The organism is Pseudomonas sp. ASL8, assembly GCF_056680355.1.
This window is the reverse complement of the sequence record NZ_CM155278.1, coordinates 1,076,738-1,999,483: the sequence shown is the minus strand read 5'-3', so window position 1 is coordinate 1,999,483 and position 922,746 is coordinate 1,076,738. Positions and strand designations below refer to the sequence as shown.

819 protein-coding genes, 5 tRNA genes, 4 rRNA genes, 1 other RNA gene, 9 pseudogenes and 2 riboswitches (2 of these 840 only partly in view) are annotated in these 922,746 nt (G+C 58.9%); of the genes and pseudogenes, 394 read left to right on the top strand and 444 right to left on the bottom strand.

Annotated elements, in window-relative coordinates:
- From dgcA to AC1MEA_RS09065, 3 genes are all read right to left on the bottom strand, one after another.
- On the bottom strand, nt 1-1,740 hold the 5' portion of the coding sequence (gene dgcA / locus AC1MEA_RS09075; RefSeq protein WP_219064031.1) for a dimethylglycine demethylation protein DgcA. Its footprint begins 321 nt before the window's first position; 1,740 of the gene's 2,061 nt are visible here — the first part of the coding sequence; it begins with the start codon at nt 1,738-1,740; its stop codon lies beyond the left edge, outside the window.
- A 15-nt stretch (nt 1,741-1,755) separates the two neighbouring features.
- The gene (locus AC1MEA_RS09070) at nt 1,756-2,286 is read right to left on the bottom strand and encodes a DUF5943 domain-containing protein (RefSeq protein ID WP_219064030.1); all 531 of its coding nucleotides are present in this window, start codon (nt 2,284-2,286) and stop codon (nt 1,756-1,758) included.
- Between the two features lie 84 nt (nt 2,287-2,370).
- The gene (locus tag AC1MEA_RS09065) at nt 2,371-3,348 is read right to left on the bottom strand and encodes a dipeptidase (protein ID WP_219064029.1); all 978 of its coding nucleotides are present in this window, start codon (nt 3,346-3,348) and stop codon (nt 2,371-2,373) included.
- A 240-nt stretch (nt 3,349-3,588) separates the two neighbouring features.
- Here AC1MEA_RS09065 and AC1MEA_RS09060 point away from each other — a divergent pair, with 240 nt between their 5' ends.
- The 3 genes from AC1MEA_RS09060 to AC1MEA_RS09050 all read left to right on the top strand — a co-directional run bounded on the left by AC1MEA_RS09060 (nt 3,589) and on the right by AC1MEA_RS09050 (nt 5,730).
- On the top strand, nt 3,589-3,981 hold the full coding sequence (locus AC1MEA_RS09060) for a lysozyme inhibitor LprI family protein (RefSeq protein ID WP_480917477.1): 393 nt from the start codon (nt 3,589-3,591) through the stop codon (nt 3,979-3,981).
- Nucleotides 3,982-4,585: 604 nt separating this feature from the next.
- Nucleotides 4,586-5,086 carry a hypothetical protein gene (locus AC1MEA_RS09055; RefSeq protein WP_480917475.1) on the top strand — a complete coding sequence of 167 codons (501 nt, stop codon included), beginning with the start codon at nt 4,586-4,588 and terminating at the stop codon, nt 5,084-5,086.
- Nucleotides 5,065-5,730, top strand: a complete 666-nt coding sequence (locus tag AC1MEA_RS09050; RefSeq protein ID WP_480917473.1) for a biosynthetic peptidoglycan transglycosylase — start codon at nt 5,065-5,067, stop codon at nt 5,728-5,730. Before AC1MEA_RS09055 ends, AC1MEA_RS09050 begins: the two co-directional genes overlap by 22 nt.
- A 310-nt stretch (nt 5,731-6,040) precedes the next feature.
- Here the strand turns inward: AC1MEA_RS09050 and AC1MEA_RS09045 are convergent, their stop codons facing one another.
- Nucleotides 6,041-6,985 carry a GlxA family transcriptional regulator gene (locus AC1MEA_RS09045; protein WP_480918117.1) on the bottom strand — a complete coding sequence of 315 codons (945 nt, stop codon included), beginning with the start codon at nt 6,983-6,985 and terminating at the stop codon, nt 6,041-6,043.
- 189 nt (nt 6,986-7,174) lie between these two features.
- Between AC1MEA_RS09045 and choX (AC1MEA_RS09040) the strand changes: the two genes are divergently transcribed.
- The 5 genes from choX (AC1MEA_RS09040) to AC1MEA_RS09020 all read left to right on the top strand — a co-directional run bounded on the left by choX (AC1MEA_RS09040) (nt 7,175) and on the right by AC1MEA_RS09020 (nt 11,986).
- Entirely contained in the window at nt 7,175-8,122 is a 948-nt protein-coding gene (gene choX, locus AC1MEA_RS09040) for a choline ABC transporter substrate-binding protein (protein ID WP_219064027.1), read from the top strand.
- Between the two features lie 83 nt (nt 8,123-8,205).
- The gene (gene cdhC / locus AC1MEA_RS09035) at nt 8,206-9,093 is read left to right on the top strand and encodes a 3-dehydrocarnitine:acetyl-CoA trimethylamine transferase CdhC (protein WP_480917471.1); all 888 of its coding nucleotides are present in this window, start codon (nt 8,206-8,208) and stop codon (nt 9,091-9,093) included.
- A 131-nt stretch (nt 9,094-9,224) separates the two neighbouring features.
- On the top strand, nt 9,225-10,190 hold the full coding sequence (locus tag AC1MEA_RS09030; RefSeq protein WP_480917469.1) for an L-carnitine dehydrogenase: 966 nt from the start codon (nt 9,225-9,227) through the stop codon (nt 10,188-10,190).
- Between the two features lie 124 nt (nt 10,191-10,314).
- Nucleotides 10,315-10,785 carry a thioesterase family protein gene (locus AC1MEA_RS09025; RefSeq protein ID WP_480917468.1) on the top strand — a complete coding sequence of 157 codons (471 nt, stop codon included), beginning with the start codon at nt 10,315-10,317 and terminating at the stop codon, nt 10,783-10,785.
- Nucleotides 10,786-10,825: 40 nt separating this feature from the next.
- Nucleotides 10,826-11,986 (top strand): gamma-butyrobetaine dioxygenase, encoded by a 1,161-nt coding sequence (locus tag AC1MEA_RS09020; RefSeq protein ID WP_480918116.1) that lies wholly within the window; start codon nt 10,826-10,828, stop codon nt 11,984-11,986.
- A 75-nt stretch (nt 11,987-12,061) separates the two neighbouring features.
- Here AC1MEA_RS09020 and fba read toward each other — a convergent pair whose 3' ends face one another.
- The 6 genes from fba to tkt form a co-directional block, all read right to left on the bottom strand.
- Nucleotides 12,062-13,126 (bottom strand): class II fructose-bisphosphate aldolase, encoded by a 1,065-nt coding sequence (gene fba, locus AC1MEA_RS09015; protein ID WP_219064023.1) that lies wholly within the window; start codon nt 13,124-13,126, stop codon nt 12,062-12,064.
- A gap of 131 nt (nt 13,127-13,257) precedes the next feature.
- On the bottom strand, nt 13,258-13,581 hold the full coding sequence (locus tag AC1MEA_RS09010) for an MliC family protein (RefSeq protein ID WP_219064022.1): 324 nt from the start codon (nt 13,579-13,581) through the stop codon (nt 13,258-13,260).
- Nucleotides 13,582-13,691: 110 nt separating this feature from the next.
- The gene (locus tag AC1MEA_RS09005) at nt 13,692-13,916 is read right to left on the bottom strand and encodes a hypothetical protein (protein ID WP_219064021.1); all 225 of its coding nucleotides are present in this window, start codon (nt 13,914-13,916) and stop codon (nt 13,692-13,694) included.
- A gap of 28 nt (nt 13,917-13,944) precedes the next feature.
- Entirely contained in the window at nt 13,945-15,108 is a 1,164-nt protein-coding gene (locus AC1MEA_RS09000) for a phosphoglycerate kinase (protein WP_449633850.1), read from the bottom strand.
- Between the two features lie 15 nt (nt 15,109-15,123).
- Nucleotides 15,124-16,173, bottom strand: a complete 1,050-nt coding sequence (gene epd / locus AC1MEA_RS08995) for an erythrose-4-phosphate dehydrogenase (RefSeq protein ID WP_480917465.1) — start codon at nt 16,171-16,173, stop codon at nt 15,124-15,126.
- Nucleotides 16,174-16,321: 148 nt separating this feature from the next.
- Nucleotides 16,322-18,319 (bottom strand): transketolase, encoded by a 1,998-nt coding sequence (gene tkt / locus AC1MEA_RS08990; RefSeq protein ID WP_449633848.1) that lies wholly within the window; start codon nt 18,317-18,319, stop codon nt 16,322-16,324.
- Between the two features lie 278 nt (nt 18,320-18,597).
- Between tkt and AC1MEA_RS08985 the strand changes: the two genes are divergently transcribed.
- The 4 genes from AC1MEA_RS08985 to AC1MEA_RS08970 all read left to right on the top strand — a co-directional run bounded on the left by AC1MEA_RS08985 (nt 18,598) and on the right by AC1MEA_RS08970 (nt 23,151).
- Nucleotides 18,598-19,593 carry an ArsR/SmtB family transcription factor gene (locus AC1MEA_RS08985; RefSeq protein WP_480917463.1) on the top strand — a complete coding sequence of 332 codons (996 nt, stop codon included), beginning with the start codon at nt 18,598-18,600 and terminating at the stop codon, nt 19,591-19,593.
- Nucleotides 19,594-19,612: 19 nt separating this feature from the next.
- Nucleotides 19,613-20,803, top strand: a complete 1,191-nt coding sequence (gene metK, locus AC1MEA_RS08980; RefSeq protein ID WP_219064016.1) for a methionine adenosyltransferase — start codon at nt 19,613-19,615, stop codon at nt 20,801-20,803.
- 180 nt (nt 20,804-20,983) lie between these two features.
- Nucleotides 20,984-22,666 (top strand): NAD-dependent DNA ligase LigB, encoded by a 1,683-nt coding sequence (ligB, locus tag AC1MEA_RS08975; RefSeq protein WP_480917461.1) that lies wholly within the window; start codon nt 20,984-20,986, stop codon nt 22,664-22,666.
- Between the two features lie 71 nt (nt 22,667-22,737).
- Nucleotides 22,738-23,151, top strand: a complete 414-nt coding sequence (locus AC1MEA_RS08970; RefSeq protein ID WP_449633844.1) for a DUF1090 domain-containing protein — start codon at nt 22,738-22,740, stop codon at nt 23,149-23,151.
- Nucleotides 23,152-23,184: 33 nt separating this feature from the next.
- Here AC1MEA_RS08970 and AC1MEA_RS08965 read toward each other — a convergent pair whose 3' ends face one another.
- The 3 genes from AC1MEA_RS08965 to AC1MEA_RS08955 all read right to left on the bottom strand — a co-directional run bounded on the left by AC1MEA_RS08965 (nt 23,185) and on the right by AC1MEA_RS08955 (nt 24,959).
- Nucleotides 23,185-23,634: a c-type cytochrome gene (locus AC1MEA_RS08965; protein ID WP_219064013.1), complete on the bottom strand. Its 450-nt coding sequence runs from the start codon at nt 23,632-23,634 to the stop codon at nt 23,185-23,187.
- A gap of 88 nt (nt 23,635-23,722) precedes the next feature.
- Nucleotides 23,723-24,109, bottom strand: a complete 387-nt coding sequence (locus AC1MEA_RS08960; protein WP_449633843.1) for an MAPEG family protein — start codon at nt 24,107-24,109, stop codon at nt 23,723-23,725.
- A 10-nt stretch (nt 24,110-24,119) separates the two neighbouring features.
- The gene (locus AC1MEA_RS08955) at nt 24,120-24,959 is read right to left on the bottom strand and encodes an EamA family transporter (protein WP_480917460.1); all 840 of its coding nucleotides are present in this window, start codon (nt 24,957-24,959) and stop codon (nt 24,120-24,122) included.
- 249 nt (nt 24,960-25,208) lie between these two features.
- Here AC1MEA_RS08955 and AC1MEA_RS08950 point away from each other — a divergent pair, with 249 nt between their 5' ends.
- Nucleotides 25,209-26,372, top strand: coding sequence for an MFS transporter (locus AC1MEA_RS08950; RefSeq protein ID WP_219064010.1), 1,164 nt, complete (start codon nt 25,209-25,211; stop codon nt 26,370-26,372).
- A gap of 23 nt (nt 26,373-26,395) precedes the next feature.
- Here the strand turns inward: AC1MEA_RS08950 and AC1MEA_RS08945 are convergent, their stop codons facing one another.
- Complete coding sequence (locus tag AC1MEA_RS08945) at nt 26,396-26,797, bottom strand: acyl-CoA thioesterase (protein ID WP_219064009.1); 402 nt, start codon at nt 26,795-26,797, stop codon at nt 26,396-26,398.
- 218 nt (nt 26,798-27,015) lie between these two features.
- Nucleotides 27,016-27,135, top strand: a riboswitch (S-adenosyl-L-homocysteine riboswitch).
- A 21-nt stretch (nt 27,136-27,156) separates the two neighbouring features.
- On the opposite strand from AC1MEA_RS08945, the gene AC1MEA_RS08940 reads away from it, so the two are divergent.
- From AC1MEA_RS08940 to rhlE2, 5 genes are all read left to right on the top strand, one after another.
- On the top strand, nt 27,157-28,566 hold the full coding sequence (locus tag AC1MEA_RS08940) for an adenosylhomocysteinase (RefSeq protein WP_219064008.1): 1,410 nt from the start codon (nt 27,157-27,159) through the stop codon (nt 28,564-28,566).
- Nucleotides 28,567-28,728: 162 nt separating this feature from the next.
- Entirely contained in the window at nt 28,729-29,574 is an 846-nt protein-coding gene (metF, locus tag AC1MEA_RS08935) for a methylenetetrahydrofolate reductase [NAD(P)H] (protein ID WP_219064007.1), read from the top strand.
- A gap of 109 nt (nt 29,575-29,683) precedes the next feature.
- Entirely contained in the window at nt 29,684-30,775 is a 1,092-nt protein-coding gene (locus AC1MEA_RS08930; RefSeq protein WP_480917458.1) for a hypothetical protein, read from the top strand.
- Nucleotides 30,776-30,840: 65 nt separating this feature from the next.
- Nucleotides 30,841-31,671 (top strand): substrate-binding periplasmic protein, encoded by an 831-nt coding sequence (locus AC1MEA_RS08925; protein ID WP_480917457.1) that lies wholly within the window; start codon nt 30,841-30,843, stop codon nt 31,669-31,671.
- 223 nt (nt 31,672-31,894) lie between these two features.
- The gene (rhlE2, locus tag AC1MEA_RS08920) at nt 31,895-33,781 is read left to right on the top strand and encodes an RNA helicase RhlE2 (protein ID WP_480917456.1); all 1,887 of its coding nucleotides are present in this window, start codon (nt 31,895-31,897) and stop codon (nt 33,779-33,781) included.
- 122 nt (nt 33,782-33,903) lie between these two features.
- Here rhlE2 and AC1MEA_RS08915 read toward each other — a convergent pair whose 3' ends face one another.
- The 3 genes from AC1MEA_RS08915 to AC1MEA_RS08905 all read right to left on the bottom strand — a co-directional run bounded on the left by AC1MEA_RS08915 (nt 33,904) and on the right by AC1MEA_RS08905 (nt 37,118).
- Nucleotides 33,904-34,485 (bottom strand): YceI family protein, encoded by a 582-nt coding sequence (locus AC1MEA_RS08915; RefSeq protein ID WP_219064003.1) that lies wholly within the window; start codon nt 34,483-34,485, stop codon nt 33,904-33,906.
- A 26-nt stretch (nt 34,486-34,511) separates the two neighbouring features.
- On the bottom strand, nt 34,512-35,060 hold the full coding sequence (locus AC1MEA_RS08910) for a cytochrome b (RefSeq protein WP_480917455.1): 549 nt from the start codon (nt 35,058-35,060) through the stop codon (nt 34,512-34,514).
- A gap of 297 nt (nt 35,061-35,357) precedes the next feature.
- Nucleotides 35,358-37,118, bottom strand: coding sequence for a flavin monoamine oxidase family protein (locus AC1MEA_RS08905; RefSeq protein ID WP_480917453.1), 1,761 nt, complete (start codon nt 37,116-37,118; stop codon nt 35,358-35,360).
- Nucleotides 37,119-37,340: 222 nt separating this feature from the next.
- Between AC1MEA_RS08905 and AC1MEA_RS08900 the strand changes: the two genes are divergently transcribed.
- Together AC1MEA_RS08900 and AC1MEA_RS08895 are read left to right on the top strand one after the other, a co-directional pair.
- Nucleotides 37,341-38,747 carry an adenosylmethionine--8-amino-7-oxononanoate transaminase gene (locus AC1MEA_RS08900; RefSeq protein ID WP_449633837.1) on the top strand — a complete coding sequence of 469 codons (1,407 nt, stop codon included), beginning with the start codon at nt 37,341-37,343 and terminating at the stop codon, nt 38,745-38,747.
- A 61-nt stretch (nt 38,748-38,808) separates the two neighbouring features.
- Nucleotides 38,809-39,528 (top strand): 16S rRNA (uracil(1498)-N(3))-methyltransferase, encoded by a 720-nt coding sequence (locus AC1MEA_RS08895; protein WP_449633836.1) that lies wholly within the window; start codon nt 38,809-38,811, stop codon nt 39,526-39,528.
- 158 nt (nt 39,529-39,686) lie between these two features.
- Here the strand turns inward: AC1MEA_RS08895 and trhA are convergent, their stop codons facing one another.
- Nucleotides 39,687-40,304: a PAQR family membrane homeostasis protein TrhA gene (gene trhA, locus AC1MEA_RS08890; RefSeq protein ID WP_449633835.1), complete on the bottom strand. Its 618-nt coding sequence runs from the start codon at nt 40,302-40,304 to the stop codon at nt 39,687-39,689.
- Nucleotides 40,305-40,494: 190 nt separating this feature from the next.
- Between trhA and AC1MEA_RS08885 the strand changes: the two genes are divergently transcribed.
- Complete coding sequence (locus tag AC1MEA_RS08885; protein ID WP_219063997.1) at nt 40,495-41,421, top strand: LysR family transcriptional regulator; 927 nt, start codon at nt 40,495-40,497, stop codon at nt 41,419-41,421.
- Between the two features lie 8 nt (nt 41,422-41,429).
- Here AC1MEA_RS08885 and madM read toward each other — a convergent pair whose 3' ends face one another.
- From madM to pilG, 16 genes and pseudogenes are all read right to left on the bottom strand, one after another.
- On the bottom strand, nt 41,430-42,197 hold the full coding sequence (madM, locus tag AC1MEA_RS08880) for a malonate transporter subunit MadM (protein WP_219063996.1): 768 nt from the start codon (nt 42,195-42,197) through the stop codon (nt 41,430-41,432).
- Between the two features lies 1 nt (nt 42,198).
- Nucleotides 42,199-42,615, bottom strand: a complete 417-nt coding sequence (madL, locus tag AC1MEA_RS08875) for a malonate transporter subunit MadL (protein ID WP_219063995.1) — start codon at nt 42,613-42,615, stop codon at nt 42,199-42,201.
- A 64-nt stretch (nt 42,616-42,679) separates the two neighbouring features.
- Nucleotides 42,680-43,615 (bottom strand): malonate decarboxylase subunit epsilon, encoded by a 936-nt coding sequence (gene mdcH, locus AC1MEA_RS08870; protein ID WP_480917451.1) that lies wholly within the window; start codon nt 43,613-43,615, stop codon nt 42,680-42,682.
- Nucleotides 43,612-44,256, bottom strand: a complete 645-nt coding sequence (locus tag AC1MEA_RS08865) for a malonate decarboxylase holo-ACP synthase (protein ID WP_480917449.1) — start codon at nt 44,254-44,256, stop codon at nt 43,612-43,614. The genes mdcH and AC1MEA_RS08865 overlap by 4 nt, the downstream gene beginning before the upstream one ends.
- A complete protein-coding gene (gene mdcE / locus AC1MEA_RS08860) occupies nt 44,257-45,060 on the bottom strand; it encodes a biotin-independent malonate decarboxylase subunit gamma (protein ID WP_480918115.1) in 804 nt (267 codons plus the stop codon).
- Nucleotides 45,061-45,074: 14 nt separating this feature from the next.
- Nucleotides 45,075-45,926: a biotin-independent malonate decarboxylase subunit beta gene (locus AC1MEA_RS08855; protein ID WP_219063992.1), complete on the bottom strand. Its 852-nt coding sequence runs from the start codon at nt 45,924-45,926 to the stop codon at nt 45,075-45,077.
- Complete coding sequence (locus tag AC1MEA_RS08850) at nt 45,919-46,218, bottom strand: malonate decarboxylase subunit delta (RefSeq protein ID WP_219063991.1); 300 nt, start codon at nt 46,216-46,218, stop codon at nt 45,919-45,921. Before AC1MEA_RS08850 ends, AC1MEA_RS08855 begins: the two co-directional genes overlap by 8 nt.
- A 2-nt stretch (nt 46,219-46,220) precedes the next feature.
- Nucleotides 46,221-47,096: a triphosphoribosyl-dephospho-CoA synthase gene (locus AC1MEA_RS08845; RefSeq protein ID WP_480917447.1), complete on the bottom strand. Its 876-nt coding sequence runs from the start codon at nt 47,094-47,096 to the stop codon at nt 46,221-46,223.
- A complete protein-coding gene (gene mdcA, locus AC1MEA_RS08840; protein ID WP_480917445.1) occupies nt 47,096-48,772 on the bottom strand; it encodes a malonate decarboxylase subunit alpha in 1,677 nt (558 codons plus the stop codon). Before mdcA ends, AC1MEA_RS08845 begins: the two co-directional genes overlap by 1 nt.
- Before the next feature lie 230 nt (nt 48,773-49,002).
- Nucleotides 49,003-49,467: a chemotaxis protein CheW gene (locus AC1MEA_RS08835; RefSeq protein WP_219063987.1), complete on the bottom strand. Its 465-nt coding sequence runs from the start codon at nt 49,465-49,467 to the stop codon at nt 49,003-49,005.
- Nucleotides 49,460-51,790, bottom strand: a pseudogene (locus tag AC1MEA_RS08830) (hybrid sensor histidine kinase/response regulator); the annotation flags it as partial. The pseudogene AC1MEA_RS08830 and the gene AC1MEA_RS08835, both read right to left, overlap by 8 nt.
- Before the next feature lie 80 nt (nt 51,791-51,870).
- A pseudogene (locus tag AC1MEA_RS08825) lies at nt 51,871-55,504 on the bottom strand (Hpt domain-containing protein); the annotation flags it as partial.
- Between the two features lie 49 nt (nt 55,505-55,553).
- On the bottom strand, nt 55,554-57,584 hold the full coding sequence (locus tag AC1MEA_RS08820; protein WP_219063985.1) for a methyl-accepting chemotaxis protein: 2,031 nt from the start codon (nt 57,582-57,584) through the stop codon (nt 55,554-55,556).
- Between the two features lie 80 nt (nt 57,585-57,664).
- Complete coding sequence (locus tag AC1MEA_RS08815; protein ID WP_480917443.1) at nt 57,665-58,204, bottom strand: chemotaxis protein CheW; 540 nt, start codon at nt 58,202-58,204, stop codon at nt 57,665-57,667.
- Nucleotides 58,205-58,216: 12 nt separating this feature from the next.
- Nucleotides 58,217-58,582, bottom strand: coding sequence for a twitching motility response regulator PilH (gene pilH, locus AC1MEA_RS08810; RefSeq protein WP_480917442.1), 366 nt, complete (start codon nt 58,580-58,582; stop codon nt 58,217-58,219).
- Between the two features lie 51 nt (nt 58,583-58,633).
- Nucleotides 58,634-59,044 (bottom strand): twitching motility response regulator PilG, encoded by a 411-nt coding sequence (gene pilG / locus AC1MEA_RS08805; RefSeq protein WP_219063982.1) that lies wholly within the window; start codon nt 59,042-59,044, stop codon nt 58,634-58,636.
- Nucleotides 59,045-59,304: 260 nt separating this feature from the next.
- Between pilG and gshB the strand changes: the two genes are divergently transcribed.
- The 7 genes from gshB (at nt 59,305) to AC1MEA_RS08770 (ending at nt 65,268) form a co-directional block, all read left to right on the top strand.
- The gene (gene gshB / locus AC1MEA_RS08800; protein WP_480917440.1) at nt 59,305-60,258 is read left to right on the top strand and encodes a glutathione synthase; all 954 of its coding nucleotides are present in this window, start codon (nt 59,305-59,307) and stop codon (nt 60,256-60,258) included.
- Between the two features lie 134 nt (nt 60,259-60,392).
- Entirely contained in the window at nt 60,393-61,292 is a 900-nt protein-coding gene (locus tag AC1MEA_RS08795) for an energy transducer TonB (protein WP_480917438.1), read from the top strand.
- 64 nt (nt 61,293-61,356) lie between these two features.
- Nucleotides 61,357-61,926 carry a YqgE/AlgH family protein gene (locus AC1MEA_RS08790; protein WP_480917436.1) on the top strand — a complete coding sequence of 190 codons (570 nt, stop codon included), beginning with the start codon at nt 61,357-61,359 and terminating at the stop codon, nt 61,924-61,926.
- The gene (gene ruvX, locus AC1MEA_RS08785) at nt 61,926-62,363 is read left to right on the top strand and encodes a Holliday junction resolvase RuvX (RefSeq protein ID WP_219063978.1); all 438 of its coding nucleotides are present in this window, start codon (nt 61,926-61,928) and stop codon (nt 62,361-62,363) included. The genes AC1MEA_RS08790 and ruvX overlap by 1 nt, the downstream gene beginning before the upstream one ends.
- 94 nt (nt 62,364-62,457) lie before the next feature.
- Entirely contained in the window at nt 62,458-62,973 is a 516-nt protein-coding gene (pyrR, locus tag AC1MEA_RS08780; protein ID WP_480917434.1) for a bifunctional pyr operon transcriptional regulator/uracil phosphoribosyltransferase PyrR, read from the top strand.
- Between the two features lie 22 nt (nt 62,974-62,995).
- A complete protein-coding gene (locus AC1MEA_RS08775) occupies nt 62,996-64,000 on the top strand; it encodes an aspartate carbamoyltransferase catalytic subunit (RefSeq protein WP_330200982.1) in 1,005 nt (334 codons plus the stop codon).
- Nucleotides 63,997-65,268, top strand: a complete 1,272-nt coding sequence (locus tag AC1MEA_RS08770) for a dihydroorotase (RefSeq protein ID WP_480917432.1) — start codon at nt 63,997-63,999, stop codon at nt 65,266-65,268. Before AC1MEA_RS08775 ends, AC1MEA_RS08770 begins: the two co-directional genes overlap by 4 nt.
- 55 nt (nt 65,269-65,323) lie before the next feature.
- Here the strand turns inward: AC1MEA_RS08770 and AC1MEA_RS08765 are convergent, their stop codons facing one another.
- The gene (locus AC1MEA_RS08765) at nt 65,324-65,743 is read right to left on the bottom strand and encodes an NINE protein (RefSeq protein ID WP_480917431.1); all 420 of its coding nucleotides are present in this window, start codon (nt 65,741-65,743) and stop codon (nt 65,324-65,326) included.
- Between the two features lie 250 nt (nt 65,744-65,993).
- Here AC1MEA_RS08765 and AC1MEA_RS08760 point away from each other — a divergent pair, with 250 nt between their 5' ends.
- Nucleotides 65,994-66,686, top strand: a complete 693-nt coding sequence (locus tag AC1MEA_RS08760) for a C40 family peptidase (RefSeq protein ID WP_322176873.1) — start codon at nt 65,994-65,996, stop codon at nt 66,684-66,686.
- Nucleotides 66,687-66,766: 80 nt separating this feature from the next.
- Here AC1MEA_RS08760 and AC1MEA_RS08755 read toward each other — a convergent pair whose 3' ends face one another.
- On the bottom strand, nt 66,767-67,801 hold the full coding sequence (locus AC1MEA_RS08755) for a type IV pilus twitching motility protein PilT (protein ID WP_480917429.1): 1,035 nt from the start codon (nt 67,799-67,801) through the stop codon (nt 66,767-66,769).
- Between the two features lie 55 nt (nt 67,802-67,856).
- Between AC1MEA_RS08755 and AC1MEA_RS08750 the strand changes: the two genes are divergently transcribed.
- From AC1MEA_RS08750 to AC1MEA_RS08710, 9 genes are all read left to right on the top strand, one after another.
- Nucleotides 67,857-68,543, top strand: coding sequence for a YggS family pyridoxal phosphate-dependent enzyme (locus tag AC1MEA_RS08750; protein ID WP_480917427.1), 687 nt, complete (start codon nt 67,857-67,859; stop codon nt 68,541-68,543).
- Nucleotides 68,544-68,570: 27 nt separating this feature from the next.
- Nucleotides 68,571-69,389, top strand: a complete 819-nt coding sequence (gene proC / locus AC1MEA_RS08745; protein WP_480917425.1) for a pyrroline-5-carboxylate reductase — start codon at nt 68,571-68,573, stop codon at nt 69,387-69,389.
- 27 nt (nt 69,390-69,416) lie between these two features.
- Nucleotides 69,417-70,007 carry a YggT family protein gene (locus AC1MEA_RS08740; protein ID WP_219062840.1) on the top strand — a complete coding sequence of 197 codons (591 nt, stop codon included), beginning with the start codon at nt 69,417-69,419 and terminating at the stop codon, nt 70,005-70,007.
- Nucleotides 70,008-70,109: 102 nt separating this feature from the next.
- Nucleotides 70,110-71,249: a homoserine O-succinyltransferase MetX gene (metX, locus tag AC1MEA_RS08735; protein WP_480917423.1), complete on the top strand. Its 1,140-nt coding sequence runs from the start codon at nt 70,110-70,112 to the stop codon at nt 71,247-71,249.
- 7 nt (nt 71,250-71,256) lie between these two features.
- On the top strand, nt 71,257-71,877 hold the full coding sequence (metW, locus tag AC1MEA_RS08730; RefSeq protein WP_219062843.1) for a methionine biosynthesis protein MetW: 621 nt from the start codon (nt 71,257-71,259) through the stop codon (nt 71,875-71,877).
- Between the two features lie 23 nt (nt 71,878-71,900).
- Nucleotides 71,901-72,335 carry a DUF4426 domain-containing protein gene (locus tag AC1MEA_RS08725; protein ID WP_219062844.1) on the top strand — a complete coding sequence of 145 codons (435 nt, stop codon included), beginning with the start codon at nt 71,901-71,903 and terminating at the stop codon, nt 72,333-72,335.
- Nucleotides 72,332-72,928: an RdgB/HAM1 family non-canonical purine NTP pyrophosphatase gene (gene rdgB / locus AC1MEA_RS08720; protein ID WP_480917421.1), complete on the top strand. Its 597-nt coding sequence runs from the start codon at nt 72,332-72,334 to the stop codon at nt 72,926-72,928. Before AC1MEA_RS08725 ends, rdgB begins: the two co-directional genes overlap by 4 nt.
- Nucleotides 72,925-74,154, top strand: coding sequence for a radical SAM family heme chaperone HemW (gene hemW, locus AC1MEA_RS08715; protein WP_480917419.1), 1,230 nt, complete (start codon nt 72,925-72,927; stop codon nt 74,152-74,154). The genes rdgB and hemW overlap by 4 nt, the downstream gene beginning before the upstream one ends.
- Before the next feature lie 9 nt (nt 74,155-74,163).
- The gene (locus AC1MEA_RS08710; protein WP_449633814.1) at nt 74,164-74,487 is read left to right on the top strand and encodes a DUF3392 domain-containing protein; all 324 of its coding nucleotides are present in this window, start codon (nt 74,164-74,166) and stop codon (nt 74,485-74,487) included.
- A 76-nt stretch (nt 74,488-74,563) separates the two neighbouring features.
- Here AC1MEA_RS08710 and trmB read toward each other — a convergent pair whose 3' ends face one another.
- The 4 genes from trmB to AC1MEA_RS08690 form a co-directional block, all read right to left on the bottom strand.
- Entirely contained in the window at nt 74,564-75,211 is a 648-nt protein-coding gene (trmB, locus tag AC1MEA_RS08705; RefSeq protein ID WP_219063095.1) for a tRNA (guanosine(46)-N7)-methyltransferase TrmB, read from the bottom strand.
- A 97-nt stretch (nt 75,212-75,308) separates the two neighbouring features.
- On the bottom strand, nt 75,309-76,103 hold the full coding sequence (locus AC1MEA_RS08700) for a thiazole synthase (RefSeq protein ID WP_219062850.1): 795 nt from the start codon (nt 76,101-76,103) through the stop codon (nt 75,309-75,311).
- A 78-nt stretch (nt 76,104-76,181) separates the two neighbouring features.
- The gene (thiS, locus tag AC1MEA_RS08695; protein WP_219063096.1) at nt 76,182-76,382 is read right to left on the bottom strand and encodes a sulfur carrier protein ThiS; all 201 of its coding nucleotides are present in this window, start codon (nt 76,380-76,382) and stop codon (nt 76,182-76,184) included.
- Nucleotides 76,383-76,497: 115 nt separating this feature from the next.
- Complete coding sequence (locus tag AC1MEA_RS08690; protein ID WP_480917418.1) at nt 76,498-76,875, bottom strand: DUF423 domain-containing protein; 378 nt, start codon at nt 76,873-76,875, stop codon at nt 76,498-76,500.
- Nucleotides 76,876-76,956: 81 nt separating this feature from the next.
- Between AC1MEA_RS08690 and mtgA the strand changes: the two genes are divergently transcribed.
- On the top strand, nt 76,957-77,667 hold the full coding sequence (mtgA, locus tag AC1MEA_RS08685) for a monofunctional biosynthetic peptidoglycan transglycosylase (RefSeq protein ID WP_480918114.1): 711 nt from the start codon (nt 76,957-76,959) through the stop codon (nt 77,665-77,667).
- 98 nt (nt 77,668-77,765) lie between these two features.
- Here mtgA and rpoH read toward each other — a convergent pair whose 3' ends face one another.
- The 4 genes from rpoH to ftsY all read right to left on the bottom strand — a co-directional run bounded on the left by rpoH (nt 77,766) and on the right by ftsY (nt 81,881).
- Nucleotides 77,766-78,623, bottom strand: a complete 858-nt coding sequence (gene rpoH, locus AC1MEA_RS08680) for an RNA polymerase sigma factor RpoH (RefSeq protein WP_219062854.1) — start codon at nt 78,621-78,623, stop codon at nt 77,766-77,768.
- Nucleotides 78,624-78,736: 113 nt separating this feature from the next.
- A complete protein-coding gene (ftsX, locus tag AC1MEA_RS08675) occupies nt 78,737-79,765 on the bottom strand; it encodes a permease-like cell division protein FtsX (RefSeq protein WP_480917417.1) in 1,029 nt (342 codons plus the stop codon).
- The gene (gene ftsE, locus AC1MEA_RS08670; protein ID WP_219062857.1) at nt 79,762-80,430 is read right to left on the bottom strand and encodes a cell division ATP-binding protein FtsE; all 669 of its coding nucleotides are present in this window, start codon (nt 80,428-80,430) and stop codon (nt 79,762-79,764) included. The genes ftsX and ftsE overlap by 4 nt, the downstream gene beginning before the upstream one ends.
- Nucleotides 80,427-81,881, bottom strand: coding sequence for a signal recognition particle-docking protein FtsY (ftsY, locus tag AC1MEA_RS08665; protein WP_480917415.1), 1,455 nt, complete (start codon nt 81,879-81,881; stop codon nt 80,427-80,429). The genes ftsE and ftsY overlap by 4 nt, the downstream gene beginning before the upstream one ends.
- A gap of 288 nt (nt 81,882-82,169) precedes the next feature.
- Between ftsY and AC1MEA_RS08660 the strand changes: the two genes are divergently transcribed.
- The 6 genes from AC1MEA_RS08660 to AC1MEA_RS08635 all read left to right on the top strand — a co-directional run bounded on the left by AC1MEA_RS08660 (nt 82,170) and on the right by AC1MEA_RS08635 (nt 87,989).
- Entirely contained in the window at nt 82,170-83,525 is a 1,356-nt protein-coding gene (locus AC1MEA_RS08660; protein WP_480917413.1) for a M16 family metallopeptidase, read from the top strand.
- Entirely contained in the window at nt 83,518-85,029 is a 1,512-nt protein-coding gene (locus tag AC1MEA_RS08655) for a M16 family metallopeptidase (protein WP_480917411.1), read from the top strand. Before AC1MEA_RS08660 ends, AC1MEA_RS08655 begins: the two co-directional genes overlap by 8 nt.
- The gene (gene rsmD / locus AC1MEA_RS08650) at nt 85,029-85,628 is read left to right on the top strand and encodes a 16S rRNA (guanine(966)-N(2))-methyltransferase RsmD (RefSeq protein ID WP_480917409.1); all 600 of its coding nucleotides are present in this window, start codon (nt 85,029-85,031) and stop codon (nt 85,626-85,628) included. Before AC1MEA_RS08655 ends, rsmD begins: the two co-directional genes overlap by 1 nt.
- A gap of 198 nt (nt 85,629-85,826) precedes the next feature.
- On the top strand, nt 85,827-86,858 hold the full coding sequence (locus AC1MEA_RS08645) for a hydrolase (RefSeq protein ID WP_480917407.1): 1,032 nt from the start codon (nt 85,827-85,829) through the stop codon (nt 86,856-86,858).
- A gap of 82 nt (nt 86,859-86,940) precedes the next feature.
- A complete protein-coding gene (locus AC1MEA_RS08640) occupies nt 86,941-87,669 on the top strand; it encodes an AzlC family ABC transporter permease (protein WP_322176891.1) in 729 nt (242 codons plus the stop codon).
- Nucleotides 87,666-87,989 (top strand): AzlD domain-containing protein, encoded by a 324-nt coding sequence (locus AC1MEA_RS08635; RefSeq protein ID WP_219062867.1) that lies wholly within the window; start codon nt 87,666-87,668, stop codon nt 87,987-87,989. The genes AC1MEA_RS08640 and AC1MEA_RS08635 overlap by 4 nt, the downstream gene beginning before the upstream one ends.
- 40 nt (nt 87,990-88,029) lie before the next feature.
- Here AC1MEA_RS08635 and AC1MEA_RS08630 read toward each other — a convergent pair whose 3' ends face one another.
- The gene (locus AC1MEA_RS08630; protein WP_480917404.1) at nt 88,030-88,884 is read right to left on the bottom strand and encodes a sulfurtransferase; all 855 of its coding nucleotides are present in this window, start codon (nt 88,882-88,884) and stop codon (nt 88,030-88,032) included.
- 50 nt (nt 88,885-88,934) lie between these two features.
- A complete protein-coding gene (locus AC1MEA_RS08625) occupies nt 88,935-89,606 on the bottom strand; it encodes a TetR/AcrR family transcriptional regulator (protein ID WP_449633804.1) in 672 nt (223 codons plus the stop codon).
- 146 nt (nt 89,607-89,752) lie between these two features.
- On the opposite strand from AC1MEA_RS08625, the gene AC1MEA_RS08620 reads away from it, so the two are divergent.
- From AC1MEA_RS08620 to ggt, 6 genes are all read left to right on the top strand, one after another.
- Nucleotides 89,753-91,183: a coniferyl aldehyde dehydrogenase gene (locus tag AC1MEA_RS08620; protein ID WP_480917402.1), complete on the top strand. Its 1,431-nt coding sequence runs from the start codon at nt 89,753-89,755 to the stop codon at nt 91,181-91,183.
- Nucleotides 91,184-91,237: 54 nt separating this feature from the next.
- Complete coding sequence (locus AC1MEA_RS08615) at nt 91,238-91,783, top strand: twin-arginine translocation pathway signal protein (protein WP_219062873.1); 546 nt, start codon at nt 91,238-91,240, stop codon at nt 91,781-91,783.
- A 47-nt stretch (nt 91,784-91,830) separates the two neighbouring features.
- On the top strand, nt 91,831-93,426 hold the full coding sequence (locus AC1MEA_RS08610) for a GMC family oxidoreductase (RefSeq protein ID WP_480917400.1): 1,596 nt from the start codon (nt 91,831-91,833) through the stop codon (nt 93,424-93,426).
- A gap of 149 nt (nt 93,427-93,575) precedes the next feature.
- Complete coding sequence (coaD, locus tag AC1MEA_RS08605) at nt 93,576-94,055, top strand: pantetheine-phosphate adenylyltransferase (RefSeq protein WP_219062876.1); 480 nt, start codon at nt 93,576-93,578, stop codon at nt 94,053-94,055.
- 82 nt (nt 94,056-94,137) lie between these two features.
- The gene (locus AC1MEA_RS08600) at nt 94,138-94,389 is read left to right on the top strand and encodes a YfhL family 4Fe-4S dicluster ferredoxin (protein WP_219062877.1); all 252 of its coding nucleotides are present in this window, start codon (nt 94,138-94,140) and stop codon (nt 94,387-94,389) included.
- A 64-nt stretch (nt 94,390-94,453) separates the two neighbouring features.
- Nucleotides 94,454-96,160, top strand: a complete 1,707-nt coding sequence (ggt, locus tag AC1MEA_RS08595; protein ID WP_480917397.1) for a gamma-glutamyltransferase — start codon at nt 94,454-94,456, stop codon at nt 96,158-96,160.
- A gap of 18 nt (nt 96,161-96,178) precedes the next feature.
- Here the strand turns inward: ggt and AC1MEA_RS08590 are convergent, their stop codons facing one another.
- From AC1MEA_RS08590 to AC1MEA_RS08580, 3 genes are all read right to left on the bottom strand, one after another.
- The gene (locus AC1MEA_RS08590; protein WP_219062879.1) at nt 96,179-96,517 is read right to left on the bottom strand and encodes a multidrug transporter; all 339 of its coding nucleotides are present in this window, start codon (nt 96,515-96,517) and stop codon (nt 96,179-96,181) included.
- A gap of 127 nt (nt 96,518-96,644) precedes the next feature.
- The gene (mutM, locus tag AC1MEA_RS08585) at nt 96,645-97,457 is read right to left on the bottom strand and encodes a bifunctional DNA-formamidopyrimidine glycosylase/DNA-(apurinic or apyrimidinic site) lyase (protein WP_480917395.1); all 813 of its coding nucleotides are present in this window, start codon (nt 97,455-97,457) and stop codon (nt 96,645-96,647) included.
- A gap of 32 nt (nt 97,458-97,489) precedes the next feature.
- Nucleotides 97,490-98,302 (bottom strand): HDOD domain-containing protein, encoded by an 813-nt coding sequence (locus AC1MEA_RS08580; protein WP_480918113.1) that lies wholly within the window; start codon nt 98,300-98,302, stop codon nt 97,490-97,492.
- 216 nt (nt 98,303-98,518) lie between these two features.
- Between AC1MEA_RS08580 and AC1MEA_RS08575 the strand changes: the two genes are divergently transcribed.
- On the top strand, nt 98,519-99,715 hold the full coding sequence (locus AC1MEA_RS08575) for a class I SAM-dependent rRNA methyltransferase (protein ID WP_219062881.1): 1,197 nt from the start codon (nt 98,519-98,521) through the stop codon (nt 99,713-99,715).
- 287 nt (nt 99,716-100,002) lie between these two features.
- Nucleotides 100,003-101,850 (top strand): dihydroxy-acid dehydratase, encoded by a 1,848-nt coding sequence (gene ilvD, locus AC1MEA_RS08570; protein ID WP_480917394.1) that lies wholly within the window; start codon nt 100,003-100,005, stop codon nt 101,848-101,850.
- A 69-nt stretch (nt 101,851-101,919) separates the two neighbouring features.
- On the opposite strand, the gene AC1MEA_RS08565 is transcribed toward ilvD, so the two are convergent.
- Together AC1MEA_RS08565 and AC1MEA_RS08560 are read right to left on the bottom strand one after the other, a co-directional pair.
- Nucleotides 101,920-102,987 carry an HAD family hydrolase gene (locus AC1MEA_RS08565; RefSeq protein ID WP_322176905.1) on the bottom strand — a complete coding sequence of 356 codons (1,068 nt, stop codon included), beginning with the start codon at nt 102,985-102,987 and terminating at the stop codon, nt 101,920-101,922.
- A gap of 159 nt (nt 102,988-103,146) precedes the next feature.
- The gene (locus AC1MEA_RS08560) at nt 103,147-103,659 is read right to left on the bottom strand and encodes a dihydrofolate reductase (RefSeq protein WP_480917392.1); all 513 of its coding nucleotides are present in this window, start codon (nt 103,657-103,659) and stop codon (nt 103,147-103,149) included.
- 87 nt (nt 103,660-103,746) lie between these two features.
- Here AC1MEA_RS08560 and AC1MEA_RS08555 point away from each other — a divergent pair, with 87 nt between their 5' ends.
- The 3 genes from AC1MEA_RS08555 (at nt 103,747) to AC1MEA_RS08545 (ending at nt 107,034) form a co-directional block, all read left to right on the top strand.
- Nucleotides 103,747-105,126, top strand: a complete 1,380-nt coding sequence (locus AC1MEA_RS08555; protein ID WP_480917390.1) for a DUF2868 domain-containing protein — start codon at nt 103,747-103,749, stop codon at nt 105,124-105,126.
- On the top strand, nt 105,119-106,492 hold the full coding sequence (locus AC1MEA_RS08550; RefSeq protein ID WP_480917389.1) for a DUF3482 domain-containing protein: 1,374 nt from the start codon (nt 105,119-105,121) through the stop codon (nt 106,490-106,492). The genes AC1MEA_RS08555 and AC1MEA_RS08550 overlap by 8 nt, the downstream gene beginning before the upstream one ends.
- A gap of 107 nt (nt 106,493-106,599) precedes the next feature.
- The gene (locus tag AC1MEA_RS08545) at nt 106,600-107,034 is read left to right on the top strand and encodes a YkgJ family cysteine cluster protein (protein WP_219062893.1); all 435 of its coding nucleotides are present in this window, start codon (nt 106,600-106,602) and stop codon (nt 107,032-107,034) included.
- A gap of 42 nt (nt 107,035-107,076) precedes the next feature.
- Here the strand turns inward: AC1MEA_RS08545 and AC1MEA_RS08540 are convergent, their stop codons facing one another.
- Complete coding sequence (locus tag AC1MEA_RS08540) at nt 107,077-109,011, bottom strand: RecQ family ATP-dependent DNA helicase (RefSeq protein WP_480917387.1); 1,935 nt, start codon at nt 109,009-109,011, stop codon at nt 107,077-107,079.
- Nucleotides 109,012-109,247: 236 nt separating this feature from the next.
- Between AC1MEA_RS08540 and AC1MEA_RS08535 the strand changes: the two genes are divergently transcribed.
- Together AC1MEA_RS08535 and AC1MEA_RS08530 are read left to right on the top strand one after the other, a co-directional pair.
- Nucleotides 109,248-109,499 carry a hypothetical protein gene (locus AC1MEA_RS08535; protein WP_449633792.1) on the top strand — a complete coding sequence of 84 codons (252 nt, stop codon included), beginning with the start codon at nt 109,248-109,250 and terminating at the stop codon, nt 109,497-109,499.
- A 50-nt stretch (nt 109,500-109,549) separates the two neighbouring features.
- On the top strand, nt 109,550-110,323 hold the full coding sequence (locus AC1MEA_RS08530) for a hypothetical protein (protein WP_480917386.1): 774 nt from the start codon (nt 109,550-109,552) through the stop codon (nt 110,321-110,323).
- 86 nt (nt 110,324-110,409) lie between these two features.
- On the opposite strand, the gene AC1MEA_RS08525 is transcribed toward AC1MEA_RS08530, so the two are convergent.
- The 3 genes from AC1MEA_RS08525 to AC1MEA_RS08515 form a co-directional block, all read right to left on the bottom strand.
- On the bottom strand, nt 110,410-111,954 hold the full coding sequence (locus AC1MEA_RS08525; RefSeq protein WP_219062897.1) for a phosphoenolpyruvate carboxykinase: 1,545 nt from the start codon (nt 111,952-111,954) through the stop codon (nt 110,410-110,412).
- 180 nt (nt 111,955-112,134) lie between these two features.
- Nucleotides 112,135-113,037, bottom strand: a complete 903-nt coding sequence (gene hslO / locus AC1MEA_RS08520) for an Hsp33 family molecular chaperone HslO (protein WP_449634331.1) — start codon at nt 113,035-113,037, stop codon at nt 112,135-112,137.
- A gap of 180 nt (nt 113,038-113,217) precedes the next feature.
- Nucleotides 113,218-113,625, bottom strand: coding sequence for an RNA-binding S4 domain-containing protein (locus AC1MEA_RS08515; RefSeq protein WP_322176914.1), 408 nt, complete (start codon nt 113,623-113,625; stop codon nt 113,218-113,220).
- A 120-nt stretch (nt 113,626-113,745) separates the two neighbouring features.
- Between AC1MEA_RS08515 and rimA the strand changes: the two genes are divergently transcribed.
- The 3 genes from rimA to rimK are packed head-to-tail and all read left to right on the top strand — an operon-like array spanning nt 113,746 to nt 115,929.
- Nucleotides 113,746-114,528: a S6 modification regulatory phosphodiesterase RimA gene (gene rimA, locus AC1MEA_RS08510; RefSeq protein ID WP_480917383.1), complete on the top strand. Its 783-nt coding sequence runs from the start codon at nt 113,746-113,748 to the stop codon at nt 114,526-114,528.
- Between the two features lie 16 nt (nt 114,529-114,544).
- On the top strand, nt 114,545-115,027 hold the full coding sequence (gene rimB, locus AC1MEA_RS08505; protein WP_219062902.1) for a retropepsin-like aspartic endopeptidase RimB: 483 nt from the start codon (nt 114,545-114,547) through the stop codon (nt 115,025-115,027).
- Nucleotides 115,024-115,929: a 30S ribosomal protein S6--L-glutamate ligase gene (rimK, locus tag AC1MEA_RS08500; RefSeq protein WP_219062904.1), complete on the top strand. Its 906-nt coding sequence runs from the start codon at nt 115,024-115,026 to the stop codon at nt 115,927-115,929. Before rimB ends, rimK begins: the two co-directional genes overlap by 4 nt.
- 129 nt (nt 115,930-116,058) lie before the next feature.
- Here the strand turns inward: rimK and AC1MEA_RS08495 are convergent, their stop codons facing one another.
- Together AC1MEA_RS08495 and ompR are read right to left on the bottom strand one after the other, a co-directional pair.
- Complete coding sequence (locus AC1MEA_RS08495; protein ID WP_219062905.1) at nt 116,059-117,372, bottom strand: ATP-binding protein; 1,314 nt, start codon at nt 117,370-117,372, stop codon at nt 116,059-116,061.
- Between the two features lie 170 nt (nt 117,373-117,542).
- On the bottom strand, nt 117,543-118,283 hold the full coding sequence (gene ompR, locus AC1MEA_RS08490; RefSeq protein ID WP_219062907.1) for an osmolarity response regulator transcription factor OmpR: 741 nt from the start codon (nt 118,281-118,283) through the stop codon (nt 117,543-117,545).
- A 232-nt stretch (nt 118,284-118,515) separates the two neighbouring features.
- Here ompR and AC1MEA_RS08485 point away from each other — a divergent pair, with 232 nt between their 5' ends.
- From AC1MEA_RS08485 to gshA, 3 genes are all read left to right on the top strand, one after another.
- The gene (locus tag AC1MEA_RS08485) at nt 118,516-120,846 is read left to right on the top strand and encodes a Tex family protein (protein ID WP_480917380.1); all 2,331 of its coding nucleotides are present in this window, start codon (nt 118,516-118,518) and stop codon (nt 120,844-120,846) included.
- A complete protein-coding gene (locus AC1MEA_RS08480; protein ID WP_219062910.1) occupies nt 120,846-121,229 on the top strand; it encodes a PaaI family thioesterase in 384 nt (127 codons plus the stop codon). The genes AC1MEA_RS08485 and AC1MEA_RS08480 overlap by 1 nt, the downstream gene beginning before the upstream one ends.
- Nucleotides 121,230-121,428: 199 nt before the next feature.
- Nucleotides 121,429-123,015, top strand: a complete 1,587-nt coding sequence (gene gshA, locus AC1MEA_RS08475; RefSeq protein ID WP_480917379.1) for a glutamate--cysteine ligase — start codon at nt 121,429-121,431, stop codon at nt 123,013-123,015.
- 57 nt (nt 123,016-123,072) lie between these two features.
- Here the strand turns inward: gshA and argA are convergent, their stop codons facing one another.
- Nucleotides 123,073-124,371: an amino-acid N-acetyltransferase gene (gene argA, locus AC1MEA_RS08470; RefSeq protein ID WP_219062913.1), complete on the bottom strand. Its 1,299-nt coding sequence runs from the start codon at nt 124,369-124,371 to the stop codon at nt 123,073-123,075.
- Nucleotides 124,372-124,524: 153 nt separating this feature from the next.
- Nucleotides 124,525-125,673 (bottom strand): acetylornithine deacetylase, encoded by a 1,149-nt coding sequence (argE, locus tag AC1MEA_RS08465; RefSeq protein ID WP_480917377.1) that lies wholly within the window; start codon nt 125,671-125,673, stop codon nt 124,525-124,527.
- Nucleotides 125,674-125,815: 142 nt separating this feature from the next.
- Between argE and AC1MEA_RS08460 the strand changes: the two genes are divergently transcribed.
- Nucleotides 125,816-127,183, top strand: coding sequence for a CYTH domain-containing protein (locus AC1MEA_RS08460; RefSeq protein WP_219062933.1), 1,368 nt, complete (start codon nt 125,816-125,818; stop codon nt 127,181-127,183).
- A 369-nt stretch (nt 127,184-127,552) separates the two neighbouring features.
- A complete protein-coding gene (tfpB, locus tag AC1MEA_RS08455) occupies nt 127,553-129,337 on the top strand; it encodes a type IV pilus assembly ATPase TfpB (RefSeq protein ID WP_219062942.1) in 1,785 nt (594 codons plus the stop codon).
- 41 nt (nt 129,338-129,378) lie between these two features.
- On the opposite strand, the gene AC1MEA_RS08450 is transcribed toward tfpB, so the two are convergent.
- The 3 genes from AC1MEA_RS08450 to AC1MEA_RS08440 all read right to left on the bottom strand — a co-directional run bounded on the left by AC1MEA_RS08450 (nt 129,379) and on the right by AC1MEA_RS08440 (nt 130,331).
- Nucleotides 129,379-129,567: a hypothetical protein gene (locus tag AC1MEA_RS08450; RefSeq protein WP_257604406.1), complete on the bottom strand. Its 189-nt coding sequence runs from the start codon at nt 129,565-129,567 to the stop codon at nt 129,379-129,381.
- Nucleotides 129,568-129,720: 153 nt separating this feature from the next.
- On the bottom strand, nt 129,721-130,107 hold the full coding sequence (locus tag AC1MEA_RS08445; protein WP_480917374.1) for a hypothetical protein: 387 nt from the start codon (nt 130,105-130,107) through the stop codon (nt 129,721-129,723).
- Nucleotides 130,104-130,331 (bottom strand): hypothetical protein, encoded by a 228-nt coding sequence (locus AC1MEA_RS08440; protein ID WP_219062943.1) that lies wholly within the window; start codon nt 130,329-130,331, stop codon nt 130,104-130,106. Before AC1MEA_RS08440 ends, AC1MEA_RS08445 begins: the two co-directional genes overlap by 4 nt.
- A 326-nt stretch (nt 130,332-130,657) precedes the next feature.
- Between AC1MEA_RS08440 and AC1MEA_RS08435 the strand changes: the two genes are divergently transcribed.
- The 3 genes from AC1MEA_RS08435 (at nt 130,658) to AC1MEA_RS08425 (ending at nt 132,433) form a co-directional block, all read left to right on the top strand.
- Nucleotides 130,658-131,578 carry an SPFH domain-containing protein gene (locus AC1MEA_RS08435; RefSeq protein ID WP_219062944.1) on the top strand — a complete coding sequence of 307 codons (921 nt, stop codon included), beginning with the start codon at nt 130,658-130,660 and terminating at the stop codon, nt 131,576-131,578.
- Nucleotides 131,579-131,591: 13 nt separating this feature from the next.
- The gene (locus AC1MEA_RS08430; RefSeq protein WP_449634336.1) at nt 131,592-132,041 is read left to right on the top strand and encodes an NfeD family protein; all 450 of its coding nucleotides are present in this window, start codon (nt 131,592-131,594) and stop codon (nt 132,039-132,041) included.
- Nucleotides 132,042-132,112: 71 nt separating this feature from the next.
- The gene (locus AC1MEA_RS08425) at nt 132,113-132,433 is read left to right on the top strand and encodes a DUF2388 domain-containing protein (RefSeq protein WP_219062945.1); all 321 of its coding nucleotides are present in this window, start codon (nt 132,113-132,115) and stop codon (nt 132,431-132,433) included.
- A gap of 65 nt (nt 132,434-132,498) precedes the next feature.
- On the opposite strand, the gene gcvP is transcribed toward AC1MEA_RS08425, so the two are convergent.
- The 9 genes from gcvP to AC1MEA_RS08380 form a co-directional block, all read right to left on the bottom strand.
- Nucleotides 132,499-135,372 (bottom strand): aminomethyl-transferring glycine dehydrogenase, encoded by a 2,874-nt coding sequence (gene gcvP / locus AC1MEA_RS08420; RefSeq protein WP_480917371.1) that lies wholly within the window; start codon nt 135,370-135,372, stop codon nt 132,499-132,501.
- Nucleotides 135,373-135,497: 125 nt separating this feature from the next.
- Nucleotides 135,498-135,881 carry a glycine cleavage system protein GcvH gene (gcvH, locus tag AC1MEA_RS08415; RefSeq protein WP_480917370.1) on the bottom strand — a complete coding sequence of 128 codons (384 nt, stop codon included), beginning with the start codon at nt 135,879-135,881 and terminating at the stop codon, nt 135,498-135,500.
- Nucleotides 135,882-135,927: 46 nt separating this feature from the next.
- Nucleotides 135,928-137,010: a glycine cleavage system aminomethyltransferase GcvT gene (gene gcvT / locus AC1MEA_RS08410; RefSeq protein WP_480917368.1), complete on the bottom strand. Its 1,083-nt coding sequence runs from the start codon at nt 137,008-137,010 to the stop codon at nt 135,928-135,930.
- Nucleotides 137,011-137,165: 155 nt separating this feature from the next.
- Complete coding sequence (locus AC1MEA_RS08405; RefSeq protein WP_480917366.1) at nt 137,166-138,782, bottom strand: ABC transporter permease; 1,617 nt, start codon at nt 138,780-138,782, stop codon at nt 137,166-137,168.
- Nucleotides 138,783-138,864: 82 nt separating this feature from the next.
- Entirely contained in the window at nt 138,865-139,866 is a 1,002-nt protein-coding gene (locus AC1MEA_RS08400; RefSeq protein ID WP_449634319.1) for an extracellular solute-binding protein, read from the bottom strand.
- Between the two features lie 103 nt (nt 139,867-139,969).
- Entirely contained in the window at nt 139,970-141,190 is a 1,221-nt protein-coding gene (locus AC1MEA_RS08395) for a 2-octaprenyl-3-methyl-6-methoxy-1,4-benzoquinol hydroxylase (protein ID WP_480917364.1), read from the bottom strand.
- Between the two features lie 52 nt (nt 141,191-141,242).
- Nucleotides 141,243-142,430 carry a 2-octaprenyl-6-methoxyphenyl hydroxylase gene (gene ubiH / locus AC1MEA_RS08390; protein ID WP_480917362.1) on the bottom strand — a complete coding sequence of 396 codons (1,188 nt, stop codon included), beginning with the start codon at nt 142,428-142,430 and terminating at the stop codon, nt 141,243-141,245.
- Nucleotides 142,427-143,761 carry a Xaa-Pro aminopeptidase gene (pepP, locus tag AC1MEA_RS08385; protein ID WP_480917361.1) on the bottom strand — a complete coding sequence of 445 codons (1,335 nt, stop codon included), beginning with the start codon at nt 143,759-143,761 and terminating at the stop codon, nt 142,427-142,429. The genes ubiH and pepP overlap by 4 nt, the downstream gene beginning before the upstream one ends.
- Nucleotides 143,762-143,845: 84 nt before the next feature.
- Nucleotides 143,846-144,400 carry a YecA/YgfB family protein gene (locus AC1MEA_RS08380; protein ID WP_219062960.1) on the bottom strand — a complete coding sequence of 185 codons (555 nt, stop codon included), beginning with the start codon at nt 144,398-144,400 and terminating at the stop codon, nt 143,846-143,848.
- Between the two features lie 180 nt (nt 144,401-144,580).
- Between AC1MEA_RS08380 and AC1MEA_RS08375 the strand changes: the two genes are divergently transcribed.
- From AC1MEA_RS08375 to AC1MEA_RS08360, 4 genes are all read left to right on the top strand, one after another.
- Nucleotides 144,581-144,790, top strand: coding sequence for a TIGR02449 family protein (locus AC1MEA_RS08375; RefSeq protein ID WP_322182934.1), 210 nt, complete (start codon nt 144,581-144,583; stop codon nt 144,788-144,790).
- Nucleotides 144,787-145,104, top strand: coding sequence for a cell division protein ZapA (locus AC1MEA_RS08370; protein ID WP_219062964.1), 318 nt, complete (start codon nt 144,787-144,789; stop codon nt 145,102-145,104). The genes AC1MEA_RS08375 and AC1MEA_RS08370 overlap by 4 nt, the downstream gene beginning before the upstream one ends.
- Before the next feature lie 32 nt (nt 145,105-145,136).
- A non-coding RNA gene (gene ssrS, locus AC1MEA_RS08365) (6S RNA) lies at nt 145,137-145,315 on the top strand.
- An 88-nt stretch (nt 145,316-145,403) separates the two neighbouring features.
- Nucleotides 145,404-146,000, top strand: a complete 597-nt coding sequence (locus AC1MEA_RS08360; RefSeq protein ID WP_219062966.1) for a 5-formyltetrahydrofolate cyclo-ligase — start codon at nt 145,404-145,406, stop codon at nt 145,998-146,000.
- 35 nt (nt 146,001-146,035) lie between these two features.
- Here AC1MEA_RS08360 and AC1MEA_RS08355 read toward each other — a convergent pair whose 3' ends face one another.
- A complete protein-coding gene (locus tag AC1MEA_RS08355) occupies nt 146,036-146,188 on the bottom strand; it encodes a hypothetical protein (protein WP_219062968.1) in 153 nt (50 codons plus the stop codon).
- 194 nt (nt 146,189-146,382) lie between these two features.
- Here AC1MEA_RS08355 and AC1MEA_RS08350 point away from each other — a divergent pair, with 194 nt between their 5' ends.
- The 4 genes from AC1MEA_RS08350 to AC1MEA_RS08335 all read left to right on the top strand — a co-directional run bounded on the left by AC1MEA_RS08350 (nt 146,383) and on the right by AC1MEA_RS08335 (nt 151,780).
- Nucleotides 146,383-146,832 (top strand): EVE domain-containing protein, encoded by a 450-nt coding sequence (locus AC1MEA_RS08350; RefSeq protein ID WP_480917359.1) that lies wholly within the window; start codon nt 146,383-146,385, stop codon nt 146,830-146,832.
- Nucleotides 146,833-146,973: 141 nt separating this feature from the next.
- A complete protein-coding gene (locus tag AC1MEA_RS08345; protein ID WP_449634313.1) occupies nt 146,974-147,939 on the top strand; it encodes an HlyD family secretion protein in 966 nt (321 codons plus the stop codon).
- Nucleotides 147,936-150,662 carry a ribosome-associated ATPase/putative transporter RbbA gene (gene rbbA / locus AC1MEA_RS08340; RefSeq protein ID WP_480917357.1) on the top strand — a complete coding sequence of 909 codons (2,727 nt, stop codon included), beginning with the start codon at nt 147,936-147,938 and terminating at the stop codon, nt 150,660-150,662. The genes AC1MEA_RS08345 and rbbA overlap by 4 nt, the downstream gene beginning before the upstream one ends.
- Nucleotides 150,662-151,780: an ABC transporter permease gene (locus tag AC1MEA_RS08335; protein WP_480917355.1), complete on the top strand. Its 1,119-nt coding sequence runs from the start codon at nt 150,662-150,664 to the stop codon at nt 151,778-151,780. Before rbbA ends, AC1MEA_RS08335 begins: the two co-directional genes overlap by 1 nt.
- A 19-nt stretch (nt 151,781-151,799) precedes the next feature.
- On the opposite strand, the gene AC1MEA_RS08330 is transcribed toward AC1MEA_RS08335, so the two are convergent.
- Nucleotides 151,800-152,213, bottom strand: coding sequence for a flagellar basal body-associated protein FliL (locus AC1MEA_RS08330; RefSeq protein ID WP_219062978.1), 414 nt, complete (start codon nt 152,211-152,213; stop codon nt 151,800-151,802).
- A 142-nt stretch (nt 152,214-152,355) separates the two neighbouring features.
- Between AC1MEA_RS08330 and AC1MEA_RS08325 the strand changes: the two genes are divergently transcribed.
- On the top strand, nt 152,356-153,333 hold the full coding sequence (locus AC1MEA_RS08325; protein ID WP_480917353.1) for an NADPH:quinone oxidoreductase family protein: 978 nt from the start codon (nt 152,356-152,358) through the stop codon (nt 153,331-153,333).
- 36 nt (nt 153,334-153,369) lie between these two features.
- On the opposite strand, the gene AC1MEA_RS08320 is transcribed toward AC1MEA_RS08325, so the two are convergent.
- A complete protein-coding gene (locus AC1MEA_RS08320; RefSeq protein ID WP_449634310.1) occupies nt 153,370-154,041 on the bottom strand; it encodes a gamma-glutamylcyclotransferase in 672 nt (223 codons plus the stop codon).
- 377 nt (nt 154,042-154,418) lie between these two features.
- Here AC1MEA_RS08320 and AC1MEA_RS08315 point away from each other — a divergent pair, with 377 nt between their 5' ends.
- Nucleotides 154,419-154,907 (top strand): sn-glycerol-3-phosphate transporter, encoded by a 489-nt coding sequence (locus AC1MEA_RS08315; protein ID WP_480917350.1) that lies wholly within the window; start codon nt 154,419-154,421, stop codon nt 154,905-154,907.
- A gap of 19 nt (nt 154,908-154,926) precedes the next feature.
- Here AC1MEA_RS08315 and AC1MEA_RS08310 read toward each other — a convergent pair whose 3' ends face one another.
- From AC1MEA_RS08310 to trxA, 4 genes are all read right to left on the bottom strand, one after another.
- A complete protein-coding gene (locus AC1MEA_RS08310; protein ID WP_219062984.1) occupies nt 154,927-155,895 on the bottom strand; it encodes a CDP-6-deoxy-delta-3,4-glucoseen reductase in 969 nt (322 codons plus the stop codon).
- The gene (ubiD, locus tag AC1MEA_RS08305; protein ID WP_219062986.1) at nt 155,895-157,361 is read right to left on the bottom strand and encodes a 4-hydroxy-3-polyprenylbenzoate decarboxylase; all 1,467 of its coding nucleotides are present in this window, start codon (nt 157,359-157,361) and stop codon (nt 155,895-155,897) included. The genes AC1MEA_RS08310 and ubiD overlap by 1 nt, the downstream gene beginning before the upstream one ends.
- A gap of 152 nt (nt 157,362-157,513) precedes the next feature.
- A complete protein-coding gene (gene rho / locus AC1MEA_RS08300) occupies nt 157,514-158,773 on the bottom strand; it encodes a transcription termination factor Rho (protein WP_219062987.1) in 1,260 nt (419 codons plus the stop codon).
- Nucleotides 158,774-159,002: 229 nt separating this feature from the next.
- Nucleotides 159,003-159,332 (bottom strand): thioredoxin TrxA, encoded by a 330-nt coding sequence (gene trxA / locus AC1MEA_RS08295; RefSeq protein ID WP_219062988.1) that lies wholly within the window; start codon nt 159,330-159,332, stop codon nt 159,003-159,005.
- A 297-nt stretch (nt 159,333-159,629) separates the two neighbouring features.
- Here trxA and ppx point away from each other — a divergent pair, with 297 nt between their 5' ends.
- Nucleotides 159,630-161,132, top strand: a complete 1,503-nt coding sequence (gene ppx / locus AC1MEA_RS08290; RefSeq protein WP_480917347.1) for an exopolyphosphatase — start codon at nt 159,630-159,632, stop codon at nt 161,130-161,132.
- Here the strand turns inward: ppx and ppk1 are convergent.
- Together ppk1 and hemB are read right to left on the bottom strand one after the other, a co-directional pair.
- A complete protein-coding gene (gene ppk1, locus AC1MEA_RS08285) occupies nt 161,119-163,332 on the bottom strand; it encodes a polyphosphate kinase 1 (protein WP_480917346.1) in 2,214 nt (737 codons plus the stop codon). The two genes, ppx and ppk1, sit on opposite strands and share 14 nt — an antisense overlap.
- Nucleotides 163,333-163,350: 18 nt before the next feature.
- Nucleotides 163,351-164,361, bottom strand: a complete 1,011-nt coding sequence (gene hemB, locus AC1MEA_RS08280; RefSeq protein ID WP_480917344.1) for a porphobilinogen synthase — start codon at nt 164,359-164,361, stop codon at nt 163,351-163,353.
- 207 nt (nt 164,362-164,568) lie between these two features.
- Here hemB and AC1MEA_RS08275 point away from each other — a divergent pair, with 207 nt between their 5' ends.
- On the top strand, nt 164,569-165,189 hold the full coding sequence (locus AC1MEA_RS08275) for a DedA family protein (RefSeq protein ID WP_480917342.1): 621 nt from the start codon (nt 164,569-164,571) through the stop codon (nt 165,187-165,189).
- Here AC1MEA_RS08275 and AC1MEA_RS08270 read toward each other — a convergent pair.
- Nucleotides 165,167-166,405 carry a sterol desaturase family protein gene (locus AC1MEA_RS08270; protein ID WP_480917340.1) on the bottom strand — a complete coding sequence of 413 codons (1,239 nt, stop codon included), beginning with the start codon at nt 166,403-166,405 and terminating at the stop codon, nt 165,167-165,169. The two genes, AC1MEA_RS08275 and AC1MEA_RS08270, sit on opposite strands and share 23 nt — an antisense overlap.
- Before the next feature lie 172 nt (nt 166,406-166,577).
- Between AC1MEA_RS08270 and elbB the strand changes: the two genes are divergently transcribed.
- Nucleotides 166,578-167,246 (top strand): isoprenoid biosynthesis glyoxalase ElbB, encoded by a 669-nt coding sequence (gene elbB, locus AC1MEA_RS08265; RefSeq protein WP_449634305.1) that lies wholly within the window; start codon nt 166,578-166,580, stop codon nt 167,244-167,246.
- A gap of 24 nt (nt 167,247-167,270) precedes the next feature.
- On the opposite strand, the gene AC1MEA_RS08260 is transcribed toward elbB, so the two are convergent.
- Complete coding sequence (locus AC1MEA_RS08260; RefSeq protein WP_449634304.1) at nt 167,271-167,729, bottom strand: YaiI/YqxD family protein; 459 nt, start codon at nt 167,727-167,729, stop codon at nt 167,271-167,273.
- A 9-nt stretch (nt 167,730-167,738) separates the two neighbouring features.
- Nucleotides 167,739-169,634 carry an FTR1 family protein gene (locus AC1MEA_RS08255; protein ID WP_480917338.1) on the bottom strand — a complete coding sequence of 632 codons (1,896 nt, stop codon included), beginning with the start codon at nt 169,632-169,634 and terminating at the stop codon, nt 167,739-167,741.
- A 326-nt stretch (nt 169,635-169,960) separates the two neighbouring features.
- Between AC1MEA_RS08255 and AC1MEA_RS08250 the strand changes: the two genes are divergently transcribed.
- From AC1MEA_RS08250 to AC1MEA_RS08235, 4 genes are all read left to right on the top strand, one after another.
- On the top strand, nt 169,961-171,358 hold the full coding sequence (locus AC1MEA_RS08250; protein ID WP_480917336.1) for a COG3014 family protein: 1,398 nt from the start codon (nt 169,961-169,963) through the stop codon (nt 171,356-171,358).
- A 13-nt stretch (nt 171,359-171,371) separates the two neighbouring features.
- Nucleotides 171,372-171,743, top strand: a complete 372-nt coding sequence (locus tag AC1MEA_RS08245) for a YcfL family putative periplasmic lipoprotein (RefSeq protein WP_480917334.1) — start codon at nt 171,372-171,374, stop codon at nt 171,741-171,743.
- A gap of 80 nt (nt 171,744-171,823) precedes the next feature.
- Complete coding sequence (lpoB, locus tag AC1MEA_RS08240; protein WP_480917332.1) at nt 171,824-172,414, top strand: penicillin-binding protein activator LpoB; 591 nt, start codon at nt 171,824-171,826, stop codon at nt 172,412-172,414.
- 3 nt (nt 172,415-172,417) lie between these two features.
- Nucleotides 172,418-173,167: a penicillin-binding protein activator LpoB gene (locus AC1MEA_RS08235; protein ID WP_480917330.1), complete on the top strand. Its 750-nt coding sequence runs from the start codon at nt 172,418-172,420 to the stop codon at nt 173,165-173,167.
- Between the two features lie 139 nt (nt 173,168-173,306).
- Here the strand turns inward: AC1MEA_RS08235 and AC1MEA_RS08230 are convergent, their stop codons facing one another.
- Nucleotides 173,307-173,939: a LysE family transporter gene (locus AC1MEA_RS08230; RefSeq protein WP_219062999.1), complete on the bottom strand. Its 633-nt coding sequence runs from the start codon at nt 173,937-173,939 to the stop codon at nt 173,307-173,309.
- Nucleotides 173,940-174,049: 110 nt separating this feature from the next.
- Entirely contained in the window at nt 174,050-175,960 is a 1,911-nt protein-coding gene (locus AC1MEA_RS08225; RefSeq protein WP_219063000.1) for an ATP-binding cassette domain-containing protein, read from the bottom strand.
- Nucleotides 175,961-176,006: 46 nt separating this feature from the next.
- Between AC1MEA_RS08225 and AC1MEA_RS08220 the strand changes: the two genes are divergently transcribed.
- On the top strand, nt 176,007-176,471 hold the full coding sequence (locus AC1MEA_RS08220) for a TIGR02444 family protein (RefSeq protein WP_449634335.1): 465 nt from the start codon (nt 176,007-176,009) through the stop codon (nt 176,469-176,471).
- On the opposite strand, the gene AC1MEA_RS08215 is transcribed toward AC1MEA_RS08220, so the two are convergent.
- Nucleotides 176,468-177,334, bottom strand: coding sequence for an AlgP family protein (locus tag AC1MEA_RS08215; protein WP_480917328.1), 867 nt, complete (start codon nt 177,332-177,334; stop codon nt 176,468-176,470). The two genes, AC1MEA_RS08220 and AC1MEA_RS08215, sit on opposite strands and share 4 nt — an antisense overlap.
- A 214-nt stretch (nt 177,335-177,548) precedes the next feature.
- Between AC1MEA_RS08215 and AC1MEA_RS08210 the strand changes: the two genes are divergently transcribed.
- Entirely contained in the window at nt 177,549-178,226 is a 678-nt protein-coding gene (locus AC1MEA_RS08210; protein ID WP_480917326.1) for an FKBP-type peptidyl-prolyl cis-trans isomerase, read from the top strand.
- A gap of 54 nt (nt 178,227-178,280) precedes the next feature.
- Here AC1MEA_RS08210 and rsd read toward each other — a convergent pair whose 3' ends face one another.
- From rsd to AC1MEA_RS08170, 8 genes are all read right to left on the bottom strand, one after another.
- Nucleotides 178,281-178,754, bottom strand: coding sequence for a sigma D regulator (gene rsd, locus AC1MEA_RS08205; RefSeq protein ID WP_219063003.1), 474 nt, complete (start codon nt 178,752-178,754; stop codon nt 178,281-178,283).
- Between the two features lie 207 nt (nt 178,755-178,961).
- The gene (locus tag AC1MEA_RS08200; RefSeq protein ID WP_480917324.1) at nt 178,962-179,477 is read right to left on the bottom strand and encodes a disulfide bond formation protein B; all 516 of its coding nucleotides are present in this window, start codon (nt 179,475-179,477) and stop codon (nt 178,962-178,964) included.
- Nucleotides 179,478-179,687: 210 nt separating this feature from the next.
- Nucleotides 179,688-180,926, bottom strand: a complete 1,239-nt coding sequence (locus tag AC1MEA_RS08195) for a heme biosynthesis HemY N-terminal domain-containing protein (protein ID WP_480917322.1) — start codon at nt 180,924-180,926, stop codon at nt 179,688-179,690.
- A complete protein-coding gene (locus tag AC1MEA_RS08190; protein ID WP_219063006.1) occupies nt 180,923-182,041 on the bottom strand; it encodes a uroporphyrinogen-III C-methyltransferase in 1,119 nt (372 codons plus the stop codon). Before AC1MEA_RS08190 ends, AC1MEA_RS08195 begins: the two co-directional genes overlap by 4 nt.
- A 74-nt stretch (nt 182,042-182,115) precedes the next feature.
- Nucleotides 182,116-182,883 (bottom strand): uroporphyrinogen-III synthase, encoded by a 768-nt coding sequence (locus AC1MEA_RS08185; protein ID WP_480917320.1) that lies wholly within the window; start codon nt 182,881-182,883, stop codon nt 182,116-182,118.
- Nucleotides 182,880-183,821, bottom strand: a complete 942-nt coding sequence (gene hemC / locus AC1MEA_RS08180) for a hydroxymethylbilane synthase (RefSeq protein WP_219063008.1) — start codon at nt 183,819-183,821, stop codon at nt 182,880-182,882. Before hemC ends, AC1MEA_RS08185 begins: the two co-directional genes overlap by 4 nt.
- An 85-nt stretch (nt 183,822-183,906) precedes the next feature.
- On the bottom strand, nt 183,907-184,653 hold the full coding sequence (locus AC1MEA_RS08175; RefSeq protein ID WP_219063009.1) for a LytR/AlgR family response regulator transcription factor: 747 nt from the start codon (nt 184,651-184,653) through the stop codon (nt 183,907-183,909).
- Complete coding sequence (locus AC1MEA_RS08170) at nt 184,650-185,732, bottom strand: sensor histidine kinase (protein WP_449634291.1); 1,083 nt, start codon at nt 185,730-185,732, stop codon at nt 184,650-184,652. The genes AC1MEA_RS08175 and AC1MEA_RS08170 overlap by 4 nt, the downstream gene beginning before the upstream one ends.
- 143 nt (nt 185,733-185,875) lie before the next feature.
- Here AC1MEA_RS08170 and argH point away from each other — a divergent pair, with 143 nt between their 5' ends.
- The 4 genes from argH (at nt 185,876) to AC1MEA_RS08150 (ending at nt 191,138) form a co-directional block, all read left to right on the top strand.
- Nucleotides 185,876-187,270 carry an argininosuccinate lyase gene (gene argH / locus AC1MEA_RS08165; RefSeq protein ID WP_480917317.1) on the top strand — a complete coding sequence of 465 codons (1,395 nt, stop codon included), beginning with the start codon at nt 185,876-185,878 and terminating at the stop codon, nt 187,268-187,270.
- A 69-nt stretch (nt 187,271-187,339) separates the two neighbouring features.
- Nucleotides 187,340-187,621, top strand: coding sequence for a hypothetical protein (locus AC1MEA_RS08160; protein ID WP_449634290.1), 282 nt, complete (start codon nt 187,340-187,342; stop codon nt 187,619-187,621).
- Nucleotides 187,622-187,830: 209 nt separating this feature from the next.
- The gene (locus AC1MEA_RS08155) at nt 187,831-188,085 is read left to right on the top strand and encodes a TIGR02647 family protein (protein ID WP_449634289.1); all 255 of its coding nucleotides are present in this window, start codon (nt 187,831-187,833) and stop codon (nt 188,083-188,085) included.
- A 203-nt stretch (nt 188,086-188,288) separates the two neighbouring features.
- A complete protein-coding gene (locus AC1MEA_RS08150; protein ID WP_480917315.1) occupies nt 188,289-191,138 on the top strand; it encodes a class I adenylate cyclase in 2,850 nt (949 codons plus the stop codon).
- A gap of 59 nt (nt 191,139-191,197) precedes the next feature.
- Here AC1MEA_RS08150 and rnk read toward each other — a convergent pair whose 3' ends face one another.
- The 3 genes from rnk to cyaY form a co-directional block, all read right to left on the bottom strand.
- Nucleotides 191,198-191,608, bottom strand: a complete 411-nt coding sequence (gene rnk / locus AC1MEA_RS08145; RefSeq protein ID WP_480917313.1) for a nucleoside diphosphate kinase regulator — start codon at nt 191,606-191,608, stop codon at nt 191,198-191,200.
- A gap of 152 nt (nt 191,609-191,760) precedes the next feature.
- The gene (locus tag AC1MEA_RS08140; protein ID WP_480917311.1) at nt 191,761-191,997 is read right to left on the bottom strand and encodes a DUF1289 domain-containing protein; all 237 of its coding nucleotides are present in this window, start codon (nt 191,995-191,997) and stop codon (nt 191,761-191,763) included.
- Nucleotides 191,998-191,999: 2 nt separating this feature from the next.
- Nucleotides 192,000-192,332, bottom strand: a complete 333-nt coding sequence (cyaY, locus tag AC1MEA_RS08135; protein ID WP_219063017.1) for an iron donor protein CyaY — start codon at nt 192,330-192,332, stop codon at nt 192,000-192,002.
- Between the two features lie 241 nt (nt 192,333-192,573).
- Between cyaY and lptM the strand changes: the two genes are divergently transcribed.
- Genes lptM through AC1MEA_RS08105 form a run of 6 tightly spaced genes read left to right on the top strand, consistent with a single transcriptional unit; the run spans nt 192,574 to nt 197,168 of the window.
- Nucleotides 192,574-192,735 (top strand): LPS translocon maturation chaperone LptM, encoded by a 162-nt coding sequence (gene lptM / locus AC1MEA_RS08130; protein WP_219063018.1) that lies wholly within the window; start codon nt 192,574-192,576, stop codon nt 192,733-192,735.
- 9 nt (nt 192,736-192,744) lie between these two features.
- Nucleotides 192,745-193,992, top strand: a complete 1,248-nt coding sequence (gene lysA / locus AC1MEA_RS08125) for a diaminopimelate decarboxylase (protein WP_480917310.1) — start codon at nt 192,745-192,747, stop codon at nt 193,990-193,992.
- A gap of 4 nt (nt 193,993-193,996) precedes the next feature.
- A complete protein-coding gene (gene dapF, locus AC1MEA_RS08120; protein ID WP_219063020.1) occupies nt 193,997-194,827 on the top strand; it encodes a diaminopimelate epimerase in 831 nt (276 codons plus the stop codon).
- A gap of 13 nt (nt 194,828-194,840) precedes the next feature.
- Complete coding sequence (locus AC1MEA_RS08115; RefSeq protein ID WP_449634287.1) at nt 194,841-195,578, top strand: DUF484 family protein; 738 nt, start codon at nt 194,841-194,843, stop codon at nt 195,576-195,578.
- A gap of 2 nt (nt 195,579-195,580) precedes the next feature.
- A complete protein-coding gene (gene xerC / locus AC1MEA_RS08110; RefSeq protein WP_219063022.1) occupies nt 195,581-196,483 on the top strand; it encodes a tyrosine recombinase XerC in 903 nt (300 codons plus the stop codon).
- Nucleotides 196,476-197,168 (top strand): HAD family hydrolase, encoded by a 693-nt coding sequence (locus AC1MEA_RS08105; protein WP_480917307.1) that lies wholly within the window; start codon nt 196,476-196,478, stop codon nt 197,166-197,168. The genes xerC and AC1MEA_RS08105 overlap by 8 nt, the downstream gene beginning before the upstream one ends.
- Nucleotides 197,169-197,235: 67 nt before the next feature.
- Here the strand turns inward: AC1MEA_RS08105 and sutA are convergent, their stop codons facing one another.
- The 4 genes from sutA to glnK all read right to left on the bottom strand — a co-directional run bounded on the left by sutA (nt 197,236) and on the right by glnK (nt 199,977).
- Complete coding sequence (gene sutA / locus AC1MEA_RS08100) at nt 197,236-197,562, bottom strand: transcriptional regulator SutA (protein WP_449634285.1); 327 nt, start codon at nt 197,560-197,562, stop codon at nt 197,236-197,238.
- Between the two features lie 100 nt (nt 197,563-197,662).
- On the bottom strand, nt 197,663-198,088 hold the full coding sequence (locus AC1MEA_RS08095; protein ID WP_219063025.1) for a secondary thiamine-phosphate synthase enzyme YjbQ: 426 nt from the start codon (nt 198,086-198,088) through the stop codon (nt 197,663-197,665).
- Between the two features lie 178 nt (nt 198,089-198,266).
- Nucleotides 198,267-199,604: an ammonium transporter gene (locus AC1MEA_RS08090; RefSeq protein WP_480917305.1), complete on the bottom strand. Its 1,338-nt coding sequence runs from the start codon at nt 199,602-199,604 to the stop codon at nt 198,267-198,269.
- A gap of 34 nt (nt 199,605-199,638) precedes the next feature.
- Complete coding sequence (glnK, locus tag AC1MEA_RS08085; protein WP_002555808.1) at nt 199,639-199,977, bottom strand: P-II family nitrogen regulator; 339 nt, start codon at nt 199,975-199,977, stop codon at nt 199,639-199,641.
- Between the two features lie 419 nt (nt 199,978-200,396).
- Between glnK and AC1MEA_RS08080 the strand changes: the two genes are divergently transcribed.
- Together AC1MEA_RS08080 and AC1MEA_RS08075 are read left to right on the top strand one after the other, a co-directional pair.
- Nucleotides 200,397-200,657, top strand: a complete 261-nt coding sequence (locus AC1MEA_RS08080) for an accessory factor UbiK family protein (protein ID WP_219063027.1) — start codon at nt 200,397-200,399, stop codon at nt 200,655-200,657.
- Nucleotides 200,658-200,841: 184 nt separating this feature from the next.
- On the top strand, nt 200,842-202,335 hold the full coding sequence (locus AC1MEA_RS08075; protein WP_480917301.1) for a YifB family Mg chelatase-like AAA ATPase: 1,494 nt from the start codon (nt 200,842-200,844) through the stop codon (nt 202,333-202,335).
- Between the two features lie 238 nt (nt 202,336-202,573).
- Here AC1MEA_RS08075 and AC1MEA_RS08070 read toward each other — a convergent pair whose 3' ends face one another.
- From AC1MEA_RS08070 to AC1MEA_RS08060, 3 genes and pseudogenes are all read right to left on the bottom strand, one after another.
- Nucleotides 202,574-203,296, bottom strand: a complete 723-nt coding sequence (locus tag AC1MEA_RS08070; RefSeq protein ID WP_480918112.1) for a methyl-accepting chemotaxis protein — start codon at nt 203,294-203,296, stop codon at nt 202,574-202,576.
- Between the two features lie 132 nt (nt 203,297-203,428).
- A pseudogene (locus AC1MEA_RS08065) lies at nt 203,429-204,550 on the bottom strand (Cache 3/Cache 2 fusion domain-containing protein); the annotation flags it as partial.
- Between the two features lie 190 nt (nt 204,551-204,740).
- A complete protein-coding gene (locus AC1MEA_RS08060) occupies nt 204,741-205,661 on the bottom strand; it encodes a LysR substrate-binding domain-containing protein (protein WP_480917299.1) in 921 nt (306 codons plus the stop codon).
- 165 nt (nt 205,662-205,826) lie between these two features.
- Between AC1MEA_RS08060 and AC1MEA_RS08055 the strand changes: the two genes are divergently transcribed.
- A complete protein-coding gene (locus tag AC1MEA_RS08055) occupies nt 205,827-207,224 on the top strand; it encodes a NorM family multidrug efflux MATE transporter (protein ID WP_480917297.1) in 1,398 nt (465 codons plus the stop codon).
- An 18-nt stretch (nt 207,225-207,242) separates the two neighbouring features.
- Here AC1MEA_RS08055 and AC1MEA_RS08050 read toward each other — a convergent pair whose 3' ends face one another.
- Nucleotides 207,243-208,916, bottom strand: coding sequence for a putative bifunctional diguanylate cyclase/phosphodiesterase (locus tag AC1MEA_RS08050; protein WP_480917295.1), 1,674 nt, complete (start codon nt 208,914-208,916; stop codon nt 207,243-207,245).
- A 202-nt stretch (nt 208,917-209,118) separates the two neighbouring features.
- On the opposite strand from AC1MEA_RS08050, the gene rep reads away from it, so the two are divergent.
- Together rep and AC1MEA_RS08040 are read left to right on the top strand one after the other, a co-directional pair.
- Nucleotides 209,119-211,128, top strand: coding sequence for a DNA helicase Rep (gene rep / locus AC1MEA_RS08045; RefSeq protein ID WP_449634275.1), 2,010 nt, complete (start codon nt 209,119-209,121; stop codon nt 211,126-211,128).
- A 44-nt stretch (nt 211,129-211,172) separates the two neighbouring features.
- Nucleotides 211,173-211,745 carry a xanthine phosphoribosyltransferase gene (locus AC1MEA_RS08040; protein WP_219063034.1) on the top strand — a complete coding sequence of 191 codons (573 nt, stop codon included), beginning with the start codon at nt 211,173-211,175 and terminating at the stop codon, nt 211,743-211,745.
- A gap of 54 nt (nt 211,746-211,799) precedes the next feature.
- Here AC1MEA_RS08040 and AC1MEA_RS08035 read toward each other — a convergent pair whose 3' ends face one another.
- From AC1MEA_RS08035 to dadA, 6 genes are all read right to left on the bottom strand, one after another.
- The gene (locus AC1MEA_RS08035; RefSeq protein ID WP_480917293.1) at nt 211,800-213,734 is read right to left on the bottom strand and encodes an acetyl-CoA hydrolase/transferase C-terminal domain-containing protein; all 1,935 of its coding nucleotides are present in this window, start codon (nt 213,732-213,734) and stop codon (nt 211,800-211,802) included.
- A 132-nt stretch (nt 213,735-213,866) separates the two neighbouring features.
- Nucleotides 213,867-214,295: a c-type cytochrome gene (locus AC1MEA_RS08030; protein ID WP_257604408.1), complete on the bottom strand. Its 429-nt coding sequence runs from the start codon at nt 214,293-214,295 to the stop codon at nt 213,867-213,869.
- Nucleotides 214,296-214,484: 189 nt separating this feature from the next.
- Nucleotides 214,485-215,033, bottom strand: a complete 549-nt coding sequence (locus tag AC1MEA_RS08025; protein WP_219063036.1) for a cupin domain-containing protein — start codon at nt 215,031-215,033, stop codon at nt 214,485-214,487.
- A 160-nt stretch (nt 215,034-215,193) separates the two neighbouring features.
- Nucleotides 215,194-216,267 carry an alanine racemase gene (alr, locus tag AC1MEA_RS08020; RefSeq protein ID WP_480917291.1) on the bottom strand — a complete coding sequence of 358 codons (1,074 nt, stop codon included), beginning with the start codon at nt 216,265-216,267 and terminating at the stop codon, nt 215,194-215,196.
- A 78-nt stretch (nt 216,268-216,345) separates the two neighbouring features.
- The gene (locus AC1MEA_RS08015; RefSeq protein ID WP_219063038.1) at nt 216,346-216,699 is read right to left on the bottom strand and encodes a RidA family protein; all 354 of its coding nucleotides are present in this window, start codon (nt 216,697-216,699) and stop codon (nt 216,346-216,348) included.
- Nucleotides 216,671-217,972 carry a D-amino acid dehydrogenase gene (gene dadA, locus AC1MEA_RS08010; RefSeq protein WP_219063039.1) on the bottom strand — a complete coding sequence of 434 codons (1,302 nt, stop codon included), beginning with the start codon at nt 217,970-217,972 and terminating at the stop codon, nt 216,671-216,673. Before dadA ends, AC1MEA_RS08015 begins: the two co-directional genes overlap by 29 nt.
- A 156-nt stretch (nt 217,973-218,128) precedes the next feature.
- Here dadA and dadR point away from each other — a divergent pair, with 156 nt between their 5' ends.
- Nucleotides 218,129-218,617, top strand: a complete 489-nt coding sequence (gene dadR, locus AC1MEA_RS08005) for a transcriptional regulator DadR (RefSeq protein WP_219063040.1) — start codon at nt 218,129-218,131, stop codon at nt 218,615-218,617.
- Nucleotides 218,618-218,620: 3 nt separating this feature from the next.
- Here dadR and AC1MEA_RS08000 read toward each other — a convergent pair whose 3' ends face one another.
- A complete protein-coding gene (locus tag AC1MEA_RS08000) occupies nt 218,621-218,974 on the bottom strand; it encodes a YkgJ family cysteine cluster protein (protein ID WP_219063041.1) in 354 nt (117 codons plus the stop codon).
- Nucleotides 218,975-219,123: 149 nt separating this feature from the next.
- Between AC1MEA_RS08000 and AC1MEA_RS07995 the strand changes: the two genes are divergently transcribed.
- Entirely contained in the window at nt 219,124-220,437 is a 1,314-nt protein-coding gene (locus AC1MEA_RS07995) for an NAD(P)/FAD-dependent oxidoreductase (protein ID WP_480917289.1), read from the top strand.
- Between the two features lie 13 nt (nt 220,438-220,450).
- On the opposite strand, the gene AC1MEA_RS07990 is transcribed toward AC1MEA_RS07995, so the two are convergent.
- Nucleotides 220,451-220,684 (bottom strand): DUF1127 domain-containing protein, encoded by a 234-nt coding sequence (locus tag AC1MEA_RS07990; RefSeq protein WP_449634271.1) that lies wholly within the window; start codon nt 220,682-220,684, stop codon nt 220,451-220,453.
- Between the two features lie 177 nt (nt 220,685-220,861).
- On the opposite strand from AC1MEA_RS07990, the gene AC1MEA_RS07985 reads away from it, so the two are divergent.
- A complete protein-coding gene (locus AC1MEA_RS07985) occupies nt 220,862-222,295 on the top strand; it encodes an aminotransferase-like domain-containing protein (protein ID WP_480917287.1) in 1,434 nt (477 codons plus the stop codon).
- Nucleotides 222,296-222,343: 48 nt separating this feature from the next.
- Here the strand turns inward: AC1MEA_RS07985 and AC1MEA_RS07980 are convergent, their stop codons facing one another.
- Together AC1MEA_RS07980 and AC1MEA_RS07975 are read right to left on the bottom strand one after the other, a co-directional pair.
- Entirely contained in the window at nt 222,344-223,489 is a 1,146-nt protein-coding gene (locus tag AC1MEA_RS07980; RefSeq protein ID WP_219063045.1) for an MFS transporter, read from the bottom strand.
- Nucleotides 223,490-223,663: 174 nt separating this feature from the next.
- Nucleotides 223,664-225,157, bottom strand: a complete 1,494-nt coding sequence (locus tag AC1MEA_RS07975; protein WP_480917285.1) for an aldehyde dehydrogenase — start codon at nt 225,155-225,157, stop codon at nt 223,664-223,666.
- A gap of 169 nt (nt 225,158-225,326) precedes the next feature.
- Between AC1MEA_RS07975 and AC1MEA_RS07970 the strand changes: the two genes are divergently transcribed.
- Nucleotides 225,327-225,689, top strand: coding sequence for a cupin domain-containing protein (locus tag AC1MEA_RS07970; protein WP_449634267.1), 363 nt, complete (start codon nt 225,327-225,329; stop codon nt 225,687-225,689).
- 80 nt (nt 225,690-225,769) lie between these two features.
- Here the strand turns inward: AC1MEA_RS07970 and rpmG are convergent, their stop codons facing one another.
- Nucleotides 225,770-225,925, bottom strand: a complete 156-nt coding sequence (rpmG, locus tag AC1MEA_RS07965) for a 50S ribosomal protein L33 (RefSeq protein WP_219063048.1) — start codon at nt 225,923-225,925, stop codon at nt 225,770-225,772.
- Nucleotides 225,926-225,936: 11 nt separating this feature from the next.
- Nucleotides 225,937-226,173: a 50S ribosomal protein L28 gene (rpmB, locus tag AC1MEA_RS07960; RefSeq protein WP_219063049.1), complete on the bottom strand. Its 237-nt coding sequence runs from the start codon at nt 226,171-226,173 to the stop codon at nt 225,937-225,939.
- 364 nt (nt 226,174-226,537) lie between these two features.
- Here rpmB and AC1MEA_RS07955 point away from each other — a divergent pair, with 364 nt between their 5' ends.
- Nucleotides 226,538-228,136, top strand: a complete 1,599-nt coding sequence (locus AC1MEA_RS07955) for an ABC transporter substrate-binding protein (RefSeq protein WP_480917282.1) — start codon at nt 226,538-226,540, stop codon at nt 228,134-228,136.
- Nucleotides 228,137-228,215: 79 nt separating this feature from the next.
- Here the strand turns inward: AC1MEA_RS07955 and radC are convergent, their stop codons facing one another.
- A complete protein-coding gene (gene radC / locus AC1MEA_RS07950; RefSeq protein ID WP_449634265.1) occupies nt 228,216-228,890 on the bottom strand; it encodes a RadC family protein in 675 nt (224 codons plus the stop codon).
- 132 nt (nt 228,891-229,022) lie between these two features.
- Between radC and coaBC the strand changes: the two genes are divergently transcribed.
- The 4 genes from coaBC (at nt 229,023) to argB (ending at nt 234,347) form a co-directional block, all read left to right on the top strand.
- The gene (coaBC, locus tag AC1MEA_RS07945) at nt 229,023-230,231 is read left to right on the top strand and encodes a bifunctional phosphopantothenoylcysteine decarboxylase/phosphopantothenate--cysteine ligase CoaBC (protein WP_219063052.1); all 1,209 of its coding nucleotides are present in this window, start codon (nt 229,023-229,025) and stop codon (nt 230,229-230,231) included.
- A gap of 6 nt (nt 230,232-230,237) precedes the next feature.
- A complete protein-coding gene (dut, locus tag AC1MEA_RS07940; protein ID WP_219063053.1) occupies nt 230,238-230,693 on the top strand; it encodes a dUTP diphosphatase in 456 nt (151 codons plus the stop codon).
- Nucleotides 230,694-232,014: 1,321 nt separating this feature from the next.
- Complete coding sequence (locus tag AC1MEA_RS07935) at nt 232,015-233,412, top strand: phosphomannomutase/phosphoglucomutase (protein ID WP_219063103.1); 1,398 nt, start codon at nt 232,015-232,017, stop codon at nt 233,410-233,412.
- Nucleotides 233,413-233,441: 29 nt separating this feature from the next.
- Nucleotides 233,442-234,347, top strand: a complete 906-nt coding sequence (gene argB / locus AC1MEA_RS07930; protein ID WP_219063054.1) for an acetylglutamate kinase — start codon at nt 233,442-233,444, stop codon at nt 234,345-234,347.
- A gap of 74 nt (nt 234,348-234,421) precedes the next feature.
- Here argB and AC1MEA_RS07925 read toward each other — a convergent pair whose 3' ends face one another.
- Nucleotides 234,422-235,012, bottom strand: a complete 591-nt coding sequence (locus AC1MEA_RS07925) for a DUF4124 domain-containing protein (RefSeq protein ID WP_449634264.1) — start codon at nt 235,010-235,012, stop codon at nt 234,422-234,424.
- A 13-nt stretch (nt 235,013-235,025) separates the two neighbouring features.
- Complete coding sequence (gene pyrE / locus AC1MEA_RS07920; protein WP_449634263.1) at nt 235,026-235,667, bottom strand: orotate phosphoribosyltransferase; 642 nt, start codon at nt 235,665-235,667, stop codon at nt 235,026-235,028.
- An 82-nt stretch (nt 235,668-235,749) separates the two neighbouring features.
- Between pyrE and AC1MEA_RS07915 the strand changes: the two genes are divergently transcribed.
- Nucleotides 235,750-236,529: an exodeoxyribonuclease III gene (locus tag AC1MEA_RS07915; RefSeq protein WP_219063057.1), complete on the top strand. Its 780-nt coding sequence runs from the start codon at nt 235,750-235,752 to the stop codon at nt 236,527-236,529.
- 63 nt (nt 236,530-236,592) lie between these two features.
- Here the strand turns inward: AC1MEA_RS07915 and AC1MEA_RS07910 are convergent, their stop codons facing one another.
- Together AC1MEA_RS07910 and rph are read right to left on the bottom strand one after the other, a co-directional pair.
- A complete protein-coding gene (locus tag AC1MEA_RS07910; RefSeq protein WP_219063058.1) occupies nt 236,593-236,961 on the bottom strand; it encodes a DUF4870 domain-containing protein in 369 nt (122 codons plus the stop codon).
- Nucleotides 236,962-237,009: 48 nt separating this feature from the next.
- Entirely contained in the window at nt 237,010-237,732 is a 723-nt protein-coding gene (gene rph, locus AC1MEA_RS07905) for a ribonuclease PH (protein WP_219063059.1), read from the bottom strand.
- A gap of 288 nt (nt 237,733-238,020) precedes the next feature.
- On the opposite strand from rph, the gene AC1MEA_RS07900 reads away from it, so the two are divergent.
- The 6 genes from AC1MEA_RS07900 to AC1MEA_RS07875 all read left to right on the top strand — a co-directional run bounded on the left by AC1MEA_RS07900 (nt 238,021) and on the right by AC1MEA_RS07875 (nt 243,305).
- A complete protein-coding gene (locus AC1MEA_RS07900; RefSeq protein ID WP_480917280.1) occupies nt 238,021-238,884 on the top strand; it encodes a YicC/YloC family endoribonuclease in 864 nt (287 codons plus the stop codon).
- Nucleotides 238,885-238,896: 12 nt separating this feature from the next.
- Nucleotides 238,897-239,517 (top strand): guanylate kinase, encoded by a 621-nt coding sequence (gene gmk, locus AC1MEA_RS07895; RefSeq protein WP_219063061.1) that lies wholly within the window; start codon nt 238,897-238,899, stop codon nt 239,515-239,517.
- Nucleotides 239,518-239,672: 155 nt separating this feature from the next.
- Nucleotides 239,673-239,936, top strand: coding sequence for a DNA-directed RNA polymerase subunit omega (gene rpoZ, locus AC1MEA_RS07890; protein WP_219063062.1), 264 nt, complete (start codon nt 239,673-239,675; stop codon nt 239,934-239,936).
- Nucleotides 239,937-239,996: 60 nt separating this feature from the next.
- Nucleotides 239,997-242,105: a bifunctional GTP diphosphokinase/guanosine-3',5'-bis pyrophosphate 3'-pyrophosphohydrolase gene (gene spoT, locus AC1MEA_RS07885; RefSeq protein WP_219063063.1), complete on the top strand. Its 2,109-nt coding sequence runs from the start codon at nt 239,997-239,999 to the stop codon at nt 242,103-242,105.
- Between the two features lie 25 nt (nt 242,106-242,130).
- Nucleotides 242,131-242,511, top strand: coding sequence for a RidA family protein (locus AC1MEA_RS07880; protein ID WP_003229509.1), 381 nt, complete (start codon nt 242,131-242,133; stop codon nt 242,509-242,511).
- A 56-nt stretch (nt 242,512-242,567) separates the two neighbouring features.
- Nucleotides 242,568-243,305, top strand: a complete 738-nt coding sequence (locus AC1MEA_RS07875; protein ID WP_449634262.1) for a hypothetical protein — start codon at nt 242,568-242,570, stop codon at nt 243,303-243,305.
- A gap of 85 nt (nt 243,306-243,390) precedes the next feature.
- Here AC1MEA_RS07875 and AC1MEA_RS07870 read toward each other — a convergent pair whose 3' ends face one another.
- A complete protein-coding gene (locus tag AC1MEA_RS07870; RefSeq protein WP_219063065.1) occupies nt 243,391-244,248 on the bottom strand; it encodes an SDR family oxidoreductase in 858 nt (285 codons plus the stop codon).
- A 225-nt stretch (nt 244,249-244,473) separates the two neighbouring features.
- Between AC1MEA_RS07870 and exbB the strand changes: the two genes are divergently transcribed.
- The 6 genes from exbB (at nt 244,474) to AC1MEA_RS07840 (ending at nt 251,192) form a co-directional block, all read left to right on the top strand.
- On the top strand, nt 244,474-245,445 hold the full coding sequence (gene exbB / locus AC1MEA_RS07865; RefSeq protein ID WP_480917279.1) for a tonB-system energizer ExbB: 972 nt from the start codon (nt 244,474-244,476) through the stop codon (nt 245,443-245,445).
- Nucleotides 245,446-245,448: 3 nt separating this feature from the next.
- Entirely contained in the window at nt 245,449-245,877 is a 429-nt protein-coding gene (gene exbD, locus AC1MEA_RS07860) for a TonB system transport protein ExbD (protein ID WP_480917278.1), read from the top strand.
- On the top strand, nt 245,874-246,620 hold the full coding sequence (locus tag AC1MEA_RS07855) for an energy transducer TonB (RefSeq protein WP_449634260.1): 747 nt from the start codon (nt 245,874-245,876) through the stop codon (nt 246,618-246,620). The genes exbD and AC1MEA_RS07855 overlap by 4 nt, the downstream gene beginning before the upstream one ends.
- Before the next feature lie 93 nt (nt 246,621-246,713).
- Nucleotides 246,714-247,637: a hydrogen peroxide-inducible genes activator gene (locus AC1MEA_RS07850; protein WP_449634259.1), complete on the top strand. Its 924-nt coding sequence runs from the start codon at nt 246,714-246,716 to the stop codon at nt 247,635-247,637.
- Between the two features lie 8 nt (nt 247,638-247,645).
- Nucleotides 247,646-249,721, top strand: coding sequence for an ATP-dependent DNA helicase RecG (gene recG / locus AC1MEA_RS07845; RefSeq protein ID WP_480917277.1), 2,076 nt, complete (start codon nt 247,646-247,648; stop codon nt 249,719-249,721).
- Between the two features lie 76 nt (nt 249,722-249,797).
- Nucleotides 249,798-251,192, top strand: a complete 1,395-nt coding sequence (locus AC1MEA_RS07840) for an aminoacyl-tRNA deacylase and HDOD domain-containing protein (protein WP_449634257.1) — start codon at nt 249,798-249,800, stop codon at nt 251,190-251,192.
- A gap of 83 nt (nt 251,193-251,275) precedes the next feature.
- Here the strand turns inward: AC1MEA_RS07840 and AC1MEA_RS07835 are convergent, their stop codons facing one another.
- From AC1MEA_RS07835 to AC1MEA_RS07820, 4 genes are all read right to left on the bottom strand, one after another.
- Nucleotides 251,276-251,653, bottom strand: a complete 378-nt coding sequence (locus AC1MEA_RS07835; protein ID WP_449634256.1) for a helicase — start codon at nt 251,651-251,653, stop codon at nt 251,276-251,278.
- 253 nt (nt 251,654-251,906) lie between these two features.
- Nucleotides 251,907-252,182, bottom strand: coding sequence for an HU family DNA-binding protein (locus tag AC1MEA_RS07830; RefSeq protein WP_219063073.1), 276 nt, complete (start codon nt 252,180-252,182; stop codon nt 251,907-251,909).
- 189 nt (nt 252,183-252,371) lie between these two features.
- Nucleotides 252,372-253,520 carry an NAD(P)/FAD-dependent oxidoreductase gene (locus AC1MEA_RS07825; protein WP_480917276.1) on the bottom strand — a complete coding sequence of 383 codons (1,149 nt, stop codon included), beginning with the start codon at nt 253,518-253,520 and terminating at the stop codon, nt 252,372-252,374.
- 40 nt (nt 253,521-253,560) lie between these two features.
- A complete protein-coding gene (locus tag AC1MEA_RS07820; protein WP_017528588.1) occupies nt 253,561-253,728 on the bottom strand; it encodes a rubredoxin in 168 nt (55 codons plus the stop codon).
- A 260-nt stretch (nt 253,729-253,988) separates the two neighbouring features.
- Between AC1MEA_RS07820 and AC1MEA_RS07815 the strand changes: the two genes are divergently transcribed.
- Together AC1MEA_RS07815 and ubiA are read left to right on the top strand one after the other, a co-directional pair.
- Nucleotides 253,989-254,507 (top strand): chorismate lyase, encoded by a 519-nt coding sequence (locus AC1MEA_RS07815; RefSeq protein WP_449634334.1) that lies wholly within the window; start codon nt 253,989-253,991, stop codon nt 254,505-254,507.
- Nucleotides 254,507-255,397, top strand: a complete 891-nt coding sequence (gene ubiA / locus AC1MEA_RS07810) for a 4-hydroxybenzoate octaprenyltransferase (RefSeq protein ID WP_449634254.1) — start codon at nt 254,507-254,509, stop codon at nt 255,395-255,397. The genes AC1MEA_RS07815 and ubiA overlap by 1 nt, the downstream gene beginning before the upstream one ends.
- A gap of 42 nt (nt 255,398-255,439) precedes the next feature.
- Here ubiA and AC1MEA_RS07805 read toward each other — a convergent pair whose 3' ends face one another.
- Nucleotides 255,440-255,817, bottom strand: a complete 378-nt coding sequence (locus AC1MEA_RS07805; RefSeq protein WP_219063076.1) for a COG4315 family predicted lipoprotein — start codon at nt 255,815-255,817, stop codon at nt 255,440-255,442.
- A gap of 150 nt (nt 255,818-255,967) precedes the next feature.
- Here AC1MEA_RS07805 and phoB point away from each other — a divergent pair, with 150 nt between their 5' ends.
- From phoB to AC1MEA_RS07790, 3 genes are all read left to right on the top strand, one after another.
- Complete coding sequence (phoB, locus tag AC1MEA_RS07800) at nt 255,968-256,657, top strand: phosphate regulon transcriptional regulator PhoB (protein ID WP_219063077.1); 690 nt, start codon at nt 255,968-255,970, stop codon at nt 256,655-256,657.
- Nucleotides 256,658-256,765: 108 nt separating this feature from the next.
- Nucleotides 256,766-258,031, top strand: coding sequence for a phosphate regulon sensor histidine kinase PhoR (gene phoR / locus AC1MEA_RS07795; protein WP_257604414.1), 1,266 nt, complete (start codon nt 256,766-256,768; stop codon nt 258,029-258,031).
- Nucleotides 258,032-258,138: 107 nt separating this feature from the next.
- Nucleotides 258,139-259,479, top strand: a complete 1,341-nt coding sequence (locus AC1MEA_RS07790) for a hemolysin family protein (RefSeq protein ID WP_449634253.1) — start codon at nt 258,139-258,141, stop codon at nt 259,477-259,479.
- Between the two features lie 73 nt (nt 259,480-259,552).
- Here the strand turns inward: AC1MEA_RS07790 and AC1MEA_RS07785 are convergent, their stop codons facing one another.
- From AC1MEA_RS07785 to AC1MEA_RS07750, 8 genes are all read right to left on the bottom strand, one after another.
- A complete protein-coding gene (locus AC1MEA_RS07785) occupies nt 259,553-260,449 on the bottom strand; it encodes a peptidoglycan DD-metalloendopeptidase family protein (protein ID WP_449634333.1) in 897 nt (298 codons plus the stop codon).
- Between the two features lie 160 nt (nt 260,450-260,609).
- The gene (locus tag AC1MEA_RS07780) at nt 260,610-261,521 is read right to left on the bottom strand and encodes a response regulator (protein ID WP_449634252.1); all 912 of its coding nucleotides are present in this window, start codon (nt 261,519-261,521) and stop codon (nt 260,610-260,612) included.
- Nucleotides 261,522-261,680: 159 nt separating this feature from the next.
- Nucleotides 261,681-262,442, bottom strand: coding sequence for a phosphate signaling complex protein PhoU (phoU, locus tag AC1MEA_RS07775; protein WP_219063081.1), 762 nt, complete (start codon nt 262,440-262,442; stop codon nt 261,681-261,683).
- 70 nt (nt 262,443-262,512) lie between these two features.
- Entirely contained in the window at nt 262,513-263,346 is an 834-nt protein-coding gene (gene pstB / locus AC1MEA_RS07770; RefSeq protein WP_480918111.1) for a phosphate ABC transporter ATP-binding protein PstB, read from the bottom strand.
- Nucleotides 263,347-263,419: 73 nt separating this feature from the next.
- On the bottom strand, nt 263,420-265,036 hold the full coding sequence (pstA, locus tag AC1MEA_RS07765) for a phosphate ABC transporter permease PstA (protein ID WP_480918110.1): 1,617 nt from the start codon (nt 265,034-265,036) through the stop codon (nt 263,420-263,422).
- 69 nt (nt 265,037-265,105) lie between these two features.
- Nucleotides 265,106-267,391, bottom strand: a complete 2,286-nt coding sequence (locus tag AC1MEA_RS07760) for an ABC transporter permease subunit (RefSeq protein ID WP_219063082.1) — start codon at nt 267,389-267,391, stop codon at nt 265,106-265,108.
- Between the two features lie 173 nt (nt 267,392-267,564).
- The gene (locus AC1MEA_RS07755) at nt 267,565-268,554 is read right to left on the bottom strand and encodes a phosphate ABC transporter substrate-binding protein PstS family protein (RefSeq protein ID WP_219063083.1); all 990 of its coding nucleotides are present in this window, start codon (nt 268,552-268,554) and stop codon (nt 267,565-267,567) included.
- Between the two features lie 184 nt (nt 268,555-268,738).
- A complete protein-coding gene (locus AC1MEA_RS07750) occupies nt 268,739-270,028 on the bottom strand; it encodes an MFS transporter (protein ID WP_219063084.1) in 1,290 nt (429 codons plus the stop codon).
- Nucleotides 270,029-270,472: 444 nt separating this feature from the next.
- Between AC1MEA_RS07750 and AC1MEA_RS07745 the strand changes: the two genes are divergently transcribed.
- Both AC1MEA_RS07745 and AC1MEA_RS07740 read left to right on the top strand, forming a co-directional pair.
- Nucleotides 270,473-270,874 (top strand): acyl-CoA thioesterase, encoded by a 402-nt coding sequence (locus tag AC1MEA_RS07745; RefSeq protein ID WP_219063085.1) that lies wholly within the window; start codon nt 270,473-270,475, stop codon nt 270,872-270,874.
- Between the two features lie 83 nt (nt 270,875-270,957).
- Nucleotides 270,958-271,884, top strand: coding sequence for a D-hexose-6-phosphate mutarotase (locus AC1MEA_RS07740; RefSeq protein WP_480917275.1), 927 nt, complete (start codon nt 270,958-270,960; stop codon nt 271,882-271,884).
- A gap of 3 nt (nt 271,885-271,887) precedes the next feature.
- Here AC1MEA_RS07740 and AC1MEA_RS07735 read toward each other — a convergent pair whose 3' ends face one another.
- The 4 genes from AC1MEA_RS07735 to purE form a co-directional block, all read right to left on the bottom strand.
- Nucleotides 271,888-272,421: a DUF3299 domain-containing protein gene (locus tag AC1MEA_RS07735; protein ID WP_219063087.1), complete on the bottom strand. Its 534-nt coding sequence runs from the start codon at nt 272,419-272,421 to the stop codon at nt 271,888-271,890.
- A gap of 87 nt (nt 272,422-272,508) precedes the next feature.
- The gene (locus AC1MEA_RS07730) at nt 272,509-272,754 is read right to left on the bottom strand and encodes a GlsB/YeaQ/YmgE family stress response membrane protein (protein WP_219063088.1); all 246 of its coding nucleotides are present in this window, start codon (nt 272,752-272,754) and stop codon (nt 272,509-272,511) included.
- A 109-nt stretch (nt 272,755-272,863) separates the two neighbouring features.
- Complete coding sequence (locus AC1MEA_RS07725) at nt 272,864-273,946, bottom strand: 5-(carboxyamino)imidazole ribonucleotide synthase (protein ID WP_480917274.1); 1,083 nt, start codon at nt 273,944-273,946, stop codon at nt 272,864-272,866.
- A 9-nt stretch (nt 273,947-273,955) separates the two neighbouring features.
- Entirely contained in the window at nt 273,956-274,447 is a 492-nt protein-coding gene (gene purE / locus AC1MEA_RS07720; RefSeq protein ID WP_219063090.1) for a 5-(carboxyamino)imidazole ribonucleotide mutase, read from the bottom strand.
- 400 nt (nt 274,448-274,847) lie between these two features.
- Between purE and AC1MEA_RS07715 the strand changes: the two genes are divergently transcribed.
- A complete protein-coding gene (locus tag AC1MEA_RS07715; RefSeq protein WP_449634248.1) occupies nt 274,848-275,489 on the top strand; it encodes a hypothetical protein in 642 nt (213 codons plus the stop codon).
- Nucleotides 275,490-275,493: 4 nt separating this feature from the next.
- Here the strand turns inward: AC1MEA_RS07715 and AC1MEA_RS07710 are convergent, their stop codons facing one another.
- A complete protein-coding gene (locus AC1MEA_RS07710) occupies nt 275,494-276,405 on the bottom strand; it encodes a LysR substrate-binding domain-containing protein (RefSeq protein WP_219063092.1) in 912 nt (303 codons plus the stop codon).
- A 225-nt stretch (nt 276,406-276,630) separates the two neighbouring features.
- Here AC1MEA_RS07710 and aspA point away from each other — a divergent pair, with 225 nt between their 5' ends.
- The 6 genes and pseudogenes from aspA (at nt 276,631) to AC1MEA_RS07680 (ending at nt 283,659) form a co-directional block, all read left to right on the top strand.
- The gene (gene aspA / locus AC1MEA_RS07705) at nt 276,631-278,055 is read left to right on the top strand and encodes an aspartate ammonia-lyase (protein WP_219063093.1); all 1,425 of its coding nucleotides are present in this window, start codon (nt 276,631-276,633) and stop codon (nt 278,053-278,055) included.
- A gap of 165 nt (nt 278,056-278,220) precedes the next feature.
- Nucleotides 278,221-279,228: an asparaginase gene (locus tag AC1MEA_RS07700; RefSeq protein ID WP_480917273.1), complete on the top strand. Its 1,008-nt coding sequence runs from the start codon at nt 278,221-278,223 to the stop codon at nt 279,226-279,228.
- Between the two features lie 422 nt (nt 279,229-279,650).
- The gene (locus tag AC1MEA_RS07695; protein WP_480917272.1) at nt 279,651-280,235 is read left to right on the top strand and encodes a hypothetical protein; all 585 of its coding nucleotides are present in this window, start codon (nt 279,651-279,653) and stop codon (nt 280,233-280,235) included.
- 100 nt (nt 280,236-280,335) lie between these two features.
- Nucleotides 280,336-281,333: pseudogene (locus AC1MEA_RS07690) on the top strand (AraC family transcriptional regulator).
- Nucleotides 281,334-281,502: 169 nt separating this feature from the next.
- Complete coding sequence (locus AC1MEA_RS07685) at nt 281,503-282,531, top strand: histone deacetylase family protein (RefSeq protein ID WP_480917271.1); 1,029 nt, start codon at nt 281,503-281,505, stop codon at nt 282,529-282,531.
- 27 nt (nt 282,532-282,558) lie between these two features.
- A complete protein-coding gene (locus AC1MEA_RS07680) occupies nt 282,559-283,659 on the top strand; it encodes a polyamine ABC transporter substrate-binding protein (protein ID WP_480917270.1) in 1,101 nt (366 codons plus the stop codon).
- A 102-nt stretch (nt 283,660-283,761) separates the two neighbouring features.
- Here AC1MEA_RS07680 and pdxR read toward each other — a convergent pair whose 3' ends face one another.
- Nucleotides 283,762-285,321, bottom strand: coding sequence for a MocR-like pyridoxine biosynthesis transcription factor PdxR (gene pdxR, locus AC1MEA_RS07675; RefSeq protein WP_480917269.1), 1,560 nt, complete (start codon nt 285,319-285,321; stop codon nt 283,762-283,764).
- A gap of 90 nt (nt 285,322-285,411) precedes the next feature.
- Here pdxR and AC1MEA_RS07670 point away from each other — a divergent pair, with 90 nt between their 5' ends.
- From AC1MEA_RS07670 to AC1MEA_RS07660, 3 genes are read left to right on the top strand one after another with little or no spacing between them, the layout of a single operon-like run.
- Nucleotides 285,412-286,035 (top strand): FMN-binding negative transcriptional regulator, encoded by a 624-nt coding sequence (locus AC1MEA_RS07670; protein WP_480917268.1) that lies wholly within the window; start codon nt 285,412-285,414, stop codon nt 286,033-286,035.
- Between the two features lie 10 nt (nt 286,036-286,045).
- On the top strand, nt 286,046-286,492 hold the full coding sequence (locus AC1MEA_RS07665) for a GNAT family N-acetyltransferase (protein WP_219064591.1): 447 nt from the start codon (nt 286,046-286,048) through the stop codon (nt 286,490-286,492).
- Nucleotides 286,493-286,507: 15 nt separating this feature from the next.
- Complete coding sequence (locus AC1MEA_RS07660; protein WP_480917267.1) at nt 286,508-287,182, top strand: GNAT family N-acetyltransferase; 675 nt, start codon at nt 286,508-286,510, stop codon at nt 287,180-287,182.
- A gap of 147 nt (nt 287,183-287,329) precedes the next feature.
- Here the strand turns inward: AC1MEA_RS07660 and oadA are convergent, their stop codons facing one another.
- Both oadA and AC1MEA_RS07650 read right to left on the bottom strand, forming a co-directional pair.
- Nucleotides 287,330-289,138 carry a sodium-extruding oxaloacetate decarboxylase subunit alpha gene (oadA, locus tag AC1MEA_RS07655; protein WP_449634240.1) on the bottom strand — a complete coding sequence of 603 codons (1,809 nt, stop codon included), beginning with the start codon at nt 289,136-289,138 and terminating at the stop codon, nt 287,330-287,332.
- 11 nt (nt 289,139-289,149) lie between these two features.
- Entirely contained in the window at nt 289,150-290,565 is a 1,416-nt protein-coding gene (locus AC1MEA_RS07650) for an acetyl-CoA carboxylase biotin carboxylase subunit (protein ID WP_480917266.1), read from the bottom strand.
- 192 nt (nt 290,566-290,757) lie between these two features.
- Here AC1MEA_RS07650 and AC1MEA_RS07645 point away from each other — a divergent pair, with 192 nt between their 5' ends.
- Nucleotides 290,758-291,720: a LysR family transcriptional regulator gene (locus AC1MEA_RS07645; RefSeq protein ID WP_449634238.1), complete on the top strand. Its 963-nt coding sequence runs from the start codon at nt 290,758-290,760 to the stop codon at nt 291,718-291,720.
- Here the strand turns inward: AC1MEA_RS07645 and AC1MEA_RS07640 are convergent.
- The 3 genes from AC1MEA_RS07640 to AC1MEA_RS07630 all read right to left on the bottom strand — a co-directional run bounded on the left by AC1MEA_RS07640 (nt 291,662) and on the right by AC1MEA_RS07630 (nt 296,009).
- Nucleotides 291,662-291,922, bottom strand: coding sequence for a PA3496 family putative envelope integrity protein (locus AC1MEA_RS07640; protein WP_219064595.1), 261 nt, complete (start codon nt 291,920-291,922; stop codon nt 291,662-291,664). The genes AC1MEA_RS07645 and AC1MEA_RS07640 overlap by 59 nt on opposite strands.
- A 129-nt stretch (nt 291,923-292,051) precedes the next feature.
- Nucleotides 292,052-292,918, bottom strand: coding sequence for a transcriptional regulator HexR (gene hexR, locus AC1MEA_RS07635; protein WP_219064596.1), 867 nt, complete (start codon nt 292,916-292,918; stop codon nt 292,052-292,054).
- A gap of 202 nt (nt 292,919-293,120) precedes the next feature.
- Nucleotides 293,121-296,009: a putative bifunctional diguanylate cyclase/phosphodiesterase gene (locus AC1MEA_RS07630; RefSeq protein WP_480917265.1), complete on the bottom strand. Its 2,889-nt coding sequence runs from the start codon at nt 296,007-296,009 to the stop codon at nt 293,121-293,123.
- 245 nt (nt 296,010-296,254) lie between these two features.
- On the opposite strand from AC1MEA_RS07630, the gene uvrD reads away from it, so the two are divergent.
- The 3 genes from uvrD to AC1MEA_RS07615 all read left to right on the top strand — a co-directional run bounded on the left by uvrD (nt 296,255) and on the right by AC1MEA_RS07615 (nt 300,021).
- Nucleotides 296,255-298,438 (top strand): DNA helicase II, encoded by a 2,184-nt coding sequence (gene uvrD, locus AC1MEA_RS07625; protein WP_219064598.1) that lies wholly within the window; start codon nt 296,255-296,257, stop codon nt 298,436-298,438.
- A 177-nt stretch (nt 298,439-298,615) separates the two neighbouring features.
- A complete protein-coding gene (locus AC1MEA_RS07620; RefSeq protein WP_480917264.1) occupies nt 298,616-299,470 on the top strand; it encodes a Tim44 domain-containing protein in 855 nt (284 codons plus the stop codon).
- Nucleotides 299,471-299,613: 143 nt separating this feature from the next.
- Entirely contained in the window at nt 299,614-300,021 is a 408-nt protein-coding gene (locus AC1MEA_RS07615) for an SMI1/KNR4 family protein (protein ID WP_219064600.1), read from the top strand.
- Nucleotides 300,022-300,067: 46 nt separating this feature from the next.
- Here the strand turns inward: AC1MEA_RS07615 and AC1MEA_RS07610 are convergent, their stop codons facing one another.
- Nucleotides 300,068-301,831 carry a cation:proton antiporter gene (locus tag AC1MEA_RS07610; RefSeq protein ID WP_480917263.1) on the bottom strand — a complete coding sequence of 588 codons (1,764 nt, stop codon included), beginning with the start codon at nt 301,829-301,831 and terminating at the stop codon, nt 300,068-300,070.
- Between the two features lie 238 nt (nt 301,832-302,069).
- Here AC1MEA_RS07610 and AC1MEA_RS07605 point away from each other — a divergent pair, with 238 nt between their 5' ends.
- Nucleotides 302,070-302,555, top strand: a complete 486-nt coding sequence (locus AC1MEA_RS07605) for an acyl-CoA thioesterase (protein WP_219064602.1) — start codon at nt 302,070-302,072, stop codon at nt 302,553-302,555.
- A gap of 143 nt (nt 302,556-302,698) precedes the next feature.
- Nucleotides 302,699-303,091 carry a DUF3301 domain-containing protein gene (locus tag AC1MEA_RS07600; RefSeq protein WP_449634233.1) on the top strand — a complete coding sequence of 131 codons (393 nt, stop codon included), beginning with the start codon at nt 302,699-302,701 and terminating at the stop codon, nt 303,089-303,091.
- Between the two features lie 40 nt (nt 303,092-303,131).
- On the opposite strand, the gene AC1MEA_RS07595 is transcribed toward AC1MEA_RS07600, so the two are convergent.
- On the bottom strand, nt 303,132-304,094 hold the full coding sequence (locus tag AC1MEA_RS07595) for a CobW family GTP-binding protein (RefSeq protein ID WP_480917262.1): 963 nt from the start codon (nt 304,092-304,094) through the stop codon (nt 303,132-303,134).
- 40 nt (nt 304,095-304,134) lie between these two features.
- On the opposite strand from AC1MEA_RS07595, the gene AC1MEA_RS07590 reads away from it, so the two are divergent.
- The gene (locus AC1MEA_RS07590) at nt 304,135-304,491 is read left to right on the top strand and encodes an NADH:ubiquinone oxidoreductase (protein WP_480917261.1); all 357 of its coding nucleotides are present in this window, start codon (nt 304,135-304,137) and stop codon (nt 304,489-304,491) included.
- Here AC1MEA_RS07590 and zigA read toward each other — a convergent pair.
- Nucleotides 304,488-305,696, bottom strand: a complete 1,209-nt coding sequence (zigA, locus tag AC1MEA_RS07585; RefSeq protein WP_480917260.1) for a zinc metallochaperone GTPase ZigA — start codon at nt 305,694-305,696, stop codon at nt 304,488-304,490. The two genes, AC1MEA_RS07590 and zigA, sit on opposite strands and share 4 nt — an antisense overlap.
- Nucleotides 305,697-305,795: 99 nt before the next feature.
- On the opposite strand from zigA, the gene folE2 reads away from it, so the two are divergent.
- A complete protein-coding gene (gene folE2, locus AC1MEA_RS07580; RefSeq protein ID WP_480917259.1) occupies nt 305,796-306,701 on the top strand; it encodes a GTP cyclohydrolase FolE2 in 906 nt (301 codons plus the stop codon).
- Here the strand turns inward: folE2 and AC1MEA_RS07575 are convergent.
- Nucleotides 306,685-307,206, bottom strand: a complete 522-nt coding sequence (locus AC1MEA_RS07575) for a DUF3617 domain-containing protein (RefSeq protein WP_480917258.1) — start codon at nt 307,204-307,206, stop codon at nt 306,685-306,687. The two genes, folE2 and AC1MEA_RS07575, sit on opposite strands and share 17 nt — an antisense overlap.
- Nucleotides 307,207-307,366: 160 nt before the next feature.
- Here AC1MEA_RS07575 and cls point away from each other — a divergent pair, with 160 nt between their 5' ends.
- On the top strand, nt 307,367-308,806 hold the full coding sequence (gene cls, locus AC1MEA_RS07570; RefSeq protein WP_480917257.1) for a cardiolipin synthase: 1,440 nt from the start codon (nt 307,367-307,369) through the stop codon (nt 308,804-308,806).
- Nucleotides 308,807-308,864: 58 nt separating this feature from the next.
- Here cls and cfaB read toward each other — a convergent pair whose 3' ends face one another.
- The 6 genes from cfaB to AC1MEA_RS07540 all read right to left on the bottom strand — a co-directional run bounded on the left by cfaB (nt 308,865) and on the right by AC1MEA_RS07540 (nt 317,162).
- Nucleotides 308,865-310,049, bottom strand: coding sequence for a C17 cyclopropane fatty acid synthase CfaB (cfaB, locus tag AC1MEA_RS07565; protein WP_480917256.1), 1,185 nt, complete (start codon nt 310,047-310,049; stop codon nt 308,865-308,867).
- Between the two features lie 279 nt (nt 310,050-310,328).
- Entirely contained in the window at nt 310,329-312,269 is a 1,941-nt protein-coding gene (locus AC1MEA_RS07560) for a cation-translocating P-type ATPase (RefSeq protein WP_480917255.1), read from the bottom strand.
- Nucleotides 312,266-313,324, bottom strand: a complete 1,059-nt coding sequence (gene hflK, locus AC1MEA_RS07555) for a protease modulator HflK (RefSeq protein ID WP_480917254.1) — start codon at nt 313,322-313,324, stop codon at nt 312,266-312,268. Before hflK (AC1MEA_RS07555) ends, AC1MEA_RS07560 begins: the two co-directional genes overlap by 4 nt.
- Entirely contained in the window at nt 313,321-314,349 is a 1,029-nt protein-coding gene (gene hflC, locus AC1MEA_RS07550) for a protease modulator HflC (RefSeq protein ID WP_480917253.1), read from the bottom strand. Before hflC (AC1MEA_RS07550) ends, hflK (AC1MEA_RS07555) begins: the two co-directional genes overlap by 4 nt.
- Before the next feature lie 11 nt (nt 314,350-314,360).
- Nucleotides 314,361-316,355, bottom strand: coding sequence for a protease modulator HflK (gene hflK / locus AC1MEA_RS07545; RefSeq protein WP_480917252.1), 1,995 nt, complete (start codon nt 316,353-316,355; stop codon nt 314,361-314,363).
- Nucleotides 316,356-316,826: 471 nt separating this feature from the next.
- Nucleotides 316,827-317,162, bottom strand: a complete 336-nt coding sequence (locus AC1MEA_RS07540; protein ID WP_480917251.1) for a hypothetical protein — start codon at nt 317,160-317,162, stop codon at nt 316,827-316,829.
- A gap of 275 nt (nt 317,163-317,437) precedes the next feature.
- Here AC1MEA_RS07540 and AC1MEA_RS07535 point away from each other — a divergent pair, with 275 nt between their 5' ends.
- From AC1MEA_RS07535 to AC1MEA_RS07525, 3 genes are all read left to right on the top strand, one after another.
- On the top strand, nt 317,438-319,057 hold the full coding sequence (locus AC1MEA_RS07535) for a glucan biosynthesis protein D (protein WP_480917250.1): 1,620 nt from the start codon (nt 317,438-317,440) through the stop codon (nt 319,055-319,057).
- A gap of 377 nt (nt 319,058-319,434) precedes the next feature.
- A complete protein-coding gene (locus AC1MEA_RS07530; protein WP_480917249.1) occupies nt 319,435-320,766 on the top strand; it encodes an O-antigen ligase family protein in 1,332 nt (443 codons plus the stop codon).
- An 8-nt stretch (nt 320,767-320,774) separates the two neighbouring features.
- The gene (locus AC1MEA_RS07525) at nt 320,775-322,073 is read left to right on the top strand and encodes a hypothetical protein (protein WP_480917248.1); all 1,299 of its coding nucleotides are present in this window, start codon (nt 320,775-320,777) and stop codon (nt 322,071-322,073) included.
- A gap of 362 nt (nt 322,074-322,435) precedes the next feature.
- Here the strand turns inward: AC1MEA_RS07525 and AC1MEA_RS07520 are convergent, their stop codons facing one another.
- The 38 genes and pseudogenes from AC1MEA_RS07520 to rpmH all read right to left on the bottom strand — a co-directional run bounded on the left by AC1MEA_RS07520 (nt 322,436) and on the right by rpmH (nt 363,821).
- A complete protein-coding gene (locus AC1MEA_RS07520) occupies nt 322,436-323,317 on the bottom strand; it encodes a serine/threonine-protein kinase (protein ID WP_480917247.1) in 882 nt (293 codons plus the stop codon).
- Complete coding sequence (locus AC1MEA_RS07515; protein ID WP_480917246.1) at nt 323,314-324,030, bottom strand: PP2C family protein-serine/threonine phosphatase; 717 nt, start codon at nt 324,028-324,030, stop codon at nt 323,314-323,316. Before AC1MEA_RS07515 ends, AC1MEA_RS07520 begins: the two co-directional genes overlap by 4 nt.
- Nucleotides 324,030-327,527, bottom strand: a complete 3,498-nt coding sequence (gene tssM, locus AC1MEA_RS07510) for a type VI secretion system membrane subunit TssM (protein ID WP_480917245.1) — start codon at nt 327,525-327,527, stop codon at nt 324,030-324,032. The genes AC1MEA_RS07515 and tssM overlap by 1 nt, the downstream gene beginning before the upstream one ends.
- Nucleotides 327,524-328,402 carry a type IVB secretion system protein IcmH/DotU gene (gene icmH / locus AC1MEA_RS07505; RefSeq protein ID WP_480917244.1) on the bottom strand — a complete coding sequence of 293 codons (879 nt, stop codon included), beginning with the start codon at nt 328,400-328,402 and terminating at the stop codon, nt 327,524-327,526. Before icmH ends, tssM begins: the two co-directional genes overlap by 4 nt.
- 5 nt (nt 328,403-328,407) lie before the next feature.
- Nucleotides 328,408-329,739, bottom strand: coding sequence for a type VI secretion system baseplate subunit TssK (tssK, locus tag AC1MEA_RS07500; protein ID WP_480917243.1), 1,332 nt, complete (start codon nt 329,737-329,739; stop codon nt 328,408-328,410).
- 2 nt (nt 329,740-329,741) lie between these two features.
- Nucleotides 329,742-330,242 (bottom strand): type VI secretion system lipoprotein TssJ, encoded by a 501-nt coding sequence (gene tssJ / locus AC1MEA_RS07495; RefSeq protein ID WP_480917242.1) that lies wholly within the window; start codon nt 330,240-330,242, stop codon nt 329,742-329,744.
- A gap of 5 nt (nt 330,243-330,247) precedes the next feature.
- Nucleotides 330,248-331,429: a type VI secretion system-associated FHA domain protein TagH gene (gene tagH / locus AC1MEA_RS07490; protein ID WP_480917241.1), complete on the bottom strand. Its 1,182-nt coding sequence runs from the start codon at nt 331,427-331,429 to the stop codon at nt 330,248-330,250.
- 19 nt (nt 331,430-331,448) lie between these two features.
- On the bottom strand, nt 331,449-331,589 hold the full coding sequence (locus tag AC1MEA_RS07485) for a type VI secretion protein (protein ID WP_480917240.1): 141 nt from the start codon (nt 331,587-331,589) through the stop codon (nt 331,449-331,451).
- A 79-nt stretch (nt 331,590-331,668) separates the two neighbouring features.
- Nucleotides 331,669-333,186, bottom strand: a complete 1,518-nt coding sequence (locus AC1MEA_RS07480) for a sigma-54 interaction domain-containing protein (protein ID WP_480917239.1) — start codon at nt 333,184-333,186, stop codon at nt 331,669-331,671.
- Between the two features lie 10 nt (nt 333,187-333,196).
- A complete protein-coding gene (gene tssH, locus AC1MEA_RS07475) occupies nt 333,197-335,815 on the bottom strand; it encodes a type VI secretion system ATPase TssH (protein ID WP_480918109.1) in 2,619 nt (872 codons plus the stop codon).
- Between the two features lie 6 nt (nt 335,816-335,821).
- Nucleotides 335,822-336,829 carry a type VI secretion system baseplate subunit TssG gene (tssG, locus tag AC1MEA_RS07470; protein WP_480917238.1) on the bottom strand — a complete coding sequence of 336 codons (1,008 nt, stop codon included), beginning with the start codon at nt 336,827-336,829 and terminating at the stop codon, nt 335,822-335,824.
- Complete coding sequence (gene tssF, locus AC1MEA_RS07465; RefSeq protein WP_480917237.1) at nt 336,793-338,577, bottom strand: type VI secretion system baseplate subunit TssF; 1,785 nt, start codon at nt 338,575-338,577, stop codon at nt 336,793-336,795. The genes tssG and tssF overlap by 37 nt, the downstream gene beginning before the upstream one ends.
- A gap of 122 nt (nt 338,578-338,699) precedes the next feature.
- Nucleotides 338,700-339,107, bottom strand: coding sequence for a type VI secretion system baseplate subunit TssE (tssE, locus tag AC1MEA_RS07460; RefSeq protein WP_449634791.1), 408 nt, complete (start codon nt 339,105-339,107; stop codon nt 338,700-338,702).
- A 13-nt stretch (nt 339,108-339,120) separates the two neighbouring features.
- Nucleotides 339,121-340,596: a type VI secretion system contractile sheath large subunit gene (gene tssC / locus AC1MEA_RS07455; RefSeq protein WP_480917236.1), complete on the bottom strand. Its 1,476-nt coding sequence runs from the start codon at nt 340,594-340,596 to the stop codon at nt 339,121-339,123.
- A 28-nt stretch (nt 340,597-340,624) separates the two neighbouring features.
- The gene (gene tssB / locus AC1MEA_RS07450; protein WP_480917235.1) at nt 340,625-341,131 is read right to left on the bottom strand and encodes a type VI secretion system contractile sheath small subunit; all 507 of its coding nucleotides are present in this window, start codon (nt 341,129-341,131) and stop codon (nt 340,625-340,627) included.
- Nucleotides 341,132-341,163: 32 nt separating this feature from the next.
- Nucleotides 341,164-342,720, bottom strand: a complete 1,557-nt coding sequence (gene tssA, locus AC1MEA_RS07445) for a type VI secretion system protein TssA (protein WP_480917234.1) — start codon at nt 342,718-342,720, stop codon at nt 341,164-341,166.
- Between the two features lie 432 nt (nt 342,721-343,152).
- A pseudogene (locus AC1MEA_RS07440) lies at nt 343,153-343,377 on the bottom strand (reverse transcriptase domain-containing protein); the annotation flags it as partial.
- 122 nt (nt 343,378-343,499) lie between these two features.
- The gene (gene glmS / locus AC1MEA_RS07435; RefSeq protein ID WP_219063398.1) at nt 343,500-345,335 is read right to left on the bottom strand and encodes a glutamine--fructose-6-phosphate transaminase (isomerizing); all 1,836 of its coding nucleotides are present in this window, start codon (nt 345,333-345,335) and stop codon (nt 343,500-343,502) included.
- A 9-nt stretch (nt 345,336-345,344) separates the two neighbouring features.
- A complete protein-coding gene (locus tag AC1MEA_RS07430; RefSeq protein ID WP_480917233.1) occupies nt 345,345-346,112 on the bottom strand; it encodes a DeoR/GlpR family DNA-binding transcription regulator in 768 nt (255 codons plus the stop codon).
- A gap of 223 nt (nt 346,113-346,335) precedes the next feature.
- Nucleotides 346,336-347,703, bottom strand: a complete 1,368-nt coding sequence (gene glmU, locus AC1MEA_RS07425; protein WP_480917232.1) for a bifunctional UDP-N-acetylglucosamine diphosphorylase/glucosamine-1-phosphate N-acetyltransferase GlmU — start codon at nt 347,701-347,703, stop codon at nt 346,336-346,338.
- Nucleotides 347,704-347,815: 112 nt separating this feature from the next.
- The gene (locus tag AC1MEA_RS07420) at nt 347,816-348,241 is read right to left on the bottom strand and encodes a F0F1 ATP synthase subunit epsilon (protein WP_219063395.1); all 426 of its coding nucleotides are present in this window, start codon (nt 348,239-348,241) and stop codon (nt 347,816-347,818) included.
- A gap of 44 nt (nt 348,242-348,285) precedes the next feature.
- Complete coding sequence (atpD, locus tag AC1MEA_RS07415; RefSeq protein WP_449644470.1) at nt 348,286-349,665, bottom strand: F0F1 ATP synthase subunit beta; 1,380 nt, start codon at nt 349,663-349,665, stop codon at nt 348,286-348,288.
- A 28-nt stretch (nt 349,666-349,693) separates the two neighbouring features.
- A complete protein-coding gene (gene atpG / locus AC1MEA_RS07410; protein ID WP_219063393.1) occupies nt 349,694-350,554 on the bottom strand; it encodes a F0F1 ATP synthase subunit gamma in 861 nt (286 codons plus the stop codon).
- Between the two features lie 50 nt (nt 350,555-350,604).
- The gene (gene atpA, locus AC1MEA_RS07405; RefSeq protein ID WP_219063392.1) at nt 350,605-352,149 is read right to left on the bottom strand and encodes a F0F1 ATP synthase subunit alpha; all 1,545 of its coding nucleotides are present in this window, start codon (nt 352,147-352,149) and stop codon (nt 350,605-350,607) included.
- Between the two features lie 21 nt (nt 352,150-352,170).
- Complete coding sequence (locus tag AC1MEA_RS07400) at nt 352,171-352,707, bottom strand: F0F1 ATP synthase subunit delta (RefSeq protein ID WP_449634786.1); 537 nt, start codon at nt 352,705-352,707, stop codon at nt 352,171-352,173.
- A 12-nt stretch (nt 352,708-352,719) separates the two neighbouring features.
- Nucleotides 352,720-353,190 carry a F0F1 ATP synthase subunit B gene (locus AC1MEA_RS07395; protein WP_449634785.1) on the bottom strand — a complete coding sequence of 157 codons (471 nt, stop codon included), beginning with the start codon at nt 353,188-353,190 and terminating at the stop codon, nt 352,720-352,722.
- A 58-nt stretch (nt 353,191-353,248) separates the two neighbouring features.
- Nucleotides 353,249-353,506, bottom strand: coding sequence for a F0F1 ATP synthase subunit C (gene atpE / locus AC1MEA_RS07390; protein WP_019694395.1), 258 nt, complete (start codon nt 353,504-353,506; stop codon nt 353,249-353,251).
- A 132-nt stretch (nt 353,507-353,638) separates the two neighbouring features.
- On the bottom strand, nt 353,639-354,508 hold the full coding sequence (atpB, locus tag AC1MEA_RS07385; RefSeq protein ID WP_219063389.1) for a F0F1 ATP synthase subunit A: 870 nt from the start codon (nt 354,506-354,508) through the stop codon (nt 353,639-353,641).
- 16 nt (nt 354,509-354,524) lie between these two features.
- Nucleotides 354,525-354,932 (bottom strand): F0F1 ATP synthase subunit I, encoded by a 408-nt coding sequence (locus AC1MEA_RS07380; protein WP_219063388.1) that lies wholly within the window; start codon nt 354,930-354,932, stop codon nt 354,525-354,527.
- A 146-nt stretch (nt 354,933-355,078) separates the two neighbouring features.
- A complete protein-coding gene (locus AC1MEA_RS07375) occupies nt 355,079-355,960 on the bottom strand; it encodes a ParB/RepB/Spo0J family partition protein (RefSeq protein WP_219063387.1) in 882 nt (293 codons plus the stop codon).
- Nucleotides 355,961-355,969: 9 nt separating this feature from the next.
- Complete coding sequence (locus AC1MEA_RS07370; RefSeq protein ID WP_219063386.1) at nt 355,970-356,761, bottom strand: ParA family protein; 792 nt, start codon at nt 356,759-356,761, stop codon at nt 355,970-355,972.
- Nucleotides 356,762-356,779: 18 nt separating this feature from the next.
- Nucleotides 356,780-357,415, bottom strand: a complete 636-nt coding sequence (gene rsmG / locus AC1MEA_RS07365; RefSeq protein ID WP_219063415.1) for a 16S rRNA (guanine(527)-N(7))-methyltransferase RsmG — start codon at nt 357,413-357,415, stop codon at nt 356,780-356,782.
- Between the two features lie 5 nt (nt 357,416-357,420).
- Entirely contained in the window at nt 357,421-359,313 is a 1,893-nt protein-coding gene (gene mnmG / locus AC1MEA_RS07360; RefSeq protein ID WP_480917231.1) for a tRNA uridine-5-carboxymethylaminomethyl(34) synthesis enzyme MnmG, read from the bottom strand.
- A gap of 582 nt (nt 359,314-359,895) precedes the next feature.
- Entirely contained in the window at nt 359,896-361,266 is a 1,371-nt protein-coding gene (gene mnmE, locus AC1MEA_RS07355; protein WP_219063384.1) for a tRNA uridine-5-carboxymethylaminomethyl(34) synthesis GTPase MnmE, read from the bottom strand.
- Between the two features lie 79 nt (nt 361,267-361,345).
- Nucleotides 361,346-363,028, bottom strand: coding sequence for a membrane protein insertase YidC (gene yidC / locus AC1MEA_RS07350; RefSeq protein ID WP_219063383.1), 1,683 nt, complete (start codon nt 363,026-363,028; stop codon nt 361,346-361,348).
- A gap of 2 nt (nt 363,029-363,030) precedes the next feature.
- Entirely contained in the window at nt 363,031-363,276 is a 246-nt protein-coding gene (yidD, locus tag AC1MEA_RS07345) for a membrane protein insertion efficiency factor YidD (RefSeq protein WP_219063382.1), read from the bottom strand.
- Nucleotides 363,269-363,670 carry a ribonuclease P protein component gene (gene rnpA / locus AC1MEA_RS07340; RefSeq protein WP_322177114.1) on the bottom strand — a complete coding sequence of 134 codons (402 nt, stop codon included), beginning with the start codon at nt 363,668-363,670 and terminating at the stop codon, nt 363,269-363,271. Before rnpA ends, yidD (AC1MEA_RS07345) begins: the two co-directional genes overlap by 8 nt.
- A 16-nt stretch (nt 363,671-363,686) precedes the next feature.
- Nucleotides 363,687-363,821, bottom strand: a complete 135-nt coding sequence (gene rpmH / locus AC1MEA_RS07335) for a 50S ribosomal protein L34 (protein ID WP_002551315.1) — start codon at nt 363,819-363,821, stop codon at nt 363,687-363,689.
- A gap of 594 nt (nt 363,822-364,415) precedes the next feature.
- On the opposite strand from rpmH, the gene dnaA reads away from it, so the two are divergent.
- The 4 genes from dnaA to gyrB are packed head-to-tail and all read left to right on the top strand — an operon-like array spanning nt 364,416 to nt 370,616.
- Nucleotides 364,416-365,924, top strand: coding sequence for a chromosomal replication initiator protein DnaA (gene dnaA / locus AC1MEA_RS07330; protein ID WP_219063380.1), 1,509 nt, complete (start codon nt 364,416-364,418; stop codon nt 365,922-365,924).
- A gap of 38 nt (nt 365,925-365,962) precedes the next feature.
- A complete protein-coding gene (gene dnaN, locus AC1MEA_RS07325) occupies nt 365,963-367,066 on the top strand; it encodes a DNA polymerase III subunit beta (RefSeq protein WP_219063379.1) in 1,104 nt (367 codons plus the stop codon).
- Nucleotides 367,067-367,090: 24 nt separating this feature from the next.
- Entirely contained in the window at nt 367,091-368,194 is a 1,104-nt protein-coding gene (gene recF / locus AC1MEA_RS07320; RefSeq protein WP_219063378.1) for a DNA replication/repair protein RecF, read from the top strand.
- 4 nt (nt 368,195-368,198) lie between these two features.
- Nucleotides 368,199-370,616 carry a DNA topoisomerase (ATP-hydrolyzing) subunit B gene (gyrB, locus tag AC1MEA_RS07315; protein ID WP_219063377.1) on the top strand — a complete coding sequence of 806 codons (2,418 nt, stop codon included), beginning with the start codon at nt 368,199-368,201 and terminating at the stop codon, nt 370,614-370,616.
- A 60-nt stretch (nt 370,617-370,676) separates the two neighbouring features.
- On the opposite strand, the gene AC1MEA_RS07310 is transcribed toward gyrB, so the two are convergent.
- The 5 genes from AC1MEA_RS07310 to glyQ all read right to left on the bottom strand — a co-directional run bounded on the left by AC1MEA_RS07310 (nt 370,677) and on the right by glyQ (nt 376,890).
- Nucleotides 370,677-371,954: an NRAMP family divalent metal transporter gene (locus tag AC1MEA_RS07310; RefSeq protein ID WP_480917230.1), complete on the bottom strand. Its 1,278-nt coding sequence runs from the start codon at nt 371,952-371,954 to the stop codon at nt 370,677-370,679.
- A gap of 578 nt (nt 371,955-372,532) precedes the next feature.
- Nucleotides 372,533-373,303, bottom strand: a complete 771-nt coding sequence (locus AC1MEA_RS07305) for a lysophospholipid acyltransferase family protein (protein ID WP_219063357.1) — start codon at nt 373,301-373,303, stop codon at nt 372,533-372,535.
- Nucleotides 373,304-373,334: 31 nt separating this feature from the next.
- The gene (gene gmhB / locus AC1MEA_RS07300; RefSeq protein ID WP_219063356.1) at nt 373,335-373,895 is read right to left on the bottom strand and encodes a D-glycero-beta-D-manno-heptose 1,7-bisphosphate 7-phosphatase; all 561 of its coding nucleotides are present in this window, start codon (nt 373,893-373,895) and stop codon (nt 373,335-373,337) included.
- Nucleotides 373,892-375,946: a glycine--tRNA ligase subunit beta gene (glyS, locus tag AC1MEA_RS07295; protein ID WP_480917229.1), complete on the bottom strand. Its 2,055-nt coding sequence runs from the start codon at nt 375,944-375,946 to the stop codon at nt 373,892-373,894. The genes gmhB and glyS overlap by 4 nt, the downstream gene beginning before the upstream one ends.
- Nucleotides 375,943-376,890, bottom strand: a complete 948-nt coding sequence (gene glyQ / locus AC1MEA_RS07290; RefSeq protein WP_219063354.1) for a glycine--tRNA ligase subunit alpha — start codon at nt 376,888-376,890, stop codon at nt 375,943-375,945. Before glyQ ends, glyS begins: the two co-directional genes overlap by 4 nt.
- Before the next feature lie 79 nt (nt 376,891-376,969).
- On the opposite strand from glyQ, the gene AC1MEA_RS07285 reads away from it, so the two are divergent.
- Together AC1MEA_RS07285 and AC1MEA_RS07280 are read left to right on the top strand one after the other, a co-directional pair.
- A complete protein-coding gene (locus AC1MEA_RS07285; protein WP_480917228.1) occupies nt 376,970-377,521 on the top strand; it encodes a DNA-3-methyladenine glycosylase I in 552 nt (183 codons plus the stop codon).
- Between the two features lie 38 nt (nt 377,522-377,559).
- Nucleotides 377,560-378,447 (top strand): lysophospholipid acyltransferase, encoded by an 888-nt coding sequence (locus AC1MEA_RS07280; protein WP_480917227.1) that lies wholly within the window; start codon nt 377,560-377,562, stop codon nt 378,445-378,447.
- A 122-nt stretch (nt 378,448-378,569) separates the two neighbouring features.
- Here the strand turns inward: AC1MEA_RS07280 and trkA are convergent, their stop codons facing one another.
- From trkA to def, 4 genes are all read right to left on the bottom strand, one after another.
- Nucleotides 378,570-379,943: a Trk system potassium transporter TrkA gene (gene trkA / locus AC1MEA_RS07275; RefSeq protein ID WP_219063351.1), complete on the bottom strand. Its 1,374-nt coding sequence runs from the start codon at nt 379,941-379,943 to the stop codon at nt 378,570-378,572.
- Nucleotides 379,944-379,978: 35 nt separating this feature from the next.
- A complete protein-coding gene (gene rsmB / locus AC1MEA_RS07270; protein ID WP_480917226.1) occupies nt 379,979-381,304 on the bottom strand; it encodes a 16S rRNA (cytosine(967)-C(5))-methyltransferase RsmB in 1,326 nt (441 codons plus the stop codon).
- Nucleotides 381,301-382,275 (bottom strand): methionyl-tRNA formyltransferase, encoded by a 975-nt coding sequence (gene fmt, locus AC1MEA_RS07265; RefSeq protein WP_480917225.1) that lies wholly within the window; start codon nt 382,273-382,275, stop codon nt 381,301-381,303. The genes rsmB and fmt overlap by 4 nt, the downstream gene beginning before the upstream one ends.
- Nucleotides 382,276-382,413: 138 nt before the next feature.
- Nucleotides 382,414-382,920: a peptide deformylase gene (def, locus tag AC1MEA_RS07260; protein WP_480917224.1), complete on the bottom strand. Its 507-nt coding sequence runs from the start codon at nt 382,918-382,920 to the stop codon at nt 382,414-382,416.
- A gap of 141 nt (nt 382,921-383,061) precedes the next feature.
- Between def and AC1MEA_RS07255 the strand changes: the two genes are divergently transcribed.
- The 3 genes from AC1MEA_RS07255 (at nt 383,062) to tsaC (ending at nt 385,930) form a co-directional block, all read left to right on the top strand.
- Nucleotides 383,062-384,087, top strand: coding sequence for a LysM peptidoglycan-binding domain-containing protein (locus tag AC1MEA_RS07255; RefSeq protein WP_480917223.1), 1,026 nt, complete (start codon nt 383,062-383,064; stop codon nt 384,085-384,087).
- A 122-nt stretch (nt 384,088-384,209) separates the two neighbouring features.
- Nucleotides 384,210-385,334 carry a DNA-processing protein DprA gene (dprA, locus tag AC1MEA_RS07250; protein WP_480917222.1) on the top strand — a complete coding sequence of 375 codons (1,125 nt, stop codon included), beginning with the start codon at nt 384,210-384,212 and terminating at the stop codon, nt 385,332-385,334.
- 38 nt (nt 385,335-385,372) lie between these two features.
- A complete protein-coding gene (gene tsaC, locus AC1MEA_RS07245; RefSeq protein WP_219063345.1) occupies nt 385,373-385,930 on the top strand; it encodes an L-threonylcarbamoyladenylate synthase type 1 TsaC in 558 nt (185 codons plus the stop codon).
- A gap of 10 nt (nt 385,931-385,940) precedes the next feature.
- On the opposite strand, the gene AC1MEA_RS07240 is transcribed toward tsaC, so the two are convergent.
- Nucleotides 385,941-386,915, bottom strand: a complete 975-nt coding sequence (locus tag AC1MEA_RS07240) for an NADPH:quinone reductase (RefSeq protein WP_480917221.1) — start codon at nt 386,913-386,915, stop codon at nt 385,941-385,943.
- A 183-nt stretch (nt 386,916-387,098) separates the two neighbouring features.
- Between AC1MEA_RS07240 and hemF the strand changes: the two genes are divergently transcribed.
- Both hemF and aroE read left to right on the top strand, forming a co-directional pair.
- Nucleotides 387,099-388,013, top strand: a complete 915-nt coding sequence (gene hemF / locus AC1MEA_RS07235) for an oxygen-dependent coproporphyrinogen oxidase (protein WP_480917220.1) — start codon at nt 387,099-387,101, stop codon at nt 388,011-388,013.
- A gap of 54 nt (nt 388,014-388,067) precedes the next feature.
- The gene (gene aroE, locus AC1MEA_RS07230) at nt 388,068-388,892 is read left to right on the top strand and encodes a shikimate dehydrogenase (RefSeq protein ID WP_480917219.1); all 825 of its coding nucleotides are present in this window, start codon (nt 388,068-388,070) and stop codon (nt 388,890-388,892) included.
- Between the two features lie 25 nt (nt 388,893-388,917).
- On the opposite strand, the gene AC1MEA_RS07225 is transcribed toward aroE, so the two are convergent.
- The 3 genes from AC1MEA_RS07225 to betC form a co-directional block, all read right to left on the bottom strand.
- Nucleotides 388,918-390,486 (bottom strand): SulP family inorganic anion transporter, encoded by a 1,569-nt coding sequence (locus AC1MEA_RS07225; RefSeq protein ID WP_480917218.1) that lies wholly within the window; start codon nt 390,484-390,486, stop codon nt 388,918-388,920.
- A 140-nt stretch (nt 390,487-390,626) separates the two neighbouring features.
- Complete coding sequence (gene choX / locus AC1MEA_RS07220; protein ID WP_219063340.1) at nt 390,627-391,547, bottom strand: choline ABC transporter substrate-binding protein; 921 nt, start codon at nt 391,545-391,547, stop codon at nt 390,627-390,629.
- Nucleotides 391,548-391,582: 35 nt separating this feature from the next.
- Nucleotides 391,583-393,088 (bottom strand): choline-sulfatase, encoded by a 1,506-nt coding sequence (gene betC, locus AC1MEA_RS07215; protein WP_480917217.1) that lies wholly within the window; start codon nt 393,086-393,088, stop codon nt 391,583-391,585.
- 114 nt (nt 393,089-393,202) lie between these two features.
- On the opposite strand from betC, the gene AC1MEA_RS07210 reads away from it, so the two are divergent.
- A complete protein-coding gene (locus AC1MEA_RS07210) occupies nt 393,203-394,153 on the top strand; it encodes a choline sulfate utilization transcriptional regulator (protein WP_219063338.1) in 951 nt (316 codons plus the stop codon).
- 25 nt (nt 394,154-394,178) lie between these two features.
- On the opposite strand, the gene AC1MEA_RS07205 is transcribed toward AC1MEA_RS07210, so the two are convergent.
- Complete coding sequence (locus AC1MEA_RS07205; protein WP_480917216.1) at nt 394,179-394,832, bottom strand: NAD(P)-dependent oxidoreductase; 654 nt, start codon at nt 394,830-394,832, stop codon at nt 394,179-394,181.
- A gap of 101 nt (nt 394,833-394,933) precedes the next feature.
- On the opposite strand from AC1MEA_RS07205, the gene AC1MEA_RS07200 reads away from it, so the two are divergent.
- Nucleotides 394,934-395,275, top strand: coding sequence for a DOPA 4,5-dioxygenase family protein (locus tag AC1MEA_RS07200; protein ID WP_480917215.1), 342 nt, complete (start codon nt 394,934-394,936; stop codon nt 395,273-395,275).
- Nucleotides 395,276-395,340: 65 nt separating this feature from the next.
- Here the strand turns inward: AC1MEA_RS07200 and AC1MEA_RS07195 are convergent, their stop codons facing one another.
- The 3 genes from AC1MEA_RS07195 to trpB all read right to left on the bottom strand — a co-directional run bounded on the left by AC1MEA_RS07195 (nt 395,341) and on the right by trpB (nt 398,063).
- Nucleotides 395,341-395,901: an anti-virulence regulator CigR family protein gene (locus AC1MEA_RS07195; RefSeq protein WP_480917214.1), complete on the bottom strand. Its 561-nt coding sequence runs from the start codon at nt 395,899-395,901 to the stop codon at nt 395,341-395,343.
- 123 nt (nt 395,902-396,024) lie between these two features.
- The gene (gene trpA, locus AC1MEA_RS07190) at nt 396,025-396,837 is read right to left on the bottom strand and encodes a tryptophan synthase subunit alpha (protein WP_219063334.1); all 813 of its coding nucleotides are present in this window, start codon (nt 396,835-396,837) and stop codon (nt 396,025-396,027) included.
- A complete protein-coding gene (gene trpB, locus AC1MEA_RS07185; RefSeq protein WP_219063333.1) occupies nt 396,834-398,063 on the bottom strand; it encodes a tryptophan synthase subunit beta in 1,230 nt (409 codons plus the stop codon). The genes trpA and trpB overlap by 4 nt, the downstream gene beginning before the upstream one ends.
- A 124-nt stretch (nt 398,064-398,187) precedes the next feature.
- Here trpB and AC1MEA_RS07180 point away from each other — a divergent pair, with 124 nt between their 5' ends.
- The gene (locus AC1MEA_RS07180; RefSeq protein ID WP_219063332.1) at nt 398,188-399,087 is read left to right on the top strand and encodes a LysR family transcriptional regulator; all 900 of its coding nucleotides are present in this window, start codon (nt 398,188-398,190) and stop codon (nt 399,085-399,087) included.
- Here the strand turns inward: AC1MEA_RS07180 and AC1MEA_RS07175 are convergent, their stop codons facing one another.
- Nucleotides 399,088-399,414, bottom strand: coding sequence for an ElaB/YgaM/YqjD family protein (locus AC1MEA_RS07175; RefSeq protein ID WP_219063331.1), 327 nt, complete (start codon nt 399,412-399,414; stop codon nt 399,088-399,090).
- Nucleotides 399,415-399,568: 154 nt separating this feature from the next.
- Here AC1MEA_RS07175 and AC1MEA_RS07170 point away from each other — a divergent pair, with 154 nt between their 5' ends.
- Together AC1MEA_RS07170 and AC1MEA_RS07165 are read left to right on the top strand one after the other, a co-directional pair.
- Nucleotides 399,569-399,784, top strand: coding sequence for a dodecin (locus AC1MEA_RS07170; RefSeq protein ID WP_219063330.1), 216 nt, complete (start codon nt 399,569-399,571; stop codon nt 399,782-399,784).
- A gap of 136 nt (nt 399,785-399,920) precedes the next feature.
- Nucleotides 399,921-400,145, top strand: coding sequence for a DUF1161 domain-containing protein (locus tag AC1MEA_RS07165; RefSeq protein ID WP_219063329.1), 225 nt, complete (start codon nt 399,921-399,923; stop codon nt 400,143-400,145).
- Nucleotides 400,146-400,237: 92 nt separating this feature from the next.
- On the opposite strand, the gene AC1MEA_RS07160 is transcribed toward AC1MEA_RS07165, so the two are convergent.
- Nucleotides 400,238-401,239 (bottom strand): LLM class flavin-dependent oxidoreductase, encoded by a 1,002-nt coding sequence (locus AC1MEA_RS07160; protein WP_219063328.1) that lies wholly within the window; start codon nt 401,237-401,239, stop codon nt 400,238-400,240.
- 238 nt (nt 401,240-401,477) lie between these two features.
- Here AC1MEA_RS07160 and AC1MEA_RS07155 point away from each other — a divergent pair, with 238 nt between their 5' ends.
- Nucleotides 401,478-401,909 carry an OsmC family protein gene (locus AC1MEA_RS07155; protein ID WP_219063327.1) on the top strand — a complete coding sequence of 144 codons (432 nt, stop codon included), beginning with the start codon at nt 401,478-401,480 and terminating at the stop codon, nt 401,907-401,909.
- A 174-nt stretch (nt 401,910-402,083) separates the two neighbouring features.
- A complete protein-coding gene (locus AC1MEA_RS07150) occupies nt 402,084-402,317 on the top strand; it encodes a DUF1161 domain-containing protein (RefSeq protein WP_219063326.1) in 234 nt (77 codons plus the stop codon).
- On the opposite strand, the gene AC1MEA_RS07145 is transcribed toward AC1MEA_RS07150, so the two are convergent.
- Complete coding sequence (locus AC1MEA_RS07145) at nt 402,318-402,728, bottom strand: PA0061/PA0062 family lipoprotein (RefSeq protein ID WP_219063325.1); 411 nt, start codon at nt 402,726-402,728, stop codon at nt 402,318-402,320.
- A gap of 95 nt (nt 402,729-402,823) precedes the next feature.
- Here AC1MEA_RS07145 and AC1MEA_RS07140 point away from each other — a divergent pair, with 95 nt between their 5' ends.
- Nucleotides 402,824-403,888: an aminopeptidase gene (locus AC1MEA_RS07140; protein WP_480917213.1), complete on the top strand. Its 1,065-nt coding sequence runs from the start codon at nt 402,824-402,826 to the stop codon at nt 403,886-403,888.
- A 215-nt stretch (nt 403,889-404,103) separates the two neighbouring features.
- Here the strand turns inward: AC1MEA_RS07140 and AC1MEA_RS07135 are convergent, their stop codons facing one another.
- Nucleotides 404,104-404,757 (bottom strand): HAD family hydrolase, encoded by a 654-nt coding sequence (locus AC1MEA_RS07135; protein ID WP_480917212.1) that lies wholly within the window; start codon nt 404,755-404,757, stop codon nt 404,104-404,106.
- A gap of 54 nt (nt 404,758-404,811) precedes the next feature.
- Nucleotides 404,812-405,360, bottom strand: coding sequence for a gamma carbonic anhydrase family protein (locus AC1MEA_RS07130; RefSeq protein WP_219063322.1), 549 nt, complete (start codon nt 405,358-405,360; stop codon nt 404,812-404,814).
- 103 nt (nt 405,361-405,463) lie between these two features.
- Between AC1MEA_RS07130 and prlC the strand changes: the two genes are divergently transcribed.
- A complete protein-coding gene (prlC, locus tag AC1MEA_RS07125) occupies nt 405,464-407,515 on the top strand; it encodes an oligopeptidase A (protein ID WP_480917211.1) in 2,052 nt (683 codons plus the stop codon).
- On the top strand, nt 407,512-407,799 hold the full coding sequence (locus tag AC1MEA_RS07120) for a YheV family putative zinc ribbon protein (protein WP_219063320.1): 288 nt from the start codon (nt 407,512-407,514) through the stop codon (nt 407,797-407,799). The genes prlC and AC1MEA_RS07120 overlap by 4 nt, the downstream gene beginning before the upstream one ends.
- A gap of 49 nt (nt 407,800-407,848) precedes the next feature.
- Here AC1MEA_RS07120 and AC1MEA_RS07115 read toward each other — a convergent pair whose 3' ends face one another.
- Nucleotides 407,849-408,499, bottom strand: coding sequence for a dual specificity protein phosphatase family protein (locus tag AC1MEA_RS07115; RefSeq protein ID WP_480917210.1), 651 nt, complete (start codon nt 408,497-408,499; stop codon nt 407,849-407,851).
- Between the two features lie 307 nt (nt 408,500-408,806).
- On the opposite strand from AC1MEA_RS07115, the gene AC1MEA_RS07110 reads away from it, so the two are divergent.
- The 6 genes from AC1MEA_RS07110 (at nt 408,807) to AC1MEA_RS07085 (ending at nt 416,297) form a co-directional block, all read left to right on the top strand.
- Nucleotides 408,807-409,553, top strand: a complete 747-nt coding sequence (locus AC1MEA_RS07110) for a gluconate 2-dehydrogenase subunit 3 family protein (protein WP_480917209.1) — start codon at nt 408,807-408,809, stop codon at nt 409,551-409,553.
- Nucleotides 409,554-409,555: 2 nt separating this feature from the next.
- Nucleotides 409,556-411,340 carry a GMC family oxidoreductase gene (locus AC1MEA_RS07105; RefSeq protein WP_480917208.1) on the top strand — a complete coding sequence of 595 codons (1,785 nt, stop codon included), beginning with the start codon at nt 409,556-409,558 and terminating at the stop codon, nt 411,338-411,340.
- Nucleotides 411,341-411,352: 12 nt separating this feature from the next.
- Entirely contained in the window at nt 411,353-412,612 is a 1,260-nt protein-coding gene (locus AC1MEA_RS07100) for a c-type cytochrome (protein ID WP_480917207.1), read from the top strand.
- Between the two features lie 96 nt (nt 412,613-412,708).
- Nucleotides 412,709-413,767 (top strand): PA0069 family radical SAM protein, encoded by a 1,059-nt coding sequence (locus AC1MEA_RS07095; RefSeq protein WP_219063315.1) that lies wholly within the window; start codon nt 412,709-412,711, stop codon nt 413,765-413,767.
- A gap of 156 nt (nt 413,768-413,923) precedes the next feature.
- The gene (locus tag AC1MEA_RS07090) at nt 413,924-414,655 is read left to right on the top strand and encodes a carbonic anhydrase (RefSeq protein WP_449634730.1); all 732 of its coding nucleotides are present in this window, start codon (nt 413,924-413,926) and stop codon (nt 414,653-414,655) included.
- Between the two features lie 115 nt (nt 414,656-414,770).
- Entirely contained in the window at nt 414,771-416,297 is a 1,527-nt protein-coding gene (locus tag AC1MEA_RS07085) for a SulP family inorganic anion transporter (protein ID WP_219063313.1), read from the top strand.
- Nucleotides 416,298-416,335: 38 nt separating this feature from the next.
- Here the strand turns inward: AC1MEA_RS07085 and AC1MEA_RS07080 are convergent, their stop codons facing one another.
- A complete protein-coding gene (locus AC1MEA_RS07080; protein WP_449634729.1) occupies nt 416,336-416,989 on the bottom strand; it encodes a hypothetical protein in 654 nt (217 codons plus the stop codon).
- 380 nt (nt 416,990-417,369) lie between these two features.
- Here AC1MEA_RS07080 and coxB point away from each other — a divergent pair, with 380 nt between their 5' ends.
- From coxB to AC1MEA_RS07060, 4 genes are all read left to right on the top strand, one after another.
- Nucleotides 417,370-418,497: a cytochrome c oxidase subunit II gene (gene coxB, locus AC1MEA_RS07075; RefSeq protein ID WP_480917206.1), complete on the top strand. Its 1,128-nt coding sequence runs from the start codon at nt 417,370-417,372 to the stop codon at nt 418,495-418,497.
- Between the two features lie 70 nt (nt 418,498-418,567).
- Nucleotides 418,568-420,163, top strand: coding sequence for a cytochrome c oxidase subunit I (gene ctaD, locus AC1MEA_RS07070; protein WP_480917205.1), 1,596 nt, complete (start codon nt 418,568-418,570; stop codon nt 420,161-420,163).
- A gap of 1 nt (nt 420,164) precedes the next feature.
- Nucleotides 420,165-420,722, top strand: a complete 558-nt coding sequence (locus tag AC1MEA_RS07065; protein ID WP_449634728.1) for a cytochrome c oxidase assembly protein — start codon at nt 420,165-420,167, stop codon at nt 420,720-420,722.
- Nucleotides 420,723-420,764: 42 nt separating this feature from the next.
- Complete coding sequence (locus tag AC1MEA_RS07060; protein WP_219063308.1) at nt 420,765-421,652, top strand: cytochrome c oxidase subunit 3; 888 nt, start codon at nt 420,765-420,767, stop codon at nt 421,650-421,652.
- Nucleotides 421,653-421,661: 9 nt separating this feature from the next.
- Here the strand turns inward: AC1MEA_RS07060 and AC1MEA_RS07055 are convergent, their stop codons facing one another.
- Nucleotides 421,662-421,865 (bottom strand): twin transmembrane helix small protein, encoded by a 204-nt coding sequence (locus AC1MEA_RS07055; protein WP_219063307.1) that lies wholly within the window; start codon nt 421,863-421,865, stop codon nt 421,662-421,664.
- Nucleotides 421,866-421,938: 73 nt separating this feature from the next.
- Between AC1MEA_RS07055 and AC1MEA_RS07050 the strand changes: the two genes are divergently transcribed.
- From AC1MEA_RS07050 to AC1MEA_RS07030, 5 genes are read left to right on the top strand one after another with little or no spacing between them, the layout of a single operon-like run.
- The gene (locus AC1MEA_RS07050; RefSeq protein ID WP_480917204.1) at nt 421,939-422,679 is read left to right on the top strand and encodes an SURF1 family protein; all 741 of its coding nucleotides are present in this window, start codon (nt 421,939-421,941) and stop codon (nt 422,677-422,679) included.
- Entirely contained in the window at nt 422,645-423,238 is a 594-nt protein-coding gene (locus tag AC1MEA_RS07045) for a hypothetical protein (protein ID WP_219063305.1), read from the top strand. The genes AC1MEA_RS07050 and AC1MEA_RS07045 overlap by 35 nt, the downstream gene beginning before the upstream one ends.
- 9 nt (nt 423,239-423,247) lie before the next feature.
- On the top strand, nt 423,248-424,309 hold the full coding sequence (locus AC1MEA_RS07040) for a COX15/CtaA family protein (RefSeq protein WP_449634723.1): 1,062 nt from the start codon (nt 423,248-423,250) through the stop codon (nt 424,307-424,309).
- 35 nt (nt 424,310-424,344) lie between these two features.
- Nucleotides 424,345-425,244 (top strand): heme o synthase, encoded by a 900-nt coding sequence (cyoE, locus tag AC1MEA_RS07035; protein WP_219063303.1) that lies wholly within the window; start codon nt 424,345-424,347, stop codon nt 425,242-425,244.
- On the top strand, nt 425,241-425,873 hold the full coding sequence (locus AC1MEA_RS07030; RefSeq protein ID WP_449634722.1) for an SCO family protein: 633 nt from the start codon (nt 425,241-425,243) through the stop codon (nt 425,871-425,873). Before cyoE ends, AC1MEA_RS07030 begins: the two co-directional genes overlap by 4 nt.
- Nucleotides 425,874-426,317: 444 nt before the next feature.
- Here the strand turns inward: AC1MEA_RS07030 and AC1MEA_RS07025 are convergent, their stop codons facing one another.
- From AC1MEA_RS07025 to AC1MEA_RS07010, 4 genes are all read right to left on the bottom strand, one after another.
- Entirely contained in the window at nt 426,318-426,743 is a 426-nt protein-coding gene (locus AC1MEA_RS07025) for a VOC family protein (RefSeq protein ID WP_480917203.1), read from the bottom strand.
- Nucleotides 426,744-426,811: 68 nt separating this feature from the next.
- Complete coding sequence (locus AC1MEA_RS07020; RefSeq protein WP_219063300.1) at nt 426,812-427,588, bottom strand: MetQ/NlpA family ABC transporter substrate-binding protein; 777 nt, start codon at nt 427,586-427,588, stop codon at nt 426,812-426,814.
- Nucleotides 427,589-427,686: 98 nt separating this feature from the next.
- Nucleotides 427,687-428,361 (bottom strand): methionine ABC transporter permease, encoded by a 675-nt coding sequence (locus AC1MEA_RS07015; protein WP_219063299.1) that lies wholly within the window; start codon nt 428,359-428,361, stop codon nt 427,687-427,689.
- Complete coding sequence (locus AC1MEA_RS07010; RefSeq protein WP_219063298.1) at nt 428,361-429,368, bottom strand: methionine ABC transporter ATP-binding protein; 1,008 nt, start codon at nt 429,366-429,368, stop codon at nt 428,361-428,363. Before AC1MEA_RS07010 ends, AC1MEA_RS07015 begins: the two co-directional genes overlap by 1 nt.
- Nucleotides 429,369-429,739: 371 nt before the next feature.
- Between AC1MEA_RS07010 and katE the strand changes: the two genes are divergently transcribed.
- Entirely contained in the window at nt 429,740-431,908 is a 2,169-nt protein-coding gene (katE, locus tag AC1MEA_RS07005; protein WP_480917202.1) for a catalase HPII, read from the top strand.
- A 102-nt stretch (nt 431,909-432,010) separates the two neighbouring features.
- Here the strand turns inward: katE and AC1MEA_RS07000 are convergent, their stop codons facing one another.
- Genes AC1MEA_RS07000 through AC1MEA_RS06985 form a run of 4 tightly spaced genes read right to left on the bottom strand, consistent with a single transcriptional unit; the run spans nt 432,011 to nt 434,825 of the window.
- Nucleotides 432,011-432,727, bottom strand: a complete 717-nt coding sequence (locus AC1MEA_RS07000; protein WP_219063297.1) for a PA5502 family lipoprotein — start codon at nt 432,725-432,727, stop codon at nt 432,011-432,013.
- A 37-nt stretch (nt 432,728-432,764) separates the two neighbouring features.
- Nucleotides 432,765-433,553 (bottom strand): zinc ABC transporter permease subunit ZnuB, encoded by a 789-nt coding sequence (gene znuB, locus AC1MEA_RS06995; protein WP_219063296.1) that lies wholly within the window; start codon nt 433,551-433,553, stop codon nt 432,765-432,767.
- Nucleotides 433,546-434,343: a zinc ABC transporter ATP-binding protein ZnuC gene (znuC, locus tag AC1MEA_RS06990; protein ID WP_480917201.1), complete on the bottom strand. Its 798-nt coding sequence runs from the start codon at nt 434,341-434,343 to the stop codon at nt 433,546-433,548. The genes znuB and znuC overlap by 8 nt, the downstream gene beginning before the upstream one ends.
- Nucleotides 434,343-434,825 (bottom strand): Fur family transcriptional regulator, encoded by a 483-nt coding sequence (locus AC1MEA_RS06985; protein WP_449634717.1) that lies wholly within the window; start codon nt 434,823-434,825, stop codon nt 434,343-434,345. The genes znuC and AC1MEA_RS06985 overlap by 1 nt, the downstream gene beginning before the upstream one ends.
- Nucleotides 434,826-434,891: 66 nt before the next feature.
- Between AC1MEA_RS06985 and AC1MEA_RS06980 the strand changes: the two genes are divergently transcribed.
- Nucleotides 434,892-435,815, top strand: coding sequence for a zinc ABC transporter substrate-binding protein (locus AC1MEA_RS06980; protein ID WP_480917200.1), 924 nt, complete (start codon nt 434,892-434,894; stop codon nt 435,813-435,815).
- A 90-nt stretch (nt 435,816-435,905) separates the two neighbouring features.
- Here AC1MEA_RS06980 and AC1MEA_RS06975 read toward each other — a convergent pair whose 3' ends face one another.
- Nucleotides 435,906-436,856, bottom strand: a complete 951-nt coding sequence (locus AC1MEA_RS06975) for a homoserine kinase (protein ID WP_480917199.1) — start codon at nt 436,854-436,856, stop codon at nt 435,906-435,908.
- Nucleotides 436,857-436,893: 37 nt separating this feature from the next.
- Entirely contained in the window at nt 436,894-437,184 is a 291-nt protein-coding gene (locus AC1MEA_RS06970) for a DUF2782 domain-containing protein (protein WP_219063291.1), read from the bottom strand.
- A 74-nt stretch (nt 437,185-437,258) separates the two neighbouring features.
- On the opposite strand from AC1MEA_RS06970, the gene polA reads away from it, so the two are divergent.
- The gene (gene polA, locus AC1MEA_RS06965) at nt 437,259-440,021 is read left to right on the top strand and encodes a DNA polymerase I (protein ID WP_480917198.1); all 2,763 of its coding nucleotides are present in this window, start codon (nt 437,259-437,261) and stop codon (nt 440,019-440,021) included.
- Nucleotides 440,022-440,318: 297 nt separating this feature from the next.
- Here polA and yihA read toward each other — a convergent pair whose 3' ends face one another.
- On the bottom strand, nt 440,319-440,963 hold the full coding sequence (gene yihA, locus AC1MEA_RS06960) for a ribosome biogenesis GTP-binding protein YihA/YsxC (RefSeq protein WP_219063289.1): 645 nt from the start codon (nt 440,961-440,963) through the stop codon (nt 440,319-440,321).
- Nucleotides 440,964-441,152: 189 nt separating this feature from the next.
- Here yihA and AC1MEA_RS06955 point away from each other — a divergent pair, with 189 nt between their 5' ends.
- The 7 genes from AC1MEA_RS06955 (at nt 441,153) to AC1MEA_RS06925 (ending at nt 448,522) form a co-directional block, all read left to right on the top strand.
- Entirely contained in the window at nt 441,153-441,443 is a 291-nt protein-coding gene (locus tag AC1MEA_RS06955; protein ID WP_480917197.1) for a c-type cytochrome, read from the top strand.
- A gap of 46 nt (nt 441,444-441,489) precedes the next feature.
- Nucleotides 441,490-442,116 (top strand): c-type cytochrome, encoded by a 627-nt coding sequence (locus AC1MEA_RS06950; protein WP_219063287.1) that lies wholly within the window; start codon nt 441,490-441,492, stop codon nt 442,114-442,116.
- Between the two features lie 197 nt (nt 442,117-442,313).
- Entirely contained in the window at nt 442,314-442,955 is a 642-nt protein-coding gene (locus tag AC1MEA_RS06945; protein WP_480917196.1) for a thiol:disulfide interchange protein DsbA/DsbL, read from the top strand.
- A 17-nt stretch (nt 442,956-442,972) separates the two neighbouring features.
- The gene (locus tag AC1MEA_RS06940; protein WP_480917195.1) at nt 442,973-443,851 is read left to right on the top strand and encodes an endonuclease/exonuclease/phosphatase family protein; all 879 of its coding nucleotides are present in this window, start codon (nt 442,973-442,975) and stop codon (nt 443,849-443,851) included.
- On the top strand, nt 443,848-445,935 hold the full coding sequence (locus AC1MEA_RS06935; RefSeq protein WP_480917194.1) for a GGDEF domain-containing protein: 2,088 nt from the start codon (nt 443,848-443,850) through the stop codon (nt 445,933-445,935). The genes AC1MEA_RS06940 and AC1MEA_RS06935 overlap by 4 nt, the downstream gene beginning before the upstream one ends.
- 112 nt (nt 445,936-446,047) lie before the next feature.
- On the top strand, nt 446,048-446,827 hold the full coding sequence (locus AC1MEA_RS06930) for an N-acetylmuramoyl-L-alanine amidase (RefSeq protein ID WP_219063283.1): 780 nt from the start codon (nt 446,048-446,050) through the stop codon (nt 446,825-446,827).
- An 81-nt stretch (nt 446,828-446,908) separates the two neighbouring features.
- Nucleotides 446,909-448,522: an EAL domain-containing protein gene (locus AC1MEA_RS06925; protein WP_449634711.1), complete on the top strand. Its 1,614-nt coding sequence runs from the start codon at nt 446,909-446,911 to the stop codon at nt 448,520-448,522.
- Between the two features lie 10 nt (nt 448,523-448,532).
- On the opposite strand, the gene AC1MEA_RS06920 is transcribed toward AC1MEA_RS06925, so the two are convergent.
- Both AC1MEA_RS06920 and algB read right to left on the bottom strand, forming a co-directional pair.
- A complete protein-coding gene (locus tag AC1MEA_RS06920) occupies nt 448,533-450,320 on the bottom strand; it encodes a KinB sensor domain-containing domain (RefSeq protein WP_480917193.1) in 1,788 nt (595 codons plus the stop codon).
- A gap of 10 nt (nt 450,321-450,330) precedes the next feature.
- Nucleotides 450,331-451,677, bottom strand: coding sequence for a sigma-54-dependent response regulator transcription factor AlgB (gene algB, locus AC1MEA_RS06915; RefSeq protein ID WP_480917192.1), 1,347 nt, complete (start codon nt 451,675-451,677; stop codon nt 450,331-450,333).
- Nucleotides 451,678-451,906: 229 nt separating this feature from the next.
- Between algB and AC1MEA_RS06910 the strand changes: the two genes are divergently transcribed.
- The 5 genes from AC1MEA_RS06910 (at nt 451,907) to AC1MEA_RS06890 (ending at nt 456,738) form a co-directional block, all read left to right on the top strand.
- Nucleotides 451,907-452,755, top strand: a complete 849-nt coding sequence (locus AC1MEA_RS06910) for a BON domain-containing protein (protein ID WP_480917191.1) — start codon at nt 451,907-451,909, stop codon at nt 452,753-452,755.
- Between the two features lie 208 nt (nt 452,756-452,963).
- Nucleotides 452,964-453,245, top strand: coding sequence for a hypothetical protein (locus AC1MEA_RS06905; RefSeq protein WP_480917190.1), 282 nt, complete (start codon nt 452,964-452,966; stop codon nt 453,243-453,245).
- Nucleotides 453,246-453,306: 61 nt separating this feature from the next.
- Entirely contained in the window at nt 453,307-453,471 is a 165-nt protein-coding gene (locus AC1MEA_RS06900) for a DUF1328 domain-containing protein (protein ID WP_219063278.1), read from the top strand.
- A 558-nt stretch (nt 453,472-454,029) separates the two neighbouring features.
- On the top strand, nt 454,030-455,361 hold the full coding sequence (gene gltP / locus AC1MEA_RS06895; protein ID WP_219063277.1) for a glutamate/aspartate:proton symporter GltP: 1,332 nt from the start codon (nt 454,030-454,032) through the stop codon (nt 455,359-455,361).
- A gap of 138 nt (nt 455,362-455,499) precedes the next feature.
- Entirely contained in the window at nt 455,500-456,738 is a 1,239-nt protein-coding gene (locus AC1MEA_RS06890; protein ID WP_219063276.1) for a nucleoside recognition domain-containing protein, read from the top strand.
- Here the strand turns inward: AC1MEA_RS06890 and AC1MEA_RS06885 are convergent.
- The 9 genes from AC1MEA_RS06885 to AC1MEA_RS06845 form a co-directional block, all read right to left on the bottom strand.
- On the bottom strand, nt 456,711-457,355 hold the full coding sequence (locus AC1MEA_RS06885; protein WP_219063275.1) for an ABC-type transport auxiliary lipoprotein family protein: 645 nt from the start codon (nt 457,353-457,355) through the stop codon (nt 456,711-456,713). The two genes, AC1MEA_RS06890 and AC1MEA_RS06885, sit on opposite strands and share 28 nt — an antisense overlap.
- Nucleotides 457,352-458,290 (bottom strand): MlaD family protein, encoded by a 939-nt coding sequence (locus AC1MEA_RS06880; protein ID WP_219063274.1) that lies wholly within the window; start codon nt 458,288-458,290, stop codon nt 457,352-457,354. The genes AC1MEA_RS06885 and AC1MEA_RS06880 overlap by 4 nt, the downstream gene beginning before the upstream one ends.
- Nucleotides 458,291-458,292: 2 nt before the next feature.
- Nucleotides 458,293-459,111 carry an ABC transporter ATP-binding protein gene (locus AC1MEA_RS06875; RefSeq protein ID WP_449634704.1) on the bottom strand — a complete coding sequence of 273 codons (819 nt, stop codon included), beginning with the start codon at nt 459,109-459,111 and terminating at the stop codon, nt 458,293-458,295.
- Nucleotides 459,112-459,118: 7 nt separating this feature from the next.
- Nucleotides 459,119-460,306, bottom strand: a complete 1,188-nt coding sequence (locus tag AC1MEA_RS06870) for an ABC transporter permease (protein ID WP_480917189.1) — start codon at nt 460,304-460,306, stop codon at nt 459,119-459,121.
- Between the two features lie 11 nt (nt 460,307-460,317).
- Nucleotides 460,318-461,427, bottom strand: coding sequence for a DUF5924 family protein (locus tag AC1MEA_RS06865; protein WP_219063271.1), 1,110 nt, complete (start codon nt 461,425-461,427; stop codon nt 460,318-460,320).
- 117 nt (nt 461,428-461,544) lie between these two features.
- Nucleotides 461,545-462,930 carry a M16 family metallopeptidase gene (locus AC1MEA_RS06860; protein WP_449634702.1) on the bottom strand — a complete coding sequence of 462 codons (1,386 nt, stop codon included), beginning with the start codon at nt 462,928-462,930 and terminating at the stop codon, nt 461,545-461,547.
- 57 nt (nt 462,931-462,987) lie between these two features.
- Nucleotides 462,988-464,640, bottom strand: a complete 1,653-nt coding sequence (locus AC1MEA_RS06855; protein WP_480917188.1) for a Na/Pi cotransporter family protein — start codon at nt 464,638-464,640, stop codon at nt 462,988-462,990.
- Between the two features lie 238 nt (nt 464,641-464,878).
- Nucleotides 464,879-465,646, bottom strand: a complete 768-nt coding sequence (locus AC1MEA_RS06850) for a TerC family protein (protein ID WP_219063268.1) — start codon at nt 465,644-465,646, stop codon at nt 464,879-464,881.
- 93 nt (nt 465,647-465,739) lie between these two features.
- Entirely contained in the window at nt 465,740-467,047 is a 1,308-nt protein-coding gene (locus AC1MEA_RS06845; RefSeq protein ID WP_449634700.1) for a CitMHS family transporter, read from the bottom strand.
- 348 nt (nt 467,048-467,395) lie between these two features.
- Here AC1MEA_RS06845 and AC1MEA_RS06840 point away from each other — a divergent pair, with 348 nt between their 5' ends.
- Nucleotides 467,396-467,797: a GFA family protein gene (locus AC1MEA_RS06840; protein ID WP_480917187.1), complete on the top strand. Its 402-nt coding sequence runs from the start codon at nt 467,396-467,398 to the stop codon at nt 467,795-467,797.
- Between the two features lie 22 nt (nt 467,798-467,819).
- Here AC1MEA_RS06840 and AC1MEA_RS06835 read toward each other — a convergent pair whose 3' ends face one another.
- The 10 genes from AC1MEA_RS06835 to AC1MEA_RS06790 form a co-directional block, all read right to left on the bottom strand.
- Nucleotides 467,820-469,781 (bottom strand): DUF7844 domain-containing protein, encoded by a 1,962-nt coding sequence (locus AC1MEA_RS06835; protein WP_480917186.1) that lies wholly within the window; start codon nt 469,779-469,781, stop codon nt 467,820-467,822.
- Entirely contained in the window at nt 469,778-470,098 is a 321-nt protein-coding gene (locus tag AC1MEA_RS06830; RefSeq protein ID WP_219063266.1) for a DUF2388 domain-containing protein, read from the bottom strand. The genes AC1MEA_RS06835 and AC1MEA_RS06830 overlap by 4 nt, the downstream gene beginning before the upstream one ends.
- Nucleotides 470,099-470,132: 34 nt before the next feature.
- Nucleotides 470,133-470,438, bottom strand: a complete 306-nt coding sequence (locus tag AC1MEA_RS06825) for a DUF2388 domain-containing protein (RefSeq protein WP_480917185.1) — start codon at nt 470,436-470,438, stop codon at nt 470,133-470,135.
- Nucleotides 470,439-470,542: 104 nt separating this feature from the next.
- Complete coding sequence (locus AC1MEA_RS06820) at nt 470,543-470,860, bottom strand: DUF2388 domain-containing protein (RefSeq protein WP_219063264.1); 318 nt, start codon at nt 470,858-470,860, stop codon at nt 470,543-470,545.
- 338 nt (nt 470,861-471,198) lie between these two features.
- Nucleotides 471,199-471,414 carry a DUF1127 domain-containing protein gene (locus AC1MEA_RS06815; protein WP_219063263.1) on the bottom strand — a complete coding sequence of 72 codons (216 nt, stop codon included), beginning with the start codon at nt 471,412-471,414 and terminating at the stop codon, nt 471,199-471,201.
- A gap of 318 nt (nt 471,415-471,732) precedes the next feature.
- Nucleotides 471,733-473,226, bottom strand: coding sequence for an acetyl-CoA hydrolase/transferase family protein (locus AC1MEA_RS06810; protein ID WP_219063262.1), 1,494 nt, complete (start codon nt 473,224-473,226; stop codon nt 471,733-471,735).
- A 203-nt stretch (nt 473,227-473,429) separates the two neighbouring features.
- Nucleotides 473,430-474,866: an NAD(P)(+) transhydrogenase (Re/Si-specific) subunit beta gene (locus AC1MEA_RS06805; RefSeq protein WP_449634697.1), complete on the bottom strand. Its 1,437-nt coding sequence runs from the start codon at nt 474,864-474,866 to the stop codon at nt 473,430-473,432.
- Complete coding sequence (locus AC1MEA_RS06800; RefSeq protein ID WP_219063260.1) at nt 474,863-475,186, bottom strand: NAD(P) transhydrogenase subunit alpha part 2; 324 nt, start codon at nt 475,184-475,186, stop codon at nt 474,863-474,865. The genes AC1MEA_RS06805 and AC1MEA_RS06800 overlap by 4 nt, the downstream gene beginning before the upstream one ends.
- Nucleotides 475,187-475,197: 11 nt before the next feature.
- Nucleotides 475,198-476,319, bottom strand: coding sequence for a Re/Si-specific NAD(P)(+) transhydrogenase subunit alpha (locus AC1MEA_RS06795; RefSeq protein WP_480917184.1), 1,122 nt, complete (start codon nt 476,317-476,319; stop codon nt 475,198-475,200).
- Nucleotides 476,320-476,744: 425 nt separating this feature from the next.
- Complete coding sequence (locus tag AC1MEA_RS06790; RefSeq protein ID WP_480917183.1) at nt 476,745-477,665, bottom strand: LysR family transcriptional regulator; 921 nt, start codon at nt 477,663-477,665, stop codon at nt 476,745-476,747.
- A gap of 161 nt (nt 477,666-477,826) precedes the next feature.
- Here AC1MEA_RS06790 and AC1MEA_RS06785 point away from each other — a divergent pair, with 161 nt between their 5' ends.
- The 8 genes from AC1MEA_RS06785 to rrf (AC1MEA_RS06750) all read left to right on the top strand — a co-directional run bounded on the left by AC1MEA_RS06785 (nt 477,827) and on the right by rrf (AC1MEA_RS06750) (nt 486,269).
- Nucleotides 477,827-479,008, top strand: coding sequence for an acyl-CoA dehydrogenase (locus tag AC1MEA_RS06785; protein WP_219063257.1), 1,182 nt, complete (start codon nt 477,827-477,829; stop codon nt 479,006-479,008).
- 45 nt (nt 479,009-479,053) lie between these two features.
- Nucleotides 479,054-480,274, top strand: a complete 1,221-nt coding sequence (locus AC1MEA_RS06780; protein ID WP_480917182.1) for a CaiB/BaiF CoA transferase family protein — start codon at nt 479,054-479,056, stop codon at nt 480,272-480,274.
- Nucleotides 480,275-480,856: 582 nt separating this feature from the next.
- Nucleotides 480,857-482,395, top strand: a 16S ribosomal RNA gene (locus AC1MEA_RS06775).
- 83 nt (nt 482,396-482,478) lie between these two features.
- Nucleotides 482,479-482,555, top strand: a tRNA-Ile gene (locus AC1MEA_RS06770).
- Between the two features lie 30 nt (nt 482,556-482,585).
- A tRNA-Ala gene (locus AC1MEA_RS06765) sits at nt 482,586-482,661 on the top strand.
- A 236-nt stretch (nt 482,662-482,897) separates the two neighbouring features.
- A 23S ribosomal RNA gene (locus tag AC1MEA_RS06760) occupies nt 482,898-485,788 on the top strand.
- 141 nt (nt 485,789-485,929) lie between these two features.
- Nucleotides 485,930-486,045: ribosomal RNA gene (rrf, locus tag AC1MEA_RS06755) — 5S ribosomal RNA — on the top strand.
- Nucleotides 486,046-486,153: 108 nt separating this feature from the next.
- A 5S ribosomal RNA gene (gene rrf, locus AC1MEA_RS06750) occupies nt 486,154-486,269 on the top strand.
- Together the 16S, 23S and 5S rRNA genes with 2 tRNA genes alongside form the textbook arrangement of a ribosomal RNA operon.
- 71 nt (nt 486,270-486,340) lie before the next feature.
- On the opposite strand, the gene AC1MEA_RS06745 is transcribed toward rrf (AC1MEA_RS06750), so the two are convergent.
- The 5 genes from AC1MEA_RS06745 to AC1MEA_RS06725 all read right to left on the bottom strand — a co-directional run bounded on the left by AC1MEA_RS06745 (nt 486,341) and on the right by AC1MEA_RS06725 (nt 493,527).
- Nucleotides 486,341-486,826: an SRPBCC family protein gene (locus tag AC1MEA_RS06745; protein ID WP_449636681.1), complete on the bottom strand. Its 486-nt coding sequence runs from the start codon at nt 486,824-486,826 to the stop codon at nt 486,341-486,343.
- Nucleotides 486,827-486,847: 21 nt separating this feature from the next.
- Nucleotides 486,848-490,321 carry a thioester reductase domain-containing protein gene (locus AC1MEA_RS06740; RefSeq protein ID WP_480917181.1) on the bottom strand — a complete coding sequence of 1,158 codons (3,474 nt, stop codon included), beginning with the start codon at nt 490,319-490,321 and terminating at the stop codon, nt 486,848-486,850.
- Nucleotides 490,318-491,277: a diiron oxygenase gene (locus AC1MEA_RS06735; protein ID WP_480917180.1), complete on the bottom strand. Its 960-nt coding sequence runs from the start codon at nt 491,275-491,277 to the stop codon at nt 490,318-490,320. The genes AC1MEA_RS06740 and AC1MEA_RS06735 overlap by 4 nt, the downstream gene beginning before the upstream one ends.
- Complete coding sequence (locus AC1MEA_RS06730; protein ID WP_480917179.1) at nt 491,274-492,050, bottom strand: DUF3050 domain-containing protein; 777 nt, start codon at nt 492,048-492,050, stop codon at nt 491,274-491,276. The genes AC1MEA_RS06735 and AC1MEA_RS06730 overlap by 4 nt, the downstream gene beginning before the upstream one ends.
- A gap of 691 nt (nt 492,051-492,741) precedes the next feature.
- Entirely contained in the window at nt 492,742-493,527 is a 786-nt protein-coding gene (locus tag AC1MEA_RS06725) for a GntR family transcriptional regulator (RefSeq protein WP_480917178.1), read from the bottom strand.
- 335 nt (nt 493,528-493,862) lie between these two features.
- On the opposite strand from AC1MEA_RS06725, the gene lapG reads away from it, so the two are divergent.
- Together lapG and lapD are read left to right on the top strand one after the other, a co-directional pair.
- Nucleotides 493,863-494,573 carry a cysteine protease LapG gene (gene lapG, locus AC1MEA_RS06720; protein ID WP_480917177.1) on the top strand — a complete coding sequence of 237 codons (711 nt, stop codon included), beginning with the start codon at nt 493,863-493,865 and terminating at the stop codon, nt 494,571-494,573.
- A gap of 8 nt (nt 494,574-494,581) precedes the next feature.
- Nucleotides 494,582-496,528 (top strand): cyclic di-GMP receptor LapD, encoded by a 1,947-nt coding sequence (gene lapD / locus AC1MEA_RS06715; RefSeq protein WP_480917176.1) that lies wholly within the window; start codon nt 494,582-494,584, stop codon nt 496,526-496,528.
- Between the two features lie 57 nt (nt 496,529-496,585).
- Here lapD and AC1MEA_RS06710 read toward each other — a convergent pair whose 3' ends face one another.
- Nucleotides 496,586-496,924 carry a tryptophan synthase subunit beta gene (locus AC1MEA_RS06710; protein ID WP_449636674.1) on the bottom strand — a complete coding sequence of 113 codons (339 nt, stop codon included), beginning with the start codon at nt 496,922-496,924 and terminating at the stop codon, nt 496,586-496,588.
- A 98-nt stretch (nt 496,925-497,022) separates the two neighbouring features.
- Nucleotides 497,023-508,176, bottom strand: coding sequence for a retention module-containing protein (locus tag AC1MEA_RS06705; protein ID WP_480917175.1), 11,154 nt, complete (start codon nt 508,174-508,176; stop codon nt 497,023-497,025).
- A 468-nt stretch (nt 508,177-508,644) separates the two neighbouring features.
- Between AC1MEA_RS06705 and AC1MEA_RS06700 the strand changes: the two genes are divergently transcribed.
- The 3 genes from AC1MEA_RS06700 to AC1MEA_RS06690 are packed head-to-tail and all read left to right on the top strand — an operon-like array spanning nt 508,645 to nt 513,558.
- Entirely contained in the window at nt 508,645-509,991 is a 1,347-nt protein-coding gene (locus AC1MEA_RS06700; RefSeq protein WP_449635498.1) for a TolC family outer membrane protein, read from the top strand.
- 47 nt (nt 509,992-510,038) lie between these two features.
- Entirely contained in the window at nt 510,039-512,192 is a 2,154-nt protein-coding gene (locus tag AC1MEA_RS06695; RefSeq protein ID WP_480917174.1) for a type I secretion system permease/ATPase, read from the top strand.
- Complete coding sequence (locus AC1MEA_RS06690) at nt 512,182-513,558, top strand: HlyD family type I secretion periplasmic adaptor subunit (protein ID WP_480917173.1); 1,377 nt, start codon at nt 512,182-512,184, stop codon at nt 513,556-513,558. Before AC1MEA_RS06695 ends, AC1MEA_RS06690 begins: the two co-directional genes overlap by 11 nt.
- Before the next feature lie 33 nt (nt 513,559-513,591).
- Here the strand turns inward: AC1MEA_RS06690 and AC1MEA_RS06685 are convergent, their stop codons facing one another.
- From AC1MEA_RS06685 to AC1MEA_RS06660, 6 genes are all read right to left on the bottom strand, one after another.
- Nucleotides 513,592-514,599, bottom strand: a complete 1,008-nt coding sequence (locus AC1MEA_RS06685; RefSeq protein ID WP_480917172.1) for an aldo/keto reductase — start codon at nt 514,597-514,599, stop codon at nt 513,592-513,594.
- Nucleotides 514,600-514,803: 204 nt separating this feature from the next.
- On the bottom strand, nt 514,804-515,196 hold the full coding sequence (locus AC1MEA_RS06680; RefSeq protein WP_480917171.1) for a hypothetical protein: 393 nt from the start codon (nt 515,194-515,196) through the stop codon (nt 514,804-514,806).
- Between the two features lie 321 nt (nt 515,197-515,517).
- Nucleotides 515,518-516,351 carry a hypothetical protein gene (locus tag AC1MEA_RS06675; protein ID WP_480917170.1) on the bottom strand — a complete coding sequence of 278 codons (834 nt, stop codon included), beginning with the start codon at nt 516,349-516,351 and terminating at the stop codon, nt 515,518-515,520.
- Nucleotides 516,351-517,883, bottom strand: a complete 1,533-nt coding sequence (locus tag AC1MEA_RS06670; protein WP_480917169.1) for a hypothetical protein — start codon at nt 517,881-517,883, stop codon at nt 516,351-516,353. Before AC1MEA_RS06670 ends, AC1MEA_RS06675 begins: the two co-directional genes overlap by 1 nt.
- A 22-nt stretch (nt 517,884-517,905) precedes the next feature.
- On the bottom strand, nt 517,906-519,396 hold the full coding sequence (locus AC1MEA_RS06665) for an OmpA family protein (RefSeq protein ID WP_480917168.1): 1,491 nt from the start codon (nt 519,394-519,396) through the stop codon (nt 517,906-517,908).
- A 316-nt stretch (nt 519,397-519,712) separates the two neighbouring features.
- On the bottom strand, nt 519,713-520,399 hold the full coding sequence (locus AC1MEA_RS06660; RefSeq protein WP_480917167.1) for an HAD-IA family hydrolase: 687 nt from the start codon (nt 520,397-520,399) through the stop codon (nt 519,713-519,715).
- A 112-nt stretch (nt 520,400-520,511) separates the two neighbouring features.
- Here AC1MEA_RS06660 and AC1MEA_RS06655 point away from each other — a divergent pair, with 112 nt between their 5' ends.
- Nucleotides 520,512-522,005, top strand: coding sequence for a YdgA family protein (locus AC1MEA_RS06655; protein WP_480917166.1), 1,494 nt, complete (start codon nt 520,512-520,514; stop codon nt 522,003-522,005).
- A gap of 122 nt (nt 522,006-522,127) precedes the next feature.
- On the opposite strand, the gene AC1MEA_RS06650 is transcribed toward AC1MEA_RS06655, so the two are convergent.
- Together AC1MEA_RS06650 and AC1MEA_RS06645 are read right to left on the bottom strand one after the other, a co-directional pair.
- Nucleotides 522,128-522,412: a hypothetical protein gene (locus AC1MEA_RS06650; RefSeq protein WP_257604449.1), complete on the bottom strand. Its 285-nt coding sequence runs from the start codon at nt 522,410-522,412 to the stop codon at nt 522,128-522,130.
- Nucleotides 522,413-522,496: 84 nt separating this feature from the next.
- Nucleotides 522,497-523,852 carry an aminotransferase-like domain-containing protein gene (locus tag AC1MEA_RS06645; RefSeq protein WP_480917165.1) on the bottom strand — a complete coding sequence of 452 codons (1,356 nt, stop codon included), beginning with the start codon at nt 523,850-523,852 and terminating at the stop codon, nt 522,497-522,499.
- Between the two features lie 88 nt (nt 523,853-523,940).
- Between AC1MEA_RS06645 and AC1MEA_RS06640 the strand changes: the two genes are divergently transcribed.
- The gene (locus AC1MEA_RS06640; RefSeq protein ID WP_449635292.1) at nt 523,941-524,894 is read left to right on the top strand and encodes a threonine dehydratase; all 954 of its coding nucleotides are present in this window, start codon (nt 523,941-523,943) and stop codon (nt 524,892-524,894) included.
- A gap of 123 nt (nt 524,895-525,017) precedes the next feature.
- Here the strand turns inward: AC1MEA_RS06640 and AC1MEA_RS06635 are convergent, their stop codons facing one another.
- From AC1MEA_RS06635 to AC1MEA_RS06610, 6 genes are all read right to left on the bottom strand, one after another.
- A complete protein-coding gene (locus AC1MEA_RS06635) occupies nt 525,018-525,305 on the bottom strand; it encodes a cyd operon YbgE family protein (RefSeq protein ID WP_257604450.1) in 288 nt (95 codons plus the stop codon).
- Nucleotides 525,295-525,411 carry a cytochrome bd-I oxidase subunit CydX gene (gene cydX, locus AC1MEA_RS06630; protein WP_219063702.1) on the bottom strand — a complete coding sequence of 39 codons (117 nt, stop codon included), beginning with the start codon at nt 525,409-525,411 and terminating at the stop codon, nt 525,295-525,297. Before cydX ends, AC1MEA_RS06635 begins: the two co-directional genes overlap by 11 nt.
- A gap of 12 nt (nt 525,412-525,423) precedes the next feature.
- Nucleotides 525,424-526,566, bottom strand: a complete 1,143-nt coding sequence (cydB, locus tag AC1MEA_RS06625) for a cytochrome d ubiquinol oxidase subunit II (RefSeq protein WP_480917164.1) — start codon at nt 526,564-526,566, stop codon at nt 525,424-525,426.
- Between the two features lie 10 nt (nt 526,567-526,576).
- Nucleotides 526,577-528,163: a cytochrome ubiquinol oxidase subunit I gene (locus AC1MEA_RS06620; RefSeq protein WP_449635290.1), complete on the bottom strand. Its 1,587-nt coding sequence runs from the start codon at nt 528,161-528,163 to the stop codon at nt 526,577-526,579.
- Nucleotides 528,160-528,321 carry a cytochrome oxidase putative small subunit CydP gene (gene cydP / locus AC1MEA_RS06615; protein ID WP_480918108.1) on the bottom strand — a complete coding sequence of 54 codons (162 nt, stop codon included), beginning with the start codon at nt 528,319-528,321 and terminating at the stop codon, nt 528,160-528,162. The genes AC1MEA_RS06620 and cydP overlap by 4 nt, the downstream gene beginning before the upstream one ends.
- 157 nt (nt 528,322-528,478) lie before the next feature.
- Nucleotides 528,479-529,795 carry a sigma-54 interaction domain-containing protein gene (locus AC1MEA_RS06610; protein ID WP_480917163.1) on the bottom strand — a complete coding sequence of 439 codons (1,317 nt, stop codon included), beginning with the start codon at nt 529,793-529,795 and terminating at the stop codon, nt 528,479-528,481.
- A gap of 254 nt (nt 529,796-530,049) precedes the next feature.
- On the opposite strand from AC1MEA_RS06610, the gene AC1MEA_RS06605 reads away from it, so the two are divergent.
- The 5 genes from AC1MEA_RS06605 (at nt 530,050) to AC1MEA_RS06585 (ending at nt 532,902) form a co-directional block, all read left to right on the top strand.
- On the top strand, nt 530,050-530,934 hold the full coding sequence (locus tag AC1MEA_RS06605; RefSeq protein WP_480917162.1) for an MBL fold metallo-hydrolase: 885 nt from the start codon (nt 530,050-530,052) through the stop codon (nt 530,932-530,934).
- Between the two features lie 20 nt (nt 530,935-530,954).
- Nucleotides 530,955-531,779: a sulfite exporter TauE/SafE family protein gene (locus AC1MEA_RS06600; RefSeq protein ID WP_480917161.1), complete on the top strand. Its 825-nt coding sequence runs from the start codon at nt 530,955-530,957 to the stop codon at nt 531,777-531,779.
- Between the two features lie 64 nt (nt 531,780-531,843).
- On the top strand, nt 531,844-532,278 hold the full coding sequence (locus AC1MEA_RS06595; protein ID WP_219063708.1) for a YeeE/YedE family protein: 435 nt from the start codon (nt 531,844-531,846) through the stop codon (nt 532,276-532,278).
- A gap of 2 nt (nt 532,279-532,280) precedes the next feature.
- Nucleotides 532,281-532,700: a DUF6691 family protein gene (locus tag AC1MEA_RS06590; protein ID WP_480917160.1), complete on the top strand. Its 420-nt coding sequence runs from the start codon at nt 532,281-532,283 to the stop codon at nt 532,698-532,700.
- Nucleotides 532,701-532,713: 13 nt separating this feature from the next.
- Entirely contained in the window at nt 532,714-532,902 is a 189-nt protein-coding gene (locus AC1MEA_RS06585) for a YgaP family membrane protein (RefSeq protein WP_219063710.1), read from the top strand.
- Between the two features lie 120 nt (nt 532,903-533,022).
- Here AC1MEA_RS06585 and AC1MEA_RS06580 read toward each other — a convergent pair whose 3' ends face one another.
- Entirely contained in the window at nt 533,023-534,303 is a 1,281-nt protein-coding gene (locus AC1MEA_RS06580) for a bifunctional O-acetylhomoserine aminocarboxypropyltransferase/cysteine synthase (RefSeq protein WP_449635285.1), read from the bottom strand.
- Nucleotides 534,304-534,632: 329 nt separating this feature from the next.
- Here AC1MEA_RS06580 and AC1MEA_RS06575 point away from each other — a divergent pair, with 329 nt between their 5' ends.
- Nucleotides 534,633-536,594, top strand: coding sequence for an ATP-binding protein (locus AC1MEA_RS06575; protein ID WP_480917159.1), 1,962 nt, complete (start codon nt 534,633-534,635; stop codon nt 536,592-536,594).
- A 304-nt stretch (nt 536,595-536,898) separates the two neighbouring features.
- Here AC1MEA_RS06575 and AC1MEA_RS06570 read toward each other — a convergent pair.
- Nucleotides 536,899-536,975, bottom strand: a tRNA-Arg gene (locus AC1MEA_RS06570).
- A 351-nt stretch (nt 536,976-537,326) separates the two neighbouring features.
- Here AC1MEA_RS06570 and gabD point away from each other — a divergent pair.
- From gabD to AC1MEA_RS06555, 3 genes are all read left to right on the top strand, one after another.
- Nucleotides 537,327-538,769, top strand: a complete 1,443-nt coding sequence (gene gabD, locus AC1MEA_RS06565; RefSeq protein ID WP_480917158.1) for an NADP-dependent succinate-semialdehyde dehydrogenase — start codon at nt 537,327-537,329, stop codon at nt 538,767-538,769.
- Between the two features lie 140 nt (nt 538,770-538,909).
- Complete coding sequence (gene gabT, locus AC1MEA_RS06560) at nt 538,910-540,190, top strand: 4-aminobutyrate--2-oxoglutarate transaminase (RefSeq protein WP_219063714.1); 1,281 nt, start codon at nt 538,910-538,912, stop codon at nt 540,188-540,190.
- Nucleotides 540,191-540,321: 131 nt separating this feature from the next.
- A complete protein-coding gene (locus AC1MEA_RS06555; protein WP_480917157.1) occupies nt 540,322-541,533 on the top strand; it encodes an HDOD domain-containing protein in 1,212 nt (403 codons plus the stop codon).
- Nucleotides 541,534-541,603: 70 nt separating this feature from the next.
- On the opposite strand, the gene AC1MEA_RS06550 is transcribed toward AC1MEA_RS06555, so the two are convergent.
- Both AC1MEA_RS06550 and desA read right to left on the bottom strand, forming a co-directional pair.
- Complete coding sequence (locus tag AC1MEA_RS06550) at nt 541,604-542,593, bottom strand: GGDEF domain-containing protein (RefSeq protein ID WP_449635283.1); 990 nt, start codon at nt 542,591-542,593, stop codon at nt 541,604-541,606.
- Between the two features lie 139 nt (nt 542,594-542,732).
- Complete coding sequence (gene desA / locus AC1MEA_RS06545; RefSeq protein WP_480917156.1) at nt 542,733-543,917, bottom strand: delta-9 fatty acid desaturase DesA; 1,185 nt, start codon at nt 543,915-543,917, stop codon at nt 542,733-542,735.
- Between the two features lie 155 nt (nt 543,918-544,072).
- Here desA and dibA point away from each other — a divergent pair, with 155 nt between their 5' ends.
- The 6 genes from dibA (at nt 544,073) to AC1MEA_RS06515 (ending at nt 550,262) form a co-directional block, all read left to right on the top strand.
- On the top strand, nt 544,073-545,992 hold the full coding sequence (dibA, locus tag AC1MEA_RS06540) for a phosphodiesterase DibA (protein WP_480917155.1): 1,920 nt from the start codon (nt 544,073-544,075) through the stop codon (nt 545,990-545,992).
- A gap of 195 nt (nt 545,993-546,187) precedes the next feature.
- Nucleotides 546,188-546,370: a sulfur starvation response protein OscA gene (oscA, locus tag AC1MEA_RS06535; RefSeq protein ID WP_322218840.1), complete on the top strand. Its 183-nt coding sequence runs from the start codon at nt 546,188-546,190 to the stop codon at nt 546,368-546,370.
- Between the two features lie 95 nt (nt 546,371-546,465).
- Nucleotides 546,466-547,473, top strand: coding sequence for a sulfate ABC transporter substrate-binding protein (locus AC1MEA_RS06530; RefSeq protein WP_219063720.1), 1,008 nt, complete (start codon nt 546,466-546,468; stop codon nt 547,471-547,473).
- A 91-nt stretch (nt 547,474-547,564) separates the two neighbouring features.
- A complete protein-coding gene (gene cysT / locus AC1MEA_RS06525; protein WP_449635280.1) occupies nt 547,565-548,386 on the top strand; it encodes a sulfate ABC transporter permease subunit CysT in 822 nt (273 codons plus the stop codon).
- 10 nt (nt 548,387-548,396) lie between these two features.
- A complete protein-coding gene (cysW, locus tag AC1MEA_RS06520) occupies nt 548,397-549,269 on the top strand; it encodes a sulfate ABC transporter permease subunit CysW (RefSeq protein ID WP_322177261.1) in 873 nt (290 codons plus the stop codon).
- A 3-nt stretch (nt 549,270-549,272) separates the two neighbouring features.
- Nucleotides 549,273-550,262: a sulfate/molybdate ABC transporter ATP-binding protein gene (locus AC1MEA_RS06515; protein ID WP_480917154.1), complete on the top strand. Its 990-nt coding sequence runs from the start codon at nt 549,273-549,275 to the stop codon at nt 550,260-550,262.
- 89 nt (nt 550,263-550,351) lie between these two features.
- Here the strand turns inward: AC1MEA_RS06515 and AC1MEA_RS06510 are convergent, their stop codons facing one another.
- Nucleotides 550,352-550,876 (bottom strand): Mpo1 family 2-hydroxy fatty acid dioxygenase, encoded by a 525-nt coding sequence (locus AC1MEA_RS06510; RefSeq protein ID WP_480917153.1) that lies wholly within the window; start codon nt 550,874-550,876, stop codon nt 550,352-550,354.
- 90 nt (nt 550,877-550,966) lie between these two features.
- Here AC1MEA_RS06510 and AC1MEA_RS06505 point away from each other — a divergent pair, with 90 nt between their 5' ends.
- The 11 genes from AC1MEA_RS06505 to AC1MEA_RS06455 all read left to right on the top strand — a co-directional run bounded on the left by AC1MEA_RS06505 (nt 550,967) and on the right by AC1MEA_RS06455 (nt 562,692).
- Nucleotides 550,967-551,650: a Crp/Fnr family transcriptional regulator gene (locus AC1MEA_RS06505; protein ID WP_480917152.1), complete on the top strand. Its 684-nt coding sequence runs from the start codon at nt 550,967-550,969 to the stop codon at nt 551,648-551,650.
- A gap of 37 nt (nt 551,651-551,687) precedes the next feature.
- The gene (locus tag AC1MEA_RS06500) at nt 551,688-552,350 is read left to right on the top strand and encodes a response regulator (RefSeq protein ID WP_219063726.1); all 663 of its coding nucleotides are present in this window, start codon (nt 551,688-551,690) and stop codon (nt 552,348-552,350) included.
- Between the two features lie 269 nt (nt 552,351-552,619).
- A complete protein-coding gene (locus AC1MEA_RS06495; RefSeq protein WP_480917151.1) occupies nt 552,620-553,201 on the top strand; it encodes an alpha/beta hydrolase in 582 nt (193 codons plus the stop codon).
- Between the two features lie 126 nt (nt 553,202-553,327).
- Complete coding sequence (locus AC1MEA_RS06490) at nt 553,328-554,278, top strand: sigma 54-interacting transcriptional regulator (RefSeq protein WP_219063729.1); 951 nt, start codon at nt 553,328-553,330, stop codon at nt 554,276-554,278.
- A gap of 206 nt (nt 554,279-554,484) precedes the next feature.
- Nucleotides 554,485-555,267 carry a MetQ/NlpA family ABC transporter substrate-binding protein gene (locus tag AC1MEA_RS06485; RefSeq protein ID WP_480917150.1) on the top strand — a complete coding sequence of 261 codons (783 nt, stop codon included), beginning with the start codon at nt 554,485-554,487 and terminating at the stop codon, nt 555,265-555,267.
- A gap of 213 nt (nt 555,268-555,480) precedes the next feature.
- A complete protein-coding gene (locus tag AC1MEA_RS06480; protein WP_480917149.1) occupies nt 555,481-556,377 on the top strand; it encodes a TauD/TfdA dioxygenase family protein in 897 nt (298 codons plus the stop codon).
- 16 nt (nt 556,378-556,393) lie between these two features.
- Nucleotides 556,394-557,275 (top strand): ABC transporter ATP-binding protein, encoded by an 882-nt coding sequence (locus AC1MEA_RS06475; RefSeq protein ID WP_480917148.1) that lies wholly within the window; start codon nt 556,394-556,396, stop codon nt 557,273-557,275.
- 42 nt (nt 557,276-557,317) lie between these two features.
- A complete protein-coding gene (locus AC1MEA_RS06470) occupies nt 557,318-558,172 on the top strand; it encodes an ABC transporter permease (protein WP_219063733.1) in 855 nt (284 codons plus the stop codon).
- Nucleotides 558,173-558,247: 75 nt separating this feature from the next.
- Nucleotides 558,248-559,267 (top strand): ABC transporter substrate-binding protein, encoded by a 1,020-nt coding sequence (locus AC1MEA_RS06465; RefSeq protein WP_480917147.1) that lies wholly within the window; start codon nt 558,248-558,250, stop codon nt 559,265-559,267.
- 120 nt (nt 559,268-559,387) lie between these two features.
- Complete coding sequence (locus AC1MEA_RS06460) at nt 559,388-561,649, top strand: glycoside hydrolase (protein WP_480917146.1); 2,262 nt, start codon at nt 559,388-559,390, stop codon at nt 561,647-561,649.
- 221 nt (nt 561,650-561,870) lie between these two features.
- Complete coding sequence (locus tag AC1MEA_RS06455; protein ID WP_480917145.1) at nt 561,871-562,692, top strand: RHS repeat-associated core domain-containing protein; 822 nt, start codon at nt 561,871-561,873, stop codon at nt 562,690-562,692.
- 44 nt (nt 562,693-562,736) lie between these two features.
- Here the strand turns inward: AC1MEA_RS06455 and AC1MEA_RS06450 are convergent, their stop codons facing one another.
- The 12 genes from AC1MEA_RS06450 to AC1MEA_RS06395 form a co-directional block, all read right to left on the bottom strand.
- Nucleotides 562,737-563,360 carry a class I SAM-dependent methyltransferase gene (locus tag AC1MEA_RS06450; protein ID WP_480917144.1) on the bottom strand — a complete coding sequence of 208 codons (624 nt, stop codon included), beginning with the start codon at nt 563,358-563,360 and terminating at the stop codon, nt 562,737-562,739.
- A gap of 63 nt (nt 563,361-563,423) precedes the next feature.
- Complete coding sequence (locus AC1MEA_RS06445; RefSeq protein ID WP_219063736.1) at nt 563,424-564,068, bottom strand: methionine ABC transporter permease; 645 nt, start codon at nt 564,066-564,068, stop codon at nt 563,424-563,426.
- Nucleotides 564,058-565,179, bottom strand: coding sequence for a methionine ABC transporter ATP-binding protein (locus AC1MEA_RS06440; RefSeq protein WP_480917143.1), 1,122 nt, complete (start codon nt 565,177-565,179; stop codon nt 564,058-564,060). Before AC1MEA_RS06440 ends, AC1MEA_RS06445 begins: the two co-directional genes overlap by 11 nt.
- Before the next feature lie 2 nt (nt 565,180-565,181).
- A complete protein-coding gene (locus AC1MEA_RS06435) occupies nt 565,182-565,970 on the bottom strand; it encodes a MetQ/NlpA family ABC transporter substrate-binding protein (RefSeq protein ID WP_480917142.1) in 789 nt (262 codons plus the stop codon).
- A gap of 196 nt (nt 565,971-566,166) precedes the next feature.
- Nucleotides 566,167-567,528 (bottom strand): LLM class flavin-dependent oxidoreductase, encoded by a 1,362-nt coding sequence (locus AC1MEA_RS06430; RefSeq protein WP_480917141.1) that lies wholly within the window; start codon nt 567,526-567,528, stop codon nt 566,167-566,169.
- Nucleotides 567,528-568,733, bottom strand: coding sequence for an SfnB family sulfur acquisition oxidoreductase (locus AC1MEA_RS06425; protein ID WP_480917140.1), 1,206 nt, complete (start codon nt 568,731-568,733; stop codon nt 567,528-567,530). The genes AC1MEA_RS06430 and AC1MEA_RS06425 overlap by 1 nt, the downstream gene beginning before the upstream one ends.
- Nucleotides 568,734-568,752: 19 nt before the next feature.
- Nucleotides 568,753-569,994 (bottom strand): SfnB family sulfur acquisition oxidoreductase, encoded by a 1,242-nt coding sequence (locus AC1MEA_RS06420; protein ID WP_480917139.1) that lies wholly within the window; start codon nt 569,992-569,994, stop codon nt 568,753-568,755.
- 239 nt (nt 569,995-570,233) lie between these two features.
- Nucleotides 570,234-570,953 (bottom strand): hypothetical protein, encoded by a 720-nt coding sequence (locus AC1MEA_RS06415; RefSeq protein WP_480917138.1) that lies wholly within the window; start codon nt 570,951-570,953, stop codon nt 570,234-570,236.
- A gap of 287 nt (nt 570,954-571,240) precedes the next feature.
- Nucleotides 571,241-571,984: an L-cystine ABC transporter ATP-binding protein TcyN gene (gene tcyN, locus AC1MEA_RS06410; protein WP_449635263.1), complete on the bottom strand. Its 744-nt coding sequence runs from the start codon at nt 571,982-571,984 to the stop codon at nt 571,241-571,243.
- 3 nt (nt 571,985-571,987) lie between these two features.
- Nucleotides 571,988-572,653, bottom strand: a complete 666-nt coding sequence (gene tcyL, locus AC1MEA_RS06405) for a cystine ABC transporter permease (RefSeq protein ID WP_219063783.1) — start codon at nt 572,651-572,653, stop codon at nt 571,988-571,990.
- Complete coding sequence (gene tcyJ / locus AC1MEA_RS06400; protein WP_219063744.1) at nt 572,653-573,450, bottom strand: cystine ABC transporter substrate-binding protein; 798 nt, start codon at nt 573,448-573,450, stop codon at nt 572,653-572,655. The genes tcyL and tcyJ overlap by 1 nt, the downstream gene beginning before the upstream one ends.
- A gap of 232 nt (nt 573,451-573,682) precedes the next feature.
- Entirely contained in the window at nt 573,683-574,681 is a 999-nt protein-coding gene (locus tag AC1MEA_RS06395) for a D-cysteine desulfhydrase (RefSeq protein WP_480917137.1), read from the bottom strand.
- A 211-nt stretch (nt 574,682-574,892) separates the two neighbouring features.
- Here AC1MEA_RS06395 and epsC point away from each other — a divergent pair, with 211 nt between their 5' ends.
- On the top strand, nt 574,893-575,846 hold the full coding sequence (epsC, locus tag AC1MEA_RS06390) for a serine O-acetyltransferase EpsC (protein ID WP_480917136.1): 954 nt from the start codon (nt 574,893-574,895) through the stop codon (nt 575,844-575,846).
- 294 nt (nt 575,847-576,140) lie between these two features.
- Nucleotides 576,141-578,102 (top strand): choline transporter BetT, encoded by a 1,962-nt coding sequence (gene betT / locus AC1MEA_RS06385; protein ID WP_219063784.1) that lies wholly within the window; start codon nt 576,141-576,143, stop codon nt 578,100-578,102.
- Between the two features lie 35 nt (nt 578,103-578,137).
- On the opposite strand, the gene AC1MEA_RS06380 is transcribed toward betT, so the two are convergent.
- Nucleotides 578,138-578,905 (bottom strand): SDR family oxidoreductase, encoded by a 768-nt coding sequence (locus AC1MEA_RS06380; protein ID WP_480917135.1) that lies wholly within the window; start codon nt 578,903-578,905, stop codon nt 578,138-578,140.
- A 269-nt stretch (nt 578,906-579,174) separates the two neighbouring features.
- Between AC1MEA_RS06380 and mgrA the strand changes: the two genes are divergently transcribed.
- A complete protein-coding gene (gene mgrA, locus AC1MEA_RS06375) occupies nt 579,175-580,212 on the top strand; it encodes an L-glyceraldehyde 3-phosphate reductase (protein ID WP_449635260.1) in 1,038 nt (345 codons plus the stop codon).
- 104 nt (nt 580,213-580,316) lie between these two features.
- Here the strand turns inward: mgrA and ntrC are convergent, their stop codons facing one another.
- From ntrC to glnA, 7 genes are all read right to left on the bottom strand, one after another.
- Nucleotides 580,317-581,753, bottom strand: a complete 1,437-nt coding sequence (gene ntrC, locus AC1MEA_RS06370; protein WP_480917134.1) for a nitrogen regulation protein NR(I) — start codon at nt 581,751-581,753, stop codon at nt 580,317-580,319.
- Nucleotides 581,750-582,835 carry a nitrogen regulation protein NR(II) gene (glnL, locus tag AC1MEA_RS06365; protein ID WP_219063750.1) on the bottom strand — a complete coding sequence of 362 codons (1,086 nt, stop codon included), beginning with the start codon at nt 582,833-582,835 and terminating at the stop codon, nt 581,750-581,752. The genes ntrC and glnL overlap by 4 nt, the downstream gene beginning before the upstream one ends.
- Nucleotides 582,836-583,128: 293 nt before the next feature.
- A complete protein-coding gene (locus AC1MEA_RS06360; protein ID WP_480917133.1) occupies nt 583,129-583,749 on the bottom strand; it encodes a DUF4124 domain-containing protein in 621 nt (206 codons plus the stop codon).
- 22 nt (nt 583,750-583,771) lie between these two features.
- Complete coding sequence (locus AC1MEA_RS06355) at nt 583,772-584,296, bottom strand: DUF4124 domain-containing protein (protein WP_480917132.1); 525 nt, start codon at nt 584,294-584,296, stop codon at nt 583,772-583,774.
- Between the two features lie 29 nt (nt 584,297-584,325).
- The gene (locus AC1MEA_RS06350) at nt 584,326-584,748 is read right to left on the bottom strand and encodes a cupin domain-containing protein (protein ID WP_480917131.1); all 423 of its coding nucleotides are present in this window, start codon (nt 584,746-584,748) and stop codon (nt 584,326-584,328) included.
- 194 nt (nt 584,749-584,942) lie between these two features.
- Nucleotides 584,943-585,527, bottom strand: a complete 585-nt coding sequence (locus AC1MEA_RS06345; protein ID WP_480917130.1) for a chorismate mutase — start codon at nt 585,525-585,527, stop codon at nt 584,943-584,945.
- A 157-nt stretch (nt 585,528-585,684) separates the two neighbouring features.
- Nucleotides 585,685-587,091, bottom strand: a complete 1,407-nt coding sequence (gene glnA / locus AC1MEA_RS06340) for a glutamate--ammonia ligase (RefSeq protein WP_322177290.1) — start codon at nt 587,089-587,091, stop codon at nt 585,685-585,687.
- Between the two features lie 332 nt (nt 587,092-587,423).
- On the opposite strand from glnA, the gene thiI reads away from it, so the two are divergent.
- Complete coding sequence (thiI, locus tag AC1MEA_RS06335; RefSeq protein WP_219063755.1) at nt 587,424-588,878, top strand: tRNA uracil 4-sulfurtransferase ThiI; 1,455 nt, start codon at nt 587,424-587,426, stop codon at nt 588,876-588,878.
- Nucleotides 588,879-589,018: 140 nt separating this feature from the next.
- Nucleotides 589,019-590,839, top strand: coding sequence for a translational GTPase TypA (typA, locus tag AC1MEA_RS06330; protein WP_219063756.1), 1,821 nt, complete (start codon nt 589,019-589,021; stop codon nt 590,837-590,839).
- 270 nt (nt 590,840-591,109) lie between these two features.
- On the opposite strand, the gene AC1MEA_RS06325 is transcribed toward typA, so the two are convergent.
- The 5 genes from AC1MEA_RS06325 to yrfG form a co-directional block, all read right to left on the bottom strand.
- Nucleotides 591,110-591,598 (bottom strand): glycine zipper domain-containing protein, encoded by a 489-nt coding sequence (locus AC1MEA_RS06325; RefSeq protein WP_219063757.1) that lies wholly within the window; start codon nt 591,596-591,598, stop codon nt 591,110-591,112.
- Nucleotides 591,599-591,795: 197 nt separating this feature from the next.
- Entirely contained in the window at nt 591,796-594,132 is a 2,337-nt protein-coding gene (locus tag AC1MEA_RS06320; RefSeq protein ID WP_480917129.1) for an FdhF/YdeP family oxidoreductase, read from the bottom strand.
- The gene (gene fdhD, locus AC1MEA_RS06315; protein ID WP_219063759.1) at nt 594,129-594,968 is read right to left on the bottom strand and encodes a formate dehydrogenase accessory sulfurtransferase FdhD; all 840 of its coding nucleotides are present in this window, start codon (nt 594,966-594,968) and stop codon (nt 594,129-594,131) included. The genes AC1MEA_RS06320 and fdhD overlap by 4 nt, the downstream gene beginning before the upstream one ends.
- Before the next feature lie 93 nt (nt 594,969-595,061).
- On the bottom strand, nt 595,062-595,949 hold the full coding sequence (locus tag AC1MEA_RS06310) for a LysR family transcriptional regulator (RefSeq protein ID WP_480917128.1): 888 nt from the start codon (nt 595,947-595,949) through the stop codon (nt 595,062-595,064).
- Nucleotides 595,950-596,074: 125 nt separating this feature from the next.
- Entirely contained in the window at nt 596,075-596,737 is a 663-nt protein-coding gene (gene yrfG, locus AC1MEA_RS06305) for a GMP/IMP nucleotidase (RefSeq protein WP_480917127.1), read from the bottom strand.
- Nucleotides 596,738-596,836: 99 nt separating this feature from the next.
- Here yrfG and nudE point away from each other — a divergent pair, with 99 nt between their 5' ends.
- Together nudE and cysQ are read left to right on the top strand one after the other, a co-directional pair.
- Nucleotides 596,837-597,403: an ADP compounds hydrolase NudE gene (gene nudE / locus AC1MEA_RS06300; protein ID WP_219063762.1), complete on the top strand. Its 567-nt coding sequence runs from the start codon at nt 596,837-596,839 to the stop codon at nt 597,401-597,403.
- Nucleotides 597,400-598,248: a 3'(2'),5'-bisphosphate nucleotidase CysQ gene (gene cysQ, locus AC1MEA_RS06295; protein WP_480917126.1), complete on the top strand. Its 849-nt coding sequence runs from the start codon at nt 597,400-597,402 to the stop codon at nt 598,246-598,248. Before nudE ends, cysQ begins: the two co-directional genes overlap by 4 nt.
- Before the next feature lie 3 nt (nt 598,249-598,251).
- Here cysQ and AC1MEA_RS06290 read toward each other — a convergent pair whose 3' ends face one another.
- The 7 genes from AC1MEA_RS06290 to rfbB all read right to left on the bottom strand — a co-directional run bounded on the left by AC1MEA_RS06290 (nt 598,252) and on the right by rfbB (nt 605,463).
- Nucleotides 598,252-598,707, bottom strand: a complete 456-nt coding sequence (locus AC1MEA_RS06290) for a thioesterase domain-containing protein (RefSeq protein WP_480917125.1) — start codon at nt 598,705-598,707, stop codon at nt 598,252-598,254.
- A gap of 15 nt (nt 598,708-598,722) precedes the next feature.
- The gene (locus tag AC1MEA_RS06285) at nt 598,723-600,111 is read right to left on the bottom strand and encodes a sigma-54-dependent transcriptional regulator (protein ID WP_480917124.1); all 1,389 of its coding nucleotides are present in this window, start codon (nt 600,109-600,111) and stop codon (nt 598,723-598,725) included.
- Nucleotides 600,108-601,922, bottom strand: a complete 1,815-nt coding sequence (locus tag AC1MEA_RS06280) for a sensor histidine kinase (RefSeq protein ID WP_480917123.1) — start codon at nt 601,920-601,922, stop codon at nt 600,108-600,110. The genes AC1MEA_RS06285 and AC1MEA_RS06280 overlap by 4 nt, the downstream gene beginning before the upstream one ends.
- Nucleotides 601,923-602,073: 151 nt before the next feature.
- On the bottom strand, nt 602,074-602,967 hold the full coding sequence (gene rfbD, locus AC1MEA_RS06275; RefSeq protein ID WP_480917122.1) for a dTDP-4-dehydrorhamnose reductase: 894 nt from the start codon (nt 602,965-602,967) through the stop codon (nt 602,074-602,076).
- On the bottom strand, nt 602,964-603,509 hold the full coding sequence (gene rfbC / locus AC1MEA_RS06270) for a dTDP-4-dehydrorhamnose 3,5-epimerase (protein WP_480917121.1): 546 nt from the start codon (nt 603,507-603,509) through the stop codon (nt 602,964-602,966). The genes rfbD and rfbC overlap by 4 nt, the downstream gene beginning before the upstream one ends.
- Nucleotides 603,509-604,384 carry a glucose-1-phosphate thymidylyltransferase RfbA gene (gene rfbA, locus AC1MEA_RS06265; RefSeq protein WP_219063769.1) on the bottom strand — a complete coding sequence of 292 codons (876 nt, stop codon included), beginning with the start codon at nt 604,382-604,384 and terminating at the stop codon, nt 603,509-603,511. The genes rfbC and rfbA overlap by 1 nt, the downstream gene beginning before the upstream one ends.
- Nucleotides 604,381-605,463: a dTDP-glucose 4,6-dehydratase gene (gene rfbB / locus AC1MEA_RS06260; RefSeq protein ID WP_449635245.1), complete on the bottom strand. Its 1,083-nt coding sequence runs from the start codon at nt 605,461-605,463 to the stop codon at nt 604,381-604,383. The genes rfbA and rfbB overlap by 4 nt, the downstream gene beginning before the upstream one ends.
- 408 nt (nt 605,464-605,871) lie before the next feature.
- Here rfbB and AC1MEA_RS06255 point away from each other — a divergent pair, with 408 nt between their 5' ends.
- From AC1MEA_RS06255 to AC1MEA_RS06200, 12 genes are all read left to right on the top strand, one after another.
- Nucleotides 605,872-608,784, top strand: a complete 2,913-nt coding sequence (locus AC1MEA_RS06255; protein WP_480917120.1) for an aminotransferase — start codon at nt 605,872-605,874, stop codon at nt 608,782-608,784.
- 200 nt (nt 608,785-608,984) lie between these two features.
- A complete protein-coding gene (aguB, locus tag AC1MEA_RS06250; protein WP_449635243.1) occupies nt 608,985-609,863 on the top strand; it encodes an N-carbamoylputrescine amidase in 879 nt (292 codons plus the stop codon).
- Nucleotides 609,864-609,868: 5 nt separating this feature from the next.
- A complete protein-coding gene (gene aguA, locus AC1MEA_RS06245) occupies nt 609,869-610,975 on the top strand; it encodes an agmatine deiminase (RefSeq protein WP_219063773.1) in 1,107 nt (368 codons plus the stop codon).
- Nucleotides 610,976-611,116: 141 nt separating this feature from the next.
- Complete coding sequence (locus AC1MEA_RS06240) at nt 611,117-611,320, top strand: hypothetical protein (RefSeq protein ID WP_219063774.1); 204 nt, start codon at nt 611,117-611,119, stop codon at nt 611,318-611,320.
- Nucleotides 611,321-611,523: 203 nt separating this feature from the next.
- Complete coding sequence (locus tag AC1MEA_RS06235) at nt 611,524-612,795, top strand: OprD family porin (RefSeq protein ID WP_480917119.1); 1,272 nt, start codon at nt 611,524-611,526, stop codon at nt 612,793-612,795.
- Nucleotides 612,796-612,983: 188 nt separating this feature from the next.
- On the top strand, nt 612,984-613,781 hold the full coding sequence (locus AC1MEA_RS06230) for an AraC family transcriptional regulator (protein WP_480918107.1): 798 nt from the start codon (nt 612,984-612,986) through the stop codon (nt 613,779-613,781).
- Between the two features lie 149 nt (nt 613,782-613,930).
- Nucleotides 613,931-614,890 (top strand): quinone oxidoreductase family protein, encoded by a 960-nt coding sequence (locus tag AC1MEA_RS06225; RefSeq protein WP_480917118.1) that lies wholly within the window; start codon nt 613,931-613,933, stop codon nt 614,888-614,890.
- A gap of 256 nt (nt 614,891-615,146) precedes the next feature.
- Nucleotides 615,147-615,401 carry a DUF2790 domain-containing protein gene (locus AC1MEA_RS06220; RefSeq protein WP_219063780.1) on the top strand — a complete coding sequence of 85 codons (255 nt, stop codon included), beginning with the start codon at nt 615,147-615,149 and terminating at the stop codon, nt 615,399-615,401.
- A 378-nt stretch (nt 615,402-615,779) separates the two neighbouring features.
- Nucleotides 615,780-616,034: a DUF2790 domain-containing protein gene (locus tag AC1MEA_RS06215; RefSeq protein WP_219064703.1), complete on the top strand. Its 255-nt coding sequence runs from the start codon at nt 615,780-615,782 to the stop codon at nt 616,032-616,034.
- A 206-nt stretch (nt 616,035-616,240) separates the two neighbouring features.
- A complete protein-coding gene (locus AC1MEA_RS06210) occupies nt 616,241-616,480 on the top strand; it encodes a DUF4177 domain-containing protein (protein WP_219064705.1) in 240 nt (79 codons plus the stop codon).
- Nucleotides 616,480-616,683, top strand: a complete 204-nt coding sequence (gene yidD, locus AC1MEA_RS06205; RefSeq protein ID WP_480917117.1) for a membrane protein insertion efficiency factor YidD — start codon at nt 616,480-616,482, stop codon at nt 616,681-616,683. The genes AC1MEA_RS06210 and yidD (AC1MEA_RS06205) overlap by 1 nt, the downstream gene beginning before the upstream one ends.
- Nucleotides 616,684-616,776: 93 nt before the next feature.
- Nucleotides 616,777-617,361 (top strand): HD domain-containing protein, encoded by a 585-nt coding sequence (locus AC1MEA_RS06200; RefSeq protein ID WP_480917116.1) that lies wholly within the window; start codon nt 616,777-616,779, stop codon nt 617,359-617,361.
- Nucleotides 617,362-617,456: 95 nt separating this feature from the next.
- Here the strand turns inward: AC1MEA_RS06200 and AC1MEA_RS06195 are convergent.
- From AC1MEA_RS06195 to AC1MEA_RS06175, 5 genes are all read right to left on the bottom strand, one after another.
- A tRNA-Thr gene (locus tag AC1MEA_RS06195) sits at nt 617,457-617,532 on the bottom strand.
- A 479-nt stretch (nt 617,533-618,011) separates the two neighbouring features.
- Entirely contained in the window at nt 618,012-618,701 is a 690-nt protein-coding gene (locus AC1MEA_RS06190; protein ID WP_219063680.1) for an ABC transporter permease, read from the bottom strand.
- Nucleotides 618,698-619,393, bottom strand: a complete 696-nt coding sequence (locus tag AC1MEA_RS06185; protein WP_219063679.1) for an ABC transporter permease — start codon at nt 619,391-619,393, stop codon at nt 618,698-618,700. Before AC1MEA_RS06185 ends, AC1MEA_RS06190 begins: the two co-directional genes overlap by 4 nt.
- Before the next feature lie 73 nt (nt 619,394-619,466).
- The gene (locus tag AC1MEA_RS06180) at nt 619,467-620,231 is read right to left on the bottom strand and encodes an ABC transporter substrate-binding protein (RefSeq protein ID WP_480917115.1); all 765 of its coding nucleotides are present in this window, start codon (nt 620,229-620,231) and stop codon (nt 619,467-619,469) included.
- A 13-nt stretch (nt 620,232-620,244) separates the two neighbouring features.
- Complete coding sequence (locus AC1MEA_RS06175) at nt 620,245-621,018, bottom strand: ABC transporter ATP-binding protein (RefSeq protein ID WP_219063677.1); 774 nt, start codon at nt 621,016-621,018, stop codon at nt 620,245-620,247.
- Nucleotides 621,019-621,573: 555 nt separating this feature from the next.
- On the opposite strand from AC1MEA_RS06175, the gene gabP reads away from it, so the two are divergent.
- Nucleotides 621,574-622,968 (top strand): GABA permease, encoded by a 1,395-nt coding sequence (gabP, locus tag AC1MEA_RS06170; RefSeq protein ID WP_480917114.1) that lies wholly within the window; start codon nt 621,574-621,576, stop codon nt 622,966-622,968.
- Nucleotides 622,969-623,064: 96 nt separating this feature from the next.
- Here the strand turns inward: gabP and AC1MEA_RS06165 are convergent, their stop codons facing one another.
- The 7 genes from AC1MEA_RS06165 to AC1MEA_RS06135 all read right to left on the bottom strand — a co-directional run bounded on the left by AC1MEA_RS06165 (nt 623,065) and on the right by AC1MEA_RS06135 (nt 628,419).
- On the bottom strand, nt 623,065-623,454 hold the full coding sequence (locus tag AC1MEA_RS06165) for a bacteriocin (RefSeq protein WP_322177322.1): 390 nt from the start codon (nt 623,452-623,454) through the stop codon (nt 623,065-623,067).
- A 68-nt stretch (nt 623,455-623,522) separates the two neighbouring features.
- Complete coding sequence (locus AC1MEA_RS06160; RefSeq protein ID WP_480917113.1) at nt 623,523-624,014, bottom strand: hypothetical protein; 492 nt, start codon at nt 624,012-624,014, stop codon at nt 623,523-623,525.
- A gap of 162 nt (nt 624,015-624,176) precedes the next feature.
- A tRNA-Phe gene (locus AC1MEA_RS06155) sits at nt 624,177-624,252 on the bottom strand.
- Nucleotides 624,253-624,353: 101 nt separating this feature from the next.
- Nucleotides 624,354-624,626: an oxidative damage protection protein gene (locus AC1MEA_RS06150; protein ID WP_219063674.1), complete on the bottom strand. Its 273-nt coding sequence runs from the start codon at nt 624,624-624,626 to the stop codon at nt 624,354-624,356.
- On the bottom strand, nt 624,623-625,690 hold the full coding sequence (gene mutY / locus AC1MEA_RS06145; protein WP_219063673.1) for an A/G-specific adenine glycosylase: 1,068 nt from the start codon (nt 625,688-625,690) through the stop codon (nt 624,623-624,625). Before mutY ends, AC1MEA_RS06150 begins: the two co-directional genes overlap by 4 nt.
- Nucleotides 625,687-627,909 (bottom strand): AsmA family protein, encoded by a 2,223-nt coding sequence (locus AC1MEA_RS06140; protein WP_480917112.1) that lies wholly within the window; start codon nt 627,907-627,909, stop codon nt 625,687-625,689. Before AC1MEA_RS06140 ends, mutY begins: the two co-directional genes overlap by 4 nt.
- Before the next feature lie 93 nt (nt 627,910-628,002).
- The gene (locus AC1MEA_RS06135) at nt 628,003-628,419 is read right to left on the bottom strand and encodes an acetyl-CoA sensor PanZ family protein (protein ID WP_219063671.1); all 417 of its coding nucleotides are present in this window, start codon (nt 628,417-628,419) and stop codon (nt 628,003-628,005) included.
- Nucleotides 628,420-628,674: 255 nt separating this feature from the next.
- On the opposite strand from AC1MEA_RS06135, the gene AC1MEA_RS06130 reads away from it, so the two are divergent.
- From AC1MEA_RS06130 to AC1MEA_RS06100, 7 genes are all read left to right on the top strand, one after another.
- Entirely contained in the window at nt 628,675-630,336 is a 1,662-nt protein-coding gene (locus AC1MEA_RS06130) for an OFA family MFS transporter (protein WP_480917111.1), read from the top strand.
- A 179-nt stretch (nt 630,337-630,515) separates the two neighbouring features.
- A complete protein-coding gene (gene hisB, locus AC1MEA_RS06125; protein ID WP_219063669.1) occupies nt 630,516-631,109 on the top strand; it encodes an imidazoleglycerol-phosphate dehydratase HisB in 594 nt (197 codons plus the stop codon).
- Nucleotides 631,109-631,747, top strand: a complete 639-nt coding sequence (hisH, locus tag AC1MEA_RS06120) for an imidazole glycerol phosphate synthase subunit HisH (protein ID WP_219063668.1) — start codon at nt 631,109-631,111, stop codon at nt 631,745-631,747. Before hisB ends, hisH begins: the two co-directional genes overlap by 1 nt.
- On the top strand, nt 631,747-632,004 hold the full coding sequence (locus AC1MEA_RS06115; RefSeq protein ID WP_219063667.1) for a DUF2164 domain-containing protein: 258 nt from the start codon (nt 631,747-631,749) through the stop codon (nt 632,002-632,004). Before hisH ends, AC1MEA_RS06115 begins: the two co-directional genes overlap by 1 nt.
- A gap of 42 nt (nt 632,005-632,046) precedes the next feature.
- Nucleotides 632,047-632,784, top strand: a complete 738-nt coding sequence (hisA, locus tag AC1MEA_RS06110) for a 1-(5-phosphoribosyl)-5-[(5-phosphoribosylamino)methylideneamino]imidazole-4-carboxamide isomerase (protein WP_219063666.1) — start codon at nt 632,047-632,049, stop codon at nt 632,782-632,784.
- A gap of 10 nt (nt 632,785-632,794) precedes the next feature.
- On the top strand, nt 632,795-633,565 hold the full coding sequence (gene hisF / locus AC1MEA_RS06105; RefSeq protein WP_219063665.1) for an imidazole glycerol phosphate synthase subunit HisF: 771 nt from the start codon (nt 632,795-632,797) through the stop codon (nt 633,563-633,565).
- A gap of 78 nt (nt 633,566-633,643) precedes the next feature.
- Entirely contained in the window at nt 633,644-634,429 is a 786-nt protein-coding gene (locus tag AC1MEA_RS06100; RefSeq protein WP_480918106.1) for a substrate-binding periplasmic protein, read from the top strand.
- A gap of 31 nt (nt 634,430-634,460) precedes the next feature.
- On the opposite strand, the gene AC1MEA_RS06095 is transcribed toward AC1MEA_RS06100, so the two are convergent.
- From AC1MEA_RS06095 to gpmI, 4 genes are all read right to left on the bottom strand, one after another.
- On the bottom strand, nt 634,461-635,252 hold the full coding sequence (locus AC1MEA_RS06095) for a divergent polysaccharide deacetylase family protein (RefSeq protein WP_480917110.1): 792 nt from the start codon (nt 635,250-635,252) through the stop codon (nt 634,461-634,463).
- A gap of 4 nt (nt 635,253-635,256) precedes the next feature.
- Nucleotides 635,257-636,576: a S41 family peptidase gene (locus AC1MEA_RS06090; RefSeq protein WP_449634426.1), complete on the bottom strand. Its 1,320-nt coding sequence runs from the start codon at nt 636,574-636,576 to the stop codon at nt 635,257-635,259.
- A gap of 31 nt (nt 636,577-636,607) precedes the next feature.
- On the bottom strand, nt 636,608-637,933 hold the full coding sequence (locus AC1MEA_RS06085; RefSeq protein ID WP_480917109.1) for a murein hydrolase activator EnvC family protein: 1,326 nt from the start codon (nt 637,931-637,933) through the stop codon (nt 636,608-636,610).
- Nucleotides 637,934-638,090: 157 nt separating this feature from the next.
- Entirely contained in the window at nt 638,091-639,626 is a 1,536-nt protein-coding gene (gene gpmI, locus AC1MEA_RS06080) for a 2,3-bisphosphoglycerate-independent phosphoglycerate mutase (RefSeq protein ID WP_480917108.1), read from the bottom strand.
- A gap of 145 nt (nt 639,627-639,771) precedes the next feature.
- On the opposite strand from gpmI, the gene AC1MEA_RS06075 reads away from it, so the two are divergent.
- The 3 genes from AC1MEA_RS06075 to secB are packed head-to-tail and all read left to right on the top strand — an operon-like array spanning nt 639,772 to nt 640,972.
- Complete coding sequence (locus AC1MEA_RS06075) at nt 639,772-640,185, top strand: rhodanese-like domain-containing protein (protein WP_219063659.1); 414 nt, start codon at nt 639,772-639,774, stop codon at nt 640,183-640,185.
- Between the two features lies 1 nt (nt 640,186).
- Nucleotides 640,187-640,441: a glutaredoxin 3 gene (grxC, locus tag AC1MEA_RS06070; RefSeq protein ID WP_219063658.1), complete on the top strand. Its 255-nt coding sequence runs from the start codon at nt 640,187-640,189 to the stop codon at nt 640,439-640,441.
- 42 nt (nt 640,442-640,483) lie between these two features.
- Nucleotides 640,484-640,972, top strand: coding sequence for a protein-export chaperone SecB (secB, locus tag AC1MEA_RS06065; RefSeq protein WP_219063657.1), 489 nt, complete (start codon nt 640,484-640,486; stop codon nt 640,970-640,972).
- A 56-nt stretch (nt 640,973-641,028) separates the two neighbouring features.
- Here the strand turns inward: secB and trmL are convergent, their stop codons facing one another.
- On the bottom strand, nt 641,029-641,484 hold the full coding sequence (gene trmL / locus AC1MEA_RS06060; RefSeq protein ID WP_219063656.1) for a tRNA (uridine(34)/cytosine(34)/5-carboxymethylaminomethyluridine(34)-2'-O)-methyltransferase TrmL: 456 nt from the start codon (nt 641,482-641,484) through the stop codon (nt 641,029-641,031).
- Here trmL and AC1MEA_RS06055 point away from each other — a divergent pair.
- A complete protein-coding gene (locus AC1MEA_RS06055) occupies nt 641,483-641,923 on the top strand; it encodes a hypothetical protein (RefSeq protein ID WP_449634423.1) in 441 nt (146 codons plus the stop codon). The genes trmL and AC1MEA_RS06055 overlap by 2 nt on opposite strands.
- A gap of 301 nt (nt 641,924-642,224) precedes the next feature.
- Here the strand turns inward: AC1MEA_RS06055 and tauC are convergent, their stop codons facing one another.
- The 3 genes from tauC to tauA are packed head-to-tail and all read right to left on the bottom strand — an operon-like array spanning nt 642,225 to nt 644,852.
- The gene (gene tauC, locus AC1MEA_RS06050) at nt 642,225-643,064 is read right to left on the bottom strand and encodes a taurine ABC transporter permease TauC (RefSeq protein ID WP_480917107.1); all 840 of its coding nucleotides are present in this window, start codon (nt 643,062-643,064) and stop codon (nt 642,225-642,227) included.
- Nucleotides 643,061-643,855, bottom strand: a complete 795-nt coding sequence (tauB, locus tag AC1MEA_RS06045; RefSeq protein ID WP_480917106.1) for a taurine ABC transporter ATP-binding subunit — start codon at nt 643,853-643,855, stop codon at nt 643,061-643,063. Before tauB ends, tauC begins: the two co-directional genes overlap by 4 nt.
- 19 nt (nt 643,856-643,874) lie before the next feature.
- Nucleotides 643,875-644,852 (bottom strand): taurine ABC transporter substrate-binding protein, encoded by a 978-nt coding sequence (gene tauA / locus AC1MEA_RS06040; RefSeq protein WP_480917105.1) that lies wholly within the window; start codon nt 644,850-644,852, stop codon nt 643,875-643,877.
- A 597-nt stretch (nt 644,853-645,449) separates the two neighbouring features.
- Here tauA and AC1MEA_RS06035 point away from each other — a divergent pair.
- The gene (locus AC1MEA_RS06035; RefSeq protein ID WP_480917104.1) at nt 645,450-646,781 is read left to right on the top strand and encodes an OprD family porin; all 1,332 of its coding nucleotides are present in this window, start codon (nt 645,450-645,452) and stop codon (nt 646,779-646,781) included.
- 89 nt (nt 646,782-646,870) lie between these two features.
- Here AC1MEA_RS06035 and AC1MEA_RS06030 read toward each other — a convergent pair whose 3' ends face one another.
- Both AC1MEA_RS06030 and pmrG read right to left on the bottom strand, forming a co-directional pair.
- Nucleotides 646,871-647,692, bottom strand: coding sequence for a phosphatase PAP2 family protein (locus AC1MEA_RS06030; protein WP_480917103.1), 822 nt, complete (start codon nt 647,690-647,692; stop codon nt 646,871-646,873).
- 20 nt (nt 647,693-647,712) lie between these two features.
- Nucleotides 647,713-648,390: a lipopolysaccharide core heptose(II)-phosphate phosphatase PmrG gene (gene pmrG, locus AC1MEA_RS06025; protein WP_480917102.1), complete on the bottom strand. Its 678-nt coding sequence runs from the start codon at nt 648,388-648,390 to the stop codon at nt 647,713-647,715.
- Between the two features lie 352 nt (nt 648,391-648,742).
- Here pmrG and AC1MEA_RS06020 point away from each other — a divergent pair, with 352 nt between their 5' ends.
- The 5 genes from AC1MEA_RS06020 to AC1MEA_RS06000 all read left to right on the top strand — a co-directional run bounded on the left by AC1MEA_RS06020 (nt 648,743) and on the right by AC1MEA_RS06000 (nt 652,521).
- Nucleotides 648,743-649,381, top strand: coding sequence for a peroxiredoxin (locus AC1MEA_RS06020; RefSeq protein WP_449634416.1), 639 nt, complete (start codon nt 648,743-648,745; stop codon nt 649,379-649,381).
- Between the two features lie 269 nt (nt 649,382-649,650).
- A complete protein-coding gene (locus AC1MEA_RS06015; protein ID WP_219063648.1) occupies nt 649,651-650,616 on the top strand; it encodes a sulfonate ABC transporter substrate-binding protein in 966 nt (321 codons plus the stop codon).
- A gap of 28 nt (nt 650,617-650,644) precedes the next feature.
- Nucleotides 650,645-651,442 carry an aliphatic sulfonate ABC transporter permease SsuC gene (gene ssuC, locus AC1MEA_RS06010; protein WP_219063647.1) on the top strand — a complete coding sequence of 266 codons (798 nt, stop codon included), beginning with the start codon at nt 650,645-650,647 and terminating at the stop codon, nt 651,440-651,442.
- A complete protein-coding gene (gene ssuB / locus AC1MEA_RS06005; protein WP_219063646.1) occupies nt 651,439-652,254 on the top strand; it encodes an aliphatic sulfonates ABC transporter ATP-binding protein in 816 nt (271 codons plus the stop codon). The genes ssuC and ssuB overlap by 4 nt, the downstream gene beginning before the upstream one ends.
- A 51-nt stretch (nt 652,255-652,305) precedes the next feature.
- Nucleotides 652,306-652,521 carry a TOBE domain-containing protein gene (locus tag AC1MEA_RS06000; RefSeq protein WP_219063645.1) on the top strand — a complete coding sequence of 72 codons (216 nt, stop codon included), beginning with the start codon at nt 652,306-652,308 and terminating at the stop codon, nt 652,519-652,521.
- A 99-nt stretch (nt 652,522-652,620) separates the two neighbouring features.
- On the opposite strand, the gene AC1MEA_RS05995 is transcribed toward AC1MEA_RS06000, so the two are convergent.
- The gene (locus tag AC1MEA_RS05995) at nt 652,621-653,253 is read right to left on the bottom strand and encodes a TetR/AcrR family transcriptional regulator (RefSeq protein WP_219063644.1); all 633 of its coding nucleotides are present in this window, start codon (nt 653,251-653,253) and stop codon (nt 652,621-652,623) included.
- Nucleotides 653,254-653,361: 108 nt separating this feature from the next.
- The gene (locus AC1MEA_RS05990) at nt 653,362-654,738 is read right to left on the bottom strand and encodes a glutamine synthetase family protein (RefSeq protein WP_219063643.1); all 1,377 of its coding nucleotides are present in this window, start codon (nt 654,736-654,738) and stop codon (nt 653,362-653,364) included.
- 278 nt (nt 654,739-655,016) lie between these two features.
- Here AC1MEA_RS05990 and AC1MEA_RS05985 point away from each other — a divergent pair, with 278 nt between their 5' ends.
- The 8 genes from AC1MEA_RS05985 to AC1MEA_RS05950 all read left to right on the top strand — a co-directional run bounded on the left by AC1MEA_RS05985 (nt 655,017) and on the right by AC1MEA_RS05950 (nt 664,279).
- Nucleotides 655,017-655,793 (top strand): gamma-glutamyl-gamma-aminobutyrate hydrolase family protein, encoded by a 777-nt coding sequence (locus AC1MEA_RS05985; protein WP_480917101.1) that lies wholly within the window; start codon nt 655,017-655,019, stop codon nt 655,791-655,793.
- A gap of 38 nt (nt 655,794-655,831) precedes the next feature.
- Nucleotides 655,832-657,190 carry a glutamine synthetase family protein gene (locus tag AC1MEA_RS05980; RefSeq protein ID WP_449634413.1) on the top strand — a complete coding sequence of 453 codons (1,359 nt, stop codon included), beginning with the start codon at nt 655,832-655,834 and terminating at the stop codon, nt 657,188-657,190.
- Nucleotides 657,191-657,245: 55 nt separating this feature from the next.
- Entirely contained in the window at nt 657,246-658,610 is a 1,365-nt protein-coding gene (locus AC1MEA_RS05975) for an aspartate aminotransferase family protein (RefSeq protein WP_219063640.1), read from the top strand.
- Between the two features lie 223 nt (nt 658,611-658,833).
- Complete coding sequence (locus AC1MEA_RS05970) at nt 658,834-659,934, top strand: polyamine ABC transporter substrate-binding protein (RefSeq protein ID WP_480917100.1); 1,101 nt, start codon at nt 658,834-658,836, stop codon at nt 659,932-659,934.
- Between the two features lie 244 nt (nt 659,935-660,178).
- Entirely contained in the window at nt 660,179-661,273 is a 1,095-nt protein-coding gene (locus AC1MEA_RS05965) for a polyamine ABC transporter substrate-binding protein (protein WP_219063638.1), read from the top strand.
- Nucleotides 661,274-661,332: 59 nt separating this feature from the next.
- Nucleotides 661,333-662,475 (top strand): polyamine ABC transporter ATP-binding protein, encoded by a 1,143-nt coding sequence (gene potA / locus AC1MEA_RS05960; RefSeq protein WP_219063637.1) that lies wholly within the window; start codon nt 661,333-661,335, stop codon nt 662,473-662,475.
- Nucleotides 662,472-663,392 (top strand): ABC transporter permease subunit, encoded by a 921-nt coding sequence (locus tag AC1MEA_RS05955; RefSeq protein ID WP_449634410.1) that lies wholly within the window; start codon nt 662,472-662,474, stop codon nt 663,390-663,392. Before potA ends, AC1MEA_RS05955 begins: the two co-directional genes overlap by 4 nt.
- Entirely contained in the window at nt 663,389-664,279 is an 891-nt protein-coding gene (locus tag AC1MEA_RS05950) for an ABC transporter permease subunit (protein WP_219063635.1), read from the top strand. Before AC1MEA_RS05955 ends, AC1MEA_RS05950 begins: the two co-directional genes overlap by 4 nt.
- Nucleotides 664,280-664,355: 76 nt before the next feature.
- On the opposite strand, the gene AC1MEA_RS05945 is transcribed toward AC1MEA_RS05950, so the two are convergent.
- Together AC1MEA_RS05945 and AC1MEA_RS05940 are read right to left on the bottom strand one after the other, a co-directional pair.
- Nucleotides 664,356-666,743: a penicillin acylase family protein gene (locus AC1MEA_RS05945; protein WP_480917099.1), complete on the bottom strand. Its 2,388-nt coding sequence runs from the start codon at nt 666,741-666,743 to the stop codon at nt 664,356-664,358.
- 102 nt (nt 666,744-666,845) lie between these two features.
- On the bottom strand, nt 666,846-667,424 hold the full coding sequence (locus AC1MEA_RS05940) for a DUF6436 domain-containing protein (RefSeq protein ID WP_449634408.1): 579 nt from the start codon (nt 667,422-667,424) through the stop codon (nt 666,846-666,848).
- Between the two features lie 119 nt (nt 667,425-667,543).
- Here AC1MEA_RS05940 and bipL point away from each other — a divergent pair, with 119 nt between their 5' ends.
- Nucleotides 667,544-668,509: a phospholipase BipL gene (gene bipL / locus AC1MEA_RS05935; RefSeq protein WP_449634407.1), complete on the top strand. Its 966-nt coding sequence runs from the start codon at nt 667,544-667,546 to the stop codon at nt 668,507-668,509.
- Here the strand turns inward: bipL and AC1MEA_RS05930 are convergent.
- Nucleotides 668,506-669,276 (bottom strand): DUF2059 domain-containing protein, encoded by a 771-nt coding sequence (locus AC1MEA_RS05930; protein WP_219063631.1) that lies wholly within the window; start codon nt 669,274-669,276, stop codon nt 668,506-668,508. The two genes, bipL and AC1MEA_RS05930, sit on opposite strands and share 4 nt — an antisense overlap.
- A gap of 108 nt (nt 669,277-669,384) precedes the next feature.
- Between AC1MEA_RS05930 and AC1MEA_RS05925 the strand changes: the two genes are divergently transcribed.
- Nucleotides 669,385-670,017, top strand: a complete 633-nt coding sequence (locus AC1MEA_RS05925) for a 2OG-Fe(II) oxygenase (RefSeq protein WP_480918105.1) — start codon at nt 669,385-669,387, stop codon at nt 670,015-670,017.
- 5 nt (nt 670,018-670,022) lie between these two features.
- Here the strand turns inward: AC1MEA_RS05925 and AC1MEA_RS05920 are convergent, their stop codons facing one another.
- Complete coding sequence (locus tag AC1MEA_RS05920) at nt 670,023-670,796, bottom strand: transporter substrate-binding domain-containing protein (protein WP_219063630.1); 774 nt, start codon at nt 670,794-670,796, stop codon at nt 670,023-670,025.
- Nucleotides 670,797-670,936: 140 nt separating this feature from the next.
- On the opposite strand from AC1MEA_RS05920, the gene AC1MEA_RS05915 reads away from it, so the two are divergent.
- Nucleotides 670,937-671,389, top strand: a complete 453-nt coding sequence (locus AC1MEA_RS05915) for a DUF4399 domain-containing protein (protein ID WP_219063629.1) — start codon at nt 670,937-670,939, stop codon at nt 671,387-671,389.
- 61 nt (nt 671,390-671,450) lie between these two features.
- Here the strand turns inward: AC1MEA_RS05915 and serA are convergent, their stop codons facing one another.
- Nucleotides 671,451-672,680, bottom strand: coding sequence for a phosphoglycerate dehydrogenase (gene serA / locus AC1MEA_RS05910; RefSeq protein WP_219063628.1), 1,230 nt, complete (start codon nt 672,678-672,680; stop codon nt 671,451-671,453).
- 159 nt (nt 672,681-672,839) lie between these two features.
- Here serA and AC1MEA_RS05905 point away from each other — a divergent pair, with 159 nt between their 5' ends.
- The 4 genes from AC1MEA_RS05905 (at nt 672,840) to AC1MEA_RS05890 (ending at nt 676,990) form a co-directional block, all read left to right on the top strand.
- Nucleotides 672,840-674,234 (top strand): FAD-binding oxidoreductase, encoded by a 1,395-nt coding sequence (locus AC1MEA_RS05905; protein WP_480917098.1) that lies wholly within the window; start codon nt 672,840-672,842, stop codon nt 674,232-674,234.
- Between the two features lie 45 nt (nt 674,235-674,279).
- A complete protein-coding gene (locus AC1MEA_RS05900; RefSeq protein WP_219063626.1) occupies nt 674,280-674,945 on the top strand; it encodes a fumarylacetoacetate hydrolase family protein in 666 nt (221 codons plus the stop codon).
- A 3-nt stretch (nt 674,946-674,948) separates the two neighbouring features.
- Nucleotides 674,949-675,878, top strand: a complete 930-nt coding sequence (locus AC1MEA_RS05895) for an SdiA-regulated domain-containing protein (protein ID WP_480917097.1) — start codon at nt 674,949-674,951, stop codon at nt 675,876-675,878.
- 203 nt (nt 675,879-676,081) lie between these two features.
- A complete protein-coding gene (locus tag AC1MEA_RS05890) occupies nt 676,082-676,990 on the top strand; it encodes an SdiA-regulated domain-containing protein (RefSeq protein ID WP_480917096.1) in 909 nt (302 codons plus the stop codon).
- Between the two features lie 33 nt (nt 676,991-677,023).
- Here AC1MEA_RS05890 and rpiA read toward each other — a convergent pair whose 3' ends face one another.
- The gene (gene rpiA / locus AC1MEA_RS05885) at nt 677,024-677,695 is read right to left on the bottom strand and encodes a ribose-5-phosphate isomerase RpiA (protein WP_219063623.1); all 672 of its coding nucleotides are present in this window, start codon (nt 677,693-677,695) and stop codon (nt 677,024-677,026) included.
- A gap of 147 nt (nt 677,696-677,842) precedes the next feature.
- Here rpiA and ilvA point away from each other — a divergent pair, with 147 nt between their 5' ends.
- Nucleotides 677,843-679,357 (top strand): threonine ammonia-lyase, biosynthetic, encoded by a 1,515-nt coding sequence (ilvA, locus tag AC1MEA_RS05880; protein WP_480918104.1) that lies wholly within the window; start codon nt 677,843-677,845, stop codon nt 679,355-679,357.
- A gap of 63 nt (nt 679,358-679,420) precedes the next feature.
- The gene (locus tag AC1MEA_RS05875; protein ID WP_480917095.1) at nt 679,421-679,849 is read left to right on the top strand and encodes a DUF2269 family protein; all 429 of its coding nucleotides are present in this window, start codon (nt 679,421-679,423) and stop codon (nt 679,847-679,849) included.
- A 111-nt stretch (nt 679,850-679,960) separates the two neighbouring features.
- On the opposite strand, the gene AC1MEA_RS05870 is transcribed toward AC1MEA_RS05875, so the two are convergent.
- The gene (locus AC1MEA_RS05870; RefSeq protein ID WP_480917094.1) at nt 679,961-680,617 is read right to left on the bottom strand and encodes a histidinol-phosphatase; all 657 of its coding nucleotides are present in this window, start codon (nt 680,615-680,617) and stop codon (nt 679,961-679,963) included.
- 142 nt (nt 680,618-680,759) lie between these two features.
- Here AC1MEA_RS05870 and AC1MEA_RS05865 point away from each other — a divergent pair, with 142 nt between their 5' ends.
- Nucleotides 680,760-681,239, top strand: a complete 480-nt coding sequence (locus AC1MEA_RS05865; RefSeq protein ID WP_219063620.1) for an RNA pyrophosphohydrolase — start codon at nt 680,760-680,762, stop codon at nt 681,237-681,239.
- 22 nt (nt 681,240-681,261) lie between these two features.
- A complete protein-coding gene (gene ptsP / locus AC1MEA_RS05860; protein WP_219063619.1) occupies nt 681,262-683,541 on the top strand; it encodes a phosphoenolpyruvate--protein phosphotransferase in 2,280 nt (759 codons plus the stop codon).
- A gap of 105 nt (nt 683,542-683,646) precedes the next feature.
- Here ptsP and AC1MEA_RS05855 read toward each other — a convergent pair whose 3' ends face one another.
- A complete protein-coding gene (locus tag AC1MEA_RS05855) occupies nt 683,647-684,393 on the bottom strand; it encodes an NRDE family protein (RefSeq protein ID WP_480917093.1) in 747 nt (248 codons plus the stop codon).
- Between the two features lie 116 nt (nt 684,394-684,509).
- On the opposite strand from AC1MEA_RS05855, the gene AC1MEA_RS05850 reads away from it, so the two are divergent.
- The 3 genes from AC1MEA_RS05850 to AC1MEA_RS05840 are packed head-to-tail and all read left to right on the top strand — an operon-like array spanning nt 684,510 to nt 687,167.
- Nucleotides 684,510-685,295 (top strand): sulfite exporter TauE/SafE family protein, encoded by a 786-nt coding sequence (locus tag AC1MEA_RS05850; protein ID WP_219063617.1) that lies wholly within the window; start codon nt 684,510-684,512, stop codon nt 685,293-685,295.
- Between the two features lie 36 nt (nt 685,296-685,331).
- Nucleotides 685,332-686,144: a prolipoprotein diacylglyceryl transferase gene (gene lgt / locus AC1MEA_RS05845; RefSeq protein WP_219063616.1), complete on the top strand. Its 813-nt coding sequence runs from the start codon at nt 685,332-685,334 to the stop codon at nt 686,142-686,144.
- 51 nt (nt 686,145-686,195) lie between these two features.
- A complete protein-coding gene (locus tag AC1MEA_RS05840) occupies nt 686,196-687,167 on the top strand; it encodes a thymidylate synthase (RefSeq protein ID WP_480917092.1) in 972 nt (323 codons plus the stop codon).
- 98 nt (nt 687,168-687,265) lie between these two features.
- Here AC1MEA_RS05840 and cadR read toward each other — a convergent pair whose 3' ends face one another.
- Entirely contained in the window at nt 687,266-687,712 is a 447-nt protein-coding gene (gene cadR / locus AC1MEA_RS05835; protein ID WP_480917091.1) for a Cd(II)/Pb(II)-responsive transcriptional regulator, read from the bottom strand.
- A gap of 83 nt (nt 687,713-687,795) precedes the next feature.
- Between cadR and AC1MEA_RS05830 the strand changes: the two genes are divergently transcribed.
- Entirely contained in the window at nt 687,796-690,072 is a 2,277-nt protein-coding gene (locus tag AC1MEA_RS05830) for a heavy metal translocating P-type ATPase (RefSeq protein ID WP_480917090.1), read from the top strand.
- Nucleotides 690,073-690,101: 29 nt separating this feature from the next.
- Here AC1MEA_RS05830 and hutG read toward each other — a convergent pair whose 3' ends face one another.
- The 8 genes and pseudogenes from hutG to hutC form a co-directional block, all read right to left on the bottom strand.
- On the bottom strand, nt 690,102-690,905 hold the full coding sequence (gene hutG, locus AC1MEA_RS05825) for an N-formylglutamate deformylase (protein WP_480917089.1): 804 nt from the start codon (nt 690,903-690,905) through the stop codon (nt 690,102-690,104).
- A 16-nt stretch (nt 690,906-690,921) separates the two neighbouring features.
- Nucleotides 690,922-692,127 carry an imidazolonepropionase gene (gene hutI, locus AC1MEA_RS05820; protein WP_480917088.1) on the bottom strand — a complete coding sequence of 402 codons (1,206 nt, stop codon included), beginning with the start codon at nt 692,125-692,127 and terminating at the stop codon, nt 690,922-690,924.
- A 15-nt stretch (nt 692,128-692,142) separates the two neighbouring features.
- Nucleotides 692,143-693,561, bottom strand: coding sequence for an amino acid permease (locus tag AC1MEA_RS05815; protein WP_219063611.1), 1,419 nt, complete (start codon nt 693,559-693,561; stop codon nt 692,143-692,145).
- Nucleotides 693,562-693,665: 104 nt separating this feature from the next.
- Complete coding sequence (hutH, locus tag AC1MEA_RS05810; RefSeq protein WP_480917087.1) at nt 693,666-695,204, bottom strand: histidine ammonia-lyase; 1,539 nt, start codon at nt 695,202-695,204, stop codon at nt 693,666-693,668.
- 335 nt (nt 695,205-695,539) lie between these two features.
- Nucleotides 695,540-695,749: pseudogene (locus tag AC1MEA_RS05805) on the bottom strand (cytosine permease); the annotation flags it as partial.
- A 137-nt stretch (nt 695,750-695,886) separates the two neighbouring features.
- Nucleotides 695,887-697,587 (bottom strand): urocanate hydratase, encoded by a 1,701-nt coding sequence (gene hutU / locus AC1MEA_RS05800; protein WP_480917086.1) that lies wholly within the window; start codon nt 697,585-697,587, stop codon nt 695,887-695,889.
- Between the two features lie 399 nt (nt 697,588-697,986).
- The gene (locus tag AC1MEA_RS05795; protein WP_480917085.1) at nt 697,987-698,562 is read right to left on the bottom strand and encodes a HutD/Ves family protein; all 576 of its coding nucleotides are present in this window, start codon (nt 698,560-698,562) and stop codon (nt 697,987-697,989) included.
- Nucleotides 698,559-699,269, bottom strand: coding sequence for a histidine utilization repressor (gene hutC, locus AC1MEA_RS05790; protein WP_219063686.1), 711 nt, complete (start codon nt 699,267-699,269; stop codon nt 698,559-698,561). Before hutC ends, AC1MEA_RS05795 begins: the two co-directional genes overlap by 4 nt.
- A gap of 202 nt (nt 699,270-699,471) precedes the next feature.
- Between hutC and AC1MEA_RS05785 the strand changes: the two genes are divergently transcribed.
- Nucleotides 699,472-700,836 (top strand): formimidoylglutamate deiminase, encoded by a 1,365-nt coding sequence (locus AC1MEA_RS05785; RefSeq protein ID WP_480917084.1) that lies wholly within the window; start codon nt 699,472-699,474, stop codon nt 700,834-700,836.
- 110 nt (nt 700,837-700,946) lie between these two features.
- On the opposite strand, the gene AC1MEA_RS05780 is transcribed toward AC1MEA_RS05785, so the two are convergent.
- The 7 genes from AC1MEA_RS05780 to AC1MEA_RS05750 all read right to left on the bottom strand — a co-directional run bounded on the left by AC1MEA_RS05780 (nt 700,947) and on the right by AC1MEA_RS05750 (nt 710,472).
- Entirely contained in the window at nt 700,947-701,516 is a 570-nt protein-coding gene (locus AC1MEA_RS05780) for a lipocalin family protein (protein ID WP_219063606.1), read from the bottom strand.
- An 18-nt stretch (nt 701,517-701,534) separates the two neighbouring features.
- Complete coding sequence (locus tag AC1MEA_RS05775; protein ID WP_219063605.1) at nt 701,535-701,789, bottom strand: outer membrane protein assembly factor BamE; 255 nt, start codon at nt 701,787-701,789, stop codon at nt 701,535-701,537.
- Nucleotides 701,790-701,911: 122 nt separating this feature from the next.
- Nucleotides 701,912-702,514 carry a DUF924 family protein gene (locus AC1MEA_RS05770; RefSeq protein WP_219063604.1) on the bottom strand — a complete coding sequence of 201 codons (603 nt, stop codon included), beginning with the start codon at nt 702,512-702,514 and terminating at the stop codon, nt 701,912-701,914.
- Nucleotides 702,515-702,518: 4 nt separating this feature from the next.
- Complete coding sequence (locus tag AC1MEA_RS05765) at nt 702,519-703,529, bottom strand: class 1 fructose-bisphosphatase (RefSeq protein WP_219063603.1); 1,011 nt, start codon at nt 703,527-703,529, stop codon at nt 702,519-702,521.
- Between the two features lie 144 nt (nt 703,530-703,673).
- Nucleotides 703,674-704,987 (bottom strand): DUF3999 domain-containing protein, encoded by a 1,314-nt coding sequence (locus AC1MEA_RS05760; RefSeq protein WP_480918103.1) that lies wholly within the window; start codon nt 704,985-704,987, stop codon nt 703,674-703,676.
- 80 nt (nt 704,988-705,067) lie between these two features.
- Nucleotides 705,068-707,863 carry a DUF2339 domain-containing protein gene (locus AC1MEA_RS05755; protein ID WP_480917083.1) on the bottom strand — a complete coding sequence of 932 codons (2,796 nt, stop codon included), beginning with the start codon at nt 707,861-707,863 and terminating at the stop codon, nt 705,068-705,070.
- Nucleotides 707,864-708,018: 155 nt separating this feature from the next.
- Nucleotides 708,019-710,472: a glycogen/starch/alpha-glucan phosphorylase gene (locus tag AC1MEA_RS05750; protein ID WP_480917082.1), complete on the bottom strand. Its 2,454-nt coding sequence runs from the start codon at nt 710,470-710,472 to the stop codon at nt 708,019-708,021.
- Between the two features lie 234 nt (nt 710,473-710,706).
- Here AC1MEA_RS05750 and pip point away from each other — a divergent pair, with 234 nt between their 5' ends.
- The 4 genes from pip to mdoH all read left to right on the top strand — a co-directional run bounded on the left by pip (nt 710,707) and on the right by mdoH (nt 716,841).
- Nucleotides 710,707-711,678: a prolyl aminopeptidase gene (pip, locus tag AC1MEA_RS05745; protein WP_219063599.1), complete on the top strand. Its 972-nt coding sequence runs from the start codon at nt 710,707-710,709 to the stop codon at nt 711,676-711,678.
- Nucleotides 711,679-711,688: 10 nt separating this feature from the next.
- Nucleotides 711,689-712,126 carry a D-aminoacyl-tRNA deacylase gene (dtd, locus tag AC1MEA_RS05740; protein WP_219063598.1) on the top strand — a complete coding sequence of 146 codons (438 nt, stop codon included), beginning with the start codon at nt 711,689-711,691 and terminating at the stop codon, nt 712,124-712,126.
- A 259-nt stretch (nt 712,127-712,385) separates the two neighbouring features.
- The gene (locus tag AC1MEA_RS05735; RefSeq protein ID WP_374028976.1) at nt 712,386-714,272 is read left to right on the top strand and encodes a glucan biosynthesis protein G; all 1,887 of its coding nucleotides are present in this window, start codon (nt 712,386-712,388) and stop codon (nt 714,270-714,272) included.
- On the top strand, nt 714,265-716,841 hold the full coding sequence (gene mdoH, locus AC1MEA_RS05730) for a glucans biosynthesis glucosyltransferase MdoH (RefSeq protein WP_449634384.1): 2,577 nt from the start codon (nt 714,265-714,267) through the stop codon (nt 716,839-716,841). The genes AC1MEA_RS05735 and mdoH overlap by 8 nt, the downstream gene beginning before the upstream one ends.
- Before the next feature lie 195 nt (nt 716,842-717,036).
- On the opposite strand, the gene AC1MEA_RS05725 is transcribed toward mdoH, so the two are convergent.
- The 13 genes and pseudogenes from AC1MEA_RS05725 to ubiE form a co-directional block, all read right to left on the bottom strand.
- Nucleotides 717,037-717,741, bottom strand: coding sequence for a methyl-accepting chemotaxis protein (locus AC1MEA_RS05725; protein WP_480918102.1), 705 nt, complete (start codon nt 717,739-717,741; stop codon nt 717,037-717,039).
- Between the two features lie 198 nt (nt 717,742-717,939).
- A pseudogene (locus AC1MEA_RS05720) lies at nt 717,940-718,851 on the bottom strand (methyl-accepting chemotaxis protein); the annotation flags it as partial.
- Between the two features lie 316 nt (nt 718,852-719,167).
- Nucleotides 719,168-719,881 carry a methyl-accepting chemotaxis protein gene (locus AC1MEA_RS05715; RefSeq protein WP_374029014.1) on the bottom strand — a complete coding sequence of 238 codons (714 nt, stop codon included), beginning with the start codon at nt 719,879-719,881 and terminating at the stop codon, nt 719,168-719,170.
- A gap of 144 nt (nt 719,882-720,025) precedes the next feature.
- Nucleotides 720,026-720,967 (bottom strand): annotated as a pseudogene (locus AC1MEA_RS05710) (methyl-accepting chemotaxis protein); the annotation flags it as partial.
- Between the two features lie 282 nt (nt 720,968-721,249).
- Nucleotides 721,250-721,957 carry a 16S rRNA (uracil(1498)-N(3))-methyltransferase gene (locus AC1MEA_RS05705; RefSeq protein WP_219063593.1) on the bottom strand — a complete coding sequence of 236 codons (708 nt, stop codon included), beginning with the start codon at nt 721,955-721,957 and terminating at the stop codon, nt 721,250-721,252.
- Nucleotides 721,954-722,757: a twin-arginine translocase subunit TatC gene (gene tatC / locus AC1MEA_RS05700; protein ID WP_219063592.1), complete on the bottom strand. Its 804-nt coding sequence runs from the start codon at nt 722,755-722,757 to the stop codon at nt 721,954-721,956. The genes AC1MEA_RS05705 and tatC overlap by 4 nt, the downstream gene beginning before the upstream one ends.
- Entirely contained in the window at nt 722,754-723,236 is a 483-nt protein-coding gene (tatB, locus tag AC1MEA_RS05695) for a Sec-independent protein translocase protein TatB (RefSeq protein WP_219063591.1), read from the bottom strand. Before tatB ends, tatC begins: the two co-directional genes overlap by 4 nt.
- 10 nt (nt 723,237-723,246) lie before the next feature.
- Entirely contained in the window at nt 723,247-723,510 is a 264-nt protein-coding gene (locus AC1MEA_RS05690) for a twin-arginine translocase TatA/TatE family subunit (protein WP_219063590.1), read from the bottom strand.
- Between the two features lie 26 nt (nt 723,511-723,536).
- Nucleotides 723,537-723,869: a phosphoribosyl-ATP diphosphatase gene (locus tag AC1MEA_RS05685; RefSeq protein WP_219063589.1), complete on the bottom strand. Its 333-nt coding sequence runs from the start codon at nt 723,867-723,869 to the stop codon at nt 723,537-723,539.
- Complete coding sequence (gene hisI / locus AC1MEA_RS05680; protein ID WP_322177435.1) at nt 723,862-724,263, bottom strand: phosphoribosyl-AMP cyclohydrolase; 402 nt, start codon at nt 724,261-724,263, stop codon at nt 723,862-723,864. The genes AC1MEA_RS05685 and hisI overlap by 8 nt, the downstream gene beginning before the upstream one ends.
- Nucleotides 724,264-724,332: 69 nt before the next feature.
- Nucleotides 724,333-725,952, bottom strand: a complete 1,620-nt coding sequence (gene ubiB / locus AC1MEA_RS05675) for a ubiquinone biosynthesis regulatory protein kinase UbiB (RefSeq protein WP_480917081.1) — start codon at nt 725,950-725,952, stop codon at nt 724,333-724,335.
- The gene (locus tag AC1MEA_RS05670) at nt 725,949-726,572 is read right to left on the bottom strand and encodes a ubiquinone biosynthesis accessory factor UbiJ (protein ID WP_219063586.1); all 624 of its coding nucleotides are present in this window, start codon (nt 726,570-726,572) and stop codon (nt 725,949-725,951) included. The genes ubiB and AC1MEA_RS05670 overlap by 4 nt, the downstream gene beginning before the upstream one ends.
- Complete coding sequence (ubiE, locus tag AC1MEA_RS05665; RefSeq protein WP_219063685.1) at nt 726,572-727,342, bottom strand: bifunctional demethylmenaquinone methyltransferase/2-methoxy-6-polyprenyl-1,4-benzoquinol methylase UbiE; 771 nt, start codon at nt 727,340-727,342, stop codon at nt 726,572-726,574. The genes AC1MEA_RS05670 and ubiE overlap by 1 nt, the downstream gene beginning before the upstream one ends.
- Before the next feature lie 149 nt (nt 727,343-727,491).
- Between ubiE and AC1MEA_RS05660 the strand changes: the two genes are divergently transcribed.
- The 3 genes from AC1MEA_RS05660 to AC1MEA_RS05650 all read left to right on the top strand — a co-directional run bounded on the left by AC1MEA_RS05660 (nt 727,492) and on the right by AC1MEA_RS05650 (nt 729,134).
- Entirely contained in the window at nt 727,492-727,770 is a 279-nt protein-coding gene (locus AC1MEA_RS05660; protein ID WP_480917080.1) for a polyhydroxyalkanoic acid system family protein, read from the top strand.
- Nucleotides 727,771-727,954: 184 nt separating this feature from the next.
- Complete coding sequence (locus tag AC1MEA_RS05655; RefSeq protein ID WP_480917079.1) at nt 727,955-728,380, top strand: phasin family protein; 426 nt, start codon at nt 727,955-727,957, stop codon at nt 728,378-728,380.
- A gap of 10 nt (nt 728,381-728,390) precedes the next feature.
- Nucleotides 728,391-729,134, top strand: a complete 744-nt coding sequence (locus AC1MEA_RS05650; protein ID WP_480917078.1) for a phasin family protein — start codon at nt 728,391-728,393, stop codon at nt 729,132-729,134.
- Nucleotides 729,135-729,255: 121 nt separating this feature from the next.
- Here AC1MEA_RS05650 and AC1MEA_RS05645 read toward each other — a convergent pair whose 3' ends face one another.
- From AC1MEA_RS05645 to AC1MEA_RS05600, 10 genes are all read right to left on the bottom strand, one after another.
- Nucleotides 729,256-729,870, bottom strand: coding sequence for a TetR/AcrR family transcriptional regulator (locus AC1MEA_RS05645; RefSeq protein ID WP_480917077.1), 615 nt, complete (start codon nt 729,868-729,870; stop codon nt 729,256-729,258).
- A gap of 172 nt (nt 729,871-730,042) precedes the next feature.
- On the bottom strand, nt 730,043-731,725 hold the full coding sequence (gene phaC / locus AC1MEA_RS05640) for a class II poly(R)-hydroxyalkanoic acid synthase (RefSeq protein ID WP_480917076.1): 1,683 nt from the start codon (nt 731,723-731,725) through the stop codon (nt 730,043-730,045).
- Nucleotides 731,726-731,768: 43 nt separating this feature from the next.
- Nucleotides 731,769-732,623: a poly(3-hydroxyalkanoate) depolymerase gene (phaZ, locus tag AC1MEA_RS05635; RefSeq protein WP_219063580.1), complete on the bottom strand. Its 855-nt coding sequence runs from the start codon at nt 732,621-732,623 to the stop codon at nt 731,769-731,771.
- A gap of 149 nt (nt 732,624-732,772) precedes the next feature.
- Complete coding sequence (phaC, locus tag AC1MEA_RS05630) at nt 732,773-734,452, bottom strand: class II poly(R)-hydroxyalkanoic acid synthase (RefSeq protein WP_480917075.1); 1,680 nt, start codon at nt 734,450-734,452, stop codon at nt 732,773-732,775.
- A gap of 343 nt (nt 734,453-734,795) precedes the next feature.
- Nucleotides 734,796-735,179, bottom strand: coding sequence for a gamma-butyrobetaine hydroxylase family protein (locus tag AC1MEA_RS05625; protein WP_480917074.1), 384 nt, complete (start codon nt 735,177-735,179; stop codon nt 734,796-734,798).
- A 47-nt stretch (nt 735,180-735,226) separates the two neighbouring features.
- Nucleotides 735,227-736,564 (bottom strand): ATP-dependent protease ATPase subunit HslU, encoded by a 1,338-nt coding sequence (gene hslU, locus AC1MEA_RS05620; RefSeq protein ID WP_480917073.1) that lies wholly within the window; start codon nt 736,562-736,564, stop codon nt 735,227-735,229.
- 67 nt (nt 736,565-736,631) lie between these two features.
- Entirely contained in the window at nt 736,632-737,162 is a 531-nt protein-coding gene (gene hslV / locus AC1MEA_RS05615; RefSeq protein ID WP_219063576.1) for an ATP-dependent protease subunit HslV, read from the bottom strand.
- Nucleotides 737,163-737,406: 244 nt separating this feature from the next.
- Nucleotides 737,407-738,096 (bottom strand): SPOR domain-containing protein, encoded by a 690-nt coding sequence (locus tag AC1MEA_RS05610; RefSeq protein WP_219063575.1) that lies wholly within the window; start codon nt 738,094-738,096, stop codon nt 737,407-737,409.
- A gap of 1 nt (nt 738,097) precedes the next feature.
- Nucleotides 738,098-739,834: an arginine--tRNA ligase gene (argS, locus tag AC1MEA_RS05605; RefSeq protein WP_480917072.1), complete on the bottom strand. Its 1,737-nt coding sequence runs from the start codon at nt 739,832-739,834 to the stop codon at nt 738,098-738,100.
- Between the two features lie 130 nt (nt 739,835-739,964).
- Nucleotides 739,965-742,184 (bottom strand): primosomal protein N', encoded by a 2,220-nt coding sequence (locus tag AC1MEA_RS05600; protein ID WP_219063573.1) that lies wholly within the window; start codon nt 742,182-742,184, stop codon nt 739,965-739,967.
- A 167-nt stretch (nt 742,185-742,351) separates the two neighbouring features.
- Here AC1MEA_RS05600 and rpmE point away from each other — a divergent pair, with 167 nt between their 5' ends.
- The 3 genes from rpmE (at nt 742,352) to AC1MEA_RS05585 (ending at nt 744,865) form a co-directional block, all read left to right on the top strand.
- Nucleotides 742,352-742,588 (top strand): 50S ribosomal protein L31, encoded by a 237-nt coding sequence (rpmE, locus tag AC1MEA_RS05595; RefSeq protein WP_219063572.1) that lies wholly within the window; start codon nt 742,352-742,354, stop codon nt 742,586-742,588.
- A 23-nt stretch (nt 742,589-742,611) separates the two neighbouring features.
- Complete coding sequence (locus AC1MEA_RS05590) at nt 742,612-743,415, top strand: thermonuclease family protein (protein WP_449634376.1); 804 nt, start codon at nt 742,612-742,614, stop codon at nt 743,413-743,415.
- Between the two features lie 181 nt (nt 743,416-743,596).
- Nucleotides 743,597-744,865, top strand: coding sequence for a malic enzyme-like NAD(P)-binding protein (locus tag AC1MEA_RS05585; RefSeq protein WP_219063570.1), 1,269 nt, complete (start codon nt 743,597-743,599; stop codon nt 744,863-744,865).
- A 143-nt stretch (nt 744,866-745,008) separates the two neighbouring features.
- On the opposite strand, the gene AC1MEA_RS05580 is transcribed toward AC1MEA_RS05585, so the two are convergent.
- A complete protein-coding gene (locus AC1MEA_RS05580; RefSeq protein ID WP_480918101.1) occupies nt 745,009-747,453 on the bottom strand; it encodes a penicillin-binding protein 1A in 2,445 nt (814 codons plus the stop codon).
- A gap of 209 nt (nt 747,454-747,662) precedes the next feature.
- Here AC1MEA_RS05580 and AC1MEA_RS05575 point away from each other — a divergent pair, with 209 nt between their 5' ends.
- The 12 genes from AC1MEA_RS05575 (at nt 747,663) to AC1MEA_RS05520 (ending at nt 763,968) form a co-directional block, all read left to right on the top strand.
- Nucleotides 747,663-748,727, top strand: coding sequence for a pilus assembly protein PilM (locus AC1MEA_RS05575; RefSeq protein ID WP_480917071.1), 1,065 nt, complete (start codon nt 747,663-747,665; stop codon nt 748,725-748,727).
- On the top strand, nt 748,727-749,293 hold the full coding sequence (locus tag AC1MEA_RS05570; RefSeq protein WP_219063567.1) for a PilN domain-containing protein: 567 nt from the start codon (nt 748,727-748,729) through the stop codon (nt 749,291-749,293). Before AC1MEA_RS05575 ends, AC1MEA_RS05570 begins: the two co-directional genes overlap by 1 nt.
- Nucleotides 749,290-749,913: a type 4a pilus biogenesis protein PilO gene (gene pilO / locus AC1MEA_RS05565; RefSeq protein ID WP_449634374.1), complete on the top strand. Its 624-nt coding sequence runs from the start codon at nt 749,290-749,292 to the stop codon at nt 749,911-749,913. The genes AC1MEA_RS05570 and pilO overlap by 4 nt, the downstream gene beginning before the upstream one ends.
- The gene (gene pilP, locus AC1MEA_RS05560; RefSeq protein ID WP_480917070.1) at nt 749,910-750,437 is read left to right on the top strand and encodes a type 4a pilus biogenesis lipoprotein PilP; all 528 of its coding nucleotides are present in this window, start codon (nt 749,910-749,912) and stop codon (nt 750,435-750,437) included. The genes pilO and pilP overlap by 4 nt, the downstream gene beginning before the upstream one ends.
- Nucleotides 750,438-750,547: 110 nt before the next feature.
- Nucleotides 750,548-752,635 carry a type IV pilus secretin PilQ gene (locus AC1MEA_RS05555; RefSeq protein WP_480917069.1) on the top strand — a complete coding sequence of 696 codons (2,088 nt, stop codon included), beginning with the start codon at nt 750,548-750,550 and terminating at the stop codon, nt 752,633-752,635.
- Nucleotides 752,636-752,639: 4 nt separating this feature from the next.
- Nucleotides 752,640-753,158, top strand: coding sequence for a shikimate kinase AroK (gene aroK / locus AC1MEA_RS05550; protein WP_219063563.1), 519 nt, complete (start codon nt 752,640-752,642; stop codon nt 753,156-753,158).
- Between the two features lie 129 nt (nt 753,159-753,287).
- The gene (gene aroB / locus AC1MEA_RS05545; protein ID WP_480917068.1) at nt 753,288-754,391 is read left to right on the top strand and encodes a 3-dehydroquinate synthase; all 1,104 of its coding nucleotides are present in this window, start codon (nt 753,288-753,290) and stop codon (nt 754,389-754,391) included.
- Nucleotides 754,392-754,400: 9 nt separating this feature from the next.
- Nucleotides 754,401-756,005 carry an AAA family ATPase gene (locus AC1MEA_RS05540; protein WP_480917067.1) on the top strand — a complete coding sequence of 535 codons (1,605 nt, stop codon included), beginning with the start codon at nt 754,401-754,403 and terminating at the stop codon, nt 756,003-756,005.
- A 357-nt stretch (nt 756,006-756,362) separates the two neighbouring features.
- Nucleotides 756,363-760,808, top strand: coding sequence for a glutamate synthase large subunit (gltB, locus tag AC1MEA_RS05535; protein ID WP_480917066.1), 4,446 nt, complete (start codon nt 756,363-756,365; stop codon nt 760,806-760,808).
- A gap of 32 nt (nt 760,809-760,840) precedes the next feature.
- Entirely contained in the window at nt 760,841-762,259 is a 1,419-nt protein-coding gene (locus AC1MEA_RS05530; protein ID WP_219063559.1) for an FAD-dependent oxidoreductase, read from the top strand.
- A gap of 131 nt (nt 762,260-762,390) precedes the next feature.
- The gene (gene hemE / locus AC1MEA_RS05525; RefSeq protein WP_480917065.1) at nt 762,391-763,458 is read left to right on the top strand and encodes a uroporphyrinogen decarboxylase; all 1,068 of its coding nucleotides are present in this window, start codon (nt 762,391-762,393) and stop codon (nt 763,456-763,458) included.
- Between the two features lie 162 nt (nt 763,459-763,620).
- On the top strand, nt 763,621-763,968 hold the full coding sequence (locus tag AC1MEA_RS05520) for a NirD/YgiW/YdeI family stress tolerance protein (protein WP_480917064.1): 348 nt from the start codon (nt 763,621-763,623) through the stop codon (nt 763,966-763,968).
- 6 nt (nt 763,969-763,974) lie between these two features.
- On the opposite strand, the gene AC1MEA_RS05515 is transcribed toward AC1MEA_RS05520, so the two are convergent.
- A complete protein-coding gene (locus AC1MEA_RS05515) occupies nt 763,975-765,252 on the bottom strand; it encodes an MFS transporter (protein WP_480917063.1) in 1,278 nt (425 codons plus the stop codon).
- A 117-nt stretch (nt 765,253-765,369) separates the two neighbouring features.
- Between AC1MEA_RS05515 and AC1MEA_RS05510 the strand changes: the two genes are divergently transcribed.
- Entirely contained in the window at nt 765,370-766,266 is an 897-nt protein-coding gene (locus AC1MEA_RS05510) for a LysR family transcriptional regulator (RefSeq protein WP_480917062.1), read from the top strand.
- A gap of 625 nt (nt 766,267-766,891) precedes the next feature.
- Here the strand turns inward: AC1MEA_RS05510 and AC1MEA_RS05505 are convergent.
- From AC1MEA_RS05505 to AC1MEA_RS05410, 20 genes are read right to left on the bottom strand one after another with little or no spacing between them, the layout of a single operon-like run.
- Nucleotides 766,892-768,115: a beta-ketoacyl-ACP synthase gene (locus AC1MEA_RS05505; protein WP_219064495.1), complete on the bottom strand. Its 1,224-nt coding sequence runs from the start codon at nt 768,113-768,115 to the stop codon at nt 766,892-766,894.
- Complete coding sequence (fabG, locus tag AC1MEA_RS05500; protein WP_480917061.1) at nt 768,115-768,843, bottom strand: 3-oxoacyl-ACP reductase FabG; 729 nt, start codon at nt 768,841-768,843, stop codon at nt 768,115-768,117. The genes AC1MEA_RS05505 and fabG overlap by 1 nt, the downstream gene beginning before the upstream one ends.
- Nucleotides 768,840-769,295 (bottom strand): hotdog family protein, encoded by a 456-nt coding sequence (locus tag AC1MEA_RS05495; RefSeq protein WP_480917060.1) that lies wholly within the window; start codon nt 769,293-769,295, stop codon nt 768,840-768,842. Before AC1MEA_RS05495 ends, fabG begins: the two co-directional genes overlap by 4 nt.
- Nucleotides 769,292-770,488 carry a beta-ketoacyl-[acyl-carrier-protein] synthase family protein gene (locus AC1MEA_RS05490; protein ID WP_480917059.1) on the bottom strand — a complete coding sequence of 399 codons (1,197 nt, stop codon included), beginning with the start codon at nt 770,486-770,488 and terminating at the stop codon, nt 769,292-769,294. Before AC1MEA_RS05490 ends, AC1MEA_RS05495 begins: the two co-directional genes overlap by 4 nt.
- Nucleotides 770,485-770,973, bottom strand: coding sequence for a DUF3261 domain-containing protein (locus tag AC1MEA_RS05485; RefSeq protein WP_480917058.1), 489 nt, complete (start codon nt 770,971-770,973; stop codon nt 770,485-770,487). The genes AC1MEA_RS05490 and AC1MEA_RS05485 overlap by 4 nt, the downstream gene beginning before the upstream one ends.
- Nucleotides 770,970-771,719 carry a class I SAM-dependent methyltransferase gene (locus tag AC1MEA_RS05480; protein WP_480917057.1) on the bottom strand — a complete coding sequence of 250 codons (750 nt, stop codon included), beginning with the start codon at nt 771,717-771,719 and terminating at the stop codon, nt 770,970-770,972. The genes AC1MEA_RS05485 and AC1MEA_RS05480 overlap by 4 nt, the downstream gene beginning before the upstream one ends.
- Nucleotides 771,716-772,948, bottom strand: a complete 1,233-nt coding sequence (locus tag AC1MEA_RS05475) for an NAD(P)/FAD-dependent oxidoreductase (RefSeq protein ID WP_480918100.1) — start codon at nt 772,946-772,948, stop codon at nt 771,716-771,718. Before AC1MEA_RS05475 ends, AC1MEA_RS05480 begins: the two co-directional genes overlap by 4 nt.
- Before the next feature lies 1 nt (nt 772,949).
- A complete protein-coding gene (locus AC1MEA_RS05470) occupies nt 772,950-774,110 on the bottom strand; it encodes a cation:proton antiporter (RefSeq protein WP_480917056.1) in 1,161 nt (386 codons plus the stop codon).
- Nucleotides 774,107-776,461 carry an MMPL family transporter gene (locus tag AC1MEA_RS05465; RefSeq protein WP_480917055.1) on the bottom strand — a complete coding sequence of 785 codons (2,355 nt, stop codon included), beginning with the start codon at nt 776,459-776,461 and terminating at the stop codon, nt 774,107-774,109. Before AC1MEA_RS05465 ends, AC1MEA_RS05470 begins: the two co-directional genes overlap by 4 nt.
- The gene (locus AC1MEA_RS05460) at nt 776,445-777,047 is read right to left on the bottom strand and encodes an outer membrane lipoprotein carrier protein LolA (protein WP_480917054.1); all 603 of its coding nucleotides are present in this window, start codon (nt 777,045-777,047) and stop codon (nt 776,445-776,447) included. The genes AC1MEA_RS05465 and AC1MEA_RS05460 overlap by 17 nt, the downstream gene beginning before the upstream one ends.
- Nucleotides 777,044-777,469, bottom strand: coding sequence for an acyl-CoA thioesterase (locus AC1MEA_RS05455; RefSeq protein ID WP_480917053.1), 426 nt, complete (start codon nt 777,467-777,469; stop codon nt 777,044-777,046). The genes AC1MEA_RS05460 and AC1MEA_RS05455 overlap by 4 nt, the downstream gene beginning before the upstream one ends.
- Nucleotides 777,459-779,006: an HAL/PAL/TAL family ammonia-lyase gene (locus AC1MEA_RS05450; RefSeq protein WP_480917052.1), complete on the bottom strand. Its 1,548-nt coding sequence runs from the start codon at nt 779,004-779,006 to the stop codon at nt 777,459-777,461. Before AC1MEA_RS05450 ends, AC1MEA_RS05455 begins: the two co-directional genes overlap by 11 nt.
- Nucleotides 778,987-779,937 (bottom strand): LpxL/LpxP family acyltransferase, encoded by a 951-nt coding sequence (locus AC1MEA_RS05445; protein WP_480917051.1) that lies wholly within the window; start codon nt 779,935-779,937, stop codon nt 778,987-778,989. Before AC1MEA_RS05445 ends, AC1MEA_RS05450 begins: the two co-directional genes overlap by 20 nt.
- Entirely contained in the window at nt 779,930-780,667 is a 738-nt protein-coding gene (locus AC1MEA_RS05440; RefSeq protein WP_219064482.1) for a glycosyltransferase family 2 protein, read from the bottom strand. The genes AC1MEA_RS05445 and AC1MEA_RS05440 overlap by 8 nt, the downstream gene beginning before the upstream one ends.
- Nucleotides 780,660-782,339, bottom strand: a complete 1,680-nt coding sequence (locus AC1MEA_RS05435) for an ApeI family dehydratase (RefSeq protein ID WP_480917050.1) — start codon at nt 782,337-782,339, stop codon at nt 780,660-780,662. The genes AC1MEA_RS05440 and AC1MEA_RS05435 overlap by 8 nt, the downstream gene beginning before the upstream one ends.
- Nucleotides 782,336-782,881, bottom strand: coding sequence for a COG4648 family protein (locus AC1MEA_RS05430; protein WP_480917049.1), 546 nt, complete (start codon nt 782,879-782,881; stop codon nt 782,336-782,338). The genes AC1MEA_RS05435 and AC1MEA_RS05430 overlap by 4 nt, the downstream gene beginning before the upstream one ends.
- Nucleotides 782,878-783,132 carry an acyl carrier protein gene (locus tag AC1MEA_RS05425; protein WP_219064479.1) on the bottom strand — a complete coding sequence of 85 codons (255 nt, stop codon included), beginning with the start codon at nt 783,130-783,132 and terminating at the stop codon, nt 782,878-782,880. Before AC1MEA_RS05425 ends, AC1MEA_RS05430 begins: the two co-directional genes overlap by 4 nt.
- A gap of 9 nt (nt 783,133-783,141) precedes the next feature.
- A complete protein-coding gene (locus AC1MEA_RS05420; RefSeq protein WP_219064478.1) occupies nt 783,142-783,402 on the bottom strand; it encodes a phosphopantetheine-binding protein in 261 nt (86 codons plus the stop codon).
- Complete coding sequence (locus AC1MEA_RS05415; protein ID WP_449634357.1) at nt 783,377-784,189, bottom strand: lysophospholipid acyltransferase family protein; 813 nt, start codon at nt 784,187-784,189, stop codon at nt 783,377-783,379. The genes AC1MEA_RS05420 and AC1MEA_RS05415 overlap by 26 nt, the downstream gene beginning before the upstream one ends.
- Nucleotides 784,165-784,911 (bottom strand): beta-ketoacyl synthase chain length factor, encoded by a 747-nt coding sequence (locus tag AC1MEA_RS05410; protein WP_480917048.1) that lies wholly within the window; start codon nt 784,909-784,911, stop codon nt 784,165-784,167. Before AC1MEA_RS05410 ends, AC1MEA_RS05415 begins: the two co-directional genes overlap by 25 nt.
- A 347-nt stretch (nt 784,912-785,258) precedes the next feature.
- Here AC1MEA_RS05410 and AC1MEA_RS05405 point away from each other — a divergent pair, with 347 nt between their 5' ends.
- Nucleotides 785,259-786,038, top strand: coding sequence for a ParA family protein (locus AC1MEA_RS05405; RefSeq protein ID WP_219064476.1), 780 nt, complete (start codon nt 785,259-785,261; stop codon nt 786,036-786,038).
- A gap of 28 nt (nt 786,039-786,066) precedes the next feature.
- Here the strand turns inward: AC1MEA_RS05405 and AC1MEA_RS05400 are convergent.
- Nucleotides 786,067-786,453, bottom strand: a pseudogene (locus AC1MEA_RS05400) (PAAR domain-containing protein); the annotation flags it as partial.
- A gap of 131 nt (nt 786,454-786,584) precedes the next feature.
- Nucleotides 786,585-787,019 carry a thioredoxin TrxC gene (gene trxC / locus AC1MEA_RS05395; RefSeq protein WP_219064475.1) on the bottom strand — a complete coding sequence of 145 codons (435 nt, stop codon included), beginning with the start codon at nt 787,017-787,019 and terminating at the stop codon, nt 786,585-786,587.
- A gap of 459 nt (nt 787,020-787,478) precedes the next feature.
- Here trxC and AC1MEA_RS05390 point away from each other — a divergent pair, with 459 nt between their 5' ends.
- Both AC1MEA_RS05390 and AC1MEA_RS05385 read left to right on the top strand, forming a co-directional pair.
- Complete coding sequence (locus AC1MEA_RS05390) at nt 787,479-787,925, top strand: hypothetical protein (RefSeq protein ID WP_480917047.1); 447 nt, start codon at nt 787,479-787,481, stop codon at nt 787,923-787,925.
- Between the two features lie 105 nt (nt 787,926-788,030).
- Nucleotides 788,031-788,870 carry a hypothetical protein gene (locus AC1MEA_RS05385; RefSeq protein WP_480917046.1) on the top strand — a complete coding sequence of 280 codons (840 nt, stop codon included), beginning with the start codon at nt 788,031-788,033 and terminating at the stop codon, nt 788,868-788,870.
- On the opposite strand, the gene selO is transcribed toward AC1MEA_RS05385, so the two are convergent.
- From selO to AC1MEA_RS05370, 3 genes are read right to left on the bottom strand one after another with little or no spacing between them, the layout of a single operon-like run.
- Entirely contained in the window at nt 788,809-790,272 is a 1,464-nt protein-coding gene (gene selO, locus AC1MEA_RS05380; protein ID WP_480917045.1) for a protein adenylyltransferase SelO, read from the bottom strand. The genes AC1MEA_RS05385 and selO overlap by 62 nt on opposite strands.
- A 48-nt stretch (nt 790,273-790,320) precedes the next feature.
- Nucleotides 790,321-793,683, bottom strand: coding sequence for a mechanosensitive channel MscK (gene mscK, locus AC1MEA_RS05375; protein WP_219064473.1), 3,363 nt, complete (start codon nt 793,681-793,683; stop codon nt 790,321-790,323).
- A gap of 35 nt (nt 793,684-793,718) precedes the next feature.
- Nucleotides 793,719-795,461: a potassium/proton antiporter gene (locus AC1MEA_RS05370; protein ID WP_219064472.1), complete on the bottom strand. Its 1,743-nt coding sequence runs from the start codon at nt 795,459-795,461 to the stop codon at nt 793,719-793,721.
- A gap of 215 nt (nt 795,462-795,676) precedes the next feature.
- On the opposite strand from AC1MEA_RS05370, the gene AC1MEA_RS05365 reads away from it, so the two are divergent.
- Complete coding sequence (locus AC1MEA_RS05365; RefSeq protein ID WP_480917044.1) at nt 795,677-798,307, top strand: dermonecrotic toxin domain-containing protein; 2,631 nt, start codon at nt 795,677-795,679, stop codon at nt 798,305-798,307.
- A 21-nt stretch (nt 798,308-798,328) separates the two neighbouring features.
- On the opposite strand, the gene AC1MEA_RS05360 is transcribed toward AC1MEA_RS05365, so the two are convergent.
- Complete coding sequence (locus AC1MEA_RS05360; protein ID WP_480917043.1) at nt 798,329-800,131, bottom strand: acyl-CoA dehydrogenase; 1,803 nt, start codon at nt 800,129-800,131, stop codon at nt 798,329-798,331.
- A gap of 213 nt (nt 800,132-800,344) precedes the next feature.
- Nucleotides 800,345-804,298 (bottom strand): trifunctional transcriptional regulator/proline dehydrogenase/L-glutamate gamma-semialdehyde dehydrogenase, encoded by a 3,954-nt coding sequence (gene putA / locus AC1MEA_RS05355; RefSeq protein ID WP_480917042.1) that lies wholly within the window; start codon nt 804,296-804,298, stop codon nt 800,345-800,347.
- Nucleotides 804,299-804,756: 458 nt separating this feature from the next.
- Here putA and putP point away from each other — a divergent pair, with 458 nt between their 5' ends.
- Nucleotides 804,757-806,247 (top strand): sodium/proline symporter PutP, encoded by a 1,491-nt coding sequence (gene putP / locus AC1MEA_RS05350; protein ID WP_480917041.1) that lies wholly within the window; start codon nt 804,757-804,759, stop codon nt 806,245-806,247.
- Between the two features lie 116 nt (nt 806,248-806,363).
- On the opposite strand, the gene AC1MEA_RS05345 is transcribed toward putP, so the two are convergent.
- Nucleotides 806,364-807,029, bottom strand: coding sequence for a polysaccharide lyase family 7 protein (locus tag AC1MEA_RS05345; protein WP_480917040.1), 666 nt, complete (start codon nt 807,027-807,029; stop codon nt 806,364-806,366).
- Between the two features lie 322 nt (nt 807,030-807,351).
- Here AC1MEA_RS05345 and AC1MEA_RS05340 point away from each other — a divergent pair, with 322 nt between their 5' ends.
- The 3 genes from AC1MEA_RS05340 to AC1MEA_RS05330 are packed head-to-tail and all read left to right on the top strand — an operon-like array spanning nt 807,352 to nt 810,357.
- A complete protein-coding gene (locus AC1MEA_RS05340) occupies nt 807,352-809,478 on the top strand; it encodes a putative bifunctional diguanylate cyclase/phosphodiesterase (protein ID WP_480917039.1) in 2,127 nt (708 codons plus the stop codon).
- 40 nt (nt 809,479-809,518) lie between these two features.
- Entirely contained in the window at nt 809,519-810,040 is a 522-nt protein-coding gene (locus AC1MEA_RS05335; protein ID WP_219064466.1) for a YgjP-like metallopeptidase domain-containing protein, read from the top strand.
- 20 nt (nt 810,041-810,060) lie between these two features.
- Nucleotides 810,061-810,357 (top strand): winged helix-turn-helix domain-containing protein, encoded by a 297-nt coding sequence (locus AC1MEA_RS05330; RefSeq protein WP_219064498.1) that lies wholly within the window; start codon nt 810,061-810,063, stop codon nt 810,355-810,357.
- 33 nt (nt 810,358-810,390) lie between these two features.
- Here AC1MEA_RS05330 and AC1MEA_RS05325 read toward each other — a convergent pair whose 3' ends face one another.
- Nucleotides 810,391-810,849 (bottom strand): GNAT family N-acetyltransferase, encoded by a 459-nt coding sequence (locus AC1MEA_RS05325; RefSeq protein WP_480917038.1) that lies wholly within the window; start codon nt 810,847-810,849, stop codon nt 810,391-810,393.
- 435 nt (nt 810,850-811,284) lie between these two features.
- On the opposite strand from AC1MEA_RS05325, the gene AC1MEA_RS05320 reads away from it, so the two are divergent.
- Nucleotides 811,285-812,022 (top strand): substrate-binding periplasmic protein, encoded by a 738-nt coding sequence (locus AC1MEA_RS05320; protein WP_480917037.1) that lies wholly within the window; start codon nt 811,285-811,287, stop codon nt 812,020-812,022.
- Nucleotides 812,023-812,041: 19 nt separating this feature from the next.
- Here AC1MEA_RS05320 and yccS read toward each other — a convergent pair whose 3' ends face one another.
- The 7 genes from yccS to AC1MEA_RS05285 form a co-directional block, all read right to left on the bottom strand.
- The gene (gene yccS / locus AC1MEA_RS05315; RefSeq protein WP_449634347.1) at nt 812,042-814,225 is read right to left on the bottom strand and encodes a YccS family putative transporter; all 2,184 of its coding nucleotides are present in this window, start codon (nt 814,223-814,225) and stop codon (nt 812,042-812,044) included.
- A gap of 145 nt (nt 814,226-814,370) precedes the next feature.
- Nucleotides 814,371-815,549 (bottom strand): BaiN/RdsA family NAD(P)/FAD-dependent oxidoreductase, encoded by a 1,179-nt coding sequence (locus tag AC1MEA_RS05310; RefSeq protein WP_480917036.1) that lies wholly within the window; start codon nt 815,547-815,549, stop codon nt 814,371-814,373.
- A gap of 128 nt (nt 815,550-815,677) precedes the next feature.
- A complete protein-coding gene (dbpA, locus tag AC1MEA_RS05305; RefSeq protein ID WP_219064461.1) occupies nt 815,678-817,057 on the bottom strand; it encodes an ATP-dependent RNA helicase DbpA in 1,380 nt (459 codons plus the stop codon).
- Nucleotides 817,058-817,111: 54 nt separating this feature from the next.
- On the bottom strand, nt 817,112-818,542 hold the full coding sequence (gene mdtD / locus AC1MEA_RS05300; RefSeq protein ID WP_480917035.1) for a multidrug transporter subunit MdtD: 1,431 nt from the start codon (nt 818,540-818,542) through the stop codon (nt 817,112-817,114).
- Nucleotides 818,543-818,549: 7 nt separating this feature from the next.
- A complete protein-coding gene (locus AC1MEA_RS05295; protein WP_480918099.1) occupies nt 818,550-819,875 on the bottom strand; it encodes a TldD/PmbA family protein in 1,326 nt (441 codons plus the stop codon).
- 8 nt (nt 819,876-819,883) lie between these two features.
- Nucleotides 819,884-821,326: a TldD/PmbA family protein gene (locus AC1MEA_RS05290; RefSeq protein WP_480917034.1), complete on the bottom strand. Its 1,443-nt coding sequence runs from the start codon at nt 821,324-821,326 to the stop codon at nt 819,884-819,886.
- Between the two features lie 113 nt (nt 821,327-821,439).
- The gene (locus AC1MEA_RS05285; protein ID WP_449634343.1) at nt 821,440-822,093 is read right to left on the bottom strand and encodes an RraA family protein; all 654 of its coding nucleotides are present in this window, start codon (nt 822,091-822,093) and stop codon (nt 821,440-821,442) included.
- Between the two features lie 374 nt (nt 822,094-822,467).
- On the opposite strand from AC1MEA_RS05285, the gene AC1MEA_RS05280 reads away from it, so the two are divergent.
- Genes AC1MEA_RS05280 through AC1MEA_RS05260 form a run of 5 tightly spaced genes read left to right on the top strand, consistent with a single transcriptional unit; the run spans nt 822,468 to nt 829,677 of the window.
- Nucleotides 822,468-823,289 (top strand): hypothetical protein, encoded by an 822-nt coding sequence (locus tag AC1MEA_RS05280; protein WP_480917033.1) that lies wholly within the window; start codon nt 822,468-822,470, stop codon nt 823,287-823,289.
- Nucleotides 823,286-826,597, top strand: a complete 3,312-nt coding sequence (locus tag AC1MEA_RS05275) for a LysM peptidoglycan-binding domain-containing protein (RefSeq protein WP_480917032.1) — start codon at nt 823,286-823,288, stop codon at nt 826,595-826,597. Before AC1MEA_RS05280 ends, AC1MEA_RS05275 begins: the two co-directional genes overlap by 4 nt.
- Nucleotides 826,582-827,574 (top strand): tetratricopeptide repeat protein, encoded by a 993-nt coding sequence (locus AC1MEA_RS05270; protein WP_480917031.1) that lies wholly within the window; start codon nt 826,582-826,584, stop codon nt 827,572-827,574. Before AC1MEA_RS05275 ends, AC1MEA_RS05270 begins: the two co-directional genes overlap by 16 nt.
- Before the next feature lie 59 nt (nt 827,575-827,633).
- Nucleotides 827,634-828,626 (top strand): tetratricopeptide repeat protein, encoded by a 993-nt coding sequence (locus AC1MEA_RS05265; protein WP_480917030.1) that lies wholly within the window; start codon nt 827,634-827,636, stop codon nt 828,624-828,626.
- Between the two features lie 58 nt (nt 828,627-828,684).
- Nucleotides 828,685-829,677, top strand: coding sequence for a tetratricopeptide repeat protein (locus tag AC1MEA_RS05260; RefSeq protein WP_480917029.1), 993 nt, complete (start codon nt 828,685-828,687; stop codon nt 829,675-829,677).
- A 62-nt stretch (nt 829,678-829,739) separates the two neighbouring features.
- On the opposite strand, the gene betA is transcribed toward AC1MEA_RS05260, so the two are convergent.
- The 6 genes from betA to AC1MEA_RS05230 form a co-directional block, all read right to left on the bottom strand.
- Nucleotides 829,740-831,443 carry a choline dehydrogenase gene (betA, locus tag AC1MEA_RS05255; protein ID WP_219064453.1) on the bottom strand — a complete coding sequence of 568 codons (1,704 nt, stop codon included), beginning with the start codon at nt 831,441-831,443 and terminating at the stop codon, nt 829,740-829,742.
- Between the two features lie 83 nt (nt 831,444-831,526).
- On the bottom strand, nt 831,527-832,999 hold the full coding sequence (gene betB / locus AC1MEA_RS05250; RefSeq protein ID WP_480917028.1) for a betaine-aldehyde dehydrogenase: 1,473 nt from the start codon (nt 832,997-832,999) through the stop codon (nt 831,527-831,529).
- Nucleotides 833,000-833,104: 105 nt separating this feature from the next.
- Nucleotides 833,105-833,698 carry a transcriptional regulator BetI gene (gene betI, locus AC1MEA_RS05245; RefSeq protein WP_219062366.1) on the bottom strand — a complete coding sequence of 198 codons (594 nt, stop codon included), beginning with the start codon at nt 833,696-833,698 and terminating at the stop codon, nt 833,105-833,107.
- Nucleotides 833,699-833,894: 196 nt separating this feature from the next.
- A complete protein-coding gene (gene choV / locus AC1MEA_RS05240; protein ID WP_449634059.1) occupies nt 833,895-835,073 on the bottom strand; it encodes a choline ABC transporter ATP-binding protein in 1,179 nt (392 codons plus the stop codon).
- Entirely contained in the window at nt 835,070-835,915 is an 846-nt protein-coding gene (gene choW / locus AC1MEA_RS05235; RefSeq protein ID WP_219062368.1) for a choline ABC transporter permease subunit, read from the bottom strand. The genes choV and choW overlap by 4 nt, the downstream gene beginning before the upstream one ends.
- 67 nt (nt 835,916-835,982) lie before the next feature.
- Nucleotides 835,983-836,930 (bottom strand): choline ABC transporter substrate-binding protein, encoded by a 948-nt coding sequence (locus AC1MEA_RS05230; protein WP_449634058.1) that lies wholly within the window; start codon nt 836,928-836,930, stop codon nt 835,983-835,985.
- A 478-nt stretch (nt 836,931-837,408) separates the two neighbouring features.
- Between AC1MEA_RS05230 and AC1MEA_RS05225 the strand changes: the two genes are divergently transcribed.
- Complete coding sequence (locus tag AC1MEA_RS05225; RefSeq protein WP_480917027.1) at nt 837,409-838,785, top strand: L-serine ammonia-lyase; 1,377 nt, start codon at nt 837,409-837,411, stop codon at nt 838,783-838,785.
- A 480-nt stretch (nt 838,786-839,265) separates the two neighbouring features.
- On the top strand, nt 839,266-840,369 hold the full coding sequence (gene gbdR, locus AC1MEA_RS05220) for a choline metabolism transcriptional regulator GbdR (protein ID WP_219062371.1): 1,104 nt from the start codon (nt 839,266-839,268) through the stop codon (nt 840,367-840,369).
- An 82-nt stretch (nt 840,370-840,451) separates the two neighbouring features.
- On the opposite strand, the gene msrA is transcribed toward gbdR, so the two are convergent.
- The 5 genes from msrA to aceE all read right to left on the bottom strand — a co-directional run bounded on the left by msrA (nt 840,452) and on the right by aceE (nt 850,337).
- On the bottom strand, nt 840,452-841,099 hold the full coding sequence (gene msrA, locus AC1MEA_RS05215) for a peptide-methionine (S)-S-oxide reductase MsrA (RefSeq protein WP_480917026.1): 648 nt from the start codon (nt 841,097-841,099) through the stop codon (nt 840,452-840,454).
- A 155-nt stretch (nt 841,100-841,254) separates the two neighbouring features.
- Nucleotides 841,255-843,948, bottom strand: coding sequence for a putative bifunctional diguanylate cyclase/phosphodiesterase (locus AC1MEA_RS05210; RefSeq protein ID WP_480917025.1), 2,694 nt, complete (start codon nt 843,946-843,948; stop codon nt 841,255-841,257).
- Nucleotides 843,949-844,219: 271 nt separating this feature from the next.
- Nucleotides 844,220-845,656, bottom strand: a complete 1,437-nt coding sequence (locus AC1MEA_RS05205; protein ID WP_480917024.1) for an alkaline phosphatase D family protein — start codon at nt 845,654-845,656, stop codon at nt 844,220-844,222.
- A gap of 240 nt (nt 845,657-845,896) precedes the next feature.
- Nucleotides 845,897-847,537 carry a dihydrolipoyllysine-residue acetyltransferase gene (gene aceF / locus AC1MEA_RS05200; RefSeq protein ID WP_480917023.1) on the bottom strand — a complete coding sequence of 547 codons (1,641 nt, stop codon included), beginning with the start codon at nt 847,535-847,537 and terminating at the stop codon, nt 845,897-845,899.
- A gap of 154 nt (nt 847,538-847,691) precedes the next feature.
- Nucleotides 847,692-850,337, bottom strand: a complete 2,646-nt coding sequence (gene aceE, locus AC1MEA_RS05195) for a pyruvate dehydrogenase (acetyl-transferring), homodimeric type (protein ID WP_480917022.1) — start codon at nt 850,335-850,337, stop codon at nt 847,692-847,694.
- Between the two features lie 382 nt (nt 850,338-850,719).
- Between aceE and glnE the strand changes: the two genes are divergently transcribed.
- The 15 genes from glnE (at nt 850,720) to AC1MEA_RS05120 (ending at nt 869,501) form a co-directional block, all read left to right on the top strand.
- Nucleotides 850,720-853,665, top strand: coding sequence for a bifunctional [glutamate--ammonia ligase]-adenylyl-L-tyrosine phosphorylase/[glutamate--ammonia-ligase] adenylyltransferase (glnE, locus tag AC1MEA_RS05190; protein ID WP_480917021.1), 2,946 nt, complete (start codon nt 850,720-850,722; stop codon nt 853,663-853,665).
- 156 nt (nt 853,666-853,821) lie between these two features.
- A complete protein-coding gene (waaF, locus tag AC1MEA_RS05185) occupies nt 853,822-854,856 on the top strand; it encodes a lipopolysaccharide heptosyltransferase II (RefSeq protein WP_219062378.1) in 1,035 nt (344 codons plus the stop codon).
- 1 nt (nt 854,857) lies between these two features.
- Nucleotides 854,858-855,919: a lipopolysaccharide heptosyltransferase I gene (waaC, locus tag AC1MEA_RS05180; RefSeq protein ID WP_480917020.1), complete on the top strand. Its 1,062-nt coding sequence runs from the start codon at nt 854,858-854,860 to the stop codon at nt 855,917-855,919.
- Entirely contained in the window at nt 855,919-857,043 is a 1,125-nt protein-coding gene (locus tag AC1MEA_RS05175; RefSeq protein ID WP_480917019.1) for a glycosyltransferase family 4 protein, read from the top strand. Before waaC ends, AC1MEA_RS05175 begins: the two co-directional genes overlap by 1 nt.
- Nucleotides 857,040-857,846 (top strand): lipopolysaccharide core heptose(I) kinase RfaP, encoded by an 807-nt coding sequence (gene rfaP, locus AC1MEA_RS05170; RefSeq protein WP_480917018.1) that lies wholly within the window; start codon nt 857,040-857,042, stop codon nt 857,844-857,846. The genes AC1MEA_RS05175 and rfaP overlap by 4 nt, the downstream gene beginning before the upstream one ends.
- Entirely contained in the window at nt 857,846-858,580 is a 735-nt protein-coding gene (locus AC1MEA_RS05165; protein ID WP_449634050.1) for a lipopolysaccharide kinase InaA family protein, read from the top strand. Before rfaP ends, AC1MEA_RS05165 begins: the two co-directional genes overlap by 1 nt.
- Complete coding sequence (locus tag AC1MEA_RS05160; RefSeq protein WP_480917017.1) at nt 858,577-859,329, top strand: lipopolysaccharide kinase InaA family protein; 753 nt, start codon at nt 858,577-858,579, stop codon at nt 859,327-859,329. The genes AC1MEA_RS05165 and AC1MEA_RS05160 overlap by 4 nt, the downstream gene beginning before the upstream one ends.
- On the top strand, nt 859,329-860,771 hold the full coding sequence (locus AC1MEA_RS05155) for a lipopolysaccharide kinase InaA family protein (protein ID WP_480917016.1): 1,443 nt from the start codon (nt 859,329-859,331) through the stop codon (nt 860,769-860,771). Before AC1MEA_RS05160 ends, AC1MEA_RS05155 begins: the two co-directional genes overlap by 1 nt.
- 194 nt (nt 860,772-860,965) lie before the next feature.
- On the top strand, nt 860,966-862,723 hold the full coding sequence (locus AC1MEA_RS05150; protein ID WP_219062385.1) for a carbamoyltransferase family protein: 1,758 nt from the start codon (nt 860,966-860,968) through the stop codon (nt 862,721-862,723).
- On the top strand, nt 862,707-863,837 hold the full coding sequence (locus tag AC1MEA_RS05145; protein WP_480917015.1) for a glycosyltransferase: 1,131 nt from the start codon (nt 862,707-862,709) through the stop codon (nt 863,835-863,837). Before AC1MEA_RS05150 ends, AC1MEA_RS05145 begins: the two co-directional genes overlap by 17 nt.
- Nucleotides 863,837-864,733 (top strand): antimicrobial resistance protein Mig-14, encoded by an 897-nt coding sequence (locus AC1MEA_RS05140; RefSeq protein WP_480917014.1) that lies wholly within the window; start codon nt 863,837-863,839, stop codon nt 864,731-864,733. The genes AC1MEA_RS05145 and AC1MEA_RS05140 overlap by 1 nt, the downstream gene beginning before the upstream one ends.
- A gap of 8 nt (nt 864,734-864,741) precedes the next feature.
- On the top strand, nt 864,742-866,163 hold the full coding sequence (locus tag AC1MEA_RS05135) for a PIG-L deacetylase family protein (protein ID WP_480917013.1): 1,422 nt from the start codon (nt 864,742-864,744) through the stop codon (nt 866,161-866,163).
- Between the two features lie 31 nt (nt 866,164-866,194).
- Nucleotides 866,195-867,151 (top strand): glycosyltransferase family protein, encoded by a 957-nt coding sequence (locus tag AC1MEA_RS05130; protein WP_480917012.1) that lies wholly within the window; start codon nt 866,195-866,197, stop codon nt 867,149-867,151.
- Nucleotides 867,152-867,405: 254 nt separating this feature from the next.
- Nucleotides 867,406-868,290 carry a glycosyltransferase family 2 protein gene (locus tag AC1MEA_RS05125; protein WP_449634043.1) on the top strand — a complete coding sequence of 295 codons (885 nt, stop codon included), beginning with the start codon at nt 867,406-867,408 and terminating at the stop codon, nt 868,288-868,290.
- On the top strand, nt 868,287-869,501 hold the full coding sequence (locus AC1MEA_RS05120; protein WP_480917011.1) for an O-antigen ligase family protein: 1,215 nt from the start codon (nt 868,287-868,289) through the stop codon (nt 869,499-869,501). Before AC1MEA_RS05125 ends, AC1MEA_RS05120 begins: the two co-directional genes overlap by 4 nt.
- A gap of 9 nt (nt 869,502-869,510) precedes the next feature.
- Here AC1MEA_RS05120 and AC1MEA_RS05115 read toward each other — a convergent pair whose 3' ends face one another.
- The gene (locus AC1MEA_RS05115; RefSeq protein WP_449634041.1) at nt 869,511-870,167 is read right to left on the bottom strand and encodes a phosphotransferase; all 657 of its coding nucleotides are present in this window, start codon (nt 870,165-870,167) and stop codon (nt 869,511-869,513) included.
- A 107-nt stretch (nt 870,168-870,274) separates the two neighbouring features.
- Here AC1MEA_RS05115 and msbA point away from each other — a divergent pair, with 107 nt between their 5' ends.
- Nucleotides 870,275-872,077: a lipid A export permease/ATP-binding protein MsbA gene (gene msbA, locus AC1MEA_RS05110; RefSeq protein WP_480917010.1), complete on the top strand. Its 1,803-nt coding sequence runs from the start codon at nt 870,275-870,277 to the stop codon at nt 872,075-872,077.
- Nucleotides 872,078-872,214: 137 nt separating this feature from the next.
- On the top strand, nt 872,215-873,636 hold the full coding sequence (gene hldE / locus AC1MEA_RS05105) for a bifunctional D-glycero-beta-D-manno-heptose-7-phosphate kinase/D-glycero-beta-D-manno-heptose 1-phosphate adenylyltransferase HldE (protein ID WP_480917009.1): 1,422 nt from the start codon (nt 872,215-872,217) through the stop codon (nt 873,634-873,636).
- Between the two features lie 119 nt (nt 873,637-873,755).
- Here hldE and AC1MEA_RS05100 read toward each other — a convergent pair whose 3' ends face one another.
- The 4 genes from AC1MEA_RS05100 to AC1MEA_RS05085 are packed head-to-tail and all read right to left on the bottom strand — an operon-like array spanning nt 873,756 to nt 877,137.
- Nucleotides 873,756-874,718, bottom strand: a complete 963-nt coding sequence (locus tag AC1MEA_RS05100; RefSeq protein ID WP_449634038.1) for a metal ABC transporter ATPase — start codon at nt 874,716-874,718, stop codon at nt 873,756-873,758.
- Between the two features lie 39 nt (nt 874,719-874,757).
- The gene (locus AC1MEA_RS05095) at nt 874,758-875,567 is read right to left on the bottom strand and encodes an aldo/keto reductase (protein WP_480917008.1); all 810 of its coding nucleotides are present in this window, start codon (nt 875,565-875,567) and stop codon (nt 874,758-874,760) included.
- A complete protein-coding gene (locus tag AC1MEA_RS05090) occupies nt 875,564-876,754 on the bottom strand; it encodes an NAD(P)/FAD-dependent oxidoreductase (protein ID WP_480917007.1) in 1,191 nt (396 codons plus the stop codon). The genes AC1MEA_RS05095 and AC1MEA_RS05090 overlap by 4 nt, the downstream gene beginning before the upstream one ends.
- A 50-nt stretch (nt 876,755-876,804) precedes the next feature.
- Nucleotides 876,805-877,137 carry a DMT family transporter gene (locus AC1MEA_RS05085; RefSeq protein WP_480917006.1) on the bottom strand — a complete coding sequence of 111 codons (333 nt, stop codon included), beginning with the start codon at nt 877,135-877,137 and terminating at the stop codon, nt 876,805-876,807.
- A 93-nt stretch (nt 877,138-877,230) separates the two neighbouring features.
- Between AC1MEA_RS05085 and AC1MEA_RS05080 the strand changes: the two genes are divergently transcribed.
- Complete coding sequence (locus AC1MEA_RS05080; protein WP_449634034.1) at nt 877,231-878,115, top strand: LysR family transcriptional regulator; 885 nt, start codon at nt 877,231-877,233, stop codon at nt 878,113-878,115.
- A 14-nt stretch (nt 878,116-878,129) separates the two neighbouring features.
- Nucleotides 878,130-879,407 carry a lipid IV(A) 3-deoxy-D-manno-octulosonic acid transferase gene (gene waaA / locus AC1MEA_RS05075; RefSeq protein ID WP_480917005.1) on the top strand — a complete coding sequence of 426 codons (1,278 nt, stop codon included), beginning with the start codon at nt 878,130-878,132 and terminating at the stop codon, nt 879,405-879,407.
- A gap of 290 nt (nt 879,408-879,697) precedes the next feature.
- On the opposite strand, the gene AC1MEA_RS05070 is transcribed toward waaA, so the two are convergent.
- Entirely contained in the window at nt 879,698-881,137 is a 1,440-nt protein-coding gene (locus AC1MEA_RS05070) for a TolC family outer membrane protein (protein WP_480917004.1), read from the bottom strand.
- Nucleotides 881,138-881,316: 179 nt separating this feature from the next.
- Nucleotides 881,317-881,421: riboswitch (TPP riboswitch) on the top strand.
- Between the two features lie 156 nt (nt 881,422-881,577).
- Between AC1MEA_RS05070 and thiC the strand changes: the two genes are divergently transcribed.
- Together thiC and cytX are read left to right on the top strand one after the other, a co-directional pair.
- Nucleotides 881,578-883,467 (top strand): phosphomethylpyrimidine synthase ThiC, encoded by a 1,890-nt coding sequence (thiC, locus tag AC1MEA_RS05065; protein ID WP_219062402.1) that lies wholly within the window; start codon nt 881,578-881,580, stop codon nt 883,465-883,467.
- A gap of 114 nt (nt 883,468-883,581) precedes the next feature.
- Nucleotides 883,582-884,874 (top strand): putative hydroxymethylpyrimidine transporter CytX, encoded by a 1,293-nt coding sequence (gene cytX, locus AC1MEA_RS05060; protein ID WP_219062403.1) that lies wholly within the window; start codon nt 883,582-883,584, stop codon nt 884,872-884,874.
- Here cytX and AC1MEA_RS05055 read toward each other — a convergent pair.
- On the bottom strand, nt 884,843-885,589 hold the full coding sequence (locus tag AC1MEA_RS05055; protein WP_449634031.1) for an RsiV family protein: 747 nt from the start codon (nt 885,587-885,589) through the stop codon (nt 884,843-884,845). The two genes, cytX and AC1MEA_RS05055, sit on opposite strands and share 32 nt — an antisense overlap.
- 205 nt (nt 885,590-885,794) lie before the next feature.
- Here AC1MEA_RS05055 and AC1MEA_RS05050 point away from each other — a divergent pair, with 205 nt between their 5' ends.
- From AC1MEA_RS05050 to AC1MEA_RS05010, 9 genes are all read left to right on the top strand, one after another.
- Nucleotides 885,795-886,412, top strand: coding sequence for an NUDIX domain-containing protein (locus tag AC1MEA_RS05050; RefSeq protein ID WP_219062405.1), 618 nt, complete (start codon nt 885,795-885,797; stop codon nt 886,410-886,412).
- The gene (locus tag AC1MEA_RS05045) at nt 886,403-886,855 is read left to right on the top strand and encodes a DUF1249 domain-containing protein (RefSeq protein WP_219062406.1); all 453 of its coding nucleotides are present in this window, start codon (nt 886,403-886,405) and stop codon (nt 886,853-886,855) included. Before AC1MEA_RS05050 ends, AC1MEA_RS05045 begins: the two co-directional genes overlap by 10 nt.
- Before the next feature lie 143 nt (nt 886,856-886,998).
- Nucleotides 886,999-887,820 (top strand): 3',5'-cyclic-AMP phosphodiesterase, encoded by an 822-nt coding sequence (cpdA, locus tag AC1MEA_RS05040; protein WP_480918098.1) that lies wholly within the window; start codon nt 886,999-887,001, stop codon nt 887,818-887,820.
- Between the two features lie 106 nt (nt 887,821-887,926).
- Complete coding sequence (locus tag AC1MEA_RS05035) at nt 887,927-888,544, top strand: YqiA/YcfP family alpha/beta fold hydrolase (protein WP_480917003.1); 618 nt, start codon at nt 887,927-887,929, stop codon at nt 888,542-888,544.
- Between the two features lie 148 nt (nt 888,545-888,692).
- Complete coding sequence (gene parE, locus AC1MEA_RS05030; RefSeq protein WP_480917002.1) at nt 888,693-890,597, top strand: DNA topoisomerase IV subunit B; 1,905 nt, start codon at nt 888,693-888,695, stop codon at nt 890,595-890,597.
- Entirely contained in the window at nt 890,597-891,574 is a 978-nt protein-coding gene (locus AC1MEA_RS05025) for an esterase-like activity of phytase family protein (RefSeq protein WP_480917001.1), read from the top strand. Before parE ends, AC1MEA_RS05025 begins: the two co-directional genes overlap by 1 nt.
- Nucleotides 891,571-892,092 (top strand): retropepsin-like aspartic protease family protein, encoded by a 522-nt coding sequence (locus AC1MEA_RS05020; RefSeq protein ID WP_480917000.1) that lies wholly within the window; start codon nt 891,571-891,573, stop codon nt 892,090-892,092. Before AC1MEA_RS05025 ends, AC1MEA_RS05020 begins: the two co-directional genes overlap by 4 nt.
- 10 nt (nt 892,093-892,102) lie before the next feature.
- A complete protein-coding gene (gene parC / locus AC1MEA_RS05015) occupies nt 892,103-894,361 on the top strand; it encodes a DNA topoisomerase IV subunit A (protein WP_449634026.1) in 2,259 nt (752 codons plus the stop codon).
- Nucleotides 894,362-894,541: 180 nt separating this feature from the next.
- Entirely contained in the window at nt 894,542-895,252 is a 711-nt protein-coding gene (locus AC1MEA_RS05010; protein WP_480916999.1) for a PqiC family protein, read from the top strand.
- 106 nt (nt 895,253-895,358) lie between these two features.
- Here AC1MEA_RS05010 and AC1MEA_RS05005 read toward each other — a convergent pair whose 3' ends face one another.
- Complete coding sequence (locus tag AC1MEA_RS05005) at nt 895,359-896,909, bottom strand: histidine kinase (RefSeq protein WP_480916998.1); 1,551 nt, start codon at nt 896,907-896,909, stop codon at nt 895,359-895,361.
- A 130-nt stretch (nt 896,910-897,039) separates the two neighbouring features.
- Between AC1MEA_RS05005 and serB the strand changes: the two genes are divergently transcribed.
- Nucleotides 897,040-898,257 (top strand): phosphoserine phosphatase SerB, encoded by a 1,218-nt coding sequence (gene serB, locus AC1MEA_RS05000; RefSeq protein ID WP_219062415.1) that lies wholly within the window; start codon nt 897,040-897,042, stop codon nt 898,255-898,257.
- Between the two features lie 70 nt (nt 898,258-898,327).
- Here serB and AC1MEA_RS04995 read toward each other — a convergent pair whose 3' ends face one another.
- The 4 genes from AC1MEA_RS04995 to AC1MEA_RS04980 form a co-directional block, all read right to left on the bottom strand.
- Nucleotides 898,328-900,130, bottom strand: a complete 1,803-nt coding sequence (locus AC1MEA_RS04995; RefSeq protein WP_480916997.1) for a molecular chaperone — start codon at nt 900,128-900,130, stop codon at nt 898,328-898,330.
- A gap of 180 nt (nt 900,131-900,310) precedes the next feature.
- Nucleotides 900,311-901,174 carry an archaetidylserine decarboxylase gene (asd, locus tag AC1MEA_RS04990; protein WP_480916996.1) on the bottom strand — a complete coding sequence of 288 codons (864 nt, stop codon included), beginning with the start codon at nt 901,172-901,174 and terminating at the stop codon, nt 900,311-900,313.
- A gap of 94 nt (nt 901,175-901,268) precedes the next feature.
- Nucleotides 901,269-902,090: a thiosulfate sulfurtransferase gene (gene rhdA, locus AC1MEA_RS04985; protein WP_480916995.1), complete on the bottom strand. Its 822-nt coding sequence runs from the start codon at nt 902,088-902,090 to the stop codon at nt 901,269-901,271.
- Nucleotides 902,091-902,135: 45 nt separating this feature from the next.
- A complete protein-coding gene (locus AC1MEA_RS04980; protein WP_449634024.1) occupies nt 902,136-903,671 on the bottom strand; it encodes an HDOD domain-containing protein in 1,536 nt (511 codons plus the stop codon).
- Nucleotides 903,672-903,878: 207 nt separating this feature from the next.
- Here AC1MEA_RS04980 and motA point away from each other — a divergent pair, with 207 nt between their 5' ends.
- Both motA and motB read left to right on the top strand, forming a co-directional pair.
- On the top strand, nt 903,879-904,730 hold the full coding sequence (gene motA / locus AC1MEA_RS04975) for a flagellar motor stator protein MotA (RefSeq protein WP_449634023.1): 852 nt from the start codon (nt 903,879-903,881) through the stop codon (nt 904,728-904,730).
- Nucleotides 904,731-904,733: 3 nt separating this feature from the next.
- Nucleotides 904,734-905,765, top strand: coding sequence for a flagellar motor protein MotB (gene motB, locus AC1MEA_RS04970; RefSeq protein WP_480916994.1), 1,032 nt, complete (start codon nt 904,734-904,736; stop codon nt 905,763-905,765).
- A 62-nt stretch (nt 905,766-905,827) separates the two neighbouring features.
- Here the strand turns inward: motB and rsgA are convergent, their stop codons facing one another.
- Nucleotides 905,828-906,859, bottom strand: coding sequence for a small ribosomal subunit biogenesis GTPase RsgA (gene rsgA / locus AC1MEA_RS04965; RefSeq protein WP_219062421.1), 1,032 nt, complete (start codon nt 906,857-906,859; stop codon nt 905,828-905,830).
- 99 nt (nt 906,860-906,958) lie between these two features.
- Here rsgA and orn point away from each other — a divergent pair, with 99 nt between their 5' ends.
- Both orn and AC1MEA_RS04955 read left to right on the top strand, forming a co-directional pair.
- Nucleotides 906,959-907,513, top strand: coding sequence for an oligoribonuclease (orn, locus tag AC1MEA_RS04960; RefSeq protein WP_219062422.1), 555 nt, complete (start codon nt 906,959-906,961; stop codon nt 907,511-907,513).
- Nucleotides 907,514-907,626: 113 nt separating this feature from the next.
- A complete protein-coding gene (locus tag AC1MEA_RS04955) occupies nt 907,627-908,238 on the top strand; it encodes a trimeric intracellular cation channel family protein (RefSeq protein WP_219062423.1) in 612 nt (203 codons plus the stop codon).
- A gap of 14 nt (nt 908,239-908,252) precedes the next feature.
- Here AC1MEA_RS04955 and queG read toward each other — a convergent pair whose 3' ends face one another.
- Nucleotides 908,253-909,332: a tRNA epoxyqueuosine(34) reductase QueG gene (gene queG / locus AC1MEA_RS04950; RefSeq protein WP_480916993.1), complete on the bottom strand. Its 1,080-nt coding sequence runs from the start codon at nt 909,330-909,332 to the stop codon at nt 908,253-908,255.
- 61 nt (nt 909,333-909,393) lie between these two features.
- On the opposite strand from queG, the gene AC1MEA_RS04945 reads away from it, so the two are divergent.
- From AC1MEA_RS04945 to AC1MEA_RS04890, 12 genes are all read left to right on the top strand, one after another.
- Nucleotides 909,394-910,884 (top strand): NAD(P)H-hydrate dehydratase, encoded by a 1,491-nt coding sequence (locus AC1MEA_RS04945; protein WP_480916992.1) that lies wholly within the window; start codon nt 909,394-909,396, stop codon nt 910,882-910,884.
- Nucleotides 910,872-911,342, top strand: coding sequence for a tRNA (adenosine(37)-N6)-threonylcarbamoyltransferase complex ATPase subunit type 1 TsaE (tsaE, locus tag AC1MEA_RS04940; RefSeq protein ID WP_449634019.1), 471 nt, complete (start codon nt 910,872-910,874; stop codon nt 911,340-911,342). The genes AC1MEA_RS04945 and tsaE overlap by 13 nt, the downstream gene beginning before the upstream one ends.
- 15 nt (nt 911,343-911,357) lie before the next feature.
- Nucleotides 911,358-912,770 carry an N-acetylmuramoyl-L-alanine amidase gene (locus AC1MEA_RS04935; RefSeq protein WP_449634065.1) on the top strand — a complete coding sequence of 471 codons (1,413 nt, stop codon included), beginning with the start codon at nt 911,358-911,360 and terminating at the stop codon, nt 912,768-912,770.
- Entirely contained in the window at nt 912,767-914,704 is a 1,938-nt protein-coding gene (gene mutL / locus AC1MEA_RS04930) for a DNA mismatch repair endonuclease MutL (RefSeq protein ID WP_480916991.1), read from the top strand. Before AC1MEA_RS04935 ends, mutL begins: the two co-directional genes overlap by 4 nt.
- Nucleotides 914,704-915,675 (top strand): tRNA (adenosine(37)-N6)-dimethylallyltransferase MiaA, encoded by a 972-nt coding sequence (gene miaA / locus AC1MEA_RS04925; protein WP_480916990.1) that lies wholly within the window; start codon nt 914,704-914,706, stop codon nt 915,673-915,675. The genes mutL and miaA overlap by 1 nt, the downstream gene beginning before the upstream one ends.
- Before the next feature lie 92 nt (nt 915,676-915,767).
- Complete coding sequence (hfq, locus tag AC1MEA_RS04920) at nt 915,768-916,028, top strand: RNA chaperone Hfq (protein ID WP_219062428.1); 261 nt, start codon at nt 915,768-915,770, stop codon at nt 916,026-916,028.
- 12 nt (nt 916,029-916,040) lie between these two features.
- Complete coding sequence (gene hflX, locus AC1MEA_RS04915; RefSeq protein WP_480916989.1) at nt 916,041-917,342, top strand: ribosome rescue GTPase HflX; 1,302 nt, start codon at nt 916,041-916,043, stop codon at nt 917,340-917,342.
- 96 nt (nt 917,343-917,438) lie between these two features.
- Nucleotides 917,439-918,611: an FtsH protease activity modulator HflK gene (gene hflK / locus AC1MEA_RS04910; protein ID WP_480916988.1), complete on the top strand. Its 1,173-nt coding sequence runs from the start codon at nt 917,439-917,441 to the stop codon at nt 918,609-918,611.
- Nucleotides 918,611-919,480: a protease modulator HflC gene (gene hflC / locus AC1MEA_RS04905; RefSeq protein WP_219062431.1), complete on the top strand. Its 870-nt coding sequence runs from the start codon at nt 918,611-918,613 to the stop codon at nt 919,478-919,480. Before hflK (AC1MEA_RS04910) ends, hflC (AC1MEA_RS04905) begins: the two co-directional genes overlap by 1 nt.
- 291 nt (nt 919,481-919,771) lie before the next feature.
- The gene (locus AC1MEA_RS04900; RefSeq protein WP_219062432.1) at nt 919,772-920,959 is read left to right on the top strand and encodes an ATP phosphoribosyltransferase regulatory subunit; all 1,188 of its coding nucleotides are present in this window, start codon (nt 919,772-919,774) and stop codon (nt 920,957-920,959) included.
- 54 nt (nt 920,960-921,013) lie between these two features.
- The gene (locus AC1MEA_RS04895; protein ID WP_219062433.1) at nt 921,014-922,306 is read left to right on the top strand and encodes an adenylosuccinate synthase; all 1,293 of its coding nucleotides are present in this window, start codon (nt 921,014-921,016) and stop codon (nt 922,304-922,306) included.
- A 162-nt stretch (nt 922,307-922,468) separates the two neighbouring features.
- Nucleotides 922,469-922,746: the start of a methyl-accepting chemotaxis protein gene (locus tag AC1MEA_RS04890; protein WP_449634015.1), read on the top strand. 1,657 nt of this gene lie beyond the right edge of the window; the window shows 278 of its 1,935 coding nt (coding positions 1-278); it begins with the start codon at nt 922,469-922,471; its stop codon lies beyond the right edge, outside the window.

The window sequence follows — 922,746 nt, the reverse complement described above, 5'->3', positions numbered from 1 at the left end:
CATCAAGTCGCCGGTCATGATCACTTCTTTGGGGTACATGCTGCGGTAGTACGTAGGGAACGATGTTCCGCCGATAGCCACGCCCGGCTTGATGTCGTCAGTGACGATCTCGACCTGACTGCCTTTGTCCGCAAGGAAGTCGGCAACCGACATCCCGGTGAACTCACAGATGGTGTCGTAGACCAGCACGTTCTTGCCTGGTGCAACTTTGCCGTCGAGGATGTCCCAGCTGCTGACCACCAGGCCTTCATCCGCGCCCCAATGTTCATTCTGTTCCAGGAACGGGTGACCGCCGTTTGCCAGCACCACCACATCCGGACGCAGGTCCAGGATGGTTGCAGGGTCGGCTGCTGTTCCCAGACGCACGTCGACTTTCAAGCGTGCCAATTCCAGCTGGAACCAGCGGGTGATGCCGGCGATCTGATCGCGCTGCGGCGCTTTCGATGCAGTAGTGATCTGCCCGCCGAGCACGTCTTTTTTCTCGAACAAGGTCACGTCATGCCCACGCTCGGCAGCCACGCGTGCGGCTTCCAGGCCTGCAGGACCGGCACCGACCACCACCACTTTGCGTTTCACGCCGGTGGATTTTTCGATGATGTGCGGCACGCCCATGTATTCACGGGAGGTCGCGGCGTTCTGGATGCACAGCACATCCAGCCCTTGGTATTGACGGTCGATGCAGTAGTTGGCACCCACGCATTGCTTGATCTGATCGACCTGGCCCATCTTGATCTTGGCGATCAGGTGCGGGTCAGCGATGTGCGCGCGGGTCATGCCGACCATGTCGACATACCCGCCTTCCAGAATCCGTGTTGCCTGGTTCGGGTCCTTAATGTTCTGCGCGTGCAGGACCGGGGCCTTGACCACTTCTTTGATACCGGCGGCCAAATGCAGGAACGGCTCCGGTGGATAACTCATGTTGGGGATAACGTTGGCCAGGGTGTTGTGGGTGTCGCACCCCGAACCGACTACACCGATAAAGTCGAGCATGCCGGTGTCGTCGTAATACTTGGCGATCTGCTTCATGTCCTCATGGCTCAGGCCATCGGGATGGAATTCGTCGCCGCACAGACGAATACCGACGCAGAAATCCGGACCGACTTCCTTACGCACAGCCTTGAGCACTTCCAGACCGAAACGCATGCGGTTTTCGAAACTACCGCCCCATTCATCGGTGCGTTTGTTAACCCGAGGGCTCCAGAACTGATCGATCATGTGCTGGTGCACGGCGGACAGTTCGACGCCATCCAGACCGCCAGCCTTGGCCCGTCCGGCAGCGCTGGCGTAGTTGCCGATCACGCGCCAGATCTCTTCCGGCTCGATGGTTTTGCAGGTCGCGCGGTGTACCGGTTCACGAATGCCTGACGGTGAAAGCAGGGTCGGCCAATGGTCGCCGTCCCAACGCGAACGACGACCCATGTGAGTAATCTGAATCATGATCTTGGCGCCATGCTTGTGCATGGCATCCGCCAGATTCTGGAAGTGCGGGATGATATTGTCGGTGGCCAGGTTGACCGATTTCCACCAGCCTTGCGGGCTGTCGATGGCCACGCTGGAGGACCCGCCACAAATGGCCAGGCCGATGCCGCCCTTGGCTTTCTCCTCGTAATACTTCACGTACCGATCAGTGGTCATGCCGCCATCGGTGGCATAAACCTCGGCGTGCGCGGTACTGAGAACGCGGTTGCGGATGGTCAGTTTGCCGATCTGGATGGGCTGGAACATTGCTTCGAAAGCCATGACGGAAACCTCGACTTACAACGGCTTGACGATGAACAGGCCATCGTCGTGGCCCTCTTCAGAACCACCGTAAACCTGCTCGGCCACAGTGCGGATCGGACTGCCTTTGGCGGCCAGGATTTGATCCATGGCACCCGCGAACCAACCGGTGAACATGTAATCGACCTTGCGCCCGACCTTGCCGTACACATAGACGAAGCACGAGTGTTCCAGGCGGATGCTGGCGGTGCCTTTTTCCAGGTCGATGGCTTCGATTTTGAACAGACCCCAGCCACGTTGCGACAAACGCTTCATGTAGTGCTCAAACACCGCGACGCCTTCCAGGCCGTGGCATTCAGCTTCTTTCTCGCACCAGTGCCAGGCCGATTTGTAACCCGCCTTGTAGAGAATTTCGGCGTAGGCGTCAGCGCCCAACACTTCTTCGATGCCCATGTGGTTGTTGACGAAAAAGTGACGTGGCACGTAGAGCATCGGCAACGCATCAGACGTCCAGACACCGGTTTCGCTGTCGACTTCGATAGGCAGTTGCGGGGCGATTTTAGCCATGGGGTAACACTCCAGAAATTCGGGTTGCGCCCACTGCGCGGATGGCAGTGGGGTCAGCTATTCAATGCAGATACGGTGTGAGCGTTACTCGCCCCAAACATCCTTGAGAACGTTCACCCAGTTCTCGCCCATGATTTTGCGCACGACGCGCTCGGGGTGGCCGCGTTTGAGCAGGGTTTCGGTCAGGTTGGGGAACTCACCCACGGTACGAATACCCAGCGGGTTGATGATCTTGCCGAAGCTGGTCAGACGACGCGCGTAGCCCTTGTCGTGGGTCAGGTATTCGAAGAAGTCCTGACCGTGACCCTGCGTGAAGTCAGTGCCAATACCGATGGCGTCTTCACCGACAATGTTCATCACGTATTCGATGGCTTCGGCGTAGTCGTCGATGGTCGAATCGATGCCCTTGGCGAGGAACGGCGCGAACATGGTCACGCCAACGAAACCGCCGTGGTCAGCGATGAACTTCAGCTCTTCATCAGACTTGTTGCGCGGATGTTCTTTCAAGCCGGACGGCAGGCAGTGCGAGTAGCAGACCGGTTTTTTCGATTCTAGGATGACTTCTTCGGAGGTTTTCGAGCCCACGTGAGACAGGTCGCACATGACGCCGACGCGGTTCATTTCGGCAACGATCTCGCGACCGAAGCCCGACAGGCCGCCGTCGCGTTCGTAACAGCCTGTGCCGACCAGGTTTTGCGTGTTGTAGCACATCTGCACGATGCCAACGCCGAGCTGCTTGAAGATCTCGACGTAGCCGATCTGGTCTTCATAAGCGTGGGCGTTCTGGAAACCGAAGAGGATGCCGGTCTTGCCTTGCTCCTTGGCCTTGCGGATATCCGCCGTGGTACGCACGGGGATGACCAGGTCACTGTTTTCACGCATCAGCTTCTGGCTGGTGCAGATGCTGTTGATGGTCGCCTGGAAACCTTCCCACACCGACACGGTGCAGTTAGCGGCGGTCAGGCCACCTTTGCGCATGTCTTCGAACAGTTCACGGTTCCACTTGGCAATGATCAGCCCGTCAATAACGATGCTGTCGGCGTGCAATTCGGCTGGGCTCATCAGGCTGTCCCCTCTGGGTGATTCATGCGCCGAATCGTCTGCCGGCGCTTTGGGGCCAGCATATGCCTGAGGGTTGAGCGAGCCGGGTGCAAAAACGACAGGGGGTTTGCCGAAAGCGTCAAGAAACGACAAAGGGTCAGCGCCACCTGCTTAGATAGACCATTGGGCCTCTGTTCTTTACGCGGCGCCTGGAGGAAAATCTCTGGCGATTGCTCCGAACAACCGGCGAGGATGTCGCAAATGAGGTCAATGTTATTGGTGCTGGCAGTGCTGGCAACCGGCGCTCAAGCCGAAGACAGCACCCCCTGCGACAACGTGGAAACCACCCAGCAGAGCTTCGAGTGCTCGGCCTTCAACAAAACCACCTCCCAGCACGAGCTGGATAACGCTTATAAAGACCTGGTCGACCGGATCAGCTCTCAGTACGCCAACCACCCGGCGCAACTGAACGACTACCTCGCAAAAATAAAAAATGCCCAACAGATCTGGACCAAACTGCGCGAGGCTGACTGCACGGTACAAACCTTCCTGAGCGAAAAAGGCAGCCAGACCCTCGAAATCGGGCAAAACGATTGCTTCTCGCAGATGAACGATCAACGGTCGGAGTATTTACAGTCGATCGGGATGGAGTGAAGCCGCACCTGACGTCACAGGAGCGCGCTTGCCCGCGATACGGCTGGGGTCACGTCCGACCCGCAGAACCTTCGGCGTCTGACATGCGGCCATCACGGCGGGACGCATAGTTGCAAACGCGCTTATCAAAAAACCAATATCTAATTAAAGAATAAATGTCATTAATTTTTCGGCCAAACGCTGATCCCCTGTAGGAGCTGACTTGTCTGCGATCTAGCCGGGTCGCGTCCGACCGAAGCGCTAGCAAAAATAGTGAATTTACTACCGTCGGAAGGTCGTTCCGACCTTATCGCAGACAAGTCAGCTCCTACGCCCGCCGGGCAGAATGGAGCCCCAACTTGCTGCGCGACAGCGCGGCTGTCGAAGCCGAGACTGCACTCCTACAGGTAAATTTTTCAAGCTTTCGACTGCTGTCGATCCTCTCTCAGGCAGCGCGTGAACCGTGCGAGGTACCTACGGGTGAAACACGATGGCAATTCAAAGCCGCAAAAACAGGATGGCTGGAATAGGTCAAAATGATACTATATAGCCATTATTGTGATTTTGAATTATCAAATTAAACGTCCCAAACGCAGAAATATGTAAATATCAGGATGATAAACTCATGAGCTTTGAGACTTTCCTATCAGATGTTCTAGCCACAGTAATTGGAGGGGGGCTATTAGCATTAGTCTTCTTTTTAATTAAGGAGAAATTCTTTCGTTATAAGGACATGGACGGCTCGTGGATATTTGAACAAACGACCTTAAGTAGCGCTTACAATCCATTTAAAGGCATGATGGTTAGATACTTGGTATTGATTGCGCGCGATGGAAATAAATTATATGGTAGTGCCGAAAAAATTCACGAACTCACCTTGGGCGGAGTTGGCCGTGATTATGTCGGTGCTCATAGATCCTTAGCTGAAATTTCAGGCCACATTGAAAAACGTTATTTTTCTCCGGACAGAATCTCCATTCATATAAGTGAACAAGGAGAAAAAAGGCGTTCATCCACCTACCATATAATATTCAGCTGCAGGAAAAAAGATGACTTAAGCGGTAGATTTTCTTCAACCATTGCGAACCAGCTTGGAGTAGTCATTTGGACAAGAAGATCTTCGTAAAAATCATCTCTGCAATCACCGCATTACTGGTCATCCCCCTAGCGTTATTAATTTTTTTAGCGAGTAAGAAAAGTCGCGTTTATTACCTGATAACAGCAGCGAAAATATCCAGGTGCACTTTCGAAACCAATGTCGCGATATTGATAAAGGCTTTAGAGATGTCGGAAGATCACCGTTTCAGAAATCACTGGGGCATAGATCCCATAGGTATAGCTAGGGCAATAAAAAAAACACTACTTCACGGCCGTTTAGAAGGTGCCAGCACAATTGAGCAGCAGTATGTTAGGACGTGCACTCTTCAAAAAGAGCTTTCTGTAACAAGAAAGCTAGAAGAGATTTCAATAGCAGTTTTTATAGCCATAAACCACACCAAAGACGACATCGCCTACTCTTACCTTAAATATGCATACTTTGGTGAAGGACTAATTGGTTACAAAGCAACTATTCGCGCACTGCATGCCGAATCCGAAAGCAAGATACTAAACGATAACGAAGCGGTTTTTATAACATCCTTACTAAAGCGACCAAAACCAAAAATACCCAATACAAACTGGAAGACAATGCACGAAAAAAGAGCCAAGTACATATTTAAACTTCGATACAAAAGCACTGACACACATTACGCTCTTGAAAACGATAAATAACTCAAGAAAAAACCAATTAATCATACGAACACGAACCAAACATAACACCTACAACTTACTCCACTCACCGCTCAGCCTATCCAACATGCATCGGTTCTGTTTTTTATCTATGTTCAATGCGAATCAGTGCAGCCCCACCCGCAAAAATATTAAGCGTCGGTTCCATGTATAGATTATGGGTCGTATTTCAGTAAGCCGAACGGTTAACAGACCTTCTTGAGTGCTTTATTTGCGGGCTTAACGGCGACTGCTGTAGAAAGCGTATTCCTGCAAGAGCCGACTTACCTGCGGAAAAGCCGGACCCGCCAGATCACGCTTTCGACTGCTGTCGATCCTCTCTCGGGCAGCGCGTAAACCGTACGCGGTAACTGCGGGTGAAGTACGACGGCGATTCGAAGCCGCAGGCCAGGCTGACTTCCAGCACACTCATGTCGGTCTGGCGCAGCAGTTGTCGCGCCTTCTCCAGGCGCAGCCCGAGATAGAAATTGCTCGGTGTGTCTTTCAAATGCAGGCGAAACAGTCGCTCTAGCTGACGGCGGGTCACTTGAATCCCGTCGGCCAGGTCCAGGGTGCTGAGCGGTGGTTCGGTGTGTTGTTCCATTTCGCCGATGACCTGCACCAGCTTTTTGTTGTTGATGCCGTAACGCGTGGCGATCTGCATGCGTTGGTGGTCTTTACGTGGGCGAATCCGGCCGAGCACGAACTGTTCGGAGACCTGAATCGCCAGTTCCGGCCCGTGGGCCTGGCCGATCAGGTCGAGCATCATGTCGATGGACGCCGTGCCGCCTGCGGACGTGATGCGGCGACGGTCGATTTCGAACAACTCCTGAGTCACGGCCAACTGTGGATAAGACTCCTTGAACGCCCCCAACGCCTCCCAATGCAGGGTCAGGCGATGGCCGTCGAGCAGGCCTGCCTGCGCCAGGATAAAGCTGCCGGTGTCGATGCCACCAAGGGTCACGCCTTCGTGATCGAGTCGACGCAGCCACTGCTCCAGCGCTGGGGTACAGAACTTCAAGGGTTCAAAACCCGCCACCACCCACAACGTCGTGCCTTTTTTCAGCGGCTCCAGCGCGGCATCGGCATTGACCGACATGCCATTACTGGCAACCACCGCCCCGCCATCGACACTCAGCACATGCCAGCGATACAGCTCGCCGCCGAAGCGATTGGCGACGCGCAACGGCTCGACGGCCGAGACGAAGCCCATCACCGAGAACCCGGGCATGAGCAAAAAGTAATAGTCCTGGGACATCGGCGGTACTCGCGGGGTCAGCATCACTCACCACATACGCCAGTTGAATGAGGACAGCAAGGGAACAGGTCGCTACTGTGCAAGAGCGCGTCGCCGCTGTGCGTTTTCCGGGGGCTGCGGCTGCGTAACGTTGCATCACGGCGCGCAGACGTCGGAACCCCACAATAACGACTGCCGAGGGAATCCATCATGAAACGACTGATCAGCTGTTGTTTGCTGGCACTCACCGGTACCACCTTCATCGCCAACAGCGCCAGTGCAGCTGAAGCGGCAACCTGTCAGAACGTACGCCTCGGCGTGGTCAACTGGACCGACGTTATGGCTACCAGCGCCATGACCCAAGTCTTGCTCGATGGCCTGGGCTACAAGACCAAACAGACCAGCGCCTCACAGCAAATCATCTTCGCCGGCATCCGCGACCAGCGCCTGGACATGTTCCTCGGCTACTGGGACCCGTTGATGACCCAGACCATCACCCCGTTCGTGAAGCAAAATCAGGTGCGCATTCTGCCTGAACCCAGCCTCAAAGACGCTCGCGCGACCCTCGCCGTTCCGACCTACCTCGCCGACAAGGGCCTGAAAACCTTTGCCGACATCGCCAAATTCAAGAAAGAACTGGGCGGCAAAATCTACGGCATCGAGCCCGGCTCAGGCGCCAACACCCAAATCAAGGAAATGATCGCCAAGAACCAGTTTGGCCTCGGCGATTTCCAGTTGGTGGAGTCAGGTGAAGCCGGGATGCTGTCGGCCGTCACCCGTGCGGTCAATCGCAACGAAGCCATCGTGTTCTTCGGGTGGGCGCCGCACCCCATGAACGTCAACCAGAAGATGACCTACCTCACGGGCAGCGATAACGCCCTCGGCCCGAATGAAGGCGAGGCCAAAGTCTGGACCGTTACCGCACCGGATTACGCCCAGCGTTGCCCGAACGTCGACAAGCTGCTGACCAACCTGAGTTTTACCGCTGAAGACGAGAGCCGGATGATGCAGCCGTTGCTCGACCACAAAGACGCGCTTGAGTCAGCCCGGCAATGGCTCAAAGACCATCCGCAAGACCTCAAGCGCTGGCTCGCCGGGGTGAAAACCTTTGACGGCAAAGATGCCGCTGAAAACCTGAAGCTGAGCAGCAACCCGTAGCGTATCCGAACCACCGATCCGCAGCCTGAACGGGCTGCGGACGGGATTGCCACACCCTAAAATTCGCCTGTAAGGAACCTGAAATGAACCATGACGTCATCATCACCTGCGCACTGACCGGTGCTGGCGACACTACCGGGAAGAGCCATCTGGTCCCGGTCACTCCCAAACAAATCGCCGCCGCCGCCGTTGAAGCGGCCAAAGCCGGCGCGACCGTGGTTCATTGCCACGTACGCAACCCGGAAACCGGCAAGTTCAGCCGCGACGTGGCCCTGTACCGCGAAGTGATGGAGCGCATTCGCGAAGCCGACGTCGATATCATCGTCAACCTCACCGCCGGCATGGGTGGCGACCTGGAGATTGGCGCGGGCGAGAACCCCATGGAGTTCGGTCCGAACACCGACCTGATCGGCCCGCTGAGCCGCCTGGCACACGTCGAAGCACTGCTGCCAGAAATCTGCACCCTCGATTGCGGCACCCTGAACTTTGGCGATGGCGACACCATCTACGTGTCCACTCCAGCCCAACTGCGCGCTGGCGCCAAACGCATTCAAGCGCTGGGCGTGAAAGCCGAACTGGAAATTTTCGACACCGGTCACCTGTGGTTCGCCAAGCAGATGATCAAGGAAGGTCTGCTCGACGACCCACTGTTCCAGCTATGCATGGGCATCCCGTGGGGCGCACCCGCTGACACCACCACCATGAAAGCCATGGTCGATAACCTGCCTGAAAACGCCGTGTGGGCAGCCTTTGGTATCGGTCGCATGCAGATGCCGATGGCAGCCCAGGCCGTGCTGCTCGGCGGCAACGTGCGTGTGGGTCTGGAAGACAACATCTGGCTTGATCGCGGCGTGCTGGCCAGCAATGGCGCACTGGTCGAACGCGCCTCGGAAATCCTCAGCCACCTGGGCGCCCGGGTTCTGACCCCTGCCGAAGGCCGGGTCAAGATGGGCCTCAAAAAGCGCGGCTGATCTCCATTGTAGGAGCGGATTTATCCGCGAAGACGTCGGCACATCCAACATCGTCAGTGCCTGACACACCGCCTTCGCGAATGAATTCGCTCCCACAGAATCATCTACAGATTTCTATTCAGGAAGTAGCGATGACTTTTATCACTGACATCAAAATCTTCGCCGCGCTCGGCAGCGGTGTTATCGGCAGCGGTTGGGTTTCCCGCGCACTGGCTCACGGCCTGGACGTGATCGCCTGGGACCCGGCACCCGGCGCTGAGGCGGCCCTGCGCAAACGCGTGGCCAATGCCTGGTCCGCCCTGGAAAAACAGAGCCTGGCACCCGGTGCGTCGCAAGATCGCCTGCGCTTTGTCGCGACCATCGAAGAATGTGTGCGTGATGCTGACTTCATCCAGGAAAGCGCCCCGGAGCGTCTCGACCTGAAGCTGGACCTGCACAGCAAGATCAGCGCCGCAGCCAAGCCCAATGCCTTGATCGGCTCCAGCACTTCCGGCCTGTTGCCCAGCGAATTCTACGAAAGCGCCATCCACCCTGAACGCTGCGTGGTCGGTCACCCGTTCAACCCGGTTTACCTGCTGCCACTGGTTGAAGTCGTCGGCGGCAAGCACACGGCACCCGAAGCCGTACAAGCGGCGATCAAGGTGTATGAGTCACTGGGCATGCGCCCGTTGCATGTGCGCAAGGAAGTGCCGGGCTTTATCGCCGACCGTCTGCTCGAAGCGCTGTGGCGCGAGGCCTTGCACCTGGTCAACGACGGGGTGGCCACGACCGGCGAAATCGACGATGCGATCCGCTTTGGCGCAGGCCTGCGCTGGTCGTTCATGGGCACCTTCCTGACCTACACCCTGGCAGGCGGCGATGCGGGCATGCGCCATTTCATGGCGCAATTCGGCCCGGCACTGCAACTGCCGTGGACATATTTGCCAGCACCCGAACTGACCGACAAGCTGATCGACGATGTGGTCGACGGCACCACCGACCAGCTCGGCAGCCACAGTATCTCGGCCCTGGAACGCTATCGCGATGACTGCCTGCTGGCCGTGCTTGAAGCGGTGAAAACCACCAAAGCCAAGCATGGAATGGCGTTTAGCGAGTAGCCGATAAGCCTGTAGGAGCGGGCTTGCCCGCGATAGCGACTTGCCTGACACACCGCGCTGACTGCATCGCGGGCAAGCCCGCTCCTACAAGGGGTCATTCCAGATAAAAATTGATGAGACTGCCATGCCGACACTCACCACCTACAAAACCCCGGTCCTCGCTGACTGGGTCGATTACAACGGGCATCTGCGCGATGCGTTCTATCTGCTGATTTTCAGCTACGCCACAGACGCTTTCATGGACCATTTGGGCCTGGACAGTGATAACCGCGAAGCCAGCGGTCACTCGTTGTTCACCCTCGAATGCCATCTCAATTATCTGCATGAAGTGAAGCAGGGCGAAGAGGTCGAAGTCCGTACTCAAGTCATCGGCCACGACCGTAAACGCGTGCACCTCTACCAAAGCCTGCACACACCCGACAGCGACGAACCCTTGGCCGCCAACGAGCAAATGCTGTTGCACGTCGACCTGGCGGGCCCACGCTCGGCACCGTTTAGCGAGCCAGTATTGAACACCCTGCTGGCCTTGGTCGAAACCCAAAAAGACCTGCCGCGGCCCACCTACATCGGCCGCGTGATTGGTTTGCCCGTCTGACCCAAGAGCCTATCCCTGCACGCATAAAAAGGAGATCGCCATTAACACTCCCGCCGTCGCCGACTTTCGCAATTACCCGTTGATCAGCGCGTTGACCGCCGTACAACCCTTGGCGGACAGGTTGCACGTGCAATGGGCCGATGGCCGGCTCAGCCCCTTTCATCATCAATGGCTGCGGGACAACTGCCCGTGCCCTGAATGCGTGTACAGCGTGACCCGTGAGCAGGTGCTGGAAATCGTCGATGTCGCTGAAGACCTGGCGCCCACCACCCGTCTGATCGACGTCCAGGGCTGCCTGTGTGTGGAGTGGCAGGACGGCCATCAAAGTCGTTTTGATCCTGGCTGGCTGCGCGCCCATGCTTACGACGAGGCGTCGCGCGCCGAGCGGTTCGAGGCTAAACCAAAAAGCCAACTGTGGACCGCCAACCTGCAACTGCCGGTGTTCGAATACCACGCGATCATGGAGGACCCGAAGGCGCTGCTTCAGTGGCTGCTGGCGTTGCGTGATATCGGGCTGACGCAGGTGCGCGGCGTGCCCACGGAGCCGGGCTCATTGGCCGGGATCGCCAAGCGGATTTCGTTTATCCGCGAGAGTAATTTTGGCGTGCTGTTCAACGTGCAATCAAAAGCCGATGCCGACAGCAACGCCTACACCGCTTTCAATCTGCCGTTGCACAGCGACCTGCCGACCCGCGAGCTGCAACCGGGGCTGCAGTTTCTGCATTGTCTGGTGAATGATGCGGTCGGCGGCGAAAGTGTGTTCGTCGATGGCTTCGCGATTGCCGATGCCCTGCGCCATGAAGACCCGGAGGCGTTTCGTAGTTTGTGCGAGATTCCGGTGGAGTTTCGCAACAAGGATCGCCACAGCGACTACCGGTGCCTCGCGCCGATCATTGCACTGGACACTTTGGGCCAGGTCCGTGAAGTCCGCATGGCGAACTTCCTGCGCGGCCCGTTCGACGCTCCCGCAGAGCAGATGCCCGCACTGTATCGGGCCTATCGACTTTTTATCGCCATGACCCGCGAAGCACGCTTTCGGGTGAGTGCGCGACTGAGCCCCGGCGACATGTGGTGCTTCGACAACCGCCGCACCCTTCACGCCCGCAATGCGTTCGACCCGGCAACCGGTGCGCGGCACTTCCAGGGTTGCTATATAGACCGGGATGAACTGCTGTCGCGCATTCTGGTATTGCAACGGTAGATGCAGCGCTGCTACAGGTAACTTGAGGCACAAAAAAACCCGCATCGCTGCGGGTTTTTTTCGATCAACTCAAACTCAGTTGACCTTGGCGTTCAACTCGCCTTTGGCATAACGCAGGTACATTTTTTCCAGCGACATCGGCTTGATCTTCGATGCCTGGCCAGCAGTACCGAACGCTTCGTAACGCGCGATGCAGATGTCACGCATGGCAACGATGGTTTCGCCGAAGAATTTACGTGGGTCAAATTCGCTCGGGTTGGTGGCCATCAGGCGACGCATCGCACCGGTGGACGCCAGACGCAGGTCAGTGTCGATGTTGACCTTGCGCACGCCGTACTTGATGCCTTCGACGATTTCTTCGACTGGCACGCCGTAGGTCTCTTTAATATCGCCGCCGTATTGGTTGATGATTTTCAACCATTCTTGTGGAACCGAAGACGAACCGTGCATTACCAAGTGGGTGTTGGGGATGCGCTTGTGGATTTCTTTGATGCGTTCAATCGCCAAGGTGTCGCCGGTAGGCGGCTTGGTGAACTTGTACGCGCCGTGGCTGGTACCGATGGCGATAGCCAGGGCATCGACCTGAGTCCTTTTGACGAAGTCAGCGGCTTCTTCCGGGTCGGTCAACAGTTGGCTGTGATCAAGCACGCCTTCTGCACCCACGCCGTCTTCTTCGCCAGCCATACCGGTTTCCAGGGAACCCAGGCAGCCCAGCTCGCCTTCTACCGACACGCCGCAGGCATGCGCCATGGCCACGGTTTGCTGGGTCACGCGCACGTTGTACTCGTAATCAGTCGGGGTCTTGCCGTCTTCTGCAAGGGAGCCGTCCATCATGACCGAGCTGAAACCCAACTGGATCGAGCGCTGGCAGATATCAGGGCTGGTGCCGTGATCCTGGTGCATGACCACAGGGATGTGCGGGAACTCTTCGATTGCGGCGAGGATCAAGTGACGCAGGAACGGAGCACCGGCGTATTTGCGCGCGCCGGCCGAAGCCTGAACGATCACCGGGGAATCGGTCTTGTCGGCCGCTTCCATAATGGCGCGCATCTGTTCCAGGTTGTTGACGTTGAAAGCAGGGACGCCGTAGCCGAACTCGGCTGCGTGGTCCAACATCTGGCGCATGCTGATAAGTGCCATTTTAGGTCTCTCTCCCGGTAGGGTCGTTAATCGTGCAAGCCTGCCTTAACGGCGGCTGCTATTCAAATTTTGCGCATCGGACAATGGCCGAACGCGTTTAACAGGCAGTCGCAAACATACTCAGCGCCGAACTAGGGAGCCTTGCAAGCGCGACCGATCAAATCATTGGTGGCGACCCAGTACACCAGGCCTTCCTCACCCTTTATGTGAAACGCCAACACACCGTCGCTGTACAACTCCCCGGAAGCGCCAGGCTCAGGCTTTAAACGATAGACCTGATCTTTGCCACCCAGGCGAACATCGACTTGAGTCTTGGTGCTGTCGGTGAAATGCCATAGCACTTCGGCCTGACTGTCACACACCCAACGGGTCCATGCGCTCTGTTGTTCCGGTGCATTCATACTGGCGCATCCGCCCAGCACTGCAAATGTCGCAAGGGCGATTAAGCCTTTCATTACTTCTCCTGGCCACCCCATGAAGCTCGGCAGGTGCCAATCACTTCGGTCGATCAGGGGCGGTTTTGTTCCTGATTGCAATCATCGTAAGCTCAATCGCACCCCAAGCCTCAAGGACAGCCCGCCTTTACCTCAGCAGGCGTGACCTCGTACTTGTCCAGTGCATCCGGACCACCGCGCTTGTAGATGATCGGCACGGTTTCCGCCTGCCAGTCAGCCTCGTAGCAGCTTGCCCGAGGCGCCTTGGGCGCGGCTTTTGCGTCTTCGGCGCCGGGCTCACTGGCACACCCGGCCATCAGACCGGCAATGACAAACAGCGGTAACCGCTTGAGCATGTAAATCCCCTTCACCCACACCGAACGCTCAGGCCTTGGCCCGCTGCTCCAATACTTCAACCGCTGGCAGGACTTTGCCTTCGACGAACTCAAGGAAAGCGCCACCCCCGGTAGAAATGTAGGAGATTTGATCCGCAACGCCATATTTATCGATGGCCGCCAGCGTATCGCCACCGCCCGCAATGGAAAATGCATCGCTGGCCGCAATGGCCTTGGCCAACGTCTTGGTGCCTTCGCCGAATTGGTCGAACTCGAACACGCCAACCGGACCGTTCCACAGAATAGTCTTCGAAGATTTCAACAAGTCGGCGAAATGCGCTGCAGTTTGCGGACCGATATCCAGAATCATGTCGTCGTCGGCCACATCGGCGATCAGTTTGACCGTCGCCACAGCGCTTTCGGCGAATTCCTTAGCCACCACCACATCCACCGGCAGCGGCACGCTGACTTTGGCGGCGATGGCACGTGCGGTGTCCAGCAGATCAGGCTCGTACAGCGATTTGCCGACATTGTGCCCGGCTGCTGCGAGGAAGGTGTTGGCGATGCCGCCACCGACGATCAACTGGTTGCAGATCTGGCTCAGGCTGTTAAGCACATCCAGCTTGGTGGAAACCTTGGAGCCCGCGACGATAGCCGCCATTGGCTGGGCCGGAGCACCAAGGGCCTTGCCCAACGCATCCAGCTCGGCAGCCAGCAACGGGCCGGCGCAAGCGACTTTGGCGAACTTGCTGACGCCGTGGGTCGAGCCCTCGGCGCGGTGAGCCGTACCGAAAGCGTCCATCACGAATACATCGCACAGGGCGGCGTATTTTTGCGCGAGCTCGTCGGTGTTTTTCTTCTCGCCCTTGTTGAAGCGCACGTTCTCGAACAGCACGATGTCGCCCGCCTTGACCTCGACACCGTTCAGGTAGTCAGCCACCAGCGGCACGTCACGACCCAACGCCTTGCTCAGGTAGTCGGCAACCGGCTTAAGGCTGTTCTCGGCAGAGAACTCGCCCTCGGTCGGACGACCCAGGTGAGAGCAGACCATAACGGCTGCGCCCTTTTCCAGCGCCAGTTTGATGGTCGGCAGCGAAGCAAGAATCCGCGCATCGCTGGTTACCACACCGTCCTTGACCGGAACGTTGAGGTCTTCACGGATCAATACACGCTTACCTTGCAGATCGAGGTCGGTCATCTTCAACACGGTCATGAGGCGGTCCCTGGTTTACTGTTGTTTGTGAGCAACGCGCAGATAGTGATCGGCGACGTCGAGCATTCGATTGGCAAAACCCCATTCGTTGTCGAACCAGGCCAGCAGGTTCACCAGCCGAGGGCCGGAAACGCGTGTCTGACTGGCATCGACAATCGCCGAATGAGGGTCATGATTGAAATCACAGCTGGCATGCGGCAATTCGGTGTACGCCAGCAACCCTTTCAACGGGCCGCTGGTGGCAGCCTCGCGAAGTATCCGGTTGATCTCGGCAGCATCGGTATCACGTGCTGTTTGCATCGTGATATCGAGACAAGAGACGTTAACGGTTGGCACACGCACTGCTTTGGCCTGAATTCGTCCGGCAAGTTCCGGCAAAAGCCGTTCAATGCCACGCGCCAGACCAGTGGACACCGGAATGATCGACTGAAAGGCCGAACGTGTACGACGCAAGTCTTCATGATGATAGGCGTCGATCACCGGTTGGTCGTTCATCGCCGAGTGGATGGTGGTGATCGAAATGTATTCCAGACCAATGGCCTGATCGAGCAAGCGCAACAGCGGCACGCTGCAATTGGTGGTGCAAGAGGCGTTGGACACCAGCAACTCGGTGCCCGTCAGCTTTTGCTGATTGATGCCATACACGATGGTGGCGTCGACATCCGCTTCGCTGGCCATCGGCTGCGAGAACAGCACCCGCGGTGCGCCCGCATCGAGAAAGCGCTGGCCCTCTTCCCGGGTGTTGTAAGCGCCCGAGCATTCGAGCACCAGATCAACGCCCAGTCCGGCCCAATCGATCCCTTCCGGCGTTGCGCTGCGCAGCACCTTGATGCCGTGCCCGTTGAGGTACAGGTATTCGCCTTCGACCCGCACTTCGCCAGGAAAGCGACCGTGGGTGGAATCGAAGCGCGTGAGGTATTCGAGGCTGGCTATGTCGGCCAGATCGTTCAATGCAACCACTTCAAACCCGGCTTTCGCCCCTCGCTCACACAGCGCACGCAAGACACAACGACCGATACGGCCGTAGCCGTTGAGTGCAACTTTATACAGACGTGGCTGAGGCATGGGGTTCTCGCTGGCAGGTGTTGAAACCTGTAGGAGCGCGCTTGCACGCGATAAGGCCGGAACGGCCTTCAGATGTAAGACAACATCGTGTGACTGCTGTGCAGTCAATCGCGGGCAAGCGCGCTCCTACAGGGGAACGCATTACTGCTTAGTCTTCGAGCAGCTCTTCAGCCGTACCCAGGATGTTTTCCAGGGTGAAACCGAACTCTTCGAACAAGGCAGGCGCAGGCGCCGACTCGCCGAAGGTGGTCATGCCGATGACCCGACCTTCCAGACCAACGTATTTGTACCAGTAGTCCGCGTGAGCGGCTTCGATGGCAATACGCGCGCTGACTTGCAACGGCAGAACCGTTTGCTTGTACATCGCGTCCTGGGCGTCAAAGACGCTGGTGCAGGGCATGGAAACCACGCGCACATTACGGCCTTGTGCCGTCAGTTTCTCGTAAGCCAATACCGCCAGGCCCACTTCGGAACCCGTGGAGATCAGGATCAGCTCAGGCTCACCCACACAGTCGCGCAGCACGTAGCCGCCACGGGCGATATCCGCCAATTGCGTCGCGTCACGGGATTGGTGAGTCAGGTTCTGGCGAGAGAACACCAAGGCCGATGGGCCGTCGTTACGCTCAATCGCATATTTCCAGGCCACTGCCGATTCCACGGCATCCGCCGGGCGCCAGGTATCGAGGTTCGGCGTGCCACGCAGGCTGGCCAGTTGCTCGATTGGCTGGTGCGTCGGGCCGTCTTCGCCCAGACCTATGGAGTCGTGGGTGTAGACGAACAGCACGCGCTGTTTCATCAGCGAGGCCATGCGCACTGCGTTGCGCGCGTATTCCATGAAAATCAGGAAGGTCGCGCCGTACGGTACGAAACCGCCGTGCAGTGCAATACCGTTCATGATCGCGCTCATGCCGAATTCACGAACACCGTAATGCAGGTAGTTACCGCTGAAGTCTTCAGCCGTGAGGCTCTTGCAACCTTTCCAGATAGTCAGGTTGGAGCCTGCCAGGTCAGCCGAACCGCCAAGGAACTCAGGCAGCAGCGGACCGAAGGCATTCAATGCGTTCTGGCTGGCTTTACGGCTGGCGATGGTTTCGCCCTTGGCATCGACTTCGGCGATGTAGGCCGTGGCTTTTTCAGCGAAATCAGCCGGCAGCTCGCCGCTCATGCGACGGATCAATTCGTTGGCCAGCTCTGGGTAGATGGCGGAGTAGGCAGCAAAACGCTGGTCCCACTCGGCTTCCACGGCAAGACCCGATTCCTTGGCGTTCCACTCGGCGTAGATATCCGCCGGAATTTCGAAAGGACCGTAATTCCATTTCAGCGCAGCACGGGTCAGCGCGATTTCCGCGTCGCCCAGTGGAGCGCCGTGGCAGTCTTCCTTGCCTTGCTTGTTCGGCGAACCGAAACCAATGGTGGTCTTGCAGCAGATCAGCGTGGGTTGCGCGCTTTTACGTGCTGTTTCGATGGCGATCTTGATTTCTTCGGCATCGTGGCCGTCGACGTTACGGATCACTTGCCAGTTGTAGGCTTCAAAACGCTTTGGCGTATCGTCAGTGAACCAGCCTTCGACTTCGCCATCGATGGAAATGCCGTTGTCATCGTAGAACGCGATCAGTTTGCCCAGACCCAGCGTACCGGCCAACGAGCCGACTTCGTGGGAAATGCCTTCCATCATGCAGCCATCACCCAGGAACACGTAGGTGTGGTGATCGACGATGTCGTGACCTGGACGGTTGAACTGTTCGGCCAGCACTTTTTCAGCGATGGCAAAACCGACGGCATTGGCCAACCCCTGCCCCAAAGGACCGGTGGTGGTCTCGACGCCAGGGGTGTAGCCATATTCAGGGTGACCCGGCGTACGGCTGTGCAACTGGCGGAAATTTTTCAGGTCGTCGATGGACAGGTCGTAACCGGTCAGGTGCAGCAGCGAGTAAACCAGCATCGAACCGTGGCCGTTGGACATGATGAAGCGGTCACGGTCGGCGAACGATGGATTGCTCGGGTTGTGTTTGAGGTAATCACGCCAAAGCACCTCGGCGATATCCGCCATGCCCATAGGGGCACCGGGATGGCCGCTGTTGGCTTTTTGCACGGCATCCATGCTGAGGGCACGAATGGCGTTGGCACGCTCACGACGGCTGGGCATCGCTGATCTCCTGGAACTGAAAGGATGGGATCGGAAAAAAGGTGAGCATTTTCCCTCAGGCACTGCTTCGGGGCAATGACAGATAGTCGTTGGAAGGTGTTTTTCCTGCGCTGTCCTCGTTATTGCACGGCCAAACCGGATATTCCTCAGACACAAACCTGTCTGGCGCGTTCACGCAGTGCCGAATGCGCATGACGGGCACCACCCATCGACCAATATCAAAACTTTTTGATATTGGTCTTGCGAGACGAACAATCGCTCTCTAGACTGCCAGCCCTATGAACCTTCGCGTGCCTGCAATCCGCCATGATGACAGCGACGATCTGGCTGCCTTGTGCAAAGCCGGAGGCGATCCGCTGCGACTCAATGTGCTGCGCGCGCTGGCCAACGATTCGTTCGGGGTTCTGGAGCTGGCACAGATTTTCGCCATCGGCCAATCCGGCATGAGCCACCATTTAAAGGTGCTGTCTCAGGCCGAGCTGGTAGCGACACGCCGCGAAGGCAATGCGATTTTTTACCGTCGCGCCCTGCCCCATACCGAACAGCTGGGCGGCAGGCTGCACGCGGCACTGCTCGACGAAGTCGATAACCTGGCCTTGCCCGGTGATGTTCAGGCGCGCATTGGCCTGGTGCACCGGCAACGGGCGACGGCCAGTCAGGACTTCTTCGCACGGGTCGCGGAAAAATTTCGTGCCCAGCAGGATTTGATCGCGGGTCTGGCGCAATATCGCGAGAGCCTGCTATCGCTTCTGGACACGCTGAGTTTCAGCCACGACGCCACTGCGGTGGAAGTCGGCCCGGGCGATGGCGGTTTTCTGCCGGAACTGGCGCGGCGTTTTCGCCACGTCACCGCGCTGGACAACAGCCCGGCGATGCTGGAACTGGCCCGTCAGGTCTGCGAGCGCGAAGCACTGGGCAATGTCGAGCTGCAACTGGCCGACGCCTTGAACAACGTCACGGTGCGCGCCGACTGCGTTGTATTGAATATGGTGCTTCACCATTTTGCTGCACCGGCCGAAGCACTTAAACAGCTGGCCCACCTGGTGCAACCAGGCGGTAGCCTTTTGGTGACAGAGTTGTGTAGCCACGACCAGAGCTGGGCCAAGGAGGCCTGCGGCGATCTCTGGTTGGGTTTTGAACAGGATGATCTGGCCCGTTGGGCCACTGCTGCGGGACTCGTTCCCGGGGAAAGCCTCTATATAGGGCTACGTAATGGTTTCCAGATCCAGGTTCGCCACTTTCAGCGACCGGCTGGCAACACTCACCATCGGTAAATTCAGGAAACCCGTCGATATGAGCGAATACTCACTTTTCACCTCCGAATCCGTGTCCGAAGGGCATCCGGATAAAATCGCCGACCAGATTTCCGATGCGGTTCTGGACGCCATTATTGCCGAAGACAAATTTGCCCGCGTTGCCTGCGAAACGCTGGTCAAAACCGGCGTAGCGATCATCGCAGGTGAAGTGACCACGTCGGCCTGGGTCGACCTGGAAGACATCGTCCGTAACGTTATTCTCGATATCGGCTACAACAGCTCCGACGTCGGCTTCGACGGCGCGACGTGCGGCGTGATGAACATCATCGGCAAGCAGTCGGTGGACATCGCCCAAGGCGTTGACCGCAGCAAGCCTGAAGATCAGGGCGCTGGCGATCAGGGCCTGATGTTCGGCTACGCCAGCAATGAAACCGACGTGCTGATGCCTGCACCGATCACCTTCTCCCACGCGCTGGTAAAGCGTCAGGCCGAAGCACGCAAATCCGGCCTGCTGCCATGGCTGCGCCCGGATGCCAAATCCCAGGTTACTTGCCGTTATGAACACGGCAAGGTCGTGGGCATCGACGCGATCGTGCTCTCCACCCAGCACAACCCTGAAGTGTCTTACAAAGACCTGCGCGAAGGCGTGATGGAGCTGATCGTCAAACACGTGCTGCCAGCCGAGCTGCTGCACAAAGACACTCAGTTCCACATCAACCCTACCGGCAACTTCATTATCGGTGGCCCCGTGGGCGACTGCGGCCTGACCGGTCGCAAGATCATCGTCGACACCTACGGCGGCATGGCCCGTCACGGCGGTGGCGCGTTCTCCGGCAAGGATCCATCGAAGGTTGACCGTTCCGCAGCGTACGCCGGTCGTTACGTGGCCAAGAACATCGTCGCCGCAGGCTTGGCTGAGCGTTGCGAGATTCAGGTGTCCTACGCCATCGGCGTTGCACAACCGACCTCGATCTCGTTGAACACGTTCGGCACCGGCAAGTTGCCAGACTCGAAGATCATCGCCCTGGTGCGTGAGCACTTCGACCTGCGCCCTTACGCAATCACCACCATGCTCGACCTGCTGCACCCGATGTACCAGGCCACTGCTGCCTACGGCCACTTCGGTCGTACGCCAGTAGAAATGACCGTTGGCGATGACACCTTCACCGCCTTCACCTGGGAACGTACCGACCGCGCCGACGCCCTGCGCATCGCTGCCGGTTTGTAATAGCGCCAGCGTTCAAGGTTAGAAACAGCCCCCGTCGACGTTGGTCGGCGGGGGCTTTTTTGTGTCTGCTGGAAATCCCTCCGCCATCGCGGGCACTGCAAAATCCTGTAACCAGTCAATGCTCTTCCACCCTGACCTAGCAACTAGCCTCATGGCATCCCCCCAAGCAAGGATGCTTCGATGCTGCCCGTTCTGCGTGTATTGACCAGTGCTGTTTTCGCGCTCGCCTCGTTAACCGTCAACGCCGACACCTGCCCTGACTGGCCGCCCGCCAAGGTCCGAACCGAACTGGTTGCCCTGCAACAGCAAATAACCCAATGGGATGACAGCTATCACCGCCAGGGGATTTCTCTGATCGCGGATGAGCTTTATGACCAGTCTCGCGCACGCCTGACGCTGTGGCGTGGGTGCTTTGCTCAGAAGGTGCCTGACGATAATCCGCTGAAAACAGCAGCCGGTCCGCTCGCGCATCCCATTCCCCATACCGGGCTGAGCAAACTGCGCAACGAACGCGCAGTGCAAGCCTGGCTCAAGGACCGTAAGGACGTGTGGATTCAGCCCAAGGTCGACGGGGTCGCGGTCACGCTGGTGTATGAAAGCGGCCAGTTGACGCAGGTCATTAGCCGAGGCGATGGACTCACAGGACAGGACTGGACCCACAACGCACGCCAGTTACCCGCCATCGCGCAGCACCTGCCCTGGCCGGAAAGTCTGGTGCTGCAAGGCGAGTTGTACTGGCGGCTGGCAGACCATGTGCAAGCCGACGGCGGCAGCCTGAACGCGCGCAGCAAGGTCGCCGGGTTACTGGCACGCAAGGCCATTACCCCGGACGAGGCGGCAAATGTAGGCCTGTTCGTCTGGGACTGGCCAAGCGGGCCGGAGCACCTGACCGAGCGCCTCGCCGGATTGAGTGCCATGGGGTTCACCGACAGTGCGCTCTATAGCAAGCCCCTGCAAAACTTCGCTCAGGCGCAGCAATGGCGCGAGCACTGGTACCGCAATGCCCTGCCCTTCGCCACCGATGGAGTGGTCATGCGCCAGAGCCAGCGACCCTCTACACAACGTTGGCAAGCCAAGGCCCCTTACTGGATCGCAGCCTGGAAATACCCCTACGCCCAAGTGATCGCGAACGTGCGCAAGGTCAACTTCAACATCGGTCGCAGCGGCCGAATCACGCCGGTTCTGGACGTGGACCCGGTGCGTCTGGATGATCGGAACGTCAAACGGATCAATGTCGGCTCCCTGGTACGCTGGCAAAAAATGGACATCCGCCCCGGCGACCAGATCGCAATCAGCCTGGCTGGATTGACCATCCCACGCCTGGACAGCGTGGTGTCACGCAGCGTTGAACGGGCCGAGTTCAACGTGCCGCAGGCGAGCGACTACCACCCCCTGAGTTGCTGGCAGCCGAGCCCGGGATGCGAAAGCCAGTTTCAGGCGCGCCTGGTTTGGCTCAGTGGCAAGCAAGGGCTGGCAATGCCCGGGGTGGGACCTGGCACGTGGGATGCATTGCTCAGGGCCGAACAGATTAACGGCCTACTCGATTGGATGACCCTTGATGCCGTGCAGCTTGCTAACATTGCCGGCCTCGCCGAGCGCAGCAGCGCTAAACTGCTTGGCAGTTTTCAACAGGCTCGACAGCAACCGTTTCATCGCTGGGTGAAAGCGCTCGGGTTGCCGCCGACCGCTGACGTTGACCTCGGTAGCCAGTGGAGTGAACTGGCGGCCAAGAGTGTCGAACAGTGGATAAGCGAGCCGGGAATCGGTCCAGGAAGGGCCGCACAGCTCAATGCGTTTTTTCAAAATCCGCAGGTACAGGCATTGAGTGAGCAATTGCGGGTGCAGGGGATAGAAGGTTTTTAGGTCAATATCATTTTTCAGGGACAAGCGAGTCTTCGTTCGCTTATCGCGTCACTATTTTCAAGGGAGCCCCCATGAAGTGCTTGTCACCGCTGACTCTGTTCACGGCATGCAGCCTGCTGGCAGCACCGCTGTTCGCCGCCGAGGAAGCCCCCCAACTGACGGGCTGCGAGGCCAAGCGCCAGGACATCAGCACCCGGATCGAACTCGCCAAGGCCAACGGCGACAGCGACCAGCAAGCCGGTCTGGAAAATGCCTTGAGTGAGGTGTTGGCCACCTGCACCGACGCCTCCTTGCTCAAGCAACTTGAACAGAAAGTGCTGGAGGCCAAACACGACGTCAGCCGTCGCCAGTCAGACCTGACCAAAGCGATGAGCAAAGGCGACCCGGACAAGATCAACAAGCGCAAAGACAAACTCGCCGAGTCGCGTAAAGACCTGCATGACGCTCAAGTGGAGCTGGAGAAGGTCGAGCCGAACTATGATTGATACACCGCAAAGCGGTGTACCAATCACTGCACATCAATGATCGCGAAACTCTTTATGGCAAGCCTCGCACGCATCTTCGACCTTCTGCACCGCAGGGCTCAGGGTGCTGGCCTTGAAGGGCTTGGCATTGGTGGCGAGCACCAGTTCCCCGGTGGCCGACTCGAGTGACCGGGCCAGTTCCTGGAAATGTGCCTGTTTTTGCCAGACATCATCCTTGGCGCTGGTATGGTCGGCTTCCTTGACCACAGGGAAATGCTTCCACGGCTCGTGGGCCAGGCTGTCGAGCTTGATTGCGCCGTCGGTGAAGCGCTGGCCGTCGAACGTCACGCGGCCACGCAGCATGCCGCCCAAGTCTTCGCTGGTTTTGAGCATTTCTTTGAAGATCGCCTTGCGCTGACCCAAAGGTGAGTTGGGATCAACCCCGCCACAGGCGCTCAGGGTCAGGCAGGCCAGCAATACCACGGAAAGTCTTTTCAAGGTCATGATCGCTACAGGCTGGTGGAAACGGCGGCCAGTATCCTCGGCTCATCGCAAAAGACCAAGCGTACCGTTGCCGCAGCCGGACCATCCCTCAGGCGGAAACGATGAACAACGTCACGATAACCCCCACGCCAACCGCCCAGGCCAGGGAGCGCAAAACTGCCAGGTCCGCCAGGTAAAAAATGATGTACAGCAGACGGCTGGTGATAAACAGCACCGCCAACACATCAATGGTGACCGCTTGGGCGTTACCGACGATGTCGGCAATGATCACCGCGGCGGCAAACGCGGGCGTCACTTCAAAGCTGTTGAGTTGCGCGGCATGCGCGCGTTTGGCAAACCCTTGGAGGCTGTCGAGAAAGGCGCGTGGGTCATGGTTCTCCCGCAGGCCGAACTTGCCGCCACTGAACTTGGCCACGCCGGTACACAGGTAAGGCAGGCATATCGCGATCAATACGCACCAGAAAGCAGGAGTCATAAGCAGATCCTTATAGTTTCAGCTTCATCAGAAGCATGCCGAGCAAGACTAGCCCACACGCTAAGAGCCTGGGCCGGCCGAAAGGTTCTTTTAGATAACGCATGCCGAACAGGACCACCAGCACCACACTGATTTCACGCAAGGCGGCAGCCTCTGCCACCGACCCTAGCTGCATGGCCCACAGCACCAAAGCGTAGCTGAACAACACACACAGCCCGACGCTTAGCCCAAGGCGCCACTGCTCGCGCCAAAACACGGTAAACGCCTGACGCTTGTTGCACATCGCCAGCAATGGAAACGGCCACGCACTGATCAGCGTCAGCCATACCAGATAGTCCAATGGCTGCACGCCGAGCCTCAGTGCCTGGCCGTCGATCCAGGTGTAGCAACCGATGCACAGGCCGATCAGCCCAACCACCGGCAGCATCGACCAGGGCAAGCGCTCGCCACCACCGCCCTGCCACAACAAGCAGGCCATGCCACACGGGATCAACAAAATGCCGAGGATTTGTTGCGTGCTCAATGGCTCGCCGGCAACCATCAGCGTCAGCCCCAACACCACCAAGGGTGAAAGCCCGCGCATCAACGGATAGACCAGGCCCAGGTCGCCCACGCGGTACGCTCTGATCAGCAGGACACGATAAAGCAGTTCGAAAGCGGCCGACGCCAGCATCCACGGCCAGACTTCAGCAGGCGGCGGCGTCACGAAGGCAACCGCCAATACGGCGAAAACCAGCGCCACCCCGTCCATGCTGGCGATGACCAACAGCCGTTCTCCACTGAATTTGATCAGGGTATTCCAGGTCGCATGCAGGAGGGCTGCAATCAACACCAAAGCCGTTGCCAGCACTGGGCTCTTCCTTGTTCAAAAGGATCGTTATCGAGGAGGTTACCGTTGGGGATAATTGATTCGCCATATGTCAGCAGCTGGATATACTGACCCCGACTACATCACACCCCCGTTGCGCACCCTAACTATTCCAATAATTTTGCTTCTACGGACTCAGCCTTTACCGGATAGAGTTCGGTCGCTCGCCTGCGCACGCCTGATCGGGACGTCAAGACTATCGACATATCCCTTAAGACGGAGCCTCTACGCATGCCACTCGCTTTGCTTGCACTCGCCGTTGCCGCTTTCGGTATCGGCACCACTGAATTCGTGATCATGGGCTTGCTGCCCGAGGTCGCCAATGATCTGAACGTCAGCATTCCTGACGCAGGTCTGCTGATCACCGGCTACGCGCTGGGCGTGGTGTTTGGCGCGCCGATCCTCGCCATTGCTACCGCAAACATGCCGCGCAAAGCCACACTGCTGGGCATGACACTGATGTTCATCCTCGGCAATGTCCTCTGCGCGCTGGCGCCGACCTATGCCACGTTGATGGCCGCACGGGTGATTACCGCCCTGTGCCACGGTGCCTTCTTTGGCATTGGCTCTGTGGTGGCGGCAGGCCTGGTCGCGCCGAACAAACGCGCGCAGGCCATCGCGCTGATGTTCACCGGTTTGACCCTGGCGAATGTATTGGGCGTGCCGCTGGGCACAGCGCTCGGGCAATACGCTGGCTGGCGTTCAACCTTCTGGGCAGTGGCCGTAATTGGTGTGATCGCGGTGATTGCGCAAATGGTCTGGCTGCCCAAGGAGATCCCTATGGAAAAGGGCAATCTGGTCACCGAGTTCCGCGTACTGGGCAAACCCAATGTATTGCTGGCGCTGGCGATGAGCGTCCTGGCGTCGACCAGTCTGTTCAGCGTATTCACCTACATCGCCCCGATTCTGCGTGACGTTACCGGCGTCACCCCGCACGGCGTGACCTTCATGCTGCTGTTATTCGGCCTGGGCCTGACCGGCGGTAGCATGCTCGGAGGCCGACTGGCCGACAGCCGTTTACTGCCTGCGCTGCTAGGAATGTCGATCGCGGTCGTATTGATCGTGGCGTTGTTCAGCCAGACCAGCCACTCAGTCATCCCCGCCGCCATTACCCTGCTGCTGTGGGGCGTGGTGGCGTTCGCGCTGTGTCCGATTCTGCAATTGCTGATCATCGACCAGGCCAGCGATGCACCGAATCTGGGTTCAACCCTCAATCAAAGCGCTTTCAACCTCGGCAACGCGGCCGGTGCCTGGATCGGTGGCCTGGTGGTTGCCAGCGGCGCCGATCTCGCCGACCTGCCCTGGACAGGCGCAGCCGTCGGGGTATTGACCGTGCTGACCGCGCTGTTCTATCTCTATTTGCAGCGGCGTCAGGCGCAAACGGTCAACGCCTGATACTCAGCGGGTCTACGACATCATCAATGAGTGTCGCCGTCCTTGAACTGGTCCTTCACGTAGGTGATTTCGGTCTTGCCGTGCGGGGCTGGCAGGCCGTCTTCACCGAGGTTGACGAAGACCAGTTTTTCCACAGTGAGGATGCTTTTGCGCGTGATTTTGTTGCGCACCTGGCAGGTCAGGGTAATCGAGGTCCGACCAAACTCGGTCGCGGTGATGCCCAGCTCAATGATGTCGCCCTGACGCGAGGCGCTGACGAAATTGATTTCGGAAATGTACTTGGTGACCACCCGTTGATTGCCCAGCTGAACGATGGCGTAGATCGCGGCTTCTTCGTCGATCCAGCGCAACAGACTGCCACCAAACAGCGTGCCGTTGGGGTTGAGGTCTTCGGGTTTAACCCACTTGCGGGTGTGGAAATTCATACTCACTCCTGACCGTATTGCCAATTGATGGCGCTAATAATGGCAGACCCGGCGCGTTACCTCTATCGGGCATCGGCTAACGTGGCGATTAGTTTTTTTGCAGGGTTATGCGATGGAAAGGCCTTGGGCTACGCCTCGAGCACGGCTATAATCGCCCAGCTTCAAAAACGGTCACCGTCGGCTCGATTGTCTAAACAGCCCATGACCGTTCCCGCCACCTGTCCGAGGGGCGCTGCAGCAGGCTTGTCCTGTCAGGCTCGGATGGGGCGTTGCTTGATCGGCTGATCTTACTGAATCAGTCCGGACGAGCCTTAAACGCACAACGGCGCCCATTCGCACACTACGAATGGAGACTCTAAATGAGTGCTGTAATCACGCCTGCAGATTTTAACGACTACAAAGTCGCCGACATGTCCCTGGCTGCCTGGGGCCGTCGCGAAACCATCATCGCCGAATCCGAAATGCCTGCCCTGATGGGTCTGCGCCGCAAATACGCCGGTGAGCAACCGCTCAAGGGCGCGAAGATTCTCGGCTGCATCCACATGACCATCCAGACTGCCGTGCTGATCGAAACCCTGGTTGCCCTGGGTGCCGAAGTACGTTGGTCGTCCTGCAACATTTTCTCGACTCAAGACCAGGCTGCTGCTGCAATCGCGGCTGCCGGCATCGCGGTTTTCGCCTGGAAAGGCGAGACCGAAGCAGAGTACGAGTGGTGCATCGAGCAAACCATCCTTAAAGATGGTCAGCCTTGGGACGCCAACATGATCCTCGACGACGGCGGCGACCTGACCGAGATCATCCACAAGAAATACCCGGCGATGCTGAACAAGATCCACGGCGTTACCGAAGAAACCACCACCGGCGTACACCGCCTGCTGGACATGCTGGCCAAGGGCGAGCTGAAAATCCCGGCCATCAACGTCAATGACTCGGTAACCAAGAGCAAGAACGACAACAAGTACGGCTGCCGTCATAGCCTGAACGATGCGATCAAGCGCGGTACCGACCACCTGCTGTCCGGCAAGCAAGCGCTGGTTATCGGCTACGGCGACGTGGGCAAGGGCTCTTCGCAGTCGCTGCGTCAGGAAGGCATGATCGTCAAGGTTTCCGAAGTAGACCCGATCTGCGCGATGCAAGCGTGCATGGACGGTTTCGAACTGGTTTCGCCGTTCATCGACGGGATCAACGACGGCACTGCCGCCAGCATCGACACTGCACTGCTGGGCAAGATCGACCTGATCGTGACCACCACCGGCAACGTCAATGTCTGCGACTCGAACATGCTCAAGGCCCTGAAGAAACGCGCGGTCGTGTGCAACATCGGTCACTTCGACAATGAAATCGACACCGCTTTCATGCGCAAGCACTGGGCATGGGAAGAAGTGAAGCCACAGGTGCACAAGGTTCACCGCACCGGCGCTGGCACCTTCGATCCGCACAACGATGACTACCTGATCCTGCTGGCCGAAGGCCGTCTGGTAAACCTGGGTAACGCTACCGGTCACCCGAGCCGGATCATGGACGGTTCGTTCGCTAACCAGGTACTGGCGCAGATCTTCCTGTTCGACCAGAAGTACGCCGACCTGGCACCTGCACAGAAAGTCGAGCGTTTGACGGTCGAAGTACTACCGAAAAAACTCGACGAAGAAGTGGCACTGGAAATGGTCCGTGGTTTCGGTGGCGTGGTCACTCAGTTGACCAAGCAACAAGCCGACTACATTGGTGTGACCGTTGAAGGTCCGTTCAAGCCGCACGCCTACCGCTACTGATTGATCAGGTAGCCCGCGCCTCTGTGCAGGAGCGGGCTTGCCTGCGATCGGCCGCGTAGCGGTCGTCGTGATCAGTCACCTGAACCGATGTGGTTTCAGCATTTTGAAGGTCGTTCCGACCTTATCGCGGGCAAGCCCGCACCTACAATGAGATCGGCGTCCATGTCCCAAGACCGTCGCTTCAGCTTCGAATTCTTCCCAACCAAGACCGATGCAGGGCATGAAAAACTGCTCACCACGGCCCGTCATCTGGCCAGCTACAACCCTGATTTTTTCTCCTGCACCTACGGTGCCGGTGGCTCGACCCGCGACCGCACGATCAACACCGTGCTGCAGCTGGAAAGCGAAGTCAAAGTCCCTGCGGCCCCGCATTTGTCCTGCGTGGGTGACAGCAAGGCTGACTTGCGCGCCCTGCTGACCCAGTACAAGGGCGCCGGGATCAAACGCATCGTCGCCTTGCGCGGTGACCTGCCCTCAGGCATGGGCATGGCCAGCGGTGAGCTGCGCCACGCCAATGATCTGGTGAGCTTCATTCGTGAAGAAACCGGCAGCCACTTCCATATCGAAGTCGCCGCGTACCCGGAGATGCATCCGCAAGCACGCAACTTCGAAGACGATCTGCAAAACTTCGTGCGCAAGGCCAAGGCCGGTGCCGACAGCGCTATCACCCAATATTTCTTCAACGCCGACAGCTACTTCTACTTCGTCGAGCGTGTGCGGAAGATGGGCGTGAACATTCCCATCGTGCCGGGCATCATGCCGATCACTAACTACAGCAAGCTCGCGCGCTTCTCTGACGCCTGCGGTGCTGAAATCCCGCGTTGGGTCCGCAAACAGCTGGAAGCGTACGGCGATGACGTGCAAAGCATCCAGGCGTTCGGCGAACAGGTCATCACACAAATGTGTGAACGTCTGTTGCAAGGTGGCGCACCGGGGCTGCATTTCTATACCCTTAACCAGGCAGAACCCAGCCTGGCAATCTGGAATAACCTCAAGCTTCCACGCTAAAAACCAATCTAACGTGGTCGTCATGCTTGTGTAACATCAAGCGCATTGAATCAGCCGGGTCTCGCCTCATCGAGACCCGGCTGGCACCTTGGACTACGGACTGACCCTGTTGACTTCTTCCAGCAATGCTTCGCAAACCCCACAGCTTGTCTATCTGGTTTTTGGTGCAGACACCTACCATCAAGAAGCGATATTCAGCATTGCCAGCGCGTTGGCTGGCCTGCGTGAAACACCGGGGCAGGCCCTCGACATTCAGGTCTTCAGCGACAACCCGACGCCTTATCAAAAGCTGCCGGTACGCGTCCGTCCGCTGGATGCAGCGACGCGAGCACTCTGGAGCGGCCCCTACGGTTACCACTTCCGTACCAAGCATGTGGCCCTGCGCACGGTGCTCGCCGAGTCTGAATGCGCGCTGCTGATCGACACCGACACCTTCTTCCATTGCTCACCGCTACAGCTCTTTGCCCGTATCCAGCCCGGTACCGTGCTGTGCAATGCCGTCGGCCCGCGCTATGGGGACAATAAAGACGTGCCGTTGTATCAAGTGCTCGCCGAACGTTTAAGCGCCAGAGGCCTGGCAGATGATGAGATGCGTCACCTTAACTCCGGCGTCATCGGCCTGACGCATCAAGACGCAGGCGTGCTCGATCAGTCGATCAGCCTGATGGATGAGTTTTACCCCGAGCTCAGCACCTCCTTCAACCTTGAAGAGTTCTGCTTGAGCGTCGCGGCCTACCGCACCAAAGAAGTCAGGGAGTGCCCCGACCTGATCCACCACTACTGGAGCCGTAAACAGCTGTTCCGCGCCAAAGTCCGGGCATGGCTGCTCAAGCATGGCGATGCGCCGACCAGTCAGGCAGCCCTGGATGACACCCGTCGCGTGACGACCCGCTTGCCGCGCCCACCCACCTGGCAGCGCTTGCTGTACAGAACGGCGACCCTGGGCGTGCCATCGACGCAACGCCAGTTTCTACGCGAGGTGCTGTACGGCTGCTGCTGGCAGGACAATGAATTTGATCGCGCCTGTTCAACCGTGTGGTGGGAAAAGGCCCGGGACAATGCCGAGGAACGCCTGAACCGGCCACTTGAGCCACGCCAACTCGAGCGCTGGCTGGATCATTGGGCCGTTCGACAGATTCTGGGCAACCGACGCAAAGAGATCTATCAGCACCTGATGCAACGCCAAAACGAACAGAAATGATCCATTAGCCGCAGACGTCCGATCCAGAGCTTCTATTTAGGCAACGTCCGTCGTAATCTCAGGCTATGCCTGACATTGCCCGATTCCTGACTGCCCTGTTCCTCACTTGCCTTAGCTTCACTGCTTTAGGCGAAAAACTGCGCATCGTCACCGAACCCTGGGCACCTTACGTGTACATGGAGGATGGCCATGCACGCGGGCTGGACTACGAAACAACGTCGATCATCTTCCAGCGCCTGGGCATCGAAGTGGAATGGCATTTCCTGCCCTGGAAGCGTTGCCTGGCGATGCTTGAACAGGGCCAGGCTGACGGCGCACTGGATATTTTCCAGAACGCCGAGCGCACTGATTCGTTGCTGTACCCCAGCGAACCCCTGTCCGATGTCGAGTTCGTGCTGTTCTACGCCAATGCCCGTCCCCATCCGTTTCAAAGCCTGGAAGACCTGCGCGGCCTGACCTTGGGGGTTTCGCCGGGCTATCTTTACGGCCCGGAGTTCAGGGATTCACCACTGTTCACCCGTGAAGAAGCGCCCACCCATGAAGCCAATTTCGGCAAGCTTCTGCGCGGGCGTATCGATCTGGTGATTACCGACCGTCGTGTCGGCCAGTACCTGCTTGATGAATTGAAGGTTCGCGAGCAAATCAGCCAGTTGCCAACCGTTATCAGCCATGAGCCGCAATACCTTGCCCTGCGCAAAAATGTGGGCATGGACCTGCTGGTGCAGCGCTTTGGTGCCGAGCTCAAACGCTTCAAACGCGAACCGGCGTACGCCGAGTTGAGTGCCCGCTATGCCGGCGATGCGATGCCAACGGCTGCCACGTTGCTCACCAAGCCACTGCAACCGGCGTCTGCGCCTGAAAAAACCGTTGAGCAGCAGGAAAGCAGCGCGTTGTGATTGCTCTGTTATACTCCGGCCTTCCCGCCAGGCTTACGCCCGGACGCTCGGCCTTGCATAAGGCATCTCGATCACGTCAGTCGCGACTTTTCTTTCCCGCGCCGATATACCGAGACGCACGTCAAGACCCAGCAGGACCGGACGGGATTGCGTCCTCTAAACGCCATTCACGCCAGGCAAGACCTTCTCAATGGGCACAGCCCTAACTAAAACAGGATTACTCATGTCCTTTGCTTCCCTCGGTCTCTCCGAGGCTTTAGTCCGCGCCATCGAGGCAGCGGGCTATACCGAGCCTACTCCGGTGCAACAGCGGGCCATTCCCGCCGTGTTGCAAGGTCGCGACCTGATGGTTGCCGCGCAGACAGGTACTGGTAAAACCGGCGGCTTCGCCCTTCCGATTCTGGAACGGTTGTTCCCCAACGGTCATCCGGACAAATCCCAGCGTCACGGCCCGCGCCAACCGCGCGTTTTGGTCCTGACCCCAACCCGCGAGCTCGCGGCGCAAGTACACGATAGCTTCAAGGTGTATGCACGGGATCTAAAGTTCGTCAGCGCCGTTATTTTTGGCGGTGTCGGCACGAACCCGCAAGTCCAGGCCATGGCTAGAGGCGTTGATGTGTTGGTGGCCTGCCCAGGCCGTCTGCTCGATCTGGCCGGTCAGGGCAGCGTCGATTTGTCCCGCGTTGAAATTCTGGTGCTCGATGAAGCCGACCGGATGCTCGACATGGGCTTCGTGCATGACGTGAAGAAAGTCTTGGCTCGCCTGCCTGCCAAGCGCCAGAACCTGCTGTTCTCGGCGACCTTCTCCAACGACATCACGGCCTTGGCCGGCAAGCTGCTGCACAACCCGGAACGCATCGAAGTCACGCCGCCGAACACCACGGTCGAGCGTATCGAACAGCGCGTATTCCGTCTGTCTTCGAGCCATAAACGCTCGTTGCTGGCGCATTTGATTACCGCAGGCGCCTGGGAACAGGTGCTGGTTTTCACCCGGACCAAGCACGGTGCAAACCGTCTGGCCGAGTACCTGGACAAGCACGGCCTCACGGCGGTGGCGATCCACGGTAACAAGAGCCAGAACGCCCGAACCAAAGCACTGGCTGATTTCAAGGCTGGCCAGGTGCGGATCATGGTCGCCACCGATATCGCCGCGCGCGGTCTCGATATCGATCAACTGCCCCACGTCGTCAACTTCGAACTGCCAAACGTCGACGAAGATTACGTGCACCGTATTGGCCGTACAGGCCGTGCGGGTCGTAGCGGTGAGGCCATTTCGCTGGTCGCGCCGGACGAAGAGAAGCTGCTCAAAAGCATTGAGCGCATGACCAAACAGAAAATCGCCGATGGCGACCTGATGGGCTTCGATATCACAACCGTTGAAGCCGAGAAGCCAGAAGTACGTGAGCGTCCGGATGTGCGTAACCCACGCGCACCCCGTGGCCCTCGCGGCGATGGCCCGACCGGCAGTGGCGGTGGTGGTGGCCGCAAGGACAAAGGCAAGGACAAGGGTCAGGAAAAACCGGCAGCCGCCGCACGTCCTGAGCGTCCAGCCCAGAAGCCGCGCGAGGGCACACCTGCCCGCGAGCAGCGTCAGGCAACCCCGCGTGCCGACCGCGCCCCGGACGAGTTCCTGGACGACGAAGTGGATAACTTCGGTAACCGTGCCGACTATGTCAGCCCGTACCCGAATAAAGGCCAGGGTCGTGGTCGTCGTCCAGGCGCTCCGGCCCCTGCGGCTACCGCAGGCGGTGCTGCTCCAGCGGCCCGCGCGCCAAGCTCAGGCCGCCCAAGCGGTCCTCGCACCGGCGCTGGTTCGACCACGGGCACACCGCCCGCAGCTCGCTCTGGTCCACGTAATGGCGCGCCACGCGATGGCCAGGCTCGTCGTGACGACGCTCCACGCAATCGCCGTCCTGCGGCTGCTCGCGATGATCAGCCAGCGCGTCAGGAACCAGCGGTCAGAGGTCCTCGCGAAGGGGCACCTCAGCCGAAGATCGTGCACAAAGAGTCAAAAAGCGATCGCTTCCCGTCGGCCGATCAACTCGACCAACTGCCAAGCCGTCCACGGGGTGAGAAACCCGCTTTGCTGACCCGCAACCGCGAAGGTTAAGGCTAAGCACGCTGCATAAAAAAACGCCCCGACCGGGGCGTTTTTTTATGCGTGGTGATAATGCAATTCCAGACATAAAAACGCCGACCCCAAGGTCGGCGTTTTTAGGTTACGAGCAAACCTTACTTGGCTTGAACGCCTTCAAACGAGAAGATCAGCTCAAGTTCCTGGGTTTTAGGGCCCAGATCTTTCTGAATCGCGAAGTCTTTCAACTTGATAGTGGTGGTGCCTTCAAAGGCTGCACGGTAGCCGCCCCATGGATCTTTGCCTTCGCCCAGGAAATGCGCAGCGATCACGACTGGCTTGGTCACGCCGTGCAGCGTCAGGTTACCGGTCACGTCAGCCGTGTCGGTGCCCGTCGACTTGACCGAAGTCGATACGAATTTGGCTTCCGGGAATTTCGCGACGTCCAGGAAATCAGGAGTGCGGATGTGCTTGTCACGTTCAGCGTGGTTAGTGTCGACGCTGGCAGTTTTCAGCGTGACATTAATTTTGCTGGCTTCCGGGTTCTTGGCGTCGAAGCTGAAGGTGCCGTCCCAGTCCTTGAACGTACCGTAGATGTAGCTGAAGCCCAGATGGCTGATCTTGAAGTTAACGAAGGCGTGCTGGCCTTCCTTATCGACTTTGTAATCAGCGGCCATCACTTGCCCGGCGGACAACAGAGCAGTACCCAGAGCCAGAGCGGCGAGCGTCTTCTTCAACATGCGTTTATTCCCGTTTAGGTTGAACATTAGTCGCGACCCAACATGCGCGTAAGGGTCGCATCGCGATCAATAAAGTGGTGTTTCAATGCGGCCAGGGCGTGAAGTCCAGCGAAAATCACCAGTGCCCAGGCCAAGTACTCATGAACAGCGCCCGCAACGTCTGCCTGATCGGGGATGCTGGAAATCAACGCCGGCACCTCGAACAGATCAAACACCGGAATCCCCACACCGTCGGCGGTGGAAATGAGGTAACCGGCAACCATCACGGCAAACAAACCGACATAAAGAAACAGATGCCCGAACTTCGCACCCCATTGGACGAGCCGACTCTGAGCGGACAGTGCAGGAGGTGGCGGGCTGATAAAACGCCAGACCACCCTGACCACCATCACAGCGAACAGGGTAAGACCGATGCTCTTGTGCAGGTCAGGAGCCGCTTTGCGCCAGGTATCGTAGTAGTCGAGGTCGACCATCCACAGACCGAGTGCAAACAAACCAAAGACAACAAGCGCCACACCCCAGTGCAGCAAGATGCTGACCAGACCGTAACGAGAGGAGGAGTTACGTAGCTGCATCACAGTTACCTTCAAGAGTGGGTCTCAGACTAACTTTTTATCTATCGAATGAAAGCGCAAAATTTCGCTTTGAAATATCGAGAAATACGATAGTTCAACCGACTAACGACCTTCGGTCGATTCTTAAACGACGAGTAAGCATCCCGATAATGCTCGTTCGACAACACTGCCTCGTGACAATCGGACATTCGACTCCGATGAACGGCGCGATACAGCCCGGTAGACACCCGGCGAATCGCGAAAGAAAAAAAAGGCGCGGTCTCAGACCGCGCCTTTTTCAATTCAGCAGTGACTCAATCAGCTTTTCACGTCAGCGGCGGGAGCAGCGCTCGGCGTGACAGGCGCCTTCTTCACCGGGGCTTTTTTGGCCGGGGCCGGTTTAGCAGGCGCTTTTTTCGCAGGTTCTTTGGCCGCGGGCTTTTTCGCTGGATGGGCTTTGGCTGGCGCTTTCTTGGCCGGCTCCGCTTTCACGGGCTCAGGCTTCACAGGTTCAACCACCACTGGGGCGATGACCGGAGCAACCGGCGCAACAACGGGCACTGGCGCTGGAGTCGGGGCGGGCTCAACCTTGGCAGGCGCTTTATCGGACGAGCCACCGAACAGGTTGGAGAAGAAACCACCGCTGGCTGCTTTAGGTGCGCTTGGCGCTGCAGGCGGTACGACTTTTACCGGTTCAAACGACTTACCGGCAGCCAAGTCCTGAACCTGGCTGGCGGCGCGCTGGCCGGTGCGCAATGCGCCCTCCAGCGTGCCCGGGTACAAGGTGTCAGTGTGCTCACCAGCAAAAGCTACACGCTGCAGTGGTTTTTCCCACAAACGCCAGTACTTGCTGATCTGCCCTGGACCGAAGGCCAGGTAAGCGCCGCCTGTTGACGGGTCGGTGCTGTAACGACGAATTTCATAGCCCAGGTAGGCGCCACGGGCTTGCGGGTAGAAGGCGTGCAGGCGAATCAACACCTGATCCGACAACTGCTTGTCACCGAAGGTTTGCATGATGCGGGCATTGTCGCCGGACAGGTTGATCACCACATTGGCGCCACCCTTGAGAGCCGGTTCGATCCACAACATACCCAAGCCGGTGTTGCTGTAAATCTCGCCAGACATACGCGCTTTGCTGTCCCAGACCGGGGTCTTGAACTTGAGCATGATCTGATCGCGCCAGCCGTAGTTGGTCCCCTTGATCGCGCCCATGTGCTGGGCATCCAGCGCTGGCGTCATCTGGATATTGCCGAGCGCACGCAATGGCACGGCCAGCACAACGTATTCCGCCTGATAACCGACCGCGCCAGCCTTGACTGTCACGCCGTCCTTGTCCTGAATGATCGCGGACACCGGCGAGTTGGTCTTGATGCTTTTCAGCTGTTTGACGAACTCCTGGGCCAACACTGCACTGCCGCCTGGCAGACGCGCAGCACGGCGGTCACGGTCATCGACGTTGCGATAGACCCGGGACTGCTGGGCGAAATACAACAGCGACAAACGCGACGGCTCGTCGTAACGCGAACGGATTTCCTGATTGATCAATTGGCGCGCCGTGGCGGGCAGGTTCAAACGATCCAGCCAGTTGGACACGTTGATCTGGTCCAGGGCGAACAGCGTGCTGCTGGCTGCAGGGTTTTCCGGGTTGTCGATGGAGCGCGCCATGTCATCCAGTGCGGCGTTATAACGCTTCATCGCCTCGGCCGTTGCCGGTTGCTTCGCGGCGAGGGTGGCAGGGGTGAAATACTCACCATCGATAAGGTAACCCGGAGTACGTACAAACTCTGGCGCAGGCACGCTCTTGAGTTTGAAATGGTCCAGGTATTGGTTCAGTACCGGCTGGGCCTTGCTGTTGCCGATCCACTCACTGGTGGCCAGACCCGAACGCCCTCCCAGGCTTGGCTTGGCTTCCAGCAACGTCACCTGCCAGCCTTTGGCCTGTAGCTCGTACGCTGCCGTCAGGCCAGCCAGACCGCCGCCGACCACAATCGCCGTGTGTTGTTTGTCGATAGCGAGCGCTGACGCGCTGACCAGCCCAACCATTACCAGCGCACAGGCGCGCAGCCAGACACCAACCATTCAGCAAACTCCGGAAAAAACGTAGGATATTTCGAAAAATAGCGCCCGAACACTCAGGCAGCCGCGAAGGATACGCCAGCCGCCATAGGCCTGCCAGCAATGTCCGTCGGGCTATTGATGTGGACTGAAAGTACACAAGAGGTTGTCCCACGCGCAGGCATTGCATAGGCTTGCGCCATTGTTTGCCCTCGCGCCATGCGAGCTGCCACCCGGAGATTGCCAATGGGCCTGAATAACCAGTGGATGCAACGCGACCTAGCGGTGCTATGGCATCCCTGCACCCAAATGAAAGACCACGAGAGCCTGCCGCTGATCCCGATCAAGAGCGGCAAAGGTGTCTGGCTTGAAGATTTCGAAGGCAAGCGTTACCTGGATGCCGTGAGTTCCTGGTGGGTAAACGTGTTCGGCCACTCAAACCCGCGCATCAATCAACGGATCAAAGACCAGGTCGACCAGTTGGAGCACGTGATTCTTGCCGGCTTCAGCCACCAACCGGTGATCGAACTGTCCGAGCGTCTGATCAAGATGACGCCCGAAGGCCTGACCCGCTGCTTCTACGCCGATAATGGTTCGTCCTGCATCGAAGTCGCGCTGAAAATGAGCTTTCACTACTGGCTCAACCGCGGCCAGCCGAATAAAAAACGTTTCGTCACCCTGACCAACAGCTACCACGGCGAAACCATGGCGGCGATGTCAGTGGGCGACGTGCCGTTGTTCACCGAGACGTACAAAGCGCTGCTGCTCGACACCATCAAGGTGCCGAGCCCGGACTGCTACCACCGGCCTGAAGGCATGGGCTGGGAAGAGCACTCGCGCAACATGTTCGCCGCCATGGAGCAGACCCTGGCCGAGAACCACGACACTGTCGCGGCGGTGATTGTCGAGCCGTTGATTCAGGGCGCGGGCGGAATGCGCATGTACCACCCGGTGTACCTCAAGCTGTTGCGCGAGGCCTGTGATCGGTATGGCGTACATTTGATTCACGACGAAATCGCCGTCGGTTTCGGGCGCACCGGAACGATGTTCGCGTGCGAACAGGCTGGCATCCGTCCGGACTTCCTCTGCCTGTCCAAAGCCCTGACCGGCGGTTATCTGCCCTTGGCGGCGTGCATCACCACCGATGACGTGTACAGCGCGTTTTACGATGACTACTCGACCCTGCGCGCCTTCCTCCATTCGCACAGCTACACCGGCAATCCGCTGGCGTGTGCGGCGGCTCTGGCGACGCTGGATATCTTCGAGCAAGACAACGTCATCGAGAACAACAAGGCCCTGGCGCAACGCATGGCCAGCGCCACCGCGCATCTGGTCGATCACCCTCATGTCGCCGAAGTCCGTCAAACCGGCATGGCGCTGGCCATCGAGATGGTGCAGGACAAAGCCACTAAAGCCGCTTACCCCTGGCAAGAACGACGCGGTTTGAAGGTATTCCAGCACGCACTGGAGCGTGGCGCCCTGCTGCGGCCACTTGGCAGCGTGGTGTATTTCCTGCCGCCGTATGTCATCACCCCGGAAGAAATCGACTTTCTCGCCGAAGTGGCCACAGAAGGCATCGACATCGCGACCCGCACCAGCGTCAGCGTTGCGGTGCACGAAAACTTTCATCCAGACTTTCGAGATCCAGGCTGATCCCTTGTAGATGCGCACTTGCCCGCCCCTACAAGGACCTAAACACTTTCAGAGAACGAACATGAGACTGTCCCGCTTTTTTATCGACGCGCCCTTGAGCCTCGGCGAGCACGAGCTGCCGGAAGCCCAGGCGCACTACATCGGTCGCGTATTGCGCATGGCCGAAGGTGACGCGCTGCAAGTATTCGACGGCTCGGGCAGCGAGTTTCGCGGCACCTTGCTCGAAGTGGGCAAGAAGCGCGTGCGGGTGCAGCTGAATGAACAATTTGCCGGGCAAATCGAATCGCCGTTGCGGATTCATTTGGGTCAGGGGCTGTCACGCGGCGAGCGCATGGACTGGGCAATTCAGAAGGCGACAGAGTTGGGTGTCAGCGAAATAACACCCATCGTCAGTGAACGTTGTGAAGTTCGGCTCAAAGATGAGCGCGCAGAAAAGCGCCAGGCCCACTGGCAACAGATTGCCATCAGCGCGTGCGAGCAATGCGGTCGCTCGGTGGTGCCGGTGATTCATGCACCCATGGCCCTGGCTGACTGGATCAAGAAGACCGAAGCCGACCTGAAGTTGGTATTGCACCCAGTCGCAGAACCGCTGACCAGCCACGATAAACCCGGCACCCTGGCCTTTTTGATCGGCCCGGAAGGCGGACTTAATGACGCCGAAGTCGATCAGGCCCAGGACGCAGGCTTCCACGCCGCCCGCCTCGGCCCACGCGTACTGCGCACAGAAACCGCACCCGTGGTGGCACTGAGCGTGGCACAGCAGTTGTGGGGGGATTTCTAAACCGTCGTACCACACCACCTGTAGGAGCTGACTTGTCTGCGATCCAGTGCGGAGCGCTGGCCAAGAGGGTGAGTTCACCACCGCTGGAAGGTCCTTCGGGTCGAGCGCGGCCCAGGCTTATCGCAGACAAGGGGGACCAAGCGCCTACAGGTTATGTGTCAAAGCACATAAAACATGATCGCCACAAAGTGCAGCAAACTGCCGGCGATCACGAACAAGTGCCAGATACCGTGCCAATGCCGGAAGCGGCTATCGAAAGCAAAAAAGATAATCCCCACGGTATAAAACACCCCGCCGGCCGCCAGCCAAGTGAAGCCCGTCGTTCCCAGCGCAGCCATCAGTGGCTTGACCGCCACCAACACGATCCAGCCCATCACCGCGTAGATCACGAGGGACATCACGCGTGCCTCGGAGCGTGGCTTGATCTCCTGCAACATGCCGATCACGGCCAACCCCCAGACCACCCCGAACAGTGTCCAGCCCCATGGCCCGCGCAGCGTGACCAGACAGAACGGGGTATAGCTGCCCGCGATCAGCAGATAGATCGACAGATGATCGACCTTTTGCATGATCACCTTCGCCCGGCCCCGGACGCTGTGATACACGGTCGATACGCTGTACAGCAGTAGCAAGGTCACACCGTAGATTGCCGTGCTGACAATCTTCCACACATCGCCGTCCATGCTGGCCAGCACCAGCATCCAGACCGCACCGACAAAAGCCAGCACCGCGCCGACCAGATGAGTCCAGGCGTTGAAGCGCTCTCCGTGATACATGTTCGCAAACCTCCAAAAACACCGACTGCGCAAGGCTCAGGGTTATGCGCGAAAAGTGCAATGCCCCGCACCGGTCGCAGCGATATTTCTAAACCCCTTCATGCTGAAATCCCTTGCAGCCAGCACGCGCCGAGTTAGGCACAATCCACCTGCTCTCATTATTGAAGAGCTACGAATAAGAGTGCCCGCCATGCTGATCGACGAAGAACTGACCCTCAAGAAGCTGGAGATTTTTCTGGCCTTTATGCGCACCGGCAATCTGGCGCGAGCCGCCGTGGAGTTGCAGACCAGCAATGTCAGTGTGCATCGAGCCATCCATTCTCTGGAGAGCGCCCTGCGCTGCCCACTGTTCAAGCACGAGGGTCGCAACCTGACGCCGCTGGAAAGCGCTTACGTGCTGGAAGAGCGCGCGCAGAAGTTGATTCAGGACGTGGTCGCCACGGTGGAGTTGACCCGTCAGGCCGCAGGCTTTTCAGCGGCACGGTTCAAGTTGGGCTCGCTGTACTCGTTGACCATCAAGACCGTGCCGCAGCTGATCATGGGCCTGAAACTGCGTCGCAGTGAGCTGAACATCGATTTGATCATGGGCTCCAACATCGACCTGTTCTACAAACTGAAGAACATGGAAGTGGACGCGATTCTGGTATCGCTCAATGAAAGCGTGAACGATCCAGACTGCGAACACCTGCCGCTGTTTTCCGATGATATTTTCCTCGCCGCGCCCGCAGAGTCACCGTTTTCACAGCAAAGCGAAGTGGATTTGAGCGATCTGCGCGAAGCGACGTTCATTACCCTGGCACAGGGTTTCGCGACGCATCAGGACGGGGTTCGAGTGTTCCAGCAGGCGGGCTTCGAGCCAAAGGTGGCGATGCAGGTCAACGACATTTTCACCCTGCTGAGCATGGTCAGCTCCGGAGTCGGTTATGCGTTGCTGCCTGGACGGGTGGCCGCCGTTTATGAGAATCGGGTGCGCTTGATCCCGTTGCAGGCACGCTATCGGATGCAGCAGCACATCGGTGTCGTGTTCCTCAAATCGAAGGAACGCGACCCCAACCTGCTGGCGTTTGTGGCCGAATGCCGGATGTACGCCAACCGGCATTCGCAACCTGAGACTTGAAGGTTTTGTTACGCCCCCACAATCCCGCGCACGATGAAGTACAACACCGACGGCCCCAACAGGCAGCCGAGCCCGGTGTGGAAGGTCGCGGTCAAGGCGCCGTAAGGCACCAGCCGACGGTCCGTCGCCGCCAGGCCTGCGGTCACGCCGCTGACCGTGCCGGCCAAGCCACCGAACACCATCGCCGAGCGTGGATTGTCCAGGCCCATCCAGCGTGCGGCCATCGGCGTGCCGACCATCACAAAAATCGCTTTGATCAAGCCTGTCGCGATGGACAGTGCCACCACATCCGAACTCGCGCCAATCGCTGCGCCGGTCACCGGCCCGACGATGTACGTCACTGCACCTGCGCCAATGGTGGTCATGCTGATTGCATCGCGATAGCCAAAAGCCCAGGCAATGCTCGCGCCCACGATAAACGGCAGTACGGTGCCCAACAGTAAGGCGATAGCGCCGATCAACCCGGCCTTGCGCGCTTCACTGGCCTGCACTTCGAACGCCGTGGCGACAATGGCGAAGTCACGCAACATGGCCCCACCCATCAAGCCGATGCCCGAAAACAGCGTGAGGTCCGCCAGGCCTTTTTGTCCGCCGGTCATGGTGCCGCCGACCCACGCCAGCACCAGCCCGATAACGATGGCAATGGCCGAGCCGTGAATCCGCCCGAACGTGAGTCTTTTTGAAATCACCACCGAAATCCACATCACCACGCCGATAAAGGCGAACGCAGTGACCAGGCCGTTATTTGCCAAACCTTTTTCCATGAGAGCCCACATATCAACGCCCCCCTACCGATGTCACGCCCGGGATGATTGTCGGCTCTTCGTCCGGCAAAGGTTCGCCCTTATGGGTTCGACTGATCAGCGCAATGGTGCAACCGCAGACCACCACCGAACCGATGGCCGCCAATACCGCAACCGGTCCACCGTGCAAGGCAGCGACCACGTTCTGTTGCGCGGCCATGGCGACCACGACAGGAATGTACATGGCGCCCCAGAAACCCACGCCCAAGTCGCATTCCTTGGTCATGCCGCCGCGGTTGTGCATCCACAGACGGGCGCAGATCAACAGGATCATGGCGATACCGACCCCGCCCACATTGGATTTAACGCCCAGTAGCACGCCGAGCATATCGCCGAGAATGACGCCCGCCAGGGTGCAGATAGCCAGCAAGGCCACACCGTAAATAATCATTATTTTTATCCTCACATTGCGTTGCCGAAGTTGTTGTTTTTATCCTTCGCAGCTGCCACACGGTTTATGGGTTGCGGGTTTCCTCCTCACGCAGCAGCGCACTCAACGTATCCAGGCGAGCCCCTTGAAAGGCGACTGCCGCTCCTTGTTCGAACACTTTTCTGCCCAGGCCCGTCAACACGGTGCCCGGCGGTAACTCGATCTGCAGGCGCACGCCACGCTCGTAGGCGGTTTGCACGGTGCTGCGCCAATCGATCACCCGGCACATGTTGAACGCCAGGTCGTCGCGTAATTTATCGGCAGTCAGCACCAGGCGTGCGGTACTGCCGCTGAGGTAACGCAAGGTCGGTGCCTGCATCGGTACCTTGGCGAAAGCCTCGGCCAGCGCCGCTGCGGGTTGCTCCAGCAACGCACAATGGGACGGCACGCTGACTGCCAGACGCTTGACCGCCGCCGCGCCGTTGTTTTTCGCACCCTCGGCGACCGCCGCCATCGCGCCATCGCTGCCCGCGATCACCCACTGGTTATCGGCATTGATGTTGGCCAGATAAACGGGGGTGGCCGGGCTATGAACCTGCCCGATCAACGCTTCGACAGCAGGTTGATCCAGCCCCATGATTGCGGTCATGCCGTAACCATGGGGGTAAGCGCTCTGCATCAGCTCGCCGCGCAAGGCCACCAGACGCACGGCATCGCCAAACGCCAGCGACCCGGCAATCACCGCCGCTGGATAGGCACCTATAGACAGGCCCGCAACATAGTCGGGGGGACTTGCGCGCTCGATCAGCACGCGGGCGCAGGCCACACCGGCAATCAATAAACACAACTGCACGGCACGGCTATCGGCCAGGGCTTCAACCGAATCGAGTGCCAGTACCTCTTCACCCAGTGCGTCGCTGGCTTGGCGCAAACAGTCGCGGACCAGCGCTTCATCCGGCAACCGATGCAGCATGTGCGGCTGTTGCGCGCCCTGGCCAGGAAACACCATAAGGCTGCTCATGCGGCGTACTCGCTCAACCGCCAAGGATCGCTGAGCAGGCACGCGCCCTCAGCGGTTTTAAGCAGGACCTTGCGCGCCGACCCGGCCCACTCGCGCAAGGCCACACCACCGCTTGGGAATTGTAATTGCAGATCGATCCGGCAGCCCGTCCTCGTCGTCGCTGCATCCAATACGCGGACCAGATCGGCCGCCTGCTCGCGGCTGAAAAACTGAGGCGTGCGCAGAATCAAATCAAGGTCGCTGTCACGGTGCAGCGCAGCCAACCCGCTGGCCAGTTCAAAACCGGCACTGCCGCTGACGCCCCACACCAGCCCCAGGTCTTCCATCAGAGGCCGAACCTGAGCCAGCGCTCGCAGTGCAGGCCAGTCGCGACCCTCCTGGCTCTTCACATGAATGAGTTGCTCCGGCTGCACTTGGCGCTGGACATCAGCGCACTTGATCAGCGTGGCGTAGCGCTGTTCGCGCTGCTGACCGCGAACACCGACCGCGATCTGATCCGCCGCACACACCGCACGACGCACCACCACCGGATGGCCAAGGCTCAGCGCCTCGGCGACCCAGCCCGGCGCATCGTCAGGCAGCGCGTGCACAGGCAAACCCCAGAGCAAGTCATGGGGTCGCACAGCAACAGAGGCGTTCATTTACCACTGCGCCCGCAGCAATTCACGCACCTTGGCAGACGCCGCACGATTGCTCGCACCCAGGCGACTGCTCAGGTCAGTGCCGGTCGCTTGCACGTCCTTGATCGCCAGTGTCAGGCACGCCTGAACATGATCGATGTCTTGCGCCGTCGGTTGCTCGATCTGGCTGACGGACAGACTTTCCCACAGCAAACCGAGGGTCGCGTAACTGTCGATGTCATAGGCCATCGGCGGCACGCTGGCGGCCAGTTTTTCCAGCTCTTCGACCGTACGCAAAGTGACCCGAGCCGCTGAAGCCTTGCCCATCGCATGCACCATCACGCCGGGATCGCGCAGGGCAATCAGGCGGTTGGCCTGATAACCATGGGCCAGAAATGCACCGGACATGGCCTTGCCCACCAGCAGGGCAATCACCGGATGCCCAGCCAGACGGGCACGCGCATAGCTATCGACCGCACCAGCGAGGGCTTGATGAATGCCCAGCGCTTCTTCGCGCCGACCGTACGCCTGGCTCGGCACATCGACGATGACGATCAAGGCGCGCTTGTGCTCACTGCGCTGATCCAGCTGTATGGCGTCGTCCACCGCCTTGGCCAAACCCCAGCCTTCGAGCAGCCCGACTTCGCCGTTGCGCGCCCGAGGGAAACGGTTTTCAGGGTCAGCGACCACCGCCAGAAAACGTGCTGGCTCATCGCCCAGCACGCCGTCGGCCACCTTGAGCGAGGCCGGCAAACCAACTACTTCACGCGCCCCGCCACTCAACGCCAAAAACCAGTGCAACCCGCGCTGCGAATACTCGCTCATGGTTACGTGCTCGCTCATGGCTGTTCTCCTTGATAAAGGGTGCGCACCGTCTGTGGATCGATTTGGGGTGCTGTATCCAGCTGCGCCAGGCGCTGCAGAAACAGTGCGTATTGACCGCTGCGTTGTTGTTCAGGCAAGCCCTGCTTGAGCCACGTATCGACCTGGCGCTGAATACTCGTCACATCATCAATCGAGAAACCATCTGCCAAGCCGCTGGCGAAGCGTTGTTCACCCCCGGTCAGGCTCCAGATGAAAGGTCGGTTGCGCGAGTCGTACTCTTCGATGCCCGCTTCCTGCTCGATCACCTGTGGTCCGTTCAAACCCAGACGCGCCTCGCGAGTCACCACTATATAACTGCATAGACCGGCAGCGATGGACATCCCGCCGAAGCAGCCAACGCTCCCGGCAATCACACCAATCACCGGCTGGTACTGGCGCAAATCGACAATCGCCGCATGGATATCAGCAATCGCCGCCAGCCCAAGATTGGCTTCTTGCAGGCGCACACCGCCGGTTTCCAGAAGCAACACGGCGGCGGTTGGAATGCCGTTACGGTTGTCTTCAGCGGCCAGTTCCAGCGCACCCGCAATCTTGGCCCCGCCGACTTCGCCGAGGCTGCCACCTTGAAACGCGCCTTCAATGGCTGCGATGACCACTGGCAGGCCGCCGATAGAACCTTTGGCGATCACCACGCCATCATCGGCCTGCGGCACAACGCCTTGCTTGGCCAGCCAAGGCGACATCATCCGAGCGAAGGGGTCGAGCAACTCACGAAAGCTTCCGGCATCCAGTATGGCGCGAGCACGCTGGCGAGCGTTGAGTTCGACGAAGCTGTGCTGACGCAATAAACGGGCGTTGTCAGTCATGACCGATCTCCTCGAAACCTTGCTCCAGACGCAACCGCACCACACCCGGCGTCGCGCCGAAATCATGAATATCGATGGCCAGCGCGGGCGGCAATTGCCCGTCGAACATGCGCTCGAACAAGTGCTGCCAACGGGCGGCACTGCCGTTGACTGATGTCACGACCTGTATCGATAGCTTGCCCGGCTGACCCGGCTCAAGCAGCGCTTCCAGATCACCCGAACCGACACAACCCACCAACGCGCGCCTCAGGGGCGGCTGCCCGGCAGGGAATTCAAAAGACAGGGTTTCCATGATCAAAAAATCCTCGATTGGTCGCCGAGCCCAGGCTCAAGGCTATCGATAAACAGGCACGCGGCGAGCAGGTCCGCAGCGCCACCCGGCGATGCGTTCAGGCTCAACAGCTGTTGATCCAGTTCATGCAGGCAACGCCGACCATCGAGGCTGGCGCTGCCGCCGGCATCCAGGACCTTTTGCGCGCCGAATTGCATGGCCTCAAGTCCCGGCTGACCGGCGCGGTACAGCACGCAGGTGTCGGCCAGGGTGGTCATGATCGCCATCAGGGCATCGAGTCGTGCGTTCTGTTCGCCGTGCCCGGCGGCGCGGCTGCGTTGCAATTGCGGCAGGCCATGCTGGATCACGGCTGGAAAGCCCAACTGCGCCTGTTCCCTAGCGCCGCGTGCGCCATAACGCTGGGCGACGTTGGCACCGTGGCTGTTCTGCAACGGCGAATGGCGGTCATCGATCAACGCCAGTTTCGCGGCCCGCAGGCTCACACCCGACGCCGTGCAATGGCCCGGTTCCAGCGCCACCGCCGTCACCAGCAGACCCAAGGCCCAGATCGCCCCGCGATGGGTGTTCACGCCACCGGTGGTGTGTAGCATCGCCACTTCACCTTCGCGACCGATCCGCCCCACGGCCTCGCGCAGTGGCTGGCCAACGACGCCAAATTCAAGGGCAGCTTCGGCCATGTGCTTGAACGCCGGCCACAACGACAGCGCAGAAGCGTGCATCAAGCCCAGGTGCAGATCCTGATGCGCGCCACTGCCGCGACGGTCGACCAACGCCGGTTTCGGCGACAGGTCTGCTTCATCGATCAGCGCATCCACGGCCAGGTCAGCCAGGCGGTCGGCTAGCGAAACAACGATGGGTTTCAGGTTGAGTGCGCGCATCACCAGCTCCTGAATTGGGCGGGCGGGCTGTACAAGCCGCCGGACCACTCGACCAGGTCGGCAACGCTTTTCGCAGCGAGCAATTCGCGGCTGGCGTCGGTACGGCGGATGCCCAAATCTTCGGGCAAGGCGATCAAGCCTTCGCGGCGCATGCGCGCTGTGTCTTTAGGGTTGTGACGCATGCCGATGGCCGTCACCCCTGCGACTGCCGCGATCATCGCCTGGCGTTCTTCCAGAGTCCGCGCCTTGTACAGATAGGCGATGCCTTCTTCTGTGAGCAAGTGGGTCACGTCATCGCCGTAGATCATGATCGGCGCCAGCGGCATGCCGCTCTTCTTCGCCACATCAATCGCGTCCAGGGTCTCGACGAAGGTCGGTTTGCCACCTTCCTGGAAGGTCTCGACCATCTGCACCACCAGCTTCTTGCCGCGCTCAAGGTAGGCGGCCGGACCGTCACCGGTCTGCTGACGCATGTCCAGCCAGGCCGGGGTCGCATGACGACGACCATGCGGGTCATGGCCCATGTTCGGTGCGCCGCCGAAACCGGCCAGGCGCCCACGGGTCACAGTCGAAGAGTGACCATCGCCATCCACCTGCAACGTCGCGCCGATAAACAGGTCCACCGCGTACTGACCGGCCAACTGGCAAATCATCCGGTTGGAGCGCAGCGAGCCATCACGGCCGGTAAAGAACACGTCAGGCCGCGCCGCAATATAGTTTTCCATGCCCAACTCAGTGCCGAAGCAGTGGATGCTTTCGACCCAGCCACTTTCGATGGCCGGAATCAACGTTGGGTGCGGGTTGAGGGTCCAGTTGCGACAGATTTTGCCTTTCAGACCCAGGGACTCGCCGTAAGTGGGCAAAATCAGTTCAATGGCGGCCGTGTTGAAACCGATGCCGTGGTTCAGTGACTGCACATTATGTTTTTCATAAATGCCGCGAATCGCCATCATCGCCATCAACACATGCACAGGCTTGATGTGGCGTGGGTCACGGGTGAACAGCGGCTCGATGTAAAACGGCTGATCAGCCACCACCACGAAGTCGACCCAGGACGCCGGAATATCGACCCGCGGCAGGTCGCTGACATCGTCCACCAACTGATTGACCTGGAAGATCACGATGCCATCACTAAACGCTGCCGGCTCGACCAGTGCCGGGGTGTCCTCAGTACTGGGACCGGTATAAATGTTACCGGCACGGTCCGCCATGAAGCCGGCCGCCAACACCACGTTGGGGATCAGGTCGACCACCAGCCGTGAGTACAATTCGATGTAGGTATGGATGGCGCCGATTTCCAGCAAGCCATCTTCCAGCAACTGGCTGATGCGCAGGCTTTGCGTGCCAGCGAAGGAAAAATCCAGCTTGCGGGCGATGCCGCGTTCAAACAGATCCAGGTGCTCGGACCGGCCGACGCTGGGCATGATCATGTGCAGATCATGCAACTTGGCCGGATCGACCTTGGCCAGGGAACGGGAAAGAAAATCTGCCTGTTTCTGGTTGTTGCCTTCAAGCACCACGCGGTCGCCGGAGACCAACAAGGCCTCCAGCGCGGCGACGATATTCTCGGTCGGCAACACCACGCCATCGGCGAGAGACCGCACCTGCTCGAGTCGCCGCTGCTTTTCGCTGCGCCGACGCGACCAGCGCGGATCGGGTGTATTTATTATTGTCATGCTCACTCCACGCGTTTTCGCTGTCGTGAGCCACCTTATGAGCGAATGGTGAAGCGCATCAATCAAGCAACGGATGAAATCATTACGGTTGGAGTAATGATTTCATCCAAAGGATGATTCCCCGTAGGAGCTGCCGAAGGCTGCGATCCAGCGCGAAGTGCTGGAAAAAGTAGTGCATTCACCGCCGCCAGAAGGCCGTGCCGGCCTTCTCGCAGGCAAGCCCACACCGTCTAAACCAGCCCCGCCGCCACCAACAATTCCTCCAGGCCCACCAGGTCCGGGATTTTCGCGACGGTGTCGCCGACTTGCACCGCTGCCAGTTCCAGTTCGGCCAAGGGCACGTCGACGTAGCTGAGTTGGCTGTCGAGCTTGCAGGAACGAGGAATACCCTGGGTCAGCAGCGCTATGAACTCAAGGTCGGCGCGGCCACCCAGGGCGTTGAGGACGACGATACGGGCCCGGCCGCCGACACGGGTGCGGCTGCCGCAGGTGGCTTCGAAGCTGAGCAGCGGCAAGGTGCGGTTGCGCCAGTAAATCGGTCCCAGGTACCAGATGGGTGCATCGGGTTCGGCGTTGCTGTCCTGATAGTCGATCAGTTCCGCCACGGCGACGTTGGGCACCAGCAGGTTGCGGTCACCCAGGGGCAGCAGCAACCCCGTCAAAGTGGTCAGCTGGCTGGGGGTTGCGCTAGACATGTACCGGACTCCATTGGGCGATGCTTTCCAGCAATACTGACTCCTGATACGGCTTGCTCAGGTAGTCGTTAACGCCAATAGCCATGGCGTGGTCGCGGTGTTTTTGTCCGGAGCGGGAGGTGATCATGATGATCGGCAGGTCTTTGAGCCGGTCGTCATTGCGGATCTTGCTGGCGACTTCAAAGCCGTCCATGCGCGGCATTTCGATGTCCAGCAGCAGGATGTCGGGGGTGTGTTCCTGCAACAGCGCCATGGCGTCGATCCCGTCTTTGGCCGTCAGCACGCTCATGCCGTTGCGCTCGAGCAGACGACTGGTGACCTTGCGCACCGTCACCGAGTCGTCCACCACCATCACCAACAACGGACGGGTTTGTTCGACCTCGATGAACTTCGGCGCGCTTTGGCCGGCGGCTTGCTGCGCTTGCAGACGACCATACAAGGCGCGGATATGCGCGGGCAGGTCGAGAATGAACACCACGCGCCCATCGCCAAGAATGGTCGCGCCGGAAATGCCCTGCACCCCGGCGAATTGCGCACCGAGGCTTTTCACCACAATTTCCCGCGAGCCCGCCAGCGCATCCACCTGCACCGCCACCCAATGGTCGTGCACATGCACCAACAGCACGGGCAATGGCTGGGTCTGGCCGAGCAGTTTGGAAGGCAGGCCATTGTTCAGCAGCTCGCCGAGGTAGCGCAGCTCATAGCTGCGCTCGGCGAACTGGTAGCGTGGAGGATCGGACTGGTAACAGGCTTCCAGTTCGCCGGGCATAACCCGCACGATGCCTTCGACCGTATTGAGCGGCACCGCGTATTGCTCTTCGCCGCACTGCACCATCAACGCCCGGTTGACCGACACGGTGAACGGTAAACGAATTTGAAAGCACGTGCCCTGCCCCGGCGTCGAGTCGATGACCATTGAGCCGCCAAGCTGTTTGACCTCGGCGTGCACCACGTCCATGCCCACGCCACGACCGGAGATCTGGGTGACTTTTTCGGCCGTGGAAAACCCGGCCTGGAGGATAAACTGGAGCAATTCGTAATCACTCAGTTCGGCATCCGCTTCCATCAAGCCACGCTTTATGGCTTTGCGGCGCACGGCCCCGAGATCAATACCGCCGCCATCATCACGCATCTCGATGACGATATCGCCGCCTTCGTGAACCATGCTCAGACTGATCCGGCCCTCTTGCGGCTTGCCTATGGCACGGCGCTCTTCGGCACTTTCCAGACCGTGATCGATGGCGTTACGCAGCATATGTTCCAGCGGCGCGACCATGCGCTCCAGCACGCTACGGTCCATTTCACCTTCTGCGTCGCCCACGTCGAAGCGAACCTGTTTATCCAGCTCACCGGAGACCTGGCGCACGATCCGCCGCAAACGTGGGAGCAAGCGCTCGAACGGCACCATGCGCGTGCGCATCAGGCTTTCCTGCAACTCCGTATTGACTCGCGCCTGTTGGGACAACAGCGCTTGCGCGTCGTGATTTCGGGTGTCGAGGGTTTCTTTAAGGTCGAGCAGGTCGGAAGCGGACTCGAACAAGGCCCGTGAAAGCTGCTGCAACTGCGAATGACGATCCATTTCCAGCGGATCGAATTCTTCATAGCCCAAGCGCTCGGCTTGCACCTGTTCGCGGCTGAGAATCCGCCCCTGGGTTTCGATGTCCAGACGCCGCAACTGGTCGCGCATGCGCTCGATGGTGGTTTCCATCTCAACCAGCGTGACATGGGCATCGCTGACTTGCTGTTCGATACGCTCCCGGAAGATCGACGTTTCGCCCGCCAGATTGACCAGGCTTTCCAGCTGTTCGGCCGCCACTTTGACCATTTCCGGCGGGGTGCGCTCAGCCTCGGCTTCGGCCGTCGAAGACGCTGCCGCCGCGTTGGAGGGGGCTGGCTCGCGCGGCGTATCGTCCAGTGTCGCTTTGGCGGTGAGCGACCCCAAACCGTTTGGGCTGCTGAAACGATGGATGCTCTCGATCAACAACGTGGCGCTGGGCAGCGGATGCCGCGCACGCACGGCGTCAAGCATTGCAGCCAACAGGTCGTGCCCACTTTGCAGCAAGCTGATCAGCAGTGGATTACTGTGCAGCACGCCGGCGGACAGACCTTCATAGAGAAACTCCAGTTCATGGGCGAGGTCGCCAATAGGGGCGATTTCCACCATCCGTGCGCCGCCCTTGAGGGTGTGCAGGTCACGCAGCAGGTTTTCCACTTCAACCGTGTTTTGCGGCTCATCCTGCCAACGGGCCAAGGCACCACCGGAGCTTTCGACAATGTCGAAGCCTTCTTCAAGGAAGATCTCCAGCAATTCAGGGTCGCGCTCTTCGAGGATATCGACCGCTGATCTGGCGGGTTTCGGCTCGACGTCAGGGCGTGAGCCTTGGCCAGTGCCCTGGCGAAAATCACGGATATCCTCGATCAACTCAACCGGACTGCTAAGCGGCTGATGGTCTTGCAATTGCTCCAGCAGGGTCGCGAGCAGGTCGTGGCTTTGCAGCAGCAGGTCAGCCAATGCGGACGAGTGACAGTAGCGGCGGTCGATCAAGCCTTCGTAGAGGGATTCCAGCTCATGACCCAGATCGCCCACGGGGCCGATTCCGGCCATGCGCGCGCCACCCTTGAGGGTGTGCAAATCGCGTTGCAGCGATGACAGCGGCAACGGGTTGTCCGGGTCGGACAGCCAACGGTGCAATGCCTGCCCGGCGCTGTCGAGAATATCCACCGCCTCTTCAAGGAAGATTTCCACGATCTCGTCATCGAGGCCGCTTAGCGGTGCATCGGTTTCTCCGGGCGTCGGCACAGAGGGCTGAACCGCGGGTTCAACCGCCTGTTCAATCGCGAGTTGCTCGGTCGCTGCATTCAGTTCGGTGATGCTCAGCGCGCGGCTACCGTCGCTTTTGATCAGGCCCATGGCGCCAGGGTCGAGGGCTTGATCGAGCAATTCGCGCAAGGCCCGAATGCGTTCCGGGCTGGCATCCACCTCTTGGCCTGCCGCCACTTGGTCAAGCATGTTGATCAAGGCTTCGTGCGCGCTTTCAACCTCATGAAAGAAGCGCTCGCTGACCGCCAGGCTGCTTTCTTCAACCGCGCCATACAGGTCCAGCAGTGCCTCGCACAGCTCATCCACCTGCGGCAGATCGGCCATGTGCGCGCCGTGACCCAGAGTGGTCAACTCGTCAAGCAGGGCGCTCAATTCCTGGCGCTCGCCGGGATGCTGCTGCCAGCGCTGCAACAGGCTTTCGGCATCGAGCAGAATGTCCATGCCCTCGGCCAGAAAGGTCGCGATCAATTGCGGATTGCGCTTGATGCGCAGGCCGTTGCTCGGTGCGCTAAGGGCAGCCGCCAGGCGGATGTCCAGCAGCGAATGCGCCTCGTCGATCAGCGCCGCTGCGCCCGCGATGGCAGCCAGAGGGTCGCTGTCGAGCTGGACCAGGCCCTGACGAAACAAGGGTTCGGCGGCCTTCAGTAGCTGAATTTCTGCCTGCCTCAGCGGAATCAGATTGGATTTGAACTCGAGGACCAACTGATCCAGGGGTCTGGCCAACTCGGCGATGGGCAACACGCCCGCCATGTAAGCGCTGCCTTTGAGCGTGTGCAGGGCGCGCTGCAGGTCATCGCTGATGGGCGGGGACACGGCTTCGGTGGCGCTGTCGAGAAAGCGATTGAGCGTGTCGAGATGGCTTCGCGCTTCCTGACGGAAAATCTCCAGCAAGTGCGGGTCCAGCGCCTCATCGTTGACGTTGACGGTATGGGCCATGACCGCAGCGATGAGCACCTCTTCGCCCTTGGCCAGCGCGTGGGCACAGGCAGCCAACAGGTCGACATCATCACGCTGACGCTGAGCATTGTCGGCGAATTCGCGAATAACCTCAGGCAACAAGGCCAGCACGTCAGCCAGCAAATGCCGAACGCGCTGATCGGGTTTGACGCTGTTCTCCATGATCCGGTTGAGCAGGTTCTCCGCTGACCAGGCCAACTCGCCGAGGATCAGCGCACGGACCATCCGCCCGCTGCCTTTGAGGGTATGAAACGCCCGGCGAACTTCGGTCAGCGCGAGCGTGTCACGAGGGTCCTCGAACCATTGTGGCAAGTGCTCATGAAGCGCCACCAACACCTCATCAGTCTCTTCGAGAAACACCTCAAGCAGCTCGTCGTCCACCCGCTCTTCATCGGCGGGCGGCGGCAGCAGGCTGGTCGGCACATAAAGGGCCGGCGGATTAACTGCCGAAATTGGACTGGCAAGCACTTGGGCGATGGTCTGCGTCGGGCTGACCAGCTCCTGCCGGGCCTGCAACTCAAGCAACTCGTCCTGACTGATCACCTCATCGAGCAGCGGCACCTCGACAGCGGCGTCCGGCATCGGTGAATACCCGAGGCCCTCCAGACTGGACTGAGCCCGGTCGAGCACTTGCTCACCCGGTGCTTCGTGATCCTGGCCCAAACGCTCCAGGTAATACTCAATACTGGTGAGGGCGTCTGCCAGACCATCGAGCTGAGCCCAGGTCGGTGGCGTGTTGTCCGCCAGCAAATGCGCCTCAATGTACTCGTTGCAAGCCGCGAGCAGGCTTGCTGCTCGCGCCAGCGGAATCATCGCCAGTGCCCCGCGTACCTGCACCAGCAGCGCGGGTAAAGGCTCGAGCCGCTGCCGATCCCAGGGGCCGTCGATATAATCGATGATCATGTCCTTGGCCTGCTGCAACCCGATACGCGCCTCTTTGATCACCAGTTGATGGATCTCGGTCAGGTCTGTCGTTGGCAAACGGCTGTCTTCGCGGTGCGTCTGCTCCACGGTGCCGACCATCCCGGCCAGGGTCGCTTCGACGTATAGAAGTGCGCCAGCGACATCCATCAACGCAGAGTCATCGGCTTCGCGTTGGCCCTGAGCCAAACCCAGGACAACCGCCAATTGGTCGATGATGACTTTACGCGGCTGACCGAAGCCAAGGACGGCCAAGGTATCCGCGACCTGTTGCAGCGGCGGCAGCAGGCTGTTGAGTTCGCCAACGTGCTTGCGGTCGCTGCGCACGAAGACGTCCAGGCGCTCTTTGACCCTCACCAGCTCCTCGCATAACGCGACCACCACCGAGCGCATCGCATCGCGATCCGGGCCCGCCAGCCGCGCACGCTCCTCGTCGACCAACGCGGTATCGGGCAGGGATTCGGCGAGGCCGTATTGATCTTTGAGCAGCAGCATGGGCGGCGCCTGACTGTCGGATTTGGCGATATAAAACAACAGGCTCTTGAGCAACTCATCCGGCGCCGGCTGATTGATTGCGCTGATGCCCTGCTCAAGCAAGCGCTTGAGTTCCTTGTCAGACTCTTTGAGCAGACCGCGCAGCGCCGGGCTATTGGTGAACTGGCCGTCAGCCATGGTTTCGACCAGCGCCGACGCGATCTGCCACAACAGGCCGAGCGGTGCGTCTTTGCACAATGCCTCAAGGCGGCTAAACACTTTGGCCATGTGACCGAGGTTGGTCTGCACCTCCTGCTCACGCAGTAAACCGACCAACGCCGTTTGGAGCATTTGCCGCAACTTGCGCAGCAACGCCGCAAGGTCCGGGCTGTCGAGCCTGGCCAACGCTTGCGCGTCGAGTTCGGGAACGCAGAGCAGCTGCGGGGCAAACAGGCTGGTTTCCGACAGCAGGCTCTCGCCTCGGGCGCTGCGCAAATCATTCAACAACGGCAGCACTACAAGCGGCAAATCGCGTCTGGCGGTATGGATGCGCTCGAGGTAAACCGGCATCTGCACCATCGCCTGCGTCAGCAAATATACGGCTTCGGCCTGTTGCGCCACGCGGCCTTGCTGCAACGCCAGCGCCAACTGCTCAATTTCTTCGGCGAGCAGCGCCGCGCCATAGAACTCGATCATTTGCAGGCTGCCGTGCACCTGATGCACACAGCTCAGGCACTCGACCATCGCGGCCGGGTCCTGTGGGTGTGCGACAAACGCTTCGAGGGCTTGGCGGGCCTGTTTGAGCGTTTCGGCAATTTCGCCCTTGACCCATTCGAGGGCCACGTAGTCGTGCCGATCAGCCATAACAACTCCAGTCATTACCTATTATTTACCCAGGTGTTCAACCCGGGCCTTACGACGGCGGCAACGTAAAACCAGACACCGAACGCCGCATCTCGCTGGCCATTTTCGCAAGGTTGCCGATACTTTCCGCCGTGGCCGTGGTGCCAGACGTCGTTTGTGTCGTGGTCTGGTGAATCACGCTCATGGTCCGGGAAATCTGCCCCGCAGAGGACGCCTGCTGCTGCGCAGCGTTGGTGATGCTCTGAATCAACGCCGCGAGGGTTTTCGAAACGCCCTCGATTTCCTCCAGCGCTACCCCGGCATCCTGCGCCAGTCGGGCGCCGCGCACCACTTCACTGGTCGTCTGTTCCATGGAGATGACCGCCTCGTTGGTGTCGTTCTGAATCGCCCGAACCAGGGTTTCAATCTGCTTGGTGGCCGACGAAGAACGCTCCGCCAGCCGTTGCACTTCATCGGCAACCACCGCGAAGCCACGTCCGGCATCCCCAGCCATCGAGGCTTGTATCGCCGCATTGAGGGCCAGAATATTGGTTTGATCAGCAATATCATCGATCAAGCTGACAATGTCGCCGATTTCCTGAGAAGACTCGCCCAAACGTTTGATCCGCTTGGAGGTGTCCTGAATCTGCTCACGGATGTTGTCCATGCCGTTAATGGTGTTGTGCACCACCTCGTTGCCTTTATTGGCAATGGCCACCGACCGCTCTGCCACCGCCGAAGACTCCGACGCATTGGCCGAGACCTCATCGATGGAAATCGCCATGTTATTGATCGCGGTCGAGGCTGCGGCAATCTGCAACGCCTGATGCTCGGACGCCGCCGCCAATTGCATGGCCGTGGTCTGTGTGTCTGCCACCGCTGACGCGACTTGCTCCGCAGTCAGGTTGATCGTGGCCACCAGGTCGCGCAACTGGTCGATGGAGTAATTGATCGAGTCGGCAATCGCCCCGGTGAAGTCTTCGGTCACGGACGCGGCGACCCTCAGATCACCGTCGGCGAGGTTTTCGATCTCATCGAGCAGACGCATGATCGCGTGCTGATTACGCTCGTTCTTCTCGGCGGTTTCGCGCAACTGGCGGTTGGTTTCACGCACCATCACGATGCCGATCAGGATGATCGACATCAACGCCAGCAGGCCCAGCAGGTAGCCGCCGATGCTGTGCATCGAACGCCCGCTGGCCAGGTGCTCAAAATGATCGGCCAGCACCGACGCTTCGTCGAGCAGGGTTTGCGAGGTGGTGAAGATAGTACTGGCCGATTCACGCACTTGAAGCAGCTCGGGCGAGGTTTCGAGGATTTCATCCACGGAGCCTGAGACGAACTGGAACAGTTCGGCAATTTCGGTCAGGCGCACGCGGGAATCGTGGTCCTGGACCTGGGTGATTTTCATCACCGGATTGCCTTCAATCATGCCATTGAGCACCCGGCCAAACAGGCTCGCGTCGCGACCGAATGCATCGGCGGCCTGCACCGCGGTGTCATCCCCGGACAGTACAGTGTTGACCGAACCGAGAATCCGCTCAGCCAACAGCGACTGACGCTGAGCCACCGCCACCTGACTGGCCGGGGCATGATTTTGCAGAAGGCTGTCGACGACTTTTTCGTACTCGACCTGCAACTGCGGAATGGTTTCGGCCAGGGTTGCCGCCACTTGATGCAGGGACAGGACAGTCTGTTCACTGGCGACAATCACGTCGGTGCTCTTGCGCAGACTCTCCCAGTCCTTCTGCACGGCCTGCATTTCCTCACGCACGGCTGACGGGGCCGACGGTAGCCCGGTGGCCTTGTCACCTTTTTTCAGGTAGCCCCAACGCAGATCAAAATCGTTGCGGGCATCGGCCAACAGTTTGAACGCAGGCGCCTTGCCGGCGGCGGCTTCGGAGGCATTTTTGGCGATTCGCTGAGACAACACGCGCAGCTCGCCCGCGTGGCCGATGTACTGTTTATCGTAATTCGACTGAGTGTTGAGGTAGGCGAAGTTAGCGAACAGCAACATGATGAAAATGATCAGGGCGACAAACAGCACAACAATCTGCGACCGACTGCGCGCGCCCTCCAACGACCTACCTGTCTTGCTCATTATTCAGGCCCCCGCCTGGCCAGCGACATCTATTCATCCCTGAAATAAAAAAGGGCCCGTCGAGGCCCACCGAAAAAACGTTACAGCGCTACATCCATGAAGCCCGGTGATTGCGCCAGCGCATGCGGGCTGAATACCAACCAGGCCTGCTCACGCAAGAATTGCCCCTGAATGAACGGAGCGACCCCCGCATCGAGCGCGACAAGTGGCTCAGGCATCAAGCTGCGTTGACTGAAATGCTGCACACCCAGCACTTCATCGACCATCAGCCCGGCGAACACATCTTGATGATCGACCACCAGCACGCGCCGCTGCTTTCGCACTGGCGACAACTCATGATCAAAAAACGCACACAAATCCATGATCGGCAGCAACCGCCCCCGCAAGTTGGCCACGCCCTTGACCCAGGGCTTTACCCCAGGCAATACGGAGCAACGCGGCTCATGCAGGATCTCGCTGATCTCCCCCATGGGCGCCACATAACACTGCTCGCCCATGCGAAAACCGATCCCGCTCCAGTCTTGCTGTCGCGTCTCCTGCAAAGGCAGACCGGCCGCGAGGGAGCGACAGCGCTGATCGATTTCAAGGAGCAACTGGAAGGCGGTTTTCGACTCGGCCATGAGTGCGGACCGTCAGCCGGCCAATACCGCATTCAGGGTTTTCATCAGGGTGTCTTCATCCACCGGCTTGGTCAGGTAGTCACGCGCGCCCTGGCGCTTGCCCCAGACTTTGTCGGTTTCCTGATCCTTGGTCGTGATGATGATCACCGGAATCATGTTGGTGTCAGCGTCTTTAGTCAGTTGGCGCGTGGCCTGGAAACCATTGAGACCAGGCATCACGATATCCATGAGCACCGCGTCGGGTTTTTCCTGACGGGCCAAGGCAACGCCATCAGCGCCGTTTTCGGCTTTCAGGACCTGATGACCGTGCTTCTCCAGCATGCCGGTCAACTTGTACATTTCAGTCGGCGAATCATCGACGATCAGAATTCGAGCCATGGTATTCCCCATACGCAATGGATGCTCTCGACCCGCCAGGGTCACAGGGCATCAAGATACTTGTTGTTCTACTGCAACGAACTCCGGCACATGGGCCTTGATCGCGTTCAGTAGTTCTTCCTTGCTGAAAGGCTTGGTCAGAAACTGGTCTGAGCCGACTATTCGGCCCTTGGCCTTGTCGAACAGGCCGTCCCTGGAGGACAGCATGATCACCGGCGTTGACTTGAACGCCCGGTTATTCTTGATCAGTGCACAGGTCTGATAGCCATCCAGGCGCGGCATCATGATGTCGACGAAAATGATTCGCGGGTGATTGTCGGCGATCTTCGCCAGCGCATCGAACCCGTCTATCGCGGTGATGACCTCGCAGCCGACGTTCTTTAATAGCGTCTCTGCGGTGCGGCGAATCGTCTTCGAATCGTCGATGATCATCACTTTCAAAGCTGTGGAATGCTGTTCCATGTTTGCTCTACCATCGCCGCGGCGAGTCGATTTGCTGCGTTGTGCCCGGCGTCTACAGGCTGACATGGAGCTACCATGAGCCCCCAGCCCCTTAATTAGCGGGGCCCAAGGCCAAGTGCCGAGCCTTTTTAGCACACTCTCCAGACGCAATCCATAAAGCCCGACGCTGCGTGCTTGCCTCTTGACCCAGCGCATGCACGGCGCCACCCTGACGCCTATTTTCAGGCCCAAGCGGCCCTTACCGACAGAGGATATTGCCCATGAGCGTTCGCCTAGGGATTGTCATGGACCCCATCGAGGACATCTCCTATAAAAAGGACAGCTCGCTGGCCATGCTCCTTGCCGCCCAGGATCGCGGTTGGTCGCTGTTCTATATGGAACAGCACGATTTGTACCAGAACGCCGGCCAGGCACGTGCCCGGATGAAGCCACTGAAAGTCTTCGCCGACCCCGAGCACTGGTTCGAACTGGAAGCTGAGGTCGACAGCGGCCTGGATGACCTCGACGTGATCCTGATGCGCAAGGATCCGCCGTTCAACATGGAGTTCGTGTACTCCACGTACCTGCTCGAACAGGCCGAGCGCGCCGGCGTGCTGGTGGTCAACCGCCCTCAGAGCCTGCGTGACTGCAACGAGAAGCTGTTTGCCACGTTGTTCCCGCAATGCACGCCGCCGACCCTGGTCAGCCGCCGCATGGACATCTTGCGCGAATTCGCCGAACTGCATGGCGATGTGATCCTCAAACCGCTGGACGGCATGGGTGGCACGTCCATCTTCCGCCACCGCGAGGGCGATCCCAACCTGTCGGTGACCCTCGAAACCCTGACAGCCAATGGCACGCAGCAGATTATGGCCCAAGGCTATCTGCCTGCGATCAAGGACGGCGACAAACGCATCCTGATGATTGACGGCGAACCCGTGCCTTACTGCCTCGCACGCATCCCGGCCGCTGGCGAAACCCGTGGCAACCTGGCCGCCGGTGGTCGTGGCGAAGCCCGCCCCTTGACCCCGCACGACCGCTGGATCGCGGCCGAAGTCGGCCCGACACTGCGCGAAAGAGGCCTGCTGTTCGTTGGTATCGACATCATTGGCGAGCACCTGACCGAAATCAACGTCACCAGCCCGACGTGCATTCGTGAAATCGACAATGCATACGGCACCAACATTGCGTCCATGCTGATGGATGCCATCGAGAAGAAGCTCAAGGCCCGATAAACGTTATCCCCGGCCTGATCCCCGTGCAGGTTGCACAGGGGTCAGGCCGATCCGGCCAGCTCCAGACCAGCGCACACCGCAGTCTTTGCGACAGTGCGCTATCATGCGCGGCTTGTGAAAATGTTGGACTGTTGATGAACGCTTTGGCCGACGATCTGCCCCCTGAACTCGCCCGTGCCGGCGTGCGCCCGGCTGATCGGCTTGGGTTTACCCTGATGATTGCAGCGCTGATCCACGTAGCGCTGATCCTTGGTGTGGGCTTCGCTTACGTCAAACCGCCTGACATCACCAAAACCCTGGAAATCACCCTCGCCACCTTCAAAAGCGAAGCCCCGCCGAAAAAAGCCGATTTTCTCGCCCAGGATAATCAGCAGGGCAGCGGCACGCTGGACAAGAAGGCGATCCCCAAGACCACCGAACTGGCGCCATTTCAGGACACCAAGATCAACAAGGTGACGCCGCCCCCTGCCGCCAAACCGGTGGAAAAGCAGGTAGCACCGAAAACAGCGGTCGCGACCACCGCGCAGAAAACCCAGAAAACCGTGAGCAAGCGCGAAGAGGTCAAGCAAGAGCCCGCCGTCAAGGCCGCGCCGACCTTCGACAGCTCGCAGCTGACCAGCGAAATTTCCAGCCTGGAAGCGGAACTCTCCAACGAACAACAGTTGTACGCCAAGCGCCCGAAGATCCATCGCCTCAGCGCTGCGTCGACCATGCGCGACAAAGGTGCCTGGTATAAAGAGGACTGGCGTAAAAAAATCGAACGGATAGGCAATCTCAACTATCCGGAAGAAGCGCGGCGCAACCAGGTGTACGGTAATTTGCGGATGATGGTGTCGATCAACCGCGACGGCTCCCTGTTCGAAATATTAGTGCTGGAGTCGTCCGGTCAGCCGCTGCTCGATCAAGCGGCGCAACGTATTGTGCGATTGGCGGCGCCTTTTGCGCCGTTCACCGGCGATCTGGCCGACATCGACCGGCTGGAGATCATTCGCACCTGGCGTTTCGCCCGTGGCGATAAGCTGTCCAGTAACTGAAGACCTGAAAACCTATCACATTAGCCAGTTGTCAGGCCCGCCGGGCAGCGCCACACTAGGGCTCATGAAAAACGTCCCCGCAAGCTACCTCAAGCATCACTTCCTGATTGCCATGCCGCACATGGCCGATCCGAATTTTGCGCAAACCTTGACTTACATTGTCGAGCACAACGCAAATGGCGCCATGGGTCTGGTGATCAACCGCCCACAGAGCCTGACGCTGGCGGATATTCTTGAGCAACTGCGCCCCGGAATCGAACCGCCGTTGCGCTGCCAGCACATCCCGATTCATTCCGGTGGCCCGGTGCAAACCGATCGCGGTTTTGTCCTGCACCCGAGCGGACCGGAGTTTCAGGCAACGGTCGAACTCGGCGGCCTCGCGCTGTCGACGTCTCAGGATGTGCTGTTCTCTATCGCTGACGGCTACGGCCCGGATCAACATGTGATCACCCTCGGGTATGCGGGCTGGGAAGCCGGGCAACTGGACGCCGAGCTGGCCGCCAACATCTGGCTGACCTGCCCGTTCGACCCAGCCATCCTGTTCGACATCCCGAGTGAGCATCGCCTCCATGCGGCGGCGGCCGTTCTGGGCGTCAATCTCAGCTTGCTGACCAGTCAGGCGGGCCACGCCTGATGGCTTTACGTCTTTTGCTGGGCTTCGATTACGGCACCAAACAGATCGGCGTTGCCGTCGGCCAGGTGATTACCGGCCAGGCCCGCGAGCTGTGCATCTTGAAAGCGCAGAACGGCATCCCGGACTGGGACAAGGTCGAAGCGCTGATCCGCGAATGGAAGCCCGACGCCATTGTCGTCGGCCTGCCGCTGAATATGGACGGCACGCCGAGCGACATGAGCGCCCGCGCTGAAAAATTCTCGCGTCGACTCAACGGCCGCTACAACCTACCGGTGTATACCCACGACGAGCGCCTGACCACCTTTGAAGCCAAGGGCGAGCGTCTGTCCCGTGGCGGGCAGAAAGGCAGTTATCGCGACAACCCGGTGGACGCCATTGCTGCCGCACTGTTGTTGCAGGGCTGGCTGGATGCCAACGGCGCCCTGTTCGACGCGTGACCGCTTTATCGATCTCTTTATTGAAAGAATAGACATCCAGTTTTCAGCCTGAGCAACCTGCGTGAAAGACGCTCAGGCCCCTGAAGGAGCAACCATGAGCCTGCCCAATCCCGCCGCACTGATCAGCCAGATGGCCATTGATCTGAAGGCCTATCTGAGCCAGCGCAACATCACTGAACCGCGTTATATCGGCATTCGCACGGGCGGCATCTGGGTCGCTCAGGCGTTGCTTGAAGCACTGGGCAGCCAGTCGCCGCTGGGCACACTGGACGTGTCCTTCTACCGCGACGATTTCAGCCAGAACGGCTTGCACCCGCAAGTGCGACCCTCGGCCCTGCCGTTCGAGATAGAAGGCCAGCACCTGGTCCTGATCGATGACGTGCTGATGAGCGGTCGGACCATCCGCGCTGCGCTCAACGAGCTGTTCGATTACGGTCGTCCGGCCAGTGTGACCCTGGTCTGCCTGCTCGACCTTAACGCCGGGGAGCTGCCGATTCGCCCCAACGTGGTCGGTGCAACCCTGTCGCTGGCGCCCGATGAGCGGGTAAAATTGCTCGGCCCCGCGCCGCTCGCACTTGAATACCAGAACCTCTCCGCCGCCGCCCTCTAGCCCTTAATAAAGAGTCCTTGCGATGACGCCTATCGACGCCAAGCGCCCACTGCAGCTCAATCATCAGGGCCAGCTGCGCCACTTTCTTTCGCTCGACGGCTTACCCCGCGAGTTACTCACCGAAATTCTCGACACCGCCGACTCCTTTCTGGAAGTCGGCGCCCGGGCGGTAAAGAAAGTCCCGCTGCTGCGCGGCAAGACGGTGTGCAACGTGTTCTTCGAGAACTCGACCCGCACCCGCACCACATTCGAACTGGCTGCCCAACGGCTGTCGGCCGACGTGATTACCCTGAATGTCTCGACTTCGTCCACCAGCAAGGGCGAAACGCTGTTCGACACCCTGCGCAACCTTGAAGCGATGGCCGCCGACATGTTCGTCGTGCGTCATGGCGACTCGGGCGCCGCGCACTTCATCGCCGAACATGTCTGCCCAGAGGTCGCGATCATCAACGGTGGCGACGGCCGCCATGCGCACCCGACTCAGGGCATGCTCGACATGCTCACCATTCGTCGGCACAAGGGTGGTTTCGAAAACCTCTCCGTGGCCATCGTTGGTGACATCCTGCACTCGCGGGTGGCGCGCTCGAACATGATTGCGCTCAAAGCCCTCGGCTGCCCGGACATCCGCGTAGTCGCGCCGAAAACCTTGTTGCCGGTGGGCGTCGAGCAGTACGGGGTCAAGGTCTACACCGACCTGGCTGCCGGCCTCAAAGACGTCGACGTGGTGATCATGCTGCGCCTGCAGCGCGAACGCATGCAGGGCGGTCTGTTGCCCAGCGAAGGTGAGTTCTACCGCCTGTTCGGCCTGACCACCGCTCGTCTGGCCGGCGCCAAACCGGACGTCATTGTCATGCACCCAGGCCCGATCAACCGCGGCGTGGAGATCGAGTCGGCAGTGGCCGACGGCGCCCATTCGGTGATCCTCAACCAGGTCACCTACGGCATCGCAGTCCGCATGGCGGTGCTGTCCATGGCCATGAGCGGGCAAACCGCACAACGTCAATTCGAGCAGGAGAACGCCCAGTGAAGCTCAGCATCCTCGGCGCTCGCGTCATCGACCCCACCAGCAGTCTGGACAACGTCATTGATCTGCACCTGGAAGCCGGCAAAATTATCGCCCTCGGCGAGGCTCCAGCAGGTTTCGTTGCCAGCCAGACAATCGAGGCCAAGGGCCTGGTCGCCGCACCCGGCCTGGTCGACCTCAACGTAGCCCTGCGCGAACCGGGCTACAGCCGTAAAGGCACAATCGCCAGTGAGACCCAAGCCGCAGCAGCTGGCGGCGTCACCAGCTTGTGCTGCCCGCCACGGACCAAACCGGTGCTCGACACCTCCGCCGTGGCCGAGCTGATCATCGACCGCGCACGCGAAGCCGGCAATTGCAAAGTGTTCCCTATCGGCGCCTTCAGCAAGGGTCTGGAAGGCGAGCAACTGGCCGAGCTGATTGCCTTGCGCGATGCCGGCTGCGTCGCCTTCGGCAATGGTCTGGACAGCTTTCGCAATACCCGGACGTTGTGCCGGGCACTGGAATACGCCGCGACATTCGACCTGACGGTGATTTTCCATTCTCAGGACCGCGATCTGGCTGAAGGGGGCCTGGCCCATGAAGGCCCTACTGCCAGCTTCCTCGGCTTGCCGGGCATTCCCGAGACTGCCGAAACCGTGGCCTTGGCTCGGGATCTGCTGCTGGTGGAACAAAGCGGCGTGCGCGCGCACTTCAGCCAATTGACCAGTGCGCGCGGTGTGGAACTGATCGCTCAGGCGCAGGCCCGTGGGCTGCCGGTCACCGCCGACGTGGCGATGTATCAGCTTATCCTCACCGATGAAGCGCTGATCGACTTCTCCAGCCTGTACCACGTCCAGCCGCCGCTACGCACCCGCGCCGACCGCGATGGCCTGCGTGAAGCCGTGAAGTCCGGGGTGGTTCAAGCCATCTCCAGCCATCACCAACCCCATGAACGCGACGCCAAGCTGGCCCCGTTCGGTGCGACCGAGCCGGGCATCAGCAGCGTTGAGCTGCTATTGCCGCTGGCGATGACGTTGGTCGCAGACGGCCTGCTCGACCTGCCAACCCTGCTGGCACGCCTCAGCGCTGGCCCTGCGGCGGCCTTGCGCCTGCCTGCCGGTCAATTGCGTGTCGGTGCGCCAGCGGATCTGGTGCTGTTCGACCCGACGGCTTCTACTGTTGTCGGCGAGAAATGGCTGTCCAAAGGCGAAAACTGCCCGTTCCTTGGTCACTGTCTGCCGGGAGCCGTGCGCTACACCCTGGTGGATGGACGGATCAGCTACAGCAGCTGATCAATCACTCGCCAACACGACTGCGCGCAGTCGTGTTGGCGAGGATTCACTGCCCCTACCCCCGCCGCGCATTCTCAATAGAAATCTGGTCATTCAGCGTCCAGAAGTCATACAACACGCCCAGCAGAAAAAATCCGCCGGTGAATAGATAGATGATCCCGGTGATCCATTTGCCTTGATACATCCGGTGCGCGCCGAACACGCCAAGAAATGTCAGCAGGATCCAGGCGATGCTGTAATCAATGGAACCTGCGTTGAAGCGCAAATCTGCCTCGCGATCCATGCTTGGGATCAAAAACAGGTCGATCAGCCAACCGATACCCAGCAGACCCAATGTGAAAAACCAGATCGTACCGGTCACTGGCTTGCCGTAATAAAAGCGATGCGATCCGGTAAAACCGACAATCCATAGCAGATAGCCGAGAATTTTGCTGTGGGTGTCCTGAGGTTGGACGTCCTGACGATAGCTGTTCATTCACTGCCTCTTTTAAGCTGATAGAAAAAAATATCCGTAAATTTTGTGACTTTAATGTGGCGCTCCGACGTATGGCAAAAACCTTAAAAGCCTGGCGCAAGCCCTTGTAATTAAGGGCTTTGCCAAAATCCATGTGACACATTACCGCAATAATGGGCACATTCGTTCCGCATTTGTTTCGACCAGCGGGGTCAGAACGACGCAAAAAGCTGTTATAAAGTTGCGCGCTGACCAATAAGAGCCCTGCCTAATGCGTCCAATTTTCAAGACATGGCTAACTATTTGCCTACTTATGCCGCTGGCCGCCCACGCCACCAACCGTGAGCAACAGTTACCGCCAAGCTTCAACGGTTTCACCGCAAAATCCCATTCTTCACCAACACCCGCTTTCACCGCAGCCACCGCTTCCATCGAGCCAACAGCTCCAACCCGGACAAGTCACCGTCCCGCTCACGAAAAATCCCTGAGCAAAACCGCAGCCAAAACCAAGAACAAAGGCAAAACCGGCACCGTCGCACAAATGCCAGTCAAGCAGAGCAGCGCCGTATTGAGCCGTGCAGTTAATGTGCTGGGTACTCCTTATCGTTGGGGCGGTAGCAGCCCAAGTAAAGGGTTCGATTGCAGCGGACTGGTCAAATACGCCTTCCGCGACGTGAACGAAGCCGATTTACCGCGCACCTCGAATGCCATGGCCGCAGGTCACGGGCAGAAAGTTGAACGCAAGGATCTGAAGCCGGGCGATTTGCTGTTCTTCACGATAAAGAGCAGCAAGGTCAATCATGTTGCCATTTACCTGGGCAATGACCGCTTTATCCATGCCCCGCGCCGCGGTAAAGCCGTGTCTATCGACACGCTGAAGAAGCCTTATTGGGACGACCACTACGTGCTCGCCAAGCGGGTTCTGCCAAAGAACGATCCCGTCCTGCGCATCTCTCAGCGTTGACGGTATAGCCTGCGTTAGCGCAGGCAATGCGCCGGAGTGTCCTTCGGCGCATCCTTCCCTCCCCCGCAAATACCTCGCGCTTAGAAGTTATCTGGTGTCTTGGCCTTCTCCCGAGCACCTTCGCGGGTGATCAGGCCTTTGCTCACCAGCTCTTTCAAGCTCATGTCCAGCGTCTGCATGCCCAACGAACCACCCGTCTGGATCGATGAGTACATCTGCGCGACCTTGTCCTCGCGAATAAGGTTACGGATCGCCGGTGTACCGATCATGATTTCGTGTGCGGCGACCCGCCCGCCACCGACTTTCTTGACCAGCGTTTGCGAAATAACGGCCTGCAACGACTCGGACAGCATCGAGCGCACCATCGATTTCTCTTGCGCAGGGAACACATCGACAACCCGGTCGATGGTTTTCGCAGCCGACGTGGTGTGCAGCGTGCCGAACACCAAATGTCCGGTCTCAGCAGCGGTCAGCGCCAGGCGGATGGTTTCAAGGTCACGCATTTCACCCACCAGAATGATGTCCGGGTCTTCCCGCAGGGCCGAACGCAAGGCCTCGGCGAAACCCAGTGTGTCGCGATGGACTTCACGCTGGTTGACCAGGCACTTCTTCGACTCGTGGACGAACTCGATCGGGTCTTCAATCGTCAGAATGTGGTGATGCTTGTTGCTGTTCAGGTAATCGATCATCGCCGCCAGGGTGGTGGACTTCCCTGAACCGGTTGGGCCGGTGACCAATACCAGACCGCGCGGTACGTCGGTAATCTTGCGAAACACTTCTCCCATGCCGAGATCGTCCATGGTCAGGACTTTCGACGGAATGGTCCGAAATACCGCACCGGCACCCCGGTTCTGGTTGAAGGCGTTCACCCGGAACCGCGCAATACCGGGCACTTCGAAGGAAAAGTCAGTCTCCAAAAACTCCTCGAAGTCCTTGCGCTGCTTGTCGTTCATGATGTCGTAGATCAGCGCCTGAACCTGTTTGTGGTCCAGCGCTGGCAGGTTGATCCGCCGTACATCGCCATCGACTCGAATCATCGGTGGCAGCCCGGCGGAGAGATGCAAGTCCGACGCGCCCTGCTTGGCACTGAAAGCCAGCAGCTCGGTAATATCCATAGGGCTCCCCAATCACATAGAATGCCGCAGACTTTAGCCCTGCTGGCGCAAATCAATGTCCACGATAGCAGACAACGTTTCCCAAGTTGATGAGCGAATTCGCGCAGCAGCCCTTGCGGCGCAACGCGACCCATCGACCATCGGCTTGCTGGCCGTAAGCAAAACCAAACCTGCCGCTGCCTTGCGCGAGGCGTTCGCCGCCGGACTGCGTGACTTCGGCGAAAACTACTTGCAGGAAGCCTTGAGCAAACAGCTTGAATTAGCTGACCTGCCCTTGTGTTGGCATTTCATCGGCCCCATTCAGTCAAACAAGACTCGCGCTATCGCCGAGCACTTTGCCTGGGTGCACTCTGTGGATCGCTTGAAAATCGCTCAACGTCTGTCAGAACAACGCCCCGCCGAACTGCCGCCCCTCAACATCTGCATTCAGGTCAACGTCAGTGGCGAAGCGAGCAAGTCTGGCTGCACGCCGGCCGACCTGCCCGCCTTGGCCGCCGCCATCAGCGCATTGCCGCGTTTGACGTTGCGCGGGCTAATGGCTATTCCCGAACCCACCGAAGACAGCGCCGAACAAAACGCTGCTTTTGCGACGGTACGCCGCCTGCAAGACAGCCTGAACCTGCCGCTGGACACACTGTCCATGGGCATGAGCCACGACCTGGAAGCCGCCATTGCACAAGGCGCGACCTGGGTTCGAATCGGAACGGCTCTTTTTGGTGCCCGCGATTACGGCCAGCCATAAATCCATTTTGCTAACAGGAACTCAGTCATGAGCAACACTCGCATTGCCTTTATCGGTGCCGGAAACATGGCCACCAGCCTGATCGGCGGGCTGCGCGCCCAAGGCGTGGACGCGGCGCTGATTCGTGCCAGCGATCCCGGCGCAGAGCAGCGCGCCAAAGTCGCCGCCGAGCATGGCATTGAGCTGTTCGCCGACAACGCCCAAGCCATCGAAGGCGCGGACGTCGTGCTGATCGCGGTAAAGCCACAAATGATGAAGGCCGTGTGCGAAGCATTGCGCCCGAGCCTCAAGCCCGGCCAACTGGTCGTGTCCATCGCCGCCGGTATCACCTGCGCCAGCATGAACAAGTGGCTGGGTGAACACCCGATCGTGCGCTGCATGCCCAACACCCCGGCACTCCTGCGCCAGGGCGTCAGCGGCCTGTACGCCACCGCCCGTGTTTCCAGCGAACAACGCGAGCAGGCCGGGCAACTCCTGTCCGCCGTCGGCATTGTGCTGTGGCTGGACGATGAAAAGCAGCTGGACGCGGTCACCGCAGTGTCCGGCAGTGGTCCGGCGTATTTCTTCCTGTTGATCGAAGCCATGACCGCCGCAGGCGAAAAGCTCGGCCTGCCGCGCGAGACTGCCGCTCAACTGACCCTGCAGACCGCCTTGGGCGCGGCGCTGATGGCCACAGGCAGCGATGTTGATGCCGCCGAGCTGCGCCGCCGTGTAACCTCCCCTGCGGGCACCACGGAAGCGGCTATCAAATCTTTCCAGGCTGGCGGCTTCGAAGCCCTGGTCGAAACAGCACTCACTGCTGCCGCGCATCGTTCGGCAGAAATGGCCGAACAGCTGGGCCAGTAACTTTTTAGGCCATTGAGGAGCACACCGATGATCGGACTGAGCACCGCTGCAATTTATGTTCTGCAAACCGTCGGCAGCTTGTACCTGCTGATCATCCTGCTGCGCTTCGTGCTGCAACTGGTTCGGGCAGACTTCTACAACCCTCTGAGCCAGTTCGCCGTGCGCGCCACCCAGCCACTGCTCAAGCCGCTGCGGCGGATCATTCCGAGCATGTTCGGGCTGGACATGTCCTCGCTGGTTCTGGCGATCATCGTGCAGTTTTTGCTGTTCGCCCTGATCTTCCTGTTGGCTGTAGGGTACATAAACAACCCGCTGCTGTTGCTGGTCTGGTCGCTGATTGCGGTCACCTCACTGTTCCTGAAGATTTTCTTCTACGCCCTGATCATCAGCGTGATCCTGTCCTGGGTCGCACCGGGCAGCCATAACCCTGGCGCAGAACTGGTCAATCAGATCTGCGAGCCTGCTCTGGCGCCGTTCCGCAAGATTCTGCCGAACCTGGGCGGTCTGGATATTTCGCCGATCCTGGCGTTCATGGCACTCAAGCTGCTGGACATGCTGGTGATCAACAACCTCGCCGCCATGACCTATATGCCTGAAGCCCTGCGTCTGCTGATCTAAGCCTCACTCCGCCACATGCAGGCACCGGCAGGTCCGGTGTTTGCTTGCTGCTAAAGGCCGCGGTCTTTAGACTTACGCCTCATTTATGCGAGAGCAGGGTCGATGCCCACGGTCTTTCCCCACGATTCTGTTGGTCTGGTCACACCGCAACGGGTGCATTTCAGCGAACCGCTGGCTTTGGCCTGCGGTCGTTCGCTGCCTGCCTACGACCTGATTTACGAAACCTACGGCGAGCTCAACGCCGCCCGTAGCAACGCCGTGCTGATCTGCCATGCACTCTCCGGGCACCATCATGCGGCCGGCTTCCATAGCGTCGATGAGCGCAAGCCCGGCTGGTGGGACAGCTGCATCGGCCCCGGCAAGCCTATCGACACCAACACATTCTTTGTCGTCAGCCTGAACAACCTTGGCGGCTGCAATGGCTCGACTGGCCCCAGCAGCATCAATCCCGAGACCGGCAAGCCTTTCGGCGCCGATTTCCCGGTGCTGACCGTGGAAGACTGGGTCAACAGTCAGGCACGCCTGGCCGACACCCTCGGCATCCAGCAATGGGCGGCCGTGGTCGGTGGCAGCCTGGGCGGCATGCAGGCGTTGCAGTGGACCATCAGCTACCCGGACCGCGTCCGCCACTGCCTGGCTATCGCATCGGCGCCCAAGTTGTCGGCGCAGAACATCGCCTTCAACGAAGTGGCGCGGCAGGCCATCCTGTCCGACCCGGACTTCCATGGCGGTTACTTCCAGGAATACGGTGTGATCCCCAAGCGCGGCCTGATGCTGGCGCGCATGGTCGGGCACATCACGTACCTGTCCGATGACTCCATGGGCGAGAAATTCGGTCGCGGCCTGAAGAGCGAAAAACTCAACTACGACTTCCACAGCGTCGAGTTCCAGGTTGAAAGCTACCTGCGCTATCAGGGTGAAGAGTTCTCCGGGCGCTTCGATGCCAACACCTATCTGCTGATGACCAAGGCGCTGGACTACTTCGACCCAGCCGCCAATCACGGCGACAACCTGGCACTGACCTTTGCCGGGGCCAAGGCTGATTTCTGCGTGATCTCCTTCACCACCGACTGGCGCTTCTCACCGGCCCGTTCGCGAGAGCTGGTGGATGCGTTGATGGCGGCGAAAAAGAACGTCTGCTACCTCGAAATCGATGCTCCGCAAGGCCATGACGCCTTTCTGATTCCGATCCCGCGCTACTTGCAGGCCTTCACCAGCTACATGAACCGAATTGCACTCTGAGGACACCATGAGAGCCGACCTGGAAATTATCCAAGACTGGATCCCTGCCGGCAGCCGGGTGCTCGACCTCGGTTGCGGCGATGGCGAACTGCTGGCCTGGCTGCGCGATAACAAGCAAGTCACGGGTTACGGCCTGGAAAACGACGCCGACAACATCGCTCACTGCGTCGCCAAGGGCGTTAACGTCATTGAGCAGGACCTGGACAAAGGCCTGGGCAATTTCGCCAGCAACAGCTTCGATGTCGTGGTCATGACCCAGGCACTGCAAGCCGTGCACTACCCCGACCGGATTCTCGACGAGATGCTGCGGGTCGGTCGTCAGTGCATCATCACCTTTCCCAACTTCGGTCACTGGCGCTGCCGTTGGTACTTGGCCAGCAAGGGCCGGATGCCGGTGTCCGACTTTCTGCCGTATACCTGGTACAACACGCCGAACATCCACTTCTGTACGTTCGGCGACTTCGAAGAGCTGTGCCGTGGCCGCAAAGCGCGCGTCATCAACCGGCTGGCCGTCGATCAACAACATCGACATGGCTGGGCCAGCAAGCTATGGCCTAATCTGTTAGGAGAGATCGGGATCTACCGCGTCAGCAGCCCTGGCCTGCAAGATCACCAGATCGCGATTTGAACCACTGCCCAAGGAGAACGATCATGCGTCGCTTAGCTCTGTTTCTATGTGCTCTATGCCTGGCCCTGCCGGCCATGGCCGCTGATTACGCCAAGCCCGAACGCCTGGAAAAATTTGGCGATGTGACGGTGCACTACAGTGCCTTCACGTCCAGCTTCCTGCAGCCTGACATTGCCAAGGCCACTGGCCTTGTGCGCAGCAAGAATCAGGGCGTCATGAACATCGCCGTGCTCAAGGCCGACAAGCCCAGCGCAGCCAGCGTCACCGGCACGGTCAAAGACCTGACCGGTCGCAGCACCACCCTGACGTTCAAGCAAATCACCGATCAAGGCGCCGTGTATTACATCGCGCAATTCCCGATCGTGCAGCAAGAAACCCTTACTTTTACTATCAATGTTCAGGCTGGTGGCGCGACCAACAGCTTCAGCTTTAACCAGGAACTGTTTCCAGGCGAATGATGACGTTTACGCAACTTGTTCTGGCCAGCCATAACGCTGGCAAGCTGAAAGAACTCCAGGCCATGCTTGGTGACTCCGTGCACCTGCGCTCCATCGGTGAGTTCAGCCGTGTCGAGCCGGAAGAGACCGGCCTGTCCTTCGTCGAGAACGCGATCCTCAAGGCGCGCAATGCCGCCCGGATTTCCGGACTGCCGGCGCTGGCCGACGACTCCGGGCTGGCCGTGGACTTTCTTGGCGGTGCGCCAGGCATTTATTCGGCCCGGTACGCCGACGGCCAAGGCGATGCGGCGAACAACGCCAAGCTGCTGGAGGCGTTGAAAGATGTACCCGCCGAGCAGCGTGGCGCGCAATTCGTCTGTGTTCTGGCGCTGGTACGGCACGCAGACGATCCGCTGCCGATCATCTGCGAAGGCCTGTGGCACGGGCGCATCCTGAGCGCTGCAAGCGGTGAACACGGTTTCGGCTACGACCCGTTGTTCTGGGTGCCCGAACGCGACTGTTCGAGCGCAGAGCTCAGCCCCGTAGAGAAAAACCAGCTCAGCCACCGCGCCCGCGCCATGGTGTTGCTGCGTCAGCGCTTGAGCCTGCAATGACACCGGACACGCCTGTACAACCGCTGTTTCTGGGTGAGACCGGTTTTTCCTCGGCCGCCCCTTCCACCCAAAGCCCCAGGGCAGGCCTGCCGCACCTGCCGCCCTTGGCGCTGTACATCCATATCCCGTGGTGCGTGCGCAAATGCCCGTATTGCGACTTCAACTCACACACGGCCAGCCCGGTCCTGCCCGAGCAGGAATACGTCGACGCGTTGCTGGCGGACCTTGATCAGGACCTGCCGCACGTTCATGGCCGCGAGCTGAGCTCGATTTTCTTCGGCGGCGGCACGCCCAGCCTGTTCAGCGCCAACGCGCTGGGGCGTCTGCTCAAGGGCGTGGAACAGCGCATCCGTTTTGCCAGTGACATCGAAATCACTCTTGAAGCCAACCCCGGCACGTTTGAACAAGCCAAATTCAGCGCGTATCGCGGGCTTGGCATCAATCGGCTGTCGATTGGCATTCAGAGTTTTCAGGAAGAGAAGCTCAAGGCGCTGGGTCGCATCCACAATGGCGACGAAGCGATTCGTGCAGCCGACATGGCGCGCCAGGCGGGTTTTGACAACTTCAACCTGGACTTGATGCACGGTTTACCGGATCAGTCGCAGGAAGACGCACTGAACGATTTGCGCCAGGCCATCGCGTTAGCGCCGACGCATCTGTCGTGGTACCAACTGACGCTGGAACCGAACACGGTGTTCTGGAACCAGCCGCCAACCCTGCCGGAGGACGACATCCTGTGGGACATTCAAGAGGCCGGACAGGCGTTACTCGCAGAGCACGGTTACGCGCAATACGAAGTGTCGGCCTACGCCCAACCCGGCAGGCCTGCACGGCATAACCTCAATTACTGGAGGTTCGGCGACTTCATCGGCATCGGTGCCGGCGCGCATGGCAAGCTCAGCCATCCCGACGGGCGCATCGTGCGCACCTGGAAAACCCGTCTGCCCAAGGATTATCTGAACCCGAACAAGGCGTTCAAGGCCGGCGAAAAGCTGCTCAGCAACGAAGACATGCCCTTCGAATTCCTGATGAATGCCCTGCGCCTGACAAATGGCGTCGACGCGGAGCTATTTCGCGAGCGCACCGGTCTAAGCCTCGACACCCTGGCCAGCGCCCGGCAACAGGCCGAACAGCGCGGCCTTCTGGACACTGATCCGACACGTCTGGTCGCCAGCGCCCGGGGGCAATTGTTCCTCAATGACTTGCTGCACTATTTTTTGACCTAAGGACTTTGCATGGACTTTGTACTCGACCTGCTCGCCACCGTCTCGCGCTGGAGCCGCAGCAACCTTTCCGAAATCGCCCTGGCGTTGGTCGGTTGTCTATTGGTGTTGTTTGGGGCCGACATCAAAGGCTGGCTGGAAGGACGTATCGGTGGGCTGGCGGGTGCGTTGCGCGTACCGGTCATGGCCCTGCTGTGCACAATCGGCAGCGGCGCAGCACTGATCTACGCCACCCCGTGGGTTATCCGCGGGCTGAGCCAGTTCAACAACTACAGCCTTGCGCCCGTGCTGCTGGTGGTGTTGGTCTTGATTGGTGTTGTAGCGGATCGCCGCTAAAGAACACCTGTAGGAGCGCGCTTGCCCGCGATAAGGTCGGCACGACCTTCAGGATGCAAGCGCGCTCCTACAGGTTTTACGCCAGCTTCTCGAACTTCAAATCCCACACACCATGCCCGAGTCGCTCACCGCGACGTTCGAACTTGGTGATTGGGCGCTCGGTTGGGCGAGGCACGCATTTGCCGTCTTCGGCCTGGTTGCGATAGCCCGGCGCGACGTTCATCACTTCCAGCATGTACTCGGCATAGGGTTCCCAGTCGGTGGCCATGTGCAGAATGCCGCCTACCTTGAGCTTGCTGCGCACCAACTCGGCGAACTCTGGCTGAACGATGCGGCGTTTGTGATGACGGCTTTTGTGCCACGGGTCCGGGAAGAACAGCATCAAGCGGTCGAGGCTGTTGTCGGCGATGCAACGGTTGAGCACTTCGATGGCATCGCAATCGTAGACGCGCACATTGGTCAGCCCCTGGGTCAGCACGCCATTCAGCAGCGCACCGACACCCGGGTAATGCACTTCGACGCCAATGAAATCGTGCTCGGGCGAGGCCGCCGCCATTTCCAGCAGCGAATGGCCCATGCCGAAGCCGATTTCCAGGGTACGTGGCGCAGAGCGACCGAATACCTGATCAAAGTCCACGGGCGCATCCGCCAGCGGCAGGACGAACAGCGGCCGGCCCTGATCGAGGCCGCGTTGCTGGCCTTCGGTCATACGTCCGGCGCGCATCACGAAACTCTTGATGCGACGGTGTTGGCGCTCTTCGCCCTGTTCGGGAACAGACGGCTCTTGGTTGGAAACGTGCGAATCAGTCATCAACGGGCTCTTACTTGATCAGACCATCCAGCGGCGAGGAGGCGCTGGCATAGAGTTTCTTTGGCATACGGCCAGCGAGGTACGCCAGACGACCGGCAACAATCGCGTGCTTCATGGCTTCGGCCATCATCACCGGATTTTGCGCGTGGGCGATGGCCGAGTTCATCAGCACCGCCTCACAGCCCAGTTCCATGGCAATGGTGGCATCGGAAGCAGTACCGACGCCCGCATCGACCAGAACCGGCACTTTGGCTTCTTCGAGGATGATCTGCAGGTTGTAGGGATTGCAGATACCCAGACCGGTGCCGATCAGACCTGCCAGCGGCATGACCGCGATGCAGCCGATTTCCGCCAGTTGGCGCGCAATAATCGGGTCATCGCTCGTGTACACCATCACGTCGAAACCATCTTTGACCAGAATTTCGGCGGCCTTGAGGGTTTCGATCACGTTAGGAAACAGGGTTTTCTGGTCGGCCAGGACTTCCAGCTTGACCAGGTTTTTACCGTCGAGCAGCTCACGGGCCAGGCGGCAGGTGCGCACGGCTTCGATGGCATCGAAGCAACCGGCGGTGTTTGGCAGGATGGTGTAACGATCCGGCGGCAGGATGTCGAGCAGGTTCGGCTCACCCGGGTTCTGCCCAAGGTTGGTCCGACGCACGGCGACGGTGACAATCTCGGCACCCGAGGCTTCAATGGCCAGGCGCGTGGACTCCATGTCCGGGTACTTGCCCGTGCCAACCAGCAGGCGCGACTGGAAAGTACGACCGGCCAGAGTGAAAGGCTTGTCGGTGCGAACGTTGCTCATCGGAAATCCTCTTTAAGGTTGAGGTTCTTGCAGATTTGAATCGAAAGACTGACGACCCGCCAGATCGACTGAAGCGGCCTAGCCGCCACCGATGGCGTGCACCACTTCAACCTGATCGCCTTCGCGCAGGGCCGTGGAGACGTGCTGGCTGCGCGGCACAATATCCAGATTGAGCTCGACCGCCACTCGACGCCCGGTCAGGTCCAGACGGATAAGCAACGCCGCGACGGTTTCACCGTCGGGCAGTTCAAAGGATTCACCGTTCAACTGAATGTGCATGCGATAAGCAGCCATCATTTTAAGGGCCAGCATTCTAGCCCGATCATTACGTATGACCAAGGCAAAGCCACGCCATTCGTCTCAAGTGGAGCCCAAGGGGCAGGCTCGTAATACGTTAGACCGTGCCCAGGCGCCATGCCGCCATGCCCAGCAGCAGCCAGCCCACCAGAAAGGCCAGCCCACCAAACGGGGTGATGATCCCGAGCCGGGTGACACCGGTCAGGGTCAACAGGTACAGGCTGCCAGAGAACAACACAATACCGACGACAAACGAGATGCCCGCCCACGTCATCAAACGGCCAGGGATCTGCACGGCAAGCAATGCAACGGCCAATAAGGCCAAGGTGTGGACCAACTGGTACATCACGCCTGTATGGAAAATCGCCAGGTACTCCGCGCTCAGGCGGTCTTTCAGGCCGTGAGCGGCAAACGCGCCAAGGGCTACGCCGGTAAAACCGAAAAAGGCAGCAAGCATCAAGAAGCCACGAAACATCTCAAACTCCAGTCCACGATCATTCGATTGCACAGGGTCTGTATAATGGCCCGCTCAACTGCTCCGGCCAAGCCATCTCTTATGCTGCGTTTCCTCTTCAACCGTGTCGTCAAAGCCCTGTTCTGGTTCGCAGCGGCCAGCGTTGTGCTGGTATTGGTCTTTCGTTGGGTGCCGCCACCCGGCACCGCGCTGATGGTCGAGCGCAAGATCGAATCCTGGACTGACGGCCAGCCTATCGACCTGCAACGCACCTGGCAGCCCTGGGACAAAATCTCCAACGATTTGAAAGTGGCGGTGATCGCGGGTGAAGACCAGAAATTCGCCGAGCACTGGGGTTTCGATGTCGATGCGATTCAGGCGGCGCTGGCCCATAACGAACTCGGCGGCTCGGTACGCGGCGCCAGTACGCTGAGCCAGCAGGTATCGAAGAACCTGTTCTTGTGGTCGGGCCGTAGCTGGCTGCGCAAAGGGCTGGAGGCCTGGTTCACCGGGTTGATCGAGGTGTTCTGGTCCAAGCAGCGAATTCTCGAGGTTTACCTCAACAGCGTCGAGTGGGACGACGGCGTGTTTGGCGCCGAAGCGGCTGCGCGGCATCACTTCGGTGTGAGCGCTGGCGGGCTCTCGGTGCAACAGGCCAGCTACCTCGCCGCCGTGCTGCCCAATCCCCGCCAGTGGAGCGCCAGCCACCCCAGCAGCTATGTGGCGCGCCGTGCCGGCTGGATTCGCCAGCAGATGCGTCAGTTGGGTGGGGATGAGTATCTGGTGGGGTTGAACCACAGCCGGACGTTTTGATTCAGGATTGTTGGCGTCTGGACTGACGCGGTTCACCTGACACAACAAAAAACGCCCCGATCACATGGTCGGGGCGTTTTTGTGTGTCGAGCAGCTGTTTACGCGGCGATCGACAGTTTCAGCTTGTTCATCGCGCTTTTTTCAAGCTGACGAATACGCTCGGCGGAGACGTTGTATTTCTGCGCCAGGTCATGCAGCGTGGCCTTCTCTTCAGACAACCAGCGCTGATAGAGAATGTCACGGCTACGATCATCAAGCACGTCCAGCGCCTGGTGCAGATTGGCGGTGGAGTTATCGGTCCAGTCGGAATCTTCCAACTGCCGTGCCGGGTCGTAACGGTGGTCTTCCAGATAATTGGCGGGCGACTGGAAGGCGCTGTCGTCGTCCGCTTCGGCAGCCGGATCGAATGCCATGTCGTGGCCGGTCAGACGGCTTTCCATTTCGCGCACTTCGCGCGGCTCTACGCCGAGGCTTTCCGCCACGCGATGGACTTCTTCATTGTTCAGCCAGGCCAGACGTTTTTTCTGGCTGCGCAGATTGAAGAACAGTTTGCGCTGCGCCTTGGTCGTGGCGACTTTGACGATGCGCCAGTTGCGCAGAATGAATTCATGAATTTCAGCTTTGATCCAGTGCACGGCGAACGACACCAGGCGCACACCCATTTCCGGGTTGAAGCGCTTGACGGCCTTCATCAGGCCAACGTTGCCTTCCTGGATCAGGTCAGCCTGTGCCAGGCCATAACCGGAATAACTGCGTGCGATATGCACCACAAAACGCAGGTGGGCGAGCACCATCTGCCGAGCCGCCCCTAGATCCTGCTCATAATAGAGACTCTCGGCCAGTTCACGCTCCTGCTCGGGCGTCAGCAAGGGAATGCTGTTGACCGTGTGCACGTAGGCCTCCAGGTTTGCGCCTGGGGCCGCTAATGCATAAACAGGTTGCAAAGAAGTGGTCATACGAAAAAAACCTCCGACTCACATAACTCGTGCAGTTCAGCACTGCGAAATTGACCGGGAACCAATAGACAAGTTCCCTAAACCGCTGAAAGCGTCAATATTAAAAATTAATTCTAACGAGGCGCCAGCTCTCTCAAGTGGCGTGCTACTGCAATCCAAGCACCGATATACCCTAACAATACCGCTCCAAGCAAGAGCGAAAAGCCATCGGCAAGCGGCACCCCCGCCAAAGAGAAGTCGCTCCCGTACAGACCCGCCAACCCAACCACGGCATCGTTGAGCCAGTCTAGACCAAAAGCGAGCACGCCCCAGGACAGAAAACCGGCCCCCAGGCCATACAGCGCGCCCATATACAGAAAAGGCCGTCGCACGTAGGCGTCGGTGCCGCCGACCAGTTTGATCACTTCGATCTCGACGCGGCGGTTCTCGATGTGCAGACGTATCGTGTTACCAATTACCAGCAGCAGCGCGAGCACCAGCAGGACGGTCAGACCAAAAACAAACCGGTCGCCCAGTTTGAGAATCGCCGCCAGACGTTCGACCCATACCAGATCGAGCTGAGCCTGCTGCACCTTCGGCAGCTCTGCCAAACGCGTGCGCAGCGCTTCCAAAGCGGGTTTATCCACTTCATTCGGCGTCACCAGCACAACGCCCGGAAGCGGGTTCTGTGGCAATTCCTTCAACGCTTCGCCCAGCCCGGATTGCTGCTGAAACTCAACCAGAGCCTGATCCTTGCTGATGTATTCGGCCTCCGCCACGCCGGGCATCCGCTTGATCTGCTCGCGCAGGGCGTTGCCCTCACTGGCACTGGCGTCCAGCTCCAGGTAAAGCGAAATCTGCGCTGCACGCTGCCACGAACCGCCTAAACGCTCGACGTTGTTCAACAGCAGCGACAAGCCCATGGGCAGGCTCAAGGCGATGGCCATTACCAGGCAGGTAAAGAAGCTGCCAATCGGCTGTTTGCCCAAACGGCGCACGCTGTCGAGCACGCTGGAGCGGTGTGCTTCCAGCCAGGCATGCAGCAAGGTGCCGAAGTCCGGACCGTCATCGTCGTCACGAGGCTTTTTCTTTTTCTGCGGTTGCGGTTCTGCCGCCTTGGGGGCGACGCGCTCCGACACTTTAGGGCTGCGTGTGGCGCTCATACGGCCTCCCCGTCGCCGATCAAGCGGCCACGCTGGAGCGTCAGCATGCGATGGCGCATGCGCGCAATCAACGCCAAGTCATGGCTGGCGATCAGCACACTGGTGCCTAAACGATTGATGTCTTCGAATACACCCATGATTTCCGCTGCCAGACGTGGGTCCAGGTTACCGGTCGGTTCATCCGCCAGCAGTAACGCCGGACGGTGGACGATGGCCCGAGCGATGCCGACCCGCTGTTGTTGGCCTGTGGATAAGTCACCGGGGTACAGATCGGTTTTGTCCGAGAGCGCCACGCGCTCCAGGGCCGAGTCGACGCGCTTGGTGATTTCCGCCTTGGACAACCCAAGAATCTGCAGTGGCAAGGCGATGTTATTGAACACCGTGCGGTCGAACAGTAGCTGGTGATTCTGGAACACTACGCCTATCTGACGACGCAGGAACGGGATTTGCGAGGTGCTGATCTGGCCCAGATCCTGACCGGCCAGCAACAATTTGCCGGTGGTCGGGCGTTCCATGGCCAGGAGCAAGCGCAACAGGGTACTTTTACCGGCGCCAGAATGGCCGGTAACAAACAAAAACTCGCCACGACGCACTCGAAAGCTCAGCTCATGCAAGCCGACGTGTCCGTTCGGATAGCGTTTACCGACCTGTTCGAAACGAATCATGTGCGCTCCCGCTCGGCGAACAGAGCTTGAACAAAGGGTTCAGCTTCAAAGGTACGCAAATCGTCGATGCCTTCACCCACGCCGATATACCGAATCGGCAGGCCGAACTGCTTGGCCAGGGCGAAGATCACGCCGCCTTTAGCGGTACCGTCGAGTTTGGTCAGGGCCAGACCGGTCAAGGTCACGGTCTGATTGAACTGTTTAGCCTGATTGATCGCGTTCTGCCCGGTGCCAGCGTCCAGCACCAATAACACTTCATGCGGCGCATCGGCGTCGAGCTTGCTGATAACCCGGCGAACTTTTTTCAGTTCTTCCATCAGGTTGTCTTTGGTGTGGAGCCGACCCGCGGTGTCCGCGATCAGCACATCAATGCCGCGAGCCTTGGCCGCCTGCACCGCATCAAAGATCACCGAAGCCGAATCCGCACCAGTGTGCTGGGCGATGACCGGAATGTGATTGCGCTCACCCCAGACCTGCAACTGTTCCACCGCCGCCGCGCGGAAAGTGTCGCCTGCGGCGAGCATAACTTTTTTACCTTCGAGCTGGAGCTTCTTCGCCAGCTTGCCGATGGTCGTGGTTTTGCCTGCGCCATTGACGCCCACCACCAGAATCACGAACGGCTTGTTCTGCCCAGTGATGACCAATGGCTTCTCGACGGGCTTGAGCAAGGCCGTCAGTTCAGCCTGCAACGACTTATAGAGTGCGTCGCTGTCGGTCAGTTGCTTGCGCGCGACCTTCTGGGTCAGGCTTTGAATAATCACCGAGGTCGCGTCGACGCCCACATCGGCGGTCAGCAGCCGGGTTTCGATCTCTTCGAGCAGGTCATCGTCGATCAGCTTCTTGCCGAGGAACAGACTGGCCATGCCCTCGCCCAGACTGGCGCTGGTTTTCGACAAGCCTTGCTTGAGACGAGCGAAAAAGCCGGCTTTACTGGCTTCTGCCGCTACCGGGGTGACCGGAGCGGGCACGGGAGCAGGAGCAACTTCAGCCACTCGCGCGACCGGCTGGGGTACAGGTACTACAACAGGAACAGGCGCTGGCGCGACAATCGGCTCAGGGGTAATCCGTTCAGGAACAACCACCGGCGCAACCACAACAGCCTGATCAGGTACGACCACAGGCGCCAGCTCGGCAGGCATCGGCGGCACAACCAGCACGCTGTGCACCGGAATCGGCGGCGTCACGTGAGGCTCAAGCTCATCGATCAGCGCCACGGACTCTTCGGCCACCGGTAATATCAGCCAAGGCTGAGACTCTGGAGCCGATTGCGGCGCGCGTTGTGGCTCAACAGCGACAGGCACGTGGTCGATGACCACCTCAGGCGCTGCTGTGGGTAGGATTTGTGGCTGCTCGGCAACGGTTTCCTGCGGCTTCTTGCGCAGCCATCCGAACAGGCCTTTTTTCTCTGCAGCCGGAGCTGGGGTCTTCTTGTCGTCGTTGGAACCAAACATGGAGGACGGCTATCTCAAGGTAGCGACGCGCCAAAGCGGCGCCTCAGGAAAATTCTGTCAATGCAAAACAGACTGCTTTTGACCCGGCTTGTTCATCCGCGGCCCCGAAATTGTAGGCGTTCACCGGTACAAAAACGTCATTTCAGCCCGTTTCAACCGTGCCAGACCAGAACCAATAGTTCACGTAACAGTTCTAGCCGTGGCCGCCGGCCACACGGACCCGTATCCTAACACCCCCGCGCCCGCCGACGCTAAGTTCAAGCAGGCCGCCTAACAGGTTCAAAACGAATGAATGCTCTAGCCCGCCGCGCCGCAGGCCTGCTGCTCAGCACAGTGTGTCTGCCACTGTCAGCATTGGCTGCAGACCCGCAACCGACTCACGAATTCACCCTGGACAATGGCCTGAAAATCATCGTCCGCGAAGACCATCGCGCGCCCGTGGTGGTTTCGCAAGTCTGGTACAAAGTCGGCTCCAGCTATGAAACCCCTGGCCAGACCGGTTTGTCCCACGCCCTGGAACACATGATGTTCAAGGGCAGCAAAAACGTAGGGCCGGGCCAGGCCTCGCTGATTCTGCGTGATCTGGGCGCTGAAGAAAACGCGTTCACCAGCGACGACTACACCGCGTATTACCAGGTTTTGGCCCGTGATCGCCTGGGAGTAGCCTTCGAGCTGGAAGCCGATCGCATGGCCAGCCTGCTTCTGCCCCCTGAAGAATTCAGCCGCGAAATTGAAGTCATCAAGGAAGAGCGACGCCTGCGCACTGACGACAAGCCCAGCGCCAAAGCCTATGAGCGCTTCCAGGCCATGGCCTACCCCGCCAGCGGTTACCACACGCCGACCATCGGCTGGATGGCAGACCTGGACCGGATGAAGGTTGAAGAGCTGCGTCATTGGTACGAAGCCTGGTACGTGCCGAACAACGCCACATTGGTGGTAGTCGGCGATGTGCAGCCCGACGACGTAAAAGCCTTGGCGCAACGTTATTTCGGGCCGATCCCGCGACGCGACGTGCCACCGTCGAAGGCCCCGCTGGAACTGGCTGAGCCGGGCGAACGCAAAATCATCCTGCACGTACAGACTCAATTGCCGAGCCTTATGTACGGTTTCAACGTGCCAAGCCTGTCCACCGCTACGGATCCACGCTCGGTCAATGCGCTGCGCCTGATTTCCGCCCTGCTCGACGGCGGCTACAGCGCACGCATTCCGGCCCGTCTGGAGCGAGGCGAAGAACTGGTTTCAGGCGCCTCGTCGAGCTACGACGCCTACAGCCGTGGCGATAGCCTGTTCATGCTCAGCGCAACCCCTAACACGCAGAAGAAAAAAACCCTGGCCGATGTTGAAGCCGGTATCTGGCGCCTGTTGAATGAGCTGAAAACCAAGCCACCGTCCAATGAAGAGCTGGAACGGGTTCGGGCGCAAGTGATTGCCGGCCTGGTCTACCAGCGTGATTCGATTACCAGCCAGGCCAGCACGATCGGCGAACTGGAAACCGTCGGCTTGTCGTGGAAACTGATGGACGAAGAACTGGAGGCGCTTAAAAGCGTGACCCCGGCCGATATCCAGAAAGCCGCCCGCACCTATTTCATCCGCGAACGTCTCAGCGTTGCGCACGTTTTGCCCGAGGAGACTGCACATGAGTGAGCAAAAGGGTCCACGTTATGGGCGACTCGGCCTGGGAGCCCTGGGGCTGGTGGTCATGCTTGGCGCCTTTATCGCCCCCCAGGCCGAGGCTGAAAGCATCGCACCTGACAGCACCACGCTGAAGGACACCGTCCAGGCACTCCCTGACAACAACCTGCAATCGCTGAAAGAACTCGACGGCAAGCCGCCAGCACGGCGCACCTTGAACATCCAGACCTGGAAAACCGCCGAAGGCGCCAAGGTGATGTTCGTCGAAGCGCGTGAATTGCCCATGTTCAACTTACGCCTGACCTACGCCGCAGGCAGCAGTCAGGATCGAAGCACCCCCGGCATCGCCGTACTGACCAACGCCATGCTCAATGAAGGCGTGGCCGGCAAGAATGTGGGCGCCATCGCCGAAGGCTTTGAAGGCTTGGGCGCTGACTTCAGCAACGGCGCTTACCGCGACATGGCCGTGACCTCCCTGCGCAGCCTGAGCGCCGTGGACAAGCGCGAGCCGGCGCTGAAGCTATTTGCCCAAGTCGTCGGTAAACCGACGTTCCCTGCCGACTCACTGGCGCGGATCAAGAACCAGTTGCTGGCCGGCTTCGAATACCAGAAACAAAACCCCGGCAAACTCGCGGGCAATGAGTTGTTCAAGCGTCTCTATGGCGACCACCCTTACGCGCACCCGAGCGAAGGGACGGCCAAAAGCATTTCCCCCATCAGCATCGCGCAGCTCAAGGCCTTCCACGCCAAAGCCTATGCCGCAGGCAATGCGGTGATCGCATTGGTCGGCGACCTGTCCCGATCCGAAGCAGAAGCGATTGCTGCCCAGGTATCCGCTGCCCTGCCCAAAGGCCCGGCGCTGCCGAAAATCGAACAACCGGTCGATCCTAAAGCCGGTGAAACCCACATCGAGTTCGCGTCCAAGCAGACGCACTTGATGCTCGCGCAACTGGGGATCGAGCGTAACGACCCGGATTACGTCGCGCTGACACTCGGCAACTCGGTACTCGGCGGTGGCGGCTTCGGCAGTCGCTTGATGACGGAAGTGCGGGAAAAACGTGGCCTGACCTACGGCGTGTCGTCGGGTTTCACCCCGATGCAGGTGCCAGGCCCGTTCATGATCGCCCTGCAAACCCGCGCCGAACTCAGCGAAAACACCCTGAAGCTGGTGCAGGACATCGTGCGTGACTTCCTCGTCACAGGCCCGACCCAGAAAGAACTGGACGACGCCAAGCGTGAATTGTCCGGCAGCTTCCCGCTGTCCACTGCCAGCAACGCTGATATCGTTGGTCAGTTGGGCGCGATTGGTTTCTACGACCTGCCGCTGACGTACCTCGAAGACTTTATGCAACAGGCGCAAAGCGTGACGGTCGAGCAAGTCAAAGCGGCCATGAACAAGCACTTGAGCGCGGATAAGATGGTGATCGTCACCGCAGGCCCGACGGTGCCGCAAAAGCCGTTGCCACCCCCAACTGACAAACCTACCCAGCAACCTCTCGGGGTCCCGGAGCACTAATGGCCAATCCAAGACCAAAGGGCCATAACGGCCTGGGTCAACTACGCATCATCGGTGGCGAATGGGGCAGCCGTCGCCTGACCTTCCCTGACGCTCCAGGCCTGCGTCCAACGCCGGACCGCGTGCGCGAAACGCTGTTTAACTGGCTGGCGACGCACATCGAAGGCGCGCGCGTACTCGACGTGTTCACCGGCAGCGGCGCGCTTTACCTGGAAGCCCTGTCACGCGGCGCGGGCATGGCCCTGGCGCTGGACAACAACGCCGAGGCTCTCGCCAGCCTGCGACGGAACCTGGACATGCTCGGGTGCACGGTGGGCCAGGTATCACATACCGACAGCCTGCATTATCTGGAAACCCAGACGCCTGCCCAGTTCGATCTGGTCTTTCTCGACCCGCCCTTCCACCAGAACCTGCTGCCTGCCGCCTGCGCCCTTCTTGAAGCGCGTCAATGGCTGGCGGAAAGTGCCTGGATTTACACCGAAAGCGAAATCTCGCCGTCATCTGTCGGCTTGCCAGGCAACTGGCGCCTGCACCGGGAGAAGAAAGCCGGGCAGGTGTATTACGCGCTGTGGCAGCGGAGTGCCGAGGTAACGGCCTGATCGCGATACCGGCCAAACGAATTCACTCCCACAGAACCTGGAAGGTCTATGTGGGGGCGAACTCATTGGCGAAGGCGTCATGGATGACACGCCGCAGGCTTCAACCCCTACCGCTGACGAAAAACTCCGGCACGCCTGTCCGCAGTTGTGGCAACGTAGCGCTTATGCAGTAAACGTGAATTGCCGACGAGTTCGAACGTGCCTATCCAACTTGCTACGACCACGCTTCCAGACCCGTTCATTCCCGCTTTAGGCCTGGCTAACCCGCATCTGCAAACGCTGTGGGGCCCCCTGTGGCGAAAAAAAGCAAAGCTTGAACGCCAGCGCGAACGTATCTGGTTGGCCGACGGCGACTTTCTGGATCTGGACTGGCACGGCCCGCATGAGGCAGACACGCCTTTGGTGCTGGTGTTGCACGGCCTGACCGGCTCGTCGAACTCGCCTTACGTGGTGGGTTTGCAGCAGGCTTTGGCCCTCCAGGGCTGGGCCAGCGTGGCGTTGAACTGGCGGGGTTGCTCTGGCGAACCCAATCTTTTGCCGCGCAGCTACCACTCCGGCGCCAGCGAAGACCTCGCCAGCGTCATTGCCCATCTGCGCACCTTGCGACCGTTGGCACCGTTATATGCAGTGGGCTATTCGCTGGGCGGCAATGTGTTGCTCAAGCACTTGGGCGAAGTGGGCAGCAACAGCTCGCTGCAAGGAGCGGTTGCCGTGTCGGTGCCCTTCCGTCTGGACCAGTGTGCCGACCGCATTGGCCAAGGCTTTTCCAAGGTGTACCAGGCGCATTTCATGCGTGAGATGTTGGTGTACATCAAAGACAAGCAGCGGCGCTTTCAGCACGAAGGACTCAGCGAGGGCCTGGCGGAACTGGCGGCACTCGGTTCGCTCGAGAACATGCGCACCTTCTGGGATTTCGATGGCCGGGTCACCGCGCCCCTGAATGGTTTTACCGACGCCAAGGATTATTACCGTCGCGCTTCCAGCCGGTACTTCCTGGGTGAGATTCGTACGCCCACGCTGATCATCCACGCCGCCGACGATCCTTTTGTATTCCCCCACAGCCTGCCAGAAGCCGACGAGCTGTCGTCCAGCACCCACTTCGAACTGCAAGCCCGAGGCGGCCACGTCGGGTTCGTTGACGGGTCGCTGAAAAACCCGAGCTACTACCTGGAGCGGCGCATTCCACTGTGGCTGAGCACCGCCCATCGCTCGGTCCCCCCTTTGGGGTGAGTGACAGACTTCAGCGACATTGCACAATCCTTCAAGACAGTCTCTCCCTGACTATTTAAGATGCGCGCTCAAGGAGAGACTCATGTCCCGCTATCAGCTTTATACCCGTGGCATACGCGACAGCGTGCCCATGTTGGTCGGCATCGCACCCTTCGGCATTATTTTCGGCACGCTGGCAGGCGCTGGCGGTTTGTCGTTGTGGCAAGCGCTCGGCATGTCGATGTTCGTGTACGCCGGTTCCGCGCAATTTATCGTCGTCAGCCTGATGGGCGCTGGCGCCAGTGCGGTGGTGATTCTGCTGACCACCTTTATCGTCAACCTGCGTCACGTGCTGTACAGCGCCACGCTGCAACCCCAGGTGAGCGCGCTGCCTCAGCGCTGGCGGGTGTTGCTGGCGTTCTGGCTGACCGACGAGACGTTCGCCGTGGTTCAACGCTTTTATATCGTGCACGGGCGTTCGCCGCTTGGGCATTGGTATTGGGTCGGCGTCGCCAGTGCGTTGTACGCCTGCTGGGTCAGCAGTTCGGTAGTGGGCGTGCTGTTTGGCCAAGCGGTGCCTGATCTGGCGGGCTGGGGGCTGGAGTTCGCCATGCTCGCGACCTTTATCGGAATCGTCGTGCCTTTACTGCGCAATCAACCGCAAATTGCGGCGGCACTCGCCGCTGGCGCGGTGGCCTTGATGACGCATACCTGGCCTTACAAACTGGGCCTGATGGCGGCGGCATTCAGCGGGATCGCCGTGGGCGTATTGCTTGAGCGGCGACGCTCTGGCGCCAGCGACGAAGCGTCGAGTCACGAGGTGCGCTCATGAGTTACTGGTGGCTGATCGGCGGCATGACCGCTATCACGTTCCTGATGCGCTACAGCCTGTTCGCCTGGCCGCATTTGCGCTTTCCGCCCGTGGTACGCCAAGGGCTGCACTATGTGCCGACGGCCGTGCTGACCGCGATTGTGGTACCGGGCATGCTGCTGCCCGATGGCGAACATTGGCAATTGAATCCCAGCAACGCCTACTTGCTGGCGGGCCTCGCAGCCATCGCCATCGCCGCCTTCAGCCGCAACCTGCTGGCGACCATCGGCGGTGGCTTGCTGGTGTTCTTCCTGCTGCGCTGGGCGCTGGGGCAGATTTAGTTCTAAAAATCGCCATCGCGGGCAAGCGCGCTCCTACCGGTCAGGGCCCGGTAGCGATGGTGCGATTCGGGTCGGTAATCCACTCGCTCCACGACCCGGCGTACAGCGAACCCAGTGGATACCCCGCCAGGCACAGCGCGAACAGGTTATGGCAGGCCGTGACGCCTGAGCCGCAGTAGGCCACCAGATCATCTGGCGAACGATTACCCAACACTGCCGCAAAGCGTTGCTTGAGTTGGTCTGCTGGCAGAAAACGGCCGTCGGCACCCACGTTTTCGTTGAACGCAACACACTGCGCACCCGGGATATGGCCGGCGACCGGATCGATCGGCTCCACTTCACCACGGAAACGCGGTGCGGCTCGGGCATCGAGCAGCGTCATGTCTGGCTGGCCCAGACGCGCTTGCAACGCCTGGGCACTGAGCAGCAACGAATCATCCGGCTTACCGGTGAACGTCCCTTTCTTGTTTTCCGGCGCGTCCAGACTCAACGGCAAACCCGCCGCATGCCAGGCTTTGAGACCGCCATCCAGCAAGTACACGCCGTCACGCTTGCCCAGCCACGCCAGCAACCACCATCCGCGAGCAGCAAACGCGCCGGGACCGTCGTCGTACAGCACAACATCGCTGTCCTGGCTGATGCCCCACTCCTGCAATCGCTGAATCAGCACGTCCGGCTTTGGCAAAGGATGACGGCCTGTGACGCCCTTGATCACCTTGTCACTGAAATCACGCTCCAGATCAGCGAACCTGGCGCCCGCGATATGCCCTTCGGCATAACTGCGCTGGCCATAGTCAAGGTCTTCCAGGGCGAAGCGACAATCGAGAATCACCAGCCCCGGTTGCTGTTGGCGAGCGGCCAGTTGTTCCGGGCTGATCAGTTGCGCAATGGGCATGGCAGGTTCCTGTGAGAAAAATTCATATCAATGTTATGACAAAAAAAACGTCAGGGCGTTTCCTCTAATGCCCGCCCCAACGGCACATAAAACTCTTCACACAGCGCATTCACCGCGTCCCGGGCCTCTGGCGTGACGTAACCCAGCTCCAGCATCAGTACTTGGTACACGCCCCGGCGCATGGCTTCTTCACTGAGTCGCGTAGCGTCTTCGCGCGTGGTGCACAAAAACCGCACCCACGACGTAAGGATAATCCACACATTGAGGGTCAACGACTCAATCTGCACCTTGTCCATGCGCAAGATACCGGCCTCGACGAAGCCGCTGTAGATGGCCATGCCCTGAATCAGGCAGTGCTGGGAAAACCGTCGGTAGCGCGCAGCCAGTTCTGGATCGGCGTCGAGCAGGTGCTCCAGATCGCGATGCAGGAAACGGTAGCGCCACATGCCATCGAGCAGCTCCATCAAATAGAAACGCTTGTCCTCGACACTCGGCAGACGACCCTTGGGCGGACGCAAAAAGCTGTCCACGAGGGCTTCGTACTCGGTAAACAGCTCGGCGATGATCGCCTGCTTATTGGGGAAGTGGTAATACAGATTGCCCGGCGACATTTCCATGTGTGCAGCAATGTGATTGGTGCTGACGCTGCGCTCGCCCTGCTCATTGAACAGCTCCAGGCTGTTTTGCACGATGCGTTCGCGGGTTTTGATGCGTGGTGCCATGGTTCAGCTCGACCGCTTAAACGTGTGGAGAATATGCCGCATCTTAGCGCAGGCGATGTCGGGTATCCCGCCTTCGCGCAGTTCAATTTGACTTTATAGAGCAATGACTCTAAAAACATAGCATAACGCTAATACGAGCCACGACCATGCCTGCCGAAATCGCCTATCAGCAAGTGTCCGAGCAAGCCTTGAATGAGCTTGAGCAACTGTTCAACAGCCAGCGCAAGGCCTTCGCGGCCAACCCGATGCCGCTCGCCGGGCAGCGTCTGCAATGGCTCAAGACCTTGCGCACGCTATTAAGCGATGAACGGCAGGCGCTGGTCGACGCCATCAACAGCGATTTTAGCCACCGCAGCGCCGATGAAACCCTGCTGGCCGAGTTGATGCCAAGCCTGTTGGGCATCCGGTACGCCAGCAAGCATCTGAAAAAATGGATGAAGCCTTCGCGGCGCCACGTTGGCATGGCGTTTCAACCGGCGTCGGCCAAAGTGATCTATCAACCACTGGGCGTGGTCGGGGTGATCGTGCCGTGGAATTACCCGCTATTTCTTGCCATCGGCCCGCTGGTCGGCGCGCTGTCTGCGGGTAACCGGGTGATGCTCAAGCTCAGCGAATCGACGCCAACCACCGGCCAGTTGCTTAAGCGCCTGTTCGCCCAAGTGTTCCCTGAAGACTTGGTCACGGTTGTGCTGGGTGAAGCCGAGGTCGGCATGGCCTTCTCGACATTACCTTTTGATCATTTATTGTTCACCGGCGCCAGCAGCGTCGGTAAGCACGTGATGCGCGCCGCAGCCGAGAACCTGACCCCGGTCACCCTGGAGCTGGGCGGGAAATCCCCGGCCATCGTTTCACACGATGTGCCGCTCGAGGACGCCGCCGAACGCATCGCTTTCGGCAAAACCCTGAATGCCGGACAAACCTGCGTCGCGCCCGACTACGTGTTAGTGCCCGAAGACCGGGTAGACGGGTTTGTCGACGCCTACCGAAAAGCGGTGCAGAAGTTTTATCCGACACTGATCGACAACCCGGACTACACCGCGATCATCAACGACCGACAGTTGGCCCGACTCAATCGCTACCTCGACGACGCCAGCAGCAAAGGCGCGCGGGTGATTCCGCTGTTCGAGCAGGGCCAGGGACGGCGCATGCCGTTCAGTCTGTTGCTCAACGTCAACGACGACATGACCGTGATGCAGGACGAAATCTTCGGCCCGCTGCTGCCGATTGTTCCCTACAGCCGCATTGATCAGGCGTTTGCCTACATCAATCAGCGGCCGCGCCCATTGGCGTTGTACTACTTCGGCTACAACAAGGCCGAGCAGCAGCGCGTACTGGAGCAGACCCACTCCGGCGGCGTGTGCCTGAACGACACGCTGATGCATGTTGCCCAGGACGACATGCCTTTCGGCGGCGTCGGCCCTTCCGGCATGGGCCACTACCATGGCCATGAAGGCTTCCTGACCTTCAGCAAGGCCAAGGGTGTCTTCATCAAACAGCGCTTCAATGCGGCCCGGTTGATCTATCCGCCGTACGGCAAGGCGATCCAGCGGCTGGTGTACAAACTGTTTATTCGCTAGCCCTGACTGACAACCGCCACCCAACAGATCCGTAAGAACAGGGCCATAAAAACAATGAACGACAGCCTGTCTGAAAGCCCCAACCTGTCACGTCGGGGCGTGCTGAAAATCGGCCTGTGTGCCGGCGCCTTTCTGTCCACTGCCGGGCTCGCGGCGAGCCTGAGCGGTTGCTCGGCCAGCATGCCTGCCAGCGGTTTTGCCGTGCTGCGCAGCAGTGATCTGCCATTCCTGCGCGCACTGATCCCGGTGATGCTCAAAGGCAGCCTGGGCAAGATTGCACTATCGAACGCCATCGCGGGCACCCTGCAAAGCATTGACGCCAGCCTTGATCGACTGTCGCCGGAAATGCTCAAGCTGACGCAGCAACTGTTCGATGTCCTGGCGCTGCCGGTCACCCGAGGTCCGTTGACCGGTGTCTGGGGCGGCTGGGAAAACGCCAGCCCGCTGCAAATGACGGCCTTCCTCAATCGCTGGGAAAACAGCGCGTTGAGCCTGTTGCGCATGGGCCATGGCGCCTTGCTGAAGCTGGTGACGATGGCCTGGTACAGCCGGTCGGAGTCCTGGGCGCATTGCGGTTATCCCGGCCCGCCGACTGTTTGAATCGCACACGCCCCACCCCCCAATAAAAATAAATAGATCGAGGCCCTATGCCGGTTCCTGATGTGTTTCGAGAAGGCCTTGCCCGTGGCTGGAAAACCTACAACGGCGCGCAATTGACCCAAGACCTGACGCTGGAGGCGGATGTCGCGATCATCGGCAGCGGCGCTGGCGGCGGTACCACGGCGGAAATCCTCAGCGCTGCCGGCTATAAGGTATTGCTGATCGAAGAAGGCCCGCTGAAAACCAGCAGCGACTTCAAGATGCTCGAAGATCAGGCTTATTCCAGCCTTTATCAGGAAGGCATCGGCCGCATGAGCAAGGACGGCGCGATTACCATCCTCCAGGGACGAGCCGTGGGCGGCACCACGCTGATCAACTGGACGTCGAGCTTTCGCACCCCCGAACCGACCCTGGAACACTGGGCCAAAGAACACGCGGTCAAAGGCCACAGCGCAGCCGAAATGGCGCCGTGGTTCGCCAAAATGGAACAGCGTCTGGGCGTTGCCCCGTGGGTCATGCCGCCCAACGCCAACAACGACGTGATCCGCAACGGTTGCGAGCAGTTGGGTTACAGCTGGAAAGTCATCCCGCGCAATGTACGCGGCTGCTGGAACCTGGGTTATTGCGGCATGGGCTGCCCGACCAATGCCAAACAATCGATGCTGGTCACGACCATCCCCGCGACTCTGGATAAGGGCGGCGAGCTGCTGTACCTGGCCCGCGCAGAACGGCTGGTGATCAAAGGCGACAAGGTTGTCGGCCTGCAATGCCTGGGTATGGATGAGCGCTGTGTGGCGCCCAACGATCGCAGTATCACGGTCAAGGCAAAGCATTACGTACTGGCCGGTGGCGGTATCAACAGCCCTGCCTTACTAATGCGCTCCGACGCCCCGGACCCGGACAAGCGCGTGGGCAAGCGCACGTTTCTGCACCTGACGAGCTTTTCTGCAGCGTTGTTCGACCGGGTGATCAATCCGTTTTACGGCGCACCGCAGTCGATTTACTCCGACCATTTCCAATGGACCGACGGCACCACCGGGCAGATGTCTTACAAACTCGAAGTACCGCCCCTGCAACCGGCGCTGGCCAGCACCTTGCTCGGCGGCTTCGGTCAGGAAAACGCAGCGCGCATGGCCCAGTTGCCTAACACCCACATGATGCTGGCCCTGATGCGTGACGGTTTTCACCCTGGCAGCCCGGGCGGCAGCGTGGAACTGCGCGGCGACGGCACGCCGGTGCTCGATTATCAGGTGTCGTCTTACGCCTGGGATGGCATTCGCCGGGCTTATCACAGCATGGCCGAGATCCAGTTTGCTGGCGGGGCCAAGGCGGTGATGCCGGTACATGAAGACGCTGGCTACGTGAAAAGCCTGGCCGAGGCGCGATCAGTCATCAACGGTTTGAGCCTGGAAACGTACCGCACCCGACTGGGCAGCGCCCATGTGATGGGCGGTTGTGCCATGGGTGAAGAGCCAAAAACTGCGGTGTGCGACAGCCTTGGCCGGCATCATCAGGTGAGCAATCTGTCGATCCATGACGGCTCCTTATTTCCCACCAGCATCGGTGCCAACCCGCAACTGTCGGTCTATGGACTCACCGCGCAGCTGGCGACTTTACTGGGTGAAAGGCTGAAATCTGTTTAGATGCCGAGCTCCGACAGATGCTCTAAAAACCGGGGAAAACCCTCATTTGCGTAGGCAATAGCACCCCTGCTATCCATCAGCCGACTTGGCCCACCGGGATTGCTGCGCTACCATCCGAGTCCCCAACGGACTCCGACCAGGACGACGCGATGAACCGAGTGTTGTACCCAGGCACCTTCGACCCTATCACCAAGGGCCATGGCGATCTGGTCGAACGCGCCTCGCGCCTGTTCGACCAAGTGGTCATCGCCGTCGCTGCCAGCCCGAAGAAAAACCCGCTGTTTCCCCTGGAACAGCGCGTGGCGCTGGCCCGAGAGGTCACCAAACACCTGCCCAATGTCGAAGTGGTAGGTTTCTCCACCTTGCTGGCGCACTTCGCCAAAGAGCAGAACGCCAACGTGTTCCTGCGCGGGTTGCGGGCGGTATCGGATTTCGAATACGAGTTCCAGCTGGCCAACATGAACCGCCAATTGGCCCCGGACGTGGAAAGCCTGTTCCTTACTCCGTCCGAGCGTTATTCGTTCATTTCCTCAACGCTGGTCCGTGAAATCGCGGCACTGGGTGGCGATATCACCAAGTTTGTACACCCGGCAGTGGCTGAGGCATTGACCGAACGGTTCAAACGCTAAGGTGCATCGAACGGACTAATGCGGCACAATTCGCCGCATTAGTTTTCATATGCCTCGGCGCTGACCGTGGCAGGAGTGCTTCATGTCCCTGATCATCACCGACGACTGCATCAATTGCGACGTCTGCGAACCCGAGTGCCCGAACGAAGCGATTTCTCAAGGTGAGGAGATCTACGTGATCAATCCGAACCTGTGCACCGAATGCGTTGGCCATTACGACGAACCGCAGTGCCAGCAAGTCTGCCCCGTGGATTGCATCCCGCTGGATGAAACCCACGTCGAGAGCAAAGACGAGCTGATGGCCAAATACCTGATTTTGACCCACAAAGCCTAGCCCCTTCGACGCTCCTGCACTCGCCAGCCGGGCTGCACTGCCTGTCGACAAAAGCGAGTTCCGGATGACCCGTACGCTGAATCGCCTCCCCTCCCTGCTCGGCGCCCTGCTTTTGCTGTGCGCCCTTGCTGCTCAGGCCAAGGCACCGCAACAGGCCGCCATCGCCAGCCCCCATCCGCAAGCCACAGCCGCCGGTCGGGAAATATTGTTCATCGGTGGCAATGCGTTCGACGCTGCCGTGGCGGTCAGTGCCGCGCTGGCGGTGGTCGAGCCTTACGCTTCAGGGCTCGGCGGTGGCGGGTTCTTCCTGCTGCGGCAAAGCGCTGAGCCGATTCGCTATCAGTTCCTTGATGCCCGCGAACGCGCACCACTCCAGGCCAACCAGAACATGTATCGCCGCGACGGCAAGGTACAACCCACGCTGTCGCTCAACGGACCACTGGCCGCCGCCATCCCGGGCTTGCCGGCGGCGCTGGTCGAACTGGCCGAGCATTACGGCAAATTGCCGCTGAAAACCTCGCTGGCCCCGGCCATCCGCCTGGCGTATCAGGGGTTTGCCGTCGATCCCGTGTACAGGGAGCGCGCTGGCTGGCGTTTGTCCGCCTTGCGCGACGACCCGGAGAGCGCCCGGCTGTTTCTGCGCCACGGGGACATCCCGACGCTGGGCGAGATCATCAAACAACCGGAACTGGGGCTGACCCTTGATCGCCTTGCCGACAAGGGACGCGCCGGTTTCTACGAAGGCCTGACCGGTCAGGCGCTGGCCAACGGGGTCAGGTCCGCTGGCGGCATCTGGACAGACGACGATCTGCAGCGCTATCGAGTGGTTGCCCGCGCGCCATTACGCTTCCCGTTAGCGGATAACCGAGAATTGATCAGCGCCCCGCCACCGTCCGCAGGCGGCATCGCGCTGGCCCAGAGCCTGACGATGTTGCAGCAGTTGCCGTGGCGTGAGGCCGACAAGGTGCAGCGTGCCCACTACGTGGTCGAAGTGCTGCGCCGGGCTTACCGCGACCGGGGCTTGCTGGGCGATCCGGATTTTGTCAGCAACCCATTGGCCCATGTGCTTGATCGCGACTATTTAAAGCAACTGGTCAGCAGCATCGACCCGCGCGATGCGACGCCCAGTGCCAGCCTGCCGCCTGCGCCTAAATGGCGTGAGGGCGATCACACCACTCATTTCGCCATTCTCGACAGCGATGGCAATGCGGTCGCTGCGACGCTTTCGGTGAATCTGCCGTTCGGTTCGGCCTTTAGCGTGCCCGGCACTGGCGTGATATTGAATAACGAAATGGACGACTTTGCTGCCGACCCGCAAGGCAGCAACGCTTACGGCCTGGCCGGCAGCCAGGCGAACGCCATCGCGGCGGGCAAGCGGCCGTTGTCGAGCATGAGCCCAAGCTTTATTGAAAGTCCGACCGAGTTCAGCGCCTTCGGCACACCGGGCGGCAGCCGTATTCCGAGCATGGTGCTGCTGTCGATCCTGCAATACCTGGATGGACAACCCGTTGCGACATGGCCTGCCGTGCCGCGCTATCACCACCAGTATTTGCCTGATGTTATCGAATACGAACCCGACGCCTTTTCTCCAGAGCAACTGACTGAGCTGCAAGCACGCGGCTACAGCCTCAAGGACACTAAGCGCGCCTATGGCAATCAGCAGGTGCTGTTCTGGAACAAGGACAACGCCAAGGTCGAAGCCGCGAGCGATCCTCGCGGGCTGGGGATTCCAGCAGTATTCGACCCGACAGTCAGGCAAGCCACGCCTTAGCGGTCATGGCGACGCCGGTTATTCGCGTTTGTTGTAGCCATCGCCCGTGCAACCCAGGCAGCGGACGAACGCCGACTTGCCAGGGTCCACCACCAACGCCTTGCCTGTGTCGCCAATGCCACCGCCAGTTGCGGTAAACGGCAGCGCCACCACGAACAGCACGGCACCCACCAGGGTTGCCGCGATCAGCAACGGCCGGGCAATCAACAGGTCGCCGATCATCGCGTAGGCCGGGGGCGCTTCGAGGGAGTAGGTTGGATCTCCGCTCCCGTGTGACTCAGCTTGAGCCTGTGCAGGCAGCACCTGCAATCCGAACAGCAAGGCCAAGGCAACAGCGAGGGTACGAAACGGACTCATGGCGTGATCCTTCAAGCTCAACGGTAGTAATGATCGTCACTATAAACAGCGGCGCTGGTTACGCAAGGTTTGCAGCTGTCAGATGCCATTTCAGGCAGGCGCAGGCAAGCCCGCGCTTACAAGGTCTTTATGTCTGGCAACGCGGGCAGTACACGCTGGTACGTTGACCGAGTTTTACTTCGCGCAACTCAGTACCGCAGACCTTGCACGGCTGATGGCCACGACCGTAAACGAACAACTCCTGCTGAAAGTAGCCAGGTTGGCCATCGCCGCCAATAAAGTCCTTGAGGGTGGTGCCGCCGCGTTCGATGGCGTGGATAAGAATCCGCTTGATCTCGATCGCAAGCTTCATATAACGCGCCCGGGAGATGCTCTTGGCCTCGCGACGCGGGTCGATACCGGCGGCAAACAAGGCTTCAGTCGCGTAAATATTGCCGACTCCGACCACCACCGCGTTGTCCATGATGAAGGGTTTGACCGCCATTGAGCGCCCACGGGAACGTTCGAACAAACGCTCCCCATCGAACAGATCGGTCAACGGCTCCGGCCCGAGACGAATCAGCAATTCGTGATTGAGCGGGTCGAGGCTCCAGAGCATTGCGCCAAAACGGCGCGGGTCGGTGTAGCGCAGGGCCATGCCCGACTCCAGCTCGATATCCACATGCTCATGCTTGGCCGCAGGCAATCCGGCTTCGACCAGACGCAAATTACCCGACATGCCCAAATGACTGATCAACGTCCCGACTTCGGCATTGATCAACAGGTACTTGGCGCGACGCGCCACCGATACAATCCGCTGCCCGGACAGGCGCACGTCCAGGTCCTCGGGGATCGGCCAGCGCAAACGCCGGTCACGAACGATCACGCGACTGACGCGCTGACCTTCCAGATACGGCGCGATGCCCCGGCGGGTGGTTTCGACTTCAGGTAATTCAGGCATTGGCGACCCGGACAAAGGAACGAGTGATCGGGCTAGCGGACGCCCAACTCGTGAATGGATTCTTTGAGGTTCTCAAAGTCGTAATCGGACAGCCCCACGTAATCCAGAATCAGATGACCGATGCTGTTCCACTCATGGTCTTCACCCTGATTGCCCAGCACCCTATAGGACGCACAGACATGTTCGGCCATTTTCAGGATCGCCAGCAAGTTCTTCAGTTGGCTGTTGTGCCCCGACTCGTCCTGAAAGATTGCCAACGCATTGTGATGGTTGGCAATGGCGTTGCTGACATGCTCCGGCAAACGCCAGGACTTGGCGGTGAAATAACCGACCACGGCATGGTTGGTATTGAATGCATGGTTCTCTGTGTCCACCACACGACAGGTCGGGCTCGCCTTGGCGTAAGCGTCTTCCAGCACACTCATGTAGTTGGGGAAGCGCTTGAGCATCAGCGGAATGCCACAGTCATGGAACAGCCCCAACGCATAGGCCTCGTCCACAGCTTGTGAGCCGGTGCGCTTGGCCAGCGTCAGGCTGGTCATCGCCACATCCTGTGCGGTGTCCCAGAAGCGATTGAGGGTGACGATGGTTTCGTCGGTCATCTCGCCCTTGATCGACTGCGCGTTGATCAGGTTGATGATCGAGCCACTGCCCAGCAGATTTACCGCGCGCTCAATCGAGGCGATTTTATTGGTCAGGCCGTAATACGGTGAATTGACGATCTTCAACAATGCGCCGGACAAGCCCGGATCCTGCGCGATCAACCGGGCAATCGCCCCCAGGTCCGGATCAGGCATGTATTGCTCCATCTGCAAATCCACCATGATCTGCGGCTGAGGCGGCACACTGATGCCTTGCAAGGCCTGCTGAATCTGTTCGGTGGTTAGCGATTGGGACATAAGTACACACTCAAGACTAGGCGGCGATTCTAACCTCTGCGCGGTGTCATCCGACAACACTCAGAACGATGCAATGGACTCTGCCAGTGGTTTATTCCAGTGATCTGGGCCCCGAGCGTGGATGACGCGTTATAATCTCGCTCTTTTTTCCGGAGCGACGTCATGTCCCTGCCTAGCTTGCGCCTCAAAGCCAATGCCGACCGTCGCTTGCGCGCCGGCCACTTGTGGGTCTACAGCAACGAAATCGATGTAGCCGCCACCCCGCTCAACGGCTTTGCTGCGGGCGATCAAGCCATTCTGGAAGCCGCCGGCGGCAAACCGTTGGGCATTGTGGCGATGAGCCCCAACAACCTGATCTGCGCACGCCTGCTGTCCCGCGACATCAAGGTGCCATTAGATAAATCGCTGCTGGTGCATCGCCTGAACGTGGCGCTGTCGTTGCGCGAACGCCTGTTCGACAAACCTTATTACCGCCTGGTGTTTGGCGACTCCGACCTGCTGCCGGGTCTGGTGGTCGATCGTTTTGGCGACATCCTGGTGGTGCAACTGGCTTCCGCCACCATGGAAAACCATAAGGAAGACCTGCTCGCGGCCTTGATTCAAGTGATCAAGCCGAGTGGCATCCTGTTCAAGAACGACTCCGCCGCGCGCGATGCCGAAGGCCTCAACCGTTACGTCGAGACCGCCTTCGGCCTGGTGCCTGAGTGGGTTGCGCTGGAAGAAAACGGGGTGAAATTCGAAGCGCCGGTCATGGCCGGACAGAAAACCGGCTGGTTCTATGACCACCGCATGAACCGTGCGCGCATGGCACCGTACGTCAAAGGCAAGCGCGTCCTGGACCTGTTCAGCTACATCGGCGGCTGGGGCGTGCAAGCGGCCGCCTTCGGCGCCAGCGATGTCACCTGCGTCGACGCATCCTCTTTCGCGCTGGACGGCGTTGAACGTAACGCGGCACTCAACGGTTTCACCGACAAAGTGGCGTGCATCGAAGGCGACGTGTTCGAAGCATTGAAGGAACTGAAGAACGGCGAAGAGCGTTTCGACGTCATCGTTGCTGATCCGCCGGCCTTCATCAAACGCAAAAAAGACCTGAAAAACGGCGAAGGCGCTTACCGCCGTCTCAACGAACAGGCCATGCGCCTGCTCAGCAAAGACGGGATCCTGATCAGCGCCTCCTGCTCGATGCACCTGCCGGAGGACGATCTGCAAAACATCCTCCTGACCAGCGCCCGCCACCTGGACCGCAACATGCAGTTGCTGGAACGCGGCGGCCAAGGCCCGGACCACCCGGTGCACCCGGCGATTGCCGAAACGCGTTATATCAAGAGCATGACCTGCCGGTTGCTGCCGAACAGCTGATCAATGCTTCGCGGCCAATCGCGGGCAAGCCCGCTCCTACAGTAGGAGCGGGCTTGCCCGCGATTAAGGTCGGAACGACCTTCGGCATTCCTTCCTGGCGCCGCAGGTGTAGAATCTGCGCTATTCATCGCCAGTCATCCCCGGCGGGTTTATGAGCTCAGGCCGAGCGCGCGGCGATCCCGTGGCGTTATCGGTTCACCGCAGCATCCGGTCACTGCCGGGTGTTTGTGTCGTTAATAGAAGCTCTCCCCCCTTTCCTGATACCTGATTGCCGCCAGGAGCGCTCCATGCCTGATTACCGTTCGAAAACGTCCACCCACGGCCGCAATATGGCCGGCGCTCGCGCTTTGTGGCGCGCCACCGGGATGAAAGACGCCGATTTTAAAAAACCGATCATCGCCATCGCCAACTCGTTCACCCAGTTCGTGCCCGGCCATGTGCACCTCAAAGACATGGGCCAACTGGTCGCTCGTGAAATCGAACGCGCCGGTGGCGTGGCCAAGGAATTCAACACCATTGCCGTGGATGACGGCATCGCCATGGGTCACGACGGCATGCTGTATTCGCTACCGAGCCGCGAGATCATCGCCGACTCCGTGGAATACATGGTCAACGCCCACTGCGCCGACGCCATCGTGTGCATTTCCAACTGCGACAAGATCACCCCTGGCATGTTGATGGCCGCCTTGCGCCTGAATATCCCGGTGATCTTCGTGTCTGGTGGCCCGATGGAAGCTGGCAAGACCAAACTGGCCAGCCACGGTCTGGACCTGGTCGACGCGATGGTGATCGCCGCTGACTCCGAAGCCAGCGATGAAAAAGTCGCCGAGTACGAGCGCAGTGCGTGCCCGACATGCGGCTCCTGCTCCGGCATGTTCACCGCCAACTCGATGAACTGCCTGACCGAAGCCCTGGGCCTTGCGCTGCCGGGCAACGGTACGCAACTGGCAACCCACAGCGACCGCGAGCAACTGTTCCTGCAGGCTGGCCGCACCATCGTCGACCTGTGCCGCCAGTACTACACCGAGAACGATGAGTCGGTACTGCCGCGTAATATCGCCAACTTCAAAGCCTTCGAAAACGCCATGACCCTGGACATCGCCATGGGTGGCTCGACCAACACCATCCTGCATTTGCTGGCGTCGGCGCAGGAAGCTGAAATCGATTTCGACTTGAAGGACATCGACCGCCTGTCGCGCAAAGTGCCGCAGCTGTGCAAGGTCGCGCCGAATATCCAGAAGTACCACATGGAAGACGTGCACCGTGCCGGCGGGATTTTCAGCATCCTCGGCGAACTGGCTCGCGGTGGCCTGCTGCACACCGATCTGCCGACCGTCCACAGCAAGACCATGGCCGAAGGCATTGCCAAATGGGACATCACCCAGACTGACGACGAAGCGGTACACACCTTCTTCAAGGCTGGCCCTGCGGGCATTCCGACCCAGACTGCATTCAGTCAGTCGACCCGTTGGGAAACCCTGGATGACGACCGTGAGAACGGCTGTATCCGCAGCGTAGAACACGCGTACTCGCAAGAAGGCGGCCTGGCCGTGCTGTACGGCAACATCGCGCTGGACGGCTGCGTGGTGAAAACCGCAGGCGTCGATGAGTCGATCCATGTCTTTGAAGGCAACGCAAAGATCTTCGAAAGCCAGGACAGCGCCGTACGCGGCATCCTCGCCGACGAAGTGAAGGCTGGCGACATCGTGATCATCCGTTACGAAGGTCCGAAAGGCGGCCCAGGCATGCAGGAAATGCTCTACCCGACGTCGTACCTGAAATCCAAAGGCCTGGGTAAAGCCTGCGCCTTGCTCACCGACGGTCGTTTCTCTGGCGGCACCTCGGGCTTGTCCATCGGCCACGCATCGCCAGAAGCAGCAGCGGGCGGCGCGATTGGTCTGGTGCGCGATGGCGACAAAGTGCTGATCGACATTCCGAACCGCTCGATCAACCTGTTGATCAGCGATGAAGAAATGGCCGGACGCCGTGCCGAGCAAGATGCCAAAGGCTGGAAGCCGGTCGAGAAGCGCCCACGTAAAGTGACGACGGCTCTGAAGGCCTACGCCCTGCTGGCGACCAGCGCCGACAAAGGCGCGGTGCGTGACAAGGCGATGCTGGATAAGTTGATGCCATAAGACCGTTATCGCGGGCAAGCCCGCTCCTACTGTAGGAGCGGGCTTGCCCGCGATGCAGTCACCTCGGTTTTACTGAATCTCCTCCGGCTTCACGATCACCCAATTTTTGTCCGCCGTGACGGCCAGGCCTTCTTTGGCTTGGGCAGCCGCGTTTGTGGTCATCATGCCGTTGAGTTGAGTCATGTACTTGTCTTTGCGGTTGACCCACAAATGGACACCGCCCTTGCTGACGTCGACGCTGTGAAACAGCATGTAGCCGTCACTGGTTGGGGTGTCGCCACCGACCAGCACCGGTTTTTTCCATTGGTCGATGTACGTCAGAATTGCCGCTTGTTTGCCTGCCATCCAGGTTGCAGGCGTCCACAGGTACGGCGTCAACTCCAGACCCAGGTTGCTCTTCTCATCGTATTTGCCCGCCGTGATCTGCTTGCGCGCAGTCGTCAGTTCGCCTGTCGTGCGATTTTTCAGTAGCGTGGTCACGCCAATCACGTTCTGCGGTTTGACGTTGTAGCCGTACTTGGGATCAGCCGCGACCATGCGCACCAATTCCTCGGAAGCAGCGGTCATCACGTAGACCTCGATGCCGTTCTCCATCAGTTTGTTGTACAGCTCGGCCTGCCCGGTGAAGACCTTGGGTGGCTGGACGTCGATATTTTTGACCGTATCGCCATCGTAATACGTGCTCGGCACCGGTTTGCCCGACGCCATCAGCTCATCAACGTAACCCTTGAGTTCCGCGAGCGTGAACCCGGAGAACACCTGAGCCACCCATGGGTAGCACACCATGTCGTCGATTTCACACAGACGGTAGTAGTAGCTGAACAGGCTTTCCTTGTGGTCGGCCGTGTCCTTGAACGGGATCAATTTAAGAGAGGGATCGAGGCTTTCGCGGGTGATCAGGCCCTTGTTTTCCATGAACGGCAGCAGCGACTCTTCCAGATCGTAGCGATAGCTGGTGTTGTCCATGTCGAACACGGCGAAGTTACCCTTGTTGGCGTTGGCTTCGATCATGGCATTGAGCTGCTTGGCCGCAGGTGCGGGCCAATGGGTCAATTCGGTGGCAAACGTCTGGCTGGCAAGCGCTACGCTCAGTCCCAACGTCAGCACGGCGGCAAACAGTTTTGGCGCGAGATTCATAACGGGGTCCCTCCTCAAGGTTGAGGACTGACCGTAGCAAAATCTCGTGACATCTCTAGCGCATCAACGACCGCCCGTGTCGTGAAGACGTCATACTGATAACGATTCGCGACACGCGCGTCAAAAACGACAAGGCCCACAAGGGATCTGTGCCTGGGTTTACATTTTTTCCCACACTTCAAAGCTGTAAGCCGGCTTGTCGTCCTGCGCCGGGTTAGGGGTGTTGGACACCAGCGTCCACTGCGCGGTATCGAACTCGGGGAACCAGGCATCGCCTTCGGGGCTGAGCGCCACGCGGGTCAGGTACAGGCGGTCTGCCTGCGCCAGGCCTTGCACATACAACTGCGCCCCGCCAATCAGCATCACTTCATCGACGCCCTGCTCCCGCGCCCATTGCTCGGCACGGACCACGGCGGCGTCGAGGGAAGTAAACACCTCCGCGCCTTCGAGCTGCAGATCGGCCTGGCGACTGACCACCAGATTCAACCGCCCCGGCAAGGGCCGGCCCAGCGAATCCCAGGTCTTGCGCCCCATGATGATCGGCTTGCCGAGGGTCGTCGCCTTGAAGTATTTGAAGTCCCCCGGCAAATGCCAGGGCATGGAATTGTCGACACCGATCACTCGGTTTTCACCAAGGGCGGCAATCAGGCTGAGGGGGAGATGAGTTTTCATGGGCGCGAGGATAGCAGAAGCGAGTGTTTGCCCCGAGCCCGGCCACAGAGGTTATGCTCACGGCTGACTTTATCGACGAGACGCCGTGTGACTGCTCTGACCCCTCTGGATAGCCTCTGGCTGACTGAAGCCGTGCGCCTGCGCGAAGAACACGCGGGCCCTTTGGAAGACCTGGAGGCCAATCGCCGCGCCCGCGCCACCGCAGGTGACCTGCCGACACGCATTCAGAACCGTGCCTTGTGGCTGGCCGAGCGCGATGGTTTGCTAAACGCTCTGCATCACTGGAAACAAGGCGCACGACTGGCGTTGATTGTCCTGGCCATGATGGTCGTGATCACCGGCGCCGGCCTGGCGTTTGCGGCACTGGGCAACGGGCAAGCGCCGGTCAATGTGTTCTGGGCCCTGGGCAGCCTGCTGGGGCTCAATCTGATCCTGCTGCTCAGTTGGGCGCTGAGCATGCTGTTCGCCGGGGAAAGCACTGCCAGCCTTGGTCGGCTGTGGTTATGGCTGAGTGAAAAGCTCGCCCGTGATGCCCAGGCGGCGCAACTGGCGCCCGCGCTGGTCTTGCTGCTGCAACGTCAACGGCTGAACCGCTGGGCGTTGGGTATGGTGGTCAACGGCGCGTGGCTGCTGGCGCTGCTCAGCGCGCTGGTGATTCTGCTGATGCTGATGGCGACCCGGCGCTATGGGTTTGTCTGGGAAACCACTATTTTGCGGGGTGATACGTTCGTCACCGTCACCCAGGCCCTCGGCGCGCTGCCCGCGTTGCTGGGGTTTAGCGTGCCGACTGAAACCATGATCCGCGCCAGCGGCGACAGTGCATTGAGCATCGAAAGCGCGCGCCAGGCGTGGGCGGGCTGGTTGGTCGGCGTATTGCTGGTCTTCGGGATCGTCCCGCGCCTGCTGTTGGCCCTGGTCTGCCTGTGGCATTGGCGACGTGGCCGTGCCGCCCTCAGCCTCGATCTGAACATGCCCGGTTACAGCCAGCTCCGCGAACGCCTGATGCCCAGCAGTGAGCGTCTGGGTATCAGTGATGCCGCGCCCGAGCAACTGCACAGCACGCAATCAGGCACTGTAGCGCCCGACAGCGACGGCGCGTTGCTGGTCGCCATCGAACTCGACGATCAGCGCCCATGGCCGCCGAGTCTGCCGAAGAGCGTCATAGACGCGGGGATTCTCGACAGCCGCGAATCCCGACAAAAGCTGCTCGATCAACTGACCCGCTTTCCACCTGCGCGCCTGACCATCGCGTGCGACCCGCGCCGCTCGCCGGACCGTGGCAGCCTGGCGCTGATTGCAGAACTGGCCCGCTGTGCCGGGGCAACGCGGATCTGGCTGCTGCAAGCACCGCCCGGCCAGGCACTGGACGCAGAGCGTTTGGGCGACTGGCATTCAGCGCTGCAAAAACTCGACATCACCTACGCCGACAGCGCGCCGCTGAAGTGGCTGGAGACCGGCCATGACTAAAGCGCTCAAGCTGGCGGTGGTGGGCCACACCAATGTCGGCAAAACCTCGTTGCTGCGCACCCTGACCCGCGATGTCGGTTTCGGTGACGTCTCACACCGCCCCAGCACCACGCGGCATGTGGAGGGTGCTCGGTTGTCGGTGGACGGCGAGGCCCTGCTGGAGCTTTACGACACGCCCGGCCTGGAAGATGCCATCGCCCTGCTCGATTATTTAGAGCGCCTGGACCGTCCCGGTGAGCGTCTGGATGGACCGGCACGCTTGGCGCGTTTTCTCGACGGCAGCGAAGCTCGACAGCGCTTCGAGCAGGAAGCCAAGGTGCTGCGCCAGTTACTGGCCTCGGATGCCGGCTTGTATGTGATCGACGCACGCGAACCGGTGCTGGCTAAATACCGTGATGAATTGGCGGTACTGGCCAGTTGCGGCAAACCGCTGCTGCCGGTGCTGAATTTTGTCAGCAGTGCCGAACACCGCGAAGCAGACTGGCGCGAAGCCCTGGCGCGTCTGGGCCTGCATGCGCTGGTGCGATTCGACAGCGTTGCGCCGCCGGAAGACGGCGAGCGCCGACTGTACGAAAGCCTCGCCCTGTTGCTGGAAAATTCCCGTGAGCAACTGGAACGACTGATTATCGACCAGCAAGCGCAACGTCTGGCACGCCAGCAAAGCGCAGCTCGCCTGATCGCTGAACTGCTGCTGGATTGTGCCGCCTGCCGGCGCAGCGTCGCCACCGGATCAGGTCAGCAGCAAATCGCCATCGACGCGCTGCGCAAGGCCATCCGCCTGCGCGAGCAACGCTGCGTCGAAGCCCTGCTCAAGCTGTACGCCTTCCGCCCGCAAGATGCTGCCGCCACTGACTTGCCGCTGCTGGATGGGCGTTGGGGCGACGATTTGTTCAACCCGGAAACCCTCAAGCTGCTGGGCGTACGCCTGGGCGGAGGGATCGCCGCGGGCGCAGCAGCCGGAGCGGGCGTGGATTTGTTGGTGGGCGGGATTACCTTGGGCGCCGCAGCGTTGGTCGGGGCAATTGCCGGTGGCGCGCTGCAAACGGCCCGCAGCTACGGCTCACGCCTGCTTGGCAAGCTCAAGGGCCAGCGCGAGCTGACGGTCGACGATGCGGTGTTGCGCCTGCTCGCCCTGCGCCAACGGCAATTGCTCCAGGCCCTTGACCTACGCGGTCATGCAGCCATGGACAGGATCACGCTGAGCACCCCTCAGAACAAAGCCTGGCGCGAAGGGAAACTCCCCGACAGCCTGCAAAAAGCCCGCGCTCACCCGCAATGGTCATCCCTCAATCTGCATGCGCGCCTGACCCAGGCCGAGCGCCAGGAGCAGATTGAGGCGTTGGCCAAGTTGCTGACTCAGACCTGACAAGCGTCACTCAAACGACGCCGACAGTCGTATAAGCAATTTTTGCTTACGCGAATTCCGCCAGCCCCGGTATCATCCCGCGCCCGATACACCCGGAACCTGAGCACATGAAGCCCAACCTGATCGCCGCCGCAGAAATCGACCGAATCGATACCTGGGCCAAATACTCCAGCACCATGTGCGGTGGCTGCGTATCCAGCTGTTGCACCTTGCCGGTGGAAGTGAAGATCAAGGATTTGATCCGCATCGGCATCGTCGACGAATTCGAGCGCGGCGAACCGGCGAAGAACATTGCCAAGCGCCTGCAAAAGGAAGGGATCGTCGAGCGCTATAACCAGAAGTCGGAAATCTTCACCCTACAGCGCATGAGCAACAACGATTGCCTGTACCTGGATCGCAAAAGCCGACTGTGCACGATCTATGAAAAACGTCCCGACACCTGCCGCAACCACCCGAAAATCGGTCCGCGACCAGGGTATTGCGCCTACGTGCCAAAAACCCCTGAGCGCAAGGTCGCCGACAACACGCTGTACATTTTTTGACCTGATCGTCTTTCCCGGTCAGATGGCCTGCGTCTGATACGTCTACCCGGCCATCGCCCCTTGTGCCCACTCTCGCACCTGCGCGTAAGGGTAATTCTCGAGCGCGGCAAAGCCCCTGATGCCGCGCGCTTTGAGTTTGGTGAACAGCGGCACGCTGATCCCACAGAGAAACCGGGTCAGGCATTCGGCACTGGGGGCGCTGCCACTGTAGTCCTGATGCCTGTGCACGAACTCGTCGCATAGCCCATGAAAGCCTTCCTCAACCAGGGCCGGCAATGTCGGCGGCTCAGGCAAGCGGGCGATATGGCCGTGGCACACAGAACAGTGTCCGCACTGCTCAGGCGCCTGATAATCGCCAAAATAAAGTGCCAGGCGATAACTCAGGCATTGCTCGGTCGCAAACAGGTCGAGCATGGCGTGGATACGGGCGATTTCCGTGACTTCGTGCTGCTTGAAATAGTCGTGCAGCTCAAGGGCTAGCGCTTGAGGGTCGAAGTCGCAGATGAGCAGGCTATACACCTCGGTCATCTGTTTGCTTTCCAGCTCGATCCAGCCTTTCTCCTGGAAATAATCCAGCGCGGTAACCACCCGGCTCCGCTCGGCCTGGTGCTGCTGATACAACGCCTCGAAGCTTACCGTGGCCCACGTCCGCGCCCGACTCGAGGTCTCGATAATCGCCTCGACAAACTGCTTCCGCTCGCCTTCGAAGCGCTGCAACAACACCTCTGGCTCGATCAGAAACTTGAAACGGTATTCAGCAAAATAGGAAAAACGCGGCGCGATAATCCCGCGCAACTCCAACTGCACCAGCAAGGTTTTCAGCGGCAGTTGGCGGATATTGCTTTGATCGGCCAAGGGCCCAAGGAGCAATTCCCATTGCCCGTCCACGGCCGCCGTCAGCAACTCATCGAGCACGTTACGAATGCCCGCGTACTCCGGCGTATCGCCGTAAACAAAGTTCTCCAGCACGTTAAGGCTGTCGCGGTTGGCCAACACCAGGCAGTCAGACGGCTGACCGTCACGCCCCGCCCGGCCGATCTCCTGGCTGTAATTCTCGATCGATTTCGGCAGATCGAAATGCACGACATTGCGGATATCGCTCTTGTCGATGCCCATCCCGAAAGCGATGGTTGCCACGATGCAGTTCAACCGCCCCGCCATGAACTGCCGCTGGATCGACTCACGTTGATCGTGGGGCAAACCGGCGTGATACGCGCTGGCCGCGATGCCGTTCTGACTCAGGTGCGCGGCGATCTGTTCGGCCGTCTTCTGCAGGGTGACATATACGATGGTCGGCTGACCGCCCCGCTCGCCTAGCCACTCCACCAGCCGCCGACGTTTGTCGCGGCCACTCACCGGTTCCACCAGCAGATTGAGATTGGGACGGTAGAAACCGGTGGTCACCACATCGTCCGGCGCGATGGCAAACTTGGCCTGCATGTCGGCGATCACCTGAGGCGTGGCTGTCGCGGTCAGCAACAGCGCCTGCGGGATCTTGAACTGACGCTGGTAGTCCGGCAGCTTGAGGTAGTCCGGGCGAAAGTTATGGCCCCACTCGGAAATGCAGTGCGCTTCGTCCACCACCAACAACGAAATCGGCACCTGCGCGATGAAATGGCGAAAACGCTCGTTTTTCAGGCGCTCCACGGAAATCATCAGAATCTTCAATTCGCCTGAACGAGCGCGCGCCATCACCTGCGCCACCTCATCGCGACTTTGCGCCGAGTCGATACTCGCCGCCGCAATGCCATGGCGCTGTAAAAACGCCAGCTGATCCTGGATCAATGCCAACAAGGGCGACACCACCAGCGTCAGGTGCGGCAGCAACAGCGCCGGCAACTGGTAGCACAACGACTTGCCCGAGCCGGTCGGAAAAATGGCCGCCGCCGAACGCCCCGCCAGCACCGCCGCAATCGCCGTTTCCTGCCCAGGACGAAACTGTGGATAACCGAAAACCTGTTCAAGACTTTTATACATAAGCTGCCACTCCATTGACCGCCGGGAAGGTGCCAGACCTTAACGCGAAGCGGTTGATTGCACACGCACGAGGGCGCACCTGGATCGTCTCGGGAAATTTCATCCTATTCTCCTGGCAAGCAGTGCTGGCAAACTGATATCAGTCGGTTTAACCTTTCTGAAACAACATTGCAGGAGGTCCGGCTGCCGTCGAAAATCAGAGCACACCGTGCTCGACGGCTCGCCCAAGAAGCGAAATGGACAGTATGAAACAGCCGGATGATGACGGCCTCACGCGTATTCAACGCTTAAGCCCTGAGCACTTCGATGTCGTGCTCGGTGCCCACCCCGACAAGCGTAAAGCCGCAGACCTACTCGCACCCAGATCCTTTGCCCGCCTGGCTATTTATCTCGTCGTGCTCGTGATCGGCACCTATCTGCTCGCCACCCAACCTCACACCAGCAAACCGACCGTTAACGCAGCACCGGCCAAGGTCGCTCACGAGTAGCCATTGCCGCGAGCATCTGCGCCAAACCCACGGAACGACGAACGGATGCCATGAAACGCCAGAATCAGGACGATTTCACCCCTCATGACGACTTCAGTGCCGACTACAACGACGCCCCGCCCGGGCTTCGTCGTAAAAAAAACCTCACCACCTCGACCTTGTACCGCAATGTCTTCGCGCTGCTCGCTTTATTTACGGTCGTTATCTATCTCCTGACACACCGCCCTGACTTCAGCCTACCGCTTACCGCCAGATCAACCGGTGTTCAGGCCCCCATTACGCAGCCGCCGATGCCACCCGGCGACATCGCGTCAGTCACCCCCACCATTCAAACCATCAACGCCCCGGCCCGTGCCCCGCAAGCCCTCGCCGGCTGCATCAAGCCCGGCAACGTCATCGACGCAAGCGTCGTCACCTGCCGCTATGGCGAATTCCCACCACCCAGCCAGAAACAGCATGCGCAAGGCATGGTCTCTGCTGAGTACCTGGCGCAATACGAGACCGACAAAACCAACCGTCAAAATCGCCCACGCGGCAACGTCGATCAAGGCGTCAACCAGGCATGGGTCCGCCAATGGGACGGACGCGGCAGCTACCTCGCCCAATGGACAACCTACGGCAACCGCATCGACGGCAGCAGCGTCTGCGGCAACCACCGACGCGGTTCAATCGACTATCGGGAATGTCGCAAGGGCGCGAAGGTGTACTTCAAAGAGGAGTGCAGAGCGTGGGGCAAGCGCTGGGAGAGTGGTCGAGCAGACTTGAGCAAGGCGATGGAGGAACGGTATTGCAGTGCGGCTAACGGGTTTAGTCCGATGGGGTGAACCCGGCTATAGACGAAACCCTGGCAATTCAGCCAAAAAAAACCGCCCCTGAAGGCGGTTTTTTTATTCATCCAGCAACCATCACATCAAAGCTGAGGGCCGGCATTTTTGATCGCGTCTGAAACATCAAACTTCTTGAAGTTCTCAACGAACAAACCTGCCAGTGCTTTAGCCGATTCGTCGTAGGCCGCTTTGTCCGCCCAGGTGTTGCGCGGGTTGAGCAGTTCGGTGTCTACGCCCGGGACCAACTTCGGTACGTCGAGGTTGATGATGCCCAGGTGTTCGGTTTCTGCGCCGATCAGTGCGCCACTCTGGATGGCTGCAATGACGCCACGGGTGGTCGGGATGTTGAAGCGTTTGCCAACGCCGTAGCCGCCGCCGGTCCAGCCAGTGTTGACCAGGTAGACCTTCGAGCCGAAGCCACGGATGCGCTTGATCAACAGTTCAGCGTATTCGCCAGCCGGACGCGGGAAGAACGGTGCGCCGAAGCAGGTGGAGAAGGTCGACTTGATGCCGCTGCCCGAACCCATTTCGGTGGAACCAACCAGTGCGGTGTAACCCGACAGGAAGTGATAGGCCGCTTGTTCTTCGCTGAGGATCGACACGGGTGGCAACACGCCGGTCAGGTCGCATGTCAGGAAGATCACTGCGTTTGGCTCGCCACCGAGGTTTTTCGGTGCGCGTTTTTCGATCAGTTCACGCGGGTAAGCCGCGCGGCTGTTCTGGGTCAGGCTGTCGTCGGCGTAGTCGGCTTTTTTGGTGACCGGGTCCAGTACGACGTTTTCTAGTACGGCGCCGTGCTGGATGGCTTTCCAGATAACAGGCTCGTTCTTCTCGGACAGGTCGATGCACTTGGCATAGCAACCGCCTTCGATGTTGAACACCACGCCCACGCCCCAGCCGTGTTCGTCGTCGCCGATCAGGTAACGGCTTTCATCAGCGGACAGGGTGGTTTTGCCGGTGCCGGACAGGCCGAAGAACAGGGTGACATCGCCCTCTTCGCCCATGTTGGCCGCGCAGTGCATTGGCAGCACGTCGACCGCTGGCAGCAGGAAGTTCTGTACCGAGAACAAGGCTTTTTTCATTTCGCCGGCGTAAAGCATGCCCGCGATCAGTACTTTTTTGGCCGCGAAGTTGATGATCACGGTGCCGTCGGAGTTGGTGCCGTCACGCTCAGGCTCACAGACGAAGGCCGGGGCATTGATGACCTGCCATTCGGTGTGGCCAGACGGGTTGTACTGTTCAGGGTTGATGAACAGGCACCGGCCGAACAGGTTGTGCCATGCAGTCTCGGTGGTCATTTTGACCGCGAGGTAGTGCGCAGGGTCAGAACCTACATGAACATGGGACACAAAACGCTCGCGCTCGCCCAGATAGGCTTCAACGCGGTTCCACAGGGCGTCGAACTTGTCGGCCGGGAACTTGCGATTGATCGGGCCCCAGGCGATGGCAGCTTGAGTGGTTGGCTCTTCAACGATGTAACGGTCAATCGGCGAACGGCCAGTACGATGACCGGTTTGCACGACCAGCGCGCCAGTATCGGCAAGCACGCCTTCACCGCGATTCAGGGCTTCTTTAACCAGATCATCGATGCACAGATCGGTGTAAACGGCGTTATTAGCTTGCGTCATGAGGTTCCCCGTCGGCCACTGGCCGAGTGCTCCAAACGTTTTGTAGTAGAAATTCCCACACTACTACAGCGGAAAAAGTGGGCCGGATTATGCCAGAAACACCGAAAATAAGGTAGGACCCTCCTGTCAGAACAGCGGCGAAGCGTCCCGTACGGCGTTTCCAGGCGTATTAGCCTATGTTTAATGGCGCGTATCAGATGGCGAATCCACACCCCCGCCAGAGAACAACTGCGCAACATCAGTGGCATCGAACAAATAGCGTTGATTGCAGAACTGACAGTCGATTTCGATGCTGCCGTTGTGCTCGATCACCAGTTGCTGCGCGTCTTCCAGGCCCAGGCTGACCAACGCATTGCCCGAGCGCTCTCGCGAGCAGCTGCAACGGAACTGTAGCGGCTGAATATCGAACATGCGTACCGCGTCTTCGTTGAAGAGGCGATGCAGCACGGTTTCATTGTCCAGGCTGAGCAATTCTTCGGCGGTCAGGGTGCTGGCCAGCGTCGTGACATGCTGCCAACTGGCGGCACGGTCTTCCGGGTCGGTCAGGCGGGCGGCGGGCAGTTGCTGCAACAGCAGGCCACGGGCGCGCGTGCCGTCGGCGTTGAGCCAGAAGCGCGTCTGCAGTTGCTCGGACAGGGCAAAGTACGACGTCAGGCTTTCCGACAGGTCAACGCCGTCCAAGGCAACGACGCCTTGATAGCGCTTACCCTGACGCGGGTCGACGGTCAGGGTCAGGGTGCCGTCGGGCATCAAGTCGCGCAGCCCTGCATCGGGAGTAATCTGCTCAGCGTCGTAACGCGCAATGCCGCGTATTTCACGGTCGCTGGAGCATTCCACCATCAGCAATGACACCGGCCCGCTAGCGTTCGCTTGAAGTACCAGCAACCCATCGAATTTGAGGGTGCCTACCAGCAAGGCCGCGGCCGCGAGCAGCTCACCGAGCAACTGGGCGACCGGCTCGGGGTAGTCATGTTTGGCCAGCACGTCAGCGTAACTACGCTCCAGCGCGACCAGTTCACCGCGCACGTCGCTTTCTTCGAAAATGAAACGCTGGGTGTAATCGTTGTCCGGAAAATCAGGCATAGGAAAAGGTATCTAAAGTGATGACAAAATAAGGAAAAGCGCTGACTGAACGCTATTTAGCACCTGATAACCAGGTGCTGTAAGCCATGCCGACGGAAGGCATTTTATGAACAATCCCGAATTCTTCCAAGACCGATCGAACAGCATCGGGACGACGGTGCTTTAAAGGTGGCGCGGGGTTCAATCGTCACTGCCCGTGTCGCGAAACTGATGAAGCTGCCGACGCTGTTTCTTGGTCGGTCGCCCTTCAGTGCTGATGCCTAAACCGCCCGCTTTGCGCATGGCCGCAGCGTTTTCACGCTTGGCGATGCTTTCGGCTGTCTCGGCATAAAGCGCCTGCGCTTCTGGCGCACCTCGGCGTGTGGTCGATAATGCCTGAACCACCACCGTGCGCTCATCAAAACCTGCACGAATCTGAAACTCGTCACCGATGCGCGGCTCCTTGCCGGGCTTGCACCGCTCTCCCCGCCAATGAACCTTGCCACTTTCGATAGCCGCCTTGGCCAAGGCGCGAGTTTTGAAGAATCTCGCGGCCCAAAGCCATTTGTCCAGGCGAACTTTGTCGTCCTCTTCTGGTTTTTGTGCCATCAGAATTCCTCATTCGTGCAATAGTCAGAACTGTACTACGTCACGTCGAGCAGGCGGCAAACCAATCCCTGGATTAATATGCCGCCTATGTTGAAGGTCTTGTTCGCACTGGAGTGCCAAGTGACTGATTTCCCAAGCTCGTTGACCTCTCCCAAGGCGGGTTGCCAAGGATGCCAAAGCAGCCCCGCGCTGGATTTTACCTTTGCGTTTGCCTATCAACCGATTGTCGATCTACGCGACCGCTCGGTGTTCGCCCATGAAGCACTGGTGCGAGGCACCAACGGCGAAGGGGCGCTATCGATCCTGAGCCAGGTCAACGAGCAGAATCGCTATCGCTTCGACCAGCGCTGCCGCACACAGGCGATCCAGGGGGCTGCGCAGCTAGGCATGAAAGAAAATCTGTCGATCAACTTTATGCCCAGTGCCGTCTATCGTCCCGAGCTGTGTATCCGCAGCACGCTGGAAGCAGCCAAGGAGCATGATTTCCCACTGGATCGGCTGATTTTCGAGACCCTGGAAAGCGATCATTTAGATAACAATCGCCATTTGACCAATATTCTGCGTGAATACCGCGAATTCGGCTTCAAGACAGCCATCGACGATTTTGGCGCGGGGTATTCCGGGCTTAATCTGCTGGCCGATTTTCAGCCCGACCTGATCAAACTCGACATGGCACTGATCCGCGATATCGATCACGATCGCGTTCGTCAAATTATCGTTCGTGGGATTGTCACAATCTGTGAAGAGTTAGGCGTTACAGTCATCGCCGAAGGCATCGAAACGCCTGGGGAGCGAGACTTTCTCGCTGACTGCGGGATTTCCCTGATGCAAGGCTTCTGGTTCGCCAAACCTGCATTTAAAGCCTTGGCCCAGATAGATCCTGGTGCTTGGCGGACTGTTTGAGGCGTACGGAATCGTTTTGAAAACATTTGATCATTTAACAGTCGTTGGCCTTCGCGAGTGGGTGGCGCTACCTGATTTAGGGGTGGCTGGCCTGCGGGCAAAAATCGATACCGGGGCGAGCACCTCAAGCCTGCACGCGACCGAAATCGAGCCGTTCGAACGCGACGGGGAAAAGTGGGTGCGCTTTAACGCGCACCTCGGCACGGTGGTGCAGCTGCGCCATCGCCGTTGCGAAGCGCAACTGGTCGCGATGAAAACCATAAAAAGCTCCAATGGCCAGGCACAGGTCCGCTACGTCATCCGCACCACCCTGGCTTTGGGTGATCGGGTCTGGCCAGTGGAGTTCACGCTGGCCTGCCGTAAAGCCATGCGCTATCGGCTGCTGCTCGGCTCAAACGCTTTGATAGACGGCCAATTGGTGGTCAATCCAGGCATTACATACGTTCAGGACAAGCCGGCATTCCCGGCCTCTACTACCTCTACCAAAGGTGCTGCATGAAGATCGCTGTGCTGTCGCGTAACCCGCGTCTGTATTCCACCCGTCGCCTGGTCGAAGCGGGCATCGAGCGTGGCCATGAGATGGTGGTGATCGACACCTTGCGCGCTTATATGAACATCGCCAGTCATAAGCCGCAGATCCACTACCGCGGCAAGCCGCTGGAAGGTTTTGATGCGGTGATTCCAAGGATTGGTGCTTCGGTGACGTTCTATGGCTGCGCCGTGCTGCGTCAATTCGAAATGATGGACGTCTTTCCGCTCAACGAGTCGGTCGCTATCGCGCGTTCCCGGGACAAGTTGCGCTCGCTGCAATTGCTTTCCCGCCGTGGCGTCGGCCTGCCAGTCACCGGTTTCGCGCACTCCCCGGACGACATCCCTGATCTGATCCAGATGGTCAACGGCGCCCCCCTGGTGATCAAGGTACTGGAAGGGACTCAAGGCATTGGTGTGGTGCTGTGTGAAACGGCCACTGCCGCCGAATCGGTGATCGAGGCGTTCATGGGCCTGAAGCAGGACATCATGGTTCAGGAGTACATCAAAGAAGCCGGCGGGGCGGATATTCGCTGCTTCGTGGTCGGCGACAAGGTCATCGCCTCGATGAAGCGTCAGGCCAAGCCGGGGGAGTTTCGCTCCAACCTGCACCGTGGCGGCAGCGCCAGCCTGATCAAAATCACCCCAGAAGAACGCATGACGGCCATCCGCGCCGCCAAGGTCATGGGGCTGAGCGTGGCGGGCGTGGATATCCTGCGCTCCAATCACGGACCGCTGGTGATGGAAGTGAACTCGTCACCGGGCCTTGAGGGTATCGAAACCACCACCAACAAGGACGTTGCCGGGATGATCATTGAATACCTGGAGAAAAACAGCGGCCCGAACATGACACGGACCAAAGGCAAGGGCTGACAGGACAGATAAAACACAAGACCTGTCCGGAGTGTCAGGTCTTGTTAAGCAGGAAGGGCAACAAAGAGTCTTTGCGAATGAACTCGCTCCCACAATGGATGGATCGGGAGCGAACTCAGTGCATAACGTTTAAACCGCATCCCTCGGCAACATCAGCCCCAACGGCAAGCGCACTCGCGCTTCCAGGCCGCCTCCAGAACGATTTCGCAGCTCGACATTGCCGCCATGCATGGCCGCAATACGCTTGACGATCGCCAGCCCCAGACCGGTGCCTTTGCCGCTGCGCGCACGGTCGCCACGGATGAAGGGGTTGAAGATGCCCTCCAGCTCCGACGGATCGATCCCGGCGCCCCGGTCGAGCACACTCAGCACCACATAGGGTGCATTGGCGTCACCTGACACATAAGCAGCGACTTCAATGCCGTTACCGGCATGGTGCATGGCGTTGCCGATCAGGTTGTTCAACAAGCGTTTCATCGAAACCCGACGCAACGGGAAAGGCGGAATCGGCTCCAGACACAACCGGATCTGCTCGGTCGGATGGTTGAACGGCGCTACCACCTCACGCACCAGGTCGCTCAGGTCGACGTCTTCGACTTCTTCATCGCGCCCGTCGCGAATAAACGCCAGGAATTGATCAAGGATCGCGTCCATGTCTTCGATATCGCGGACCATGCCATCGGTCAGTTCATTCTCTTGCGTCATCAATTCAAGGGACAAGCGCAAGCGGGTCAAGGGGGTTCGCAAGTCGTGGGAGACCCCCGCCAACATCAATTCCCGCTCCTGCCCAGCCTGTTCGACGTCCTCGGCCATCTGGTTGAAGGCGCGGTATACCTCAGCCATTTCGCTGGGCGTATCACTGATCGGCAATCGCACACTGCGCCCTTGCCCCAACTGACGGGCAGCAAAGACCAGGCGCTTGAGCGGCTGATTAAGCTGTCGAACGAAAATCCACGCAGAGGCTGTGGAAAGCAAGCCGATGGCGAGGAACCAGCCCAGCACGCTCCAGATTTTCTGACCGCGCAGTGGGTGCGGGTACAACGGCACTTTCAGCCAACCGTCACCCAGGCTTGGGGCCCGCACCCACAGGGCTGGAGGCGCATGCACCCGCAGCCGCACTTCGGTGTCCGCACCCAACTCGGCTTGCATCTGACGCTGGTAAATCTCGCTGTATGGCCAATGTTGCTCGCCTTCAGGCACGCCGCCGCCGACCACCCGAATCAACCCGGCAGCCTCGGCAATCGCCTCGCGATCATGCTCATCCGCCGCCCAATAGGCCCGCAAGGTCAACGCAACGCCGTGGCTGTATTGCCTGTCGACCAGCACGTCCTCGTTCATCAATAGATAAACCAGGGTCAGTGCCTTGGAAAACAGCACGACAATCAACACCAGCCACAGGGTGCGAGAGAAGAAGCTTTGCGGGAACCAGAGCGGGGTTTTCATTGCAGTCGCTACACACTTTGCAGGCGCGAGCGAGGCTCGCAAAAATGGCGAGGCGCGATCGGTATCCGTCGCATAAACACCTCAACCCAAAACGTCGATAGCCCTGAACAGGGCTATCGAGTGTGTCAGTCAGAACTCAGCAGTCCTGGTTCGCGCCTACACAGCGCCAATCACTTGGTTCCGGCACCATCGGGAACAAACACATAACCTACGCCCCAGACAGTCTGGATGTAGCGCGGCTTGGAAGGGTCCGGTTCGATCAAGCGACGCAGTCGCGAAATCTGTACGTCGATGGAACGCTCCAACGCATCCCACTCGCGTCCACGGGCCAGGTTCATCAACTTGTCGCGGGTCAACGGCTCGCGGGCATGCATCACCAATGCCTTGAGCACCGCGAATTCGCCAGTGGTCAGCATGTGCACTTCATCGCCACGCTTGAGCTCACGGGTTGCCAGCGACAGTTCATAGTCACCGAACGTCACGGACTCATCTTCGCTGCCAGGTGCACCAGGAACAGGTACCGCCTGACGACGCAATACGGCTTTGACCCGTGCGACCAGCTCATCGGGGTTGAACGGCTTGGATAGGTAATCGTCAGCACCCAACTCCAGACCACGAATTCGGCTCAGCTCATCGCCCTTGGCGGTCAGCATGATGATCGGCACCTGATTGTTAGCAGCACGCAAGCGGCGGCAAGCGGACAGCCCGTCTTCACCCGGCAACATCAAATCGAGGACAACGAGGTGGAAAACCTCGCGTGCGAGCAGGCGATCCATTTGCTCGACGTTGGCCACGGCGCGCGCGCGATAACCTTTGCTGGTGAAAAAACGCTCTAACAGGCTGCTTAATCCCGGGTCGTCATCAACGATGAGGATCTTTTCGCCTTCAGCAGGTTGTGCAGTACTGCTCATTAGATGCTCCTTTGATCTCGGCGCGCATTATGGCGTAGCTGCCGATTTATGTACTGTGTGCATTGTTAGCAGATTTTTCCTGAGCCGCCAGCAACGGTTGTTGATAGTGCTCGTGAACGGGCGCAATCCCCCTAATCAGAGATCGCTGGGTATAATGCGCCGCCTTGAAGTCAGGTAGCGCCTGACAATGGCCAATCGCGTTTTATTTGCTCACAATTTGCCAGGTGGTTTTATGGACAGCATCAACAGCCGCATCGCCGAGGAACTCGGTGTCCGCCCACAGCAGGTCGCAGCGGCCGTCGCTCTGCTGGATGAAGGCTCAACCGTGCCTTTCATCTCCCGTTACCGTAAAGAAGTGACCGGCAGCCTTGATGACACCCAGTTACGCCACCTGGAAGAGCGCCTGCGCTACCTGCGCGAACTCGACGAGCGACGCATCAGCATCCTTGCGAGCATCGAAGAGCAAGGCAAGCTGACCCCGGAACTGGCGCGCGATATCAAACTCGCCGACACCAAAACCCGCCTTGAAGATTTGTACCTGCCCTACAAACAAAAACGCCGCACCAAGGGCCAGATTGCCCTGGAAGCCGGTCTGGGCGAGTTGGCCGACGGTCTGTTCAATGACCCGACCCTGAGCCCGGAAAGCGAAGCGGCACGGTTTGTCGACGCGGAAAAAGGCGTGGCCGATGTGAAAGCCGCCCTCGAAGGCGCCAAATACATCCTGATGGAGCGCTTCGCCGAAGACGCCAACCTCCTGGAAAAACTGCGCAGCTTCCTCAAACACGAGGCTGTTCTCAGCGCCCGTGTAGTGGCTGGCAAGGAAGAAGCCGGCGCCAAGTTCCGCGATTACTTCGAACACGACGAACCCCTGAAAAGCATGCCATCGCACCGCGCCCTGGCCATTTTTCGCGGGCGTAATGAAGGGTTTCTCAGCTCGTCCCTGAAGATTGGCGAAGAGCTGCCGGGCGCCATGCACCCGTGTGAAATGATGATCAGCGAGCGTTTCGGCCTGCAAAACCAGAATCGCCCCGCCGATAAATGGCTGGCCGAAGTGGTGCGCTGGACCTGGAAGGTCAAGCTCTACACCCACTTGGAAACTGACTTGCTGGGCGAACTGCGCGACGGTGCGGAAACCGAAGCGATCAACGTGTTCGCGCACAACCTGCATGACCTGCTGCTGGCGGCACCGGCTGGCCCACGCGCCACGCTGGGCCTGGACCCTGGTCTGCGCACCGGGTGCAAAGTGGCCGTGGTCGACGCGACCGGCAAGCTGCTCGATTACGCGACCGTTTACCCGCATGTACCCAAGAATCAGTGGGACCAGACCATCGCCGTGTTGGCTGCACTCTGCGCCAAGCATTCGGTTGACCTGATCGCAATCGGCAACGGCACCGCCAGCCGCGAGACCGATAAACTGGCCGCCGAACTGATCAAAAAATACCCAGGTCTGAAAATGACCAAAGTGATGGTGTCTGAAGCCGGGGCCTCGGTGTATTCCGCTTCCGAGATGGCAGCCAAGGAATTCCCGGAGCTGGACGTGACGATCCGTGGCGCGGTGTCGATTGCACGCCGCCTGCAAGATCCACTGGCCGAGCTGGTGAAAATCGATCCGAAATCCATCGGTGTCGGTCAGTACCAGCACGACGTTTCGCAGCTGAAACTGGCGCGAGGCCTGGATGCGGTGGTCGAGGACTGCGTGAACGCTGTTGGCGTCGATGTGAATACCGCATCGGTTGCCTTGCTCGCCCGCATCTCTGGCCTGAACACCACGCTGGCGCAAAATATCGTCGCTCACCGCGATGAAAACGGCGCCTTCAAGACCCGTGCTTCGTTGAAGAAAGTCAGCCGCCTCGGCGAAAAGACTTACGAACAAGCTGCCGGCTTCCTGCGCGTAATGAATGGCGAAAACCCACTGGACTCCTCGGCGGTTCACCCGGAAGCCTATCCGCTCGTCAAGCGCATCGCCGCTGAAACAGACCGCGATATCCGTTCGTTGATTGGCGACGCGAGCTTCCTCAAGCGCCTCGATCCGAAAAAATACACCGATGAAACCTTCGGCCTGCCGACCGTTACCGATATTTTGCAAGAGCTGGAAAAACCGGGCCGCGATCCTCGCCCTGAGTTCAAGACGGCCGAGTTCCAGGACGGCGTCGAAGAGCTCAAGGACCTGGAGCTGGGGATGATCCTCGAAGGCGTGGTCACCAACGTGACCAACTTCGGCGCTTTCGTTGATATCGGCGTGCATCAGGACGGTCTGGTTCACATCTCCGCGCTGTCCGAGAAATTCATCAAGGACCCGCGTGAAGCGGTCAAGGCCGGCGATGTAGTCAAGGTCAAGGTCATGGAAGTCGATATCCCGCGCAAACGCGTCGGCCTGTCGATGCGCATGAGCGACACCCCTGGTGAGAAAATCGACGGTGCTCGTGGCGCGCGTCCGGGGTCTGCTCCTCGCTCGCAACAACAAAACACGCCCCGCAAGGAAGCCCCGGTAGCAGTCGCAGCCCCGTCCAATAACGCCATGGCTTCGTTGTTCGCCAACGCCAAACAGTTGAAGAAGCGTTGATGGCCATCCCCGAAGGGCTGACCCAGAGCGCTTATTTCAAGATGCTCGGCTGCCAGTTGCAACGCCTGGACGACGGCGTTGCCGAAGTCAGCCTGGCGCTGGAGCCTCACCTGCGCAATCGCGGCAACGTGATGCATGGCGGGGCGATTTTCAGCCTGGTCGATATCGCCATGGGACTGGCCTGCTCCAGCTCCCACGGCTTCGATCAGCAGAGCGTGACGGTCGAGTGCAAGATCAACTACGTCCGGGCCGTGTCCGAAGGCGAGGTGCTGTGCATCGCCAAGGTGCTGCATGCAGGACGGCGCACGCTGGTTGTCGAGGCAGAAGTGCTGCAGGGCGACAAACTGGTCGCAAAAGCACAAGGGACGTTCGCAGTCATCTAGCTGTCGCACGTCGATTTGGGTTAATTTCGGCATTGTGAAAACAGTGTCGGAATTTTCTGTTTGGGTTGCAGCCAAACCAAGCAACGGGCATCGGCGTTTCAAACCAAAACCAGGCGACAACGCCAGTTCCTCTCTTCACCCTTGTAGACCGTCATTTCCACCCCCATATTGGGGCGACCGACGCGTGAAGGAATCCAACTTGAGCGAACTTCTCAACCGCCGCCTGGCTCTGCTTAGCGAGCGCACTAACCTCTCCCTGATGGAGCAGTGCCTGCACGGTATTGAGCGTGAATGCCTGCGCGTGACGGGCGAAGCACGCCTGGCGCAGACGCCGCACCCCGAACAACTGGGCGCCGCGCTGACCAACGAGCAAATCACCACCGATTACTCCGAATCGCTATTGGAGTTCATCACGCCCGCGCTGCCGCACACGGCCGATACCCTGTCCAGCCTGGACAAGATCCATCGCTTCGCCTACAGCAAGCTCGGCAGCGAGTACCTGTGGAGCCCCTCGATGCCGTGTCCGCTACCGGCCGAAGAAGATATCCCGATTGCCTACTACGGCACCTCGAATATCGGTCAGCTCAAGTACGTCTATCGCAAAGGCCTGGCCTTGCGGTACGGCAAGACCATGCAGTGCATCGCCGGCATTCACTACAACTTCTCCTTGCCGGAAAAAGTCTGGCCGCTGCTCAAGCAGGCCGAAGGTTTTGTCGGCACGGACCGCGACTATCAGTCAGCGTCCTATATCGCCCTGATTCGCAACTTCCGCCGTTACAGCTGGCTGCTGATGTACCTGTTCGGCGCCTCGCCGGCCCTGGATGCAAGCTTCTTGCGCGGGCGCTCGCATCAGTTGGAGCAATGGGACGCCGACACGCTGTACCTGCCCTACGCCACCAGCCTGCGTATGAGCGACCTGGGCTACCAGAGCAACGCCCAGGCCGGTTTGACCCCGTGCTACAACGATTTGACCAGCTACACCGACAGCCTGCGTAAAGCGGTGGCGACGCCGTATCCGCCGTATGTCGAGATCGGGACCCACAAGGATGGTGAGTGGATTCAGCTCAACACCAACATCCTGCAGATCGAAAACGAGTACTACTCCAACATTCGCCCAAAACGCGTGACCTACTCCGGCGAACGTCCGGTTCAGGCGCTGGTAGCCCGTGGCGTGCAATACGTTGAGGTCCGCTGCCTGGACATCAACCCTTTCCTGCCTATGGGTATCGATTTGCAGCAAGCGCGCTTCATCGACGCGTTCGTGCTGTATTGCGCCCTGCAGGACAGCCCGCAACTGGCAAACAACGAATGCACCAACGCAGCCTCGAACTTTCTGACGGTGGTCAAGGAAGGCCGTCGTCCGGGTCTGGAATTGCAGCGCAATGACACCACGATCGACTTGAAAGCCTGGGCCACCGAGCTGCTGGAAAAAATCGCGCCGTTGTCGCAGTTACTCGATCAGAGCCACGGTGGCGAAGAACACGTCAAAGCCCTGGCCGCGCAACTGGCCAAGGTCAACGATTCTTCACGGACGCCTTCGGCACAAGTGCTGGCAAGCATGACGGAACACAAGGAAGGCTTCACCGCGTTCTCCTTCCGTCAGAGCCAGGCACACGCTGAGTACTTCCGCAGCGAACCGTTGAGCACTGAAGACCAGTTGCACTTCGAAACCCTGGCCCGCAACTCAATTGCCCAACAGGCCGAGCTGGAACAAACCGAAGAAATTGTCGATTTCGATACGTTTGTCGGTTCGTATCAAGCAAGCATTCTGGCAATCAGTAACTGACGCCATCGCGGCGGGACGCGCAGTTACAAGCGCATTCCGCCGCGATGGACACAGCTCCTACAGCGTCTTCTCGAAGATCTTCGAATTACGCTGATAGTTGTAAAGCGATGCTCGTGCGCTGGGCAGGCGGTCGACGCTGCTCGGCTCAAACCCGCGCTCACGGAACCAGTGCGCGGTACGGGTGGTAAGGACGAACAGGGTCTTCAAGCCTTGCGCCCGAGCCCGGGCCTCAATCCTCTCCAACAGTTCATCACCACGCCGGCCATGGCGGTATTCCGGGCTGACGGCCAGGCAGGCCAACTCACCGGCATCTGAATCCGCGATCTGGTACAGCGCGGCACAGGCAATGATCAGCCCTTCGCGCTCAACCACACTGAATTGCTCGATCTCGCGCTCCAGTACTTCGCGCGAACGACGCACCAGAATCCCCTGCTCTTCCAGCGGCGTGATCAAATCCAGCAAGCCGCCAACGTCTTCAATCGCCGCCTCACGCACCAATTCAAACTGTTCTTGCGCAACCAGCGTGCCGCCACCGTCGCGGGTAAACAGCTCGGTCAGCAGGGCGCCGTCTTCAGCGTAGCTGACGATATGGCTGCGACCGACACCGCCACGACACGCCTCAGCCGCCGCGTCGAGCAATTCAGCCTGATAGTTGCTGCCCAGCCTTAGCATGTGCGCCGGGACTTGTTGCGGGCGCAGCTCACGCACCAACTTGCCTTGATCATCCAGCAGGCCGCGCTCGGCACCGAACAGCAGCAATTTATCGGCGCCCAGGTCGATAGCGGCGCGAGTGGCGACGTCTTCACAGGCGATGTTGAACGTCTCCCCCGTCGGCGAATACCCCAGCGGCGACAGCAACACGATGGAGCGCTCGTCGAGCAGGCGGTTGATACCTTTGCGGTCGACCCGGCGCACTTCGCCGGTGTGGTGGTAATCCACGCCTTCGACCACACCAATCGGCCGCGCAGTCACCAGATTGCCGCCTGCCACGCGCAGGCGCGAACCCTGCATCGGTGAAGCGGCCATGTCCATGGACAGGCGTGCTTCGATGGCGACACGCAGGGAGCCTACCGCGTCGATGACGCATTCGAGGGTCGCCGCATCGGTGACGCGCAGATTACGATGGAATTGCGGCGTCAGGCCGCGCGCCGCCAGACGGCTTTCAATCTGCGGGCGAGAGCCATACACCAGCACCAGTCGCACGCCGAGGCTGTGCAACAGCACCAGGTCATGGACGATATTGCCGAAATTCGGATGATCGATACCGTCGCCGGGCAGCATGACAACAAAGGTGCAATCACGGTGGGCGTTGATGTACGGCGAAGCGTGGCGAAGCCAGTTAACGTAGTCGGGCATGACTTGAAGAGCCTGTAAAAGATTGGACGAACGCGTAAGAACACACACAGCACTGTGGTGGTTATCGTCGGAACAGGCTTGGCAACACGCGCATTCTCCTTCTATTTAGAGCTTAGAGCCCAACGGCTTCGAGATCACTTGAGCTGACCCGACTCATGCGGGGGTCAGGCAATAATGTTCAACCAACTGACGTAGTAGACGCACCGTAGGCTGCAAGCGTGACATTTCAAGGTATTCGCCTGGCTGATGAGCACAGGCAATGTCGCCAGGGCCCAAAACCAGGGTTTCGCAGCCCAGGCGCTGAAGATAAGGCGCTTCGGTGCCAAACGCTACTGCCTCGGCGCGATGCCCGGTCAGACGTTCGGCGACGCGCACCAATTCGGCATCGGCGGCCTGTTCGAACGGCGGTACTTCGGGAAACAGCGGCGCATAGTCTATTTGCACCTGATGCAGTTCTGCCAGCGGTTGCAGCTTCTGCCGAATCGCGGCACGCAACACCTGCGGGTCCATGCCCGGCAAGGGCCGCAAGTCGAACTCCAACGAGCATTGCCCGCAAATCCGGTTCGGGTTGTCACCACCATGAATGCACCCGAAGTTGAGGGTTGGCTGTGGCACGCTGAACTGCGGGTTGCGGTATTCGCCTTGCCATTGCTGACGCAGGCCCTTCAATTCAGTGATCGCGTCGTGCATCGCCTCCAGCGCGCTGTGGCCCAGGCTAGGGTCGGACGAATGGCCGCTGCGCCCAAGAATATTGATGCGCTCCATCATCACGCCCTTGTGCAGGCGAATCGGCTTGAGCCCGGTCGGCTCGCCGATCACCGCCGCACGACCCAAAGGACGACCCGCTGCGGCCAACGCTCGAGCGCCGGCCATGGAGCTTTCTTCATCGCAGGTAGCGAGGATCAACAATGGCTGCTTGAACGGTTGATCGAGCAACGGCTGCACCGCTTCGATGACCAAGGCAAAGAAGCCTTTCATGTCACAACTGCCCAGCCCTACCCAACGCCCATCGACCTCGGTCAGTTTGAGCGGATCGGTTTGCCACAGCGCGCCATCGAACGGCACGGTGTCGCTATGCCCGGCCAATACCAGTCCGCCTGGGCCGCTGCCGAAACTCGCCAACAGGTTGAACTTGCCGGGCGACACCTGCCGAATGTCACAGGCAAACCCCAGATCACCCAGCCAGGTCGCCAGCAGATCAATCACGGCACGGTTGGATTGATCCAGCGCGGGCTGGGTGCAACTCACCGACGGCGCTGCAATCAACGCGGCAAACTGGTCTTTCATGGACGGCAAGGGCATGAGCAATCTCCTCGTTTGAGCACCATCATAGGGCTATCGGCCCCCATGAATAAACATGTCCTGTACACTGTTCGGCCTCAGCAGCCACGTATTTGCAGGCTGCGCTCCCGTTATTAGCGATTAGCGCTTGGATTCCCCGGCCATGCAGAAAGAAACCGAAATCAAACTCCGCGTCAGCCGCGAAACCCTCGCCGCCCTGCGCGACCACCCACTGCTGAAAAAACGCAACAAAAGTGGCTGGGAACGCCTTGAGCTGTTCAATCAGTATTTCGACACGCCTGAACGCGACCTGGCAAACGCCAAAGTGGCCCTGCGCCTGCGCCGTGATGGCGACGCGATCATTCAGACGTTGAAGACTCGCGGGCAAAGCGTTGCCGGCTTGTCCGAGCGCAATGAATACAATTGGGATCTGCCCAAAGCCAAGCTCGACCTTAAAAAGCTCGATGGCGAATGCTGGCCGGAGGAGTTGGCTGAGCTAGATAAAAAGACCATCAAACCGGCGTTCACCACCGATTTCGTCCGCGAGCGTGCGGAAATTGCGTGGGGTCGTGGCAAGGCTAAAGTCGTGATCGAAGCGGCACTGGACCTGGGCCGGGTCATTGCCGGCAAGCAGGAAGAAGAAATCTGCGAGCTGGAGCTGGAGCTGCGCGAAGGTGATCCTTCCGCACTGCTGGAGCTGGCCGCTGAACTGGCTGCCACGCTGCCGTTGATGCCCTGCGACATCAGCAAAGCCGAGCGTGGCTATCGCCTGTTCGACGCCAATAGCTACTCGCTGAGCCTACCGGCACCTGAACTGACCGCAGAAATGCCGCTGGACGACGCCTTCGCCGCGCTGGCCTGGCATTTGTTGGCCAGCAGCCAGCGCTTGGCTGAGCAGTACCGTTTCAACGGTCACTGGCGTTTGTTGCAGGATTGGGTGGCGTTGCTGTCCGAACTGCGCGCGTTGGTTGGCAGCCTGGGTCAGGCCGCGCCACGCACCTCGACCCACGAGTTGCGTGCATCGCTGGACGCCTTGCTCGAAGACTGGCGCCCGCTGGTCCAGGCCGGTCAAGACGACCCGGACGTCCGCACCGAAGCGCCCGCCCAGTTCATCGAAGAGCTTACAGACACGCGTTGGGGCCTGTTCTCGCTGAACACCTCGCGCTGGCTGATGGCTCGCAGCTGGACCGCTGACCGCAACACCCGCGGCAATCGCCAGGGCGCAGCGCAACTGGCTAACTGGGTACCGCGCCTGCTGGCTGAAGAAGCGACTTCGCTGCAATTGGGTCGCTATCAGCAACAACCGGAAGACCTGGCGGAACAACTGCCGCGCATCGAACGCATTCAGGCCTGGCTGCATTTGGCCCGTGGCGTACTGGATTTGCCCGAGCTGGACCGCTTGTACGGCGAGCTGAACAAGCTTGAGCAATTGGCGCTTGAGCCAATCAGCGACGAAATCCTCGACGCACGCGTGCAACAGACCGTTGTGGTGTTCCAGAGCCGCGCATGGAAGACCTTGTTGCGTTTGTAATACCGACGTCACGCATGAATTCGTCCCGCAGGAATTGCATGTTTTCTGGGGTGCGAATTCAAATGCGAATGGCCTGACGCGGTCCGCCTGGACCTCGTCAACCCACTATCGGCAAACGCGTGGCGGATTGGGTCTCTGACAACGCCACCGTCGAGTTGACCGCCTGAATTGATCAATATTTGTTCAATAAACTTGGAACCCAATGCGATTTAGAACGTCTTACCGCAACAGGTAGTTCTGGCCGTCGGTTAACGGTTCGGTAAATTTTCGCAACCCTTCACCTCGCTCCGGGTAACACATGCGGCGCGCCGGGGACTATTCTTGTCTTGCCATTAGCCGGTCAGAGCAGAACTGTCCCAAGGAGCCCGCATGTCCGTCCTCGCCTCAGTTACCCAAGACCGTTGGCTGGATCTCAACGATCTGCTACACGACTTGGTTGCTCAAGGGTTTACCGATCAAGAAAGTGCTGAATACGCGCTCACTCTGCGCCGTTCAGCGCTGAACATTCAATTGCACCCGCTGGAGTTCATCGCCGCCCAACAGCTCGATGATTTAAAGCGGCCTGGCAAGAAGCTCGACCTGGAAAGCCTCACCCTCTGGCTCGCGCAGCAGGTCGGTCAGCCTTACATGCGTATCGATCCGCTGAAGATCAACGTTGCGGCAATCACGCCGCTGATGTCGTACGCATTTGCCCAACGACACAAGATCCTCGCGGTGGCTGTGGACCGCGAATCGGTGACCATCGCCAGTGCCCAGCCGTTCGTCAGCGCCTGGGAAGCAGACCTGATGCACGTCCTGAAATTGCCGATCAAACGCGTGGTCGCCAACCCGGCAGACATCCAGCGTTTGGCCGTGGAGTTTTTCCGGCTGGCGAAATCGGTCAGCGGTGCCAATGCTTCTGATCTGAAAATGAGCAATCTGGGCAACTTTGAACAGTTGCTCAAGCTTGGTGCAAGCGACCAGGAGCCCGACGCCAACGACGCGCACATCGTCAACATCGTCGATTGGCTGTTCCAATATGCATTCCAGCAGCGTGCCAGCGATATCCATATCGAGCCCCGTCGCGAACAAGGCACCGTGCGGTTTCGCATCGACGGCGTGCTGCACAACGTCTATCAATTTCCAGCGCAAGTCACCATGGCCATCGTCAGCCGCCTGAAAAGCCTGGGCCGGATGAACGTTGCCGAGAAACGCAAACCGCAGGATGGCCGGGTCAAGACCACGACACCTGAGGGCGGCGAAGTCGAGCTGCGACTGTCGACCTTGCCCACCGCGTTCGGCGAAAAGATGGTGATGCGGATTTTCGACCCGGAAGTGCTGCTGAAGAACTTCGATCAACTGGGCTTTTCTGGCGATGACCTGCGCCGCTGGCAGGACATGACGCAGCAACCCAACGGCATCATTCTGGTCACGGGCCCAACCGGTTCGGGCAAGACCACGACGCTTTATACGACCCTGAAAAAGCTGGCGACCTCGGAGGTCAATCTCTGCACCATTGAAGACCCTATCGAGATGGTCGAGCCGGCGTTCAACCAGATGCAGGTCCAGCACAACATCGACCTGACATTTGCCAGCGGCGTGCGCGCACTGATGCGTCAGGACCCGGACATCATCATGATCGGCGAAATTCGTGATCTGGAGACCGCAGAAATGGCGATCCAGGCCGCGCTGACCGGCCACCTCGTGCTGTCCACCCTGCACACCAACGACGCACCGAGCGCCATTAGCCGCCTGCTGGAACTGGGCGTTCCCCATTACCTGCTCAAGGCCACCCTCCTCGGCGTCATGGCCCAACGGCTGGTGCGCACCCTATGCCCACACTGCAAAGCGCCCATCGAGCTGGAAGAAAGCGACTGGCAAACCCTGACCCGCCCGTGGCAAGCGCCCGTCCCGACCGGTGCCCAACATGCTGTCGGCTGCGTGGAATGTCGTGACACCGGCTATCGCGGCCGCGCCGGGGTATACGAAATCATGCTGATGTCCGACAGCGTCAAAGCCCTGATCAGCGCCGACCTCGACCTCACCGCCATACGCCGCCAGGCCTTCAAGGAAGGCATGCGCAGCTTGCGCTTGTCCGGCGCGCAGAAAATATCCGCCGGGCTGACCACGCTCGAAGAGGTATTGCGGGTAACGCCTCAGAGTGAGCAGCGGTGAAAACGGCAACCATCACACGGCGGCTTTGATATGGCGCCGTGTTAAAGCTTGTCCCAAATAGCGACCTTGAACCACGCAGGTATCTGCGCTGCATGCAGTTCCAGCTCTTTGCCGTCAGTGACTTCCGCCAGCCAGGTACTTTCGTGACTGGAGTTATCGAAAATGTAAGCGCGATCACTGTATCGAATGGCATCCATCAGCAAGTCCAGCGAGCGGGCGTAACGGCTCACGATCTTATCTTCCGGTACGGGATGCCCACCGAGACGAACCCTGTTCTGGACACGAGAAATGTTGATCATCGGATCGTCTGTGGCAACGAAATAGAGGTAGGTCCGAAAGCCTAGCTTCTGCGCTTTTTGTAGCAAAGACACTTTGTCGGGCGACTACATGACGGTCTCGAAGGTAAACGACGTACCGCTCTCCAGTAGCTTGTGCCGCATGAAGTCAGCAACCACTGATGCGTAATAAGAGTTGACCGAGACTTCAGCAAAGCCCAAAACACCATCGCCGAAGTCCAAATGCTGTGCCTCATCCAGCAGGCCAGCTTTGGCTAACAATGTGGACCTCTTGAAAAAGCTCGATACCTCCTCGGCGGAGGTAGCAACCCCATACGTCTGAAAATCCAGCGCGCCGCACTCGCGGATGCTTTTTTCGATATCGTCAGGATTGATATAGACACCAAGCAACTCAGGGCTGATCACCGACTTGATGGTGCTTTTGCCTGAACCATTCGGTCCCGCAAACATTCGTAAACGAGGTATTGCAGTCATTTCAAGCGACGCTTTTCGCCGAGCGTGACAGTGGTCGGCGCCGCGATACTTTTTACTTTTTTCTGGCTGCCATCAGGGGACGTCTCATAGATTGCGCCATCACGACTTTCCAGTACGCTGTTACCCGAAGCCAGTGCCTGCCAGAACGCCTGAGTAACTGCCGAGGCGGCCATTTCAGGGATATGCGACTCCAAATAGCGCAGGGTTTTTTCTTGTTTAATCATGCTCAGCTCCTCTTCAGAGACTCAAAATAGCCGATGCACCCCAGCTATTGCCACCTATCGTAATACGAAACCGTAACACGATAGGTGATTGACGCTTAGCAGCGCCCGCTACTGTGCCTCGCATCAACGAATGGGTTTTCGCCTCGAACTCTACGGCATGCTGGGCCGCAGTGAGGGGCTTAAGAACGTATTTGCACACCTCGGCACATCTTGAACAAATCTATTCTGAGTTATATCGCCATCACCCTCGTATTTCTGCCTAAATGGGCCGTCCATCACCAGACAATCAACAACCAGACACCTCATAACCAAAACAGGGAACCGTTATGCAAATCGGTAGTGTGCTTTTACTTTTCGTCGGGCTGGCGATTGCCATTGTGTTCATGGGTTTCAAGGTCGTGCCGCAAGGTTATCAATGGACGGTGGAACGCTTTGGCCGTTACACCAATACCCTGAAACCGGGCCTCAATATCATCGTGCCGGTGATGGACCGTATCGGGCGCAAGATCAATGTGATGGAAAGCGTGCTGGATATTCCGCCGCAGGAAGTCATCACCGCTGACAACGCCACGGTGCAGATTGATGCGGTGTGCTTCTTTCAGGTGGTCAACACCGCGCAGGCCGCATATGAGGTGAACAACCTCGAGCACGCCATCCGCAACCTGCTGCAAACCAATATTCGTACGGTGCTCGGCTCCATGGAGCTGGATGCCATGCTTAGTCAGCGCGACGGCATCAATGAAAAGCTGCTGCGCACTGTCGATGAAGCGACCGCCCCGTGGGGGATCAAAATCACCCGGATCGAGATCAAGGACATCAGCCCGCCCGCCGATCTGATGGCCGCAATGTCCGGGCAGATGAAAGCGGAGCGGATCAAGCGCGCGCAGATTCTGGAAGCTGAAGGCCTTCGGGCATCGGCGATTCTCACCGCTGAAGGCAAGAAGCAGGCACAGATCCTCGAAGCCGAAGGCGGTCGTCAGGCAGCGTTTCTTGAATCCGAGGCGCGGGAGCGTCAAGCCGAAGCAGAAGCACGGGCCACCCAAGTGGTGTCCGAGGCGATTGCCAATGGCAACGTGCAGGCGATCAACTATTTTGTCGCACAGAAATACATCGATGCACTGGGCAAACTCGCGTCGGCCAACAACAGCAAAGTGATCTTGATGCCACTTGAAGCCAGTCAGGTGATTGGTGCCGTGGGCGGTATCGGCGAGATCGTCAAAGCTACCTTCGACACTAAAAAGGGCTGAGGCGCGACCCATGATCTGGGACTACCTGCAACACCTGTCGTTCTGGGATTGGCTGGGGCTGGGCACGGTGCTGCTGATTCTTGAAGTGTTCGGCGCGGGTGGCTATTTGTTGTGGATCGGCGTCGCGGCGGCAGGCGTCGGGGTTATCAGCTTTTTGATCCCCGCGTTGCCATGGACCCTGCAATTTCTGTTGTTCGGCCTGCTTTCGGTCCTGACAGCGTTGTATTGGTGGCGGCGTCAACGCAGCGTGGCTCGCCCTTCGGATCAACCGGGTCTGAACATGCGCGGGCAAGAACTGATCGGGCACACGTTTGTGGTCCAGAGTGCGATTGTCGGCGGACGCGGAAAGATCAAGGTGAATGATGGCGTGTGGATGGTGATCGGCCCCGACTTGCCGGTGGGCAGTCAGGTGCGGGTAGTCAGTCAGGAAGGCGCTATTTTGAAAGTGGAAGCCATATCCTGAGTCAGGTACGGAACTCCGACGAGGCTTCGGCAATCCAATCTTTCAGAACAACCACGTCGGAGTCACCCATCATGCGTTTAAAGCTTGCAGTATTTACATTGGCTTTGCTTTCACTTCCTGTCGGGTCAGCAATGGCCGACGGCCTCTTGCGAGACGTGCTTTCATCAGGCGCCACCACGGCTTCCACGTACCTGACTTTCAGACATGACCGTAAGCTGATCGTTGCCGCTCAGGATGATGCGGGCAGCTTCGTCGCCACCGAAGGTGGTATCCGCGGGCCTTTCCTGGAAGCTGCCATGGAACAGGTACGTACTGATAACCCAGGGCTCAAAGCCACGGACATGGAACTGGCCAACGCGATTCTGACAAAGAATCTGGTTGCCGCAGAATGATTCATGACTGACCGCTAGCGCACATTGAATGCCGCTCATCGAGCGGCATTTTTTATGGCCGCTGCTTAGCGATATTCATCCACCGGCACGCAGGCGCAGAACAGGTTCCGGTCGCCGTAAACGTTGTCTACCCGGTTCACCGCAGGCCAATATTTGTGCAGCCGCGTATGCAGAGTGGGCGTTACGGCCTGGGCGATGCTGTACGGGCGTTCCCAGACGCCGGTGATGTCAGCCAGCGTGTGCGGTGCGCCCTTCAACGGATTGTTTTCGCCAGGCCAAATGCCGTTTTGCACTTCGGTGATTTCCGCGCGAATACTGAGCATCGCCTCGATAAAGCGATCCAGTTCTGCCTTGGACTCACTTTCAGTGGGCTCGATCATCAGGGTGCCGGGGACAGGGAACGACATGGTCGGCGCGTGAAAACCATAATCCATCAGACGCTTGGCCACGTCCTCTTCGCTGATCCCCGTTTGCGCCTTGATCGGACGCAAATCAATGATGCACTCGTGCGCGACGCGGTCATTACGGCCGCTGTAGAGCAGCGGGAACGCGCCCCCCAATTGCTGCGCCAGATAGTTCGCGCTGAGGATCGCCACTTCACTGGCATCCGCCAATTGCGGGCCCATCATCGCGATGTACATCCAGCTGATCGGCAAAATACTTGCGCTGCCCCAAGGCGCGGCGCTGACAGCCGTGTTCTGCGGGTTAGGCCCTTCCAGCGGGACCACCGGGTGGTTGGCCACAAACGGCGCCAAATGGGCGCGCACGCCAATCGGCCCCATGCCTGGACCGCCACCGCCATGCGGGATACAGAACGTTTTGTGCAGGTTCATGTGCGACACATCAGCACCGATGTCCGCTGGCCGGGCCAGCCCGACCTGAGCGTTGAGGTTGGCGCCATCCATGTACACCTGGCCGCCATGGCTGTGAATAATCTCGCAGATATCGCGAATGCCTTCTTCATACACGCCATGGGTAGAGGGATAGGTGACCATCAGGCACGACAACGTGTCCCCCGCTTCTTGCGCCTTGGCTTTCAAGTCAGCAAGGTCAACGTTGCCCGCCTTGTCGCACTCAACGATCACCACGTGCATGCCGGCCATCTGCGCCGACGCCGGGTTGGTGCCGTGAGCCGACGAAGGGATAAGGCAAATCTCGCGCTTACCCTCATGACGGCTCAGGTGGTATTTGTGGATCGCCAGCAGCCCGGCATATTCGCCTTGCGCGCCGGAGTTGGGTTGCATGCAAACAGCGTCGAAACCGGTGATCGCGCACAGCCAGGCCTCAAGTTCGTCGATCATGGCGGTGTAACCGAGCGCCTGTTCACGCGGAACGAAAGGATGCAGATTGGCGAACTCGGGCCAGGTAATAGGGATCATTTCGCTGGTGGCGTTGAGTTTCATGGTGCACGAACCGAGGGGAATCATTGACTGGTCCAGCGCCAGGTCCTTGTTCTCCAGCTGCTTGAGGTAACGCAGCATCTCGGTTTCGCTGTGGTGCGAGCTGAACACTGGATGGGTCAGGTACGCAGAGGTGCGCAGCAATGCGCCGGGAATGCCTGATTCCAGGATTTCTGCGTCCAGTTCGGCGATATTCAGCCCATGGTCGGCACCCAAAAAAACATCGAACAGGCGCTCTACGGTCGCCTCGCTGCAACGTTCATCCAGACTCAGCCCCAGCTTGCCGTCTCCAAGAATGCGCAGGTTGATCTGTGCATCCCTGGCGCTGTCGAGGATCGCGCTCTGGCTGCCGCCGACATCCAGAGTCAAGGTGTCGAAGAACCGCCTGTTGACCCGCTGCAGCCCTTTACGCGCAAAACCCGCAGCCAGAATGGTCGTCAGCCGATGAACCCGCTGGGCGATGCGCTTGAGCCCTTCAGGCCCGTGATACACGGCATAGAAGCTGGCGATATTGGCCAGCAAGACTTGCGCGGTACAGATGTTGGAGTTGGCCTTCTCGCGGCGGATATGCTGTTCGCGGGTTTGCAGGGCCATGCGCAAAGCAACGTTGCCGCGCGCGTCTTTGGACACACCGATGATCCGCCCCGGCATTGCACGTTTGAACTCATCGCGACAGGCAAAATAGGCCGCGTGCGGGCCGCCATAGCCCATCGGTACGCCAAAACGTTGCGACGAACCAAACACCACGTCGGCGCCCATTTCTCCCGGCGGGGTCAGCAGCAACAGGCTAAGCAGGTCAGCCGACACGCAGGCCAGTGCTTGCTGGACATGCAGCTGCTCAATCAACGGGCGCAGGTCGCGAATCTCTCCGTGGGTATCCGGGTATTGCAGCAGCGCACCAAAGACCTTGTGCCTGGCGAGGTTGTCCACCGAATCGATGATCAGTTCGAAGCCGAAACCTTGCGCGCGCGTCTGAACCACGGAAATAGTTTGCGGGTGGCAGTTCTCGTCGACAAAAAACAGGTTGCTTCTGGACTTGGCGACACGCTTGGCCAGGGCCATGGCCTCGGCGGCAGCGGTGGCTTCGTCGAGCAAGGAGGCGTTGGCCAGCTCCAGCCCCGTCAGGTCGATGGTCAGTTGCTGAAAATTCAACAACGCTTCAAGGCGGCCTTGAGCGATCTCGGGCTGATAAGGCGTGTAGGCGGTGTACCAGCCAGGGTTTTCCAGCACGTTGCGCACAATCACGGTCGGCGTGAGGGTACCGTGGTAGCCCATGCCGATCAGGCTGGTCCACACCTGATTCTGCTCGGCGTAGCCTTTGAGCTTGGCCAGCGCGGCGTCCTCGTCGAGCGCGGCAGGCAACTCCAGCGCCCGATTGAGGCGGATGGCCGGCGGCACAGTCTGCTCGATCAATTCCGTTCGGCTGGTCACGCCGAGCGTTTCGAGCATAGCCTGCTGCTCCCTGGCATCCGGGCCGAGGTGGCGCCGCAGGAAGACATTCGGGTCTTGCAACTGGCTCAAGGACGGCAACTGGGACATGACGGCGCTCTCTTATAAGACAAAGCCTCGACAGGTCGAGGCTTATTGAGTCTAGGAAGAGATTGCCATTTGTGTAGAGAAACTCTCTACACACTGTTCACGCGGCCCTTCTTTTCGCTAAATCGTTACTCGCCAATCGCGCTTTTATAAGCCGCTGCGTCCAGCAGTTTTTCCAGCTCAGCGGTGTTGCCTGGCTTGACCTTGAAGATCCACGCCCCGTACGGGTCGCTGTTCAACAGCTCCGGGGCGCCACCCAGGCCTTCGTTGGTCGCAATCACTTCACCCGACACCGGCGAGTAAATATCCGACGCTGCTTTAACCGACTCGACCACGCCAGCTGTATCGCCAGCGGCAAACACTTTGCCGATTTCAGGCAGTTCGACGTACACCACGTCACCCAGTGCTTCCTGAGCGTGGTCGGAGATACCAACGGTCACCGTGCCGTCAGCTTCAAGGCGAGCCCATTCGTGGCTTTCGGCAAAACGCAGATCAGCGGGGATATTGCTCATATAGTCATCCTCTACATCAGGTCAGCGGAAAAACCGCCAGAGAAAGTTAGATCAAGGCTTTGCCATGACGTACGAAATTAGGTTGTACCACGCGAACCGGATACCACTTGCCGCGGATTTCTACCTCGGCCCGATCAGCGGTCGCCATTGGCACACGCGCCAAGGCAATCGATTTGCTTAGCGTAGGCGAGAAACTACCACTGGTGATCTCTCCTTCGCCAACTTCTGCGATTCGGACGACCTGATGCGCGCGCAAAACCCCGCGCTCCTCCAGCACCAGCCCGACCAGCTTGAGCTTCACGCCCGTCGCTCGCTCTTTTTCAATCGCGGTGCGGCCGATGAAATCACGCTCGGCAGGCTCCCAGGCAATGGTCCAGGCCATGTTGGCCGCCAACGGCGATACGCTCTCGTCTATATCCTGGCCGTAAAGGTTCATGCCGGCCTCCAGGCGCAACGTATCGCGCGCGCCCAGGCCGATAGGCGAGATACCCGCGCCGACCAGATCGTTGAAAAAGCCAGGGGCTTGAGCCGCGGGCAGAATGATTTCCAGGCCGTCTTCACCGGTGTAACCGGTGCGGGCGATGAACCAGTCGCCTTCGCTACGCCCTTCGAAGGGCTGCAGATGCTGGATCAATGCACCGCGTGCGCTGGTCACCAGCTCGGCGATTTTGTGCCGCGCGTGGGGGCCTTGAATCGCCAGCATCGCAAGGTCGCTACGCTCGACCAACTGGACCTCGAAGCCCGCCAGATTCGCGCGCATCCAGGCAAGATCCTTGGCGCCAGTCGCCGCATTTACCACCAGACGATAACCGCTGTCGGTGAGATAGACGAGCATGTCGTCGATCACACCACCCTCGGTGTTGAGCATTGCGCTATACAGCGCTCGGCCAGGCTCAAGCAGGCGACCGACGTCATTCGCCAGTAAATACTGGAGCCAGGCCTTGGCCTGACTGCCGGCTATGTCGATGACGGTCATATGAGAAACATCGAAAACCCCACAGTCGCGGCGCACTTGATGGTGCTCCTCGACTTGTGAGCCATAATGCAACGGCATATCCCAACCACCAAAATCGACCATCTTCGCGCCAAGTGCGACGTGCAGGTCAAAGAGGGGCGTACGCTGTCCCATGGGTTTCTCCTTCCGGGCGTGGCGAAGGTGCGGAGAGGCGCGACACCGGGTAAAGCCTCTAAAACAGAGGCTTCCAGCAGGTTTCAACGACCCGACGAGTCTGACGGACCGCACCGATTGCGGCGCATTGTATCCGTATGGGGATAGACCCGCACCTAGCCGATCTGACGGGCTGAACGCCGGATCAAACCGATAACAGGTAGCAACCCCACCAGAATCAGGGTCAACGCGGGCAACGCGGCTCTCGCCCACTCGCCCTCACTGGTCATCTCAAAGATTCGCACCGCCAGGGTGTCCCATCCAAATGGACGCATCAGCAAGGTTGCCGGCATCTCTTTCAATACATCGACGAAGACCAGCAGTGCCGCGCTCAAGGCGCCGGGCACCAGTAAGGGCAGGTAAACCTTGAAGAACAGCCGTGGGCCGCTGACCCCCAGGCTGCGCGCGGCCTCTGGAAGCGAAGGCCGGATGCGCGCCAGGCTATTTTCCAGCGGCCCGTAGGCCACCGCGATGAACCGCACCAGATACGCCAGCAGCAACGCCGCCAGACTGCCCAGCAGCAACGGCTTGCCAGCACCGCCGAGCAAGGTCGACAAGGGGATGACCAGCTCGCGATCCAGATAGCTGAACGCCAGCATGATCGACACGGCCAACACCGAACCCGGCAGCGCATAACCCAGATTGGCCAGGCTCACACCAGAACGGATCGCCCGGGTTGGCGCCAAACGGCGAGCGAAGGCCAGGATCAGCGCCACGCTGACAGTGATCAGTGCCGCCATGCTGCCCAGATACAGCGTATGCAGGATCAGCCCGGTGTAGCGCTCATCGAGATCGAATCGGCCGCGCTGCCAGACCCACACGATCAATTGCAGCAGCGGAATCACAAACGCGCAGACAAATACCAGACTGCACCAGACACTGGCGGCCAGCGCTTTCAAGCCGCGTAGGTGGTACAGCGCCTTGACCCGTGGCCGCTCATTGCTCGGGCGGCTTGCGCCACGGGCACGGCGCTCGCCATACAGCACGACCATCACGGCCAGCAGCAACAGGCTGGCCAATTGCGCCGCGCTGGAGAGGCTGAAGAAGCCGTACCAGGTTTTGTAGATGGCAGTGGTAAAGGTGTCAAAGTTGAACACGGCCACGGCACCGAAGTCCGCCAGCGTCTCCATCAGCGCCAACGCCACGCCGGCGCCTATCGCGGGCCTCGCCATGGGCAGCGCCACCCGCCAGAACGCCTGCCAGGGCGATTGGCCGAGGACTCGCGCCGCTTCCATCAAGCCCTTGCCCTGCGCAAGGAACGCTGTGCGCGCCAACAGATACACATACGGGTAGAACACCAACACCAGGACGATGATCACCCCGCCGGTGGACCGCACGCGCGGCAGGCGCAGGCCGCTGCCAAACACCTCGCGCAGCAGGGTTTGCACCGGCCCGGCGAAATCCAGCAGGCCGACGAAGACGAACGCCAGCACATAGGCCGGAATCGCAAATGGCAACATCAATGCCCAATCCAGCCAGCGACGGCCGGGAAACTCGCACAAGCTGGTGAGCCACGCGAGGCTGACACCGAGCACGGTCACCCCGATACCGACGCCCACGATGAGCTGCAAGGTGTTGCCCAGCAGGCGTGGCATCTGGGTTTCCCACAAATGCGCCCAGATTTGCTGATCGATGGTTTGCCAGGACAGCAGCAACACACTCACCGGCAACAGCACCAGCGCCGCGATGGCAAAGACCAGCGGGTACCAACGGCGTTGTGCGGAATGGGCCACGGCGGGTTCTCAAAAAAGGGGAAAGACCAAGAGTGCCATCGCGGACAAACGCGCTCCAGGCGACAGGGTATGCCCGGCTAACTCAATTCCAGCCAGCGCGATCCATCATGCGGATGGCTTCAGCCTGACGCTTGCCTGCCACTTCGACGGGGATAGTATCTGCCTTGAAGGCGCCCCAGCTGGCGACTTCTGCCGATGGCGCAACGGCTGGGTTAGCAGGGAACTCCTGATTGATGTCCGCAAAGATTTTCTGCGCTTGCGGCTTGGTCATCCACTCGACCAATGCCTTGGCCGCGTCAGGATGCGGTGCATGTTGGGTCAAGCCGACGCCCGAAAGATTGACGTGAACGCCACGGTCCAACTGATTGGGCCAGAACAGCTCGACCGCCAGCTTCGGGTTCTGCTTGTGCAGACGGCCATAGTAGTAAGTGTTGACGATGCCGACATCACACTGCCCGGCGTTGATCGCTTCCAGCACGGCAATGTCATCGGAGAACACGTCGGTCGACAGGTTATTGACCCAACCCTTGAGAATTTTTTCGGACTGCTCGGCACCGTGAGTTTCGATCAGGGTCGCTGTCAGCGATTGGTTGTAGACCTTCTTCGCCGTACGCAGGCACAGGCGCCCTTCCCAGTTCTTGTCCGCCAGCGCTTCGTAGGTGGTCAAGTCAGCCGGTTTGACCCGCTCGGTGGAGTAGGCGATGGTCCGCGCGCGCAGGCTCAGCCCGGTCCAGCTGTGGGTGGAAGAACGATATTGCTTGGGGATGTTGGCGTCGATCACGGGGGAGGTAAACGGCTGGAGAATGCCCATTTGCTCGGCTTGCCACAGGTTGCCGGCGTCGACCGTGAGCAGCAGGTCCGCCGTGGCGTTCTCGCCCTCGGCCTTGATCCGTTGCATCAGCGGCGCTTCCTTGTCCGTGATGAATTTGATCTTGACCCCGGTTTCAGCGGTGTAAGCGTCGAATACCGGTTTGATCAGCTCATCGATACGCGATGAGTACACCACTACCTCATCGGCGGCCTGGGCGGCGCTGCCGAGCACTGTCAGTGTCAAGGCAGTCAGAAGACGCTTGCTTACCTGCATGGGAGTGGTCTCGTGTTAGAAAATTGAGTCGAAATGGTAGTGAATCCCATTTGCCTTCTCAACCAAACTAACAGCGGAGCCGTTACCAGATGTTGCGCCGCCCCTACAACCGGGCCAGTTCAGGCAGGTCACCGGACAATCCCAACGCCTGACGCACGAACATTGCTTTGGCTTCCGGCAGGTTATCGACCCACTTCAGGCCGGTGTTGCGCAACCAGCGCAAGGGCAGCGGATCGGCCTGAAACAGGCGTTCCAGGCCTTCCATTGCCGCCATCAACGCCAGGTTGTGTGGCATGCGCCGGCGCTCAAAACGGCTGAGCACGCGAACATCGGCCAAGCGTTCGCCCCGAGTGGCGGCATGCAGCAACACTTCGGCCAACACTGCGGCATCCAGGAAGCCCAGATTGACCCCCTGCCCGGCCAGCGGGTGAATGGTGTGCGCTGCATCGCCAATCAATGCCAGGCCTTCGGCCACGTAGCGCTTGGCGTGCCGCTGACGCAATGGCACGCACAACCGCGGGTCAGCGCTGAGCACGGTGCCGAGACGGCCTTCGAAGGCTTTTTCCAGGTCACGACAGAACTCATCGTCGCCCAGCGCCATCAAGCGTTGCGCTTCAGTCGGGGTCACCGACCAGACAATCGAGCACCAATGCTCGCCTTCACGCTCCAGCGGCAGGAACGCCAACGGCCCCTCCTCGGTAAAGCGCTGCCAGGCGGTGTGCTGATGCGAGTCAGCGGTGCGCACGCTGGTGACGATGGCGTGGTGCAGGTAGTCCCACTCCCGGGTCGCGCACCCGGTGAGGCGGCGTACCGCCGAGTTGGCGCCATCAGCAGCGATCACCAGCGGCGCACGCAACGTACGACCGTCGGCCAGCGTCAGCAACCAATCGTCCCCGGAGCGGCGCATCTGTTCGAGGCGCGCGTTGGCCAGCAGCCCGATATCACTGTCATGCAGGCGCTCAAGCAGAGCCTCTTGAATCACGCGGTTCTCGACGATATGCCCCAGCACGTCGGCGTGCACGCTGGCCGCCGAGAAGTGAACCTGCCCGGTGCCGCTGCCGTCCCACACCTGCATTTCGCGATACGGGCTGGCGCGGCGTGCGGCGATGCCGTCCCACACGTTCAAACGATCAAGAATGCGCTGGCTCGCCGCAGACAAGGCACTGACCCTCGGCTCGAACGCTGACTGCGGATCGAAGGGCTTGACGCTCAGCGGACCGCCATCGAGCACCAGAATTTCCAGGCCACTGTCCTGTAACGCCAGCGCAAGTGCGCTACCGACCATTCCAGCCCCGACAATCAGCAGATCTGCGCGCGTTTCCATGCTTTAAATCGTTCTCGCTTGTGGCGTAAGCCGTGTTTTAAGAATCCGCGCGTCACACATCGGATCGAGTTCCCAAGCCCATGGCCTGACGGGCAAACCAGCGTTTGGCGGGCGGCAACAGATCCAGCCCCAGCAGACCCAGATTACGTCCAGCGCCGACCAAGGGCTGGGAGCTGCCGAACAGTCGCGTGACCTGATCGGAGAAGCCCACGGTCAATTGCTGATCCAGTCGCTGACGCTCGCGATAGGCCTGCAACGTGGCGAAATCACCCGGCATGCTTTTGCTTGCCAGCAGCGCCTCGGCCAACGCATCGGCGTCGCGCAACGACAGGTTGAAACCCTGGCCCGCAATCGGGTGCAGGCTGTGGGCGGCGTTGCCCAGCACCGCCAGATGCGGCCGCACTTGCTCTTCGGCCTCGACCAGCGTCAGCGGATAAATATGCCGCGCCCCGACCTGACGCAAAGCGCCCAGGCGATAACCGAACACGCCCTGCAGTTCACTGAGAAAACTACGATCATCCAGACTGGCCAAGCGCTGCGCATCCATCCCCGCACGGGTCCAGACCAGCGCACAGCGGTTTTCCGGCAACGGCAGCAGCGCCATCGGGCCTTCTTCGGTGAAGCGTTCGAAAGCCTGGCCGCAATGGGCTTCGCTCGGGGTGATGTTGGCGATCAGCGCGCTCTGGTTGTAAGGGCGCTGCCGGACGCCAATGCCTAATTGCTCGCGCAGGCCCGAGCGGCCGCCATCGGCAAGAATCGCCAGGTCGCACTCCAGCTCGGTTTCATCATCCAGGGTCAGCCGGTAACCATCCGTCAACGGCTGCATGCGCTTGACCTCGGCCGGGCAGCGCCAACTGATCACGTCTTTGTCCAGGCCTTGCCACAGGCATTGGCCCAGCCAGGCGTTCTCCACGACGTAACCGAGTGCCGGAACACCTTCTTCGATCGCCGACAGGCGTGCTGCACCGAAACGCCCACGGTCGGACACCTGGATCTGCAGGATTGGCTCGGCGCGGCGGCTGATCTGCTGCCACACGCCCAGACGCTCGTAGATTCGCCGGGCGCCAAACGACAGCGCTGACGAACGTGCGTCGTAGCTCGGCTGATACGCATCACCCGGAGCAAAGGGCTCGATCAGGACGATCTTCCAGCCACGTGCCTTGGCGCCCGCCTGAAGGGCCAGCGCCAGACTGGCACCGACCAGGCCGCCGCCCACAATGGCAAGATTGACCCGGCTCATGCTGCCTGGACACGTGCAGCGGCCATCAAGGCCTCGATCTCGGCGACGGTTTTTGGCACGCCACCCGAAAGAATTTCACAACCGTGTTTAGTCACCACAACGTCATCCTCGATCCGTACACCAATCCCACGCCATTTCTTCGCGACGGTCTGATTATCCGGGGCGATATAAATCCCGGGCTCCACGGTCAGCGTCATGCCGACTTCCAGCACACGCCATTCGCCGCCGACTTTGTATTCGCCGACATCGTGCACGTCCATGCCCAGCCAATGACCGGCGCGGTGCATGTAAAACGCTTTATAGGCCTCGTTGACGATCAAATCGCCAACGTCGCCCACCAGCAGCCCCAGCTCGACCAACCCGGCAGTAATGACCTGCACCGTGGCTTCATGCGCCTGGTTCCAGTGCTTGTCTGGACCGATGGCAGCAAATGCGGCGTTCTGGGCTTTAAGCACCAACTCGTAGATCGCTTTTTGCTCAGGCGAAAATTTACCGCTGACCGGGAACGTCCGCGTGATGTCGCTGGCGTAGCAGTCGATCTCACAGGCCGCGTCGATCAACACCAGATCCCCGTCCTTGAGCACTGCATCGTTTTCCTGATAGTGCAGGATGCAGGCATTGCGGCCCGAGGCGACGATGGAGCCATAGGCCGGCATCTTCGCCCCTCCCTTGCGGAACTCGTAATCCAGTTCGGCTTCCAGACTGAACTCATGCAAGCCGGCACGGCTGGCCTGCATCGCGCGGACATGGGCCCGAGCGGAGATCTCGGCAGCGCAGCGCATGACTTTGATTTCTGCCGCTGATTTATACAGACGCATGTCGTGCAGCAGATGATCCAGCGCAACAAATTCGTTCGGCGGCTGCGCACCCAGATGCGCTTTGGAACGGATCACATTGATCCAGTCCATCAAATGACGATCGAATTCAGGGTTGCTGCCCATGGCCGAATACACCCGGTCACGCCCTTCGATCAGGCCCGGCAGGATGTCGTCGATATCATTGATCGGGAACGCGTCGTCGGCACCGAAATCACGCATCGCGCCTTCCTGTCCGGCACGCAGACCGTCCCACAGCTCGCGCGTGGGGTTGCGTTCACGGCAGAACAGCACGTACTCGCCGTACTCACGCCCGGGGATCAGCACAACCACGGCTTCCGGTTCCGGGAAGCCGCTGAGGTACTGGAAGTCGCTGTCCTGACGGTAGACATGCTCGACGTCGCGATTGCGGATAACCACCGCAGAGGCTGGCAAAATGGCGATGCTGTTGGGCACCATCTGCGCCATCAGGGCTTTACGTCGACGGGCGTATTCCGACTTCGGGATATGGATCATAAGGCAGGTGAGGTCCCCTTTTGGGCGCCGCCGGCGATGCGCCTGGATCACAGGCTCAACGCCGGGAGCGCCAATGATGAGTAATCAATGCAAAGAAGGTTTCGGCTCAGGCACGGCGGGCTTGTTGCATTCGGTGAACAGTAGCAAGGGGGCGACGCGCAGGTACTCCATCACTTCCATGTAGTCGGTCTCGCCGTCTTCGGAGTCTTCCAGCGCGTCCTGCACTTGAGCGACAGCGGCCAGGTCCTGCAACACTTCCATGGCTTCGGTGCTGATCTCATTGTCGCGAGCCGTCAGCCCGAAGCCAGCGAGGAAGCCCTGGCACCATTCGCCCAGCGCGATGGCGCGTTCGCCAAGCGGCGCGTCATCGCTGGGGAGCAAGAGCACAACCGTCATGTCGTCACTGGTGAGTTCACCCTTGACCATGTCCTGTAACCCGATCAATGCCTGACGTACGTTATCTTCAGGCGCGGCGCCCAGTACTTCGGTCGCGTCGACCATCCAGCCGTCGACATCGAAGCCGGCACCGGCACAACTGCGGCCCAGAAGAAAGCCGTGCAACTCGGCCGGAGACACGGAATGACCGCTGCTGTTGAGCAGGGTGGCAAAAGCTTTGTACGGGGAATTCTGAATAGGCATGGGTAACTAGGCGCCAAGCGGCGCAATGTCTAGAATGGAGGTCTTGTATCCTAGGGCGTGCGGTCATTTATTTCCAGCGATTGCACCCGCAGACTCGCCAAGACTGTCGAGGCCGCTGTTTTTAGCGTGTCAAAACGCCAGCTGCTGCGCCATTCATCAGAAAGTATTCAGTGGGACACAATGGAAGACACCGATTTGCAAGCGCTGATGGCTCGACTGGAGTTGCTGATTAAGCGTGTCGAGCAACTTAAAAGCCAAAATGGACTCTTAGTAGCTCAGGAAAAAACCTGGCGCGAGGAACGCGCTCACCTCATTGAGAAAAACGAAATCGCCCGCCACAAGGTTGAATCGATGATTTCGCGCCTCAAAGCCCTGGAGCAAGACTCATGAGTTCAAATAACAGCGTTACCGTTCAGATCCTCGACAAAGAATACTCGATCATCTGCCCTCAGGAAGAGCGCACCAATCTGGTCAGCGCGGCGCGTTATCTGGACGGCAAAATGCGCGAAATCCGCAGCAGCGGCAAAGTCATCGGGGCCGACCGCATTGCCGTGATGGCGGCACTGAACATCACTCATGACTTGCTGCACAAGCAGGCAGTGCCTGACGTTCAAGCCAGCGGCTCGACCCGCGAGCAAGTGCGCGATCTGCTGGAAAGGGTTGATCTAGTGCTGGCCACCGATCCGGAACCCAGCCAAAAGTGATTCTTGCGTAACGTTTCGGGTATACTTGCGACCGCTCCCTGGAGTGCTTGCCAGTCGGTCATGTCCCTGAGCCGATACGCACAACCACGGGGGTTGCACGTTGGGGACGGTGTGCATGTCCGCTTGACGGAAAGCCTTAAGTCCTCCTGCAATCTCCACCTTGAACTTTCGGGTTCAAGGGCTACACCGACAGCGGTTCGTCGGGGAGTCTTTTATTTCTGTCCATTGCCTGTCTTGCTGCCTGGCAATGGTCATCACGAGTACGCCGCCGTGCCGTACTCGCTTCTGGATCAGCGCAGATGACCAATCCCGCGCCTCTTTCGCGCCAGCAGTTGCGCACTCAGTTGCGCAAGGCCCGTCGCGCCTTGAACCCCAGCCAGCAACGCCAGGCCGCTCGCGGCTTATACCGGCAGTTGGCGCAACATCCTCTGTTTCGCCGTGCCAGACACATCGCCCTGTATCTTCCCAATGATGGTGAAATCGATCCGCGCCTGATATTGCGTGCGGCTCAACGGCGCGGCAAGAAAACCTATCTGCCCGTGCTCAGCGCCTGGCCGCGAACCAAGATGGTTTTCCAGCAAGTGCGCCACGGCGAAAAATTCAGGCCCAATCGCTTCCGCATCCCGGAACCCCACATCAATGCGGCAAAGCAGCGCACGATCTGGGCACTGGATTTGATTTTTTTGCCACTGGTGGGCTTTGATGATGCAGGCGGGCGGCTGGGCATGGGCGGCGGTTTTTACGACCGCAGCCTGGCCTATCAAGCGCGCAGAAAGGCTTGGCAGAAACCCGTGTTGCTTGGGCTCGCACATGAATGCCAGAAGGTGGAGCGATTGGCGCAAGCCAGTTGGGATGTGCCGCTACAAGGCACCGTGACGGATAAGCGCTGGTATTGAATGACTAAGCCGGCTCACGCCAGGCATGGGGGCAATCAGTGTCGCTGCAATGGTTTTTGCTGCTGTTGCACGATTTCAACCGGAGCATCAGCGTTGTTTGCCCACAGGCTTTGCGCGTAACCCGTAGTCACCACACCCAAACCGAACAAGAAAGCCAATACCCACAGTACATCCGGTTTGCGTTTCATCGACTGCCCCCCCTTAGGCAAATCAATACGATGTCCGCTACGGTTTTTATAGGCCGTGCAACAGCGCGATGCTTAAAATCCCGGGCATTCTCCGACAACGCGAACCGACACGCAAATGATGGCGTCAACCGACCGTCGGTTAGTCATGAAATTGCTGAACAATGTGTCCATCACCCGATTCAGGAGCACACCCTATGGCCCACTGGCTGATGAAGTCCGAGCCGGAAGAACTGTCGATCAACGACCTCCAGCGTCTGGGCGAGACCCGCTGGGACGGGGTGAGGAATTACCAGGCGCGGAACTTCCTGAGGGCCATGGCGCCGGGTGATACGTTCTTTTTCTATCATTCCAGCTGTGCGGAGCCGGGTATCGTCGGCATAGGACGCATTGTCGACGCTGCCTACCCGGACCCCACTGCGCTGGACCCGGGCGGCGCTTATTTCGACGCAAAATCCAGCGCCGCCAATAATCGCTGGAGCGCCGTGAATGTCGGCTTCGTCGAAGCGTTTCCGAAGGTCCTGAAAATAGGTTACCTGAAGCAGCAGAGCGCGCTGGAACAGATGCCGCTGGTGCAAAAAGGCACCCGGCTCTCGGTCATGCCGGTGACGCCTGATGAGTGGAACGCGATCCTGGCGTTGCGCTGATCAAGCAGAACCCGGCAGTCACGACCAAGCCACATGCAGCCCACGCCTAAACGGCGTACGCTTTGCCGACTGTTTGACTGACATCAAGGGAGCAAGCCCGTGGTCTGTCAGAATTGGATGTACTAAGCGCAGGAAGCACACATGCCCACGAATCGCCGCCGCTCCAGTCTTTTTGCTGTCGCCCTGATCGTATTGTTGGTCGCTGCCGGGGGCTTTGGTTACTGGAAATCTACTCATGATCGCCTGGCCGAAGGGCTGTACATGGGTAATGGTCGGCTGGAAGCCACCGAAGTACAGATCGCCAGCAAGATCCCGGGGCGTCTGGCCGAAGTCCGCGTGGATGAAGGCGACAAGGTGATCAAGGGCCAACTCCTGGCGCGCATGGACACTCGCACCCTGGAAGCACAGCGTGCCCAGGCCGAAGCCGAAGTGCTGCGTGCGCGGGAAAACTACGCCGCCGCCCAGGCCAATGTGCAATTTCGCCAAAGCGAACAACTGCTGGCCAACCAGGAACTCAAGCGCGCCCAAACCATGTTCGAGCGCGGGTACGCCAGCCGCCAGCAGATTGACCAATTGCAAGCAAAGCTCGACACCTCCAACGCAGCCGTCGTCTCCGCCCGTGCTCAAGTCGGCGCAGTGGGCGCCGCCATCGGTGCCGCTCAGGCACAAGTTGCACAACTGACCAGCGAGATTGACGACAGCAGTTTGCGCGCGCCTCTGGACGGCATCATCCAGCTACGTCTGGCCGAGCCGGGTGAAGTATTGGCCGCAGGCGGACGGGTGTTGCTGCTGATCGACCCCAATGATCGATACATGAATCTGTACCTGCCGACCTCGGTCACCGGCAAGCTGACCGTCGGCGACGATGCGCGCATCCTGCTCGACGCACTGCCCCTCCAACCCTTGCCGGCGCGCATCAGTTTTGTCGCGGACAAGTCGCAATTCACCCCCAAAGAAGTTGAAACCAGGGATGAGCGACAAAAACTGGTGTTTCGGGTCAAGTTGCGCCTGACCGACGTCAGCGCCATCCCTCAAGCCAAGTCGGGCATGCCAGGTGCGGGTTACGTACGCACCGCCACAGTGGATTGGCCGGCTAATCTGCAATGAGCGATATGGCGCTGCAAGCCAAGGGTGTCAGCCACCGTTATGGCAAACGGCAAGCCCTGAGCGACATCAGCTTTAGCCTGCCCAGCGGCACCCGGTGCGGGCTGATCGGCCCCGATGGTGCGGGCAAGTCCAGCCTGCTGGCGTTGATTGCAGGGGTGAAAAAGCTTCAGGAAGGCGATTTGCAAGTGCTCGGCGGCTCAATCGAGAAACGCAGCCATCGCAGCAGCCTCTACCCGCGCATTGCGTTTATGCCCCAGGGTTTGGGCAACAACTTGTACCCCGAGCTGTCCATCCGGGAGAACATTCGCTTCTTTGCCACGCTGTTCGGCCTGTCCCGGGCCGAGAGCGATCAACGCATGCTCAACCTGCTGGCCGCGACGGACCTGACGAGTTTCGCTGACCGCCCGGCAGGCAAGCTGTCCGGCGGCATGAAACAGAAGCTGGGGCTGTGTTGCGCGCTGATCCATGAACCCGACCTGCTGATCCTCGACGAACCCACCACTGGCGTTGACCCGTTGTCGCGTCGGCATTTCTGGGAGCTGGTCGAGCAGGTACGCAGTCAACGGCCGCAACTGACCCTGCTGGTGGCCACCGCCTACATGGAAGAGGCCGAGCAGTTCGAGCAGTGCCTGATGCTGGATCGCGGAAAGTTGATCGCCCAGGGTTTGAGCAGCGAGCTGGCGGGCGCCACGCCAAGCGGCAAACTCGACGAGGCGTTCACTCACTTCCAGAGCGACAAGCGCCGCAACAGCGAGCCGCTGGTGATTACACCGCGCGAGGGCGACAACAGCGAAATCGCCATTGAGGCCCACGAGCTGACATTGCGTTTCGGCGACTTTACCGCCGTGGACAAGGTCAGCTTTGCCATCGGCCGAGGTGAGATCTTCGGCTTCCTTGGCTCCAACGGTTGCGGCAAAACCACGACCATGAAGGTCCTCACCGGCTTGATCCCGGCCAGCGAAGGCAGCGCCACGCTGCTGGGCAAGGCCGTGGACGCCAAGGATCTGGAGACGCGCAAGCAGGTCGGCTTCATGTCGCAGAGCTTCTCGCTGTATGGCGAACTCAGCGTGCAGCAGAACCTGGAGCTGCATGCGCGGCTGTTCGATTTACCCAAAGACCAAAGCCACGAACGGATCGCCGAGCTGATCCAGCGCTTCGACCTTGGTGATGTTGCCACGCAGCAGTCCGGCGACTTGCCTCTGGGCTTGCGTCAGCGTCTGTCATTGGCCGTTGCCGTGCTGCACCGCCCGCAAGTGTTGATCCTCGATGAGCCCACCTCGGGCGTTGACCCGGCCGCCCGGGATGACTTCTGGCGCTTGCTGATCGAACTGTCCCGCGAGCAAGGGGTGACGATCTTTCTTTCCACCCACTTCATGAACGAAGCCCAGCGCTGCGACCGCATCTCGTTGATGCACGCCGGCAAGGTCCTGGCCTGCGACACACCCGCCGCGCTGCAGAAGCAGTTCGGCGGTGAAACGCTGGAAGCCGCATTTGTCACCTGCCTGGAGCAAGCTCAGGGCAATACCGAAAAAGCACCGTCCGACAGTGAAACCATCCAAGGGGTTGAACCCACGGCGCCCAAGGCGACGAAACGGGGTTTCACCTTCGCGCGACTGATCGCCGTGGCCAGTCGTGAAGGCAAAGAGTTGCTGCGCGACAAGGTTCGCCTCGGGTTTGCGCTACTGGGCGCGATGTTCATGATGGTGATCTTCGGCTACGGCATTTCCCTGGATGTGGAGAACCTGGCCTTCGCGGTGTACGACCAGGACCAGACGCCGCAAAGTCGCGCCTACCTGGAAGCGTTCCGCAGCTCCCGGTATTTCGACGAACGTACGCCCATTACCGATTCGGTCCAGTTGCACAAACGCCTGCAACGCTCGGAGATAAAACTGGCACTGGAAATCCCGCCCGGCTTTGGCCGTGACCTGTACGCCGGGCGGCAACCCGCCGTCGCCGCATGGCTCGATGGCGGCATGCCGTTTCGCGCCGAAACCAGCCGCAACTATGTGGAGCAGGTGCATCAGGACAACATGGTGCAAATGGCAGCACTGAGCAGTCGACCTCAAAGCCCCGGTGCCGCCGCGAAGCTGGAAACGCGCTTTCGCTACAACCAGGATGTGGTCAGCGTGAACGCTATCGGGCCCGGTGTCATGGCGCTGATCCTGGCGTTTATCCCGGCAATGCTCACCGCGCTGGGCATCGTCCGCGAAAAGGAACTGGGCTCGATCACCAACTTCTACGCCACACCCCTGACCCGCCTGGAGTTCCTGCTGGGCAAACAGGTGCCCTATCTAGTGGTCAGCCTGATCAACCTGGCCCTGCTGGTGGCGATGAACCTGTGGCTGTTCGGCGTACCGTTCAAGGGCAGCGGTCTGACCCTGGCATTCGGCGGATTGCTGTACGTGCTGGCGACCACCAGCCTCGGCCTGCTCATCTCGGCGTTCACCCGCACGCAAATTGCCGCGATCCTCGGCACCATGATTCTGACCAGCCTGCCGACCATTCAGTTTTCCGGGCTGATCGTGCCGCGCTCATCCCTGGACGGTGCCGCAGCGGTCTCGGGCATGTTGTTCCCCGCGGGGTACTTCCTCGACATCGCCGTAGGCACCTTTACCAAAGCGCTGGACCTGCGTGAACTCTGGCCGCAGTGCCTGGCGCTGTTCGGGTTCTTTGTGGCCTTCACCGGGCTGAGCCTGGCCATGTTGAAAAAGCAGGAGGCCTGATGAACAAACTTGCACACATCTGGCGCCTGGGCCTCAAGGAACTCACCAGCCTCAGGCACGACAGCGTATTGCTGCTGTTTCTGCTGTACGCCTTTACCGTGGCGATTTACATGCCAGCCGCCGGTTCCGTGATCGGCGTCCACAATGCCAGCGTGGCGATCGTCGACGAAGACCACAGCCATGTGTCCCGACAACTCAGCGAGGCGCTGCTGCCACCAGAATTCCAGGTTCCGATGCCGTTGGCCTACAACCGACTGGATCAGACCATGGACAGCGGTCAGTACACCTTCGTCATCAACGTGCCGGCCAACTTTCAGGCCGATCTCCTGGCCGGTCGTCAGCCCACCGTGCAGGTCAACGTCGATGCCACTGCCATGAGCCAGGCGTTCATGGGCGCCGGCTACATTGCACGGATCTTCCAGCGGGTGCTGCTTGAGTACAGCGGTCAGGACGCTGCAGCCAGTAACGTGCCCGCGACCATGACCACCCGGGCGCTGTTCAACTCGAACCTGGAGGGCGGCTGGTTTCTGGCGGTGATTCAGATCGTCAACAACATCACCATTCTGGCGATCATCCTGACCGGCACCGCGCTGCTGCGCGAACGCGAGCACGGAACCCTCGATCACTTGCTGGTATTGCCGCTGACCGCGCTGGAAATCATGCTGGCGAAAATCGGCAGCAACGCACTGGTTGTGGTGGTGTGCACGTGGCTGTCACTGGAGGTGATCGTCAAGGGCGCGCTGGGCGTGCCGCTGGCCGGGTCCATGGGGCTGTTCCTGATGGTCACGGCGTTTTATCTGTTCGCCAGTACCGCACTGGGGATATTCCTCGCCACTCTCGCCCGCTCGACACCGCAGTTCGGTTTGCTGGCGATCCCGGTGATTATCCCCATGCTCCTGCTTTCAGGCGGCAGCACCCCGCTGGACAGCATGCCGCAGTGGCTGCAATGGGTCATGCAGATCTCGCCTTCCACGCATTTCGTCAGCCTCAGCGCCGCGATTCTGTTCCGCGACGCCGGGCTTGCCGTGGTCTGGCCGGATCTATTGGCGCTGATCGCCATCGGCTTGCTGTTCTTCGTGATCGCGCTGATGCGCTTTCGCAAAAGCCTGGCCTCGTAGAGGCCAGAGACGGGCGCGGTTACTGGATGATCAGGTTGTTGAAGAGCAAGTCCTCGACAATCGGCTTACCTTCTTCATCATTCATAATCTGCTGGGTCTGCTTGAGCGCTTCCTGACGCAGCTTCTCCTTGGCCTCGACGTTGCTCATGGTCTCAACCGTTTGCTGGGAGAACAACGCGACCAGCTGATTACGAATCAGCGGTTCGTTGCGCTTCACCGCCTTCTCGGCATCACCGCCAGTAACCCGCAGCGCGATATCGGCCTTATAGACCCGCAGCTTCGGCCCGCCATCCAGGGCGTAGTTACCGACAAACGCAGGCGTCAGCGTGACATAAGCCACTTTCGTGGCATCACCCTCTTTACCCTCCTTGCCTCCTTCGGATGCCGCCACGGGCAATGACAACGCCAACAACATGATGATCCACGCTTTCACAGTTCACTCCTTATCCGATTTGCTGCGTAGCTTACTTCAGCTTGAGCCCGCTTATGCCTGCTTATCAGGCCGGGGCATGCTGATTGACCCACAAACCCACCTATCTACACTTATCGGCTATAACTCTAAAAGGAATAGCCCGATGAAAGCCGTGCTGTGCAAAGCCTTCGGCCCCGCCGAAACGCTGGTACTGGAAGAAGTCCCCAGCCCTGAAGCGAAGAAAAACGAAATCGTCATGGACGTGCATGCTGCCGGGGTAAATTTTCCGGACACGCTGATCATCGAGGGCAAATACCAGTTCAAGCCGCCCTTCCCCTTCTCTCCGGGCGGCGAATCGGCAGGCGTGATTTCGGCGGTTGGTGAAAAAGTCAGCCATCTTAAAGTCGGCGACCGGATCATGGCCCTGACCGGCTGGGGCAGCTTCGCCGAACACGTCGCAGTGCCCGCCTACAACGTACTGCCCATGCCTGAAGCGATGGACTTCACCACCGCAGCCGCGTTCAGCATGACCTACGGCACCTCGATGCACGCGTTGAAACAACGCGCCAATCTCCAACCCGGCGAAACCCTGCTGGTGCTTGGCGCCTCAGGCGGCGTAGGCCTCGCGGCCGTCGAAATCGGCAAAGCCATGGGCGCCAGAGTCATTGCCGCCGCCAGCAGCGCAGACAAACTCGCCGTGGCCAAAGCCGCCGGTGCCGATGAGTTGATCAACTACAGCGAAACCAACCTCAAAGACGAAATCAAACGCCTCACCAACGGCTTGGGCGCCGACGTCATCTACGACCCGGTCGGCGGCGACCTGTTCGATCAAGCCATCCGCGCCATCGCCTGGAACGGCCGGTTACTGGTGGTGGGGTTTGCCAGTGGACGGATTCCAGAATTGCCGGTGAACCTGGCGTTGCTCAAAGGTGCTTCGGTGGTTGGGGTGTTCTGGGGTTCTTTTGCGCAGCGACAACCGCAGGACAATGCAGCCAACTTCCAGCAGTTGTTTAGCTGGTATGCGGAAGGGAAGTTGAAACCCCTGGTGTCTCAGGTCTATCCGTTGGAAAAAGCGGCGGATGCAATTAATGCGCTGGGACAGCGGAAGGCTGTTGGCAAGGTGGTGGTGCGGGTTCGTTAGTACCCAATCTATGAGAGCTGACGTGTCCGTGTGGCGTCAAACACAAGACGCTGACTGACACCGTTTCAGCCGCGCCTCCAGGTTCAGATCCGGCATGGCGTGGCTGCGCAGGGCGCTGACGGTTTGTTCGACGTAGTCGCGGGTGGTGCCGGAGCGGCCGCAGGCGGTGGCGAGCACTTGGCTCAGGACCGCGTCGGGCAGGTTGCCGGCGTAGCTGGGGAGGTGACGCTCCAGCACAAAACCCAATGCACGGACCCGGGTGCCATCTTCGAGGCGGCAGCTGAGCCAATGGGGTCGATAGGATGGATAAGGCATTTCGCGCTGCCAAAGCGCCAATAACGACTCTTGCAGGCAGTCTTCGGGCAGGCGATAGGCAAACCCGCTGCACGAGCCGCCGCGATCCAGGCCAAATACCAAGCCGGGAAGTTCGGGTGTGCCACGATGCTCGTGGGACCACAGGTACAAGCCACGATGATAACCGTGCACCCGACCGCGCTGCCGCTCCACGGCGGAGCATTCGGGGCGCCAGATCAAGGAGCCGTAGGCGAACAACCAGACAGGGCCACCCTGATGCTGCTTCATGGTGGTGTGCATTGAGCTCATCAGCTGTTCGAGGGTCAATTGCGGCCCCAGATCAATCACTGGTGGGTAACCGAGTTCCAGGCCGGCATTCGCAGCCGTCATCAAACTATTGAATTCATTCCCCATTTGCTTCCCCCCTGGCCCTGCTACTGCCAGTTGTACCCGACCTTTACGCCGCAGAACATCCCCGCTGCCATCTGATGAGGAAACGCATCGACAACAACTTCGCCATCAGACGCTTTAGTATCAGACTGTGTCGGAGGCTTGCCCGTCACGTTGCAGCGCCAACACGCCTGAAAATATCATGCAATAAATAATCCACCGCCCCCGGCCCGCCTGCCTGAACCCACTCAAACGAACAGGCAAAAAACCTGCTCGCGACTCCCTCGGAGGAAAAAACAGGAACTTCCTATTCAAATCATGGACAATTTACCCTTTCAACCTATATGACACCCGCGTATAAAGCCGCTCCATGGCAATACCGGCTGAGAGAGTTAGCAATAATGAGTACATCAGGAAAAAGCACGGTCTTGGCCGCGCTTTTGTTAGTTTCGGCGACTTGCACGCAGGCTGCGGAAGAGTCGCAAGATAAAAAAGACAGCTTCTGGCTTGTTCAGGCCAGCGTCTACACCCGCCACTTTTCCTCCGACTCCGATCACAATGACCATCAACATCTGATAGGTCTGGAGCGCAACGAGGCCTCAGGTCTGGTCTATGGGGCGGCGAGCTTTCGCAACTCGTTTGAACAGGACTCTGCCTATGCGTATATCGGCAAACGCTATGAAAGCGCCGACTACCCGGTCTATGTGAAGATCACGGGCGGGCTGATTTACGGCTACCGCGGCGAATACCGCGACAAAATCCCTCTGAATCGCTTTGGCATCGCGCCAGCGATCATCCCGTCGGTGGGCGTCCACTTCGGCCCCGTCACGACCGAACTGGTTCTGCTGGGGACCTCGGCGACCATGGTCAACGTCGGCGTACGCTTCTAAAGCCTGCGCACAGACTCGCTTACGCCCTTGGGGCGTAGGCGAAGACATCGGCACGCATCTGATGCGCATCCATGCCCGCGGACACCAGGGCGTCGAGGGTGGCGTAGATCATAGCCGGGGAGCCGCTGCCATAAACGTATACCGACGACAAATCGCTGATGTCTTCGCACACGGCTTCATGGAGCATGCCGCAACGACCTTCCCAACCGCACAAATCACTGACCACTTTATGCAGGTGCAGGTTAGGTAATTGTTTCCACTCGTTCCAATGGGGCAGCTCGTAGAAATCTTCCGGGCGCCGCACGCCCCAGTACAGGTGCACCGGGTGCTTGAAACCCTTGGCGCGGCAATGCTCGATCAGGCTGTGCATCTGCGCCATGCCCGTACCCGCGGCAATCAGCACCAGCGGACCTTCGGGTAGTTCAGCGAGATGAGTATCGCCGTAGGGCATTTCGATGTGCACGATGCGATTGCGCTGCAATTGTTCGATCAGGCTCTGGGCGCTGGCTTCGCGCACCAGCACATGCAGCTCCAGATCGCGCCCGCTATGGGGAGCCGAGGCCATGGAAAAGGCTGATTTCTCGCCATTTTCGCGCTCGATCATCAGGTACTGTCCGGCGTGATAGCGCGGCGGCTTGCCAGCGGGAGCTCTCAGGCCGACCCGCCACACATCGCCACCGACTTCGACGCACTCACTTACCTGACAGGCCAGTTTGCGCACCGGCAGTTCTCCGCGCGCCAGCACCCCGTCCCACATCACGATGCAGTCTTCCAGGGGCTCGGCCAGACAGGTGTAGATCTCGCCATGATTCAGCGTTACCCCTGCCTGCAGCACGCGGCCTTCTACCAACAACGCGGCACAAATATGGCAGTTACCATTCCGGCAGCTTTGTGGGCATTCATAGCCAAGACGTGTCGCGGCGTCGAGTATCCCTTCGCCGGGCAACATCTCCAGTACCGCACCAGACGGCTGCAAGGTTACGCGCATCAATCTATTCCTAACTCATTCCAGATATCGTCGATCCGGCGTGTCACCGCCTCATCTTTGACGATAACCCGACCCCACTCTCGCGTGGTCTCTCCCGGCCATTTATGGGTTGCATCCAGGCCCATCTTCGACCCCAACCCAGACACCGGCGACGCGAAGTCGAGATAGTCGATGGGCGTGTTATCAATCATCACGGTGTCACGCTTGGGGTCCATGCGCGTGGTGATGGCCCAGACCACGTCGTTCCAGTCACGGGCATTGATGTCGTCATCCGTGACGATAACGAATTTGGTGTACATGAACTGTCGCAGGAACGACCAAACCCCCAGCATTACGCGCTTGGCGTGGCCGGGGTACTGTTTCTTCATGGTCACGATGGCCATGCGGTACGAGCAGCCTTCAGGCGGCAGGTAGAAGTCAGTGATCTCCGGGAACTGCTTTTGCAGAATCGGCACGAAGACTTCGTTCAACGCTACACCGAGAATCGCCGGTTCATCAGGCGGCCGCCCGGTGTAGGTGCTGTGATAGATCGGTTTTATCCGATGGGTAATGCGCTGGACGGTGAACACCGGGAAGCTGTCGACTTCGTTGTAGTAACCGGTGTGGTCGCCGTAAGGACCTTCATCGGCCATTTCGCCGGGATGGATCACACCTTCCAGGACGATTTCCGCACTGGCAGGCACTTGCAGGTCGTTACCTCGGCACTTGATCAGCTCGGTGCGATTACCCCGCAGCAGACCGGCAAAGGCGTATTCAGACAAGCTGTCAGGCACCGGCGTGACGGCACCGAGAATGGTCGCGGGGTCTGCACCCAGCGCCACAGCTACCGGGAATGGCTGGCCAGGGTGTTTATCGCACCACTCCTTGAAGTCCAGTGCGCCACCACGGTGGCTGAGCCAGCGCATGATGACTTTGTTACGCCCAATCACTTGCTGACGGTAGATACCGAGATTTTGCCGGTCCTTGTTCGGACCCTTGGTAACCGTCAGCCCCCACGTGATCAACGGACCGACATCGCCTGGCCAGCAGGTTTGCACCGGCAACATGCCGAGATCGACATCATCACCTTCGATAACCACTTCCTGACACGGTGCGTCTTTGACGACTTTAGGTGCCATGGCAATGATTTTTCGGAAGATCGGCAGCTTCGACCAAGCGTCTTTCAGGCCTTTAGGCGGCTCGGGTTCCTTGAGGAACGCCAACAGTTTGCCGATTTCGCGCAGCTCGCTGACCGCTTCGGCGCCCATGCCCATCGCCACGCGCTGAGGCGTGCCGAACAGGTTGCCGAGCACCGGAATGTCATAACCGATGGGCTTTTCGAAGAGCAGAGCCGGACCTTTGTTGCGCAGGGTCCGGTCGCAAATTTCAGTCATCTCAAGCACCGGCGAGACAGGCACCTGAATGCGTTTCAACTCTCCGCGCTGCTCCAGCTGCTGCACGAAATCCCGCAGATCCTTGAATTTCATTAACCAGGCCATTCATCAAATAGACGCACATCCTACCTGCTCTGAAGGTTGGCGGCAGCTCATCAACGCGCAATAGCCGTGCTTAACGGGGATTTTCAGCTAAAAAAAATGGTGCCCCGAGGGACACCATTCTTTTCACACGGTCCGACCTGTTATTTACGCTTCATCGACAGGAAGAACTCGTCGTTGGTCTTGGTCTGCTTCAGCTTATCGATCAGGAACTCGATAGCAGCGACTTCGTCCATCGGGTGCAGCAGTTTGCGCAGAATCCACATCCGTTGCAGCTCGTCATCAGCGGTCAGCAACTCTTCGCGGCGGGTACCGGAACGGTTGATGTTGATCGCCGGGAACACACGCTTTTCAGCGATCTTGCGATCCAGAGGCAGTTCCATGTTGCCCGTGCCTTTGAATTCTTCGTAGATCACTTCATCCATCTTCGAGCCGGTTTCAACCAGCGCGGTGGCGATGATGGTCAGCGAGCCGCCTTCTTCGATGTTCCGTGCAGCACCGAAGAAACGTTTCGGTTTCTCCAGGGCGTGAGCATCGACACCACCGGTGAGCACTTTGCCGGAGCTTGGAATCACGGTGTTGTAGGCGCGAGCCAGACGGGTAATCGAGTCCAGCAGGATGACCACATCCTTTTTGTGCTCGACCAGACGCTTGGCCTTCTCGATCACCATTTCGGCGACCTGGACGTGCCGGGTTGGCGGCTCGTCGAATGTCGAGGCAACCACTTCGCCGCGCACGGTGCGCTGCATTTCGGTCACTTCTTCCGGACGCTCATCGATCAGCAGAACGATCAGATGCACTTCCGGGTTGTTACGTGTGATGTTCGCCGCGATGTTCTGCAGCATGATGGTCTTGCCAGCCTTTGGCGGCGCAACGATCAGACCACGCTGACCTTTACCGATCGGGGCGCAAAGATCGATCACCCGGCCAGTCAGGTCTTCAGTGGAACCGTTGCCGATTTCCATCTTCATGCGAACAGTCGGGAACAACGGCGTCAGGTTTTCGAAAAGAATCTTGTTCTTCGCGTTTTCCGGACGGTCGTAGTTGATCGTGTCGACCTTGAGCAGCGCGAAATAACGCTCGCCCTCTTTAGGCGGACGGATCTTGCCGACAATGGTGTCGCCAGTGCGCAGGTTGAAACGGCGGATCTGGCTGGGCGAGACGTAGATATCGTCTGGACCGGCAAGATAGGAAGCGTCTGCAGAGCGGAGAAATCCGAAGCCGTCCTGGAGAATCTCCAACACACCATCACCGGAAATTTCCTCGCCGCTTTTGGCGTGCTTTTTCAGCAGGGAGAAAATCACATCCTGCTTGCGCGAACGGGCCATATTTTCTATGCCCATCTGTTCGGCCATTTCGAGCAGATCGGTAATCGGCTTTTGCTTGAGTTCAGTCAGGTTCATATAGGAATGACGTAATCATGTATGGGAGGGGAAATTAAGCTTTTGGCTTAATGAGGCCGCGCCGCAGAGAAAGCGACAGGATCGCGTACTAATTCGAAAGGAGAGCGTCGGCGACGGCTAGCAGGGGACAACGGAGAAACCATTGCGGGGCCGAATGTAACACCTGACTTTCAGGGCGTCTAGTCCCGCACAATGAAAAAACCCCGCAATCTGCGGGGCTTTTGGTGTCTCAGATATTTGCGTCGAGAAACGCCATCAACTGCGACTTCGACAACGCGCCCACCTTGGTGGCCTCTACGTTGCCGTTCTTGAACAGCATCAATGTCGGGATACCGCGCACGCCATGCTTGGCTGGCGTTTCCTGATTTTCGTCGATGTTCAGCTTGGCGATGGTCAACTTACCCTTGTAAGTTTCGGCGATCTCATCCAGAACAGGGGCAATCATCTTGCAAGGGCCACACCACTCAGCCCAGTAATCAACAAGTACAGGACCGGCAGCCTGGAGGACATCGGCGTCGAAGCTGGCATCGCTGACGTGTTTGATAAGGTCGCTACTCATGGAAAGTCTCCGAGGTCGTAGGCTAAAAACGTCGCTCATCATAGCGGGACTGGCTGCGTTCAGGAAGTCAGGGTTGATTGAGTCTCACTATGGCGATGCATGAGCCGGGTTATGGCGATGAGCATCTCACCTCGATCGGGCTTTAATCCCTGCCCCCTCCCGCACGCACCTGAGCGGGCGGGGGAAGCGAATTTATTCGCAAATGGCCTGACGCGGGTGGCTTGACGCGACGCTTCGCGTTGGCGGCAGAGGTGGATCGTGGCACGATGGCCGGGTTATCGACCGAGATCATTGATCATGCTGCAGTCACCACCCAAGAATCTTTCCTTGATAGCCGCCATCGACCTGGGCTCAAACAGCTTTCATATGGTCGTGGCCAAAGCCAATCTTGGCGAAATCCGGATACTAGAGCGGCTGGGCGAGAAGGTTCAGCTGGCGGCCGGGATCACTGAAGAGCGCCTGCTCACTGAAGAATCCATGCAGCGCGGGCTCGATTGCCTCAAGCGCTTTGCCCAACTGATCAACGGCATGGAGCCTGGCTCGGTGCGGATCGTGGGCACCAATGCCTTGCGTGAAGCACGCAACCGCATCGAGTTCATCCGCCGCGCCGAAGAGATCCTTGGCCATCCGGTGGAAGTGATCTCCGGCCGCGAAGAAGCCCGCCTGATTTACCTTGGCGTGTCCCATACGCTGGCCGATACGCCCGGCAAACGCCTGGTGGCCGACATTGGTGGCGGCAGTACCGAATTCATCATCGGCCAACGCTTCGAACCGCTGCTGCGCGAAAGCCTGCAGATGGGCTGCGTCAGCTACACCCAGCGCTATTTCCGCGACGGCAAGATCACCCCGGCCCGTTATGCCCAGGCCTATACGGCGGCGCGTCTGGAAATCATGAGCATCGAACACGCGCTGCATCGCCTGAGCTGGGATGAAGCCATCGGTTCGTCCGGGACCATCCGCGCCATTGGCCTGGCACTCAAAGCCGGCGGACATGGCACGGGTGAAGTCAACGCCGAAGGGTTGTCCTGGCTCAAACGCAAGATGTTCAAGCTCGGTGACGTCGAGAAAATCGACTTTGAAGGCATCAAACCTGACCGTCGGGCGATTTTCCCGGCAGGCCTGGCGATTCTGGAGGCGATTTTCGATGCGCTGGAACTCAGCCGCATGGACCATTGCGAAGGCGCGCTACGTGAAGGTGTGCTCTACGACTTGATGGGCCGCTACCATCACGAAGACGTCCGCGAACGCACCCTCAGCTCGCTGATGGAGCGTTACCACGTTGACCTTGAACAGGCTGCCCGTGTCGAACGCAAAGCCCTGCACGCCCTTGAGCAGGTCGCTGTGGCCTGGAACCTGGAGGGCGATCTGTACAGCGAGCTGTTGAGCTGGGCCGCCAAGGTGCATGAAGTGGGGCTGGACATCGCTCACTATCACTACCACAAGCACGGCGCGTACCTGATCGAACACTCGGACCTGGCCGGCTTCTCCCGCGAAGATCAGCTCATGCTGGCCCTGCTGGTGCGTGGCCACCGCCGCAATATTCCCAAGGACAAGTTCGCCGACTTCGGCGATGAAGGCATCAAGCTGATTCGCCTGTGCGTGCTGCTGCGCTTTGCGATCCTGTTCCATCACATTCGTGGCACCCAAGAGATGCCGCAAGTGACCTTGCACGCGAACGGTCAGAACCTGGACGCGCTGTTTCCGGACAACTGGCTGGAAAACAACCAACTGACTCAGGCCGACTTCGCGCAGGAAGCGGAGTGGTTGGCCCGAGTCGGTATCGTCTTCAGCGTACGCTGAGGACCGGGTTGCTCAGGCGCTCAAGCAGAGTGGCCTGGGCGCTGCGCGGGTTCTGGTTGCCGGTTGGCGTGCTGCGGACGTAACGACCGTCCGAGTGCAGGATCCAGGCATGGGTGTTGTCGGTCAGGTAACTTTCCAGCTCCCTCTTGACCCGCAGGATCAACTTTTTGCCTTCCACGGGGAAGCAGGTCTCGACCCGTTTGTCGAGGTTGCGCTCCATCCAGTCAGCGCTGGACAGGTACATCTGCTCTTCGCCGCCATTGAGGAAGTAGAAGACCCGCGTGTGCTCCAGGAAACGACCGATGATCGAGCGCACATAGATGTTGTGCGAAACGCCGGCAATTCCCGGACGCAGGCAGCACATGCCCCGCACCACCAAATCGATACGCACGCCAGACTGACTGGCCTTGTACAACGCGCGAATGATCTTCGGATCAGTCAGTGAGTTGAACTTGGCGATGATGTGCGCCGGCTTGCCATCGAGCGCGAACTGCGTCTCGCGGGCGATCATGTCGAGCATGCCTTTTTTCAGGGTGAACGGCGCATGCAGCAGCTTCTTCATGCGCAACGTTTTACCCATACCGATCAACTGACTGAACAACTTGCCGACGTCCTCGCACAGGGCGTCATCGGAGGTCAGAAGGCTGTAGTCGGTATACAGGCGGGCATTGCCGGCGTGGTAGTTACCCGTCCCCAAGTGTGCGTAACGGACGATTTCACCGGCTTCACGGCGCAGGATCAGCATCATCTTGGCGTGGGTCTTGAAACCGACCACGCCGTAGATCACGACGGCACCGGCGGCTTGCAGACGGCTGGCCAGTTGCAGGTTGGACTCTTCATCGAAACGCGCACGCAATTCGATCACCACAGTGACTTCTTTGCCGTTACGCGCCGCATCGACCAGCGCATCGACGATTTCCGAGTTGGCGCCGCTGCGGTACAGGGTCTGCCGGACCGCCAGCACGTGCGGGTCTTTCGCTGCCTGACGCAGCAGGTCCACCACAGGCGTGAAGGACTCGAACGGGTGCAGCAGCAGAATGTCCTGCTTGCTGATCACGTTGAAAATGTTCTCGCTGTTCTGCAACAGCTTGGGGATCGCCGGGGTGAACGGTGTGTACTGAAGCTCAGGGTGGCTGTCCAGACTGGTGATGCTGAACAGACGCGTGAGGTTGACCGGACCGTTGACGCGATACAGCTCGGTGTCGCTCAGGTTGAACTGCTTGAGCAAGTAGTCGGACAGGTGTTTCGGGCACGTATCAGCGACTTCCAGGCGCACTGCATCGCCATAACGACGCGAGAACAGTTCGCCACGCAGGGCACGGGCCAAGTCTTCGACGTCTTCGGTATCGACCGCCAGGTCAGCGTTTCGGGTCAGGCGGAACTGGTAGCAGCCCTTGACCTTCATGCCCTGGAACAGGTCATCGGCGTGAGCGTGGATCATCGATGACAGGAATACATAATTGTCCCCTGCCCCGCCGATCTCTTCCGGAACCTTGATGACGCGCGGCAACAGACGCGGTGCCGGGATGATCGCCAGCCCGGAATCGCGACCAAAGGCATCAATGCCTTCCAGCTCGACGATAAAGTTCAGGCTTTTGTTCACCAGCAATGGAAACGGGTGCGTTGGGTCGAGCCCGATCGGGGTGATGATCGGCGCAATCTCGTCACGGAAATAGCGACGAACCCAAGCCTTGAGCTTCGCCGTCCAGTAACGACGACGAATGAAGCGAACCTGATGTTTTTCCAGCTCGGGCAACAGAATGTCGTTGAGGATCGCGTATTGGCGATCAACATGACCATGCACCAGCTCGCTGATCCGTGCCAGCGCCTGATGCGGCTGCAAACCGTCTGCGCCCGCCTGTTCGCGAGCGAAGGTGATCTGTTTCTTCAGGCCGGCCACACGAATTTCGAAGAACTCATCGAGGTTACTGGAGAAGATCAGCAGAAATTTCAGCCGCTCCAATAATGGATAAGACTCATCCAGCGCCTGTTCCAGCACCCGAATGTTGAACTGCAATTGCGACAGTTCGCGATGGATGTACAGGCTACTGTCGTCCAGGTTAGGGACGACGATGGCCTGCGCCACCGGTACGGGTAGCACTTCAGGGACGGGCAGCACTTCGATGCTTGGCTCAACCACCGGCTGAGCCTCCTGGACGGCGATCTGAACAGCTGCTTCGGTGAGTCCTTCGGTATTCATGGGTGTTCCTGATAGGGACTATTGCCCTTTTAACAGTTGAGCAGCACGAACGGCGAAATAAGTAAGAATGCCGTCAGCACCTGCACGTTTAAAAGCGGTGAGGGATTCAAGAATCACAGCCTCACTCAGCCAACCATTCTGGATCGCGGCCATGTGCATCGCGTATTCACCGCTGACCTGATAGACGAAGGTCGGTACTTTGAATTCGTCTTTGACCCGGTAAAGGATGTCCAGGTACGGCATACCCGGCTTGACCATCACCATATCAGCCCCTTCAGACAAGTCGGCCGCTACTTCGTGCAGCGCCTCGTTGCTGTTGGCCGGGTCCATTTGATAGGACGCCTTGTTGGCTTTACCCAGGTTCAGCGCCGACCCTACCGCATCGCGGAACGGCCCGTAGTAGGCGCTGGCATATTTCGCCGAGTACGCCATGATCCGCACATTCACGTGATCGGCAAGCTCGAGGGCTTCGCGGATCGCCTGAATGCGACCGTCCATCATGTCAGAAGGCGCAACCACTTGCGCGCCGGCAGCCGCATGGGACAGCGCTTGTTTTACCAGCGCATCGACGGTGATGTCATTCTGCACATAGCCCTCTGCGTCGAGGATGCCATCTTGACCGTGCGTGGTAAACGGATCGAGGGCAACGTCGGTGATCACACCCAACTCAGGGAAGCGAGCACGCAGCGCGCGAGTGGCTCGCTGAGCAATCCCCTCGGGGTTCCAGGCTTCAGCACCATCAAGGGATTTTTTCTCAGGCGCCGTCACCGGAAACAACGCCAACGCCGGAATGCCCAACGCCACCCACTGCTCCGCTTCCTGCAGCAACAAGTCGATGCTCAGACGCTCAACGCCCGGCATCGACGAAATCGTCTCACGACGGTTTTCACCATCGAGTACGAAAACCGGAAGGATCAGGTCGTCGACGGTCAGTACGTTTTCACGGACCAAGCGACGGGAAAAATCGTCACGACGATTGCGGCGCAAACGGGTAAGAGGAAACAAGCGGTTGGCGGGGGTAAAGCTCACGGCAAGACTCCATAGCCCGCGCAGGCGGGCAAGCGTGACAGTTATAAGCCACCATTATGACCAATGTATGACACCTATGCGCAACGTGCGACCGTAGGACGCAACCATTGTCTCTGTAGGAATTCTTCACGTCGAGACACATATCCACACTTTCCTGAATGTCTTCTAGGCGTTAGGCTGCGCGTTCATTTCGCCAGCATCCAGACAATGCTCCAACAATTTTTGCAGGACTTTGGCTACTTTGCCCTTTTCCTTGGAACCTTTTTTGAAGGTGAGACGATCCTTGTCCTCGCCGGCTTTCTTGCGTTCCGGGGTTACATGGATATCAACATGGTCGTGGTCGTGGCCTTCCTTGGAAGCTACGCCGGTGATCAGCTTTGGTATTTCCTGGGGCGTAAGCACGGCCGCAAGTTGCTGGCGCGCAAACCGCGCTGGCAGTTATTGGGTGACAAGGCCCTGGAGCAAATTCGCAAACACCCGGATATCTGGGTGCTGAGCTTTCGCTTCGTCTATGGGCTGCGTACCGTGATGCCGGTGGCGATTGGCCTGTCCGGCTATCCGCCTGGGCGCTACCTGCTGCTCAACGGCATAGGTGCGGGCGTCTGGGCGGCGGCACTGGGTGCGGCTGCCTATCACTTCGGCGCGTTGCTCGAAGGCCTGCTGGGCAACGTCAAAAAGTATGAGCTTTGGGTGCTGGGCGCCCTGCTATTGCTTGGCGCCGTTCTGTGGCTACGCAGACGAATCAAAGCCGCACGCATTGCCAAAGAGCTGGAAATGGCGTCCATCAAGGTCGCCACCGTTGACGTCAAGAGTCAGCCAAACGATTGAAATGCCCACGAGCGCAATACAGCCCCATTGCGCTCAGCAGCACGTAAGTCAGCAAGGTCAGCCAGCCCAGCGGACTCACTGTCCAAAGCCCCAGCGCCTGTGCAAGCCCCATTAACGGCAGGTTCAACACCAGACGGGCGCACTCCAGCCTGATCGCCCCAGGCCGGTTCTCCAGCGCCACGCCGAGCACAAACAAACCAACCGTGACCCAGACCCAGCCGAGCACCAGTGCTGGCGGGGCCAAGCTGTCGCCCATCCCCATCAGGTAGCTGCCCAGCGCGGCATGGATCGCGAACTGCATGGTGATGTAGACCTGCTGCGAACGGCTTAACGGCACCTCGAATTTACGAAACTGGCTCAGGTCTGTCTTGCCCAGCGGGTACTTGGCCGCGACATCCGCCGGGCGCCAGCCGGTGCGCATGAACCAGATCCGCAGCGCATCCCACAGGCTCTCGGTACGCCGTGCGTCGGCGGCCAGCTGGGCGTAAAACTGCACGTTTGCCCATAGTGGATTCCAGCTCGCCAGTGGCGTGGTGACACCGAAAATCACCGGGACACTGTCCAGCTCTTCCTGAAAAGAACCAAACAATCTGTCCCAGACAATGAACACTCCGCCGTAGTTGCGATCCATGTAAACAGGGTTCTGCGCATGGTGAACACGATGATTGGACGGCGTCACGAACACCCACTCGAACCCGCCCAGCTTGGGAATGTGGCGGGTATGCACCCAGAATTGATACAGCAGATTGAGCGCCGCGACGCTGATGAACACCAGCAATGGCACGCCCAGCACTGCCAGCGGTAGGTAGAAAATCCAGCTGAGCAGAAAGCCGGTGCTGGTCTGGCGCAGGGCCGTGGAGAGGTTGTATTCCTCGCTCTGGTGATGGACCGAGTGCGCCGCCCACAACACGTTGCGCTCGTGCCCCATGCGGTGCAGCCAGTAGTAACAGAAGTCATAGAGTACGAACGCAAACACCCACACCCAAGGGCTGTCGGGCGAAAGCTGCAGCAGCGACAGATGCTCAAGGGCAAACGCGTAAGTCAGCAAGCCGACGCCCTTGGTCAGCAAGCCGCTGGTGGTCGACAGCACGCCGGTGCTCAGGCTGTTGATCGAATCGGACAAACGATACGTATTAACCTTGCGCCAACGGTCAGCCAACAGCTCCACGGCAATCAGCACAAAGAAGAACGGCACGGCGTACAGAATCAAATTCATGGGGTTGCCACTCAGGAGGCCTATTACCAAAGATTAGGCCCGGATTGGCCAAAACCCTATGGCAGCGAATGACAAATTAGTGGACATTTAACGACATTCTTGTCACCGCATTTAAAGAAACGGCCAGCGTGCGAATCAGCCGATTCAGCGCCATGAACAGGAGCAAAACGCGATGCAAAAGAGAGTGGCAGTGATTCTTTCCGGCTGCGGCGTCCAGGACGGAGCGGAGATCCATGAGAGCGTTCTCACCCTGCTGCGCCTGGACCAGCGCGGCGTCGAGGTGCAATGTTTCGCCCCTGACATTGCGCAACACGATGTGATCAACCACCTGACCGGCGAAAAAATGCCCGAGTCGCGCAACGTCCTGATCGAGTCCGCACGCATTGCACGTGGCGCGATCAAGGATATTCGCGAGGCCAATGCAGAGGATTTTGATGCGCTGATCATGCCGGGTGGATTTGGCGTGGCAAAAAACCTGTCCAATTTCGCCTTCGAAGGCGTCCATTGCAGCCTGCAGCCTGAGCTTCTGACGCTGGCCGAAGCCTTTGCCGAGTCAGGAAAACCCATAGGGTTGATCTGCATTTCCCCCGCGCTGGCAGCGAAAATCTATGGGCCGGGCGTCACCTGCACCATCGGCAACGACCCTGACACCGCCAAGGCCATCTGCAAAATGGGCGGCAACCACACAGAGTGCGCAGTCGACGAGATTGTCGAGGACACCGCACGCAAACTGGTCAGCACCCCAGCGTACATGACCGCCCAGTCGATCAGCGAAGCGGCGGCCGGGATCAACAAACTGGTGGATCGGGTGATTGAGTTGACGCAGGAAAACGAAGATTAACGGTGAAAACCGCCCAATCCTGACTTAAGGGTATTCCCGCACCAGCCGCGTCAGAATCCGATCCAGGGCATTGGCGAACGCCTGTTTTTCGCGTTCGCCATGGGGCGCTTGCCCGCCGCCCATCTGGCCCTGATCACGCAGGTCAGTGAACAGGTTTCGCACCGCCAGACGATCACCCATGTTCTGCGGGTCAAACTCGCGGCCCCGAGGGTCGAGTGCCGCGACGCCTTTTTTGATCAGCCGATCCGCCAACGGCACATCGCTGCAAATCACCAGTTCGCCCGGCACTGCATGCTCGACCAGGTAATCATCCGCAGCGTCTGGGCCGCTGGGCACCACGATCAATTTGACACACGCGTACGGTGGCTTGACCTGGCTTTGCCCAGCCACCAGCAACACCTCGAAATGACGCTTCAAAGCGAACTTGATGACTTGGTCTTTAGCCGCCCGGGGGCAAGCATCGGCATCGATCCAGACGCGCATACAGTTTTCCTAGACCGCCGGAATGCGGCGTTTCTCAGCCAGACGGCTACGGCCATACAACACCGCAATCGCTAACAAGGCAACGGCCTGTGCAGACAGCGAATACGCGTCGGCATGAATGCCCAGCCAATCGAACTCGAAGAACGGCACCGGACGCGTGCCGAAGATGCCGGCTTCTTGCAACGCCTTGACGCCATGCCCGGCGAACACCACCGACAACCCGCACAGCAGTGCCGCGTTGATGCTGAAGAACAGCGCCAATGGCAGCTTAGCCGAACCGCGCAAAATCACCCACGCCAGACCGACCAACAACACAAGCGCTGTCGCGCCACCGGCCAGCACGGCGTTATGACCCGCAGGACCGGCCTGCAGCCACAGGGTTTCGTAGAACAGGATGACCTCGAACAACTCGCGATAGACCGAGAAGAAGGCAAGGATTGCGAAGCCAAAACGGCCACCACCGCCCACCAGGCTGCTCTTGATGTAATCCTGCCAGGCAGCGGCATGACGGCGGTCGTGCATCCACACCCCGAGCCACAGCACCATGACGCTGGCAAACAAGGCCGTGGCACCTTCAAGCAATTCACGCTGAGCGCCGCTGACATCAATCACATACGCGGCCACCGCCCACGTCGCGAGGCCGGCGAGCAGGGCCAGGCCCCAACCAATGTTGACGCTGCGTGCCGCCGACTCCTGGCCAGTGTTGCGCAGGAACGCCAGAATCGCCGCCAGCACCAGGATCGCTTCCAGGCCTTCGCGCAGCAGAATCAGCAGACCCGAGATATAGCTCAGCGACAGGCTCAAGCCATCGCTGCCGAGCAGATCCGCCGATTGTTTGAGCAGGGCTTTAGCTGCTTCCAGCTTCTGTGCTGCCTGCGCCACCGGCAGGCCATCCTGCAACGATTGACGGAAAGCCATCAGGGATTTTTCAGTGGCCTTGCGAACGTTGGGGTCGACGTTGTCCAGCGAGCTTTCAACCAGCTCAAACCCTTCCAGATAGGCCGCGACCGACAGGTCATACGCTTGCTCGTGATCGCCTGCACGGTACGCCGCCAGGCTCTTGTCCAACGTCATGCGGGTGTATTCGAGCAGTTGCCCGGGGCCACGTTGTGCTTGCGGCGGCTGTGCGCGCTGGGCACGGAAGGTCGCAGCGACCTCAACACCTTGAGCAGCACTCACCTCTGCCGGCGTTTGCCGGGCCAGATCGGCCAAATTGAATACCGTGCCTTTGGCCGTAGCGGGATCAGCCGTGAAACTGGCGATATAGGTCGCCACGTCCCAGCGCTGACGGTCGTCCAGTTGGTCGGCGAAAGCGGGCATGTCCGTGCCTTGAACACCCAGGCCCAGCGTGTTGTAAACGTCATACAGACTTAAGTGGTCGAGCCGGGCCTTGTTCCGCAGATTGGCGGGCGGCGGCGTCAAACCAATCCCGGCCGGGCCATCACCCGCCCCGGCGTCACCATGGCACACCGAACAATGCTGGGCGTACAGCGGCGCACCACGGACAGGATCGGGGGTGATTGCCGGGGCTTGGCTGACTTCATACGTCACCGCCAGTTTCGCCGCCAGCAGTCGAGCCTGGCGCGCTACAGCGGCGCCCTCCTGATGCTGACTCACGGCCTCGCGCAGGCTGACCACGCCCTGCTCCAGCTCAGTGCGCTCGGCACGGGCAGGCAAGGTGACGATCAAACCCTGCAAGACGGTCAGAAACTCCAACTGCTCGCGGTATTCAGATTCATCAATGACCTTTCCATCAGCAACGGTCGCGGGATAGTCCGCACCGATGTAACCCAGCATGTGTAACGCCTGAGCGGCGCCATCAACAGGGTCAGCCAGCAACTCGAGACTGCACAGGGCAAACACGGGCAGCATCAGCCAAGCCCAAAAACGGGAGGGGAAAGACATCAAGGAATCCCAAATAAGAATGCGTTGTATTACATTGTATCAATATTTCTCGTTCTCACGCAGCTACGTTTGGGATGGACGGTGTGACACCGCGCCGCAGAGGCCGCATTGCAGCACAGTGCACGAGGAGCCATGAACGTCACTCCGCTTGGGAATAACTCATGTAATGGCTCAAATTAATATCAAAACGCCATTGTTTAGCCATCTATCCGCCCTATAATCGCCGCGCCTCATGCACGGCAGACGCATGCTGCTTCGCCAAAAGGACTTGCCCGACCGGTGCTTGTTGCCCGGTTGCCGACTTTCAGGGATAGAGAGAACCCTTCATGTCATCTCGTGCATCAATCATTCTGGCGCTGGTTGCCGCTGTGCAATTGGCTGGCTGTGCCGCCTTCCGCAACTACGACACCGAACTTAAAGAAACCAGCCAACAAATGTCCACCGGCAACATTGACGGCGCGCTGGTGCTGCTGGAAAAGAACAACACGGGCAAAGACAAAGACCTGCTGTACTACTTTGAAAAGGGCGAGTTGCTCCGTTCCAAAGGCGATATCACAGGCAGCCAGACCGCGTGGCGAGCAGCCGATCATGTGGTGTCCACGTGGGAAGAGTCGGTCAAGTTCGACACTGATAAATACCTGAGTCAATTCGGCAGCTTTCTGGTCAATGACAAGGTTCGTCGTTATGAAGGTTATGACTACGAAAAGGTCATGCTGACCACGGAGATGGCTCTTAACCTGCTGGCCCAGAACGACTTCGAAGGGGCGCGCACCGAGATCAAGAAGACCCACGAACGTGAGGCCGTGATCGCAGAGTTGCGCGACAAGGAATACCTCAAGAGCGAGCAGGAAGCCCAAAACCGGGGCGTCAAAACCGAGTACAAAGACCTTAAAGGTTACCCGGTAGAAAGCCTTGACGCCCCAGAAGTCGTCGGCCTGAAAAACAGCTATCAGAGTGCGTTCAGTCATTACCTTTCAGGTTTCGTATACGAAGCCTTGGGTGAACGTGGCTTGGCAGCGCCGGGCTATCGCAAGGCAGCAGAACTTCGTCCTAACACCCCCCTGCTCGATCAGGCGCTGCTGAGTCTGGATAACGCCGCCAGCACCAGCACCGACAGCGACGTACTCATCGTCGTGCAAAGCGGATTCGCCCCGGCCCGTGACTCGATCCGCATCCCGTTACCCCTGCCGATCAACAACAATCTGGTGATCACGCCGCTGTCATTCCCGGTGATCAAACCGGACACCTCGACCGCAGCGTTCACCCAGATCGGGCTCGATGGCCAGCCACTCAATCTGACCCTGTTGAGCAGTACCACAGATATGTCGCGCCGCGCCCTGCGTGACGACCTGCCTGGCATCATCCTGCGCACCTCTGTCCGTGCAATCACCCGTGGCGTCACGCAAGACCAGTTGAACAAAACGAACCCACTGGCCGGGCTGGCAGTAGGGATTGCCTCGGCAATTACCGAAGGCGCCGACACCCGCACCTGGCGCACCCTGCCCAACAGCACCCAAGTGCTCCGTCTGCGCCTGAAACAGGGCGAGCACCAACTGAGCCTGCCGTCGATTCAAGGTGGCCGTCAGGTGCAGATCAAGGTCGATCAGCGCTATCAGGTCGTTGCCGTACGCGTGATCGGCAATCAGGTGTATGCCAGCGGTCTTGCCTCATACGTAGTCCCTACGGATGTGCCGCAAGTCGTAGCCGCCATCAAACAACCTTAAGCGGAGACCGTGTATGCGAATCAAAATCCTCAGTCTGATGGCCTTGGCCCTGCTCGCCGGGTGCGCCGCCACCCCCGCGCCGGCACCCGGTAGCGCGGCCAGCAAAGTGGCGCCACTGGGCAGCCTGAAGCACACCGAAATCGGGCCTATGCGCGTCGCGCGCGAGAACGGTTTCCTGACCGTTAAAGCGGCGCTGAGCAACACCAGCGGCAGCAACCAAACGCTGTATTACCGCTTCGCCTGGCTCGGCAACGACGGTTTCCCCGTAGCAGATGAAGAAAGCTGGAAGAGCCTGACCCTGTACGGCGCGCAAACCAGCTATCTGACTGCCATCGCACCCGTCCCCAGGGCCACGGACTTCCGGATCGAAGTCAAAACGCCTTGAGTACTGGCACGCGTTGAACCCTGTTTCGCCCATTTAGCTTTTTCACTATTTAGCTTCGTTCATTTCAAGAGAGCCTTCAGATGCCGTTTGCACGCTTTTCACTGGTTGCCGTCATTGCCTTGCTGGTTGGCGGTTGCGCTTCTAATTCGCCCGTTCTGGGCGGAAAAAACATCAGCTACGGCGATACCAAGGCCGTCGAGCTGGTGACCAACGAATTCGGTTCCACCGACCTGCAAATGATCGCCGAAACCATGACGCGCTCGTTGGCCCAGTCCGGCATTCTCCAGGGTCGCCCGGTGGTGCAGGTCTACGACGTGAAGAACAAGACCAGCGAGTACATCGATACCCGCGAGATCACCACCTCGATCAAGACCCAGTTGATGAAGTCCGGCACCGCCCGCTTTGCCAGCGATAACACCGATCTCCAAAGCCAGGTCGATCAACTCAAGCTGCAGAATCAGAGCGGTTTGTACAAAAAATCGACTGTCAGCAAGACCGGCAACATGGTCGCCGCCAAATACCGCCTGGAAGGCTCCATCAGCTCGATCGTCAAGCGCAGCAGTGACGTGAAAGACGTTTTTTACAAATTCAGCCTGCAGCTGATCGACGTCGAAAGCGGCCTGGCTGAATGGATGGACGAGAAAGAAATTCGCAAAACCACGGAGCGTTAAGCAATGCGTGCATGGATTGGCATTCTCAGCCTGGTGTGCGCCTTGGGTGCCCAGGCTGCGCCGAAAATCGCGGTCACTGATCTGGCATTCCAGCAGCGAGTGGAGCAGTACATCCACACGGTTTCCGCGCAGAGTAATATCCAGGCAAGCGCCTATCAGGCCAGCGGTTCGGCGAGTTACAACGAATACGAAAGCCGTACCAGCTACATCGAACAGGGTGAGCTGCGTAAATTCAGTGGCGACATCAAGGGCGAGATTCTCAAATCCGGGATGTTCCAGCTGGTTCAGGGCTCGCCCTACACGGCCAAAGCCACTGAAGACGTGTATGACGTGTATGACGTGATCAAGCGAATCAAAAACGGTAACTTCAAGGGCGCTGATTTCGTGTTGTTCGGCACCGTGTCGGATATCGATTTCCGCCAAGACATGACCGCACTGGCCAACACCGACACTCACTCCGCAATTCTGGGCCTGACCCTGGTCGGCGATTTCAGTCTGATCAACACCCGGACTTTCGAGATCACCTCCGCGTTCACCGCGATGGGCGAAGGTCAGGACACCAAACTGGTCAATGGCAATGACCTGCACGTCACCCTCAATCGCGGGCGCGTGGTACGCGATGTGTCCAAATCGATTGGCGAAGATGTCACCCGGCAGTTGAAAGAACAGTTGGTGGGCTTCAGTGGCTACGGCGAACCTGCACTGCCGCGCAACAATTTACCAAGGGACGAAGCACCGACGATTTTGCGCTAAGGCAATACCCAGAGGCCATGTAGGAGATGCCGAAGGCTGCGATAAGGTCCGAAGGACCTTCATGAAGATCAAACACGACGTTCGGCCCCACGGCCGATCGCAAGCCTTCGGCAGCTCCTACCGTTGATTTGTGAAGGTTTTAAGCCGTACCGCGATGGATCGTGGCCAGAAATGCCGCTGCGCCGACGAACAATCCGGCAAAGGTCCGGTTCATCCGACGCTGCTGCTTCGGCGTGCGCAGCAGGCGCAGCACGCGCGAAGCCAGCCCGGTATAACCGGCCATCACCGTCAGATCGACCGCGACCATGGTGGCGCAGATGATCAGGTATTGGACGAGCAGCGGCTGATGCGGGTCGATGAATTGCGGGAGGATCGCCAGCATGAACACCAGCGCCTTGGGGTTGCTGATATTCACCAGAAAGCCACGCATGACCAGGCTCAAGGGCCGGCCAATCGGGCGTACGGCGGCGTCATCGGCCATGTCGCTGGGCAGCGCGCGCCATTGTTTGATGGCCAGATAGACCAGATAGAGCACGCCAAACCATTTGATCAGGCTGAAGGCCAGTGCGGACGTCGCAAGAACTGCACCCACGCCCGCCGCAACAATCGCAATCTGCAACACCAGCGCCAATTGCAGGCCCAGAACGTTCCAGTAACCGCGCCAGAAACCGTATTGCAACCCGCACGACATGGACGCGATAGCGCCAGCCCCTGGAGACAGGCTGATAACCCAGCAGGCGGCAAAAAATGCCAGCCACGTTTCAAGCAACATCACACACCTCAGGCAAGACCGGAATGCCTTCTAAGCTAATGTTTGCGCCGAAAAATGACTATTCATTTTTTAAGGCCTGCGGGCAAACGCCGAGCAGGCCCATGCGTTGATCAGGACAAGGCTTCCAGCTCGGCCTGCATACCTTCAAGCAGTTCGAGGGCTTCCATCCAGGCTTCTTCAAGCTCGGCTTCACGCACCTTCAGTTTGGCTTGATCAGCCAGCAGGTCGCGCAACTTGTCTTTGTTCGCCGCCTCGTAGTTCGCACTGTCGGCCAATCCGGCTTCGACCTTGGTCAGCTTTTCATGCAGCGTGCCGAGGTCGCGCTCAAGCTTGTCAGCCTCGCGCTTGTGCGGTGCCAGCTGTTGACGCAAAGCGGCGGCCTGTTGGCGCTGGGCTTTCTTGTCGGTTTTATCGGCATTGACCGGCGTGTTGCTGACCGGTGCATTGCGCAGACGATAATCCACCAGCCAGCGCGCGTAATCTTCCAGGTCGCCATCGAAGGTCTGTACCAGACCATCAGCCACCAACAAGAAATCGTCGGTGGTGCTTTTAAGCAGATGCCGATCGTGGGAAACCACCAATACCGCGCCACTGAATTCCTGGAGGGCCATGGTCAAGGCCAGGCGCATCTCCAGATCCAGGTGGTTGGTCGGTTCGTCGAGCAGCAACAGGTTTGGCTTGCCCCAGGCGATCAAGGCTAACGCCAGACGTGCTTTTTCGCCGCCGGAGAAATTCAGTACCGGCTCGTCCAGACGCGGACCACGGAAGTCGAAACCACCGAGGAAGTCGCGCAAGGTCTGTTCGCGCTCGGTCGGCGCAATACGTTGCAGGTGCAACAGCGGGCTGGCTTTGGAGTCGAGGGAGTCCAGCTGATGTTGAGCGAAGTAGCCAACGATCAGGTTTTCGCCACGCACCAATCGCCCGCTCAACGGCTCAAGCTCGCCTGCGAGGTTTTTGATCAGCGTCGATTTACCCGCCCCGTTAGGACCGAGCAAACCGATCCGCGCACCCGGCGTAAGCTGTAATTTGACCTTTTCCAGTACGGCCCTTTCGCCGTAGCCCAAACGCGCATCAGAAAGATCGAGCAGCGGGCTGGAAATTTTATCGGACTCACGGAAGGTAAAGTCGAACGGCGAATCGACATGCGCCGCCGACAACTCTTCCATACGCTCAAGGGCTTTGATCCGGCTTTGAGCCTGACGGGCCTTGGTCGCCTGAGCCTTGAAGCGCGCAATGAATTTCTCCATGTGCGCACGCTGTACCTGTTGCTTGTCGTAGGCCTGCTGTTGCTGGGCCAGACGCTCGGCACGGGCGCGCTCGAAGGCGCTGTAGCCCCCGCGATAGAGAATGATTTTTTTCTGTTCGACGTGAGCGATGTGATCCACCACCGCATCGAGGAAATCCCTGTCGTGGGAGATCAGCAGCAGGGTGCCGGTGTAGCTCTTAAGCCAGTCTTCGAGCCACAGAATGGCGTCGAGGTCCAAGTGGTTGGTCGGCTCATCGAGCAGCAACAGGTCCGACGGACACATCAGCGCTTGCGCAAGGTTCAGACGCATCCGCCAGCCACCGGAGAAATCTCCGACCTGACGTTCTGTCTGTTCATTGGTAAAGCCCAGCCCGGCAAGCAACTTTCGCGCTCGCGCATCGGCGGTGTAGCCGTCGGCACTGTCCAGCTCGGCATGCAAGCGCGCTTGCGCGGCGCCATCGTGCGCGGCTTCGGCGGCGGCCAGATCGCTCTGTACCTGGCGCAGGCGCAAGTCGCCATCCAGAACATAGTCCACGGCCAGGCGATCGAGTGTGTCGACCTCCTGGCGCATGTGGGCAATGCGCCAATCGGCAGGCACAAGGCAGTCGCCGCCGTCCGGGGTCAGTTCACCCCGCAACAAAGCGAACAGGCTCGATTTGCCGGCGCCATTGGCGCCGATCAGGCCGGCTTTATGGCCGGGGTGCAGGGTCAGCTCAGCGTCTTCTAGCAGACGCTGCGGGCCACGCTGTAAAGTCAGGTTTTGAAGTCGAATCATAATGGCGGCGGAGTCTACCAGCTTCGTCCGGAACAAGTAGATGACTATGCCTTCTGATCTGTGGAGTTTCACCCTCATTCTGTATACCCGTCCGGGTGTGGAACAGGCATGCCTGCGCCTGCAAGCCAGCGGGGCCAACGTTTGCACGCTGCTGTGTGGTGCCTGGCTGGGCCAACGTGGCGTGGTTTGCACCGCCGACCGTTTGCGGGAAATCAGACAATTGGCCACGCCCTGGCACGACGAAGTGGTGCAACCCCTCAGGGCATTACGCACCCGTTGGCGAGCAGCGGCGGTCAATGACGTCGAATGGGGGAAGTTGCGCGAACAGGTAAAGGGGCTGGAACTGGAGGCTGAGCGCGAATTGCTTTCGCGGCTTGAAGCACTGACGCAGGACTGGTCAGCAGGGACAACGAAAGATCTGATGGCGTGGCTGGAAGGTCTTGCGGGCGACGCTGCCCCCCAGAACCTCGACGCGCTGCACGTGCTGCGCGTCGAGGCGAACCAGCCTTAGGAAGCGCTGATAGGTGTGACGTTGCCAGTAGCTGGCACTGCTGCTGGGACAACGGCAGTCGGCGTGGTGGACGCTGACGGCGTTGCAGGTTTTGCAACAGGCTTGGCGGCCGGTTTCACTGCGGCAGGCTTGGCAGCCACTTTGGCGGGAGCCTTGGCAACTGGCGCTTTAACCAGAGCAGGTTTGGCGGCGGCTGTTTTAACCGGTGCCTTGACCGCAGGTTTGACGACCGGCTTGGCAGCAGGTTTAGCGGCGGTTGCAGCAACTGCTTTTTTCGCGACAGGCTTGGCAGCAACTTTTGCGGCTGGCTTGGCAGCTACAACAGGCGCTTTAGCAGCGGGTTTGGCAGGCGCCTTGACCGGAGCTTTTGCAGCCGTTTTTGCAGGGGCCTTCGCGGCGGCTGTTTTAGCCGGAGCTTTGGCGGCTGCAGGCGCGGAGGCTTTTACAGCTACCGGTTTCGCATCACGCAGGCTCAAGGTTTTACCCACGGCCTCTTTGACGCGACCAATGCCCTGAGCCAGCTTCAGGCTCTCTTGAGCATCGCGCTTGAGCTGCAGGATGTAAGTGCGGGTTTCAGACTGACGAGATTTCAGCGCATCGAGCAACTCTTCAAGCTCAGACACGCCCTGCTTGGCTTTGGCTTGCGCCTTGGCTTTACCGGCGGTAGCGGCGTCCTGCAATTTGATGCGGGATTTGTGCAGTTTTTCCTGAGCTTTACCGCGTTGCTTTTCCAATTTGGCGAGCAGTTTTTCAGCATCAGCCATCGCTTGGGAGCAAGCGCTTTCAAGATGTTCGAGCAGGCTGCTCGAGAGCTGTTGGAGCAAATGCAATGGGGTGTTTACTGGCTTCTTTTGGGCCGACATGACTGACCTCCTGGCTGGCTTGATTGCGGCTCATACTAGACCTCTGCCTGCACCGCCGCTAGGCCATGTTGACAGTAACAATGGCCGCGCGTTTCACGACAGGGTGAAAGTTGGTAGAAGAGCGTGTGACAACCTCATGAAATTCCTTTCATGCCGAGCAACACCTTAGCGATTGCACTGGCATAATTGCCCTCTTCCCAGGCTGGAGAGCACCATGTCGCGTTACGTATTAATGTCTCTGTTTCTCTTGCTACCACTCGCTCACGCCGCTGAAACCGCCACCTCGGCAAATGACCATGACCTTGCCTACAGTCTGGGCGCGAGCCTTGGCGAGCGCCTGCGCCAGGAGGTTCCGGACCTGCAGCTTCCGGCGCTGATCGAAGGGCTGCAGCGGGCCTATCAAGGCAAGCCGCTCGCGCTTAAAGATGAGCGCATTGAACAGATACTCAGAGACCATGATGCTTCAATGGCGCAGGCAGAAGACACGCCGCCCCCAGAGCCGCAAAGCGAAGTTGCCATGAGTACCGAGCAACGCTTTCTGGACAGCGAAAAAGCCAAACCGGGTGTTCGTGTCCTGGAGGACGGGATTCTGCTGACAGAGCTGACCCCGGGCAACGGTGCAAAACCGACGACTTCGGACCGAGTGCAAGTGCGCTATGTAGGTCGGCTGCCGGATGGGACCATCTTCGATCAAAACAGCCAACCGCAATGGTTCCGCCTTGATAGCGTGATCGCCGGCTGGACCAGCGCATTGCAAGGCATGCCGGTGGGTGCGAAATGGCGGCTGGTCATTCCTTCCGCGCAAGCCTATGGCGCAGAAGGTGCCGGGGATCTGATTGATCCTTACACACCGCTGGTGTTCGAAATTGAGCTATTGGGTGTCGCTCCGTAAGAGCGAGGGATCAGAAACCGGGGCGCAGGGCGCGCGCCCGGTAATGTCGAGGCTTCAGGCTTGGGCCACGTCTTTTATTTCATGAGAGGTGTGCAGCACTTCGATCAGACAGTCTTCAAGTTCGAAGCGCTCATGCAGCAGACCGCCCAGTTTCTTGAGCTCGACGGCAACGACTTCGCCATCGGAGCAATCGCCTTTGTCGCAGCGATCATTGAACGCCAACGCCACTTCAGTGATGACATCCAGACGCGGATAAATCTTCTCAGCCAACTCAAGGCCACGCTCATCGCCGAAGGCCTTGGCCTCATTGGTCAGCTGTTCGTAGACTTCGAAATGCCCCGCCGAAACGTAATCGACCAGAATTTCGCAGAATTTCTGCAGAGATACGCGGTCATCCGCCAACGCCTCGGGCGTTCCGCCGAGAGCACCGTAGGCTCGAACCAGCTCGTGACGCTCCTTCAACCAGCGATCGATCAGCAGATTGACCCCGCCCCAACGCTCCTGAGCATTCTGACAACTTTCCAACATGATGATCTCTCTTCCCTTCAGGGTCATGCTGCTCTGTACCCGCCTCCAGACTTTCTAATAAATCTCGATGCCAGAGACGGGTCTGATAAAGCCAGATAGGCAGCATATTTCCAATGACGCGTGCGGCCAAGATTATGCCCGCACGCCAACCCCATCAAGGTACGCAGGAGATAAAGTTCATACAAGCGTTTAATCCTTACCCGCATTTCAGGCCTCCTGTGCATCGTTCGCGCCGACGCCGACGCGCTGAAACAACGGGTAAGCCGCAAACAAAATCATGCCGGCGAACGCCAAAAGACTCCATTCGGCAACGCTCATACCCAGCAGTGACCAATGGATTTCAATACAGCCGGCGGCGCATTTGAATACCTGCGCAAGGAGCAGGGGCACCGCCTCCTGTGCGGAGTTCGGCGCATGCAGGCAGGCCGTCACGTCTTCCCGAAGCGGGCTTTGCAGCCAGACCTGGCTCCCCGCCGCCACCGCTCCCGAAAGGGCGCAGAGCAAAGCCAAAAGCGAGTAGATCCGCCAACCGGCCTTATCGGGCGCGTGCAAAACCGCGAGCAGGCAGATGGCACCGAAAGTGATCAAAAAAGCGCGCTGAATGATGCACAGCGGGCAGGGGCGAAGCCCTACGCCATACTCCAGATATAACGCTGCGCAAGTGACAAACACACAGGCAATAAATGCCAAGAGGAACAGAGAGCGCGAGCGGGCCAGGTGCATGGCTAATCCGTAACAGAGTGCGAGGGCCATTACGGTAGAGGAAAGCGCATAACCCTTTCAAGATAGGGACGTAGCGATACTTCTGCAATCTTGTAGGCATGTGCCGACGCAGTTGAACGGATTTAATACCGCTCTCTGCAAGATCATTCCTGCGCCCTACGGAACGGTAGGGCACCTCCTACAAAACGGGGTCGGACACACCCCTCCAGCCTAGGCCCGGCCTACTGCCGGAAGCGGACGTGCCAGCAAACGCTCATCAAGCATGCCAAGGCCTTCTTGAAACAGCTGATTACTGCGCTCGGTCTCCCCCAGTTGTGCCAACAAACGAGCCAGTTCGGCGCAAGCCTCAGGGTTACGTTGCTGGCCGAGACTGCTTTCCAGATAGTCCCGCGCCTTGCCCCACAGGCTGCTTTGCAGGCACAGACGACCCAGCGTCAATAACAAGCTCGGATCATCAGGATGACTTTTGAGCCAACCTTCAGCCGTTTGCAGTTGTCGCGCAGGATCGCGGCCCCGCAACAACCCATAAAGACGGGCTAGATGACTGTTGTAGTCGCGTTTGAGCGCTGTACGCAGTACCTCTTCCGCCTCGGCATCGGCGCCCAGCTGGCGCAATTGTTCGGCATAGGCCAGGACCAGCGGCGGCTCCTGACGTTGTGCCGACGTGAGCTGTTGCCACGCCTTGTTGAGCGACTGCAGACCCGCTTCGCCTTCCTCCCCGCGTTGCGCTGCAAGGGTGAGATTCTCGCCCCAGGCACGCCGCTCCAGCTCAGCCAGTTCAGACGGTGGCAGCACTTTGTCCTTGCGCAGCTCGGGCATCAGTCGAATCAGTGCCGACCAATCCCCACGCTGCTGATACAAACGTTGTAACTGGCGCAACACCTGCGCGTTATGCGGGTGGCGATCATGCATCGCTTGCAAGGTCACCAATGCACCGTCGATGTCGCCGCGATCCTGCTGCAGCTGCGCGTGACTCAACGCAATCGCCAGCTCGGCTTGCGGCTGGCGCTCCAGCGCCCTCTCGAGCAGGTTGTCACAGTCCTCGTAACGGCCCAGTTCATTTGCCGCGCGTGCAGCGCCCAGGTAATACAGCAGCGGCTGACGCTCAGCTTCGGCGGCACGCTGGAGATGGCGCTGGGCACTGGCCCAGCGGCCCTCGGCGAGGTCCATCTGACCGTGCTCGATCGCCAGTTGCACACGACGGCTGCGGTTGTACCGCGACCACGGATTGACCACCCCACCCGACGCTGTCAGCAGATTGAACAAAGCCCGCAGCAGGAAAACCATCAGCCAGATCACCACCAGCAGCGCCAGCGTTGCCCATAGGCTCGATTCGTAACGGAAGTTTTGGTACGCGATCAACACGTAGCCCGAGTGCTCGGAGATAGCGACACCAATCAACGCCGCGACAACAATCACCGCGAACAGGATCAGGTAGGCACGCTTCATGGACGAGCCTCCTGCTTGGCAGGTGCGGCAGGCTGCTCGATAGACGCATGACGACGCTCAAGGTAAGCCTGCACGGCGCTCAGGCTTTGCGCCAGATCGGGTGTCATCACCGATACCGGCTGAGTAATCAGGGCTTGAAGGCGCTCATCCAGGAACTTGCTTTGCGGGTTGTCTTGATTGAAGTTACTGAGCAGCACACTGCGCGCTTCAGTCAGGGCCTGGCTGTACACCTGCGGCTCGCCATTAAGCGCAGCCCACTGAGCTTGCTCCAGCGCCAGGGTCAAGGCCAGTCGAACCTGTGTCAGGCTCTGTCCGGCCAGCAGTGGACGAATGTTCTTGTCCGCATTGAAGTCGATACGAATGTAGTGCGAGAGCTTATCCCACCACTGCACCCAGCGACTGGAGTTGTCACTGTCGGAGGTCAATCCCAGCAACGACCCTCCCCTGTCTTCATATTCGGGCGCCAACGCATTGAGCTGTGCGGCCTGATCACGCAGGGCCGCCAATTGCAGAAACAGGCCGGTGCGATCAGGCTGCTCTACGCTGCGCAACGCAGCCAGGCTTTTGGCCAATTGCTCGCGCGCGGCAAAGGAACCCGGGTCATCCTGTTCGCGAAGGATTTCATCCGCACCCTGCACCAGCGCCTGAGCACTGTTGATATCTTGCAGCGCCGACAAGCGCAAGCTCGCCAGACGCACCAGATGCTCGGCTTCGGCCAGTCGCCAGTCTTTGCGGCTGGCACCCAGCACAGTTTCCAGACGCTGACTCAGACGCTGCTGATCGCCCTGAAGCTGGGCGACCAGTTGCCGACGATTTTCAAGTTCATCCGCTGCGGGCAACTGTGCAAGACGCGTCGCCAACTGGAGCTCGTTCTCTTTGAGCGTCTGAGTCTGCGCGCCAATATCCTGCAATTGCCCCGACTGTTGCTGATGGCCAGCCAGCAGAATGCGCACCTGCCAGACACCCCAGCCACCGGCAGCAACACCCGCAGCCCCCAGCAGTAACGCTAAAATCACCAGACTATTGCCACGACGCTTCGAAGGCTCGGTCGACGTTGGCGCAGGCGCTTCAAGCCGCGGTTCAAGATTCTCTTTAGGCAAGACTGTTTCGCTCACGTATCCATCCTTTGCATTAGGGCGCAGTCACATCAATGACGACTCTATTCTGAATGAGCCCGTCTTTGCTACGTCTAGAGGGCAGGCCCGGGGTGTTCCCGTAACGCCGCCAGCAAAGCCGCGGCGTTAGCGCCACGGCAATCCACAACTGTCTGGGCCCCGGCGGCATGCGCCAACCCGGCAACCCGAGGGCTCGGTACGAACAGCGGTAACCGCGCCACGTCAGGCCAGGCATCGCCCGCCAATTCACGCAAGTGTTCAAAACCTTGCCCACTGCTGACCACCAGGCCGTTCAAGCGTTCCGCTGCGATACGTCGCGGCAGCTCCGAAACTGCATAGTGCGGCATATTACGTCGGTACAACGGCAGATAATCGACACTAGCACCTAGATCGCGTAACCGCTCGGCCAGCAGCTCTCGACCACCTTCCCCACGCAGAATCAACACGCGAGCACCCGGCAGCGCCAGCGCTTGCTGCAACTGCGGCAGCGCGAGCAAGGCTTCGCTGTCGTCAGCGCGCTCGGGGTACGTGACGTCCAGGCCGTAGTCTTCCAGAATCTGCGCCGTCGCCGCGCCAACACTGAACCATTGCTGTATCGGCGGTTGCGGCCAGAGTTCATCGATCAACGCCAAACCCAGACGTGCGGCAGGCTTGCTGACCACGATGACCACCCGATAAAGGTCCAGGTCGAAAATGATCGAACGCTGCGCTGGCGTAATCGCCAGCGGCTCGATGTCCAGCAACGGCAGGCTACTGCTGTAGATGCCGGCCTCGGCCAGCACTGCCGCCAGCGCCGCCGACTCCTGCGCGGGACGGGTCAACAGCAGTCGCCAACCAGTCACTCTTCGCCTGCCTCGCCGTACACCGCTTGCAGAATGGCTTGCGCACCTTGGGCCAGCAACGCTTCAGCGACCTGCACACCCAGTGCCTGGGCCTCGGATTGCGGGCCTCGGGCTTCGGCGTTGAGCAGCAGGCCTCCCGCAGGATCGCCCACCAAACCACGCAACCAGACCTGTTCACCTTCAAGCACGGCGTAACAGGCGATGGGAACCTGGCAACCGCCATTCAGGTGTTTGTTCAAGGCGCGCTCGGCGGTAACCCGCACAGCCGTGTCGGCATGATGCAGCGGTGCGAGCAAGGCATGGATTTCAGTGTCCGCGCTGCGGCATTCGATACCGACCGCGCCTTGGCCACCGGCGGGCAAGCTGTCGTCGACGCTGATCGCCGAGGTGATACGGCTTTCGAAACCGAGACGAATCAAACCGGCGGCGGCAAGGATGATCGCGTCGTACTCACCGGCATCCAGTTTCGCCAGTCGGGTATTGACGTTACCCCGCAAGAAACGGATTTCCAGATCAGGTCGACGCGAGAGCAATTGAGCCTGACGACGCAGGCTCGAAGTGCCGACGACGCTGCCCGCAGGCAACTGATCCAGACTGGAGAACGTGTTGGACACAAAAGCGTCGCGCGGGTCTTCACGCTCGCAGATGCAGAACAAGCCAAGGCTTGGGGGGAAGTCCATGGGCACGTCTTTCATCGAGTGCACAGCGATGTCCGCTTCATGCTCGAGCAGGGCCGTTTCCAGCTCCTTGACGAACAACCCCTTGCCGCCAATTTTGGACAACGGCGAGTCGAGCAGCTTGTCGCCACGACTGACCATGGGCACCAGCGTCACGACCAGCCCTGGGTGAAACTGCTCCAAACGGGCTTTAACATATTCGGCCTGCCACAGGGCCAGCGCACTTTTGCGGGTAGCAATGCGGATTTCGCGAGAGGACATGGGGTAAATCCGTACTTGAATAGATGTGACGGATAATAACAGCTCGGCCATGACCTCTGTAGGCGCGCGCTTGCCCGCGCCGGTTTTACAGCTGTTGCATCATCTTGCGCACCCCGGCCACATGCCGACGGCTGACGATCAACGCATCACCATTGAGGCCCTTGAGAAACAGCTGGAAATGGCCCAAAGGCGTACGCTGCAAGCGCTCGATGCGATCACGGGCAACCAGTGCATTACGGTGGATACGCACGAAGCGATCGCCGAACTCATCCTCCAACGCCTTGAGTGGCTCGTCCAGCAGCACCTCACCGCCTTCATGGCGCAAGGTCACGTACTTGTGATCCGCGATGAAATAAATCACTTGGTTGAGCGGAATCAGTTCAATGCCTTTGCGGGTTCGCGCACTGATATGGCTCCGCGGGCCAGTGCCGCTTTCGGCCGCAGGCCGGGTCAATGCCGCCAGTTGCACCCGATTGGGTCGCTCGGCTTTTTTCAAGGCTTCGAGCAAATGCTCGGCACGCACCGGTTTGACCAGATAGCCCACGGCGCTAACCTGAAAAGCCTCCAGGGCAAACTCGTCATGGGCGGTGCAAAACACCACCGCTGGCGGCGTCTCGCGCTCGCACAATCGAGCGGCGACTTGCAGACCATCCAGGCCGGGCATACGGATATCGAGTAACACGACATCAGGTTTGAGACTGTCGATCAACGCCAAGGCTTCTTCACCATTGGTGGCGCTGGGTTCAAGGACTCGATAGCCCTCGAGTTCGCTGACCAGGCGGCTTAGTCGCTCGCGGGCCAGGGGTTCGTCATCAACGATCAGGACATTCATATTGCTTTGGCTTCCTGCGTAAGTCTCGCACAAGGATAGCGTAGACAGGTGAAGTGACGACCGTCACGGCGCTCCACGCTCAGACTGGCGCGGGGACCAAAAAGTGCCGCAATGCGTGCACCAATGTTTACCAGCGCCTGATGAGTACCGTTAGAAGTCTGCCTTTTGGCAACTTCGTCATAGGGATTGCTGACACACAATATGAACTCTCCCTTTTTATAGGTTGCTTCGACCCTTACTACACCGCCTTCGACCCGAGGAGCAATCCCGTAGATCAAGGCGTTTTCAAGCAGTGGTTGTAAGGTTAGCTGTGGAATCGGCAAGTCGTCTGGAATTGCACTCACTGCCCACTCCAACTGTAGACGTTCGCCAAGACGATATTGCTCAATCGATAAATAACGTTTCGCCAACTCCAGCTCATCATGCCATGTCACCAGACTCCCCGGTTTGGCAAGACTGGCACGAAACAGGTCGGAAAGGTCCAGCACCGCTTGCTCGGCCTTGACCGGATCGCTGGCCACCAGACTAGCAATACTGTTGAGCGTATTGAATAGAAAGTGCGGGCGGATCCGCGCCTGAAGCGATTCGATCCTGGCCCCCAGTTCGGCCTGTTGCTGTTTGCGCCACTGACTCTGCAAGTAAAAGTAACGCAGCATCAGCGCAGACATAATCAAGGCGATCAGCGAATACCGTAGATAACGCTCGACCATTGCGCCAACTGAAGGTGATCCATCCAGCTCACAATAGTCGGTCACCGCCGTGCACAGCAGGGTCAAGCCAACCACCAGCACACAACACAAAAGACCTGCGACACCCGCACGCAGGCGCGCCAGCCACGGCCGAAGGCCGCACAACAAGGCTGCCGAGAGCAGCACGATCCATTGCACGAACAGCGAAATCAACGCCAGCCGCACCCAATTGAACGCTGGGTACATGGGCTCGACCAACACCAGCACCATCACTAATAGCTCGGCCAGCACCACAAGCACCAATAACGCCTGAGGCAGGCACAGTTCGGGCAAGAAGAATTCTTTGCCGGGCGCTGGCGCTGCCCCCGGGTTCAAACGGTTATTTCGCATTAGGCCAGTCTCTGCGTCACGGGACCCAGCGGCAAGCCGGTCAAGGATAAAATAACAGCAACCCTGTTATTATCGCTGCGCCCATTTCAAAATCGGCCACGCCATTTTTTTAAACAGCAGCCAGCAAACTAACGAGCGAACCCATGAGCACCGACAAGACCAATCAGTCCTGGGGCGGCCGCTTCAGTGAACCCGTCGACGCGTTCGTCGCCCGCTTCACCGCCTCCGTCACCTTCGATCAACGCCTCTATCGCCACGACATCCTGGGCTCCATCGCCCACGCGACCATGTTGGCCCACGTCGGCGTTTTGACCGACGCCGAGCGCGACACCATCATCGACGGCCTGAAAACCATTCAGACCGAGATCGAAGCCGGCAACTTTGACTGGCGTATCGACCTGGAAGATGTGCACATGAACATCGAAGCGCGTCTGACCGACCGCATCGGTATCACCGGCAAAAAACTGCACACCGGGCGTAGCCGTAACGACCAGGTCGCGACCGATATCCGCCTGTGGTTGCGCGACGAAATCGACGTGATCCTGGCGGAAATCACCCGCCTGCAAGAAGGTCTGCTGGGACAAGCCGAGCGCGAAGCCGAGACCATCATGCCCGGTTTCACTCACCTGCAAACCGCGCAGCCGGTGACTTTCGGTCACCATATGCTGGCCTGGTTCGAAATGCTCAGCCGTGACTACGAGCGTCTGGTCGACTGCCGCAAGCGCCTCAATCGCTTGCCATTGGGCAGCGCGGCTCTGGCCGGCACCACCTACCCGATTGACCGCGAACTGACCTGCAAGCTGCTGGGCTTCGATGCAGTCGGCGGCAACTCGCTGGACAGCGTCTCCGATCGTGACTTCGCCATCGAGTTCTGCGCTGCGGCCAGCGTGGCGATGATGCACCTGTCGCGCTTCTCGGAAGAGTTGGTGCTGTGGACCAGTGCGCAGTTCCAATTCATTGATCTGCCTGATCGCTTCTGCACCGGCAGCTCGATCATGCCGCAAAAGAAAAACCCCGATGTGCCTGAACTGGTACGCGGCAAAAGCGGCCGTGTCTTTGGTGCCTTGATGGGCCTGCTGACCTTGATGAAGGGCCAGCCACTGGCCTACAACAAGGACAACCAGGAAGACAAGGAACCCCTGTTCGACGCCGCCGACACCCTGCGCGATTCACTGCGCGCGTTTGCCGACATGATCCCCGCGATCAAGCCCAAGCACGCGATCATGCGTGAGGCGGCCTTGCGTGGCTTCTCCACCGCTACCGACCTTGCCGATTACCTGGTCCGTCGCGGCCTGCCATTCCGTGATTGCCACGAAATCGTTGGGCATGCGGTGAAGTACGGCGTGGAAAGCGGCAAGGACCTGGCTGAGATGAGCCTGGAAGAACTGCGCCGGTTCAGCGACCAGATCGATCAGGACGTGTTCGCGGTGCTGACCCTCGAAGGCTCGGTCAACGCCCGCAACCACATCGGCGGCACTGCACCCGCCCAGGTCAAAGCGGCCGTGGTGCGTGGCAAGGCGCTGCTGGCAACCCGCTAACTCAAAAACCTGCAGGCGCGCGGAGTTGCAAGCGCGCGCCTGCAGAGCCTTCTTTTTTCAGGAACATTTATGACCGACCAAATCAACAACGACGATGACGAAGAATTCGCTGAATCAACCCTGACTCAGGCCATCGAAAACCAGATCGAAAGCGACAATCCACCCGCCGCCAAAGCCACGTTCAACAAGCTCACCCTGGTGGGTTACGAGCGTGCAGAAATTCTCCAGCTCATGGCCCACGTACTGGCGGTTGAAATTGATGCGTTGCTTGAAGAGGATCGCCCTTTCAATACCGAGTGGTACGAACAGGCCCTTCGCGCCTTGCCAGAGCTACCGCCCGAAGCCAAATGACGGCCGGCCAGAGATACATAGGCAAAAAAGCTACAGCCTGACTACACTGCAAAGGCCCCGCTGCCGCATGATCTCCGGGGCTGTCACGCCAAGCCGGCTTTATGGGTCCTCAAGAGCTCAATAAGCGCAGAACAGCTCGTTCCTGTGCCTTGACTCGAGACACTCCACAGACCTGCTGCCGCGTATTACTGGAAATGTCTGGAGTGCCTATGTCGTATACCCCTGATTTGGTTGCCGAACTGGAAATCCTCGCACTGTTCAATCTGGGCAATACCCTTGAGGGCCTGAAAGTCCATCACGTAGCTGCTCCCACCGCGATTGCAGCCGTACAGCGTCTCTTTGAAAAAGGGCTGATCACCCAACCCGATGGTGGCTATCTGACCAGTCTTGGACTCGAAGCTGCCGAGCACACCCAATCGCTGTTGACCATCCTGACCAGCCTGAATGTACCCGAAACGGCCTGAAGCGCGGCCTGGCTCGCGGGAGGTTTGGTTCGCCCTCAAAACCATTTCGCGAGCCCTTCCTCCTGCTCTCCACTTCCCGGGAGCGAACTCGCTTGAATTTTGACGTCAAAATAAAAAATCAGCTTAAAAGTACCTGATCACAGGCTGTAAACTGCTCGTCGCCATGAGCCCTCCTTTCGAGCCTCGCCCGCCGGTTATTTGCGATGATGCGTACGTATGAAATTCGTCCCGACCTGGATGAGGGGATCGACCGCAAGGTTCTCAGCCAGTTGCGCGCCCGCTTTCTGACCCTCAACGATGGGCGGCTGGGCCGTGCAATGGAAGGTCTGTCAACGCGGCAACAGGCCGTGTTGACGCTGCTGCCACTGTTTTTTCACGTCAACCACCCGCTGCTGCCCGGTTACGTTTCCGGCAGCACGCCTGCCGGGGTGACGAGCTATGAACCTGATGCCCAGGCGCTGGCCGAAGCGCAGCGACTGACCCGTTCGTTCTCCTACAAGCCGCGCCACGGCAATCCGCCGCAGCCGATCCACGGCCTGTTCCTGATGGGCAGCCTCGGCACGTTGGCCCAGGCCGAGCAGAGCGACATGGATGTCTGGGTCTGTCACGACTCCGAGCTGGGCGAGGACGCCCTCACTGAACTGCGCAAAAAATGCCAGACACTGGAAGCGTGGGCTGCGACCCAGGGCGCTGAAGCACACTTTTTTCTGATCGATCCAAAACGCTTCGCCCTCGGCGAGCGCGACGCCCAACTCAGCTCGGAAGATTGCGGTACCACCCAGCACTATCTGCTGCTGGACGAGTTCTATCGCACCGCGATCTGGCTGGCAGGCCGCACACCCCTATGGTGGCTGGTCCCGGTCTACGACGAACAGCGGTACAGCGAGTACGCCCACACGCTGCTGTCCAAGCGCTTCATCCGGGCCGAAGAGATGCTCGACCTCGGTCATATGGCGCACATTCCACCTGGGGAGTTCATTGGCGCGGGCCTGTGGCAGCTGTTTAAAGGCATTGAATCGCCTTACAAGTCGGTGCTCAAACTGTTGCTGATCGAGGTCTATGCCAGCGAACACCCGCACGGGCAGTGCCTGAGCTTGCGCTTCAAACAGGCGGTCTTCGCCAATAAGCTCGACCTCGACGAGCTGGACCCGTACATGGCTGTGTACCGGCGCATCGAAGAGTACCTCAATGCCCGGGGCGAACCGGAGCGTCTGGAACTGGTGCGGCGCAGCCTGTATTTGAAGGTCAACAAAAAGCTCACCGGCTCCGCACGCCAGCGCACGTCCCGTTGGCAGCACGTGCTGCTGGAGCGACTGACCAAGGAATGGGGCTGGGACGAACGCCACCTGGCGCTGCTCGACAGTCGCAGTCAGTGGAAAGTCCGTCAGGTCACCACTGAGCGCCGCGCGCTGGTCAACGAGCTCAATTACAGCTATCGGTTTCTCACCCAGTTTGCCCGCACGCAACAGGCGGTCAGCGTGATCAACAAGCGCGACCTGAACGTGCTCGGCCGTCGTTTGTATGCCGCCTTCGAGCGCAAGGCCGGCAAGGTCGAGTTCATCAATCCGGGAATCGCCCCGGACCTGGCCGAAGACACACTGACCCTGGTGCATTCGCCCAATCGCCGCGAGCCGGGCAAAACCCAATGGGGCTTGTTTAACGGCAGCCTTGGCGCGCACGAATGGGAGCATTTTTCACCCATAAAACGCAGCCGGGAATTGCTTGAGCTGCTGGTCTGGTGCCATCGCAACAACGTGATCGACACCACCACGCGCCTGGCGCTGCACCCAGGCAGCAGCGATTTGACCGAATTTGAGTTGTTCAACCTGATCGGCAGCCTGCAACAGACCATAGAAATGCCCCTCGCCAGTGTCAGCGAAGAATCGCTGTTGCGCCCCAGCGTGCCCAGCGAAGTGCTGCTACTGATCAACGTCGGCATCGATCCGCTCAAACATCACCGGGACCTGAATGTCCTGATGACCACCGAGCGCACCGACTCGCTGAGCTATGCCGGCGTTCGGGAAAACCTGGTACTGACCCTCGACCAGATCACCCTCAACAGCTGGAATGAAATACTGGTCAGCCGTTACGACGGGCCTCATGCGCTACTCAACTGCCTGAGCGAATTCCTCAGCAACCTGCCCGAAGGCCGGGAACAACCGCATGTGCGCGTGCGCTGCTTCTGCCATAACCGCGCGACAGCCATTGCCCAGCGTGTCGAAGAGCTGGTGCACACTGCCCAACTGCTGCTCACCCGACGCCTCAATCACCGCTACCTGATCCAGGTACAGCAGCACTATCACGTATTGGAAATGGTACCCGGACACGTCAATCACGTGGCACTGGCCAGCTTGCCGGCGCTGCTCGATTACTTGAGCGAGGAGTTACCGAGCTACAGCCCCTTGCACCTGGACACGAATGCACTGGATGAGCATGACCTGACGCTGATCCTGCCCCACGGCCAGCCGGAATGCATTCAGGTGTTTTACCGGATCAACGAACCCCACGCCGACCTCTATGTGCTCGATGAGCACAACGCGTTATGGCATCAGCGTTTGCCGTACCACGATGAATCAAGCCTGCTGGTGCCGCTGCAACGCTTCTTCCAGTCACTGGTGTATCGACGGGGCGCCCTGCTGCCGCTGGACAATCCGCTGGAACCGTCCGCGCTGGAAACCCTGTACTACCAGGTGCTGCCCACCGGCGCAGGCCGCGCCCGGCGAATCGAGCCCCGCGTGACGCCCCCCATCCCACTCGAAAAGCCGTTCTATGACGTGCAGGCAATCATCGACGAAGCGGCGCCAGGACAGGTGAATGTCACCTTGTACTGCAACCACCGAGAGTTTTCCGAACTGGAATATGGCGAGCAGTTGTTCGCCGTGGTCGCCCAACAGATTCTCGAACAACGCAGTGAAATTCAGCGCTATCGCTGCTACATCACCGACCTTGATCTGTCCGGTTTACTGGGTGATGTACGCGGGCAAAGCATTCTGTTTCTGCGCTACAAAGCGGATCTGGAAAGAGCGCTGAACAGCGCCATGGATGCAGCCTGAGCTGCGACCGCGGGCACGCGTTCTACGTGTAGAAGCGCGTTTGCCCGCGACCAGGGGCCTTACTGGTTGTACTCACCCGCCGCTTCCGGCTGATATTCCACTTCCAGTAACGTCAGTTTCAGCGTCTTGCCGCCGGGCGCGGGCCAGTCAATGTGTTGGCCGACCTGCAAGCCCAACAGTGCACAACCTACCGGAGCCAGCACCGACACCGTGCCTTCGGCGCCTGCGTCTTGCGGGTAGACCAGCGTCAGGTGGTAATCCTTGCCACTGCTTTCTTCGCGGCAATGCACGCGGGAGTTCATGGTCACGACACCGGCAGGCACCTCTTCGTGACCTACCACGTGTTCGGCGCGATCCAATTCGGCCTGAAGCGCTTCAATGCCCGGCGCGCCCTCGTCCAGGCTGTCGAGGAGACGCTCAAGACGTTGCACGTCGAGTCGGGTGAGGATGATTGAAGGTGCGATGCTCATGATCCTGACAGGCTCCTTTTATTCTGCCTGATAAAAGCAAAACCCCGCCGATTCGGGCGGGGTTTTGACGGGCCTCAAGCAAATGAGGCATGTCCGGACACTATCACAGCCTAATAAATACACAAGCCGACGAGGCTTCAGCGGGCAGCCACTCACTGTCCAGAGACGTCCAGCCTGCGCTGCTCGGCATCCGCGCAAATCTCCCGGCGTCGGTGATCATCCGCCGAGCGCCATTCGCGAATGGCTTCCACTGGACGCCAGCAGCCCTGGCAAACCTTTTGCTCGTCGAGCCGGCATACGCTGATGCAAGGCGACGGCACTGCCGGGCTGACATTGCTGAACAAGGGTTTCGCCGGTTTGACCGACGCTGAAGCGATGCTATCGGCCACTGTCAGATCTCGTCGAACTCAAGTTCGACGCCGGCCTGTTCCAGAGTAATGCGTGCGAGCATTTCGCTGAGCAGCTCATCACTGGAGTCGCACACCCAACGCTTGTGCTCTTCGTCGTAGTCGAAATGGAAACCACCGGAACGCGCGGCCAGCCACAGCTGACGCAACGGTTCCTGGCGGCTGAAAATAAGCTGGGTCCCATTTTCAAACTTCACGGTCAGCACGCCGGCCGAGTTTTCCAGGTCCAGATCCAGATCGCTCTCATCGAAAATATCCTCCAGCGCTTGCTGGGTGGCATCGACCAAATCGTGAAAGCGGGCTTCAGTCAAACTCATTACGGGAACCTCAAAAAGTGTCTACTGGTGACGCAGCGCCGCAAGATACGGTCGCTTCCAGACAAATGCAAAGCATACCCGCCCAACAGCAGGCGGCAATGTCGATAATGCCTCATCGCGTCGGGACAAATCATCAGGGCCTTGCCCGGAGCCCCGCCAGACGGGTAGGCGGCCGCATAGGCAAGGCGCTGGGTGGCCGGTATACTCGTGCGCAATTAATGCTTTTACAAAGGATTTCGCCATGAAGCGCCTGATCTCTTCCCTTGCTGCGCTCCTCGCGGTCGCTTGCCTCGTCTCTGCCTGTGGTCAAAAAGGGCCGCTGTACCTGCCCGATGACAGCAAGTCCCCTGAAGACCAAGCAAAATCATCGCAATCGCAATCGCATAAGCACTCTACTTACTAGGGAACACCCATGGACGCCTTCAACTACCGCGACGGTGAACTGTTTGCGGAGGCTGTAGCGTTGTCTGCCATTGCCGAGCGTTTCGGCACGCCGACCTACGTCTACTCCCGCGCGCACATCGAAGCGCAATACCGTGCCTATGCCGATGCACTGGACGGTATGCCGCACCTTGTGTGCTTTGCGGTAAAAGCCAACTCCAACCTGGCTGTACTCAATGTCCTGGCGCGTTTGGGCGCTGGTTTCGACATCGTGTCCCGGGGTGAGCTGGAACGCGTCCTGGCCGCTGGCGGCGAGCCCGGCAAAATCGTGTTCTCCGGCGTCGGCAAGACCCGCGAAGACATGCGTCGCGCCCTGGAAGTCGGCGTGCACTGCTTCAACGTCGAATCCACCGACGAGCTGGAACGCCTGCAAGTGGTGGCCGCAGAGCTGGGCGTACGCGCGCCGATCTCGCTGCGCGTCAACCCGGATGTCGATGCGGGCACCCACCCGTACATCTCCACCGGGCTCAAAGAAAACAAGTTCGGCATCGCCATCGCCGATGCCGAAGACGTGTACATCCGGGCCGCGCAATTGCCAAACCTGGATGTGGTCGGCGTCGACTGCCATATCGGCTCGCAACTGACCAGCCTGCCGCCGTTCCTTGATGCACTGGATCGCTTGCTGGCGCTGGTCGATCGCCTTGGCGATTGCGGCATTCACTTGCGTCATCTGGATCTGGGCGGCGGTCTGGGCGTGCGTTATCGCGACGAAGAGCCACCGCTGGCCAGCGACTACATCAAGGCTGTGCGTGAGCGCCTTGACGGTCGCGACCTGGCACTGGTGTTCGAACCCGGTCGCTTCATTGTGGCCAATGCCGGCGTACTGCTGACCCAGGTTGAATACCTCAAGCACACCGAACACAAGGATTTCGCCATCGTCGATGCGGCAATGAACGACCTGATTCGTCCGGCGCTGTATCAGGCCTGGATGGACGTGAGCGCGGTTCGCCCACGCGACGGCCAGCCACGCACTTACGACATCGTCGGACCGATCTGTGAAACCGGTGACTTCCTGGCCAAGGAGCGCGAAATGGTGCTGGCCGAGGGTGATTTGCTGGCTGTGCATTCGGCCGGGGCTTATGGTTTCGTCATGAGTTCCAACTACAACACCCGCGGCCGCGCCACTGAAGTGTTGGTCGATGGCACCGAAGCGTTCGAAGTGCGCCGCCGCGAGACCGTGGCAGAGCTGTTTGCTGGCGAAAGCCTGCTGCCGGAGTAACCCCATGCTGCTGCGTTTTACCAAGATGCACGGTTTGGGCAACGACTTCATGGTTCTGGACCTGGTCAGCCAGCACGCGCACATTTTGCCCAAGCACGCCAAACAATGGGGTGACCGCCACACCGGGATCGGCTTCGACCAACTGCTGCTGGTCGAAGCGCCGAGCAACCCGGAGGTCGATTTCCGTTACCGGATTTTCAATTCCGACGGCTCCGAGGTTGAGCAGTGCGGCAACGGCGCGCGCTGCTTTGCCCGCTTCGTGCTGGACAAACGCCTGACCACCAAGCGCCAGATTCGCGTGGAAACCAAAAGCGGCATCATCGAACTGGACATCCGCAGCGACGGTCAGATCAGCGTCAACATGGGCCCTCCCCGGCTGATTCCAGAAGAAATTCCGTTTCAGGCCGACGAGCAGGCGCTGAGCTATCCCGTCGAAGTCGATGGCCAAATCATTGAGCTTGCCGCAGTATCGATGGGCAATCCACACGCAGTTTTACGTGTCGAAGACATCAATAATGCGCCCGTGCATGAGCTTGGGCCGAAGCTGGAGCATCACCCGCGCTTTCCGGCCCGGGTCAATGTCGGCTTCTTGCATGTGGTTGATCGCCAACGCGCGCAACTGCGCGTCTGGGAGCGTGGCGCCGGGGAAACCCAGGCCTGCGGTACCGGGGCTTGCGCAGCGGCGGTGGCGGCCATCAGTCAGGGCTGGATGGATTCGCCCCTGTTGATCGACCTGCCTGGCGGGCGCCTGTCCATTGAGTGGGAAGGCCCAGGCCATCCCGTGATGATGACGGGTCCTGCAGTGCGGGTTTACGAAGGACAGGTTCGTCTATGAGTGAGCAAATCCGATGACCGATCAGCCTCAGATTTCAGCCGAAAAGCCCAGCGAAGCACCTGCCGACAACGCAGCGCCAGCCCTTGAGGCGGAGGCTATCGCCGCTTATTTGCGTCATCACCCAGAGTTCTTCGTTGAACACGAAGAACTCTTGCCAGCCTTGCGCATCCCGCACCAGCGCGGCGATACCGTGTCACTGGTCGAGCGCCAGCTCAAACTGTTGCGCGACCGCAATATCGAGATGCGCCACCGCCTTTCGCAACTGATGGACGTGGCTCGCGACAATGATCGGCTGTTTGACAAGACCCGTCGCCTGATCCTGGCGTTGATGGACGCCAGTAGCCTGGAAGAAGTGGTCATCGCCGTGGAAGACAGCCTGCGCCAAGAGTTTCAGGTGCCCTTCGTCAGCCTCATTCTGTTCAGCGACAACCCCATGCCCGTGGGCCGCTGGGTCAGCAGTGCCGACGCGCAGAAAGCCATCGGCGGTCTGATCTCGGGCGACAAGACTGTCTGCGGCGCACTGCGCGAGCACGAGCTGACCTTTTTGTTCGGCCGCGAACAAGGCGAACAAATCGGCTCAACCGCCGTCGTCGCCCTGATTCATCAAGGCCTGCATGGCGTTTTGGCCATCGGCAGCCGCGACCCGCAGTACTACAAAAGCTCCGTCGGCACGCTGTTTCTCAGCTATATCGCTGAAGTATTGGGCCGGGTGTTGCCGCGCTTCACCCAGTCACTACGCTCGGTTCGCTGACCATGGAAAGGCAACTGGACGCTTACTGCACGCACCTGCGCAGTGAGCGCCAGGTGTCCTCCCATACCCTGGAAGCCTACCGCCGCGATCTGAGCAAAGTCCTCGCCTTTTGCGAAAAACAGCAGCTGAGCAGTTGGTCGGCGCTGGATATTCAGCACCTGCGCAGCCTGATCGCCCGTCTGCATCAGCAAGGCCAGTCCTCACGCAGCCTGGCACGCCTGTTGTCAGCGGTTCGCGGCCTATACCGTTACTTGAACCGCGAAGGTCTGTGCGATCACGACCCGGCCAACGGCTTGTCGCCACCCAAGGGCGAGCGCCGCCTGCCGAAGACCCTCGATGCCGATCGCGCCCTGCAATTACTCGACGGTGCGGTCGAGGACGACTTTCTGGCTCATCGCGATCAAGCGATCCTGGAACTGTTCTACTCGTCGGGCCTGCGTCTGTCGGAGCTGACCGGGCTCAATCTCGAACAGCTTGATTTGAGTGACGGATTGATTCAAGTCCTCGGCAAAGGCAGCAAGACCCGCGTGTTGCCAGTGGGCAAGAAGGCCCGTGAAGCCCTGGAAATATGGTTGCCGTTGCGCGCACTGGCCAATCCGGAGGACGATGCGGTATTCATCGGCCAGCAAGGGCGTCGTCTGGGACCCCGGGCGATTCAGTTGCGCGTGAAAGCGGCGGGCGAACGCGAGCTGGGGCAAAATCTGCATCCACACATGCTTCGCCATTCGTTTGCCAGCCACTTGCTCGAGTCTTCACAAGATCTACGCGCGGTGCAGGAGCTGCTCGGCCACGCCGACATCACCACCACGCAGATCTATACGCACCTGGACTTCCAGCATCTGGCCACGGTTTACGACAGCGCCCATCCCAGGGCCAAACGCAGCAAGGGCACTGATCATGATTAAACTGATTACCTTCGACCTCGATGACACCCTGTGGGACACCGCGCCGGTGATCGTCAGCGCCGAAGCCGTGCTGCGCGACTGGCTGGCCGAACACGCGCCGAATCTCGGCCCGGTGCCGGTGGAGCATCTGTGGGCCATACGCGCACGACTGGTCGAGGCCGACCCCACGTTCAAGCACCGAATCAGTGCGCTGCGTCGACGTGTGCTGTTTCATGCGCTGGAGGAGGCTGGCTACGCCCATGCCCACGCGCAGGAATTGGCCGACAAAAGCTTCGAAGTCTTCCTGCACGCACGGCATCAAATCGAGATATTCCCCGAGGCTCAGCCGACGCTGGAAATTCTCGCCAAAACCTACACGCTGGGGGTTGTGACTAACGGCAATGCCGACGTCCGCCGCTTGGGGTTGGCTGATTATTTCGCGTTCGCCCTGTGTGCCGAAGAGCTGGGCATCGGCAAACCCGACCCGGCCCCCTTCCTTGAAGCGCTGAAGCGCGGCAAGGTCGACGCCAGCGCAGCCGTGCACATCGGCGACCACCCCGGCGACGATATCGCAGGGGCGCAGCAGGTTGGTTTTCGCGCCATCTGGTTCAATCCCGCAGGCAAAGCCTGGGAAGCCGACAAGCCGCCTGACGCCGAGATTCAAAGCCTGATGCAATTGCCGGAATTGTTGGCGAGTTGGGGCTGAGAGCAATTTTCAGACAAGAAAAAGCCCGCGGCGACAGCGGGCTTTTCTTTGTTCGATAAACGACCGTTTAGATAGGTCGGCTACCGTACTTGTTGTCAGGCTTCTTCGGCGGATCAGCAACCACGTTGGGCTCCACCTCGACAACCTTGCCGCCTTTGGAGAGGAACTCTTCCATCGCACGGGCCAGAGCGTCGCGCTCTTTGTTCTTGGCTTCTACGCTCGGCAGTTCATCCACCGAGACAGCGGCCTTGGCTTTACCCTTGGTGGGAGTGACCGAGGCTTCGCCGCTGTCATCAGCGTCGGCGCCATCGTCTTCGGCAGCAGCAGCGAGCTCCTCACCGTCCTCTTCACCTTCCAGATCGTCTACCATTTCATCGTTGTCATCGTCGCTCATGTTCTACCTCATGACTTGCGAAAGCAGATTAGTTATAGCCCAGCTACGCCCACTGTCGAAGGCTGCCGGAAAAAAATCAACGACCGCTGAAAATCAGTGGTCATGCCTCATCACCGTACAAGGTGGCGAGGACTCTGCGAGCACCGCCAACATCTCGATGCTCACCCAGATAAACACCTTGCCAGGTACCCAGCGCCAATCGCCCCGCCGTGACCGGCAAACTCAACTGGCAGCCAAGCAAACTGGCCTTGAAGTGCGCAGGCAGGTCATCGGGGCCTTCGTCGTCATGTTCATATACGTCCATACCCTGGGGCACCAGACGATTGAAAAAACGCTCGAAGTCACGACGCACAGCCGGGTCGGCATTCTCGTTGATGGTCAACGAGGCCGAGGTATGCTGTAGCCACAGATGCAATAGACCGACCCGACAAGTGCGCAGCTCAGGCAAGCCTGCCAGTATCTCGTCGGTTACCAGATGAAACCCGCGAGGCCTTGCTCGCAGAGTAATCAGCGTCTGTTGCCACATACAGTTCTCCACGCTTCGGCGCGCATTCTAACGCGCTGGAGAAAAAAACAAAGCGCGTAATGGACCACCTTTTGTGTAAGCCGCCGCCCAAGAGCAAACAACCCTCTCCATCCTGCGTGTATCGACAAACTTCAGACAAAAAAATGCCCGGTCGCCCGGGCATTTTTTATGCGTCGACTTACAGGTTGTAGCCACGTTCGTTGTGCAGCGCAAGGTCGAGGCCGACAGCCTCTTCCTCGTCAGTGACACGCAGACCCATGACCATGTCCAGGACCTTGAGAATGACGTAGGTCACAATCGCGGTGTAGATGATCGTGAAGCCTACGCCTTTGCACTGGATCCAGACCTGTGCAGCGATGTCGGTCACGGTGCCGAAGCCACCCAGGGAAGGCGCTGCGAACACACCCGTCAAGATCGCGCCGAGGATACCGCCGATACCGTGTACGCCGAAGGCATCCAGGGAGTCGTCGTAGCCCAGTTTGCGTTTGAGGCTGGTGGCGCAGAAGAAGCAGACTACGCCCGCAGCCAGACCGATCACCAGGGAGCCCATCGGGCCAACGGTACCGGCGGCAGGGGTAATGGCAACCAGACCGGCAACCACACCCGAAGCGATGCCCAGGGCACTTGGCTTACCGTGGGTCAGCCATTCAGCGAACATCCAGCCCAGTGCGGCAGCAGCGGTCGCAATCTGGGTCACGAGCATTGCCATACCGGCAGTGCCGTTGGCCGCAGCAGCGGAGCCAGCGTTGAAGCCGAACCAGCCTACCCAAAGCATTGCCGCGCCGATCAGGGTGTAACCCAGATTGTGCGGAGCCATTGCGGTGGTCGGAAAGCCTTTACGCTTGCCCAACACCAGGCAGGCAACCAGACCCGCAATACCGGCGTTGATGTGAACCACAGTGCCGCCAGCGAAGTCGAGAACACCCCAGTCCCACAACAGACCGCCAGGACCGCTCCAGACCATGTGCGCAATTGGCGCATAGACCAGCGTGAACCAGATGCCCATGAAGATCAGCATGGCGGAGAACTTCATCCGCTCAGCGAACGCGCCGACGATCAGCGCAGGGGTGATGATGGCGAAGGTCATCTGATAGGTGATGAACACTGCCTCAGGGAACAACGCGGCCGGACCCGTGATGCTCGAAGGCGTCACACCGGCAAGGAATGCCTTGGACAGGCTGCCGAATATGGAGTTGAAGTTGACGACGCCCGCTTCCATCCCCGTTGTATCGAACGCAATGCTGTAGCCGTAAACGACCCACAGAATGCTGATCAGACCGGTAATGGCGAAGCACTGCATCATTACAGAAAGAATGTTTTTCGACCGAACCATACCGCCGTAGAACAGCGCCAGGCCGGGAATGGTCATGAACAGCACCAACGCCGTCGAGGTCATCATCCAGGAAGTGTCGCCGGAATTGAGGACAGGCGCAGCCACTGGGTCTGCCGCCATGGCCAGACCAGGGATTACAAGGGACAACAGGGCTCCTAGCCCTGCGAATTGACGCAGAGTCATATTGTTTTACTCCTGGGGCGTTGGGTTTGGCGGCTTAGATTGCGTCGGTATCGGTTTCGCCGGTACGGATGCGAATGGCCTGTTCCAGATTGACCACGAAGATCTTGCCGTCACCGATTTTGCCGGTGTTGGCAGCCTTGGTTATCGCCTCGATCACTCGATCCAGATCCTTGTCATCGATCGCAACATCGATTTTTACCTTGGGCAGGAAGTCGACTACGTATTCCGCGCCGCGATACAGCTCGGTGTGACCCTTTTGCCGACCGAAGCCTTTGACTTCAGTGACAGTGATGCCTTGCACGCCGATCTCCGACAGTGACTCGCGCACGTCATCCAATTTAAACGGCTTGATGATGGCAGTGACTAGCTTCATGAAACTTTCTCCCGAATTGGTGGACTTGCCCCAGGAAAACAAACCCGACTCAAGTCTAAGCGCAGTGCCTGGCTTTGTAACGTGTCGGTCGCCTTAACAGCCCCGATCAACCCCAGAAAACCGCTTCTGACGAAACACTTCCCCGCTTCGCCTGCCGCACTGCAATCGTCACAGCGACTGCATCAGTGCATGGGTCATATGCCACTAAGCAGAAAGCTTGCCATCTCGTGAAATCTCATTGAATACAGGGCCTTGGCCAAGAATCACTTTCCCGGCCACCGATTGCGGCGATCAGGACGCACAACAACAGTGCGCATGCGCCCGCCCCCATGCGCGAAAAGCGTGCAGAAAGGGCGATCTGAATTGACTATAGACGCTGCGTGATATACTGCCGCCCATCTGTTTCCGGAACCCTGACCATGCTCGCGCCCAAAGCCTTCCTCGACGCCCTGAGTGGCCACGCCTCTCGCTTGTTCAACGGCGAAACGCCTGTCCCGCGCAACGAATTCGAAACCCAGTTCAAAGCCCTGCTGCAAAGCGGCTTCAGCAAGCTTGATTTAGTGAGTCGCGAAGAGTTCGACAGCCAGATGACCGTCCTCGCCCGCACCCGCGCCCGCCTTGAAGCGCTGGAAGCAAAAGTGGCCGAGATGGAAGCGAAACTGACGCCACCGGCGGAGTAACAGCCGCGCGACTTCTGGACGTTCACCGTCCAATCCCGGTGGGAGCGAATTCATTCGCGAATAAGACTACGCGTCCCGATTGCCCCCACACGGGACTATCCACTCACACCCTGTATCGATTCCCCTCCCCAGCTTCCCCTCGAATTCCCGCAGGATGCGGTTCTTCAGACATCAAGGAATGATCATGTCTCTCGCCATCGTGCTCAGCCGCGCTCAGGTGGGTGTGGAAGCGCCCGCCGTAACTGTCGAGTGCCATCTGGCCAACGGCCTTCCTGCGCTGACGCTGGTGGGCTTGCCTGAAGGTGCAGTCAGGGAAAGCAAGGATCGGGTCCGCAGTGCCATCCTCAATTCCGGCCTCGAATACCCTGCCCGCAGAATCACCCTCAATCTCGCACCGGCCGACTTGCCCAAAGACGGCGGCCGCTTTGATCTGGCGATTGCCCTGGGTTTGCTCGCCGCCAGCGGGCAACTGCCCGCTCACGCGTTGCAGGATGTCGAATGCCTGGGTGAATTGGCGCTCTCTGGCGCTATAAGGCCGATACAGGGTGTTTTGCCTGCCGCGCTGGCCGCGCGTGCCGAGAGCCATACGTTGATCGTGCCTGCGGCCAATGCCGAGGAGGCGTGCCTGGCGTCCGGGTTACGAGTGATTGCAGTCAATCATCTGCTGGAACTGGTGGCGCACTTCAATGGCCGGACGCCTATTGTCCCCTACGTATCCAGCGGCCTTTTGCACCTGAGCAAACCCTATCCGGACTTGAGCGAGGTGCAAGGCCAGACTGCCGCCAAACGCGCATTGCTGGTAGCGGCGGCGGGCGCGCACAATCTTCTTTTCAGCGGGCCTCCCGGCACCGGCAAGACACTCCTCGCCAGCCGTCTGCCAGGCCTGTTGCCGCCACTGGATGAGCATGAAGCCCTGGAAGTCGCCGCGATTCAGTCGGTCGCCAGCCAGAGCCCTCTGACCAGTTGGCCACAGCGACCCTTTCGGCAGCCCCACCATTCCGCCTCAGGTGCCGCGCTGGTGGGTGGCGGCAGTCGTCCGCAACCCGGCGAAATCACCCTCGCCCACCATGGCGTGCTGTTTCTCGATGAGCTGCCCGAGTTTGATCGCAAAGTGCTGGAGGTGCTGCGTGAGCCACTAGAGTCGGGCCATATCGTCATCGCCCGTGCCCGCGACCGGGTGCGCTTCCCGGCGCGCTTTCAGTTGGTGGCCGCGATGAACCCCTGCCCTTGCGGCTATCTGGGTGAGCCCAGCGGTCGCTGTCGTTGTTCCACCGAGCAGATCCAGCGCTACCGCAACAAGCTCTCCGGCCCGCTGCTGGATCGAATCGACCTGCACCTGACCGTCGCCCGCGAAGCCACGGCGCTCAATCCGGCCCCCCACATCGGCGACGACACCGCCAGCGCCGCCGCCCTCGTGGCCCAGGCCCGCGACCGGCAACAACGGCGCCAAGGCTGCGCCAACGCCTTTCTCGACCTGCCGGGTCTGCGCAAACACTGCTCGCTGTCCAGCGCCGACGAAAACTGGCTGGAAACCGCCTGCGAGCGTTTGACCCTGTCACTCAGGGCCGCACACCGCTTGTTGAAAGTGGCAAGAACGCTGGCTGATCTGGAGCAGGTCGATGCGATTGGGCGCAGTCATCTGGCCGAGGCGTTGCAGTATCGGCCGTCGAGTAATTAATGGGGTCACACGCAGAATAAGAGTCGCACGCTACTGGATTTTCGGCGAACCATAGATCTGCTTCTGGCCGCCAGGCCGTAGGAGCGCGCTTGCCCGCGATCGACTACGTAGCGGTCGTAAAAGTGCTTGGTTTCATTGGCCCCTGAAGGCCGTGCCGACCTTTTCGCGGGCAAGCCCGCTCCTACAGGAGATCAACGTTTGGCTGAAAATTAAGTTTTCGGTGAACACAAACCTTGTATCACCGAAACCGATTGACCTCTTTGCGCAAATCCGCCGCCAGCTCGTCGAGTTCTTTCGCGGTGACAGCCAGATGGGAGACGACTTCGCGCTGTTCGCTGTTGGCCAGGGCGATGCTTTGCAGGTTGCTGCTGAGCAAGGTAGCGGTGCTGCTTTGTTCTTGGGTGGCGGTGGTGATGGCCGCGAATTGTTCGCCCGCGGAGCGGCTTTGTTCGTCGATCCGGGCCAGAGCAGCCGCGACTTTTGCGTTGCGCGAGAGGCCTTCCTGCATAAGCGCGTTGCCCTGTTCCATGGTGCTGATCGCGTTACCGGTTTCTTGCTGAATGCTCACGATCATGCCTGAAATCTGGTCGGTCGCCTGACGGGTGCGCAAGGCCAGATTACGCACCTCATCCGCTACCACCGCAAAGCCACGGCCCTGCTCGCCAGCACGCGCGGCTTCAATCGCGGCGTTGAGAGCCAGCAGGTTGGTCTGCTCGGCAATCGAGGTGATGACGCCGACGATGCCGCCGATTTCCTGAGAACGCTGGCCCAAGGTATCAATCACCGTGGCCGTGCCTTTGAGCGAGGACGCGATTTGCTCAAGGGACGCCGAGGCCTCATCCATCGAGGTACGACCGATGCGCGTCTGCTGAGCGTTCTCCTGCGCCAGGCGCTCGGTGCTGCCCATGTTGTCGGCGATATTCAATGAGGTGGCGCTGAACTCTTCCACGGCGCCAGCCATGCTGGTGATCTCCCCGGACTGCTGCTCCATGCCGTCGTAGGCACCGCCCGACAAGCCGGACAGCGTCTGAGCACGGCCACTGACTTCCTGTGCCGCGCTGCGGATGTGCGCGACCATGTTCGACAAGGCTTCACCCATCTGATTGAAGCTGCGTGCCAATTGACCGATTTCATCGTGACTGGAAACATTCAAACGCGCGCTCAGGTCGCCGGCGCCCAGGGCTTCAGCCTGACGAACCAGATCCGACAGCGGTTGCAACTTGCGGCGCAGCAGCCAGATCGCTGCACCGACCGCGATCAACATGGCCAGCAAGCTGCCGATTGCCAATTGCGTGCCGACGCTCCAGGTCACGGCGCTGATTTCGGTTTTTGGCATGCTCGCAAACACTGCCCACGGGCCGCCAGCAAAGGGCACGGCGACGGTATAGAAATCTTGCGTGCCGTCACTCCAGAAATGACCTGTGCCTGGGCGCTTGACGAAATCGGCCAACGTTTGCGTTGCCTGATCCAGTGCCTTGACCCCGGCAGGCGCCACCAGCCAGCGATTCTGCTCATCCAGCAGGGCCAGCGAACCCGTCGTGCCGATGCGGAAATTCTTCAGGTTCTCGAGTTGGGTATTTTGCGCACCGGTGTAGTCGAAGCCGACGAACAAGGCGGCAATGATTTTGCCACTGCTGTCACGCACCGGGCTGTACTGCGTCATGTAGTAGTGCTCGAACAACAGCGCCCGGCCGACGTACTCCTGCCCCGCCATCAGCCGGTCATAGGCCGGGCTCTTGTGATCCAGCAAGGTGCCGACGGCCCGCGAGCCATCCTGCTTGCTCAGCGACGTACTCACCCGAATAAAGTCATCGCCACTGCGCACGAAAATCGTCGCCACGCCGGCCGTCATTTGCTTGAAATTATCGACCTCGGTGAAGTCGTTGTTCAGTACATGGTCCCCCAACAACAGGCTCGGTGCCTGCACGCCCGCAACCGTCACGGGTTTGTCTGCCTGTAGGCTCAGGCCGCCGGTAAAGCGCTTCTCGAACAACCCACTCAAGCGCTGGGTGCTTTCACGCAGGGCGCTGTGAAACGTATTCAGTTGATCGGCCAGCAAGCGAGCTTCGCTGGCCATGTGCTCTTCACGAATCGCCAGGTTCGCGGCGTCCAGCGAGCGCAACGCGAACACGGTACTGCCGCTGATGACCACGGCCAGAATTACCGCCAGGGCGAGACCCAACTGCGAGGCGATACGAGCACGGGGTTCAGACATGGAAGCTCCTGGCCGAACAGCGGCATCGTTTTGATCTCGATGCCCTGTTCAGCAAAATTCAAAAATGGGGTCCGTTGAACCTTTTTTAAAAAGTCCGACTTATACGGATTCGGCCGACGCGAACAATACTTGAGTCCTACACTAGGATACTGACGAATAACCGCTCAACAGCCCATGCCGCCGCTGTTTTTCAGGTCAATATCTCAACCGTTGGCAGGTCCATCGCCTGCACCTCGCCTTGAAGAAATTCGCTGAGCCGGCGCAGACGTTCGCCGCCCGGCCGGGTCTTTGGCCACACCAGATAGTAGTTTTCGCCGCTTGCCACGGCGGTGCGCCAAGGCAAGCTTAAACGCCCCTGAGCGACGTCTTCGGCGACCATCAGCAAGTCACCCATGGACACGCCATAGCCCCGCGCCGCCGCGATCATGCCCAACTCCAGGGTGTCGAACACCTGGCCGCCCTTGAGCGAAATCTGCTCCGACAGGCCCATCCGCTGTAGCCAGCTGCGCCAATCGCGACGGTCGGGGGTTGGGTGCAACAGTTCGGCGCTGGCCAGCCGCGCAACATCCCAGGGCTGGTCCTGAAGCAACGTCGGTGCGCCCACTGGAATCAGCAGTTCAGGGAACAGGTAGGTGGCTTCCCAATCCGGCGGAAAATGCCCACGGCTGAGCAATACCGCGCAGTCAAACGGCTCCTGAGTGAAATCCACACTGTCGACATCCATCCAGGCACTGGTCAATTGCACTTCATTACCGACCTGAAGATGGCGAAACCGGCTCAGGCGCGCCAGCAACCAGCGCATGGTCAGGGTCGACGGTGCCTTCATGCGCAAAATGCCTTCCTCTGCACGCAAGGTGCTGCACGCACGCTCCAACGCCGAAAAACCTTCACGCACTCCCGGCAGTAGCAGGCGCGCGGCCTCAGTCAATTGCAGGTTGCGGCCATTGCGCTGAAACAAACGGCAGGCAAAGTGATCTTCAAGCGTGCGGATGTGGCGGCTGACGGCACTTTGGGTGATCGACAGCTCCTCGGCAGCGCGGGTGAACGAGCTGTGTCGGGCAGCGGCTTCAAATGCGCGTAGCGCATAAAGGGGAGGAAGACTACGGGACATACACAACTCTCCTACGCAACAGTTGCGGTACTTTACCCCCAACGACTACACCCGATTCAGATGAGTTTTACTCATGCCAATCATCGGATTTATCCCTTTGTGCCCGCTGTGAGAAATGCCGAGAATCAGTTGCTCACGAAACCTCGTCCGCCGAGCGCCACGACCATGCGAGCTGCAACCACACAACACCCCTGGATCAGCGAACTGCGGATTATCCTGCGCTTGGCCGGGCCGCTGATCGCCTCGCAAATGGCGCACATGCTCATGGTTTTTACTGACACCGTGATGATGGGTCATCTGGGACCCGATGCCCTGGCTGGCGGCGGGCTGGGCGCGGCCAGCTACAACCTGATTTCGTTCTTCTGCGTGGGGGTTATCGCCGCCGTCGGCACGCTAGTCTCGATCCGTCACGGTGCAGGCGACAACGTGGGCGCCACGCGACTGACTCAGGCGGGGCTGTGGCTGGCGTGGGGCATGGCGTTAATCGCGGCCTTGGTGCTGTGGAACCTTGAGCCCATTTTGCTCAGGCTTGGCCAGAATGAGGCAAACGTGCACATGGCCGGGCAATTCTTGATCACCCTGCCCTTGGCCCTGCCCGGCTTTCTGTCGTTTATGGCCTTGCGTGGCTTCACCAGCGCGCTGGGGCGTGCCGGCCCGGTGATGGTGATCAGCCTGGGCGGCGTGGCGGTGAACTTCGGGCTTAACTATGCACTCATCCATGGCCTGTTTGGCCTGCCGCATCTGGGCCTGATGGGCATCGGTCTGGTCACTGCGGTGGTTGCCAACGGCATGGCGTTGCTCCTGGCCCTGCATATCCGCCAGCACCCGGCCTATGCGCCCTACCCCATTCGCCAGGGCCTGATGCGCCCCTCGCTGACTTATTTGCAAGAGCTGTGGCGCCTCGGCTTGCCGATTGGCGGCACCTATGCGGTCGAGGTTGGTCTGTTCACCTTCGCGGCGTTCTGCATGGGCGCGATGGGCAGTACGCAAATGGCCGCGCATCAGATTGCCCTACAGTCGGTGTCGATGGCGTTCATGGTGCCCGTGGGGATTTCCTACGCGATGACCATGCGCATCGGCCAACACTACGGCGCGGGCAATCTGCTCCAGGCGCGGCTGGCCGGGCGCGTCGGCATTGCCTTTGGGGCAATGATCATGCTCGGTTTCGCGCTGTTGTTCTGGCTGGCGCCGTATCAAGTCGTCAGCCTGTTCCTCGACCTCGACAATCCGGCCTACCGCGACGTGATCGATCTGGCCGTGAAGCTGTTGGCGATCGCCGCGTGGTTCGAACTGTTCGATGGCACGCAGACGCTGGCCATGGGCGCCATCAGGGGATTCAAGGACGCCAGGACCACGTTTGTCATCGGCCTCGCCTGCTATTGGCTGGTCGGCGCGCCTGCGGCCTGGGCTTTCGGTTTTTATGCACAAGGCGGTGCGATGGGGGTCTGGTGGGGGTTGGCCCTGGGGCTTGCCTGCGCGGCGCTGGCACTGACAGTGGCGTTCGAAAGGAAGACCTCACGCTTGTTGCGGGAAGCGCCAGTGAGTGCGTCGGTCATGGTTTGAGGAGTGAATCAGGTATGCCTACTGAACGTGCGCTTGCCCGACGTTATGCCGCTGTCCATACGTCAGGTACTCAATCAGCTCCGTGAATGGCAATGGCTTGCTGATCAGGTAACCCTGAATTTGATCGCAACCAAAATCACGTAACAGCGCCAGTTGTTCCGGGGTTTCGACACCTTCGGCGACCACTTCCAGGCTGAGGTTGTGCGCCAGGTTGATCATGGCGTGCACCAGCTTGCGGTTTTCTTCGCGCAACTCCATGCCGCCGACAAAGCTTTTGTCGACCTTGAGCAAGGCAATCGGCAGGCTGTTGAGGTGCACGAACGACGAGAAGCCGGTGCCAAAATCATCCAGCGAAAAACGCACACCCAGCCGACCCAGCGCATCCATCGTCTGTTTGACCAGATCGCTGCGGCGCATGACAGCGGTTTCGGTCAGTTCGAACTCCAGCCAGCGGGCATCGACGCCCCGCTCGGCGATCAAGCGGCTCAGGGTCGACAGCAATTGACTGTCCTGAAACTGGCGGAACGACAGGTTGACCGCCATGTGCAGTGCCGGCAGCCCGAGTTCGCGCAGCGCCTGCATGTCGCGCAGGGCGCGGGAAATGACCCAGTAACCCAAAGGCACGATCAAACCGCTTTGCTCGGCCAAGGGTACAAACTCGCTGGGTGGCAGCAATCCACGCTCGGCGTGGCGCCAGCGCACCAGGGCTTCAAGGCCAACGATGCGACCGTCGTTCAGTGACAGACGTGGCTGGTAATGCAGCTCCAGCTCATCGCGGCGCAAGGCCCGGCGCAGTTCGCTTTCCAGATCGGCCAGGCTGCGGGCGTTGCGGTTGATGCGTTCGTTAAAGATATGAAAGGTGCAGCCCTGAGTGCCTTTGGCCTGCTGCATCGCGATATGAGCGTGCCACATCAACGGATCGGCACCGGCACCGACCCGTGCATAGGCAATCCCCAGGCTGCAGCCGATCAGCAAGCTTTCGCCATCGACCCAATAGGGCTCGGCCAAGGCTTCGGTAATGCGCTCGGCCATCCATTCGGCACGTTGCGGCGCACGGCGGATGTCGATCAGCAACGCAAATTCGTCACTGCCCAGCCGCGCCAGTTGATCGCCCGCTTCCAGCTGGCTCTTGAGCCGCGAGACCACTTGCAAGATCAATCGGTCGCCGGCCTGATGACCCAGCGCGTCGTTGGCGTGACGGAAATTGTCGAGATCCAGATGCCCAAGCGCGAGGCCTCGGCCTTCATTTTCAGCCAAACGCGTCGCCAATAAGGTCTGGAAGCCCTGGCGGTTGGCGATGCCGGTTAGCGGGTCCTGCTCGGCCAGACGTTGCAGAGTGTTTTCCAGCACGCCGCGCTCGCGCACATGGCGCAGGCAACGACGCAGCGCATCAATGCTCAACGTGGCAAGCACCAGCCAATCGCTGACGCCCATCGGGGGTTCGAGCGGTTCGTGCTCAAGCAGCATCACCACGGGCAACTTACAGCGCCCGGGCACCGGCTGGAGCTCAGGCGTCGTCAGCAGCACGGCACTGCGCTCGTCGTCGAACAGGCTGCTGACATCGTCCCAACTCGGCGCACAGACCAGCGCGGCCGCATCTCCCAGAGGAGCCAGACACTCACGCAATAACGCCAGCCATTCCGGCTTTTGGGCCAGGAGCAACAAACGCAAGGGTTCGACAGGCGTAGACAAACTAGCTCCCTACTCGCAAAAAAATCGTTGGTGGTTCCGCCCTACTTCGAACATCCGGCGTAATCCACTGCGCATCCTGCGCGAAAGTAACAAAACCGGCAAATTTAGATCGCGCGCTACGTCACAGTGTCGGACGATGACCGCACAAATGCGTGAGCCTGTTAAAATGCCCACCCATTTCGCAAGCGACCCTTTTTCTGTCATGTCCCGACTCAATCCTCGGCAACAAGAAGCCGTGAACTACGTCGGCGGCCCTCTTTTGGTGCTCGCCGGTGCTGGCTCCGGCAAGACCAGCGTGATCACCCGCAAGATTGCGCACCTGATCCAGAACTGCGGCTTTCGGGCACAACACATTGTCGCCATGACCTTTACCAACAAGGCCGCGCGGGAAATGAAAGAGCGGGTCGGCACCCTGCTCAAGGGCAGCGAAGGGCGGGGCTTGACGGTGTCGACCTTCCACAACCTGGGTCTGAACATAATCCGCAAGGAGCATGCGCGGCTGGGCTATAAACCAGGGTTCTCGATTTTCGACGAGACCGACGTGAAAGCCCTGATGACCGACATCATGCAAAAAGAATATTCGGGCGATGACGGCGTCGACGAAATCAAAAACATGATCGGCTCGTGGAAAAACGACCTGATCCTGCCGCCCGAGGCCCTGGAAAACGCGCGTAACCCCAAGGAACAGACCGCCGCCATTGTCTATACCCACTACCAGCGCACGCTCAAAGCCTACAACGCGGTGGATTTCGACGATTTGATCCTGATGCCCGTGAAGCTGTTCCAAGAGCACGCTGACATCCTGGAGAAGTGGCAAAACAAGGTTCGCTACCTGTTGGTGGATGAATATCAGGACACCAACGCCAGTCAGTACCTGCTGGTGAAGTTGCTGATCGGTATGCGCAACCAGTTCACCGTGGTCGGCGACGATGACCAGTCGATCTATGCCTGGCGTGGTGCGCGCCCGGAAAACCTGATGCTGCTCAAGGATGACTACCCGTCGCTCAAGGTGGTGATGCTCGAGCAGAATTACCGCTCCACCAGCCGTATCCTGCGCTGCGCCAACGTGCTGATCTCGAACAACCCCCACGCGTTCGAAAAGCAATTGTGGAGTGATATGGGTCACGGCGATGAAGTCCGTGTGATCCGCTGCCGCAACGAAGATGCCGAAGCCGAACGCGTCGCGGTGGAACTGCTCACCCTGCACTTGCGTACCGACCGGCCCTACAGTGACTTCGCGATTCTCTATCGCGGTAACTATCAGGCCAAGCTGATCGAGCTGAAGCTGCAACACCACCAGATCCCCTACCGCCTGTCGGGTGGCAACAGCTTCTTCGGGCGTCAGGAAGTGAAAGACCTGATGGCCTACTTCCGCCTGCTGGTGAACCCGGACGACGACAACGCCTTCTTGCGCGTGATTAACGTGCCGCGCCGTGAAATCGGCTCGACCACCCTGGAAAAGCTCGGCAATTATTCCACCGAGCGCAAAATATCGATGTACGCCGCCACCGATGAAATCGGCCTTGGCGAGCATCTGGACAGCCGTTACACCGACCGCCTGCAACGCTTCAAACGCTGGATGGATGGCGTGCGCCAGCAATGCTCGCAAAACGACCCCATCGCCGCGCTGCGCAGCATGGTCATGGACATCGACTACGAAAACTGGCTGCGGCAGAACAGCTCCAGTGAAAAAGCCGCCGATTACCGGATGGCAAACGTCTGGTTCTTGATCGAAGCGCTGAAGAACACGCTGGAGAAAGACGACGACGGCAAAATGACCATCGAAGAGGCCATCGGCAAGCTGGTCTTGCGCGACATGCTCGAGCGTCAGCAGGAGGAAGAAGACGGCGCCGAAGGCGTGCAAATGATGACCCTGCATGCCTCCAAAGGTCTGGAATTCCCCTACGTGTTCATCATGGGCATGGAGGAAGAAATCCTCCCGCACCGCTCCAGTATCGAAGCCGATACGATCGAGGAAGAGCGCCGCCTGGCGTATGTCGGGATTACCCGCGCGCGGGAAACACTGGCCTTCACCTTTGCCGCCAAGCGCAAGCAATATGGCGAGATCATCGATTGCGCCCCCAGCCGCTTTCTCGATGAACTGCCGCCGGACGACCTCGCATGGGAAGGCAACGACGACACACCGGTAGAAGTGAAAGCCGTTCGCGGTAATACGGCACTGGCCGATATTCGCGCCATGCTCAAACGCTGAATTGATCATTTATTGCGCACATATGCGCAGCCTGAGGAATCACCGTGGAAGCACTGCATAAGAAAATTCGCGAAGAGGGCATCGTCCTTTCTGACCAGGTGTTGAAGGTCGACGCGTTTCTTAACCACCAGATCGACCCGGCCTTGATGCAGCTGATCGGCAACGAATTCGCCACGCTTTTCGCAGACTCAGGCATCACCAAAATCGTCACCATCGAGGCCTCGGGCATTGCCCCCGCGATCATGACCGGCCTGAAACTGGGCGTGCCGGTGATCTTTGCGCGCAAACACCAATCGCTGACCCTGACCGAAAACCTGCTGTCGGCGACCGTGTATTCGTTCACCAAGCAAGTCGAAAGCACGGTCGCCATCTCTCCTCGACACCTGACCAGCAGCGACCGCGTGCTGATCATCGATGACTTTTTGGCCAACGGCAGGGCCTCGCAGGCGCTGATTTCGATCATCAAGCAAGCGGGCGCCAGCGTGGCCGGGCTGGGCATCGTGATCGAGAAATCATTCCAGGGCGGCCGTGCCGAACTCGACGCTCAGGGTTATCGCGTCGAATCCCTCGCCCGGGTGAAATCGCTGGAGGGCGGGGTGGTGACGTTTCTGGATTGATTGTGGTGCCCCCTTCGCCAATGTAGGAGCCAACTTGTTGGCGAAGGCGGTAGTTCAGACGCCAGAGATTGCCGTCGCCTGCAACCCCGCCAGCACCAAGCGCTGATACAGCTCTTCAAGCAGTCCCTGCGGCTGCAAAAGTCGCATGCGTTCAAGGTGCGCCGGGAAGGCTGTCGGTTCCGGTGCGTCGAGGGTGGCTTTGCCCAATTGCAGCATTTCGGTGAGTTTGAGTTTGCTTTTCAGCCAGTTCAACGCTCGCAACAGATCCCGCTCTTCAGCGCTGAAATCACAGCCCAGTGGATACTCAGGGAACAATTGCGCGTAACGCGCCTGCAACGCCTGCAAACGTTCTGGAGTGTTGTCACTAAAGCGCGGATCGAGGCGGAAGTCGCGGGGCAATTTTCCGACCTTTTGCGCCTGCTCGATCAAGCCCTCCTGGAAGCGTGAGTCACTGATATTCAGCAGCGCCTCAATCACCTTGGCGTCGGTCTTGCCACGCAGATCGGCAATCCCGTATTCCGTGACAATAATGTCCCGCAGGTGCCTCGGAATCGTGACGTGACCGTACTCCCAGACAACATTTGAACTGACCTCCCCGCCCGACTCCCGCCAGCTACGCAGCATCAACAGTGAGCGAGCACCTTCCAGTGCATGCGCCTGAGCGACGAAGTTGTATTGGCCGCCCACCCCGCTCAACACTCGGCCGTCTTCCAGTTGATCGGCCACTGCGGCGCCCATCAGCGTCACTTTAAAAATGCTGTTGATGAATCGCGCATCGCGCCGTTGCAAGCGCTTGAGCTCTTCATTGCCGTACAGCTCGTTGATGTAGCTGATGGCGGTCATGTTGAAGCGCTCACGCTGAGCCAGTGAAAACTCGCGTAAACGTTGATAAAAGCTGCGAGGCCCCAGGAAAAACCCCGCGTGGACCATGACGCCATCGGGATGGGCCAATTCGTCCAGCGTGCCATCGTTGGCCTGCCGTTGCAGGGCCGCGTCGGGATAAACCTTACGCCGCACGATGCCGGCGTCCACCAGCACCAATAAACCGTTCACGAACATTTCGCTGCAACCGTACAGCCCGTGAGCAAACGGCTGCACCCCGCCTTCGCGCTCGATCAACGTTTGCCACGACGTAGTCGCGTCCAGATCCGCGAGCAGCGCGCGGTAAGTGGCGTTATCCGCTTGCCGCGCCAAAAGCGCCGCTGTCAGCGCATCGCCCATCGAGCCAATACCAATCTGCAAGGTGCCGCCGTCGCGCACCAGAGTGCTGGCGTGCAAGCCGATGAAATGGTCCTGAAATCCGACCGGCATGTTCGGGGTAGAGAACAGGGTGCTGTGTTCTTCCTCGTCGAGCAGCACATCAAAGACGTCAGTGCCGAGCTCCGAGTCGCCGGGCATGTACGGCAAGTCAGCATGGACCTGGCCGAGCAACAGGATTGTTTCCCCGGCCGCACGACGTTTGGCGATCATCGGCAGCAGGTCGAGGGTGATGTCCGAATTGCAACTCAGGCTCACGCGACCCGGACGCTGCGGATCACGGGCGACCAACTGCGCCACAAGATTCAGGCCATTGGCGTTGATGTCACGCGCGGCATGGCTGTAGTTGCTGCTGACGTAGTCCTGCTGCGCGGCGTGGCTGTTGAGCAGGCTGCCGGGCTGCAAGAAGAACTGCTCGATACGGATGTTCGTCGGCAGGCTGTCGCGCCGCAAGTCATCAAGGAAGTCCAGTTCGGGGTAATCGCCGAACACCCGCGCGACGAAGGGCTCAAGAAAACGCGCCTGCAAACCCTCGCCAAGCGGCGGGCGCCCGAGACAGAGGGCGGTGTACATCGTCAGCTGTCGTTGCGGCAGCCCCTTGACCCGTGCATACAACGCATTAACGAAGCGGTTGGGCTTGCCCAGCCCCAGCTGCAGGCCCATGTGAATGTGCGCAGGCAGTTGCGCCAGTACCTGGTCGACTGCTTGTTCAATGGAACACGACTGCGTCATCTCACCCTCCCGGAACATCCTTGATTTCAGGTTGGACCGAGATTGCCGGGTGTTTGCTGCAAAGGACAGGACTTCGAATCATTCGCGCACAAAAAAGCCGACACGAAGTCGGCTTTTTGTCATCGGGTCGAATTACTTCAGACCGGACATTTTCTGAATCGCGCTTTTCAGCTCTGCATCAGAGCAATCTGCGCAGGTGCCTTTTGGCGGCATCGAGTTGATACCGGTAATGGCTTTAGCAAGAATGCCTTCAAGACCGCCCTGCGTTTTGGCACGGTTGCCCCAGTCAGCCGCGTCACCGATTTTCGGCGCGCCCAGCAAGCCGGAACCGTGACATGCGTTGCAATGGCCGGCGATGATCTCATCAGCGGACTTGGCACCACCGGCGCCGCCAGCCGAAGCTGCGACGTCCATACCTGCGCACTCTTTACCCTGCACACACACTTGACCCACTGGATCAAGGCGCTTGGCCAAATCGTCGCTTGTCGTGGCCTGAGCACCGACAGCCCAAAAGACCAATACGGCAGCTTGAACTGCCAGCATTTTATTAATTAGGTTCACGCGTACACCCTCATGGTGGCTAGTCACGCCCGCGGCCACGGTTTTGCGGGCGGGCGGAAGTATACCGGTTAGCCCGTCACACTGAAACAACCCTATAGTCGCAGGGGTATTTACCAGCTGTCAGGCCCTGCAAACGGGCACTTTGTGCTTTCATTTCTGAGAAGCAGCGCCTGTAAATGAAGCGTTCAATCAAAAATTCGCGGGTGTTGCTGCGCTGATCAGCCGCGCAGGCACATCGAACGGATTACGAAAACGGTGTGGCTTGGTACTCTCAAAGTAGTAGCTGTCGCCAGCTTCGAGGATGAACGTCTCAACGCCAACCACCAGTTCCAGCCGACCTTCGAGCAGGGTTCCGGTTTCTTCGCCTTCATGAACGAGCATTGCATCCCCGGTATCGGAACCCGGAGGATAGATCTCGTTGAGAAAAGTGATCGCCCGACCCGGATGGGCCTTACCGACCAGTTTCATGGTGACGGCGCCGTCCGAAATGTCGATCAACTCACTGGCTTTATAAACCACTTGAGTCAGATTTTCTTGCTCCAGCTCTTCCGAAAAGAACTCAACCATGGACATCGGAATACCGCCCAGCACCTTTCTCAGAGAGCTGATCGAGGGGCTGACGCTGTTTTTCTCGATCATGGAAATGGTGCTGTTGGTCACGCCCGCTCGCTTGGCGAGTTCACGCTGGGAGAGACCTTTAAGCTTTCGAATGGATTGCAGTCGTTCACCGACGTCCAATGCGGGAGTCCTCCTATTGATTAGTTATGGTCGTTATGAACGGTATGATGGCAACAGCGTTCAGTATTTACAACACTTCGACCCGTAACGTATTCGTAAAAGGACTAGCGGCTTATAGGTGTGGGATGAAATTTCGCCGACAGCTGCCGACGACCGCCTGTCAGGCCCCGGAATAGAGCCTTGGCACGCGGCGCAGGTTACAAAATATCTGGTAAGGGATTGTACCGGCGTGCGCGGCAACATCGCTGGCCAGCACGTTCTTGCCCCATAACTCGACCTGGCTACCCAGCCCGGCGCGTGGCAAATCGGTCAAGTCCACGCACAGCATGTCCATCGACACACGCCCCAACAACCGGCTCGGCTGGCCGTCAATCGAGACCGGGGTGCCAGTCGGTGCCTGACGGGGATAACCATCGGCGTAACCCATCGCCACCACCCCGACACGCATCGAGCGATCCGTGATGAAACCACCGCCATACCCAATCGGTTCGCCCGCCGGCAACTCGCGCACGCAAATCACCTTCGATTCCAGGGTCATCACCGGCTGCAAGCGCTCAGCCACGCTCTGGGGCTGATCAAAAGGCGTGGCGCCGTATAGCATGATGCCAGGACGGACCCAGTCACTGGGCACCTTCGGCCAGCCCATGACCGCAGGCGAGTTGCGCAGACTGACCTCTGCGGACAACCCCTGACGGGCCGCATTAAAGACCGCCACCTGCTCGTCGCTGCGTGAGCAATCCAACTCATCAGCGCGGGCGAAATGGCTCATCAAGACGATTTTTGCCACTTTGCCGCTGCTCAACAGGCGTTTATAAGCCGCTTGGTAATCGGCGGGGTGCAAGCCGACACGGTGCATGCCCGAATCCAGCTTGAGCCAGACGTTCAGCGGCTTGCTGATGCTCACTTGCTCGATGGCGTCGAGTTGCCAAAGTGAATGCACCACGAACCAAAGGTCATGCTCGACGATCAGCGCCAGTTCGCTCGCCTCGAAAAAACCTTCAAGCAGCAAAATCGGCCCGCCAATCCCCGCTTCACGGAGTTCCAGCGCTTCTTCGATGCAGGCCACGGCGAACCCATCGGCCTGGGTTTCCAGAGCTTGCGCGCAACGCACCGCCCCATGACCGTAGGCATCGGCCTTGACGACCGCAAGCGCTTTGGCGCCAGCGGTTTCACGGGCCAATTGATAGTTGTGACGCAGGGCTTGGAGATCGATCAAGGCGCGGGCAGGACGCATGGCGGCAGGCTTCTAGGCATGATGGGAATAAAAAAGCCCGACACCCATTAACAGGCATCAGGCGAAGGTTCTTGCAGATTAAGGCAATGCCGCGACGACCGACAGCTCAACCAGAATTTCCGGTTCGCACAGCTTCGACTCGACCGTTGCCCGAGCGGGCGCAACGCCTTTTGGCAGCCATTTATCCCAGACACTGTTCATGCCGGCGAAATCTGCGTCGATGTCTTTCAGGTAGATGGTCACCGACAGAATCCGGGTCTTGTCGGTACCGGCCAGGTCCAGCAGACGCTCGATGTTGGCCAGCGTCTCCCGGGTTTGCTGTTCGATCCCGGCAGCCATGTCGTCACCCACTTGCCCGGACAGGTACACGGTGCTGTTGTGGACAACGAGCTGACTCATACGATCATTGGTGAGCTGGCGCAGGATTGCCATGTTTTACGATCTCCTGGGTTTTACCGTAGCGAGAAATATCAAGGCCTTCGGCACTGATCTGTGGTGTTTTAAAGGCCATCAAGTCGGCCAGCAAACGGCCGGAACCGCACGCCATGGTCCAGCCAAGTGTGCCGTGGCCGGTATTCAGGAACAGGTTGCGGAATGGCGTGGCGCCGACAATCGGGGTGCCGTCCGGTGTGGTTGGGCGCAGGCCGGTCCAGAAAGTGGCCTCCGTCAAATCACCGCCCTGAGGATAAAGGTCGCCGACGATCATCTCCAGTGTTTCGCGCCGACGCGGGTTGAGCGACAAGTCGAACCCGGCGATTTCCGCCATGCCGCCCACACGAATGCGATTGTCGAAACGGGTAATGGCGACCTTGTAGGTCTCGTCGAGAATAGTCGACGTCGGGGCCATCGCCGGATTGGTGATTGGCACTGTCAGGGAGTAACCCTTGAGCGGGTAAATCGGCGCGCGGATGCCCAATGGCTTGAGCAACTGTGGTGAATAGCTGCCCAGCGCCAGCACGTAGCGGTCGGCGGTTTCCAGCTTGCCGTCGATCCACACGCCATTGATGCGATCACCTGCGTAGTCGAGGCGTTCGATGGACTGACCAAAACGGAACTCAACGCCCAACTTGACTGCCATTTCCGCCAGGCGGGTGGTGAACAGCTGGCAATCGCCGGTCTGGTCGTTCGGCAGACGCAACGCACCGGCCAAAATATTAGTCACGTTAGCCAACGCCGGCTCGACGCGGGCGATGCCAGCGCGATCAAGCAGTTCGTAAGGCACGCCAGACTGCTGCAGAACAGCGATGTCCTTGGCGGCGTTATCCAGTTGCTCCTGAGTACGGAACAATTGCGTGGTGCCCAAGCTACGGCCTTCGTACGCGATACCGGTTTCGGCACGCAGCTCATCGAGGCAATCGCGGCTGTACTCGGACAAACGCACCATGCGCTCTTTGTTCACCGCATAACGGCTGGCGGTGCAGTTGCGCAGCATTTGCGCCATCCACAGGTACTGATCAATGTCGGCGGTGGCCTTGATCGCCAGCGGGGCATGACGCTGCAGTAACCATTTGATCGCCTTGAGCGGCACGCCAGGCGCGGCCCACGGCGATGCATAGCCTGGCGAAACCTGGCCGGCGTTGGCGAAACTGGTTTCCATGGCAGCCGCAGGTTGACGGTCGACCACGGTCACCTCAAATCCAGCCCGGGCCAGATAATAGGCGCTGGCCGTACCGATCACGCCACTGCCAAGGACCAGAACTCGCATGTTAAATCCCTCAATCGCGGATATCCGCTGACGTTTGTTGTATAGAGCCAAGATATGCGCAGTATAAAAAGCAATGGCCAGTGCTTTTCACTATATAAACACCTATATTTGGCGAGAATTCTCGGCAATAACGGCTTTAGTAGAGGGGGTTTACCCATGCGCACCCAGCACCAGTCAAAACGTGAGTTGGACAAGATCGACCGCAACATCCTGCGCATCCTGCAGGCGGACGGGCGGATCTCATTTACCGAGCTGGGGGAAAGGGTGGGATTGTCGACCACGCCCTGTACTGAGCGGGTGCGCAGGCTTGAGCGCGAAGGGATCATCATGGGCTACAACGCCCGGCTCAATCCGCAAAGCCTCAAGGCCAGCCTGCTGGTGTTCGTCGAGATCAGCCTGGACTACAAGTCCGGCGACACCTTCGAAGAGTTCCGCCGCGCCGTGCTCAAACTGCCGCACGTGCTGGAGTGTCATCTGGTGTCAGGTGACTTCGATTACCTGGTGAAAGCGCGGATTTCAGAGATGGCTTCGTACCGCAAACTACTCGGCGATATCCTGCTCAAACTGCCGCATGTGCGCGAATCCAAGAGCTACATCGTCATGGAAGAAGTGAAAGAGAGTTTGAATTTGCCGATTCCGGAGTGACCTCTACACCAACACCTGTCGCGTGGTCGCGATGTATTCGTGGATCTGCTTTTCCGCCTTGGGATGAATCATCTCGACCGGCCGACGGCCATTGGGGCATGGCAGGGTCGGCGTGGTGCCGAACAACCGGCAGATCAGCGGACGCTCTTCATACACCGTGCAGCCATTTGGCCCCAGGTGCACACAGTTCAGCTCATCCATCGCAGCCTCTTGCTCCGCCGCGGTTTTGCGCGGCAAGCGCGCCATCTCTTCGGATGAGGTGGTGACCGGGCCACAGCAGTCGTGGCAGCCGGGCACGCACTCGAAAGACGGGATCTGCTGCCGAAGAAAGCGGATTTTCTGGCTGTTGCAGCTCATCGAGGCGTTTACCGAAAGAAAGACTAGGCCGTGATTTTGCATCACTTGAGCCCCAGGCGACAGCGCCGCCCGACCGAACCTTGCTGGGCGGCGCGGCTCACGTCTATGCTGCGTGAAATTTTCAAAACACAAAAATCAGGATAAACCTCATGAACGCTCGCGTTCAGCAACCGCTCGCCAACGACCAGCATGCCGCGTCCTATTACGCCGCCAGCAGCCATCCGCAACCGGATCATCCGCCGCTGGCAGGCGAGCTGAACGTCGATGTGTGCGTAGTCGGCGGTGGCTTTTCCGGGCTGAACACGGCCATCGAGCTGGCAGAGCGTGGCTTGAGTGTGGCGTTGCTGGAAGCGCGGAAAATCGGCTGGGGCGCCAGTGGGCGCAATGGCGGACAACTGATTCGCGGCGTCGGCCATGGCCTCGATCAGTTCAGCAACGTGATCGGCAGCGACGGCGTACGCCAGATGAAGCTCATGGGCCTGGAGGCGGTGGAAATCGTGCGCCAGCGGGTCGCCCGCTACCAGATCGACTGCGACCTGACGTGGGGCTACTGCGACCTCGCCAACAAGCCGCGCGATCTCGACGGCTTAGCCGAAGATGCAGACGAATTGCGCAGCCTGGGCTATCGCCATGAACTGCGCCTGCTGCAAGCTAACGAGATGCACAGTGTGGTCGGCTCGGACCGCTACGTCGGTGGCATGATCGACATGGGCTCGGGCCATCTGCACCCGCTGAACCTGGCATTGGGCGAAGCGGCCGCCGCTCGCACGCTGGGCGTACAGATCTTCGAGCACTCAGAAGTGACGCGGATCGAGTACGGCACACGCGTGCGCGTGCATACCGCTCAAGGTTCGGTGCGCGCCGATACGCTGGTGCTGGGCTGCAATGCCTACCTGAATGATCTGAACCCGGAACTCAGCGGCAAAGTGCTCCCCGCCGGCAGCTACATCATCGCCACCGAGCCGCTCAGCGAAGCGCAGGCCCATGAGTTACTGCCCCAGAACATGGCCGTCTGCGACCAACGGGTGACGGTGGATTACTACCGGCTTTCCGCCGACCGACGCCTGTTGTTCGGCGGTGCGTGTCATTACTCGGGGCGCGACCCGCAGGACATCGCGGCCTACATGCAGCCGAAAATGCTGGAAGTCTTTCCGCAACTGGCCGGGGCCAGGATCGACTATCAATGGGGCGGCATGATCGGCATCGGCGCCAACCGCCTGCCGCAAATCGGCAGGCTCAAGGACCAGCCCAACGTGTTTTACGCCCAAGCCTATTCCGGGCACGGGGTGAATGCCACGCACCTGGCCGGCAAGCTGTTGGCAGAAGCCATCAGCGGGCAACACAGCAGCGGTTTCGAGTTGTTTGCCAAGGTGCCGCACATGACCTTCCCTGGCGGCAAACACCTGCGTTCCCCGCTGCTGGCGCTGGGCATGCTCTGGCATCGGCTGAAAGAGCTGCGCTGACCGCCAGGCTTGGTCAACCCCTCCAGAACGGCTTCAGGCCCTCGGCTCGGGCCTGCTCCAGGCTGATGCCAACGTCGCGCAACTGCTTGGCATCCAGATCAAGCAGCGCTTTGCGGGTCACCCAGCGATGGCGGAACACGCCCCAGCGGCTTAGGCCCGGTGGGCAGCCCGTCTGCACGCAAGGCGCTCGCCCCTCATGCAGCTCCTGGCTATGCAGCATCAGCCGTACATCGCTCAACCCGTTCATTTCCTGATCCCTCCATCACGCGTTCGTGTGATTTCATGATGACGGGCCGGGCAAATCCATTACAGATTCAAAAAAACCTTATTAACTCCATACAGACAGTCCCATCAAGAGGCTGAATCCTGTATTTTGACGGTATCTGTACTGGTCAACTGAATCGATCGCCATCGAGAGTACGCCATGACGCTCTACGTCAACCTTGCCGACCTGCTCGGCACTCGCATTGAAAACGGTTTTTATCGTCCAGGAGACCGGCTGCCCTCGGTTCGCGCACTGAGCCTGGAGCACGGGGTCAGCTTGAGTACCGTGCAACAGGCGTATCGCTTGCTGGAAGACAACGGGCTGGCGTTGCCGAAACCTAAATCAGGGTATTTCGTCCCGTCCGGGCGTACGATTCCTGCCCTGCCGGTGGTGGGACGACCGGCGCAACGGCCCGTAGAAATTTCCCAGTGGGAGCAAGTCCTCGAGCTGATCCGCAGCGTGCCCAATGCCAATGTGATCCAGCTCGGGCGCGGCATGCCAGACGTCAGCAGCCCGACCCTGAAACCCCTGCTGCGCGCGCTGGCCAAGATCAGTCGGCGCCAGGACATGCCTGGGCTGTATTACGACAACATCTACGGCACCCAAAGCCTGCGCGATCAGGTGGCGCGCCTGCTGCTGGACTCCGGGTGCCAGCTCTCGGCCAACGATCTGGTGATCACCACCGGCTGCCATGAGGCGCTGTCCACCAGCATCCGCGCCATTTGTGAGCCGGGCGACATCGTGGCGGTGGACTCTCCGAGTTTTCACGGCGCCATGCAGACCCTCAAGGGCCTGGGCATGAAAGCCCTGGAAATCCCCACCGACCCCATCACCGGCATCAGCCTCGATGCACTGGAGCTGGCGCTGGAACAGTGGCCGATCAAAGCCATTCAGCTGACCCCCAACTGCAACAACCCGCTGGGCTACATCATGCCCGAGGCGCGCAAGCGGGCCCTGCTGAGCCTCGCTCAACGCTTTGATGTGGCGATCATCGAAGACGATGTGTATGGCGATCTGGCCTACAACTATCCCCGACCGCGGACGATCAAATCCTTCGACGAAGACGGCCGCGTCCTGCTCTGCAGCTCGTTCTCGAAAACCCTGGCGCCAGGACTGCGCATTGGCTGGGTCGCGCCGGGGCGCTATCTGGAGCGGGTGCTGCACATGAAGTACATCAGCACCGGCTCGACCGCCACTCAACCGCAATTGGCGATTGCCGAATTTCTGGAGTCTGGGCACTACGAGCCGCATTTGCGGCGGATGCGCGGGCAGTATCAGCGCGGTCGCGATCAGATGACCGATTGGGTCATGCGCTACTTTCCGTCAGGCACCCGTGTCAGTCGGCCCCAGGGCGGTTTTATGCTGTGGGTTGAGCTGGCTGAGGATTTCGACACCTTGCGCCTGAATCGCGCCTTGCTCGAGCAAGGCGTTCAGATCGCCGTGGGCAGCATTTTCTCGGCGTCCGGCAAGTACCGCAATTGCCTGCGGATGAACTACGCCGCCAAACCGACGGCGCAGATCGAGGACGCCGTGCACAAGGTAGGCTCGACCATCACCCGCCTGCTCGCCGAGACAGAACCGGCCCCCCACTGACGTCTGCCCCGCAGTGCGGGGCTGCGGTGCAGGCCAGAAAAAAGGGCTTTAAGCCACGACCGGCTGCGCACCGAACGCACCACGGCGCAGGGACAAAATCACCAGGCCGAAGGAACCTGCGGCCATGAGCAATGGCAGAGCATGCCCACTGACCCATTGGCTGCCCGCACCCGCCGCCAGAGGCCCGAGCAAGCAGCCTATCCCCCACAACTGAGCGATATGTGCGTTGGCACGAACCAGTGAGTCATCGCGATAACGCTCGCCGATCAGAATCAACGACAAGGTGAACAACCCACCGGCGCTGGCGCCGAACAACACCCAGACCGGCCAGATCAGCACGGTATCAAGCAGCAGCGGAATCGCCAGACTCGACAGCATGAGCAACAGCGCACAGCCCGAAAACAGCGTGCGTCGAGACACCCTGTCAGCCAGCGCACCAATCGGCAATTGCAGCAACGCATCACCGACCACCACCGTGCTGACCATGAATAATGCGACTTCCGGGGTAAAGCCCTGACGCAGGCAGTAGATCGGCAGCAACGTCAGAATCATTGCCTCGAACGCCGCGAACAGCGCCACCGCCCAGGCAATCGCTGGCAGGCCTCGGCAAAAGCCGAACAGATCGCTGAAGGTCACATTGCAGGCTTCAGCGCTGGGCGCGCCTGTACGTCCCAGCAACAGCAGCGGCGAACAGAGCAGCAGCACGACGCCGACCCAGAAACCGTAATCCGCTTCGGCGCCGATGATGCCCAGCAGCAGGGGGCCGGCCAGTTGGCTCAGGGCATAACTGCTGCCATACAGCGCCACCAAACGGCCGCGCCAACGTTCGACCACCAGTTGATTGATCCAGCTTTCGCCGAGGATGAACACGATGGTCAGGATCACCCCGATCAACAGGCGCAGCCCTACCCAGACCCAATAGTTGGGCAGCAAGGCCAGCAAGCCGATGGACAACGCCCCGGCCCACAGGCACAAACGCATCAACAGTGGCGTTCCGAAGCGCGCGGCCAGGCGGCTGGCAAAACTCGCGCCGACCAGCACGCCAATCGCCGGCATCGCCGCCATCACCCCGATGGCAAAAGAACCGTAGCCCCAGCTTTCCAGGCGCAAGGACACCAACGGCATGCTCACGCCCAAGGCCAACCCGACACTCAAGACGGAGGCCAGAACAGCGAAATAAGTACCCCAACGCATTGCCCACGCTCCTGTGGATAACGTGTACCGACGGTCAAAACAAAACAACCGGGCTTCCTGATGTGGAGAGCCCGGCTGCTTTTCGGTTGTCTTACACACCGCTTGCGCGAGTTTATTCGCGCCTACAAAGGATCAAAGCCCTGAGGGAGCGAATTCATTCGCGAACTCCCCGGATTACAACTTGATCCAGGTCGCCTTCAGCTCGGTGTACTTGTCGAACGCATGCAGCGATTTATCGCGGCCGTTGCCCGACTGCTTGAACCCGCCGAACGGTGCGGTCATGTCGCCGCCATCGTACTGGTTGATCCACACGCTGCCGGCACGCAGCGCCTTGGCCGTCAGATGAGCCTTGGACAGGTTGGCGGTCCACACAGCCGCCGCCAGGCCATAAGGCGTGTCGTTGGCGATCTGGATAGCTTCTTCGACGGTATCGAAGGCAATCACCGACAGCACCGGGCCGAAAATTTCTTCCTGCGCGATTTTCATCGCGTTGCTGACGCCGTCAAAAATCGTCGGTTCAACATAGGTGCCGCCCGTTTCCTGCAGCGTGCGCTTGCCGCCTGCGACCAACGTGGCGCCATCGGCATGACCCGACTCGATGTAAGACAACACGGTGTTCAACTGCTGGGTATCGACCACCGCCCCCACATTGGTTTGCGGGTCCAGCGGATTACCTGGCTTCCAGGCCTTGAGCGCTTCGATCACCAGCGGCAGGAACGTGTCCTTGATCGAGCGTTCGACCAGCAGACGCGAACCCGCAGTGCACACTTCGCCCTGGTTGAAGGCGATAGCGCCAGCAGCCGATTCGGCAGCGGCGTGCAGATCCGGTGCGTCAGCAAATACGATATTCGGGCTCTTGCCACCGGCTTCCAGCCAGATGCGCTTCATGTTCGATTCGCCGGAATAGATCAGCAACTGCTTGGCGGTTCTGGTCGAGCCGGTGAAGACCAGCGTGTCGACATCCATGTGCAGGGCCAGCGCCTTGCCGACGGTGTGACCATAGCCAGGCAGCACGTTGAGCACACCCGCCGGGATACCGGCTTCAACCGCCAGTCGGGCGATGCGGATAGCGGTCAACGGCGATTTTTCCGACGGTTTCAGGATGACCGAGTTGCCGGTGGACAACGCTGGACCGAGTTTCCAGCAGGCCATCATCAGCGGGAAGTTCCACGGCACGATGGCCGCCACAACACCGATGGGCTCGCGCGTCACCAGACCCAGTTGGTCGTGGGGCGTGGCGGCCACTTCATCGTAAATTTTATCGATCGCTTCACCGCTCCAGCTCAGCGCCTGGGCGGCACCGGGGACATCGATGTTCAGCGAGTCACTGATCGGCTTGCCCATGTCGAGGGTTTCGAGCAGAGCCAATTCTTCAGCGTTCTGTTTCAACAGACCGGCAAAACGGATCATAGCCGCCTTGCGTTTGACAGGGGCCAGACGTGACCACACGCCAGAGTTGAACGTAGCGCGGGCACTGTCGACCGCATGCTGGGCGTCGGCAATGTCGCAGCTGGCAACCTGTGCCAGGACGCGGCCATCGACCGGGCTGATGCATTCGAAGGTGGCGCCAGAAACCGCAGCGGTGTATTCACCGTTGATGTAAGCACGGCCTTCGATCTTCAGATCCTTGGCACGTTGTTCCCAGTCAGCACGAGTCAGGGTGGTCATACGAGTGTCCTCCTGTTGTTTTTTGAATACGGATGGCATCAGCCAAGGGCAACCACCACCCTAAACCAAGTGACTGGGGAATTTCCAATATATTTGACACTTGAGGCCAAACGGCGTTTTGTTGTTCATTTTATTCAACATGAAACGCGTTAGCGGGGAGCGAATCACGATGAACATCGAAAGTATTGTCGACTTCAGCCATGCCAATACCACGCCAGAGCACTACGTGCCCGCGCCAGAAAAAATCCTCAAGGGCAACCCCGAGCAAACCGTCTACAACCATTACAACAGCCCCTGCGGCCAACTCAGCGCTGGCGTTTGGGAAGGTGAGATCGGTCAATGGACGGTGAATTACACCGAACATGAGTATTGCGAAATCGTGCAGGGCGTATCGGTGCTACGCGACGAGGATGGCAACGCAAAAACCCTGCGTGCCGGTGATCGCTTTGTGATTCCTGCGGGCTTCAAAGGCACCTGGGAAGTGCTGGAAGCCTGTCGCAAGGTGTATGTGGTGTTCGAACAGAAGGTCTGAGTAGCGGCTGCTTTCGCTGAAATTCAGACACAAAAAAACCCGCCTTCTCAGGCGGGTTTTTTCGTAAGAAGCGAAATCAATTACTTGATTTTGGCTTCTTTGTAGATCACGTGCTTACGAGCAACCGGATCGAATTTTTTAATTTCGATTTTGTCCGGAGTGGTGCGTTTGTTCTTATCGGTGGTGTAGAAATGGCCTGTGTTAGCGCTCGACACCAAACGGATCAATTCACGCATGACTATCTCCCTTAGACCTTAGCGCCATTGGCGCGAATTTCGAGAAGAATGACATCAATGCCACGCTTGTCGATGATACGCATGCCTTTGGCAGATACGCGCAGACGCACAAAACGATTCTCGGACTCGACCCAGAAGCGGTGATGCTGCAGGTTCGGCAGGAAACGACGACGGGTTTTGTTGTTTGCGTGGGAAATGTTATTCCCGGTTACCGGACCCTTACCGGTAACTTGACATACTCTCGACATGCCTCAGCCCTCTAAAACCACATGCCCAACCCGGCATGGGTTGGCCGCTTAATCTCTCAGTCATTTGGCGCCAGGCGCCGCGTTTCTTTAGGGGTCTTACCGGCCACACCTACAAACGAAGGAACCGGGCCCCTAGAAAAGAGCGCTGCTTTATACCAGAAACACTGGCATGCAACAACAGCGCATGCACATTACCTTGTTTTGGCAGACCGTGTTTCGCCTTCAGGCTCAGTCCGTGCGGGCGCGGCAAGAAATATACCGCTCGTCGCGCCAGACGGATTGTCCTGCGCCGATGCATAGTCTAGGGTAAGTCTCTCACCAGACTGCGCCCGCAGATGGGGCCCTCTCTGACAGGAATATCGCCATGCGTCTTACGCGTTTCGCAGCCCTTTCGCTCCTGCTCGCGCCCTTTTTCAGCACATTGCCGGCTCAGGCTGCGACCACCCTCAGCGTCTGCACCGAAGCCAGCCCCGAAGGGTTTGACGTCGTGCAGTACAACTCGCTGACGACGACCAATGCCTCCGCCGACGTGCTCATGAACCGCTTGGTGGAGTTCGATGCGCAGAGCGGCAAACTGCTGCCCAGTCTGGCTGAACGCTGGAGTGTCTCGGCGGATGGCCTGACCTACGACTTCAAACTACGCGCCGGGGTGAAGTTTCACCACACCGATTACTTCAATCCGACCCGTGACCTGACCGCAGAAGACGTCCAGTTCAGCTTCCAGCGCATGCTCGACCCCGCCAACCCGTGGCACAAAGTCGCCCAAAGCGGCTTTCCACATGCACAATCGATGCAGTTACCCGCACTGATCAAGAATATTGAAGCACCTGATGCGCTCACCGTCCGCTTTACCCTCAACCACCCGGATTCGACCTTCCTGGCAACGCTGAGCATGGGGTTTGCGTCGATCTATTCTGCCGAATACACCGCGCAGTTGCTGAAGGCGGGCACCCCGGAAAAACTTAACAGCCAACCCGTCGGCACCGGTCCATTCGTCTTCAAGCGCTTCCAGAAGGACGCTGTGGTGCGTTACGCCGCCAACCCGGACTACTTCGGCGGCAAGCCCGCCGTCGACGCGCTGGTGTATGCGATCACGCCGGACGCCAACGTGCGACTGCAGAAAATCCGCCAGAACGAGTGCCAGATCACTCTTTCACCCAAGCCTCTGGATATTCAGGCCGCCAGCAAAGACCCACAGCTGAAAATCGAAAAAAACGCAGCGTTCATGACCGCGTTTGTCGCAATCAACAGCCAGCATCCGCCGCTGGACAAGCCTGAAGTTCGCCAGGCGATCAACCTCGCTTTCGATAAAAACAGCTACCTCAAAGCAGTGTTCGAAGACACCGCTGAAAACGCGACCGGGGTGTATCCACCCAACACCTGGAGCTACGCCAAAGACCTTCCCGGCTATCAGCATAATCCGGCCAAAGCCCGTGAGTTGCTGGCCAAAGCCGGTCTCAAGGATGGCTTCAAAACCACGATCTGGACGCGCCCGTCCGGCAGTTTGCTCAACCCGAACCCGAGCCTCGGCGCGCAATTGTTACAGGCGGACCTGGCTGCCGTCGGGATCAAGGCCGAGATCAAAGTCATCGAGTGGGGCGAGTTGATTCGCCGCGCCAAGGCTGGCGAGCATGACCTGCTGTTCATGGGCTGGGCAGGCGATAACGGCGACCCGGATAACTTCCTGACACCGCAGTTCTCCTGCGCCGCCGTAACCTCAGGGACCAACTTCGCCCGTTATTGCGACCAGGGCCTGGACAAACTGATCAGCGCAGGCAAGGCCACCAGCGATCAAGCCGAGCGCAGCGCCTTGTATCTCAAGGCTCAGACGCAGATCCAGCAACAGGCCTTGTGGCTGCCGCTGGCACACCCGACCGCCGCCGCAGTGACGCGCAAAGACGTACAGGGTTATCAGGTAAGTCCGTTCGGTCGTCAGGACTTTTCCCACGTTACATTGAAATAGACGCAGGACGAAAATAACGCGCTGTACATTTTTCGTACAATCAACAGGCCACGCACCCGCTGTGCGCGGCCTGTACTTCTCACATCAAACCGGCTTCCACCATCGACAACGGGTCGCCATCACCGATGATGAAGTGATCGAGCACCTTCACGTCGATCATGTCCAGGGCGTCCTTGAGCAGGTGGGTCAGCCTGCAGTCATCCTCGCTGGGGTCGGGTACGCCGGACGGATGGTTGTGGCAAAGGATCAACGCCGCCGCATTGTGAGCCAGGGCGCGCTTGACCACTTGCCGGGGATGGACCTCGGCGCAACTGATCGATCCTCGAAACAACGCCTCGAACGCCAACACCCGATGCTTGGTGTCCAGAAACAGGCAGGCGAAAACCTCGTGCGGCTCATGCCTGAGCTGCGCCTTGAGGTAATCACGCACGCCTTGCGGGTTCTCCAGGCTTGAATCACGCTTCAAGCGTTCGGCCATATGCCGACGAGACATCTCCATCACGGCCTGCAACTGCGCGAACTTTGCGGGGCCCAGCCCCAACTCAAGGCAGAAGGTTTGCAGGTCCGCCTCCAGTAACGATCTGAGGCTGCCAAATTGCTTCAGCAAATGTCGCGCAAGGTCCACGGCGCTTTTTCCGGCAACACCCGTGCGCAAAAAAATCGCCAACAGTTCGGCATCGGAAAGGCTCACCGCCCCCTGCTCAAGAAGCTTCTCCCGCGGACGCTCGGCCGCAGGCCAATCACGAATACTCATAGCACCTCCATGTGTGTGGGGACCGCTGTTCCCGTGCGGTCGCTGTGCTATCTTAGCCCATCTTTTTTGCGCGGCGATCTGGCCTGGGGAGGCGTCATCGCCGTCGCGTTCACTCGACTAAAAGGCACGCCTATGCAGCGGCTGTATCGAAAACGCATTGTTCTCGGCGTCGGCGGCGGCATCGCCGCCTACAAGAGCGCCGAACTGGTCCGTCGGTTACGCGACCAGGGCGCAGAAGTGCGTGTTGTCATGACCCGCGGCGGCAGTGAATTCATCACGCCCCTGACCATGCAAGCCTTGTCCGGTAATCCGGTGCACATGGATTTGCTCGACCCGGCCGCGGAAGCCGCCATGGGCCATATCGAGCTGGCCAAGTGGGCCGACCTGGTACTGATCGCCCCGGCCACCGCCGACCTGATCGCGCGCCTGGCCCAAGGCATCGCCAATGACCTGTTGACCACCGTCGTGCTGGCCACTGACGCCTCTGTAGCGATTGCCCCGGCAATGAACCAGGCGATGTGGCGCGATCCAGCGACGCAGGCCAACACCCGACTGCTCGAAGAGCGCGGCATGCGCATGTTCGGTCCAGCATCGGGCAGCCAGGCCTGCGGCGATGTCGGCTTCGGCCGCATGCTCGAAGCGGACGAACTGGCGCAACGTGCTGCCGATTGTTTCCGGCGCGAGTCGCTGACCGGCAGGCATGTCCTGATCACCGCCGGCCCGACCCAGGAAAACATCGACCCGGTGCGCTACATCACCAACCACAGCTCGGGAAAAATGGGGTTTGCCTTGGCCGAAGCGGCGGTTGAAGCCGGCGCACGGGTGACCTTGATCACCGGCCCGGTCAATCTGCCAACCCCGGATCGCGTCACGCGGATCGACGTGGTCAGTGCCCGCGACATGCTCGCTGCCTGCGAAGCCGCGATCCCCTGCGATCTGTTTATCGCTTCCGCTGCGGTGGCCGATTACCGCCCCGAAGTGGTCGCACCGCACAAGCTCAAAAAAGACCCCAGCAACGGTGACGGCCTGCTGTTGCAGATGGTCCGCAACCCGGACATTCTTGCCACGATTGCTGGCCGCCCGGACCGTCCATTCAGTGTCGGCTTCGCTGCCGAAACCGAACATTTGCTCGACTATGCTGCACGCAAGCTCAAGGACAAGAACCTGGACCTGATCGTCGCCAACGATGTGGCTAACCCCAGCATCGGTTTCAATAGCGAAGAGAATGCGTGCAGCGTGATTGACCGGGCGCTGCACGAAACTTTTTTTGCCCAGACCAGCAAAGGCAAGATTGCCCGCCAGCTGATCACTTTTATCGCCGACCGTCTGAACCAGGTTTAATCACGCATGCATGCTTTACAAGCCAAAATCCTCGACCCTCGCATTGGTAGCGACTTCCCTCTTCCGGCCTACGCCACCGAGGGCTCCGCCGGTCTCGACCTGCGCGCGATGCTGCAAGAAGACACGACCATCGAACCGGGCCAGACCCTGCTGATCCCCACCGGGCTGTCGATTTACATTGGCGATCCCGGCCTCGCCGCGTTGATCCTGCCGCGCTCGGGCCTTGGCCATAAACACGGCATCGTGCTGGGCAATCTGGTCGGCTTGATCGACTCCGATTACCAAGGCGAGTTGATGGTGTCCTGCTGGAACCGCGGCCAGACCGCCTTCAAAATCTCGATCGGCGAACGCCTTGCTCAACTGGTACTGGTGCCGGTCGTACAAGCGCACTTCGAGTTGGTCGAAGAGTTCGACGAAAGCCAGCGTGGTGCTGGCGGTTTTGGTCATTCGGGCAGTCACTGAAACAACGTCTAAAATGGCCACTTGAACCCTGACCCGGCCGTTTGGGCCCTAACGGACACCAAACGGCTCAGGAAAGACCCTTTGCGATTCAGGATGAATACCGGGGAGAGGTGATGTGAAAGGCTTTAACCGCACCGCCACAGCAAGCAATCACTCACAAACTCCCGACAGCCAGCCATCGGCTGCGCGTCAACCCATTCTTTCGCCCGGCCTTGTTTCGGCTGTCGCAGGGCTGCTCGCGGCCAGCGTGTTGTTGTGGCTGGCGTTATTCAGCCACCCGCACCAGCAAACCCGGCTCAGCCAGGCCTGGGGCTCAAGCCAGGCCAACGCCTTGGGCTTGGCACTCAAACAACTGAACGCCGAGACACAAACCGCCGCGCTCGACGGCGCGCTTGCTCAGGCACTGCAAAGCAACGACCCCACCTTGATCAGCCAGACTGAAAATCAGCTGCGCTATCACGACAGCGTGGTGGGCGCCCGGCTCAACCCTCTCGGCCAGACCGACGTGGATGCGCAAGGTCCAGTGCCGGTGAATTTTTCCACCCTGGACATGCTCAACAAAGCCGCACTCGGCCAAACGCCCTCCCCCGAAGCACGCAAAGTCGGCGAGCGCTGGCTGGTCTATAGCGTTGCACCGCTGCGGGCGAGCCCCGGCGCGCCGATCACCGGCACCCTGTTGCTGGCGTTCGACCTGCAACGGGTGCTGAGCGCGCTGCCGGTTTTGCTCGCTGATATTGGTCAGGTCCAGGTAACCCAGCAGTTCGGCGCCAGTCCTGCGCAAGTTCTGCTGCAACGGGGTCAGCCTGCAGCCGGTTCGTCACAGGCGTTCGACACCGGCCAACCCAACTGGAAACTCGACTTCACGCCGGGCCCGGCACTCGATTCATCAGTGCCCTGGCTGTTTCTGGCGCTGGCGGCGTTGGTCGCTCTAGCCGGTGTCGTGCTTGGGCTGTACCTCAATGACAGCGCCTTGCAGCGCCGCATTTCGGCAGATGCCCGACAGCTGGACCAACTGCTTCAAGAACTCTCAGGCGGAAAAGCCGTCAAAGCTTTCGGATTAAGCCTGCCGGCCCTGAACGGACTGGCACAGAGCTTGGCCAGGTTTTCGCTCCGCAATGCGCCATCGACCACGGTCCAGGGCGCATCAAGTGACAAGAACCGCGTCAATAACGACTTAGCGACAAGCAGTGCCCCAGCGTCGACTCAGCCCAATGCCCCGCGTACTGAGTGGGTCGATCCGCTGTTTCAAGATACCGACATTCTCGATATCGACTTCCTCGACGAAAACCAGGATTTCCTGAGATTGGAGCACCCCCCAGTTATGAGCAGTACAGCATTGGTGGCACCCAAATTTCCTGACACCATCTTCCGCGCCTACGATATTCGTGGCGTCGTCGGTGACACCCTCTTCGCAGAAACGGCTTACTGGATTGGTCGCGCCATCGGCTCCGAGAGTCTGGCCAAGAATGAACCTAACGTCTCCGTAGGCCGCGATGGCCGCCTGTCCGGCCCAGAGCTGGTACAGCAACTGATTCAGGGCCTGCACGACAGCGGCTGCCACGTCAGCGATGTCGGCCTCGTACCGACCCCTGCGCTCTATTACGCTGCCAACGTGCTTGCCGGGAAAACCGGTGTGATGCTGACCGGCAGCCACAACCCGCGAGACTACAACGGCTTCAAGATCGTCATTGCCGGCGACACCCTGGCCAATGAACAGATCCAGGCCCTGCACACGCGCCTGAAAACCAACGACCTGACCACCGGCAAAGGCAGCATCGAGAAAGTCGAAATCCTTGATCGCTACTTCAAGCAGATCACCGAAGATGTTGTCCTCGCCCGACGCATGAAGGTCGTGGTCGACTGTGGCAACGGCGCGGCGGGCGTCATCGCTCCGCGATTGCTCGAAGCCCTGAACTGCGAAATCATCCCGCTGTTCTGCGACGTCGACGGCAACTTCCCGAACCACCACCCTGATCCAGGCAAACCGGAAAACCTCGTTGACCTGATCGCCAAGGTCAAGGAAACCGGCGCCGACCTGGGCCTGGCCTTTGACGGTGACGGTGACCGCGTAGGCGTCGTTACCAACACCGGCAACATCGTGTTCCCGGATCGCCTGTTGATGCTGTTCGCCAAAGATGTGGTGTCACGCAATCCCGGTGCCGATATCATTTTCGACGTCAAATGCACCCGCCGCCTGACTCCACTGATCCGCGAATACGGCGGTCGTCCGGTGATGTGGAAGACCGGTCACTCGCTGATCAAAAAGAAGATGCGCGAAAGCGGTGCGCTGCTGGCAGGCGAAATGAGCGGGCACATCTTCTTCAAAGAACGCTGGTTCGGTTTCGACGACGGCATCTACAGCGCGGCACGCCTGCTGGAAATCCTCAGCCAGGAGAAAGCCACCGCTGAAGAAGTCTTCGCGACCTTCCCGAATGATATTTCCACACCGGAAATCAATATCGATGTGACGGACGTGACCAAGTTCAGCATCATTGAAGCGCTGCAACGCGATGCCCAATGGGGCGACGCACAGTTGACCAGCATTGATGGCGTGCGAGTGGACTACCCCAAAGGCTGGGGTCTGGTGCGTGCATCCAACACCACGCCGGTCCTGGTATTACGCTTCGAGGCCGACACTGAAGCCGAATTGCAGCGCATCAAGGACGTGTTCCACGCCCAGCTCAAGAACGTTGCGCCCGACCTCCAATTACCGTTTTGAATGAACCCTTGTTTTCACTGGAGCCCTGAATGACCCTCGAACACGATGCCGCTGCTAATGTAGCCAAAGTTTTGTCCGAAGCGCTGCCCTACATTCGCCGATTTGTCGGCAAGACGCTGGTGATCAAATACGGCGGCAACGCTATGGAGAGCGAGGAGCTGAAAACCGGCTTTGCGCGCGATATCGTGCTGATGAAAGCCGTCGGTATCAACCCGGTAGTGGTTCACGGCGGGGGTCCGCAAATCGGCGACCTGCTCAAGCGTCTGTCCATCGAAAGCCACTTCATCGACGGCATGCGCGTCACTGACGCACAAACCATGGACGTGGTGGAAATGGTCCTGGGCGGCCAGGTCAACAAGGACATCGTCAACCTGATCAACCGCCACGGCGGCAGCGCCATTGGCTTGACCGGCAAGGACGCTGAACTGATCCGCGCGCGAAAGCTCACGGTCACCCGGCAGACGCCAGACATGACCAAGCCGGAAATCATTGATATCGGCCAGGTCGGTGAAGTGGTCGGGGTTAACACCGACCTGCTGAACATGCTGGTCAAAGGCGATTTTATTCCGGTCATCGCGCCCATCGGAGTCGGCCCTAACGGTGAGTCGTACAACATCAACGCCGACCTGGTTGCAGGCAAAGTCGCTGAGGCCCTCAAGGCCGAAAAACTGATTTTGCTGACCAACATCGCTGGCTTGATGAATAAACAAGGCGAAGTCCTGACCGGGCTGACCACCGAACAAGTCGATGGCCTGATCGCCGACGGCACCATCTACGGCGGCATGCTGCCCAAGATCCGGTGCGCACTGGAAGCGGTTCAGGGTGGGGTCAACAGCTCGCACATCATCGACGGGCGCGTGCCCAATGCCGTGCTGCTGGAGATTTTCACCGACAGCGGCGTCGGCACTCAGATCACCAATCGCAAGCGCCATTGATTGATCGATAAGCCGCGCAACTGAAAGGCCCCGTCCGGTTCACACCGGACGGGGCCTTTTTTTTCGGGAGTCTGTCAGTGCTGCAACTGCTGAACCCGCATCCGATCAACCGCAAAATCGGCCTCAGCCTGTTTGCGCGAATCTTGATAACGCTCGACTTCAGCCTTGAGGCTTTGCTGGTCGTCACGCAGGCTGTTCATCTGATCGAGTAACGGCTGCGGCACGACACGACCGGCCCGTTCCTGGGCCGCAGCCTGGCCCTGAAGCGTGCTCTGCTGAGAGATCAAGCCTTGCAGGTTGCCCTGTGCCACGGCAATCAAGGCATCCAGCTCGGCGAGCTTGCGGGTCTTGGCCCGGTCGACATCGCTCACGCTGCTGTACAAATGCAGCAGTTGGGCATTGGCGTCGGCCTTGACCTTGTCGGCCTGCTGACGCTGGATTTCCTCCGCCGTGGGGGCTGGCGGCACGACCTGTATCACCCGGCCCCGCTCATTGAGCACCTGGTAACCTTTGCCGACATACTCCGGCGGCACGCCTTGACGGTCGAGAACGATCCCACCCTTGTTGTCGACATAGCGATAGAGCAACACAGGCGTTTTATCCGCAGCCTGTACAGTCATCACATTCAACGCCAATAGCAGCCCCACGGTGCTCAGCTTGAGCATAAATGCAGCATCCTCAAATTCCGTACTGCGCCCGATAAGCCTCGACCGCAGGCAAATATTGCTTGAGTTGCGGGTCATCGGCCAAAAATTGCAGGACCTGATTCAAGGACACGATGCTGATCACCGGGATACCGAAGTCACGTTCGACCTCCTGAATCGCCGACAGCTCGCCGTTGCCGCGTTCCTGACGATTCAGGGCGATCAGCACACCGGCCGCCTTCGCGCCCTGATCCTTGATGATCTGCATGACCTCACGAATGGCCGTACCGGCAGTGATCACGTCGTCGATGATCAACACATTGCCTTCCAGTGGCGCGCCGACCAGGCTTCCGCCTTCGCCGTGAGCCTTGGCTTCCTTGCGATTGAAGCACCACGGCAGATCCAGCTGATGATGTTCAGCCAAAGCCACGGCCGTCGTGGCCGCCAGGGGAATACCCTTGTAGGCCGGGCCGAACAGAACATCGAAAGAAATGCCGCTCTCAACCACCGCTTGGGCGTAGAAGCGACCGAGCTGAGCCAGGGCAGAACCACTGTTGAACAGGCCGGCATTGAAGAAATAAGGACTGGTCCGTCCAGACTTCAAAGTGAACTCACCGAAGCGCAGAACACCGCGATCGATGGCAAAACGAATGAAGTCGCGCTGATATGCCTGCATGAAAAAAGCCCCAAATACCACGGATTTAGCTAATTAGGTAGAGCTCGGGTATCATACACGCACGTGATTTTTGGGGCCATTTATGCGGATCATCAGTGTGAACGTTAATGGCATTCAGGCTGCAGTCGAGCGTGGTTTGCTCAGTTGGCTGCAAGCCCAGAATGCTGACGTCATCTGCCTACAGGACACCCGCGCCTCTGCCTTTGAACTGGACGACCCAGCCTTCCAACTGGATGGCTACTTCCTTTATGCCTGCGAAGCTGAAGTCCCTGCCCAAGGCGGTGTGGCGCTCTACTCGCGGTTGCAACCAAAGGCTGTTATCAGCGGACTTGGCTTCGAAACAGCCGACCGTTACGGGCGCTATCTGCAAGCGGATTTCGACAAGGTCAGTATTGCGACCTTGCTGCTTCCTTCGGGAATGAACGGCGACGAAGACTTGAACCAGAAGTTCAAGCTTATGGACGACTTCGCGCGCTACCTGGATAAGCAACGACGCAAGCGTCGTGAATATATCTATTGCGGCTCGCTGTACGTCGCGCAACAGAAGCTCGATATCAAAAACTGGCGTGACAGCCAGCAATCTCCAGGCTTTCTTGCGCCAGAACGCGCATGGATGGACGAGATTGTCGGCACCATGGGCTATGTCGATGCCCTGCGTGAAGTCAGCCGTGAAGGCGATCAGTACAGCTGGTGGCCGGATAACGAGCAAGCCGAAATGCTCAACCTCGGTTGGCGCTTCGACTACCAACTGCTGACCCCGGGTCTGCGCCGCTTCGTACGCAGCGCTCGTCTGCCACGTCAGCCACGCTTCTCGCAACACGCTCCATTGATCGTGGATTACGATTGGACGTTGACCATCTGACGCCCCGCCGCCCACAAAAAAGCCGACTTCGTGTCGGCTTTTTCGTGGCTGCAAAGTCTTGCGTTACTTGATCAAGCGCCAGGTAAACGGATAGCGATAGGCAATCCCGTCGTTGGCCTTGACCCCACCGATAATGGTCAGCACCAGCGCACCGACGCCGACCAGAACCAACAGCGGGAAGCCGATAATCACGACCATCAACAGGAAGCAGATCATCGCGGCAATCGCCACGGTGATCTGAAAATTCAGAGCTTCCTTGCCTTGGGCATCAATGAAAGGATCGGTCTCTTTCTTGATCTGCCAGAGAATCAATGGTCCCAGCAGATTGCCGAAAGGGAAGATCAGGCCGAAAAACGCCGCAAAGTGACAGAGCATCGCCCATTGACGAACCTCGGCACTGGGGGTCGGTAGTGGAAGCTGGCTCTCACTCATGATGCTTATCCTTAGCAGGTGTGATGACTGAATCTATACCCGGGCCGATCAGTCGGCCAGTGCAGCACGTTGCAGCTCGAACAGTTCGGCCATGCCGATGTTCGCCAATGCCAGCATCGCGTTCAGCTCTTCCGGCTGGAACGGCGCGCCTTCAGCGGTACCCTGAACTTCGATAAAGCCACCAGCGCTGGTCATCACCACGTTGAGGTCGGTCTCGGCAGCGGAGTCTTCCAGGTAGTCGAGGTCGAGCACGGGCTCGCCCTGATACATACCCACCGACACCGCAGCAATCATCTGCTTGAGTGGATCGCCGCCTTTGAGGCCGCCACGCTTCTTGATGACTTTCAACGCATCGACCAACGCAACCATGGCGCCGGTGATGGACGCGGTACGTGTACCGCCATCGGCCTGGATCACATCGCAATCGACATACAGCGTCACTTCGCCCAGCTTGGACATGTCCAACGCTGCGCGCAGGGAGCGGCCGATCAAGCGTTGAATCTCCAGGGTACGCCCGCCTTGCTTGCCACGGCTTGCTTCACGCTGGTTGCGATCGCCAGTGGCGCGCGGCAGCATGCCGTATTCAGCCGTCAGCCAGCCTTGGCCCTGACCTTTAAGGAAGCGCGGCACGCCGCTCTCGACGCTGACCGTGCAAATCACTTTGGTGTCACCAAACTCGACCAGTACAGAACCCTCGGCGTGTTTGGTGTAGTTGCGGGTGATGCGGATCGAGCGGAGCTGATCGGCAGCGCGGCCACTTGGACGTTTCATTTGGGAATACCTGTACTGAGACGGAAAACTGCCGGGCATTATAGAGGTCACAACCCGAGCTGGGCACCTCTAATAAAGTTGCCGGGGCGATTCGGAGCCGCCAACAGCATTGCAATCGACACAAGAGCGACGTTCGGCAACACCGTAGGGTGTCGCCAGTTTGGGAGCATGCACTGCACTGCGCTACAATCCTGCGCCTTCGAAGCCTGTCGGCTATTTGTGACATTTATTGGGGCAGTCCTGCGCCCACGACAGCCTTTCACCGCCTGAACCCACGAGGTATTTCCCATGGTGCACAGCATGACGGCCTTCGCCCGAGTAGAACGGGCCGGCACCCAAGGCACGCTGAGCTGGGAACTGCGCTCGGTCAATCATCGTTATCTTGAGCCGCACCTGCGCCTGCCAGAGTCCTTTCGCGACCTGGAAGGCGCGGTCCGCGAAGCTCTGCGTCAGGGCTTGTCGCGCGGCAAGGTGGAATGCACTTTGCGTTTCACCGAAGAAACCGCCGGCAAACCGCTGCAGGTTGATCTCGATCGTGCCGCACAATTGATCGCTGCAGCAGAGACCGTGGCCAGCCTGATCAAACAACCTGCCCCACTGAATCCGCTGGAAGTACTCGCTTGGCCAGGCGTGTTGGTGGCCGATGCCAGCGACCCGCAGGCGCTCAATAACGATGCACTGGCCCTGTTCAGCGAGGCGTTAAGCGAGCTGAAAGCCGGTCGCGGCCGTGAAGGCGCCGACCTGGCCAAACTTCTAGACGAACGGTTGGTGTCGATCAACGAAGAAGTCGCGACCCTGCGCACGCTGGTGCCGCAGATGCTCACGACCCAGCGCCAAAAGGTAATGGATCGCTTTGCCGACATGAAGGCCGAGCTTGATCCTCAGCGCTTGGAACAGGAAATGGTCCTGCTCGCGCAGAAAAGTGACGTCGCCGAAGAACTGGACCGTCTCAGCACCCACGTCACCGAGGTGCGTCGCGTCCTCAAGACCGGCGGACAAGCAGGTCGGCGCCTGGACTTCCTGATGCAGGAACTCAACCGCGAAGCCAATACATTGGGCTCCAAAGCCTTCGACCCGCGCAGCACTCAAGCGGCGGTCAACCTCAAGGTGTTGATCGAGCAGATGCGTGAACAAGTGCAGAATATTGAGTAAGGCTACCCCAACATGACCCACAGTACCGGCACCCTTTATATCGTCTCTGCACCCTCTGGCGCGGGCAAAACCAGCCTGGTCAAAGCCCTGATCGACGCCCAGCCGCTGATCCGCGTTTCGGTCTCGCACACCACGCGCGCCATGCGTCCGGGCGAAGTCGACGGGGTGAACTATCACTTCGTCGACCGCGCGGAGTTCGTGCGGATGATCGAGCACGGCGATTTTCTCGAACAGGCCGAAGTCTTCGGCAATATGTACGGCACCTCGCAGAGCCGCCTGCAACAAACGCTTGATGAAGGCCATGACCTGATTCTGGAAATCGACTGGCAAGGGGCTGAACAAGTCCGCAAATTGCTGCCGGATGCGCGCTCGATTTTCATCCTGCCGCCGACCCAGCAAGCATTGCGTCAACGCCTGACCAATCGCGGCCAGGACAGCGACGAGATCATCGAAGGGCGCATGCGTGAAGCCGTCAGCGAGATGAGCCATTATGTGGAATACGATTTCATTGTGATCAACGATGACTTCGCCACCGCCCTGGAAGACCTTAAAGCCATCTTCCGCGCGAACCAGTTAAAGCAGAAACCACAACAGCAGCGTTTCAGCGATTTGCTTCGTCAACTGCTGGCCTGAAATACCGTTTTCGGGCATTTTAAACGTGCGTAAGCAACGTATTGGGGTGCCCCTGAAAAATCAGCGCTTCCCTAAACGCTGGTGTTTTTTTAAACTGTTCAGTCCGCTCGCCCATCCGGGCACCGCGCATACTGCATTTGCTACGAGGAATACCCATGGCCCGCGTGACCGTTGAAGACTGCCTAGACCACGTCGTTAATCGCTTTGAGCTGGTCATGCTCTCTACCAAGCGTGCTCGTCAATTGGCGACCGGCGGTAAAGAACCGAAGCTGCCTTGGGAAAACGACAAGCCTACCGTTATGGCTCTGCGTGAAATCGCAGCGGGCCTGATGGATTACGCAGTCATTGCAGAAGCTGAAATCGTTGAAGATGAGCCGTTGTTCGGTAATTTCGAGGACGAGTCCAACGAGGCCGTCTAAGTCTATGCCTGGTCGACGTAGTACGGCACAGGGCAAAAGCCATCGGCAGGGGGTAAAACCTTGCCGAGCATAGACGCCCTCGCCGATCGTCTGTCGGCCTACCTCGGTAAAGACCAGGTCAATCTGGTCCGCCGAGCGTATTTCTACGCCGAACAAGCCCACGATGGCCAACGCCGTCGTAGCGGTGAAGCGTACGTCACGCACCCTCTAGCGGTCGCGAATATCCTTGCAGACATGCACATGGACCATCAAAGCCTGATGGCGGCCATGCTGCATGACGTGATTGAAGACACCGGAATTGCCAAGGAAGCGCTCTGTGCGCAGTTCGGCGAAACCGTGGCCGAACTGGTCGATGGAGTCAGCAAGCTGACTCAGATGAACTTCGAGACCAAGGCCGAGGCGCAAGCTGAAAACTTCCAGAAAATGGCCATGGCCATGGCCCGCGATATCCGCGTGATCCTGGTCAAGCTGGCTGACCGGCTGCACAACATGCGCACGCTGGAAGTCCTGTCCGGAGAAAAGCGCCGGCGGATCGCCAAGGAAACCCTGGAAATCTATGCGCCCATCGCCAATCGCCTGGGCATGCACAGCATTCGCATCGAGTTCGAAGACCTCGGGTTCAAGGCCATGTACCCAATGCGCTCCTCGCGCATTGGCCAGGCGGTCAAACGGGCACGGGGCAATCGCAAAGAGCTGGTCAACAAGATCGAAGAGTCCCTGAGCCATTGCCTGGCCGTGGACGGTATCGAAGGCGAAGTCAGCGGTCGGCAGAAACACCTGTACGGCATCTACAAGAAGATGCGCGGCAAACGCCGGGCCTTCAACGAAATCATGGACGTTTACGCGTTCCGCATCATCGTCGACAAAGTCGACACCTGCTACCGCGTGCTGGGTGCTGTGCATAATTTGTACAAACCGCTGCCCGGTCGCTTCAAGGATTACATCGCGATTCCCAAGGCCAACGGCTACCAGTCCCTGCATACGACGCTGTTCGGCATGCACGGCGTGCCTATCGAAATCCAGATCCGCACCCGCGAAATGGAAGAGATGGCGAACAACGGGATTGCGGCGCATTGGCTGTACAAATCCAACGGCGACGAGCAGCAACAAGGCACGCATGCCCGTGCTCGCCAGTGGGTCAAAGGCGTGCTGGAAATGCAGCAGCGTGCCGGCAACTCGCTGGAATTCATCGAAAGCGTGAAGATCGACCTGTTCCCGGACGAGGTCTACGTGTTCACGCCCAAAGGCCGGATCATGGAGCTGCCCAAAGGCTCCACGGCGGTCGATTTCGCTTACGCAGTCCACACCGATGTCGGCAACAGCTGCATCGCTTGTCGGATCAATCGTCGCCTGGCACCGCTCTCCGAGCCGCTGCAAAGTGGCTCGACGGTTGAAATCGTCAGTGCGCCAGGCGCGCGTCCGAACCCGGCGTGGCTGAATTTCGTGGTCACCGGTAAAGCTCGCACGCATATTCGCCATGCCCTCAAGCTGCAGCGTCGCTCTGAATCCATCAGCCTGGGCGAACGCCTGCTGAACAAGGTGCTCAACGGCTTCAACAGCACCCTGGAGAAAATTCCGGCCGACCGTGTGCAAATGATCCTTACCGAGTACCGCGTAGAGGTCATCGAAGACCTGCTCGAAGACATTGGCCTGGGCAACCGCATGGCCTACGTCGTCGCCCGTCGCTTGCTGACCAGCGAAGCCGAGCAACTGCCAAGCTCCGAAGGTCCATTGGCGATTCGCGGCACCGAAGGGTTGGTCCTCAGCTACGCCAAGTGCTGCACGCCAATCCCCGGCGACCCGATTGTCGGCCATCTGTCCGCGGGCAAAGGCATGGTTGTGCACCTGGACAACTGCCGCAACATCAGTGAAATCCGCCACAACCCGGAAAAATGCATCCAGCTGTCCTGGGCCAAGGATGTGACGGGCGAATTCAACGTCGAACTGCGCGTCGAGCTGGAACATCAGCGCGGCCTTATCGCCCTGCTGGCCAGCAGCGTGAATGCCGCAGACGGCAATATCGAAAAAATCAGCATGGACGAGCGCGATGGTCGCATCAGCGTGGTCCAACTGGTAGTCAGCGTGCACGACCGTGTGCACCTGGCCCGCGTGATCAGAAAACTGCGCGCCCTGACAGGGGTCATCCGCATCACCCGCATGCGCGCGTAGCCAACCACTTCATCAGGAGTTCTTCATGACCAAGACCGTTATCACCAGCGACAAAGCACCTGCAGCCATCGGCACTTACTCTCAGGCGATCAAAGCTGGCAATACCGTCTACATGTCCGGGCAGATCCCGCTGGACCCGAAAACCATGGAACTGGTCGAAGGCTTCGAAGCCCAGACCGTTCAGGTGTTCGAAAACCTGAAAGCCGTGGCTGAAGCAGCCGGCGGTTCGTTCAAGGACATCGTCAAACTGAACATCTTCCTGACTGACCTGAGCCACTTCGCCAAGGTCAACGAGATCATGGGCAAATACTTCGACCAGCCTTACCCGGCCCGCGCCGCCATCGGTGTTGCTGCGCTGCCAAAAGGCTCGCAGGTCGAAATGGACGCCATCCTCGTTATTGAATAACCCCCCCCGGCGGAGCGCTGGCCGTTCCGCCCACCCTGCAAAGGAAGGAATCCGCTATGCGCTTTGCGCTTGCCCTCTCGCTGCTCGCCACGCTATTGAGCGGCTGTGCCAGCCACGCCGACCGTAACCCTGACGGCATCTGGATCAACCAAACCGCTATCGATGCCGCCTCCAAGGGTGGAAATCTGCGCCAGGCGCTGCTCGCTAACGGGCCTAACCTGGAATGGCACGTCGACACCAAAGCCAAGCAGGCTGCCTTCTCTAACGGCTTCGAGCTGAGTGAAGGCAAAATCGTCAGCGCCGCCGATGGCAAATGGCACGTCGATTTCTACGGTAACTTCTTCGAAGACCTGAGCCTCAAGGGTGACGAACTGGTTCAAGGCGTCAGCGACACGAGCCCGGAACAACGCTTCGTGCAGCCCGAAAATCCCGCACCTGCCGACGCACCGCCGGGCAGCAGTTTCGAGAAAGCCCTGTACAGCGCCTACATGGGCGGTAAATGGAAAATTGTCGACGGCGAAGGCGCGGGCGGCGTCGTTCAGTTCCAGCCTGATGGCAGCATTATCGGCTTGCCGGGCAATGACCGTTACGCGCTATGCCTGGCCGGTGATTGCGCAGCCATGAGCGGCGAACACGACAGCCTCTGGCTGGAAAAAGCCCAGCAAGGCAACGCCTGGATTTTTGTCCGCAAAGACAAGCAGATGGAGATACTCCAGGCCGTCAATCAGGCCAAAGCCGACGAAATGCCAGACCTGCGCCCTGGTGCACGTCACTGGTTGCTCGAGCGGAACTGAAGCCACGCGGTATGCCCTCCGCTCCCACTGTGAGAGCGGAGGCATTCGCGATACAAGCTTGTCAGGCAATACAGGGTTCAGCCCTTTATTTCTGCCCTTCAAGAATCGCTGCATACCCCTCGCGATAACTCGCATAACGCGGCACCCAGCCCAAGGCCCTGGCCCTGGCATTGCTGCAACGCTTGCTACCGGCGCGGCGCACGCTGGCCTCAGCCGACCACTGGGTAACCCCCAAGTACTCACGCAGCCATGCAACCACCTCGGCCAAGGGCGCGGGTGCATCATCGACGCCGATATAGCACTCATCCAGCGCCACGCCACGGGCATCCGCTTGTACCAGATACGCCAATAGCCCTGCTGCATCGTCGACATGAATGCGATTGCCATATAAAGGCGGCTCGACCACGACGCGATAACCCTGACGAACTTGCGTCAGCAGCCATTCGCGGCCCGGCCCATAGATACCTGTCAGGCGCACCACGCTGGCGGGGATGCCGCTGTGCAACGCCAGGTGCTCGGCCTCGAGCATCAGCCGACTGGAATAACCCGTCGCCTGGGTAGCCGATGACTCATCGACCCACTCTCCCTGTTGTTGCCCATACACACTGCTGCTGGACACGAACACCAGACGCTTGGGCTTCTGCCCGTGTTGCTTGAGCCAGCTCAATACATTGCGCAGGCCATCCACATACGCTGCCCGGTAACCGGCCTCGTCATGATCGGTCGCCGCAGCACTGTAGACCAGGTAATCAATCGGCGAGGTCGGCCAGGCGTTTGGGCAATTAGCATCGAACAGGTCACCTGCAATGCCCGTTACCCCGGCAGGCAGGCGCGCAACAGACCGGCGCAAGCCATACACGGTCCAGCCCTGAGCAAGCAACTGGCTGGCGAGACGGCTTCCAACATCACCACAACCAGCAATCAAAACAGACGGGGCAGACATGTCGGAGCTCCACAATAAACGTGCGACAACGGCGCGGTAAACAGCCGAAAATGGCGTCTGAATTTAATCAGAAACCTACCGCCAACAGGGAAAAGATACTGCACCACTTGTTGTTAACAAGAATTATTTGCAATAATGCGGACCCGTTTGCTCTGCCCTTCCGGTCATATGCCTGGCGCGAAGTGGCAGAACGAAGCCCCCTTTTTTCTCTCAGGTCAGGCCAGCATGACACGTATTCAATCCCCCGCTTCGCCCACCAAGCCTGCCAGCCTGCCGCGCGCATGGCGCGGCATTGCTGCGTTGATGCTCAGCCTGATGCTGGCTCCCGGCGCTTTTGCCAATGAACCGGTCGCCGCTGCTTCGCCCGCCGTCCAGGCTGTCGCCGCCGCACCCGCCAATGGCGCTGTCGCCCCTGCCGCAGTCCCCGCCGACGCCACCCAGGTTGTCGAGCAACATGAAGGCGCAGCCGTTGTCGATGACAACAGCCTCGGTATGGCCAACGACCTGTCGCCTTGGGGCATGTACCAGCATGCCGACATCATCGTGAAAATCGTCCTGATCGGTCTGGCCATCGCCTCGATCATCACTTGGACAATCTGGATCGCCAAAGGCTTTGAGTTGTTGGGCGCCAAGCGTCGTTTGCGCGGCGAAATCGTTAACCTGAAAAAGGCCCGTACCCTCAAGGAAGCCAGCGACAGCGCCAGTAAAGAAGGCACGCTGGCCCACCTGTTAGTGCATGACGCCCTCGAAGAAATGCGCCTGTCGGCCAACAGCCGTGAGCGCGAAGGCATCAAGGAGCGGGTCAGCTTCCGTCTGGAACGCCTGGTTGCAGCCTGTGGCCGCAACATGAGCAACGGCACCGGCGTGCTCGCGACCATCGGCTCCACCGCGCCCTTCGTCGGCCTCTTCGGCACCGTATGGGGCATCATGAACAGCTTCATCGGCATCGCCAAAACCCAGACCACCAACCTTGCCGTGGTCGCCCCCGGTATTGCCGAAGCCTTGCTGGCTACCGCGCTTGGGCTGGTTGCCGCGATTCCGGCCGTGGTGATCTACAACGTTTTCGCCCGCTCCATCGCGGGGTATAAAGCCCAGGTTTCCGATGCCTCGGCACACGTCCTGCTGCTGGTCAGTCGTGACCTCGATCACCTGCCGGCCGAGCGTAGCCAGCAGCCTCACGTGGTTAAAGTGGGGTAAACCATGGGCCTGCATCTGAACGAAAACAGTGGCGACGATCTCGTCGAGAACCACGAAATCAACGTCACGCCGTTTATCGACGTCATGTTGGTGCTGCTGATCATTTTCATGGTGGCCGCACCGTTGGCGACGGTCGATATCAAAGTCGACCTCCCCGCCTCCACCGCCAAGCCGGTTGCTCGGCCCGAGAAACCGTTGTTTCTCAGCGTCAAGACGGATCAGAGCCTGTTCCTCGGCGAAGAAAAAATCAGTCGTGAACAGCTTGGCAAAGTGCTCGACGCCAAGACCAAAGGCAAGAAGGACACGACGATTTTCTTCCAGGCTGACAAGGGCGTGGACTACGGCGACCTGATGGAGGTGATGAACGCCTTGCGCGGTGCTGGCTACCTGAAAGTCGGCCTCGTGGGCCTCGAGACGGTTGGTAAGAAATGACGACTCTGCGCCAAAAACTGACGCGCTATAGCGGTAGTCTGTTGTTGGTGCTCGCCGTTCACGCCATCGCGATTATCGTCGCGATGCGCTGGTCGGCACCCCAGGCAATCGAACTGCCTCCTGCGGCGATGATGGTCGAACTGGCGCCATTGCCAGCGCCTGCACCACCACCGCCGCCCAAGGTCGTGCAGCCGCCGCAACCACCGACGCCGGTGGAAACCCTGCCGTTGCCGAAGCTCGCTGAAGCGCCGAAGCCGGAAATCGCCATTCCCAAGCCGGTTATCAAGCCAAAAGCCAAGCCACAGCCGCCCAAACCGCAGAAAAAACCGGAGCCGCCGCAAGAAAAGCCGGCCGAGGAAAAACCAGTGGATACACCGCCGACGGACGCCAAACCTGAAAAAGCCGCCGCGGCACCGCAGCCATCCAGCACACCGTCGGACAGTCATGCGAAGCGCAATTGGCAATCCGACTTGCAGCAGCATCTGGCCAAGTACAAACGCTACCCCGAAGACGCTCGCCGTCGCGGCACCCAAGGGACGGTCAGCCTGCGCTTTGTCGTCGATGCCGAAGGCCGGGTCCTGTCCTTTTCGCTGGCGGGCAACTCCGGGAGCACCGCGCTGGACCGAGCCACTCTGGAAATGATCCGACGTGCGCAACCGTTGCCCAAGCCACCTGCGGAGGCACTGACTAACGGCGCAGTGGAAATACTCGCCCCTTTCGTTTATTCCCTGGATAAACGCTGAAATCGTAATTTTGATTGACTGGAGTACAGCTGATAACGTGCGTCTATCGATTGCAGCCGCTATGCTGGGGTCGCTACTTCATGGACGCACGCTATGACCCTTACAGAATTGCGCTACATCGTTACGCTCGCCCAGGAACAACATTTCGGCCACGCGGCCGAGCGCTGCCACGTCAGCCAGCCGACCCTCTCCGTGGGCGTGAAAAAGCTGGAAGATGAACTTGGCGTGCTGATTTTCGAGCGCAGCAAGAGTGCCGTTCGCCTGACCCCGGTCGGCGAAGGGATCGTCGCTCAAGCGCAAAAAGTGCTCGAGCAGGCTCAAGGCATCCGCGAACTGGCCCAGGCCGGCAAGAACCAGCTGACCGCGCCGCTCAAAGTCGGCGCGATCTACACCGTTGGCCCGTACCTGTTCCCGCACCTGATCCCGCAACTGCACCGGGTCGCCCCGCAAATGCCGTTGTACATCGAAGAAAACTTCACCCATATCCTGCGCGACAAACTGCGCAACGGTGAGTTGGACGCGATTATCATTGCCCTGCCGTTCAATGAAGCCGATGTACTGACCTTGCCGCTGTACGACGAGCCGTTCTACGTACTGATGCCTGCGGACCACCCCTGGACCCAGAAAGAGTCCATCGATGCCGCTGCGCTGAACGACAAGAGCCTGTTGCTGCTCGGCGAAGGTCACTGTTTCCGTGATCAGGTACTCGAAGCGTGCCCGACACTGGCCAAAGGCAGCGAAGGCGCCAAGCACACGACCGTCGAATCCAGCTCGCTGGAAACCATTCGGCACATGGTCGCTTCAGGCCTGGGCATCTCAATCTTGCCGATGTCCGCCGTCGACAGCCATCACTATGCTCCTGGCATCATCGAAGTGCGTCCGCTGACCCCTCCGGTGCCGTTCCGCACCGTGGCGATCGCCTGGCGCGCGAGCTTCCCTCGGCCCAAGGCGATCGAGATTCTCGCCGACTCCGTGCGCCTGTGCTCGGTGACCCGGCCTAAAGTAGAAGCGAGCTAAGTCGCAACATGAGCGAGTTGTCCCACGTCTCCGTCACGGCGCTTAAAGGCGTCGGCGCGGCCATGGCCGAGAAACTGGCCAAGGTAGGCCTCGAGAATCTTCAGGACGTCCTGTTCCACTTGCCCCTGCGTTATCAGGACCGGACCCGCGTCGTGCCCATCGGTGCGTTGCGTCCGGGCCAGGACGCGGTGATCGAAGGGGTGGTCAGCGGCGCCGATGTGGTCATGGGCAAGCGCCGCAGCCTGCTGGTGCGCCTGGGCGACGGCACGGGCACGCTCAGCCTGCGCTTTTATCACTTCAGCAACGCGCAAAAAGAGGGAATGAAGCGCGGCACCCATCTGCGCTGCTACGGTGAAGCCAGACCCGGCGCCTCCGGACTGGAAATCTATCACCCGGAATATCGTTCGCTGACCGGCGATGAGCACATCGCGGTAGAGCAGACCCTTACGCCCATTTATCCGACCACCGAAGGCCTGACTCAGCAGCGTTTGCGCCAGCTGTGCCAGCAAAGCCTGGCGCTGCTGGGCCCAAAAAGTCTGCCCGACTGGCTGCCTGAAGAGCTGGCCCGCGACTATCAACTGGCGCCGCTGGATGAAGCCATTCGTTATTTGCACCATCCGCCCGCGAACGCCGACCTGGAAGAGCTTGCCCTCGGCCATCACTGGGCTCAGCACCGTCTGGCATTCGAAGAGTTGCTGACCCATCAGCTGTCGCAGCAGCGCCTGCGTGAAAGCCTGCGCTCGCAGCGCGCACCGGCATTGCCCAAGGCCACAAAGCTGCCACCACAGTTCCTCGCCAACCTTGGTTTTGCACCCACTGGCGCGCAGCAACGGGTCGGCAACGAAGTCGCTTATGACCTGAGTCAGCCAGAACCCATGCTGCGCCTGATTCAGGGCGATGTCGGCGCGGGCAAAACCGTGGTCGCTGCTCTGGCGGCCTTGCAGGCACTGGAAGCGGGTTATCAAGTGGCGCTGATGGCACCGACCGAAATTCTGGCTGAACAGCATTACGTCAACTTCAAACGCTGGCTCGAACCTTTGGGCGTTGATGTCGCGTGGCTGGCTGGCAAGCTCAAGGGCAAAGCCCGGGTCGCCTCGCTGGAGCAGATTGCTGGCGGTACACCCATGGTAGTGGGCACCCACGCGCTGTTTCAGGACGAAGTGCAGTTCAAGAATCTGGCGCTGGTCATCATCGATGAACAGCACCGCTTCGGCGTACAACAGCGCCTGGCCCTGCGCAAAAAGGGCGTTGGCGGTCTGATGTGCCCGCATCAGCTGATCATGACTGCGACGCCCATCCCGCGCACCCTGGCCATGAGTGCCTACGCCGACCTCGACACCTCCATCCTCGACGAACTCCCACCGGGCCGCACACCGGTCAATACCGTGCTGGTGGTCGACAGTCGCCGGGTTGAAGTCGTCGAACGCGTTCGCGCGGCCTGCGCTGAAGGGCGTCAGGCCTATTGGGTCTGCACCCTGATCGAAGAATCCGAAGAACTCACCTGTCAGGCCGCCGAAACCTCATTCGAAGAGCTGACCAGCGCCTTGGGCGAGTTGCGCGTGGGCTTGATCCACGGGCGCATGAAACCCGCGGAAAAAGCCGCCGTCATGGCCGAGTTCAAACAAGGCGCCTTGCAACTGCTGGTGGCAACCACCGTCATCGAGGTCGGCGTCGATGTACCCAATGCCAGCCTGATGATTATCGAAAACCCCGAACGTCTGGGCCTGGCGCAACTGCACCAGTTGCGCGGGCGCGTCGGACGGGGCAGCGCCGCGAGTCATTGTGTATTGCTCTATCATCCACCCCTGTCGCAGATTGGTCGGCAACGACTGGGCATCATGCGCGAGACCAATGATGGTTTCGTCATCGCTGAAAAAGATTTAGAACTGCGCGGCCCTGGCGAAATGCTCGGCACCCGGCAGACTGGCTTGCTGCAATTCAAGGTCGCCGACCTGATGCGCGACGCAGACCTGTTGCCAGCCGTCAGGGACGCCGCACAAGCCTTGCTCGAACGCTGGCCCCAACATGTAAGCCCACTGCTGGAGCGCTGGCTGCGCCATGGCCAGCAATATGGACAGGTATGAAGAGTGTGCGTCGATAACGACGCCGGATAACTAAGCTGGTTATACTCCCTAAATTGTAACAATCTGGATACGAGTCATGACAGAAGTTGCCTTCGCCGATGCAACCCCGCCCGCTCCGTCTGTCATTCGGGCGCTGTTCGGCAAATTAGCCGTCAGCTACCGGGAAGTCATGGATGACACGAGCCTTCCTGCCTCGCAGAGAGTCCAGGCCGTACTCCTCGGCGACGCCGTTGGCGCGCTGCTGGTCCTGTTTCCGCAGAGCCATCTGCTGGACCTCAACCGTCTCGCCGAGTTGACCGGACGCACGCTGACCGCCATTCCTCAAGAACGCCTCGATCGCATGCTCGGTAAATTCAACCAGAGCATGCTGCCTGGCCTGCCTGCGCTGAACGGCTCACCGTGCCTGTACGAAGAGCGATTGCTGGAAGAGCCGACGCTGCTGATCAATTCCGGCGAGCCGGGCCTGTTGCTGGAAATCTCCAGCGAGGCCTTCAAAGGCATGATGAGCAAAGCCAGCGCGGCAACGTTCGGCGAACCATTGAGCTTGATCCGGCCCAACCTTGACCGCCCGGACGATGACCGCGAGGAAATCATCCAGGCGATGCACGCCTTCACCGCACGTCGCATTCAGCAACGTCTGGAAGAGACGCTGGAAATTCCACCGCTGGCCGAGACCGCGCAAAAAATCATCAAGCTGCGGGTCGATCCCAACGCCACGATTGACGACATCACCGGCGTGGTCGAGACCGACCCGGCATTGGCGGCACAAGTGGTCAGCTGGGCCGCTTCGCCTTACTACGCGTCGCCCGGCAAAATCCGCTCGGTGGAAGACGCCATCGTCCGCGTGCTTGGCTTCGACCTGGTGATCAACCTGGCCTTGGGTCTGGCGCTGGGGAAAACCCTGAGCCTGCCCAAAGACCATCCGCAACACACCACGCCTTACTGGCAGCAGTCGATCTACACTGCGGCCGTGATCGAAGGCCTGACCCGCGCCATGCCTCGGGCACAGCGTCCGGAAGCCGGCCTGACGTACCTCGCCGGTTTGCTGCACAACTTCGGTTACCTGTTGCTGGCACACGTTTTCCCGCCGCATTTCTCGCTGATCTGCCGCCATCTGGAGGTCAATCCGCACCTCTGCCACAGCTATGTCGAGCAGCATCTGCTGGGCATCAGCCGTGAACAGATCGGTGCATGGCTGATGCGCTACTGGGATATGCCTGAGGAGTTGGCCACGGCGCTGCGCTTCCAGCACGATCCGTCCTACGCTGGCGCTCATTGCGAGTACGCGAATCTGGTGTGCCTGTCGGTACGCTTGCTGCGTAAAAACGGCATCGGTTCAGGGCCGGAAGAGGACATCCCGGACGAACTGTTCGAACGCTTGGGTCTGCCGCGCGACAAAGCCGAAGAGTCGGTGAAAAAGGTACTGGAAGCCGAAGTACTGCTGCGCGAACTGGCGTCGCAATTCGCTTAAACAGTCACACCCTGCAGGAGAGACCCCGTTTGCTGCGCGACAGCGCAATGTCGAAGACGGGGCAACATCTCCTGCAGGTGATCTCAGACCGCTTTCTTCTTCGGCTTGAGGAACTTGGTCAAGCCCTGAAACCAGATCACCAGGCCCGGATTACCCGTGATCTGGATGTCCTTGTCCTGAATCCCCTGCATAAACGCCAATTGCTTGTTTTTAGCACGCATCGTGGCGAAACCGAACGCAGCATCCTTGAACGAAATCGAGAACGCTGGCTCGGCGACCACGCCTGGACGGCTGATGAGGCGCTGGCCGCTCACGACGAAATGGCGCGCGACCGTGCCGTCGAATGTCTGCAGCTGGAAGGTCAATTCTTTACCGGCCAATTGATTCTGAAAAGCGGGATTGTTGCGGCTGGCTTTGGCCATCATTCGGCCGAGCATCCACAGGAGAAAACGAAATTTCATGCACACAGCCTCAACGGGGACGCCGCTCAGGTCAAAAGCGGCCAGCGGCGCAGTGTAGCGGTTTGCAGCACCTGCAACCGTAGTGAAATGTTACTCGATCGGCGAGGATCGCTACTGGAATCAGATTGTTCGACAATTTCAGGTCAGCACACCCCACCTTTTTCAATGCAAAAAAATAGGCACCCAACCTGCCAACCCGATTGGTATGCCCATTTTTTGCTGCTGCTCGCCTCCCGCTGAGGCGTCGAGCAGATTAAGGATTAACGCTGTCTTTCAAAAATTTGCCAGGCTTGAAGGCCACGGTGTTGCTCGCCTTGATTTTGACTGGCTCACCTGTTTGCGGGTTTTTGCCGGTACGGGCACCGCGGTGACGCTGCAAGAAAGTGCCGAATCCCACCAAGGTGACGCTGTCTTTACGATGCAGTGCGCCGGTGATCTCTTCAAGCACTGCGTTGAGTACCTTGTTGGCTTGTTCTTTGGTGAGATCCGCTTTTTCAGCAATGGCGGCTGCGAGTTCTGGTTTACGCATATAAAGCCTCTTTGACGTTTTTTTGTTGTTATGTCCGTGCTGTTCTTCCCGAACAGCGACCAAGGCGCCGCAACAGCTCTACGATGCGGCAGACGAGAATGAGGATGGCATGCCGTCGGGGCCCGCGCCAGCCTGTGCGCGACGTTTGTAGAAACAAAAACGGGGCTTATCCGACAGAACGACCAGTATTTACGCCAAGAGGGGCGGCAAGCCTTTGTTCAGGGCCATTTTTTCCATGACGGCGGTGCCAGTCAGGGCGTAACCCAGCAGGTTGCCGCGGGTGTCGCGGCACAGGGCTTTGATATCGGCACCCTGCCCTTCAACGGTCCACACCCCTTCCATGCCGCGCGGTACGGGTGAAACCACCAGCGGACACACCGGGGTTTTTACGGTGATCGGCATAGGGCCATAACTGACTGCGGTCGGGTTGCCGGCAAGGGTTTGCGCCAGTGCGCGCGCGCAGCTCATCAGCGGCATGACGTAGAGCAGATTCAAGCCATCGACTTCCGCGCAGTCGCCCAGCGCGAAGATATTGGCGTGGGATGTCTGCAAATGACGATCGACCACAATCCCGCGACCGGTCTGCAATCCTGCTGCAGCGGCCAGATCGACACGCGGACGCAAGCCAATGGCTGAGACCACCACGTCACACGGGAGCACTTCTCCATCGGAAAGGTGGGCCTCCAGCCCCTGCTCGGTACGTAGCAGGCGCGTCAGCACCGGCCCCAGGTGGAAACGCGCACCCAGCTCTTCCAGGCCTGCTTGCACCGCAGCAGCGGCTGCCGGGTGAAGTAACGTCGGCATGACTTGCTCACAAGGCGCAACCAGGTCCACTTCATAGCCACCGATGATCAGGTCGTTGGCGAACTCGCAACCAATTAAACCGGCGCCCAGCAGCAACACCCGATGTTTGCCTGCGGCCGCAGCGCGAAACCGTGCGTAATCCTCAAGATCGTTGATCGGGAATATCGCGTCACTGGCATCACCTTCAACAGGGACACGCACGGTTTCAGCGCCCCAGGCGAGGATCAGGTCGCGGTAGTACACGGCCTCTTCGCCAATCCACAGGCGCTTGTGCCCCGGATCGATGCCGCTGATACGCGTGTGGGTGCGCACTTCGGCTTTCAGTTGCTCAGCCATGGCGCCGGGTTCGGCCATGCTCAAGCCATCGGCTTCCTTATTTTTCCCAAAGCCGGTGGAGAGCATTGGCTTGGAGTAGGAACGCCCGTCATCCGCGGTAATCAGCAGCAGCGGCGTTTCGCCATCGAGCTTGCGAAATTCCCGGGCGAGGTTGTAGCCCGCCAGGCCAGTGCCCACGATTACGACAGGTGCGTTCATTCGGTTCTCCTGATTGAGGTGCAAAAGGTCGAACGGCAGATCAGCCGATTTCGATCATTTCAAAATCCATTTTGCCCACACCACAGTCCGGGCACAGCCAGTCCGCAGGCACGTCTTCCCAGCGGGTTCCCGGCGCGATGCCGTCGTCTGGCCAGCCGTCAGCCTCGTTATAGATCAAGCCACACACAATGCACTGCCACTTCTTCATTGGTAAATACTCTCGGTTCTCAGGCTGTCCTGGCCCAGGCGGTCGATGGGTAACGCGATTGCCGCCAGGCTCAGGGCGTTTTGTACTGATCGGGGCGCCCAGATGCAAGCGCGATCGACGCAACAGGGCTGTCCTCAGGGGTCAGGCCCCGCAATCAAACATGCTAAGCTCGCCGCTTCGACTGTTGCCAATAATTACCCACCGTGTCCCACCAACGCCTTCTTCTTGTTGCCCCCGACTGGCTCCAGCAAAATCAGCTGATGGAGTTGCCCGAGCCTGTAACCCTCGATTGGCTATTCAATCAGGACTCGCTGACCCGCCGTCTCACTCGCCTCTCTGCCAATGGTTTCAGCGTGACCCCGCTGTTCGAGGGCTGGCAAACCCTGCGCGCGGACGAATGCGCAGCGCTGGACTTGCCCGCTCAAAGCCTTGGCTGGGTGCGCGAGGTGTATTTGCGCGGCAATGCCCGGAAGTGGGTCTTTGCCCGTAGCGTCGCGGCACAAAGCGCCCTGCTGGAAGGCGGGCTGAATATGGATGAGCTGGGCACGCGGTCACTGGGCGAGCTGCTGTTTTGCGACGCGGCGTTCGAACGCGGCGCCCTGGAGGTGTGCCACTACCCTGCCGCGTGGCTGCCCGCTGATGATGCTGTCGAAGGCTTATGGGGCCGACGCTCATGTTTCAGCCGTGGCGCCTTGAGTCTGTTGGTGGCCGAAGTCTTTCTGCCGAATCTGTGGCACGCGATTGAAGTCGCCGGGCCCGTTGTTACGGAGCGTCATTGATGTACCTGAGCCTGCTTAAATCGCTGAACCGCCTGAATCCAAGGGCCTGGGACTTTATCCAGCTGACCCGCGTCGACAAGCCCATCGGCATTTACCTGCTGCTGTGGCCGACCCTGTGGGCGCTGTGGATCGCGGCCAAGGGCGTGCCGTCTTTGAGCAATCTGCTGATTTTCGTGATCGGCGTGATTCTGATGCGTGCCGCCGGTTGCGTGATCAATGACTTCGCCGACCGTAAAGTCGACGGCCACGTCAAACGTACCGAGCAGCGCCCGCTGGTCAGCGGCAAGGTCAGCTCGCGTGAAGCGTTGGTGTTGTTCGCGGTGCTGGTGGGCTTGAGTTTTCTCCTGGTGTTGCTCACCAACTCGCTGACCGTCTGGCTGTCGTTCGGCGGTCTGGCACTGGCTGCGTGCTACCCCTTCATGAAGCGCTATACCTACTACCCGCAGGTGGTGCTGGGTGCAGCGTTTTCATGGGGCATGCCGATGGCGTTCACCGCGGAGACCGGCGACCTGCCAGCAGCCGCCTGGTTGCTGTACATCGCTAACCTGCTGTGGACTGTGGGCTACGACACCTACTACGCGATGACCGACCGCGAAGACGATCTGAAAATCGGGGTCAAATCCACGGCAGTGCTGTTTGGCGACGCAGACCGCGTGATTATTCTGGGTTTGCAGGGCCTGGCGCTGGGCTGCCTGCTGCTGGCCGGATCACGCTTTGAGCTGGGCACTTGCTTCCACGTGGGTCTGCTGGTGGCTGCCGGGTGCTTTGTCTGGGAGTTCTGGTACACCCGCAATCGTGAGCCGCAACGCTGCTTCAAGGCGTTTTTGCATAACCATTGGGCAGGGCTGGCCATTTTTGTCGGCATCGTCGCCGATTATGCACTGCGTTAACCGTCAGAATTCAAGCAGACGGCTAACGCAACAGCCTGGCGCTTAATGCTTGGCGGCGTGCCACATGTCCATTTTGCCGTCGCCCATCATGTCTCCCGCTTTTTTGTCCATTTTGAAGGTGTAGAGCGGTTTGCCGTCGTAGGCCCACTGCATCTTGCCGTCGTCACGCTTGATCATTGTCCACTCGCCAGCAGCCTTGCCATCGGCAGGCGCCATCAGGGGTGGCCAGCTTTCAGCGCACGAGCCATTGCACATTGACTTACCGTCAGCGTCCTTGTCGAAGGTGTACAGCGTCATCCCCTTCTGATCGACCATCATTCCATTCTTGACCATGGCAGGGTCCGCAGCGAACGCCATCCCGGACGAAGCCAGGGCCGCCGCGGTGAACACGCCAAGCAAGGTTTTCGAGATTTTAGTCATTTGGATGCATCCTCTTTTTGTTTTAAGAGCGAGCTCTAAGCTTAGACCCAAAATACGCAGGCATACTGACCATCCCCAGGCTGTCACACGACTGCAATAATTCCGTTATCTAATGCGGCTCAAGACAGTTAAATGACAAGAGGACCGAGCATGGCTGGCAGGAGCATTCTGATAGTTGACGACGAAGCGCCTATTCGCGAAATGATCGCCGTTGCGTTGGAAATGGCCGGCTACGATTGCATGGAAGCCGAAAACTCCCAGCAAGCCCATGCCATCATCGTTGACCGCAAACCGGACCTGATTTTGCTCGACTGGATGCTGCCTGGCACCTCGGGCATCGAATTGGCCCGCAGGCTCAAGCGCGACGAACTGACCGGGGACATCCCGATCATCATGCTCACCGCCAAGGGTGAAGAGGACAACAAGATCCAGGGCCTGGAAGTCGGCGCCGACGACTACATCACCAAACCGTTCTCACCCCGCGAACTGGTCGCACGCCTCAAGGCTGTGTTACGCCGCGCCGGGCCGAGCGATGTCGAAGCACCGATTGAAGTCGGCGGCCTGTTACTCGATCCGATCAGCCACCGCGTCACCATCGACGGCAAACCCGCGGAAATGGGCCCGACCGAATACCGTTTGCTGCAATTTTTCATGACCCACCAGGAGCGTGCCTACACCCGTGGCCAATTGCTCGATCAGGTGTGGGGCGGCAACGTGTATGTCGAAGAGCGCACCGTAGACGTGCATATCCGACGCCTGCGCAAAGCCCTCGGCGACGCCTACGAGAATCTGGTTCAAACTGTTCGCGGCACTGGTTACCGTTTTTCTACCAAGAGCTGATCCCGCGCGTCTTTAGCGCGTTGGCTGCTGACAGGCCTGATTGACCGCCCACTCGACAAGGATGCGTTTTAATTGAACCAAAACTGGCATGGCACCCTGATCCGTCACATGCTGCTATTGGTGACCGGCTGCCTGGTGATCGGTTTGATCAGCGGCTATTACGGCTGGAGCCTGGCGATTGGGCTGGCGATTTACCTGACGTGGACACTTAAACAATTACTGCGCCTGCACCAGTGGCTACGCCAGCATAAACCCGACGAACCACCGCCTGACGGGTACGGTTTGTGGGGCGACGTGTTCGACAGCATTTATCAGCTGCAACGCCGCGACCAACGCGTGCGCGGCCGGTTGCAAGCGGTGATCGACCGCGTTCAGGAGTCCACTGCGGCCCTCAAAGACGCAGTGATCATGCTCGACAGCGACGGCAACCTGGAGTGGTGGAACCGCGCAGCGGAAACCCTGCTCGGCCTGAAAACCCCGCAGGACAGCGGTCAGCCTGTGACCAACCTGGTGCGTCATCCACGCTTCAAAGAATACTTCGAGCAGAACAACTACCTTGAGCCGCTGGAGATCCCCTCGCCGATCAATGATCGCGTGCGCGTGCAACTGCTCATCACCCGCTATGGCAACAACGAACACCTGATGCTGGTCCGCGATGTGACCCGCATTCATCAGCTTGAGCAGATGCGCAAAGACTTTGTCGCCAACGTCTCTCATGAGCTGCGCACGCCACTGACGGTGATCTGTGGCTATCTGGAAACCTTGCTCGATAACGTTGAAGAGATAAACCCGCGCTGGGCTCGTGCCCTGCAGCAGATGCAACAGCAGGGCGCGCGCATGCAAACCCTGCTCAATGACTTGCTGTTGCTGGCCAAACTCGAAGCCACTGACTACCCGTCGGGTAACCAACCGGTCGTCGTATCAACGCTGTTGCAGACCATCAAAAATGACGCCCAGGCGTTGTCCGGGCAGCGCAACCAGCGCATCACCCTGGAAATCGACAGCACACTCGGACTCAAGGGCAGCGAGCCCGAGCTGCGCAGTGCGTTTTCCAATCTGGTGTTCAATGCGGTGAAATACACCCCGGCCGAAGGCGCCATCCACATCCGCTGGTGGAGCGACGAGCAAGGTGCGCACTTGTGCGTACAGGATTCAGGCCCCGGTATCGAGGCCAAGCATTTGCCGCGCCTGACCGAGCGTTTCTACCGCGTCGATTCCAGCCGAGCCTCCAATACCGGTGGCACCGGGCTTGGTCTGGCCATCGTCAAGCACGTGTTGTTACGCCATCGTGGCACGCTGGATATCAGCAGCGTGCTGGGCAAAGGCAGCAGTTTTACCTGCCATTTTGCCCCTGCCCAAGTGATCAAGCTCTGAGCAAACCCCTAGGCAAGCTGGCCGGTAGCCGCTACATTGCCCCTCTTATGCCCGTCACTTTGGCTGCGGCAGCCCCCTAGATAATACGGAACCTTTAAAACTCCACCATGGACCCTTCCCCTAGTTATAACCTGGCCTCACTTTTTGCCGATTTCGGCATGATTCTTTTTGCAATGGTCCTGGTTCTGCTCAACGGCTTTTTCGTTGCCGCCGAGTTCGCCATGGTCAAGCTGCGTTCAACCAAGGTCGAATCCATCGCCGTTAAAAACGGCTGGCGCGGTCATATCCTGCGCACGGTCCACAGCCAGCTGGACGCCTATCTTTCAGCTTGCCAGTTGGGTATCACCCTCGCCTCCCTCGGCCTTGGCTGGGTCGGTGAGCCGGCGTTTGCCCACTTGTTGGCCCCGCTGCTGGACATGGTCGGCGTACAGTCGCCGGAATTGATCAAGGGCATCTCCTTCTTCAGCGCATTTTTCATCATTTCTTACCTGCACATCGTCGTCGGCGAGCTGGCCCCCAAATCCTGGGCGATCCGCAAACCCGAGCTGCTGTCGCTATGGACGGCCGTACCGCTGTATATGTTCTATTGGACCATGTACCCGGCGATCTACCTGCTCAACGCCAGTGCCAACGGCATCCTGCGCATCGCCGGGCAAGGCGAACCCGGCCCGCATCACGACCATCAATACAGCCGTGAAGAACTGAAGCTGATTCTGCATTCGAGCCGTGGTCAGGACCCGAGCGATCAAGGCATGCGCGTGCTGGCCTCCGCCGTCGAAATGGGCGAACTGGAGGTGGTCGACTGGGCCAACTCCCGCGAAGACCTGGTGACCCTGGACTGCAATGCGCCGCTCAAGGAAATCCTGGCCCTGTTCCGCCGTCACAAATTCAGCCGCTACCCGGTCTACGATGCAGAGCGCGGTGAATTCGTCGGCCTGCTGCACATCAAGGACTTGTTGCTGGAACTGGCCGCGCTGGACCATATCCCCGAGTCGTTCAACCTCGCCGAGCTGACCCGGCCGCTGGAGCGCGTGTCCAAACACATGCCGCTGTCACGCCTGCTGGAGCAGTTCCGCAAGGGTGGCGCGCACTTCGCACTGGTTGAGGAGGCCGACGGCAAAATCATCGGTTACCTGACCATGGAAGACGTGCTGGAAGTATTGGTCGGCGATATCCAGGACGAACACCGCAAGGCCGAACGCGGCATTCTCGCCTACCAACCCGGCAAGTTGCTGGTACGGGGCGATACGCCGTTGTTCAAGATCGAGCGCCTGCTGGGTATCGATCTGGACCACATCGACGCGGAGACACTCGCCGGATTGATCTACGAAACCCTGAAACGGGTGCCTGAAGAAGAGGAAGTGCTGGAGGTCGAAGGCCTGCGCATCATCATCAAAAAGATGAAAGGGCCGAAAATCGTCCTGGCCAAGGTGCTCAAGCTGGATTGACCTGGAAAGGCCTGTTCGTTCCCACGTGATGAACTGCGCAATCTACTGTGCGGTCTGGGTGATCCCGACCGCCTCAGTTCCCGCCCACCGCAAAGTTCGGCAGGCTGTCGACGCGCTCAGCGAACCGATAGGGAATCGACTCCAGCCCCAGCCCGCCGTTGCGCTGCACCACGAAATGCAGATGGGGCCCGCTGCTGTTGCCGGTATTGCCGGAACGCGCCAGCGCGCTGCCAACAACGACGTGCTGACCTTCCTTGACGCTCACCGAACCACGCATCAGGTGCAAATAGACACCCATGGTGCCGTCGTCGTGCAGAATCCGGACAAAATTGCCTGAAGGGTCCGCGCCGTGGCCCGATTGACCATTCTCGGTTTTAACCACCGTCCCCGCCCGCGCGGCAATGATCGGCGTGCCTTCGGGCATGGCGATGTCCATCGCGTAACGGCTTTTAATACCAAAATGGCTGAAGGCGCCATTGGGGCCCTGGCTCAGGCGAAAAGGCCCACCCTGCCAAGGCAGCGGATAACTGTAACCCTGAGGCTGACGCCCAGGGTCGCCCAACGAGTAGCGCAGCTTGGGCGTGTAACTCAGCGCCTTGCCCGCTTGCCTAGGGCTGAGCACGGCCAGACGCAACGCGCTGCGGGCGGGAATGACACGGTGGATCGTCTGCTCCGTGACGCCCAGCACGTTCTTCAGCGCCGTGACCTGCAGCTCTACCTCGACCGGCGCATACGTATCGTTGCGCACAAACAGGCTGTGCACACCCTTGTCCTTTTTGATGTTCAGATGCACCTGTTTTTCAAGGTGCTCGACGATCCGCTCGCGCGGCACCACCACCGTAGCACCCGCCGTCGGCCTGTCAGTAAACGAGACCACGCCATTGGCATCGGTGAATTTATAGATGGTCAACGCCGCCGACGATTGCGCGGTCAGCAGCAGAGCACACAGGAGTAAGCAGCGCTCGAGCATCGTGATTGATATCTGGGTAGTGGGAGGCAGGGAGAGCGTAGCAGCGATTTGCCGCCATTTGGGGGTGGCGGTATCAATCAGTAGCAAAGAGGCGGGGAAATCAGACAAACCGCATCAGCGCCTCCGCAGACAAGCCTGCAGAGGCGCTGATGCCAAGGGATCAACCCCCCGGTGAGAAGTGCTTTTGCGCCGTGCCGCGGGCGATCAAGCGGGAGACGTAGTCGAGTTTCTGCGCGTCCTGATCGACAAAGCGGAAGGTCAGTTGCAACCAGTCGCTGTCGGGTTTTGGTTCGTAGGCGACGATGGCGTGCAGGTAGCCGTTGAGACGGGCGACTTCGGCGTTCTCGCCTTGTTCCAGGTCGAGTACGGCGCTGTCGAGTACTTGTGGCAAGACGTCACCGCGACGCACCACCAGCAGCGCTTCCTTGAGGCTCAGCGCCTTGATCACGCATTGCTGGTTACCGCTGGGCAACCGCAATTGGCCTTGACCGCGACCGCCAAGGGCTGACGCAGCAGCAGGCGCAGAGGCCTGGGCAGCCGGGTTGATCAAGGGTGCCGCTTTAGGCCCGGTAGCTGGCGCAGCAGCCGGCCTGACCACTTCCGCCTTGCCACCGGTCAGGGCGCTGAGGGAATCATTACCGAACGCCGAGTTCATCTTGGTTGGCGCGCTGGCCAACAGGGTGTCGAGCTTGCCGACTCTGGCCAGCGCCTTCTTGACCTTGGTCAGCAGCTGCTCATTGGTGAACGGCTTGCCGATAAAGTCGGTAACGCCGGCCTGGATCGCCTGGACCACGTTTTCCTTGTCGCCACGGCTGGTGACCATGATGAAAGGCAGGGCCTTGAGGTTGTCCTGCCCACGGCACCAGGTCAGCAGTTCCAGCCCGGACATCTCCGGCATTTCCCAGTCGCACAACACCAGATCAAACGCCTGACGCTCCAGCAAGACCTGAGCCTTGCGACCGTTGACGGCGTCTTCGATGTGAATACCGGGGAAGTAGTTACGTAACCCTTTTTTCACCAGATCGCGAATAAACGGCGCGTCGTCCACCACCAGCACACTGACTTTACTCATTGATCTTTCCCTTTAAAATCCCGGCAAGCATAGCGCTGGTTGATGGCCAATTGCCAAACCGATTAACGACGCCAGGACTTTTCGTTCGCGGGCGGCTTGAGTTCAACGCCCGTAACGAAAACGCCCGACAATGAGCCGGGCGTTTTTTTGCAGGCAATCTTATTTATCGTCAGATTTACCCAGAACATTAGCGCTATCGCTGCTGACGCCCTGCACTTCTTCCTTCATGCGCTTGAGGCCCATATGGCGGACGTCGGTGCCGCGCACCAGGTAGATGACCAGCTCCGAAATATTACGGGCATGGTCGCCGATACGCTCCAGCGAACGCAGCACCCAAATCACGCTCAACACCCGCGAGATAGAGCGCGGGTCTTCCATCATGTACGTGACCAGCTCGCGCAGCGCGGTTTTGTATTCGCGGTCGATGGTCTTGTCATACTGGGCCACGGACAGCGCCAGATCGGCATCGAAGCGGGCGAACGCATCAAGTGCATCACGGACCATGTTGCGCACCTGATCGCCGATATGCCGCACTTCAACGTAACCGCGCGGCGATTCGCCTTCTTCACACAGCTGAATGGCGCGCTTGGCAATTTTGGTGGACTCATCACCGATGCGCTCAAGATCGATCACAGACTTGGAGATGCTGATGATCAAACGCAGGTCGGAGGCCGCTGGCTGACGACGCGCAAGAATGCGCAGGCATTCTTCATCAATGTTGCGTTCCATCTGGTTGATCTGGTCGTCGATGTCACGAACCTGCTGGGCCAGGCCCGAGTCGGCTTCGATCAACGAGGTCACCGCATCGTTGACCTGTTTCTCGACCAGGCCACCCATCGCCAGTAGATGGCTGCGCACTTCCTCGAGTTCGGCATTGAACTGCTGGGAGATGTGATGAGTAAGGCTGTCTTTATCGATCATGCTTATTGTCCTTGGAACGTCCAGTTAACTACGAGACCGCAGCAGTACTTCAGGGCCAACCCGCCAGGCCCTAGCCGTAACGGCCGGTGATGTAGTCTTCTGTCTGTTTTTTCGCCGGGTTGGTGAACAGCGTGTCGGTATCACCGAACTCGACCAGTTTGCCCATGTACATGAAGGCGGTGTAGTCGGAGACCCGCGCCGCCTGTTGCATGTTGTGGGTCACGATGACGATGGTGTACTTGGCTTTCAGCTCGTAGATCAGTTCTTCGACTTTCAGCGTCGAGATCGGATCGAGTGCCGAGCACGGCTCATCGAGCAGCAGGACTTCCGGCTCCACGGCGATAGTACGTGCAATCACCAACCGTTGTTGCTGACCACCGGACAGACCCAGTGCCGACTCGTGCAGGCGGTCTTTGACCTCCTCCCACAGTGCCGCACCCTTGAGTGCCCACTCGACCGCTTCGTCGAGTACACGTTTTTTGTTGATGCCCTGAATACGCAGGCCGTACACCACGTTTTCATAGATGGTTTTCGGGAACGGGTTAGGCTTCTGGAACACCATGCCGACGCGGCGACGCAGTTCAGCCACGTCTTCGCCCTTGCGATAGATGTCGTGGCCGTACAGGTTGATGGCGCCGTCCACGCGGCAGCCGTCAACCAGGTCGTTCATCCGGTTGAACGTGCGCAACAGGGTCGATTTGCCGCAGCCGGACGGGCCGATAAAGGCGGTCACGCGTTGTTTCGGGATGTTCATGCTGACGTCGAACAACGCCTGCTTGTCGCCGTAGAACAGGCTCAGGCCCGGCACTTCGAGTGCAACGGTTTCATTCGCCAGGTTCAGGCCTTGCTTATCGCGTCCCAGGGCGGACATGTTGATGCCGTGGGTATGGGTTTCGTGCTGCATAGGGTTACTCCATACGCTAACAATTCGTTTCATCGAACCGCCCTCCTCGCATGAGTGGGCGGCGCTCTTCAAATCAGCTATCCAGCGCTTTGTACTTCTCGCGCAGGTGGTTACGAATGGCCACCGCAGACAGGTTGAGCAAGGCGATCACCAGCACCAGCAGCAGCGCCGTGGCGTACACCAGCGGCCGCGCGGCTTCGACGTTCGGGCTCTGGAAGCCGACGTCATAAATATGGAAGCCCAAGTGCATGATCTTCTGGTCAAGGTGCAGGTACGGGTAGTTGCCGTCCACTGGCAGCGACGGCGCCAGTTTCACGACACCCACCAGCATCAACGGCGCCACTTCGCCAGCAGCACGGGCGACCGCCAGAATCATGCCGGTCATCATCGCCGGGCTGGCCATGGGCAGCACGATCTTCCATAAGGTTTCAGCCTTGGTTGCGCCGAGTGCCAGCGAACCTTCGCGAACGGTACGCGGAATCCGCGCCAGACCTTCTTCCGTGGCCACGATCACCACGGGGACGGCCAACAGTGCGAGGGTCAGAGACGCCCAGAGCAAGCCTGGCGTGCCGAAGGTCGGTGCTGGCAAAGCTTCAGGAAAGAACAACCGGTCCACCGAACCGCCGAGCACGTAAACAAAGAAGCCCAGGCCGAATACCCCGTACACAATCGCCGGCACCCCGGCCAGGTTGTTCACTGCGATACGGATCAAACGGGTGACCGGGCCTTGCCGTGCGTACTCTCGCAGGTACACCGCAGCCAGGACGCCGAACGGGGTGACGATCATCGCCATGATCAGGGTCATCATCACGGTACCGAAAATCGCCGGGAAGATCCCGCCTTCGGTGTTGGCTTCACGCGGGTCTTCGCTGAGGAACTCCCACAGTTTCTTGAAGTAGAAACCCAGCTTGGTAAAGGTGCCCATGGCATTCGGTTGGTAAGCGTGAACCACTTTGCCGACGCTGATCACCACTTCGTTGCCGTTGGCATCGCGGGCCGTCAGGCTGTCGCGATTGAACGCCTCATGCAGCGAGCCCAGTCGCCCTTCAATTGCCTGGTAACGAGCATCCAGTTCGGCGCGCTCGCTGTCCATGTCCGCTTGAGCGGCAGCATCGAGCGTGCCGTCGAGTTCCAGTTTGCGTTTGTGCAGACGCAGACGCTCGATGCCATGGTTGATGGCGCCAATGTCTTTTTTCTCGAGTTTGTTGAGCTCACTGGCCAGGGTTTCGACGCGCTTGATTCGCTCTTGAAGCATCGGCCAGGCCGCTTCACCTTCGGCGATGACCTTGCCGTCTTCCTTGAGATTGACCAGATAGCCGTAGTAGTTACCCCACTCACGACGCTCCAGGGTCATCAGCTCGGCAGGTGTGCTCTGTTCCGTCAGCCACTCGCCGACAACCCAGGTGAAATCGCTTGGGTTGGAATCACGATTACCGACCTTGAACAGCTCGCGGGTCATGAACTCCGGGCCGACATCGGGTACCGGCAAGCCTGCACCCTTGAGGCGAGCGCGAGGCACTTCCTCGGCCTGCACCACTTCACCGATCAATACATGGTTAGCCTGATTGGGCACGTTGTACTGCGCACGCACCACATCAGCCGGCCAGAAGTGGCCCAAGCCACGGACGGCGATCACTGTCAGCAAGCCCAGGGTCATGATCACCGCGATGGACACAGCGCCCGCGCTCATCCAGACGCCGGGGGCACCGCTCTTGAACCAACTCTTGAGGGAGTTCTGTTTCACAGACTTCTACCTTCCTTAGAGAGACGAATATTTCTTGCGCAGACGCTGACGAATCAGCTCCGCAAGCGTGTTCATCACGAAGGTGAACAACAGCAGCACCAGCGCCGCCAGGAACAGCACCCTATAGTGACTGCCGCCGACTTCGGACTCCGGCATCTCAACCGCGACGTTCGCCGCCAGCGTACGCATGCCTTCGAACAGGTTCATGTCCATGATCGGTGTATTACCGGTGGCCATCAGCACGATCATGGTCTCGCCGACAGCGCGGCCCATGCCGATCATCAAGGCCGAGAAGATGCCAGGGCTGGCGGTGAGGATCACCACCCGCGTCATGGTCTGCCACGGCGTTGCACCCAGGGCCAGCGAGCCCAGGGTCAGACCGCGCGGCACACTGAATACGGCATCTTCAGCGATGGAGTAGATGTTCGGAATCACGGCGAAACCCATGGCCAGCCCGACCACCAGCGCGTTGCGCTGATCGTAGGTGATGCCCAGGTCGTTGGTGATCCACATGCGCATGTCGCCGCCGAAGAACCAGGCTTCCATATACGGGCTCATGCCCAGCGACAACCAGCCCACCAGCAACACCACAGGAATCAGGATTGCGGCTTCCCATCCATCCGGCACCCGCAGGCGGAATGACTCCGGCAAGCGGCTCCAGATAAAGCCCGCCAACAGAATGCCGATCGGTGTCAGCAGCAACAGGCTGAAGATCCCCGGCAAATGTCCTTCCAGATACGGCGCCAGAAACAGGCCAGCGAAAAAGCCGAGAATCACGGTCGGCATCGCTTCCATCAACTCGATCACCGGCTTGACCTTGCGGCGCATGCCCGGGGCCATGAAGTAAGCGGTGTAGATCGCTGCAGCAATCGCCAGGGGCGCCGCCAGCAGCATCGCGTAGAACGCCGCTTTCAAGGTGCCGTAGGTCAATGGCGCAAGGCTCAGCTTGGGCTCGAAGTCAGTGCTCGACGCGGTGGACTGCCAAACGTACTTGGGTCCGTCGTAGTTTTCGTACCAGACCTTGCTCCACAGCGCGCTCCACGAAACTTCCGGGTGCGGGTTGCGCAGGCTCATAGGCAGCAGCTTGCCGCCCTCTTCGACGATGATCTCGTCAGCACGTGGCGACAGTCCCATGACACCTGGGCCCTGAGCCACCTGATCGACCAACAGCGTGCGATGCGCGGTGCTATGGAACACCCCGAGCTTGCCGGAAGCGTCGAGGGCGACGAAGCCTTTACGGCGTTCTTCACCGGTGATCTGTACGATCGGCGTGGTGCCCATCTGGAAGTCACGGATGTGCTCCAGGCGCAGCTCGCCGTCGGTATCGCGGGCCATGAACCACTGAGCCAGACCGCCCGTGGAGCTGCCGATAATCAACGACACACCGCCGACCAATTGCGTACTGGCGGAGACTTCAGCGTTACCGTCTTCCAGCAGCTTGTAGCGGCCATTGAGGCTGCGATCACGCAAGCTGAACACGTCGGCCTGAGCGCGACCGTTGATTACGTACAGCCACTGTTGGCGCGGATCGATATAGATCGCCTTGACCGCTTCGGTCATGTGCGGCAATTCGATGCGGGTCAGCTCGCTGGTGGTCTCCCCGGTCATCATGTTTTCTTCCTGGGACAGGGAGAGCACATGCAATTGCGAACCGGTGGAACCCGCTACCATCAGGGATTTGTCGCTGGCGTTGAGGCTGACGTGCTCCAAGGCCTGGCCTTGTTCGTTCAGGCTCAGCGCCGCTTCACCAAATGGATACGTGATGGTCGGGCTGATGGTCTTGACGTTGTCCGGGTAGGTGATCAGGTAGTTGTGTTTGAACACCAGCGCCTGACCGTTGGACAGACCCAGCACCATCAACGGGCTGCCTGGCTGATCTTTACCGATAGCCGTCACAGTCGTGCCCGCCGGAATCGGCAAGGCGACATGCTTGAGCTCGGTCCCGTCGTCGATGCGGAAGAACAGTGCCTCACCCTTGTCGGAAACCCGCAGGCCAACCTTGTTCTGCTCTTCGATGGCAAACATCAACGGCTTGCCAGCATCCTGCATCCAGGCCGGATTGAGCGCCTTCTCGGTGGTCAGTTTCGCACCTTGGAACAAGGGCGCGACCACGTAAGCAAGATAGAAGAAAATCAGCGTAATGGCGGCCAGCACTGCCAGACCACCGACCAGTACATACCACTGGGTCAGACGGTCTTTAAAGGCGCGTATACGGCGCTTTCGCTTGAGTTCGGGCGTATTGAAGTCAATTCGCTCGGGAGGGGAATTTTGAGTCATGGTGGAATTGGCCAGATCATTCATGCGCTCACCCTAGCGGTCCTTTATTACAAAAACATGACAGTGCAGTGACGCAAAAAATCCGCCGCCCAAAAGTACTGGCAGCGGACTACGAAATTAGTAGCGGGACCCCGTTGAATCAGGTCCCGCTCAAGGATTGAGATCGGGGCAAAAAAGCGCGTGCCCCGCGTCAATCCTTACTTGGCAGCGCCTTCCTGCAAGCCCAGGTCAGCCAGTGCTTTGGCAGCAACCTTGGCTGGCAACGGGATGTAGCCGTCTTTGATCACGACTTCTTGACCCTGTTTAGACAGGACCATTTTCACGAACTCGGCTTCCAGCGGTGCCAGAGGCTTGTTCGGCGCTTTGTTCACGTAGATGAACAGGAAGCGCGACAGTGGGTATTTGCCGTTCAGTGCGTTTTCTTCGCTGTCTTCGATGAATTCAGTACTGCCTTTCTTGGACAGGGCAACCGTCTTCACGCTGGACGTTTTGTAGCCGATACCTGAGTAACCGATGCCGTTCAGCGAGCTGCTGATCGAGCTTACAACCGAAGCAGAACCTGGTTGTTCGTTAACGTTAGCGCGGAAGTCACCTTTGCACAGGGCTTCTTCTTTGAAGTAGCCGTAAGTGCCGGATACCGAGTTACGACCGAACAGTTGGATCGGTTTGCCAGCCAGGTCGCCGGTCACGCCGACATCACCCCAGGTTTTGGCTTCGGCTTTGGCGCCACACAGACGGGTCGCGGAGAAAATCGCGTCCACTTGTTCCATGGTCAGGTGCTGAATCGGGTTGTCTTTGTGTACGAAAATAGCCAAGGCATCGACCGCGACCGGGATTGCAGTTGGCTTGTAGCCGTACTTCTGTTCGAAAGCCGCCAATTCGGTGTCTTTCATTTTGCGGCTCATCGGGCCCAGGTTCGAGGTGCCCTCAGTCAGCGCAGGTGGCGCGGTGGCCGAACCGGCTGCTTGAATCTGGATGTTCACGCTTGGGTATTCTTTTTTGTAAGCCTCAGCCCACAAGGTCATCAAGTTTGCCAGGGTGTCAGAGCCGACACTGGACAGGTTACCCGAGACACCGGTGGTCTTGGTGTAGCCCGGAATAGCTGGGTCAACAGCAGCAACCGCAGTGGCGGTGGCAACGCCTGCGGCGACGAAAGTCAGGGCCGCCATCAATCGCTTAAGTCTCATGCCTTGCTCCTAGCAAAATTGGATAGGTATTGGATCGACGCCAAGTATCTAAGGGCCGTATGAACACTCTATGAAAGCAATGTGACAATTAGATGAAAGGCCATCATCGATTTTCAATGATGGCCTTCCAGTTCAGGAGGGAGGGTGCAGCGGCATTCGCCCGGCAGGCCGGGCGATTCAACACTCAGCGTTGCCTGCGCAACAGATGAACACCAATCAGCATGCCCATGACGCAGAGGATCGCCACGTACCAGGCCGGCCCCATAGGACTGGTCTTGAGCATGAGGGTCACTACCATCGGCGTCAGACCGCCGAATATCGCGTACGCCAGGTTGTACGAGAACGACAGCCCCGAGAACCGCACGGCTGCCGGAAAGGCCCGGACCATGACGAACGGCACCGCACCGATGACCCCGACAAACAGCCCGGTGATGGCGTACAACGGAAACAGCCAGTCTGGGTGCGCCAAAAGGCTGTGATAGAACGTCCATGAACTGACGAGCAATGCCAGGCAACCGAGGATAAACACCCAGCCCGCACCAAAGCGATCCGCCAGAGAACCCGCGCCGACACAGCCCAGGCTCAGGCAGACAATCGCCAGACTATTGGCCTTCAGCGCCGTCGCGGGGGAGAAACCGTAAACCGTCTGCAATACCGTTGGGGTCATCAGGATCACGACGATGACGCCGGCCGACAGCAGCCAGGTCAACAGCATTGATAACAGGATCGCCCCGCGATGGTCGCGCAACACGGCCTTGAGCGGCACCTCTTCGGCCAGCGCCTTGCGCAACTGCAGCTCGGCGAAAACCGGCGTCTCATGCAGCCAGCGGCGCAGGTAAACAGACAGCAAACCAAATACGCCGCCGAGCAAAAACGGAATCCGCCATGCGTAATCGAGCAGCTCCTCAGCGCTGTAGAGGCTATTGATCAGGGTGGCGACCAGCGAACCCAGCAAGATGCCCGAGGTCAGGCCGGCGGTCAGGGTGCCGCACGCGTAGCCAATGCTGCGCGGCGGCACGTGTTCGGACACAAATACCCAGGCGCCAGGCACCTCACCGCCAATCGCCGCACCCTGAATAACCCGCATCAACAGCAGCAGGATCGGCGCCCACAGGCCAATCTGCGCGTACGTCGGCAACAGGCCCATGATCAGGGTCGGTACGGCCATCATGAAAATGCTCAGGGTGAACATTTTCTTGCGCCCCAAAAGGTCGCCGAAGTGCGCCATAACGATGCCGCCCAGCGGTCGCGCCAGGTAACCGGCAGCAAAAATGCCGAAGGTCTGCATCAATCGCAGCCACTCCGGCATGTCCGCAGGGAAAAACAACTTGCCGACCACGGTGGCAAAAAACACGAAAATGATGAAGTCGTAGAACTCCAGCGCTCCGCCCAGGGCAGAAAGCGACAAGGTCTTATAGTCGCTGCGGGTCAGCGGGCGCGAGGGCTGCACGGTACTTGAGGACACAGTGGGCATGACAAGGGCTTCTCTTGGGATTGCTGAGCCTCAGCAACGCTGGCTGAGGCTTGACGGCCTGCACACTTCATCACTCAGGAAAACGCTGACATGGGCATCAAAATTGCCCTTTATAGAGAGAAGTACAGAGCCGATCGGGTCCGGCAAGATAGCAAATTCTCTAAAAAGCACACAGTCAGGCGCTTTACCCGGTCAAAATGAGAACCGAGTGGTCGTCGCATGGCCCATCGATCGATATACTTGCAGACCGTAAGAGACGACCCAGCGTACACCGGGGTTGCTGTGCGAAATCGCCGCTGAGCCCAATCCAGCCGCTTTCGCAGAGTTTCCCCTTAAGGCACCGCTGAAAGCGGATGAACGCAATTAGTTCATGAACATCGTTTTCACTGAGGCCTGTTAACCGCACCAAAACTTTAAAGAGTCATGGGTCGAGGCACCCTAGGCATGATTGAACTCGAACAAGAAGATCCGATACCGCAGGGCGACCTTGCGTTGCAAATCACTGCATTGCCCCGCGAAACCAATGGTTTCGGCGATATTTTCGGCGGCTGGCTGGTCTCGCAAATGGACCTGGCGGGCACTGCCATGGCGAGTAAAGTCGCTGGCGGCCGCGTTGCGACCGTGGCCATTGATCGCATGGCATTCCTGGTCCCGGTCGCGGTCGGCGCGCAACTGTCCTTCTATACCCAAGCCCTGGACATCGGCCGCAGCTCGATCCAGATGATGGTCGAAGTGTGGAGCGATGACCCACTGTCCAGCGAATGGCGCAAAGTCACCGAAGCGGTGTTTGTGTTCGTCGCCATTGATGGCAGCGGCCGCACTCGCTCGGTACCGGCACGGCGATAAGCCTGGGTATTGGTCTGCTGGGGTAAACTCGTCGACTGTCGCACGGTCTACTTTTATCACTGTACTTGAGTGAGCACCCCCGCATGCCAACGCCCCATGTCGAATCCGTCAAACTCGATGAGCTCAACTGCTGGCGCATCCGCCACGGTCAGGCCGAGTTACTCGTCGCCCAGCAAGGCGCGCACATCCTCAGCTATCAAGTGGACGGCGAGCCGCCCCTGATCTGGCTAAACGACAAGGCTGTCTTCAAACAGGGCAAGCCGATCCGCGCCGGCATGCCGATTTGCTGGCCCTGGTTTGGCAATCTGGAGCGCAACCCTGCCAGCGTGCAGGCGATGCGCAACAGCAGCGAACCGGCCAAGGCCCACGGCGAAGTCCGCGCACTGGACTGGGAACTGCTGGGCATCGGCAATGATGGCGATGCGTTACTGGCCGAGTTCGTATTGCCCCAGGCCGAAGGTCATTTGCCTGGCTGGCCGCATAACGTCGCCCTCAAACTGAGCATTCGTCTGGACGAGCAGTTGCATGTCAGTCTGCTCAGCTACAACGCGGGCACCGAAGACGTCACCTTCAGCCAAGCATTGCACAGTTATTTCGCGGTCAGCGATGTACGGCAGGTCCACGTCCAGGGCCTGGACGGTTCGCGCTACCTCGACACGTTGAAAAACTGGGAAGACGAGCATCAGCAGGACGGCGACCTGCATTTCACGGCAGAGACGGACCGCGTTTACCTGGACACGCCGCACCACCTGAGCATCGTCGATCCGGGCTGGCAACGACGGATTCAGATCATGACCAGCGGCTCGAAGTCAGCGGTGCTCTGGAATCCGTGGGTCGACAAGACCAAAACCTTCAGCGACATGGCCGAAGACGGCTGGCAGCACATGGTCTGCGTCGAAACCGCCAACGTCCTGTCCGATGTCGTCACGTTGGCGCCAGACGCCATGCACACCTTGAGTGTCAGCACCTGGGCCGAGCCGCTGGCGGCGTTGCCAGAAGCGGAAGCGTAACCGTTACAGGTCCGCTTCGACCACGACGCGGACCTTCGAAGCATCCAGCGCGTAGGCCGCATCGGCCAGGTTATTGCTGACCGCCTCGACCTTGAGCGTGCCGATCACCCACAGCGGCGTGTAGATATCGTCCAGCTTCAGGCCTTTTGGATAACGCACCAGCACCAGTTGATTGGGTGGCGGTGGCGGCACATGGATGCATGCGCCCGGGTAAGGCACGAGGAAGAACAGGGTGCTGCGGCCTTTCGCGTCCGTTTCCAGCGGCACGGGATAACCACCAAGACGGATATTTTTGCCATTCATGGCGGGTACGGTCTTGGCCGAATACATCACGGCAGGCAAGCCCTTGCTCTGCTTCAAACCGCCTTTGCTATCGAACGTCCCCTGCGCTTCCGGGGAGTTGTGATCGATTTCAGGCATGGCTTCGAGGGCTTTTTGATCCGACTTTGGCATCAGTTCGAGCCAATCGGTTTCTGGCAGCTCGGCGCGGGCCAGCCCGGAGGCCAACAGCAGCGCTATAAAGAGGAGACGACGCATGAGGGAGCTCGGCAAAGTGGGTGGTAATCAGTGCCGGGCATTCTAGCTCTCTGCGCAGCAATAGCGCAGGGAGCCGATGAATAACTGTCAGTCTTTTTTGAGCATGCCGTACAGCACCAGCAGCACCACCGCGCCCACCAATGCGCCGAGGAAACCCGCGCCCTGGCCGGCCTGATAAATGCCCAGCGCCTGACCACCATAGGTCGCAGCCAACGAGCCACCGATACCCAGCACAATGGTCATGATCCAACCCATGCTGTCATCGCCTGGCTTGAGGAAGCGCGCCAGCAAGCCCACGATCAAACCGATAAAGATGGTTCCGATAATACCCATGCCTTTTCCCCTGTATTAATTGGACAAACCAAGGCCTGATGATGGCATTAGCGTCCTGTCATCAGAGAACCGCTGGCAGGATTGGTTCCGCGCACGTCTATTGCAGCTATTACGGCTTGATCAGCGCTTCGACTTTTTTGATCTGCTGATCAAGGGTGGCGCGATCAGCACAACGCAAGGTGGCATGACCCACTTTACGCCCGACCTTGAACGCCTTGCCGTAGTGATGCAGATGGCAGTCATCGATGGCGATGACCTTGTCCACAGCTGGCACTTCGCCGATGAAGTTGAGCATGGCGCTTTCGCCGACCTTGGCAGTGGAGCCCAACGGCAAACCGGCCACCGCCCGCAGGTGGTTTTCGAACTGGCTGCACTCGGCGCCTTCGGTGGTCCAATGCCCCGAGTTATGCACGCGGGGTGCAATCTCGTTAGCCTTCAAACCACCATCGACTTCAAAGAACTCAAAACCCAGCACGCCGACGTAATCGAGTTGCTTGAGTACGCGACCGGCGTAATCCTCGGCCAGCGCTTGCAGCGGATGCGAGGTACTGGCGATCGACAGACGCAAAACCCCGTTTTCGTGGGTGTTGTGCACCAGCGGATAGAAGCGCGTTTCGCCATCGCGGCCGCGCACGGCAATCAGCGACACTTCGCCCGTGAAGGGCACGAAACCTTCCAGCAAACAGGCAACACTGCCCAGCTCAGCAAACGTGCCGACCACATCAGCCGGGGTACGCAGCACTTTCTGGCCCTTGCCGTCGTAACCGAGGGTGCGGGTTTTCAGCACGGCAGGCAGACCCATGCTGGCCACTGCGGCGTCCAGATCGGCTTGCGACTGGATGTCAGCGAACGTAGGCGTTGGAATGCCGAGGTCCTTGAACATGCTCTTTTCGAACCAGCGATCGCGGGCAATCCGCAGCGCTTCGGCGCTTGGATAAACCGGCACGAACTGCGACAGGAACGCCACAGTTTCTGCTGGCACGCTTTCGAATTCGAAGGTCACCAGATCGACTTCATCGGCCAACTGGCGCAGGTGATCCTGATCGCCGTAATCGGCACGCAGATGTTCGCCCAACGCAGCGGCACACGCGTCTGGCGCAGGGTCGAGAAAAGCGAAACTCATCCCCAGCGGGGTCCCTGCCAAAGCCAACATGCGACCCAATTGGCCGCCACCGATTACACCGATCTTCATGGAAAAACCTCAGGCGTCGCGTGGGTCTGGATTGTCCAGGACGCTGTCTGTCTGCTCAGCGCGGAATTTCTTCAGCACTGCATGGAATTGCGGGTGCTTGGCGCCAAGAATGCTGGCCGACAACAATGCCGCATTGATTGCGCCCGCTTTGCCGATGGCCAGGGTCGCCACAGGAATCCCGGCAGGCATCTGCACGATAGACAGCAGGGAATCAACGCCCGACAACATCGACGACTGCACGGGCACGCCCAGCACTGGAAGATGAGTCTTGGCCGCACACATGCCCGGCAAATGAGCTGCACCGCCAGCACCGGCAATGATCACTTCAATGCCACGGGCTTCGGCCTGTTCGGCGTACTGGAACAGCAGATCCGGCGTCCGGTGGGCTGACACCACTTTGACTTCGTAAGGGATGCCTAGCTTTTCCAGCATATCGGCGGTGTGGCTAAGGGTGGACCAATCGGACTTGGAGCCCATGATCACGCCAACCAGTGCGCTCATCGTCGTGCCTCTTCTATCGGGCGCCCGCAGGCGCGTCAAAAAACAAACAAGCCACGCGGGAAAACCGGCGTGGCTTGCTGGATGAATTATGGCCGGTCGAACCGGCCAAAGGCCGCGCAGTATACCTTAAAGCGCAGGGAAGACAGCCCCCTTGGTGACCACCTGTCCGCAGGGCCTTGGCGAGGTCTGCGCACGGCACCCGCGACCGAAATTCCCCAAGGCAAAAGGTCCTACATCGCCTGTACGCCATTTACTACTTTATGTGACGCCAACAGCAACTAACAAATCGCAACCGCTTCGGCTTAGCTGTTTTCATGCCTGACATGAACGCATGTTCCGGGTAGATCCCGTCATCCAGTACGGACATTAATCAACGAAAACTACCGCCATCGAGATACCCATGCTCATTTATTTAAGAACACTCGCTTTAACACTAAGCACCCTGCTTATGATCATCATTCCACCGGCTTCCGCGGATGAAAAATTCACGAAGACGCCGCTCCATTTTTATGTATTTCTGCACGACGATATTCCGCAAGCCGAACGCGAAAACATTTCCAAGGACTACTTCTCGTGGCTGCGCAAGGACCTTGAAAGCTTCACCCATCGCCGGGTTTACGTGAACTTCATAGCGCATGTCGCGCCCATAACCCAGTACCCGTATCAAGGCGAAAACCTGGCAGAGATACTGGACGGCTGGCAACGAGAAGTGAATGACTACATCGACAAAAACAATCTACCCATGAACAGCAGAACCAAGTATTTACTGTTAACCAACGAAAAAATAAACGGGATGACTTTGGGTGTCGCCAGAGACAAGAGTTATGCAGGCATTGCATCGCTGGGTAGTTACCCTGCCGCCGCGCATGAAATAGGCCATTTGCTCGGCGGCACACATGAGCACTCAGAAGTTTTATTCAAAGGCAGTTGGTGGTGTGAAACCAATATATTCCCGACACGCATCAACGTAAGAGCGAACTGCTACCACTACAGCGACAAAAACAAAGAAGCCATCGCCGCTTATTTGAGCGAATCGCCTTAAGCACTCAAGACGCACCCTGTGCCGCACCGCCTTCCAGCTTGCGCCACAACAACCGCACGTTGGCCTTGCGCACCAACGCGCAACGATACAAACGAATTTCCAGCGGCACATGCCATTGCGGGCCGCCACACACCACCAACTCACCCCGCGCCAGTTCAGCACGCACGCTGAGCTGGGGTACCCAAGCGATGCCCAAACCTTCGAGCGCCATGCTTTTCAGGCTGTCCGCCATGGCCGTCTCGTAGACCGTGGTGAAGCGCAAGCTGCGCTGACGCAGTAGCAGGTTCACCGAGCGCCCCAGAAATGCGCCGGCGCTGTAGGCCAGCAACGGCACACTGGCATCGCCTTCAAGGTCGAATAACGGTTGGCCGTTGGCGTCTGCCGCGCAGACGGGCAGCATCTCCGTATGCCCAAGGTGCAGCGAGGGGAAAATTTCAGCGTCCATCTGCAGCGCTGCATCCGGGTCGTAGAACGCCAGCATCAGATCGCAACCCCCCTCACGCAACGCATGCACCGCATCGCCAACGTTGGTCGCAACCAACCGCGTGGCAATGTTCAGCCCTTCGTTGCGCAACTGGGCGATCCAGCGCGGGAAAAACCCCAAGGCCAAAGAGTGCGCCGCCGCAACTTGCATGACTTCGCCTTGCCCGCCCTCCAGGTGATGCAGATGACGCAGCACCTCGCCAAGCTGTTCTACAACGGTACGCGCCGTCACCAGAAACAGTTGTCCGGCAGCCGTCAGTTCGATGGGCGTACGTGAGCGATTGACCAGCGTGAGCCCCAGCGCCGATTCAAGGCTGCGAATCCGGCGGCTGAAAGCAGGTTGCGTCACGAAGCGGCGCTCGGCCGCCTGGGAAAAACTGCGGGTGGCGGCCAAGGCACTGAAGTCCTCCAGCCATTTACTTTCCAGGTTCATCATGTCCTCCGATCACTGCAGGAGCGGACTTGCAACTACCCGTCCCGCGCCTGTCAAAAAGCATCTGCGTCATGTTCATACGCTCGTCACAATCGTAACGTCACATCGACATTATGCCGTTTGTGCATAGGGCAGCGCTTAACAGCATTGGCCCCAAATTGCCCACACGCCTAGCATCAGCGGCGTTCCGGCATTGTTCGTGCCTTTCTTGAGACTATCTCTATCATGTCCTCCGCTGCATCATTGCGCATCGAAAAAGACCTGCTTGGCGTCCTTGAAGTACCCGCTGAAGCGTACTACGGCATCCAGACCCTGAGGGCGGTGAATAACTTCCGTCTCTCCGGCGTTCCGATTTCGCACTACCCGAAGCTGGTCGTGGCCCTGGCCATGGTCAAGCAAGCCGCCGCTGACGCCAACCGCGAGCTCGGCCACCTCAGCGAAGCCAAGCACGCCGCCATCAGCGAAGCCTGCGCCCGCTTGGTTCGCGGCGACTTCCACGAGCAATTCGTGGTGGACATGATTCAAGGCGGCGCTGGCACTTCAACCAACATGAATGCCAACGAAGTCATCGCCAACATCGCGCTGGAGGCCATGGGCCACAGCAAGGGCGAATACCAATACCTGCACCCGAACAATGACGTGAACATGGCGCAGTCGACCAACGACGCTTACCCGACGGCCATCCGTCTGGGCCTGCTGCTCGGTCATGACGCCCTGCTCGCCAGCCTCGACAGCCTGATTCAGGCATTCGCCGCCAAGGGCCAGGAATTCAACCACGTTCTGAAAATGGGCCGTACCCAATTGCAGGACGCCGTACCGATGACCCTCGGCCAGGAATTCCGCGCCTTCGCCACCACCTTGGGCGAAGACCTCAATCGCCTGCGCAGCCTCGCGCCGGAATTGTTGACCGAAGTGAACCTGGGCGGCACCGCCATCGGCACCGGCATCAACGCCGACCCGCGCTACCAGCACCTGGCCGTATCACGTCTGGCGCTCATCAGCGGTCAACCGCTGGTCCCTGCCGCCGACCTGATCGAAGCCACGTCCGACATGGGCGCCTTCGTCCTGTTTTCGGGCATGCTCAAGCGCACTGCGGTCAAGCTGTCGAAGATCTGCAACGACCTGCGCCTGCTGTCCAGCGGTCCACGTACCGGCATCAATGAAATCAACCTGCCGGCACGTCAGCCAGGCAGCTCGATCATGCCCGGCAAGGTCAACCCGGTTATCCCGGAAGCGGTCAACCAGGTGGCTTTCCAGATCATCGGCAACGACCTGGCACTGACCATCGCCGCAGAAGGCGGTCAATTGCAGCTGAACGTGATGGAGCCGCTGATCGCTTACAAGATTTTCGACTCGATCCGCCTGCTGCAACGCGCAATGGACATGCTGCGCGAGCATTGCATCGTCGGCATCACCGCCAACGAAGCACGCTGCCGCGAACTGGTCGAGCACTCGATCGGCCTGGTCACCGCCCTGAACCCGTACATTGGCTATGAAAACGCCACCCGTATCGCCCGTATCGCGCTGGAAAGCGGCCGCGGCGTACTGGAACTGGTACGCGAAGAAGGCTTGCTCGACGACGCCATGCTCGACGACATCCTGCGCCCGGAAAACATGATTGCGCCACGCTTGGTGCCATTGAAGGCCTGACCTTCAGCCCCTGGCAGCAACACGCTCACCAGGCTGAGAGACTAGACACCTCTCACCCTTTTGAGGGCCCCGAGATCATTCTCCGGGCCCTTTTTTTTGCCAGCTTGTTTTTACTTTTCACTAGACACGCCATAGCCTTGGCCGATCACCCAAAGGAGAAGTGCCATGAATCGCGAAACCCCGCCACCCGCTCAGCAGGTCATGGTGCTCTACACCGGCGGCACCATCGGCATGCAGGCCAGCGCCAATGGCTTGGCTCCGGCTTCGGGATTCGAGGCGCGGATGGCCGAGCAACTGGCTGCCCAACCAGAGCTGAAGGTGCCGAACTGGCGGTTTCGCGAACTGCTGCCGTTGATCGACAGCGCCAACATGACCCCCGCCTACTGGCAGCGTCTGCGTGAAGCGGTGATCGAGGCAGTGGAGGTGGATGGCTGCGACGCGGTATTGATCCTGCACGGGACCGATACCCTGGCCTACAGCGCGGCGGCGATGAGTTTTCAGTTGCTCGGGCTGAGCGCACCGGTACTGTTCACCGGCTCGATGCTGCCCGCTGGCGTCGAGAACAGTGATGCCTGGGAAAATCTTAATGGCGCCCTGCTAGCCCTGGGCCAAGGCTTGGCGCCGGGCGTGCAGCTGTACTTTCATGGCGAGTTGCTGGCCCCGACCCGCTGCGCAAAAATCCGCAGCTTTGGTCGTCATCCGTTCGCCGCGTTGCAGCGCTCGCGGGGGGGGAAGTCGGCGCAGCCTGTGCCAGCGGCGCTGGATTATCGTCAGCCGAAAAGCATTGCCAACGTCGCCGTGCTGCCCTTGTTTCCCGGCATCAACGCGCAACACCTGGAGGGTTTACTCGACAGCGGGATTCAGGCGCTGATACTGGAATGCTTCGGCAGCGGCACCGGCCCAAGTGATAACCCACAATTCCTCGCCAGCCTGCAACGCGCCCGGCAACGCGGCATCTGCGTGGTCGCCATCACCCAGTGCCATGAAGGCGGCGTCGAACTGGACATCTACGAAGCCGGCAGTCGCCTGCGCGGCGTCGGCGTACTGTCGGGTGGCGGCATGACCCGCGAAGCGGCATTCGGCAAATTGCATGCGCTACTCGGCGCCGGACTTGCGCACGATGAAGTACGACGCTTGGTTGAGCTGGATGTGTGTGGTGAATTAGGGGACTGATTTATTTTTCACGCTGCGGGACGCCTCGCCGCGTCCTCTACGCTGCACTGTCGCGCAAACTGTGTCTCGATTCTGCCCGGCGTAGGAGCTGACTTGTCTGCGAAGACCATACGGCGCGGTCCACCTGCTGCCGCTCGATCTAGATCATCGCTGCTGGGTCAAACCTGTCGGAAGCCCGTGCCGGGCTTATTCGCAGACAAGTCAGCTCCTACAGATTGTAGAAACCTCACCTTATATTTCAATCAGTTACATCTAGTTTGATGGGAGGAGGCGTGCCCGCGAATAGATCATGAAATCCACTACAAAAGATACCTGACCAGTAAATACCGGGAAGCTTCCTACGTATCTAAAAGAAGTTCCTGATAGTCGGCCCTGCAATTAATAGCCAAATTCTCGCAACGTCCGCGAGAGGCTAAATTCCGATGCGTAAATCTTTAGTCGCTATCACTGTTTCATGCCTGACCTCCCCTGTCTGGGCCGACAGCTGTCCACTTCCACTCTTGCAATCAAAGGCGCTGCCTTATGAGCAGGGTCACGACGTGCCCGTTATCACGGGCCCCTACCAATTTAATTTGCCTGAAAAACCGACTGCGCTTTTGGCGTTTGAAGGCGTCATGGCTGTCTATCCGGAAAAAGAATATGTCAGCTACCAGTTTGTCTCGGATAAAAGCGCCGCTCACATGCTGCCCCAGCTCACCACTCGCAAGCTTTCAACCGCCGCACTTGATCGATACGTCTACGGCGTTGACTCCCTCGACGATCTAAACGCAAGCGATCAGAAACTCATCGAAGGAATGCGCTCTGACCTGAACCTTGACTGTCATGCCGAATTGACGCTCTACAGCGTGGGCAAAGGCGTTGACGTCATATTTCACGACGCATCCCTTTTCGACGCTGAATATCGAATGCTGTATTTTTCAAACGATTCGACCCACCTCATTAGCGTGAAAGGAACGAGAGAAAGAGCGTTAACCGTTCTAAAAAGCATCAAGAAAAGGAAGTTGTAAAAGCTAACCTGCCTGCGAAGAAGTCATCACGTCCAACATCCGACCCCACGGCATACAACTTGCTCCACTCCCGGTTGTTACCCACCGCCGGAATTCGCTCATGCTGCATTCCCATCTCACCACCCTCAACGCCGTGTCGCTGGTGCTCAGCACCTTCCAGGCTGAAGGTTTGTCCAGCGACGCACTGCTGGCAGGCAGCGGGATCACTGCTGCGGACTTGGGCAGGACTGATATTCGTATCGCCACCCACCAGGAAATGCAGGTCTGTGCCAATGCCGTCGCACTGCGCAAGGAGATCGGCCTGGAGCTGGGACGGCGCATGCATGTGTCGTCCTATGGTGTCCTTGGTTACGCCCTGCTCACGAGTGCCACCTTAGGTGACGCCTTGCGCCTGGCGCTGATGTATCCGGCGCTCTTGGGAACACTGTTCGAACTGCGCCTGCGTGACGATGGCGACCGCGTCTGGCTAAGTGCCAGTGATTATCGCGACAATGAATCGTTGGCAGTTTTTAACGCCGAGCTGTGCCTGGCCTCGCTGAAGGTCATTTGCGATGACTTGCTCGGCAAGCCCCTGCCATTGCTTAGCGCGCGTTTCGCCCACGATGCGCCTGATTACACCGCCAGTTATCACGAAAGCTTTGCCTGTCCGTTGCAGTTCAACACCCCGACCCGTGATCACGCCTTCGCCTTCGACAAATGCTGGCTTGAGCAGCCGTTGCCGCTGGCGGACCCGATTACCCATCGCGACATGCATGAACGCTGTCGGCGGCAAAATATCGACTTCACAGGTCGCCAGGCCTGGCTCGAACGTATCCGCCAATTGCTCGCTGCTCAACTTACCTGCGCACCTGGCCTCGGCGGTCTGGCGCAACAGATGAACTGCCGGAGCGCACGTTGCGTCGGCACTTGCAGGCACTCGGTAGCAGCTACCAACAATTGCTCGACGAGCTACGCTTCGAGCGAGCCAAGCACTTGCTGCATGAGGCTCGGCTACCGATCCACCGCATTGCCGAGGAACTCGGCTTCAGCGAGACCGCGAGCTTTCGTCACGCCTTCCTGCGCTGGAGCGGCGTCGCGCCCAGCCACTTCCGATTCTGATGCCGTCTGCACCCTCGCCTCCGTTTAGGGCGTGATGCCTCAATAAGGGGCGATATCCGGTCAGTGTTATTGGCCATATTTATCCCCTTTTGGCCGTTGCCGTCGTTCACTGATCAGCAGTGCGCCGCAAGAATAAGGCACAGCCACAGCCCTAGGGGAGAATAAGAAGATGCTGACGATCTACTCGGATGATCATCACTTGCACCACGGTCGCTGCGAACTGATAGACGGGCAACTGATGCCCTGTTTTGAAATGCCCTCGCGCGCCGATCACATCCTGCAGCGCGTGCAGGCACGCCAACTTGGTCCGGTCGAAGCGCCGCGTGACTTTGGTCTTGAACCGCTGAAGCGCATTCACAGTGAGGCGTACCTGACGTTTTTCCAGGGCGCATGGCAGCGCTGGGCCGAGCTGAAACACGAAGGCGATTTGCTGCCCTTCACCTGGCCTGCCCGAACCTTGCGCGAAGTGATTCCCACCAGCCTGCTGGGCCAGTTGGGCTATTACAGCTTCGATGCCGGCGCACCAATTACCGCTGGCACCTGGCAAGCCGTCTATAGCGCAGCGCAAGTCGCACTGACCGCTCAGGCCGCCGTCGAAAATGGCGCTCGTAGCGCGTTCGCGTTGTGCCGACCACCCGGCCATCACGCCGCCAGCGATGTCATGGGCGGTTACTGCTACCTGAATAACGCCGCCATCGCCGCTCAGGCATTTCTCGATCAGGGTCGGCAGAAAGTGGCGATTCTGGATGTCGACTACCACCACGGTAACGGCACTCAATCGATTTTCTATTCACGCAACGACGTGCTGTTTACCTCGATCCACGGCCATCCCGAAGCCGAGTTTCCCTTCTTCCTCGGTTACGCCGACGAGCATGGCGAGGGGCCGGGCGAAGGCTTCAACTTCAACTATCCGCTGGCCGCCGGCAGCGACTGGGACCACTGGAGCGCCGCGCTGGAACAGGCCTGCACGCAAATCGAGGCCTACACCCCCGACGTGCTGGTGATCTCCCTCGGTGTCGATACGTTCAAGGACGATCCGATCTCGACGTTCAAGCTCGACAGCCCGGACTACCTGCGCATGGGCGAACGCATCGCCCGTCTCGGCTTGCCGACGCTGTTCGTGATGGAAGGCGGTTATGCCGTCGAAGAAATCGGCATCAATGCCGTGAATGTGCTGGAAGGTTTCGAAAGCGCCTGACCCCACCGACTTATCAGGAAGATGACCATGAACAGACTCAAACGTCTTATTGCACCCGCCCTGTGTGCTTCCCTGCTCTGCGGCGTGGTCCAGGCCGAAGAACAGCGCACGCTGCGCGTTTACAACTGGTTCGACTACATCACCCCGCAGACGCTGGTGGACTTCCAGAAAGACACCAAGACCAAACTGATCTACGACATCTTCGATACCAACGAGGCGCTGGAAGCCAAGCTGCTGACCGGCAACTCCGGGTATGACGTGGTCGTGCCGTCCAACGTGTTCCTGGCCAAGCAGATCGAGGCCGGGGTATTCCAGCCGCTGGATCGCAGTAAATTGCCGAACTGGCCACACCTCGACCCCAAGCTGATGAAACTCCTGGAAGCCAACGACCCGGGCAATAAATTCGCGGTGCCCTACATGTACGGCACCATCCTGATCGGCTTCAACCCGGACAAGGTCAAGGCTGCACTGGGTGACAATGCACCGGTCGACAGTTGGGACCTGATCTTCAAGGAAGAGAACATCAGCAAGCTCAAACAGTGTGGCGTGGCCCTGCTCGACTCGCCGTCTGAAATCATGCCGCTGGCCTTGCAGCACTTGGGCCTGCCGCCGAACAGCACCAAACCGGCCGACTACGCCAAAGCCGAAGCGCTGATGCTGAAAATCCGTCCGTACATCACCTACTTCCATTCATCGAAGTACATGGCGGATATCGCCAATGGCGACATCTGCGTGGCCGTCGGATACTCGGGCAGCTTCTCGCAAGCGGCCAACCGCGCCAAAGAAGCCAAGAACGGCGTGGTCGTCGACATGCGCCTGCCTAAAGAAGGTGCCCCGATCTGGTTCGACATGCTCGCCATCCCTAAAGGCGCCAAAGACCCTGAGGACGCCTACACCTTCATCAACTACCTGCTGCAACCGAAGGTGATCGCGCCGATCAGTGATTTTGTCGGCTACCCGAACCCGAACAAGGACGCCACTGAGCTGGTCGATCCGGCGATTCGCAACAACCCGAATCTGTACCCGACCGAAGCGGCGATGAAAACCCTCTACACCCTGCAACCCCTGACGCACGATGCGGAGCGTGCACGAACCCGCGCCTGGACCAAGATCAAGTCCGGGACCTGATGCTCGAACGGGCTTGCTCGTGATGCGGTATGGCTGACATGCCGCATCACACCTTTCACGAATAAATTCGCACCCACTGGAAGCACGTAAGGTTTGTTAGGCTTACGCCTTCCAGGCGTGCCGCAACGTGGCCAACGCCTCGTGAATACCGGGTTCGGGCACGGCTGCAAATCCCAATACCAAGCCCGCCCGGTCATCCACGGGTGCGCTTGAGTCCGGCAGCCAGTAGTCGCTCAGCGGGTTGATTTCGACGCCGACACCTGCGGCCTTGGCCACCAGTTCGCGCTCGCGCGCCAGGCTGTCCACGGGCACGGCGACATGCAGCCCCGCCACCACTTTGGGCATCGCCCCGCACCCAGGAACGTCTTCAGGCCAGCCTGCCAACAGCGCATCACGACGACTCAAGGCCGCACGGCGCATGCGCCGGATGTGCCGCTGGAAATGCCCGGCAGCAATGAATTCAGCCATCACGGCCTGAGTACTGACTTCGGAGTGCCGCATGTCCAGGGCCCGCCGCTGACCGAACGCACTCACCAACCCCAACGGCAGCACCAGATACCCCAGGCGCAACGCCGGAAAGGCGATCTTGCCAAAGGTGCCGACATACAGCACCCGCCCGTGCCGATCCAGTGCCGCCAAGGGCGCCAGGGGCGCACCGCTATAACGGTACTCGCCGTCGTAATCGTCCTCGACGATCCAGCCTTGGGTGCGCTCGGCCCAGGCCAGTAATTCAAGGCGCCGCGCCAGGCTCATCGTCACGCCCGTGGGGTATTGGTGCGACGGTGTGACGTAGGCCAGTGTGTAATCACCTTGCGACAGCGAAGTGCACTGCATGCCCTCGTTATCAACTGCAATACCGTGCAAGCGCGCACCGGCGATGGCGAACGCATGACCGGCAGCGCGATAGCCAGGATTCTCCACCGCGACCGCATCACCCGGCGCCAACAGCAGCTGTGCACAAAGGCTAATTGCTTGCTGCGCGCCACTGGTGATCACTATTTGCTCAGCGCTACAGTGCAAACCACGCGAGCTGCGCAAATACGCTGAAATCAATTCACGCAGGCGCCAGTCCCCGGCTGGCTCACCGTACCCCAGCTTCCCCAGATCCGGCTTTCGCCAGAAAGCCGCGTGTAACTTGCCCCAAACATCGAACGGGAACAGGTCAAACGCTGGCACACCCACCCGAAAAGCCCGCGGCGCATCGCCCTTTGGTTGGGGCAAATGATGCTGCTGCAGAAGGTTGAGCGCCGGGCTGTGGATAACTTTATCGGGTGAAAAACCAGTCATTTCGAGCGGTTTTGTGGATAAACCTGTGGGTAAGCCTGTTGATAACCCTGTGGATGGTTTTGTGGATAAGTAATTTGAGGTGCGCTTCGTTGCACTCGGCTTCGTTGGCAATTGCGCAACGTAAGTGCCATCGCCGATACGGCCTTCGATGAAACCCTCGGCGTAGAGCTGGTCATAGGCGCGCATCACACTGTTGCGCGAAATGGACAGCGACGTCGCCAGATCGCGAGTAGCCGGCAGGCGCGTGCCACTGCTCAAACCACCGTCGAGAATCCGCTGGCGCAAGAGTTGATACAGCTGCCGACTTAGCCCGCGGCGACGATCAAGTTCGATACCCGCAGGGTTGAACGGAAAAGACAGCGCGCTGGCGGACATGACATTGGCCCTACGAAATTGGCGTGGAATGGCTCTTACAACCAACCAATAGCCTGCCTAGGATTTAGCCATCAGCCAAGGAAAAGCTTTATGTACATACCTCGCGCATTCAACGAAGACGACCTTTCAACTCTTCATCGGCAAATCGAAGGCACACGCTTGGGCATTCTCGTGACCCATGGCGCACGTGGTCTTCTGGCCAACCACATCCCGCTGCTGCTCAGTCCTGAGCAAGGGCCTTACGGAACCCTGTATGGGCACCTGGCCAAAGCCAACCCGCAATGGCAGGAGATGGAGAGCGGTACCGAGGCCTTGCTGATTTTCCCTGGCCCGGATGCTTACGTCAGCCCGTCGTTTTACCCGAGCAAGGCTGAACACGGCCAAGCGGTCCCGACCTGGAATTACCTCGCGGTCCATGCTTACGGGCCTGCCGAGGTGTTCCACGATGCCCATCGCCTGTGCGATCTGGTTCGCGCGCTGACAGAGAAGCATGAAGCAGGTCGCGCCAAACCCTGGACGCTGGAGGACGCACCTGCGGACTACATCGACAAGATGCTCGGCGCCATCGTCGGCTTTGCAGTGCCTATCAGCCGGCTGGAGGGCAAACGCAAGCTCACCCAGAACCGCAACGCTCCCGATATTGCCGGCGTGCGTGATGGCCTCGCCGCGAGCTCCGCGCCCAATGACAACGAAATCGCCCGATTGATGCGCTAAGGAGAAACCTGTGACCGCTATCCAGATCCGCCCCGTCACCCCGAACGATCACGCTGCATGGCTGCCGCTGTGGAAGGCGTACCTGACGTTTTACAACACTGAGCTCGCCGACAGCGTCACTGAAAGCACCTGGCAGCGCATTCTCGACCCCAGCGAGCCGACCAATGCCGCGCTGGCCTGGAGCGATGGCAAAGCCGTCGGCATGGTCCATTTCATCTACCATCGCTCCAACTGGAGCATCAAGAATGCCTGTTACCTGCAGGACTTGATCGTCGTGCCGGAGCAGCGTGGTACCGGCGTCGGGCGCCAGTTGATCGAATTCGTCTACGCCACGGCGCGCGAAGCCGGCTGCGACAAGGTTCATTGGTTGACCCACGAAACCAACGCCACGGCGATTCAGCTGTATGAACGCATCGCCGAACGCCCCGGTTTCATCCAATTTCGCAAAGCACTCTAGGACTGGAACCTGCTCATGCCCACCACTGAACTGCACTGGCAACCCGCGACGCTCCCGGACAAAAGCACGCTGCAAGGCCGCTTCATCCGCCTGGAAAAACTCGATCCGGCGCGCCACGGCGACGATCTATGGGCTGCACTTCAAGGCCCAACCTCGGATCCGGCGCTGTGGGACTACTTGCCCTATGGGCCGTTTTTCGAGCGAAGCGAATTCGATGCGTGGCTGAGTCGTCATGCCGCCGACATTGATCCGTGGTTCTACAGCGTGGTCGATCAGCAGACAGGCGTTGTCGATGGCTACCTGAGCCTGATGTCCATCGTCCCCGCCCATGGCCGGATCGAAATAGGTCATGTCATGTTTGGCGCCGCCATGCAGCGCACGCCCAAGGGTACCGAGACGATTTACTTACTGGCCAAGGCAGCGTTTGCCTTGGGCAATCGGCGTCTGGAGTGGAAATGTAACGACGGTAATCAGCGCTCCAAACGAGCCGCCGAGCGTTTCGGTTTTACCTTTGAAGGCACGTTCCGTCAGCACATGGTCATCAAAGACCGGAACCGCGACACCACGTGGTACTCGATCACTGATCAGGAATGGCCTGCACTCCAGGCTGCATTTGAAGGCTGGCTGGCGGTGGATAACTTCCGGGATGGCCGGCAAGTGAGAACGCTGGAGAGCTTCCGGAAGCGGTGAAAGCTCATCGTGTAGGAGCGGGCTTGCCCGCGAAAAGGCCGGCACGGCCTTCCGGGGTCAGTGAAACCAACCGTATTAGAAAAAAAGTCGAAAAAAAGGGGAGCCACATGTGCTCCCCCCAGAGTAAACCGTTAAACGTGTATCGAATCAGCCCTCGATTTCCACGAGGATTTCACCGGGATTGACCCGATCGCCTTTGGCGACGTGGATCGCGGTGACCTTGCCGGCGATGGGTGCCTGCACTTCAGTCTCCATCTTCATCGCTTCGCTGATCAGCACGGCTTGACCGGCCTTGACCATGTCGCCTTCCTTGACCAGCACATCGACGATATTGCCCGGCATGGTGGTGCTGATGTGGCCCGGCAAGGTTGCTTGAGCACGCTTGCTGGCACCGCCGCTGACAAACTCGTTGAGGGGCTCGAACACCACCTCTTCCGGCATACCGTCGATGGTCAGGTAGAAATGACGCTTGCCCTCGGCCTTGACGCCGACGCCGGTAATGTCGACGCGGTAGCTTTCGCCGTGCACATCGATCACGAATTCGGTCGGTACGCCCTCGCCGCCCACCTTGCTCACGCCACCCGCTTCAGGGATCGGCAGCAACACTTCAGGGGTCAGGGTGCCGGCTTCGCGTTCCTCGAGGAATTTGCGTCCAATGTCCGGGAACATTGCGTAGGTCAGCACGTCCTCTTCAGACTTGGCCACCGCGCCGATTTCCAGTCGCAGCTTGGCCATCTCCGGCTTGAGCAAGTCAGCTGGACGCACATCGATCAGCTCTTCGTTACCGATGGCCTGACGACGCAGCGCTTCATCAACCAGGCCTGGTGCCTTGCCGTAGCCGCCTTGCAGGTAGAGCTTCACTTCGTTGGTGATGGTTTTGTAGCGCTCGCCAGCCAGCACGTTGAAAAACGCCTGGGTGCCGACGATCTGCGAGGTCGGTGTCACCAACGGCGGGTAGCCGAGGTCTTTACGCACACGCGGGATCTCGGCGAGTACTTCGCCCATGCGGTTCAGCGCGCCCTGCTCTTTGAGCTGGTTGGCGAGGTTGGAAATCATCCCGCCTGGCACCTGATTGACCTGCACACGCGTGTCGACCGAGGTGAATTCGCTTTCGAACTGGTGATATTTCTTACGCACGGCGTAGAAGTACAGGCCAATTTCCTGCAACAGCTCCAGGCTCAAACCGGTGTCGAATTCGCTGCCCTTGAGCGCAGCAACCATCGACTCGGTGCCCGGATGGCTGGTGCCCCACGCAAAACTGGAGATCGCGGTGTCGATGTGATCGGCACCGTTTTCAATCGCCTTGAGCTGACACATCGCGGCCAGGCCGGCGGTGTCGTGAGAGTGGATGAACACCGGCAACGACAGTTCAGTCTTCAGCGCCTTGACCAGCTCACCCGTGGCATACGGTGTCAGCAGGCCTGCCATGTCCTTGATCGCGACCGAGTCGCAGCCCATGGCTTCCATTTGCCTGGCCTGAGCCACGAAAGCGTCAATGGTGTGAACCGGGCTGGTGGTGTAAGCGATAGTGCCTTGGGCATGCTTGCCCGCCGCCTTGACCGCTTCGATGGAGACACGCAGGTTGCGCACGTCGTTCATCGCATCAAAAATGCGGAACACGTCGATACCATTGACCGCCGCCTTGGCGACGAATGCACGTACCACATCATCGCTGTAGTGACGGTAGCCCAGCAGGTTCTGGCCGCGCAGGAGCATTTGCAGGCGGGTGTTAGGCAACGCCGCGCGAAGCTGGCGCAGACGCTCCCACGGGTCTTCCTTCAAAAAGCGTACGCAGGCGTCGAACGTGGCGCCGCCCCAGACTTCCAGCGACCAGTAGCCGACTTTGTCGAGCTTGTCGCAGATCGGCAGCATGTCTTCAGTACGCATGCGGGTGGCGAGCAGCGACTGGTGAGCATCACGCAGGATGGTGTCGGTTACAAAGATTTTTTTGCTCATTGTTGTATTCCTCACAGGCCTGCGTAGGCGGCGATGGCGGCGGCGATGGCCAAAGCCAGCTCTTCGGGTTTGCGCTTGATCGAGTAGTTGGTCAGTTCGGGATGGCTTTCAACAAAGCTGGTATTGAACTGACCGCTACGGAATTCCGGGTTACGCAGGATTTCCTGGTAGTACGCTGCGGTGGTCTTGACCCCTTGCAGACGCATGTCGTCCAGGGCGCGCAAGCCACGGTCCATGGCCTCTTCCCACGTCAGTGCCCAGACGATCAGCTTCAGGCACATCGAGTCGTAGTACGGCGGAATCGTGTAGCCGGTGTAGATCGCCGTGTCGGTACGCACGCCAGGACCGCCGGGCGCGTAATAACGGGTGATCTTGCCGAAACTGGGCAGGAAATTGTTTTTCGGGTCTTCGGCGTTGATCCGGAATTGCAGGGCGAAGCCACGGTGAATAATGTCTTCCTGCTTGACCGAGAGCGGCAGGCCGGAGGCGATGCGGATCTGCTCACGGACGATATCGATGCCGGTAATTTCTTCGGTGATGGTGTGTTCCACCTGCACCCGAGTGTTCATCTCCATGAAGTACACCTCGCCCTCAGCGAGCAGGAACTCCACGGTGCCAGCGTTCTCATAACCCACAGCCTTGGCCGCGCGCACAGACAGGTCGCCGATGTAGGCGCGCTGTTCCGGGGTCAGTTGCGGGCTGGGGGCGATTTCGATCAGCTTCTGGTTGCGGCGCTGGATCGAGCAATCGCGTTCGAACAGGTGCACGACATTGCCAAAGCTGTCACCGAGGATCTGCGCTTCGATGTGCTTGGGATTGACGATGCATTTTTCGAGAAAAACTTCCGCCGAACCAAATGCCTTGGTCGCTTCCGAGATTACCCGAGGGAATGCCTGTTCAAGCTCTTCAGGGCTATTACAACGCCGGATACCCCGACCGCCGCCACCTGACGTTGCCTTGAGCATCACCGGGTAACCCAGGCGTTCGCCTTCGACCAGCGCTTCAGCGATATCGGCGACGTTGCCTTCTGTGCCAGGCGTCACCGGTACGCCGGCCTTGATCATGCTGCGGCGTGCTTCGGTCTTATCGCCCATACGGCAAATGACTTCTGCCGACGGGCCAATGAATTTGATCCCGCGTTCAGCGCAGATGTCCGCCAGTTCGGCGTTTTCCGAAAGGAAACCATAACCGGGATGCAAGGCATCACAACCGGTTTCTACCGCGAGGTTGACCAGCTTGCGCGGGTTCAAATAACCGGCGAGCGGTTCGGCACCAATGCTGTGCGCTTCGTCAGCCCGTTTGACATGCAAGGCATGGCGGTCGGCGTCGGAATAGACCGCAACCGAGCGAATGCCCATCTCGGCGCAGGCGCGCACGATCCGGACAGCAATTTCACCGCGGTTGGCGATCAGGATTTTTGTTATCACTGGCGTTTCCTCGACCGTTAGAACAGACGAACCGGCTGGGCCGGTCGGCGTGTAGCCGCGTGTTGCATACGGTTACATTGCGATAGCCACCCTATGCCTGAAGAGGGATTAACAAAAATCAATAAAAGTTGGGCCATGCATAAGTAAAACCTTATAGTTGGCTTTCCAGCCATCTTCAGAGGGAGTTCAGTTATGCGTAAGTCATTGATGCGTATGACATTGCGTCAATTACGGACGTTCAATGAGGTGTGCGACCTAAGGTCTTACAGCCGCGCCGCCGATGAAATGTCCCTCACACAACCGGCCGTCAGCCTACAAATTCGTCAGCTGGAAGAGCTGATTGGTCAGCCGCTGTTCGAGTATGTCGGCAAAAAGCTGTACCTGACGGAGGCCGCCGAAGCGCTACAAGCCGCCAGCAGAGACATTTTTGGGCGCCTGGAAAACCTGGATATGCAGCTGTCGGACATGCAGGGCTCGCTGCAGGGGCAACTCAAACTGGCCATCGAATCCAGTGCCAAATACTTCGTGCCGCATCTGTTTGCCGCGTTTAAGCGCCAGCACCCCGAAGTGATGCTGAACCTGACGGTGGTCAATCGCGCACAGGTGATCAAACGCTTGTCGGATAACCGTGATGATCTGGCGATCATGTCGATGGTGCCGCAGGACATGGGCCTGGAGTTCATGCCCTTCCTCAACAACCCGATCGTCGCGGTGGCGCCGTCGGACCATCCGCTGTGTCAGGTCGAGCAATTGACGCTGAAGGACCTTGAACCCTATCCCCTGCTGATCCGCGAACCCGGCTCAGGCACGCGCAGAGCCTGCGAGGAGTATTTCAAGGAAAAGCGCGTGCACTTCACCCAAACCCTTGAGGTTTCTTCGGCTGAAGCCCAGCGCGAATGCGTGGTGGCGGGGCTGGGCGTGGCGTTATTGACTCGCCATGCACTGAACCTGGAGCTGGCCACCGGCACGCTGCGCGAGCTTCCGGTGGCCGAATTGCCGCTGTACCGCAGCTGGTGCGTGGTGCAAGCCAAGGCCAAACGGCTATCGCCGGTCGCGCATGCCTTTCTGGCGTTCATCCGCACCGAACGCGCGCAGATCAGCCAGCTTGCTGAGCGTTTCGACGGGAGCCTTCCGAGGCCGTCTGCCACACATTGAGTGAGCCAAACTCGCCAACATCACCCAACTCGACATAGTCGGAAAACTTCTGCGCCAGCTTGCGCTCCTCGGAGTAGCTTTCGATCGCGCGACGGAATTCCATGCGTCGCTGATCTTCCTGCTGTCGCCGGGTATTTTTGGACGTATTAGCGGAGGTAGCGCTGGTGGCGCGCTGCTGCGAGTCATCGTAGTGCCGAGGCATATCCTGTCTCCCATTGCGTTTGCGGGAGCTTGAGCATGATCGCCGTCAATGACGGTTGCACGGCGATAAGATGACAGGACGATGAAGCTTTGCGCTGTTGCGATATTACGAAGACGAGACGCCGGGCAATCAGTCGTCGAGCGCCTTGACCGACTTGGGGGACAAGCGAAGGCTGCGCAGACTGCGTTTAACGCTTTTAAGGTGGTTGACCAGACTCGGGCCGCGCGCCATGGCAACGCCCATCGCCAGCACATCGATCACCACCAGGTGGGCGATACGCGAGGTCAACGGCGTATAGATCTCGGTGTCTTCGTGAACATCGATGGCCAGATTGATCGTCGCCAACTCTGCCAACGGGGTCTGGCTCGGACACAAGGTCACCAGCGTGGCGCCGCTTTCACGGACCAGATTCGCAGTGATCAGCAGGTCTTTCGAGCGCCCGGACTGGGAGATGCAGATCGCGACGTCGGAGGGCTTGAGCGTCACCGCCGACATGGCCTGCATGTGCGGATCGGAGTACGCCGCCGCCGTCAGCAGCAAGCGGAAGAACTTGTGCTGCGCATCCGCCGCCACCGCGCCGGAAGCGCCAAAACCGTAAAACTCCACGCGCTGGGCCGACGCCATCGCCGTCACCGCCAACTGCAACGCGTGGGGATCGAGATGCTCTCGAACCTCCATCAACGTGTGAAGGGTGGTGTCGAAAATTTTCAGGCTGTAATCGGCAACCGAGTCATCTTCGTGGATCGCGAACTGACCAAAGCTGGCGCCAGCGGCCAGGCTTTGCGCCAGTTTGAGCTTCAAGTCCTGGAAGCCGGTACAGCCAATGGCACGGCAAAACCGGACGATGGTGGGCTCGCTGATACCGACGTTGTGCGCGAGGTCAGCCATGGAGCTGTGCATCACAGCCGCAGGGTCAAGCAGCACGTGGTCGGCAACCTTGAGTTCCGACTTACGCAGCAGATGGCGTGACTGGGCGATGTGGTGCAACAGGTTCAAAGGGCTGGACTCGGTCAGTAAGGCTTGGGCGGGATGTAGCAGACTTGTAGTTATACTACATGCCCTGCGGCCCGCCCAGCTAAACGAGCTCGGTTTGGCGATCTGCAACCTTTCCGCGCCCTCATCATGCCGGCGCGGGCTTGCCTGCGAACCAGGCAAAACAGTCCGTCAGGCACACCGAATCGGGGCCTTCGCAGACACGTCAGCCCGGAGGGGACCATGCTTGCTGCGCATGCTCGCGCAACAAGCGTGTCGCAGCCTCCGCATCCACCGGACGACTGATAAGGTAGCCCTGCACTTCGTCGCACTCGTGAGCTTTGAGGAAGTTCAGTTGTGCCTCGTTTTCCACACCTTCGGCGACGACTTTCAATTCCAGGCTGTGGGCCATGGCGATGATCGCGCGGGTGATGGCTGCGTCTTCGGTGCCTTCGCCCAAGCCACGAATGAACGTCTGGTCGATTTTCACGTAATCCACGGGGAAGCGTTTCAGGTAACTCAGCGACGAATAGCCGGTGCCGAAGTCGTCGATGGCCAGTTTCACACCCAACTCATGCAGCTGATGGAACGTAGCGATGATGTGCTCCACGCCGTCGAGCAGCTGACTCTCAGTCAATTCAAGCTCAAGGTAGCGCGGTGCCAGGCCAGTTTCTTCAAGCACCTGGCGGACCAGACTGACCAACTTGCCTTGACGCAATTGATGGACCGAAAGGTTGACCGACACCCTGATCGGCTCCAGCCCCTGACGCTGCCATTCACACGCCTGCCAACAGGCCTGGCGTAACACGAACTCACCAATCGGCCCGATCAGTCCGGTCTCTTCGGCCAGCCCGATAAAGTCCCCGGGCGGCACCATGCCCATCGTCGGGTGCAGCCAGCGCACGAGTGCCTCAGCGGCGTTCAAACGGCCGGTCGCCAGACACAGCTTGGGCTGGTAGAACACCTGCAGTTGATTCTCGTCGAGGGCCTTGCGCAGCTGATTTTCCAGCTGCAGACGCTCCAGCGTGCTGGCTTGCAGGTTTTCGGTATAGAACTGGAAATTATTGCCACCCAGATGCTTGGCATGCTGCATGGCCATGTTCGACTGACTGACCAGCGCCGAGATTTCTCGGGCCGAGTCTGGCAACAGGCTGATGCCCACTGACGCGCTGACCACCAGCTCGTGCCCGGCCACCGACAGAGGCAGCCGTAACTTGGCCAGCAGGCGACTGGTGACCCGAGCCAGACTGGACAGGTTGCCGTAGGCATCGAACAACACCGCAAACTCATCACCGGATAACCGCGCAATGGTGTCAGCCTCGGGCAATGCGCTGGTCAGGCGCCGCGCCACTAGCCTCAACAGTTGATCGGCGACTTCATGGCCCAGGCTGTCATTGAGCAGCTTGAAGCGATCCAGATTGATGTGCAGCAGCGCCAGACTTCTACCGCCCTGTCGCACGCGCTGGCTGGCTTCACGCAAGCGCTCCTTGAACAACGAGCGGTTGGCCAGGCCCGTCAACTCATCGTAGTGCGTCAAGTAGCGCATACGTTCTTCGAATTCGCGCCTTGCCGACAGGTCGGCGAAGAAGCCGACAATGTGGCTTACATTGCCCCGCACATCGCGCACTACGTTCAATTGGAGCCATTGCGGATACAACTCGCCATTTTTGCGAGTCTCAACCAGTTCGCCCTGCCAGCTATCGGTTTGCTCCAGCGATTCATGGATCGCTGGAAAATGGCGCCGGGCATCGCGGCTGCACGCCAGCTCAGTGACCTTGCGTCCCTTCATGTCTTCCTGCGGGTAGCCGGTCACTCGGCTGAACGCCCGATTGACCGCCAGCAGGGTGTATTTCGGATCAAGAATGACAATGCCTTCGCTTGCGGCTTCGAAGACTGTGGCCGCCAAACGGCGCTGTTCTTCCAGCTGTTTACTGGCGCTGATGTCGCGGCGGGTGCCCAGCATGCGGATCACCCGGCCATCGCTGCTGCGCTCCACGGCGCGGCCACGGTCCTCGATCCAGACCCAACGCCCGGCACCATGCCGGAAGCGATAGGCAACTTTATAGTCGTCCGTACGCCCCTTCAGATGCTCGATCATCGCGTGTTGCATCAACGGCAAGTCTTCGCGATGGATGCGCGGTTTGAGGTGGCGGAGCATGGCGGTCACGTGTTCGGGTTCCAGGCCGAACAACGCTTTGATCTGCGTGTGGTGGACTTCATCGGTCTGCAGATTCCAGTCCCACAGGCCCAGCTCACTGGCCTCAAGTGCCAACGCCAGCCGCGCCTCGCTCTTGCTCAGCGCCTGATTGGCCTCGTCCAGTTCAAGGCTGCGCTGGACGACTCTGGCTTCGAGCCCGATCTGGGCCTCGCGCAATTCCCGCTCGGCCTTGCGTCGCTGTTCGATTTCCCGCGCCAACTCATGGTTGAGCTGCTCATCGTGGGCCTGCGCCTGTTGCAGATGCTCAATCAGCGCCTGATTCTGAAAGCGCTGAATCAGCCCCTGACGGATCAAGCGATTAACCTGCAGGGCTACGACAATCAGCGCCACCAGCAACATCAGGCCAAACCAGCCCCAGCCATGCTGCTGCTCATCGCCATGCAAAAAAAGAAAGGTGATCGGGGGCAGCAGGCACGACACGGTAAAGCTCAGAAACGCCGGGATACTCACCGCGTAAGCAATACTGGCCGACAGCGTCGCCGCACCGATCAAGCCAAACACCCAGGCTTGCTGCTGAAAGCTTTCCACCGGAACCAGGGCGATTGCCGCACTCGCAAGGGTCAGGCCGCTGACGCCTGCGCCCAGCAGAAACATGCCACGCCAGATCGGTTGCGCCTGACGCAACAATGGCGCGGCGTTAAACGCCGCAACCTGGATGACGCGCAAACCCACCAGCGTCGTCAGCCACCCCAGCCAAATGCCGACCAGCAGATAGCGCTGCGGGCTCCAGAGCAACCAGGCGCAGACCAGACCATTGAGTAACATGAACAGGGTGGGCAACAGCGAACCCTGATAAAGCAAACGTGTGCGTTCCACTGCAAGCTGAGTGGCAAATTGCTCGCGGATAACTCGACGCGATGCGGTTGAGGCACCCGAGGAGCTGAGACTAGAGGTCATAGGCAATGTTCTTATAATGGTGGAGCCTCAAACGTCGACGGAGCATACACAAGCCGCTCGACAGACCAAACTCTCTTGATTCATAAAAACCGCAAAGAGACCGTTCCACAGGGCCGTTTTCAAACCTCCCGGGCACGGCCTGCCATGCGTGCAGCCCTGACTTACCGGTCGTCATCAACAGGGCATTTATCGGCTTAAGCAAAGCTTGGTTTGCCCGACATAGCCCAGCACCCTAGAATGCGTCGATGCGCGATGATCTCTCCCTTCTGCTGAACTCCCTCAACGATGCCCAACGTCAGGCCGTAGCTGCCTCCGTGGGTCGTCAGTTGGTACTCGCCGGTGCTGGCTCCGGCAAAACCCGTGTGCTGGTGCATCGCATCGCCTGGTTGATCCAGGTCGAGAATGCCTCGCCACACTCGATCCTGTCGGTAACCTTCACCAACAAGGCTGCGGCCGAGATGCGTCACCGCATCGAACAGTTGATGGGGATCAACCCGGCTGGCATGTGGGTCGGTACCTTCCACGGCCTGGCGCACCGCTTGCTGCGGGCGCACTGGCAGGAAGCCGGACTGAACCAGAGCTTCCAGATCCTCGACAGTGATGACCAGCAACGCTTGGTCAAACGAGTGATCCGTGAACTGGGGCTGGACGAGCAGCGCTGGCCGGTACGCCAGGCGCAGTGGTTCATCAACGGGCAGAAAGACGAAGGCCTGCGCCCCAAACATATTCAGGCCAGCGGCGATCTGTTCCTGGCCACCATGAAATCGATCTACGAAGCCTACGAGGCCGCCTGCCAGCGCGCAGGGGTCATCGACTTCTCCGAGTTGCTGCTGCGCGCCCTGGACCTGTGGCGCGACAATCCCGGCCTGCTGGCGCACTACCAACGCCGCTTCCGCCATGTACTGGTCGACGAGTTCCAGGACACCAACGCCGTGCAGTACGCCTGGCTACGGTTGCTGGCCCAGGGCGGCGACAGCTTGATGGTGGTCGGCGACGACGATCAGTCGATTTACGGCTGGCGCGGCGCCAAAATCGAGAACATTCATCAGTACTCGTCTGACTTCCCTGACGCCGAAACCATCCGCCTGGAGCAAAACTACCGCTCTACCGCGAGCATCCTCAAGGCCGCCAACGCGCTGATCGTCAACAACAGCGGGCGCCTGGGTAAAGAGCTGTGGACCGATGGCGGTGATGGCGAGCCGATCAATCTGTTCGCCGCGTTCAACGAACACGACGAAGCGCGCTACGTGGTCCAAACCATCGAAAGCGCGCTGAAGACCGGGATGATGCGCAGCGACATCGCGATCCTCTACCGCTCTAACGCCCAATCGCGGGTGCTTGAAGAAGCGTTATTGCGCGAGCGGATTCCTTACCGGATCTATGGGGGTCAGCGCTTCTTCGAACGCGCCGAAATCAAGAACGCCATGGCCTACCTGCGTTTGCTCGACGGTCGCGGCAACGACGCGGCACTGGAACGGGTGATCAACGTCCCGGCACGCGGCATCGGTGAAAAAACGGTCGAAGCGATTCGCGAACACGCCCGTCACGCCGACGTGTCGATGTGGGAGGCGATGCGCCAACTGATCGCCAATAAAGGCCTGACCGGCCGCGCAGCCGGAGCGCTGGGCGGGTTTGTCGAGCTGATCGAGAATCTGACCGCGAAAGTCATGGAGATGCCCCTGCATCTGATGACCCAAACCGTGATCGAGCAGTCCGGGTTGATCACCTACCACAAAGAAGAGAAAGGCGAAAAAGGCCAGGCTCGGGTAGAAAACCTTGAGGAATTGGTCAGCGCCGCGCGCAACTTCGAGAATGCTGAAGAAGACGCCGAGCTGACACCGCTGGCCGGGTTCCTTGGCCATGCGTCGCTGGAATCGGGCGACACCCAGGCCGATGAACATGAAGACAGCGTGCAATTGATGACGCTGCACAGCGCCAAGGGCCTGGAGTTCCCCCACGTGTTCCTGGTGGGCATGGAAGAAGGCCTGTTCCCGCACAAGATGAGCCTGGAAGAGCCCGGGCGTCTTGAAGAAGAGCGGCGGCTGGCGTATGTCGGCATTACCCGCGCCATGCAGAAACTGGTGATGACGTATGCTGAAACCCGTCGTTTATATGGCAGCGAGACGCGCAACAAGGTCTCGCGCTTCGTCCGGGAGATTCCACCACCCTTGATTCAAGAGGTGCGCCTGTCCAACAGCGTCAGCCGTCCGTTCGGCGGTACGCAGAACATGGGCACAAGCAGCCTGTTCAACGGCACCGGCATCCCGGAAACCGAGTTCAGCCTCGGCCAGCGGGTTCAGCATTCGGTGTTTGGCGAAGGGGTGATCCTCAACTTCGAAGGCGCTGGCGCTCAGGCACGGGTGCAAGTTAACTTCTCTGAAGGCAGCAAATGGCTGATGATGGGTTACGCCAAGCTCGAAGCAATCTGAGCCACTGAACATGTAGGATCAGCCTCAACATCTGAGGCTGCAGAGATATGCCCTACAGACCACTCTTTGTGAGCCTGTTATAGGCCCAAGCAAAAGCCAGAAACATTTAGGCGCTAGCCATTGTCATTTCTCCTGTGCAACATGGCGCGCGTGCAATCCATAAATGGGAATTCCTTTATGCAACGTTTTCTAAGCATCGCTCTGGCGCTGTGCATCGGGCTCACAATGAGCCTCGAAGCCAACGCAGCGCGCTTCGGTGGCGGCAAGAGCTTCGGCTCGGCGCCCAGCCATCAATCCCGTCAAGCTGCGCCGGCCTCTCCGTCGGCTGCGCCTAACGCCGCGGGTCGCCCTGCTGCCGCTGCTGCTGGCGGTGCTTCTCGCTGGCTCGGCCCGTTGGCTGGCCTCGCGGCAGGCGGCCTGCTCGCCTCGATGTTCATGGGCGGCGGCTTCCAGGGCATGCAGTTCTTCGACATCCTGATCATCGCAGTCATCGGCTTCGTGATCTTCCGGTTCATCGCCGCGCGTCGACGCAAGCAACAAGAGCACATGGCCCCTGCCGGTCATGCGCCGTTCCAGCGTGAAACCCTCGAGCAACCGGCTCAGCCATCGGTTTTCGGCGGTTCGTCTGCAGCCCCGGTTGCCGCTCCGGTGATCAATGCACCGGCCTGGTTCAATGAACAACGCTTCCTCGAAGCCGCTCGCAGCCACTTCCAGTCGCTGCAACAGCACTGGGATGCCAACGAAATGGACAAGATTGCCGAGTTCGTCACCCCACAAATGCTCCAGTTCCTCAAGAAGGAACGTGCAGACCTGGGTGATGGCTTCCAATCGACCTTCATCGACAACCTGACCGTGCAGCTTGATGGCCTGGATGATCGCTCGGATAAAACCGTGGCGACCCTGACCTTCTCCGGCGTGTCCAAGACTTCGCGCTTCGACCAAGGTGAAGTGTTCAGCGAAAGCTGGAACATGGAACGTCCGCAGGGTGACAACCAGCCTTGGCTGGTCGCCGGTATCCGCCAGAACGGCTGACGCTCGGCAGTGCTCGCAAGCGAATTGCACCGATAAGCAAAACCCCGGATAACCGGGGTTTTGTTTTTTTTGGGGCAACCGTTGTTTTGAGAAAACCTTACGCTACTGTATAACCCGCGCCATCAAGTTAGAGGATCCAGGCCGTGGAAGAAGTTATTGAAGAACTGCGTGAAAAAAACGAGCGGGTACCCGTACCCCTTGAGTTGCCAGAAGATGATGATCTGGTCGAGGTCGAAGAACAGCTGTTCATCAACATCCCCTTCGTCTTCAAAGAGTTTTTGCTGACTGTCAGCGACGTGGTATATGGCAGCCTGGAACCCGTGACCGTCATGGACCCGCAGTCCCATACCTACCTGCCCGAGGTTGCCGCAACGGCGTGGGATCTGGGCGTGCCTCGCGAGTTGATCCCGATCTGTCAGAACGGCGATGACTATTACTGCGTCGAAGAAGACGGCACTGTCGTGCTGTGGTCCGCGGAAGAAGAACTGGTGACTGAAGAAAGCTGGGAGTCAGTCTGGCACTGGGCCCGGGATGTCTGGCTGGAAAGCTGAGACGTGCAACTCAGCGCCGCACACTGCGGCGCCGAAGGGAGTCGCCTCAATGCTCGGGCGGTTCCCGATGATTACCCAAGGTTTCCAGCAAAGCGATCTGCATCCGCGTATGTACACGGATGCACCAGCGCCACAACACCGCGGCAACGATAGCGGCCACCACCCCAATCACCAGCAATAACTCGTTAGTCGGCAGGATGCTCGCCGACAGCGCAGCCAGCAGCAGGAAAATCACCAAAAGCGACAGCAACGGGATCACTTCTGCGATCACCCGACGCACGCGTTCGGTATGACGTCCGGCCATGGCGGGCTTAACGCTCATCTCGGCCAACAACATCGAAAGCGCCTTGAGCTTGCGGTAGGCCGCGATCAAGAACGGCAGCGACACCAGCAACGACGCGCCCCAGATCAACGCCTTGTGTTGGCTGTCATCGCGGGTCCAGTCGCTCAAATAGCCGCCAATGCCCTCGGCGAAGTAACCGCCACAGAAGAAAATCGCCACCACCAGTGCCAGATTGACCCCGACCTGCAACAAAATCCTGCGGATCATCGACGCCAGCAACGCGCCCTGCCCTTGTGGCTGGATACTGCGCAACCATTCCCCATACAGCCCAAAGACTCGAGCAATACGCGCAGGCATCACCGCCGCGAGCTTCATCGACAAAGGGTCCGCCGAGCGGATCAGGTAAGGCGTCAACAAGGTGGTAATCACCGAAACCGCCACTGCCACCGGATAGAGAAAGTCGCTGGTGACCTGCAGCGTCATGCCCAGCGCGGCGATGATGAACGAGAACTCGCCGATCTGTGACAACCCCATGCCAACCCGCAAGGACGTGCGCCCATCGTTCCCGGCGATAAAGGCACCCAGGCCACACGACAGCATCTTGCCCAGCACCACAGCGACACTGATCACAGCAATCGGCCAGGCGTAATCAAGGAGGATTTTCGGGTCGATCATCAAACCGATGGCGACAAAGAAAATTGCACTGAACATGTCGCGAACAGGTTCGATCAGCTGCTCTATTTTCAGCAACTGCCGCGATTCCGCCATGATTGCACCGATCAGAAAAGCGCCCAGCACCATGCTGTATTCAAGCTTGGCCACCAGCAGGCAAAACCCGAAACACAGACCGAGGACCGTCACCAAGAGCACTTCATTGCTTTCAAATCTGGCCACATACGCCAACAGGCGCGGGACCAGAAGAATGCCGATCACCAGCGCTACAACCATAAACAGCGACAGCTTGCCGACGGTGGAAAATACCTCGCCGGAACTCACGGAGCCGCTGACCGCGATGCCGGACAGCAAGGCAATAATGCCAATACCGAGAATGTCTTCGACGATGAGAATCCCAAAAATCAGCTGGGCAAAACGCTGATTTTTCATCTTCAGGTCGTTCAACGCTTTGACGATGATGGTGGTTGAAGAAATCGCCAGAATCGCCCCGAGAAACAGCGAGTCCATGGCGTTCCAGTCGAAGAAACGCCCGATTTCGTAGCCGATCCAGATCATCAGGACGATTTCCAGGAAGGCCGCGATAAAGGCTGTGGCGCCGACCTTGAACAGCTTGCGCAGGCTGAATTCCAGGCCCAGGCAGAACATCAGGAAAATCACACCCAGCTCGGCCAGGGTCTTGATTGTATCCTCGTCGTGGATCAGGCCGAACGGCGGTGTGTGCGGGCCGATAATGAAACCGGCAACGATATAGCCCAGGACCACGGGCTGTTTCAGACGATGAAAAAGGACCGTTACGACACCGGCGACCAGCATAATCACCGCCAGGTCCTGGATAAAACTGATGGCATGCATGGCGTGAAACTCCTTTTTTATGCGCTGAAAAACCCGATTCCAATGTAGGAAATACCTGCGACCAAGGCTTTTGCAGGTTAACACCGCACCTCTACGGAGAAAGTCGGTGCAATATATGGAAACAGATGGGCGCCTCGGCGTGACGGCGGCGGGTCCGCCAGCGTCCGGATAACTGATCCACAAGAACGCGAGCACCACCATAGGTGCACTTCTGACACACCCACCCTGTGAGCACGCTATGGAACCCGGAAACACCCAGCTGTCGATGACTGTATTGATGACCCCGGACATGGCCAACTTCTCTGGCAACGTGCATGGCGGCACCCTGCTCAAGTACCTCGATGAGGTCGCTTATGCCTGCGCCAGCCGTTATGCCGGGCGTTATGTGGTAACCCTGTCAGTGGATCAGGTGATTTTTCGTGAACCGATCCACGTTGGCGAGTTAGTGACCTTCCTTGCGTCAGTCAACTACACCGGCAATACCTCGATGGAAGTGGGGATCAAAGTCGTCACCGAGAACATCCGCGAACGCTCGGTGCGCCACACCAACAGCTGCTTTTTCACCATGGTGGCGATAGACGACGAGCGCAAACCGGCTGGCGTACCGCCACTGGAACCCGCCAACAGTGAAGACAAGCGTCGCTTTCTCCAGGCCAAGCAACGTCGGCAGATTCGTCAGGAGCTGGAAAAACGCTACCAGGACATCAAGGACGAAGCGCCTTAAGCACCATCAGGGCCCGCTCGACGCGCACGCATCGAGCGGACCGCAAGCAAAGAAAGCAACAGGGATGAAATTTAAGCTGCACGGTATGGCTGTAAATCGTCAGACCCAGTTAAGCTGGACGTTCTTTGTTGGAGCACTTTTTCATGCTGACCTTGGGCAACCTTTTTGTGCTGATGCTGCTGGCCACGGGCGGCGCCTGGCTGTGGCATTCCCATGGTTTGCGCGAGCGGGCACTGGCGCGAGTCAAGCAACACTGCGCCAAACTCGACGTCGAACTGCTGGACGGCAATGTTGCCCTGCGGCGCATCACGTTCGCCCGCGATGCCAACGGCAGAAAGCGCCTGGCCCGTGTGTATAACTTCGAATTCACTGTCACCGGTGAGCAGCGCCACCCCGGCACCATCACCATGTTCGGCGCACATACCGCACTCATCGAGCTGGCGCCCTACCCGTTCGAAATCAAAACCCCGCCACCCAGTGCCAATGTGATCGAGATGAGTCAATGGCGTCAGGAACACAACAAGTGGAAGCAGTGAGCCTGACGGTATAACCGATGGCCGTTGTGGATAACTCGTTTCAGAGCAAGCAGGCAGCCAGTCCCGCTTGCAACGCAGCCTCGTCCTGAGGCGCGGTGAATATCAGTTCCAGCCGTGAATCGCGGCGCCACTCACTGTTTTGCCAATGAATGGCCGCGCCATCCAGCGCATTACCAGACAACCAACCCGCGTTGCTGTGGATAACCAGCTTGGCCCGTCGCCAACCCAGGCTATTGAGCCACTGCTGCACGCGCATCAGCTCGAATTGCTGGCTCGGGTGCCAGCGCCAACCAATACTCCAGCCTTCCGCCTGGCCTTGGCTCAAGCAGATCGGCTGACGTGGGTCGGTCCAGATCGCCGGCAATTGCGCCAAACCCTTGGGTGCAACAAAGTTATCCACAGCCGCAGAGGCTTGTGCACCAATGCCCGGCAACTCGGATAACGGTAAAGCGGCTTGCTCGGTCCAGTACAACGGACGGTCCGGTAAGCGCCGGGCAAGTGCCTCGCGAGCCGCAACGTCGAGCAACGCGGACTTGTTCATCACCAACAAACCCGCATCGCCCAAGGCTGCTTGCTGACTGTCAGGCAAAGGCTGACCGGCCACCATCGCGGTCGCATCCAGCACCAGCACACACGGCTGAACGGCCAGGACCCCTTCCCAAGGCGGCTCACGCAGCTGCTCCATCAGCTGTGCCGGGTGGCCTAACCCGGAGGGCTCGATCAGCAGTCGATCCGGCCGCGCCTTGCGCAACAGGCGCCCCAGGCCAACTTGAAACGGTGCGCCATTGACGCAGCACAGGCAGCCACCGGCCACTTCGCCAAGTGCGATACCATCGTCAGCCGTGGTCAACAGCGCAGCATCCAGGCCGATCTGGCCGAACTCATTGATCAAGATCGCCCAGCGCTCGTTGGCAGGTTTTTGCGCCAACAATTGCTTGATCAGGCTGGTCTTGCCCGCGCCCAACGGGCCGGCGATGACATGGGTGGGGATGTTCTGCAGCATGATGGCCAATTCTTCAGAGTGATGGTTACAGGGACAATCAATGCGCGCGATCTGGCTGGCAACACTGTTGTGGATAACATCGAGCGAGGCACGGGCCGAGGCCTGCGTCGTACACAGCCACGCCGAACGGCTCGACGTCAAAGTCTGCCAGGAAAATCGCAACATCCCGGCGAAGCTGTTTCACGACGGGTTTTGCCAACCACAACTGGCCGGGCAGAAAATCGAAGTGGAATACGTCGATCAATGCCCCGCCGGCGCTTTCGGTGTGTGCAGCAATGCTCAAGTCGCCAATATGCCCTATCACCAGAACATTCACTATTACGGCATCGCCAGCGATGCGCACTACCTTAAGCCGTTTTGTGAGGGGCAGAGCCAGGGTCAGTGGCTTGCCCCTTAAGGCGCCACCTCGTCGTGCCATGGGCCGAACGGATCCGCCAACAGCGCCCAACGTTCTACACCGCTGGCCATTTCCGCATCGGTCAGCAGGCAGCTGTCCAACTCATCGGTGAGCCGCGCGAAGTTGATGTGCTGCCCGATAAACACCAGTTCCTGACGGCAATCACCGCTCTCGGCGGTCCAGTTTTCCATGATCGTGGCGGTGCTTTCCGGGTCCTGCGGCCATTCCTGTTTAGGCACGAAGCGCCACCAGCGACCGGCAAAGCCGTAACGCATCAAGCCACCCGCCTGCGACCAACTGCCCGCGTCCTGATGCTTGCTCGCCAGCCAGAAAAAACCTTTGGAGCGCAGCAATTTGCCGTTGATCCACTCACGGTTAATGAAGTCGAAAAAGCGCTGCGGATGAAAGGGGCGACGGGCGCGGTAAGCCGTCGAGGCAATGCCGTACTCCTCGGTTTCCGGCGTATGTTCGCCACGCAACTCCTTGAGCCAGCCCGGCGCCTGCGAGGCGCGCTCGAAGTCGAAACGACCCGTATTCAGCACTTTTTTCAGCGGAATTTGCCCCATCACCATCGGGATGATTTCCGCCTGGGGATTGAGCCGCTCAAGTATCGCGATCAGCTCCAGGCGTTCGCTGGAACTGATCAGGTCGATTTTGCTGATCAGAATGACATCGGCGAATTCGACCTGCTCGATCAGTAAGTCGGTGATCGAACGCTCGTCATCCTCGCCCATCGTCTCACCACGAGTCGCCAGGCTCTCGGCGGCCTGGTAGTCGATCAGAAAATTGATGCCGTCGACCACGGTGACCATGGTGTCCAGGCGCGCCATGTCGGCCAGGCTTTTGCCTTGCTCATCACGGAAGGTGAAGGTTTCGGCGACGGGCAACGGCTCGGAAATCCCGGTGGATTCGATCAATAAATAGTCAAAACGGCCATCCTGCGCCAGACGACTGACCTCTTCGAGCAAGTCCTCGCGCAAGGTGCAGCAGATGCAGCCATTGCTCATTTCAATCAGTTTTTCTTCGGCACGGTTCAGGCTCACATCGCGCTGAACCTCACTGCCATCGATGTTGATTTCGCTCATGTCATTGACGATCACGGCCACGCGCATGTTTTCGCGATTGCGCAGCACGTAATTGAGCAACGTGCTTTTGCCAGCCCCAAGAAATCCGGACAACACAGTAACGGGTAGACGGTCAGTCATCAGGTGTTCCTTATCGGGTAGCGTGCGGCCTCAAAAAGGCATCGTCGACTTTATTGTTACAATATAACATGTCTATTTCGCCCTGACGACGGACCTTCAATGAACGCGCTGACTCTGCCGGATATCGCCTCCCAAGCATCACGCCAAGCCTTACCGCTGGACTGGGTCGGCATGTGCGGCATCGCCCTGCCGATTGTGTTTAATGGCCAGCGCATGAGCGCCACAGCGGATGTGGGCGTTAGCCTCGACGATGGGGAAGCGCGCGGCATCCATATGTCACGGCTGTATCTGGCGCTGGAGATGCTCGAGCAAGAAAACCTCACACCCGCGTTACTGCGTCGGGTTCTTCAGCGTTTTCTCGACTCGCACCACGGTCTTTCTGCCAGTGCCTCTGTGCGCATTCACAGCCATTTGCTGTTGAAACGCCCGGCATTGGTCAGCCCGTTGGCAGGTTGGAAGTCTTATCCGGTAGGGATTTTTGCTCGGCTGGAGCGTGGAGTGTTCCACGTGGAACTAACATTCGACGTCAGCTATTCCTCGACCTGCCCGTGCTCTGCGGCCCTTGCCAGGCAGCTGATTCAGGCGCAATTCATCTCTGACTTCGCCAATAGGCCGCTGGAACATGCGGATGTGCTGACGTGGCTCGGTACGAGCCAAGGCATTGTTGCCACCCCTCACAGTCAACGCAGCAGCGCCCAGCTTGATGTTCAGCTGGACGCGCACGTGGAAGAACTTCCGCTAATCCAACTTATTGATCACGTTGAGGCCGCCCTCGGTACGGCGGTGCAAACGGCGGTCAAACGCGCTGATGAGCAAGCGTTTGCCTTGGCCAACGGGCAGAATTTAATGTTCTGTGAAGATGCTGCGCGACGGCTCCATCTGGCACTGAGCCAGGTCCCGGACATCAAGGGTTTCGACCTGAAAGTCATTCACGCCGAAAGCCTGCATGCGCACGATGCTGTCGCCCGGAGCCGTTGGCTGCGAGGAATCAAGTCCGTGGTTTAACCGTCCCGCACTGTTGACCCAGCCAGACGGCACGGGTGTCCATGCTGCCGTTTTGCTGAGCGCCTGTGGCGTTGAAGGTGCCAACGACTTTGGTGCTGAACTCGCGATCACTGGCGAACTGAGCGACCCCTGTGCCTTGCGCTTTGGGGCAGCTGAAGCGGAACTTCCACGTCTTGCCATTGCGGTCGGTGATCTGCTGGTTGCAGCCGGACTTAGGGTCTGTCAGCGGGATATTGTCAGTCTTGACCTGATCCTGAGTCAGGCAGACTCGCACACCCTTCCCGCCCAGCGTCACGCCCTGTTTTTGCATCATCTGTTCCATCATTGCTCGCTGCTCGGGCGGCAGGTTGTTCAACTGGCCAAGCATCAACTGCAGGTCAGGCAACGGCTGACCGTCTACCTGCATATTGCTCGACGTCAGTTCCCACAACCCTGGCTGCAACATCTGCGCTTGAGCGATCGGTGCAGCCAGACAAAACAGCAAAGCCAAAACGCGTTTGTTCATCTGAAAAATTCCTGAGTGTGAAAATGACCGGATTAGCTCCAGCCTGACGATGAGCCTTAGACGACGCAAGCGTCTACCAGTTGCATGCCGAATAAAATAGCGACAATCCCGACGGGCTGTGGTCTGTTAGATAACTAAAAAGCTTAAAGCAAGGTTGCACATGGATTACCACAGCCCGCATTTCTTCGGCTACTTGATCGCTTTCATTCATCTGCTTGGCCTGATTGGTGCCATCCATGCGCTGCTCACCGTGCGCACCGCCCAAGGCTCGATTGCCTGGGCCATGCCACTGTTATTCATCCCCTACGTGGCCCTTATTCCTTACCTGGTCTTCGGCCGTAGTTCATTTGATGCCTACATCAAAGCCCGCCGCCAAGCTAACCGGGAGATGCACACGGCCATCGGCGATCTGAATTGGCGGCCCTGGATCGAAGAAGCCGTCACCGCGCGACGCAGTAACGCGTATGCCTCGCTACGGGCCATGCCCAAGCTAGGCCGTATGCCGTGCCTGGCGAACAACGAGGTAAAACTACTGATCAATGGTGAAGCCACGTTTGCCGCGATCTTCGAGGCTATTCGCCACGCCAAAAAAGCGATTCTGATTCAGTTTTTTATCATCCATGACGACGATCTGGGTCGACGCCTGCAAGCGCTGCTGCTGGAAAAAGCCGCCGAAGGGGTGGCCGTCCATGTCCTCTACGACGGGATCGGCAGCCACGCGCTGCCCAACACCTACAGCACCATCCTGCGCGACGGCGGCGTGCAGATCAAAGCCTTCGCCACCCGTAGCGGCTGGCTCAATCGCTTTCAGGTGAACTTCCGCAACCACCGCAAAATCGTGGTGGTGGATGGTCTGCGCGGCTTTGTTGGCGGGCACAACGTGGGCGATGAATACCTGGGCAAACAACCGCCGCTGGCCCCTTGGCGCGACACCCATGTGGAGGTAGTCGGTCCCGTGGTCGCGTGCTTGCAGGAATCGTTCGCCGAAGACTGGTTTTGGGCCACTCGACAGTTACCCCCCTTGATCCTGCCAGACACCTATCCCGAAAATGGCGTGCTCTGCCAAGTATTGGCCACCGGCCCGGCGGACGCTCAGGAAACCTGCTCGCTGTTTTTCGTCGAAGCCATCCATTCCGCCACAGAACGGGTGTGGATCACCAGCCCCTATTTCATTCCCGATGAGGCCGTGTTTGCCGCGTTGCGCCTGGCGGTAATGCGCGGTGTCGATGTGCGGATTTTGTTGCCATCGCGTCCGGACCATTACGTGGTCTACGCGGCCTCCAGCCTGTTCGCGTTCGAGGCCGTGCGCGCAGGGGTGCGCATCTTCCGCTATGAGCCGGGCTTCTTGCATCAGAAAGTGGTGTTGGTGGACAGCGAGATCACCGCCATCGGCAGCGCCAACCTGGATAACCGTTCGTTCCGGCTGAACTTCGAACTGATGCTGCTGACGGTCGACAGTGACTTCGCCAGCGAAGTGGAGAAGATGCTCAATGACGACTTCGCTCTGGCCCATGAAATCGCCTTGGAAGAGAGAAAGCAAACCCATCGTCTGCAGCAGCTCGGCATGCGCATTGCGCGCCTGATCTCGCCCATTCTCTAAGCGCTGATGTCGCTACGGGGTCGAACCCCGTAGCGACTGCCCCTCTAGAATGACGCAATCAGCGGTAGATATCAGCCCGCGTCATGGGCAAATCAAGGCTGCCGTCGGCATACGGTTTGACGGCCAGAATCTGATGCAGATTGATCCAGCCCTTGGCAAACGCATACGCACAACCGGCCAGGTACAAGCGCCAGATGCGCAAGGTTTGCTCTGGGACCATCGTCGCGGCCTCCCCCAGCCGCGCTTCCAGACGCTCGCTCCAGTGTTCAAGTGTCCGAGCGTAATGCAGGCGCAGGCTTTCGACATCGATGATTTCCAGACCTGCTTCACTGAGGTAAGCGCTGATCATCGACACGTGCGGCAACTCGCCATTCGGAAAGACATAACGCTCGATAAAGCTGCCCGCGCCACGCCCCACCGGACGGCCATCGGTGTGCTTGGCGGTGATGCCGTGGTTCATGACCAGGCCGCCTTCGCGGACCGCACCAAACAGGCGCTTGGCGTACAACTCCAGATTGGCGTGACCGACATGTTCGAACATGCCCACGCTGACGATTTTATCGAAGCGACCGTCCTGAGGCAGATCGCGATAATCCAGCAATTGCAGCTCAACCTTGTCCTGCAAGCCTTCCGCGTCGACCCGCTCACGGGCCAAGGCCAATTGCTCGCTACTCAGAGTGATGCCGAATACTTTCACCCCGTACTCGCGCGCGGCAAACCGCGACAGCCCGCCCCAACCGCACCCGACATCCAGCAGGTATTCGCCCGGCTGCAAACGCAACTTGCGGCACAGATGATGAAATTTGTCCTGCTGCGCTTGTTCGAGGGTCTCTGTGCCCGTCTTGAAATAGGCGCAGGAATAGACCATCTCGCGGTCAAGCCAGAGCTGGTAAAACGCGTTGGACAGGTCGTAATGGTAGGAAATCGACGCCGCATCGGTGGCTTTGTCGTGCTCCGAGCGCATGGGCAGGTCGTCGTCATCCTCATTCAGCAGCGCTTGGCTCAACTCATCGCAGACCCGGATAACTTCCCGGATTGACCCCACCAACTCCAGTCGGCCCTCAACGAAGGCGCCACCGAGCAAGTCCAGACTGGGATGCGTGAACTGCGATACCAGTTGTGGATCTTTCACCACAATGGTGACGCTGGGCGCCGGACCAAGATCAAGCTCATGGCCGTCCCACAGTTTCAGCCGTAGTGGCAGGTGCAAGTTCTGCAGGGCTGATGGAAGTTGCGCGAGCATGTAGTAAACCCCCTTATCCAGAAGCTCAGGAAAAGGGTAGTCCATAAGCAGCCCACGCGATGGGGCTGCACAGCTATTGGCTTTGTAGCTTCTGACGATGCCATGAAGCGTTGGGTTAACCGTCCTTAACCCGATATTACGAGCCAAACTCCAGCCTTCAATGGATCACCCATTGTAAGAATGACCCCTAATATGTAGCAGAGTTCTTCACCGCTCACGCTGATTTTTATACTTAACCGAGAGCTCTGGCTCGGCACTCTCGGCTAAAGGGTCGGATTTTCAGGCCTGTGGCTTGATTTCCAGTTTCAGCAGCGGCTCCTGGAAGCGCAGCAAACGACCTGCATTGCCAAGGACTAACAGAGTGCTGAGGTTATGCAGCACAGCGGCAATCATCGCCCCTTCCGCACCCAGCAAACCGAAAGCGGCAAGGGCCACGATAGCCAGCGTCCAACCCAGACCGATGATCACGTTGACGTGCAGGGTCTGCCGGCATTGGCGGCTCAAGCGCACGCAGGTGCCCAATCGGCGCAGGTCACTGCCGATCAACACGATGTCGGCTGAAGCCAGCGCGATGTCCGCACCACCCGCGCCCATGGCAACACCCACTACGCCGGCTTTGAGCGCCAACGAATCGTTGATGCCATCGCCCACCACCATGGGCCGAAAGCCGCTGCTGATTTCACCCATGACCCGATTGAGTTTGTCTTCGGGCAACGCCTGGGCCTCGATATCACTGATACCGACTTCGCGGGCCAGGCTGTCGGCCACGCTTTGACGGTCGCCGGTCAACAGCAGTTGTCGACCCAACCCCAACGCCCGCAACTCGGCGAGCGCCTGGCGAGCTTCTGGCTTGAGGCTGTCGGCCAGCAACAGCCAGGCGAGGAAAACGCCATCGACCGCGAGCCCGGCAATCGGGCCGTCATGCGTTGGTACCGGTGACGTGCTGATGCCCAGCGCATCGAACAGCTCAGGGCGGCCCAATGCGGCTTCGCCATGCTCGGTTCGCGCCACCACGCCCAAGCCCTGACGTTCACGAATATCGGTCAGCGCCAACAACAGATCTTTGTCCACCAACCCGGCCAACGCACGGCTGACCGGGTGACTGCTGGCCGAGCCTAGGCTGGCGGCCAATGGCAGCACATAGGTCTGCGGCGTCGACGCCGCTTCGATGGACTGCAAGCGCAGGCTGCCGTAGGTCAGCGTGCCCGTCTTATCCACCACCAGTGAGGTCAGGTCCGCCAACTCTTCGAGAAAGGCCGAGCTACGAATCAAAATTCCGTGTCGGGCGGCGACCGCGATCCCGGCAATCGCCGTCGCAGGGGCCGACAACACCAACGCGCAAGGGCACGCGGCAACCAGCACGGCCAGCATCGCTTGCGCATCGTTGGTAATGAACCAGGTCACGGCCGCGATCATCAACACCAAGACCATGTAACTGCCCGCATAGCGCTCCAGCAGACGGGTAATCGGTGGCTTGGAGCGCTCGGCGCTTTGCATCAGCGCGATCACTTTGCCTAATGTCGATTCGTTGCCAATACGCGTGACCTCGATCCGCAACAGGCCATCGAGGTTGATCGCGCCGCCGAACACGTCCATGCCGACCTTGGCCTCCAGCGGCACCGACTCGCCGGTGATCGGCGCGGTATCAAGGCTCGCTTGCCCGGAACGCACGACGCCATCGGCCGGGACTCGGTCACCGGCCCGCACCTCAACCTGATCGCCAGCGACCAAGGTTGAGTTATCCACTTCGCGAACCGTGCCATCGGCGTCAATCAGCCGCGCGTGGCTGCGGGTCAGCAGGCCCAGGGATTGAATCGCTTCCTGCGAACCGATGACACTGCGCTCTTCCAGCACATGGCCGAAGATCATGATGATCGGTAGCAAGGCGGCGGTCATCAGATCGCCCGTGGCCCAGGCGCCGAGCATCGCCAGCGCGATCAACTGGTCGGTGATGCCGTGCAGGCTCGGGTAACGCAGGCTGTGCCAGCCGGCACTGACCACCGGCACCGCGACCAACAGCGACGCGACGCCCAGCAATACCTGACTGACACCCGTCTGTTCGGGCGCAACAAACCGCCAGACCAGGCCCAGACCCAGCAAGCCCAGGGCAAGCATCGCCAGGGTCAATTGTCGGGCCGCGCTGCGTTGTTCCGAACTGGTCAGCATGCTGACCGCAGGTTCAGTCGACGCGGGCTCGGTGCTGGCTGCGTGGGCACTCATTGTTCTGCTCCCTGAATGATCAGGCGGGAATCGTCACGGGGATCGACGGTGGTCACCGAGCCTGCCTGGCCGAGAATTTTTGGCAGACGCTCGCGGTAAATACGTAACAGAAGACCCGGGTCGCTTTTGTCATGAATCGACTGCGTCAGGCTGGCGACCGTTGCCGTATCTGTCTGGGCTTTGGCCAGTCGCTCGGAGGCCTGGGCATGGGCCACTTGCAACGTGCGGTCGGACTGTTGCGTTGCGGTCTGGGTCAGTTTTTCTGCGTCTGTACGGGCGTTGGCCACCGCCTGATCCGCTTTCTGACTGGCCGTAAGGACAGCGTTAAAAGCCGCGACCGCTGTCGTGGGCAGACTTGACTGCACATCGACCCGGGCAACTTCGATACCCAGCCCGACACCGGTCGCGGCCAGATCGGCCAAGCGCTGGTTGATGCCACGCACCAGATCGCCACGCAAGCGCTCACGGCGTTCAGCGGCCTTGCTGTCGGGGCTGACCATCTCTGGGCGGGCCACCAGAATCGTGTCCAGATCGCGGGCTGCGGTCAGCGCCACAGCACTGCGATTCACCAGGCGATCCAATGCAGGCAGCACATGCTCGCCCTGCAACACGAAGGCATATGGGTCGGTCACCTTGTAGTACGCCGTCACATCGAGCTGTACGACGCCAGCATCACCGGTCAACAAAAAGCCGGAGCCGGCCAGCGCATCGCTCATCGGCGTGGCGAAACTGGCGACCCGATCCGCATCAAGAGCCAGCCTGGATCGCAGTAACGTTTCGACCCGGCGCTCGATCACGCGGTCCGCGGAGGGCAACAACACCACCTGCTCGAAAGGTTGCGGCCATGCCGTGAGCAGTCCGGCGTTCTGGATGCGTTCCAGTGCCCCGAAACGCATGACCACGGCGCGGTTCTGCGGATCGATCTGGCGCACGTTGGACAGCGCCCAGCCTAGCGCGGCCAACACCGTGACGGCATACAAACCGAGAAACGCCAGACGGCTTGCCTGCAGCCAGGGGCTGTTGACGGGGGGACGTTGGGGCGTGACGTCACTCATGGTTGCGATCCGCTTTTGCCATCCAGCGTCGGCGGGCCGTCGACCAGTACGCGGAACGGCGCCGCATCGGTGCGCAGGATCAGCTTGGTGCCCGGCGTCACTACTGTGCCCAAGGTGTCCAGCGAGCGCAGCAGGTTGTACAGCTGCGGCGAACCCGCGTAAGCACGACCGTAGATTTGCGCCGCTTCGACGCGCGATTGCGCTTCGATGTCAGCAGCCTTGACCGTCGCGTCGGCTTCGACGATGCGCGCATCCCGCTCGGCGGCGGCACGGATCTGCGCCGCTTCACGCTTGCCCACGGCCGTACGTTCGGTGGCAATGGTTTCCCGCTCGGCACGCATCCGATCTACCGTCGCGTTCAGGGTCACGGACGGCAGGGTCAGACGCTCGATACCCACCTGTAAGACGCGGACGCCGTAAGTAGTGAGCAATTGCTGATCGATCTGTTGGCGCAACTGGTTTTCAAAATCGGCGATCCGCACCTGACTGGCGTCGGTATTGACCAGGCTGGCCAGATCGAAGCTGCTGGCCGTGGTCTCCAGTGCCGAGCCGACAAACGTGCGGATCTGCCGCGCAGCTTCGTCCGGCTGGTTCTGCACCGCGCGCATGAAGCGCTGCACGTTATCCGGGTCGCCCTGAACCTGCCAGGCCACATAGGCCTGAACGATGATACGCAGGCCATCGCGGGTGCCGACATCCTGCAAGCCACTGGAGGTGGTGCGCAGGCGCAGGTCCACCGGAATGGTCGCTTCGAACGGTGCCGGCCAGCGCCAGCTCAGGCCCGGCTCGAGCAACACGCGGGAGGGGTTACCGAAGCGCGTGATAACGGTGGCTTCGCCCGAGCGTACTTGCACCAGGCTCGCGGCTGCCACGGCAAACGCGATGAGCAACGCTGCCAGTGCGGTTCGACGCCACGGGAAGGCTGCTGCGGAGGCATCGCCATGATGATGGCCGTGGTGATGTCCGGCGTGGCCATGGTCGTGACCAGCGTGATCGTGATGATCATGGGAGTGAAACAGACTCAAGGGATGACTCCTTAATGAACGGCTTTACGCGGCGCCGTTGGGTCTGCCGGTAGCGTGAACGTGCGTAAATCGATGGTCGGCGCAGTGTCGCCGCCCAGTCGATGATCGAGAACCAGCAACTTGGCGTGGGCCAGGCCCTGGCTCAGCTGGGTCAGGTATTGCTCCAGCAAAAATGCCTGGCCGGCGTGGGCATACGCCTGGCGCTCAGCGCTAAAGCGTAAATCAGCCCCTTGCGCCGCGGCCAACACTTCGCGTGCACCGGCGGTGGCCTGGTCTTGCGCCACGCTGGCATTGAGCTGCGCCAGGTTGGACTGCTCGCTGGCGGCACCGCGCTCCCGGGAAATCAACGCCTGAGCACTGATCTGTGCGGCTTGCACGCCATGGTAGGCATTGGCCGCACCGGCTGGCGGATGAATCGACTCGACCACGGTCGCGAGAATTTCCACGCCGCTGTCCAGCGCCTTCAGATCCGCTTGCACCGCATTACCAATGTCGGCGGACAGCGCAGCGCGTTGCTCGCCGAGTAACTGATCGAGGGTCCGCGAGGCAAAATCATGCACCAACACCCGGCTCGCCGTGCTGCGAATCAACGTCGGCACGTCGGCGCTGTTGTAGGTGGCCGCCATCGCCGCCTGATCCGTCAGGCCAATGCGATAAACGAAGCGCACGTCCATGTTGACGATCTGGAAGCTCTGCTTCTGGGCAGAGGACCGGGTGCCGGACGGGTCACCTGTGCTACTGGCGATCACCTGAGACTTTTCATTGATATGGCTCGCGTCCCACAAGCGGTTGGCGCTCAGGGGCGCCGGGCCTTCTGCAGGCTCACGAACCTGTTCGGTAGCACTGCCCTCGGTGACACTGGTCGCCAACTCATGCACCACGCCGTTTTCTACCGCCAGCACCCGACCGAACGGCCATGGCAACCCCGCGTGCAATCCAGGGCCGAACACCTCCACCGGCTTGCCAAAACGCTCGTAGATGCCGCGCCCTTGCATGGGGATTTCATGCACACCGGTCAGCATCCAGCCAAGCGCCAACACCACGCCCATGACCGGCAAAAAGGCGCGGCGCATGTAGGTAAACGCCCAAATTTGACGCAGATCGATGCCGAACCGATTGTGCAATTCATTCTGCAAGGCCAGCAACGGCTGCGGCGGCCAGCGCAGCAGTCCAGCCATAAAGCTCTGGGCCAACAGGCGCGGCTCGATACGCTCATTGCGCGGGCTGAACAAGGACATCAACGCACGCAGTAGCAACTCCAGGGCCACCAGACCGGGCAATAGCCCCATCAGCACAGCAAGCCGCGCCGGCCAGAGGCGGTCGGGCGTCGAGAAGAACAGACACAGCGCACTGAGCAGCAGGCAGGCAATCGCCACCCGCGTCAGTTGTGCCAAGGGCTCGGCTTCAGGCCATTCAGCCCGGAGTTCATGGCTCAGCTGACGCTCCAGCACCAGCAGCCCGAAAGCCAGCAGGAGGGTGATCCCCCCCGCTACGTTGCCTGTCGGCCCAAGGCTCGAACCCACAAGGTTCAAGTTCCAGACCATCTTTACGGCAAACATCGCCAGCAGCGCCCAGCCGCCGAGCCACAACGTTGGCAAACCAACCTGGGTCAGCAGCGACGACCCACTGCCGCTGATCCGGCCCAGCAAGCGCTCGTACCAGCCGGGTGCCTGTTCCGGAACCGATTCGTCCTCTTCGGGGGGTTGCTCGACGACGCCCGCGCCCTGCTCCGCGCCCAGGGTCTTCGCGCGCCAACGGGCAATCCAGTAAGCCGACTGCAAACCCGCGACCACCAACCACAGGGCTGCGGCATTGTTGACCAGCACGGCCGACCACAATGAAGTGGACGAAAAAAGCATGACAAACAACGCCAGGATAAAGGCGAACAGCCCCAAGCCTGCCAGGCCATAAGCCAGGCGCAACAAACGTCGGGCGTGAAACGCGGCTCTTTGAAAGCGCGGCAAGCCATCGAGGCCTGCACTTTCGACATCCAGATCAACCCGCATCGACACCCCAGACCTTGTTCAATAGTGAAGACAAACCGTGCATCAAAAACCGCCCCTTGCATCGACCCTGACGGCGTGTTGCCGGGCAACGCTCTATGAACGTTACGATATAACAGAAATCGTGAAATTTTTGTCGACCGATTGCGCCTTTGCGGACACGCTGACTTGAGCCTCACGCGTCGCCCCAATCATATGTAGATCATCATTTAACGCTATCAGAATAGTTTTCCGCAGGCCGTCTACGCGTCCTTCGTTATCGATTCGTTATTCAGAAATTAGCCTATGAGTCGGTAGGACGCTGTCATCAGCGTCGGCCGGGCGATGCAAGCCTGAAACCCTGGGTGTGCGATCAGGCCGCTACCCTTCAATCGGGCAAGTGATTGAAGGGCTGCGGGCGCTGCACTTTGACTGTCTGGCGCTTGCGACCGAAACGCTCAAAAAACGTTGAGTCAAAAGCACAGAAACATCAACTTATTGAACGTTTTTCAACTTCACGACATCACCGGAAACAGTGGTGGTGTAGCCCGTGAGTACCCATGCCCAGAACCAGTTTTCCTGCACTTGGGTGTTGATCATTGCGTCACCACCCTTGGATTGAATGGCGTCATTCTGCGCGCGAACAAACCGGTTGTTCTGTTGGATAGGAATCACGCCAAACAATAGAAGACCGGTGGCTTTTGCTTCGCTATGGCCAATAACCGTGTACTGGCTGCTTTCCAGTTGGCTGGTTTTCATCGGTGTGCCTGTGCAGCCACTGATTGCCAGGACCAAGAGCAAAGAGGCCGAAATTTTGCTTGTGTAATTCAAGGTGAAGCTCCATCTGGAAAAAAGCCTGAAAGTCATTTTCAGGACAGCTCGCCATTTTAATCTGGACAGTGGCTAATTGAAATTATGTCTTGATGGCTGATGCCCTATGACACTTGCCAATAAGCCGATATCGATTTTTTTCACCCATTTTGCGAACCCACGGCCCACTTTGTTATCTAGTAATGGGCAGTTCCATGCGGCCGAGGGCTTGATCGGGCGCATTTCCCACGCGTATGTGCAGGGCGGCACAGCATCATCTGAGAGGCTTCACCTTTATGAATCGCAGGAATCTTCTGAAAGCATCGTTGGCCCTGGCGGCCTATACCGGCTTGCCCGCTGCCGGGCTGTTTGCCGCGCGCGCCATGGCAGCCACGGCCGACGGCGAGATCGAGCATTTCGATTTCGAGGCCCTGCAAGCTCATGCCAAGCAACTGGCCGGCAACCCCTTCGTCGATACCAGCCAGCAATTGCCGCCGACCTTGGCGAAGATGACCCCGCAGCAATTCAACGCCATCCAGTACGACCCCGCGCACTCACTGTGGAACGACATCAAGGGTCAACTGGATGTGCAGTTTTTCCATGTTGGCATGGGCTTCAAACAGCCCGTGCGCATGTACAGCGTCGACCCCCAAACCAAGGAGGCGCGCGAGGTGCACTTCCGTCCGCAGCTGTTCAACTACGAAAGCAGCGGCGTGGACAAGGCTCAGCTCAAGGGCGATCTGGGGTTTGCCGGCTTCAAGTTGTTCAAGGCACCGGAAATTGCGACTCACGACGTTTTATCGTTCCTCGGCGCCAGCTACTTTCGCGCAGTCGATAGCTCCGGGCAGTACGGCCTCTCCGCTCGCGGCCTGGCCATCGACACCTATGCCAAGCGCAAAGAAGAATTCCCCAACTTCACCAAGTTCTGGTTTGAAACACCGATCAAGGACAATACCCGCTTCGTCGTCTACGCCCTGCTGGACTCCCCCAGCGCGACAGGCGCCTATCGCTTCGACATCGATTGCCAGGCCAGCCAGGTGGTCATGGCCATCGACGCGCACATCAATGCGCGACAAGCCATCGAGCAACTGGGGATCGCGGCGATGACCAGCATGTTCAGCTGCGGCACCCATGAACGGCGCATGTGCGACACCATCCATCCCGAGATCCACGACTCCGACCGCCTGGCCATGTGGCGTGGCAACGGCGAATGGATCTGCCGCCCGCTGAACAACCCGGCCACCCTGCAATTCAACGCCTTTGCCGACAAAGACCCCAAAGGCTTCGGTCTGGTGCAGACCGATCACGAATTCTCCAGCTATCAGGACACGGTGGACTGGTACAGCCGCCGGCCTAGCCTGTGGGTCGAGCCGACCACCGCGTGGGGCGAGGGCTCTATCGATCTGCTGGAAATCCCCACCACCGGCGAGACGCTGGACAACATCGTGGCCTTCTGGACACCGAAAGCCCCCGTCACCGCAGGGACTTCGCTCAACTTCGGCTACAAACTCTACTGGAGCGCCCTGCCGCCCGTTGGCACCCCGTTAGCCCGCGTACACGCTACCCGCTCAGGCATGGGCGGCTTCATCGAGGGCTGGGCTCCAGGCGAGCATTACCCGGAAGTCTGGGCCCGCCGCTTTGCTGTCGACTTCACTGGCGGCGGTCTGGAAAGACTGGCCGAGGGCACAGGAATCGAGCCGGTGATCACGGTATCCAGCGGCGAAGTGAAGGACTTCAACGTGCTGCTGATCCCGGACATCAAAGGCTATCGCATAACGTTCGACTGGTACCCCAACAGCGACTCGGTCGCGCCGGTTGAACTGCGCCTGTTCATTCGCACCCATGACCGGACACTGAGTGAAACCTGGCTTTATCAGTATTTCCCTCCCGCCGCCGACAAACGCCGCTATAACTAAGTAATCAAGGGCAGGATTTAAGGCTGACGCTTGCAAAAGCGTCAGCCTTTTTTACAAGTGTGTAAAATTTTAGAGTCATAGAGACCCTTTATTTCTGACTTTCCGGTGCACTAAAAAACCACGTCAATTTTTCATCACCTATGTATTTCAATGACTTGAGACCATAAGCAATTGTACCCAAGCGACTTCCGTTAAAAGATTGACGAATTGATTTGACAGCACTCACAAGTGACGTTGATATACGGCTAATTACCTCTCACATCACACCCGCCGTCCTCGATTGAACCCCATTAGTGGCTGTTCTACAGGCGGTAGCTTTGCCGTGCGCGATGGCGAACAAACATCCTTTATCTACGCGCTTCAGAGGGCAGCAAAACATGATGTCGAACTCCCCTTCCGCCTCAACTGAAAACCCTTCGATCCTCTCATTCAACAAATCGACATTGGTCATCTGGGTGGCCATCAGCCTGATCGTGGTCGAAACCTTCTCCGGCGCCCTACGCTATTACTTCGATATGGCGGGGATTTCCGCGCTGCTGTACCTGCCTAAAATGGGGTGTGCCGTGCTCTTCGCGCTGGAGCTGCTGACGTTCAAAACCTCGCGCCTGTTCTGGATCGGGTTGTTATTACTGCTGTTGTCCAGTCAGTTGGCCCTCCTCCACGGCGCCAGCCTGAACAATGTGGGTTTCAGCCTGTTCGCCATCAGCCCGTTCCTGTTCGCGATGGTCTGCAGCGAGCACCTGATCAATCAAAAAAGCCTGTTAGGCAAGTGTGTCGCCCTGTGCCTGGTCGCCTCGGTGGTCGGCCTTCTTTTGGATAAATACACCACGGTGCCCTGGAAGGGTTACACCTACCAACTCGGATCGATTGAGCTGAGTGCCAACCGTGCCTGGACTGCGGACGACATCGATCGACTCGCCGGGTTTGCTCGGGTGTCCAACGTGTTGTCGATCATGATTGCGATCTTCAGTCTTTATCTGCTGATGTTCATCCGCTCCCGGATATTGTTCGCCGCAGTGTGTGTCGTGGCGTTTTTCAGCATTCTCCTGACCACCAGCAAAACCCCAACCGTGGCCTTTCTATTCACGCTTGGGCTGCTGGCCGTCATCCGCTACCGCTGGACCAGTGCGTGGATTTTCGTGATCGCCGTGTCGATGGGCGTGATTTTGCCCGCCATGGGGGTGATACATGACTTTGACCCCAATGCGGCCAGCAGCAACAGTGGCGGAGGCCTGGCCTCGTTTTATGATCGTCTGGTCAATACCTGGCCACATCTGATCATCCTGATCACCAATGAAGGCTGGAGTTGGCTGGGCGTGGGTTTCGGCATGTTCGGCAGTGCTGTCTTTGTGTCCCCGGTGCCGCATGCCGACATGCTCGGCACATCGGACAATACCGCCGTTTACCTGTGGGCTATTTTCGGCTTTGCAGGGGTGTTCCTGTACATGCTGCAATTGCCGCTACTGTTCCTGCTGCGTGATTACTCGACAACCCGTATGGACCGCGCCTTGTTGGCCGTCACCTTTTGCATCTGCGTGATCAGTTGGACCACGGACATGTTCGAGGTCACCATGTCCAACCTGTTTCTGGGGCTGGCAATCGGTCATACGCTGAACCGCACACTCAGCCCCCAAGACAACGCCAGCCCCGCACTGGCGCTCACGCCCCCCCTCGACACCCTGTCGTCTGCCCTGCCCGACCAGCGTTGAGAAGCCCAATGAAAGCAAACGTTCGCCTCAGTATTTTCGTAGGCCTTATGGGCCTGCTGCTAACCGGCACAACCCGCGCCGAAGACGTCTTCATCGTAGGGGTCGGCACCCACTTGATGGAGTCCCTAACCCTACAGAAACGCGCCCTGCAATCCGCCGCAGACGCGGGCATCACGTCCGTGCGCGACGATGCCTTCTGGTCGACCGCCGAACCTGCGCGCAATCAGCTGCGTATCCTTCCGTCGTGGGAAACGTACCTCAACGGCGCCAGAAACCTGCAGTTGAGCACCATGCTGATTTTTGGCTACGGCGCCGTTCCCTATGACGGCGCCAAGCCGCGTACGCCCAACGTCACAGCCGCCTACCATAACTACATCGATTTCGTGAGTCGCCGGTTTGGAAACAGGGTCGATTTTTACGAAGTCTGGAACGAGTGGGACATGGAAGGCACAAAAGACCCGGCATTGAGTACCGACTACGCCGCGCTGGCCAAAAGCGTCGTCCCCTGGGTTCGTAAAAACAATCCGCAAGCAAAAGTACTCGCCGGCGCCGTGACATCCAAAGGCATGCTCGACGGCTTCGTTGATCGCCTGATCGATGCCGGAACGCTGAACGAGGTGGACGGTCTGTCCCTGCATCCTTATGTGCATTGCATGAGCCTGGCGCGCAACACCCCTGAAAGCTGGGCCAACTGGATGCGAGGCTACGAAGCGCAGGTGCGTGACCGTGCCAAAAAAGCCGTTGCGATTTACCTGACTGAAATGAGCTGGCCCAGCCACCAAGGCAACTGCGGGATCAGTGAAGCCAAACAATCGTCCTACCTCGCGCGCAGCTATTTCCTGGCGCGGACCATCCCCAATATCAAAGGGATGTGGTGGTATGACCTGCTCAACGACGGCCAGGACAAAGGCGAACAAGAACATAACTTCGGCCTGCTGCGACCGGACCTCCAGCCAAAACCCGCTTACAGCGTCCTCAAGGCCATCAGCCCGATACTGCGCGAATACACCTACGACGCCGACGCCAGCGTGCAGGCCGACGACGTCTACCTGCTCAACTTCCACAAAGGCCCGGAGCGCGTCGTCGTCGCCTGGACAGCCAGCCGATCACGGCAGAAAAGTGTGCTCGGCAGCACCCAGCTCACAGGCAACGTTCAACTCATCGACACCGCAGAGCCAGACAAAGGCCTGCATGACAGCGGCGAGCCTTGGGCCTGCAATGCCTCCGGGTGCAGCGCGTCAGTGACCCTGAGCGACTTTCCGAAAATCATTACATTGGGCACGGCGAGCGTGGTGTCCAAACGCTGACTGGTCAGCCGTTCGATTTGAGTTAATCCAGCCCCGACAAAAATGCCCGGCAGACCGAAACGTCTGCGCGGGCATTTTTTTTGGGTACGGAAAAATCCATTGGCGCTGTAGGGCATAGCCTTATTAACCCCTGCGGCCCTCCAGAAACACCCTCCGCAATCTGGCCCCCGCCCGCCGTGCACTTCCGGGAAACCGCACAGGCTTTGGTCGAGTCAGCGCTGATCAGGAGTCAACCGGTTTCGGCCAGGAAGGGCTGAAGGGAGAGCGAGCGTTGTAGCGTCTTCGCAGACAAGTCAGCTCCTACAAATAATGTTCTATTTCAAACGATTACTGCTTGTTTGATAAGAGCAGGCTTATCGGGTTTAGAACCAGCGCCAGGATTTGGCGGGGGGTGCGGCTCGGAAAGAATCGCGTAACGCAGCGGCATCTATCGTGCGTTTTTTCGGGTTCAGCGCCAGTGCGGTTTGCAGGGCCGGCCAGCAGGTTTTGGGCAGGTGTTTGGGCTTTTTCAGTTTTCGGTCCAGTTTTTTCTCTCGGGCTTCGATGCCCGTCAGTCGCTGGAAAGGATGTTTGCCGCTCGCCAGTTCGAACACCACACAGGCGACAGCGTAAACATCGGTGCTCATCGACAAGGGTCCGCCTTCGAGTAACTCGGGGGCCGCGTAGTTAGGTGTCCAGGCCTTGATGCGCTCGCGGCTCAGGGTCGGCAGCCCTGGAAGGACGCCGTCCATGGCCTGCCCGAGGCCAAAGTCGAACAGGCGCACGCCGTCTTCGGTGAGCATCACGTTACTGGGCTTCAAGTCACCGTGCAGTACGCCTCGGCTGTGGGCATGCGCCAGGGCGTCCAGCAATTCGATGGCGATATCGCGCAGTTCGATCCAGGGCACGCCGAGTGGCCGTTCGCACAGCAAGCGGTCCAGCGGCAGACCTTGCATCAGCTCCATGGTGATAAAGGCCCGCCCACAGGCCGAGTCCACGTCGAAATCAAACATCTGCATCACGCCGGGGTGGCGCAGGTGTCGGGTCAAGGCGAACTCGCTGTACAGCAGCGCATTGGCATCGGGAGAACCTTCGAAGGCTTCACCGAGGATTTTCACGGCAATCTCGGCGCCGGTTTCACCGAACTGCTCATGCAACAAATCCCGCGCCCGATAGACCGTGCCCATGCCACCAGCACCCAGCAAACGCTCGATGCGATAACGGCCAGCCAGCACGTCGGGCAGCGGTGGCAGGGGCTCGGTCATTGGCTGATCACCACGGCGGTCAGGTTGTCCCGCGCGCTGCCACGCCGTACTTCGTCGAACAGCGTGTGCATCGATTCCAGACTCAAGGCTTCGCGCAACATTTCGTTGTCGAGGCCCTGATAGAACCCGTCACTGCACAGCAAAAACACATCGCCCGGACACACCTCCAACTCCAGCACTTCCAGTTTCAGCTGATCGCTGGCGCCGATGGCCCGGGTCAGTGCGCGGGCGTTGGGATACTGGCTGGCTTGTTCAGGTGTCATTTTTTGCTCGTCGATCAGTTGCTCCAGCAACGAGTGATCGCGGGTCAACTGATGCAGACGACCTTCGCGCAGCAGGTAGCAACGGCTGTCACCCGCCCAGACACACGCGCCGCGTGTGCCGTCGATCAACAGTGCCACCACCGTGCTGCCCATGATGCTGTCACGGCGATCCGGGGTGATGGTCAGTTCCTGGCTCATTCGTCGATTGAGCCAGTGCAGGCACTGCCGCACGGCAATCACCCGCTCGTCGAAGCGGCCCTCCTCGGGCAGCTCGGCGAGGTGGGTGACGATCATCTGGCTGGCGACATCGCCGCATTGATAACCGCCCATGCCATCGGCGACCGCCCACAATCCGTGCTGCGGGCAGTCAAGAAACGCGTCCTCGTTGCGCGCCCGCACCTTGCCGGTGTCGGTACGCGCCACACTGCGCCAAGGGTTTGCCGGCCCCATCAGAGCTGCGCCGGCAGACGGAAGCTGCGCAACGCGTCCACATCAAACGGGTTCGGCGAGCGCTGACTGAGCAACAGGTAGTTGGCGCGCAGGCCACCCACGTCGGCCTTGAGCACCATCACATCACGGCCTTTTAGGTATTCGGTCTGCATCAGGTCAAACAGGCGGAACAACGACCAGGGGCCTGTGTTTTTCTCGATGCCCACCGGGCGACCGACCATTTTTTCCAGCACCAGACTCGTGCGGCCGTCTTCGGCGTCGGTGGGCCAACTGAACGACATCGGCACGATAGGTCCGTGGCGGTAGTCCATCTGCTGGTTGCCGAAGCGGAATTCAGCACGGCTCACGGTGGGGTCCAGGGTGTAGGGCTCAAGCTTGAATTGCACCTGCGGCTCGTTCGGGTTCTGCGCAAAAAAGCTTTGGCGGATGACCTGCACGTGACCCATTTGCGTCAGGTACAGACGCGACATCGGCAAGCTGCGGCCGTCGATGCTGCGCAGACGGTAGTTACCCGCAGTGCCACTGACGAAGGGCCGCATGTAGGTGTCGAAGAATCGATCCGCCACGCCCTGCGCCTTAAAGAACTCGCGGAAATCGCTAATGGCGACGTCACTGGTGCTGTGGGCATTGAACGGGTAGCGCTGGTGCAGACCCTTGCTGTAGAACGCGTGCAGTTCGCTCTGATAACGCTGATTCAGGTACTGATAGGCATCGTTGAGCACCAGCATCCAGGTGTCTTCGGCCAGCACGTCCAGCCAGCCACTGACGGGGCGTGGCAAGCGGTTGGTTGCGCCGCGCAGGCTGTTCAGCGCATCACGCTGGCCGTTCATGCGCAGTTTCGCCATTTCGTAAGCCGCCTGTTCCGGCTGACTGGAACGCGCCAGGCTCGCGACCTGTAATTGCAGGTCGTTGAGCGCTTGCAAGGTCGGCATCAGCTCTGCTGCCGGACCGTTGTTGGCGTCCAGCAGTTGATGCAGCGGTTCGAAACGACGCTGCATGGATTTCTTTGCAGTGTCCGGCAGGCTTTTGGCGAGTGCGCCTTGCGCCTTACCCGCTGCCGCAGCGGCGACTTTGCCTATGGCGCCTAATTTGCCGCCCGCATCATCGACCGCGTCGGCCAGTTGCTCGGTACTTTCGCTGAGGTCCGGGAAACGGGTGTTGTCGCGCACTTCCACCAACAGTTGCAGCAGCGGTGAATTGGCGGCGGTCAGGCCGGCGAGCTGGCTAGCGCCCTCGCCCGCGCTGCTGAACGGTTGCAAGCCCAACTGGCCGATGGCTTCGCCCCAATGGTTGGCGTAGTCGCGGAAATACAGCTGCTCCAGTTCGACCATCAAGCGACGCAAGTCCATGCCGCTGATGCCGGTGCTTTCACCCAGCACCCAGTTATCCCGCAGGATTTCGTTCACCAGACTTGCACCCTGGGTGGTGAAGAACTGTTGATAACCGCGTTGGGTGTAGAAGCCAGGAATCAGGTAATCGGTGCCGCTGAACAACGCGCCTTGTGGGCCGAGGTGCTGGCTGAGGCGGTATTCCGGCAAGCTGTTGGCTTGTTCACGCAGGGCGCGATACACCACGGCGGATTGCGATTCGGCCCGCAGGACTTGACGTGCCTGGGCCACCAACCCGTCGTTAAGTGGATAGACAAATCCGTGTGTGAGCAGGCGACTGAAATGCTCGTTCAAGCCGTTCTGCACCGGGGTGTTGCCGATGTAGCGCAGCGACCAATCGGCTGCGACCCACTCCTTGAGCCAGGTCGAATCCCGGCGCTCGGTGAGGTTGAGCATCAGGTAGGCGCGCAGGCTGCCCAGCAATCGTTCGCGATCATTCATGTTGGCGCGCACATGCGCTTCAAGGGTGCGGGCGACGCGTGGCAACAGTTGTTCTTTCAATTCACGCTGATAAGCATCGTCGAGCACCGGGTAACTTGGCTCGCCCTGATAAAGCCCGTTGCGTTCATGCAGCTGCACATCACTGAGCGCAGGGAATACGCGGCTTGCGGCGTAGCCCGTGTCCAACAGCTGAAGCGCGGCCATGGCGTCATCTTGAGGCGCCAACTCCGCATGCTGTTTGGTCAGGTTTTGCGCAAACTCACGCAGTTGTTCAAGACGGCTGTGGTTGGCAGAAAAGCCAAGGGCCCAGAGCAGGCCGAACGCTCCCAGCGCAGAAAATGCCGTGACGTACAACGCACGCTGGCCCCAATGGATACGGCGGCGCTCGCGCTTGTTGAGGCCCGCAAGTTCAGCTTCGGGGAAGATCACGTGGCTTAGCAGGTGATTGATGAAGCGGGCCGAGCCGGTGAACATCGGAAGGCCGGCTTCGCTTTTTTCAGCGCCCTTGAGCGGGACGCCTGACTGAGTGGCGCTGGTCAGGTAGAAGCCGCGAAGTCGGCTGGCACTTTGGTAGCGATTGCCGCCCAATGTGTCGTTCACGAACTGGCACAAGCCTGGGCCAATCGCGCCCAATTTATGCGGAAAATCGAGAATAACGGCACTTCTCTCCGGCATCCGTTCCTGATGCATGCGCGGGATCACCTGACTGTTGAGGCGTTGCAGCAGCACTTCAAATTCCTGGCGCAATACCCTGAGATCATTGCCGTTCTGATCATCGGCAAAGCTTGCACCCAATACCTGATCGCTCTCCTGTTTTGTGAGCTGATCGAAAAACACCTCGAAGCCCTCAATCTCATCCGTTTTGCTCAGCACCAGGTACACCGGCAGATCAACGCGTAACTGTTGACGAATATCCTTCAAGCGGTCACGCAATGTCAGTGAGAGGCGTTTTAGATCATCCTGCCTGTCGGTTTTTTTGCGACCCAACAGCTCGGCTGGAACCGTAATAATGACCCCATTGAGCGGTCGGTTTCGACGCCGCGTGCGCAGCAGGCTGAGGAGGGTTTTCCAGGTGTGTCGATCGGCATCGTCCTTCGAATCCAGAACGGACCCACCGGTATCAATCAACACACCCTGTTCGCCGAAGTACCATTCGTAAAACGTTGGGCCAGGCGCCAACCGGGTGTCGACGTCGTTGAGTGGAAACGCCAGACCCGAGCGCTTCAGCAGGCTGCTCTTGCCGCTCTGCTCCGGGCCGATCAACAAATACCACGGCAACTCGTTGCGCCAGCGCTCGCTGCGTCCGCGATACAGGCTGGCGGTTTTCAGGGTGCGAAGCGCTTTTTTGAACAGTTTGCGCAGGCGCTTATTTTTATCCGCGATGTCCTGCTCACGCTGCTGTCGGGCTTTGCCGTCTTCGCTTCCTTCGGCCTCCTGTTTACGCTGAGTGCTCCGCCAGCTTTCATAAACGACGAACAAACCCCACGCCAGACACAGCGCGCTGATGCTCAGTAAACGAGCGCTCGCGTCTTCCCAGAACTTGTAATCGTCAACGGCCAGCAGCGGCCCCAAAAACCACACCGCAAGCGCGGCCAACAGCGCCAGCAGCAGCGTCCAGACCCAGGTCTTTCCGAGGAAGGTCGCCAGTTTTTTAAAGAAAATTTTCATCGTGCATCCCTGTCCTGCAACGGCGATTGAGTCATTGCCGCATCAAGCTGACGGTAAGGTTCAAGAACGGTCTCGCGCTGTTCGCTCAGTACCCAGGCGAACCCGGAATACATGACCGCCAGACACATCAGGGTGAACAGGACGACCAACCACCACGGGACGATGCGCACCAGATTTCGGCGCTTGTCCTGGAGGCCATGCCAATGGGGTGACAGCTCACGCGGAACGTCACCGCGCAGATGGCGAATGGTTCGGTAGAGGCCATCGCGGATGTCCTCCAATTCGGCCTTTTCTTGCTCTTTGACGCCGTGCTTGCCCCTGAACCCCAACGCCAGGCAGAGGTACATCAGTTCAAGCAGGTGCAGGTGCTTGACGGGATTCACGCTGTAACGGGTCAAAATCTCGAAGAACGCTTCACCCCCGGAGGTTTTCTGGTGAAGCTCGTTCAGCAGGGTCATCTTGGACCATGTACTGCCCTCGCCTGCCTTGGTTTGCAGCACCGCCTCATCGACAAAGGTACAGAGCACATAGGACGCGTCATTGAGCAAATGACGCTCGGCGCCGAGCTTTGCAGCATGTGCTTGATACCCCTTTAGGTCAGTCAACAACGTGCTGTGCAAGGTTTCGAGGTTGGCCTTATTGTCGAGGTTTTTGAGCCCCGCAACGGCCGACAGCGCATGAGCGGCTGCGGCGACCAACGGGTTGATACTCGCGCTGTAGGTGTCGAGCGAATGGCTTTGGGCGGATTGGTTTTTTTGGGCTTCCAGATCCTGGGCCTGGACCGAGCCCGGAGCATTGGTCACTGAACTGGACCCAATGGACTGGCTGTCAGCAGGCCAGTACTTGGTTTTATCCTCGTCGATCCTTTCATTCATGCCATTCATTTCTTGATCGCCCAAAAATCGAGTTCAAGGGCCGCGATTTCGCTGGACACATGGAACGCAAAACCACCGGACTTCTTCAGTTGCGCCGATTCCTCGGTGTCCAGATCAAGAATGAAATAGGCCTTGTCGGCATGAAACGCGAGTTCCCGGGGGGCGACGGGCAGCGGTCTGAGCTTGAAGCCCGGCAGGTGTAGATTGACCAGATTGCGGATGGTTTCGACCGTGCCGATCTTGAGCTGGGCAGGCAGGCGATTGCGCAGTTCTTCAGCCGTGCAATGGGCGCCGGCTACCAGCACGAAGGTCGAGCTGTCGAAATGTTGATGGTCGGCGATTATCGCGACCTGAACACCGTAATCGCGGGCAGTGATCGGCAGCGGCGTCGCATGTTCTTCAAGCACCATCGCCATCAATTGGCGGAAAACATTCAACAGCGCTTCAAAGCTCAGGCTCAGATCGCTGTGTCTATAGTTGAGCGTTACGGGTACGCGCCTGTTAGCGCTGGCGAAAGTCGATAACTCACCCACCACCGTCAGTAGCGTGCGGTACAACTCCTCGGGGTGAACGTGTTGCAGATCTTTGTAATGAAGCAGGATCAACTGCGTGCGATTCATCATCTGCATCAGCATGAAATCACCCACCTCAGAGCCACCCATCTTGCCGTTGGAGCTCAGGCGCTCGGCCAAGGCCGCACAACGGGTGTCCACCAACCGGATCACTTCGTCCAAACGTCTCAGCAAATACTTCGAAGCCTTGGAATGAATGACCGTCGGTGAGTAACTGTCATTCATCGTGACCCCGCCATCCTCCGTGCAATCGGTGATCTCCCCCACCTTCAGCGTCACAAAAACCTGATCGCTCTGTTGCTCGCCCAGCAGCAAACAAAAATTCGGTCGGCCGCAGTGCACCTGACTTTCAATGCCCTCCCCGGCATTTGAATTGGCAATCGGCATGTCGTAGATGGTGTAGCGTGCCAGCACGTCTTTATCTTTCTCCTCTCGGGCTTCGATGTAGTTGCCCGTCATCAGTGGCAGCCCGAGGTAGACCGAGGTTTTGCCGATGTTGTGCGGCACTTGCACCATCAGCGGCTCGATAAGACCCTCCAGGTTAAACAAGCTTCCGTCGGGGAGAATGCCGCTTGCGCGACTGAGTACCAGCTTGCCGATTTTTAAAGGTTCTACCTCGATCTCCAGCTCAAGAAACCCCCACATGTAACGCCCCAGCAACTGGGTACGGGTTTTCATCTGGTTATCGTAATAACGGTCGTTGTGCTGGAAGTGCTGCGGGCGCAGAAGCATGCCTTCGCGCCAAATGACTTTATGGGCGTTCATGGTCAGTCTCCTGCCGTGGCGAGTGGGTTAAGCGCGTTGTGGATACCGGCCTGATCAAGGCGCAGCTCGGCGTAGGTTCGTTCGGTCGGCGTCAGTTGGATCACATAGCGCCATTTGGTTTCTGGCAGGTCACGGTAGGCCGCCAGCACGCCGACATAGCGACTGCCACTGTCGACGCTGAGCTTGAGGTCGAGGCTTTCGCCCGGCCGTAACTCCAGCTCTTCACCGGCCACCCAATCGGGCGCCAACGATTCCTTGGGCCGTTCATACAAGCTGAAAAAATCGCCATTTTCGAAGGCCACCGGGTTCTTCAACTCCAGCAAGCGCAGCACTATCGGCGAGGGGCGACCGTGGAGGTCGGGGTTGAGTCGGTCGCTGGCCGTCAGCTTTAAATCCAGCTTGGTCAGTTTGGAATACGGCGACAGCGTCGAGCACCCCGCCAGCAGCAACAGGGTGGCAATGGCGACCAGGGGTTTGAAACGGGAGATATTCAAGCCAGACATGCTCATCATCCTTGGTAATCGGTGTGAAGGCTGTTGACCAGCCGGACCTGTTCTTCGTAGGCCTGGGCAAAGTCGCGCGCCAGCAGGCGTTCGCTCCAGTCATCGTCCTGGCTCAATGCCTGGTGATAACGGCCATACGCGCGCCACTGGCTGCCGGCGGTGGCAAACAGCGGGTTGTGTCCATCACGCTCGAAACGCAGGGTCAGGTGCTGCGGCGCGAAATGCTCCAGGGTGCTGCGCAGGGCCGCGCGGCTGGCGCTGAGCAAAGCCACCTGGTGCGCTTGCAGGTCATGGAACGTCCGACTGATCGCCTGTTCCGCGCTCAATTGCGGTGTGCTGGCGAGCAGCAAACTGTTCACGGCTTCGCTGGCACTCACGGCATGCTTGAGCGGGTTTTTGTGGGTGTACTGCGCAGTGGTCAGTGCCAGGCGCAGTTCGTTTTTCAGCTCGCTGCGGGTGCGAAAACTCTGCTGCAAGCCGCCCACGCACTGCTTGAACAGTCGCGCAGTGTTGACCGCCAAGGCTTCTCTGGCCTCCGGGTCCAGATCATCGAGATCAACGCCTAACGCCTGGGCAAATTGTTGCCAGAACGCTTCGCCCTGTCGGGCGGGAGGTGCCGGTGGCGGCTCGGGGATGGGCTCAGCAGTTGGCGTCGGCGCCACCAATGTAGGGGTCCGCACGTGCTCCCTCTCGATGGGCGCGTAGTCCGCGCACTGCTGCGGTTCTAGCGCAGGCATGCTCGAGGCGAAAGGTTGATCCACAGGGGCCATTGGCATCTGCCCGAAATAGGCATCCTCAGGAATGATCATCCCGCTGCCCGAGGGTGGTGTCGGCGTGCTGACCTCGGCGGCCGGCTCGACGGAATCACGCAGCACCTGCGCCCGAATTTTGAACCGGCCCATCTGGTACTCACCACCGTCTACGATGCGCAGCTCATCCCCGCGCGTCATCCGCTCGCCAGTGGTGTTGTCCCAGGTGCCGTTAGTGCTGAGGTCGGTCAGGCAAAAATGGCTGCCGCAATAGCTGACCAGCGCATGTCGGCGAGACACTTGGCTGGTGGAGTCGATAATCAGCCAGTCGGCGTTCCCTCTGCGGCCAATCGAACCGCCCGCCACCGTGAACACTTTGCGGTTCACCTGTGAAGGGTCCGACTGTTCGCTGTTCAGTATTTCCAGAACCAGTTCCATCGTGCTGCTCTCCTTGCGGTCACTTGCCGCGATTGATCACATGCGGGTCACCCAGGGGACGATAGGTGTCGTCGTTGAATTTGTAGTTGCCGCTACAGCCGCCTAGGGCGCTTGAAACGAGCAGTGCCAGCAAGACAGCCGGCCAGTGACGAACGGACATCAGAGGGTCTCCATGAATGAGTGCAGGCAGAGCTGCAAGGGAACGGGATGGGTGTGAAAACGGGATCGACATGCGTGGCTCAACTCCCCACATCGCAAGCGCGGATATTCAAACGAGCCATGCGATACAGCAGGGTGCGTCGTGGCAGTCCCAATTGGCGGGCGGCGATGGTTTGATTGCCATCGGTCTTGCGCAGGCAATCGAGCAACAGACCGCGTTCGATCTGCCCCAGGCGTGCGCGCAGGTTCAGCCCACCGTCAGCCGGCTCTGGCGCGCGCCGCAGGGCAAAGTGCTCGGGCAGTAACTCATCGCCTTCGCACAGCAGAATGGCGCGCTCGACGAGCCCCTTCAGTTCACGGACATTGCCGGGGAAGGCGTAGCCGCACAGGTGGTCGAGCGCGGCGTCGGACCAGTTCAACTGATCGAGCTTGAGAAAGGTGCAGGCCTGACGGGCGAAATGCCGCGCAAGGTCCAACGCGTCACCGCCACGGTCCCGAAGCGCTGGCAGTTCGATGGGAAATTGCGCCAGGCGGTAATACAGGTCTTCGCGAAAGCGACCATCGGCCACCCGTGCAATAAGGTCGCAATGAGTCGCGGCGATGATGCGCACGTCGATTTTGTGCGTATCGTTGGAACCCAACGGGCGGATCTCGCCTTCTTGCAGCACGCGCAAAAGCTTGGCTTGCAGCGACAGGGGCATGTCGCCGATCTCATCGAGCAACAGGGTCCCGCCATCAGCAGCATCGAACAGGCCCACGCGGTCACGGTCAGCGCCGGTGAAGGCACCTTTGCGGTAACCGAACAGCTCGCTTTCCAGCAAGCTCTCAGGAAACGCCGCGCAATTCTGCACAATGAATGCTTTGGAACTCCGCGACCCGCTGTCATGAATGGCGCGCGCCACGACCTCCTTGCCGGTGCCGGTTTCGCCCATGAGCAGCACGGTATAAGGGTTGTTCAGCACCTTGCTGATCAGCTTGCAGGTCTGGCGCATGGCCGGACTTTTACCAATCAGTCCGTAGCCACTGGCGACCGGCACCACATCGACCGACGAAGGCGGCGCGCTGGGTGATCGGCGCGATGGCTGCAGCAGGCGCATCTGCCCGAGGGCGAACGAACCCAGTTGCCCCAGCGAATCGGCGAATCCCGCGAGTTCGCGATGGCCACGGCTCGCGCAGACCAGCAAACCGCTGACGGCCTTGTGTTGATCGAGCAGTGGCACGCACAGCAGCGATTTCCAGGGCTTTGGGCTCGGGGGCAGAAAATCGGTCTCGTGCAGGCTGGCATTCAACTCGCACAAGCTGAGCACTTTGTTCTGGCACAACGCGTATTGCAGCAACTGCTCGCCATCGTAATCCGCAGGCAGGCATGTGTCGGCTCTTGGCTGTAAAAGTCCCTGCCAATACTCGGCATTCAGAATGAGGCGGGTATGCGTGGCATCCAGCAGATACAACTGGCTGAGTTCACACGCGCTGAGTTCGGCGGACGCACGCACGAAATCGCCCAGCAAGGTCGCCCCATCGTCAGCCCGGGACAGGTGGGTAAACTGCGCCAACAGCGCCTGGGCGAAACGCAAGGGTTGCGGCACCTGTGTGAACATCACGCCCACCTCACGCGAACTCGCATACGACAGCGCCGTGAGCATCGAGGGTCGCGTGTACCCGCTTGAGTGATTCCCCTGCGGCCATGGCGTCGAGCAGCCGGTCGGCAATCAATGGCAGCACATGGGAATCGAGCAAGTAGTCGATCAGGCGTGCGCCACTGTCGCTCTGGGTACAGCGCTCGGCCAGATGATCGACCAGCGCCTGACAGTGGCTGAAATCCAGTCGGCGTCGCGTCAGACGCTCGGCCAGACGTTGCAGCTTGATCTCGATCAGTTCGCGCAATACCGGGCCGCTGACCGGGTAGTAAGGCACCACTCGCATCCGCGCCAACAGTGCCGGTTTGAAGTGCTGGCTGAGCACCGGGCGAATCGCCTCTTCCAGCGCTTCGGCAGTGGGACGATTGCCGTTGCTGCAGAGCGCATTGATACGGTCGCTGGCCAGGTTCGAGGTCATCAGGATCAGCGTGTTGCGGAAGTCGATTTCGCGCCCCTCGCCGTCATTGGCGATGCCCTTGTCGAAGATTTGGTAAAACAGATTCAGGACGTCGGGATCGGCTTTTTCGACCTCGTCGAGCAGCACCACCGAGTACGGCTTCTGCCGAACGGCTTCAGTTAGCATGCCGCCTTCGCCATAACCGACATAGCCAGGTGGCGCACCGATCAACCGCGAAACGGTGTGTTTTTCCTGAAACTCGGACATGTTGATGGTGGTGAGAAAACGCTCACCGCCGTACAGCAGGTCCGCCAGCACCAGCGCGGTTTCGGTTTTACCCACGCCGCTAGGACCGACCAACAGGAAGACCCCGACCGGCGCATCCGGTTTGTTCAGCCCTGCAGCGGTGGCGCGCATCGAGCGATCCAGAGCATGCACCGCCTGCTCCTGCCCTCGAATGCGCGCGCGCAAATCGGTGGCAAAGCTGGCAACCCTGGCGTTGTGCTCACGCGCCAACTGCGCCAAAGGCACGCCCGTCCAGGCGCTGATCACTTCGGCAACCTGGCGCGGGCACACTTCAAAACTCACCAGTCGCTCCACCGCCTGCCCCTCAATCAGCGTGCGGTGGGTTGCCTGTAACTCGGCTTCGAGGGCCAACAGACTGGAGGCTGCATCCTCAGTGGTGGCACCGACTTCATCGCTTTCCACGGCACGCGCCAGCGCCAATTGCTGACGCAGCTCAAGCAGGCGTTCAGCGAGCTGTCGTTGTTCGCCCCAACTTTTTTCCAGGGACTGTTGTTCGCACTCAGCCTCTTCAAGGCGGTCTTCCAACACGCGCAGTGCGTCTTGATCGATCAGCAGTCCAGCCTCGGCATCCCGACGTAACGCCAGGCGTTGGCGCCCTCCTTCAGCCAACTCGCTGCGCACCCGCTCCAGACATTCCGGCGCGGCAGCAAGACTGATGCGCACCCTGGCACACGCAGTGTCGAGCACATCAACAGCCTTGTCCGGCAGCAGTCGGCCGGAGAGATAACGCGCCGACAATTCGGCTGCGGCCACGACCGCATCGTCACGCAGATAGATGCCGTGGCTCTTTTCATAAATCGGCGCCAGGCCACGCAGAATAGTGATTGCCTCACTGACTGTCGGCTCATGCAGCTGCACCGGCTGGAAACGTCGCGCCAATGCAGGGTCTTTTTCAAAATACTTTTTGTACTCGGCCCAGGTGGTCGCGGCGATGGTGCGTAACTCACCCCGGGCCAGCGCCGGCTTGAGCAGGTTGGCGGCATCCGAGCCTCCCGCCTGGCCTCCCGCGCCGATCAAGGTGTGGGCCTCGTCGATAAACAGGGTGATCGGTTTGGGTGATGCTTTGACTTCATCGATCACGCCTTTCAAGCGCCGTTCGAACTCACCTTTGACGCTGGCACCGGCTTGCAGCAAGCCCATGTCCAGCGACAGCAATTCAACGCCCTTGAGCGCCTCCGGCACTTCGCCCCGCGCAATGCGCAAGGCCAGCCCTTCAACGATGGCGGTTTTGCCGACCCCCGCTTCACCCACCACAATGGGGTTGTTTTTCCGCCGACGAGCCAGGATGTCGATCATCTGGCGAATAGCACCATCGCGGCACAGCACCGGATCGAGCTTGCCGTCACGGGCTTGCTGGGTCAGGTTGTGAGTGAAGCGTGCAAGCAGTGACTCACCTGTTACAGCGGGCTTACCGGCGGCGTCCGGCTCGGCTTTTTCTGACAACGCAAAGTCCCGCAGGCGATCACCGTCCAACGTGGCCAGCAGTGCCTGATAACGACTGCCGGCATAGCGCATCGGGTTACGCAGCAGCGCCAGAATCAACGCGGCCTGCTCCACCTGGCTCTGGCCCAGCTCCAGATTGGCAACCAGTAAGGCGTCCTGCAGCCATTGCACCAATTCGGGCGCAAACACCGGATTGCGCGAAGCGCTGTGCTCAACTCGCGGCTGCAATGCAGCGGCCAACTCACCGGCATCGACCTGTGCGTCCAACAGTGCCCGCGCCAACAATCCCTGCGGCCGCTCAAGCAGCGCCAGCAGCAGGTCTTCGACCAGAATCTTGCTGCCGCCACGGGCCACACAACGCTCGGCAGAACCTTCCAGATCGCGGCGGGTTTCGGCGTCCAGCGCCTGGATAAGTTGTTGCAGGTCTACGTTGATCATAATCAGGCGTCCTTAATGAATTTTGCTGCCGAGGGTGACAATGCCGTCGGCGCGTTCGCGTCCGAGCCAGCTGGTCCAGCCAAGACGGCAGTCGTTCTGCGGGTCGAGGCGCAGCTCACGAATTTCTTCATGACGCAGTACCAGTCGAATGTCGTAATCAAGCGGGTCTCGCAGGGTGAAACGCACCAGCGCGCATAACGGCTGGTAGCCAGTGCCAATCGGGAGAAAGTCGTGAAAGCTCTGCCAACTCAGTTCGCGGATGTGCACGCGAAACTTGCCGCCGCAATCGCGCACTCGCTCGCCCAGCACAAGGTCCTCGCCCAGCCGGTTATTGGCGATTCCCAGGCAATTGCGTTGCTCTTCCATAATCTGCACGGTGCGCTCGATGCACTGTTCAATGACCAGTTCGGCGTGCTTGAAGTAGTAACGCAGCACGGCCTCGATCAGCGCCGCCGAATGAGCGCGCAGGCTGAGCAGGCCCAGGTACGGCAACAACCGTTTCCAGTTCAGCTCCCTGGCCTCTCGCATGGCTTCACCGCCCAGCCCGATCAAGGCGAAAAGCTGTGCCGAAAACGGGTCCTGCGCCTTGCTTTCGAAACGCGCGTGATAGCGATATTTGCGCCAGATCGGTAGCAACAACCGTTGCAATCGATGATGAAAAAGATCGAGAAAATCGCGCGTCGAATTGCCTTCTTCGCGGTCACCCAACGCTTGCTCGCCATAGAAGGCAGGCAGCGGCGAACCCGACCCCATCAGGCTGACCAGGTTAAGACGCAGGCGTGCCCGCATCACCCCGTGCTCTTCGAAGAACTGCACGCGGTCTATATCGCTGCCAGGAAAGCCAAAGCTTGGGCTGGCCTGAAATTCCAGCAGGTCATACAGCTGCTCGTCATTCATCGGGGCGTTGGATTGACGCAGCCGCGCCATGATCTGCGGCACCGCCTGGAAGATCGAATACTCGCGTATAGCCTTGCTCAACCCGCTTAAAGCAAAGGCTGCAGACCCATTCGAGGTGTCCATTGGTACTCCTCCCCCTGTGTGCTTTTCACGTGTAGCTCGTGATACGAATTGAGGCTGGCGTAGAGCGCGAAGAACTCGTTGAGCACCGAAGCGAAGAGGAACAGATCACCTTCGCCGACGTAGCCCTGAGGATCGATGACCAGTTCCGTGCGTAAACCGCGCAGAGGTAAGCCGCGGTGCAGACGGTCAACGGGTTGGTGGCTGATGGACTTCAGGGCGTTAAGACGGATTTTGCTGGCGTTACGTGCCTGTTGGTCGTAATAGCGCGGCAGGTCGTAGGTTTCGAGAATCACCTTGAGCGCGTTGACGTTGACGAGGGACACGTAGTTCAGCGACATGTTGCTGATCAACTTCCACAAAAAATCGCTATTCAGCGGCGGTGGATAACTCGACGTCGGGCTGAGGATATTGCGAAAACTCAGGGACTCACGGGCACCTGAAGCCGGCACGCAGATATCCCCTTTCTTAAGCCGACGTGGCAAATTCTGATTGGTGCAGGTCAGATCGATGGACACCGTGTCAGAGCAGTCCGGACCCTGAACACCAAAGCTCAGAAAAGTGTCCAGCCCCTCGTGCAGCAATGATTGACGCTGCCTGACGCTGTAATGCGGGCTAGCCTGTAGCACATCGAAGCTGGGGTCGTGCTCGAAGGATTCGAAGGGCACGAACACCTTCGCATCAGCTTCGCCTTTTTGACTGGCGCTCACGTTATCGACGGAGAACACACCGTAGTTCCCCCGATTTTTTTCATCGGGTAGCAACAGGTACTCGTCCTGCTTACCGTCAAGCCTGATTGGCGACGCATGGTGCTTGAACAGGTTAGAAATGGGCGTGCAATACAGCTTCACGTTATCCAGCGTCGGGCGCTGGCGCTGCATGCCGTTTTTATTGATGGTGAAACGCAGCAAGACACTCCGCGCTTGCTTGAGCGTGTCCTCCGGGATACGTCCGAGAACATCCAGCCCGGACAAATCAACGAACAGAAACTTGTCCTGGAACGCGAAATACTCCTGCAAATAGCGATAACCGCGAAAGGTGTTCAGCGGGTAAGGAATCAATGCCTCGTCTTCGGCAAACCCAACGGGTTGGACGTTTTCGCGTGGTAACAGGAATGACAATGTGCTGCGATTCACAGTCATGTGTTCATGTTTAGCGTCCAGCGGAATCACCTCAATGCTGTCCAGGTGACGCAGCAGGCTGAGATGAAGCGTTTGGCTGATGTAGCGGTCACCGGCAAAGTGCAGACGAAGACGGCTTAGCTCGAGCTCGCCAAGATGCCCGTCACAGTTCATGTCCAGCCGCAGCGTCAGCAGGGCGCCGTCGCCATTTTCCGAATAGTTCAAAGCCCCCAACTTCAGGGCCAATACCTCGGTGGCGTAGCACGTGCTGAAACCACACACCACGCCATCAAGCGGCAGACTTTCAACATGCATATTGCGTTCAGCCACAAGTGCCGGACCCGCCTGCTCCAAGGGGTCGAACTGCAACATGCTGAACGCTGGCAACGGCCGCATGTAGTTCGGCCACAACAGGTACATCAACGAATGGGTCAGCTCGGGCAGCTCATCATCGAGTTTCTGTCGCAGACGTCCCGTAAGAAACGCAAAACCCTCAAGCAGACGTTCCACATCGGGATCACGCCCGCTCTGCCCAAGAAAAGGCGCCAACGCCGGGTTACGCTCAGCGAAAGCACCGCCCAACTGACGCAGTGCGTTCAGTTCGCTTTGGTAGTACTGATTAAACGACACGGGCGATAACCTTCCTGCACGCACACTGCGTGGTTGAGTTTTGCGGGTGCGACAGTGCCGCTTCAGGTAAAAAGTGTTCCACGTGGAACACGCACGTACGCTGATAAGAAAGAGACGACTTGCTACTTAACCGTGACCTGTCCGTTGCTGTTCAGGCGCGCGGAAAAACTCACCAGGCGCTTTATGCCATTCACTTCAAGCAAGCCCTCAATAGTGAATGCCAGTCTTAAGGGGTCGTCCTCGTTCGGCAGAGAATGGACTTTCACGTCGGCCAGGCGCGGCTCATACGCGTTCACGAAGCCCTCTATGGCCGAGCCGGCCTGACTCAAGGATTCATGCAGGCTCAAGCTCATATTGTTCAGGTCCGGCAGCCCGTAGTCGGGCAACGTCTGCACGCTGCCCGCACGGGTACTTAGCATTTTTGCCAAGTGGGCAGCCACCGAGTCCATGGCGCAGTCCTCGCGACTTGATTCACTTCGCTTGCGGGTTTCGCCGCCAAGGCGCTCGAAAAGGCTGCCGTATGCCGTCATGACGCTGCTCCGCTTACTCTTTGTCCAACTTGCCAACCAGCGACAAGGTGAAATCCGCGCCCATGTATTTGAAGTGCGGGCGCACGTTCAAGCTGACGCGGTACCAGCCAGGCTCGCCTTCAACGTCGCTCACGACTATTTTTGCGGCACGTAGCGGACGACGGCCACGGACTTCGGAGCTAGGGTTTTCCTGGTCTGCGACGTACTGGCGAATCCATTTGTTCAACTCTTGCTCAAGGTCGGTACGTTCCTTCCAGGAGCCCAGTTGTTCGCGTTGCAGCACTTTGAGGTAGTGCGCCAGACGATTGATGATGAACATGTAAGGCAGCTGGGTACCCAGCTTGTAATTCAGCTCAGCAGTTTTGCCCTCTTCGCTGTTGCCGAAAAATTTTGGCTTCTGCACCGAACTGGCTGAGAAGAACGCAGCGTTATCGCTGCCCTTGCGCATGGTCAGGGAAATAAAGCCCTCTTCCGCCAACTCGTATTCGCGACGGTCCGAGACCAATACTTCGGTTGGAATCTTGGTTTCGATTTCACCCATGCTGTGGAAGTGATGCAGCGGCAAATCTTCAACCGCCCCTCCGCTCTGTGGGCCGATGATGTTCGGGCACCAGCGGAACTTGGCGAAACTGTCGGTCAACTTGGTCGCAAATGTGTAGGCCGTGTTGCCCCACAGATAGTGTTCGTGACTGGTGGCGACATTTTCTTTGTAGACAAAGGTCTTCACCGGATTTTCTTCAGGGTCATATGGGTTACGCAGTAAGAAACGCGGCACCGTCAGGCCGACATAACGCGCGTCTTCCTGTTGACGGAAACTTTGCCATTTAGCGAATTGCGGACCGCCGAAGTGATCTTTAAGGTCTTTCAGATCGGGCAAGCCGGTAAAACTTTCCAGGCCGAAAAACTTCGGACCCGCCGCTGCGATAAACGGCGCATGCGCCATGCACGCAATACTGGAAACGTACTGCATGGTTTTGACGTCTGGCGAACTCGGCGAGAAGAAGTAGTTAGCGATGATTGCGCCGACGGGCTCGCCACCGAACTGACCGTATTCAGCGGTGTAAACATGCTTGTAAAGACCCGACTGCATAACTTCCGGCGAGTCTTCAAAATCGTCCAGCAGATCTTGCTTGGAAACGTTAAGCACCTGGATCTTGATGTTCTCACGGAAGTCGGTGCGCTCAACCAACAGCAGCAGACCACGCCATGAAGCCTCCAGCGCCTGGAATTCAGCGTGGTGCAGAATCTCGTCCATCTGGCAGCTGAGCTTGGCATCGATCTCGGCGATCATGCGGTCAACCATGGCTTTCTTTACAGGCTCGCCGTTGTTCTGCGGCTTGAGCAGCTCTTCGATGAAGGCCGATACACCGCGCTTGGCGATTAAGTAAGCATCGTCATTGGGGCTGAGTCGGGTCTCGGCGATGATGCGGTCGAGAATGCCGCCTTCGAGTGTTTCAATACTTTTTTGCTGTGCAGCTTTAGTGCTCATAGAGATGGCTTCCTTTGCTGATGAGGTCTCAAGCGTCCGACGATGCGGCGGCATTCATGTTCAGTTCACCCAGAACACGGGCACGCGCGTCATCGTCGGCGAGTACACCTTCGATAGCCTTTCGGAAGGCGGGTGCATTGCCCAGGGGACCTTTGAGGGCCACGAGCGCATCCCGCAGCTCCATCAGTTTTTTCAACTCTGGAATCTGCTCGATCAGGTTGGCCGGGCCGAAATCTTTCATCGAGTCGACCTCGAGGTTGATCGCCAGCTCATCGGTGCCGCCCTCCTCCTGAAGACGATTGGGTACGCTCAGCGTCAGGCGCAGTTTTTGATTGGCCAGCACGTCGTCAAAGTTGTTTTTATCGATACTGATCGGCTTGCGGTCTTCGACTTTGCGTTCATCCGCTTGCTGGGTGAAATCACCCAATACCAGCAGCTTCAACGGCAGCTCGATTTCTTCCTGAGCATTGCCAAGCGCGGGCTTGAAAGTGACGTTGATGCGTTCTTTAGGGGCTACCGAGCCTTCTTTGGCCATGGCGTTTCTCCTTGCGGTTATGACCCGAGGGCCTAGGGAAGTACTACTTCAAGATCGAGGTGGCACAACCGGTGGTAAACATCTTCCTTGCGCTCCCGCACCACTTGGTTTTGCGGCAACAGTTCGCAGCAGCTATACAGGAGGTGCAGCACTTGCAGCGCAAGGTCGGGCTCCCAGGCATCAAGGCCTGCATCCCGTAATTGTTGATCGAGGGTCTCTAGCTGGGTCTTGGCCAGTTCGTACTTCTTGGCCTGGTAGCACAGCCGAGCGAGGCTCAATTGCCAGAAAAATCGCGCCCTTCCACCTTGGGCGCTCAGCAGGCCCTGCTTGAGAATCTGCACGGCTGCCTTGAGGCCATCACGGCGCAAAACGGGCAAAACGTCTTGCAATGCGTCGTCCCATACGGCTTGACTGCTATTGCTTTGCACCGTGCTTGGCACATTGGCGGCTTGCAGATGCACCAACACATGGGCACTGATCCAGCTACGCGTAGCGTCATCCGCAAACGGCACACCGTCGTGAAAACGCAGGTCGACTATTCCTGGCAAGCGCTGCAGCAACAGCGAAAGCTGCACTTCAACCTCGCGCATGGACAAATCGGCATTGAGCCGTTGCTGGCACTCCCACACCATGCGTTGACCGTCGAACCAGAACGGCGAAACGGCGAGGCTGGCCTCCAGATCCACGAGCAAATCGGCGTACTGCCCTTGATCCAGGCGCTCTTGATAGTTTTTCAGCCTGTCCGCCGGCAGCCCGCGCAAGACGGTGATGTGTTCGGCGTTGCGCTCCGGGAGCGCCTCAATCGCCAGCCACAACAGGGTCCGATTGAGGCGCAAGGCACGCAGGTCGGTAGCTTTCTGGCGTAGCCACCAGGCGCACAAAGGCCGCGCATTTTCCAGCTGCACGCGCAGGGCTTTTTGCGCGTCTTTTTCATTGTCGATGGGCGAACCCGGGGTGAACAGTTGAACGGCCACCTGTTTCACCTGGGCGAGCACTGCGCCCATTGCCCCTGGCTCAGGCTGGTTATCCGCTGCGCGCTGCACCATGGCTGCCAGCCGTCGCCGGATCGGTAACAACAGCGGGGCGTCATCGCCCAAGTGCAGCGTCAACAGGGCATCCAGGCCCTCAAGGTGTTCAACCAGGCGCCTGAACAGGAACAACTGCTCTTTGATCGGCACGCTCTCCGCCAACACCTGCTCAAGGCGCGGCAGCAGCCAATTGAAGGCTGCTACACGGGTACGCGGCTTGAGCGGGTGCAGGCACTCCCAGTGGTGCTTGCAAAGGTGATGAAGCAGACCAAAACCGGCCAACAAGCCCGCAAACGAATCTTTTTGGTACAGGGCCCACGTCAGCCAAGCCGCTACGCGCAGGTCTTTAGCGTGGTCACGCAAGATCGACTCGCTGTCCTCGAGGACCTTTTGCCAGTCAATCTGGCCGTTCTCATGCAGTGAGCGGGCCTTGCCCAACTCACTTTCCAATGCCTCGTATTCGTTGGAAAAGCGAATATCATCCCCAGCAAAGTGCTCCTTGGAGATGGGGGTCTTGGCAAGATCCAGGTAACGAGTAGACAACTCACGTGAGTAAGTCATCCGAGGCACGCCGCGTTAGCGCAATAAGGAACGTGCATGGGTGCATGAATATCTAATGCAGGTGCACTAAAAAAACTCCATGCAGGCGTGCTCGGCACACTTCTTTTATCGCACACCATAATCAGCTACCTCGGACAATGGCGGCGATCTTAAAAGGCGACAGTCTCTACGTATGTAGGAAAACGCCTCCGCACTCATGCTGAAACGTCTGATGGAATGGTGGTCGGTTTCTTACCTAAAACTTCGCACATTTAAGTTCGCAAAAGTCTGTAGGAAACTTCCTTTATGAGAATCGGAAACTAGAGTTTATTAAATAGCCTGAATGGCATTTAATAGGGCTTGTATGTTCTAGTCGCGCCCATAACTTTTGTGACTGTTATAAAGTGGCGTCATTATACTTATAACTATTACGGTGCACTTCTCGCACTTCGTGCAGCGCCTTTTTGAGCTGGGTGCGGCTTTTTCGCTGTTCAACGTCAATTTCAGAAGCTGATTCAGGAAGCACTCGATGGTGTTCAGCACTCGCTCGCCTGTACGACGGCTGCCCACATAAATGTTCGCATCATCGGCATAGCGCACGAAGCGATAACCCCGCCGTTCCAGCTCGCGGTCGAGTTCGCCGAGCAGGATGGTCGACAGCAACGGTGTCCTGCCGCCACATGCCACCACCGCCAAACTGGTTGTGCTTACGCGCAACGCGACATGCCTGGCGCATAATGAAAAAGCCCGCTGATGCGGGCTTTGTCAAAAGCAAAAAATGTTATCCACCTGTGGATAACTTATTCCACAGTCACCGATTTAGCGAGGTTACGCGGTTGGTCGACGTCGGTGCCTTTGAGTACGGCGACGTAGTAAGACAGCAGTTGCAGCGGGATGGTGTAGAGAATCGGCGCCAGGGTGTCGATGATGTGCGGCATGGCGATGACGTGGGTGCCTACGCCGTTGCTCATCCCGGCGTGCTCGTCAGCGAAGACGATCAATTCACCGCCGCGTGCGCGGACTTCTTGCAGGTTGGATTTGAGTTTTTCCAGCAGCTCGTTGTTGGGGGCGACCGTGACGACGGGCATGTCGCTGTCGACCAGCGCCAACGGGCCGTGTTTGAGTTCGCCGGCCGGGTAGGCTTCCGCGTGGATGTAGGAGATCTCTTTGAGCTTGAGCGCACCTTCCATAGCCACCGGGAACTGCGCGCCACGGCCAAGGAACAGGGTGTGGTGCTTGTCGGCGAACAGCTCTGCGACTTTTTCGACGGTGCTGTCCATGGCCAGCGCTTCGCCCAGACGGGTCGGCAGGCGGCGCAGTTCTTCAACCAGTTCAGCTTCAACGCCGTCTTCGAGAGTACCTTTGACCTGCCCAAGCGCCAAGGTCAACAGCAGCAAAGCAACCAGTTGCGTGGTGAAGGCTTTGGTGGAGGCAACGCCGATTTCCGGACCGGCCTGGGTCAGCAGGGTCAGGTCGGACTCACGCACCAGCGAGCTGATGCTGACGTTGCAAATGGCGAGGCTGGCGAGGAAGCCCAACTCTTTGGCGTTACGCAAGGCAGCAAGGGTGTCGGCCGTTTCGCCCGACTGCGAAATCGACACGAATAGCGTGTCAGGCTGCACCACCACTTTGCGATAGCGGAACTCGCTGGCAACTTCGACCTGGCATGGAATGCCGGCCAAACCTTCAAGCCAATAACGCGCCACCATACCGGCGTGGTAGCTGGTGCCGCAGGCGACGATTTGCACGTTGCGCACTTTGGCGAACAATTCAGCCGCTTGCGGGCCGAACGCCTGTACCAACACCTGCTGCTGGCCAAGTCGACCTTCCAGGGTGCGCTGCACGACTTTAGGTTGTTCGTGAATTTCCTTGAGCATGAAGTGACGGAACTTACCCTTGTCCGCCGCTTCGGCGTCTTCACGATATTGCACCACTTCACGCTCGACCGGCAGACCGTCAACGGCCCAGATCTGCACGCTGTCGCGGCGAATTTCGGCGATATCGCCCTCTTCCAGGTACATGAACCGATCAGTCACCTGCCGTAGTGCAAGCTGATCGGATGCCAGGAAGTTCTCGCCCAGACCCAGGCCGATCACCAACGGACTGCCACTGCGGGCAGCGAGTAAGCGGTCAGGCTGTTTGGCGCTGATCACGGCCAAACCGTAAGCACCGTGCAACTCCTTGACGGCGGCTTTCAGCGCGACGGTCAGGTCGCCACTGTCTTTAAACTTATGGTGCAGCAGGTGGACGATGACTTCGGTGTCGGTGTCCGACGTGAAGACGTAACCCAGCCCTTTCAAGCGCTCGCGCAGCGCTTCGTGGTTCTCGATGATGCCGTTGTGCACGACCGCCAACTCATCAGCGGAGAAATGCGGGTGGGCATTGCGTTCGCACGGGGCGCCATGGGTTGCCCAGCGGGTATGAGCGATACCCAAACGGCCAACCAATGGCTCGCCAGCAAGGGCTTGCTCCAACTCAACGACCTTGCCCGAACGACGGCAACGCTCCAGCTTGCCGGCGTTGCTGAAAATAGCGACGCCTGCGCTGTCGTACCCACGGTACTCAAGGCGTTTCAGGCCTTCGAGCAAGATGGCAGTGATATTGCGCTCAGCAACGGCGCCGACGATTCCACACATGGTTCTCTCCTAGCAAACGGCGGCGCAAATCAAGGTTATGCCGCGGGCTTGAATCTGCTCGCGTGCCTCGGTGGGCAAGCGATCATCGGTAATAAGGGTATGGATGCTGCTCCAGGGCAGCTCCAGGTTAGGAATCTTGCGACCTACTTTGTCGGCTTCGACCATCACGACGACTTCGCGCGCGACCTCGGCCATGACTCTGCTCAAACCCAGCAGCTCGTTGAACGTCGTAGTCCCGCGGCTCAAATCAATGCCATCGGCGCCAATGAACAACTGATCAAAATCGTATGAGCGCAACACCTGCTCAGCAACCTGTCCCTGGAACGATTCGGAATGGGGATCCCAGGTGCCGCCGGTCATGAGCAGCACCGGTTCATGCTCAAGCTCACTCAAGGCACTCGCGACGTACAGAGAGTTGGTCATCACCACTAGCCCGGGCTGTAGGCCCAGCTCAGGAATCAGCGCGGCCGTAGTGCTGCCACTGTCGACGATGATGCGTGCATGCTCGCGAATACAGGACGCCGCGACACGAGCGATGGCTTGCTTGTACTTGGACACGGGCTGGCTGCTATCGCCCATCAATTCCTGCGGCATGGTGACGGCACCGCCATAACGACGCAACAGCAAACCATTGTTTTCAAGCGCGGCAAGATCCTTTCGAATCGTCACCTCCGAGATCTCGAAGCGTTTTGCCAATTCGTCGACACTGACTTCGCCCTGCTCGTTGAGCAAGGCCAGAATATTGTGACGACGCTGGGGGGTATTACGTTTCGACATGGCAGTTTAAGTTTCGATTCGAAAGATAACGAAAGCAATCAAAACCTATTGGCGTATTTCCGTCAAGCTGAAAAAACTGTGGATAACTCTGCAGGTGTTGCCGAAGGCTGCGGTCACTCAGATACCTGACGTCGCGTTTGGTTTTTTTAAGGTTGCTTCACACTTATCGCAGCCTTCGGCAGCTCCTACAACGATATGCGTATGCCCACGCCTGTGGATAACTTCAGTCTTTCTTGATTTTTACGGGCCGCTTCCAGCCATCGATATTGCGCTGACGTGCACGGCCGATTGCCAACTGTTTTGTAGCAACGTCTTGAGTAATGGTGGAGCCCGCCGCCGTGGTGGCGCCGGATGAGATATCCACAGGCGCGACCAGGGAGTTATTGGAACCGATGAATACGTCCTCACCCAGCACTGTCCTGAATTTGTTTGCGCCATCGTAATTACAGGTAATGGTGCCGGCGCCGATATTGGTTCGCGCCCCTACTTCAGCGTCGCCAAGGTAAGTCAAATGCCCGACCTTGGCGGCTTCACACAAATGCGCGTTCTTGAGCTCGACAAAGTTACCCACATGCGCGCGCGCGTCCAGCACGCTGCCAGGGCGAAGACGAGCAAAAGGGCCGACATCGCTGCCCTCCCCCAGAATCGCCCCATCAATATGGCTGTTGGCTTTGACCACCGAGCCTTTGCGCAGGGTGCTGTTTTTGATCACACAGTTCGGGCCAATCACCACATCGTCTTCGATGACCACACGGCCTTCGAGGATCACGTTGATATCAATCAGAACGTCGCGCCCCACGCTGACGTCGCCTCGCACGTCGAAACGTGCGGGATCACGCAAGGTCACCCCCAAAGACATCAAGCGCCGCGCCTCCCGTTGCTGGTAATGACGCTCCAGCTCGGCCAGTTGCTTGCGATCATTTGCACCCTGGACTTCCATGGGATCGAGGGGCTGCTCAGTGGCAACCACCAAGCCATCATTCACGGCCATGGCAATGACGTCGGTCAGGTAATATTCGCCCTGTGCATTGTTGTTCGACAGGCGACCCAGCCAGTCTGCCAGTCGCTTGCCAGGCACCGCGAGAATACCGGTGTTGCCCTCAGTGATGGCTTTCTGCGCCTCGGTCGCATCCTTATGCTCAATGATCGCGCTGACTCGCTGTTGCTCATCACGCACGATACGACCATAGCCGGTGGGATCGGCGAGATTGACCGTCAGCAACCCCAATTGCTCGGCGCTGACTTTTTTCAGCAGTCGTTGCAGGGTTTCCACTTCGATCAACGGCACGTCGCCATACAGGATCAGCACGTTCTCGGCGGTCAGCTCAGGCAGCGCCTGCGCAACAGCGTGACCCGTGCCCAGCTGCTTCTCCTGCAAAATGAAGTTCAGGTCATCTGCGGCCAGACGTTCACGAACGATATCGGCGCCATGACCGATCACCACATGGATGCTCTGTGGATTAAGTTGGCGGGCGCTGTGGATAACATGGCCGAGCATGGAATCCCCGGCCACCGGATGAAGAACCTTGGGCAGCGCGGAACGCATGCGAGTGCCCTGGCCTGCGGCGAGAATAACGATATCGAGTGACATGACTGGCTACCAATCCTGGGTGGTCAGCGGCTGTGACCGGGGGTGATTTTCAAAAAAAGAAAAGGGTAGCCGAGGCTACCCTTTTTCTCAATCGCGCAGAAAGCCGACGGGATTAACCGCCAAATTTTTTGCGAATTTGCTGAATCGTGCGCAGCTGAGCTGCAGCCTCGGCCAGACGTGCGGCCGCAGAGCCATAATCGAAATCTGCGCCTCTTTCATGCAGCGCCTTCTCAGCAGCCTTAACAGCCAGCTGAGCGGAGGCTTCGTCCAGGTCGGCAGCACGTTGCACGGTGTCGGCAAGTACCTTGACCATGTTCGGCTGAACCTCGAGGAAACCGCCTGAGATGTAATACACCTCAGCTTCCCCGCCCTGTTTGATCAAGCGGATCGGACCTGGCTTCAGATCAGTGATCAGCGGCGCGTGGCCTGGAGCGATACCAATATCACCCAGGTTGCCGTGCGCAATCACCATCTCGACCAGACCGGAGAAAATCTCTCCTTCCGCGCTAACGATATCGCAATGGACTGTCATAGCCATTTGCTTGCCTCAACCTGATTAGCGCCCGTTACCGGGCGCCGGGATTACAGTTTTTTGGCTTTCTCGATCGCTTCTTCGATGCCGCCTACCATGTAGAACGCTTGTTCTGGCAGGTGGTCGTAGTCACCGTTGAGGATGCCTTTGAAGCCAGCAATGGTATCTTTCAGGGAAACGTATTTACCCGAAGCACCGGTGAAGACTTCAGCCACGAAGAACGGCTGCGACAAGAAGCGCTGGATCTTACGAGCACGGTTTACCAACTGCTTGTCGACTTCCGACAGCTCGTCCATACCCAGGATCGCAATGATGTCCTTCAGTTCTTTGTAACGCTGCAACACGTACTGAACGCCACGAGCGGTGTCGTAGTGATCCTGGCCGATAACGTTCGGGTCCAGCTGGCGCGAAGTCGAGTCGAGTGGATCGACCGCTGGGTAGATACCCAGGGAGGCGATGTCACGGGACAGTACGACGGTGGCGTCCAAGTGGGCGAAGGTTGTCGCAGGCGACGGGTCAGTCAAGTCATCCGCAGGTACGTATACCGCTTGGATCGAGGTGATCGAACCGTTTTTGGTCGAAGTGATGCGCTCTTGCAGCGTGCCCATCTCTTCAGCCAGAGTCGGCTGGTAACCTACTGCAGAAGGCATACGGCCCAGCAGTGCGGATACTTCAGTACCGGCCAGCGTGTAACGATAGATGTTGTCGACGAACAACAGAACGTCGTTACCTTCGTCACGGAACTTCTCGGCCATGGTCAGGCCGGTCAGTGCTACGCGCAGACGGTTACCCGGCGGCTCGTTCATCTGACCGTATACCAGCGCCACTTTGTCGAGAACGCTGGAATCCTTCATCTCGTGGTAGAAGTCGTTACCCTCACGGGTACGCTCGCCCACACCAGCGAACACGGAATAACCGCTGTGTTCCATGGCGATGTTACGGATCAGTTCCATCATGTTTACGGTTTTGCCTACACCGGCACCACCGAACAAACCGACTTTACCGCCTTTGGCGAACGGGCAGATCAGGTCGATAACCTTGATGCCGGTTTCCAGCAGGTCGTTGCCGCCTGCCTGTTCCGCGAAAGTTGGCGCAGGACGGTGAATGCCCCAGCGCTCGTCGGTATCGATTGGACCCGCTTCGTCGATCGGGTTGCCCAGTACGTCCATGATCCGGCCCAGGGTCGCTTTACCGACCGGTACGGAGATGGCTGCGCCAGTGTCTTTGACTTCCAGACCGCGCTTCAAGCCCTCGGTGGAACCCATCGCAATGGTGCGGACCACGCCGTCGCCCAGCTGTTGCTGAACTTCCAGGGTGGTCCCGGCCGCGCTTTGTACCAACAGCGCGTTGTAGATGCTCGGTACGTTTTCGCGTGGGAATTCCACGTCGATCACGGCGCCGATGATTTGAACGATACGTCCGCTACTCATTAGCTGGATCCTCTGAATATTTGAACCGTTAAACCGCGGCAGCGCCGCCGACGATTTCCGAGATCTCTTGGGTGATCGCAGCCTGACGCGCCTTGTTGTAGACCAGTTGCAAATCGCTGATCAAATCACCGGCGTTATCAGTGGCGTTCTTCATTGCGATCATCCGCGCGGCTTGTTCAGCTGCGCTGTTCTCGACAACCGCCTGGTACACCTGCGACTCCACGTAGCGCACCATCAGGCCGTCAAGCAGCTCTTTGGCGTCGGGTTCGTAGAGATAGTCCCAGTGGTGCTTGAGTCCTTGATCCGGGGTTGCCACCAGCGGAATCAACTGCTCCACCGTTGGCTGTTGCGTCATGGTGTTGATGAACTTGTTGGATACCACGGACAGGCGATCAATACGGCCATCCAGGTAGGCATCCAGCATCACCTTGACGCTGCCGATCAAGTCATTGATCGACGGCTCTTCGCCCAAGTGGCTGATCGCAGCGACGACGTTACCGCCGAAGTTGCGGAAGAATGCCGCACCTTTGCTGCCGACCACGCACAGATCGATCTCTACGCCGTTTTCACGGTTTACCGCCATGTCCTTGACCAAAGCCTTGAACAGGTTGGTATTCAAGCCACCACACAGACCACGGTCACTGCTCACAACGACATAACCGACGCGCTTTACTTCGCGATCGATCATGAACGGGTGGCGGTATTCCGGGTTGGCGTTGGCCAGATGTCCGATTACCTGGCGGATGCGCTCCGCGTAAGGACGGCTAGCGGACATACGCATTTGAGCCTTGCGCATTTTGCTGACCGCCACTTTTTCCATGGCGCTGGTGATCTTTTGCGTGCTTTTGATGCTCGCAATCTTACTGCGAATCTCTTTTGCGCCTGCCATGTAACACCTATCAGGTTAGCAAGCGGGAGCCTCTCGGCCCCCGCTGCGGCTTACCAGGTTTGGGTGGCCTTGAACTTCTCGATACCGGCTTTGAGGCCAGCGTCGATTTCGTCATTGAAGTCACCCTTCACGTTGATCTTCGCCATCAAATCGGCGTGATCGCGGTTGAAGTAAGCAATCAGAGCCTGCTCGAAGCTGCCGATTTTTGGAATCTCGATGTCCACCAGGAAGCCACGTTCAGCGGCATACAGGGACAACGACATATCAGCGATAGACATCGGCGCGTATTGCTTCTGCTTCATCAGCTCGGTAACGCGCTGACCATGCTCAAGCTGCTTGCGAGTGGCTTCGTCCAGGTCAGAAGCAAACTGGGCGAATGCCGCCAGTTCACGGTACTGAGCCAGAGCGGTACGGATACCACCGGAAAGCTTCTTGATGATCTTGGTCTGAGCGGCACCACCCACACGGGATACCGAAACACCGGCGTTCACAGCAGGACGAATCCCGGAGTTGAACATGGCCGATTCCAGGAAGATCTGACCGTCGGTGATCGAAATCACGTTGGTCGGAACGAACGCGGAAACGTCGCCAGCCTGGGTTTCGATGATCGGCAGCGCGGTCAAGGAACCGGTTTTGCCGGTCACAGCACCGTTAGTGAACTTCTCTACGTATTCTACGGAAACACGCGATGCGCGCTCCAACAGACGGGAGTGGAGATAGAACACGTCGCCTGGGTAAGCTTCACGGCCTGGTGGACGACGAAGCAGCAGGGAAATCTGGCGGTAAGCCACTGCTTGCTTGGACAGATCGTCATAAACGATCAGCGCGTCTTCACCGCGGTCACGGAAGTATTCGCCCATGGTGCAGCCGGAGTACGGAGCAAGGAACTGCAACGCAGCAGATTCGGAAGCACTGGCAGCAACGACGATGGTGTTAGCCAACGCGCCGTTCTCTTCAAGTTTGCGAACCACGTTGGCGATGGTCGATTGTTTCTGACCAATTGCCACGTAGACGCAGAAGATGCCGCTGTTTTTCTGATTGATGATCGCATCGATCGCCAGAGCGGTTTTACCGATCTGACGGTCGCCGATGATCAGCTCACGCTGGCCACGGCCGACAGGGATCATGGCATCTACAGCCTTGTAGCCAGTCTGCACAGGCTGATCTACCGACTTACGCCAGATCACACCCGGAGCAACCTTCTCGACAGCGTCGGTGAGGACGTTGTTCAGAGGGCCTTTGCCGTCAACTGGGTTACCCAATGCGTCGACTACGCGACCCAGCAGTTCCGGACCAACCGGAACTTCAAGGATGCGGCCAGTGCACTTGGCGCTCATGCCTTCAGCCAGAGTCGTGTAAGCGCCCAATACCACAGCACCTACAGAGTCTTGCTCAAGGTTAAGCGCCATACCGAAGACGCCGCCCGGAAACTCGATCATCTCGCCGTACATTACGTCGGCCAGACCGTGAATCCGCACGATGCCGTCAGATACGCTGACGACAGTGCCTTCGTTACGGGCTTGGGAGGTTACATCGAGCTTGTCGATGCGACCCTTGATAATTTCACTTATTTCGGAAGGATTGAGTTGCTGCATTGCTCTGCTGCCCCTTCAAACTCAAGATTTCAATGCTTCGGCCAGTTGCGCGAGTTTGCCACGAACTGAGCCATCGATAACCAGGTCGCCGGCGCGGATGATGACACCACCTATAAGGGTGGCATCCTCCGCAGCGTGCAGGCGCACTTCCCGGCCGAGCCGTGCACTGAGAACCTTGGCGAGTTTGTCTTGCTGTTCTTCGTTCAATGCAAAAGCACTGGTGACGTCCACATCAACCGATTTTTCCTGCTCAGCCTTGTACAGGTCGAACAGTGCGGCGATCTCCGGCAATAGCGGGAGACGGTCGTTTTCGGCAACGACGTGGATGAAATTCTGTACTTTGACATCAAACTTGTCGCCACACACTTCGATAAAAGTGGTGGCCTTATCTGCGCTCGTCAGTCGCGGGGCCGTGAGTACGCGCTGCATTGTGTCGTTTTGCGACACAGTTGCAGCCAAGCCTAGCATGGCTGACCAATTGGCCAGTTGCTGGTGGGCCTGGGCGTGCTCAAAGGCTGCCTTAGCGTAAGGTCGGGCCAACGTGGTCAGTTCTGCCATGATCGCCCTCGCTTAAATTTCAGCAGCCAGTTTATTAACCAGCTCCGCGTGCGCGTTTTGATCGATTGTGGCACCCAGGATCTTCTCGGCACCGTTGACTGCCAGGCTACCCAGTTGGGCGCGCAGCGCGTCTTTGACGCCGTTCAGTTCCAGCTCGATCTCGGTCCGAGCCTGAGCCTTCACACGGTCAGCTTCGACAACAGCCTGTTCACGGGCTTCGTCGACAATCTGATTACCGCGTTTCTTTGCTTGCTCAATGATTTCAGCTGCCTGAGCTTTAGCATCGCGCAGTTGCTGACCCACTTTATCTTGGGCCAACTCCAGGTCACGAGTTGCTCGGCTAGCAGCGTCCAATCCATCCGCGATCTTCTTCTGACGTTCGTGCAAAGCCGCGATGACCGGAGGCCATACGAACTTCATGCAGAACAGTACAAAAATGAAGAACGCAACGGACTGGCCAATCAGGGTTGCATTAATGTTCACGCCAACACCTCGCTCGTTCGTTGTCCATCACACTTGCTCAACTCGAAAAACCGAGTAATTAGTGAGCCAGTTGACCAACGAAGGGGTTCGCAAAGGTGAAGAACAGAGCGATACCAACACCGATCATGGTCACGGCGTCGAGCAGACCAGCGACGATGAACATTTTAACTTGAAGCATTGGGACCATCTCTGGTTGGCGAGCTGCGCCTTCCAGGAACTTACCGCCCAACAGGCCGAAACCAATTGCGGTACCCAGTGCGCCCAGGCCGATCAACAGTGCAACAGCGATAGCGGTTAGACCAACTACAGTTTCCATCTTTCCTCCCGACTTTTACGTCGTATTGGTTAGGTTTTTAGATTAAAGCGGTAAAGCAAAATCGTTTTACAGCAGCCCTTGCGGGCACCCTCTCACCAAGGCAAGAGGGTCATCAGACACGCCAGGCGAGTCTTAATGGTTCTCTTCGTGAGCCATCGAAAGGTAGACGATGGTCAGCATCATGAAGATGAACGCTTGCAGGGTGATGATCAGGATGTGGAAAACTGCCCACGCCCATTGCAGCACAACACCCAGGCCACTGAGCCAGAGCAGACCGCTGCCGAACATGACCGCGATCAGGATGAAGACCAGCTCGCCAGCGTACATGTTGCCGAACAGTCGCAGTGCCAACGAAATCGGTTTGGCAATCAGCGTCACGAATTCAAGCAGGAAGTTCACCGGAATCAACAGCGCCTGAACAAGAATGTTCTTGCTGCCGAATGGGTGCAGGGTCATTTCGCCGACGAAACCGCCGATGCCCTTGATCTTGATGCTGTAGAAAATGATCAGCGCGAACACCGACAAGGCCATGCCCAGGGTCGCGTTAGGATCTGTTGTCGATACCGCACGGAACGGAATGTGCGAGTCGCCAGTGATCAGGACGGCCAGTTTCGGAATCCAGTCGACCGGTACAAGGTCGACGGCGTTCATCATGAACACCCAGACGAAAATGGTCAGTGCCAATGGCGCAATGACAGGGCTACGACCGTGGAAACTGTCTTTAACGCTGCCATCAACGAATTCCACCAGGACCTCGACGAAGTTCTGCAGGGCGCCCGGCTGACCAGAGGTCGCCTTTTTAGCCGCCATGCGGAAAATCAATACGAAGATCAAACCCAATGCTACCGACCAGCCGAGGGTATCGACGTGGAAAGCCCAGAAGCCCATTTCTTTGGCTTGAGCTGCGGAGTGGGCAAAGCCCCAACCGCCGGTTGGCAATTGACCAAAGGTCAGGTTCTGCAAGTGGTGCTGGATATAGCCCGAAGCGGTTTCTGCTGCCATGGTTGCCTCAAACGCCCTAAGGTCTCGAAAGTCTTGTTCTCATTAGCAGGGGAGCAAACCAGCTGACCGACTGGGTCAACATGAACACGCCGAATACAGCCAGCGGCGCCAGTGGCTTCACACCTACAAAGGTCAGCGCAAAAAACGCTGCCGTCAAAATCAGTTTGCCAGCCTCGCCGGCATAAAAAGACCGGACTATGGCTTGCGCTGCTCTAGCACCGGAAAACCGGAACGCCTTATGAGCAAAATACAAATTGGGCAGCCAAGCTATCAAACCTCCGCAAAGGCCTGAGTACCCGGCTACGACTCCGTGCCACTGCCACAGCGCCAAAGCTGCCAGCAGCAGGACTACACATTGAGCCAGCAGTACCGGAAAAACCGCCAAGCGATGGAACGGCAGGCGGTTTTGCGTGCGGCTTTCCATCACAACTGCTCCTCGAATGCCGGCCGCCAAAATCAATAACTTGGCATCATTTGTGCCGACAAAATGCGCGCAGAGTATAGGGGCGGTTTACCCCCTATTCAACTGTTAGGTAGTGATTTCCGACTACCCGCTACAAAGCAATTGTTTCAGCGGATGTGAGCAAGGACACCCTGCAACTCATCCAGCGAGTTATAGCGAATCACCAACTGCCCTTTACCCTTCTGACCGTGGCGAATCTGCACCGCAGAGCCTAGGCGCTCGGCCAGACGCTGTTCCAGGCGACTGATATCCGGGTCGGATTTGGCCGGTTCAGAGGACCCGGCAGAGGCTGGTTTGCCACTCAACCACTGCCGAACCAGTGCTTCAGTCTGGCGCACAGTCAGCCCGCGTGCGACAACATGTCGCGCCCCTTCAACCTGCTGTTCTTCGGGCAAACCGAGCAATGCACGCGCATGGCCCATTTCCAGGTCGCCATGGGACAGCATGGTTTTGATGACTTCAGGCAAGGAAATCAAACGCAGCAGGTTGGCCACAGTAACCCGCGACTTACCCACAGCATCAGCGACTTGCTGCTGAGTTAATTGGAATTCTTGCTGGAGACGCTGTAAAGCGACCGCCTCCTCGACAGGATTGAGGTCTTCGCGCTGAATGTTCTCGATCAGCGCCATGGCGATGGCAGTCTCATCGGGCACATCGCGGACCATGGCCGGAATGGTTTCCAGCCCAGCCTGCTGGGCTGCACGCCAGCGACGTTCACCGGCGATGATTTCAAAGCGCTTGTCGGCAATCGGACGCACCACGATTGGCTGCATCACACCTTGGGCTTTGATCGACAGAGCAAGCTCTTCAAGCGCCTGAGGGTCCATGTCGCGGCGTGGCTGGTATTTACCGCGCTGGATCAGGTCCAGTGGCAAATGCTGCAGTTCACGTTGATCGGCCTGAACAGCCTGTTCTTCCAGCGCACTGACGGTCGGACTGCTTAGGAGTGCATCCAGCCCACGTCCGAGACCTCGTTTCTTAACGGCCATGCGGATTCCTTAATTTGCCTGAGCGGTGCGCGAGTTGCGACGTTGACGGCGAACCATCTCGCCAGCCAAGGCAAGGTAGGCCAGGGCGCCACGCGATGTTTTGTCATACGTCAGCGCTGGCATCCCAAAACTCGGTGCTTCAGCCAGACGAATATTGCGTGGGATGACCGTGTCGTAGAGCTGTTCCCCGAAATGCTCTTTGAGCTGATCGGAAACATCGTTGATCAAACTCAGTCGCGGGTCGTACATGGTGCGCAGCAAGCCTTCGATTTTTAGCTGCGGGTTGAGCAGCTCGGCGATGCGCTTGATGTTATCCACAAGGTCGCTCAGCCCTTCAAGCGCAAAGTACTCACACTGCATGGGGATAATGACCCCGTCAGCGGCAACCAGAGCGTTCAAGGTGAGCATCGACAACGACGGAGGACAGTCGATGAGGATGTAATCGTAATTCTCGCGAATAGGCGCCAGAGCGTTGCGCAACCGACTTTCCTTGAGTTGCATGTCCAGCAGGACCACTTCGGCAGCCGTCAGATCGCGGTTGGCTGGCAGCAACTGATACCCGCCATGTTCGGAGAACTGCATGGCCTGGGCCAGATCGCATTCGCCGATCAGCAGGTCATAAACCGAATATTCAAGCGCGTGTTTATCCACACCGCTGCCCATCGTGGCGTTGCCCTGCGGGTCGAGATCGATCAACAACACACGCCGCTTGGTCGCGACCAGTGACGCTGCGAGGTTGATACAGGTGGTGGTTTTACCCACACCACCTTTTTGGTTCGCTATCGCGAATACCTTAGCCATTCTTGCTTGTGTTCCCAATCATGCCGTGCGGCGCAGTATCAGCAGATGGCGTTGGCCCTGACAACCTGGAACGGTCAAGGCTTGTGCGCTATCGAGGTGAAAATCTGTCGGCAATGCTACCAGCTCATCGGCGGGATGCAGCCCTTTCATCGCCAACCATCGCGTATCCGTGTCGCCGAGGTGCCGGGTCCACTCCGTAAAGTCTTCCAGACTGCTGAACGCTCGGGAAACGATTCCGGTGAAGGGTAGCTCAGGTTTGAACGCTTCCACACGGCTGTGGATAACTTCCAGGTTATCCAGCTTCAACTCGAGTTTCACTTGAGTCAAAAAGCGGGTTTTTTTGCCGTTGCTGTCGAGCACCGTGACTTTCATTTCAGGAAACAGGATCGCCAACGGAATACCGGGCATTCCGCCACCACTGCCGACATCAAGCCAGCGATCGCCAGCGATGAAGGGCACGACGCTGAGGCTGTCGAGCAAATGCCGCGAGACCATTTCATCCGGGTCGCGTACAGCAGTGAGGTTGTAAGCCTTGTTCCACTTGATCAACAGCGCCAGGTAAGCCAGTAACTGGCTGTGTTGGCTGTCGCTCAAGTCGATACCGAGTTGCCGGGCACCTCGGGATAACTCTTCGGCATGTTGCGGGGTGACCATAGAACTCAAGCGCTTTGCTCCAACTGACGGCCCGCGCCGCGTTTTTTCAAATGAATCATCAACAGCGAGATCGCCGCTGGGGTGACGCCAGGAATCCGCGAGGCCTGTCCGAGGGTCTCGGGACGAGTTATCCCCAGCTTGCTCTGGATTTCTTTCGACAGGCCGGAAATACCGACGTAGTCGATGTCTTCTGGCAATTTGGTGTCTTCGCTGGCGCGCAGCCGGGCGATTTCGTCCTGCTGACGGTCGATATAACCGGCGTATTTGGTCTTGATTTCAACCTGCTCGGCGACCTGTGGATCGCTACACCCATCACCGGTAATCGCTACCAGACTGTCGTAATCGATTTCCGGACGTGTCAGCAGGTTGAGCAAATTGTATTCGTGAGTCAGCGGCGTGCCGAAATGCGCGGAGATAGCATCTCCCTGCTCGGTGCCGGGACGTACCCACGTGCTTTTCAGGCGCTGTTCTTCCAGCTCGATGCTTTCACGTTTGGTGCAGAAAGCCGCCCAGCGCGCATCGTCGACCAGTCCCAGCTCACGGCCTTTCTCGGTCAGGCGCAAGTCAGCGTTGTCTTCTCGCAGGATCAACCGGTATTCGGCTCGAGATGTGAACATCCGGTAGGGTTCTTGCGTTCCCAAGGTAATCAGGTCGTCGACCAGTACACCGATGTACGCCTCATCGCGTCGCGGACACCAGCTGTCTTTGCCTTGAGCGCGCAGTGCGGCATTGGCGCCCGCGAGCAAACCCTGGGCAGCGGCTTCTTCGTAGCCCGTTGTGCCGTTGATCTGACCTGCGAAAAACAGGCCGCCAATCACTTTCGTTTCCAGACTGTATTTCAAATCTCGAGGATCGAAATAATCGTACTCGATGGCGTAGCCAGGACGAATGATGTGGGCGTTTTCCATCCCGCGAATCGACCGCACGATCTGCAACTGAACATCGAAAGGCAGTGAAGTGGAGATGCCGTTCGGATAGAGCTCGTGGGTAGTCAGGCCTTCGGGTTCGATGAAGACCTGGTGGCTTTCCTTGTCGGCAAAGCGGTGAATCTTGTCTTCAATCGATGGGCAATAGCGTGGACCAATACCCTCGATCACCCCGGAATACATGGGCGAGCGATCAAGGTTGGCCGCGATAATTTCATGCGTCCGGGCGTTGGTATGGGTGATCCAGCAGCTGACTTGCGCAGGATGCTGCTCTTTGGACCCCATGAACGACATGACGGGAATAGGCGTATCGCCTGGTTGCTCGGTCATCACCGAGAAATCCACCGAACGTCCGTCGATGCGTGGCGGCGTGCCGGTTTTCAAGCGACCGACCCGTAACGGTAATTCACGTAGCCGCTGAGCGAGAGCAATCGACGGCGGATCGCCCGCACGTCCACCGGAATAGTTCTGCATCCCGATGTGGATAAGTCCACCGAGGAAGGTCCCTGTCGTCAAAACAACCGAATCGGCCAGGAAACGCAGACCCATCTGGGTCACTACACCGCGGACTTGATCCTGTTCGACGATCAGGTCATCGCAGGCTTGCTGAAATATCCACAGGTTGGGCTGATTCTCGAGGATTTCGCGAACAGCCGCCTTGTACAGCACGCGGTCAGCCTGAGCGCGAGTAGCGCGAACGGCTGGACCTTTACGGCTGTTCAACACACGGAACTGGATGCCGCCTTTGTCGGTGGCAATGGCCATGGCGCCGCCAAGGGCATCGATTTCCTTGACCAAGTGGCTTTTGCCGATGCCGCCAATCGCGGGATTGCAGCTCATCTGGCCGAGGGTTTCCACGTTATGCGTGAGCAGCAGGGTTTTTGCACCCATACGTGCCGACGCCAGTGCGGCCTCGGTACCGGCATGACCGCCGCCGATGACGATCACTTCAAAACGGGAAGGGAATTGCACCACGCACCTCGTGCCTGCTCTTTGGAAAATAGGAATGGGAAATCAGGGCAGTCGGCAAGTATAGGGACTTCCCCCCCCTGAAGGAACCTTCGTGCACAAAATTTAACCAGCTGTGGATGACTGGCGGATATAGAAATTAAAAAGAAAGAAATTTATAAATCTTTGTTTTTATGTTTATTTCTACTGAGCTACATTTCTGTGGATAAGATCCTACAGGCCTTTATATTCAATGTGTACAGCGATTCAAAAGTCTGTGGTCATGTACCTGTGAGGCCCTTGGATAAGTAGGTTAAGCCTGTGGATTAAAGGGGTACTTGTCCACAGGGCACTTTATCCTCTGTTTTTAGGCCTACTTATCAACTGGGCTGAAGGGCAGTTATTCACAGGGCTTAATCCACAGAAAAGCGTGCTGCTCGTTGAAAAAAAGGTGCAGGTGGGCAGCCGAGGCCAGAGTATTTCTGTTCGGTTGGATAAATGAGCGGTGGAGTGGGTTGTTGGTACGGGCTTGCCAGCGATCCGTTTGATGCGCTGTTTCAGTACACAGCTATCGCGGGCAAGCGCATTCCTGCGAAGCAGGGAGTGTTATTTACCGATGCAGAAACTGGAAAAAATGCGCCCCAGCAGGTCGTCTGAGCTGAAAGCTCCAGTAATCTCGCCCAAGGCCTGTTGTGCCTGACGCAAATCTTCAGCGAGGAGCTCACCGGCACCGGCAAGGGTCAATTGAGCACGGCCGTGCTCAAGCGACGTGCTGGCATGACGCAATGCTTCCAGATGTCGCCTGCGAGCGCTGAAGCTGCTTTCAGAGGTCTGCTCATAGCCCATGCACTCTTTCAAATGATTGCGTAGCAGTTCCAGACCTTCACCCGCGGCCATTGCACTCAGGCTGATCGTCACGTGGCCATCAATGCTGCGCTCCAGGACGATGGGGTCACCGCTCAAGTCAGCTTTGTTACGAATCAGCGTGACCTTTGCCGGATCTGGACGCTGTTCCAGAAATTCAGGCCATAAGGCAAACGGGTCATTCGCTTCAGGTGCGGTAGCATCCACGACCAACAAGACTCTATCAGCCTCACCAATCGCCTTCAGCGCCCGTTCCACGCCAATCTTCTCGACCTTGTCGTCGGTATCACGTAACCCGGCCGTATCAACGACGTGCAACGGCATGCCATCGATGTGGATATGTTCGCGCAAGATATCCCGGGTAGTTCCCGCTATCTCGGTAACAATCGCGGCTTCTCTGCCGGCCAATGCATTCAACAAGCTTGATTTGCCAGCGTTGGGTCTGCCAGCAATAACGACCGTCATGCCGTCACGCAGCAACGCACCTTGGCCTGCTTCACGCAAGACTGTGGATAACTCTTCGCGTACCGAATCGAGCATGCTCAACACATGGCCATCGGCAAGAAAGTCGATTTCCTCTTCAGGGAAGTCGATAGCGGCCTCTACGTAGATCCGCAGGTTGATCAGCTTTTCCGTCAAGTTATCCACACGCCGGGAAAAAGCCCCCTGCAAAGAACGCAGCGCATTACGTGCAGCCTGGGCGGAACTGGCTTCGATCAAGTCAGCGATTGCTTCGGCCTGCGCCAGATCGAGCTTGTCATTGAGAAACGCGCGTTCGCTGAATTCCCCCGGTCGAGCCAGACGGCTGCCCAATTGCAGGCAACGCTGCAGCAACATATCCAGCACGATGGGACCGCCGTGCCCCTGAAGCTCAAGCACGTCTTCACCGGTGAATGAGTTCGGACCCGGGAAATACAGGGCAATGCCTTCATCGATCACCTGCCCCGTCTCATCGCTGAATGGGCCGTAATGGGCATAACGCGGTGTTGGCTCGCGACCGATGATGGCTTGCGCTGCACGGCTTGCCAAAGGGCCGGAGATGCGCACGATGCCCACACCGCCTCGGCCTTGGGCGGTTGCAATCGCAGCGATGGTTTCACGAGGGACGTTCATGGCCAGGTTCTCTAGACAAATAGCGGATAGCAAAACGCCCCACGAGGGGGCGCTTTGCATGACTTACTAACAGGTTAGATCAAGCTTCCGCTTTCTTGGTAGCGGCTTCGATCTTACGTGTGATGTACCACTGCTGCGAGATCGACAGGCAGTTGTTGACGACCCAGTACAGAACCAGACCTGCAGGGAACCAGAGGAAGAAGAAAGTGAAGATGATTGGCATCAGCTTCATTACTTTCGCTTGCATCGGGTCCGGCGGAGTCGGGTTCAGACGTTGCTGGATAAACATCGTCGCGCCCATAACGATAGGCAGGATGAAGAACGGATCCTTGATCGAAAGGTCAGTGATCCAAAGCATGAATGGAGCCTGACGCATTTCCACGCTTTCCAGGAGAACCCAGTACAGCGAAAGGAAAACCGGCATTTGCACAAGAATCGGCAAGCAACCACCCAACGGGTTGATCTTCTCTTTCTTGTACAGCTCCATCATGGCTTGCGACATTTTCTGCCGGTCATCGCCATGCTGTTCTTTCAACGCAGCCAGTTTCGGTGCGACGGCACGCATGCGGGCCATGGATTTGTAGCTGGCTGCCGACAGAGGGAAGAAAATCCCTTTGATCAACATGGTCAGCAAGATGATTGAGAAGCCCCAGTTACTGACCAGGCTGTGGATATGTTGCAGCAGCCAGAAGATCGGTTGGGCAATGAACCACAGAATGCCGTAATCGACAGTCAGTTCCAGACCTGGGGATAACTCCTTGAGCACCGCTTGGCTTTTTGGACCCGCGTACAACGTAGCGCTGGTTTGAGCCGTTGCACCGGCAGCAACGGTCAAAACCGGGCCAGTGAAGCCGATGATGTAGTTGCCTTGGCTGTCTTTACGCGTTTGCACGACATTGCTGTCGTTCTTGTTCGGAATCCAGGCAGTCACGAAGTAGTGCTGCAACCAGGCAACCCATCCACCTTGAACGGTTTCTTTTAGCGCGGCTTTGTCGATGTCTTTCATCGACACTTTTTTGTAGGGTTCAGCAGGTGTACCCAATGCGGCGCCCAAATAAGTCGCAGTACCGGTCGCGGTGGTCGAAGACGGATCGCCACTCGAGTCACGCTTGAGTTGTGCGAACAGATTACCAGCCCATGGCTGACCGCTCTGGTTGTCGATCAGGTAAGTGACACCCAGATCGTACAGGCCGCGCTTTAAGGTAAAGCGCTTGATGTAATTGACGCCGGCGTCCGTGAACTTCAGGTCAACGACCAGTTCATTCTGGCCATCGGCCAGTTGATAAGTCTTTTGTACGCTGGTGTAAACAGGTCGACCCGATGCACGAGCATCCGGACCGTTGGTACCTGTCAGACCGCTTTGTGCCAGATAAGTCCGCTCGCCGCCGTTATCGAACAGCTGGAAAGCAATCTCTGGATGGTCTTGACGTCGTGGATAAAGGGGCAACCGCAGCTGCGCGACATCACCACCTACCGGGTCGATCTCCAGATTGAGCACATCCGTTTTTACCTGGATGAGATCTTTACTGATGGCGACTTGTGTTTCAGCCGGAGCAGCGGCGTCAGTGTTGGCGCTCGGAACATCGGCACTTGCAGAAGCATTCGAACCAGTCGCCGTATCCGGTATACCCGAAGCGGTGGTACTGGCAGCAACACTCTGAGTCGGCAGGGCAGCCTGACCATAGTCCTGGTTCCATTTCAGGACCCCGACATAAGTCACGATTGCCAGGGCGACGATCAGGATCGTGCGTTTTATATCCATGATTACTCGGCCATCGAAGAGGAACGGGAGGTAGGAACGGGTGGAACCGGGTCAAAACCACCGGCATTCCACGGATGACAGCGACCTAAACGACGAAAGGCCAGCCAGCCACCGCGTAGAAGGCCATGATTTTCGATGGCTTCATACGCGTAGCAGGAACAACTGGGGTAGAAACGACAGTGGCTGGCCATTAGCGGGCTAATGGCATAGCGATAGAACTGGATCGGAACGAGTGCCAGTTTACGCATCTGGACTGTCTACCCCTACAGTTTCGGTTTTAACTTCTGGAGCCGGTCGGCTGCGTGCCAAACGTTTCCAGAGTTTGCCGAAATGCTGAATCAATTCGGGGTTTTCTATCTCACCCAAACCTTTGCGCGCGACGATTACGATATCCCAGCCGACCAAATCATCTTGGTGCAGGCGAAAGGATTCGCGCATTAGGCGTTTCAAGCGATTGCGCTCAACGGAGAGCTTTACGCTCTTTTTACCGATCACTAACCCCAAGCGGGGGTGATCCAGGTCGTTGTTGCGCGCAAGGAGCAAGAGATTTTTCCCCGGAACCTTGCCGGTGGGGGAGTCAAAGACTGCCTTGAAGTGTCGGGGTGTCAGAAGACGTTTTTCCCGACTGAAGTCTCGACTCACCACCTGTGCCGAGTTATCAAACTGCCAAACGCTTACGGCCCTTGGCGCGACGACGCGACAGGACTGCACGACCGTTTTTGGTGGCCATGCGAGCACGGAAACCGTGGGTGCGAGCGCGCTTGATGGTGCTGGGTTGGAAAGTACGTTTCATGGCGTGTTACCTGGTTCGTCCACAACGGGCCGGAATGGCCCCCGTTTTAAGAGACCGGGGATTCTAGAGAAAGCAAGCCTCTAGGTCAATTTCCAACCAGCGTTTCCTTCATTTACTTCTCAACAGCCCTTTTCCTGAGCGTGTCGTTTTTTGTCTGAGAAACCAGGACGGACCCTGTGATCAAATATAGAAATAAAGAAGGAAAGTATTTAAAGCTCTTTTGTAATGCTTATAAAAGCTAGGGAAGGCATCTTCTGTGGATAACTACCTCTAGCCCTTTAAACTCAGTGTGTACAGAGGATGATAATACGGTTGAGAAACGGTGCTCTACCTGTGCTGCACTGTCGGATAAGCTGTGCATGAAATGGCCTCTTATCCACAGGCAGGTTATCCACAGAGTTCAGACCCGACTTATGCAATGGGCTGAAGCACGCTTATCCACAGAGCTTATGCACACGCCGTTGGTCGTGTAATTTCTGGATAAAGCCTTGATTCTTCGTGATCTCAGAGCAACCTACATGTGGATAAGTCGGGCGCTGATCGTTACAATGGCGGCTGTTTTTGCCTCACCGGCTTTCAACTTAGGGGATATCCGTGTCAGTGGAACTTTGGCAGCAGTGCGTGGAGCTTTTGCGCGATGAGCTGCCTGCCCAGCAATTCAACACTTGGATCCGTCCGCTACAGGTCGAAGCCGAAGGCGACGAGTTGCGTGTCTATGCACCGAACCGTTTCGTTCTCGATTGGGTCAATGAAAAATACCTGGGTCGCTTGCTTGAACTGCTTGGCGAGCATGGGCAAGGACTCGCGCCTGCGCTTTCCTTATTAATAGGCAGCAAACGCAGCTCTGCTCCGCGTGCAGCGCCCAATGCGCCATTGGCGGCAGCTGCGTCCCACGCGGTTACTGTCAATCAGGTTGCCGCGTTACCGGTTCAGCAGGCCTCTTCGCCAGCGCCTAGCCAAACGATTGCGGTCAATGACGAGCCTTCGCGTGCGAGCTTTGATCCAATGGCCGGCGCAAGCTCTCAGCAGGCGCCAGCGCGTGCCGAGCAGCGTACCGTCCAGGTCGAGGGCGCGCTCAAGCACACCAGCTACCTGAACCGGACCTTTACCTTCGAGAATTTCGTCGAGGGTAAATCCAACCAGTTGGCCCGCGCAGCGGCCTGGCAGGTTGCGGATAACCCCAAGCATGGCTACAACCCGTTGTTCCTTTATGGTGGGGTGGGTCTGGGTAAAACCCACTTGATGCATGCTGTGGGTAACCATCTATTAAAGAAGAACCCGAATGCCAAGGTTGTGTACCTGCATTCGGAGCGCTTTGTGGCTGACATGGTGAAAGCCCTGCAGCTAAACGCGATCAACGAGTTCAAGCGCTTCTATCGTTCGGTTGATGCATTGCTGATCGATGACATTCAATTTTTCGCCCGCAAAGAGCGTTCCCAGGAAGAATTCTTCCATACGTTCAACGCCTTGCTTGAAGGTGGTCAGCAGGTCATCTTGACCAGCGACCGTTACCCGAAAGAAATTGAAGGCCTTGAAGAGCGGTTGAAATCGCGGTTTGGCTGGGGATTGACGGTGGCCGTTGAGCCGCCGGAGCTTGAGACCCGGGTTGCAATCTTGATGAAAAAAGCGGATCAGGCGAAAGTTGACCTGCCCCATGACGCTGCCTTTTTCATCGCGCAACGTATTCGTTCCAACGTACGAGAGCTCGAAGGCGCCCTGAAGCGGGTGATCGCTCACTCGCACTTTATGGGACGCGATATCACGATCGAATTGATTCGTGAATCGCTGAAAGATTTGTTGGCGTTGCAGGACAAGTTGGTCAGTGTGGATAACATTCAGCGCACCGTGGCTGAGTACTACAAGATCAAAATTTCTGACCTGCTGTCCAAACGACGCTCACGTTCGGTTGCACGTCCGCGACAAGTCGCGATGGCGCTGTCCAAAGAATTGACCAACCACAGTTTGCCCGAGATTGGGGATGTGTTTGGTGGACGCGACCATACGACCGTTTTGCATGCGTGCCGAAAAATCAACGAGCTTAAGGAATCCGACGCGGATATTCGCGAGGACTACAAGAACCTGCTGCGGACACTCACGACCTGATGACACCAGCGCAGCTTATTAAGGCAAGGGACTAGACCATGCACTTCACCATTCAACGCGAAGCCTTGTTGAAACCTCTGCAACTGGTCGCCGGCGTCGTTGAACGCCGACAGACCTTGCCAGTGTTATCCAACGTGCTATTGGTTGTAGAAGGCCAGCAGTTGTCGCTGACGGGTACCGACCTGGAAGTCGAGCTGGTAGGCCGTGTTCAGTTGGAAGAGCCCGCAGAGCCAGGGGAGATCACTGTTCCTGCGCGCAAGCTGATGGATATCTGCAAAAGCCTGCCCAATGACGCGTTGATCGATATCAAAGTCGATGAGCAGAAACTGGTGGTAAAAGCGGGACGCAGCCGTTTTACCTTGTCCACATTGCCTGCCAATGACTTCCCTACAGTGGAAGAAGGTCCTGGGTCGCTGACGTTCAACCTGGTGCAGAGCAAGTTGCGCCGTTTGATCGAGCGCACCAGCTTCGCCATGGCGCAGCAGGACGTTCGCTATTACCTCAACGGTATGCTGCTGGAAGTGCACGCTGGCGTGCTACGCGCCGTCGCCACTGATGGCCACCGTCTGGCAATGTGCTCCATGACGGCCGAGATCGAGCAAGCTGATCGCCATCAAGTGATCGTGCCGCGTAAAGGCATCCTTGAACTGGCGCGTCTGCTCACTGAGCAGGACGGGATTGTGAGCATCGTCCTGGGCCAGCATCACATCCGTGCTACGACAGGCGAGTTCACCTTCACCTCGAAGCTGGTCGATGGCAAGTTCCCTGATTACGAACGCGTTCTGCCTAAAGGTGGCGACAAGTTGGTATTGGGTGATCGTCAGGCATTGCGTGAAGCGTTCAGCCGCACGGCGATCCTGTCCAACGAAAAGTATCGCGGTATCCGTTTGCAGTTGGCCAATGGTCAATTGAAGATTCAGGCGAACAACCCTGAACAGGAAGAGGCAGAAGAAGAAGTCGGCGTCGATTACAACGGCGGCCCACTGGAAATTGGTTTCAACGTGAGCTATCTGCTCGACGTGTTGGGCGTGATGACCACCGAGCAGGTGCGTCTGATTTTGTCTGACTCCAACAGCAGCGCGCTGGTGCAGGAATCGGATAACGATGATTCCGCTTACGTCGTTATGCCGATGCGTCTGTAACTTCCAATGTCCAGCAGAGCCTAGATGTCCCTCAGCCGCGTCTCTGTCACCGGGGTGCGCAATTTGCACCCGGTGACCCTCTCTCCTTCCCCCCGCATAAATATTCTTCACGGCGCGAATGGCAGTGGCAAAACCAGTGTACTGGAAGCCATTTATTTGCTCGGTCTTGCTCGCTCATTTCGCAGCGCACGATTGCTGCCAGTGATTCAGTATGAGCAACCCGCCTGTACGGTCTTTGGTCAGGTTGAACTGGCTCAAGGTGGGCACAGCAGTCTGGGTGTGTCGCGGGATCGGCAGGGGGAGTTTCAGATCCGTATCGACGGGCAGAATGCGCGAAGCGCAGCACAGCTGGCTGAAGCATTACCTCTGCAACTGATTAACCCCGACAGCTTTCGCCTCCTTGAAGGCGCTCCCAAGATCCGGCGTCAGTTCCTCGACTGGGGAGTGTTCCACGTGGAACCTCGCTTTATGTCGACGTGGCAACGCTTGCAGAAGGCCCTGCGGCAGCGGAACTCATGGCTGCGGCATGGTACACTTGACGTCGCTTCGCAAGCGGCTTGGGACCGGGAGTTATGCCTGGCCAGCGCTGACATCGATGAATATCGTCGAGCCTACATCAAGGCTCTAAAGCCAGTTTTTGAAAAGACCTTGAGCGAGCTGGTTGAGCTTGAAGGTTTAACCCTGAGCTATTACCGCGGCTGGGACAAGGAGAAAGAGCTGAGTACAGTGCTCGCGTCTTCTCTCCACCGCGATCAGCAAATGGGGCATACGCAGGCTGGACCGCAACGTGCTGATTTGCGCCTTAGATTGGGCGCTCATAATGCCGCTGAAATTTTATCTCGTGGCCAGCAGAAGTTAGTGGTCTGCGCTTTGCGCATTGCTCAAGGACATTTGGTCAGCCAGGCACGGCGCGGCCAGTGTATTTATCTGGTGGACGATTTGCCGTCTGAACTGGACGAGCATCATCGCCGCGCCCTTTGTCGCTTGTTAGAAGACTTACGCTGCCAAGTGTTTATCACCTGTGTAGACCATGAATTATTGAGGGAAGGCTGGCAGACGGAAACGCCAGTCGCTTTGTTCCACGTGGAACAAGGCCGTATCACCCAGACCCACGACCACCGGGAGTGAAGGCATGAGCGAAAATCAAACGTACGACTCCTCCAGCATTAAAGTGCTGAAAGGGCTAGATGCCGTACGCAAGCGTCCCGGTATGTATATCGGTGACACCGACGATGGCAGCGGTCTACACCACATGGTGTTCGAGGTGGTCGATAACTCGATCGACGAAGCTTTGGCTGGCCATTGCGACGAAATCAGCATCGTTATCCACCCGGATGAATCGATCACCGTCCGCGACAACGGTCGCGGTATTCCGGTAGACGTGCACAAAGAAGAAGGCGTGTCGGCAGCTGAGGTCATCATGACCGTGCTCCACGCTGGCGGTAAGTTCGATGACAACTCTTATAAAGTATCTGGCGGTCTCCACGGTGTAGGTGTTTCCGTGGTTAACGCGCTTTCCGAGTTGTTGCTGTTGACCGTGCGTCGCAGTGGCAAAGTATGGGAGCAGACTTATATCCATGGTGTTCCACAGGAACCCATGCGCATCGTTGGTGAGAGTGATTCCACCGGTACCGAGATTCACTTCAAGCCATCCGATCTGACCTTCAAGAATATTCACTTCAGCTGGGACATCCTGGCCAAGCGTATTCGTGAACTCTCATTCCTCAACTCCGGTGTGGGCATCGTTCTAAAAGACGAGCGCAGCGGCAAGGAAGAACTGTTCAAGTACGAAGGCGGTTTGCGCGCGTTCGTTGAGTATCTGAACACCAACAAGACGCCGGTGAACCAGGTCTTCCACTTCAACATCCAACGCGACGATGGCATTGCTGTCGAGATCGCTTTGCAGTGGAACGACAGCTTCAACGAGAACCTGTTGTGCTTTACCAACAACATTCCTCAGCGTGACGGCGGTACTCACCTGGTAGGTTTCCGTTCTGCTCTGACGCGGAACCTGAATACCTACATCGAACAGGAAGGTCTGGCCAAGAAGCATAAAGTCGCCACGACCGGTGACGATGCGCGTGAAGGTCTGACCGCAATCATTTCGGTCAAAGTGCCTGATCCAAAGTTCAGCTCGCAAACCAAGGACAAGCTGGTTTCGTCCGAAGTGAAAACTGCGGTTGAACAGGAAATGGGTAAACACTTCTCCGACTTCCTGCTGGAAAACCCGAACGAAGCGAAAGCGGTTGTCGGCAAAATGATTGATGCTGCACGCGCCCGTGAAGCGGCTCGTAAAGCCCGTGAGATGACTCGCCGTAAAGGTGCACTGGATATTGCCGGTCTGCCAGGCAAGCTCGCTGACTGCCAGGAAAAAGACCCTGCCCTCTCCGAACTGTATCTCGTGGAAGGTGACTCTGCTGGTGGTTCCGCCAAGCAGGGACGCAACCGTAAGACTCAGGCGATCCTGCCGCTTAAAGGCAAGATCCTCAACGTAGAGAAAGCACGTTTTGACAAGATGATCTCTTCGCAAGAAGTGGGCACTTTGATCACGGCGCTGGGTTGCGGTATTGGCCGCGATGAATACAACATCGCCAAGCTGCGCTATCACAACATCATCATCATGACCGATGCTGACGTCGACGGTTCGCACATCCGTACGTTGCTGCTGACCTTCTTCTTCCGTCAACTGCCTGAGTTGATAGAGCGTGGCTACATCTACATCGCTCAACCGCCGTTGTACAAAGTGAAGAAAGGCAAGCAGGAGCAATACATCAAAGACGACGAGGCCATGGAAGAATACATGACCCAGTCGGCTCTGGAAGATGCCAGCCTGCACCTCAATGAATCGGCTCCCGGGATCTCTGGTGAGGCGCTGGAGCGTCTGGTTAACGATTTCCGTATGGTCATGAAGACGCTCAAGCGCTTGTCGCGTTTGTATCCTCAGGAACTGACCGAGCATTTCGTTTACCTGCCGCCAATTTCGCTTGAGCAGCTTTCCGACCATGCAGGCATGCAGGCATGGTTGGCGCTGTTTGACGCGCGCCTGCGCGTTGGTGAGAAGTCAGGTCTGGTCTATAAAGCCAGCCTGCGTGAAGATCGCGAACGTAATGTCTGGCTGCCAGAGGTCGAATTGATCTCCCACGGCTTGTCCAACTACGTGACCTTCAACCGCGACTTCTTCGGCAGTAACGACTATAAAACCGTGACTGCTCTGGGCGCGCAAATAAGCACCTTGCTTGAAGAAGGCGCTTACGTGCAACGCGGCGAACGCAAGAAGCCGGTTAACGAGTTCAAGGAAGCCCTTGCCTGGCTGATGGCGGAAAGCACCAAACGCCATACCATCCAGCGCTATAAAGGTCTGGGCGAAATGAACCCGGATCAGCTGTGGGAAACCACCATGGACCCAAGCGTGCGCCGGATGCTCAAGGTCACGATTGAAGATGCCATTGGCGCTGACCAGATCTTCAACACCCTGATGGGCGACGCGGTAGAACCTCGCCGTGACTTCATCGAAAGAAATGCCTTGGCGGTGTCAAACCTCGATTTCTAAGAGGTCACTCTGCTGATAGAAAAGCCAACGCTTAGCGTTGGCTTTTTTTATAACGAAAATTTAATCAGGGATGAACATCCCAATGGCTGCCGCTCCCATGACTGCCGTCGCTATCCAGCCAAGGACGAGCAGAGGTCGACTTGCTGTAAAGGCGCCCATTACAGATTTCTTCGAAACCAGAATGATGATGACAACCATCAGGGGCACGGCGACCAGACCGTTGATGACAGCGCTCCAGAACAGCGCTTTCATTGGACTGATTGGCGAATACTGGATGCCGAGTCCGGCAAGTACGCTGACGGAGATGATGGCGTAGAACCCACGCGCATCATTCACTTTTCGTTCGAGGCCTTTCCTCCAGCCCATTGCTTCGGAAAGAGCATAGGCTCCAGAGCCGGCCAGCACAGGCACGCCGATCATGCCCACACCAAGAATGCCGAGAGCGAAGAGCATGTAGGCAAAGTCACCGGCGATCGGTCGCAGAGCACTTGCTGCTTGTGCTGCCGTGTTGATATCGGTAACGCCAGACACGTGGAGCGTAACGGCGGTCGCAAGAATGATGAAGTAGGCCGTGACGTTGGAGTAGAGCATGCCGCTCCAGGTGTCCCACTGGATGCGCCGGAGCTCCGGTCCGGCGGAAGGCGCATCGCACAGGAGTGACTTGCTGCTTGGGTGCGCTTCCATGTCTTCGACTTCTTCTGAGGCTTGCCAGAAAAAAAGGTATGGACTAATGGTCGTGCCGAAAACCCCGACGACCATGGCGGCGGTGCTTGAGTCCAGGGTGATTTTTGGCCAGAAAGTGTGTGTTGCGACCTGTCCCCAGGGAACATGAACCGTAAACAATACGGCGGCGTAGGCCAGTAGTGAGACCGTCAGCCACTTCAGGATGAAGACGTAACGGTGATAAAGGATGAACAGCTGCAACAGGATAGTCGCTGACACAAAAAAAGCGGTCATGAGATGCCGGTTGATGCCAGAGACCAACTCTGCAACCTCCCCCATTGCAGCGACATCTGCGGCAATATTCAGTGTGTTGGCCACGAGCAGTAGACACAAAACGCACGGAAGCACGATCGGCGGGAACGCATCCTTGATATTGGCAGCGAGTCCTTTCCCTGTGACTCGGCCGATGTTCGCGCACATCGATTGAATGGCGGCCATCAAAGGATAAGCCAGAGGCATCGTCCATAGCATATCAAGGCCAAATTGCGCGCCAGCCTGGGAGTACGTAGCAATACCACTCGGGTCGTCGTCCGCCACACCGGTAATGAGCCCGGGTCCGATTCGCGACAGCGGGTGCTCCTTCAGCCGCTCCCAAAGAACCCGAAAGGTGCGCATTAGTCGCACTGCTTACTCAGCGACTCTGTCGTAAAAGTAATTACTCGGTTGATGATAACGATCAAAAAATGAACGGCATGAAGACCTCAAGGTAAAAATCAGGAAAATCCACTCCAGTTCACCTAACGTACTCATATCCCTCCCCCCTGCAACCCAAGGTAAAACGCGGTTATCCGGTTCCAGCGGTTTCTGTGCCCGAGAAGAGCGGCTGAAAAACCGCACTATTTTTGATGTTATTGGCTGAACTCAAAGAAACCATACACTAAGCAATGGGCTTGTCAAATTACCGACAACAACAAAAATAGCCGCAGAACAAAGTCAATTGTTTGACTGTCTGTAAAAAATAAACAGATACTTTTTGAACAGCCATCACTTCACCCCAACAGGTATAGCCTGAGTCAGGCGCGATGTAATCGACCATAAAAAAGCCGGCCTCATGGGCCGGCTTCGTCACAATCCTGAAAACTTATGCACTTTTTTTGCTCATTAATCAGCTTAAGAAATAAGTATATAAATTAACGAGTTGGCGCGATTTATTTAAAGAATCACAAAAATGGTGCACAGGTTATCCACAGATCCTAAACAACCGCATTTTCTTCGCTCGGTGCTGGTGCAACCACTGAACCCATGGCGCGTTGCGTTGCTTCATTCCAGGCCGCGACCCGGTCATTAAGCGCTGCAATGGCGCGTGGGCCCGTGCCCTCGGCATACATAGGTTCGCCAATAACCAACTCAATGGTGCCCGGCTTTTTCGCCCAACCTTCTTTTGGCCAGTACTTGCCTGCGTTGTGCGCAATGGGCAGAACCGGCAGGTTTGCATTCACGGCCAACGCTGTGCCGCCTCGGGAGAATTTGCCAATCTGCCCAAAAGGAACGCGCGTACCTTCCGGGAAGATCAACACCCAGACGCCATCCTTGAGCAGTTCATGGCCTCTTTTGGCGACATGCTTGAGTGCTGCTTTGGGATTGTCACGGTTGATCGCAATCGGCCGTAGCATCGCCATCGCCCAACCGAAGAACGGGACGTACAACAGCTCACGCTTGAGCACCTGGCTCAAAGGTTCGAAGTGCGCCGAGAGGAAGAAGGTTTCCCAGGTGCTCTGGTGATTGGACAGAATCACACAGGGCTCTAGCGGGATATTTTCCTGACCTTTTACTTCAACATGAATGTTCAAGAACACCCGCGTCAGCCACAACGCACAGCGACACCAGTACACGTTGATAAAACGGTAGCGGGCGCGGAAAGGTAAAAACGGGGCGACAAAGAAACTCAGTGTGCACCACAGAAGAGAAGTGGTGCACAACAGCAGGTAAAAGAAGAAGGTTCTGATTGCCTGCATGATCGACATAGGAGCTCTTACCGTTGCGGGCGATGCCCGTCTATTTACAAGTGTGGATAAGTTCTGCGGCAACCGCCGCCAGATCGTCAAAAACCAGAGTGCCTGCGGGCAAAGGGTTACCCATTGTTTTGAGACCTTTGCCGGTCTTTACCAAAACTGGCTGAGAGTCGACGGCCAGCGCCGCCTCCAAGTCACCCTTACTATCGCCAACAAACCAGATGCCCGCCAGATCTACCGCGTAATGATCGGCAATCGTTTTGAGCATGCCCGGTTTTGGTTTGCGGCAATCGCAGCCTTCATCCGGGCCGTGTGGACAAAAAACGATCAAGCCGACTTCGCCACCCTGCTCTGCCACCAGATCGCGCAAGCGCGCATGCATGGCTTCGAGTGTGGCGACATCGTAAAACCCGCGGGCAATGCCGGACTGGTTAGTGGCGACGGCCACCGTCCAGCCGGCCTTGCTCAGGCGTGCAATAGCCTCGACCGAGCCCGGGAGGGGAATCCACTCCTCCACCGACTTGATGTAAGCGTCGGAGTCATGATTGATCACCCCGTCCCGGTCCAGAATCAGCAGCTTCAAGCCTTGCCCCTTCAACGTCATCCCAGCAGCGAAATGTCGGCAACGCCCAGGAACAGGCCGCGTAAGCGAGCCAGCAAGGCATAGCGGTTGGCACGTACGCTGGCATCTTCAGCATTGACCATCACGGCTTCGAAGAACGCATCGACTGGCTCGCGCAACGCAGCCAAACGTGCCAGTGCTTCACTGTACTGACGCGTTGCGGCCATCGGTTGCACCGCTTGGTCCGCTTGCTGAATCGCCGAGTACAACGAAAACTCGTGCGCGTTATCGAAGTATTTAGGTTCGACGGTGCTGGCGATATTGCCCTGCGCTTTGCTCAACAGGTTCGACACACGCTTGTTCACCGCCGCCAAGGCGGAAGCTTCCGGCAGCTTACGGAAGGCCTGCACCGCTTGAACCCGCTGATCGAAATCAAGGGCTGAAGCCGGTTGCAGAGCCCGTACCGACAGATACGTAGCGACTTCGACGCCTTCATCCTCGTAACGCGCACGCAGGCGGTCGAAGATGAACTCCAGCACTTGTTCGGCCAGGCCGGCAGGTTTGATCTTCGCGCCGAACTGAGCCACGGCGAAGGCCACGGTCTGTACCAGATCGAGGTCCAGCTTCTTGTCGATCAGGATCCGCAGCACGCCCAACGCAGCGCGGCGCAGTGCATACGGGTCTTTGCTGCCGGTGGGCAACATGCCGATACCGAAGATGCCGACCAGCGTGTCGAGCTTGTCGGCCATGGCGACGGCCGCACCGGTCAGGGTGGTTGGCAGTTCGGCGCCAGCACCACGAGGCATGTATTGCTCGTTCAGTGCCAGTGCGACGTCTTCAGGCTCGCCGTCGGCCAGGGCGTAGTAATAACCGGCAACACCCTGCATTTCCGGGAATTCGCCGACCATTTCGGTCGCCAGATCGCACTTGGACAGCAGGCCTGCACGCGCGGCGCGCTTGGCATCGCCACCAATGCGTGGGGCAATGAAGGCGGCCAGTTTCGATACGCGCTCGGCTTTATCGAAAACACTGCCCAACTGGGCCTGGAACACTACGTTTTGCAGGCGCAGGTTGAAGGTTTCCAGCTTCTGCTTCTTGTCTTGCTTGAAGAAGAACTCGGCGTCGGTCAACCGTGGGCGAACCACTTTTTCGTTGCCGGAAATGATTTGCGCCGGGTCTTTGCTGTCGATGTTGGCCACGGTGATGAAGCGTGGCAGCAACTTACCGTCGGCATCCAGCAGGCAGAAATACTTCTGGTTGTCCTGCATGGTAATGATCAGCGCTTCTTGCGGCACGTCGAGGAAGCGTTCTTCGAACGAGCACACTAGCGGCACAGGCCATTCGACCAGCGCGGTGACTTCATCGAGCAGGCTTGGCGGCACAATCGCGGTGCCTTCCTGCAGCGTTGCCAGCTCGTCGACGCGCTTGCTGATCAGCTCGCGACGTTCGGCGAAGTCAGCCAATACGTGGGCGCCACGCAGGTCTTGCAGGTAGTTGGCAGGCGAGGTGATGCGCACGCTTTCCGGGTGATGGAAGCGGTGACCACGGGAGTCACGGCCTGCGGTCTGAGCGAGGATGGTGCAATCGACCACCTGATCGCCAAACAGCATGACCAGCCATTGGGTTGGACGAACGAATTCTTCTTTGCGCGCACCCCAGCGCATGCGCTTGGGGATCGGCAGATCGTTCAGGGAGTCTTCAACGATGGTTGGCAGCAGGCTCATCGTCGGCTTGCCGACGATGTTCTGACTGAACCGCAACTTCGGCCCGCTCTGATCGATCTCGCTCAGCTCTACGCCGCACTTCTTGGCGAAGCCCAGCGCGGCTTGAGTCGGATTACCTTCAGCATCGAATGCCGCCTGGCGTGGCGGGCCGTCGAGGTTGACGCTGCGATCTGCTTGTTGCGTCGCCAGTTGAGTGATCAGCACGGCCAGACGGCGCGGCGCAGCGTAGACCTGCTTGGCGCTGTAGCTGAGACCCGCGGCCTGCAAGCCTTTTTCGATGCCCGCGAGGAACGCGTCACCCAGGGCGCCAAGGGCTTTGGGTGGCAGTTCTTCGGTGCCCAATTCAACCAGGAAATCTTGAGCACTCATTGTGCAGCCTCCAGCTTAGCCAACACTTCATCACGTAAATCGGGGGGTGCCATCGGGAAGCCAAGCTTGGCTCGGGCTTGCAGATAGCTCTGCGCTACCGAACGGGCCAACGTCCGTACCCGCAGGATGTACTGCTGACGCGCGGTGACCGAAATCGCCCGACGTGCATCCAGCAGGTTGAAGGTGTGCGAGGCCTTGAGGACCATTTCGTAGCTTGGTAATGGCAACTGCAGCTCAATCAGGCGACTGGCTTCGCTCTCATAGAAATCAAACAGCTCAAACAGTTTTTCAACGTTGGCGTGTTCGAAGTTGTAAGTCGATTGCTCAACCTCGTTCTGATGGAACACATCGCCGTAGGTCACTTTGCCGAACGGGCCGTCGGTCCAGACCAGGTCATAGACCGAATCCACGCCTTGCAGGTACATGGCCAGGCGTTCCAGGCCGTAGGTGATTTCACCGGTCACCGGGTAGCACTCAATACCGCCTGCTTGCTGGAAGTAGGTGAACTGGGTGACTTCCATGCCGTTCAGCCAGACTTCCCATCCCAGACCCCAGGCGCCAAGCGTTGGCGACTCCCAGTTGTCTTCGACGAAACGAATGTCATGCACGAGCGGATCAAGGCCAACGTGCTTCAGGGAGCCGAGGTACAGCTCCTGGAAGTTGTCCGGGTTAGGCTTCAATACCACCTGGAATTGGTAGTAATGCTGCAAGCGGTTCGGGTTTTCGCCGTAGCGGCCATCAGTCGGGCGTCGGCTGGGCTGCACATAAGCGGCGTTCCAGGTTTCCGGGCCGATGGCGCGCAGAAACGTAGCGGTATGGAATGTGCCGGCGCCGACTTCCATATCGTAGGGCTGAAGCACCACACAACCTTGCTCGGCCCAGTATTGTTGAAGGGCGAGGATCAAGTCTTGGAAGGTACGCACGGCTGGCGTAGGCTGGCTCACGAAATTCACCTGTGCTGGGGCTGCGATTTAAAGAGCGGGAGTATACCCGATTCGGCCGCACCTCCACCCTTGGAGCCTTATGCCACGCTGCTTTTGGTGCAACGAAGATCCGCTGTACATCGCTTATCACGATCAAGAGTGGGGCGTGCCGTTGCGCGATGCGCAGAAACTCTTCGAGTTGTTATTGCTCGAAGGGTTCCAGGCCGGCCTGTCATGGATCACTATTTTAAAGAAACGCGCGCGCTATCGTGAAGTCTTGTTCGGCTTCGATGTACAGCGCGTGGCCCAGATGAGCGACGCTGAAATCGAAGCGCTGATGCTCGACGCCGGCATCATTCGCAACCGCCTCAAACTCAATGCCGCCCGGCGCAACGCGCAGGCCTGGCAGGCCCTGGAAGACCCGGTGGAATGGCTTTGGTCGTTTGTGGGCGGGCAGCCAAAAATCAATCATTTCGAGGGTCGCAGCCAGGTCCCGGCCGTCACGCCTGAAGCTGAGGCAATGAGCAAAGCCCTGAAAAAAGCAGGCTTCACGTTCGTCGGCCCCACGATTTGCTACGCCTTCATGCAGGCCACAGGCATGGTCATGGATCACACCCTTGAGTGTGATCGATACGCCGTCTTGAGCCGCTGATGGTTACAATAGCGGCCTTGCGAATTCGGGAGTGATCTGTGGATAAGTTCAAAGGCGCCCTTTTGGTCGGGCTTTTGCGGCTATTTGCCCTGTTGCCATGGCGAGTGGTGCAGTGGGTCGGTACGTCCATCGGCTGGCTGATGTGGAAACTGCCCAACCGCTCGCGCGAAATTGCGCGCATCAACCTGTCCAAGTGTTTCCCTGAGCTGGACGCTGCCGAACGCGAGCGCCTGGTGGGCCGCAGTCTCATGGACATCGGCAAGACGTTCACCGAAAGCGCCTGTGCCTGGATCTGGCCCGCTCAGAAATCAATCGATCTGGTGCGTGAAGTCCAAGGGCTTGAAGTGCTGGAAGCCGCGCTGGCTTCGGGCAAGGGCGTGGTTGGCATCACCAGCCACTTGGGCAACTGGGAAGTGCTTAACCACTTCTATTGCAGCCAGTGCAAACCGATCATTTTTTACCGGCCGCCGAAACTCAAGGCGGTGGACGATCTGCTGCGCAAGCAGCGTGTGCAACTGGGCAATCGCGTGGCGGCTTCGACCAAAGAAGGCATCCTCAGCGTTATCAAGGAAGTGCGCAAAGGCGGCTCAGTGGGTATTCCGGCCGATCCCGAGCCCGCTGAGTCTGCAGGTCTGTTCGTGCCCTTCTGCGCGACCCAGGCGTTGACCAGCAAGTTCGTGCCCAACATGTTGGCCGGTGGCAAGGCAGTGGGCGTTTTCCTGCATGCGATCCGCCTGACCGATGGTTCCGGTTACAAGGTGATCCTCGAAGCGGCACCCGAGGCGATGTACAGCACCGACACGCAAACGTCGGCGGCGGCCATGAGTCAGGTTGTCGAGAAGTACGTGCGGGCTTATCCGAGCCAATACATGTGGACGATGAAGCGTTTCAAAAAGCGTCCACCGGGCGAAAAGCGCTGGTATTGAAGGCTGTCAGCTGTGGATAACTGCTGCAATTGAAGTTGTCCACAGCCGGGGTGAGCCTGTTTCCAGTGATTCGATCATGGGATAGTCCCGTACCGGTCCCTCCAATTGATCGGTACCGCTGATTAAAAAAAGCTCAAGCCGACCTGGAACAGCCGCTCTACGTCGCGGATATATTTTTTATCCACAAGGAACAGAATCACATGGTCGCCGGACTTGATCACCGTGATGTCGTGGGCGATCAGTACTTCTTCGGCGCGAATGATTGCGCCGATGGTGGTCCCTGGCGGCAGTGTGATGTCACGGATGGCGCGACCGATGACCTTGCTCGACCTGGCATCACCATGGGCGACGGCTTCAATGGCTTCGGCTGCCCCACGACGCAATGAATGCACGCTGACAATGTCGCCACGGCGAACGTGAGTCAGCAAGGTGCCGATGGTCGCCAGTTGCGGGCTGATCGCGATATCGATCTCGCCGCCCTGCACCAGATCCACATACGCCGGGTTGTTGATGATGGTCATCACTTTGCGTGCGCCGAGGCGTTTGGCCAGCAGCGAGGACATGATATTGGCCTCGTCATCGTTGGTCAGCGCCAGGAACAGATCGACTTCGGCGATGTTTTCTTCCAGCAGTAGATCCCGGTCCGACGCACTGCCCAGCAGAACCACGGTGTTGTCCAGGGTTTCCGAAAGGTAACGGCAGCGGGCCGGGTTCATCTCGATGATTTTGACTTGATAGCGACTTTCGATGGCTTCGGCCAGCCGTTCACCAATATGCCCGCCGCCCGCGATGACGATGCGTTTGTAGCTTTCATCCAGGCGGCGCATCTCGCTCATGACCGCGCGGATGTTCGCTTTGGCCGCGATGAAGAACACCTCGTCATCCACTTCAATGACGGTGTCGCCTTGGGGGGCTATCGGCCGGTCACGGCGGAAAATCGCGGCAACCCGGGTGTCGACGTTAGGCATGTGTTCGCGCAACTGACGCAGCTGTTGGCCGACCAGCGGCCCGCCGTAGTACGCCTTGACCGCCACCAGTTGGGCCTTGCCGCCAGCAAAGTCGATCACTTGCAGTGCGCCGGGGTATTCGATCAGGCGCTTGATGTAGTTGGTCACCACCTGTTCCGGACTGATCAACACGTCCACGGGGATCGCGTCGTTATTGAACAGACCGGCGCGGGTCAGGTAGGCCGCTTCGCGCACGCGGGCGATTTTGGTAGGGGTCTTGAACAGGGTGTAAGCGACCTGACAGGCGAGCATGTTGGTCTCGTCGCTGTTGGTCACCGCCACCAACATATCGGCATCATCCGCGCCGGCCTGGCGCAGTACCGTAGGGAACGAGCCGCGGCCCTGAACGGTACGGATATCAAGGCGATCACCCAGATCACGCAAGCGATCGGCGTCGGTGTCGACCACGGTGATGTCATTCGCTTCACCGGCCAAATGTTCAGCCAGCGTACCGCCGACCTGTCCTGCGCCGAGGATGATGATTTTCATCCGCCCTCTCCTGAAAACTGATAGCCCTGAAACGGTTAGCCGTGTGCAGCGGCAATCTTGATCAGCTTGGCATAGTAGAAGCCATCGTGGCCGCCTTCCTGGGCGAGCAGTTGGCGACCGTGCGGTTGTTTCAGGCCGGGCGGCTGTTGCCCGAGCTGACCGGCGATGTCCAGTTCGCGCGCGCCGGGTGTGCGAGCCAGGAACGCCTCGATCACTTCGGTGTTTTCCATCGGCAGCGTCGAGCAGGTGGCGTACAGCAGGATGCCGCCGACTTCCAGCGTCGGCCACAGTGCGTCGAGCAATTCGCCCTGGAGCGTGGCGAGTGCGGGAATGTCGTCAGCCTGACGCGTGAGCTTGATATCCGGGTGACGACGAATCACGCCCGTGGCCGAACACGGCGCATCGAGCAGGATGCGTTGGAACGGTTTACGGTCCCACCATTGGCCGGTGTCACGGGCGTCGGCAGCGATCAGCTCGGCGTTCAGGCCCAGGCGATCCAGGTTTTCCCGCACGCGGACCAGGCGTTTGGCCTCCAGATCCACCGCGACCACGCCCGCGAGCAATGGCTGTACTTCCAGCAGATGGCAGGTCTTGCCGCCAGGGGCGCAGCATGCGTCGAGTACGCGTTGACCAGGAACCAATTCCAGCAGGTCGGCAGCCAATTGCGCGGCTTCGTCCTGCACGCTGATCCAGCCTTCGGCAAAACCGGGCAGGGTGCGGACATCGCACGGTTCGTTCAGCACAATACCGTCCTGGCTGAAGACACAGGCGCGGGCTTCGATCCCGACGTTTTGCAGCATCTGCAGGTACGCATCGCGGCCGTGGTGACGGCGATTGACCCGCAGGATCATCGGCGGATGGGCATTGTTGGCCGCGCAGATCGCTTCCCACTGCTCTGGCCAATACGCCTTCAACGCCTTTTGCAGCCAGCGTGGGTGCGCAGTGCGGACCACGGGGTCATGTTCCAGCTCGGCCAGGAGTGTTTCGCTTTCCCGTTGGGCGCGACGCAGTACGGCATTCAGCAGCGCCTTGGCCCAAGGCTTTTTCAGCTTGTCGGCGCACCCGACTGTTTCACCGATGGCGGCGTGGGCCGGGATGCGCGTGTAGAGCAACTGATAGAGGCCGACCAACAACAATGCCTCGACATCGGCATCGACGCTTTTGAAGGGCTTTTGCAGGAGTTTTGCCGCCAGTGCGGACAGCCGTGGCTGCCAGCGAGCGGTGCCGAAGGCCAGGTCTTGAGTCAAACCGCGATCACGGGCCTCGACTTTGTCCAGCTGGGTGGGCAGCGAACTGTTCAGCGAGGCTTTGCCGTTGAGGACGGCGGCCAATGCTTTGGCGGCAGCGAGACGCGGGTTCATTGGCCGTGCACCGTCTGCTCGGGTGCAATGACACCCAGCACCGTGCCGACCGCGAATTTCTCACGACGGCTGTTGAACAGGTCCGCGAAGTTCAGCGCTTTGCCCCCCGGCAATTGCAGGCGCGTCAGGCGCAAGGCCTGTTGGCCGCAGGCGACAATCAAGCCGTCCTTGCTGGCGACGAGGATTTCACCCGGTGCGCCCTGCCCTTCGTCGAGACTGGCTGCCAGCACTTTCAGGGCTTCGCCATTGAGTGTGCTGTGGCAGATCGGCCAAGGATTGAACGCACGCACCAGACGTTCCAGCTCAATCGCCGGACGACTCCAGTCGATACGCGCTTCGTCTTTGTTCAGCTTGTGAGCGTAGGTCGCCAGGGTGTCGTCCTGGACTTCACCCTGCAACGTGCCATCGGCCAGCCCGGCGATGGCTTGAATTACCGCGGGCGGCCCGAGCTCGGCGAGCCGGTCATGCAGGCTGCCACCGGTGTCTTCGGCAGTGATCGGGGTCGTGACTTTGAGCAGCATTGGTCCGGTGTCCAGCCCCGCTTCCATGCGCATTACGGTCACGCCGCTCTCGGCATCGCCGGCTTCTATCGCACGCTGAATCGGTGCGGCACCGCGCCAGCGTGGCAGCAGCGAAGCGTGACTGTTGATACAGCCCAGGCGTGGAATGTCGAGCACCACTTGCGGCAGGATCAGGCCGTAGGCGACCACCACCAGCAAGTCGGGCTTGAGCGCGGCCAGTTCAGCTTGAGCGCCAGCATCACGCAGGGTTGGCGGTTGCAATACAGCGATACCGTGTTGTTCAGCCAGCTGTTTGACCGGGCTCGGCATCAGCTTTTGCCCACGGCCAGCCGGGCGATCAGGCTGGGTGTAGACCGCAATCACTTGATGGGGGCTGGCGAGCAAAGCCTTGAGGTGTTCGGCGGCAAATTCCGGGGTGCCGGCGAAGACGATGCGCAGTGGCTCAGTCATGGGCTTCTCGATAAAGGAAATACACAGACGTGTAGGAGCGGGCTTGCCCGCGAAGGCCGCAACCCGGTGTGGCTGATGGACCGTGTTGCCTGGTTCGCAGACAAGTCAGCGCCTACAGATTGAAGGATTTGAGTGGTGTCAGGCGTTCTGCTTGTGCAGCTTTTCCAGCTTCTTCTTGATCCTGTCGCGCTTGAGGGTGGACAGGTAATCGACGAACAATTTACCGTTCAGGTGATCGCACTCATGCTGGACACACACCGCCAGCAAACCCTCTGCGATCAGCTCGTAGGGCTGACCGTCCCGGTCCAGAGCCCTGATTTTGACTTTCTGTGGGCGGTCGACGTTTTCATAGAAGCCTGGCACTGAGAGGCAGCCTTCTTGATACTGCTCCACCTCGTCGGTCAGGATGTCGAACTCGGGGTTGATGAACACCCGTGGATCGCTACGATCTTCGCTGAGGTCCATGACCACGACACGCTTGTGTACGTTGACCTGAGTCGCGGCCAAACCAATGCCTGGCGCTTCGTACATGGTTTCAAACATGTCGTCGACCAACTGGCGAATGCCTTCGTCCACCACTGCCACAGGTTTGGCGATGGTGCGCAGGCGCGAATCGGGAAATTCGAGGATGTTTAAAATAGCCATATACGTTAGAGCTGCACTTGTAGGGTAAAGTCCAAAATCAGCTGCCAGGTTTCGTCGGTTAGAGCTGGCAACCTTGCAAAACCTGAGCCTCCGGGGCTCTTAGTGTTTCACGCGAAGCCACATGATAAAGGGATTCACCGCATGAGGAAATCACTACTCGCCCTGCTGCTGTTGGCCTCTACCGGCCTTTGTCAGGCGCAAGTGCAGCTCAGGGAAGGACATCCACAGAATTACACTGTCGTCCAAGGTGACACGCTTTGGGACATTTCCGGCAAATTTCTGCGCGAGCCATGGAAGTGGAAGGAAATCTGGAAGGCTAATCCGCAGATCGCCAACCCTGACCTGATCTATCCGGGCGACTTATTGTCCCTGGTGTATGTCGATGGCCAGCCGCAGATGGTGCTCAACCGTGGCGCTTCACGTGGCACCATCAAGCTGTCGCCCCGGATTCGTACCACGCCGATGGCCGAAGCGATCCCAAGCATTCCGCTGGCCGCGATCAATAGTTTTCTGCTCAACAACCGCATCATCGATGACCCCGCCGACTTCCAGAAAGCCCCGTACATCGTCGCCGGTAACGCCGAGCGCGTGCTCAGCGGCATGGGTGACCGGATATACGCGCGTGGAAAATTAGACTCTGAGCACACCGTCTATAACATTTTCCGTCAGGGCAAAACCTACACGGACCCGTTGACCGGGCAGTTTCTCGGGATTAACGCCGATGACATCGGTGGCGGTGAAATCGTTGCCCACGAAGGCGATGTCGCGACCCTGGTGTTGCAGCGTTCGACCCAGGAAGTGCGCCTTGGCGACCGGCTATTCATCAGCGAAGAGCGGCCGATCAACTCGACGTTCATGCCCAGCTCGCCTCAAACCGAGGTTAACGGCCTGATCATCGATGTGCCGCGCGGAGTGACCCAGATCGGTGAGCTCGATGTGGTGACGCTGGATCGGGGCAAAAGCGATGGGCTGGCCGAAGGCAATGTGCTGGCCATCTACAAGACCGGCGAAGTTGTCCGTGATCGGGTGACGGGTGAGCAAGTGAAGGTCCCGGATGAGCGCGCGGGATTGGTGATGGTTTTTCGCACTTATGAAAAGCTCAGCTATGGTTTGGTACTCAATGCCACGCGTTCTTTAGCGGTCATGGACAAGGTGCGGAACCCGTAAAGCTATGTGTCGAAATAGGGTCATGTTTGTCCACCGGGCATGAACTTATCAAATAGTTACTAACAGAGTTATCCACAGGTTGTCCGGGCTGTTAACGGGGCGCTACAGATCAAGGAAGATCTATGCCGCTGTTCGATACTGCTGCTTCCTCACCTGCCGAACTCGAAGCGCGCCTACGCGTGCATCGTCTGCCGGAGGTGGGGCCCAAACGCTTTCATAAGCTAATCAATGCCTTTGGTTCGGCCTCGGCCGCACTCAGCGCTCCTGCCAGCGCCTGGCGTGCCTTGGGCTTGCCAAGCGCCAGCGCCGAAGCCCGGCGCAGCCCGGAAGTCCGCGATGGCGCCAGTGTTGCTTTGGCCTGGCTTGAGCGTCCCGGCCAGCATTTACTGATGTGGGACGACCCCACCTACCCTGCACTGCTGGCTGAAATTGCCGATGCACCGCCATTGCTGTTTGTGGCCGGTGACCCGAGCATTCTTGAGCGTCCGCAGCTGGGAATGGTCGGCAGTCGACGCGCTTCGAAGCCTGGACTGGACACGGCCACAGCCTTCGCCCGAAGCTTGGCGGGCGCTGGTTTTGTCATCACCAGCGGCCTCGCATTGGGCATCGATGGCGCCGCGCATCAAGGTGCTTTGGACGTTGGCGGGCAGACAATTGGCGTCTTGGGCACGGGCATCGAAAATTTTTATCCACAGCGCCATCGTCAGCTGGCAGCGACCATGAGTGCCCAGGGCAGTGCCGTGGTTTCCGAGTTCCCTCTGGACGCCGGGCCGCAGGCGAGCAACTTCCCGCGACGCAATCGAATCATCAGTGGATTGTCACTGGGTGTGTTGGTGGTCGAGGCCAGCGTCGCCAGCGGTTCGTTGATCACGGCACGCCTGGCGGCGGAACAGGGCCGCGAGGTGTACGCGATTCCAGGCTCGATTCATCACCCCGGCGCCCGAGGGTGTCACCAACTGATTCGTGACGGTGCGGTGCTGGTCGAAACCGTCGAACACATTCTTGAAGCCTTGCGTGGTTGGCAGAATATTGCCAGCCCTGCGGCCGCCTTTGTCGCGCCCTTGCCGGCAACAGCTGCTGCCAGCCATCCCCTGCTTGATTTGTTACATGCAGCGCCCCACACCAGTGAAGGGTTGGCACTGTCCAGCGGCTGGCCGTTGCCAAAAGTATTGGCGGCGTTGACCGAGCTCGAGCTGGAGGGGCGCATCAGCAGTGAAGCAGGACGATGGTTTGGCCGTGCGCGCTGAGGTTAAACTGCCCGTAGCGTTTACCCGGAGAGAGAACAATGGTCAGCAGTTGGCGTGTGCAGCAAGCCGCACGAGAAATTCGAGCCGGTGCGGTAATTGCCTACCCGACCGAGGCGGTATGGGGGCTGGGCTGCGATCCATGGAATGAAGAGGCGGTGTATCGGTTGCTGGCAATCAAATCCCGTCCTGTGGACAAAGGCCTGATTCTGGTGGCCGACAACATCCGCCAGTTCGACTTCCTCATGGAGGACTTCCCTGAAATCTGGATCGACCGTATGGCCAGCACTTGGCCAGGCCCCAATACCTGGCTGGTGCCGCATCAGAACCTGCTGCCCGAGTGGATCACTGGTATTCATGACACGGTGGCATTGCGCGTCAGCGATCACCCGCAGGTGCGTGAACTCTGTTCGCTGGTCGGACCGCTGATCTCGACGTCTGCCAACCCGCTCGGGCGCCCGGCTGCCCGGACGCGTATTCGGGTTGAGCAGTATTTTCGCGGGGACATCGACTGGGTGCTCGGCGGCCTGCTGGGCGGGCGCAAGCACCCCAGTCTGATCCGTGACCTGGTGACCGGCGAGACCGTTCGCCCAGGCTAGGGTTTTAGGCTTATGGAATCAGAATCGTCGAGCCTGTGGTGCGCCGGGCGCTGAGCTCGGTTTGCGCCTTGGCTGCGTCTTTCAAGGCGTAGCGCTGGACGTCACCCACCTTGACCTTGCCGCTGGTAAGCATCGCGAACAGCTCGTCGGCCATGTGTTGCAGGTTTTCGGGGTTGGCGTAAGTGGCCAGGGTCGGACGAGTGACGTACAACGAGCCTTTCTGCGCGAGGATTCCCAGGTTAACCCCGGCCACCGGCCCTGATGCGTTGCCGAAGCTGACCAACAAGCCGCGTGGCGCCACGCAATCGAGCGACGTCAGCCACGTGTCTTGCCCCACGCCGTCATATACCACCGGGCATTTTTTGCCGTCGGTTAATTCCAGAACCCGTTTGACCACGTCTTCTTTGCTGTAATCGATGGTCGCCCATGCGCCGAGTGCCTTGGCATGAGCGGCTTTTTCCGGCGAACTGACAGTCCCGATCAGCTTCACACCCAGGGCCTTGGCCCATTGGCAGGCCAGCGAACCGACGCCGCCAGCAGCGGCATGGAACAGCACCGTTTCACCACTCTTCACCGCATACGTCTGGCGCAGCAGATATTGCACGGTCAGGCCCTTGAGCATCACCGCGGCGGCGTCTTCGAAGCTGATCGACTCCGGCAACTTCACCAGATTCGCGGCAGGAATCACGTGCACGTCACTGTACGCACCCAGTGGACCAACACCGTATGCCACGCGGTCGCCAACCTTGAACTGGCTGACGTCGCTGCCGACCGCTTCAACCACACCCGCCCCCTCAGTCCCCAGGCCTGACGGCATGGATGGCGCTGGATACAGTCCGCTGCGGAAATAGGTGTCGATGAAATTGAGGCCAATCGCCTTATTGCGCACGCAGACCTGCTGTGGGCCCGGTTCGGCAGGTTTGAAGTCCACATACTCAAGGACTTCGGGGCCACCCACGGTGCTGAATTGGATACGCTTTGCCATCTGTTCATCTCCGGTGATGAGTGGAAACAAAAAATACGAAAAAAGACTACTACGAAAAGGGCCATCGGACTCTCTCCCTTGATCCTCGTCAACTGCGGCGGCCATAACGCCGGTGGTATGCTACGCGCCAATTTGCCACCCCCCCGTAACCCCAGTGGCTCAGTGATGTTTCAAGGTGACCCGATGACTACCCGCACCGAGGCTGTTAAAGCCTACCTGCTTGATCTGCAAGACCGGATTTGCAACGCATTGGAAGCCGAAGACGGCAGCGCCCGCTTCGTCGAAGATGCCTGGACTCGCCCGGCTGGCGGCGGTGGGCGTACCCGAGTCATCGAAAATGGCGGAGTGATCGAAAAAGGTGGGGTTAACTTCTCCCACGTATTCGGCACCGGCCTGCCACCGTCAGCCAGCGCCCATCGGCCCGAGCTGGCCGGGCGTGGTTTTGAGGCATTGGGTGTGTCGCTGGTGATCCACCCGCACAACCCGCATGTACCGACTTCACACGCCAACGTGCGTTTTTTCATCGCTGAAAAAGAAGGCGAAGAGCCGGTCTGGTGGTTCGGCGGCGGTTTCGACCTGACGCCGTATTACGCTGTAGAAGAAGACTGCGTGCATTGGCACCGTGTCGCCGAGCAGGCCTGTGCGCCGTTCGGCGCCGATGTCTATCCGCGCTACAAGGCGTGGTGCGACACCTACTTCCACATCAAGCATCGCAATGAACCACGCGGCGTTGGCGGCTTGTTTTTCGATGACCTGAACGAGTGGGATTTCGACACCAGCTTCGCCTTCCTGCGCGCGATTGGCGATGCGTACATCGAGGCCTATCTGCCGATCATCCAGCGGCGCAAGGCTGACGCTTACACGGCGCAACAGCGGGAGTTTCAGGAGTTTCGTCGCGGCCGTTACGTCGAGTTCAATCTGGTCTACGACCGTGGCACACTGTTCGGCCTGCAATCGGGCGGGCGTACCGAGTCGATCCTCATGTCACTGCCGCCGCACGTGCGCTGGGGCTACGACTGGAAGGCCGAGCCAGGCACCGAAGAAGCCCGTCTGACCGAGTATTTTTTGCAGGATCGCGATTGGTTGGCGCAGGCCTGATACCGAGTCAAACGCGAAGACGATCAGCAGACACACCCGCATTCAGGAACCTTCATGGACCGCTACGTCGTTTTCGGTAACCCCATCGGTCACAGCAAATCGCCGTTGATCCATCGTCTGTTCGCCGAGCAGACCGGTCAGCAGCTTGATTACAGCGCCCTGTTGGCGCCGCTGGACGATTTCATCGGTTGCGCTCAGGCGTTCTTTGAACACGGGCAGGGCGCCAACATCACTGTGCCGTTCAAGGAACAGGCCTTTCGCTTGGCCGACAGCCTGACCGAGCGCGCACAACGTGCGGGTGCCGTGAATACGTTGCGCAAGGGTGCCGATGGTCGACTGCTCGGCGATAACACCGATGGCGCGGGATTGGTGCGGGATCTGAAGGTTAACGCCGGTGTCAGCCTGCAGGGCAAACGCATCCTCCTGCTCGGCGCGGGCGGTGCGGTACGGGGTGCGCTGGAGCCGCTGTTGGCTGAAAAACCGCTGGCGGTGGTGATCGCCAATCGCACCGTGGAAAAAGCCGAGTTGCTGGCCCATCAATTCGCCGACCTGGGGCCCGTGTCCGCCGCTGGTTTCAGTTGGTTGGCGGAGCCGGTAGACCTGATCATCAATGCCACTTCCGCCAGCCTCGCGGGTGAACTGCCGCCGATTTCGCCAAGCCTTATTCTGCCGGGTCATACCGACTGCTACGACATGATGTACGGCAAAGAGCCGACGCCATTCTGCCGCTGGGCCACCGAGCACGGTGCGGCCCACGTGCTGGACGGTCTGGGCATGCTCGCCGAGCAGGCTGCGGAAGCGTTCTATCTATGGCGCGGCGTTCGTCCGGACACCGCACCGGTGTTGGCTGAGTTACGACGGCAGTTGGCCAGCGCCTGATGCCTGGGCGCTCGCCCGGTCACCGTTAATCCTCGAATAGAATCGGGCATTTCTCTGGCCCTTCGAGCTTGCGCAGCTCCTCGATCACTTGGGGCCGGGCGCGCCTGAGGGTCAGGCTGCGGCCTTGGGCTCGCAGGCGACGGGCTTCCTGGTGGAGCATTTCAACGCCTGAATAATCGATGAAGTTGATGTGTTGCGCATCGATCACCACGCGCGGCCCCTTGCTGCGTTGCAGAATGACTTGCAGGTAATGGCTGGCGCCGAAAAAGATCGAGCCGCCGACGCGGAGGATATCGTCGTCGCCATCGCGCCACTGCTGGACCCGTGGTTGTGAAGTGCGCTTGAGGTAGAAGAACAGCGACGCCAGCACGCCCGCGTAAATCGCTGTTTGCAGTTCCAGCAACAGGGTCGCCAGGCAGGTCAGCGCCATCACCAGGAACTCTGGATGGCTGACGCGGAACAGCGCGCGAATGCCGCGATGATCGACCAATCCCCAGCAGATCAACAGGATCGATGCGGCCATGCTCGGGATCGGGATGTGTGCGATCAACGACGCCCCAGCCACCGCGAACAACGCCACCCACAGCGCCGAAAACACCCCGGCCAATGGCGAGCGAGCACCGCCTTCGTAACTCAGGCCTGATCGGGTAAAGGAGCCGGAGGACAGATAGCCCGAGAACAAGGCGCCCACCATGTTTGACAGGCCTTGGGCGCGCAGCTCCTGATTGGCGTTTAGCAATTGTTGCGAGCGTGCGGACAGCGAGCGGGCAATCGACAAGCTGGTGACCAGCCCGAGCATGCCTACGGCCACGGCACTGGGCAGGAGTTTCAGAGCCAGCTCCAGGTCCAGCGGCAATGCACTGAACGGCGGCAAATGCCCAACGAAGGCGCTGACTAACTTGACGTGACCGAACATCGCGGGCCACAGCCAGACCAACACACTCCCGGCCACCAAGGTGATCAGCAGCGTCGGCCAACGGGGCACCAGGTATTTCAGGAGCGCGCCCAGGGCCAGGGTTATGGCGCCTAGAATCAACGATGCATGGTCGATCTCGCCCCGATGTTCAAGCAACGTCATCAGGCTTCGAAGCGCGGTGGTCTGGCCGCTGAGTTCAAGGCCGAATAAATTAGGCAGTTGCCCCAACGCAATCACCACGGCGGCGCCCAAGGTAAAGCCCAGCACCACCGAATGTGAAACGAAGTTCACCACCGCGCCAAAGCGCAGCAGCCCCAGCAGCCATTGAAAGATCCCGGCGAGAAAGGTCAGCAACAGGATCAGGGTGATGTAGTCCTGACTGCCCGGCACCGCCATGGGACTGATGCTGGCGTACAGCACGATAGAGATCGCCGCAGTGGGTCCGCAGATCAGATGCCACGACGAGCCCCACAGGCAGGCGATCAGCACCGGAACGATGGCCGCGTACAGACCGTACTCAGGCGGCAAGCCGGCGATCAACGCATAAGCAATGGATTGCGGCAGCGCCAGAATCGCTCCGCTCAGCCCCACCACGGCATCACGACCGACGCTGGCGCGGGTCTGCCGGGGTAGCCATTCGAGAAACGGCAAGAATTTGTGGCGATTGAGCCAACCCATGAATCTCTCGGTAATTTTGCAGAGGCGTAAGGGTGAGGTTTTAGCGATAAGGGTGCAAGCGAAGGTGACCGCTGCGCGCGTCTACAGGGGAATGCGATCTACTGTAGAAGCGCGCTAGCCCGAGATAAGCCCAAAGGGCGTTAAAGGGTAGCTTTTACGGCCGCCAGTGCATCCTTCTCGTCGATGGTTTTCACCCCGTCGAGCCATTTATCCAGGACTGCCGGGTTGGCTTTGATCCAGGCTTTGGCCGCTTCAGTGTTGGTGATTTTCTTGTTAACCACTTCGGCCATGATGCTGTTCTCCATTTCCTGGGTGAAGCTCAGGTTGGTCAGCAACTTGCCTACGTTCGGGCAGGCCTGGCTGTAGCCCTTGCGGGTCAGGGTATAGACGCTGCCGGTGTCACCGAAATAAGCCTCGCCACCTTTGAGGTAGTGCATTTTCAGCTGCACGTTCATCGGGTGCGGGGTCCAGCCAAGGAACACCACGAAGCTTTGTTTCTTCACGTTGCGACTGACTTCAGCCAGCATCGCCTGTTCACTGGACTCAACCAGCTTCCACTGGCCCAGGTCGAACTCGTTCTTTTTGATGATCGTTTGCAGCGAAAGATTGGCCGGTGCGCCGGAGCCGATGCCATATAGCTTTTTACCGAACTTGTCGGCGAATGTGTTCAGGTCGGCAAAGTTATGCACACCCGCGTCCCAGACATAGTCCGGCACGGCGAGGGTGAATTCGGTGCCGTCCAGGTTCTTGGCCAACTGCGTGACATCGCCATTGGCCACGAACTTGTCGTAAAAGCCTTGTTGCGCAGGCATCCAGTTGCCGAGGAAGACATCCACCTGGCCATCCTTGAGCCCACCGTATGCAATCGGTACCGCCAGCGTGTCGACCTTGGCCTTGTAGCCCATGCCGTCCAGCAAGACGCCAGCGATAGCGTTGGTCGCGGCGATATCGCTCCAGCCCGGATCCGCCATCTTTACCGTGCTGCAACTCTGCTCGGCATAAGCGGAAACGCTACCCAATGCCATGAAACCGACCGCAAGTGTTGTGGATAACTTCATCATGAATGTGCCCCTTTGGTTTTTTAGTCTTGGCAGGGTTAGGGTTGTGGATAACGTGCTTTGCGTTCCAGATCGTCAAGGTCGATGTGGTTACGCATGTATTGCTGACTGGCGTCTACCAGCGGCTGGTGATCCCAGCTCTTCAGCTTGCCGATAGCCAGCGACTGCGCGACAAAGCGCCGCCGACGCTGGCTGGCGAGCACCTGGTGGTGTATCGCCGGTATGTCCCATTTGGCCCGTGCTTCGGCCAGAAAATCAGCGAACAGTTGCTGATGAGCCGGTGACTGGCTCAGCTCTTCGCGTTCTTGTGGATCATTGTTCACATCGAACAGCAGGCACGGGTCCTGTTCCGAATAGATGAATTTATAGGCGCCCCGTCGAATCATCATCAACGGGCTGGTTGTGCCTTCGGCCATATACTCGCCAAACACTTCGTCGTGCCCCGGTTCACCCCGCAAATGAGGGACCAGTGAACGACCGTCCAACGGCAAACCGGCTTCCAGTTCGCCCTCGGCCAGCGCAACGAAGGTCGGCAGTAAATCGGCGGTGGACACCGCGGCGCTGACCCGACCCGCCTTGAACTGCCCCGGCGCGTAGACCAGCAGCGGCACACGGGCTGACATCTCGAACCAGTGCATTTTGTACCAGAGGCCGCGCTCGCCCAGCATGTCGCCGTGATCGCCCGAGAACACGATGATGGTGTCGTCGGCCAGGCCGGTGTCTTCGAGGGTTTGCAGGAGCTTGCCGACGTTGCTGTCGATGTAGCTGCACGCCCCGAAATAGGCGCGGCGCGCATCGCGAATCTTATCCACAGGCAGCGGCTTGTCCCACAGGTCGTAGACCTTGAGCAGGCGTTGCGAATGCGGGTCTTGCCCGGCTTGATCGGCATGCGGTCGCGGCAGCGGGATGTCTTCGTCGCGGTACATGTCCCAGAAGGTTTTCGGGATGGTGTACGGGTCGTGAGGGTGGGTCATGGACACGGTCAGGCAGAACGGCTGATCGCCCTCTTCGCGGATGTGATCGAACAAATATTGCTGGGCCTTGAACACCACCTCTTCGTCGAAATCCAGCTGATTGGTGCGCACGCAGGGACCGGCTTGCAGCACCGACGCCATGTTGTGATACCAACTCGGCCGCACATCCGGCTCGTCCCAGTTCACCGACCAGCCATAGTCAGCCGGGTAAATGTCGCTGGTCAGGCGTTCTTCGTAGCCGTGTAACTGGTCCGGCCCGCAAAAGTGCATCTTGCCGGACAGCGCGGTCTTGTAGCCGAGACGGCGCAGGTAATGGGCGTAGGTCGGTACATCGGCCGGGAAATCAGCGGCGTTGTCATAGGCGCCGATCTTGCTCGGCAGTTGGCCGCTGACCAGGGTGAAACGCGAGGGCGCGCACAGCGGACTGTTGCAATAGGCGGCATCGAACACCACGCCTTCGGCGGCGAGGCGGCTCAGATTGGGCATTTTGATAGGAGATGAGGCGTAAAACGGCAACATCGGCGCGGCCATTTGATCGGCCATGATGAAAAGAATGTTCTTGCGCTTCATGTATTCGCGGCATTCCATAGTGGATATTTATGCGAGAGTGCTGCGCTTGAGGATGCGACCCACAGGTTTAGCGGTAAAGCCCATGCAAAACAATACCTAGGATAAGCTCAGCTTATGTATGACGCTCTTGGTGATCTTTCACTGGATCTGCTGCGTGCTTTTGAAGCCGCCGCGAGGCTGCGCAGCTTTACGGCGGCAGCTGTCGAACTGGGCACCACGCAGCCAGCCGTCAGCCAGCAAATCAAACGCCTGGAAGAGCAGCTTGCTACAAGGCTGTTCGACCGCATCTACCGTGGCATCGAGCTGACAGAGGCGGGCGAGGTGCTGTTCGGTTATGTGCAAGCCGGGTTGCAGTCCATCGACGGCGGGCTCAATGCCGTCACCGCCCAGCGCCAACATGAGGTGCTGCAGGTCGCCACTGACTTTGCGTTTGCCGCCTATTGGTTGATGCCGCGTCTGCATCGGTTTCACCAGGCCAATCCGGATGTGGACGTCAGCCTGGTCACCAGTGAGCGTAGTTACAACATGTTGCGCGCCGATGTCGACGTCGCGGTGTTGTTCGGCGATGGGCGTTTCAAGCAGGGCGAAAGCCGTTGGTTGTTCAGCGAAGAAGTGTTCCCGGTGTGCAGCCCGCAATTGCTTGTTGGGCGTTCTTTGCCCTTGCCCACGGAAGCGCTACTGGAGCTTCCGCTGCTGCACTTGCGCGGCGAAGGCAGCAGCAACTGGTTCGACTGGAACGGCGTGTTCCGTGCGCTGAATATTCAGCAGGCACCTGCCCCCGGCCAATTGCGCTTCGACAATTACACCCTGCTGATCCAGGCTGCAATTGCCGGTCAGGGCGTGGCCATCGGTTGGCGGCATCTGGTCGACGCGCTGCTGGAGCAAGGGCTGCTCTGTCGCCCCATCGCCGCCACCGCCATCTCGGCACACGGTTATTACGTCGTACTGCCCCAGCGAAAACGGCGAGTGCAACTGGTGCAGCAATTCGTCGACTGGCTGGCGACCGAGCAGGCGCAGAGTGGAGACTTGCTGGCGGGCAGGCCGTTGCCATCGATTGCGGTGTGATCCGGCAGTCGCCTGCACATTTCATTTAGCACACAAAATTCACGTGCTCTCGCACATGCAGGTTCAAGAGCAATTCATCAGCGATGCCTGCGGCCACTCGACCCAGCCGCTCCAGGGGTTCGGCCAGGCCCGGCTCAAGGGTGTCGCTGATCTGGCTAAAGTGCTCGATGCTCAGCCCGAGCACGCCTTGGGGAGCGTTGACCAGCGTCCACTTCAGGTCACTGTCGCGCAATAACTCGACGATTGTTTCTGCCGCGTTTCGCTGTTGCTCGTCAGTTTCAGGCGCCTCGTCAAGCACGGCGAAGTTGCCCGCCAGCACCAGTCGCTTGATACCCATGCGTTGCATGCCTTGGATCAAGTTCCGGGTGGCGCTGATTTGATCTACTGGCCCCGGCGTTATCGCGGGTCGCGTTGCACCGCTGCCCACCGGCAATACGTGGGCGTCCAGCAGGCAAATGACCGCCGAGCAGCCGGCTACGCTTTGACTGACACGCTCGGCGTCGAACAGGTTGCCGACTTTGGTGCGCAAACCCGGACGCGGTGCCAAGGCGTTCAAATCATCGAGAATGGCGATGACTTCATGCTGGCGCCGCAGGAATTCTGCCATCAAGGCGCTGCCAAAACTGCTGATGGCACCGTACAAAACCAGCTTCAGAACCGGAGTTTCGGCATTCTTCATGGCGAGTAATCCTTGTCTGTGGATAACGTCTCTCTAAGGTTCTGACCCTTTTTTCCCCGCAGCAGTTCGCGTCCGCGCAGCGGTTATTTGGAGATTGAGCAATGCACGGTGTTGAGGGCTACCACGCCCACGTTTATTTCGACGAACAGACCATCGATCAGGCCCGTGCATTGTGCGAAGAGGCTGCGCAGCGTTTTGGGGTGAAGATGGGGCGGATGCATGAAAAACGGGTGGGTCCGCACCCGAACTGGAGCTGCCAGCTGGCGTTTGATCACGCCCAGTTGGCGGATGTGCTGCTGTGGCTGGCGCTTAATCGCAAGGGGTTGGTGGTGTTGCTGCACCCGCTGACGGGCGATGAGCTGGCTGACCACACGGAGCATGCGATCTGGATGGGGGCGGTGCGGGATCTGGATGTTTCGATGTTCAAGCGATCAGAAGGTTAGTTAGCGCGAAGAATCTGCAGGAGCAACCGCGACGGGCAGTCGTGTTGGCTCCTGCAGAGAATCAATCAGTTCAACACGCCATTGAGGATGGTGTAGATCACACCGGTGGCCACCGCGATCAACACGACGTCGGGGCCCACGCGACGCCATTCGTAACCGTCATAACGCGGCAGGTATTGCAGCGAGCGGCTGTCCAGGCGTTTGCCGTAACCGCGAGGTAGCGGATGACCTTCACGGATGTAAATGCCTGGCGGAAGCGGCGGACCACGGCCGATCATGTCGCGGTGCTGATGAAAGGTCTGACGAACCTGGTCGAAATTCTGTGGTGGACGGTTGCCGCCACGGTTGTCCTGATGGCCCTGCTGCTGACGATTGTCGCCGCGGTTGTCACTGTGGTTGTCCTGACGGTCCGGTTGCTGACGATTGTCACCGGGACCGGGACCCCGGTCGTTGCCGTGTTGATCGTTGCCACCGTTTTGCGGACCCTTGCCATGATCAGCGCCTTGCTGTTGGCCTGGACGATTATCATCAGGGCCACGCTGATCTTGTGGAGCTGCTTGCAACAACGGACTGGCACTGATCATCAAGATACCCAGACCTGCAATCAAACGGGTTGGTACTTTCATGTGTCGCTCCTGGAAATTCGGAAAGCAAAAAGGGGTTCAGTGCCATTGGCACTGAACCCCTTTTGCCTAACTACTTAGTGTGCGTGCCGAGGTATAGATTCCTCGTCAGTCCAATCTTTACTCTTAATTGACACGGGCCTTGCGCACGCCTTCGGCCAAGGCCGAGCACAGGCTCAACACGTCGTCGATTGCCTGCTCCGGTGACGCGGCGGTCGCAATCTTGTCCACCAGTGCCGAGCCCACTACAACGCCGTCAGCCAGCCTGGCAATCGCGGCCGCCTGCTCTGGGGTACGGATACCGAAACCGACGCTGATTGGCAGGTCGGTGTGGCGACGCAGACGTTCGATGGCGGTTTTAACTTGATCCGAGGTCGCGGAACCGGCCCCGGTGACACCCGCGACCGACACGTAGTAAACGAAGCCGGAACTGCGTTCGAGTACGCGTGGCAGGCGCGCGTCATCGGTGGTCGGTGTGGTCAGGCGAATGAAGTCGATGCCCGCGGCCTGGGCCGGGGTTGCCAGTTCGGTGTCATGTTCTGGCGGCAGGTCGACGATGATCAAACCGTCGACCCCGACTTCTTTGGCTTGAGCGACGAACGCTTCGACGCCAAAGCGGTGGATCGGGTTGTAGTAACCCATCAGCACAATCGGTGTGGTCTGGTCATTGACGCGGAACTCGCCAACCATTTTCAGGGTTTTTGCCAGCGTCTGCCCGGCGTCCAGCGCGCGCAGGGTCGCCAGCTGGATTGCCACGCCGTCGGCCATTGGATCGGTGAAGGGCATGCCCAACTCAATCACATCAGCACCCGCTGCCGGCAGGCCTTTAAGAATGGCCAGCGATGCATCGTAGCCAGGGTCGCCAGCAGTGACGAAGGTCACCAGTGCCGCACGGCCTTCGGTTTTCAACTCGGCAAAGCGTTGTTCCAGGCGGCTCATACCCGTTTCTCCTGAGTCTTGGCGTCGGCGGCCATATGGTCCATCACGGTTTGCATGTCTTTGTCGCCACGGCCCGAGAGGCAGACCACCATCAAGTGGTCATCGCGCAGATTGGTTGCGCGTTTCATGGCTTCGGCCAGGGCGTGCGCGGTCTCCAGAGCGGGGATGATGCCCTCCAGGAGGCAGCAGTGGTGGAAGGCTTCGAGGGCTTCGTCATCCGTGATGCTGACGTATTCAACGCGCTTCACTTCGTGCAGATAAGCGTGCTCAGGGCCAATGCCAGGGTAATCCAGGCCGGCTGAAATCGAGTGCGCGTCGGTGATTTGACCGTCGGCATCCTGGAGCAGATAGGTGCGATTGCCGTGCAATACGCCGGGAACACCGCCATTCAGGCTGGCGGCGTGCTTGCCGGTATGAACCCCGTGACCACCGGCTTCGACGCCGATGAGCTGGACGCTGGCGTCATCGAGGAACGAGTGGAACAGGCCCATGGCGTTGGAACCGCCACCGACACATGCGATAAGGCTGTCTGGCAGGCGGCCCTCTTTTTCCTGCAGTTGTACTTTGGTTTCTTTGCCGATGATCGACTGAAAGTCGCGGACCATCGCTGGATACGGGTGTGGGCCGGCCACGGTACCGATCATGTAGAAGGTGTCGTCGACGTTGGTCACCCAGTCGCGAAGGGCTTCGTTCATGGCGTCTTTCAGGGTGCCGGTGCCGGAGGTGACCGGGACGATTTCCGCGCCCAACAACCTCATCCGGAACACGTTGGCCTGTTGACGCTCAATGTCGGTAGCACCCATATAGATCACGCACGGCAGACCGAAGCGGGCCGCGACGGTGGCGGTGGCCACGCCATGCATGCCAGCGCCGGTTTCAGCGATCAGGCGCTTCTTGCCCATGCGCTTGGCCAGCAACACCTGACCAATGCAGTTGTTGATCTTGTGCGCGCCGGTGTGGTTCAGCTCTTCGCGCTTGAAGTAGATTTTCGCGCCGCCGCAATACTCGGTCAGGCGTTCCGCGAAATACAGCGGGTTTGGACGGCCGATGTAGTCGCGCTGGAAATAGGCCAGTTGCTCAATAAATTCAGGGTCAATCTTGGCGGCTTCGTACTCGCGGTTCAGGTCGAGTACCAGTGGCATCAGGGTTTCAGCCACGTAGCGGCCGCCGAATGAGCCAAACAGGCCGTTGGCATCAGGGCCGCTGCTGAACTTGGTCTGGGTCATGGGACCTCCAGGTGATTTGACGAAAAGGATTAGCCAATCAGGCAATGAGCCCACTTTAACCAGCACGAGCATCGATGAAAACCGATAAGATCGACGCAACCTGTCAGGAAAACTCACAGATACCATGAGCCGCGATCTCCCTCCTCTCAACGCCCTGCGCGCTTTCGAAGCGGCGGCGCGTTTGAACAGCGTCAGTCAGGCTGCCGAGCAGCTGCACGTCACCCACGGGGCGGTCAGTCGCCAGCTTAAAGTGCTTGAAGAGCATCTGGGGCTGGCCTTGTTCGTCAAGGATGGGCGCGGCCTTAAACTCACAGATGCCGGCATTCGTTTGCGAGATGCCAGTGCCGAGGCATTTGAACGGTTGCGTACCGTGTGTGCGGAGCTGACCCACGATAAGGCCGATGCGCCTTTTGTTCTCGGCTGTTCGGGCAGCCTGCTGGCGCGCTGGTTTATCCCGCGCCTGGGGCGACTGAATGCCGAGCTGCCGGATCTTCGTCTGCACTTGTCGGCGGGCGAAGGCGATCTAGACCCGCGTCGACCAGGTCTGGACGCGTTATTGATCTTCGCCGAGCCGCCTTGGCCTGCGGACATGCAGGTCTATGAACTGGCCAGCGAGCGTATCGGCCCGGTCCTCAGCCCACGGTTTGCGCGTTTCGAGCACCTGCGCCAAGCGCCAGCTCAAGCGTTGCTGAGTGAGGCATTGCTGCAAACGACGTCGCGTCCGCAAGCATGGCCTCTTTGGGCGCAGCAAAACGGCATCGAGCCTGCGGCTTTGCATTACGGGCAGGGTTTCGAGCATTTGTATTATTTGCTGGAGGCAGCCGTCGCCGGGCTGGGCATCGCCATTGCCCCGGAACCCCTGGTTGCCGATGACCTGCGCGCCGGACGCCTGGCTGCGCCTTGGGGCTTTAGTGAAACCCCGGCGCAGCTGGCGTTATGGGTACCTAAACGCGCCGCAGACGGGCGTGCTCAGCAGTTGGCGCAGTGGCTCAAGACTGAGCTTGAGCGTGCTGCCAGCGGCTGATCAATGAGCGCGTTTGCACAATAGGTAGGCTGCCAGCAGACCGACAGCGCCTACGGCCACACCTGCGGTGGTCCACGGGTGTTCTTGAGCGTAATCGCGGGTAGCGACACCGGTTTCACGGGTCTTTTCTTTGACGTCTTCATACACATCACTGAGCAGGTGGCGTGAATGGCTCAGTGCGCTTTCGGCGTTGGCTTTCAAGGCTTTCAGGGTTTTATGCGACTCTTCCGAGGCATCGGACTTAAGGCTCTCAAGGGACTTGAGAAGGCTTTCGATCTCGGCTTCCATGCTTTGCAACGAGGCTTTACGTAAAGAAGTGTTGGCCATGGTGGATCTCCTGCATTGATGAGAGGCGTGTGTTCTTTCGGACTGCGGGGTTCGAGGAAAGTGCAGTGTAGATGAGCATTTCAAAAGAATTTGCCCACAAAGCTGCGAGCAATTTCACTGCTACGCTCTTACGGACACCTTCAGGAGAACTACCATGACTGATCACCATACCTACAAGAAAGTCGAGCTGGTCGGCTCATCGTCCACAACGATTGAAGACGCCATCAATAATGCAATCACTGAAGCCGCCAAGAGCATCAAGCATCTGGAATGGTTCGAAGTGCTGGAAACCCGAGGCCACATCAGAGAGGGCAAGGTTGCGCACTATCAGGTCACCCTGAACGTCGGCTTCCGGATTGAGAATAGCTGACCGCGCTGAACTTTCGCGCTGGCCGATTGCCATAATCTCCGCTACATACAGAGAACCCGCTGTCGCGAAACCGTTGGCGCGGTTAATGACTTGGGTTGTTTTTCAACCCAGTTAACCTAACGAGGGAGTGTGACCGATGAAGAAGTTTCTACTGGCGGTTGGTTTGTTGAGCATGGCGGGAACCACGATGGCGGCGGGCAAGTCCTGTGATGATTTGAAGTCGGAAATCGACGCGAAGATCAAGGCAAAAGGCGCCTCGACCTACACGCTGGAAGTCGTCGCCAAAGGCAGTGCGGCCGACGGGAAAGTGGTCGGTACCTGTGAAGGCGGCACCAAGGAAATCGTGTACAAACGCGGCTGATTTATCACTGATTCATAAAAAACCGACGCACATGGCGTCGGTTTTTTATGTTCAGTGAAGGGGTTTCCCCCTACCCTTTTTTGGGGTGAGCCTCAGCCCTGCACGGTTTGCGCGAGAATTTCATACGAGCGCAGTCGATCCGCGTGTTCATACAGGTCACAGGTGAAAATCAGCTCATCGGCTTGGGTCTGCTCCAGCAGCACATCCAGCTTGGCGCGGATTTTCTGCGGGCCGCCGACCATCGCCAGGCCGAGGAAACTTGCGACCGCTTCGCGCTCATGGGGCAACCATAGGCCGTCCATGGTCTCGACAGGCGGGCGCTGCATCAGGCTTTGGCCGCGCATCAACGCCAGAATCCGCTGATAGACCGAGGTTGCCAGGTAATCAGCTTGCTCGTCGGTATCGGCCGCCACCAAGGGCACGCCGAGCATGACATACGGCTTTTCCAGATAGGCCGAGGGCTTGAAATGGTTGCGGTAGACGCGAATGGCTTCGTGCATGTAACGCGGCGCGAAGTGTGAGGCGAAGGCGTACGGCAGACCGCGCTCCCCTGCCAGTTGCGCGCTGAACAAGCTCGAACCCAACAACCAGACCGGAACGTTAGTGCCCGAACCTGGCACAGCGATCACTTTTTGATCAGGTGTACGCGGTCCGAGATAGCGCAGAAGCTCGGTGACGTCTTCAGGGAAATCGTCGGCGCTGCCGGATCGCTCACGACGCAGGGCGCGAGCGGTCATTTGGTCGGAACCGGGTGCGCGACCGAGGCCCAGGTCGATCCGGCCCGGGTACAGGCTGGCGAGGGTGCCGAACTGTTCGGCGATCACCAGCGGTGCATGGTTCGGCAGCATGACGCCGCCCGCCCCGACCCGAATCGTCGAGGTGCCGCCGGCCAGATAGCCGAGCAGCACCGCCGTCGCCGAGCTGGCGATGCCGTCCATGTTGTGGTGCTCAGCGACCCAAAAACGGTTGTAACCGAGCTTTTCAACATGCTGCGCCAAATCCAGCGAGTTACGCAGAGACTGTGCCGGGCCGGCATCCTGGCGCACGGGCACCAGGTCGAGCGTTGATATTTTGATATCCGCTAAACGTTTCATAAGCCGCTAAATAGCCTCTGGAGTGTGTCTTGCAGGCTTGACCGGTGAAATCCGATGATGACCAAAACCCATCCTGATCTCTAATGAGTGTGGGCAAATCTCTGAGTTTCAATGGCTGGGCAGGAAAAGACCTACTAAAACACTGGGTTTTTCCGACAGTTGAACTTTATTGAGACGACTATCCTCAGAACCTTTGTCCCTGTGCGAACCCCCTCGCACACTGTCATGAGGAGAGACCATGAGCATAATCAAGAAAGCATCGGCACATTGGGAAGGCGATCTGAAGAGCGGTATTGGTAGCCTCTCGACCGAAACCAATGTCCTTAACAAAGCACCCTACGGCTTCAAGGCGCGCTTCGAAGGCGGCAAGGGCACCAATCCGGAGGAGCTGATCGGCGCGGCTCATGCGGGCTGTTTCTCTATGGCGCTGTCGATGATTCTCGGCGAAGCCAATCTGAAAGCCGACAGCATCGATACTGAAGCCCAAGTGACCCTGGAGCAATTGGCTGACGGTTTTTCCATCACTGCCGTGCACCTGATCCTTAAAGCGAAGATCCCGGGCGCCACGCAGCAGCAGTTCGACGAACTGACCAGGAAAGCCAAAGAAGGCTGCCCGGTGTCCAAAGTCCTGAACGCGAAAATCACCCTGGACGCAACGCTGGTCAGCTAATCGACCTCGTTGCCACGACCAACCCCGCACAGCTCAGCCTGTGCGGGTTGTTCACTCGCTCTGCCCTCCGTATTCAGCCGCTATTGACGTCACACGTGGCCGACGTAATGAAAGTCGAATGGATCGTTGCAGCGTTAGCGCAGTACCCTGTGCGCCGTATCGAAGGAGTCGAGCATGAAACGTTTCGTTTTAGCTGTTATCTGTACCGTATCGGCCACCAGCGTGCTGGCGGCAGTCAAACCCTGCGAGGAACTCAAGGCCGAGATCGAGTCCCGAATCCAGGCCAATAATGTGAGTTCCTACACCCTGGAAATTGTCAGCAATGACGAAGTGCATGACCAGAACATGGTCGTTGGCACATGCGAGGGCGGCAGCAAAAAAATCATCTACCAAAAGAACGACAAGTGATCACAGGCAGGTGACCTCGTGGTCTTCGGCGACCATCTGGCGCTGGGCGTCATACAGGCGGCCGCTGATGGTGATGCCAGCCGAGCGTCCTTCGAGCCGGTAACGTTGCCCTGGAGCGAAGTGGTCATAACGCACGACGATGTAACACGTCCGCTGCGTGCTCTCGAACATCCCGCCAAACCCGCCGCCATAGATCTCGTAGTCATACCGCATCTGCAACTCATGGCTGCCGGGAGGCACTTGAAAGTAACGCCCGTCGTCCAGTCGCTTGCCGTCGAGTTTGTCGGCCATCACCAGGTTCCCGGTGTAGGTGAACATCTCGACCCACGCCTGTTGCGGGTCAGCGGGGGGCACAGGGCTGGCGCACCCGGCGAGGGCAATCAAGGCAGATATCAACAGTGGCTGGCGCATGGCAGGCTCCGTGATCGAACACGTGTTGATGATAGTTGCGTCAGGGGTCGACTGTCCGGCATAACGCGTACTCAATAAGACATTAAGGCTGGGGCATGATTCGACACGACAGGTTGTTTCTCAGCCATGGTTTTGCGCTACTGATGTTGCTCTTGCTTGGCGGCTGCTCCAGCCTCGATTACTACAGCCAACTGGCCAGCGGCCAATGGCGCTTGCTGCATGCCCGTGAACCGGTGGCCGAGGTCATCGCCGACCCTAATAGCGCCCCGGCATTGCGCGAGCATCTGATCAAATCGCAGCAGGCTCGGGCTTTCGCCAGTCGTCAGTTGCACCTGCCGGATAACCCCAGCTACCGCCTGTATGTCGATGTCGGCCGACCTTATGTGGTGTGGAATGTATTCGCGACAGGGGCGTTCTCGCTGGACCCGGTCACCCATTGTTTTCCCGTCGCCGGGTGCGTCGCGTATCGCGGTTACTACAGCCAGGGCGCAGCCAGAGGCGAGGCCGCGTTGCAGCGCCAGGCAGGCATGGATGTCTACGTCAGCGGGGTAGAAACGTATTCCACGCTGGGCTGGTTCGACGATCCTATTCTGAGCTCGATGCTCAGCCGGGGTGACGAGCGCATGGCCGCGCTGATTTTTCATGAGCTGGCGCATCAGCGTTTTTATGTGAAGGACGACACCGAGTTCAACGAGTCCTACGCCAACTTCGTCGAGCAGGAAGGCGCCCGCCAATGGCGCGTGGCACGAGGGTTGGCCCCGCAAAGCCTGGCGGCTTCGAAACAGAATGATCAGTTTATTCAGTTGGTTCTGGATGCGCGGGAACGCTTGAAAACACTGTACGGTCAGCCACTCGCGGCCGAGGTAATGCGTGAGCGCAAAGCGGCGGAGTTCGAGCGGTTGCGCCGTGATTATCGGCAGATGCGCGATGCTCAATGGGCAGGCGATAAACGCTTCGATCCCTGGATCAATGCGCCGATGAACAACGCCAAACTGCTGCCCTTTGGGCTCTACGACCAGTGGGTGCCGGCATTTGCCGCGCTGTTCAAGCAGGTCAGCGGTGACTGGCCCGCGTTCTACAGCGCGGTGGAGAAGCTGGGGGCGCTGCCGATGGAACAGCGCAAGGCAGCGTTGCGCACGCTGGCTGGATCAGACACATGACTGTAGGAGCTGCCGAAGGCTGCGATCGACCGGGAACCGGTCGCTTTCTTGAGACCGCTGAAGGTCGTGCCGACCTTATCGCAGCCTTCGGCAGCTCTTACGGGTACCCGGTTTGCTGCGCGACAGCGCGGCGTCGCAGACGGGGCGACAGCTCCTAGGATTTGCGATCACACACTTCCCGGCACTCATTCATGTCACCGCAGGTTTTGCGGCAGTTACTTCGTCTTCAAAAACGCCGCATGCAACTCGGCCAACGTCGCGAAGTGATAGGTCGGCGACTCGGCCACCAGCTCGTCATGACTGCCAAACCCATAACCTACGGCGGCGACGTCCAGGCCGTTACGCTGGGCGCCGATCAAGTCGTGTTTGCGATCACCGATCATCAATGTTTGCCCGGGGTCCAGACCTTCTTCGGCCAGCAGATGGCGGATCAGTTCGACTTTGTCGGTGCGGGTGCCGTCCAGTTCGCTGCCGTAAATCACTTTGAAATGCTTGGCGAAGTCAAAATGCCGGGCGATTTCATGGGCGAATACCCACGGTTTTGAGGTCGCGATGTACAGCGCACGGTTCTGGCTGGCGAGGGTTTCCAATAGCCCGAACACACCGTCGAACACCTCGTTTTCATACAGCCCGGTGACTTTGAAGCGCTCGCGATAAAAACCTACCGCTTCCCAGGCTTTGGCTTCGTCGAAGTCGTAGAACTGCATGAATGCCTGCAACAAGGGTGGGCCGATAAAGTGCTCGAGCCTGGTGAGGTCCGGCTCATCGATACCCAAGCGGCTCAGGGCGAACTGGATCGAACGCGTTATCCCCAGGCGAGGGTCGGTCAGGGTGCCATCGAGGTCGAACAGAATATTTTGGTAATGCATGGTCTTCCCGTTTTTAATGCGTGGACGTGGCCTGTGGATAACTCAATGATTCATTCACAGCGGCTGATCGTAACCTTCGGCCAGATGTTGGTCCTTGAGCTTCACGTAGTTGCTGGCGCTGTAGCTGAAGAACGCGCGCTCTTTGTCTGTCAGCGCCCGCACCTGTTTCACCGGGCTGCCGACGTACAGAAAGCCGCTTTCCAATCGCTTGCCAGGCGGTACCAGGCTACCCGCGCCAATGATCACCTCGTCCTCGACCACTGCACCGTCCATGACGATGCTGCCCATGCCGATCAGAATACGATTGCCGACTGTGCAGCCATGCAGCATGACTTTATGGGCGATGGTCACTTCATCACCGATCAGCAACGGGAAGCCGTCCGGGTTGAACGGGCCTGCGTGGGTGATATGCAGCACGCAACCGTCCTGGACGCTGGTGCGCGCACCGATGCGGATGCGGTGCATGTCGCCGCGAATCACCGTCAGCGGCCAGATCGAACTGTCGGCGCCGATCTCGACATCGCCGATCACCACCGCCGAATAGTCGACAAATGCGCGCTCGGCGAGCACTGGAATGTGGTGCTGATACTTGCGAATAGCCACGATAGGTTCCTTCTCTGAGACTTATAGATGGGTCTGAGTGCTGCGGTCAGCGTCGATTGTAATTAAGATGTGCCAGTGATTCTTCCAGCCAAGGTGCTAAACCGTGAGCGCGAACAACCCTCTTTTGCAGCCGTATGACTTGCCACTCTTCTCGGCGATCCGCGCCGAGCACGTCAAACCGGCGATTGACCAGATCCTTGCCGACAACCGCAGCGCGATTGCCGAGATCCTCGTTACCCAGACCAAACAGCCGACCTGGGCCGGTCTGATCCTGGCCATGGACGAGCTCAATGACCGCCTGGGCGCGGCCTGGAGCCCGGTCAGCCACCTGAATGCCGTGTGCAACAGCGCCGAATTGCGTGAGGCCTATGAGTCTTGCCTGCCAGCGTTGAGTGCCTACTCTACCGAGATGGGCCAGAACCGCGAGCTGTTCCAGGCCTTCGAGGCATTGGCCAGCAGCCCGGAAGCCGCAAGCTTCGATGTGGCGCAAAAAACCATTATCGAGCACTCGCTGCGTGATTTCCGCCTGTCGGGTATCGATTTGCCGCCTGCACAGCAACAGCGTTATGCCGAGGTGCAGAGCAAATTGTCTGAACTGGGCAGCCGCTTCTCCAACCAACTGCTCGACGCGACGCAGGCGTGGACCAAGCTCGTCACCGACGAGGCCGCCCTCGCCGGCCTGACGGATTCGGCCAAAGCGCAAATGGCCGCCGCGGCCAAGGCCAAGGATCTCGATGGCTGGTTGATCAGCCTGGAATTCCCGAGCTACTACGCGGTGATGACCTACGCCGAAGACCGTGCCCTGCGTGAAGAGATTTACGCGGCCTACTGCACCCGTGCGTCTGATCAAGGCCCGAATGCCGGTCAGAATGACAACGGTCCGGTCATGGTCGACATCCTCGACCTGCGCCACGAACTGGCCCAATTGCTCGGTTTCACCAGCTTCTCCGAGCTGAGCCTGGCGACCAAGATGGCTGAGACCAGCGATCACGTCTTGAGCTTCCTGCGTGATCTGGCCAAACGCAGCAAGCCGTTCGCCGTTCAAGACCTGCAACAGCTCAAGGCTTATGCCGCCGAGCAAGGCTGCGCCGATCTGCAAAGCTGGGACAGCGGGTTCTACGGGGAAAAACTCCGTGAGCAACGCTACAGCGTCTCCCAGGAAACCCTGCGCGCTTACTTCCCCATCGATAAAGTGCTGACCGGTCTGTTTGCTATCGTGCAACGCCTGTATGGCATCGAAATCGCCGAGCAAACAGGTTTCGACACCTGGCACCCGGATGTTCGCCTGTTCGAAATCACAGAAAACGGCCAACACGTCGGGCGCTTCTTCTTCGACCTCTATGCTCGCGCCAACAAACGTGGCGGAGCCTGGATGGACGGCGCACGGGATCGTCGCCGTACCGCTAAAGGTCAGCTGCAAAACCCGGTAGCAAATCTGGTGTGCAACTTCACACCTGCGGTCGGTGGGAAGCCTGCGCTGCTGACCCACGACGAAGTGACCACCCTGTTCCACGAGTTCGGTCATGGCCTGCATCACCTGCTGACCCGCGTCGAACATGCTGGCGTGTCGGGTATCAACGGCGTGGCGTGGGATGCGGTCGAGTTGCCGAGCCAGTTCATGGAGAACTGGTGCTGGGAGCCTGAAGGTCTGGCGCTGATTTCTGCGCATTACGAAACCGGCGAAGCGCTGCCGCAGGACTTGCTGGAAAAAATGCTCGCTGCGAAGAACTTCCAGTCCGGACTGATGATGGTTCGCCAACTGGAATTCTCGCTGTTCGACTTCGAACTGCACGCCACCCATGGCGACGGTCGCAGTGTGCTGCAAGTGCTTGAGGGCATTCGCGATGAAGTGTCGGTGATGCGTCCGCCGGCCTATAACCGCTTCCCCAACAGCTTCGCGCACATCTTTGCCGGCGGTTATGCGGCGGGTTACTACAGCTACAAGTGGGCTGAAGTGTTGTCGGCCGATGCGTTCTCGAAGTTCGAGGAAGAAGGGGTGTTCAACTCCGACACCGGTCGCGCGTTCCGCGAAGCGATTCTGGCGCGCGGCGGCTCACAGGAGCCGATGGTGCTGTTCGTCGACTTCCGCGGACGTGAGCCGACGATTGACGCACTCTTGCGCCATTCAGGCTTGAGTGAGGGAGCGGCACTATGACCGAGGCATCGGTAACGATCACCAAAAGGCGCTTTATCGCCGGGGCTGTCTGCCCGGCGTGCAGCGAGCCTGACAAGTTGATGATGTGGAGCGAGAACGACGTCCCTCACCGCGAATGCGTGGGCTGCGGTTACTCCGATACCCTCAACGAGCAGGGGCTGTCCGTGCCTAAAGAGCTCGGCACGCGGGTTAACAAACCGGTGGTAAAACCGGCAGATCCAAAGGTGCAGGGCGTGCAGTTTTTCCCTAATCCCAAGCTGAAAAAGCCAGTCGACCCGAGCTGACCTTTCTGTAGGCGCTGCCGATGGCAGCGCCTACAGACGCTTTTATCTCTCAGTTCGCGCCAGCGGACTTGAACAACGCTTTCATCGCGCAAATCGCAAACGGGCTGGTGCTGCATGCACCACTGGCCAGCGCACTGCGCAGCGCGTCTATATCGGCACCTTTAAGGTATTTGATCGCGTATTTTAGCTGCGCTATATCGCCAAAACCGCCTTGGGTCATTTCATCCAGCGCGGCCTCCTTGCTCCACCCCTGCACGACCACGCGATACATGGCCGACACTATCCCGGTGCGGTCGAGCCCGTGTTTGCAGTGAATCAATACCGGACCTTTGAGTTCAGCGGCCTGAATCGCCCGCAGCGAGGTCAGGATGTCGGCGTCATCGATATGGACGGTTCGCAGCGGGATCTGCACTTGCGTTATTTCTGGCGATGACAGCCAGCTCGAATCGCTTTCCTTGAGGAAGTCGATCACGGTCACCACACCCAGCTTCTGCAGCAACGGGAGAGCCTGTGCGTCAGGCAACTTGCTGCGATACAGCGTGGGCGTCATTTTGTAGAGGTTGTATTTAGGGTCTATCGATTGCGCCCATTGGGTTGGACGTGGGCTCAATCCTGGGGTGGCGTCGTCAGCCTGCGCCAATGGCGCGAGCAGCGGGGCGATGAAAGCAAGGCACAGCGTAAGGAGCAGCTTATTAGGCATCGGGAGAACCGTCTGACAGGGCATGGTTGACCGGCGAGACTGAGGTTTGGGGGGTCAACGCTGTGTGAGAAAGATGTCAAAGAACTGTGATTTGCAGACTGATACCGGTTTCATTTGTCGGAATGATCTGATTTTTTGATGCTGAATCGATTTTTCTTATCGTTAGCCTGCTACCATTTGTAACTTAAGTTCGCCGGCGCGTTCTGTACTTAAAGTCGTGGCACCTTGTCTGTGCGACCCAACAGCCCCGAAAAGACTGGCCGCCCAAGAGCGGCTCCTTAACCGTGATCGCAAGATGAGGCATCCCATGTCTGAGCAAGACAATCCGCGGCGTGAGTTTCTGCGCAAAACCCTGACGTTGATCCCCGTGGTAACGGTCGCCAGTGCGGGCTTCGGTCTGGGCAGCAGCGTCGTGCTGGCTCAACCACCGGCCGTGACCACCGCGACACCGCCGCCCGAAGCCCCTGCCAGTAATAAGGTGTATGAGCCGAGCTATTTCACGGCTGAAGAATGGGCCTTCATCAATGCGGCGGTCGCGCGCCTGATTCCGGATGACGAACAGGGCCCTGGCGCCCTTGAAGCCGGGGCGCCGGAATACATTGATCGGCAGATGAACACGCCGTATGCCAACGGTGCGCTGTGGTTCATGCAAGGGCCTTTCGTGGCCGACGCGCCGAAGGAAATGGGTTGGCAGAGCAAGCTGGTGCCCAAGGACATCTACCGTCTGGGCATCGCTGCCTGCGACATCTGGTGCAAACAGCAACACGGCAAGGTCTTCGCCGAGTTGAGCCCGTCTGCGCAGGACGAGGCACTCAAGCAGCTGGAAGCAGGCAAGGCGACGTTCGACAGCGTGCCGCCGAGTCTGTTTTTCAATCTGTTGCTGCAAAACACCAAGGAGGGGTTTTTCTGCGACCCGATCCACGGTGGCAATAAGGGCCTGGTCGGCTGGACCATGGTCGGTTTCCCGGGCGCTCGCGCCGATTTCATGGATTGGGTCGAACGCAACGAGCCCTACCCGTTCCCGGCAGTGTCTATTCGCGGCGAGAGGGCTTGAGCATGGCAACCATCATGAAGAAGGTCGATGCAGTGATCATCGGCTTTGGCTGGACCGGCGCAATCATGGCCAAGGAACTCACCGAAGCCGGGCTCAATGTGCTCGCCCTTGAACGCGGACCGATGCAAGACACCTACCCGGACGGCAACTATCCCCAGGTGATCGACGAACTGACCTACAGCGTGCGCAAAAAGCTGTTCCAGGACATCTCCAAGGAAACCGTGACCATCCGTCACAGCGTCAATGACGTGGCCCTGCCTAACCGCCAGCTCGGTGCGTTTCTGCCCGGCAATGGTGTGGGCGGCGCGGGTTTGCATTGGTCCGGCGTGCACTTTCGGGTCGACCCGATCGAGCTTCGCATGCGCAGTCATTACGAAGAGCGCTACGGCAAAAGCTTCATCCCCAAGGACATGACCATTCAGGATTTCGGCGTCAGCTATGAAGAGCTGGAGCCGCACTTCGACTTCGCCGAGAAAGTCTTCGGCACCTCTGGTCAGGCGTGGACGGTCAAGGGCGAAAATGTCGGCCAGGGCAAAGGTGGCAATCCATATGCGCCTGATCGCTCCGATCATTTCCCACTGGTGCCGCAGAAAAGGACCTACTCCGCGCAGATGTTTCACACAGCTGCCGGCGTCGCGGGCTACAAGCCGTATGACCTGCCCTCGGCCAACACCTCAGGGCCTTACACCAACCCTTATGGCGCGCAGATGGGACCGTGCAACTTCTGCGGATTTTGCAGCGGTTACGTGTGCTACATGTATTCCAAAGCCTCACCCAACGTGAACATCCTGCCGGCGCTCAAACAGACCCCGACGTTCGAGCTACGGCCCAACGCCCATGTGCTGCGGATCAACCTCGACAGCAGCAAAACCAAGGCCACCGGCGTGACCTACGTCGATGCGCAGGGCCGGGAAATCGAGCAGCCGGCCGATCTGGTGATCCTCGGTGCGTTTCAATTCAATAACGTGCGCATGCTCCTGCTTTCCGGGATCGGCAAGCCTTACGACCCGAAAACCGGAGAGGGTGTGGTCGGCAAAAACTTCGCCTACCAGAACATGGCAACCATCAAGGCGTTCTTCGACAAAGACGTGTACACCAACAACTTCATCGGTGCGGGTGGCGCGGGCGTTGCGATTGATGACTTCAACGCGGACAACTTCGATCACGGGCCGCACGGTTTCGTCGGGGGCTCACCGATGTGGGTCAACCAGGCGGGCAGCCGGCCGATTGCCGGTACGTCCAACCCGCCGGGCACGCCAGCCTGGGGCAGCGCCTGGAAGCGCACCACCGCCGATTTTTATTCGCACCAAGTGTCGATGGACGCCCACGGCGCGCATCAATCCTACCGGGGTAACTACCTGGATCTCGATCCGACCTACCGCGATGCCTACGGCCAGCCTTTATTGCGCATGACCTTCGACTGGCAGGAAAACGACATCAAGATGAACCAGTTCATGGTCTCGAAAATGAGCAAAATTGCCGAAGCCATGAACCCCAAAGCCATCGCCTTGTTGGGTAAAAAAGTGGGCGAGCACTTCAACACTGCCGCTTACCAGACCACCCACCTGAACGGTGGCGCGATCATGGGCTCCGACCCGAAAACCAGTGTGATCAATCGCTACCTGCAGAGCTGGGACGTGCATAACGTTTTCGTCCCGGGGGCGTCCGCTTTCCCACAAGGTCTTGGTTATAACCCGACAGGTCTGGTGGCTGCGCTGACCTACTGGTCGGCCAAGGCGATTCGCGAGCAGTACCTGAAAAACCCAGGCCCGCTGGTTCAGGCATAAGGAGCGATGATCATGAAAAATCTGCTTATCGCGACCTTGGCCCTGTGTTTCGGCGTCCCTGCTTTCGCTGTTGATAACCCGGCCCCGGCGTTGATCAAACAGGGCGAATACCTGGCGCGTGCCGGTGACTGCGTGGCCTGCCACACTGCGAAGGATGGCAAGCCATTCGCCGGTGGGCTGCCCATGGAAACGCCCATTGGCACGATTTACTCGACCAACATCACCCCGGACAAGACCGGCATAGCCGCCTACAGCTTCGAGGACTTCGACAACGCCGTGCGTCAGGGCGTCGCCAAAAGCGGCAGCACCTTGTACCCCGCCATGCCGTATCCGTCGTATGCGCGAGTGACCGAAGCCGACATGCAGGCGTTGTACGCGTACTTCATGAAAGGTGTAGAGCCCGTTGCTCAGGGCAATAAGGCCGTCGACATCCCTTGGCCATTGAGCATGCGCTGGCCGTTGACGGGCTGGCGCTGGATGTTCGCGCCGAAGGTCGAGGCCTATCAGGCACCGGCTGCGCAAGATGCCGTGGTCAGTCGTGGCGCGTACCTGGTTGAAGGCCTTGGCCATTGCGGCGCGTGCCACACACCACGGGCCATCAGCATGCAGGAAAAAGCCTTGAGCGCGAATGAAGGCAACACATTCCTATCCGGCAGCGCACCGCTTGAAGGCTGGATCGCCAAAAGCCTGCGTGGCGATCATAAAGATGGCCTCGGGAGCTGGTCCGAGGCGCAACTGGTGCAGTTCCTCAAAACCGGCCGCAGTGACCGCAGCGCCGTGTTCGGCGGTATGACCGATGTGATCGTGCACAGCATGCAATACATGAGCGATGAAGATTTGACCTCCATTGCCCGTTACCTGAAAACCCTGCCCGCCAACAACCCTGACGATCAGCCCCATCAATACGATGAGCAGGTCGCCAAAGCGCTGTGGAAAGGCGATGACAGCAAAGCCGGCGCTGCGGTCTACATCGACAACTGCGCGGCGTGTCACCGCACCGACGGGCATGGCTATACCCGCGTGTTCCCGGCGCTGGCAGGCAACCCGGTGTTGCAGTCCGAAGACGCGGCCTCGTTGATTCACATCGTCCTCAAAGGCGGCACGCTGGCGGCGACCCATACCGCGCCGTCGACCTTCACCATGCCTGCCTACGCCTGGCGTCTGTCGGACCAGGAAGTGGCTGACGTGGTCAATTTCATCCGCAGCAGTTGGGGGAATCAGGCGGGAGCGGTGAAGGCGGGAGATGTCGCAAGCATCCGCAAGGCGGGTTGATTAATGTGTGTGGGAAGGTGACCGCTCGCCCGGTGGAGCTAGGCAAAAGGGATGATCGCAGATACTGTATGCATACACAGTGTCTGGAGAGCCCTCATGTCCACTGCTCTGCCTCCCCGCGGGCGCGGAACCGCCAGTAACCCACACAATCGCTTCGCGCCCAACCGCTCGGTCGCGGAGGATGACGGCTGGTATCAGGAAGTGCCGCTGACCCAAGGCACCGAGGTGCGTAGCGAGACGGCGAAAACCATTATTACGCGCAACACTTCGCCGGACATCCCTTTCGACCGCTCCATCAATCCTTATCGGGGCTGTGAGCACGGCTGTATTTATTGTTATGCGCGGCCCAGCCACGCCTATTGGGACATGTCGCCGGGGCTGGATTTCGAGACCAAGCTGATCGCCAAGACCAACGCTGCTGCGGTGTTGGAGCAGCAGTTGTCCAAGCCGGGATACCGCTGCGCGCCGATCACGCTAGGGTCCAATACCGATCCTTATCAGCCGATTGAGCGTGAATACAAAATCACCCGCGCGACCCTGGACGTTTTGTTGCGCTATCGTCATCCAGTGACGATCATCACCAAGGGGTCGTTGATTCTGCGTGACCTTGATCTGCTCGCCGAGTTGGCAAAGCAGCGGCTGGTGTCGGTGTTTATCAGCCTGACGACCCTCGATGATGAGCTCAAACGTATCCTTGAGCCTCGTGCGGCGGCGCCCAAGGCGCGGCTGAGGGCGATTCGGGTGATGCGTGAGGCGGGCATTCCCGTTGGCGTGTTGTGCGCGCCCATGATCCCGATGATCAACGACAGTGAGCTGGAAAGCTTGCTGGCCGAAGCCAAAGCGGCCGGTGCATTGAGCGCAAGCTACGTGATGCTGCGTTTACCGCTGGAGGTCGCCCCGTTGTTCGAGGAGTGGCTTCAGGCGCACTATCCACAGCGGGCAGCGCATGTCATGAGCCTGATTCGACAGAGTCGCGGCGGCGAGGTGTATGACAGTCGTTTTGGCGTACGAATGCGCGGTGAAGGACCATTCGCAGATTTGCTGGCCCGGCGTTACAGTGTGGCGATCAAGCGGCTGGGCTTGAACCGGCGCGAAGGCTTTGATCTGGATTGCGAGGCGTTTTGTCCACCAGGGGGGCAGATGTCGTTGTTGTAGTGAGGCAGCCCCCATTGGCCCCGGGAGCCGCGGCCTAGAGCGTTATATTAAGTTTCAATTAAGCTTGGACGGCTACTGTCGACCCTGGAGTGACTGATCAGTCTCGCTCCAGAAACCGCAGGAAAATCCACATCAATCCGTCAGAGAGAACCAGACATGAGTGACAGGGATAAACAGCCTCTGGCTGCGTCGGCCAGCGCCTCACCAGAGGCGGAAAATGCCGAGGCAGCGCTTCAGCATATCGTTGACGGGTTTTTGCATTTTCGTCATGAGATCTTCCCGCAGCAGGAAGAACTCTTCAAAAAGCTCGCCACGGCTCAGCGTCCTCGGGCCATGTTCATCGCCTGCGCCGATTCACGCATCGTCCCCGAGTTGATCACCCAAAGCGCCCCCGGCGACCTGTTCGTTACCCGTAACGTCGGGAATGTCGTGCCACCTTACGGCCAGATGAATGGCGGCGTTTCCACCGCCATTGAATACGCGGTCATCGCCTTGGGCGTGCAGCACATCATCATTTGCGGGCATTCCGATTGCGGCGCCATGCGCGCCGTCCTCAATCCTCAAACCCTGGAGAAAATGCCCACGGTCAAGGCTTGGCTGCGGCATGCCGAAGTCGCCAAGACGGTGGTCGAAGACAATTGTCATTGCGCCAACGAGCAAGAAAGCATGCACGTGTTGACCCAGGAAAACGTCATCGCCCAGTTGCAGCATTTGCGCACGCACCCTTCGGTGGCGTCGAAGATGGCCAGCGGTCACTTGTTCATCCACGGTTGGGTCTACAGCATCGAGACCAGCGAAATCCTGGCTTACGATGCCTCGCAAGACCGGTTTCTGCCGCTCGATGGCACCCATCCGATACCGGTGGCAACACCCAGAGCACGGTTTTAGGCGCTCGCGTCTGATTCACAGCTGACTTTCATAAAATCCTTCTTGGGCCTTTAGCGGCAGCGCTTCCTATGCGCTGGCGGGCCTTGTCACGTCTGAAGAATCCCGGAGAGTCATCATGGGTACTGCAGAACTGAAATCCGTTTTGCCTCGGGAGCTATTGGCTTCCGTGGTGGTGTTCCTCGTCGCCCTGCCCTTGTGCATGGGTATTGCGATTGCCTCGGGCATGCCGCCTGCCAAAGGGCTGATCACTGGCATCATCGGTGGTCTGGTGGTGGGTTGGCTGGCCGGCTCGCCGTTGCAGGTCAGCGGTCCGGCCGCAGGTTTGGCGGTCCTGGTCTTTGAAGTGGTGCGCGAACACGGGATGGCGATGTTGGGACCGATCCTGCTTCTGGCGGGTCTGCTGCAGGTTTTGGCGGGACGCTTCAAGCTTGGCTGCTGGTTTCGGGTCACCGCGCCTGCGGTGGTCTACGGCATGCTCGCCGGGATTGGCGTGCTGATCGTCCTGTCTCAAGTGCATGTGATGTTTGATGGCGGACCCAAACCGTCTGGGCTGGATAACCTGATCGGGTTCCCCGCGACCTTGATTCAGGCCATCGGGCCGGGCACCGGCTTACAGGCCGGGATGCTCGGGCTGGGTACGATTATGGTGATGTGGCTGTGGGACAAATGGCGACCAACGGCGTTGCGCTTTGTACCGGGCGCGTTGCTGGGTGTCGGTCTTGCGACCCTTGTCAGCCTGGCGTTCGCCCTGCAAATCAAGCGCGTCGAGGTGCCGGCCAATCTCGCTGAAGCCATTGACTGGTTGCGCCCCGCCGACCTGCTGAGTCTGGCGGATCCGGGTATTTTGATCGCGGCCTTCGCGGTGGCATTTATCGCCAGTGCCGAGACGCTGTTGTCCGCCGCTGCGGTGGATCGCATGCACAACGGCCCGCGTTCGGATTTCGATCGGGAACTGACCGCCCAAGGGGTGGGCAACATGCTCTGCGGTTTGCTCGGCGCCCTGCCGATGACCGGCGTGATAGTGCGCAGCTCGGCCAACGTCCAGGCCGGCGCTCGCACCCGGCTGTCGGCGGTTTTTCACGGCGTCTGGTTATTGGCCTTCGTGTTGCTGCTGTCCAGTGTGCTGCAAAGCATCCCGGTCGCCAGCCTGGCGGGCGTTCTGGTCTATACCGGGTTGAAACTGGTCGACCTAAAGGCTTTTCGCGGGCTGGGTCGCTATGGGCGGATGCCGATGTTCACCTACGCCGCGACCGCAGTGGCGATCATCTTCACTGACCTGTTGACGGGTGTATTGATTGGCTTTGGTTTGACCCTGGCCAAACTGGCGTGGAAGGCATCGCGTTTAAAGGTCAGCCTGGTTGATCTGGATGCCGAGGGGGAAATGGAGCTGCGATTGATGGGCGCTGCGACCTTTCTCAAAGTCCCGGCGTTGACCCGGATTCTGGGTACCGTTCCGCACGGCAGCACGGTGCATGTGCCGCTCAATAACCTGAGTTATATCGACCACTCGTGTCTTGAGCTGCTTGAAGAGTGGGGACGCGCCAATGCGGCGACAGGCTCGCGGTTGATTATCGAGCCTCGTGGCCTTAAGCGTCGACTGGAGGGGAGATTGCGCACAACGGCAGGCGTCGGTTCGGCCTGAGTCGTGCGCAGTGTGGCGGTGCGCTGCAAGCAGTGATGTCAGACGGCGCGGGTTTGCTCTAGATCAAGCCCGACGCCCAGCTGGCGCGACAGGCACGGCCAACGCTTCCATGCGGCTTCGGTGTCCGGGCTGATCAGGCGGTCGCGATAGGCTTCGACGGAGTCGAGCGCGAAGCTTTCATCGTCGAGCATTTCGTCTACGGCATGATGGACCGCTTCGTCCAGTTGATTGGCGAACGCTTCGCCAATCAACTGGTGGGCAATCACGCTGGCCACGGTGGTATTCGATGGAATCAGCGGTTGGCCGAAGTGCTTGATGTAGAGGTCATTCACTTCTTCGACCAGACGATGGGCCAGATAGGCTTCATCCAGCAGGCTGTCCAGGCCCTCGTGGCCGGCCATGATGCTCGGCGGCTGAAGAAAAAAGTGTTCGGCGATCTTCAATACGGGTTTGATTTGATCCTCGATACCGGCTTCGAGCGCAACCTCGTGGGCGGCGTCGAGCAAGTCCGGAACCAGTTCGATATAAGCTGCAACAAAACGTGTCAGAACACCCTTTGCGTCCAGTTCAGGTAGGTGAATGGCAGGGTGAAGGTGAGGCAATTGAGTTTCCAGCTGACGCGACAATTGGCCGGTTTTGGCCTCATGTTGATGCGCACGTTGAATCTGCTCGCGCAAAGCGGCGGTGTTCATGAAGGCTCCTGAAAGCAGTGAAGCAGGATTGAAAAGAAAACGAAGTCATACGGTAGCGCGCTTATAAAATTTGCTAAGACGCATTTGTCATAACAAATTCACATTTATGTGAATGAGATCTAAGACGCGTCCGATTGCGTTACACATTTCGCGCCCGATATAGCCCCGAATCGACAATTTAGCCAGCTAACTAGTTTTCCCACATCGCATTGCGAGGTCTGAGTCGCTGTCTATACTCGGGGCTGAAGGAAGATTAGCTGGTGACGCCCGACTGCATTTGCAGCCCTGGCCCCGACCGCCAAGTCCCCATTCTTGGCCGCCGCTCCCTTGGCCGCAGGTGAAAGCCGGCGGGATAACAAGAACGATAAGGGGAACCCGCAATGATGCGACATCCACATGTCTGGATGGGCCTCCTGTTGTGGTCGGTATTCAGCCAGGCACAAGCCGCCTGGACCACGAATATGGCGCCGGGAGCGACTGTAGTCAGTCACGAAGTATTCGACCTGCACATGACCATTTTCTGGATCTGTGTGGTGATTGGCGTTGTGGTATTTGGCGCCATGTTCTGGTCGATGATCGTCCATCGTCGCTCCACCGGCCAGGTGGCAGCCAAGTTTCATGAGAGCACGACCGTCGAAATTCTCTGGACGATTGTGCCCCTCCTGATCCTTATCGTAATGGCCATTCCGGCGACCAGAACCCTGATCAAGATGTACGACACCAGTGAGTCGGCGCTTGATATTCAGATCACCGGTTATCAGTGGAAATGGCATTACAAATACCTGGGGCAAGACGTCGAGTTCTTCAGCAACCTGGCGACCCCGGCTGATCAGATTCATAACAAAGAAGCCAAGGGCGAACACTACCTGCTGGAAGTTGACGAACCGCTGGTGGTTCCGGTGGGTGTGAAAATACGCTTTTTGGTGACCGCCGCCGACGTTATCCACTCCTGGTGGGTGCCGGCCTTTGCGGTCAAGCGCGACGCCATCCCGGGGTTCGTCAACGAAGCCTGGACCCGCGTCGAAACGCCAGGCATCTACCGTGGCCAGTGCTCTGAACTGTGCGGCAAGGACCACGGTTTCATGCCCATTGTGGTCGAGGCCAAGTCCCAGGCCGATTTCGATACCTGGCTGGCGGGCCGCAAAGCCGAGACCGCCAAACTCAAGGAGCTGACCTCCAAAGAGTGGACGCTGGATGAACTGGTCGCCCGTGGCGACAAGGTTTACCACACCACCTGCGTGGCGTGTCACCAGGCCGAGGGCCAGGGTTTGCCGCCGATGTTCCCGGCGCTCAAGGGTTCGAAAGTGGCCACCGGGCCTAAGGCAGAGCACTTGAGCACGGTCTTCCATGGCCGGCCAGGCACAGCCATGGCTGCGTTCGGCAAACAGCTTTCCGAGGTCGATATCGCGGCGGTGGTGACCTACGAGCGTAATGCATGGGGTAACAACAAAGGCGACATAGTCACCCCCAAAGACGTGCTGGCTCTGAAACAGGCGGACAGCAAATGATCCCTTCAATTGCCTATTCCTCACGTTTCGCCCTGGCGTGTTTCGCTCCCCGTTTTGCAGGAGACAGGACATGAGTGCAGTGATCGATGACCATAGCCACGCCGGCCATGATGAGCACGCTCACGGCCCCGCAAAAGGCCTGATGCGTTGGGTGCTGACGACTAACCACAAAGACATTGGCACGCTGTACCTGTGGTTCAGCTTCTGCATGTTTTTACTGGGCGGCTCTTTCGCCATGGTCATTCGTGCCGAGCTGTTCCAGCCGGGTCTGCAAATCGTCGAGCCGGCCTTCTTCAACCAGATGACCACCATGCACGGGCTGGTGATGGTTTTCGGTGCGGTGATGCCCGCATTCGTCGGCCTCGCCAACTGGATGGTCCCGTTGATGATCGGCGCACCGGACATGGCCCTGCCGAGGATGAACAACTTCAGTTTCTGGTTGCTCCCGGCGGCGTTCCTGTTGCTGGTGTCGACCCTGTTTATGCCGGGTGGCGGGCCGAACTTCGGCTGGACCTTCTACGCCCCGCTGTCGACCACCTATGCGCCGGAAAGCGTGACCTTCTTCATCTTCGCCATCCACTTGATGGGCATCAGCTCGATCATGGGCGCGATCAACGTGATCGCGACCATTCTCAACCTGCGTGCGCCCGGCATGACCTTGATGAAAATGCCGCTGTTCGTCTGGACCTGGCTGATCACGGCCTTCCTGTTGATTGCGGTGATGCCGGTGCTGGCGGGTTGCGTGACCATGATGTTGATGGACATCCACTTCGGCACCAGCTTCTTCAGTGCGGCGGGCGGCGGTGATCCGGTGTTGTTCCAGCACGTGTTCTGGTTCTTCGGGCACCCTGAGGTGTACATCATGATCCTGCCGGCATTCGGCGCGGTCAGCTCGATCATCCCGACCTTCTCGCGCAAGCCGCTGTTTGGCTACACGTCGATGGTTTATGCCACGGCGAGCATCGCCTTCCTGTCGTTCATCGTCTGGGCCCACCACATGTTCGTGGTCGGTATCCCGCTTGTGGGCGAGTTGTTCTTCATGTATGCCACCCTGCTGATCGCGGTGCCCACCGGGGTCAAGGTGTTCAACTGGGTCAGTACCATGTGGCAGGGGTCGCTGAGCTTCGAGACCCCGATGCTCTTTGCGGTGGCGTTCGTGATCCTGTTCACCATCGGCGGTTTCTCCGGGTTGATGCTGGCGATAGCCCCGGCGGATTTCCAGTATCAGGACACCTACTTCGTGGTCGCGCATTTCCACTATGTGCTGGTGCCGGGTGCGATCTTCGGGATCTTCGCGTCGGCCTATTACTGGCTGCCGAAATGGACCGGGCACATGTACGACGAAACCCTCGGCAAGCTGCATTTCTGGCTGTCGTTCGTGGGCATGAACATGGCCTTCTTCCCGATGCACTTCCTTGGTTTGGCGGGCATGCCGCGCCGGATTCCGGATTACAACCTGCAGTTCGCCAACTTCAACATGGTGTCGTCCATCGGAGCCTTCACCTTTGGCGCGACGCAGCTTTTCTTCCTGTTCATCGTGATCAAAACCATTCGTGGTGGTCCGCCAGCACCGGCCAAACCGTGGGACGGTGCCGAGGGCCTGGAGTGGAGCATTCCTTCACCGGCGCCCTATCACACCTTCACGACGCCCCCGGAAGTGAAATGACATGAGCGACGCGCGCTCGATCAAACGCCTGGTGATCCGCCTGTTATTGCTGGTGGTCGTGATGTTCGCCTTCGGTTTTGCTTTGGTGCCGCTGTACGACGTGATGTGCAAAACGCTCGGTATCAACGGCAAGACCGGCGATAAATATGAAGGGTCGCAGGTCGTTGATCTGAATCGCCAGGTGCGGGTGCAATTTGTCTCGAGCAACAACGTCGACATGGCCTGGGACTTCTACCCCAAGGCTGAGGAGCTGGTTGTGCATCCCGGTGCGGTCAACGAGATGCTGTTCGTGGCCCATAACCCGACCAACAAGGCGATGACGGCGCAGGCCGTCCCCAGCATTTCGCCGGGCGACGTCGCGGTTTACTTCCACAAGACCGAATGCTTTTGCTTCACCCAGCAAGTGCTACAGCCGGGAGAACGCATTGAAATGCCGGTGCGCTTCATCGTTGATCGCGACCTGCCCAAGAACCAGAAAGAACTGACGCTCGCTTACACGCTGTTCGATATCACCGCTCGCCAACCACCGGCTGCAAAAGTGGCAAGCAATGGCGGTTAGGACCTGGATTCATCCAGGGCGCCCGATAAGGAGAACAATAAGATGGCAATTTACGAGCATTACTACGTTCCCGCGCAAAGCAAATGGCCGATCATCGCCACGGTTGGCATGTTCGTCACGATGTTTGGCCTGGGCACCTGGTTCAACGACATGAAGGCAGGACGGCCCGACTCCCACGGGCCACTGATCTTTTTCGTCGGCGGCCTGCTACTGGCCTACATGCTGTTCGGCTGGTTCGGCACCGTGATCAAGGAAGGCCGCAGCGGTCTGTACAGCGCGCAGATGGATCGCTCGTTCCGCTGGGGCATGAGCTGGTTCATTTTTTCTGAAGTGATGTTCTTTATCGCCTTCTTTGGTGCCCTGTTTTACGTGCGCAACCTGTCGGGTCCCTGGCTGGGCGGCGAGGGCTCCAAGGGCATCGCGCATATGCTCTGGCCTAATTTCCAATACGCCTGGCCGCTGATGAATACCCCGGACCCAAAACTTTTCCCGGGTCCTAAAGAGATCATCAATCCGTGGCACTTGCCGCTGATCAACACCATTCTGCTGGTCAGCTCCAGTGTCACGGTCACCATCGCTCACCATGCGCTGAAAAAAGGCCATCGCGGCGCCCTGAAAGTCTGGCTGGCGCTGACGGTCTTGCTGGGTCTGGGGTTTTTGGCGTTGCAGGCTACTGAATACATCGAGGCCTATCACGAGCTGGGGCTGACCCTCGGCTCGGGCATCTACGGCGCGACCTTCTTCATGCTCACCGGGTTTCACGGGGCCCACGTGACCATCGGCACGATCATTTTGTTTGTGATGCTGATGCGGGTGATGCGCGGGCACTTTGATGCCGATCATCAATTCGGTTTCGAGGCGGCAAGTTGGTATTGGCACTTTGTCGACGTGGTGTGGATCGGCCTGTTTGTCTTTGTCTACGTCTTGTAGAAGCAAGGCTTACCAGCTGACGTGAGAGACCAATTGACCGCTGTAGAAGCCCCACGCAATCAGGATGACGGTGATGGCGGCCAGGCTGACACGCACGGTCAGGGCCCTCACCACCCGGGTGGAACTGCTGTCGTCTTTGACCAGAAAGAACAGGCCGCTGAACAGACTGATCATCGTGGCAATAAGCAATAGAACAATCGCCGCTTTGAGCATGATGAAACTCCATGACGTTGGGGGAGGTATAGGCGATGTATTGCAGTATAGCTACCCGCAATTGGGGCATGCCATGAAGCGCTTCCAACCTGGCCGGGCACCCACGGTGGTGGTGTTTCTGTTACTGCCGATGCTGATTTTTCTCGGCTTCTGGCAGCTTGATCGGGGCGAGGAAAAGCGCGTACTGCTGGCCCATTACGCCGAGCGCCGCGCGGCTGAACCCATGCCCGGCACTCACCTCGAACAAACAGTCGACCCCGCCTATCGTCGCGTGCAGTTGCGCGGCCAGTTCGACGCCGAACACACCCTGCTCCTGGACAACAGCACCCGTGGCGGCAGAGCCGGTGTTGAGTTGATCCAGCCGTTTCACGATCAGGCCAGCGGGTTGTGGCTGCTGGTCAATCGCGGCTGGTTGCCTTGGCCAGAGCGCCGCACGCCGCCGGTATTCACCACCCCCAGCCAAGTTCTGAACCTCAACGCCTGGGTGTATGTGCCGTCTGGCGCCACCTTCCAATTAGCGCCCGACCCTGCAGGTGCCCCATGGCCGCGTTTGGTCACAGCGGTGGATCCGGCAACGCTCTGGCCCGAACTGGGACGCCAAGGGTTTGCCGATGAATTACGGCTTGAGCCTGGCGTCGCTGCGTATCAGCTCGATTGGCCGGTGGTGGCGATGGGCCCGGAAAAACACCTCGGTTACGCCGTTCAGTGGTTCGCCATGGCGACGGCGCTGTTCGGCCTTTATCTGTACCTCGGATTACACAACGCCAAGGAGAAAACCCATGGGAGCGGCCATGAATCCACACAACATGTCTGAAACACGCGCACCGCAGAGTCGCCGCAAGGGACGTTTGCAACTGATTCTGGTGTTGCTGGTGGCCCTCGGCCCGATCCTTCTGGCGACCGGCATGTACAAACTGCAGTTCTGGGTGCCAGACGGCCGCAGCTACCACGGCGAGCTGATCGGTAACGGGCAAGGTCGCGCCGATCTTGGGGTGCCGGCCGACGAGCCCCGTTGGCAACTGCTGGTCAGCGCGCCGCAGGGCTGCGCGGCAGATTGCCAACAGCTGGTCTATCTGGCGCGGCAGGTCCAGATCGGTCTGGGCCGTGACGCGACTCGCGCCAGCCACGCGCTGGCGACCGCACAACCGCTGGAGGCCAATTACTCGGCGAAGCTTGCGCGCGAATACCCGCAGTTGCAGCGCTACCCGCTGGATCTATCGCGGTACAACACCCTTGCACCCGGCGTTGAAGCGCCACACCTCTGGATTGTTGATCCCCACGGCAACCTGGTGCTGCGTTACGACGCCAAGGTCGACGGCAAGGACCTGCTCAACGATCTACGCCAACTGTTGAAACTGTCGAACATCGGATAGGGCATCGTCATGGCCAGACCTGGATTTCGCCTCGCTTTGCTTGCCACGCTGCTTGCGCTGGTTGTGGTGTTACTCGGCGCCTACACCCGGCTGACCCACGCAGGGTTGGGATGCCCGGACTGGCCTGGCTGTTACGGTTTTATCAGTGTGCCCAACAGCGAGGCGCAACTGGCGCATGCCGAATTGCACTTTCCCGAGGCGCCCGTCGAAGCCCACAAGGGCTGGAACGAGATGGTCCACCGTTACTTCGCGGGTACGCTGGGGTTGATGATCATGGCGCTGGCGGCGCAGGCCGTGCGTCGTCGCCATAACGCCGGGCAGCCGCTGAAATTGCCGCTGCTGATGCTCTGCGTGGTCATCGCTCAGGCCGCGTTCGGCATGTGGACGGTAACCCTCAAGTTGTGGCCGCAGGTGGTTACGGCGCACTTACTGGGCGGCGTCGCGACCTTGAGCCTGCTGTTTTTGCTGACGCTGCGTTTGTCCGGGGCCTTCGCACCCTTGCCGCAGTTACCTTCTCGATTACGCCGTCTGGCGGCGCTGGGACTGGTGCTGGTGATTGGGCAAATCGCCCTCGGCGGCTGGGTCAGCTCCAACTATGCCGCAGTGGCCTGTATCGACTTGCCCACCTGTCATGGCGAATGGTGGCCCAAGGCAGACTTCGCCAATGGCTTTCACCTCACGCAGCACATAGGCCCGAACTATCTGGGCGGGCAACTGGACAGTGATGCCCGCACCGCGATCCACCTGACGCATCGCATCGGCGCAGTCGTGGTGACTTTGGTATTGCTGGCGCTGGCCTGGCAACTTCAACGAGCCGGGCTCAAAGGCATGGCCACCCTGGTGTTGTTGGCCCTGGCGGCTCAGGTGGGACTGGGTATCAGCAACGTGATTCTTCACCTGCCGCTACCGATTGCCGTGGCCCATAACGCCGGTGGTGCGGCCTTGATGTTGACCCTGACACTGGTGAATTACCGTACACGTTCAGCCCTTGGCTGGGCGACCAAGACGAAACGCCGACACCGCTTTGAAGGGCAGGGATCGGCCCACGGGCAGCTTCAACCCGGCAAATAACCTGGCACAGAATAATAACGAGAAGGAGAGACGCCATGGCTACTCTAATCAGCGAGCGACACAGCCAGGCTATTTGGCGTGACTACCTCGAACTGACCAAGCCCAAAGTGTTGGTGCTGATGCTGATCACCTCACTGGTCGGCATGTTCCTCGCCACACGCGCTGGAGTGCCTTGGACGGTGCTGGTGTTTGGCAACATGGGGATCGCTTTTTGCGCGGGCGGCGCGGCGGTGGTCAATCACGTGGTGGATCGACGCATTGATGCCGTGATGGCCCGCACCCACAAGCGGCCGATTGCCGAAGGGCGCGTGTCACCTGTGTCGGCCATGACCTTTGCGTTGCTGCTGGCGGTGGCCGGGCAAGCCTTGCTGTTGGCGTTCACCAACCCGCTCACGGCGTGGCTGACGCTGGCCTCGTTGCTCGGCTACGCGGTGATCTACACCGGCTTCTTGAAACGCGCCACACCGCAGAATATTGTGATCGGCGGCCTGGCCGGGGCCGCGCCGCCGCTGTTGGGTTGGGTCGCCATCACCGGGCATGTCAGCGCCGAACCGTTGCTGCTGGTGCTGATCATCTTCGCCTGGACCCCGCCGCACTTCTGGGCGCTGGCGATTCATCGCAAAGAGGAATACGCCAAGGCAGACATCCCGATGCTGCCCGTCACCCACGGCGAGCATTACACCAAGGTGCATATTCTGCTGTACACCTTCGTCCTGCTCGCGGTCAGCCTCATGCCCTACGTGATTCACATGAGCGGCATGCTGTACCTGCTGTGTGCCCTGGGGTTGGGCGCGCGCTTTCTGCAATGGGCCTGGGTGCTGTACCGTGGCACCAAGCCGCACGCGGCGATCAACACCTTCAAGTACTCTATTTACTACTTGTTCCTGCTGTTTATCGCGCTGCTTGTCGACCACTACTTATTGTTGAATCTATGACTCGAGTTCAGAAAACCGTTTTTATTCTGGTCGCCCTGGTGGCGTTGGTCCTGGGCCTTACCGTCAACAAGGTGCTGTCTGGCAGAGGACAGGGCGATCCGACGGCGTTGATTGATGCAGGCATCATCCTGCTGCCCACCAGCCGCAGCCTGCCTGACGTGAAGATGACCAATCAGGACGGCAAACCGGTCGTCATGAATGAGTTGAAGGGTAAATGGACGATGCTGTTTTTCGGCTACACCTTTTGCCCGGACATCTGCCCAACCACCCTCGCCCAACTGCGCCAGATCAAAAGCGAATTACCCAAGGACGTTGTGGGCAAGCTGCAAATCGTGCTGGTCAGTGTTGACCCAAATCGCGATACGCCGCAGCAGCTCAAGCAATACCTGGGCTACTTCGACCCCGAGTTCCAGGGTGTGACCGCGTCCGTCGACGACATCCAGAAACTCGCCAACGCAGTGAGCATTCCATTCATCCCTGCCGACACCAGCAAGCCCAACTACACCGTCGACCACAGCGGCAACCTTGCCCTGCTTGGCCCGGACGGCACCCAGCGCGGGTTTATCCGGTCGCCGTTGAATAACCAGAAAATGATCGCGCAATTGCCGGGGTTGTTGGTGCGGGAGTAACCGGACGCGGATGGCCGCTTCGCGAATGAATTCGCTCCGATCAAAATGCATTTTAATTTTTTAAAACAATGTGTTGGCGCTGGTCTTGATGTGTATATCCGGCATCTGGGTGTGCTGGAATTACGGTTTCGCTCTTACAGCGAGGAACCTTTTTCAAACGCCAAAAAGGTCCCGCCAAAAGGCTTGCCCCTCCATGCGGATCCTCGCTTAGGCTCGGATTTCCCTCGCTCCGGCGTTGCTCCGGGGGGCGCCGCAAGGGGCCGTCCCTGGCCCCGTGCGGCTAACTCGGCGTCCTTGCCTCGTTCCCCCTGCGCAACGCCTGCGCTCGGCCTTCTGGAAACGGGGCCTTGCCGTAATTCGACAGTCAATTCACACAAAATCCCAAAGGCAAATCAAAATCCCTAGGAGCAACCGGGACGCGCAGTCTTGTTCGCGAAGGCGACATCACTTGGCAAACAACTGCCCGATGTCTTTGAAGGCTTTGAACTCCAGCGCATTGCCACACGGATCGAGCAGGAACATGGTCGCTTGCTCGCCCACCTGGCCCTTGAAGCGAATGTATGGCTCGATAACGAACGCGGTTTCCCGGGATTTGAGTCGATCGGCCAGCGCTTCCCATTGATCCCATTCCAGCACCACGCCGAAATGCGGCACGGGCACATCATGGCCGTCCACCGGATTGCTCAGGGCTTGCTCTTGTGATGTGCTTTTGGCTTGGTGGTGAATCACTAACTGGTGGCCGAAGAAATTGAAGTCGACCCAATGCTCGCTGCTGCGGCCTTCGCTGCAACCGAATACATCGCCGTAGAAATGCCGGGCAGCCGCCAGATCATAGACCGGTACCGCCAGGTGGAAGGGGGGCAGCGCCATGACAAACATCCTCGCTCAGGGAGTGAAAGTGTCCTGAGTCTAGGCCAATGGCGCGTGGTGGTGTTTGATCAGAACGCCGGAACGATTGCACCCTGGTATTTTTCCAGCATGAATTGCTTCAGTTCCGGGCTGTGCAAGGCGACGACCAGTTTTTGCATGGCAATCGAGTCTCTATTTTCCGGACGTGCCACGAGGATGTTCACGTAAGGCGAGTCGCTGCCTTCGATGAGCAACGCGTCTTTGGTGGGGTCCAGTTTGACGCTCATCGCGTAGTTGGTGTTGAGCAACGTCAGGTCAACCTGAGTGACCACGCGCGGCAGTGTGGCCGCTTCCAGCTCGCGGAATTTCAGGTTTTTCGGGTTCTCGGCGATGTCTTGAGGCTTCGACAGGATGTTGCCCGGATCTTTAAGCGAGATCAGCCCGGCTTTCGTCAGCAACAGCAAGGCGCGTCCTTCGTTGGCGGGTTCGTTGGGCAGGGCGATGTTGGCGCCATCGGGCAGGTCGCCGATCTTTTTTAGCAGGCCGTTCGAGTAAGCGCCCATGGGCTCGACGTGAACCTTGGTCACGGCAATCAGATCGGTGCCGTTGCTTTTGTTGAACTCATTCAGGGCCGGCTGATGCTGGAAGAAGTTCGCGTCGAGGCTTTTATCCGCGAGCAGCGCATTGGGCTGGATGTAATCGCTGAACACCTTGATTTGCAGGTCGATCCCTTCCTTGGCCAGCATCGGCTTGATGAACTCAAGGACCTCCGCGTGGGGCGTAGCCGAGGCGCCGACGGTCAAGGTTTCATCGGCGTGCGCGCCCAGAGCAACAACTGCAGCCAATGCGGCGAGTAGCTTTTTCATGCACCAACTCCGTTGAAACGGCCGCCTGCTGACGAGGCGGCTCTGGCCGGTCGGGCCTTGGCGGATCGGCGACCCGCCACTGTGTTTAGCGATTGCTGTTATCGGTGGGTGAAGTGCGCCACCAGCTTGTCGCCGATGGTTTGCAGGATCTGTACCAGCACCAATAACAATACGACAGTGACAAACATCACATCGTTCTGGAAGCGCTGATAACCATAGCGAATAGCCAGGTCGCCCAGGCCGCCGGCACCGACTGCACCGGCCATCGCGGTGAACGACACCAGGGCGATGGCCGTGACGGTTATGGCCGCCAGGATGCCGGGTCGCGCTTCGGGCAACAGTGCCTTGATGATGATCTGCCGGGTCGTTGCGCCCATGGCCTGGGTCGCTTCAATGATGCCGCGATCCACTTCCCGCAGTGCGGTCTCGACCAGACGGGCGAAGAACGGTGTTGCGCCCGCCACCAGCGGCGGCAAGGTGCCGAGGACCCCGAGCGATGTGCCGGTGATGATTTCGGTCAGTGGCATCATCACGATCAGCAAAATGATGAACGGCAACGCTCGCAGCAGGTTGACGATCAATGCCACGCCGGAATACAGACGATCATTCTCCAGCAACTGGCGCGGTGAGGTCAGGAACATCAACACGCCCAGCGGCAGCCCCAGGAGCACGGTAAAGGCCAGGGAAACGCCGAGCATCACCAGGGTGTCGCCCGTGGCGATCCAGATTTCGTACCAGTCGACGTTGGAAAACAGGTGGGTCAGGGCATCCATCAACGCAGCACCTCCATGTGAACATCCGCGGCGGTGAAGCGGGCGAAGGCTGCTTCCATGTCGCCACCGGTAATGGCCAGGGTCAGTTGCCCATAGGGGGTGTCTTTGATCCGGTCGATGCGCCCGGCGAGGATGCTGTAATCGACCCCGGTCTCCCGGGCGACAGTGCCCAGTAGCGGTGCGTAGGTGGCATCACCCTGGAACGTCAGGCGCACGATGCGGCCCTGCACATGGGCGAAATCATCGCGCAGTTCACCTTCGTCGATTTGCTCGTCTTCTTGCACGAAACGCTTGGTGGTCGGGTGCTTGGGATGCAGGAACACATCCGTCACGCTGCCCTGCTCGACGATCCTCCCGGCATCCATGACGGCAACGTGGTCGCAGACGCGGCGGATCACGTCCATCTCGTGGGTGATCAGGACAATGGTCAGATTAAGCTCGCGATTGATCTCGGCCAGCAATTGCAGGACCGATGCCGTGGTTTGCGGGTCAAGGGCGCTGGTGGCTTCGTCGCACAGCAGGATTTTCGGTTTGGTCGCCAGCGCACGGGCAATACCCACCCGCTGCTTTTGCCCGCCAGACAACTGGGTCGGGTATTTCTTTGCCTGATCGGACAGGCCCACGCGCTCAAGCAGTTCGGCCACGCGCTGATCGATCTGGCTGCGTGACATATCACCGGCCAGGGTCAACGGCATGGCAACGTTATCGGCGACGGTCTTGGAGGACAGCAGATTGAAGTGCTGGAAAATCATCCCGACCTGTTGGCGGAAGCCTCGCAGAGCGTTGGCGTCGAACGCGGTGACATCTTCACCGTCGACGATGATCTGCCCGCCACTCGGGGTTTCCAGGCGATTGATCAGGCGCAGCAACGTGCTTTTTCCCGCGCCGGAATGACCAATCAGGCCGAAGACCTGACCGTCTTCGACACGCAGGCTGGTGGGATGCAGGGCGGGAATTTCCCGATCTGCGACCCGATAGGTTTTATGGACGTTATGAAACTCGATCACGTAGCGAACCTTGTGGGGGCGCGGTAAGAAAGGGTGGTGGAAGTGGCCGGATGCTCAGGCGTTCTTACTACCAGCGGACACCGGCTGGATAAGCCGGGCGCGCATTTTAGCCTGTCCAGCTGGAGGTTCTTAGCATTTATTTGATGGCAAACCTGCGAAACGGCAATAACGAGGTCGGTGGCGGCGGATTGCAGTGGTTTGCCTGTTGGTTAGACCAAAGGTCATGAAAAACACGGAACGGCTGTTTTGAGCCTGAGTCAGTAATAAAGCGTCTCGATTTTCCTGAATGACGTGCCAGGAAAGGTTTTGCCGATCAGGCCCCGCGATTCAACCCGCGCCAGGGCCGCCCGCAACCGAGGAGTTTTAGTCTGATGGCTACCAAGAAGACCACAACCACTACCACGACCGGCGCCAGTTCCAATGTCAGCCACAGCCAGCTGGCTGGCACTGACACCCTGGACCGTGGCAATACCAACGCCAAGCTGGACAGTCTGGAGCCGTTCCGTTCCGATGCCACCGAGCAGGCGCTACGCACCAATCAGGGCGTAAAAATTTCCAATAACCAGAACACGCTCAAGGTCGGTGATCGGGGTCCGTCCTTGCTTGAAGATTTCATCATGCGTGAAAAAATCACCCACTTTGACCATGAACGCATTCCCGAGCGCATCGTCCATGCGCGGGGCACGGCGGCGCACGGTTACTTCCAGACCTATGAAAACCATGCAGCCCTGACCAAGGCCGGTTTCCTCCAGGACCCGGGAAAAAAGACCCCGGTGTTCGCGCGCTTTTCCACCGTCCAGGGGCCGCGTGGCTCGGGCGATACCGTGCGTGACGTACGCGGCTTTGCGGTGAAGTTTTACACCGATGAAGGCAACTTCGATCTGGTCGGCAACAACATGCCGGTGTTCTTCATTCAGGACGCGATCAAGTTCCCGGACTTCGTTCACGCGGTAAAACCCGAGCCTCATAATGAAATGCCCACCGGCGGCTCCGCTCACGATACGTTCTGGGATTTCGTTTCGCTGGTGCCGGAGTCGGCGCATATGGTGCTGTGGACGATGTCCGACCGGGCCATCCCGAAAAGCCTGCGGACCATGCAGGGGTTTGGCATCCACACCTTTCGCTTGATCAACGCGGACGGTAAGTCGAGCTTCGTTAAATTCCACTGGAAGCCCAAATTTGGCGTGTGCTCGCTGCTCTGGGACGAGGCGCAGAAGCTGGCTGGCAAGGACACGGACTTCCACCGTCGAGATTTATGGGAGTCGATTGAAACCGGCGATTACCCCGAGTGGGAATTCGGTGTGCAGATTGTCGCGGAGGAGGATGAGCATACATTCGATTTCGACCTGCTCGACCCGACCAAGCTCATCCCCGAGGAGTTGGTGCCAGTGACGCCGTTGGGCAAAATGGTGCTTAACCGCAACCCGGATAACTTCTTCGCCGAGACCGAGCAGGTTGCGTTCTGCCCTGGGCATATCGTGCCGGGCATCGACTTCTCCAATGATCCGCTGCTGCAAGGTCGACTGTTTTCCTACACCGACACGCAGATCAGCCGTCTGGGGGGACCGAACTTCCACGAGATCCCGATCAACCGTCCTGTCGCACCCAACCACAACGGGCAACGTGACGCGCAACATCGCACCACGCTCGACAAGGGGCGCGCGTCTTACGAGCCTAACTCCATTGATGGTGGCTGGCCGAAAGAGACGCCGCCAGGTGCTCAGGATGGCGGTTTCGAGACCTATCCAGAGCGCCTCGAAGCGCACAAGGTTCGTCGTCGTAGTGAATCGTTCGCCGACCATTTTTCACAAGCGACCCTGTTCTTCCAAAGCATGAGCGACCATGAGAAAGAACACATCATCGCGGCCTACAGCTTTGAGTTGGGCAAGGTGGAGCGCACCTGGATTCGTGAGCGTCAGGTGAATGAGATTCTGGCCAATATCGACCTGAAGCTGGCCGCGCGCGTGGCACAAAACCTCGGTTTGCCTGCGCCGACTGCCGGTACCGTGCCCGGAAAGGCGGCGGTGACTCAATCCCCTGCGCTGAGCCAGGTCAACTTGCTGTCGGGCACCATTGTTTCGCGCAAAGTGGCCATCCTTGCAGCCAACGGCGTCGATGGTGCAGCTATCGCTGCGCTGAAGAAGGCCCTGGAAGTCGAAGGTGCACACGCCAAGCTGCTAGGGCCTACCTCGGCGCCCGTCACCACGGCGGATGGCAAGCACCTCGCGGTGGACGCCTCTATGGAAGGCATGCCGTCGATCGCTTTCGACGCGGTGTTTGTGGCGGGCGGGGCCGAGTCGGTGAAAGCACTGAGCGCCAATGGCGTGGCATTGCACTTCGTGCTCGAGGCCTACAAGCACCTCAAGGCTATTGCGTTGAATGGGGAAGCCAAACAATTGCTGGACGTGCTGCATCTGTCGGCTGATGAAGGCTTGCTGGTCGGCGGCAATGACAGCAAGGCGTTCAAGGCGTTTTTCGCGGCGATGGCCCAGCATCGGGTGTGGGCGCGTGAGCCTAAAGCCAAGGCTGTTCCGGCGTGATGACACACGGTCAACTGTAACTCCAGGAGCGCGCTTGCAAAATCGCGTAACCCGTCAGCGTTTTTGGGACCGCTTCGCGGTCCATCGCGGGCAAGCGCGCTCCTACAGTTTCGCGGGTTTGAGAACGATATGCGCAGGTTGGCTGCGATCGATCTGTCGCTCCAGCTGTAATTCAAAATCAGGGTTGATTTTGATGACCCGTTTGGTCAGCAAGGTTGCCAGCCATGGGTAATCATCTGTGCGTGGCACTTGCAGGATCACTTGGCAATTGAAAGCCGCCACGTCTGCGGCAATCGCGTCAAACTGGCGACGTAATTGCGCCATATCGCCGATTTTAAGGGCGATGGTGGTGCTTTCTGCAGTGGGGTCGATTACCTTCGCGATACGCTTGGCTTCAGCGGCGTTCAGCTCGGCCTCGGCTTTGTCCAGTTCGGCTTTACGTGCCTGGGCAATCGCGCCATTCACGCCGCTGGTCAGCGCCGGGGCCTTGGGCATGAGTGCCCGAGCGCGGCTCAATGCGGTGGCCGCAGCGTTCACATCGCCCTTTTGCAGGACGATTTGACTGCGCTTCAAGTACGCCTCCGCCAACTGGCGTTGGTACTGCTCGATGCGTGGGTCGTCTGGCGTCTGCGTTTGCAGGGCCAGCAACTGGTCTTCAGCGGTGGCCAGTTCGCTGCTGGCGATACTTTGCTCAAGCAGCTCAAAACCCGTGGGCTCGGCGGCAGGCGCGGGTGTTTCGACTGTCGGCGCACTTTGGCAGGCGCCCAACAGGATGGAAAATGCGGCAAGGAGCAGATAACGGGAGGCGAACAGCTTCATTCCTGCGATTCTCTAATTGCGCAAAAAACGAGCAAGTCTACACCGCTCGCCGGGGGAGGACAAAACTCAACAAGAACAACGCGGCGGCGCATACCACTATAGACGGTCCAGCCGGTGTGTCTTTGAACCACGATAAGGCCAGCCCGCCACAGACTGCAACCACGCCAAGCACGCTGGCGCCCAACGCCATTTGCTCGGGGGAGCGAGAGTGGCGTTGCGCGGCGGCGGCAGGAATGATCAGCAGTGAGGTGATCAGCAGGACGCCGACGATTTTCATGGCCACCGCAATCACAATCGCGATCAGCAGCATCAATGTCATGCGCAAGGCCGCGACGGGCAAGCCTTCGACGGTCGCCAGTTCCTCATGCACCGTAATGGCCAGCAGTGGCCGCCACAGGGCGACGATCAACGCCAGTACCGCCGCACTGCCGCCGAGGATCCAGGCCAGATCGGTGGGGCTGATTGCCAGCAGGTCACCGAACAGATAACCCATCAGGTCAATACGAACGTTGTGCATGAAACTGAGGACTACCAGCCCCAGTGACAGCGTACTGGGCGCGAGAATCCCCAGCAGCGTGTCCGATGCCAGCGCCTGGCGCTGTTGCAGCGTCACCAGGAGGATCGCCAGCAGCAGGCAACCGACGGTAACCGCCAGCGCCGGGCTGATATCCAGCACAAAGCCCAGCGCCACGCCGAGCAAGGCCGCATGGGACAGGGTGTCGCCGAAATAAGCCATGCGCCGCCAGACCACGAACGAACCCAAAGGGCCTGCGACTATTGCCAGCGCCAGACCCGCGAGCAAGGCATAGAGTAAAAAGTCAGCCATGCTTGCAGTTGTCTCCGTGGACATGAGTAGGGGGTGTGCCGGGCGCGGATGCAGCCTCTTCGACCACTGCGCCGTGTAAGTCATGGGCGTGATCGTGGTGGTGGTGATAAATCGCCAGGCTTTGCGCGTTTTTACCGAACAACTCGACAAACGCCGGATCGTTGCTGACTTGCTCCGGGTGGCCTGAGCAGCACACATGCCGGTTCAGGCAAACCACCTGGTCGGTGGTGCTCATGACCAGGTGCAGGTCATGGGACACCATCAGCACGCCGCAGCCGTGGCGGTCGCGCAGGCGGGTGATCAAACTGTACAGCTCAGCCTGGCCAGCCACGTCGACGCCTTGCACGGGTTCATCAAGGACCAGTAGCTCGGGTTCACGCAATAACGCCCGGGACAGCAGCACGCGCTGCATCTCGCCGCCGGATATCCCTTGCAGCGGGCTGTCGATGACTTTCTCGGCGCCTACTTCGATCAACGCCGCCAGCGCTCGTGGCCGGTCAACGCCGGGGACCAGGCGCAGAAAACGCAGGACCGACAGGGGTAATGTGGGGTCTACATACAGCTTTTGTGGCATGTAGCCGACACGCAACTTCGGCTTGCGCCAGACGCTGCCCGAGTTCGGCTTGAGCAGGCCCAGAACGGCTCGTACCAGCGTGGTCTTGCCTGCGCCGTTAGGGCCGATCAGGGTCACGATTTCGCCCGGCTTGACGCTGAGCTGAATGTTTTCCAGCACGTTTTGCCCGGCGAACGTGACGGTGACCTGATCGAGACGGATCAATGCAGTGCTCATCAGGCCGCCTTGCAGCCCGAACACAGGCCAACAATTTCGACCGTTTGCCCTTCTACGGTGAAACCTACCTCGGCCGCGGCGTCGATGATCGCCTGGCTGATGGCCGGGTGTTGCAGCTCGATAGCGGCACGGCACTCCCGGCAGATCAGGAACTGGCCCTGGTGCGCGTGCGTCGGGTGGTTGCAGCCGGTAAAGGCGTTGAGCGAGGCGATGCGGTGGACGAGGCCGTTTTCCAGGAGGAAATCCAGCGCGCGGTACACAGTAGGTGGCGCGGCGCGGCGGCCGTCTTCTTCACTGAGAACCGCGAGGATGTCGTAGGCGCCCAACGGTTTATGACTCTGCCAGACCAGCTCCAGGACACGGCGACGCAAAGCGGTCAGGCGCAGACCTTGGCTCGCGCACAGCGCGTCAGCCTCGGAGAGCGCGGTGTGCACGCAATGTGAGTGATCATGGGGGCGACTGGCCAGCGGTGTTATGGGCATGGGCGGCGACGACTTTTGTGAGAGACGTTATTATGTTACCTGTTCCTGCCTCCTTGAGTGGTCATCGTGTCCCGTCTTTTTGCCATTTTTATTGCTTTAAGTGCCAGTTTGCTGGTGATCAGCCCCGCTCATGCCGAGGTTCGCGTGCTGACCAGCATTAAGCCGTTGCAGCTGATTGCCGCTGCGGTGCAGGACGGAGTGGGCACGCCAGAGGTGCTCTTGCCGCCCGGTGCGTCGCCGCATAACTACGCCTTGCGCCCGTCCGACGTACGGCGCGTGCGTGAAGTCGATTTGTTTTATTGGATCGGTCCGGACCTGGAAAGCTTCCTGCCGCGTGTGTTGCAAGGCCGAACGTTGCCGGTGGTGACGGTGCAATCGTTGCCGGAGTTGCGCCTGCGTCACTTCGCGGCGGACAGCCAGTCCCATGAGGCTGCCGATCCCGCCGAGCATGACCATGACCATAGCCCCGGCAGTCTGGATGCTCACCTATGGCTGTCATCGGTCAATGCGCGGGTGATTGCGGCGCGTATGGCCACTGATTTGAGCGCGGCCGACCCCGCCAACGCGGCGCGCTATAAAAGCAATGTGAAGGTGTTCGATGAGCGCCTCGACGCCATGGATGCGCGGGTAAAGGCTCGGGTTGCGGGTGTCGCAGGCAAACCGTTCTTCGTGTTCCATGAAGCATTCGATTACTTCGAGGATGCCTACGGCCTTAAGCATACGGGCGTGTTCAGCGTCGCTGCTGAAGTGCAGCCCGGCGCGCAGCACGTTGCCGCCATGCGCACGCGGTTGAGCGAAGTGGGCAAGACCTGCGTGTTCAGTGAGCCGCCGCTGCGCCCGCGTCTGGCCGAAACCCTGACTGCGGGCCTGCCGGTCAAACTGGCGGAGCTTGATGGATTGGGCGGCTACACCCCTGCCACCGCTCAGGGTTATGAGCAGATGATGGAAAAGCTGGGTAATGATTTGGCAGGGTGTCTGGAGTCGCTTTGATTAGGCGGTGTCTGAGCCATTGCTTTTCAAGCGAGTGAGATCGCTCCCACAGATGGAGAGCGAACTCATTCGTGAAGCGTCCGCTGCTGATTACAGGGCGAACGGCAGCGGCGTATGCACGTGCTGGCGCTGGGCCAAGCGTTGCTGAAACTCCATCGGGTCATGGATCAATACGTCCTGCCCGGCAAAGGATTCCGCCGCGATCAGGCGTGACAGCCAGAAACGCACGCAGGCTACGCGCAGCATGGTCGGCCACAGTTCGGCTTCGCTGGCGGTGAACGGACGCAAACCGGCGTAGGCACCGAGCAAGGCGCGAGCGCGGGCACCGTCGATCTGACCGTCCTCTTCGGAACACCAGTCATTGAGGGCAATGGCCAGGTCGTAAAGCATCGGCCCGGAGCAGGCGTTGTAGAAGTCGATCAGCCCGGTCAGGTGCGTGCCTTCGAACAAGGCGTTGTCGCGAAACAGGTCGGCGTGCAGGTTGGCGCGTGGCAAGGCCATGATTCTCGGCGTGAGCCGCTCAAACTCTTCAAGTGCCGCCTGCAGCAGTGCGCTTTGCGTTGTGTCCAGGTGCGGCATCAACGCCGCGCCTTCGGCCTGCATCCAGTCCAGCCCCCGATCAGTCTTGCGCTCCAGCACATGCTCATGCGTGGCCAGGTGCAAATGTCCCAGCAATTCGCCGATCTGCACGCAATGCTGGGTGTTCGGTTCGCTCACGTGTTTGCCCGGGAGCCTTGGCTGCAGCAGTGCCGGCTTGCCCGCCAGCTCGCGTAATGCGTGGCCGTCGGTGGTGCGTAGCGCGTAAGGCACCGGCAGATTGGCGTCGTGCAGCACGTCGAGCAGCTCGATGAAAAACGGCAAATCCTTGACCGGTCCGCGTTCGACCAGGGTCAGGACAAACTCACCCTGCTCCAGGCTGACGAAGAAATTGCTGTTCTCGCTGCCGGCAGCAATGCCCTGAAAATCATGTAGACGGCCGAGCCCATAAGGGGCGAGAAACGTTTCCAGCTCAGGTCGAGCCAGTGGGGTAAACACGGACATGGTCAAAACTGCCAGTAAATAAGGTGAATGTTAGGCACTACCACTCGAAGATTTTCCATTCTGGAATCAGCATGTCCGGTTGGTCCGAACGAATGAAGTTGGCCTGTGTGCCATCGGCGCGCACCAGGAAGTACGGTTTGCCAATTTTTGGCGTGATCTTGATTGCATAAAGAAATCCGTTTTGGCGGTATTCCTGAATGGTTTTGTCGCCTTCGGTGCGGATGGTAACGTCTGGATCCGCCGAAGGAGCACCCGTATCAGCAGCAACTGCAACCAGCGGGCAGAGTGCCAACAGGCTGGCCAGCAACAGGCGATTTGTTGTGCGCATGATAACCTTGTCCTTTTGTCGTCATTGGTCCTCGCATTCTAGCGCCGACCCCGCTGAAAAGGTTGATCTTGCTCATGAACCAAGCACCCCTCGTCCTGGTGGACGGTTCTTCCTATCTTTACCGTGCCTTTCACGCGCTACCGCCACTCGCTACGTCCAGGGGATTGCCTACGGGTGCGGTCAAGGGCGTGCTGAATATGCTCAAAAGCCTGCGTCGGCAGTACCCGGAAAGCCCGTTTGCCGTGGTTTTCGACGCCAAAGGCGGCACGTTCCGCGATGAGTTGTTCGCCGAATACAAGGCCAATCGCCCAAGCATGCCCGAGGATCTGCGGGTGCAGGTCGACTTGCTTCACGCCTGCGTCAAAGGTCTGGGCTATCCGCTGCTCTGCGTCGAAGGCGTCGAGGCCGATGACGTGATCGGTACGCTGGCTCGCAGCAGCGCGGCCGCCAACCGCCCGGTGGTTATCTCCACCGGTGACAAGGACATGGCGCAACTGGTCGATGGGCACATTACCTTGGTCAATACGATGACCGGTAGCGTGCTGGATGTGGCTGGCGTGAAAGAGAAGTTTGGCGTCGGTCCTGAACACATCATCGATTACCTGGCGCTGATGGGCGACAAAGTCGACAACATTCCGGGCGTTCCGGGTGTCGGTGAAAAAACCGCGGTCGGCCTGCTGGTCGGTATCGGCGGGGGGCTTGTCGAGCTGTACGCAAACCTGGACAAGGTTGCCGTGCTGCCGATTCGCGGGGCGAAAACCCTGTCGGCCAAGCTTGAAGAACACAAGGACATGGCGTTCCTGTCCTACGAGCTGGCGACGATCAAGATCGATGTGCCATTGGACGTTGAACTGGACGCCCTGCACTGTGGCGAACCGGATCGCGAGAAGCTGGTCGCGCTGTACACCGAGCTGGAGTTTAAAAGCTGGATCGACGAATTGCAGCGCGAAGCCAAGCGCGCCGGTGAGGAAATCGTCGTTGCACCGGAGCCAGTGGTCACGGAAACGCGCTACGAAACCATTCTTGAGCAGGGGCAGTTCGACGCCTGGTTGAAGAAGTTGAGCGACGCCAAGCTGTTTGCCTTCGTCACCAAAAGCAACGGCCCGGACGCACAAAAGGCGCAGTTGGTCGGCATGTCGTTTGCGGTCAAGACCAACGAAGCGGCTTATATCCCGCTGACTCACTCGTACATGGGCGTGCCCCAGCAACTGGACCGAGACACCGTGCTCAAGGCGCTTCAGCCGCTGCTTGAGGACCCCGGTAAGGTCAAGGTCGGTCAGCACGCCAAGTTTGATATCAACATCCTCGCCAACTGCGCCATTGGCGGTGATCAGCGCCAAGGCATCACCGTGCGGGGCTTGGCGTTCGACACCATGCTCGAATCCTATGTGCTCGACTCCACCGCGACCCGGCACGACATGGACAGCCTGGCCCTCAAATACCTGGGCCATACGACCACCAGCCTGCAGGACATTGCCGGCAAGGGCGTGAAACAGCTGACCTTCGATCAGATCGCGCTGGAGCAAGCCGCGCACTTTGCCGCCGAAGATGCGGATGTAACCCTGCGGTTGCATGAAGCCTTGATGGAAAAACTTGGCCTGACACCGAGCCTGGTGCCGGTACTCACCGACATCGAAATGCCGTTGGTGCCGGTGTTGGCACGAATAGAGCGTCAGGGTGCGTTGGTCGATGCCAAGCTGCTGGGCATTCAGAGCGTCGAGCTGGGCGAGAAGATGATCGCTCTGGAGCGAGAGGCGTTTGCTATCGCCGGCGAGGAGTTCAATCTCGGCTCGCCCAAGCAGCTCGGGGTCATTTTGTACGAAAAGCTCGGTCTGCCGGTCCTCAGCAAAACGGCCAAAGGCCAGGCGTCTACCGCAGAAGCGGTGTTGGCCGAGTTGGCTGAGCTGGATTACCCGCTGCCTAAAGTGCTGATGCAGTACCGCTCCATGAGCAAACTGAAGAGCACCTACACCGACCGTTTGCCGGAGCAGATCAACCCACGCACCGGGCGCGTTCATACGTCCTACCATCAAGCGGTTGCGGCGACCGGGCGCTTGTCGTCCAGTGATCCTAACCTGCAGAACATCCCTATCCGCTCGGCCGAAGGGCGCCGGATTCGTCAGGCTTTCGTCGCACCGAAGGGCTACAAGCTGCTGGCTGCGGACTATTCGCAGATCGAGCTGCGAATCATGGCGCACCTGGCCAAGGACGAAGGGTTACTGCACGCCTTTCGCAACAACCTGGATGTGCACCGTGCGACGGCGGCTGAAGTGTTTGGCGTCGAGTTGGAGGATGTCACCACCGACATGCGCCGCAAGGCCAAGGCGATCAACTTCGGTTTGATCTACGGCATGAGTGCGTTTGGTCTGGCGAAACAGATCGGAGTCGACCGCAAACAGTCGCAGGCGTATATCGACCGCTATTTTGCGCGCTATCCCGGTGTGCTGGATTACATGGAGCGCACGCGCGCGCAGGCGGCCGAGCAAGGCTTTGTAGAAACCCTTTTCGGGCGCCGACTCTATCTGCCGGACATCAATGCCAAGAATCAGGCCCTGCGCAAAGGCGCGGAGCGTACTGCGATCAACGCGCCCATGCAGGGCACCGCAGCCGACATCATCAAGAAAGCCATGATTGCGGTCGATGGATGGCTGACTGACTCCGGTCTGGATGCCAGGGTCATTCTTCAGGTTCACGATGAATTGGTGCTGGAAGTGCGCGAAGACCTCGTCGAGCAGGTGCGTGAGGAGATTCGGCACTACATGAGCGGGGCAGCGACACTCGATGTGCCGCTACTCGTCGAAGTCGGTGTTGGCAACAACTGGGACGAAGCTCACTGATGTGCTGAATAAACCCGCCCGGACTGCGACTTAACGTCGCAGTCCGGCAGGTGTTTTAACCCCGGTTATTCAGCTTATTCCTGAAATGAAGCATCGCTATAGCGAACCGCATCTAGATGCTCAGGAACTAAATCGGTGAACTCCCGGTCAGAGATTGGGAATGGCTGGTGAAGCCCTTCAATGCTCTAGTTGTGTTAAGTGTTGGCAGATATCTGGACCACGCCCTAATGGTCTAGACCTTGAACCCCGAACTTCCCCCTCCCCATAAGAAGTCCGGGGTTTTTTTTGCCTGCGATTCTACGTCGCGGAGGGCTCTGCACCCTTGTCTGCCAGCTCCATCCACCCCGCCAATACAGTGTAGGCGTCTTCCAGACCCATGCGCTTGGGGGCTGAAAATAACTGGATGCTCACTGCATTGCCCCAGCCTTTATGAATCTCGGCCTGCACTTTGAGCAGGGCATTTTTCGCTGCGCCGTACGTCAGTTTGTCGGCTTTGGTCAGCAAAATATGCATAGGCATGTGGCTGGCGACGGACCAATCGAGCATCAGCAGGTCGAAATCGGTCATTGGATGACGGATATCCATCATCAGAATCAAACCTTTAAGGCTTTCGCGGCTGCCCAAATAGGCTTCCAGGTGACGCTGCCAGTGCAATTTAAGCGGGATTGGCACCTTGGCGTAGCCGTAACCGGGCAAGTCCACCAGGCGACGTTGATCATCGAGACTAAAGAAGTTCAGCAGCTGTGTACGCCCTGGAGTCTTCGATGTACGCGCCAGACTGGCGTGAGTCAGGGTGTTCAGTGCGCTCGACTTACCGGCGTTGGAGCGCCCTGCGAAGGCCACTTCAAAGCCTTCGTCGTCGGGACATTGATCGACTTTGGCCGCGCTGAGCATGAAAGTTGCCTGTTGGCACAGGCCGAGGATAGGGTTCTTGAGTTGCATGGGATTTCCGATGAGGGCGGTGCCGGCAAGAGCGCGGCAAGCAGTGTCGTTTCCGTTTCAGTAGCGCCAGTATATAATGCCGCAGATTTTGTGTGCGCTTTGTCCCACCGTAGGATGAAGTTCACGGGAACGAGTGGTTTGAATTGCGCATTAGAACGCAGCACGTTCCCAACCCTGAAAAGGTCGTTTTTGAAGAAATGGCTGCTAGCTGCCGGTGTCTTGATGCCGTTTTTCAGCGCTCAGGCTACACAGGATCCGGAAGCTATGTACAACCGTGCTTGCGTGGCTTGTCATACCGGTCAATTGCCAATGGCGCCGAAACCTGGCGACCGGGCAGTTTGGGCGCCTAGACTGTCGCAAGGTATGGATACGCTGGTGCAACACGTTACCCAGGGTTTCAAGGCAATGCCGCCGCGTGGATTGTGCATGGACTGCAGTAGCGAGGATTACCGTGCAATCATCCAGTGGATGAGCGAGTAACCCCGATACATAACTCTTTCACCCTTAGCCGTAGTTGGATTAGCTGATGAACAAATTAATCGTGAGTCTGCTGTTGACCTTGGGCATCTCTGGTATGGCCCAGGCCGCCGGTGCTGTTACCGGTGTTGTTGGCGACGCTGCTGCCGGTCAGGCAAAAGCGGCTGTGTGTGGCGCTTGTCATGGCCCGGACGGCAATAGTATGGCGCCTAACTTTCCGAAACTGGCAGGTCAGGGGCAACGCTATCTGCTCAAGCAAATGCATGACATCAAGGATGGTAAGCGCACGGTCCTGGAAATGACCGGTCTGCTGACCAACCTGCAAGACCAGGACCTGGCTGATATTTCAGCTTACTTCTCCAGCCAGAAAGGCAGCGTAGGTGCTGCTGATCCGAAGTTGGTTGCGGCAGGCGAAGCGTTGTTCCGTGGCGGTAAACTGGATCAGGGCATGCCTTCCTGCCTCGGTTGCCATTCACCTAATGGCGCAGGTAACGCGGCTGCCGGCTTCCCGCACCTGGGTGGTCAGCACGCTACTTACGTGGCAAAACAGCTGACCTCGTTCCGTGAAGGTGATCGCACCAACGACGGCGATACCATGGTCATGCGTACCATTGCTTCGAAGCTGAGCAACAAGGACATCGCGGCACTGTCGGCCTACATTCAAGGTCTGCATTGATCGCTGTCTGATCAGTTTGCGAACGGCTTACACTTTTCGCAATGATTTCAGGCTCTCCTGCATGGATGCAGGGTCAAAAAGGGTGGCTAAGGCTGCCCTTTTTCGTGGCTGCCAGCGTTACACTAGCGAACTCAAGCCCGCCCGCCCGGTCCAACACTGGTCGCGCCAAGGCGACTTTATTTGCCCAGGAGTAAAGCATGCGTAATCTGATTCTCAGCGCCGCTCTCGTTACCGCCAGCCTGTTCGGGATGACCGCTCAGGCTGCCGAGCCTATCGAAGCCGGTAAACAGTATGTCGAGCTGAGCAGCGCCGTCCCTGTTTCCGAGCCTGGCAAGATCGAAGTAGTTGAAATGTTCTGGTACGGCTGCCCCCACTGCTATGCCTTCGAGCCGACCATCAACCCATGGGCAGAAAAACTGCCTGCCGATGTGCACTTCGTGCGTATCCCCGCCATGTTCGGCGGCCCGTGGGACGCTCACGGCCAACTGTTTTTGACCCTGCAATCCATGGGTGTTGAAAACAAGGTTCACTCTGCCGTGTTCAATGCCATCCAGAAAGAACACAAAAAGCTGACCACTCCAGACGAAATGGCTGAATTCGTCGCGACTCAAGGCGTTGATAAGGACAAGTTCCTGGCGACATTCGGCTCCTTTGCGATCAAGGGCCAAATCGTTGCAGCCAAAGAACTGGCCAAGAAGTATGGGATTACTGGCGTTCCGACCTTGATCGTCAACGGCAAATACCGCTTTGACCTGGGTTCTGCTGGCGGTCCTGAGCAAACATTGCAAGTCGCCGACCAGTTGATCGCCAAAGAGCGCGCTGCTGTCGCTGGCAAATAAAATAAGAGGCGCTAGCCATGCGACGCTGGGGAACGGAACGCGTTGTTGGCAGGCACGACGCGCATGTCAACGAAGACCACCTGCAAACAAGCGGCTTGCCGGCCGATGGTCGGTTGCGTTTGCTCAGCTTCAACATTCAGGTCGGTATCAGCACTGAGCGATACCGGCACTACCTGACACGCGGGTGGCAGCATTTGCTGCCGCATACCGGGCGAGCAGGCAACCTGCAAAAGATTGGTGATCTGCTCGGTGACTTCGATCTGGTCGCCCTGCAGGAGGCCGATGGTGGCAGCCTGCGATCAGGTTATATCAATCAAGTCGAGCACCTTGCCCAGCTCGGGGCCTTCCCGTACTGGTATCAGCAACTCAATCGTAACCTCGGGCGTTTTGGCCAGCACAGCAACGGTGTGCTCAGCCGTTTGCGGCCGTGGGCGATAGAAGATCACCCATTGCCCGGTCCTGCTGGTCGCGGGGCCATCCTGGTTCGTTTTGGCGAAGGGCCCGAAGCGTTGGTCGTGGTGATGATGCACCTGGCATTGGGGGCGCGTACTCGCACCCGACAACTGGCTTACATTCGCGAGTTGATTGGTGATTATCGCCACCAGGTGTTGATGGGCGACATGAATACTCATGCCACCGACTTGCTGGAAAACTCTCCGCTCCGGGATTTGGGCCTGTTGGCGCCGCAGATCGAAGCGACCTTCCCCAGTTGGCGCCCTCAGCGCTGTCTTGATCATATTTTGCTCAGCCCCAGCCTGACGCTGGAGCGAGTGCAGGTCCTGGCTCAGCCCATCTCTGACCATTTGCCCGTTGCCGTGGAGATTCGCCTGCCTGCCTCGTTAGCGGGTGATTCGCTGCCTGTGCCCAGCACGCCCCTTCGTGGAACCCTTGCATGAGCGAAGAAGCAGAACGCTGGAAAGAAAAGTACCTGAAAAGTCTCGAACAACAGGAAAAGCTTGAAAATCGCTGGAATGCGCGACTCGACCTGCTGCGACGTGGCTTGGTGCGCAGCAGTCTGGCCGCTGAAGGCACTGATCGCGCCGTCGATCAGTGCATGAAAGAAATGCGCGAGGTCGTTCGCAAGGATGACATGGATGCGGCCCTCGCAGCGCTTCTCCCCCGGCTGGAAAAAGCTGTGCTCGATTCGGAGCAACGCCGCGAAACCCGAGTCGGGCAGATGGGCACGGCGTTGAACTCATTGGTTGCTCAGTTGCAGAGTCTGCCCTTGCCTCGAGAGGTGAGTCGACCGCTCAAGCGTTTTGCCAAGCAGTTGGATGAGCGCGTATCTCAGGCGCGTGAGCTGCCGCTGTTGCTCGCCGAGTTGAGCGGGTTACAGGGCAAAGCGTTGACCCAGCTGGAAAACGCTGATGAGACAAGCTCACGGCCGGGGCTCTTGCAGCGGTTGTTTGGTGGTCGCGAGGCTGCCAATACCGGCACGGAGCCGATGCCCGAGGCTGCGATAGGCTCGGTATTGGCGCCGGTGATGCAGCCTGTCGAAACGCACATTGAAAGCACAAAAGCCCCTGAGCACGTTCAAGTGGTGCAGGTCGCCTCACCCGTGCCGGCTGCTGCCCCTGCAACCGCTCAACGTATTGATGACCCGGTAGAAGACACGCCTGAGCCTGCCGCCATAGCTGTGCCAGTGCCAGTGGCTGTCAGCCCGACTCTGACGGTCGTGGCGCCTGCAGCCCCTGATGCCCGGGCGCCAACCGAGACGCCAGTTGCCGCAGAGGTTGCGCCCGTTGTCGAAGAGTTGCTTGTCGCACCTGAGCTGATTGAGCAACGTCCAGTAGCGTCGTCTGAACACCCGTCAGAGGCGGCCATCGATACAGGCGCGCTGGCCGTTGAGTCGGCGGCTGAGAGCGTGCCACAGCTCGATCAAGAGAACGTCGAGCAAGATGTCACCTACGACCTGCCCGCCACTCCTGAGCCAACCTACAGCTCTGTAGCGGCACATATTGAAGAAACACTGCTGGGCCTGCTTGACGACCTGACCTTGCCGGAGCGTCACCAGCCTCAAGCACAGTCGATGCGCGAGCGCTTGGCCAAGGGCCTGAACTGGTACGAGTTGTTGCCGCTTCTGGATGACCTGGTCGTGCTGATGCTGGCGATCACTGACAGCGGACAGCATGAGTTCGAGGTGTACCTCAAGCAACTCAACGAGCGGCTTGAGTCATTTCAGAGCAGCTTGCAGGCCGCCAGTGAAGGCCAGGCCGATAGCTGCTCTGTTGCCCGCGACATGCAAAACGAGCTGCGTGAACAGGTCGATGGCCTGCAAAGCAGCGTGCAGGACGCCGCCGACCTGGATAGCCTCAAGCACGTCCTGGAGAATCGTCTTGAGGGCCTGCTGGGCACGATGGATCAGCATCAGCAGCAGCGTGACGAGCGTGAGCAGGAAGTCGCGGCACGGCTGCAAGGCCTGGCGAACCGGGTCGCGACCATGGAGCAAGAGGCTCAGGGCTTTCGCGTGCACCTTGAGGAGCAACGGCAGAAGGCCCTGGTCGATCCACTGACGGGCCTGCCCAATCGTGCAGCCTGGAGTGAGAGGCTGGAGCAGGAGGTCGGTCTTCGGCAAAAGAATGGCAATGAACTGCTGCTGGGGATGCTTGATCTCGATTACTTCAAAAGGATCAATGACAACTACGGCCACCTGGCGGGCGACAAGGTACTGAAGATCATCGCCACGGAACTGCGCAAGCGTCTGCGGCCCGGCGATTTTATCGCCCGTTTTGGCGGTGAAGAGTTTGTTCTACTGATCCCGCACACCCCCATGCCTGACGGTATGGCGTTGATGAACAAGTTGCGCAGGGCCATCGAGGCCTGCCCGTTTCACTTCAAGGGCGAGCCGGTGACGGTCACCATTTCCGTGGGGATCACTGCTTTTGGGGTGGGTGAGCGCAGCGAGTGGGTGTTGAAGAGAGCAGACGAGGCGTTATACCGCGCCAAGGATGAAGGCAGAAACCGCATCGAGCGCGGCTGACAGCCCTGGGCCGATGAATGACTAAATATTGCGTAACCCGGCTTTACTAAAGCGCTTCGCCGGCATTACGTTATGCTATTGCATTACTTGCCTATGCGTATTCTGACCTTCCATGAAATTGCTCACCGCTTTGGTATTGCTCATCCTCCTGACCGCGTGCACCAGCAGCGGTCCGAAGCTCGACACCAGTCACCCCTCCGTCAACCATGACAGCCGGATTCAGTTCGTTGTCTTGCATTACACCTCTACGACGCTGGAGCACTCCCTGGCCTTGTTGACCCATGGTGAGGTCAGCAGCCATTACCTGATCGGCGCCGAGCCGCCGACGATCTACAAGCTGGTCGATGAAAACCTTCGTGCCTGGCATGCCGGCGAAAGCGAGTGGCAAGGCCGTACCTGGCTCAACTCCAGCTCCATCGGGATTGAGATCGTTAACCCAGGCTATCGTGACACGCCCACCGGCAAGCTTTGGTATCCCTATACCGAGGGCCAGGTTCAGGCGTTGATCGTGTTGCTGAAGGACATCGTCAAACGCAACAACATCGACCCCCGGGACATCGTGGGCCATAGCGACATCGCGCCATTACGCAAAGTCGATCCGGGGCCGCTCTTCCCCTGGAAGCGTCTGGCAGATGAAGGGTTGGGTATCTGGCCTGATGCCAACGCGGTGGCTCAGCGACAGGCGTCGATGATGGACAACCTGCCGAGCGTCACATGGTTCCAGCAGCAGTTGGCGCAGCTGGGTTACGGGACACCCCAAACGGGCGAGCTCGATGTCGCCACGCGTCACGTGTTAGCGGCGTTCCAGATGCACTATCGCCCGGAGCGATTCGATGGTCAGCCGGATGTGCAGAGTGCAGCTATCCTGCAAGTGCTCAATCACCAACGCTAAAAACCGCCGGCCCGTCTGATAGGGGAGGTTATTTTCTGAGTTGTTGCTATACCTCAGTGATATTCATTTGGATAGACATTGATGTCGATGGCTGCTGCACGCACTCTGATCTTTCGTCCCTGGCTGCTGGCGTTACTGGCGGCATTGCTCAGTGCTGTCTTGTTGTTAGTCGGCAGCTTTGGCTTGGTGATGCATCAAGCCAGGCAGAATGAAAGAGAACAGATGAATGCTCAGGGCGAGCGTTTTCTGGTGCGACTGGAGCAAATGTTCGGCCAATTGCGCGAAGGTCTCGATCAGCTGGAGGCCCAGCCTTTGCGCAGCTGTAGCCCGAAAATGCTGGAACTGCTGCGTCAGGTCAGCGTCAGCTATCGGTTCGTGTATGAAGCGTCGTTTGTCGGCGGGTCGCAGCCGTGTTCGAGTCGGGTGCGGCAAAATCTGGTCGACTCCCCGCGTGCTCCGGACATTCGCGGGCCTACCTATGACTATTGGCTCAATACGTCTGCCCAGCTTGATGACAACCTGGCTGCGCTGATGCTGGGGCGGGGCGATTTCCGGGTGTCGACCTCTCGGGGACACCTCACCGATGTGGTTGATCTGCCCGCCGATGGCAGTCTCCTTGTGGTGCTGGATAAAGGTGCCAGGGCCATACCGGTCTTGGGCCCAGCGCAGGCATGGCCACCGACACCGGACTGGTCGTCCGACACCGTGCAAACCCTGGTCACCACCCCCACCCAACTTATTTACCGGATGCCCACGCAGAGCCCGGAATACCAGCTTGTACTCATCACCTCGCGCACAGGTTTGCAGCCGCAAACGAGTGGTGCCTGGTGGTTGCTGATCCCGGCCAGTCTCCTGATTGCGCTTTGCATCGGCGGGTTGGTGTTGCAGTTGGTGCGTCAGCGCCAGTCATTGGGCGGTGAGCTTCATGGCGCGCTGCGTCGGGGCGAATTGCAGGTGCTCTATCAGCCAATATTCGACCTCAACAGTCGCCGCTGTGTCGGTGCCGAGGCCTTGGTGCGCTGGCGGCGGCCGGATGGCAGTCTGACCAGCCCGGATCTGTTCATTCCGCTGGCGGAGAACACCGGGCAGATTCGGCAAATCACCGACTTCGTCCTTCAGCAATTACTGGAACAGTTGGGCCAGTTATTGCGCGCGAATCCGCATTTGTACATCTCGGTGAACCTGGCCGCATGTGATGTCATGGCACCACGCATCGGTCGGGTAGCGGCCAGATTGCTGACGCTGCATCGGGTGGCCGCGTGTCAGATTGCGTTCGAGGTGACCGAGCGTGGGTTGATCGATGTTGTGGTCGCACGCGATCACCTGCAAGCACTGCGCGACGTCGGCCATCAGGTATTGATCGACGATTTTGGCACCGGTTATTGCAGCCTCGCGTACCTGCAAACCCTGCCTGTGGATTGCCTGAAAATCGACAAGGCGTTCATCGACGCGCTGGGTCACGATGCGGCGAGCAGCGGCGTGGCACCGCACATCATCCGCATGGCTCACGCCCTGCAGTTGCGCGTGATCGCCGAGGGCATCGAGTCCGAGGCGCAGGCAGTGCTGCTCAGCAGTGAAGGCGTGAGCTATGGCCAGGGCTGGCTGTTTGCGCGGCCATTGAGTGCGGCCAAATTCACCGAACTGGTCACCGGCGGGCGGCGAACACTCTCCCGCCGCAACGATGATGAGGCCTGAGACCGCGCACCTAGATCGGCAACGCCATGTAGAACTGAGTGCCCTGCCCGGGTCGCGAATAGACGCCCATCCGGCCACCGTGCAATTGCACGATTTCCTTGCACAGGGCCAGGCCTAACCCTGCCCCGCCTTTCTTGCGCCCGACCTGAACGAAGGGTTCAAAGATCCGCCCTTGTTGCCCATAAGCGATGCCTTCACCGTTGTCCTCGATGCTGACGATGACACGCTCGCCGTGGCGCCGGGCCTGCAAGCGAATCAATCCGTCTTGCGGGGTATGGCGTAGCGCGTTATCCAACAGGTTATCCAGCACGCGCTCAAGCTGCGCCTTGTCGGCGTTCAGGCGTGGGAGCGGCTCCTGAATCTCGATCAGCAACGCGATATTCTGCTCATTGGCTTGTTCGGCGAAGCGCTGGCGCGCGTGTTCGAGCAGATCATCAAGGGCGCAGGGGGCGAGGCTGAGTTTTTGCAAGCCATTCTGGTAACGCGAGAAATTCAGTAGATCGTTGATCAACTGCATCAAACGCTGCATTTCTTCATTGACCGTATTAAGCAGGTCGGCTTCACGCGAGTCCGCGGCAAAGTGCACGCGCTCTTGAAGCAGGCCGAACGCCATGTGCATGCCGGTCACGGGGGTGCGCAGTTCATGGGACGCGCGCAGCACGAACTCGCTGCGTACCCGCTCGAACGCCCGTTGTTCGGTCACGTCGCGCAGCACCATCACCGCGCCAAGGATATGGCCCTTGGTATGGCTGACGGGCGTCAAACTGTAGGTCAGCAGCCGTGACTCGCCGTCGACCTCAATGGCCAGGTCGTCGGGGACACGATCCAGGCTCCCGCCGCGCAGCGTCAGGTACAGCTGTTCGTCCAGTTCAGGGCGCTGCAAGGCCTCGCCCAACCCTTGACCGAGTCGGTTCTCGTCCCAGCCCAACTGGCGCTGGGCCACTGGATTAAGGTGCTCCAGACGGCCTTGCCGGTCAATCATCAGCAACCCGTCATCGATGCTGTCGAGCACGGCTTGCAGGCGCTGCTGACCCGCGAGCAACTCATCGATATTCGTCGCCTGATGCTGGCGCAAGGCTTCGGCCATGATCCCGAAACGCCGAGTCAGCAGGTTCATTTCCGCCGCCGAAGAAATCGGCAGCGTGACCTCGAAATTGCCTTTGCCTATATTGTCGGCGGCCTTGGCCAGTGCCTCGATAGGTGCGCCGAAACGCTGGGCAATACCGTGGGCGGTAATAAAACCGATACACAGGACGGCGATGCCCACTAATCCCAGCAGGGCAGCGATCCAGAGAGCCCTTTCTCGGGCTGCACTCTGGGTTTGACTGATGTTTTCCAGCGCTTGCCTGTGGGCGCCGATCAACCCGTTGCGCAGGACGTCGAAACTGTTAGTCAGCGCGACATTGTCGCGCATCTCGGCAGGTTGACGTTGCGATTGCTCGAAATCCTGAATAAACCGCTGATAATCGACGCGGGCCTGAGTAAAACCGTTTTGCAGGTTGTTCTGCGTATCGTTTTCGATGCCTTGGGCCAGTAACGCTTGAAACTGCTGGCGTGCCTGCACGATGGCGGCTTGATCGGGTTGTCCTTTGAGCATCATGACCAGTTGATCGCCAAGGTTCTGGCGCAACTTCAGGCCCAAGTCGAGGGAGATGAAGTTTTGCTGGACCAGCGACTCCTGGGCTTTTGCCATCTGCATCACGCTGACGAGCCCGAGCAACAATCCGAGCAGCGCGACCGTGATCAGCGCCGAGATGCTCAGGAACAACCGGGTACGCAACTTCATCGTGAACTTCATGAGTTGTGATTCATAGCGTGTACTGTTTGCGTTTGCGGTACAGCGTCGAGGCATCGATACCCAAGGTTTTAGCGGCTTGGTCAAGCGTGTCGCTGGTCGCCAGAACGGCGCCGATGTGGGCTTTCTCCAATTCGTCCAGGCTCAGCGCAGCGCCGACCCGTGGAGCGTTATTGGTCGGTTGCTCGGCCATCCCCAAATGACTCACCTCTACACGTTCCTGAGGGCAAATGATGCTGGCCCGTTCGACCACGTTCCGCAGCTCCCGAATGTTGCCGGGCCAACGATAATTGAGCAGGGCCGCCCGCGCCTCTTCGCTGAAACAGCGCCCGGGACGGGCGTACTCCTTGACGAAGCGGGCAAGAAACCGGTCGGCGAGGGCCAGAATATCTTCGCTGCGCTCACGCAGTGGCGGCAGATTCAGGGTGATGACGTTCAAGCGATACAGCAGGTCTTCGCGAAAACGGCCATCGCGCACCATGTCTTCAAGGTTGAGGTTGGTTGCCGCCAGAATGCGCACATCGGCTCGACGCGTGACCGGGTCGCCGACGCGCTCGTACTCCTTGTCCTGGATGAAGCGCAGGAGTTTAGGTTGCAGCGTCAGCGGGAAATCGCCGATCTCGTCGAGGAACAGGGTGCCGCCATCGGCCTGGTTGACCCGGCCCAATGTGCTTTCGCTGGCGCCGGTAAATGCACCACGGCTATGGCCGAACAGCTCGCTTTCCATCAGTTCGGCAGTCAGCGAGGGGCAGTTGATCGTGATGCAGGACTTCTTCGCTCGCTTGCTCCATGCGTGAATCGCACGTGCCAGCTCGCCTTTACCGGTGCCGGACTCGCCGAGAATCAGGATATTCGCATCCGTGTTCGCAACCTGACGCGCGGTTTCCAATACGGCCATCATCGACGGGCTGTGAGAGTCGAGACCGTCCTTTGGCTTGCGCGCTTCACCTTCCAGCGCTTCGAGCCGCGCGGACAGTTGGCGGATTTCAAGCTGCTTGGCGGTGGCCAGTCGCAGTTGATCCGGGCTGCAAGGTTTTACCAGGTAGTCGGCCGCGCCCGCCTGAATCGCATCGACGGCGGTGTCGACGGCGGAGTGGGCGGTGACGATCACCACGCGCATCCACGGCGCCTGAATGCGCATTTGCGCCAGCACGTCCAGGCCATTGTCTTCACCCAGGCGCAGGTCCAGGAAGCACAGGTCAAACACCTGGCGCTGAAGCAACGCATCTGCCTGGGCCGCGCTGTTGGCGGTGGCGACGGTATAGCCTTCATCTTCAAGGCAATAGCGAAAGGTGCGAAGGATCGCGGACTCGTCATCCACTAAAAGAATACGGCCTTGATGCTCAGTGGCTGTGTCCATATTCCTACGCTCCTTTACGAATGTTCTTAGTTAGTCCCGGAAAAATCGGGCAAGTTGCATGGTTAATTCTGCTTGATTCGGCGGTCTGCATGGTAGCTATCTGTTACTGATGTCGTCATATGCCTGATTTATATGCGTTTCAACGTCTTAAACGTGCTGGCACGGGGCTTGCGACACTCCGGCGACTGTCGTCACAAACGACCTGCGCAGATATTGATGGAGAATCGTTATGCACCCGCTGAAGAAGATTGCCCTGGCCACCGCTACGGCCGCAGTACTGGGGTTGACCCCGATGTTCGCGCAAGCGGCTCAGGAAGATCTGTCTACTCAGCTGACCCAGGCGCGGCAGGAAGGTTCGATCTGGACCGCATTCGCCCTTAACCGCCATTTGAGCCCCTTCAAGATCGACGTGACCGTCGAGAAAGGGACTGCAGTGCTCAAGGGCAAGGTCGAAAATGAGGTCGATCGTGAGTTGGCTGAACAGATAGCGCTCGACACCAAAGGCATAGACAAGGTCGATAACCAGCTGGAGGTAGACCCTGGCGTCGCTGCTGAGCCAGGCACAAAAGCCAGAATCGCTCAGCGCTTTGAAGACGCAACACTCACTGCAACGGTGAAATCCAAACTGCTGTGGAACAGCGTGACCCAGGCGCTGAGTATTCAAGTGGATAGCAAAGACGGGGTGGTCACGCTTAAAGGCCAGGCCCAAAGCGCTGAAGCCAAGGAGCTTGCCGGCAGCCTGGCGAGCAACACCGATGGGGTGACCGAGGTTAATAACCTGATCAGCCTGAGTGCCAGTGACCCGTCGGCACCCAAGGTCCAGCCTGGCGCGACGAACGCCGGCGAAGTGATCAGCGATCTATGGATCACCAGCAAGGTTAAATCCAGTTTGATCTACAGCCGCAACCTCGATGGATTGAACATCAAAGTCGATACCAAGGATGGCATGGTCAGCCTGAACGGGGTGGTCGCCAATTACGCCGAAAAACAACTGGCTGTCGAAATCGCACGGAATATTCGTGGCGTACGCGGCGTCGATGCCGATGCGTTGAAAGTCATCACCCGGACGGCGGGTTAGTCCCGTCGTGCAGAACGCACGACGCCAATAGGTCCGTCGTGCAGGATGCTTGCAGGTATGCAACGGTTATTTGTCTAAGCAATTGATATATAAGGTTTTTTATAGATTAAAAAGCTGGCATGCAGGCTGCACTAGGTTACGTAACAACGGCTGAGCAGTGCGCTCGCCCAACAAGATCGAACAGCCACTCAGGTGGAGGAGTTTCAGGATGAACAGCTCGCGTATCGCTCAACTGCGTATCTCGCCTCTGCATATTCAGCAGGGTTTGTTTGTCAGCCTGGCGCTGCTCGTCACCTTGATTGTCGGGCAACAATTCGAGCGTTGGGACAGTCACCGGAATGTGCATCAGATCAAACAGTCGTTCATGACCGGCAGCGCCTACACCAACGTGAGCGCCGCAGCCCCGAAAGACGTCGCCCTGAGCTTGCAACCGGTCGAGGGTGAAACCCCTGTCAGTGAACGACCTCATCCACAAAGCTGGGTGTTCTAGGCGTGTTGTCCTGGAAGCCTGAAACGTACGCAAGAAAAAACGCAAAGTAAGGAGAATCACCATGTTGAGTTGGGCAATCACGTTCTTGATCATTGCTATCGTCGCTGCCGTATTGGGCTTCGGTGGTATCGCTGGCACCGCTACGGGTATCGCGAAGATTCTCTTTATCGTGTTCCTGGTGCTTTTTGTCGCTTCGTTCTTGTTTGGTCGTCGCGGTCGGGGTTGAAGCGGTTCTTCACACCTGTACGCCGCGACACGGTCAGGGGGTCGAATCAGGAGGATGCTGTGACGCAAGTCCGTGATTTTCATTCAGAAATGAATTCCGCGGGCTTGCCGAGCGCTTTGTTTATCGACCACCGATCTAGAAATTCCCAGCAGAAAACTCCCCCGCTTTAATACCGAATTACCTTCTGATTCGTTCATGCCCCGCGTTAGTTCCTTAAATCGCTTTTCGCTACAGGCGACGTTTTAGCCAGCCTTGCGCCGAAAATCGGTATTTATCCCCGCCGCATAAATGACCTTGTTCAATCTGAAACCCGGGTTTCATTTGACGTCCCTCATGCCGATTCGGCATGAGGTAGGCGTTTACGGCATTAGACGTCACGTCTTGTCCTCGGAATAGTTGCGCCCTTTTTCGCCTGCTAAAGAGCTGGGACGCCCAACTGCGGAAACCTTCTACTGGACAGCCCTTAAGCCATCTTTGTCCTCGATGCGGCCTTCAAAAAAAGCCAAGTCAAATACCTTGATGGGGGATGTCCACGCCACTTGATATAAGGGTAATGACATGAAGAAGGCAAAGCTGAGCCTCGCCTGGCAGATCCTCATCGGTCTGGTTCTGGGGATTGCAATCGGGGCACTGCTCAACCATTTCAGTGCTGAAAAAGCCTGGTGGATCAGCAACGTACTGCAACCCGCGGGTGACATATTCATCCGCCTGATCAAGATGATCGTGATCCCGATTGTGGTGTCTTCACTGATCGTTGGTATCGCGGGTGTGGGTGATGCGAAAAAACTGGGGCGCATCGGCCTCAAAACCATTCTCTATTTCGAAGTCGTCACCACCATCGCCATTCTGGTAGGTCTGGTGTTGGCCAATGTGTTCCATCCGGGCACTGGCATCGACATGAGTACCTTGGGCACCGTCGATATCTCCAAGTATCAGCAGACGGCCTCCGAGGTGCGGCACGAGCATGCGTTCATCGAGACCATCCTCAACCTGATCCCGTCGAACATATTCGCCGCCATCGCGCGCGGTGACATGCTGCCGATCATCTTCTTCTCGGTACTGTTCGGCCTCGGCTTGTCCAGCCTGCAATCTGACCTGCGTGAGCCGCTGGTGAAGATGTTTCAGGGCGTCTCGGAAAGCATGTTCAAAGTCACCCACATGATCATGAGCTACGCCCCGATTGGTGTATTTGCCTTGATCGCAGTCACGGTCGCCAACTTTGGTTTTGCGTCCCTGCTGCCGCTGGCCAAACTGGTGATCCTGGTTTACTTCGCCATCGCCTTTTTTGCCTTCATGGTGCTGGGCCTGATTGCCCGCCTGTTCGGGTTCTCGGTGATCAAGCTGATGCGCATCTTTAAAGATGAGCTGGTACTCGCCTACTCCACCGCCAGCTCCGAGACCGTGCTGCCGCGTGTGATCGAGAAAATGGAAGCCTATGGCGCACCCAAGGCTATTTGCAGCTTCGTGGTGCCGACCGGTTACTCGTTCAACCTTGATGGCTCGACCCTGTATCAGAGCATTGCGGCGATCTTCATTGCTCAGCTTTATGGCATTGACCTGTCGATAGGGCAGCAATTGATGCTGGTCTTGACCCTGATGGTCACGTCCAAAGGGATTGCGGGTGTGCCGGGCGTGTCCTTCGTGGTGTTGCTGGCAACGTTGGGCAGCGCGGGTATTCCGTTGGAAGGTCTGGCCTTTATCGCCGGTGTCGACCGGATCATGGACATGGCCCGCACAGCGCTGAACGTGATCGGCAATGCCCTGGCGGTGTTGGTGATCTCGCGCTGGGAAGGCATGTACGACGATGCCAAGGGCGAGCGTTACTGGAACTCCCTTCCGCACTGGCGCAGCAAAGAGCCGCTGCCAGCGGGTGAAACCGTCATTGACTGATCACTGACGCGCCACACTGACAAACCCCGGATTTCCGGGGTTTTGTCTTTTTGGCCCTCCCGCCGCAATACGGCCAGCCCCATTTGTTGTTAACCCCTGTCGCCGCTATCATCGCCGCATCTTCTGAGGGACTTACTGATGCTCAATGGCCTATGGCTTGGCTTTTTTGTGGTGGCGGCGGTCTCGGCGCTGGCGCAGTGGCTGATTGGCGGGAATGCCGGGATCTTTGCCGCGATGGTGGAAAGCATCTTCGCCATGGCCAAGTTGTCGGTCGATGTGATGATCCTGCTGTTCGGCACCCTCACCCTCTGGCTCGGGTTTCTGCGCATTGCCGAGAAGGCCGGGATCGTTGATTGGCTGGCCAAAGTCCTGGGTCCGTTGTTTCGTCACCTGATGCCTGACGTCCCGCCCGGTCATCCGGCGCTGGGGCTGATCACCCTCAACTTCGCGGCCAATGGTTTGGGTCTGGACAACGCCGCCACACCTATTGGCCTCAAGGCCATGCGTGCGCTGCAAGAGCTGAACCCCAGCCAGACCACGGCCAGTAACGCGCAGATTCTGTTTCTGGTCCTCAACGCGTCGTCCCTGACCCTGATGCCGGTGACGATCTTCATGTACCGCGCTCAGCAAGGCGCGGTGGACCCGACGCTGGTGTTCCTGCCGATCTTGCTGGCGACCAGCGCCTCGACCCTGGTCGGGCTGTTGTCGGTGGCGTTCATGCAGCGCTTGCGCTTGTGGGACCCTGTGGTGCTTGCGTACCTGATTCCCGGTGCCCTGCTGCTGGGCGGTTTCATGACGCTCCTGGCGGGGCTCTCGGCCACCGCGTTGGCGAGTCTGTCGTCGATCCTCGGTAACCTGACTTTGTTTGGCCTGATCATGGTGTTTCTGATCATTGCCGCGTTCAAGAAAGTGAAGGTGTACGAAGCCTTTGTCGAGGGCGCGAAAGAAGGCTTTGATGTCGCCAAGTCGCTCCTGCCGTATCTGGTGGCGATGCTCTGTGCGGTCGGCGTACTACGCGCGTCGGGGGCACTGGATTTCGGTCTTGATGGTATTCGGCATCTGGTGCAATGGGCGGGGCTGGACAGCCGCTTCGTCGATGCCTTGCCCACTGCGCTGGTCAAACCGTTCTCCGGCAGCGCCGCACGCGCGATGCTGATCGAGACAATGCAGACTCAGGGCGTCGACAGCTTCCCGGCGCTGGTGGCCGCGACGATTCAGGGCAGCACTGAAACCACTTTCTATGTGCTGGCGGTCTACTTCGGGTCTGTCGGCATCCAGCGAGCGCGGCATGCGGTGGGTTGCGCGCTGCTGGCGGAACTGGCCGGGGTCATCGCCGCTATCTTCGTCTGCTACTGGTTCTTCGGCGCCATGGCGTAATGCTTTTGACCCTGCTCGAGGGTCCATTGCACCAGTTGCGCCGCCAGCGTGTCGCTGGCCTGACTGAAGCCCGCCACCACCGAAGGCACCTGCTTGTCGCTGACCGGTTGGTGCACGTCGAAACGGCGGCTGGCGACGATGCGCTTGTCCTCGCTGACCAGTCGCGCATCCAGGCGGACGACCACGTCGATGACCTGACCATGGTATTCGCTCTGGAACGCCTGTAGCTCGCCGCTCAGTTCAAAGTCCGCCTGCAGGTTGCTGTCATCGGTGCTGAGCGACTGCACGCGGCCATCGCGCGTAAAGGCGTCGAGCAGTCTATTGCGCAGTGCCACCGGGGCTGGATCGCTCCAGCGCGCGCCTTTGTAATTACTGATCAGGTCCCCCTGAGGCACCACGGCGATGCGCGGGCTGTCCAGCGCCTCGCTGGCTCTGGGGCGGGCCACCCGTAGCGACCAGGCAAGCGGTGCTCCGTGGGCGGTTTGCGGTGCTGTTTGCGACGTGGTCAATCGGTACACATCGGACGGTTCAGCTTGCGGCAGGATCGAGCAGGCGCTCGACAGCAGCAATGCCCCGGCAACGGCGAATCGACTGAGTGAATGATGGGCAAGCCTCATGGCTCGAACTCCTTGTTCTTGTCGCGGCCCAGAAGGTAACCGCTCGGATTGGCTTCCAGGCGGCGGGAAATCGACCGGAACGAGGTCAGCGTGTCGCGCAACTCGCGCACGGCCGGGCCTAGTTCGCCGAGTCCTTGCATGCCGCTGTTGAGCGAATCATGGTTATTCTTGAGCAGGTTGCTGATGGTCAGGCTGCTTTGCTCGATGGATTTCATCGCCTGCTCGGCGCTGTTGAACATCTGTTTGCCGTCACTGCTGAGCAAGCCGTTGGCGTTGCGCATCAACAAGGCGGTTTGCTCCAGCGTTGCACTCGCCTGCTTACCGACCTGCGCCAGTTGTTTGAGGGTCTGGCGAATATCATCGCGCTGCTCGGCGATGACGCCGGTGGTTTGTTCCAGATGCTGGAGGGTCCGGCTGAGGCTCTGCACGTTATCGGGCGAGAACATTTGGTTGGCGTTGTGCAGTAATTCATTAACGCCACTCATCAGGTCGCCGGTGTCGTTAAGCAGCCGGGCGATGGGCGATGGCTTGGCGAAAATAACAGGAAGTTTGCCGTCGACGCCCCGCAACACATGGCTTTCTGGCGTGCCGCCACTGAGCTGGATGATCGAGGTGCCCGTAATCCCGGTCAGGGCCAGCTTGGCTTGGGTGTCTTCCTTGATAGGGGTTTCGCCCGCGATGCGGATCCGCGCCAGCACTCGTCGCGGATCCTCGGGGTCCAGGCGCAACTGCACCACGTCGCCGACCTTGATGCCGCTGTATTGCACGCCACTGCCGCTCGACAGGCCCGTCACGGCCTCGTTGAACACAACCTCGTACTCTTTGAACTCAGTGTCGACACTGGATTTTGCCAGCCACAGGCTGAACAGCAGCGCTGCGGCGACCACGATGACGGTGAATAAGCCAATCAGCACATGATGGGCACGGGTTTCCATCGTTAGACCTCGTTCTGCTGTGTGGCGGCTGAAAAGGCCGCTCGGCCGCGCGGGCCATGGAAGTACTCATGGATCCAGGCATCGTTTGTGGCGGCGACTTTATCGATTCGATCGACCACTAATACACGTTTTTGCGCCAGCACCGCGACCCGATCAGTGATGGTGTAGAGCGTGTCCAGGTCGTGTGTGACCAGAAATACGCTCAGGCCCAACGCGTCGCGCAGGGTCAGGATCAATTGATCGAACGCTGCCGCGCCAATCGGATCGAGACCTGCTGTCGGCTCGTCGAGAAACAAAATGTCCGGGTCCAGGGCCAGAGCCCTGGCCAGCGCGGCGCGTTTGATCATGCCGCCAGACAGCGCCGCCGGGTATTTGTGCGCGGCCGACAACGGCAGCCCGGCCAGCGCCAGTTTCACGCTCGCCAAGTGTTCTGCGTCATCGCGGCTCAAGCCTGCGTGCTCGATCAGCGGCAGCGCGACGTTCTCGGTCACCGTCAGGGAAGAAAACAACGCGCCCTTCTGGAACAGTACGCCGGAACGTCGTTCAAGCAAGGAGCGGTCTTTGTCTGACAGGTGTTGCAGGTCTTGGCCAAATACTCGAATAGTGCCTTCATTCGGTCGCCGCAACCCGATAATGCTGCGCAGCAGCACGGACTTGCCACTGCCCGAGCCGCCGACCACGGCCAGGATTTCGCCCCGCCGCAAGTCCAGGTCGAGATTCTCATGCACGCTCTGGCTACCGAACCGGTTGCACAGGCCGCGCACCTCAATCACCACTTCGCACGGCGGACTCGGGGTCGGGCTTGCAATAGGGTTTGTCATTGGGGTCTCACCAGCCCATCTCCATGAAGAACAACGCGGCCACGGCATCCAGCACGATGACCACAAAGATCGACTGCACCACGCTGGACGTGGTGTGAGCACCGACTGATTCGGCACTGCCACTGACCTTGAAGCCTTCCAGGCACCCAATGGAGGCGATCAGGAAGGCAAAGAACGGCGCCTTGACCATGCCCACCAGGAAGTGTCGAACGCCAATGTCCGATTGCAGCAGCGAGAGGAACATCGCCGGTGAGATATCCAGCGACACCGCACACACCACGGCACCGCCGATAATCCCGGAGAGCATCGCGAGAAAGGTCAGGATCGGCAGGGAGACCAACAGCGCCAATACCCGAGGGACCACCAACAACTCGACAGGGCTCAGACCGAGGGTACGGATAGCGTCTATTTCCTCGTTGGCCTTCATCGAACCGATTTGCGCGGTGAAGGCACTGGCCGTGCGTCCAGCCATCAGGATCGCGGTCAACAACACGCCGAACTCACGCAGGAAAGAGAACGCCACCAGATCCACGGTAAAGATGCTGGCGCCGAACTTTTGCAGCACCGTCGCGCCAAGGAACGCCACCACGGCGCCGACCAGGAAGGTCAGCAGCGCCACGATAGGCGCGGCATCGAGGCCGGTCTGTTCGATGTGCGAGATCACCGAGGTCATCCGCCAGCGCTTCGGGCGAAACGAATTCAGCACCAGTGTCTCTAGCACCAGGCCAACAAAACCGAGCAGTTGCAGGGTGTCCAGCCAGATAGCATCCACCGCCCTGCCGATGCGCATGAGCAACTGAATGCCCACCGCCTCTTCCGGCTCTTTGGTGGGCACACAGAAATCATGCATTGAGGCCTGAATGGTTTGCAGCAAGGCGCGGCTGGCGGTTGGCAGTTCCGGTGCGTCCACGGCCAGTTGTCCCAGCCGGTCTGCGCCCAGCAACTCCACCAACAATGAAGCGCCTGCGGTGTCGAGGGCGCGCAGAAGCGTCAGGTCGACGGGGGTCGTGGCGTCGTATTGACCTGACAGTGCGCTCGTCTGCTGCTTGAGGTCATGGTAATACGCAAGCGTCCAGTCGCCCGAGATCCGCAGGCTCGCGGGGTTGCTCGAGGTGTCGACCAGAGCGCTGCCAGCTGAAGACGGCGCGCCGTCAGCCAGAGAATGTGCGCTGTCAGCCAGAGAGGGTGTGGTCATAAGCTCCGAGCTTAGTAGGTTTGCCCTGGATTGGATTGCGCTGGATCATCGGCCGAGGGTTTTATACCCACAGGGTCGCCAGCCGAGTGCGTGACAGGTGCCTGGTCTGTGTCTGTGACGAGAAACCGCAGCACACCGATCATCTGACCATCCTCGGTCAGCACCCTCACCTGCCAGCGCCCGGTGGGGTCGGCCGGGAAATTCTGTTTGCGGGTCCAGGCGCGGTAGCCTTCCTTGCGTCCGCCGTGGATGTCCAGGGCGATTCGATCGACCTCTTTACCGTTGTGTCGCCAGACATGGTAAATCCGTTCGTCCAGCCCGCGCGGGGCATTGATTGCGGTGTAGGCATACAACCCGCTGTTGCGCACCTGGCGGGCGCTGACCACTTTCAGGCTTTCGCCCGGCGTCCGGTTCTGGTTGTCAAAATCAGTGCTGACCGCGACTTCAGTCAGCCACAAGGTCGCCGGGGGTACCCACGAACGCAGGAACCAGCCTGCACCGCCGATGGCCAGCGTCACCGCCAGCAATATCAGGCCGCGTCGCCAATGGTTGATCGGGAAGCTCGACGCCAGGCTGGGAAATGACAGCAGCATGGCGATACCCAATGACAGCTTGTAACTCTCGGCAGTGGTCAGGTGCAAAATGATCGGCAACGCGGTGAGCAGCGCGGCGAACAAGGTCAGTGTGTGCAGCGCAAGAAACAACCAGCGCTTGGGCGCCAGCCATTTGTAATACAGCGGGTCAGTGATCGAAATCAGTGCTGCCGCGCCGAGAAGACTGGTGAACACCAGTTGGCCGCTGTTCCAGGTGGTGGTGATGAAGAAAAACGGCAAGACGAAAAACAGACTTTCCTGGTGGATCATCTGAGTGCCGTAGCGCAACAGCGGCGGTGGAATTTCGCGTTTGAAGATTTTGGTGAACAGCTTCATCACGCTGTTCTCGAACATCAGCCACAGCCAGCTGACCAGCATGATGACTGCAATCCAGGTGGCCAGTGCTTCTTGGCGATCGACCAGAATGAAGCTGCTGATACCCGACGCAAAACCGAAGAGCGCAATCAATCCTGGATAGCGCTTCATCAAATCCAGTATTCGCGTTACGTAACGGTTCCAGTCAGGCATTCGGCAGTTCACTGTGTATGTAGGAAAAATCCTCGACAGGATACCAATGCTGTCAGGTCAGCGGTCATCCCCGTGCAGGTTGTGTGAAAACTCCAGGCTTAATCGCCCGTGGCGAACTCATTCGCGAGCGCGGACCGCCCGGTATCGCCACAACAACAGTAACAGTGCACACAACACGAGGATCCCCGCCATCACCCCATACAACCCGTTGTAACCCAGCAAGGGTTTTTCCACGCGGAGATAGCCCGGCTGCGCGAGCAATTGACGCATCGCCCGGTTGGCGGTGTCGAGGCTGACGGCCCTGATCTGCCGCGCGGGATCGGTCAGGTGCCCATCCTCGTAGTCGTTCAACGATCCCCAATAGTAATCGGCCAGCGCGCTATTACCCTGGGCAGCCCACGCCTGCTTGTCGATGGCAGCCTGTTGCAGGCGGGCGAAGGTCGCGGGGTCGAGCCCGTCTTTTTGCAGGTGCTCGCTCAATTCACGCATGACGCGTTCTGCTTGATCGACATCATCACGGCCAAGGTCCGCGTTCAGGCTGAGAAAGCCGGTGTCGCCGAAGACTTCCCGTTCGCTCCAGGGTCCGTAAGACAGGCTGTGCTCGAGCCGCAACTGGCGGTAGAGCGACCAATCCAGATAGCTTTTGACCAACTCCCAGGTTTCATCGTGCTGCTGTTCAAGCTGCGGCTCAGGGAAGAACCAGTGCAGGCGCGCGCCCTCACCCACCCAGCCTTTGATCAGGCTGCGTTCGGTTTCTGCGGTATGGCTGATGTGCGCAAGCGGGATGTGTTCGCTCGGTTCGGCTGCGATGAGTTGGCCATAGGTCCGCACCAGATAGGCCGGCAGGAGCCGGTCCAGATCGCCGACGACAATCAGTGTCATGTTATTCGCGGCGTACCAACTGCTGCGGACTTTTTCGACCTGCTTGAGGGTCAGCGATTCGACGTCGGGTCGTTCGGCGCATTTGAGGCCTAATTCGACTGCCAGTTGTTTACTGGCGTTGTGACCGAGGTCTTGATGATCGAGCCAGCGTTGCAGGTGCGAGTAATGGCCGCCGTCCTCGCGCTCGACGATACGTTTGGCGATGTTCAGGGCATTTTCATCGATGCGACTGCGGGTCAACACGGCCATCAGCAGATCAAGCACCTTGCGCTGGTTTCTCGCGGGCGCTTCGATCACAAAGGTCGTGTCGGCGCTGCTGGTGAAGGCGTTCCACTCACCGCCCAGGGCCTGCATGCGCTCCTCAAGCCCCCCTTCCCCTTGATCATCGATGCCGCTGAACAAAAGATGTTCGAGCAGGTGCGGTAATTCCTTGTTGGCGCAATTGAAGTCATCGAAGCCAATACCGACGACCAGACGAATGGCGACATGGCCTTTTTCATTGCCCGGCTTGAGCAGTAATTGCAGGCCATTGGGCAGGTCATAGCCTTCGACTTGATAGCGGTCGAAGGCTATTGACGGGCTGGCAGTCAGAAGCAGGCAAACAAACAGCAGACAACGCATAAAACGAGCTTCCTTGCGGGCCGGTATGTTTAACAGACTTCAATGAGCCGAGGTCGTTCACATCGGTTGGTCGGGCAAGAGCTCGCTGGACAGTGCGCCCGTTTCCGCAGTTTCGAGGACGGCATAGGCGCTGCTGCAGAACAGCGAGTTGAGCCGTTTCATGTCGCCAATCATCTCCAGATGCAGCGAGCTGGTTTCGATACTTTGCACCACTTTGCGTTGTAGGCGACTGACGTGAGCATGGGCCAGACGTCGCTCCTGAGCGCGGAAGCGGCGCTTCTCACGCAGCAATTGCCGGGCGCTTTCAGGGTCGGCGCTGACGAAGACTGACAGGCCAAGGCGCAAATTCAACAGCAATTGACTGTGCAGCCCGGTCAGCTCTTCCAGGCCTACTTCGGAGAACGAGCGGCGTTGCGAGGTCTTCTGTTGCTGGACCTTGCGCAGCATGCGTTCGATCAGATCGCTGGCCAGCTTGAGGTTGATCGCCAGCTCGATAATTTCTGCCCAGCGTCGGCTGTCCTGCTCGCCCAGGTCTTCCCGGGGCATTTGCGCCAGATAGAGTTTGATCGCGTTGTACAGCGCTTCGGCATCGTCATTGAGGCGCCGCATTTCCAGGGTGACCGCCGTTTGCGTACCGCGCAGCACCCCTTGCATGGCGTCGAGCATGCTTTCGACCAGATCGCCCAGGCGCAGGGTCTCGCGCACGGCATTGGCCAGTGCCAGGCTTGGCGTTTCCAATGCCGTGGCGTCCAGATGCCGGGGTTTTGCCACGCCGTTGGTGTCGGGGCGCTCAGGCAATAGCCACGCGCACACCCGGGCCATGGGGCTGACGCTGGGTAGCATCAGCAGGCAGCGCAGGGTGTTGTAGGTCAGGTGGAAGCTGATTACCAGGCTTTGGGCGCTGAAGTTCAGCGTATCCATCCACTTCACCAGCGGGTCCAGTACGGGAATGATCAGCAGCAGGCCGATCAACTTGTACAGCAAGCTACCAAGCGCAACCTGGCGCCCGGCGACGTTTTGCATGCTGGTGCTCAGGAATGCCAGCAGGCCGCTGCCGATATTTGCCCCGATCACCAAACCGATCGCGACCGGCAGGCTGATGATTTCCGCGCCGGCCAAGGTCGCGGTTAACAGCACGGCGGCAAGGCTGGAGTAGGAGATCAGCGCGAACATCGCCCCGACGAGAGCATCGAGCATGAGGTCGCCGGTCAATGAGGCGAACAGGACCTTCACGCCCGCAGCCTGGGTGATGGGTGACGCCGCCGTGACAATCAGTTGCAGGGCCAGGATGATCAAGCCAAGGCCGATCCCTACCCGTCCGAGTTGCCCGGCGCGGGTTTGTTTGCGCGACAGAAAGAAGATCACACCGAGGAAAATCAGCAGTGGCGAGAGCCAGGACAAGTCGAGCGTCAGCACCCGCGCCATCAGGGCGGTGCCGACATCCGCACCGAGCATGATTGCCAGCGCCGGGGTCAACGCCATGAGCCCCTGGCCGACGAATGAAGTGACAAGCATCGCCGTGGCGTTGCTGCTTTGCACCAGCGCAGTGACGAGGATCCCGGCGACGAAGGCCAGTGGGCGCCTGGACATGTTCTGGCTCAGTACGCGGCGCAATTGGGAGCCGTATACGCGGAGGATGCCGGTACGGACGATATGCGTGCCCCAGATCAGCAAGGCAACGGCAGAAAGCAAATCGAGCAGGGTTAGCATACAAAGGCCCCCTGAGGTCACCCAAGCCGGGTGAGGATTAAAAGTGCAGCGTGTAGCGAGCGAAGCGATGTAGCTGAAGAGTTTTAGCGCTCACCTAAGCTTTAGTCGGCTTATGGCCTTGGCGCCAGCATCGCATAGGTAATACAAGCTTTGAAACAAAACTGTCATAAATCAGTAGATTGAAATCTCATAAAAAAAAACGGGGCATTGAATGCCCCGTTTTGTTCAAGCGCTGCAGTTACTGGCCAGGGATGTCCTTGCGCAGTTTGACTGGCTCGCTTTGTTTCTTCTTTTTCGCCATTTCAGTGCGCATCTTGATGTTGATGGCTTCTACCGCCAGCGAGAACGCCATGGCGAAATACACATAGCCTTTAGGTACATGCACGCCGAACGATTCGGCAATCAGCACGGTACCAACCACGGTCAGGAAGGACAGCGCCAGCATCTTCAGTGACGGGTGCTTGTCGATGAAGTCACTGATGGCACCTGCGCACGCCATCATCACCAGTACGGCGACGACGATGGCGGCAATCATGACAGGCACGTGAGCGACCATGCCGACCGCAGTGATCACCGAGTCCAGCGAGAACACGATGTCGATGATTGCGATCTGGATGATGGTGTAGAAGAACTGGCCGCCTTTGCCTTTAGGCACGTCGGTGACTTCGTCTTCACCCTCCAGGCCGTGGTAGATCTCCTGGGAGCTTTTCCACAGCAGGAACAGGCCACCGAAGAACAGGATCAGGTCGCGGCCGGAAAAACCCTTGCCGAAGACCTCGAACAGCTCTGCGGTCAGGCGCATGACCCAGGCAATCGACAGTAACAGCAGGATTCGCGTGACCATGGCCAGCGCCAAGCCGAAAATCCGGGTGCGCGGCTGCATGGCTTTGGGCATGCGGCTGACCAGGATCGAGATCATGATGATGTTGTCGATGCCCAGGACGATCTCCAAGGCAGTCAGTGTGAAGAAGGCAACCCAGATTTCCGGGTTGGTCAGCCATTCCATAGGTATTCCTTTATGCGGTTAATACCCCAATGTTACCCCACCTCACGGGCCAGTCCCGGCGGTGAGGGGTAACAACGGGATGAATCGTGTGCGTTATAGACTGCTGAAGAACGGGAAAATCCCCATCAGTAAGGCGGCAAACATTATGCACAGGCAGACCAGCACTGCCCACTTCAAGGTAAAGCGCTGATGGTCACCGAATTCAATGCCGGCCAGTGCCACCAGCAAGTAGGTTGAAGGTACCAGCGGGCTGAGCAAGTGTACGGGCTGGCCGACGATAGACGCGCGGGCCATTTCCACTGGGCTGATGCCGTAGTGGCTGGCCGCCTCGGCGAGAATCGGTAACACCCCGTAATAAAAAGCATCGTTGGACATGAAGAATGTGAACGGCATGCTGACCAGCGCGGTGATGACGGCCAGATAAGGGCCGAGGGCATCGGGGATGACGGCCAGCAGGCTTTTGGACATGGCGTTGACCATGCCGGTGCCCGACAGAATACCGGTGAAGATGCCTGCCGCAAAAATCAGCCCGACCACCGCCAGAACGCTACCCGCGTGCGCGGCGATGCGGTCTTTCTGCGCTTGCAGGCAGGGGTAGTTGACGATCATGGCAATACTGAACGCAACCATGAACAGTACAGGCAGGGGTAACAGGCCGGCGATCAGGGCCGCCATCAGGGCCAGGGTCAGGGCGCCGTTGAACCAGATCAACTTGGGCCGGCGCGCTTCCGGGAACTGCGAAACGCTGATTTCGCTGTGGTCGACGTCATCGTCCGACAGGTGCAGTTCACCCAGACGAGCGCGTTCGCGTTTACCGTAAGCGTAGGCGATCAGCAGAATAGCCAGGACGCCCACCAGCATGGCCGGGATCATCGGCACGAAGATGTCCGAAGGGTCGACATGCAGCGCACTGGCCGCGCGCGCGGTTGGGCCGCCCCACGGGGTCATGTTCATCACGCCGCCAGCCAGAATGATCAAGCCCGCCATGATGCGCGGGCTCATGCCCACGCGGGCGTACAGCGGCAGCATGGCGGCCACGCAGATCATGTAGGTCGTCGCACCATCACCGTCGAGGGACACCACCAGCGCCAGCACGGCTGTGCCGACCGAGACTTTGACCGGATCGCCCTTGACCAGTCTGAGGATCAGGCGCACTGCCGGGTCGAACAGGCCCGAGTCGATCATCAAGGCGAAATACAGGATGGCGAACATCAACATCACGCCGGTTGGCGCCAGCTTGGTGATGCCTTCGAGCATCATGGGGCCAATGCCGGCAGCGAAACCACCGAACAAGGCAAATGCGATAGGTACAAGGATCAGCGCAATCAGTGCTGACAGGCGTTTGCTCATGATCAGGTACATGAACGTGACGACCATGGCGAAGCCGAGGAAGGTCAACATAAAGATACTCCAGGTGTAGCGCGACGTGAGGAAGGCGAACCGAGCGGATCAGTGCTGGGTGGGCGGCGCGTGGAGTACAGGGGGGAATTGCGCGAAGAGACGGGTCGTAGAGGGCATCAGAATCACCATGGTTGTTAACGCTTATTGTTGTTTACTGGGCCGGGCGGCGTTGAAAACGCATGCCCTGGCTGACCGGTCTATTGCCGGTGGTGGGGCGATCCTAAAGGGGTAAGCTTTCAGCCAGCTTTCGTTGGACAAACATCTGACACGTTGCCGTGTCGTTGAAGACCCAGCCGTGGCGTGCCGCGAGGGTCTCAATTTCATGTGATCTGAGAAGGAGCACGCGTGATGAAGCAGTCTCATGCCGGAGGGTGCCATTGCGGCAGCCTGCGATATCAGTTCAACGCCCCGCTGCAGGACATCGCCCACTGTCACTGTTCTATTTGCCGACGGGTTTCAGGTGGGCTGGTGACGACCTGGATTACGGTGCCGCTCACGTCGTTCGAGTGGCTGGTGGGCAGCCCGGCGTCCTACGATTCTGGCCCGACCTGTGTGCGTTATTTCTGTGCTAACTGTGGCGCACAGCTGGCGTTGTTCACCCGCAAAACGCCGGACAGCATGGACGTCACGGTCGCCACGCTGGATCACCCGGAGCAGGCCCCGGCAGCTCGGCATATCTGGACCGCCAATCGATTGCCGTGGCTGCATCTGGATGAGCATTTGCCCGAAGAGCGTGAGGAGTCGCTATAGGCTTAACGCCTATGTTGCAGGACTAAGGCAGTTCCAGCCCACCCGCTGCCTTGTGCAGCGTGCGCAGGTGTTCGCTGATCTGTTTGAGGTTGTCTTCGTTGGCGGCGATTTCTGCAGCCCGCCCCGGTTCGAGCAGCGCGCGGACTTCTTTGTCCAGGTCACCGGTCAAACGCTGCAATTGCTTCTGGCGCTGGCTGCTTTCGTCTTCCAGGCGCTGCCATTCGCTGGCTTGAGGCAAGCCGTAGCCGCCGCTGTCGAGCAATTCTGCCGGGCGACTGAGGAAGCCGCTGCTGGCGAGGATTTCGCGTAAGGTGCCGGTCGCCTTGGAGACGCCGCCGTCTTTCTGTTCCCTGGCACTGAGGTAGCGTTGCTTGACCTCCTCTTGGGCCAGCAACAGTTCCCGACGCAAGCTGGCTTGCTCCAGCAATAGCATCGCTGCGCTGGTGCGCAAGTTGGCACTGGCAAACCATTCACGCCGTTCCCTGGAGGGCACTTCCAACCAGTCTTCGACCGTGGTCTGTTTGATCGGCAGCTGCTTTTTGAGTACGTCGAACATGGCCTGATAGCGTTCGCGATAGGAATCGAAACGATACCCCAGGCGCAATGCCTCTCGCGGGTCTTTCAGCACGCTGGTGTCGGCCAGTCCACGTGCATCGAGCACTTCCAGCAACCCATTGGGGATAATGCTGTCCAGGCCTTTGAGGCGGCGATCATCCGTGCCACTGCGCAGCAGTTTCAGGGTTTCCACCGCGCAGTTGTTCGAGATGAAGTAGTAGTTGCCGTCGTAACTCCAGTGCATCTCGGCCGCGTGCTCGACCAGGTCGTTGATTTGCGGCCGCGTCAAATTCATGGGCACCGAGGCCAGGCTGCGCAGTTCGGTCTTGGTGTATTCGTCGATCACCTGCCCCAGCGGCAGGACGAACAAGCGCGACGGGTACACGCCGGTCAGGCCGTCCCAGCTGGAAAGCTGTACGTCGCCGACGAAGGCGCGGTAAGACAACACCAGGTGTTGATCCAGGTCCAAGCGGCAATCCGGCCCACGCGGGCGTCCGGGTTTGCAGATCACCAACCGCAACATGCTGTGACCCCAGCGGCTGACCCAGTTCTGGTTGGCTTCGGCCAGCAGGTAATCGACGGCGTACACGCGCTCGGGGTCGATTGTGCCCAGTGGTTGGCGGCCAAAGTCGCTGCCGGCGTTAAGGAACGGGAAGGATGTCCGGCACTCACTCTTGGCTGCGGGGGCCCAGTCGAAATGTTCTTTGTAGTACGCGTACAGCGCGGGACGACGGCAGGGGTAGTCCGGGTCGAGGAGGAAATACTCCATGTTGACCGCGACGAACTCACGCGGGTTGCTGATCTCGTAGATGTCCGGGCTACGGGCGACCTGGCGATTGTGTTCCTCACGCTCGCCCCTGCGGCCGACGTATTGCTGCCAGCCAGCGAGGTCGAGCAGTCGGGGATCGTCGCTGAGGGTGAAGCGCCGGGCCGTTTCGCCACGGCAGCGGTCGGGCAAACCGATCTTGCCCAGGCTATTGGCCTGACGCTGGCAATTGAGGATCAGCGAACGCTCGGCACCCGGCCATAGCGTGGCGCGATCATAAATATGGGTAAGTTCATGCAGCACAGTGGCGAGCATTTCCCGGCGCACGGTGCCGTGGGGGCGATTGGTTTTCTGGGTGGCCGCGGAGCCATCGGTCAGACCGGCCAGCAGATTGCTGTTCAAGTCGAGCTGATAGGGACCTGACGCTTGTCCGTATGCGTTGCTCGGCAGGTCTGCAGACCAGCGAACGTCGATACGGCGGTCCAGCTGCTCGATAAAGCGCGGCGGCAAGGCCTGCAGGGCTTCATCGAGCAGTGTCTGGCTGGCGTGTTGCTGCGCCGGGGTGAGGCTGTCAGCGTTGAGCGACAGACTCAATGCGGCTGCGGCGCTGTTGCTGACCAGCAACAGCATCGAGGTCAGCAACCAACCCGTGAGGCGCCTCACAGAGCAAGAATGGCTTCGGCCAGCGTTTGGTCACTGGCGTCTCGGGCTTCGGGCAGGCGGGCACGCAAGGTGTCGAATGCGGCCTCAAGCTGCACTCCGCGAATATCGCCTTGGCTGGCAACGTAGCTGGCGGCGTCATCCTTGGCCTGGATCACGATTTTTGAGTCGCGGGTCGAGGTGGTGGTGTCAGAGGTGAAATCAATGCTGCGGCCGAAGGCGCGGACGACAATGTTACTGGTGGCCTTCACAGTTTGAGCTTGAGCTACACCAGCCAACAACAAGAGGCCGAGGGCGGTAGCAATGAGCGAGGTACGCATGAAATGTCTCCGGAATACAAAAGATACAACATGATTATTGGACGAGGATTGCCTGTGCCAGTTCAAGATCACTGGCACGAAATTTTGGCTGGGTCTGACGGTGCTTTTCACGTAAAAAAGCTAACGCCGATTCAAGCTGAGCTCCTCGCAGTTGGCCATCACTGGCTATAAACGCTGCAGCATCATCCTGGGCGGCAAGTATCAGTTTATTGTCGAAGGGAGCGGAGGTCACTTTGCTGCTGACAAATCCGCTGGCGACCAGATTTTGCGTGGTCAGGTCAAACGCCTGTGCCTGGAAACTCCAGGCCAAGGCAACGAACAGTAGCGACAGAAAACGCATGGGTCTGAATAGCCAGTAATTCGAGCGGCCAAGGCTAGCGTAATGCCCGGAGCAGAGCCAGCCCGACAGTTGCGGGCTAGCCGATGAGCCTCGAACGACGCTCGTTAGAGGGCCAGAATCGCTTGAGCCAGCTGTGTATCGGTGGCGTTGAGCTGAGGAGCCTGTTGGCGGATATGCGCCAGGGCGCCTTCCAGGTGCACACCACGGATGTCACCTTGGCTGGCGACAAAACTGGCCGCGTCGTCACGTGCCGCGAGAACGATCTTGTCATCCTTGAGCGACGAGGAGACTTTGGATGTCGCATTGCTGGAGGCATCGAGCGCGCGGACTACAGCATCGGTGGTGACGACAAAACTCGAAGCGCTGGCGCCGGTAGCAACAGCCAGCAGGACTACAGCGCTAAGCAGGCGTAGGCGGGACATGATGAACTCCAATGACTAAAAGAGGTGAGCCAAGCACCCACAAGCCTATCGCAGCAGCGCTGTACGCACCATCCTGCGTCAGCTCCAGTGCATATTTAGCGACAATCGGCGCTTCTGTGGGGGGTTATGTGGTTGAGAAGTAAGCAGAAAACAACTGTAGTGGTGCTTTTCAGTTGTTTGCAAACTGTACTTGCAGGCTGCCTGGTCGTTCGCTTCTCAGCCTGATTCCGGATCTCTGAAATGACAAAACCCGTCGGCAGTTACCTGCGACGGGTCTTGTATGGAGCAATTCGGGTTGCTGGAGGGAGACCTGTGGTCTGAGACCAGCGAGCGCTAGCTTAGCGCCAGAACGGCTTGCTCAACTCTTCGTAACGTTGCGATTCGCTAATCCCGGCGTCAGCCAGCAAACGTGCGTCCAGACGAGCCAGTTGGTGGCGGCTGGAGATGCGACGCTGCCAAAGCATCAGGTTGGCGAAAGCGCGAAGAGGCCATGCAGCTTTAGCGGTTGAAGCGGTGTTTTCGTAGAACAGGTCGGAACTGAGTGTACGTTCCATGATGACTTCCTTCCGCTTGTGGCGGGTTTAGATAGTGGCTTGACTGGTGCCAATCTTCCTCCCTCTTGGCCAGTCCCTCCAGACACAGTTCACTTCAATTGTGCTGGTCCAGTTAACTGTTTATAGGGACTGTTTTGTTCGTATTTGGGGCAACTGTACTGGTCTGCACTTTAATGGCGCATTTTCGTGCTAATCAGGGGGGATTTTCGATTTGAAAGCCTGGAAATGACCGGTACAGCAGTACAGTTTTCTGATTTAAGGGAAACAGTGGGGTAGCTGACAGCACGAAAAAATCGTTGTCAGCTACCCACTCCAAAATCAGAGAGGCTGCATCCGCCCTGTTTCTTCCAGATTGATGTGCCAGCTGAGTGCTTCGCGCAGTACGTGTGGAGTGTGACCACCTATTTTGCAGGCTGCGGCGAAGTAGGCGTTGAGTGCTTCACGATAATCCGGGTGCACACAGTTGTCGATAATCACTCGTGCGCGCTCCCGTGGTGCCAGGCCGCGCAAGTCAGCCAGACCTTGCTCGGTCACCAGGATATCCACGTCGTGTTCGGTGTGATCGACATGGCTGACCATCGGTACAACGCTGGAGATCGCGCCGCCCTTGGCAATGGACTTGGTGACAAAAATCGCCAAGTGCGCGTTACGGGCAAAATCGCCCGAACCGCCAATGCCATTCATCATCCGCGTGCCGCAGACGTGGGTGGAGTTGACGTTGCCGTACAGGTCGAATTCCAGTGCGGTGTTGATCCCGATGATCCCCAGGCGGCGAATGACCTCAGGATGGTTGGAGATCTCCTGTGGACGCAGCACCAGCTGTGGCTTGTAGTGCTCAAGCTTGTTGAACACTTCGTCGTGCTTGGCGGCAGACAAGGTGATGGAGCTGCCAGAGGCGAAGATCAGTTTGCCTGAGTCGAACAAGTCAAATGTCGAATCCTGAAGCACTTCGGAGTACATGGTCATGTCATGGAACGGTGAGTCCAGCAGACCGTGCATCACTGCGTTGGCGATGGTGCCAATGCCTGCCTGAAGTGGCATCAGGCTGTTGGTCAGCCGTTCTGCGCGCACTTCGCTTTTGAAAAACTCCACCAAGTGGCTGGCGATAGCCTGGGTTTCTTCGTCGGGTGGCAGGACCGTCGAGTGCGAGTCAGGTTGATTGCTGATCACAATGCCGACGATCTTCGCTGGGTCGATCTGCACGGCGTGGCTGCCGATGCGGCTGTCAGGCTTCAGTACCGGGATCGGCAAGCGGGTTGGACGGTAGCTTGGGATGTAGATGTCGTGCAGGCCTTCCAGCTCAAGTGGCTGAGCAAGGTTGATCTCGACGATCACTTCTTTGGCCAGAATGGCGAAGCTGGCCGAGTTGCCGACCGAAGTACTCAGGATCAGATGCCCTTCTTCGGTGATGGCAACGCACTCGATCACAGCCAGGTCAACGGCTTTGATCTGGCGGTTACGCAACTGCTCAACGGTGTCGGACAGATGCTGGTCGATAAACATCACCGAGCCATCGTTGATTGCTTTGCGCAGGGTGCTGTCGACCTGAAACGGCATGCGGCGGGACAGCACACCGGCTTCGGTCAATTGTTTATCGAGGTCATTGCCGAGGCTGGCGCCGGTCATCAGGCTGATTTTCAGCGGAGACACTTTGGCGCGCTCGGCCAATGCCTGAGGCACAGCCTTGGCTTCGCCTGCACGGGTAAAGCCGCTCATACCGACGGTCATACCGTCCTGGATCAGGGCTGCGGCATCTGCCGCGCTCATCACCTTGTTGAGCAGAGAAGGCAAGCGGATACGGTCACGGTACATGGATTTTCATCTCGGGCGGTGGAAGCAAGACCTGCAGTCTAGTGAGTTGAACATTTTTCGTCCCGCTACCATGGTCGCATTCACGCGCTCTAATTATAGTGCGTGATGTAAAACACCGTTGTGGCAGATGTAAAAATCCCCGGCGTTGGAGGCGCCAGGGATTGTTTTGAAGCGTGCACTTGCAACGTGCCAGTATCGAAGCGTTATTCGATGGCCTTGACCATGTCCTCGATCACTTTCTTGGCATCGCCGAACACCATCATGGTTTTGTCCAGGTAGAACAGTTCGTTGTCCAGACCGGCATAGCCGCTGGCCATCGAGCGCTTGTTGACGATCACGGTCTTGGCTTTGTAAGCCTCAAGGATCGGCATCCCGGCAATTGGCGATTTCGGGTCATTCTTCGCCGCCGGGTTGACCACGTCGTTGGCGCCCAGCACCAGAACCACGTCGGCCTGGCCGAACTCGGAGTTGATGTCCTCCATCTCGAACACTTGCTCGTAAGGCACTTCGGCCTCGGCCAGCAGCACGTTCATGTGCCCTGGCATCCGACCCGCAACCGGGTGGATCGCGAACTTTACCGTGACTCCCCGGTGAGTCAGCTTCTCCGCCAGTTCCATCAGTGAGTGCTGGGCGCGAGCCACTGCGAGGCCATAGCCTGGAACAATGATCACGGTGTCGGCGTTGGTCAGCAGGAACGCAGCGTCATCTGCCGAGCCGGATTTGACCGGCCGCGCTTCTTTGTCACCCGCTGGGCCTGCGACGTCCGCATGACCGCCGAAGCCGCCGCCGATCACGTTGAAGAACGAGCGGTTCATCGCCTTGCACATGATGTACGAGAGGATTGCACCCGAAGAACCCACCAGCGAACCGGCGATGATCAGCATTGAGTTGTTCAGCGAGAAACCGATACCTGCCGCTGCCCAGCCCGAGTAGCTGTTTAGCATCGACACCACGACCGGCATGTCTGCGCCGCCGATAGGGATGATCAGCAGCACGCCGAGAACGAACGCCAACGCCAGCATCAGGGCGAACGCATTCAGATTGCCGCTCACGATAAAGATAACGCCAAAAGCCAGCGTCGCCAGGCCAATGGCCAGGTTCAGTTTATGCTGACCGGCAAACTGTACCGGTGCGCCCTGGAACAGGCGGAATTTGTACTTGCCCGAGAGTTTGCCGAAAGCGATCACCGAACCGGAGAAGGTGATGGCGCCAATGGCGGCCCCGAGGAACAGTTCCAGGCGGTTGCCTGCTGGAATGGCGTCACCCAGGTGCCGAACGATACCCAGCGATTGCGGCTCGACGACGGCCGCGATGGCGATGAACACAGCGGCCAGGCCGATCATGCTGTGCATGAAGGCGACCAGTTCCGGCATCTTGGTCATTTCAACGCGCTTGGCCATGATCGAACCGGCCGTGCCGCCGACCAACAGGCCAAAGATGATGTAGCCAATGCCGGGGGCGGTTATCTCGGAGCCGAGTTTGTAGACCAGACCGACGGTGGTAATCACTGCCAGCGCCATGCCGAGCATACCGAACAGGTTGCCGCGTCGCGATGTGGTGGGGTGGGACAAGCCCTTGAGCGCCTGAATGAAGCAGATCGAGGCGATCAGGTACAGCGTAGTGACCAGGTTCATGCTCATGGTTTCTGCACCTCAACCTTGGCTTTGGGTGCTTTCTTCTTGAACATTTCCAGCATGCGCCGGGTGACCAGGAAGCCACCGAACACATTCACGGCAGCCAGAGTCACCGCCAGGGTGCCCATGGTCTTGCCCAGCGGCGTTACGGTCAGCGCGGCGGCCAGCATGGCGCCGACGATGACAATGGCCGAGATGGCGTTAGTCACGGCCATCAGTGGCGTGTGCAGTGCAGGCGTTACGTTCCAGACCACGTGATAACCGACATAAATCGCCAGCACGAAGATGATCAGGTTGTAGATGCCGGGGGAGATCAGCTCTTCCATTATTTTTATCCTTAGCCGTTCTTGCGGATGACTTGGCCGTCGCGGCACATCAGGCACGCGGCGACGATGTCGTCTTCGAGATTGATCTGCAGCTGCCCTTCAGGGGTGAACAGCAGCTTCATGAAGTCCAGCAGGTTGCGTGCGTAGAGCGCAGAGGCATCCGCCGCGACCATCGCAGGCAGGTTGGTATAGCCGACGATGGTCACGCCGTGCGCGCTGATCACTTGATCGGCCACGGTCAGCGGGCAGTTGCCGCCCTGAGCCGCCGCGAGATCGATGACGACCGACCCTGGCTTCATCTGTGCGACGGTCTCGGCGCTGAGCAGCACAGGCGCCTTGCGACCCGGAATCAGCGCGGTGGTGATCACGATGTCGGCCAGTTTGGCGCGCTCGTGGACCGCTACGGCCTGGCGTTGCATCCAGCTGGCAGGCATCGGCCGGGCGTAACCGCCGACGCCGACCGCGCATTCACGCTCTTCGTCAGTCTCGTAAGGCACGTCGACGAACTTGGCGCCGAGGGATTCGATTTGTTCCTTCACCGCAGGACGCACGTCGGATGCCTCGATCACGGCACCCAGACGCTTGGCGGTGGCAATCGCCTGCAGTCCCGCTACACCGGCACCAAGGATCAGTACGCGGGCAGCCTTCACGGTACCGGCAGCGGTCATCAGCATCGGCATGAAGCGCGGATAGTGATGCGCGGCCACCAGCACGGCTTTATAGCCGGCGATGTTGGCTTGCGAGGACAGCACGTCGAGGCTCTGCGCGCGCGAGGTACGCGGCGCGGCTTCAAGGGCGAAGGCGGTGATGCCGCACTCGGCCATCTTGCCAATGGTCTCGTTGTTGAAGGGATTGAGCATGCCCACGACGATCGTGCCGCTCTTTATATGGGGCAGCTCGCTGTCGCTGGGTGCGACAACTTTGAGAATCAGCTCGGCACCGAAGGCATCCGTGGCGCTACCAATGGTGGCGCCCGCCGCTTCATAGGCACTGTCCGGAACACTGGCAGTGACGCCTGCTCCGCTTTGCACAGTGACCCGATGGCCTTGGCCGATCAGCTTCTTAATGGTTTCCGGGGTTGCGGCAACCCGCGTTTCACCCGCATGGGTTTCGAGAGGAATACCAATGTGCACGTTATATCTCCTGCGTAATCTTTTTATCTTGTTATCTATTTTAAATAGGCCAGCGCACTACGGATGGTGCTGCCGGGGCGTCAGATCAGCGCGATCCCGCCGTGAAAGGCGGGGGCGGCATTTTGCAGGCGAAGTTTGATCCCTTCAACAAGTTCTGAACTGTGACTGAATATTAACTACAAGTCACCCTGTGACTGAATGTCGCAAGGCTAGGGCTAACGCTTATGATTGCTGGGCCCGTGAGGACTTTTTGTGAGATTTAATAAAATTCAGGATTCGCGGTGTGAATAATCCTACGGTGCTTTAGCTCAAGCTGCAGCCCGCGGTTTCAGGCTTTTTGAGCCATTATCGGTGCCATCCGTACAGTTGATGTAAAAGCGACATATTCGTACATCTGTAGGCGTCAGTAACAGTTGACTACAAGATCAGCTAATGGCTGCAGGCCGCTCAGTGATTAGTGCGTAGCTATGAGCCTGTCCTACGAGCCAGTCACGAAATGCGCGTAAAGACGCTGACTCCACTTTTCGCTCCGGAATCATCAGGTAATAGGCCTTGATACTCGACAGTGCATGGGTGTTGGCTATGACCAAGCGCTTCTCGGCCAGTTCGCGCTGGATCAGGAAGGGCGGAATCAAGGCAATCCCCATCTCGTGCATGGCCGCCTGGGCAAGCATGGAGAATAGCTCGTAACGCGGCCCTGTCATGTCGCGGGGAATATTCAGGTTCAGAGAGCCGAACCACTGGCGCCAGGCATAGGGTCGCGTGGTCTGTTGCAGCAAAGGTAATTCAGCAATTGCCTGCGCGCTTAGCGTGTCGACATTGCCCAGAAGATTAGGGCTGCACACCGGCATGGGGTTTTCCCCCATCAGTCGATGGGATTCGGTACCTGACCAGTCGGCGTCACCAAAGTAGATCGCTGCGTCGAAGTCGGTGTCTGCGAACAGAAATGGACGGGTGCGGTTGGTGAGATTGACCGTTACGTCGGGATGGCATTGCTGGAAATCCTTGAGTCGCGGCAGCAACCACTGAGTGCCGAAGGTCGGCACGACTGCCAGCTCAATCACGTTAGCGCCCTGCTGGCCCATGACTGACAGCGTGTCACGCTCGACCGCATCCAGTTGGGTTGCCACGCGACGACTATAAGAAAGCCCGGCTTCGGTGAGTTTGACGCCGCGGCGTGAGCGTCTGAAGAGTTCGACATTAAGGAACTCCTCCAGACCGGCGATCTGTCGGCAAATAGCGCCCTGAGTGAGGGAAAGCTCTTGCGCCGCCTTGGTAAAGCTCTCGTGTCGGGCTGCCGCCTCGAAACTGATGAGTGCGGTTGTGCTGGGGATCTTTCTGCGCATGTACCTCTACCTCACTAGTCGATCGCCAAAAAAAGCCTTTTTGGATCATCACGGAGTGAGAAATTAGCACAACAGCATGCAAAATCCTCGTTTGCCGTATTCCTCAAGCCGGCCTAGGATCAGTCCCACGACTTTTGACCCATCTTCACGAGGACTCGCTCATGGGCGGCAAAGCAAGCTTCAACTGGATCGATCCACTGTTGCTGGATCAACAACTCACTGAAGAAGAGCGCATGGTGCGTGACAGCGCTGAGCAGTTTGCCCGTGACAAGCTGGCCCCGCGTGTTCTTGAAGCCTTTCGCCATGAGCACACCGACCCTGCCATTTTCCGCGAAATGGGCGAAATCGGTTTGCTGGGTGCGACCATCCCTGAGCAATACGGCGGCAGCGGTCTGAATTACGTGTGCTACGGCTTGATCGCTCGCGAAGTTGAGCGCGTCGACTCCGGCTATCGCTCCATGATGAGTGTTCAGTCCTCTCTGGTGATGGTGCCAATCAACGAGTTCGGTACCGAAGCGCAGAAACAGAAATACCTGCCCAAGCTGGCTTCCGGCGAATGGATTGGTTGTTTCGGCCTGACCGAGCCTAACCACGGCTCCGATCCAGGCGCGATGATTACCCGTGCCAAGAAGGTTGAAGGCGGCTATCGCCTGTCTGGCAGCAAAATGTGGATCACCAACAGCCCGATTGCGGATGTGTTCGTTGTCTGGGGCAAAGACGATGCGGGCGACATTCGCGGCTTCGTTCTGGAAAAAGGCTGGGCGGGTCTGACTGCGCCGGCTATCCACGGCAAGGTGGGTCTGCGTGCTTCGATCACTGGCGAGATCGTGATGGACAACGTGTTCGTGCCCGAAGAAAACATCTTCCCGGACGTCCGCGGTTTGAAAGGTCCTTTCACCTGCCTTAACTCCGCACGTTACGGGATTTCGTGGGGCGCGTTGGGGGCTGCCGAGTTCTGCTGGCACACCGCACGTCAATACACCCTGGATCGTCATCAATTCGGGCGTCCTTTGGCGGCGACTCAGCTCATCCAGAAAAAACTGGCTGACATGCAGACTGAAATCACCTTGGCCCTGCAAGGATGCTTGCGCTTGGGTCGGATGAAAGACGAAGGCACCGCTGCGGTCGAAATCACCTCGATGATGAAGCGCAACTCGTGCGGCAAGTCCCTGGACATTGCACGGATGGCGCGGGACATGTTGGGCGGTAACGGCATCTCCGATGAGTTCGGCGTCGCCCGGCATTTGGTCAACCTGGAAGTCGTGAATACCTATGAAGGTACCCATGACGTCCATGCGCTGATCCTGGGTCGTGCACAGACTGGCATTCAAGCCTTCTATTAAGTAGCGGCTTTCAGCTTTCTATCTATAAGGAAAAGGAGTCAGCCGATGGGCGCGCTTTCACACCTACGGGTCCTCGACTTGTCACGGGTTCTTGCTGGACCTTGGGCCGGACAGATTCTTGCTGACCTCGGTGCCGAGGTGATCAAGGTCGAGCGCCCAGGCAATGGCGACGACACTCGCGCCTGGGGCCCTCCCTTCCTTAAGGATGCCGAGGGCGAGAACACCAGTGAAGCGGCGTATTACCTGTCGGCCAACAGGAATAAGCAGTCAGTCACCATCGACTTCACCCGACCTGAGGGTCAGAAGTTGGTGCGGGAACTGGCTGCCAAGTCCGACATCGTCATCGAGAATTTCAAAGTCGGTGGGTTGGCGGCGTATGGCCTGGACTACGAGGCGCTAAAAGCCATCAATCCCAAGCTTATCTATTGCTCGATCACCGGGTTTGGTCAAAGCGGTCCTTATGCCAAACGGGCCGGCTACGATTTCATGATTCAAGGCCTCGGCGGTTTGATGAGCCTTACGGGGCGTCCGGAAGGTGAAGAGGGCGCTGGGCCGGTCAAGGTCGGTGTAGCGCTGACTGACATTCTTACCGGGCTCTATTCCACGGTTGCGATCCTGGCGGCTCTGGCCCATCGGGATCAGGGCGGCGTTGGTCAACATATCGATATGGCGTTGCTTGATGTGCAGGTGGCTTGTCTGGCCAATCAGGCGATGAACTACCTGACGACTGGGGTGGCGCCACGCAGGTTGGGCAACGCTCATCCCAATATCGTGCCGTACCAGGATTTCCCGACGGCTGATGGCAACTTCATCCTGACGGTGGGCAATGACGGCCAGTTCAGAAAGTTCGCCGAGGTCGCCGGGCAACCGCAGTGGGCTGAAGATCCGCGATTCCTGACTAATAACCTGCGCGTTGCCCATCGGGCCGAGCTGATTCCGCTCATCCGTCAGGCGACGGTGTTCAAGACCACCGCTGAGTGGGTGGCTGCGCTTGAGCTGGCGGGAGTGCCGTGCGGGCCGATCAATGACCTGGCGCAGGTGTTTGCTGATCCGCAGGTTAAAGCGCGCGGTCTGGCGATTACTATGCCGCATGTGCTGGCCGGGAGTGTGCCTCAGGTCGCCAGCCCTATCAGGTTGTCTGAGACGCCGGTTGAGTATCGTCTTGCCCCGCCGCTGTTGGGTGAACATACGCTGGAGGTATTAGAGCGTGTCCTGGGTCTGGATGCCGACGCTGTAGCGGTTCTGCGTCAGGCGGGTGTGCTGTAGCTATATAGCTATATATAGAAGAGGGCTGATTTAAGGCTATCTATTAGCGTTTACTGGCATGTTTTACCAATGTGACAGGTATGTGAAATTAGGTGTTGACGCCCCGTCAAATCTCTCTATAATTCGCACCTCTTCCGGAGCAGATGAAACGGAAAACTCCTTGTAAATCAAAGAGTTATCCAGAGTAAGCGGCGAGGAAGAGGTTTTGATCTTCTGGATCGAAAGCGGTAGAAAAGAGGTGTTGACAGCAGCGTGTAACGCTGTAGAATTCGCCTCCCGCTAACGAGAGACGTGAAGTTGATCGAAGCGCAAGTGGTTGAAGTTGCAAAGGAAACTTTGAAACTTGTTAAAATAACCGCTTGACAGCAACAGGGGCTGCTGTAGAATGCGCGCCTCGGCTGAGACGAAAGATCTCAACCACCCGCTCTTTAACAATTGAATCAAGCAATTCGTGTGGGTGCTTGTGTTGTAAGACTGAAGTCAACTGATTATCAGCATCACAAGTTACTCCGCGAGAAATCAAAGATGTAACCAACGATTGCTGAGCTAAGTTTAGGGTTTTGTCAAAACCCAAAGATGTTTGAACTGAAGAGTTTGATCATGGCTCAGATTGAACGCTGGCGGCAGGCCTAACACATGCAAGTCGAGCGGCAGCACGGGTACTTGTACCTGGTGGCGAGCGGCGGACGGGTGAGTAATACCTAGGAATCTGCCTGGTAGTGGGGGATAACGTTCGGAAACGGACGCTAATACCGCATACGTCCTACGGGAGAAAGCAGGGGACCTTCGGGCCTTGCGCTATCAGATGAGCCTAGGTCGGATTAGCTAGTTGGTGAGGTAATGGCTCACCAAGGCTACGATCCGTAACTGGTCTGAGAGGATGATCAGTCACACTGGAACTGAGACACGGTCCAGACTCCTACGGGAGGCAGCAGTGGGGAATATTGGACAATGGGCGAAAGCCTGATCCAGCCATGCCGCGTGTGTGAAGAAGGTCTTCGGATTGTAAAGCACTTTAAGTTGGGAGGAAGGGCATTAACCTAATACGTTAGTGTTTTGACGTTACCGACAGAATAAGCACCGGCTAACTCTGTGCCAGCAGCCGCGGTAATACAGAGGGTGCAAGCGTTAATCGGAATTACTGGGCGTAAAGCGCGCGTAGGTGGTTCGTTAAGTTGGATGTGAAATCCCCGGGCTCAACCTGGGAACTGCATTCAAAACTGTCGAGCTAGAGTATGGTAGAGGGTGGTGGAATTTCCTGTGTAGCGGTGAAATGCGTAGATATAGGAAGGAACACCAGTGGCGAAGGCGACCACCTGGACTGATACTGACACTGAGGTGCGAAAGCGTGGGGAGCAAACAGGATTAGATACCCTGGTAGTCCACGCCGTAAACGATGTCAACTAGCCGTTGGGAGCCTTGAGCTCTTAGTGGCGCAGCTAACGCATTAAGTTGACCGCCTGGGGAGTACGGCCGCAAGGTTAAAACTCAAATGAATTGACGGGGGCCCGCACAAGCGGTGGAGCATGTGGTTTAATTCGAAGCAACGCGAAGAACCTTACCAGGCCTTGACATCCAATGAATCTGCTAGAGATAGCGGAGTGCCTTCGGGAGCATTGAGACAGGTGCTGCATGGCTGTCGTCAGCTCGTGTCGTGAGATGTTGGGTTAAGTCCCGTAACGAGCGCAACCCTTGTCCTTAGTTACCAGCACGTAATGGTGGGCACTCTAAGGAGACTGCCGGTGACAAACCGGAGGAAGGTGGGGATGACGTCAAGTCATCATGGCCCTTACGGCCTGGGCTACACACGTGCTACAATGGTCGGTACAGAGGGTCGCCAAGCCGCGAGGTGGAGCTAATCCCAGAAAACCGATCGTAGTCCGGATCGCAGTCTGCAACTCGACTGCGTGAAGTCGGAATCGCTAGTAATCGCGAATCAGAATGTCGCGGTGAATACGTTCCCGGGCCTTGTACACACCGCCCGTCACACCATGGGAGTGGGTTGCACCAGAAGTAGCTAGTCTAACCTTCGGGAGGACGGTTACCACGGTGTGATTCATGACTGGGGTGAAGTCGTAACAAGGTAGCCGTAGGGGAACCTGCGGCTGGATCACCTCCTTAATCGAAGACCTCAGCTTCTTCATAAGTTCCCACACGAATTGCTTGATTCATTGAAAAAGACGATTTAGAAGCAGCCCGAAATTGGGTCTGTAGCTCAGTTGGTTAGAGCGCACCCCTGATAAGGGTGAGGTCGGCAGTTCGAATCTGCCCAGACCCACCAATTTTGTGTGGGAAACGCCTGTAGAGATACGGGGCCATAGCTCAGCTGGGAGAGCGCCTGCCTTGCACGCAGGAGGTCAACGGTTCGATCCCGTTTGGCTCCACCACTTACTGCTTCTGTATTGTAAAGCTTAGAAATGAGCATTCCATCGATGTGATGGTGAATGTTGATTTCTAGTCTTTGATTAGATCGTTCTTTAAAAATTTGGGTATGTGATAGAAAGTTAGACCGGACAGCACTTTCACTGGTGGTGTCACGGGCTAAGGTAAAATTTGTGAGTTAAATTGCGAATTTTCGGCGAATGTCGTCTTCATAGTATAACCAGATTGCTTGGGGTTATATGGTCAAGTGAAGAAGCGCATACGGTGGATGCCTTGGCAGTCAGAGGCGATGAAAGACGTGGTAGCCTGCGAAAAGCTTCGGGGAGTCGGCAAACAGACTTTGATCCGGAGATGTCTGAATGGGGGAACCCAGCGGTCATAAGACCGTTACCTTACACTGAATACATAGGTGTATGGAGCGAACCAGGGGAACTGAAACATCTAAGTACCCTGAGGAAAAGAAATCAACCGAGATTCCCTTAGTAGTGGCGAGCGAACGGGGACCAGCCCTTAAGCTGTATTGAGATTAGCGGAACGTTCTGGAAAGGACGGCCATAGTGGGTGATAGCCCTGTACGCGAAAATCTCTTTGCAGTGAAATCGAGTAGGACGGAGCACGAGAAACTTTGTCTGAATATGGGGGGACCATCCTCCAAGGCTAAATACTACTGACTGACCGATAGTGAACTAGTACCGTGAGGGAAAGGCGAAAAGAACCCCGGAGAGGGGAGTGAAATAGATCCTGAAACCGTATGCGTACAAGCAGTGGGAGCCCACTTTGTTGGGTGACTGCGTACCTTTTGTATAATGGGTCAGCGACTTATTTTCAGTGGCGAGCTTAACCGAATAGGGGAGGCGTAGCGAAAGCGAGTCTTAATAGGGCGTCTAGTCGCTGGGAATAGACCCGAAACCGGGCGATCTATCCATGGGCAGGTTGAAGGTTGGGTAACACTAACTGGAGGACCGAACCGACTACCGTTGAAAAGTTAGCGGATGACCTGTGGATCGGAGTGAAAGGCTAATCAAGCTCGGAGATAGCTGGTTCTCCTCGAAAGCTATTTAGGTAGCGCCTCATGTATCACTGTAGGGGGTAGAGCACTGTTTCGGCTAGGGGATCATCCCGATTTACCAACCCGATGCAAACTCCGAATACCTACAAGTGCCGAGCATGGGAGACACACGGCGGGTGCTAACGTCCGTCGTGAAAAGGGAAACAACCCAGACCGTCAGCTAAGGTCCCAAAGTTATGGTTAAGTGGGAAACGATGTGGGAAGGCTTAGACAGCTAGGAGGTTGGCTTAGAAGCAGCCACCCTTTAAAGAAAGCGTAATAGCTCACTAGTCGAGTCGGCCTGCGCGGAAGATGTAACGGGGCTCAAACCATACACCGAAGCTACGGGTATCACTTAGGTGATGCGGTAGAGGAGCGTTCTGTAAGCCTGTGAAGGTGAGTTGAGAAGCTTGCTGGAGGTATCAGAAGTGCGAATGCTGACATGAGTAACGATAATGGGTGTGAAAAACACCCACGCCGAAAGACCAAGGTTTCCTGCGCAACGTTAATCGACGCAGGGTTAGTCGGTCCCTAAGGCGAGGCTGAAAAGCGTAGTCGATGGAAAACAGGTTAATATTCCTGTACTTCTGGTTATTGCGATGGAGGGACGGAGAAGGCTAGGCCAGCTTGGCGTTGGTTGTCCAAGTTTAAGGTGGTAGGCTGGAATCTTAGGTAAATCCGGGATTCTAAGGCCGAGAGCTGATGACGAGTGTGCTTTGGCACACGAAGTGGTTGATGCCATGCTTCCAAGAAAAGCTTCTAAGCTTCAGGTAACCAGGAACCGTACCCCAAACCGACACAGGTGGTTGGGTAGAGAATACCAAGGCGCTTGAGAGAACTCGGGTGAAGGAACTAGGCAAAATGGCACCGTAACTTCGGGAGAAGGTGCGCCGGTGAGGGTGAAGCATTTACTGCGTAAGCCCATGCCGGTCGAAGATACCAGGCCGCTGCGACTGTTTATTAAAAACACAGCACTCTGCAAACACGAAAGTGGACGTATAGGGTGTGACGCCTGCCCGGTGCCGGAAGGTTAATTGATGGGGTTAGCTAACGCGAAGCTCTTGATCGAAGCCCCGGTAAACGGCGGCCGTAACTATAACGGTCCTAAGGTAGCGAAATTCCTTGTCGGGTAAGTTCCGACCTGCACGAATGGCGTAACGATGGCGGCGCTGTCTCCACCCGAGACTCAGTGAAATTGAAATCGCTGTGAAGATGCAGTGTATCCGCGGCTAGACGGAAAGACCCCGTGAACCTTTACTATAGCTTTGCACTGGACTTTGAATTTGCTTGTGTAGGATAGGTGGGAGGCTTTGAAGCGTGGACGCCAGTCTGCGTGGAGCCAACCTTGAAATACCACCCTGGCAACTTTGAGGTTCTAACTCAGGTCCGTTATCCGGATCGAGGACAGTGTATGGTGGGTAGTTTGACTGGGGCGGTCTCCTCCTAAAGAGTAACGGAGGAGTACGAAGGTGCGCTCAGACCGGTCGGAAATCGGTCGTAGAGTATAAAGGCAAAAGCGCGCTTGACTGCGAGACAGACACGTCGAGCAGGTACGAAAGTAGGTCTTAGTGATCCGGTGGTTCTGTATGGAAGGGCCATCGCTCAACGGATAAAAGGTACTCCGGGGATAACAGGCTGATACCGCCCAAGAGTTCATATCGACGGCGGTGTTTGGCACCTCGATGTCGGCTCATCACATCCTGGGGCTGAAGCCGGTCCCAAGGGTATGGCTGTTCGCCATTTAAAGTGGTACGCGAGCTGGGTTTAGAACGTCGTGAGACAGTTCGGTCCCTATCTGCCGTGGACGTTTGAGATTTGAGAGGGGCTGCTCCTAGTACGAGAGGACCGGAGTGGACGAACCTCTGGTGTTCCGGTTGTCACGCCAGTGGCATTGCCGGGTAGCTACGTTCGGAATAGATAACCGCTGAAAGCATCTAAGCGGGAAACTAGCCTCAAGATGAGATCTCACTGGGACCTTGAGTCCCCTGAAGGGCCGTCGAAGACTACGACGTTGATAGGTTGGGTGTGTAAGCGCTGTGAGGCGTTGAGCTAACCAATACTAATTGCCCGTGAGGCTTGACCATATAACACCCAAGCAATTTGCGTCGAAAGAGCAGATTGCGGTGTGTGAAGACGACACAAACCGAAAATTGGCAACACCCACAAATCTATCACATCCCCATTCGCTGGCACGTTACGTAAGTAACGGTCTGGCTACCGAATTTCTTGACGACCATAGAGCATTGGAACCACCTGATCCCATCCCGAACTCAGCAGTGAAACGATGCATCGCCGATGGTAGTGTGGGGTTTCCCCATGTGAGAGTAGGTCATCGTCAAGATTAAATTCCGAAACCCCTGTCTGCTTATGCAGACAGGGGTTTTGTTTTAATGAGAGTCACCGAAATTAGCTGGCACGTTACCTCTGTAACGGATCGGCATCAGAATTTCTTGACGACCATAGAGCATTGGAACCACCTGATCCCATCCCGAACTCAGCAGTGAAACGATGCATCGCCGATGGTAGTGTGGGGTTTCCCCATGTGAGAGTAGGTCATCGTCAAGATTGAATTCCAAAACCCCTGTCTGCTGATGCAGACAGGGGTTTTGTTTTTGCGGCGTACTAAAGCATAGATGTCAGGCGAACATAGTGCGCACGTTGTTCATCGCATCGTCGGCAAAAGCCTGCAGGAATGCTTGGAACGCTGGCAATGAGTCCGTCCAGTCTGGAGACGGCTCACCGACGATTGTCCATGTCGCGCGGCACTGATCATCACCTTGCTCTGCTACGGTCATTGATGCCCATAGATTGCCGATAGGCAGGGTGGTGTATATCAGCGACCAGGTCATATAACGCGCGTCATCGTCGCGAGAGTTAAGCTGCTCAACCACTACGTTGCCATCCTTGAACAGCTTCTTGCGTACTGAGCGCACGCCACTTCCGGTCATCTCGCAGGCGTCCAGCGCCGGAATGAACGCCGGAAAACCAGCGAAGTTACCGACGATATCCCACACGCTTCGCGCATGGCCGGGTACTTCTACCGCAGAGACCACACGGCAACTTTCCGGGTTTTTGATCAGGGTGTCCGGTTGCAGATTTTCGAATGTGTTGATGGCATTCATGATGTTCTCCAGCGGGTTGGTTTAGATAAAGTCGATTTCTTTCAGGTACTCGCAACCTTTGTGCAGCAGAGCCTCTGTTTTTAGCGGATAGCATTCGCCCATACGCCTCACCCCGGCTCGGGCGTTGTCGTGCCGGATCATTGAGATGTCGCCGATGTCTTCTTCAAAGCCATCGAGATAGAACCCCAGCACCCCGAATAGCGCGTTCTGGCTGTCGACTCGTCTGAGCTGTTTTTGCCAATCCTCGATGCTGACCATCTCGAACTCCCGCCCCACGTCACGGAACGCAGCCACGTAATCAGCCCAACTCAGCGGTTCGGGGTTGTGCAGGTTGAATACCGCCTGGCTGGCCTGATAACGGCTGGCATGAAAGCCAATGAAACGGGCGAGAAAGTCGACGGGCATCAGATCGAAGTTCATGGCGAACTCCGGCACCTGGCCCAATTGCATTGAGCCCTTGAGCATCAGCATCAATCGGTTCTTGTGGGGTTGGCAGACGCCAGTGACGCTGTTGAACGCGATGTTCCCGGGCCGGTAGATGTTTACCCATACGCCCTGATCCCCGGCGCGTTGCAGGATGCGCTCGGCAACCCATTTGGAGAGGTTGTAACCATTCTTGATATAGATCGGTGGGGATGCGGCGGCCGGTTGTTCCAGCACGTTGCCCGCTGCATCAATGGTGCTGCAGGCCGATAGCGTAGAGACAAAATTGAAGATTTTCTTGCTACGGCCTTCACACAGGCGCAGGCATTCAAAAATGGGTTCGACGTTATCCTTGATCAGCGTTTCGTAATCCTGAACATGGTTAACATTGGCTGCGTTGTGCACCAGTACGCCGAACTCACGATCGATGCGTTCATACACTTCGGCGCTGAGGCCCAGTTGCGGCTGAGTGATGTCTGCGGGGTAGACCGTCACCTTGCTCAGGTCCAGATGCCCGAGACGATTTTCCCGCAGTGATTGAGCGAAGCGCGCTTGTGCACTTTGTCCGCCACCGTCACGAACCAGGCAAACAATCTCACTGGCACCCCAATCCAGCAGGGCTTGAACAATATGCACGCCAAGAAAACCATTGGCGCCGGTGACGATCACCTTATGCACATCCCCCGATTGGCTATCAGGCAGCACTGGAATGTCCAGCTCAGGGTCGGCATCGCGCAGTGCTTGCGCGCTGACGGTACAGGTAGACGACTGTGCGCCATCGTTGTCGATCAGTGCCGCAAGCGTGCGTAGCGTCGGGGCCTCGATGAAGCGGTTGATCGGGATGCTGCGCCCGAACTGCTCGCGAATCCCCAGTAGCATCTGCGAGAGCAGAATTGAGTGACCGCCGAGATTGAAGAAGCTTTCCTCCGTGGAGATCTCGGCCGACGACATCTCAAGCAACTCCACCCAGAGATTGAGTAACTGCTGCTCTACAACCGTTTCCGGCAGACGTCGCGGTTGCGCGACGATGAAGGTGACGGGCAGTTCCAGTAAGGCTTTGCGATCGACCTTGCCATTGCTCCCGAAGGGCATACTCGTCAGCTCGGTGTATGCGGCGGGGCGCATATAATCGGGCAATGTCCGCTCGGCATGAGTCCTCAGTGCCTGACGAGCGACGTTGGGTTGGTCCTGCAGTGGCTGTGCAACAAACGCCATAATCCGCCATTGCGCGTCGACGACCACCGCCACCTGCCGATACAACTGGCTGTCACGCAGGCAATGTTCGATCTCTTCCGGCTCCACGCGAAAGCCGCGAATCTTCACCTGGTTATCGCGCCGACCACAGATCTCTATGCCGCTGTCAGTCCATTTGCCGATATCGCCTGTGCGATAGATCCGCAGTCTTTGGCCATCGGGCAGTTTCAGATCAAGGTAACGCTCGGCCGTCAGCGTCGGATTGTTCAGATAGCCGAGGCACACGCCCGGCCCGGCGATATACAGCTCGCCGGGCGTCTGCTCGGGCACGGGTTGAAATTGCTCGTCGAGGATCAGCACCTGGCTATTAGCGATGGGCAGCCCCAAATTGCGATTGCTGCTGCCCGCTTGAAACACCCCACAGGTGATCAGCACCGTTGCCTCGGTTGGGCCATAGAGGTTGTAAAAACGGCATTGCCCGGCCAGCCGCTCAATGACGTATGGCTCGCAGACATCGCCACCGGTCATCAGATGGCCAAGCCCCAGTGGCCGTTCGAGCGGCAGGATGCTCAACAGTGCGGGAGGCAGAAACGCATGGCTGATGTGTTGGCCAATCAACTCAACCAGCAGCAGAGGATCGCGGCGCTGTTCTTCACTGGGCACCACCAGTTCCGCGCCGCTGAGCAACGTCGGGAAGATGTCGATCACTGAGGAATCGAAGCTAAGCGTCGAGAACTGAAGTACGCGGCTGTACTCGGACAGGCTCACCTGCTCGGCGTACCAGGCCGTGAAATGGCTGAGGTTGCGCTGGCTGAGCAATACACCTTTAGGGTGGCCCGTGGTGCCCGATGTGTAGAGCGCCATGCACGGCGCCTCAGGGACGGGACGCTGGCGCATCAGTGAGCGCGTGGGATCGTGCTCATCCGTGCTCACTTGGCTGATGTCTAACCCTGGCCATTGCTCACCGAGCGGATGTTGTCCGTCATGGAGTAACAGCACGGCACCGGCGTTTTCCAGAATGTACTGCTGACGCTGGGCTGGCTGACTCGGGTCCAGCGGCAAATACACAGCACTGCACCCAAGAATAGCGAGGACTCCGGCAAACAAGGCGGCTGATTTCGGCAGGCAAATACCGATCATTGGCGGGCCATCACCCGGCCCGATCCCCTGTTCTGCCAGTACGCTCAGCAGTCGTTGCTGGATCGCCAGGCTGTGCGCATGCAGAGCCCCATAGCTGATCTGCTTGCCTCCGATGTTCAGCGCAATCCGCTCGGCAAACTGCAACAGGCTCTGATCCAGGCGCACAATCATCGGCACCTCGGCGAGCGCCAGCAGATGTGGCTGAGCGGTTCGGTTGAAGCGGTGTTCGAACGCCAGTTGTTCGAGTATGCGCAGCCCTTTTTGTTGCGCCGCGTGAGGGGGCTCGACAGTGGGCGCTTGAAGAAAATACTCGGCATCGCGGGACAGGCGGCTGACGTGCAGCGCGACGGTATCAACCAGCGTCGCAATCGCGGAGTCGCGTAATACCCGACCATTGCCCGAGGTGCCGGCGAGCAGTAATTGATGCGATATCAGACGTTGCCCGGAGGCGGTACCTAACCAGCAGAGCAACTCCAGTTGCGGCAAGCCATGATCCGCAACGGGGCCGAGCCCGACGCGCAAACCCAAACGAGCGAGCGCGCTGAAGGCTTTTTCCTGCTGTGCGGTCAATGTCAGGCTGCCATCCTCGATCAGCATGCACGCGCCGGTAAAAGGGCCCAGGTCCAGCGCCTGCGAATCTGTCAAACGATGCAACTGATGGCCATGCTCCTCCAGTTCCGCGGTCAACGTGGTCAAGGCCAGGCTCTGGCCAACCAGGATAATCTCAAGACGTTTCATCGCAATGATCCTTGGCTGGCCATAGAGCCGGGCAGATAGTCAGCCAGCGCCCGCTGCACACAGGGGGACTCGAGCATCGAGCTGCTGTTGAAAAAGCGCACGATGTTGCCCACCAGCGGGTGATGACGATTGATCGGGAAGGCCACTGCCAAGGCTTCCTCCTTGAGCGCTTGTTTGATTGGCTCGGCAACCGCCAGGTGATCGATTAGCGTGAAGTCGAAACCCTTCTGGATCTCGTGGGTCAGGTATTGGCGGATGAATACCGGCATGATCCGCGCGATGCTTTCGCGGTCTGACTCGGGCGCGGTATGCCAGTAGATACGCACCAGCCGCGCCCAAAATCCGGAGTGTCGTCCCTCATCAAGCAGGTGGTCGGCCATCATCCCCTTGATCGATTGCTTGACCGACTCGTCCTTGGCGAACGCGGCGACATCGTTAGTCACCGTGTTCTCGGCGATGGCCACGCAAACCAGTTCAACCGCACTGCGCAGATGATCGGGGGCCAAGGCCAGGGCAGCGGGTATCGCCCGGCTCAGCTCGATCTCCCGGGGTAGCTCGATGGGCGCGATGCCGGTCAGGGCGATGGTCTGTTGCATGAAATCCATCGCGACCAGGGCGTGGTAATCCTCATCAACGACAATGGTCATGGCGTCGTAACGACAGGCAAAGGGGAAGCGAATCGCGAAGTGGTTTTTGGCGATGCCGCGTGCCGTCTTGTCGACGATTTCTGTCTCGAAAATCACCACGTCGTTGATGAATTTGTAGAGGCTTTGCGTCAGGGCGAAATCGCGCAGGTGCGCGCACTCACGGGTGAACGTTTCACTGAGGACCAGGGGTTGGCGGCTGAGCGGGTAGATGAGTTTTTCATCGTTTTCGATGATTCGGCGCGGGCGCGTACGAATCGTCGCACGACCCTCCCAGGCATCGGCGAAGGACTGATAGTCGTCGGCGATCATACGTGGGACTCCATCTGTTCAGCCCGCATGCTCAGGCGCAGTTTGTCCCAGAGGGATATCCGGCTTTCGACGGCGGCAATGGCCGCTTCATAAACGTCGCGTTGACGCTGTTCGTCGCCATTGACCAGTCGTGCCAGAAGCTCATGAGCTGCAGGGCCGTGATCTTCGGAGTCGACTTCGATGTGGCGTTGCAGGTAATAGCGAAAGGTGGGCGCTTGCTCAACGGTGATGCCCCAATCGTCGAGGATGCGCTGGAACATCAGCGGGATGACGCTTTCCCGTCCGTGCAGAAACGCCGCTGCCACACGATGAGCGGGTGCATGCAGCGCGGTGTCGAGAGTGTGTTTGACGAAACAATAAGCGGCCTGTCCAGCACCGACATTCTGCAGCGCGGTTTCGTAGCTGACGCCTTCTTTTTGCAGCGCGACGAAGCGCTCGATGCGCAGCGTATTGGCACCCACTTCGCGCATGGCATCCAGGTACAACTCGAAATGGCTGTAATGGCCGTGGCTCAATTTGGCGTCCGACTCCTCACCCAATACGATTTCATTGATCAGGCGCGCAGCCTTGGGGTCTCTGGGGGGGAGCCATGGAAGCTGGGTGCAGGTCAACTCTTGCTGCAGGCGCTTGGTCAGGGACATAAAATCCCATACGGCAAATACATGGGTTTCCATGAAACGTCGCAGCACCTGAATTGAATCGATTTCAGAGAATATGGGGTGATTGCTGAGTGCTGACTTTTTGCGATCAAGCATAACTTCGAGGTTGTTCATGGGGAGCACCTTAGTTGTGACTTACAATCAACGGTTAGTGGGCGAGCATTGTGGACGCACGGGGTGCAGCTCTTTAATTCAGGCGAATAAAAGCCTCGACGTTGAACGCGTGAATAAGCAGTTATCTACCGTGGGTGGCTGTGTCCATTGCGCTGCAGGCTCAGAAGCGGCAGGGCTTCAGGTGGGACACGATTGAATGGTCAGTGGTGACGGAAGAAAAGTTAATGCACTTCAAAAGTGTCAGGCAAGTTATTTTTATATTATTTGTTATGGCGTCTTTTTTAAGTAATACCGTGTCAGCTAAAAACGAGTGGCTAGGTTTTAGTTGGCGGCAAGCAACCCTTCCGGCTTATTGGAGTCAGAATATTTACTAACGAGTGAATGCCTCACTCAGAGTTGCTAAATAGTGGAGAAGTTAAGTTTTCGTATTTTTAGGCAGCGCTGGAATTCCTTCCAGCGGGTCCTTGCCCGTTCGACAACCTCCTTGGACAGCGCTAGGGGCTTTGAAGGTTTCTACTCTGATGCCAAAGCAAAGTCTGCGATATACATGGCAATGAAGAGGAGTAGAGCGCGGCCGCAAGCCGGGCGCGCTTGTAGAAGCAGGTCAGCGCGAGGCGCTAGAGGGGAGGGTGTTGCGAAAAAGGACGCCCGGAATGCGCCCTTGGAGGGGATCCAGTGTCGGGGACCTTAATCAAGCGTGTTTCACAACCGCTGTAGCGGGTCCTTCAGCCTGGTCTGATCGGCCTGCAATCGCTCGACGTGGCTTGGGACTGCATGGCGCTACGGGTGAACGGCTGCCCAAATACCGGGTGACGGCTTCAACACCCCGGTTAAGGTGGTGTTCGAGCATTGCCACGGCTTTATCAATGGCTTTGTCGCGCGCGGCATTGAGCAGCGCCCAGTGATCATCCTGCGAGAGCTTACCCAAGCCCATTTCCGAGAGATTGAAGCGCAGGAAGCGCTCTTCTTCATTGAGCCCGTCTTCAACCAGGCGCAGCAATCTTTTATTGGGCGCCTTGGCGTAAAGCGCCATATGGAACATGCGGTTTAGCGTGCCGATTTCGGCGTAATCGGTTTCGTTTTCCAGCCTTTCGATACAGTGATGGGCTGCCGCTATATCGCTTTCGTCCAAATGAGGAATCGACAGGCGTAACGCCTCCGACTCCAACAGGATGCGCAGGGCGTAGGCGTCGACCGAGTCCTCATCAATCAGTGGCGCAACCACCGCACCTTTATGTGTTTCGACCCTTAGCAGGGATTGAGCTTCCAGTTGGCGTAACGCTTCACGCACCGGCATGCGGCTGACGCCAAACAGGGTTGCCAGTTCTTGCTGACGCAACGCCGTGCCACTGGGGATACGTCCGTCAAGGATGGCATTGCGCAGCTTTTCTTCGATGACGGCTCTGGCCACGTGGGAAGGCAGTTGCTCACGTCCCAGGACACTGCTCAAGAAGCTTTCGTTGTCGGTTTTCGGCATGCGCACACTTCTATAAATTTAAATTATTTTTTTTGGATCCAGCTCACAATAAGGACAGCCAGAAAGCCTGTCAAACCTTGAAAAAAGTAATCTGAACGGCCTGAAATACCCGTTGCGCTTGGCTTCCCGCAGTTTAGGACAGAATCGGATTTAATGTTGTTCGGGTTGTAGAACAAGGCCTTCGTGCGACGGAATCGACACCTTGCGCATCATTTTCTCAGTGCCGCAGGACGAGCAGTTTTTTAGCCGTAAGTGATTGCAAGATGCCATTGTTTTTTCCCGATCGAACCTGCACCATCGACCGGTTCTCGGATGACCGCATGGATTAACTTCAATTGGCGGCACGTTTTGCTTTTTATCGGCGAGAGCCTGGTCATCGACTAGGGCGATGGCTCTCTTTTGCGTTGCTCTTGGCCAGTGTGCTGGTGGGCGGCCTGCATGCCGATTGGGATTTTTCCTTGATCAGCCGTCGGGCCGAGGCCTTGTATGGTCCGTTGGGCGAGGGCCGTCAGCGGATAGATGCCTGGCAGCACTTGTTGTCGACCGAGAAGCAAATCAGCGAGAGGGAAAAGCTGGAAGTGGTCAATCAGTTCTTCAACCGGCAAATTCGCTATGTAGAAGACATCGATAACTGGCATGAAATCGATTATTGGGCGACCCCCGTTGAATCTCTGCGCAAAGGGGCTGGTGATTGCGAGGATTACGCCATCGCTAAATATTTCAGCCTCAGGCGGCTGGGCGTTCCGAGCGAAAAACTGTTGATCACGTACGTCAAAGCCTTGCGCCTGAATCGTGCGCACATGGTGCTGACCTACTACTCAAGCCCGAATGCCGAACCCTTGGTGCTCGACAGCCTGATTGATGCAATCAAACCCGCCAGCCAACGAATTGATCTGTTGCCGGTGTATGCCTTCAATGGTGAAGGGTTGTGGTTGCCGGGCGCCAAAGGCAATAAGAGAGTGAGCGACACGAAACGATTGTCACGCTGGCAGGATGTGTTGAGCAAAATGCAAGCCGAAGGCTTCCCGGCTGAGCCCGAGTTTTAGGAGTTCCGATGTCTCTGTTCAAACAGTTGTTGATCGCTATTTGTTTGTTCCTGGTGGTCGCCTTTAGCGGCAGCTTCATGGTCAGCCTGGAAAGTTCGCGCACACAATACGTCAATCAATTGCGCTCCCATGCGCAAGATGCGGCGACCTCCCTCGCGCTGTCGTTGACCCCGAATATCGATGACCCGACGATGGTCGAGCTGATGGTCAGTTCCATCTTCGACAGTGGCTATTATTCGAGCATCCGCGTCATCGATCTGGCCACCGACAAGATCATTGTCGAGCGTTCTGGCGCCCCCGATAGCAGCTCCGTACCCGCATGGTTCGTCAAACTGATCGGCCTGGAAGCGGCGGGTGGCGATGCGATTGTCAGCCGTGGCTGGCAGCAGGCGGCGCGGGTCGAAGTGGTCAGCCATCCGATGTTTGCATTGGCTAAACTCTGGCAAAGCGCGCTAGGCAGCCTTGGCTGGTTGCTGATCTGTGGTCTGGTCAGTGCGGTGCTCGGCGCCTTGTTGTTGCGTCGGCAGTTGCGGCCTCTGGATTACATGGTGGCGCAATCCCACGCCATTGGCCGCCGCGAATTCCTCAGCCTGCCCGAACTGCCGCGTACCCCGGAACTGCGTCGCGTGGTCCAGGCCATGAACCAGATGGTCGAGAAGCTCAAAGCCCTGTTTCAGGAAAACACTGAACGCAGTGAAAAGCTGCGGGTCGAGTCGTATCAGGACAGCCTTACCGGCCTGGCCAACCGTCGCTATTTCGAAATGCAGCTCAACGCCAGGGTCAGCAACCAGGAAGAAGCCAGCTCGGGCTATCTGCTGTTGCTGCGGGTCAAGGATCTGGTGGGGTTGAACCAGCGTCTGGGCGGCAAGCGTACAGATGAACTGCTGCGTGCGGTGGGTGAGCAATTGGTTCGGCAATGCGCGCACTACCCGGAAACCAATAACCTCATCACTCGCAGCCGTGGCGGTGAGTTTGCCGTGCTGGCGCCAAAAATGCTGCGCGCCGAAGCGCTGCAACTTGCCCAGAACCTGGAAAGCACGCTGCTCAGCCTGCAAGCCACCGGGGCCTCGGACGTGACGCCTGTCGCCTACATCGGCCTGGCACCCTACAGCCCCGGCGACTCGCCGCAAACGTTGCTCGGCCTTGCCGACCAAGCGCTGTCTCAGGCTGAAAGCGAGGGCGAACATAGCTGGAGCTGTATTGAGCACAGCGCCGCCATCAGCCTGGGCGACGATCACCACGCCTGGAACAACCTGCTGGACCAGGCACTGACCCAGCGCCGCTTCCAACTGTTCTTTCAGCCGGTAGTGGACAGTCGTAATCCCCAGCACGTACTGCATTACAAGGTGCTTTCCCGCTTGCTTGATGAGCAGGGACAGACCATTGCTGCGGGGCGTTTCCTGCCGTGGCTCGAACGATTCGGCTGGTCGACGCGGCTTGACCAGTTGATGCTTGAGTTAGTCCTGCAACAGATGGCCCAGCATGATCAAGCGCTGGCCTTGAACCTCTCTGCGGCCACGCTTGCCGATCCAAAAGCCTTGAATAAAGTCTTCGAGACCCTTAAACAGCATGCACGACTCGGGCCTCGATTGACCCTGGAAATCGGCGAAGAGCAGCTGCCGGAACAGCTTGTCCTGGAGCAACTGACCCGACGCCTGCGAGAACTGGGGTTCACCTTGGCGGTGCAACGCTTCGGCGGCCGTTTCAGCATGATCGGCAATCTGGCGCACTTGGGGTTGGCGTACTTGAAAATCGATGGCAGTTACATTCGGGCTATCGATAAGGAGAGCCATAAACGCCTGTTTATCGAAGCCATCCAGCGCGCAGCACACAGCATCGACTTGCCGTTGATTGCCGAGCGTGTGGAAACCGATGGCGAGCTGCAGATTATTTGCGAAATGGGCATTGAAGGCGTGCAAGGTCAGCTGTTTGGTGACCCAGCGCCCTGGAAGTAGGATGACCAATCGGGCCTGATCGCGCGTCGGCGACAGGCCTTCAAGCCATAAATAGAATCAGATCAAACCCGTCTCATCATCATTGATCAAATGGTTCAACCCGCCCAGCGTTTCCCGTGCCTGGGTACGGTCCATCAACTTGGCCTGCGCCGCAGACGGCAGATCGGTTACCCGGATCACGCCCTTGCTGATCAGCACCTGAATCAGGTCGTCAAGCACCCGAATCATCTCAAAGTCGCTCTGCTTGAGCTGCTTGAGACTGTTTTCGATCACATCGTTCGCATACCAGGCTTGAATCTCGTGGTTGTCCGGAGGAAGTGTTTCCGTCGCCTCCACGTAAGGAACGCCCTCCACGCGGACCAGCTCCCCCTGTTGATCGCGTTGCACGTAGAACATGGGTAAAACCTCGAAATTTAAGTCCTGCCCGAAACAACAGGAAGGCGCTGCCCGCGATGATGTTAGTTCAGACTCTACATCATCGCGGGCGGGCTTTATCAGCTGTGGTCAATCTTGATGGTTGGATCGGTGCCGGCCACCAGCGATTTGATCATATCGTTGTTCCAGGTCACCCCTTCAACGGTGATATGAACGTCGGCGTTGGCGGCGCCGCCAGTAGCGTTCAGCTGGCCTGTGGTGCTGATATCCAGCGTTGTATTGGCGCCGACGACAGTGGCTTTGAGGAAGTTCGTCAGGGTCGCATCCGTCTCCCCCTGCAGCAGATCGCGCAGGTCAAGCTTGTCGCCTTGTGCAGTACTGAAATCCTTGATCACGTCAGTGCCGAGACCAGTACCGGTAGTTGCAGTGGTATTGGTATCGCCCTTGAGCCAGACGAAGGTATCTGCGCCAGCGCCGCCGGTCAGTATGTCGTTGCCCTTGCCGCCAATCAGGATGTCGTTGCCCAAGCCGCCGCTGAGGTTATCGTTACCGCCTTGGCCGAACAGTATGTCGTCACCGCTATTACCGATCAGGGTGTCATTACCGTCGGCAGTGCTGTAAATGTTCGAGGCGTTGGCCAGCGTGCCGACCGCGTTTACGTGTTCGGCTACGTACTGATGGAGCGTACGATCATCGATATCTGCGACCGGTTTGGACAGCTGATCGGCAGCAAATGCTCGAAGTGCGTCGCTACCTTCGAGTTTGTTGTAGCTGATCAGGTCACCAAACAGGATGTCGTTGCCGGTACCACCGGTGACCGTGTCATCACCCGGTGCGGTGTAGTGGCTGGTGATCGCGTCGGAAAGTTTGCTCGTATCAATGGTTTGAACCGTGCCATCGGTATCGAAGTTTTTAAGCACGGTGGTGTTGATGTTGCTGCCCAGGGCGATGGCCTCCACCTGCATATTGCTCGCTGAGCCGATCAGTTGTGCGTAGGCGGCACTGCCTTCTGTCAGCGAAGTGTTCTGGCTCGCGGATATAGACGTACCCACGTCGTAGTTGCCGTTACCGTCGGCTACGACATAGCCCAGCGAAGTCTTGTTACCATTTGCGCTATACGAGTAAACCTGCCCAGTGCTGCTGACTACCTCGAACTGCTGGCCGTTGATTTGCGTAGTCACAGCGTGTGTCTGGCCAAGGACGTAGTTAGAGCCGTTCACGATGCTATCAAAGCTAACGTCTACACCATTCTTCTTTAACGTACTGCCCAGCGATGGGTTATCAACAGCGGTCGAGTAATAATTAGGTGCACCATCTGTGATGAAGTACGTCAAATTAGACGCACCGGTATTGCTGGTTGCATCAGTGCTCTTGAACCAGTTGGCAGCCGCCTTGAAGGCGTCTTCGTAGTTGGTACTATCGCTTTGGTTGGAGACCATGCCGTCCAGCACTTTCTGCAGCGCAGCCTTGGCGTCTGTTGCGTTGGAGAGGTTGACTGAGACTTCTGCTTCGACTTTGGTATCGAAGTCGATCAGAAGCACTTTCACAACGCCCGATTTATCGGCACCTGCGTTCTTGATCAGGGTGTCGAACACGCTCGATAGCTGGGACTTGATCGAGTTCATGGCTGTCGAACCGATACTGCCTGACGTATCGACCACGAACGCAATGTTGTAGTTCTTGCCCGCGGTGGTACCGCTCTTGTCGCCAACGATGATGCTGTTGACCGTTGCGCCGTCAACCACGGTGCTGTTCAGCGAATCGCCGCCGATACTGCCGACCTGATGATCGTACACCTGCGCAGCCACGGTAATGGTGCTCTTTGCGGTAACCGAATCAAGGCTGGCGGTACCCTCGCTATCCTTCACGGAGATGGTGATGTTGCGATCACCCGTGGTCGGGTATTGGCTGGTGCTGGAAAACTTGAACGATTCGATCAGGGTTTCGTAGGTGCTCAGCGTCGCGTCGCCAGAGAGGCTCAAGACAATTTTGCCACTGGCGTCAGTACCGACCTGACTTACCGTGATGCCCTGATAGGTTCCGCCTACAGACACCAGGCTTGAAGTGAGCTGATCGCCCGTGCTCGCATTACCCAGCATGATCGTCGCGCTCTGCAATTTGCTGCTATCGACGTCAGTCAGGGTCAAGTTGCCGGTGATTGCCGTACCACTTGCCGAGCGTTCGATATACGTCGCGCTGTAGTTGATCGAGCTGCTGCCGTCTGCACTGTTCAGATCCAGCACTGGCGCGTCGTTGACCAGAATCACATTCGGGATGTCGCTGTCATGGCCGGTTTTCTGGCCGTCGTTGACGGTCAGGTCGATGGCCGGCAATTTATTCCCGGCGTTGACGAACGCGGCGCCTGCAGCGGTCAGGATCACATCGGTACCCGAAATCACGTAGTAACCGGCGCTGTTGGTGGTGCCCGTGAAGTCGACCTTGAGGTTTGCAGTCAGGGTGTCTTCGTCGCTGATGGTGAACTTACCGGCAACGGTGCCGGTTGTGACCGCGTCTTCAGTCAGGCTGTTGGCAACCACGTCGATTACCGGCGCATCGTTGACCAGAATCACATTCGGGATGTCGCTGTCATGGCCGGTTTTCTGGCCGTCGCTGACGGTCAGATCAATGGCCGGCAATTTATTCCCGGCGTTGACGAACGCGGCGCCTGCAGCGGTCAGGATCACGTTGCTGCCAGCGATGGCGTAGTAACCGGCGCTGTTGGTGGTGCCGGTGAAGTCGACCTTGAGGTTTGCAGTCAGGGTGTCTTCGTCGCTGATGGTGAACTTACCGGCAACGGTGCCGGTTGTGACCGCGTCTTCAGTCAGGCTGTTGGCAACCACGTCGATTACCGGCGCATCGTTGACCAGAATCACATTCGGGATGTCGCTGTCATGGCCGGTTTTCTGGCCGTCGTTGACGGTCAGGTCGATGGCGGGCAGTTTATTCCCGGCGTTGACGAACGCGGCGCCTGCAGCGGTCAGGATCACATCGGTACCCGAAATCACGTAGTAACCGGCGCTGTTGGTGGTGCCCGTGAAGTCGACCTTGAGGTTTGCAGTCAGGGTGTCTTCGTCGCTGATGGTGAACTTACCGGCGACAGTACCGGTTGTGACCGCGTCTTCAGTCAGGCTGTTGGCAACCACGTCGATTACCGGCGCATCGTTGACCAGAATCACATTCGGGATGTCGCTGTCGTGGCCGGTTTTCTGGCCGTCGTTGACGGTCAGGTCGATAGCGGGGAGTTTATTCCCGGCGTTGACGAAGGCGGCGCCCGCTGCGGTCAGAACCACATTGGAGCCAGCGATGGCGTAGTAGCCAGCACTGTTGGTGGTGCCCGTGAAGCTGACCGTCAGGTTGGCGGTGTCTTCGTCGCTGATGGTGAACTTGCCGGCGACAGTACCGGTTGTGACCGCGTCTTCAGTCAGGCCGTTGGCAATCACGTCGATCACCGGTGCATCGTTGACCAGGGTCACGGCCGGGGTGTCGCTGTCATGGCCGGTTTTCTGGCCGTCGTTGACGGTCAGGTCGATGGCCGGGAGTTTATTCCCGGCGTTGACGAAGGCGGCGCCCGCTGCGGTCAGAACCACATTGGAGCCAGCGATGGCGTAGTAACCGGCGCTATTGGTGGTGCCCGTGAAGTCGACCTTGAGGTTTGCAGTCAGGGTGTCTTCGTCGCTGATGGTGAACTTACCGGCGACAGTGCCGGTTGTGACCGCATCTTCGGTCAGGCTGTTGGCAATCACGTCGATCACCGGTGCATCGTTGACCAGGGTCACGGCCGGAGTGTCGCTGTCATGGCCGGTTTTCTGGCCGTCGTTGACGGTCAGGTCGATGGCCGGGAGTTTATTCCCGGCGTTGACGAACGCGGCGCCTGCAGCGGTCAGGACCACATTGGAGCCAGCGATGGCGTAGTAGCCAGCACTGTTGGTGGTGCCCGTGAAGCTGACCGTCAGGTTGGCGGTGTCTTCGTCGCTGATGGTGAACTTGCCGGCGACAGTACCGGTTGTGACCGCGTCTTCAGTCAGGCTGTTGGCAACCACGTCGATTACCGGCGCATCGTTGACCAGGGTCACGGCCGGAGTGTCGCTGTCATGGCCGGTTTTCTGGCCGTCGTTGACGGTCAGGTCGATAGCGGGGAGTTTATTCCCGGCGTTGACGAAGGCGGCGCCCGCTGCGGTCAGAACCACATTGGAGCCAGCGATGGCGTAGTAGCCAGCACTGTTGGTGGTGCCCGTGAAGCTGACCGTCAGGTTGGCGGTGTCTTCGTCGCTGATGGTGAACTTGCCGGCGACAGTACCGGTTGTGACCGCGTCTTCAGTCAGGCCGTTGGCAATCACGTCGATCACCGGTGCATCGTTGACCAGGGTCACGGCCGGGGTGTCGCTGTCATGGCCGGTTTTCTGGCCGTCGTTGACGGTCAGGTCGATGGCCGGGAGTTTATTCCCGGCGTTGACGAAGGCGGCGCCCGCTGCGGTCAGAACCACATTGGAGCCAGCGATGGCGTAGTAACCGGCGCTATTGGTGGTGCCCGTGAAGTCGACCTTGAGGTTTGCAGTCAGGGTGTCTTCGTCGCTGATGGTGAACTTACCGGCGACAGTGCCGGTTGTGACCGCATCTTCGGTCAGGCTGTTGGCAATCACGTCGATTACCGGTGCATCGTTGACCAGGGTCACGGCCGGGGTGTCGCTGTCGTGGCCGGTTTTCTGGCCGTCGCTGACGGTCAGGTCGATGGCCGGGAGTTTATTCCCGGCGTTGACGAAGGCGGCGCCCGCTGCGGTCAGAACCACATTGGAGCCAGCGATGGCGTAGTAACCGGCGCTATTGGTGGTGCCCGTGAAGTCGACCTTGAGGTTTGCAGTCAGGGTGTCTTCGTCGCTGACTTTGAAGGTGCCGGCAACGGTGCCGGTTGTGACCGCGTCTTCGGTCAGGCTGTTGGCAATCACGTCGATCACCGGTGCATCGTTGACCAGGGTCACGGCCGGAGTGTCGCTGTCGTGGCCGGTTTTCTGGCCGTCGCTGACCGTCAGGTCGATGGCCGGGAGTTTATTCCCGGCGTTGACGAACGCTGCACCGGCAGCGGTCAGGATCACATCGGTACCCGAAATCACGTAGTAACCGGCGCTGTTGGTGGTGCCCGTGAAGTCGACCTTGAGGTTTGCAGTCAGGGTGTCTTCGTCGCTGACTTTGAAGGTGCCGGCAACGGTGCCGGTTGTGACCGCGTCTTCGGTCAGGCTGTTGGCAATCACGTCGATCACCGGTGCATCGTTGACCAGGGTCACGGCCGGGGTGTCGCTGTCGTGGCCGGTTTTCTGGCCGTCGCTGACGGTCAGGTCGATGGCCGGGAGTTTATTTCCTGCGTTGACGAACGCTGCACCGGCAGCGGTCAGGACCACATTGGAGCCAGCGATGGCGTAGTAACCGGCACTGTTGGTGGTGCCCGTGAAGTCGACCTTGAGGTTTGCAGTCAGGGTGTCTTCGTCGCTAACTTTGAAGGTGCCGGCAACGGTGCCGGTTGTGACCGCGTCTTCGGTCAGGCTGTTGGCAATCACGTCGATCACCGGTGCATCGTTGACCAGGGTCACGGCCGGGGTGTCGCTGTCGTGGCCGGTTTTCTGGCCGTCGCTGACGGTCAGGTCGATGGCCGGGAGTTTATTTCCTGCGTTGACGAACGCTGCACCGGCAGCGGTCAGGACCACATTGGAGCCAGCGATGGCGTAGTAACCGGCACTGTTGGTGGTGCCCGTGAAGTCGACCTTGAGGTTTGCAGTCAGGGTGTCTTCGTCGCTGACTTTGAAGGTGCCGGCAACGGTGCCGGTTGTGACCGCGTCTTCGGTCAGGCTGTTGGCAATCACGTCGATCACCGGTGCATCGTTGACCAAGGTCACGGTCGGGGTGGCGCTGTCGTGGCCGGCTTTCTGACCGTCGCTGACCGTCAGGTCGATGGCGGGCAGCTTGTTCCCGGCATTGACGAAGGCTGCACCCTTAGCGGTCAGGAGCACATCGGTGCCAGCAATGGTGTAGTAGCCAGCGTTGTTGGTATTAGTGGTGAAATTGACGGTGAGGTCCTTGGTGGCAGTCTCTTCGTCGCTGATGGTGAATTTACCGGCGACGGTTCCTGCAGCCACGCTGTCTTCGGTCAGGCTATTGGCCGTCACGTCGATCACCGGGGCATCATTGACCAGGGTCACGGTCGGGGTGGCGCTGTCATGCCCGGTTTTCTGGCCGTCGCTGACGGTCAGGTCGATGGCGGGCAGTTTATTCCCTGCGTTGACGAACGCGGCGCCCGCGGCGGTCAGGATCACATTGCTGCCCGAAACGGCGTAGTAACCGGCGCTGTTGGAGGTGCCAGTGAAGCTGACGGTAAGGTCTTTGGTTGCGGTGTCTTCGTCGCTGATAGTGAATTTACCGGCGACGGTTCCTGCAGCCACGCTGTTTTCGGTCAGGCTGTTGGCCGTCACGTCGATCACTGGCGCATCGTTGACCAGGGTCACGGTCGGGGTGGCGCTGTCATGGCCGGTTTTGTCACCGTCGCTGACGGTCAGGTCGATGGCCGGCAGCTTGTTGCCGGCATTGACGAAGGCGGCACCCTTAGCGGTCAGGAGCACATCGGTGCCAGCAATGGTGTAGTAGCCGGCGTTGTTGGTGTTCCCGGTGAAGCTGACTTTGAGATCGGCGGTGGCCGTCTCTATATCGCTGATGGTGAACTTGCCGGCGACGGTACCCGCAGAGGTATTGTCTTCAGTCAGGTTGTTGGCAACCACGTCGATAATTGGCGCGTCATTGACTGCAATGACCTTGACCGGGATCGTTATCGTCTCGCTGACAGGGGCTGCTGTACCGTCTTGTGCGGTGGCGGTAACGGTCAGCGGCATGAGGCCGTTTGCGTTCGCCGGTGGAGTGAACATCAGCGTGCTCAGTTTCCAGTCCGTGATATCCAGAACCGTGTTGCCTACGGTAGAGGTGAACGTGTGTGCTCCGGTACCGTCAGTGATTGTCGAACCCACGGGCAAGTTGCTTATTTGCAGCTTGAACGATTCCGAGTGATCGATATCGGTCGCATAAGCCTCAATGGTCGACAGCAGAATGGCGTGGTCTTCCAGGCCTGTGTTCAGCGTCTCCGTAACGGAAATGTTGTCCAGTACGCCGCCGACGGAATTACTGTCTGCCGCGCGGAATTCGAGCTTGGCTGCGCCATCGGTCGTAACCGGTATCTCGAAGGTGTAGGTCTTCATGCCCGCTTCAGAGGCGTTCAGCGTACCGATCTGGGTAGTGCCCCAGAACACATTGATCAGCGAGTTATCCAGCGCCCCGTCGCGCGGTGAATAGTCGACCGATACGGTGTAGGTTGCACCGGCTCGTGCCTCAACAGTGGTGTAGAGGTTGGAGGGATCACCAGTATTGCGCTCCAGTTCGACGACCAGGTTATCCGTACCTGCGCCGTAAACAGTGCCTTTGCCAATTTCGACCGTGCCGCCACTGTTGTCTGTATGCCAGGCCGCGCCCAGCTTCCCGTCGTCGAAGTTGATCGTTGTCACGGTGCTGTTGGCGGTCAATGCGAGATGCGGGGTGTCCGTCACCGGTGCGACCACAATGCTGCCGGTGGCAATCGTTGCGCTCGACATGCCCTGATTATCGATCGAGGTAAAAGTGAAGTTGGTGCTGCCACTCCAGTCCTGCGTCGGCATGAAGTAAACCGCAGCTTTGCCATCAACCGTGGCGTCGACCATATCCCCGGCGCTTAGCTCGTGGGTCATGGCGGCATCGCTGTACAACTTGCCATTGCTCGGCAAGCTATCAAGCTTGAAGTGGGCGACGTTGCCGTCCACATCGCTGCCGCTCAAGTTCACTGTGACGAGATGGTCTTCGTTATTGTTGTCTGTGGCATTGACGACGATCGGGGCATCGTTGACCGGTACCACCGCGATGGTGGTGTTGACCAGGATCGAGCTGTCGGTGCCGTCGGTCACGCTGATGGTGAGCTCGCGCGGCAGCGCGCTTGGGTCCTGGCTGTCGTTGCTGAAGGTGATCTGCTTGATGTAATCAGCGTATTCGGCGGCGGTAGCGGTGCCGGTCAGGGTCAGTACCAACACACCGTTAACGGTGGTTTGCACGGCACTGATCGTGCTGCTTTCCGGGGCCAGGAACGTATCGCCCGACTGCGGGTTGCTCAGCTTGACAGTCGCACCGGCCAACGTCTGGTTGTCGACATCGGTAATAGTCAGGTCGCTGCTGACAATTTTCGCGCCGATGGCGTCGCCTTCAGTGAACTGGCTGTTAAAGGTGACATCGCCGTTCTGATGAACAACTGGCGCATCGTTGACCGGGGCCACGTTGATAGTGAGGGTTTCAACGGTCGGCGCTTTGTCACCGGTGCTTTCAGTCGAGGTCGATGTAACCGTCAGAGTAATCGGGCCATTGAAATTTGCTGGCGGAGTAATGGTCAGCTTACTCAGGTCCCAGGTGCTGACGTCGACAGAAGTGGCTTCGCCGCTGAAGTGAACGCCATCGCTCAGTACCGCACCGATTGGAATGTCACTGATCACGGTGCTCAGGGTTTCCGAACCGTCGGTGTCGACCAGCGCCGGGTTGATGGTCAGGCTAATGGCCGTGTCTTCATCACCAGCCGCCGGAGCGACTTCCAGCGAGGGTGCATCGGCCACGGCCGTCACGTTGATGGTGACAGTGGCTGCGGTACCCAGCAGGGTAGTGCCGTCACTCGGCTGGAAGCCGATGCTTGCGTAATCGCTGCCCGAAGCATTGGCGACCGGCACGAAGGTCAGCTTGCCGCTCTCGATGTCGGCTTTGCTGATGACCAGGTTGTCGAGCGACGTGATGTCCACGCCGTTCAGCTGCAAGGTGCCGTGGGTAGGCAACTGCGTCAGAACGATACCCAGGCGGGTGGCCGCGGAGTCGACATCACTGACACCGAAGTCAGACCAGTTCAGGGTTTTCGTGGTGTCTTCAGTGCCGGTAACGGCGCCGCCAGTGGCTTCGGGTGCGTCGTTGACGGCAGTAAAGTTCAGCGGTGTGGTGGCGACGTTCGAGTCCAGTTTACCGTCGTTGACGACCACGGAAATCTCGCGTGGCAATACGCCCGGATCCTGACTGGTGTTGCTGTACGTGATCGACTGGATCAGCGCCTGGTATTCAGCCTTCGTGGCTTCACCCGACAAGGTCAGGACGATGTTGCCGCCTTCCTCGGTGGTGGTCACGGTGATCTTGGCGTTTGGACTGCCGACGGTCAGGGTGTCAGTGTCTTGAGCGCCGGTCAGGGTGACCGTACCGCTTTGCAGGGTGTCGTTGTCGACGTCGCTAAGGCTGAGGTTGCCAGCCACTGCCACGTTGTCCTGGCCTTCGGTGAAGGCAGGCGCCACTTCCGCAAGCACGACGACTGGTGCGTCGTTGACCGGCGTCACAGCGATCACGGTGCTACTGGCGACCGAGTCGTGCTGGCCGTCGTTAACAGTGATGGTGATGGTGCGGTCGATGGCGCTCGGGTTTTCGCTGCTGTTGCTGAAGGTGATCGACTGGATCACCGCCTGATAATCGGCCGGAGTAGCGGCGCCCTTCAGGGTCAGAACCAACTCACCATTTGGGGTGGTCGTGGTGACTACAGTGATCGCCGGGTTATTGCTGCCCACTACCAGGGTGTCGTCGGCCTGAGCATTGGTCAGGGTAACTGTCGCGCCTTGCAACTGGGGACTGTCGACATCAGTGATGCTTAGTTTGCCGACAATGCTTACGCCGGTGTCGCCTTCGGTGAAGGCGGTTTTATAGTTGGAGCCCTCGGACGCGGTATCCAGGACAACCACAGGCAATGCATCGTTATCGATGATTGAGGTGGTAACGCTGCCATTGGTCTCGCTGATGACCAGTTGTTCGAAGTTGCCGCCGGTGACCGAGTTGATTTTGACGGTGAAATTTTCGGTGGTTTCGGTGAGCGTGTCGTTGATCGTACGAATATCAAACGTGACGCTGCTGGCGTTGGCTGGCACTTTGATGCTGGCTACGCCAGTGAAGTCGCTGCCGTCAGCTGCGGTGCCGCTGTACGTCAGGTTCACGGTGACTTCGGTTTGCGTCGGATGGGTCAGGCTGATGGTATAGCTGGCGGTTTCGCCTTCGGTCACCGACGTGTTGCCGCTGATGCTCGCCACGGTAGTGTCAGGCGAGTCAGTGACGGTCACGACCGCTGGCGCAGGGTTGGGTACCAGGCTCTCGAAGTTGCCGCCAGTGGCGCCAGTGATCGTGGTACTGAGGGTGGTATTGGTGTTGTAGACATCATTCGCCGGGGCCGGAACATTGATGCTGCCGGTGGATTGGCCCGCTTCGATGGTAATGGTCGAGCCGTCCGACAGAGTCACGGTCACCGGGGTCTGCGCCGGGTTGGTCAGCGTCGCGGTGTAAGTGATCGACGTGCCTTCGGTGGCAGTATTGCTGCCCGCCGTCAGGGTTACCGTCGTGGTATCGATGGTGTCGGTGATCTGCGTTACCGCAGGCGTCGGGTCGATGGTCAGTACCAGGCCTCCGCCGCCGGTGGTGCCGGTCACTGTGGTCGATATCTGGCTTGGATCTGTGTAAGGCGTGTTGTGGTCCTGGATCTGGAGGGAGCTGCTGCCCGTGGTCTGGCCGCCAGCGATCACGATGGTCTGGCCATTGGACAAGGTAATGGTCAGGTCGGTCAGCGGCGCCTGGGTTACGGTCGCGGTGTACACCAGCGTACCGCCAGCCTCCGTCAAGGTCTGGGTAGCGGTCACGGTCAAGGTCGAGGCGCGCAGAGGCGTACTGGTGTCCAAGGCGGCAGCGGTCTGGGTGGTCGACAGGGTAGAAAGGCCAATGCCTGCAGTGGGGAACCCGATCGTAGGGGCGACCACGCCTGCCGTGGCATCCAGCACGACAAAACTGTGGCCGCCTCCGGCAACACCGCCAACGCCTGCGGCGGCTGGGCCGGCTGCGGTCGCTTCGAGGTCTTGCGTCGGGTCAGCCCCGGCGGCGATGGCCTGCTGCAACTCTGCAACCGAAGGCGCGGCTTGCGCGGTAGCCTCCGCCAGGTTGGTGGCGGAGTCCGGTGCATCGGCACTCCACTGCGTGTCACGGCCCAGATCAATGCTGCGGCCGTCCGCGAGTTCAAGCGTCACGGCACCTTCAGGGCCTGTCAGCGCTTGTTCCCCGGCAAACAGCCGATCCCCTTCAATGAGTACACGACGAATCCCTTCAGGGGAAACTGCGATTACTTGGCCAACAATGCTTTTGACGATGGCAACAACACTGCTCATGTGGGGACTCTCCGGGTTTACCGTCAGTGGGTATCCATTATGCCGACCGGCTTTTATATGCCGCTTCGTAACGTGGAGTACTTAAGTGTTCAATTAGGTTCAACAACGTTCGATGTATATTTGGCGTCAAGTTATTAGCGCGTATATTTATATACTGCTTCGTAACATGCAGCGCTCAAGTGTTCAATTATGTTCAACAGTAGTCATCGTATATTTGGCGTCAAATTATCATCGTTAACTGTTTCAAAAATTAACTTTCTGCCAAACTATTGACCTATTCAGCGCCATCCTAAACAATCCGCTCCGTAATGTCACATTGATATTTAAATGGCAGCGCGGCTTTCTGTTGTGTGATCCAGTTCCCATTCAGAACATTCCGACAACGGTCCATTTGATTGCCATTTTTCCGATGCAGCGGTCGGTTTTTGCTGTGTTTTGAAACCAGAAAGTCCTCGGGATATAACCTACATGCGTGCGTACTTCTTTAAGGCTCTTCCTTTCGCTCTGACCGCCAGTTTCGTCCAAGCACAAAGTCTGCCAGAGGCCATGCAGAAGGCCCTGGACGTGCACCCGGAAGTCCAGGCTGGAGTTAACAGTCGCATTGCCGCGGACTACAATTTGCGGGCTGCAAAGGGTGGCTATCTGCCGCGTGTAGACGTATTGGCCGGTTACGGACGCGAAGGTTCTGACACGCCGAGCTCACGTGTTACCACTAACGGCTGGGACACCATGAACCGAGGCGAGTCCAGCGTACGTTTGCAACAGATGCTGTTTGATGGCTTTGCCACCAGCAGTGAAGTAGGTCGTCAACAGGCCACTGTCAACTCTCGTGCCTATTCGCTGTTGAACACTTCCGAGCGTACAGCGCTGACCGTTGCACAAGTTTACCTGGACGTTCTAACCCGCCGCGAGATGGTGCGTCTGGCTGAAGAAAACTTGAAAAGCCACGAGCGGATCTTTGATCAGATCAGATTGCGTACAACCCGTGGCGTCGGAAGAATGGCGGACATGGACCAGGCCGAGGCGCGACTGGCTCAGGCACGAAACAACTTGCTGACTGAGCAGGCCAACTTGGCCGATGCCCAGACCAACTACCTCAGCGCCGTCGGCGAATTGCCCGATCAGTTGAGCCCGCCACAAGGTTTTATCGCCTTGATGCCGGCAAATTTGAACGAAGCGCGCCAGCAGATGATCGAGAACAGCCCTGTTCTGCGCTCTGCTGAGTCAGACATTGCCGCCGCCGAGAAGCAATATCAGGCCGCGAAGTCGAGTTTCTACCCACGTTTCGATGCGGAGCTTGGCCGCACTGCCGACAACAACATCGGCGGCGAACAAGGCCATAACAACAGCTGGGAAGCGATGGTACGCATGCGGTTCAACCTGTATTCGGGTGGTAGCAACAAAGCTGAGCTTGAATCCAAGTCCTACCAGGCCAACCAGGCGCTGGACATCCGCAACAACGCACTGCGCCAGTTGAATGAAGAAGTCGGCCTGGCCTGGAACGCCTACAACAACGCCAACGCGCAATTGCCGATTGCCCAGCAATACGTTGACCGCAGCAACAGTGTGCGTACTGCCTACCAGCAACAGTTCAGTTTGGGTGAGCGCACCCTGCTTGACTTGCTCGACAGCGAGAACGAATTGTTCACCGCTCAGCAGCGTTTGGTGCAAATCAAGAACCAGCAGCTTTACACTCAGTACCGCATCAAGGCCGACATGGGTCAGTTGCTTAAAAGTCAGGGTGTCGTAGCGCCGATGGCATCCGTTGTGCAAAACGATATGAAACCGTCAGTAAACCTGCCAGGCATGAACTGATTCTTGACTGAGTCAGGTCATTCAATTGCTTAAAAGAGAGTGTCAGCGTGGATTCGGAATTAAGTGCAGTTCAACTCAGCCATGATCCTCGCAGCCAGCATGATGACCCGTTGCTGGACGGCCTGCTGACACTTTGCTCTCTGCACCACAAGCCCGCCAGCCGGGCGATGTTGACCACCGGCCTGCCGTTGCCGTCGCAGCGGTTGAGTGCCGACCTGCTGCCCCGTGCAGCGGCGCGAGCCGGTTTGCAGGGGCGTCTGCTGCAGCGTCGTCTGGAGCAGATTCCTTCCATTGCCTTGCCCGCCATGTTGTTGCTCAAGGACGCGCGTTGCGCGGTCTTGTTGGGCTGGGAGGGCGATACTGCGCGCCTGCTGCTGAGCGAAAGCGACGGCGGCGAGGTACGCGTCGGCCGTGATGTGCTGACTGAGGATTACAGCGGCCGGGTGTTCTTTGCCCAACCGCAGCATAAATTCGACGTCACCAAGGGATCGCTCATTCCTCGGGCGCGCTCCTGGTTTCGCGACACACTCAAACGTTCGCGCTGGCTGTATGCCGACGCGATTGCCGCCAGCCTGGTGATCAACTTGATCGCGTTGGCCGCGCCGCTGTTCGTGATGAACGTCTACGACCGCGTCGTGCCCAATCAGGCAACCACGACCTTGTGGGTGCTGGCCGCCGGTATCTGCGGCGCCTACCTGTTCGACTTATTACTCAAGGGGCTGCGCAGCTTGTGCCTGGACCTGGCAGGCAAGAAGACTGACCTGATCATTTCGGCGACGCTGTTCGAGCGCATTGTCGGCATGTCCATGAAGTTTCGTCCTGCCCGGGTGGGCAGCTTTGCTCAGAACATTCACGAGTTTCAGGGCATGCGTGACTTCCTGACCTCGCTGACCCTGACCAGCCTGATCGACCTGCCGTTCACCCTGATCATTCTGCTGGTCATCGCGCTGCTGGGCGGAAACCTTGTGTGGATCCCCATCGTCGCGTTTCCGCTGGCGCTGGGTATCGGTCACTTTTTGCAGAAACCGTTAACGGCAACCCTGGAACGCACCATGGCGCTGGGTGCCGAGCGCCAGTCGAGCCTGATCGAGACCCTGGCCGGTCTGGATGCGGTAAAGGTCAACAACGCCGAAAGCGAGCGCCAGTATCAGTGGGAGCAAACCATTGGCACCCTCAGTCGCCTTGAGCTGCGGGTCAAGGTTCTGTCGGGTCTGGCCATGAACATCACCTTGTTGATCCAGCAACTTGCTGGCGTAGCGATGATCATTTTCGGTGTTTACCAGATCATTGACGGCCACCTCAGCATGGGCGGGCTGGTGGCCTGCTACATGCTCAGTGGCCGTGCACTGGGGCCGTTGGCGCAGCTGTCGGGGTTGTTGACCCGCTATCAGCAGGCCAAGGTCACCATGGTTTCCGTGGATCAGATGATGGAGCTGCCGCAAGAGCGCAATTTCGACGAGCGCCCGTTCAGCCGTCAGGTCTTGCAGGGTGCGATGGAGTTTCGCAACCTGAACTTCACGTATCCCAACCAGCAGACTCTCGCCTTGCAGGGCATCAACCTGGTGGTTCGCCCCGGCGAAAAAATCGGCATCATTGGCCGTAGCGGCTCCGGCAAAAGCTCACTGGCAAAATTGCTGGTCGGGTTGTACCAGCCGGACTCTGGCGCCTTGATGGTAGACGGCGTCGACATTCGCCAGATCGACGTGAGTGAGCTGCGCCACAACATTGGTTATGTGGCGCAGGACATTCAGTTGTTGGCAGGTACCTTGCGCGACAATCTGGTGTCGGGCGCTCGCTACGTTGACGACGAAACGGTGCTGCAAGCAGCAGAACTGGCCGGCGTGCATGAGTTCGCCCGGCTGCACCCGCAAGGCTATGAACTTCAAGTCGGCGAGCGCGGGCAGAACCTTTCCGGTGGCCAGCGGCAGAACGTCGCGCTGGCTCGCGCATTGTTGCTCAACCCTCCGATCCTATTGCTGGACGAACCGACCAGCGCCATGGACAACACTGGCGAGGAGCGCTTGAAACAGCGCCTGCAAGCCGTCATCGAGAACAAGACCGTGATTCTTGTCACACACCGCGCCTCACTGCTCAGCCTGGTTGATCGCCTGCTGGTAATCGACCGTGGCCAGATTCTCGCCGACGGTCCTAAAGCCGCCGTCATGGAAGCGTTGAAGAAGGGGCAGATCAGTGTTGCTTAAGTCCGGTCCAGGTCGCTTCAAAGATGCAATTTTTGGTTACTTCAAGGGTTCTGCCTCCCTCGAGGGGCAGCCGATGCCAGAGGTCGAAAAGGCCCTGATCGACGATGCCCCGCGCATCGTCCGGCTGACCATTTGGGGGATCATCGCGTTTTTTGTCTTTCTTCTTCTATGGGCGCACTTCGCGATCATTGATGAAGTGACCAAGGGCGAAGGCAAGGCGATTCCATCCTCCAAGATCCAGAAAATCCAGAACCTTGAAGGCGGTATCGTCGCTCAAATCTATGTTCACGAAGGCCAGATCGTCGAAGCCGGCGCGCCGTTGGTGCGTCTGGACGACACACGCTTTGCCTCTAACGTGGGCGAGACCGAGGCTGATCGGGTGTCGATGGAGCTGCGGGTCGAGCGCTTGAGCGCGGTCGTGGATGACCGACCGTTGAACATCACCCCTGCGGCGCGCAAAGCAGTGCCTAATCAGGCGGCCAACGAAGAGTCGCTGTACATGAGCCGTCGTCAGCAACTGGCTGACGAGGTAGGTGGTCTGCAGCAGCAACTCATCCAGCGCCAGCAAGAGTTGCGCGAGTTCAGTTCCAAGCAGGAGCAGTACCGCAACAGCCTGAGTCTGCTGCGTCAAGAGATCGGCATGTCCGAACCGTTGGTCAAGCAGGGCGCTGTTTCGCCTGTGGAAGTCTTGCGCCTAAAGCGCTCGGAAGTGGAAACCCGTGGCCAGCTCGATGGCACCACGTTGGCTATCCCTCGGGCACAGGCGGCGATCAATGAGGTGCAGCGGAAAATCGACGAGACCCGTGGCAGGTTCCGTAGCGAAGCGTTGACCCAACTGAACGAGGCCCGCACCGACCTGAGCAAGGCCCAGTCCACCGCTAAAGGCCTGGAAGACCGGGTCAACCGCACCATGGTGACCTCGCCGGTGCGTGGCATCGTCAAGCAAATGTTGGTCAATACCGTGGGCGGCGTCATTCAGCCAGGCAGCGATCTGGCCGAGATCGTTCCGCTGGACGACACCCTACTGGTTGAAGCGCGCATTCGCCCGCAAGACATCGCTTTCCTGCACCCGGGCCAAGAGGCAATGATCAAATTCACGGCCTATGACTACACCATTTACGGCGGGATGAAAGGCAAGCTTGAGCAGATCGGCGCCGACACCATTCAGGATGAAGAGAAGAAGAACACCTTCTATGTCATCAAGCTGCGCACCGACCGCAGTCACCTGGGGACCGATGAGCACCCGCTGCTCATCATCCCTGGCATGGTTGCTTCGGTCGACATCATCACCGGCAAGAAAAGCATCCTCAGCTACCTGCTAAAACCCGTGCTTAAAGCACGCGCTGAAGCAATGCACGAGCGGTAGCGGTGAGTCAGTCACCTACAAGATATCAGCCAATCAGCGCACCACCCGGCCCGAAACAAAGTGCGCGATATCGTTGTAACCCGGTGTAGACGAGTGCCCAGGTGTGACCAGCGAATCAATAAACGCTTCGTCTTCGGCAGTGATTTTCACGTCCATGGCTTTGATGTAGCCATCCCACTGTTGCTCGGTGCGCGGCCCGACAATGGCGGAAGAGACGGCCTGGTTGTTCAGCACCCAGGCGATGGCGAACTCGACGATGCCGACGCCTTTGGCTTGGGTGTACGCCTGGATTTTCTGCGCGATACGCAGGGACTCGACCCGCCATTCGGTTTCCAGGATACGTTTGTCCTGACGCCCGGCGCGGGTGCTGCTGTCGGGGGTGACGTCGGGAGCGTATTTGCCGCTGAGCACACCGCGCGCCAGAGGGCTGTAAGGCACCACGCCCAAACCATGAAAGGCTGCAGCGGTGATTTGTTCGACCTCGGCCATACGGTTGGTGATGTTGTACAGCGGCTGGCTGATCACGGGCTTATCCACCCCCATGCGCTGGGCGACATTCACGACTTCGGCGATGCGCCAGCCGCGATAGTTGGACAGGCCCCAGTAGCGAATCTTGCCTTGGCGCAGCAGGTCGCCGATGGCCGACACCGTTACTTCCAGCGGGGTGTCGTGGTCTTCGCGGTGCAGGTAATAGATGTCTACGTAATCGGTGCCCAGCCTGTTCAGGCTGGCCTCGATGCCATTGAAAACATGTTTACGGCTCAGCCCACTGGAGTTGGGCGCACCTTTGGCGGGACCATAGCCCACCTTGGTCGCTACCACCCAGTCATTGCGCCGTGACGCGATGGCTTCCCCGACGATTTCCTCGGAACGCCCACCGCCATAAACATCCGCCGTGTCGATGAAATTGACGCCCTGATCCCAAGCCTTGTCGATGATGCGCAGGGACTCTTCAGTACTGGTCTGCTCGCCGAACATCATGGAGCCAAGAGTCAACGTAGAAACCCGCAGGCCGGATTGGCCAAGAATGCGATAAGTCATGCTCGATATCCTTTTCAATGAGTGGAAGGGGAAAACAGAACCGTCAGCAGCGACTCTTCCTGGCTACCGTCCTCAATCTTCTGATCGTTGTCAAACACAAGCGAGTTGAGCAGACAAAGTGACCGTTCCTGCACCTGATAAAACTTTTCCATCGCCCAAATTTAAGCCCGGCAAAAGCCGGGCTGAAAGGACCTGCATGAGGTGTTAGCTCACGCGGTTTGCACCAACGTGGTCAGCACCATCAGCGGCTACACGGTTTGCACCCACGTGGTCAGCGCCATCAGCGGCTACACGGTTTGCACCGACGTGGTCAGCACCATCAGCGGCGACACGGTTTGCACCGACGTGATCAGCACCATCGGCAGCGACACGGTTTGCACCGACGTGATCAGCACCATCAGCAGCTACACGGTTTGCACCGACGTGGTCAGCGCCATCAGCGGCTACACGGTTTGCACCCACGTGGTCAGCACCATCAGCGGCAACATGAATCGCGCTGGTATGAACCGAGCCGTTTTCGGCGAAAGCAGGAAGAGCGAAAGCGCTGCTGGCCAATACCGAGAACGCTACGCCAAAAATCAGTTTTGAAGTTTTCATGATGTTTGCTCCACAAGGTTTATAAGTTGTCTGTTGCTGTGGAGTGAATTTTACGCGGCTCCCTTTTATTAAGAAGTTAATTAGGTTGCTACCGATCATCGTTGAAATTGATAGTACGGAAAAATCATACTAATCATAGCGTTGGCTATTTTTTCCGGGCAAGGCGAGGGAGTATTGCGAGGGAAATGGTTTTTTTGATGCTCGCAGCGTTCTATTTTTTAACCGAAAGCGCGGCAGGAAAGTGCAACAAGGTCGGCTGCAGCGGCCAGTCATTATTAGCCGTTGCAGCCTGTTGTAACCGTCGGGGCTCGATGCCCTCCTTTATTCCACGACCGCGGTCAGCTCGGGTGTACCGAAGCCTTTGAGTTCGGCGTGCGAGCGCTCAAAGTAGCCTGTCCAGAAGCTTTGCAAGTTCTGGATCAGTTTGCCGGAGCGGTAGCCGTTCTTGTTGTCTTGAGGTACGAACGCAGCACCGTGAACATAGACACGGGCTCCCGCGAAGTCGGCAAACAGATTTTGCTTTTCGACCTTGGACAACTCAGCTGCGGGGTTGATATCGCGTATCCGGTTAGCCGCATAGAAACTGCCGAAGTCGCTGTATTCGAGCATGTCGGACATCAAGAAAATGACCTGTTCGTTGGCGTCTTTGGCATTGCGCAAGTCGGCAGAAATTTCCCGCAGGCTGAACAGGATCTCACTGCGGGGAATGTCCGTGCTGGAGGTGCCCATGGTCGCTGCGAATGCCTTGCCGAAGTTCTGCCAGAGCACCTGCGGTTGAGCTTTCAGGCAGTTGCCCAGTTTGCGCGCCGGCATCATCGGTACATCGCCAATCACACTGTCTTGCAACGGATTTTCCAGGGTGCCGGAGAATTGCAGCCGGGTGTAGTGCCCTTCCAGGTAGGCGCTGAAGCTGTAAAGCCGCAGCTTGTCCCCAGGCTGTATGAACCGTTTGATGTGGCCCCAGGCGGTCTGCTGCAGTTCCTTGGTCAGCGGCGTGGTCTGGTCGATGATGACCGTCAACAAGCGCCCCGAAGAGGGCGCCTTGAACTCGGTCAACTTGCTTTGCTCATAGCAACTTGGCACGTCGTTGCGCTCAGCGCCCCATGCGATGACCGGGACAAAGGCCAGCACAGCGATCAGTGTTTTGATCATCATCAGCTTTCCTGCTCGTCCAGCATCTGGAGGTTGTAAGCACGGCGGATCAGCGCTTCGTCCACGCCTTTCTTGCCTGCGACATAGGCCAGGTCGTCCTCGTCATAACCGGTCAGTTTGCCCCAGGCGTGCGGGTCGAAACCGGCAGCCTTGGTGGGGACCCGCGCGATGGGCTCTGGCGTGACATCGACCACGGAGGTCACCACAGAGGCTTGCCGTGTTTCGGCCGCGACGGTGTCGGTGGTGGCCGACAGGTGTTCGGACTTTTTATTTTCGACGAAGCGCTCAAAGGTACGCGCGTGCTTGTTCGATTCCTTCTCGCTGTGATCAGTGCCAGAGATATGGAACTGGGCCGACAGCAGCGCTTGCAGCGTGCTCAGCGCCTGTTGTGCGTCAACCGCAATGGAGCTTGCGAGGCGGCGGTGATAGGCCACATATTCATCGGCGTTGGCAAAACCGACGGTCTGCTCCCAGGCCTCTTTCGATTTGCTGCCAACAAAGCCTCGGGAGTACGCCAGGTAAGTGCTGGTGAACTGAATGAATACGAACAGTGCGCTGAGCACGCCGAAAGTGATCATCGACGCGCGGTGCATCGAATCGATCTGGTCCTGGGCGCTTTTGGTTTTCGAATCGTTGCCCAGCGACTTCATGTCGTCGGTGATAGGGAAGTCGTTCGAGGATGGGAAGTCATCGGCAGAAGCACTGATGGCCGGAGGGTTGGCGATCAACTCGGCCTCTTGGGCTTGCAGGGTTTCAGCCCGCACCCAGAAGGCTGCAACCGCCAGAATCAGGATGAAAACGCCATAGGCGACAGTGATGCCGAAGGACTTGGCTGGCGTTTGCCTGCTGTAGTTGACCTTGATGCGGTTGAGCATCTGCTGATACGCCGGGCGATCATTGTCATCGTAGGTCTTGTCGATGTTGAGCCGGTCTTTTTTGATGAAGTCGCCGTCCTCACCTTTCTTGCGCATGGTGGCGTAGGCCATGATCTGTCCGACCATGTGGTTCAGATACAGTTGGCGACCGGTCAGTTCAGACAGCAGCAAGGCGATGATCGAAATAACCAGACCAATACCAAACGCACCCGCCAGCGCGGTGTTGGGCGTGGCGAGTGTCATAGCGTATGGCGACAACGCGTAGCCGAACGCAGAGGCTTCGATCACCATCAGCATGATCACCAGCATCCACAGCCACATGCTTTTTTCGGTGCGGTGATCCTCGCTGACTTTCATCAGATAATCTTCGCACTTCTGAAAGAACTGACCGTTTTTTACATGGCCCACGTAGTAGTGGTAGTAGGCGCTGCACAGCTGCGTTTCGGCGTCGAGGAAGTGGGTTTTCGGGTTCTGTTCGCCCGGATGATTGACCCAATGCTTGATCTTCCCGAACAGCGGGACGTTGTGCCGGGCCAGCATTAAACCGTAACGCACTTTGTTCCAGTAGATGACCACCGGAATCATGAGAAAGAGCGTCGCCAGGATAGGCACGACGATGTACCAGTAGGCGATGAAGAACGCCTGAATTGTCTGCAGCATGTTATTTCCCTATTTCATCTGGTTAGCGACGAACCGGCTCGAATTCAGCGACGAAAGCCTCGCCTTGTTTTGGATAGAACAGTTCCCCGGCTGTCGCGGTGCCTGTTCTTTTGTCGAACACGATGTCCATGCAGGACACCGGTGACTTCGATGCATCGACCGCGAAAACCCGGTACAGCACTTTGGTTTCACCGTCGAAGGTGTTGGCAATCGACTGAATCTTTTCCGACTGTTTTTTTGAAGTCTTGTAGTCAGGGATGAATTGCATGAACGGCTGTACTGCCACCGTCGCATCTTCTTTGAGAATGGCGACTGGCCCGACCAAGGCGACATGCCCGTTGATGGCCTGGCCCCAAGGGCGACCGTTCATGCCTGGCAGGTAGTCAGTGGTGGCGATATCCACCAGCGCTCGATCAGTGGCCAGGTTTTTTACTTCGCCCGCCATACGTGGCATATCGGCGACGCAGGAACTTACCGGAGCCGAGGCGTAGGCCGGCGAAATAACGCTGAACACCGACTTCTTGGGCTCGATACCGCGCGCCAGTGCCGACTCCATGCTGACGACCTGATGGCCGCCAAAATCGATACCGCCTTTGCCCTGAACCGGAATGCCTGTGGACGGCGCAGGTTGGGCTGTCACAGGCGAGGGCTCGGCTTTGTCGGCTTTGCTTAAGGTCGGTGTTTTGACCGGTGCGCTGGCAGTCGTTGCCGCCGGGCTGGTCCGGGTACCGTGTTCCAGGTATTTGGGGTTGTTGCGCTCGGCGCGCACACGGGCAACCAACAGTTGCTGGTTATCGACCTGGGTCAATTCCACTCGACGGTTCTGTGCCCGACCTTCGGTCGTGATGTTAGCCGCCACAGGTCGCGAGGCACCGGCACCCTGGTAATAGATGTCCGCGGGCTGCAAACCGGCCTGGGCGAGAATTGTGCTCACGGCGCGGGCACGCTGTTCCGAGAGCCGCTGGTTGAGCTCGGCGTTGCCGGTGGAGTCGGTATGGCCCACTACCAGAATTTTCTTGGGCGACGTTTGTGTACCGCTCTGGCCTTCCGCAAGTACCGCAGCCATCTTGCGCAGCTGACGTTCCCCATTGGCGGTCAGCACGGCAGAGCCAGTGGCAAACATTGCACTGTCCTGCACCTGTGCCTCTATGCCCACGGGTTGCGATTGGGGGGCGCTTTTGCCTTGAGTGGGGGCCTGGGCAGTTGCAAGCTCCTTGATCTGCATGCTCATGCCTTCCTCGGTGGCAATCGCCTGCAGACGCTTGACGCGTGCCTGATACGCCAACGTCGCACCGCATCCGACAGCGGCACCGGCGATTGCACCGCCCGCAGCGTTCTTGCCCAGGGCGACCGCTACACCCGCGCCCAACACGGCACCCAACATGCCGCCAGCCACGCATGCTGAGGTCTTATCCATTCCGCCCAATTGGTGATCGACGCTGGCGCAACCGGTTACACCGAGAGCAATGGCCATAGCCAGTGCTGTCGGGCGCACATTCCTTGAGTTCAACATCCCTTGCTGATTCCTTTTTTGTCCTTGGCACCTGACAGACTTGTCGGTGTGCCATACCACGCAAAACGCGTTGCTATCCCGTGTCATCACACAACGAACGCCATCCTGCCAGAGCGTGCGACCCGACGGTTAATCAGGTTGGCGTGGCATCCGAGAGTGCGTGCTTTGACGGGTGTTACAAAATGTCGGGGGATAGTAGTAGCATTTCGATGTCAATAAAACAGTCGGCGACCACTTTCATTGAAGCCGGGGCAACGACGTTGCCCGGCAATCGATGCCTGCCAGAAGCACGCTCGCAGACCTGCGGTGTTGCGCTTCAGAACGTCGGTAACCCCCATGCTTCGAGCGGGAAATCCAACAGCGACTCAAGGCGCAGGTCGGCGTGAATGTATTGTTCGATTGGCATATGGGCGTCCGGCACGGCCACGGCGTACATGCCTGCAGCCTTGGCGGCCGTCACGCCGAAGGGCGAGTCTTCGAACACCAGGCAGTCCTTGGGGGCAACGCCCAGGCGGCGGGCGGCGACCAGGAAGATATCCGGCGCGGGTTTGGCGGCGCCCACTTCCGAGTCGTCAGCCGTTACCACGGTGTCGAACAGCTCGAACCATGCCCGATGCAGGGTGGTTTTGGCTTTGAAGTAGTGGATCGAAGAGCTGGTGCCCACGGCGATGGGGATATTGTGCGCGGCCAAATGCCGGACCAATGCCTCCGCGCCCGGCATTGCGGGCGAACGTGGGAAGCGCTCATCCAGCATGGGTTCGCGAGTGGTCAGAAACTCATCGATGGACAGCGGCAACTCCAGCGCGCCGATCACGTAACCGGCGAAATCCCGCGCCCCACGGCCGATGGTGTTCTGCTTGATCGCCCAGTCAAACGTCCGGCCGTAACGACTGGCAATAATATGAGTGACTTCGGTGTAGATACCCTCGGTATCCAACAGCAAGCCATCCATATCGAAAATAACGGCCTTGATCGGGCCAAAAACGGTGCGTTGCTCGCTCATCTCGTTTGATCCCGATTTCAAATTCGAACATCAGCCTACCGTCTGAGGGAAGACCGTGGCTAGCGGCGGATGATAATCTCGGTCGATTATGGACAGCGAAGTGGGGCGGAAGATGAGCAAATCAGCAAACGTTGCAGTGGGCGTCGTCATTGCGGTGGCGGCACTGGGTACCGCTGGGGCGTGGTACACCGGCACTCAACTGGACGGTGTTTTGCGCGATTCGATCGACAACGCCAACCGACAGCTCAAGTCGTCTTTTAGCGGAACCGACGACAGCATGAGCGTCGAGCTGGTGTCGCTTGAGCGCCATCTGTTCACCAGCACCGCGCATTATCGTGTGAATGTTCAAAGCAAAAATCTGGGCAAAAACAACGAAAAAATCGAGCTGCTGTTTGTGGATAACATCGAGCACGGGCCGTTGCCTTTTTCGCGATTGAAGTCGTTGAAGCTGCTGCCGGTCATGGCTGCCAGCAACTATGAAATCGAGAAAAACGCCTTCTCCGAAAAGTGGTTTGCCCTGACCAATAGTGCCGCGCCGCTCAAAGGCAGTGCGAGCATCGGCTACGACCGCGCTACCGAAGGCACCCTGCAACTGCTGCCGCTGGACATCAATGACAAAGACGGCATGTTCAAGTTCTCCGGCCTTGACCTCGCTGTGGCGGCCAGTGCCGATGCAGAGAAGCTCAAGGTCACCGGCAATATGGACAACCTGCAACTCAACGTGGCGTCGGAACAAGGCCCTGTGAGTGTTGAACTCCACGGCGTGACCTTCGACACCGGTGGTACCAAAGGCGCCTCTGGTTTCTACCTCGGGCATAGCAACCTCAAGGTGGCCAGCTCGCTGTTCCAGATCGGGGACAAGCCACCGGTGCGGTTCAAGGACTTTGTGAACACCAGCTTGATGCAAGAGGCAGACAGTAACCTGTCGGCGCAAGTGACCTACGACATCGGCATGATCAACTACAACGGCAAGGACGTCGGCGCCTCGCAGATGCTGTGGAAGTTCAGTAACTTCGACGTTGCGTCCACGCAAGCACTGCTCCATTTCTTCCAGGAGAAAGTCCAGCCTCAACAACAGGCTGCCGCGCAGGCTGGCATACCGTTCAAGTTGAAACTGAGCGTTGCCGATCAGGCAAAGATGAATGCCGACCTGGCTAAACTGCTGACCGCCCAGCCGCACATCGAACTGGAAAAAATATCGCTCAAGACCGCCAACGGCGAAAGCCATTTCAGCCTTGCGGTGGACCTGAAAAATCCTGGCCCGCTCGACCAGGCGCCTGCCGAAGTGGGCAGGAAGATGATCGGCGAACTGAACGCCAAATTGCTGCTGTCTCAACCCATGATCAAGGACGTCGCCAGCCTGCAAGCCAGCCTCAACGGCCTGACCGACCCCAACGCTATCGCCGAACAGGCACAGGGCGCGAGCGACATGGTCAGTGGCATGGCGGTGATGACCCAGTTGGCCAAGGTCGAGGGCGAGAACGTTGTCTCGAACCTTCACTATGCCAACGACATCGTCGACTTCAACGGCCAGAAAATGACCGTGCAGCAGTTTTTCAGCATGGTGACGAGCAGACTTGGCGGGCTGAGCACAACGGATCAGTAAGTCGCTGAGCTAACAAAGAGGGGCGAGTTTATTTATCGAAAATAAACTCGCCCTTTTTTCTGCATGTTTACGGTCAGCGATGCCGACGAGATCAGCGCTCCGATGTATGCCATTCCACAGGGTTAAACGAAGGGCTGACCATGAAACCCTCGAGGGAGTCGCTGCGGTCCGGGCATATCCGTGAGCCGCTGTTGCCAGGAGGCACGCCAGTCGCTCGATGCATGAGCAGTCCTCGCTTTCCTCGCAGCTCTGCGTGCTGCGTTTCGCACGGTTTTCCTCGCCTCTTTGAAGGCATCGGTGTTACGGCAGTTGCGACACTTCACACGTCCAAGCTCAGTGGTGGAGATGATGTTGTCGCCGTGGCGGCCGCAGGCGATGTGCCCGGCGAGCCTGTAGTGAGTAACCATCGGTAAATCTCCTTCGCAGTGGTTGCGGTACAGGAGTAAAACAAGACGGATTTACTTATTGAAAATAGATCCGTCTTCTTCTATTTACAACGTACCGTTGAAGTTAACCATCTGTGCAACCCGCTCCAATGCGATTTTCAATTGCGCCCGATTACTGGCTGCACACAGGCTGATGCGTATGGCATGGGTACCGTGGTCCTTGACCGCGAAAACCTCAGCAGGCACCACGTCAACCTGCGCTGCACGGCAGGCCTCAGCCAGCGCCATAGAGGGCTGTGAGCTGGTGACCCAGATGTGAGGCGACGGGCTTTGTGTCTGGTACAACGCCGCGCCTAGCATCTTCTTTGACAAGCGCCAGCGCTGGGTAGTTTCTTCGGTCTGCCACGCCAGGCGGCGTCGTGCGGTTCCGTCGTTTATCCACTGGCAGGCGATAGTCAGGCATAGCGGTGAAACGCCCCAATGCGTGGCCTGAGCGTGTGGGTCGATACGTTCGAGCACGGATGGATCGGCGGTGATCCAGCCGACCCGTAGACCGGGGGCGACCGTTTTCGACAGGCTTGTCACCAACAGGCCGCGCTTGCCCAGCAGCCGCGTCAGTGGCGGTGAGGAGGTCAGCGCGCCATAGACATCATCTTCGATAATCAGCAGGTCATGCTGTCTTGCGACTTCAGCGATCTCGAGCTGCCGTTGGGGCGACATGATCGTCGACGTCGGGTTCTGCAGCGTGGGCGTCAGCACGACGATTTTGGCCCCCGTGGCCCGCGCCATCCGGTCGAGTTCTTCAGGGAGGATGCCGCATCGATCAAGCGCAACGCCATGCATGGGCAGGCGCAATTGGCGGCAGGCCGCTTTGATCCCCGGCGCAGTGAAGGCCTCCACGATGACCGGTTCGCCGGGCTGACACAGCGACAGTAGCGCGGTGAACACCCCCTGCTGGGCGCCGTTGCACAGCATGATGTTTTCCGTGGGTACGCTCAGGCCCCGGGCTTGCAGCCAGGCGGCACCTTGAGCCCGGCCCGCTGCCAGGTCGTCAGCCGTGAGATAGCGTTGCAGGCGCTGTGCTTGTCCGCTATTGATCAGCGTAGAGAGCGCCAAGACTTCGTCCTGACTGTCCTCATCGGTCACCGGCACATTGGTGGAAAGATCAATCAGGGCAGGGCGTTCGCTTGGCTGTTTGAGCCGGAACAGCGTCGCCTCTTTGCTCCCGGCCAATACGTAAGTGCCGCGTCCCACTTCACCCGACACCAAATGCCGTCGCGCGGCCTCACGGTAGGCCTGCATCGTCGTACTTGGGTTCAGGCCCAGGTTCCAGGCGAGACGTCGTTGCGGTGGCAGCCGCTCGCCGACCTTTAGTTCGCCGCTTTCTATCGCGCGTGTGATCGCTTCAACCAAGGCCAGGTACTTCGGCTGCGCACTGTCGTTGAGCGTCGGCGTCCACATTTATTGTTGCTCATGCAATATAAGGTTTAACCCATACAATGCCCCGGCCCTAAGATCAGGTCAAACCCACCCACAACCCGGTGACCTGATGTTTGACCTCGCCTCGTTGCGCCGCGCCGCGCAAACCATTCGCCCGCTGGTTCCGCCTACCCCGCAATACGCATGGCCGCGCTTGGCCGAGCGCCTGGGTTGCGAGGTCTGGGTCAAGCACGAAAACCACGCACCGACCGGCGCCTTCAAAGTTCGTGGTGGCCTGCTGTACGTACAGGGATTGCTCAAGCGCAAACCGGACGTTACCGGGCTGGTGACTGCCACCCGAGGCAATCACGGGCAGAGCCTTGCGACGGCCGCACGCAACGCCGGGTTGCCGATCATCATCGTTGTGCCCCTCGGTAATTCTCAGGAAAAAAATGCCGCGATGCGGGCCATGGGCGCGCAACTGATCGAGTACGGGCAAGACTTCGACGAGGCCCGCACCGAGGCCGCACGCCAGGCCGAAATGCAGGGCTACGAGAGTGTCCCGGCGTTTCACCCTGACCTTATTTTAGGTGTCGCGACCTACGCGCTGGAATTGCTGGAAGCGGTGCAGGATCTGCAGACCGTCTACGTCCCCATCGGCATGGGTTCTGGCATTTGCGGCCTGATCCAGACTCGTAATTTACTAGGCCTGAAAACCGAAATCGTCGGCGTCGTATCCGAACATGCCGACGCCTTTGCGCAGAGCGTCGAACAAGGCCGAATCGTCACCACCGAAACCGCCAACACCTTCGCCGACGGCATGGCCTGCCGCCTGCCATTACCGCAAGCATTCGACATCATCCGCCACGGCGCTGCACGAATCGTCCGGGTCAACGATGACGAAATCGCCAACGCGATCCGCATCTTCCACGAAGACACGCATAACACCGCCGAAGGTGCCGGCGCTGCGGGCCTGGCGGCGCTGATCAAAGAGCGTGAGCGGCAGCAAGGTGCCAAAGTGGCGGTAATTTTGAGTGGGGCGAATATTGATCGGCAGGTTTATGCGCGGGTGCTTGGGGGGTGAGTTTTCAGTGTGGAACACCTTCTTCTTGCGTCTACTAAACAACCAATAACCATTTGAAATAAAACATTATGTGTAGGCGCTGACTTGTCTGCGATTAAGCCCGGCACGGGCTTCCGACATGCCCTAATGCACCCACATCACCGCATAGCCCAAGGTCATCAGACCCCAGGCCACCAGCGGATGAAACACCACTTGCCACACGCGTGCACGCGGGTCGAAGCCCACCCCGTGCACATACCCCGCGGCCACGCCCCACATGACCAGCATCAGCAGGTTGTGGTTGTAGTGCCCTTGGGCGTTGAGGATGGTGATGGGGTGGATCAGTAGAATCAGGCTCAACGGAACGGCCAGCAACAGGGACAAGGCCCTGCTGCTGGCGCGTCGCAACCGCGGTGTGGCTTCAGAGGTCACCCGCTGGTTCCTTATCCAGCGTGTCAGTGGCTTCGAGCCACATGACGTTGATGATGCCAAAGCTACAGGCCAATAAGACGCCGAGGATCCAGGCGAAATACCACATAGTGTGTGCTCCTCAGTAAAGGCTGTGGGGGTTGGCGTCGATGTGCTGGGTGGTCACTTTGCCCCACATTTTGGCGTAGCACCAAAGGGTGTAGCAGAGGATCAGCGGCACGAAAATCGCTGCGGCAACCAGCATGATATTGAGTGTCATGCGGCTGGAAACAGCATCCCACACGGTCAGGCTAGAGGCAGGGTCGATACTCGACGGCATGACAAACGGAAACAGGGCGAAACCGGCGGTACAGAGCGTACCAACGATAGCCAGGCTGCTGCCCAGGAATGCGCAGCGACTGTGACCGCCGCTGGCCGAGAGCAGGGCCAGCAGCGCGCCGACGATCCCGACAACCGGTGCAATGATGGTCAGCGGGTATTTCCCGTAGTTCGCCATCCAGCCAGGGTTGGTCGCGGCCACGGTTTTGCTCAGCGGATTCAGGGCTGTGCCAGGTTCGAAGGCTGAGGTGATGGTTTGCCCTTCAATGCCGCCCAGCAAGAGCCAGACACCGGCACCGATGAAGGCCAGCAGGTAAACCGCTGCGAACAGTTGAGCCGCGCCGCGTGAACGCCGGGCGATGTCACCCTCCGTACGCATCATCAACCACGTGCCGCCGTGCAGGCAGAGCATGCTCAAGCTGACGACGCCGGCGAGCAGCCCGAATGGGCTGAGCAGTTGCCAGAAGCTACCGTGGTAGCTGGAGCGCAGGGTATCGTCAAACTGGAAGGGTACGCCCAGGAGCAGGTTGCCGAACGCCACACCGAATACCAGCGAAGGTACCACGCCGCCAACAAACAGGCCCCAGTCCCAGCTTTGCCGCCAGCGGGTGTTGCTCAGTTTGCTCCGATAATCGAAGCCTACGGGGCGAACAAACAAGGCAAACAGCACCAGCAGCAGGGCCCAGTAGAAGCCCGAAAACGCGGCGGCATACACCAATGGCCAGGCGGCGAATAACGCACCGCCAGCGGTAATCAGCCAAACCTGGTTGCCATCCCAATGCGGTGCGATGGTGTTGATCACCACGCGTCGTTCGTTATCGTTGCGGCCGACGAAGGGCATCAGCGCGGCGGCGCCGAGGTCGAAACCATCGGTCAGGGCGAAGCCGATCAGCAAGACGCCAACCAGTACCCACCAGATCAGTTTGAGGCTTTCATAGTCGAACATTATTTGCTCCTCAGACCAGGGTCGGCTGTGTGGCGTGGGCGTGTGTTGCCTCGCGTTCCAGGTGATAGCGCCCGGTATGCAAACTGCTCGGCCCGAGTCGGGCGAACTTGATCATCAGGTACATCTCGATCACCAACAGCACGCTATAGAACGCGACCAGCGCCAGCAGAGAACCCCAGACATCACCGGTCGAAACGCTTGAAGCGGACAGATGAGTCGGAAGTATTTCACCGACAGACCAGGGCTGACGCCCATGCTCCGCGACAAACCAGCCGGTCTGCGTGGCAACCCACGGCAGCGGCAGGCTGAACAGGGCCCACTTGAGCAGCCAGGGTTTGCTCATTTCGTTCTTGCGGGTAGATGCCCAGAACGCACAGACGAACAAGGCCAGCATCAGGAATCCGCTAAGCACCATCAGGCGAAAGGTCCAGAAAATCGAAGCCACGCCGGGGATAGAGTCCAGCGCGGCCTGTTTGACTTGCTGGTCGCTGGCATCGACTACCTTGTCCGTGTACTTCTTGAGCAGCAGCCCGTAGCCCAGATCCTTTTTCACCGCGTTGAAGGCAGAGACTGTCTGCTCGCTTTTATCCCCTGCGCGCAGTTGCCGAAGCAGGTCATAAGCAACCATGCCATTGCGAATCCGTACCTGATGCTGGGCCACCAGGTCCTTGATGCCTGTCACCTTCGTGTCCAGCGAGCGCGTGGCAATAATCCCCATGACATAAGGGATTTTCACCGCGTAATCGGTGCGTTGCTCGGCCTGGTTCGGCAGCCCGAACAGGGTAAAGGCTGCAGGTGCGGACTCGGTATCCCACTCGGCCTCAATCGCCGCGAGCTTGGTTTTTTGAACATCGCCGATTTCATACCCGGACTCGTCGCCCAGAATGATCACCGAAAAGATCGATGCCATGCCGAAAGCCGATGCGATGGCAAAGGAGCGCCGCGCGAACCCGATGTCGCGGCCCTTGAGCAGGTACCAGCTCGAAATAGCCAAGACAAAAATCGCGCCGGTCACGTAACCGGACGCAACGGTGTGGACGAACTTGACCTGTGCCACGGGGTTGAACAGCAGGGCGCTGAAACTGGTCAGCTCCATCCGCATAGTGGTGAAGTTGAACTCTGCGCCGACCGGATTTTGCATCCAGCCGTTGGCGATCAAGATCCACAATGCCGACATGTTCGAACCGATTGCGACCAGCCAGGTAACCCCCAGATGCTGCACTTTGGTCAGGCGATCCCAGCCAAAAAAGAACAGACCGATGAAGGTCGATTCCAGGAAGAATGCCATCAAGCCTTCAATCGCCAGCGGGGCGCCGAAAATGTCACCGACGTAATGGCTGTAGTACGCCCAGTTGGTGCCGAACTGGAACTCCATGGTCAGGCCGGTGGTGACGCCCAGGGCGAAGTTGATGCCGAACAGCTTGCCCCAGAAGCGGGTCATGTCCTTGTAGACCTGCTTGCCGGTCATCACATAGACCGACTCCATGATAGCCAGGAGGAAGGTCAAACCCAGGGTCAGAGGGACGAACAGAAAGTGATACAGCGCCGTCATGGCGAATTGCAGTCGAGATAAGTCGACGACTGATTCCGAGATCATTGGGGGTTCTTCTCAGGAAATGCGGGAGGGGGGCCAAGCACGTGCTGGCCTACTTTGACGCCGTCATCCATGACCTCAACCGGAGCGCTGAACCAGATGCTTCGGATCCCCAACAACAAGACGAGCTTGATAAGCAATATCAGGCCAATTTCCTTCATTAATGGTTTTTTTAGAAAATCGAAGGGGCCTGGCATGACGGGTACTCGCAGGGATGGCGGAATTGTCCCGACGGCAAAGGCGGCTAATATTGATCCAGATCAATACTTTTGGCAGCGAAGGGAGTGACGGAACGTCACACCCGGACGGCGGCGTTACTCACTCATGCCAGGCGCGAAGACGGCGATAGAGCGTTCGCTCACTCAACCCCAACGCCTGGGCCAGTTCACTGCGTGAGCCTTGAAAGGCGCTGGCCACCTGCGCCAGTCGTTCCAGGTCCGCATGCCCACGACGGCGCATGACGGGCACTGTTTTCTCGCCAGGGTCGCGCAGTTCTGCTGGCAGGTCTTTAGCCCGTATCACGCTGTCATCTGCGAACAGTCGCGCCCGCTCGAGAATATTGCGTAATTCCCGAATGTTGCCCGGATAGGCGTAGCGGCTCAGCAGCTGCATCGCCTGATCGTCGACAGTGGGCGCCGCCACGCCAGCCAGTCGCTGCAACAGGGTGTTGATCAACAGCGGCAAATCTTCGCGGCGCTCTCGCAACGACGGTAAGTGAATCGGAAAGGCACTGATCCGGTAGTAGAGGTCCTGCCGAAAGCTGCCTGCCGCGACCATTTCCTTGAGCGGTTTATGGGTGGCCGAGACCAGCCGAAAATCAGAATGCACGGTTCTTAAACTACCGACCGGACGAAAACTGCCGGACTCGATCAATCGTAGAAGTTTGACCTGCATCGCCAAGGGGACTTCACCGATTTCGTCGAGGAAGAGCGTGCCGCCATGCGCCGTTTCCGCCAAGCCAATCTTGCGTTGCGTGGCGCCGGTAAACGCCCCCTTCTCATAACCGAACAGCTCGCTTTCAAGGAGTGACTCGGTAAGCCCGGTGCAATCGACCACCACCAGCGGACCGTTGGCGCGCGGACTGCTGGCGTGCAGCGCGCGGGCAAAAAGCTCCTTGCCCGTGCCCGACTCGCCCTGGAGCAATACCGGGATTTGCGACGGGGCTGCGCGTTGCAATGCAGTCAACGCGTCCTTGAACGCACCCGCACCGCCGACAAGACCGTTCTGTTGCGGCTGGACTGAGGCGGCGACTACGGTACTGAGGCGCTCGACATAAGCAACCACATCGCCCTGCTCATCAATAATGGGTCGCAGTTCGACATCGACATGTTCCGGGCCGCGCGGCGTGTGATGGATGTGCAACATGCGCTCCGGGGCGTGAGACGCATGGGCTTTGCGCATCGGACAATGCTCGCCGGCCTGATCACAGGGAACCGAAAACTGATGCGATACGCGATAGCACTTGGCGCCGATGTGAGGCTTGCCTTTGACGCCGAACTGACGCTGATACGCCGGGTTGGCGGCTATGATGTTGTAGTCGGTGTCCAGAATGATGGTCGGCTGTTTTTCGTGTTCGAGATACGACACCAGCGCTTGCACGTTCGGGCTGGAAATATCAGTGCGGGATGTGGACATGTCAGCCCCTTCAGTCGAGCGCAGGATTGGCGTAATGCGCAAGATACTGCCACAAGCTGCCACTGACTGCCAAAACACTGCCACAAGTACTGCCACAAGTACTGCCAGTTCATGCCATTCCCAGTCGGGCGTATAAATAAAACTCAATAAAAACAGCTGGTTGTCAGGTTATTCAGATAAAAGAAAACTGGCATGCTTATTGAGATGAATACAGGTGGCCAGTCGCGTGTCACCCCATCATCAGGAGAGCAGCAGTGATCATCGGTGACCAACTGCAGGTAGAAGCGTTCTTCGACAGCCATACGTGGACGGTCAGTTACCTGGTGCTGGACCGTGCGACGAAGCAATGCGCGCTGATCGACAGCGTGCTCGACTACGACCCCAAGTCAGGACGCACCCGTACCGATTCGGCCGACCAATTGGTCGCGCGGGCTCGTGAGCTGGGCGCATCGGTAGAGTGGATACTGGAAACCCATGTACACGCCGACCATATTTCCGCCGCGGCCTACCTGAAGAAAACGCTCGGCGGAAAAATCGCCATTGGTAGCCTGATAACCGTCGTGCAGGAAGTGTTCGGCAAGCTCTTCAATGCCGGCAGCGATTTTGCCCGCGATGGCAGTCAGTTCGATGTACTGCTCGATGATTGCGCGCGCTTCAGCATTGGCTCGCTGCAGGCCAAAGCGATGCACACACCGGGGCATACACCGGCGTGCATGACCTATGTTGTCGAAGTCGAGGGCGAAACCGTCGCTTTCGTGGGCGATACCCTGTTCATGCCGGACTACGGCACTGCACGGTGTGATTTTCCGGGTGCCGACGCACGAACGATGTATCGCTCGATCAAAAAAATCCTGAGCCTGCCTCCACAGACCCATCTGTTCATGTGCCATGACTACTTGCCCAATGGCCGCGAACTCAAGTACCTGACGACTGTCGCTGAACAGCGCACCAGCAATATCCACATACACGAAGGCATCGATGAGGATGCCTTTGTGCAGATGCGCGAAGCCCGCGACGCCACCCTGGAAATGCCTGTCCTTATCTTGCCTTCGGTGCAGATCAATATGCGCAGCGGCTATTTGCCAGAGCCCGAAGACAATGGCGTCCGCTATCTGAAAATTCCGCTTAACGCGATTTGAATACGGACTAAGGCGCAAAAATGAATGAGCACAGTCTGCTCGGGATTGGGCTAGGCGCAATCATCGGGGCGATTCTGGCGTTGACCGGGGCAGGCGGTGGCATTCTGGCCGTCCCTCTTTTGGTCTTCGGCCTGGGCCTGTCGATGGTGCAAGCCGCACCGATAGGCTTGCTGGCCGTGGGTCTGGCCGCCGGGGTCGGTGCATTGCTCGGTTTGCGCCAAGGCGTGGTTCGATACCGAGCCGCTGCGTTTATCGCGGGCATCGGTATTGTTGTGGCGCCGTTAGGCCTATGGCTGGCGCATCGTCTGCCCAACTTGCCGCTGACCTTGGCTTTTTCTGCGCTGCTTCTATATGTAAGCGCACGCATATTCACTACCGCCCTGCGCGAGCTGCGTCATGGTCATGCCGCACCGCGCGCAGAGGTCCTGCCGTGCGTGCTCAATCCTCTGCAAGGCCGCCTGCGCTGGACCTTGCCTTGCGCTCGCGCGCTGGCGTTTACCGGCATGCTCTCGGGTTTGCTCTCAGGCTTGCTGGGCGTGGGTGGGGGATTTGTGATCATCCCGGCGCTGACGCGTTATACCAATCTGGATATGAAGAGCGTCGTCGCCACCTCCCTGGCCGTGATCGCACTGGTCTCGGCAGGCAGCGTCGCAACGGCCACGTTGGCCGGCGTGATGTACTGGTCCGTCGGGGCACCTTTCGCAGGTGGCGCGGTGCTCGGCCTGATCGCCGGTCGCCAGATCGCCGGTTACCTTGCCGGACCACGGCTGCAGCAGATGTTTGCAATCGTTGGGGGGATCGCCGCACTGATGCTGGCGCTCAGTGCATTGAGGATTTTTGCTTGAGGCCATTCAGAATGATGAGCAGCAGCAATACTGCTGATACAACCTGCTGCACCGGAGAGGCGCAATGATGATCGACTGGTTAAATTTCACGCCCTGGACTTCGTTGGCCGGAGGCGCACTGATCGGATTGGCCGCCAGCCTGTTTGTTCTGGCCAATGGACGGGTTTCCGGGATCAGCGGCCTGCTCGGCAGCCTTCTACAGCCCGGCAGCGAAGGCCGCAGCGAAAAGGCACTCTTCCTTCTAGGTCTATTGATTGCGCCGCTGGTGTGGGGATTGTTTGCCGCCTTGCCGCTGATAGCGTTCAAAAGCGGTTGGTTTGGCCTGGCGGTGGCGGGGCTGCTGGTGGGCGTCGGCACCCGCTACGGATCGGGCTGCACCAGTGGGCACGGGGTGTGCGGGATTTCCCGGCGCTCCCCGCGCTCCATCGCGGCCACCATCACCTTCATGTTCGCGGGATTCATTACCGTCTTTGTTCTGCGTCATCTTCTCGGGAGCTAACCATGCGCAAACTGACAGCCTTCATTGCCGGCCTGCTATTTGGTATCGGCCTCTTGCTCGCCGGTATGGCCAACCCGGGCAAAGTGCTGGGGTTTCTCGATCTGGCAGGCGCTTGGGATCCGTCGCTGGCGTTTGTCATGGTCGGCGCCATCGCCGTGGCGAGCGTGCCGTTCAGCTGGGCCGGCAAACAATCGAAATCGTTGCTGGGGGCGCCGATGCAGTTGCCCGTCAAACGCGAGCTGGATGTGCGCTTGATCGGTGGCAGCCTGCTGTTCGGTATTGGTTGGGGCATCGCCGGGATATGCCCGGGACCGGCAGTCGTCCTTCTGCTGACGGCGCACTGGCAAGCATTTGTTTTCGTGTTGGCCATGCTGGTCGGCATGCTGTTATTCACCGCGCTGGAAACCCGGCGCGCACATTGATCGGGAGATCATCATGAACGCAAACGTTGGAACCATCGACCGCGCGTTGCGCGTCGCACTGGGCATTATTCTCATCGGACTGACAGTGTCCGGCGCCATTGGCGTATGGGGCTGGATTGGCGTAGTACCACTGGCGACCGGCATCTTCCGCTTCTGCCCAGCCTATTCACTGCTGGGCCTTAATACCTGCAAACGTGATTGATGCTTCGTCCGCTTGACGGAAATCCCGTCAGGCCTTGAACGACTCAAGCTGCCTCGATGGGATTATTCGTTTTTGAGCTCCGGGACTGACGCCAGGCGCCAGCCCTCAGCTTCAAAAAAGTTACCGGAGAACCGCAGCCTCCAGGGCTTGGGAGATGTCGCTAAGGATATCGTCGCAATGTTCGATGCCGATGGAGAGTCGGACCATGTCCCTCGGTACGCCGGCTTTTTCCAGCTCTTCGTCGTTCAACTGGCGATGAGTGGTGGAAGCAGGATGGCAGGCCAGTGATTTGGCATCACCGATGTTGACCAGGCGCACCACCAGTTTCAAGGCATCGATAAAGCGTGCCCCGGCTTCCTGTCCGCCCTTGATGCCGAACGACAGGATCGATGCAGGCTTGCCGCCGGTATAACGTAGAGCAAGTGCATGCTCTGGATGGTCAGGTAACCCGGCGTACTTCACCCAGGCTACTTGGTCATGAGCATTGAGATAGTGGGCGACTTTGAGCGCATTTTCTGTGTGGCGCTCCATGCGCAGCCCAAGCGTTTCCAGGCCTTGCAGGATCAGGAAAGCGTTGAAAGGCGACAATGCAGCACCCGTGTTGCGCAGTGGCACTACCCGGCAGCGGCCGATGAAGGCTGCTGGGCCGAAGGCTTCGGTGTAGGTCACGCCGTGGTAGGACGGGTCAGGCGTGTTCAGCAGGGGGAAACGTTCTTTGTTGTCAGCCCATGGGAATTTGCCGGAGTCGACGACGATGCCGCCGATGCTGGTCCCGTGTCCGCCGATGTACTTGGTCAGCGAGTGCACGATGATATCGGCACCGTGCTCGAAGGGGCGGCAAAGGATGGGCGTGGCAACGGTGTTATCGACGATCAGCGGCACACCATGCCGGTGGGCGGCATCGGCCAGTGCCTGAAGGTCAATAATATTGCCGGCCGGGTTGCCAATGGATTCGCAGAAGACCGCCTTGGTCTTGTCATCGATCAGCGCCTCAAGCGCCGCGATGTCGTCATGGGCAGCGAAACGCGTCTGGATACCAAAGCGCGGCAAGGTATGCGCCAGCAGGTTGTAAGTCCCACCATAAAGCTTGGCCACCGAGACGATGTTGTCACCGACTTCGGCCACGGTCTGGATCGCATAAGTAATAGCGGCCATACCAGAGGCCACCGCCAAGGCACCGACACCGCCCTCCATGGCTGCAACGCGCTTTTCGAGCACGTCGTTGGTAGGGTTCATGATGCGCGAGTAAATATTGCCTGCGACTTTCAGGTCAAACAGGTCGGCACCATGCTGTGTATCGTCGAATGCGTAGGATGCGGTTTGGTAGATCGGCACCGCTACTGCTTTAGTTGTCGGGTCGGGGCTATAGCCAGCGTGGATAGCCATGGTTTCCAGTTTCATGCTCGCTCGTTCCTTCAGGAGTCGTGGGTGTACCTGAAGAATGTGTCGAGCAAAGGCGGTAGTCAAGTCAGGGGAGGAGGAGTTCGACTATGTCGATTAGGCATCGTCCAGCGTTTGATTTCCGAATAGGTAAGACGCTCACGTTAGCGATGGTGCCGGAGTTGACGTCGTGCCTCTGTTATCGTTCGTGTATCGCGCTCGCTTAGCCCTTCTCAAACAGTCGTAATAGGACCTCTCATGCAGCCTGTAGTCCCTCACAACGTCCTTCATGCCGTAGCGCATGCCCAGGCGTCAATCGAACGTGTGGCGGACCATTTCGCAGGTGCACTATGTTGATGCAATCCGTGGAGTCCCTGCTTGCAGAGCTGCGCGCACTTGACGAGCATCCGCGCATCGAAGCCAAGCGTGCCGGACAGGTCGGCAGCTCGGTGATGCAGACCATCTGTGCTTTCGCCAACGAGCCTGGATTGGGTGGCGGTTATCTGCTGCTGGGCGTGTGCGAGCCGAACGAGCTGGATGATAAGTTCTGGCTTGAAGGCGTGGCCGATATCGATAAGCTGCTGAATGATATTCAGTGCAATTGTCGCGAGCAGTTCGAGACGCCAATTCCGGTGCAATGTGAGACAGCATTGCTGGAAGATAAACGGGTCGTTGCGGTTTACGTGCCAGAGCTGGATGCGGCGGCGAAGCCCTGTGTGTTCAAGGGCAAGTTCGACAGCAAGAACAAGCGTAAGACAGGCGTCTGGCGGCGTGGGCTCAATGGTGACTACGAGTGTTCGCAACAAGAGCTTGAACCGTTGCTACTGGCCAAGTCAGGGTTGAGTTTCGAGCAGGTTGTCCTCCCGGACGCCGAGTGGGATGACCTGGATGTTGGTGCGATTTCGCTGTATCGCCAGTTGCGCGCACGGGTGCGCCCGCAGGCCGAGGAATTGCTGGCTACCGATGAGGAAATGCTGCGTGCGCTGAATCTGGTCAAGCGAGTCGATGGTCATTGGCGACCCAATGTTGCGGGTTTGCTGCTGTTAGGTAAGCCACTGTCCCTGCGTCGTCTTCTACCCGCAGTACGGGTGGATTATGTGCGCATTCAGGGTGTGCAGTGGGTACAGGATCCGTCGCAACGTTTTGCGACGACCCAGGATTTTCGTGAGCCGCTGATTCGGTTGATAGCGCGGCTGGAAGCAACAATTCTCGATGATATGCCCCGGCATTTTCGTTTGCGCGAGGGAGAAACGCAGCGCTCTGATCAGCCGCTGCTGCCGCAGAAGGTGATTCGCGAGGCTGTTGTGAACGCTCTGATGCACCGGGACTATCAGGTAAACCAGCCGACACTCGTGGTGCGTTACAGCAATCGACTGGAAATCCGCAACGCGGGCTACTCACTCAAACCCACGGCGATGCTGGGTGAAATGGGATCGCTGTTGCGCAATCCGGTGATTGCCAGCGTGCTCTATGACCTGGATTTTGCCGAAACTAAAGGCACCGGTATCCGCACCATGCGCCGCCTGCTTCAGGAATTGGGATTGACGGCCCCGGTGTTCAGCAGCCATCAGTTGGAAAACCAGTTTACGGCTATCTACCTGCTTCATCAGCTATTGGGAGAGGAACAGTTACGCTGGCTGCATCAGTTCAGCCATCTACACCTGACAGACGACGAGGCCAAAGCGTTGATATTGGCGGCGGAAACCGGCGCGGTGGATAATGCCGCGCTACGGGCCATCAGCGGGCTCGATACTCTGGCGGCCAGCCAAACGCTGCGGCGACTGCATCATGATCGCGGCTTGCTGGTGAAGGGCGGCGGCGGACCTTCCACTTACTATCAACTCGCCGAATTGCCAGTACTCCCGCTTTTTGACGCGCCGCAGACCTCCTCGCCGTGCGAGCTCAATGCGACTTCAACCCTAAATGCGAGTGACCTCGGCGCAAATGCGAGTGACCTCGGTGCAAATGCGAGTGACCTCGGTGCAAATGCGAGTGACCTCGGCGCAGATACGAGTGAGCTACCACCGCCACTGCTTGCTGCCATTGCTGCGCTCTCGCCCAAGCCACGCAAGGAAAAGCTGCGCCCATTAATACTCTGGCTTTGCGCCATCCGTCCGCAAAGCGCCGAGCAATTGGCCAGGCAATTAAACAGGCAAGTGGTCCCGCTGAAGACCGGGCATGTAAACCCGCTGCGTGAACAGCAAGGCTTGCTGGAATACGTGCACCCCGAAGTGATCAATCACCCGCAACAGGCCTATCGAACCACCGAGGCCGGCCGTGCATGGCTTGCAGAACTGGGGGTGGTGCTGTGAGACGGACCGGGTGTTTGTGAGTGATTTCGATGCAGTGGTGAAGACGCTGGCCGAGCCCACGACAGCCGAGAAAAACAAAACGGGTGATGAATGACAACGAAGAATGAAACTACCTGAAAATGCCCGAGTTGTGGTTTCCGGAGTTTCAGGGGGTAAGATCGGAACGACCTTCGCGATATCGACTGATCGCAGCCTTCGGCAGCTCCTACAGTCAATCGGTAGCAAGACGAAAACAAGAAAGCCCGCACAGGGCGGGCTTCTCGGGGTGTTTCGGCGCTGTCAACGACAGGCCGAAACATCAATTTGGTGCACCAGGCGGGATTCGAACCCACGACCACTGCCTTCGGAGGGCAGTACTCTATCCAGCTGAGCTACTGGTGCAATGCGGGCGCCATGATACTCATCTGGCTGGCGGGCGTCCATGCTGGCGAGTGCTGTTGTTGATTTCGCACGTAACAGGGTGTGAACGTGACGTTGATCTGAAATTAATCGGCAAAACTCCGTTTTCGTTCTTTTTTTCGAACAGACTATTGTCCTTTACCCCCGCAGACCCTAGGATTCGTTTGAGATTTCAAACGCTTTTGGCTGGGTGCTGAACCGCACGTTCTACGATCAGTGCGCTATTTGTGCTTGAGTACGGTGAATGATTTCCTGACGGCAGCCTTTATAGGCGCCTTTGAACAAACAAAAAAATTCGCTCCGCGCGTGCGCGGTGCTGTTTAGGAGACCGACATGCAGCTTAAAGACACCCAATTGTTCCGTCAGCAAGCCTTTATCGATGGCGTTTGGCTGGATTCGGACAATGGTCAGACGATCAAGGTGAACAACCCGGCTACCAATGAGATTCTCGGGACTGTTCCGAAGATGGGTGCTGTTGAAACCCGCCGCGCGATCGAAGCTGCTAACAAGGCCCTGCCGGCCTGGCGTGCGTTGACCGCCAAGGACCGTGGGAACAAGCTGCGTCGTTGGTTCGAACTGATTATCGAAAACCAGGACGACCTCGCTCGCCTGATGACCCTGGAACAGGGTAAGCCGCTGGCTGAAGCCAAGGGCGAAATCGTTTACGCCGCGTCGTTTCTCGAGTGGTTCGCTGAAGAAGCCAAGCGCATCTACGGTGATGTGATTCCGGGTCACCAGCCAGACAAGCGTCTGATTGTGATCAAACAGCCAATCGGCGTGACGGCGGCGATTACGCCGTGGAACTTCCCGGCAGCGATGATTACCCGTAAAGCGGGCCCGGCGTTGGCTGCTGGCTGCACCATGGTGCTGAAGCCGGCTTCGCAGACTCCGTTCTCGGCGCTGGCGCTGGCTGAGCTGGCGCACCGCGCTGGCATCCCGAATGGTGTGTTCAGTGTTGTCACCGGCAGTGCTGGCGACATCGGCGGCGAGCTGACCAGCAACCCGATCGTGCGTAAATTGTCCTTCACGGGCTCGACTGAAGTCGGTCGCCAACTGATGGCCGAATGCGCCAAGGACATCAAGAAAGTGTCCCTGGAGTTGGGCGGCAACGCGCCGTTCATCGTGTTCGACGACGCCGATCTGGATAAGGCGGTCGAAGGTGCAATCATCTCCAAGTACCGTAACAACGGTCAGACCTGCGTTTGCGCCAACCGCTTGTACGTGCAGGACGCCGTCTATGACGCGTTCGCCGAGAAGCTGAAAGTCGCGGTGTCCAAGCTCAAGATCGGTAACGGTCTGGAAGTCGGCACCACCACTGGCCCGTTGATCGACGGAAAAGCCGTGGCCAAGGTCAAGGAACACATCGCTGACGCCATCAGCAAAGGCGCGACCGTACTGGCTGGCGGCAACAGCCTGGAAGGCAACTTCTTCGAGCCGACCATTCTGGTCAACGTGTCTAAAGATGCGGCTGTGTCCAAGGAAGAAACCTTCGGCCCGCTGGCTCCGCTGTTCCGCTTCAAAGATGAAGACGAAGTGATCGCGATGGCCAACGACACCGAATTCGGTCTGGCGTCGTACTTCTACGCCCGTGACCTTAGCCGCGTGTTCCGTGTTTCCGAGGCGCTGGAATACGGCATGGTTGGCGTTAACACTGGCCTGATCTCCAACGAAGTCGCGCCGTTTGGCGGCATCAAGGCGTCGGGTCTGGGCCGTGAAGGCTCGAAGTACGGCATCGAAGATTATCTGGAAATCAAGTACCTGTGCCTGGGCATCTAATTCTGTCAGCACAGTAGCGACACGTAATTTCACCTGTAGTTGGAACGTTGCAGCAGTCGATCATCGTATGCTGCTGCAACTGCCACCCGACTGCTTAATCCTTGAACGACGCCGCCCGATGAGCGGTGAATGAGGACATTATGAGCCAGACCAACGAATCCTTGATGCAACGCCGCAATGCCGCTGTTCCGCGCGGCGTGGGCCAGATCCACCCGATCTTCGCGGCTTCCGCCAAGAACGCTACTGTTACCGACGTTGAAGGTCGTGAGTTCATCGACTTCGCGGGTGGTATCGCGGTACTGAACACCGGTCACCTGCACCCGAAAATTATCGCGGCCGTGCAAGAACAACTGACCAAGCTGACCCACACCTGCTTCCAGGTATTGGCCTACGAACCGTACGTTGAGCTGTGCGAAAAGATCAACGCCAAGGTGCCAGGTGATTTCGAGAAGAAAACCCTGCTGGTCACCACCGGTTCCGAAGCGGTAGAAAACGCTGTGAAAATTGCCCGCGCCGCCACTGGCCGTGCCGGCATCATCGCGTTCACTGGCGCTTACCACGGCCGTACCATGATGACCCTGGGTCTGACCGGTAAAGTCGTGCCTTACTCGGCCGGCATGGGCCTGATGCCAGGCGGCATCTTCCGCGCGCTGTACCCGTGCGCACTGCATGACGTGACGGTTGACGACTCCATCGCCAGCATCGAGCGCATCTTCAAAAATGACGCCGAGCCACGTGACATCGCTGCAATCATCATCGAACCCGTTCAGGGCGAAGGTGGTTTCTACGTCGCGCCGAAAGAGTTCATGGTTCGTTTGCGTGCCCTGTGCGACAAGCACGGCATTCTGCTGATCGCGGACGAAGTACAAACGGGCGCTGGCCGTACCGGTACATTCTTCGCGATGGAACAGATGGGCGTTTCTGCCGACCTGACCACGTTTGCCAAGTCTATTGCTGGCGGTTTCCCGTTGGCTGGCGTGTGCGGCAAAGCCGAGTACATGGACGCCATCGCTCCAGGCGGCCTGGGTGGCACTTATGCCGGTAGCCCGGTTGCTTGTGCTGCGGCACTGGCCGTGTTGGAAGTGTTTGAAGAAGAGCACCTGCTGGACCGTTGCAAAGCGGTTGGCGAGCGTCTGGTAACGGGCCTGCGTGCTATTCAAGCCAAGTACCCGGTGATCGGTGACGTTCGTGCCTTGGGCGCAATGATCGCTGTCGAGCTGTTCGAAGGCGGCGACCCGCACAAGCCTAACGCCGCTGCTGTGGCTCAGGTTGTAGCCAAGGCGCGCGACAAGGGTCTGATCCTGCTGTCGTGCGGTACTTACGGCAACGTGCTGCGCGTTCTGGTCCCGCTGACGGCTCCTGACGAGCTGCTGGACAAAGGTCTGGCGATCATCGAAGAGTGCTTCGCCGAACTCGCATAAATGTGAGTCAGTAAACAAAAAAACCCGCTTCGGCGGGTTTTTCTTGTTTTAGGACAAGCATTTGCGCTTCGCGGCTATATCCCTACGGTTTGTTTGGATAAAGTGCGGGTATCGCTGTCGGAGAGCTTGGAATGACCGTTGTTGAACTGCCCACTGCACCCCGTGTTTTGATCGCCGAGGCTGACCCTTGGGTGCGCGACATGCTGACCGAATTAGTCATGAGTGTGCGCGGTGATGCTGACCTGAAGGTGTGCTCCGAAGGGCTGGAGGCGCAAGACTGGTTGAGTCATCAGCAACCCGATCTGGTGATTGCCGGTTGGGAGCTGCCGGGCTCCGATGGCTTGAGCCTGCTGCGCGGGGTGCGTCAACAGTGTCGTCAGCCAGCGTTGCCTTTTATCCTGCTGAGTAGCCGCAATGACAGCGCCAGTGTGCGCGAGGCATTGCCGCTGGCCCCCACGGCTTACTTGACCAAGCCCTTGAATATGGACGGTCTGCGTCAACGCCTGGAGGATTTATTGCTTCAAGCGAGTGAGCCTGTCGCTGTTGCGATTCCGGCATTGGCACCTGGTTTGAGCCTGTCGCAGTTCCTCGAAAGTCGCCGGGAAACCGCGGATGGCGCGCCCTTGCAGGTGGATGTGCATAAGGCGCTGAGGAGCAGTCAGGGTGCGACCGGCGCGGATTTGAAGCTGCTGGAGCAAGAACTGCGTGCTGACCCGCATATCACGGCAGTATTGATCGCTGCCGCCAACAGCGCGGCGCAGCACCTGGGCAAAGGCGTGCAGACCTTGCCGCAGGCGCTGCAGGCGCTGGGCCCGACGCAGAGCGTCAATCTGCTCCTTGGCCTCGCCATGAAGCGCAACGCCAGGCTGACGGACGAAGGGCTGATCGCCCACGCTCAGCTTTTTTGGGAGCAATCGCGCAGCACGGCTGAATATGCACGCTCGCTCGCGCGGTTGCTTGACCTGGACCAGGAGCGTTGTTTCTGTGCCGGGTTGCTGCACAGTCTGGGGGATTTGACGGTGTTGCGTTGCTTGCAGGACTGGATGCTGGCCGGCGGTGAGCTGGATGAGACGGCGGTCAGCGAGTCGTTGGCGCAATTCGGTGCGGGGTTCGGCTCGGCACTGCGCACGCGTTGGCGCTTGCCGCTGGAGCTGCGTGAGTTGATTGCGGCGGTCTATCACTTCGGTGGCGGCGTGTACTCGCGCGAAGCCCTGGCGATGAACGTGGCGGCGCAACTGGCGCTGCTCGGCCCGGAAGAGGGCGTTGAGGCCTTGGCCAACAGCAAATCGGCCCGTCTACTGAAGGTCGGGGCATCGGAGCTGGGGCGGTTGCGCAAAGCGTAAGTCTTTGTTGGCCGACAGGCCCTTTTCGCCAATGAATTGGCGAAAAGGCTGCATCTGGCGCAGAGAACCGTCAGACCAAAACAATCTGATTCTTGCCCTGACGTTTGGCTTGGTACATCGCGGCATCGGCCCGAGCGTAGAGAACCTCCAGGCCAGGGTCATCGTCGCGCAGGTTGGTCAGGCCCTGACTGACGGTGATGCCGAATGCCTGGTTGTTGCACTGGAAGCTCAAGCGCTGGATTTCCCGTTGCAGCCGTTCGGCGATTTGCTTGGCCATGTCCGGTGAGCACCCGGGGAGCACGGCGGCAAACTCTTCCCCGCCGATACGTCCGAACACATCGCCTCGACGCAGCGCCGAACGTCCACTCTCGGCGATGCGTTGCAACACCTGATCGCCTTCCTGATGGCCGTATGTATCGTTGACCAGCTTGAAGTCATCGATGTCCAGGAGCAAAAACGCCAAAGGCGTTCCCTGTAAACGAGCCTGTTCGAATTCATGCTGAGCGCATTCGAAAAAATGCCGACGGTTACTGCTCTGGGTCAGCACGTCAGTGGTAGCGAGACGTTGAAGTTCGCCTTCAAGCTGCTTCTTTTCAGTAATGTCTTCGGCGATACCCACCACAATCAGGCGCTGTCCGCGTTCCTGGCGACTGATAAAGCATTTGTCGCTCAGCCAGCGGACCTGCCCGTCTGAACGGATGATCCGGTATTCGCGGTCTTCGATGGCACCCTTGTCCAGCACCTGGGTCAGGCTGCGTTCGGCATAGTCCAGGTCGTCGGGGTAAATGCTGTCGCGCCACTCGTTGTAGTCGGCGAGCAACAGGCCGGCCGAGCGTCCGAAAATCTGCTCATAGGCCGGGCTGACGTAAATCATTTGCTGGGTTTCCCAGTCGAACGCCCATAACACCGCGTTGACGCTGACCAGCAGCGAACTGAAAAGCTGTTCGCGCTCGCTCAGGCGTGCGACTTCTGCTTGGGCGTGCATCAGCGCCAGGAGGGTTTCCGCGGAAGGCGGCAGGTCGGTGGGGGCAGGCTGGTTAAGGGGCGTCTGTCTGTCCATGAGCACTGCATCTCTAGAAGATGTGCGGCGCACAGCCACAAGTGAGCCCACCGAAATAGTGAGCTATTCATTCAGATAGAAAGTAGGAGATGAAGTTCCAGCAGGCGCGCTCCCGGGCGGGGCGCGCCGATCAACGGTGTCAGACGGCGACAGGCCGCAGCGAGTAGGTTTTCAGTTGGCTGGCGAAATCACGCAGTGACTGGATGCCACTGGCTTCGGCTTCATGAACCCACTCTTTGATCGCGGCGAGCATGTCGTGACCGTTGGTGCTGGTTTTTAGCCAGATATGCTGCAGTGCCAAGCGCTTCTCGTAGATCACTCTCAGTGCCTGGCTGTGTTCGAGCATGGTCTGGATGTGCAGGTGGTGTTTATCTTCAAGCAGGCTGGTTTCTCGAGAGAGCAGGCGCTTGGCGCGATGGAACTGATGACGTACCGACGCATCGGCCTTGGCCAGCTCTTGTTTGACCAGCGGCGCGATCACCAATTTGCGGTACTGGGCCATGATCTGAAAGCGATTGTTGAGGATCGCCATGGCGGTATCCATGTCCACATGACCCTTGCCTTCAACCCGGTGGGCGATAGGCGCGACACGCTGAACCTTGGCCAGACGGAAGAAGCTGAAGACCTTGATCCAGGCCCAGCCCATGTCAAATTCCCACTTCTTGACCGACAGCTTGGCCGAGTTCGGGTAGGTGTGATGGTTGTTATGCAGCTCTTCGCCGCCGATCAGGATGCCCCATGGCACCAGATTGGTCGCTGCGTCACGGCACTCGAAATTACGGTAGCCCACGGCATGACCAAGACCATTGACGACGCCGGCGGCCCAGAAGGGAATCCACATCATCTGTATCGCCCAGACGGTGATACCGATCACACCGAACAACGCTAGGTCGATCACCGCCATTATCGAGATCCCCAGGATCGGGAAACGAGTGTACAGGTGGCGTTCGATCCAGTCGTTTGGACAATTTTTGCCGTAGATGCGAAGTGTGTCCGGATTTTCCGCTTCAGCGCGATACAATTCTGCGCCTTTGCGCAGTACAGTAGACAGTCCTTTGATCACCGGGCTGTGCGGATCATCGACGGTTTCGCATTTGGCGTGATGCTTGCGGTGAATGGCGGTCCACTCACGTGTGTTCTGGGCAGTGGTCAGCCACAGCCAGAAGCGGAAAAAATGTTTGAGCCCGGCGTTGAGTTCCAGTGAACGGTGGGCAGAGTAGCGATGTAGATAGACCGTGACGCCGACAATGGTCACATGGGTCATCAACAGGATGGCTACCACCAGTTGCCAAACTGATAGATCAAGAAGACCGTTGTTCCACATAAAATGTGTTGCCCTCAAAAATGCTCGATGAATATAAAAGCAGCAGCAGGCATTATCACTGACTCAGCTGATAAAACCAGTCGCACTTTTAGATATGAGTCGCCGGATGTTTCTACCCTATAATCCGCGCATTCCGTAAGGTTTTTTTTAATTTTATGTCAGTTTCTTCTCGCAATGCGCTGCGGACGGCCCTGCTCTACGCGCTGGTGTCGGCTTTGTGGCTTGAGATCAGCAATGCCTCGCTCCGGCATCTGATCCAGGATCAGGCTAGTTTCGACCAATGGCAGTTGGTGAATGCCTATGCATGGCTGATTTTCAGCGCCGTGCTGATTTTTTTCGCCCGTACCCGGCTCCTCGGCTGTATGGCGGCGGCTGCGCGCGCAGGGCTGAAAAAGCAGGACCAGGAGCGCTTGAGCCAAGCGGAGGCGGTGTTCGATTGCACGCGCGAAGGCGTCGTGGTCACTGACAAGCAAGGGTCGATCGTGCATGTGAACCGGGCCTTCATGGAAATTACCGGTTACCAGGAAAACGAAGTGCTCGGGCTTAACCCGAAAAAATTCAAGTCTGGCCGCCACGGGCCTGATTTCTACCAGACCATGTTTCAGGCGTTGAACGCCAGCGGTCAATGGAGCGGCGAGATCTGGAACCGTCGTAAAAACGGCGAGATTTTTCCGCAATGGCAAAGCATCCGTGTCATCAAGGACGAGAACAGCGAAATCAGCCATTACGTGGCGGTGTTTTCAGACATCTCCGCCATCAAGCGTTCGCAGCGCGAGCTGGTGCACCTGGCGCACTTCGATCCGCTGACCAGTTTGCCTAATCGTCTGTTGTTTACCGACCGTACCGAGCAAGCTCTGGAGCATGCCCAGGCCAACAAGCGTGGCTGTGCGTTATTGCTGATCGATCTGGATCACTTCAAGAACATCAACGACAGTCTTGGGCATAACGTCGGCGATCAGGTCCTCAAAATTGTGGCTGAGCGCCTGAATACATTGTTCGGCAACGGCATCACTCTGGCCCGGCTCGGGGGGGATGAGTTCGCCGTGTTGGCAGAAAACTGCCAGCAGGTGGCTCAGGCCGCAGAACTGGCTCAGAGAGTTATTGAGGGTTTGAAAAAGCCGTTCGTGTTCGAGGGCCATCAGCTGTTTATCAGCGCGAGTGTGGGCATCAGCCTGTTCCCCAGTGACGCCCTGAATGCCGAGCAACTGCTGCGCAACGCCGATTCGGCGCTGTTCAAGGCTAAAAACGAAGGCCGCGAAGGCTATGCCTTGTATACCGAAGAGCTGACCGCGCATGCGCAGCAGCGGGTCGAATTGGCCAGTGAGCTTCGTCGCGCCATCGAGCACGAGGAGTTGCGGGTGTTTTATCAGCCGATACATGACCTCCCAAGCGGCCGTATGTCCGGGGTCGAAGCACTGGTGCGCTGGCAGCATCCTGAACGCGGCCTGGTGTCCCCGGGCGACTTTATCCCGATTGCCGAACAAAGTGGTTTGATCGCCGATATCGACATTTGGGTGCTCAAGCACGCCTGCCAGCAGATGAGTGATTGGCAAAAGGCCGGGATCACCCTTGAATTTGTCGCGGTGAATGTTTCCAGTCGGATGTTTGGTCGCAGCGATTTGTATCAGCACGTCGCGGAGGTTCTTCGCGACACGGGGCTTGATTCGCGTTTTCTGGAGCTGGAGGTCACTGAAAGTGCGGTGATGGAAGACCCGGACATGGCCATCGAGCAACTGCATCGCCTGCGTGAATTGGGCCTGCGACTGGCCATTGATGACTTTGGCACGGGCTATTCGTCGTTGCTGCGGCTCAAACGCATGCCGGTGCAAAAGCTGAAAATCGATCAGGGCTTTATCGCCGGTTTGCCCCATGACGAGGATGATGTCGCTATCGTTCGAGTGATCATCGCGCTTGCGCGAACGTTGGGCATGCAGGTGCTGGCCGAAGGCATCGAGCGTCCCGAGCAGGCGAGTTTCCTGCTGGAGAACCATTGCGAACAGGGCCAAGGCTACTGGTTTGGTCGTCCACAGCCGGCTGAAAAGCTGGATTTACACCATGTGGTGACGTTGTCCTGAGCTCCCGAATGTCACGTTGCTGGAAACGCGCAATGCGTTTCCTTGCCGGGAAATGCCTCTAAATTCTTTTTGGTTATATCTGCATTCTTAAATAGTATTTTTAAGAATAACCGCGCCTCTCTAAGATTGCCTCCACGCCACAAGCAGTTGCCCGCGAATCGCTACTGCAGGCACTTCTTATCAAGGAGCAGAACCATGAGCGCATCTCTACGCAGTGTTGACGGCCAGGACGAAGCAAGCATCCTGCGCGAAATTCAGAGTGCGTTGCGCGACCTGCGCTTCGGTGCAGTGGAAATCACTGTGCATAACGCGCAAGTGGTTCAGATCGAACGCAAAGAAAAATTCCGCTTGCAGACCCCGAGCAACAAGACCAGTTGATCTGCGGACCCAGGCGTTCGCCAGCTCCCACAGGGAGATGAGCTCGACCCGCCAAGCAAAAGCCAACAATCAAAGAATTGTCCAGGAGCTTCACCATGTCTATTCGTCGTTTTGCCTTGGCTGCGCTTGCCAGCGCTGTTTTTGCAGGTTCCGCCGTCGCCAAGGACATTGAGCTGCTTAACGTGTCCTACGACCCGACGCGCGAGCTGTACCAGGATTACAACGCGGAGTTCATCAGTTTCTGGAAGAAAACCCACGCTGATGACACCGTGAAAATTCAGCAATCCCATGGCGGCTCGGGCAAGCAGGGGCGTGCGGTGATCGACGGTCTGCGCGCTGATGTGGTGACGTTGGCCCTGGCTGGCGACATCGACGAAATCGCGAAAATCGGCAAGACATTGCCCGAGAACTGGCAAACCCGCCTGCCGGATGCCAGCACGCCATACACCTCAACCATCGTGTTCCTGGTACGCAAGGGCAACCCTAAAGGCATCAAAGACTGGGGCGACTTGATCAAGAATGACGTGTCGGTCATCACCCCGAACCCGAAAACCTCTGGCGGCGCGCGCTGGAACTTCCTTGCCGCGTGGGCTTATGGCCTGAAGGCGGGTGGTAGCGAAGCCAAGGCACGGGAATACGTGCAGGCCTTGTTCAAGCATGTGCCGATTCTCGACACCGGCGCTCGCGGTTCGACCATTACCTTCGTCAACAATGGTCAGGGTGACGTGTTGCTGGCGTGGGAAAACGAAGCCTTCCTGGCACTGAAAGAAGACGGCGGTGCCGACAAGTTCGACATTATCGTACCTTCGCTGTCTATCCTGGCCGAGCCACCGGTATCGATTGTCGACAAGAACGTCGACAAGAAAGGCACCCGTGAAATTGCCACGGCTTACCTGGAGCATCTGTACAGCCCGGCCGGTCAGGAAATTGCCGCGAAAAACTTCTACCGCCCACGTAACGCAGAAGTGGCGGCCAAATATGCCAGGCAATTCCCGAAACTGGACCTGGTGACTATCGACAAAGACTTCGGTGGCTGGAAAACTGCGCAACCGAAATTCTTCAATGATGGCGGCGTGTTCGACCAGATTTACCAGGCGCAATAGCCTGTGCAGCGCTACGTTGAAAAGCGTGTCGCCTAGTTTGGCCTTTAGCCCGGATTTATTTCCGGGCTTCGTGCGTTAACCAAGGACTTTTATGTCGCGTCGTATTTCCCCCGTCATACCCGGCTTCGGGCTGACGCTGGGCTACACCTTGGTGTACCTCAGCTTGATTGTGCTGATCCCGCTGGCTGCCATGTTCATCCATGCTGCCCAGCTGACGTGGGATCAATTCTGGGCCATCGTCACTGCCCCGCGTGTGATCGCTGCCTTGAAACTGAGCTTTGGCACCGCATTTTATGCCGCCATCATCAATGGTGTGATCGGCACACTGCTGGCCTGGGTGCTGGTGCGTTACACCTTCCCCGGGCGCAAGATCATCGATGCGATGATCGACCTGCCGTTCGCGCTGCCGACCGCTGTCGCCGGTATCGCCCTGACGGCACTGTATACGCCGACAGGTCTGGTAGGGCAGTTCGCTGCGGACCTGGGCTTCAAGATTGCCTACACCCCGCTTGGCATCACCCTGGCACTGACCTTTGTCACGCTGCCGTTCGTGGTGCGCACGGTGCAACCGGTGTTGGCCGATATCCCGCGTGAAGTCGAAGAGGCCGCTGCCTGCCTGGGCGCGAGGCCGTTGCAGGTGTTCCGCTATATTCTGGTGCCGGCCCTGCTCCCCGCATGGCTGACCGGGTTCGCCCTGGCGTTTGCCCGTGGCGTCGGCGAGTACGGATCGGTGATTTTCATTGCCGGCAACATGCCGATGAAAACCGAGATTCTGCCGCTGCTGATCATGGTCAAGCTCGATCAATACGATTACACCGGCGCCACTGCCATTGGCGTGATGATGCTGATGGTTTCTTTCGTCTTGCTGCTGCTGATCAACTTGTTGCAGCGCCGCATCGAAACCCCATCCTAAGGAGGCGCGCATGTCTTACTCAACTGTTTCTGCTGCCGCCTCCGCCAACGCTGCCCGTCGTGGCAGCGCAGTGTCTCGACGGATTCTGATCGGCCTCGGCTGGCTGGTTTTCATCCTGTTTCTAGGGCTGCCGTTGTTCATTGTGGTCTCTCAAGGCCTGAAAAACGGACTGGGGGCGTTCTTCACCGCGATCTTCGAGCCGGACGCATTGTCGGCGCTCAAACTCACCGTGATCGCCGTGCTGATTTCGGTGCCGCTCAACGTCGTGTTCGGCGTCAGCGCCGCCTGGTGCGTGAGCAAGTACTCGTTCCGTGGCAAAAGTATGCTGGTAACCCTGATCGACTTGCCGTTTTCGGTGTCACCGGTGATCGCCGGTCTGGTCTACGTCCTGATGTTTGGCGCTCAAGGCTTGTTCGGGCCGTGGCTACAGGATCACGACATCCAGATCGTGTTTGCCTTGCCGGGTATCGTGCTGGCGACGATTTTTGTGACCGTGCCGTTTGTTGCCCGCGAGCTGATCCCGTTGATGCAGGAGCAAGGCACGCAGGAAGAAGAGGCGGCGCGGTTGTTGGGTGCCAACGGCTGGCAGATGTTCTGGCACGTCACGGTCCCGAACATCAAGTGGGGTTTGATCTACGGCGTGGTGCTGTGTACCGCGCGGGCGATGGGTGAGTTTGGCGCGGTCTCGGTGGTTTCCGGGCACATTCGCGGCGTCACCAACACCCTGCCGCTGCACGTCGAGATCCTTTATAACGAATACAACCACGTCGCAGCGTTTGCCGTGGCGAGCCTGTTGCTGATCCTGGCGCTGTTCATCCTGCTGCTCAAGCAGTGGAGCGAGTCGCGCATTACCCGTCTGCGCCAAAGTGCGGCGGAGGAATAATTCATGTCGATCGAAGTCCGTAACGTCAGCAAGCGTTTCAACGCCTTCCAGGCTCTGAACTCAATCAATCTGGACATTCAAAGCGGTGAGCTGGTGGCCCTGCTGGGTCCGTCAGGCTGTGGCAAAACCACCTTGTTGCGCATTATTGCCGGCCTGGAAACCCCTGATCAGGGCAGCATCGTTTTCCACGGAGAAGACGTCTCCGGGCACGATGTGCGGGATCGCAATGTCGGGTTCGTGTTCCAGCACTACGCACTGTTTCGCCACATGACGGTGTTCGACAACGTCGCGTTCGGTCTGCGCATGAAACCGAAAAACCAACGTCCGACCGAAAGTCAGATTGCGGCCAAGGTTCATGAGCTGCTGAACATGGTGCAGCTCGATTGGTTGTCGGACCGTTACCCGGAGCAACTGTCCGGCGGTCAGCGCCAGCGTATCGCGCTGGCCCGTGCGTTGGCGGTCGAGCCTAAAGTGCTTCTGCTCGATGAGCCGTTCGGCGCGCTGGATGCCAAGGTCCGTAAAGAGCTGCGCCGCTGGTTGGCCCGCCTGCACGAAGACATCAACCTGACCTCTGTTTTCGTGACCCACGACCAGGAAGAAGCCATGGAAGTGGCAGACCGCATCGTGGTGATGAACAAGGGCGTGATCGAACAGATCGGCTCACCGGGCGAGGTGTATGAAAACCCGGCCAGCGATTTCGTCTACCACTTCCTGGGTGACTCCAACCGCCTGCACCTGGACGACGATAACCATGTGCTGTTCCGCCCGCATGAGGTGTCGTTGTCGCGGCATGAGCTGGAAGACCACCACGCGGCCGAAGTGCGTGATATCCGGCCGTTGGGCGCCACCACTCGCGTGACCTTGAAGGTCGAAGGTCAAAGCGAACTGATCGAAGCCGAAGTGGTGAAAGACCACGACAGCCTGATCGGTCTGACGCGCGGTGACACCTTGTTCTTCAAGCCGAAGGTCTGGCAGAAACAGGCGGGTATCTGATTTGTTTGACGCGGCGTGTCAGGCACGCCGCGTCAAACCTTTCACCTGTGCAGGCTGTGCGGAGCCAATTCATCCGCGAATGACGTCAATCAAACCAGCGCTTTCTTCCCGCGAACACCGGTAGGCCCGACACGCTCTTCTATGGCGTGCTTGAGTGGCTGCCGCAGCCCCAGCAAAAACGTCCCTTCGGCCACCACGAACAGCGGCCCGACGATCAGCCCCGACACATCGTCAACAAACGCCGGTTTACGCCCTTCGTAAAAATGGCCGACAAATTGAATCGCCCAACCCACGACAAACAAACCGACGCCGCTGCTCAGCCAGACCAGCGTCGACTGCACGGCGAGCATGTGCCCTGGCCAAAGGGATAGGCCGAGCAGGGCGCCCATCACCACACCGAACCGCATATCCAGGCGTAAGTAGAACCCTGTAGACGCCAGCGCCAGCAGGGTTGCGGGCGAAAGCCATACGCCGCCTATCACGGCGCCGGGGCGCGAAAGGAGCACGGCCACCGCAATGACAATCAGCGGAATGCCGATAAAGTGGCTGACGATGTTGCGTGTGTCGCGATGGTAGGCGGCGTATTGACTGAGATGATCAACGAGGTTTTTCATTGTTATTCCTCCTGTGGAACGATGATCATGCCTCGGGATTTGAAAGGGCTTTGTCTGTTACCCGACAAAGTCTGCAATTAAGGAGTTCATATGAGCGGAGCTGTATGGCGGACCCGACTCCTGACCGGGTACTGGTTCAGCAATCTGCCGGCTGGTTTACAGGACAGCTTGCTCGATGCCGCGAAAACGCGACGCCTGACGCCAGGCAAGCCCTTGTTCCGGCGCGGCGATCCGCCGTGCGGGCTGTATGCGGTGCTCGAAGGCGCGATTCGTATTGGCTCGGTCAGCGAGCAAGGCAAGCAGACGTTGCTGTCGCGGATCGAGCTGCCTTACTGGTTTGGCGAGGTGTCGTTGTTCGACGGCCTGCCGCGCACCCATGACGCATTTTCCGAAGCCCACAGTATTCTGTTGCAGGTCCCGCAGTCGGCGCTGGTGACGCTGCTGGAAAAAGAGCCTCAGTATTGGCGCCATTTCGCGTTGTTGATGAGTCAGAAGCTGCGCCTGACGTTCGTTCACCTCGAGCAGCAAAGCCTGTTGCCCGCTGCCGCCCGCGTGGCCTGTCGCTTACTGTTGATCGCCGAAGGGTATGGCGAGATCAATCGCTCGCGAGAGGTGATCGAGCTGCCCCAGGAGCAGTTGGCGCAAATGCTGTCGATGTCTCGCCAGACCATCAACAAAATCCTCAACGATTTTCAGGCTCAAGGCATCCTGGACATCAGTTATGGCGAAATCAGGATTCTCGACCTGGATAAACTGCGTGCGGCGGCCTCGTAATCAGCCTAGCCTAGACGCACGATAAATGAGGTGCACCATGCGTTTGCTGTTAGTGGAAAACGATCTCAGTACCGCCAATCACTTGGCCAAGGGGCTTGGCGAGTCGGGGTTTAGGGTCGACGTCGCGGAAAACGGCCTGTCCGGCCGCCATTTCGTTGAAGAGAAGGCCTACGACCTGATCATCCTCGATGCCATGTTGCCGGGCCTGAATGGCTGGCAACTGCTGCAACTGGTCCGTCAGCGCGGCAACACGCCCGTGTTGTTCCTGACCGCCCGCGATACCATGGAAGACCGGCTGCGCGGGCTGGAACTGGGTGCCGATGATTACCTGCTCAAGCCCTTTACCCTTGAAGAACTGTTGGTCCGGGTGCGGACCTTGCTGCGACGCGGGCCAACCGGCACTGCCGACAGCTACTCTATCGCCGACCTGGAAATCGACGTGCCACTCCAGCGCGTTAGCCGTGGTGGGCAACGGATCTCGTTGAGCGACCAGGAGTTCGAACTCCTGCAGTTGCTGGTCAGCCGTCAGGGCGATGTCATTTCACGCACGCTGATCGCTTCGCAGGTGTTCAACAATGACATCGACAAGGTCGAAATCGCCATCCATCGCCTGCGCTCGAAAATCGATGAGCGCTACCTGCCTAAACTGATCCATACCGAAGGTGTTGTGGGCTATCAGTTGGCGGTGCTGGAAGACTGATTGAGCCCTGTTGGCTGACTCCAGCATGCACGATAGGCGGCAGTCATGACTGCCCGGTAACGTTTCTGTCACAGCGTGTGGATAAGCTCGAATTGTAAGTTTATTTATGGGCCGCTCCTTAGGCAGGGGGCGGTCCTTTTTTTTGCCTGCCGAATCTATGATCCTTATATTCTTTTAGGGTCTTAACAAATAGCTTCTTATTCCTTAACGAATATATGTCGCGTCCTTATACTTTGCCCATGAACGCAAACAGGCAGGAGGCGCACCCCATGCGTAACGAGTCGATCCGCTATCTGATCGTGCCAGGCTGGCAGGGGTCGCCTGACGACCATTGGCAAACGCATTGGCAGAACAGTTTGCCCAACAGCGCGCGCGTGGAGCAGGCCGACTGGCTCAAGCCACGGCGCGAGGATTGGGTCGGTGAATTGCAGCGCTCGATTGCCGCTGACAGCACGCCGGTGATCCTGATCGCTCATAGCCTGGGGTGCATCACCGTTGCGCATTGGGCCGAACTCGCACCTTTGCAGTCGCTGCGTCAGGTGCGTGGTGCCTTGCTGGTGGCGCCGGCTGACGTTGAGCGGCCGAACTGCTCGCCTGCGTTACGTAATTTCGCACCGATTCCAGGGCACCTGCTGCCGTTCCCGACCCAAGTGGTCAGCTCGGATAACGACACGGCGGTCAGTACTCAGCGAGCACTGGAACTGGCCCATAACTGGGGCGCCGAAGCCGGCATTCTCAGGGGGGCTGGGCACATCAATGTGAAGTCCGGCCATCAGCGCTGGGAGCAGGGCTTCGCCTATCTGTACCGCCTGCAAAACCGAATGGAACACCACGCTCTGCGTCGCGCTTGAATTCAATCGGCGCGGCAGATGTCGCGCTTCACTCATCGACCTCAATAATTTTTACGCCGGGCCCTTGGGCCCTATTGTCTATTTTTAACGCGTGAGTCGTCGCAAGGGCTCAGGCGGGAGTTTGCCATGAGCCTTCACGAAACCTTTGGTCAGCCGTTATTGACCTTCCCCGATGCGGAAAAAAGCCCGCTGAGCATTCGCGCCAAGGCGCTGGTGTTCGTCGACCCACGCTCGCGTCAGTTGCGCGAAGAGCTGGAGCAACTGGCGCCGCGCTCGTTACCGGTGCTGATCCGGGGCGAAACCGGCAGCGGCAAGGAGCTGCTGGCCCGGCACATCCACCGCGCCAGCGACCGTGGGGGCTTGTTCGTGTCAGTGAACTGCGGGGCGATCAGCCCGACGTACGCTGATGCCGAGCTGTTCGGCTATGCCGCCGGCGCTCACAGCAGCTCCGCCAGCAGCCGTGCGGGATGGTTTGGCTCGGCCAATGGCGGGACCTTGTACCTGGATGAAATCGGCGATTTGCCGCTGCCGATACAGATCAAACTGTTGGCTGCGCTGGAGAACCATGAAGTGACCCGCGTTGGGGCCCAGCAACCCAGCCCGGTGGACGTGCGCCTGGTCGCCGCCACCAGCATCGATCTGGCGCAGGCGGTGGCCGTCGGTAAATTTAACGAGCGGCTGTATCACTACCTCAGCGAAGGTCGACTGGACCTGCCCGCGTTACGCGAACGAGTGGGTGACATCCTGTCATTGGCCGAATATTTTCTCGGCATTTACAGCCAGCGTTTGAGTTTGCCGGTGCCACTGATCAGTGAAGCCGCGCAGCAGGTATTGGAGCGGCACAGTTGGCCGGGCAACACCCGCGAGCTGGAGAACGTTATTCACTTCGCGCTGTTGGTCAGCAGTGGCGATGAAATTCTCCCCGAACACCTCAACCTGCCCGACAGTACCAACCCTCTGACGCAGATCGAGCAACAGGTGGAGCAATTGCTCGCTTTCGCGCGTCCCGGTCAACTGTCGGAATTGCAACGATTGCTCGAGCGCCTGAGCCAACGCGTGTCGCAAGCCCCACGTTAGACGCTGTGTTTCGCGCAGAGAATGGTGCTTGGCTCTAATCAGCACAAAAAAGCATAAGCAGTCGCATAAAAAATATTGTCATGGAATAAGAAATATCGGTAATGTCCGTTTCACGCCGCTGAGTCATCAGGTTCAACCGATGAGCAGCGGCAACTCACTGATAAGCCGTCGTTTGTGACGACCGCGATTTTCGCTAAGGACACCGCATGAAAAAGACGTTGTTGTTGACCGCCCTCGCTGCTGCGCTTTCGATTGGCCTGGCCCACGCGGGTGAAAAACTGGTCGTCGGCGCTACGCCTGTTCCGCACGCCGAGATTCTTGAGCTGATCAAGCCTGAGCTGGCAAAAGAAGGTGTGGACCTGGAAATCAAAGTCTTCAACGACTACGTGCAGCCGAACCTGCAGGTTTTCCAGAAGAAACTCGATGCCAACTACTTCCAGACCAAGCCGTACCTGGATGGCTTCAACAAAGGCAAGAAGGCTGATCTGGTCACCGTCGTCGGCGTTCACGTCGAACCGTTCGGCGGCTACTCGTCCAAGTACAAATCCCTGGCTGACCTGCCGGACGGCGCAACTGTTGCCATTCCAAACGAAGGCAGCAACGCTGGCCGTGCACTGCTGCTGTTGGAGAAAGCCGGTCTGATCACCCTGAACGACCCGACTGACGCACTGGCAACGGTAAAGGACGTCAAGACCAACCCCAAGAACCTGAAGTTCAAGGAGCTGGAGTCGGCCATGTTGGCGCGCGCTTACAACCAGGTTGATCTGGACATGATCAACACCAACTATGCGTTGGAAGCCAAGCTCAACCCGAAGAAGGATGCACTGATTCTCGAAGGCGCTGATTCGCCTTACGTGAACTTCCTGGTGGCGCGTCCAGACAACGCCCACAACGATGCAATCCAGAAACTGGCCAAGGCGCTGACCAGCCCTGAAGTCAAAGCATTCATTGCCAAGAAGTACGACGGCGCGGTACTGCCGGCGTTCTGATCTGAATTCAAGCGTTAACGTTTTTTACGCCGGCGGCTTTCATTAGCGTCGGCGTTTTTGCGTTTGGAGCAGGAGGTTATCTCCATGACCTGCGCAGCCGGATCGCTAGCGTGTTCAGTGATATCAATATTCCTTAACGGTATTTAAATTAAGTTTCTTATACCTATAAAGTTCTGACTCTTGTTACCCAGCACACCTGGAGTCGGAGTTCTCATGCCAGCAGCCTCCCAAGCGTCCTCATCTGCATACCTAGCCGATCAAGCATTCGACATCCGCCCCTTCGCCGAAAAAGTGGGTGCGGAAATCACCGGACTGGATCTGTCCCGGCCTCTCAGCGATGCGGACTTCGCCCGTGTCCATCAGGCGCACCTGGACTACCACGTCGTGGTGTTTCGCGATCAACACATCACCCCGCAGCAGCAGATTGATTTCAGTCGGCGTTTCGGCGTCCTGCAAATCCATGTGCTCAAGCAGTTCCTGCTAAAAAATCACCCGGAAATTCTTATCGTTTCGAACATCGTCGAGGACGGTCAGCCGATTGGCCTGGGTGATGCCGGCAAGTATTGGCACTCGGACCTGTCCTACAAGGAACTGCCGAGCCTCGGTTCGATTCTGCACGCCCAGGAGCTGCCTGACGAAGGCGGTGACACGTTGTTCGCCAACCTGCACCTTGCCTGGGATACGTTGCCGCACGCCCTGCGTGAGGCGGTCGAAGGCCTCTCGGCGGTGCATTCCTACACCTCGCGCTACAGCGAAGGCAAAAATGCTGCGAACTGGCGCCCGACGCTGACGTCCGAGCAGCTTGCACAAGTGGCTGAAGTGACTCACCCGATTGTGCGCACCCATCCAGAAACCGGGCGCAAGGCGTTGTTCGTCAGCGAAGGATTCACCACGCGCATCGTTGGCCTGCCGGAAGACGAAAGTCGCCAGCTGCTGGATGAGCTCTACGCCCACAGCGTGCGCCCAGAGCATGTCTATCGTCATCAATGGCAGCCGCATGACTTGGTGTTTTGGGACAACCGTTCAATGATCCATCTGGCCACCGGCTGCCCGACTGAGCTGCGCCGCAAGCTGTTTCGCACCACCATTCAAGGCGATGCGTCGTTCTGATCAGGGGAGCTGTTTCATGAATGCTGTTTTGCAGGGCCACACGGCCAGCGATAGCTCGATCGCGCAACAGGTCAATCAGCTGACCGCTGAGCCCTTGTTGCAAGTACAGGGCGTGAGCCTGGAGTACCGCACCCCCGAGCGGGTGGTGCGGGCGACCCATCAAGTGAGTTTTGAAATCGACCCGGCGGATCGCTTCGTGCTGCTGGGGCCCTCGGGTTGCGGCAAATCCACCTTGCTCAAAGCGGTGGCCGGCTTCATTCAGCCCAGCGAAGGGCAGATCCGTCTGGCGGGCGTGCAAATCAAAGAACCTGGCCCGGACCGGATAGTGGTGTTCCAGGAGTTCGATCAATTGCCGCCCTGGAAAACCGTGATCCAGAACGTGATTTTCCCGCTGGTGGCGTCTCGCACCCTCAAGCGTCGCGAGGCCGAAGAGCGTGCGCGTTACTACCTGGACAAAGTCGGCCTGAGCGCGTTTGCCGATGCGTATCCGCACACCTTGTCTGGCGGTATGAAAGCGCGGGTGGCGATTGCTCGCGCCTTGGCCATGCAGCCAAAAATCCTGTTGATGGACGAACCCTTTGCCGCCCTCGATGCACTGACCCGCCGCAAGATGCAGGAAGAGCTCCTGGCGCTGTGGGACGAGGTGCGCTTCACCTTGTTGTTCGTCACCCACTCCATCGAAGAAGCACTGGTGGTCGGTAACCGGATTTTGCTGCTGTCGCCCCATCCGGGCCGCGTTCGGGCTGAAATCAACAGCCATCAATACGACCTGAATAGCCTCGGCGGTGTCGGTTTTCAGACCGCCGCACAACGTATTCATCGCCTGCTGTTCGATGAGGCCGGGACCGAACCGACAGACCGCGAACTGAGCTTCCAGGATGTGCGCATAGCGTACTGAAACGCCGAGTTCCTAAACATGATCCACAAAGAGAATTCGAGCATGAGTATCCGAGAGGAATACGAAATCACCCTGGCGCCTTTTACCCAGGCGGCACTGGCGCGTGATATCCCGCTGACGCAACGCATCTGGCAACTGAGCTGGGTGCGCAAAAGCGTGATCCTGATCGCCCTGGCGGTGATCTGGGAACTGGCTGCGCGTGTGCAAAACAATGACCTGCTGCTGCCGAGTTTTTTGCAGACCGCCGCTGCTTTCTACGACGGCATCATCACCGGTGAATTGCTGAGCAAGGTCTGGATTTCCTTGACCGTGCTGGTCAAGGGCTACCTGATCGGGATCGTCCTCGCGTTCGGCTTGACGACGCTGGCGGTATCAACGCAATTGGGCCGCGACCTGCTCAGCACGCTGACCGCGATGCTCAACCCGCTGCCTGCGATTGCCTTGCTGCCGTTGTCGCTGCTGTGGTTCGGCCTGGGTGAGAACAGCCTGATTTTCGTGCTGGTGCATTCGGTGCTGTGGGCGCTGGCGCTCAACACCTATGCGGGCTTTCTCGGCGTCTCGGAAACCCAACGCATGGCCGGGCGCAATTACGGTCTCAAGGGGCTGCGCTTCGTCTGGTTCATTTTGATCCCTGCCGCGCTGCCATCGATTCTGGCCGGGCTGAAAATTGGCTGGGCCTTCGCCTGGCGCACGTTGATCGCCGCAGAGCTGGTGTTTGGTGCGTCGTCGGGCAAAGGCGGATTGGGCTGGTACATCTTTCAGAATCGCAACGAGCTGTACACCGACAAAGTATTCGCCGGATTGGCAGCGGTGATTTTGATCGGCTTGCTGGTGGAAAACCTGCTGTTCAACAACATCGAACGCCTGACCGTAAAACGCTGGGGCATGCAGCGCTGACAACACGCCGTATGGACCGGACCACCGGACATGTCGCCTCTCTTATTACCTTCTTATCTACAGTGTGAGGATTTCATGGCCACTTCTTTCAAGCGTCCGGCGCTTACAGCACTTGCGACGGCATTCGGTTTATTCGGGGCACTCCTGAGCAGCGGCGCGCAAGCAGAAGGCAGCATCAGCATCGCCCAACAATTCGGTATCGGTTACCTGATTCTCGACGTGGTGCGCGATCAGCAGTTGATCGAGAAACACGGCAAACAACAGGGGCTGGACATCAAGGTCGACTGGAACAGCATCTCGGGGTCTACGGCCATGAACGAAGCATTGCTGGCCGGTGCGCTGGATGTGGTCTCGGCCGGGGTTCCTCCGATGCTGACCCTATGGGACCGGACCAAGGGCAAGCAGAACGTCAAGGCCATCGCTTCGCTGGGTTCGATGCCCAACTACCTGCTGAGCAACAATCCGAACGTGAAGTCGTTGAAAGACTTCACTGACAAGGACCGTATCGCCGTGCCCGCCGCAGGTGTCGGCTTCCAGTCACGCACGTTGCAGATCGAAACGGCCAAACAGTTTGGCGATGCCGACTTCAAACGCTTCGATACGATCTCCGTCAGCCTGCCACACCCGGACGCCACCTCGGCGTTAATCGCCGGTGGTTCTGAAATCAGCTCACACTTCTCCAGCCCGCCGTTCCAGTATCAGGAGCTGGAAAACCCGAAGGTGCATAAGGTGCTCAGCTCCTATGACGTGCTCGGCGGTCAGGCCACGTTCAACGTGCTCTACACCACCGAAAAATTTCACGACGAAAACCCCAAGACCTACAAGGCGTTCTATGACGCCCTGGCTGAAGCCGAGCACATCATCAAGGCCGACAAGCCTGCCGCCGCCCAAACCTACCTCCGTGTAGAACAATCGAAATTGCCATTGGCCTTCGTCGAAAAAATCGTCGCCGACCCGGAAATCGATTTCACCATCACCCCTCAGCGCACCTTCATCTACGCCAGCAAATTGCACGAACTGGGCGTGCTGAAAAACAAGGCTGACAGCTGGAAAGACTTCTTCTTCGAAGAGGCACATGGCACGCCGGGGAGCTGATTTCAACTCGTAGATTGTGGCTGCGACCTTTTAGGATCGGTACTACAGACAGTTTTTTTGTTTTCCACTACTTTCTGCCACTTCGAGTCAGTTGCCGATTTTCGGGCGCGCGAGGGCAGCATGTTTTACATCAACCAATGTTTGTATTCAGGACTGCTGATCTGCGCCTTGTTAATGGCGCCATGGGCCGCCGCTGATATCCGGCTGGAAAACGACCATTGGCGAATCGAGATAGACCCGGCAACGCTGGCGATTCGTGCCATTCCCGCCCGGGGTGCAGCAGTGCAAGCCTCCGCTGGAGTGGCTGCGCATCGGGTCAGCGCTCTGGAGAAGCGTGGGGAGCGCATCAACTGGCTGTGGGATGACGGTGCCTGGCAGCTCAGCGCAACGCTGGATCAGCGTGAACTCTCTCTGACTATTCAAGCCCGAGACCCCGGTGAGCTGGTTTTTCTCCGGCAACCCGGTCACGCGATGGGGAAGGGCTTGATATGGCCGCTTGCCGAAGGGCGTTACGTCCCGGCAGGTGACCCAGTGTGGCAGCGGTTCCTGCTGGACCAAGGCGAATTCAATACCACTCAGGACCTCAGCTTGCCGCTGTGGGGTGTCGATCACGGCGGTTTCACCCTGAACTGGCTGATGACCAATCCCTACAATAACCGCCTTACATTGAGCGCCGAAGGCCTGGCGTTGGCGATTGCGGCCAGTCATGAGTTCACCTCCCTGGCCCCGTTGACGCCGCTGACCTTTAGCCTCTATTTGGGCGAGGCCGACCCGCTGGCTGGCGCCAAACGCTATCGACAGTGGCTGATCCAGGCTGGACGCTATGAAACCTTCAGCGACAAACTGCGGAAGACCCCGGGAGCCGCGAAGTTGCTGGGAGCCAGTCACATCTATTTATGGGGCAATGATCTACTCGGGCCGGATGATGTACGCAGTTGGCCTCGCTTGCTTGAACTACTGCGCGGCAAAGGAACATTGGCTACAGCGTTGCGCGGTTATCTTGATGCTGCAGCCACGCAGATGCTGGAAATCGCCCAGCCCCCGCTTAGCCGTTACCAACAGGCCACCCTGTTGCGCGGCCTTAATCAAGCCTTGAACACCAAGGCGCGAGAAAGCTGGCAGGGGACGGCCAGACCGGATATGCAGGCGTTGGCCAATCGCTACGGAGAACTGCGCGAGGAACTCGCGAAGGCTTTCGTCACGGCGCTGACACCGCAGCCTGAGCAGTGGGGCAGCATCATGTCCGAGACGACGATCAAGCAACTCCAGGCCGCCAAGCTGACGCGTTTGTGGCTGGGAGTGGCCGAAGGTTGGGAGGGCGGCCTATGGCATCCCGAGGCGGTACGCGCTGGCGTACAGGCTGGCTATCTGATGGCCCCATACGACTCCTATGAAACGGCGTTGTCGTCGACGGAGAACCCGGACTGGACTACCGCGCATCTGGGAAACGACGCCTATCGCGATTGCGCCATATTATTGAAGCGCGGCGAGTTCAAGAGTGGGTTCCAGCAGTCCGGACATTACACCGACCCGCGTTGCGTGCGGCCTCTACTTGAGGCTCGAATCAAGGCGATTCAGGCTAAAGCCGGGTTCAACAGTTGGTTCCTCGATGCCTACGCGACCAGCATGTTGTTCGACAGCTATCGTCCTGACGCGAGCATGACCCAGGCGCAAAATGCCGCAGGCAATATTGATGCCTCACGCTGGATCGCTGAAACCTTGAAGCTGGCCGCAGGCTCTGAAGACGGAAATGCTGTCACCGCCCAAGGCATCCTGTTCGCTCACGGTATGCAGACGCCGGTTATTGGTTGGGGCGATCCGGACCTCAGCAAAAACAAACAGTCACCGTACTATCTGGGTGACTGGTATCCACCAGAGCAGCCGAGCGTATTCTTCAAGCAGGTCCCGATCAAAGAACCCTATCGAACGATCCATTTCGATCCCGCTACGAGGCTCCCCCTCTATCAGGCGGTGTTTCATGGCTCGGTGATTACCGCTCATCACTGGCTGTTCGATAACGTGAAGCTCAGTAACGTGAGAGCGGAGAACGAGTTGGCACAACTGCTCTACAACGTGCCGCCGCTGTACCACCTGAGTGCTGACACGCTGAAGCATAGGTTGCCGCTGATTAAGCGCCAGGACGCTTTCTTCCAACCTTTGCACCAACGTTTGGGGACTCAGTCTTTGACGGATTTCCGCTGGCTAACGGCCGATCGGCAAGTTCAGCAGACCACGTTTACCGATGGCACGCGATTGGTGGCCAACTTTGATCGCCGGATGCGGGAGGTCGTCGGCAAGCACTTTGCCGGGCAGTCTATTACGGCGTTTGAGGCGGACGGGCAGGTGACGGAATATCACGTTGACGGGACGTTTGAAGGCTGAACAATTTGCTGCCACCGTCAGCCAGGACATGATCCTCTCACCTCCCTGGGCGTACTGAAAAACAAGGCTGACAGCTGGAAAGATTTCTTCTTCGAAGAGGCACATGGCACGCCGGGGAGCTGACACAGGCGCGCTGTAAAAACCTAGCATTTCTGCTAGCTAGACGACGTGAACGAAGCCGCCCACTCTAATAGTCCGTTGTTCTAAAGCCGAAAATTGCTATGGCTGCACAGAATAATCAAGTGAGGGATCGGGTCAGCTGCGTGTTGATGACCACTGACCAGCAGAGCTCTGTGCTGAACGCGGTGACTGCCGAACAACACCTGCGCATGGCCTACTCCCCCTACGGTCATCACGACGTTGTCGACGCGGTGCCAGGCCTGCCCGGCTTCAACGGCGAACAACCCGATCCTGTGACGGGGCACTATTTGCTCGGCAACGGCTATCGGGCCTACAACCCGGTGTTGATGCGCTTCAACAGCCCCGACAGCTTGAGTCCGTTTGGTGAGGGTGGATTGAATGCTTATGCGTACTGCATTGGCGATCCGATCAATAGCCGTGATCCAACCGGGCATGCGGCCGACAGGAATAAAATTCTGGGGTTTGTCTGGGTTGGCGTGGGGTTCGCGGGGGCGGCGCTAGGTCTTTATGCGGCGGTGCCCGCCATGAAAGCGGTCACGAAAGCGCTGAAAAGTGGGGCTCCTGTCCCTACTGCGCAGATGCTTACCGCTGTGGGGGCGACTGCACAGGTGGTGGCCAGCACTGCGTTTACGGCGAACCGGATTATTAACGAGGTGAAGCCTGGTTCTGCTGCGCTGGAACCGCTCATGTGGGTCGCGGTGGGTTTTGGCGTTCCGTCCCTGGGATTGCGTATTTCAGCGCAGGTGACCACCAAAGTAGCGCAAAGGGCAGCGGCTGCGCAGGCCCGGGCAGCTACAAGGAAAGCGATTAAAGGCAATATGCTGTCGCCTTTTAATATTGCCAGCGGTGTTGGAAAAACCAGTCAGAACATACGCGGCAACGTAGGCGATACGCGGCTTTAAAACCGTCCGCTGAATCCGGCCACTGCATGCTGGCTCTTCAAGCATCACTTGCGCCACACACTCGCCAGCCACGGCTGTTTCTCGCGGGGCAGGCCCTCGGGGCGGTAGTAGTGTTCGAGTTCGGTGAAGCCTGCGTCATTGAGCAGTTCGCGCCAGGTTCCCAGGTCGTGATAAGCGCCATAACGGCTGCCGTTCCAGCCTTCCTGGTTCTCGCCCCGTGGATTGGAGCTGAACAGCACGCCGCCCGGTTTCAGCGTTGCGTGCAGTTCGCGCAAGACCCGTGGCAGTTCCTGGCGGGGGACGTGGAACAACACCGCGTTGGCGAAGATGCCGTCGAAGCGCTCGGCCGGTAGATTGAGTTCGAGAAAATTCTGCTGCAAGACTTCACAGCCGGTCTCGGCGCGGGCCATGTCGGCGAAACGCTCAGCGCCGTCCAGACCCACCGCAACATGGCCCATGGCGCTGAAGGTCTTCAGGTCACGGCCCGGCCCGCAGCCAAAATCCAGGATATGCCACGGCGCCTCGCCTTCGATATGCCGCAGCAGTGCGGCTATGTTCTGGCTGACGTCGTGGTCACGGGTGCCTTCGCGGAAGTCGTCAGCCACTTCGTTGTAGTGGCCGACGGTGGTGGCGGTGATTTTGGCGAGGTCCTGCGGGGCGAGTTTCATTGCGGGTCTGTCTGGGCGTGGGTAAGCGTTAAATATACCCCCGCCCAGCCGTTGTTCAATCACTCAACGTTTGTTCAGCACCTGAGCCAGCCGATCACCGCCAAACTGAATCACTGCGACCAGCACCACCAACAAGGCAATCACAGTGAGCATCACCTGGCTGTCGAAGCGCTGATAACCATAGCGGTAGGCGATGTCACCCAATCCACCTGCGCCGATAGCCCCGGCCATGGCCGACGAGTTGATCATCGTCACCAGTGTAATGGTGAAGCCGCCGACGATACCCGGCAGCGCTTCGGGCAGCAGCACATGCCAGATGATGTGCCACCGGCGGCAGCCCATGGCTTGCGCGGCTTCGATCAGGCCATGGTCGACCTCGCGCAGGCTGACTTCAGCGATGCGTGCAAAGAACGGCGTCGCCGCGATGGTCAGCGGCACCACGGCCGCCCAGACGCCGTAGGTGGTGCCGACGATCAGCCGGGTAAACGGAATCAACGCGACCATCAGAATCAGGAACGGAATCGAGCGGAACAGATTGACGAAACCACCGAGCACGCGATTCAGAGTGGGCGCTTCGTAGATTCCGCCTTTGGCGCTGGTGACCAGAATCACCGCCAGCGGAATGCCCAGCAGCAGGGCAATCAATGACGAGACACCGACCATCAAAAACGTATCGATGACGCCTTGAAGCAGTCGATCAAACCACATAACCCAATACCTCCGCGCGTTGCGCCAATGTGCGGGCGCGACTGAGTAATTCGTCCAGGTCATGGGGCGAGTGGGCGACCTCGATCACCAGATGCCCCAGTGCGCGCCCCTGAATGCGCTCAACCCCGCCCTGCAACAGGCTGATCCGCCCGCCGAGGGAATTGAACAGCGCGGCCAGGTCCGGCTCTTCGCCGCCAACGCCAGTGAAATGCAGGTCCAGTACCACCGCCGCCGTCGGGTGCTGTGGCTCGGGGTTCAAGCGTGCTTGCACGTCTTCGGGGAGCCCGTGTTGCAGCGGCGCCAGCAAGGTTTTACTGACGTCGTGCTGAGGGTTGCCGAACACTTGCCACACAGGGCCGTGCTCGACGATTTGACCGTGTTCAAGCACCACCACCCGGTCGCAGATATCGCGGATGACCGCCATTTCATGGGTAATCAAAATGATAGTCAGGCCCAACCGTTTATTGATCTCCCGCAGCAAGCCGAGGATCGATTGCGTGGTCTCCGGGTCGAGCGCCGAGGTGGCCTCGTCGCACAACAGAATCGCCGGGTCATGGACCAGCGCGCGGGCAATCCCCACGCGCTGTTTTTGTCCGCCCGACAGCTGTGCCGGGTAGGCCTTGTGCTTGTCTTGCAAACCGACCAGTTCCAGCAGTTCGGCGACTTTGCGCTGACGCTGTTCACGTGGCACGCCAGCGACCTTGAGCGGCAGCTCGACGTTCTGCCACACGGTCTTGGCCGACATCAGGTTGAAGTGCTGAAAGATCATCCCGATGCGTCGTCGCAGTTGCACCAGATGGTCTTCGTCGAACTCGCTGATGTCCACCTGATCGATCAGCACCCGACCACTGCTCGGGCGCTCCAGGCGGTTGATGGTCCGAATCAATGACGACTTGCCCGCGCCGCTGCGGCCGATGATGCCGAACACCTCACCGCGTTGAATCGCCAGGTCGATGTTCTGCAGTGCATCCACCGGCCCGTGCTGGCTGTCATAGGTTTTGCCCAGGTTGATAAAGCGCACATGGGCCCGATTCAAGTCAGGGTGCAGCTCCGAGGGCTGCTCGGCTTTGGGGGACTCATGCGGTAACTGGCGTTGGGCAGTCGCGTTCATGTTCAGCCTTCCCAGCCTGCTTGATAGAGTTTGCCGTGGGCTTTATCCAGGGCGGCGCGAACAACCGGCGAGTGCTGATAGATGTCGATGAACTTGGCCAGACGCGGGTCATTTTTGTTCTCGGGCTTGATCACGAACTGGATCACGTATTCTTTATGATCCAGCCCGTCGAACAGCAACGCGGAACCGGCATCGAAGGTTTTCGACAGACGAATATAGGCCGGGTAGCCCTGCACCAGATCGGCGTCATCGTAGGCGCGCACCAGTTGCACGGCCTCGACCTGAATCAGTTTGATTTTTTTCGGGTTGGCGATGATGTCTTCTTCGGTGGCCTTGTAGCCGACGCCCGGTTTGAGGGTGATCAGCCCGGCTTTGGCCAGCAGTTGCAGGCCGCGTCCGCTGTTGATCGGGTCGTTGGCGATGGCCACGGTGGCGCCAGTCGGTAGCTCATCAAAGCTTTTGTATTTCTTCGAATACAGCCCGACGTTGTTGATGATCCCGGACGCGTAAGGCACCAGATGGAAGCCCGCTGCGGCGTTGGCATTTTCCAGGAACGGGACGTGCTGGAAGTAATTCACATCGATATCGCCGGCCGCAAGGCTGACGTTCGGGGCGATCCAGTCGCTGAACTCCACCAGCTCGACCTTCAGGCCTTGCTTGCCGGCTTCTTCGACGGCTGCTTCCAGCGGGATGGCAAAGGCGGCGGTGGTGCCGACTTTGAGCGGTTTATCGTCGGCGTGGGCGTTGAGGGTGAACAGCGCGAGGGCCAGGGTGATGAGGGTTTTGGTCATGGCTGAAATCCTGGGAGTAGTAAGGTCTGAAATTGATGTTGTCTAACAGGGCATAGATCACCTGTAGGAGCTGACTTGTCTGCGAAGGAGCTGACGCGGCGTGTCTGTTTCACCGCGGTCTGCTGTTTTGCGACCGCTTCGCGGTCGATCGCAGACAAGTCAGCTCCTACAGGGACCGTGCGCAACAGTTGCATCGTTATTTCCCCGCATGTCGATACCCCGCTCCCGCATGCGACTCTGGCAAACGTGGGCCTTCGTTAAACAACTTCTCCCGCAGGGTGCCGCTGTCATATGCGGTTTTGTAAGAACCACGGCGTTGCAGTTCCGGAATCACCAGATCGATGAAATCCGCATAGCTTTCCGGGGTCACGGTGCGTGTCAGGTTGAAGCCGTCGAGGCCGGTTTCGGCGATCCAGGATTCCAGCTCATCGGCAACCTGTTCAGGCGAGCCGACCAGGGTGACGTAGCGTCCACCCAGCGCGTGTTGATCGAGCAGTTTGCGGCGGGTCCAGTCGTTGTTTTTCAGGTTTTTGGTCGCCGACTGGATCGCGTTGCTTTTCACGTACTGGATCGGCTCGTCCAGTTTGTACTCCGCGAAGTCGATCCCGGTAGAGGCCGCAAAGTGCGCAACGCCTGCTTCGGCGCTGGCGTATTCCAGATACTCCCGCTGCTTGGCGCGTGCCAGTTCCTCGGTGGCGCCGACGATCACGTTCAAGCCCATGAACACCTTGATGTCCTCGGGGTTACGCCCGGCGGCATTGGCGCTGGCGCGAACCTTGTCCACTTGCTCGCGGGTCGCGACCTTGTTTTGTCCGCTGATGAACACGCACTCCGCATGGCGCCCGGCGAACTGCAAACCGCGATCAGAAGTGCCTGCCTGAAACAACACCGGCGTGCGCTGCGGTGACGGTTCGCAGAGGTGATAACCCTCGACCTGATAGAACTCACCCTTGTGCCTAACCTTGTGCACTTTTTCGGGCTGGGCATAGATCCGTTGCTGGCGATCATTGATCACCGCGTCATCTTCCCAGCTGCCTTCCCAGAGTTTGTACAGCACCTCCAGGTACTCATCGGCCTGATCATAACGACGGTCGTGTTCGACCTGTTCGCTCAGGCCAATGGCCTTGGCCGCACTGTCCAGATAACCGGTAACAATGTTCCAGCCCACTCGGCCACGGCTCAGGTGGTCGAGGGTCGACATGCGCCGGGCGAACAGATACGGCGCTTCATACGTGAGGTTGGCGGTCAGGCCGAACCCCAGATTCTTGGTGACTGCGGCCATGGCCGACAGCAGCATCAGTGGGTCATTGACCGGCAACTGGATCGACTCTTTGAGCGTTACATCCACCGAGTTCTGATACACGTCGTACACGCCGGTGATATCGGCGATGAACAAGCCGTCGAACAAACCGCGCTCCAGCAGTTGCGCCAACTCAGTCCAGTATTCGAGGGTCTTGTACTCGGTGGAGTTGTCCCTGGGATGCGTCCACAGGCCATGGTTGATATGGCCAATGCAGTTCATGTTGAACGCATTGAGGAGGATCTTTTTCTTGGTCATCAGAGGGTCCCCCGCAGCGGCGGGTTTGTATCGTTGAGGTAGTAATTGCCGATGGCGTGATATTTCCAGCGCACCGGGTCGTGCAGGGTGTGCACGCGGGCGTTGCGCCAGTGACGGTCCAGTCCATGCTCGGCCAGCGTGGCTTGACTGCCAGCCAGCTCGAACAGGGTGCTGCCCGCTGCAAGAGAGATTTCGGTACTGATGGCGCGTGCTTCGGCCACCGCAATGGACGCGGCGGCGACGTTTTCAACGGTGCTGTCGGCCTGAGCGCGATCAAGGAACTCACCGGCACGTTCCAGCAGCGCTTCGGCCGCGTGCAGGCGAATGCCGAGCTTGCCGAAGCTGTGCAGGGTCAATGGGTCGTCCACGGCTTTTTCGATACCGGAATCAATCCATGGCCGGGTGCGAGTGCGGACGAAGTGCAACGCGTCTTCATAGGCCGCGCGGGCGATGCCGGTGTCGATGGCCGCATGAAGAATCTGTGCCAGCGGGCCTACGGTGGTCGGCCGTTCGAAGGCGGTTTGAAACGGCACTACGTCATCGGCGCTGACAAACACGTTATCGAACACCACCGAACCGCTGCCGGTGGTGCGTTGGCCGAAGCCGCGCCAGTCATCGATCACCGTCAGGCCCGCTGCGTCACGCGGGACGAAGGCCAGTTGCTGCACACCCTGTTCGTCCACCACCGAGGTCGGTATGCGCTGCGCATACAAGGCGCCGGTCGCGTAAAACTTGCGGCCGTTGATGCGATAGCCATCGCCGTCCCGGGTCAGGCGCGTAGTCCGGTCGTGGGCGGTTTTGGTGCCCAACTCTGCGAGTGCATTGCCGAAGCGTTGCCCGGCCAATACGTCTGCGTAGAGGCGTTTTTGCTGTTGAGCGCTGCCATTCACGCGCAGCACCTCAAGGGCATAGAAATGGTTCTGAGGAATCTGGCCGAGGGACGAGTCAGCCTCGGCGATCAGTTGTGTGACTTTGGCCAGGGTGACGCTGGAAACGCCAGCGCCGCCAAAGGCTTTCGGCACGCTGATGCCCCACAGGCCAGAGCGGGAAAACAGTTCCAGTTCCTCGTGCGGCAGACGGCGTTCACGATCACGCAGGGCGCTGTCGCGCTTAAAATGTTCAGCCAGCTCGGCGGCCACGTTCAAGGCTTGGGCGTCGCTGTCGATCACTGCCGTCTTTTGCGGCAGGTGCGATAAAAGGCTCATACGTTCTCCAGTGGTCTGGTCAGATCCAGGAATGCCGGGCCGGCACAGTGCCGTTCAGGTGGTAGGCGCCGACGGCGTGGTATTTCCAGCGCACCGGGTCGTGGAGCGTGTGAACGCGAGCGTTGCGCCAGTGGCGGTCGAGGTTGAACTCGGCCAGGGTGGCGCGGCTGCCTGCCAGCTCGAACAGCTTTTCGCTGGCGAGCAGGGAGATTTCAGTGGTCAGGACCTTGGCTTCTGCAACGGCAATCGAGGCGCGAGCGGCGGAGGCTACGTCCACGGGCGCGGCGTTGACCTCGTCCAGCACTTGGCCGGCCTTGCGCAGTAATGCTTCAGCGGCGTGCAGTTCGAGTTTCAGCTTGCCGATGTCGGCGATCACGTACAGATCGTCGCTGGCGCGTTCGACGTTGGCATCGATCCATGGGCGCGAGCGCTCGCGGACAAAACGAATGCTGTCGTCGATGGCTTCTCGAGCGATCCCGACATCGATGGCCGCCTGGATCAATTGCGACACGGCGCCCTGAATGTTCGGCGTTTGTGCCAGGCGCCAGTTCTCGACGATGTGCTCGGCTTCCACCGGCACGTTATTGAGCAGCACCGTACCGCTGGCGGTGGTGCGTTGGCCAAAGCCGGACCAGTCATCGACGATGCGCAAACCCGGCGTGCCACGCGGGACGAATGCCAGCACTTGTTGACCGTCATCGTTCAGCGCCTTGACCGCGACCCAATGCGCGAACAGTGCCCCGGTGGAATAGAACTTCTGGCCGTTGAGGACAAACCCGTCGCCCTTGGCGGTGATTCTCGTTTTGATTTCCAGGGTGTTTTTGGTGCCGCGTTCAGGCCCGGCATTGCCGATGCGCCAGCCATCCAGCACGCTTTGAAACAGCTGCTGCTTTTGTGTCGGGTTGGCACTGCCCAGCAGCGAATGGAGAATGCCGACCTGGTTTTGCGGGATCTGCCCCAACGCGGGGTCGGCGGCGGAAATGATCTTGAACACCTCCGCCAGGGTCACGAATGAAACCTGCGGGCCGCCGTATTCTCGGGGGATGGAAATGCTCCCCAGCCCGCTGCGGGTGAAATGTTCGATTTGGGCCCACGGCAATTTGCGCTGACGATCACGTTGTGACGCCTGTAAGCGCGCGAGTTGCGCCACTTCATGAGCGGCGGCGATGGCTTGGGCGTCGTTACTCAGGACCTTCGCTGGCAATAGCAGCGGGGCGATGTCCAGATCGCTCTGGAGGGGTGTAGCCGCGAGATCCGACATCAGCGCCGCTCCGTGGCGGTACGCAATGCCCTGGCGATCTGCACGGGGGTAATTGTGAAAGTGACCATTCCAAACCTCACATCGACATAAGCCGCGTCTCTGCGGCGAAAACAAACTGACGGTGGTCCGGTGGTCCGGTCTATATACCCTAAGCGTGTATAAAAATTAAATAAACTTACTTTTTGGAATAAGCATAGACGGGAGAGTTGCAGGTCGTGATTTAAAGCTCCGTGGTGTATTTAATCAGCGACGCCACTGACGTTAAGTGCGCGTGGTGGCGCCCAGCGTGACGTGTTGCCCACCCGGTCGATAATGCAGTAAGTCACTTCCAGCTGATGGTCTTCGCCGCCTTCCAGAATCAATGCCGGCGGAACATTCAATGTAATGGGCCTGCCAACATCCCTGGCATCGATGGCCGGTAGATCCATGCGTACATCCCCCCAGCGCAGGGTGATTTCATCTTTGGCGGCCATGTTTTGGTACGCCTCGATGGTCAGCTCGATACCCCGTCGCCGCTGCTTTGCGGTCAACCCGTGGCGCAGCAGGGCGTCGGGTACAGCCAAGGGCGCGAGACTCTGGTTTTCTTCCGGGCTCAACGGGTTGGGGTGACCACCAGGGCAATCGAGCTTTACCCATACATCTATGCTCGCGGAGAGCGACGGCGCACTGCCGACCTTCTGGATCTGGTACCAGGTTTTGACCTTGCCGCTCTGTAAAAAACTTTCCGGGACACGCAGGTCCAGGGTCTGGCCGATATCGGCAGTCGTCAGCAGCTTTGATGCAACGTAACGGCCACCCCAGAACAGTTCAATCAGATCGCCCTCGTCCATGGCCGCATAAGGCTTGATAGTGACCCGCAGATGCGCGGCGGCACTCACGCCGATACCGTGCTTGTTTGCCTGGGGCAAATAAGGGGCATGCAGTTTGATCTGATGGGACGTTGGGGTCGCACAAGCCATGTTGAATACTCCTCATGATCAGCGGCTGACACGCGGTGCCGCGGATACCTCTATGAATGGATGTTGATGAATCTTGATAGCCAGCTAAGAGAGGATGGGAACGAGTGTCAAGGCAGTGCGCGAGTGAAACGCGAGCGTCGGATGGAATCAGACGGTTCCTACATTTGTACGGCTTGTGGGTTACTTGGGCCTCAGTACTGCGTCCTACTCAGCAATCCCAGAAAATGTCAGACGCGAAAAAAAACAGCGCTGAGTGGGCGCTGTTTTTTTGTTATCTGCAGGGCTGATCAGTTCCTGCTGCGTTCCAGAAACTGGCGAGTCCGCTCTTCCTTAGGGTTGGCAAACAGCGTCTTGGCGTCGCCTTGCTCAACGATCACGCCCTTGTCGATAAAGATCACCCGGTTGGCCACATCCCGGGCAAAGCTCATCTCATGAGTCACGATGACCATGGTGCGTTTCTCTTCCGCCAGGGCGCGGATGGTCGTCAATACTTCACCCACCAATTCCGGGTCCAGCGCAGAGGTGGGCTCATCGAACAGAATGACCTCCGGCTCCATGGCCAAGGCGCGGGCAATCGCTACCCGCTGTTGTTGGCCGCCGGACAGTCGCCGTGGGTACGCGTCTTCCTTGCCAGCCAGGCCGACCTTCGCCAGCAGCTTACGCGCCAGCGCCTCGGCTTGCGGGCGTGGCATTTTTTTTACCACCAGCGGGCCTTCCATCACGTTTTCCAGCGCGGTGCGATGGGGGAACAGATTGAAGTTCTGGAAGACGAAACCCACGTGCTGGCGCAGTTGCCGAATCAAGCCTTGCTGCTGACTCAGCGGGCGACTGCCATCGATCTCGATGTCGCCGACGATGATCTTGCCGCTGGTGGGTTCTTCGAGAAAATTGAGACAACGCAACAGGGTGGTTTTGCCGGAACCGCTGGGGCCGATGATGGCCACTACCTCGCCGGCTTCGACGGTCAAATCAATGCCGTTGAGCACCGTTTGCCCTTTGAATTTCTTGGTCAGTTTCTCAACCACGATCATGCTTCAAGACTCCTGATCATGTCGGTTGACCCTCGCTTCCAGGCGGTGCTGCAGGTGCGCGAGCAGGCTGGCAAGGATCCAGTAGATCAGTGCGGCGGCAAGGTACATGGTGAAAATTTCGAAGGTCCGCGCAGTGATCAACTGTGCCTGACGGAACAGCTCGGGCACCTGAATGGTTGCCGCCAACGCGGTGTCCTTGACCAGTGAAATGAAGCTGTTGCCCAACGGCGGCAAGGCGGTTCTCGCTGCTTGCGGGAGAATCGCCCGACGCATGGTTTGCGCACGGGTCATGCCGATGCTGGCCGCTGCTTCCCATTGCCCGCGATCCACTGCGCCAATGGCTGAACGCAGAATTTCGCAGGCATAAGCGCCCATGTTCAGGGAGAAACCGATCAGGGCTGCGGGCAACGGGTCCAGTTCAATCCCCAGTTGCGGCAGGCCGTAATAGATCATGAACAACTGGACGAGCAACGGTGTGCCCCGAAAGAACGACACATACACCCGCGCAATGCCGCTCAGCAGTTTGAGGTGTGACAAACGCATCAATGCCAGGCCGAAGCCCAGCAGCAAGCCGAAGAACATCCCGCCCAGACTGAGGATGACCGTGAAATACGCGCCCTTGAGCAGAAAGGGCGCGGAGTCCAGCGCTAGCTTCAGACTCTCTTCAATCATTGGGTCACGTCAGAGCCAAAGTACTTCTGCGACAACTTGGCGAGGGTTCCGTCGGCACGCAGTTTGTCGATGGCTTTGTTGATGGCGGCGACCAACTCAGGCTCGCCTTTGCGTATCGCGATACCGGACTCCTGGCGGGAAAACGGCGCGCCGGACACGGCTAGTTTGTCATTGGTTTTTTTGACCATTTCGAATGCGGCAAGGCGGTCAACGAGGATCGCGTCAGTACGGCCGGCGATCAGGTCCTGGAATTTGGTTGGATCATCGTCATAGGTTTTGACGATGGCTTTAGGTACGTTTTCCTTGAGCCATTGTTCGTAGTTGGTGCCCAGGCCGACGCCGACTTTTTTGTCTGCAAGGGAGTCAGGCGTCGGGAACTTGCCCGCGTCCTTCTTCTGGGTCAGCGCTTGAATCCCGGAGATTGTGTAGGGCTCGGAAAAGTCGTACTTCTTCTTGCGCTCTTCGGAGATGGTCACCTGATTGATCACCACATCAAGGCGTTTGGATTCCAGCGCCGCGAGGATGCCATCCCATTTGGTCGGTTGCAGTTTGGCTTTCACCCCCAGCTCTTTGGCCAGGGCTTGGGAGAACTCGACTTCAAAGCCGTTGAGATCGCCTTTCTCGTCCACGAAACTGAACGGCGGATACGTGCCTTCAAGGCCGACATTGATCGTGCCGCTGTCCTTGATTTTTTGCAGCTGGTCCCCGGCGACGGCTTGCCCTATCAGGCTTGAGCCGAGCACAAGGCTCAATGTGGAAAGAAGAAATGTCCGGCGGATGGCAGCAATGTTCATGACGAGCCCCTTATGGTGTTTTGAGCGTCAGGCAAGAATCAGACCCAACGAACGCTACTGCGGCCTTGAAACTTAATCCAGCTATTTCAGGCGACCTTATTCCCTTCGTGAACCTTCACAGGGCGTGGTTGATCCTGCACGCCGTGTGACTATAGGGGTTGCTGCATATGAATTAAAATAATTAAAAATGATTTGTATATTTCTAACTGGTATATAGAAACCGACTGGAAAATCAGCTCGAAAAAACGTCGGGATAAGCGAACAAGGCCGGCGCGCCGCCTGTGTGCAGGAAGATGAGCGGGCCCTCATTGAAGCGCTGGCGACCGATGCCGTCGAGCAGGCCTGACATGGCTTTGCCGGTGTATACCGGGTCGAGCAACAGGCCTTCCTGGCTGGCGACCAGCTTGATTGCGGCCAGGGTGCCCGCGTTGGGTGCGCCGTAACCTGGCGCAAAATACTCATCCCACAGGTCGATCTTGAAACTGCCCGGCAGGCTGATGCCCAGCAACTCTGCGGTTCTCTGCGCCAGTCCTTCCACTTTCGGCCGCTGGGCTTCTTCGCTACGTGACACGGTAACGCCCACCACCGGCAACTCAGGCAACGCTTCACTGAGTCCCAAGGCCAGGCCGCTTTGCGTACCGGCACTGCCCGACGCGAGGACCACGGCGGCAAATGTCAGCCCGGTCTGTTCGATTTGTTCGGCCAACTCCAGCCCTGCACGTACATACCCCAGCGCGCCCAACGCGTTGGAGCCGCCAATCGGCACCGAATAAGGCTTTTTGCCGCCAGCCCGCAGACGGGCGGCGAGGGCATGCAGTTGCTCATCGGCGTTATCCAGGTTCTCGACCAGCTCGACCTTGGCGTCGAACAGATCCAGCAACAGGCGATTGCCATTGCTCAGGTAACTGGTGTCGGTGCTGGCGATGGGATTTTCCAGCAGCGCGACGCAACCCAGGCCCAGACGTGCCGCCAGCGCGGCCGTCTGGCGCACGTGGTTGGACTGGATTCCGCCGGCGGTAATCAAGGTGTCAGCACCTTGCGCCAACGCATCGGCGGCCAGGTATTCGAGCTTGCGCACCTTGTTGCCGCCCAGTGCCAGCGTTGTGGTGTCATCGCGTTTGACATAAATATCCCGGTCGGCCCAGGCAGACAGACGCTCCAGTTTTTCCAGTGGAGTGGGGGCGCCGAGTAATTCCAGACGGTTAAAACGAGCGAGCTGGTGTTTAATCATGGTGGTCAATTGGCCGGGAAGTAAGTCGATGGACTATAGGCAACCGACAGAGCCCTGCGCAACATTTGCAGGAATGGACGGTGTTCGGCAAAGGCCCTACGGAAATTGTTAATTTTTCGGCGCAAAAGTTTGCCGTAGAGTGGGGGCATCAGCGGCCGTCATCTTGACCGCGATCCTGGCTCTTACCTTGAAAGCAGAAGGAGTAGTGAGCGTGAGCGATATTCCAGAGGCATCGGCCGACAGCCGTACCGATAACTGGCAGTTGCAGCAAATCGTCAACCAATTGCGTACAGCCCGTGATGACTGGCGCACGCGTAATGGCCGTGTGAGTGGTGAGCATGGCGGTCGTGAACTGCCTTCACGAGCGGCCATGCGCGATATTCTCGAAGCGCTGTGTGGGGCGTTGTTCCCGATGCGCCTCGGCCCGGTGGACTTGCGCGAAGAGAGCGAGGACTTCTACGTCGGCCATACCCTCGACGTGTCGCTTAATGCTCTGTTGGCGCAGGCTCGCCTGGAGCTGCGCTATGTGGCGCGTCAGCATGGCGAGAACGTCAGTGCTGCCGACACGCACGCAGTGCAGTTGATTCAGGATTTCGCCAGCGCCTTGCCTGTGATTCGCCGTTTGCTGGACACCGACGTGCTGGCGGCCTACCACGGCGACCCGGCTGCGCGCAGCGTCGACGAAGTGTTGCTGTGCTATCCCGGCATTCTGGCGGTCATTCATCATCGCTTGGCGCACCACCTGTACCGCGCTGGTCTGCCGTTGCTGGCGCGGATCAGTTCGGAGATTGCGCACTCGGCCACCGGCATCGACATCCACCCCGGCGCGCAGATCGGCCAGAGCTTCTTTATCGATCACGGGACGGGTGTGGTCATCGGCGAAACCGCGATCATCGGCGAACGTGTGCGCATCTATCAGGCTGTGACCTTGGGCGCGAAACGCTTCCCGGCGGACGAAGACGGCCAATTGCAAAAAGGCCACGCCCGCCATCCGATAGTCGAAGACGACGTGGTGATCTATGCCGGCGCGACCATTCTTGGGCGCATCATCATTGGCAAAGGCTCGACCATCGGCGGCAACGTCTGGCTGACCCGTAGCGTTCCGGCGGGCTGCAACCTGACCCAGGCCAACCTGCTGCAACAGGATGATGGGTGCCAGAAGTAGGGCTTGATCACAACCATAGAATCTCCCACAGAGATTGCGATCTTCTGTGGGAACGATCAGTGCCCTCCATGCGTCACACCTCCATGCCAAGCGAGCGGCGACCCGCCTACGATTAGTCCTCGCGGGACCATTCATGTTTAACTTGACCGTTCGTTCAAGTTAAATCCGGTGGTTCGCTGCCCGCTCACAACAGGAGGCTTACCCCTTGAGTTCGTTTTCCCCCGTTACTTCCCTCTCCCATGAGGCGCAGTCCCTATGAGTGCGCCTACCCCGCAGGTCAGCAGCCAGGTCCGGATGAATCCGCCGGTTTTTTACTTTGCGGCGGGTTTCATTCTGCTGTTCGGGCTGCTGGTGATTGTCTTTCCGCAACGCTCCGGTGAGTGGTTGCTGGCGGCGCAAAACTGGGCGGCCAACACGGTTGGCTGGTATTACATGCTGGCGATGACCCTGTATCTGGTCTTCGTGGTGGTCACCGCCTTGTCTGGCTACGGCAAGATCAAGCTCGGTGCCGACCACGACGAACCCGAGTTCAGTTATTTGTCTTGGGCCGGCATGTTGTTCGCTGCGGGGATCAGCATCACCCTGTTCTTCTTTTGCGTTTCAGAACCGCTGACCCACATGCTGCAACCGCCGCAGGGCGAGGGTGGTACCACCGAGTCGGCGCGACAGGCCATGCAGCTGCTGTTTCTGCATTGGGGTTTGCACGGTTGGGGGGTGTTCGCGTTTGTCGGCATGGCGCTGGCGTATTTCGCCTATCGACACAATCTGCCGCTGGCCTTGCGCTCGGCGCTTTATCCACTGATTGGCAAGCGCATCAACGGTCCGATTGGTTATGCGGTGGATGGTTTCGGCATCATCGCCACGGTGTTCGGGCTGGGCGCCGACATGGGCTTTGGCGTACTGCACCTTAATTCAGGCCTCGACTACCTGTTCGGTGTGCCGCATACCCAATGGATTCAGGTGGGTTTGATCACCCTGATGATGGGCGCGGCGATTCTGGTGGCCATCGCGGGCGTGGACAAGGGCGTGCGGGTCATGTCCGACATCAACATGTTGCTGGCCTGCGCGCTGCTGCTGTTCGTGTTGTTCGCGGGCCCCACCCAGCATTTGCTGAACACGCTGGTGCAGAACATCGGTGATTACCTGGGCGCGTTGCCCACCAAGAGTTTCGATGTCTACGCCTACGACAAAACCGGCGACTGGCTGGGCAGCTGGACGGTGTTTTATTGGGCATGGTGGATCGCGTGGTCGCCCTTTGTCGGGCTGTTTATTGCGCGTATTTCTCGTGGCCGCACCATCCGTGAGTTCGTCTGCGGCGTGCTCCTGATTCCGCTGGGTTTCACTCTGGCCTGGATGTCGATTTTCGGTAACAGCGCCATCGACCAGGTACTCAATCACGGCATGGTCGCGCTCGGGCAGTCAGCCATCGACGACCCTTCGATGACCCTCTACCTGCTGCTGGAAAACTACCCGTGGAGCAAAACCGTCATTGCCGTGACGGTGTTCATCAGCTTTGTGTTCTTCGTCACCTCGGCGGATTCCGGCACCGTGGTGCTGTCGACTCTGTCCGCGCGCGGCGGGAGTGCCGACGAGGACGGACCGAAATGGCTGCGGGTGTTCTGGGGCGTGGCGACGGCGTTGATCACTAGCGGGTTGTTGTTTGCCGGCAGTATCGATTCGCTGAAATCGGCGGTGGTGCTGACGTCGCTGCCGTTCTCGCTGATTCTGTTGTTGATGATGTGGGGGCTGCACAAGGCTTTCTATCTAGAGTCGCAGCGGCAAATTGCCCAGCTGCATTCGCTGGCGCCGGTATCCGGTTCGCGCCTTGGGCGTGGCGGATGGCGACAGCGCTTGACCCAGGCGGTGCACTTCCCGTCACGCGACGAGGTTTATCGTTTCCTTGAGCAGACGGTGCGTCCTGCCATTGAAGAGGTCACGGCGGTGTTCGTCGAGAAGGGCCTGAAGGTGGTGACCCAACCCGATCCGAGCAACGACAGTGTCAGCCTGGAAGTCGGCCACGGCGAAGAGCGTCCGTTCATCTATCACGTGATGATGCGGGGTTACTTCACGCCGACCTTTGCTCGCGCCGGCATGGGTTCGAAAGGCATGAACAATCGGCGTTACTACCGCGCCGAAGTTCACTTGAGTGAAGGCAGCCAGGATTACGATCTGGTCGGCTACACCAAGGAGCAGGTGATCAACGACATCCTTGACCAGTACGAGCGGCACTTGCAGTTCCTGCACTTGGTGCGCTGAGGCAAAAAACGCCTGAATGCCCTGATGATCGGGCTTCAGGCCAGTCCGCCGTTGGCGCGCAAAATCTGCCCGTTGACCCAGCCAGCGTCCGGGCCGACGAGGAAGGAGACGACGTTGGCGATGTCTTCGGGCTGACCCAGGCGTTGCAACGGTGGCATCTTGGCGAACTGCTGGATCTGCTCTTCGCTTTTACCGTGCAGGAACAGCTCAGTCGCAACGGGCCCAGGCGCGACGGCGTTGACGGTGATGTTGCGGCCGCGCAGTTCTTTGGCGAACACATGGGTGAAGGATTCGACGGCCGCTTTGGTGGCGTTGTAGATCGCATAACCGGGCAGTTTCAGCGCCAGGGCGGTGCTGGAGAAGTTGACGATACGACCGCCGTCATTCATCCGTGTACCGGCTTCACGCAGGGTGTTGAAGGTGCCGCGCGTGTTGATCCCGAAGGTCTGTTCGAACAGCTCGTCGCTGGTGTCGGCCAAGGGAGTGGGATTCATCACGCCAGCGTTGTTGACCAGCACGTCGACGCGGCCCAGTTGCTGTTCGGTCACGTCGAACAGCGTGCGCACGTCGGCAGCGTTCGACACATCGGCCTTGATGGCGACGGCCTGACCGCCGCTGGCGACGATCCGGGCGACCAAGGTGTCGGCTTCGGCAGCGCTGTTAGCGTAGTTGACGGCGATGGCGAAGCCGTCGGCAGCCAGACGCTTGGCGATTTCAGCGCCAATGCCGCGTGATGCGCCGGTAACGATGGCGACTTTGCGCGTGGGAGTGTGAGTGGCCTGGTTCTGAGTAGTAGGGATCATGCGGCACCTCCTGACTGAATGTGGTTGTAGATTCACATGTTTATTCAGGGCGATAAATGGCCGTAAATTGCCTTTACTGTTCAATAAATCTCAACAATAAAGCGCCATGCCGGACATCTTGATTAGTCGGACTATTGAGTGGCGGGCGCTTGCGCGTATGCTCGGCCAGCTCGACTGACTCAGCTGAAGCGATCAGTGCGCATAAAAAGCAGGAACTGTGAGCTGCTTTCAGGGGTCGCACCTATGCACCTTTAACGAGAGAGGATTCGATGACTTATATCGCTGCCGAAAACCGTTATGAATCCATTCCGTACCGTCGCGTCGGCCGTAGCGGCCTGGTTTTGCCGGCCTTGTCCCTCGGGCTGTGGCACAACTTCGGCGACAGCACGCCGATGGACACTCAGCGTTCACTGCTGCGCACCGCGTTCGATCTGGGCATCAACCACTTCGATCTGGCCAACAACTATGGCCCGCCCTATGGCAGCGCCGAAATCAACTTCGGTCGTCTGCTGCGCGAAGATTTCAAGCATTACCGAGATGAGCTGATCATCTCCAGCAAAGCCGGTTGGGACATGTGGCCGGGGCCTTATGGTCAGGGCGGCGGCTCGCGCAAATACGTGCTGGCCAGCCTCGATCAGAGCTTGCAGCGCATGGGCCTCGATTACGTCGATATCTTTTATTCGCACCGCTTCGACCCGCTGACCCCGCTGGAAGAAACCGCCAGCGCCCTGGCAACCGCCGTGCAGCAAGGCAAGGCCCTGTACATCGGCATCTCGTCTTATTCCGGGGCGAAAACCCGCGAAATGGCGGCGTTACTCAAAGAATGGAAAGTGCCGCTGTTGATTCATCAACCGGCCTACAACCTGCTCAACCGCTGGGTCGAAAAGGACCTGCTGGACGCCACCGAAGAACTCGGCGCGGGTGTGATCGCCTTTACGGCGCTGGCGCAAGGTTTGTTGACCGACAAATACCTGAATGGCGTGCCGAAGGATTCGCGGGTCAATCGCCCGGGCGGTGGATCATTGCAGGCGTCGCACCTGTCCGAGAGCAACATCGCTCACGTGCGTGCCCTCAATGAAATCGCCCAGCGTCGTGGCCAGAGCCTGGCGCAAATGGCGCTGGCCTGGACCCTGCGTGATCCACGCGTGACCTCGGCGCTGATCGGCGCCAGTCACCCGGAGCAAATCATCGAAAACGTAGGGGCTTTGAAAAACCTGACGTTCAGTAGCGAAGAACTGGCCGAAATCGACCGTTTCGCTGTTGAAGGCGGGATCAATCTTTGGGAAAAACCGTCGACTGATCAGTAGCGGGGATTGTGTAGCGGTGTGTCTGACACAGCGCTACACCTGCCTCCCGAATGAATTCGTTCCCACAGAGACTAAAGAACTCTCTGCAGGAGCATGGTCACGACTCAGGCGTCGTCGCCTTCGTCCTCGTCGCCGCCGTCGATCTTCATCCCCAATTCCTTGATCTTGCGGGTCAAGGTATTGCGGCCCCAGCCAAGCAACACGGCGGCATCGCGACGACGTCCAGCGGTGTGCTTGAGGGCGGTTTCGATCATGATCCGTTCGAACGTCGGAACCGCGCTGTCGAGCAGGCTGGTCTGACCACGTGCCAGCGCCTGATCGGCCCATTGGCGCAACGCATGCTCCCAGTTGGTAACCGGTGCGGCGTCATGCGGCAGGCTAAGCAGTTCCGGTGGCAGGTCGCTGATGTGCACCTCACGACCTGAGGCCATGACGGTGATCCAGCGGCAGGTGTTTTCCAGCTGACGGACGTTGCCCGGCCATGGCAGGTGCTTGAGGTATTCCTCGGTTTCGGCTTTGAGCAGTTTCGGCTCGACCGACAACTCTCGCGCAGCGCTTGCGAGGAAGTGCCTGGCAAGGGTCGGAATGTCTTCGCGACGGTCGGACATCCGTGGAATATGGATGCGGATTACATTGAGGCGGTGGAACAAGTCCTCACGGAACTTACCCGCTTGCACCAGAATTTCCAGGTTCTGGTGAGTCGCGGCGATGATGCGTACGTCGACCTTGACCGGGGTATGCCCACCGACACGGTAGAACTCGCCATCAGCCAGGACCCGCAGCAAGCGCGTCTGGGTGTCTGCCGGCATATCGCCGATTTCATCAAGGAACAGCGTGCCGCCGTCCGCTTGTTCGAAACGGCCGCGACGCAGGTTGGCCGCGCCGGTAAAGGCGCCTTTTTCGTGGCCGAACAGCTCGGACTCCATCAAGTCCTTAGGAATCGCTGCCATGTTCAACGCAATGAACGGCGACGCAGCGCGCGGGCTGTGGCGGTGCAACGCATGGGCGACCAGTTCTTTACCGGTGCCGGACTCGCCGTTGATCAGCACGGTGATGTTCGAATGGCTCAGACGCCCGATGGCGCGAAACACTTCCTGCATTGCCGGTGCTTCGCCGATGATTTCCGGGGTGCGGGTCAGCGCGGGCACTACCTGTATGCCTTGTTGTTCCTGGGCATGCTGATTGGCGCGTTTGACCAGCGATACGGCCTCATCGACATCAAACGGCTTGGGCAGGTATTCGAATGCACCGCCTTGATACGACGCTACCGCGCTGTCGAGATCCGAATGCGCGGTCATGATGATGACCGGCAAGCGCGGATGCAGTTCGCGGATTCGGGCCAGCAACTCCAGGCCACTGGCGCCCGGCATGCGAATGTCGGAAATGATCACATCAGGCTGCTGGCGGGCCAGGCGGCTCATCACCCCGTCGGCGCTGTCGAAGCTTTGCGTGGTCATGCCTTCTTGCTGCAGGGCTTTTTCCAGCACCCAGCGGATAGAACGGTCGTCATCGACGATCCATACAGTTTCACTACGGCTCATGTCGACGCGGCTCCTTGTTCTAGCGGCAGGAAGATCGAGAAGGTGGTGTGGCCAGGGTGGCTGTCACACTCGATCAGGCCCTGATGCTGACTGATGATGTTCTGGGTAATCGCGAGGCCGAGCCCGGTGCCATCTGGGCGGCCGCTGACCATGGGGTAAAAAATGGTTTCCTGAAGCTCGGCCGGAATGCCCGGGCCGTTGTCGATGATCTCGATCTTGCACACCAGGCGGTGGCGAACGTGGCCGATGGTGAACTGGCGCAAGGCGCGGGTACGCAGGCTGATCCGGCCCAGGCGCAACTCGTTCTGACCACTGATGGCCTGCATGGCGTTGCGCACGATATTGAGGACGGCCTGAATCATTTGCTCGCGGTCGATCAATACGTCCGGGATGCTTGGGTCGTAATCGCGCACCAAGGTGATGCAACCCTGGCTTTCGGCGTCGACCAGGCTGCACACACGCTCCAGGACCTCATGCACGTTGGTCATTGCCAGCGAAGGCAATTTGTTGGAACCCAGCATGCGGTCGACCAGGTTACGCAGGCGGTCGGCTTCTTCGATGATGACGTTGGTGTAATCCTTGAGGCTCTCTTCAGGCAGCTCCCGCGCCAGCAGTTGGGCGGCGCCGCGAATCCCGCCGAGCGGGTTCTTGATTTCGTGGGCCAGGCCGCGCACCAGCATTTTGGTGGTTTCCTGCTTGGACAGCTGAGCCTCTTCCTTGGTAATTCGCAGCAAGCGATCACGTGGGTGGACTTCCAGCAGGAGCATGGTTTCGCCGCCGCTGAGGATCGGCGTGACGGCGTAGTCGACGGTCAAGGTTTGCCCGGTCAACGCCGTGAGCATCGCTTCGCGCTTAGTGAACGGGTGGGCCTGTTCGACAGCCTGCCGCAGCGAGTTCAGTGCTTCAGCCGATTCGGTGAACAGCTCGCTGATGAACTGTCCATGGCTGCGTTGGCCGCTGATGGCCAGCAGCATTTCCGCTGCTGGATTCATGTACTCAAGACGCAGATTCGAGTTGAGTAGAATGGTGGCAGTGGTCAGGTTGTCGAGTAAAAGCCGGTGCAGCGCGTCACTGATAGTCATTACTTGTCGTTGACCTCTTTTGGCACATTGCAACCCCAGGCGGGCCCGGATCGCAGGCGCTGGTTGGTCTTCGCCAGCATGGGTTTAGCCGCTGATACGGAACAGATAGTACGAATCTGCAAAAACCAAACCAAGGCTCCGAAAAGAAGCGCCAAACCCGCAAAATCGGGCTTTTTTCGGACATTGGGTCGTCTCGGGCCGCTCTCCGCAGGGATTTTCGAACCAAAATGGGTGGCGTCGTCGATCACGCTGCAAGCTATCGCACCAATATAGTGCCTTGCGCTGTTGAGTGGTCAGAAGAAAGGCAGGAGGCTGCTTTTTTTCTCTGCGGGCTTGTCAGCAAGGGCGCATTCGGGGCGTACGCCGTAATCTGCTTCCTTGCACGGCTGCGCCAGACGCTTTTGCGCCAGGGTGATGCGCAACATATGGAAGGGCTGGTTGGGTGTTCGCTCTACGATGCGGTCCGTTTCATCCAGAATCTCGACGGCCAACTGGTGCGTGCCGCGATCAATGTTGATCAGCGGGAACACCGGGCTGCGACCTGCTTGCCCGTACGGTTGGCCGTCGACCAGCAAGCGATACGTGTGACCGTTTTGCAGGGCCGGGTCATTGCTGACGCTGACGATCAGTTCGCCCGTCATGCTGCGCACCGTTGCGTCCGGCTCGGGCACCAGGATCCGCAGGAGTTGGTAGCGGAATATGGGCGCGGGTTTTGCGGGGGCGTGGGCTTTCTGCACGGCGTGCTTGCGTGGCTGGGAGCTCATATTGCTGGGCGGGATCTCGACGCGACGCGCGTTGCCAGGGTGCGCCTGGTCGGTGAACACCCGATTGCCTTGCGAATCGACGTAGGTATAGACATCGGCAGCCGCTGGCAACGCGATCAATAGCAGGCACAGCAATAAGAAGCTGCGCACAGGGTTTGGTCGGGAGGGCATCTTAAGGTTTACCGAGATGGACGCGCTGCACGGTGATCGTGACGGTCGGGCTTTGCTGGATGATCTGCTGGTCGTTTATTACGCGGACCGCCAGGCTGTGTTCCCCTCGGTCAATGTTCACTACCTGGAGCCGTGGGACGTTGCTGGGTTGTCCGTAAGCGTTGCCGTCGAGCACCAGTTGCAAGAGGTGCCCGGGTTGCAGGCGCGGTTGCAGCTGGACGCCAATCGTGAAGGTGCCGTTGTTGGCGCGCAGTGCTTCATCGGTCGGCAGGTCACTCAGCGTCAGCACGCCATAGGCGTCGGATGACTGACCCTGATTGGCGCTGGTTGTGGGGCTGTTTTGCTGAGCGGCAGGCTTCTTGGTATCGACACTGTTCAGCGGCGGCAACTGCACGGTTTCACTTGGCGTGTCGTCGGGTGGTTGATTGCTGTAGGCGGGATTGCCATTGGCGTCGATGTATTTATATATCTGCGCTGCGGCGGGCAAGGCGATCAACAGCAGCAGAAATATAAAGCTTCGATGCATGGAATCGTCCAATGGCAATAGCGCGGGTTTTAGTTGACGGGCTCCACCGATATCGGCATGCCGGGGGTGCCAGCATAGAACACAATGAGTTCGGTGGGGCTATTGCCACTGAGGCCGCGGTGAACAATGTTATTCATTTCAGGTAAAACCTGTCCGGCTGTCAATGTTACGGTTTTATCGCTATCCCGCGCTTGAACGATCAACTCGCCCGAGACCACATAACCGGCTGCCGGCATTGGGTGGGAATGCCAATCGAAGCTGCTGCCGGGTGCCATGGTTACTTTTCGAACAGTCAGCTCTGGCTGTCCTTGTGGGTAGGTAACATAGGGCGTGCCGTCCCAGGATGATGAACTCTGCAAAAGGATCGTCGACTCAATAGCTGGCTTCATCTGGGCGTTGGCCGTACCAGCCAGTGTTAAGAGGCTTAGGGAGAGCAGGGTCTGTTTGATCATATTCAATTTCCTCGGTCTTCCAGGGCGAAATGCCCTGAGCGCAGCCGAGTAAACGTCATGATCGGGGTCACAAACCAGCCTTCAAGAATTGCAGAAAATGTCGGAAATACGAAGTTATGCAATGGGGACTCAGCGTCGTATTTTCATGCTAAAGCGGGTTCTCCAAACCCGAGGGGTTAGCTATAACAGTCTTGTCAGCGGGGCTGCTGGGTGATGACACAAAGCTCTCCGACTGCACGCCCCAGCGCGATGTCATGGATGGCGTCGTTTGCCTGGAGCTGTCGTTGTTGGTTCAGCCAGGTCGGGCATTGTGGATCGTGCCGATAGGGCGCGAAGTCCGCGAAGTTTTGCAACAATCGAATTTGCAGTCGGTCTAGCTGTGGACGGACTTGATTGACCAGGTCCGGTCTCGCTGTATTCGGCGCCTTGCCTACCGCGCGCCAATTGGCCAGTAGCGTGTACTGCACCAGCTTGTTCGCCTCGATTTGCGCCGCCAGGAATTGACTGACTTCTTCGGCATTGAGCTTGTAGGCCGGGGCCAGCTTTGCAGCGTTGGCGATGACCTGTTGTTCGCGCAGGCTGTCCTGGATCGGTTTGCCGCTGTCCCATTTGGTGAGTGCGACCTGATCGGCGATGCTCAAGCGTTCACTGATAGTCTGGATCAAGGGCGCCAGAGAGTCCGGCGGTTGAGAGGGCGTGGGCGTATTGGCGCAGGCGCTTATGCTGACTATGACCGCACATAGAAGAGACACATGCGGCAGTCGATGTGAATTCGACATGGGTAGACCTCTGGCTGATTCGGCGACGTGATAAAGCCAGAGAGTTAACGCGACAGGTTGTGTTTAACGCCAGAAGCCAATTGTTAGAAAATATCAGGCATAAAAAAGGCCTCCCGAAGGAGGCCTCTATTACGTCGATGCGGCTGACGTAACTGGATTAGCAGCTGTAGTACAGCTCGTATTCCAGTGGGTGTACGAAGGTGCGTACTTTGATTTCTTCTTCGCTTTTCAGAGCGATGTAAGCGTCGATGAAGTCATCGCTGAATACGCCGCCTTTGGTCAGGAACGCACGACCTTTGTCCAGCTCTTCCAGGGCTTCTTTCAAGCTGCCGCAAACTTGTGGGATCTCTTTCGCCTCTTCAGGCGGCAGGTCGTACAGGTTTTTGTCAGCAGCGTCGCCTGGGTGGATTTTGTTCTGGATGCCGTCCAGGCCAGCCATCAACAGTGCAGCGAAGCCCAGGTACGGGTTAGCTGCTGGATCCGGGAAGCGAGCTTCGATACGGCGAGCTTTAGGGCTGGACACGTAAGGAATACGGATCGAAGCGGAACGGTTGCGAGCCGAGTAGGCCAGCATTACCGGTGCTTCGAAACCTGGGACCAGACGCTTGTAGGAGTTGGTCGACGGGTTGGTGAAGCCGTTCAGTGCTTTACCGTGCTTGATGATGCCGCCGATGAAGAACAGGGCGGTATCGGACAGGCCGGCATAGCCTTCGCCTGCGAAGGTGTTCTTGCCATCTTTGGAGATGGACATGTGTACGTGCATACCTGAACCGTTGTCGCCATACAGAGGCTTAGGCATGAAGGTAGCGGTACGGCCGTAGGCATCGGCTACGTTGTGTACGCAGTATTTCAGGGTCTGAACTTCATCAGCCTTGGCAACCAGGGTGTTGAATTTCACGCCGATTTCGTTCTGACCGGCAGTCGCCACTTCGTGGTGGTGAACTTCGATGACCAGGCCCATTTCTTCCATGGCATTACACATGGAGGTACGGATTTCGTGGTCGTGGTCGAACGGTGGAACCGGGAAGTAGCCGCCTTTGATACCTGGACGGTGGCCACGGTTGCCGCCTTCGACGTCCTGGTCGGACATCCAGGAGCCTTGTTCGGAGAAGATCTTGAACATGGAGCCGGAGATGTCGGACTTGAACTTCACTTCGTCGAAGATGAAGAATTCTGGTTCTGGACCAACGAAAACAGTGTCGCCGATGCCAGTGGACTTCAGGTATTCCTCGGCGCGGCGGGCAATGGCGCGTGGGTCGCGGTCATAGCCTTGCATGGTCGAAGGTTCGATGATGTCGCAAACCAGGATGATGGTTGGCTCTTCGGTGAACGGGTCGAGCACGGCAGTGCTGTCGTCAGGCATAAGGATCATGTCGGACGCTTCGATGCCTTTCCAGCCAGCAATGGAGGAACCGTCAAACATTTTGCCGATTTCAAAGAAATCTTCATCCAGCGCATCGCGAGCCGGCATGGTCACGTGGTGCTGAGTGCCTTTGGTATCAGTGAAGCGCAGATCAATCCATTTAACGTCATGATCTTTGATGAGTTGAACCGACTTCGACATGGTGTCCTCCGGGTGGCTTCGGGCCACGTAGTGGTTTGGCCCTTAGAATTTGGGTGATGCCGGCGCGAATACTCTGCCAAGGCAACCTGCCTCACAAGGGAGCAAATTGCATGCCAGTGCCCCGACTTGGGTTTTTCGCGCCAAACGCAGGCATTGCGCGCATTAAAGCTGATAAATCGAAAATTAGATGCACCGATATGATGCGCATTGCCGGGCAGACGGTCTTTTTTGGTGCGTGCAATATTGACTGTACGATAACTGGTTAAACCTTGAACAATTTCCGCTATAATCCTGCCCCCTCTTTTTCGGCTGGCACCTCGCGCGTTTTTTACATGAAACTAATCGTAAAAGTCTTCCCCGAAATCACTATCAAAAGCCGGCCGGTGCGTAAGCGTTTCATCCGCCAGTTGGCCAAAAACATCCGTACCGTGCTCCGTGATCTGGACCCGGCATTGGTGGTGGGAGGCGTGTGGGACAACCTTGAGGTTGAAACCAGGGTTAGCGAGCCGAAAGCCTTGCAGGAGATGATCGAGCGCCTGAGCTGCATGCCGGGCATCGCCCATTTTTTGCAGGTCAATGAATACCCGCTGGGCGATATGGACGACATCGTCGCCAAGTGTAAAGAGCACGTCGGCGCATCGCTGGCCGGCAAAATGTTTTCGGTGCGCTGCAAGCGTGCCGGCAAACACAGTTTCAGCTCCATGGATGTCGAGAAATACGTCGGTAGCCAGCTTCGTCAGCAGTGCGGCGCTGCCGGAATTTCCCTGAAAGCACCCGAAATCGAAGTGCGCATGGAAATTCGCGACCAACGGTTGTTTGTGATTCACGGTCAGCACAACAGCATCGGCGGTTATCCGCTGGGTGCGCTTGAGCAGACGCTGGTGCTGATGTCCGGCGGTTTCGATTCGACTGTCGCGGCCTACCAGATCATGCGCCGTGGGCTGATGAGCCACTTCTGCTTCTTCAATCTCGGTGGTCGCGCCCACGAATTGGGGGTGATGGAAGTCGCCCATTTCCTGTGGAAGAAGTACGGTAGCTCGCAACGCGTGCTATTTGTCAGCGTCCCGTTTGAAGAAGTACTGGGAGAAATTCTCGGTAAAGTCGATAACAGTCATATGGGCGTGGTGTTGAAGCGTATGATGTTGCGCGCAGCAACCCGTATTGCTGATCGGCTCGAGATTGATGTGCTGGTAACAGGCGAGGCGATCTCACAGGTCTCCAGCCAGACCCTGCCCAATCTGTCGCTGATCGATTCGGTCACGGAAAAGCTGGTTTTGCGTCCACTGATCGCCAGCCACAAGCAGGACATCATCGATCAGGCTTACGATATAGGCACTGCCGATTTCGCCAAGCACATGCCCGAGTATTGTGGGGTGATTTCGGTCAACCCCAAGACCCACGCCAAGCGCAACCGCGTGGAGTATGAAGAACAGCAGTTTGATATGGCGGTACTCGAGCGTGCGCTCGAACAAGCCAAGCTGGTGCCGATCGATCGCGTTATCGACGAATTGGGCCAGGACATTGAAATCGAGGAAGTCAGTGAAGCACTGGCCGGTCAGGTCATCGTCGACATCCGTCATCCGGATGCTCAGCATGACGAACCGCTGGAGTTGCCTGGCATTGAAATACAGACGCTGCCGTTCTATGCATTGAACAGCCGCTTCAAGGAACTGGATGAAACTCGCCAGTACCTGTTGTATTGCGACAAAGGCGTGATGAGTCGCCTGCATGCCCACCATTTGCTCAGTGAGGGGCATGCCAATGTGCGCGTTTATCGACCGAGCTAAGTGCCCGGGGCTGTTTGCCTGTGGCTTGCGTCACCGGCCCCCCGACGCCAGTCGTCAAGCCGTCATGGCTTTCGCCGACTCTACTGTTAATAGCTGCCTACAATAGGTAGCTGACCGAATCCTCTGATCGAGATACACAAGTGATCGAAAATCTACGTAACATCGCCATCATTGCTCACGTTGACCATGGTAAAACCACCTTGGTAGACAAACTCTTGCGTCAATCCGGCACTCTGGAGCGCAACGAGCTCAACGACGAGCGCGTGATGGACTCCAACGACCAGGAGAAAGAACGCGGTATTACCATTCTTGCCAAGAACACCGCTATCAACTGGAACGGCTACCACATCAACATCGTGGATACCCCGGGCCACGCCGACTTCGGCGGCGAAGTTGAACGCGTAATGTCGATGGTTGACTCCGTTCTGCTGCTGGTTGACGCTCAAGACGGCCCTATGCCGCAAACCCGTTTCGTGACCAAGAAGGCTTTCGAAGCCGGCCTGCGTCCGATCGTCGTGATCAACAAGGTTGACCGTCCAGGCGCACGTCCGGACTGGGTTCTGGACCAGATCTTCGACCTGTTCGACAACCTGGGTGCTACTGAAGAGCAGCTGGACTTCCACGTCGTTTACGCGTCTGCACTGAACGGTATTGCCGGTCTGTCGCACACCGATATGGCTGAAGACATGACCCCGCTGTACCAGGCCATCGTCGACCACGTACCGGCTCCAAAAGTCGACCGTGACGGTCCGTTCCAGATGCAAATCTCCGCTCTGGACTACAACAGCTTCCTGGGCGTCATCGGTGTTGGCCGTATCGCTCGTGGTCGCGTCAAGCCGAACACTCAGGTTGTGGCTATCGACATCGACGGCAAGCGCCGTAACGGTCGTATCCTCAAGCTGATGGGTCACCACGGTCTGCACCGTATCGACGTTGACGAAGCAGCTGCCGGCGACATCGTCTGCATCAGCGGCTTCGACCAGCTGTTCATCTCCGACACTCTGTGCGACCCACTGAACGTCGAAGCGATGAAGCCGCTGACCGTTGACGAACCAACCGTTTCCATGACTTTCCAGGTAAACGATTCGCCTTTCTGCGGTAAAGAAGGCAAGTTCGTCACCAGCCGTAACATCAAGGAACGTCTGGACAAAGAATTGCTGTTCAACGTTGCTCTGCGCGTTGAAGAAGGCGACTCGGCTGACAAGTTCAAAGTCTCCGGCCGTGGTGAGCTGCACCTCTCGGTACTGATCGAAACCATGCGTCGCGAAGGCTTCGAAATGGGTGTTGGTCGTCCAGAAGTGATCATCCGTATGGTTGACGGCGTTAAGCACGAACCGTACGAAAACGTCACCATCGACCTGCCGGAAATTGCGCAAGGCGCGATCATGGAACAAATCGGTATCCGTAAAGGCGACCTGACCAACATGGTTCCGGATGGCAAAGGGCGCGTTCGCCTTGAGTACAACATCCCGGCACGTGGCTTGATCGGTTTCCGTAACGAGTTCCTGACCCTGACGTCCGGTGCCGGCATCCTGACCAGCATCTTCGACCGTTACGATGTAATGAAGTCCGGCGACATGTCCGGTCGTCAGAACGGCGTACTGGTTTCGGTTGCTACCGGTAAGGCTCTGACCTACTCGCTGGAAACTCTGCAGGCGCGTGGCAAGCTGTTCCTGGGTCACGGTGAAGACGTGTACGAAGGTCAAATCGTCGGCATCAACAGCCGTGACAACGACCTGGGCGTTAACCCAACCAAAGGCAAGAAGCTTGACAACATGCGTGCTTCCGGTAAAGACGAAACCATTGCTTTGGTTCCGCCTATCCGCTTCACTTTGGAACAAGCGCTGGAATTCGTTCAAGAAGACGAACTCTGCGAAGTAACGCCGAAGTCGATCCGTCTGCGTAAGAAAATCCTTGGCGAAAGCGAGCGTACCCGCTCTGCCAAGAAAAACGGCAACTGATTCATTAGTTAGCTGTTAAAAAAACGCCCCCGACCGCAAGGTCGGGGGCGTTTTTGTTTGTCTGGGCAATGTCAGAAAGACTGTAAGAGTGGCGCGTCAGGTTTAACGGAGTTGGCCCACTCGAACGCTAATTAGACTGTATATGACCGACACGGCTTCCCAGCGGGCAGGCGACCGGTGTTGATTAGAGGGTTGGTTTTAGCGGACTTTAAAGCAGCGCTGGCTGCAGGGGAGTGCAGCCAGCGGCAATGTAGCGACACGTGCGATCACTCAACGGCGACGATCGTGATCCCAATGTTTGCGATGACCATAGGCATGGCCACGACCGCGATGGTCGCCACGGTAATCACGACGGTCATCGCGACCACGGTAGCGGCGGTCGTCACGACCATCGTCGCGGCTTTCGTTGCCCATGTAGTTACCAAGAGCACCACCTGCGCCGCCACCGGCTGCTGCGCCGATCAGGCTGCCGGTAGTGCCGCCGACGCTGCGGCCAAGCACGTTACCGCCTGCCGCGCCCAAGCCACCACCGATAGCTGCTTCACCACGGTTGCGACGGTCTGCTCCCACTGCGCCACCTGCCGCACCGCCTAGGCCAGCGCCAATCGCTGAACCTGTGCTGCCGCCCAATTGTTGGCCGACAACCGAACCGAGTACCCCACCCAATGCACCGCCCACGCCGGCTTCAGCGGTGCCGCCAGCTGAGGCAAAACCACTGGCCAGGGAGAGAGACAACAACAGAATCGAGGAATACTTCATGTATGGAACCTCATAGGGATGACGGCGCGATCCTGAGGCCATGTCAGTATTGCTACAATCTAAATCCGACGAGTAACCCGTATTATAAGAAAACACTAACATGCTGTTTTTTAACGGGAACTTTAGTTGTAAATAGCACTCTGAGCTTACTTGGCATACATGCCGTTAGTCGCTGTATGCCATTGTTCCTTGTCAGTTTACATAATCCGTCCGTCGTCACTTGCTGTTTCCAGGCGGATAGCGATGAACTTTGACGTTGGTGTATGGCTGCCGTCACCCACGCTTTCGAGTGGCACTAACGGGTTCACTTCCGGGTAATAAGCGGCTGCTTGTCCGGCGGGAATATCGAATGCCAGCAGGGTGAAGCCTTTTACGCGGCGCTCTCGACCATCGTCCCAGATCGACACCAGGTCCGCCTTCTGCCCCGGCTTGAAGCCCAGGCGAATAATGTCGGCCTCGTTGACGAACAACACATCCCGCTGACCTTTGACCCCGCGATAACGGTCGTCCAGCCCATAAATAGTGGTGTTGTACTGATCGTGCGAGCGCATGGACTGCATGATCAGGTCGGGAATCTGGCCGGTAGAGCGTACGTTCTCATGCACCAGGTCCAGCGGCAGGACGTTGGCCTTGAAGTTGGCTCGGGCGGTGGGTGTGTTCCAGCGGCGCTCACTGGCCGCGTTGCCGAGATAGAAGCCCCCCGGATTTTTCAGGCGCTCATTGAAGTCCTTGAAGCCGGGGATGGTGTCGGCGATCAGGTCGCGAATGCGGCTGTAATCCGAGGTCAGCCACAACCAGTCCACAGGCTGCGTGCCCAAGGTCGCGGCAGCGATACCGGCGATGATTGCCGGCTCCGAACGCATCTGTCTGGACAAGGGCTGTAGCTGGCCGTTGGACGCATGGACCATGCTGAACGAATCTTCCACCGTCACCGCTTGCGGACCTTCGGCCTGGATATCGATATCTGTCCGGCCGAAGCACGGCAGGATCAGTGCTTGTGCGCCGTGAGTCAGGTGGCTGCGGTTGAGCTTGGTGCTGATCTGCACCGTCAGGTCGCAGTTGTTCAAGGCTTCAACGGTGCGTGTGCTGTCTGGTGTGGCTTGGGCGAAGTTGCCACCCAGGCCGATAAAGACCCTGGATTTGCCCGCGAGCATCGAGTGGATGGCTTCCACCACGTTATGACCCGGTGCGCGTGGGACTTTGAACTGGAAGCGTTTTTCCAGCGCATCAAGGAAGAACGCAGGTGGACGCTCATTGATGCCCATGGTCCGGTCGCCCTGCACATTACTGTGACCGCGCACTGGGCACAGGCCCGCGCCAGGCTTGCCAATGTTGCCGCGCAGCAGCATCAGGTTGGCGATTTCCTGAATGGTCGGCACCGAATGGCGATGCTGAGTGATGCCCATTGCCCAGCACATGATGACTTTCTGACCCTTGCAGTACATCTTCGCCGCTTGCTCGATATCGGCAAGGGGCAGGCCGGACTGCTCAATGATCGCTTCCCACGAGGTGTCATCGACGGTCGCCAGGTAATCAAGCACGCCGTGGGTGTGTTCGTTCAGGAAGGCGTGATCGAAGACCGATGGTGCGTTGTTGGCCTGAGCTTCGCGTTCCCATTGCAGCAGGTACTTGGCCATGCCGCGCAACAGCGCCATGTCGCCACCCAATGCAGGACGGAAGTATGCGGTGTTGGTCGGCTCCGAGCCGTTAGTGAGCATTTCCAGCGGGTGCTGCGGATGCTGGAAACGTTCCAGGCCGCGCTCTTTGAGCGGGTTGATGCACACCACTTGCGCGCCACGTTTGACGGCTTCACGCAGCGGTTCGAGCATGCGCGGGTGGTTGGTGCCAGGGTTCTGGCCAAGGACGAAAATCGCATCGGCGTGTTCGAAGTCATCGAACGTTACCGTGCCTTTGCCGACGCCAACACTTTGCGCCATGGCAACACCGCTGGCCTCGTGGCACATGTTCGAGCAGTCGGGGAAATTGTTGGTGCCGTAGGCGCGCACGAACAGTTGATACAAGTACGCTGCTTCATTGCTGGCCCGGCCCGAGGTATAGAACTCGGCCATGTCCGGGCTTGGCAGGTTGCGCAGATGCTTGCCGATCAGGGCGAACGCGTCGTCCCAACTGATCGGCGTATAACGATCGGTTTCAGCGTTGTAGCTCATCGGCTCGGTCAGGCGACCCTGGTATTCGAGCCAGTAGTCGCTTTGCTCGCGCAGGGCGCTGACGCTGTAGCGGGCGAAAAACGAGGCGTCGACACGGCGCTTGGTGGCTTCCCAGTTGACCGCTTTGGCGCCGTTCTCGCAGAACTTCACGATGCCACTTTCCGGCGAATCACCCCACGCGCAGCCTGGGCAGTCGAAACCGCCGTTCTGGTTGGTCTTGAGCATCATGCGCAGGTTCTTCAGCGCGTTATCACTGCTCAGCCAGGCCTGCGTCACACTGACCAGTGCACCCCAGCCGCCCGCCGCGCCTCTGTACGGTTTGTAGCGGGGTGTCGGGGCTTTGTCGGTTTGGTGACGAGTGCTCACGCTTGATTCTCCATCGCAGGGCTATAGACCCGCGGCGCACTGTGTTGCGGCAGGTGGATTAAATTGAGGTTGTGTCGGCGTGCCCATTGCAGGGCGAGGCCGGTGGGTGAGGACAGGCTGACCAGCGTTTGGATCCGGGCGCGCAGTACTTTCTGGATCAGTTCCAGGCTGCAGCGGCTGGTGACGATGGCAATCCCGCCAGTCAATGGAATGTTCTGGCGGGTCAACGCACCGATCAGTTTGTCGAGGGCGTTGTGCCGGCCAATGTCTTCGCGGCCCAGCAGCAGCTCTCCAGTACTGTCCATGAACAGCGCGGCATGTACCGCGCCGCAATGCTGGCCCAGCGGCTGGAATGCGCTGATGCGTTGGCGCAGCCCCTCCAGCCAGATCGCCGGCGGCAATGGCGCGCCCGGCAATACATCGAGTTCGGGTAACGCTTGCTCGACCGCTTCCACGCCGCACAGGCCACAGCCGCTGGTCCCGGCCAGCTGGCGACGCTGCTGCTTGAGGTTCCAGAAGGCACGGCTGGCGATCTCCACCTGCGCGTGCTGCGCGGAACCTGAGCCGCTGAGCTTCAGGTCGTAGATTTCGTCGGGAGAGGCAATGATGCCGCTGCCCAGGCTGAAGCCGACGATGAAGTCTTCAAGGTCGGTCGGGCTGACCAGCATCACCGCCTGGCTGATGCCATTGTAGGCAATGGCCAGCGCCACCTCTTCGGCCAGCGCCGTGCTCCCCGAGTCTTCGCGCTCAAGGTTTGAGTAGCTGTAGGTGTGGCTTGCGGCGGACGCTGGCGAGTGCAATGCGGGCGCCGTGCTGACCGTGCGCTTGGCGGGCATGGGAAAGTACCGGCAGATTATTAGCCTTTAGCCTAGGCCTGTGGTCCGATAACGTCTAATCGCTAGTGCTGATGCCTTGATAGATGACGTCGATCAAGATGCCTCGATGATTTTCTGGTAGGCGGAGAAGCATGCCTCGGCCAATGCGGATCGCGGCGTGCTGCGACGCATGATCAAACCCAGCCGGGCCAGGGTTTTGGCATCCGCGATGGGGTGCAGGCGCAGGTGCTCGGTCAGGGTCTCCAGACCGCCATCAAGCGGCATGATCGCGCAACAGAAACCGCCATGCACCGCTTGCAGCAATTGATGGACCGCGTCGGTTTGCAGCAAGGGCAGGGGGTTCAGGCCGCGACTGTGGAAATTGTGGTCGATGGACTGACGAAAGTGCATGCCGCTGGTCAGCAGGCCGAGGGGCAGTTCGATCAGGCTTTCCCAGCTGAGTGGATCCTCACCGAAGCTGAAGTGACGGTGATCGTAAAGCAGGCCCATGCGTGTTTGTGCGAGTGCCAGGGAATCAAAGCGCTCGCCGTCGAGCCGGTCCAGATATGACACGCCCAGATCCAGCTGATTGCTCGCCAGTTGCTCCAGAATCTGCTCGGAGCTGAGCGCCGACAGTTCGAAGCGCAGGTTCGGGTGCAACTGATGCATGCGTTGCATCAGTTGCAGTGGATCGAAACTCGACAGCGGCACCACGCCCAGGCGCAACGTACCGACCAGATGCCCCCGACACGCTGCCGCTTCGGCATACAAGCCGTCATAGGCGGCGAGTACTGTCCGCGCCCAGGCCAGTACCCGTTCACCCGGCGCGGTAAAACTTTCGAAGCGCTGACCACGATTGACCAGCGGCAACTCCAGCTCTTCTTCCAGGCTGCGCAGGCGCATCGACAGGGTCGGCTGCGTAATGTGGCAGCGCGCCGCCGCCTGGCCGAAGTGCCGGGTCTCGTCGAGGGCGATGAGGAATTTAAGCTGTTTGATGTCCATCTACGCTCCGGGGCGTTATGCAGGCAGTTCATCCCGTAGGTGCTGGCTTGCCTGCGATCAGGTTGACGCGGTGTGTCAGGTAAACCGCCATCGCGGGCAAGCCCGCTCGTACAGTGTCTGCGCAGCTAAAGCCCCGCAATCAATGCCCGATAATCCGCTACCGCGGCAAACTCTTCGGTGTTCTTCGGGCCTTTGCGGCTGTCGGGTTGGCTGACGGCCAGCAGATAGGCGACCCCGAATGCCCGGGCGCTGCGCAGGATCGGCAGGGTGTCATCGATAAACAGGCTGCGACCCGGTTCGAAGGCGATGTCGGCGTGCAATGCGTCCCAGAACTGCGCGTTCTCTTTGGCGAACCCATAGTCGTGGGAGCTGATCATGCGTTCGAAGTAGGGCGCCAGTTGCACCCGCTCCATCTTTAATGAAAGCGAGTCGCGGTGGGCGTTGGTGATCATGATCACGCGTTTGCCGGCCTGCTTGATCGCCATCAGAAACGTTTCGGCATCCGGGCGCAGGGAGATTAGGTGCGCGGTTTCCAGTTTCAGCTCGCGCAGCGGCAGCTTTAGCTCGGCACTCCAGAAGTCCAGGCAGTACCAGTTGAGCGTACCGGCGTTCTGCTCGAACAGCGGCGCCATTTCCAGTTCGGCCATGGCCCGGCTGACCCCGTGCAGTTCGGCGTAGCGCTGTGGCAGGTGTTCCATCCAGAAATGGTTGTCGTAATGCAAGTCGAGCAGGGTGCCGTCCATATCGAGCAGAACGGTATCAATGTCGCGCCAGGGTAAAGAAGGCATTCAGGTCTCTCGGGCGGTGAATGAGCCACGTCAGCATATCCGACACAGACAATCGGGAAAGCCACGGTATAGTACTCCGTCCACGCCAAGGAGCTTGCCATGCGACAGAAACCCACCATCCTCGCCCGCGAAATCGTCGCCAGTAGCCATCTGTTCCGTGTCGAAGCGTTGCAGTTACGTTTCGCCAACGGCGTTGAGCGCACTTACGAGCGTCTAGTGGGCAGAGGCGTTGGTTATGGCGCAGTGATGATCGTCGCGATGCTCGATGCCGACCATGCGGTGTTGGTCGAGGAGTACTGCGGGGGGACCGACGAGTACGAGTTGTCCTTGCCCAAGGGCCTGATCGAGCCGGGCGAAGACATTCTGGCCGCTGCCAATCGTGAGCTCAAGGAGGAGGCCGGGTTTGGCGCTCATCAGCTTGAGCATTTGACCGAGCTGTCGCTGTCGCCCGGTTACATGAGCCAGAAAATTCAGGTGGTGCTGGCCACTGATTTGTATGAAGAGAGCCTGCCGGGCGATGAACCAGAGCCGATGCGCGTCGACAAGGTCAATCTGCGCGAACTGTCCAGCCTGATTCAACACCCCCAGTTCAGCGAGGGCCGTGCGTTGGCGGCGCTGTACCTGGTCCGTGACTTATTGACCCAGCGGGGAGTATTCCAGCCATGACCCAAGCGCTCGCCCATCTGCCGCATCCGTTGTTGGCGCCCGTGATTGAACTGGCCAGACGTGCCGGCGAAGTGATCCTGCCGTATTGGCGCGCAAATGTGGCCGTTGTCGCCAAGGCCGACGCGTCGCCCGTTACCGCTGCGGATATAGCGGCCCATCATCTATTGGTCGCGGGTTTGCAGGCGCTGGCGCCTGACATTCATGTGCTGTCCGAAGAAGATGCCGACATTCCCCTCAGTGAGCGCGCCACTTGGGAGCGTTGGTGGCTGGTCGATCCGCTGGATGGCACCAAGGAATTCATTTCCGGCAGCGAAGAATTCACCGTCAACATCGCCCTGATCGAACAGGGCCGCGTGGTGTTTGGCGTGGTCTCGATGCCCACCAATAATCGCTGCTACTTCGGCGGTGCAGGGTTGGGCGCGTGGCGCAGTGACGATGAGGACCATGCTGCGCCGATCAGCGTGCGAACGGCGCCAGCACCCGGCGAAGCGTTTACCGTGGTCGCCAGCCGTCGTCATACCAGCCCAGAACAGGAACGCTTGTTGGCGGGATTGACCGAGAGCCTGGGTGATTTGCAACTGACCAGCGTGGGCAGCTCACTGAAATTCTGCCTGCTGGCCGAAGGTGCCGCCGATTGTTATCCGCGCCTGGCGCCGACGTCGCAGTGGGACACCGCCGCCGCTCAAGGTGTACTCGAAGGCGCAGGCGGCGAAGTGCTCGATCTGGCAGGCGAGACGTTCAGCTACCCGTCGCGTGAGTCGCTGCTCAACACCTCGTTTCTCGCGTTGCCGGCGAATGCGCCGTGGCGCAGCAAGCTGTTGGCGTTGGCCAAGTCCGGGCTATAGGGCTTAACGGTGCAACACAAACTGCCCGCTGAAACGTACTGCCGCGTCGTCGCTGCCCTGATTGAAAATGTACGTCGGCAAGGTCAAGCGGGCGCGGCCATAGCGGCGGTATGTGCTTAGAAACTTTTCCCATACCGCATCCTCTGGCGCCTCGCACGTGGCGATGGCGTCGACGGTGACCGGTAGCGGATAACTGATCTGCCCTTCCTGAATCACGATATGCCCGTCCTCGATCCCCGCTTCGCGCAGGCGCAAATGCAGCCAGCCCCAACCTGCCAGCACGGCCGCGCAGTACAGGCTGCCGCCGAACATCGTGCTTTTGTGATTGGTGTTGGGGGCCAGGGGTAACTGCAGACGCAGCTGTCGCCCTTGCCAGCTGAGCACCTTGAGGCCCATCTCGCGGGTCAGCGGAATGTCGTGATGCAGCACTTTCTGCAAATGATGGCTGTCATTATTCATGCGGGCTCCTTTCAATCAATCGAGTTCATCGGCAGCGCTGCCGCTGCTGTCACCAAAGCTCAGGCCGTGTTTGCGCAACTTGTCGTGCAGGGTTTTGCGTGGCAGCCCCAGGGCTTCGGCGAGGCTGCGCACGGAGCTGTGAGGCCGGGTCAGCTCTGCCGCGATCAAGGATCGTTCGAAGCTTTCAACCTGCTCGCTGAGCCCGCCTCCGGTGGTTGGCATATTAGGAACTTCATTGCCTTCAAGGGCCAGTTCCAGGCCAAGGGCAAAGCGCTCGGCGACGTTTTGCAGTTCGCGCACATTGCCCGGCCAGATGTGCCGCAACAGCAGGGCGCGTTGGCCCGGTTGCAGTTCGTGTTTGGGCAACCCGTGGCGAGTGCTGGCGGAGTCGGCGAAGTGCTGGAACAGCATCAACGCATCTTCGCCACGCTCGCGCAGCGGTGGGATTTTCAGCGGCGCGACATTCAGCCGGTAATACAAGTCGGCGCGGAAGCGTCCTTGATCGGCAGACTGACGCAGGTCTTCTTTGGTCGCGGCAATTACCCGGATATCCAGTGGGATCTGCTGATTGCCACCCAAGCGCTCGACCACGCGCTCTTGCAGCAAGCGCAGCAATTTGACCTGTACCTCCAGGCTCATGCTCTCTATTTCATCGAGAAACAGCGTACCGCCGTTGGCGAATTCGAACTTGCCGATCCGGCGTTTTTGCGCGCCAGTGAATGCCCCCGGTTCGTGCCCGAACAGCTCGCTTTCGACGACGGACTCGGCCAGAGCGCCGGCGTTGATCGCGACAAAAGGTCCTGCGCGGCGGTTGGACAGGTCGTGCAAGGCGCGGGCAACCACTTCTTTGCCGGTGCCGGTTTCACCGAGTATCAGCACGTCGGCCTTGGTCGCGGCCAAGGCGCCGATCTGCTCACGCAGACGCAACATTGGCGCGGACTGGCCGACCAGGCGTGTACTCAATTGCGTACGATCACTCAAGGCCAGGCGCAGGCTGCGGTTGTCCAGCACCAGGCTGCGCAGATCGAGCGCGCGGCGCACGCTGTCGAGCATCGCGTCGCTGGAGAACGGTTTCTCCAGGAAGTCATAGGCGCCGGCGCGCATGGCTTGCACCGCCAACGGCACGTCGCCGTGACCGGTCATCAGCAGCACGGGCAGTTCCGGGTCCTGAGTATGCAGTTGCGTGAGCAGTTCGAGCCCGTCTATGCCCGGCATGCGGATATCACTCACCACCACGCCCGGCCAGTCGCGCTCAATGCGACTCGCCAGGCCCTTGGCGTCGGCCAACGCCAGAACGTGCAAGCCGGCAAGGTCCAGGGTCTGGCTGAGGGCGCCTCGCAGATGCGGGTCGTCGTCGATCAGCACCACCTGAATTCGGCTGTCGATGGCGTGGTCCGTACTCATGCAGATAGATCCTCTGGCGGTTGAAGATTGACCCCGGACGCCCCGGCCCGCAGGTGCAGGGTCAGCAGGGCGCCGCCGTCGGGATGATTGGCGAGCAGTAGCTCGCCGCCCAACGCGCGCATCAGCGTATCGCAAATCGCCAGGCCGAGGCCCAACCCCTGGGTTCGGGTCTTGGTGGTGAAAAACGGCTCGCGGGCACGGGCCAGTGCTTCTTTGGAAAACCCCGGGCCATTATCGCGGATATACAGATTGACGCCTTCGGGGGTCTGTTCGGCACTCAGCCAGAGCTTGCGCGGCGGACCTTTTTCGGTGAGCGCATCAAGGGCATTGGCCAACACGTTGCCGAGTACCTGACGCAAGCGGGTTTCACCGGCCTGAACCCATAATGTCGCGTCCGGCAGGTCGCGGATCAGTTCGACTTCCATCGCCCGACGGCGTTTGGACAACAGCGCCAAGGCATCGTCGAGTGCCGGTTGCAGGGCGACACTTTCCGGCGCATGCCGGTCGCGTCGGGCGAAAGCGCGCAGGTGGGCGATGATCGAGGCCATGCGCCCTGTCAGTTCGCTGATCAGCTTGAGATTGCCCCGGGCGTCTTCGGTGCGTTCGTGATCGAGCAACACTTCGGCGTTTTCCGCATAGCTGCGGATCGCCGCCAGCGGTTGATTGAGTTCATGGCTAATGCTGGCGGACATGGTCCCGAGTGCCGAGAGTTTGCCGGCCTGCACCAGTTCGTCTTGCGCGCGGACGAGTTCCTGCTGTGCCTGCTCGCGTTCCAGCACTTCTTGCTTGAGTCGGCTGTTCAGGCCTTCGAGGTCGGCGGTACGTTCGATTACGCGGATTTCCAGCTCGCGACGGGCCTTGGCTTCGAAGGCAATGCGGTCCAGGTAATGGCGTCGGCGTTGCATCATCAGGCCCAGCAGCAGCATCAGCACCAACAGGGTCGCGCCGCCGACAGCGACGGCGGTGCGCACCGGTCGGTCGACCAGCCCGCGTGGGGCAAGGATGTTCACGGTCCAGCCGGTCTCGTCGATCTGCTGGGTTTGCGTCAGCCAGGCCTTTTCGTCGAGGATCAGCGGCTTCGGGTTCCGGGTCGGATAGGGCTGGATGGCGTTGATGGCTTGCTGTTCGTCCTGGTTCAACGGACGGGTCGCACGAAAGCGCCATTCAGGGTTCGAGGTCAGGATCACCACGCCATTGTGATCGGTCAGCAGCAATTGCTCCGGGGTCTTGCCCCACAAGGTCTCGGTGCGATCCAGATCGACCTTGACCACCAGCACACCGATCACCTTGTCGCCATCGTGCACGGCACCGGCAAAGAAGTAACCGCGTTTGGCCGAGGTCGTGCCCAAGCCGAAAAAGCGCCCCAGGCGGCCGGCCATGGCTTCACTGAAGTAAGGACGAAAGGCAAAGTTGCGGCCCACGAAACTGTCGTGTTTGTCCCAGTTGGACGCTGCCAGCGTATTGCCGCCGGGGTCCATCAGGTACATCACCTCTGCCCCGGTCTGTTCGCATATATCCTTGAGCAACCGGTTGGCGTCTTCCAGGGTGACCTTTTGCTCCGGGTTCGCCAACACCGCGCGCAGGGCTGGCAGATCGCCGAGAATTTGTGGCAATACTTCATAGCGATGCAGGGTGCCGAGCAGGTTGGCGACGTAGAGATCAAGCGTCTGGCGGTTCTGGCTGACCAGCTCATTGCGGTAATAGCGTTCGGCCAGATGCTGCAGTGGCCACAACAGCGGCGCAAGACAAAGCGCCAGCAACGCAAGGCTACGCCAGCGGGGGCGTCGGGCAACGGTGGACGTCGTGATCATAGAAATGCGCCAGATGAGGTTCGCCTGACACGGATTATTTGCAGGCGCTGACGTGTCTGCGAACGCGGTGCCTCAGGCACTCCGCGTGACGCCGTTCGCAGACACGTCAGCGCCCACGCCCTCCGGGCAGAAGCTGATCAACCCATTATGCCTACTGCTGACCGGCTAAGCACTCCAGCAACGCGTGATGCCAATCAGGCTGCTGCACCTGCCATTCGCGGTGCAGAAGACTGCAATCGAGGCGTGAGTTCAGCGGGCGTTCGGCGGGAGTCGGGTAGGCGCTGGACGGAATCGCTTCCAGCGTCGCGCAAGGCTTGCCTTGTTTGATCAGTTGCTCACCAATGGCCTGAGCAAAACCGAACCACGACGTCTCGCCGCTGGCGGTCAGGTGATACGTACCCCAGGCGCCAGCCTGTCCGTCGCGCCAGCGTTCGATCAGCAAACGCGTGCTGTGGGCGATGGTGCCGGCCCAGGTGGGTGCGCCGATCTGGTCCGAGACGATGCGCAACTCTGCCCGCTCTTGCAGCAGGCGTTGCATGGTCAGCAGGAAGTTGCGCCCGTGCAGGGAGTAAACCCAACTGGTGCGCAGGATCAGGTGCTTGCCACCCACCGCAGCAATCGCCTGTTCGCCTGCCAGCTTGCTACGGCCATACACACCCAGCGGGTTTGGCACATCCTGCTCGGTATAGGCCGAGTCTTTTTTGCCGTCGAACACGTAATCGGTGGAGTAGTGAATCAGGGGGACGCCCAGCCGATCAGCCTCTTCTGCGAAAATGCCGGGTGCCGTGGCATTGATCGCGAAGGCCAGCTCGGGTTCGTTTTCAGCCTGATCAACGGCGGTGTGCGCTGCCGCATTAATCATCAAGTCCGGACGTAGTGCACGCACGTGGTCACGAATGGCCTCGGGCTGGCCAAGGTCCAGTTGATCGCGTCCCAGCACGTGCAGTTCGCCGAGATCAGCCAGGCTTTTCTGCAGCTCGCGTGACACCTGACCGTGCTGTCCGCTGATCAGTATCTTCAGGGGTGGTGTGGAGGATTGCGTCATGAGAACAGCTCAGCCTCGTTCAGGCTTCTGCCGTTTTGATCCTTCTCCGACAGTTTCGGGATGTCGGTGAGCTGCCAGTCGATCGCCAGGTCCGGGTCATTCCAGCGAATGCAGCGCTCGGCACGAGGCTGATAGTAATCGGTGGTTTTGTAGAGGAATTCGGCGTAGTCGCTGAGTACCAGGAACCCATGGGCAAAGCCTTGCGGGATCCATAACTGACGGTTGTTTTCGGCGGAAAGCAGGACGCTGGCCCAGCGCCCGAAGGTCGGCGAGCTGCGGCGAATATCCACCGCGACATCCAGCACTTCCCCCGCCGTGACCCGAACCAATTTGCCTTGGGCTTGTTCCAGTTGGTAATGCAGGCCCCGCAACACGCCCTTTTGCGAGCGTGAATGGTTGTCCTGAACGAAGTCCGCGTCTATGCCTGTGTCTTGTTTAAAGTCGCGCGCATTGAAGCTTTCATAGAAAAACCCGCGCTCGTCGCCAAATACTTTGGGCTCCAGAATCAGGACCCCAGGCAGCTCAGTCGGCACCACCTTCATTATTGGTATTCCCCGGCAAGCTTGAACAGGTATTGGCCATAGCCGGTCTTGCCGAATGCATCGGCGCGATTGAGCAGGTGCTCGCGGTCGATCCAGCCGTTCTGGAACGCGATCTCTTCCAGGCAAGCCACTTTCAGGCCCTGACGATGTTCGATGGTCTGAACGTACTGCGAAGCTTCCAGCAGGCTGTCGTGGGTGCCGGTATCAAGCCAGGCAAAGCCCCGACCGAAGCGCTCGACCCGCAGATCGCCGCGTTCCAGGTAGGCGTTGTTGACGTCGGTAATCTCCAGCTCGCCACGGGGCGAAGGTTTCACCGCTTTGGCGATCTCGATAACATCGTTGTCGTAGAAATACAGACCGGTCACGGCGTAGCTGGATTTCGGCTTTTTCGGTTTTTCTTCGATGGACAGCGCACGGCCACTCTCATCGAAGTCAATCACGCCAAAACGCTCTGGATCCTTGACCCAGTAACCGAAGACCGTTGCGCCTTTAGGGTGCTCGGCGGCACTTTGCAGCTGCTCGCTGAAATGCTGTCCGTGGAAAATGTTGTCGCCCAGAATCAGGCACACAGGGTCATCGCCGATGAACTCTTCGCCGATCAGAAACGCCTGGGCCAGGCCGTCCGGAGTGGGCTGTTCCTTGTAGTGAAAATGCACGCCAAACTGGCTGCCATCACCCAGCAGGTTGCGATATTGCGGCAAGTCCTGCGGGGTGGAAATGACCAGAATTTCACGGATGCCGGCCAGCATCAGCACCGAGATCGGGTAATAGATCATCGGTTTGTCATAGACCGGCAGCAATTGCTTGGAAACACCAAGGGTGATGGGGTGCAGGCGCGTGCCCGAACCGCCAGCCAGAACGATGCCTTTCATCATGCGATCAAATCCTTTAGGTCAGTGAATCCCAGTCGTTCGCCTTGGTAGCTGCCGTCCTGGACCCTGCGGCACCAGTCTAGGTTATCCAAATACCACTGCACGGTTTTGCGCAGACCCGATTCGAATGTTTCTTCAGGTGTCCAGCCCAGCTCGCGTTCGATCTTGCTGGCGTCGATGGCGTAGCGCATATCGTGGCCCGGGCGATCGGTTACGTAGGTGATCAGATCAGCGAAATTCGCTACACCTGGCGGGTGCTCTGGCGCCAGCTCTTCAAGCAGCGCGCAGATGCCGCGCACCACATCGATATTCTTTTGCTCATTGTGGCCACCGATGTTGTACGTCTCGCCGACAACACCCTCGGTGACCACTTTAAGCAGCGCCCGGGCGTGATCTTCAACATACAGCCAGTCGCGCACTTGCAGGCCATTGCCATACACCGGCAGCGGTTTACCCGCCAATGCGTTGAGGATCACCAGCGGGATGAGCTTCTCCGGGAAGTGGAACGGCCCGTAGTTATTGGAGCAGTTGGTGACAACGACCGGCAAGCCGTAGGTGCGATGCCAGGCCCGAACCAGGTGGTCAGACGCCGCTTTGCTGGCCGAATACGGCGAGCTCGGTGCGTAAGGCGTGGTTTCGGTGAACAGGTCGTCGACGCCGTGCAGGTCGCCGTACACCTCGTCGGTGGAAATATGGTGGAAGCGGAACGCCGCACGTTCGGCTTCAGGCAGCTTGCCCCAGTAGGCGCGTGTGGCCTCGAGCAGGCTGTAGGTGCCGACGATGTTGGTCTGAATGAATTCCGCCGGACCATCGATAGAACGGTCAACGTGGGACTCAGCAGCCAAATGCATAATCGCGTGGGGCTCGAAACGTGCCAGCACAGCGCTGACGGCGGCTTGATCAACGATATCGGCCTGCACAAACTCATAGCGGGTGTTGGTCGCAATGCTTTGCAGCGACTCCAGATTGCCAGCGTAGGTCAGTTTGTCGTAATTGAGGACTTCGTGATCGGTGTTCTGAATCAGGTGACGGATCAGCGCCGAACCGATAAAGCCGGCACCGCCTGTAACGAGTATTCGCATGGGTTTGCCTTCTTCCTTGGATGGACGTTAAGCGGATGAGACATAGCTTGTCGGCAGGAGAGGGTCGGTGCAAGTGCGATTGATCGAGAAACGGCTACAAAGCCATGAAAAAAACACATGGGGAGCGGGCGGTGCGCCATAAAACTGTCGCGGCTGAAGTCGGTGACCATAAACGCCTAAATTTTTTGAGTTTTCCCGCGAGTTAAGTGCGGCGAAAAAAACGCTGAAGATCGCCGGCGATCCTGTAGATACCGTATTAACCCTTAATGAGCATGCCCCCTACGTCCTCTCTGCCGTTCATAGAAGCCGTTCATTTCTTCCTCATGGTGGTTTTTTCTGAACACACCCCTTGCGCATCGCCCAGCCAACTGGCGATATAGGCCGCTAATAAGAACCGTTGAGGTCGTTATGCCGCTCGCCACGTTGATTCATCGTTCCAGTCTGCCGTGCCCGGAAGTCAGCGCCGAGCAGGCGTTGCTGTTGCTTGAACAGCATTACGGGTTGAGCGGGACGCTCAAGGAGCTGGGCAGTCAGCAGGACCGTAACTACCTGCTCGACAGCGCTCAAGGGCGCTATGTCTTGAAGATTTGCCACGGTGATTATTCGCTGCGCGAGCTTCAGGCACAGCACGCGGCGCTGGGGCATTTAGGGGCGAAGCCAGGGTTGCGTGTGCCTCGGGTGATGGCGGCCAGCAACGGTGAGGAATTGCTCTCGCTGGAGATCGGTGGGCGGGCTGTGCAGGCGCGGTTGCTTGAGTTCATCGACGGTCAGTCGTTGGCCCATTTGCCCCACCTGAGCCGCGACGTGGTGGTGGGGTTGGGCGAGCTGTGCGCTCAGGTCGATCAGGCGCTGGCGAGTTTTCAGCACGCGGGCCTGGAGCGAACGCTGCAGTGGGACCCGCGGCATGCCGATGCGCTGATCAAGCATCTATTACCGGTCATCAAAAACCCCGAAGAGCGCGCCTTGCTTGCACACGCTGCCGAGCAGGCGCAGCACCGCTTACGGCCGCTGGTGGCGAAGCTGCCGGTGCAGGCGATTCACCTGGATATCACCGAATACAACGTGGTTTGGGAACGCGATCAGCAACGCCAATGGCAGTTGCAGGGCTTGATTGATTTCGGGGATTTGGTCACTACCTGGCGAGTTGCCGATCTCTCCGTGACGTGCGCGGCGTTGTTGCACCATGCCGATGGCAATCCGCTGTACATCCTGCCGGCGATTCAGGCGTATCAGGCCATCAACCCGTTGCAACCCGAAGAGTTGCAGGCGCTGTGGCCATTAATCGTCGCGCGGGCGGCGATTCTGGTGCTCAGCAGCGAGCAGCAGGCCAGCATCGAACCGCATAACACCTACATCCAGGCCAACTTGCAGAGCGAGTGGGGCATCTTCGATGTGGCCACTTCGGTGCCTCTCGAATTGATGGAAGCGGCGATTCTGGCCAGCGTCGGGCTGGCTCAGCCCGCAACCCGCGTCGAGTCGTTCTTGCCTCTGCTGCCTAGCCTGAGTGGTCGCGAATTTACACCTGTCGATCTGGGCGTACTCAGCACGCACTTCACCGCTGGCAATTGGGAGCAGCCCGGTATCGATGAGCAGTTGTTGCTTGAAGCGGGCATCAAAAGCGGACTGGCCTCCACCCGATACGGCGAATATCGCTTGTCGCGCACCGTCCCCGACAGCGCTAAAGAGCCTGACACCTGCGCCTTGCATGTCGAACTGCATGTGCCTTCGGGCACTGCGCTGCACGCGCCATTCGGCGGTACGTTGCGCCTGACCGCTGATGCTGCGCTGTGGCTGGTCGGCAAGCAGATGAATCTGCGCGTGTGGGGCGTGACCTCGGCGCTGGACTCAGGGTGTGCCGTGCGTGCAGGTCAGGAGATTGGCCAGAGCAGCGGCTTGTTGATGGTCCAGCTGTGTCGCACGACCGATATCAGTCCGCCGTTGTTCAGTACGCCTTCGTGGGCGCCGGCCTGGCAAGTAGTGTGCCCTTCGCCCGCCGCGTTACTGGGATTCGATTGCGATGCGCCGCCGATTGAAGACTCAGCGAAGCTGCTGGCACGTCGCGATGCCAGCTTCGCCCGGTCGCAGAAGCACTATTACCAGGATCCGCCGCAGATCGAGCGGGGCTGGCGCAATCACCTGATTGATATGCAGGGCCGGTCTTATCTGGACATGCTCAACAACGTCGCAGTGCTGGGGCATGGGCATCCGCGCATGGCCGAAGAATCTGCACGTCAGTGGTCGTTGCTCAACACCAACTCGCGCTTTCACTACGCGGCCATCGCCGAATTCTCCGAGCGCTTGCTGGAACTGGCGCCGGACACCATGGACCGGGTGTTTCTGGTCAACAGCGGCACCGAAGCCAATGACCTGGCGATTCGCCTCGCCTGGGCTTACAGCGGCGGGCGCGACATGCTCAGCGTGCTGGAGGCGTATCACGGCTGGTCGGTGGCGACCGATGCCATCTCCACCTCGATTGCCGACAACCCGCTAGCCCTGAGCACCCGGCCTGATTGGGTGCACCCGGTGACGGCGCCGAATACCTATCGCGGTGAGTTCCGTGGCAGCGACAGCGCGCCGGATTACGTGCGCAGCGTAGAACACACGCTGGCGAAGCTGGTCGGGCAGGAACGTCAGGTCGCCGGGTTCATCTGCGAGCCGGTGTACGGCAACGCGGGCGGAATCTCGTTGCCACCGGGCTATCTGCAGCAGGTATACGCCAAGGTCCGCGCCCAGGGCGGGGTGTGCATCGCGGACGAAGTGCAGGTCGGTTACGGCCGTTTGGGCCATTACTTCTGGGGTTTCGAAGAGCAGGGCGTGGTGCCGGACATCATCACCATGGCCAAGGGTATGGGCAACGGCCAGCCATTGGGTGCGGTCATTACCCGTCGGGAAATTGCCGAAGCGCTGGAGGCCGAGGGTTATTTCTTCTCATCGGCGGGCGGTAGTCCTGTCAGTTGCCGCATCGGCCTGGCTGTACTGGATGTGATGGACAAGGAACAGCTGTGGGAAAACGCCCGAGTGGTGGGCGGTCATTTCAAGGCGCGCCTCGAAGCCTTGATCGATAAACATCCATTAGTCGGTGCGGTGCATGGCTCTGGCTTCTATCTGGGCGTGGAGCTGATCCGCGACCGTGAAACCCTCGAGCCTGCCACTGAGGAAACCGCCTACCTGTGTGATCGTCTACGTGAGTTGGGGATCTTCATGCAGCCGACCGGTGACTACTTGAACATCCTCAAGATCAAGCCGCCGATGTGCACCACCCGGCAGAGTGTGGATTTCTTTGTGGATACGGTGTCGAAGGTGTTGGACGAGCTCGGCTGAGTCGAATTCATTCGCGAGGGGGGAGACAAGGAAATCAAGCCTGATAACCGATTGTTATCGATCTAAAAGGCTAATTATTTTTGCATGCCGTCTAATTAACCTTCCAAGGCCGATTTTTATCGGCTATAAAGCTCCCAAGATTGTCACGGGCCGTCTGCTAAGGTGATGGCCCCACCGCATTTTCCCAGGAGGAGATTTCCATGAGCCGTATCGTTACCGTCGCCGCCACCCAGATGGCCTGTTCCTGGGATCTTGAAGCAAACATCGAAACCGCTGAAAAGCTGGTGCGCGAAGCCGCTGCCAAAGGCGCGCAGATCATCCTGATTCAGGAGTTGTTCGAAACCCCGTATTTCTGCCAGAAGCCGAACCCGGACTATCTGCAGTTGGCCACGTCCATGGAAGAAAACGTTGCCATCAAGCACTTCCAGAAAATCGCCAAAGAATTGAACGTCGTGCTGCCGATCAGCTTTTTCGAACTGGCGGGACGTGCACGCTTCAACAGCATCGTGATCATCGACGCTGACGGCACCAACCTCGGGATTTATCGTAAAAGCCACATCCCGGATGGCCCTGGCTATCACGAGAAGTACTACTTCAACCCGGGCGACACCGGCTTCAAAGTCTGGCAAACCCGTTACGCAAAAATCGGCGTGGGCATTTGCTGGGATCAGTGGTTCCCGGAGTGCGCCCGCAGCATGGCGTTGCTGGGCGCGGAAATCCTGTTCTACCCAACGGCCATCGGCAGCGAGCCGCATGACAAGACCATCAGTTCCCGCGACCACTGGCAGCGTGTGCAACAAGGCCATGCCGGCGCCAACCTGATGCCGCTGATCGCCAGCAACCGTATCGGTAACGAAGAGCAGGACGGCTACGACATCACGTTCTACGGCTCGTCGTTTATCGCTAACCAGTTCGGCGAAAAAGTCGCAGAGCTCAATGAAACAGAAGAGGGCGTGCTGGTTCACAGCTTCGACCTCGACGAACTTGAGCACACCCGTAGCGCGTGGGGCACTTTCCGTGATCGTCGCCCTAACCTGTACGGCGCGATCAAAACGCTCGACGGTTCCCTGGAGTCCTGATCGCCATGACCACGCTGAAAAGCACACCGCGCGCCGATGGCTTCTACATGCCGGCCGAATGGGCGCAGCAGACCCAGACCTGGATGATCTGGCCCGAGCGCCCGGACAACTGGCGCCTGGGCGGCAAGCCGGTACAGAGCGCCCATGTCGCTTTGGCCAAAGCCATCGCGCGTTTCGAACCGGTGACCGTGGGTGTTTCTGCCGCGCAGTACGACAACGCTCGTGCGCGCCTCGATGTGCCGAACATTCGCGTCGTTGAGATCAGTAACAACGATGCCTGGATACGCGATACCGGGCCGACCTTCGTCATTAATGACAAGGGCGAAGTGCGCGGCGTCGACTGGGGCTTCAACGCGTGGGGTGGTTTCGACGGTGGACTGTATTCGCCGTGGAACCTCGACGAGCAGGTGGCCAGCAAGGTGCTGGAAATCGAACGCAGTCCACGCTATGTGACCGAAGGCTTTGTGCTTGAGGGCGGCTCGATTCACGTCGACGGCGAAGGCACGCTAATTACCACCGAAGAATGCCTGCTCAATCGCAACCGTAATGCGCACCTGTCTCGCGAAGAGATCGAAGCGGTGCTGCGTGATCATCTGGCGGTAGAGAAGGTCATTTGGTTGCCGGACGGCCTGTACAACGACGAAACCGACGGCCATGTGGATAACTTTTGTTGCTACGTGCGTCCCGGCGAAGTGTTACTGGCGTGGACCGATGATCCAAAAGACCCCAACTACCCACGTTGCCAGGCGGCAATGCGTGTCCTGGAGCACGCGCGCGACGCCAAGGGCCGCCCGTTTATTGTGCATAAAATGCCAATCCCCGACCCGCTGTTCGCCACCGAAGAAGAGTGCGCAGGCGTCGATCAGGTGCACGGCAGTCAGGAGCGCAACCCTTTTGTGCGGCTGGCCGGCTCCTATGTCAATTTCCTGATCGTCAATGGCGGCCTTATTGCGCCTAGCTTTGACGACCCTCTCGACGAAACGGCGCGTGAGATTTTGCAGCGTTTGTTTCCGGAGCATGAGGTCGTCATGGTGCCGGGTCGCGAACTGTTGCTGGGTGGCGGGAATATCCATTGCCTGACGCAGCAGCAACCGGCTCCGCACAAGGGCTGAGTTGGTCTTGTTCTTGCTTTCTAAAGCCCATCAATCGATGGGCTTTTTGTTGACGTCAAATCGCTGACCTGCACTGTCCTTCGCGGCGCTGTCATAAAGCACAGGTACATTTAGCCGCTCAAGACTCAAGAGGTTGTCCCCATGAACGCAGGTATTGAGCAGCCCCTTGCTCGTAGTTTGTCTGCAAGTAGCGAATCACGCCAGTTGATGGCGGACTGGTTAAGGACAACCAGAAGATCCCAGGCGCCGGAGCCTGATTCACGACAATTGCTGCAGGCTCGCTACCCGGTTGGGCTGATCAGCGACGCCGAGCTGGATGTATTGATACTGATTCTGGATCATTGAGTTTTCAAAATTGACACCCCGGCCAACCCACGGCTAGGATTCGCGCCCGCCTGTGGCTACCCGCCATGTACGTAGCATCAGTAGTCCACTGCGATGATTTCGTGCGGGCCTTCTGAGTCGGTCCGATTGACCAGACTCAAAGGCCGCAACCCCTGTTCGGCCAAGGCCACAGCGCGTGATCAACTCGTATTAAGGAAAACAAGATGTTGAATGTACGTATTGGCGTGATCGCCTTGGGCGTCATGTGCGCCACTCAGGCTATGGCCGATGGACAAGCGGATTCCAAAGGGTTTGTCGAAGACAGCAGCCTCAACCTGCTCTTGCGCAACGCTTACATCAGCCGTGATTACAAGAACGGCGTTCAGGACAAGGCCGAATGGGGCCAAGGCATTACTGCCGATTTCGCATCCGGTTTCACCCAAGGCACTGTCGGCGTGGGCGTCGATGCATTCGCGCTGTACGGCGTTCGCCTGGACGGCGGCAAGGGCAAAAGCGGCCGAGCCGGTATCGACTTCTTCAAGCAGGGCGACAGCGGCGAAGCGGCTGGCGACCTGTCCAAAGGTGGCGCAGCGATCAAGGCACGTTTCTCCAATACAGTGATCAAGTACGGCGATCAAATGCCGTCGCTGCCGGTATTGAGCTACGACAACTCGCGCCTGCTGCCGGAGAGCTACACCGGCACGCTGATCACGTCCAAGGAAATCAAAGGCCTTGAACTGAACTTGGGTCGATTCACCGCTGAATCTCGTAAAAGCGCCGAAGGCCATGACAGCGGCGATCTGAAGAAGATCGACGTCTACGGCGGTAGCTACAAATTTACCGACAGCTTCAGCGCCGCGTTCTACGCGTCCAACGATGAAGACGTACTGAAGAAGCAATACCTCAACCTCAACTACGTGGTTGCACTCCAGAACGATGAGTCGCTGACGTTCGATTTCAACGGGTACAAAACCCGGCTGGACAAAGATTTCGCCGTTGACGACGCGCGCGACAACAAAATCTGGAGCCTGGCGGCGACCTACGCCCTCGGTATCCATTCCTTCACCCTCGCTCACCAGCGCAGCACCGGCGATACCGGCTACAACTACGGCGGTTATCGCAACGCGGGCGGTACGGGGGACGGCGGCAACACCATCTACCTCGCCAACTCCTACTGGTCTGACTTCAACGCCAAAGACGAACGTTCCTGGCAACTGGGTTACGGGATCAACCTGGGCACGCTCGTGGTGCCAGGGCTGACCTACAAAGTCGCCTACGTACGTGGCGACCACATCGACGACGGCACTGGCCGCGGCAATGGCGAAGAGCGCGAAATCTTCAGCCAGCTGCAATACGTCGTACAGGCTGGCCCGGCGAAAAACCTCTCCGTGCGCCTGCGCAACTCCTTCTTGCGCGTCTCGGACAACGCCAGCGCCTACAACGACGAAGGTAACGAAACCCGTATCTTCGTCGACTACCCGATCAACATTTTCTGATGCTTGAACGTGTGAAGCGCTGATAAAAACGCCTCGAGTTGATCGGGGCGTTTTTGTGTGTGGGGTGTATCAAATACAAGGCCGCAACCGCCTTCGCCTTCGCCTGTAGATGCAGCCATCACGCATTGATGGCGACAACTCATGGCGCTCGTTACCATGCGCACATCCTCTCGCTCCCGGTCACCGCAATGGCCCTCGCTGCACCGCCCGACCTTAGTGACACCGCCGTCCCCGTGCAGCCTCTGGCGCGGACGTACCCGCGTGGCCTGTACATCGAGCCGCACGAGCATGTCTGGGGGCAGGTGCTGTACGCCATGTCCGGCGTCATGTGGCTTGAAACCCCAAACGAAGCGCTGGTCGTGCCGCCGCAACGTGCGGTGTGGTTACCGCCGGGCGTGATACATGGGATTCGGGTGGTGTCGGACCTGGAAATGCGCAACATCTACCTGCGCCCGGCGATTGCCGCGACGCTGGAAAGTACCGTGCAGGTCATCGAAGTCGGGCGCCTGCTGCGTGAGCTGATCCTCAATCTGGTGGGGCAGGCTCAGGCTCAAGAGGGGCAGGATCAACAGGGCCAGGACTATTACGACGCGGTCGTAGGCCTTGCGTTGCTGGAGTTGAGGCGAGCCAGGCGCACCGTACTGAAAATCCCCATGCCCGATAGCTCCGACCGTCGCCTGATCAACCTGTGCCAGGCGGTAATGGCGTCGCCCTCGCTGGATGTGTCTTTCGAGCAGCACGCGGAAAATGCTGGCGCCAGCGTGCGTACGTTGGCGCGTCTGTTTCAAGCTGCGCTGGGCATGGGCTTCGCTGAGTGGCGGCGACAGGTGCAATTGGCAACGGCGGTCGCCGAGCTGATTCAGGGGGTGCCGATCAGCACCATCGCGCGTGATCTCGGTTATTCGCCCAGCAGTTTCAGCGATATGTTCCGTCGTGAACTTGGCATGAGTCCTTCGCAGTACCCGGTCGGCGAAGGTGCGGTCTGACGACGGTCTGCGCGATTGTCTGACGTTGTTTGGCAGTAAAACAGAAGCAGTTGACCGACAGCTATCTGCGCTCCCTCCTACACTCTGGACACCTAAAACGCGGTCGTCAGCCCCATGGCGCAACGCGACACCCAGAGATGGAGCCCCTCATGAATGCCCTGCAATTTGCCAAAACCGGCGACCTCGCGGCCCTGCACTACCTCAACGTGCCCAAGCCCACTCCTGCTCAGGGCGAAGTACTGATCCAGGTGAAAGCCGCCGGCCTCAACCCCAGCGACGTGAAAAACGTACTCGGGCGCTTTCCCTACACCACCCTGCCGCGCATCCCCGGTCGGGACTTTGCCGGTATCGTCGTGGAAGGTCCGCAGGCACTGATCGGTCAGGAAGTCTGGGGGACCGGTAAAGAGCCGGGCTTCTTCCGCGACGGTTCGCATGCGGAGTATTTGACCCTGCCCGCCAAAGGCGTCGCCCTCAAACCCAAAGCCTTGAGCTTTGCCCAGGCTGCCAGCCTCGGCGTCCCGTTCACCACTGCGTGGGATGCACTGGAACGTAGCCTGGTGACCGCTGACACGCGCCTGCTGGTGATCGGCGCCAACGGTGCAGTCGGCAGCGCCGCCCTGGCCTTGGCAAAAATCCGTGGTGCCCACGTGCTTGGCGCAGTGCGTCGCCCCAAGCACGTTAAAGCGCTCAACGACCAAGGCTTCAACGCCATCCAGCTCGACACACCCGAAGACCTCGCCGCCAGCGTCAACGCAGTCTTCACCGGCGGCGCCGACGTCATCTTCGACACCACGGGTTTCTGGCTCCCTGCCGCCGTCACTGCCCTGGCCCCTTTCGGCCGCATCGCCATCATCGCTGCGCCTGCGGATGGGCACGTGCACCTGCCTGCGTTGGCGCTGTATCGCAAAGGCGGGTCTGTTGTGGGGATCAACTCATTGCTCTACGGGACAGAGGCGTGCGCCGGGATGCTCGATCAATTCGGGCGGTTTTTTGATGAAGGATTATTGCCCTTGCCGACCGGGTTGTTTGAGTCGCCATTGAGTGAGGGACTGGCGCGGTATGAGGAGGTTAATAAGGGGAGCGGAAACAAGGTAGTTCTGCTGCCTTAAGACGGGGGCCAGAGGCCGGTTTGCCGGCCTCAAAACGCTGCGCCAGGGATTGTTACCGTTTCGGTAAAGAACATTATGCTTCTTTTGGGTATAACTAAATAACCATCCTTGTAAACTACGCACATTCCCTAGCACACGAACCCCGCAGGGATGGTACTTCGTGTTAGACCTAACTCTAAACGGTTTAACAACTTCTTCCGCCTCCTCGGCAAGTGAAGTCAGTCAGTTGTGATTGATTTAAAGGCCTGTAAATAAAATGAAAAGCTTAATCGTACTTGCGTTGGTCGGTTTCTCTACAATCGCCGCTGCTGACGAAGTGCAAGCTGTTAACAACGCAGCTGTTGAACAATACACGTACTCCATGAAACTTGATGTTGCTAAAGTTATCAGCATGGATGCGGTTCCGGATACCTGCGGTGTTGTTCCAGTGCACATGACTTACGAAGACCATCAAGGTCAGCGTCACACCCTCCAATACAGCGTGATGGGTAACGGCTGCTCAAACGGCTAAGCCTCACGCTTCAAGCAGAGCTGTGACCCAAGCCCCCTCTTATGAGGGGGCTTTTTGTTGTGCGCTCGTTAAGGCCTACGTCCTCGGCAACGGCTGCTGGTCATCGTCCAGCGCATAGACCACGCCGCTGGCTGATCGGCGCAAGGCCCGGAAAAACACCGCCTCAGGCATTGTTACCGTTTCGGTAAAGAACATTATGGTTCTTTTGGGTTTAACTAAATACCCACCCTTGTAAACTAACCCCATTCCCTGGCAAACGAAACAAACAGGGAGTGGTACTTCGTGTTAGACCTCACTCTAAACGGTTTAACAACTTCTTCCGCCACGTTGGCAAATGAAGTCAGTCAGCTGTGATTGATTTAAAGGCCTGTAAATAAAATGAAAAGCTTAATCGTACTTGCGTTGGCCGGTTTCTCTACACTCGCAGCTGCTGGCGAAGTGCAGGCTGTTAACGCGTCAGCCACTGAACAGTACACGTACGCTACGGAACTTGATGTCGCTAAAGTTATTAGCATGGACTCGGTCCCGGACGCATGTGGTGTCGTTCCAGTGCAGATGACCTACGAAGACCATCAAGGTCAGCGTCACACCCTCCAATACAGCGTGATGGGTAACGGCTGCTCAAACGGCTAAGCCTCACGCTTCAAGCAGAGATGTGACCCAAGCCCCCTCCTAGCGAGGGGGCTTTTTGTTGTGCGTGGCGGAAAGGCATCAAGGGTGCAGAGATCTGAAATTTAAGTAGGACGGATCGCAAAGTGCTTTCGCGCTGGGATTAAGGGCGTGCCTTACCCGTAGACTCGGAGCGTGGCATGAGGCCACTCAGCGACTAAGGACGGCAGATGTATCAATACAAGATGGTTCAGGTTCCACCCAACATCGAAGTAAAGGTCAAAAACACAGGCACTGAAGCCGCTGTGTATCTGGAGTCGATCGCCAACCAATACGCAGAACAGGGTTGGGAGTTCTACCGCGTAGACAGCGTTGGCGTTCAGATCAAGCCCGGGTTTTTTGAAGCGCTTTTTGGAAAAAAAGCCGATTTCAGCGCCTACTACGTCATTACCTTCCGCAAGCCTCGGTGATGACTCGGCTGTTACTGGCGCTCATACGCCTGTATCAAGCCGTGGCCCCTCAGAAGTTGAGAGGGGCCTGCCGGTTTGAGCCGTCGTGTTCCTGCTATGGCACGTTGGATATTGAAAAATACGGCCCCTGGAAAGGTAGCCGGATGACGTTCAATCGTATCTGTCGATGCCGAATTCCCAACGGTGGAGAGGATTACCCTTAAGCTTTCCAGAGAAGTCGTGCCGATGCCGAGCCATTCCTTCCGTGCTCGTCGACGCCATTCGAGCGTGTAAAAACTACATTTTAGAGGGTCGCAATGAGTCCGAGTTTCCAGCCTTCACGCCGAGTCGCAGACGCCGTCGCCCTGACGACAACGCTTCACGCCGATCAAACCCGCAAAGCCACCGGTATTCCCTATTTGTCCCACCTGATGGGTGTCGCATGCCTGGTGATGGAGCACGGCGGGGATGAAGATCAGACCATCGCGGGCCTGCTCCACGATGCAGTGGAAGATGCCGGCGCGCATGCCGAAGCACAGATCCGAGCGCAGTTCGGCGAGCGGGTCACCCGCATCGTGCTCGGCTGCACCGATGGCGTACCGGATGAACATGGCGAGAAGGGTGATTGGCATACCCGCAAGCAGCGCTATTTGGACCACCTGCACGATGCGTCCGCGGAGACCTTGCTAGTCTCCGGCTGCGACAAACTGCACAACGCTCGCTCAATCGTGAGCGATCTCAATACCCATGGCCCCAAGATGTTCTCTCGTTTCAACGCGGGGAAGGACGGCACCCTTTGGTACTACGATCAACTGGCAAGCGTCTTCCAGACTCGCCTGCCAAGCCCGCTCGCTGATGAGCTGGCCCGCACGGTTGCCGAGATGAAGCGTTTGGCGGACTGACGTTGGCTGACAGAACCCCAAAACGAAAAAACCCGCCAGAAGGCGGGTTTTTCGGGGGTTCCAGAGATTTTGAAAGCCTTCTCTGGAACCTTGTATGGTGCCGGCACCAAGAGTCGAACTCGGGACCTACTGATTACAAGTCAGTTGCTCTACCAACTGAGCTATACCGGCGTTATGGGCGCAAAGTATATCCAGATTTTTTGGGTTGTAAACCCCTAGCTGACTGATTCGATTGCAAAAACTTTCAGCGGTGGGCTTTTTCGCGGCTTCTGTCCTGCTGCCTTCCTGATCCGCCCTGGCCAGTGGGGGTTTTTCCCTTGTTTTGATCAGGGGTGTGCAGGGTGTATTGGCTTATGTACTGCCAGTAAAACAATGGCTTTGTGGGCCATATTCACTTTTGCTGGAATGCTTATGCACAATCGGAGCTAGGGATGGAGAGCGAAAGTCTGATTTTGTGGAACCGTTCTCAACTGCCGCAACTTGCTGTTTTTTCGTTGGTTTAAGGTGTGATCGAAAATTGATCAATGGCTGATTTAGCTAGCACGCTACGGTTTTCGTGCGTTTCCAGAATTGTTATCAACAGACTTATCCACAGGTTGGGCGCGGATGAGTGGAGTATTCAGGCTGCTCCATTCACCCGCGCGTTTGTATCAGCGACCTTGGCAGGCGTCCACGCGCAGTACGCGTTCCAGTAGCTTGAAGCCGCGTACCAGGACGTAAGCCATCAGCAGGTAGAACATCCCGGCGGCGAAGAAGATTTCGACCGGCAGGTAGGTTCTGGCGATAATGGTGCGCGCCATGCCGGTCAGTTCCATCAGGGTGACGGTGCTGGCCAGCGCGCTGGCTTTGAGCATCAGAATCACTTCGTTGCTGTAGGCCGGCAGCCCGATGCGCGAGGCGCGCGGCAGGATGATGTAGAACAGGGCCTTCCACTTGGACATGCCCAGCGCCCGCGCCGCTTCGATTTCACCCGGCGGGATGGCCTGGATCGCGCCCCGCAGGATCTCGGCGATATAGGCTGCCGTGTGCAGGGTCATGGTGACGGTCGCACACCAGAACGGGTCGCGCAGATACGGCCACAGCGCGCTCGCCCGCACCGAGTCGAATTGCGCCAGCCCGTAATAGACCAGAAACAACTGCACCAGCAGCGGCGTACCGCGGAAGAAGAAAATGTACGCGTACGGCAAGGCGCGTACGGACAAATGCCGTGACGAGCGCGCGATGCCCAGGGGTATGGCCAGAATCAGCCCGGCGACCACTGCGATGGCGACCAGCTCCAGGGTCAGGGTTGCGCCCTGAGCCAGCCTTGGCAGCCATTTGATGATGACTTCCCAGTTCATGACGAACTCCTCAAGAAACCGCGTGCGGCGCGTTTTTCCAGCAGGTACATGCCGATCATCGCCAGGACTGTCAGCCCCAGGTACATGAAGGCGGCGACCATATAGAAGGTGAACGCCTGTTTGGTGAAGCCCACGGCGATCTGCGAGTGGCGCATGATTTCTTCAAGGCCGATCACCGACACCAGTGCGGTGTCCTTCATCAGGATCATGAACAGGTTGCCCAGGCCGGGCAGGGCGATGCGCCACATCTGCGGCATGATCAGTTTGATGAAGATCCGCGAGGTGGACATGCCCAGCGCCATACCGGCTTCGCGATGACCTTTGGGGATGGCGAGGATGGCCCCTCGGAACACTTCGGTCGCATACGCGCCAAAGCACAAGCCGAGCGCGATGACGCCCGCCGCGAAGGCGTTTAGCTCAAGGTCGGGTTTGCCGAGTGCTTCGCCGATGCTGCGCATCAGGTTGACTGTGCCGAAGTAGATCAGCAGGACCCAGAGCAATTCCGGGATGCCACGCACCAGCGTCGAGTAGGTACCGCCAAGCCATTGCAGGGACTTGTAGGGTGATGTTTTTGCCAAGGCGCCGAGCAGACCGAGCACCAGCCCCAGGCATAACGCCGACAGGGCAAGTTTGACGGTCATCAGCGCGCCAGCCGCAAGGGCCGGGCCGAATCCGTAGATATCAATGTTCATAGGCAGGCTTTGCTAGGGACCGGCACCGCGACGCTGTTACTGAATCAAGAAGCGGCGGTGCCCGTCGGGCAGGTCAGAGAATACTGAACGGGAAATACTTGTCGTTGATTTTCTTGTAGGTGCCGTCGGCGATGATGTCTTTCAGCGCTTTGTTCAGCTCCTCACGCAACGGATCGTCCTTGCGCACGGCGATGCCGATTTTGTCGTTGTCGAAGACCGGGTCGCCTTTGAATTCGAAGCCTTTGCCGGCTTCGCTTTTAAGCCATTCGTAGTTGACGAACTTGTCGGCCAGGAGTGCATCGACACGCCCGGAGGTCAGGTCGAGGTAGGCGTTTTCCTGGGTGTCATAGAGCTTGATGGTGATCACATCGGCCAGGTTGTCTTCAAGCCAGGTGCCCGCCAGCGTCGCACGCTGGGCGCCAATGATTTTGCCTTTCAGGGTCTCCTTGAGGGTGGCCTTGTCGATGGTCAAATCAGTGGTCTTGGGTGCCACGAACTGCAGTTTGTTGGAGTAGTACGGGTCGGTGAAGTCGACGGCCTGTTTGCGTTCTTCGGTGATCGACATCGATGAGATCAGGAAATTGAATTTCTTCGCGTTCAAGGCCGGGATGATGCCGTCCCAGTCGGACGTGACGATCTCGCATTCGACTTTCATCTTGGCGCAAAGGGCGTTGCCGATGTCGACGTCGAAGCCCACGACCTGGCCGCTGGCATCTTTGTTATTGAACGGCGGGTAGGCGGCTTCGATGCCCATTTTCATTTTTTCTGCGGCAAAGGCACTGGTCGCGAATGTCAGGGTGACGGCCGCGGCCAGGAGAAACTTTTTGTAGGTCTGCATGCGTGTTGCTCCGTTAGCGGTTGCTGGACATGAATTGTTTACAGCGCGCCGACAGGGGATTTTCAAACACCTGTTGCGGCGATCCCTGTTCTTCGACGAGGCCCTGATGCAGGAACACTACCTCGCTGGACACTTGGCGGGCAAAGCTCATTTCGTGGGTCACGAGTAGCATGGTCCGGCCTTCTTCGGCGAGGGCACGAATCACGTTGAGCACTTCCTGGACCATTTCCGGATCGAGGGCGGAGGTCGGTTCATCGAACAGGATTACTTTAGGCTGCATCGCCAGGGTGCGGGCGATGGCTGCGCGCTGTTGCTGACCGCCGGACAGTTGGGCCGGATACACATGGCGCTTGTCGCCAATGCCGACTTTGGCCAGCAGGGCTTCGGCGACTTCGATGGCTTCGGCTTTGCTTTGCCCCAGTACGCGACGCGGCGCCTCGATGATGTTGTCGAGTACGGTCATGTGCGGCCACAGATTGAAGTTCTGGAATACGAAGCCGATCTCGCTGCGCATGCGATTGATCTGCTTGTTGTCGGCGGCGATCAGATCGCCATTCTTGGCGGCTTTGAGTTTCAGTTCTTCACCGGCCACCAGAATCTGCCCTTGATGCGGGTTTTCCAGCAGATTGATGCAGCGCAGCAGGGTGGATTTACCGGAACCGGAAGAGCCAAGGATCGAGATCACATCGCCATCGCGGGCGGTCAGCGAAATACCTTTGAGTACTTCAAGCGAACCGTAGCGTTTGTGCAAGTTACGGATTTCCAGCGCGGGCGTGGCCTCAGCCATGTGCGGTCCTCATTGTGTTCTGTGTGCTCCTGCTATTGGCGGCCTTCCTTGGCGAGCGCCAAGCTAGCATAGCGTTTGGAAGCAAGCTTCCGGCTATCGAAGGGTTGTCGCATTGCTAACGCAGACTGTCGCGCGGATACAAACCGGGCCTCAGAAGGTGCGTTGGTCAAGCGACGGTGGGGCAAAAAAGGGCCGCGATGGTGCCAGTTTCGAGAGGGTGTTGGAAGGTTTATTGCCTCGGGGACAATTCTCTCGATCATTTCGCGCGCGCACCACATTGGGGCAACAGAAGCGCCCTGTGTGTATTTGTCATGCACGCCATCGTTAAGCGGGTGAGGCGTTCAGTAACAAATCCTGAAAAATGGCAAAAGGCCATTCCGATCAAACGCTTAGGGAACGTGGCGTGAGCGCGTATATCCGTGGGCGACGTCGTTATCGACACATTTTGGCGTAAATCTTGCGTAAAATATAAGGAACAGCGTCGTTGCTTTCTTTTTACGGGGTGCGCGACGTGTACGACGAACTGAATCTCGCTTCTTTGCAAAGGTAGTTTTAATGAGCAGTGCGCAAAACTCCAACGCCCTCGATCAGGGGCTCAAATCGCGACACATCACCATGCTTTCTATCGCCGGTGTGATTGGCGCCGGCTTGTTCGTCGGCTCCGGGCACGCCATCGCGGAGGCAGGCCCGGCTGTGCTGTTGGCCTACCTGGCGGCGGGCACGCTGGTGGTTCTGGTCATGCGCATGCTGGCCGAGATGGCAGTGGCTTCACCTGACACCGGTTCGTTCTCTACTTACGCGGACCGCGCTATCGGCCATTGGGCCGGTTTCACCATTGGTTGGCTGTACTGGTGGTTCTGGGTGCTGGTTATCCCTCTTGAAGCCAACGCCGCCGCGACAATCCTGCATGCCTGGTTTCCCGGCATGGCGATTTGGGCGTTCACGCTTGTTATCACCTTGCTCCTCACGGCAACCAACCTGTTCAGCGTGAAGCATTACGGTGAGTTCGAGTTCTGGTTTGCCCTGATCAAGGTGTTGGCCATTATCGGTTTCGTCATCTTGGGCGTTCTGGCGATTTTCGGTCTGTTGCCTGGTAGCCAGGTCAGCGGCGTCAGTCATCTGGTCGACACTCACGGCTTCATGCCCAACGGGATGGGCGCTGTGCTGGCGGCCATGTTGACCACCATGTTTTCGTTCATGGGCACTGAGATCGTTACGATTGCTGCCGCTGAATCGAAGAACCCGGCTGAGCAGATCACCAAGGCCACCAACTCGGTGATCTGGCGGATTTGCCTGTTTTATCTGGTGTCGATTTTCCTCGTCGTCGCCCTGGTGCCGTGGAATGACAGCCGTCTGACCGAGCTGGGCTCTTATCAGACCGTGCTCGACATGATGGGCATTCCTAACGCCAAACTGATCGTCGATCTGGTGGTGTTGGTCGCCGTAACCAGTTGCTTGAATTCGGCGCTGTACACCGCTTCGCGGATGCTCTTCTCCCTCGGCAAACGCGGCGATGCGCCTGCTGTTGCAAGACGCACCAACCGCAGCGGCACGCCTTACTGGGCGGTCATGCTGTCCACCTCGGCGGCCTTCCTGGCGGTATTCGCCAACTACGTCGCTCCGGCCGCAGTTTTCGACTTCCTGCTCGCCAGTTCCGGCGCCATTGCGCTGCTGGTGTACCTGGTCATCGCCATCTCCCAGTTGCGCTTGCGCCACAAGCGCACCGCCAATGGCGAGACCATTGCCTTCCGCATGTGGCTGTTCCCGGGGCTGACATGGGCCGTCATCGTCTTCATCGTCGGCGTGCTGACCATCATGCTGTTCCAGGAAGAACACCGCGTCGAAATCCTCGCCACCGGCGTGTTGAGCGCGTTGGTCATCGCAGCAGGATTGCTGGTGGCACGACGCCGCAACATCGCGATACGGCAGGGCAAACCTGTACTGAGTTAATGAGGCAGGGCTGTTGTAGGGCTCGATAAAACAAAACGGCCGCGATCAGTAATGATCGCGGCCGTTTTTGTGTGGCGTGGGTTTTATTTGAACGGGTCAGTCGTGTTTGCGCTTGTGTTTGCTGCCACTGGCCATGTCATTGGCAATGGCGCCACCTGCTGCGCCGCCCAGGCCTGCGCCTACGGTTGAGCCGGTAGTACCGCCCAGTTTGCCGCCGATCAGCGAGCCGCCTGCTGATCCGAGGCCGCCACCGAGTGCTGCGGAGGTCTTGTGACCTTTGGGTGCGGAGATCGCGCCGCCTGCTGCGCCGCCGACACCGGCACCCAATGCTGCACCGGTGCTGCCGCCCATTTTCTGGCCGACGACGTTACCCAGTGCGCCGCCGATGCCCCCGCCGAGTGCGGCGTTGAGATCGCCACCGGCCATGGCGCTTTGGGCAGCCAGAAGCCCGAGGGCGAGGGTAAGGGCAGAAAGTGTTGTACGCATGTTACTAACCTCAAAAAAAGACGATGCAAGGGTGGGGGGCGGCAGGCTGCTGGAGCCTGTCCGGTGGATCAGTCTCGGCGAGACAGGGCTTTGTTTTTTTCCAGCAGAATCCGTGACGCCTCGTTGTAGTCGGCCAGGAATACAGGGCCTTCCATCCATACAACGGCGGCGTCTTCGTCTTCGTCGTAGAACATCGCCCGGTACGCGATGAGCAGGCTCATCAGGAAGTCGGTGGCGTCTTCTTCTTCCTCTTCGGCAATGACCAGTTCCAGCACCGGGTATTGAAGAAAGACCACGCACATTGCCAATTGGCTAATCGCTTCGGCGGCCTTCATGGCCTGGAACAGGTCGTCGAAGTCGGCCGGATCGAAGCCGTTTTCAAGGATGTCCTTGAAGTCGAACGTGCTCAGGTCAATGTCGACGTCATCGAAAGGCTGGTTGATCAGGGGTGACGCGAGGACGGGATGGACGACGCTCTGCGCAGGCTTGCCCGCGCGGTTCTGCCTGGCCTTGGTCTTCGCCCGTTTGGCGCGTTTCTGCTGTTTGTCTGACGAGGCCATGGGCTTGGGTCCTTTTGCAGGCAGGGGAGTCATTGGGGGCTATTGAAGCGCATCCCTTTTTAATAGCCAAGGTGCCGGCGTCGACCTCTGTGCCATCGACCTGTAAATGGCGCCCAATAAAAAACCCCTGAATCTTTCGATGCAGGGGTTTTTCGGTATTTATGGTGCCCAGAGACGGAATCGAACCGCCGACACGGGGATTTTCAATCCCCTGCTCTACCGACTGAGCTATCTGGGCAACGGGGCGCATTAGACTTGTTTTTCGGGGGGTCGTCAAGCGTGTTGTTAAAAAAATTTCAGTTATTACCGTCGCTTACGACCCTTACCTGCTGGAAACGCTTATTTCTCGGGGGGAACGTAGCCTTCGGCCTGGGCGTATTCTTCGCCGGACAGGTACTTGTCCATCTCGCCCTGGATGAATTTGCGGTCGTCGATGTTCATCATGTTCAGGCGACGTTCGTTGATCAGTAGCGTCTGGTGCTTCTGCCAGTCGCCCCAGGCTTTGAGTGAGACGTGGTTGAAGATGTCTTCGCCTTTGGCACCTGGGTACGGAGGGCGCTCAAGGCCTGGCAGTTCTTCTTTGTACTTGCGGCACATCACGGTGCGGGTCATGACAACTCTCCTGCGTTCAATACGTCGGCTGCGCGTTTCAGCAGCTTCTTCACCGGGGCAGCAAGGCCCAGGCGCGGCGGGGTGGCGAGGTTATACCAGAGCCAGTCGGCCTCGGCCACGTGGTGGCTGGACTCTTCGACCTGTACCAGCCACGGTTCGATGCTCAGCTGGAAGTGGCTGAAGGTGTGGATCAGGCCTGGCAGTTCGTGGTGTTTGCCCAGTTCCAGCGCATGTTGATTCGCCAGATGTTCCAGATCGCTGAAGTGATCCAGCTCCGGCAGGCTCCACAAGCCGCCCCAGAGCCCCGTGGACGGGCGCCGGTAAAGCAGAATGGCGCCGTCGCGGTTGGCGAGCATCGGCATCAGCGTGCGCCTCTGGGGGATGGTTTTACGCGGTTTGGGAATCGGGTAGCGCGTCTCCAGTCCGAGCAGGTGCGCTTCACAGCCTTTTTCCAGTGGGCAGAGCAGGCAGCTCGGTTTGCTCCGGGTGCACAGGGTCGCGCCCAGGTCCATCATCGCCTGGGTGTAGTGATTGACCCGTGACTGCGGGGTAAAGCACTCGGCCGTGGCCCACAGCTGTTTGGCGACCTTCGGCTCGCCGGGGTAGCCCTCCTGGGCGGTGTAGCGCGCCAGAACGCGTTTGACGTTGCCGTCGAGGATCGGCGCACGCAAGCCCATGCTCAGACTGGCGATGGCTCCGGCGGTAGAAAGACCGATCCCCGGCAGTTCTGTGAGCTTTTCGACATCGCGGGGAAACTCGCCGCCGTGGTCTGCCACGACGATTTTTGCGGTTTTCTGCAAGTTGCGTGCGCGGGTGTAGTAGCCCAGCCCGGTCCACAGGTGCAGTACTTCGTCCTCCGGCGCATCGGCCAGGGCCTGGACCGTCGGCAGTGCGTCCATGAACCGGTCAAAGTAATTGAGCACGGTGCTGACTTGAGTCTGCTGCAGCATGATCTCCGAAACCCACACCCGGTACGGCGTGATGCCCTGTTGCCAAGGCAAGTCATGCCGACCGTGACGCTCATACCATTCCAGTACGGCCGCTGAAAATTGCTCGGGTTTCATCGATTGAGCAGACCTTTGAGGGCGTCTTTGAGTTGTGGGCTGACTTTGTCGCCGAGCTTGTCGTCGATTTTCTGCTGGAGCTTGTCGCCGGCCAGTTTCGCCGCGACTTGACCCAGTTTTTCGTTGTCCAGGCGGCAGGCTTTGGCGCCCAGTTCCAGAGGACCACGGCAGCGCACGGGCCATTCGATACCGGCATAACGCTCGTTGACCTGACACGCCGGGTCGGGCATCTCGCTCTTGTCGCCTTCGATGATGATGGCGATGCGGTAATCCATGCCCAGGACGCGCAGGTCTACGTCACCATCGCCTTTGACCGTGAGCCCCGGAATACCGACTTTGAGGTCCGGGTTGCTGGCGACACCGTTACGAAAGACCAGATTGCCGTTGAGCTGCTGGAACGGGGTGTCCTTGCCGCGCGGTTCGCTGTCGAGGGTTTTGCGGTTGAGCTTGGCGATGCCCTGGCAAAGCTGTTGTTCCAGGTTGGCGTTGACCAGCACGCCGTCGTTGAGCATGAAACTGGCGGTGCCGTTGAGCCCGTCGATCAGGACTTTTTCGCTGTTGCCTTTGCTGGTCAGGGCGCTGTTCAAGGTCAGCAGGCCTTTGACCGGCGGCGTTTGGTCCTTGCTCTGGATGAAGCGTTCGACCGGCACTTTGGCGATGCGGGTTTGCACGCTCATCAGCGGGATGTCCGGGCGCACGTCGAGGTTGCCTTTGACTTCGAAGTTGCCGTTGTAGAGATCGCCACGCAGGCTTTCAAGGGTGATCTGTCCGGCGAGGCCCTGGGTTTTGAGTACGGCATTCTGGATCGGTAGCTTGTTGAGGGTCAGCGTGCCGAAATTGAGATCAGCCTGGACATCGAGTTTGCGCATGCGCTCCAGCGGCAGTAGCTGGGTGTTGCTCCATGCGCCTTGCGTCGGCGCGTTCGGCAGAGGGGTCGTGCCGCCACTCGCTGCAAAGGCCTGGTTTTGGGTGCTTTCAACTTCGGATTTACGTGCTGCACCGGCGCTTTTGGCGGCTTCGGACTTGCCTGGGCGATAGCGGTCAGCGTCGAAGGTGTCGCCCTTGAGCTGGACGCGCAGCGCCTGTTTGGCGAAGTCGTCGACGGCGAGGCGTCCGGTGAAGGTGCTGTCGTCGACTTTCAGGTTGAGGTCTTCGAAGGCCACGCTGGTCGGGCTGCCGGTGAGGCGGCTTACCATTTCGAACTTGCTCAGGCTGCCAGTGGCCATCTCCGGTACCGGCTGACCGATGCCTTCGAGGAAGTCGTGCAGGTTGAACTGCGCGATGGACAGGCCGCCACTGAGTTGCGGTGTCTTGTCCATGTCACGAACATGCAGCTCGCCCAAGGCGCGCAGTTGGTTGGCCGAGAGCTTCAAGCCGTTCCACTCCGCGACGTTGGCGGCCAGATCCATCAGCAGTTGGCCTTGTGCGGCGAAGGTCAGGGTTTTCCCCTCCAGCGGTTCGCCCGATGCTTCGCCGGACAGGCGCATGTCTTCGAATTGGTAGCGTTTGAGCACACGATCGAAGCGCAGTTGCCCGGCCAGTTCGGTCTTGGCGCGGATTACTGGCTGGTTCGTACTGAAGAACGCGGTGAGTTTGACCGGGATGTTGGTCCCTTCATGCACTGCGCCGGTGCTCAGTTGAATGCTTTCGGCGCTGAATTGCCGACCATTCTTGGCATCGTTGAAGTCGATGCGCGCGTTGTTGACGGTCAGGCTGTCGATGTCCAGCTTGATCGGCTGCGAGGTTTTTTCCGGCGTTGCTGTCGCGACCTGACCGGCTGCGCCTGGTTCAGCTGGGGGCGGCGTTGCGGGCTGTGCCGGACGCCCAATGTCCTCCCAGTTGCCATGGCCATTTTCGTCGCGGTTCAGCGTCAGGTTGAGGCCTTCGACGCGGACATCGCTCATCTGCACTTCGCGGCGCAATAACGGCAGGACGCGCACGGAGAGCCCGAGCATCTGCAGGTCGGCAAAGGGTTTGGTGGGGGCGGTCAGGGTCGCCACGCTGGCGTCGTGCAACTCCAGGCCAAGCCAGGGGAACAGGCTCCAGCCGATGTCGCCGTTGAGTGTCAGCTCCAGGTGGGCCTTGTCGCGTGCCAGCTGGCGAATCTCGTCTTTATAGTCGTTGGGATCAAACAGATGGCTCAGGGCAAAGCCCAGAGCCACGATGATCAGCAACAGCCCGAGAATAACCAGACCCAGGATTTTGCCGAACGCTTTCATGGGCGAGTCCTTGTAATTGAATCATTCAAAATTTAGCCCGCGAGTATAGCCTCCACAAACAACAACCGGGCTGCCGATGCCTCCGGGTGTGACTTACCCCTGGTTCAGGGCCTGTTGCGTGTCCAGTTGCAAATCGAGTTTAGCCGCCAGCGCCTGAGCCTCCAGTTGTCCGACTGGCGCCAGCAGGCGCAGTTCACACCCCGCCTCATGAGCCATTCTTTGCGCCTCGACCAGCAAGCGTTCGGCCACACCCCGGCGCCGGGTGAGTTTGCGTACGCACAGCTGCGACAATTGCCAGACGTTGGCCTGGCGTTGCACGCGAGCGGCACCCAGCAGGCGGTCATTGAACCGTGCAGCCAGCAAGCTGCCATTGCTCAGACCGGCGGTGATCAACGCCTGGCTATCGCCAAACGGTGCAAGCAGCCACTCCGGTGCGTCGCGGTAAATCTTCTGCAGATCTTCTTGATCCTGGTAAGAGGCTGAATGTACGGACTCAATGACGATGGGCATTACGTTTCCTCGATCAACCGTGCGTGGTGTAGAGCGTAGTGGCATTAGGGCCAGACAGCGCGAATAAAGGTGATAGCAGATAGCCTTCGATATTGACTGCGATGGTAACCTCCCGTCCCTCGTCAGTCCTCCTGCGTCCTTTTGTCACGTCCGGGGGATCTCTGCCGATAAAAGAAGCGTCGCCTGCGTGCATGGAAGGTTGTGGGTAGAACACGTAATTGCCTTGCGAGCTACATTCGATTCGGGGAAATAATAATGAGCACACACGTTACGCTGAGCGGCATTGTCGCGCAGCCTGCGTTCTTGTCCAAAGAACGCATCATCGCCAAGCCCGGTTTCAACCGTTGGCTGGTACCCCCAGCAGCATTGGCCATCCATCTGTGCATCGGCATGGCCTACGGTTTTTCGGTGTTCTGGTTGCCGCTGTCCAAAGCCATTGGCATGGCCGCGCCAGTGGCTTGCGCGCCGAACATGAGCTTCCTGGCCCAAGTGTTTGCATCGGATTGCGACTGGCCGATCTCGATGCTGAGCTGGATTTTCACCCTGTTTTTCATCTTCCTGGGCTGTTCCGCGGCCATCTGGGGCGGTTGGCTGGAGCATTCCGGTCCGCGTAAGGCAGGCGTCGTTTCGGCGGTGTGCTGGTGTGGCGGGCTGGTGATTTCTGCGTTTGGCATTTACACCCACCAGATCTGGCTGATGTGGCTGGGCTCCGGTGTGATCGGCGGTATCGGCCTGGGGTTGGGCTATATCTCGCCCGTCTCGACGCTGATCAAGTGGTTCCCGGACAAGCGCGGCATGGCGACCGGCATGGCAATCATGGGTTTCGGTGGCGGGGCAATGGTCGGCGCACCGCTGGCCGCAGCCTTGATGGGCCATTTTGCTTCGCCCGCAGGTGCTGGCGTGTGGCAGAGCTTCCTGGTGATGGCGGCGATCTATTTTGTCTTCATGATCGGTGGTGCCCTGGGTTACCGCGTGCCACCGACCGGCTGGAAACCCAAGGGTTGGACTGCTCCGGAAAAGAAAGCCAGCAACGCGATGATTACTCACCGCCATGTGCACGTCAGCGTGGCGTGGAAAACCCCTCAGTTCGTTCTGGTGTGGCTGGTGCTGTGCCTGAACGTGTCGGCGGGCATCGGTATCCTCGGCATGGCCTCGCCCCTGCTGCAGGAAGTGTTCGCCGGTAAATTGCTCGGCAATGGGTTGGCGTATGGCCAACTGGACGCCGTTCAACTGGGGCAGATCGCTGCCATCGCTGCCGGTTTTACCGGTTTGCTGAGCCTGTTCAACATCGGTGGACGCTTCTTCTGGGCGACCTTTTCCGATTACATCGGCCGTAAAGCCACGTACTTCGTGTTCTTCTTTCTGGGCTTTTTGCTCTACGCGTCAGTGCCCTCGTTGAGTCACGTGGGCAGCATTGCGCTGTTTGTGGCCGCGTTCTGCGTGGTTCTGTCGATGTACGGCGGTGGTTTTGCGACTGTTCCGGCTTATCTGGCGGATCTGTTTGGTACGCAAATGGTCGGCGCGATTCATGGTCGCCTGCTGACCGCCTGGGCTGCCGCTGGCGTACTGGGGCCGGTGTTGGTCACCTACTTGCGTGAGTATCAGTTGAGCATCGGCGTTGCACGCGCTGACGCCTACGACATCACCCTGTACATCCTCGCGGGCCTGCTGGTGCTGGGCTTTATCTGCAACCTGCTGATTCGTCCGGTGGCCGACAAGCATTTCATGACTGACGAGGAGTTGGCTGTCGAGCAATCCTACGGTCACGATGTCGGCGCGGATCACACCACCGTCCTGGAGTGGGCAGCGTCGCCTGCCAGCAAGCCTCTGGTCGTCGCGGCCTGGTTGGCGGTAGGCATTCCGCTGGCGTGGGGCGTGTGGGTCACCCTGCAAAAAACGGCTGTATTGTTTCACTGACAGCCGACTGTAAACGCGCGCTCACAGGGCTGAATGCTACCTGTGAGCGCGCTTTGATCGGGTGCATCCGACCGGTTGCACCCGTGATATTCCTTTCCCTGCTTCTGTTTGCTTCATGCCAGCCGGTTCTGGGCCTATAATGCTCGCCTTTTTCGCCCAATGATTTTGCGGAGTTGGTGATGGCCGAACGTAAGGCGTCCGTCGAGCGCGACACTCTGGAAACCCAGATCAAAGCCTCGATCAACCTGGATGGCACCGGAAAGGCCCGATTCGATATCGGTGTTCCCTTCCTTGAGCACATGCTCGACCAGATCGCCCGACACGGGCTGATCGACCTGGATATCGAATGCAAAGGCGACCTCGCTATTGACGACCACCACACGGTGGAAGACGTCGGTATCACCTTGGGTCAGGCCTTTAGCAAGGCGATTGGCGACAAGAAAGGCATTCGTCGTTACGGTCACGCTTACGTGCCGCTCGATGAAGCACTGTCGCGCGTGGTCATCGACTTCTCCGGCCGCCCTGGCTTGCAGATGCACGTGCCGTATACCCGCGCCACCGTGGGCGGCTTCGATGTGGACTTGTTCCAGGAATTCTTCCAGGGCTTCGTCAATCACGCCAACGTCACTCTGCACATCGACAATCTGCGTGGGCACAACACCCACCACCAGATCGAGACCGTGTTCAAAGCCTTTGGTCGTGCCCTGCGCATGGCGATAGAGCTTGATGACCGTATGGCCGGGCAGATGCCTTCGACCAAGGGCGTGCTCTGATGCAGACGGTCGCGGTTATCGATTACGGCATGGGCAACCTGCACTCGGTTGCCAAGGCACTGGAACATGTCGGCGCCGGCCGGGTGCTGATTACCAGCGATGCCACGGTGATTCGCGAGGCTGACCGGGTGGTATTCCCCGGCGTCGGCGCGATCCGCGATTGCATGGCGGAAATTCGTCGCCTGGGCTTCGATGAGCTGGTGCGTGAAGTCAGTCAGGATCGGCCATTCCTCGGCATCTGCGTCGGCATGCAAGCCTTGCTTGATCGCAGTGAAGAGAACGGCGGCGTTGATTGCATCGGTCTGTTTCCAGGCCAGGTGCGTTTCTTCGGCAAGGACCTGCATGAAGACGGCGAGCACCTGAAAGTGCCGCACATGGGCTGGAATGAAGTGTCTCAGTCGGTGAATCATCCGCTGTGGCATGACATCCCGGACATGGCGCGTTTCTATTTTGTGCACAGCTACTACATCGATGCCGCCAACCAGCGGCAAGTCGTTGGGCGCGGGCACTATGGCGTCGATTTCGCTGCCGCGCTGGCTGACGGTTCGCGGTTTGCCGTGCAGTTCCACCCGGAGAAGAGCCATACCCATGGCCTGCAACTGTTGCAGAACTTCGCCGCCTGGGATGGTCGCTGGTAATGAGCAAGAAGACCAAGCCGCCGATCTTGACCCTCACGCCCGAACAGGAACGTGAGGCGAATCACAAGATAAAGCGCTTCATGGAGGAGCGCTTCGAGCTGGATCTTGGTTCGTTCGAGGCAGGTGAAATCCTCGAACTGTTTACCCGCGAAATTGCTCCGCATTATTACAACAGGGCGATTTTCGATGTGCAGACGCACCTCAAAGAGAGGTTCGAGAGCATCGAAAGCGACGTGTGGGCGCTCGAGAAAAACTGATTTCCGAGCGATGCTGAACTACTGAATTTGAAGGTTTTCCAGATGCTGATTATCCCCGCTATCGATCTTAAAGACGGTGCCTGTGTGCGTCTGCGCCAAGGCCGCATGGAAGACTCCACGGTGTTCTCCGATGACCCGGTGAGCATGGCTGCAAAGTGGGTAGAAGGTGGTTGCCGTCGTTTGCATCTGGTCGATTTGAACGGCGCGTTCGAAGGCCAGCCAGTCAACGGCGAGGTGGTGACTGCAATCGCCAAGCGCTACCCGCAGTTGCCGATCCAGATTGGCGGCGGCATTCGCTCTCTGGAAACCATCGAGCATTACATCAAGGCTGGCGTCAGCTACGTGATCATCGGCACCAAGGCGGTCAAAGAGCCTGAGTTCGTTGCCGAGGCCTGCCGAGCGTTCCCCGGCAAAGTCATCGTCGGTCTGGATGCCAAAGACGGCTTCGTCGCCACCGACGGCTGGGCTGAAATCAGCACCATTCAGGTGATCGATCTGGCCAAGCGCTTTGAAGCGGACGGCGTGGCTGCCATTGTTTATACCGACATCGCCAAAGACGGCATGATGCAGGGCTGCAACGTAACCTTCACGGCGGCGCTGGCTGCGGCGACGCGGATTCCGGTGATCGCTTCGGGCGGCATCCATAATCTGGGCGATATCAAGACCCTGCTCAACGCCAGAGCCCCCGGCATCATCGGTGCAATCACCGGTCGGGCGATCTACGAAGGCACACTCGACGTGGCAGAGGCGCAAGCCTTCTGCGACAGCTACCAAGGCTAAGGAGCAACTCATGGCGCTGGCGAAACGCATCATCCCTTGCCTCGATGTCGACAACGGTCGAGTGGTCAAAGGCGTCAAGTTCGAAAACATCCGCGACGCCGGTGACCCGGTTGAAATTGCCCGTCTTTACGATGAGCAGGGCGCGGACGAAATCACTTTTCTCGACATCACCGCCAGCGTCGACGGGCGTGATACCACGCTGCACACCGTTGAACGCATGGCCAGTCAGGTGTTCATTCCGTTGACCGTCGGCGGCGGCGTGCGCACCGTGCAGGATATCCGCAACCTGCTGAATGCCGGTGCAGACAAGGTCTCGATCAACACGGCTGCGGTGTTCAACCCGGATTTCGTCGGCGAAGCGGCCGCGCACTTCGGTTCGCAATGCATCGTGGTTGCCATCGACGCCAAAAAAGTCTCTTTGCCGGGCGAAACGCCGCGTTGGGAAATCTTCACTCACGGCGGGCGCAAGCCAACGGGCCTGGATGCCGTGCTGTGGGCGAAGAAGATGGAAGACCTCGGTGCCGGTGAGATCCTGCTGACCAGCATGGATCAGGACGGCATGAAAAACGGTTTCGACCTGGGTGTGACGCGGGCGATCAGCGACGCGCTGGGTATTCCGGTGATCGCGTCTGGCGGTGTCGGCAATCTGGAGCATCTGGCCGCTGGCGTACTGGAAGGGCACGCCAGCGCGGTGTTGGCAGCGAGCATCTTTCACTTCGGGGAATACACTATTCCGGAAGCAAAAGCCTATATGGCCAAGCGCGGTATCGTGGTCCGCTAAGCCAGCCGGCTGATGTCCACTGGACATCAGCCGTGACGCACTGCACTCTGGGCGTTGCCAAGGATAGGGGTGATGCACGTGTTGAAACGTCTTCTTGTTGCGTTCGTAAGTGCTGGTGCTTTGCTGGCAGGTCTCGCCCACGGTGAGGCCGCCCCGGCTCAAGGCGCCTCCGGTGGGGATCCCTCCGCCTATTCAGTGGTCTTGCTGACCGAAAATTTCCCGCCTTACAACATGGCGGTCGACGGCAAGAACTTCGCTCCCGAAGACAGGATCAAGGGCATTGCCGCAGAGATTCTGCGCGAGACCTTCAAGCGCGCGGGGGTTGGCTACAGCATGACCCTGCGCTTCCCGTGGGACCGTATCTACAAGCTTGCGATGGTAAAACCCGGTTACGGCGTGTTCGTTACCGCGCGCCTGCCCGAGCGTGAAAAGCTCTTCAAGTGGGTTGGCCCCATCGGCCCGGACGACTGGGTCATGCTCGCTCGCGCCGACAGCCCGATTGAGCTGACGACACTGCCGCAAGCGAAGCAGTACCGGATCGGCGCCTACAAGGGTGACGCGATTGCCGAGCAGCTAACCGCCGAGGGCATGAATCCGATCGTGGTGTTGCGCGATCAGGACAACGCGAAGAAGCTGGTCGACGGGCAGATTGACCTGTGGGCCACGGGTGATCCTGCGGGCCGCTATCTGGCTCGTCAGGAAGGCGTTACCGGTCTCAAAACCGTGCTGCGCTTCAACAGCGCCGAGTTGTTCCTGGCACTGAACAAAGACGTCCCCGATGAAATCGTTGCCAAACTGCAGAAAGCGCTGGATCAGATGCGCGCCGAAGGGCTGATTGGCGAGATTTTCGGGCGCTATTTGTAACGGCCGCTATCGCGACGGGCCAGGTGCGCTATCAGCGATAGATCCCATTCTTGCCGTGCGCGGCCGTCGCCTGATTGCCACGCACGCTGATCATCCGCCGCAGGTCGATCCATTTGATGCCTTGCGCTTTCAGGCGTGGCAGCTCGCGTTCCAGGACGTCGAGGGTCATCGGGTAGGGGTGACCAATCATCACCACTGAACCTTGTTTGTGCGCCAGTTTGATTGCCGCCTCGAACTGAGCGGTGATGGCTGCGGTTGTGCGTTCATCGTCGAGAAAAATATCCCGCGAAAGACTGGCCAGACCGATGCGTTGCGCCTCGGCGGCGGCCACGGTGTTGGCGCTGGTGCGGCTGTCGAGCAGAAACAGATGACGGCGTTGCAGCTCAGCCACCAGCCACGTCATGGCCTGTGGCTCGGCGGTCATGCGGCTGCCCATATGGTTGTTGATCCCCACCGCGTAAGGCACGGCAAGGAGCGCTGCATTCAGGCGTTTTTCCAGTTCGGCAAGCGGGAGTTCGGGATGCCAGGCGAAGGGCCCGGTCGCCGGGTCCATGGGCATGTGCAGGATGACCGTTTTGCCCGCGCGATGGGCCTCGCGAGCAAAATCGGCAGCGTGGGGTGTATCCGGCATGACGGCCAGCGTGACCGGGCCAGGAAGCGTCAGGGCCCGATGGTCGCGGACCGGATTCTGCCCAAGGTCATCGATGATCAGGCTGAGGTAGGCAACACTCGGTGGGCCGGGGGGCTTTTCAGGCTCAACCGGCGTTGCGTGGGCAACGCCGATCAGGCTGCATGAAAGCGTCAGTAGCAGCCATAAGCGCATGACACTAGTTGCCGCGGGTGACACTCAAGCCCTTAAGCAGGCTCAGTGCCTGGTTCAGCTGGAAGTCATCGTCCTGTGGTCGCGCTTTCTTCCCGGCCGATGCCTTGGTGGTCGGTTTGTCCGCGCCGCCATTGCCGTTACCCAGGTGACCCGCCAGATCGGCTTCCTTGTAGTTCTCGGAATCCACTTCGCTGGTCAATTTGCCGCGACGCACTTCGATGTCCGGCAAGATGCCTTGAGCCTGAATCGAGCGACCATTGGGCGTGTAATACAACGCGGTGGTGATTTTAATCGCGCGGTCATTGGCCAGTGGCAGGACGGTTTGCACCGAACCTTTACCGAAGCTTTCGGTGCCCATCAGTATGGCGCGCTTCTGATCCTGCAAAGCGCCCGCAACAATTTCAGCGGCTGAAGCACTGCCACCGTTGATCAAGACCACCAACGGTACACCTTCGCTGGCGTCGGCCGGGTCGGCGTAGAAGCGCAGTTCGGAGTTGGCGATACGGCCTTTGGTGTAAACGATCAGGCCCTTGGTCAAGAACTGGTCGGCCGCTTCCACGGCCGCTTGCAGCACGCCGCCGGGGTTGTTACGCAAGTCGAGGACCAGGCCGCTCATCTTCTTGCCGTTGTCTTTGCGCAGCTTGGCCAGGGCCTTGCTGACTTCTTCGCCGGTCTTCACCTGGAACTGAGTGATGCGGATATAGCCGTAGCCATTTTCCAGCATCTGCGACTTGACGCTCTTGACCTGGATGGTTGCCCGCGCCAGGGTCACGTCGAATGGGTTGCCGCCTTCGCGGATCAGGGTCAGGGTGATTTTTTCACCGATCTTGCCGCGCATCTTGTCGACCGCTTCCTGCATGGTCTGACCACGGGTCGGCGCGCCATTGATCTTGACGATCAGGTCGCCCGCCTCGATGCCAGCCTTGGAGGCGGGCGTGTCGTCGATAGGCGAGACCACTTTGATAAAGCCGTCTTCGATGCCGACTTCGATACCCAGCCCCCCGAACTCGCCGCTGGTGCTTTCCTGCAGCTCAAGGAAGTCTTCCGGGCCAAGGTAAGCGGAGTGCGGATCAAGGTTGCTGAGCATGCCTTTGATGGCGTTCTCCAGCAGCGTCTTGTCGTCTACGGGTTCGACATAGGCGGCTTTGACCCGATCCATGACCTCAGCGAAGGTGCGCAGCTCTTCGAGCGGCAACGGTGCCTTGGCGCCTGCCGAAGGGGCGGCGGCTGCGGGCTTGACGGCTTCGGCGGCTTGCGCCAGAGGAGCACCGATAACGATGGCAATAGCCAGGGCCAGCGAGGTGAGGCGGGACAAATGCAGCATGTCTAACGAACTCCTAAACCTAAAGTAGTGCTTACCCTTGAGCATGGCACCATTGCGCTGGATCACTTGGGCGACCCTGCTGACGAATAGCGAAATACAACGCCGGTGTGTCCTGGCCCCCACTGTTGCCTACAGTGGAAATAGCTTCGCCGGCTTTAACAATGTCGCCAGCGTCTTTGAGCAGACTCTGGTTGTGGCCGTACAAACTCAAAAAGCCGTTGCCGTGATCGAGAATGACCAGAAGCCCCGCACCGCGCAACCAGTCGGCGAACACCACGCGGCCGCCATGCACGGCATGCACCTGGCTGCCCGCTGCGGCGCTGATCATTACGCCATCCCACTTGGTACGAGCGTCATCGCCGCGGGTTTCACCGAAACGCGCCAACAGTCGACCATCGACAGGCCATGGAAGTTTGCCGCGTGCCTCGGCAAAAGGTCCGCCGTAGGAAACGCCAGCACTGGAAACCAGCACGCCAGGGGCTTTGACCGGGCGTTTTACCGGGGCCTCGTCATCGTCCTCAGCGCTTTTGCTGCTGCTGTTTTTCGCCAGGGCGCGGGCCTGCTCTTCACGCTGGCGCTGTTTTTCCGCTTCCTGCTGGGCGATCAAGGCTTTCTGTCGGGCTTCTTCAGCCTCGCGCGCCTGTCGGGCCAGGGTTTCTTCAATTGTTTTCAGGACATTGGCCAGATCGGCCTGTTCCTGTTGGCGAGTCTGCAGTTTCTGATCGCGGGCTTTCACGTCCTGGTTGAGCTTGGCCAGCGCCTGTTGGCGTTCCTGGCGAACCTTGTCCAGTTCTTCGCGCTGACTGTCGAGCGTGCTTCTTTGCACCAGTAACTGTGCCTGTTGCAGGTCGATGTCTTTTTCGACGTTGGCCAGCTGGCGCAGGGTTTCATTGAAACCGTGCAGTTGAGCGAGGCGCGCCTGACTCAAGTAATCGTAGTAGGTCAGGGTGCGCGCGAATTTTTCCGGATTCTGCTGATTGAGCAGCAGCTTGAGGTATTCCTCGCGGCCACTCTGATAAGCGGCTCGGGCCTGGATCGCGATCAATCGTTGTTGTTCAACGCGTGCGCTTTGGAGTTTTTTTTTCTCTTGGTCGAGCCGTTGCAGCTCGCTTTCAGTCTTTTTTTGTTCCTTTTGCAGGGCCTCCACCTGCTTTTCCAGCTTGCCCATCTCGGTTTCTGTGCCGCGCAGGTCTTTCTGCACGCCGGATTTTTCCTGCTGCAATTCACCGAGGCGCTTTTTCAGCTCGGTAACATCCTTGCGCGCAGCATCCAGCTGTTGTTGGGTTTGCGCGCGCTCATCGGCAAACGCCGGATTGAGCAAACACGTGAGAGCAAGGACGATCAGGGCGCGAAGCATGGGGCGGGCGACACCAAGGAAAGAGGATGAACAAAGCCTAGTATGCCCGCCGCGAGCCGCAAAAAAAACGCCTCAAGGCGACTGCTTTGAGGCGTTTCGGACAATTAACCGGCGATGTGGTTTTTAAACGTGCCGGTTTAGAGCCTTTTGCTGCTGTTTATCGGGGAACAAGGATCGAATGACCGGTCATCTCTTCCGGTTTTTCCAGGCCCATCAACAGCAACAGGGTCGGTGCGACATCGGCCAGCACCCCACCGTCACGGACTTTAAGGTCGCGTTTACCCACATAAATGAACGGCACGGGTTCGGTGGTATGGGCGGTGTGCGCTTGACCTGTGGATTCGTCCGACATTTGTTCGACGTTACCGTGGTCAGCGGTAATCAATGCTTCACCCCCGACCTTCTCCAGCGCCGTCACGATCCGGCCAACGCACACGTCCAGGCATTCCACTGCCTTGATCGCGGCGGCCATGATCCCGCTATGGCCGACCATGTCGCCGTTGGCGTAGTTGACCACGATCACGTCGAAGCGCTGGTTTTCAATGGCATCGACGATCTTGTCGGTGACTTCCGGCGCGCTCATTTCTGGCTGCAAGTCATACGTGGCGACCTGTGGAGACGGGATCAGGATGCGCTCTTCGCCAGGAAACGGTTCTTCGCGGCCGCCCGAGAAGAAGAAGGTGACGTGGGCGTATTTCTCGGTTTCGGCAATGCGCAGCTGGGTTTTGCCATTTTTCGCCAGGTATTCGCCGAGCACGTTATTCAGGCTGCCGGGGGCAAAGGCCGAGGGCGCCGGAATACTCGCTGCGTATTGGGTCAGCATGACGAAGTCAGCCAGTTTCGGCTGGCGTGCGCGCTCGAAGTCCTTGAAGTCATCTTCGACGAAAACCCGGGTCAGTTCGCGGGCGCGGTCGGAGCGGAAGTTCATGAAGATTACGGCGTCGCCGTCTTCGACCTTGACCTGCTCACCAATGCGGGTGGCTTTGACGAATTCATCGTTCTCGCCACGTTCGTAAGCGGCTTCAAGCCCGGCCTGGCTGTTCGCGGCCTGGAATTCGGATTGGCCGTCGACGATCAGGTTGTAGGCAGAGGCGACGCGGTCCCAGCGATTGTCGCGGTCCATGGCGAAGTAGCGGCCAATGATCGTGGCGATGCGGCCTTTGCCCAGGCGGGTGAACGTCGAGTCCAGCAGCGCCAGTGATGACGTGGCGCTGCGCGGCGGTGTATCGCGACCGTCGAGGAAGGCGTGCAGGTAGATTTTTTCAGCGCCGCGTTGGGCAGCCAACTCGGCCATGGCGACCAGATGGTCCTGATGGCTGTGTACACCACCGTCGGACAACAGACCCAGGATGTGCACGGCTTTGCCCGCACTGACGGCTTTGTCCACCGCGCCACAGAGGGTCGGATTCTCGAAGAACTCGCCGTCGCGGATCGCTTTGGTCACGCGGGTGAAGTCTTGATACACCACCCGGCCGGCGCCGAGGTTCATGTGCCCGACTTCAGAGTTGCCCATCTGGCCGTCCGGCAGGCCGACATCCATTCCTGAGCCTGAAATCAGGCCGTTGGGCCGGGTCGCGTACAAGTGGTCGAGGACCGGCATCTTTGCTGCATAAATGGCGTTGCCCTCGTGGCTCTCGCTGTGACCGAAGCCGTCCAGGATGATCAGGACCAAAGGTTTTGGTGTGGCAGTCATAAGAACCCACTCGTGGCTAGTGAAGTAACTTTAAAAAGATCGGCATTTTAAGGACAAGTTCAAACGGCGTCACTGCCTTACGGGCTTTGGCCGACCTTGGGTGCTGTGTATACTGGCCGACATTTTAACGCCCTGGAACCTACTGATGGTTGCTCACCTGATTGAATTTGCCACTAACCACTATTTGCTCACTGGCGCTTTCGTCGTTCTGTTGGCTCTGCTGATCGCATATGAGCTGAGCAAAGGCGGCCGCAGCCTCAGTACCCGTGAGCTGACGTCGCTGGTCAACAGCGATCAGGGCGTGGTTATCGATGTGCGTAACGCCAAGGATTTCGCGGCAGGCCATATCGTCGGCGCACTGAACTTCCCGCAGGACAAGGTGATCGCTCGTATCGCCGAGCTGGAAAAACACAAGGCCAAGACCCTGATCATTGTCGATGCCATGGGCCAGCACGCTGGCGCCACTGCGCGTGAATTGCTCAAGTCCGGCTTCACCGCAGCCAAGCTGTCGGGTGGTATTTCCTCCTGGCGCGCCGATAATCTCCCTTTGGTGAAATAAAATGGCTGATGTCATCGTCTATTCAAGCGACTGGTGCCCTTACTGCATGCGCGCCAAGCAGCTGCTGCAGAACAAAGGTGTGGCCTTCGAAGAAATCAAAGTCGATGGCCAGCCGCAAGTTCGTGCCGACATGACCAAGAAAGCCGGGCGCACGTCAGTCCCGCAAATCTGGATTGGCGCCTTGCATGTGGGCGGTTGCGATGACCTGTTTGCCCTGGAGCGCGCCGGTAAGCTGGATGCGCTGCTTCAGGCTTGAATCCGAAACCCTACAAGACCTTAAAAGTAAGAAGGATCTAAGATGACTGACCAACCGACCAACGGCGGTGTAGCAACCGAAGATGAAGCTCCGCAGTTTTCCCTGCAGCGCATCTACGTTCGTGACTTGTCGTTCGAAGCCCCGAAAAGCCCGGCGATTTTTCGCCAGGAATGGACTCCAAGCGTCAGCCTGGATCTGAACACCCGTCAAAAATCTCTGGAAGGCGACTTCCATGAAGTGGTCCTGACGTTGTCGGTCACCGTTAATAACGGCGACGAAGTAGCCTTCATCGTTGAAGTGCAGCAGGCCGGGATCTTCCTGATCAAGGGTCTGGACGCAGCCGCCATGAGCCACACGCTCGGCGCGTTCTGCCCGAACATCCTGTTCCCGTATGCTCGCGAAACGATCGACAGCCTTGTCGTGCGTGGTTCGTTCCCTGCGCTGATGCTGGCGCCGGTCAACTTCGACGCGTTGTACGCGCAAGAGCTGGCCCGTATGCAAGAGTCGGGTGAAGGCCAGACTGTGCAGTAAGCGAATACGCCAGGATTGAAAAAGCGCCTCTCGGGGCGCTTTTTTATGGCGCGTACTTAGGCAAAATCCAGCTGACGCCAGGCTTCGTACACGGCCACGGCCACGGTGTTGGACAGGTTCAGGCTGCGGCAGCCTTCACGCATTGGCAGGCGCAGGCGGTGATCGCTTGGCAGGGCGTCGAGTATGTCCGCTGGCAGGCCACGGCTTTCCGGGCCGAAAAGAAAGGCGTCGCCTTTTTCGAAGGCCGCCTGGTGGAAAGGGCGTGAGCCTTTTGTGGTAAAAGCGAACAGCCGTGGGTGCCCAAGGCTTTCCAGGCAGCTGGGCAGGTCGGCATGGCGATGCAGGGTGGCGTACTCGTGATAATCGAGTCCGGCCCGGCGCAGGCGCTTGTCGTCGAGTTCGAAGCCCAACGGCTCGATCAAATGCAGGGTGCAGCCGCTATTGGCGCACAGCCTGATGATGTTGCCGGTATTCGGCGGAATTTCTGGTTGAAAAAGGATGACGTGAAACATGCACGGCTCCGAACTGAAAGACGGGCTGCATTCTACTCCTGAAGAGGACCCGAGACCGAAGCTCTGGCCGCGAGTTCTTGGTTCTATGGCGATTGTCGGGGTCATGGTGGGTCTGATGATCGGCCGTTTGACCGCTCCCGACCCGCTGGAGTTGCAACAAATCGAGCCGCTGCCCAACGGGCTGGCAGTGTGGTTCAACGACGAGCCGCAGGTGCATGGCGAAGAGATCGATGGGGCGGTTGCATTGCTGTTCAACGTGCACGGCGTGGCGCAGCGAGGGGCGTTCAAGCTTAACGGGAAGGATGTTCGCTGGAGGGTACAACGCAGTGACAAGGGGTTGTTGCTGAACCTGCTGGCGGCCCGTCCATTGCACGGCGACTGGCGCGGTGCAAAGGTGGACGGGCGCTGGAGACTGGAGATCAGTCTCCGGGAGGAATAAAAGAGGGGAATCCCCGGCCTGCCTGTACCAAGGTCCCCAAAACTGGTGTTACTTAACCTATTTGCAGGCGGCGTGCCAGTTTGAGTGGAAAGGCTGGTTTTCGTTGTTCAGGCCTTTAAAACCGGGGTTTTTCGTGATTTTAGAATGAGGGTGCGGAAAGTTGCGGTCGGTTTCTTCATCGGTATTCCTGCACATAATTTGCGCATCCAGGCGCTGCAAGTTCCCAAAGTGATGCATTTCCCGCCCTTCGTGCATGAAGTCACGCAGTACTCCTGTCTTAAAGCGGCTTATCTCCTATGGGTTAGTGAGCCTGACCGTGCCATGGCACCAGTTTGCGTTGCAGGGCGCGCAGGCCCATTTCCATGGCGAAAGCGATCAGCGCGATCACCAGAATGCCCAGCACCACCACGTCGGTGACCAAAAACTGCGCGGCCGACTGGACCATAAAGCCCAAGCCACTGGTGGCGGCGATCAGTTCGGCAGCAACCAGCGTTGACCAGCCCACTCCCAGACCGATGCGCACGCCGGTCAAAATGTCCGGCAGGGCGCTGGGCAGGATCACATGACGAATCAGCTGCCAGCGCGTTGCCCCCAGCGATTGCGCGGCGCGGATTTTCGCCGGGTCTACGGTGCGCACGCCGGTAGCGGTGGCGATCGCAATCGGCGCAAAAATCGCCAGGTAGATCAACAACACTTTGGACAGCTCGCCAATGCCGCACCAAATCACGATCAATGGCAGATACGCCAGCGGTGGAATGGGCCGGTAGAACTCGATAAGCGGATCGAAGATGCCTCGGGCGATCCGGTTATGACCGATCGCGATGCCGATTGGAATGGCCGTCAGCACAGCGAAGCCCAGACCCAGGCCGATGCGTTGCAGGCTGGCGCCCAGATGCTGCCAGAGCGTGGAGTCCATGTAGCCCTTGGTTGCCAATAGCCAGCCTTTTTCCAGCACCGCCGACGGTGGCGGCAGGAACAAGGGTTCGATCCACTCGGCCGTCGTGACCGCCCACCAGATCGCCAGCAGGGTCACCAGGGTCAGAACGCTGATCCATCGGGTGCTCAGGCTGCGGCGCAGGGGGACGAGGGTGGAGGGGCTATTGCTGGCCTTTGCGAGGGCCGGTAATTCGTAGCGGCTCATGCGCGCTGCTCCCATGTCGGGATACTGCGTTGAGAAAAGACCCGGGACAGGACGTGCTCGCGGGTCTCGATAAATCGTGGGTCGGATTTGATTGCGCGCGCCGATTCACCCGCCGCGTAACGCTGACCGAAGTCCAGTTGCAGGCGCTCGACGATTTGCCCCTGATGGGGTGCCAGCAGGATCAAGTCGGTGGCGAGAAACACCGCTTCTTCAATGTCATGGGTGATCAGGAACACCGGTTTGGCGGTGCGTTGCCAGACTTGCAGGAGCAACTCCTGCATCTGCTCGCGGGTAAACGCATCAAGGGCGCCGAAGGGTTCGTCCATCAGCAATACTCGCGGGTCGGCGGCCAAGGCACGAGCCAGGCCAACGCGTTGCTTTTGCCCGCCGGACAGCTGCCAGACACGCCGCTGCTCGAACCCGGCGAGGTCCACCAGCGCCAGCATTTCCCGGGCTTTGGATTCACGTTGTGTGCGTGGCACTCCCGCCAGTTGCAGGCCGAAGGCAACGTTGGCCAGGACATTCTGCCAAGGCAGCAGGGCATCGTCCTGAAACACCACGCCGCGCTCGGCACTCGGGCCTTTGACGGCAACGCCATCAAGGGTAATGCGCCCGGTGCTGGGCTCGACGAAGCCGGCGATCAAATTCAACAGCGAAGTCTTGCCACTGCCGGACGGACCGAGTGCGACCAGCAACTGCTGCGGGCCCAGACTCAGGGAAATATCCGCCAGTACCGGCTCGACCGCGCCGGGGTACTGTGCGCTGATGCGCTCCAGCTCTAATAAGGCCATGACAAGAATCCCTGACTGATTATTGAGTGATGAACTTGGCGCTTACGTAGGGGGAGTAGTCGGCCAGTACGGCATCGACCTTGCCTTGCTCCTTGAGGAACGCAGCCGTCTTGGTCACTGCGTCGATGGTCGGTGCGCCCAGCGCGACAACCTGATCAGCCGCCAGCGGGTACTCGTTGCCTTGTAGCAGCACGGGAATGTCAGCAGGTTTTGCGCCTGACAATTTCACCAGCTTGTCGACATTGCCGCTGTTGGCGAGCCAGGCGGCCGGGTCTTTGCGGTAGTCGGCGTAGGCGTCGAGGGTGACCTTGGCGAATGCGCTGACGATTTCCGGGTGCTTGGTGGCGAAGTCTTTGCGCACGATCCACGCATCGAACGTCGGGGCGCCGAGCTTGGCCAGTTCGCCGGAAGTGATCAGCACTTTGCCGGTTTCCTTGGCAACACCCAGCGCCGGGTCCCAAACGTAGGTGGCGTCAATGTCGCCGCGCTTCCAGGCGGCCGCTATCGCAGGTGGAGCAAGGTTGAGGATCTGCACCTTGGACGGGTCGATATTCCAGTGTTTCAACGCCGCCAGCAGGCTGTAGTGGCCGGTGGAAACGAACGGTACAGCGACTTTTTTGCCGATCAGGTCCTGAGGCGAATTGATGCCTGAACCGTTGCGCACGACCAACGCTTCAGCGGCGCCAATCTGGGTGGCGATCAAAAAGGTTTCGACCGGTAATTTACGCGTAGCCGCAGCGGTCAGCGGACTTGAGCCGAGGTAGCCGATCTGCACGTCGCCCGAGGCGATGGCGGTGATGACGTCGGCACCGTTGTCGAATTTGCGCCAGTCGATCTTGGCGTGGGTGGCCTTTTCATAAGCCCCCTCGGCCTGCGCAACTTTGGCCGGGTCGACGGTGGTTTGGTAGGCGACGGTAAAGTCCGCAGCGTGAGCAAAAAAAGTTGCGCCAGCCAGGGTCAAGGCCGCCAACACGCGTAAAGAGGTGTGTAGTTTCATTTAAAAAGCTCCAGATCAGCGGCCGGGGTTCGACTGAAATCGAGACTAAATGATCTAAGAAACATTAAGTAAATAACTTATTAGCATTAGCTTATGAGGGGAGTTGCTCTGAGAAAGGTGGCTGAGTGGCCAGGTGTCATCATCCAGTCATAAAAGTGTGACTTTATGTGTGGCTGGTCGGGGAGTCCGGGCGGGAGCAAAAACTTCTAATCCTTTAGTCTTGCTTGGCCATTCGGTGACCAGTCGGTCTGAGCGTCGACGATTCGGCGGGAAAAAACTGATGCCCTGCCGGAAAACGCGCCGAAATATTTTTGGGAATTAAGTTGTGAGGTCGATACACTCCGGCTCGACGAGCGGAAACAGTTTGTCACTTATAGCTCGATGATCTAAAAAATATTGAGTAATACCTTTTAGGTTGATGAATTTTTGATTACCGTGCAGTGAACCGCACACGCGGTCTAATCAATTAGTCTCGAAGCGACCAGTAACCATTGACTCAATAGGTCGGGTCTGGCGCTAATCGCGCATCTGCGGGCTTGAGCCGTCTGTCTCAAGACCCGTGGAAATACAAAAATTAGATACACGAGGAGCGAAACAATGAACAAGTCCACCTTGGCTTTGGCCATCGCAGTAGGGGTTTTGGCCCAACAAGCCGGTGCTGCTGGTTTTATCGAAGACAGCAAAGCGTCCGTTAGTTCGCGCACCATGTACTTCAACGCCGACACCCGCGAAGGCAGCACAAACGATCAACGCGAAACGGCCGAAGGCCTGAAGTTTGATTACCTGTCCGGTTTCACCCAAGGCGTTGTCGGTGTTGGCCTTGATGTTCAGGCATTGGTCGGTATTCACCTTGATGGTGGCAAAGGCCATCACCCTGGCGCTACCAACTCCTTCTTCCCGAGTGACACTGATGGTTCTTCGGTAGACGAGTGGAGCCGACTGGGTGCAAACGCCAAGTTCCGCCTCTCGAAGACTGAGCTTCACGTGGGTAGCGCCTTGGCTCCAATGCTTCCGATCCTCGTTTCCAACGATAGTCGCTTACTGCCACAGACCTTTGACGGCGGCATCGTCACCTCCAAAGACCTCGACAACTTCACGTTTGTAGCGGGTCAGCTTGAGCACTCTGCGGGTCGTGCATCGAGCAACAGCACCGGTTTGAGCGTTGCTGGTGCCACTGAAGACAGCAACCAGTTCCGTTTCGCGGGTGGCGACTGGAAGGTCACTAAAGATCTGACCTTGCAGTACTACCACTCGGATCTCCAGGACTTCTACAAACAGGACTTCTTCGGTCTGGTGCATGTTCTGCCGATCGCTGAAGATCAGTCGTTCAAGACTGACTTGCGCTACTTCGACAGCAGCTCCAATGGCAAGAATGGTGATGCCGGCTACCGCTTCAACAATAACGGCGGCTATGCCAAGCACACGGGTGAAGTTGATAACACCACTTGGAGTGCGATGTTCACTTACACCCTGGGCGGCAATGCATTCTTGCTCGGTCACCAGCGTGTCAGCGATGACGGCGGCTTCGTTTACCTGAACCAAGGTAGCTTGACGAATGACATCGGCAGGAACGAAGGCAACGCCGGCGCGAGCTTCTACCTGTTCACTGACTCCATGATCAATGGTTTCGTTCGTGCGGGTGAGAACACCACCTTCGGTCAGTACTCCTATGACTTCGCACGTGTTGGCGTTCCCGGCTTGAAGGCATCGATTTCCTACCTGCGTGGCGACGATATCAAGGCTACCAACGGCACAGGCAAGGATCAGACTGAGTGGGAACGCGACATGCGTGTCGACTACGTCATTCAATCTGGCGTGCTTAAAGGCTTCGGTACTACCTTGCGTCAGGGTACCTACCGTGGTGACACGAATATCCCTGCTCAAGACCAGACTCGTCTGATCTTCAACTACACCTACAGCTTCCTGTAAGTGTATTGAGTACAAAAAAACCCCGCAAATGCGGGGTTTTTTATGGTCTGCGTTTTCTTAAGGGCTCCCCGTTCAGTAGGGAGGCCTGCTCACTCAGGACGCAGCGCTTGAACTGCCGGATCCGTTTGCAGAACAGGTTGTGAAAGCCTTGCGCTGCCATAGAACGCCAGCCCGGTCAGTAACGACGTCAGCCACATGAAAATCCCCGACCAGAAGGTGTGGGACATGTAATGCCAGCCTTGCAAGACGCGCGTTGTGCCGTAGACGAAACCCAGAAACAGAATCCAGCCCAGCAGCTTTTTCGCGTGCCGCCAGCGGTACCGTCGTGCAACGAAGTACAGGGCGATCAGGGTCAAGGCGCTGGAGGCATGGCCACCGGGCCAGCAACGTCCGTCACCCGCTTTTTGCGTGAGGGTGAAATTCTCGAACCATTCCTTTTTCTCGATTTCCCCACCATATAACGTGGTCTCGACCGGGCAGTACACGCTGGTGTGGCTTTTCAGGTAATGGATGCAGCCTGTGCTGATGGAGAAGGCAACCAGCAGATACAGAAAGTCGCGCCTGTGCCGCCTTGCAAACCTGAGCACTGGCGCGACTTTGATTTTTTCCAGGAAGCCGATCAGCCGGGCATGTTTCTCGGCGTTGAAGAGCGGCCATATGAACGAAAGAATCGAGCCGATAATGACCGTTTCACCCACCCAGTCCGGGATGATCCGCGCCCATTTGTGGGTGATGCGCTCAAACAACGCGTTATGTCCGAACAGAAAGGTGTGGTTGACCGGGTCGTAAAGTAAATTGCTTAACGTCACATCGATCTGGGTCATGTCGAACACCATGAACACCAGAATGGCCAACACTATCGGCAGGCCGATATTCCACAGATAAAACTCAGAGCGAGAAGGCAAAGCCACTGTTTATTCCTGATGCAAATTCAATTGCGCAGGACTTTAGACCAATCGTTGGCATCAATAAAGCCGAGTGCGTGCGGCAGGGGGGCATTTTCATCCACGGTGACGAAGAGTGCAGACCCGTAACCCGGGGTTCCGGAGGCTGGCAATTTGATGTCTTTCTCGAACTGGCTGATGCATTCGCTGTGGGTGACCAGAATAAGATTACGGTCTTTCACTTTGTGTTGAAGGGCATCGCGCACGATGTTTTGGCGGCAGTTGGACAGCCATTCTTCATTGGCGCTGGCGTAATTGAACATAAAGGTCGACGTTTGCGCGGCTCTGGTCACGGGGCTGCTGTAGATGTCTGTTCTTTCCAGTCCTAGGGTGTGGAATTGCAGCCCAACCTGTTGCGCCACATCCTTGCCGCGTACCGTGATGCCGTCTGTCCCGCTCAGGCAAGGCGCGGTGGAGTGGTCGCAGCGCTCCACGTGGCGCACCAGGACGATCATGTCACCCTTGGCCCAATGCAAATTCAAGCCTGCGGTCGCTGCGTTATGACCTTGGGAGAGGTCAGTCAGAGAGGCGGGCTTCAATAAAAAAAGTGACACACCCGCCAGCACGCCAATGCAAAGCAGTGCGGCCAGCCCGGTTTTGTATTTAGCGAGTGCACTTGAATAAACCGAACGCCGGGTCCGGGTCAGCCACAGTCTGTACTCCATGATGAAACCACTCCTGCGGCACCGTCGGCGATCGTTATGCAACGAACAGATGAATGTAAGAAGTCGGACGGGGAACGCCTATGGATAAGCGTCATGCGCCTGTCGTGACCGGGTGCAATTGTGCAGGTCCAAAAGTAAACGGATGGTGAAAGCGGAGTGAAAATTTAAATACAGTGAAGGCGCAAGATGAGCAATGTGCTGAATGAAGGGCGTCATTCAGGTCTGGTTTAAGCAGAATAAAGAGCAGATTCATATATTCCAAAAAAGCATAGATAAGTTGATATTCATTCTTTTTAAAATGTCCGGGGAAGAGGCAGAGTGAGCACATCATACTCAGCCCAGGAGCCGCACCATGAGCCTACGACTTGGCGACATCGCCCCCGACTTCGAACAGGAATCAAGCGAAGGAAAAATCCATTTCCATGAGTGGCTTGGGAACAGCTGGGGTGTGTTGTTTTCCCACCCGGCCGACTTCACGCCGGTGTGCACCACGGAGCTGGGTTTCACTGCCAAGCTCAAGGATGAATTTGCCAAACGCGGGGTTAAAGCGATTGCGCTATCGGTGGACCCGGTCGATTCCCACATCAAGTGGATCGATGACATCAATACCACCCAGAACACGATCGTTAATTTTCCCATCCTGGCCGACGCCGACCGCAAGGTTTCGGACTTGTACGACCTGATCCACCCCAATGCCAGCGACACCCTGACTGTGCGTTCGCTGTTCGTGATCGATCCGAACAAAAAAATCCGTCTGACCATCACCTATCCCGCCAGTACCGGGCGCAATTTCCATGAAATTCTGCGGGTCATCGACTCACTGCAACTGACCGATAACTACAAAGTCGCAACGCCGGCCAATTGGCAGGATGGCGATGACGTGGTGATCGTGCCGTCGATCAAGGATGAAGACGAAATCAAGAAACGCTTCCCCAAAGGCTATAAAGCCGTGACGCCTTATCTGCGTCTGACGCCGCAACCTAATCGCTGAACATCTGTATCCGCCGCTCCTACAGGTGATGTACCAAAAAAGGGCCGTTGAATCGGCCCTTTTTTTTCGTCTGCGATTTGCAGGTGTGCTGATTTCATGGGCTCAAATTTCATATGCAATTTAAGAATAAACAAATGAATAAATAAGATTTATGGATATAAAAAACACCTGTTAATGTCTGTCCACTTAGCGAAATCGCTAACCCCACCTTACTCACCCGCCAACGGGCAAGCAGGTGCAACTTCATAGCTACAGCAAAGGAGAGCGCCATGCGCACTGTCATTTTGCGTCGAAGCTTGGTCGCTCTGTTTGCTGCGGCTGTTACCTTCGGCGCCATTACTCAAGCCCAGGCAGAAACCCTGCGCATCGGTTATCAGAAGTACGGCACATTGGTTTTGTTGAGGGCCAAAGGCACGCTGGAGAAGCGCCTCGCCGAGCAAAACGTGCAAGTGCAATGGACTGAATTTCCCGGTGGTCCGCAGTTGCTTGAAGGGCTGAACGTTGGCTCCATCGATTTCGGCGTGACCGGCGAGACGCCGCCCGTGTTCGCTCAAGCGGCCGGTGCCGACCTGCTGTATGTCGCGTATGAGCCGCCTGCCCCGACCAGTGAAGCAATCCTGGTTCCCAAAGATTCGCCGATCACGTCGGTAAAAGATCTCAAAGGCAAAAAAGTCGTACTGAACAAAGGCTCCAACGTGCATTACCTGCTGGTGCGTGCGCTTGAAGATGCCGGCCTGAAGTACAGCGATATCCAGACCGTATTCTTGCCGCCGGCCGATGCGCGTGCCGCTTTCGAGCGCGGCAGTGTGGATGCCTGGGTTATCTGGGACCCCTACCAGGCGGCCGCCGAGCAACAACTGCAAGCACGCACCCTGCGTGATGGCACCGGCATCGTCGACAACCATCAGTTCTATCTGGCAACCAAGCCGTACGCTGAAAAGCACCCGCAAGTGATTCAGACATTGGTTGAGGAAGTTCGCGCCGTCGGCGAGTGGTCCAAGGCCAACCCCGATGAAGTGACCCAACAGGTCGCGCCATTGCTCGGCCTGTCGCCAGACATCACCCGCACCGCCGTTAAACGCCAGGGCTACGGGGCGCTGTTCATCAGCCCTGACGTGGTCGCGGCACAGCAGAAAATCGCTGACACCTTTTACCAGCTCAAGTTGATTCCCAAGCCGCTGAGCATCAAAGACGTGATCTGGACGCCCCCGGCCAAAGTGGCCACGGCTCAGTAATCAACAGGCCCCTAGAGGAGACAACTCCATGAGCCTCAGTGCTTCGCAAAAAATCATTCACAGGCTGGCGCCTTGGGCACTTCCAGTCTTGTTGTTGGCGGTCTGGCAACTCTCGGTCAGCGCGGGCTGGCTTTCGACCCGCATCCTGCCAGCGCCGAGCGCAGTCATCGAAGCGGGCATAAGCCTGGTGCGCAGCGGCGAAATCTGGACGCACCTGGCAATCAGTGGCTGGCGTGCCGGGATCGGATTCGCCATTGGCGGTGGTCTCGGCCTGGCGCTGGGCTTTATCACGGGCCTGTCGACATGGGGTGAACGCCTGCTCGACAGCTCGGTGCAGATGATTCGCAACGTGCCGCATCTGGCCCTGATTCCGCTGGTGATCCTGTGGTTTGGCATTGATGAGTCGGCGAAGATTTTTCTGGTGGCGTTGGGCACCGTGTTTCCAATTTACCTGAACACCTATCACGGGATTCGCAACGTTGATCCGGCGCTGGTGGAAATGGCGCGCAGTTATGGCCTGTCCGGTTTCGCGTTGTTCAGGCAGGTGATTTTGCCGGGCGCATTGCCCTCGATTCTGGTGGGGGTGCGCTTCGCTCTGGGCTTTATGTGGTTGACCCTGATCGTGGCTGAAACCATCTCCGCCAGTTCCGGGATTGGTTATCTGGCAATGAATGCCCGGGAGTTTCTGCAAACCGACGTAGTGGTTCTGGCGATTCTTTTGTACGCGGTGCTCGGCAAATTGGCTGACCTTGCTGCGCGCGGTCTGGAGCGTGTCTGGCTGCGCTGGCATCCGGCGTATCAAACAGCAAAAGGCGGTGCGGTATGAGCAGTCTTAAACAGCAACAGCCGCCTCACCTGCTGCGCGGTATTCCGCTGGCGGTACGCAAGCTGCGCAAAACCTTCGGTCAGCGCGAGGTACTGCGCGATATCGATCTGCATATCCCGGCGGGGCAATTCGTCGCGGTGGTCGGTCGCAGCGGTTGTGGCAAAAGCACCTTGCTGCGTCTGTTGGCGGGTCTTGATAAGCCAACGGGCGGTGAACTGCTGGCGGGGTCGGCACCGCTCAGTGACGCATTGGAGGACACCCGTTTGATGTTTCAGGAAGCGCGGTTGCTGCCCTGGAAAAAAGTCATCGATAACGTGGGTCTTGGCTTGGAGGGCAACTGGCGCCCACGCGCTTTGGAAGCACTGGATGCGGTGGGCCTGGCGGAGCGCGCCGATGAATGGCCGGCAGCCTTGTCCGGCGGGCAAAAGCAGCGCGTGGCCCTGGCTCGGGCACTGATCCACCAACCGCGTCTGCTGCTGCTCGATGAGCCGCTCGGCGCGCTGGATGCACTGACCCGCATCGAGATGCAGCAACTGATCGAGCGGCTTTGGCAAAAGCATGGCTTCACCGTGCTGCTGGTCACCCACGACGTTAGCGAGGCCGTGGCCATTGCTGATCGGGTGATCCTGATCGAAGAGGGCCAGGTCGGCCTCGACGTGCTGATAGACCTGCCTCGCCCAAGAGTACGCGGCTCGCATCGCCTGGCCGCGCTGGAAACTCAGGTACTGAACCGGGTGCTGCAGATACCCGGCTCGCCGCCTGAACCGGAACCTGTTTCACCGTTGCCCACGCAGTTGCGTTGGGCCCAATAACCGATTCGTACCGATACCGTTTGAAACCCTAACCCCTACAGGAAAAACATCATGACTATTAAAGCTATCAACGTCCGCAACCAGTTCAAAGGCACCATCAAAGAAATCCTCGAAGGCCCGGTGTTGTCGGAAATCGACGTACAAACAGCGTCGGGTGTCGTCACTTCCGTGATCACTACCCGCTCGGTCAAAGAGTTGGAACTGGTGGTTGGCAGCGAAGTGATCGCCTTCGTCAAATCCACTGAGGTGTCGATCGCCAAGTTGTAATCGATGCGTTGCAGACAACCCCGGACGGCCAAAGCCCTTCGGGGTTTTTTAGGTGAAGCTATTCGCAGGCAAGCCTGCTCCTACAGGGGATCGTGTCTATCAGAGGACACGTTTGAGCAAATACGGCGGCAAATACAATCCCAGGTACGCATCGAACACCCGCATGCCTTCTTCGGCCATGCGCGGGGTGATCTGGTCGTGGAGCTGCACCGAACGGGCGTAAACCCGGTCGCCGAGTTCCATCGCCAGCGCAAACACGTCGACATCGTCCGGCAGGGCAGGGAGCTGGAAGTGCCGGGCGAACAGCGCGTGCATCAGATTGCCGAGCTCGATATCGTGCTGCCGGTCGGCCTGGGTGACTTCGGTCAGGCCGTGTTGCGCGAGGATCAGTTGGCGGGCGGCGGCATCGGCGCTGTAGATGCTCAGCATCCGCTGCTCGACCAGTCGTGACAGGTCACGCCAGCTCGTCAGTTGTTCGTGCTCTATGGGCGCTTGCAGGCAGGCGCGGAAGGCGGCGTGGACGTCTGCGGTCAAGGCTTCGAGCAGGGCCGGGACGCCAGCAAAGAAGTGATAGACCGAAGACGGTGGTATTTGCGCGCGTTCGGCAACGCTGTAGATCGACAGACTGGCCACCCCCTCGGCGGCAAGCAGCGTGCGGGCGGCATCGAGAATCGAGTCGATCCGGGCCTGGCTGCGTGCGCGGGGTTTGCGGGGCGCGGCGGGTCGCGTCATGGGTGACTTCCTGTTTTGGGCAGCGGCCATTGTACGGGTTGCAGGGCAGCGGCCACAAAAAAACGCCGCCAACCTTGCGGCTGACGGCGTTCTTTTTATTGCACAGCGTTAGACGGTGTGCAGGTACCAGTTGTATTCGAGGTCGGAGATGGAGTGTTCGAACTCTTCCAGCTCACTTTCCTTACAGGCGACGAAGATATCGATGTATTTCGGGTCGATATAGCGCGCCATGATTTCACTGTCGTCCAGCTCGCGCAGGGCATCACGCAAGTTGTTGGGCAGGCTTTGTTCGTTCTGCTCGTAGGAGTTGCCTTCTACCGGGGCGCCTGGCTCGATCTTGTTGGTCAAGCCGTGGTGCACGCCCGCCAGCACAGAGGCCAGCAGCAAGTACGGGTTGGCATCGGCACCGGCTACGCGGTGTTCGATACGCACGGCATCGGGAGCGCCGGTCGGAACGCGCAACGCGACCGTCCGGTTGTCCAGGCCCCAGCACGGCGAGTTCGGCACGTAGAACTGTGCGCCGAAACGACGATAGGAGTTAACGTTCGGGCACAAGAACGCCATTGATGCCGGTAGGGTCTCGAGCACACCGCCGATCGCGTGACGTAATGCGGCGTTCTGCTCGGGATCCTCACTGGTGAAGATGTTTTTGCCATCGCGATCAAGGATCGAGATGTGGACGTGAAGACCGTTACCCGCCTGACCCGGATAGGGTTTGGCCATAAAGGTCGAATCCATTTCGTGGTCGTAAGCGATGTTCTTGATCAGACGCTTGAGCAGTACCGCGTAGTCGCATGCCTTGATCGGGTCGGCAACGTGGTGCAGGTTCACTTCGAACTGCGCCGGGGCACTTTCCTTGACGATGGCGTCAGCCGGGATGCCTTGTTCCTTGGCACCTTCCAGAACGTCCTGGAGGCAGTCGACGTATTCGTCCAGGTCATCGATCAGGTAAACCTGAGTCGAATGAGGGCGTTTGCCGGAAATCGGCGAGCGCGGAGGTTGTGGGCGACCGTTCACGTTCTCCTGATCGATCAGGTAGAACTCAAGTTCGAAAGCGGCGCAGATAGTCAGGCCCATTTCATCGAACTTGCTGACGACCTGACGCAGTACTTCGCGGGGGTCGGCAAAGAAGGGTTCGCCTTCGATTTCGTGCATGGTCATCAGCAGTTGCGCGGTTGGGCGCTTTTGCCATGGTTCATTGCACAGGGTGCCAGGGATCGGATAACAGATTCGGTCAGCATCACCGATATCCAGACCCAGACCGGTGCTTTCCACCGTTGAGCCATTGATATCCAAGGCAAATAAAGAGGCCGGCAAGTTAATGCCTTTCTCGTAAACCTTATGGAGGCTGGTGCGTTCTATGCGCTTACCGCGCACCACACCATTCATATCTGCAATCAGAAGGTCAACGTACAGAACCTCAGGATGTTCCTTAAGGAACGCGTTCGCTTCGTTAAGCTGAACGGCACGCGGGGGTACCGACATGATGCAACACCTTTGTTGTTAAAAATATCAATCATCGAGCTTCGTGGGATTCAGTCAATCCGAAAGCCATCATGAAGTCAATAGAGCTCTTTTTTGCACTCAAAAAGCGCTAAGAGGCCGTTTTTGCCGCAAATTAGGGCAAGTATTGCGTTTTGACAGCCTTGGGATCTGCGAGCTTGAGCGGGCTGTGTTCTATTTTTTACGGGGGTGTTGTGAAAAAAAATGAACAAGGCTAAGCTCGATTGCAACCCATAACACCAATAATACTCGGGGGTTCCATGTCTCGCCTGCCGTTAATCGGCGTGACCGCCTGCACCAAGCAGATAGGTCTGCACAGTTATCACATCAGTGGCGACAAGTACGTCCGCGCAGTCGCAATCGCTGCCAAGGGCTTGCCGCTGATATTGCCGTCACTGGCTGAATTATTTAACACGGCCCAGATACTCGCCAGCGTCGATGGACTCTTGTTCACCGGTTCGCCCTCCAATGTCGACCCCTCTTACTACGACGGTCCAGCCAGCGCGCCGGGCACCGCTCATGATCCTGATCGTGACCGCACTACTCTACCCCTGATTCGTGCTGCTGTGGCGGCGGGCGTGCCGGTGTTGGGAATTTGTCGGGGGTTTCAGGAGATGAACGTGGCGTTCGGTGGCAGCCTGCATCAGCGTGTTCATGAAGTTGGAACATTCATGGACCACCGTGAACAGGACAACGAGCCGCTCGACGTCCAGTACGGGCCAAGCCATACCCTGCATATCCAGCCGGGCGGCGTGCTCGCGGGCCTTGGCCTGCCAAGCGACATTCAAGTCAATTCGATTCATGGTCAGGGCGTTGAGCGTCTGGCGCCGGGCCTGCGTGTCGAGGCTCTGGCGCCTGACGGGTTGATCGAGGCGGTCTCGGTCACGGCAGGCTCGGGTTTTGCTTTAGGTGTGCAATGGCACCCCGAGTGGCAAGTGACCTCGAACCCGCATTATCTTGCGATTTTCCAGGCATTTGGCGATGCCTGTAGAAAGCGGGCAATTCAACGCGACGCAGCCGCGTCAAAAAGTGCCTGACCCCTTCGGGGCCCGGGTGTTTACCTCCTGAGGTATTTATGAGTACCAACCTCGACCAGCTCACCGATTGGTTGAAAGAGCACAAGATCACTGAGGTCGAATGCATGATTGCCGACCTCACCGGGATTACTCGCGGGAAGATCTCACCGACCAACAAGTTCATTGCCGAAAAAGGCATGCGCTTGCCCGAGAGTGTGTTGCTGCAAACGGTCACCGGCGACTATGTCGAAGATGACATCTATTACGAACTGCTGGACCCGGCGGACATCGACATGATCTGCCGCCCCGACCAGAACGCGGTGTTCCTGGTGCCTTGGGCTATCGAGCCGACGGCTCAGGTGATCCACGACACCTACGACAAGCAAGGCAACCCGATCGAGCTGTCGCCGCGCAACGTATTGAAGAAAGTACTGAAGCTCTATACCGACAAGGGCTGGCAGCCGATTGTGGCCCCGGAAATGGAGTTTTACCTGACCAAGCGTTGCGAAGACCCGGACTTCCCGTTGCAGCCGCCGATTGGTCGCTCCGGTCGCCCGGAAACCGGTCGCCAATCGTTCTCTATAGAAGCTGCCAACGAATTCGACCCGTTGTTCGAGGATGTTTACGACTGGTGCGAACTGCAGAACCTGGACCTGGACACGCTGATCCACGAAGACGGCACGGCGCAGATGGAAATCAACTTCCGTCACGGTGACGCGTTGTCGCTGGCCGACCAGATTCTGGTGTTCAAGCGGACCATGCGTGAAGCCGCGCTGAAGCACAACGTTGCGGCGACGTTCATGGCCAAGCCAATGACCGGCGAGCCAGGCAGCGCCATGCACTTGCACCAGAGCGTGATCGATATTGCCACTGGCAAGAGCATCTTCTCCAACGAAGATGGCTCGATGAGTGAGCTGTTTCTGTGCCACATCGGTGGCCTGCAAAAATACATCCCCGAGCTGCTTCCATTGTTCGCGCCGAACGTCAATTCGTTCCGCCGCTTCCTGCCCGATACCTCGGCGCCGGTGAACGTGGAGTGGGGTGAAGAGAACCGGACTGTGGGCCTTCGGGTGCCAGATGCCGGCCCGCAAAACCGTCGGGTGGAAAACCGCCTGCCGGGTGCCGACGCCAACCCGTATCTGGCCATCGCAGCGAGTCTGCTGTGCGGCTACATCGGTATGGTCGAAGCAATCAACCCCAGTGCGCCGGTCGTGGGTCGCGGTTATGAGCGGCGCAATCTGCGTCTGCCTCTGACCATCGAAGACGCGCTGGAGCGAATGGAAAACAGCAAAACAATCGAAAAATACCTCGGTAAGAAATTCATCGTCGGTTACGTCGCGGTCAAGCGTGCCGAGCATGAGAATTTCAAGCGCGTGATCAGCTCTTGGGAACGTGAGTTCCTGCTGTTCGCGGTCTGATTATGATGAGCGCGGCTATGGTCGGCCGCGCCACTTTGAATACGGAGAGAGCGGCATGAGTAACAACAATCCACAAACACGCGTCTGGCAGGCCCTGAGCAACGATCACCATCTGGCGCCGTTCAGCGACTTCAAGCAGTTGAAAGAAAAAGGCCCGCGCATCATCACCCGCGCCAAGGGCGTTTATCTGTGGGACAGCGAAGGCAACAAGATTCTCGACGGCATGGCCGGCCTCTGGTGCGTAGCCATCGGTTACGGCCGTGACGAACTGGCCGATGCCGCCAGCAAGCAAATGCGCGAGCTGCCTTATTACAACTTGTTCTTCCAGACCGCTCACCCGCCGGTCCTGGAGTTGGCCAAAGTCATTTCCGATATCGCGCCAGAAGGCATGAACCATGTGTTCTTCACCGGTTCCGGCTCGGAAGGCAACGACACCGTGCTGCGCATGGTGCGTCACTACTGGTCGATCAAAGGCCAGCCGAAGAAGAAAATAATCATCAGCCGGATCAACGGCTACCACGGTTCGACCGTTGCTGGCGCCAGCTTGGGCGGCATGGTTGGCATGCATGAGCAGGGCGACTTGCCGATCCCTGGCATCGTCCACATCGCACAGCCCTATTGGTTCGGCGAAGGCGGCGACATGAGCCCGGATGAATTCGGGGTCTGGGCTGCCGAGGAACTGGAGAAGAAAATTCTCGAGCTGGGCGTCGACAACGTGGGCGCCTTTATTGCAGAGCCGATCCAGGGCGCGGGCGGTGTGATCGTTCCACCTGACACCTACTGGCCGAAGATCAAAGAGATCCTCGCCAAGTACGACATCCTGTTTATCGCGGATGAAGTGATCTGCGGGTTCGGTCGCACAGGCGAATGGTTCGGCAGCGATTTCTACGGCCTGAAGCCGGACATGATGACCATCGCCAAAGGCCTGACCTCGGGTTACATCCCGATGGGTGGTCTGATCGTGCGCGATGAAGTGGTCGACGTGCTTAACGAAGGCGGCGATTTCAACCACGGATTCACGTACTCCGGTCACCCGGTTGCCGCCGCCGTGGCTCTGGAAAACATCCGTATTTTGCGCGATGAAAAAATTATCGAGCACGTCCATGAAGAAACGGCACCCTATTTGCAAAAGCGTTTACGTGAACTGAATGATCACCCGTTGGTAGGTGAAGTTCGGGGCGTAGGACTGCTGGGCGCAATTGAACTGGTAAAAGATAAATCCACGCGTGAGCGTTATACCGGCAAGGGCGTCGGGATGATTTGCCGGCAGTTCTGCTTCGATAACGGCCTGATCATGCGCGCGGTGGGCGACACCATGATCATTGCGCCGCCGCTGGTGATCAGTTTTGCTGAAATTGATGAGCTGGTGACCAAGGCGCGTACGTGCCTGGACCTGACCTTACGTGCCATACAAGGCTAAGTGCTAGGATCAGGTGGGAAAGTGCTTGATTGAGGTGAGTGAAGCCGTAGCACGTTCAACGGTTTTCACTCACTTTAAACAGGGCTGGTTTTTGATGTATGCAGTGGATAAGTATTAAGGCGGGCCATGTGGTCTTGAAAGCCCGCCCCGGATCTTGCCAGACGCATGGCGGATTCAGTCGCCGCTACCCAACGGTTAGTGTTCAAACAACGGAGTTGTACGCATGAAGATATTTGGCAAGACCCTCCTCGCCTTGTCCCTTATGGGCGTAGTGGCCGCTGCTGCTCAGGCCGATGACAAAGTTCTGCACGTCTATAACTGGTCCGATTACATCGCACCGGACACCATCGCGAAATTTGAAACAGAGTCGGGCATCAAGGTCGTTTATGACGTCTTTGACAGTAACGAAACCCTGGAAGCCAAGTTGTTGGCCGGCAAATCCGGTTACGACATCGTGGTGCCGTCCAACAACTTCCTGGCCAAGCAAATCAAAGCTGGCGTTTATCAGGAACTGGACCGCTCCAAACTGCCTAACTGGAAAAACCTGAACGAGAATCTGCTCAAAACCGTGGGCGCTGCAAGCGACCCGGGCAACAAGCATGCTTTCCCGTACATGTGGGGTTCGATCGGCATTGGTTATAACGCCGAAAAAGTTAAAGCAGCCTTGGGTGCTGATGCGCCGGTCAATTCCTGGGACTTGCTGTTCAAGCCCGAGAACGCAGCCAAGCTGAAGGGCTGTGGCGTCAGCTTCCTCGACTCGCCAACCGAGATGATTCCGGTGGCCCTGCATTACTTGGGTTATCCAACCGACACCAAGGACAAAAAGCAGCTGAAAGAAGCTGAAGACTTGTACCTGAAAGTCCGCCCATCGATCACTTACTTCCACTCTTCCAAGTACATCGGTGACCTGGCCAACGGCAACATCTGCGTTGCAGTCGGTTACTCGGGTGACGTTTACCAGGCCAAAGCCCGTGCTGAAGAAGCCGGTGGCAAGGTCAAGGTCAGCTACAGCATTCCTAAGGAAGGGGCCGGTAGCTTCTACGACATGGTTGCGATTCCCAAGGATGCCGAGAACGTCGAAGGTGCTTACAAATTCATGACCTTCCTGCAGAAGCCGGAAATCATGGCTGAAATCACCAACAGCGTGCACTTCCCTAACGGCAACGCAGCGGCAACACCGTTGGTCAACGAAGAAATCCGTACCGACCCGGGTGTTTATCCGTCGACCGAAGTGCAAGCAAAACTGTACGCCATCAGCGATTTGGATGCCGCAACACAGCGACTTCTGACGCGCAGCTGGACCAAGATCAAATCGGGCAAGTAATGCTCGTGTAAGACCGGTGTGGATCACTTGTTGGGGCTGATGGGTTGGCGAAGAACGCAACGCGGTTTGATGGATACCGCCTTCGCCAATACGTTGGTTCCTGCAGGGGATCGCACCCTTGCTATTGAAGTGTTTTTTGGCTGGATGGGTTTATTGAAGGTAAGTTACACGCCGATTTGGTTGTCCGGCAGGTTTCCTGCCGTCTGACACGGGCGAAAGGCCCACAATAGAAGAGGACCACCCATTGTCTATTTCTTATTTTCACAAAGCATTGTTGGTCGGCGCGAGCGTGACCCTGGCGGTCAGTGTTCAGGCTGCTTCAACGGTGCATATTTATAACTGGTCTGACTATATCGGTGAGACAACCTTGGTGGACTTTGAAGCGGCCACCAAGATCAAACCGTTGTATGACGTATTCGATTCCAACGAAACCCTTGAAGGCAAGCTGCTTGCCGGGCATACCGGTTATGACGTGGTCGTGCCGTCCAACCACTTCCTGGGCAAGCAGATCAAGGCCGGGGCGTTTCAAAAACTCGACAAGGCTCAGTTGCCTAATTGGCAGAACCTCGACCCGGCGCTGCTCAAGCGCCTGCAGAAGAACGATCCGGGCAATCAGTACGCCGTGCCGTATCTGTGGGGCACCAATGGCATTGGTTACAACGTCGATAAAATCAAGGCAGTACTCGGTGTCGACAAGATCGATTCCTGGGCAATGTTGTTCGAGCCCGAGAACATCAAAAAGCTTTCCAAGTGCGGCGTAGCGTTTCTCGACTCTGGCGATGAAATGATTCCCGCCATGCTCAATTACATGGGCCTGAAACCTAACAGTGAAGACCCGGAAGATTACAAAAAAGCGGAAGCCAAATTACTGGCCATCCGGCCCTACGTCACGTACTTCAACTCTTCCAAATACATCACCGACCTGGCCAACGGCGACATCTGCGTGGCCGCCGGCTTTTCCGGTGATGTGTTCCAGGCAAGAGCCCGCGCGGCAGAAGCCGGCAAGGGCGTGAAGGTGGCTTACGTCATCCCCAAGGAAGGCGGCAACCTGTGGTTTGACATGCTGGCGATCCCCCGTGATGCGAGCAACGTCAAAGAGGCCCATGCCTTCATTAACTATCTGCTCAAGCCTGAGGTGATTGCTCAGGTCAGTGACACTGTCGGCTACGCCAACCCGAACCCAAAGGCTGACGGGTTGATGGATCAGAAAGTACGCACCGATGTCGCGGTATACCCACCGCAAGAGGTGCTGGACAAGCTTTACGTCAATGCTGAGTTGCCCCCGAAGGTGCAACGTTTAATGACCCGCAGCTGGACTAAGGTCAAGTCGGGTAAATAAGAAAAATCCAGGCCCGGCTGTACTGGTCGGGCTGCAAATTTTGTTGGGAGTTTCACCACATGGCAGTTGCCTCCGGCGCCTATAAGAAAGCCCTCGAAGGTGATCAGCAACCTAAACAGGTGCTGGTCAAAATCGACCGGGTCACGAAGAAGTTCGACGAGACGATTGCCGTGGACGATGTGTCCCTGCAAATCAATAAAGGCGAGATTTTCGCCTTGCTCGGCGGCTCTGGTTCAGGAAAGTCCACGCTTCTGCGCATGCTCGCAGGCTTTGAGCGGCCGACCGAGGGGCGTATCTACCTCGACGGCGTGGACATCACCGATATGCCGCCCTACGAGCGGCCGATCAACATGATGTTCCAGTCCTACGCGCTGTTCCCGCACATGACCGTGGCGCAGAACATCGCCTTCGGTTTGAAGCAGGACAAGATTTCTGCTCAGGAGATCGACGCCCGCGTGGCTGAGATGCTCAAGCTGGTGCAGATGAGCCAGTACGCCAAGCGCAAGCCGCATCAGTTGTCCGGTGGTCAGCGTCAACGGGTCGCCCTGGCGCGCTCGCTGGCGAAAAAGCCGAAGTTGTTGCTGCTCGACGAACCCATGGGTGCGCTGGACAAAAAACTGCGTTCGCAAATGCAGCTGGAACTGGTGGAGATCATCGAGCGCGTTGGCGTGACCTGCATCATGGTGACCCACGACCAGGAAGAGGCCATGACCATGGCCCAGCGCATTGCAATCATGCACCTGGGCTGGATTGCGCAGATCGGCAGCCCAATCGATATCTATGAAACCCCGACCAGCCGACTGGTCTGCGAATTCATCGGCAACGTCAACCTGTTCGAAGGCGAAGTCGTCGATGACGCCGAAGGTTACGCGCTGATCGCAAGCCCGGAACTGGAACGCAATATCTTCGTCGGCCACGGTATTAGTACCTCGGTTGAAGACAAGCACATCACCTATGCGATTCGCCCGGAAAAGCTCTTGGTCACAACTGTGATGCCGACCTGCGAGCACAACTGGTCGCGCGGCAAAGTACACGACATCGCTTACCTGGGCGGCCACTCGGTGTTTTATGTCGAGTTGCCGTGCGGCAAAATGGTCCAGTCGTTCGTTGCCAACGCCGAACGCCGTGGTGCACGTCCGACCTGGGACGATGAAGTCTACGTCTGGTGGGAAGACGACAGCGGCGTGGTATTACGCTCATGAAAATGCGAAAAATAACGCGTGCGCTCAATCGAATAACGCCCGGTGGCCGTCAGTTGGTCATCGGGGTCCCTTTCATCTGGATGTTCCTGTTCTTCATGCTGCCGTTCATCATCGTGCTGAAAATCAGCTTCGCTGAGGCAGACGTTGCCATTCCGCCGTACACCGAAATTTTCAACGTCATCGAACAGAAACTGCAGCTGATTCTCAACCTCGGCAATTACGCGATGCTCACCGATGATGAGCTGTACATCGCTGCGTATCTGGGCTCGCTGAAGATGGCGTTTTTCAGCACCCTACTGTGCCTGCTGATCGGCTATCCGATGGCCTATGGCATCGCCACGGCGCGTAAAGAAAGCCAGACGGTCTTGCTGCTGTTGATCATGATGCCGACCTGGACCGCTATCCTGATTCGCGTTTACGCGTGGATGGGCATCCTCAGCAACAACGGTTTGCTCAACAGCTTCCTGATGTGGCTGGGGCTCATCAACGAGCCATTGCAGATCCTCAATACCAACCTGGCGGTCTATATCGGCGTGGTGTATTCCTACCTGCCGTTCATGATCCTGCCGCTGTACGCCAACCTGGTGAAGCATGATCAAAGCCTGCTTGAAGCCGCTTCGGACCTGGGTTCGAGCACCTTCAACAGCTTCTGGAAAATCACCGTGCCGTTGTCTAAAAACGGCATCATCGCCGGCTGCATGCTGGTCTTCATTCCGGTCGTGGGCGAGTTCGTGATCCCGGAACTGCTGGGCGGTCCCGAGACGCTGATGATCGGTAAAGTGCTGTGGCAAGAATTCTTCAACAACCGTGACTGGCCGGTAGCGTCTGCTCTGGCGGTGGTGATGCTGGCGATCCTGATCGTGCCGATCATCCTCTTCAACCGTAGCCAGGCCAAAGAACTGGAGGCTAAAGCATGAAGCGCTTCAGATTCTCGAACATGATGCTGATACTGGGCCTGGTATTTATCTACGCCCCCATGCTCATCCTGGTCATCTACTCGTTCAACGCCTCCAAGCTGGTAACGGTCTGGGGTGGCTGGTCGATCAAGTGGTACGTCGGCCTGCTGGATAACACCCAACTGATGGGTTCCGTCATGCGTTCGCTGGAGATCGCGTGCTATACGTCGATCGCCGCTGTGGCGCTGGGCACCATGGCTGCATTTGTGTTGACGCGCATCGCTCACTTCAAAGGCCGGACGCTGTTCGGTGGGCTGGCGACGGCCCCTCTGGTGATGCCCGAAGTGATTACCGGTCTGTCGCTGTTGCTGCTGTTCGTGGCCATGGCGCAGATGATCGGCTGGCCGCAGGAGCGCGGGATCGTCACCATCTGGATCGCTCACACAACGTTCTGTGCTGCATACGTGTCGGTGGTGGTTTCGGCTCGTTTGCGTGAGTTGGACCTGTCCATCGAAGAAGCGGCCATGGACCTGGGTGCGCGGCCGTGGAAGGTGTTCTTCCAGATCACCATCCCGATGATTGCGCCGTCACTGGCTGCGGGCGCGATGATGTCTTTCGCCCTGTCGCTGGACGATCTGGTTCTCGCCAGTTTCGTGTCCGGTCCTGGCTCGACAACCTTGCCGATGGAAGTGTTCTCCGCCGTGCGCCTGGGCGTTAAACCGGAAATCAACGCCATCGCCAGCTTGATCCTGTTGGCCGTCTCGATAGCGACCTTCCTGGTCTGGTTCTTCAGCCGTCGGGCCGAAGATCAGCGCAAGCGCGCTATCCAGCTCGCCATCGATGAAGCCGCCGCTGACTCCTGGAAACAACCCGATCCACGTCGGGCGTCGGTGTCTGAAGTCGCGTGATTGATTGTGCCGGACGTCGTTATAAACGGCGTCTGGCATTTGGCTTTTGCTGAGAGACCGGCAGCGCCAGCGAACGCTATCTGGCCGGCACCAACCTCAACGTCCCCCGCGTATTTGCCGCTACATCCCCTTCATCGAAATGCGCCTGCACATAGCCGCCTTCGGTATAGGTTTTGGCTTGATCCGAATAATGCTCATCGAACAACACGCCACTTTGCCCGACCGGGTTGATGCCCAGGCTGTGGGCTGGGTCGGCGAAGTCGATCAAGCGTCGGGTCGAGGGGCCGTAGGTCACTGGCCACGGCGCTGAACCGATGCGGGCGGATTGGTTGTTGGGCACTTCATGGCTGCCTGGCGCGGGAAACGGGCCGACGTTGAACAGCCTGTCCAACGGTTTCTGCATGCCCAGCGGGTGACCATGGGTCAAGGTATGTGCTTTGCCCCAGCGCCACTCATCCGCGTTGGCGCCGTACAGGGATTTGAGGTGCGAGACGCTGGCGTGCCACGCGGCTTTGACCACGTCTGCACGGTTCTTTTCGGCGGGTGAGTTGCGGTTATTCCACCACGGTGAGTTGGCGTCGGCCACCAACCGCGGCAGCGCCGCGTCAATCACGCGGCTCGAGAGCAACGTGTCGAAAAAGCCATCGCCCAGTTCATCGTGCATCGCTTCCCGGATCAGGTCCGACACCAACTGATTGAACAGCGTCGCCCCGACTGAATCCAGCGAGTAGTCGCCTTTCCAACTGGCCAGGCGCTCGACCAGTGCCCGTTCTTCGGGGTCGTCCACCGCGCTGCGCAAGACCGGAATCAGCGGCTTCAATACCCGTGGCGCGTAGTCGGTCTGTGTGCCCAGTTGCAGTTTTTTGCTGCTCTCCAGGTCCCACTTCACGGCCGGGTCGCTCAGCTGTTTGTTCAACTGTTGGCCGCGGTCTGCGAGGTTGTAGTAACCGGGAATTTCCATGCCCGTCGGCGACACCGGCTGGAAGTTGGCCGAGACGATGTAGCCGCGTGCCGGGTTCTCTTCCTGCGGGTTGGCGCTGAAGGGGTAGAAGCCTGTCTTGTCTGCCTGCGCGGTGCTGCCGTCGAGGATGAAGGTGGGGTTCACGCCCTCGGGCCTGATGGGCAGTTGCGCGGCGGCCCACCAGCCGATGTCTCCCTTGGCGTTGGCCCAGACCACATTCAGCCCTGGGGATTGAATTTTTTCGGCCGCCGCGCGCATTTTGCTCAGGGTGTCGGCGCGATTAGCTTCATAGAAGCCTTGCAGAATCGGGTTCTCGGACGCCAGAAATGACCACCACATCGCGATCGGTGCGGTGCCGGCTGTCGCGCCCAACGCATCGTTGATGATCGGGCCGTGAGGCGACTGGCGCAGGTGCAGGGTGACGGCAGGCGCGTCCTTGACCAGGATCTGCTGCTCGCTTTGGATCATGTCGACCCAGGCCCCGTGATACCAGACCTGATTGGGGTTGTCCGGGTTGGTCTTCTCGGCGATCAGGTCCAGATCGTCGTTCTGGAACATGGTCAGGCTCCAGCCGAAGTCGCGGTTGTGCCCCAGCGACGCGAATGGGTTGAGCGCCTGGTGATGGCCATACAGCTCGAACCCCGGCGCCGACAATTGCGCCTCGTACCACACCGACGGTACGGCAAACCGAATATGCGGGTCGCCGGCCAGCAGCGGCTTGCCGCTTTGGGTGCGGGTGCCGGAGACCACCCAGGCGTTACTGCCTTCGAACTGCGGCAAGCCTGCCTCTTCCAGCGCGTGTTGGCTCAGGCGAGCCAGGTCGTTCAAGCCTTTCCAGTCGGCACTGGCGAGTGCGGGTGCCTGGCCCAGCGCGCCTTGTGGCTGCCAGGCGAGGTCAAAGACCTTCAGGTAGTCGGCGCCCAACTGGTCGCGCACATAGGTCAGCAAGGGTTCGGTGCGAAACGCTGCGGCAAAACTGTACGCCATGTAACCGCCGACGCTCAGGGTGTCTTCAGCGGTAAACGGGCGCTTCTTGATGCCCAGCAGGTCGAACTCGATGGGTTTGGCGTGGGTGTCCTGATACTGGTTAATGCCGTCCAGATACGCTTCCAGGGCCTTCCAGGCAGGCGTTTGTTTGTCCTGTTGGGCGACGTAGGTATCGGCATGCTCGCGAATGCGCAGGCTGCGGAACAGTTTGTCAGTGTCCAGCAGTTTGGGGCCCAGCACCTCGGCCAGTTCGCCACGCGCCAGCCGCCGCAGCATTTCCATCTGAAACAGCCGGTCCTGCGCGTGGACATAGCCCAGGGTGCGATACAGATCAGCCTCGTTTTCGGCGCGGATGTGCGGCACGCCGCGCTCGTCGTAACGCACAGTGACCGGCGCTTGCAGATGGACCAGGGTCATTTCGCCCTGACGCACGGGCTGCTTGCTGTGGATATACCAGGCGCCACCGCCCGCGATGAGGGTGATAACGAGGGTGACGGCGGTCAGGCTGCGCTTCATCTGCATTCTCGTGAACGATTCAGGCCGGGGTTTGCAGGCTACAGAGTTGCTTTAGGCCTGTGTAGCGGCCTCGGGGCCTTGATCAGTGTCCGGAATGTTGGATCACAGCCCGACCCGCCAAGGGCAATAGCAGCCCACAGCCATGGTGTGCGTGGCATTGACTGCGCGACCGGCGCTCAGGGCCTTGAGAATCGGCTCGATAAAGCTGTTGCCGGAATTGCAGGTGGCGCCTTCGCTGTAGGGGCCGAAGTAGGCCAGGCGGCCTTCACGGTCCCAGATCGCGACAGCGGGACTGGCAGTGATGCGCTCGGCACCGGGCAGGCTGGCCAGCGGTTTGATCGCGTCCAGGGTGCTGGGTAATTGGCCGTGGGTCCCCGGTTTCTGTACCGAGTAGAAGTCCACGCCCTGTGCGCCGCCGTAGTGCTCGACCAGTTCGCTCAAGTGCTGCTGATTGCCGACGTTGCATGGGCAGGCCGGGTCCCAGAAATGCACCAGGCGAATTCGCCCCGGTCCGGCCAGTTCGGCGGGCAGACTCAGTACGTCACCGGCGAACAGCGCCGTCTGGTCGCTGAACGGGCGGATATAGCGCCCCTGGAACCAATCGTATGCCGCCCACAGCCCGACCGCGCATATGAGGGCAAGGAGGCACGCGAGGAGGGTAGGGCGATGGCGTGAGTTCATGCGGGACAGTTCGGTTTAGGGAGGCGTAGCTTGCCATGCCTGACGAGACAGATGAATATCGCAGCCAACTCATTGTCATGTTCGGATGAAAATGACCTCCGTTTTTGCCTGGATGCCCCATGTCTGCCACGTTTGACCCTGATTCTTTACGATCCAGCCTGCAACCTTTGCTCGCCGCGCAGCCAATGTCTGGCCAAGGGCTGGCGTATCAGCGCTTCTATGGCCTGACGTTTGCCGAGCGCGCGGCGCCAGTGCGCAGTTGGCTGGGGCGCTTTGACATCGGTGGTTACCAAGTGGTCAGCCAGGTCTGGCTGCCGGAACAGCCTGTCGCGACCTTATTTTTGATCCACGGTTTCTACGACCATATGGGCCTGTATCGGCATGTCATCGAGTGGGCGCTGGATCAGCGTTTTGCAGTGATTGCCTGCGATCTGCCGGGGCATGGCTTGTCCAGCGGCGCTCGCGCGAGCATCCATGATTTCGCCGAGTACCAAGAGGTGCTGCACGCATTGTTTGCCGAAGCGATGGGGCTGAAGTTGCCGCAACCCTGGCACCTGTGCGGGCAAAGTACGGGCGGGGCGATTGTGATCGACCATCTGCTCAACCACGGCATCGACAGCCCTGCGCAAGGGCAGGCGATCTTGCTGGCGCCGTTGATTCGCCCGCGGGCCTGGGGCTGGTCGAAACTCAGTTATTACCTGCTCAACCCCTTCGTCAAAGGCATCGCCCGGCGCTTCAGCGAAAACTCCAACGACCCTGCGTTCCTGCCGTTTCTGCTGGCGGACCCGTTGCAACCACAACGCCTGCCGACCGCCTGGGTAGGCGCTTTGGCCGCGTGGATCAAACGTATCGAGGCCGCGCCACGCAGTACCCGTAGCCCATTGATCGTTCAGGGGGACGCGGACATGACCGTCGACTGGGGCCACAACCTCGAGGTGCTCAAGGATAAATTCGCCCAGCCGCAGATTTTGATGTTGAGCGGGGCGCGGCATCACCTGGCCAATGAGCTGCCCGCGATGCGTGAGCGTTATTTTGCGTTTTTGAGTGAGCGAATGGGTCAGGCGCGTTCTTCACCCAACGCTTAACTCCCCGGCTGCCCTGCGGGTGCCAGGCTCGATGTGCTTTGCCCAACCGCCAGCCCGGCGCGAATCGCTGCCAGCGCGGCCTTGTAATACGCTTTGCCTGCGGGGGATTCGGCGAAGGTGGCGAACTCTTCCAGTTCCGGGTCTGAAAGGTCACGGTAGACGTAGAGCAGGGTGTTGTTCATGTCGTTGCCGATCTGCGCCATCAAGCGTTCGCGCTGACCATCCAGCATGCCTTGGGCCTGACCACCGCCCAGCAGGCCGGGGATCATCTGGCTCAGGCTGTCGGCTGCAACACCGGCGATGGCGAGGCTGACCTCGGCTCCCGCCTCACGGGCGGGCAGGTCCTGGGCCAGATGGCCGATCAGTAGTTGACGGGTTGCGCTGGCTTCAATGTGTGGCAGGCCTTGAGCGTTTTTCGCCAGTTGATCAGGGCGGGTCGCGGTCAGTTCGGCGGTGACGATCTTGCGGCCCAGGGGCGACTGGAAAAACTGCAGCGCTGGCGCCGGGTCTTTCAGGGCTTGTCGTAAATGCTGCTCTGCGCGCTGATCCATGGCCTGCGGAGCGAAGCGCTGATTGCTGTTGTTGACCAATGCTTGATAGACCGCTGGCGGCAAGCTGTTGCGGTAGCGTTGCTGAGCGGCGGTCAAGGCCGCGTTGAAATGCGCGCGTTGTTCTGGCCAGCCGGCGACCGTGTACAACTGGTCGTGGCCGTCTGCCCAAGCGGGCATCGTGCAGAACATCAACAGCAAAACAAACAAACGGCGCATAAGGACTCCTGTCAGCAGGCCGCTATTCTCAATGCGGTGGCGGGGACTTGTCGAGTTAACACTTCGTTCGCTCGGCGGTGCTGTCGGTTTTCAAGACGTATGGATACTATGCGCGACATGCAAATACCCTCTGATCACCCGCTACTGCTACGAATCGTCGATGACCTGGCCGCTCATGGCTGGTCACAGCAGAATATTTTCTTGCCAGAAGCGCTAACCCTCGAGTTGGCCGCTGAGTGCCGCGAGCGTGCGGCCGAGGGCGAACTGTCGCCGGCGGCGGTGGGGCGCGGCTCGACTCAGGAAGTGCGAGAGGGGGTTCGTGGTGACCACATCCAATGGCTGGAAGCGGGTGAGTCCGCAGCCTGCGACCGTTATCTGGTGCTGATGGACAGCCTGCGCCAAGCGCTTAATCGCGGGTTATTTCTCGGGCTGGAAGATTATGAGAGCCATTTTGCGCTCTACCCACCGGGCGCGTTCTACCTCAAGCATGTCGACCGCTTCCGCGACGATGACCGGCGCACGGTCTCGGCGGTGCTTTATCTGAATCAAGGCTGGTTGCCCGAGTACGGTGGCCAGTTGCGCATGTTTCTAAAAGAAGGCGTCGACTATGACGTGCAGCCCAAGGGCGGCTGCCTGGTGGTGTTCCTCTCTGGTGAAATCCCCCATGAGGTGCTGCCGTCGACCCGCGAACGCCTGTCCCTGACGGGCTGGTTTCGGCGACGCGGGGATGATCCGTTCTGATCGGGTTACGGTTTGGACGGCTTGCTCGCATCAATACCGAACCATTTTTCAGACAGTGCGCTTAACCGGCCATCGGCTTTGATTCGCTGCAATGCCCCGTCCAGCACGCCCTGAAATGCCGGATTACCCTTCTGAAACGGGATTGCCAGGACCAGGGGCGGTCCGACGTCATTGCCGGGCTTGACGGGCAGATGGCTGTCACGAATCGCAAAAGGCACCAGCAGGCGATCACTGATGGCGGCGTCGAGCTGGTCGTCGGCCAGCGCCTTCAACGGCTGCTGTGCATCCGGGTAGCTGCGCAGGTCGATGCCTTCACGGGTACGCGCCTCTTCGGCGAACTGGCTGCTCTGGGCGACGCCCAGCGAGAGACCTTTAAGGGCGTCCAGGGTGCTCAGCGGGCGCTTTTCCTCACTGCGCACAATCAGTTGCGCGTTGGAATAGCTGTAGGGCTCGCTGAAATCGACGCGCGCCTTGAGTTCCGGGGTGACCGCAATGTGATTCAGGGCGATGTCGTATTTGTCGCCTTCGACGCCTGACAGCAGGTCGGCCGCGTCGGTAGTGACAAACGACGCGCGCACGTCCAGCTCATCGGCCAACAGCTGGCCGAGCTCGACTTCGAAGCCCGTCAGTTTGCCGTCCTGCATGAAACTGAAAGGCGCAAAGTTTGCCTCCATGGCTATACGCAACTCGCCACGATCATTCACTTCGTCGATCAAATCGGCATGAGCCAAGGGGCTCAGACAGGCAGATAAAAATAACAGGCCAGGCACAAAACGCATGGGCGCTCCTAAGGTAAAAGAAATCACAACCGCTATGCTTTATGGTGTTTAGCTTAGTCGGCCGCAGCTTTGGACACTTAAATGAACTGAAGTTGTTGTTTCAGGTCCGATTTTTTGTAAAAAAATTACCTGGAGAAACCATGAAGACCTTATTTTCAAGAACGGCTATCGCAGGGTTGTTATTGGGAGGCTCTTTGTTAGGCGCTTCTTTAGTGGCTAACGCTGCCGATGTTCCGCGCACCGCCTCACCTGCGGGTGCCGAGGTGTACATTATTTCGCCCAAAGATGGCGCCACCGTCGGCAAGACCTTCAAGGTCCAGTTCGGCCTTAAAGGCATGGGCGTTGCACCTGCGGGTGTCGATATTCCAGACACCGGCCACCATCACCTGCTGATTGATGTGAAAGATCAGCCCGCGATGGATGCACCACTGCCAGTGACCGACAACATCAAGCACTTCGGCAAAGGTCAGACCGAAACCGAACTGACCCTGACGCCAGGCAAACACACCCTGCAATTGCTGGTGGGCGACAAGAGCCACATCCCGCTGAACCCGCCGGTCGAGTCGAAAAAAATCACGGTAACCGTCAAGTAACCTGAACTCGCCGCGATAAAAAAGGAGACCCGAAGGTCTCCTTTTTTGACATCGGAAAAACCTAGAACAGCACGCGGCTACGGATAGTGCCGTTGATGGTCTGCAGCTTTTCTTGCGCCAGATCGGAGTACTCGGCGTCGACATCGATCACCACGTAACCGACTTTCTCGTTGGTCTGCAGGAACTGACCGGAGATGTTGATACCGTTTTCGGCGAAGACCTTGTTGATCTCGCTCATCACACCCGGGATGTTCTGGTGGATGTGCAGCAAACGGTGCTTGCCAGGGTGAGCCGGCAACGCCACTTCCGGGAAGTTGACCGAGGACACCGACGTACCGTTGTCGCTGTACTTGACCAGCTTCTCAGCCACTTCCAGACCAATGTTGGCCTGAGCTTCGGCTGTCGAACCGCCGATGTGCGGGGTCAGGATCACGTTGTCCAGGCCACGCAGCGGGCTTTCGAACTCTTCGTTGTTCGAGCGAGGCTCGACGGGGAAGACGTCGATGGCCGCGCCGATCAAGTGTTTGTCCTTGATGGCGTCTGCCAGGGCATCCAGTTCGACCACGGTGCCGCGAGCGGCGTTGATCAGGATGCTGCCCTTTTTCATCGAGCGGATTTCTTTTTCGCCGATCATCCACTGGGTCGCAGCGGTTTCCGGAACGTGCAGGGTGACGATGTCAGCCAGACCGAGCAGCTCTTTCAGGCTGGAGACCTGCGTCGAGTTGCCCAGCGGCAGCTTGGTCAGGGTGTCATAGAAAAACACCTGCATGCCCAGACCTTCAGCCAGCACCGAAAGCTGAGTGCCGATCGAGCCGTAGCCGACGATGCCCAGTTTCTTGCCGCGAATTTCGAAGGAGTTGGCCGCGCTTTTGATCCAGCCACCACGGTGGCAGGAAGCGTTTTTCTCGGGGATGCCACGCAGCAACAGGATCGCTTCAGCCAGTACCAGCTCCGCCACCGAACGGGTGTTGGAGTAGGGGGCGTTGAAAACAGCGATGCCGCGTTCGCGGGCAGCATTGAGATCGACCTGATTGGTACCGATGCAGAAACAGCCGACCGCGACCAGTTTCTTGGCGCAATCGAATACTTCTTCAGTCAGTTGGGTGCGGGAACGGATGCCAATGAAATGTGCATCGGCGATCTTTTCCTTCAGCTCGGCTTCCGGCAGAGAGCCGGTGAGGTACTCAATAGTTGTGTACCCGGCCGCCTTGAGGACGTCCACGGCGGATTGGTGGACGCCTTCGAGAAGAAGGAACTTGATCTTGCTCTTATCGAGAGAAGTCTTGCTCATCTGCGTAAACCTGTGTCCCGGAGAAAATGGCAGGGGTCGCAGATCGGCCGTAGGCACGATTAGCGGGGGGCGTATGCTAGCATATGCACCCCGCGAAACACCCATTCCTGGACGTGAAGCGTTCTCAGGATGACCATGAATTGTTCGAGAGTTCCTTCGATGACCCATCCTGCTTTGATAGATGAGCTGAAGACCCTGGTTGAGCCTGGCAAGGTGCTGACCGATGCCGACTCCCTCAACGTTTACGGCAAGGATTGGACCAAGCACTTTGCGCCTGCGCCGTTGGCCATTGTTTTCCCCAAGAGCACCGAGCAGGTACAGGCCATTGTCCGCTGGGCCAATGAGCGTCGCGTTGCGTTGGTACCGTCCGGCGGACGGACCGGGCTCTCCGCTGCGGCCGTTGCTGCCAATGGCGAAGTGGTCGTTGCGTTCGACTACATGAACCAGGTGCTGGAATTCAACGCCACTGACCGTACCGTGGCCTGCCAGCCGGGTGTTGTCACCGCACAGCTGCAGACCTTGGCTGAAGAGAACGGCCTGTATTACCCGGTCGACTTCGCTTCTGCCGGTTCCAGCCAGATTGGCGGCAATATCGGCACCAATGCCGGCGGGATCAAGGTCATTCGCTACGGTATGACCCGCAATTGGGTGGCGGGCATCAAAGTCGTTACCGGCAAAGGCGATCTGCTCGAGCTCAACAAAGATTTGATCAAAAACGCCACTGGCTATGACTTGCGTCAGCTGTTCATCGGCGCTGAAGGCACGCTCGGCTTCGTCGTCGAAGCCACTATGCGCCTTGATCGTGCGCCGAAAAACCTGACCGCCATGGTCCTGGGTACGAGTGATTTCGACGCGATCATGCCGGTATTGCATGCGTTCCAGAACAAGCTCGACCTGACCGCTTTCGAATTTTTCTCCGACAAAGCGCTGGCCAAAGTGCTGGCTCGCGGCGATGTACCGGCGCCTTTCGAGTCTGATTGCCCGTTCTACGCGTTGCTGGAATTCGAAGCGATCTCCGAAGACGTGGCCAACGATGCACTGGCAACCTTCGAGCATTGCGTTGAACAGGGCTGGGTACTTGATGGCGTAATGAGCCAGAGTGACCAGCAGTTGCAGAACCTGTGGAAGTTGCGCGAGTACATCTCCGAGACCATCTCGCACTGGACACCGTACAAAAACGACATCTCGGTGACGGTGTCGAAAGTGCCAGCGTTCCTGAAGGAAATCGACGCTATCGTCGGCGAACACTATCCTGACTTCGAAATCGTCTGGTTCGGCCACATTGGCGATGGCAACCTGCACTTGAACATCCTCAAGCCGGACAACCTGAGCAAGGATGAGTTTTTCGCCAAGTGCGCCACGGTCAACAAGTGGGTGTTCGAGATCGTGCAGAAATACAACGGCTCCATCTCTGCCGAGCATGGCGTGGGCATGACCAAGCGTGACTACCTGACGTACAGTCGTTCGCCGGTAGAAATCGAGTACATGAAAGCAGTCAAAGCGGTGTTCGACCCGAACGGGATCATGAACCCTGGCAAAATTTTCGCTGTTTGATCCGTTGGCCTGAACGGGCCGTATAGAGAGACCCAGGAGTCGTCCATGAGCTATCAGCACCAGTATGTAGACGGTACGCGGATCCACTTCCCGGTGGGTAAAGTCGTCTGTATCGGTCGTAACTACGCCGAACACGCCAAGGAACTGGATAACCCGGTGCCGACCGAACCGCTGTTGTTTATCAAGCCCGGCAGTTGCGTGGTGGCTTTGGACGGTGGTTTCACCATTCCGGCCGACCGTGGCTCGGTGCACTACGAAGCCGAAATCGTGGTGTTGATCGGCAAACCGCTGACGCGTAACCCGTCGCGCGAAGAAGTGCTGGATGCGATTACCGGTTTCGCTCCGGGTCTGGACCTGACCTTGCGTGACGTTCAGTCCAGGCTCAAGGAAAAAGGCCTGCCATGGGAAATCGCCAAGTCGTTCGACGGCGCTGCGGTATTGGCGCCCTTCGTCTCGGCTGACGCCTATGAAGACCTGACCGATATCGGCATTCGCCTGACCATCAACGGTGAAGTGCGCCAGGACGGTAACAGCAGCGCGATGCTCAACCCTATCGTGCCAATGATTCAGTACATGGCGTCGAACTTCTCCTTGCAGGCCGGTGACGTGATCATGACCGGAACCCCTGCTGGCGTCGGTCCGCTCAATGCGGGCGATGAAATCGTGCTGGAGTTGACCGGTAAGAGTCGTTTCGAAAGCAGCGTGCGTTGACCGATGGCTATTGGCGCTCAAACTGACGCCCTGGATGGCCGTGCATCACGGCCTTTGCACCGTCGTTGGTATTTCTGGCTGCTGTTGGTGGGTGTCATTGCCTACGTAGTGGCTTTTTTCATGCACTGGGATAGTCGTGGTGTGCTCTGGGTGAAGGAGCAACTCAAAAGCCCGGCCGAACGCAGCGCCAGCATCTGGCTGCCGGATTACCGGGTGGACATCGACGCCAAGCTGTTGCCGGGCATGGAAAAGGACGAAGCGTCCGATCTGAGCTACAACCCGGTGACCAAAACGTTGTTCTCGGTCATGGGCAAAAATGCGTTTCTGGTCGAGCTGACGCTCAAAGGTGACGTGTTACGCAAGATTCCGCTGGTCGGCTGGAGCAACCCGGAAGGCGTGGCGGTGCTGGAAAACGGCCTGATGGCAATCGTCGATGAACGTCAGCATCTGATGACCATCGTCACTGTGACGGCGGATACCCGGACGCTGAACATTGCTGACTTTCCGAAGTACGACCTTGGCCCGTCGAAGGATCAGAACAAAGCCTTCGAAGGCGTAGCCTGGGACCCGCGTCGGCAACAGATGCTGTTCGGCGAGGAGCGTCCACCCGCGCTGTTCACCTGGAAAAGCGATGGCAGTGCGGTGTTTAAAGGCGACAAGCAAAAAGTCAAAACCAACGCCTTGGACATGCGCAACCTTTCCGCGCTGTCCATCGACCCGCGTACCGGGCACATGCTGGTGATGTCAGCTGATTCGCACCTGCTGCTCGAGCTGGATGACAAGGGCGAACAGGTCAGCTTTATCGCGCTGCTGGGCGGCTTCAATGGTCTGAGCAAAACCATTCCCCGTGCTGAAGGCGTGGCCATGGACGAGGCTGGCACGCTGTACATGGTCAGTGAGCCGAACCTGTTCTACTCGTTCCGTAAGCAATAACGGCCCCGCAGACACACCAAGTCGCTTCATTCGCCAGCACGCCGGCTTTCACCGTTAGACGTCACAAGACGCAAAACGGTGGAGGCCGGCGTGTCCGCGCGAAGGCCTGTATGACCGGTGCAGGAAACCCTCAAGTCAGATATTCAGCTTTAATTAATGGCCCCGTGGTATTACATCGGCTCCTTTGATCAGAGCTGCCTCTCATGCGTCGCCTCTTCCCCGCCAGAGTTGTGTATTGCGCCGTCATTCTGTTGGCTGTGCTGCTATTGGTTCTGGCTGGGCGCGAGTATCGGGTCGTCGCGCGTGCCTGGTTCCACTGGCATACCTTCTGGCAGCCGCAAGACACCCACACATTGGGGCTTCAGGACTACAGAGTGGTGATCGAGGCGCAGGTTATCGATGGGCTGAAAGATAACGTCTCGGCGCTGAGTTACGATCCGGACCGCAAAAGCCTGTTCACCGTGACCAACAAAGACTCGGAACTGGTCGAGCTAAGCCTTGATGGCCGAATCCTGCGGCGTATTCCGTTGATCAATTTCGGCGATGCTGAAGCAGTCGAATACATCAGTCTCGGCACCTATGTCATCAGTGATGAGCATCAGCAGCGCCTGATCAAAGTGCAGGTGGATGAGCACACCTTGCGTCTCGATTCGGCCGATGCAGAACAGTTGTCGCTGGGTATCGACGCGGGCACCAACAACGGTTTCGAAGGCCTGGCCTATGACCGTAAGGGCCAGCGGCTGTTTGTTGCCAAAGAGCGCAAGCCGATGCGGATCATTGAAATTCGCGGGTTTCCGAATGCCAGCGTGGACACGCCGAAGGTCGTCGAGGTGGCGTCCGACCAGAAACGTGATGCCAGCTTGTTCGTGCGCGATCTGTCCAGTTTGCAATTCGATGCGCGCAGCGGTCACTTGCTGGCGCTGTCCGATGAGTCGAAGCAGGTGGTTGAGCTGAATACCGAGGGACGGCCGATCAGCAATGTCTCGTTGACCAAAGGCACACTGGGCTTGCGCAAGAGTGTGCCGCAAGCCGAAGGCATCGCGATGGACGACGACGGCACCTTGTACATGGTCAGCGAACCGAACCTGTTCTACGTGTTCCGCAAGCAGTGACCGCAGGGGCTGACACAGCCCCTGCAGGCACTGTCAGCGCTTCAGGGTTTTCACGCCTTGCGCAGTACCGAGCAGCAACAAGTCAGCCGGGCGAGCCGCGAACAAACCGTTGGTGACCACGCCGACGATGGCGTTGATCCGGGTTTCCAGCTCCACCGGGTCGGTGATGTTCAGGTTGAATACGTCGAGGATGATGTTGCCGTTGTCGGTCACCACGCCTTCGCGATACACCGGATCGCCGCCCAGTTTCACCAACTGACGGGCCACATGGCTGCGCGCCATCGGGATCACTTCGACGGGCAGCGGGAAGGCGCCCAACACGGACACCAGCTTGCTGCCATCGGCGATGCAGATGAAGGTCTGGGCCACGGCCGCAACGATTTTTTCCCGGGTCAACGCAGCGCCGCCGCCTTTGATCAGGTGCAGGTGCTCATCGGCTTCGTCAGCACCGTCGATGTAAAACTCCAGGTCGCTGACGGTATTCAGTTCATACACCGGAATGCCGTGGCCCTTGAGGCGCGCCGCAGTGGCTTCGGAACTGGCGACAGCACCGTCGAATGCGCCCTTGTGTTTGGCCAGCGCATCGATGAAGCAGTTGGCCGTGGAGCCTGTACCCACACCCACAACGCTCTTGTCGTTGAGTTTTGGAAGGATGAAGTCGACAGCGGCTTGGGCCACGGCCTGTTTGAGTTGATCCTGGGTCATGCGTGCTCCACGGTGCCAAAGGTGTGCAAAAGGACGCGCATTATAGCGGCATGGCAGGCGTAAAACCCTGTCATTCGTGTGGGCGTGTATTTGAGCGCTGGGTTAAACTTCGCGACCTCGTCCCCATTCGCCAGTGATGCTTTCCCGATGCTTGAACAGTACGTCAAGAAAATCCTCACCTCGCGCGTCTACGACGTGGCCGTTGAAACCCCCTTGCAGCAGGCCCGCCAGCTGTCCGAGCGCCTCGGCAATCAGGTATTGCTCAAGCGCGAAGACTTGCAGCCGGTGTTCTCGTTCAAGATTCGCGGCGCTTACAACAAGCTGACGCAACTGAGCGAAGCCGAACGGGCCAAGGGTGTGGTCACCGCGTCGGCCGGCAATCACGCGCAGGGGCTGGCGCTGGCGGCCAAGGTGTTGGGGGTCAAGGCCACCATCGTCATGCCCAAAACCACCCCCGAGATCAAGGTCGAAGGCGTGCGTTCACGCGGCGGTAAGGTGGTGTTGCACGGCGATTCGTTCCCCGAGGCGCTGGCGTTTTCCCTGAAACTGGTCGAAGAGAAAGGCTACGTCTACGTCCACCCGTATGACGACCCGGACACCATTGCCGGCCAAGGCACCGTGGCGATGGAGATCCTGCGTCAGCATCCGGGCCCTCTGGACGCGATTTTTGTCCCGGTGGGCGGTGGCGGTTTGATCGCGGGCATCGCCGCGTACGTGAAATACCTGCGCCCGGAGATCAAGGTGATCGGCGTCGAGCCGGATGACTCCAACTGCCTGCAAGCGGCCATGGCCGCAGGCGAGCGCGTGGTGCTGAGTCAGGTCGGGCTATTTGCGGACGGCGTGGCGGTGGCGCAGATCGGCAAGCACACCTTTGATGTCTGCAAGGATTACGTCGACGACGTGATCACCGTCAGCACCGATGAAATCTGTGCGGCGATCAAGGACATCTACGACGACACCCGCTCGATCACTGAACCTGCCGGCGCACTGGGCGTGGCCGGGATCAAGAAGTACGTCGAGCTGTACGGCGTCAGCGGCCAGACCCTGGTGGCCATCGACTCCGGGGCGAACGTCAACTTCGACCGCCTGCGCCACGTCGCCGAACGCGCCGAACTGGGCGAAGGCCGCGAAGCGATCATCGCGGTGACCATTCCCGAGAAGCCGGGCAGCTTCAAAGCCTTCTGCAAAGCCATCGGTAAACGCCAGATCACCGAATTCAACTACCGCTATCACACCGATCGTGAAGCGCACATCTTCGTCGGCGTGCAGACCCACCCGGAAAACGACCCGCGCGCCGCGCTGCTCAGCAGCCTGACCGAACAGGGCTTCCCGGTGCTGGACCTGACCCATAACGAACTGGCGAAGCTGCACATTCGGCACATGGTCGGCGGCCACGCGGCGCGGGTCAGCGATGAAGTGGTGTTCCGCTTCGAATTCCCCGAACGCCCCGGCGCGCTGTTCAACTTCCTGAACAAGCTCGGCGGCCAGTGGAATATCTCGATGTTCCACTACCGCAACCACGGCGCGGCGGATGGCCGGGTCATGGCGGGGCTGGTGGTGCCGGAAGCGGAGCGTCATCTGATCCCTGCTGCGCTGGCCGAGATTGGTTACCCGTACTGGGATGAAACGGATAACCCTGCGTACAAACTCTTCCTGGGATAAAGCGCTGGGATGAAGGGCGCGCTGCTACGCTGACGAAAATGATCTGACAGGGATTTAAAGAATATGGGAATTTTCACCGCCCTAAAAATCGTGCACAGCGTGGCAACGGTGCTGTTTGTACTCAGTGCCCTGGGGCTTGCGGGCTGGGTCATTCGCGGCCGTTTTGCGGGCGACACACTGGTCCAGAACCGTACGTTGCAACGGCCTTGGGTGCTCGTCTGGGCCTTGATGGGCGTGTGCCTGCTGACCTTGCCCGTTAGCGGCTGGTGGCTGGTGCATTACGGTGGTTGGCCGCTCAGTCAGACCTGGCTGTTGACCGCAGAGGTGCTGTATCTGTTCGGCAGCCTGAGCTGGTTGTGGCTGCTGGTGAGACTGAACCGCCTGCGCGTACCGGGGGCAACAGGTAACCCGAAACTCACCGTCGCACTCGCCGTGTTCAGCGGCGTGTGTTTTATCGCGATAGCAGGGTTGATGGGCGCCAAGCCGGTTTAGCTGGAAGCTCCTTCGGACCTTATCGCGGGCAATGACTGGGCGTTCCCCACGCTCCTACAATGGAATGCGATCTACTGTAGGAGCGGGTTTGCCCGCGATGGCGTCCGGATCTCACTTCCGTAACGTAATCACCGGCCAGCCGCGACTTGTGGCTTCGGCGCGCAGTTGTGAGTCAGGGTCGACCGCCACCGGGTTGGCGACTTTTTCCAGCAGTGGCAGATCGTTCATCGAGTCGCTGTAGAAATAGCTGTCTTCCAGGTTTAAGCCGGTTTCCTCAAGCCATAGGTTCAGGCGCGTCACTTTGCCTTCACGAAAGCAGGGTATATGGATGGTGCGGCCGCTGTAGCGACCATCAATGATTTCGCATTCGGTGGCAAGCAGGGTATCCACACCGAGGCGCGTCACTATCGGCGCCGTGACAAAGCGGTTGGTCGCGGTGATTACCACCAGTTTGTCGCCTGCTTCACGGTGTTTGGCCAGCAACGCTTCGGCTTTGGGCAGAATGATCGGCTCAATGCAGTCGCGCATGAACTCGCGGTGCCATTGATCCAGCTGGGCCATCTCGGTACGGCCGAGGATTTCCAGGCTGAAGTTCAGGTAATCGTTCAGGTTCAGGGTGCCCGCCAGGTAATCCTGGTAAAACGCGTCGTTGCGCGCCTTGTAGGCGATGGCGTCAAGAATGCCGCGCTCGCACAGGTAATCGCCCCAAGCGTGGTCGCTGTCACCACCCAGAAGTGTGTTATCAAGGTCGAATAAAGCCAGGCGCATGGAGTTACTCACTGAAATAGCTGAAAAAAGGCCACCAGAATACGGCGTTTTCACAAGAGTGCACATAAGCTGCGCAGCCTCGTTGCTGCTTTCATAATCTTTGTGGAACAATGCGGCAACATGCGTTTACGAGGTTGTTGCCGTGATCGACCCCGATGGTTTTCGCCCTAATGTCGGGATTATTCTGACAAATGATGCTGGCCAGGTCTTATGGGCTCGGCGAATCAACCAAGATGCCTGGCAGTTTCCTCAAGGTGGAATCAACCCTCAGGAGACGCCGGAAGACGCTTTGTACCGCGAATTGAATGAAGAAGTCGGGCTGGAACGGCATGATGTGCAAATTCTCGCCTGCACCCGGGGCTGGTTGCGTTATCGTTTGCCGCAACGTTTGGTCCGTACCCACAGTCAACCGCTGTGCATCGGCCAGAAACAGAAGTGGTTTCTCCTGCGCCTGATCTCCAACGAGCAGCGGGTGCGGATGGATTTGACCGGTAAACCGGAATTTGATGGCTGGCGTTGGGTCAGTTATTGGTATCCGTTGGGCCAGGTGGTGACATTCAAGCGCGAGGTGTATCGACGCGCCCTTAAAGAGCTTGCCCCGCGCCTGCTAGCGCGCGACTGACGACGGAGTTCGACCCCGAGCCATGCTCAATACGCTGCGCAAGATCGTCCAGGAAGTTAACTCCGCCAAGGATCTCAAGGCGGCGTTGGGGATTATTGTGTTACGCGTCAAAGAGGCCATGGGCAGCCAAGTCTGCTCGGTCTATTTGCTCGATCCTGAATCCAACCGCTTCGTGTTGATGGCTACCGAGGGCCTGAACAAGCGCTCTATCGGCAAGGTCAGCATGGCGCCCAACGAAGGCCTGGTTGGCCTCGTGGGCACCCGCGAAGAGCCGCTGAACCTCGAAAACGCTGCTGATCACCCGCGTTATCGCTACTTTGCCGAGACGGGCGAAGAGCGCTACGCGTCCTTCCTGGGTGCGCCGATCATCCACCACCGTCGTGTGGTCGGCGTATTGGTCATCCAGCAAAAGGAGCGGCGTCAGTTCGACGAGGGCGAAGAAGCCTTCCTCGTGACCATGAGCGCCCAGTTGGCGGGGGTTATCGCCCACGCTGAGGCCACCGGTTCGATCCGTGGGCTGGGCCGTCAGGGCAAAGGCATTCAGGAAGCCCGATTCGTCGGTGTGCCGGGTTCGCCGGGCGCAGCGGTGGGGACGGCTTTCGTCATGCTGCCGCCGGCTGATCTTGAAGTCGTGCCGGACAAAACCGTCAGCGACATCAAGGCCGAACTGGCCCTGTTCCAGAATGCCCTGGAAGGCGTGCGCGGCGACATGCGCTCGCTGTCGGCCAAGCTCGCCACCCAGTTGCGCCCCGAAGAGCGCGCACTGTTCGATGTTTACTTGATGATGCTCGACGACGCTTCGCTGGGCAGCGAAGTGACCGACGTGATCAAGACCGGGCAGTGGGCACAGGGCGCGTTGCGCCAAGTGGTCAGCGAGCACGTCAAACGTTTCGAATTGATGGACGACGCTTACCTGCGTGAGCGCGCGTCCGACGTCAAAGACCTGGGTCGCCGCCTGTTGGCCTATCTCCAGGAGGCGCGCCAGCAGACGCTGGTCTACCCCGATAACACTATTCTGGTCAGCGAAGAGCTGTCACCGGCCATGCTCGGCGAAGTGCCGGAAGGCAAGCTGGTCGGCCTGATCTCGGTACTCGGCTCCGGCAACTCCCACGTCGCGATTCTGGCTCGGGCCATGGGTATTCCCACGGTCATGGGCGTGGTTGATCTGCCGTACTCCAAGGTCGATGGCATTCAGTTGATCGTCGACGGCTACCACGGCGAAGTCTTCACCAACCCCAGCGAGATCATGCGCAAGCAGTACGCTGAGGTGGTTGAAGAAGAACGGCAACTGTCCCAGGGCCTCGATGCCCTGCGTGAGCTGCCGTGTGTGACCCTGGACGGGCATCGCATGCCATTGTGGGTCAACACCGGCCTGCTGGCCGATGTCGCCCGTGCTCAGCAGCGTGGCGCCGAAGGGGTGGGCCTGTACCGCACCGAAGTGCCGTTCATGATCAATCAGCGCTTCCCGAGCGAAAAAGAACAACTGGCGATTTATCGCGAACAACTGGCGGCCTTTCATCCGCTGCCGGTCACCATGCGCAGCCTGGACATCGGTGGCGACAAATCGCTCTCGTACTTCCCGATCAAGGAAGACAACCCGTTTCTCGGCTGGCGCGGGATTCGCGTCACCCTCGATCACCCGGAAATCTTCCTGGTGCAGACCCGGGCGATGCTCAAGGCCAGTGAAGGCTTGAACAACCTGAAAATCCTGCTGCCCATGATTTCGGGCACCCATGAGCTGGAAGAGGCGCTGCACCTGATCCACCGCGCCTGGGGTGAAGTGCGCGACGAAGGCACCGACGTGCCGATGCCGCCGATTGGCGTGATGATCGAAATCCCGGCAGCGGTTTACCAGACGCGCGAACTGGCGCGTCAGGTGGACTTCCTGTCAGTGGGCTCCAACGACTTGACTCAATATTTGTTGGCGGTCGACCGCAACAACCCGCGTGTAGCCGACCTGTATGACTATCTGCACCCGGCCGTGCTGCAAGCCCTGCAAAATGTAGTGCGCGATGCCCACGCCGAAGGCAAGCCGGTCAGCATCTGCGGTGAAATGGCGGGTGACCCGGCTGCGGCCGTGCTGTTGATGGCGATGGGCTTCGACAGCCTGTCGATGAACGCCACCAACCTGCCGAAAGTGAAGTGGATGTTGCGTCAGATCAACCTGAGCAAAGCCAAGGAATTGCTGGCGCAGTTGATGACCATCGACAACCCGCAAGTGATCCACAGCTCCCTGCAACTGGCCCTGAAAAACCTGGGCCTATCGCGGATGATCAACCCGGCTTCGGTGAAAGGGCACTGACCTTCAGCGTCTGACACTCAGCCATCGCGGGCAAGCCCGCTCCTACAGGAGCGCGCTTGCAACTACGCGTCCCGCCGCGATGGCGTCAGTCTCGACATCAAAGATTCAAACCCGCAACTCAACCTCACCCAAGTGCCCGCCATAGGGTCCGAAGCTGTGCTCGATGAAATGGCGGCTGCCGTCGGCGTTGACGATCAGCGCGCTGCTGGCGCGGGTGCCGTAGCTGGGACTGGCGATGAATACGCTCGACAGTAAACTCTCGGTGGCCAGGCCCACGCCGGTATCGGGCAAGTCAGCGAACGGCGCTGTCGCCGGATCCCGCAGCAAGGTCAGAAGCCCCGACGGCTGCGGGTCATCCAGTTGCGCGACGAGGGCGGCCTTGGCTTTCTGTAGTTTCGGCCACGGCGTATCCAGACTCGCGTTCGACACGCCATAGACGCCTTCTTCCAGGCGTTGCGGGTGCGGATTCACGGCGTTCAGGTAATACAGCGCTTCGGCATTCCCGAGCAACAGATTGAAGCCTGCATATTCATCGGAGCGGCCCACCACTTCGGCCAGATAGTCCTCCATCGATTGTTCGCCACACAAAAATTGCGCCACCAGCTCGCCGCGAGAACGACGCCCCAGCGGCTGATTCGGATTGCGGATATTGGTCAAGGCGGCAAAGCGTCCGTGAGCGCCAATGCCCAGCCAGGTCCCGCCAGCCTCAAGGTCGCGGCCGGCATACACGCCGGGTGCCTCAGGCCACTGGGCCAGCGGCTGAGTCGGGCGGGCATAGAACTCATCGCGGTTGGCGGCGACGATCAATGGCTGTCGGTGGGCAGGGCGCCAGGCGAAGACAATCAGGCACATGCGGGACTCCTTTTTTCGTCACTCTACCTTACGGATCAAGCGTACATCACATCGCTCGCCGCTAGAGCTGAGTGCCGTGCTTCCGTTACCATGCCGGACTGATTTGAGGGACACCCATGGAATTCCTGCTCTATTTGCTGTTGGGCGCTGGTGCCGGCGTGCTGGCGGGGCTGTTTGGTGTGGGTGGCGGGATCATCATCGTTCCGGTGCTGGTCTACAGTTTCACGTTGCAAGGCTTCGATCCGTCGATATTGACCCACCTGGCCGTTGGCACATCGCTGGCAACCATCATTTTTACCTCAATCAACGCGGTGCGAGAGCATCACCGTCTCGGTGCGGTGCGTTGGCCGATTTTTATCTGGATGACCGTGGGTATTCTCGTGGGTGCTGGGTTTGGCGCGCTGACGGCGAAAGCCATCGCCGGCCCGCACCTGCAAAAGATCATTGGCGTGTTCGCCGTGTTGGTGGCGTTGCAGTTACTTGCCGAGTTCAAGCCCAAGGCCAGTCGCGGCGTGCCGGGCAAGGTGGGTCTGACACTCGCGGGCACTGTTCTCGGCTGGGCCTCGGCCATCTTCGGCATCGGTGGCGGCTCGCTGACCGTGCCGTTTCTTATCTGGCGCAGCGTGCCGATGCAGCAGGCAGTGGCAACCTCGTCGGCCTGTGGCTTCCCGATTGCGGTGGCCAGCGCCTTGAGCTTCATGGTCCTGGGCTGGCATGACGCGAGGCTGCCTGCGCACAGCCTGGGCTTCATTTACTTGCCGGCGCTGCTGGGCATCGCCTTGACCAGTATGATTTTTGCGCGCTTCGGCGCCCGGCTGGCGCATAAACTGTCGCCACGCTTGTTGAAACGAATGTTCGCCACGCTGCTGCTGTGCGTGGGTATAAGCTTTCTGGTTCAGTAGCTCTAGTGACTAGAGCGTTTTATTTGAGGAGTCGCAATGCTGCCTTACCCGCAGATTGATCCGGTTGCATTGGCCATTGGCCCGCTGAAAATCCATTGGTACGGCTTGATGTACCTGGTTGGTATTGGCGGTGCCTGGTTGCTCGCTTCACGCCGCATGAACCGTTTCGACCCGACCTGGACCAAGGAAAAGCTCTCCGATCTGATCTTTTGGCTCGCCATGGGTGTGATCGTCGGTGGCCGACTGGGTTACGTACTGTTCTACGATTTGAGCGCGTATATCGCCAATCCACTGTTGATTTTCGAAGTCTGGAAAGGCGGCATGGCGTTCCACGGCGGGTTTATCGGCGTGATGCTGGCGGCCTGGTGGTTCGGCAAACGCAACGGCAAGTCGTTCTTCGAACTGATGGATTTCATCGCACCCATGGTGCCGATTGGTTTGGGCGCCGGGCGCATTGGCAACTTCATCAACGCCGAGTTGTGGGGCAAGCCGACCGATGTGCCGTGGGCGATGGTCTTCCCGCCATTCAGCGATCCGGCGCAGTTGGCGCGTCATCCGTCGCAGCTGTATCAGTTCGCCCTGGAAGGCGTGGCGCTGTTCCTGATTCTCTGGCTGTTCTCGCGTAAACCACGCCCAACGATGGCCGTTTCGGGGATGTTCGCCCTGTTTTACGGGATTTTCCGCTTTGTCGTCGAATTCGTCCGCGTGCCGGATGCGCAGCTTGGCTACCTGGCCTGGGGCTGGGTCACCATGGGTCAGATCCTTAGCCTGCCGATGATAATCGGTGGCCTGTTGTTGATCTGGCTGGCTTATCACCGCGCTCCCTCGGCCAAAAACGCTGCGGTTTAACACTGAAACGCCGGGGTTACTGCCCGGCGTGTTCACCGATACAGGTAATTTATGAAGCAATATCTGGATTTAGTCGCCCATGTGATCAAGAACGGGACCTTGCAGGCCAACCGTACCGGGGTGAAAACCATCAGTTTCCCCGGCGCGATGTTGCGTTATGACCTGAAGGAAGGTTTCCCGGCGATCACCACCCGGCGCATGGCCTTCAAATCGGCTGTCGGCGAAATGGTTGGTTTCCTGCGTGGTGTGAACAACGCCGCCGAATTCCGCGCGCTGGGCTGCAAGGTCTGGGACCAGAACGCCAACGAAAACGCGCAGTGGCTGGACAATCCGTTCCGTAAGGGCGAAGACGATCTGGGCGAAATCTACGGTGTGCAGTGGCGCAAATGGCCAGCCTACAAAAGGATTGAGAGCAGCAACCCTGCGGCCATCGAACTGGCAATCAGTCAGGGTTATCAGCAGATCGCTCAGTCCGAAGAAGACGGCCAGCCCTACGTCGTGCTGTACAAGGCCATCGACCAGATTCGCCAGTGCGTCGACACCATCATCAAAGACCCAGGCAGTCGCCGGATTCTGTTCCACGGCTGGAACTGCGCTCAGCTCGATGAAATGGCGCTGCCGCCGTGCCACCTGCTCTACCAGTTCCACCCGAACCAGGAGACTCGCGAGATCTCCCTGACGCTGTACATCCGCTCCAACGATCTCGGGCTGGGTACGCCGTTCAACCTGACCGAAGGCGCGGCCTTGCTGTCGTTGATCGGTCGCCTGACCGGCTACACGCCGCGCTGGTTCACCTATTTCATCGGTGATGCCCACGTCTATGAAAACCACCTGGACATGCTCAACGAGCAGCTCAAGCGCGAGCCATTCCCGGCGCCGCAACTGGTGATCTCGGAACGTGTCCCCGCGTTCGCCCAGACCGGTGTGTATCAGCCTGAGTGGCTGGAGCTGATCGAGCCAGGCGACTTTACGCTGGAAGGGTACGAGCACCATCCGGCGATGACGGCACCGATGGCGGTGTGATGCGTTGTGCCTGATCGCTCCCACAGGATTTTCGAGATCTTTGTGGGAGTGAACTCATTCGTGAATGTCTCGACGCGGTGTGCCTTGAAGCGCCGCGATCAATGACCGTGGCTTCTTCCCACATGAGAGTGTTCACTCTCTGCCGCCACAACCCCTCCGCTGGCTTCCAGCTGCTGCAAGATCCCGCAATGCTCCAAGGTGCCATCGATGCAGCGCTGACGCAGTTCCAATAGCTGCGCCTGCAACGCTTGCAGGCTCGCCACCCGGGCGTTGACGTGCTGGATGTGCTCGTCGATGAGCGCATTGACGCTCTCGCACTGGTCTTGCGGGCTGTCGCGCAGGCTTAGCAGGCTGCGAATTTCTTCGAGGGTCATGTCCAGGCTGCGGCAGTTGCGGATGAACGTCAGTCGTTCGACATGCGCCTGGGTGTAGACCCGATAGTTACCATCGCTGCGTGCGGGCGGCGGCAGCAGGCCTTCGCGTTCGTAATAGCGGATGGTTTCTACCTGGCAATCCGTCAGTTTCGCCAGCTCGCCAATCTTCATGGGGATTAATCTCGTTTACGTGCTTGACCCTATAGTGGCTACAGGGTGTTCACTTGGCAACAAGCACCTTCAAGGACTCGATGATGAGCCGCTCTGAACATCCGCATTCCGAACACAGCCACTCCGAACACGACCATTCTGAACATCACCACGCCAAGCCCCATGCGGCAGTTGATCATGCACACACCTGTTGTTCGTCAGCCGCTGCGCCTGCGGTCGTCCAGTTCAGCGAATCCACTGCGTCCTCGGCGCAGTTCAGCAGCTTCCGCATCGAGCAAATGGATTGCCCGACCGAGCAGACCCTGATCCAGAACAAGCTGGGCAAGCTGGCGGGGGTGCACAAGCTTGAGTTCAACTTGATCAACCGTTTGCTGGGCGTCTGGCATGAGTTGCCGTCTACCGACCCGATCTGCGAAGCGATCAGCTCGCTGGGCATGCACGCCGAGCCGGTTGAGAAGGGCGCCAGTGCCGATGCGACTGCTCCTGCGCCGGTGAAAAAACCGTGGTGGCCGCTGGCTTTATCGGGCGTGGCGGCGTTGGCGTCTGAAGTGATCCATTTTGCCCAACTGGCACCCAACTGGGTGGTAGCGCTGGTGGCGTTGGTCGCGATCTTGAGTGGCGGCCTGAGCACCTACAAAAGGGGCTGGATTGCCCTGAAAAACTTCAACCTGAACATCAATGCGTTGATGAGCATCGCCGTGACCGGTGCAGTGTTGATCGGTCAATGGCCGGAAGCGGCCATGGTGATGTTCCTGTTCACCGTGGCTGAGTTGATCGAAGCCAAGTCTCTGGATCGGGCACGTAACGCCATCGGTGGCTTGATGCAGCTGACCCCCGAGTCGGCCACCGTGCAGCAAGCCGACGGTACATGGCTCAAGCAAGAGGTGAAAACCGTCGAGTTGGGCGCGCTGTTGCGCGTGCGGCCGGGCGAGCGAATCGGGCTGGACGGTGAAGTGGTCTCGGGCAACTCGACCATCGACCAGGCACCGATCACCGGGGAAAGCCTGCCGGTAGAAAAAGCCGCTGGGGACAAAGTCTTCGCGGGCACCATCAATCAGGCAGGCTCGCTGGAGTATCGGGTGACGGCTGCGGCGAATGACTCAACGCTGGCGCGGATCATTCATGCGGTCGAAGCGGCTCAAGGTTCGCGCGCGCCGACTCAGCGGTTTGTCGACAGCTTCTCCAAAATCTACACCCCGGCGGTCTTCCTGCTGGCCTTGGCCGTGGCTCTGATCCCTCCGCTAGTGATGGGCGCTGTCTGGTTCGACTGGATCTACCGTGCGCTGGTGCTGTTGGTGGTCGCTTGCCCTTGTGCGCTAGTGATTTCCACCCCGGTGACCATCGTCAGCGGGCTGGCGGCAGCTGCGCGCAAAGGCATTCTGGTCAAGGGCGGCGTATACCTGGAAAACGGGCACAAGCTCGATTACCTGGCGCTGGATAAAACCGGGACCATTACCCACGGCAAGCCCGTGCAGACGGACTACCTGGCGTTAGGCCCCGATGCCCCGGGGATCAGCGACATCACGCGGAGCATCGCGGCCAGTCTGGCCAGCCGCTCCGACCACCCTGTGTCGCAGGCCATTGCCAAAGCCTCGGCTGAGCAGCAATTGACCCTGCATGAGGTCCAGGCGTTCGAAGCCCTGGCCGGGCGCGGTGTGCGCGGTGAGGTGGGCGGTCAGCTTTATCACTTGGGTAACCACAGGTTGGTGGAAGAGCTTGGCCTGTGTTCGCCGGAGCTTGAGCTAAAGCTCGACGCATTGGAGCGCCAGGGGAAATCCGTGGTGCTGCTGTGTGATTCACTCGGCCCGATAGCGCTGTTCGCGGTTGCCGATACGGTCAAGGAAAGCAGCCGTGAGGCGATTCGCGAATTGCACGCGCTGGGCATCAAAACCATGATGCTGACCGGCGACAACCCGCATACCGCGAAGGCGATTGCTGATGTGGTCGGCATCGATCAGGCGCAGGGCAATCTGTTGCCAACTGACAAACTGCAGGCCATCGAAGCACTTTATGCGCAGGGCCATCGCGTGGGCATGGTCGGAGACGGCATCAACGATGCGCCAGCCCTGGCCCGCGCCGAGATTGGTTTTGCGATGGCGGCGGCGGGGACGGACACTGCAATCGAAACCGCCGATGTCGCCTTGATGGACGACGATCTGCGCAAGATTCCGGCTTTTATTCGCCTGTCACGTCAGACGTCGGCGATTCTCAAGCAGAACATTATTCTCGCGCTGGTGATCAAGGCGGTGTTCCTGATCGTCACCTTCGCCGGCATGGCAACCATGTGGATGGCTGTGTTTGCCGACATGGGCGTCAGTTTGCTGGTGGTGTTCAACGGGTTGCGGTTGCTCAGGAAGTAGCGGTCGCCTGACATGAGGCTTTCGCGGTATCAGCCTGGGTAGCGCTTCTGTCCCCAATCGATCACCGTTTGCAGCAGGTTTTGCAGCACCTCTTGTGTGGGCTCGGCCAGGTCCGGACGGTAGTTGAAGGGTTCGAACTCTTCCATGTAGGTGCTTTGCACCAGCTCCAGCTGCACGGCATGGATGTTGTTCGCGGGGTCACCGTAATGGCGGGTGATGTGGCCGCCCTTGAAGCGTCCGTTGAGAACATGGGTGTAATCGGTGGCTGATGCGCAGACCGCTTCCAGCTCGAGGGCCAGCGTTGTGCTGCAGCTGGCGCCGTTGAACGTACCGAGGTTGAAGTCCGGCAGGCGGCCTTCAAACAGGTGCGCAATCTCGCCCCGAATGGAATGCGCATCGAACAGCAGCGCATAGCCGAATTCGTCACGCAGCCGCGCCAGTTCGTGCTGCAACCTTTGGTGATACGGGGTCCAGATCAGCGCCAGATAGCGGGCGCGCTCTTCAGCGCTGGGTGCCAGGCCTTCGCGGAACAGTGGTGAGCCGTCAAACAGGGTCGCCGGGAACAGCCCTGTGGTCGCGCCGGCATACAACGGCGTGTCATCGGCCGGGCGATTGAGGTCGATGACGAAACGCGAATACTCGGCCGCCAGGGTGCTGGCCCCCAGTTCACTGGCGAAATCATACAGCTGCGGGATGTGCCAGTCGGTGTCTGGCAGGCTTTGCGCTGCGTCCACCAGGCCAGCCTCGACCGTCGGGGTCAGGCGCAATCCGGCGTGGGGCATGCTGATCAGTAAGGGCAGCCGGCCGCGTTTGAAATCCAGAACCTTATTCACACCTACCTCCTGAGTATCAAACCAGTGATTCAACGCCGTGACGCACGATCCGCTTGTCCAGATCGCCGCCCAGCCAGTAAGCCAGGTCCGCTGGCTGTTCAATCTTCCACGCCACGAAGTCGGCAATTTTGCCCACTTCCAGCGAACCATGGGTATCGCCCAGCCCCAGCGCTTTAGCCGCGTTGAGGGTGACGCCCGCCAGGGCTTCTTCCGGGGTCATGCGGAACAGCGTACACGCCATGTTCAGCATCAAGCGTAACGACAGGGCCGGCGAGGTGCCGGGGTTCAGGTCGGTGGCTATCGCGATGTTGACCCCGTGTTTACGCAGCGCGTCCATGGGTGGCAATTGGGTTTCCCGTAGAAAGTAAAAGGCCCCCGGCAGCAGCACTGCGACGGTGCCAGACGCCGCCATGGCGAGGGCATCGTCTTCGGTCATGAACTCCAGATGGTCCGCCGATAACGCGTGATAGCGCGCCGCGAGGCTGGAGCCGCCCAGCGATGACAGCTGCTCGGCATGCAGTTTTACCGGCAGGTCCAATTGAGTCGCAGTGATAAACACCTGCTCAACCTGCGCGGGCGAGAACGCCAGGTACTCGCAGAACGCATCCACCGCGTCCACCAGACCTTCCGCCGCCAGTGCTGGCAACATCTCGTGGCAGATATGGTCGATGTAGTCGTCAGCGCGATTGGCGTATTCCGGCGGCAAGGCGTGGGCGGCCAGGCACGTACTGCGCACCGTGACCGGGAGCACGGCACCCAGCCGACGGATCACCCGCAGAATCTTGCGTTCGCTGGCCAGGTCCAGGCCGTAGCCGGATTTGATTTCCACCGTGGTCACACCGTCGCTGAGCAAGCGCTTGAGCCGCTGCTCTGCACTGGCGAAGAGTTGATCTTCGCTGGCGGCACGGGTGGCGCGCACGGTGCTGGCGATGCCGCCACCGGCCGCCGCGATCTCTGCGTAGCTCACACCTTGCAAGCGCTGCTCGAACTCGCCGCTGCGGTTACCGCCAAAAACCGTGTGCGTGTGACAGTCGATCAGTCCGGGCGTGACCCAGGCACCGCCCAGGTCGACGACGCTGGCGTAGTCGTGCGTGGGTCGTTCAGCCTGCGGGCCGATCCACTCGATGTGCTCGCCTGACGTCACGATCGCGGCCTCCTCGATGATCGAGTACTTACCTTGCGCCATGGTCGCAACGTGACAGTGTTGCCAGAGCGTTTTCATCTACGGCCTCCGAGGTCAGTGAGGTGAGAAAGGAGAAGGTTCGGACACTAATCGCGGCTTCGGTGTGCCCGGTTTGACCCAGATCCTGTAGGCAATCACCAGCAGCACGATCCATACCGCGCCAACGATCAGTGCCGCGCGGCTGTCCGGGAAGTAGCCCAGCACGCCAAAAATGAACAGCATGAACACGATTGCGGCGGCTGGAGCATAGGGCCAGAACGGCACGGGAAACTTCAGTTGCGCGACCTCTTTGCTGTCCATTGAACGACGCATGGCGACCTGCGTAAACAGGATCATCAGCCAGACCCAGACCGTGGCGAACGTCGCGATGGACGCGATTATGAGGAACACGTTTTCCGGGATCACATAGTTGAGGACCACGCCGCCGAGCAGGGATGCGCCCATGACCAGCACGCTCATCCATGGCACGCCCTGACGCGACAGTCGGGCAAAGCTTTTTGGCGCCTGGCCTTGTTCGGCGAGGCCATACATCATGCGTCCGGCGCCGAAAATGTCGCTGTTGATCGCCGATACCGCAGCTGAAATCACCACGATATTGAGAATGGTCGCGGCCGAGGAAATGCCCAACTTGTCGAAAATCTGTACGAACGGACTGCCTTGGGTGCCGATCTGTGGCCAAGGGTAGATCGACATCAGCACGAACAGCGTCAGCACGTAGAACAACAGAATGCGCAATGGCACGGCATTGATCGCACGGGGGATCACGTGTTGCGGGTCTTTGGCTTCGCCGGCCGTGATACCGATGATTTCGATGCCGCCGAAGGCAAACATCACCACCGCGAACGAGGCGATCAGGCCGCCGATCCCGTTGGGCATGAAGCCGCCATGAGCCCAGAGATTACTGATGCCAGCGACTGTTTCAGGCGTGGAGGCGCCGGACGAGCTGATGCCAAACAGCATGATGCCCAGGCCGCCGAGGATCATCGCGACGATGGCGCTGACCTTGAGCAGTGACAGCCAGAACTCTGTTTCGCCGAAGACTTTGACGCTGCACAGATTGAGCGCGCCGATCAGGAATACGATGCTCAGCACCCAGATCCAGCGCGGCACATCGGGGAACCAGAACCCCATGTAAATACCGAATGCGGTCACGTCGGCGAGGCAAACGATGATCATTTCAAAGGCGTAGGTCCAGCCCAGGACAAAGCCTGCCATGGGCCCGAGATACGTGCTGGCGTATTGGCCGAACGAGCCAGAGACAGGGTTATGCACGGCCATTTCGCCGAGGGCGCGCATGACCATGAACACCGCTGCGCCACCGATCAGATAGGCCAGCAACACGGCTGGACCCGCCATCTGGATCGCTGACGCGGAACCGTAGAACAAGCCGGTGCCGATGGCTGAGCCAAGGGCCATGAATCGAATGTGCCGAGCGGAGAGTCCACGCGTCAGGCCGGTTGGGTGTTGCTTCATATCGCATCCCTTATTTTTGTTGTATGGCGAGAAGTGGTGCGAATCCCGGCCTCCGGGTTCGCAGCACTTCTCCCATAACGAACCCGTCCAGGTTCGGCAGTGATTTACAGGCTTGGCAACAGATCGGCGGGCACCAGCGTGTTCAAGCAGTTGGATGCCAGCAATTGGCTGGCGGCTTCGATGTCCGGTGCGAAGAAGCGGTCCTTATCGTAGAACGGCACTTTGCTGCGCAGAGCGGCGCGTGCTTGTTCGAGTTTGGGCGAGGTTTTCAGGCCATCGCGGAAATCCAGACCCTGACAGGCCGCTAGCCATTCTACGGCGAGAATGCCTCGAACGTTCTCAGCCATTTCCCACAGACGCTTGCCGGCAGCGGGGGCCATGGACACATGGTCTTCCTGGTTGGCAGAGGTCGGGATGCTGTCGACGCTGTGCGGGTGGGCCAATGCCTTGTTCTCGCTGGCCAACGCGGCGGCAGTCACCTGCGCGATCATGAAACCGGAGTTCACGCCGCCATTGGCCACCAGGAACGGCGGCAGTTGCGACATGTGCTTGTCCATCATCAATGAGATGCGACGCTCGCTGAGGGCGCCGATTTCCGCCAGGGCCAGGGCCAGGTTATCCGCCGCCATGGCGACCGGTTCAGCGTGGAAGTTACCGCCCGAGATCACTTCGCCTTCAGCGGCGAACACCAGCGGGTTGTCGGAAACAGCGTTGGATTCTATAGCCAACACTTCTGCGGCCTGACGCAGTTGGGTCAGGCATGCGCCCATGACTTGCGGCTGGCAGCGCAGCGAGTACGGGTCTTGAACCTTGTCGCAGTCGATGTGGGAGTTGGAGATCTGGCTGCTTTCGCCCAACAGGTCGCGGTAGCAGGCGGCGGCGTCGATTTGTCCGCGTTGACCGCGAGCGGCATGAATCCGGGCATCGAACGGCGCGCGCGAACCCAGCACCGCTTCGACCGTCAAAGAGCCACAAGACAGCGCGGCGGCGAACAGGTCTTCGCCTTCGAACAGGCCACGCAGGGCAAACGCAGTGGAGACCTGGGTGCCGTTGAGCAGTGCCAGGCCTTCCTTGGCCGCCAGGGTCAGGGGTTTCAGACCGGCGATGGCCAGGGCGTCAGTCGCTTGCAGCCATTCGCCTTTATGACGGGCTTTGCCTTCGCCGAGCAATACCAGGGACATGTGCGCCAATGGCGCGAGGTCACCGGATGCGCCGACCGAGCCTTTGAGCGGAATGTGAGGGTAAACCTCGGCGTTGATCAGCGCGATCAAGGCGTCGATCACCTGACGGCGAATGCCCGAGAAACCACGGCTCAGGCTGTTGACCTTGAGCACCATGATCAGGCGAACCAGTTCATCGCTGATCGGCTGGCCGACCCCGGCTGCGTGGGACAGCACCAGCGAGCGCTGGAGGTTTTCCAGGTCTTCGCTGGCAATGCGCGTCGACGCCAAAAGACCGAAACCGGTGTTGATACCGTAGGCGGTACGGTTCTCGGCGAGGATCTGCTCGACGCAGGCCACGCTGTTTTCAATTTGTTGCGAGGCACTTTCATGCAGGCGAAGGGTTACCGGGTGGTGGTAAATCGCTCGCAGTTGCGCCAGGGACAGTTGGCCGGGGGTCAGGTTTAACTCAGTCACATTCATACTCCCTTGTGGGTGTTGATTAATGCCGGCTGCTTGAAGCCAACGCTTGTCGGCTGGGCCTTGTGGGCGTGTGCATCGGCTATCTTGGAAAGGCGGTGTTCACACTAAGTTCGCGAACATCGGCTGTAGGTATTCATTGTTCTTGAGGATCGCCGCGCTTCAGTGTTCACGGTCTCTCCCACTAACGAGTGCATTGGCGACCGTCAGTTCAGTGCGGCCAGGGATCGCAAATCCGATGGCATTCCTTCGGTCATGTCGTTGTCTACCGGCAAAATCAGGCGATCTGGAATCGCGCTGTGCCATTTTTTGGCGATCAGGTAGTACGCGACGGCAGGCACCACCAGACCAATGATCCAGGATATATCGGTATCGCCCAGCACCACGGCCAATGCCCCGGTGACAATCGCAGTGATTTGCAGGTTGGCACCCAACCACAACGTAAATTGACTGAACAGACGACCATGTCTTTCCCCGTCGGGGATGTAATCGATCGAACGCCTTTCGATCATTGATGTGTTTGCAACACGCTCAGTGGGAACAGCCATGCGACCACCTCTATGGGGGAATGCGAAGATCTCTGTAGGAGCAGGCTTGCCTGCGAAAGGGTCGGCTCGGTGTATCAGGCCAGACGCCTTCGCCGCGGGCCGCTTAGTTGCGTGCCCGCTCTCACAGGTTTATGCGATCAGCGGTTAACCATTGGCAGGTTCAGGCCCTGTTCTTTGGCGCAATCGATCGCGATCTGATAGCCCGCATCCGCGTGGCGCATGACGCCGGTGGCCGGGTCGTTGTGCAATACGCGGGCGATGCGTTCGGCCGCTTCATCGGTGCCGTCGCAGACAATCACCATGCCCGAATGCTGAGAGAAGCCCATGCCGACGCCGCCGCCGTGGTGCAAGGACACCCAGGTCGCGCCGCTGGCGGTGTTAAGCAAAGCATTGAGCAATGGCCAGTCGGACACGGCATCGGAGCCATCCTGCATCGCTTCGGTTTCGCGGTTCGGGCTGGCGACCGAGCCGGAGTCCAGGTGGTCACGCCCAATCACGATCGGCGCCGACAGCTCGCCGCTGCGGACCATTTCGTTGAACGCCAGACCGAGCTTGGCGCGTTGGCCCAGGCCAACCCAGCAGATACGTGCCGGCAGACCCTGGAACGCGATGCGCTCACGGGCCATTTCCAGCCAGTTGTGCAGGTGAGCATCGTCCGGGATCAGTTCCTTGACCTTGGCGTCTGTCTTGTAGATGTCTTGCGGATCGCCCGACAGCGCCGCCCAACGGAACGGTCCTACGCCACGGCAGAACAGTGGACGAATGTAAGCCGGTACGAAGCCTGGGAAATCAAAGGCGTTTTCCACGCCTTCTTCTTTGGCCATCTGACGGATGTTGTTGCCGTAGTCGAAGGTCGGAATGCCCATCTTCTGGAAGTCGAGCATGGCTTTAACGTGCACCGCCATTGATTGCTTGGCGGCTTTGACCACTGCAGCAGGTTCGGTCTTGGCGCGAGCGCGGTATTCGTCCCAGGTCCAGCCTATTGGCAGGTAGCCGTTGAGCGGGTCGTGGGCGCTGGTCTGGTCGGTGACCATGTCCGGGCGCACGCCGCGCTTGACCAGTTCTGGCAGGATTTCAGCCGCGTTGCCGAGCAGGGCAATGGAAATTGCCTTGCCTTCCTTGGTGTATTTGGCGATGCGGGCCAGAGCGTCGTCTAGGTCGGTGGCTTGCTCATCGACATAACGGCTGTTCAAGCGGAAATCAATGCTGACCTGTTGGCATTCGATGTTCAGCGAGCAAGCACCGGCCAGCGTCGCCGCCAGAGGCTGAGCGCCACCCATGCCGCCCAGACCCGCAGTCAGTACCCAACGACCGGTGAGGTTGTCGTTGTAGTGCTGGCGACCGGCTTCGACGAAGGTTTCATAGGTGCCTTGAACGATGCCCTGGCTGCCGATGTAGATCCAGCTGCCCGCAGTCATCTGGCCATACATGGCCAGGCCCTTGGCATCCAGTTCGTTGAAGTGTTCCCAACTGGCCCAGTGCGGCACCAGGTTGGAGTTGGCGATCAGGACGCGCGGGGCGTTGCTGTGGGTCTTGAACACGCCGACTGGTTTGCCGGATTGAATCAGCAGGGTTTCGTCGTCATTCAGGTTGGTCAGGCTTTCGACGATCTTGTCGTAGCACTCCCAGTTGCGCGCGGCACGACCGATGCCACCGTAAACCACCAGTTCTTTCGGGTTTTCGGCGACTTCGGGGTCGAGGTTGTTCATCAACATCCGCAGCGGTGCTTCGGTCATCCAGCTTTTAGCCGTCAGCTTGGTGCCACGGGCAGCGCGGACTTCGACGTCACGGTGTTTGGTCCAGTTTCCCGGGGTCCAGTGTTGGGTATTCTCAGTCACGAAAAAACTCCTCAGCGATCAATCCAAACCAGCCCAGGCAGTGGGCAAGCAGGTCTGTATCGAGCATCTCGAAACAGACGAAACAGGTTTAGCAGGTAAATGGGGCAAGGCATGTGCACAGGGGCTGGGGTGGTTACCGGCTCTCTCCTGCGCACACATCTTTACTTGTACATACAAGCATATGCAATCGGAAGACCAACTCGCTTTGCGGGTCGGCAATAAATCTTTAAAACCGCTGTGAGCCTCGAAATAGAAGGGCTGGGCGGATACGAAAAAAAGATGAGATTTTTTCTGTCAGGACGTGGGGCTGTTGTTACGAGGCGGTTTTGCGCGGTATTGGGGCGTTTGGTAACAATTTGCGAGAGGAGGGTGCGCGAAGCGAAACGGTAGAGGGGCGCTCTACCGATCAGTCGCTGTCAGTTCAATCAAACAGCATGAGCCGCTGACCGAGATTTCCAGCAGTTCACTGTTACCGTCCAGTTGCTGGCAGTCATGCTTGCCCAGTATTTCGGTGGTGCTCCCTACGCTGACGCTCAAGCCCTCTGCCACGCTGAACACCAGCACAGTGCCTGCCGAGGTGAAAAACCGCTGCGGGCTGTCGATCCATTGCAGGCGAGCGGTGTAACGATCCGGTGCATAGATCAGGTTGAAATCACGAATGGCGCCACCGAGCAACGTGCAGGCCACCTGGCTTTCGCCGCTGAAAGCGAACGGGTCGATGGGCAGCAGGGGCCGAGTGGTTTGACCGTCCACGTGCAGGGTCATGCCCGCGCCTTGGAGCACGGTGATAATTCGCTGATAGCCAGCGAAGGTGGAGAAACCGCCCGACTCGGCGATGTCGGCAATCGACAGGCGCCAGCCGAAGCCGTCGAGGCCAACACCCGCATCGCGAGTGATTTCCTCTGTACTGCCACCGCCGTTTTTCCACGGCATGCGCGGGTAGCTGGCCGCGCGCAAAACAGTGAGCTGACTCATTTGCTGAAACGTCCTTCCAGTCGATGCCTGGAGCCTGGGTGGATAAGGCGTGCGGCGGTCACTGGCTGGCGCCCGGACCAGGTCCGGCGGCGAATCAGCAGGCACGGCTCGCCGGGTTCTATTTGCAGCAGTTTGCATTCCAGCGGCTCGGCCAGAATCGCTTCGACCACGTGCTCGCCCTCGGTCAGCGGTGCGACTTGCGACAGGTAGGCGTAGGGCGTTTGCAGGGTGAAGTCCTGCTTGAGGTAGTCAGGCGCGACCAGCGCGTTGACGAAGCGGTCTTCGATTTGCACGGGAATATCGTTTTCGAAGTGCACGATCAGCGAATGAAACACCCGCTGACCTTCACGCATGTCCAGAGCCAGGGCGCGCTCGGAGCCTGCGGCCTCTTCATTGAGGATGATGACCTTGCAGGTGTGGCGATGCCCACGCGAGGCGATTTCATCGGCAATGTTGTGCACTTCGAACAGCGCCGACTGGCTCTTGGGCTCGGCGACGAAGGTGCCCACGCCCTGCATGCGCACCAATAGCCCTTCGGCGGTCAGTTCACGCAAGGCCCGGTTGATGGTCATGCGGCTGAAGCCCAGTTGGGTCACCAGTTCGCTTTCTGATGGCACGCGATGATGTGGCGCCCAGGTTCCGCTCTGGATCTGCTGGGCAATCATATGCTTGACGCGGGCGTACAGAGGCGCCGGACTGTCGCCCATTTGGGCAGCCAGCGAAGAGACGGCAGGCGGAGTCGGCACAGTGAAATCCTTGTTCGATAGGTGATGATTCGGGAAGTGGGTCCATGGCGCAGATGCGCTCAAGCTAACCATTGATCCGACCGACGACAAGCTTGCCGGAGTTTACCGAGCAGGCAAACGTCTGTATATGTATATACAAATAAACACGATGGAGTGTAGAGCCATGTCCGCCTTCTTTGCCGAGCGCGCATTATTGCCCAGTGGCTGGGCCAACAATGTTCGTTTCGACGTCAGCGCCGATGGCCTGCTGACCGGTGTCCAGGCCGATGCCGATGCGCAGGGTGCCGAGTTTATCAAGGGGCCGCTGTTGCCGGGTATGCCGAATCTGCATTCGCATGCCTTTCAGCGCGCCATGGCCGGTTTGGCCGAGGTGGCAGGTAACCCGAACGACAGTTTCTGGACCTGGCGCGACCTGATGTACCGTCTGGTCGGGAAGATCAGCCCGGAACAGCTCGGCGTCATTGCTCGCCAGCTGTACATCGAAATGCTCAAGGGCGGTTTTACCTCGGTCGCTGAATTCCATTACGTGCACCAGGACACGTCCGGCAAACCTTACGCCGACCCCGCTGAGTTGGCCCTGCAAATCAGCCAGGCTGCCAGCTTCGCGGGTATTGGCCTGACCTTGCTGCCGGTGCTGTACAGCCACTCCGGTTTCGGTGGTCAGGCGCCTAACGAAGGCCAGCGTCGCTTTATCCACAGCACTGATAGTTATCTGGATCTACAGGCGCGCTTGGACCCGATTCTGGCTCGGCAGCCCGCGCAGGCATTGGGTCTGTGCTTCCACTCGTTGCGCGCCGTTACCCCACAACAGATCAGTGAGGTGTTGGCCGCCAGCGACAAGCAGTGCCCGGTGCACATTCATATCGCCGAGCAGCAGAAAGAAGTCGAAGACTGCCTGAGCTGGAGCGGACGGCGTCCGCTGCAATGGCTGTACGAAAACACCCCGGTGGACCCGCGTTGGTGCCTGGTGCACGCCACTCACGCCAACCCGGATGAAGTCGCACTGATGGCTGAAAGCGGCGCCGTGGCCGGTTTGTGCCTGACCACTGAAGCGAATCTGGGCGACGGGATTTTTCCGGCGGTGGACTTCATCGCGCAGGGTGGGCGTTGGGGGATCGGTTCGGACAGCCATGTGTCACTGAGCGTGGTCGAGGAATTGCGCTGGCTGGAATATGGCCAGCGTCTGCGCGATCAGCGACGTAATCGGTTGCATCGCAGTGATCAGCCAATGGTTGGGCGAACCTTGTACGATGCGGCGCTTGGTGGCGGGGCGCAGGCCTTGGGGCAGGCGATTGGCTCGCTCCAGGTGGGGCAGCGTGCGGACTGGCTGGTGCTGGATGGCAACGATCCCTACCTGGCGACGGCCAGTGGCGACGCGATTCTCAATCGTTGGCTGTTCGCTGGGGGCGATCGGCAGATCCGCGATGTGATGGTCAATGGTCGCTGGGTGGTGCAAGACGGGCGTCATGCGGGCCAAGACGAAAGCAGCAAGGCGTTTGCGCAGGTGTTGCGGGAATTGCTGGGGTAGTCAGGCGGACCTTGTGCGTCTGTCATGTCGCCTTCGCGAATAAATCTGCTCGCACATAGCCTGCCCGGTTTCTGTGGGAGCTGATTTATCCGCGAAGCGGTTCACATGCTCTATTTGTCGACAGGTTTGGCGATTTTCGAATCATCCACGCGCCAGATCAGCTTGGTGGTGTCGTAACCCTGCTGACGTGCTTTGGCCAGCAGCTCCTCGCGCGTCGCATCGGACACTCGTGTGTTGCGCGACAGTAGCCACAGGTATTTGCGATTCGGGTTACCTACCAACGCAGTTTTGTAGTCATCGCCGACATACAGCACCCAGTAATCACCCTTGGCGACGCCCGGCAGCAACCGGGAAAACCAGGTGTCGAACTCCACCCAGAGTTTGTCGGTTTTCTCCGGGACTTGCGGCGACGCTGTGCCGTGCACTTCTTCCCACTGCCCCTCAAGTGTCCGGCAACGGTTGGTCACGCCAACGTTGCCATCGTTTTTAAGGATGTAATGGGCTTCGGACTGCGCACAGTTGCGTTGGAAAAACATCGGCATCCGCGCCAACTCGTACCAGGTCCCCTGATAACGCTTGAGGTCAACATGATCGACCGTCTTGGGCTCGATCAGCTCGCTAGAGGGGTTGGCGCACCCCGCCAGCAATAGACTCGCCAGCATCCCTATCCATAAACGCATAAGGCTCTCCTTTCAGGCTTACTTCAGGCCCTGGCCGGAGAACATCAGCACCTTGTCACCTGCGTATTGCACGCTGATAAAGGTCTTCTGATCGCCCCATGTGCAGCTGGACATGCCCAGCGCGCCGGAGCAATCAGTCGGGCTGCCCAGCAGCTTTTCGACTTCGGCCTTGGGCATCCCGGAGGAGATTTTCGAATAATTTTCCTGAGTGATTTTACTGCAAGCAGCCAACAGCACACAAAACGACAACAACGCGAGGGTACGCAGAGACATGAGTGAAGCTCCTGAACAGTAGGGGGCGGCGCTACAGCGTGTAGGACGCTGGCGAATTGCCAATAGGTTAGAAGAGAAATACGCGATCTGGTTCCCGTGGACGGCAGGGATTTATATCTCGCTTAAAATCGCGACCCAGGCGCTTTCAAAAACACCCGTTCTTCAGCCGTTGATGTACGGCCAAGGATTTGATTACGGTGGGGGAAACGCGAGAAACGGGCAATGACCCTTTGATGCTTTTTGGCGTAATCAAGTTGGTCGGCGAAGACCTCATGATCCGTGGCCGATTGTTCGTGGAGCAGTTCGGTAAAGTGGGCGACAGCTTGATCCTGCATCTCCAGGTGCTCACTGTGTTCCAGCACCAGATAGATGAATGATCGCTGAATCGGCAGCAAATGCTGGTCGCGGCCCAGTTTCAGACCGTGTTCGACCAATGCCTGGGCGCGTTGATCGCCGGCAAACGCCTTGGGCGTATCGCGATAAATCATGCGAGGGAGTTGATCCAGGAGCAGCACCAGTGCAAGCCAGCCTTGAGGGGATTCGGCCCATTCGGACAGCCCTCCCGCCAATGCGTGTTCGACCTGTACAGCGAAACGCTCGCGCGCATCGCTGTCCTGGCTTTTCTTCTTGCCGAACCAAAGCGCGCCCTTGGCCTTTACCACGTCGGTTGGTGATTCGGCTGAACCGAACCACCATTCAAGCAGCGGATGCCAGGGCGCGTACATGGCTTTAGACGTTGTGGTAAGACGTGGCGCGCTCGACTTCTTCCTTGGAACCCAGGAAAACCGCAACACGCTGGTGCAGGCCTTCAGGCTGGATGTCGAGGATGCGCTGATGACCGTCGGTGGACATGCCGCCTGCCTGTTCGACGATGAACGACATCGGGTTGGCTTCGTACATCAGGCGCAGCTTGCCTGGCTTGGATGCGTCACGGCTGTCACGTGGGTACATGAACATGCCGCCACGGGTCAGGATGCGATGCACGTCGGCGACCATGGCTGCGATCCAGCGCATGTTGTAGTTCTTTTTCAGCGGGCCGTCTTCGCCAGCCAGCAGTTCGTCGACGTAGCGTTTTACCGGGGCTTCCCAGTGACGCGAGTTGGACATGTTGATGGCAAATTCCTGGGTGGTCTCAGGGATCCGCATGTCTTCGTGGGTCAGCACGAAGCTGCCCAGTTCGCGATCAAGGGTAAAGCCTTTGACGCCGTCGCCCAGGGTCAGGACCAACATGGTTTGCGGGCCGTAGATCGCATAACCGGCAGCCACTTGCTGGGTGCCCGGTTGCAGGAACGCTTTTTCGCTCAGGCTGTCGTTCTGGCTCAGGTGGCCTTCCGGGCAACGCAGTACCGAGAAGATGGTGCCGACCGACACGTTGACGTCAATGTTCGACGAACCGTCCAGTGGGTCGAATACCAGCAGGTAGGCGCCTTTTGGGTACTTGCCAGGAATCTGGTAGGCATTGTCCATTTCTTCGGACGCCATGCCGGCCAGGTGACCGCCCCATTCGTTGGCTTCGAGCAGAATGTCGTTGGAGATCACGTCGAGCTTTTTCTGCACTTCGCCCTGTACGTTTTCAGTGTTCATGCTGCCGAGCACACCGCCTAGCGCGCCTTTGGAGACGGCGTGGCTGATTTCCTTGCATGCGCGTGCTACCACTTCGATAAGGAAGCGCAGATCGGCAGGAGTGTTGTTGCTGCGGGTCTGCTCAATCAAATAGCGACTTAGGGTAACGCGGGACATGGAGAGCTCCGAAGTGGGGGATAAAAACCCGCGCAGTTTAACGCGAGTGGACACGTAATACTCCAGTCAGACCGGGTTCTGGCCCATAGAGTTCACATGCCAGTTGAGAGTAGCCTCAAAACGGCAACAAGCAGGTGACCCTGCTCAAGATTTTGCCGAGGGGGTGCGCAACAGACTCAATGCCATCCAGCCAAGGAAAACGACGCCTAGTAGCAACACGGCCCATAAACTGGCGCGCTTCCAGTCCGTGCCTTTCGCGGCCGGTGTTGGCGGGCTTGCGATGACCACGGGCGAGGCCGCCAGTTGTGCAGTGCCCAGTGACGCGAGCACCTGCGGTTGATAATCAGGGATCAGCGTGGACAACGGCAAGTCCGCCGCCTTCGCCGCCGTGTTGCCGATGGCGAGGGTGTACGGCCCTGCACCTTTGGCCAGGAACACCAGTTGCGTGGCGCGGACCGCGAAACGCAGCTGCGGTGCCGTAGTGCCCAGACCGCCGCCACGCTCATCCACATCGATTTTGAGTTGCCGTACGGTACGGCCTGCTAGTTGTAACTCATCCTGCAGCACGTCCTGACTATTCTGCGTCAGTCGATACAACAAGCCGCCGCCCATGATTTGCCACGGGGCGTTGGTGTCGAGGCGTCCCGACAGGGTGACCGGTGCCAGGCTGTTGGCCTGGCTGATGTCGACTTTTATTCGCTCCACCGCTAGATCGGTGGGCAATTGCCAGCTGTATTCGCCCGGCTTGACGGTGCCGCCCGCCAGCGGTTGTGACCAGACCAAAGGCAGCGGCAGGTGGTCGGGGCTGGCGCTGATCAATTGCGCGGAGGTCAGTGTCGGAGCGGAGTTCGGGGTGTTCCAGAGCAGGCGCAGGTAACGCGCTGGTTGGCCGGGCAGAGTGACTTCGCGTTGTTCGATCACTTCATCGGCAAACGAAAGTCGTGCAACCTGACCCTCGCCCCAGGATTGCCAGTGCTGGAGGTCGTTACTGGCCTCGATACTGAAGCGCTGAAAACCTTCGCGTTCGGTGTTCCAGTCAAGAATCAATTGCTCCAGCGGGGCCTTGATCTCGCTGGTGTCGAGCAGCCAGCCGCGCAGTACTTCTTCGCCGGCTTCGATTTCGCCTTGCGGTTGCACTTCGACCAGCGTGCCGCTGGCGGTGCGCTCGACCCGAATCTTGGGCGCTGCATCACTGGCATCGGCGGTGTCATAGAGGGCAAACCACTTCACCGGGATCGGCGTCTGGTCTTCCCGATGCTGAACGTCGCTATGGGTCAATGAGTAGGCCAGCGCCTGACCCTCGGCGTTGAACACGCGTACGTCGCCCAGACCGGTCTGGCTCGCACCCAGTTGTACCGCCAGCGGTAGTTCGAGGCGATACCACGGGCCATTGCCGCTCAAGGTCAACGGTACCTGGCTGGCGAAATCAGCCGGTTTGTCCAGCGCATGGGCGGACATCGTTGTGAGGAAGGCCGCACATAACGCCGCGCCGACTACGGCGCGGGTGAAGGTTAACTGACAGCTCAAGAACGTGTTCCTCATACGATGGTCGTGGTCGGATCGGGCGTAGATTTTTTAGAAGGCAAAGGCATCGGCGACGACGGTTTGGGTGGCAAGGGAGAGAAATATCCCACCACCAATAGCAGCACGCCAACCCCGATGAACGACACGATACGCGCCAGCCCACCGCGGTTGCTCAGTTCGACGAAAAACAGCTTGGCGACCACCACACCGATCAGTGCGGCGCCAACGATCCAGATTTCACGCCGGCCCCGCAGGTGCCCGCCAACCATCAGTGCCAGGGCCATCAAGGTCCAGACAATCGACAGACCGGCTTGCACCCTCATCGAGTCCAGCAATTCATCCAACTGATAGGGCACGCCACTCCAATGATGGGCCGTGCGCATGACCATCGCAGTGAACAGGGCGAATAAGCCAGCCCCAGCCACCACCTGTGCCATCTGCTGCGCGCGATCATGGGCGATACCGAGCTGGGGCAATCGGCTGCGTGCCCAGACGAACACCCCGGCCAATGCGAGCAACAGGCCCAACTCCAGCGGATTAAGCAGTGGCAGGTAGGCCAGCGGTGCGGCGGCACCGTCGCTGACGATGTTCGCCAGCCAGAACCAGGTCAACATCAGCAGCGCCAACGGGGCAGCGGCCCAGACCCGGTATTCCCGGGGATAGGCCTCGATTGGCCACGGCAGTGCACGGGGCGCTGCCATCAACAGCAAATAGGCGCTCGGCAGCAATGCCCAGCCCAGCCAGCGCCACGCGTTGTAGTGTTCGGACAATGCCATCAAGCCGAAGCGCAACTCCAGCGCCAACACGCCAATGATCAGCCAGCAACCCAGGACATGCGCCGCGCTGAGCGCCCAACCTGGCAGCGTACCCGCCAGGTGCCGCAGCGACAGCAGATGCACGACGAACACGGCGCCCCACGCCAGCCAACCCCAGTGAGCCGCCGGGTGATAGCTGGCGTTCAGCGCGAGCAGCAATAGCAGGGTGCAGGCCGGAGTCAGTAGGGTGCAAAGCACTGCCAGTCCCGACCAGCGCAGTCGCAGGGCCAGGACTGTCCACAGCGCGACGCTGACAGCGGCGAGGCAGAGCAACATAGGTATTTGCAATTCGACCGGGGCGAATCGCTGCGCGCCGTTGACCAGTGCCACGGCCCACCAGCCCACTCCCCACGCCAGCAGCAATGCGCCGAGGCGTTGGAGGTTCACGGTTTTCATGGGGCTTGCATTGACTGGGCTCAGGCGTTGCAGGAGCCACGCGCTGAGCATCGCGGCCAGCGCGACGACCATCGGCGTCCAGACATCGCGATGGGCCAGTAAGGTGGTGTCGGTTCGATACAGGTCGTCCTGCAGGTCGCCGAACAGCGCGAGGCCTGCTCCCGCCTGCAGCAGCAGCCCGAAAGCGCGTGCCAGTAATCGTTGCTGGCGCAAGCCCAACCAGAACACGGCCGCGCCTTCCAGCGCCCACGCGGCCGAGGTCCAGCGTGCATCCAGCCCGAGGGGGATCGCCAGTGACGCGAATACCACGCCCAGCGCCAGGCAGGTCTCCACCAGGAGTAAGGCGCGTCCCGGTGCCCGGCCGGACAGCAGGCGCGCCAGGCCTATATAGAGCATTCCCATTACCAGCGCGCTGTAGGCGGGAGCGAACTCCATGTGTTGGACCAGCGCGAACTGCAGGCCGAAACCGACAATCGGTGGACCGAACAGGATGCTGCCATCGACGTAGTCACCCTGGCGAGCCGACCAGCGCAACATTGCTTCGCGGCTATCGTCTTCGGGCGCGGTGCCCGGTTCTTGCAGTTTGCGTCGAGCGAACAGCAAACCAATCGCCAGATACATCAGGAAAAACAGGATCAGAAACGGCTCGGTGCTCCAGAACAATGCGGGCGTGTATGCCTGTAGGCCCCAGACGAAACCGATGCCGAAGGTGCCGACAAAACCGATCAGGTTCAGCAGGCGCCAGGCCTTGAACCAGGCGATGGTAAAAATCCCGGCATTCAGCAGTGCGAAGTAACTGAACAAGGCCACATGGCTGCCAGCGCCGGTAGACGTCAGTAGCGGTGCGGCGAATCCGCCGAGTGCCGCCGCCGCAGCCAGACCCAAGGCGTCCTGTTTTACCGCGAGGATCGCCGAGAACACCGTCACCACCACCAGCAGGCCGAACGCCATATTCGGGTCGAGCAGCGCATTCAAACGCATGGCGGCAAATACCGTCAGGTACAACACACCGATCCCTGCGCCCTGCAGGATCAATGCGTAATTGCGGTTGCGCTGTCGCAGCCACCAACCCAGCGCCAGCAATGCCAAGGCGCAGGCGGCAACGGCGGCGTAGCGGGCTTCCAGTGGAATGACCACGCCTTCAGTGGCGTAGCGCAGCAAAAAGGCCAGCCCGAGGAACAGCAGCACCACCCCGACCCGCAGCACGGTATTGCCGCCCAGCAGCCAGTTGCGTGCGCCAGCCAATGCGCGTTCGATAATGGTTGGGGTTGCGGGCGTGGAAACCGGGTTCGGCGTTGCTGCCGGCGGGGTCCATTCGTCGTCGACGGGGAGATCCCACGTCAATTCGACGGTTGCTTCAAGAGCGGGGGACGCACTGACAAGGGGTTGAGCCGCAGGCGTTGGGGCTAGAGCGTTGACAGGAGCGGATTCGAGGAGGGTAAGGCGTTGCTGAACAGCCTCGAGCTGACGGCCGAGCAGGGTCATGCGAATGGCCTGTCCAAGGCCAAGCCCGGCGAGTGCGCCGATTGCAGCGCCCACCAAAGACTCGTCCAGGTAACCACCCAGCACGAGCCCGACCAGCAGGAGAATCCATTGCACGCGTCGACATCCCTTTATACGGCTTGCCTGGAGTATATCGGTCCAGGCCGTCGGGGACATAATTTGTAACGGAGGTCTGCGATGAATTCACTCGCGAAGGCGGCGCGACAGGTAAGCCGTGTCAGGCCATTCGCGAGTGAGTCCACCTCACAGATTTATTCCTCCAGCGCTTTCCAGATGTCGTTCGAATATTCGCGAATGGTTCGGTCCGAGGAGAACCAGCCCATCCGTGACGTATTGAGCACCGCCGAGCGCCACCACTGTCTAGGGTCGTGCCACAGTGCCTCGACCTTGCCTTGAGCCTCCCAATAGGATTCGAAGTCGGCGCACACCAAAAAGCGGTCGTAAGCGATCAATTGATCGATCAGGCCGGCATAGCGGTTTGGATCATCCGGTGAGAACACGCCGCCCCGGATCGCTTCCAGCACATCATTGAGCCGCGGTGAACTGCCGATATCTCCAGTGGCGCTGTAATCGCCGGCGCGTTTGCGTGCTTCGACCTGCTGCGACGTCAGGCCGAAGATGAACATGTGCTCAAGTCCGATTCGCTCGCTCATTTCCACGTTGGCACCATCAAGGGTGCCGATGGTCAGTGCGCCGTTGAGGCCGAATTTCATGTTGCTGGTGCCCGAGGCCTCCAGGCCTGCGGTGGAGATCTGCTCCGAGAGGTCGGCGGCCGGGATAATGCTTTCTGCCAGGCTGACGTTGTAGTTGGGTATGAACACCACTTTGAGCAAGCCGCGCACGGTCGGGTCGTTGTTTACGGTGCGTGCGATGTCGTTGGTCAGTTTGATGATCAACTTGGCCGTGTGATAGCTGGCGGCCGCCTTGCCGGCGAAAATCTTCACCCGCGGCACCCAGTTAGTCTCCGGTTCGGCCCGCATCGCCTGATACAGCGCGATGGTGTGGAACAGGTTCAACAGTTGGCGTTTGTATTCATGGATGCGCTTGACCTGAACGTCGAACATCGCCGTCGGGTCGACCATGATTCCCAGCCGCTCATGAATGAGGGTCGCCAAGGCTTGCTTGCTCTTCAGGCGCTGCTCGGCAAATTGTTGGCGGAACGCTTCCTTCTCGGCGAATGGCTCTAACTCGATCAGGCGTGATTCAGCATTATCCAGAACGTCTGCGCCCAAGGCTTTGACCAGCATGCGGGTCAGTGGCGGGTTGGCCTGATGCAGCCAGCGCCTGAAGGTGATGCCGTTGGTTTTGTTGTTGATCCGCTCGGGATATAGCTTGTGCAACTCGGCGAACACGGTCTTGCGCATCAATTGGGTGTGCAGCGCCGACACGCCATTCACACTGTGCGAACCCAGAAACGCCAGGTTGCCCATCCGCACGCGGCGGCCGTTGTCCTCTTCGATCAGCGAGACGGCGCGCAGCACGTCAAAGTCGTGAATGCCTTTGGCTCGCAATTCGTCGATGTGCAGGGCGTTGATCAGGTAAATGATCTGCATGTGCCGCGGCAGCATCCGCTCCATCAGGCCAACCGACCAGGTCTCCAACGCCTCGGGAAGCAAGGTGTGGTTGGTGTAGGCCAGGGTGTCGACGGTGATCTTCCAGGCCGCATCCCATGGGATGCCGTGGGTATCGATCAACACACGCATCAACTCGGCAACGGCGATCGAGGGGTGCGTGTCGTTCATCTGGATCGCGGCGTGATCGGCCAGCGAATACAGGGATTCATGCATGTTCAGATGACGTCGCAGCAAGTCCTGCAGCGACGCGGAGACGAAGAAGTATTCTTGGCGCAGACGCAGTTCCTGACCGGCTTCGGTGCTGTCGTTGGGGTACAGCACGCGGGAAATACTTTCTGCGCGAACGACTTCGGCCACCGCACCAAAGTGATCGCCGGCATTGAAGCGTTCAAGGTGCAGGTCCTCGACCGCCCGTGCCCGCCACAAGCGCAGGGTGTTGACGCTCGATCCGCGCCAGCCGACCACCGGGGTGTCGTAAGCAACGGCTCGCACAACTTCCGCCGGGCGCCAGACCTGGCGTTGCTCGCCCGCTTCATTGACCAGGGTCTCGACGCTGCCGCCGAAGCCGATCGGGTAAATCACCTCGGCACGTTCGAACTCCCAAGGGTTACCGAAGTCCAGCCAGTTCTCGGTTTGCTCTTGTTGCCAGCCATCGACCACGGCTTGACGGAACAAGCCATGCTCGTAACGAATACCGTAACCATGGGACGCGACACCGAGGGTCGACATGCTCTCCATGAAGCAGGCGGCCAGACGACCGAGGCCACCATTGCCCAGTGCAGCATCCGGTTCGAGCAAACGAATGCGCTCCAGGTCCACACCCAACTCAGTCAGTGCTTCACGAGCGATGTCCAGCAGGCCAAGGTTGCTCAGGCTGTCATACAGCAGTCGACCGATCAGGAACTCGAGTGACAGGTAGTAAACCCGTTTCTGGCCTTTGCGGTAAATCTGTCGAGTGTGGTCCATCCAATGCTCGACCATATGGTCGCGAGCGGCCAGGGCGATGGCTTCGAACCAATCATGGTCAAACGCGTGATCTGGATCTTTACCCACCGCATAAGTGAGTTTTTCGAGTACAGCGGCACGGAAAGCGGCCACCTCGGCGTCACGAACAAGCGGTTCCTCTGACATCAATACGACCTCTAACGAGCAGACGAATAGGAAGCTGGATGATTAACTCTAGATGGTTCGACACGGGTCCGTCTTTCTGGTTCGCGGGTAATTGCAATTGATAAAAACCCTGCATTGATCGTTCCATGCCGAACACCCCTTCTCTCTCTGGGGGCATGATCATTCTTCGATTCGGGTTTATGATGCTCCACGGCAAAATAAATAGAAGCCCCTGACCGCCCCTTTGGAGCACCTATGCAGACTTTGTACCCGCAGATCAAACCATACGCCCGGCACGATCTGGCCGTGGAAAAGCCTCATGTGCTGTACGTCGATGAAAGCGGTTCGCCCGAAGGTTTGCCAGTGGTTTTCATCCACGGCGGGCCAGGCGCGGGTTGCGATGCCCAGAGCCGTCGGTTTTTTGACCCGAATATGTACCGCATCATTACCTTCGATCAACGCGGTTGCGGGCGCTCCACCCCCCACGCCAGCCTGGAAAACAATACCACCTGGCATTTGGTCGAAGACCTGGAACGGATTCGTCTGCACCTGGGCATCGAAAAATGGGTCCTGTTCGGCGGCTCCTGGGGTTCGACCCTGGCGTTGGCTTACGCTCAGACCCATCCGGAACGCGTCCATGCCTTGATCCTGCGGGGCATCTTTTTGTGCCGGCCACAGGAAATCAACTGGTTTTACCAGGCAGGTGCCAGCCGCCTGTTTCCCGATTATTGGCAAGACTACCTGGCGCCGATTCCGCAGGATGAGCGCCACGACTTGCTGGGCGCCTTCCACAAACGCCTGACGGGCAGTGATCAGATCGCCCAGATGCACGCCGCCAAAGCGTGGTCCACCTGGGAAGGGCGCACGGCGACGCTGCGGCCGAATCCGATGGTGGTGGATCGCTTCTCGGAACCGCAGCGCGCGCTGTCTATCGCCCGCATCGAATGCCATTACTTCACCAACAACGCGTTCCTCGAAGAGAATCAGTTGATTCGCGATATGCCCAAGATCGCTCATTTGCCGGGCATCATCGTGCACGGCCGCTACGACGTGATCTGCCCGCTGGACAATGCGTGGGAGCTGCATCAAGCCTGGCCCAACAGTGAACTGCAGGTGATCCGCGATGCAGGTCATGCGGCATCCGAGCCGGGCATCACCGATGCCTTGGTGCGTGCTGCGAGCCAGATTGCCCGTCGGTTGCTCGATCTGCCGCCCGAAGAAGCGTGAAAGGCCCGGTATGAAGGGGCTGCTTCAGCGCGTGAGTGGCGCGCATGTCGACGTGGCGGGTGAGATCGTAGGTGCCATTGATCAGGGCTTGTTGGTATTGATCGGCGTCGAGCCGCAAGATACGCGCGCCAGCGCCGATAAGTTGCTGAGCAAACTGCTGAACTATCGGGTGTTCAGCGACGCCGAAGGCAAAATGAACCTGTCACTCAGGGATGTCGGCGGTGGTTTGCTGCTAGTGTCGCAGTTCACCTTGGCCGCTGACACCAAGAGCGGCTTGCGCCCGAGCTTTTCCAAAGCCGCACCGCCCGCGCTGGGCGCCGAGTTATTCAGCTATCTATTAGAGCAGGCGAGAAGCGTGCACGATAATGTGGCGGCGGGCCAATTTGGTGCGGACATGCAGGTTCATCTGGTCAATGATGGCCCTGTGACATTTTTACTTGAGAGCTAAACAGGCGATTACCCTGGGCCGCCCGGATTTATCAGGTGAAAAAGCAATAAATACTTCATCGGACCTGATGCGTTGTAACGCGGGCTACTAGATAATCGCGCGCTACGGGGATCAGCGTTCGTTGACCCGATTGATATAGCCAGAGGCTGGTCCGTCGCCGTTTAGGGAATCATTAGGCCCTTTCGGAGTCGGAACAATGCTCGCCAACCCGGCACTTGATAGCTGGCCGTTGGTTTTATGATCTGTTTTTCGGCGAGGGTTGCTCGTGATTGTTAGTCCCTGTATTGCTCCAATGACACCCGGTAAACGGTTACGTAGTGCCCTGTTGGCAGGCTCTGCACTGATCTGTCTGTTCAGCGCAGGCCAGCTTTGGGCGTTCAGCCTGGACGATGTTGCGGCCAAGGCCAAAGACATGGCCGGGCAGAAGTACGAAGCTCCGAAGAGCAATCTGCCGAACGAATTTCGCGACATGAAGTTCGCGGATTATCAAAAAATCCGCTTTCTTCAAGAAAAGGGCGTGTGGGTTGGGGATAAGACACCCTTCAAGCTGTCCTTCTATCACCAGGGCATGCACTTCGACACGCCGGTAAAAATCAATGAAGTCACGGCGACTGACGTACAGGAATTCAAGTACGACCCTAGCCGGTTCGACTTTGGCGACGTGAAGTTCGACCCGAAAGCCACCGAAAAACTCGGTTACGCAGGCTTTCGTGTGCTTTACCCAATCAACAAAGATGACAAGAACGACGAGATCATGACGATGCTGGGCGCGAGTTACTTCCGCGTCGTTGGCAAAGGTCAGGTCTACGGCTTGTCTGCGCGCGGCATGGCGATTGACACTGCAATGCCATCGGGTGAAGAGTTCCCGCGTTTCACCGAGTTCTGGATCGAGCGTCCACAACCGGATGACAACCATCTGGTGATCTTTGCACTGCTGGACTCTCCACGTGCGACAGGCGCCTATCAACTGACCGTGCGTCCGGGCACCAACACCCTCGTCGACGTCAAGTCGCGTATGTACCTGCGCGATAAGGTCGGCAAGCTGGGCGTTGCACCACTGACCAGCATGTACCTGTTCGGCGCCAATCAGCCGTCCAAAGTGCTGAACTATCGCCGCGAACTGCATGACTCCAGCGGTCTGTCGATTCAAGCCGCCAATGGTGAGTGGATCTGGCGTCCGTTGAACAACCCGAAACACCTCGCGGTCAGCAGCTTCTCGGTGGAAAACCCGCGTGGCTTCGGTCTGCTTCAGCGTGGCCGTAACTTCAGCCACTACGAAGACCTGGATGATCGCTACGACAAACGCCCAAGTGCCTGGATCGAACCGAAAGGCGACTGGGGCAAAGGCACCGTTGATCTGGTAGAAATCCCGACTGCCGACGAAACCAACGACAACATCGTTGCGTTCTGGAAGCCGGAAGTCATTCCTGAGCCAGGCCAGCCGATGGAGTTCAACTATCGCCTGCACTGGACCATGGACGAAAGCTCCATCCATTCGCCTGATCTGGGCTGGGTCAAACAGACCCTGCGTTCCACGGGTGACGTCAAACAGTCCAATCTGATCCGTCAGCCTGACGGCAGCGTGGCTTTCCTGGTTGATTTTGAGGGCCCGGTGCTCGCAAAACTGGGTGAAGACCCGGCGATCCGTAGCCAAGTGACCACTGACGACAACACCGAGTTGGTCGAAAACAATCTGCGCTACAACCCGGTGACCAAAGGCTGGCGTCTGACGTTGCGCCTGAAAGCCAAAGATTCGGGCAAGTCGATCGACATGCGCGCTTATCTGCTTCGTGAAGTCCCTGCCGAGCCTGGTAAGGAACCTGCGGCAATTGTTGCTGACAAAGCAGATAAGAAAGTAGAGAAAAAGGTCGAGAGCAAAGTGGCTCCGAAAGAAGAGAAAACCGTCATAGTCAAGGCTGATACGGCCAAGCCAGCTGACGCGGCCAAACCCGCTGAGGCGAAAGGCGAATCGACAAAAGCAGACGCTGCAAAGGCAGACGTAGCGAAGGCCGACATCGCGAAAGACAAAGATGGCAAACAGACCCCGCAGCCTGAAGCCGAGACTGCACCCACTAATCCGGAACCGGCCAAGAATGTACAAGTCTTGACCGAGACCTGGAGCTATCAGTTGCCTGCCGATGAGTAATGTCCAGTCTGTGCCAGAGTCTCTGACCGAGTACTTGGCACATTTGCCGATGAGCGATGAGCAGCGGGCGGAACTCGCCAGCTGCACCTCGTTCACCGAGCTGCACCAGCGTCTTTCTACGCAGCCGTTCACCGACAGCGCCGAGGCCGCTCAGGCTTCGGTTGGCCGTCGTTTGACATTGACCACCGCTGACGAACTGGAAGAAGCTGAAATGCTCGTCCTCGACGCCAGTGGTCGGGTCTGCCTGAAAGCCACGCCGCCGATTCGTCGTACCAAAGTCATCCCTGAACCATGGCGCACCAATATCCTGGTGCGTGGCTGGCGCCGTCTGATGGGTCGCAAGAACCTTCCCACGCCGCCCCAACGCGAGCTGCCTTCGGCACGCTGGCGTTTTGTCGGCTCACTGCGCCGTTACATCTTGCTGGTGCTGATGCTGGGTCAAACTGTCGTGGCGACTTGGTACATGAAAGGGATCATGCCTTATCAAGGCTGGTCCTTCGTTTCACTGGATGAAATCACTCACCAGACATTGTTCCAGACTGCGGTGCAAGTGCTGCCCTATGCCTTGCAGACCAGCATTCTGCTGTTGTTCGGTATTCTGTTTTGCTGGGTATCGGCCGGTTTCTGGACTGCGTTGATGGGCTTTCTCGAATTGCTCACCGGGCATGACAAATACCGCATTTCCGGGGCCAGCGCGGGCAACGAACCCATCGAAGCCGGTGCTCGCACCGCCATCGTGATGCCGATCTGCAACGAAGACGTTCCTCGTGTGTTCGCCGGTCTGCGCGCTACTTTTGAATCGGTAGCCGCCACGGGTGACCTGGATCGCTTTGACTTTTTCGTCCTCAGTGATACCAACGACTCCGATATCGCCGTCGCCGAACAGCAGGCCTGGCTTGAGGTCTGCCGCGAAAGCGAAGGCTTCGGCAAGATCTTCTATCGTCGCCGTCGTCGTCGCGTAAAACGCAAAAGCGGCAACCTCGATGACTTCTGCCGTCGCTGGGGCGGTGAATACCGCTACATGGTCGTGCTCGATGCCGACAGCGTCATGAGCGGTGAGTGCCTGACCAGTCTGGTGCGCTTGATGGAAGCCACCCCGGACGCCGGCATTATCCAGACCGCGCCACGCGCATCGGGCATGGACACGCTGTATGCACGCATGCAGCAGTTCGCTACCCGCGTGTACGGGCCGCTGTTTACCGCCGGTCTGCACTTCTGGCAGTTGGGCGAATCCCACTATTGGGGGCACAACGCGATCATCCGCATGAAGCCGTTCATCGAGCACTGCGCCTTGGCGCCGTTGCCCGGTAAAGGTGCCTTCGCCGGTGCGATCCTGTCTCACGACTTCGTTGAAGCCGCGCTGATGCGCCGTGCCGGTTGGGGCGTGTGGATTGCCTATGATCTGCCGGGCAGCTACGAAGAGTTGCCGCCTAACCTGCTGGATGAGCTCAAGCGTGACCGCCGCTGGTGTCACGGTAACTTGATGAACTTCCGGCTGTTCCTGGTCAAGGGTATGCACCCGGTACACCGTGCTGTGTTCCTGACCGGGGTGATGTCGTACCTGTCGGCCCCGCTATGGTTCTTCTTCCTTGTGCTGTCGACTGCCTTGCTGGCGGTTAACACGCTCATGGAGCCGCAGTACTTCATGGAGCCACGCCAGCTGTACCCGTTGTGGCCACAATGGCACCCGGACAAGGCTGTCGCGCTGTTCTCGACCACCATCGTGTTGCTGTTCCTGCCCAAACTGCTCAGCATCATTCTGATCTGGGCCAAGGGTTCGGTCGGTTTTGGCGGTCGCATCAAAGTGACCCTGTCGATGCTGATGGAAATGCTGTTCTCGGTGCTGTTGGCGCCGGTCCGCATGCTGTTCCACACGCGCTTCGTACTGGCCGCGTTCCTCGGCTGGGCCGCGACCTGGAACTCGCCGCAGCGTGACGATGACTCCACTCCGTGGAGCGAAGCGGTCAAGCGCCATGGTCCGCAAACGCTTCTGGGTTTGTGCTGGGGCCTGCTGGTCGCCTCGCTGAACCCAAGCTTCCTTTGGTGGCTGGCGCCGATTGTCGGCTCGTTGATGCTGTCGATTCCGGTCTCGGTGATTTCCAGCCGGGTCGGTTTGGGCCTCAAGGCGCGGGACGAGAAACTCTTCCTGATCCCTGAAGAGTACTCGCCGCCGAAAGAACTGGTCGCGACCGATCATTACACCCATGAAAACCGTTGGCATGCATTGAAACAGGGCTTCATCCGGGCGGTGGTCGATCCGCAGCAGAACGCCTTGGCATGCGCCTTGGCGACGTCGCGGCACACCCAGTCCGAGCCGATTGAATGGACGCGCATCGAGCGGGTTCGTCAGGCGATGAAAGTCGGGCCGGACAAACTCAGTAACCAGGAACGCCTGATGCTGCTGAGTGACCCGGTAGCCTTGGCGCGACTGCATGAGCAGGTCTGGAGCGAAGGCCATCCTGAGTGGCTCGCCGCTTGGCGCCAGTCGATCGAAGCCGATCCGCATGCGCCTCTGCTGCCGTTGCAACCTGTCACCCACGTTGCCCCGCACCAACTGGCTAACGCCTGATAGTGTGATAAAAAAGCGCCCTTGAGGTCACTCCTCAAGGGCGTTTTTTTGGAATGGAATAAATAATCTGTAGGCGCTGGCTTGCCTGCGATCGGCCACGAAGTGGTCGCAAGTCGATATTCCCAAACGCTTCAGCAAAACCGTGTACAGGCATTCTACGACCGCTCCGTAGCCGATCGCTGGCAAGCCAGCTCCTTACACCCGAAACCGCCCCACCAGCCCCTGCAGATGACTTCCCAGTCGCGCCAGTTCGACACTCGAGGCTGCCGTTTCCTCGCTGGCCGCTGCCGTCTGTTCGGCGATATCACGTACGTTCAGTACGCTGCGGGTAATTTCCTCGGCGACGGCGCTTTGTTCCTCTCCTGCGGTCGCGATCTGCTGGTTCATGCTCTGGATGGTCGAGACGGTGAGCGTGATGTGTTCCAGGGCACCGCCGGCCCGACGGCTCAATTCGACACTGCTGTCCGACAGGGCGCGGCTATTGTCGAGGGTGGTCACCACCTGCTGGGTCCCGTTCTGCAAGGCGGCGATCAGCTCTTCGATCTCTTCGGTGGATTGCTGGGTGCGTTGCGCCAGGCTGCGCACCTCGTCCGCGACCACTGCGAAACCACGGCCCGCTTCCCCGGCGCGTGCGGCTTCGATGGCAGCGTTCAGGGCCAGCAGATTGGTTTGCTGCGACACTGATTTGATCACGTCGAGCACGCTGCCAATTTTATCGCTTTCCAGTTTGAGTTGGTTCATCGCCAAGGTTGAGTTGCCGACCTCAACGGCCAGACGCTCAATCTGGGTGATGGCTTCAGCCACCACTTTGTCGCCCTCACGGGCTTGCTGATCGGCCTGGACTGCGGCGTTCGACGCTGCCTCGGCGTTACGGGCGACCTCCCTTACGGTTGCTGTCATCTGATTCATGGCGGTAGCGACCTGATCGGTTTCGTCCTTTTGACCATTCACGCCGACACTGGTCTGCGCCGTCACTGCAGACAACTGTTCTGCCGCGCTGGCGATCTGCGAAACACCGTCGCCAATCCCGCCGATCAGTTCGCGCAGGCTCAGGGTCATTTGCTGCATGCTGACTTGCAGTTGGCCCATTTCATCGCGGCGCTCGATAACCAGGTCTTTGCTCAAGTCGCCTTGAGCGATGCGCCCGGCCGCTATCAGTGTTTGCTGTAGGGGCGCGATGATCTGCCGAGTGATCACCCAGGCGGCCGACAGCCCGAGAAGCAGCGCCAGAGCGGCAACGCTGATCAAGGTGGTACGTGCCCGCGTCGCCTCGGTATCGCGCTTGACGGTCTGGCGGCTACTCAACTCAGCGCTGGAGGCGAGCAACGTGTTGCCCAGCGCTTCCATGGTCTCTTGCGCAGCTTCGGCCTTGATCTGAATGTCTTTGAACTGACCTAGTTTCTCGCGATAGTTTTGTAAGGTCTGATTGGCCTGTTGCAGCCCGGAGACATTAGCGTCAGCCTGATCCTGAGCTATCTGGCTGACCTCTTTGAGTGCCTCATCGATGGCTGCAATCGCCGCCAGTTCGTACTGTTCCAGACCGCTGAATGAGTAGGCCTGCACGTGATAGCGGGCAGTCTCGATCTGTTGACGCAGTTGCGCGATGTTGGTGAACTCGCCGAGCCGTTCGCTGCCGTCCTGCTCCTGACTGACCGCCTTCAGCACTTCGGTTTCCACCTGTGCCACCGTTTTCATCGCCAGCTCGGATTGCTGATCAAGCTGTTCACGGGTTTTATCGCGTGCCTCCAATGTCTGCCCAAGTTCGGTGAAGGTCTTTTCAAACGTGCGCACGGTCTCACTCTGGTCCGACAGCAGCGCGACGTTGGCCGGGTCGTCCATGGTGCTGCGTAACGCATTGAGCTGTGCTTCCAGTTCGTTAAGGCGTTTGAGCACTGCAGCTGCGCTTTCCGGCGTGTTTTCCACGCGAAACGTAATCCGCTCAACCCGCAGGTCCTTGCTCGCGTTGCTCAACTGGCCGATGGCCGTCAGCTTTTCGGAGCGGTCGATCATGGTGTCGAGTGCATGCCAGCCCGTCAGGGTAATCGCCAGGGTCAGCATTAAGACCAAGCCGAAGCCCAGTGCGAGTTTAAGCTTGACGCTTGTATTGCCCAGAGCTTGGGTCAGGGGTCGGAACATGGGAGTTCTCCTGCAAAGGATGCGAAAAGAAGGCAAAACATCGTTGTGCCTGGTTAACGCATCGGCAGGGGAAGGGGTCGCTGGACCTGAACAGGTCGTAGGAAAAGTCTGAAAATCGAGGGGGAGGGTCTGTTACAAAATCTGTAGGCGCTGTCGCAGCCTGCGGCAGCGCCTACAGATCTGTGCTGTGTTACACCCTGAACTTACCCACCAGCATTTGTAGATGGTTGCCCAGTCGGGCCAGTTCGACACTGGACGCTGCGGTTTCTTCGCTGGCGGCGGAGGTTTGCTCGGAGACGTCGCGTACGTTCAGTATGCTGCGGTTGATCTCTTCGGCGGTGGCGCTTTGTTGCTCGGCGGCGGCGGCGATCTGCTGGTTCATGCCCTGGATCGCCGACGCGGTGCGAGCAATATTCTCCAGCGAGCTGCCAGCGCGGCGCGTCAGTTCGACACTGCTGACGGTCAGGCTGCGGCTGTTGTCCATGATCGTCGCCACTTGCTGGGTACCTTTTTGCAGGCCAGCGATCAGCTCCTCGATCTCTTCGGTGGATTTTTGCGTGCGCTGGGCCAGGCTGCGCACTTCATCGGCTACCACGGCGAAACCACGACCGGCTTCCCCGGCACGTGCGGCTTCAATGGCGGCGTTGAGCGCCAGGAGGTTGGTCTGTTGGGCGACAGATTTGATCACGTCGAGCACGCTGCCAATCTTGTCGCTTTCTCGCTGGAGTTCAGTCATCGCGTCGGTGGAATTGCTCACTTCACTGGCCAGACGTTCGATCTGGGTGATGGCTTCCTTGACCACGCGGTCGCCTTCACGCGCCTGTTGATCGGCGGCAACGGCGGCTTCAGACGCTTCTTCGGCATTGCGCGCGACTTCCTGAACGGTCGCCGTCATTTCGTGCATGGCGGTGGCCACCTGATCGGTTTCGACCTTCTGGCTGTTAACCCCGGCACTGGTTTGTTCGGTCACGGCGGACAACTCTTCAGCGGCGCTGGCGATTTGCGTCACGCTGTCGCTGATGCCTCCAATCAATGCGCGCAGGCTGATGGTCATGCGCTGAATACTGTTCTGCAACTGGCCTATCTCGTCCTTGCGCTCGACGTGTAAATCCTGGCTCAAATCACCTGAAGCGACGCGCTCCACGACGTGGAGCGTGTGCAGCAGCGGGGTGACGATCTGGCGGGTGATAGCCCAGGCCGCAATGACACCGAACAGCAGTGCCAGTGCCGTTGCGATGCCGAGCATGGAGCGGGCTTTAGCGCTGTCAGCATCGCTCTTGAGGTTTTGTGAAGCAGACAGTTGGGCGCTGAGTGTCAGCAGGCGGTCTCCCAGCCCCGACATTTTCGTCAGCGCTTGCTGGTTCAGCAGTTGGGCATCACGGTATTGGCCCACTGCACTGCGATAGGCCTTGAGGGCATCGCTGGCGTCTTTGAGCTTGCCCAGATACTCGGACGGTATCGAGCCGGGCAGGGTGTTAAGCCCGGTCAGCGCTGCGTCGATAGCGGCGTTGGCGTTTTTCTCGAATTCTGGCTTGCCACTGTAGGTGTAGCTGCGCACCTGAAGGTGCGCCTGCTGGATCAGCTTGCTCAGCTCCACAACACTGTTGAACGCCAGAATGCTATCGCCCTTGAGCAACGATTCCTCGATGCCAGAGACGTGCTCCGCGGCACGGTCGGCGGTAGCGTCCAGATTCACTCGGCTCGCTTCGCGGGTTTGAACGGCTTGGGTCATGTCGGCGAAAGCGCGACGGTAACTTGCGGTGGCCTGGGTCTGCTCATCGAGCATGTCCAGGTCAGCCTTGTTCTGAATTGTGGCTTTTGCAGTGCGCAGATTTTGCTCAATCTTATCGAGAACGCCAGTTACTGCAGCTGCAGATTCAGCGTTAAGTTGCACTTCGTAATGTTGTCGGGTGACACGCAGGTCCCTGCTCAAGTCATTGAGTTGGGTGATGGACGCCAGCTTGTCACTTCGCTCAATCAGGGACGTCATGCCCTGCCAGCCCGTAAGGGTGATAACGATTGTGAGCAACAGCACCAGACCGAAGCCGATACCCAGTTTCAGGCTGACACTTATATTTCCGAGGCTTCGGACTAACCAGCTGTACATGACGGCTCCTTGGGGTGAACGTGTTGTAGCGTCCTCCTGCATCGGCCGCCGGGATCGGAACTGAAGCGCGTTGGTCGATAAAGTCGGACTAATTACGTAGGAGATTTCGACCATTGCTCCATGCTGCGTCGTAATCGAGTCTTGCGGACGGGTGCGGGAATCTTTTTAGAACAGGCGAGCGAGCAGGGCCGTGACAGCCGTTTCGACTCGCAGGATACGTTCGCCGAGCTGGACCGGCTGGAGGCCAGCCTTGCTCAGCAAGTCGATTTCGTAGGGGATCCAGCCGCCTTCCGGGCCAATGGCCAGCGTGACGGACTGATCAGTGCCACGCGGGCAGGCAGGGTAGTCACCCGGATGACCGACAAGGCCGAGGCTGCCTTCAACCAGTTGAGGCAGACGGTCTTCGACGAACGGTTTGAAGCGTTTTTCGATCAGAATCTCTGGCAGGACGCAGTCGCGTGCCTGTTCCAGACCCAATACAAGCTGTTCACGGATGGCTTCGGGCTCCAGAAACGGTGTTTGCCAGAAGCTTTTTTCCACCCGATAGCTGTTGAGCAGAATCACCCTGGGCACGCCCATGGTTGCGACTGTCTGGAACACCCGGCGCAGCATCTTCGGCCTGGGCAAGGCCAGCAGCAGGGTCAGGGGCAGTTTGGCCGGTGGCGCGCGGTCAAGGCTGATCTGCAATTCGGCTTCATGGCTTTCCAGGCGCAGCAGTTCGCCAGTGCCGAGCAAGCCACCGATGCGGCCTACGCGCAGGCTGTCGCCAACCACTGCGCGATGCACCTCTTGCATGTGCTTGAGGCGGCGGTCGCGCAGGATGACTCTGTCAGCTGCGATAAAGTCAGCTTCTTCGAGCAGCAGCAGATTCACGGCTGGGTCGCAGGCGGCTGGTCTTGTTTGTCAGAGTCCTCATCCGGCTGGTCATCCGGGTGATCGCCACGCTTGACGATCAAGCCGCTGCACAGCACGCCGATCTCGAACAGCAGCCACATGGGCACCGCGAGCAATGTCTGCGAAAAGATGTCCGGCGGCGTCAGGATCATGCCGACCACGAAGCAGCCAATGACCACGTACGGGCGCATTTTTTTCAGGTAGGCGACGTCGACGATGCCGATCCACACCAACAGCACCACGGCTACCGGGATCTCGAAAGCGACACCGAAGGCGAAGAACAAGGTCATGACAAAGTCCAGGTAACTGGCGATGTCAGTCATCATCGAAACGCCTTCCGGGGTCACGCTGGCGAAGAAGTGGAAAATCAGCGGGAACACCAAAAAGTACGCGAAGGCCATGCCTGAATAGAACAGGATAATGCTCGAAACCAGCAATGGTACGGCGACACGTTTTTCATGCTTGTACAGGCCGGGTGCAATAAAGCCCCATATCTGATGCAGGATCACCGGCATCGCCAGAAACAGCGAGCACATCATGGTGAGCTTGAACGGTGTCAGGAACGGCGAGGCCACGTCGGTGGCGATCATCGTCGCGCCTTCGGGCAAATACACCCGCAGAGGTGCGGAGACCAGGGTGTAGATCTTCTGGGTGAAGTAAAACAACCCGGCAAAGATCAGGAAAATTGCCACAACGCAACGCAACAGGCGTGTGCGCAGCTCGGTGAGGTGCGAGATCAGCGGCATTTGCTGATCGTTTTCCGGGATATCAGCGCTCATGGGGCTCGCGGTGGCAAAGATGAATCGTTGACGGGCGGTGCGCTTGGCACCGGGCTGACGTGTGCGACCGGGGCAGCCTCGGCTGGAGCTGCTGGAGCAATAGCGGCCGGGACAACGGCAACGGGTTCAGCCGCGACGACGGGCGTTTCGGGCAGCGATGCCGGTGTCGGCGGCGCGATGGTCTGGGCCTCGACTGGCGGGCTGACCGTAGCGACGGGCTCGACCGGTGTCTGTTGCGGCGCGAAAATCTTTTTGGCTTCCTGCTCTAACGACAGGATGTGCTCGTTGTGCAGCTGTCGGCGGATTTCATCGGCACCGATTTCGCGCTCAACTTCCTGTTTGATCGCATTGAAGCTGCGTTTCAGCCGCCCGACCCAAAGGCCAGCGGTACGCGCCGCACCCGGCAGGCGCTCGGGACCAAGCACCAGCAGGGCGACGAGACCAACGAGCAGCAGTTCAGAGAAGCTGATACCAAACATTCAACACGACCTAGTCTTTGCGGATTGGCTCTTCGACTTTATGTGCTTGCGCGTCGATGGTCTGTGGCTCATGCAGGGTCGAACCCTGAGGCGCCTGCTGCGGTTGCATCGGCGGCTGCTGTTCAGCAGGTTTTTCTTCATCGTTCATGGCTTTGCGAAAGCCCTTGATCGACTCGCCAACATCTGTACCCAGACCTTTGAGTTTCTTGGTGCCGAACACCAATACGACGACAACCAAAATGATGAGCCAGTGTTTCCAGTCAAAAATACCCATGAAACTTTCCTCCTCGAGGTGCGTGTTTAGTCGGCAGAGCGTGCGGCTTTTTCAGCGTGCCCGGACAGCCCGAAGCGCCGATCCAGTTCATCGAGTACAGCTTGCGGATGCTGACCCAAAGCTGCAAGCATCACCATGCTGTGAAACCACAGGTCCGCCGTCTCATAGATGACATCACTGCAATCACCGCTGATGGCGGCATCCTTGGCAGCGATGATGGTTTCGACCGATTCTTCACCGACCTTTTCCAGAATCTTGTTCAAACCCTTGTGGTACAGGCTGGCGACATAAGAACTGTCGGCAGCGGCGCCCTTGCGTGCTTCAAGCACTTCGGCCAGACGGGCCAGGGTGTCAGTCATGTGTGTGTCCTGCCTGATAGATAGCGTGCGGGTCTTTGAGCACCGGGTCGACGACCTTCCAGCCGGCATCGTCGTACACCCGGTAGAAGCAGCTTTCACGACCCGTGTGGCAGGCAATCCCGCCGATCTGTTCGACCTTCAGGATAATCACGTCGGCATCGCAGTCCAGGCGCAATTCGTGGAGCTTCTGCACATGCCCGGATTCTTCACCTTTGCGCCAGAGTTTGCCACGGGAACGCGACCAATAAATGGCCCGGTTCTCGGTCGCGGTCAAGCTCAGCGCTTCGCGATTCATCCAGGCCATCATCAGCACACGTCCGGTTTCATGGTCCTGGGCAATCGCAGGCACCAAACCATCGCTGTTCCAGTGAATCTCGTCCAGCCAGTCTTTCATCGTCGACTCCGCAAGCCGGGCCTTGAGGCCTCGGCGATTGAATAGTGTGCCAGCGACCTGCGCTGCTGGCTATCGGCGCACGACCAGATACAGACCTGCCACCAACATGATCCAGGCTGGCCACGCTCCCAGCGAGACCAGGGCCGTGCCGCTGGCGGCCAGGGTCGAGCCCAGTACCGCGCCGCCTGCCAGTAAACCCGCGCCAGTCAGACGCAACGCCCAGCCGTCGCCACGCTCACGCCACGCGGGCTGCGGGGCGGAGGCGTGGGGCTGGGACATGCGCTCCAGCAGGTCGCGGGTCATGTTGGCCAAGTGGGGTATCTGTTCGACCTGCGAGTGCAGGTTGTTCAGCAGGGTTTTCGGGCTGACGCGCTCGCGCATCCAGCGCTCCAGAAACGGTTGAGCGGTGCTCCACAGGTCAAGTTCCGGGTACAGCTGGCGCCCCAGACCCTCGATGTTGAGCAGGGTTTTTTGTAACAGCACCAGTTGTGGCTGAACTTCCATGTTGAAGCGTCGTGCGGTCTGGAACAGGCGCATCAGCACCTGACCGAACGAAATGTCTTTAAGCGGCTTCTCGAAAATCGGTTCGCAAACGGTACGAATCGCGGCTTCGAATTCGTTGAGTTTGGTATGCGCTGGCACCCAGCCCGAATCGATGTGCAACTGGGCCACGCGGCGATAGTCACGCTTGAAGAACGCAAACAGGTTGCGCGCCAGATAGTCTTGATCTTCAGGCGTCAGGCTGCCGACGATGCCGCAGTCGATGGCAATGTACTGCGGGCTCCAGGGCTGCACGGTGCTGACGAAGATGTTGCCGGGATGCATGTCGGCATGAAAGAAGCTGTCGCGAAACACTTGGGTGAAGAAAATCTCCACGCCGCGTTCGGCGAGCATTTTCATGTCGGTGCGCTGATCGGCCAGGGTCGCGAGGTCGGTGACCTGAATGCCGTAGATGCGCTCCATCACCAGTACTTTGGGGCGGCACCAGTCCCAATAGACTTGAGGCACGTAGAGCAGCGGCGAGCCTTCGAAGTTGCGTCGCAGCTGGCTGGAGTTGGCGGCCTCGCGCAACAAGTCGAGTTCGTCGTAGATGGTCTTTTCGTAATCGCTGACCACCTCTACCGGATGCAGCAGACGTGCATCGGCCGAGAGCCGTTCGGCCACGCGGGCCAGTATAAACAACCATGCCAGATCCTGGCTGATGATCGGTTTGAGGCCAGGGCGCACGACCTTGACCACCACTTCTTCGCCGGTTTTCAGCTGCGCGGCATGCACCTGCGCGACTGAGGCAGAGGCCAGCGGTGCGACATCGAAGCGGCTGAACACGGCACTGATTTTTGCGCCGAGCTGTTCTTCGATCAGGTCGATGGCCTGCTGCGAATCGAACGGTGGCACGCGGTCTTGCAAGTGCATCAACTCGTCGGCGATGTCCTCGGGGAGCAGATCGCGGCGGGTGGAAAGCAGTTGCCCGAATTTGATGAAAATCGGCCCGAGGTCCTGCAGTGCCATGCGCAAGCGTGCGCCACGGCTCAGCTCCAGGGGTTTACGCGGGAACCAGCGCCACGGCATGGCGTAACGCAGGGCGAGCATCCACCAGGGTAACGGCAGGGCAAACAACAAGTCATCGAGACGGTAGCGGATCACGACGCGTTGGATGCGAAACAGACGGCGGACGGCAAGCAGCTTCATGCGTTATCGCTGGATTTGAGGGAGAGGGCAAGGCGCTCGAAGCGCGCCTCGAGACGTTCAAGGTCGAGCTTGGTCTGGTCCAGCTCAGCGAAGCGGGCTTCGGCTTCACGTTGACCCACCAGGGTTCGCGACTCCTCACTGAGGTAGTCGGCGAGGTTGTGCGTGAGGTTGGCCAGGCTGTCGTGGGTCCAGCGGGCGCTGCTGCGCAATTGGCCCCCGAGCAACGAACTGGCGACCGGACCGAGCCAGCGCGAGAGTTCGTACTCCCAGTCCAGCTCAAGGTCTTGCAGTACGCCGACCAGTTCCAGCAGCACGGCGCTGTCGCCTTCAAGCTCGACTTCAGGGCCATGCAGCACGGCGGTTTTGTCCTGGCTCAGGGCCAGGCGCAGCAAACTCGAGGCTGGCGCACGCAGGGTACAGTCGGCCTCGGCGGCCCAGTGAGCCGCCAACAGCAAGCCTTCATCGCTGGGCAAAATGAACAGCTGAAAGGCCGGGTTACGGCAATCGACTGCAATCATCTTGCCTGCCAGGCGTTCGAGGCGTGGCAGGGCAGTGCTGTCCATGCGCAGCACACGGTTGATGCCGAGCTCGACGCTGGCGAGCAAGCCGCTGAGTAACATCAGGGCTTGATGCCGCGATGCAGGGCAACGATGCCGGCGGTCATGTTGTGATAGGTCACACGGTCGAAACCGGCTTCTACCATCATCGACTTGAGGGTTTCCTGATTCGGGTGCATGCGGATCGACTCCGCCAGATAGCGGTAGCTTTCCGAGTCATTGGTAATCAGTTTGCCCATCAACGGCATGAACGCGAACGAGTAAGCGTCGTAGGCCTTGGACATCAGCGCGTTGGTCGGTTTGGAAAACTCCAGGACCAACAGGCGACCGCCGGGCTTGAGGACTCGCAGCATCGAGCGCAGGGCGTCTTCTTTATGCGTCACGTTGCGCAGACCGAAGGCGATGGTCACGCAGTCGAAATGGTTGTCCGGGAACGGTAGCTTTTCCGCGTCGGCCTGGACGAACTTGACGTTGCCCGCCACACCCAGATCCAGCAGACGGTCGCGACCGACCTTCAACATCGAGGCGTTGATGTCCGCCAGTACGACTTCGCCGGTCGGGCCGACCAGATGCGAAAACTTTCTTGCCAGGTCGCCAGTACCGCCAGCGATGTCCAGCACGCGGTTGCCCGTGCGGACGCCAGACAACTCGATAGCAAAGCGCTTCCACAGCCGGTGCATGCCACCGGACAGCAGGTCGTTCATCAAGTCGTACTTGGCCGCAACGGAGTGGAAAACCTCAGCGACTTTCTCGGCTTTCTGGCTTTCCGGTACGTTTTTGTAGCCGAAGTGAGTGGTGGGTTCGGCATCGCTGCCTTTGCGCGGATCGTTCATATCGCTGTCACCGGAATAAAGTGCGGCCATTCTAATCGTCGGGGCAGCCTTTGTCTTGACAAGGCTCATGGTTGACGTTTCCTCTTGGTCTCGCTGCTCATGGTGGCGCGATATAGAATGTGGCTCGAAACCGACCAAGGAGTCCTTGCATGGCCCAAATAACTGTTGAACGTGAACACGCCCTTGGCCGCGAAGCCGCGCGGGAAAAGGCCGAGCACCTGGTGCTCAAGCTTGCGGATAAATATGCGCTGAAACCGACATGGTCAGGCGATGTGGTGGAACTCGAGGGTAAGGGCGCCAAGGGGAAAATCGAGGTCCAAGACACATTGATCAGGGTCAGCATCGAGCTGAACTTCTTCCTGTCGGCAATGAGCGGCGCGATCAAATCCGAGGTCGAGAGGGTCCTGGACAAAGAACTGCAGGCTTGAATCCCTGAATCCCCTCGCGGCTGTGTGATGTTTATCGATTAAACGCGTTCCCCCTCCACAGCCCGTCGCCCCGCAAAATAGCCACCAACCTAGGGTGAGCATTCTAATTTTTCTGATTACTTTGTGCTCATGCCCATCAACCCCGTGGGCAGTTCCTCCAACCTTTTTGAGCGTGAGGTGCACCATGGCCAAAGTAGCCCTGAAGAAGAAAGTTGATGCCGAGCAAGCCACGGCCCTTTCGGAAGTAAAACTGTATGCCCGCAAAATCTGGCTGGCTGGCCTGGGTGCCTACTCCAAGGCTGGCCAGGAAGGCGCCGAGTACGTAAAAGACTTGATCAAGACCGGCGAAGAAGTTGAAAAAAAGGGTAAGAAAATCGTCGATAAGCAACTCGATGCAGCCAACAGCGAGATCGACACGATCAAAGAAGACGTGAACGGCGTCAAGGGCAAGTTCGAAGTGCAACTTCATAAAGTCGAGAAGGCTTTTGACCACCGTGTTGCCCGCGCCTTGAATCGTTTTGGCATTGCGTCTAAACATGATGTTGAGACACTCTCTGCTAAGCTCGATGGGCTGACGGCATTGCTTGAACGTGTCGCGCATAAACAATAAGGAGATCGGGATGGCTGGCAAAAAGAAAATTGAAAAAGAAGGCAGCTCCTGGATTGGCGAGGTTGAAAAATACTCCCGTCAAATCTGGCTGGCTGGTTTAGGCGCTTACTCGAAAATCAGCAATGACGGCAGTAAGCTTTTCGAAACCCTGGTCAAAGACGGCGAGAAGGCCGAAAAGCAGACCAAGAGCGGCGTCGACAAGCAAGTCGATGCAGCGAAGGCAACAGCGCAATCGGCAAAATCCCGAGTCGGCGACGTCAAGGACCTTGCGCTGGGTAAATGGAGTGAGCTCGAAGGTGCTTTCGACAAACGCCTGAACAGCGCCATCTCGCGCCTTGGTGTCCCGAGCCGCAACGAAGTCAAAGCGCTGCACAGCAAGGTCGATCTCCTGACCAAGCAAATCGAGAAACTGACCGGTGCGTCGGTGGCTTCTGTGTCGTCCAAAGCGGCTGCAAAACCTGCTGCTAAACCCGTGGCCAAGGCAGCGGCCAAACCCGCGGTTAAAGCACCGGCCAAAACGGCAGCCGCCAAGCCAGCCGTTAAACCGGTTGCCAAGCCTGTTGCCGCGAAACCGGCAGCTAAACCAGCCGCCAAGCCCGCAGCAGCGAAAGCACCCGCAGTGAAGAAAGCAGCAGCACCGAAGCCCGCGGCTGCCAAACCAGCAGTAGCAGCTACGCCAACTGCCGTTGCTGCTTCAGCGACAACCCCAGCGCCAGCAACGACCACTGCGTCGACGCCCGCCAGCCAGTCCTGATTTTCAGGAACTGCCAAAAGCCCGGCCGCAAGGTCGGGCTTTTTCGTTTGTGCGTTACCTGTTACGGGGACATAAGTGCCGCACGTGACGAGTCGTTGTGGGATGGAGTGGTCGGTTTCGGCTACTCCTCCAGATAATGCATCGCCAGCTTCTCCACGCCCTGCCGCGAGTCGGGGATCAGGTGGGGCGCGACCAGCATCATGATCTGGTAGACAACGACGCGTACTTCGCCTTCTTTGCCGAGGATGCGTTGGTAGTCCAGGGAGAACAGCAGGGTCATGCTGATCTGTTCCACCAGTTGCCCCAGCGCTTGTGTGTCGCTGACCAGTTGCCCCTGTGCTTTCAGCTGTGCCAGTAATGACGCGAGGGTGCGTTTGAGTGCGTTGAGCAGATTACGGATACCGCGTGCCAGTTTTGGCAGGCGGCCAGCGAGGTTGGACAGGTCCTGGAACAGGAAGCGGTAGTGCGACAGGCGCTCGACGATCAGGTGCAGAAACACCCAGTATTCTTCCGGCGCCAATTGCGCGTTGGCCGGTGGATTGAGCAGCGGCGACAGCTCTGTTTGAAAACGCTCGAACAAGCCCATGACCAGCGGCTCTTTGCCATGAAAGTGGTAGTAGAGATTGCCGGGGCTGATCCCCAGTTCGTTAGCGATTTCCAGGGTCGAGACGTTAGGTTCGCCCTGTTGATTGAACAAGTGCAGGGCGCATTCAAGGATCCGGTCGCGGGTTTTCATCCAGTCTTCTTGTGTGGGGTTTCAGGAATACACGTCAACTTGTAGGAGCAGGCTTGCCTGCGATAAGGCCCAGAGGGCCTTCAGGCGGTAGTGAGTTCGCCTGTTTTTTGCCGGCGCTTCGCACCGGATCGCAGACAAGTCAGCTCCTACAGGGGCGGGTGAAGACAAGACTTTAACGAACGCGCACATAGGTTCCAGGCGCGGACTCCATCGGTGGGTAGTTCTGGTTGCCGAGGGCCATGTGGGTTTCTCGTTGTGCGCCGGAGCGCTGCTGAATCCAGTCCAGCCAGGTCGGCCACCAGCTGCCTTCGACGGTTTTTCCATCGTAGTACCAGGCTCGGGGATCGCTGCTGAGTTTGCTGTTTTCGATGTAGCTCGATTTGGGGTTGCCAGGCGGGTTGAGGATGCTTTGTACGTGACCACTGTTGGCCAGCAAGAAGCGCCGGTCGCCCCCGAGCAGCAAGGTCGAGCGATAGACCGCGTCCCATGGCGTGATGTGGTCATTGATCCCCGCCACGCTGAAGCTGTCCACGGTGACTTTTTGCAGGTCAACGGGCGTGCCGCACACTTCCAGGCCGCCGGGGTGGCTGAGTGGGTTGTACTTGAAGAAGTCCAGCAAGTCGCCATGCAGGGCGGCCGGCAGGCGTGTGCTGTCGTTGTTCCAGTAGAGGATGTCGAAGGGCGGCGGCGCCTTGCCCAGCAGGTAGTTATTGACCCAGTAATTCCAGATCAAATCGTTGGGGCGCATCCAGGCGAAGATTTTCGCCATGTCGCGGCCATCAAGTACACCTTGTTGGTAAGAGCGGCGCTTGGCGGCTTCCAGGGTCTCTTCATCGACGAACAAGGTCGCTGCGCTGTCGATCTGGCTGTCCAGCAGGCTGACCAGATAGGTAGCGCTGGAGACCCGGCGCATTTGCCGCTTGGCCTGGAGATGGCCTTGCAGTGCGGCCATGGTCAGGCCGCCGGCGCAGGCACCCAACAGGTTCACTTCGCGGCTGCCAGTAATGGCGCGGCACACGTTCATCGCTTCTTCGATGGCTTCGACGTAGCTGGACAGCCCCCATTCGCGATGACGCACATCCGGGTTGCGCCAGCTGATCATGAACACTTGCAGGCCGTTTTTCAGCGCGTACTGGACGAAGCTATTGGTCGGGCTGAGGTCGAAAATGTAGTACTTGTTGATTTGCGGCGGAACGACCAGCAGTGGCCGGGCGTACTGTTTTTCGCTCATCGGCTTGTACTGCATCAGCTCCAGCAGCTCGTTGCGAAACACGACGGCACCGGGGGTGGTGGCGACGGTCTTGCCGACCTCGAATGCATCTTTGGTGATCTGGCTGGGCAGGCCATTGTTGTGCATCAGGTCATCTACCAGATGGCTGATGCCCTTGAACACGCTGCTGCCGCCGGAGTTGAACAGTTCCTTGACCGCCAGCGGGTTGAGCAGGGTGTTGGAGGGTGACAGGGCATCGCTGAGCAAGGAGAGGATGAAGTGCGCGCGGGCGCGATCATCCTCGGACATCTCGCTGTCATCGATCCAGCTCTTGAGCTGATGCTGCCAGCTCAGATAGGCCTGCAGCCCACGTCGATAGAGGGGGTTTTGCAGCCACGTCGGATCCGCGAAGCGGCTGTCACGGGGGTTGGGTGTGTGCAGGTTGTCACCCAGTATGACGCGACCCAACTGACCGCCCAGCGCCAGCACATGACGTGCGCTGTGAACCGGGTGACGCAGGCTTTGGACGGCCACGCTGCGCAGCGTGGAAAACACGTCTCGCCCGCGCAAACCACTGATGACACTTTGCGCATTGATGAATGTGGCCGGGGTGGGCACAGAGCCCTTCGCTGGCTTGTCTCGCATGGGGGCAACACTCCTTCGTCAGGCCATGACTAAAGCCTGTTACCTATCGATGAATCGGGGTCGGATGCGGGTGCATGACCGCGCGTTGCCGCTCCTCCAGCAGAAATTTCATGATGATGGGCGCCACCGCTTCGGCCCGAGTGATCAAAAATAAATGACCATCATCGATTATGTGTAGCTGGGCATTGGGTATCCGCCAAGCCAGCATGCGCATATTTATCAAAGGAATGAGCGGATCGTCGTCGCCCGCGAGGATTAATGTCGGCTGACGAATCTTGTGCAGCCAATGGATGCTGGTCCAGCCCATCCCGGCAAACAGCTGCCAGTAATAACCCAGCTTGCCCGACGATCGGACCTTGGCGGCGTGATTGGCGGCCAGGTGAGGATCCCGACGAAAGGCGCCGCCGTAGATTTCTGGCGCGATGCGTATCACATGGGACGGCTGAATATATCGCCGTGGGCTGGCCATCAACCACAGCACGCGAGGCTTGCCCGGCACCATGACCGCACCGGCAGCCGTCGCGGCGAGCACCAGTTTTTTGCAGCGCTCGGGATAGTCGTAGGCGAACTGTTGCGCTAACGCGCCGCCCCACGACACGCCGATCACATTGACCTGGCCGTAGTTCAGGTAATCGAGCATCCGCGCCGTCAGCTTGGCCAGCCCGGGAAAGCGAAAGGGGCGACTGGGTGTGGAAGAGCCGCCGACACCCGGCACATCGAAGGCGATCACTTCCATGTCCGGGTCAAGCGCGTCGACGAACGGGAAGACCAGTTCCAGGTTGGCGCCGATGCCATTGAAAATCAGCAGCGGTGTCATATCACCCTTGCCTGGGCGGACGGCCGTGCGGATGGTGTGGCCATCCAGGTCGATGGTACGGAAAACAAACGGTTTCGACATGCGCGGGCCCTATGGGTTAAACCGCTGGCCAAGCCGTCCTGAGCTTTGCCAGATGGGTCGAGGTGATCCTCGTATTACTGCTCGTCACATGACCGCGCGTCGAAGGCTGATGGCACTTCCAGAGACCCATCAGCACCCTGTTTTGTTGTTTAGCGTTCGTGTACGTAAGTGCCCGGTGCAGCTTCGCCGGCCGGGTGTGCTTTGTTGCCGAGCACGCTCGGCGCCTTCTTCAATTTACCTGAGCGCTCGGCCTGCCAGTTTTGCCAGTAAAGCCACCAGGAATCGGTGTGTTTGCTCGAGTTCTCTTGCCATTCTTTAGCATCGACCGGCAGCTCGGGGTTGGTCATGTAGCGTGATTTGGGGTTGCCCGGCGGGTTGAGAATGCTTTGGATATGGCCGCTGCTGGACAATACGAATTCAGTCTTGCCGCCGAATAGACGGGCCGATTTGTAGCACGAGCCCCATGGCGTGATGTGGTCGTTGGTGCCTGCCAGGCAAAACACATCGCTGGTGACCTGCTTCAGGTCGATCGGCGTGCCGCACACTTCAAGGGCGTTGGCGCGGATCAGCGGGTTGCTCTTGAACATCTCGATCAGGTCGCCATGGAATGCGGCGGGCAGGCGGGTGGTGTCGTTGTTCCAGAACAGGATGTCGAAGACTGGCGGTTCGTTGCCCAGCAGGTAATTGTTGACCCAGTAATTCCAGATCAGGTCATTGGGACGCATCCAGGCGAAAATCTTGGCCATGTCACGGCCTTCCAGTACGCCCGCCTGATAGGAGTGGCGCTTGGCCGATTCCAGGGTCTTTTCGTCGACAAACAGCGCGACCTCGCTGTCGAGGGTGGTGTCCAGCACGCTGACCAACAACGTCAGGGCATGGACCTTCTGCTCGCCCAGCGCGGCATAGTGACCCAGCAGCGCAGTGCAGGTAATACCGCCGGAGCAGGCGCCCAGCATGTTGATGTCTTTGCTGCCGGTGATAGCGCGGACCACGTCCACCGCTTCCTTGAGCGCGTCGATGTAGGTCGACAGGCCCCACTCGCGCTGTGCCTTGGTCGGGTTGCGCCAGCTGACGATAAACGTCTGCACGCCACCGCGCAGGCAGAAGCGTGCCAGGCTTTTCTCCGGGCTCAGGTCGAACACATAGAACTTGTTGATCTGCGGTGGAACGACCAGTAACGGCCGCTCAAGCACCTGTTCGGTAATCGGTTTGTACTGGATCAGTTCGAGCACGTCGTTGCGAAAGACCACTGAGCCTTCGGTGGTGCCGAGGCTTTTGCCGACTTCAAAGGCGTCCATATTGACCTGGCTCGGCATGCCGCCGTTATGCACCAGGTCCTTGGCCAAGTGTGACAACCCGTCGAGGAGGCTTTTGCCGCCGGTTTCGAAAAACCGTTTGACCGCAGCCGGGTTGGCGGCGCTGTTGGTCGGCGACATGGCTTCGGTCATCAGATTGATCACAAAGTGACCACGATTAATGTCTTGTTCTGACAGATTGCTGTCACCGATCCAGTCGTGTAATTCCTTGCGCCAGGCCAGGTAGGTCTGTAGATAACGGCGATACAGTGGGTTCTGACTCCAGGCAGGGTCAGCAAATCGACGGTCGTCCCCGGCAGGTTGCAGCCTGGATTTTCCGAGCAACACATTCTTCAGTTCGATACCGAAATGAGCGACATGCTTGACGCTGTGGAACGGTTGCCTGAGGGCTTGGGTTAGAACCATCCGGGCAGTGGTCAGCAAATCTTTACTCCGCAAGCCAACCACGGGGTTTAGGCCCAGGGTGTTTTCAGAGGCTTGGCGCTGCAAGTCATCGTTGTTCTTGTTACTCATCTACGACGCTCCATTGTCCTGAGACGAGTACCGGACATCCCTGTGGATCAGTGACACAGGCGCCTGCCAGTACTACTGCTCGGGTGACCGATGATGGCTAAACCACATGCTCCCGGCAGGTGTTTGCGCAAAGGTGAGTCCTGCCATTTTCGCGGCAGCAGGATCTCATCTGTTGCGTCATCGCACGCGCCAGCTCTGCACGGATTGAATGCAGGGAACTTGCCAGATCTATTGGTTACCCGAGATTTCAAAAAATCGCAAGCAGGGCCAGTCGTTGGCCTCTGCGAGGAATATTGAAACAAACAGAATTAGAAAGGTCGCCCTAAAAGGTCAGACGGTTGAGCTAGAGCATCAGCTTGATGATTTGCTCGGAGGGGTCGCGGGATTTACCAGCGGCTTTGAGCTCGGCAAGATAATCGGCCCACAGCTGTTCCTGGCGTTGCGCCAATTGGTACAGGTAGTCCCACGTGAACAATCCGCTGTCATGACCGTCGTCGAAGGTCAATTTTAGTGCGTATTGCCCGGCCGGTTCGATTTTGCTCAAGCCCACGCCAAGCTTGCCAAATTGCAGGATCGGTTTGCCATGACCCTGAACTTCGGCCGATGGCGAATGCACCCGCAAAAACTCGGCGCTCAAGTGGTATTCCTCGTCGGGCGCGTATTTCAGCGTCAGGGTTTTCGAGGCTTTGTGCAGATTGATTGCGCTGGGGAGCTTGGTATTAGCCATGAGGTTCAGGGCCGCGAGCGGCCCTGCCGGTTCCAGTTAAGTGCGTTTTAAAGGATATACCGCGAGAGGTCTTCGTCCTTGGCCAGTTCGCCCAGGTGACTGTTGACGTAGTCGGCGTTGATCAGGATGGTCTCTGCATCTTGCGCGCTGGCCAGGTCAGCAGCACTGAAGGACACCTCTTCGAGCAGGCGCTCAAGCAAGGTGTGCAAACGACGCGCACCGATGTTCTCGGTCTTCTCGTTGACCTGCCAGGCAATCTCGGCGATGCGCTTGATGCCGTCGGGCAAGAACTCGATGTTCAGGCCTTCGGTCTTGAGCAGCTCGCGGTATTGCTCGGTCAGCGACGCGTGCGGCTCGCTGAGGATGCGTTCGAAGTCCTGGGGTGTCAGGGCCTTGAGTTCAACGCGAATCGGCAGACGACCTTGCAGCTCAGGCACCAGATCGCTCGGCTTGCTCAGGTGGAACGCGCCGGAAGCAATGAACAGGATGTGGTCGGTCTTGACCATGCCCAGTTTGGTGTTCACGGTGCAGCCTTCGATCAGTGGCAGCAGGTCACGTTGCACACCTTCGCGGGACACGTCGACGCCACCGGAATTACCGCGTCTGGCGACCTTGTCGATTTCATCGATAAACACGATACCGTGCTGCTCAACCGCTTCCAGCGCCTTGGCTTTCAGCTCTTCTTCATTAACCAGACGCCCGGCTTCTTCGTCGCGGACCAGCTTCAGTGCGTCCTTGACCTTGAGCTTGCGGCTTTTCTTTTTGCCCTTGCCCATGTTGGCGAACAGGTTTTGCAACTGGTTGGTCATCTCTTCCATGCCTGGCGGCGCGGAAATATCGACCCCGACGGACTCGGCGACTTCGATCTCGATGTCCTTGTCATCCAGTTGACCTTCACGCAGGCGCTTGCGGAACAGCTGACGGGTATTGGAATCGGTGCTCGGTGCCGCGTCTTCGTTGAAGCCTGCGCGTGCGGGCGGCAGCAGGGCGTCGAGGATGCGCTCTTCGGCAGCGTCTTCGGCGCGGTGGCGGACCTTGGTCATTTCCTGTTCACGCAGGAGCTTGATCGCGGCGTCGGCCAGGTCACGAATGATCGACTCGACATCGCGGCCGACATAGCCGACTTCGGTGAATTTGGTCGCTTCGACCTTGATGAACGGCGCGTTGGCCAGTTTGGCCAGGCGACGGGCGATTTCGGTTTTACCGACACCGGTCGGGCCGATCATCAGAATGTTTTTTGGCGTGACTTCGACGCGCAGTTCTTCAGGCAACTGCATCCGGCGCCAGCGGTTACGCAAAGCGATGGCGACGGCGCGCTTGGCATCGTCCTGGCCAATGATGTGGCGATTGAGTTCGTGGACGATTTCACGGGGAGTCATAGACATGATAGTGGCGGTCCTCTAGCTGAAAAAAGCGCGCATGGCTGTTTATGCAAACGGCATGGGTAACGGCTTATTCGGCGAGGTCCTGCTCCTCAATGGTGATGTTGTGGTTGGTGAACACGCAGATATCGGCAGCGATGCCCAGTGCGGTTTCGGCAATTTCGCGGGCCGAGAGTTCGGTTTTCATCAGCAGGGCGCGGGCGGCAGCTTGAGCGTAGGGGCCGCCGGAGCCCATGGCAATCAGGCCGTCTTCAGGTTCAACGACATCGCCGTTACCCGTGATGATCAGCGATGCATCCTTGTTGGCGACCGCCAGCATGGCTTCGAGGCGGCTCAGGGAGCGGTCGGTGCGCCATTCTTTAGCCAGTTCAACGGCCGCGCGAACCAGATGGCCCTGGTGTTTTTCAAGTTGGCCTTCGAAACGTTCGAAAAGGGTGAAGGCATCGGCGGTGGCTCCGGCGAAACCGGCGATCACTTCGCCGTGATACAGGCGACGCACTTTTTTCGCGTTGCCTTTCATGACGGTATTGCCGAGAGAAACCTGGCCGTCGCCAGCCATGACGACTTTGCCGTTACGGCGCACTGAAACGATGGTGGTCAAGGGAGCGTCTCCACGCAGCGGGGCGAAAATGCCCTAGTGGAAACTCATATGGGGGTGGTGGCTGACATTTCAACCATGGGATGCGTCAGAGGATGAATGGCGATATCTGGATACGGGCTGTCTGGACAGATCGCTTTCGCGCACGAATCCGCCCCCACGGAGCGCGGATGATCCACTGGGGGAGTGAATCTATTCGTCAAAGCGGCGTGTCCGACACGCCGCTTTGACCTGGACTACAGATGGATCACTTACCCTGACGCTGTTGTAACAGCAGATTGCTGAAGCCGCTGCCTGCCAGTTGTTTCTGCGCGATGGTCAGTTGTTCACGGTTGCTGTACGGGCCGACGAGCACCCGGTACCAGATTTCATCCTTCACGGTGCCGGATTCAACCTGCACGGTTTGCCCCAGCAGAATGATCTGCGCCCGGACCTTGTCCGCGTCGGCTTGCTTGCGGAACGAGCCGGCCTGCAAGAAGAACTTCGTCACCGCAGCCGGCTTGGCCACAGGTGGCGCTGGCGGGGGCGTCAGGCCGCTGAGTGCAGCCTGGGCGCGTGCGGTGTCAATCTTCGCTGCTTGCTCAGGCGTGACCGGCGCAACCGGTGCTACGACCGCGGGCAGCGTTTTTTCGGGCACGGCTTCGTTCGGCACGATGACTTCGGATTCCGGCAGCAAGGTGTAGAAGTCGTACTTCGGCTTCGCCGGTGCCTGTGGGCTGGGTGGCGTCTTGTTCGCTTCGGCGATTTTCGCGGCCTTGGCGTCTTCTTTAACCCGCTTGATATCAGTGCTGCCCGGATCGAGCTTCATCAAAAATACGATGAAGGCCCCGACGGACAGGCCAATAGCCAGCCACAACCATCCTGGAATCGGCTTCTTCGCGGGTGCCTGATAACGGCTGGCGCCGCGCTTGGGAGCAGGTTTTTTCTTCGCAGCCAACTTACATACGCTCCAGAGTTTCCAGACCCAAGAGTTCCAGGCCTTGCTTGAGGGTGCGGCCCGTCAGTGCGGTGAGGCGCAGACGGCTTTGCTGTTGTTCCGGGTTCTCGGCACCGAGGATCGGGCAGTTCTCGTAGAAACTGGAGAACAGGCCGGCGAGATCATAGATGTAGGCACACAGTACATGCGGCGTGCCTTTTTCCGCGACGTTGTTCAGGGTTTCGCCAAACTGCGCCAGGCGTGCCGCCAGTTCCTGCTCTTGAGGCGCCTCAAGCACGATGTGCCCTTGGCTGATGTCGAACGGCTTGCCCAACTTGCGGAACACACCGGCTACACGGGTGTAGGCGTAGAGCAGGTACGGTGCGGTGTTGCCTTCGAAACTGAGCATCTGATCGAAGTTGAAGCTGTAGTCGCTGGTGCGATGCTTGGACAGGTCGGCGTATTTCACCGCGCTGATCCCTACTGCATTGGCGATGCTGCGCAATTCGGCTTCAGCGACTTCCGGGTTCTTTTCTTTCACCAGGGTGTAGGCGCGCTCCTGGGCTTCGTCGAGCAGGTCTACCAGCTTGACGGTGCCACCATCGCGGGTCTTGAACGGACGGCCATCGGCGCCGTTCATGGTGCCGAAGCCCATGTGTTCCATGTGCATGCCATTGGTCACGAAACCGGCACGGCGGGCGACTTCGAACACCTGTTGGAAATGCAGGGCCTGACGTTGATCGACGAAGTACAGAGCGCGGTCGGCTTTCAATACATTGCTGCGGTAGCGGATCGCGGCCAGGTCGGTGGTGGCGTACAGATAACCGCCGCCCGCCTTTTGCACGATCACCGGCAGAGGCGTGTCTTCAGCGGTCCTGAATTCTTCGAGGAACACGCACTGGGCGCCGTTGCTCTCGACCAGCAGGCCTGTGGCCTTGAGGTCGCTGACCACGTTGGCCAGGTCATCGTTGTAGGCGCTTTCGCCCCTGACATCGGCCGGGGTCAGGTTGACGTTCAAGCGGTCGTAGATTGTTTGGCAGTGGGACAGCGATATGTTTTTGAAGCGTTCCCACAACGCCAGGCATTCCGGGTCACCGGCTTGCAGCTTGACCACCAGGCCCCGAGCGCGCTCGGCAAACTCTTCGGATTCGTCGAAGCGATGCTTGGCCGCACGGTAGAAGTTTTCCAGGTCCGACAACTCATCGCTGGTCGTCGGCTTTTCCTGGAGGTACGCCAGGAGCATGCCGAATTGAGTGCCCCAGTCGCCCACGTGGTTCTGGCGAATCACAGTGTCACCCAGGAACGCCAGCACATTGGCCACGCCGTCGCCGATAACGGTCGAGCGCAGGTGGCCGACGTGCATCTCTTTGGCCAGGTTGGGCGCGGACAAGTCGACCACCACGCGTTGTACAGGACCGACCTTGCGAACTGACAGTTGTGGGTCGATCAGCGCGGCATCGAGACGTGCCGCCAGGGCCTGGGTGTTCTGGAAGAAGTTGAGAAAGCCGGGGCCGGCGATTTCGACTTTGCTGACCTGTGCGTCGGCGGGCAGCGCGGCTACCAGCTTTTCTGCCAGATCGCGGGGTTTCAAACCGGCAGGCTTGGCCAGCATCATCGCGATGTTGCTGGCGAAGTCACCGTGGGTTTTGTCCCGTACGTTTTCCACCTGGATCGCCGGTGTCAGCCCTTCCGGCAGGACGCCTTCGTTGACGAGTTGGGTCAGGGCTTGTTGGATCAACTGGCGAATGGTGTCTTTCATGGTCTTCTCTTTCGACCGCAAGCGCGGCGGCGCCTGGATGCGCTGGTGGAAAAACTGAGCATTATCCGTTGCGAGGGCAGGCTTGCCAACCATGATGGACATGCGGTCTTAAAGATGCCGGCTTTGGCCCTTAATACAAATCCACCGGGTCCACGTCCAGCGACCAGCGTACCTGGCGCCCGCTGGGCATGTTTTCAAGCACCAGCAGCCATGCGCTGAGCAATCGATGCAGGGGCGCGCGGGCGCTGGCCTGCAGGAGCAATTGCGCGCGGTAGCGGCCGGCGCGCCGCTCCATCGGCGCCGGGACCGGGCCCAGTAACTCAATGGCGCCCAGATTCATTTCAGCCAGCAAGCGTTCGGCCTCGGCGCAGGCGTTGTCGAGAAAACCTTCGGCCTGTCCCGGCTTGTGCGCTTCGGCGCGCAGCAGCGCCAGGTGCGAGAACGGTGGCAGACCAGCAGCACGGCGTTCGCTTAACGCTTGTTCGGCAAAGGCGAAGTAGCCTTGCTCGGTCAGCTGAATTAACAGGGGGTGGTCGGCCAGATGCGTCTGGATGATCACTTTGCCCGGCTCTTCGGCCCGTCCTGCGCGCCCTGCGACCTGAACGATCAGCTGCGCCATGCGCTCGCTGGCGCGGAAATCGCCGGAAAACAAACCGCCGTCGGCATCCAGAATCGACACCAGGGTCACGCGGGGGAAGTGGTGCCCTTTGGCGAGCATTTGGGTGCCGACCAGAATGCATGGCTGACCGCGCTGAATGGTGGCGAACAGCTGGTTCATCGCGTCTTTGCGCGAGGTGCTGTCGCGGTCGACCCGCAGCACGGGAAAGTCCGGGAACAAAATCCCCAGCCGCTCTTCGGCACGCTCGGTGCCCGCACCCACAGGGCGCAGGTCGACCTTGCCGCACGCCGGGCAATGGCGCGGGACACGCTCGACATGGCCGCAATGGTGGCACCGCAACTCGCCGGAACGCTGGTGCACGGTCATGCGCGCATCGCAGCGCGGACATTCCGAGAGCCAGCCGCAGTCGTGGCAAAGCAAGGTCGGCGCAAAGCCGCGACGGTTGAGGAACACCAGGACCTGCTGACCTGCGGCCAGGGTCTGAGCGATGGCTTGCTGCATCGGTCCGGAAATACCGCTGTCCAGTGGCCGGCTCTTCACGTCCAGCCGCAGGAAGCGCGGTTGTTGCGCACCGCCCGCGCGTTGGTTCAGGCGCAGCAGGCCATAGCGCCCGGTGTAGGCGTTGTGCAGGCTTTCCAGAGATGGCGTGGCTGAGCCGAGCACAATCGGAATGTTTTCCTGCCGGGCCCGCACCAACGCCAGATCGCGGGCGTGATAGCGCAGACCTTCCTGCTGTTTATAAGAGCCGTCGTGCTCTTCATCGATAATGATCAGGCCGGGGTTTTTCATTGGCGTGAACAGCGCGGAGCGGGTGCCGATAATAATGTCTGCCTCGCCGTCGCGCGCCGCCAGCCAGGCATCCAGTCGATCCCGGTCATTGACCGCCGAGTGCACCAGAGCGATACGTGCGTTGAAACGCTGCTCGAAGCGCGCCAGCGTTTGCGGGCCGAGGTTGATCTCCGGGATCAATACCAGCGCCTGCTTGCCGGCTTCGAGGGTTTCGCGGATCAGCTGTAAATAGACTTCGGTTTTGCCGCTGCCGGTAACACCTGCCAGCAGAAACGCATGAAAGGTGTCGAAACCGGCACGAATGGCCTCGTACGCAGCGCGTTGTTCGGGGTTGAGTGGCAACTCGGGCTGCGCCAGCCAGCGCTCATGGCGTTCGCTCGGCGCATGGCGGCGCACTTCGACCTTGACCATGTCCTTGGCCAGCAACAGGTTCAGGCTTTCCCGGTTGAGCATCAGTTTGCTGAGTAACTGATTGGCCACGCCATGCGGATGCTGGGCGAGGGTGGTCAGGGCCTCACGCTGTTTCGGCGCGCGGGCGATGCGCGGGTCATCGAGTCTGGCGCCCGGAGCCACTTGCCAGAATCGCTCCTGACGCGCTTCAGCGGGTTCGCCCTGACGCAGCAGCACCGGCAAGGCCCAGCTCAAGGTGTCGCCGAGGCTGTGTTGGTAATACTGCGATGTCCACAGGCACAGCTTGAACAGCGAAGGCGGCAGCGGCGGATGCTCATCGAGGATGGCCACGGCCGGTTTGAGCTTTTCAGCCGGGACTTCACTGTGGTCAGTGATTTCCACCAGAATGCCAATCATCTCGCGGCGACCGAACGGCACGCGCACGCGCATGCCGGGCTGTAACGCACTGCGCAGTACCCCGGCGGGTGCGCGGTAGTCGAATAAGCGTCTGAGCGGCGAGGGCAGAGCGAGGCGCAAAATGGCGTCGGGCACGCGGAGGGTTCTCTGTAACGGTCTGTGACGAAGCGGCGATCTTAGCAGACGACCGGTTTTAACGTTCGCTTGCGTCGTTGGCGATGTCTGGTAGTATCCGCAGCCTAATTACGTGCGGTGTTCAACAATAGTGTTGCGCGGCGGCACGCTAGCCCGGAGAAGTACCCATGAAAGCTGATATTCATCCAGTTTACGAAGCCATTGTCGCAACTTGCAGCTGCGGCAACGTGATCCACACTCGCTCCAACCTCGCCAAGCCATTGAGCCTTGACGTGTGCAACGAGTGCCACCCGTTCTACACCGGCAAGCAGAAGACTCTTGATATCGGCGGCCGTGTCGACAAGTTCAAATCGCGTTTCGGTGCTTTCGGCGCAGCCAAAGCTCCTGAAGCTGCTGCTGAGTAAGACTGGCCGTTCTGGAAGGTCCATTGGACTACTCCAGGCTGCTTAAAAAGGCGTCCCTCGCGGGCGCCTTTTTTATGTCCGCGATTTGGCTGACGGCAGCCCAGGCCTTGTGCCCGGCACCCGACTCCCTGCCCGTATTCGCGGTCCAGCGGGTCGTGGATGGCGACACCTTGCGTCTGAGCGATGGCCGCAGTGTGCGGATGATTGGACTGAATGCGCCTGAGACCGGCAAGAAAGGTCGTTCCGCCGAGCCTTTTGCCGAAGCCGCCAAGCGCCGCCTGCAACGTCTGGTCGACGAAAACGACGGCCGGGTCAGTCTGCAGGTGGGCCAGGAGCCCAAGGATCATTACGGCCGTACGCTGGCCAACGTCTATGGCCGTCAGGGCGAAAACCTTGAGGCGCAGTTGTTGGCCGAGGGTTTGGCCTATCAAGTGGTGATCGCCCCCAATGTCGCCTTGTTCGACTGCCAGCAGCGGGCGGAGCGTAGTGCGCGTCAGGCTGGGCTAGGGGTGTGGCGCACGTCGCCGGTACAGGCGGTCGGACACATCAATAACGGCGGTTTTGCCCTGATCTCCGGACAGGTCAGCGACGTGCAGCGCAATGCTGGCGGCGTGTGGATTGAGTTGCAGGGCTCGTTGGTGTTGCGGATCGCGCCGAACCTGGTGAGTCAGTTCGACGTCTCTCGGCTGGAGCGCCTTAAAGGCCGGACCCTCGAAGCGCGTGGTTGGGTGATTGATCGTTCGCGTCGTGGCGGGCTCAAGTCCGGGCAGGCGCGCTGGATGTTGCCCATTACTCATCCCGCGATGCTGAATTTTTTCGATCAGTAAAAAGTGTGGACAGTTCGCTTGTTCAATTGTGGACAGTCCTTGCCTTGTGTTCCGCACCCCTTGGCGTAAAGTCGTAGAGGCCGGGCCTTGACAGAAGTGACTAGTCAGTCTTGTGAGGACTTTCCTTCTTGCGTATCCTCGGCGGTCCGTCAGTCCAACAGTAAAAAAGCGGAATGCCCACATGTCAGATTTGAAAACTGCCGCTCTCGAATATCATGCCAAGCCTCGCCCCGGGAAACTGAGTGTCGAGATAACCAAGCCTACCGCCACTGCGCGCGACCTGGCCCTGGCTTACAGCCCTGGCGTTGCCGAGCCGGTGCGCGAAATTGCCCGTGATCCTGAACTTGCCTATAAGTACACCGGCAAGGGTAATCTGGTCGCGGTCATTTCCAACGGCACCGCCATTCTTGGCTTGGGTGACCTTGGTCCATTGGCTTCCAAGCCAGTGATGGAAGGTAAAGGCTTGCTGTTCAAGCGTTTCGCAGGGATCGACGTTTTCGATATCGAAGTCGATGCAGAAAGCCCACAAGCGTTCATCGACACCGTCAAGCGCATCTCCATCACCTTTGGCGGCATTAACCTTGAAGACATCAAGGCGCCAGAGTGCTTCGAGATCGAGAAAGCACTGATCGAACAATGTGACATTCCGGTGTTCCACGATGACCAGCACGGCACGGCGATTGTTACCGCGGCCGGCATGATCAACGCATTGGAAATCGTCGGCAAAAGCCTGGACAGCGCCCAAATCGTTTGCCTGGGCGCAGGCGCAGCAGCCATTTCCTGCATGAAGTTGCTGGTGAGCATGGGTGCGAAGATCGAAAACATCTTCATGGTCGACCGTACTGGCGTGATTCACTCCGGTCGTAACGATCTGAACCAGTACAAAGCCGTGTTCGCCCACACGACTGAAAAACGCACACTGTCCGACGCCCTCAAGGGTGCTGATGTGTTCGTGGGTCTGTCCGGTCCGAACCTGCTGAGCGCTGATAACCTGAAGCTGATGGCCAAGGATCCGATTGTGTTCGCGTGCTCGAACCCGGATCCGGAAATCGCGCCAGAACTGGCTCATGCCACTCGCGATGACGTGATCATGGCCACTGGCCGTTCGGACTACCCGAACCAGGTCAACAACGTATTGGGCTTCCCGTTCATCTTCCGTGGCGCACTGGATGTTCGTGCAAAGCGTATCAACGAAGAGATGAAAATCGCTGCCGCCCACGCCCTGCGTAAACTGGCCAAGCTGCCGGTTCCTCAGGAAGTGTGCGACGCGTATGGTGGTATCAAGCTGGAATTCGGTCGCGAATACATCATTCCGAAACCAATGGATGCGCGCCTCTTGGGTGTGATCTCCGATGCCGTGGCTAAAGCCGCCATCGAGACCGGTGTCGCTACCCTGCCGTATCCGAAGAACTACCCGCTCAAAAGCGTCGATGACGTTTTCAACGGCTAAGTCCTGATAGCGATACACAAAAAACCCTGCAGCGATGCAGGGTTTTTTTGTGGGTGAGAATCCTGACGATCATCTGTGGGAATGTGTCAGTTGCCATCCCCCGCCATCGCGGGCAAGCCCGCTCCTACAGAGTGATGGGGGCGTCAGAACAGATCGATGGGCGCCGACTCATCCGCAGGTAACGGGCTGTTGGGTGCATTGCCGCCGCCCACTTCGTTCACGCTGGGTGGCGTGTCTTCGCTTTTGAACAGCTCGAAGTAAGCGTTGGGCGTGCTCGGTGTCGCGGCGCGGCCACTGACCGGGTCGACTCGCAGGCTGAGGATGCCTTCCGGTTCGGCCTGAACATGCGGTGGTTTGTCTTTCAAGGCGGCGCTCATGTAGTTCATCCAGATCGGCAGGGCGACCGTGCCGCCGAATTCCTGGCGACCCAGGCTTTCCGGCTGATCGAACCCGGTCCAGACGCTGGTGATGTAATCCGCGTTGTAGCCGGTGAACCAGGCGTCTTTCGACTCGTTGGTCGTACCGGTCTTGCCAGCGATGTCGGGGCGGTTCATCGACAGGGCACGGCGGCCGGTACCGCGCTTGATTACGTCCTGCAGCATGCTGTTGAGGATGTAGGTGGTGCGGCCATCGACGATGCGCTCGGCGACGGCTGGCGCTTGTGGTTCGTTGGTCGTTGAGGTCGACGAGGCGGGCACCACGCTCGGGCTGTCATTGACGGCGAAGGTGGCGGTGTTGGCCGCAGGCTTGGCGTCATTGGCCGGTACGCTCGGCGGATTGGCGACGAACAGGGTTGCGCCGTCACGGTTTTCGATGCGCTGGATCAGGTACGGGCTGATCTTGTAACCGCCGTTGGCGAAGGTGCTCCAGCCAGTGGCGACTTCCATCGGCGTCAGCGTTGCAGTCCCCAGGGCCAGCGACAGGTTGCGTGGCAGGTCCTGCTTGTTGAAGCCGAAGCGCGTGATGTAGTTGATCGCGGTGTCGATGCCCAGGCCTTGCAGCAGGCGGATGGACACCAGGTTGCGCGACTTGTACAACGCTTCGCGCAAACGGATCGGGCCGAGGAAGGTATTGGTGTCGTTTTTCGGACGCCAGACCTTGTCCAGGTACTCATCGACGAACACGATAGGCGCGTCGTTGACCAGGCTGGCGGCGGTGTAGCCGTTGTCCAGCGCGGCGCTATACAGGAACGGCTTGAAGCTCGAGCCCGGTTGACGCTTGGCCTGCATGGCGCGGTTGTAATTGCTCTGTTCGAAAGCAAAGCCGCCGACCAGCGCGCGAATCGCACCATTTTGGGGGTCCAGCGACACCAGTGCGCTTTGCGCTGCCGGGGTCTGGCTGAACTTCAGGCTACCGTCCGCTTGACGCTGCACCCGCACCAGATCGCCCACTTGCGCGACATCGGATGGCTGCAGTGGGCGTGCACCCAGGCTGTTCGTATTAAGGAACGGTCGCGCCCATTTCATGCTGTCCCAGGATACGGTTTCTTCTTTTTCGCCGTTGCGGGTCAGCACATGCAGGCCGGCTTTATCGACTTGAGTGACAATCGCCGGCTCGAGGCCGCTGATGGAACGCTGTTTGGTCAGCTCCAGCGCCCATGCATCACGGGTTTTGCCGGGTAGACGGCTTTCCGGGCCACGATAGCCGTGACGCTGGTCATAGCTGATCAAGCCTTCCTGGACGGCGGTGTTTGCATTTTCCTGAAGATTGCTGGGTACCGTAGTGGTGACGCGGAAACCTTCCGTGTACGCTTCGCTGCCATAACGGCCGACCATTTCGGCGCGGGCCATTTCGGCGATATAGGGCGCGTTCACTTCCGGGCTCTGGACGTGATAGCTGGCGTTGATGGGTTCGGCCAGGGCGACGTCATAGGCGCTCTGATCGATCTTGCCCAATTTGTGCATGCGCCCCAGAATCCAGTCTCGACGCTCTTTGGCTCGCACGGGGTTGGCCAATGGGTTGAAGCGCGAAGGGGCTTTGGGCAGACCGGCGATCATCGCCATCTGTGCAATGCTCAGGTCGCGGATCGATTTGCCGTAATACACTTGCGCCGCGGCTTCGATGCCGTAAGCGCGGTTGCCCAGGTAGATCTTGTTGACGTATAGCTCAAGGATTTCGTCCTTGCTCAGTTCGCGCTCGATCTGCAGGGCCAGAAGGATTTCGTTGGTTTTTCGGGAAAAGCTTCTTTCGCTGGTCAAAAAGAAGTTTTTCGCGACTTGCATGGTGATCGTGCTGCCGCCGGACTGGATATGGCCGCTCTTCACCAGTTGGGAGGCGGCGCGCATCAGGCTGCTGGGGTCAACACCGTAGTGATTGGCGAAGTTGTCATCTTCTGCCGATAACAGGGCGTTAATGAAATTGGGTGGAATGTCGGCGAAGCGGATAGGGGAGCGGCGCATTTCGCCAAACTCAGCAATCAACTTGCCATCGCTGCTGAAAACCCGCAGCGGAATTTGCAGTTGGATGCTTCTCAGCGACTCGACGGAAGGCAGGCCCGGGCTGAGGTACAAGAATGCACCGCTCAAAACGAGCAGCAGCCCGCAGAACACAGCGACGAATGACCACCAGAAAAACTTCAGCAGGCGTATCAAGGCTTTTGGATTTCCAGATAAAAGAATGGGTTAAGCGCAGGCATCTACAAATGAACACGGTTTGAAGCTTGGCTTTACGAAAAAATGCTCGGGCATTATAAGCATTTTTCGTGTCGGAGCGTGATTTGCGCTACTGTCAAGGCGGCTGGCACAGACATTGGACACTCAATAATCCGTAAGTGACGGAAACTCATAGGGAATCGGTTGTGTTCGAACTCTTCAGTAAGAAGGCCAATGCCCTTCTAGGGATCGATATTAGCTCCACCTCGGTAAAACTCCTTGAATTGAGTCGTTCCGGCACTCGCTACAAAGTTGAGTCCTACGCGGTCGAACCGCTACCCGCCAACGCTGTAGTCGAAAAAAATATCGCCGATCTCGATGGGGTTGGTCAGGCATTGTCACGGGTGTTGGTCAAGGCCAAGACGAATGTCAAAAGCGTCGCCGTGGCGGTGGCCGGCTCTGCCGTGATCACCAAGACCATCGAGATGGACGCAGGCATGTCGGACGATGACATGGAAAGTCAGCTCAAGATTGAAGCTGATCAGTACATTCCGTATCCCCTTGAAGAAGTCGCCATCGATTTTGAAGTGCAGGGCTACTCGGCGCGCAACCCCGAGCGTGTTGAAGTCCTGCTCGCCGCCTGCCGCAAGGAAAACGTAGAGGTTCGCGAAGCCGCCCTGGCGCTGGCGGGCCTCAATGCCAAGGTCGTGGATGTCGAAGCGTATGCGCTGGAGCGCGCTTTCGGCCTGCTCTCTGCGCAGTTGGGCAACGATCACGAGCAACTGACCGTGGCCGTGGTCGACATCGGCGCCACCATGACCACCTTGAGCGTGCTGCACAATGGCCGGATTATTTACACCCGCGAGCAATTGTTCGGCGGCCGGCAACTGACCGAAGAAATTCAGCGTCGTTATGGCCTGGCGGTAGAAGAAGCGGGCCTGGCGAAGAAACAGGGCGGTCTGCCGGATGACTATGTCAGCGAGGTGCTGCAGCCGTTCAAGGATGCCGTGGTTCAGCAAGTTACCCGCTCGTTGCAGTTCTTTTTTGCGGCCGGTCAGTACAACACCGTGGATTACATCATGCTGGCGGGCGGTACCTCCTCGCTCGCAGGCCTGGACCATTTGATTCAGCAACGCCTGGGCACGCCCACGCTGGTGGCCAATCCGTTCGCCGACATGGCGCTGAGCAGCAAGGTCAACGCGGGGGCGCTGGCCAGTGATGCTCCGGCCTTGATGATTGCCTGTGGTCTGGCGCTAAGGAGCTTCGACTAATGGCACGGATCAACCTGTTACCGTGGCGCGAACAGCTCCGCGAAGAGCGAAAGAAGCGTTTTCTGACGGCGCTTGTCGGGGTGTTGATCATTGCCGTCGGCGTGATCTTCCTCGGCGATCAATACATCAGCAATGCGGTCGACCACCAAGTGGCACGCAACGCGTATGTGCAGAAAGAAATTGCTCTGCTCGATGACCGGATTAAAGAAATCAGCGAGTTGAAGGCGCGGCGCAAGCAATTGCTGGAACGGATGAAAATCATCCAGGACCTGCAAGGCAATCGCCCGATCATCGGACGAATTTTCGATCAGTTGGCGCGTACCTTGCCTGATGGCGTGTATTTCTCTGACGTAAAAATGACCGGCAAGATTATTAGCATCAGCGGCGCCGCTGAATCGAACAACCGTGTTTCGGATCTGCTGCGTAACCTCGACGCCTCTGATTGGCTCGAGGCGCCAAGCCTCAACGAGGTCAAGGCCACTACGGCGGGTGCGGTCGATCAGGCAAACACCTTCCAGTTATCGGTGCGTCAGACCCAACCCATGGTTGAAGGGGCCAAGCCATGAACCCAAAGGAATGGCTGGACAGCCTGCGCAAGATCGACATCAACGATCTGGACCTGAATAACCTTGGCTCATGGCCAGCTGCGGTCAAATCCATCGCCGGGGCGATGGTGTTGATCATTGTCCTGGCGCTGGGCTACAACTTTTACCTCAAAGACTTGCTGGATCAGCTCGACCAGTCGCGAGCGACCGAAGTTTCGCTCAAAGAGCAATTTGCGACGAAGGCTTTCAAGGCCGCGAACCTGGACGCCTACAAAGCGCAGATGACGGAAATGCAGACGTCCTTCGGCGCATTGTTGCGGCAGTTGCCCAGCGACACTGAAGTCCCGGGGTTGCTCGAAGACATCACCCGCACCGGTCTGGGCAGTGGCCTTGAGTTCGAAGAGATCAAATTGCTGCCGGAAGCGGCTCAGCAGTTCTATATCGAATTGCCGATCCAGATCACCGTGGTCGGTGCCTATCACGACCTGGCGACCTTTGTCAGTGGCGTGGCGAGCCTGCCGCGCATCGTGACCCTGCATGATTTCGAGATCAAACCCGTGGAGCCTGGCAGTACGCAAAAGCTGCGCATGAACATCCTGGCCAAGACCTACCGCTATAACGATAAAGGGCTGCAGCAATGAGGGCCGCTCGACTGTTGTGCATGAGTGTGGCTTTGATCGGCTTGTCCGGTTGCGATAACGGCAATCAGTTTGGCGACTTGCAGACCTATATGAATGAAGTGCGTGCGCGCCCCACGGGCGTCATTGAGCCATTGCCAAAGTTTCGCCCTTACGAAGCCTTCACCTACAGCGCCGCCACACTGCGTAGCCCGTTCCAGCCGCCCGTCAAGATTGATCTGGTCCGTCGGCAGAAGGGCTCGCAGCAGGTCAAACCGGATGAAACACGGGTCAAGCAGTTCCTCGAAGGTTTCAATATCGAGCAATTCGAAATGGTCGGCACGATGGCCAACGACTCGGGGACCTTTGCCCTGATGCACGGTGGCGGTGGTGTGTACCGCATGAAAGTCGGTGATTATCTGGGGCGCAATCATGGGCGCATCGTTTCAATCAGCGACTCGCAGGTCGATGTCGTCGAAATAGTGCCTGATGGCGAGGGTGCATGGCTCGAACGACCACGCAGCATTTCCCTCAAGGAACGCTCATGAGCGGAATGTGCGAACACGCAGTATTGCCGAGCGCAGTAGTTTTCACTCGTCCGGGAACGGGCGGGGCCAACATTTACAACACCCTCGGGTCAGCACAACGGAAATTGATAATGACTAGGATTTTCTCGGTTGTCGGCATTTCGCTATGGATAGCGATGGTTTCGCCGATGCTCCAGGCGGCTAACTTGAAAGCTCTGGATGTCGCCGCTTTGCCAGGAGATCGGGTCGAGTTGAAGCTGACCTTCGACGGCCCAATCCCCGCGCCGCGTGGCTATACCACTGAGCAGCCCGCGCGAATTGCTCTGGATTTGCCCGGTGTGACCAGCCGGTTGGCGACCAAAAGTCGCGATTTGGGTGTGGGCAATGCGCGCAGTGTGGTGGTGGTCGAGGCCAAAGACCGCACGCGGGTCATTATCAATATGACGGTGCTTGCGCCCTACAGCTCGCGGGTCGAGGGCAATAACCTGTTCGTGGTCGTGGGTCAGGGCGCAGCCTCTGCTCAGGGGACCAAGCCAGGCGCGGCGCCCACGGTTGCACGGGTTTCAGTTCCGGCCGCAGCACCTGTCAGGCCCTATGTCGCCGTGGGCAAAGCGATCAAGAACATCGATTTTCAGCGCGGTGAGTTGGGTGAAGGTAACGTCATCATCGAACTGAGTGATCCGGGCATTGCTCCGGACATTCAGGAACAAGGTGGCAAAATCCGGGTGAATTTCGCGAAAACCCAGCTGCCGGACCCCTTGCGCGTTCGGTTGGACGTCAAGGATTTCGCCACACCTGTGCAGTTCGTCAATGCCAGCGTAGAGGGTGACAAGGCCAGTATCAGCATCGAGCCGACCGGCGCGTTTGATTATTCGGCCTATCAGACCGATAACAAACTGACCATCAGCGTGCGGCCGTTGACGTCTGAAGACCTGGATCGCCGAAATGCAGACAAACCCATCTACACAGGGGAAAAGCTGTCGCTGAACTTCCAGGACATCGACGTTCGCTCGGTCCTGCAACTGATCGCCGATTTTACCAACCTCAATCTGGTGGCCAGTGACACCGTGCAGGGCGGGATTACCTTGCGCTTGCAGAACGTGCCGTGGGATCAGGCACTGGATCTGGTACTGAAAACCAAAGGCCTGGATAAACGCAAGATCGGCAATGTCCTGTTAGTCGCGCCTGCGGATGAAATCGCTGCTCGCGAACGTCAGGAACTGGAGTCGATGAAGCAGATTGCCGAGTTGGCGCCGTTGCGCCGCGAGCTGCTGCAAGTGAATTACGCCAAGGCGGCCGACATCGCCAAGCTGTTCCAGTCGGTGACCAGCGCTGAGACGAAGGCCGATGAGCGCGGCTCGATCACCGTTGATGATCGGACGAACAACATCATTGCCTACCAGACTCAGGACCGTCTCGATGAGCTGCGCAGGATCGTTTCGCAGCTGGATATCCCTGTGCGTCAGGTGATGATCGAGGCGCGTATCGTCGAGGCCAACGTCGATTATGACAAGGCGCTGGGCGTACGCTGGGGCGGTTCGAGCAATCGCAGCGGTGGCAGCAATGCGACCGTCGGCGGTACGGGTACGGTGACGGGCGCCAATGGTGTCGTCAGTAACTCCAACTCACCTTTCGTCGATCTGGGCGCTGCCAATGCGACGTCCGGCATCGGTATCGCTTTCGTGACCGATAACGTGCTGCTGGACCTTGAGTTGAGCGCCATGGAGAAAACCGGTAACGGTGAAATCGTGTCCCAGCCCAAGGTCGTGACCTCCGACAAAGAGACTGCGAAGATCCTCAAAGGTACTGAAGTCCCGTATCAGGAAGCCAGTTCCAGTGGCGCGACGTCGGTGTCTTTCAAAGAGGCGTCGCTGTCCCTGGAGGTGACGCCGCAGATCACCCCTGATAACCGCATTATCATGGAGGTCAAGGTCACCAAGGATGAGCCGGATTACATCAATACCGTGCTGGGTGTACCGCCAATCAAGAAAAACGAAGTCAACGCCAAGGTGCTGGTGGCCGACGGTGAAACCATCGTCATTGGCGGTGTTTTCTCTAATACGCAGAGTAAAATCGTCGACAAGGTGCCATTTCTTGGCGATGTGCCGTATGTTGGCCGGCTTTTCCGGCGTGACGTTGTTTCAGAGAAGAAATCCGAGCTGCTGGTATTCCTGACTCCGCGTATCATGAACAACCAGGCGATTGCTGTGAGTCGTTGATTCTGTGCGAAATTTGATACTTGTTGGACCGATGGGGGCGGGCAAAAGCACCATCGGTCGCTTGCTGGCCAAAGAGCTGCGACTGCCGTTCAAAGATTCCGACAAGGAAATTGAACTGCGTACCGGCGCCAATATCCCGTGGATTTTCGATAAGGAAGGCGAGCCGGGCTTTCGCGACCGCGAGCAGGCGGTGATTGCTGAGCTGTGCGAATCCGACGGTGTCGTGTTGGCGACCGGTGGCGGCGCAGTGATGCGCAGTGAAAACCGTCAGGCGCTGCATGCCGGAGGGCGTGTGGTGTATTTGCACGCCTCGGTCGAGCAGCAGGTCGGACGTACAGCCCGCGATCGCAATCGGCCATTGCTGCGTAACGCCGACCCGGCGCGGGTATTGCGCGACCTGCTGGCAATCCGTGATCCGCTCTACCGGGAAATCGCCGATCTTGTGGTGGAAACCGATGAGCGGCCGCCGCGGATGGTGGTGCTGGATATCCTCACGCGGCTGGCCGAGCTTGCTCCTCGTTAATGTGCGCGTTGAAATGCGCTATCCTCCGGCACACAAAGGCAGCGCCGCAGCGTGGCGTAAGGCCATGATTTTATAACCAGAATTCAGCGATGGCGCGACACGCGCACTTGTTAAACAACGTGGGGACACATGCAGACACTTAAGGTCGAGCTTGGCGAGCGAAGCTACCCGATTCACATTGGCGAAGGCTTGTTGGATCGGCTTGATCTGCTGGCGCCGCACATCGCCGGACGACAAGTGGCGATTGTTTCCAATGCGACTGTCGCGCCCCTCTACCTTGAGCGATTGACCCACACGCTGAGCACTTACAACGTGCTGCCCGTGGTGCTTCCCGATGGCGAAGCCTTCAAAAACTGGGAAACCCTGCAAACCATTTTCGATGCCTTGCTCACCGCTCGGCATGACCGACGCACCACTGTTATCGCCTTGGGTGGCGGGGTGGTTGGCGATATGGCCGGTTTTGCTGCGGCCTGCTATCAGCGCGGCGTGGATTTCATCCAGGTGCCCACCACCTTGTTGTCCCAGGTGGATTCGTCGGTGGGTGGCAAGACCGGAATCAACCATCCGCTGGGCAAGAACATGGTCGGCGCCTTCTATCAGCCCAATGTGGTGCTGATTGATACGGCGACGCTCAATACCCTGCCTGCGCGGGAGTTGTCGGCGGGGCTGGCTGAGGTCATCAAGTACGGCCTGATCTGCGATGAGCCTTTCCTGACCTGGCTGGAAGAAAACGTCGATCAGTTGCGGTCTCTTGATCAGGCGGCCCTGACGGTTGCAATCGAGCGCTCCTGTGCGGCCAAGGCTGCGGTGGTTGGCGCCGATGAGCGTGAGACGGGTGTGCGCGCGACGCTTAACCTGGGTCACACCTTCGGCCACGCTATCGAAACCCACATGGGTTATGGCGTCTGGCTGCACGGTGAAGCCGTGGCGGCGGGTACGGTGATGGCGCTTGAGATGTCTGCGCGTCTCGGCTGGATCACCGAGCAGGAGCGTGATCGTGGGATTCGCCTGTTCCAGCGCGCCGGGCTGCCTGTCGTGCCGCCAGAAGAGATGACCGAGGATGACTTCCTCGAACACATGGCAATTGACAAGAAGGTGATCGATGGTCGCTTGCGCCTGGTCCTGCTGCGGCGGATCGGCGAAGCCGTTGTGACTGCCGATTATCCAAAAGAAGTATTACAGGCCACGCTGGGGGCGGACTACCGCGCCTTGGTGGATCAGCTTAGAGGTTAATGAAAATCCATGACTAGTTTGCACGCCGACGAGGCCTTCCTCGGCCATTACCAGTTGAGTCATGACCCCTTTGCGACGCGGGTACCTGGCTTCAAGTTCTTCCCGGCCCAGCGCAAACCCGTGCTCGGTCAGCTTCATCACCTGGCGCGCTATAGCCAGTTGCTGCTTGTAGTGACAGGCCCGCAAGGCAGCGGTAAAACGTTGCTGCGCCAGGCGCTGGTCGCCAGCACCAACAAGCAATCGGTGCAGAGCGTGGTGGTTTCCGCACGTGGCGCCAGCGACGCTGCGGGTGTCATGCGTCAGGTCGCTCAGGCCCTGAACGTGGCTCAGCCGGAAATGCGCGCGATCCTGTCTCAGGTCGTGCAATTGGCGCTGACCGGACAGGAGGTCTATTTATTGGTGGACGACGCCGAACAACTCGGCGAATCCGCACTCGAAGCTTTGCTCGGGTTGGCAGCAGGTACGCCTGAAGGTCGCCCGCATGTGTTCCTGTTCGGCGAGTCGTCATTGATCGACCGTCTGGAGCAGCTCAGCGCCGAGGAAGAACGTTTTCACGTCATTGAGCTGCAACCGTACACCGAAGAAGAAACCCGCGAGTACCTGGCTCAGCGCCTGGACGGTGCAGGTCAAGGCATCGAGTTGTTCACGGCTGATCAGATCACCGATATTCATGAACACTCCGATGGCTGGCCGGGCGCGATCAACCAGGTCGCCCGCGATGCAATGATCGAAGCGATGATCGCCAGCCGCACTGCGGTCAAGCGTCCAAGTATGGGGTTCAAAATGCCGAAGAAACATGTGTTGGCTTTGGGTGCAGTAGTCGTGGTCGGGATACTGGCCGCATGGTTGATGCCAGGCCGGAGCAGTAACAACAGCGCCACCGCGCCCGCAACGCCGCCGGCGAATGCGCAAGCGCAACTGCCGCTGGGTCAGGGGCAGCCGACTGCTCAGCAATCGAATAATCAGGGCGGTCCGGCCATTGAGTTTGCCGGTAACTCGCAGCCGATGCCTTTGCCGCTGGTAGGTAAATCGCAACCCGTCATGCGTGGGCCATTGGCCGAAGCGGCGGGCAATACAGAAGATGATGAGCCGGGTCCGGCAGGCAGCACCTCGCTTCAGCCGCCTACCGTCACCACCACGGCTCCGCCAGTGGGTGTGCCGGCAGGTCCGGCACCGACTCCAGCGCCAGCCCGTCCGGCTGCAGCTGTTGCCGCCGCCAAGCCTGTAGCGCCAGTCGTCAAGCCAGCGCCCGTTCAGGTTGCGACAGCCAAGCCAGCGCCAAAAGTAGCGGAAAAACCTGCTGCCGCTGCCTCCGCGCCAGCGTCGGGTGGTAACTGGTACGCCGGTCAGCCGTCAGGCCACTATGTCGTGCAAATTGTGGGTACCAGCTCGGAAGCCGCTGCCCAGGCAATCGTTAAAGAGAACGGTGGCGAGTACCGGTATTTCAAGAAAAACCTGCAGGGTAAGCCGCTGTACGTGGTGACCTACGGTAACTTTTCTGACCGCGCTGCTGCCCTTGCAGCCATCAAGGTATTGCCAGCCAAGGTTCAGGCTGGTAAACCTTGGCCTCGTACTGTCGCCAGCGTCCAACAGGAACTGGCTGCAACGCACTGAAGTCGCAGCGGCCTTATCCAGGCCGCTTGCACTGCTCCCCCGGAATATCGCATGTGCGTGCTGCTTTCGAGCAGCGCGCCTTGTGGTGTCTGCGTCCCAGACGTCATAAATGTTCCTGGGCTCGCAGGCCGGGCTCGTAAAAATGTTTTGACTAGCACATTATCTGGCTTTAAACCTTTCATTAATGCGACATAGATTTACGGCTGTTGGTCGTTAAGTTTGTGAGCTTTTGTGTCGGTGTGTACAATGACCTCCCTTTTGCCCCCGCAAAGCTGGCATACGTTCGGCGCGGTTGGTAAGTGGTTGAATTGAAAAGAAATTTGCCTCGACAAGAGGCAGCCTGGTGAGAAAGTGTCTATGAAAGCAGGTCTGTACCATCCAGATGAATTCAAGGATAACTGTGGTTTCGGCCTGATTGCGCACATGCAAGGCGAACCCAGTCATAACCTGTTGCAAACGGCTATCGAAGCCCTGACCTGCATGACCCACCGTGGTGGGATCAACGCTGACGGCAAGACCGGCGACGGCTGTGGCCTGCTGATACAGAAGCCGGATGCATTCCTGCGCGCAATGGCTAACGAACACTTCGGCATCGACCTGCCCAAGCAGTACGCCGTCGGCATGGTGTTCTTCAACCAGGACACCGCCAAGGCAGAAGCTGCGCGCGAGAACATGAATCGCGAAATCCAGGCTGCGGGCCTGCAACTGATCGGTTGGCGCAAAGTGCCGATCGACACCAGCGTACTCGGCCGCCTGGCCCTGGAACGCCTGCCGCAAATCGAGCAGGTGTTCATCGGTGGCGAAGGCCTGAGCGATCAGCAGTTCGCGATTAAACTGTTCAGCTCCCGTCGCCGTTCGTCGGTGTCCAACGCGGCGGACAGCGATCACTACATCTGCAGTTTTTCGCACAAGACCATCATCTACAAAGGCTTGATGATGCCGGCCGACCTGACGGCCTTCTATCCGGACCTCAGCGACGAACGCCTGAAAACCGCGATTTGTGTGTTCCACCAGCGTTTCTCCACCAACACCTTGCCGAAATGGCCGCTGGCTCAGCCGTTCCGTTTTCTTGCCCACAACGGCGAGATCAACACCATCACTGGCAACCGCAACTGGGCGCAGGCCCGTCGCACCAAGTTTGCCAACGAGTTGATCCCCGATCTGGAAGAGCTCGGCCCGCTGGTCAACAGCGTAGGCTCCGACTCCTCGAGCATGGACAACATGCTTGAGCTGATGGTCACCGGCGGTATCGACCTGTTCCGTGGCGTGCGCATGCTTATTCCGCCAGCGTGGCAGAACGCCGAGACCATGGACGCCGAACTGCGCGCGTTCTACGAATACAACTCCATGCACATGGAACCATGGGACGGCCCGGCTGGCGTGGTCATGACCGATGGTCGCCATGCGGTCTGCCTGCTCGACCGTAACGGTCTGCGCCCGGCGCGCTGGGTCACCACCAAAAATGGTTTCATCACCCTGGCGTCAGAGATTGGCGTTTGGAACTACAAGCCTGAAGACGTTATCGCCAAGGGTCGAGTCGGCCCAGGGCAGATCTTCGCGGTGGACACCGAGACCGGTCAGATCCTTGATACCGACGCCATCGACAACCGCTTGAAGTCGCGTCATCCGTACAAGCAGTGGCTGCGCAAGAACGCCTTGCGCATCCAGGCAACGCTGGTCGACGACCAAGGCGTGGCCAGCTACGACACCGACCAGCTCAAGCAATACATGAAAATGTTCCAGGTCACCTTCGAAGAGCGTGATCAGGTGCTGCGTCCGTTGGCCGAACAGGGCCAGGAAGCCGTTGGTTCGATGGGTGACGACACGCCAATGGCCGTGTTGTCCCAGCGTGTACGTACGCCTTACGATTATTTCCGTCAGCAGTTCGCGCAGGTGACCAACCCGCCGATCGACCCGCTGCGTGAAGCGATCGTCATGTCGCTCGAGATCTGTCTGGGTGCCGAACGCAACATCTTCCAGGAATCGGCTGAGCACGCTTCACGCGTGATCCTCAGCACGCCGGTCATTTCTCCGGCGAAATGGCGCTCGTTGATGACCCTGGATCGTCCAGGTTTCGAACGTCACTTCATCGACCTCAACTATGACGAGAGCGTCGGGCTCGAAGCCGCGGTGCGTAACATCGCCGATCAGGCCGAAGAAGCCGTGCGTGCCGGCAAGACCCAACTGGTGCTGAGTGACCGCAACATCGCGCCAGGCAAGTTGCCGGCTCACGCCTCGCTGGCGGTGGGTGCCGTGCACCACCGTCTGACCGCGTGTGGCCTGCGTTGCGACAGCAACATCCTGGTTGAAACGGCCACCGCTCGTGACCCGCACCACTTTGCAGTGTTGATGGGCTTCGGTGCGTCGGCGATCTACCCGTACCTCGCTTATGAAGTGCTGGCCGACCTGATCCGCACCGGCGAAGTCCTTGCGGACCTGGACGAAGCGTTCAAGTTCTACCGCAAAGGCATCTCCAAAGGGCTGCTGAAAATCCTGTCGAAGATGGGCATTTCGACCGTCGCGTCTTACCGTGGTGCGCAGTTGTTCGAAGCCATCGGCCTGGCCGATGAAATCGTCAACCTGAGCTTCCGTGGCGTGCCAAGCCGGATCAAGGGTGCGCGTTTCGTCGACCTCGAAGCCGAACAGAAGCTGCTGGCCCTCGAAGCCTGGAGCCCGCGCAAGCCGATCCAGCAGGGCGGTCTGCTCAAGTTTGTGTATGGCGGTGAATACCACGCGTACAACCCTGACGTTGTCAGCACCTTGCAAGCCGCCGTGCAGCAAGGCGATTACAGCAAGTTCAAGGAATACACCGCGTTAGTCGACAACCGTCCGGTGTCGATGCTTCGCGACCTGCTCAAGGTCACGACCCTCGATCAGCCGTTGGCGATTGAAGAAATCGAACCGCTGGAGAAAATTCTCAAGCGCTTTGACTCCGCCGGTATTTCCCTCGGCGCGCTGTCGCCTGAGGCACACGAAGCCTTGGCCGAAGCGATGAACCGCTTGGGCGCACGCTCTAACTCCGGTGAAGGCGGCGAAGACCCTGTGCGTTATGGCACGGTGAAAAGCTCGAAGATCAAGCAAGTGGCGACTGGCCGTTTTGGCGTTACCGCTGAATACCTGGTCAACGCCGAAGTGCTGCAGATCAAAGTCGCTCAGGGCGCCAAGCCCGGCGAAGGCGGGCAGTTGCCCGGTGGCAAGGTCAACGGCTTGATCGCCAAGCTGCGTTATGCGGTGCCTGGCGTGACGTTGATTTCACCACCGCCGCACCACGACATTTACTCGATTGAAGATTTGTCGCAGCTGATTTTTGACCTGAAACAGGTCAACCCGGCTGCGCTGGTTTCGGTCAAGTTGGTGGCGGAAGCGGGCGTCGGCACCATTGCGGCCGGTGTAGCCAAGGCTTACGCCGACCTGATCACCATCTCCGGTTACGACGGTGGTACCGGTGCTTCGCCGCTGACCTCGATCAAATACGCGGGCGCTCCGTGGGAACTCGGCCTGGCTGAAACTCACCAGACCCTGCGCGGCAATGACCTTCGCGGCAAAGTCCGGGTGCAGACCGATGGGGGTCTGAAAACCGGTCTGGACGTGATCAAGGCCGCCATCCTCGGCGCTGAAAGCTTCGGCTTCGGCACCGCGCCAATGATCGCCCTGGGCTGCAAATACCTGCGCATCTGCCACCTGAACAACTGCGCCACCGGCGTGGCGACGCAGAACGAGAAGCTGCGCAAGGATCACTACATCGGCACCGTCGACATGGTGGTGAACTTCTTCACCTTCGTCGCCGAAGAGACCCGCGAGTGGCTGGCCAAGCTGGGCGTGCGCACCCTCGAAGAACTGATCGGGCGTACTGACCTGCTGGAAATCCTGCCAGGCGAAACTGCCAAGCAGCAGAACCTGGATCTGACGCCGTTGTTGGGCAGCGATTACATCCCGGCGGACAAGCCTCAATTCTGCAAAGTGGAACGCAACCCGCCGTTCGATAAAGGCTTGCTGGCCGAGAAAATGGTCGAGATGGCCAAGCCTGCAATCGTTGGCCTCAGCGGCGCTGATTTCTCCATGGATATCTGCAACTGCGACCGGTCCATCGGCGCGCGGATTTCCGGTGAAGTCGCCAAGCTGCACGGCAACCAGGGCATGGCCAAGGCGCCGATCACGTTCCGTTTCAAAGGCACGGCCGGGCAAAGCTTCGGCGTGTGGAACGTCGGTGGCTTGAACATGTACCTGGAAGGCGATGCCAACGACTACGTCGGCAAGGGCATGACCGGCGGCAAGCTGGTCATCGTTCCGCCAGTCGGCAGCGCGTACAAGACTCAGGACAGCGCCATCATCGGCAACACCTGTCTGTACGGCGCAACCGGCGGCAAACTGTTCGCGGCCGGTACCGCTGGCGAGCGGTTTGCGGTGCGTAACTCCGGTGCCCACACCGTCGTTGAAGGCACGGGCGACCACTGCTGTGAATACATGACAGGCGGTTTCGTCTGTGTACTGGGTAAAACGGGCTATAACTTCGGTTCCGGTATGACCGGTGGTTTCGCCTACGTGCTGGACCAGGACAACACCTTCGTTGACAAGGTCAACCACGAACTGGTGGAAATCCAACGGATCAGCGGCGAAACGATGGAGGCTTATCGCAGCCACCTGCAACGCGTGCTGGCCGAATACGTCGAGGAAACCAATAGCGAGTGGGGTCGTCACCTCACCGAAAACCTCGATGACTATCTGCGTCGGTTCTGGTTGGTCAAGCCTAAGGCTGCCAGCTTGAAATCGTTGCTTTCCAGCACCCGTGCCAACCCGCAGTGATATGCGCCTGAAGTGTTTGATGAGGTTTTAACATGGCTGAACGTCTGAATAATGACTTCCAGTTCATCGAGGTCGGGCGCAAAGATCCGAAGAAGAAACTGTTGCGTCAACGCAAGAAAGAGTTCGTAGAAATCTACGAACCGTTCAAACCCCAGCAGTCGGCCGATCAGGCCCACCGCTGCCTGGGTTGCGGCAACCCGTACTGTGAATGGAAGTGCCCGGTGCACAACTTCATTCCCAACTGGCTCAAGCTGGTGGCCGAAGGCAATATCCTGGCGGCTGCAGAGCTGTCACACCAGACCAACACCCTGCCGGAAGTCTGTGGCCGGGTGTGCCCTCAGGATCGTCTGTGTGAGGGTGCCTGCACCCTCAACGACGGTTTTGGTGCGGTCACCATCGGTTCGGTGGAGAAGTACATCACTGACACCGCGTTCGCCATGGGCTGGCGTCCGGACATGTCCAAGGTCAAAGCGACCGGCAAACGTGTCGCGGTGATCGGCGCAGGGCCTGCGGGCCTTGGGTGTGCTGACGTGCTGGTGCGCGGTGGCGTGACCCCGGTGGTGTTCGACAAGAACCCGGAAATCGGCGGTTTGCTGACCTTCGGCATCCCGGAGTTCAAGCTGGAAAAAAGCGTGCTGAGCAATCGCCGCGAAGTCTTCACCGGCATGGGTATCGAGTTCCGTCTCAATACCGAAGTCGGCAAGGACGTCACCATTGATCAACTGCTTGAAGAATACGATGCTGTGTTCATGGGCATGGGCACCTACACCTATATGAAGGGTGGCTTTGCCGGTGAAGACCTGCCAGGCGTGCACGATGCACTGGATTACCTGATCGCCAACGTCAACCGCAATCTGGGCTTCGAAAAGGCGCCGGAAGATTTCGTCGACATGAAGGGCAAGAAGATTGTGGTGCTCGGCGGTGGTGACACCGCGATGGACTGCAACCGCACCGCGATTCGTCAGGGCGCCAAATCGGTGACCTGTGCTTATCGTCGCGACGAAGCGAACATGCCCGGCTCGCGTAAAGAAGTGAAGAACGCCAAGGAAGAAGGGGTGAAATTCCTCTACAACCGTCAGCCAATCGCTATCGTTGGCGAAGACAAGGTCGAAGGCGTGAAGGTGGTCGAGACTCGTCTCGGCGAGCCAGACGCCCGTGGCCGTCGCAGCCCCGAGCCAATCCCGGGCTCCGAAGAGATCATCCCGGCCGATGCCGTGGTCATCGCATTCGGTTTCCGTCCAAGCCCGTCGTTGTGGTTTGAGGAATTCAGCATCCAGACTGACAGCCAGGGCCGCGTGATTGCTCCGGAACAGGCGCAGTTCAAGCACCAGACCAGCAACCCGAAAATCTTCGCCGGTGGCGATATGGTTCGCGGATCTGACTTGGTGGTGACGGCGATCTTCGAAGGCCGAAATGCTGCCGAAGGGATCCTGGATTACCTGGGTCTGTGATCACCCTGACTGGGTGCAGCGGCCTCTGATTCCTGCGACAAATCGCCTCGATACATAAAAGGCACGGCTCATGCCGTGCCTTTTGCGTTGCGCTCTGAGAAAATACCCGCACTTTTTAACCGGATGCCGACATGACTGCCCTGAAGAACGACCGTTTCCTTCGTGCCCTGCTCAAGCAACCCGTCGACGTCACCCCGGTGTGGATGATGCGTCAGGCCGGTCGCTACCTGCCGGAATACCGCGCCAGTCGGGCCAAGGCCGGTGACTTCATGAGCTTGTGCATGAACCCGGAGTTCGCGTGCGAAGTCACCCTGCAACCGCTGGACCGCTATCCACAACTGGACGCAGCGATTCTGTTCTCCGACATTCTGACCATCCCCGACGCCATGGGCCTGGGCCTGTACTTCGAAACCGGGGAAGGTCCGCGCTTCAAAAAAACCGTGTCCACCCTGGCCGATATCGAAGCCCTGCCGATTCCTGATCCGCAGAAAGACCTGGGTTATGTGATGGACGCGGTCAGCACCATCCGCCGTGAACTCAACGGCCGTGTGCCGTTGATCGGGTTCTCCGGCAGCCCTTGGACCCTCGCGACCTACATGGTCGAAGGCGGCTCGTCGAAAGACTTCCGCAAGTCCAAAGCCATGCTCTACGACAACCCGCAAGCCATGCACCTGTTGCTGGATAAACTGGCGCAGTCGGTGACCTCGTACCTCAACGGCCAGATTCTCGCGGGCGCGCAAGCGGTGCAGATCTTCGACAGTTGGGGTGGCAGCCTATCAGACGCCGCGTATCAGGAGTTCTCCCTGGCCTACATGCGCAAGATCGTCAGCGGCCTGATCCGTGAACACGACGGGCGCAAAGTGCCGGTCATCCTGTTCACCAAAGGCGGCGGCCTGTGGCTTGAAAGTATCGCCGATGCCGGTGCCGATGCCTTGGGTCTGGACTGGACCTGCGACATCGGAGAAGCACGTCGACGCGTCGGCAACAAAGTCGCGTTGCAAGGCAACATGGACCCTACTGTGCTTTACGCTAACCCTACAGCCATCCGCGCCGAAGTCGCCCGCATCCTCGCCCGCTATGGCAGCGGCACCGGACACGTCTTCAACCTCGGTCACGGCATTACCCCTGAAGTCGACCCGGTCAATGCTGGCGTCTTCATGGAAGCTGTGCACGAGTTCTCGGCGCAATATCACCTGTAGCCAAGGCTGCGATAACGCCTCGTCATGCTATTCGCAGGCAAGCCTGTTTCCACGGAGAGACGTTCTGTGGGGCAGGCCTCTGCCGGCTCCTAACTTTAATCCTGGCTTCAGCTTCGCTTGCTATCTTGATCCCGTCATTCATACACAGACCGGATCACCTTCATGAACCCCCGTTACCTTGTCTTGCTTCTCGCCCCTCTTTTCTGCTCCGCGGTATCGGCTGCTGGCTATGCCGGCCCCGGCGGTAGCGGCCAGGTCAACACCGCCGCAGAGGCGCAAAAAGCCGCTGACGATACGCCTGTGGTGCTGCAAGGAAAGATCGTCAAACGTATCAAGCATGAAACCTATGAATTCAGGGACGCGACAGGCACGATTGAGGTAGAAATCGATGATGAAGACTGGCCCGCACCGATCGTCGACGATAAAACCCAGGTCAGGCTTATCGGCGAAGTCGACCGTGGATTTATGCGCCGTGAGGTTGATGTCGATCGTGTTGAACTGATGGACTGAGGCGCGTCAAGAATTGGCTCTGCTCGACAACGGCTCCAGCCGGGCCAGGCGCAACGCAACCGCCAGAGCGATCAGCAGCAATACGCCGATGAACAGGCCAATGCCATTCCAGCCAGCGTAGTGCCAGAACATCCCACCTGCGGTACCGGCCACGCTGGAGCCCGCGTAGTAACTAAACAAATAGAGCGATGACGCCTGGCCTTTGGCCTTGAGCGCGCGGCGGCCGATCCAACTGCTGGCGACCGAGTGGGCGCCGAAGAAGCCGAAGGTGAACATCAGCACGCCGACGATCACCACTGGCAGCGGGGTGAACATGGTCAGGGCGACGCCCGCCAGCATCAGCACAATCACCGACCACAAGACTTTGCGCCGCCCGAGCTTGTCGGCCAGTGCGCCGATTTTCGCCGAGCTGTAGATACCGGACAGGTACACCACGGAGAACAGTCCAACCAGCGACTGGCTCAGGTGGTAAGGCTCAGCCAGCAAGCGATAACCGATGTAGTTGAACAACGTGACGAAGGCGCCCATCAGCAGGAAGGCTTCGAGAAACAGCCACGGCAGGCCAGCATCGCGAAACTGCAGGGTGAAGCCGTCGAGCAGGCTGCGTGGGTGCAGCGAGCGTGGGCGGAAGTTGCGCGACTCGGGGAGAATCCTCCAGAACACCGCCGCGGCGATCAACGCCAGGCCGCCGATGATCAGCATCGCGGTATGCCAGCTGACAAAATCGACCAGGATCCCCGTGATAAGGCGACCGCTCATGCCACCAATGGCATTGCCGCCGATGTACAGGCCCATGGCCAGGCCGATGTGCTGCGGATGGATCTCTTCGCTGAGGTAGGTCATGGCGACCGCTGCCAGGCCGCTGAGCGACAGGCCGACCAGTGCGCGCGTCAACAGGATGCCTTCCCAGGTCGGCATCAGTGCACTGATCATGGTGAACAGCGCCGCGCAAAACAGCGCCGTCACCATCACAGGTTTACGCCCAAGCCGATCCGAAATGGGCCCGGTGATCAGCAAGCCAATCGCGAGCATGCCGGTGGCCACGGAAAGAATCAGGCTGCTTTGCGCTGCGTTGATTGAAAACTCATGGGACAAGACCGGCATCATCGGCTGCACGCAGTACAGCAAGGCAAAGGTTGCAAAGCCGCCGGAGAACAACGCCAGCACCGTGCGCATGAACATCGGCGTGCCTTTTTCGATGTAGATCTCGTTCAACGTCTTCGCGACATCGCCGGCGGGCGAAGGCTCGATGTCGTTAGCGCGCGGGGCAGCAGCAGTTTTCACAATGGACCTCGGTGGGGCGGCGGGTCGGGCAATGTGAAAAGAATATAGCTCGCTAACGATTCTTTCCAATATATTGTTCGACCTGTTTGATATCTAAAACGACCTAATGGTGAGTCCATGGAACTGCGACATCTTCGGTATTTCATCGCGGTGGCCGAAGAGCTGCATTTCGGCCGGGCCGCGCAGGCACTGGGCATCTCCCAGCCGCCGTTGAGCCAGCAAATTCAGGCGCTTGAACAGGAGATCGGCGCGCGGTTGTTCGAGCGCACCAATCGTCGAGTCGAGCTGAGTGAAGCCGGTCGGCTGTTTTTGGCCGAGGCCCGTCTGGTGCTGGCCCAGGTCGATAAAGCTGCCGACGTGGCGCGGCGTGCGCAGTTGGGGCAGTTAGGCGAGCTGAAAATCGGCTTCACCTCCTCGGCGCCCTTCAACTCAAGCATTCCGCAGGCGATTTTTGCGTTCCGTCAGGCTTTCCCGGCGGTTCACCTGGCGCTACAGGAAATGAGCAGCAAGGAAGTGGCTGAGGCACTGGTGGATGAGTCGGTGCAGGTTGGCATCATGCGTCCCTTGCCCTTGCCGGAATCGTTGGTCGCCGTGGAGTTGTTCCGCGAACCGCTGGTGGCGATTATCCGTGCCGATCATCCGTTGGCGGTGGGCAGTGAAGAAGGCCTGCAGCTGTCGGCGCTGGCGGCTGAACCCTTTGTGTTCTTCCCGCGCTCATACGGCAGCGGTTTGTACGCACAGCTGATCAACTTGGCGCGCCAGGCAGGGTTCAGCCCGCTGATCACCCAAGAGGCGGGTGAGGCGATGACCATTATCGGGCTGGTGGCAGCAGGGTTGGGGGTCACGGTGTTGCCAGCGTCTTACCAGCGCATGCGCATCGACGGCGTGGTCTACCGAACGTTGCTCGATGCAGAGGCCAATACGGCGGTTTGGCTAGTGCAGCGTCGGGATCAGCATTCACCGATGGCCAAGGCGTTTGTTGAGTTGTTGACCAAGCAGGCGGTAGCGCTGTAGACGCGCCTGTCAGGCTGGTTATTTTTCTTTTAAAAACAATTAGTTGGCGCTGTATCTTGGGTGTATATCCGGCATGTGTGGTTGCCGGAATTATGGTTTCGCTCTTACAGCGAGGGACCTTTTACAAACGCCTAAAAGGTCCCGCCAAAAGGCTTGCCCCTCCATGCGGATCCTCGCCTAGGCTCGGATTTCCCTCGCTCCGGCGTTGCTCCGGGGGTCGCCGCAAGGGGCCATCCCTGGCCCCGTGCGGCTAACTCGGCGTCCTGCCTCGTTACCCCCTGCGCAACACCTCCACTCGGCCTTCTGGAAAAGGGGCCTTGCCGTAATTCGGCAGTCAATTCACTCGAAATCCCAACGGCAGATAAAAATCTTGTGGGAGGCCCCGCCGCGTCTTTGACGCCGCGCTGTCGCGCAGCAAACGGGGTCCTGTAGGAGCTGCCGAAGGCTGCGATAAGGTCGGCACGACCTTCAGCGGTCTCAAGAAAACGACCGGTTCCGTCGGACGCGACCCCGGGGCGATCGCAGACCGCCACTGATCACGACACACAAATCGCAACCCAGTTTGCTGCGCGACAGCACGGTGTCGAAAATGGGGCGGGCCTCCTACAGGGTATTTGTGGGGCTTCTACCAGCGTCGGAAGATCAACGACGTATTCACGCCACCAAACGCGAAGTTATTGTTCATCACGAATTGGTTGCTCATGTGCCGCGATTCCCCGCGCAAGTAATCCAGTTCGCCACAACGCGGATCGACAGTATCAAGGTTGAGGGTGTGGATGTAGCGGTCGCGGTTCATCATTTCGATGCAGAACCACGACTCCAGCGCACCGCACGCGCCCAGGGTGTGGCCGAGAAAGCTTTTCTGCGAACTGATGGGCATCCGCGCCCCGAACAGGCTGTGGGTCGCCAGGGTCTCGGCGATGTCGCCTTGTTCGGTGGCAGTGCCGTGACCATTGACGTAACCGATGGCGTCAGCACTCAGGTCGGCGTCCTCCAGGGCCAGTTCCATGGCGCGGCGCATGGTGACCTGCTCCGGACGGGTCGCGTGCGCGCCATCGGCGTTGCAGCCGAAGCCGACGATCTCGGCGTGGATGTGCGCTCCCCGGGCCAAGGCGTGTTCCAGTTCTTCGAGGACCAGCATGCCGCCGCCTTCACCGATCACCAGGCCATCGCGGTCGCTGTCGTAAGGGCGAGGGCTGGTGTGCGGGGCGTCGTTTTTCAGGCTGGTGGCGTACAGCGCGTCGAAGACCATGGCTTCGGTCGGGCACAGCTCTTCAGCGCCACCGGCCAGCATCAGCGGCAGGCGACCGAACTTGATCGATTCGTAGGCATAACCGATGCCCTGGCTGCCACTGGTGCAGGCGCTGGAGGTCGGAATCAAACGCCCGGTCAGGCCGAAGAAGATGCTGATGTTCGCCGCCGTAGTGTGCGGCATCATCCGCACATAGGAGTTGGCGTTCAGGCCTTCGGCGACGGAGTTGATCAGCATGTTGCCGAACGCTTTGATCTCATCGGTGCTGCCGGTGGACGAGCCACAGGAAACGCCCATGCGCCCGTCGCGAATGATCGGGTCGTTGAGCAGGCCCGCGTCGAGCAACGCCTGCTCAGCCGCGCCGACGGCCAGCCGTGACACGCGGCCCATGCTGCGCAACTGTTTGCGGGTCCAGTGCGCGGGCACCGCGAAATCGTCGATCGGGCCGGCGAGGCGGGTGTTGAGTTCGGTAAAACGGTCCCACTCATCCATCCGCCGAATGCCGCTGCGGTTGGCGTTGAAGTTGGCTTCGATACTGGTCCAGTCACTGCCCAGCGATGTAATACCGGCCATGCCGGTAACAACTACGCGCTTCATTAGCACAGGCCTCCGTTGACCGCCAGAACCTGACGGGTGATGTAGGACGCTTCGGCCGACATCAGGAAATTCACGGCACCGGCGACTTCTTCGGGGGTGCCCATGCGTTGCGCGGGGATCATTTTCATCAGCTCATCCACGGGCACATTTTCGTCGAGCATTGCCGTGTCGATCAAGCCGGGGGCGACGCAATTGACGGTGATCTTGCGTTTGCCCAGTTCGATGGCGAGTGCTTTGGCAGCACCAATGATACCCGCCTTGGAGGCGCTGTAATTGACCTGCCCGCGATTGCCGATCAAGCCCGAAACCGATGTGATGCACACTATCCGCCCGGCGGCGCGACGCCGGATCATCGGCATCATTACCGGGTGCAGGACGTTGTAGAAACCGTCGAGGTTGGTGCGCATGACCAGATCCCAGTCTTCGTCGGTCAACGCCGGAAAGGCGCCGTCACGGGTCAGGCCAGCATTGCAGACAACGCCGTAATAGGCGCCGTGAGTCTCCACGTCGGCTTCGAGAATCGCCTTGCACGCAGCGCGGTCGGCGACGTCGAATTGCAGTATGCGCGCTTGTCGGCCCAAGGCCTGGATTTCCCGCTGAACCGCTTCGGCCTCAGTACGGCCGCTGCGACAATGCAGGATCAGGTCGTAACCGGCCTGGGCCAGACGCAGGGCGATGGCACGGCCGATGCCACGGCTGGAGCCGGTGACCAGTATTGATTCAGTCATGCGGAAACTCCTTCAGCGAGATAGTCAGCGGGCAGGGGTGGGCAATACACGTTAACCCGCGCCATGGCCTTGATGCCGGGACCGGTCAGGTGGCATTCGAAAACGCCCATGCCATTGTCATCCTGCAGTGAGCGCAGGGCGTGGATGGTCAGTTCAGTGCCTGCGGGGAAGTGCTCGACGTTACATTCGAACTTGCGCGTGCCCAACAAAAAGCCGAGTTGGACCTTATGGCCCTGCACGCGCGCCTTGCAACCTGCGTAGGCGGCAATGCTCTGGGCCATGAGTTCTATTCCGACCCAGGCCGGGAGGCTGCCATCGGCAAGGCTGAACAAGCCGCCAGGCCTTACTTTCAGGCGGGTGTGAATTTGTTCTTCGTCGAACGTCAGGACCTGATCGATGAGGATCATGTCTCCGGCGTGGGGCACCAGTTCGGCAATCGGCCAATCGATCATGGGGCGTCTCCGATAATCAGGCTGACGTTATTGCCACCGAAGGCGAAGGAATTGCTCATCAGTCGGCGTGGTCGGGTGTGCAGCAGGCGCTGGCCGGGCTCGACCCATTTCAGGACGGGCAGTTGGGCATCGGCTTCGCCATCCCAGAGGTGCGGCGGCAATGCCTGTTGCGTATTTTCCGACGCCAGGCTCAGCCAGCAGAACGCCGCTTCCAGCGCTCCGGCAGCGCCGAGGGTGTGGCCGCTCATGGGTTTGGTTGATGAACAGGGCACGCCATCTGGAAAGATCGCCTGCACGGCGAAGCTTTCCATCGCGTCATTGTGTTGCGTGGCGGTGCCGTGCAAATTCAGGTAGTCGATCTGCTCTGCACGCAGACCGGCATTGTTCAGCGCTTTTTGCATGGCTTGGCGCGCGCCGCGACCACTGGGTTCCGGTGCGGAAATATGGTGGGCATCAGAGCTGGCTCCGGCACCGAGCAGGGCAATCGGCGTGGCACCGCTGGCCTCGCGGGTCATTAGGTATAAGACAGCTGCCTCGCCGATGTTGATCCCGTTGCGATTGCGCGAAAATGGATTGCAGCGCTGTTCCGACACCGCTTCCAGTGCAGAAAACCCGTTCAGCGTCAGATGGCACAGGGTGTCTACGCCACCGCACAGCACCGCGTCGCACACCCCCATGTCCAGCAAGCGCCGCGCACTGAGCAGCGCCCGCGCGCTGGAGGTGCAGGCGGTGGAAATGACGTAGGCCGGGCCGCTGAGTTGCAGCCAGGCCGCGAGGAAATTCGCCGGGGCGCTGAGTTCCTGTTGCTGATAGTCATAATCGCTGGGGAATCGCTGCTCGCGCAGATACGTCGCAATGCCACGGCTGGCTTCATCGATCCCCGAGGTGCTGGTGCCGAGAATCACGCCGATACGCGAGCGGCCATAGCGTTCAATGGCCTGCTGGATATCGCCTTCGATTTGCAGGGCGGCGGCCAGCAGAAGTTGATTGTTGCGGCTGCTTTGCTGGCCCAACTCGGGAGGTGTCTGCGGTAATACGCCCTGTACGGCGCCGACCGGCAAGCGCCGACCCGGAACCCAGTCGTTCTCTTCGACCATGCCGGAGTCATCGCCCGCGAACAGCCTGCGCGCGACCTCGGTTTTGTCATTGCCCAGGGCGCAGATCACCCCCAACGCGTTGAGGTAGGCGGTCATGGCGTGGTCTCGTCATTCAACGGGCTGACGTTGTAGCTCAGGCCCTGCTCCAGCCGCAGACTGAAGACTTGCGGTTGGCGGTAATCGACGCGCCAGCGCGTGCCCAAGTTGCGTTGGCTGGCCTGGGATTGCGCCGCAGGATAGCGGCTGCGTAACTCAGGCGCCGGCGTCAGGGCGAACAGCAGCGCAGCGAACAGCTCGCGTGCTTCCGGATTGGGCGGCAACAGACCATCGGCCTGCCATGCGCCGTTGTTCAAGCGCTGGCGGGCGAGAGGGATGCCCAGCGGGTCGAGCAGCGACCAACGCAAGCTGGCCTCTTCCTGCTGGACCACCAACAACCAATCCTGGCGTTGGCCCGCCTGCTCGCGCTGGATGTGCAATTGCAGCGGCAACGGCAGGTGCGGCAGTGTCTCGGGCAGGGGCGCCTGGCTGGCGCAGGCGCACAGCAATAGAAGGCAAACGCTCAGCAGCAGGCCACGAATCATCCTGCGCTACCTTGCACGGGCTTGCGTGCGACGACGTTGACCAGGGTTTCTTCGCGCTGACCGAAGGGCGCGGGGCGGCGCAGTCCAAAGCGCTCCAGCAGGCCGAAATCCTTTGAACGGCTCCACCACAAATACGGGTACGAAACATGGTGAGGGTCGAACTCAAAGCCCTGTCCGCGCAGCATGTCGAGGTATTGCCCGGCGCTCTTCTGCACCTGCATCGGATGGCGGAACAGCCAGCGGATCACCCAGGTATCGATGTATGCCTTGGTCGATTCGGCGAACAGCAGATAACCGCCCGGCTTCAGCACCCGATAGAACTCGGCGAGGGCCTGTTCCTGCTCCACCAGATGGTGAAAAGTCTGGTGGCAGAACAGCAGGTCGACGCTGGCGTCCGGCAGTTGCAAGTGCGCGCAATCGCTGCCGATCAGTTCGACATTGATGCCTTGGCGCACCGCTTCGTCGCGGCTCACGGACAGGCTTTGCGGGTCGGCATCCACGCCCAGTAAACGCGCCGGGGCGAACACCTGCTGCAAGTACCGGAAGGATTTACCCTGGCCACAGCCAGCATCCAGGAGCACGGCGTCAGCCGGTGGCGCGATGCCCGGCGCGCCTTGATCAAAGAGCCCACGCAAATCATTGATCGCCACGCGCAGTACGTGGTGCTGCCACGTGTGGCTGCGCAGGAACCATAAGCCAAAGCGGGTTTCCTCGACGTAGCTGTCGCTCAGGTAGGCGCTGCTCATTGCGCTGCGCTCGCGCAGACTTCAGAGATCACCCGCAAGCGGCGCTTGGCTTCGCTGACAAAAGGGTTGCGTTCATCCCAGGCATAACCCGCGAGGATCGCACTGATCATGCGGCGGATTTCCGGTGGGCTGTCGGAGTGGAAGATCACATCCTGGAAGGTGCCTTCGTACCAGCCTTCGACATAAGCACGGAACGTGTCGACGCCGCGCTTGAGCGGCACGGAGAACTCGGCGTGCCAATCGACGGTTTCGCCTTGCAACTGACGATGCAGCAGGCCGGCAGCCATGCTGGCCGAGCGCATGGCGATGGTCACGCCGGAAGAGAACACCGGATCGAGAAACTCTGCCGCGTTACCCAGCAGAGCGAAGCCCGGGCCGTGCAGGGTTTTGACGTTGGCCGAATAACCATTGATGGTGCGCGCCGGGGTATCCCACACAGCATTTTGCAGCAGGCCCGAGAGGCTGGGTGTTTCGTCGATGAACGCCCGCAGGCAGGCCTCCAGATCCTCTGGTTTGTCTTGAAAGTGCTCGGCCGAGGCGACCACGCCCAACGAGCAGCGGCCATCGCTGAACGGGATCAGCCAGAACCAGATGTCGCGATGCGTGGGGTGAATGCTGACGAGGATCTTCTCGCGGTCGAAGTGCTTGTCATCAATGCGGTCTTCGATGTGGGTAAACACCGCCTGGCGAATCGGAAAGTTCGACGGTGCTTCCAGGTCGAGCAGTCTCGGCAGTACCCGGCCATAGCCGCTGGCATCCAGCACGAAGTCCGCTTCCAGGGTGTACTCACTGCCATCTTCGCGGCGTGCGCGCAGTTGGGGTTGCGGGCCATCGAAATTGGCTGCAGTGATTTCTTCCTGATAGCGGATTTCTACGCCTTGCAGCCCAGCCTGATCGGCGAGCAACTTATCGAAGGTGGCGCGTTGCACCTGGAACGTGGTCGGCTTGCCGTTGCTGAAGGTGTCGCCAAAGTCGAAATGGGTGTAACGCTCGCCCCAGGCGAAGGCCGCGCCGTTTTTTACTTGAAAACCAGCGGCCTCCACGGCGTCGAGCATGCCGGCTTCTTCGACGAAATCCAGGCAGTGCGAGAGCAAACTTTCGCCAATGGAGAAGCGTGGGAAAAGCTGGCGCTCAATGATCAGCACGTCGTGTCCCTGACGCTTGAGCAGTGCCGCCGCGATTGCGCCAGAGGGGCCGGCACCAATTACTACGACCTGGCGTCGTTCCATTTCAGCTGTTGGCACAAGGGCTCCTTGCCTGTTCGGCGGGTTTGACAATCATTCGGTTCATGCCCGCGAATGCGGGCATCAGGGTCGCGATCAAGCCCATCAGCATCAGCGCGAAGTACAGCGCCGGACTGATCAGCTGTTGTTGCAGCAGCAGGTTGAGGAAGACGATCTCACTCAAGCCGCGAATATTGAGCAGCAGGCTTTCACGCCAACGGCTTGCGCCAGTAAACGACGGCGTAGCCCAGCGCAGACCAAGCCAGTTGCCGAGCACTTTACTGGCAATCGGCAGCGCCAGCAGCGCGCAGAGTTGCAGCCAGCTGAGGCTGCTCACGGCGCTGTGAACATTGATCTGGACGATCCCGAACGTCAGGATCATGGGGATTGCCAGTGTGTTCTGCAGGCGTTTGAACAGTTCGGGATTTAGCGGCAGTACGAAGGGCTGTTTGAGCCAGGCCATGCAAAACAGGTAGCCGATACCGAGGATCAGGGCGTTGAGCTTGTAGTGCTCGGCGACCACCAGCAGTGCGAAAAAGGTCAGGCTGTAGACCCTTGGCTGGCGTAGACGCAGCACCCTGAAGAGCAACGGAACGCAGGCGCCCAGCAGCGGCAGCAACAGGCTGCTCAGGTGCAGGCTGCCTTGGGCGATGGCGAACAGGCTCCAGCAGGTCAGGTCGATCAGGATCGCAGTCTGCACCAGACGTCGGGTCGCCGCAGGTGGATAGTCGATGTGGTGCAGGTATAAAAACAACACGGGAATCGCCGTGATTGCGAACACCAGGCCGACCGCCAGCGAACTTAGCCACGCTTGCTCCGGCAGCAGCCAGAACGCGCACGCCAGCCCGCAGCAGAAGGGCACGCAAAAGCTCGGCACGGCGATTTTCAGGCTTTGCCGGTCCATGTCCAGCTCGATCACGTCGCTGAGGATGTGCCCAAGCACGAGGGCGAAACCCAGACCATACAGGGTCTTCAACCAAACGGGCTCCACCAGTTGCGCGCCGCTGAGTTGCCACTGCGGCTCGATCCAGAACACCATCAGCAACGGCAGGCCGAACGTCGCCAGCAACAATTGGCTGACGATGGGGATCAGGCCAACGTAGCGACCCAGGCGTGTTGCCAGCGCAAACATCAGCAAGGCCAGCAGCCAGAACAGCGCGATCATCATGCTGCCGACTCGGCGATGGCGGGGGTATGCGGTTGACGACCGGCCCACGGTGCGAGCATGAAGCTGAAGGCCAGGCCGAGGCTTACGGACAGGCCGAAGTTGCTCACCGCAGGCGTGCTGGACACCGCCAGCAGGCCGAACGAAAGCCAGGTGGTGACAGCGGCGAGCAGGGTGCCGAGCAGGCTGACCGCCGCGCCGCCGACCTGCTCACGCATCAGGATCGCGTAATCGACGCTGATGGCCGTGACCAGGAGCAGCCCGAACAGGCTGAACAAGGTCAGCGGCTGGCCCAGCCAGCCGAGGCTTGCCAGGCTGCACAGTGCCGCCAACAGTGGCAGGGCGACGATCCGCAGGGCGCCACTGAGACCGAAGGGCAGAATCAACAACAACACGATCAGGCCACAGGACAACAGCTTGAGCTCCGCAGCGCTGATTTGGGTGGCGGCGAACACGTTGTTCAAGTCGCCGAGACGATCCACCAGTTGCACGCCCTCAAGGTCCAGCGCCTGTACGCGTAACAATGCCGGGTTGTTCAAGCCCTGCAGGCTGACCATGCCCGCCACGCCATCAGGTGTCGCCCCGAGCCAGAGCCCGCGCCACGGTTCGCCCAAAGGACCGGCCAACGCCATGTCGATGTCTTCAATCGGTAATGCCTGCAAGCGTGCCAGCTCTGCTTGCAGCGCACTGGCCGGTACGCCCAACTCAATCAGCGGCTGCCAATACAACGGCAGTTTGCCCAGAGCATCGCGCACGCGGCGTTGCTCTTCGGGCGGACTGAGCAATTGGTTAAGCGCCAGGTAGCCCTGCAACTTGTCGAGGCTGATCAGTTGGTCCAGTCGTTGGCTCAGCGCGGTCTGCCGTTCGAGCAATTGCTGCTGATCGGCGGCGCGCACCAGGAAGAACTGACTGGTTGGCTGATAGCCGGTGATGCTGGCGATGGTTTGGGCTTCCGCCAGCAATTGCGGCGGCGCGCTGATCCATTGGCGGATGTCGTTTTTGCTGGTCAGTTGCCACAGCCCGGCGGCGCAGAATACCAGCAGCAGCCCCAGTAACACGGGTGTGCCGATGCGACCGAGCAGGGCTTCACGCATGCTCAACAAACACTCAGCGATACGCAGCGGCCAGGTGGCCGGACGCAGTTCCATATTGTTGAGCATCGCCGGCAGCAGGCACACCGCAGTCAAATAGGCGCCGACCAGCCCGGCAGCGGAGAACACCGCAATCTGGGTCAGGGCCGGGAAAGGCGTCCAGGCCAGGGCCAGATAGCCGATGCAACTGGTGGCCAGGCTCAGGCTCAAGCCCGAGAGGGTCAGGCGCAAGGCTGGCCAGCTGCGCCAGGCTTTCATGCTCCAGCTTTTCGACAGGTAATGCAGCGGGTAATCCACCGCGACCCCGATCAGGCTGGAACCCAGTACCAGGGTCATCACGTGCATGTGGCCGAACAGCGCCACGCAGGCCACCGCGCCGAATAACATGCCCACCACCACAGGCACGAACGCCAGCAGCACGCGCCAGCGCCGAAATGCCAGCAGCAGCAACAACAAAATACCCAGCGTGGCGCCGCCGCCGACCCAGGTGATTTCCCGGGAGGCCTGGCGTTGGCCTTCTGCGGCATACAGCAAGCCGCTGGCAGCGAGCAATTGCGCGTCCGCCTGGCGGGCTTGTTCGCGCGCAGCACTGAGCAGGTCGGCGACCTGCAGTGGCAAGTGCATGTCGAACGCATTGCCTTGGGTTCGTGCGCGCAGGAGCACCCAGCTTTTACCGTCGGCGTTGGCGATCAACGCGCCACTGCCGAGGTCCAGCTGCACGGAACCATGCTGTGGCTGGCTGTTTTGAATGCGCCCGGTCAGGCCGAGCCAGTCATCCTGGCTGGGCACCAGACTGAAGCCGGTGAAGGGGTCGAACAGGCTCTGCACGCGTTGCTGAATAAACGCTTGTGGTTGCTCGATCAGCTCGCTGCGGTCGGCGGGCGACAACATCGCCAGTCGCCCCTGGAGCAATTGCTGGCGCAGCCCCGGGATGTCGGTTTGCAGGTTCCATTGAACCTTCTCGAACAACCCGCTGGCCTGCCATTTTTCGCCCAACTGTTGGGCCAGATCGATGGCGTGCTGGCGATCCACGTGACCAACCAACACCAGCATCTCGCGGTTGAGGGGTTCCTGCATGCGCTCTTCTGCGCGCAGTTCCAGGGCATCCGGGGTTGAGCCGGGCACCAGCTCCATCAAGTTGGCCGACAGCGGAGGACCGTTGCGCCATTGCCAGCCTGCCAGGGCCAGCATGGCCATCAAGAGCACCAGGAACAGGCGTGGCATCCAGCGTTCAAGCGACTCGCGTCTAGTCAACAAAGTCATGGTGCTCCGCATCGCTCAAGGTGCTGGCGGCGCTGCTGTTGATCATGCGCAGCAGGGTGCTGTCACCCTGGGTTTCAAGCAGCTCGATACGTTGAACCAGCTCGCCGCCGTCAATATTGATTTGCTTGAACACCTGTTGCAGCAGCAATGAACGCGGGGTCAGGGTCAGTTGCCACGCCTGTGCATCGCCTTTCAGTTGCAGGTCGAAATCACGTTGCAGGCCACTGCTGTCGCCTTGCAGCACGGCGAGGAACAGCCGGTTTTGCTCGGCGCCTGCGCTCTTGCTCGGCAGCAATTGCCAGCCGTTGGCATCGCGGCGGGCAATCCCGACGGTGCTGATTCGATAATCCTGTTTCAGCGGCGTCGCCAGCAGCCAGAGCAGGCCATAGTCCTTGGCGAGGACGAATTTACCCTTGCTGGTCAGCGGCTGGGGCAGGGCGCGCAGGTGTTTTTCCTGAATGAAATCGCCGTGGATCACCGAGGGTTTTCCCAGTTGCGTGCTCAGTTGTTGCAGGTCGAAGGCGTTAGCCAGCGATGACAGGCCAAGCAGGGCAACGGCGCACAACAGGTGGCAAAGACGGTTCATGGCAACGCTCTCTGTACGGCATCGGTGAACACCTTGGGCGATGCCAGTTGCATGTCGTGGCTGGCAATCTCCACGGCCACTTGAATCGTGGTGGCGCGGGTCATGCGCTCGCCCGTGATGGCGTCGCTGATCAGGTAGTTGATCTTCAAGCGGTTCTCCCACTCCACCAGACTGGCGCGGACGCTCAGCTTCTGGCCGAACACCGCGCCGCGTACATAGCGCAATTGCAGGTCAATGACCGGCCACGCGTAGCCGGAGTCGAGCATTTGCTGGTAGTTGTGGTCCAGTTGGTCAAGCAGCGCACAGCGGGCGATTTCCAGGTACTTGATGTAATGGCCGTGCCAGACCACGTTCATCATGTCGATGTCGAAAAACGGCACCTGGATTTCGGTGTCAGTGTGGATCACGCCCTTACTGCGCATGCAGCCTCCAGTGGCGGTCGGCGATCCGCTGCAGGCACAGGCGCAGTTCGCCATCCAGCGCACGGTCTTCGATCACGGGCGGGAAGTCTTTGCTCAGTTGCTCGTGCATGGCTGCCAGCGCGGGCGGCAGGGGGCGAGCATCGTCAACCCGACTGCGCAGCCAGACACCTTGATTGGCCGCGAGCAGGGTGGCGGCGGCTACTTGCTCGGTCAGCTCCAGTACGCGGATCGCATCACGGGCGGCGATGGTGCCCATGCTGACCTTGTCCTGGTTATGGCATTCGGTGGAACGCGAGAACACGCTGGCTGGCATGGTGTTTTTCAAGGCTTCGGCTGTCCAGGCACTGGTGCCGATCTGCACCGCCTTGAACCCGTGGTTGAGCATCGCCCGCTCAGCGCTGGCGCCTGACAGGTTGCTGGGCAGGCCGTGGTTGTAACGCACGTCCACCAGCAATGCCAGTTGCCGATCCAGCAGGTCGGCGACGTTGGCTACCAGGGTCTTGAGGCTGTCCATGGCGAATGCGATATGGCCGCCATAGAAGTGGCCGCCATGCAGCACGCGCTCGGCTTCAGCGTCAATGATCGGGTTGTCGTTGGCGCTGTTCAGCTCGATTTCGATGAACGAGCGCAGCCAGTTCAGGCTGTCGGCCAACACGCCCAGTACATGGGGAGCGCAACGCAGCGAATAGCGATCTTGCAAGCGGTGCAAGGGCGCGGTCGGTGCATCGATGGCCAGGTCCTGACGCAACCAGGCGGCGACTTGCATCTGCCCTGGGTGTGGCTTGGTGGCAAACAGGCGCTCATCGAAATGCTCGGGATTGCCCTGCAAGGCCACCACGTTCATCGCAGTGATGCGGGTCGCCAGTTGCAGCAGGTAATCGGCGCGGGCGAAGGCGAGGCAGGCGAGGCCGGTCATGACTGCGGTGCCGTTCATCAAGGCCAGCGCTTCTTTCGGGCGCAGGACCAGCGGGTCCCAGCCCAGCTCGCGGTGCACGTCAGCGGCCGCGCGGCGTTCGCCACGGAACATCACTTCGCGCTCACCGGACAAGGTCGCGGCCACGTAAGACAGCGGCGTCAGGTCACCGCTGGCGCCCACCGAGCCTTCTTCCGGGATCAGCGGCAGGATGTCTTGATCGATAAAGGCCTGGAGGCGTTCCAGCAACTCCACGCGCACCCCGGAAACGCCCATGCACAGCGACTGCAACCGCGCCGCGAGTACCGCTCGGGTCGCTTGTGCATCGAGCATTTTACCGAGACCGCAGCCGTGGAACGTGTACAAGTGACGCGGCAGCGCTTCGACGTGCTGCAACGGCACCGCGACGACGCAGGAGTCGCCATAACCGGTGGTTACGCCATAGATCACGCCTTCCTTGTCCAGTAGGGAATCAAGAAATTGCGCGCCTTTGGCGATGCGCAGGCGAAATGCGCTGTCGTTTTGCAGCTGAGTCGGCACTTGGCGATTGGCCAGCAGCAGCACCTCTTCAATACGCAACGGCTGTTCGCCGAAGGTTACCGGTTCAAGCGCTTGGATCGTCATCGGTCTTCCAGAATGAGTAGAAGTTGAACCACTGATGTGGTGCCTCAAGGCAATAATGGGCGAGGCGTGCGGCATAGCGCTGGACATGTCCGGCGACCACCTGCTCGCGATCACTGCGCCGCCATTTAATGCGCTCGGCGAAAGGTTCGAGAATGACGCGATAACCGCTGGCGCCCTTCAGGCAGAAAATCAGATTGATCGGGCATTGCAGCAAGCCCGCCAACAGCCATGGGCCCTGTGGGAAAGCGGCGGGGTGGCCAAGGAAATCCACCCGTACATTGCGCCCGCCATGCAGGGGGACGCGGTCGCCAGCGATGGCCAGCCATTCACCGTTATCCAGGCGTTGGCTCAATTGCAGCATGATCACCGGGTTCAGCTCGCTGACCTGAATCAGGCGCAGATTGGTGGCGCCTGCTTCACCCAACAGGCGATTGAAGCGTTCAGCGTGCTTGGTGTGCACCAGCACGTTCATGGTGACCCGTTCACCCAGCTCGGCCAGCGCGCGGCAGACTTCGAGATTGCCCAGGTGGGTGCCGACCAGCATTTGCCCGCGCCCACTGCGCAACTGGTTGCGCAGCAAGTCGTGATCGATAATCGTGATCTGGTCCAGCGTGAGCTTGCCGTTCCATACGTCGAGCTTGTCCAGCAGTGCATCGGCGAAGGCCATGAACTGCTTGAACACGCTCCGGCGGGTAGGGCGTAGGGTCGATTGTCCGCTCCAGCTGGCCAGGTACTGCTGGTATTGCTGGGCACTCTGTCGGGCACCTGGGCCAAACACGAAGAAGTACAGGACGATGCCGTACAGCACCGGAGTCAGCAGGCGTCGCCCGAAATGACGCACACCCCAGGCCATCAGTTTCATCAGCAGAAAACTGCCACGCTCCTGATGGGCGGCCCAATGTTTTTTGGCTTCGTTCGTCGGCTCACTCATGTCGCCACCGTCGCCACAGGATCAGCGGCATGCGCACCAACATGCCGAAGAACAGTTTGGTGTGCATTTTCGTGATCAGTACGTTGTCGCGGAACAGCCGGAAGTGCGACACCCCGTCCAGCGGGTAATGAACACGGGTCGGCAGCCAGCGCATCGGCTGATTGCGCCAGGACAGGCGCACCAGGATGTCCGAGTCGAAGTCCATCCGCTTGCCCACCTGGACCGAGTCGATCAGCTTGATAGTCGGTGCCAGGGGGTAGAGCCGGAAGCCACACATTGAATCGCGGATCTGTAACGACAGGCTGTTGACCCAGACCCAGAAGTGGGTCAGGTAGCGTGCATACAGGCGAACCTTGGGCACGCTGGCGTCGTACTGCGGATAGCCGCAAATCACCGCTTCGGGGGCGCGGCGCGAGGCGTCGAGAAACAGTGATACGTCGCTCAGGTCATGCTGGCCGTCGGCATCCACTTGCAGCGCATGACTGAAACCCAGGCGTGCGGCTTCGCGGAAACCTGTCATTACCGCGCCACCTTTGCCTTGGTTGATGGGCAGGCGCACCAGATAGACGTTCTCTTCTCCGGCCAGCGCTTGCAGCACCGCCGCACAACTCGGGCTGCTGCCGTCGTCGACCAGCACACAGGGTAGACCCGCCTTCAGCAGTTCATGCACGACGGCGGACACTGTCCGTTCGTGGTCATAAACCGGGATCACCGCGCAAGGGTTATGCATGTGCAGCCTCCAGCACGATACGGCCACTGGAGCAGGCGGCTTCTGTGTTGCGGTAGGCAAAATACAGTTTGCTGCGCTCGGCATCGAAACGCAGGGTCAGCGCAACCTGATCGCCCGGGCGCACCAGTTGCTGGAACTTCAACACTTCCATGCCTGCAAACCTCGGTGGCAGGTCCAGCAGGCGCCGGCCCAGGCTCAGCGCCCAATCGACCTGCACCACGCCCGGCAGTACCGGGGTTTGCGGGAAGTGTCCGCTGAAATAAGCCAGGTCTGGAGGAATCATCAAGTCAAGTCGCCACTCGCCGTCAACCTGCTGCTGGCTGAGCAGTTCCGCTTCTTTGGGGCGCGCGGCGAGCAACAGGATTTCGACCTCGGCCTGTGGCAGTTTGCCTTGGGCGTTGAGCGGCAGCTGACGCAGCAGCCGCCAACGTCTCGGCAGGGCGATGGCCTCGCAATACGGGCGCAAATGCTGGCGCAGTTGCTCGGTCAGCGTACGTCGGCCTTGATTGCGCAAGGCATGCAGACCGCTTTCGCTGAGAACCACCAACGCGCCGAGGGACGCCCGGTTCTCTTGAACCACGCCCAGACGCACTTCATTGACCCACTCATGGGTTGCCAGTGCGTGTTCCAGTTGCGGCAAGGAAATACGCTTTTCTTCAAGCTTGACGATGCGGTCCAGCCGGCCGAGCAATTCGAAACGTCCGTCAGCGCTGAAACGCGCGGCGTCGGCCGTGTGTTCGACATGGCCAGCAGGCAAGTAAGGGGACTCGATCAGCAGGGCGCCGTCGCTGTCCTGGCTCAGTTGCACGCCTTCAAAACCCTGCCACAGGTTATCGCCCTGACGCCAGGCGATGCCGCCGGTTTCCGAGCTGCCGAGGATTTCGGTTGGCCATTGACCCAAACGCTGCTGCAAGCTGCGTGCGGCTTCGGCGGGCAGCGCTCCGCCCGAAGAGAACACGCGGCGCACGCTGCTCAAGGCCGGCCAATCGAGGTTGTCGCCCATGCGCTTGAGCAGCGCCGGGCTGGCGACCCAGGCAAATGCCGGATGTTCGCGACTGGTTCGCTGCAAATCTTCGGGGAATGGCAGCTGCTTGCGCACAAAACTGCGTCCGGCACACAGCGGCCACAGCACCCGGAACAGCAAGCCGTAAATATGCTGGGTGGCAACGCTGCCGATGATGCAGGACGTGCCAAGGTCGGCGCCCCACAGCGCTTCCAGCGCTTCAACTTCATTGGCTAACTGTCGCAGGCGTTTTTCGATCAGCTTCGGTTCGCCACTGGAACCTGACGTGCACAGGCTCAGGCGACAGGTGTCGAGGTCCAACGCGGCAGGCGATAGCGGCGCGGCGTGCAATTCATCCAGGTGCGTGTCGCCCACTTGATCGCTGAGCCACAGGTCGACGTCGTTCGACCAGCGCTCGCGGGTGTGTGCTTGCAGATCGGCGGGCAATAGCACGCTGACACCGGCACGCCATGCGCCGAACAAGGCCACGGCCAACTGACCGGCGTCGTCCAGATGCAGCGCAAGGCGCTTGACGCCTCGGGCCTGCAGACCGGCGGCAACGCTCAGGGCCTGCTCGCAGAAACGGGCATGATCCAGAGCGGGGGCCATCGTCAGTTCGCGGGCCGGCAAAGCCTCGAGCAACAGGTGCTCAAGTGGTATCCAATTCATGCGCGACCTCTTACACGTTGACGCAACAGCCATTCACCGGCAAACAGCAGGCCCATCAGGCCATAAGCGATCAAGCCGTTGTACAGCGTCCACCAACTCAATGGCGCCCACAGGGTCAACGCCGCTGCGAGCAGGCCATTACACAGAAAAAACAGGCTCCAGACCTGGGTCACCTGTCGGGTGTAGCGGACCGCGATCTCGGGCAAGTCAGGCTCGCTCAGGCGTGCCAATCGCTCGATGACGGGTGGGCCATAGATCAGGCTGAGGCCGAACAAACTCAACATGAATCCGCTGACGAGCACCGGGTACCAGCGCAGTAATAACGGGCTGTTAAACAGCCCCAGCAGCAGGCAAAAACCCAGGGCGACAACGGCCGTCAGCACGCTGCCAGGGCGACGCTTGTCCGTCAGCGCTCGCGCCAGCCACAGCCCGCCGAGCAGCAAGGCGAACTGCCAGGGGGCGAAATGCTCAATGCCGAAATACACCGCAAAGGGGTAAAGCACTCCAGCCAACAGCAGGCCAAGGGCGATCAGCCGACTCATGCGGCCGGATTGACCAGGCGGTAAACCGCCTCGACCACATCGTTGACGGTGCGTACGGCTTTGAAGTCTTCAGCGGCGATTTTCTTGCCGGTCTTGCGTTTGATGTGGTCGATCAGGTCCACGGCATCAATGCTGTCAATTTCCAGGTCCTGGTACAGGTTGGCTTGCAGGTTGACTCGCTCAGGCTCAAGTTCGAACAGCTCAACCAGCGCACTGCGCAGGGTGTCGAAGATGTCTTCACGGGTTTGCATTGTTATTCCTCAGGCCGCTTGTCTGGCGCTGACGAACGCCGCAAGGCTGTCCACGCTGGTGAAGTGATTACGGGTGTCTTTGGCGTCGGCGTCGATCTTGATGCCATAGCGTTTCTGAATCGCCAGGCCCAGTTCCAGGGCGTCTACCGAATCCAGGCCAAGGCCTTCGCCGAACAGGATCTGATCGTTGCCGATGTCATGGGTGCTGATGTCTTCGAGGCCCAGGGCATCGATAATCAGCTGTTTAATTTCCAGGTGCAGATCGCTCATCTTTGGCGAGCTCCTTAATGAAGTACTGATGCAGATAATCGTTGAGCTTGCGCGAGGCTATTGGGGCCGGGCCAAGCACAGCAAAGGCTTGTGGATCTATATCGGCCCCGACGCGCAAACTGAAGTGCGCACGGCGCTTCGGGATGCGATACCAGGGTTGGGCTTTAGTCAGGGTGCTGGGATTGACTTGGATCGTCACCGGGGTAATGAGTTTCGCACCTCGCAGTGCGATTGAGGCTCCGCCACGATGAAAGGCAGGCACCTGCCCCGGTGTGGTGCGCGTGCCTTCCGGGAAAATAATGAGTGTCTGCCCGCTGTGTAGAGCGTCTGCGGCAGCATCGAGCATCTCCATGCTGCCATCATTGCTGATGTAATCGGCGGAGCGCACCGGCCCCCGGGTAAAGGGGTTCTGCCACAGACTCTGTTTGACCACGCAATTGGCATCGCGCACCAACCCGATCAGAAACACCACGTCGATCAGCGACGGATGGTTGGCAATGATCATCTGGCCTGGGCGGCCGAGTTTTTCCGCGCCCTGGACGTCATAGGTCAGCACGCCAGTGCGCGCCATAAATCGGATGAACCGCCAGAGCAGCCAGCCGATCGTGCGCCGGGCACGCGACCGATGGCGTTGCACATCGCCGGGCAGGCAGCTCAACAAAGGGAAAAACACCAATCGCAGGCACAGGCCGACCACCCCGAAAAGGGCAAAGCTCAGGGCGGTCGCCAGCAGACGCCAATAATAGGCGTCGCGGCGTTTGCTCAGCGGGTCCGTTGCCAGGTCCACAGTCGGTTTTTCCATGAATGTTGGCAGGTGGTCTGCTCGCTCGCTAACGTGCGCAACAGGTTGAGGGCGTGCGGCCATTCCGGGCGGGGCAGGCTTTCGCTGCCAGTGCTCAGGCACAACTGCCAGTCGGTGCCAGGGGTCAGCAGTAGCCCGACCGCGTAGGGAAAGGGCACGTCCTCGATCCAGTCGGCATAAGCGGCGGGTGGTTGTTCTTCCGTGATGATCAGCAGCACGGCTGGCGAGCCCTCGGCCAGCAGGGCAACGGCTTCGATGATACCGTGCTCCAGGCCATCACCGGCTGCGGCCAGCGCCGTCATCTCACTGGTTTCACCGCGCATGATCGACCACAGGCCAATCACGGCATTGTGCACCGAGAGGCTGAACTGGGTGGGCGACAGCGGCTGATTGGCGGCCAGGTCGGTGAGGATGTCGAGGGTGCGCGGGGTTTCACCGTGGCGCGAGACGAACACCAGCGGAAGCGGCTCAATGCCTTCGGCCAACGGCCAGCCAACGCTGAAAGCCATCCGCGCCAGCCGACTCAAGCGTCTGCGCTGCATGGCGGGCAAAAACGAGACGTCAGGCGCCGCATCCCCACTGTCTAAAAGGGATGGACTCAGGCTCCATTGTTGCCAGTCCTCGACCGTTTCCAGGCCGGGGGCCCAGGCGCGCCATTGTGCGATGTTGAACGTGATCACGAGTTTTCTTCCCGCCCCTGCGGGCATGCCTTTCGCTGCGGTTTTCCGAGACAACACCCATTTGGGTATTGTTCGCCGAAACGGCACCCATTCGGGTGAGGCGCTTTAGCCGAGAGGCGCGCATTATCCCGATGGGGCTGATGAGTAGCAAATGCTGTTGCGAATAGATTATTTAGACAAATAGTTCCTTCGTTATGCATTTTTAATTTCGACTTTCCAGTGTAGGAAAATCGCTATTAATTATGTAAGCCTAAGTCCGTTATCAGCGTCTCTTTAGATGAAGCGCTCGCCCTTGTCACCCGCTTTGCTTAGACTCGGGTCCATTCATCGGGCCCATTCATCAAGGCCATTTACAGAACCAAGGAGGTCTATTCATGCGGCGCGTGGTGTTCAATCAGAAAGGCGGAGTGGGTAAGTCCAGTATCGCCTGCAACCTGGCGGCAGTCAGCGCTCACGAAGGGTATCGGACGCTGTTGATCGATCTTGATGCCCAGGCCAACTCGACGCAGTACCTCACCGGTTTGACCGGCGACGATATTCCGATGGGCATCGCCGATTTCTTCAAGCAAACCCTGTCATCAGGTCCGTTTGCCAAGAAGAACAAGGTCGATATCTATGAAACGCCCTTCGACAACCTGCACGTGGTGACCGCCACGGCAGAACTGGCCGACTTGCAGCCCAAGCTTGAGGCCAAGCACAAGATCAACAAGTTGCGAAAACTCCTTGATGAACTGGACGAGGATTACGACCGGATTTACCTGGATACACCGCCTGCGCTGAATTTTTACGCGGTTTCGGCGCTGATTGCCGCCGACAGAGTGTTGATCCCTTTTGACTGCGACAGTTTTTCGCGTCAGGCGCTGTATGGCCTGCTCAAGGAAATCGAAGAACTGAAGGAGGATCACAACGAGGGCCTGGAGGTGGAAGGCATCATCGTCAACCAATTCCAGTCCCGCGCCAGCCTGCCGCAGCAAATCCTTGATGAGTTGATCGCTGAAGGTTTGCCGGTGTTACCGGTTTACCTCAACAGTTCGGTGAAGATGCGTGAGTCGCATCAGGCCAACATCCCGTTGATCCATCTCGAGCCACGGCACAAGTTGACCCAGCAGTTCGTCGATCTGCACGACCTGCTGGAGTCGGGTGCTCAGCGCTGACGTATGCCGCGCTGGAGGGTTGCCGCAGAGGCGAAAACAACTTCTCGCGTGATGAGCCGTCGTGGATGGCACGGGACCATTGTTCAGCGGTCATCCGCGCGGCTTCGGCGAGGTCTGCCGGGATAGGAATCGTCGCCTCCATATCGGCTTGAAAGCTGTCTTGTGTCGCCAATAATCGATGGCTGCCCACTGTGCAGCCGCACTGGACCAATTGGCCGTGGGTTGCCACCGCGACATACTCGTCAACATAGGTTGGATTGCCTTGGGCGATGTAACCGACGCTATCGCACGCCGGGCACCATACGGGGTCGCCCATCCTCGCCAGTTTGCGCAGCAACACGATTGCCTTGGCGGAAGCCGCTATGACAAAACCGTCCGTGGTAGTGAGATCACCTTCCCTGATGACAAACGTCATAGATAGTCCTTACCCATCGTTCAAGTTGAGTAAGGAAGGCTAGTAGTAAAATGCGGCGGCAGGTGCTGGAAAACCCTGTTTCGGAATCGCCCTACAGAAAAGTCAGCAGGTGTGCCGCAGCTGAACAACGTCTAGATCCCTTGGCTTTTCAACCAGGCCAGTAGCTGTGGTAGAGGAAAGGCGCCGCTTTGACGCGCGACTTCCTGGCCGTTCTTGAACAGGATCAAGCTGGGGATAGAACGAATGCCTAGCTGAGCCGACAACTGCTGGTTGGCCTCACTGTCCAGCTTGGCGAGCCGGCAGCGACCGGACAGCTGACTGGCCGCTTGTTCGAAGACGGGTGCAAAAGACTTGCACGGGCCACACCACGCCGCCCACACGTCAACCAACAGCGGCAGATCGCCTTTGATCTGACTGGCGTAGTCGCCCTGAGTGAGTTCGAAAGGCTTGCTCAGCACTACCTGCGCCTTGCAGCGCCCACATTTAGGCTGATCGCCAAGGCGGTCGGCCGGGATGCGATTGAGCCCGTTGCAATGCGGGCAGGGGATCAGGAGTGGGTCTGGCATGGGAGGCTCCGTTGGCAGTGTGTGCATTTGAGATAAATGGTGATGCTGGCGTCGAGAATCAAGTCGGCTTTTATTAGAAAAGATCTAAGTGATTGAAATATAGGCGATGAGTTTTCGGAAGTCTGTAGGGATGACCGGGGGCGCGACCGGCCTGAAGGATCTTCCTGCAATAATGAGTTCAACCATTTTACGACTGCTGTGCAGTTGATCGCAGGCAAGCCTGCTCCTACAGTTTTCAGATGCTTGCGCCTGTGGGATTGTCAACTACCCGTTCAGGGAGTGGTGCCCGGCAATCGAGCTCGATAGTCTCTGGCAACAGCAATCAATCTGTTGTCTTTCTTGAATAAGCGTCTACGTATAAGTGTCGAGGCCCTATATAGCTCCCTATTAATTAATGAATAAGCAGTGCTCGGTTTTTAATATAAAAATAATAACCTCGACTCAAAATGGACTATCACTATGCACATTATTAATCCCATCGTTTTCTCGGCCATGCTAGCGGCTGTCACTGTTTCTGCCGCAGCGCAGGCCGGGCCGGCGGTCAGTGTTACTTTTAAAAATAACGGCACAGCGGCGGCGATCTACAGTGCTGTGGGCAAAAATGGGGCCGGCACCAAGGCGAATGCTTCGCCCACCCCTGAAGGTCAAGTGGAGGCGGGAAAGTTAAATACTTTTACCGTGCAAAGTAATCGTTCGCCAGATGTTAACTATGCGGTCTTACATTATCAGATGGGTTCAAAAATTTGTCAGTTTACAACCACGTATCTGAAGTCTCGTGTGCGGGGTGTTGAACTGCCGAAGTGGAACAAAAATGCAGTCGCCAGCGGTGGGGCTCGGTGTGATGTAAAAATTACCGCCGTCAACTTCTCGACTCATGCGTGGGCGGTTGAGTTCACAATGAAATAACACGTTTGTCGTCAGATCTCTTGTGTTCCTGCTCGATGAAGATTTTCCTTCGTCGAGTAAGGGCTGCTCTCGCTTGTTGCTCTATCGATGGGTAGGAATGTGCAAATGATCAATAATATAAGCGTTTCGGTTACAGGGGCACTCGCGGGAACGGGCCCCGTCAAGACAGTAATAACTCCAATACCCCCCACGAGTCCCATCAACTCCGCGACTGCAGCGGCCGATACCGTTGAGCTATCAACGCTTTCTCGTCAGCTCAGCGAAAGCTCGGCGCGTGCAGAGACAAGGGATAAAGATTTTAGCCGCAGCCAGCTTAGTGATCTGGCCAGAACGTTGAGAGGTCAATTTTCTGGCGAGATCTACCATGCCAATAAGGCTACGCACGATGCCGAGGTGCCCGATACCCATGACCCAGGATTGTTGGCGAGAGCCAAGCAGGCTACGGACTATGTGACCCGCACCGCTATATGGGATACCGGCGCTAAAAACCCTTTCGTTGAATTAACAAGGGAGCAGTTGAGCCTGATTGCATACGATGACGCGGGTTCTTATACCGTGAACGAGAGGCGAGCTGCCTGGTATGGAATACAAGACATGACGCAGGAGTGGAGCAAGAAAGTAGCGGCTCAAGCAATGGACGAGTACAACCGGACGGGTAACGCACATACGCCTGCGATATTGTTTGAAGTGCTGTCCCACTACAAATCATTACCCCCTATCGAGCAGGCTCAATACCCGGGCGATTATGAGACCCGCCTGCTGGGCAGGATCAGCGAGGGCGGGGGTGTTCAAAACACCGAGGACGACCGTCTCCTCACCCTGTTCGAAGTCCTGGCAAATATACAACTGCCTGAAAAAGAGTCTGGCCCCACCGTCCCGGGCCTCAGGATGAACAGCTTATCTCCAGATGTTTCCCCCACTCCGGCGGCCGTTCTGCGTAGTTAGCCATGCCGGGCTGCTCTTCGAAGGGGTTGCTCAGCACGGTGTGCAGGCGGCGCACTTCTTCATAGTTGCCGTCTTCGGCGGCGTCGATGGCTTTTTGTGCCAGATAGTTGCGCAAGATATAGACCGGGTTGACCGCGTGCATGCGTGCTTGGCGTTGTTGCTCGGTGCCATTGTCTTCACGGGCGATTCGCGCCTGATAGTCAGTGGCCCAGGCATCGAAGCCTTTGATGTCGACAAAGTCATCGCGTAGGCGGGTGGAGGCCAGGGCGGCGGGCTCATCGCCCAGTCGACGGAAGAACAGGGTGTAGTCGACGCCGCTGTTCTGCATCAGTTTGAGCAGGCGCTCGATCAGTTGGGTGTCGCCGTCTTCGGCACGGGTCAGGCCCAGCCTGCGGCGCATCAGGTCCAGGTAGTGAGCCTGGTACAACGGCAGGAACAGACCGAGGGCTTCACGCAGGGCTTCGACACTGATGAACGGTGTCAGGGCTTGAGCGAGGGCGCTGAGGTTCCATTGGCCGATGGGCACCTGATTGCTGAAGGAGTAACGACCTTCGTGATCGGAGTGGTTGCAGATGAAGTTCTGGTCGAAGTCATCGAGGAAGGCAAACGGCCCGAAGTCGAAAGTGATGCCCAGAATCGACATGTTGTCGGTGTTCATGACGCCGTGGCAGAAACCGTAGGCTTGCCACTTGGCGATCAACTCGGCGTTGCGTTCGACGATTGTCCGGAACATCGCCAGGTACGGCTCAGGCTGTTCCAGGCATTCGGGAAAGTGCATCGCCAGCACATGCTCGCCCAGCTCTTTCAGGCGTTCCGGCTGCTTGGTGTAGAAGAAGTACTCGAAACTGCCGAAGCGGATATGGCTCGGCGCCAGGCGCAGGACCATGGCTGCGCGCTCCTGCTTCTCCCGCCATACCGGCGTGCTTGAGCCGATCACGCACGCGGCTCGACTGCTGGGGATGCCCAGTGCGTGCAAGGCTTCAGAGGCCAGAAACTCGCGGATCGATGAGCGCAATACCGCCCGGCCATCGCCCATGCGTGAGTAAGGGGTCTGCCCGGCGCCCTTGAGGTGCAAGTCCCAATGTTCGCCAGCGTCGTTGTAAACCTCGCCCAACAGCAGGCCACGACCATCGCCCAACCGTGGGTTGTAGGCGCCGAACTGGTGACCTGAATACACCATGGCCCTCGCATCGGCGTCGGCCCAGAGTTTGTGCCCACTGAAGATTTCGGCGAAGACCGGCAGTTCGGCCTGTGCCGGATCGAGATCAAGCAGCGCCAAGGCGGCAGTACTTGCGACTACCAGGCGCGGATCAGCGATAGGCTCAGGCAGCACCGAAGTGGAGAACGCGTCCCCCAGGCGGGCGAAACGGTTGTCGAAGGTCAGTTCGTCGAGGGCTTTCAAGGGCCACCTCCAGCAGAATGTCCGACCATTCTGCTGGGATTAAGCGTGTCAGTCGAGCCTGATGTCCGGTGGCTCGGGTACGTCCTTGGCGGCAGGGGGCGTCGCCGGGACCGGAGCGCTGGTTTTTTCTGCGGCTTCGATGGGCACCATCTTGTATTCCTGACCCTGCATGTTCTTGAGGTAGACCTCCACCTGCCGGAACGAGATGTTGATGTGCTGTGCCTTGAACTCGCGGTTAATGAAGCGGTTGATCTCGTCGAGCACCGGGTTGCGGTCGCCGAGGTCTCGCACGTGCATGCGCAGCTCGTGGTCGAGGGTGCTTTCGCCGAAGTTCAGGAAGTACACGATAGGCGGCGGGTCTTTGAGCACCCGTGGGTTTTCGTGGGCGGCCTTGAGCAGCAGATTGCGCACCAACTCCAGGTCCGAGCCGTAATCGACTCCCAGTTTCAGGGTGACGCGGGTGATGGTGTCGGTCAGCGACCAGTTGATCAGTTGCCCGGTGATGAAGGTCTTGTTCGGGACAATGATGTCCTTGCGGTCGAAGTCGGTGATGGTCGTGGCGCGGATACGGATCTTGCTGACCGTGCCCGACAGGTTGCCGATGGTGATGGTGTCGCCGATCCGCACCGGACGTTCGAACAGGATCATGATGCCGGAGATGAAGTTGGCGAAAATCTCCTGCATCCCGAAACCCAAACCGACCGACAGTGCCGCGACCAGCCATTGCAGCTTGTCCCAACTCACGCCCAGCGCCGACAGGGTGGAAACGAAACCGACCCCGGCAATCGCATACGACAGGAGGGTCGTCGTCGCGTAGGCGCTGCCCTGGGCCAGGCTCAGGCGTGACAGCACCAGCACTTCCAGCAGGCCAGGCAGGTTGCCAGCCAGTACGACGGTGATGCAGATGATGATCAGTGCGCCAATCATGTCGCCGAGGCTGATCGGCACCATGCTCATGGTCGCGCCGGTGCCGCTGGTGTATTCGTAGAGGGTGATGTTGTCCAGATAGGAGAACACCGTGATCAGGTCGGACCAGACCCAGTACAGCGCGCCGATGAAGCCGCCGAGCAAGGCCAGACGAATCAGGCGCAAGGACTGTTCGTTGACCTGTTCGATGTCCAGTGTCGGCTCTTCGATCACTGTGTCGCCATCGCCGCTTTCCTTGGCCGCCTGACGTTTGCTCAGGGCGCGCTGGTAGGCCAGGCGTCGTGCCGCTACGCCCAGGCCGCGGATGAAGGCGGCTTCGATCACCAGCCACAGCATCAGTAAGTACAGGGTGTTGATCAGTCGATCACTGAGTTTCAGTGCCGTGTAGTAGTAGCCGAAGCACACCGCGATGAACAAGGCGATCGGCAGGGCGGTGAAAATCACGCCGATCGCTTTGCGGAACAGCGACGCGCTCTCGCGGGTGGGGCTGCTGATCAGCAAACGGCTTAGCAGCCAGGTCATCATGGCGTAGCACGTCAGAACAACGGCAATCCCCAGGACGTCGTCGGCCAGCGCGGCAGGTTGATGTTCCGCCATCGCGACGACGGCGACCAGCGCCAGCACCACCAGGCCCAGGCGGCGAATCCAGCCTCTGAGGAATTCAACCTGCGGTTTTTCCCAGCGGAAATGCAGTTGTGCGACGCCGCCCGGCGCGAGAACTCGGTAAGCGGTATAGAACACCAGCCAGGCCAGGGCGATTTGTAGCAAGGCCGAGCCCAGGTTGGCGTTTTGCCCCCGGGCGTCAATTTGCAGGGCGTAGCCACACAACGCCAGGCCCAGCGCCACGGGCATGGCCAGCAAGATATTGATCAGGATCGCCAGCGGCGTTTGCCATTGGCTGTCGCGTTTGAAGTGGCCGATATCGGAGTGCAATTTGTTCAGCTTGCTGTAGAGCGCTTTGCGCTTCCACACCAGTGCGCCGATCAACAGCAGCAGTGGCAGAAACAGCAGGGGTCTGCTTGTCAGCCCGTCTGCCAACTCGCTGACACTCGAAGCCCACGGAAGGGTGGCGAGCTGTTTTGTCAGGCGCGGCTGGATGCCTTCTATCCATTCCAGGTCCAGCGGTTTGTTGCTGGGAATCCAGAACATCTGTTCGTCGAGGGTGGAACGCAGGCTCAGCGCCGTGCTGACCAGCTGTTTTTGACTGAGCTGCAGGGTAATGGACTCATTGAGCAGTGCGCTCAGCTCACGGTTCAAACGTTCCAGCAGATCGCTGCGGGTGGTCGCAAGGTCAAGCAAGGTTTTGCGCAGCAGCGGTGTAACGTCTTCTGGCGGCTGGGTGGCGAGCAGCTTTTCGACATAAGCGCTTGGGCTGCTGATCAACTCCCGCTGTTGATTGACTTCGAATTGATACAGGCGAATGTCGGCGATTTCATCGGCCAAGCCATTGTCGAGCGTCAGGTGCGGCAGGGCCTGTTTCTGTTTATAGAGGATTTTGGACAGCAGCAGACTGCCTTTGAGAACGTTGATCTGTTCATCCAGCGCCTGATCGCTTTGGGTCAGGCTGTCCAGCTGTTGCTTGGTCTTGAGGTTTTGCTGGGTCAAATCGTTGAGCCGGTCGGTGCCGCGCAACAGGTAATCCGAGAGCTTGAGGTTGGCCGCGCTTTCAGTAGCCAGCAGGCTGCTGCTGCCCGCTTTTTGCGCTTCGATGGACAGTTGCGTGACGGTTTGTTGCGACTGGGCCCGGCGCTTGTCGTTGATCAGGGTTTGCAGGTCTTGAATTTCCTGCTCTTGCCGGCGGACACGCTCGGTCAACAGGTCATGCTGGCTGTTGCCGAGGTCCTGCAGCAGGCTGTTCCCCGCCAGTTCCTGACGGCGCAATACGGTCACGGCGTTGAGCGAAGCCAATTCTGCGTTGAGCTGGTCGCGCTGGTCGGCGCTGATGGTCTTGCCGCCATCCTTGCCTGACTTGAGGAGGTTATTGATCTGCTGGGCGCGGGTCTGATTGCTACTGATCTCGGCCTGCGCCCGTTCCGGGCGGGTCTGGGCGGTGATGGTCAGGCTGTTGGCGTCGTTCAGGCTCTTCTGCAGGTCACTGAGCTGAGTACTGCGTTCGGTGAGCAATTGTTCGAGTGGCGGCACGTCGAGATTGGCGTAACGCTGGGTCGTCGGGACAGCCTTGCTGGCTTTGAGACGGGTCAGTTCTCGCTGGTTTTCCGTCGTCTGGCGCGGAGCCTGGCTCAGTTGCTGTTTGAGTTCGGTCAGGCGCTTTTCAGCGTCTTCCTTGCTGGTGATCAGCGTCAGGGTTTGCTCAAGCACCTGTTGCAGGGCTTTTTGATCCGCGTCGGGCAATTTGCGTTCGGCAATTTTATCCAGACTTTGCTGCACGGCGCTGCGGGTGGGCGGCTCGGCAGCCTGTGCGGGAACGGTAGAGAGGCAGAGCCCAAGCAGGGCGGCAACAAAAAAAGTGCGCAGGTTGAGCATAAGTACCGGTCGAACTGATCGAAGAGAGAGGGAGTTTAGAGGAACAACCCAGGACCTGGGCGGCTCCCTTCGGGAAATTTGACGCCGACTTTAAGGATCTTGTTCCCGTCCATCACCGCAACGGTCCAAATTGTACCGTTCCATTCGATCTGATCGCCGACCACCGGTTCGCCGCGATTCTTCTGAATGATGAATTGGCTAAGCGGCATATCCGGATCCAGGCCGTCGAGTTTCAAACCGTACAATGCCGCGACAGGCCCGAGCTGAGCGTCTCCCTCGAGGACGAAGTCGCCGAAGAAACGTAAGTCCAGACCGCGTTGCGGGGCCTGGCTGAACAGCTTGCCCAGGGCAGACAGGTCATGCTCATGGCCGATCACGCAGAGCAGATCACCGACTTCGAGGGTGGTACTACCCGACGGATGGAGCAGTTGTTGGCCGCGAAACAGGGCCGCGATGCGGGTGCCCTCGGGCATTTTCAGTTCACGCAGGGCGGCGCCGATGCACCATTTTTCAGCACCCAGGCGGTAAACGAACAGTTCCCACTCACTGGTGGCATGCACCTCCAGCGCGGCGCGTGAAATCGGTGCCGGTTCTGGCGGTACGGTAACTTTCAGCAGTTTGGCGACCCACGGCAGGCTCGTCCCCTGGACCAGCAGCGAGACCAGTACGATAAAAAAAGCGAGGTTGAAATACAGCTGCGCATGCGGCAACCCGGCCATCAGCGGGAACACCGCGAGAATGATCGGCACTGCGCCGCGCAGGCCGACCCAGGCGATAAATGCTTTTTCCCGATCATGGAACGCTTTGAATGGCAGCAGGCCGACCAGCACCGACAGCGGCCGGGCAAACAGAATCATCCACAGTGCCAGACCCAGCGCGGGCAGGGCGATGGGCAGTAAATCATGCGGCGTGACCAGCAGGCCCAGCACCAGGAACATGCCGATCTGCGCCAACCAGGCCATGCCGTCGAGCATGTGCAGAATGCCGTGGCGGCTGCGGATCGGACGGTTGCCAAGCACCAGGCCGCACAGGTACACCGCCAGGAAGCCGCTGCCGTGGATGGCGTTGGTCAGGGCAAACACCGCCAGCCCGCCGCTGATCACCAGAATGGGGTACAGGCCGTTTGCCAGATTGATCCGGTTGACCAGTTGCAGCATCAGCCAGCCGCCGCCCAGACCGATAATCCCGCCGATACCAAACTCGCGAATCAGATGCCCCAGCAGACTCCAGTGCAGGCCGGTTTCGCCGCTTGCGAGCATGTCGATCAGGGTCACGGTCAAGAAAACCGCCATCGGGTCGTTGCTGCCGGATTCGATTTCCAGGCTGGCGGTAACCCGTTCGTTCAGGCCTTTACCGCCCAGCAGCGAGAAGACCGCGGCGGCATCGGTCGAGCCGACGATCGCGCCAATCAACAGACCCTGAATCAAATTCAGATTAAACAGCCATGCGGCCGCCACCCCGGTCAACCCGGTGGTGATCAGGACACCGACCGTTGCCAATGACAGCGCCGGCCACAGCGCAACCCGGAAGCTGGCGACGCGTGTGCGCAAGCCGCCATCGAGCAAAATCACCGCTAGGGCGAGGTTGCCGACCAGATACGCCGTTGGGTAGTTGTCGAAAATGATCCCGCCGCCATCGACGCCCGCTGCCATGCCCACCGCGAGGATGATGACCAGAATCGGGATGCCGAGACGCGAAGAAATGGAGCTGACCAGGATACTTGCACCCACCAGCAACGCGCCGATCAAGAACAGGCTGTTGATGGTTGTTGCATCCAAGGGCGGTACTCCAGAAAGCAAATTCAAAAGGCTGGGCGTGAACTGACTATGCAGTCCGCGTGCCAAGCGATTCTAACCTGTTGAATTGGCTGGCTGTCAAAGCTTTACTGTTTATGACCGGTCATGGCTTACCCAAGGTCATAAATAATTAAGCCTGATGTGCTTCCTTGATCTGCTCACGTACACGACTTCCATTATTCGAGAGACAGGAAGTCATGACTATTAATAACCCGCTTGATTTCAATGCCGGGCAACCCGATAAAAGCGACGAATTTCAGCTAAAGGCAATAGCCCGTCAGTTCATGGCCAGGTACCCCGATACCCATAGCATGGCGTATTCGGCGGCAACGAAAATCTTGCGTAAATACACTGACCAGAAGTTAAACCCCGATAAGGTTTACTGGCATCGTTTCAGTACGGCTGTCAGCAGTCCCCGATCGTTTACTGGCTGGCAGCACGTAGATCCACCGATTGAGTCGATGACCTTCATTGAGCTGGTGATGCATCGCTTCAGTGCTCGCGATCAGGAAGACTGGGATGAGCTTCAACTCTACGGTGGCTTTTACACCGATGGCCCGGAGCACGCGGCCTTCGATGAGCGTAACGAAGTACGGATGTTGCCCAAAGATGTCATGAAAGATTTTTGGGCGCTGGATTTCAGTGCGGCTTACGCCCGGAAAATGCAGCGCTTCTGGGCGGCCCACAGTGATAATTTTCGCACATTGGCCAAGTCGCATTTCCTGGCAGCGGCCGGGCAAAGCCTTCGAGGCGGACACTTGTCTCCAGAGGATTTCCAGACGGTAATCCACTCCGTCACCGATGGTCTTGAACCTGTAATGACGCTGGCCATGCTGACAGCGAAAGTGGCGCCGAAAGCAGGCATCACGATGCGCACCTTTGATCTTGGAGGGTACGTGTCCCGCGACATACTGCGCATCGTCGATGCTCAGGGGCGACAGCTGGTGTATGTACCGGGCGAGAATCCGGCGTTTCACGGTTTCGCCAACGAGCATGATCTGTATGAGTGGGTTCGCGGCCGTCTGGCTGACGAGGCCTCAAAAGCAGCGTTCACCCAGCATTTTCTACATTCGGCAGCGGCTCGAGAGCGAGAGGGCGACGCGTTCAACGAGGTCATCACGCAGGTGCTCCGGCAGGATGGGTTCGAGCGCGGAATCGTTAACAAACATAATGAGTTCATCGTCAGTGATGTTTTTGAATATGTGCGTGAGAGTGCTCGAAAGGAAATGGCGTCTGATGCCTTCACACTGCTGACATCCAACAGCAGCCTGCGCAAACAGATATGGATAGGTTACCTGAGCGCCTTTACCCATGTGGTCGGCGGTTTGGCACCGCTGGGTTGGCCCGTAGCGTTGGCACTGATCGGCGCTGGCATCAGCAGCGTGGGGTTGAACGTGGATCAGGCGATCAACGGTGCCAGCGCACGCATGCGTAAAGCCGGGGTTGAAGCGGCGATTCTTAATTCGATTTTCGTGGTGTTCAACCTGCCGTTGCTCGCCGGTCTTCGTGAAGTTGGCGAAGCAGGTGAAGCGTTGGGCGCGGGCGACATCGGCGGGGAAGAGGCCGGGCTGCCGTCGGAGTCGGTGATACCGCTGGAGCCACCTGTCTTGGGATCATCGGATGCCGAAAAACCGCTGGCGGGCCTGGAAGGCAATGTGATTCTCGATGAGGCCGTACCGCTGGCTACCGAGGGTCGTCTGCGCAGCGTTCATGTGCTGGCCAATGGTGAAACCTGGATCAGCTTGAATGATCTGCCCTATCAAGTGCGCTACAGCGAAGAGTTGCACACCTGGACGGTGGTCGATCCGAGCAACCCGTTTGGATTTTATGGTGCCAAGCCAGTGCGCCTCAACGCGCAGGGTGAATGGGAGCTGGCGTCGGGGCCGAAATTGACAGGCGGCATGGATGATGCCGTTACTGCTTCGCAGGCGGGCGCCGAGCTGACGGGCAAACCTTATCCCACTACGACATCAACCTTCTGGGATGCCTGGATGCAGTTCAATCCGGAGGAGGAGTCGCGCCTGTCCGAGGCTGCACTTGAGCGACAAAAAGGGGTGATCGACATACTGGAGGTGCCTACTGATGAACTCGTCGAAGATGATGACGGCTTCGATAAATTCGTCGATGAGTGGGGCGACGATCATCGGGTATTCAAGACGGATGAGGGGCACTTCAGCGGGGGGAATATCAAGCATTACGTACAGGAAGATGATGCTTACAACACATTCCTGCGCACAGGAGAGTCGTACGGTCATAACGACTCGGCGTCTATGATTGAGGCACTTGCCAATGACCTGGAGCAGGTCGGCTTCGACAACTCGGTGAGTTTGTATCGGGGAGGCAGCGGAGAGCGCGGCACTTCCGGGATCACCTTTCGCAGCGGGGTTATCAAGTCAGGGGATACGCTGGTCAATACAGACATCACCTCGTTTAGTGAGAATCCATATGTAGCGAGAAACTTCGCGAACAGTCAGGGAGGAGAGTCATCGGCCTACGTTAAAAGCCTGGGCACCTTCGACGACACATCGATCATCTATGTTATTCCCGCTAACAGTTATCTGGAAGCAACCCCCATCGCTCCCTTCGCCTCGGGCTCGGAAGAAGCTGAATCGGTCTTCCTGCCAGGACACTATTTTCGCGTCGACCGTATCGAAGAGGTAGTGGGTTCAAACTACCGTTTCATCAAAGTTGAAATGACTGAAATCGATGCGTCGCAATCTTCCGGCGGAGTCTACGACTTGCGCACCGGTGAACCCTTCACCCGCGCCGCCTACGCAGCGAAATTGGGCCCCGGTGCGAAGTCGCTGGTTGATCGCTTCTTCCCGTGAGGCAGGCCATCTGCCTGCCCGTTAAAACCAGGCGTCTTGCATCGACAGGCAGGTGTCATCCCGCGCTTCGAGAATCGCCAGCTCGTGATGGCAGCCGGGGACTTCCCATGTCAGGAAGTACCGGGCGGCTTGAAGCTTGCCTTTATAGAAGCTGACGTCGGCTTCATTGCCCATTGCCAGGCCTTCTTCGGCGCGGATCGCCTGTTCCAGCCAGCGCCAGCCAATCACGGTATGACCGAACGCTTTCAGGTACAGCGCCGAATTGGCCAGGCTGCTGTTGACCTTGCCCTGCGCCAGGTCGGTCAACAGGCCGATGGTCACGGTTTGCAGGCGTGCCACCAATTGCTCCAGCGGTTGGCGCAGCGGCGTTAAACCTTCATGGGCCTGCGCGCGGGCTGCGGTGTCGGCGATCAGGCGGATCAGTTGCTTGAGTCCGGCACCGCCGTTTTGCCCCAGTTTTCGCCCGAGCAGATCCAGCGACTGAATGCCGTGGGTGCCCTCATGAATCGGGTTCAAGCGGTTATCGCGGTAGTACTGCTCCACCGGGTACTCGCGGGTGTAGCCATGGCCGCCGAGAATCTGGATCGCCAGTTCGTTGGCCTTGAGGCAGAACTCGGAGGGCCAGGATTTGACGATAGGCGTCAGTAAATCGAGTAACTCGTGGGCCTGCTTGCGGACCTCTTCGGTTTCCCCAGTGGTGGTGTCGTCAAATAGCCGCGCGGCATACAGACCGAGGTCGAAGGCGCCTTCGACGTAGGCTTTCTGCGTCAGCAACATGCGTTTGACGTCGGCATGCTGGATGATCGCAACCGGCGCGGTTTCCGGGTTTTTGCTGTCCGGCAGACGACCTTGCGGGCGTTCGCGGGCGTACTCCAGTGAGTACAGATACCCGGCGTAACCCAGCATCACGGCGCCCATGCCGACGCCGATCCGTGCTTCGTTCATCATCTGGAACATATAGCTCAAGCCTTGATGCGGCTTGCCCACCAGATAGCCGACACACTCGCCGTTATCACCAAAGTTCAGCGCTGTGGAGGTGGTGCCGCGCCAGCCCATCTTGTGGAACAAACCGGCCAGCAGCACGTCATTGCGCTTGCCCAGACTGCCATCATCGTTGACCAGAAACTTGGGCACGATAAACAGTGAGATGCCTTTCACCCCGGCAGGCGCGTCAGGCAGCTTGGCCAAGACCATGTGCACTATGTTTTCCGACAACGGATGATCGCCGCCAGAGATAAAAATCTTGTTGCCGCGCAGGCGATAGCTGCCGTCCGTGGCAGGTTCGGCGCGGGTGCGAATGTCCGACAGCGACGAGCCGGCATGCGGTTCAGTCAGGGCCATGGTGCCGAAAAAACGTCCGTCGATCATCGGCTGCAAAAAGCGCTGCTTCTGTTCTTCGCTGCCAAAGCTTTCGATCAGATTGGCCGCACCCATGGTCAGGAACGGGTACGACGTCGACGCGGCATTGGCCGATTGAAAGTGCGCAAAGCAGGCTTGCGACAGCAGCGTAGGCAACTGCATACCGCCCGCCTCGAAGCTGCGCGCGGCGTTAAGAAAACCCGCTTCAAGGAACGCATCCACCGCCGGTTTGACTTCCGGGATCAGGATCGCCTCGCCATTCTCATAGCGCGGCTCGTTCTCGTCACCCTTGCGGTTGTGCGGGGCGAAATACTTTTCCGCAATGGTCCGTGCCGTACCAATCGCCGCATCGAAGGTCTCGCGATTGTGCTCGGCGAAACGCTCGCGCTGGGTCAGGGCTTCGGCATCGAGTACTTCATACAGCTCGAAAGCCAGATTGCGGGAACTGAGCAGCGTCTCGGACATGGCGGCCTACCTTTTTTAGAATGCTCGGAGTCTAGGCGGTGGCGCAGGCTGCTGAATAGCAAGATTGATGCGGGTGATAGAGGGGTAAAACGGGGCGATAACAGTGTGTCAGGCAGACCGAGTCAAGCTGATCGCGGGCAAGCCCGCTCCTACATGAAATACGGAATCCATGTAGGAGCGGGCTTGCCCGCGATGGAGGTACAGAGGATCGCGTTACCCAATCGTCATCAAGCTGGCATTTCCTCCTGCTGCCGCAGTGTTCACGCTCAGCGCGCGCTCGATCACCAGGCGTTCCAGCGCGATGTTGGTTTCGCCGTGCGACAGACCTTGAACCCCGACGATAGCGCCAGCGCGTTTGGCGACTTGCTGGCAGACCGCTCGCAGTTGGTCGGAGTCGCCGTGATGCAGGACTGCATCGATGACCACTTCGTCCTTGTTCCAGTCAGCGATCAACTGGATGCGTGCCTGTACTTCTTTAGGCAAGCGAGCGCGCAGCGGTTTGCTCACGTCGTTTTCCGGTACCACAGCCGTGCTACCGACGGCCAATACGGCGGCCAGCTGGATCAACAGGTCAGCTTCGATGTCCGCCAGGCACAACACGTGCTCGCGGGGCAGCAGGCTGTAGCTGTTGCGTTCGCCGGTCGGGCCGTTCAGCAAGCGGATGGTGCCGCTTTGCGATTGCTCGGCGAACTGTTTGCACAGCGCGCCCAGCGCGTCTTGCTGGTGACTGCTGGCCCAGGTTTGCAGAGCGCCGAGTGGTTTGCTCATGGCTTCACGCATCTGGGTGTCGGGTGCCGCCAGCGCATCGCCGCGAGCGAAGGACTGCTCGATGGCATCCACCGGGCGGGTCGACAGCAGGCGATAGAGGTACAGCGGTCCACCGGCTTTAGGTCCGGTGCCCGACAACCCTTCACCACCGAACGGCTGCACACCCACTACAGCGCCGACGATGTTGCGGTTGACGTAGACGTTACCGGCATTGACCTTGTCGACGACCTTGGCGATGGTTTCGTCGATGCGCGTGTGCACACCGAGCGTCAGGCCGTAGCCCGAAGCGTTGATCTGGCCGATCAACTGGTCCAGTTCCTTACGCTTGTAGCGCACCACGTGCAGCACCGGGCCGAAGATCTCCCGTTGCAGTTCGTCGAAGCTTTCCAGTTCGATCAAGGTGGGCATCACATAGGTGCCGCGCTTGATTTCCGCGCTGTCGGCAATCGCCATCTGGTACACGGTGCGGCCTTTGTCGCGCATGGCCTGGATGTGTTTCTCGATCCCGGCTTTGGCCTCGGCATCGATCACCGGCCCGATATCCACGGACAAACGCTCCGGGTTGCCAAGACGGCACTCAGCCATGGCCCCTTTAAGCATTTCGATCACGCGGTCGGCAGAGTCTTCTTGCAGGCACAACACACGCAGTGCCGAACAGCGTTGACCGGCACTGTCGAAGGCCGAGGACACCACGTCGATGACCACTTGTTCGGTCAGCGCGGAGGAGTCGACGATCATCGCGTTTTGTCCGCCGGTTTCGGCGATCAGCGGGATCGGCCGACCTTGTGCGTCCAGACGACCGGCGATGTTGCGTTGCAGCAAGCGTGCGACTTCGGTAGAACCCGTGAACATCACGCCCTTGACCCGATCATCACCCACCAGACGTGCACCAACCGTTTCACCACGGCCAGGCAGCAGTTGAACCACGCCCTCAGGGATGCCGGCTTCCAGTAACAAGCGCACCGCTTGTGCAGCAATCAGCGGGGTTTGTTCGGCGGGTTTGGCCAGTACCGGGTTGCCGGCGGCCAATGCGGCGGCAACCTGACCACTGAAAATAGCCAGGGGGAAGTTCCACGGGCTGATGCAGACCACTGGCCCCAGGGGACGATGCGCGTCGTTGGTGAAGTCGTTGCGCGCCTGCACTGCGTAGTAACGCAGGAAGTCCACGGCTTCACGCACTTCGGCGATGGCGTTGGCGAAGGTCTTGCCGGCTTCACGCGCCAACAGGCCCATCAGCGGCTGGATTTCACCTTCCATCAAGTCAGCGGCACGTTCCAGGATCGCGGCGCGTTCTGCGGGGGGTGTCGCCTGCCAGATAGGGGCGGCGTTGAGCGCGCACTGGATGGCGTTATCGACGTCGTCCAGATTGGCTTCCTGAACGTGACCAACCACATCACGCAAGTCCGACGGGTTCAGGACAGGCGCGAAAGCGCCAGTGCTCGCCGGGCTGCCGAGCATCGGCGCGGCTGTCCAGTCGTTGTGCGCGGTTGCCAGCAATGCCGAGGACAGCGATGCGAGGCGGTGTTCGTTCGCCAGATCGATGCCGCTGGAGTTGGCGCGAGCCGGGCCGTAGAGATCACGCGGCAGCGGGATACGCGGGTGTGGCAGACCGAAGCCGCCTTCCTGCGTCGCCATCTGCTCGATGCTGCTCACTGGATCGGCCACCAGTTCCTGAATGGCGATGGAGTGGTCGGCGATGCGGTTGACGAACGAGGTGTTCGCACCGTTTTCCAGCAGGCGACGTACCAGATATGCCAGCAATGTTTCGTGGGTGCCGACCGGTGCATAGACCCGGCATGGGCGGTTCAGCTTGCCATCGGCAACCTTGCCCACCACTTGTTCGTACAGCGGTTCGCCCATGCCGTGGAGGCACTGGAACTCGTACTGGCCGGGGTAATAGTTCTGACCGGCGATATGGTAGATCGCTGCCAGGGTATGGGCGTTGTGCGTGGCAAATTGCGGATAGATGACTTCCGGCACCGACAGCAGTTTGCGTGCGCAGGCGATGTAGGAAACATCGGTGTACACCTTGCGGGTATAGACCGGATAGCCTTCCAGACCGTCGACCTGGGCGCGTTTGATTTCGCTGTCCCAGTACGCGCCTTTCACCAGACGGATCATCAGTCGATGGCGGCTGCGACGGGCCAGGTCGATCACGTAGTCGATCACATACGGGCAACGTTTCTGGTACGCCTGAATCACGAAACCAATGCCGTTCCAGCCGGTCAACTGCGGCTCGAAGCATAGGCGTTCCAGCAGATCCAGCGACAGTTCGAGACGGTCGGCCTCTTCGGCGTCGATGTTCAGGCCGATGTCGTATTGTTTGGCCAGCAAGGTCAGCGACAACAGGCGCGGGTACAACTCTTCCATGACGCGTTCGTACTGCGCGCGGCTGTAGCGCGGGTGCAGGGCGGAGAGTTTGATCGAGATCCCGGGGCCTTCATAAATGCCACGACCATGGGACGCTTTGCCGATGGAGTGGATCGCTTGCTCGTAGGACGCGAGGTATTTCTGCGCGTCGTGTTCGGTCAGGGCCGCTTCACCGAGCATGTCGTAGGAGTAGCGGAAGCCCTTGGCTTCGAAGCGGCTGGCGTTGGCCAGGGCTTCTGCGATGGTTTCGCCGGTGACGAACTGCTCGCCCATCAGGCGCATCGCCATGTCTACGCCTTTGCGGATCATCGGCTCGCCGCTTTTGCCAATGATCCGGCTCAGCGAAGAGGTCAGGCCTGTTTCATTGTGGGTGGCGACCAGTTTGCCGGTCAGCAGCAGACCCCACGTGGCAGCGTTGACGAACAGCGAAGGGCTGTTGCCCAAATGCGGCTGCCAGTTGCCGGTGCTGATCTTGTCGCGAATCAGTGCGTCGCGGGTGCCCTTGTCCGGGATGCGCAGCAACGCTTCGGCCAGGCACATCAGTGCCACGCCTTCCTGGGAGGACAACGAGAATTCTTGCAGCAAGCCCTGGACGATGCCGGCACGGCCGCCTGCGCTTTTCTGGTTGCGCAGTTTTTCGGCGATGCTCGCGGCCAGCTTCTGGGTGGCCTCGGCCATGCTCACTGGCAGGCGCGCCTGTTCCAGCAGCATCGGTACCACTTCAGGTTCCGGGCGGCGATAGGCAGAGGTAATCGCTGCACGCAAAACCGATTGCGGCAGGATGCTTTCGGCGAACTCGAGGAAGCACTGGTGGGCGATGTCTGCTGGCAGGCCGACGTGGTCGTCGCCATCCTTGAGTGTCAGCCCGTTCAATTCCGTCAGGGTTGCACCCCCTTCGAGTTTTTCCAGGTAGTTGAAAATCGCCTGCTTGATCAACCAGTGTGGCGTGCGGTCGATTGATTGAGCAGCAGCTTTCAATCGCTCACGGGTAGGGTCGTCAAGTTTGACACCCAGGGTGGTCGTCGCCATTTTTTGTCCTCGTTATCGCCACCACGGTGTGGCATCAGCTGGCGCTCAGATTAGCCTCGCGTTTGCCGGGGTGCAACCTAGTGCAACCTATTTTCATCGGAAATTGTTTGCTCATCTCGAAAAACGAGTGGCGCCCTGAATCAAGCGCGCTCTTCTGGTGCTTTTAATTATGTAAAAGCGCTGTTTTGCTCCGAAAAGAAGCAAAAAACATCCCGATACGTAAAAGAACCGATAAGGTGCAACTTATTTTAAAAAAACTGGTTGCACCTTATTTGCATTGTTGACTAGGATTCGCGGCCAAGGTGCAACCTGGTAACCATAAGGTTCATCTGCTGACATTTTCCTGGGGAAATTTCAGTCAAACGCGCGGTCAGTAGTTCATGCATGCGACGCGAGTTCTTCGTTTCGACTTGTCTGATAGCCGCCGCTAAATAAAAACAATGCCAGGGCGCAGCTCAATGATTGTCAGCAACCCAACCCTGATCACCTTTGTGATCTACATCGCAGCAATGGTGCTGATCGGCTTTATGGCCTATCGCTCTACCAACAACCTTTCTGATTATATTCTGGGCGGTCGTAGCCTCGGCAGTGTGGTCACCGCGCTTTCGGCTGGCGCATCGGACATGAGTGGCTGGCTGTTGATGGGGCTGCCAGGCGCCATTTACATGTCAGGTCTGTCGGAAAGCTGGATCGCAATCGGCCTGATCGCCGGTGCTTACCTGAACTGGCTGTTCGTTGCGGGGCGGCTGCGGGTGCAGACCGAACACAACGGCGACGCATTGACCCTGCCGGATTACTTCACCGGCCGTTTCGAAGACAAGAGCGGGCTGCTGCGGATTATCTCGGCCATCGTGATCCTGGTGTTTTTCACCATCTATTGCGCATCGGGCATCGTGGCGGGCGCTCGCTTGTTTGAAAGCACTTTCGGCATGCCTTACGAGACCGCGTTGTGGGCCGGCGCTGCCGCGACCATTGCCTACACCTTCGTCGGCGGTTTCCTTGCGGTGAGCTGGACCGATACCGTGCAGGCCACGCTGATGATCTTCGCGTTGATCCTTACGCCGATTATCGTGTTGCTGGCCACCGGGGGCATCGATACCACATTCCTGGCGATCGAAGCGAAAGACCCGACCAACTTTGACATGCTGAAAAACACCAGCTTCATCGGCATTATTTCGTTGATGGGTTGGGGTTTGGGCTACTTCGGCCAGCCGCACATCCTTGCGCGATTCATGGCGGCGGATTCGGTCAAGTCGATTGCCAAGGCGCGTCGCATCTCCATGACCTGGATGATCCTGTGCCTGGGCGGCACGGTAGCCGTGGGCTTCTTCGGTATCGCGTACTTCTCGGCGCATCCTGATCTCGCCGGCCCCGTCGTTGAGAACCCGGAGCGGGTATTCATCGAGCTGGCAAAAATCCTGTTCAACCCATGGATTGCCGGTGTGTTGCTGTCGGCGATTCTTGCGGCCGTGATGAGCACCCTGAGCTGCCAGTTGCTGGTGTGCTCCAGCGCACTGACCGAAGACTTCTATAAAGCCTTCTTCCGCAAACGCGCCTCGCAGACCGAGTTGGTGTGGGTGGGTCGCAGCATGGTCCTGTTGATCGCGCTGATTGCTATCGCCCTGGCCTCCAATCCGGATAACCGGGTGCTGGGTCTGGTCAGCTATGCCTGGGCAGGTTTCGGTGCTGCTTTCGGTCCTGTGGTACTGATCTCGGTGCTGTGGAAGGGCATGACGCGTAACGGCGCACTGGCCGGTATTCTGGTCGGCGCGATCACCGTCATCGTCTGGAAGCACTTCAGTCTGCTGGGTCTGTACGAAATCATTCCTGGCTTCATCTTCGCCAGCATTGCCATCGTGGTCTTCAGCCTGATTGGCAAAGGTCCAACGGCTGGCATGTTGACGCGCTTCGATGCGGCCGAGAAAGAGTTCAACGACGCTTCTCGCTGAGTGAATGGATGGGCTGGCTTACGGCTGGCTCATGTTTCAAAAAAAACGGCCCGCATCTTCAGGATGTCGGGCCGTTTTTTGTGTGGGGTCGTTTTTAGTGAGCGGTGTGATCAGGTTTAGTTGTGGTCGATGTCCAGCTTATAGAACGTCGCCATACCGCCTTCACTGGTGTAGCCGGAGTTGTCCTGGGTATAGACGCCAGCCTTGAAGTACAACGGCTTGTCACGCCAGGTAGCACTGATCGGGCTGCTCCAGTTCGCGTCGCGCACACTAACGCCCAGGTCACCGCCCGCGCTTAGATGAATGATGTATTTGAACTGAACATTGAGCGGCACGTCCTCGGCGATGGTAATCACACGGCTTTCTTTGTCGTCAAACCGATTTCGTACTTTGGCGACAACAATGCCGCTCTTAGTAGCGTCCTTGTATTGGTATTCGACCTTCAGCAGCGGCTCGGTACTTTCGTAGGCGTGAATCTGGCCGATGACGATTCTGCCCGACGATGGCACCTGATTGACTGCGAGGGTTGCGCGCAAAAAGTGATCACCGCTGGGGTACAACCAATTGTGCAGCGTGCCATTGGAGTAGGTTTCACGCAGTTCGCTGCGCGGGTATTTGGCGTTGGCGGTGCGTGAGCCCGTGACGGGTGACCAGAAAAATACGGTGCCGTTTTCGGCGTGAAAATATTTGCCTTTGTAGCCGTCGACCAATTTGGGCGTGTCGATAGTCGCCGGGGGGGAGCCCACGGGGATGCTCAAATTCCAGGATGCCAGATCGATCATTGTTCAGTCTTCCAAATATGTCTCATTGCCAGCAGGAAAGCGTCTAGCGCAAGGGTTTGGGCGCGACCTTTATACGGGCTGAACGTGCGTTTGTTAATGCTGGCCCGGTGACTGGATGGCGTCAAAGTGCCTCTATCTCGGCGCAAACACCCGTGCGTGACTCCCTGAGGCGATATACCGTTAGTCGGCTCGGGTTGAGTTTCGTTATTGGATATTCGTTAGCCAGCTTCTGCTTTTGCTGTGGCAGGGCTAGAGTAAGTCGCTATTGGGACTTCGGGCCTCCTCGGCACTCGGGCGTAAGAACCATAGGGATATACGTAGCATGGAATGCTTGCAATCAAAGCCACTGGATGGCTGCTCTGTCTTGTTGGTAGTGGATGACTACCCGGAAAATCTAATCACCATGAGTGCGGTCTTGCAGCGTCAGGACTGGCATGTGGTCACGGCCAGCTCCGGGGTGGAGGCCTTGAATCTCCTGCTGGAACTGGATGTCGACCTGGTCTTGCTCGATGTGCACATGCCCGGCATGGATGGTTTCGAAGTCGCTCGCTTGATGCGTGGCAGTCAGCGCACGCGATTGACGCCGATCATTTTCCTGACTGCCAATGAACAATCCCAAGCGGCTGTCCACAAGGGCTACGCCAGTGGTGCTGTGGATTTCCTGTTCAAACCCTTCGATCCGCACATTCTCAAGTCCAAGGTTCAGGTATTGCTGGAGCATCAGCGCAACCTCCGTGCCCTGCAAGCCCTGACCCACGAGCTGGAAGTCGCACGGGCCTTCAATGCCTCGGTGCTGTCCAATGTTGCCGAAGGCATTCTGGTGGTCGATGAGGCGGGGGTGATCAGTTTTGCCAATCCGGCGATGTGTCGGTTGCTGAATGCCAGTGCCGAGGTGTTGTGCGGTTCCGAGTGGATCGATTACCTGTTCAAGCCCCACGTCCTGCAGTGGTCGGAATCAGAGTTCTATCGCAGCTATCGCAACTCGGATACTTACCGGATGCACGACGCCGTCTTGCGCACATCTGAAGGCCTGGAAGTGCCCGTCGCACTGTCCTGCGCGCCGCTGCCGGCTGAGCAGCGGTCGATGGTGCTGAGCATTCTCGACATGTCGGTGGTGCGCACCCTGTATGAGCAGCTTGAGCGTCAGGCAGTTACCGACTCACTGACGGGTCTGCTCAATCGACGTGGGTTTTACCAGGCAGTCGAAGGCACGTTGTTGCGCAGCGATGCCGCTAAATCATGGGCTGTGCTGTACCTGGATCTTGACGGTTTCAAGCGAGTCAACGATTCGCTTGGTCATGATATCGGCGATCAGGTGTTGCTCTGGGTCGCCGAGCAGTTGAAGGACTGCCTGCGCCCTTATGACATTCTGGCGCGCATGGGCGGTGATGAGTTCACGGCGGTGATTGATGGCCTGGACTATCCGGAGCAAGCGGCGATCATTGCTGAAAAATTGATCGAGCGGGTGTCGGTGCGCCAGCAGATCGATGGTCTGGAAATCACGCTGGGCGCGAGCATCGGCATCGCGACCTATCCCGAATGCGGCTCGAACCTCGACAGCTTGCTTCGTGCGGCGGATATCGCGATGTACGAAGCCAAGCGTGCGGGTCGTCAGCAATACCGTTTTTACGATCCTGAGATGAATGGCCGCGCCCGCTCGCGCCTGATGCTCGAGGAGAGTGTGCGCACGGCCATTGAAGGCAATGACTTTTCATTGGTCTATCAGCCTCAGGTTTACATCGCCGATGGTCGCTTGCGGGGCTTCGAGGCTCTATTGCGCTGGCAGCACCCCGGTGTCGGGGACGTGCCGCCGGGCGTGTTTATTCCGCTACTCGAAGAAACCCGTCTGATCAATCGGCTGGGCAGTTGGGTGTTTGAGCAGGGTGCTGCGCAACGCCAGGCCTGGAACGCTACTTTTGCGCCGGAGCTGGTACTGACAGTGAGCGTCAGTACCGCTCAGTTCAGCATGCCCAATCTCGCTGCGGAACTGCTGCGCGCCATCAGCCAATACGATTTGCAGCCGCATCAGCTTGAAGTTGAAATCACCGAAAGCTCTCTCGTGCAAAACCAGGATCACACGCGCAAGCAACTGCAGGCGTTGCGTGAGACAGGCGTGCGCATTGCGCTGGATGATTTTGGTGCAGGTGACTGCTCGCTGGCTCTTCTGCGCGATGTTGAGCTGGATACCTTGAAGATCGACCGCCACTTCGTTGCCGGTTTGCTGGCTTCGCCGCGCGATGCTGCAGTGGCACGCAGCGTTATCGACCTGTGTCGTCAGTTGGGGGTGTTGGTGATTGCTGAAGGGGTGGAAACTGTCGAGCAGTATCAATGGTTGGCGGAGAATGGTTGCCAGCTGGTTCAAGGCTCTCAGGTTGCGCGTCCGCTGACCGCCGATGATGCCGCGCAGTTTGCCCAGCCGTTCGATGGGGTTGGGCTCAACGTGAGCTGAATTCGGTACACTGGGTGCTTCCAAATCTTCGTTGCTCCTTATGACCGCGCCAGCCCTCTCTCCCTTGAAATACCTGCAAGCCTATCCGCCTGCCTTGCAAGACCAGGTGCGTCAGTTGATTGCACAGAATCGGCTGGACGCCTACCTGAAGCAACGCTACCCGGAACGGCATGCCGTGCAGAGTGATAAAGCGCTGTACGCCTACGCTTTGGCGTTGAAGCAAGAGCATCTGCGTAATGCGCCGAATATCGACAAGGTGCTGTTCGATAACCGTCTGGACCTGACGCATCGAGCGCTGGGTCTGCACACGGCGATATCTCGTGTGCAGGGCGGCAAGCTCAAGGCCAAGAAAGAAATCCGCATCGCGTCGTTGTTCAAGGAGGCCGCGCCAGAGTTTCTGAAAATGATCGTGGTGCACGAGCTGGCGCACTTCAAAGAGTCCGACCACAACAAGGCGTTTTATCAGCTTTGTGAGTACATGCAGCCCGGCTACCACCAGCTGGAGTTCGATCTGCGCATTTACCTGACCTGGCGCGACCTGCAAGGCAAGGCCACCGAATGAGCCTCGATAAGGATTTGACGATGGACGTCAGCAAGACCAAAAGCAGTTTTTATCGCCGGTTGTATGTGGCGTATTTGATAGACAGCCGGATCGCCAGCAGTGTCCCCGCGTTGATGGAGGCCACCGGCATGCCACGTCGCACGGCGCAGGACACCATTGCCGCCCTGGCCGATCTCGATATTCTCTGCGAATTCGAACAGCTGGACGGCGCACGCAATCATGCCGGCGGTTATCAGATCCGCGCGTGGGGTGCGATCGACAAAGACTGGATTGCGCAGCATCTGGTGCAGATCAAAGCGGTGCTGGGTTACCCATAAAGCATCGGCTCAGCTAAATAGCCGGGCGTCGCATCACTCCAGGTCGCGGCGCATGCCGATATGGGGGATGTCGTCTTCCAGATACACCTCGCCCACCGGGGTGAAGCCATAGCGTCCGTAATAGCCTTGCAGATGCGCTTGAGCCGCAAGGTAGATCGGTTGATCGGGCCATTGCTTTTCAGCGTGTTCCAGCGCCTGAATCATCAGCGCGTGGCCCATGCCTTTATTTCGCGCAGTGGGGGCCGTTACAACCCGACCAATCACTACGTCGCCACCTTGCTGGATGGGGTCAAGCAGGCGCAGATAAGCCACCAGAAGATCGTGTTCCCATGCCATCAGATGGCAGGTGTCACCGTCCAGATCCTGACCGTCGACGTCCTGATAACAGCACTTTTGCTCGACCACGAACACTTCGGCACGCAGCTGCAGAATGGCGTACAGCTGTTCCTTGCTGAGATCGGTATGGTGTTTGCAGACCCAATTGATAGACATATGACAGACTCTGAATAGACATTCTGGTCGAATACTAAAGCCCGCATCGTGCGGGAGGCCAAACAAAACTGTAGCGACTTAATGCTGAGCGCGGTGATTCAGGTTGGCAGGTCTTGATAAAGCAGTAGCTGCGTGCAAAAAAAATCAACCTGTCCAGTGGCATGGCTTACGGGATCAGCTTTTTGCTGGCAAGCACCGTGTTAAAAAAATTTCTTGAACTGGCGCTCACATCAATCACTCATATGCGTTGTGGCGGCTCCACGATGAGTATTCAATTGAGGCTGATAGCCATCATCCGGATTGGTTGCCATGTCATATTTGTGTAATCTGCATTGAGCCTCTGGGTTCCGGGTTTCATGGACCACTGTTAATGAGAGTCCAAGCGTAACGCGCCCTTTATACGGTGGGCGATCTGCCCGCCTCAGGAACTTGAGCATGCCGCGACTGCTTCGAGCCATGGGTTTGATGGGTTTGTTGTTGCTGACGCAAGCCGCCGCAGCGGAGAAGCTACGTTTGGTGGCCGATGCCTGGCCTCCATTCACTGATATCAATCTGGTTAATGGCGGCCTCGCCACTGATCTTGTCAGTACGGCCCTGGCGCGTGCGGGATACGCCAGTGAGTTCGAGCAAGTGCCGTGGGCAAGGGCGCTGCAAGGTATTGGAGACGGGCGTTATGACGTGCTGGTCAGTGCCTGGTTCAATAAGGAGCGAACGCTGATCGGTGAGTTCTCGAACGAGTACCTGCTCAACCGGGTGCTTTTTCTTAAACGCAAGGATTCGCCCATCGAGTTCGACAACCTGAAGGCGCTGCACGCTTATCCGATTGCCGTGGTACGCGGCTATGCCTATTCATCCGCTTTCGACAGTGATCCCGAGCTGCAAAAAGTCCCGGTGCACAGTTTCTCCATGGCGGTGCGCATGCTGGCGGCAGGACGGGTGGCGCTGGCGGTGGACGACGAATATGTCGCTCGCTACAACCTCGGCCGTGAAGTGCCTCGAGTTCGCGAGAGTGTTGAATTTCTGCCTAAGCCACTGAGCGAGAACGGTCTGCATATCCTGGTCAGTTTGAAGAACCCCAATCATGCGCAGATTGTCGCCAGCTTTGACCGAGGCATTGCCGCGATGAAAGCCGATGGCAGTTACGACCGGATGTTTCGCCTGCACGGGCTGTAACGGGCGGTGTGAAAACGTTTCAGGCTTCTGCTGGCTCTTTGATCAAGTGCGCAGCCAATGTCCGCAGCGGTCCCAGTTGCCGGCCGATCAATGCGAGTTGGGTTTGCACCAATCGCTGACTTTCGTCCATGTCATCGGGCATGTGCTCCAGATCGCTGGCCAGCGCTTCTTCGGCATCGCTCTGGATCGCTACCGGTTGTTTATTGGCCAGGCTTTGGGCGATTTCATCAATGCTCGCTGCCAGGCTTGCCGCAGCACCCTCAATCAAATGCTCGCGTACTTCGGCCGGCAACTGGGTTTCGCGGTGCGCGCCCAAGCCTGAGAGGTAGCTCAGCAACGTGTGCGACAACACCAGAAAGCGAAAGCCTACGTCGGCTTCTTTGCGGAAGTGCCCCGGCTCCATCAGCATGTTAGCCAAGGTGGTGGACAGCGCTGCATCGGCGTTGTGCGCGTTGCGCCGGGCCAGACGGTACGTCAGGTCATCCGTTTTACCGCTGGCGTACTGCTGCATGATCTGGCGCAGGTAAATGCTGTTGCAGGTCAGGGTGTTCGCCAGCACTTTATTCAAGCGCCGCCCCTGCCAGTCCGGGAGGAACAGGAACACGGTCAGCCCGGCAATCAAGCTTCCGAGCAAGGTGTCGAACAACCGTGGAAGGAACAGCCCGTAACTGTCGCCCACCTGATTGAAGCAGAACAACACCATCAAGGTGATTGCCGCCGTCGACAGGGTGTAGCGGGTGGTTCGGTTGACGAAGAACACCACGCCGGCGACCACGGCGAACATCGCTTGAACCAGCGGGCTGGGGAATAGATCGAACAACGCCCATCCTGCAGTCAGGCCTATCGCCGTGCCACTGATCCGCTGAACCAGTTTGCGTCGGGTTGCGCCGTAGTTGGGTTGGCAGACGAACAGCGTCGTCAGAATGATCCAATAACCCTGCGTCGGATGCACCAAGTGCACCATGCCGTAACCGATGCTCAACGCCAATGGCAGGCGCAAGGCATGGCGGAACAGCAGCGAGGTGGGGGTCATTTGCAGGCGCAAGCGATTCCACACGTCCTTGAGGGTGTGAGGCGAGCGGTCCAGCAGGCTGCTGTCTGTGGCGTCGGCCAGGCTGTCGGGGTTGCTGGCATCTTTGATCAGGCGATCGAGGGTGCCCAGGTTCGCGGCCAGAGCGCGTAAAGAACGCAGGAGCCCGCGCCATGCCGGGTTGTTCTGGGTGCGCAAGTACTCCAGCGAGGCGTGCAAGTCTTCCAGCGCGTGGGCAAAGCCCTCGTCGTAGATGAAGGGCTGACGCAACTGGATCGACTCCGACAGCAAGCGGCAGGCGACCCCCTGTTGGCGCAGCAAGCGCAAGCAGCGGAACAGCACATCACTGTGGAAGAACGCTTCGGCCAACGCGTTGTAGGGGTAATGCGACGAACTGGCGCGCTCGTGAATGTCCTGGGCGAGAAAGTACAGCTTCAGATAGCGGCTGACCTTGGCGCCGGGCGGACCATCGCCGACGCGGTGCAGGATGATTTCCTTGGCGGCATTCAGGGCCGCGACGACGCGACCGTTCTGCTGCGCCAGTTTCAGTCGGCGCCTTTCAATGTCGAGCTGTCTGACGGGTTCGAACAGCGTCGCCTTGAGCTCCAGGTACCGCCCCAACTCACGAAACAGGCGGGCCAGGCTCTGCTGTACCGGCTGATTGGAAAACAGCATTTGCCACAGCACCGACAGCAGCCCGTACCAGGCGGCGCCGGCGACCAGCAGCATGGGTTCGTGCCAGAAATCGTTGACCTCGCCCCCGCGCTGATCCACGCCGATCATGGTGTACACCGACAGAATCAGCGTGGCAGAAGCGATGGCACCATAACGTTCGCCCAGGGCGCCGAGCATGGTCAGGCCAAAGGCGGCCAGCGCCAGCGCAAAGACAAAAATCAGGGGGTAGGGGAATAGCAGCTCGACCGCAAGCGACGCGACGCTGAAACACACCAGCGTCACTGCCAGCGCGTTCAGGCGACCCTGCCAGCTGTCATCGGTTTCGGCCAGGGCGCTGGCGATAATCCCCAGGAACACCGGGATCAGCAGGCCCATTTCATTCTGATACCAGCACAGCGCCATGCTGCCGGTCAGCGCAATAAACACCCGCACGCTGTAGCTGAACTTATCCAGCGCCCACAAACGACGGAGCGTATGACGAAAGGAAGTCGATGACATAGGTGAGCTAACGGCCTTGTTCGCTGGTTTCTTTAAGCATTCAGCTGGATTCAGCTAAGTATGTACAGCGCCAATCGAGGGCTGTACATGAGCTTTAGCAAAATTTATTCCGGGGTCGATCTTTGCCGCTCACCGCGACACCCTGTCAGACGTATTGCGCGGCCGCATAGGCCGAGGCCCAGGCCCACTGAAAGTTGAAACCGCCCAGATGCCCACTGACGTCCAGCACTTCGCCAATGAAATACAGCCCTGGCGATTTCAGCGACTCCATGGTCTTGGACGACACTTCGCGGGTGTCTATTCCGCCGAGGGTCACTTCCGCCGTGCGATAGCCTTCGGTGCCTGCGGGCACCACCTGCCAGCACGCCAGTTTTTCGGCGATATCGCTGAGTTCGCTCGGGGTGTACTGCTTCATCGGTTTGGAAACGAACCAGTGCTCGGCGATCAGGTTGGCCATTTTCTTGGTGAAGATTTCGCCAAGCAGGGTTTTCAGTTCGCTGTTGGGCCGTTCGGCTTGTTGTTGCAGCAGCCAGCTCGGCACATCGTGGTCCGGCATCAGGTTGATGACGACCGTTTCGCCTGATTGCCAGAACGAAGATATCTGCAAAATCGCCGGCCCGCTGAGGCCGCGATGGGTGAACAGGATGTTTTCGCGAAAGCTTGTGTCGTTGCAGCTGACCAGGCAATCCACCGATGTGCCGGACAACTCGGTGCACAGCGCTTTGAGTTGGTCGGTGATGGTGAACGGCACCAACCCGGCACGGGTCGGCAGCAAGGTATGGCCGAACTGCTTGCCCACTTGATAACCGAAGCCGGTAGCCCCCAGCGTCGGAATCGACAGGCCGCCAGTGGCGACGACCAACGACTGGCAATTCAACACGCCCGCCGTGGTATTCAGGCTGTAACCGGTGTCGGTTTTTTCGATGTTCTGCACTGACGTGTCCAGATGCAGGCTGACGCCGGCCTGTTCGCATTCGTTGAGCAGCATGTCGAGGATGTCGCTGGACTTGTTATCGCAGAACAACTGACCGAGCTTTTTCTCGTGGTACGCCACGCCATGCTTGGCCACCAGGGCGATGAAATCCCATTGGGTATAACGCGCCAGGGCGGATTTGCAGAAGTGCGGGTTTTGCGAGAGGAAGTTGCCGGGCTCGGTGTACATATTGGTGAAATTGCAGCGTCCGCCGCCAGACATGAGGATTTTCTTGCCAGCCTTGTTCGCGTGATCGATCAGCATCACCTTGCGCCCACGATTGGCCGCGGTCAGCGCGCACATCAAGCCTGCGGCGCCAGCGCCGATGATCACAACGTCAGTAACGGGCAAAGCAGAATCCTCAAAGAGCAGTTAAATCTTCGGTGTTTGATATGACGTCTTCGCGGATAAATCCGCTCCTACAGGGAAACTCATTCCATTGCAGGAGCGGATTTATCCGCGAAGCTTTTCGGCGGTTCTTACAAAATCCGCACGCGCAGCGAGCGGCCTTTGATTTTGCCGTTGTTCAAGCGCTCCAGCGCTTGCATGGCCACGACGCTTTCGACGGCTACATACGCCTGGAAATCGAAAATGGCGATTTTACCGACCTGGGTGCCGGGAATGCCGGCATCGCCGGTCAAGGCACCAAGAATGTCGCCAGGGCGAACCTTATCCTTACGGCCCGCGCCGATCATCAGCGTGGTCATGGTCGGTTGCAGCGGTGCGCCGCCTTTGCTTTTCAGTTCGTCCAGTTGCTCCCACTTCAGCGGAGATCTCTGCACGTCTTCGATGGCTCGGGCACGGTGTGCTTCGGACGGTGCAACCAGGCTGATCGCCAGGCCTTTCTCGCCGGCGCGACCGGTACGGCCAACCCGGTGAATGTGCATTTCCGAGTCCCGTGCCAGTTCGACGTTGAGCACCATGTCCAGTGCGTCGATATCCAGACCACGCGCCGCGACATCGGTCGCAACCAGCACCGAGGTGCTGCGGTTGGCAAACATCGCCAGGACTTGATCCCGATCGCGCTGTTCCAGATCGCCGTGCAGGCCGACGGCGGAAATGCCTTTGGCGGTCAGGTGATCGACCACTTCCTGGCATTGCTGCTTGGTGAAGCAGAACGCGACACAGGACTGAGGGCGGAAATGCCCGAGGACCTTCACCACAGCTTCAAGACGTTGCTCCGGGGTGATTTCGTAGAAGTGCTGCTCGATCTGGCTGTCCGCGTGCAAGGCTTCGACCTTGACCGTTTGCGGCGTGCGCATGAACTTCGAGGACAGCTGCTTGATCCCGGTCGGGTAGGTCGCCGAAAACAGCAGGGTCTGACGCTTGGCCGGGGTCTGCTCGATGATGTTCTCGATCGAGTCGTAGAAGCCCATGTCGAGCATGCGGTCGGCTTCGTCGAGGATCAGCGTGTTCAGACCGTCGAGGACCAGCGAGCCCTTGCGCAGGTGCTGCTGAATGCGTCCCGGAGTGCCGACGATGATGTGTGCGCCGTGTTCCAGAGAGCCGATCTGCGGGCCGAACGGCACGCCGCCGCACAGGGTCAGGACCTTGATGTTGTCTTCGGAGCGCGCCAGACGGCGGATTTCCTTCGCCACCTGGTCGGCCAGCTCACGGGTTGGGCACAGCACCAACGCCTGGCAACCGAAGAAGCGCGGGTTGATCGGGTTGAGCAGGCCGATGCCGAATGCAGCGGTCTTGCCACTGCCGGTCTTGGCCTGGGCAATCAGGTCCATGCCCTTGAGAATCACCGGCAGGCTCTGTGCCTGAATCGGCGTCATCTCGGCATAACCAAGGGACTCCAGGTTAGCCAACATGGGTGCGGAAAGAGGCAGTGAGTTAAAAGCGGTGCTAGTCACGGGACGGGCCTGCAAAACAAAATGTCGCGCAGTGTATCAGGTCGCGGGCCAGCATTAATGCTCGATCTCTGGTTCCGGACGAGGAGCACCCTGACTCCCCTTGGGCGGCAGCTGCAAGAAAATCCCGGCGGCCAGCATCGACAGCACGCCAACACTGAGGAAGGTCATTTGGAACGCGCCCAACAGGCTGCTCACTTCGCCGCGGGTCACGTCGTCGGTAAAACCGCCCAGCAACGCGGCCGCGCAGGCCACCCCAAGGCTCAAGGACAACTGCGCCACCACGGACAGCAGGCTGTTACCGCTGGCGGCGCTGGCATCGTCGAGGTCGATCAGGGTCACGGCGTTCATCGCGGTGAACTGCAGCGAATTCACCGCGCCCATCAAGCCGAGATGGACCAGCAGCACCCAATAGGAGGTCTGTGCGTCGACCAGCGCCAGACTCGCCAGCAGCGCACCCAGCAGAAACGTGTTGCCAGTCAGCACCACACGGTAACCGAGGCGTTCAATCAGCGGGCGTGCCACCGGCTTGGTGAGCATGGCGGCGATGGCCAGCGGGATCATGCTCATCCCGGCCTTGGAAGGCGAATAACCGAGGGCCACTTGCAACAGCAACGGCACCAGGAATGGCAGGGCACCGCTGCCCAGCCGGGAGAACAGGTTGCCAAAAATCCCCACGGCGAAGGACCGGGTTCGGAACAGCGCCGGTGCGAACAAGGGGTAATCGATGTTCCCGGCCCGCAGCCAGTAAGCCGCCAGACAGGCCATGCCGCCAAACAGTAGCAACACCACGCGCATGTGCGGCAGGTGAAGTTCGCCCAAGCCTTCGAGGGCGATGGTGATCAGCACCATCGACGCACCGAACAGCGCAAAGCCGACGCCGTCGAAGCGTGTTCGACCACCGCCTTGCAGGTCCGGCACGAGGGTTTTGACTGCGTAACAGCCGAGCAGGCCCACGGGCAGGTTGATCAGGAAAATCCAGTGCCAGCTCAGGTACTCGACGATCCAGCCACCCAGGGTAGGCCCCAGCAACGGGCCGAGCAGGCCAGGCACCGTGATGAAACTCATGATCCGCACCAGCTCCGAGCGGGGGTAGGCGCGCAACACAATCAAGCGGCCGATGGGCACCATCAATGCACCGCCCAGGCCCTGAACCACGCGGGCGGCCACCAGCATGCTCAGTGAGCCGGACAGCGCACACAGCAGTGAGCCCAGGCTGAACAACAGAATCGCGCCAAAGAAAATCCGCTTGATGCCGAACCGGTCCGCGATCCAGCCCGATGCTGGAATCAGCAAGGCCACCGTGAGCATGTACGCGATCACTACCGACTGCATGCGCAATGGGTCTTCGGCCAGGGAACGGGCCATGGCCGGCAACGCGGTGTTAAGGATCGTGCCGTCGAGGCTTTGCATGAAAAACGCAATCGCGACGACCCAGGGCAGCCAACGCAGGGTTCGAGCATCCAGAAGCGGTGTGCTGTTCGGCATACGATCCTTAGAGCGTGAGGGTCAATCGGCTGATCAAGGCGCCCGGCAGCAGGCTTGAAGCTGTCTGGCGTTGACTGTAGGTGCTGGCGGACAGAATCAGTTCCCGCTCGCAGGTCAATGCTTCGAGGGCGGTCCCCAGCAGGCTGTAGGCGCTGTCGTCGAAACGCATGGTACTGACGGGCGCCTGAATCTCGCCGTTCTCGACCCAGAACGTGGCGAAGCGGGTCATCCCGGTCAGCCGTGCGGCCGATTGGTCGGAGAAGTTGAGGTACCAAAGGTTGCTGATGTAGAGCCCGGTACCGAGCTGTTTGAGTACCTGCTCCAGCGCCAGCGTACCGGCCGCCATGCTCAATGCACTTGGCGATTCGCCTCCGCCAGCACCGTTGGCGGTCAGGCCATACTCTGCCGCGCTGCGTGAACCCACCAGTTGTTCCTGGGCGAGGCCCGCGTTGATCAGCGGCAGATCCCGGCGCGGATACCCTTCGCCGGAGAACGCCGGTGACAGTGAGCCGGTCACCTGTTCGTCCAGACTCACCAACGGGTTGAGCCGGGCGTCGCCGTTGTACAACCGTTGCAACGGGCTGGTCTTGCTGGCCAGCGCTTCTGCGGAAAACCCGCCCCAGCACAGCATGCCGATGATTTCATCCAGCGCTGCGGGGGCCAGATAGGCGCGGTACTGGCCGGGCGCCAGGGTGCGCAACGGCTGGTCGAGGAACTCAAGCTGCTCGCGCGCCTGCTGGAAGCGCCGGGCGAAGGTCGCAGCGTCCCAGGCGTGGCCTGCGTAGTTGGCTTTGACGGCCTGACCGTTGGCGTGGAACAGGCTCCAGTCGAAGTTGAAACTGTTGGCCTGATGCCAGCCCAGCGCGCCCCAGGAGCTGGCAAACCCCCTATACAGTGGGCCTGCGGCGTAAAAGCCCACCAGGTCCAGGCCTTCAGCCAGTTCACTGATGTGTTCAAGTACACGTGCGGTGTCCGGCAGCGGCGGGTTCTGGCTGTTGCTGATCTGCCAGGCGTCGGTGTTGGGCAACAGATAGGGATCCTGCGGCAGCAAGACCAACGTTTCGCGCAATTGTTGCAGCGCCTCGGCCAAGCGCGCCTGATCGACCTGAGCATCGCCCGCCAAGGTCAGGTGCAGGTCGGCGTGTCGTCCGTCGTCGATCAATTTGACGTTCAGACTGGCCTGTTGCACATGCCCGGCCTGACGCACTTTGGCGTGGTTGAAACGAATGAACTCAGAGGCTTCGGCGTTGTAGCCGAGGGTGAAGGTTTCCTGTTCGGTGATCGCGCTGCGCAGCCACTCGACCAGTGCTTCGAACTGCTGTTGCTGAGTCATCTGCGCCATCACGCATCCCCTCCGAAAACATCGACCCGGGAAAATACACAGGCGGGTGAAGCATGGCCGACGCGGACCACCTGATTAGGTTCGCCTTTGCCGCAGTTGGGCGTGCCAAGGACCTCGAAGGTACTGGCATCGCCAACAGCGCTGAGGTTGCGCCAGAAGTGCGCGGAAATGGCCCGATAGTTCGGGTTTTTGACCACGCCTTTGAGTTCGCCGTTTTCGATCAATTGACCCCATTCGCACCCGAACTGGAATTTATTGCGTGCGTCATCAATCGACCAGGAGCGGTTGGTCGACATCAGGATGCCGTGCTCGATGCCACCGATCAGTTGTGCGAGCGACTGGTCGCCGGGCTCGATATTCAGATTGGCCATGCGGTCGATGGGCGGACGGTTCCAGCTGCATGCGCGGCTGTTGGCGACCCCTTCCATGCCGGAGCGGTATTGCGACAACGCGCCGCCCAGTGGCCGAATCAGCAAGCCTTCGCGGATCAGAAACGCTTTGTTCGCTGGCGTGCCGTCGTCGTCATACGCGTAGCTGGCGAGCTGTTCGGGTATGTCCGGGTTAAAGGTCACGTTGAGCAGTTCCGAGCCGTATTGCAGGCTGCCGAAGTCACTGGTTTTGACAAAGCTGGTGCCCGCGTAATTACGCTCGTCGCCGAGAATGCGGTCCAGTTCCAGCGGGTGGCCGATGGATTCGTGGATTTGCAGAATCATCTGGTCCGGTGTCAGCAGCAGGTCGCGCGGTCCCGACGGGGTGTTGGGGGCCATGATCAGTTGCAAGGCCTGATCGGCGACCTGTGCTGCCGCGCCAATCAGCCCACAGTTGGCGATGACTTCGGCGCCGCCTTGCTGGCCAAAGTTGTCGCGGCCAAGGCTGCGGGTCTGGCTGTCCTGGCCGTCGTAAGCAGTGACGCTCATTCCCGGGTAGACGTAACGCTGGGCCTGACGAATCTCGGCACCGGCGCTGTTTAGATAAATCTGCTCGACGTTCTCCAGGCCAAGGCTGACCTGCCAGCTCACCAGACGTTTGTCGGCGGGCACGGCGGCGGACTCTGCGCCCAGTAATTGGTAGCACTCACTCAGCGATGGAAAAACGTCGCTGAGGTTGGGCGAAAGATAATCGGCGCGGCTGCTGGACACCGGCTGGTCGCGCAGATCCAGGAGGGCGTGGGGTGCAAGATGCAGAGCGTGTTGCTCGGCTTTTTCCAGCGCGGTCTGTAGCCCGCGTTGCGAGACATCGTTAGTCGCGGCGTAGGCTTCGACGCCGTTGATCCGCACCGTCAACATCGCGCCTTCGTCGCTGCTCAGGTGTGGGGGCTCGGCGACGTTTTTGCGTACCGACAGGTGTTGGCTGGTTTGCCGGACGTAACGCAGCGAGAAAAATTCGGCGCGACTCTGCAAGGCGGCAAACCGCTGCTTGAGCTGAGCGGAGAAATCGAACATGCAGAGAGGCTCCTTTTTGCGGGCATCGCCGATGTGTGAGCGCGCTTGCCTGCGATCGACCGCATCGCGGTCGCTAAATAGCGGACAGGGTTATAGGTTCAGCCTGAACAGCTTTAAACCGGGCAACCCTTGCTGCGCAGAATTGCGTCGAAACGGTCCTTGTCCAGCGTGCCGGCCTGGATCGCTTCCAGCGTGGCCTTTTCGCGCGCCAGCAGGTCGTGGCAGCGCACCAGCAGTTCGGCCAGTTCACTGCGAGCGGCGGCGACTACGCCGTCACCGTCGCCGATCATCAAGTCGCCGGGCATGACCAGCATGCCAGCGCAGGAAATCGGTACGTTGATTTCGCCGCCACCGTCGGTACTCGGGCCGCGGTGTACGCCGCCGATGGCATAAGCCGGAAGCTCGCCGGTCTGCCACTCATCGAGGTCGCGCAGGGCGCCGTTGATGACCACGCCGACGATGCCGGCCTTGAGTGCCATGGCGCGCATGATTCCGCCGAACACTGCACGGGTCAGGTCGGCGCTGCCGTCGATGACTAGCACATCGCCGGGACGGGCCATTTGCATGGCTTTGAGGATCATCAGGTTATCGCCAGGGCGAACGCGCACGGTCAGGGCGCTGCCGAGCATCGGGGTATTGCCATGGAATGCTTTGAGCCCCAGACCGCCGACATTGCGGCCCAGGCAGTCGCTGACTGCTGCGGCGGGAATCTTGCTGAAGGCTTGCAGCCATTTCGGATCGAGGGGTTCAGCGTTTGGGTTGATCATATAGCCCGTGGGCCATAAGCTCGAAGACACTACATCAAACATAGAAAAAGCCTCGTGGCCAGTCAGGGCTGGCGCGTCGATTGAAGCAGGGGTTGATCGTTTGCGTGGCAATAGATTAGGCCTGCGCACAGGTCAGGATCAAGTGCGGTCAGGTGCGGGGGCCATTACGGTCATCTGTTGAGCGTCGTAGCGGCGCGCCTATAAAGTCCAGACTGGCAGCAAATGCTGCAGACGCTACCCACCCTCTCGTCGTCGATGTAGGACTCATCCTCAAACCACACCGGAAACGTCTCCTTCGTATCCCCCCGCATTGAACCCGTTCGTCATCCACGGCATGTTTCGCCCTTTCTGGCAGACCTATCAAAGGACGGCTTATGTCTGACGCGATCATCCGGTTTCTTGACCGTCCCGCCCTGAACGGGCCTCGTCTGGAACAGGGGCAGAAGATAGCGTTCCTTATCGAAGCCGCCCACGCGCCTGCCGCATGGACGGTACTGATGCAGCAAGGCGCGCAGTACAACGTTGACCAGCTGTGGTTCGGCACGCCGTTTCAGGCGCGCATGGCCCAAGGGCCCTCCTGGTTTGTGGTCAACGCCGCGTGCGTCGACGGGCTGGCGGAGGTGTGTCATCAACGCCCCGCCGGCATGGCTTTGACCTGCACTGACCCGGCGCAGGCACTGGCGCATGCCCGAACATTACTGAGCATGACCCCGCCGAATGTATTGTCGATCCACGACCCCGCTATCTGGGCCGCGCTGGCAATGGAAAACACCCGGCAACACGCCTGCCTGTTCGGGCCGTGGAGTGAGGTTTACACCCCGGTTCCTGGCGTTAATCCCGCATCACGCCAGTGGCATGCCTGGAAAGCCGAAACACCCGCCGCAGGGCTCTGCGAATATCCCCTCGCTTTCCCGGAGACCCTGTACTCGACCTACAAGGACATCCGCTGGCTGCACTGGTTACGGCAGAACCCGCTGCACTTTGCCCAGGTACCAGACCACGAACTGCCCCGCGTAGTCACCAACCTCAACTTCTTCGTGAAGCACGGCATCGGCATCGACCGTGACCTGTTGCAGTTGTCTGCGCTGCTCACCCACGGCGACATGCGTGAGCGCGAAGACCTGCTCCCGATCCTTACCTCGCGCGAGCGGCCACACCGTCGGGTCGAGCAGTTGCTACAGGGATTACAGCCATGACCACTCACATTTATACCGTCCAGGAAGACGACACCCTCAGCGGTCTCGCGCAGCGATTGAACAGCAGTGTCGACGAATTACGGCGCCTCAATCCCTTTATCAACAACCCGAACTACATCCGCACGGGTTGGACACTGAACGTGCCTGACACCGCCGACGCACCCGCGGCGGACAGCCCGCCGCCCGCACCAGACACCCGCGCCCTGGAGGTGTTGCACCTCGATCCCGTTGCCGCGCCGCCTGAACACTGCACCGTCAATTTCTGCGGCGAGCAGCCGTGCACGCGAGACACCCATTACGCCGACGTTATTTACGAAGTCGGCCAGGAGCGCTTCTGGCTGCTGCGCGAACACACCCTCAACACGCTGGTCGCCGCTGCCGATGGTCTGCAAAAAAAACTGCTGACCACTGATCCCGACTCACGCATCAACGCCCTGAATAGCGCGGGTCTGCTGGAGCCCTTTCTTGAACCCAAAACCAGCAGCTTTCTCGATGCTCAGGACAGTCAGCGGTATCTGGAAATCGAGCATGAGCTGTCGACGATCAGGGGCGAGATTGAACGCACACAAGCAGAGGCCAAAGCGCAGAACGGCCTGAATATCGATAACACGCCGAACATGTCGGGCGAACAGCGCAAGTACGTAGGTGAACGGCAGCGTGCTTATCAGCCATTGCGTCAGCAACACGCTGCACTCGATGCCAAGGGCCATAAAATCGCCCGCGAACGCGGCTACAGTTTTGAAGACGGTCATCTGTACAGCGCCGAGGCGATGAACGCTCGCGAGATCATCCAGCGCTACCTCAAACAGCGCCAGATTCTGGTGGATCTTGGTAAGCCGCACTTTAGTCAGGAGCAAATAGCTGAGTTTCAAAAGGAATACGACACGCTAAAAGCCGATCTGAAATACACCTACAACCGAAACGCGCCGCTACGTTTGGATGCCGAGCAGTGGCTGTTGACACATAGAAAGCAATTTCACTATTCCGAATTCACAAAAACCCTTCTCGAAGCCGCCGCCTACGGCCTGGCCTTGCCCGAGTACGCCCTGCAAGGCGACAGCGGGGAGATTCAGCAAGGGTTTGAGGCGTACGAGAAATACCACGCCTTGCTCAGGCAAAAAGCAGCCTTGGATCAACACGTCGAAAAATCATTCGACAATTGGGTCAATGTTGCCAAACAACAGCCTCCGAGCAGCCTGTTCTCCACGGAAGCCGTGCAGTGGCAGGCACTTGAAGCCCAAGAGCAGGCGCTGAAGAAAAAGGCCGAAGCGTTCGTCAAACATTCCAAACCCCTGCGTCATCTGCTCTGGAACCCCGAGACCTTCGCGCCACAACCGCAACAACGGCTGGTGCGTACCCACTTTCCGTTGCGAGAAATCAGCGTGCCTACCGAGCGCACACGCCTGCGCCACTTGAGCCTCACCGACGTACTCAACCACCTCAACCAACGCACCCGTGACCTGCTCAAGGAAGACCTGAACAAAGCACTGGCCCAAGCCAAAGACCCCACCGTCAAAGTGACTGCGGGCAATACGAGTGCCGACCCGGACCTGTTCACCTCCTGGCTGAAAATGAACGACGCTCGGCCCATTGAAATCCAGGACGGCTGGTTCGACCGCAACGGCTTTTTCCAGCCTGAAACGTTCAAGCGCTACATCAAGAACGAACAGATCTACATCGAGAACCTGCGCGACGACGCCACCTTCGACGCGTGGGGTGAAGACCTGCGCCAGATACTGTTCAAGCAAAGCACCCTCGGCCCGTTGCGCTTGTTCGATAACAGCCCGCAAGCGCGCTTGATCCGCTGCTTGACCCCGGCCCCAAGCAGCGTGCAACTCGCCAGCCAAGTCCTCGCCCCCAGCGTCAGCCTGAAAAAAGGCCTGGGCGCGTCGGCCAACGTGACAATGGATGTCAATCTGGCGCAGGGCGAAATTGAGGTGGCCTCGTTTGAGTTGCCTGGGCGGGCTGACGCGGAAAACATGACACTGAGCTACAAAAACGAGAACGACGACCAGGGCCAGAAAGTCGCAGACGGTATCGTCAAGTTCGGAAAGGTTTGCCTGACCGGCAGCATCAAGGCCTGGGGCTTCGCCGGCGCCTCAATGATGCTCAGCGCCAACCTGCGTGTGGGCCCGAACAAACAGGAAAACGACGACCTAGGCCTGGACACCGGCCGCGACGCGGAGCGCCGCCTCAGCCGCGCAGAAACCGGCCTGAGACCCTACATCCGCCACGACGACCTCCTCGGCGGACAGTTCAACCTGTTCGCTGGCGTACAGGGTGGGGTCAAAATCAATGGCTCACTGCTCTGGGCGCCGCCCGACGACCTGCTGACCCTGCGCCACCCGATCTTCAAGAAACACGTCGACAACGACGGTTGGCTGGAACTCGCCACCCTGGGCATCGACGCCTCCGCCGCATTAGGTGTCGGCACCAAGGCCGGGCTTAACCTGTCCCTGCAAAACGGCTACGTGATCCTGCGCATGAACGCCTCCGCTGTCGCCGGTGTTGGCGTGCAAGGCGCTTTCAACTTCGTCGTGGGCTACAAGGCGATTATCCAGATCCTGGATATCTTCAATAAAGCCCTGGTTGAAAACAACTATAAGAAAATGGTCTGGGTACAACCGGAGGCCTTCGCGTACTTCAGCAAACTGCAACTGCTTAGCGCGCTGGGTGTGGACATGCAGTGGGCGTTCTTGCGGGGGTATAACGTTGTGAGTCGGGTGTATGACGCGATAAAGGCCGGGGGGCGGGCAGGGCCGATGGCGCGGGATGTTGTCCGTAACGAAAATAACTCGGAGTTTAAGCAATGGTACTCAACCTTGACGCCAGAGGGGTTGGGGTCGCTGCTGGATACGCTCTTGAGTACGCCGAAAGCCTTTACTGTTGATGAGGGAGATCGCAAAAAAGAATACAACCGTCGAGAGGCTCACTTAGTTCAACAGTACGCGATCGAAATCGTTTTAAGCGCCATCTATGAAAGTGCCATGGCAGGCTCATACAATACGATAGGCTATGAAAATCTTGCGTCGGCACAAGAGCGGTTTGGCAAAGCAGTGCTGCGTTTTTCATCCTTTAATAAGCCGGAAAATCCCGGGTTTATTTATTGTGAAAATGTATACCGGATGAGTAATTTCATGGCGGCAAATGCTGGTGAGCGACAACAAGATAGAAGCATGCAGGAACGTTATAGAAAAGCGAGGCATCGATTGGGCGAGGCGATGGACACTGCCTGTGATTTTGCATCAATGACAAAATGCTGGGACCCAGATGCAGGGACGGAGCTGGCACCATGGCCAAAATATTGATTGTCGCAGTGAAAATAACCGGACTGCTGTTGCTGTTCAGTCATTGCGCTTGGGCTCAATTGACACCCGCGCAAGAGGAGGCGCGGGCTAAAGGTGTGTTTTTCTATAATATGAATGATGACTATACAGCCAGGCCTTTTCTTGAAATATCCGCAAAGGCCGGAGATGGGGAATCACAGTATTACTTGGCGGAAATCATCCGAACGAGAAAAAAATATATCAACTTCGAGACGCAAGCGCTGTACGAAGCCGCCGCTGAAAAAGGCGATATTTACGCCATGATGCGGTTGGCCGATAAAGGTGATGACCTTTGTCACATCATGGAGAATTGTCCGCCTGATATAAAAACACCTCAGCAGTGGTCGGAAACCGCTCGTGAACTGGCTAAGGAACGGGTGAGTCAAGGCGACACCGAAGCGATGTACCAACTTTTTTTACTGACCGGTAAATTCGACTGGCTAACCCAGGCAGCAGAGTCCGGCTTTCCAAGGGCTCAATACAGGCTCGGAGGGATATACGAAGATGGCTTTGGCACTTTCCTGATCCCCGGTAACCGGAAAAAGGAAATCGAGAAATGGTACAAGGCCTCGGCGGAAGGCGGCTATCCACCCGGTATGAACAGTTACGCCGACTTTCTGAATGCACGCGGAGATCGTCAAGGGTTTGCTTACTGGATTGAGCAATCGGCCAAAGCCGGAGACTTTGGTGCCATGTCCGACTATGCGGCTTGGGCGGCACATATGCCCGACGAAGTCGGCTATCCGCTTGATCTGGTAAAAGCCTATGGGCTAACACTGCTCATGGCAGAAGCGGACCCCGGCAGTGGACCGTCATCGCCTGGCTACGGAGGGCAAGTACTGCCAAGGGTCGCAGCCAAAATGACCCCCGGACAAATCGAAGCCGGCAAGGCGTACGCCAAAGAGTGGGCGAAAACCCATCCGCCGCTGTCGAGATTCCCCCCGAAGTACGGATTTTAATAGTCGCTGGGCGCTTCATTCCAAAAGATGAATCGCCCATTACTATGGATGGCAACTGCATGCATAAAATGTTTGTTGGTTTCGCAAAGACGATCTTCACGCTATTTATCGTCTGTAACAGTGCTTGGGCTCAATTGACACCCGCGCAAGAGGAAGCGCGGATTAAAGGAATATTTTCATACAATATGATGAGGGGGTTTACCGCGAAGCCTTATTTGGAAATAGCCGCCAAGGCCGGTGATGGGGAAGCCCAGTATTATCTGGCAGAACTTATACGGCTCCGAAAAAAACATATTACCGCCGAGGCGCAAGCGCTGTACGAAGCCGCCGCCGAAAAAGGTGATATTTACGCCATGATGCGATTGGCCGATAAAGGTGATGACCTCTGTCACATCATGGAGAATTGCCCGCCTGATATAAAAACACCTCAGCAGTGGTCGGAAACCGCTCGTGAACTGGCTAAGGAACGGGTGAGTCAAGGCAACACCGAAGCGATGTACCAGCTTTTTTTACTGACCGGTAAATTCGACTGGTTAACCATGGCAGCAGAGTCGGGGTTCCCAAGAGCTCAATACAGACTCGGAGGGATATACGAAGATGGCTTTGGCACTTTCCTGATCCCCGGCAATCGGGAAAAAGAAATCGAGAAATGGTACCGGACCTCGGCGGAAAGTGGCTATGCGCCGGGTATGAACAGTTACGCCGACTTTCTTAATGCACGCGGAGATCGTCAAGGGTTTGCTTACTGGATTGAGAAATCGGCCAAAGCCGGAGACTTTGGTGCCATGTCCGACTATGCCGCTTGGGCAGCACATATGCCCGATAAAGTCGGTTACCCGCTTGATCTGGTAAAAGCCTACGGCCTGACGTTGCTCATGGCAGAAGCAGATCCCGGCAGCGGGCCGTCATCGCCGGGCTACGGAGGGCAAGTACTGCCCAAGGTCGCCGCCAAAATGACCCCCGAACAAATCGAGGCCGGCAAGGCCTACGCCAAAGAGTGGGCGAAAACCCATCCGCCGCTGTCGAGATTCCCGCCTAGGTACGGATATTAATAGTCACTGGGCGCTTCATTCCAAAAATTAAGCGCCCATTACTATGGATGGCAACTGCATGCATAGAATGTTTGTTGATTTCACAAAGACGATCTTCACGCTATTTATCGTCTGTAACAGTGCTTGGGCTCAATTAACACCCGAGCAAGAAGAGGCGCGCAGCCAAGGTCTATTTTTCTTAAATATGATCAAGAGTGCAAAGGCAAGCCCCTTCCTTGAAATATCAGCCGAGGCTGGAGACACGGAGTCACAGTATTACTTGGCTGAAATTCTAAGGCGGAACCAAAAAGTTATAACGCCGAGATCTCAGGAACTGTACGAAGCCGCCGCTGAAAAAGGCGATATCTATTCAATGATGCGATTATCCGATAAAAATGATGACCTTTGTCACATCATGGAGAATTGTCCGCCAGATATAAAAACACCTCAAGAGTGGCTGGAAAGCGCACGCTCACTGGCCAAAGAAAGAGCCGCTCAGGGGGATGGTGAGGCCATGCAGCAACTTTTCATGATAACCGGTCATTTTGATTGGTTAGTCAAAGCAGCGGAGTCCGGCTTCCCTGATGCGCAGGAATGGCTCGGCTCTTTATATAAAGAAGGTGTTGGCACTTTTCTGATCCCCGGCAACCGGAAAAAGGAAATCGAGAAATGGTACCGGGCCTCGGCGGAAAGTGGCTATGCGCCGGGTATGAGTAGCTATGCCGATTTACTGCAAAAATTTGGAGATCTCAAAGGTGCTGGTTATTGGACAGAAAAAGCAGCCGAGGCCGGTCACTTTGGTTCTATGTCTAGTTACGCCGCGTGGACTGCTCATATGCCCGACGAAGTCGGCTACCCGCTTGATCTGGTAAAAGCCTACGGTCTGACACTGCTTATGGCAGAAGCAGATCCCGGCAGAGGGTCGTCATCGCCGGGTTACGGAGGGCAAGTACTGCCCAAGGTCGCCGAAAAAATGACCCCCGAACAAATAGAAGCCGGCAAGGTCTACGCCAAAGAGTGGGCAAAAACCCATCCGCCGCTGTCGAGATTCCCCCCTAAGTACGGGTATTGATGCCAGCTGGGCAGGGCGTGAAGGGTCTGACGCGGGTGCAGGACACACCGCGTCAGGCAGGCTTACTGCGCCGTACGGCTCACTTCACGCAGCGGTTTGCCGCGTGCAGGCTTGTCGCCGGCCACATAGTAGACCGCCGTGCTGCGGGGCAGGGGAGACCGGCCACGGATTTTGTCGGCGATTTTTTCGGCGATCATGATCGTGGGGGCGTTGAGGTTGCCGGTGGTGATCAGCGGCATGATCGACGCGTCCACCACACGCAAACCCTGCACCCCATGCACACGACCGTCACCATCGACCACGGCCAGCTCGTCGGTGCCCATCTTGCACGAGCAAGAGGGGTGGAACGCCGTTTCGGCATGTTCACGCACGAACTGATCGAGTTGCTCATCCGTCTGCACGTCGATGCCCGGGCTGATTTCACGGCCACGGTACGGGTCCAGCGCTGGCTGCTGCATGATTTCCCGGGTCAGGCGGATGCCGTCGCGGAACTCTTGCCAGTCCTGCTCGGTGGCCATGTAGTTGAAAAGGATGCTCGGGTACTCGCGCGGATTTTTGGATTTCAGCTGCACGCGACCACGGCTCGGCGAGCGCATGGAGCCGACGTGCGCCTGGAAGCCATGTTCTTTCACGCCGTTGCTGCCGTTGTAGTTAATCGCGACCGGCAGGAAGTGGTACTGAATGTTCGGCCACTCGAATTCTTCTCGCGAGCGAATGAAACCGCCTGCTTCGAACTGGTTGCTGGCGCCGATGCCGGTGCCGAGGAACATCCACTCTGCGCCAATGGCCGGCTGGTTCCACCACAGCAGTGAGGGGTACAGCGAAACCGGCTGGGTGCAGGCGTACTGCAGGTACATTTCCAGGTGATCCTGGAGGTTCTCGCCCACACCTGGCAGGTCGTGAACCACCGGGATGTCCAGGCTCTCGAGCAGTGCGGCCGGGCCGACGCCGGAGCGCTGCAGAATCTGCGGCGAACCGATGGCGCCGCTGCACAGCAACACTTCTTTGCGCGCTTTGGCTTCGATACGGGTATCGCTGTCGCCGACCATGTAAGACACGCCGACTGCACGCTTGCCGTCGAACAGAATCCGGTCGGTCAGGGCGTGGGTGACGATGGTCAGGGTCGAGCGCTTTTTGGCTTGATCGAGGTAACCGCGAGCGGTGCTGGCGCGACGGCCATTGGGCGTCACGGTGCGGTCCATCGGGCCGAAGCCTTCCTGCTGATAACCGTTCAGGTCGTCTGTACGCGGGTAACCGGCTTGCACACCGGCTTCGACCATGGCGTGGAAGAGGGGGTTGTTACCGGCTTTAGGCGTGGTCACGCTGACCGGACCGTCGCCACCGTGGTAGTCGTTCGGGCCGATATCGCGGGTTTCCGCCTTGCGGAAATACGGCAGGCAGTCGAGGTAGCTCCAGTCTTCAAGGCCGGGGGTTTTCGACCAGCCGTCGTAGTCCATCGCGTTGCCACGGATGTAGCACATGCCGTTGATCAGCGAAGAACCACCCAGGCCCTTGCCCCGACCACATTCCATGCGGCGGTTGTCCATGTGCGGTTCTGGATCGGTTTCGTACGCCCAGTTGTAGCGACGGCCCTGAAGCGGGAAGGCCAGCGCCGCAGGCATTTGGGTACGGAAGTCGAAGCGATAGTCCGGTCCGCCTGCTTCGAGCAGCAGCACGGTGACGCCGGGGTCTTCGGTCAGACGGGCCGCCAGGGTGTTACCGGCAGAGCCGGCCCCGATGATGATGTAATCGAATGCTTGGGACATTAAATGCACCCTCTGTTAATGGGCGGGGGTGTGTCAGATGTGCCGCCTTCGCGAAAGTATTCGCGAAGGCGGCCAGTGGGATGTCAGAACACCGACGCGTAATCGCCCAGTTCAACTTGTACGGACTTGATGCGGGTGTACTGCGCCAGCGAGCTGATGCCGTTTTCACGACCCACGCCCGACTGCTTGTAGCCACCGACCGGCATTTCTGCGGCTGACTCGCCCCAGGCATTGATCCAGCAGATACCGGCTTCGAGCTGGTGAATGACGCGGTGGGCGCGGTTCAGGTCTTTGGTGACGACCCCTGCGGCCAGACCGAATTCAGTATCGTTGGCGCGGCGGATCACTTCTTCCTCGGTGTCGTAGCTGAGGATGCTCATGACCGGGCCAAAGATTTCTTCGCGGACGATGGTCATCTCGTCGGTGCAATCGGTGAATACGGTGGCTGAAACGAATGCGCCTTTGGCCAATTCACCTTCAGTCAACCGTTCGCCGCCGCACAGCAGGCGAGCGCCTTCTTCTTTGCCTTTGGCTATGTAGCCCAGCACGCTTTCCATGTGGGCGAAGCTCACCAGCGGGCCGAAGTTGGTGTTTTCATCCTGCGGGCTGCCGACGCGGATGCGCTTGACGCGCTCGACGATTTTGGCTTCGAAGGCGGCTTTCAACGCGCTCGGTACGAACACCCGAGTACCGTTGGTGCACACCTGACCGGAACTGTAGAAGTTGGCCATCATCGCGATGTCGGCTGCGCGGTCCAGATCGGCGTCGTCGAAAATGATCAGCGGCGACTTGCCACCCAGCTCCATGGTCACGTCTTTGAGCGACGAGCTCGACGCGCTGGCCATGACTTTCTTGCCGGTGTCGGTGCCACCGGTGAACGAAATCTTTTCGATACGCGGGTGTTCGGTCAGCCAGGTGCCCACTTCACGGCCACTGCCGGTCAGAACGTTGAATACGCCGTCCGGAACACCGGCTTCGGTGTAGATCTCGGCCAGCTTCAGGGTAGTCAACGACGTGACTTCGCTCGGTTTGAAGATCATCGCGTTGCCGGCCGCCAGGGCTGGGGCGGACTTCCACAGGGCGATCTGGATCGGGTAGTTCCAGGCGCCGATCCCGGCGACCACACCCAGCGGCTCGCGGCGGGTATAGACAAACGAAGAGGTGCGTAGCGGGATTTGTTCGCCTTCGATGGCCGGGACCAGGCCTGCGTAATACTCCAGCACGTCGGCGCCGGTGACGATGTCGACGTAACGGGTTTCGGAAATCGATTTCCCGGTGTCCAGGGTTTCCAGATCGGCCAGTTGATCGTTGCGCTCACGCAAAATATCCACCGCACGACGCAGGATGCGCGAGCGCTGCATGGCCGTCATCGCGGCCCAGATTTTCTGACCTTTTTCGGCACTCACAACCGCACGCTCGACGTCTTCTTTGGTCGCGCGCTGCACGGTGGCAAGGACTTCGCCATTAGCCGGGTTGATGGATTCGAAAGTGGCGTCGCCACTGGCGTCGACGTAACCGCCGTCGATGTAGAGTTTTTGCAGTTCGAAACGGGCCATAGTGTCCTCGCAAGTGCGGTGTGGTTTGGCGCTCACACTGATCAGGTGCCATTAGTTGTGGCAACGCGGGTCAGTGACAGTTCAGGGGCTGATGCTGTTTGTGCTCTAGCTCGCCTGCTTCGCCAGTTGCTGGTCCATGTATTCGTAAGCGATCTGTTGCGCCTGCTCGGTGTCGAAAGCATCTCCCGACAGCGCGCCACGCAACCATAATCCGTCGATCAAAGCCGCCAGGCCGCGGGCAGCACTGCGCGCTTGAGGCAACGGCAGTACCCGGCGGAACTGGCAGCACAGGTTTGAATACAGGCGGTGATCGTTGATCCGCTGCAACCTGTGCAATGACGGCTGGTGCATGCTGGCGGCCCAAAAGGCCAGCCAGGTTTTCATCGCCGGGCCGTTAACCTGGCTGGCGTCGAAGTTGCCTTCGACAATCACCTGAAGATGCGCCCGGGGGCTGTTGTCGCTGAGTGCCAGGCGTCGCTCGCTGACGTTCACGATCAGGGCGTTCATCAGATGGCGCATGGTCGCTGCGATCAGGCCATTCTTGTCTTTGAAGTAGTGGCTGATGATGCCGTTCGACACACCGGCCAATCGTGCGATCAGCGCGATGCTGGCGTCGCCCATCCCAACCTGATCGACCGCCTCTAGCGTGGCCTGGATCAACTGTTGACGGCGGATGGGTTGCATACCGACCTTTGGCATTTCAAGCATCTCCTTAGGTCGCCAAGTGATCATGTTTTGATCAATTTGGCGGTGATGCAGTCTATTTTGTTTTGATTGAACGTTCAATCAATAAAAAACAACCGCTGCGACTATGGGGTGATGTTCTTGATGTTCGGGTTATGAAAGGAGAGAAAAGTGGTGGGAGCAGGCTCGCCCGCTCCCACAGCGGAGGGTGTCAGCCCAGATTCTTACCGAGTAATGCGTGGTACAACTCGCTGTCGCCGAGGATGCCGACCACGCGGTTGCCTTCTTGCAGGACCAGCTTGTTGCCAGTCTGATAGCGGATTTGCAGCGCGTCGCGCATGCCGATGTCTGAATGCACCAGCGTCGGACGACGGTGCAGGCCTTCCATGGGTTGCCCTGGCGTCCAGTTTTGCAGGTCGAGGTTGGCTGCGCCTTGGCGAGCACCCTTGATAGTGTTGCCTTCTGCCAGACCAATCCACGAGTCACCGCTCGGGTCGAGGCAGATCTCGCCGTTGACGCGGGTGCAGTTGTCCACGGTGCGCATCAAGCTGCGGCCGCACAAGACGTTGAGCGGGTTGGTATGGGCGACGAACGTGCGCACATACTCATCGGCAGGGTTGAGCACGATTTCTTCGGGCACGCTGTACTGGACGATCCGGCCGTCCTTCATGATCGCGATCCGGCTGCCGAGCTTGAGCGCTTCATCAAGGTCGTGGCTCACGAACACAATGGTTTTGTTCAGCTTGCTTTGCAGCTCCAGCAGCTCGTCTTGCAAGCCCTGGCGAATCAGGGGGTCGAGGGCCGAGAAGGGTTCGTCCATCAACAGAATGTCGGCGTCCATCGCCAGCGCACGGGCCAGGCCGACGCGCTGTTGCATGCCACCGGAAAGCTCATCGGGCTTTTTATTGCGCCATTGGGTCAAGCCCACCAGCTCAAGTTTTTCATCCACCAGCGTGCGTCGTTCTTTTTCGGGACGACCCTGCATCTCGAGACCGAAGCTGATGTTTTCGCGCACCGTCAGCCAAGGCATCAGGGCGAATTTCTGGAAGACCATGGCGATACGCTTGGTGCGCATCAGCTTCAATTCGGCCGGTGTACACGAGGCGATATTGATTTGCGCGCCTTCGTGCTCGACGAACAATGCGCCACGGCTGACGGTGTTCAAACCGTTGATACACCGCAACAGACTGGATTTGCCTGAGCCGGAGAGACCCATCAGCACGCAGATTTCGCCTTTCTCGACATCGAGGCTGGCTTTCTCTACACCGACGATCTGGCCGGTCTTTTTCAGGATCTGATCACGTGTCAGGCCTTGGTCCAGCAGTTTCAGGGCTTCACGTGGATCTCTGGCGAAGACAACGTCTACGTTGTCGAAGCGGATTATGCTCATGCGTCACCCCTTACCTGTGCGTCAGGTTGTTTGCAGATACGGTCGAGCATGATCGCCAGCAGTACGATCGCCAGGCCTGCTTCGAAGCCCAGGGCGATATCAGCAGTGTTCAGTGCGTTGACCACGGGTTTACCCAAGCCGTCGGCGCCTACCAGTGCCGCGATCACAACCATCGACAACGACAACATGATGCATTGGGTGATACCGGCTGCAATGCTCGGCATGGCATAGGGCAATTCAATGCGCGAGAGCAATTGACGGCGCGAGCAGCCGAAGGCTTTACCGGCGTCCATCAACTCTTGCGGTACATCGCGGATACCCAGGTAAGTCAGGCGGATAGGCGCGGCAATCGCGAACACCACCGTGGAAATCAGGCCGGGTACCACACCCAGACCGAACAGGGTCAGGGTAGGAATGAGGTAAACGAAGGTCGGTACAGTCTGCATCAGGTCGAGGACCGGGCGCATGACGGTATAGAACATCGGTTTGTGCGCGGCGACGATGCCTAACGGTACGCCAATCAGCACACAGACAAAGGTAGCGAACAGCACCTGGGCGAGGGTCTCCATGGTCTCCTGCCAGTACCCCAGGTTGAGGATCAGCAGGAACGAGATGATGACAAAAGCGGTCAGGCCCCATTTACGCTGGATAAAGTGAGCGAGTAGAGCAATCAGGCCGATCAATGCCAGCGGATTGAACCAGGTCAGCGCGAACGTCACGCCGTGGATCATCGTTTCCAGTGTCGAAGCGATCGCATCGAAATAGTTGGCGCCATGTTGCGTCAGCCATTCGACGAAGGCAGCGATGTACTGGCCTAGAGGGATTTTGTGATCAGTCAGCATGGTATTGAACGTCCGCATGCGGGGGAATATTTACAACTGCAGGCGGGCGAACCCGCCTGCACTCGGGTTACTGGGTCAGTTTGGCCTTGGCGGCCTCCAGGCCTGGTTTACCGTCAATGGTGGTCACGCCAGCGAGCCAGGTATCAAGGATCTGTGGGTTCTTCTTCAGCCAGGCTTTGGCTGCTACATCAGCCTTCATTTTGTCGTCCAGGACGTTGCCCATCAGCGAGCTTTCCATGTTCAGGGTGAACGACAGGTTTTTCAGCAACTGGCCCACGTTGCTGCATTCCTGGGTGTAGCCCTTGCGGGTGTTGGTGTAGATGGTGGCCTGACCGAAGTTCGGACCGAAGTAGTCGTCGCCACCTGTCAGGTATTTCATCTTGAAGCGGGTGTTCATCGGGTGCGGTTCCCAGCCGAGGAAGACCACGTCAGTGTTGCGACGCGAGGCGCGATCCACTTGGGACAGCATGCCGGCTTCACTGGACTCGACCACTTTGAAGCCCGCGGCCTTGAGCCCGAACGCGTCCTTGTCGATCATGGACTGGATCAGGCGGTTGCCATCGTTACCCGGTTCGATGCCGTAGATCTTGCCGTCGAGTTCCTTCTTGAATTTGGCGATGTCGGCGAAGTCATGCAGACCTTTGTCGTAAAGCGCCTGAGGAACGGCCAGGGTGTACTTGGCGTTTTCCAGGTTGGGACGAACGGTGTCCACGGTGCCGGCATCACGATAAGCCTTGATGTCGTTCTCCATGGTCGGCATCCAGTTGCCGAGGAACACGTCCATGTTCTTGCCATCGGCCAGCGACTTGTAGGTCACGGGTACGGAAATCATGGTGGTCTTGGTTTTGTAACCAAGCGACTCAAGCACGGCACTGGTCACTGCGGTGGTCACGGTGATGTCGGTCCAGCCGACATCGGAGAAGTTAACGGTCGCGCACTGCGCCGGTTCTGCAGCTTGCGCCAGCAGCGGCAGACTCAGCGCAACGGCCAACAGCAACGTTTGGGAACCTTTCATCGATGGACTCCTAGGTGTTTTCTTCTCGTCATCAGCCGGTAGGGGCCGATGCGGTTTGTGTGTTGCAGCTGAATGGCGAGGCGTGTCACGCAACAGCTCTGCCACTGCGCCTGGCAATCGAGTCGAGACTGATCATGTAACAGTGAAAAACAAACGCCTACAGGGGGCGTCGCATCCAGTACATACCGGGTCGTATCCAGTGTCGGCAACGTCGCTTACAGATTTTTTAGCCGGCGAAAAGGTACTTTCCAGGTGTCGATACGGCATCTTGATGGTCCGATCAGTCGCAAACCGTCATGCCGGGATGCTCTCCATCAGCGGCGACGTTAGTGAGTATGGGTGCGTCGGTGTCAGACGCCGTACGCCGCGATAAAAGCCTGATGATGCGCCCATCTCGGCGGATAGCAGCTTCAGCGTAGCAGCTCCGTCACCGGGCGCTTTTGGCGTCGGGAGTCTCGACTACAGAGGGTTTGCGGTAATGGCTATCAGTGTGTTCGACCTGTTCAAGATCGGTATCGGTCCCTCCAGTTCACACACCGTGGGGCCTATGCGCGCCGCGGCGCTTTTTGTTCAGGGGCTGCGCGAGCGTGGGCAACTGGCTCAGGTCGTCAGGGTTGAAGTAAGGCTTTATGGGTCGCTGTCGGCCACCGGTATCGGCCATGGCAGCGACAATGCGGTGATCATGGGGTTGATGGGCGAATGGCCGGATGCTATCGACCCGTCGCAGATCGGGCTGCGCATCGCCACCCTGAAGGAAACCGACACGCTGCTATTGGACAGTGCCTTGCCCATCCCGTTCCAGTGGCGGCGCGACATGCTGCTCATCGATGAAAACCTGCCGTTCCATCCCAACGCCATGACCCTGATTGCTGAAAGCGCGGACGGAGAGCTGCACCGCGACACGTATTACTCGGTCGGCGGTGGTTTTGTGGTGGATGAAGCCCAGGCTGCAAGCGGTGTACTGGACATGGACCGTACGGTGTTGCCGTACGATTTCTCCAGCGCAGCCGAACTGCTTGCCTTGTGCCAGCAGCATGGTTTGCGCGTGTCCGAGCTGATGATGGCCAACGAAAAAGTCTGGCGCAGCGAAGAGGAAATCCGCACCGGGCTGATGCGTTTGTGGCGTGCGATGCAGGATTGTGTCGACGAGGGCCTTAAGCACGAAGGCATCCTGCCCGGCGGTTTGAATGTGCGTCGTCGGGCTGCGCGTTTGCACCGCAGTCTGTTGGAGTTGGGCAAGCCTAACGTGATCGGTTCGACCCTCAGCGCCATGGAGTGGGTCAACCTGTTCGCCCTGGCCGTCAACGAAGAGAACGCGGCCGGTGGGCGCATGGTCACGGCACCCACCAATGGCGCGGCGGGGATTATTCCGGCGGTGCTGCATTACTTCGTCAAGTTCAGCGAGGAGGTCAGCGAGGCCAATGTGGTCGACTACTTCCTGGCGGCCGCGGCGGTGGGCATTCTCTGCAAGAAGAACGCCTCGATCTCGGGTGCCGAGGTCGGTTGCCAGGGTGAAGTGGGTTCGGCCTGCGCCATGGCGGCGGCTGGATTGGCGGACATTCTTGGCGCCACTCCGGAGCAGTTGTGCAACGCGGCGGAAATCGGTCTGGAACATAACCTGGGGCTGACCTGCGATCCGGTCGGCGGGTTGGTGCAGGTGCCGTGCATCGAGCGCAACGCCATCGCGGCGGTGAAGGCGATCAATGCTGCGCAGATGGCGCTGCGGGGCGACGGTCAGCACTTTATCTCGCTGGATCGGGTGATCCGGACCATGCGTGATACCGGCGCGGACATGCACGACAAGTACAAGGAAACCTCGCGCGGCGGGTTGGCGGTCAGCGCCATTGAGTGTTGAGACAACATCTGCGGCGAGCCCAAATCCTGTAGGAACGGGCTTGCCCGCGATTGGCTTGACCGGTTAGTCAGACAGACGGCCATCGCGGCGGGAGGCATAGTTATAGGCCTGCTCCTACAATGGGCACAGCCCATCTGCACCGCCACCTTTTAGCGCGCGGTGCTTTGAGCACCGACCGCTGGTCGGTTCGTGCACTGCAGTGACACTCCTTTAGTCTAGGTAGGCACGCACTTCACACAAGTGCTACCGAAGTGCTCAACCTCCCGGATCAGCCCGCAGCATAAGGCGTCTACGGCTTATAACCCCTCTAGTCGTGGGTCCTTATATAGACGCATCACGACGTCGTTTTCAGGTTTTATTGAATGGCCATTCAACTTTAGGCATGGCAATTGCGTTGTCATCACAAAGCCCCCCATCGCATGGGCAATAACAAGAGCCTCGCCTGAGGCCATCAACCGCTTTGTGTGAGGAGATACCGTGATGACTTCGTTCAACTCCGGGGCCCAACCCCAGAACCGCGCGCCGCAATCCATCGGCTTTCTGCTGTTGGACAATTTCACGCTGATTTCCCTCGCCTCGGCGGTTGAGCCGTTGCGCATGGCCAACCAGCTGTCTGGTCGTGAGCTGTATCGCTGGACCACTCTGAGTGTCGACGGTGGGCAAGTCTGGGCCAGCGATGGTCTGCAGATAACCCCTGACGCCTCCATGCACAAGGCCCCCGTCCTGGACACCGTGATTGTGTGCGGCGGCGTGGGTATTCAGCGCACCGTGACCCGCGAGCACGTCAGCTGGCTGCAAAGCCAGGCACGCCAATCGCGTCGTCTGGGCGCTGTCTGCACCGGCAGTTGGGCCTTGGCCTGCGCCGGCCTGCTCGATGGTTTCGATTGCAGCGTGCACTGGGAATGCCTGGCCGCGATGCAGGAAGCGTTCCCGCGTGTTGCCATGAGCACCCGCTTGTTTACCCTGGACCGTAACCGCTTCACCAGCTCTGGCGGCACCGCGCCGCTGGACATGATGCTGCACTTGATCAGCCGCGATCACGGTCGCGAACTGTCGGCAGCGATTTCCGAGATGTTCGTCTACGAGCGTATTCGCAACGAGCAGGATCACCAGCGTGTGCCGCTCAAACACATGCTCGGCACCAATCAGCCGAAACTGCAGGAAATCGTGGCGTTGATGGAGGCCAACCTTGAAGAGCCTATCGACCTGGACGAACTGGCGGTATACGTCACTGTTTCCCGGCGTCAGCTGGAGCGGCTGTTCCAGAAATACCTGCACTGCTCACCGTCGCGCTATTACCTCAAGCTGCGCTTGATCCGCGCCCGGCAACTGCTCAAGCAGACGCCGATGTCGATTATCGAAGTGGCGTCGGTGTGTGGCTTCGTGTCCACGCCGCACTTCTCTAAGTGCTACCGCGAATACTTCGGCATCCCGCCGCGTGACGAACGCGTCGGTTCCAACACCGCCCAGCAAGTCGCGATGATGCCAATCCCGCAAGCACTGGTGCTCGCGCCGCTGTCAGGTCCGCTGTCGGCGCTGAGCCAGGCGCGTAACGAATCGACGTTTGCGAGTGTGCGGTTGTGATTGAAAGGGCAAATGTTCGGCCCTCAACCCTGCGGGAGTGAATTCATTCACGTGAAGGCGCCTTTTCAGACGCCGAAAATCCTCACGCGGGCAAACAAACGCCAGTCCCACCCAGCCCGCAATAACCGGCCGGGTTCTTCGCCAAGTACTGCTGGTGATACGCCTCGGCGTAGTAGAACGTCGGTGCTTCTTCGATTTCGGTGGTGATCCGGCCCAGGCCAGCTTTGTCCAGTTCGGCCTGGAATGCGTCTTTGCTCACTTGGGCCGCTTTGAGTTGGGTTTCGTTGGTGCAGTAGATGACCGAACGATACTGGGTGCCGATGTCGTTGCCCTGACGCATGCCCTGAGTCGGGTTGTGCGCTTCCCAGAACGTTTTCAACAGTGCTTCGTAGGTCGTGTGTTCGGTGTCGTAGACCACCAGGACGACTTCGCTGTGGCCGGTCAGGCCCGAGCAGACCTCTTCGTATGTCGGGTTGGGCGTCATGCCTCCGGCGTAACCGACCGCTGTGCTGTGCACGCCCGGTTGCTGCCATAGACGGCGTTCAGCACCCCAGAAACAGCCCATGCCAAAAATCGCGAAATCCACGGTGCCAGGGAACGGGCCGAGCAACGGGTTGCCGTTGACGAAATGTTTTTCCGGCACGGTCATGTGCGTTTCACGGCCTGGCAGTGCCTGCGAGGCGGTAGGCAGTTCATTTTTGTTCACGAGTATCTCCGAGCGCAAAACCATGAGCCATATCCTCTGAATAGATCGAGACAACAGATAAGCGTTGTCAGTCAGGGCTTCTGATTAATAGAGGGTGAGTGACGATAGACCGACAGTTTGCCCGACTGTTCAGGGTCGAGGGAAGGGGCGGGGCACGCGGAGGGAGAGGCGCGGTGATGTCAGACCAGAGGGCCGCGAGGGTAACGTCGGAGCTTGTCGATCAGCTCCAGTCCTGGAATCGGCCGGTCAAACAGGTAGCCCTGGCCGACGTCGCAGCGGTGGCGGCGCAGGAACGCCAGCTGTTCGGCGGTTTCGACACCTTCGGCCACGACCGTGAGTTTAAGGTTGTGGGCCATGGCGATCACTGCTGAGGTGATTTCCATGTCGTCCTGATTGTCCGGAATGTCGCGGATGAAGCTGCGATCGATTTTGATGACGTCAATCGGGAATTTTTTCAGGTAGCTGAGGGACGAATAACCGGTGCCGAAGTCATCCATGGCCAGGGTCAGCCCGAGACTTTTCAGGAAGTCGAGTTGTTGTCGGGTGTCCTCGGTCGCTTCCAGCAGCAAACCTTCGGTGAGTTCAAGCTCCAGCAAGGGCGCTGCCAGACGCTCTTCCTTGAGGATGGTGGCAATCGAAGACACCAGGTCCGGATCGGAAAACTGCTTGGGCGACAGGTTGATCGCAACGTGCAAGAGCCCCAGCCCGGCAGCGGTCAGTTGCTTGCTCATGCGGCACGCTTCGCGCGCGACCCATTTACCGATGGGGATGATCAGGCCGGTTTCTTCTGCAACGCTGATGAACTGGTCCGGGCGAATCATGCCTTTTTCCGGGTGATTCCAGCGCAATAGCGCTTCCATTCCCAGCAACCGTCCACTGCGCAGGCACAGCTTGGGTTGGTAGAACACTTCCAGCTCGTTTTGGGTCAAGGCGCGTCGCAGGTTGTTCTCGACGAACAGCTTATAGCTGGCCTCGGCGTTGAGGGCTTCTGTGAATACTTGTACCTGATGTTTGCCGTTGGCCTTGGCCTTGTGCAGAGCCAGGCCGGCGTTCTTCATCAGGGTTTGCGGGTCGCGGCCGTGCAGTGGCGCGCAGGCGAGGCCCACGGAACCGGTGACGCTGATCAACTGGTTGTCGACGAACATCGGTTTATCCAGGGTCTTGAGCACCTGAATGGCGATCTGCTGGCCGGCGTCGAGATCGGTGTCATCCAGCAGTACGGCAAACTCGTTACTGGCAAACCGAGCCAGACTGCCGCTGGGGCTCAGGCTGTTGCGCAGGCGCCGGGCAAGGCTGATCAGCAGTTTGTCACCCGTCTGATGGCCAAGGCTGTCGTTGATGCGTTTGAAGTTGTCGATGTCCACCAGCAGCAGGCTGATCGGCGTGTCGCTGTCACGGGCGAAGCGCTCATCGAGGTTGCGAATGAACGCCGGTCGGTTGCCCAGGCTGGTGAGGTTGTCGGTGTAGGCCAGGCGCTCGATGCGCTGCTGTGCCAGCTTGGTCTGGGTGATGTCTTCGTAGATGCCGATGTAATGGGTCAGCTCACGATTGTCGCCATACACCTTGGAGATCGAAAGTTGCCCCCAATAGGGTTCCAGGTTTTTGCGACGGCTCTTGAACTCGCCTTGCCAACTGTTGCTTTTGGCCAGGCTGGAGTTGGCGTCGAGCAGCAATTCGTTGAGGTTTTCCAGCGCTGTCAGATCTGACAGCCGGTGGCCGTGAACCTCTTCGGTGGTGTATTGGGTGATCGCGGTGAAGCTCGGGTTGACGTATTCAACCACCCCGTCGCAATTGACCAGCAAGAAGGCGTTGGCGCTTTGTTCCACGGCACGCTGGAACAAATGCAAGGCGCTGGTGGCGGTGCGTCGGTTGTGGTTGTTGAGAACTTGCGCGAATTGGTCGGCCAACTCGCCGGCAAAGGTTATTTCATCGGCCTGCCAGAGGCGCGGGGTGCCGGTTTGTTCCAGGCACAGCACGCCGACGACATTGCCATCGACTCGGATACTGGCATCGAGCATCGCATTGATATCCCGAGGCTTCAGGCTTTCGGCCAGCTCGCGGGTGCGCGGGTCCAGTGAGACGTCATTGGCATCAATGGCGCGGCCGGTGTGCAGGGCATCCAGGTAGTTCGGGAACAGGCTGGCGTCGATGGGTTGCGGCAGCAGGCAGTCGCCCGTGTCGCGATTGAACGCGGCAATCGGCTCCAGGCGCTGGTCGTTGAGGTTCCAGATACTGGCGCAGGCGATGTCATAGATTTCGCAGGCGCTTTGGGTGATCAGTTGGGCCGCTTCCTGCACCGAGTTTTGGCTGCTGTAGCGATGGCGGGCCAGGCGCAGGATCAGGCTTTGCTGAGCGCGAACACGCTCAAGATGCAGCAATTGCTCATGCTGGGCACGCTGGTTGAGCTCAAGGGCAATTTGCAGGCGGTTGTTCTGGTTTTCCAGATCCGGGTCTGATGCAGGGCCGCTGTCACCGAACAGGCCTTCGACCACGATGATGTAGCCGCGTAGCAGGTGGCGGTTATGTTGCTTAAAGCCCTCACCCATCTCCAGCAGGCTGATTGGGCCCAAGGCGGTGTGCAGCGTATAGCGGATCAGATAGAACGGGCTGTTGGCCAATTGCAGCTGGATGTCGTCATGCATCTGATAGCGCGCTTCGGGCTCCATCAGGCTGGCATAAGGCGAGCCAATGAGGGCGCAAAGGTCTACCGCGGGCAGACCAAACTGCTTTTCGCAATTGGGATCGAGGTACAGCAGCGCCCAGCTAGCTTCATTCAGCCGTTCGAAACGCAACATACCGAGCCGCGAAGGCACCGGTAATTGCGTGACTACCTCGACCGCGGTTCGACCGACGGCATCGGGTTGGCTTTTCATTAAGAAACTCGCTTCCAGAATGCTGATCGCGCACGGGCTTACGCCCTCTTTTTCGTCGCGTGCGCCAAGGTTGCATCATGCAGCTCAGGCTGACAAGTGAGGGCAGTGGCTTAGTGCTATAAATCGTATCGATTGGCGTATCGATCTGCGGTGTTTCACGGGATTCTTGGGGTGTGCAAAGTATGACACTTAGCATACAAGCCAGTACCCACAAGCTCTGTGCAGGATTTATGGGTACTGGCTTGCCTGCAAAAAGGAGAGTCGCGGTCTGTTAATCCAGGGCAATGACGATCGGCTGTTTTTCCAGGGTTTGGCCATTTTTGCCAAAGAACTGCACCTGAACTTCTTTTTCATTCGCGCTCACATAGGCAAAGTTGTCTTCGCTGTGAACGCGGCTTATCAGTTGGCTGTTGTAAGCACCGTCGTCCACGATGCTCACCGGCTCATTCAGTATGAAGTCCGATTCATAGGCGTAAGCATACGTCGCCAAAAGCGGGATTTTGTACAGCGGCGAAGACACGATGGTGTGCACGCTGAAGTCGGGTTCGGCCGAATGGGTCAGTTTGCTGACCAGGGAGCAATGAACGTCGCCGGAAACGAATACGACGTTTTGGATTTTATTGAAGCGAATGTAGTCGAGAATCTGGTTGCGTTGCTCCGGGAACGACTTCCAGCTGTCGCCATCGTCTGATTGGAGGTCCGGGTAAAACATGACCGGCGTGACCACGAACTTGACCCGCGCCTGACTGGTTTTCAACCCGTCGAGCAGGGCGGCCATTTGCACCGTGCCAATCATTTCGGGTGGCGTGGTGTGCAATTTGCGCTCGGTTCGGACGTCCATGACAAACCAGTCGGATACGCCGTTGGTGACGGTGTACCAAAATTTCTTCGGGATGACCGAGCCGGAAATGTCTCCGCTCTTCCTCACGTCGTACAGGGGGCTGTGGCTGCATTGGTAGATGCTGTACGCCGTGATGGCGGCGGGGTAGAGCATCTCTATGTCTTGCGGGGTGGCCTTGGCGGGCCAGTTGTCCTCGATCTCATGGTCGTCGAGGATCATGTAGGTGGGCACGTTGTTCATCATTTTGCCGATACCCTCCTGGCTGAACGCGACCCGGTAACGGCTCAGAAAGTCTTCCAGCGCCGCTGCCGGGTTGATCAGGTTGAGGTCGTCGGCATAGATTTGATCACCCACCATGAACATGGCATCAATGGGCATTTTCTTTCGGGTGACTTTGTCGAACATCACTTTGAACATCTGGTCGCCCAGATCCGGCCACAGGCCCACTCCACCGCTGCCCCTCAGGGTATGGATATAACGGCACGAGCCGACGATGAAGTTACGCTCGGCTTTTGGATCGCGGGTGGCGGTCTTGAAGACATAGTTGCTGCTGGGCCACTTCAGTTTGCCGCTGCTTTGCAGAGCGACATTGCCCAGGGTTGTTTCAGCGCTGAACCAGCCTGCTTGATAGTCATAGACCGTGTTGTCCTCAAGGCCATCGAGGATCATCACCGCCGTCATGTCGTTGTAGGGCATCAGTTGGTTGAACACAGGTTCAGACCAGTCAGGACTGTGACTGGCCCGGTAACGTACAACGCTGAAATGAGGGGTTTGCGAGTCGCTTTTTTTGCTGCGAAGAAAAATTCGGCATTGTTGCGAGGTGGTATGGCCAACGACAGGGCCGACAGTGGGCTTGAGTATTTCCATGATTGAATCCTTTCAAATCAAATTGGTGGGTGCATGGCATCTCATTGATTCTAGGGCGGACAGGAAAAAAATCGCCTCATGAAGGGCTACAGCGTGTGCGGCTGCTGACGATGCGTGCTGTAGGAAAACCGGTTTGGCGGGCAAAAAAAAGCCCCGCCAAGTTGGCGGGGTTGAGGTACGAGCGTGGCAGCTCGGAAAACAGTGCTCGGCAGGCCCGCGGAAACGGGCCTGCCGGCTTTTTTACAGGAGCATCGTGCGGATATCCCCGAGCAGCTCGCTCAGGCGCTTGGTGAAGCGCGCAGCCGCAGCGCCGTTGATCACGCGGTGATCATAGGACAGTGACAGTGGCAGCATCAGTTTCGGCTGGAAGGCTTTACCGTCCCAGACTGGCTGGATAGTGGCCTTGGACACGCCAAGGATCGCCACTTCCGGTGCGTTGACGATCGGCGTGAAGCCGGTGCCGCCAATGTGGCCGAGGCTGGAGATCGTGAAGCAGGCGCCTTGCATGTCATCGGCGGAGAGCTTTTTGGAGCGCGCTTTTTCTGCCAGAGCGGCGGCTTCAGCGGCCAATTGCAGCAGGCTCTTCTGATCGACGTTCTTGATGACCGGCACCAGCAGACCTTCCGGCGTGTCCACGGCGAAGCCGATGTTCACGTACTTCTTGCGGATGATCGCTTTGCCGCTTGGCGCCAACGAGCTGTTGAAGTCCGGCAGTTCCTTGAGCAAATGCGCAGCCGCCTTGAGCAGCAGTGGCAGGACGGTCAGCTTGACGCCGGCCTTCTCTGCGACGGCTTTCTGAGCGATGCGGAAAGCTTCCAGTTCGGTGATGTCGGCCTGGTCGAACTGAGTCACGTGCGGAATGTTCAGCCAGCTGCGGTGCAGGCTTGATGCGCCGAGTTGCATCAGGCGAGTCATCGGCACTTCTTCGGTTTCGCCATAACGGCTGAAATCGACCACCGGGATCGGCGGAATACCCGCGCCCCCGGTAGCGCCGCCGGCCGGTGCTTCCTTGGCCTTCTGCATCATGGCCTTGACGTAAACCTGCACGTCTTCTTTGAGCACGCGACCGTGCGGGCCGGTTGAACCCACTGCCGTCAGCTCTACACCGAACTCACGAGCCAGTTGGCGAACGGCCGGGCCAGCGTGAACCTTGGCGCCGTCTTTCGCGGGTGCCACGGCGGCTGGAGCAGCGGCTTCGGCTTTTGGTGCCGAGGCAGCTACGGGTACGGCCGCTTCGGTTGTGGCCGGAGCAGCAGCCTGAGCCGGTGCGGCGGCGGGTGCTGCTGCGCCCGTCACTTTCAATTTCAGGATCAGGTCGCCGGTGCCGACTTCCTGGTCCAGCTTGACGCTGATGCTTTCGACCACGCCGGCAGCGGGCGAAGGAATTTCCATGCTGGCTTTGTCGGATTCGAGCGTGATCAGCGATTGATCAGCGACGATGGTGTCCCCGACCTTGACCATCAATTCGATGATCTTGGCTTTGCCCGACGAGCCGATGTCCGGAACATGGATGTCCTGGACGGTTTCGCTGGCAGCGGCAGCTGGCGCTGCAACCGGTGCCGACGCGGCGGCAGGCGCCGCTTTTTCTGGCGCGGCAGCGGCAGGTGCGGCCGCAGCGGGAGCCGCTTGTGCAGGAGCCGCCGTGTCGCCTTCGACTTCCAGTTCGAACAGCTCGTCGCCTTCTTTCAGGCGGTCGCCGAGTTTCACTTTCATGCTTTTGATGACGCCGGCTTTAGGCGCAGGGATTTCCATGCTCGCCTTGTCCGACTCCAGCGTCAGGATGCTCTGATCGGCTTCGATGCGATCGCCGACCTTGACCATCAATTCAATGACTTCACCTTCACCGTTGCCGATGTCGGGTACTCGAATTAGCTCACTCACAATCTCTCTCCTTCGGAGAACCTGTTCACTCTCGACTGCACTGGTTTCAGTTGAGACGAAAACAGCGTTGGGTGCTCATTTACCGATGTAAATTCCGCACCCTCTACTGCTTCGCGCACCTCATCAGCGCTGTGTGCGATCTGAAAACAGACTCTTAACAGTCCAGTGGGTTGCGTTTCTCAGGGTCGATGCCGAACTTGACGATGGCTTCAGCCACCACCTTGGGTTCGATATCGCCGCGATCAGCCAAGGCTTCCAGAGCTGCCAGCACCACGAAGTTACGGTCGACTTCAAAGAAGTGACGCAGCTTCTTGCGGCTGTCACTGCGGCCGAAACCGTCAGTGCCCAGGACTTTGTATTCCTTGGTCGGTACCCACTGACGAATCTGGTCAGCGAACAGTTTCATGTAGTCGGTCGAAGCGATCACCGGACCTTTACGGCCACTGAGGCATTCTTCCACGTAGCTCAATGCAGGCTTCTGACCCGGGTGCAGGCGGTTGCTGCGCTCTACGGCCAGGCCGTTGCGACGCAGTTCGTTGAAGCTGGTAACGCTCCAGACATCCGCGCCGACGTTGAACTGCTCGCGCAGGATTTTCGCCGCTTCACGCACTTCACGCAGGATGGTGCCCGACCCCATAAGCTGGACGTGGTGCGCCGCTTCCTTGGTGTCTTCTTCGAGCAGGTACATACCCTTGATGATGCCTTCCTCGACGCCAGCCGGCATGGCCGGTTGCACGTAGGATTCGTTCATCACGGTGAGGTAGTAGAAAACGTCCTGCTGCTCTTCGAACATCAGGCGCATGCCTTCGCGGATGATCACCGCCAATTCATAGCCGTAGGTCGGGTCGAACGTGCGGCAGTTCGGAATGGTCGAGGCCAGGATATGGCTGTGACCGTCTTCGTGCTGCAAACCTTCGCCGTTGAGCGTGGTCCGACCGGCCGTGCCGCCAACCAGGAAGCCACGGGTGCGGCTGTCGCCAGCGGCCCAGGCCAGGTCGCCGATACGTTGGAACCCGAACATCGAATAGAAGATGTAGAACGGGATCATCGGTTGGTTGTGAGTGCTGTAGGACGTACCGGCAGCGATGAAGGAGGACATGGCGCCTGCTTCGTTGATGCCTTCCTCGAGGATCTGACCTTTCTTGTCCTCGCGGTAGAACATCACTTGTTCTTTATCGACTGGCTCGTAGAGCTGGCCGACGGCCGAGTAGATGCCCAACTGACGGAACATGCCTTCCATACCGAAGGTACGGGCTTCGTCCGGGATGATCGGCACGATGCGCTGGCCGATTTCTTTGTCCTTGATCAGTTGCGACAGAATCCGCACGAACGCCATGGTGGTGGAGATTTCGCGATCGCCGGAACCGTCGAGGATAGCCTTGAGGGTTTCCAGTGGCGGAGTCGGTAGATCGAAACTCTTGGCGCGACGCTGTGGCACGAAACCGCCCAGTGCGGCACGACGCTCGCTCAGGTAGCGGGCTTCGGCACTGCCTTCTTCGGGTTTGAAGAACGGCAGGCTGTCCAGTTGGTCATCTTTGACCGGAATGTCGAAACGGTCACGGAAGCTTTTCAGGCTGTCGACGTCGACTTTCTTGGTGTTGTGCGCGGTGTTCTTCGCTTCGCCCGCACCGGTGCCGTAACCCTTGATGGTCTTGGCCAGAACCACGGTCGGTTGACCCTTGTGGTTGACGGCTTCGTGGTACGCCGCGTAGACCTTGTACGGGTCGTGGCCGCCACGGTTGAGCTTCCAGATTTCGTCGTCGGACAGGTCTGCAACCATGGCCTTGAGTTCAGGCGAGTTGAAGAAGTGTTCACGCACGAATGCGCCGTCTTTGGCTTTGTAGTTCTGATACTCGCCGTCGACCACTTCGTCCATCCGGCGTTGCAGGATGCCGTCGACGTCTTTGGCCAGCAGTGGGTCCCAGAAACGGCCCCAGACCACTTTGGTCACGTTCCATTGAGCGCCACGGAACACACCTTCGAGTTCCTGGATGATCTTGCCGTTACCGCGAACCGGGCCGTCGAGACGTTGCAGGTTGCAGTTGACGACGAAGATCAGGTTGTCGAGGTTTTCACGACCGGCCAGGGAGATTGCACCCAGGGATTCCGGCTCGTCGGTCTCGCCATCGCCCAGGAAGCACCAGACTTTCTGCTTGCCTTCAGGGATGTAGCCGCGGTGTTCCAGGTACTTCATGAAGCGTGCCTGGTAGATCGCCTGGATCGGGCCAAGGCCCATGGACACAGTCGGGAACTGCCAGAAATCTTTCATCAGCCACGGGTGTGGATAAGACGACAGGCCTTTGCCGTCGACTTCCTGACGGAAGTTGTTCATTTGGTCTTCGGTGATCCGGCCTTCCATGAACGCACGTGCGTAAACGCCCGGCGAAGCGTGACCCTGGAAGTAGATCAGGTCGCCGCCATGTTCGTCGGTCGGGGCCTGGAAGAAGTAGTTGAAACCAATGTCATACAGCGTCGCGCTGGAGGCGAAGCTGGAGATGTGACCGCCCAGGTCAGGGTCATGCAGGTTGGTTTTGACAACCATTGCCAACGCGTTCCAACGCACCAACGAGCGAATGCGGCGTTCCATGAACAGGTCGCCAGGCATGCGTGCTTCATGGGTAACGGGGATCGTGTTGCGGTAGGGCGTGGTGATGGCGTAAGGCAGCTGTGAGCCACTTCTGGTGGCCAGCTCGCCCATACGGGTCATCAAATAGTGAGCACGGTCTTCGCCTTCTTTGTCGAGAACCGATTCCAGGGCGTCCAGCCATTCCTGGGTTTCGACGGGATCGAGGTCTTGCATGGCTTGCTCCAGGGCGGAAAGGCTTCCAGAATCGGTTGCCTGAGTTTGCGACTGGCCTTGTGGGCAGACGACATAAATTCTTGGATTACCGGAGGTTGTACCGGCGTCGTGTAGTTTTACTACAAATCGTCGGCCATTTCAGCCTTTCGAGTAGATGCCTCAGTAGTAAAACTACAGAAGAGCGACCTATGGGCTCCTGTTGTGTTGTGAGATAAATCGTTAATGTGAGTGTAACGTGAACTCGGACGGGGAAAAGCTTGATGTTGGCTGCCAAGAAATATGATTTTTCAGCTATTTATAACCTTTGTTCTACGATCCGCCTCACTACGTATTTCTTGCTGTTACGACAACCGGCCCTCCGTACGCCGATAAAGGATAGACCATGAGCCTCCCTTTGCTGGCCGATCTGCCAGCCATCCTCCAGCCGTTTGTCACGCGTGCGCATCAGTCGTGGCGCACCGCCGTGGCTTCCCTTTCCGACGATATCCTTGTCACGCTGGACGCTTGGCCCGATGCACGCCGCGCCGCTTTCGACCGGGTGTGCGCGGCCAGTGACTTTGTCGCCGATCAGGTGTGCCGCGACCCGCAGATGCTCCTCGACCTTGCCGCGTCCGGCCAGTTGGAGCGCAGTTTTGCCGTGGGTGAGTTGCGCGAACAGCTTGACGCCGCCGTGCAACTCGCCAGCACCGAGGATGAGTTGGGCCACCATTTGCGTCGCCAGCGCACCCGGCATCAGGTGCGCATCGTCTGGCGTGACCTGACCCGTCAGGCCGATCTGGTTGAAACCTGCCGCGATCTGTCGGACATGGCCGACGCTTGCATCGATCTGGCCTATCAATGGCTGTATCAGCGCCATTGTCAGCAGTTCGGCGTGCCGACCGGGCGCCGCAGTGGTGAGCCGCAGCAGATGGTCATCCTCGGGATGGGCAAGCTGGGGGCGGTCGAACTCAACCTGTCGTCGGACATCGATCTGATCTTTGGTTACCCCGAGGGCGGCGAAACCCAGGGGGTCAAGCGCCCGCTGGACAATCAGGAGTTCTTCATTCGCCTGGGGCAACGGCTGATCAAGGCGCTGGACCCGATCACCGTCGATGGCTTCGTGTTCCGCGTGGACATGCGCTTGCGGCCTTATGGCTCGTCGGGCGCACTGGTGCTCAGTTTTAACGCGCTGGAGCAGTATTACCAGGATCAGGGCCGTGACTGGGAGCGCTACGCGATGATCAAAGCGCGGGTGGTGGGCGGCGATCAAGTCGCTGGCGGGCAGTTGCTCGACATGCTGCGGCCGTTCGTCTACCGGCGTTACCTGGACTTCTCTGCGATTGAAGCGCTGCGCACCATGAAGCAGCTGATTCAGCAGGAAGTCCGGCGTAAAGGCATGGCCGAGAACATAAAGCTTGGCGCTGGCGGGATTCGCGAAGTGGAGTTCATCGCCCAGGCGTTCCAGTTGATTCACGGTGGTCGTGACCTGAGCCTGCAACAACGCCCGCTGCTTAAAGTGCTGCACACCCTGGAAGGTCAGGGGTATCTGCCGCCTGCGGTGATTGGTGAACTGCGCGACGCCTATGAGTTTTTGCGATACACCGAACACGCGATCCAGGCCATCGCCGATCGCCAGACCCAGATGCTCCCGGACAGCCCGGAAGATCAGGCGCGCATCGCTTTCATGCTGGGCTTTGCCGACTGGACGAGTTTCCACGCACAGTTGATGCACTGGCGCGGCCGCGTGGATTGGCACTTCCGCCAGGTGATCGCCGATCCCGATGAAGAGCAGGGTGAAGAAAGCGAAATGGTGGTCGGCGGTGAATGGTTGCCGCTGTGGGAAGAGTCCCAGGATGAAGATGCCGCCTGCCGCCAGTTGCAGGAAGGCGGGTTTACCGATGCCACCAAGGCGCTGAAACAATTGTCAGGCCTGCGCAGCAGTCCGCAATTGCGCTCCATGCAGCGCCTGAGCCGCGAACGTCTGGACGCCTTTATTCCACGGCTGATGGCGCAGGCGGTGGAACATGAAAATCCCGACCTGGTCCTGGAGCGCGTGCTGCCACTGGTCGAAGCGGTCGCCCGACGCTCCGCCTATCTGGTGCTCCTGACGGAAAACCCCAATGCCCTGCGTCGTTTACTGACGCTGTGTGCGGCCAGCCCGTGGATCGCCGAACAAATCGCACGCTTCCCGCTGTTGCTCGATGAATTGCTCAACGAAGGCCGTCTGTTCAGCCCGCCGTTGGCCCCGGAGCTGGCAGCGGAATTGCGCGAGCGGTTGACCCGGATTCCCGAAGATGACCTCGAACAACAGATGGAGGCCCTGCGCCACTTCAAACTGGCCCACCGGCTGCGCGTGGCAGCCTCGGAAATCACCGGTAGCTTGCCCCTGATGAAAGTCAGCGATTACCTGACCTGGCTGGCCGAAGCGATTCTGGAGCAGGTGTTGGCCCTGGCCTGGCGCCACACGGTCGCCAGACACGGCACGCCGTCGCGCCCGGATGGCACCCTATGCGATCCCGGTTTTATCATCGTTGGGTACGGCAAAGTCGGGGGGATTGAGCTCGGTCATGGTTCGGACCTGGACCTGGTGTTCATTCACGACGGTGATCCGCAGGCCGAAACCGACGGCGCCAAGCCTATAGACGGCGCGCAGTTCTTCACCCGACTGGGCCAGCGGATTATCCATTTGCTGACCACCCAGACCAACTCCGGTCAGCTGTACGAGGTTGATATGCGCCTGCGTCCGTCTGGCGCGTCGGGGCTGCTGGTCAGCTCATTGGGCGCCTTCAGCCGCTATCAGGAAAACGAAGCCTGGACCTGGGAGCACCAGGCGCTGGTGCGTGCGCGGGTGTTGGTGGGCAGTCATGAGGTCGGTGCTGCTTTCGAAAAAGTACGGGCCTCCGTGCTGGGTCGCAAGCGTGATTTGCCTGCGCTGCGACTGGAAGTGAGCGAGATGCGCGCCAAGATGCGTGACAACCTTGGCAGCAAGTCGACGGCCGCCGGAACAGCCGCGAATGCCTTCGAAGCCACGGCGCCGTTCGATCTCAAGCAGGACGCCGGTGGTATCGTCGATATCGAATTTATGGTGCAATACGCCGCCTTGGCGTGGTCCTGGGAGCATCCGGCACTGCTGCGTTACACCGATAACATCCGTATTCTGGAAGGTCTGGAACAGGCCGGGTTGATCCCCGACACAGATGCCCACCTGTTACGCGAGGCTTATAAGGCCTATCGTGCAGCGGCTCACCGGCAGGCTTTGCAGAAAGAGGCCGGGGTGGTCGGCGGCGATCAATTTCACGCCCAGCGGCGCGAAGTGTTACGGATCTGGTCTGAGTTAGGTTTGAGTTAAGGGTGTGAATCAATGGCATCCGGCGAGCGCTCGCGACGTTAAACGTCGTGTGGCGCAGGATTTATAACGCTATGACAGGGAGGCGTCAGGTTGCGTGGCAAGGTCACGCAATTTGATAAGCCTCCCTGCTCGTTTCTGGTCGTTTTTGGATTAAGCATGAGAATTCTAATCGTTGGGCCAAGCTGGGTCGGTGACATGGTGATGGCGCAAACGCTGTTCCAGTGCCTGAAACAGCGTCATCCCCAGTGCGAAATCGATGTGTTGGCCCCCGAGTGGAGCCGGCCGATCCTTGAACGCATGCCTGAAGTGCGCAAGGCCTTGAGCTTTCCGCTCGGCCACGGCGCGCTCGAACTGGCGACCCGCCGCAGGATCGGCAAGTCGCTGGCGGGCCAGTATGACCAGGCGATTCTGTTACCCAACTCGCTGAAATCGGCCCTGGTGCCGTTTTTTGCGGGCATTCCGAAACGCACCGGCTGGCGGGGCGAGTTCCGTTACGGTCTGCTCAACGATGTGCGCACCCTGGATAAGCAGCGTTACCCGCTGATGATCGAGCGTTTCATGGCGTTGGCCTATGACGCGGGCGCCGAGCTGCCTCAGCCGTATCCACGGCCGAGCCTGCGAATCGATGCCGCCACCCGCGATGCGGCGCTGAGCAAGTTCGGCCTGGCGCTTGATCGCCCGGTGCTGGCGCTGTGTCCTGGCGCCGAGTTCGGCGAGTCCAAGCGCTGGCCTGCTGAACATTACGCCAAGGTCGCTGAAACCCGAATTCGCCAAGGCTGGCAGGTCTGGTTGTTTGGTTCGAAAAATGATCATGCGGTGGGCGAGAGCATTCGTGATCGATTGATCCCCGGCTTGCGCGAAGAGGCCGTCAACCTCAGCGGCGACACGTCGCTGGCCGAAGCGATTGACCTGATGTCCTGCGCTGACGCGGTGGTGTCCAATGACTCGGGCTTGATGCACGTCGCCGCGGCGCTCAACCGCCCGCTGGTGGCGGTGTACGGCTCGACGTCTCCCGGCTTCACTCCGCCGTTGGCCGACAAGGTCGAAATCGTCCGGTTGGGCATCGAATGCAGCCCGTGTTTCGACCGTACCTGCCGCTTCGGCCATTACAACTGCCTGCGCCAACTGGAGCCAACACCTGTGGTCGAGGCGCTGGAGCGTCTGGGCGGCACGCCGGTCGAGGTTATCTGAGTTGCGGGTACTGTTGATCAAAACCTCTTCGCTGGGGGATGTGATTCACACGCTGCCAGCGTTGACCGACGCTGCGCGGGCGTTGCCCGGTATTCAATTCGACTGGGTGGTCGAAGAAAGCTTCGCCGAGATCCCGACCTGGCATCCGGCGGTGGCCGAGGTGATCCCGGTGGCCATCCGGCGCTGGCGCAAGAACCTCTGGCAAACCCTCAAGAATGGCGAGTGGCGGCGCTTCAAACAGCGTTTGAGCGAGACCGACTACGACCTGGTCATTGACGCTCAAGGGCTGCTGAAAAGTGCGTTGCTGACGCGTTACGTCAACGCGCCGGTGGTGGGCCTTGATCGGCAATCGGCGCGCGAGCCGTTGGCCAGTCGCTTTTATGACCGACCGTATCCAGTGGCGCGCGGGCAGCATGCGGTAGAGCGTTTACGCCAGTTGTTCGCTCAAGCGCTGGGCTATCAAGTGCCTGACGGTCTGGGCGATTACGGCCTGGATCGCGCACGGCTGCTGGACGCACCTGACGGTGAGCCGTTCGTCCTGTTTCTGCACGGCACCACGTGGACGACCAAACACTGGCCAGAGCTCTATTGGCGGCAGTTGGCTGAGCTGATGGGCGCGCGCGGTCTTCAGGTGCGCCTGCCATGGGGCAATCCGGCCGAGCTGGCGCGTGCCGAGCGCATTGCCGACGGCCTGGATAACGCGGTGGTACTGCCCAAGCTGAATCTGGCGGGCGTTGCCAAGGTCTTGGCGGGCGCTCAAGCGTGTGTCGCGGTGGACACCGGTCTTGGTCATTTGGCTGCCGCGCTGGACGTGCCCACCCTGTCGCTGTTCGGCCCGACCAACCCTGGCCTGACCGGTGCATATGGCAAGTCGCAAGTGCACATTGCCAGCGACTTTCCATGTGCCCCGTGCCTGCAAAAGAAATGCACCTATCGCCCGACCGCTGAAGATCAGCGCCGGTTCGATCTAAAACGCGAGTGGCCATTGTGCTTCACTCGCTTGAATCCCGAGCGAGTAGCGAGCCAATTGGGCGCGCTGTTGCTGGCAAAGGAACCAAGCTGATGCAACTGGCTTTTGTGCTTTATAAATACTTCCCGTTCGGCGGCCTGCAACGCGACTTCATGCGTATTGCCCTGGAATGCCAGCAGCGCGGGCATCAAATCCGCGTCTACACCTTGATCTGGGAAGGCGACGTGCCGCCCGGCTTCGAAGTGTTGGTGGCGCCGGTCAAGGCAATGTTCAACCATCGCCGAAACGAAAAGCTCAGCGCGTGGATGAAAGCGGACCTGGCCAAGCGTCCGGTGGACCGTCTGATCGGCTTCAATAAAATGCCGGGTCTGGACGTGTACTACGCCGCCGATGGCTGCTTTGAAGACAAAGCGCAAAACCTGCGTAACGCGTTATACCGTCGCTGGGGACGCTATCGTCACTTCGCCGAGTATGAGCGGGCGGTGTTCGCCAAAGACGCGAAAACCGACGTGTTGATGATTTCCGAAGTGCAGCAGCCGTTGTTCATCAAGCACTACGACACGCCACTGGAACGCTTCCACCTGCTGCCGCCGGGCATCGCCCTGGATCGCCGCGCGCCGGCCGATGCGCCGCAGATTCGCGCCGAGTTCCGGCGCGAGTTTGGCCTCGCGGACGACGACTTGCTGGTGGTGCAGATTGGCTCCGGGTTCAAGACCAAGGGCGTTGATCGCAGCCTGAAAGCGCTGGCCGCCTTGCCTGCGGAGCTGAAAAAGCGCACCCGCTTGTTTGTGATTGGCCAGGACGACCCTAAGGTGTTCCAGCTGCAAAGCGCCACGCTGGGGCTGGGCGAGCATGTGCAGTTCCTCAAGGGGCGCAGTGACATTCCGCGTTTCCTGCTGGGTGCCGACCTGTTGATTCACCCGGCCTACAACGAAAACACGGGCACGGTTCTGCTTGAAGCGCTGGTGGCTGGCTTACCGGTGCTGGTCAGTGCAGTGTGCGGTTATGCGCATTACATCGCCGAAGCCGATTGCGGCCGGGTGCTGGACGAGCCTTTCGAGCAGGCGCAACTCAATCAGTACCTGGCAACCATGCTCAAGGATGAGGCTGCACGCAGGGCCTGGAGCCTTCATGGCCTGGCCTTCGCCGATACGGCGGACCTCTATAGCATGCCGCAGCATGCGGCCGATGTGATTCTGGCGGAGCACCACGGATGAAATTGATCCTTGCTGAGCCGTTCAAAAGCCTCTGGAATGGGCGCGACGCGTTCGCCGAAGTCGAGCGTTTGGACGGTCAGGTTTATCGCGAGCTCGAAGGTCGGCGCACGCTGCGTACCGAAGTCGAGGGTCGCGGCTATTTCGTCAAGATTCACCGGGGTATCGGCTGGGGTGAAGTGGCCAAAAATCTGATGACCGCCAAATTGCCCGTGCTGGGCGCCGGTCAGGAGTGGAAGGCGATCAATCGCCTGCACGAAATCGGCGTACCCACCATGACCGCCGTTGCCTATGGCGAGCGCGGCAGCAATCCGGCCGCGCAGCACTCATTCATCGTCACCGAAGAATTGGCGCCGACCGTCAGCCTGGAAGATTTCAGCATCCATTGGCGTCAGCAACCGCCGCAGCCAAGGCTCAAGCGCGCACTGATCGCCGAGGTCGCGCGCATGACCGGCATGATGCACCGCGCTGGGGTCAATCATCGTGACTGCTACATCTGTCACTTCCTGCTGCACACCGACAAACCGGTGACGGCTGACGATTTCAAGCTGTCTTTGATCGACCTGCACCGCGCTCAGACACGCAAGACGATCAGCATGCGCTGGCGTAACAAGGACCTGGCCGCGTTGTATTTCTCGGCGCTGGACATCGGTCTGACCCAACGTGACAAATTGCGCTTCCTGCGCGGCTACTTCCAGCAGCCTTTGAGGCAGATCCTGGCACAGGAAGCGGCGTTGCTCAGTTGGCTGGAAAGCAAGGCCAACAAGCTGTACGCACGCAAAGTACGCTACGGGGATGCGCTCTGATGCCTGGCTGGAACCTGGAACCGGCATACGGTGCGCTCGCCGATGACTTTGGCAGTCTGGATGCGGTCTTTGCCTTGCAGGGCGAACGGCTGACGCTTGATCCGTTGTCCGAGGTGATCCGCGTCGAACGAGATGGCGTGAATTACTACGTCAAACGTTACGTCGGTGCCGGCAAAGGTTTGCGTCGCTACATGGGTCGGCCACGGGTCAAGTCCGAGTGGCAGAACCTCAAGCGCTTCGCCAAGTGGGGCATCCCGACGGCGGAAGTGATTGCCTGGGGGCTTGAGCGTCGAGGCACTGCTTATGATCGCGGTGCATTGATCACCCGCGAATTGCCGCGCACTGAAGATTTGTCCGTGCTGGCGGGTCGGCGTGACCCGCTGCTGTCGAGCCCGGACTGGGTCGATGGCATCAGCCGGCAATTGGCCCGCTATACGCGCGCTATGCATGACCGGCGCTTCACCCATAATGATTTGAAATGGCGCAACTTACTGGTCGATGATCAGTCCACGCTGTTTTTGATCGACTGCCCCAATGGTGCGTTCTGGTGGGGCTTCTTGTTGCGCTACCGGATCATCAAAGACCTGGCCTGCCTGGACAAAGTCGCGAAATATCACCTGTCGGCGACCCAGCGACTGCGGTTCTATTTACAGTACTGTCAGCGGCCGCGCTTGAGCAGTTCGGACAAAAAACGCATTCGGCACATTGTCAGTTTTTTTGAGGGCCGCGAATGAGTGACTTCATCGCCGCAACGGATCGTGGGTTGCTTGAACGCCATGGTCTGGCGAGTTTCGACGCATTGTGGGACGTTCAACTGGACGCCGTCGACGAGCCCAATACCGGGCGCGGCGGCTGGAGCAGCGTGTTTCGTCTTGAGCTGGAAGGCTCCGGCTTTTACCTCAAGCGCCAGAGCAACTACCTGACCCGAACCCTGCATAGCCCATTTGGCGAGCCTTCGTTTTCTCGCGAATTTCGCAATATCAGCCGCTACCAGGCGTTGGGCATTCCCGCGCTGCAGGCCGTCTTCTTCGGCGAGCGCAAGGTGGAAGGCGAGCGTCGGGCGATCCTGATGACGCGGGCGCTGGACAGCTGGAATGACCTGGATACTTTGCTGGAAAAGTGGCTGACGCTGACCGCTCACCAGCACCTGGCGATCCTCCAGGCCTGTGGGCAACTGGCGCGTACGCTGCATTCCGCTGGACAGGTTCATGGCTGTTTTTATCCCAAGCATATTTTCCTGCGCTCGCGCTCGGGTGCGTATCAGGCGCAGTTGATCGATCTGGAAAAAACCCGGCCGGTGCTGTTCGGTTGGCGTGACCGGATCAAAGACCTTGAGCCATTGCTGCGCCGTGCGCCGATATGGACTGAAACCGAGGTGCGTGACCTGTTGGCGACGTATCTGCAAGCGCCTACCACCAGCGCGGTGGTCGATACGTGGTGGCAACGATTGTCCGAGCGCCGCAGCCATAAAGAGGCCCGCTGATGCGATTGTCTGAACTCAACGCTGCCGGACGCACGCCTGCGCTGCCGATGAACCTGGCGCTGGCTGATGCCGCTGGCCCTGCCGAGCTGCAACTGTTGACCTTGCTGCGGGTGTTGCCGGGACAGCGTTATGTCGGCGCCGGTATCTGGCGCGGACGTCCTGTGTTGGCAAAACTGTTGGTCGGCTCCAAAGCGGCGCGGCATTTTCAGCGCGAGCTGGCTGGCGTGCGTTTGCTCGCCGAGCAAGGCATGACCACGCCCTTGTTGTTGGCCGATGGCCTGCAAGATGGCGAGGGTGGCTGGTTGTTGTTCGAGTTTCTGGAGCACGCGCAGAGCCTCGGCAAAGCCTGGTCTGACGTAGAACACTTGCCTGTCTTGGCGCCTGAGCAGCAAGCCGTATTGGGCGACGCGCTTTCAGCCATCGCACAACTGCACAGCAAAGGGCTGTGGCAGGAAGACTTGCACCTGGATAACCTGCTGCGTCACAACGGCCGCTTGTATTTGATCGACGGCGCGGGGATTCGCACCGAGCAGGCCGGCAAACCGCTGTCGCGAGCCCGCGTGCTGGAAAATCTCGGGGTGTTTTTCGCTCAGTTGCCCAAGACCCTCGAGCCGTTCACTGAAGAATTGTTGGTGCATTACCTGTTGAGCAACGGCGAACATGGTTTGCCAATGGAAGCGCTGCAAAAGCAGATCGATAAGGTTCGCGTTTGGCGCCTGAAGGACTTCCTCGGCAAGGTCGGCCGCGATTGCAGTCTGTTCAGCGTCAAGGACAGCGCTTTTGGCTTGCGCGCGATTCGGCGCGAAGAAGAGGCCGCGATGACGCCGGTACTGGCCCAGGCTGATCAGCTGCTTGATCACGGTCATCTGTACAAAACCGGTGGCGCGGCCAGTGTCGGGCGTGTGGACGTGGCCGGTCGACCCTTGGTCATCAAGCGTTACAACATCAAGAACTTCGCCCATTGGCTCAAGCGTTTCTGGCGCCCGAGCCGCGCCTGGCATTCGTGGCGTGAAGGCAATCGGCTGGCGTTCCTCGGTATCGCGACGCCCAAGCCACTGGCGTTGCTGGAGCAGCGATTCTTCTGGCTGCGGCGCAAGGCTTACCTGGTGACCGAGTTCTTGCCGGGACCGGACATCATCGAGCGATTCGCACCTTATGTAGCGACAGGCAATGCGCCGGACGTTGAGTTGCAGGCGCTGGATCAGTTGTTCGGCCAGTTGCTGCGCGAACGCATCAGCCATGGCGATCTGAAAGGGCATAACGTGTTCTGGCACCAGGATCGATGGGCGCTGATCGACCTTGATGCGATGTGCCAGCACGCCTCGGCTTCATCCTTTGCGACGGCGTTTACCCGTGATCGCGCGCGCTTCATGCGTAACTGGCCGGTCGACAGCGCGCTGCACCAGGTGCTGGAGCAGCGCCTGCCTAAAACGGCTGGATGAGTTCAAGCCCTCGCCGCGTCCGGTCCTGAAATAGGTTTACACCCGTTTCAGGACTAGACAGGGCGACCCACCCGACCACACCCCGCATCATTACGCTATAATCCCGCCCTTTAGCTGTTCCTCGCGCCTTTTGCGAGAGCACATTTTTCTCAGGCGCCTGCCGCCTGCATGCAGACTAAAGAGGCTAGACCCCTGTGGCATTGACGATTCTTGGCCTGTCCGGCGCCCTTAGCCATGATCCTTCCGCAGCCCTGTATATCGACGGCAAGCTGATTGCGGCCGCTGAAGAAGAGCGCTTCGTTCGCGATAAGCACGCAAAGAACCGCATGCCCTACGAGTCGGCGAAGTTCTGCCTGGAGCAAGCGGGTATCAAGCCTTCGGACGTTGACGTGGTGGCGATTCCCTTCGCCCCGATCAGCTTGTTCGGCAAGGCGCGCTGGCACTATGCCAAGCGCTACTGGTACGCCCCGGATCGCGCCCTTGATGCGCTGCTGATGGGCAACCGCCGCTACAAACGCTATCGCAACAAAATCGTCTTCTGCCTGGAGCAGTTGGGCTTCGATCCGAAAAAAATCAAGATCGAGCCCGTCGAGCACCATCTGGCCCACGCCTCCAGCGCTTACCACTGCTCCGGTTTCCAAGAGAAAACCGCGATCATGGGCATCGATGGCAAGGGTGAGTACGCCACCACGTTCTTCGGCTACGGCGAAAACGGCAAGATCCACAAAATCAAAGAGTTCTTCGACCCGGACTCCCTCGGCGGCCTGTACGGCGCGATCACCGAATTCCTCGGCTTCGAAATGCTCGACGGCGAATTCAAGGTCATGGGCATGGCGCCGTATGGCGATGCCAGCAAATACGATTTCTCGCGTCTGGCGACATTCGAAAATGGCGAGTTGGTCATCAACACCGACTACGCCAACGTGATCGGCCTGCGTCGCTATAAAGAGAAGGGCAAAGGCTTCTACTTCTCGCCGAAGCTCATCGAGTGGCTGGGTCCCAAGCGCGAAGGCGACATCGCCGACGAGCCCTACATCCACTACGCGGCAAGCATGCAAGCGCTGTTCGAGAAGCTGTCGCTGCAAATGATGGACTTCTACCTGGGCGATATCCTCAAGGAGACCGGCAAGCTGGCGTTCGCGGGCGGTTGCGCGCTGAACGTCAAACTGAACCAGAAGATCATTGCGCGTCCGGAAGTCAAAGAGCTGTTCGTGCAACCGGCCTCCGGTGATGCCGGGACCGCTGTAGGTGCTGCGGCTTATGTGTCCCACGCGCGCGGCGTGCCCGTGGAGAAGATGGAACACGTCTATCTCGGCCCGTCGTACAGCAACGAAGACGTGATCGCTGCCTGCGCCCGCCACCCGAGCAAGCCGGTCTGGCGCCAGATCGACAATACTCCGCAGCGCATCGCCAAAATCATGGTCGAGGGCAACCCGGTCGCCTGGTTCCAGGGGCGTATGGAGTTTGGCCCGCGCGCCTTGGGCGGTCGTTCGATCATCGGGTGCCCGAGCATTGCCGGCGTAGCCAATCGCATCAACGAACAGATCAAGTTTCGTGAGCGCTGGAGGCCTTTCTGCCCGTCGATGCTCGACACCGTCGGCCCGCAGATGATCAAGGTCGATCACCCTGCGCCCTTCATGACCTTCACCTTTGAAGTGTCTGACGAGTGGAAAAGCCGCGTGCCGGAAGTGGTCCATGAAGATGGAACCTCCCGTGCCCAAGTGCTGGAGCGCAAATACAACCCGCGCTACTACGACATGATGAAGGCGCTGGAAGAACTGACCGGCAACGGCGTGTCCTTGAACACCTCGCTCAACCGTCGTGGCGAACCGATGATTTGCTCGCCGACCGATGCGCTGAACATGTTCTTTGGTTCAGACCTGGAATACCTGATTATGGAAGACATCCTGGTGCTCAAAGACGGCGTGGATGCTTATGACACGTTCGGCTGAACGCCATGTGCTGCAGTTTTGTCACGGCTATGACGGGCCGTTCCTCGACTGCGCCCGGCAGTACGCCAGCCTGTTCGCAGGCAAGGGATACCGGGTTACCACGGTATTCCTGACCGGCGCGGTCGATGCCGAGGTCGCCGCCGGTTGCGCCTCGGACGAAGTGCTGTTTCTTGAATACAGCTCCAGGGACGTCCGCGGCCTGAAGCTCGGGGCGATCCGCGATCTGCGCAAGATCGCCGCCACGCGTTCCTTCAGTTTCTGCATCGCTCATCGTTTCAAACCGGTGTACATCGCCCTGCTGGCGACCCGTTTGCCAGTGATTGGCGTACATCACGCCTTTGGTGATTACCATCGCCGTACGCGCAAACTGTTCGCCCATATTTTCCGCTGGCGTCTGAGCCTGCTGGGCGTGTCTGATGCGGTGCGCGATGACATGCGTGCAAGTCTGCCCAAGTGGCCGACCGGGCGCATTCAAACCCTCTACAACCGAATCGACATCGAGCAGTTGCAGGCGACTCAACTGCCCGCTGCCGAGGCGCGTGAGGCCCTGGGACTGTCGTCTTCTGCCTTTATCGTCGGCAACGTCGGTCGTCTGCATCCGGACAAAGACCAGGCGACGCTGCTGCGTGGGTTCGCCCTTGCGCGGCCCTCGTTGCCGGAAAACAGTCAGCTGGTGATTATGGGCAAGGGCCGTCTGGAGCAGGACCTTAAAGAGCTGGCGCGTGAGCTCGATATCGGCTCGCAGGTGCTGTTCCTCGGTCAGGTGGCTGACGCGCGGCGCTATTACAAGGCGTTCGATGTGTTCGCCCTGAGTTCGGATAACGAGCCGTTCGGCATGGTCCTGCTCGAAGCGATGGTTGCCGGGGTTCCGCTGTTGGCAACCTCGGGCGGCGGCGCCAAGGAAGTGGTCGAAGGCGTGGGTGTCCTGTTTCCTCTGGGCGATGATCAGCATTTGGCTCAGGGCCTTGGTTATCTGGCCACGCTGAATGACGAGCAGCGCGCTGCGTGTGCGGAACTGATGCTGCAACGCCTTCGCGAGCGCTTTTCCGATCACGCCGTGCGCGATGTGTTCTGGCGCCTGCCGCAAGTCACCAGCCTGATCGCGGAGTCGTAATGCTTAACCGATTTCAAGGCTGGCGTGAACGTGGCTGGACCCTGATCGATGCCCCTGCCTACGCGCAGGCCTGGCAGCGGTTTGGCGGCAGCGTGGCGACCCATCCTTTGGTGGTCGAGCGGCTGGCCGGTCTGGCGGATATCCCTGTGCGTTATCTGGGCTGGGAGCAGGACGGCGAGTTGCAAGCGGCGATCCCGACCTGGGGTCGCTCATTGGCGCTGTCCAAGGACGTGCTGAAAAGTCAGGGCAAGAAAGGCCTGTTCGACTTGGGTAATGCCGAACTGATTCTGCCGATAGCGGCCGGCGCGCAGATTCCCTTGCGCCATCGGGCCCGTTATTTGTCGGCGCTGCATGAAGGCCAAGTCAGTACCCTCAAGCCCCAGGCTGAATCGCTGGCCATGGCCCGCACCCCGGAAGAGCTGTCGAAGAAATTTCGCTATAACCAGCGCCGCGAGCTGCGCTTGCTGGAAGAGGCGGGTGGCGTGGTACGGCCAGTGACCGACTTCACCAACGTCGAACTGGCGCGCATGTATTGCGATTTGTTCCAGCGCCGCTGGGGATTCCCCGCGACAGGCGCCGAGCGCATGGCTGATGTGATCGAATTGCTGCGTGAGCTGTTGATCGGTTCGGTGGTGTTCCTCAACGACGCCCCCATCGCTATTCAGTTGGTGTATCGGGTTGAAGCGCCGCAGTGGATCAGCGTCGAATACATCAACGGCGGGGTCGATCCGGAAACCCGCGACTTCAGCCCCGGCAGCGTCCTTAGTTTCCTCAATACCCAGAGCGCCTGGGAACACGCGCGCGCTCTCGATAAACCGCTGCGTTTCTCCTTCGGGCGTGCCGACCGCGAATACAAGGACCGTTGGTGCAACCCTGTGCCAGTATTCCAGGTATGACTCAGGGTGTGAGCCGAAAACAGCAGCTGCTCAAGCGCCACCGTCGCACCAAGCGCGTGGCGTTGCTGATCGGCTTGTTGTTGCTGATCGTGCTGGGCGTTCTCGTGGCGTGGTGGCTGCCCCTGCCGCTGGCCATTGTGGCGTGGGTCGCGCATGAGGCTTGGTTTGCCGACCACCTGTTCTACTCACCAAAAGACGATTATCACTACCGCTTCCCGGCCGACAGCGAACAGCTGAATGTGCGCCTGGACGGCGAGTTTCTGCGCCTCGGTGAAGCACTGACGCTGACTGGCGACGAAACGCTCGTGCTAGCGATACAGGTCAAAAGCGCATGGCTTGGCCGCTTTCTTGACCCGGTCATCGATCTGCTCGGTGACAACGTTCATGACCGACAGGCGTTTGAGCGCGGCGTTGATGGCTTGCGTTATCTGAATCTGACTGGCCTGGGACAGTCTTTGACGGGGGGCACCTTGCGCCTGCGCGGGCGCTTTTGTCGTTTGCAGGGTTCGCCCAGGCTGTGGCTGTTTCGTCACCCCGATGCGCGTCGTCAACGGGTGATGGTGATTGCGCCCCACGCTGACGATGCCGAACTGGCGGCGTTCGGTCTTTACAGTCAGGCCGATGAAGCCTGGATCGTAACCCTGACCGCAGGCGAGATCGAAGCCGAGCATTACCAGCAGATGGGCATGGATCGCGCGGATGCCGCACGCATCAAAGGCCGCCTGCGCGCCTGGGACAGCATCGCGGTGCCGCGATGGGGTGGTGTGCCCGAGGCGCACTGTGTGCAACTCGGCTATTTCTGCCTGCAACTCCCTGCGATGCAAGCCGCGCCGGATCAGCCTGTCGCATCGCGTGAAGCTGAGCTGAGCGATACCCGGCTGTTCCGCCAGTTCAATCCGATGCCATTGCCGGGTGATGCGGACGGTGCGCCGACCTGGAATAACCTGCTGGCTGATTTGCGTGCCTTGCTGTTGCAGGCCCGCCCGCAAGTGCTGGTGATGCCGCACCCTTCGATCGATCCGCACCCGGACCACATCTGCGCTCAGGCTGCCGTGCTTGAAGCGTTGCAGGGGCTGGAATGGCAACCGGAGACTATTCTCGGTTACGCCAACCACCTGCACGACAATGATCGCTGGCCAATGGGTGACGCCTATACGGGCGTGAGTCTGCCACCCTGTTTTGCTGAAGGCGCCGATCCTGTGCCAGAGTTGATCCCCTACAGCCTGGAGCTGTCGGTGCTGTTGCAGCGTGACAAGGCGATGGCGCTCGGGATGATGCACGACTTGCAACCGCCGATGCCGTTCAAGCGACGTCTGCGGCGCTTCTTGCAGCACCTGTTGGCTGGCCGACGCTGGCCGGCGGAAGGTGAAAACGAATTTTTCAGAAAAGCTGTCCGCCGTCACGAGCTGTTCTGGCGCAGGGATATTTGATTCAGCAGGCACCCGTGCTGCAAGGAAAATGATGAAAGTTCTGTTTCTGGTCCAAAAAGAACAACGGGCCATTCTGGATCGTTTGTACGAAGGTGTCGCGGCTCATTGCGAGTGCGATCTGCGCTGGCTGACGTCGGCTGAGCAGCGAAACCTGCGCAGCTACTTTCGACGCGAAGTCGATGTAACGCGCTACGACCGAATCGTCTTTTTCCTACGGTTCAAGCAGGAAATTCGTCAGGTTGCTTTCATCCGCACAGTGCCCAATCTGGTGATCCTGGAGCATGACGCCTACCAGAATTACATCCCCTGCAAGTACACCGGCAAGTTCAGCGCGCACTACCGCAAACTGCCTTGGGCGCGGGTGATCAGTTCGGGCTTCATGGTCAGCGAACGGCTGCGCGAAGAAGGCTTCGATGCAGTGTTCGTGCCCAAGGGCTATGATCAAAGCTTGTTGCAGGATCAGGGCCGCGAGCGGGACATCGAGCTGGCATTCGTCGGCAGCACCAACAGTGTTGCCTACAGCGGACGCAAGGCGTTGCTCGACGAGTTGGGCCGGGTAGAAACACTGCTCGTGACCCGCACCAAGTCGGGCGAAGAGTATTGCGCCACCCTCAACCGGATTCGCTTTTTCGTCAGTGCCGATGTCGGCATGGGCGAATTCATGATCAAGAATTTTGAAGCCATGGCCTGTGGCTGTGTGCTGTTGGCGTTCGACCAGGGTGACGCCGAAAATCGTGCGCTGGGTCTGGTGGATATGCACAACGTGGTGTTCTACAGCAGCATTCCTCAGCTGCAGGAAAAGCTCGCGGTATTGCGGGGCGATCCAGAGCTGGCGGCCCGTATCGCCGTCAACGGCCGGCAACTGGCGGTTTCACAGTTTAGTTTCGCGGCGATTGGTCAGCGGATTGTCCAGGAGCTTGAGCCGGCACTGCGTGAGCGAGCGCCGCTGAGCTGGCTGGAGCGTCTGCGTAACACGTTGGGGATTTGAGGTTTTTAGGCATGTTGCGATGGGTAAGAATGACTTCAACGTATCAGCGCTGTGCGTTGGTGGGTGCGGTGTTAAAAAGGTTTTAACATTTTGGAAAAAAACAGGCAGCAAATAGAGATGGCAATGAGACTTGGATTGCGTGAGGATGCAGCCCTGTTTTTTTTACAGCAGGTTGCTATTTTGCAGATGCCGAGCCGTGGCGAACAAATACCGCGGCGGACGCAGCGGTGGGAATCGAAGGATTGAGTGCGAACATGAAATGGCCTCTGGTCTCGATTCTGGTGCCTTGCTTCAACCATGAGCGCTACATCGAGGAATGCCTGCTGAGCATCCTCAAGCAGGACTATGACAATTTCGAATTGATTGTCGTCAATGATGGATCGACTGACGCCAGTGCAGAAAAAATAGAAGCGCTGCGCCAGATTTACGGATTCCAGTTCTACCAGCAGGACAACCAAGGCGTGAGCGCTGCAGTGAACACTGCCCTGAGCCATGCCTCTGGTGAGTTTGTGATTACTCATGACTCCGATGATGTGATGTTGGCGGGCCGTCTGTGCAAGCAGGTCGCCTACCTGCAGGAGCACCCGGAAGTGGGCTTGCTCGGTGCCAGGGCGATCTATATCGACGCTAACGGCACGCCACTCAAAAACAGTGAGTCGCGCAATACCTCCGTGCAAACCTGGACATTCGAGCAATTGCTGGCCAAAGCCCACGCAGTGGGTGCGCCTGTCGCCATGTACCGGCGTGAGGCGATTGATAAGGTCGGCGGTTACGATCCCTCGATCAAGGTTCAGGATTTTCAGATGACCCTGAAAATTGCCTACCTCAATTACCGCATTGATATCCTGCCCGACTTCGTCACCTTGTACCGTCGGCACGATACGAACATTTCCAAGGTCGAGTACAAGAGTCAGCTGGTCTATGACCTGCAGGTCATCGACGCTTATAAAGACAACCCGGCCTATGCGTCGGGAAGGTTGGCGGTGATTAACAAAGCGCTGAAAGAATCGGTGGTTTTCGACAAGGCATTTGCCCGTGGTTTATTTGCCAGCGTACCGGTCTATCGCTGGAACAAGTTAACGTGGAAAAGATTCAGGCACTTCATTTTCAAGTCCAGCAAGAATAAAGGTGTTAGGTGAGTCAGAATCTTCAACAGCGCAGCGGATTGATGGAAGGCTTCGCTGATATCCAGATGCAGCTGCGTGCAACGATCAATCAATGTGGCATCGCGGGTTTGCTACTGGGGTTCGGTCTGTTCTGGAGTGTCGCCGGTGTGTTGCTGACACCTACGATGAAATTCTATAGCTGGCTGCTGACAGCCTTCGTTTATCTGCCGTGTATCTACCTGCTGTTCAAACGGTTTGGTGATTTTCGCGAGACGCTACTGAGTCGGCGCGAGCTGTGGCTGTTCTTGCTGGTATTCGTCTGGTCGATGGTTTCTTTGATCTGGAGCCTGGGGGCGGAACAATACCTGACGCTTATCAAGCGCCACCTGTTTTTTCTGTCCCTGTTGCTGGGCTGGATCGTCTGGGGTCGGATGTTCAACCGCCAGCTGCAGGGTATGTTCATTCTCTGGGGTGGCATGGCTGGTATTTATTCGCTGGTAGCGTTGATTGCTTACCCCATGCGTGGCCTGGACAGGCTATACGGGTTCGGGGGGTTCATGGATAACCCCAATCCGGCAGGTTATACAATCGCTTTTCTGGTCGTGCTCAGTTGCACGTGGTGGCCACAGCGCACTGGCGCACGGGTCGTTTGGGCGTTGCTCCAGGCCTGTTCGATTGCATTCGTGGTCATGACCGGTAGCCGTGGTTCGTTGCTGTCATTGATGGCGGTGGCGGGTTTTGTCATCTTGATGGGGGGTGGTCGGTTATACCGGGTGCTGGCGCTGATCATGATGGTGGCGGCCGCGTTACTGATGGTCTTTGAGCCGTCGTTGCTGGAGCGAGGTGATTCCGAGCGCTTGACGCTGATTCGCGGGGCCTTGGCGCTTGTTCAACAGCATCCGTGGCTGGGTATTGGTCTGGGCAGCAGCTATGCTATCAATGCGGGTGGTGTCGTGTTCGATCACTGCCACAACTTTATATTGGACACTGCTGTGCAATACGGCGTGATTTTCACGGCGCTCTGGCTGGTTGTTTGGGGCTGGGTGGGCGTGCGGGCATGGCGGTATCGCAGTCAGACCTTGGGCATGGCCATTCTGATGGTCTGGGTGTTTGCCACGGTGGCGCAGCAGTTTGATGTGTTTACGCTGTTTGGCCGTGCGCGGGCCATGTGGATGGTCGTGTGGATGCCTTTCGTGCTCTGCTTGTGTCTGGGCAAAGTCCGGAAAGAAGACCTTGTCCGCTGATTGATCTGCTCAGTCGGCGAGCGCCAACTTGTCCACGAGCATGTCGCGGTCCCAGTCATGAACGCTGTGTTGGTTGTAACTGTTAAAGAAGATCGTGCCGTGCTCCTGGAATAACCATTCATGGTCATTCTGGTAGCGACGCATGTGCTGGAAGTTACGCAGGCACATGTTTTTACGCAGAGGGCTTCGCAGGGAGCGCATGTCTGCGATGTCGATCAATCCCAGCTCGTTGTCTGGCGTCAGTACTACATTGCCCAGGTGCAGCGAGCGGAAATAAACCCCCAGATTATGCAAATGTGCAACAAAGCGGCCGAACTGTTCCAGCAATGCAGGATTGTTGAAATGGGTCGGGTCGGCGATCAGTTGCCTAAGGGTCTGGCCCGGTAATGGCTGATAGTGCACCACGTCGCGCGCGATGCCGGAAACCCGATAAGTGGCCAGCACATTAGGGCAGGGGACCCCGCGCTTTTTGAGTTTCAGGGCGTTATCGGCAAAGCGATTGGCATAAGGAAAGAACGCTGCCGACGAAATCAGCCGTTTGCGCCGAAACAACTTCATGAAGTTGCCATCTTCAAGGCGCAGAACCTTGTCCCCGAAGAAGTCAGCTTCGATCACTTCGGCATCTCTGCGTAAGGCTTGATAGTCAGCGTAAGCGAGTGCGCGCATGCGGGCTCCTTCGAAAATGGCCGTCATCATACCCCAGCCTGCGCCTTAGGGTTTAATGGTGCCGGCCTGTGCTAGTATTCCGGCTCTATTTTTCCGTACCGATGACTATGAGCAAGCCAGATCAAAGCGAATCCTCCAGTCTGAAAATCTATTTCCGACTGCTGACCTATGTGAGGCCCTATCTGGGCATATTCATCGTCAGCATCATCGGCTTTGTGATCTTCGCGTCGACCCAGCCGATGTTGGCCGGCATCCTCAAGTATTTTGTCGATGGTCTGAGTAACCCTGAAGCCGTGCTGTTTCCGACCGTACCGTATCTGCGCGATTTGCAGTTGCTGCAGGCCGTGCCGTTGTTGATCGTGTTGATTGCCGCATGGCAAGGCCTGGGTTCGTACCTGGGTAACTACTTTCTGGCGAAGGTTTCGCTGGGGCTGGTGCATGATTTGCGGGTCGAGCTGTTCAACAAACTGTTGGTCTTGCCCAACCGTTATTTCGATACGCACAACTCGGGTCATCTGATTTCACGCATCACGTTTAACGTGACCATGGTCACCGGCGCCGCTACCGACGCGATCAAAGTGGTCATTCGTGAAGGCTTGACCGTGGTGTTCCTGTTCATCTATCTGCTGTGGATGAACTGGCAGTTGACCCTGGTGATGTTGGCGATTCTGCCGCTGATCGCGATTATGGTGGGCAGCGCGAGCAAGAAATTCCGCAAGCAGAGCAAGAAAATTCAGGTGGCAATGGGCGATGTCACGCACGTGGCCTCGGAAACTATCCAGGGCTACCGGGTGGTGCGTAGCTTCGGTGGGGAGCGTTACGAGCAGGAGCGCTTCGCCCACGCCAGTCAGGGCAACACCGACAAGCAGCTGAGAATGACCAAGACCGGCGCGGTGTATACGCCGATGCTGCAATTGGTGATCTACACCGCCATGGCGGTTTTGATGTTCCTTGTGTTGTACCTGCGAGGCGACGCGACCGCCGGCGATCTGGTGGCGTACATCACCGCAGCCGGTCTGCTGCCCAAGCCGATCCGTCAACTGTCGGAAGTCAGCTCGACGATCCAGAAGGGTGTGGCGGGCGCCGAGAGTATTTTCGAACAACTGGACGTCGAGCCGGAAATCGACACCGGGACGTTTGAGCGCGACCGTGTCACCGGTCACCTGGAAGTGCGCAACCTGAGCTTCACCTACCCGGGGACCGAGCGTCAGGTGCTGAACGACATCAGCTTCACCGCCGCGCCAGGGCAGATGATTGCACTGGTTGGTCGCTCCGGGAGTGGCAAGTCGACCCTGGCCAGCCTGATTCCGCGTTTCTATCACCATGAGCAGGGCGAAATTCTGCTCGATGGCGTTGAAATCGAAGATTACCGCCTGCGTAATCTGCGTCGACACATCGCTCAGGTCACTCAGCACGTCACCCTGTTCAACGACAGCGTTGCCAATAACATCGCATACGGTGATCTGGCTGACGCGCCACGGACCGATATCGAAGCGGCAGCGGCCGACGCCTATGCCAAGGAATTCGTCGAGCAGTTGCCGGAAGGTTTCGACACTCAGGTCGGCGAAAACGGTGTGCTGTTGTCTGGCGGTCAGCGCCAGCGTCTGGCGATTGCCCGGGCGCTGCTCAAAAATGCACCGTTGTTGATTCTCGATGAAGCAACCTCGGCGCTGGATACCGAATCCGAGCGTCATATCCAGGCTGCGCTGGATCACGTCATGAAAGGTCGTACGACGCTGGTGATCGCTCACCGCCTGTCGACCATCGAGAAAGCCGATCTGATTCTGGTCATGGATCAGGGAAGCATCGTCGAGCGCGGGACCCATGCCGAGCTGCTGGCTCAGAATGGTTACTACGCACGATTGAATGCCTTAGGCCTGGATGAACCGGTAGTTGCCGGTATCGCCTGACGCATGCCTCGCCCGCGATGCGGTGTATCCATACGCCGCATCGTCTAGATCGCAGGCAAGCCAGCGCCTACAGATGGTGACACGCCAACCCTGTGCTAAGATTCGGCCCCTGTTCATTCTTAGTTACGGGTTGTTCGATGAAGTTGTCCATGCCGCATTTCGATCAAGCACCAGTCTTGGTAGTCGGCGATGTCATGCTCGACCGTTATTGGCATGGCGGTACCTCGCGGATTTCACCGGAGGCGCCAGTGCCGGTGGTCAAGGTCGAGCAGATCGAGGATCGTCCGGGCGGTGCCGCCAACGTTGCCTTGAACATTGCCGCTCTGGGTGCGCCAGCCTCTCTGGTCGGTGTGACCGGAGAAGATGAGGCGGCCGAAAGTCTGGCCAATAGCCTGAAGGCAGCGGGTGTGAAGGCGCGCTTTCAGCGCATCGCCCATCAGCCGACCATCGTCAAACTGCGGGTCATGAGTCGTCACCAGCAGTTGCTGCGTATCGACTTCGAAGAGCCGTTTGCCACCGATGCCTTGGCGCTGAGCGCAGATGTCGAAGACATGCTCGACGGCATCAAAGTGCTGGTGCTGTCCGATTACGGCAAAGGCGCGCTGAAGAATCATCAAGTGCTGATTCAGGCTGCGCGTGCCCGGGGTATCCCGGTGCTGGCGGACCCTAAAGGTAAGGATTTTGCGATCTATCGCGGCGTCAGCGTGCTGACGCCGAACCTCAGTGAATTCGAAGTCATTGTCGGCCATTGCGCCGATGAGGCTGAACTGGTCGCCAAGGGCGCGAAGTTGATGAGTGAGCTGGAGCTGGGTGCATTGCTGGTGACCCGCGGCGAACACGGCATGACCCTGTTGCGTCCTGACTGTCCGGCCCTGCATTTGCCGGCGCGTGCCCGTGAAGTGTTCGACGTCACGGGTGCTGGCGATACCGTTATTTCTACCCTGGCGGCGGCGATTGCTGCCGGTGAAGAACTGCCGCACGCTGTTGCGCTGGCCAATCTGGCTGCGGGCATCGTGGTCGGCAAGCTGGGTACAGCCGCTATCAGCGCGCCGGAATTGCGTCGTGCGATCCAGCGTGAAGAAGGCTCGGAGCGCGGGGTGTTGAGCCTCGATCAATTGCTCCTGGCAATCGACGATGCGCGGGCGCACAAAGAATCGATCGTCTTCACCAACGGCTGTTTCGATATTCTCCATGCCGGGCATGTGACCTACCTGGAGCAGGCGCGCGCGCAAGGTGATCGGCTGATCGTTGCGGTCAATGATGATTCGTCTGTCAGTCGCCTGAAAGGGCCTGGGCGGCCGATCAACAGTGTCGACCGGCGCATGGCTGTGCTGGCCGGGCTGGGCGCTGTGGATTGGGTGATCAGCTTCCCTGAAGACACTCCGGAAAACCTGCTGTCCCACGTCAAGCCTGACGTGCTGGTCAAAGGCGGGGATTACGGCATCGATCAAGTGGTCGGCGCCGACATCGTTGAAAGTTACGGTGGCAAGGTCAAAGTGCTGGGGCTGGTGGCCAACAGTTCGACCACCGCTATCGTCGAGAAAATCCGCAGGCAGTGATGGGGTAAGGCGTCGGCTTTGCTGACGCCTTCATCGCGAATAAGACTGCGCGTCCCGACTGCTCCGCAGTCGATCGCAGCCTTCGGCAGCGCCTACAGGTGACATGCCGATCTGTGGGATCACTTGCTCAGGGTGCTTCGGGCCAGGTCGATCAATTGCCGGGCTTTGCTCGTCAGGCGCTTGAGGCCGGTCTTCTTCGGCGCAGGGGTCAGTCCCTGTTGCCTGAGCCAATCTTTCCAGCGAATCCGCTCGTCACGCACGACCCAACCTTCCTGCGGTGCAAAACTTTCGGCCAGGTACAGGCCGCGGGTGCTGGCCGGTTGCAGCTTGTCGCGCTTGAGGGTGTACAGCTCGGGCTTGGGCAAGCCATTTTCCAGGGGCATCAGGTACAGGTCGGGGCGGCTGCGGTTGAGCCGTGCCACCAACTGATCGTTTTCCAGGCACTCATCAACGTGAAACAGGCTCATTGGTCGCGCTTCTTTGGGCACTTCCAGACGCATGTCGTAAATCAGCTGCAGAGACGACGTCGGCAGATGCACGTAAGCGCGCGGGCGCTCCATCAGGGTCATGCTCCCGCAGCGTACGGGCCTGGCAGCGCCAGACAGCGGGCTTAGACGAAAGGGCAGGGCTTCGCGGTAATGCAGGGCCGAGGCATAGGGCGCAGGCAGCCAGGTGTCATTGAAGCGCCCGCTCAGCCAGCCTTGCGGGGTTTCGATCAAGCACTCTTCAGCGACTTCCTGAATGGCCGTGTGCAGTGGCAGATTCAATTCGTGCGCGGGGACGTAGCCGGAAATCAATTTCAGCACGACATCGCCACGGTCTCGACGACGCTGCCTGACCAGTACCCAGTAATCGCGGTTCTGCCAGTTCAGGGTCAAACGCACCGACACCCCGAGGTTGGCCAGCTCCACAGAAAAACGTTCGGCATCGGCCACTTCGATCTTGCGTCGACGTTGCAGGGTTTGGGCGAAATTCAACGGCATCCCGATGCTCTGGTAATTCAGGCCTTCGGGGGTGGCTTCGACAGCGAGCGGCAGGGTTTTAAAGTTGCTGGGGTTTTTCCGAATCAACGTTCGCGGCATGTCGGCTCCTTCTTACGTTGGGGTCGGCCGCCGCCTGAATCAGGTTTGACGGCGAATCACGGCGGCAGCAGTCGCCACGTTATGGGCCAGGTGCAGCGGACTAATAGTCCCGACAATAGCACTGGCGACACCCGGATGGGCAAACAGCAACTCGAAGCTGGCCTGAACCGGGTCCACGCCAGGGCTCAGGCACACATGACCGCTGGCCAGCGCCTTCTTCACCAGGATGGCTTTGCCATGGCGGGCGGCGTAGTCCAGTACCGGCTTTTCACTTTGTTCGTTGAGATTGTAGGTGACCATCGCGCAATCGCCTTCGCGCAACGCCAGCAGGCCGCCTTCGACAGTTTTGCCGGAAAAACCGTAGCCGCGAATCTTCCCCTGCTGCTTGAGTTCGGCCAGCGCTTGATACACCCCGGAATCGTTGAGCACGGCCAAATCATTGCCGTCGGAATGGACCAGCACCAGGTCGATGAAATCAGTCTCCAGGCGCTTGAGGCTGCGCTCCACCGACAGCCGTGTGTGTTCGGCACTGAAGTCGTGACGCGATTGGCCGCCCTCGAACTCCTCGCCGACTTTGCTGACGATCACCCATTCGTGACGCTGCCCTCGCAGCAACGGACCCAGGCGCTCTTCGCTGGTGCCGTAGGCGGGGGCCGTGTCGATCAGGTTGATGCCCAGGTCGCGGGCCAGCTTGAGCAGCATCTGCGCTTCTCGATCATCGGGGATCGTGAAACCGTTAGGGTATTTGACCCCTTGATCACGGCCGAGCTTGACGGTGCCCAACCCCAGTGGCGAAACACTCAGACCGGTACTGCCGAGCGGGCGGTGCAGTTCATGCAAGGTTTTCATGGCAGTAGTTGATCCCAAACCGGTTGGGCCATGGGCGGTTTCGGCAGGCCGACAATGGGTGACTGCGGTGTCGGGTGGACACCGTCGCGGGCCAGTGCGGCCAATACCCGATCAGCAAAGTCAGGGGCCAGCGCCAGCTTGGTCGGCCAGCCCACCATCAGGCGTTGTTGCACGGAAAGATAGGCGTTGTCCGGGCGCACCAGGCCGGACTGCGCCGGTTCTGCCCGATCAATGCGCAGGGTGGCCCACTGGGCTTGGCTCAGGTCGACCCACGGCAGCAAGTTGCCGAGTTCTTTTTTGGCCGCAGCGATCTGAGCTTCGGGGTCGCGGGCGACGCCTTCGGCTTCAGCCAGATCCCCTCCCAGGTACCAGACCCATTGGCCATCGGCCGCCGGGTGGGTGGTGACGGTGACCCGAGGTTTCGGCCCGCCGCCCAGGCAATGGGCATACAAGGGTTTCAAGGTCGGTCCTTTGACCAACACCATATGCAGGGGGCGGCGTTGCATGGGGGGGTGTGACAGGCCCATGGACTTCAGCAACTCGGCGTTACCCGCGCCCGCGCTCAAAACCACGCGCTGGGCGAGGATCTCGCGGCCATCGACCCGCAGGCCGATCAGGTCTTCACCCTCAAGCAGGGGTTCGATTTTGGTGCCCGCCAGCAGGCTGTCGCCGGACAGCTCGGCGAGCCGCTCGACCAGACTGGGCACGTCGATCACCAGTTCGGCCAGTCGATAGACCTTGCCCTTGAACCCTGGATTTTGCAGCGCCGGAGGCAGGTCATCGCCGGTGACATGATCGACCCTGCCGCGTACGGCCTTGCTGGCGAAAAAGCTGGTGAGGTTGCCGGCGAGGGTGCCGGGCGACCATAAGTAATGCGCTTCGGACAGCAAGCGCACGCCAGACAGGTCCAGCTCACCTTTGCCCGCGAGGGCATCACGCCAGCGACGCGGCATGTCGGCAATCGCTTCGGAAGCACCGCTCAGTGCGCCGTGCAGCGCGTATTTGGCGCCACCGTGGATGATCCCCTGGGACTTTGTGCTTTGCCCGCCACCGAGGCTGGCGCTTTCCACCAAAACGGTCGAGAACCCTTGACGGCGCAGGCGCGCATTAAGCCAAAGACCCGCAACGCCAGCGCCGACGATCAGGACGTCAGTGGTCATACGGGATGGAGTGAGCGCAGATGGCATGGGCGACCTCGGTGGCTAAACGGATGTCGCCATTATAGGGGATCGCGTTTTCAATGCCCGGCGGTTTTCGAGAACAGTTGAATGACCACCACGCCGAGGACGATCAGGCCCATGCCAAGCATCGCTGGCACGTCGAGTTTCTGCCCGTAAATGAACAGCGCGGCGATGCTCACCATGACGATGCCCATGCCCGCCCAGACCGCATAGGCGACCCCCACCGGGATGCTGCGCACCACCAGCGTGAGCATCCAGAACGCAATGCCGTAACCCACGATCACCAGCAGCAATGGGATTGGCGTGCTGATGCCTTTGACCGCTTTCATCGAGACGGTAGCGATAACTTCTGCGCAGATGGCGATGGCCAGGTAGTAGTAGGCAGTCATGATGGGATTCCTCTTCGGTAGTCGCGCATTCTAGAGCGTGCTCAGATGGGGTAAAGTCATTACCTATCTTCCTGTCAGATAGGTTGGTGTGCCTTGCAATGGAATCTCGAGCAAATCCGTTTATTCGTCAGCGTCGCCGAACAGCGCTCGTTCTCGGCCGTGGCGCGTGATCTGCAACGCGCGCAATCGGCGGTCAGCAGTGGTATCGCGCTGTTGGAGGCTGATCTGGGGGTCAGCCTGTTCGACCGCAGCAGTGGTCGCCAACCGCGTTTGACCGAAGCCGGTGGTGCGTTGCTTGAAGAAGCGCGAGAGCTGTTGCGCCAATGTGAGCGCCTGGACGGTCGGGCACTGGCCTTGATGCGGGGCGAAGAGGCCCGCTTGCGACTGGCGCATGACGAAGCCATGCCTTATCAACCGGTGCTGGACAGCCTGGAGGCGCTGGCCGAACAGTTTCCTGGCCTGGAAGTGCAACTGGCCAGCGGCGCCCAAGGTGATGTGGCGCGCAAACTGGTGGAGCGTCGCGCCGATCTCGGGTTGCTGTTTCACCATGAACAGATGCCCGAAGCCCTGGAGCGCCGGGTGCTGGGCAGCGTCGAAATGGTCACGGTCTGTGCCGTGGGGCATCCATTGGTCAACGCGTCTCGGGTCAGTCGTCAGCAGTTGGGACGCCATCGGCAGCTATTGATCGCGCCTCAGCAAAGCGGCTATCCCGGTGGCGAGCAGATCAGTGCACAGGTCTGGCGTGCCGACAGCTTTTACGTGATGGCCGAATTGCTCATGCGTGGCCTCGGCTGGGCCTGGTTACCCCGGCATGTGGTGCAGTACCCGGCTTACCAGAATCAGATGGTCGAGCTGATCAGCGACTGGACGCCGCCGGCCCTGGTGGTGGAGATGGTCTGGCGCCGTGACGAACCACTCGGTCCGGCGGCCCGGTCGCTGGCAGAAAGCTTTGCCCGGCATTTGCAGGCGATTGGCTGATAAACTCCGCCGCCATGAATAGAACTCTTTATACCCTGCTGTTTCATCTCGGTTTGCCTCTTGTTGCGCTGCGCCTGTGGTTGCGGGCGCGCAAGGCCCCGGCGTACGCGCAGCGAGTCAGCGAGCGGTTTTCGTTCGGTCTGCCGCTCATGCAGCGCGGCGGCATTTGGGTGCATGCGGTGTCGGTGGGTGAAAGCATCGCAGCTGCGCCGATGATTCGCGCCTTGCTGACGCGTTATCCACAGGTGCCGATCACCGTGACCTGCATGACGCCGACCGGCTCGGAGCGGATCAAGGCGCTGTTCGCTGACGAGCCGCGCATTCAGCATTGTTATCTACCCTATGATTTGCCTTGGGCCGCCGGGCGTTTTCTCGATCATGTCGGGCCTCGGCTCGGGGTCATCATGGAAACCGAACTGTGGCCCAACCTCATTCACCAATGCGCCAGGCGCGGTATCCCGGTGGTCCTGGCCAACGGCCGGCTGTCAGAGCGCTCGGCACGCGGTTATGGGCGTTTCGCCAAGTTGACCCGGCCGATGCTCGCCGAAATGAGCGGATTCGCCGTGCAGACCGAGGCCGAGGCTCAGCGCTTCCTTGATCTGGGTGCGCGACGCGATTGCGTTGAAGTGACGGGTTCGATCAAGTTCGACCTGAGCATCGACCCGCAGCTGTTGGCGCGCGCCGCTGAGCTGCGTGAGCAATGGCACACCCGCGAGCGTCCGACATGGATCGCAGCCAGTACCCACGCCGGCGAAGATGAAGTTGTGTTGGCGGCGCACCGTCAGTTGCTCCTCAGCCATCCCGATGCGTTGCTGATCCTGGTACCGCGTCACCCGGAGCGCTTCAACAGCGTTCACGATTTATGTCAGCAGCAAGGCTTCGAGACGGTTCGTCGCTCGGCGGCGCAAGCGGTGACGTCAACCACGTCGGTGTTGCTGGGTGACACCATGGGTGAGCTGCTGTTTCTGTACGCGTTGGCCGATTGCGCGTTCGTCGGTGGCAGCCTGGTGCCCAATGGCGGGCATAACCTGCTGGAGCCTGCGGCGTTGGCCAAGCCGGTCTTGAGCGGCCCGCACCTGTTCAACTTTCTGGAAATCGCTGCGCTGCTGCGTCAGGCGGGCGCGTTGGAGGAAGTGAGTGATGTGGCTGGGCTGGCGGTCGCGGTGCAGCGCCTGTTCGATCAGCCGCAGCTGGCGCGCATCATGGCCGATGCCGGCCTGACAGTGATGCGCGCCAACCAGGGCGCGTTGCAGCGGTTGCTGGGGATGCTGGCGCGGGTGTCGGGGTTGTAAGACAGTAGCAAGCCTCTGCAGGAGCGAATTCATTCGCGAATGAATTCGCTCTTATCAAACAACACGTAACTAACTGAAATAAATTGATTATTTGTAGGAGCGCGCTTGCCCGCGATAAAGACCGAAGGGCTTTCCTGCGACATCGGCGCCAACCCATTTACGACTGCTGCGCAGCCGATCGCGGGCAAGCGCGCTCCTACCTGAACCTTGTTTGCTGCACGACAGCGCGGCGTCGAAGACGCGGCGAGGCCTCCTCCTACAGAGTGAACTGCTCCCTGTGGGGAAGGCGATCAATACTCCGAAGGTTTTTCCAGGTTTTTCTGTGCGGCCTTCGCCAGGTCGGGTGGCAGGAAGTCTTTGTCCGGGTTGTAGTCGGCTTTGAGGTAGCGCGACAACTCCTGCAAGTCGGCCGGGCTCAGCGTGCCCGCCGCCTGCTTCAGGCGCAGGTTGTCGATCAGGTAGTCGTAGCGCGTGTTGTTGTATAGACGCACCGAGTTGTACAGCTGGCGCTGGGCGTCGAGCACGTCGACGATATTGCGCGTCCCGACCTGATAACCGACCTCGGTCGCTTCCAGTGCACTTTGGTTGGAAATGATCGATTGCTTGCGTGCCTGAACCTGTTCGACATCGGTGTTCACGGCGCGGTGCAGGTTGCGGGTATTTTCCACGACCTGACGACGCAGGGCTTCGCGGCGCTGCTCGATCTGGCTCAGACGTGCATAGGCTTCGCGTACTTGCGAACTGGTCAAGCCACCGCTGTAGATCGGAATGTTCAACTCAACGCCAACGCTGCGTTGTTCGACATTGCCGCCATAGTTCTGACCGGTGAAGTTGGGGTTGCTGAAACCCAGCGCATCGTTATCCCCACGCGTGTATGAAGCGACCGCATCGAGAGTCGGCGCATGCCCGGCTTTGCGTTGGCGCAGGGTTTCTTCAGCGGCGCTCACGGCGTAGTTACTGGCAAGCAGGTTCAGGTTCTGTTGCGACGCGGTGTCGACCCAGGCTTTGGCATCGTTGGGCGTTGGCGCCAGCACGGGCAGGGTATGAACGATGCCTTCGATGGCGTTGTAGTCGCGGTTGGTCAAGGTCACCAGCGCCTCGAACGCATCGTCTACCCGGCGCTTGGCGGCGATTCGGTTGGCGCGCGATGTGTCGTAACTGGCCTGGGATTGCAGCACGTCGGTCTTGTCCGACAGGCCAACGTCAAAGCGCTCGTTGGCTTGATCCAGTTGACGCTTGAACGCGGCTTCTTCGGCCTTGGTCGAAGCCAGCGTGTCCTGGGCGCGCAGGACCTCGAAGTAGTCTTGCGCGCTCTGCAAAATGAGGTTTTGTTCGGTCGCGGAAAGCTCCAGCGCCGCCTGCTCGTTGACGGCCTTGGCGGCCTGCAACTGGAACCAGCGATCCGCGCGGAAGATGGGCTGGCTCAATGTTGCTTGATAGGTAGTGCCGCTACGGGTAGCGGTCATTGAGGGCTGATCCATTTGAGTGCGGGTGTTGTTGACCCCCGCGCCTGCAGACAGATTGGGCAGCAGGCCGGCGCGAGCCTGGGGCACGATTTCCTTGCGAGCCGAGTAGTCAGCGATGGCGGCAGCCAGGTCTGCGTTGTTATTCACGGCATCCTGGTACACGTTGACCAGGCCGGTCTTGGTCGGTATGGGCGCGTCTGCTGCCCAGGCCATTCCGTTGGAAGCACAAGACACGGCAAGCGCCAGTGAAAGTTTGCGCAGCATGAGACGTTCCCTAGAGTTGATAGTGCAATGAGGATGTGAAGATCGCTGCTACGGGGCACGATCCGCAACGCAGCGAGTGTAGTTCTCGGGGTTGCTCACAACAATCCTGTATATCCGCCATTTATCGAACGATATAAGAGGAAGTTGGCGTTCTGTCCGTATCTTGCACTAGACTGGTCGGGTTCTTGTCGGGGTGCCTTGCTATGAGGCTGAGATCGGTTAATCCGGATCCCGTTGAACCTGATCAGGTTAACGCCTGCGTAGGGAACAAGATTTCTCGTCTCCCGGCGAGTCCTCTTGAGTATCGTCCGGGGTCGATTGTTCAATAAATGAACAGTAACGCCTCCTTTCTATACTCAGCGCCAGCCTTGGTGCGTCCGTGTCATTCAGGTTTGCTCCGACAATTAATCCGCCGCTGGATGATGCCTGGAGTGCCCGTGATGAGTAAAAAACTAAAAGACGCCACCAATTTGAGCGATTCGGCCAAGGTCGATTCGGGATCTGTGCAGCCCTTCACCCGCTCGCAAAAAATCTATGTTCAGGGTTCGCGCCCGGACATTCTTGTGCCGATGCGTGAAGTGACGCTGGACGTGACGCCGACCGACTTTGGCGGCGAGATCAACGCGCCAGTGGTTATTTACGACACTTCGGGCCCCTACACCGATCCCAACGTGATCATCGACGTGCGCAAAGGCCTGGCGGACATCCGTTCGCCGTGGATTGAATCGCGTAACGACACCGAGCGTCTGGCGGGGCTGAGCTCCAACTTTGGCCAGGAACGTCTGAGCGATGCCGAACTGACGGCCCTGCGCTTCGCCCATGTGCGCAACCCGCGCCGGGCCAAGGCGGGCGCCAACGTCAGCCAGATGCACTATGCGCGTCAGGGCATCATCACCGCCGAGATGGAATACGTCGCCATCCGCGAAAACATGAAGCTGCAGGAAGCCCGCGCCGCCGGTCTGCTGACTCCGCAGCACGCGGGCCACAGCTTCGGCGCCAGTGTCCCGAAAGAAATCACCGCTGAATTCGTCCGTGACGAAATCGCTCGCGGTCGCGCGATCATTCCGGCCAACATCAACCACGTTGAGCTGGAACCGATGATCATCGGCCGTAACTTCCTGGTGAAGATCAACGGCAACATCGGCAACAGCGCGCTGGGTTCTTCCATCGAAGAAGAAGTCGCCAAGCTGACCTGGGGCATTCGTTGGGGTTCGGACACGGTCATGGACCTGTCCACCGGCAAACACATTCACGAAACCCGCGAATGGATCATCCGTAATTCGCCGGTCCCGATCGGCACCGTGCCGATTTATCAGGCGCTGGAAAAAGTTGACGGCGCGGCCGAAGACCTGACCTGGGAGCTGTTCCGCGACACCTTGATCGAGCAGGCCGAGCAGGGCGTCGACTATTTCACCATTCACGCGGGCGTGCTGTTGCGGTATGTACCGCTGACCGCCAAACGCGTGACCGGGATTGTTAGCCGTGGCGGTTCGATTATGGCCAAGTGGTGCCTTGCGCATCACCAGGAAAACTTCCTGTACACCCATTTCGAAGACATTTGCGAAATCATGAAGGCCTACGACGTCAGCTTCTCGCTGGGCGACGGCCTGCGTCCGGGCTCGATTGCCGATGCCAACGATGCGGCGCAATTCGGCGAGCTGGAAACCCTCGGCGAGCTGACCAAGATCGCCTGGAAGCATGACGTGCAGACCATGATCGAAGGCCCGGGCCATGTCCCGATGCAGTTGATCAAAGAGAACATGGACAAGCAGCTGGAATGCTGTGACGAGGCGCCGTTCTACACCCTCGGGCCGTTGACCACCGACATCGCACCGGGTTACGACCACATCACCTCGGGCATCGGTGCGGCCATGATCGGCTGGTTCGGTTGCGCCATGCTTTGCTACGTCACGCCTAAAGAACATTTGGGCTTGCCGAACAAGGATGACGTGAAGACCGGGATCATTACCTATAAAATCGCGGCCCACGCGGCGGACCTGGCCAAAGGGCACCCTGGCGCGCAGATTCGCGACAATGCCTTGAGCAAGGCGCGCTTCGAGTTTCGTTGGGAGGACCAGTTCAACCTCGGCCTCGATCCTGATACCGCACGCTCGTATCATGACGAAACCCTGCCGAAGGACTCGGCCAAGGTCGCGCACTTCTGCTCCATGTGCGGACCGAAGTTCTGCTCGATGAAGATTACCCAGGAAGTTCGGATATACGCCGCCAACCAGCACATCGAAACCGTGGATGCGGCCGTGCAGGAGGGCCTGCGAGAACAGGCCGAGCGCTTCAAGCAGGAAGGCAGTCAGCTGTACAAAAAGGTTTAAGTCTTTTGGCCTGAATGCGGGGTGTCTGACACCCCGCATCCGCGAAGAGGTCAGGCAAGGCACCCAAAAAACAAAGGGTTAACCCCTATCATCTGCTCCTCTGAGATAACCCCCGTGAACCCTTCAACCAATACCTATTCCCCCGACGTCGCGGTGCCTGCGGGCAAGCGTGTGTTCGGCGGTCGTGATTTGTTTTCCCTGTGGTTTTCCCTCGGCATTGGTCTGATGGTCTTGCAAACCGGCGCGTTGCTGGCGCCGGGGCTGGGCTTGTCAGGGTCACTGCTGGCGATTTTCCTTGGCACCCTCGTTGGCGTTTTGCTGTTGGCCGCCGTGGGTGTGATCGGTAGCGATACCGGGCTTTCGGCCATGGCCGCGCTCAAGCTCAGCCTTGGCACGCGTGGCGCGTCACTGCCAGCGGTGCTGAACCTGCTGCAATTGGTGGGTTGGGGCGCTTTCGAGATCATCATCATGCGTGACGCCGCCAGTCTGCTGGGCGCGCGTGCGTTTGCCGAGGGCAGCCTGTGGGCTAACCCTCTGCTCTGGACGTTGTTCTTCGGCGCGTTGGCCACCTTGCTGGCGGTCAGCGGGCCGTTGACCTTCGTTCGTCAGATACTGCGCAAGTGGGGCATCTGGCTGCTGTTGGCGGCGTGTGTCTGGTTGACCTGGAATCTGCTGACCAAAACCGACTTGTCCGCACTCTGGTCGCGCGCCGGTGACGGTTCGATGCCGTTTGCTGTGGGTTTTGATATTGCCATCGCCATGCCGCTGTCCTGGCTGCCGTTGATTGCCGACTACTCACGGTTCGGCAAGCGCGCCAAAAGTGTCTTTGGCGGCACAGCGCTGGGCTTCTTTATCGGTAATTTCTGGCTGATGAGCCTGGGCGTTGCCTACACCCTGGCGTTCGCGCCGAGCGGTGAAGTCAATGCGTTGCTGCTGGCGTTGGCCGGTGCCGGGCTGGGTATTCCACTGTTACTGATTCTGCTCGACGAGTCAGAAAACGCGTTCGCCGATATTCACTCGGCGGCGGTGTCCAGCGGGATTCTGCTGCGTTTGAAGGTCGAGCATCTGGCATTGGTCATCGGCGTGATCTGCACCCTGATCGCCTGCTTTGCACCGCTGGCGCAGTACCAGAACTTCTTGCTGCTGATCGGCTCGGTGTTCGCGCCGTTGTTCGGTGTGGTGTTGGTGGATCACTTCATCCAGCGTCGGCGCAGCAGCCAGATGGCGACAGTCGGCTTTCGCTGGATGACGCTGCTGGCCTGGCTGGGTGGCGTCAGCACCTATCACCTGCTGGCTAATTCGTACCCCGACGTGGGGGCAACATTGCCAGCCCTGATCGTGGCTGGCGTGTTGCAGCTGTTGCTGGGCAAAGCGCTCAACCGCGGCCCGGGAACAGTTCCTGCTTGATGATGCCATTGAGCTGCGGGTAAGGGATCTTCAATTCGATGTGGCCCATGGAGTACGGGGCAATAGTGGTCACAGCGTATTTGAGGATCACCCCGCCATACGTCAAGGCGATGTTCGGGGTCTTCTGGAACGGCCACATTTTCACGAACTCGGCGTCCTGGTCGACCTTGGAACTGATCATCCAGCTTTTATGGGCCAACTGCGCTTTCTGCCAGAAGGCCTCTTCCTGGCCTGGCACGAGCATGTCTTGCAGGGTCAATGCCTTGTGTTGCTGGCGGGAATAGGTGATGAGTTCGCGGCCAGGCGTGCCATGTGCGTCGCCGGTGTCCAGGTAGCTGGACAGTTCGACAATCACCAGACCGTCATGCTGCTCGCGTACCTTGGCCTGCAGATAGCTGCTGTTGTGGCTTTGCGCTTCTCGCAGAAACTGCGCTTCATAGGCTTTGAGCGACACCGGCAACGGTGCGTCCGGCGACGTACGGGTCAATTTCAGCAAGGACTTCTCGACAAGACTGTCGAGTGTCGGCTCGTCCGGAAAATGCACCGTATCGACGTTCACCAGTGGGCAGTCAGCCACGGTGCAGCCCGGCTTGATCTGCTCCGAGGCATCACGCTGCACTTCCAGCGGTGCGCGCATATTAGGCTGGAACAGGCTTTGGCAGGCGCCCAGCATCAGGGCGAGGCAAGCGAGCGAAGCAATCCTCAAAATTGACATGTAGGTCCTTGGCAGTAACAAAAAAGGCGAGTCAACGTGGTTCGACTGCAAGCAGCCCCATCAGTTCGCCACTAGGCTAATTAGAAGTTGTTTGCGACCTGGCCGTCTACCCCGGTTGCTCCAATGACTGGTTTAAAGGGCTGCATCCGGCGAAAGAGCGCGCTAGGATGGCGCGAAGTCGACGTGGGCCAGTAGCGAGAACTATATGAGTGATACGACCAGATCCGTCCCGGTAGCGGTGACAATTACGAAGCGTGAAAACTGCTTCAAGGGTTTTTACCGTCTGGATCGCATGCACCTGCGCCATGAGCTTTTCGGTGGTGGCATGAGTACCGAAATCAGCCGCGAGTTGTTTGTTCGTCACGATGCGGTGTGCGTGCTGCCATACGATGCCAAGCGCGACGAGGTGGTCTTGATTGAGCAGTTTCGAGTCGGTGCGTTGGGCAAGGTCGATAATCCGTGGTTGATTGAACTGGTGGCCGGTCTGATCGACAAGGACGAGGAACCAGAAGAGGTTGCCCACCGCGAGGCAGAAGAGGAAGCTGGACTTACTTTCAGTGCGATGTTGCCGATCACCAAGTACTTTCCATCACCCGGTGGCAGCAGTGAATACGTTCACCTGTACCTGGGGCATTGCGAAAGCGAGGGGGCGGGCGGGTTGCACGGACTGGAAGCGGAAGGCGAGGATATTCGCGTGACGGTGTGGTCGCTGGACGATGCGCTACAGGCCGTACGTGATGGACGAATTTTCAATGCGGCCACTCTTATTGCATTGCAATGGCTGGCATTGAACCGGACTGAAGTCAGGGGGCTATGGTCGTGAACCTTGTGCGCGAGCGCTACCGTGTTGACCTTGTCGGGCTGCAAGCGGCCTGCGAGGCCAACTATGCGCGCTTGATGCGATTGCTCCCCGACATGCGCAACCAGCAGCGCTCGCGTCGGGTGGCCGTCACCCAGGGCGATCAAATGCTCGGTGTGCTGGCCGTCGAAGTGCTGCTCGATTGCCCGTACACCACCACCCTGCAAGTGCGTCAGGAGCACAGCCTGCCGTGGTTGCCGGTGCCCAAACTCGAAGTGCAGGTCTATCACGACGCCCGCATGGCCGAAGTCATCGGCGCCGAACATGCCCGCCGGTTTCGCGGTATCTACCCTTATCCCAATGCCGCCATGCACCAGCCGGATGAAAAAGCCCAGCTCAACCTGTTTCTTGGGGAGTGGCTGAGCCATTGCCTGGCGTGCGGGCATGAGTTTGAAGTGGTGCGCTGAGCGGATTTGCACGCGCGGGCTGACAAGCGCCATCCATTACTGCTATCTAGATGACTGTTTTTCAGAATGCGACGCAGGTCGTGCCGACCGGCTTACCCTCGTAATTGTCAGCCAGCATAATTGTGTCCAAATCGCTCAAGGAGATGGCCTTGCCGAGCGCCCCTACTCACACCACCGATTCTTCAGTCCTGCTGGTCCAGCTAACCGACAGCCATTTGTTTGCCAATGCAGACGAAAAGCTGCTGGGCATGAGTACCCTTGATAGCCTGAACAAGGTGATCGAGTGCGTCCTGGCTGAGCAGTCGCAGATCGACCTGCTGATCGCCAGCGGTGATTTGTCCCAGGATGGCAGTCTTGAGTCCTACCAGGCGTTTCGTCAGGCCAGTGGGCGGATTCAGGCACCGGCGCGTTGGTTTCCCGGGAATCACGATGAGGTGCCGGCGATGACCGAGGCTGCGCGACAGAGCGATTTTCTCGCGCCTATCGTCGATCTCGGCCATTGGCGTATCACATTGCTGGACTCTTCAGTGCCCGGTTCGGTGCCGGGTTACTTGCAGGATCAGCAATTGCAGCTGTTGGCGCAGTCCCTGAGTGAAGCGCCCGAGCGTCATCATCTGGTGTGCCTGCACCACAACCCGGTGAACATTGGTTGTGCCTGGATGGACCCCATCGGCTTGCGTAATCCCGAAGCGCTGTTTGCCGTGCTCGATCGATTCCCGCAGGTGCGCGCGGTGCTCTGGGGCCATGTCCATCAGGAATACGACCAGCTGCGCAATGGCGTTCGCCTGCTGGCCTCACCGTCCACCTGCATTCAGTTTGCGCCGGGCAGTGTCGAGTTCAAGGTCGACAGCACCGCGCCAGGCTACCGCTGGTTGCGTCTGCACGCAGACGGCCGCCTTGAAACCGGTGTCTCGCGGGTAGAGGGGCTGGTCTTTGAGGTGGATTACAGTGGTCAAGGTTATTGAACGATCCGTCCTGATTTGAGTGGGAAACGTCTGAAGGCAAGTCATCGGGCGGCAGTCCCTGTAAACTGCGCGTCTTTGCTTGCGCTCAAAAGTTTCAGGAGGGAATGTGACCGGCGAACCATCCACACTGTTGTATATCCACGGTTTGAACAGCTCGCCGCGCTCAAAGAAGGCCAGCCAGTTGTCGAACTTGATGCAAACGCTCGGCCTCGGCGAGCATTTGCGGGTCCCGGAACTGCATCATCACCCGCGTCAGGCGATCGCTCAGCTCGACGCATTGATCACTGAGTTGGGTCGGCCGTTGCTGGTCGGCAGCTCCCTCGGCGGCTACTATGCCACTCACTTGGCTGAGCGCCACGGCCTCAAGGCTCTGCTGATCAACCCGGCAGTCACGCCACATCGGCTGTTCGACGGGTATATCGGTACCCAACAGAATCTTTACAGCGGTGAAAGCTGGGAATTGACCCACGACCATGTGCAGGCACTCGCCGAACTGGAAGTGCCCGCCCCGCAGGATCCGTTGCGCTTCCAGGTATGGTTGCAGACCGGTGATGAAACCCTGGACTACCGCAGTGCCCAGTCCTATTACCGAGCGTGCGCCTTGCGCATTCAGCCCGGCGGCGATCACAGCTTTCAGGGCTTCACCGAGCAGTTGCCGGCGTTGCTGAGTTTTGCAGGCTTTGCCCCTGAGCTATTGCAGGCGATTGATTTGTCTGTGCTGTAACACCTGTAGGAGAGGGCTTGCCCGCGATAAGGTCGGAACGACCTTCGCTGTTATCTGCGACCGCTACGCGGTCGATCGCAGGCAAGCCAGCTCCTACAGATATTGACTGATATCCCGAAATTTCACGAACGACTGATGACGAGACCCCATGGCCAATCCCAGCGCTAGCTCTTATAACGCAGACGCCATCGAAGTCCTCTCGGGCCTCGACCCGGTACGCAAACGCCCGGGCATGTACACCGACACCACGCGGCCGAACCACCTCGCCCAGGAAGTCATCGACAACAGCGTCGATGAAGCCCTCGCCGGGCATGCGAAATCGGTGCAGGTCATCCTTCACGCCGACAACTCGCTGGAAGTGTCCGATGACGGTCGCGGCATGCCGGTGGACATTCACCCGGAAGAGGGTGTGTCTGGCGTCGAGCTGATCCTGACCAAGCTCCACGCGGGCGGCAAGTTCTCGAACAAGAACTACCAGTTCTCCGGCGGCCTGCACGGCGTGGGGATTTCGGTGGTGAACGCGCTCTCGAACCACGTTCGGGTCCGGGTCAAACGCGACGGCAACGAATACGAAATGACCTTCGCTGACGGCTACAAAGCCAGCGAGCTAGCGGTTATCGGCACGGTCGGTAAACGCAATACCGGGACCAGCGTGTACTTCGCCCCGGACCCTAAATATTTCGACACGCCGAAATTCTCTGTCAGTCGCCTCAAGCATGTGCTCAAAGCCAAGGCGGTGTTGTGCCCGGGGCTGTTGGTCAGCTTCGAAGACAAAGCCTCCGGCGAGAAAATCGAGTGGCATTTCGAAGACGGCTTGCGCTCTTATCTGCAAGATTCGGTCAGCGAGTTTTTGCGCCTGCCGGATGAGCCGTTCTGCGGCAGTTTCGCCGGTAATAAAGAAGCCATCGATTGGGCCTTGCTCTGGTTGCCCGAGGGTGGCGACAGCGTTCAGGAAAGCTACGTCAACCTGATTCCTACCCAGCAGGGCGGGACCCACGTCAACGGCCTGCGCCAGGGTCTGCTCGACGCGATGCGCGAGTTTTGCGAGTTCCGCAACCTGCTGCCGCGTGGCGTCAAGTTGGCGCCCGAAGACGTCTGGGAGAAGATCGCGTTCGTCCTGTCGATGAAAATGCAGGAGCCGCAATTCTCCGGCCAGACCAAAGAGCGGTTGTCATCGCGTGAAGCGGCGGCGTTCGTCTCTGGCGTGGTCAAGGACGCATTTAGCCTGTGGCTCAACACGCACTCCGAACTCGGCCTGCAACTGGCGGAACTGGCGATCAACAACGCCGGCCGTCGCCTTAAGGCCAGCAAGAAGGTTGAGCGTAAACGCGTCACTCAAGGCCCCGCGCTGCCGGGCAAGCTGGCCGACTGCGCCGGACAGGACCCGATGCGTTCCGAGCTGTTTCTGGTCGAAGGCGACTCCGCTGGCGGTTCGGCCAAACAAGCGCGAGACAAAGAGTTTCAAGCGATCCTGCCGTTGCGCGGCAAGATCCTTAATACCTGGGAAGTCGATGGCGGTGAAGTCCTCGCCAGCCAGGAAGTGCACAACATCGCCGTGGCCATTGGCGTTGACCCGGGCGCGGCCGACATCAGCCAGTTGCGTTACGGCAAGATTTGTATTCTCGCCGACGCCGACTCCGACGGCCTGCACATCGCAACCTTGCTGTGCGCGTTATTCGTCCAGCATTTCCGCCCACTGGTGGATGCGGGCCACGTCTACGTCGCAATGCCGCCGTTGTACCGGATTGACCTCGGCAAAGAGATCTACTACGCGCTGGATGAATCGGAGCGTGACGGGATTCTTGATCGTCTGGTCGCGGAGAAAAAACGCGGCAAGCCACAGGTCACCCGATTCAAAGGTCTGGGCGAGATGAACCCGCCCCAGCTTCGCGAAACCACCATGGACCCGAACACCCGGCGCCTGGTCCAGCTCACTCTGGATGATTACGCGGCGACCTCGGAAATGATGGACATGCTTCTGGCGAAAAAGCGCGCGGGCGACCGCAAGACCTGGCTCGAATCAAAAGGCAATCTGGCCGAGGTTCTCACCTGATGCGAGGCTGGTTCGTCGCGTTATTGCTGATCGCTTCACCGGTATTCGCAGCGCCGCTGGCTGAACTGAAGATGCTGTCCGAGCATGCGGTCGATGGCATGGTGGGCGGTAACCTTTCGGGGCTGGCGTCTTGCAATGGCGAGCTGTGGACGGTGTCGGACCGCGATGATGCTTTGCTGTACCGACTCGATACCTCATCGGTGGTGTGGAAGGCCGAGGCAAACGTCATCGACGTGCCGCCGGTGCCAGACAGCGGCTTGCCATTTGGCTTGCGTTCACTGGCGAAGGCATCGTCGTATGTTCGCGGCGGTGATCTGGATTTCGAAGGCGTGACGTGCGACGCGGTGGGGAACCGTTATCTGGTCAGCGAGGCGTATGCCGCCGTGCTGCAAGTACCGGTCTCCGGTTCGCCGAACTGGCTCAAGCTGCCGCCGAGTCTGGTCCGTCAGGCGCGCGCCAGTGGCATGCTGCAGCGCTTCAACGCGGTGTTTGAAGGCATTGCCATCAATCCCGCCGGAGATCGACTCTGGCTGGCGGCCGAACGTGAAAAGCGCGGTTTGCTGGTGGCGCATCGCGGGCAGACAGTCTGGGGCTGCAAAGGTGGCTGCGTCATGCTCAGCGAAGGCGGGACTCAAGCACTTCCAGCACAAATGGGCGGCCGTGAAGTCTCGCGAGACTTTTCCGACCTGTCGCTGTTCAACGGCAAGCTGTTTACCCTGGAGCGCGCTGCTTACCGGGTTTGCCGTCGTGATCTGGACACCGGGAAGGTCGAGCTTTGCTGGTCATTCGCTGACGATGCGCTGATACCGTCCCGACGCTATCCGCAGATTTATGGGCTGGCCGAGGCGCTGGTCATCGACGCGGAGGGCGCCTGGATCGGTGTCGACAACAACGTTGGTGCGCGAGCCGATGGCGAGAGTCGTCCGATCGTCTGGCGTTTCGCGGCACCCGAGGGCGGCTGGGGCGCCAAACCGTGAGCCAGCAAGTTCCCGGCAAGCGTGCGGGTCGCGTACTGATGATTCTGGCGTGGGGTGCTGCGCTGTTTCTGGCCACGCGCTTTTTTGGGCAATGGGAAGCGCGCCAGGAAAACCCCAACACAGCGGTGACCTCGCAACATGGCGATGGCTATATAGAAGTGCAACTGCTGAGCAACGGCCAGGGCCATTTCGTCAGCAGTGGTCAGATCAATGGCCAGACGGTGCAGTTTTTACTGGATACCGGCGCCACCGACGTAGCGATTCCCGCCAAGGTAGCCGATACACTGCGACTCAAGCGCGGCATGCCGGTGACGGTCAATACCGCCAATGGCCGGAGCGAGGGTTTTCGCACCATGATCGACCGTCTGCAAGTGGGTGATATCGTCCTGCATGACGTACGCGCCCTGGTGGCGCCCGGTCTGGAAGGCGAACAGATACTGCTGGGCATGAGCGCAATGAAACAACTTGAATTCACCCAGCGCGGCGGCACCATGCTGCTGCGCCAGACCACGAAATGATGAGGCTTGCATGAGCGATTCCCTTGACCTCAGCCTGGATGGCGTAGAACGCCGATCACTGGCTGACTTCACAGAACAGGCCTACCTCAACTACTCCATGTACGTGATCATGGACCGTGCACTGCCGCATATCGGCGACGGCCTGAAGCCTGTACAGCGGCGTATTATCTACGCCATGAGCGAGTTGGGGCTCGATGCCGACTCCAAGCACAAGAAGTCGGCGCGTACCGTCGGCGACGTTCTCGGTAAATTTCACCCCCACGGCGACTCGGCCTGCTATGAAGCCATGGTGCTGATGGCGCAGCCGTTCAGCTATCGCTACACGCTGGTCGACGGCCAGGGTAACTGGGGCGCGCCGGATGATCCGAAATCCTTCGCCGCCATGCGTTACACCGAAGCGCGGTTGTCGCGCTATTCCGAAGTGTTGCTCAGCGAGTTGGGCCAGGGCACGGCGGATTGGGTCCCGAACTTTGACGGTACCCTCGACGAGCCGGCCGTGTTACCGGCGCGCCTGCCGAATATTCTGCTCAACGGCACCACCGGCATCGCCGTCGGCATGGCCACTGACGTACCGCCGCATAACCTGCGTGAAGTCGCCTCTGCCTGTGTGCACTTGCTCGATGAGCCCAAGGCCACGATCGAAGAGCTGTGCGAGCACATCAAGGGCCCGGATTATCCGACCGAAGCGGAAATCATCACCCCGCGCGCCGATCTGCTGAAAATGTACGAAACCGGCAAAGGCTCGGTGCGCATGCGTGCGGTGTATCGCATCGAAGACGGCGATATCGTCGTCACCGCGTTGCCGCATCAGGTGTCCGGTGCCAAGGTGCTGGAGCAGATCGCTGCGCAGATGCAGGCCAAGAAGCTGCCGATGGTCGCCGACCTGCGCGACGAGTCGGACCACGAACATCCTTGCCGCATTGTGATTATTCCGCGTTCCAATCGGGTCGAACTCGACGAGTTGATGCAGCATCTGTTCGCCACCACCGAGCTGGAATCCAGCTACCGGGTGAACATCAACATCATCGGTCTCGATGGCAAGCCGCAACTCAAGAATCTCAAGGCGTTGCTCAGCGAGTGGCTGGTGTTCCGTATTGGCACCGTGCGCCGGCGTTTGCAATTCCGTCTGGACAAGGTCGAGCGCCGCCTGCACCTGTTGGACGGCTTGCTCACGGCTTACCTGAACCTGGATGAAGTCATCCACATCATCCGCACCGCCGAACACCCGAAAGCGGAGTTGATCGAGCGGTTCGCGCTGTCGGAAATTCAGGCGGACTACATCCTCGACACGCGTTTGCGTCAGCTGGCTCGCCTGGAAGAAATGAAACTGCGGGCCGAGCAGGATGAGTTGCGCAAGGAACAGACACGTCTGCAATCGCTGCTGGGCAGTGAAACCAAGCTGCGTAAGCTGGTGCGTACTGAATTGATCGCGGACGCTGAAACGTATGGCGACAACCGTCGCTCGCCAATTGTGTCCCGCACTGAAGCCAAGGCGTTGTCGGAAAACGAGCTGATGCCGACCGAGCCGGTCACGGTCGTGCTTTCGGATAAAGGCTGGGTGCGTTGCGCCAAGGGCCACGATATCGACGCCACCGGGCTTTCCTACAAAGCCGGGGACGGCTTCAAGACCTCGGCCGCCGGGCGCTCCAACCAATTTGCAGTTTTCATCGACTCCACGGGGCGCAGCTACTCGCTGCCGGCGCATACCTTGCCGTCCGCCCGTGGCCAGGGCGAACCGTTGAGCGGTCGTCTCACGCCGCCGCCGGGTGCCAGCTTTGAATGCGTACTGTTGCCGGACGATGACGCGCTGTACGTCATTGCTTCCGACGCAGGCTATGGCTTCGTGGTTAAAGGTGAAGACCTGCAAGCCAAGAACAAGGCGGGCAAGGCGTTGCTGAGTCTGCCTAATGGCGCCAAGGTGATTCTGCCGCGGCCAGTGACTGATCGTGAGCAAAACTGGCTTGCGGCAGTGACCACGGAAGGGCGCTTGTTGATTTTCAAAGTCAGTGATTTGCCGCAGTTGGGCAAAGGCAAAGGCAACAAAATCATCGGCATTCCGGGCGAGCGCGTGGCCAGTCGCGAAGAGTACGTGACCGACCTGGCGGTGATCCCGGAAGGCGCGACATTGGTGCTGCAAGCCGGCAAGCGCACGCTGTCGTTGAAGGCTGATGACCTCGAACATTACAAGGGTGAGCGCGGTCGACGCGGTAACAAGCTTCCCCGGGGCTTCCAGCGAGTGGATGCATTATTGGTTGAAAATAGCCTGTAATGCCGGATTAGAGCGTTCGGTCTTCATTTTGCCATGATGGCCGACGCATAATCGCTGGAGTCATGAGCAATATTCACGGATGATATGACGTCTTGAGTCACCAGCGTGGCTGAGTGCCTTCATGTATTTTGTGAGTATTGACGCTGTGGTGCGCCTTGTGGCGACTACCTGGATGGGATGATGAATTTTTTACGCCTTCCTTTTGTTTTGTTAATGACCGGCGTAATTGGGCTTGCCGGTTGCAGTGTGCAACAACCGACTTCGTTGTATCAGCTTGACGCCGGTGAGCCGGGTCAACCTAAACAAAGTGCTGGGCTGGCTGTTTTGTTGGGCCCGGTTTCAGTGGCCGATTATCTTCAACGTGAAACCCTGTTGCAACGCCAACCGGATGGCAGCCTGACGGCATCGACCGATGGTCGCTGGGCGGGCAGTCTGTCTTCGGACATCGATCAACTGCTGTTGCGCCGACTGGCCTGGAAACTGGACAGTCAGCGCGTGGTGCTGGCACCCGCGGTCACCGGTTTTACCCCGGATGTGCAGGTCTTGTTGTCCATTACCCGACTTGATTCGGGCGCAAACCAACCTGCGGTGCTCGATGCTCAGTGGCGCTTGCTCGATCGTAAGGGTCAGGTTCGCGATAGCCGACTGATTCACCTGGAAGAGCCCCATGTCGGGACCTCGGCTGCACAGGTAAAAGCGCAGGGTGTACTTTTGCAGCGTCTGGCCGATCAACTGAGCGTTGCGGTCAAACCATTGGCCAACCAGCCTGCGGACGAACCTAAAAAGCAGCCTGCGGCTCAGGCGCACACGAATAAAGAGCAGGACCAGGGCAGGCCAAAGATTCCCTTGGCTTCGCCGATTCGTACGGATATGGAAGTGTTCCGCTTCTGAGGAAGTGGCTCCACCGCCCAATAAAAAGCCCACAGCGATGTGGGCTTTTTATTGGGCGTCTGTCTGACACCTGCTGGCGCGGGTTTCCCCGCGATGGCGGTATCCGCTAAACCTTGCCCCGGCTCTCATGCATCCGCGCCAGTTGGCGTTCGAGCATGGACGGGTAGGGCTCCATCAGCCGTTCGACGCAGCACGCGCCTTCCGGACTGGCGATAGGTCTGATGCGGGCGCGTTGGCGGATCAGCACATCGTCGCTGATCTTGCGCTCTACCAGCAGCAGGTTGCGGCTGTGTTGTGACAGCGCCAATGCATCTTGCGCGGTTTCAGTCAGCAACAGGTCGATCTGGCTCAAGCCGAACAGTCCGTCACTCAGGGTCAGGCCCAGCTGCAATTGCAGGGTGATGCCGCTGTCGGCGACCTCGATCTGCAAGGCGTGGCCCAGGGCGCGCAGGAGCTCGCCACAGCAAATCGCGTTGGTCAGGTAGTCCTCGCCACTGTCCTGGCTATGGAACAGCATCAGTGTGCTGCCATCGTTCAGTGTGTGCAGTTCGCTTTGATACAGCGATGCCGCTTGATCCAGGCAGTCACGGTAGCGTTGCAGCAGTTCGGTCAGGCGAGCGCGGGGCAAACGGCGCAGTTGATCCTGAGCACCAAGCTGTACGGCCAGTACCGCACTGTGTTGCGGCTGGCTCGGGGCAATCGGAGCGCGCTTGGCCACGGGGGCGGGGGTGGAATGATCGCGCAGATCGGCGAAGGGGTCTTCTTCGCCCTCTTCATCTTCTTCAGCGACGATGCGCCTCGGCGCTTGCGCTGGCGGGCGAGGTTTAGGCGCTTCATCGAAACCAGGTTCGTGCAGGTCGTTCGCGGTAAACCCGGGTTCGTCGTCCTCTTCAGTTTCAAGGTACGGATCGGTGCCAGCGTGTTCGTCGTACTCCGGTTCTGGAACGGGCTGAGGTTCAGGCGGTTCGGGCGCGAACGAAGCGTGCAGTTGACGGGCCAGATCGCCGATTTCATCCTGGCGCTCGGTGGCGGGTGTGTGCTCGTCGATATCGCGCAGCCACACGCGCAATTGCAGCAGCGGCGTTGAAATGTAACGACCCAGGCGCAAGCTCAACGCCAGTGCCAATGCCAGCAGAATTCCGCTGAGGATGCCCATGCTTTGCAAACTGATGGTCATCGGCTGCTGGAATTGCGCCATGTCCAGGCTGATGCGCAGGTGCCCGGCGATCACGTCCTGGAAGGTGATCTTGATCTCGTACAAGCCTTCGGCTTCACCCAGCAGGCCATTTTTAGGGCGCTGACCGGCTTCTGCAAGGATGCGGTTATCCACGCTGTAGATGGCGGCGTGGGCCACCAGTGGGTTCTTCACCAGATTGCCCAGCAGCACGTTGAGACTGAGGATGTCGTTGGACACCAGCAGTTCCGTGGCGGACGTCGCAGTTTGCGTGGTCAGGGCCTGGCCGAGGGCGTCAGCCTGTTCGTGCATGGCCTGCTTGAACTGCAGGCCCATCACGCAGGCATAGATCACCAGCGCCAAGGCGACCAGAATCACGTTATGGCTGGCTATGCGCAAAGCAAGCGGTACACGCCTATGGCGCAATGCCCGAAAGATCAGCAGGAAGAAATTATCGGTTTTAACTGGCGTGGGCCGGTTCACTGAGCACGGTTCTTTTGGTGAAGTTGCCGGGCAGTATAGCGACCGACCCTTGAGCGGCAAAGCGCTCGCTGTGCCCGATGGTCACTGAAAGTGGTTAGAATGCGGTTTTTTTCCACTGCGGGGGTGCGCCTTGCGCGAAATCGTCCTGATAAACATCACTGGTGAAGACCGTCCGGGTCTCACTGCGGCCATTACCGGGGTGCTTGCCCAGGGTGGGGTGAATATTCTCGATATTGGTCAGGCGGTGATCCACGACACCTTGTCGTTCGGCATCCTGGTTGAAATTCCGGGAACCGAACAAGGCTCCTCGGTGCTTAAAGACATCCTGTTCACGGCTTACAAGCTTGATCAGCAGGTGCGCTTCACGGCAGTTTCCGAAGAGGACTACGCGCATTGGGTCAATGGGCAGGGCAAGGCGCGGCACATCGTGACGTTGCTCACCCGTAAGGTCACGGCCGAGCAATTGCAGCGTGTCAGTTCCATTACCGCCAAGTATGGCCTGAACATCGATCAGATCGATCGCCTGTCCGGACGGATGCCGCTCGATACGCCGGCCGATAAAGGCAAGGGCTGCATCGAGTTTTCTGTGCGCGGCGAGCCGGCCGATCCTGGTGCGATGCAGGCCGAGTTCCTCAGCGTGGCGCAAGAACTCAACGTCGATATCGCGTTCCAGCAGGACTCGCTGTTCCGGCGCAACCGTCGTCTGGCGGTGTTCGACATGGACTCGACGCTGATCGAGGCTGAAGTCATCGACGAGTTGGCCAAGGCGGCCGGTGTCGGCGAGCGGGTGTCGGAAATCACTGAGCGGGCCATGCGTGGCGAGCTGGATTTCTGCGCCAGTTTCAAAGAGCGGCTGGCACTGCTCAAAGGCCTCGACGTCAGTGTGCTGGATGAAATCGGTGCTTCGTTGCGCCTGACCGAAGGCGCCGAAACCCTGTTCGCCGAGCTCAAACGATTGGGCTACAAGACTGCGATTCTGTCGGGTGGTTTCACTTACTTCGCCAAACAGCTGCAAGCCAAGCTGGGCATCGACTACGTGTTCGCCAATGAATTGGAAGTGGTCGATGGCAAGGTTACCGGTGTGGCCATCGAGCCGATCGTCGATGCCCGGCGCAAAGCCGACCTGCTGCGTGAGTTGGCGCACAAAGAAGGCCTGAGCCTTGAGCAGACGATTGCCGTCGGTGATGGGGCCAATGATTTGCCGATGTTGGCGATTGCCGGTCTTGGCGTCGCTTTCCGAGCCAAGCCGCTGGTCAAGCAGTCGGCCAAACAGGCGATCTCGACGCTGGGACTGGACGGGATTCTGTACCTGCTCGGCTTTCGTGATCGGGATGGGCGGGGCTTATAGGGTTTTTGCTCCCGCAGTTCAGTCTGCGGGCGCAGGCTTGCCTGCCAAGCGCTACCCGGTGCGACGTCTGCTACAAAGACGTCCACAACGAGTCGAACTCTTCTCCGGACGCTGCGCTGTCGGGTCCACCGACACTGTCTTTGTTACGCGGTGCTTCAATCGTCTGGTATTCGAACTGATTGAAGCTGCCGGTGCCGGTGCGACGCTTGCCCAGGCCTGCACGACGCTCTTCGCCGTTGGTGTTGATTTTCACCTTGTTGCCCTCCTGAAAGGGCAAGCGCGGCGCCAATAACGTCGCTGGCTGGTCGATTGCGCGGACTTCAGGCAGCAGCAGTGCCCGAAGGTATTGGCTGCTTTGCTCGCCGGTGCGTACCAGTTGCAGGCCGCATGGCTGAGCATAGGGCGCAACCAGTTCGATACCCATTTGCGTGCCGCCACCGCGAACCTGACGAATCCAGCGCACGACCGCGATGCTCCAGCCCTGACCGACACCGTCTTGAATACCGACCATTTCCCCTGCCTGTAACTGGGGGGGAACGTCTTTGGGCCAAGCCAGGCAGTAGCCGCCCGGACTGTGGTTGATGACGTTCAGGGCATGGGTCGGGAACGTTTGCTGGGCGTTGGACGCCGGGACGCCACCATCCACTTCGGCCTGCTGATACTGGATCTCCTCGTACGGCAGCATGCTGTCCGATGTGCCATCGCGCTCACTGTCGAACGTCGTGGCCCATGCATCGGTGGAGGCGATTTTGGCGAACTGCGTCGTGAACTGTGCGGCCTGGCTGACGGCGGGCAGTTTGAGCATCTCGCTGAATGACTTCTGTCCGCCCAGGTAATAGTGCAGGGCACTCATCCCGAGGCACAGGGTCAAGGTGCCTTGGCCGGCCGTGCGCTGAAACGTCCGCTCGGAGACGTCGCCCCAGGCTGCCGCCAGATGTTGCAACAGATCCAGGGTAAAGCCGTTGGGTACTAGCAGCGGCGATTGCCCGCGCTTCTCCTCGGGCAAGTCCAGGTAATCCTTGATGGCTGCCGCCAGTGGCAGTGGATTGATGCCCAGCAGACCCGGTAGCTGCTCATCGAGGAACAGTGATTTGTAACGCGGCGGCGCATCGACGTTCTGTGCTACCGCGAACAGACTGGATTCTTCCGCTGGCGATTGCAGCTTGACCAGTGCACTCCAGGATTCGAGGACTTCGGCCAGACGGCCGATATTGAGCTGACGCATCTGGTTGCAGCGCGAACAACCCAAGAGCAAAGCCACCCCATACGTTTGCTCGATGCTCAACGTCTGGGTGTGGTTCGCCAGGCTGTCGGCCACGGCGATGTTATTCAACTGATGCTGACGTGCAATCAGATAAATCTGGTGCATTTCCAGCCACAGGCCCTCCGGTACGGGGCAATACAGTTGGCTGGCGCGAATCAAGGGGCCATTGAGGCAGTGCAATGCGCGCTGCATGGCGGTGGTCAGGAGCGAAGCTCGATCTTTGGTAAGGTTCGGCGAGACGCGCGCGATGATCTGTTTGTAGCCAATGGCCAAGTGGTTTTGCAGGGCCTGGCAGAGGTTCGCCACTTTGCGCGGGCGTTCGTCGAGCACAATCGCCTGACTAAGGAAGTGCCGCTCAAGGTTCTTGCAGACGTAATAGACCTCAGGGCGTAGCAGTTCGAGCAATTGCAGGCGGTTGTCGCTGGGGGTCAGTAACTGGTTGAGCTCGCCCATGCCTTGGTAGAGCAGGCGGGCGGTTTCGCCGAGGTTGGCTTTGGGCAGGCTTGAGATCCAGCGTTTCAGGTCGCGCGGAGTGGCCTCGCAGAACGACAGGCTCGACTGCGTTGGCGTGGGAACACGCTGCAACAGCTCCAGACTTGAATTACTCATTTGCCCGACAAACTCCAACAGCACAACGGCTCGAGCGGCTGCTCATCTGAACATGGCCAGACTCGACTTTAGCAGCATAGCCGTGCAGTCGCAGCCTTTGATGCTCGAGTACTGCCGACGGGCGGCAGTACTCGCCCGTCAGCCTATCGGATCGAGGGTGTTGAACGGTGTGACTTGACGTCACACCTCGGCAGCCAGACCTATGGCTTGTCCCATCTGCACCGGAGTGCCTGCGGCAAGTTGTTCGGCCCACTTCACTTGATCCGGCCCGAACAGCACGATGGCGGTGGAACCCAGCTTGAAGCGTCCAAGCTCAGCGCCTTTCTCCAGATGAATCGGTGCGCGGGCGGCTTCGTCGTAACGCACGGTTTTCAGCTCGCGTTTGGGCGGTGTAACCAGACCTGCCCACACCGTCTCAATCGAGGCGACGATCATCGCGCCCACTAACACCACGGCCATCGGGCCGCGCTCGGTATCGAACAGGCAAACCACGCGTTCGTTACGGGCGAACAGTTCAGGAACGTTTTCGGCCGTGGTCTGGTTGACCGAGAAAATGCGGCCCGGCACGTAGACCATTTCACGCAAAGTACCGGCCAGTGGCATGTGGACCCGGTGATAGTCTTTTGGCGACAAGTAGATCGTCGCGAATTCACCGCCCATGAACGGTGCGGACAGGTTCGCATCGCCGCCCAGCAGTTCGAGCACGCTGAAGCTGTGACCCTTGGCCTGAAAAATTCGACCATGATCGATTGGGCCCAATTGGCTGACAGCGCCGTCGGCAGGGCTGAGAATCGCGCCAGGCGTTTCATCCAGCGGTCGTGCGCCGGGCTTCAGGGCGCGGGTGAAGAAGGCGTTGAAGTGCTCATAAGCAGTCAGGTCTTCGACCAATGCTTGCGACATGTCCACCTGATAGCGCCGGGCGAACCAGGCGGTGAAGGCATTTTTGAACCAGCGCACCTTGCACTCGGCAACGCAGCCAGCCAGACGGGACAGCAAATGGTGTGGCAGCAGGTACTGGCTGAGGATAAAAAAACGCTGTTTCATCAAAATTCCTAAAGCGAAGCATCTAAAAAAGTTGCAGTTAAAAGAGGTGGCAATACTGGTCCCGGTCAGAGGCGATCCGGGCTGATGGCTCGCCTTATTTCTCGACAGGCGTATCGGGGTGATTACCCCATTCGCCCCAGGAGCCGGCGTAACCTTTGACGCGCGGATAACCCAGCGCCTTGGCCACCAGATAGGTGAAGCCGGAGCGATGGTGGGTCTGGCAATGGGTGATCACTTCCTTGTCCTTCGTGATGCCCAGGCTTTCAAGAATCTGCGGCATATCCTTGCGGATACGCAAGTCGCGCGCAGGGTCCATGCCAGCGGTCCATTCGAAATTGACCGCGCCGGGGATATGCCCACCCTTGGCTGCGAGGACTTTTTCGCCTGAGTATTCAGTGGGGCCGCGTGCGTCCCAAATTGCCAGGTCAGCGGCGCCCAGGCGACATTGCAGGTATTCGCGGGTCGCGGTCGGTTCGCTGTGCAGGGTCAATGGCACGGGACCTCCGACGTTCGGCGGAACCTCGCTCGAGAGTGGCCGCGCTTCGGCTCGCCAGGCATGCAGGCCGCCGTCGAGGTAGTGATAGCGTGAGCGTGAGTGACCAATCACGTCCAGCAACCATATAAAGCGTCCGGCCCAACCGCCGCCTTCATCGTCATAGACCACGTAAACCGCTTTAGGGTTATGCCCCAGCTCACCGAACAGGACTTCAAGCTGGGCCTGCGACGGCAAAAGCCCCGGCGCCGGTGGATGGCCCATTTGCGTGCGTTTCGGATCAACGAAGCGTGCACCGGGAATATGCCCGGCGCTGTAGCTCGCGCTACTGGTCAGATCGACAAGAATCAGTTCTGGCGCGTCAAGGCGGGCCAGCAGGTCGCTGGGCTCGATGACCAGCGGCAAGCTAGAGAAGTCCGGCATTTAGTTCTCCAGATCAGAAAAAAGAGGCAAATTGTAGCTTACGCGTCAGGCTTTGCGGGCGCTAAAGCTGCTTAAGGCGCGCTCGATGCATTGCGCGGTTTTACCAAAGGCCTGCACGCTGATTTCCGAGAGGGGTCCACCCCCTTGATCGGCAAACACCAGCATGACCACCTTGCCGTTGCTGCTGAGTGAGCGTAGCAACAGATGCTCGCCGGTAAACAGCCCTTTCAGCTGTCCGGGCAATAGCGCCGAAAACTGCGCGTTGTTGGCGGGGCTCAGGCGCAGTTGGGTCGGTTGCGCGAGCAGGCGCTGCAAGACGGTGCTTTCACTGATTTGCAGCGTGAGGTTGGCCGCGCTTTTGTCCAGCCCTGCAATTTGATGAACGCGCAGGGTGGTCATGTTGCGGTCCGTCATCAATAGCATGACGCGCTGCATGCCGCAGGCCACTAGCGCATCGCGGGCGGAAGTGGTCAGGTGCATTGCGTTGTTGAAGCAGCTGGGCTCGACCAAAAGCTCGGTGCAGCATTTGCGCCAGGCCAGCAGTGCATCGGCCGACGGTGGCGGCGCAGGCAGCAGGCCACGGTGCATTCGCCGTGTTTCCCAGGGCCAGATCAACGCTTCTGCAGGGTGCCAAAGCCCGCGCGCCCAATGTTGGCGAGCGCTTTGCACCGCCTGTTGGTGCAGTTGCTGTTGCACTTCACTCAGGGGTTGTTGCAGGTACAGGCTGGTGAGCAACTGCCAGCGCAGGCTGTGCGGGGTATCCCAGGCCTGTTGCGCCGACAGCGCGATGCCGTTGGCCAGCAGGATGGTATTGGCCGGATGGTTGAGCCAGCGTTGCAGGGCCGGGTCCTCGTCCAGCAGTTGCCGCTGGCGTAACGGGTGGAGATGATCGCGGGAAATACGTATCGCTTTGACCAGCAATCGGCGTTCACTGATCAGCAGCCGATAACCCTGCGTGACCCACATGGGCAGGCGCCAGGCTTCGGCCACTGTCAGGCACAGCTTGAGCAGGCTGACGCCGAACAATTGGGTTTCAACGATCAGCGCCGACTCACCCTTGTGAATCACCCTCAGTTCCCATTCCTCAAGCAGTTTGGGATGGGCGACCGCCATTGGCCACAGCGGCGACAAGAACAGCAAACTGCCCCAGTGAATGTCCTGCCAGAGCCGAGCCATGCGACCGGCGAACAGCCCGTTGGCCTGCTGCGTCGCGTGCTGGCTGATCAGCTGTAACTGACGCAGGGCTGGCGGCATGTCCTGCGGGGCCCGTGCGGGCAGGCGCTGGAGCAACTCTTCGGTACGTTTCAAGCCCAGACGGTTGATGGCAACCTCAAGGCTTTCCGCTGGTTCCGACAAGCCAGTGCTGTGATGATTGGCTTCGCGCAATACGCTGAGTACCAGCGACGGACTTTCCTGCATCAGCTCGGCAATCTCGCGTAACGAGCGGCGGCTATCAGCCAGCGCACCGAGCACGCGTTCGTGGCTGGCGATTGGCACAGGCAAGCGGATGCTCTCCAGTTGCTTGAGCCAAGCGTCGAGGCTGCGTGGGACGGGAAGCTGTGCTGAGGTTTCTGGTGGCATGCAGGGGCCTGTACGGCTAAGAGGTCAGGATAATGTCGTATGCCGGGTTCAAGGACCGATCGACGCCAGACTCCCCGCTGTGCGGGCCGAACTGGCTTTTCGCCTTAACTGACTATAGTCTGGCGCACTTATGCCGATAAGTAGAAGAAGAGTTTCAAGAACTTCCGATCATGACCTCGAACCCGACTCAGTAAGAACTCTCTATCTATGGCTAAAATTATCGGCATCATTGTCGTTTTCGCGAGTGTGCTCGGCGGATACGTCCTTTCTCACGGCAAGATTGCCGCGTTGATCCAGCCTTTCGAGGTCATGATTATCGGTGGCGCGGCATTGGGTGCGTTTCTCCAGGCCAACCCCGGTTACACGACCCTCCTCGTGATCAAGAAGTCGCTGAAGATGTTCGGCACGCGCTTCAATCACGCGTTTTATCTTGAAATTCTCAGCCTGGTCTACGAGATTCTCAATAAGAGCCGCCGCGAAGGCATGATGGCGATTGAAGGCGACATCGAAGACGCCGCAGCCAGCCCGATTTTCGCCAAGTACCCCGGCGTGCTCAAAGACGAGCGCATGATCGCTTACATCTGCGATTACCTGCGCATCATGTCGTCAGGGAACATGGCGCCGCACGAGCTTGAAGGCTTGTTCGACATGGAATTACAAAGCATGAAGGAAGAGCTGGACCATCCTTCCCACGCGGTGACCGGGGTTGCCGATGCAATGCCCGGTTTCGGTATCGTCGCGGCGGTGTTGGGTATCGTGGTGACCATGGCTTCGCTGGGTGAGGGTGACCAGGCTGCGATCGGTATGCACGTGGGTGCGGCATTGGTGGGTACCTTTTTCGGTATTCTCGCTGCTTACGGTTTCTTCGGCCCGCTGGCCACGTCCCTGGCCCATGACGCCAAGGAAGAGCTGAACGTTTTTGAAGCTATCAAAGCGTCGCTGGTTGCCTCGGCCTCGGGCATGCCGCCATCACTGGCTGTGGAGTTCGGTCGCAAGGTTCTGTATCCAGCGCATCGCCCCAGCTTCAGTGAGCTGGAGCAAGCGGTTCGCGGTCGCTGAGTCATGGAAAATAATCAGCCGATAATCGTCAAGCGCATCAAGCGCTATGCCGCCGGGCACCACGGCGGCGCCTGGAAAATCGCCTTTGCCGACTTTGCGACGGCGATGATGGCGTTCTTTCTGGTGTTGTGGCTGATGTCCTCGGCCACTCCAGAGCAGAAACTTGCTATTGCCGGGTACTTCAAAGACCCGATCGGGTTCACCGAAAGTGGCACGCCGTTCATCATTGACCTGGGTGGTTCACCAACGCTTGCGCCCGACAAAACCTTGAACCCTGAGGTCGAGACCGTGCCCCAGCAAGAAAAAATCAAGGTCGAGAGCGAAAAGGTTGACGCCGTTGCAGAGCAAGTCGAGCAGGAGCGTCTGGACATGCTGCTGCAAGAGCTGCAGAACAAGGTCGAGGAAAATCCGGAACTGAAGAAGTTCAAGGACCAGATCCTGTTCGAAATCACCCAGGACGGCTTGCGCATACAGATCATGGACGCTGCAAATCGGCCGATGTTCGACATCGGCAGCGCTCGTTTGAAACCGTATTTCGAAGATATTCTGCTGGCCATGGCGGACACCATCCGCACAGTGCCAAACAAGATCAGCATCAGCGGTCATACGGACGCTACGCCTTATGCCGGGACCAAAGAGTTCGGCAACTGGGAGCTGTCGTCGAACCGAGCCAACGCGGCGCGTCGGGCGTTGGTTGCGGGTGGTTATCCTGAATCGCAAGTGGCGCGCGTCGTCGGATACGCGTCGTCATCCTTGTACGATCACGAAAATCCGCAGAACCCGGTGAACCGTCGAATCGACATCATTGTGCTGACCAAGAAAGCCCAGCAGCGCATCGAGGGTAATCAGGCTGCACCGCAAACACCTGAGTCAGGGACACCGGCCCCCGGTGCCGCAGCTCCGGCGGGCACCCCGGGCGCTTCAGCTCGTCCGGCTCCGGTTGCCCCGCAAGCACCCCTGCAACCCCATGAGCTGCGGGGCAAGCTCAACATCTTTGAAGATGGCGTGTTGAAGATGGATGAGACTAAGAAGTAGGACGAGTCAGCAGGTGCAAAAAAGCCGCGATGATCGCGGCTTTTTACTGCGTGCAGGAAAGCTTAGTAACTGTTTTCAGGCAGGCTGGCGATGATCGAGCGGTAGCTGTTCATCCGTTGTTGCTGAACGCGCCCTTCTTCAAGGGCCTTGAGCAGGGCGCAGCCCGGTTCGCGATCATGTTTGCAGTCGCGGAAACGGCAGGTTCCGATCAAATCATTGAACTCGATGAAGCCAGCTTCAACGTCGGCGCGGCTGACATGGCCCAGGCCGAACTCGCGAATCCCCGGGGAGTCGATCAAGTCGCCGCCACGTGGAAAGTGGAACAGGCGCGCAGTGGTCGTGGTGTGAGTGCCCTGACCCGAAAGCTCGGAAAGCGGGCCGACACGGGCTTCGACTTCCGGGAGCAAGCTGTTGACCAGCGATGATTTACCGACACCGGACTGACCGACAAACACGCTGATATGCCCGTCCAGCTGGGTTTGCAGCTGCTGCATGCCGTCGCCTTGATGGGCGGACACTTCCAGTAATGGATAGCCCAACTGCCGATAAACGGCTAACAACGCATTGAGCGCCGGAGCGTTTTGATCGTCGATCAGGTCAGCCTTGTTCAACAGCAGCAGAGGACGAATCCCCGCGTGTTCGGCGGCGACCAGATAACGGTCGATCAGGTTGGCGTGCGGCTCCGGCATTGGCGCGAAGACGATCACGATCAGGTCGACGTTGGCGGCAACCGGCTTGAGCTGACCACGGCTGTCCGGGCGGCAAAGCTCGGTTGTGCGGGGCAGTTGCGCGACGATGACGCCGATACCCTGATTACCGGCACGCCAGACAACCCGGTCGCCGGTGACCAGCGCTGGCAAGTTGGCGCGCAAGTGACAACGGAACACCTGGCCGGTTTGCTCGCCTTCCTGTGCCTCGACTTCGACCTGCACACCAAAGTGAGCGATCACAAGCCCTATTTGCTCAGGGCCGAGATCACCGCCCTCAAGTGTTTCAAGGGTTTGCGATTCACGTTTGGCGGCGCGAGAAGCGCGCTCGCCTTGAATCTTTTCGATGCGCCAGTTTTGGCGACGATTGAGTTGGCGTTTGGCCATGGGTGTTCCGAGTCGATAAAGCAGCTGATTAGGTAAAACGCCGCAAGTCTAGCATGTCCCGCTAGGCTAAACTGCGCACCTAAGTTGAGGAGTCGCGACATGCCCACGCAAGAAAAATTTAGTAAGCAGAACCTGATTTGGATCGACCTGGAAATGACCGGTCTGGACCCGGATACCGACGTTATTATCGAGATGGCGACCATCATCACCGACAGCGAACTGAACACGCTGGCTGAAGGCCCGGTGATTGCCGTGCATCAAAGTGACGAGACGCTGGCCCGCATGGACGAGTGGAACACCCGTCAACACGGCGGCTCTGGCTTGACGCAACGGGTCCGCGACAGCCGCATCAGTGCCGCTGAGGCCGAAGCGCAGACCCTGGCGTTTATCCAGCAATGGGTGCCGGAGCGCAGTTCGCCGATCTGCGGTAACAGCATTTGTCAGGATCGTCGCTTCCTGTACCGGCACATGCCGACGCTGGAACACTACTTTCATTACCGCAACCTCGATGTTTCCACGCTTAAAGAGCTGGCAGCCCGTTGGGCGCCAAACTTGAAGAAGTTCGAAAAGGGCGGCTCCCATCTGGCGATGGACGATATTCGCGAATCGATCGGCGAATTGCGTCACTACCGTGAGCACTTCATCAAGGTGTGACAGGTAGATCGCGTCATGTGAGCACGGAGGTGTGGCGATAAATTTCGCCGCGCCCTCTTTTGGTGCTTCGTCTGACTGGTTAGACTGCGCGGCTTTATCGCGGGGACTCCGCCATGTTGCTGATGCTTTATCTAATCGCCATCACTGCTGAGGCCATGACGGGTGCGCTGTCAGCCGGTCGTCGGGGGATGGACTGGTTTGGCGTGGTGCTGATTGCCTGCGTCACCGCACTGGGCGGCGGTTCGGTCCGCGACGTGTTGTTGGGGCATTACCCACTGACCTGGGTCAAACACCCGGAATACCTGATCCTGACCAGCGTCGCGGCGTTGGTGACCATCTTTATCGCGCCATTGATGCGCCATCTGCGTTCGTTGTTTCTGGTGCTGGATGCGGTGGGATTGGTGGCGTTCACGCTGATCGGCTGCATGACAGCGCTGGAGACCGGGCACGGCATGCTGGTGGCGTCAGTCTGCGGGGTGATTACCGGGGTATTTGGCGGCATCTTGCGGGACATCTTCTGCAACGACATCCCATTGATTTTCCGTCGCGAACTCTACGCCAGCGTGTCATTCGTGGCGGCCTGGTGCTACCTGCTCTGCCAATACCTGGGGTTACCCAATGAGCAGGCGATTCTGATCACCTTGTTTGGCGGCTTTTTGTTGCGGCTGTTAGCTATCCGTTTTCGCTGGGAAATGCCCAAGTTCGTTTACAACGACGAGCCGTAAACACCTGCACCGTTTCACCGACCATGCTGCTTCAACGCCCATTCCACATGCTCTCGCACCAGCTCTGACGGGTAGTCGCGTCGAGCCTCCAGTGCTTCCAGCACGGGAATGGTCGACGGTGCATTGCCCAGCCCAACCGCCAGGTTGCGTAACCAGCGTTCATAGCCGGCGCGGCGCAGGGGTGAGCCTTCGGTGTTGCTGAGGAAGGTTGTTTCATCCCACAGGAACAACTCGGCCAGCCCTGCGTTGTCTAGACTATGCCGTGGCTGAAAATCACCTTGGGTGGTGGGTCTGGCGAAGCGATTCCAGGGGCAGACGATCTGGCAGTCATCGCAACCGAACACGCGATTGCCGATCAGTGGGCGCAGTTCTTCAGGGATCGCCGTCTTGAGTTCGATGGTCAGGTAGGAAATGCAGCGTCGGGCGTCCAGCACGTAAGGGCCGACGAACGCGGCGGTAGGACAGATGTCCAGGCAGGCCGTGCAGCGCCCGCAATGTTCGCTGGTATGGGGCGGGTCGACTGGCAGCGGCAGGTCGACGAACAATTCACTGAGGAAAAAATAGCTGCCAGCCTTGCGATTGAGTATCAGGGTGTTTTTGCCGATCCAGCCCAGCCCGGCTTGTTCGGCGATGGCTTTTTCCAGTACCGGCGCACTGTCGACGAACGCTCGATAACCAAACGGGCCGATGGCCTGCTGGATACGCTCGGCCAGTTGCTGGACGCGTTTGCGGATCAGCTTGTGATAGTCGCGGCCCAGGGCATAGCGCGAGACGTAGGCTTTTTCCGGCTGGGCCAGACGTTGCGCCATTTCGGTGTCGCCCGGCAGATAGTCCATGCGCAGCGACACCACGCGCAGCGTCCCCGGCACCAGCTCTTCCGGGTGCGAACGCTTGCTCCCGTGGGCGGCCATATAGTCCATCTCGCCGTGATAACCCGCATCGAGCCAGCGTTGCAGGTGCTGTTCATGCTCAGCCAGATCCAGGCCGGCGATCCCGACTTGCTGGAAGCCCAACTCGCGTCCCCAGTCCTTGATCGATTGGGCAAGGGCGGCCAGGTCGGCAGTAATTGGCGGATTGGCAATAATAGCGGGCATGCGAAGAGGAAACCGGAGCGGAGGTGCGTATAATTCTGCCAGACATCGGAGCCTATGACGCATGTTGCCAACTAAACCCGACGCATTGTACTGCGCAGCCCACGTGCGAGACCTCGACGCGCGCCTGATTGCGGCTGGCACGCCTGGTATTGAATTGATGCAGCGTGCAGCCCATGCGACGTGGCGAGCGTTGCGGCGGCATTGGCCGGAGGCGCGTGAATTGACCGTGCTGGCAGGGCGCGGGAATAACGCCGGTGACGGTTATCTGGTCGCGGCGCTGGCCCGGCGAGCGGGCTGGCAGGTGGTGGTGCGGGCGGTGGGTGATCCTGCGCAATTGTCCGGCGACGCCTTGCAGGCGCACGCCGAGGCGGTGAAGGCGGGCGTCAGCATCGTGCGCTGGTCCGCTGAGCAGGTGCTGAGTGGCATTGTCCTTGATGCGCTGCTCGGGACGGGCCTGAGCGGTGAGGTGCGAGAGCCTTACCGCAGCGCGATCAATACGATCAATGCCAGTGGTCTGCCTGTCGTGGCAGTCGATATTCCTTCCGGTGTGTGTGCCGACACCGGTAAAACCCTTGGCGTTGCGGTGCGGGCTCAGCTCACGGTGACCTTTATCGGCCTTAAGCTGGGGTTGCTCACCGGCGATGCCGTGGATCGGGTTGGCGAGTTGGTCTTCGATGACCTGCAGGCCGATCCGCTGATCGTGGCGCAAACGCCCGTCAGTGCTAAGCGCCTGGATACGTTTAATTTGCCGCGTCTGGCCGCTCGACCTGCCTCGGCGAACAAGGGCCTGTTCGGTCGCGTGCTGGTGATTGGCGGTGATCACGGTTTTGGTGGCGCGGCCCTGTTGTCGGCAGAAAGCGCTTTGCGCAGTGGTGCTGGCATGGTGACGCTCGCGACCCGTGGTGAGCATGTGCCGGCCGCGCTGACGCGGGTTCCGGAAGTCATGAGCGCGGGCATCAGCTCCGCCAATCAGCTGCGCGCCTTGATCGAGCCGGCTGCCGTGCTGGTGGTAGGACCTGGTTTGGGTCAGGCCAGTTGGGGGCGCAGCCTGTTGTCGGCGGCGGCCAATGCCCAGCGTCCGCAAGTGTGGGACGCCGATGCGCTGAATGTGTTGGCTGTCGGCGTCGTGACTCTGCCGCCCGATAGCGTGATTACCCCGCATCCAGGCGAAGCGGCGCGGTTGCTGGGAGTCAGCACTCAGGCGATTCAGGCGGATCGTCCGGCTGCGGCGCAGGCGCTGGCGCAGAAATACAAGACGGTTGTCGTCCTCAAAGGGGCGGGCAGCCTGATTGCCAGCGTCGATGGGCGGCTGGCGTTGTGTGATCACGGTCATCCGGCGATGGCCACGGCTGGTTTGGGCGATGTGCTGGCTGGACTGGTCGGGGCGTTGATGGCGCAGAAGCTGCCGGCGTTCGAGGCGGCGTGCCTGGCGGTCTGGTTACACGCCAGCGCGGGCGAGCGTGCAGGAAAATCGGGCCGGGGGCTGGCGGCCAGTGATGTCATTCCAGCCATTCGTCAGTTATTAGAGGAACAGTCACCGTGTCTGAACTAACGCTGCACCTGGCCAATGAAGACGCCATGATGAGCTTCGGTTCACGTATCGCTCAGGTTACCGAAGGGCTTGGGGTGATCTTTCTCGAAGGCGACCTCGGTGCGGGCAAAACCACCCTGTCGCGCGGGATTATCCGGGGCTTTGGGCATGTCGGCGCCGTCAAAAGCCCGACCTTCACCCTGGTCGAACCCTATGAAATCGGAACGGTTCGGGCCTTTCACTTTGATCTGTACAGGCTGGTCGATCCGGAGGAGCTAGAGTACATGGGTATCCGTGATTACTTCGACGGAAGTGCGCTTTGCCTGATCGAGTGGCCCCAACGTGGTGCGGGCTTTTTGCCAAAGCCCGACCTGACCATTACCATTAGGCCGCATGCGGAAGGTCGATCACTGACTTTGAGCCCGAGAGGCTCGCGTGGCGAAACCTGGTGTGCCGCTTTGGCTTTGGAATTCAAATAAATGATGGGGTTAGGTATGCGCATGCGCGCGCTGGTTACTGTTGTAGGTCTGCTGCTGACGGCGCTGGCTGTTGACGCGTTAGCCGCTACACAGGTACGAAGTGTTCGCTTATGGCGTGCACCGGACAACACTCGGCTGGTTTTCGACTTGTCCGGGCCGGTCCAGCACAGTGTTTTCACCCTGACATCACCTGATCGTCTGGTTATCGACATCAACGGCGCGACGCTGGCGGCGCCGTTGAAGATATCTACGGCCAATACCCCGATCACCAGCATGCGTTCGGCTCAGCGCACGCCGACCGACTTGCGCGTGGTCATCGACCTGAAAAAGGCCGTAAACCCGAAAAGCTTTATCCTTGCTCCCAATCAGCAATATGGCAACCGTCTGGTGGTTGATCTGTTCGATCAGGACGCCGAGGCGAACCCGGTCGTGCCCGATACCGCGGCCAACACAGCACCTGCTGCGCCCATCAGTCCGGCCAAGCCTGAGATCAGGCTGGTGCCTGTGCCCAATGGCAAGCGCGACATCGTGATCGCCATCGACGCCGGCCATGGTGGCGAAGACCCTGGCGCGGGCGGTGCACGAGGTCAGAAAGAGAAAGACATCGTGCTGTCCATTGCCAAGGAATTGCAGCGCCAGATCAACGCGGAGAAAGGCTACCGCGCCGAGCTGACGCGTACTGGCGACTATTTCATTCCGTTGCGCAAACGCACGGAGATCGCCCGCAAGAAGGGCGCCGACCTGTTCGTTTCGATCCACGCCGATGCCGCGCCGTCCTCGGCCGCGTTCGGTGCTTCGGTATTCGCCCTGTCCGAGCGCGGTGCAACGTCCGAAACCGCGCGCTGGCTGGCCGACAGTGAAAACCGTTCCGACTTGATCGGTGGCGCTGGCGCCGTAAGCCTCGACGACAAGGACAAGATGCTGGCCGGGGTGCTGTTGGACTTGTCCATGACCGCCTCGTTGTCTTCCAGCCTCAATGTCGGGCAGAAAGTCCTGAGCAATATTGGGCGCGTTACGTCGCTGCACAAATCCCGGGTCGAGCAGGCCGGGTTTATGGTGCTCAAATCTCCGGATATCCCATCGATCCTGGTAGAAACCGGCTTCATCTCCAACTCGGAGGAAGCGGCGAAACTCGCAGGCTCATCTCATCAGCAGGCATTGGCGCGCTCGATCAGTTCGGGTGTGAAGCAGTTCTTCCAACAGAATCCGCCGCTGGGCACCTATATCGCCTGGCTGCGGGACAGTGGCAAGATCGTCCAGGGGCCGCGCGACCACACGGTTCGCGCGGGTGAGACGCTGGCCATGATCGCGGTTCGTTACCAGGTGAGCGTGGCGACCCTACGTAATGCCAACAGCCTGAGCTCCGATGAGCTCAGAGTGGGGCAGCGGCTGGATATCCCGAGCAATGCGTTGGCAGCTCAGCCATGAGCGAGTCGATAGTGGATGGTGTGATCGACAGCGTTGAGATCAATAGCCGGGCGCGGATTGAGTTGCTGAGCCCGAGGCTGGCGAACCAGATCGCGGCCGGTGAGGTGGTCGAGCGTCCTGCATCCGTGATCAAGGAGCTGCTGGAAAACAGCCTCGATTCCGGCGCGAAACGCATTGATATCGATGTTGAACAGGCCGGGATCAAGCTGTTGCGCGTCCGTGATGACGGCGGTGGGATTTCCTCTGATGATTTGCCGTTGGCGCTCGCACGGCACGCAACCAGTAAAATTCGCGAACTGGAAGACCTTGAACGGGTGATGAGCCTGGGCTTTCGCGGTGAGGCGCTGGCGTCGATCAGCTCGGTGGCGCGCCTGACCCTGACCTCACGCACCCGTGATGCCGACCAAGCATGGCAGGTCGAAACCGAAGGCCGCGACATGGCCTCGCGAGTGCAGCCCGCCGCGCATCCGGTGGGCACTTCAGTCGAAGTCCGCGATCTGTTCTTCAACACCCCGGCGCGGCGCAAATTCCTTAAGGCCGAAAAAACCGAGTTCGATCACCTGCAAGAAGTGATCAAGCGTATGGCGCTGGCGCGTTTCGATGTCGCGTTTCATTTGCGGCATAACGGCAAGACGATCCTCAGCCTGCACGAAGCGAATGATGACAACGCTCGTGCCCGGCGTGTGGCCGCTATCTGCGGTCCAGGCTTCCTGGAGCAGGCGCTGCCGATCGAGGTTGAGCGCAACGGTCTGCATTTATGGGGCTGGGTCGGTTTGCCGACGTTCTCCCGTAGTCAGGCAGACTTGCAATATTTCTACGTGAACGGCCGTGCAGTGCGCGACAAACTGGTCGCCCATGCGGTGCGGCAAGCGTATCGCGATGTACTGTTCAATGGTCGGCACCCGACCTTCGTCCTGTTTTTCGAGGTCGATCCGGCAGTGGTCGACGTTAACGTGCACCCGACCAAGCACGAAGTACGCTTCCGTGACGGGCGCATGGTGCACGACTTCCTGTATGGCACGCTGCACCGTGCGCTAGGCGATGTCCGGCCGGAAAATCAGCTGGCGGGTACCGCTCCGGTGACTGCGCTGATCCGTCCGAGCGGCCCGGATGCGGGTGAGTTCGGCCCTCAGGGCGAAATGCGCCTGGCTAATAATCTGCTGGAGCAGCCACAGGCCGAACCTTACGTGCGGCCGGCGGGCTCGGGTTCAGGCGCTGGCTATCAATACCAGTATTCGCCTCGCACCTCCGCGCCACTGCCGACGGCCGAGGCACAAAGTGCGTATCGCGAGTTCTTCGCGCCGCTGCCTGAAGGCGGTGCGGCACCTTTGCCGGGCTCACAGGACGACATCCCGCCGCTGGGCTATGCCCTGGCGCAGCTCAAGGGGATTTATATCCTTGCGGAAAATGCCCACGGCCTGGTGCTGGTGGACATGCACGCCGCCCACGAACGCATCATGTACGAACGCTTGAAAATCGCCATGGCCAGCGAAGGGCTGAGCGGCCAGCCATTGCTGGTCCCGGAATCCATTGCAGTCAGTCAGCGTGAGGCCGATTGCGCCGAAGAACACGTCGCCTGGTTCCAGCGCCTCGGCTTCGAGCTACAGCGGCTGGGCCCGGAAACCCTGGCGATTCGGCAGATCCCGGCGTTGCTCAAGCAAGCCGAAGCCAATCGGCTGGTGCATGACGTGTTGGCTGACCTGATGGAATACGGCACCAGTGACCGGATTCAGGCGCACCTCAACGAACTGCTGGGGACCATGGCCTGCCACGGTGCGATTCGCGCCAATCGGCGTCTGGCCCTGCCGGAGATGAACGGGTTGCTGCGCGACATGGAAAACACCGAGCGCAGTGGCCAATGCAACCATGGTCGACCGACCTGGACCCAAATGGGTCTGGACGATCTGGACAAACTTTTCCTGCGTGGTCGCTGATGAGTGCTTTGCCCCCTGCTATCTTCCTCATGGGCCCCACCGCTGCTGGCAAGACCGATCTGGCCATTGAGCTGACCAAGGTTCTGCCCTGCGAGCTGATTAGCGTCGATTCGGCGTTGGTGTATCGCGGCATGGACATCGGCACCGCCAAACCGTCCAAAGAGCTGTTGGCCGAGTTCCCCCATCGCCTGATCGACATTATTGACCCCGTGCAAAGCTATTCTGCTGCCGAATTTCGCGCCGATGCATTGGCCGCGATGGCCGACATCACTGCGCGCGGCAATATTCCGCTGCTGGTGGGCGGCACAATGTTGTATTTCAAGGCATTGCAGGAAGGGTTGGCGGATATGCCGCCCGCCGATGCGGGCATTCGTGCGCAGCTCGAAGCCGAGGCCGCCGCGCTAGGCTGGCAGGACTTGCATGATCAGTTGGCCGAGGTTGATCCGGTGTCGGCGGCGCGAATTCATCCCAATGATCCGCAGCGGCTGATCAGGGCTCTGGAAGTTTATCGGGTGAGTGGATTGAGCATGACCGCACATCGCGAGCAACAAACTGCGCAAAGTACTGACGCAGCCGCTTCGGGACGTCATCAATTGCCCTATACTGTCGCAAACTTGGCCATCGCTCCGGCGGATCGCCACGTACTGCATGACCGTATCGCGCAACGATTTGTACACATGCTGGAACAGGGGTTCGTTGACGAGGTCCTAGCTCTGCGAGCACGAGGTGACCTGCATGCGGGGTTGTCGTCGATGCGAGCCGTGGGCTATCGCCAAGTCTGGGATCATCTGGATGGCAAGCTGACGTGGGACCAGATGCAGGAGCGGGGCGTTATTGCCACGCGCCAGTTGGCCAAACGGCAGTTCACCTGGTTGCGTAGTTGGGCAGATTTGCAGTGGCTGGACAGTCTGGCTTGCGACAATCTGCCACGTGCCTTGAAATACATGGCATCGGTCTCCATATTGAGCTGATACCGTGCAATTGCCGTCTATCCTTGGGGGGTGGCGGCCTAAGTCAATTTGCTTACTATTTTTTTCTATTGATCCTTAAAGGAGTGCGGCACATGTCAAAAGGGCATTCGCTACAAGACCCTTACCTGAATACTTTGCGTAAAGAGAAGGTTGGGGTTTCGATTTATCTGGTTAACGGTATCAAGCTGCAAGGCACGATCGAGTCCTTTGACCAGTTCGTGATTTTGCTGAAAAACACCGTCAGCCAAATGGTTTACAAACACGCTATCTCTACCGTTGTACCAGTTCGTCCAATTCGCCTGCCTAGCGCAGCCGAAACGGAGCTGGGCGACGCTGAGCCAGGTAACGCCTGATAGGAGTCTGCTTTGTTCTTTGAGCGCCACGGTGGTGGTGAACGGGCCATTCTCGTTCACTTGGATGGTCAGGACCCTGAGGCGCGTGAAGATCCGCAGGAGTTTCAGGAGCTGGCAATTTCTGCTGGCGCCGAGACCGTCGCGTTTGTCAGCGTGCCGCGTCATCGGCCAACAGCTAAATACCTGATCGGCAGCGGCAAGGTCGAGGAGCTTCGCGACCTGGTCAAAGCCGAGCACGTAGATATCGTGATTTTCAATCACGTCCTCACGCCCAGTCAGGAACGCAACCTCGAACGTGTTTTCGAGTGTCGCGTGCTTGATCGCACCGGTTTGATTCTGGATATCTTCGCGCAACGAGCGCGTACTCATGAAGGCAAGTTGCAGGTCGAGCTGGCTCAGCTTGATCACATGAGTACTCGTCTGGTTCGTGGCTGGACCCACCTGGAGCGACAGGGCGGCGGTATCGGCATGCGCGGTCCGGGTGAAACCCAGCTGGAAACCGACCGGCGTTTGTTGCGGGTGCGGGTGCGGCAACTCAAGAGTCGTCTGGAGAAGGTCCGCAGTCAGCGGGACCAGGCCCGTCGTGGGCGCAAGCGTGCCGATATTCCTTCGGTGTCGCTGGTGGGGTATACCAACGCCGGCAAGTCGACGCTGTTCAATGCGATGACCGATTCCAATGTGTTTGCCGCAAACCAACTGTTTGCGACCCTCGATCCCACCCTCCGTCGTCTCGAACTCGATGACTTTGGGCCGATCGTGCTGGCTGATACGGTAGGTTTCATTCGCCATCTGCCACACAAACTGGTCGAGGCGTTTCGCTCCACGCTCGAAGAGTCGAGCAACTCCGATTTGCTCCTGCACGTTATCGATTCCCATGAACCTGAGCGCATGGCGCAGATTGAACAGGTGATGGCGGTGCTGGGCGAGATCGGTGCGGATGGCTTGCCGATCCTCGAGGTGTACAACAAACTCGATTTGCTTGAAGGGGTAGAGCCCCAGATTCAGCGCGATGCCGATGGCAAGCCGCAGAGGGTCTGGGTGTCTGCCCGCGATGGTCGAGGGCTGGATCTGCTTAAACAAGCAGTGGCTGAGCTGCTGGGCGATGATTTATTCGTTGGCACCTTGCGCTTGCCTCAGCGTTTTGCTCGACTGCGTGCTCAGTTCTTCAAGTTGGGCGCGGTTCAAAGCGAAGAGCATGATGAGGAAGGCGGGAGTCTGTTGGCGGTACGTTTGCCGCGTGTTGAGTTCAATCGCCTGGTGAGTCGCGAAGGAATGCAGCCGCAGGAATTCATCGAGCAACACACTTTGCAATAAAAGCCTGAGAAAGCGGTTGTGCCGCGGACACAGGCATTCTGTAGCATTGGTCGGCGCGCCGTGGGCGCGTCTTTGCTTTATCAGATGGAGAGCGCTATGGCTTGGAATGAGCCGGGTGGCAACTCGAATAATCAGGATCCTTGGGGTGGTAAGCGCAAGGGCGGCGACCGCAAGGGGCCACCGGATCTCGACGAGGCCTTCCGAAAGCTGCAGGAAAGCCTGAACGGGTTGTTCGGTGGTGGTAAGAAACGTGGTGGCGGTGAAGACGGTGGTCAACGCAAGGGCGGCGGTTTAGGTCTGCTCGGCATTGGTCTGGTCGTCATCGCGGCTGTCTGGCTGTATAGCGCCATCTATGTCGTGGATGAGCAGGAGCAGGCCGTAGTGCTGCGCTTCGGCAAGTACTACGAAACTGTCGGTGCGGGTCTGAATATCTATTTCCCGCCATTCGATCGTAAGTACATGGAAAACGTCACGCGTGAGCGTGCCTATAGCAAGCAAGGGCAGATGCTGACCGAAGACGAAAACATCGTCGAAGTGCCGCTGACTGTGCAATACAAAATCACCAACCTGAAAGATTTCGTGCTGAACGTCGATCAGCCGGAAATCAGTCTGCAACATGCGACTGAGAGCGCCTTGCGCCACGTAGTGGGTTCCACTGCGATGGATCAGGTGCTGACTGAAGGTCGTGAGTTGATGGCCAGCGAGATCAAGGAGCGTCTGCAACGCTTCCTCGATACGTATCGCACCGGCATCACCGTGACCCAGGTGAACGTACAAAGCGCTGCGGCACCGCGTGAAGTTCAGGAAGCGTTCGATGACGTGATTCGCGCCCGTGAAGACGAGCAGCGTTCGCGTAACCAGGCTGAAACCTATGCTAACGGTGTGATTCCGGAAGCGCGTGGTCAGGCTCAGCGTATCGTCGAAAATGCCAATGGCTATCGCGATGAAGTCGTGTCCCGTGCCAAGGGTGAAGCTGATCGTTTTACCAAGCTGGTCGTCGAGTACCGCAAGGCTCCAGAGGTGACGCGTGAGCGTCTGTATCTGGACACCATGCAAGAAGTATTCAGCAACACCAGTAAGGTTCTCGTGACCGGTGGCAACAAAGGGCAGAACAATCTGCTTTATCTGCCATTGGACAAGATGATCGAAAGCGGTCGTAGCACCACTGCTCCGACAACCGGCGCACCTGCCGCTGCCAATGAAATCGGCGCACGTGCTGCGACCGAGGCTCAACAGCAGCACGATGCGCGTTCAAGGGAGAGTCGCTGATGAGCAATAAATCGCTGATCGCCCTGATTGTTTGTGTCGTGCTGGCGGTCGTTGCCTGGAATAGCGTCTACATCGTTGCTCAGACTGAGCGTGCGGTCTTGCTGCAATTCGGCCGTGTCGTCCAGGCGGACGTCCAGCCAGGTCTGCATGTGAAGGTTCCGTACGTCAATCAGGTGCGCAAGTTCGACGGGCGCTTGATGACCCTCGATGCACCGACGCAGCGTTTTCTGACGCTGGAAAAGAAAGCCGTCATGGTTGATGCCTATGCCAAGTGGCGAGTGAAGGACGCCGAGCGTTTCTACACTGCGACTTCCGGTCTCAAGCAGATCGCTGATGAACGTCTGTCACGCCGTCTTGAATCCGGGCTGCGCGATCAGTTTGGCAAGCGCACCTTGCATGAAGTGGTGTCGGGTGAACGTGATGCGTTGATGGCGGATATCACCGCTTCGCTCAACACGATGGCGAGCAAAGAGCTGGGCATTGAAGTTATTGATGTCCGGGTCAAAGGCATTGACCTGCCTAAAGAAGTGAACCGCAGCGTTTTCGAGCGGATGAGTACCGAACGTGAGCGTGAAGCGCGTGAGCATCGGGCCAAAGGTAACGAGCTGGCAGAAGGCATTCGTGCCGATGCCGATCGTCAGCGTCGGGTTCTCCTGGCAGAAGCCTATCGTGAGTCTGAAGAAGCTCGCGGTGATGGCGATGCCCAGGCGTCCGCGATCTACGCCAAGGCCTACGGTCAGGATCAGGAGTTCTACGCGTTCTACCGTAGCCTGCGCGCCTACCGTGAAAGCTTCGCGAACAAAAGCGACGTGATGGTGCTGGACCCGAGCAGCGATTTCTTCCGTTATCTGGAAAAATCCAAGCCGTAATCGGTTCACCCGCCGGGCGGCAAAAGCGCCTGGCGGGGTGATCGTTTAGGAAAACGTGTGTATGATGCGGCAGCCGGGAAAATCCCGGCTTTTTTGCGTCTGCACGATTGATTGGCCATGGCGTGGTAAAACGCTGGGCAAGGTTTTTCGAGGAGAGCGGTCTGTAAAGCGGGTCTCGGACCGCTCGTTCTGTTGGGCTTGCACGTAAAAGCACTCAGAATGTGACCGCACTCTGCTTCACTCAAGGCTCGCCCTCAGGGCTGGCCGCCCGGATCATAGGGGATTGGCGTAATGGCAACGGTTGACCGCTGGCTGCTACCAGATGGCATCGAAGAAGTACTGCCGCCGGAAGCGGCGCGCATTGAAGTGGCGCGCCGTCAGGTGTTGGATCTGTTCCAGAGCTGGGGCTATGAGTTCGTCGTCACCCCGCATATCGAATACCTGGAGTCGCTGCTTACGGGCGCGGGCCAGGACCTGGATCTGCGTACCTTCAAGGTGATCGATCCGCAATCAGGCCGACAAATGGGTTTCCGTGCCGATATCACGCCGCAAGTGGCGCGTATCGATGCGCACACCTTGCGCCGCGAAGGGCCGAGCCGCTTGTGCTATGCCGGCAGCGTGTTGCATGCGCAGCCGCGAGCCTTGTCGTCCTCGCGTAGCCCGATTCAGTTGGGCGCCGAGTTGTACGGCGATGCCAGCCCGAGCAGCGATGTCGAAGTCATTAGTCTGATGTTGACTATGCTGCAGTTGGCCGACGTGCCTGATGTGCATATGGACCTGGGCCATGTCGGTATTTACCGTGGCCTGGCACGTGCCGCCGGTTTGTCTGGCGAGGTCGAGCAGCTGTTGTTCGACGCTTTGCAGCGCAAGGCGATAGACGAAGTCATCGCGCTCACCGCTGATTTGCCAGCTGATCTGGCTGCAATGCTGCGTGCGCTGGTCGATTTGTGTGGTGGTCGTGAAGTGCTTGCGTCCGCTCGTGATCGACTGGCCCACGCGCCTGCTCCGGTGTTGGCTGCCCTGGATGATTTGCTGGCGATTGCCGAGCGCCTTTCCGCGCGCTTCCCGCAATTGCCGCTGTACTTCGATCTCGGTGAGTTACGGGGTTACCACTACCACACCGGCGTCGTGTTTGCGGTGTTCGTGCCGGGCGTCGGTCAGATGATCGCCCAGGGCGGTCGCTATGATGACATCGGCGCGGACTTTGGTCGGGCACGCCCGGCTACTGGCTTCTCCACGGATTTGAAAACCCTGGTCACCCTGGGGCGTGCGGACATCGAGCTACCGTCTGGCGGTATCTGGATGCCGGACAGTACTGATGCGGCACTCTGGCAGCAGGTCTGCCAATTGCGTAGCGAAGGCCATCGTGTGGTTCAGGCATTGCCTGGGCAGCCCGTGTCTGCCGCGCGCGAAGCCGATTGTGACCAGCAATTGATTCAGCATGATGGGCTTTGGCAGTTAGTGCCGCTGGCTTCTTGAGTTTCCCTGTCGGCCGCAGCCGGCACCAAGTTTGCGCGAATGAGGACAAGTGTTATGGGTAAGAATGTCGTAGTCCTGGGCACCCAATGGGGTGATGAGGGCAAAGGCAAGATCGTTGATCTGCTGACCGAACATGCTACCGCTGTAGTTCGATACCAAGGGGGCCACAACGCGGGTCACACCCTGGTCATCGATGGCGAAAAAACCGTATTGCACCTGATTCCGTCCGGTGTGCTGCGCGAAGGCGTGCAGTGCCTGATCGGTAACGGTGTGGTGGTTGCGCCTGACGCACTCATGCGAGAAATCATCAAGCTTGAAGAGAAGGGTATTCCGGTACGTGAGCGTCTGCGTATCAGCCCTTCCTGCCCGCTGATCCTGTCTTATCACGTTGCGCTGGATCAGGCGCGCGAGAAGGCCCGTGGCGAGCTCAAGATCGGTACGACCGGTCGTGGTATCGGCCCGGCCTACGAAGACAAGGTCGCACGTCGCGGTCTGCGCATCGGTGACCTGTTCCATCGCGAGCGTTTCGCGGCCAAGCTCGGCGAGCTGCTCGATTACCACAACTTCGTTCTGGTCAATTACTACAAAGAGCCGGCCATCGACTTCCAGAAAACACTCGACGAGTGCATGGAATACGCTGAACTGCTTAAGCCGATGATGCTCGACGTCACTGCTGCGCTGCATGAAATGCGCCGCGAAGGCAAAGACATCATGTTCGAAGGTGCGCAGGGTTCGCTGCTGGACATCGATCACGGTACTTACCCGTACGTGACCAGTTCCAATACCACCGCTGGTGGCATCGCGACCGGTTCTGGTTTTGGTCCGATGTACCTCGATTACATCCTCGGCATCACCAAGGCTTACACCACTCGCGTCGGTTCGGGTCCTTTCCCGACTGAGCTGTTCGACGATGTTGGCGCGTTCCTGGCCAAGCGCGGTCACGAGTTCGGTGCAACCACCGGTCGCGCTCGCCGTTGCGGCTGGTTCGATGCCGTCATCCTGCGTCGCGCAATCGAGATCAACAGCATCTCCGGTCTGTGCCTGACCAAGCTCGACGTGCTCGACGGTCTGGAAACCATCAACATCTGCATCGGTTACAAGAACGAAAATGGTGCAGTGATCGATGCTCCGACCGATGCTGACAGCTACATCGGCCTGATGCCGGTTTACGAAGAAATGCCGGGCTGGACCGAATCGACCTTGGGCGCTAAAACCCTGGAAGAGCTGCCAGCAAATGCCCGTGCTTATATCAAGCGTGTGGAAGAGTTGGTCGGCGCGCCGATCGATATCATTTCCACTGGCCCGGACCGCAACGAGACCATCGTGCTGCGTCATCCGTTTGCTTGATAAATCGTTGAAATAGTTACTGGAATGCGACAAAGGGCCACTTATGTGGCCCTTTGTCGTTTCTGCCTATCGGTTAGTGCTGGCGCGGCACGGCGCTTGCTGTAATTATCGTTCCAAAGAGTGCCATCATTTTAATGGCATCCGTAGTAGAGGAATAATCCCGTGTCTGCCGTCCTTTCTCTTTTACGTAGCCGCTTGCTGCGGCCTGTGTTCATTGCCCTGGGTGTCGCCCTTTTGGTGCAGGTGTTGGTCGCGGTTGCTCTGACCCGGAGCACGGTGACGGCGCTTGAGGCTGATTTGGCCACTCGACTGGGTGTAGATTCGCAACACCTGTCTGCGGAGCTGGAGCAAGCGAGTCGGGAAGTTACTTCCAGTCTGGATGCATTGTCATCCAGCACCCGTCAGCGCCTGAGTGCAGGCCTGTCATCGCGTCTGGAGGA

Bases quoted from the DNA above. Each gene is read 5' to 3' on its own strand.
- AC1MEA_RS09070 (WP_219064030.1), bottom strand. From the start codon at position 2,286: ATGGCTAAAATCGCCCCGCAACTGCCTATCGAAGTCGACAGCGAAACC.
- AC1MEA_RS09065 (WP_219064029.1), bottom strand. From the start codon at position 3,348: ATGAGCCCAGCCGAATTGCACGCCGACAGCATCGTTATTGACGGGCTG.
- AC1MEA_RS09060 (WP_480917477.1), top strand. From the start codon at position 3,589: ATGAGGTCAATGTTATTGGTGCTGGCAGTGCTGGCAACCGGCGCTCAA.
- AC1MEA_RS09055 (WP_480917475.1), top strand. From the start codon at position 4,586: ATGAGCTTTGAGACTTTCCTATCAGATGTTCTAGCCACAGTAATTGGA.
- AC1MEA_RS09045 (WP_480918117.1), bottom strand. From the start codon at position 6,985: ATGTCCCAGGACTATTACTTTTTGCTCATGCCCGGGTTCTCGGTGATG.
- choX (WP_219064027.1), top strand. From the start codon at position 7,175: ATGAAACGACTGATCAGCTGTTGTTTGCTGGCACTCACCGGTACCACC.
- cdhC (WP_480917471.1), top strand. From the start codon at position 8,206: ATGAACCATGACGTCATCATCACCTGCGCACTGACCGGTGCTGGCGAC.
- AC1MEA_RS09030 (WP_480917469.1), top strand. From the start codon at position 9,225: ATGACTTTTATCACTGACATCAAAATCTTCGCCGCGCTCGGCAGCGGT.
- AC1MEA_RS09025 (WP_480917468.1), top strand. From the start codon at position 10,315: ATGCCGACACTCACCACCTACAAAACCCCGGTCCTCGCTGACTGGGTC.
- fba (WP_219064023.1), bottom strand. From the start codon at position 13,126: ATGGCACTTATCAGCATGCGCCAGATGTTGGACCACGCAGCCGAGTTC.
- AC1MEA_RS09010 (WP_219064022.1), bottom strand. From the start codon at position 13,581: ATGAAAGGCTTAATCGCCCTTGCGACATTTGCAGTGCTGGGCGGATGC.
- AC1MEA_RS09005 (WP_219064021.1), bottom strand. From the start codon at position 13,916: ATGCTCAAGCGGTTACCGCTGTTTGTCATTGCCGGTCTGATGGCCGGG.
- AC1MEA_RS09000 (WP_449633850.1), bottom strand. From the start codon at position 15,108: ATGACCGTGTTGAAGATGACCGACCTCGATCTGCAAGGTAAGCGTGTA.
- epd (WP_480917465.1), bottom strand. From the start codon at position 16,173: ATGCCTCAGCCACGTCTGTATAAAGTTGCACTCAACGGCTACGGCCGT.
- tkt (WP_449633848.1), bottom strand. From the start codon at position 18,319: ATGCCCAGCCGTCGTGAGCGTGCCAACGCCATTCGTGCCCTCAGCATG.
- AC1MEA_RS08985 (WP_480917463.1), top strand. From the start codon at position 18,598: ATGAACCTTCGCGTGCCTGCAATCCGCCATGATGACAGCGACGATCTG.
- metK (WP_219064016.1), top strand. From the start codon at position 19,613: ATGAGCGAATACTCACTTTTCACCTCCGAATCCGTGTCCGAAGGGCAT.
- ligB (WP_480917461.1), top strand. From the start codon at position 20,984: ATGCTGCCCGTTCTGCGTGTATTGACCAGTGCTGTTTTCGCGCTCGCC.
- AC1MEA_RS08970 (WP_449633844.1), top strand. From the start codon at position 22,738: ATGAAGTGCTTGTCACCGCTGACTCTGTTCACGGCATGCAGCCTGCTG.
- AC1MEA_RS08965 (WP_219064013.1), bottom strand. From the start codon at position 23,634: ATGACCTTGAAAAGACTTTCCGTGGTATTGCTGGCCTGCCTGACCCTG.
- AC1MEA_RS08960 (WP_449633843.1), bottom strand. From the start codon at position 24,109: ATGACTCCTGCTTTCTGGTGCGTATTGATCGCGATATGCCTGCCTTAC.
- AC1MEA_RS08950 (WP_219064010.1), top strand. From the start codon at position 25,209: ATGCCACTCGCTTTGCTTGCACTCGCCGTTGCCGCTTTCGGTATCGGC.
- AC1MEA_RS08945 (WP_219064009.1), bottom strand. From the start codon at position 26,797: ATGAATTTCCACACCCGCAAGTGGGTTAAACCCGAAGACCTCAACCCC.
- AC1MEA_RS08940 (WP_219064008.1), top strand. From the start codon at position 27,157: ATGAGTGCTGTAATCACGCCTGCAGATTTTAACGACTACAAAGTCGCC.
- metF (WP_219064007.1), top strand. From the start codon at position 28,729: ATGTCCCAAGACCGTCGCTTCAGCTTCGAATTCTTCCCAACCAAGACC.
- AC1MEA_RS08925 (WP_480917457.1), top strand. From the start codon at position 30,841: ATGCCTGACATTGCCCGATTCCTGACTGCCCTGTTCCTCACTTGCCTT.
- rhlE2 (WP_480917456.1), top strand. From the start codon at position 31,895: ATGTCCTTTGCTTCCCTCGGTCTCTCCGAGGCTTTAGTCCGCGCCATC.
- AC1MEA_RS08915 (WP_219064003.1), bottom strand. From the start codon at position 34,485: ATGTTGAAGAAGACGCTCGCCGCTCTGGCTCTGGGTACTGCTCTGTTG.
- AC1MEA_RS08910 (WP_480917455.1), bottom strand. From the start codon at position 35,060: ATGCAGCTACGTAACTCCTCCTCTCGTTACGGTCTGGTCAGCATCTTG.
- AC1MEA_RS08905 (WP_480917453.1), bottom strand. From the start codon at position 37,118: ATGGTTGGTGTCTGGCTGCGCGCCTGTGCGCTGGTAATGGTTGGGCTG.
- AC1MEA_RS08900 (WP_449633837.1), top strand. From the start codon at position 37,341: ATGGGCCTGAATAACCAGTGGATGCAACGCGACCTAGCGGTGCTATGG.
- AC1MEA_RS08895 (WP_449633836.1), top strand. From the start codon at position 38,809: ATGAGACTGTCCCGCTTTTTTATCGACGCGCCCTTGAGCCTCGGCGAG.
- trhA (WP_449633835.1), bottom strand. From the start codon at position 40,304: ATGTATCACGGAGAGCGCTTCAACGCCTGGACTCATCTGGTCGGCGCG.
- AC1MEA_RS08885 (WP_219063997.1), top strand. From the start codon at position 40,495: ATGCTGATCGACGAAGAACTGACCCTCAAGAAGCTGGAGATTTTTCTG.
- madM (WP_219063996.1), bottom strand. From the start codon at position 42,197: ATGTGGGCTCTCATGGAAAAAGGTTTGGCAAATAACGGCCTGGTCACT.
- madL (WP_219063995.1), bottom strand. From the start codon at position 42,615: ATGATTATTTACGGTGTGGCCTTGCTGGCTATCTGCACCCTGGCGGGC.
- mdcH (WP_480917451.1), bottom strand. From the start codon at position 43,615: ATGAGCAGCCTTATGGTGTTTCCTGGCCAGGGCGCGCAACAGCCGCAC.
- AC1MEA_RS08865 (WP_480917449.1), bottom strand. From the start codon at position 44,256: ATGAACGCCTCTGTTGCTGTGCGACCCCATGACTTGCTCTGGGGTTTG.
- mdcE (WP_480918115.1), bottom strand. From the start codon at position 45,060: ATGAGCGAGTATTCGCAGCGCGGGTTGCACTGGTTTTTGGCGTTGAGT.
- AC1MEA_RS08855 (WP_219063992.1), bottom strand. From the start codon at position 45,926: ATGACTGACAACGCCCGTTTATTGCGTCAGCACAGCTTCGTCGAACTC.
- AC1MEA_RS08850 (WP_219063991.1), bottom strand. From the start codon at position 46,218: ATGGAAACCCTGTCTTTTGAATTCCCTGCCGGGCAGCCGCCCCTGAGG.
- AC1MEA_RS08845 (WP_480917447.1), bottom strand. From the start codon at position 47,096: ATGCGCGCACTCAACCTGAAACCCATCGTTGTTTCGCTAGCCGACCGC.
- mdcA (WP_480917445.1), bottom strand. From the start codon at position 48,772: ATGACAATAATAAATACACCCGATCCGCGCTGGTCGCGTCGGCGCAGC.
- AC1MEA_RS08835 (WP_219063987.1), bottom strand. From the start codon at position 49,467: ATGTCTAGCGCAACCCCCAGCCAGCTGACCACTTTGACGGGGTTGCTG.
- AC1MEA_RS08820 (WP_219063985.1), bottom strand. From the start codon at position 57,584: ATGAGCAAGACAGGTAGGTCGTTGGAGGGCGCGCGCAGTCGGTCGCAG.
- AC1MEA_RS08815 (WP_480917443.1), bottom strand. From the start codon at position 58,204: ATGGCCGAGTCGAAAACCGCCTTCCAGTTGCTCCTTGAAATCGATCAG.
- pilH (WP_480917442.1), bottom strand. From the start codon at position 58,582: ATGGCTCGAATTCTGATCGTCGATGATTCGCCGACTGAAATGTACAAG.
- pilG (WP_219063982.1), bottom strand. From the start codon at position 59,044: ATGGAACAGCATTCCACAGCTTTGAAAGTGATGATCATCGACGATTCG.
- gshB (WP_480917440.1), top strand. From the start codon at position 59,305: ATGAGCGTTCGCCTAGGGATTGTCATGGACCCCATCGAGGACATCTCC.
- AC1MEA_RS08795 (WP_480917438.1), top strand. From the start codon at position 60,393: ATGAACGCTTTGGCCGACGATCTGCCCCCTGAACTCGCCCGTGCCGGC.
- AC1MEA_RS08790 (WP_480917436.1), top strand. From the start codon at position 61,357: ATGAAAAACGTCCCCGCAAGCTACCTCAAGCATCACTTCCTGATTGCC.
- ruvX (WP_219063978.1), top strand. From the start codon at position 61,926: ATGGCTTTACGTCTTTTGCTGGGCTTCGATTACGGCACCAAACAGATC.
- pyrR (WP_480917434.1), top strand. From the start codon at position 62,458: ATGAGCCTGCCCAATCCCGCCGCACTGATCAGCCAGATGGCCATTGAT.
- AC1MEA_RS08775 (WP_330200982.1), top strand. From the start codon at position 62,996: ATGACGCCTATCGACGCCAAGCGCCCACTGCAGCTCAATCATCAGGGC.
- AC1MEA_RS08765 (WP_480917431.1), bottom strand. From the start codon at position 65,743: ATGAACAGCTATCGTCAGGACGTCCAACCTCAGGACACCCACAGCAAA.
- AC1MEA_RS08760 (WP_322176873.1), top strand. From the start codon at position 65,994: ATGCGTCCAATTTTCAAGACATGGCTAACTATTTGCCTACTTATGCCG.
- AC1MEA_RS08755 (WP_480917429.1), bottom strand. From the start codon at position 67,801: ATGGATATTACCGAGCTGCTGGCTTTCAGTGCCAAGCAGGGCGCGTCG.
- AC1MEA_RS08750 (WP_480917427.1), top strand. From the start codon at position 67,857: ATGTCCACGATAGCAGACAACGTTTCCCAAGTTGATGAGCGAATTCGC.
- proC (WP_480917425.1), top strand. From the start codon at position 68,571: ATGAGCAACACTCGCATTGCCTTTATCGGTGCCGGAAACATGGCCACC.
- AC1MEA_RS08740 (WP_219062840.1), top strand. From the start codon at position 69,417: ATGATCGGACTGAGCACCGCTGCAATTTATGTTCTGCAAACCGTCGGC.
- metX (WP_480917423.1), top strand. From the start codon at position 70,110: ATGCCCACGGTCTTTCCCCACGATTCTGTTGGTCTGGTCACACCGCAA.
- metW (WP_219062843.1), top strand. From the start codon at position 71,257: ATGAGAGCCGACCTGGAAATTATCCAAGACTGGATCCCTGCCGGCAGC.
- AC1MEA_RS08725 (WP_219062844.1), top strand. From the start codon at position 71,901: ATGCGTCGCTTAGCTCTGTTTCTATGTGCTCTATGCCTGGCCCTGCCG.
- rdgB (WP_480917421.1), top strand. From the start codon at position 72,332: ATGATGACGTTTACGCAACTTGTTCTGGCCAGCCATAACGCTGGCAAG.
- hemW (WP_480917419.1), top strand. From the start codon at position 72,925: ATGACACCGGACACGCCTGTACAACCGCTGTTTCTGGGTGAGACCGGT.
- AC1MEA_RS08710 (WP_449633814.1), top strand. From the start codon at position 74,164: ATGGACTTTGTACTCGACCTGCTCGCCACCGTCTCGCGCTGGAGCCGC.
- trmB (WP_219063095.1), bottom strand. From the start codon at position 75,211: ATGCGCGCCGGACGTATGACCGAAGGCCAGCAACGCGGCCTCGATCAG.
- AC1MEA_RS08700 (WP_219062850.1), bottom strand. From the start codon at position 76,103: ATGAGCAACGTTCGCACCGACAAGCCTTTCACTCTGGCCGGTCGTACT.
- thiS (WP_219063096.1), bottom strand. From the start codon at position 76,382: ATGCACATTCAGTTGAACGGTGAATCCTTTGAACTGCCCGACGGTGAA.
- AC1MEA_RS08690 (WP_480917418.1), bottom strand. From the start codon at position 76,875: ATGTTTCGTGGCTTCTTGATGCTTGCTGCCTTTTTCGGTTTTACCGGC.
- mtgA (WP_480918114.1), top strand. From the start codon at position 76,957: ATGCTGCGTTTCCTCTTCAACCGTGTCGTCAAAGCCCTGTTCTGGTTC.
- rpoH (WP_219062854.1), bottom strand. From the start codon at position 78,623: ATGACCACTTCTTTGCAACCTGTTTATGCATTAGCGGCCCCAGGCGCA.
- ftsX (WP_480917417.1), bottom strand. From the start codon at position 79,765: ATGAGCGCCACACGCAGCCCTAAAGTGTCGGAGCGCGTCGCCCCCAAG.
- ftsE (WP_219062857.1), bottom strand. From the start codon at position 80,430: ATGATTCGTTTCGAACAGGTCGGTAAACGCTATCCGAACGGACACGTC.
- ftsY (WP_480917415.1), bottom strand. From the start codon at position 81,881: ATGTTTGGTTCCAACGACGACAAGAAGACCCCAGCTCCGGCTGCAGAG.
- AC1MEA_RS08660 (WP_480917413.1), top strand. From the start codon at position 82,170: ATGAATGCTCTAGCCCGCCGCGCCGCAGGCCTGCTGCTCAGCACAGTG.
- AC1MEA_RS08655 (WP_480917411.1), top strand. From the start codon at position 83,518: ATGAGTGAGCAAAAGGGTCCACGTTATGGGCGACTCGGCCTGGGAGCC.
- rsmD (WP_480917409.1), top strand. From the start codon at position 85,029: ATGGCCAATCCAAGACCAAAGGGCCATAACGGCCTGGGTCAACTACGC.
- AC1MEA_RS08640 (WP_322176891.1), top strand. From the start codon at position 86,941: ATGTCCCGCTATCAGCTTTATACCCGTGGCATACGCGACAGCGTGCCC.
- AC1MEA_RS08635 (WP_219062867.1), top strand. From the start codon at position 87,666: ATGAGTTACTGGTGGCTGATCGGCGGCATGACCGCTATCACGTTCCTG.
- AC1MEA_RS08630 (WP_480917404.1), bottom strand. From the start codon at position 88,884: ATGCCCATTGCGCAACTGATCAGCCCGGAACAACTGGCCGCTCGCCAA.
- AC1MEA_RS08625 (WP_449633804.1), bottom strand. From the start codon at position 89,606: ATGGCACCACGCATCAAAACCCGCGAACGCATCGTGCAAAACAGCCTG.
- AC1MEA_RS08620 (WP_480917402.1), top strand. From the start codon at position 89,753: ATGCCTGCCGAAATCGCCTATCAGCAAGTGTCCGAGCAAGCCTTGAAT.
- AC1MEA_RS08615 (WP_219062873.1), top strand. From the start codon at position 91,238: ATGAACGACAGCCTGTCTGAAAGCCCCAACCTGTCACGTCGGGGCGTG.
- AC1MEA_RS08610 (WP_480917400.1), top strand. From the start codon at position 91,831: ATGCCGGTTCCTGATGTGTTTCGAGAAGGCCTTGCCCGTGGCTGGAAA.
- coaD (WP_219062876.1), top strand. From the start codon at position 93,576: ATGAACCGAGTGTTGTACCCAGGCACCTTCGACCCTATCACCAAGGGC.
- AC1MEA_RS08600 (WP_219062877.1), top strand. From the start codon at position 94,138: ATGTCCCTGATCATCACCGACGACTGCATCAATTGCGACGTCTGCGAA.
- ggt (WP_480917397.1), top strand. From the start codon at position 94,454: ATGACCCGTACGCTGAATCGCCTCCCCTCCCTGCTCGGCGCCCTGCTT.
- AC1MEA_RS08590 (WP_219062879.1), bottom strand. From the start codon at position 96,517: ATGAGTCCGTTTCGTACCCTCGCTGTTGCCTTGGCCTTGCTGTTCGGA.
- mutM (WP_480917395.1), bottom strand. From the start codon at position 97,457: ATGCCTGAATTACCTGAAGTCGAAACCACCCGCCGGGGCATCGCGCCG.
- AC1MEA_RS08575 (WP_219062881.1), top strand. From the start codon at position 98,519: ATGTCCCTGCCTAGCTTGCGCCTCAAAGCCAATGCCGACCGTCGCTTG.
- ilvD (WP_480917394.1), top strand. From the start codon at position 100,003: ATGCCTGATTACCGTTCGAAAACGTCCACCCACGGCCGCAATATGGCC.
- AC1MEA_RS08565 (WP_322176905.1), bottom strand. From the start codon at position 102,987: ATGAATCTCGCGCCAAAACTGTTTGCCGCCGTGCTGACGTTGGGACTG.
- AC1MEA_RS08560 (WP_480917392.1), bottom strand. From the start codon at position 103,659: ATGAAAACTCATCTCCCCCTCAGCCTGATTGCCGCCCTTGGTGAAAAC.
- AC1MEA_RS08550 (WP_480917389.1), top strand. From the start codon at position 105,119: ATGACTAAAGCGCTCAAGCTGGCGGTGGTGGGCCACACCAATGTCGGC.
- AC1MEA_RS08545 (WP_219062893.1), top strand. From the start codon at position 106,600: ATGAAGCCCAACCTGATCGCCGCCGCAGAAATCGACCGAATCGATACC.
- AC1MEA_RS08540 (WP_480917387.1), bottom strand. From the start codon at position 109,011: ATGTATAAAAGTCTTGAACAGGTTTTCGGTTATCCACAGTTTCGTCCT.
- AC1MEA_RS08535 (WP_449633792.1), top strand. From the start codon at position 109,248: ATGGACAGTATGAAACAGCCGGATGATGACGGCCTCACGCGTATTCAA.
- AC1MEA_RS08530 (WP_480917386.1), top strand. From the start codon at position 109,550: ATGAAACGCCAGAATCAGGACGATTTCACCCCTCATGACGACTTCAGT.
- AC1MEA_RS08525 (WP_219062897.1), bottom strand. From the start codon at position 111,954: ATGACGCAAGCTAATAACGCCGTTTACACCGATCTGTGCATCGATGAT.
- hslO (WP_449634331.1), bottom strand. From the start codon at position 113,037: ATGCCTGATTTTCCGGACAACGATTACACCCAGCGTTTCATTTTCGAA.
- AC1MEA_RS08515 (WP_322176914.1), bottom strand. From the start codon at position 113,625: ATGGCACAAAAACCAGAAGAGGACGACAAAGTTCGCCTGGACAAATGG.
- rimK (WP_219062904.1), top strand. From the start codon at position 115,024: ATGAAGATCGCTGTGCTGTCGCGTAACCCGCGTCTGTATTCCACCCGT.
- AC1MEA_RS08495 (WP_219062905.1), bottom strand. From the start codon at position 117,372: ATGAAAACCCCGCTCTGGTTCCCGCAAAGCTTCTTCTCTCGCACCCTG.
- ompR (WP_219062907.1), bottom strand. From the start codon at position 118,283: ATGAGCAGTACTGCACAACCTGCTGAAGGCGAAAAGATCCTCATCGTT.
- AC1MEA_RS08485 (WP_480917380.1), top strand. From the start codon at position 118,516: ATGGACAGCATCAACAGCCGCATCGCCGAGGAACTCGGTGTCCGCCCA.
- AC1MEA_RS08480 (WP_219062910.1), top strand. From the start codon at position 120,846: ATGGCCATCCCCGAAGGGCTGACCCAGAGCGCTTATTTCAAGATGCTC.
- argA (WP_219062913.1), bottom strand. From the start codon at position 124,371: ATGCCCGACTACGTTAACTGGCTTCGCCACGCTTCGCCGTACATCAAC.
- argE (WP_480917377.1), bottom strand. From the start codon at position 125,673: ATGCCCTTGCCGTCCATGAAAGACCAGTTTGCCGCGTTGATTGCAGCG.
- AC1MEA_RS08460 (WP_219062933.1), top strand. From the start codon at position 125,816: ATGCAGAAAGAAACCGAAATCAAACTCCGCGTCAGCCGCGAAACCCTC.
- tfpB (WP_219062942.1), top strand. From the start codon at position 127,553: ATGTCCGTCCTCGCCTCAGTTACCCAAGACCGTTGGCTGGATCTCAAC.
- AC1MEA_RS08445 (WP_480917374.1), bottom strand. From the start codon at position 130,107: ATGACTGCAATACCTCGTTTACGAATGTTTGCGGGACCGAATGGTTCA.
- AC1MEA_RS08440 (WP_219062943.1), bottom strand. From the start codon at position 130,331: ATGATTAAACAAGAAAAAACCCTGCGCTATTTGGAGTCGCATATCCCT.
- AC1MEA_RS08435 (WP_219062944.1), top strand. From the start codon at position 130,658: ATGCAAATCGGTAGTGTGCTTTTACTTTTCGTCGGGCTGGCGATTGCC.
- AC1MEA_RS08425 (WP_219062945.1), top strand. From the start codon at position 132,113: ATGCGTTTAAAGCTTGCAGTATTTACATTGGCTTTGCTTTCACTTCCT.
- gcvP (WP_480917371.1), bottom strand. From the start codon at position 135,372: ATGTCCCAGTTGCCGTCCTTGAGCCAGTTGCAAGACCCGAATGTCTTC.
- gcvH (WP_480917370.1), bottom strand. From the start codon at position 135,881: ATGAGCAATATCCCCGCTGATCTGCGTTTTGCCGAAAGCCACGAATGG.
- gcvT (WP_480917368.1), bottom strand. From the start codon at position 137,010: ATGGGACAGCGTACGCCCCTCTTTGACCTGCACGTCGCACTTGGCGCG.
- AC1MEA_RS08400 (WP_449634319.1), bottom strand. From the start codon at position 139,866: ATGCAGGTAAGCAAGCGTCTTCTGACTGCCTTGACACTGACAGTGCTC.
- AC1MEA_RS08395 (WP_480917364.1), bottom strand. From the start codon at position 141,190: ATGGAAACGCGCGCAGATCTGCTGATTGTCGGGGCTGGAATGGTCGGT.
- ubiH (WP_480917362.1), bottom strand. From the start codon at position 142,430: ATGAGCCGGGTCAATCTTGCCATTGTGGGCGGCGGCCTGGTCGGTGCC.
- pepP (WP_480917361.1), bottom strand. From the start codon at position 143,761: ATGATCCATATCCCGAAGTCGGAATACGCCCGTCGACGTAAAGCCCTG.
- AC1MEA_RS08380 (WP_219062960.1), bottom strand. From the start codon at position 144,400: ATGCCTATTCAGAATTCCCCGTACAAAGCTTTTGCCACCCTGCTCAAC.
- AC1MEA_RS08375 (WP_322182934.1), top strand. From the start codon at position 144,581: ATGGAAGACACCGATTTGCAAGCGCTGATGGCTCGACTGGAGTTGCTG.
- AC1MEA_RS08370 (WP_219062964.1), top strand. From the start codon at position 144,787: ATGAGTTCAAATAACAGCGTTACCGTTCAGATCCTCGACAAAGAATAC.
- AC1MEA_RS08360 (WP_219062966.1), top strand. From the start codon at position 145,404: ATGACCAATCCCGCGCCTCTTTCGCGCCAGCAGTTGCGCACTCAGTTG.
- AC1MEA_RS08355 (WP_219062968.1), bottom strand. From the start codon at position 146,188: ATGAAACGCAAACCGGATGTACTGTGGGTATTGGCTTTCTTGTTCGGT.
- AC1MEA_RS08350 (WP_480917359.1), top strand. From the start codon at position 146,383: ATGGCCCACTGGCTGATGAAGTCCGAGCCGGAAGAACTGTCGATCAAC.
- AC1MEA_RS08345 (WP_449634313.1), top strand. From the start codon at position 146,974: ATGCCCACGAATCGCCGCCGCTCCAGTCTTTTTGCTGTCGCCCTGATC.
- rbbA (WP_480917357.1), top strand. From the start codon at position 147,936: ATGAGCGATATGGCGCTGCAAGCCAAGGGTGTCAGCCACCGTTATGGC.
- AC1MEA_RS08335 (WP_480917355.1), top strand. From the start codon at position 150,662: ATGAACAAACTTGCACACATCTGGCGCCTGGGCCTCAAGGAACTCACC.
- AC1MEA_RS08325 (WP_480917353.1), top strand. From the start codon at position 152,356: ATGAAAGCCGTGCTGTGCAAAGCCTTCGGCCCCGCCGAAACGCTGGTA.
- AC1MEA_RS08320 (WP_449634310.1), bottom strand. From the start codon at position 154,041: ATGGGGAATGAATTCAATAGTTTGATGACGGCTGCGAATGCCGGCCTG.
- AC1MEA_RS08315 (WP_480917350.1), top strand. From the start codon at position 154,419: ATGAGTACATCAGGAAAAAGCACGGTCTTGGCCGCGCTTTTGTTAGTT.
- AC1MEA_RS08310 (WP_219062984.1), bottom strand. From the start codon at position 155,895: ATGCGCGTAACCTTGCAGCCGTCTGGTGCGGTACTGGAGATGTTGCCC.
- ubiD (WP_219062986.1), bottom strand. From the start codon at position 157,361: ATGAAATTCAAGGATCTGCGGGATTTCGTGCAGCAGCTGGAGCAGCGC.
- rho (WP_219062987.1), bottom strand. From the start codon at position 158,773: ATGAACCTGACTGAACTCAAGCAAAAGCCGATTACCGATCTGCTCGAA.
- trxA (WP_219062988.1), bottom strand. From the start codon at position 159,332: ATGAGTAGCGACCTTATCAAACACGTCAGCGATGCCAGCTTCGACGCC.
- ppx (WP_480917347.1), top strand. From the start codon at position 159,630: ATGCTGCAGTCACCACCCAAGAATCTTTCCTTGATAGCCGCCATCGAC.
- ppk1 (WP_480917346.1), bottom strand. From the start codon at position 163,332: ATGAATACCGAAGGACTCACCGAAGCAGCTGTTCAGATCGCCGTCCAG.
- AC1MEA_RS08275 (WP_480917342.1), top strand. From the start codon at position 164,569: ATGCTCCAACAATTTTTGCAGGACTTTGGCTACTTTGCCCTTTTCCTT.
- AC1MEA_RS08270 (WP_480917340.1), bottom strand. From the start codon at position 166,405: ATGAATTTGATTCTGTACGCCGTGCCGTTCTTCTTTGTGCTGATTGCC.
- elbB (WP_449634305.1), top strand. From the start codon at position 166,578: ATGCAAAAGAGAGTGGCAGTGATTCTTTCCGGCTGCGGCGTCCAGGAC.
- AC1MEA_RS08260 (WP_449634304.1), bottom strand. From the start codon at position 167,729: ATGCGCGTCTGGATCGATGCCGATGCTTGCCCCCGGGCGGCTAAAGAC.
- AC1MEA_RS08255 (WP_480917338.1), bottom strand. From the start codon at position 169,634: ATGTCTTTCCCCTCCCGTTTTTGGGCTTGGCTGATGCTGCCCGTGTTT.
- AC1MEA_RS08250 (WP_480917336.1), top strand. From the start codon at position 169,961: ATGTCATCTCGTGCATCAATCATTCTGGCGCTGGTTGCCGCTGTGCAA.
- AC1MEA_RS08245 (WP_480917334.1), top strand. From the start codon at position 171,372: ATGCGAATCAAAATCCTCAGTCTGATGGCCTTGGCCCTGCTCGCCGGG.
- lpoB (WP_480917332.1), top strand. From the start codon at position 171,824: ATGCCGTTTGCACGCTTTTCACTGGTTGCCGTCATTGCCTTGCTGGTT.
- AC1MEA_RS08235 (WP_480917330.1), top strand. From the start codon at position 172,418: ATGCGTGCATGGATTGGCATTCTCAGCCTGGTGTGCGCCTTGGGTGCC.
- AC1MEA_RS08230 (WP_219062999.1), bottom strand. From the start codon at position 173,939: ATGTTGCTTGAAACGTGGCTGGCATTTTTTGCCGCCTGCTGGGTTATC.
- AC1MEA_RS08225 (WP_219063000.1), bottom strand. From the start codon at position 175,960: ATGATTCGACTTCAAAACCTGACTTTACAGCGTGGCCCGCAGCGTCTG.
- AC1MEA_RS08220 (WP_449634335.1), top strand. From the start codon at position 176,007: ATGCCTTCTGATCTGTGGAGTTTCACCCTCATTCTGTATACCCGTCCG.
- AC1MEA_RS08215 (WP_480917328.1), bottom strand. From the start codon at position 177,334: ATGTCGGCCCAAAAGAAGCCAGTAAACACCCCATTGCATTTGCTCCAA.
- AC1MEA_RS08210 (WP_480917326.1), top strand. From the start codon at position 177,549: ATGTCGCGTTACGTATTAATGTCTCTGTTTCTCTTGCTACCACTCGCT.
- rsd (WP_219063003.1), bottom strand. From the start codon at position 178,754: ATGTTGGAAAGTTGTCAGAATGCTCAGGAGCGTTGGGGCGGGGTCAAT.
- AC1MEA_RS08200 (WP_480917324.1), bottom strand. From the start codon at position 179,477: ATGCACCTGGCCCGCTCGCGCTCTCTGTTCCTCTTGGCATTTATTGCC.
- AC1MEA_RS08195 (WP_480917322.1), bottom strand. From the start codon at position 180,926: ATGAAGCGTGCCTACCTGATCCTGTTCGCGGTGATTGTTGTCGCGGCG.
- hemC (WP_219063008.1), bottom strand. From the start codon at position 183,821: ATGTCCTCTCGCGAAATCCGCATTGCTACCCGCAAAAGTGCGCTGGCC.
- AC1MEA_RS08175 (WP_219063009.1), bottom strand. From the start codon at position 184,653: ATGAATGTCCTGATCGTTGATGACGAACCCCTGGCCCGCGAGCGACTA.
- AC1MEA_RS08170 (WP_449634291.1), bottom strand. From the start codon at position 185,732: ATGCGAAATAACCGTTTGAACCCGGGGGCAGCGCCAGCGCCCGGCAAA.
- argH (WP_480917317.1), top strand. From the start codon at position 185,876: ATGAGCACCGACAAGACCAATCAGTCCTGGGGCGGCCGCTTCAGTGAA.
- AC1MEA_RS08160 (WP_449634290.1), top strand. From the start codon at position 187,340: ATGACCGACCAAATCAACAACGACGATGACGAAGAATTCGCTGAATCA.
- AC1MEA_RS08155 (WP_449634289.1), top strand. From the start codon at position 187,831: ATGTCGTATACCCCTGATTTGGTTGCCGAACTGGAAATCCTCGCACTG.
- AC1MEA_RS08150 (WP_480917315.1), top strand. From the start codon at position 188,289: ATGATGCGTACGTATGAAATTCGTCCCGACCTGGATGAGGGGATCGAC.
- rnk (WP_480917313.1), bottom strand. From the start codon at position 191,608: ATGAGCATCGCACCTTCAATCATCCTCACCCGACTCGACGTGCAACGT.
- cyaY (WP_219063017.1), bottom strand. From the start codon at position 192,332: ATGAGTTTGACTGAAGCCCGCTTTCACGATTTGGTCGATGCCACCCAG.
- lptM (WP_219063018.1), top strand. From the start codon at position 192,574: ATGAAGCGCCTGATCTCTTCCCTTGCTGCGCTCCTCGCGGTCGCTTGC.
- lysA (WP_480917310.1), top strand. From the start codon at position 192,745: ATGGACGCCTTCAACTACCGCGACGGTGAACTGTTTGCGGAGGCTGTA.
- dapF (WP_219063020.1), top strand. From the start codon at position 193,997: ATGCTGCTGCGTTTTACCAAGATGCACGGTTTGGGCAACGACTTCATG.
- AC1MEA_RS08115 (WP_449634287.1), top strand. From the start codon at position 194,841: ATGACCGATCAGCCTCAGATTTCAGCCGAAAAGCCCAGCGAAGCACCT.
- xerC (WP_219063022.1), top strand. From the start codon at position 195,581: ATGGAAAGGCAACTGGACGCTTACTGCACGCACCTGCGCAGTGAGCGC.
- AC1MEA_RS08105 (WP_480917307.1), top strand. From the start codon at position 196,476: ATGATTAAACTGATTACCTTCGACCTCGATGACACCCTGTGGGACACC.
- sutA (WP_449634285.1), bottom strand. From the start codon at position 197,562: ATGAGCGACGATGACAACGATGAAATGGTAGACGATCTGGAAGGTGAA.
- AC1MEA_RS08095 (WP_219063025.1), bottom strand. From the start codon at position 198,088: ATGTGGCAACAGACGCTGATTACTCTGCGAGCAAGGCCTCGCGGGTTT.
- AC1MEA_RS08090 (WP_480917305.1), bottom strand. From the start codon at position 199,604: ATGACTCTGCGTCAATTCGCAGGGCTAGGAGCCCTGTTGTCCCTTGTA.
- glnK (WP_002555808.1), bottom strand. From the start codon at position 199,977: ATGAAGCTAGTCACTGCCATCATCAAGCCGTTTAAATTGGATGACGTG.
- AC1MEA_RS08080 (WP_219063027.1), top strand. From the start codon at position 200,397: ATGCTCGCGCCCAAAGCCTTCCTCGACGCCCTGAGTGGCCACGCCTCT.
- AC1MEA_RS08075 (WP_480917301.1), top strand. From the start codon at position 200,842: ATGTCTCTCGCCATCGTGCTCAGCCGCGCTCAGGTGGGTGTGGAAGCG.
- AC1MEA_RS08070 (WP_480918112.1), bottom strand. From the start codon at position 203,296: ATGGCTGGCGCCGTGGAAGAGTTCAGCGCCACCTCATTGAATATCGCC.
- AC1MEA_RS08060 (WP_480917299.1), bottom strand. From the start codon at position 205,661: ATGTCCCGTAGTCTTCCTCCCCTTTATGCGCTACGCGCATTTGAAGCC.
- AC1MEA_RS08055 (WP_480917297.1), top strand. From the start codon at position 205,827: ATGCGAGCTGCAACCACACAACACCCCTGGATCAGCGAACTGCGGATT.
- rep (WP_449634275.1), top strand. From the start codon at position 209,119: ATGTCCCGACTCAATCCTCGGCAACAAGAAGCCGTGAACTACGTCGGC.
- AC1MEA_RS08035 (WP_480917293.1), bottom strand. From the start codon at position 213,734: ATGACGCAGTCGTGTTCCATTGAACAAGCAGTCGACCAGGTACTGGCG.
- alr (WP_480917291.1), bottom strand. From the start codon at position 216,267: ATGCGTCCTGCCCGCGCCTTGATCGATCTCCAAGCCCTGCGTCACAAC.
- AC1MEA_RS08015 (WP_219063038.1), bottom strand. From the start codon at position 216,699: ATGGCAATCCTGCGCCAGCTCACCAATGATCGTATGAGTCAGCTCGTT.
- dadA (WP_219063039.1), bottom strand. From the start codon at position 217,972: ATGCGAGTTCTGGTCCTTGGCAGTGGCGTGATCGGTACGGCCAGCGCC.
- dadR (WP_219063040.1), top strand. From the start codon at position 218,129: ATGCGCACCCAGCACCAGTCAAAACGTGAGTTGGACAAGATCGACCGC.
- AC1MEA_RS08000 (WP_219063041.1), bottom strand. From the start codon at position 218,974: ATGAGCTGCAACAGCCAGAAAATCCGCTTTCTTCGGCAGCAGATCCCG.
- AC1MEA_RS07995 (WP_480917289.1), top strand. From the start codon at position 219,124: ATGAACGCTCGCGTTCAGCAACCGCTCGCCAACGACCAGCATGCCGCG.
- AC1MEA_RS07990 (WP_449634271.1), bottom strand. From the start codon at position 220,684: ATGAACGGGTTGAGCGATGTACGGCTGATGCTGCATAGCCAGGAGCTG.
- AC1MEA_RS07985 (WP_480917287.1), top strand. From the start codon at position 220,862: ATGACGCTCTACGTCAACCTTGCCGACCTGCTCGGCACTCGCATTGAA.
- AC1MEA_RS07980 (WP_219063045.1), bottom strand. From the start codon at position 223,489: ATGCGTTGGGGTACTTATTTCGCTGTTCTGGCCTCCGTCTTGAGTGTC.
- AC1MEA_RS07975 (WP_480917285.1), bottom strand. From the start codon at position 225,157: ATGACCACCCTGACTCGTGCTGACTGGGAACAACGTGCCAAGGATCTG.
- AC1MEA_RS07970 (WP_449634267.1), top strand. From the start codon at position 225,327: ATGAACATCGAAAGTATTGTCGACTTCAGCCATGCCAATACCACGCCA.
- rpmG (WP_219063048.1), bottom strand. From the start codon at position 225,925: ATGCGTGAATTGATCCGTTTGGTGTCGAGCGCTAACACAGGCCATTTC.
- rpmB (WP_219063049.1), bottom strand. From the start codon at position 226,173: ATGTCGAGAGTATGTCAAGTTACCGGTAAGGGTCCGGTAACCGGGAAT.
- AC1MEA_RS07955 (WP_480917282.1), top strand. From the start codon at position 226,538: ATGCGTCTTACGCGTTTCGCAGCCCTTTCGCTCCTGCTCGCGCCCTTT.
- radC (WP_449634265.1), bottom strand. From the start codon at position 228,890: ATGAGTATTCGTGATTGGCCTGCGGCCGAGCGTCCGCGGGAGAAGCTT.
- coaBC (WP_219063052.1), top strand. From the start codon at position 229,023: ATGCAGCGGCTGTATCGAAAACGCATTGTTCTCGGCGTCGGCGGCGGC.
- dut (WP_219063053.1), top strand. From the start codon at position 230,238: ATGCATGCTTTACAAGCCAAAATCCTCGACCCTCGCATTGGTAGCGAC.
- AC1MEA_RS07935 (WP_219063103.1), top strand. From the start codon at position 232,015: ATGAGCAGTACAGCATTGGTGGCACCCAAATTTCCTGACACCATCTTC.
- argB (WP_219063054.1), top strand. From the start codon at position 233,442: ATGACCCTCGAACACGATGCCGCTGCTAATGTAGCCAAAGTTTTGTCC.
- AC1MEA_RS07925 (WP_449634264.1), bottom strand. From the start codon at position 235,012: ATGCTCAAGCTGAGCACCGTGGGGCTGCTATTGGCGTTGAATGTGATG.
- pyrE (WP_449634263.1), bottom strand. From the start codon at position 235,667: ATGCAGGCATATCAGCGCGACTTCATTCGTTTTGCCATCGATCGCGGT.
- AC1MEA_RS07915 (WP_219063057.1), top strand. From the start codon at position 235,750: ATGCGGATCATCAGTGTGAACGTTAATGGCATTCAGGCTGCAGTCGAG.
- AC1MEA_RS07910 (WP_219063058.1), bottom strand. From the start codon at position 236,961: ATGAGTGAGAGCCAGCTTCCACTACCGACCCCCAGTGCCGAGGTTCGT.
- rph (WP_219063059.1), bottom strand. From the start codon at position 237,732: ATGAAACGTCCAAGTGGCCGCGCTGCCGATCAGCTCCGCTCGATCCGC.
- AC1MEA_RS07900 (WP_480917280.1), top strand. From the start codon at position 238,021: ATGGTGCACAGCATGACGGCCTTCGCCCGAGTAGAACGGGCCGGCACC.
- gmk (WP_219063061.1), top strand. From the start codon at position 238,897: ATGACCCACAGTACCGGCACCCTTTATATCGTCTCTGCACCCTCTGGC.
- rpoZ (WP_219063062.1), top strand. From the start codon at position 239,673: ATGGCCCGCGTGACCGTTGAAGACTGCCTAGACCACGTCGTTAATCGC.
- AC1MEA_RS07880 (WP_003229509.1), top strand. From the start codon at position 242,131: ATGACCAAGACCGTTATCACCAGCGACAAAGCACCTGCAGCCATCGGC.
- AC1MEA_RS07875 (WP_449634262.1), top strand. From the start codon at position 242,568: ATGCGCTTTGCGCTTGCCCTCTCGCTGCTCGCCACGCTATTGAGCGGC.
- AC1MEA_RS07870 (WP_219063065.1), bottom strand. From the start codon at position 244,248: ATGTCTGCCCCGTCTGTTTTGATTGCTGGTTGTGGTGATGTTGGAAGC.
- exbB (WP_480917279.1), top strand. From the start codon at position 244,474: ATGACACGTATTCAATCCCCCGCTTCGCCCACCAAGCCTGCCAGCCTG.
- exbD (WP_480917278.1), top strand. From the start codon at position 245,449: ATGGGCCTGCATCTGAACGAAAACAGTGGCGACGATCTCGTCGAGAAC.
- AC1MEA_RS07855 (WP_449634260.1), top strand. From the start codon at position 245,874: ATGACGACTCTGCGCCAAAAACTGACGCGCTATAGCGGTAGTCTGTTG.
- AC1MEA_RS07850 (WP_449634259.1), top strand. From the start codon at position 246,714: ATGACCCTTACAGAATTGCGCTACATCGTTACGCTCGCCCAGGAACAA.
- recG (WP_480917277.1), top strand. From the start codon at position 247,646: ATGAGCGAGTTGTCCCACGTCTCCGTCACGGCGCTTAAAGGCGTCGGC.
- AC1MEA_RS07840 (WP_449634257.1), top strand. From the start codon at position 249,798: ATGACAGAAGTTGCCTTCGCCGATGCAACCCCGCCCGCTCCGTCTGTC.
- AC1MEA_RS07835 (WP_449634256.1), bottom strand. From the start codon at position 251,653: ATGAAATTTCGTTTTCTCCTGTGGATGCTCGGCCGAATGATGGCCAAA.
- AC1MEA_RS07830 (WP_219063073.1), bottom strand. From the start codon at position 252,182: ATGCGTAAACCAGAACTCGCAGCCGCCATTGCTGAAAAAGCGGATCTC.
- AC1MEA_RS07825 (WP_480917276.1), bottom strand. From the start codon at position 253,520: ATGAACGCACCTGTCGTAATCGTGGGCACTGGCCTGGCGGGCTACAAC.
- AC1MEA_RS07820 (WP_017528588.1), bottom strand. From the start codon at position 253,728: ATGAAGAAGTGGCAGTGCATTGTGTGTGGCTTGATCTATAACGAGGCT.
- AC1MEA_RS07815 (WP_449634334.1), top strand. From the start codon at position 253,989: ATGGAGTTGCCCGAGCCTGTAACCCTCGATTGGCTATTCAATCAGGAC.
- ubiA (WP_449634254.1), top strand. From the start codon at position 254,507: ATGTACCTGAGCCTGCTTAAATCGCTGAACCGCCTGAATCCAAGGGCC.
- AC1MEA_RS07805 (WP_219063076.1), bottom strand. From the start codon at position 255,817: ATGACTAAAATCTCGAAAACCTTGCTTGGCGTGTTCACCGCGGCGGCC.
- phoB (WP_219063077.1), top strand. From the start codon at position 255,968: ATGGCTGGCAGGAGCATTCTGATAGTTGACGACGAAGCGCCTATTCGC.
- phoR (WP_257604414.1), top strand. From the start codon at position 256,766: ATGCTGCTATTGGTGACCGGCTGCCTGGTGATCGGTTTGATCAGCGGC.
- AC1MEA_RS07790 (WP_449634253.1), top strand. From the start codon at position 258,139: ATGGACCCTTCCCCTAGTTATAACCTGGCCTCACTTTTTGCCGATTTC.
- AC1MEA_RS07785 (WP_449634333.1), bottom strand. From the start codon at position 260,449: ATGCTCGAGCGCTGCTTACTCCTGTGTGCTCTGCTGCTGACCGCGCAA.
- AC1MEA_RS07780 (WP_449634252.1), bottom strand. From the start codon at position 261,521: ATGAGTAAAGTCAGTGTGCTGGTGGTGGACGACGCGCCGTTTATTCGC.
- phoU (WP_219063081.1), bottom strand. From the start codon at position 262,442: ATGATCGATAAAGACAGCCTTACTCATCACATCTCCCAGCAGTTCAAT.
- pstB (WP_480918111.1), bottom strand. From the start codon at position 263,346: ATGCAGCACGAAACCCATACCCACGGCATCAACATGTCCGCCCTGGGA.
- pstA (WP_480918110.1), bottom strand. From the start codon at position 265,036: ATGAGCGCGGGCGCTGTGTCCATCGCGGTGATCATGACCCTGGGCTTG.
- AC1MEA_RS07760 (WP_219063082.1), bottom strand. From the start codon at position 267,391: ATGAATGATCTGGCCAATTCCACCATGACTCAAAATTCCCCTCCCGAG.
- AC1MEA_RS07755 (WP_219063083.1), bottom strand. From the start codon at position 268,554: ATGAGACTTAAGCGATTGATGGCGGCCCTGACTTTCGTCGCCGCAGGC.
- AC1MEA_RS07750 (WP_219063084.1), bottom strand. From the start codon at position 270,028: ATGCCCACTGTGTCCTCAAGTACCGTGCAGCCCTCGCGCCCGCTGACC.
- AC1MEA_RS07745 (WP_219063085.1), top strand. From the start codon at position 270,473: ATGATTGAACTCGAACAAGAAGATCCGATACCGCAGGGCGACCTTGCG.
- AC1MEA_RS07740 (WP_480917275.1), top strand. From the start codon at position 270,958: ATGCCAACGCCCCATGTCGAATCCGTCAAACTCGATGAGCTCAACTGC.
- AC1MEA_RS07735 (WP_219063087.1), bottom strand. From the start codon at position 272,421: ATGCGTCGTCTCCTCTTTATAGCGCTGCTGTTGGCCTCCGGGCTGGCC.
- AC1MEA_RS07730 (WP_219063088.1), bottom strand. From the start codon at position 272,754: ATGGGTATTATCGGAACCATCTTTATCGGTTTGATCGTGGGCTTGCTG.
- AC1MEA_RS07725 (WP_480917274.1), bottom strand. From the start codon at position 273,946: ATGAAGATCGGTGTAATCGGTGGCGGCCAATTGGGTCGCATGTTGGCT.
- purE (WP_219063090.1), bottom strand. From the start codon at position 274,447: ATGAGCGCACTGGTTGGCGTGATCATGGGCTCCAAGTCCGATTGGTCC.
- AC1MEA_RS07715 (WP_449634248.1), top strand. From the start codon at position 274,848: ATGCTCATTTATTTAAGAACACTCGCTTTAACACTAAGCACCCTGCTT.
- AC1MEA_RS07710 (WP_219063092.1), bottom strand. From the start codon at position 276,405: ATGAACCTGGAAAGTAAATGGCTGGAGGACTTCAGTGCCTTGGCCGCC.
- aspA (WP_219063093.1), top strand. From the start codon at position 276,631: ATGTCCTCCGCTGCATCATTGCGCATCGAAAAAGACCTGCTTGGCGTC.
- AC1MEA_RS07700 (WP_480917273.1), top strand. From the start codon at position 278,221: ATGAATCGCGAAACCCCGCCACCCGCTCAGCAGGTCATGGTGCTCTAC.
- AC1MEA_RS07695 (WP_480917272.1), top strand. From the start codon at position 279,651: ATGCGTAAATCTTTAGTCGCTATCACTGTTTCATGCCTGACCTCCCCT.
- AC1MEA_RS07685 (WP_480917271.1), top strand. From the start codon at position 281,503: ATGCTGACGATCTACTCGGATGATCATCACTTGCACCACGGTCGCTGC.
- AC1MEA_RS07680 (WP_480917270.1), top strand. From the start codon at position 282,559: ATGAACAGACTCAAACGTCTTATTGCACCCGCCCTGTGTGCTTCCCTG.
- pdxR (WP_480917269.1), bottom strand. From the start codon at position 285,321: ATGTCCGCCAGCGCGCTGTCTTTTCCGTTCAACCCTGCGGGTATCGAA.
- AC1MEA_RS07670 (WP_480917268.1), top strand. From the start codon at position 285,412: ATGTACATACCTCGCGCATTCAACGAAGACGACCTTTCAACTCTTCAT.
- AC1MEA_RS07660 (WP_480917267.1), top strand. From the start codon at position 286,508: ATGCCCACCACTGAACTGCACTGGCAACCCGCGACGCTCCCGGACAAA.
- oadA (WP_449634240.1), bottom strand. From the start codon at position 289,138: ATGAGCAAAAAAATCTTTGTAACCGACACCATCCTGCGTGATGCTCAC.
- AC1MEA_RS07645 (WP_449634238.1), top strand. From the start codon at position 290,758: ATGCGTAAGTCATTGATGCGTATGACATTGCGTCAATTACGGACGTTC.
- AC1MEA_RS07640 (WP_219064595.1), bottom strand. From the start codon at position 291,922: ATGCCTCGGCACTACGATGACTCGCAGCAGCGCGCCACCAGCGCTACC.
- AC1MEA_RS07630 (WP_480917265.1), bottom strand. From the start codon at position 296,009: ATGACCTCTAGTCTCAGCTCCTCGGGTGCCTCAACCGCATCGCGTCGA.
- uvrD (WP_219064598.1), top strand. From the start codon at position 296,255: ATGCGCGATGATCTCTCCCTTCTGCTGAACTCCCTCAACGATGCCCAA.
- AC1MEA_RS07620 (WP_480917264.1), top strand. From the start codon at position 298,616: ATGCAACGTTTTCTAAGCATCGCTCTGGCGCTGTGCATCGGGCTCACA.
- AC1MEA_RS07610 (WP_480917263.1), bottom strand. From the start codon at position 301,831: ATGCATGCCATCAGTTTTATCCAGGACCTGGCGGTGATTATGCTGGTC.
- AC1MEA_RS07605 (WP_219064602.1), top strand. From the start codon at position 302,070: ATGGAACCCGGAAACACCCAGCTGTCGATGACTGTATTGATGACCCCG.
- AC1MEA_RS07600 (WP_449634233.1), top strand. From the start codon at position 302,699: ATGCTGACCTTGGGCAACCTTTTTGTGCTGATGCTGCTGGCCACGGGC.
- AC1MEA_RS07595 (WP_480917262.1), bottom strand. From the start codon at position 304,094: ATGCTGCAGAACATCCCCACCCATGTCATCGCCGGCCCGTTGGGCGCG.
- AC1MEA_RS07590 (WP_480917261.1), top strand. From the start codon at position 304,135: ATGCGCGCGATCTGGCTGGCAACACTGTTGTGGATAACATCGAGCGAG.
- zigA (WP_480917260.1), bottom strand. From the start codon at position 305,696: ATGACTGACCGTCTACCCGTTACTGTGTTGTCCGGATTTCTTGGGGCT.
- folE2 (WP_480917259.1), top strand. From the start codon at position 305,796: ATGAACGCGCTGACTCTGCCGGATATCGCCTCCCAAGCATCACGCCAA.
- AC1MEA_RS07575 (WP_480917258.1), bottom strand. From the start codon at position 307,206: ATGAACAAACGCGTTTTGGCTTTGCTGTTTTGTCTGGCTGCACCGATC.
- cls (WP_480917257.1), top strand. From the start codon at position 307,367: ATGGATTACCACAGCCCGCATTTCTTCGGCTACTTGATCGCTTTCATT.
- cfaB (WP_480917256.1), bottom strand. From the start codon at position 310,049: ATGCTCGCGCAACTTCCATCAGCCCTGCAGAACTTGCACCTGCCACTA.
- AC1MEA_RS07560 (WP_480917255.1), bottom strand. From the start codon at position 312,269: ATGAGTGCCCACGCAGCCAGCACCGAGCCCGCGTCGACTGAACCTGCG.
- hflK (WP_480917254.1), bottom strand. From the start codon at position 313,324: ATGAGTGACGTCACGCCCCAACGTCCCCCCGTCAACAGCCCCTGGCTG.
- hflK (WP_480917252.1), bottom strand. From the start codon at position 316,355: ATGCGGGTTGATCTGGATGTCGAAAGTGCAGGCCTCGATGGCTTGCCG.
- AC1MEA_RS07535 (WP_480917250.1), top strand. From the start codon at position 317,438: ATGAATCGCAGGAATCTTCTGAAAGCATCGTTGGCCCTGGCGGCCTAT.
- AC1MEA_RS07530 (WP_480917249.1), top strand. From the start codon at position 319,435: ATGATGTCGAACTCCCCTTCCGCCTCAACTGAAAACCCTTCGATCCTC.
- AC1MEA_RS07525 (WP_480917248.1), top strand. From the start codon at position 320,775: ATGAAAGCAAACGTTCGCCTCAGTATTTTCGTAGGCCTTATGGGCCTG.
- AC1MEA_RS07520 (WP_480917247.1), bottom strand. From the start codon at position 323,317: ATGACCGAGCCCCTGCCACCGCTGCCCGACGTGCTGGCTGGCCGTTAT.
- AC1MEA_RS07515 (WP_480917246.1), bottom strand. From the start codon at position 324,030: ATGGGGCCGGCAAACCCTTGGCGCAGTGTGGCGCGTACCGACACCGGC.
- tssM (WP_480917245.1), bottom strand. From the start codon at position 327,527: ATGAAAATTTTCTTTAAAAAACTGGCGACCTTCCTCGGAAAGACCTGG.
- icmH (WP_480917244.1), bottom strand. From the start codon at position 328,402: ATGAATGAAAGGATCGACGAGGATAAAACCAAGTACTGGCCTGCTGAC.
- tssK (WP_480917243.1), bottom strand. From the start codon at position 329,739: ATGAACGCCCATAAAGTCATTTGGCGCGAAGGCATGCTTCTGCGCCCG.
- tssJ (WP_480917242.1), bottom strand. From the start codon at position 330,242: ATGTCTGGCTTGAATATCTCCCGTTTCAAACCCCTGGTCGCCATTGCC.
- tagH (WP_480917241.1), bottom strand. From the start codon at position 331,429: ATGGAACTGGTTCTGGAAATACTGAACAGCGAACAGTCGGACCCTTCA.
- AC1MEA_RS07485 (WP_480917240.1), bottom strand. From the start codon at position 331,589: ATGTCCGTTCGTCACTGGCCGGCTGTCTTGCTGGCACTGCTCGTTTCA.
- AC1MEA_RS07480 (WP_480917239.1), bottom strand. From the start codon at position 333,186: ATGTTCACACAGGTGCCGCAACCCTTGCGTTTCGCCCAGGCGCTGTTG.
- tssG (WP_480917238.1), bottom strand. From the start codon at position 336,829: ATGGACACCTCGAATGGGTCTGCAGCCTTTGCTTTAAGCGGGTTGAGC.
- tssE (WP_449634791.1), bottom strand. From the start codon at position 339,107: ATGACGGCATACGGCAGCCTTTTCGAGCGCCTTGGCGGCGAAACCCGC.
- tssC (WP_480917236.1), bottom strand. From the start codon at position 340,596: ATGAGCACTAAAGCTGCACAGCAAAAAAGTATTGAAACACTCGAAGGC.
- tssB (WP_480917235.1), bottom strand. From the start codon at position 341,131: ATGGCCAAAGAAGGCTCGGTAGCCCCTAAAGAACGCATCAACGTCACT.
- tssA (WP_480917234.1), bottom strand. From the start codon at position 342,720: ATGACTTACTCACGTGAGTTGTCTACTCGTTACCTGGATCTTGCCAAG.
- glmS (WP_219063398.1), bottom strand. From the start codon at position 345,335: ATGTGTGGAATCGTCGGCGCCGTTGCTGAGCGCAATATCACTGCCATC.
- AC1MEA_RS07430 (WP_480917233.1), bottom strand. From the start codon at position 346,112: ATGTCGAAACGTAATACCCCCCAGCGTCGTCACAATATTCTGGCCTTG.
- glmU (WP_480917232.1), bottom strand. From the start codon at position 347,703: ATGTCACTCGATATCGTTATTCTCGCCGCAGGCCAGGGCACTCGCATG.
- AC1MEA_RS07420 (WP_219063395.1), bottom strand. From the start codon at position 348,241: ATGGCTATGACAGTCCATTGCGATATCGTTAGCGCGGAAGGAGAGATT.
- atpD (WP_449644470.1), bottom strand. From the start codon at position 349,665: ATGAGTAGCGGACGTATCGTTCAAATCATCGGCGCCGTGATCGACGTG.
- atpG (WP_219063393.1), bottom strand. From the start codon at position 350,554: ATGGCAGGCGCAAAAGAGATTCGCAGTAAGATTGCGAGCATCAAAAGC.
- atpA (WP_219063392.1), bottom strand. From the start codon at position 352,149: ATGCAGCAACTCAATCCTTCCGAAATAAGTGAAATTATCAAGGGTCGC.
- AC1MEA_RS07400 (WP_449634786.1), bottom strand. From the start codon at position 352,707: ATGGCAGAACTGACCACGTTGGCCCGACCTTACGCTAAGGCAGCCTTT.
- atpE (WP_019694395.1), bottom strand. From the start codon at position 353,506: ATGGAAACTGTAGTTGGTCTAACCGCTATCGCTGTTGCACTGTTGATC.
- atpB (WP_219063389.1), bottom strand. From the start codon at position 354,508: ATGGCAGCAGAAACCGCTTCGGGCTATATCCAGCACCACTTGCAGAAC.
- AC1MEA_RS07380 (WP_219063388.1), bottom strand. From the start codon at position 354,932: ATGGAAAGCCGCACGCAAAACCGCCTGCCGTTCCATCGCTTGGCGGTT.
- AC1MEA_RS07375 (WP_219063387.1), bottom strand. From the start codon at position 355,960: ATGGCCGTTAAGAAACGAGGTCTCGGACGTGGGCTGGATGCACTCCTA.
- AC1MEA_RS07370 (WP_219063386.1), bottom strand. From the start codon at position 356,761: ATGGCTAAGGTATTCGCGATAGCGAACCAAAAAGGTGGTGTGGGTAAA.
- rsmG (WP_219063415.1), bottom strand. From the start codon at position 357,415: ATGGTCACCCCGCAACATGCCGAAGAGTTATCCCGAGGTGCCCGGCAA.
- mnmE (WP_219063384.1), bottom strand. From the start codon at position 361,266: ATGAACGTCCCTCGTGAAACCATCGCTGCGATTGCAACCGCCCAAGGC.
- yidC (WP_219063383.1), bottom strand. From the start codon at position 363,028: ATGGATATAAAACGCACGATCCTGATCGTCGCCCTGGCAATCGTGACT.
- yidD (WP_219063382.1), bottom strand. From the start codon at position 363,276: ATGCGTAAACTGGCACTCGTTCCGATCCAGTTCTATCGCTATGCCATT.
- rpmH (WP_002551315.1), bottom strand. From the start codon at position 363,821: ATGAAACGTACTTTCCAACCCAGCACCATCAAGCGCGCTCGCACCCAC.
- dnaN (WP_219063379.1), top strand. From the start codon at position 365,963: ATGCACTTCACCATTCAACGCGAAGCCTTGTTGAAACCTCTGCAACTG.
- recF (WP_219063378.1), top strand. From the start codon at position 367,091: ATGTCCCTCAGCCGCGTCTCTGTCACCGGGGTGCGCAATTTGCACCCG.
- gyrB (WP_219063377.1), top strand. From the start codon at position 368,199: ATGAGCGAAAATCAAACGTACGACTCCTCCAGCATTAAAGTGCTGAAA.
- AC1MEA_RS07310 (WP_480917230.1), bottom strand. From the start codon at position 371,954: ATGCGCACCTTTCGGGTTCTTTGGGAGCGGCTGAAGGAGCACCCGCTG.
- AC1MEA_RS07305 (WP_219063357.1), bottom strand. From the start codon at position 373,303: ATGTCGATCATGCAGGCAATCAGAACCTTCTTCTTTTACCTGCTGTTG.
- gmhB (WP_219063356.1), bottom strand. From the start codon at position 373,895: ATGACGTTGAAGGGGCAAGGCTTGAAGCTGCTGATTCTGGACCGGGAC.
- glyS (WP_480917229.1), bottom strand. From the start codon at position 375,946: ATGAGTGCTCAAGATTTCCTGGTTGAATTGGGCACCGAAGAACTGCCA.
- AC1MEA_RS07285 (WP_480917228.1), top strand. From the start codon at position 376,970: ATGCCACGCTGCTTTTGGTGCAACGAAGATCCGCTGTACATCGCTTAT.
- trkA (WP_219063351.1), bottom strand. From the start codon at position 379,943: ATGAAAATCATCATCCTCGGCGCAGGACAGGTCGGCGGTACGCTGGCT.
- rsmB (WP_480917226.1), bottom strand. From the start codon at position 381,304: ATGAACCCGCGTCTCGCTGCCGCCAAAGCATTGGCCGCCGTCCTCAAC.
- fmt (WP_480917225.1), bottom strand. From the start codon at position 382,275: ATGACTGAGCCACTGCGCATCGTCTTCGCCGGCACCCCGGAATTTGCC.
- def (WP_480917224.1), bottom strand. From the start codon at position 382,920: ATGGCTATTTTAAACATCCTCGAATTTCCCGATTCGCGCCTGCGCACC.
- AC1MEA_RS07255 (WP_480917223.1), top strand. From the start codon at position 383,062: ATGAGGAAATCACTACTCGCCCTGCTGCTGTTGGCCTCTACCGGCCTT.
- dprA (WP_480917222.1), top strand. From the start codon at position 384,210: ATGCCGCTGTTCGATACTGCTGCTTCCTCACCTGCCGAACTCGAAGCG.
- tsaC (WP_219063345.1), top strand. From the start codon at position 385,373: ATGGTCAGCAGTTGGCGTGTGCAGCAAGCCGCACGAGAAATTCGAGCC.
- AC1MEA_RS07240 (WP_480917221.1), bottom strand. From the start codon at position 386,915: ATGGCAAAGCGTATCCAATTCAGCACCGTGGGTGGCCCCGAAGTCCTT.
- hemF (WP_480917220.1), top strand. From the start codon at position 387,099: ATGACTACCCGCACCGAGGCTGTTAAAGCCTACCTGCTTGATCTGCAA.
- aroE (WP_480917219.1), top strand. From the start codon at position 388,068: ATGGACCGCTACGTCGTTTTCGGTAACCCCATCGGTCACAGCAAATCG.
- AC1MEA_RS07225 (WP_480917218.1), bottom strand. From the start codon at position 390,486: ATGGGTTGGCTCAATCGCCACAAATTCTTGCCGTTTCTCGAATGGCTA.
- choX (WP_219063340.1), bottom strand. From the start codon at position 391,547: ATGATGAAGTTATCCACAACACTTGCGGTCGGTTTCATGGCATTGGGT.
- betC (WP_480917217.1), bottom strand. From the start codon at position 393,088: ATGAAGCGCAAGAACATTCTTTTCATCATGGCCGATCAAATGGCCGCG.
- AC1MEA_RS07210 (WP_219063338.1), top strand. From the start codon at position 393,203: ATGTATGACGCTCTTGGTGATCTTTCACTGGATCTGCTGCGTGCTTTT.
- AC1MEA_RS07205 (WP_480917216.1), bottom strand. From the start codon at position 394,832: ATGAAGAATGCCGAAACTCCGGTTCTGAAGCTGGTTTTGTACGGTGCC.
- AC1MEA_RS07200 (WP_480917215.1), top strand. From the start codon at position 394,934: ATGCACGGTGTTGAGGGCTACCACGCCCACGTTTATTTCGACGAACAG.
- AC1MEA_RS07195 (WP_480917214.1), bottom strand. From the start codon at position 395,901: ATGAAAGTACCAACCCGTTTGATTGCAGGTCTGGGTATCTTGATGATC.
- trpA (WP_219063334.1), bottom strand. From the start codon at position 396,837: ATGAGCCGCCTGGAACAACGCTTTGCCGAGTTGAAAACCGAAGGCCGT.
- trpB (WP_219063333.1), bottom strand. From the start codon at position 398,063: ATGACCCAGACCAAGTTCAGCAGCGGCCCTGATGCCAACGGCCTGTTT.
- AC1MEA_RS07180 (WP_219063332.1), top strand. From the start codon at position 398,188: ATGAGCCGCGATCTCCCTCCTCTCAACGCCCTGCGCGCTTTCGAAGCG.
- AC1MEA_RS07175 (WP_219063331.1), bottom strand. From the start codon at position 399,414: ATGGCCAACACTTCTTTACGTAAAGCCTCGTTGCAAAGCATGGAAGCC.
- AC1MEA_RS07170 (WP_219063330.1), top strand. From the start codon at position 399,569: ATGACTGATCACCATACCTACAAGAAAGTCGAGCTGGTCGGCTCATCG.
- AC1MEA_RS07165 (WP_219063329.1), top strand. From the start codon at position 399,921: ATGAAGAAGTTTCTACTGGCGGTTGGTTTGTTGAGCATGGCGGGAACC.
- AC1MEA_RS07160 (WP_219063328.1), bottom strand. From the start codon at position 401,239: ATGAAACGTTTAGCGGATATCAAAATATCAACGCTCGACCTGGTGCCC.
- AC1MEA_RS07155 (WP_219063327.1), top strand. From the start codon at position 401,478: ATGAGCATAATCAAGAAAGCATCGGCACATTGGGAAGGCGATCTGAAG.
- AC1MEA_RS07150 (WP_219063326.1), top strand. From the start codon at position 402,084: ATGAAACGTTTCGTTTTAGCTGTTATCTGTACCGTATCGGCCACCAGC.
- AC1MEA_RS07145 (WP_219063325.1), bottom strand. From the start codon at position 402,728: ATGCGCCAGCCACTGTTGATATCTGCCTTGATTGCCCTCGCCGGGTGC.
- AC1MEA_RS07140 (WP_480917213.1), top strand. From the start codon at position 402,824: ATGATTCGACACGACAGGTTGTTTCTCAGCCATGGTTTTGCGCTACTG.
- AC1MEA_RS07135 (WP_480917212.1), bottom strand. From the start codon at position 404,757: ATGCATTACCAAAATATTCTGTTCGACCTCGATGGCACCCTGACCGAC.
- AC1MEA_RS07120 (WP_219063320.1), top strand. From the start codon at position 407,512: ATGACCGAGGCATCGGTAACGATCACCAAAAGGCGCTTTATCGCCGGG.
- AC1MEA_RS07115 (WP_480917210.1), bottom strand. From the start codon at position 408,499: ATGCCTAATAAGCTGCTCCTTACGCTGTGCCTTGCTTTCATCGCCCCG.
- AC1MEA_RS07110 (WP_480917209.1), top strand. From the start codon at position 408,807: ATGTCTGAGCAAGACAATCCGCGGCGTGAGTTTCTGCGCAAAACCCTG.
- AC1MEA_RS07105 (WP_480917208.1), top strand. From the start codon at position 409,556: ATGGCAACCATCATGAAGAAGGTCGATGCAGTGATCATCGGCTTTGGC.
- AC1MEA_RS07100 (WP_480917207.1), top strand. From the start codon at position 411,353: ATGAAAAATCTGCTTATCGCGACCTTGGCCCTGTGTTTCGGCGTCCCT.
- AC1MEA_RS07095 (WP_219063315.1), top strand. From the start codon at position 412,709: ATGTCCACTGCTCTGCCTCCCCGCGGGCGCGGAACCGCCAGTAACCCA.
- AC1MEA_RS07090 (WP_449634730.1), top strand. From the start codon at position 413,924: ATGAGTGACAGGGATAAACAGCCTCTGGCTGCGTCGGCCAGCGCCTCA.
- AC1MEA_RS07085 (WP_219063313.1), top strand. From the start codon at position 414,771: ATGGGTACTGCAGAACTGAAATCCGTTTTGCCTCGGGAGCTATTGGCT.
- AC1MEA_RS07080 (WP_449634729.1), bottom strand. From the start codon at position 416,989: ATGAACACCGCCGCTTTGCGCGAGCAGATTCAACGTGCGCATCAACAT.
- coxB (WP_480917206.1), top strand. From the start codon at position 417,370: ATGATGCGACATCCACATGTCTGGATGGGCCTCCTGTTGTGGTCGGTA.
- ctaD (WP_480917205.1), top strand. From the start codon at position 418,568: ATGAGTGCAGTGATCGATGACCATAGCCACGCCGGCCATGATGAGCAC.
- AC1MEA_RS07065 (WP_449634728.1), top strand. From the start codon at position 420,165: ATGAGCGACGCGCGCTCGATCAAACGCCTGGTGATCCGCCTGTTATTG.
- AC1MEA_RS07060 (WP_219063308.1), top strand. From the start codon at position 420,765: ATGGCAATTTACGAGCATTACTACGTTCCCGCGCAAAGCAAATGGCCG.
- AC1MEA_RS07055 (WP_219063307.1), bottom strand. From the start codon at position 421,865: ATGCTCAAAGCGGCGATTGTTCTATTGCTTATTGCCACGATGATCAGT.
- AC1MEA_RS07050 (WP_480917204.1), top strand. From the start codon at position 421,939: ATGAAGCGCTTCCAACCTGGCCGGGCACCCACGGTGGTGGTGTTTCTG.
- AC1MEA_RS07045 (WP_219063305.1), top strand. From the start codon at position 422,645: ATGGGAGCGGCCATGAATCCACACAACATGTCTGAAACACGCGCACCG.
- AC1MEA_RS07040 (WP_449634723.1), top strand. From the start codon at position 423,248: ATGGCCAGACCTGGATTTCGCCTCGCTTTGCTTGCCACGCTGCTTGCG.
- cyoE (WP_219063303.1), top strand. From the start codon at position 424,345: ATGGCTACTCTAATCAGCGAGCGACACAGCCAGGCTATTTGGCGTGAC.
- AC1MEA_RS07030 (WP_449634722.1), top strand. From the start codon at position 425,241: ATGACTCGAGTTCAGAAAACCGTTTTTATTCTGGTCGCCCTGGTGGCG.
- AC1MEA_RS07025 (WP_480917203.1), bottom strand. From the start codon at position 426,743: ATGGCGCTGCCCCCCTTCCACCTGGCGGTACCGGTCTATGATCTGGCG.
- AC1MEA_RS07020 (WP_219063300.1), bottom strand. From the start codon at position 427,588: ATGAAAAAGCTACTCGCCGCATTGGCTGCAGTTGTTGCTCTGGGCGCG.
- AC1MEA_RS07015 (WP_219063299.1), bottom strand. From the start codon at position 428,361: ATGGATGCCCTGACCCACCTGTTTTCCAACGTCGACTGGTACGAAATC.
- katE (WP_480917202.1), top strand. From the start codon at position 429,740: ATGGCTACCAAGAAGACCACAACCACTACCACGACCGGCGCCAGTTCC.
- AC1MEA_RS07000 (WP_219063297.1), bottom strand. From the start codon at position 432,727: ATGAAGCTGTTCGCCTCCCGTTATCTGCTCCTTGCCGCATTTTCCATC.
- znuB (WP_219063296.1), bottom strand. From the start codon at position 433,553: ATGGCTGACTTTTTACTCTATGCCTTGCTCGCGGGTCTGGCGCTGGCA.
- znuC (WP_480917201.1), bottom strand. From the start codon at position 434,343: ATGAGCACTGCATTGATCCGTCTCGATCAGGTCACCGTCACGTTCGCC.
- AC1MEA_RS06985 (WP_449634717.1), bottom strand. From the start codon at position 434,825: ATGCCCATAACACCGCTGGCCAGTCGCCCCCATGATCACTCACATTGC.
- AC1MEA_RS06975 (WP_480917199.1), bottom strand. From the start codon at position 436,856: ATGTCCGTGTTTACCCCACTGGCTCGACCTGAGCTGGAAACGTTTCTC.
- AC1MEA_RS06970 (WP_219063291.1), bottom strand. From the start codon at position 437,184: ATGCGCACAACAAATCGCCTGTTGCTGGCCAGCCTGTTGGCACTCTGC.
- polA (WP_480917198.1), top strand. From the start codon at position 437,259: ATGAACCAAGCACCCCTCGTCCTGGTGGACGGTTCTTCCTATCTTTAC.
- yihA (WP_219063289.1), bottom strand. From the start codon at position 440,963: ATGCAACTCAAGAACCCTATCCTCGGCCTGTGCCAACAGGCAACTTTC.
- AC1MEA_RS06950 (WP_219063287.1), top strand. From the start codon at position 441,490: ATGAACAAATTAATCGTGAGTCTGCTGTTGACCTTGGGCATCTCTGGT.
- AC1MEA_RS06945 (WP_480917196.1), top strand. From the start codon at position 442,314: ATGCGTAATCTGATTCTCAGCGCCGCTCTCGTTACCGCCAGCCTGTTC.
- AC1MEA_RS06940 (WP_480917195.1), top strand. From the start codon at position 442,973: ATGCGACGCTGGGGAACGGAACGCGTTGTTGGCAGGCACGACGCGCAT.
- AC1MEA_RS06935 (WP_480917194.1), top strand. From the start codon at position 443,848: ATGAGCGAAGAAGCAGAACGCTGGAAAGAAAAGTACCTGAAAAGTCTC.
- AC1MEA_RS06930 (WP_219063283.1), top strand. From the start codon at position 446,048: ATGAAATTGCTCACCGCTTTGGTATTGCTCATCCTCCTGACCGCGTGC.
- AC1MEA_RS06925 (WP_449634711.1), top strand. From the start codon at position 446,909: ATGTCGATGGCTGCTGCACGCACTCTGATCTTTCGTCCCTGGCTGCTG.
- AC1MEA_RS06920 (WP_480917193.1), bottom strand. From the start codon at position 450,320: ATGAAGTTCACGATGAAGTTGCGTACCCGGTTGTTCCTGAGCATCTCG.
- algB (WP_480917192.1), bottom strand. From the start codon at position 451,677: ATGGACACAGCCACTGAGCATCAAGGCCGTATTCTTTTAGTGGATGAC.
- AC1MEA_RS06910 (WP_480917191.1), top strand. From the start codon at position 451,907: ATGCACCCGCTGAAGAAGATTGCCCTGGCCACCGCTACGGCCGCAGTA.
- AC1MEA_RS06905 (WP_480917190.1), top strand. From the start codon at position 452,964: ATGAACAGCTCGCGTATCGCTCAACTGCGTATCTCGCCTCTGCATATT.
- AC1MEA_RS06900 (WP_219063278.1), top strand. From the start codon at position 453,307: ATGTTGAGTTGGGCAATCACGTTCTTGATCATTGCTATCGTCGCTGCC.
- gltP (WP_219063277.1), top strand. From the start codon at position 454,030: ATGAAGAAGGCAAAGCTGAGCCTCGCCTGGCAGATCCTCATCGGTCTG.
- AC1MEA_RS06890 (WP_219063276.1), top strand. From the start codon at position 455,500: ATGCTCAATGGCCTATGGCTTGGCTTTTTTGTGGTGGCGGCGGTCTCG.
- AC1MEA_RS06885 (WP_219063275.1), bottom strand. From the start codon at position 457,355: ATGAGGCTTGCCCATCATTCACTCAGTCGATTCGCCGTTGCCGGGGCA.
- AC1MEA_RS06880 (WP_219063274.1), bottom strand. From the start codon at position 458,290: ATGGAAACCCGTGCCCATCATGTGCTGATTGGCTTATTCACCGTCATC.
- AC1MEA_RS06875 (WP_449634704.1), bottom strand. From the start codon at position 459,111: ATGACAAACCCTATTGCAAGCCCGACCCCGAGTCCGCCGTGCGAAGTG.
- AC1MEA_RS06870 (WP_480917189.1), bottom strand. From the start codon at position 460,306: ATGACCACACCCTCTCTGGCTGACAGCGCACATTCTCTGGCTGACGGC.
- AC1MEA_RS06865 (WP_219063271.1), bottom strand. From the start codon at position 461,427: ATGCCTGACTGGAACCGTTACGTAACGCGAATACTGGATTTGATGAAG.
- AC1MEA_RS06860 (WP_449634702.1), bottom strand. From the start codon at position 462,930: ATGCGTTGTCTGCTGTTTGTTTGCCTGCTTCTGACTGCCAGCCCGTCA.
- AC1MEA_RS06855 (WP_480917188.1), bottom strand. From the start codon at position 464,640: ATGCTAACCCTGCTCGATTTGCTTTCTGCCGTTGCCTTGCTGATCTGG.
- AC1MEA_RS06850 (WP_219063268.1), bottom strand. From the start codon at position 465,646: ATGGAATGGCTGACCAACCCGGAAATCTGGGTTGCCTTCTTCACACTG.
- AC1MEA_RS06845 (WP_449634700.1), bottom strand. From the start codon at position 467,047: ATGTTGACCTTCCTCGGCTTCGCCATGGTCGTCACGTTCATGTACCTG.
- AC1MEA_RS06840 (WP_480917187.1), top strand. From the start codon at position 467,396: ATGAAGCAGTCTCATGCCGGAGGGTGCCATTGCGGCAGCCTGCGATAT.
- AC1MEA_RS06830 (WP_219063266.1), bottom strand. From the start codon at position 470,098: ATGCGTACCTCGCTCATTGCTACCGCCCTCGGCCTCTTGTTGTTGGCT.
- AC1MEA_RS06825 (WP_480917185.1), bottom strand. From the start codon at position 470,438: ATGCGTTTTCTGTCGCTACTGTTCGTTGCCTTGGCCTGGAGTTTCCAG.
- AC1MEA_RS06820 (WP_219063264.1), bottom strand. From the start codon at position 470,860: ATGTCCCGCCTACGCCTGCTTAGCGCTGTAGTCCTGCTGGCTGTTGCT.
- AC1MEA_RS06815 (WP_219063263.1), bottom strand. From the start codon at position 471,414: ATGGAACGTACACTCAGTTCCGACCTGTTCTACGAAAACACCGCTTCA.
- AC1MEA_RS06810 (WP_219063262.1), bottom strand. From the start codon at position 473,226: ATGTACCGTGACCGTATCCGCTTGCCTTCTCTGCTCAACAAGGTGATG.
- AC1MEA_RS06805 (WP_449634697.1), bottom strand. From the start codon at position 474,866: ATGAGCATGAACCTGGTCACTACGCTGTACCTGATCGCCTCGATCTGC.
- AC1MEA_RS06800 (WP_219063260.1), bottom strand. From the start codon at position 475,186: ATGGAAGAGCTGATCTCCCCCGGCATCTACAACCTGATCATCTTCGTG.
- AC1MEA_RS06790 (WP_480917183.1), bottom strand. From the start codon at position 477,665: ATGCGCAGAAAGATCCCCAGCACAACCGCACTCATCAGTTTCGAGGCG.
- AC1MEA_RS06785 (WP_219063257.1), top strand. From the start codon at position 477,827: ATGGGCGGCAAAGCAAGCTTCAACTGGATCGATCCACTGTTGCTGGAT.
- AC1MEA_RS06780 (WP_480917182.1), top strand. From the start codon at position 479,054: ATGGGCGCGCTTTCACACCTACGGGTCCTCGACTTGTCACGGGTTCTT.
- AC1MEA_RS06745 (WP_449636681.1), bottom strand. From the start codon at position 486,826: ATGAATGCCATCAACACATTCGAAAATCTGCAACCGGACACCCTGATC.
- AC1MEA_RS06740 (WP_480917181.1), bottom strand. From the start codon at position 490,321: ATGAAACGTCTTGAGATTATCCTGGTTGGCCAGAGCCTGGCCTTGACC.
- AC1MEA_RS06735 (WP_480917180.1), bottom strand. From the start codon at position 491,277: ATGATCGCCGACGACTATCAGTCCTTCGCCGATGCCTGGGAGGGTCGT.
- AC1MEA_RS06730 (WP_480917179.1), bottom strand. From the start codon at position 492,050: ATGAACAACCTCGAAGTTATGCTTGATCGCAAAAAGTCAGCACTCAGC.
- AC1MEA_RS06725 (WP_480917178.1), bottom strand. From the start codon at position 493,527: ATGCCGAAAACCGACAACGAAAGCTTCTTGAGCAGTGTCCTGGGACGT.
- lapD (WP_480917176.1), top strand. From the start codon at position 494,582: ATGTCTCTGTTCAAACAGTTGTTGATCGCTATTTGTTTGTTCCTGGTG.
- AC1MEA_RS06710 (WP_449636674.1), bottom strand. From the start codon at position 496,924: ATGTTCTACGTGCAACGCGATCAACAGGGGGAGCTGGTCCGCGTGGAG.
- AC1MEA_RS06705 (WP_480917175.1), bottom strand. From the start codon at position 508,176: ATGAGCAGTGTTGTTGCCATCGTCAAAAGCATTGTTGGCCAAGTAATC.
- AC1MEA_RS06700 (WP_449635498.1), top strand. From the start codon at position 508,645: ATGCGTGCGTACTTCTTTAAGGCTCTTCCTTTCGCTCTGACCGCCAGT.
- AC1MEA_RS06685 (WP_480917172.1), bottom strand. From the start codon at position 514,599: ATGACTTATCGCATTCTTGGCCAATCCGGCCTGCGGGTTTCTACGTTG.
- AC1MEA_RS06680 (WP_480917171.1), bottom strand. From the start codon at position 515,196: ATGAAAACTTCAAAACTGATTTTTGGCGTAGCGTTCTCGGTATTGGCC.
- AC1MEA_RS06675 (WP_480917170.1), bottom strand. From the start codon at position 516,351: ATGATGATCAAAACACTGATCGCTGTGCTGGCCTTTGTCCCGGTCATC.
- AC1MEA_RS06670 (WP_480917169.1), bottom strand. From the start codon at position 517,883: ATGCTGCAGACAATTCAGGCGTTCTTCATCGCCTACTGGTACATCGTC.
- AC1MEA_RS06665 (WP_480917168.1), bottom strand. From the start codon at position 519,396: ATGTTGAACTCAAGGAATGTGCGCCCGACAGCACTGGCTATGGCCATT.
- AC1MEA_RS06660 (WP_480917167.1), bottom strand. From the start codon at position 520,399: ATGAGCGAGCAACGCACCGTTTTTGGCCCGATCAAGGCCGTTATTTTC.
- AC1MEA_RS06655 (WP_480917166.1), top strand. From the start codon at position 520,512: ATGAGCAAATCAGCAAACGTTGCAGTGGGCGTCGTCATTGCGGTGGCG.
- AC1MEA_RS06650 (WP_257604449.1), bottom strand. From the start codon at position 522,412: ATGGTTACTCACTACAGGCTCGCCGGGCACATCGCCTGCGGCCGCCAC.
- AC1MEA_RS06645 (WP_480917165.1), bottom strand. From the start codon at position 523,852: ATGTGGACGCCGACGCTCAACGACAGTGCGCAGCCGAAGTACCTGGCC.
- AC1MEA_RS06640 (WP_449635292.1), top strand. From the start codon at position 523,941: ATGTTTGACCTCGCCTCGTTGCGCCGCGCCGCGCAAACCATTCGCCCG.
- cydX (WP_219063702.1), bottom strand. From the start codon at position 525,411: ATGTGGTATTTCGCCTGGATCCTCGGCGTCTTATTGGCCTGTAGCTTT.
- cydB (WP_480917164.1), bottom strand. From the start codon at position 526,566: ATGTTCGACTATGAAAGCCTCAAACTGATCTGGTGGGTACTGGTTGGC.
- AC1MEA_RS06620 (WP_449635290.1), bottom strand. From the start codon at position 528,163: ATGATCTCGGAATCAGTCGTCGACTTATCTCGACTGCAATTCGCCATG.
- cydP (WP_480918108.1), bottom strand. From the start codon at position 528,321: ATGAAGGAAATTGGCCTGATATTGCTTATCAAGCTCGTCTTGTTGTTG.
- AC1MEA_RS06610 (WP_480917163.1), bottom strand. From the start codon at position 529,795: ATGTCCACATCCCGCACTGATATTTCCAGCCCGAACGTGCAAGCGCTG.
- AC1MEA_RS06600 (WP_480917161.1), top strand. From the start codon at position 530,955: ATGAATGAGCACAGTCTGCTCGGGATTGGGCTAGGCGCAATCATCGGG.
- AC1MEA_RS06595 (WP_219063708.1), top strand. From the start codon at position 531,844: ATGATGATCGACTGGTTAAATTTCACGCCCTGGACTTCGTTGGCCGGA.
- AC1MEA_RS06590 (WP_480917160.1), top strand. From the start codon at position 532,281: ATGCGCAAACTGACAGCCTTCATTGCCGGCCTGCTATTTGGTATCGGC.
- AC1MEA_RS06585 (WP_219063710.1), top strand. From the start codon at position 532,714: ATGAACGCAAACGTTGGAACCATCGACCGCGCGTTGCGCGTCGCACTG.
- AC1MEA_RS06580 (WP_449635285.1), bottom strand. From the start codon at position 534,303: ATGAAACTGGAAACCATGGCTATCCACGCTGGCTATAGCCCCGACCCG.
- AC1MEA_RS06575 (WP_480917159.1), top strand. From the start codon at position 534,633: ATGTTGATGCAATCCGTGGAGTCCCTGCTTGCAGAGCTGCGCGCACTT.
- gabD (WP_480917158.1), top strand. From the start codon at position 537,327: ATGCAGCTTAAAGACACCCAATTGTTCCGTCAGCAAGCCTTTATCGAT.
- gabT (WP_219063714.1), top strand. From the start codon at position 538,910: ATGAGCCAGACCAACGAATCCTTGATGCAACGCCGCAATGCCGCTGTT.
- AC1MEA_RS06555 (WP_480917157.1), top strand. From the start codon at position 540,322: ATGACCGTTGTTGAACTGCCCACTGCACCCCGTGTTTTGATCGCCGAG.
- AC1MEA_RS06550 (WP_449635283.1), bottom strand. From the start codon at position 542,593: ATGGACAGACAGACGCCCCTTAACCAGCCTGCCCCCACCGACCTGCCG.
- desA (WP_480917156.1), bottom strand. From the start codon at position 543,917: ATGTGGAACAACGGTCTTCTTGATCTATCAGTTTGGCAACTGGTGGTA.
- dibA (WP_480917155.1), top strand. From the start codon at position 544,073: ATGTCAGTTTCTTCTCGCAATGCGCTGCGGACGGCCCTGCTCTACGCG.
- oscA (WP_322218840.1), top strand. From the start codon at position 546,188: ATGAGCGCATCTCTACGCAGTGTTGACGGCCAGGACGAAGCAAGCATC.
- AC1MEA_RS06530 (WP_219063720.1), top strand. From the start codon at position 546,466: ATGTCTATTCGTCGTTTTGCCTTGGCTGCGCTTGCCAGCGCTGTTTTT.
- cysT (WP_449635280.1), top strand. From the start codon at position 547,565: ATGTCGCGTCGTATTTCCCCCGTCATACCCGGCTTCGGGCTGACGCTG.
- cysW (WP_322177261.1), top strand. From the start codon at position 548,397: ATGTCTTACTCAACTGTTTCTGCTGCCGCCTCCGCCAACGCTGCCCGT.
- AC1MEA_RS06515 (WP_480917154.1), top strand. From the start codon at position 549,273: ATGTCGATCGAAGTCCGTAACGTCAGCAAGCGTTTCAACGCCTTCCAG.
- AC1MEA_RS06510 (WP_480917153.1), bottom strand. From the start codon at position 550,876: ATGAAAAACCTCGTTGATCATCTCAGTCAATACGCCGCCTACCATCGC.
- AC1MEA_RS06505 (WP_480917152.1), top strand. From the start codon at position 550,967: ATGAGCGGAGCTGTATGGCGGACCCGACTCCTGACCGGGTACTGGTTC.
- AC1MEA_RS06500 (WP_219063726.1), top strand. From the start codon at position 551,688: ATGCGTTTGCTGTTAGTGGAAAACGATCTCAGTACCGCCAATCACTTG.
- AC1MEA_RS06495 (WP_480917151.1), top strand. From the start codon at position 552,620: ATGCGTAACGAGTCGATCCGCTATCTGATCGTGCCAGGCTGGCAGGGG.
- AC1MEA_RS06490 (WP_219063729.1), top strand. From the start codon at position 553,328: ATGAGCCTTCACGAAACCTTTGGTCAGCCGTTATTGACCTTCCCCGAT.
- AC1MEA_RS06485 (WP_480917150.1), top strand. From the start codon at position 554,485: ATGAAAAAGACGTTGTTGTTGACCGCCCTCGCTGCTGCGCTTTCGATT.
- AC1MEA_RS06480 (WP_480917149.1), top strand. From the start codon at position 555,481: ATGCCAGCAGCCTCCCAAGCGTCCTCATCTGCATACCTAGCCGATCAA.
- AC1MEA_RS06475 (WP_480917148.1), top strand. From the start codon at position 556,394: ATGAATGCTGTTTTGCAGGGCCACACGGCCAGCGATAGCTCGATCGCG.
- AC1MEA_RS06470 (WP_219063733.1), top strand. From the start codon at position 557,318: ATGAGTATCCGAGAGGAATACGAAATCACCCTGGCGCCTTTTACCCAG.
- AC1MEA_RS06465 (WP_480917147.1), top strand. From the start codon at position 558,248: ATGGCCACTTCTTTCAAGCGTCCGGCGCTTACAGCACTTGCGACGGCA.
- AC1MEA_RS06460 (WP_480917146.1), top strand. From the start codon at position 559,388: ATGTTTTACATCAACCAATGTTTGTATTCAGGACTGCTGATCTGCGCC.
- AC1MEA_RS06455 (WP_480917145.1), top strand. From the start codon at position 561,871: ATGGCTGCACAGAATAATCAAGTGAGGGATCGGGTCAGCTGCGTGTTG.
- AC1MEA_RS06450 (WP_480917144.1), bottom strand. From the start codon at position 563,360: ATGAAACTCGCCCCGCAGGACCTCGCCAAAATCACCGCCACCACCGTC.
- AC1MEA_RS06445 (WP_219063736.1), bottom strand. From the start codon at position 564,068: ATGTGGTTTGATCGACTGCTTCAAGGCGTCATCGATACGTTTTTGATG.
- AC1MEA_RS06440 (WP_480917143.1), bottom strand. From the start codon at position 565,179: ATGAACGCGACTGCCCAACGCCAGTTACCGCATGAGTCCCCCAAAGCC.
- AC1MEA_RS06435 (WP_480917142.1), bottom strand. From the start codon at position 565,970: ATGACCAAAACCCTCATCACCCTGGCCCTCGCGCTGTTCACCCTCAAC.
- AC1MEA_RS06430 (WP_480917141.1), bottom strand. From the start codon at position 567,528: ATGACCAAGAAAAAGATCCTCCTCAATGCGTTCAACATGAACTGCATT.
- AC1MEA_RS06425 (WP_480917140.1), bottom strand. From the start codon at position 568,733: ATGAGCCTTTTATCGCACCTGCCGCAAAAGACGGCAGTGATCGACAGC.
- AC1MEA_RS06420 (WP_480917139.1), bottom strand. From the start codon at position 569,994: ATGTCGGATCTCGCGGCTACACCCCTCCAGAGCGATCTGGACATCGCC.
- AC1MEA_RS06415 (WP_480917138.1), bottom strand. From the start codon at position 570,953: ATGGCTTGTGCGACCCCAACGTCCCATCAGATCAAACTGCATGCCCCT.
- tcyN (WP_449635263.1), bottom strand. From the start codon at position 571,984: ATGATCGTGGTTGAGAAACTGACCAAGAAATTCAAAGGGCAAACGGTG.
- tcyJ (WP_219063744.1), bottom strand. From the start codon at position 573,450: ATGAACATTGCTGCCATCCGCCGGACATTTCTTCTTTCCACATTGAGC.
- AC1MEA_RS06395 (WP_480917137.1), bottom strand. From the start codon at position 574,681: ATGATTAAACACCAGCTCGCTCGTTTTAACCGTCTGGAATTACTCGGC.
- betT (WP_219063784.1), top strand. From the start codon at position 576,141: ATGAATCCGCCGGTTTTTTACTTTGCGGCGGGTTTCATTCTGCTGTTC.
- AC1MEA_RS06380 (WP_480917135.1), bottom strand. From the start codon at position 578,905: ATGATCCCTACTACTCAGAACCAGGCCACTCACACTCCCACGCGCAAA.
- mgrA (WP_449635260.1), top strand. From the start codon at position 579,175: ATGACTTATATCGCTGCCGAAAACCGTTATGAATCCATTCCGTACCGT.
- ntrC (WP_480917134.1), bottom strand. From the start codon at position 581,753: ATGAGCCGTAGTGAAACTGTATGGATCGTCGATGACGACCGTTCTATC.
- glnL (WP_219063750.1), bottom strand. From the start codon at position 582,835: ATGACTATCAGTGACGCGCTGCACCGGCTTTTACTCGACAACCTGACC.
- AC1MEA_RS06355 (WP_480917132.1), bottom strand. From the start codon at position 584,296: ATGCATCGAAGCTTTATATTTCTGCTGCTGTTGATCGCCTTGCCCGCC.
- AC1MEA_RS06350 (WP_480917131.1), bottom strand. From the start codon at position 584,748: ATGATCAAACAGACCCTGCTCTCCCTAAGCCTCTTAACACTGGCTGGT.
- AC1MEA_RS06345 (WP_480917130.1), bottom strand. From the start codon at position 585,527: ATGTCGAATTCACATCGACTGCCGCATGTGTCTCTTCTATGTGCGGTC.
- glnA (WP_322177290.1), bottom strand. From the start codon at position 587,091: ATGTCGAAGTCGGTTCAACTCATCAAAGATCATGACGTTAAATGGATT.
- thiI (WP_219063755.1), top strand. From the start codon at position 587,424: ATGAAACTAATCGTAAAAGTCTTCCCCGAAATCACTATCAAAAGCCGG.
- AC1MEA_RS06325 (WP_219063757.1), bottom strand. From the start codon at position 591,598: ATGAAGTATTCCTCGATTCTGTTGTTGTCTCTCTCCCTGGCCAGTGGT.
- fdhD (WP_219063759.1), bottom strand. From the start codon at position 594,968: ATGCCCGCCAAGCGCACGGTCAGCACGGCGCCCGCATTGCACTCGCCA.
- AC1MEA_RS06310 (WP_480917128.1), bottom strand. From the start codon at position 595,949: ATGGACATCAAACAGCTTAAATTCCTCATCGCCCTCGACGAGACCCGG.
- yrfG (WP_480917127.1), bottom strand. From the start codon at position 596,737: ATGCCTTCTTTACCCTGGCGCGACATTGATACCGTTCTGCTCGATATG.
- nudE (WP_219063762.1), top strand. From the start codon at position 596,837: ATGCGACAGAAACCCACCATCCTCGCCCGCGAAATCGTCGCCAGTAGC.
- cysQ (WP_480917126.1), top strand. From the start codon at position 597,400: ATGACCCAAGCGCTCGCCCATCTGCCGCATCCGTTGTTGGCGCCCGTG.
- AC1MEA_RS06290 (WP_480917125.1), bottom strand. From the start codon at position 598,707: ATGAATAATGACAGCCATCATTTGCAGAAAGTGCTGCATCACGACATT.
- AC1MEA_RS06285 (WP_480917124.1), bottom strand. From the start codon at position 600,111: ATGAGTACGGACCACGCCATCGACAGCCGAATTCAGGTGGTGCTGATC.
- AC1MEA_RS06280 (WP_480917123.1), bottom strand. From the start codon at position 601,922: ATGATCACGACGTCCACCGTTGCCCGACGCCCCCGCTGGCGTAGCCTT.
- rfbD (WP_480917122.1), bottom strand. From the start codon at position 602,967: ATGACGCAATCCTCCACACCACCCCTGAAGATACTGATCAGCGGACAG.
- rfbC (WP_480917121.1), bottom strand. From the start codon at position 603,509: ATGAAGGTGGTGCCGACTGAGCTGCCTGGGGTCCTGATTCTGGAGCCC.
- rfbA (WP_219063769.1), bottom strand. From the start codon at position 604,384: ATGATGAAAGGCATCGTTCTGGCTGGCGGTTCGGGCACGCGCCTGCAC.
- rfbB (WP_449635245.1), bottom strand. From the start codon at position 605,463: ATGCGAATACTCGTTACAGGCGGTGCCGGCTTTATCGGTTCGGCGCTG.
- AC1MEA_RS06255 (WP_480917120.1), top strand. From the start codon at position 605,872: ATGCCGCTCGCCACGTTGATTCATCGTTCCAGTCTGCCGTGCCCGGAA.
- aguB (WP_449635243.1), top strand. From the start codon at position 608,985: ATGAGCCGTATCGTTACCGTCGCCGCCACCCAGATGGCCTGTTCCTGG.
- aguA (WP_219063773.1), top strand. From the start codon at position 609,869: ATGACCACGCTGAAAAGCACACCGCGCGCCGATGGCTTCTACATGCCG.
- AC1MEA_RS06240 (WP_219063774.1), top strand. From the start codon at position 611,117: ATGAACGCAGGTATTGAGCAGCCCCTTGCTCGTAGTTTGTCTGCAAGT.
- AC1MEA_RS06235 (WP_480917119.1), top strand. From the start codon at position 611,524: ATGTTGAATGTACGTATTGGCGTGATCGCCTTGGGCGTCATGTGCGCC.
- AC1MEA_RS06230 (WP_480918107.1), top strand. From the start codon at position 612,984: ATGGCCCTCGCTGCACCGCCCGACCTTAGTGACACCGCCGTCCCCGTG.
- AC1MEA_RS06225 (WP_480917118.1), top strand. From the start codon at position 613,931: ATGAATGCCCTGCAATTTGCCAAAACCGGCGACCTCGCGGCCCTGCAC.
- AC1MEA_RS06220 (WP_219063780.1), top strand. From the start codon at position 615,147: ATGAAAAGCTTAATCGTACTTGCGTTGGTCGGTTTCTCTACAATCGCC.
- AC1MEA_RS06215 (WP_219064703.1), top strand. From the start codon at position 615,780: ATGAAAAGCTTAATCGTACTTGCGTTGGCCGGTTTCTCTACACTCGCA.
- AC1MEA_RS06210 (WP_219064705.1), top strand. From the start codon at position 616,241: ATGTATCAATACAAGATGGTTCAGGTTCCACCCAACATCGAAGTAAAG.
- yidD (WP_480917117.1), top strand. From the start codon at position 616,480: ATGACTCGGCTGTTACTGGCGCTCATACGCCTGTATCAAGCCGTGGCC.
- AC1MEA_RS06200 (WP_480917116.1), top strand. From the start codon at position 616,777: ATGAGTCCGAGTTTCCAGCCTTCACGCCGAGTCGCAGACGCCGTCGCC.
- AC1MEA_RS06190 (WP_219063680.1), bottom strand. From the start codon at position 618,701: ATGAACTGGGAAGTCATCATCAAATGGCTGCCAAGGCTGGCTCAGGGC.
- AC1MEA_RS06185 (WP_219063679.1), bottom strand. From the start codon at position 619,393: ATGAACATTGATATCTACGGATTCGGCCCGGCCCTTGCGGCTGGCGCG.
- AC1MEA_RS06180 (WP_480917115.1), bottom strand. From the start codon at position 620,231: ATGCAGACCTACAAAAAGTTTCTCCTGGCCGCGGCCGTCACCCTGACA.
- AC1MEA_RS06175 (WP_219063677.1), bottom strand. From the start codon at position 621,018: ATGGCTGAGGCCACGCCCGCGCTGGAAATCCGTAACTTGCACAAACGC.
- gabP (WP_480917114.1), top strand. From the start codon at position 621,574: ATGAGCAGTGCGCAAAACTCCAACGCCCTCGATCAGGGGCTCAAATCG.
- AC1MEA_RS06165 (WP_322177322.1), bottom strand. From the start codon at position 623,454: ATGCGTACAACACTTTCTGCCCTTACCCTCGCCCTCGGGCTTCTGGCT.
- AC1MEA_RS06160 (WP_480917113.1), bottom strand. From the start codon at position 624,014: ATGGCCTCGTCAGACAAACAGCAGAAACGCGCCAAACGGGCGAAGACC.
- AC1MEA_RS06150 (WP_219063674.1), bottom strand. From the start codon at position 624,626: ATGACCCGCACCGTGATGTGCCGCAAGTACAAAGAAGAACTGCCAGGC.
- mutY (WP_219063673.1), bottom strand. From the start codon at position 625,690: ATGAAACCCGAGCAATTTTCAGCGGCCGTACTGGAATGGTATGAGCGT.
- AC1MEA_RS06140 (WP_480917112.1), bottom strand. From the start codon at position 627,909: ATGAAAGCGTTCGGCAAAATCCTGGGTCTGGTTATTCTCGGGCTGTTG.
- AC1MEA_RS06135 (WP_219063671.1), bottom strand. From the start codon at position 628,419: ATGCCCATCGTCATTGAGTCCGTACATTCAGCCTCTTACCAGGATCAA.
- AC1MEA_RS06130 (WP_480917111.1), top strand. From the start codon at position 628,675: ATGAGCACACACGTTACGCTGAGCGGCATTGTCGCGCAGCCTGCGTTC.
- hisB (WP_219063669.1), top strand. From the start codon at position 630,516: ATGGCCGAACGTAAGGCGTCCGTCGAGCGCGACACTCTGGAAACCCAG.
- hisH (WP_219063668.1), top strand. From the start codon at position 631,109: ATGCAGACGGTCGCGGTTATCGATTACGGCATGGGCAACCTGCACTCG.
- AC1MEA_RS06115 (WP_219063667.1), top strand. From the start codon at position 631,747: ATGAGCAAGAAGACCAAGCCGCCGATCTTGACCCTCACGCCCGAACAG.
- hisA (WP_219063666.1), top strand. From the start codon at position 632,047: ATGCTGATTATCCCCGCTATCGATCTTAAAGACGGTGCCTGTGTGCGT.
- hisF (WP_219063665.1), top strand. From the start codon at position 632,795: ATGGCGCTGGCGAAACGCATCATCCCTTGCCTCGATGTCGACAACGGT.
- AC1MEA_RS06095 (WP_480917110.1), bottom strand. From the start codon at position 635,252: ATGCGCTTATGGCTGCTACTGACGCTTTCATGCAGCCTGATCGGCGTT.
- AC1MEA_RS06090 (WP_449634426.1), bottom strand. From the start codon at position 636,576: ATGCTGCATTTGTCCCGCCTCACCTCGCTGGCCCTGGCTATTGCCATC.
- AC1MEA_RS06085 (WP_480917109.1), bottom strand. From the start codon at position 637,933: ATGCTTCGCGCCCTGATCGTCCTTGCTCTCACGTGTTTGCTCAATCCG.
- gpmI (WP_480917108.1), bottom strand. From the start codon at position 639,626: ATGACTGCCACACCAAAACCTTTGGTCCTGATCATCCTGGACGGCTTC.
- AC1MEA_RS06075 (WP_219063659.1), top strand. From the start codon at position 639,772: ATGGTTGCTCACCTGATTGAATTTGCCACTAACCACTATTTGCTCACT.
- grxC (WP_219063658.1), top strand. From the start codon at position 640,187: ATGGCTGATGTCATCGTCTATTCAAGCGACTGGTGCCCTTACTGCATG.
- secB (WP_219063657.1), top strand. From the start codon at position 640,484: ATGACTGACCAACCGACCAACGGCGGTGTAGCAACCGAAGATGAAGCT.
- AC1MEA_RS06055 (WP_449634423.1), top strand. From the start codon at position 641,483: ATGCACGGCTCCGAACTGAAAGACGGGCTGCATTCTACTCCTGAAGAG.
- trmL (WP_219063656.1), bottom strand. From the start codon at position 641,484: ATGTTTCACGTCATCCTTTTTCAACCAGAAATTCCGCCGAATACCGGC.
- tauC (WP_480917107.1), bottom strand. From the start codon at position 643,064: ATGAGCCGCTACGAATTACCGGCCCTCGCAAAGGCCAGCAATAGCCCC.
- tauB (WP_480917106.1), bottom strand. From the start codon at position 643,855: ATGGCCTTATTAGAGCTGGAGCGCATCAGCGCACAGTACCCCGGCGCG.
- tauA (WP_480917105.1), bottom strand. From the start codon at position 644,852: ATGAAACTACACACCTCTTTACGCGTGTTGGCGGCCTTGACCCTGGCT.
- AC1MEA_RS06035 (WP_480917104.1), top strand. From the start codon at position 645,450: ATGAACAAGTCCACCTTGGCTTTGGCCATCGCAGTAGGGGTTTTGGCC.
- pmrG (WP_480917102.1), bottom strand. From the start codon at position 648,390: ATGGAGTACAGACTGTGGCTGACCCGGACCCGGCGTTCGGTTTATTCA.
- AC1MEA_RS06020 (WP_449634416.1), top strand. From the start codon at position 648,743: ATGAGCCTACGACTTGGCGACATCGCCCCCGACTTCGAACAGGAATCA.
- AC1MEA_RS06015 (WP_219063648.1), top strand. From the start codon at position 649,651: ATGCGCACTGTCATTTTGCGTCGAAGCTTGGTCGCTCTGTTTGCTGCG.
- ssuC (WP_219063647.1), top strand. From the start codon at position 650,645: ATGAGCCTCAGTGCTTCGCAAAAAATCATTCACAGGCTGGCGCCTTGG.
- ssuB (WP_219063646.1), top strand. From the start codon at position 651,439: ATGAGCAGTCTTAAACAGCAACAGCCGCCTCACCTGCTGCGCGGTATT.
- AC1MEA_RS06000 (WP_219063645.1), top strand. From the start codon at position 652,306: ATGACTATTAAAGCTATCAACGTCCGCAACCAGTTCAAAGGCACCATC.
- AC1MEA_RS05995 (WP_219063644.1), bottom strand. From the start codon at position 653,253: ATGACGCGACCCGCCGCGCCCCGCAAACCCCGCGCACGCAGCCAGGCC.
- AC1MEA_RS05990 (WP_219063643.1), bottom strand. From the start codon at position 654,738: ATGTCGGTACCCCCGCGTGCCGTTCAGCTTAACGAAGCGAACGCGTTC.
- AC1MEA_RS05985 (WP_480917101.1), top strand. From the start codon at position 655,017: ATGTCTCGCCTGCCGTTAATCGGCGTGACCGCCTGCACCAAGCAGATA.
- AC1MEA_RS05980 (WP_449634413.1), top strand. From the start codon at position 655,832: ATGAGTACCAACCTCGACCAGCTCACCGATTGGTTGAAAGAGCACAAG.
- AC1MEA_RS05975 (WP_219063640.1), top strand. From the start codon at position 657,246: ATGAGTAACAACAATCCACAAACACGCGTCTGGCAGGCCCTGAGCAAC.
- AC1MEA_RS05970 (WP_480917100.1), top strand. From the start codon at position 658,834: ATGAAGATATTTGGCAAGACCCTCCTCGCCTTGTCCCTTATGGGCGTA.
- potA (WP_219063637.1), top strand. From the start codon at position 661,333: ATGGCAGTTGCCTCCGGCGCCTATAAGAAAGCCCTCGAAGGTGATCAG.
- AC1MEA_RS05955 (WP_449634410.1), top strand. From the start codon at position 662,472: ATGAAAATGCGAAAAATAACGCGTGCGCTCAATCGAATAACGCCCGGT.
- AC1MEA_RS05950 (WP_219063635.1), top strand. From the start codon at position 663,389: ATGAAGCGCTTCAGATTCTCGAACATGATGCTGATACTGGGCCTGGTA.
- AC1MEA_RS05945 (WP_480917099.1), bottom strand. From the start codon at position 666,743: ATGAAGCGCAGCCTGACCGCCGTCACCCTCGTTATCACCCTCATCGCG.
- AC1MEA_RS05940 (WP_449634408.1), bottom strand. From the start codon at position 667,424: ATGAACTCACGCCATCGCCCTACCCTCCTCGCGTGCCTCCTTGCCCTC.
- bipL (WP_449634407.1), top strand. From the start codon at position 667,544: ATGTCTGCCACGTTTGACCCTGATTCTTTACGATCCAGCCTGCAACCT.
- AC1MEA_RS05930 (WP_219063631.1), bottom strand. From the start codon at position 669,276: ATGCGCCGTTTGTTTGTTTTGCTGTTGATGTTCTGCACGATGCCCGCT.
- AC1MEA_RS05925 (WP_480918105.1), top strand. From the start codon at position 669,385: ATGCGCGACATGCAAATACCCTCTGATCACCCGCTACTGCTACGAATC.
- AC1MEA_RS05920 (WP_219063630.1), bottom strand. From the start codon at position 670,796: ATGCGTTTTGTGCCTGGCCTGTTATTTTTATCTGCCTGTCTGAGCCCC.
- AC1MEA_RS05915 (WP_219063629.1), top strand. From the start codon at position 670,937: ATGAAGACCTTATTTTCAAGAACGGCTATCGCAGGGTTGTTATTGGGA.
- serA (WP_219063628.1), bottom strand. From the start codon at position 672,680: ATGAGCAAGACTTCTCTCGATAAGAGCAAGATCAAGTTCCTTCTTCTC.
- AC1MEA_RS05905 (WP_480917098.1), top strand. From the start codon at position 672,840: ATGACCCATCCTGCTTTGATAGATGAGCTGAAGACCCTGGTTGAGCCT.
- AC1MEA_RS05900 (WP_219063626.1), top strand. From the start codon at position 674,280: ATGAGCTATCAGCACCAGTATGTAGACGGTACGCGGATCCACTTCCCG.
- AC1MEA_RS05895 (WP_480917097.1), top strand. From the start codon at position 674,949: ATGGCTATTGGCGCTCAAACTGACGCCCTGGATGGCCGTGCATCACGG.
- AC1MEA_RS05890 (WP_480917096.1), top strand. From the start codon at position 676,082: ATGCGTCGCCTCTTCCCCGCCAGAGTTGTGTATTGCGCCGTCATTCTG.
- rpiA (WP_219063623.1), bottom strand. From the start codon at position 677,695: ATGACCCAGGATCAACTCAAACAGGCCGTGGCCCAAGCCGCTGTCGAC.
- ilvA (WP_480918104.1), top strand. From the start codon at position 677,843: ATGCTTGAACAGTACGTCAAGAAAATCCTCACCTCGCGCGTCTACGAC.
- AC1MEA_RS05875 (WP_480917095.1), top strand. From the start codon at position 679,421: ATGGGAATTTTCACCGCCCTAAAAATCGTGCACAGCGTGGCAACGGTG.
- AC1MEA_RS05870 (WP_480917094.1), bottom strand. From the start codon at position 680,617: ATGCGCCTGGCTTTATTCGACCTTGATAACACACTTCTGGGTGGTGAC.
- ptsP (WP_219063619.1), top strand. From the start codon at position 681,262: ATGCTCAATACGCTGCGCAAGATCGTCCAGGAAGTTAACTCCGCCAAG.
- AC1MEA_RS05855 (WP_480917093.1), bottom strand. From the start codon at position 684,393: ATGTGCCTGATTGTCTTCGCCTGGCGCCCTGCCCACCGACAGCCATTG.
- AC1MEA_RS05850 (WP_219063617.1), top strand. From the start codon at position 684,510: ATGGAATTCCTGCTCTATTTGCTGTTGGGCGCTGGTGCCGGCGTGCTG.
- lgt (WP_219063616.1), top strand. From the start codon at position 685,332: ATGCTGCCTTACCCGCAGATTGATCCGGTTGCATTGGCCATTGGCCCG.
- AC1MEA_RS05840 (WP_480917092.1), top strand. From the start codon at position 686,196: ATGAAGCAATATCTGGATTTAGTCGCCCATGTGATCAAGAACGGGACC.
- cadR (WP_480917091.1), bottom strand. From the start codon at position 687,712: ATGAAGATTGGCGAGCTGGCGAAACTGACGGATTGCCAGGTAGAAACC.
- AC1MEA_RS05830 (WP_480917090.1), top strand. From the start codon at position 687,796: ATGAGCCGCTCTGAACATCCGCATTCCGAACACAGCCACTCCGAACAC.
- hutI (WP_480917088.1), bottom strand. From the start codon at position 692,127: ATGAAAACGCTCTGGCAACACTGTCACGTTGCGACCATGGCGCAAGGT.
- AC1MEA_RS05815 (WP_219063611.1), bottom strand. From the start codon at position 693,561: ATGAAGCAACACCCAACCGGCCTGACGCGTGGACTCTCCGCTCGGCAC.
- hutH (WP_480917087.1), bottom strand. From the start codon at position 695,204: ATGAATGTGACTGAGTTAAACCTGACCCCCGGCCAACTGTCCCTGGCG.
- AC1MEA_RS05795 (WP_480917085.1), bottom strand. From the start codon at position 698,562: ATGAGTCAGCTCACTGTTTTGCGCGCGGCCAGCTACCCGCGCATGCCG.
- hutC (WP_219063686.1), bottom strand. From the start codon at position 699,269: ATGGGCGACAGTCCGGCGCCTCTGTACGCCCGCGTCAAGCATATGATT.
- AC1MEA_RS05785 (WP_480917084.1), top strand. From the start codon at position 699,472: ATGTCCGCCTTCTTTGCCGAGCGCGCATTATTGCCCAGTGGCTGGGCC.
- AC1MEA_RS05780 (WP_219063606.1), bottom strand. From the start codon at position 701,516: ATGCGTTTATGGATAGGGATGCTGGCGAGTCTATTGCTGGCGGGGTGC.
- AC1MEA_RS05775 (WP_219063605.1), bottom strand. From the start codon at position 701,789: ATGTCTCTGCGTACCCTCGCGTTGTTGTCGTTTTGTGTGCTGTTGGCT.
- AC1MEA_RS05770 (WP_219063604.1), bottom strand. From the start codon at position 702,514: ATGTACGCGCCCTGGCATCCGCTGCTTGAATGGTGGTTCGGTTCAGCC.
- AC1MEA_RS05765 (WP_219063603.1), bottom strand. From the start codon at position 703,529: ATGTCCCGCGTTACCCTAAGTCGCTATTTGATTGAGCAGACCCGCAGC.
- AC1MEA_RS05760 (WP_480918103.1), bottom strand. From the start codon at position 704,987: ATGTCCGCCCATGCGCTGGACAAACCGGCTGATTTCGCCAGCCAGGTA.
- AC1MEA_RS05750 (WP_480917082.1), bottom strand. From the start codon at position 710,472: ATGTCAGAGGAACCGCTTGTTCGTGACGCCGAGGTGGCCGCTTTCCGT.
- pip (WP_219063599.1), top strand. From the start codon at position 710,707: ATGCAGACTTTGTACCCGCAGATCAAACCATACGCCCGGCACGATCTG.
- dtd (WP_219063598.1), top strand. From the start codon at position 711,689: ATGAAGGGGCTGCTTCAGCGCGTGAGTGGCGCGCATGTCGACGTGGCG.
- mdoH (WP_449634384.1), top strand. From the start codon at position 714,265: ATGAGTAATGTCCAGTCTGTGCCAGAGTCTCTGACCGAGTACTTGGCA.
- AC1MEA_RS05725 (WP_480918102.1), bottom strand. From the start codon at position 717,741: ATGACAGCAACCGTAAGGGAGGTCGCCCGTAACGCCGAGGCAGCGTCG.
- AC1MEA_RS05715 (WP_374029014.1), bottom strand. From the start codon at position 719,881: ATGCACGAAATGACGGCGACCGTTCAGGAAGTCGCGCGCAATGCCGAA.
- tatC (WP_219063592.1), bottom strand. From the start codon at position 722,757: ATGAGCGCTGATATCCCGGAAAACGATCAGCAAATGCCGCTGATCTCG.
- tatB (WP_219063591.1), bottom strand. From the start codon at position 723,236: ATGTTTGGTATCAGCTTCTCTGAACTGCTGCTCGTTGGTCTCGTCGCC.
- AC1MEA_RS05690 (WP_219063590.1), bottom strand. From the start codon at position 723,510: ATGGGTATTTTTGACTGGAAACACTGGCTCATCATTTTGGTTGTCGTC.
- AC1MEA_RS05685 (WP_219063589.1), bottom strand. From the start codon at position 723,869: ATGACTGACACCCTGGCCCGTCTGGCCGAAGTGCTTGAAGCACGCAAG.
- hisI (WP_322177435.1), bottom strand. From the start codon at position 724,263: ATGAAAGACTGGCTGGACGAGATTCACTGGAACAGCGATGGTTTGGTG.
- ubiB (WP_480917081.1), bottom strand. From the start codon at position 725,952: ATGAAGCTGCTTGCCGTCCGCCGTCTGTTTCGCATCCAACGCGTCGTG.
- AC1MEA_RS05670 (WP_219063586.1), bottom strand. From the start codon at position 726,572: ATGTTACTCAGCGGCTTGCTCGCCAGCGTCGAGCTCGGCATCAACCGT.
- ubiE (WP_219063685.1), bottom strand. From the start codon at position 727,342: ATGAACGATCCGCGCAAAGGCAGCGATGCCGAACCCACCACTCACTTC.
- AC1MEA_RS05660 (WP_480917080.1), top strand. From the start codon at position 727,492: ATGGCCCAAATAACTGTTGAACGTGAACACGCCCTTGGCCGCGAAGCC.
- AC1MEA_RS05655 (WP_480917079.1), top strand. From the start codon at position 727,955: ATGGCCAAAGTAGCCCTGAAGAAGAAAGTTGATGCCGAGCAAGCCACG.
- AC1MEA_RS05650 (WP_480917078.1), top strand. From the start codon at position 728,391: ATGGCTGGCAAAAAGAAAATTGAAAAAGAAGGCAGCTCCTGGATTGGC.
- AC1MEA_RS05645 (WP_480917077.1), bottom strand. From the start codon at position 729,870: ATGAAAACCCGCGACCGGATCCTTGAATGCGCCCTGCACTTGTTCAAT.
- phaC (WP_480917076.1), bottom strand. From the start codon at position 731,725: ATGCGAGACAAGCCAGCGAAGGGCTCTGTGCCCACCCCGGCCACATTC.
- phaZ (WP_219063580.1), bottom strand. From the start codon at position 732,623: ATGTCGAAACCGTTTGTTTTCCGTACCATCGACCTGGATGGCCACACC.
- phaC (WP_480917075.1), bottom strand. From the start codon at position 734,452: ATGAGTAACAAGAACAACGATGACTTGCAGCGCCAAGCCTCTGAAAAC.
- AC1MEA_RS05625 (WP_480917074.1), bottom strand. From the start codon at position 735,179: ATGGCTAATACCAAGCTCCCCAGCGCAATCAATCTGCACAAAGCCTCG.
- hslU (WP_480917073.1), bottom strand. From the start codon at position 736,564: ATGTCTATGACTCCCCGTGAAATCGTCCACGAACTCAATCGCCACATC.
- argS (WP_480917072.1), bottom strand. From the start codon at position 739,834: ATGAAAGACACCATTCGCCAGTTGATCCAACAAGCCCTGACCCAACTC.
- rpmE (WP_219063572.1), top strand. From the start codon at position 742,352: ATGAAAGCTGATATTCATCCAGTTTACGAAGCCATTGTCGCAACTTGC.
- AC1MEA_RS05585 (WP_219063570.1), top strand. From the start codon at position 743,597: ATGTCAGATTTGAAAACTGCCGCTCTCGAATATCATGCCAAGCCTCGC.
- AC1MEA_RS05570 (WP_219063567.1), top strand. From the start codon at position 748,727: ATGGCACGGATCAACCTGTTACCGTGGCGCGAACAGCTCCGCGAAGAG.
- pilO (WP_449634374.1), top strand. From the start codon at position 749,290: ATGAACCCAAAGGAATGGCTGGACAGCCTGCGCAAGATCGACATCAAC.
- pilP (WP_480917070.1), top strand. From the start codon at position 749,910: ATGAGGGCCGCTCGACTGTTGTGCATGAGTGTGGCTTTGATCGGCTTG.
- AC1MEA_RS05555 (WP_480917069.1), top strand. From the start codon at position 750,548: ATGACTAGGATTTTCTCGGTTGTCGGCATTTCGCTATGGATAGCGATG.
- aroB (WP_480917068.1), top strand. From the start codon at position 753,288: ATGCAGACACTTAAGGTCGAGCTTGGCGAGCGAAGCTACCCGATTCAC.
- AC1MEA_RS05540 (WP_480917067.1), top strand. From the start codon at position 754,401: ATGACTAGTTTGCACGCCGACGAGGCCTTCCTCGGCCATTACCAGTTG.
- gltB (WP_480917066.1), top strand. From the start codon at position 756,363: ATGAAAGCAGGTCTGTACCATCCAGATGAATTCAAGGATAACTGTGGT.
- AC1MEA_RS05530 (WP_219063559.1), top strand. From the start codon at position 760,841: ATGGCTGAACGTCTGAATAATGACTTCCAGTTCATCGAGGTCGGGCGC.
- hemE (WP_480917065.1), top strand. From the start codon at position 762,391: ATGACTGCCCTGAAGAACGACCGTTTCCTTCGTGCCCTGCTCAAGCAA.
- AC1MEA_RS05520 (WP_480917064.1), top strand. From the start codon at position 763,621: ATGAACCCCCGTTACCTTGTCTTGCTTCTCGCCCCTCTTTTCTGCTCC.
- AC1MEA_RS05510 (WP_480917062.1), top strand. From the start codon at position 765,370: ATGGAACTGCGACATCTTCGGTATTTCATCGCGGTGGCCGAAGAGCTG.
- AC1MEA_RS05505 (WP_219064495.1), bottom strand. From the start codon at position 768,115: ATGAAGCGCGTAGTTGTTACCGGCATGGCCGGTATTACATCGCTGGGC.
- fabG (WP_480917061.1), bottom strand. From the start codon at position 768,843: ATGACTGAATCAATACTGGTCACCGGCTCCAGCCGTGGCATCGGCCGT.
- AC1MEA_RS05495 (WP_480917060.1), bottom strand. From the start codon at position 769,295: ATGATCGATTGGCCGATTGCCGAACTGGTGCCCCACGCCGGAGACATG.
- AC1MEA_RS05490 (WP_480917059.1), bottom strand. From the start codon at position 770,488: ATGACCGCCTACCTCAACGCGTTGGGGGTGATCTGCGCCCTGGGCAAT.
- AC1MEA_RS05485 (WP_480917058.1), bottom strand. From the start codon at position 770,973: ATGATTCGTGGCCTGCTGCTGAGCGTTTGCCTTCTATTGCTGTGCGCC.
- AC1MEA_RS05480 (WP_480917057.1), bottom strand. From the start codon at position 771,719: ATGAGCAGCGCCTACCTGAGCGACAGCTACGTCGAGGAAACCCGCTTT.
- AC1MEA_RS05475 (WP_480918100.1), bottom strand. From the start codon at position 772,948: ATGGAACGACGCCAGGTCGTAGTAATTGGTGCCGGCCCCTCTGGCGCA.
- AC1MEA_RS05470 (WP_480917056.1), bottom strand. From the start codon at position 774,110: ATGATGATCGCGCTGTTCTGGCTGCTGGCCTTGCTGATGTTTGCGCTG.
- AC1MEA_RS05465 (WP_480917055.1), bottom strand. From the start codon at position 776,461: ATGACTTTGTTGACTAGACGCGAGTCGCTTGAACGCTGGATGCCACGC.
- AC1MEA_RS05460 (WP_480917054.1), bottom strand. From the start codon at position 777,047: ATGAACCGTCTTTGCCACCTGTTGTGCGCCGTTGCCCTGCTTGGCCTG.
- AC1MEA_RS05455 (WP_480917053.1), bottom strand. From the start codon at position 777,469: ATGCGCAGTAAGGGCGTGATCCACACTGACACCGAAATCCAGGTGCCG.
- AC1MEA_RS05450 (WP_480917052.1), bottom strand. From the start codon at position 779,006: ATGACGATCCAAGCGCTTGAACCGGTAACCTTCGGCGAACAGCCGTTG.
- AC1MEA_RS05445 (WP_480917051.1), bottom strand. From the start codon at position 779,937: ATGAGTGAGCCGACGAACGAAGCCAAAAAACATTGGGCCGCCCATCAG.
- AC1MEA_RS05440 (WP_219064482.1), bottom strand. From the start codon at position 780,667: ATGCATAACCCTTGCGCGGTGATCCCGGTTTATGACCACGAACGGACA.
- AC1MEA_RS05435 (WP_480917050.1), bottom strand. From the start codon at position 782,339: ATGAATTGGATACCACTTGAGCACCTGTTGCTCGAGGCTTTGCCGGCC.
- AC1MEA_RS05430 (WP_480917049.1), bottom strand. From the start codon at position 782,881: ATGAGTCGGCTGATCGCCCTTGGCCTGCTGTTGGCTGGAGTGCTTTAC.
- AC1MEA_RS05425 (WP_219064479.1), bottom strand. From the start codon at position 783,132: ATGCAAACCCGTGAAGACATCTTCGACACCCTGCGCAGTGCGCTGGTT.
- AC1MEA_RS05420 (WP_219064478.1), bottom strand. From the start codon at position 783,402: ATGAGCGATCTGCACCTGGAAATTAAACAGCTGATTATCGATGCCCTG.
- AC1MEA_RS05410 (WP_480917048.1), bottom strand. From the start codon at position 784,911: ATGCCCGCAGGGGCGGGAAGAAAACTCGTGATCACGTTCAACATCGCA.
- AC1MEA_RS05405 (WP_219064476.1), top strand. From the start codon at position 785,259: ATGCGGCGCGTGGTGTTCAATCAGAAAGGCGGAGTGGGTAAGTCCAGT.
- trxC (WP_219064475.1), bottom strand. From the start codon at position 787,019: ATGCCAGACCCACTCCTGATCCCCTGCCCGCATTGCAACGGGCTCAAT.
- AC1MEA_RS05390 (WP_480917047.1), top strand. From the start codon at position 787,479: ATGCACATTATTAATCCCATCGTTTTCTCGGCCATGCTAGCGGCTGTC.
- AC1MEA_RS05385 (WP_480917046.1), top strand. From the start codon at position 788,031: ATGATCAATAATATAAGCGTTTCGGTTACAGGGGCACTCGCGGGAACG.
- mscK (WP_219064473.1), bottom strand. From the start codon at position 793,683: ATGCTCAACCTGCGCACTTTTTTTGTTGCCGCCCTGCTTGGGCTCTGC.
- AC1MEA_RS05365 (WP_480917044.1), top strand. From the start codon at position 795,677: ATGACTATTAATAACCCGCTTGATTTCAATGCCGGGCAACCCGATAAA.
- AC1MEA_RS05360 (WP_480917043.1), bottom strand. From the start codon at position 800,131: ATGTCCGAGACGCTGCTCAGTTCCCGCAATCTGGCTTTCGAGCTGTAT.
- putA (WP_480917042.1), bottom strand. From the start codon at position 804,298: ATGGCGACGACCACCCTGGGTGTCAAACTTGACGACCCTACCCGTGAG.
- putP (WP_480917041.1), top strand. From the start codon at position 804,757: ATGATTGTCAGCAACCCAACCCTGATCACCTTTGTGATCTACATCGCA.
- AC1MEA_RS05345 (WP_480917040.1), bottom strand. From the start codon at position 807,029: ATGATCGATCTGGCATCCTGGAATTTGAGCATCCCCGTGGGCTCCCCC.
- AC1MEA_RS05340 (WP_480917039.1), top strand. From the start codon at position 807,352: ATGGAATGCTTGCAATCAAAGCCACTGGATGGCTGCTCTGTCTTGTTG.
- AC1MEA_RS05335 (WP_219064466.1), top strand. From the start codon at position 809,519: ATGACCGCGCCAGCCCTCTCTCCCTTGAAATACCTGCAAGCCTATCCG.
- AC1MEA_RS05330 (WP_219064498.1), top strand. From the start codon at position 810,061: ATGGACGTCAGCAAGACCAAAAGCAGTTTTTATCGCCGGTTGTATGTG.
- AC1MEA_RS05325 (WP_480917038.1), bottom strand. From the start codon at position 810,849: ATGTCTATCAATTGGGTCTGCAAACACCATACCGATCTCAGCAAGGAA.
- AC1MEA_RS05320 (WP_480917037.1), top strand. From the start codon at position 811,285: ATGCCGCGACTGCTTCGAGCCATGGGTTTGATGGGTTTGTTGTTGCTG.
- yccS (WP_449634347.1), bottom strand. From the start codon at position 814,225: ATGTCATCGACTTCCTTTCGTCATACGCTCCGTCGTTTGTGGGCGCTG.
- mdtD (WP_480917035.1), bottom strand. From the start codon at position 818,542: ATGCCGAACAGCACACCGCTTCTGGATGCTCGAACCCTGCGTTGGCTG.
- AC1MEA_RS05295 (WP_480918099.1), bottom strand. From the start codon at position 819,875: ATGACTCAGCAACAGCAGTTCGAAGCACTGGTCGAGTGGCTGCGCAGC.
- AC1MEA_RS05290 (WP_480917034.1), bottom strand. From the start codon at position 821,326: ATGTTCGATTTCTCCGCTCAGCTCAAGCAGCGGTTTGCCGCCTTGCAG.
- AC1MEA_RS05285 (WP_449634343.1), bottom strand. From the start codon at position 822,093: ATGATCAACCCAAACGCTGAACCCCTCGATCCGAAATGGCTGCAAGCC.
- AC1MEA_RS05280 (WP_480917033.1), top strand. From the start codon at position 822,468: ATGTCTGACGCGATCATCCGGTTTCTTGACCGTCCCGCCCTGAACGGG.
- AC1MEA_RS05275 (WP_480917032.1), top strand. From the start codon at position 823,286: ATGACCACTCACATTTATACCGTCCAGGAAGACGACACCCTCAGCGGT.
- AC1MEA_RS05270 (WP_480917031.1), top strand. From the start codon at position 826,582: ATGGCCAAAATATTGATTGTCGCAGTGAAAATAACCGGACTGCTGTTG.
- AC1MEA_RS05265 (WP_480917030.1), top strand. From the start codon at position 827,634: ATGCATAAAATGTTTGTTGGTTTCGCAAAGACGATCTTCACGCTATTT.
- AC1MEA_RS05260 (WP_480917029.1), top strand. From the start codon at position 828,685: ATGCATAGAATGTTTGTTGATTTCACAAAGACGATCTTCACGCTATTT.
- betA (WP_219064453.1), bottom strand. From the start codon at position 831,443: ATGTCCCAAGCATTCGATTACATCATCATCGGGGCCGGCTCTGCCGGT.
- betB (WP_480917028.1), bottom strand. From the start codon at position 832,999: ATGGCCCGTTTCGAACTGCAAAAACTCTACATCGACGGCGGTTACGTC.
- betI (WP_219062366.1), bottom strand. From the start codon at position 833,698: ATGCCAAAGGTCGGTATGCAACCCATCCGCCGTCAACAGTTGATCCAG.
- choV (WP_449634059.1), bottom strand. From the start codon at position 835,073: ATGAGCATAATCCGCTTCGACAACGTAGACGTTGTCTTCGCCAGAGAT.
- choW (WP_219062368.1), bottom strand. From the start codon at position 835,915: ATGCTGACTGATCACAAAATCCCTCTAGGCCAGTACATCGCTGCCTTC.
- AC1MEA_RS05230 (WP_449634058.1), bottom strand. From the start codon at position 836,930: ATGAAAGGTTCCCAAACGTTGCTGTTGGCCGTTGCGCTGAGTCTGCCG.
- AC1MEA_RS05225 (WP_480917027.1), top strand. From the start codon at position 837,409: ATGGCTATCAGTGTGTTCGACCTGTTCAAGATCGGTATCGGTCCCTCC.
- gbdR (WP_219062371.1), top strand. From the start codon at position 839,266: ATGACTTCGTTCAACTCCGGGGCCCAACCCCAGAACCGCGCGCCGCAA.
- msrA (WP_480917026.1), bottom strand. From the start codon at position 841,099: ATGGTTTTGCGCTCGGAGATACTCGTGAACAAAAATGAACTGCCTACC.
- AC1MEA_RS05210 (WP_480917025.1), bottom strand. From the start codon at position 843,948: ATGAAAAGCCAACCCGATGCCGTCGGTCGAACCGCGGTCGAGGTAGTC.
- AC1MEA_RS05205 (WP_480917024.1), bottom strand. From the start codon at position 845,656: ATGGAAATACTCAAGCCCACTGTCGGCCCTGTCGTTGGCCATACCACC.
- aceE (WP_480917022.1), bottom strand. From the start codon at position 850,337: ATGCAAGACCTCGATCCCGTCGAAACCCAGGAATGGCTGGACGCCCTG.
- glnE (WP_480917021.1), top strand. From the start codon at position 850,720: ATGAGCCTCCCTTTGCTGGCCGATCTGCCAGCCATCCTCCAGCCGTTT.
- waaF (WP_219062378.1), top strand. From the start codon at position 853,822: ATGAGAATTCTAATCGTTGGGCCAAGCTGGGTCGGTGACATGGTGATG.
- AC1MEA_RS05175 (WP_480917019.1), top strand. From the start codon at position 855,919: ATGCAACTGGCTTTTGTGCTTTATAAATACTTCCCGTTCGGCGGCCTG.
- rfaP (WP_480917018.1), top strand. From the start codon at position 857,040: ATGAAATTGATCCTTGCTGAGCCGTTCAAAAGCCTCTGGAATGGGCGC.
- AC1MEA_RS05165 (WP_449634050.1), top strand. From the start codon at position 857,846: ATGCCTGGCTGGAACCTGGAACCGGCATACGGTGCGCTCGCCGATGAC.
- AC1MEA_RS05160 (WP_480917017.1), top strand. From the start codon at position 858,577: ATGAGTGACTTCATCGCCGCAACGGATCGTGGGTTGCTTGAACGCCAT.
- AC1MEA_RS05155 (WP_480917016.1), top strand. From the start codon at position 859,329: ATGCGATTGTCTGAACTCAACGCTGCCGGACGCACGCCTGCGCTGCCG.
- AC1MEA_RS05145 (WP_480917015.1), top strand. From the start codon at position 862,707: ATGACACGTTCGGCTGAACGCCATGTGCTGCAGTTTTGTCACGGCTAT.
- AC1MEA_RS05140 (WP_480917014.1), top strand. From the start codon at position 863,837: ATGCTTAACCGATTTCAAGGCTGGCGTGAACGTGGCTGGACCCTGATC.
- AC1MEA_RS05130 (WP_480917012.1), top strand. From the start codon at position 866,195: ATGAAAGTTCTGTTTCTGGTCCAAAAAGAACAACGGGCCATTCTGGAT.
- AC1MEA_RS05125 (WP_449634043.1), top strand. From the start codon at position 867,406: ATGAAATGGCCTCTGGTCTCGATTCTGGTGCCTTGCTTCAACCATGAG.
- AC1MEA_RS05115 (WP_449634041.1), bottom strand. From the start codon at position 870,167: ATGCGCGCACTCGCTTACGCTGACTATCAAGCCTTACGCAGAGATGCC.
- msbA (WP_480917010.1), top strand. From the start codon at position 870,275: ATGAGCAAGCCAGATCAAAGCGAATCCTCCAGTCTGAAAATCTATTTC.
- hldE (WP_480917009.1), top strand. From the start codon at position 872,215: ATGAAGTTGTCCATGCCGCATTTCGATCAAGCACCAGTCTTGGTAGTC.
- AC1MEA_RS05100 (WP_449634038.1), bottom strand. From the start codon at position 874,718: ATGCCGCGAACGTTGATTCGGAAAAACCCCAGCAACTTTAAAACCCTG.
- AC1MEA_RS05095 (WP_480917008.1), bottom strand. From the start codon at position 875,567: ATGAAAACCTTGCATGAACTGCACCGCCCGCTCGGCAGTACCGGTCTG.
- AC1MEA_RS05090 (WP_480917007.1), bottom strand. From the start codon at position 876,754: ATGCCATCTGCGCTCACTCCATCCCGTATGACCACTGACGTCCTGATC.
- AC1MEA_RS05085 (WP_480917006.1), bottom strand. From the start codon at position 877,137: ATGACTGCCTACTACTACCTGGCCATCGCCATCTGCGCAGAAGTTATC.
- waaA (WP_480917005.1), top strand. From the start codon at position 878,130: ATGAATAGAACTCTTTATACCCTGCTGTTTCATCTCGGTTTGCCTCTT.
- AC1MEA_RS05070 (WP_480917004.1), bottom strand. From the start codon at position 881,137: ATGCTGCGCAAACTTTCACTGGCGCTTGCCGTGTCTTGTGCTTCCAAC.
- thiC (WP_219062402.1), top strand. From the start codon at position 881,578: ATGAGTAAAAAACTAAAAGACGCCACCAATTTGAGCGATTCGGCCAAG.
- AC1MEA_RS05055 (WP_449634031.1), bottom strand. From the start codon at position 885,589: ATGTCAATTTTGAGGATTGCTTCGCTCGCTTGCCTCGCCCTGATGCTG.
- AC1MEA_RS05050 (WP_219062405.1), top strand. From the start codon at position 885,795: ATGAGTGATACGACCAGATCCGTCCCGGTAGCGGTGACAATTACGAAG.
- AC1MEA_RS05045 (WP_219062406.1), top strand. From the start codon at position 886,403: ATGGTCGTGAACCTTGTGCGCGAGCGCTACCGTGTTGACCTTGTCGGG.
- cpdA (WP_480918098.1), top strand. From the start codon at position 886,999: ATGGCCTTGCCGAGCGCCCCTACTCACACCACCGATTCTTCAGTCCTG.
- parE (WP_480917002.1), top strand. From the start codon at position 888,693: ATGGCCAATCCCAGCGCTAGCTCTTATAACGCAGACGCCATCGAAGTC.
- AC1MEA_RS05025 (WP_480917001.1), top strand. From the start codon at position 890,597: ATGCGAGGCTGGTTCGTCGCGTTATTGCTGATCGCTTCACCGGTATTC.
- parC (WP_449634026.1), top strand. From the start codon at position 892,103: ATGAGCGATTCCCTTGACCTCAGCCTGGATGGCGTAGAACGCCGATCA.
- AC1MEA_RS05010 (WP_480916999.1), top strand. From the start codon at position 894,542: ATGAATTTTTTACGCCTTCCTTTTGTTTTGTTAATGACCGGCGTAATT.
- AC1MEA_RS04995 (WP_480916997.1), bottom strand. From the start codon at position 900,130: ATGAGTAATTCAAGTCTGGAGCTGTTGCAGCGTGTTCCCACGCCAACG.
- asd (WP_480916996.1), bottom strand. From the start codon at position 901,174: ATGAAACAGCGTTTTTTTATCCTCAGCCAGTACCTGCTGCCACACCAT.
- rhdA (WP_480916995.1), bottom strand. From the start codon at position 902,090: ATGCCGGACTTCTCTAGCTTGCCGCTGGTCATCGAGCCCAGCGACCTG.
- AC1MEA_RS04980 (WP_449634024.1), bottom strand. From the start codon at position 903,671: ATGCCACCAGAAACCTCAGCACAGCTTCCCGTCCCACGCAGCCTCGAC.
- motA (WP_449634023.1), top strand. From the start codon at position 903,879: ATGGCTAAAATTATCGGCATCATTGTCGTTTTCGCGAGTGTGCTCGGC.
- motB (WP_480916994.1), top strand. From the start codon at position 904,734: ATGGAAAATAATCAGCCGATAATCGTCAAGCGCATCAAGCGCTATGCC.
- rsgA (WP_219062421.1), bottom strand. From the start codon at position 906,859: ATGGCCAAACGCCAACTCAATCGTCGCCAAAACTGGCGCATCGAAAAG.
- orn (WP_219062422.1), top strand. From the start codon at position 906,959: ATGCCCACGCAAGAAAAATTTAGTAAGCAGAACCTGATTTGGATCGAC.
- AC1MEA_RS04955 (WP_219062423.1), top strand. From the start codon at position 907,627: ATGTTGCTGATGCTTTATCTAATCGCCATCACTGCTGAGGCCATGACG.
- queG (WP_480916993.1), bottom strand. From the start codon at position 909,332: ATGCCCGCTATTATTGCCAATCCGCCAATTACTGCCGACCTGGCCGCC.
- AC1MEA_RS04945 (WP_480916992.1), top strand. From the start codon at position 909,394: ATGTTGCCAACTAAACCCGACGCATTGTACTGCGCAGCCCACGTGCGA.
- AC1MEA_RS04935 (WP_449634065.1), top strand. From the start codon at position 911,358: ATGCGCATGCGCGCGCTGGTTACTGTTGTAGGTCTGCTGCTGACGGCG.
- mutL (WP_480916991.1), top strand. From the start codon at position 912,767: ATGAGCGAGTCGATAGTGGATGGTGTGATCGACAGCGTTGAGATCAAT.
- miaA (WP_480916990.1), top strand. From the start codon at position 914,704: ATGAGTGCTTTGCCCCCTGCTATCTTCCTCATGGGCCCCACCGCTGCT.
- hfq (WP_219062428.1), top strand. From the start codon at position 915,768: ATGTCAAAAGGGCATTCGCTACAAGACCCTTACCTGAATACTTTGCGT.
- hflK (WP_480916988.1), top strand. From the start codon at position 917,439: ATGGCTTGGAATGAGCCGGGTGGCAACTCGAATAATCAGGATCCTTGG.
- hflC (WP_219062431.1), top strand. From the start codon at position 918,611: ATGAGCAATAAATCGCTGATCGCCCTGATTGTTTGTGTCGTGCTGGCG.
- AC1MEA_RS04900 (WP_219062432.1), top strand. From the start codon at position 919,772: ATGGCAACGGTTGACCGCTGGCTGCTACCAGATGGCATCGAAGAAGTA.
- AC1MEA_RS04895 (WP_219062433.1), top strand. From the start codon at position 921,014: ATGGGTAAGAATGTCGTAGTCCTGGGCACCCAATGGGGTGATGAGGGC.